The 700,975-nt window shown below is 49.8% G+C and carries 594 protein-coding genes, 13 tRNA genes, 1 other RNA gene, 8 pseudogenes and 2 riboswitches (1 of these 618 only partly in view); of the genes and pseudogenes, 252 read left to right on the forward strand and 364 right to left on the reverse strand.

Translation table 11 applies throughout. The features are described 5' to 3' along the window. The 3 genes in view from fliD to fliT are tightly spaced (at most 34 nt apart) and all read left to right on the forward strand, a layout consistent with a single transcriptional unit that may run on beyond the window. A protein-coding gene (gene fliD, locus A9B99_RS02610) for a flagellar filament capping protein FliD (RefSeq protein ID WP_064594310.1) crosses the window boundary here: on the forward strand, positions 1 to 1,238 show its 3' portion. Its footprint begins 193 nt before the window's first position; the window shows 1,238 of its 1,431 coding nt (coding positions 194-1,431); its start codon lies off the left edge, out of view; the stop codon is at positions 1,236 to 1,238. Between the two features lie 34 nt (positions 1,239 to 1,272). Further along, positions 1,273 to 1,683: a flagellar export chaperone FliS gene (gene fliS, locus A9B99_RS02615; protein ID WP_064594312.1), complete on the forward strand. Its 411-nt coding sequence runs from the start codon at positions 1,273 to 1,275 to the stop codon at positions 1,681 to 1,683. Continuing rightward, positions 1,683 to 2,045: a flagella biosynthesis regulatory protein FliT gene (fliT, locus tag A9B99_RS02620; RefSeq protein ID WP_064594313.1), complete on the forward strand. Its 363-nt coding sequence runs from the start codon at positions 1,683 to 1,685 to the stop codon at positions 2,043 to 2,045. The genes fliS and fliT overlap by 1 nt, the downstream gene beginning before the upstream one ends. A gap of 72 nt (positions 2,046 to 2,117) precedes the next feature. On the opposite strand, the gene yedD is transcribed toward fliT, so the two are convergent. From yedD to fliE, 3 genes are all read right to left on the reverse strand, one after another. Beyond that, entirely contained in the window at positions 2,118 to 2,546 is a 429-nt protein-coding gene (gene yedD, locus A9B99_RS02625) for a lipoprotein YedD (protein WP_074388771.1), read from the reverse strand. Positions 2,547 to 2,636: 90 nt separating this feature from the next. Beyond that, positions 2,637 to 3,209 carry a cytochrome b/b6 domain-containing protein gene (locus A9B99_RS02630; RefSeq protein ID WP_064594317.1) on the reverse strand — a complete coding sequence of 191 codons (573 nt, stop codon included), beginning with the start codon at positions 3,207 to 3,209 and terminating at the stop codon, positions 2,637 to 2,639. A 321-nt stretch (positions 3,210 to 3,530) separates the two neighbouring features. Further along, positions 3,531 to 3,851: a flagellar hook-basal body complex protein FliE gene (gene fliE / locus A9B99_RS02635; RefSeq protein ID WP_064594323.1), complete on the reverse strand. Its 321-nt coding sequence runs from the start codon at positions 3,849 to 3,851 to the stop codon at positions 3,531 to 3,533. 229 nt (positions 3,852 to 4,080) lie between these two features. Here fliE and fliF point away from each other — a divergent pair, with 229 nt between their 5' ends. From fliF to rcsA, 14 genes are all read left to right on the forward strand, one after another. Then, the gene (gene fliF / locus A9B99_RS02640; protein ID WP_064594326.1) at positions 4,081 to 5,793 is read left to right on the forward strand and encodes a flagellar basal-body MS-ring/collar protein FliF; all 1,713 of its coding nucleotides are present in this window, start codon (positions 4,081 to 4,083) and stop codon (positions 5,791 to 5,793) included. Beyond that, entirely contained in the window at positions 5,790 to 6,785 is a 996-nt protein-coding gene (fliG, locus tag A9B99_RS02645) for a flagellar motor switch protein FliG (protein WP_064594329.1), read from the forward strand. The genes fliF and fliG overlap by 4 nt, the downstream gene beginning before the upstream one ends. Then, complete coding sequence (gene fliH / locus A9B99_RS02650; RefSeq protein WP_064594335.1) at positions 6,778 to 7,506, forward strand: flagellar assembly protein FliH; 729 nt, start codon at positions 6,778 to 6,780, stop codon at positions 7,504 to 7,506. Before fliG ends, fliH begins: the two co-directional genes overlap by 8 nt. Next, a complete protein-coding gene (fliI, locus tag A9B99_RS02655) occupies positions 7,506 to 8,876 on the forward strand; it encodes a flagellar protein export ATPase FliI (RefSeq protein ID WP_064594339.1) in 1,371 nt (456 codons plus the stop codon). Before fliH ends, fliI begins: the two co-directional genes overlap by 1 nt. 20 nt (positions 8,877 to 8,896) lie before the next feature. After that, positions 8,897 to 9,340 (forward strand): flagellar export protein FliJ, encoded by a 444-nt coding sequence (gene fliJ / locus A9B99_RS02660; protein ID WP_064594342.1) that lies wholly within the window; start codon positions 8,897 to 8,899, stop codon positions 9,338 to 9,340. Further along, positions 9,337 to 10,620 carry a flagellar hook-length control protein FliK gene (locus A9B99_RS02665; protein ID WP_064594344.1) on the forward strand — a complete coding sequence of 428 codons (1,284 nt, stop codon included), beginning with the start codon at positions 9,337 to 9,339 and terminating at the stop codon, positions 10,618 to 10,620. The genes fliJ and A9B99_RS02665 overlap by 4 nt, the downstream gene beginning before the upstream one ends. Positions 10,621 to 10,722: 102 nt before the next feature. Then, a complete protein-coding gene (gene fliL / locus A9B99_RS02670; protein ID WP_064594346.1) occupies positions 10,723 to 11,199 on the forward strand; it encodes a flagellar basal body-associated protein FliL in 477 nt (158 codons plus the stop codon). 4 nt (positions 11,200 to 11,203) lie between these two features. Further along, entirely contained in the window at positions 11,204 to 12,205 is a 1,002-nt protein-coding gene (gene fliM / locus A9B99_RS02675; RefSeq protein ID WP_064594349.1) for a flagellar motor switch protein FliM, read from the forward strand. Then, entirely contained in the window at positions 12,202 to 12,672 is a 471-nt protein-coding gene (gene fliN, locus A9B99_RS02680) for a flagellar motor switch protein FliN (RefSeq protein ID WP_036102240.1), read from the forward strand. Before fliM ends, fliN begins: the two co-directional genes overlap by 4 nt. Beyond that, the gene (fliO, locus tag A9B99_RS02685) at positions 12,672 to 13,073 is read left to right on the forward strand and encodes a flagellar biosynthetic protein FliO (RefSeq protein ID WP_064594354.1); all 402 of its coding nucleotides are present in this window, start codon (positions 12,672 to 12,674) and stop codon (positions 13,071 to 13,073) included. The genes fliN and fliO overlap by 1 nt, the downstream gene beginning before the upstream one ends. Next, positions 13,073 to 13,810, forward strand: coding sequence for a flagellar type III secretion system pore protein FliP (fliP, locus tag A9B99_RS02690; RefSeq protein ID WP_064594356.1), 738 nt, complete (start codon positions 13,073 to 13,075; stop codon positions 13,808 to 13,810). Before fliO ends, fliP begins: the two co-directional genes overlap by 1 nt. 15 nt (positions 13,811 to 13,825) lie before the next feature. After that, on the forward strand, positions 13,826 to 14,095 hold the full coding sequence (gene fliQ / locus A9B99_RS02695; protein WP_064594359.1) for a flagellar biosynthesis protein FliQ: 270 nt from the start codon (positions 13,826 to 13,828) through the stop codon (positions 14,093 to 14,095). A 9-nt stretch (positions 14,096 to 14,104) separates the two neighbouring features. Next, complete coding sequence (gene fliR / locus A9B99_RS02700) at positions 14,105 to 14,902, forward strand: flagellar biosynthetic protein FliR (protein ID WP_064594362.1); 798 nt, start codon at positions 14,105 to 14,107, stop codon at positions 14,900 to 14,902. A gap of 518 nt (positions 14,903 to 15,420) precedes the next feature. After that, the gene (gene rcsA, locus A9B99_RS02705; protein WP_064594364.1) at positions 15,421 to 16,047 is read left to right on the forward strand and encodes a transcriptional regulator RcsA; all 627 of its coding nucleotides are present in this window, start codon (positions 15,421 to 15,423) and stop codon (positions 16,045 to 16,047) included. A gap of 244 nt (positions 16,048 to 16,291) precedes the next feature. On the opposite strand, the gene dsrB is transcribed toward rcsA, so the two are convergent. Continuing rightward, positions 16,292 to 16,480, reverse strand: a complete 189-nt coding sequence (gene dsrB / locus A9B99_RS02710) for a protein DsrB (protein ID WP_036102221.1) — start codon at positions 16,478 to 16,480, stop codon at positions 16,292 to 16,294. 114 nt (positions 16,481 to 16,594) lie between these two features. On the opposite strand from dsrB, the gene A9B99_RS02715 reads away from it, so the two are divergent. The 3 genes from A9B99_RS02715 (at position 16,595) to A9B99_RS02725 (ending at position 19,200) form a co-directional block, all read left to right on the forward strand. Then, positions 16,595 to 16,810 (forward strand): YodD family protein, encoded by a 216-nt coding sequence (locus A9B99_RS02715; RefSeq protein ID WP_036102219.1) that lies wholly within the window; start codon positions 16,595 to 16,597, stop codon positions 16,808 to 16,810. Positions 16,811 to 17,156: 346 nt separating this feature from the next. Continuing rightward, the gene (locus tag A9B99_RS02720) at positions 17,157 to 17,969 is read left to right on the forward strand and encodes a mannosyl-3-phosphoglycerate phosphatase-related protein (RefSeq protein ID WP_064594368.1); all 813 of its coding nucleotides are present in this window, start codon (positions 17,157 to 17,159) and stop codon (positions 17,967 to 17,969) included. Between the two features lie 10 nt (positions 17,970 to 17,979). Further along, a complete protein-coding gene (locus A9B99_RS02725; protein WP_064594371.1) occupies positions 17,980 to 19,200 on the forward strand; it encodes a glycosyltransferase family protein in 1,221 nt (406 codons plus the stop codon). A gap of 7 nt (positions 19,201 to 19,207) precedes the next feature. Here A9B99_RS02725 and dgcQ read toward each other — a convergent pair whose 3' ends face one another. The 3 genes from dgcQ to A9B99_RS02740 form a co-directional block, all read right to left on the reverse strand. Then, entirely contained in the window at positions 19,208 to 20,866 is a 1,659-nt protein-coding gene (dgcQ, locus tag A9B99_RS02730; RefSeq protein ID WP_064594374.1) for a cellulose biosynthesis regulator diguanylate cyclase DgcQ, read from the reverse strand. 408 nt (positions 20,867 to 21,274) lie between these two features. After that, the gene (locus tag A9B99_RS02735; protein ID WP_064594376.1) at positions 21,275 to 21,439 is read right to left on the reverse strand and encodes a YodC family protein; all 165 of its coding nucleotides are present in this window, start codon (positions 21,437 to 21,439) and stop codon (positions 21,275 to 21,277) included. 92 nt (positions 21,440 to 21,531) lie between these two features. Next, positions 21,532 to 22,437 carry a DUF808 family protein gene (locus A9B99_RS02740; protein WP_064594381.1) on the reverse strand — a complete coding sequence of 302 codons (906 nt, stop codon included), beginning with the start codon at positions 22,435 to 22,437 and terminating at the stop codon, positions 21,532 to 21,534. Between the two features lie 237 nt (positions 22,438 to 22,674). Between A9B99_RS02740 and yedA the strand changes: the two genes are divergently transcribed. After that, on the forward strand, positions 22,675 to 23,586 hold the full coding sequence (yedA, locus tag A9B99_RS02745; RefSeq protein WP_064594383.1) for a drug/metabolite exporter YedA: 912 nt from the start codon (positions 22,675 to 22,677) through the stop codon (positions 23,584 to 23,586). A 10-nt stretch (positions 23,587 to 23,596) separates the two neighbouring features. On the opposite strand, the gene A9B99_RS02750 is transcribed toward yedA, so the two are convergent. Continuing rightward, positions 23,597 to 24,082, reverse strand: coding sequence for a very short patch repair endonuclease (locus tag A9B99_RS02750; RefSeq protein ID WP_064594385.1), 486 nt, complete (start codon positions 24,080 to 24,082; stop codon positions 23,597 to 23,599). Positions 24,083 to 24,183: 101 nt separating this feature from the next. Here A9B99_RS02750 and dcm point away from each other — a divergent pair, with 101 nt between their 5' ends. Then, the gene (dcm, locus tag A9B99_RS02755) at positions 24,184 to 25,566 is read left to right on the forward strand and encodes a DNA (cytosine-5-)-methyltransferase (protein WP_064594387.1); all 1,383 of its coding nucleotides are present in this window, start codon (positions 24,184 to 24,186) and stop codon (positions 25,564 to 25,566) included. A gap of 66 nt (positions 25,567 to 25,632) precedes the next feature. Here dcm and fdoI read toward each other — a convergent pair whose 3' ends face one another. The 5 genes from fdoI to drpB all read right to left on the reverse strand — a co-directional run bounded on the left by fdoI (position 25,633) and on the right by drpB (position 31,498). Then, a complete protein-coding gene (gene fdoI, locus A9B99_RS02760) occupies positions 25,633 to 26,265 on the reverse strand; it encodes a formate dehydrogenase cytochrome b556 subunit (protein ID WP_064594389.1) in 633 nt (210 codons plus the stop codon). Beyond that, complete coding sequence (gene fdxH, locus A9B99_RS02765; RefSeq protein WP_064594391.1) at positions 26,265 to 27,194, reverse strand: formate dehydrogenase subunit beta; 930 nt, start codon at positions 27,192 to 27,194, stop codon at positions 26,265 to 26,267. The genes fdoI and fdxH overlap by 1 nt, the downstream gene beginning before the upstream one ends. A gap of 15 nt (positions 27,195 to 27,209) precedes the next feature. Further along, a complete protein-coding gene (gene fdnG / locus A9B99_RS02770) occupies positions 27,210 to 30,260 on the reverse strand; it encodes a formate dehydrogenase-N subunit alpha (RefSeq protein WP_074388754.1) in 3,051 nt (1,016 codons plus the stop codon). A 229-nt stretch (positions 30,261 to 30,489) separates the two neighbouring features. After that, entirely contained in the window at positions 30,490 to 31,179 is a 690-nt protein-coding gene (locus A9B99_RS02775) for a phosphohydrolase (protein WP_064594394.1), read from the reverse strand. 64 nt (positions 31,180 to 31,243) lie between these two features. After that, entirely contained in the window at positions 31,244 to 31,498 is a 255-nt protein-coding gene (drpB, locus tag A9B99_RS02780; RefSeq protein WP_064594399.1) for a cell division protein DrpB, read from the reverse strand. Between the two features lie 687 nt (positions 31,499 to 32,185). Here drpB and A9B99_RS02790 point away from each other — a divergent pair. Continuing rightward, complete coding sequence (locus tag A9B99_RS02790) at positions 32,186 to 32,644, forward strand: SgcJ/EcaC family oxidoreductase (protein WP_064594405.1); 459 nt, start codon at positions 32,186 to 32,188, stop codon at positions 32,642 to 32,644. A 788-nt stretch (positions 32,645 to 33,432) separates the two neighbouring features. On the opposite strand, the gene A9B99_RS02795 is transcribed toward A9B99_RS02790, so the two are convergent. Next, positions 33,433 to 33,522, reverse strand: a tRNA-Ser gene (locus tag A9B99_RS02795). A gap of 95 nt (positions 33,523 to 33,617) precedes the next feature. Here A9B99_RS02795 and mtfA point away from each other — a divergent pair. Continuing rightward, positions 33,618 to 34,403 (forward strand): DgsA anti-repressor MtfA, encoded by a 786-nt coding sequence (gene mtfA, locus A9B99_RS02800; protein WP_064594408.1) that lies wholly within the window; start codon positions 33,618 to 33,620, stop codon positions 34,401 to 34,403. A gap of 100 nt (positions 34,404 to 34,503) precedes the next feature. Further along, positions 34,504 to 34,579, forward strand: a tRNA-Asn gene (locus A9B99_RS02805). 62 nt (positions 34,580 to 34,641) lie between these two features. Here the strand turns inward: A9B99_RS02805 and A9B99_RS02810 are convergent. Then, positions 34,642 to 35,538, reverse strand: a complete 897-nt coding sequence (locus A9B99_RS02810; protein ID WP_064594412.1) for a LysR substrate-binding domain-containing protein — start codon at positions 35,536 to 35,538, stop codon at positions 34,642 to 34,644. 171 nt (positions 35,539 to 35,709) lie between these two features. Between A9B99_RS02810 and A9B99_RS02815 the strand changes: the two genes are divergently transcribed. From A9B99_RS02815 to A9B99_RS02830, 3 genes are all read left to right on the forward strand, one after another. Then, positions 35,710 to 36,318 (forward strand): glutathione S-transferase family protein, encoded by a 609-nt coding sequence (locus A9B99_RS02815; RefSeq protein WP_064594415.1) that lies wholly within the window; start codon positions 35,710 to 35,712, stop codon positions 36,316 to 36,318. A 314-nt stretch (positions 36,319 to 36,632) separates the two neighbouring features. Beyond that, positions 36,633 to 37,625: a DUF1852 domain-containing protein gene (locus tag A9B99_RS02825; protein WP_064595480.1), complete on the forward strand. Its 993-nt coding sequence runs from the start codon at positions 36,633 to 36,635 to the stop codon at positions 37,623 to 37,625. A 30-nt stretch (positions 37,626 to 37,655) separates the two neighbouring features. After that, on the forward strand, positions 37,656 to 38,687 hold the full coding sequence (locus A9B99_RS02830; protein WP_064594422.1) for a methionine synthase: 1,032 nt from the start codon (positions 37,656 to 37,658) through the stop codon (positions 38,685 to 38,687). A gap of 253 nt (positions 38,688 to 38,940) precedes the next feature. Here A9B99_RS02830 and gss read toward each other — a convergent pair whose 3' ends face one another. Then, positions 38,941 to 40,818: a bifunctional glutathionylspermidine amidase/synthase gene (gss, locus tag A9B99_RS02835; protein ID WP_064594425.1), complete on the reverse strand. Its 1,878-nt coding sequence runs from the start codon at positions 40,816 to 40,818 to the stop codon at positions 38,941 to 38,943. A 377-nt stretch (positions 40,819 to 41,195) separates the two neighbouring features. Between gss and A9B99_RS02840 the strand changes: the two genes are divergently transcribed. Continuing rightward, the gene (locus tag A9B99_RS02840; RefSeq protein ID WP_064594428.1) at positions 41,196 to 41,981 is read left to right on the forward strand and encodes an acetoin reductase; all 786 of its coding nucleotides are present in this window, start codon (positions 41,196 to 41,198) and stop codon (positions 41,979 to 41,981) included. Between the two features lie 78 nt (positions 41,982 to 42,059). Here the strand turns inward: A9B99_RS02840 and A9B99_RS02845 are convergent, their stop codons facing one another. Both A9B99_RS02845 and nac read right to left on the reverse strand, forming a co-directional pair. Continuing rightward, positions 42,060 to 43,037, reverse strand: coding sequence for a chemotaxis protein (locus tag A9B99_RS02845; protein WP_064594431.1), 978 nt, complete (start codon positions 43,035 to 43,037; stop codon positions 42,060 to 42,062). Positions 43,038 to 43,382: 345 nt separating this feature from the next. After that, entirely contained in the window at positions 43,383 to 44,300 is a 918-nt protein-coding gene (gene nac, locus A9B99_RS02850; RefSeq protein WP_064594434.1) for a nitrogen assimilation transcriptional regulator NAC, read from the reverse strand. A gap of 332 nt (positions 44,301 to 44,632) precedes the next feature. Between nac and A9B99_RS02855 the strand changes: the two genes are divergently transcribed. Then, a tRNA-Asn gene (locus A9B99_RS02855) sits at positions 44,633 to 44,708 on the forward strand. A gap of 358 nt (positions 44,709 to 45,066) precedes the next feature. Here A9B99_RS02855 and A9B99_RS02860 read toward each other — a convergent pair. Continuing rightward, complete coding sequence (locus tag A9B99_RS02860; protein ID WP_064594437.1) at positions 45,067 to 45,363, reverse strand: helix-turn-helix domain-containing protein; 297 nt, start codon at positions 45,361 to 45,363, stop codon at positions 45,067 to 45,069. Positions 45,364 to 45,657: 294 nt separating this feature from the next. Here A9B99_RS02860 and A9B99_RS02865 point away from each other — a divergent pair, with 294 nt between their 5' ends. The 3 genes from A9B99_RS02865 to A9B99_RS02875 all read left to right on the forward strand — a co-directional run bounded on the left by A9B99_RS02865 (position 45,658) and on the right by A9B99_RS02875 (position 47,934). Continuing rightward, complete coding sequence (locus A9B99_RS02865; protein WP_064594440.1) at positions 45,658 to 46,593, forward strand: nucleoside recognition domain-containing protein; 936 nt, start codon at positions 45,658 to 45,660, stop codon at positions 46,591 to 46,593. A gap of 59 nt (positions 46,594 to 46,652) precedes the next feature. Next, positions 46,653 to 47,381: a 4'-phosphopantetheinyl transferase family protein gene (locus tag A9B99_RS02870; protein ID WP_064594443.1), complete on the forward strand. Its 729-nt coding sequence runs from the start codon at positions 46,653 to 46,655 to the stop codon at positions 47,379 to 47,381. Positions 47,382 to 47,445: 64 nt separating this feature from the next. Further along, positions 47,446 to 47,934 (forward strand): methylated-DNA--[protein]-cysteine S-methyltransferase, encoded by a 489-nt coding sequence (locus A9B99_RS02875; protein WP_064594447.1) that lies wholly within the window; start codon positions 47,446 to 47,448, stop codon positions 47,932 to 47,934. Here the strand turns inward: A9B99_RS02875 and A9B99_RS02880 are convergent. Then, positions 47,905 to 48,786, reverse strand: a complete 882-nt coding sequence (locus A9B99_RS02880; RefSeq protein ID WP_064594450.1) for a D-amino-acid transaminase — start codon at positions 48,784 to 48,786, stop codon at positions 47,905 to 47,907. The two genes, A9B99_RS02875 and A9B99_RS02880, sit on opposite strands and share 30 nt — an antisense overlap. 230 nt (positions 48,787 to 49,016) lie before the next feature. Here A9B99_RS02880 and A9B99_RS02885 point away from each other — a divergent pair, with 230 nt between their 5' ends. The 10 genes from A9B99_RS02885 to A9B99_RS02930 all read left to right on the forward strand — a co-directional run bounded on the left by A9B99_RS02885 (position 49,017) and on the right by A9B99_RS02930 (position 60,414). Then, positions 49,017 to 50,477 (forward strand): AMP nucleosidase, encoded by a 1,461-nt coding sequence (locus A9B99_RS02885; RefSeq protein ID WP_064594452.1) that lies wholly within the window; start codon positions 49,017 to 49,019, stop codon positions 50,475 to 50,477. A gap of 34 nt (positions 50,478 to 50,511) precedes the next feature. Then, the gene (locus A9B99_RS02890) at positions 50,512 to 52,299 is read left to right on the forward strand and encodes an aminopeptidase P family protein (RefSeq protein ID WP_064594455.1); all 1,788 of its coding nucleotides are present in this window, start codon (positions 50,512 to 50,514) and stop codon (positions 52,297 to 52,299) included. Positions 52,300 to 52,420: 121 nt separating this feature from the next. Next, a tRNA-Asn gene (locus tag A9B99_RS02895) sits at positions 52,421 to 52,496 on the forward strand. Between the two features lie 474 nt (positions 52,497 to 52,970). Continuing rightward, entirely contained in the window at positions 52,971 to 53,144 is a 174-nt protein-coding gene (locus A9B99_RS23735) for a hypothetical protein (RefSeq protein ID WP_156518973.1), read from the forward strand. A gap of 104 nt (positions 53,145 to 53,248) precedes the next feature. Beyond that, a complete protein-coding gene (locus A9B99_RS02900; protein WP_082917809.1) occupies positions 53,249 to 54,523 on the forward strand; it encodes an esterase/lipase family protein in 1,275 nt (424 codons plus the stop codon). Then, positions 54,520 to 55,626, forward strand: a complete 1,107-nt coding sequence (locus tag A9B99_RS02905; protein ID WP_082917810.1) for a T6SS immunity protein Tli4 family protein — start codon at positions 54,520 to 54,522, stop codon at positions 55,624 to 55,626. Before A9B99_RS02900 ends, A9B99_RS02905 begins: the two co-directional genes overlap by 4 nt. Before the next feature lie 30 nt (positions 55,627 to 55,656). Next, positions 55,657 to 56,763, forward strand: coding sequence for a T6SS immunity protein Tli4 family protein (locus A9B99_RS02910; protein WP_064594458.1), 1,107 nt, complete (start codon positions 55,657 to 55,659; stop codon positions 56,761 to 56,763). A gap of 425 nt (positions 56,764 to 57,188) precedes the next feature. After that, positions 57,189 to 58,451 (forward strand): ATP-grasp domain-containing protein, encoded by a 1,263-nt coding sequence (locus A9B99_RS02915; RefSeq protein ID WP_231889141.1) that lies wholly within the window; start codon positions 57,189 to 57,191, stop codon positions 58,449 to 58,451. Between the two features lie 8 nt (positions 58,452 to 58,459). Continuing rightward, positions 58,460 to 59,560 (forward strand): phosphoserine transaminase, encoded by a 1,101-nt coding sequence (locus A9B99_RS02920; RefSeq protein ID WP_064594461.1) that lies wholly within the window; start codon positions 58,460 to 58,462, stop codon positions 59,558 to 59,560. A gap of 338 nt (positions 59,561 to 59,898) precedes the next feature. After that, on the forward strand, positions 59,899 to 60,414 hold the full coding sequence (locus A9B99_RS02930) for an Ail/Lom family outer membrane beta-barrel protein (protein WP_064594466.1): 516 nt from the start codon (positions 59,899 to 59,901) through the stop codon (positions 60,412 to 60,414). A 300-nt stretch (positions 60,415 to 60,714) separates the two neighbouring features. Here A9B99_RS02930 and A9B99_RS02935 read toward each other — a convergent pair whose 3' ends face one another. Beyond that, positions 60,715 to 61,185, reverse strand: a complete 471-nt coding sequence (locus tag A9B99_RS02935) for a GNAT family N-acetyltransferase (protein ID WP_064594469.1) — start codon at positions 61,183 to 61,185, stop codon at positions 60,715 to 60,717. A 459-nt stretch (positions 61,186 to 61,644) separates the two neighbouring features. On the opposite strand from A9B99_RS02935, the gene fabV reads away from it, so the two are divergent. Then, complete coding sequence (gene fabV / locus A9B99_RS02940) at positions 61,645 to 62,838, forward strand: enoyl-ACP reductase FabV (protein WP_064594472.1); 1,194 nt, start codon at positions 61,645 to 61,647, stop codon at positions 62,836 to 62,838. A gap of 84 nt (positions 62,839 to 62,922) precedes the next feature. Here the strand turns inward: fabV and A9B99_RS02945 are convergent, their stop codons facing one another. Beyond that, complete coding sequence (locus tag A9B99_RS02945) at positions 62,923 to 63,798, reverse strand: hypothetical protein (RefSeq protein WP_064594475.1); 876 nt, start codon at positions 63,796 to 63,798, stop codon at positions 62,923 to 62,925. Between the two features lie 496 nt (positions 63,799 to 64,294). On the opposite strand from A9B99_RS02945, the gene A9B99_RS02950 reads away from it, so the two are divergent. Next, positions 64,295 to 65,341, forward strand: a complete 1,047-nt coding sequence (locus tag A9B99_RS02950) for an NAD(P)-dependent alcohol dehydrogenase (protein ID WP_064594478.1) — start codon at positions 64,295 to 64,297, stop codon at positions 65,339 to 65,341. Between the two features lie 70 nt (positions 65,342 to 65,411). Here A9B99_RS02950 and A9B99_RS02955 read toward each other — a convergent pair whose 3' ends face one another. Then, positions 65,412 to 66,122 (reverse strand): GntR family transcriptional regulator, encoded by a 711-nt coding sequence (locus A9B99_RS02955; RefSeq protein WP_231889142.1) that lies wholly within the window; start codon positions 66,120 to 66,122, stop codon positions 65,412 to 65,414. A 239-nt stretch (positions 66,123 to 66,361) separates the two neighbouring features. Continuing rightward, complete coding sequence (uxuA, locus tag A9B99_RS02960) at positions 66,362 to 67,429, reverse strand: mannonate dehydratase (protein WP_064594481.1); 1,068 nt, start codon at positions 67,427 to 67,429, stop codon at positions 66,362 to 66,364. A gap of 362 nt (positions 67,430 to 67,791) precedes the next feature. Here uxuA (A9B99_RS02960) and A9B99_RS24115 point away from each other — a divergent pair. Further along, a pseudogene (locus A9B99_RS24115) lies at positions 67,792 to 67,888 on the forward strand (alcohol dehydrogenase catalytic domain-containing protein); the annotation flags it as partial. A gap of 159 nt (positions 67,889 to 68,047) precedes the next feature. Here the strand turns inward: A9B99_RS24115 and A9B99_RS02965 are convergent. Continuing rightward, on the reverse strand, positions 68,048 to 68,305 hold the full coding sequence (locus A9B99_RS02965; protein WP_064594485.1) for a helix-turn-helix domain-containing protein: 258 nt from the start codon (positions 68,303 to 68,305) through the stop codon (positions 68,048 to 68,050). A gap of 363 nt (positions 68,306 to 68,668) precedes the next feature. Here A9B99_RS02965 and A9B99_RS02970 point away from each other — a divergent pair, with 363 nt between their 5' ends. Continuing rightward, entirely contained in the window at positions 68,669 to 69,481 is an 813-nt protein-coding gene (locus A9B99_RS02970) for a helix-turn-helix domain-containing protein (RefSeq protein WP_064594487.1), read from the forward strand. Positions 69,482 to 69,571: 90 nt separating this feature from the next. Here the strand turns inward: A9B99_RS02970 and A9B99_RS02975 are convergent, their stop codons facing one another. The 3 genes from A9B99_RS02975 to A9B99_RS02985 all read right to left on the reverse strand — a co-directional run bounded on the left by A9B99_RS02975 (position 69,572) and on the right by A9B99_RS02985 (position 73,748). Further along, positions 69,572 to 70,981 (reverse strand): APC family permease, encoded by a 1,410-nt coding sequence (locus A9B99_RS02975; RefSeq protein WP_064594488.1) that lies wholly within the window; start codon positions 70,979 to 70,981, stop codon positions 69,572 to 69,574. A gap of 246 nt (positions 70,982 to 71,227) precedes the next feature. Continuing rightward, positions 71,228 to 72,526: an NAD(P)/FAD-dependent oxidoreductase gene (locus A9B99_RS02980; RefSeq protein WP_064594490.1), complete on the reverse strand. Its 1,299-nt coding sequence runs from the start codon at positions 72,524 to 72,526 to the stop codon at positions 71,228 to 71,230. An 82-nt stretch (positions 72,527 to 72,608) separates the two neighbouring features. After that, the gene (locus A9B99_RS02985; RefSeq protein ID WP_064594492.1) at positions 72,609 to 73,748 is read right to left on the reverse strand and encodes a tyramine oxidase subunit B; all 1,140 of its coding nucleotides are present in this window, start codon (positions 73,746 to 73,748) and stop codon (positions 72,609 to 72,611) included. Between the two features lie 582 nt (positions 73,749 to 74,330). Between A9B99_RS02985 and A9B99_RS02990 the strand changes: the two genes are divergently transcribed. Next, the gene (locus A9B99_RS02990; RefSeq protein WP_064594493.1) at positions 74,331 to 74,744 is read left to right on the forward strand and encodes a DUF6515 family protein; all 414 of its coding nucleotides are present in this window, start codon (positions 74,331 to 74,333) and stop codon (positions 74,742 to 74,744) included. Between the two features lie 20 nt (positions 74,745 to 74,764). Here A9B99_RS02990 and A9B99_RS02995 read toward each other — a convergent pair whose 3' ends face one another. Together A9B99_RS02995 and A9B99_RS03000 are read right to left on the reverse strand one after the other, a co-directional pair. Continuing rightward, complete coding sequence (locus A9B99_RS02995) at positions 74,765 to 75,415, reverse strand: GntR family transcriptional regulator (RefSeq protein WP_064594495.1); 651 nt, start codon at positions 75,413 to 75,415, stop codon at positions 74,765 to 74,767. 60 nt (positions 75,416 to 75,475) lie between these two features. Then, on the reverse strand, positions 75,476 to 75,727 hold the full coding sequence (locus A9B99_RS03000) for a hypothetical protein (protein WP_064594497.1): 252 nt from the start codon (positions 75,725 to 75,727) through the stop codon (positions 75,476 to 75,478). Positions 75,728 to 75,754: 27 nt separating this feature from the next. Here A9B99_RS03000 and A9B99_RS03005 point away from each other — a divergent pair, with 27 nt between their 5' ends. The 7 genes from A9B99_RS03005 (at position 75,755) to kup (ending at position 85,865) form a co-directional block, all read left to right on the forward strand. Further along, positions 75,755 to 76,999: an NRAMP family divalent metal transporter gene (locus A9B99_RS03005; protein WP_064594498.1), complete on the forward strand. Its 1,245-nt coding sequence runs from the start codon at positions 75,755 to 75,757 to the stop codon at positions 76,997 to 76,999. An 8-nt stretch (positions 77,000 to 77,007) separates the two neighbouring features. Further along, on the forward strand, positions 77,008 to 77,781 hold the full coding sequence (locus A9B99_RS03010; protein ID WP_064594500.1) for a LamB/YcsF family protein: 774 nt from the start codon (positions 77,008 to 77,010) through the stop codon (positions 77,779 to 77,781). Next, on the forward strand, positions 77,778 to 78,584 hold the full coding sequence (locus tag A9B99_RS03015; RefSeq protein ID WP_064594502.1) for a putative hydro-lyase: 807 nt from the start codon (positions 77,778 to 77,780) through the stop codon (positions 78,582 to 78,584). Before A9B99_RS03010 ends, A9B99_RS03015 begins: the two co-directional genes overlap by 4 nt. A 12-nt stretch (positions 78,585 to 78,596) precedes the next feature. Next, positions 78,597 to 80,183: a 5-oxoprolinase subunit B/C family protein gene (locus A9B99_RS03020; RefSeq protein ID WP_064594504.1), complete on the forward strand. Its 1,587-nt coding sequence runs from the start codon at positions 78,597 to 78,599 to the stop codon at positions 80,181 to 80,183. After that, positions 80,180 to 81,922, forward strand: a complete 1,743-nt coding sequence (locus A9B99_RS03025) for an acetyl/propionyl/methylcrotonyl-CoA carboxylase subunit alpha (RefSeq protein WP_064594506.1) — start codon at positions 80,180 to 80,182, stop codon at positions 81,920 to 81,922. The genes A9B99_RS03020 and A9B99_RS03025 overlap by 4 nt, the downstream gene beginning before the upstream one ends. A gap of 690 nt (positions 81,923 to 82,612) precedes the next feature. Next, entirely contained in the window at positions 82,613 to 83,734 is a 1,122-nt protein-coding gene (gene ompC / locus A9B99_RS03030; RefSeq protein WP_064594508.1) for a porin OmpC, read from the forward strand. 262 nt (positions 83,735 to 83,996) lie between these two features. Then, on the forward strand, positions 83,997 to 85,865 hold the full coding sequence (kup, locus tag A9B99_RS03035) for a low affinity potassium transporter Kup (RefSeq protein WP_064594510.1): 1,869 nt from the start codon (positions 83,997 to 83,999) through the stop codon (positions 85,863 to 85,865). A 252-nt stretch (positions 85,866 to 86,117) separates the two neighbouring features. On the opposite strand, the gene A9B99_RS03040 is transcribed toward kup, so the two are convergent. From A9B99_RS03040 to A9B99_RS03055, 4 genes are all read right to left on the reverse strand, one after another. Then, complete coding sequence (locus A9B99_RS03040; protein WP_064594512.1) at positions 86,118 to 89,252, reverse strand: efflux RND transporter permease subunit; 3,135 nt, start codon at positions 89,250 to 89,252, stop codon at positions 86,118 to 86,120. Between the two features lie 11 nt (positions 89,253 to 89,263). Continuing rightward, entirely contained in the window at positions 89,264 to 90,430 is a 1,167-nt protein-coding gene (locus A9B99_RS03045) for an efflux RND transporter periplasmic adaptor subunit (protein ID WP_064594514.1), read from the reverse strand. A gap of 30 nt (positions 90,431 to 90,460) precedes the next feature. Further along, the gene (locus A9B99_RS03050) at positions 90,461 to 90,805 is read right to left on the reverse strand and encodes a helix-turn-helix domain-containing protein (RefSeq protein ID WP_064594515.1); all 345 of its coding nucleotides are present in this window, start codon (positions 90,803 to 90,805) and stop codon (positions 90,461 to 90,463) included. A 116-nt stretch (positions 90,806 to 90,921) separates the two neighbouring features. Beyond that, positions 90,922 to 91,176 carry a YdgH/BhsA/McbA family protein gene (locus tag A9B99_RS03055; protein WP_082917811.1) on the reverse strand — a complete coding sequence of 85 codons (255 nt, stop codon included), beginning with the start codon at positions 91,174 to 91,176 and terminating at the stop codon, positions 90,922 to 90,924. 703 nt (positions 91,177 to 91,879) lie between these two features. Between A9B99_RS03055 and panE the strand changes: the two genes are divergently transcribed. From panE to A9B99_RS03070, 3 genes are all read left to right on the forward strand, one after another. Beyond that, positions 91,880 to 92,797 (forward strand): 2-dehydropantoate 2-reductase, encoded by a 918-nt coding sequence (gene panE, locus A9B99_RS03060; RefSeq protein ID WP_064595488.1) that lies wholly within the window; start codon positions 91,880 to 91,882, stop codon positions 92,795 to 92,797. Between the two features lie 111 nt (positions 92,798 to 92,908). Further along, entirely contained in the window at positions 92,909 to 93,601 is a 693-nt protein-coding gene (locus A9B99_RS03065; protein WP_064594517.1) for a heavy metal response regulator transcription factor, read from the forward strand. An 8-nt stretch (positions 93,602 to 93,609) separates the two neighbouring features. Then, positions 93,610 to 95,055 (forward strand): heavy metal sensor histidine kinase, encoded by a 1,446-nt coding sequence (locus A9B99_RS03070; protein WP_064595491.1) that lies wholly within the window; start codon positions 93,610 to 93,612, stop codon positions 95,053 to 95,055. A gap of 293 nt (positions 95,056 to 95,348) precedes the next feature. Here the strand turns inward: A9B99_RS03070 and A9B99_RS03075 are convergent, their stop codons facing one another. The 4 genes from A9B99_RS03075 to A9B99_RS03090 form a co-directional block, all read right to left on the reverse strand. Further along, complete coding sequence (locus A9B99_RS03075) at positions 95,349 to 95,603, reverse strand: YdgH/BhsA/McbA family protein (protein ID WP_064594519.1); 255 nt, start codon at positions 95,601 to 95,603, stop codon at positions 95,349 to 95,351. 137 nt (positions 95,604 to 95,740) lie between these two features. Then, positions 95,741 to 96,088 (reverse strand): helix-turn-helix domain-containing protein, encoded by a 348-nt coding sequence (locus tag A9B99_RS03080; RefSeq protein ID WP_064594521.1) that lies wholly within the window; start codon positions 96,086 to 96,088, stop codon positions 95,741 to 95,743. 243 nt (positions 96,089 to 96,331) lie between these two features. Then, the gene (locus tag A9B99_RS03085) at positions 96,332 to 97,069 is read right to left on the reverse strand and encodes a class I SAM-dependent methyltransferase (RefSeq protein ID WP_064594523.1); all 738 of its coding nucleotides are present in this window, start codon (positions 97,067 to 97,069) and stop codon (positions 96,332 to 96,334) included. A gap of 343 nt (positions 97,070 to 97,412) precedes the next feature. Continuing rightward, positions 97,413 to 98,564 (reverse strand): Gfo/Idh/MocA family protein, encoded by a 1,152-nt coding sequence (locus A9B99_RS03090; protein WP_064594525.1) that lies wholly within the window; start codon positions 98,562 to 98,564, stop codon positions 97,413 to 97,415. Positions 98,565 to 98,914: 350 nt separating this feature from the next. On the opposite strand from A9B99_RS03090, the gene A9B99_RS03095 reads away from it, so the two are divergent. Together A9B99_RS03095 and A9B99_RS03100 are read left to right on the forward strand one after the other, a co-directional pair. Continuing rightward, a complete protein-coding gene (locus A9B99_RS03095; RefSeq protein WP_064595492.1) occupies positions 98,915 to 99,781 on the forward strand; it encodes a glucosamine kinase nucleotide-binding domain-containing protein in 867 nt (288 codons plus the stop codon). An 83-nt stretch (positions 99,782 to 99,864) separates the two neighbouring features. Further along, entirely contained in the window at positions 99,865 to 100,977 is a 1,113-nt protein-coding gene (locus tag A9B99_RS03100; RefSeq protein ID WP_064595494.1) for an ROK family transcriptional regulator, read from the forward strand. A gap of 210 nt (positions 100,978 to 101,187) precedes the next feature. On the opposite strand, the gene A9B99_RS03105 is transcribed toward A9B99_RS03100, so the two are convergent. Together A9B99_RS03105 and A9B99_RS03110 are read right to left on the reverse strand one after the other, a co-directional pair. Next, positions 101,188 to 102,273 (reverse strand): ABC transporter ATP-binding protein, encoded by a 1,086-nt coding sequence (locus tag A9B99_RS03105; protein ID WP_064594527.1) that lies wholly within the window; start codon positions 102,271 to 102,273, stop codon positions 101,188 to 101,190. An 11-nt stretch (positions 102,274 to 102,284) separates the two neighbouring features. After that, complete coding sequence (locus A9B99_RS03110) at positions 102,285 to 102,890, reverse strand: GNAT family N-acetyltransferase (protein WP_064594529.1); 606 nt, start codon at positions 102,888 to 102,890, stop codon at positions 102,285 to 102,287. A gap of 559 nt (positions 102,891 to 103,449) precedes the next feature. On the opposite strand from A9B99_RS03110, the gene A9B99_RS03115 reads away from it, so the two are divergent. From A9B99_RS03115 to A9B99_RS03140, 6 genes are all read left to right on the forward strand, one after another. Further along, complete coding sequence (locus A9B99_RS03115) at positions 103,450 to 104,781, forward strand: extracellular solute-binding protein (RefSeq protein ID WP_064594531.1); 1,332 nt, start codon at positions 103,450 to 103,452, stop codon at positions 104,779 to 104,781. Positions 104,782 to 104,806: 25 nt separating this feature from the next. Then, positions 104,807 to 105,682, forward strand: coding sequence for a carbohydrate ABC transporter permease (locus A9B99_RS03120; protein WP_064594533.1), 876 nt, complete (start codon positions 104,807 to 104,809; stop codon positions 105,680 to 105,682). Then, complete coding sequence (locus A9B99_RS03125; RefSeq protein WP_064594535.1) at positions 105,679 to 106,497, forward strand: carbohydrate ABC transporter permease; 819 nt, start codon at positions 105,679 to 105,681, stop codon at positions 106,495 to 106,497. The genes A9B99_RS03120 and A9B99_RS03125 overlap by 4 nt, the downstream gene beginning before the upstream one ends. Before the next feature lie 6 nt (positions 106,498 to 106,503). After that, the gene (locus tag A9B99_RS03130) at positions 106,504 to 107,823 is read left to right on the forward strand and encodes a glycoside hydrolase family 28 protein (protein ID WP_064595497.1); all 1,320 of its coding nucleotides are present in this window, start codon (positions 106,504 to 106,506) and stop codon (positions 107,821 to 107,823) included. A gap of 113 nt (positions 107,824 to 107,936) precedes the next feature. Beyond that, positions 107,937 to 108,899 (forward strand): helix-turn-helix transcriptional regulator, encoded by a 963-nt coding sequence (locus tag A9B99_RS03135; RefSeq protein ID WP_064594537.1) that lies wholly within the window; start codon positions 107,937 to 107,939, stop codon positions 108,897 to 108,899. A 116-nt stretch (positions 108,900 to 109,015) separates the two neighbouring features. Continuing rightward, positions 109,016 to 111,163 (forward strand): TonB-dependent siderophore receptor, encoded by a 2,148-nt coding sequence (locus A9B99_RS03140; protein ID WP_082917812.1) that lies wholly within the window; start codon positions 109,016 to 109,018, stop codon positions 111,161 to 111,163. An 81-nt stretch (positions 111,164 to 111,244) separates the two neighbouring features. Here the strand turns inward: A9B99_RS03140 and A9B99_RS03145 are convergent, their stop codons facing one another. From A9B99_RS03145 to A9B99_RS03155, 3 genes are all read right to left on the reverse strand, one after another. Then, positions 111,245 to 112,096, reverse strand: a complete 852-nt coding sequence (locus tag A9B99_RS03145) for a 5'-nucleotidase, lipoprotein e(P4) family (RefSeq protein WP_064594539.1) — start codon at positions 112,094 to 112,096, stop codon at positions 111,245 to 111,247. 226 nt (positions 112,097 to 112,322) lie between these two features. Continuing rightward, positions 112,323 to 112,727 carry a DUF1090 domain-containing protein gene (locus A9B99_RS03150; RefSeq protein ID WP_064594541.1) on the reverse strand — a complete coding sequence of 135 codons (405 nt, stop codon included), beginning with the start codon at positions 112,725 to 112,727 and terminating at the stop codon, positions 112,323 to 112,325. Positions 112,728 to 112,777: 50 nt separating this feature from the next. Further along, a complete protein-coding gene (locus A9B99_RS03155) occupies positions 112,778 to 114,217 on the reverse strand; it encodes an EmmdR/YeeO family multidrug/toxin efflux MATE transporter (protein ID WP_064595500.1) in 1,440 nt (479 codons plus the stop codon). Between the two features lie 208 nt (positions 114,218 to 114,425). Here A9B99_RS03155 and A9B99_RS03160 point away from each other — a divergent pair. Beyond that, positions 114,426 to 114,501 (forward strand) — tRNA-Asn (locus A9B99_RS03160). 53 nt (positions 114,502 to 114,554) lie between these two features. Here A9B99_RS03160 and A9B99_RS03165 read toward each other — a convergent pair. The 5 genes from A9B99_RS03165 to A9B99_RS23740 all read right to left on the reverse strand — a co-directional run bounded on the left by A9B99_RS03165 (position 114,555) and on the right by A9B99_RS23740 (position 115,960). After that, positions 114,555 to 114,887, reverse strand: coding sequence for a type II toxin-antitoxin system PemK/MazF family toxin (locus tag A9B99_RS03165; RefSeq protein ID WP_064594543.1), 333 nt, complete (start codon positions 114,885 to 114,887; stop codon positions 114,555 to 114,557). Continuing rightward, entirely contained in the window at positions 114,888 to 115,145 is a 258-nt protein-coding gene (locus A9B99_RS03170) for an AbrB/MazE/SpoVT family DNA-binding domain-containing protein (protein WP_064594547.1), read from the reverse strand. A gap of 202 nt (positions 115,146 to 115,347) precedes the next feature. Further along, positions 115,348 to 115,536, reverse strand: coding sequence for a hypothetical protein (locus A9B99_RS03175; RefSeq protein WP_064594549.1), 189 nt, complete (start codon positions 115,534 to 115,536; stop codon positions 115,348 to 115,350). Between the two features lie 15 nt (positions 115,537 to 115,551). Next, entirely contained in the window at positions 115,552 to 115,797 is a 246-nt protein-coding gene (locus tag A9B99_RS03180) for a bacteriocin immunity protein (protein ID WP_064594551.1), read from the reverse strand. A gap of 1 nt (position 115,798) precedes the next feature. After that, positions 115,799 to 115,960 (reverse strand): S-type pyocin domain-containing protein, encoded by a 162-nt coding sequence (locus A9B99_RS23740; protein WP_156518976.1) that lies wholly within the window; start codon positions 115,958 to 115,960, stop codon positions 115,799 to 115,801. Positions 115,961 to 116,570: 610 nt separating this feature from the next. On the opposite strand from A9B99_RS23740, the gene A9B99_RS03190 reads away from it, so the two are divergent. Together A9B99_RS03190 and A9B99_RS03200 are read left to right on the forward strand one after the other, a co-directional pair. Then, positions 116,571 to 116,957 (forward strand): bleomycin resistance protein, encoded by a 387-nt coding sequence (locus tag A9B99_RS03190; RefSeq protein ID WP_110025065.1) that lies wholly within the window; start codon positions 116,571 to 116,573, stop codon positions 116,955 to 116,957. 375 nt (positions 116,958 to 117,332) lie between these two features. After that, positions 117,333 to 117,569, forward strand: coding sequence for a hypothetical protein (locus A9B99_RS03200; RefSeq protein ID WP_064594553.1), 237 nt, complete (start codon positions 117,333 to 117,335; stop codon positions 117,567 to 117,569). An 89-nt stretch (positions 117,570 to 117,658) separates the two neighbouring features. Here the strand turns inward: A9B99_RS03200 and A9B99_RS03205 are convergent, their stop codons facing one another. After that, entirely contained in the window at positions 117,659 to 118,138 is a 480-nt protein-coding gene (locus A9B99_RS03205; RefSeq protein WP_064594554.1) for a hypothetical protein, read from the reverse strand. Between the two features lie 245 nt (positions 118,139 to 118,383). Further along, positions 118,384 to 118,695 (reverse strand): hypothetical protein, encoded by a 312-nt coding sequence (locus tag A9B99_RS03210; RefSeq protein ID WP_064594556.1) that lies wholly within the window; start codon positions 118,693 to 118,695, stop codon positions 118,384 to 118,386. A 566-nt stretch (positions 118,696 to 119,261) separates the two neighbouring features. On the opposite strand from A9B99_RS03210, the gene A9B99_RS03215 reads away from it, so the two are divergent. After that, the gene (locus tag A9B99_RS03215) at positions 119,262 to 120,680 is read left to right on the forward strand and encodes an SIR2 family protein (protein WP_064594558.1); all 1,419 of its coding nucleotides are present in this window, start codon (positions 119,262 to 119,264) and stop codon (positions 120,678 to 120,680) included. Then, on the forward strand, positions 120,677 to 122,710 hold the full coding sequence (locus A9B99_RS03220; RefSeq protein ID WP_064594560.1) for an ATP-binding protein: 2,034 nt from the start codon (positions 120,677 to 120,679) through the stop codon (positions 122,708 to 122,710). The genes A9B99_RS03215 and A9B99_RS03220 overlap by 4 nt, the downstream gene beginning before the upstream one ends. A gap of 271 nt (positions 122,711 to 122,981) precedes the next feature. On the opposite strand, the gene A9B99_RS24120 is transcribed toward A9B99_RS03220, so the two are convergent. The 6 genes and pseudogenes from A9B99_RS24120 to A9B99_RS03245 all read right to left on the reverse strand — a co-directional run. After that, positions 122,982 to 123,668, reverse strand: coding sequence for a hypothetical protein (locus A9B99_RS24120; RefSeq protein ID WP_231889144.1), 687 nt, complete (start codon positions 123,666 to 123,668; stop codon positions 122,982 to 122,984). 303 nt (positions 123,669 to 123,971) lie between these two features. Then, positions 123,972 to 124,859 carry a hypothetical protein gene (locus A9B99_RS03230; protein WP_022645581.1) on the reverse strand — a complete coding sequence of 296 codons (888 nt, stop codon included), beginning with the start codon at positions 124,857 to 124,859 and terminating at the stop codon, positions 123,972 to 123,974. Positions 124,860 to 125,348: 489 nt separating this feature from the next. Further along, a complete protein-coding gene (locus A9B99_RS03235; RefSeq protein WP_064594562.1) occupies positions 125,349 to 126,959 on the reverse strand; it encodes a methyl-accepting chemotaxis protein in 1,611 nt (536 codons plus the stop codon). 113 nt (positions 126,960 to 127,072) lie between these two features. Next, positions 127,073 to 128,143 carry an alpha/beta fold hydrolase gene (locus A9B99_RS03240; protein WP_064594564.1) on the reverse strand — a complete coding sequence of 357 codons (1,071 nt, stop codon included), beginning with the start codon at positions 128,141 to 128,143 and terminating at the stop codon, positions 127,073 to 127,075. Between the two features lie 628 nt (positions 128,144 to 128,771). Beyond that, positions 128,772 to 128,921, reverse strand: coding sequence for a hypothetical protein (locus A9B99_RS23745; RefSeq protein ID WP_156518977.1), 150 nt, complete (start codon positions 128,919 to 128,921; stop codon positions 128,772 to 128,774). 14 nt (positions 128,922 to 128,935) lie between these two features. Continuing rightward, positions 128,936 to 129,160, reverse strand: a pseudogene (locus tag A9B99_RS03245) (MFS transporter); the annotation flags it as partial. Between A9B99_RS03245 and A9B99_RS24460 the strand changes: the two are divergent. Then, positions 129,161 to 129,268: pseudogene (locus A9B99_RS24460) on the forward strand (DeoR family transcriptional regulator); the annotation flags it as partial. A gap of 69 nt (positions 129,269 to 129,337) precedes the next feature. Here A9B99_RS24460 and A9B99_RS03250 read toward each other — a convergent pair. From A9B99_RS03250 to A9B99_RS03275, 6 genes are all read right to left on the reverse strand, one after another. After that, a complete protein-coding gene (locus A9B99_RS03250) occupies positions 129,338 to 130,375 on the reverse strand; it encodes a hypothetical protein (protein WP_064594569.1) in 1,038 nt (345 codons plus the stop codon). A 309-nt stretch (positions 130,376 to 130,684) separates the two neighbouring features. After that, positions 130,685 to 132,034 carry a GntP family permease gene (locus A9B99_RS03255; protein WP_064594571.1) on the reverse strand — a complete coding sequence of 450 codons (1,350 nt, stop codon included), beginning with the start codon at positions 132,032 to 132,034 and terminating at the stop codon, positions 130,685 to 130,687. A gap of 197 nt (positions 132,035 to 132,231) precedes the next feature. Further along, entirely contained in the window at positions 132,232 to 134,193 is a 1,962-nt protein-coding gene (locus A9B99_RS03260; RefSeq protein ID WP_064594573.1) for a YjhG/YagF family D-xylonate dehydratase, read from the reverse strand. Positions 134,194 to 134,202: 9 nt separating this feature from the next. Further along, complete coding sequence (dapA, locus tag A9B99_RS03265) at positions 134,203 to 135,111, reverse strand: 4-hydroxy-tetrahydrodipicolinate synthase (RefSeq protein ID WP_064594575.1); 909 nt, start codon at positions 135,109 to 135,111, stop codon at positions 134,203 to 134,205. Beyond that, positions 135,095 to 135,901 carry an IclR family transcriptional regulator gene (locus tag A9B99_RS03270; RefSeq protein WP_064595505.1) on the reverse strand — a complete coding sequence of 269 codons (807 nt, stop codon included), beginning with the start codon at positions 135,899 to 135,901 and terminating at the stop codon, positions 135,095 to 135,097. Before A9B99_RS03270 ends, dapA begins: the two co-directional genes overlap by 17 nt. Positions 135,902 to 136,171: 270 nt before the next feature. Then, positions 136,172 to 137,155: an alpha/beta hydrolase gene (locus tag A9B99_RS03275; protein ID WP_064594576.1), complete on the reverse strand. Its 984-nt coding sequence runs from the start codon at positions 137,153 to 137,155 to the stop codon at positions 136,172 to 136,174. A 66-nt stretch (positions 137,156 to 137,221) separates the two neighbouring features. Between A9B99_RS03275 and A9B99_RS03280 the strand changes: the two genes are divergently transcribed. Continuing rightward, positions 137,222 to 137,683 carry a hypothetical protein gene (locus tag A9B99_RS03280; RefSeq protein WP_231889145.1) on the forward strand — a complete coding sequence of 154 codons (462 nt, stop codon included), beginning with the start codon at positions 137,222 to 137,224 and terminating at the stop codon, positions 137,681 to 137,683. A gap of 33 nt (positions 137,684 to 137,716) precedes the next feature. On the opposite strand, the gene A9B99_RS03285 is transcribed toward A9B99_RS03280, so the two are convergent. The 3 genes from A9B99_RS03285 to A9B99_RS03295 all read right to left on the reverse strand — a co-directional run bounded on the left by A9B99_RS03285 (position 137,717) and on the right by A9B99_RS03295 (position 140,088). Continuing rightward, complete coding sequence (locus A9B99_RS03285; RefSeq protein ID WP_064594578.1) at positions 137,717 to 138,358, reverse strand: NAD(P)-dependent oxidoreductase; 642 nt, start codon at positions 138,356 to 138,358, stop codon at positions 137,717 to 137,719. 59 nt (positions 138,359 to 138,417) lie between these two features. Continuing rightward, complete coding sequence (locus tag A9B99_RS03290; RefSeq protein ID WP_064594579.1) at positions 138,418 to 139,344, reverse strand: oxidoreductase; 927 nt, start codon at positions 139,342 to 139,344, stop codon at positions 138,418 to 138,420. A gap of 126 nt (positions 139,345 to 139,470) precedes the next feature. Beyond that, entirely contained in the window at positions 139,471 to 140,088 is a 618-nt protein-coding gene (locus A9B99_RS03295) for an FMN-dependent NADH-azoreductase (RefSeq protein WP_064594581.1), read from the reverse strand. A 113-nt stretch (positions 140,089 to 140,201) separates the two neighbouring features. On the opposite strand from A9B99_RS03295, the gene A9B99_RS03300 reads away from it, so the two are divergent. Next, the gene (locus tag A9B99_RS03300; RefSeq protein ID WP_064594583.1) at positions 140,202 to 140,606 is read left to right on the forward strand and encodes a winged helix-turn-helix transcriptional regulator; all 405 of its coding nucleotides are present in this window, start codon (positions 140,202 to 140,204) and stop codon (positions 140,604 to 140,606) included. A 13-nt stretch (positions 140,607 to 140,619) separates the two neighbouring features. Here the strand turns inward: A9B99_RS03300 and A9B99_RS03305 are convergent, their stop codons facing one another. Next, on the reverse strand, positions 140,620 to 140,898 hold the full coding sequence (locus A9B99_RS03305) for an NAD(P)H-dependent oxidoreductase (RefSeq protein WP_197499247.1): 279 nt from the start codon (positions 140,896 to 140,898) through the stop codon (positions 140,620 to 140,622). A 102-nt stretch (positions 140,899 to 141,000) separates the two neighbouring features. Beyond that, positions 141,001 to 141,756 carry an alpha/beta hydrolase gene (locus A9B99_RS03310; protein WP_064594587.1) on the reverse strand — a complete coding sequence of 252 codons (756 nt, stop codon included), beginning with the start codon at positions 141,754 to 141,756 and terminating at the stop codon, positions 141,001 to 141,003. Between the two features lie 170 nt (positions 141,757 to 141,926). Between A9B99_RS03310 and A9B99_RS03315 the strand changes: the two genes are divergently transcribed. Beyond that, positions 141,927 to 142,952: a GlxA family transcriptional regulator gene (locus tag A9B99_RS03315; protein WP_064594589.1), complete on the forward strand. Its 1,026-nt coding sequence runs from the start codon at positions 141,927 to 141,929 to the stop codon at positions 142,950 to 142,952. Positions 142,953 to 143,017: 65 nt separating this feature from the next. On the opposite strand, the pseudogene A9B99_RS24465 reads toward A9B99_RS03315, so the two are convergent. Then, positions 143,018 to 143,200 (reverse strand): annotated as a pseudogene (locus A9B99_RS24465) (LysR family transcriptional regulator); the annotation flags it as partial. Positions 143,201 to 143,293: 93 nt separating this feature from the next. Continuing rightward, on the reverse strand, positions 143,294 to 144,121 hold the full coding sequence (locus A9B99_RS03320; RefSeq protein ID WP_082917817.1) for an SDR family oxidoreductase: 828 nt from the start codon (positions 144,119 to 144,121) through the stop codon (positions 143,294 to 143,296). Between the two features lie 100 nt (positions 144,122 to 144,221). Between A9B99_RS03320 and A9B99_RS03325 the strand changes: the two genes are divergently transcribed. Beyond that, positions 144,222 to 145,124 (forward strand): LysR family transcriptional regulator, encoded by a 903-nt coding sequence (locus A9B99_RS03325; protein ID WP_064594591.1) that lies wholly within the window; start codon positions 144,222 to 144,224, stop codon positions 145,122 to 145,124. Between the two features lie 128 nt (positions 145,125 to 145,252). Further along, complete coding sequence (locus A9B99_RS03330; protein WP_064594593.1) at positions 145,253 to 145,735, forward strand: glutathione peroxidase; 483 nt, start codon at positions 145,253 to 145,255, stop codon at positions 145,733 to 145,735. 188 nt (positions 145,736 to 145,923) lie between these two features. On the opposite strand, the gene A9B99_RS03335 is transcribed toward A9B99_RS03330, so the two are convergent. Then, the gene (locus tag A9B99_RS03335) at positions 145,924 to 146,694 is read right to left on the reverse strand and encodes an SDR family oxidoreductase (RefSeq protein ID WP_064594594.1); all 771 of its coding nucleotides are present in this window, start codon (positions 146,692 to 146,694) and stop codon (positions 145,924 to 145,926) included. 315 nt (positions 146,695 to 147,009) lie between these two features. Beyond that, positions 147,010 to 147,255: a GNAT family N-acetyltransferase gene (locus A9B99_RS03340; RefSeq protein ID WP_074388755.1), complete on the reverse strand. Its 246-nt coding sequence runs from the start codon at positions 147,253 to 147,255 to the stop codon at positions 147,010 to 147,012. Between the two features lie 123 nt (positions 147,256 to 147,378). Between A9B99_RS03340 and A9B99_RS03345 the strand changes: the two genes are divergently transcribed. The 3 genes from A9B99_RS03345 (at position 147,379) to A9B99_RS03355 (ending at position 149,514) form a co-directional block, all read left to right on the forward strand. Continuing rightward, on the forward strand, positions 147,379 to 147,783 hold the full coding sequence (locus tag A9B99_RS03345) for a tautomerase family protein (protein WP_064594595.1): 405 nt from the start codon (positions 147,379 to 147,381) through the stop codon (positions 147,781 to 147,783). A 170-nt stretch (positions 147,784 to 147,953) separates the two neighbouring features. Beyond that, positions 147,954 to 148,556, forward strand: a complete 603-nt coding sequence (locus A9B99_RS03350; RefSeq protein ID WP_064594596.1) for a TetR/AcrR family transcriptional regulator — start codon at positions 147,954 to 147,956, stop codon at positions 148,554 to 148,556. Positions 148,557 to 148,608: 52 nt separating this feature from the next. Further along, complete coding sequence (locus A9B99_RS03355; protein WP_064594597.1) at positions 148,609 to 149,514, forward strand: alpha/beta fold hydrolase; 906 nt, start codon at positions 148,609 to 148,611, stop codon at positions 149,512 to 149,514. A gap of 126 nt (positions 149,515 to 149,640) precedes the next feature. On the opposite strand, the gene A9B99_RS03360 is transcribed toward A9B99_RS03355, so the two are convergent. Continuing rightward, entirely contained in the window at positions 149,641 to 150,660 is a 1,020-nt protein-coding gene (locus tag A9B99_RS03360) for a GGDEF domain-containing protein (protein ID WP_064594600.1), read from the reverse strand. 374 nt (positions 150,661 to 151,034) lie between these two features. Here A9B99_RS03360 and A9B99_RS03365 point away from each other — a divergent pair, with 374 nt between their 5' ends. Together A9B99_RS03365 and A9B99_RS03375 are read left to right on the forward strand one after the other, a co-directional pair. Continuing rightward, the gene (locus tag A9B99_RS03365; RefSeq protein ID WP_064594601.1) at positions 151,035 to 151,559 is read left to right on the forward strand and encodes a GNAT family N-acetyltransferase; all 525 of its coding nucleotides are present in this window, start codon (positions 151,035 to 151,037) and stop codon (positions 151,557 to 151,559) included. A gap of 499 nt (positions 151,560 to 152,058) precedes the next feature. Beyond that, the gene (locus A9B99_RS03375; protein WP_064594603.1) at positions 152,059 to 152,859 is read left to right on the forward strand and encodes a DUF1796 family putative cysteine peptidase; all 801 of its coding nucleotides are present in this window, start codon (positions 152,059 to 152,061) and stop codon (positions 152,857 to 152,859) included. A 223-nt stretch (positions 152,860 to 153,082) separates the two neighbouring features. Here A9B99_RS03375 and A9B99_RS03380 read toward each other — a convergent pair whose 3' ends face one another. Continuing rightward, positions 153,083 to 153,967, reverse strand: coding sequence for a LysR substrate-binding domain-containing protein (locus tag A9B99_RS03380; protein ID WP_064594604.1), 885 nt, complete (start codon positions 153,965 to 153,967; stop codon positions 153,083 to 153,085). A 138-nt stretch (positions 153,968 to 154,105) separates the two neighbouring features. Between A9B99_RS03380 and A9B99_RS03385 the strand changes: the two genes are divergently transcribed. Both A9B99_RS03385 and A9B99_RS03390 read left to right on the forward strand, forming a co-directional pair. Beyond that, complete coding sequence (locus tag A9B99_RS03385; protein WP_064594606.1) at positions 154,106 to 154,687, forward strand: hypothetical protein; 582 nt, start codon at positions 154,106 to 154,108, stop codon at positions 154,685 to 154,687. A gap of 166 nt (positions 154,688 to 154,853) precedes the next feature. Beyond that, positions 154,854 to 155,297 (forward strand): DUF2000 domain-containing protein, encoded by a 444-nt coding sequence (locus A9B99_RS03390; protein ID WP_064594607.1) that lies wholly within the window; start codon positions 154,854 to 154,856, stop codon positions 155,295 to 155,297. 184 nt (positions 155,298 to 155,481) lie between these two features. Here A9B99_RS03390 and A9B99_RS03395 read toward each other — a convergent pair whose 3' ends face one another. Both A9B99_RS03395 and A9B99_RS03400 read right to left on the reverse strand, forming a co-directional pair. Next, entirely contained in the window at positions 155,482 to 155,841 is a 360-nt protein-coding gene (locus A9B99_RS03395) for a hypothetical protein (RefSeq protein ID WP_064594609.1), read from the reverse strand. 3 nt (positions 155,842 to 155,844) lie between these two features. Further along, complete coding sequence (locus A9B99_RS03400) at positions 155,845 to 156,441, reverse strand: NUDIX domain-containing protein (protein ID WP_064594611.1); 597 nt, start codon at positions 156,439 to 156,441, stop codon at positions 155,845 to 155,847. An 82-nt stretch (positions 156,442 to 156,523) separates the two neighbouring features. On the opposite strand from A9B99_RS03400, the gene A9B99_RS03405 reads away from it, so the two are divergent. Together A9B99_RS03405 and A9B99_RS03410 are read left to right on the forward strand one after the other, a co-directional pair. Continuing rightward, a complete protein-coding gene (locus A9B99_RS03405; protein ID WP_064594613.1) occupies positions 156,524 to 157,273 on the forward strand; it encodes a DeoR/GlpR family DNA-binding transcription regulator in 750 nt (249 codons plus the stop codon). A gap of 662 nt (positions 157,274 to 157,935) precedes the next feature. Then, entirely contained in the window at positions 157,936 to 158,655 is a 720-nt protein-coding gene (locus A9B99_RS03410; protein ID WP_156518978.1) for a hypothetical protein, read from the forward strand. Positions 158,656 to 158,766: 111 nt separating this feature from the next. Here the strand turns inward: A9B99_RS03410 and A9B99_RS03415 are convergent, their stop codons facing one another. From A9B99_RS03415 to A9B99_RS03440, 6 genes are all read right to left on the reverse strand, one after another. Further along, positions 158,767 to 160,077 (reverse strand): purine-cytosine permease family protein, encoded by a 1,311-nt coding sequence (locus A9B99_RS03415; protein ID WP_064594617.1) that lies wholly within the window; start codon positions 160,075 to 160,077, stop codon positions 158,767 to 158,769. Between the two features lie 64 nt (positions 160,078 to 160,141). Continuing rightward, positions 160,142 to 161,122 carry a 5-oxoprolinase subunit C family protein gene (locus A9B99_RS03420; protein ID WP_064594619.1) on the reverse strand — a complete coding sequence of 327 codons (981 nt, stop codon included), beginning with the start codon at positions 161,120 to 161,122 and terminating at the stop codon, positions 160,142 to 160,144. Continuing rightward, positions 161,112 to 161,996, reverse strand: coding sequence for a 5-oxoprolinase subunit B family protein (locus A9B99_RS03425; protein ID WP_064594621.1), 885 nt, complete (start codon positions 161,994 to 161,996; stop codon positions 161,112 to 161,114). The genes A9B99_RS03420 and A9B99_RS03425 overlap by 11 nt, the downstream gene beginning before the upstream one ends. Next, a complete protein-coding gene (locus A9B99_RS03430; protein WP_064594623.1) occupies positions 161,986 to 163,386 on the reverse strand; it encodes an acetyl-CoA carboxylase biotin carboxylase subunit in 1,401 nt (466 codons plus the stop codon). The genes A9B99_RS03425 and A9B99_RS03430 overlap by 11 nt, the downstream gene beginning before the upstream one ends. Positions 163,387 to 163,402: 16 nt before the next feature. Beyond that, positions 163,403 to 163,654: an acetyl-CoA carboxylase gene (locus A9B99_RS03435; protein WP_064594625.1), complete on the reverse strand. Its 252-nt coding sequence runs from the start codon at positions 163,652 to 163,654 to the stop codon at positions 163,403 to 163,405. 19 nt (positions 163,655 to 163,673) lie between these two features. Then, on the reverse strand, positions 163,674 to 164,444 hold the full coding sequence (locus A9B99_RS03440) for a 5-oxoprolinase subunit PxpA (protein ID WP_197499248.1): 771 nt from the start codon (positions 164,442 to 164,444) through the stop codon (positions 163,674 to 163,676). 160 nt (positions 164,445 to 164,604) lie between these two features. On the opposite strand from A9B99_RS03440, the gene A9B99_RS03445 reads away from it, so the two are divergent. After that, the gene (locus A9B99_RS03445; RefSeq protein ID WP_064594627.1) at positions 164,605 to 165,522 is read left to right on the forward strand and encodes a LysR family transcriptional regulator; all 918 of its coding nucleotides are present in this window, start codon (positions 164,605 to 164,607) and stop codon (positions 165,520 to 165,522) included. A 58-nt stretch (positions 165,523 to 165,580) separates the two neighbouring features. Here the strand turns inward: A9B99_RS03445 and A9B99_RS03450 are convergent, their stop codons facing one another. Further along, positions 165,581 to 166,336, reverse strand: a complete 756-nt coding sequence (locus A9B99_RS03450; protein WP_064594629.1) for an IclR family transcriptional regulator — start codon at positions 166,334 to 166,336, stop codon at positions 165,581 to 165,583. Between the two features lie 402 nt (positions 166,337 to 166,738). Here A9B99_RS03450 and A9B99_RS03455 point away from each other — a divergent pair, with 402 nt between their 5' ends. From A9B99_RS03455 to A9B99_RS03480, 6 genes are all read left to right on the forward strand, one after another. Then, complete coding sequence (locus A9B99_RS03455; RefSeq protein ID WP_064594631.1) at positions 166,739 to 167,131, forward strand: RidA family protein; 393 nt, start codon at positions 166,739 to 166,741, stop codon at positions 167,129 to 167,131. Between the two features lie 161 nt (positions 167,132 to 167,292). Beyond that, on the forward strand, positions 167,293 to 168,129 hold the full coding sequence (locus tag A9B99_RS03460; RefSeq protein WP_064594632.1) for an ABC transporter substrate-binding protein: 837 nt from the start codon (positions 167,293 to 167,295) through the stop codon (positions 168,127 to 168,129). Positions 168,130 to 168,173: 44 nt separating this feature from the next. After that, the gene (locus A9B99_RS03465) at positions 168,174 to 168,911 is read left to right on the forward strand and encodes an amino acid ABC transporter permease (RefSeq protein WP_064594633.1); all 738 of its coding nucleotides are present in this window, start codon (positions 168,174 to 168,176) and stop codon (positions 168,909 to 168,911) included. After that, on the forward strand, positions 168,908 to 169,552 hold the full coding sequence (locus A9B99_RS03470) for an amino acid ABC transporter permease (protein ID WP_064594635.1): 645 nt from the start codon (positions 168,908 to 168,910) through the stop codon (positions 169,550 to 169,552). The genes A9B99_RS03465 and A9B99_RS03470 overlap by 4 nt, the downstream gene beginning before the upstream one ends. After that, the gene (locus tag A9B99_RS03475; RefSeq protein WP_064594637.1) at positions 169,549 to 170,286 is read left to right on the forward strand and encodes an amino acid ABC transporter ATP-binding protein; all 738 of its coding nucleotides are present in this window, start codon (positions 169,549 to 169,551) and stop codon (positions 170,284 to 170,286) included. Before A9B99_RS03470 ends, A9B99_RS03475 begins: the two co-directional genes overlap by 4 nt. A 14-nt stretch (positions 170,287 to 170,300) precedes the next feature. Beyond that, positions 170,301 to 171,572 (forward strand): alanine racemase, encoded by a 1,272-nt coding sequence (locus A9B99_RS03480; RefSeq protein WP_064594638.1) that lies wholly within the window; start codon positions 170,301 to 170,303, stop codon positions 171,570 to 171,572. 59 nt (positions 171,573 to 171,631) lie between these two features. On the opposite strand, the gene A9B99_RS03485 is transcribed toward A9B99_RS03480, so the two are convergent. Beyond that, the gene (locus tag A9B99_RS03485; protein ID WP_064594640.1) at positions 171,632 to 172,027 is read right to left on the reverse strand and encodes an ACT domain-containing protein; all 396 of its coding nucleotides are present in this window, start codon (positions 172,025 to 172,027) and stop codon (positions 171,632 to 171,634) included. Between the two features lie 290 nt (positions 172,028 to 172,317). On the opposite strand from A9B99_RS03485, the gene A9B99_RS03490 reads away from it, so the two are divergent. Continuing rightward, positions 172,318 to 173,676, forward strand: coding sequence for an 8-oxoguanine deaminase (locus A9B99_RS03490; protein ID WP_064594643.1), 1,359 nt, complete (start codon positions 172,318 to 172,320; stop codon positions 173,674 to 173,676). 58 nt (positions 173,677 to 173,734) lie between these two features. Here A9B99_RS03490 and A9B99_RS03495 read toward each other — a convergent pair whose 3' ends face one another. Continuing rightward, on the reverse strand, positions 173,735 to 175,285 hold the full coding sequence (locus tag A9B99_RS03495; protein ID WP_197499249.1) for an EAL domain-containing protein: 1,551 nt from the start codon (positions 175,283 to 175,285) through the stop codon (positions 173,735 to 173,737). A gap of 586 nt (positions 175,286 to 175,871) precedes the next feature. On the opposite strand from A9B99_RS03495, the gene shiA reads away from it, so the two are divergent. Then, entirely contained in the window at positions 175,872 to 177,197 is a 1,326-nt protein-coding gene (gene shiA / locus A9B99_RS03500; protein ID WP_064594648.1) for a shikimate transporter, read from the forward strand. Positions 177,198 to 177,293: 96 nt separating this feature from the next. On the opposite strand, the gene A9B99_RS03505 is transcribed toward shiA, so the two are convergent. The 7 genes from A9B99_RS03505 to fusA all read right to left on the reverse strand — a co-directional run bounded on the left by A9B99_RS03505 (position 177,294) and on the right by fusA (position 188,037). Further along, a complete protein-coding gene (locus tag A9B99_RS03505; protein WP_064594650.1) occupies positions 177,294 to 177,890 on the reverse strand; it encodes an ANTAR domain-containing response regulator in 597 nt (198 codons plus the stop codon). Further along, positions 177,887 to 179,083, reverse strand: a complete 1,197-nt coding sequence (locus tag A9B99_RS03510) for a transporter substrate-binding domain-containing protein (protein WP_231889146.1) — start codon at positions 179,081 to 179,083, stop codon at positions 177,887 to 177,889. The genes A9B99_RS03505 and A9B99_RS03510 overlap by 4 nt, the downstream gene beginning before the upstream one ends. A 60-nt stretch (positions 179,084 to 179,143) precedes the next feature. Further along, positions 179,144 to 180,862, reverse strand: a complete 1,719-nt coding sequence (locus tag A9B99_RS03515) for a nitrilase-related carbon-nitrogen hydrolase (protein ID WP_064594652.1) — start codon at positions 180,860 to 180,862, stop codon at positions 179,144 to 179,146. Beyond that, positions 180,862 to 182,349 carry a purine-cytosine permease family protein gene (locus A9B99_RS03520; protein ID WP_064594655.1) on the reverse strand — a complete coding sequence of 496 codons (1,488 nt, stop codon included), beginning with the start codon at positions 182,347 to 182,349 and terminating at the stop codon, positions 180,862 to 180,864. The genes A9B99_RS03515 and A9B99_RS03520 overlap by 1 nt, the downstream gene beginning before the upstream one ends. A gap of 1,608 nt (positions 182,350 to 183,957) precedes the next feature. Beyond that, positions 183,958 to 184,257, reverse strand: a complete 300-nt coding sequence (locus A9B99_RS03525) for a helix-turn-helix domain-containing protein (protein ID WP_064594657.1) — start codon at positions 184,255 to 184,257, stop codon at positions 183,958 to 183,960. A 2-nt stretch (positions 184,258 to 184,259) separates the two neighbouring features. Continuing rightward, the gene (locus A9B99_RS03530) at positions 184,260 to 184,610 is read right to left on the reverse strand and encodes a type II toxin-antitoxin system RelE/ParE family toxin (protein ID WP_064594660.1); all 351 of its coding nucleotides are present in this window, start codon (positions 184,608 to 184,610) and stop codon (positions 184,260 to 184,262) included. Positions 184,611 to 185,934: 1,324 nt separating this feature from the next. Further along, complete coding sequence (fusA, locus tag A9B99_RS03540) at positions 185,935 to 188,037, reverse strand: elongation factor G (RefSeq protein WP_064594664.1); 2,103 nt, start codon at positions 188,035 to 188,037, stop codon at positions 185,935 to 185,937. Between the two features lie 222 nt (positions 188,038 to 188,259). On the opposite strand from fusA, the gene A9B99_RS03545 reads away from it, so the two are divergent. Continuing rightward, positions 188,260 to 188,553 carry an ArsR/SmtB family transcription factor gene (locus A9B99_RS03545; RefSeq protein ID WP_036113737.1) on the forward strand — a complete coding sequence of 98 codons (294 nt, stop codon included), beginning with the start codon at positions 188,260 to 188,262 and terminating at the stop codon, positions 188,551 to 188,553. Here the strand turns inward: A9B99_RS03545 and fetB are convergent. Both fetB and fetA read right to left on the reverse strand, forming a co-directional pair. After that, entirely contained in the window at positions 188,546 to 189,337 is a 792-nt protein-coding gene (gene fetB / locus A9B99_RS03550) for an iron efflux ABC transporter permease subunit FetB (protein ID WP_064594666.1), read from the reverse strand. The genes A9B99_RS03545 and fetB overlap by 8 nt on opposite strands. Further along, positions 189,324 to 190,004 (reverse strand): iron efflux ABC transporter ATP-binding subunit FetA, encoded by a 681-nt coding sequence (fetA, locus tag A9B99_RS03555; protein ID WP_064594669.1) that lies wholly within the window; start codon positions 190,002 to 190,004, stop codon positions 189,324 to 189,326. Before fetA ends, fetB begins: the two co-directional genes overlap by 14 nt. Positions 190,005 to 190,216: 212 nt before the next feature. Between fetA and A9B99_RS03560 the strand changes: the two genes are divergently transcribed. Beyond that, a complete protein-coding gene (locus A9B99_RS03560; RefSeq protein ID WP_064594671.1) occupies positions 190,217 to 190,684 on the forward strand; it encodes a GFA family protein in 468 nt (155 codons plus the stop codon). A 110-nt stretch (positions 190,685 to 190,794) separates the two neighbouring features. Here the strand turns inward: A9B99_RS03560 and A9B99_RS03565 are convergent, their stop codons facing one another. The 7 genes from A9B99_RS03565 to hutI all read right to left on the reverse strand — a co-directional run bounded on the left by A9B99_RS03565 (position 190,795) and on the right by hutI (position 197,841). Then, positions 190,795 to 192,300, reverse strand: a complete 1,506-nt coding sequence (locus A9B99_RS03565; RefSeq protein ID WP_064594672.1) for an HAL/PAL/TAL family ammonia-lyase — start codon at positions 192,298 to 192,300, stop codon at positions 190,795 to 190,797. A 6-nt stretch (positions 192,301 to 192,306) separates the two neighbouring features. Then, complete coding sequence (locus tag A9B99_RS03570) at positions 192,307 to 193,083, reverse strand: ABC transporter ATP-binding protein (protein ID WP_064594674.1); 777 nt, start codon at positions 193,081 to 193,083, stop codon at positions 192,307 to 192,309. Continuing rightward, on the reverse strand, positions 193,080 to 193,829 hold the full coding sequence (locus A9B99_RS03575) for an ABC transporter permease (RefSeq protein ID WP_064594676.1): 750 nt from the start codon (positions 193,827 to 193,829) through the stop codon (positions 193,080 to 193,082). Before A9B99_RS03575 ends, A9B99_RS03570 begins: the two co-directional genes overlap by 4 nt. A gap of 11 nt (positions 193,830 to 193,840) precedes the next feature. Then, complete coding sequence (locus A9B99_RS03580) at positions 193,841 to 194,560, reverse strand: ABC transporter permease (RefSeq protein WP_064594677.1); 720 nt, start codon at positions 194,558 to 194,560, stop codon at positions 193,841 to 193,843. Between the two features lie 13 nt (positions 194,561 to 194,573). After that, positions 194,574 to 195,428, reverse strand: coding sequence for a transporter substrate-binding domain-containing protein (locus A9B99_RS03585; RefSeq protein WP_064594679.1), 855 nt, complete (start codon positions 195,426 to 195,428; stop codon positions 194,574 to 194,576). Between the two features lie 398 nt (positions 195,429 to 195,826). Continuing rightward, positions 195,827 to 196,636: an N-formylglutamate deformylase gene (gene hutG / locus A9B99_RS03590; protein ID WP_064594681.1), complete on the reverse strand. Its 810-nt coding sequence runs from the start codon at positions 196,634 to 196,636 to the stop codon at positions 195,827 to 195,829. Continuing rightward, entirely contained in the window at positions 196,633 to 197,841 is a 1,209-nt protein-coding gene (hutI, locus tag A9B99_RS03595) for an imidazolonepropionase (protein ID WP_064594683.1), read from the reverse strand. Before hutI ends, hutG begins: the two co-directional genes overlap by 4 nt. 241 nt (positions 197,842 to 198,082) lie before the next feature. Between hutI and A9B99_RS03600 the strand changes: the two genes are divergently transcribed. Together A9B99_RS03600 and A9B99_RS03605 are read left to right on the forward strand one after the other, a co-directional pair. Then, a complete protein-coding gene (locus A9B99_RS03600) occupies positions 198,083 to 199,435 on the forward strand; it encodes a formimidoylglutamate deiminase (RefSeq protein WP_064594685.1) in 1,353 nt (450 codons plus the stop codon). Beyond that, complete coding sequence (locus tag A9B99_RS03605) at positions 199,432 to 199,968, forward strand: HutD/Ves family protein (protein ID WP_064594687.1); 537 nt, start codon at positions 199,432 to 199,434, stop codon at positions 199,966 to 199,968. The genes A9B99_RS03600 and A9B99_RS03605 overlap by 4 nt, the downstream gene beginning before the upstream one ends. Here the strand turns inward: A9B99_RS03605 and hutC are convergent. After that, positions 199,965 to 200,720, reverse strand: coding sequence for a histidine utilization repressor (hutC, locus tag A9B99_RS03610; RefSeq protein WP_064594689.1), 756 nt, complete (start codon positions 200,718 to 200,720; stop codon positions 199,965 to 199,967). The genes A9B99_RS03605 and hutC overlap by 4 nt on opposite strands. A gap of 313 nt (positions 200,721 to 201,033) precedes the next feature. Between hutC and hutU the strand changes: the two genes are divergently transcribed. Further along, entirely contained in the window at positions 201,034 to 202,728 is a 1,695-nt protein-coding gene (hutU, locus tag A9B99_RS03615) for a urocanate hydratase (protein ID WP_064595511.1), read from the forward strand. 48 nt (positions 202,729 to 202,776) lie between these two features. On the opposite strand, the gene cobT is transcribed toward hutU, so the two are convergent. From cobT to A9B99_RS03700, 17 genes are read right to left on the reverse strand one after another with little or no spacing between them, the layout of a single operon-like run. After that, positions 202,777 to 203,835, reverse strand: coding sequence for a nicotinate-nucleotide--dimethylbenzimidazole phosphoribosyltransferase (cobT, locus tag A9B99_RS03620; RefSeq protein WP_074388756.1), 1,059 nt, complete (start codon positions 203,833 to 203,835; stop codon positions 202,777 to 202,779). Positions 203,836 to 203,869: 34 nt separating this feature from the next. Then, positions 203,870 to 204,610, reverse strand: coding sequence for an adenosylcobinamide-GDP ribazoletransferase (gene cobS, locus A9B99_RS03625; protein WP_064594692.1), 741 nt, complete (start codon positions 204,608 to 204,610; stop codon positions 203,870 to 203,872). Then, entirely contained in the window at positions 204,607 to 205,152 is a 546-nt protein-coding gene (cobU, locus tag A9B99_RS03630; protein WP_064594694.1) for a bifunctional adenosylcobinamide kinase/adenosylcobinamide-phosphate guanylyltransferase, read from the reverse strand. The genes cobS and cobU overlap by 4 nt, the downstream gene beginning before the upstream one ends. Beyond that, positions 205,149 to 206,675 (reverse strand): cobyric acid synthase, encoded by a 1,527-nt coding sequence (locus A9B99_RS03635; RefSeq protein WP_064594696.1) that lies wholly within the window; start codon positions 206,673 to 206,675, stop codon positions 205,149 to 205,151. The genes cobU and A9B99_RS03635 overlap by 4 nt, the downstream gene beginning before the upstream one ends. Before the next feature lie 9 nt (positions 206,676 to 206,684). Then, the gene (locus A9B99_RS03640; RefSeq protein ID WP_064594698.1) at positions 206,685 to 206,954 is read right to left on the reverse strand and encodes a CbiQ family ECF transporter T component; all 270 of its coding nucleotides are present in this window, start codon (positions 206,952 to 206,954) and stop codon (positions 206,685 to 206,687) included. Beyond that, complete coding sequence (locus A9B99_RS03645) at positions 206,939 to 207,670, reverse strand: cobalt-factor II C(20)-methyltransferase (RefSeq protein ID WP_064594700.1); 732 nt, start codon at positions 207,668 to 207,670, stop codon at positions 206,939 to 206,941. The genes A9B99_RS03640 and A9B99_RS03645 overlap by 16 nt, the downstream gene beginning before the upstream one ends. Continuing rightward, on the reverse strand, positions 207,667 to 208,464 hold the full coding sequence (gene cbiK, locus A9B99_RS03650; protein WP_064594702.1) for a sirohydrochlorin cobaltochelatase: 798 nt from the start codon (positions 208,462 to 208,464) through the stop codon (positions 207,667 to 207,669). Before cbiK ends, A9B99_RS03645 begins: the two co-directional genes overlap by 4 nt. Continuing rightward, on the reverse strand, positions 208,461 to 209,285 hold the full coding sequence (locus A9B99_RS03655) for a cobalt-precorrin-6A reductase (protein WP_064594704.1): 825 nt from the start codon (positions 209,283 to 209,285) through the stop codon (positions 208,461 to 208,463). The genes cbiK and A9B99_RS03655 overlap by 4 nt, the downstream gene beginning before the upstream one ends. Continuing rightward, positions 209,282 to 210,007: a precorrin-3B C(17)-methyltransferase gene (locus A9B99_RS03660; protein ID WP_064594706.1), complete on the reverse strand. Its 726-nt coding sequence runs from the start codon at positions 210,005 to 210,007 to the stop codon at positions 209,282 to 209,284. Before A9B99_RS03660 ends, A9B99_RS03655 begins: the two co-directional genes overlap by 4 nt. Beyond that, positions 210,007 to 211,062, reverse strand: a complete 1,056-nt coding sequence (gene cbiG / locus A9B99_RS03665) for a cobalt-precorrin 5A hydrolase (protein ID WP_064594708.1) — start codon at positions 211,060 to 211,062, stop codon at positions 210,007 to 210,009. Before cbiG ends, A9B99_RS03660 begins: the two co-directional genes overlap by 1 nt. Beyond that, entirely contained in the window at positions 211,043 to 211,810 is a 768-nt protein-coding gene (locus A9B99_RS03670; protein WP_064594710.1) for a cobalt-precorrin-4 methyltransferase, read from the reverse strand. Before A9B99_RS03670 ends, cbiG begins: the two co-directional genes overlap by 20 nt. Further along, complete coding sequence (locus A9B99_RS03675) at positions 211,803 to 212,372, reverse strand: decarboxylating cobalt-precorrin-6B (C(15))-methyltransferase (RefSeq protein ID WP_064594711.1); 570 nt, start codon at positions 212,370 to 212,372, stop codon at positions 211,803 to 211,805. The genes A9B99_RS03670 and A9B99_RS03675 overlap by 8 nt, the downstream gene beginning before the upstream one ends. After that, on the reverse strand, positions 212,365 to 212,967 hold the full coding sequence (gene cbiE / locus A9B99_RS03680) for a precorrin-6y C5,15-methyltransferase (decarboxylating) subunit CbiE (RefSeq protein WP_064594713.1): 603 nt from the start codon (positions 212,965 to 212,967) through the stop codon (positions 212,365 to 212,367). Before cbiE ends, A9B99_RS03675 begins: the two co-directional genes overlap by 8 nt. After that, a complete protein-coding gene (gene cbiD, locus A9B99_RS03685) occupies positions 212,964 to 214,100 on the reverse strand; it encodes a cobalt-precorrin-5B (C(1))-methyltransferase CbiD (protein WP_064594715.1) in 1,137 nt (378 codons plus the stop codon). Before cbiD ends, cbiE begins: the two co-directional genes overlap by 4 nt. Next, complete coding sequence (locus A9B99_RS03690) at positions 214,093 to 214,728, reverse strand: cobalt-precorrin-8 methylmutase (RefSeq protein WP_064594717.1); 636 nt, start codon at positions 214,726 to 214,728, stop codon at positions 214,093 to 214,095. Before A9B99_RS03690 ends, cbiD begins: the two co-directional genes overlap by 8 nt. A gap of 15 nt (positions 214,729 to 214,743) precedes the next feature. Further along, positions 214,744 to 215,715 (reverse strand): adenosylcobinamide-phosphate synthase CbiB, encoded by a 972-nt coding sequence (cbiB, locus tag A9B99_RS03695; RefSeq protein ID WP_064595515.1) that lies wholly within the window; start codon positions 215,713 to 215,715, stop codon positions 214,744 to 214,746. Further along, entirely contained in the window at positions 215,715 to 217,097 is a 1,383-nt protein-coding gene (locus tag A9B99_RS03700) for a cobyrinate a,c-diamide synthase (RefSeq protein ID WP_064594718.1), read from the reverse strand. Before A9B99_RS03700 ends, cbiB begins: the two co-directional genes overlap by 1 nt. A gap of 93 nt (positions 217,098 to 217,190) precedes the next feature. Beyond that, positions 217,191 to 217,362, reverse strand: a riboswitch (cobalamin riboswitch). A gap of 625 nt (positions 217,363 to 217,987) precedes the next feature. Between A9B99_RS03700 and A9B99_RS03705 the strand changes: the two genes are divergently transcribed. Further along, a complete protein-coding gene (locus A9B99_RS03705) occupies positions 217,988 to 218,851 on the forward strand; it encodes a GHMP family kinase ATP-binding protein (protein ID WP_064595517.1) in 864 nt (287 codons plus the stop codon). A 108-nt stretch (positions 218,852 to 218,959) separates the two neighbouring features. Further along, positions 218,960 to 220,264 carry a type II toxin-antitoxin system HipA family toxin YjjJ gene (gene yjjJ, locus A9B99_RS03710; protein WP_064594720.1) on the forward strand — a complete coding sequence of 435 codons (1,305 nt, stop codon included), beginning with the start codon at positions 218,960 to 218,962 and terminating at the stop codon, positions 220,262 to 220,264. 124 nt (positions 220,265 to 220,388) lie between these two features. Here yjjJ and A9B99_RS03715 read toward each other — a convergent pair whose 3' ends face one another. The 4 genes from A9B99_RS03715 to A9B99_RS03730 all read right to left on the reverse strand — a co-directional run bounded on the left by A9B99_RS03715 (position 220,389) and on the right by A9B99_RS03730 (position 225,221). Beyond that, complete coding sequence (locus A9B99_RS03715; protein ID WP_064594722.1) at positions 220,389 to 221,261, reverse strand: NAD(P)-dependent oxidoreductase; 873 nt, start codon at positions 221,259 to 221,261, stop codon at positions 220,389 to 220,391. A 355-nt stretch (positions 221,262 to 221,616) separates the two neighbouring features. After that, positions 221,617 to 223,629, reverse strand: coding sequence for a methyl-accepting chemotaxis protein (locus A9B99_RS03720; protein ID WP_064594724.1), 2,013 nt, complete (start codon positions 223,627 to 223,629; stop codon positions 221,617 to 221,619). A gap of 220 nt (positions 223,630 to 223,849) precedes the next feature. Then, entirely contained in the window at positions 223,850 to 224,596 is a 747-nt protein-coding gene (locus A9B99_RS03725) for an alpha/beta fold hydrolase (protein WP_064594726.1), read from the reverse strand. A gap of 109 nt (positions 224,597 to 224,705) precedes the next feature. Further along, positions 224,706 to 225,221, reverse strand: a complete 516-nt coding sequence (locus tag A9B99_RS03730) for a hypothetical protein (RefSeq protein ID WP_064594728.1) — start codon at positions 225,219 to 225,221, stop codon at positions 224,706 to 224,708. 765 nt (positions 225,222 to 225,986) lie between these two features. Here A9B99_RS03730 and A9B99_RS03735 point away from each other — a divergent pair. From A9B99_RS03735 to A9B99_RS03750, 4 genes are all read left to right on the forward strand, one after another. Beyond that, on the forward strand, positions 225,987 to 226,457 hold the full coding sequence (locus A9B99_RS03735) for a ferritin family protein (protein ID WP_156518979.1): 471 nt from the start codon (positions 225,987 to 225,989) through the stop codon (positions 226,455 to 226,457). A 996-nt stretch (positions 226,458 to 227,453) separates the two neighbouring features. After that, positions 227,454 to 228,539 (forward strand): acyltransferase family protein, encoded by a 1,086-nt coding sequence (locus A9B99_RS03740; protein WP_064595519.1) that lies wholly within the window; start codon positions 227,454 to 227,456, stop codon positions 228,537 to 228,539. A gap of 86 nt (positions 228,540 to 228,625) precedes the next feature. After that, the gene (locus tag A9B99_RS03745) at positions 228,626 to 229,573 is read left to right on the forward strand and encodes an acyltransferase family protein (protein ID WP_064594731.1); all 948 of its coding nucleotides are present in this window, start codon (positions 228,626 to 228,628) and stop codon (positions 229,571 to 229,573) included. 279 nt (positions 229,574 to 229,852) lie between these two features. After that, entirely contained in the window at positions 229,853 to 230,824 is a 972-nt protein-coding gene (locus A9B99_RS03750; protein ID WP_074388757.1) for an acyltransferase family protein, read from the forward strand. 120 nt (positions 230,825 to 230,944) lie between these two features. Here A9B99_RS03750 and A9B99_RS03755 read toward each other — a convergent pair whose 3' ends face one another. The 37 genes from A9B99_RS03755 to A9B99_RS03935 form a co-directional block, all read right to left on the reverse strand. Continuing rightward, entirely contained in the window at positions 230,945 to 232,426 is a 1,482-nt protein-coding gene (locus A9B99_RS03755; RefSeq protein ID WP_064594735.1) for a hypothetical protein, read from the reverse strand. 1 nt (position 232,427) lies between these two features. Then, positions 232,428 to 233,369: a glycosyltransferase family 2 protein gene (locus tag A9B99_RS03760; protein WP_064594737.1), complete on the reverse strand. Its 942-nt coding sequence runs from the start codon at positions 233,367 to 233,369 to the stop codon at positions 232,428 to 232,430. Positions 233,370 to 233,371: 2 nt separating this feature from the next. Then, on the reverse strand, positions 233,372 to 233,728 hold the full coding sequence (locus A9B99_RS03765) for a GtrA family protein (RefSeq protein WP_064594739.1): 357 nt from the start codon (positions 233,726 to 233,728) through the stop codon (positions 233,372 to 233,374). Positions 233,729 to 234,164: 436 nt separating this feature from the next. Next, positions 234,165 to 236,006, reverse strand: coding sequence for an acyltransferase family protein (locus tag A9B99_RS03770; RefSeq protein ID WP_064594740.1), 1,842 nt, complete (start codon positions 236,004 to 236,006; stop codon positions 234,165 to 234,167). 226 nt (positions 236,007 to 236,232) lie between these two features. Then, complete coding sequence (gene wzzB, locus A9B99_RS03775; protein WP_082917821.1) at positions 236,233 to 237,213, reverse strand: LPS O-antigen chain length determinant protein WzzB; 981 nt, start codon at positions 237,211 to 237,213, stop codon at positions 236,233 to 236,235. 210 nt (positions 237,214 to 237,423) lie between these two features. Beyond that, a complete protein-coding gene (gene gndA, locus A9B99_RS03780; RefSeq protein ID WP_064594744.1) occupies positions 237,424 to 238,833 on the reverse strand; it encodes an NADP-dependent phosphogluconate dehydrogenase in 1,410 nt (469 codons plus the stop codon). A gap of 122 nt (positions 238,834 to 238,955) precedes the next feature. Continuing rightward, on the reverse strand, positions 238,956 to 240,122 hold the full coding sequence (locus A9B99_RS03785; protein WP_064595520.1) for a nucleotide sugar dehydrogenase: 1,167 nt from the start codon (positions 240,120 to 240,122) through the stop codon (positions 238,956 to 238,958). Between the two features lie 16 nt (positions 240,123 to 240,138). After that, complete coding sequence (gene wbaP / locus A9B99_RS03790) at positions 240,139 to 241,575, reverse strand: undecaprenyl-phosphate galactose phosphotransferase WbaP (protein WP_064594746.1); 1,437 nt, start codon at positions 241,573 to 241,575, stop codon at positions 240,139 to 240,141. A 45-nt stretch (positions 241,576 to 241,620) separates the two neighbouring features. Then, a complete protein-coding gene (locus A9B99_RS03795; protein WP_064594748.1) occupies positions 241,621 to 242,802 on the reverse strand; it encodes a glycosyltransferase family 4 protein in 1,182 nt (393 codons plus the stop codon). Continuing rightward, positions 242,780 to 243,979 carry a glycosyltransferase gene (locus A9B99_RS03800; RefSeq protein ID WP_064594750.1) on the reverse strand — a complete coding sequence of 400 codons (1,200 nt, stop codon included), beginning with the start codon at positions 243,977 to 243,979 and terminating at the stop codon, positions 242,780 to 242,782. Before A9B99_RS03800 ends, A9B99_RS03795 begins: the two co-directional genes overlap by 23 nt. A gap of 11 nt (positions 243,980 to 243,990) precedes the next feature. Then, positions 243,991 to 245,484 carry a murein biosynthesis integral membrane protein MurJ gene (gene murJ / locus A9B99_RS03805; protein WP_064594752.1) on the reverse strand — a complete coding sequence of 498 codons (1,494 nt, stop codon included), beginning with the start codon at positions 245,482 to 245,484 and terminating at the stop codon, positions 243,991 to 243,993. Between the two features lie 7 nt (positions 245,485 to 245,491). Continuing rightward, entirely contained in the window at positions 245,492 to 246,643 is a 1,152-nt protein-coding gene (locus A9B99_RS03810; protein ID WP_064594754.1) for a glycosyltransferase family 4 protein, read from the reverse strand. After that, positions 246,636 to 247,775 carry a glycosyltransferase gene (locus A9B99_RS03815; protein ID WP_064594756.1) on the reverse strand — a complete coding sequence of 380 codons (1,140 nt, stop codon included), beginning with the start codon at positions 247,773 to 247,775 and terminating at the stop codon, positions 246,636 to 246,638. The genes A9B99_RS03810 and A9B99_RS03815 overlap by 8 nt, the downstream gene beginning before the upstream one ends. After that, positions 247,772 to 249,091 carry an O-antigen ligase family protein gene (locus A9B99_RS03820; RefSeq protein WP_064594758.1) on the reverse strand — a complete coding sequence of 440 codons (1,320 nt, stop codon included), beginning with the start codon at positions 249,089 to 249,091 and terminating at the stop codon, positions 247,772 to 247,774. The genes A9B99_RS03815 and A9B99_RS03820 overlap by 4 nt, the downstream gene beginning before the upstream one ends. Positions 249,092 to 249,127: 36 nt before the next feature. Then, the gene (locus tag A9B99_RS03825) at positions 249,128 to 250,519 is read right to left on the reverse strand and encodes a phosphohexomutase domain-containing protein (protein ID WP_064594760.1); all 1,392 of its coding nucleotides are present in this window, start codon (positions 250,517 to 250,519) and stop codon (positions 249,128 to 249,130) included. Then, positions 250,520 to 251,917, reverse strand: a complete 1,398-nt coding sequence (locus A9B99_RS03830) for a mannose-1-phosphate guanylyltransferase/mannose-6-phosphate isomerase (protein ID WP_064594761.1) — start codon at positions 251,915 to 251,917, stop codon at positions 250,520 to 250,522. 274 nt (positions 251,918 to 252,191) lie between these two features. Continuing rightward, on the reverse strand, positions 252,192 to 253,091 hold the full coding sequence (gene galF / locus A9B99_RS03835) for a UTP--glucose-1-phosphate uridylyltransferase GalF (protein ID WP_064594763.1): 900 nt from the start codon (positions 253,089 to 253,091) through the stop codon (positions 252,192 to 252,194). A gap of 193 nt (positions 253,092 to 253,284) precedes the next feature. Continuing rightward, on the reverse strand, positions 253,285 to 254,691 hold the full coding sequence (gene wcaM / locus A9B99_RS03840; RefSeq protein ID WP_064594765.1) for a colanic acid biosynthesis protein WcaM: 1,407 nt from the start codon (positions 254,689 to 254,691) through the stop codon (positions 253,285 to 253,287). Positions 254,692 to 254,708: 17 nt separating this feature from the next. Continuing rightward, positions 254,709 to 255,929 carry a colanic acid biosynthesis glycosyltransferase WcaL gene (gene wcaL, locus A9B99_RS03845; RefSeq protein WP_064594773.1) on the reverse strand — a complete coding sequence of 407 codons (1,221 nt, stop codon included), beginning with the start codon at positions 255,927 to 255,929 and terminating at the stop codon, positions 254,709 to 254,711. A gap of 3 nt (positions 255,930 to 255,932) precedes the next feature. Continuing rightward, positions 255,933 to 257,213, reverse strand: a complete 1,281-nt coding sequence (wcaK, locus tag A9B99_RS03850; protein WP_064594778.1) for a colanic acid biosynthesis pyruvyl transferase WcaK — start codon at positions 257,211 to 257,213, stop codon at positions 255,933 to 255,935. Between the two features lie 121 nt (positions 257,214 to 257,334). Further along, positions 257,335 to 258,813, reverse strand: a complete 1,479-nt coding sequence (locus A9B99_RS03855; RefSeq protein WP_064594780.1) for an MOP flippase family protein — start codon at positions 258,811 to 258,813, stop codon at positions 257,335 to 257,337. Next, positions 258,813 to 260,207, reverse strand: a complete 1,395-nt coding sequence (wcaJ, locus tag A9B99_RS03860; RefSeq protein WP_064595521.1) for an undecaprenyl-phosphate glucose phosphotransferase — start codon at positions 260,205 to 260,207, stop codon at positions 258,813 to 258,815. The genes A9B99_RS03855 and wcaJ overlap by 1 nt, the downstream gene beginning before the upstream one ends. Positions 260,208 to 260,368: 161 nt before the next feature. After that, positions 260,369 to 261,739, reverse strand: a complete 1,371-nt coding sequence (cpsG, locus tag A9B99_RS03865; protein ID WP_064594781.1) for a colanic acid biosynthesis phosphomannomutase CpsG — start codon at positions 261,737 to 261,739, stop codon at positions 260,369 to 260,371. A gap of 74 nt (positions 261,740 to 261,813) precedes the next feature. Continuing rightward, positions 261,814 to 263,259 carry a mannose-1-phosphate guanyltransferase gene (gene cpsB / locus A9B99_RS03870; RefSeq protein ID WP_064594783.1) on the reverse strand — a complete coding sequence of 482 codons (1,446 nt, stop codon included), beginning with the start codon at positions 263,257 to 263,259 and terminating at the stop codon, positions 261,814 to 261,816. Between the two features lie 3 nt (positions 263,260 to 263,262). Then, a complete protein-coding gene (wcaI, locus tag A9B99_RS03875; protein ID WP_064594784.1) occupies positions 263,263 to 264,489 on the reverse strand; it encodes a colanic acid biosynthesis fucosyltransferase WcaI in 1,227 nt (408 codons plus the stop codon). Continuing rightward, on the reverse strand, positions 264,486 to 264,965 hold the full coding sequence (locus A9B99_RS03880; protein ID WP_064594785.1) for a GDP-mannose mannosyl hydrolase: 480 nt from the start codon (positions 264,963 to 264,965) through the stop codon (positions 264,486 to 264,488). Before A9B99_RS03880 ends, wcaI begins: the two co-directional genes overlap by 4 nt. A 2-nt stretch (positions 264,966 to 264,967) precedes the next feature. Then, entirely contained in the window at positions 264,968 to 265,933 is a 966-nt protein-coding gene (fcl, locus tag A9B99_RS03885; protein WP_064594787.1) for a GDP-L-fucose synthase, read from the reverse strand. Positions 265,934 to 265,935: 2 nt separating this feature from the next. Beyond that, the gene (gene gmd / locus A9B99_RS03890) at positions 265,936 to 267,057 is read right to left on the reverse strand and encodes a GDP-mannose 4,6-dehydratase (protein WP_064594789.1); all 1,122 of its coding nucleotides are present in this window, start codon (positions 267,055 to 267,057) and stop codon (positions 265,936 to 265,938) included. Between the two features lie 44 nt (positions 267,058 to 267,101). Beyond that, positions 267,102 to 267,677, reverse strand: coding sequence for a colanic acid biosynthesis acetyltransferase WcaF (wcaF, locus tag A9B99_RS03895; protein WP_036115062.1), 576 nt, complete (start codon positions 267,675 to 267,677; stop codon positions 267,102 to 267,104). A gap of 130 nt (positions 267,678 to 267,807) precedes the next feature. Then, positions 267,808 to 268,560 carry a colanic acid biosynthesis glycosyltransferase WcaE gene (gene wcaE / locus A9B99_RS03900; protein WP_064594796.1) on the reverse strand — a complete coding sequence of 251 codons (753 nt, stop codon included), beginning with the start codon at positions 268,558 to 268,560 and terminating at the stop codon, positions 267,808 to 267,810. Positions 268,561 to 268,571: 11 nt separating this feature from the next. After that, the gene (wcaD, locus tag A9B99_RS03905) at positions 268,572 to 269,792 is read right to left on the reverse strand and encodes a colanic acid polymerase WcaD (RefSeq protein WP_064594800.1); all 1,221 of its coding nucleotides are present in this window, start codon (positions 269,790 to 269,792) and stop codon (positions 268,572 to 268,574) included. Continuing rightward, positions 269,767 to 270,981, reverse strand: coding sequence for a glycosyltransferase (locus A9B99_RS03910; RefSeq protein ID WP_064594802.1), 1,215 nt, complete (start codon positions 270,979 to 270,981; stop codon positions 269,767 to 269,769). Before A9B99_RS03910 ends, wcaD begins: the two co-directional genes overlap by 26 nt. Continuing rightward, positions 270,978 to 271,466, reverse strand: coding sequence for a colanic acid biosynthesis acetyltransferase WcaB (gene wcaB, locus A9B99_RS03915; RefSeq protein WP_156519002.1), 489 nt, complete (start codon positions 271,464 to 271,466; stop codon positions 270,978 to 270,980). The genes A9B99_RS03910 and wcaB overlap by 4 nt, the downstream gene beginning before the upstream one ends. 3 nt (positions 271,467 to 271,469) lie before the next feature. Further along, positions 271,470 to 272,315 (reverse strand): colanic acid biosynthesis glycosyltransferase WcaA, encoded by an 846-nt coding sequence (gene wcaA, locus A9B99_RS03920; RefSeq protein WP_064594807.1) that lies wholly within the window; start codon positions 272,313 to 272,315, stop codon positions 271,470 to 271,472. A gap of 96 nt (positions 272,316 to 272,411) precedes the next feature. Continuing rightward, entirely contained in the window at positions 272,412 to 274,604 is a 2,193-nt protein-coding gene (gene wzc, locus A9B99_RS03925) for a tyrosine-protein kinase Wzc (RefSeq protein ID WP_064594809.1), read from the reverse strand. A 2-nt stretch (positions 274,605 to 274,606) separates the two neighbouring features. After that, positions 274,607 to 275,050, reverse strand: a complete 444-nt coding sequence (wzb, locus tag A9B99_RS03930) for a low molecular weight protein-tyrosine-phosphatase Wzb (RefSeq protein ID WP_064594811.1) — start codon at positions 275,048 to 275,050, stop codon at positions 274,607 to 274,609. A 6-nt stretch (positions 275,051 to 275,056) separates the two neighbouring features. Continuing rightward, on the reverse strand, positions 275,057 to 276,190 hold the full coding sequence (locus A9B99_RS03935) for a polysaccharide export protein (protein WP_064594812.1): 1,134 nt from the start codon (positions 276,188 to 276,190) through the stop codon (positions 275,057 to 275,059). 706 nt (positions 276,191 to 276,896) lie between these two features. Here A9B99_RS03935 and A9B99_RS03940 point away from each other — a divergent pair. After that, positions 276,897 to 278,474 (forward strand): TerC family protein, encoded by a 1,578-nt coding sequence (locus tag A9B99_RS03940; RefSeq protein WP_064594813.1) that lies wholly within the window; start codon positions 276,897 to 276,899, stop codon positions 278,472 to 278,474. Between the two features lie 109 nt (positions 278,475 to 278,583). Here the strand turns inward: A9B99_RS03940 and asmA are convergent, their stop codons facing one another. The 3 genes from asmA to udk all read right to left on the reverse strand — a co-directional run bounded on the left by asmA (position 278,584) and on the right by udk (position 281,948). Further along, positions 278,584 to 280,446 carry an outer membrane assembly protein AsmA gene (gene asmA, locus A9B99_RS03945; RefSeq protein ID WP_064594814.1) on the reverse strand — a complete coding sequence of 621 codons (1,863 nt, stop codon included), beginning with the start codon at positions 280,444 to 280,446 and terminating at the stop codon, positions 278,584 to 278,586. 49 nt (positions 280,447 to 280,495) lie between these two features. Next, the gene (dcd, locus tag A9B99_RS03950) at positions 280,496 to 281,077 is read right to left on the reverse strand and encodes a dCTP deaminase (RefSeq protein WP_064594816.1); all 582 of its coding nucleotides are present in this window, start codon (positions 281,075 to 281,077) and stop codon (positions 280,496 to 280,498) included. Between the two features lie 229 nt (positions 281,078 to 281,306). Beyond that, a complete protein-coding gene (udk, locus tag A9B99_RS03955; protein ID WP_064594818.1) occupies positions 281,307 to 281,948 on the reverse strand; it encodes a uridine kinase in 642 nt (213 codons plus the stop codon). Between the two features lie 324 nt (positions 281,949 to 282,272). On the opposite strand from udk, the gene A9B99_RS03960 reads away from it, so the two are divergent. Continuing rightward, positions 282,273 to 285,605: a diguanylate cyclase gene (locus A9B99_RS03960; RefSeq protein WP_064595523.1), complete on the forward strand. Its 3,333-nt coding sequence runs from the start codon at positions 282,273 to 282,275 to the stop codon at positions 285,603 to 285,605. Here the strand turns inward: A9B99_RS03960 and alkA are convergent. Continuing rightward, positions 285,598 to 286,437, reverse strand: coding sequence for a DNA-3-methyladenine glycosylase 2 (gene alkA, locus A9B99_RS03965; RefSeq protein WP_064595525.1), 840 nt, complete (start codon positions 286,435 to 286,437; stop codon positions 285,598 to 285,600). The genes A9B99_RS03960 and alkA overlap by 8 nt on opposite strands. Positions 286,438 to 286,830: 393 nt before the next feature. Here alkA and narX point away from each other — a divergent pair, with 393 nt between their 5' ends. After that, positions 286,831 to 288,621: a nitrate/nitrite two-component system sensor histidine kinase NarX gene (narX, locus tag A9B99_RS03970; RefSeq protein WP_064594820.1), complete on the forward strand. Its 1,791-nt coding sequence runs from the start codon at positions 286,831 to 286,833 to the stop codon at positions 288,619 to 288,621. Positions 288,622 to 288,623: 2 nt separating this feature from the next. After that, on the forward strand, positions 288,624 to 289,289 hold the full coding sequence (narL, locus tag A9B99_RS03975) for a two-component system response regulator NarL (RefSeq protein ID WP_064594822.1): 666 nt from the start codon (positions 288,624 to 288,626) through the stop codon (positions 289,287 to 289,289). Positions 289,290 to 289,344: 55 nt separating this feature from the next. On the opposite strand, the gene narI is transcribed toward narL, so the two are convergent. From narI to norR, 6 genes are all read right to left on the reverse strand, one after another. Next, the gene (gene narI / locus A9B99_RS03980; protein WP_064594827.1) at positions 289,345 to 290,022 is read right to left on the reverse strand and encodes a respiratory nitrate reductase subunit gamma; all 678 of its coding nucleotides are present in this window, start codon (positions 290,020 to 290,022) and stop codon (positions 289,345 to 289,347) included. Continuing rightward, on the reverse strand, positions 290,019 to 290,738 hold the full coding sequence (narJ, locus tag A9B99_RS03985) for a nitrate reductase molybdenum cofactor assembly chaperone (RefSeq protein ID WP_064594830.1): 720 nt from the start codon (positions 290,736 to 290,738) through the stop codon (positions 290,019 to 290,021). Before narJ ends, narI begins: the two co-directional genes overlap by 4 nt. Then, entirely contained in the window at positions 290,735 to 292,270 is a 1,536-nt protein-coding gene (gene narH / locus A9B99_RS03990; protein WP_064594833.1) for a nitrate reductase subunit beta, read from the reverse strand. Before narH ends, narJ begins: the two co-directional genes overlap by 4 nt. Then, positions 292,267 to 296,028, reverse strand: a complete 3,762-nt coding sequence (locus tag A9B99_RS03995; protein ID WP_064594834.1) for a nitrate reductase subunit alpha — start codon at positions 296,026 to 296,028, stop codon at positions 292,267 to 292,269. The genes narH and A9B99_RS03995 overlap by 4 nt, the downstream gene beginning before the upstream one ends. 512 nt (positions 296,029 to 296,540) lie before the next feature. Further along, positions 296,541 to 297,959 carry a NarK family nitrate/nitrite MFS transporter gene (locus A9B99_RS04000; protein ID WP_064594835.1) on the reverse strand — a complete coding sequence of 473 codons (1,419 nt, stop codon included), beginning with the start codon at positions 297,957 to 297,959 and terminating at the stop codon, positions 296,541 to 296,543. A gap of 295 nt (positions 297,960 to 298,254) precedes the next feature. Next, the gene (gene norR, locus A9B99_RS04005; protein ID WP_064594836.1) at positions 298,255 to 299,790 is read right to left on the reverse strand and encodes a nitric oxide reductase transcriptional regulator NorR; all 1,536 of its coding nucleotides are present in this window, start codon (positions 299,788 to 299,790) and stop codon (positions 298,255 to 298,257) included. Positions 299,791 to 299,980: 190 nt separating this feature from the next. On the opposite strand from norR, the gene norV reads away from it, so the two are divergent. The 12 genes from norV to yegS all read left to right on the forward strand — a co-directional run bounded on the left by norV (position 299,981) and on the right by yegS (position 319,908). Beyond that, a complete protein-coding gene (gene norV / locus A9B99_RS04010; protein WP_064595526.1) occupies positions 299,981 to 301,417 on the forward strand; it encodes an anaerobic nitric oxide reductase flavorubredoxin in 1,437 nt (478 codons plus the stop codon). Further along, positions 301,414 to 302,550, forward strand: a complete 1,137-nt coding sequence (norW, locus tag A9B99_RS04015) for an NADH:flavorubredoxin reductase NorW (protein WP_064594837.1) — start codon at positions 301,414 to 301,416, stop codon at positions 302,548 to 302,550. The genes norV and norW overlap by 4 nt, the downstream gene beginning before the upstream one ends. Before the next feature lie 234 nt (positions 302,551 to 302,784). Continuing rightward, positions 302,785 to 304,137, forward strand: coding sequence for a molecular chaperone (gene yegD, locus A9B99_RS04020; protein ID WP_064594840.1), 1,353 nt, complete (start codon positions 302,785 to 302,787; stop codon positions 304,135 to 304,137). Between the two features lie 244 nt (positions 304,138 to 304,381). Continuing rightward, positions 304,382 to 305,635 (forward strand): MdtA/MuxA family multidrug efflux RND transporter periplasmic adaptor subunit, encoded by a 1,254-nt coding sequence (locus A9B99_RS04025; RefSeq protein WP_064594842.1) that lies wholly within the window; start codon positions 304,382 to 304,384, stop codon positions 305,633 to 305,635. Continuing rightward, positions 305,635 to 308,754 (forward strand): MdtB/MuxB family multidrug efflux RND transporter permease subunit, encoded by a 3,120-nt coding sequence (locus A9B99_RS04030; protein WP_064594843.1) that lies wholly within the window; start codon positions 305,635 to 305,637, stop codon positions 308,752 to 308,754. The genes A9B99_RS04025 and A9B99_RS04030 overlap by 1 nt, the downstream gene beginning before the upstream one ends. Continuing rightward, positions 308,755 to 311,835 carry a multidrug efflux RND transporter permease subunit MdtC gene (mdtC, locus tag A9B99_RS04035; protein ID WP_064594845.1) on the forward strand — a complete coding sequence of 1,027 codons (3,081 nt, stop codon included), beginning with the start codon at positions 308,755 to 308,757 and terminating at the stop codon, positions 311,833 to 311,835. Between the two features lie 65 nt (positions 311,836 to 311,900). After that, positions 311,901 to 313,496 (forward strand): envelope stress sensor histidine kinase BaeS, encoded by a 1,596-nt coding sequence (baeS, locus tag A9B99_RS04040; protein ID WP_064594846.1) that lies wholly within the window; start codon positions 311,901 to 311,903, stop codon positions 313,494 to 313,496. Continuing rightward, positions 313,493 to 314,215, forward strand: coding sequence for an envelope stress response regulator BaeR (gene baeR, locus A9B99_RS04045; protein ID WP_064594848.1), 723 nt, complete (start codon positions 313,493 to 313,495; stop codon positions 314,213 to 314,215). Before baeS ends, baeR begins: the two co-directional genes overlap by 4 nt. Before the next feature lie 142 nt (positions 314,216 to 314,357). Further along, on the forward strand, positions 314,358 to 315,719 hold the full coding sequence (gene trhP / locus A9B99_RS04050; protein WP_064594850.1) for a prephenate-dependent tRNA uridine(34) hydroxylase TrhP: 1,362 nt from the start codon (positions 314,358 to 314,360) through the stop codon (positions 315,717 to 315,719). A 604-nt stretch (positions 315,720 to 316,323) separates the two neighbouring features. Next, entirely contained in the window at positions 316,324 to 317,013 is a 690-nt protein-coding gene (locus A9B99_RS04055; protein ID WP_064594851.1) for a VIT1/CCC1 transporter family protein, read from the forward strand. A 594-nt stretch (positions 317,014 to 317,607) separates the two neighbouring features. Continuing rightward, a complete protein-coding gene (locus tag A9B99_RS04060; protein WP_064594853.1) occupies positions 317,608 to 318,717 on the forward strand; it encodes an SDR family oxidoreductase in 1,110 nt (369 codons plus the stop codon). Positions 318,718 to 319,008: 291 nt separating this feature from the next. Beyond that, a complete protein-coding gene (yegS, locus tag A9B99_RS04065) occupies positions 319,009 to 319,908 on the forward strand; it encodes a lipid kinase YegS (protein WP_064594855.1) in 900 nt (299 codons plus the stop codon). Between the two features lie 73 nt (positions 319,909 to 319,981). Here yegS and fbaB read toward each other — a convergent pair whose 3' ends face one another. Further along, positions 319,982 to 321,034, reverse strand: coding sequence for a class I fructose-bisphosphate aldolase (gene fbaB / locus A9B99_RS04070; protein WP_064594857.1), 1,053 nt, complete (start codon positions 321,032 to 321,034; stop codon positions 319,982 to 319,984). A gap of 207 nt (positions 321,035 to 321,241) precedes the next feature. Further along, positions 321,242 to 321,763 carry a hypothetical protein gene (locus A9B99_RS04075; RefSeq protein WP_064594859.1) on the reverse strand — a complete coding sequence of 174 codons (522 nt, stop codon included), beginning with the start codon at positions 321,761 to 321,763 and terminating at the stop codon, positions 321,242 to 321,244. A gap of 307 nt (positions 321,764 to 322,070) precedes the next feature. Between A9B99_RS04075 and A9B99_RS04080 the strand changes: the two genes are divergently transcribed. From A9B99_RS04080 to A9B99_RS04090, 3 genes are read left to right on the forward strand one after another with little or no spacing between them, the layout of a single operon-like run. Further along, complete coding sequence (locus A9B99_RS04080; RefSeq protein ID WP_064594860.1) at positions 322,071 to 323,348, forward strand: nucleoside permease; 1,278 nt, start codon at positions 322,071 to 322,073, stop codon at positions 323,346 to 323,348. Beyond that, entirely contained in the window at positions 323,345 to 324,349 is a 1,005-nt protein-coding gene (locus A9B99_RS04085; RefSeq protein ID WP_064594863.1) for an ADP-ribosylglycohydrolase family protein, read from the forward strand. The genes A9B99_RS04080 and A9B99_RS04085 overlap by 4 nt, the downstream gene beginning before the upstream one ends. Further along, positions 324,346 to 325,302, forward strand: coding sequence for a PfkB family carbohydrate kinase (locus A9B99_RS04090; protein WP_064594865.1), 957 nt, complete (start codon positions 324,346 to 324,348; stop codon positions 325,300 to 325,302). The genes A9B99_RS04085 and A9B99_RS04090 overlap by 4 nt, the downstream gene beginning before the upstream one ends. Here A9B99_RS04090 and A9B99_RS04095 read toward each other — a convergent pair. The 3 genes from A9B99_RS04095 to thiM all read right to left on the reverse strand — a co-directional run bounded on the left by A9B99_RS04095 (position 325,276) and on the right by thiM (position 327,768). Continuing rightward, entirely contained in the window at positions 325,276 to 326,022 is a 747-nt protein-coding gene (locus A9B99_RS04095; RefSeq protein WP_036114956.1) for a GntR family transcriptional regulator, read from the reverse strand. The two genes, A9B99_RS04090 and A9B99_RS04095, sit on opposite strands and share 27 nt — an antisense overlap. A 160-nt stretch (positions 326,023 to 326,182) precedes the next feature. After that, positions 326,183 to 326,983, reverse strand: a complete 801-nt coding sequence (gene thiD, locus A9B99_RS04100; RefSeq protein ID WP_064594867.1) for a bifunctional hydroxymethylpyrimidine kinase/phosphomethylpyrimidine kinase — start codon at positions 326,981 to 326,983, stop codon at positions 326,183 to 326,185. Beyond that, positions 326,980 to 327,768, reverse strand: a complete 789-nt coding sequence (gene thiM, locus A9B99_RS04105; protein WP_064594870.1) for a hydroxyethylthiazole kinase — start codon at positions 327,766 to 327,768, stop codon at positions 326,980 to 326,982. The genes thiD and thiM overlap by 4 nt, the downstream gene beginning before the upstream one ends. 33 nt (positions 327,769 to 327,801) lie before the next feature. Further along, a riboswitch (TPP riboswitch) is annotated at positions 327,802 to 327,898 on the reverse strand. Positions 327,899 to 328,522: 624 nt separating this feature from the next. Between thiM and A9B99_RS04115 the strand changes: the two genes are divergently transcribed. After that, on the forward strand, positions 328,523 to 329,332 hold the full coding sequence (locus A9B99_RS04115; protein WP_064594874.1) for a DUF4225 domain-containing protein: 810 nt from the start codon (positions 328,523 to 328,525) through the stop codon (positions 329,330 to 329,332). Here A9B99_RS04115 and A9B99_RS04120 read toward each other — a convergent pair. Next, positions 329,329 to 329,643 (reverse strand): hypothetical protein, encoded by a 315-nt coding sequence (locus A9B99_RS04120; RefSeq protein ID WP_064594876.1) that lies wholly within the window; start codon positions 329,641 to 329,643, stop codon positions 329,329 to 329,331. The two genes, A9B99_RS04115 and A9B99_RS04120, sit on opposite strands and share 4 nt — an antisense overlap. A 138-nt stretch (positions 329,644 to 329,781) precedes the next feature. Further along, a pseudogene (locus A9B99_RS04125) lies at positions 329,782 to 331,135 on the reverse strand (integrase). Between the two features lie 532 nt (positions 331,136 to 331,667). On the opposite strand from A9B99_RS04125, the gene A9B99_RS04130 reads away from it, so the two are divergent. From A9B99_RS04130 to A9B99_RS04205, 16 genes are all read left to right on the forward strand, one after another. Then, entirely contained in the window at positions 331,668 to 333,065 is a 1,398-nt protein-coding gene (locus A9B99_RS04130; RefSeq protein ID WP_064594878.1) for a PAAR domain-containing protein, read from the forward strand. Beyond that, positions 333,046 to 333,468: a hypothetical protein gene (locus A9B99_RS04135; RefSeq protein WP_064594880.1), complete on the forward strand. Its 423-nt coding sequence runs from the start codon at positions 333,046 to 333,048 to the stop codon at positions 333,466 to 333,468. Before A9B99_RS04130 ends, A9B99_RS04135 begins: the two co-directional genes overlap by 20 nt. Before the next feature lie 582 nt (positions 333,469 to 334,050). Beyond that, positions 334,051 to 334,629: a Pvc16 family protein gene (locus A9B99_RS04140; protein ID WP_064594882.1), complete on the forward strand. Its 579-nt coding sequence runs from the start codon at positions 334,051 to 334,053 to the stop codon at positions 334,627 to 334,629. Next, entirely contained in the window at positions 334,630 to 335,436 is an 807-nt protein-coding gene (locus A9B99_RS04145) for a hypothetical protein (protein WP_064594884.1), read from the forward strand. Positions 335,437 to 335,933: 497 nt separating this feature from the next. Further along, on the forward strand, positions 335,934 to 337,508 hold the full coding sequence (locus A9B99_RS04150) for a phage tail sheath family protein (RefSeq protein WP_231889147.1): 1,575 nt from the start codon (positions 335,934 to 335,936) through the stop codon (positions 337,506 to 337,508). 77 nt (positions 337,509 to 337,585) lie between these two features. Beyond that, positions 337,586 to 338,056 carry a phage tail protein gene (locus tag A9B99_RS04155; RefSeq protein ID WP_036114928.1) on the forward strand — a complete coding sequence of 157 codons (471 nt, stop codon included), beginning with the start codon at positions 337,586 to 337,588 and terminating at the stop codon, positions 338,054 to 338,056. Positions 338,057 to 338,144: 88 nt separating this feature from the next. Further along, positions 338,145 to 338,603, forward strand: coding sequence for a phage tail protein (locus A9B99_RS04160; protein ID WP_064595527.1), 459 nt, complete (start codon positions 338,145 to 338,147; stop codon positions 338,601 to 338,603). 198 nt (positions 338,604 to 338,801) lie between these two features. Further along, positions 338,802 to 339,455 (forward strand): CIS tube protein, encoded by a 654-nt coding sequence (locus A9B99_RS04165; protein ID WP_064594888.1) that lies wholly within the window; start codon positions 338,802 to 338,804, stop codon positions 339,453 to 339,455. A 14-nt stretch (positions 339,456 to 339,469) separates the two neighbouring features. Next, positions 339,470 to 341,260, forward strand: a complete 1,791-nt coding sequence (gene vgrG, locus A9B99_RS04170) for a type VI secretion system tip protein VgrG (protein ID WP_064594889.1) — start codon at positions 339,470 to 339,472, stop codon at positions 341,258 to 341,260. 23 nt (positions 341,261 to 341,283) lie between these two features. Beyond that, positions 341,284 to 341,583 carry a PAAR domain-containing protein gene (locus tag A9B99_RS04175; RefSeq protein ID WP_036114916.1) on the forward strand — a complete coding sequence of 100 codons (300 nt, stop codon included), beginning with the start codon at positions 341,284 to 341,286 and terminating at the stop codon, positions 341,581 to 341,583. A 24-nt stretch (positions 341,584 to 341,607) separates the two neighbouring features. Next, positions 341,608 to 342,057, forward strand: coding sequence for a GPW/gp25 family protein (locus A9B99_RS04180; protein ID WP_064594891.1), 450 nt, complete (start codon positions 341,608 to 341,610; stop codon positions 342,055 to 342,057). Next, positions 342,057 to 346,022, forward strand: coding sequence for a hypothetical protein (locus A9B99_RS04185; protein WP_064594892.1), 3,966 nt, complete (start codon positions 342,057 to 342,059; stop codon positions 346,020 to 346,022). The genes A9B99_RS04180 and A9B99_RS04185 overlap by 1 nt, the downstream gene beginning before the upstream one ends. Continuing rightward, positions 346,022 to 346,852: a hypothetical protein gene (locus tag A9B99_RS04190; protein ID WP_064594894.1), complete on the forward strand. Its 831-nt coding sequence runs from the start codon at positions 346,022 to 346,024 to the stop codon at positions 346,850 to 346,852. The genes A9B99_RS04185 and A9B99_RS04190 overlap by 1 nt, the downstream gene beginning before the upstream one ends. Before the next feature lie 8 nt (positions 346,853 to 346,860). Further along, positions 346,861 to 349,239 (forward strand): hypothetical protein, encoded by a 2,379-nt coding sequence (locus A9B99_RS04195; protein WP_064594896.1) that lies wholly within the window; start codon positions 346,861 to 346,863, stop codon positions 349,237 to 349,239. After that, positions 349,236 to 353,369 carry a contractile injection system tape measure protein gene (locus A9B99_RS04200; RefSeq protein ID WP_064594898.1) on the forward strand — a complete coding sequence of 1,378 codons (4,134 nt, stop codon included), beginning with the start codon at positions 349,236 to 349,238 and terminating at the stop codon, positions 353,367 to 353,369. Before A9B99_RS04195 ends, A9B99_RS04200 begins: the two co-directional genes overlap by 4 nt. A gap of 11 nt (positions 353,370 to 353,380) precedes the next feature. Beyond that, positions 353,381 to 356,083: a hypothetical protein gene (locus A9B99_RS04205; RefSeq protein WP_064594900.1), complete on the forward strand. Its 2,703-nt coding sequence runs from the start codon at positions 353,381 to 353,383 to the stop codon at positions 356,081 to 356,083. Positions 356,084 to 356,288: 205 nt separating this feature from the next. Here the strand turns inward: A9B99_RS04205 and A9B99_RS04210 are convergent, their stop codons facing one another. Continuing rightward, positions 356,289 to 357,479, reverse strand: a complete 1,191-nt coding sequence (locus A9B99_RS04210) for an AraC family transcriptional regulator (protein ID WP_064595528.1) — start codon at positions 357,477 to 357,479, stop codon at positions 356,289 to 356,291. A 452-nt stretch (positions 357,480 to 357,931) separates the two neighbouring features. Next, a complete protein-coding gene (gene xylA / locus A9B99_RS04215; RefSeq protein WP_064594902.1) occupies positions 357,932 to 359,251 on the reverse strand; it encodes a xylose isomerase in 1,320 nt (439 codons plus the stop codon). Positions 359,252 to 359,724: 473 nt separating this feature from the next. On the opposite strand from xylA, the gene xylE reads away from it, so the two are divergent. Further along, complete coding sequence (gene xylE / locus A9B99_RS04220; RefSeq protein ID WP_064594904.1) at positions 359,725 to 361,215, forward strand: D-xylose transporter XylE; 1,491 nt, start codon at positions 359,725 to 359,727, stop codon at positions 361,213 to 361,215. A 239-nt stretch (positions 361,216 to 361,454) separates the two neighbouring features. Next, positions 361,455 to 363,950 carry a phosphoketolase family protein gene (locus A9B99_RS04225; protein WP_269448049.1) on the forward strand — a complete coding sequence of 832 codons (2,496 nt, stop codon included), beginning with the start codon at positions 361,455 to 361,457 and terminating at the stop codon, positions 363,948 to 363,950. A 466-nt stretch (positions 363,951 to 364,416) separates the two neighbouring features. Here A9B99_RS04225 and A9B99_RS04235 read toward each other — a convergent pair whose 3' ends face one another. The 8 genes from A9B99_RS04235 to A9B99_RS04265 all read right to left on the reverse strand — a co-directional run bounded on the left by A9B99_RS04235 (position 364,417) and on the right by A9B99_RS04265 (position 372,256). Continuing rightward, positions 364,417 to 365,730, reverse strand: a complete 1,314-nt coding sequence (locus A9B99_RS04235; protein ID WP_064594908.1) for a hypothetical protein — start codon at positions 365,728 to 365,730, stop codon at positions 364,417 to 364,419. 222 nt (positions 365,731 to 365,952) lie between these two features. Next, positions 365,953 to 366,645: a hypothetical protein gene (locus A9B99_RS04240; RefSeq protein WP_064594910.1), complete on the reverse strand. Its 693-nt coding sequence runs from the start codon at positions 366,643 to 366,645 to the stop codon at positions 365,953 to 365,955. A gap of 100 nt (positions 366,646 to 366,745) precedes the next feature. After that, positions 366,746 to 367,732: a hypothetical protein gene (locus A9B99_RS04245; protein WP_064594912.1), complete on the reverse strand. Its 987-nt coding sequence runs from the start codon at positions 367,730 to 367,732 to the stop codon at positions 366,746 to 366,748. 131 nt (positions 367,733 to 367,863) lie between these two features. After that, a complete protein-coding gene (locus A9B99_RS04250) occupies positions 367,864 to 368,310 on the reverse strand; it encodes an eCIS core domain-containing protein (protein ID WP_064594913.1) in 447 nt (148 codons plus the stop codon). 86 nt (positions 368,311 to 368,396) lie between these two features. Next, positions 368,397 to 369,770, reverse strand: coding sequence for an ATP-binding protein (locus tag A9B99_RS04255; protein ID WP_064594915.1), 1,374 nt, complete (start codon positions 369,768 to 369,770; stop codon positions 368,397 to 368,399). Between the two features lie 371 nt (positions 369,771 to 370,141). After that, the gene (locus A9B99_RS23045; RefSeq protein ID WP_074388758.1) at positions 370,142 to 370,339 is read right to left on the reverse strand and encodes a CPCC family cysteine-rich protein; all 198 of its coding nucleotides are present in this window, start codon (positions 370,337 to 370,339) and stop codon (positions 370,142 to 370,144) included. Positions 370,340 to 370,343: 4 nt separating this feature from the next. Further along, entirely contained in the window at positions 370,344 to 370,655 is a 312-nt protein-coding gene (locus A9B99_RS04260; protein ID WP_064594917.1) for a hypothetical protein, read from the reverse strand. Continuing rightward, positions 370,652 to 372,256 carry an S-type pyocin domain-containing protein gene (locus A9B99_RS04265; protein ID WP_064594919.1) on the reverse strand — a complete coding sequence of 535 codons (1,605 nt, stop codon included), beginning with the start codon at positions 372,254 to 372,256 and terminating at the stop codon, positions 370,652 to 370,654. Before A9B99_RS04265 ends, A9B99_RS04260 begins: the two co-directional genes overlap by 4 nt. 428 nt (positions 372,257 to 372,684) lie before the next feature. Here A9B99_RS04265 and A9B99_RS04270 point away from each other — a divergent pair, with 428 nt between their 5' ends. After that, the gene (locus A9B99_RS04270; protein ID WP_064594920.1) at positions 372,685 to 373,233 is read left to right on the forward strand and encodes a GNAT family N-acetyltransferase; all 549 of its coding nucleotides are present in this window, start codon (positions 372,685 to 372,687) and stop codon (positions 373,231 to 373,233) included. On the opposite strand, the gene A9B99_RS04275 is transcribed toward A9B99_RS04270, so the two are convergent. The 12 genes from A9B99_RS04275 to A9B99_RS04330 all read right to left on the reverse strand — a co-directional run bounded on the left by A9B99_RS04275 (position 373,234) and on the right by A9B99_RS04330 (position 385,954). Next, a complete protein-coding gene (locus tag A9B99_RS04275) occupies positions 373,234 to 374,343 on the reverse strand; it encodes an iron-containing alcohol dehydrogenase family protein (RefSeq protein WP_064594922.1) in 1,110 nt (369 codons plus the stop codon). Between the two features lie 262 nt (positions 374,344 to 374,605). Next, entirely contained in the window at positions 374,606 to 376,159 is a 1,554-nt protein-coding gene (hutH, locus tag A9B99_RS04280) for a histidine ammonia-lyase (protein ID WP_064594923.1), read from the reverse strand. 126 nt (positions 376,160 to 376,285) lie between these two features. Further along, a complete protein-coding gene (locus tag A9B99_RS04285; RefSeq protein ID WP_064594925.1) occupies positions 376,286 to 377,065 on the reverse strand; it encodes an ABC transporter ATP-binding protein in 780 nt (259 codons plus the stop codon). Then, positions 377,065 to 377,946: an ABC transporter permease gene (locus A9B99_RS04290; RefSeq protein ID WP_064594927.1), complete on the reverse strand. Its 882-nt coding sequence runs from the start codon at positions 377,944 to 377,946 to the stop codon at positions 377,065 to 377,067. The genes A9B99_RS04285 and A9B99_RS04290 overlap by 1 nt, the downstream gene beginning before the upstream one ends. Positions 377,947 to 377,960: 14 nt before the next feature. Then, positions 377,961 to 378,944, reverse strand: a complete 984-nt coding sequence (locus A9B99_RS04295; RefSeq protein ID WP_064594930.1) for an ABC transporter substrate-binding protein — start codon at positions 378,942 to 378,944, stop codon at positions 377,961 to 377,963. A gap of 297 nt (positions 378,945 to 379,241) precedes the next feature. Continuing rightward, positions 379,242 to 380,888 (reverse strand): methyl-accepting chemotaxis protein, encoded by a 1,647-nt coding sequence (locus A9B99_RS04300; protein ID WP_231889148.1) that lies wholly within the window; start codon positions 380,886 to 380,888, stop codon positions 379,242 to 379,244. Positions 380,889 to 381,063: 175 nt separating this feature from the next. Next, a complete protein-coding gene (locus tag A9B99_RS24470; RefSeq protein ID WP_353614717.1) occupies positions 381,064 to 381,240 on the reverse strand; it encodes a YnfU family zinc-binding protein in 177 nt (58 codons plus the stop codon). 181 nt (positions 381,241 to 381,421) lie between these two features. Next, a complete protein-coding gene (locus tag A9B99_RS04310) occupies positions 381,422 to 382,414 on the reverse strand; it encodes an ABC transporter ATP-binding protein (RefSeq protein ID WP_064594934.1) in 993 nt (330 codons plus the stop codon). A gap of 7 nt (positions 382,415 to 382,421) precedes the next feature. Continuing rightward, a complete protein-coding gene (locus tag A9B99_RS04315) occupies positions 382,422 to 383,201 on the reverse strand; it encodes an ABC transporter permease (protein WP_064594936.1) in 780 nt (259 codons plus the stop codon). A 17-nt stretch (positions 383,202 to 383,218) separates the two neighbouring features. Continuing rightward, on the reverse strand, positions 383,219 to 384,058 hold the full coding sequence (locus A9B99_RS04320; protein ID WP_064595538.1) for an ABC transporter permease: 840 nt from the start codon (positions 384,056 to 384,058) through the stop codon (positions 383,219 to 383,221). 2 nt (positions 384,059 to 384,060) lie between these two features. Continuing rightward, on the reverse strand, positions 384,061 to 384,879 hold the full coding sequence (locus tag A9B99_RS04325) for an alkaline phosphatase family protein (protein ID WP_064594938.1): 819 nt from the start codon (positions 384,877 to 384,879) through the stop codon (positions 384,061 to 384,063). Positions 384,880 to 384,892: 13 nt separating this feature from the next. Then, a complete protein-coding gene (locus A9B99_RS04330; protein ID WP_064594940.1) occupies positions 384,893 to 385,954 on the reverse strand; it encodes an ABC transporter substrate-binding protein in 1,062 nt (353 codons plus the stop codon). Between the two features lie 235 nt (positions 385,955 to 386,189). On the opposite strand from A9B99_RS04330, the gene A9B99_RS04335 reads away from it, so the two are divergent. Then, on the forward strand, positions 386,190 to 386,945 hold the full coding sequence (locus A9B99_RS04335) for a UTRA domain-containing protein (protein ID WP_064594942.1): 756 nt from the start codon (positions 386,190 to 386,192) through the stop codon (positions 386,943 to 386,945). An 82-nt stretch (positions 386,946 to 387,027) separates the two neighbouring features. On the opposite strand, the gene A9B99_RS04340 is transcribed toward A9B99_RS04335, so the two are convergent. The 5 genes from A9B99_RS04340 to rbsK form a co-directional block, all read right to left on the reverse strand. After that, complete coding sequence (locus A9B99_RS04340) at positions 387,028 to 387,288, reverse strand: hypothetical protein (protein ID WP_064594945.1); 261 nt, start codon at positions 387,286 to 387,288, stop codon at positions 387,028 to 387,030. Between the two features lie 275 nt (positions 387,289 to 387,563). After that, a complete protein-coding gene (locus A9B99_RS04345; RefSeq protein WP_064594946.1) occupies positions 387,564 to 388,496 on the reverse strand; it encodes an omptin family outer membrane protease in 933 nt (310 codons plus the stop codon). Between the two features lie 389 nt (positions 388,497 to 388,885). Beyond that, positions 388,886 to 390,199: an MFS transporter gene (locus tag A9B99_RS04350; protein WP_082917823.1), complete on the reverse strand. Its 1,314-nt coding sequence runs from the start codon at positions 390,197 to 390,199 to the stop codon at positions 388,886 to 388,888. Positions 390,200 to 390,263: 64 nt separating this feature from the next. Beyond that, positions 390,264 to 391,187, reverse strand: a complete 924-nt coding sequence (locus A9B99_RS04355; protein WP_064594948.1) for a dihydrodipicolinate synthase family protein — start codon at positions 391,185 to 391,187, stop codon at positions 390,264 to 390,266. Positions 391,188 to 391,244: 57 nt separating this feature from the next. Beyond that, positions 391,245 to 392,456, reverse strand: coding sequence for a ribokinase (rbsK, locus tag A9B99_RS04360; RefSeq protein ID WP_064594950.1), 1,212 nt, complete (start codon positions 392,454 to 392,456; stop codon positions 391,245 to 391,247). Between the two features lie 721 nt (positions 392,457 to 393,177). Here rbsK and A9B99_RS04365 point away from each other — a divergent pair. The 3 genes from A9B99_RS04365 to A9B99_RS23750 all read left to right on the forward strand — a co-directional run bounded on the left by A9B99_RS04365 (position 393,178) and on the right by A9B99_RS23750 (position 396,534). Further along, positions 393,178 to 394,890, forward strand: a complete 1,713-nt coding sequence (locus A9B99_RS04365) for a sensor domain-containing diguanylate cyclase (protein WP_064594952.1) — start codon at positions 393,178 to 393,180, stop codon at positions 394,888 to 394,890. 463 nt (positions 394,891 to 395,353) lie between these two features. Further along, a complete protein-coding gene (locus A9B99_RS04370; RefSeq protein WP_064594954.1) occupies positions 395,354 to 395,830 on the forward strand; it encodes a WbuC family cupin fold metalloprotein in 477 nt (158 codons plus the stop codon). Between the two features lie 533 nt (positions 395,831 to 396,363). Then, on the forward strand, positions 396,364 to 396,534 hold the full coding sequence (locus tag A9B99_RS23750) for a hypothetical protein (RefSeq protein ID WP_156518980.1): 171 nt from the start codon (positions 396,364 to 396,366) through the stop codon (positions 396,532 to 396,534). A 131-nt stretch (positions 396,535 to 396,665) separates the two neighbouring features. Here A9B99_RS23750 and A9B99_RS04380 read toward each other — a convergent pair whose 3' ends face one another. The 5 genes from A9B99_RS04380 to apbC all read right to left on the reverse strand — a co-directional run bounded on the left by A9B99_RS04380 (position 396,666) and on the right by apbC (position 405,054). Next, the gene (locus A9B99_RS04380) at positions 396,666 to 398,543 is read right to left on the reverse strand and encodes a methyl-accepting chemotaxis protein (protein ID WP_064595542.1); all 1,878 of its coding nucleotides are present in this window, start codon (positions 398,541 to 398,543) and stop codon (positions 396,666 to 396,668) included. 817 nt (positions 398,544 to 399,360) lie between these two features. Next, on the reverse strand, positions 399,361 to 401,160 hold the full coding sequence (locus A9B99_RS04385; protein WP_064594958.1) for a carbon starvation CstA family protein: 1,800 nt from the start codon (positions 401,158 to 401,160) through the stop codon (positions 399,361 to 399,363). A 193-nt stretch (positions 401,161 to 401,353) separates the two neighbouring features. Next, positions 401,354 to 402,079 (reverse strand): two-component system response regulator BtsR, encoded by a 726-nt coding sequence (gene btsR / locus A9B99_RS04390; RefSeq protein ID WP_064594960.1) that lies wholly within the window; start codon positions 402,077 to 402,079, stop codon positions 401,354 to 401,356. Beyond that, the gene (locus A9B99_RS04395; RefSeq protein ID WP_064594962.1) at positions 402,076 to 403,761 is read right to left on the reverse strand and encodes a sensor histidine kinase; all 1,686 of its coding nucleotides are present in this window, start codon (positions 403,759 to 403,761) and stop codon (positions 402,076 to 402,078) included. Before A9B99_RS04395 ends, btsR begins: the two co-directional genes overlap by 4 nt. A gap of 183 nt (positions 403,762 to 403,944) precedes the next feature. After that, a complete protein-coding gene (apbC, locus tag A9B99_RS04400; RefSeq protein WP_064594964.1) occupies positions 403,945 to 405,054 on the reverse strand; it encodes an iron-sulfur cluster carrier protein ApbC in 1,110 nt (369 codons plus the stop codon). 276 nt (positions 405,055 to 405,330) lie between these two features. On the opposite strand from apbC, the gene metG reads away from it, so the two are divergent. From metG to A9B99_RS23755, 5 genes are all read left to right on the forward strand, one after another. Further along, positions 405,331 to 407,358, forward strand: a complete 2,028-nt coding sequence (gene metG, locus A9B99_RS04405; protein ID WP_064594966.1) for a methionine--tRNA ligase — start codon at positions 405,331 to 405,333, stop codon at positions 407,356 to 407,358. Between the two features lie 385 nt (positions 407,359 to 407,743). After that, positions 407,744 to 408,067: an antibiotic biosynthesis monooxygenase family protein gene (locus A9B99_RS04410; protein ID WP_064594968.1), complete on the forward strand. Its 324-nt coding sequence runs from the start codon at positions 407,744 to 407,746 to the stop codon at positions 408,065 to 408,067. Further along, on the forward strand, positions 408,060 to 408,452 hold the full coding sequence (locus tag A9B99_RS04415) for a hypothetical protein (protein ID WP_064594970.1): 393 nt from the start codon (positions 408,060 to 408,062) through the stop codon (positions 408,450 to 408,452). Before A9B99_RS04410 ends, A9B99_RS04415 begins: the two co-directional genes overlap by 8 nt. Continuing rightward, the gene (locus A9B99_RS04420) at positions 408,431 to 409,147 is read left to right on the forward strand and encodes an ArsR/SmtB family transcription factor (protein ID WP_082917825.1); all 717 of its coding nucleotides are present in this window, start codon (positions 408,431 to 408,433) and stop codon (positions 409,145 to 409,147) included. The genes A9B99_RS04415 and A9B99_RS04420 overlap by 22 nt, the downstream gene beginning before the upstream one ends. A gap of 125 nt (positions 409,148 to 409,272) precedes the next feature. Further along, positions 409,273 to 409,380, forward strand: a complete 108-nt coding sequence (locus A9B99_RS23755) for a protein YohO (protein WP_036114808.1) — start codon at positions 409,273 to 409,275, stop codon at positions 409,378 to 409,380. On the opposite strand, the gene A9B99_RS04425 is transcribed toward A9B99_RS23755, so the two are convergent. From A9B99_RS04425 to bglX, 5 genes are all read right to left on the reverse strand, one after another. Then, positions 409,361 to 410,095: an ABC transporter permease gene (locus tag A9B99_RS04425; RefSeq protein ID WP_064594974.1), complete on the reverse strand. Its 735-nt coding sequence runs from the start codon at positions 410,093 to 410,095 to the stop codon at positions 409,361 to 409,363. The genes A9B99_RS23755 and A9B99_RS04425 overlap by 20 nt on opposite strands. Then, positions 410,092 to 411,033, reverse strand: a complete 942-nt coding sequence (locus A9B99_RS04430) for an ABC transporter ATP-binding protein (RefSeq protein ID WP_064594975.1) — start codon at positions 411,031 to 411,033, stop codon at positions 410,092 to 410,094. The genes A9B99_RS04425 and A9B99_RS04430 overlap by 4 nt, the downstream gene beginning before the upstream one ends. Next, positions 411,026 to 412,204, reverse strand: a complete 1,179-nt coding sequence (locus tag A9B99_RS04435; RefSeq protein ID WP_269448050.1) for an ABC transporter permease — start codon at positions 412,202 to 412,204, stop codon at positions 411,026 to 411,028. The genes A9B99_RS04430 and A9B99_RS04435 overlap by 8 nt, the downstream gene beginning before the upstream one ends. Further along, positions 412,194 to 413,114, reverse strand: a complete 921-nt coding sequence (gene osmF / locus A9B99_RS04440; protein WP_064594977.1) for a glycine betaine ABC transporter substrate-binding protein OsmF — start codon at positions 413,112 to 413,114, stop codon at positions 412,194 to 412,196. Before osmF ends, A9B99_RS04435 begins: the two co-directional genes overlap by 11 nt. 153 nt (positions 413,115 to 413,267) lie before the next feature. Continuing rightward, positions 413,268 to 415,565, reverse strand: coding sequence for a beta-glucosidase BglX (gene bglX / locus A9B99_RS04445; RefSeq protein ID WP_064594979.1), 2,298 nt, complete (start codon positions 415,563 to 415,565; stop codon positions 413,268 to 413,270). A gap of 196 nt (positions 415,566 to 415,761) precedes the next feature. Between bglX and dld the strand changes: the two genes are divergently transcribed. Beyond that, positions 415,762 to 417,498 (forward strand): D-lactate dehydrogenase, encoded by a 1,737-nt coding sequence (dld, locus tag A9B99_RS04450; protein ID WP_064594981.1) that lies wholly within the window; start codon positions 415,762 to 415,764, stop codon positions 417,496 to 417,498. A 40-nt stretch (positions 417,499 to 417,538) separates the two neighbouring features. Here dld and pbpG read toward each other — a convergent pair whose 3' ends face one another. Then, positions 417,539 to 418,636, reverse strand: a complete 1,098-nt coding sequence (pbpG, locus tag A9B99_RS04455) for a D-alanyl-D-alanine endopeptidase (RefSeq protein WP_269448051.1) — start codon at positions 418,634 to 418,636, stop codon at positions 417,539 to 417,541. A 296-nt stretch (positions 418,637 to 418,932) separates the two neighbouring features. Next, entirely contained in the window at positions 418,933 to 419,523 is a 591-nt protein-coding gene (locus A9B99_RS04465) for a Yip1 family protein (protein WP_064594985.1), read from the reverse strand. A gap of 201 nt (positions 419,524 to 419,724) precedes the next feature. Between A9B99_RS04465 and A9B99_RS04470 the strand changes: the two genes are divergently transcribed. Then, entirely contained in the window at positions 419,725 to 420,303 is a 579-nt protein-coding gene (locus tag A9B99_RS04470) for a DedA family protein (protein WP_064594987.1), read from the forward strand. A gap of 87 nt (positions 420,304 to 420,390) precedes the next feature. Next, on the forward strand, positions 420,391 to 421,329 hold the full coding sequence (locus tag A9B99_RS04475) for a LysR family transcriptional regulator (RefSeq protein WP_064594989.1): 939 nt from the start codon (positions 420,391 to 420,393) through the stop codon (positions 421,327 to 421,329). A gap of 13 nt (positions 421,330 to 421,342) precedes the next feature. Here A9B99_RS04475 and dusC read toward each other — a convergent pair whose 3' ends face one another. Next, entirely contained in the window at positions 421,343 to 422,275 is a 933-nt protein-coding gene (gene dusC, locus A9B99_RS04480) for a tRNA dihydrouridine(16) synthase DusC (protein WP_064594991.1), read from the reverse strand. A 163-nt stretch (positions 422,276 to 422,438) separates the two neighbouring features. Between dusC and A9B99_RS04485 the strand changes: the two genes are divergently transcribed. Both A9B99_RS04485 and A9B99_RS04490 read left to right on the forward strand, forming a co-directional pair. Further along, positions 422,439 to 422,711: a hypothetical protein gene (locus A9B99_RS04485; protein WP_064594993.1), complete on the forward strand. Its 273-nt coding sequence runs from the start codon at positions 422,439 to 422,441 to the stop codon at positions 422,709 to 422,711. A 166-nt stretch (positions 422,712 to 422,877) separates the two neighbouring features. Next, positions 422,878 to 423,507, forward strand: a pseudogene (locus A9B99_RS04490) (helix-turn-helix domain-containing protein); the annotation flags it as partial. Here A9B99_RS04490 and A9B99_RS23055 read toward each other — a convergent pair. Then, positions 423,498 to 423,707 (reverse strand): annotated as a pseudogene (locus A9B99_RS23055) (transposase); the annotation flags it as partial. The pseudogenes A9B99_RS04490 and A9B99_RS23055 overlap by 10 nt on opposite strands. A gap of 829 nt (positions 423,708 to 424,536) precedes the next feature. On the opposite strand from A9B99_RS23055, the gene A9B99_RS04500 reads away from it, so the two are divergent. Genes A9B99_RS04500 through A9B99_RS24125 form a run of 3 tightly spaced genes read left to right on the forward strand, consistent with a single transcriptional unit; the run spans position 424,537 to position 427,052 of the window. Further along, entirely contained in the window at positions 424,537 to 425,250 is a 714-nt protein-coding gene (locus A9B99_RS04500) for a hypothetical protein (RefSeq protein WP_064594997.1), read from the forward strand. 9 nt (positions 425,251 to 425,259) lie between these two features. Beyond that, complete coding sequence (locus tag A9B99_RS04505; protein ID WP_064594998.1) at positions 425,260 to 426,663, forward strand: PAAR domain-containing protein; 1,404 nt, start codon at positions 425,260 to 425,262, stop codon at positions 426,661 to 426,663. After that, entirely contained in the window at positions 426,660 to 427,052 is a 393-nt protein-coding gene (locus A9B99_RS24125) for a hypothetical protein (RefSeq protein ID WP_231889149.1), read from the forward strand. The genes A9B99_RS04505 and A9B99_RS24125 overlap by 4 nt, the downstream gene beginning before the upstream one ends. A gap of 56 nt (positions 427,053 to 427,108) precedes the next feature. Here A9B99_RS24125 and A9B99_RS04515 read toward each other — a convergent pair. After that, positions 427,109 to 428,196, reverse strand: a protein-coding gene (locus A9B99_RS04515; RefSeq protein WP_156518981.1) for an IS3 family transposase whose coding sequence is annotated in 2 segments (ribosomal slippage) — positions 427,109 to 427,944 and positions 427,944 to 428,196 — 1,089 coding nt in all. Because the reading frame shifts where the segments join, the coding sequence is not laid out codon by codon here. A 277-nt stretch (positions 428,197 to 428,473) separates the two neighbouring features. Here A9B99_RS04515 and A9B99_RS04525 point away from each other — a divergent pair. Continuing rightward, positions 428,474 to 428,980, forward strand: coding sequence for a P-loop nucleotide/nucleoside kinase family protein (locus tag A9B99_RS04525; RefSeq protein WP_064595004.1), 507 nt, complete (start codon positions 428,474 to 428,476; stop codon positions 428,978 to 428,980). Positions 428,981 to 429,143: 163 nt separating this feature from the next. Here the strand turns inward: A9B99_RS04525 and A9B99_RS04530 are convergent, their stop codons facing one another. The 3 genes from A9B99_RS04530 to A9B99_RS04545 all read right to left on the reverse strand — a co-directional run bounded on the left by A9B99_RS04530 (position 429,144) and on the right by A9B99_RS04545 (position 431,188). Continuing rightward, positions 429,144 to 429,497: a hypothetical protein gene (locus A9B99_RS04530; protein WP_064595006.1), complete on the reverse strand. Its 354-nt coding sequence runs from the start codon at positions 429,495 to 429,497 to the stop codon at positions 429,144 to 429,146. 284 nt (positions 429,498 to 429,781) lie between these two features. Further along, on the reverse strand, positions 429,782 to 430,072 hold the full coding sequence (locus A9B99_RS04540) for a DUF1330 domain-containing protein (RefSeq protein ID WP_064595009.1): 291 nt from the start codon (positions 430,070 to 430,072) through the stop codon (positions 429,782 to 429,784). Positions 430,073 to 430,132: 60 nt separating this feature from the next. Further along, positions 430,133 to 431,188, reverse strand: coding sequence for an aldo/keto reductase (locus A9B99_RS04545; RefSeq protein ID WP_064595011.1), 1,056 nt, complete (start codon positions 431,186 to 431,188; stop codon positions 430,133 to 430,135). Between the two features lie 152 nt (positions 431,189 to 431,340). Here A9B99_RS04545 and A9B99_RS04550 point away from each other — a divergent pair, with 152 nt between their 5' ends. From A9B99_RS04550 to sanA, 5 genes are all read left to right on the forward strand, one after another. Further along, on the forward strand, positions 431,341 to 432,246 hold the full coding sequence (locus tag A9B99_RS04550; RefSeq protein WP_064595013.1) for a LysR family transcriptional regulator: 906 nt from the start codon (positions 431,341 to 431,343) through the stop codon (positions 432,244 to 432,246). A 200-nt stretch (positions 432,247 to 432,446) separates the two neighbouring features. Continuing rightward, entirely contained in the window at positions 432,447 to 432,848 is a 402-nt protein-coding gene (locus tag A9B99_RS04555; RefSeq protein ID WP_064595014.1) for a CidA/LrgA family protein, read from the forward strand. Continuing rightward, positions 432,845 to 433,537, forward strand: a complete 693-nt coding sequence (locus A9B99_RS04560; protein ID WP_064595016.1) for a CidB/LrgB family autolysis modulator — start codon at positions 432,845 to 432,847, stop codon at positions 433,535 to 433,537. The genes A9B99_RS04555 and A9B99_RS04560 overlap by 4 nt, the downstream gene beginning before the upstream one ends. Positions 433,538 to 433,667: 130 nt before the next feature. Beyond that, positions 433,668 to 434,552: a cytidine deaminase gene (cdd, locus tag A9B99_RS04565; RefSeq protein ID WP_064595018.1), complete on the forward strand. Its 885-nt coding sequence runs from the start codon at positions 433,668 to 433,670 to the stop codon at positions 434,550 to 434,552. A 115-nt stretch (positions 434,553 to 434,667) separates the two neighbouring features. Continuing rightward, positions 434,668 to 435,414: an outer membrane permeability protein SanA gene (gene sanA / locus A9B99_RS04570; RefSeq protein ID WP_064595020.1), complete on the forward strand. Its 747-nt coding sequence runs from the start codon at positions 434,668 to 434,670 to the stop codon at positions 435,412 to 435,414. A gap of 116 nt (positions 435,415 to 435,530) precedes the next feature. Here sanA and mglC read toward each other — a convergent pair whose 3' ends face one another. From mglC to yieE, 14 genes are all read right to left on the reverse strand, one after another. Next, positions 435,531 to 436,541, reverse strand: a complete 1,011-nt coding sequence (gene mglC, locus A9B99_RS04575; RefSeq protein ID WP_064595022.1) for a galactose/methyl galactoside ABC transporter permease MglC — start codon at positions 436,539 to 436,541, stop codon at positions 435,531 to 435,533. Between the two features lie 15 nt (positions 436,542 to 436,556). After that, a complete protein-coding gene (gene mglA / locus A9B99_RS04580; protein ID WP_064595024.1) occupies positions 436,557 to 438,077 on the reverse strand; it encodes a galactose/methyl galactoside ABC transporter ATP-binding protein MglA in 1,521 nt (506 codons plus the stop codon). A 207-nt stretch (positions 438,078 to 438,284) separates the two neighbouring features. After that, positions 438,285 to 439,280, reverse strand: coding sequence for a galactose/glucose ABC transporter substrate-binding protein MglB (gene mglB / locus A9B99_RS04585; RefSeq protein WP_064595026.1), 996 nt, complete (start codon positions 439,278 to 439,280; stop codon positions 438,285 to 438,287). 308 nt (positions 439,281 to 439,588) lie between these two features. After that, positions 439,589 to 440,590, reverse strand: a complete 1,002-nt coding sequence (galS, locus tag A9B99_RS04590) for an HTH-type transcriptional regulator GalS (RefSeq protein WP_064595029.1) — start codon at positions 440,588 to 440,590, stop codon at positions 439,589 to 439,591. A 154-nt stretch (positions 440,591 to 440,744) separates the two neighbouring features. Further along, positions 440,745 to 441,902 (reverse strand): DUF418 domain-containing protein YeiB, encoded by a 1,158-nt coding sequence (yeiB, locus tag A9B99_RS04595; RefSeq protein ID WP_064595031.1) that lies wholly within the window; start codon positions 441,900 to 441,902, stop codon positions 440,745 to 440,747. Between the two features lie 23 nt (positions 441,903 to 441,925). Then, positions 441,926 to 442,594, reverse strand: coding sequence for a GTP cyclohydrolase I FolE (gene folE, locus A9B99_RS04600; protein ID WP_064595033.1), 669 nt, complete (start codon positions 442,592 to 442,594; stop codon positions 441,926 to 441,928). Between the two features lie 285 nt (positions 442,595 to 442,879). After that, positions 442,880 to 443,668: an ABC transporter ATP-binding protein gene (locus tag A9B99_RS04610; RefSeq protein ID WP_156518982.1), complete on the reverse strand. Its 789-nt coding sequence runs from the start codon at positions 443,666 to 443,668 to the stop codon at positions 442,880 to 442,882. Next, complete coding sequence (locus tag A9B99_RS04615; protein ID WP_369938657.1) at positions 443,665 to 444,732, reverse strand: FecCD family ABC transporter permease; 1,068 nt, start codon at positions 444,730 to 444,732, stop codon at positions 443,665 to 443,667. The genes A9B99_RS04610 and A9B99_RS04615 overlap by 4 nt, the downstream gene beginning before the upstream one ends. A gap of 1,674 nt (positions 444,733 to 446,406) precedes the next feature. Further along, positions 446,407 to 447,876, reverse strand: coding sequence for an amino acid permease (locus A9B99_RS04625; protein ID WP_064595042.1), 1,470 nt, complete (start codon positions 447,874 to 447,876; stop codon positions 446,407 to 446,409). Between the two features lie 172 nt (positions 447,877 to 448,048). Continuing rightward, the gene (locus A9B99_RS04630) at positions 448,049 to 448,786 is read right to left on the reverse strand and encodes an amino acid ABC transporter ATP-binding protein (protein ID WP_036111638.1); all 738 of its coding nucleotides are present in this window, start codon (positions 448,784 to 448,786) and stop codon (positions 448,049 to 448,051) included. Then, entirely contained in the window at positions 448,767 to 449,423 is a 657-nt protein-coding gene (locus A9B99_RS04635; RefSeq protein ID WP_036111636.1) for an amino acid ABC transporter permease, read from the reverse strand. The genes A9B99_RS04630 and A9B99_RS04635 overlap by 20 nt, the downstream gene beginning before the upstream one ends. Beyond that, positions 449,420 to 450,088: an amino acid ABC transporter permease gene (locus tag A9B99_RS04640; protein ID WP_064595044.1), complete on the reverse strand. Its 669-nt coding sequence runs from the start codon at positions 450,086 to 450,088 to the stop codon at positions 449,420 to 449,422. Before A9B99_RS04640 ends, A9B99_RS04635 begins: the two co-directional genes overlap by 4 nt. Positions 450,089 to 450,099: 11 nt before the next feature. Continuing rightward, positions 450,100 to 450,891 (reverse strand): transporter substrate-binding domain-containing protein, encoded by a 792-nt coding sequence (locus A9B99_RS04645; RefSeq protein ID WP_064595046.1) that lies wholly within the window; start codon positions 450,889 to 450,891, stop codon positions 450,100 to 450,102. Between the two features lie 200 nt (positions 450,892 to 451,091). Beyond that, on the reverse strand, positions 451,092 to 451,958 hold the full coding sequence (gene yieE, locus A9B99_RS04650; protein ID WP_064595048.1) for a DNA-binding transcriptional regulator YeiE: 867 nt from the start codon (positions 451,956 to 451,958) through the stop codon (positions 451,092 to 451,094). Between the two features lie 116 nt (positions 451,959 to 452,074). Here yieE and A9B99_RS04655 point away from each other — a divergent pair, with 116 nt between their 5' ends. Together A9B99_RS04655 and nfo are read left to right on the forward strand one after the other, a co-directional pair. Further along, entirely contained in the window at positions 452,075 to 453,121 is a 1,047-nt protein-coding gene (locus A9B99_RS04655) for a YeiH family putative sulfate export transporter (protein ID WP_064595049.1), read from the forward strand. A gap of 76 nt (positions 453,122 to 453,197) precedes the next feature. Next, positions 453,198 to 454,055 carry a deoxyribonuclease IV gene (gene nfo, locus A9B99_RS04660; RefSeq protein WP_064595050.1) on the forward strand — a complete coding sequence of 286 codons (858 nt, stop codon included), beginning with the start codon at positions 453,198 to 453,200 and terminating at the stop codon, positions 454,053 to 454,055. Positions 454,056 to 454,371: 316 nt separating this feature from the next. Here the strand turns inward: nfo and fruA are convergent, their stop codons facing one another. The 3 genes from fruA to fruB are packed head-to-tail and all read right to left on the reverse strand — an operon-like array spanning position 454,372 to position 458,150. Continuing rightward, on the reverse strand, positions 454,372 to 456,063 hold the full coding sequence (gene fruA / locus A9B99_RS04665) for a PTS fructose transporter subunit IIBC (protein ID WP_064595052.1): 1,692 nt from the start codon (positions 456,061 to 456,063) through the stop codon (positions 454,372 to 454,374). An 18-nt stretch (positions 456,064 to 456,081) separates the two neighbouring features. Further along, a complete protein-coding gene (gene fruK, locus A9B99_RS04670) occupies positions 456,082 to 457,020 on the reverse strand; it encodes a 1-phosphofructokinase (protein ID WP_064595054.1) in 939 nt (312 codons plus the stop codon). Continuing rightward, complete coding sequence (gene fruB, locus A9B99_RS04675) at positions 457,017 to 458,150, reverse strand: fused PTS fructose transporter subunit IIA/HPr protein (protein ID WP_064595056.1); 1,134 nt, start codon at positions 458,148 to 458,150, stop codon at positions 457,017 to 457,019. The genes fruK and fruB overlap by 4 nt, the downstream gene beginning before the upstream one ends. 401 nt (positions 458,151 to 458,551) lie before the next feature. Here fruB and setB point away from each other — a divergent pair, with 401 nt between their 5' ends. Further along, positions 458,552 to 459,739 carry a sugar efflux transporter SetB gene (gene setB / locus A9B99_RS04680; protein WP_064595058.1) on the forward strand — a complete coding sequence of 396 codons (1,188 nt, stop codon included), beginning with the start codon at positions 458,552 to 458,554 and terminating at the stop codon, positions 459,737 to 459,739. 50 nt (positions 459,740 to 459,789) lie between these two features. Here setB and A9B99_RS04685 read toward each other — a convergent pair whose 3' ends face one another. Further along, complete coding sequence (locus A9B99_RS04685) at positions 459,790 to 460,149, reverse strand: diacylglycerol kinase (protein WP_064595060.1); 360 nt, start codon at positions 460,147 to 460,149, stop codon at positions 459,790 to 459,792. Positions 460,150 to 460,357: 208 nt separating this feature from the next. Further along, complete coding sequence (locus tag A9B99_RS04690) at positions 460,358 to 461,491, reverse strand: hypothetical protein (protein ID WP_064595062.1); 1,134 nt, start codon at positions 461,489 to 461,491, stop codon at positions 460,358 to 460,360. 951 nt (positions 461,492 to 462,442) lie between these two features. On the opposite strand from A9B99_RS04690, the gene A9B99_RS04695 reads away from it, so the two are divergent. Genes A9B99_RS04695 through spt form a run of 4 tightly spaced genes read left to right on the forward strand, consistent with a single transcriptional unit; the run spans position 462,443 to position 466,544 of the window. Continuing rightward, positions 462,443 to 464,179, forward strand: a complete 1,737-nt coding sequence (locus A9B99_RS04695) for a fatty acyl-AMP ligase (RefSeq protein ID WP_197499250.1) — start codon at positions 462,443 to 462,445, stop codon at positions 464,177 to 464,179. Next, positions 464,176 to 465,093, forward strand: coding sequence for an NAD-dependent epimerase/dehydratase family protein (locus A9B99_RS04700; RefSeq protein WP_064595066.1), 918 nt, complete (start codon positions 464,176 to 464,178; stop codon positions 465,091 to 465,093). Before A9B99_RS04695 ends, A9B99_RS04700 begins: the two co-directional genes overlap by 4 nt. Positions 465,094 to 465,124: 31 nt before the next feature. Beyond that, on the forward strand, positions 465,125 to 465,385 hold the full coding sequence (locus A9B99_RS04705) for an acyl carrier protein (RefSeq protein ID WP_036111580.1): 261 nt from the start codon (positions 465,125 to 465,127) through the stop codon (positions 465,383 to 465,385). Further along, positions 465,372 to 466,544 (forward strand): serine palmitoyltransferase, encoded by a 1,173-nt coding sequence (gene spt, locus A9B99_RS04710; protein ID WP_064595068.1) that lies wholly within the window; start codon positions 465,372 to 465,374, stop codon positions 466,542 to 466,544. The genes A9B99_RS04705 and spt overlap by 14 nt, the downstream gene beginning before the upstream one ends. A 262-nt stretch (positions 466,545 to 466,806) precedes the next feature. Here the strand turns inward: spt and A9B99_RS04715 are convergent, their stop codons facing one another. Further along, on the reverse strand, positions 466,807 to 467,538 hold the full coding sequence (locus A9B99_RS04715) for a nucleoside/nucleotide kinase family protein (RefSeq protein ID WP_064595069.1): 732 nt from the start codon (positions 467,536 to 467,538) through the stop codon (positions 466,807 to 466,809). Between the two features lie 280 nt (positions 467,539 to 467,818). Between A9B99_RS04715 and A9B99_RS04720 the strand changes: the two genes are divergently transcribed. From A9B99_RS04720 to lptG, 7 genes are all read left to right on the forward strand, one after another. After that, complete coding sequence (locus A9B99_RS04720) at positions 467,819 to 468,529, forward strand: dTMP kinase (RefSeq protein WP_369938154.1); 711 nt, start codon at positions 467,819 to 467,821, stop codon at positions 468,527 to 468,529. A 30-nt stretch (positions 468,530 to 468,559) separates the two neighbouring features. After that, complete coding sequence (locus A9B99_RS04725) at positions 468,560 to 469,312, forward strand: nucleoside/nucleotide kinase family protein (protein ID WP_064595071.1); 753 nt, start codon at positions 468,560 to 468,562, stop codon at positions 469,310 to 469,312. Positions 469,313 to 469,642: 330 nt separating this feature from the next. Continuing rightward, a complete protein-coding gene (locus A9B99_RS04730; RefSeq protein ID WP_064595552.1) occupies positions 469,643 to 470,980 on the forward strand; it encodes a lipopolysaccharide biosynthesis protein in 1,338 nt (445 codons plus the stop codon). Next, positions 470,977 to 471,810, forward strand: a complete 834-nt coding sequence (locus A9B99_RS04735) for a hypothetical protein (protein ID WP_064595073.1) — start codon at positions 470,977 to 470,979, stop codon at positions 471,808 to 471,810. The genes A9B99_RS04730 and A9B99_RS04735 overlap by 4 nt, the downstream gene beginning before the upstream one ends. Positions 471,811 to 471,989: 179 nt before the next feature. After that, positions 471,990 to 472,589 carry a YtfJ family protein gene (locus tag A9B99_RS04740; RefSeq protein WP_064595075.1) on the forward strand — a complete coding sequence of 200 codons (600 nt, stop codon included), beginning with the start codon at positions 471,990 to 471,992 and terminating at the stop codon, positions 472,587 to 472,589. Positions 472,590 to 472,621: 32 nt separating this feature from the next. Next, positions 472,622 to 473,692, forward strand: coding sequence for an LPS export ABC transporter permease LptF (lptF, locus tag A9B99_RS04745; protein WP_064595077.1), 1,071 nt, complete (start codon positions 472,622 to 472,624; stop codon positions 473,690 to 473,692). Next, entirely contained in the window at positions 473,689 to 474,768 is a 1,080-nt protein-coding gene (gene lptG / locus A9B99_RS04750) for an LPS export ABC transporter permease LptG (RefSeq protein WP_064595079.1), read from the forward strand. The genes lptF and lptG overlap by 4 nt, the downstream gene beginning before the upstream one ends. 29 nt (positions 474,769 to 474,797) lie before the next feature. Here lptG and A9B99_RS04755 read toward each other — a convergent pair whose 3' ends face one another. Further along, positions 474,798 to 475,052 (reverse strand): YkgJ family cysteine cluster protein, encoded by a 255-nt coding sequence (locus tag A9B99_RS04755; protein WP_064595082.1) that lies wholly within the window; start codon positions 475,050 to 475,052, stop codon positions 474,798 to 474,800. 183 nt (positions 475,053 to 475,235) lie between these two features. Here A9B99_RS04755 and yeiP point away from each other — a divergent pair, with 183 nt between their 5' ends. Continuing rightward, positions 475,236 to 475,808 carry an elongation factor P-like protein YeiP gene (gene yeiP, locus A9B99_RS04760; protein WP_036111555.1) on the forward strand — a complete coding sequence of 191 codons (573 nt, stop codon included), beginning with the start codon at positions 475,236 to 475,238 and terminating at the stop codon, positions 475,806 to 475,808. 201 nt (positions 475,809 to 476,009) lie between these two features. Here yeiP and uxuA (A9B99_RS04765) read toward each other — a convergent pair whose 3' ends face one another. After that, positions 476,010 to 477,200: a mannonate dehydratase gene (uxuA, locus tag A9B99_RS04765; RefSeq protein ID WP_064595084.1), complete on the reverse strand. Its 1,191-nt coding sequence runs from the start codon at positions 477,198 to 477,200 to the stop codon at positions 476,010 to 476,012. Positions 477,201 to 477,401: 201 nt separating this feature from the next. Here uxuA (A9B99_RS04765) and A9B99_RS04770 point away from each other — a divergent pair, with 201 nt between their 5' ends. From A9B99_RS04770 to yejF, 9 genes are all read left to right on the forward strand, one after another. Continuing rightward, positions 477,402 to 478,871, forward strand: coding sequence for a mannitol dehydrogenase family protein (locus tag A9B99_RS04770; RefSeq protein ID WP_064595086.1), 1,470 nt, complete (start codon positions 477,402 to 477,404; stop codon positions 478,869 to 478,871). 194 nt (positions 478,872 to 479,065) lie between these two features. After that, on the forward strand, positions 479,066 to 480,055 hold the full coding sequence (locus A9B99_RS04775) for a CobW family GTP-binding protein (RefSeq protein WP_064595088.1): 990 nt from the start codon (positions 479,066 to 479,068) through the stop codon (positions 480,053 to 480,055). Positions 480,056 to 480,097: 42 nt separating this feature from the next. Then, positions 480,098 to 480,814: a phosphatase PAP2 family protein gene (locus A9B99_RS04780; protein ID WP_064595091.1), complete on the forward strand. Its 717-nt coding sequence runs from the start codon at positions 480,098 to 480,100 to the stop codon at positions 480,812 to 480,814. Between the two features lie 419 nt (positions 480,815 to 481,233). After that, positions 481,234 to 481,803 carry a bifunctional murein DD-endopeptidase/murein LD-carboxypeptidase gene (gene mepS, locus A9B99_RS04785; protein WP_064595093.1) on the forward strand — a complete coding sequence of 190 codons (570 nt, stop codon included), beginning with the start codon at positions 481,234 to 481,236 and terminating at the stop codon, positions 481,801 to 481,803. A gap of 158 nt (positions 481,804 to 481,961) precedes the next feature. Then, positions 481,962 to 483,539 (forward strand): cyclic di-GMP phosphodiesterase, encoded by a 1,578-nt coding sequence (locus A9B99_RS04790; protein ID WP_369938124.1) that lies wholly within the window; start codon positions 481,962 to 481,964, stop codon positions 483,537 to 483,539. 116 nt (positions 483,540 to 483,655) lie between these two features. Then, complete coding sequence (locus A9B99_RS04795) at positions 483,656 to 485,464, forward strand: extracellular solute-binding protein (protein WP_064595095.1); 1,809 nt, start codon at positions 483,656 to 483,658, stop codon at positions 485,462 to 485,464. Positions 485,465 to 485,476: 12 nt separating this feature from the next. After that, complete coding sequence (locus A9B99_RS04800) at positions 485,477 to 486,574, forward strand: microcin C ABC transporter permease YejB (RefSeq protein WP_064595097.1); 1,098 nt, start codon at positions 485,477 to 485,479, stop codon at positions 486,572 to 486,574. After that, on the forward strand, positions 486,574 to 487,596 hold the full coding sequence (locus A9B99_RS04805) for an ABC transporter permease (protein WP_064595099.1): 1,023 nt from the start codon (positions 486,574 to 486,576) through the stop codon (positions 487,594 to 487,596). The genes A9B99_RS04800 and A9B99_RS04805 overlap by 1 nt, the downstream gene beginning before the upstream one ends. Position 487,597: 1 nt before the next feature. Next, positions 487,598 to 489,208, forward strand: a complete 1,611-nt coding sequence (gene yejF / locus A9B99_RS04810) for a microcin C ABC transporter ATP-binding protein YejF (protein WP_064595101.1) — start codon at positions 487,598 to 487,600, stop codon at positions 489,206 to 489,208. Here the strand turns inward: yejF and A9B99_RS04815 are convergent. The 3 genes and pseudogenes from A9B99_RS04815 to rsuA form a co-directional block, all read right to left on the reverse strand. Further along, complete coding sequence (locus tag A9B99_RS04815) at positions 489,197 to 489,538, reverse strand: YejG family protein (protein ID WP_064595103.1); 342 nt, start codon at positions 489,536 to 489,538, stop codon at positions 489,197 to 489,199. The genes yejF and A9B99_RS04815 overlap by 12 nt on opposite strands. Before the next feature lie 380 nt (positions 489,539 to 489,918). Beyond that, positions 489,919 to 491,103, reverse strand: a pseudogene (locus A9B99_RS04820) (Bcr/CflA family multidrug efflux MFS transporter); the annotation flags it as partial. 28 nt (positions 491,104 to 491,131) lie between these two features. After that, the gene (gene rsuA / locus A9B99_RS04825; protein ID WP_064595104.1) at positions 491,132 to 491,839 is read right to left on the reverse strand and encodes a 16S rRNA pseudouridine(516) synthase RsuA; all 708 of its coding nucleotides are present in this window, start codon (positions 491,837 to 491,839) and stop codon (positions 491,132 to 491,134) included. A 200-nt stretch (positions 491,840 to 492,039) separates the two neighbouring features. Here rsuA and A9B99_RS04830 point away from each other — a divergent pair, with 200 nt between their 5' ends. Next, a complete protein-coding gene (locus tag A9B99_RS04830) occupies positions 492,040 to 493,800 on the forward strand; it encodes a DEAD/DEAH box helicase (RefSeq protein WP_064595106.1) in 1,761 nt (586 codons plus the stop codon). 199 nt (positions 493,801 to 493,999) lie between these two features. After that, complete coding sequence (gene rplY, locus A9B99_RS04835; RefSeq protein ID WP_064595108.1) at positions 494,000 to 494,281, forward strand: 50S ribosomal protein L25; 282 nt, start codon at positions 494,000 to 494,002, stop codon at positions 494,279 to 494,281. A gap of 84 nt (positions 494,282 to 494,365) precedes the next feature. Here rplY and yejK read toward each other — a convergent pair whose 3' ends face one another. Continuing rightward, the gene (gene yejK / locus A9B99_RS04840) at positions 494,366 to 495,373 is read right to left on the reverse strand and encodes a nucleoid-associated protein YejK (protein ID WP_064595110.1); all 1,008 of its coding nucleotides are present in this window, start codon (positions 495,371 to 495,373) and stop codon (positions 494,366 to 494,368) included. Between the two features lie 131 nt (positions 495,374 to 495,504). Between yejK and A9B99_RS04845 the strand changes: the two genes are divergently transcribed. The 4 genes from A9B99_RS04845 (at position 495,505) to A9B99_RS04860 (ending at position 499,504) form a co-directional block, all read left to right on the forward strand. Further along, complete coding sequence (locus tag A9B99_RS04845; RefSeq protein ID WP_036111504.1) at positions 495,505 to 495,732, forward strand: YejL family protein; 228 nt, start codon at positions 495,505 to 495,507, stop codon at positions 495,730 to 495,732. A gap of 27 nt (positions 495,733 to 495,759) precedes the next feature. Next, entirely contained in the window at positions 495,760 to 497,502 is a 1,743-nt protein-coding gene (gene yejM, locus A9B99_RS04850) for an LPS biosynthesis-modulating metalloenzyme YejM (RefSeq protein ID WP_064595112.1), read from the forward strand. A gap of 73 nt (positions 497,503 to 497,575) precedes the next feature. Next, positions 497,576 to 497,652, forward strand: a tRNA-Pro gene (locus A9B99_RS04855). A 469-nt stretch (positions 497,653 to 498,121) separates the two neighbouring features. Beyond that, positions 498,122 to 499,504: an efflux transporter outer membrane subunit gene (locus tag A9B99_RS04860; protein WP_231889150.1), complete on the forward strand. Its 1,383-nt coding sequence runs from the start codon at positions 498,122 to 498,124 to the stop codon at positions 499,502 to 499,504. 78 nt (positions 499,505 to 499,582) lie between these two features. Here the strand turns inward: A9B99_RS04860 and aguA are convergent, their stop codons facing one another. After that, positions 499,583 to 500,665, reverse strand: a complete 1,083-nt coding sequence (aguA, locus tag A9B99_RS04865; protein WP_064595116.1) for an agmatine deiminase — start codon at positions 500,663 to 500,665, stop codon at positions 499,583 to 499,585. Positions 500,666 to 500,668: 3 nt separating this feature from the next. Beyond that, the gene (aguB, locus tag A9B99_RS04870; protein ID WP_064595118.1) at positions 500,669 to 501,553 is read right to left on the reverse strand and encodes an N-carbamoylputrescine amidase; all 885 of its coding nucleotides are present in this window, start codon (positions 501,551 to 501,553) and stop codon (positions 500,669 to 500,671) included. 594 nt (positions 501,554 to 502,147) lie between these two features. Between aguB and adhP the strand changes: the two genes are divergently transcribed. From adhP to A9B99_RS04890, 3 genes are all read left to right on the forward strand, one after another. Then, on the forward strand, positions 502,148 to 503,161 hold the full coding sequence (adhP, locus tag A9B99_RS04880; protein ID WP_064595122.1) for an alcohol dehydrogenase AdhP: 1,014 nt from the start codon (positions 502,148 to 502,150) through the stop codon (positions 503,159 to 503,161). A 228-nt stretch (positions 503,162 to 503,389) separates the two neighbouring features. Further along, positions 503,390 to 505,297 (forward strand): methyl-accepting chemotaxis protein, encoded by a 1,908-nt coding sequence (locus tag A9B99_RS04885; protein WP_064595124.1) that lies wholly within the window; start codon positions 503,390 to 503,392, stop codon positions 505,295 to 505,297. Positions 505,298 to 505,461: 164 nt separating this feature from the next. Beyond that, positions 505,462 to 506,949, forward strand: a complete 1,488-nt coding sequence (locus A9B99_RS04890) for a SulP family inorganic anion transporter (protein WP_064595126.1) — start codon at positions 505,462 to 505,464, stop codon at positions 506,947 to 506,949. Between the two features lie 44 nt (positions 506,950 to 506,993). Here A9B99_RS04890 and mgtE read toward each other — a convergent pair whose 3' ends face one another. The 6 genes from mgtE to ompC (A9B99_RS04920) all read right to left on the reverse strand — a co-directional run bounded on the left by mgtE (position 506,994) and on the right by ompC (A9B99_RS04920) (position 514,563). Beyond that, complete coding sequence (gene mgtE / locus A9B99_RS04895) at positions 506,994 to 508,430, reverse strand: magnesium transporter (RefSeq protein WP_064595128.1); 1,437 nt, start codon at positions 508,428 to 508,430, stop codon at positions 506,994 to 506,996. Positions 508,431 to 508,629: 199 nt separating this feature from the next. Beyond that, the gene (locus A9B99_RS04900; protein ID WP_064595130.1) at positions 508,630 to 510,279 is read right to left on the reverse strand and encodes a multidrug ABC transporter permease/ATP-binding protein; all 1,650 of its coding nucleotides are present in this window, start codon (positions 510,277 to 510,279) and stop codon (positions 508,630 to 508,632) included. An 85-nt stretch (positions 510,280 to 510,364) separates the two neighbouring features. Beyond that, entirely contained in the window at positions 510,365 to 511,006 is a 642-nt protein-coding gene (alkB, locus tag A9B99_RS04905) for a DNA oxidative demethylase AlkB (RefSeq protein ID WP_064595132.1), read from the reverse strand. Further along, positions 510,984 to 512,093, reverse strand: a complete 1,110-nt coding sequence (ada, locus tag A9B99_RS04910) for a bifunctional DNA-binding transcriptional regulator/O6-methylguanine-DNA methyltransferase Ada (protein ID WP_064595558.1) — start codon at positions 512,091 to 512,093, stop codon at positions 510,984 to 510,986. Before ada ends, alkB begins: the two co-directional genes overlap by 23 nt. Positions 512,094 to 512,160: 67 nt before the next feature. Continuing rightward, complete coding sequence (gene apbE / locus A9B99_RS04915) at positions 512,161 to 513,204, reverse strand: FAD:protein FMN transferase ApbE (RefSeq protein WP_064595134.1); 1,044 nt, start codon at positions 513,202 to 513,204, stop codon at positions 512,161 to 512,163. A gap of 234 nt (positions 513,205 to 513,438) precedes the next feature. Beyond that, positions 513,439 to 514,563 carry a porin OmpC gene (ompC, locus tag A9B99_RS04920; RefSeq protein ID WP_064595136.1) on the reverse strand — a complete coding sequence of 375 codons (1,125 nt, stop codon included), beginning with the start codon at positions 514,561 to 514,563 and terminating at the stop codon, positions 513,439 to 513,441. 983 nt (positions 514,564 to 515,546) lie between these two features. On the opposite strand from ompC (A9B99_RS04920), the gene rcsD reads away from it, so the two are divergent. Together rcsD and rcsB are read left to right on the forward strand one after the other, a co-directional pair. Then, a complete protein-coding gene (rcsD, locus tag A9B99_RS04925) occupies positions 515,547 to 518,201 on the forward strand; it encodes a phosphotransferase RcsD (protein WP_064595138.1) in 2,655 nt (884 codons plus the stop codon). 16 nt (positions 518,202 to 518,217) lie between these two features. Beyond that, a complete protein-coding gene (rcsB, locus tag A9B99_RS04930; RefSeq protein WP_036111472.1) occupies positions 518,218 to 518,868 on the forward strand; it encodes a response regulator transcription factor RcsB in 651 nt (216 codons plus the stop codon). A gap of 417 nt (positions 518,869 to 519,285) precedes the next feature. Here the strand turns inward: rcsB and A9B99_RS23760 are convergent, their stop codons facing one another. From A9B99_RS23760 to gyrA, 3 genes are all read right to left on the reverse strand, one after another. Continuing rightward, complete coding sequence (locus A9B99_RS23760) at positions 519,286 to 519,537, reverse strand: hypothetical protein (RefSeq protein WP_156518984.1); 252 nt, start codon at positions 519,535 to 519,537, stop codon at positions 519,286 to 519,288. Positions 519,538 to 520,746: 1,209 nt separating this feature from the next. Beyond that, positions 520,747 to 523,584 (reverse strand): two-component system sensor histidine kinase RcsC, encoded by a 2,838-nt coding sequence (rcsC, locus tag A9B99_RS04945; RefSeq protein ID WP_064595143.1) that lies wholly within the window; start codon positions 523,582 to 523,584, stop codon positions 520,747 to 520,749. Between the two features lie 123 nt (positions 523,585 to 523,707). Next, a complete protein-coding gene (gyrA, locus tag A9B99_RS04950; RefSeq protein WP_064595145.1) occupies positions 523,708 to 526,344 on the reverse strand; it encodes a DNA topoisomerase (ATP-hydrolyzing) subunit A in 2,637 nt (878 codons plus the stop codon). A gap of 158 nt (positions 526,345 to 526,502) precedes the next feature. Between gyrA and ubiG the strand changes: the two genes are divergently transcribed. The 4 genes from ubiG to yfaE all read left to right on the forward strand — a co-directional run bounded on the left by ubiG (position 526,503) and on the right by yfaE (position 531,368). Next, entirely contained in the window at positions 526,503 to 527,234 is a 732-nt protein-coding gene (ubiG, locus tag A9B99_RS04955) for a bifunctional 2-polyprenyl-6-hydroxyphenol methylase/3-demethylubiquinol 3-O-methyltransferase UbiG (RefSeq protein ID WP_064595147.1), read from the forward strand. Positions 527,235 to 527,576: 342 nt separating this feature from the next. After that, the gene (gene nrdA / locus A9B99_RS04960) at positions 527,577 to 529,862 is read left to right on the forward strand and encodes a class 1a ribonucleoside-diphosphate reductase subunit alpha (RefSeq protein WP_064595149.1); all 2,286 of its coding nucleotides are present in this window, start codon (positions 527,577 to 527,579) and stop codon (positions 529,860 to 529,862) included. 115 nt (positions 529,863 to 529,977) lie between these two features. Continuing rightward, on the forward strand, positions 529,978 to 531,108 hold the full coding sequence (gene nrdB / locus A9B99_RS04965; protein ID WP_036115937.1) for a class Ia ribonucleoside-diphosphate reductase subunit beta: 1,131 nt from the start codon (positions 529,978 to 529,980) through the stop codon (positions 531,106 to 531,108). 2 nt (positions 531,109 to 531,110) lie between these two features. Beyond that, on the forward strand, positions 531,111 to 531,368 hold the full coding sequence (gene yfaE, locus A9B99_RS04970) for a class I ribonucleotide reductase maintenance protein YfaE (protein WP_064595151.1): 258 nt from the start codon (positions 531,111 to 531,113) through the stop codon (positions 531,366 to 531,368). 118 nt (positions 531,369 to 531,486) lie between these two features. Here the strand turns inward: yfaE and A9B99_RS04975 are convergent, their stop codons facing one another. From A9B99_RS04975 to A9B99_RS05090, 24 genes are all read right to left on the reverse strand, one after another. Beyond that, entirely contained in the window at positions 531,487 to 532,695 is a 1,209-nt protein-coding gene (locus A9B99_RS04975; RefSeq protein ID WP_064595153.1) for a nicotinamide mononucleotide deamidase-related protein YfaY, read from the reverse strand. A 137-nt stretch (positions 532,696 to 532,832) separates the two neighbouring features. Continuing rightward, entirely contained in the window at positions 532,833 to 533,372 is a 540-nt protein-coding gene (locus A9B99_RS04980; protein ID WP_064595155.1) for a YfaZ family outer membrane protein, read from the reverse strand. A gap of 136 nt (positions 533,373 to 533,508) precedes the next feature. Then, positions 533,509 to 534,873, reverse strand: coding sequence for an o-succinylbenzoate--CoA ligase (menE, locus tag A9B99_RS04985; RefSeq protein WP_064595157.1), 1,365 nt, complete (start codon positions 534,871 to 534,873; stop codon positions 533,509 to 533,511). Then, a complete protein-coding gene (gene menC, locus A9B99_RS04990) occupies positions 534,870 to 535,835 on the reverse strand; it encodes an o-succinylbenzoate synthase (RefSeq protein ID WP_064595159.1) in 966 nt (321 codons plus the stop codon). Before menC ends, menE begins: the two co-directional genes overlap by 4 nt. Then, entirely contained in the window at positions 535,836 to 536,693 is an 858-nt protein-coding gene (gene menB / locus A9B99_RS04995) for a 1,4-dihydroxy-2-naphthoyl-CoA synthase (protein ID WP_064595161.1), read from the reverse strand. Then, positions 536,690 to 537,469 (reverse strand): 2-succinyl-6-hydroxy-2,4-cyclohexadiene-1-carboxylate synthase, encoded by a 780-nt coding sequence (gene menH, locus A9B99_RS05000; protein ID WP_064595162.1) that lies wholly within the window; start codon positions 537,467 to 537,469, stop codon positions 536,690 to 536,692. The genes menB and menH overlap by 4 nt, the downstream gene beginning before the upstream one ends. Continuing rightward, positions 537,466 to 539,139 (reverse strand): 2-succinyl-5-enolpyruvyl-6-hydroxy-3-cyclohexene-1-carboxylic-acid synthase, encoded by a 1,674-nt coding sequence (menD, locus tag A9B99_RS05005; RefSeq protein ID WP_064595560.1) that lies wholly within the window; start codon positions 539,137 to 539,139, stop codon positions 537,466 to 537,468. The genes menH and menD overlap by 4 nt, the downstream gene beginning before the upstream one ends. An 81-nt stretch (positions 539,140 to 539,220) precedes the next feature. Then, positions 539,221 to 540,507: an isochorismate synthase MenF gene (gene menF / locus A9B99_RS05010; protein WP_064595164.1), complete on the reverse strand. Its 1,287-nt coding sequence runs from the start codon at positions 540,505 to 540,507 to the stop codon at positions 539,221 to 539,223. Positions 540,508 to 540,645: 138 nt separating this feature from the next. Beyond that, complete coding sequence (locus A9B99_RS05015; RefSeq protein WP_064595166.1) at positions 540,646 to 540,879, reverse strand: hypothetical protein; 234 nt, start codon at positions 540,877 to 540,879, stop codon at positions 540,646 to 540,648. Between the two features lie 46 nt (positions 540,880 to 540,925). Then, positions 540,926 to 541,396, reverse strand: a complete 471-nt coding sequence (locus A9B99_RS05020; protein ID WP_064595168.1) for a GNAT family N-acetyltransferase — start codon at positions 541,394 to 541,396, stop codon at positions 540,926 to 540,928. Between the two features lie 246 nt (positions 541,397 to 541,642). Further along, positions 541,643 to 543,100: an NADH-quinone oxidoreductase subunit NuoN gene (gene nuoN / locus A9B99_RS05025; protein ID WP_064595170.1), complete on the reverse strand. Its 1,458-nt coding sequence runs from the start codon at positions 543,098 to 543,100 to the stop codon at positions 541,643 to 541,645. 6 nt (positions 543,101 to 543,106) lie between these two features. Beyond that, positions 543,107 to 544,636, reverse strand: a complete 1,530-nt coding sequence (gene nuoM, locus A9B99_RS05030) for an NADH-quinone oxidoreductase subunit M (RefSeq protein WP_064595172.1) — start codon at positions 544,634 to 544,636, stop codon at positions 543,107 to 543,109. Positions 544,637 to 544,781: 145 nt separating this feature from the next. Beyond that, positions 544,782 to 546,620, reverse strand: coding sequence for an NADH-quinone oxidoreductase subunit L (nuoL, locus tag A9B99_RS05035; protein ID WP_064595174.1), 1,839 nt, complete (start codon positions 546,618 to 546,620; stop codon positions 544,782 to 544,784). Then, positions 546,617 to 546,919, reverse strand: a complete 303-nt coding sequence (gene nuoK, locus A9B99_RS05040) for an NADH-quinone oxidoreductase subunit NuoK (protein ID WP_036115971.1) — start codon at positions 546,917 to 546,919, stop codon at positions 546,617 to 546,619. Before nuoK ends, nuoL begins: the two co-directional genes overlap by 4 nt. After that, positions 546,916 to 547,470, reverse strand: coding sequence for an NADH-quinone oxidoreductase subunit J (nuoJ, locus tag A9B99_RS05045; RefSeq protein ID WP_064595176.1), 555 nt, complete (start codon positions 547,468 to 547,470; stop codon positions 546,916 to 546,918). The genes nuoK and nuoJ overlap by 4 nt, the downstream gene beginning before the upstream one ends. A gap of 10 nt (positions 547,471 to 547,480) precedes the next feature. Then, complete coding sequence (gene nuoI, locus A9B99_RS05050) at positions 547,481 to 548,023, reverse strand: NADH-quinone oxidoreductase subunit NuoI (protein WP_064595178.1); 543 nt, start codon at positions 548,021 to 548,023, stop codon at positions 547,481 to 547,483. 14 nt (positions 548,024 to 548,037) lie between these two features. Further along, positions 548,038 to 549,015, reverse strand: coding sequence for an NADH-quinone oxidoreductase subunit NuoH (nuoH, locus tag A9B99_RS05055; RefSeq protein ID WP_064595180.1), 978 nt, complete (start codon positions 549,013 to 549,015; stop codon positions 548,038 to 548,040). Then, positions 549,012 to 551,738, reverse strand: coding sequence for an NADH-quinone oxidoreductase subunit NuoG (nuoG, locus tag A9B99_RS05060; protein WP_064595561.1), 2,727 nt, complete (start codon positions 551,736 to 551,738; stop codon positions 549,012 to 549,014). The genes nuoH and nuoG overlap by 4 nt, the downstream gene beginning before the upstream one ends. Before the next feature lie 85 nt (positions 551,739 to 551,823). Further along, entirely contained in the window at positions 551,824 to 553,167 is a 1,344-nt protein-coding gene (gene nuoF, locus A9B99_RS05065) for an NADH-quinone oxidoreductase subunit NuoF (RefSeq protein ID WP_064595182.1), read from the reverse strand. After that, positions 553,164 to 553,664 carry an NADH-quinone oxidoreductase subunit NuoE gene (gene nuoE, locus A9B99_RS05070; RefSeq protein WP_064595184.1) on the reverse strand — a complete coding sequence of 167 codons (501 nt, stop codon included), beginning with the start codon at positions 553,662 to 553,664 and terminating at the stop codon, positions 553,164 to 553,166. The genes nuoF and nuoE overlap by 4 nt, the downstream gene beginning before the upstream one ends. 2 nt (positions 553,665 to 553,666) lie before the next feature. Continuing rightward, complete coding sequence (gene nuoC, locus A9B99_RS05075; RefSeq protein WP_156518985.1) at positions 553,667 to 555,478, reverse strand: NADH-quinone oxidoreductase subunit C/D; 1,812 nt, start codon at positions 555,476 to 555,478, stop codon at positions 553,667 to 553,669. An 84-nt stretch (positions 555,479 to 555,562) separates the two neighbouring features. Next, positions 555,563 to 556,237 (reverse strand): NADH-quinone oxidoreductase subunit NuoB, encoded by a 675-nt coding sequence (gene nuoB, locus A9B99_RS05080; protein ID WP_036115987.1) that lies wholly within the window; start codon positions 556,235 to 556,237, stop codon positions 555,563 to 555,565. Between the two features lie 15 nt (positions 556,238 to 556,252). Beyond that, complete coding sequence (gene nuoA, locus A9B99_RS05085) at positions 556,253 to 556,693, reverse strand: NADH-quinone oxidoreductase subunit NuoA (RefSeq protein WP_064595190.1); 441 nt, start codon at positions 556,691 to 556,693, stop codon at positions 556,253 to 556,255. A 603-nt stretch (positions 556,694 to 557,296) separates the two neighbouring features. Next, complete coding sequence (locus A9B99_RS05090) at positions 557,297 to 558,229, reverse strand: LysR family transcriptional regulator (protein ID WP_064595194.1); 933 nt, start codon at positions 558,227 to 558,229, stop codon at positions 557,297 to 557,299. A 1,045-nt stretch (positions 558,230 to 559,274) separates the two neighbouring features. On the opposite strand from A9B99_RS05090, the gene A9B99_RS05095 reads away from it, so the two are divergent. Further along, positions 559,275 to 560,492 (forward strand): pyridoxal phosphate-dependent aminotransferase, encoded by a 1,218-nt coding sequence (locus tag A9B99_RS05095; protein ID WP_064595196.1) that lies wholly within the window; start codon positions 559,275 to 559,277, stop codon positions 560,490 to 560,492. 81 nt (positions 560,493 to 560,573) lie between these two features. Next, entirely contained in the window at positions 560,574 to 561,173 is a 600-nt protein-coding gene (gene yfbR, locus A9B99_RS05100; RefSeq protein ID WP_064595198.1) for a 5'-deoxynucleotidase, read from the forward strand. A 54-nt stretch (positions 561,174 to 561,227) separates the two neighbouring features. On the opposite strand, the gene A9B99_RS05105 is transcribed toward yfbR, so the two are convergent. The 4 genes from A9B99_RS05105 to yfbV form a co-directional block, all read right to left on the reverse strand. Continuing rightward, complete coding sequence (locus tag A9B99_RS05105; RefSeq protein WP_064595201.1) at positions 561,228 to 563,060, reverse strand: SLC13 family permease; 1,833 nt, start codon at positions 563,058 to 563,060, stop codon at positions 561,228 to 561,230. A 135-nt stretch (positions 563,061 to 563,195) separates the two neighbouring features. After that, positions 563,196 to 563,858 (reverse strand): sugar phosphatase, encoded by a 663-nt coding sequence (locus A9B99_RS05110; protein WP_064595204.1) that lies wholly within the window; start codon positions 563,856 to 563,858, stop codon positions 563,196 to 563,198. Between the two features lie 14 nt (positions 563,859 to 563,872). Then, on the reverse strand, positions 563,873 to 564,367 hold the full coding sequence (locus A9B99_RS05115) for a YfbU family protein (RefSeq protein WP_036116005.1): 495 nt from the start codon (positions 564,365 to 564,367) through the stop codon (positions 563,873 to 563,875). Between the two features lie 91 nt (positions 564,368 to 564,458). Continuing rightward, the gene (gene yfbV / locus A9B99_RS05120) at positions 564,459 to 564,914 is read right to left on the reverse strand and encodes a terminus macrodomain insulation protein YfbV (protein WP_036116007.1); all 456 of its coding nucleotides are present in this window, start codon (positions 564,912 to 564,914) and stop codon (positions 564,459 to 564,461) included. Between the two features lie 332 nt (positions 564,915 to 565,246). On the opposite strand from yfbV, the gene ackA reads away from it, so the two are divergent. Beyond that, on the forward strand, positions 565,247 to 566,449 hold the full coding sequence (gene ackA / locus A9B99_RS05125) for an acetate kinase (RefSeq protein WP_064595207.1): 1,203 nt from the start codon (positions 565,247 to 565,249) through the stop codon (positions 566,447 to 566,449). A gap of 90 nt (positions 566,450 to 566,539) precedes the next feature. After that, complete coding sequence (gene pta / locus A9B99_RS05130) at positions 566,540 to 568,681, forward strand: phosphate acetyltransferase (protein WP_064595209.1); 2,142 nt, start codon at positions 566,540 to 566,542, stop codon at positions 568,679 to 568,681. Between the two features lie 69 nt (positions 568,682 to 568,750). Here pta and A9B99_RS05135 read toward each other — a convergent pair whose 3' ends face one another. The 5 genes from A9B99_RS05135 to A9B99_RS05155 form a co-directional block, all read right to left on the reverse strand. Then, a complete protein-coding gene (locus A9B99_RS05135) occupies positions 568,751 to 569,707 on the reverse strand; it encodes a transketolase family protein (protein ID WP_064595212.1) in 957 nt (318 codons plus the stop codon). Then, on the reverse strand, positions 569,700 to 570,533 hold the full coding sequence (locus A9B99_RS05140; protein ID WP_064595214.1) for a transketolase: 834 nt from the start codon (positions 570,531 to 570,533) through the stop codon (positions 569,700 to 569,702). Before A9B99_RS05140 ends, A9B99_RS05135 begins: the two co-directional genes overlap by 8 nt. Beyond that, complete coding sequence (locus tag A9B99_RS05145; RefSeq protein WP_064595217.1) at positions 570,517 to 571,920, reverse strand: PTS ascorbate transporter subunit IIC; 1,404 nt, start codon at positions 571,918 to 571,920, stop codon at positions 570,517 to 570,519. The genes A9B99_RS05140 and A9B99_RS05145 overlap by 17 nt, the downstream gene beginning before the upstream one ends. 24 nt (positions 571,921 to 571,944) lie before the next feature. After that, positions 571,945 to 572,217: a PTS sugar transporter subunit IIB gene (locus A9B99_RS05150; RefSeq protein WP_064595219.1), complete on the reverse strand. Its 273-nt coding sequence runs from the start codon at positions 572,215 to 572,217 to the stop codon at positions 571,945 to 571,947. 201 nt (positions 572,218 to 572,418) lie between these two features. Further along, positions 572,419 to 572,862 (reverse strand): PTS sugar transporter subunit IIA, encoded by a 444-nt coding sequence (locus A9B99_RS05155; RefSeq protein ID WP_064595222.1) that lies wholly within the window; start codon positions 572,860 to 572,862, stop codon positions 572,419 to 572,421. Between the two features lie 248 nt (positions 572,863 to 573,110). Between A9B99_RS05155 and A9B99_RS05160 the strand changes: the two genes are divergently transcribed. Then, entirely contained in the window at positions 573,111 to 574,130 is a 1,020-nt protein-coding gene (locus tag A9B99_RS05160) for a LacI family DNA-binding transcriptional regulator (protein ID WP_064595224.1), read from the forward strand. A 186-nt stretch (positions 574,131 to 574,316) separates the two neighbouring features. Here A9B99_RS05160 and yfcD read toward each other — a convergent pair whose 3' ends face one another. From yfcD to yfcF, 3 genes are all read right to left on the reverse strand, one after another. Continuing rightward, positions 574,317 to 574,931 (reverse strand): NUDIX hydrolase YfcD, encoded by a 615-nt coding sequence (gene yfcD, locus A9B99_RS05165; RefSeq protein ID WP_064595225.1) that lies wholly within the window; start codon positions 574,929 to 574,931, stop codon positions 574,317 to 574,319. A 54-nt stretch (positions 574,932 to 574,985) separates the two neighbouring features. Next, positions 574,986 to 575,537: a phosphodiesterase gene (gene yfcE / locus A9B99_RS05170; protein WP_064595228.1), complete on the reverse strand. Its 552-nt coding sequence runs from the start codon at positions 575,535 to 575,537 to the stop codon at positions 574,986 to 574,988. A gap of 61 nt (positions 575,538 to 575,598) precedes the next feature. Further along, positions 575,599 to 576,243, reverse strand: coding sequence for a glutathione transferase (gene yfcF, locus A9B99_RS05175; RefSeq protein WP_064595562.1), 645 nt, complete (start codon positions 576,241 to 576,243; stop codon positions 575,599 to 575,601). A gap of 236 nt (positions 576,244 to 576,479) precedes the next feature. Between yfcF and folX the strand changes: the two genes are divergently transcribed. Next, positions 576,480 to 576,848 (forward strand): dihydroneopterin triphosphate 2'-epimerase, encoded by a 369-nt coding sequence (folX, locus tag A9B99_RS05180; RefSeq protein WP_064595230.1) that lies wholly within the window; start codon positions 576,480 to 576,482, stop codon positions 576,846 to 576,848. Between the two features lie 21 nt (positions 576,849 to 576,869). Further along, positions 576,870 to 577,760 carry a TIGR01777 family oxidoreductase gene (locus tag A9B99_RS05185; RefSeq protein ID WP_064595231.1) on the forward strand — a complete coding sequence of 297 codons (891 nt, stop codon included), beginning with the start codon at positions 576,870 to 576,872 and terminating at the stop codon, positions 577,758 to 577,760. Positions 577,761 to 577,810: 50 nt separating this feature from the next. Here A9B99_RS05185 and hisP read toward each other — a convergent pair whose 3' ends face one another. From hisP to pdxB, 14 genes are all read right to left on the reverse strand, one after another. Then, positions 577,811 to 578,584, reverse strand: coding sequence for a histidine ABC transporter ATP-binding protein HisP (gene hisP, locus A9B99_RS05190; RefSeq protein ID WP_064595234.1), 774 nt, complete (start codon positions 578,582 to 578,584; stop codon positions 577,811 to 577,813). A 9-nt stretch (positions 578,585 to 578,593) separates the two neighbouring features. After that, complete coding sequence (locus tag A9B99_RS05195; protein ID WP_064595236.1) at positions 578,594 to 579,310, reverse strand: ABC transporter permease; 717 nt, start codon at positions 579,308 to 579,310, stop codon at positions 578,594 to 578,596. Next, complete coding sequence (locus A9B99_RS05200; protein WP_064595238.1) at positions 579,307 to 579,993, reverse strand: histidine ABC transporter permease HisQ; 687 nt, start codon at positions 579,991 to 579,993, stop codon at positions 579,307 to 579,309. Before A9B99_RS05200 ends, A9B99_RS05195 begins: the two co-directional genes overlap by 4 nt. Positions 579,994 to 580,067: 74 nt before the next feature. Then, a complete protein-coding gene (gene hisJ / locus A9B99_RS05205) occupies positions 580,068 to 580,850 on the reverse strand; it encodes a histidine ABC transporter substrate-binding protein HisJ (protein ID WP_064595240.1) in 783 nt (260 codons plus the stop codon). Between the two features lie 286 nt (positions 580,851 to 581,136). Beyond that, positions 581,137 to 581,919, reverse strand: a complete 783-nt coding sequence (gene argT / locus A9B99_RS05210; RefSeq protein ID WP_064595242.1) for a lysine/arginine/ornithine ABC transporter substrate-binding protein ArgT — start codon at positions 581,917 to 581,919, stop codon at positions 581,137 to 581,139. A 422-nt stretch (positions 581,920 to 582,341) separates the two neighbouring features. Further along, on the reverse strand, positions 582,342 to 583,859 hold the full coding sequence (gene purF, locus A9B99_RS05215) for an amidophosphoribosyltransferase (RefSeq protein ID WP_064595243.1): 1,518 nt from the start codon (positions 583,857 to 583,859) through the stop codon (positions 582,342 to 582,344). Positions 583,860 to 583,956: 97 nt separating this feature from the next. Then, positions 583,957 to 584,442, reverse strand: coding sequence for a colicin V production protein (cvpA, locus tag A9B99_RS05220; RefSeq protein ID WP_064595244.1), 486 nt, complete (start codon positions 584,440 to 584,442; stop codon positions 583,957 to 583,959). A gap of 210 nt (positions 584,443 to 584,652) precedes the next feature. Beyond that, complete coding sequence (dedD, locus tag A9B99_RS05225; protein ID WP_064595245.1) at positions 584,653 to 585,351, reverse strand: cell division protein DedD; 699 nt, start codon at positions 585,349 to 585,351, stop codon at positions 584,653 to 584,655. Continuing rightward, complete coding sequence (folC, locus tag A9B99_RS05230) at positions 585,341 to 586,609, reverse strand: bifunctional tetrahydrofolate synthase/dihydrofolate synthase (protein ID WP_064595247.1); 1,269 nt, start codon at positions 586,607 to 586,609, stop codon at positions 585,341 to 585,343. Before folC ends, dedD begins: the two co-directional genes overlap by 11 nt. Positions 586,610 to 586,680: 71 nt before the next feature. Further along, positions 586,681 to 587,595, reverse strand: coding sequence for an acetyl-CoA carboxylase, carboxyltransferase subunit beta (gene accD / locus A9B99_RS05235; protein ID WP_036116051.1), 915 nt, complete (start codon positions 587,593 to 587,595; stop codon positions 586,681 to 586,683). Positions 587,596 to 587,742: 147 nt separating this feature from the next. Continuing rightward, a complete protein-coding gene (locus A9B99_RS05240) occupies positions 587,743 to 588,414 on the reverse strand; it encodes a DedA family protein (RefSeq protein ID WP_064595249.1) in 672 nt (223 codons plus the stop codon). A 9-nt stretch (positions 588,415 to 588,423) separates the two neighbouring features. Continuing rightward, a complete protein-coding gene (truA, locus tag A9B99_RS05245) occupies positions 588,424 to 589,251 on the reverse strand; it encodes a tRNA pseudouridine(38-40) synthase TruA (RefSeq protein WP_064595251.1) in 828 nt (275 codons plus the stop codon). Beyond that, entirely contained in the window at positions 589,251 to 590,264 is a 1,014-nt protein-coding gene (locus A9B99_RS05250; RefSeq protein ID WP_064595253.1) for an aspartate-semialdehyde dehydrogenase, read from the reverse strand. Before A9B99_RS05250 ends, truA begins: the two co-directional genes overlap by 1 nt. A gap of 65 nt (positions 590,265 to 590,329) precedes the next feature. Further along, positions 590,330 to 591,466 carry a 4-phosphoerythronate dehydrogenase PdxB gene (gene pdxB / locus A9B99_RS05255; protein WP_064595255.1) on the reverse strand — a complete coding sequence of 379 codons (1,137 nt, stop codon included), beginning with the start codon at positions 591,464 to 591,466 and terminating at the stop codon, positions 590,330 to 590,332. A gap of 120 nt (positions 591,467 to 591,586) precedes the next feature. On the opposite strand from pdxB, the gene flk reads away from it, so the two are divergent. Then, positions 591,587 to 592,600, forward strand: a complete 1,014-nt coding sequence (gene flk / locus A9B99_RS05260) for a flagella biosynthesis regulator Flk (RefSeq protein ID WP_064595257.1) — start codon at positions 591,587 to 591,589, stop codon at positions 592,598 to 592,600. Positions 592,601 to 592,742: 142 nt separating this feature from the next. On the opposite strand, the gene A9B99_RS05265 is transcribed toward flk, so the two are convergent. The 4 genes from A9B99_RS05265 to fabB all read right to left on the reverse strand — a co-directional run bounded on the left by A9B99_RS05265 (position 592,743) and on the right by fabB (position 600,794). Then, positions 592,743 to 595,472, reverse strand: coding sequence for an autotransporter outer membrane beta-barrel domain-containing protein (locus A9B99_RS05265; protein ID WP_064595259.1), 2,730 nt, complete (start codon positions 595,470 to 595,472; stop codon positions 592,743 to 592,745). A gap of 332 nt (positions 595,473 to 595,804) precedes the next feature. Continuing rightward, positions 595,805 to 597,013 carry a hypothetical protein gene (locus A9B99_RS05270; protein WP_064595261.1) on the reverse strand — a complete coding sequence of 403 codons (1,209 nt, stop codon included), beginning with the start codon at positions 597,011 to 597,013 and terminating at the stop codon, positions 595,805 to 595,807. Next, entirely contained in the window at positions 597,010 to 599,103 is a 2,094-nt protein-coding gene (locus A9B99_RS05275) for a tetratricopeptide repeat-containing sulfotransferase family protein (RefSeq protein WP_064595263.1), read from the reverse strand. Before A9B99_RS05275 ends, A9B99_RS05270 begins: the two co-directional genes overlap by 4 nt. Before the next feature lie 470 nt (positions 599,104 to 599,573). After that, positions 599,574 to 600,794, reverse strand: a complete 1,221-nt coding sequence (gene fabB / locus A9B99_RS05285) for a beta-ketoacyl-ACP synthase I (RefSeq protein WP_064595267.1) — start codon at positions 600,792 to 600,794, stop codon at positions 599,574 to 599,576. A 157-nt stretch (positions 600,795 to 600,951) separates the two neighbouring features. Here fabB and mnmC point away from each other — a divergent pair, with 157 nt between their 5' ends. Continuing rightward, complete coding sequence (mnmC, locus tag A9B99_RS05290; protein ID WP_064595270.1) at positions 600,952 to 602,997, forward strand: bifunctional tRNA (5-methylaminomethyl-2-thiouridine)(34)-methyltransferase MnmC2/FAD-dependent 5-carboxymethylaminomethyl-2-thiouridine(34) oxidoreductase MnmC1; 2,046 nt, start codon at positions 600,952 to 600,954, stop codon at positions 602,995 to 602,997. Between the two features lie 5 nt (positions 602,998 to 603,002). On the opposite strand, the gene A9B99_RS05295 is transcribed toward mnmC, so the two are convergent. From A9B99_RS05295 to prmB, 6 genes are all read right to left on the reverse strand, one after another. Further along, positions 603,003 to 603,278: a YfcL family protein gene (locus A9B99_RS05295; protein WP_064595272.1), complete on the reverse strand. Its 276-nt coding sequence runs from the start codon at positions 603,276 to 603,278 to the stop codon at positions 603,003 to 603,005. Positions 603,279 to 603,303: 25 nt separating this feature from the next. Beyond that, positions 603,304 to 603,849, reverse strand: a complete 546-nt coding sequence (locus A9B99_RS05300; protein WP_064595565.1) for an elongation factor P hydroxylase — start codon at positions 603,847 to 603,849, stop codon at positions 603,304 to 603,306. A gap of 8 nt (positions 603,850 to 603,857) precedes the next feature. Further along, a complete protein-coding gene (locus tag A9B99_RS05305; protein WP_064595274.1) occupies positions 603,858 to 604,655 on the reverse strand; it encodes a sulfite exporter TauE/SafE family protein in 798 nt (265 codons plus the stop codon). 11 nt (positions 604,656 to 604,666) lie between these two features. Beyond that, positions 604,667 to 605,491, reverse strand: coding sequence for a penicillin-insensitive murein endopeptidase (gene mepA / locus A9B99_RS05310; protein ID WP_064595276.1), 825 nt, complete (start codon positions 605,489 to 605,491; stop codon positions 604,667 to 604,669). A gap of 5 nt (positions 605,492 to 605,496) precedes the next feature. Beyond that, positions 605,497 to 606,582, reverse strand: coding sequence for a chorismate synthase (gene aroC, locus A9B99_RS05315; RefSeq protein WP_064595278.1), 1,086 nt, complete (start codon positions 606,580 to 606,582; stop codon positions 605,497 to 605,499). 63 nt (positions 606,583 to 606,645) lie between these two features. Further along, complete coding sequence (gene prmB / locus A9B99_RS05320; protein ID WP_064595566.1) at positions 606,646 to 607,578, reverse strand: 50S ribosomal protein L3 N(5)-glutamine methyltransferase; 933 nt, start codon at positions 607,576 to 607,578, stop codon at positions 606,646 to 606,648. Between the two features lie 168 nt (positions 607,579 to 607,746). Between prmB and smrB the strand changes: the two genes are divergently transcribed. Beyond that, a complete protein-coding gene (gene smrB, locus A9B99_RS05325) occupies positions 607,747 to 608,298 on the forward strand; it encodes an endonuclease SmrB (protein WP_064595280.1) in 552 nt (183 codons plus the stop codon). 47 nt (positions 608,299 to 608,345) lie between these two features. Here the strand turns inward: smrB and sixA are convergent, their stop codons facing one another. From sixA to A9B99_RS23765, 4 genes are all read right to left on the reverse strand, one after another. Further along, positions 608,346 to 608,834 (reverse strand): phosphohistidine phosphatase SixA, encoded by a 489-nt coding sequence (sixA, locus tag A9B99_RS05330; RefSeq protein WP_064595282.1) that lies wholly within the window; start codon positions 608,832 to 608,834, stop codon positions 608,346 to 608,348. A 218-nt stretch (positions 608,835 to 609,052) separates the two neighbouring features. Next, on the reverse strand, positions 609,053 to 611,206 hold the full coding sequence (gene fadJ / locus A9B99_RS05335) for a fatty acid oxidation complex subunit alpha FadJ (protein WP_064595284.1): 2,154 nt from the start codon (positions 611,204 to 611,206) through the stop codon (positions 609,053 to 609,055). Then, positions 611,206 to 612,516, reverse strand: a complete 1,311-nt coding sequence (gene fadI, locus A9B99_RS05340) for an acetyl-CoA C-acyltransferase FadI (RefSeq protein WP_064595286.1) — start codon at positions 612,514 to 612,516, stop codon at positions 611,206 to 611,208. The genes fadJ and fadI overlap by 1 nt, the downstream gene beginning before the upstream one ends. Before the next feature lie 178 nt (positions 612,517 to 612,694). Continuing rightward, complete coding sequence (locus A9B99_RS23765; protein WP_156518986.1) at positions 612,695 to 612,835, reverse strand: DUF406 family protein; 141 nt, start codon at positions 612,833 to 612,835, stop codon at positions 612,695 to 612,697. A gap of 359 nt (positions 612,836 to 613,194) precedes the next feature. On the opposite strand from A9B99_RS23765, the gene fadL reads away from it, so the two are divergent. Next, entirely contained in the window at positions 613,195 to 614,523 is a 1,329-nt protein-coding gene (gene fadL / locus A9B99_RS05345; protein WP_064595288.1) for a long-chain fatty acid transporter FadL, read from the forward strand. Positions 614,524 to 614,610: 87 nt separating this feature from the next. Here fadL and mlaA read toward each other — a convergent pair whose 3' ends face one another. Further along, positions 614,611 to 615,363 (reverse strand): phospholipid-binding lipoprotein MlaA, encoded by a 753-nt coding sequence (gene mlaA, locus A9B99_RS05350; protein ID WP_064595290.1) that lies wholly within the window; start codon positions 615,361 to 615,363, stop codon positions 614,611 to 614,613. Positions 615,364 to 615,716: 353 nt separating this feature from the next. On the opposite strand from mlaA, the gene A9B99_RS05355 reads away from it, so the two are divergent. Together A9B99_RS05355 and A9B99_RS05360 are read left to right on the forward strand one after the other, a co-directional pair. Continuing rightward, a complete protein-coding gene (locus A9B99_RS05355; RefSeq protein WP_064595291.1) occupies positions 615,717 to 616,634 on the forward strand; it encodes a formate/nitrite transporter family protein in 918 nt (305 codons plus the stop codon). 81 nt (positions 616,635 to 616,715) lie between these two features. Continuing rightward, positions 616,716 to 616,790, forward strand: a tRNA-Arg gene (locus tag A9B99_RS05360). A 304-nt stretch (positions 616,791 to 617,094) separates the two neighbouring features. Here the strand turns inward: A9B99_RS05360 and A9B99_RS05370 are convergent. Genes A9B99_RS05370 through A9B99_RS05380 form a run of 3 tightly spaced genes read right to left on the reverse strand, consistent with a single transcriptional unit; the run spans position 617,095 to position 631,946 of the window. Then, complete coding sequence (locus tag A9B99_RS05370; protein WP_064595295.1) at positions 617,095 to 619,881, reverse strand: RHS repeat protein; 2,787 nt, start codon at positions 619,879 to 619,881, stop codon at positions 617,095 to 617,097. Positions 619,882 to 619,933: 52 nt separating this feature from the next. After that, positions 619,934 to 624,295, reverse strand: coding sequence for a SpvB/TcaC N-terminal domain-containing protein (locus A9B99_RS05375; RefSeq protein WP_064595296.1), 4,362 nt, complete (start codon positions 624,293 to 624,295; stop codon positions 619,934 to 619,936). Between the two features lie 52 nt (positions 624,296 to 624,347). Beyond that, positions 624,348 to 631,946: a Tc toxin subunit A-related protein gene (locus tag A9B99_RS05380; RefSeq protein WP_064595297.1), complete on the reverse strand. Its 7,599-nt coding sequence runs from the start codon at positions 631,944 to 631,946 to the stop codon at positions 624,348 to 624,350. 632 nt (positions 631,947 to 632,578) lie between these two features. Here A9B99_RS05380 and A9B99_RS05385 point away from each other — a divergent pair. After that, positions 632,579 to 633,862, forward strand: a complete 1,284-nt coding sequence (locus A9B99_RS05385) for a phosphatidylinositol-specific phospholipase C domain-containing protein (RefSeq protein WP_064595298.1) — start codon at positions 632,579 to 632,581, stop codon at positions 633,860 to 633,862. Positions 633,863 to 634,115: 253 nt separating this feature from the next. Here A9B99_RS05385 and A9B99_RS23770 read toward each other — a convergent pair whose 3' ends face one another. After that, positions 634,116 to 634,331: a hypothetical protein gene (locus tag A9B99_RS23770; protein WP_156518988.1), complete on the reverse strand. Its 216-nt coding sequence runs from the start codon at positions 634,329 to 634,331 to the stop codon at positions 634,116 to 634,118. A gap of 454 nt (positions 634,332 to 634,785) precedes the next feature. On the opposite strand from A9B99_RS23770, the gene A9B99_RS05390 reads away from it, so the two are divergent. Further along, a complete protein-coding gene (locus tag A9B99_RS05390; RefSeq protein ID WP_064595300.1) occupies positions 634,786 to 636,063 on the forward strand; it encodes an HAAAP family serine/threonine permease in 1,278 nt (425 codons plus the stop codon). 17 nt (positions 636,064 to 636,080) lie between these two features. Next, positions 636,081 to 637,448, forward strand: a complete 1,368-nt coding sequence (locus A9B99_RS05395) for an L-serine ammonia-lyase (RefSeq protein ID WP_064595302.1) — start codon at positions 636,081 to 636,083, stop codon at positions 637,446 to 637,448. A 9-nt stretch (positions 637,449 to 637,457) separates the two neighbouring features. Here A9B99_RS05395 and A9B99_RS05400 read toward each other — a convergent pair whose 3' ends face one another. Both A9B99_RS05400 and A9B99_RS05405 read right to left on the reverse strand, forming a co-directional pair. Further along, complete coding sequence (locus tag A9B99_RS05400) at positions 637,458 to 637,892, reverse strand: helix-turn-helix domain-containing protein (protein WP_064595304.1); 435 nt, start codon at positions 637,890 to 637,892, stop codon at positions 637,458 to 637,460. A gap of 246 nt (positions 637,893 to 638,138) precedes the next feature. Continuing rightward, positions 638,139 to 640,085, reverse strand: a complete 1,947-nt coding sequence (locus tag A9B99_RS05405) for a methyl-accepting chemotaxis protein (RefSeq protein ID WP_064595305.1) — start codon at positions 640,083 to 640,085, stop codon at positions 638,139 to 638,141. Positions 640,086 to 640,597: 512 nt separating this feature from the next. Here A9B99_RS05405 and ypdK point away from each other — a divergent pair. Continuing rightward, a complete protein-coding gene (gene ypdK / locus A9B99_RS24475) occupies positions 640,598 to 640,672 on the forward strand; it encodes a membrane protein YpdK (protein WP_110025758.1) in 75 nt (24 codons plus the stop codon). 73 nt (positions 640,673 to 640,745) lie between these two features. Here ypdK and alaC read toward each other — a convergent pair whose 3' ends face one another. After that, complete coding sequence (gene alaC / locus A9B99_RS05410; RefSeq protein WP_064595306.1) at positions 640,746 to 641,984, reverse strand: alanine transaminase; 1,239 nt, start codon at positions 641,982 to 641,984, stop codon at positions 640,746 to 640,748. A 310-nt stretch (positions 641,985 to 642,294) separates the two neighbouring features. Between alaC and A9B99_RS05415 the strand changes: the two genes are divergently transcribed. Both A9B99_RS05415 and A9B99_RS05420 read left to right on the forward strand, forming a co-directional pair. Then, on the forward strand, positions 642,295 to 644,004 hold the full coding sequence (locus tag A9B99_RS05415) for a sensor histidine kinase (RefSeq protein WP_156518989.1): 1,710 nt from the start codon (positions 642,295 to 642,297) through the stop codon (positions 644,002 to 644,004). Then, positions 644,004 to 644,735: a LytR/AlgR family response regulator transcription factor gene (locus A9B99_RS05420; RefSeq protein ID WP_064595308.1), complete on the forward strand. Its 732-nt coding sequence runs from the start codon at positions 644,004 to 644,006 to the stop codon at positions 644,733 to 644,735. Before A9B99_RS05415 ends, A9B99_RS05420 begins: the two co-directional genes overlap by 1 nt. 73 nt (positions 644,736 to 644,808) lie before the next feature. Here the strand turns inward: A9B99_RS05420 and glk are convergent, their stop codons facing one another. After that, positions 644,809 to 645,774 carry a glucokinase gene (gene glk, locus A9B99_RS05425; RefSeq protein ID WP_064595310.1) on the reverse strand — a complete coding sequence of 322 codons (966 nt, stop codon included), beginning with the start codon at positions 645,772 to 645,774 and terminating at the stop codon, positions 644,809 to 644,811. Between the two features lie 417 nt (positions 645,775 to 646,191). Here glk and A9B99_RS05430 point away from each other — a divergent pair, with 417 nt between their 5' ends. After that, positions 646,192 to 647,427, forward strand: a complete 1,236-nt coding sequence (locus tag A9B99_RS05430; RefSeq protein ID WP_064595312.1) for an ion channel protein — start codon at positions 646,192 to 646,194, stop codon at positions 647,425 to 647,427. Between the two features lie 4 nt (positions 647,428 to 647,431). Here A9B99_RS05430 and A9B99_RS05435 read toward each other — a convergent pair whose 3' ends face one another. After that, positions 647,432 to 649,090, reverse strand: coding sequence for an alpha-keto acid decarboxylase family protein (locus A9B99_RS05435; RefSeq protein WP_064595313.1), 1,659 nt, complete (start codon positions 649,088 to 649,090; stop codon positions 647,432 to 647,434). Between the two features lie 156 nt (positions 649,091 to 649,246). Between A9B99_RS05435 and mgrA the strand changes: the two genes are divergently transcribed. Next, positions 649,247 to 650,251, forward strand: coding sequence for an L-glyceraldehyde 3-phosphate reductase (gene mgrA / locus A9B99_RS05440; protein ID WP_064595314.1), 1,005 nt, complete (start codon positions 649,247 to 649,249; stop codon positions 650,249 to 650,251). Positions 650,252 to 650,344: 93 nt separating this feature from the next. Then, complete coding sequence (locus A9B99_RS05445) at positions 650,345 to 650,662, forward strand: DUF2502 domain-containing protein (RefSeq protein ID WP_064595316.1); 318 nt, start codon at positions 650,345 to 650,347, stop codon at positions 650,660 to 650,662. A gap of 81 nt (positions 650,663 to 650,743) precedes the next feature. Here A9B99_RS05445 and A9B99_RS05450 read toward each other — a convergent pair whose 3' ends face one another. Further along, the gene (locus A9B99_RS05450) at positions 650,744 to 651,979 is read right to left on the reverse strand and encodes an Nramp family divalent metal transporter (protein WP_064595318.1); all 1,236 of its coding nucleotides are present in this window, start codon (positions 651,977 to 651,979) and stop codon (positions 650,744 to 650,746) included. A 359-nt stretch (positions 651,980 to 652,338) separates the two neighbouring features. Between A9B99_RS05450 and A9B99_RS05455 the strand changes: the two genes are divergently transcribed. Continuing rightward, complete coding sequence (locus A9B99_RS05455; RefSeq protein WP_064595320.1) at positions 652,339 to 653,526, forward strand: NupC/NupG family nucleoside CNT transporter; 1,188 nt, start codon at positions 652,339 to 652,341, stop codon at positions 653,524 to 653,526. 120 nt (positions 653,527 to 653,646) lie between these two features. On the opposite strand, the gene A9B99_RS05460 is transcribed toward A9B99_RS05455, so the two are convergent. From A9B99_RS05460 to A9B99_RS05475, 4 genes are all read right to left on the reverse strand, one after another. After that, positions 653,647 to 655,794 carry a sensor domain-containing phosphodiesterase gene (locus tag A9B99_RS05460; RefSeq protein ID WP_197499251.1) on the reverse strand — a complete coding sequence of 716 codons (2,148 nt, stop codon included), beginning with the start codon at positions 655,792 to 655,794 and terminating at the stop codon, positions 653,647 to 653,649. Between the two features lie 512 nt (positions 655,795 to 656,306). Beyond that, positions 656,307 to 656,382, reverse strand: a tRNA-Ala gene (locus A9B99_RS05465). A gap of 60 nt (positions 656,383 to 656,442) precedes the next feature. Continuing rightward, positions 656,443 to 656,518, reverse strand: a tRNA-Ala gene (locus A9B99_RS05470). Positions 656,519 to 656,669: 151 nt separating this feature from the next. Next, the gene (locus A9B99_RS05475; RefSeq protein ID WP_064595325.1) at positions 656,670 to 656,930 is read right to left on the reverse strand and encodes a hypothetical protein; all 261 of its coding nucleotides are present in this window, start codon (positions 656,928 to 656,930) and stop codon (positions 656,670 to 656,672) included. 176 nt (positions 656,931 to 657,106) lie between these two features. On the opposite strand from A9B99_RS05475, the gene A9B99_RS05480 reads away from it, so the two are divergent. After that, positions 657,107 to 657,499 (forward strand): YfeC-like transcriptional regulator, encoded by a 393-nt coding sequence (locus A9B99_RS05480; protein WP_231889152.1) that lies wholly within the window; start codon positions 657,107 to 657,109, stop codon positions 657,497 to 657,499. A 154-nt stretch (positions 657,500 to 657,653) separates the two neighbouring features. Here the strand turns inward: A9B99_RS05480 and gltX are convergent, their stop codons facing one another. After that, positions 657,654 to 659,069, reverse strand: coding sequence for a glutamate--tRNA ligase (gltX, locus tag A9B99_RS05485; protein ID WP_064595327.1), 1,416 nt, complete (start codon positions 659,067 to 659,069; stop codon positions 657,654 to 657,656). A 258-nt stretch (positions 659,070 to 659,327) separates the two neighbouring features. On the opposite strand from gltX, the gene A9B99_RS05490 reads away from it, so the two are divergent. From A9B99_RS05490 to A9B99_RS05515, 6 genes are all read left to right on the forward strand, one after another. Next, positions 659,328 to 659,403, forward strand: a tRNA-Val gene (locus tag A9B99_RS05490). Positions 659,404 to 659,446: 43 nt separating this feature from the next. Then, positions 659,447 to 659,522 (forward strand) — tRNA-Val (locus tag A9B99_RS05495). A 46-nt stretch (positions 659,523 to 659,568) separates the two neighbouring features. Next, positions 659,569 to 659,644: transfer RNA gene (locus A9B99_RS05500), tRNA-Val, on the forward strand. Between the two features lie 4 nt (positions 659,645 to 659,648). Next, positions 659,649 to 659,724, forward strand: a tRNA-Lys gene (locus A9B99_RS05505). A gap of 31 nt (positions 659,725 to 659,755) precedes the next feature. Next, positions 659,756 to 659,882, forward strand: a non-coding RNA gene (locus A9B99_RS05510) — RtT sRNA. Positions 659,883 to 660,096: 214 nt separating this feature from the next. After that, positions 660,097 to 661,134, forward strand: coding sequence for an AI-2E family transporter (locus A9B99_RS05515; RefSeq protein ID WP_064595330.1), 1,038 nt, complete (start codon positions 660,097 to 660,099; stop codon positions 661,132 to 661,134). Positions 661,135 to 661,177: 43 nt separating this feature from the next. On the opposite strand, the gene thiI is transcribed toward A9B99_RS05515, so the two are convergent. Then, positions 661,178 to 662,626: a tRNA uracil 4-sulfurtransferase ThiI gene (gene thiI, locus A9B99_RS05520; protein WP_064595332.1), complete on the reverse strand. Its 1,449-nt coding sequence runs from the start codon at positions 662,624 to 662,626 to the stop codon at positions 661,178 to 661,180. Here thiI and A9B99_RS24365 point away from each other — a divergent pair. The 5 genes from A9B99_RS24365 to A9B99_RS05540 all read left to right on the forward strand — a co-directional run bounded on the left by A9B99_RS24365 (position 662,613) and on the right by A9B99_RS05540 (position 667,005). Then, complete coding sequence (locus A9B99_RS24365) at positions 662,613 to 662,747, forward strand: hypothetical protein (RefSeq protein ID WP_269448054.1); 135 nt, start codon at positions 662,613 to 662,615, stop codon at positions 662,745 to 662,747. The genes thiI and A9B99_RS24365 overlap by 14 nt on opposite strands. An 89-nt stretch (positions 662,748 to 662,836) precedes the next feature. Continuing rightward, positions 662,837 to 663,079: an exodeoxyribonuclease VII small subunit gene (xseB, locus tag A9B99_RS05525; protein ID WP_064595334.1), complete on the forward strand. Its 243-nt coding sequence runs from the start codon at positions 662,837 to 662,839 to the stop codon at positions 663,077 to 663,079. 2 nt (positions 663,080 to 663,081) lie between these two features. Then, entirely contained in the window at positions 663,082 to 663,981 is a 900-nt protein-coding gene (gene ispA, locus A9B99_RS05530) for a (2E,6E)-farnesyl diphosphate synthase (RefSeq protein ID WP_064595336.1), read from the forward strand. Between the two features lie 110 nt (positions 663,982 to 664,091). Continuing rightward, positions 664,092 to 665,954, forward strand: a complete 1,863-nt coding sequence (dxs, locus tag A9B99_RS05535; protein WP_064595338.1) for a 1-deoxy-D-xylulose-5-phosphate synthase — start codon at positions 664,092 to 664,094, stop codon at positions 665,952 to 665,954. Between the two features lie 76 nt (positions 665,955 to 666,030). After that, positions 666,031 to 667,005, forward strand: a complete 975-nt coding sequence (locus A9B99_RS05540; RefSeq protein WP_064595340.1) for an aldo/keto reductase — start codon at positions 666,031 to 666,033, stop codon at positions 667,003 to 667,005. 168 nt (positions 667,006 to 667,173) lie between these two features. Here the strand turns inward: A9B99_RS05540 and pgpA are convergent, their stop codons facing one another. From pgpA to nrdR, 6 genes are all read right to left on the reverse strand, one after another. Continuing rightward, positions 667,174 to 667,695 (reverse strand): phosphatidylglycerophosphatase A, encoded by a 522-nt coding sequence (pgpA, locus tag A9B99_RS05545; protein ID WP_064595342.1) that lies wholly within the window; start codon positions 667,693 to 667,695, stop codon positions 667,174 to 667,176. Further along, positions 667,673 to 668,650, reverse strand: a complete 978-nt coding sequence (gene thiL / locus A9B99_RS05550) for a thiamine-phosphate kinase (protein ID WP_064595344.1) — start codon at positions 668,648 to 668,650, stop codon at positions 667,673 to 667,675. The genes pgpA and thiL overlap by 23 nt, the downstream gene beginning before the upstream one ends. Before the next feature lie 99 nt (positions 668,651 to 668,749). Then, the gene (nusB, locus tag A9B99_RS05555; RefSeq protein WP_036116178.1) at positions 668,750 to 669,169 is read right to left on the reverse strand and encodes a transcription antitermination factor NusB; all 420 of its coding nucleotides are present in this window, start codon (positions 669,167 to 669,169) and stop codon (positions 668,750 to 668,752) included. A 21-nt stretch (positions 669,170 to 669,190) separates the two neighbouring features. Next, complete coding sequence (gene ribH / locus A9B99_RS05560; RefSeq protein WP_064595346.1) at positions 669,191 to 669,661, reverse strand: 6,7-dimethyl-8-ribityllumazine synthase; 471 nt, start codon at positions 669,659 to 669,661, stop codon at positions 669,191 to 669,193. Between the two features lie 142 nt (positions 669,662 to 669,803). Next, positions 669,804 to 670,916 carry a bifunctional diaminohydroxyphosphoribosylaminopyrimidine deaminase/5-amino-6-(5-phosphoribosylamino)uracil reductase RibD gene (gene ribD, locus A9B99_RS05565; protein ID WP_064595348.1) on the reverse strand — a complete coding sequence of 371 codons (1,113 nt, stop codon included), beginning with the start codon at positions 670,914 to 670,916 and terminating at the stop codon, positions 669,804 to 669,806. A gap of 3 nt (positions 670,917 to 670,919) precedes the next feature. Then, positions 670,920 to 671,369, reverse strand: coding sequence for a transcriptional regulator NrdR (nrdR, locus tag A9B99_RS05570; RefSeq protein ID WP_064595350.1), 450 nt, complete (start codon positions 671,367 to 671,369; stop codon positions 670,920 to 670,922). Between the two features lie 150 nt (positions 671,370 to 671,519). On the opposite strand from nrdR, the gene A9B99_RS05575 reads away from it, so the two are divergent. Both A9B99_RS05575 and A9B99_RS05580 read left to right on the forward strand, forming a co-directional pair. Next, positions 671,520 to 672,089: a DUF3251 domain-containing protein gene (locus A9B99_RS05575; protein WP_074388765.1), complete on the forward strand. Its 570-nt coding sequence runs from the start codon at positions 671,520 to 671,522 to the stop codon at positions 672,087 to 672,089. Positions 672,090 to 672,453: 364 nt separating this feature from the next. Further along, positions 672,454 to 673,311, forward strand: a complete 858-nt coding sequence (locus A9B99_RS05580; protein ID WP_064595352.1) for a nucleoside-specific channel-forming protein Tsx — start codon at positions 672,454 to 672,456, stop codon at positions 673,309 to 673,311. A gap of 274 nt (positions 673,312 to 673,585) precedes the next feature. On the opposite strand, the gene secF is transcribed toward A9B99_RS05580, so the two are convergent. From secF to queA, 5 genes are all read right to left on the reverse strand, one after another. Then, positions 673,586 to 674,557 (reverse strand): protein translocase subunit SecF, encoded by a 972-nt coding sequence (gene secF, locus A9B99_RS05585; RefSeq protein ID WP_064595354.1) that lies wholly within the window; start codon positions 674,555 to 674,557, stop codon positions 673,586 to 673,588. 10 nt (positions 674,558 to 674,567) lie between these two features. Next, positions 674,568 to 676,415: a protein translocase subunit SecD gene (gene secD, locus A9B99_RS05590; protein WP_074388766.1), complete on the reverse strand. Its 1,848-nt coding sequence runs from the start codon at positions 676,413 to 676,415 to the stop codon at positions 674,568 to 674,570. Positions 676,416 to 676,442: 27 nt separating this feature from the next. Continuing rightward, positions 676,443 to 676,775 (reverse strand): preprotein translocase subunit YajC, encoded by a 333-nt coding sequence (yajC, locus tag A9B99_RS05595; protein WP_036116194.1) that lies wholly within the window; start codon positions 676,773 to 676,775, stop codon positions 676,443 to 676,445. 22 nt (positions 676,776 to 676,797) lie between these two features. Then, complete coding sequence (gene tgt, locus A9B99_RS05600; protein ID WP_064595358.1) at positions 676,798 to 677,925, reverse strand: tRNA guanosine(34) transglycosylase Tgt; 1,128 nt, start codon at positions 677,923 to 677,925, stop codon at positions 676,798 to 676,800. Positions 677,926 to 678,101: 176 nt separating this feature from the next. Beyond that, positions 678,102 to 679,172: a tRNA preQ1(34) S-adenosylmethionine ribosyltransferase-isomerase QueA gene (gene queA, locus A9B99_RS05605; protein ID WP_064595359.1), complete on the reverse strand. Its 1,071-nt coding sequence runs from the start codon at positions 679,170 to 679,172 to the stop codon at positions 678,102 to 678,104. Between the two features lie 95 nt (positions 679,173 to 679,267). Between queA and acpH the strand changes: the two genes are divergently transcribed. Together acpH and A9B99_RS05615 are read left to right on the forward strand one after the other, a co-directional pair. After that, positions 679,268 to 679,849 (forward strand): ACP phosphodiesterase, encoded by a 582-nt coding sequence (gene acpH, locus A9B99_RS05610; protein WP_064595361.1) that lies wholly within the window; start codon positions 679,268 to 679,270, stop codon positions 679,847 to 679,849. A 126-nt stretch (positions 679,850 to 679,975) separates the two neighbouring features. Beyond that, entirely contained in the window at positions 679,976 to 680,341 is a 366-nt protein-coding gene (locus tag A9B99_RS05615) for a FlxA-like family protein (RefSeq protein ID WP_064595363.1), read from the forward strand. Here the strand turns inward: A9B99_RS05615 and A9B99_RS05620 are convergent. Next, positions 680,332 to 681,273 (reverse strand): LysR family transcriptional regulator, encoded by a 942-nt coding sequence (locus A9B99_RS05620; RefSeq protein WP_064595365.1) that lies wholly within the window; start codon positions 681,271 to 681,273, stop codon positions 680,332 to 680,334. The two genes, A9B99_RS05615 and A9B99_RS05620, sit on opposite strands and share 10 nt — an antisense overlap. Before the next feature lie 137 nt (positions 681,274 to 681,410). Here A9B99_RS05620 and A9B99_RS05625 point away from each other — a divergent pair, with 137 nt between their 5' ends. Further along, a complete protein-coding gene (locus A9B99_RS05625; RefSeq protein ID WP_064595367.1) occupies positions 681,411 to 682,424 on the forward strand; it encodes a bile acid:sodium symporter family protein in 1,014 nt (337 codons plus the stop codon). On the opposite strand, the gene A9B99_RS05630 is transcribed toward A9B99_RS05625, so the two are convergent. From A9B99_RS05630 to zipA, 3 genes are all read right to left on the reverse strand, one after another. Next, the gene (locus A9B99_RS05630; RefSeq protein WP_064595369.1) at positions 682,421 to 682,639 is read right to left on the reverse strand and encodes a DUF3820 family protein; all 219 of its coding nucleotides are present in this window, start codon (positions 682,637 to 682,639) and stop codon (positions 682,421 to 682,423) included. The genes A9B99_RS05625 and A9B99_RS05630 overlap by 4 nt on opposite strands. Positions 682,640 to 682,641: 2 nt before the next feature. After that, complete coding sequence (gene ligA, locus A9B99_RS05635) at positions 682,642 to 684,660, reverse strand: NAD-dependent DNA ligase LigA (protein ID WP_064595371.1); 2,019 nt, start codon at positions 684,658 to 684,660, stop codon at positions 682,642 to 682,644. A gap of 62 nt (positions 684,661 to 684,722) precedes the next feature. Further along, entirely contained in the window at positions 684,723 to 685,709 is a 987-nt protein-coding gene (zipA, locus tag A9B99_RS05640; RefSeq protein ID WP_064595372.1) for a cell division protein ZipA, read from the reverse strand. Positions 685,710 to 686,004: 295 nt separating this feature from the next. Between zipA and cysZ the strand changes: the two genes are divergently transcribed. From cysZ to crr, 5 genes are all read left to right on the forward strand, one after another. Further along, on the forward strand, positions 686,005 to 686,775 hold the full coding sequence (cysZ, locus tag A9B99_RS05645; protein WP_064595373.1) for a sulfate transporter CysZ: 771 nt from the start codon (positions 686,005 to 686,007) through the stop codon (positions 686,773 to 686,775). A gap of 219 nt (positions 686,776 to 686,994) precedes the next feature. Next, entirely contained in the window at positions 686,995 to 687,966 is a 972-nt protein-coding gene (cysK, locus tag A9B99_RS05650; protein ID WP_064595374.1) for a cysteine synthase A, read from the forward strand. 383 nt (positions 687,967 to 688,349) lie between these two features. Continuing rightward, positions 688,350 to 688,607 (forward strand): phosphocarrier protein Hpr, encoded by a 258-nt coding sequence (ptsH, locus tag A9B99_RS05655; RefSeq protein ID WP_036116227.1) that lies wholly within the window; start codon positions 688,350 to 688,352, stop codon positions 688,605 to 688,607. 52 nt (positions 688,608 to 688,659) lie between these two features. Beyond that, the gene (gene ptsI, locus A9B99_RS05660; RefSeq protein WP_064595377.1) at positions 688,660 to 690,387 is read left to right on the forward strand and encodes a phosphoenolpyruvate-protein phosphotransferase PtsI; all 1,728 of its coding nucleotides are present in this window, start codon (positions 688,660 to 688,662) and stop codon (positions 690,385 to 690,387) included. A 39-nt stretch (positions 690,388 to 690,426) separates the two neighbouring features. Next, positions 690,427 to 690,936, forward strand: coding sequence for a PTS glucose transporter subunit IIA (crr, locus tag A9B99_RS05665; protein ID WP_064595379.1), 510 nt, complete (start codon positions 690,427 to 690,429; stop codon positions 690,934 to 690,936). Positions 690,937 to 691,007: 71 nt separating this feature from the next. Here crr and cysM read toward each other — a convergent pair whose 3' ends face one another. From cysM to A9B99_RS05715, 10 genes are all read right to left on the reverse strand, one after another. After that, positions 691,008 to 691,916, reverse strand: a complete 909-nt coding sequence (cysM, locus tag A9B99_RS05670; RefSeq protein WP_064595381.1) for a cysteine synthase CysM — start codon at positions 691,914 to 691,916, stop codon at positions 691,008 to 691,010. Between the two features lie 61 nt (positions 691,917 to 691,977). After that, positions 691,978 to 693,063 (reverse strand): sulfate/thiosulfate ABC transporter ATP-binding protein CysA, encoded by a 1,086-nt coding sequence (gene cysA, locus A9B99_RS05675; protein ID WP_064595384.1) that lies wholly within the window; start codon positions 693,061 to 693,063, stop codon positions 691,978 to 691,980. Continuing rightward, positions 693,053 to 693,925, reverse strand: a complete 873-nt coding sequence (cysW, locus tag A9B99_RS05680; RefSeq protein ID WP_064595386.1) for a sulfate/thiosulfate ABC transporter permease CysW — start codon at positions 693,923 to 693,925, stop codon at positions 693,053 to 693,055. The genes cysA and cysW overlap by 11 nt, the downstream gene beginning before the upstream one ends. Continuing rightward, a complete protein-coding gene (gene cysT / locus A9B99_RS05685; protein WP_064595388.1) occupies positions 693,925 to 694,758 on the reverse strand; it encodes a sulfate/thiosulfate ABC transporter permease CysT in 834 nt (277 codons plus the stop codon). The genes cysW and cysT overlap by 1 nt, the downstream gene beginning before the upstream one ends. Beyond that, a complete protein-coding gene (locus A9B99_RS05690; RefSeq protein ID WP_064595390.1) occupies positions 694,758 to 695,774 on the reverse strand; it encodes a sulfate ABC transporter substrate-binding protein in 1,017 nt (338 codons plus the stop codon). The genes cysT and A9B99_RS05690 overlap by 1 nt, the downstream gene beginning before the upstream one ends. Positions 695,775 to 696,107: 333 nt before the next feature. Then, complete coding sequence (tssJ, locus tag A9B99_RS05695; RefSeq protein WP_064595392.1) at positions 696,108 to 696,644, reverse strand: type VI secretion system lipoprotein TssJ; 537 nt, start codon at positions 696,642 to 696,644, stop codon at positions 696,108 to 696,110. Further along, positions 696,625 to 697,716 carry a type VI secretion system baseplate subunit TssG gene (tssG, locus tag A9B99_RS05700; RefSeq protein ID WP_197499252.1) on the reverse strand — a complete coding sequence of 364 codons (1,092 nt, stop codon included), beginning with the start codon at positions 697,714 to 697,716 and terminating at the stop codon, positions 696,625 to 696,627. Before tssG ends, tssJ begins: the two co-directional genes overlap by 20 nt. Continuing rightward, positions 697,680 to 699,443: a type VI secretion system baseplate subunit TssF gene (tssF, locus tag A9B99_RS05705; RefSeq protein ID WP_064595396.1), complete on the reverse strand. Its 1,764-nt coding sequence runs from the start codon at positions 699,441 to 699,443 to the stop codon at positions 697,680 to 697,682. The genes tssG and tssF overlap by 37 nt, the downstream gene beginning before the upstream one ends. Positions 699,444 to 699,542: 99 nt before the next feature. After that, on the reverse strand, positions 699,543 to 700,232 hold the full coding sequence (locus tag A9B99_RS05710) for a DUF3592 domain-containing protein (protein WP_064595398.1): 690 nt from the start codon (positions 700,230 to 700,232) through the stop codon (positions 699,543 to 699,545). 368 nt (positions 700,233 to 700,600) lie between these two features. Next, positions 700,601 to 700,975 (reverse strand): type VI secretion IcmF C-terminal domain-containing protein (locus tag A9B99_RS05715; protein WP_064595401.1); only part of this gene is annotated, 375 nt, incomplete at its 5' end.

Genomic DNA, 700,975 nt, shown 5'->3' on the forward strand with positions numbered 1-700,975 from the left:
CAAAGTCAAGCACCTGGAATTCAACCTCGGTTAGCAGTACTAATACAGCTTTCAGTGCTACCACAACAAGTGATGCGACTGTAGGTAACTACACAATGAATGTCCAGCAACTGGCAAAAGGCCAGGTGCTGATGAGCGGATCATTCAGCAGCAACAGTACTCAACTGGGAGGAACAACAGGAACCACCAGAACCCTGACAATTACTCAGGCGGATACTGAGACACCCCTGACGGTGACATTATCAGATTCCGATACCACCCTGACGGGTATTGCCAGTGCAATTAACAAGGCAAATGGCAATGTCACGGCAACAATTGTCAAAGCAAATGATGGCGATTACCGCCTGATGCTAAGTTCGAAAACAACTGGTGCAGATTCCGCAATGACTGTTGCTGTAACAGGTGACGATACATTGCAGGCAGCAATCGGCTATGACTCCAGCACCAGCAGCGGTGCCCTCTCGGTGCAAACAACTGCACAAGATGCCATCGTCACCGTTAATGGGGTGAGTGTACAGCGTGATTCCAACACCATCAGTGATGCCCTGCCTGGTGTAACACTGACACTGAATTCAGTAAGTTCATCAGATGAAACGCTGACTGTAGCGCGAGCCACTGATAGTAACAAAACAGCGATTAATAACTGGGTAACTGCATACAACTCTCTGCAAACGACGCTGGCCAGTGTGACTAAGTATGTTGCTGTTGATGTTGGCGCAGATAGCCAGTCAACCCAGAATGGTGCGTTAGTAGGTGACTCGAATGTGCGAACCATCCAAACTCAGCTACGAAATCTGTTGAGTACTGCACAAAGTGGCACTTATGCAATTATGGCACAACTGGGTGTGACGCAGGATCCGTCTACCGGTCAGCTAGAAGTTGATGATGACAAACTGACTTCTGCTCTGAGTAGTAATCCAGATGCTGTTACGAGTTACTTCGTTGGCGATGGTTCAACCACTGGTTTTGCCACCCAAATGAACAATACATTGACCAGTATGTTAAGCACTACCACTGGCAGTACTGGCATTATCCAGAATGCTGAAGACAGTATTAATAACATTCTCAGTACACTGAGTGACCGTTATGATTCAATGCAGGCAACTATTGATGCAACAATGGCGCGTTATAAAGCACAGTTTACTGCGCTGGATACCCTGATGAGCCAGCTTAACGCGACGTCAAGCTACCTGACATCGCAATTCTCCAGTTCATCGTCGTCATCCAGCTCAAGTTAAAACTGATACATTTATTCGGCCGTGAGGATGTGTTATGTACAATCGAACTGGTGTTAAGGCCTACCAAACGGTTAGCCTTGAAAGCGCGGTGATGAGCGCCAGCCCACACCAGCTTATTGTTATGCTTTTCGATGGCGCGCTGAGCGCCCTCGTTAGAGCAAAACTATTTATGGAGCAAGGTGCTATTCCTGAAAAAGGTAAGGCACTTTCCCATGCCATCAATATTATTGATTCAGGGCTTAAAACCGCTCTGGATACAAGTGAAGAAGATGAGCTGACCACCAACCTTATTGCTCTTTATGACTACATGGTTCGCCGGTTACTACACGCGAACTTACGTAACGATATCGCAGCGATCGAAGAAGTTGAGCGGTTACTCGGAAATATTGCCGATGCATGGAAGCAAGTAAAACCATCCTATCAACCACTCCAGGGTGCCAGCTAATGACCACCACCAACTCATCCCTTACTCTTTGGCATGCATTACATGCCTTGAGCAAAACCATGCTCAACCTCGCCCATGAAGGAAAATGGGATGAGTTGATTGAACATGAAATCAAATATGTTCAATTAGTTGAAAATATAGCTAAAAACCCAATACAATCAGACCAAGTTTACCTGGTTGAGGAAGCAAAACAATTACTACGTGAAATTCTCGAAAACGAAGACAGGTTGAAGAGCCTACTGCAAAGCAGAATGGGTGAATTACGCAAATTAATTAGCCAAACAAGCACACAAAAGTCACTGGCAACAACATACGGAAAGTTATCACACAACATTCTGATTCCGACAAACTTTAACCAGTAGACACAAAACTGTGCCAGTTGTGATCAACCAGAAAGCGCACTACGCTTTCTGGTTACTATCATGTAAGCTGTTTCAGTAAGCACTACCAGTACTTAACAGTGGCAGTTTATCAATTGCGGCCTGGCACTCAACAGTGGGTTTAGCCACACGTTTTAGCTTCATACCCGCATAATCCAGTTGCTCACCATTCTGTTTCACAGAATAAACATCGCGTTTCTGCGTAACGTTATACAGAGCATCATCACGCTGCATCAGCTTGCCGGGCTCAGCTATCACCCGTTGCCACTGGCGGCAATCCAGGGTATCGCCATCGCGTGTCACAACCAGGCTGGCAATCGCTTCCGGGCTTACCATTTCAGACTGCGGCCCTTCAGACTGCCAGTAGCCCACCAGCCACTGGGGCGCGGGGGCTTTAACCACTTTGGTATAATCATCAACCTGAACGCAACCGGCAAGCATAAGTGCAGCGATAGCGGGTAACAGTGTGATTTTTTTCATCATATTTCCCACATAAAAGAGAGTGCGTGTATTCTGGCACTAACCTGCAACGGATACCAGCCTGCTGCCTAACCACACTCTTACCGCCACACGTTATTCACGTTTCACTGGCATAAACTGGCGCAGGCCAAAATGCAGTAACCCCATCGCACCATGAGCAAAGATATAGACCTCTATCAGGCCGGTTAAAAATTTATGCCAGTGGATGACATTGAAGCCAACAGTGTACCCCATCAGATACAGCGCCACGCCAGTAGCGCCAGACAGCGCCACTAACAACAACGCACCTATGCCTAACCCCTGAACAGTGGCGGGTATCCCTCCTGGAGCTGTCTCAGGCAGACGAAATTTCGCCAGGGTGCGTAAATCCGCAATAATTCCAGAAAAATCGCCCAGCAGCCAGGCAAAATAATAGCGAAAACCGCGCAGCGCCAGAACATAAAACAGTATTGCAAACCCCAGAATCACCAGTATGGAACCGGCAATAATGTGCATCCAGGTAGATAAAAATACCAGTAACCCGGCACTCACATCAGTTATTGCATCTAGCTGAGTCGCATTGCTGTTTATTATTTGCGCTACAACCAGAACTGCTATCAAAATATGTATTACCCGCAATAACCGGGGCTGTGTTTCACCAAGGTAATGCCAGAATGTCCGTAACATTGTCGTGCCTCATCATGCTCTTATTGTGTGTAGAGAGTGACGCAATAAACTTAAAATAAACTTAGCACTCGATGAAATTATCCAACCTGGTTTCTTTTCAAACAGATAAGCCAGTAAATGGGGGAAGATACAGAGTTTGTGTGTGTTTCACTGGGAGTGCTAAGAGGACTTCTACGGCAGGAATGATAACTTTGCATCTGGTGCTATAACAGATTAAATATGCAGAAGAGGCATTGACATAAGACGAATAAAATACCGGGAAGGTAACAGCCACCATGCGTGTCGCACCTGCCCGATATGCTATGCCGGTATCGCTGAATACTACACCTGCATGGACATGATATCCTGGTAGGCTGACACCAGCTTGTTACGCACCTGAACGCCCATTTGCAAAGAAATATTGGCTTTTTGCGCATCCACCATCACGTCATTCAGTGCCACGCCTGGCGTACCCAACTCAAATTTTTGATACTGAGCGCGGGCGGCATTCTGTGTGTCACTGATACGGTCCAGCGCAGACTTCAATTCACCAGCAAAACTGACGCCACCGTTTTGTGCCGTGGTGTCCACATCTTTGTTTTCCGCGGCGATGGCAGTGGCCTGAAGCTGCTGCAATACGCTTTCGATGCCCTGAATTGCCATGACTGACTCCTGATTACCTTTATGAGTGTTGGCAAGACTAACATGAGAGCCTGAAGATAAAAGCGCTAAATAACGTCAAAAAGTTCAGCTTATTGAGGCATCGAATTCCCCATAAACGCAAATAATAACATAGCCATTATTGTGGAACTTTTGTCGTGTTGCCGACCCGGGAGTTTGCTTTGTTTTATTACTCGAATAACTTTGACACCGCTGAGAAGAGAGGCGAGCAATGAATGCCACAACCTCCACTCAATCGCCGCAAGCCAAACCTCTCGAATGGCTTAACCGCCTGCGTGCCAATCCAAGGCTCCCCTTGATTGTTGCAGCGAGTACCGCTATCGCGATTGTGGTTGCATTGATTTTATGGGCAAAAACCACGAACTACAGTGTCTTATTCAGTAACGTTTCCAACGAAGATGGCGGAGCCATCATTACACAGTTAACCCAGATGAATGTCCCTTACCGCTTTGCGGATAATGGTTCTGCGATTCTGGTGCCAGAAGATAAAGTGTACGACTTGCGGTTACGCCTGGCTCAGCAAGGCTTACCCAGAGGTGGTGCTGTCGGATTTGAGTTGCTGGACAACGAGAAATTTGGCATCAGCCAGTTCAGTGAACAAATCAACTACCAGCGCGCCCTTGAAGGCGAACTGGCACGCACTATTGAAACACTTGGCCCGGTGAAAAGCGCCCGTATCCACCTTGCCATGCCAAAACCATCTTTATTTGTTCGCGAACAAAAATCCCCCTCTGCGTCAGTCACATTAAACCTCGAACCCGGACGTGCGCTGGATGATGGGCAAATTAATGCTATCGTTCATATCGTTTCCAGTGCTGTTGCCGGTATGCCGCCAGGCAATGTCACTATTGTTGACCAGGCAGGGCATTTATTGACCCGTTCAGACACCTCTGGCCGGGGTCTGAATGATGAACAGTTAAAATATGCCAGTGAAGTTGAAAGCCGTGTTCAACAACGAATTGAAGCTATCCTTGGTCCAATCGTCGGTAGCCGCAATGTTCATGCTCAGGTTTCTGCTCAAATTGATTTCAATGCCAAAGAACAGACTCAGGAGCAATACGGTCCGAACACGAATCCGGCACAACAAGCGATTCGTTCTCAGCAATTGAATAACAACGTACAGTTGGGTGGTTCATCTGTGGGCGGTGTACCTGGCGCTTTGTCTAACCAGCCAGCGCCTGCCAATAGTGCGCCTATCGCGACACAGAATAATGCGCAAAATACGCAACAGGCTGGTCAGACCGGCGCAAATGCGCAGACGAATGCACAGAATGGTCAAACAGCATCAACCAATAACCAGGTTGTGCCAAGTAATACCACGCATGATGAAACCACGAATTACGAAGTTGACCGCACCATCCTGCACACCAAAATGAATATTGGTGATATTCAACGCTTGTCTGTTGCTGTCGTCGTAAACTATAAAACAGCCGCAGATGGCAAATCATTGCCACTGACTGCTGAGCAACTGAAGCAAATCGAGGATCTGACCCGCGAAGCAATGGGTTACTCCGCCAAACGTGGCGATACCGTTAACGTAGTTAACTCGCCATTCACGGCACCAGACAACAGTGCGGATAATATTCCGTTCTGGAAAACACCAGCCTTTATTAACCAATGTCTGGAAGCTGGTCGCTGGCTGCTGATTGCTCTGATTGCATGGATTCTGTGGCGTAAAATGGTACGGCCACATGTCGTGCGCCGTCAGGAAGCGATTAAAGCTGCGCAAGAACGTGCCCGTCAGCTTGAAGAAGAGGATAAATCAGTCACGGTTACCCTCAGTAAAGATGAGCAACAGTCTCAGCGCCGCAATAATCAGCGCCTGAGTGCTGAAGTAATGAGTCAACGTATTCGCGAAATGTCCGATAACGATCCACGAGTGGTGGCCCTTGTTATCCGTCAGTGGATGGGGAATGAACTATGAGTGATATGACCGGTACTGAAAAAAGCGCCATCTTGCTGATGACCATTGGTGAAGACCGTGCGGCTGAGGTGTTCAAGCACCTCTCTGCGCGGGAAGTACAACACTTAAGTGCCGCGATGGCGAACATGCGTCAGGTCTCAAATTCGCAGTTAACTGAAGTATTGAAGGAGTTTGAATCCAACGCGGAACAGTTTGCCGCTCTGAGCATCAACACCAACGACTACCTGCGCTCTGTGCTGGTCAAAGCGCTGGGCGAAGAACGCGCAAGCAGCCTGCTGGAAGATATTCTGGAAACCCGTGATACGGCTTCCGGCATCGAAACACTGAACTTTATGGAACCACAGAGTGCAGCCGATCTGATTCGCGACGAGCATCCGCAGATTATCGCCACCATTCTGGTACACCTCAAACGCGGCCAGGCAGCCGATATTCTTGCCCTGTTCGACGAGCGTATGCGCCATGATGTCATGCTGCGTATCGCCACCTTTGGTGGCGTACAGCCTGCCGCACTGGCTGAACTGACTGAGGTACTCAATAGCCTGCTCGACGGGCAGAACCTCAAGCGCAGCAAAATGGGCGGCGTGAGAACAGCAGCAGAAATTATCAACCTGATGAAAACCCAGCACGAAGAAGCTGTCATTGGGGCAGTTCGCGAATTCGATGGCGAACTGGCACAGAAAATTATCGACGAAATGTTCCTGTTCGAAAATCTGGTGGAAGTGGACGACCGCAGTATCCAGCGTTTGCTGCAGGAAGTGGAATCCGAATCGCTGCTTATCGCACTGAAAGGCTCCGAACAGCCATTGCGGGAAAAATTCCTGCGCAACATGTCGCAACGTGCTGCCGATATTCTGCGCGATGATCTGGCCAACCGTGGGCCAGTTCGTCTGTCTCAGGTGGAAAACGAGCAGAAAGCGATTCTGCTTATTGTTCGCCGCCTGGCCGAATCTGGCGAGATGGTAATAGGCAGCGGAGACGATGCCTATGTCTAAGCCTCAACCGAGTTGGCAAGTATGGATGCCAGATGACCTCAACCCTCCAGCCGCAGTCTTTGAAAGCCTGGTGGCGGAAAAAAAGCGTAAGCCGAAACCGGTTACTGAAAATGAACCGGTCAGCGAACCTGTTCAACCTCAGGAACCTTCGCCAGAAGAGATAATGGCAATGATGCGCGATGCCGCGCGTGAGCAAGGTTTTAATGCCGGTTACGCTGAAGGCAAACAACAAGGTTTCCAGCAGGGGCACCAGGAAGGCCTGGCCCAGGGCCAGCAGGCGGGAATGGATCAGGCGCTGCAACAACAGGAGCCAATTAAAGCGCAGATGCAGCAACTGGTCAGCGAATTCCAGAACACGCTGGATGCCCTCGACAGCGTAATTGCATCCCGGCTGATGCAACTCGCACTGGAAGCGGCACGCCAGGTTATCGGGCAGATGCCGGTAGTGGATAACAGTGCGCTGATTAAGCAGATTCAATCCTTGCTGCAACAAGAGCCCATGTTCAGTGGTAAACCGATTTTGCGCGTTCACCCAGACGACCTGCAACGTATTGAAGAAATGGTGGGTGCTACACTTAATCTACATGGCTGGCGTTTACGCGCCGACCCGAGCCTTCACCCGGGAGGTTGTAAAGTCTCTACGGACGAGGGCGATTTAGACGCCAGCGTCGCCACACGTTGGCAAGAATTGTGTCGCCTTGCGGCGCCCGGAGTATTGTGATGACTGCCCGACTGACACGCTGGCTTAACACCCTGGATAACGTGGAAGCACGGATTGCACAACTACCCAAAGTACGCCGCTATGGCAGGTTAACCCGCGCGACCGGATTAGTTCTGGAAGCCACCGGGCTGCAGCTCCCACTGGGTGCCACTTGTATCATTGAACGCCAGGATAACCTGGGCACCACCGAAGTGGAAAGCGAAGTGGTCGGTTTCAACGGCCATAAATTATTCTTAATGCCGCTTGAAGAAGTTGAAGGTATTTTACCTGGCGCACGCGTCTACGCCCGCACACTGACAGGTGACGGATTACATAGCGGCAAACAACTCCCCCTTGGCCCTGCCCTGCTTGGCCGTGTGCTGGACGGCAGTGGGCGGCCACTTGATGGTTTGCCTTCGCCAGAAACCGGGTTTACCGGCGCACTGATAACCCAACCATTTAACCCACTACAACGTACTGCTATCGACCATGTGCTTGATGTCGGTGTCCGGGCTATCAATGCATTACTGACTGTGGGGCGTGGCCAACGCATGGGCTTATTCGCCGGCTCCGGGGTGGGGAAAAGCGTACTGCTTGGCATGATGGCGCGTTACACCCAGGCCGATGTCATTGTGGTAGGGCTGATTGGCGAACGTGGCCGTGAAGTTAAAGACTTTATTGAAAACATTCTTGGCGCTGAAGGCCGGGCCAGGTCAGTTGTGATTGCTGCGCCAGCCGATGTCTCCCCGTTATTACGTATGCAGGGTGCCGCCTACGCCACTCGGATAGCAGAAGATTTTCGTGACCGTGGCCAGCATGTTCTGCTCATCATGGATTCACTGACCCGTTATGCCATGGCACAGCGTGAAATTGCCCTCGCTATTGGTGAACCCCCGGCGACCAAGGGATACCCACCTTCCGTTTTTGCCAAATTACCGGCACTGGTTGAACGCGCCGGGAACGGCATCGACGGCGGGGGTTCTATTACCGCTTTCTATACCGTATTGACCGAAGGCGATGACCAGCAGGATCCGATTGCAGACTCCGCGCGTGCCATTCTTGACGGACATATTGTGTTATCCCGCCGGCTGGCCGAATCCGGGCACTACCCGGCGATTGATATTGAAGCGTCAATCAGCCGGGCTATGACATCACTGATTTCTGAGACACACTACGCGCAAGTGCGTCATTTCAAACAATTACTTTCCAGCTTCCAGCGTAACCGTGATCTGGTCAGCGTAGGGGCATATGCAAAAGGCAGTGACCCATTGCTGGATAAAGCGATAGCCCTCTGGCCGCATCTGGAGGCGTTTTTACAACAAGGCATTTACGAACGCGCAGGATGGGAAGAATCATGCCAGTCTCTGGACCTGATTTTCCCGACAGTTTGAGTTAACAAGGGGAAGTGAAAATGAGTCAACACAGTGCGTTAGACACATTACACGACCTGGCTGCCAAAGAAGTTGACGACGCCGCCATTCGTCTTGGTGATATGCGCCGTGGCTGTCAACAGGCCAAAGAGCAGCTAGAAATGCTGCTTAATTACCAGAATGAATATCGTAATAATCTGAATAATGATATGTGCCAGGGTATCGCAAGTGAGCGCTGGCGGAATTACCAGCAATTTATTGCCACACTGGACATTGCCATAGAACAACATCGCCATCAGTTGGAACAGTGGAATAACAAAGTGGAACTGGCTCTGAATTTCTGGAAAGAAAAAAAACAACGGCTCCAGGCCTGGGAAACCTTGCAGGAACGTAAAGCAACCGCCGCCCTGCAAGCAGAAAACCGCCAGGATCAGAAAAAAATGGATGAGTTTGCCCAACGGGCCACACTGAGGAAAAGCGAATGATGACGTTACCCAAAATTGCCGTTACAGCAACAACGGACTCCGGCCAGGCGACTTCTGCTGCCAGCAAGGGCAAAGGTCTCAGTACGGATTTCCTCGCCTTGCTGGGCGAAACCCTGGGCCACAAACTCACGCTTGCCAATGGTAAAACAGTCTCACTGGCGCAACTGGCGCAAAGTTCCGGTACAAAAACCACCGGAACCAGTGATGACGAGACCCAAACTTCATTGAGTGCTCTACTGGAACAGTTTGATAACGCCACAAATGGTGATGCGCAAAGTTTGATGGCGCTACTTGGAGCGAAAACCGCTACGCTGACCACCCGTGAAGGTGTAACTACCGGTGAAACGACAGCAACAACCGCGGGAAAAGGCACCACGCTTTCTGATCAGCAAGTGTCTGCTCTGAGCGCATTGTTTGCGATGTTGCCGCAGCAAACGCAGGCAACCCCGTTACAGGCCAAAACAGCTGACGACAGTGCAACAAGCAAAGTCTCTGGTGAGGGTAGCCTCTCCACGTCATTAGCCAGTATTTTGACTACCGGTCAAAACACGGCAACCAAATCGCATACTGCCGTTAGTAGCAATGACAAACATGTGACGGACAACACTGCTGCGATAAGTGCTCAGCAAAACGCTTTTAACCCAATGGCCGCGCAGGCTGACGTGGATACATCTGCACAAACCGCTATAGATAACAGCGTACTTAAAACCGATAAACTGGCCTCTGCGGTAAGCCAGGCAACCAGCCAGCACGCAGCCACAGCGTCCGTTTTCAGCAGCACGAATATCCTCCAGCCTCAGTCTACCGCTCAGGCAGTGGCTCCAGCGACAGCGCAAATCAATGCGCAGTTAGGTACGTCCGAATGGCAACAAAATATTGGTCAGCAAATCACATTATTCACCCGTAATGGGCAGCAAAATGCAGAATTACGCCTGCACCCTGCAGAGCTGGGATCGGTACAAATTAGCCTGAAACTGGAAGACAACCAGGCTCAGTTGCATATGGTCGCAGCCCACAGCCATGTGCGCGCCGCACTGGAAGCCGCACTGCCAACCCTGCGCACACAACTGGCAGAAAGTGGTATACAGTTGGGCCAGAGTAGCATTAGCAGCGATAACTTTGCCGGGCAGCAGCAACAACAGTTCAGTCAACAAAATAGCGGCAGCAACAGTAATCAAACTGGGTTTATGGCCGATAACAGTGCCGACCAGGCAATCATCGCCCCGGTCAGTCTCACGGCAACAGGCTCTGGCAACAATGCCATTGATATCTTTGCTTAAACGTTGAAGTAGCGCGAATAATCGCGTCTTTTCCCGCTATTGTTCACCGGTGAAGACGCGATAATGAAATGACGCAGTACAGACACAGGAATAATTCGCCAAATGACTGATACAGTTACTAAAGGTAAAGGAAGCAAACGTAAAATCTGGATACCTTTACTGGTCCTGATTACTCTGGCTGCCTGCGCAGTAGCCGGTTACAGCTACTGGCGTATGCAACAGGCACCTGCGGGTAATACCGCGCATGCTGAACCGCCTCCGCCACCTCCTGCACCTGTTTTTTTCCCTCTGGATACGTTTACAGTTAATCTGGGCAATGCAGATCGTGTGCTGTATATCGGCATTACGCTGCGTCTCAAAGATGAAGAGACGCGCCAGCGTATCAGCGACTTTCTGCCGGAAGTACGCAGTCGTTTGTTGATGCTGCTTTCACGCCAGGATGCAAATGTGCTCGCAACCGATGAAGGTAAGCAAAAATTGATGGAAGCTATCAAACAAACGCTTGCTCCTCCTCTGGTGCCGGGGCAACCCCAACAGGTTGTCACTGACGTGTTGTACACTGCCTTTATTTTGCGGTGATGTGATGGGTGACAGTATTCTTTCTCAGGCAGAAATCGATGCTTTGCTCAATGGTGGCAATGACAGCAGCGATGAGCCAAAAAAAACCGGGTCAGAGGGTGATGTTCGCCCCTATGACCCCAATACACAGCGCAGGATGGTACGTGAACGTCTCCAGGCACTGGAGATAATCAACGAACGTTTTGCGCGCCAGTTCCGCATGGGGTTATTTAACCTGTTACGTCGTAGCCCGGATATTACAGTTGGTGCGATTCGTATTCAGCCCTATCTGGAATTTGCCCGTAACTTACCGGTTCCAACTAACCTCAACCTGATTCATTTAAAGCCGTTACGCGGCACCGGGCTGTTTGTTTTTTCGCCAAGCCTGGTGTTTATTGCGGTAGATAACCTGTTTGGTGGCGATGGCCGCTTTCCTACCAAAGTTGAAGGCCGTGAGTTTACCCATACCGAACAGCGGGTTATCAACCGTATGCTGAAACTGGCACTGGAAGCCTACAGTGACGCCTGGAAAGCGATTTATCCATTAGATATCGAGTATGTTCGTTCTGAAATGCAGGTGAAATTCACTAACATCACCACATCACCGAACGATATTGTGGTTAACACGCCCTTCCATGTGGAAATTGGTACGCTGACCGGGGAGTTCAATATTTGTCTGCCTTTCAGCATGATAGAGCCGTTACGTGAAACACTGGTTAACCCGCCACTGGAAAACTCCCGTCAGGAAGACCAGTCATGGCGAGAAACACTGGTTCGCCAGGTTCAGCATTCTGAGCTGGAACTGACAGCCAACTTCGCCGATGTTTCGCTACGCTTATCAGAAGTACTGAAATTAAAACCTGGCGATGTACTGCCAATTGAAAAACCGGATCGCATTATCGCCCATGTGGATGGTGTACCGGTACTGACCAGCCAGTACGGCACCCTCAATGGCCAGTACGCGCTGCGCGTTGAACATTTGATTAACCCGATTTTGAATTCGATGAATGAGGAACAGCCCAAATGAGTGATACCAACCAACCGTCCGATGGAAAAGAAGGCTCAGTGGACGATCTGTGGGCTGACGCGCTGAACGAACAAAAAAGTACAGAATCGGCCGATGACCCATGGGCGGAAGCACTGAACGAACAGAAAGAAGCGGAAAGCAAACCAGCCGCCAGCAGCGACGGTATTTTCCGCTCCCTTGAAGACAAAGACGTTACCGGCTCTTTACAGGATATCGATTTAATTATGGATATCCCGGTCAAACTGACCGTTGAACTGGGCCGTACCCGCATGACCATTAAAGAGCTGTTAAAACTGACACAAGGTTCTATTGTATCACTGGAAGGTCTGGCGGGTGAGCCGCTGGATATTCTGATAAACGGCTACTTGATTGCACAAGGGGAAGTCGTGGTTGTGGCAGATAAATACGGTGTACGTATTACTGATATTATCACGCCATCTGAACGTATGCGTCGCCTGAGCCGCTGATGGCAAACCAGACCAGCACGGTAGTCGCGCAGGATGTCAGCTCACCTGCCACATCTCTTATCCAGGTGAGCGCAGCGTTGTGCGTCATCATCATTCTGATTCTGGGCATTGCGTGGTTTGCCAAACGCTTTGGTTTCACCCCGAGGCATAGTAATGCCCGGGGGCTGAAAGTTACTGCCAGTGTTACCGTTGGGCAGCGTGAAAAAGTGGTTATCGTTGACGTAGAAAATGCCCGTCTGGTTTTAGGCGTAACCGCCACGCAAATAACCCATTTACACACCCTGCCTCCGGCCATACCGGATGAAGAAGAAACCCATGCGGATGGTTCACCAGCGCCACGCAAACCGCAGAGTTTTCAGGATGCACTAAAAACAATTCTTAAACGTCAGGGGAAGCAGTGATGCGTCGTTTACTGCCTTTCGCTTTAGCGGGTTTATGGTTTGTCATGCCCGCCGCTTTTGCTCAGTTACCTGGTATTATCAGCCAGCCACTGTCCGGTGGTGGGCAAAGCTGGTCTCTACCCATTCAAACGCTGGTTTTCATCACCTCACTGACCTTCCTGCCAGCGGTGCTGCTGATGATGACCAGTTTTACCCGTATCATTATCGTATTTGGTTTACTACGAAATGCACTGGGTACCGCCTCTTCGCCTCCAAACCAGGTGTTACTGGGTTTGGCGCTGTTTCTGACCTTTTTTATTATGGCACCCGTGTTCGATAAAATTTATACCGATGCCTATCAGCCTTTCAGCCAGAATCAGATTTCAATGGAGCAGGCAATTGAAAAAGGTGCGCAACCTTTACGGCAGTTTATGTTGCGCCAGACGCGTGAAGCAGATCTGGCGCTGTTTGCCCGGTTGTCCAAGTCTCCGCCTATCCAGGGGCCAGAAGACGTGCCGATGCGTATTCTGTTGCCTGCTTATGTCACCAGTGAGTTAAAGACAGCATTTCAAATTGGTTTTACCATTTTCATCCCGTTTCTCATCATTGACCTGGTGGTTGCCAGCGTATTGATGGCACTGGGGATGATGATGGTTCCACCTGCTACCATCTCACTGCCCTTTAAACTCATGCTATTTGTTCTGGTGGATGGCTGGCAATTGCTGGTCAGTTCACTGGCTCAAAGTTTTTACAGCTAACCAGGAGACCCTGCGATGACACCTGAATCGGTCATGATGATGGGTACGGAAGCAATGCGTATCGCCATTATGCTGGCAGCCCCGCTGCTGTTGGTGGCGCTGGTCAGCGGATTATTGATAAGCATGCTCCAGGCAGCAACTCAGATAAACGAAATGACGCTGGCCTTTATTCCTAAAATTCTGGCTGTGTTCCTGACGATTATTTTTGCCGGGCCGTGGATGCTGAACCTGCTGCTTGATTATATGCGCACGCTGTTCACCAATTTACCTTATATTATTGGTTAAGAATTATTTATGGTTGAGGTCACCAGTTTACAGTGGGCCGAGTGGCTGAACCTTTACTTCTGGCCATTGCTGCGCATTATGGCACTGGTTGCGACTGCCCCCGTTTTGAGCGAACGGGCGATTCCACGCCAGGTTAAACTGGGGCTGGGATTGATTATTACCGTGGTGGTCGCCCCGTTGTTACCTCCCTTCCCGATGATTCCCATTTTTTCTGCTGAAGGTATTTGGACAGCATTTCAGCAAACAATGATTGGTATTGCTATGGGCTTTACCATGCAAATTGCATTTGCCGCTATTCGTGCCGCCGGGGAAATTGTTGGTTTACAGATGGGTTTGTCGTTTGCAACGTTCCTTGACCCGTCCAGCAATATGAGCATGCCTGTGCTGGCACGGTTTATGGAGATACTGGCACTACTGCTATTCCTGACGTGGAATGGCCATCTATGGATGATTTCCCTGCTGGTTGATTCCTTCCACACACTGCCCATCGGCCCATCACTGATTGACGCCAATGTTTTTATGTCTCTGGCCCGTGCAGGAAGCCTTATCTTTATCAATGGCGTCATGCTCGCACTACCGCTGATTACGCTATTGCTCACGGTCAACCTCGCATTAGGCCTGCTGAACCGCATGACGCCGCAATTATCTGTTTTTGTGATTGGTTTCCCGATCACGCTTACCACAGGTATGATTATCATCGCTGTTTTGATGCCGCTTATCGCCCCCTTCGCCGAACGTCTGTTTGCAGATTTGTTTAATTTGCTTTCTGAAATCATTAGCAATCCTGGAGTACCAATGTCCTCCTGACGTATTCGGAACCTAAGGAAAATCTTAAAATAAAAATAACCAAACACCCTCAATCGTAAAGCGGGCCTGCTTTAAAAGGTTTTAGGCTCTTCACATAACAAAACATTCTCTTTACTTTGAGAAGATTCCTGGCAAATTATACAGAACTTTACGGGATAGTGACTTTACCTGAAATACAGAGATACTTCTGGTGAATGGCTTGTCTGCTGAATGTTTATTTGTGTTGCACAACACGCCCGTCAGGAAACAGATTTGAATGCACTGTATCCCAACTGCTATTCAGATGGTTGCAGTTCAGGAAAATAATGTCTGGAGATGTGGAGCATTTTCAGTGCTTATGTGTGCGCATGAGATAACCGTGCTAACAGGTATTTGTTTCAATCATAAAGAGCACAAGCAAACAGCCATTTTTGTCTTTCAGGCACGCTAATCCAGTATGGATTTTTGTTTAGCGTCACGACGCCAATGGTTAACATACGTTGTGCTTTAACGGATAACACGTTTAGTGAGGGTTTGCTATGTCGACAATTATCATGGACTTATGTAGCTATACCCGGCTAGGGCTCACTGGTTACCTCGCCAGTCGGGGGGTAAAGAAGCGACATATTTTGAATGTTGAAAATGTCGGTGAACTTGCCGTCTCTTGCCAGTCCGCCCAGCCTAATGTGGTATTTATAAATGAAGATTGTTTTATTCATGATGCAGAAAGTAGCCAACGGATAAAGCAGATCATCAATCAATATCCATCCACACTGTTTATTGTGTTCATGGCCATTGCCAATATTCATTTTGACGAATATTTGCGCGTTCGGAAAAACTTATTGATTAGTTCTAAATCAATTAAGCCTGAAGCACTGGACAGCATTATTGGTGATTATTTAGCAACCGAAAATCAGTGTATTACACAGATATCCGTTCCTACTTTATCGTTAAGCCGCACTGAATCCCATATGTTAAAAATGTGGATGTCCGGGCAGGATACCATTCAAATTTCTGATCAGATGAATATCAAGGCTAAGACAGTCTCATCCCACAAAGGGAATATTAAGAAGAAGATTAAAACACACAATAAGCAGGTGATTTATCATGTAGTACGTCTGGCTGATAACGTCACAAATGGCATTTTTGTTAATATGCGCTCGTAGTCATTACAACTCTTTACCCTACACGAAAATAATAGATAACCTGTACATCAACGGCATGTGTTTGACCCGTTAATCACATTGCCGTCGGCGGCACGAAAGTTACCGTAACAACCTGAATAACCATGAATAACAATCAGTTAAAACCCTTCTCCTAAAAATATCCCAAAAAACAACAGCCATTCAAAAACGGCAAAAAAAACCGGGCAGCATAATAGATAACCTGGTAGTGGTATCCCAAAGAGGATCAGGCGGTTTTCTCAACAAATATGCCATCCGGGTGGTCTTTTTCATTAAAGAACCAAATACCCAAGGGGTAATCTTCCAGTGAAACCAGATACATGGTGCCTTCACTGAATTGCTCCACTGCCAGCACAACCCCAGGGCGTCGCGGACCACCATCTGTTTTCACCGTCACATGATCGTTAATATTCATACCACCCTCCGAATCAATGTTGGGTTTAGTTTAGATGAATTTGCCAGACCAGGTAACCCCAAAAAATACAGCTATACTTTAACTGGCTAATTGGCGTTCAGAGGGGTAACAGAAATGACTTCCCGTAACACTGGCAGTAACGCTGTCGATGTGGATGCTTTACTGGCAGCCATCAATGAAATTAGCGAAAGTGAAGTGCGTCGGGCTGACAATGCGGAACACCCGCAGCGTGTGAGTGTTGACGGACGCAACTTTCACACCTGGCCTGAGCTTGCTGATGCATTCGAACTGGATATTCGTGATTTCAGCGTAGCCGAAATTAACCGTTAAAATAAAGCGCCCCGGCTATAGGTTTTATTCTATGGCCGGGGCGAACTCTTGCCTGCGCAAGCAGCATCATAAATTCGTTACACCAGAAAAACCGGTGCCGCAGGAAAACATAACTACAGATTCCCCTTAAAACAAGGATATATTCTATTGCTCCTGTCTTTACAAAGTGAAATACGCCGCAGGCTATGTATTGTTGCTGTTTTATCCATAAGAAAAACGACTGTCTGAACCGGCTGGAATCAGCGTATTCTTAGGAATAACCTGGCGACATACGCTGTCCCAATTCTGTAACCGTAATACAGCATGCTTTCTGTGTTGTAGTGGGCGATAAGGAAAGGAGGACAACATGCCGCATCTTCATCAGCCTTTGCTGATTTTTAGTGACCTCGATGGCACCCTCCTCGATCACCATACTTATGACTGGCAACCTGCTGCCAGTTGGCTGGCACGCCTGAAGCAACATGACGTGCCAGTGATATTGTGCAGCAGCAAAACTCCCGCCGAAATCACCCGGTGGCAAAAAATACTGGGTTTAACCGGCTACCCGTTTATCGCAGAAAATGGTGCGGCGATTCAGTACCCGGGCCCGGACAGTAAACCAGAACCACTGACCCACAATGGCATTACCCGGGCAAACATCGGCGAACAACTCCATTCACTGCGGCGGAATTTCCGGTTTACAGGGTTTCTCGATGTGGGTGTCGACCAGATTTGTAGCTGGACCGGATTAAGCCCTGAACAGGCCACTCTTGCCATGCAGCGCACCGCATCGGAACCCCTGATATGGGAGGATACGCCCGAACGCCTCGGCCAGTTCCGTGAAGCGTTACGCTGTGTTGGCCTTGGCCTGACTCAGGGCGGGCGTTTTTGGCATGTTGCTGATCTTGATGCAGGGAAAGGCCGGGGGGCGCAGGCCATCATTACTTTTTACCAGCAACATGATGGTATTCACCGCCTGACATTAGGGTTGGGTGACGCGCCAAATGACGTCAGCCTGCTTAATCAGATGGATTATGCCGTGATTATTAACAGTCACGGCGCGGGCACACTCTGCCCGGAACAAGAACAACGACAACCTGACCGTATTTTGCGTACCACGCACTACGGCCCTGAGGGCTGGCGAGAAGGCCTGGATCACTTTATTTCAGTTTCCGATTGAGGAGGAAATAATGACCGACTTTCACCAAAATGGTGTCATCACAAACTTTCATAACCTGGTTAAACGGCCAACGGAATCGCTGGAAACCGCTCTGCGCGGCTTCTCCCGTAAACATAAAATGGGTCTGATACTCCCCTCACTTTTTTCTGAGCTGGAAGGCCCCGCGTTAAAGAATATTATTACCCAACTGGCAAGCGTAGACTGGCTGGAGGAGGTAGTGATTGGTCTGGACAATGCCAGCAGGGAGCAGTTTCTCTACGCCCGCGAATTTTTCTCCCAACTACCTCAACATCACCGGATTTTGTGGAATGACGGGCCACGCCTGAAAGCGCTGGATGCCGAACTGGAAAAAGAGGGGCTCGCCCCCGGTGCTATGGGCAAAGGGCGCAATGTCTGGTTTTGCACCGGTTACACACTGGCTTCAGATAAAACCCAGTGTGTTGCCCTGCACGACTGCGACATTCTCACCTGGGATAAAGGCATGCTGGCACGGCTTTTTTACCCGGTTGCCAACCCGTCGTTTGACTATGTTTTCAGTAAAGGGTTTTATGCCCGGGTTGCCAATAACAAACTGAATGGCCGTGTGGGTCGTTTGCTGGTCGGCCCATTACTGCGTTCTTTACGTATGATTTATGGCAACAGTGACTACCTGGAATACCTGAGCAGTTTCCGTTACCCGTTGTCTGGTGAGTTCGCCATGCGCACGCAAGTTTTGAAAGGCATTAAAATCCCGGGAGACTGGGGGCTGGAAATTGGCGTGTTATCTGAAATCTACCGCAATTATGCAACCCGGCAAACCTGCCAGGTTGAAATTGCTGATAACTACGATCATAAGCACCAGAACCTGACGGGTGAAGACGGTAGTGGGGGTTTACGGCGTATGTGTAATGACATTGTCCAGTCATTACTGCGCAAACTGGCAACCCAGGGCGCACAGGTAACCGGGGATTCTTTTCGGGTACTTAAAGCGACCTATTACCGCAATGCGCTGGATGTCATTGAAATGTACCGCCATGATGCGGTGATGAATGGCCTGTCGTTTGACCTGCACAACGAAGAAGCCGCCGTTGAGATGTTTACGCAGGTGATTCTTGAAGCAGGCCAGGCCTTTGTAGAACGGCCTAATGACAAACCTTTCATTCCCAGTTGGAGCAGGGTTCAGTCCGCCTTTCCTGACCTGCTGCCACGGCTGTATGACGCAGTTGAACAGGACAATAAAGGCGAGGTTTAATGGCTAATTAATCTTCTGCGCAAACCCGATTCCGGCCGCCTTCTTTAGCGGCGTATAACCGCTTGTCTGCAACGGATTGCAGATGTTCAAAGTCATAATCGCCTTTTTCTGTTGAACTGCTGACACCAAACGATGCGCTGATGGCAATAAGCACTTCCGCACTGTACACCACAGGCTTACTGGCAAGCCTTTCACGAATACGTTCAGCTGCCTGTGTCGCATCAGCGATACTGGCTCCTGGCATCACAATACAAAATTCCTCGCCCCCTACCCGCCCGGCAATATCCTGTTTGCGCACCGTATTGCTGATAACTGCTGCGACATGTTTCAGCACTTTATCCCCGGCCTGATGCCCCCAGGTGTCATTGATGCTTTTGAAGTGATCAAGATCTAACTGGATCACCGAAAAAGGCTGTGTATTCGGGCGGCAACTGGCCGACAACTGCTGAGCCTGGTCTATAAACGCGCCACGGTTAAACAGACGCGTCATTGTGTCGTAGTTTGCACGCCATGAAAGGGTGTTTTGCATCACGGACATATTGATGACCAGACGGCGGATAAAATACCAGGTTCCTGTCAGCAATACGGTGAACATGACCCAGACGAAAAGCAGCAGCATAATGATATGCCCAAAATCGCCCTGAAACCCCTGGTAGAGATTATGCTCCCGAATCAGAACGCCATCGAAACTGTCCAGTTTCGCCCAGGTAATAAAACGGTTTTGCATCCGCAGAGCACCAACAGTATTGCTGCTCATATCCTGCGCCAGGCGTGCCTGATCAACAGGGCTCATCACCAGGTGCTCACCATGTCGCCCCATACTGGATGTCAGTGCAGTGAGTTTGCTGTCCAGCAGGTAAACCGCACCATCAGTAGTTGAATGTTGTTCAGCAATACCTTTAAGGTAGCCATGCAACACATCCAGCGTGAAATCCATGCCAATCACGCCATACCAGTGCCCTTCGTAATCCAGTGGGATACTGGCTGTTACCACCTGATACTCCGGATTTTCCTTATCCTGATAATAACTCCAGCACACTGCGCGACCTGGGTTATTCGCCAGGGATTGCCGGGCAAAAGATGGCCGGGACAACATGCGCTGGAAAGTGGTCTGTAATGACTTATCCAGCACATGCCCGTTACTGGAAACAAACATCCCGGCACGGGAAATATACCAGGTGTTGAACTGGAGCGTACTGGCATAACGCGATAGCGGCAGCAAGTAGCTCAGTTCCAGCGCGGCACTCAATTCTCTGTCGATGGTGTTGTTGTTACGCATTAAATCGCTGTGTTGCTCAACAAACGCTTCAGATACCCCAAACACAGGAATGGTACGCCGCTGGTCATAACTGACAGACCACCAGGGTTTATGGCGTTCGCGATTAAATGCTTTCATGCCTGGATGGGTGTTATTCGTAATAAAAGGCGTATCCAGTGAAAACTCCATTGCCTGCTGGTAAAAAAACAAAATATCAACACTGTGCTGCAGTTGCTTGTCCAGAGAAGAAGCTATGTTATCCAGGGTATTACGCTGGTCGCTGATATAGGCCTGCTCCAGCATCGCGCCTTCACGCCACATCAATAGCGACGCCCCAAAAAACACAAGGGTAAAACAGAGCGTAACAAGTTTTTGGGGGTTTTTGATGGTGGTTAACTTAGCGAACATGCGGCCTCACTGGCTCCATCCGCTCTGCGTACTGGCAAAAATACGGTGCAACTGCCGTACTCAGATGCTGCGGAATCCCTTCATACATCAAATTGCGGCAACAACGGCAACTACGCCGGCGGTATTGATTTCCGGCAGCATCCATTTTCCGCAAAAAAGCAAAGCGGACACTGCATCGCAGACAGACATGCATAACAATTGAAAATGTTGGGTATGGACAGAATCACCGGCGTTACCGCCCACAGAAATGGAAATGGCGTAAAACCGGAGAAGATTTGCGCGATATCATATAGTCCGTGCCATTATCGGTAAATACGATATAGACTAATCCTGGATAACCGGCAGCCCATACGGGACTGCCGGGTACTGTTTATTTCTTTGCACTGGATAACGCGGAATGACAGCTCGCTAATCCATTCCACCAGCAATTAATTCATCCTCATGGAAGGCTTCACGTTGTACGCAAAAACCATCGTACCAACGGCACTCCACCATGCCACTGGCATAACCCGTGACTATCATCCGGGGTCCGCCTGATTTACGCCGCACTTCATCACTGACGAAAAAGACCATCTTTGCCTCCATTATCAGGGTGAATACCAACAGATAATGTATAGCAAGAGTTCTGGCAGTTTGCGCACAAAAAATGCGCAATTATTCTCCGTTTATTTACCCGCTTTAATGCGGTTCACCAGAGCCACGGCCCCGACAACCAGAGTGCCAAGCAGCATTCCCACAACCAGCGTAGCTACCGGGGTGATTAACCAGCCCGGTAATTTTTCAGACAATGCTGAAAGCGCCTCAATGTGATGGTGTAGCCAGGGGACACCATGAACCAAAATACCGCCACCCACTAAAAACATGGCAAGAGTGCCCACCACGGACAACACTTTCATCAACCAGGGGGCGAGTATCAATAACCCTTTACCCAGAATTTGTGCCAACACTGAAGGGCGTTTTTCCAGCCACCAGCCCATATCGTCAAGCTTAACGATAACGCCCACTATGCCGTACACCCCAACAGTAACCAGCAGCGCAATCCCTGCCAGTATCACTATCTGGTTCACTAATGGCGCACTGGAGACAATCCCCAATGTCAGCGCGACAATTTCTGCCGAGAGGATAAAGTCAGTGCGTATGGCGCCTTTTACTTTCGCTCGTTCGTACTGCATTGGGTCCTGGTTCGCCAGTTGGCTGAGCCGCGCCTCGCGCTGTTCATCTGAGTTTTCATGGCGTGATGCCAGGCTGTGCAGCACTTTCTCCATGCCTTCGAAGCACAAAAACGCACCGCCCAGCATTAATAACGGTGTAATTGCCCAGGGAATGAATGCACTAATAAGTAAGGCAAGAGGTACCAAAATCACCTTGTTGACCAGCGACCCTTTTGCCACCTGCCACACCACGGGCAATTCCCGGTTGGCCCTCACGCCAGTGACTTGTTGCGCATTGAGCGATAAATCATCACCCAGCACACCTGCCGTTTTCTTCGCGGCAAGTTTCCCCATAACAGAAATGTCATCCAGTAATGTTGCAATATCATCCAGTAAGGTTAATAAACTACTTCCTGCCACAGGTATCAGTCCTCATCATTATTATGTCCGTACATCGCTTGACCGCCAGGTGAAAAGAAACGCCAGCGCTGGCGCAAACAGACGCATCGCCCCACTCGCAGCAGGATTACCCTGCTGAAACCGTGCATATGTCAACACAAAAATAACACCAATGACACAAGTAAATTACTCGCCAGTCAGATGCTTTTCCGGTTAACTATCAGGGTACTTATTATTAGTCGGATTTTGCGAGGGATTATGCGTATTGGCAATTTGTTGCCGTTAGTCGGCGCGTTGTTTGCGCTCTATATTATCTGGGGTTCAACCTACTTTGCTATTCGGATTGGCGTTGAAAGCTGGCCGCCACTGATGATGGCAGGAACGCGTTTTTTATGTGCGGGTATCTTGTTGTTAATTTTTTTATTGATTCGTGGGCATCGCCTGCCGCCTGTACGCCAGATTTTTAATGCGGTGCTGCTGGGTTTTCTGTTGTTAGCCGTAGGAAATGGCCTGGTTACGGTCGCAGAACACCAAAATGTCCCTTCCGGTATTGCCGCGGTAATGGTAGCTACGGTGCCGTTATTCACCCTGTGTTTTAGTCGGTTGTTCGGTATCAAAACACGGAAAATAGAATGGATGGGCATTGCCTTCGGTCTTGCAGGTATTGTGTTACTGAACAGTGGCGGCAACCTGAGTGGTAACCCCTGGGGCGCACTGATGATCCTGATTGGTTCATTAAGCTGGGCATTTGGCTCAGTATATGGTTCACGTATTACTCTGCCGCAAGGGATGATGGCCGGAGCCATTGAAATGCTGGCGGCGGGCGTTATTTTACTGTTTGCCTCGGCACTTTCAGGTGAACACCTCACCGCTCTGCCCTCAGCCTCCGGATTCTTTGCCATCGCCTACCTGACTTTATTTGGGTCGATTATTGCCATTAATGCTTATATGTACCTGATACGTAATGTCTCCCCGGCCATTGCGACCAGTTATGCTTATGTTAACCCGGTGGTGGCAGTCTTGCTCGGAACAGGATTTGCCGGTGAATCACTCTCAGGCAAAGAGTGGCTGGCGCTGGGGATTATTATTTTCGCCGTGGTGCTGGTGACACTTGGGAAGACGTTGTTTCCGGTAAAAGCCGCCGCAGAACCTTGCCCGGCTGAGAAGTAACGCCATCTGGTCAGGCGGATACACTGCCTGACCGGTCATGAATGCCCTGCGAGTCAATTTCCGCCAGGAGTCCGCCACCAAAAAGCCACTCCTCCAGCCGCGTGGAGAGTTGTTCGTCATTTAGTTTTTCTTTACCGCGTAACGCACACTCCCATACCCACAATACCCGCCAGCCACTGGCAATTAATTGTTGGCTGTCACGCGCATCCCGTTGCACATTTTTACCCAGTTTGTCGAGCCAGAATTCGGTACGCGTTGCCGGAACCTTAAACAAATGGCAATGATGACGATGCCAGAAACAACCATGGGTAAACACCACACACTGTTGCGCATCAACAACAAAATCGGGGCAGCCTGGCAATGTTTTATCCTGCACACGGTAATCGAAACCCAGGCTGTCAAGCAGCCCGGCCAGGCGCTGTTCTATTGCTGTATCCCGGGTGTGAATGGCCTGCATATTTTTGCGCCGTACCGCTTTGCTGTGAACATCTGCCATCGTTTTTCCCTGTAGGTAAAAATATGTGCAACATGCTGCCAATAGGCGAAGCGTGCCATGTGTGGTAATCTTCGCGCACTTTCTGCGGATAAGATTGCACCATGGACGCGACTGAATCACTGATTACGCCAACAGCATTTACTGGCACAGATGCAGACTGCCTGCAGCATGTGCTGGCTGTTTATGATACCAAAACCGTTCTTGCGGCGCTGAACGAAGTCAGCCCTGGCCGCTGGAACCGCCCCAAACTACAACAGGCTCGTCAGCACAACGGCCAGGCATTAACCGAGGCAGAAATAATCCGGTTAGCCGCCATGCTACCTTCCCCCCCGCCGACACCGAAAGACCGTTTTCGCTTTATTGACCTGTTTGCCGGTATTGGCGGCATTCGTAGTGGGTTTGAAGCAATTGGTGGCGAGTGTGTTTTTACCAGTGAATGGAATAAACATGCGGTAAAAACCTACAAAGCAAACTGGTACTGCAGCCCTGCGCACAAATTTAACCATGACATTCGCGATATCACCCTGAGCAACCAGCCGGAAATCAGCCAGCAGGCTGCCTGGCAGCATATCGACGATAATATTCCCGACCACCATGTATTGCTGGCCGGTTTTCCCTGCCAGCCATTCAGCCTGGCGGGGGTGAGTAAGAAGAATGCGCTCGGGCGTGCACACGGTTTTGAGTGTGAAACCCAGGGGACACTCTTTTTCGATGTTGCCCGCATTATTGCGGTTAAACGCCCGGCTATTTTTGTGCTGGAGAATGTTAAGAACCTGAAAAGCCATGATAAAGGCAATACATTTCGGGTTATCCAGAACACCCTTGATGAACTGGGTTACGATGTGGCAGACAACAGCGACAACAGTGCCTCAGACCCGAAAATTATCGACGGGAAGCATTTTCTGCCTCAGCACCGTGAGCGAATTGTTCTGGTCGGTTTTCGTCGCGATTTAGCCCTGGCAAATAACTTCACCCTGCGTGATATTGCACAGTTTTACCCGGAACAACGCCCAACATTCAGCAATCTGCTGGATGATGAGGTTAACCCGAAATACATCCTCAGCGAAATCCTGTGGAAGTACCTGTATAACTACGCACGCAAACACCGGGAAAAAGGGAATGGCTTTGGTTTTGGGCTGGTTGACCCGCACAACCCCCATGCTGTTGCGCGAACACTATCAGCACGTTACTACAAAGATGGCTCCGAGATTCTGGTAGACCGTGGCTGGAACAGTGCATTAGGTGAACAGGATTTCGGTGATAAAGGCAACCAGGCGAATCGCCCCCGTAAGCTGACACCCCGCGAATGTGCACGCCTGATGGGCTTTGAACAACCTGGTGAAGCCCGGTTCCGTATCCCGGTCTCAGATACCCAGGCCTGGCGCCAGTTTGGTAATTCAGTGGTGGTTCCGGTCTTTGCTGCAGTGGCAAAATTACTGGCATCGCGCATTGATAAAGCCGTTGAGCTGACACGCAAATCATAAAAAAACCCGGTTTAGCCGGGTTTTTTATTCATGTACAGGACTATCTTCACAGAATAAATAATCGCGTTATTCATTCTGCGAACGTTTCTGTTGCAACTCACGATACCAGCGCGGGTGGTGCTTTTTCGCCCAGGTACTGGTCACCCACCCTTCCACCATAGCCGTAATTGTGCCTTTCACCCACAGTGCTGCATAGATATGCACCATAATAACCACAATCAAAGCCACTGCGGCGAATGAGTGCACCAACAGCGCCAGGCGAATAACCGGGACAGGGAAATAGGGCGCAAACCACGGGCGCCAGATAACCACACCACTGACCAGCAACAAAAGCAGTAGTAAGATTGCGCCCCAAAAGACACATTTCTGCCCAAAGTTATACCGCCCGGTATCGCCCACCTCCTGGTTTTGAGCAATTTTATGGATATTTTTTGCCCATAAAATATCATCTCGAGTCACCAGATTATGGTGCCAGTAGCGGAAGAACATCAGGATAAACGAACAGAACATCAGCACCCCGGCAAAGGGGTGAAGAATGCGTGCCAGTTGTGGTGTGCCAAAAATATTCATCAGCCAGTTAAACGACGGGAAAAAGAACCCCAGGCCACTAATAGCGACAAACAAAAAGCAGAACGCAGTGACCCAGTGGTTAATACGTTCTGGTGCTGTGTAGCGAATAATCTTGTCTTCTTTCTTCATTATTCAGCCCCTTCCTTCTCTTTGTGTCCCTTGTGCTCTTTTCCCTTAGTTTCACCATCCTCTTCATCTTCCGGTTCTGCCCTGTTCGGCCCAACACCCACATAATGGAATATGCTGGCGGCGAAAGTGGCAGCAAAACCGATGGCTGCCAGCGGTTTCCAGATGCCTTTCCAGAATTTCACCGTCTCGCTGATAGCGGGGTTTTCTGGCAAGCCATGGTAGAGCCCCGGCCGGTCGGCATGATGCAGCACATACATAACATGCGTACCACCCACGCCCTGCGGGTCATACAACCCGGCATTTTTGAAACCACGCGTATTCAATTCTTCAACACGTTCCTGCGCCAGTACCTGCATCTCTTCTTTACTGCCAAAGTGAATAGCTCCGGTTGGGCAGGTTTTTACGCATGCCGGCTCCTGACCCACCGTGACGCGATCCACACAGAGTGTGCACTTATACGCACGGTTATCTTCTTTGTTAATACGCGGCACATTGAACGGGCAACCGGCAATACAGTAACCACAACCAATGCAATGTTCTGACTGAAAATCCACAATGCCATTAACATACTGAATAATGGCCCCTTCTGACGGGCAGGCTTTCAGGCAGCCCGGGTCACTACAGTGCATGCAACCATCTTTGCGAATCAGCCACTGCAGGCGGCCATCTTCCACCACTTCAGAAAAACGCATCACGGTCCATGATTTGGCACTGAGATCCATCGGGTTGTCGTACACCCCATGGTTGTGCCCCACTTCGTCGCGAATGTCGTTCCATTCCGAACACGCCACCTGACAGGCTTTGCAGCCAATACAACTGGTGACATCAATTAACTTCGCCACTTCCTGTTTGTGGTCACGGGCCTGTGGTGCGGGCGTCAAACCATTGGTTGCCGAGCGGCGTAAAATATCCTGAGATTGATATGACATTATTTATTATCTCCCTTACACCTTTTCCACATTCACGAGAAACGCTTTATATTCCGGCGTTTGTGAATTGGCATCCCCAATGCTGGGTGTCAGGGTATTTGCCAGAAAACCTTTACGGGTAGTGCCTTCGAACCCCCAGTGGCAAGGCACACCAATGGTATCAACTGTTTTGCCATCAATTTTCAGGCGCGGGATACGTTGCGTCACAACCGCTTTAGCTTTGATATAGCCACGTTTTGAGCTCACTTTCACTTCATCGCCCGCAACAATGCCCTTCTCTTTCGCCAGTTCACTGCCAATTTCTACAAACTGCTCTGGCTGAACAATCGCATTAAGCAGCGCATGCTTGGTCCAGTGACGGAACAGTTCGGTAATAGAGTAGCTGGTGGCGACATACGGGAAATCGCTGGCCGTGCCCATCATGGCTTTATCACTGGCGTAAAGGCGCGCCACCGGGCTCCAGGTGACTGCCGGGTGAAGCGGGTTAGCACCAATTGGCGATTCAGTAGGCTCATAATGTTCAGGGAATGGCCCATCGGCGAGTTTATCCAGCCCGAATAAATGCCCCATGCCATCCTGCATCATGATAAATGGCCCGACATTTTTCTCCGGCGCAGCTGTCACCGGGTAATCCGGCACATCCAGTCCCACCCACTTTGTGCCATTCCATTCAATCAGAGCACGTTTCGGGTCCCAGGCTTTACCCTGTGTATCTGCCGATGCACGGTTATACAGAATGCGCCGGTTAAGCGGCCAGGCCCAGGCCCACCCGGCAATTGCGCCAAGGCCGCTTGGGTCGGCATTATCACGCCGCGCCATCTGGTTACCCGCCTGAGTCCAGCTACCACAGTAGATCCAGCAGAAACTGGCCGTTGAGCCATCGTCTCGCAGTTGAGCAAAACTGGCCAACTGTTCACCCTTTTTCAGGCTGGTTTGCGTGGACACATCCTGAATATCCAGAACAGCATAGCCACTGGCCTCACGCGCCACTTCCTCAGGCATTGGGTCGCGTGGGTCATTGTACGCCCAGCGGGTATTCAGTAGTGGTTCTGGCGCAACGCCGCCTTCCTGCTGGTACAGCTCACGCAGGCGCATAAACAAGTGACCAATAATTTTACCGTCGTTCCAGGCTTCGCCAGGAGGCTGTGCTGCGGCCCAGTGCCACTGAAGCCAGCGCGAGGAATTAGCAACAGAGCCATTTTCTTCAGCGAAGCAGGAAGAAGGCAAACGGAAAACCTCTGTCTGAATAGAAGCTGAATCAACCGCATTCATTTCGCCCTGGTTTTGCCAGAAGCTGGCGGTTTCAGTGCTTAATGGGTCAATTACGACCATATATTTCAGTTTTGAAAAAGCCCGTTGCGCTTTGTTCTTATCCGGAAATGCAGCCAGTGGGTTAAAACCCTGAACCAGGCAGCCAGTGAATTTCCCTTCCGTCATCATTTCTGCCTGGGTAAGGCAATCGTAGCTTTTATCCCACTTCGGCAGCCAGTCGTATCCCCACTGGTTGCTGGCCTGCGCCGCATCACCAAACATGGCTTTCATAAAGCTGACGAAAAATTTCGGTGTATTACTCCAGTAATTAACCTGGCCTGGCAATAGCGCGTGCGGGGTATTTTCCCCAAGATACTGCTCCAGCGAGATTTGTTTTTCTGATGGCAGTTTCAGGTAACCAGGCAGGCTTTGGGAAAGCAGCCCCAGGTCAGTAAAGCCCTGTACATTGGAATGACCGCGCAACGCATTGATGCCGCCGCCAGGCATACCGATATTCCCCAGCAACAACTGGATCATTGCCGCAGCACGGATAATCTGTGCACCATTAGTATGATGGGTCCAGCCCAGTGCATAAAGAATGGTTGCCGTTCGGTTTGGTACAGCGGTGGTGGCCAGTTGTTCACAAACATGCAGGAAATCTGCCTGTGAGGTACCGCATATGTTTTCGACCATTTCTGGTGTGTAACGTGCGACATGCTGTTTGAGCAGATTAATTACACAGCGCGGATTTTGCAGAGAGTCATCACGTTGCGCCATACCGTTGGCATCAAGCGCGTAGGCCCAACTGGTTTTATCATACTTGTGATGTTTTTCGTCGTAACCACTGAACAGCCCGTCGTTAAACGAGTAGTCGTCACGAACCAGCAATGCCGCATTGGTAAAGGCTTTCACATAGTCATGATGAATAGCGTCATGACTGAGCAGATAGTTAATCACCCCAAGCAAGAACGCCGCATCCGAACCTGCGCGAATTGGCGCGTAGCGGTCGGCAACAGACGCACTACGGTTAAAGCGTGGGTCCACCACCAGCAAGGTGGCTTTATTATGATTCTTCGCCTCGACAACCCATTTGAAACCAACCGGATGCGCTTCTGCCGGGTTACCCCCCATCACTAATACCACATTGGCGTTTTTGATATCGTTCCAGTTATTGGTCATGGCTCCACGACCAAAGCTGGGTGCTAATGCCGCTACAGTGGGCCCATGGCACAAACGTGCCTGGTTTTCCACGGCCAGCATACCCAGAGCCCGTGAGAACTTTTGGTCCAGAACCCCGGTTTCATTACTGGCGGCTGAAGAACAAAACATGGCGGTGGTGAGCCAGCGGTTAACTGTCACACCTGCACTGTTTGTTACCTGGAAATTTGCATCGCGGTCCGCCTTCATCAGGCGTGCAATGCGATCGATTGCGTCTTCCCAACTAATACGTTGCCAGGTGTTGCTGCCTGGTGCGCGGTATTCCGGGTATTTGAGCCGTTGTTCACTATGAATATAATCCACCACCCCGGCACCTTTCGGGCACAGCGAGCCGCGGCTAACCGGGTGGTCAGGGTCACCCTCAACATGGAATATTGAGGAGGTGGCATTTTTCGCACCATCACCCAGACTGTAAATCAGCATGCCACAACCTACTGAACAGTAGGTGCAGTTGTTGCGGGTTTCTTTGGCACGAATCAATTTATATTCACGGGTGCTGGCATGTGCAGTAATGGGTGTAAACCCCAGTGCAGCAAGAGTGGTGCCAGCCATTCCCCCGGCACAGACTTTAAAAAATCCCCTGCGATTGACTTGCATCCTTTTACCCACATTATTTTTATTGATTAACGTGGGGATACAGTATCAGCCAGTAGAAAATGTAAATTGATTGTAATCAAATTACGTAAAAAAATTTTCTACTGTTACCGAACCTGATGAAATATTAATCAATGTATTATGCCCTTAACATAAATTACGCTATGAGGATCAGGAAACGGAGGTCAGGCGTTCTGCCAGGAACAGCCTGACCGTTATATTACGCAGAAAACTAACAGGCAAACTGCTGGCGAATGTGCTCATCAACGCCGAGCAGTTCCCCATTCAGTTCAGCACATAATTTTGCCATGTAATCAACCAGGAAGTTTGCATTATGACGTGCCAGGCTGCGCCCGGTTTCTGTTTGCATTTTTGCCGGAAGGGCGAGAAGTTTTTTGCGGAAATGGTCCAGTGCAAAACGGGTATCATCCAGTTCGCGGGTTTCAGCCATTGGGTCTTCTGCATCGAATAAAGGCCGCCCCAGCGCACCAGATACATAGAAAACCCGGGCCAGCCCAATAGCCCCCAGGGATTCAAGCCGGTCTGCATCCTGCACAATTTTTGCTTCTGTTGTTTCAGGCACAATCCCGGCACTGAAACTGTGCGCGGCTATCGCATGAGCGACGGCATCATAACTCTCCGCCGGAAAGGCCGGAAAATGGGTCGCCAGAATGTGCCGGGTTTTATCGGCAGCCATTCTGGAAGCAAGGTGGCGTTCCGGGTGATTTTTAGGCAAATTAACCACATCATGAAAATAACATGCGGTTAACACAACCAGTGCGTCCCCGCCGTGGTGGCGCAACATCTTTTGTGCCGTAAACCAGACCCGGCGGAAATGCGATAAATCATGAGCGGCATCATCCTGAGGCCCATGCTGCGACAACCATTGTTCAAACTGTAACTGCCAGTCTTGTAATAACATTTACGCTCCAGAGCTGCACATGTGGCTATACGTTGCCAGCCAATGATGACACTAAAGTGACATTCTAGCGGTGACTGACAGGCCGGGTATACCAAACAACAGCCCCCAGTATCAGGGCAATAGCACCCAATACCATTCCCCCAGCCAGGGCGTCCAGTAATTTGTCGGAAAATGTACCATGGACATTACCAGGAACAGGTTGCACAGCACTGACTACCCAGAAATAACGCAAAATAGCCCACAGGGCATAAAGGCAAAAAATCCAGAAAGCAAATAACGCCAGTTTGCCGCCCAGGTCGCGGCGCGGTTTATCATCCATAACAGTATGTTTCTCATGCAAAATTATCAGTCAGCAGCCGGTTGCCGCTCAATGTGATTTATATCACATTTTATGTTCAGTGAAGCCGGTTTCTTCCCTTCTGGTAAAGAAACCGGATTTTTCTGTGCTTCCGTTTTTCCATTCCTCCTGCGTTAAACCATAAAATGTCGAAATATTACAGACAGCATCCATTTTTTATTCATCATTTGAGTTCCAGGCATGATTTCATGCTGCAACCACTTCATTAAACGGAATAAATATTATTTTTGCATTTTGTGCTTTACAGATACTGTTCACATAAACATTTTCATGGAATAATCAATTCGTTATTGCCTTTTTATTCCACTGTATATTCCTGACGATTCAACTCCGCTTCAGGTCTACTGGCTCAGCAGGTGGCTCGATTACCACAGGGTGAGTATTACCTGGGCAAGTTGTATCCGTCAGGTGATTGTGATTACGCCAGCTGGCGGGCCTGCGCATATACTGGCAGGCTGATTGTTTGTTTATTTTTTATAATGTTTTCGTTTAGTGCCCCACACCAAATTTACCTGCTGCAAACAGCCTGCAAAAAATCCTGACAATAAAAAATACAGTTACGCAAATTTAAACATGCGTAAAAACAGTATATTCCCTGACCAATATTCTTTAATCTCCTGCATGCTTATTATATGGAGAGCAAAATAAATGATTTTACGCACTGGAATTGCTTTGTTTGGTGTAGTTGCTTCAATGACTGGTATTGCAGCAGAAAAAGTCGCATGCACTGATACCGATATCCCGCAGATAGAAGCGCGTTTTACTGCCTGGAATAACGCATTACAAACCGGTGATGCCCAACAAGTTGCGGCATTGTATACTGACGATGCCGTCTTGTTGCCAACGGTCTCCAACCAGGTACGCCTCACTAATGATCAGCGAATAGATTATTTTGAACATTTTTTGGAAAAAAAACCGGTTGGGGAAATCAACCAACGTACTGTACGCCTCGGTTGTAATACGGCAATAGACAGCGGTATTTATACTTTTACCTTTAGTGATAACACGAAAATTCAGGCACGGTATACATTCACCTACGACTACGTTGATAACCAGTGGTTGATTTCCTCTCACCACTCATCCGCCATGCCCGAAGGGCAGTCCTGAGCAATGTTGCCTGGTCTGGCATAATTCGGTTTCCCACCAGGTAAGGCGTTACGGGCACACATTTGTGCCCGTTATTATTCAATAGCGTTAATAGTTGGCTGGCAGAGTAATACCCGGGTTGGTTGAGGTGCACTGCAATACACAATGCCATACCGGCGAAACGCATAAGTTTATATAATGCGGCTTAACAAAATACCTTTCCGTGCTCTCATTTCGGTAAAATGAACAGAACAGATCCTCTGCGATAATATCGGGAGTACCGGCTCTTTCATTCCTGCCTTCCCTGCATAACAGTTTACTTAAAAAGCAACTTTATCCTGAAACTGTGCTGTTTCTATTCCTCTCAGTAAATATTTGTTACCTGAATTTCCCTGCAAAGTGATAAAAACGGATTATCATCTGTTACTTCGTTGCACAGCACCAGCCAGGTGATGTCCATTTTCTGAGCGTTGCCTCCCGGGCGGCAAAGTACACACCAGCAATAGCGTGAGGTGTGAAGTAGATCAAAGGCCAGACAATCGCCCTTACACAGCGATTGATATTTGCCACAAATCAGGGGATAACGACCCGTGGCTCTGGGCTGCGTCAGTGAGATGAGGCAAAAGAACAGCAACAACGACACACAATGGGCAATATAGGGAATGTGACCGTAAATCCAGTCTGGCAGGTATTGAATGAGAATAGCAGGCTTTACTTATGCACCGGTAAATTACGGTTTCGCATTTTCTCAACAGATTATCTTAGCGGGACTTTTTTCACTGAATAATGCAGAGTAACTGTTTGAATACTGGCGGAGAGAGAGGGATTTGAACCCTCGGAGGGGTTACCCCCTCAACGGTTTTCGAGACCGTCCCGTTCAGCCGCTCCGGCACCTCTCCGCGTCAATGGTTGCCATGATGCACCGGTTTTTGGCATTTTAACAGTCCCCGCTCTCCGCTTTACGTTTAACTGACGAGATTGCGAGCAAATAACGATGATTAAATGGCCATGGCAAGAAAGCGATACATCACAGGTACTTTCTCCCTTGTGGGAAAACGCACTGGCAATCCCGGTACTTGCCCCGTTGAATCCAGAAGAACAACAAAAACTGGTGCGCCTTGCCAGCCGCTTTTTGCAGCATAAACGCCTGGTGCCTTTACAGGGGCTTGAATTAAGTGAAGAAAACAGCGCCCGTATCGCCCTACTGTTCTGCCTGCCAGTACTGGAGCTGGGGTTTGAATGGCTTGATGGTTTTCATGAGGTACTCATTTACCCCGATCCTTTCGTTGTCGATGATGAATGGATTGATGACTTTGGTCTGGTTCACCACCAGCATATAGTGCAGTCTGGCCAGAGCTGGCAACAGGGGCCGGTGGTTCTCAACTGGCTCGATGTTCAGGATTCTTTTGATGCATCTGGCTTCAACCTTATTTTTCATGAAGTGGCACACAAACTGGATGGCAGAAACAATGGGGTAACCAACGGTGTGCCGATGATAGCGTTACGTGATGTTGTCGGTTGGGAACATGATTTGAATGCCGCCATGGCAACCATCCAGGAAGAAATTGATTTGGTGGGTGAAAGTGCTGCCAGTATTGATGCATGGGCTGCCGCCGACCCTGCTGAATGTTTTGCTGTTTTAACAGAGTATTTTTTCAGTGCACCAGACCTGTTTGCGACCCGGTTTCCATCACTTTGGCAGCGTTTCTGCCAGTTTTACCGCCAGGACCCGCAAAAGCGGCTTCAATCCGGTAGCGGCCCCCATTATCCCGTGCAATAAATATGCAAAACGATTGTTAATTAATCAATTGAATCAGTGAGTTAATCGGGGTGTTGACACATAACTACGGGCTCAGTATTATGCGCCCCGTTCACACGATTCCTCTGTAGTTCAGTCGGTAGAACGGCGGACTGTTAATCCGTATGTCACTGGTTCGAGTCCAGTCAGAGGAGCCAAATTTAAGAAGCCCGCTTAAGGAAACTTAAGCGGGCTTTTTGTTTTTTTATTAACCATTACTTTATACAGCCCCAGTCAGCAAACGCCAGGCAGCCACTTCTTCATCTATCCACCCCATAAAGAGAGCCGCCTCAGGCTTCATCCTGGTTAACTGAGGTGTCACCATCCAGTAAGGCCAGGGATACGGTGCGGTAAAAGGAGTCAGCTGAACCAGTTCACCACGAGTGATGGCATCCTGAACCAGAGAGCGTCGTTCCAGCGCAATACCTTTGCCGAGCCTGACAGACTCGAGGACTAAGTTTGAGTCGTTAATGCATAAACCGCCTGGTACAATATCTTTTTCAAGCCCTGCATTGAAACACCATGTTTTCCACGACTCCATGGAGAATATTATTTGGCTCTTAGCCACCTCAGTCGGCGTCTTTGGAAGGACGCCGCCGTTATAACCGGGCGCCGCAACAACAATCAGTTCATCTGAAAAAAGATAATGGCAGTCACTTCCTTCCCAGTTTCCTTTCCCCATCCGTATCGCAATATCTATCCCTTCCTGCTGCATGTTGGTGATGGTCAGGCTGGCCTGGATCCGTAACGTGATATGCGGATATTTTACCCGAAACCGTTCCAGACGCGGCAATAACCAGTGGCACCCAAAAGACGGCACCACCGCCAGCGTCAATTCTTGTATTCTTGGTTTCACCTGCACTAAACGGGTGGCATCTGCAATATGGTTTAGCGCATCGCGAACCTGTAAGGCATAGAGCCGCCCTTCTTCGGTGATCTGCACCCCTCGCCCATGACGGATAAACAGATTCACACCCACCATTTCTTCCAGCACTTTAATCTGCTGACTGATGGCGGAATGGGTCACATGGAGCGCTTTCGCCGCAAGCGTTACGCTACCAAGACGAGCGACGGCTTCAAAACTACGCAAACTTGCGATAGGTGGAAAATCCGACATGAAACTACTCCCTCAATATACTTAATCTTATAAACGGCAACCGGCCAATATGTCAGTAATACTAACCTGGGCCGTAAGATACTGATGATATTCGTCATAACGAATTTATTGTAATGTCTGTTTATCGTTTTCAATGAAGCGTTCTTTCACACAGACAGGAAAACAGGAATCATGATAAAACTGATTGGCATGATGGATTCTCCTTATGTACGGCGCGTGGCGGTCTCTCTGGAACTTTACGGCGTAGCGTTTGAAAGCCTGCCGCTGTCGGTATTTAGTACATTTGAGGAATTTTCCCGGATCAACCCTGCGGTAAAAGCGCCAACGCTGATTCTGGATAATGGAACTCGTCTGATGGATTCATCGCTGATACTGAATTATTTTGAGGCTCAGGCCACCCCCGAACTGAGACTCCTGCCCGTAGCGCCGGATGCGCTGGCAAACGATCTCCAGACTCTGGGCTTTATCCTCGCCGCCGCCGAAAAAGCCGTACAAAATGTGTATGAACACAACCTGCGCCCGGCGGAGAAGCAGCATAATCCGTGGATAGAACGTATCACCCTCCAGCTGCTGGCCGCCTGCCGGGAATGGAACGCGCTGCTGGAAACGCGTCCAGAAAACACGGTGGCCGATCAGGTTGCGGTCACCAGTACGGTTATCTGGACATTTATTCAGTCCATGATCCCTCACGTCGTTAACGCCGGTGATTTTAAAAATATTCAGGCAGTTGCCAGCGTTTTCGAAAACCAGGCGGCATTTAAGAAATACCCTTTTAGTTAACACTTCATTTGATGTGTTATGGGGCTTTGCAGCCCCATTTTTTAGGCCAGAAGCGACAAACCTGTGTGTATGGTCTGGTGACATTTGCCCGAGTGCGCTGTTATGTTACAACGTCTCTCCTGGCTCAGCCCCCAGCCACCCTTATGGCCGATGCCACGATGGCACTGCCCTGTATGGCGCACACCCGCCCCGTAACGCCAGCCACCACTCGCCATGAAGATAGTTCATGTTGGCGTGAAATTAACTCTCTTTCTCTCGTTCACCTGCTCTGGCATAACTATGCCTATTAACTTATTGATAACATGATGACCGCGATGAATAAAGAATTCACCTTTAAGATTAAAAGCAGTCGCTTTGACGAAAATTACAATCCGTCAGAAAACACGCGTATTACCACCAACTTTGCCAATCTGGCTCGCGGGAATAACCGCCAACAGAACTTGCGCAATACGCTGGTGATGATTAACAACCGTTTTAATAACCTGGCGTATTGGGATAACCCTAAAAGTTGTCGTTATTCTGTGGAGCTGGAAATTATTTCAGTTGAGATGGCTATTCCGGATACCACCACCACTTTCCCGGTAATTGAGATTTTGAAAACAACGATTGTTGATAAAAAAACCGGGCAGCGCATTGACGGTATTGTGGGCAATAACTTCTCTTCTTACGTAAGGGATTATGACTTCAGTGTATTACTGCCAGAGCATAATAAGCACCATGCTAATTTCAGTATTCCGGAGCACTTTGGTGAGTTACACGGACAGATATTCAAACATTTTGTTAATTCCAGTACATACCGGGAAACGTTCAAAAAAACGCCGGTAATTTGCCTCAGTGTTTCAAGCAAAGACACCTATCAGCGCACCGGAAACCAGCATCCGGTTCTGGGTATTGAATACCGGCCAGGCAGCACATCGTTAACTGAGAAGTACTTTGCAAAGATGGGATTACAGGTGCGCTACTTTATGCCGAACAATAGTGTCGCCCCGCTGGCGTTTTATTTTTCCGGTGACTTACTCAGGGATTACACAGACCTGGAGCTTATCAGCACCATCAGCACGATGGAGACGTTCCAGAAAATTTACCGGCCTGAGATCTATAACGCCAACTCAGCCGCCGGGCATTATTACCAGCCTAACCTCAGTCACCAGGATCATTCACTCACCACTATTGTTTATGACCGTGAAGAGCGCACGCAACTGGCGATTGAACAGGGTAAATTTACTGAAACATATTTCATTAAACCCTACCAGAATATTCTTGCGCAGTGGTCTGCCAGCTATGAAATTTCTAACTGTTTAATTTAATTAACGAAGAATAAAAGGTTCACTATTATTATGAAAAAATTGCTACCCACCTCCACGGCTGGCAGTTTGCCCAAACCGTCCTGGCTCGCGCAACCAGAAACCTTGTGGTCGCCCTGGAAACTGCATAACGGCGAGCTGGCTGAGGGGAAAAAAGATGCCCTGAGTCTGGCACTGTATGATCAACTGCGGGCAGGGATTGATATTGTCAGCGACGGCGAACAAACCCGCCAGCACTTTGTCACCACATTTATTGAACACCTCAGTGGTGTGGATTTTGAAAAACGTGAAACGGTCAGAATTCGTAACCGCTATGATGCCAGCGTTCCCACTGTCGTGAGTGCCGTAGAGCGCCAAAAACCGGTGTTTGTTGAAGATGCCAAATTCTTACGCCAGCTCACCAGGCAGCCAATAAAGTGGGCCCTGCCAGGGCCGATGACCATGATAGACACACTGTATGACAACCATTACAAGAGCCGTGAAAAACTGGCCTGGGAATTTGCCAAAATTCTCAACCAGGAAGCCAAAGAGTTAGAAGCGGCAGGTGTCGACATTATCCAGTTTGATGAACCAGCATTTAATGTCTTTTTTGATGAAGTGAATGACTGGGGAATCGCCGCGCTGGAAAGGGCCATTGAGGGGCTTAAATGCGAAACAGCGGTGCATATTTGCTATGGCTATGGTATCAAAGCCAATACTGACTGGAAAAAGACTCTGGGCTCTGAATGGCGACAGTACGAAGAAACATTCCCCAGGTTGCAGTCATCGGGTATCAATATTATCTCCCTGGAATGCCATAACTCCCATGTCCCACTTGATCTGCTTGAACTGATTCGAGGCAAAAAAGTCATGGTAGGCGCCATAGACGTGGCAACCAACGCGATTGAAACACCAGAGGAAGTTGCCAGTACATTGCGTAACGCACTGCAGTTTGTAGATGCCGACAAGTTATACCCGTCAACTAATTGCGGTATGGCTCCGCTATCACGTCAGGTTGCCAGCGGTAAGCTCAATGCGTTAAGTGCAGGGGCGGAGATTGTCCGCCGGGAACTGGCCGACAAATAATTACGCCCACAAAAAAGCCTGCGCAAAGCAGGCTTGAGTCTCATGACAAACCTTATGTCCGCACAGAACGAGAGGATGTAACCCAATAAAAAACCAGGAAAATCAATTTATTGATTTTCGGCTGCTAACTAAAAAGAAGGAAAAACCACGTTTTTTCCTTCTTTTTCATCAATTTTAAGCCTGCACTAAGCAGGCTTTTTACTTCTCGAAGCTTATGTAATTACGCTTTCGTAAGCCAGGTGCCAGTTACCGCTTAATGGCTTTCGTCTTCATGATTACGGGTAACAATCAGCGGTTCAATATCACTCTCTTTTTGAATCACCAGGGTTTCATCTCCGCGCAGGCAGGCTCCGCCATAACTGCCACCAACAGTAAATGTGCACACCTGCAAATAGCGCCCTGAGACTTTCGGCAGGCACCACAATTGCTGGTAGATATTTTTCCGGTCAACAAATTTGCCCTGAGTCTTATCCAGCACTTCATCCTGCCCGCTGATAAGGTCAATATTACTGCCGCAACGGCCTGATATGGGCTTCACCGCATAACCTGTTTTCGCCAGTTCTTCGTTAACGTGAAAATCGGTATCCAGTAAATAGCGGTGGTGAGGGAACAACGACCACAGCACCGGCAAAATCGCTTTGTTGCCCGGGATCACCGTCCATAATGGCTCAAACACCATCACTTCTGGGCGCAACAACACATCTATCAGCCGAACTTCATTTTGTGGGTGGCCGGTACGAATAGGAACCGCGGCATATTCGGTTTCGCTGACCTCTCGTATCTGCTCAATCGCGGTTTCCCATGCCCAGGTTTTCCAGACACAGTTAACCAGGCGCCCTTCATCATCAATCAGTTCCCCGGCACTGTTCCAGCTCAGCGAAGAGAGCCCGCAAACGACCTTGCACTCAAACCCGGCATTTTCCAGCGAGCGCTGCATAAACATCGCATGGTATTTTTCCTCCACGTCATCATCCAGCATGATATGAACAAACGGGCGCGCATCACTGTGTTTCCAGGTGCCGGAAAGTTCATCAAGCAATCCTTCCGCCGGATTATACCCCATGCCCGGATAACCTTTTTTCGCCCATTCGCTGAGGATCAACCCACCTTCGGTGTGGCAAGAAGCCGAATCCGCATTGTATTCATAAACTTTTATTCCCCTCTCATCCATGCAAAAGTCCAGCCGCCCGGTAATCATGTGATGACGGCGTTGTTGCCATGACAGGCGCAAACGGGGCCAAAGAATTTTGGGTATATCAAACAACTCCAGCAAACTGTCGTCTTTAAGCACTTTATCTGTCGCATGCAAGTACATTAAATGCAGTTCATTGGTTGCTTTAATCAGCTCCTGCTCAGCATCTTCGCTAATGGTGAAATAACGGTAGGGATCCTGATTAATGCTGTAACCATTGGCTGCAATGTACGCTTCCTGCAGCGGGTCTTTATCATTAAGCCAGCGGCCATTAAACTGCCCCTGCTCAGAAAGCCTTGCGCCAGTAATCGCCAGTTTTTTTGCGGGAATTTCCGGTTGTGGCAGTGTGCCCTGCGTGTCATCGCTCTGAACCATCCACCCCAAAATGGCGGTGTCATCAAAGGTATCTTTGACTGTGTAGTGGCCGTTTTTAACTTCCAGCACCAGTTCCCGGGTCCATTGCTGGCCTGCCGGTAACGGTGAGTGAATAACATTCTGCTCCGCGATACGCACTTTATTGCCCAGAAGTTGCGTGATGACCGCAACATGGCCGGTGTGTTTAAATTCTCCACCCTTCTGCCAGATAAGCAATGCCCCCGCAACTGGAGGCCGGGTGGCACCATTAGCTACAGCCTGCAATGGTAGCAAATTGTCGTTTACCACCTGGCGCAAAAACCGCAGAGAAAATATCTCATACGCCATGCCCACATCAGTAAATACCACACCATAGTTCAGGAACATAAAACGCCGCGCAAACTCTACGCATTGCCATTTATGCCCCATATATTCGTTTCCGATATAACTACGAAATGCCGCGTCATCCGGAAAACTCTGCGGATCCAGACTGCTGTAATTAGAGGAATAGATAGCAACCCCGCCAGGTGCATACCCTAACAATGTGCCAAATGGCGCATCACACCCGGTTGTTCCTTTACTCATGTGCTGACCTTACATAATACGGCCTGAGTCACTCCCTTTACCCTTCCGTCATGCTCTTCGGCTCAGGCGCTGTCCAGACGGAGAAGTGATTATCATAGCACTGCGCATCTTTTTTCCAAGCCGTGGCCCGGCTACAACACTCGGACATTTTACATGCTTATTTGTATCAGTTTGTCACAGGCCAGTGAGATTAATTCCCCCCACGGGATGAGAGTAAAAACACGGATATTCAATTTATTACAGCCATTTTATGGGCCGGGATTATTTCAGTTCTCATATAACACGTCGAAAAAACCGCACAATTAGGGCAACGCGCGCTGAACAATCACCTATGGTTATTGGAATTGCAGGTTCCATAACCCAAAAGGAGCAGACACATGTCAAAAGGTCTCGATGGTAAAGTGGCCCTGGTAACGGGCGCGGCGCAAGGTATTGGCCGTGGAATTGCACTGCGACTGGCCGAAGAAGGAGTGAACCTTGCGCTGGTTGATCTACAAAAAGAAAAACTGGCACATGTCCTGGACGAAGTCACAGCGAAGGGGGTGCGGGCCACAACATTTGGTGCAGATATCAGTCAACGCGAAGATGTTTATGCCGCCGTTGACCATGCGGTTCAAGAGTTAGGTACGCTTGATGTCATGATTAACAATGCCGGTATCGCCCAGGTTAAACCCATTGCCGATATCATGCCCGGTGATCTGGAAAAAATACTGAACATTAATATTGGCGGCGTGACATGGGGTATTCAGGCGGCTGCAGCAAAATTTAAGGCGTTAGGTAAGAAAGGGAAGATTATTAGTGCATCGTCCATTGCCGGTCATGATGGTTTTGCAATGCTGGGCATGTATTCAGCGACTAAATTTGCCGTTCGCGCCCTTACCCAGGCTGCGGCCAAGGAGTATGCCAGCGCGGGCATTACGGTAAATGCTTATTGCCCGGGGATTGTTGGCACCGATATGTGGGTAGAAATCGATAAACGTTTTTCGGAAATAACAGGGGCACCGGTGGGGGAAACCTACAAAAAATATGTCGAAGGTATTGCTCTCGGCCGCGCGCAAACGCCTGCAGATGTGGCGGCACTGGTGGCATTTCTCTCCAGTGATGATGCCGATTATATTACCGGCCAGGCCATTCTGACCGACGGTGGGATAGTTTACCGCTAATCAACTGACTACAGCCGCTTTTTACTACAAACACAGGCTGCATACGCAGCCTGTTCAGTGCTCATCCCACAAAAAAAGTTAACGCAGATTGGCAGACTTCGTGCCATTCAGTACGTCTTCAATGGCCGAGCTCAGTTCATTGATTTCAAACTTCGCTACATAGCCATCGGCGCCCACTTTGCGGACATGGTCTTCGTTTGCTGAACCCGACAATGATGAGTGAATAATGACCGGAATACGCTTCAGTGACTCTTCTCGTTTGATATTACGGGTCAGCGTAAAGCCATCCATTTCAGGCATTTCAAGGTCCGTCAGGACAAGGCCAATTTTATCACTGATCGGCACGCCTTCTCGCTGAGCTTCATCCATAATTTTCTTAATGCGGTTCCAGGCTTCAAGCCCGGTTACATTAGAAATAAACGGAATCCCCATTGCATTCAGCGCCTGTTCCAGCATGGAACGCGCAACTTTTGAATCCTCAGCAACAATCGCTACCGCACCGGGCTTCAGGTTAAACCGCTTCGCTTCCATGGTATCTTCATGTACTTCACGCGTGGTTGGAATGATGTCACACAGGATCTGTTCTACATCCAGCACCAGTGATAAACGGTTACTTGCCGGGTCAGTATCCAGACGGGCAATACTGGTAATGTAACTGTTGCTCACCCCCGCCTCTGCCGCATGTACCTGGCTCCAGTCAAGGCGCACAATGTCATCCACTGTTTCCACAGCAAATGCCTGAGTACTACGGGCATACTCCGTTATCAATAAAATGTTCAGCCCGGTTTCTGGCTTACAGCCCACAACCGCAGGTAAATCAATAACCGGAATTACCTGACCACGAATATTCACCATTCCCATCATCGGTGGTTGCATACCAGCCGCTTTAGTCAGCACTGGCATGGGCACAATTTCTCGTAACTTAAACACGTTTATGCCAAACAGTTCCGGTGGCTCTCCCGGGCCGGGCACACCCAGGCGAAACAGCAACAACTCGAACTTATTGGATAGTGTGAGGTTTGTTCTTTCCTCAATCTCTTTTTGAAAGTTATCCATGTTTTCCTCAGTGTGGTCGGTGTTGGGTGAGATAACAAAACAACACGAGTGATTGAGACAAAGACGTAACAAATCTCCTCGCCTTCACTTCACGTGCTAACGGCAATTTTGTCCAGTTATCACTCTTTATCGGCAGCCTCCGGCAAAATTACAGTTGTTAATCCACCTTTTTCAATTTTCGTTAAGCTGCACAACATTTTTATTGTTATGCCCTAATTACTCAGCGGAAAACATACCTCTGGCGAGGTAACTGACGGGAGGTGACACACAGAATTGAGGTATTCAGAAATGCAAAACACCGCCCTGGGCGGTGTTTCAACTTAAAGCGCTGCTTATCCCAAAAAATTAGCCTACCAGCATCAGTTCGTTGCTTTCCAGAGACGGGCGGGAGACCAGGGATAACAAAATATCTTTTACTGCCTGAGCCTGAGGCGACAACTGAGCGCGAGCCGACAGGTTTAATGATAAAGGCAGGTTCATTGATGGTGTGGTAATACGGGCCATCCAGCCATTAGATGCACTGACTAAAGAGCGGGCCGCAGACTCAGGCAGGACTGTCACGCCCATACCACTGGCAATAGCCGCAGTCAGAGTAGAAATAGATTCAATTTCACCAATAATTTTGGCAGTCAGGCGGCGCAGTGAAAATGCTTCATCAACCCGCTTACGCACAGCACTGTAATCGCGTGGTAAAAACAGGTTCATTTCTGCAACAGCGGCGAGGTCAACGGTTTGCCCCGGGCACTCACTGGTGCCAACCAGATATAACTCTTCTTTCAATAGCGGCTGGCTGGTAATTCCGGCTGTTGGCGCACGGTCATATAATACAGCCATATCCAGTTGCCCACTGAGCAATTTATCATTCAGTACCGAGCCACTATTTTCATGGAGATAAACCAGCACATCGGGTAATTCGCTACGCACAGCCTGCAACAACGGCATAATAATGGACGACGCTGCTGTACCTGGTGCCAGACCAATGGATACCTGCCCGCTTAAGGTTTGCCCTACATTGTTAACGGCAAGCTGTGCCTGTTCACACTGGCGCAAAATAGTACGAGCATGGGCGTAGAGAATTTTTCCGGCTTCTGTGGGTGTTACTCCACGTTTCGTGCGGATTAACAGTTGCTGATCCAACTCCCCTTCCAGGGTAGCCACCTGCTGGCTTAGCGCTGGTTGCGCAATGTGCAAGACTTCAGCGGCCTGAGTCAGGCTACCAATATCGACGATTTTCACGAAGTACTTCAGTCGTCTTAAATTCATTTTGCCTCCTGTACGGAATGCCCTTGCCATGTCGGCAGCTATCATGTCTCTGAATGTATAGCAATATACTTGCCAGTTTTCTGGAACTCCGCTTTTATGAGCTAACAGGCTGGATAATAAGAGAAACTAATCGACTCCCCCATTATCATTACTAAAACGCGGGAATACCCCTGCCCCATAAGAGACACTTATGCACCATAGCAGTGCGCATGATGCCTGTTTTGGGTAAAAAAAGACCAACTGCTGAAATAGCCAGCAGTTAGTTTTAAAATTGCTTTCCAGGCTTTGACAAGCTGTTACACCCTCGTTATTATGCGCCCCGTTCACACGATTCCTCTGTAGTTCAGTCGGTAGAACGGCGGACTGTTAATCCGTATGTCACTGGTTCGAGTCCAGTCAGAGGAGCCAAATTTGAAGAGCCCGCTCAGGGAAACCTGAGCGGGCTTTTTGTTTTTCATGCAACTCTGCGAATCCTTATGTGATTCTTATTCAATAAGCCAGCGTGAAAAGTCTTCCCGATGCGTTTTCAACTTTCCCTCCGCATCAGTTGAATTTAGTGGTCAGATTTGGGGTCAAGTTGGTTGGATGGCAGAATGCCCTCAAATGTCTCTTAACAACGCGAAAATCCGCAAATTAAAGCCATCCACAAACCCTTCAAAGTTTCCGCTTCTCGCGGCCTGTAGCTTTTAGTTAATCCAGGCGGTTCACGTCTTTGGTATCTCAAACAGATCTGCTACCCATACAACAGAACGCACAGGCTCGTGGTTTACACCACAAAATCGTAGTGCGTGCCGTCTGGCAATTCGATATCCAGGCGCAGTCTGCCACCTGCAGCTTCCACATAACGTTTCAGTGTGGAGAGTTTCAGGTCCCGCCCGGGTTTCTCCATACCGGCAACGGCAGGCTGGCGAATGCCCAGGGCCTGAGCCATTTCCACCTGAGTTTTCTGCACTTTTTCACGCAGTTCTGCCAGGTGGATATTCAGCATAATGTCTGCTGCCTGTGCCTGTGCTACAACGCCCTTTTTCTCTGCAGCAATAATTTGTTCCAGTGTTCTGCCCATCGCATTACTCCTGTGGCTCTGGTTTTCTCAACCAGTCGTTAAATTCACGGTCAGCAAGCGAAACCATCACATCATAAAACCGCTTACCAAATGTTGCCTTATGCCCGGCGCACAGCACAGTTCTGAGTGCACCGAACCACAACCGGACTAATGCCGGGCGTTGTTATACAAATTTTCTTAATGAGTGAATAAATGTGAGGAAGATCACTTTACTGCAGCGTATGCTAGTGCGGCCTCAGACCGGGTACAAAACAACGGCTGGGCAATTTACACCAGAGAGGTCAAGGCCGCGTAATGAATATTATTGAAATAATAATGAGTGCGGGTAAATCCGCAGTGAATGTTTCTCTTTATACTTTACTGCCAATAATGGTTGTTATGCTGGCAATCATGCGGTTTCTTGAAGCCAAAGGCGTGCTGGAAAAAATCGTTAAAGTATTTGGCCCGTTGCTTAAACCGTTTGGGCTTGGTGGCATGAGCCTGTTTGCCATAATCCAGATGAACTTTGTCAGTTTTGCGGCACCCATTGCCACGCTCACCATGATGGATCGCCAGGGCGAATCAGACAGACGCATGGCTGCCACCCTTGCCATGTCTTTTGCTATGGGACAGGCCAATGTGTTTTATCCGTTTATTCCCCAGGGCCTGCACTGGTTACCGGCAATTGGTATTTCAATTTTGGGTGGTCTGGTTGCTGGCGCTGCCACCTGGCATATTTTTGGTCGCCGCCTCTCCTCAGAAAACTTTCGCACTGCCAGCACCAAAAACCGGGTAACACATAAAAAACAAGGTTTGCTTGCCATCATCAATCTTGCTGGCGCAGACGCCATTCGCTTGTCTGCCGGTGCCATTCCCATGCTGATTATTTCCCTGGCAGCAGTCAACATGCTGGAAGCCGTTGGCTTTGTGCATTTACTGGAACATTTATTGTCACCGCTGCTGGCCCTCGCCGGGATCTCCCCGGTATTTATTCTGGCTACACTGGTAAAAACCATGGCAGGCGGGACTGCTTATTTTGGCGTGGCATCAGACTTAATCGCCCAGGGAAAATTTACGGTAAACGAATTAAATGCCTCAGCCGGGTTGCTGGTGCAAACCCTGGACTTACCGGGCATTGGCATTTTCCTGGCCGTCAGTTCGCGCTTTGTTCGCCTGTTCCGCTATGTGCTGCCTGGTGCACTGGTGGGGATCGCGGTGCGTACCTGCCTGCATATCCTTATCTATAGCTGACACCCAACTCCCCAGGGGTTATGGTAAAATCTGTGCCGCCATAACCCACAAGGAAGATGATGTTTGATTTCATGCCCTCTCAACCAGGCCCGGGGTTTATTCACCGGTTTCGTTGCGGCACAGTCAGCCACTGCCCGGAAATAACTGTCTGCCAGGCGTTTTTTGACACCCGTTTGTGGCAGGATGATTTATATTCTGCCTCCGGTATTGTGTTCCCTGCCAGGCTGGTTAACGCAGCCACAAAACGCAAAGCGGAATACTTTGCCGGGCGTTTTTGTTGCCAGCAATTACTGGCAAACCACGGGGTACATACCGCAGTACTGTCTCACCAGGACCGCTCCCCGGCCTGGCCTGCCGGGTTTTGCGGCTCAATTTCGCATACGCAAAACCAGGCCGTGGTTCTGCTGGCGCCAATAAATTCCAGGTTCTCTCCTGGAGTGGATGCCGAAACACTGGCATCACGCATCATGCGGGAAACTGCAGATATGTTTACTTCCCCACAGGAACAGACAAGGCTGCAACACTGCCCACTGGACTGGGAACAGGCGCTGTTAGTCACATTCTCAGCCAAAGAAGCACTGTTTAAATCGTTGTACCCGTTGGTGAAGCGCTACCTGGATTTTGACTGTGCGGAAATAAGTGAACTGGATGTGCGCCGGGGTAGTCTGACATTAACCTTAACCCAGGTGTTGTCTGACTCATTCCCTGCCGGGTACCATTTTTATGGCAAGTGGCAATTCGCGGGCGATGTCGTAACAACGTGCTTTTACCCACAAATACTCCAGTAAAATACTGACAATTTATACAGTATTATGCCAAAATAATGACCTCCGCCACTTACTGGAGCCCAACATGCCAGATTATTGCCTGATGCCAGATACCCCAGCCGGGCCTCTGCTGTTACAGGCCAGCTCACAAGCGCTGGAATCCGTTCGGTTTTTACGCACTTTTCCTCTCAGTGAAGAAGAGAGTATTACTCAGGCCACTCACCACCCGGTATTACACCAGGCGTGTGAAGAGCTGGCAGCCTACTTTGCCGGGCAACTCACCCACTTCACTACGCCTCTGGCGCCAGGCGGCACCGTATTTCAGCGCAAAGTGTGGGAAGCCCTGCGGCAAATCCCCTGGGGTGAAACCCGCACTTATGGCGAAATTGCACACCAGATTGGTAACCCGGCCGCCAGCCGTGCGGTTGGCCTGGCAAATAACCGCAATCGCCTGCCCTTTTTTATTCCCTGCCACCGCGTAATTGGTGCCAGTGGGAAGCTGGTGGGTTATGCAGGCGGCCTGGATGTGAAGCAGGCATTGCTGTCACTCGAAGGTATTCGCATCGCGTTGTAAACCAGCGCCAAAGCGGGAAAGGTAAGCGTTGCGCAAACTTATGGCTACCGGGCCGGGGCGGCCATCTCCAATGAGATTGCCGTCGAGCCTGGTCACTGGCATCACAAATGTGGTGGCAGAAGTAATAAAGACTTCCCGGGCGCCACACGCTTCTTGTGGGCTGAAAGCACGCGTTTCAATTTCCAGATGGTGCTGCTGGCAAATTTCCAGTATTGCCGCACGGGTGATGCCGGGCAAAATTGCCTGGCTTAGCGCCCGGGTAACCAGTTTCCCGCCAGGTGTCACCATAAAGCAGTTTGCGGAACTGGCTTCAGTTATCAGGCCGTCTGTAACAAAGACAGCATCATCCGCACCCTGCGCCTGAGCAGCCATTTTTGCCATGCTGGCCGCCAGCAAACTCACTGTCTTGATATCGCACCTTTGCCAACGAATATCCGGGCAGGTCACCACAGACAACCCACGCTCCACACGAGCATCCTGCAAGATATTGTGAGACTGGGTGAACACAACCAGTGTGGGTGGAACCGATACATCCGGGTAATGGAAATCACGCTTACCCGGGTTACCACGGGTAATTTGCAGGTAAACACTGCCCTCATGCAGTTGGTTACGGGCAACCAGTGTTTCATGTATCTGCTGTAATGTTTCTACCGCCCAGGGGAACGCCAGTTCCAGTGCCCGGCAGGAGCGCTGCAACCGTTGCATATGCGCATGGAAATCCAGCAATTCCCCGTTAACCACGGCAGTTACTTCATACACACCATCGGCAAACAAAAAACCGCGGTCAAAAACCGACACCCAGGCCTGGTCCGCCGGGCAATAATCTTCATTCAACCATACCCATGATGACATGCTTCCTCCCTGGTTTCTGTTCATTGTGGCTGAACAGCTACGCTAGCACGCTTCACCTATGTTTTTTCCGAAAAGTTCGTGTGACCGGCCACAAACTGAATAGAAACAACTGCCAGGCCAACTTTTCCCCCGGCCATTTAATCGCATTCTGCTTTCGTTTCTTTGCCGCCGTGACATACTGAGCATCAGGGGAATACAGGTTCACGACAGGAAAAATAAGGAGAGAGAGGATGCAAACTCATCGCACAGATAAAAGCCTGACACCTGAGCAGGCTATCGAACAACTGGAGGCTATGTTTAATGCCTCTGTCAAAGCATTACGCAAAGCGATTGCGCTGTATATCGACACAGGCACACTACCCGATACTGCGGCAAGGCAACAAGGCTTGTTTGTTTACCCGGCACTTCAGGTCACCTGGGATGGCGTGGCGCGCAACCCGAAAAAAACTCGCGCTTATGGGCGTTTTACCCACCCCGGGTGTTACCGCACGACCATTACACGGCCGGCACTGTTCAGCGCTTATTTAACAGAGCAGCTTACCCTGTTGCAGGAAGATTACGGTGCGCACATCAGTGTTGTCCCTTCCGACCAGGAAATCCCTTACCCTTATGTTATTGATGGCTCTTCACTGTCACTCGACCGCAGTATGAGCGCCGGGCTGGCTCGCCATTTCCCCACCACCGAGTTATCACAAATTGGTGATGAAACGGCTGACGGCCTGCTGGAGTCCCTTGATTTTTCGCCGTTATCGCATTTTGACGCGCGCCGTGCGGATTTCTCCCTCGCCCGCCTGCGCCATTACACAGGCACCCCGGTGGAACATTTCCAGCCCTTCGTGCTGTTCACCAACTACACCCGTTATGTGGATGAGTTTGTGCGCTGGGGTTGCAGCCAGATTTTAGACCCGGCTTCACCTTATGTTGCGCTGTCCTGCGCCGGTGGTGCCTGGATAACCGCCGACACCGAAGCCCCGGAAGATGCCATTTCTGATCTGGCCTGGAAAAAGCACCAGATGCCCGCCTGGCACCTGATCACGGCAGACGGCCAGGGTATTACCCTTATCAATATTGGTGTCGGGCCTTCTAACGCCAAAACCATTTGCGACCATCTTGCCGTGCTGCGCCCGGATGTCTGGTTGATGATAGGCCACTGCGGCGGTCTGCGCGAAAGCCAGACCATTGGCGATTATGTACTGGCTCACGCCTACCTGCGTGATGACCATGTGCTGGACGCGGTACTGCCACCGGATATTCCGGTACCCAGTATCGCGGAAGTACAGCGCGCCTTGTATGACGCCACCAAAGAAGTCAGTGGTATGCCGGGTGAAGAAGTCAAACAGCGTTTACGTACCGGCACAGTAGTGACAACAGATGACCGTAACTGGGAGTTGCGTTATTCCGCTTCGGCTTTGCGCTTTAACCAAAGCCGCGCTGTTGCTATTGATATGGAGAGTGCCACCATTGCCGCGCAGGGCTACCGCTTCCGCGTCCCCTATGGCACATTACTCTGTGTCTCAGACAAACCTTTACATGGCGAAATTAAACTTCCCGGCCAGGCAAACCGATTCTATGAAGGCGCAATCTCAGAACATTTACAGATAGGTATCCGCGCCATTGATTTATTACGTGCTGAAGGTGAGAAACTCCACTCACGTAAATTACGCACATTCAATGAACCGCCTTTCCGTTAACCGGAAAGCCTGACGAACTGACACAGGTACAACTATGGCCGCCTCTACCCCGTTATCTGATTTGCGACATACGCTGTTGTCGCGTGGACTGCAAGGCATGTTGGTTCCGCGCGCTGATGCTCACCAGAGCGAGGACTGTGCCCCCCATGATAATAAACTGGCCTTTTTAACCGGTTTTACCGGCTCTGCCGGTCTGGCGCTGGTATTACAGGACCGCGCGTTGTTATTTGTTGATGGGCGTTACCAGGTTCAGGCGCGCCATGAAACCGATTCTGCGCTGTTTGAAATTCACCATTTGCATGACGAACCCGTCGCTGAATGGATTGCTCAGAATTTACCTGCCGGGCAGCGTATTGGTTTTGAACCCATGTTGATGGTCAACAGCCAGTACCAGGCGTTGCAAAACAGTGGTTGTGAGCTGGTGGCACTGTCTTATGATCCTTTCGATACCATCTGGCATGAGCGACCGGCACCACCGCAAGGGCCGGTCAGCCTGATGCCACCGGACATTAGCGGGGAACTGACCACCACCAAACGCGCCCGCCTGGGGGTGAAATTACAGGAACTGGGTGTTGATTATTTGGTGGTAACTCAGCCAGATAATATTGCCTGGCTACTCAATATGCGCGGTTCCGATGTTCCCATGAACCCGGTGCCCCACTCTTTTGCCCTGGTTAAAAGCAACGGTGCAGTTGAGTGGTTTGTCGACCCGGTGAAACTTACACTGGTACCGCCTGTGTGGTTGATGGACATCAGCCTGAAAGCGCCTTCAGCCTTGCTGGCCCGCTGCCAGGAAGTTGCTGCAGGTAAACGTATTCTACTGGATGCAGACAACGCACCTGTTGCGGTGAGCTTTGCCGTGGAAGCGGGTGGTGGAGAGGTGTTCTGGCAGCCAGACCCGCTAACGTTCATGAAAGCGCAGAAAAACCTGACAGAGCTGGAAGGTTACCGCCATTGCCACCTGCAGGATGGTGTCGCCTGGGTGAATTTTCTGGCCTGGCTTGCGCGTGAAGCCCCTGCCCGGGCACAGTCAGGAACGCCGTTAACAGAACTTGAAGTTCAGGCTCAGCAACTGGCTTACCGCCAGCAGCGTGAAGGTTTCCTGGAACAGAGCTTTGCCACGATTTCCGCAGCAGGCAGCAACGCAGCCATGTGCCACTACCATGCCACCCCGGCAACCAATGCCGCGATTATGCCGGGTAATTTTTACCTTAATGATTCCGGCGGCCAGTATGTTAATGGCACAACAGACGCCACCCGCACCCTGGCGTTTGGCGAAGTTTCGCCAGAAATGCGCCGCCACTATACCGCTGTGCTGAAAGGTTTTCTCGGGCTGATTACCTTACAATTTCCCTCTGGCACACAAGGCCACCAGTTGGATGCGTTTGCCCGACGGGGGCTGTGGGAATTAGGGCTGGATTATGACCATGGCACCGGTCACGGTGTCGGCCACCGCCTACAGATCCACGAGCAACCCTACCGGATGGCAAAAAAAGTCAACCCGTGGCCGATGCTCCCCGGCCAGGTTATCACCATTGAACCCGGTTATTACCTGGCAGATAACTATGGCATTCGCATTGAAAACCAGGTTGAAATTATTTCCGGTATGCCCGGTTTTTGCCGCTTCAATTCACTGACGCTGATCCCTGTCGACCTGCGCGCAGCAGAACTGCACTTGCTTACCGAACAGGAAATTGCCTGGCTGGACAGTTACCACCTTCATGTACGTAACGAACTGTCTCCGTTAGTGGAAGTAGAAGCGCGCCCCTGGCTGTTTGAAGCCACTGCTCCGGTACATGCCCGCTCAGACTACCCCGGCTGACAGGTATATTGCCGGGTTAACAACCTGAGAATGTGGAATTTATCAGCAAACGAACAATATTGTGAAATCAGGCTTTGACACACTACTCCGGGGCCAGTAATATGCGCCCCGTTCACACGATTCCTCTGTAGTTCAGTCGGTAGAACGGCGGACTGTTAATCCGTATGTCACTGGTTCGAGTCCAGTCAGAGGAGCCAAATTTAAAAAGCCTGCTTACGAGCAGGCTTTTTGCTTTTGTGCGCTAATGGAAAAGTGCTTCCGGCACTGCGGCAAACCGACAAACAAGACTAAAATCCGGCGAACTGATTTCCGGGTTTCTTTTCCCCACCATCTGTATCGCAATATCTCTCCCTTTCCACTAAATGCGCGAAGAAACAATAAAATCATTCCTGTTCTGAGATCAATCCTCCGTTATTGCTATATCATTTCTTATTTTACTAATTTCATGATAATCATCGCTTTTAAGTCAAATCAGAAATCAGTTAGTATGCAAAAAATTAACCATGGAAATTGCAGGGAAAAGGAATGAAGCGTCAATACAACAAAGACCAGGACATGAAACGGTTGGCAACAAGGGAGCCACAGAGTTACGGCGGAACAACTGGCCTGGATAAATGCTGCAGTGCTTACGTTAATACCCCTTGCAACGAAACATAACAGGAAATTAGCGCATGGATAGCAACAAAAGCCGTTCTTACCACCGGCCGGTATGGGATGACAATGGGCGGTTTCATTTCGAGCTCACACCCCAGCCGAAAGGAAAAAATCATGTGTCTGTTTGCCTCGTGCCGCCTGAAAAAGTGATCCCGGTGATTTTTATTCCCGGAGTGATGGGTTCAACCTGAAAAATGAAGGCAGTGAAGTCTGGCAGTTCAGCTTTCGGTCACTCAAAAAATGGCTGTTTGCCAACGCAGAAAAAAGAAAAAAGCTTCTGGATCCGAAAACTACGATGGTGGATGACAGAGGTAAGATTGTTAATGACGGTGCGGACGGAAAAAAATTCCCCTCCCGGCGGAAACGGGGATGGGGATGTGCATTTTATAAGAGCTACGGGGAGGCTCTTGACCGGCTACAGTACCTGCTCAGCGATGACGACATCCTGACGGATAATTACTTCAGGAAAGAGCAACTACAGACAGCGCGGCAGCGTTTTACCGGTGTCAGGATAGGCGACGAGCAGGCGGAACAGGTGCTGACGGAAGCAGAAACGGTGCACGGCCACCGGTTTTTATACCCGCTGCACGTTTTTGGTTACAACTGGCTGCAGTCCAATGCGGACTCGGCAGCGCTGCTGGGCACCTATATTGGCGAGGTACTGGAGGATTATCAAGGCCGCCTGGCGGTGAACAAAGTCATTCTGGTCACCCACTCAATGGGCGGTCTGGTTGCCCGGCACTACTCAGAAAACATGAACGGACAGGAAAATATTCTGGGAATTGTGCACGGTGTGATGCCAGACCTTGGCTCGCCGGCAGCCTACCGGCGGATGAAAACCGGTGAGCGGGGAATCACAGGGATAATTATCGGAGATAACGCTGAAAAGCTGATGCCGGTACTGGCCCAGTCCCCCGGCCCGCTACAGCTCTTGCCTGGTACAGCATACGGGCCAGGCTGGTTAAGAGTCGAGGGGAGTGGTTCCCGCCAGTCCCTGCCGCTGAATGACCCGTATCAGGAAATTTATCTGAACAAAACGGACTGGTTGCGGCTTTGTGAGCAGGATTTATTGTTGGATGATACGCAAACAGAGTGGGAGACCTATCAGGATCGGATAATAACAGATGTACAAAAATTCATTGAGGAACTTAATGGCAAATATCACCCACAGACCTGGCTGTTTTACGGCGCGAGTGCGAATAATCCGTCGGATGCGTTCCTGACATGGAAAGAGCGCCCTGCTCTGCGGCCAGCTCTGCGGCAAGCGCTGCAACTCGTGCCAGTGATGGGCTACCCGGAACCGTCGTCGCCAACATACAGGTATGATGCAGGAAAAACTTTTGAGCTGATTTCTGCAGGAACACCCGGCGATGGCACAGTGCCTGTGACGTCCATTCGGACCACGTCGCCCCATATTCGTGGGGTGCTTGCGACCAACATTGACCATGAAGGAGCCTTTGCCGTTACCCCGGTGGACCGCTCCCGTTCAGTTTACAGCGACCTGTCTGATGCGCTGATGTTTACGGTACGCTCCGTGATAAAAATCGTGCAACAGGTGCCGGCACCATGAAAAAACTCCCGCTCCTCCTGCTTGTTCCCCTGGCGATGCTACTGCTGGCTGCCGGGCTTTATATTCATCACTATGTCACATTTGTGCATGCGCCTGCGGCGTTAACCGACAAGGAAAAACATATGGTCGATACCCTGTTTGCCACCACCAAACTCCAGTGCGTGGGGCGCTATGTGTTTGAGGTACCTGCCTCTTTTGAAAACACCCTGAAGGACCGCGCTGAAATTAATGAAGTCCGCATCAGTAGCAAACGGCTCTACCGCCCGGCGTTTGAACAACGTATCCGCCTGCGGGAACAGGAGCTGAAAAGCAGCCATACCGTAGCTCCGATAGATCAGCCTTTTCTCAAGCAGGTATACCGGGTCAGTGAAAATGCGGTGATATTTGACCGTAACAGGAACGGGAGTGCAGCCGGGTTTGGTCGGGTTTTGGAAGGCCATCTGTACGTTGACGGAGTGGCGTTCATTATATCCTCGGAAATAAGAGATTTATCAGACCCTAAATATAAGCAGGATCGTGTCAAATATTTGAATAGCGGAATGGCTGAAAATCGACTTAACACCAAACCCGCAAAACTCGCGGAACTGCAAAGCTTAATGTCCCGCCTGTCCGGGCGAAAAAATGATGAAGTTCCCACGCAACCGGGAACCTGTATTTCAGAAGGGTTTATCCGCGACGGGGGCGGGAAGCCGAATGAAGATATCACCTTTGTCTACCCGCATAATCAGGTCTTTTCCCTGTTGGTTTCCACCAATACATCTCTTGGCGATACATCAAGCATGCTGGAGCGGAGCCATGAAATTCAACCGTATCTGACAGCAATTAAGGCGAAGACGCTGCGGAAAGGTAAAACGCAAATAGCGGGATTTGAGGCCGACGAATGGCTTAACACCGCTCCGTCAGAAGAAGCCCCCCGCCATCCGTCCGGGCAACTACTTTTTAACGCCATCGCTAATGAAAAAATAGTGGATTTTCGGCATCCGATTATTGACCTGACATTAAGCAACTATGCACTGCCACCACCGGCTTACAGCGATGCCGAACTGGTGGAAATATGGGACCGCATCACACGCTCTTTCCGTATCAGAAACAATGCGTTCTGAGCAAAATATCTTCACACATGGAAAGGCACCATGAAAAAATTTCCGCTCCCCCTGCTTGTTCCGCTGGCGATGCTACTGCTGGCCGCCGGGCTTTATATTCATCACTATGTCACATTTGTGCATGCGCCTGCGGCGTTAACCGACAAGGAAAAACATATGGTCGATACCCTGTTTGCCACCACCAAACTCCAGTGCGTGGGGCGCTATGTGTTTGAGGTACCTGCCTCTTTTGAAAACACCCTGACGGACCGCGCCGAAATTAATCAAGTCCGCATCAGTAGCAAACGGCTCTACCGCCCGGCGTTTGAACAACGTATCCGCCTGCGGGAACAGGAGCTGAAAAGCAGCCATACCGTAGCTCCGATAGATCAGCCTTTTCTCAAGCAGGTATACCGGGTCAGTGAGGATGCGGTGATATTTGACCGTAACAGGAACGGGAGTGAGGGCGGATATGGTCGTACTCTGGAAGGGCATGTGTACGTTGACGGAGTGGCGTTTACCCTGATCCAGGAAATTTTCGATTTATCTGATCCTAAATATCAACAAGATAAGGAGGATTTTATCAGGGCCGGCTTCAGAGTCGGTTCGCTTAACACCAAACCCGCAAAACTCGCGGAACTGCAAAGCTTAATGTCCCGCCTGTCCGGGCGAAAGAACGATGAAGTTCCCACGCAACCGGGAACCTGTATTTCAGAAGGGTTTATCCGCGACGGGGGCGGGAAGCCGAATGAAGATATCACCTTTGTCTACCCGCATAATCAGGTCTTTTCCCTGTTGGTTTCCACCAATACATCTCTTGGCGATACATCAAGCATGCTGGAGCGGAGCCATGAAATTCAACCGTATCTGACAGCAATTAAGGCGAAGACGCTGCGGAAAGGTAAAACGCAAATAGCGGGATTTGAGGCCGACGAATGGCTTAACACCGCACCGTCAGAAGAAGCCCCACGCCATCCGTCCGGGCAGCTACTTTTTAACGCCATCGCTAATGAAAAAATAGTGGATTTTCGGCATCCGATTATTGACCTGACATTAAGCAACTATGCACTGCCACCACCGGCTTACAGCGATGCCGAACTGGTGGAAATATGGGATCGTATCACACGCTCTTTCCGTATCAGGAACAATGCGTTCTGAGCAAAATATCCTGGCATACAGAAAAGTTCTTCCTGACTCACTGCATATTCAACACTTGTGACCCGCTGTATCTTCCTGAAGTGTCATTTATGGCACGTCAGGACCCTATTTGAGCCATACTTTTGCTTCCCGACGTTCATTCACTCAAAGTGACAAAAATCCCCCTGAACAAATCAAACCAATACTGCAAAACCAGCTCAGGCAGACAACAACGCAGAAGAGAGCCATTCTTAACTACATTGGCGACTTCCGGGTAGCTGGCAGGTACTTTTGACCGCTATACCGCCCCGACATTCCCCTCCCCCTGGTAGCCATATGCCTAATCAAAATTGGTCGCACGCGAATGTAGCGATTTTCCACCGATTGGCACGCTACTATCACCGCTATCATAAACAGTGAAATCAATGCACTGAGAGGACAAGTCATTGCAAACACTTTCTGGGCCGCACCCCAGCCATGGAATCGCGGCGACACTCGACCCAACAGAGTTCCTGGGTCTGGCGCCCTTTTTACGCATGAGCATTGCGGGTGAGGAATTTATACAATTCGCACAAGACCTCGTTGTGCAGGTACAGCAAAATCCGGATAACGCGATACTGTGGATGAACCTCGCTACCGTTTTGCAATGCCTTGATGACACAGAAACAGGCCTTGAAACTCAACGCCAGGCACTGGCAATGCAACAGGTGTACACCTATCCGGCGAAGCAACAACCCGCAAAACTGCGCCTGCTGATGCTGATGGTTCCCGGCATACTGTCTGTGAATGTACCTCTCGACTGCCTGCTGGAAAACAGCGATATCGAGCTGATTTATTACTATATCACCCCAGAAGCGCCCTTTGAGGCTCCAATACCCGAGCACGACCTCCTGATGGTTGGTATCAGTGCCACTACAGAAAATCAGTTTCTCCTGCAAGAACTGGAAAAAATCACCAGCCAGTGGCCTGTACCGGTGATTAATACCCCGAAGCATGTACAAAATTCCGAGCGGCTCACAGCCAGTACCTTGCTGCAAAACAAGCCAGGGCTGACGATTGCTCAGGCTCACCCTGCTTCCCGTGAAGCACTGTCTGCAGTGGTCAGCGAACAGGCTGCCTTACCCCGTTGTGATTTCCCGATTATCCTGCGCCCGGCGGGTTCCCACGGTGGCCACGGGCTTGAGAAAATCACTAACCGGGAAGAACTGGCCAGCTACCTGGAACGCGTCCAGGTCGATACCTATTTTCTGTCGCGGTTTATTGATTACAGCAACGAAGACGGGCAGTTCCGCAAATACCGCCTTTCACTCATTAATGGCGTGGCTTATGCCTGCCATATGGCTATTTCAACCAACTGGATGATCCACTACGTTAATGCCTCCATGTATCAGGATGCCTGGAAGCGTGCAGAAGAAGCTAAATTTTTCAATGAATTCGAACAGTTTGCTGCCCGCCACCAACAGGCGCTGCAAGCTATCTACGAAACCACTCAGCTTGACTATTTGGGCATCGACTGTGGCGAAACCCGGGAAGGCGACCTGCTGGTGTTTGAAATAGACCCGGCCATGGTGGTCCACGCGATGGACTCAGAAGAGATGTTCCCGCACAAACAGATCCACATGAACAAAGTTAAAACTGCCTGCCGCGATTTGCTGCTATCCCGTGCCTTTGCACACCAACACCCGGCAGATAATGGGTTAAAAGGATAAGAAAAAAGATGATTTCACGTAACGCTTTAAATTTCTCAGGTGGCCCTGGCGCTTTACCGGAAACGGTTCTTGCTCAGGTTGAGGCGGCCATCAAAGAGGTTCCAGGCGTTGGCCTGTCTATCCTCGGTATCAGCCACCGTTCAGACTGGTTTGCCAGTATTGTTGAAGAAACAGAAAACAATATCCGCACTCTGCTTGGCTTATCGAAAGATTTTCATATTCTGTTCCTGCAAGGTGGCGCAACCCAGCAGTTCTCAATGGTCCCCATGACACTATTGCGTGGTCAGAAAAACGCGGCGGAATACCTTGATACTGGTTACTGGAGCAGTAAAGTTGTCACAGAAGCCCGCCGCGAAGGCCCGGTAAAAGTATTGTGGAGTGGTGCCGACTGTGGCTTCAACCGCCTGCCAGGCGATGACGAACTCGACTTTTCTCCAGAAGCACCCTACCTGCACTATGTGTCCAATGAAACGGTGGAAGGGTTGCAATTTCAGCGCGTCCTGGGGCGTGATGATGTGCCGCGCGTCTGTGATATGTCGTCTGATTTTCTGTCCAAACCCTGCGATGCCAACAAATTCTCGGTCATTTATGCGCACGCGCAGAAAAACATCGGCCCGGCAGGGGTAACCATTGTGCTGGTACACGACAGCGTGGTTAAAGCTTCCTCAGACGAACTGCCTTCATTTCTTAATTACCGCCGCCAGGTTGAGTCACACTCGAACCTCAACACACCGCCGGTATTCGCAATTTATGTCGTGTTGCTGGTTACCCGCTGGTTGCTTAATGATGTGGGTGGTCTGGAAAACATGGCGCAAATCAACCGTCATAAAGCAGAACTGCTTTATGCCATGCTGGATAACAGCGATGGTTTTTACCATGGCTGGAGCCGGGTGGAAGACCGCTCACAAATGAACGTGGCATTTAAACTTCCCAATGACACACTGGATAAAAAATTCCTTGCTGAAAGCCAGCAAGCCGGGTTCTCGGGCCTGAACGGGCACCGGGCTATCGGGGGGATTCGTGCATCGATTTACAACGCCCTCTCAGTTCCTGCCGCAGAAAAACTGGTCAACTTTATGGATGATTTTCTGCGTAATAACCGCAAATAGTCATCTGTATTTTTCAACTGCATCCCCTGCTGCCTGCAGGGGATGTTATTCAGACAACCCCACACACTTCAGCAGTAAATATTTCACCAGTAATACTGATGTAAATAAATACATCACTTGCCAGGCTGCAATCAGCACCACTGCAATTTTATTATACAGCTCTAAATAAAATATCGCTTCCAGAGTCACAGTTACCTTTCGAAACACAATAAAATCATATAAAACAATCATATTATTATTTTGCAAACCTCACAAAATGAGAAAAAAACCTCATTTCCAGGTGCTAGCATATTAAGTGTGAAGCAATTGCGCTCATGTCTTAAATAAGGACATCCACTATGAAAAAAATTATTCTTTATTCTGCTTTGTCACTTGCCGGTTTAACTTCCACCATTGGTGTGGCGAATGCCGCTACAGGTGACAGCAGTGCGACTATCAGTTATGCCCAGAGCCATTTTAACCATACCCGCGGTAGCGATGCCAAAGGTGTTCAGTTACAGTACCGTTATGAACTGAATGACGACTGGGGTGTAATGGGCGGCATGACCTATACCGGTAATAACTACAGTGATTCTGGCGATGGCGACCACCACTACTTCTCAGTGAAAGCCGGCCCGACTTACCGCATTACCGACTGGGCCAGTGTGTATACCGATATCGGCTACGGTTATGCCAAAGACAAGTTCAGCCGTAACGGTGTTAACCAGGACCACGACACCTCAATGCTGGTTTATGGCGCAGGTTTGCAGTTCAACCCGTATCAAAATATCGTGCTGGATGCCGGGTATGAATATGGTTCAGCAAGCCATGTTCAGGTAGGCACCTGGAACCTTGGTGTTGGTTATAAGTTCTGATTTTACACTTGAATATAAACAGAACCTAAACAAAACCTAATTAATGGCGAAAGTCACAGCTATGTCTTTCGCCATTTTTCCACACACGAATCATCAATTACTGCGCCAAAGAATTATTTACACCCGGCTATATTTCGCACAAATTAGAATTATTTTCCCACTCAAGAAAAATCTAATTACACTAACAAGCCCGCGAAGCATGTCATTCGCACAAAATAACAAAAAAAATCACTCACTACAGAAAACTCACCACCCCCGTTAATAATAAACAGGGTGCTTCGTCTGTGTTAATTCCGGTAGCTATAATGCCAAAATCATTTCAATACAGTACAAGTTTTGTTGTGCAAGTGATGAATAGTAAGTTCGTTCGCCCTGGCTTTCAAACCCGTGTTTTTCATAGAATGACTGTGCATTCGGAGTGGATGACAAGCTGAGTACTGCCATGCCCCGCTGGCGGGCTTCCGCTTTAACCGTGTCAAGAATCAGGCTGGCAGCGCCCAGGCCTGTGTATTCAGGTAAAGTAAAAACCGCTTCAACACGCTGTGCATCAACGTCTAAAAAACCGGTTGCCACCAGCCTGCCGCTCTCATGTTCTGCTACAAAGAAAGGAAACGCCTCAATAACCTCGCTCTGCCCTGCCGGAACCGTATCCGGTGTCCATGCCGCAATCACATCTGTTGCATAGCTATGCCTGCACCCATGGCGAATCGCCCGGTTACGAATGTTCCAGCATTCCCCGGCATCTGCAACCTGAGCCCGTCTTATTTTCATCTACATTATCTCCGGTATCGCGCTGGTGCAGGTAAATGAAAAGTCACCGGAACCGTGCTCAATTTATTCACATAGCAGGTTAGCCAGACAAACTGCCAGACTTGATAGTTCAGGTTTACCACCCGGAAAACAGAATGATTGTATTGTACTGATCGGTAATATAGGATCTTTTGCCACTTAGCGTCCTGTCATGCAGGGTACCACAAACCGGCATGGCAAATGCCAGCCAGTTTATTAACACATAGTTATAGTGAGCCACATATGTATTCTCTGACGCATCTGGAAAAAGCCTGGTCGCCCTTAATGTGTGAATCCGGGGTTTCCGAAGCCGTTGGTCTGCTTTTTTCAACGATGGTTAGCATGCCATCAGCCGCAGAACCAGCCTGAGAAGTGGCCTGCTCCACCCTTGAGTGACCGGGTAACTACCGGGTTATACATCTACATCAGAGGAAAGCAAGCATGCTCGTCCAACCACGTATCAGAGGTTTTATCTGTATTACTGCCCACCCAACCGGTTGTGATGCAAACGTCAAGCAGCAAATTGATTACGTTACCGCACGCGGCAAAGTGGAAAATGGGCCGAAAAAAGTTCTGGTCATTGGTGCTTCTACCGGTTACGGGCTGGCAGCTCGTATTTCAACGGCATTTGGCAGCGATGCCGCCACACTAGGGGTGGTTTTTGAACGCCCGGGCAGTGCCAAAAAAACCGGTACTGCTGGCTGGTATAATACTGCGGCGTTTGAAAAATATGCCCATGAGCAAGGGTTGTACGCCCGTACCATTAATGGCGATGCGTTCTCCGACGAAATCAAAGCGAAGACGATTGAAACCATTAAAAACGATCTCGGCCAGGTTGATTTAGTCATTTACAGTCTGGCTGCCCCGCGCCGTACCCACCCCAAAACCGGGGAAGTTTACACCTCCGTGCTCAAACCTCAGGGTGCTGATATCACCCTGCCAGGCATTGATACCGATAAAAAAGAAGTCACACAGTTCAGCCTGACCGCAGCCACAGATGAAGAAATCGACAACACTATCGCGGTGATGGGTGGCGAAGACTGGCAAATGTGGATTGACGCGCTCAGTGAAGCAGGTGTACTGGCAGATAATGCCAAAACCACTGCCTTTACTTACCTTGGCCCGGAAGTCACTCACCAGATTTACTGGAATGGCTCTATTGGTGCTGCGAAAAAAGACCTGGATAAAAAAGTTTTGGCTATCCGTGAATCAATGAAAGCGACCGGTGGTGAAGCTTATGTTTCTGTACTGAAAGCCGTGGTAACCCAGTCCAGTTCCGCTATTCCGGTTATGCCGCTCTATTTGTCCCTGTTGTTTAAAGTCATGAAGGAACAGGGCTCTCATGAAGGCTGTATTGAGCAAATAGCTGGTTTACTGCACGATTCCCTGTACAGCAGTACGCCCATTACCGATGACGAAGGCAGGTTGCGTGCAGATTACCCTGAGCTTGCCACTGAAGTGCAGAGTTATGTTTCTCAACACTGGAACACTGTCACAACCCAGAATCTGGACGACGTAGCGGATTTCGCAGGTTACCAACAAGAGTTTCTGCGCCTGTTTGGTTTTGGTATTGAAGGTGTGGACTACGACCTGGATGTTAACCCGGAAGTTGATATCCCCGGGCTGATTGCATAACCCGTAAAATACTGCGCGCGAGGGTGGCATCAGGCCACCTTCGCAATACAGCCCTCTCTCAGCAACACGCTTGCCGCCAGCAGGTTAACTCCCCAAATACACCATGCGAGTGACTGGCGCTATCTGGTGACCTTTTTTTTGTGCGTCAAACAGGCGCTGAGATGAATCAACTTTCCAGTGAAACTCACCATTCCAGCCCGTATGAGCCACCAGTAAATCCGCATTGTCACCTTTCACCAGGTTAGCGTAATGCAGTGGCTGATATCCACTGTCATTATCCTGTTGCCAAATTTTGAAATGGGATTGCAGGGTATGAATCTGTTCAGAAGTCATGCCTTTATCCTGCTTTTCGGCTTCGCACATGCCTTCAATCAACGTGATTTGGGTACCCAGTTCCACTGCGGATAACATGTCAGGCATGTCGTTCACCTGCATTTCAGTGGCATAAAATACCGCAGTTTCATAGCGCTGGTCGCACTGGTTCATTTCAAGGTATGCCGCAATGCGTTCTGCAGAAGTCAACGCACCTGAAGTATTCCAGGCAATTAATGACAGTGCCTGACGGCTCAGCCCGGCAAACGGATTAAGCCCTTGTTTGCCGCGTAACAATGCATTGATATACACCACGCAACCACCAGACAGCGCCAGGCGTGCTTCATCTTCTGTATCGGGAATGTCGTTAAGAAACTCTGGCCGCAGACTGCGGGTATTTTCAAACGCCTTAACCAGTACCGCGATATTTTGCAGGTTTTCACCCTGCTCGCTGATTACCCGGTTATCCTGAATCATTGCCAGGAAGCTCTGATAACGCCCGGAATCTGACAAAGATACCGATGCGCTTCCGGTGTCATTTTGGTTATCAGCATAAGCCGACAACCACCGGTCAGTGCGATTATGCGGGTCTTCCAGCAACGAGCGTCCGTATTGCAGAATATCTGAAATGGGTTTTACATTACTCATACCTGCTCCTTCTGTTCCACTCATGCCGGTACCGGGTTACTACTATTATCGGCCCTGTGGTGGCACGTTTTACGCATATCAATCCTAAATAGCCGATGTTTATCTCGTGGTAAGTGAATTTATTGTTGCTTTACTTCTCTGCCCGGAATATTTCAGCCTCATGCCATGTTACACACCGTCTCACATCATCAATGCATACATTGCGCAATGCGTAAAACGGCCCGGCGCAGCATCTGCTTATTAGTGAGTGCTTAGCCCCAACAGGCTGTAGAACAACGTTTTCAGGAAAAATCCAGGTGCTCAACACCCCATATTGCTAAAACAAAGTCCGTTGCGGGCAGCTATGCTTATTAGTCACAGAGCAGCCATTGCTACCTGCATTACGCTGTCTTCAGGGGTTTCCCCTCTCTTTTCACTGTGCCGCAAGCAAAACCAGGCTCAGTGACCAAACAGGAATGTCTCCCTCTTTACATCACAACATGGGATCAATAACGTTATGAAAACTGTCGGATATGCCGCCCATTCTGCGGACTCAGCGCTCAAGCCTTACCACTTCGAACGTCGTGACTTACGCCAGAACGATGTCGCAATTGAGATTTTGTATTGCGGTGTATGCCACTCCGATTTACATACCGTCAATGGCGACTGGGGCCCGCAACATTATCCTCTGGTGCCAGGCCATGAAATTGTCGGTGTTGTGCGTTCTGTTGGCCCGGATGTGACCAAATATAAAGCCGGCGACCATGTTGCCGTGGGTTGTATGGTGGACAGTTGCCAACATTGCGACCAATGCGAACACGGTGAAGAGCAATACTGTCGCCATGGTATGACGCCCACCTACGGCTCGCCAGACCGCATTTCTGGTGAAATTACCCAGGGCGGTTATTCAAAACATATTGTGGTGCGTGAAGAATTTGTACTGCGTATTCCTGAAAACATGGATATCGCCAAAGCCGCGCCAATTCTGTGCGCCGGGATAACCACCTTCTCACCTCTGCGTACCTGGAACGTGACCAAAGGCAGCCGTGTGGGTGTTATCGGGCTGGGTGGGTTAGGCCATATGGCAGTGAAACTGGCTCATGCCATGGGTGCAGAGGTCACCGTCATCAGCCGTTCCAAAGCTAAAGAAAAAGAAGCGATTAATTTGGGTGCCAAAGGCATTCTCGCGTCTTCTGATGATGCCGCAATGGAAGCCGCCACCGCGTCATTTGACCTGATAATTGATACCGCACCGGTGAAGCATGATGTCAGCATTTATGCTCCTTTGCTGGATGTCGATGGCACACTGGTGGTGGTGGGCCAGGTGGGCCCGCTGGAAGAAGTGATGACGCTGCCGCTGGTATTTGGCCGCCGCCGTATTGCCGGCTCACTGATTGGTGGTATCGCAGAAACCCAGGAAGTGCTGGATTTCTGCGCCGAGCATGATGTGTACCCGGAATGCGAAATGATCAACATCGACCAAATCAATGATGCCTTTGCCCGCTTAGCCAAAGGCGACCTGGCGCACCGTTTTGTGATTGATATGGCGTCATTAACCGCCTGATTACCTGTTTTTTGCATCTGAAATAAGCAACGGCGAACCCATATGGATTCGCCGTTTTTCATCATGCCACTCACTCTTCGTGTTCAAACCAGTCCGGGTTTTGCTGGTCTACCGGCACTATGGTGTTTCTCAACAATAGCAAGTGAGAACGGATTGCGGCCTCCGCTTCATCCGGATTACCGCTCGCCAGTGCATCAAAAATACGGTAGTGCTGAATAATCAACCCCGCAGGCGGCGATACCTCGCGCAAGGTCAGAAAGCGAACCCGGTCCATTGCTGCTTTGATATTTTCTATCGTTTCCCAGGCCATCGGGCAACCGGCGATTTCGGCAATTTTTTGGTGAAACTGGTCATCCAGCGCCAAAAACTCCATTGCATTTTGATTTTGTGCCGCCAGCTTTTGCTGGTTAAGCAGCAGTTCCAGCGCAGCGAGATCTTCTGGCGTAACATTTTCCGCCGCGCGCCGTGCAGTGGCGCATTCAATCGCACTGCGAATAAAACGCCCGTCATTCACCTGACGCACGGAAATACGCCTGACCAGTGTACCGCGCTGAGGGCGAATCTCCACCAAACCGCTTTCGGCCAGCTTGATAAATGCCTCACGCACTGGCTGTCGCGAAACCCCAAACCGGTTGGCAGTCTCTTTTTCAGATAACAATAAACCCGGCGGGATAACACACTCGACGATTTCCTTACGTAAATGACGATACACCTGCTGATTTACTGGCTGGCTATTTAGCAGAACCGGTCGGGGTAATGACATGGCGTTCACAGTGGACATGGGCATTCAGGCATCAGGGGAGAAGTCAATAGAGTAACATACTTTATCACGGGCTTTCAGTGAGTAAACCCGCCTAATTACAGCACGTTAACCAGTTCGGCAACGCTACCACTCCGCGTCTAAAAACCAGCCTGCTCCGTTTGCCATACATGTGGCTGGAGAGGAATAAAAACAGCAAGTATTGCCAGACAAGCAGCCTGCGTTCTTCGCAGGCTGCACTCAGCAACAATGCCAGGCTGTCAGTGTTGTTTCTCTAATGCTTCCCACAAACCCAGCAGGTAGGTTACGCCCAGCGCACGGTCATATAAACCGTAGCCTGGACGCCCGGTTTCCCCCCAAATAAACCGGCCGTGATCCGGGCGAATATAGCCATCAAACCCGTTGTCATGCAGGGCTTTCACAACCTGGAACATATCCAGCGAGCCATACTGTGACGGGTGGGCGGATTCATAAAAATCTTTCCCCTGAGTAATTTTGATATTACGCACATGGGCAAAATGGATACGCTTGCGGCGGGTGAACTCGGCCAGAATTTCGCACACATCGTTTTCCGGGTCTTCGGCAATGGAACCGGTGCACAGTGTAATTCCGTTGGCCGGTGAATCCACTACATTACACAACCAGTCCAGGTCATCACGGTTTTTGATAATGCGTGGCAGACCGAAAATTGAGTACGGCGGATCATCTGGATGAATCGCCATCTTCACACCCACCTCTTCACACACCGGCACCACAGCTTCCAGGAAGTAAACCAGGTTTTCACGCAGTTTGTTCTCGTCAACATCCTGATAACGGGCAAACAGTGTTTGTACCTGTGCCAGGCGTTCCGGCTCCCAACCCGGCAGGGCAAACCCATTGGCATTTTCCAGCACTTCACGTACCACTTCTTCCAGCGTTTTATCAATCCCTTGTTTCTCAAACGCCATGGTCAGTGAGCCATCCGGCAACACATACTGCATGTCCGTTTTCATCCAGTCGAACACCGGCATAAAGTTATAGCAAATCACTTTGACGCCAAACTTCGCCAGGTTACGAATGGTTTGCTGATAATTGGCAATCCACTGGTCACGAGAGGAACAACCAATTTTGATATCATCATGAATATTGACACTTTCAATAACTTCCATTGAAAGCCCTGCGGCATGCACCTGCTCTACCAGAGCGCGAATTTTTTCTTCCGCCCAGACTTCCCCGACCGGTACGTCATACAACGCACCGACCACACCTTCCACGCCTGGCACCTGGCGGAAATACTCCAGCGGGATTTTGTCCTGGTCCGGACCAAACCAGCGCATCGTCATTTGCATAATTAGCGTCACCTGTTGTCTCTGTTACTTCATCTACCATACTAGTTAATCATCAAATGTAATCTCCAAATCCATCAAACATTGATAGACATCACAAAATTTAATGTCCCCCACCACTTTGCTGCGTTAAATTAACAAACAGAAACGCAGCATAACCAACTGAATATTAACTATCAGTCATACCAATAATGGTTAAAAATCAGTATGTAACAGCAGTTCCTTCATTGCGAGTTAATTCACAAATGCGACCCAGGCCAGCATGCAAATCTGATTAGACTTGTATGGTAATAATCAAAAATCAATGAAGCTGGCCTGTATCAAAGGAAGCCGTACCATGAGAAGTGTTGTGACAGAAAGCCCAGGCCAGCATATGTACTTCTGATGTTCACATCTGGCACGGGGCACAATCCGTTTGCAAGATACCCGTGTGCTATTGGGCACGAATTTTTCGCTATTATTTTACCCGAGGGGATACCCCGGCTCCGGGCTTATTTGTCCGGTAGCTTCACACATTGTTGAGCGGCCTGCAGGCCGCCAACATCACGCTACCCGCCAGTCAGTGTAACAACCCAGGCTGAAACAGCAGCGCTCTGAGTCAGTGCATTGCACCAGACCAGCTCACTTGCTCTGTGCCTCGGGGCTACCTTTTTTCTGCGCGCTCCCCTCCTCCTTCGGATAACGAGACGGCCAAATATCCTGCGGCCGGACTCCAAGCGCATCCGCTATCAGACGTTCACCTTTCGGCCAGCGCCGGATAACTGCATTTGCCAGTGTCGACGATGACAACCCGGCGGCGCGTGAGACAGCCGCCATGGAGGTCCCTTTTTTACGTAAACCGGCAATAATATCTGCCGGGTGCCAGTCTTGTTTGTCCATATCTGGAATTCCTTCTCAACTCTTTGTTTATTAAAAACTTTGCAGGCGGCATCGCCTGCCACATGTTATTTTCGGCTTCCTGAATACCGCCAGCTATTATTGCTGGTTCAGGTAACCGGATGTCACCAGCGTTCGCCAGGCCGTCTACAAAGCCACACCAAAGAAAACACCAGGCTGATGGTTTTCAGCCTCGGGTTGCTACCCGACGCCATCACACCAGCGCGCAATGGTATTCATAAAACCTGCAAACTACTGACCTGTGCTAACCCCTGTGGGCGGCTGCTTTGTTTCCTCCTTCGTTAGTGATGACCAGGGCATGCTTTTTGCATTATTTACCATGGATTAACATTGGAGTTACATACCATGGTAAACCCTGAACAATTTCTGCCGTTCCAGCCTGCGCTGCAAAATTCGCATCAGCTGAAGAATTACCAACAACAGATGCAGAATTGCCGGGGAATTTCCCATTTCTATTCATTTACCACGGATAACAACCTGAATAATGCCCTGGTCATTCCGGATAATTGTATTGATATTTTATTTGACTGCAATACACATCAACCGACCGCTCGGGTATATGGTACAGTATCTCGTTACAAGCCCGTCGAACTTATTTCTGGCCACCGTTATTTCGGCATCCGCTTTATGCCAGGCATAATGCCAGACTATATTGACCTAATACCAGAAGATATGCCAGATCATGAATATAATTTTTTAGATATTATTCCAGGAGCCACATCAATAATTGAAGACATCGCGTTACGGGAAAACTTTACGCAACAAATTAAAGTGTTCAATGAAAGCATGGCAAATAAAGCACTACGCCAGTCATCGCAAATAACACAATACTTAATTACCGAAGTAATGCGTAATAATGGCAATATAAAAATTGGCGAACTGGAAAAAGATATTGGTTATTCAAGCCGTAACATCTACCGCATCTTCCTGAATGACACAGGTGTCAGCCTGAAATTATTCAGCCGTTTCCTGCGTATGCAAATCGCCATCAACATGATTCGCCACCCAGGCAAGCCTTCCCTGACCGACATCGCAACCGAATTAGGGTTCAGTGATCAGTCTCATTTCATTAAAGATTTCAAAACACTGACAGGTGTCAGTCCACGTAAAATGAAAGCCCAACTCAGTCAGCCTTCTGGATACCTGACCCAGGCCTGACGCCAAAAATACTAAACCACGCAACGTTACCCTGCGTGGTTTAGTGTGATAATGAATGGAGCGTGATAGCGAATGAAACCCTTGTGGCATTCAGGCCCAGGCGCGTTTTTTGTGTTTTAACTTATATTTAGACCACATATACCCCAGTGGGATAACCAGTACTATCAGCACCGGGATAATATCCACGACACTGGAATCACTGCCGGTCAGTGCCGTCAGATTATTCATCACCAGCAACACCGTTGCCCCCATCGTCAGTAATGATGCTACCGGAATGTACAATGTATTGAGTTGGCTTTCCTGGTGCCGGGGCTGGCGGCGGAAGTAGAGGATAACCGCCAGTGAAACCCCTGCCTGCAACAGCAAAATGCACAAGGTGGCAATGGCTGAACCGAATGAAAAGACAGCAAGAATAGGATCAAGCCCGGCGGCACCAAAACCAATAATCAGTAGCAACATAATCACACTGTGCACATGGCAGGCGTTGTGCGGGGTGCCATTTTGTTCATGAACTGCGCACAACTCCTGCCAAATCAACCCGTCGCGCGCCACACTGAAAATATAACGAGAAATATTGTTATGGAAGGCCAGCGCCGCTGCAAACAGGCTGGTAATTAACAGGACATTCATAACATCTACTGACCACTGGCCAAGATACTGCCGGGCAATAGTGAACACAAAATTGCCCGGGTCCCTGGCGGCAATAGCTTTAATCTCACTGGCCGGGTAAACCTGAGACAGGCACCATGCAGAGAAACAGAAAAAAAGAGCTATCACCACCAGGGAGATAAGCGTCGCACGCGGTATGGTTTTTTCTGGCTCCCGGCACTCTTCACCATAAATCGCAGTGGATTCAAAACCAATAAACGAGGCAATCGCGAAGACAAATGCTATCCCCAGATTGCCGTCAAGAAACACCGATGGGCTAAAAGCAGCAAACGAGAGCGGCTGGCCGGTCTGTGTCAGTACCGCGCCGTCCAGCACGAGTGTTATGGCAATCTCGCACAACATCAGCACGCCCAGTAATTTGCCCCCGACTTCAATTTTACGCACACTCATTACCCATACCAGTAACAATGACAGCGCACTCAGGATCCACCAGGGAATATCCAGGTGAAAATGCGCCTGTACAAACAGGCTCAGAAAAAAACCCGCCATTGCCACTACAGCCAGTTGCACACAGATATAAGCAAACAAAGCAATAAACGAGGCCGACGAACCAATATTCTCGCCCATCCCCGCTGCAATATACGCATAAAATGCGCCGGTGTTATTCACGTAACGGCTCATCGTAATATAGCCGACCGAGAACAGCCCAAGAATAATACTTGCGGCAATATACGTCGTTGCCATCCCGGCACCATTACCGGATAAAATAGCAATTGGCAATCCGCCTACGATACCCGTTAATGGTGAGGCTGCCGCCACCACAAAAAACACCAGCGCAAACACACCCAGTGTATTTTTCCTCAACCCCTGAACTTCGGTTTCATTATTCATATTTCACCTTACACGATGATGTAATAATGCAGGCATCCACTGAACTCCGGTTTCAGGCATCAATATGCTGATATCTTGTTACCGGTTGTCTTATATGGGACGATAATTTTAATTTTTCACACTTGCCAAAAAGAAAATAGAAAAATTCAGACAACCACACCGTGCAGCACATGCGCAATATCGGTGCATATCTTTAACAAAATGCTATCAAAGTGTTATTCAAGACTGTTTATGCCAGTAAGTACATCAGGCAGCAAACCGGCTGAACTGATATGGCGCAGGGTCCACCACCGGTGTGGTATTGCTGATTAAATCTGCGGCCAGTTGCCCTGCAGCCGGAGAAGTGCCAAAACCATGCCCGGAAAACCCTGTTGCCACAGTCAGCCCTGGCAGTTGCGATACCGGGCCAATGACCGGGTTGGAATCGGGGGTGACATCTATCATTCCCGCCCATGACCAGGCAACCTGTACATCACGAAACACCGGCCAGGCCGCACTCAGGTTTGCCAGCGCATCCTGGTTTAACTGGTGGTTTACTGGCGGGTCCATCGTACGTATTTGCTCAAAAGGCGAAAGCTGGTTACTGCGCCAGCGCCGCTTCAGCGCCAGGTCATGGAAAAAATGCCGCCCCAGCGAAATGCGCAGGTTCCCGCAGGCAGCACGTAATTGCGGTAAATAGCGGTGCCCGAGTAATAAGTGATCCAGGCTTAACGGTGCGTCCAGCGCGCCACGCTGGGTAATCACAAACCCGCCATCCTGGTGGCGGCGGAATGAAAAATCTGGCGCGCCGACAGCGATGTCCGTCGGGCCATCCATGGGTTTGGTGCGTAAAACGGAACAAATTAATGGCAGGGTTGGTAAAGCGATACCGTGATTTCCGAGGAAACGGCGCGACCACAGGCCTCCGGCCAGTAAAACCTGGTCACACTGTACTTCACCTTGTTCCGTAACCACTCCGCTCACTCTGCCTGCTGACGTGGCAAGCGCACGCACGGCACAGTTTTCAACAATAACCACACCTTTCGCCATTGCGGCTTTTGCTATCGCACTGGCGGCAAGTGTTGGTTCAGCCCGGCCATCAGACGGGGTATACACACCTCCGGCCCATTTCTCCACACCACCGGGCACATGGTCGCCAATTTGCCGGGTACTGAGTAACTGGCTGTCCAGCCCAAGGTGCGCAACCGATGCCAGCCACTGTTCATGCTGGGCCAGTTGTGCCTCATTGCGGGCAATAAACATGATTCCGGCCTGGCGGTACCCCACATCACTACCGACTCTTGCAGACATTTGCGCCCACAGCTTATCTGCCGCGCGGGCCAGGGGCACATCCTCAGCCAGGCGGCTGGTTTTACGTACCCACCCCAGGTTACGTGAAGACTGCTCTGCTGCAAGATGACCTTTTTCAATCACCACCACTGGAATCTGGCGTTCTGCCAGTGTCAATGCGGCGCACAGACCGACAATTCCGCCACCAATCACTACCACGGTGGTTTTTTCAGGCAACCGGGTTGCGGTTTGCACCGGCGTTACGGGTGGAACCATAATGTACCTCTTGTTTATCATTCAGGTTGCGCGGGGTAATCCGCTAAATGCAGCCGGTTTGGGCTGCGTTCCCGTAACAGCTTCAGCGTAAGGCCGGGGTTTCCCACAGATTCAGGCTCACACCAATCCCTTTTTTTACTGCGTTGCGGTACACCACCGTTCCCCAGGCAACATCTTCAACTGGCATTCCGCCCACCGACATAATGATAATTTCCTCATCGTTCTGGCGACCAGGCGCATCACCAGCCACAATACGTCCAATGTCCTCCAGTTGCCCTGCCGCCATTTGCCCCTGAGCCACCATGTCCATAAAACGCACACCAATAACCGGAATATGGTGATGAGCAGGTTTGGGGACTTCCTCAAACCAGGCGCGATACAACCCGGTGTTATCCAGCACCTTGCGTACATCGTCCTGTTCCATACCTTCATCAAGCCGGCAGGCGGCGGGCATGGCTAAAAACGCACCAGGTTTAACCCACTCCCGTTTCACCACCGGATAGGTTGCCGGGTCACCCACTTCGCCGGAACTGCAATAGGTGACAATATCCGCGCCCCGCACCACTTCCTCCAGGCTGTTGACCACCTCAATGGTGGTAATTTGCGGCCAGGTTTCCGTTACCCAGGTAATAAAGTTATCCAGGCTATGGCGCCCACGGCCTTTCACTTTGATGGTATGAACACTCGGGCATACGGCAAGAAACGCGGCTACAGCGGTTTTTCCCATCACACCCGGGCCAAGCAACCCAATCACTTCAGCATCTTTGCGCGCCAGGTGCCGGGCCCCAACCCCCGGTACCGCCCCGGTGCGGTAAGCTGAAAGTAAATTTGCCGACATATGCGCCAGGGGTGCGCCCGTGTCGGCGTCGCTGAGAGTGAACATCAAAATGGACCGGGGCAGGCCTTTTTCCCGGTTAGCGATATTTGAGCCATACCATTTCACGCCTGCGGTACCGAACTGACCACCCAGATAAGCGGGCATCGCCATTAACCGACGATCTGCCGTAGGTTTTGGCATGGAGGGGAAAGGTGAATGTTCAGGGAATGTCACCATGGCACCATGCGAGTCGTTATTGGCACCGGCCATCCGGTAATCACCGTGGTACAACAGGCCAAACATGGCTTCCATGGTATCCACACAGGCAGCCATATCGGTAACACCAGCGCGGATCATGTCCTGCTCGGAGAGGTAGAGAAAATCAATGCGCGTATTTTCAGCCATAGTCCTGTTCCTTGTTTGCAGTGGTTTATTGTTATTGCTGTTGCGATGTCTTACTGTTCCGCCAGCTATTTGCCAGGCAAAGCATTAGCGGTTTCAGGCATCATTCACGAGCAGCAAACAGAAAAATAGAAAAAATCGGACAACGAAAAACAGCGCGGACAGGCACCACGAAAATAGCCGTAAATTATTATTCGTGACACAGATGCATTAACAAGACAGGGAAATGAACACTAAAATAGCAAAAGCATGTAAATACAGTGATAAAGTCGACAGCCAGTATACAAAAGTCGGGATCATTTTTATTGCGGGGAAAACATCCCCAATGGCGGCCAAACCAGACAGTCACCAAACCTCTGCCCAATTAACCTTATCAACATGACGTAACGCCCGGTAACAACTGTGGATTAATCATGAAACTTGTCGTTGTCTGATTGAGTCTGGCAGTTCACGCCCCTACTATGCCATTAAGGATATACCCGCAGTGTTCGCGCCCTGCCCGTTTTTGGCAAGGCAAACGTCCAGGGTATAGCACACGGTGCTCCGCAGTACAGGACGCGTCGTATTGACAAAGGCAGGTTGTATATGAAAAAGATTTCTTTGCTAATGCTGTTTACCGCAGCACTAACCAGCCTGGCTCCGCTCGCCCAGGCTCACCCGGGTCCATTTTTTGCCCATGGCCCGGATCCATTTTTTCACCATGGTCCGGCACCTTTTTTTCACCCCGGTCACCGGGTGGATATCCTGCCGGGTATTGCCACTGCACTACTGATTGGCGGGCTGACATACTATGTGGTAAACGGTATTTACTACCAGCGCCAGAATGACCACTATGTTGTAGTAGAGCCACCGGCCACTACCGTCGTGGAAGTGCCGTCATCGGGTGCACTCCACCCGCTCGATTTTAATGGCCGCCGTTATTACGTAAGTGACGGTCACTACTATGAACGGGACGTGGCAGGTCATTATATTGAAGTACCACGCCCTGCAGGCCTGTAACCGCCAGGGTTTTGGAGCAATTACCGGCTGCGCGCCAGCGCAGCCAGAATAGTGCGTTCAGAAATATTCAGGTAGGTTTCAAGGGTAGCCGCCGCATTATCATTCTCACCCGCTTTCAGCAATAAGATTATCCCCGCGTTTTTCTCCACATAGGGTGAATGCAGCATCTCTTTATCCGCCAGTTGCCCAAAGGCCAGGCGTAACTCTGCGGAAATATGCTGGTACAGCCGCATCAGGCGCTCGCTGTCTGAAAGTGCAACAATGGCTGCATGAAACTGCATATTCGCGGTGCCCACTTCCCCCCAGTCTTCGTCCCGCAAAGCACGACGCGCGTCATCAACAGCACGCTCCATCATGGTAATCGCCGGGTGGTATGGGTAAGCATTACGCAATGCATCACATTCAATCAACCGCCGGATGCGGTAAATATCTATGATATCGGCATCTTTGGGCACCGCCACGCAAACGCCCCGGTTTGGCTGGTAACGCAACAGCCCTTCCTGAGTAAGCAAACGAAAAACTTCGCGTAACGTGTTACGCGAAATATCCAACTGACTGGTTAATTCCCTTTCCGAGAGGCGGGCTCCAGGCAGTAACTCGCCGGCAATAATTTTCTGACGTAATGCCTGAGCAATCATTTCGCTCAGTACAGGCTCTGCAGGTTCTCTCATCTGCCTCTCACCAACGGGGAACAAGCGGCAATATTCCCATAATCCAGCAGGAGCAGCAACTTACCCGCCCACCTCCCCGGCATTATTACAGACAAAACAGCGCACAACGCACCAGGCCAGTGCATCCAACGCCTCATTGCTGTGCACCGCTGTTTTTGTGTGTTGCTTCACTCTTTCAAAACTATGCATTAACAAATATTTTACATCTGCATTTTTTCCGCTATGGTCAATATTGTTCAACAATTTATTTTTTATTGATGAACAATAAAATAAATTTAACCCAACAATGGAATGATTTTTGCTTAACAACATGACATCCCCCCGACTGGAGTGCATGCAATGGCAGTTGATAACATTAATCAGCAACAAAGCTTTGTTCAAAACCGGCGTTCATCACTTCTCGCCGCCATATTCCTGATGGCCACCTCGGCAATCGGCCCGGGTTTTATTACCCAAACCGCTACTTTCACCGCTACCCTGGGCGCGGCATTCGCGTTTGGTATTCTGGCATCTGTCGTGATTGACTTTGTCGTACAGCAAAATATCTGGCGCGTGGTAACACTGACACAAATGAACGCAGCAGCAGTAGCTAACCGGGCCATCCCAGGCAGTGGCTACCTGCTGGCGGTGCTGGTTATCTTTGGTGGGCTGGTGTTCAACATTGGCAACATCGCGGGTGCCGGTTTAGGGCTGAATGCCTTGTTTGGCCTGAGCCCTAAACTGGGTGGGCTTATCAGCGCAGGTATTGCGATTTATATTTTTGCTTCACGCCGTGCCGGTGTGGCGCTTGACCGCATGCTTATTGTGCTGGGAATTGTCATGATAGTGCTGACACTCTATGTGGCACTGGTTTCACACCCACCATTAGGCATGGCACTGCGCGAGACGGTATTCCCCAGCAATATTAACTTTGCGGCAATCACCACCATCGTTGGCGGCACGGTTGGTGGTTACATCAGCTACGCGGGGGCTCACCGCCTGCTGGATAAAGGTATCAGCGGCAAAGAACATATCAAAGAAGTCTCTGCAGCCGCCAACCGCGGGATTATTGTGGTCGGTATCATGCGTTATGTGCTGTTTCTGGCTATTTTTGGCGTAGTCGCCAGTGGCGTAACCATTGATCTCTCCAGCCACAATGCGAACCCGGCTTCTCAGGCTTTCCTGGCAGCGGCCGGTAACGTTGGCCTGCGCATTTTTGGCGTTGTACTGTGGGCAGCCGCGCTTTCCAGTGTGATAGGTGCAGCATGGACATCCGTTTCCTTCATTTCCGTTTTCCGCCCGGGGATTACTGAGCGCCAGCGCAATATCGCCACACTGGTATTTATTGCATTCACCCTGGCCGTGTATCTGTCCCTGGGTACAGCCCCCACCGCCCTGCTGGTGTTTGCTGGCGGGTTCAATGGTCTGGTGCTTCCACTGGGCTTAACCTTATTTCTGTGGGTTGGCTGGCGTCGGGCAGACCTGATGGACGGTTACCGCTACCCACGCTGGTTGCTGTGGCTGGGTCTGATAACCTGCATTATGACCTGGTATATGGCTATCATGTCGGTTTCCACTATTTTTAATTTCCTGAAAATTGCATAAGGCTGCCTATGAATACCATTGATATTAATAGCGATCTTGGCGAAAGCTTTGGTCAGTGGCATATGGGTGATGACGCACGCATGCTGACTGTGGTGAGTAGCGCAAATATTGCCTGTGGTTTCCATGCCGGTGACCCGGCGGGGATGCGGGCCACACTCAAGGCCGCTGCCGCCAATCAGGTGTGTTGTGGCGCGCATGTGGGCTATCCGGATTTACAGGGTTTTGGCCGCCGGGAAATGAACATGGCAGATGACGACCTGACTGCCAGCGTAATTTACCAGATTGGCGCACTGGCGGGCCTTGCCCGTGCAGCAGGTACCAGAGTGAGCTATGTCAAACCCCATGGGGCGTTATACAACACCATTGCCCACGACAGGCGCCAGGGGATGGCGGTCATTAATGCGATTAAAGACTATGATGCCCGTTTACCACTGGTGGTGCTTGCCGGTTCTCCCCTGGCACAGCTTGCCCGCGAGCAGGGGTTGCAGGTTGTAGCTGAAGCCTTTGCCGACCGGGCCTACCACCAGGACGGCACGCTGGTTTCACGCAGGGAAGCCGGTGCCGTGCTACACGATACACAGGCCATTGCCCGCCGTATGGTGCAACTGGTGCGTGAAGGCGGCGTGGTGTCAGTTGAAGGTGTGTTTACGCCCATATCCGCCCAAAGTATCTGCGTGCATGGTGATTCCCCGGGTGCCGTAGAGATGGCAATTAAAGTGCGGGCAGCGCTGGAGCAGGAAGGTATCCACATTGCGCCTTTTTGCCAGGGAGAGCAGAGATGAACCTGAATTACCCTGCAACACCGCAAGCGCTGGAAGAAGCGGCACAGGCACGCCTGCGTATTCGTAAAGGTTACGACAAACCGACAGCCGGGATGGCGCCGGGCATGACCCAGGCAAATATGATAGCCCTGCCACAGGACTGGGCATTTGATTTTCTGCTCTACGCGCAACGCAACCCACAAAGTTGCCCGGTGCTTGATGTCCTCGAAGCCGGGCAATGCCATACCATGCTGGCAGCCGGAAGCCGGGTGGATACGGACATTCCACGTTACCGGGTATGGCGCAATGGTGAACTGACAGAAGAAGTCACCGATGCCCGGGAAATCTGGCAAAGCCACCCGGACCTGGTCACTTTTTTGATTGGCTGCAGCTTCACATTCGAGACACCACTGATACAGGCAGGTATTGATGTCCGCCATATCAGCGAAGGTTGCAATGTGCCGATGTACCGGACCAACCGCCCTTGCCGTGAGGCAGGCAGGCTGAAAGGCGAACTGGTGGTCTCCATGCGGCCGGTTCCGGCTCACCAGGTTGCCGCTGCTGTCACTATTACTGCCCGTTACCCGGCCGTACATGGCGCACCAGTACATATTGGTGAACCACAAGCGCTGGGTATTCAGGACATCAGCAAACCTGACTTTGGCGACCCGGTAACTCTCCGCCCGGGAGAAGTACCGGTGTTCTGGGCCTGTGGCGTAACACCGCAGGCGGCGGTGATGGCATCGCGGGTGCCATTTGCTGTAAGCCATGCCCCCGGGCACATGTTTATCACCGATATTCCGGACGCCGCCTGGCAACAATAATAAGGATGTAACGTGCGATTTTTACCTTGCAGCCTGTCCAGTTTTTTAGTGGAGCTGGACACACTGGATGACACGCTGGCTGTGTTCGCCGCCTTACAGGCTACGCCATTGCCGGGTGTGGAAGAAATCATTCCTGCAGCCCGTACCCTGCTTATCCATTTTGATCCAACACTCACCCAGGGCCGCCAGTTATCTGCTGCCATTCGCCAGCTCGACGGCCAGGCGCAAGTTCAGCGCGCAGGCAAAGTAGTCAACATACCCGTTCAATATACTGGTGATGATTTGGGCGAAATGGCGGAATACCTCGGGTTAAGTGTTGAGACACTCATTCAGCGCCACACTGGCTCTTTGTGGCAGGTGGCCTTTTGTGGTTTTGCTCCGGGCTTTGCTTACCTTGTTTCTCGCGAAGCCGGTATCCAGGTTCCCCGACGCGCCAGCCCTCGCACCCGTATTCCGGCAGGCTCCGTTGGCCTTGCCGGGGAATTCAGCGGTATTTACCCTCACGCAAGCCCCGGAGGCTGGCAATTAATTGGCCGCACCGCAGAAACACTGTTTGCCCTGGACAGACAGCCGCCCGCGTTATTGCAACCCGGTATGCAGGTACAGTTTGTCGATGCCACTCGCTCTCCGGTCTGTGTGCCGGTGGTAAAACCACAGCCCCTGCAACAACCGGTTTCCGGTAGCGCAGTAATGTCAGTGACCTCACCAGGTTTACAAACCCTGTTTCAGGATGCCGGGCGCGCAGGCCAGGCAAGCATGGGGATATCCCCTTCTGGCGCGCTTGATCAGGCCGCCTGGCGGCGCGCCAACTGGCTGGTTGGCAACGCAAGCCACCTGCCCGCACTGGAAATTACTGCCGGTGGGTTCAGCGCCAGTATTCTTGCCCCAATGGTCGTTGCGCTGACAGGCGCACCCTGCCCGGTCATGGTTAGCTGTGCAGACGGCACACATTTTACCGCCAGCGCAGAAGCGCCCCTGGCACTTGAAGCTGGCGACCAGTTACGCCTGGGAGCGCCAGCGCGCGGCGTACGTAGTTACCTTGCGCGCCGTGGCGGCTGGGCCGTTACGCCACAACTGGGCAGTGCCTCGCGTGATACTCTCGCGCAAGTCGGCCCGGAACCATTACAGGCTGGCACTCACCTGTATGCAGGCAACACGCCGCCACACAGTGCGGTACAACCTGCAGCCATGGGCCTGCCTTTATTACCTGCACCCAGTGAGACTATCACGCTGGATATCATCCCCGGGCCGCGCTGCGGCTGGTTCAGCGACGAAGCGCTGACCCGGCTCACCAGCCAGTGCTGGCAGGTCACGCCACAATCCAACCGCATTGGCCTGCGGTTACAGGGCGAGTTCCCCCTTACCCGCAGTGACAACCGCGAATTGCCCAGTGAAGGTACTTGCATTGGTGCCATCCAGGTTCCGGCGAACGGGCAACCGGTTCTGTTTCTGGCAGACCACCCATTAACCGGCGGTTACCCGGTGATTGGCGCGGTCGCCCACTACCACCTTGATATTGCTGGCCAGTTACCGCCAGGTTGCCGGATTCGCTTTCGGGCCATTCGCCCTTTTACTGTTTTTGAGGAGTATGAAGAATGAGTGCTGTTGCCACCGTTCCCCCGCACAAAGTGCTCGTCGCTAACCGGGGCGAAATCGCGGTTCGCATTATCCGGGCCTGCCATGAATACGGTTTTGCCAGTGTCGCGGTCTATTCAGACCCGGATGCCGACAGCCTGCATTGCCGCCTGGCCGGTGAAGCCTGGGCATTACCCGGAAGCAGCCCGGCAGAGACTTATCTGAATATCGAACAGTTGATCGACGTTGCCCGCCGCTGTGAAGCCACCATGGTGCATCCGGGTTACGGCTTTTTGTCTGAGCGAGCTGAGTTCGCCCGTGCCGTGGAAGCCGCCGGGCTTATCTGGATTGGCCCGCGCCCGGAAACCATCGAGCAACTGGGAGATAAAGTCCAGGCGCGGAAAATTGCCATGGCGGTTGGCGCGCCGCTGGTTAAAGGTACGCCAGACCCGGTTTCTTGCGCAGAAGACGTGATTCACTTCGCCGATGAACACGGCCTGCCCGTTGCCATCAAGGCCGCCTTTGGTGGCGGCGGGCGTGGGTTGAAAGTGGCGTGGCAACGTGAGGAAATCAGCACACTTTACCAGTCAGCCGTCAGTGAAGCGCTGACAGCCTTCGGGCGCGGTGAATGCTATGTTGAACAATATCTCGACCGCCCGCGCCATATTGAAGCGCAGGTTATCGCCGATGAACAGGGCCATGTAGTCGTAGTGGGAACCCGCGACTGTTCCCTGCAACGCCGTAACCAAAAGCTGGTAGAAGAAGCCCCGGCCCCTTTTCTCAGTGCTGAAATCGAATCACAGATTGCCAGTGCAGCACAGGCTATTTGCCAGCGTGCCGGTTACCGCAGCGCAGGCACGGTAGAGTTTTTGCTGGGTGCCAATGGCGTGTTGTCGTTTCTTGAAGTCAATACCCGTTTGCAGGTTGAACACCCGGTAACTGAAGAAACCAGCGGTCTGGATCTGGTCAAAGAACAGCTACGCGTTGCCCAGGGGTTACCATTGAGTATCACCACGCCACCGGTTCCGCGCGGCCACGCCATTGAACTGCGTATTAATGCAGAAGACCCGGCAAAAGGTTTTCTCCCGGTACCAGGCACGATTACCCGCTTTGATCTGCCTGGTGGCCCAGGGGTGCGCGTAGACAGCGGCGTTACCCAGGGAGACACCATTTCTGGCTTCTATGATTCACTGATGGCGAAACTGGTTATCTGGGCGCCCGACCGCGACCAGGCGCTGGCGCGCGCCCGCCAGGCCGTCAACGCTTTTCGTATCGAAGGCGTGGCATCGGTGCTTCCTTTCCATGAAGCGGTACTCAATTCTCCGGATTTTACCGGAACCTTTAGCGTCCATACACGCTGGATTGAAACTGATTTCTCTGCTGAGCTTGCCGTACAGGTGCGCCCTTTCCCCCCCGGCAATGCCCCACTACAGCGTTGCTGGATTGAAATTGACGGGCGCCGCCATCAACTGGCTCTCCCGGCCAGTTTTCAGGCTGCCTCCAGTGCTGTTCCGGCAAGCGCCGGTGAAGCGCCCCGTGCATTACAGGTTGCCGGTGCAGTCACTGCGCCCATCTCCGGCCTTGTGCAGCGCTGGCTTAAAACCTCCGGCGAAACAGTCAGTGAAGGCGAGACCCTGGCGGTAATGGAAGCCATGAAGATGGAAGTGCCGGTACTTGCAGCCAGCAGCGGAGTGCTGTCAATCCAGATTGCTGCCGGTGAAAGCTGCCAGCAGGATAGTGTACTGGGTAAGGTTACACCCTGATTCTGGTGTTAACAGCTTAGGGTTATAGCCACGCATTTGTGCCCTTTCCGGCATAGGTGCGTGGCATCACTGCATTACCGTCACGTTACCTGGCGTTTTAAACATGCTATTGCTGTTTTCCTCCCGGGCCACGATGCTTATTAAGTTAATTACCTGAATTAACCACCGCAATAAATGTATATTTTATTTCTCGCACAGTTAATCCCTTCGGAGATTTAAATAACCCCAAAGCAGCACAAATAAATAAAAACTGCCGGGTGTTTCACCGGCAGATAATCTGCGGACACAGAAAGAAAACCATGATTAGCCAACAATAAACCAGGCTAACAAAGGGTAATAATAACGGAGAAAATAGTACTCCCACACCCTGCGTAAATATTATCAATCTGTGCGCCATCGCCCAATTTGAAATAGTTCCACATTATTTTTATCAATGTGTGCGAACATTCTAAATGATTGTTTACTTAACCTGACACAGAATGATAAATCTGTGTCTGCGAAATAATCGCCATGCACAATTCGTATTATTTTATGATTCTTTTGCAATCAACGAATATGTGCAGCCCGGATATTTATAACTGCAGGAATTACAGCCATGAATAGTGCTAATACCGCTATTCTTGTGCCTGCTTTTATCGAAATCGGGGAAACACATCAAATAAAACAGTGGCAATAATCAGAGGGTTAAATATGAAACGTAAGGTTCTGGGCGTACTGCTCACCAGCCTGATTGCAGCTCAAGCGGCACATGCAGCTGAAATTTACAATAAAGACGGCAACAAACTGGATCTGGATGGTTTCGTTGAAGGTATGCGTTATATCTCTAATGATAATTCACAGGATGGCGACCAGAGCTACATGCGTCTTGGTATTAAAGGTGAAACCCAAATTAATGACCAGTTGACTGGTTATGGCCGTTGGCAAATGCAGGCAAATGCCAATACTTCCGAAGATCAACACGACCAGATGTTTACGCGTTTCGCCTACGCGGGTTTGAAATTTGGCGATTATGGCTCTCTGGATTATGGCCGTAGCGACGGCGTGCTGTACGATACGCTGTCTTACACCGACATGCAGCCAGAGTTCGATGGCATGACCTATAACTCTGACCAGTTCATGTTCCACCGTGGTAATGGCCTGCTGACCTGGCGTAATAACGATTTCTTCGGTCTGGTAGACGGCCTGAACTTTGCTATGCAGTACCAGGGTAAAAATGGTGGTGCAGGCGAACCGGGTGCGCGTGACGTGCTGCGCCAGAATGGTGACGGTTACGGCATGTCCCTGAGCTATGATATTGGCGCAGGTGTCAGCGTGGCGGGTTCATTCTTCTCTTCTGACCGTACTACTGACCAGAATAATCCAGCGGTAATGGGTAACGGCGACCGTGCAGAAGCCTATGCTGCCGCCCTGAGATATGAAGCCAACGGCGCTTACCTGGCTGTTATGTACACCCAGGCCTACAATGCCTCCCGCTTCGGTTCTTCTGATAGCGATGTCTATGGTTACGCGAACAAATCCCAGATTTTTGAAGCCTACGCGGGTTATACCTTCGACTTCGGTTTAACTCCGTTCGTTGCGTACAACCAGACTCGTGCCTCTAAACTGGGTGCATCTACCGGCACCAATGGTGTTGCTTATGGCAAGCAGGACCTGATCAAGTTTGTTGACCTGGGTGCCAGCTACGCGTTCAACAAAAACATGAATGCGTTTGTTGACTACAAAATCAACATGATAGACGACAGTGATTTCTCCCGCGCTGCCGGTGTCAGCACCAGCGATGTCGTGGCAATGGGCGTGGTTTACCAGTTCTAAGTTAAACCCGGCTCACGCAACGTTATCACTCCCCCTGCCTGCAGGGGGTTTTCTATCTGAATACCGAACATCTTTCCCCTCTGTTCCTGCCATCATTAACAACGAAATCCCCTAATCTTCACTAAAATAACGTGACACACTTATTTTGCATTTTTGCTTGTGTAGTTCAGCGACTTCAGTAACGCTTACACGCTGGAAATCATTATTCGCATCTCCATGCGATTATTTTTTATACAAATATTTTCACAGGTAATAATGAAAAATGCCTACGGCGCATAAACCGTCTCTGCCTGCTGCAATTATGGCTTCTGCAGGTATCGTTTTTGGCGATATAGGGACCAGCCCACTTTATACACTCAAGCAGTGCCTGTCAGTTCTTCCTAATGGCGCACCAACCCAGGCGGGTGTCATGGGATTTCTTTCACTCATTTTTTGGGCACTTACACTTATAGTCACTATCAAATATGCTGGTTTTGTCATGCGGGCTGACCACGATGGTGAAGGCGGGATCCTGACACTAATGTCACTGGCCCAAAAAACGATTACCGGAGCGGCAGGAAAAGTTATCCTGCTGGCCGGGTTGACTGGCGGGGCGTTTTTTTATGGAGATGGCATTATTACGCCAGCAATCTCCGTGCTGTCAGCAATTGAAGGTGTGGAAATTATTGCACCTTCCCTGGCAACGTATATCATTCCGGCATCAATTTGCATCCTTGCCGCACTGTTTCTTGTCCAGCGTAATGGTACTGAAAAAGTCAGTAAAATTTTCGGGCCGATTATGCTGGTATGGTTCGGTTCGCTGGCGGTGTTAGGCGTGCGGGGAATACAAATTAACCCAACCGTCTTACACGCCCTCAACCCCATTTACGCATTTGAGTTTTTCCGCCTGTACTCGTCATTATCCCTTGCCGCTATCGGGATGGTGGTGCTCGCAGTCACCGGTGCGGAGGCACTTTATGCAGATATGGGACATATTGGTAAAAATCCCATCCGGCTGGCATGGTTGCTGATTGCAATGCCTGCGCTGGTTATCAACTATTTTGGCCAGGGTGCGCTGGTCCTGCATAATCCGGATGCGGTACAAAACCCTTTTTACCTTCTGGCACCAGACTGGGCACAAATCCCATTATTGATTATCTCTACCTTTGCCACCATTATTGCTGCTCAGGCAGTCATCTCCGGTGTTTATACCCTGACTTATCAGGCCATTCGCCAGGGCTTTTTACCACCAACCCGAGTGGTATTTACTTCCTCAAGAGAAGTCGGGCAAATCTATATCCCGGTGGTTAACTGGATTCTGTTCTCCGCTGTCACGGTTGTGGTCGTGGTCTTCAAGTCCTCTTCGGCACTCTCCTCTGCCTATGGCATTGTGGTTACCGGTACAATGGTACTGACAGCCTGCCTGCTTGTTATCATTGCCCGGCATAAATGGCGCTGGCCTGGATTTGTTACCTCTCTCATGTTGATAACCATGTTGGCTGTGGATATTCCACTGTTTTTAGCCAACCTTGGGAAATTATTTTCCGGTGGATGGATCCCTGTCGTACTGGGATTATCCATGCTGGCCATCATGCTTATCTGGTATACCGAGCGGGCGCGCCTTATCCACCGGCTGGGAAATGACCCACAACGTCTCCAGAATCTGGTCAATTCACTGGAGGAGTCACCGCCAAAACGGGTTAAAGGAACGGCTATCTTTTTGGTGCGCAAGCCTTATGAGATTCCCCAGTCACTGTTGCACAACCTGAAACATAACCGGGTATTGCATGAACGGGTTGTCTTTTTGCACATCAACACAGCCAATGCCCCAAGAGTGGCTAACCAGCAGCGTCTGGTTATACAAAAATTGTCATCCAGCTTCTGGCTGGTTACAGCCTCCTATGGCTGGCAGGAAACCCCTGCAATGCCAGAGATCCTGCACTTGTGTGGCCTGGAGGGGCTTATCATGAAATTAAACGACACCTCTGTCTTCACTGCGCATGACACGCTTGTAATGAAAAAACGCGCAGGGTTACGCAAGTTACGTGGAGGGATATTTTTATTCTTGCAACGTAATGCCTTGCGTACTCACGAACAATTCATGATTCCGGTAGACAATGTCATTGAGTTGGGCGGGCAGAAGGAGTTTTGACAAGCGCAGTCACTGCTGTGGCTCACACACATCTGGCAGCAGGCGCTTATTCCGGCACCACGCCCTGCTGCCACTCAATAAAAAAACAGATACGGTTCGTTTGCTGTTAATACCTTAGCAGAGCATGCAATAAACCATACCGCCAGCCCAATTTACGGAGTGCTTTTTGCTAAAAAACGTTGCTCCAACTACCACAGAGCAACGTTTCGTTTTCCCGGTTTGTTTTATCGGTTAAGCGGTCACCTGCGGCAATTACATCTTCTCATCTTCGTCATCAACCGGGCGGGGACTGTTAAACCGCCTGCGTACAATGACAAAGAAGACAGGCACAAAGAAGATTGCCAGCACTGTTGCCGTTATCATCCCGCCAATCACTCCGGTTCCTACAGCATTCTGTGCCCCTGAACCTGCACCGTTGCTGATAGCAAGGGGAAGCACACCGAGAATAAAGGCCAGTGAGGTCATCAGAATTGGGCGTAAACGCATGCGTGATGCTTCGATGGTTGCCTCAAGTAACGACTTGCCTTCTTTTTCAATCAGGTCTTTGGCAAATTCAACAATCAGGATTGCGTTCTTCGCTGACAGCCCGATGGTGGTTAACAAGCCCACCACAAAGTAGACATCATTGTTAAGCCCGCGCATAGTGGTTGCCAGCAACGCCCCCACCACGCCAAGGGGAACCACCAGCATCACCGAGAACGGAATCGACCAGCTTTCATACAGCGCGGCAAGGCACAGGAAAACCACAATCAGTGACAAAGCATACAGTGCCGGCGCCTGGTCTCCGGTCATTTTTTCCTGGTAAGACATCCCGGTCCAGCGGTAGCCAATACCCTGAGGTAATTGTTTCGCCAGTTGTTCCATCATCGCCATTGCTTCGCCCGAACTCCGCCCCGGAGCCGGTTGCCCCAGAATTTCCACCGAAGACAACCCGTTGTAACGCTCCAGGCGCGGTGAACCGTAAATCCATTTAGCCGAAGAGAAACTGGCGAAGGGTACCATCTCGCCATTGCTGGCGCGCACATACCAGTCATTCAGGTCATCTGGCATCATGCGGAAATGCGAATCGCTCATGACGTAAACACGCTTAACCCTGCCGCCATCAACAAAATCGTTCACATAGTTGCCGCCCCAGGCGGTAGACAAGGTGGTATTGATGTCCGGGAGCGATAACCCCAACGCACGGGCTTTTTCCTGATCAATGGTCACTTTATATTGAGGTGTATCATTCAGGCCATTGGGGCGCACTGCACTTAACACATCCGGGTGTTGCGCTGCCATGCTCAGGAGCTGGTCACGCGCCGCCATCAACGCTTCGTGCCCTAACCCGGCCTGGTCGGTTAACTCGAAGTCAAACCCGGTGGCATTGCCCAGCGCAATAATGGCTGGCAGGTTAAATGCCACAACATTACCATCCAGAATTTTGGAGAATGCCGCATTAGCACGCGCTACCATTGCGGGAACGTGGTTGTCTGAACCTTCGCGCAGTGACCAGTCTTTCAGGCCAATAAAGGCAATCCCAATGTTCTGACCACGCCCGGCAAAACCATAACCGCCAACAGTCAGCACAGACCGGACATTTTTACGCTCGTCGCCAAGGTAGTAATCCGCAACGCTTTCAAGCACCTTCTGGGTACGTTGCTGTGTAGCCCCAGCGGGTAAAATCACCTGAGTCGCGATAACGCCCTGGTCTTCGTCGGGCAGGAATGCGGTTGGCAGGCGCATAAACAGTACGCACATCCCGCCGACAATAAACAGATAGACCACAATATAGCGCCCGGTGGCAGAAAGCATGTTGCTGACAGTCGCAGTATACCGGTTAGCGCTGCGCTCAAACTGGCGGTTAAACCAGCCAAAGAAGCCTTTGTGTTCAACATGCCCGCCTTTGGCAGGCTTCAGCAATGTTGCACACAATGCAGGGGTCAGAATCAGTGCCACCAGTACGGAAAGCACCATGGCAGACACAATGGTGATAGAGAATTGCCGGTAAATAACCCCGGTCGAACCGCCAAAAAACGCCATGGGTACAAACACAGCAGATAACACCAGTGCCACACCCACCAGCGCGCCCTGAATTTGCCCCATGGATTTACGTGTTGCCGCTCTGGGTGACAGCCCCTCTTCGGCCATCACCCGTTCGACGTTTTCTACTACCACAATGGCATCGTCCACCAGCAAACCTATTGCCAGCACCATCCCGAACATGGTCAGGGTGTTGATACTGAACCCACAAGCCGCCAGCACACCAAATGTCCCCAGCAATACTACCGGTACGGCGATAGTAGGAATCAGTGTCGCCCGCAGGTTCTGCAGGAACAGGAACATGACCAGGAACACCAGCACAATGGCTTCAAACAGGGTTTTGACCACCTCATGAATGGAGATCTGGATAAACGGCGTGGTATCCCACGGATAAACGACTTCCATGCCTGCCGGGAAATAGGGTTTCAGGGCATTCAGCTCATCACGCACGGCTTTTGCGGTATCCAGTGCATTTGCCCCGGTTGCCAGTTGTATCCCCAGAGCAGAGGCGGGTTTACCGTTGATCCGTACAATATACTGGTAATCTTCACCGCCACGCTCAATGCGCGCCACATCTTTCAGGCGCACCTGGGAACCATCGCTGTTCACTTTCAGCAGGATATTGCCAAACTCCTCCGGCGAGGTCAGGCGGGTTTGCGCAATGATAGAAGCGTTCAGTTGCTGGTCTTTATCCGCTGGTGTGCCGCCCAACTGCCCGGCGGCAATCTGGGTGTTTTGCGATTCCAACTCACTGACCACATCCACAGGAGTCAACTGGAAGCTGTTGAGTTTTTCCGGATTCAGCCAGATACGCATCGCATATTGCGAACCGAACAACGTGGAATCACCCACACCATCAATACGGCTGATCGGGTCTTTGATATGCGACCCCACATAGTCGGAAATATCCTGCTGAGTCATGTGGCCGTTGTTATTGGTAAAACCAACAACCATCATGAACGTACTGGAAGATTTACGTACCGAAATCCCCTGTTGCTGAACTTCAGCAGGCAATAACGGCATAGCCAGTTGCAGTTTATTTTGTACCTGAACCTGAGCGATATCCGGATCGGTGCCGTTTTTGAACGACAGTGTCAGTTGCAACACGCCAGAAGAATCACTGTTGGAGGACATATAAATCAGCCCGTCCAGCCCGTTCATGTTCTGTTCAATAACCTGAGTGACGGAGTTCTGCAGTGTGGTGGCATCGGCGCCAGGGTAAGTGGCACGGATTTGCACTGCTGGCGGTGCCACATCCGGGTACTGTTCAACAGGCAGGCTCAAAATCGAGATCCCCCCTGCCAGCATTATGATGATAGCCAGCACCCAGGCAAAAATGGGACGGTTAATAAAGAATTTAGACATAAGAGATCCTGTTACCCCTGGTTTGCCTGAGTGGGAGTAGTGACGGGCTGAGGGTTCACCAGTACGCCTGGGCGGAGTTTTTGTACTCCCGAGACCACCAGGGTATCGCCTGCTTTCAGGCCACTTGATACCAGCCAGTTATCTCCCAGCGCCTGCTCAACATCGACCTGGCGAGTCTCGGCTTTGTTCTGGCTGTCTACGACCCAAACTGATGCATCGCCACGCGGTGTATGGGTGACCGCTGCTTGCGGCACCAGCAATGCATCCGGGCGAATACCTTCATCAATCCGGCCTTTTACAAACATGCCGGGCAACAGGCTGTGCTGCGGGTTCAATATTGTGGCGCGTAGCGTGATAGCCCCGGTGGTTTTATCCACAGTGACATCGGCGAAATCAAGCTGACCATGCAGAGACTGTGGGTGCCCATCCACCAGCACATCGACCGCGGCTTTACCCTTCCCGGATACTACCTGCCCACTGGCATTTGCCTGGCGCAGTGCCAGGAAAGCATTACCGGGCTGGGTCATATCCAGGTACACCTGGTCAATTTGCGAAATGGTCGCCAGCGCATCGCTTTGGCCGTTCTGAACCAGCGTGCCTTCGGTAAACAAAGACCGGCCAATACGGCCAGAAACCGGGGCAGTAACTTTGGTTCGTTCGAGGTTAATTTGCGCACTGTTCACAGCAGCCTGAGCGGCGGCAACTGAGGCATCGTCCTGTTGTGCCGCGGCACTTGCCTGGTCATATTCCTGGCGGCTGACATACCGGGCGCCCAATAATTTCTGGTAGCGGCTGAGTGTAATGTGTGCGATACGTGCCTGCGCGCGAGCCTGCGCAAGGCTTCCTTGCGCCTGGTTCAGTGCGGCTTCATAAGGTGCCGGGTCAATCTGGTACAACATGTCTCCGGCTGTGACATCACTGCCCTCAGTGAAGAATCGTTTCAGCACAATACCAGAAACCTGCGGGCGTACCTCTGCGGTTCGGTAAGCCACTATACGGCCCGGTAATGTGGTAGTCACAGGTATGGTTGAAGCACTTAACCGGGTCACCCCGACATTAACAGCCTGCCCCTGAGGTTCTTCTGGTTGCTGCCTGTCACAAGCCACCAGCAAGATGGAGGCAACAAGTAAACTTAACCCAAAAGCAGTCCTGGGATAATTCACCCCATATCTCTTCATGGTCATCCTCAATGTGAATCTGTGCAATAATTATTCTTGTGAGTGATACTGATATTTCTTCCGCCATGAGCCTGGCGGCATATGGTATTTCCTGGAAAATGTACGGGTAAAAGATTGCTGGGAATCAAATCCATAACGGAATGAAATTTCCAGAATAGATTGTTCAGGATCTTTTAAGTCATTCGCCGCATATTCAAGTTTTCTGTCGCGGATATAACTGGCGAGCGTCTGGCGTGTTTCCTGATAAAACAGCCGCTGTAAATGCCAGCGGGAATAGCCAGACCTCCGTGCCACATCGTCAATCTTCAACGGCTTGTCTATATTCTCATCAATCCACGACATAATCAGATGAATAACATCATGTTGTAGCGCCATCATATCCACCTTCATTATTCAGGAAATTAAAATGAAGCGCGCAGCCTGAGCCCTTTCGCCTGATTAACAGCAAAATGGCCCCTTCTGGCCTGCGCCAGTTTTTCAGTCAGATAAGGTTATTGGTAGAGTTCAGCGACACCATTTAAGGTATTTCTGCCACCAGCAGAAACAACGCGAAATGATGAGGCTCCAGCGGCCTGTGCTTTATGGCTCAACGCGGCTGTTAAGTCATCCAGCGTTAACTCGCCTGAAGCACTGACACTGCCCATGGCAACCCGCCCTTCACATGACTGAACCTCTTCAATGGCGAACGCGTGACCAATACTGGTGAATACCAGCATTGCTGCCAGTAATAATTTGATGGATTGCATTATTCACTCCCTAATCAAAAAAAATTATAAAGCACAAAAAGCAAAAAATAATTATCAGTTGAAGTATCTTAGCATAACAATAAAAACCGATTACCCCCTGGCAATGGAACAATGTTATGCATAAAACTCATTAATTCGATTATTCATCACCCACATAATCTGCCACGAATAGTTTTTCTCCCGTTGCACAGCTCTGCTCACAACGGCAGGTATTGAGTGGGATATTCTTATTTACCACAACACAGAAATACAGGTTGGCAATCAGTGCGCTTAAGTATTAATTACCCACAAATTTTATCATTTAATGCTTTATTGAGAAAAATCAGAAAACAGGTATATATTAAACAAGCGGTAGACAGACTGTAATTGACAAAATGTGGGGTATATTAGCGTACTCAAATTAATTTGGATTACTGGTAACAACACAGATGTAATTTACAGTATGAGAGTATAAGCAGGCTGTCCACTGCTGAACAACACCCATTCCTGCGAAAACTTTGCCTGATTCTGCAAAACAGCCAATATCCATAGGGCGCATCAGAATGAAATGAAATACGGCCGGAATAAGCGTGCCTCAATAGTTTTTGCGCCAGGGCGAACAGCCCCTGAACAAAAATTTAAAAAAGCCTGTTTTGGTATAGCGCCCGGCCAGAGCTGGCTTTATGGTAGGCAGGGTCTGACAACCAATAAAGCAGGTAAAGCGATGCGAATTCTTGTAGTAGGTGCAGGGGCTACGGGCGGGTATTTCGGTGCACGTTTGGCGCTGGCAGGCCGGGATGTCACCTTTTTAGTGCGTGAAAAACGTTGTGCGCAATTACAGAAAACGGGTCTGATGCTGAAAAGCCCGTATGGAGATGTCACACTGGAACCGAAGCTGGTCACCGCGCAACAACTGAGTGGAACCTGGGATGTGATTCTGCTTACGGTTAAAAGCTTTGGCCTTGAGCAGGCGATGGCAGATATCGCACCAGCAGTGGGTAAAAACACGCTGATTATCCCCATTCTTAATGGCATGCGGCATATTGAGACTCTTCAGGAACGGTTTGGCAAACATGCAGTTATTGGCGGCTTGTGTAAAATCCATGCCACTCTGGGTGAACAAGGTGAAATTATCCAGCTTTCGCGCCTGCACACGCTGTTCTATGGCAACCTGCCGGGCAATAACAGCGAACGCCTGCAACAGCTGGATGCCCAACTGCGCGACTGTGGGTTTGATACTGTTTTTTCTGAGGCAATTCAGAGCGACTTATGGGAAAAATGGCTGCTACTCAGTACACTCGGTTCCGTAACCTGCCTCGCCCGTGGCAACACACAACAAATTGCCCATGCACCCGGTGGGCGCGAATTTATTGAGTCGGTATTTGCGGAAGTGCTGGCGGTGATTGAAGCCTGTGGTTACCAACGCCGCGAGAAAGTTATTAACTCAACACGAGAATTTCTCACCAACCCGGATACCCCGCTGACTTCTTCGATGTACCGCGATTTAACCCATGGTTTTACTATTGAAGCGGAACAAATCATTGGTGACCTGGTGCGCCGGGCGGCACAGCATGGTGTGGTTACACCGTTGCTTAATGCCGTGAATGTACACCTGAATGTTTACCTGCAAAACCGCGCCTGACACACCACAAAGTGCCACCGTTTCCTCCTGACAAAATTGTCAGGTTACTGTCAGCGAGGTGACGGTCAAACCAGGTTACAATAGCGTGTTTTAATTCCCCAGGTGAATGGCATGCGTCTGCTTCTCGTTGAAGATGAGGAAAAAACCTCGTCATATATTAGCCGGGCTCTGAGTGAGCTGAGTTTTTCCGTTGATGTCGCACATGACGGCATTGAAGGGCTGTACCTGGCATTGCAGTATGACTACGATGCCATTGTGCTGGATGTCATGCTGCCGGGACAGGACGGGTATTCCGTGCTGGAAAAGTTGCGTGCCAGCAAACAAACGCCCGTGCTGATGCTGTCGGCCCGCAGCTCCGTAGACGAACGAGTACGTGGCCTGCGTTGCGGTGCTGACGATTACCTGCCAAAACCTTTTTCTCTGATTGAGCTGGTCGCCAGAATACAGGCGTTAATCCGCCGTCGTGGCAGTGATAACACCGATCCTACCCATATCAGTATTGATGATCTGCATATCGATCTTATCTCACGTAAAGTGTCACGCAATAACGAACGTATCGACCTGACGGCAAAAGAGTTTGCCCTGCTGAGCCTGTTGGCGCGTCATCAGGGCGAGATCTTGTCCAAACTGATGATTGCAGAACAGGTATGGGATATGAATTTCGACAGCGATGCCAATGTGGTGGAAGTCGCCATTAAGCGCCTGCGTAATAAAATTGATACCCCTTACACAGTGAAACTACTCCACACGGTACGTGGTATGGGTTATGTACTGGAAAACCGAACTGCGGCAAACGCATCATGACACTGAATCTGAAACAAAGCTCTATTTCCGGGCGGCTGACCCTGTTATTTGTGGTACTGATGGTGGTAATTTTGCTCGCCATCGCCCTGTTTTTGCGCACCACGCTGTTCTCTTCACTGAAAAACCAGATGCATAATGAGCTGGCGTTTCGCAATTCACTGGTAGTGCCATTCATTGAACACGAGGGTACAACACAGTTGTGGGGCCGGGTTGTGCGCAAACTTACCACACTGACAGAAAACGAAGGGGGTAAAGTACAATATCTGGTGCTGAGCGATGATCCGTTGTATACATTTGGCGGCGAAATGGAAAAAGCTGTTGCCGCGCACAACCCTCCGGAAGGCTATTCCAGCGTCTACCTGCATGCCAATAGCTGCCCGTATTACCTGCTGGTCAAAACCATTCCGGCGCACGGCGAACGCCCACCAGTGAAATTTGTTGTTTCAATAGACTCAACAGCCTATTACAAGACCTATACCGAATTTACCGAAGCCCTTATTTTTATTTCTCTGGCCGGGTTAATCCTGGTCGCGGCGCTGAGTTACGCCGTTTCACGTTATGGCCTGAAACCTGCGAGACAAATGAGTGAGCAGGCAAACCAACTGGCTCCGGGAAATGTAGGGCAGCGGCTTAATACTGCCAGCCTGCCTGATGAGTTGCGCACCCTGGCCCAGGCATTTAATGGTGTGCTTGAACGCCAGGAAAAAGCCTGGCAGCAACTGGACAGCTTTAATGCCGATGTTGCCCACGAATTACGCACTCCTCTGACGAATTTAATAGGCCAGACACAGCTTGCGCTGTCCCGCCAGCGCGATATCCATGAACTGGAAGATTTACTGGAATCCAACCTGGAAGAACTGGCCCGTATGACATCCATTATTAATGACATGCTGTTCCTTTCCCATGCAGAGGCCGGGCAACGGGCAATTGAGCTAACGGATATTTCCCTGCAAGAAGAAGCGGTCAAAACGGCAGAATATGTGGAGCCTTCATTACTGGAACATGAACTGGTGGTTACTATTGGTGGCGATGTGCGCGCCTGTGTGGACCGGCGCCTGTTCCACCGCGCGCTGGCTAATTTGCTGGAAAATGGCGCGCGCCACGCCAGCACCGGCAGCGCCATTGGTGTCAGCCTGTCCCGCGAAGGTGACTTCGCGAAAATTGCCGTGTCCAACCAGGGGGATCCCATTGAGCCAGGGCATTTATCACGGTTGTTTGAACGGTTCTACCGGGTGGATGCAGCGCGTAACGGCAGTAATATGCACCATGGGCTGGGGCTGGCGATTGTCAAAGCTGTTGCACTGATGCATGACGGTAAAACTTTTGCCTACAGCTACCAGGGCGTTAACACTTTCGGGTTTACTTTGCGCCTGAATACCCCTCATGCGCAGCCCCTGGCAGGCCGGGGTAAAACAACGGTTACCCCGCTGGGTACAGATACCGCCGCCACCTGAAAACGGGCCATAGCGCAGAATTTACTGCCAGGTAAACAAAACAACCAGGGTTATGTGCAATAACGCTATGTGCATAACCCTGGTTGTAATCATTGAACCTGATTCAGGTTTCCCTGCCAATACCTTCCCCACCCATCCTGAGAACAGTTATAAATTTCTGGAAAATAAAAATCAGGCAATAAAAAACCGGCCAGTAATGACTTACTCTGGCCGGCCAAATAACAACACAATCACCAATAAGGGTATTAGTTACAGAATCACAGAGTGGGAATTAAAACAACACAAGAAAAGTCTTATTTATATAATTCAGCCACACCGAAATACTGGTTATTACCATCTGCAGAGATAATTCTAAAGCTGGATGCTCCCGCTGCCTGCGCTTTTTCCTGCAACGCCTGGGTCACATCCGCCAGTGTCTGCTGGCCACTGGTACTGACCACCCCATCAGGAGTGCGTCCATGACCAGAAGCCACTTCCTGGGCAGCAAGTGAACTAAAACTGACCGCAGCCAGCGCCAAAATACCGGGTACCAGAAAACGTTTTTTCATTGTTCCACCTTCTTAACCTGAAAAATAAAAAAATAAGCTTAACGAAAAGAATTAACGCCTTTCGATAAGCTTATTTTACGTGCGCATTGCTGACTATTGAGTGACAGGAAAATAACAATCCTGTCAGCTACAATGTTTTACATTCTTGCATTAGATTTACGAAATGCCCGAGGTGACTGATTAAACACACGCGAGAAAACACGGGTAAATGTTTGCTGAGAATCAAACCCGTACCGGTCTGAAATAAAGCATACTGAATAACGTGTGTTTTTTAATTCCTCTGCTGCCAGCGCCAGTTTACGGTTACGGATATAACTGCCTAATGTTTCCGCCGTGACATCCTGGAAAACCCGTTGCAAATGCCATTTGGAGTACCCTGCTTTATGGGCAACATCTTCTATTTTAATCGGTTCGTGAACATGTGCTTCAATCCACTCTTTCAGTGCCTCTACAAGAGCAACATGCTTTTCCACAATTTTTTGCATAGTGAATGTCCCCGTCTTGTCCGAAGGCTGCGCCTTCGTATCCTTTCTTTTCGCCTGGTACCGCCCGGAAGACGGCACGCCCGCAGATCAATAAAATCGACAGGGTTCACTATAAGAGGTGCTCGCTGACCTCAACATGACACCAAAATAACATTTTTGTCAGGAAGCTGTGCGTTGCGCAGGAAAAGCCAGGCAATCCCCGGCAATTAGACAGGGAATTGCCGGGATAACACAGCTGATAAATCAGGCAGGTTTGCTAACAGAAATTATCAGCATCATGGGGCGGCGCAGTTCATCCTGCATACCCGGAACGGTCGCCAGTAAGTGCGTGGACGGCTGTGGCTCACTCAGCCCGTTAACATGCAGTTGCAACGCGAATAATGGAGCCAGCCAGTCTGTCAGTGTGCGGTGGTATTTCACCACAGATTCCCCCAGAAAACAGGTTTCACGGCGCCCGGTAGAAAAATAGTGGTCAACCGGCCAGTGCAGTGGCTTGCCTTCGTCATCACAATGCCAGGCCTGGGTGCCCGCTGCAGTAAAAACAGGGTGCTCCACACTGAATACAAAACTGCCGCCTGGCTTCAGCGCCTGAACAACCTTACGGCACAGTGCTGGCCAGTCTGCCACGTAGTGAAACGCCAGTGAACTGAGAACCACATCAAATGCCCCGGACTCAGGATGATAGTCCTCCATTGCCGCCTGTCGCCATGAAATGCGCTCTGCGCCGGGAGCCTGCTGTGCACGGGCCAGCATTTTAGCTGAGATATCCACACCGGTTACCGCAGCCGCTCCCTGAGCCTGAGCGTAAAAACAGTGCCAGCCGTAACCACAGCCTAAATCCAGTACATACTTACCCGCCAGGGGTGGCAGCATGGCCTGAAATGCCGGCCATTCCCCCGCCGCGCTTAACCCTTCAACAGAGCGTGCCATTGCTGCATATTTGTCAAAAAACGCCGCATCATCGTACTTATTCTGCTTCATCTGCTTAACCTTCCCTGATGTTTATCATTCATAATATAAAATGTAGTTTAACGATATCCCTCGCCACAGTCCTGCCGTTTTCTTAACACCTTTGCCCGGCTGGCGAGAAACTGTGAGCCGGAGCAAAGCATTCATGCCAATAAACAACCGATCTATTGAGTAATAACCGGCACCAGACGGAAGCATTTTCCCGGCAGTTTTTGCTGTTATGCTGAGGGTGTATCTCGTTCCGGCAGGGTGAGCGTTGAGGGTAAAAAAAAGCTGCCCTGATGGGCAGCAAGGGGAATGAGTGAGCATGAGTCAGTCACCACTCACTACAAAACTGCATCACATCAACTTGCCGTCACACCCTGCCCAGCGCCTTATCAAATTCGGCCCAACAGGCAGTTAAATCCACCACACTGTGGGTTTTACGGGCTTCATCAATTTTGATGGCCGTTAACCCGGCTTCCAGCGCATCCACCACCGATACCTTAAGCGGCGTGCCTTGTTTCAGGTGGCGCACCACTTCTTCGGCCATCAGCGCATCGGCACCGTAATGGCCATCGTATGCGCTGCCATCGTAGGTTTTATCCGTCAGCGCAGCGCGGGTGCGGGCGTTATGAACACGAAAATAGTTACGCACAAAATCCCCTTCCGCCTGCCCATCCGTACCCATTACGCAAAAACGGCGGAACTCATCCGGCACATTGAGGTTGGCGTGAAACGCCATCGTGGCACCCCCTGCGTATTCCACAATTGCCGTCTGGTAATCGACAATATCTGCGTCGCTGTCAAACACATGCTCAGTGCTGGACCAGCCACTGGGTTTTTCGTGGTATACAGCGGAATCAGGTGTTACCTCACCCACCGGCGTATGCTGCGGCGTAAAAGACTTGCGCCCGCCGAAACTGGCGACCCGCACAGGGCGTTCGCCCACCAGCCCCTGGTAGAGGTCGATATCATGGCAGCACTTTTCAAGAATATAGGGCCCGGCATAGCGCTCAAAGCGCCGCCAGTCGCGCATGAAGAATGCCCCGTGGAAAGGCGGAATATGCTCGGTGGCTTCAATGGAGGTAATCTCCCCCAACTCACCGGCCGCTTTCGCTGCCACCAGGTCCTGGTATAGTGGAGAGTAGCGTAGCACCAGGCCAACAATCACTTTATCTTCACCATAACGGGCAATCAGTTTCGCCAGCGCCATACTCTGGGCTTCACTGGTTACTACCGGTTTTTCAGTAAACACGGTGTAACCTGCGGCCAGCCCGGCTTCAATATGCTCAAGGTGCATAAAATTCGGCGAACCAACCATCAGCAGACTGAACCCGCCCGCCGCCAGCATCTCATCCAGTGATGCAAACGCCTTACCGGGAGAAATACCGAAGGTTTCCAGGTTTGGCAGACCGGCCGGAGCCGGGTCGACATACCCTGTTATGGTGAATTCCGGGTCGGCTTTCTTAAACTCTTTTGCCACATGCGACATACGAAACCCTAACCCGACAATGCCTACTTTCATGTTCAACCCTGCCTGCTCAAGAAATATGTCTGATACTCAGAATCTGGTCATCTGGCGGTATTCTGCCAGCTACATCCGCCAGAACCTGCTCACGGGATGACGCGTTGTGTTATGCCGCGCCGCTGTTTAATTTTACACCGCCAACTTATTACGCCAGAAAAACTAAAGTCAATAACCAAAAAACCATCAATTTTCCGTTATTTTTTATCTAATTGTTTTTAAACATAAAAAATAAAAACGATGTTACATATTTATTTGTTATTGCGATTTAAGTTTTTTTCTCCTATCTTTTCGCTCAGAATCAGGTCTGTTGTGGCGACAAGCCGGCACTGATCAACAGGAGAATGGCATTGCAAACAGCGTATTTCATTGGCGTCGATGGTGGCGGCACACAGTGCCGAACCCGGTTAACCAACCAGAATGGTGATATTCTGGCGGCCTGTACCGGCGGCCCGGCCAATATCTGGAGCCAGTTCGATAGCGCCATGAAGCGAGTCTGCCAGTTGCTGGATGAAACCCTTCACGCCGCAGGATTTGGCCCTCGTGAAGCCCGGCAAACCCACGTTGTTCTGGGCCTTGCCGGGGGGAATATTTCGCGTGTACGCGTGCAGGCGCAAGCCTGGCCCCAGGCGTATGCATCGTGGCAGGTGTTTTCCGATGTCGAAATTGCCTGCCCTGGCGCGCATCATGGGCAACCAGGCGCCGTATTGATAACCGGCACCGGGAGCCAGGGCGCAGTCTGGGACGGCCAGGCGTTTCGCTGCGTGGGTGGCTGGGGCATGTCTTTATCAGACCAGGGCTCAGGGGCATGGCTGGGACAACAGGCATTACGCCTGGCGCTTAAAGCCCATGAAAACCTGGTGGAGCACACCCCACTCACCCGGGCATTAATGGCAAACTTTGATAACGAACCGGAAACCTTGCTGGCCTGGTCGGTGCAGGCAACACCCGCACAGTGGGGACAGTTTGCGCCACAAATTTTCCAGGCAGCCCGTGAACAAGACAACCACGGTGTCGCGCTGTTGGCGTGCTGCGCACAGGAAGTCAGCGCACTGATTAGCAACCTCAGCCAGAATGGGCGCTACCCGGTAGCCATGCTTGGCGGCCTTGCCCTGCCCATTCACCCCTGGCTCAGCGCTGAGATTCAGGCCATGCTGGTTCCTGCCGGGGGAGATGCCCTTAGTGGTGCATTACGCCTTGCCCGCCTTTGTGCCTGAGGTGAAATTTTCAGGCAGGGTTAATTCAGGCGCCAATAACACGGCGTCCTGCTTACTGACTTCTGGTTAACTTAATGATGATGATGACTGCGCCTTCCATCACTACCCGCATTTTACGGCTGATTGTTGAGCTTTCCCCCGTCAGCCAGTCTGACCTGAAAGCCCGCAGTGGGCTGAGTATGTCCACGGTGTCTCAGGCAACCAACCGCCTGCTGGATCGGGGCATTATTCAGGAACTGGGGCTGCGCCGCGTTTCTATGGGGCGGCCGAAAACCCTGTTAGGGCTTAACCCGGATTACGCCAATGTGGTCGGTATCCAGCTCAATGCTGAGCGCAACCTGATTGTCATGACGGACCTCGCAGGTAACCTGGTGGGAGAACAGCAAATGCCATCAGGGGAACTGACCCCGCGCCAGTTAGGTGATGCGCTGGCAAAGTTTCTCAAAACCACAGGTGACAGGCATGTTGGCGCCATTGGCCTGGCGCTTTCTGGCCTGGTGGATGCACAAAGTGGCTACTGTGTGCGTTCTACCGTACTTAACTGGGACAATGAACCGGTTGTGGAGCAACTGCAGGCCCGCTTTCACCTGCCAGTATTCATTGAAAACGATGCCAACGCCATGGCGCTGGCGGCACAGGTTTTCGGCCAGTTAGGCCAGTCGCGCACTGCAATTGTCGCCACTTATGGCAAAGGCATTGGGGCGGGGATAATACTTGACCGCCAGTTATACCCTGGCCGCCATGGTACCGCCGGGGAAATTGGCAATGCTTTCTTAACCGATGGCAGTGGGCGAACACTGGAGGACGCTGCTTCGTCAAAAGCGATTCTGCGGGCGCTGGCTGAAACCGGGGCAACACATCTGGCCGCCCTTGATGAACGCCCTTCCCCACAAACTCTGGAAGTATTGCGGGAAGCCGGCGAGCACCTGGGCAGTGCACTGGCAAACCTGGCAGTGGCATTTGACCCGGATGTGGTTTACCTGGCAATGGAGCCCCAAATGGCTTCACGAATATTGCTCGACCAGGTGACCCAGAGTTTCCACACTTACCGGCTGAAACTCACCCCACAACTCACCCCGTTGCAATTTTTAACGGAGTCCAACCGGATGTGGGCACTGGGTGCCGCCGGGCTCGCCGTTGACCGGCTGATAGATGTGCTTTCTACGGATGCTGAAGCCGAGCGCAATGATAACTAACCCGCCAAAAGACGGGGAGTCTGATGACAAACCTCATGTCCGCACAGAACGAGAGGATGTCACCCAATAAAAACCAGGGGAATCAATTCATTGATTTTCGGCTGCTAACTAAAAAGAAGGAAAAACCACGCTTTTTCCTTCTTTTTCATCAATCTGAACCCGCCAGACGGCGGTTTCAGATTGATTTACCAGGCCCGCTACCACGCAACGTTAGCGTAACCGCAACCCGTTTTCACGAAACAGCAGCAGGCTGGGCTGTGACAGTGCCAGGCTCATCTCCTGGCGCGTTTCAACATTGTCCCCATCACGCAGTTCAACCACCAGCATCTCTTCCCGGCCAATATCCAGGTAGACATAATTGGTGTGCCCGAGTTTCTCCACCCAGGAAACCGGTGCGATGAATTGCGCGATGCCTTCACCATTGCAAATTATGTGTTCCGGGCGCACACCCAGCCACAGTGTTTCCCCTTCTTCCACCGCTTCTGCCACCGGGCACACCAGGTTTTCCAGCGCCAAATCCGCCACCCGCAGTTGCACTTCACCCGGCTTTATCGCAGTAACTGTGGCAGGCAACACATTGATTTTAGGCGAGCCAATAAACCCGGCGACAAACAGATTATCGGGGTTGTGGTAAATTTCCAGCGGTGCCCCTGTCTGTTCAATTTTCCCCTGGCGCAGAACCACAATTCTGTCAGCCAGAGTCATCGCTTCCAGCTGGTCATGGGTGACATAAATCATGGTATTACCAAGTGCTTCATGCAACCGGGCAATCTCAATGCGCATTTTCAGGCGCAACTCTGCATCCAGGTTGGAAAGCGGCTCATCAAACAAGAACACAGATGGCTCGCGAATAATCGCCCGGCCAATGGCCACACGCTGGCGCTGACCGCCAGACAATGCGCGCGGCAGGCGGGCAAGGTATTCTGACAGGTGCAGTTTTGCCGCCACCTCGTCCACTTTGCGGTTAATCTCCGCTTTCGGCCGTTTCGCCATTTCCAGTGGGTAGGCCAGATTATCCCGCACCGACATATTGGGGTAGAGCGCATAAGACTGAAAGACCATGGCGATGCCCCGCTCAGAGGCAGACTGATGCGTCATATCCGCGCCAGAAATAAGCAGTTGCCCTTCCGTTATCTCTTCCAGCCCGGCTATCATGCGCAGCAATGTGGACTTTCCGCACCCCGACGGGCCAACAAATACCACAAACTCACCACTGTTGATGGTAAGGTCCAGCCCCGGGATAACAGTGACCTGCCCCCAGCGTTTTGTCACATTCTTCAATTCCAGACTGGCCATTTCTTCTCCCCTTACAACACCTGACCCATATAAATGGCATTGCGGCGGAAAATATGCCGGAAGCCCATTTTTTCATAAAACGCGCACACACCTTCGTTTTGCAGACTGACGCCCAGGTGCACCCCGGGCACGCCCGCATCGCGCAATGCAGCCAGTTGCCGGGTTACCAGCCGTCGCCCCCAGCCGCCCTGCTGTGCAACCGGCAGCAGGTTAATATGCAGGTGTGCGGGCCAGCGGCCTGTCAGCTCTTCACTGGCCTTACCCGGCGCCCGGATCTGCCCCAGTACTTTCATATCCAGTGGCGCTTCACTGGTGCGCTGTGCATAGCGCGCCTGCAACACGGGCCACCAGCTCTGCGCCAGGCGGGCTTCAAACGCAGCGGTATCTGGCGTGGCAACCACGTACCCCACCACTTCACCAGACATTTCCAGAACAAACGCGAAATCAGGCTCAAATTCCGCATAAGGCAGGACATACAGCAAACCGGGGTAATCGCCATCGCTGTACAAATCAGAGGCATCTTTCCCGGCATTGGCTGTTTTAAGGCAAATACGGCTTAACGCTGCGCGGTCTTCGGCACGCGCCGGACGAATAACATCGGTGGATTCAGGCATCATGAAGCGCTCGCTGGTTATTGGCGGATTATGCCAGGGTAATTAAATCGTACTTTTTTTTCAAGATAGAATAATTACCACAATGGTTATTTTAACGCGTAGAACATATCGTCAGAATTGCCAGTAAGAGTTTCCCCTTATATTTAGCATCCCACAAACATACAGTGGATATTGATTTTGCTCACATTCTTTTCCGCACTCTCATTCCACGGGCTGAACCTGGCCTGAAACATAGGAAATTATTATGTTATCTCATTGACTGAAAAGGATATTATTTTCAACAACAGAATCACCTTACAATACAAAAAATACCCCGCCATATTACTGGCATTGCTCCATGAAAGCAGTTTTATATGCTGATCACCTGTTTCGGTATTAGTTTTTCTGTGACAGAGGTAGCGTTATTTTCCTGTTAAAAATGCTGTTTGACTTTATTTTTTATATAAAGTAAGTGTAATACATGATGCAATTTTCAGCATCGTGTCACGCTGCGCACGGGAAGTGCCAAAAGCAATAATGCACGGAGGCGGGCCTTGTTTGGTGTCCAGAAGAGGTTTGATTCATGCGTCATTCACATCAGGTTCGTTTTACCCGCAAGACACGTAGCGCTTTACTCACAGCACTCACCTGTAGCGTGTTATCAGCACCATTACATGCACAAACACTGACTATCAGTGCCTGGGATATTTATAACTACCCGGAACAAAGCGCGGTGATTAATAAAGCCATTAAGGATTTCACCGCCGCCAACCCGGGCATTCAAATTAATCGCTCCATTCACGCATTTGAAGACACCCGTATTCCACTCAAGCTGGCACTCTCTTCTGGCGATGGCCCGCAAGTGGCTCAGGTGAACCAGGGTGGCGGTGATATGGGCGCACTGGTTAAAGAAAAATTGCTGGTTCCAATGGACAGCTACGCCACCACATACCACTGGACCACGCGTTTCCCGGATTCCATCCTCAAACGCAACCGCTGGTCTGAAAAGCAGGATTTCGGCAGTGGTCATTTGTATGGCGTAGCAAGCCTGGGTGAAATGGTTGGCCTTTATTACAACAAAGCATTGCTGGATAAAGCCGGCATCCCGGTGCCGAAAACTATGGCAGAATTCGAACAGGCGCTGGCGAAGCTCAAACAACAGGGCACCGCCGGGCTGATGCTGGGGTTGCTGGATGGTAACGCCGGGCAGCAAATGCTCAGTACATTATGGGAAGACCAGATTGACAGCAGCGACCGCAAAGCACTTGATAACCTGATTTATGATGTGGGTGGCAGCTTTAAAGACGCGAAACTGGAAAAAGCCGCGCAGTTAATGCAGAAGTGGAACCACGATGGTTACTTCTTCCCGGGCTTCCAGGGCATTGGGCATGATGATGCCGCAACCCTGTTCCAGAACGGCCAGGCCGCATTTTTTATCAGCGGCACCTGGTACATGGGCCAGTTTAAAGCCAATAAAGACATTCATTTTGCAGCACTGCCAGCATTCCCTGGCGTGAAAAAACCACTGATGGTTGGCGGCACAGACCTGCCATTTTCTATTACCAGCACTGCGAAAACCAAAGCACAGCAGGATGCCGCGGCAAAATACATTAACTATATAGTTTCCGACAAAGTGGCAAATGACTGGTTGCAGGCCGGATTCCTGCCCGCATCTTCTTCGGCTTCCGCCACATTACCCAAAGACAACCCATTGTTGAGCGATGTCTATAAAGTGTGGGTGACCGTGAACCACAATGACGCGCTGGGCCACTACCTGGACTGGGCAACGCCGACCATGCTCACCACCCTCAACCAGAATGTACAGCTACTGATGGCCGATAAAATCACGCCACAGCAACTGGCTGAAAATGCAGATAAGGATTACCAAAAATACCTGAGTTCCTTAAAACACTAACTGCACGAGGTGTGGAAACAGCATCATGCTCAATCGTTCACGTTTACGTAATGCACTGTATCTTTTGCCTGCGATGTTGGTGTACAGCATTTTTCTGCTGTTCCCGCTGATGGCTTCACTGGGTATTGCTTTCACCGAATGGGATGGCAGCACCCGCCCACTGTTTATTGGCCTTGGCAATTTTGTGCAGATCTTCCGCGACCATGAATTCTGGACCGCGGTAGGTAACAATGTGGTATTGATGCTGTTCTACACGCTTCTGCCAGTGAGTCTTGGGCTGGCACTGTGCAGTTTTCTGAGTGAACTGCGCCGCCCGCGCGAGCTGACAGTGCTACGTTGCCTGTTTTTCTTGCCGTACATTATGCCCATGGCGGTTCTGGGTGTGGTGTGGCGCTGGTTATATAACCCGGCCTTCGGGCCGATTAACCAGTTTCTGCGTGCTATTGGCCTGCCTGACCTGGCGCTGGCCTGGTTGGGTGATTTCACCTGGGCACTGCCCGCTACCGGAATGGTAGCCGTATGGTACTTTTTCGGTTTTTGCCTGATCTTGTTTATGTCTGGTATTCAGCGCATGGACCCGTCGATTAACGAAGCCGCCGCGCTGGATGGTTCGTCCCGCTGGCAAAAGTTCCGCCGGATTACCCTGCCCGGGTTGCGCCCGGAAATTAAAATAGCGCTGATCCTCACCGTTATCGCCAGCCTGAAAGCCTTTGACCTGGTATATGTGATGACCCAGGGCGGGCCGGGTACCTCAACACTGGTTACCAATATGTATATGTACCAGCAGGGGTTCGACCTGCGCCACTTTGGCTATGCCTCGGCCGTTGCCATTGTCAGCCTGTTTATTGTCTTTGCCATTAATGGCGCGCTGCACTTTGCCATACGGGAGCCAAAATCATGATAAACCGCACGCCCCTGCTTTCCCGGGCATTATTATGGTGCCTGGCGTTAATGACCATCGCCCCGTTTTTAATGGCTTTTCTCACTTCATTTAAAACCCAAATGGAACTGTTCCAGGGGGTGTTTGCCCTGCCCCACACGTTCAGCCTGGCCAACTATCTGTCGGCCTGGGAAGACGGCCATTTCAGTATCTATTTTATGAACTCAGTTCTGGTGGTGTTCCCGGTGGTGATACTCAGTATCCTGCTGGGGATTTTATCGGGCTTTGGCTTTGCTTTTTTACGAGTGCCGGGCAAAACCCTGTTCGCCCTGTTGATGGCATTGGGTATGGTATTGCCCTCTGAGTCGTTTATCATTCCCCTGTACCATGAACTGCGCTGGATGGGGCTGACCAACACCTATCTGGCCCTGATCCTGCCGCAGGTGGCGTTGTCCATTCCGTTCACCACACTGATGGTCGCCACTGCTCTGCAACAAGTTCCGAAAGAGCTAATTGAAGCAGCAGTGATGGACAACACACCACGCTGGCGTTTGCTGTGGAAAATTCTGGTACCGGCCATTTGGCCCACCCTTTCTACGCTGGCGCTGCTACTGTTTATCTGGACCTGGAACGAATTTTTAATTCCGCTCATTTTGGTTAATCAGGAAGATTTACGAACCCTGCCGATTGGGATGATGTTTTTCCAGAACAAGAACACCATTAACATTCCGGTACTGATGGCAGGCGCAATGATTGTTATTCTGCCGTTAGTGGCTGTGTTTCTGGTGTTCCAGCGCAAATTCATTAGCGGCGTGACACAAGGCGCGGTGAAATAAATGCAACTGACTCTGACGCTCCCCAAAGGCCACCCGGCCAGTTCCCCGGTAACCGGGATAATTCAGCAGGCCATAGATGAAGTCAACAACGCTGGCGGCGGAACACTGGTACTCCCTCCGGGGCAGTATTTAACCGGTGCCCTGGTTCTGCCTTCAAACTTCTGCCTGCATTTTGAACCAGGTGCTGAACTGGTTGCCAGCAGCCAGTATGAAGATTACCTGCCAGGTGAAACCCTGAGTGTGGCCGAACAATCCAACCGGGCACTGATCTACGCCCGTAACCAGCACAACATCAGCCTGACTGGCCAGGGCCGCATTGATGGTAACGCCACTGCCTGGTTCTCTGCCACCAAAGACGCCTTGGGTTACCGCATGCCTGCGCAGGAGCGGCCACGCATTATTGTGTTCGAAGGCTGTAATAATGTGCGCCTGCAAAGCGTGCGGATACATGACGCGCCGATGTGGACCGTCCACCTGGTTGCCTGTGAGCAGGTGTTTATCAGCCAGGTGGTTGTTGATAACGATATGACCATGGCGAATACCGATGCGCTGGATATTGACAGTTGCCGCTATGTACATATCAGCGACAGCCATTTCAGTGCCGCCGACGATGGCATTTGCCTGAAAACCACCCGTAAACCCGCCCCACTGGCCGGCCCCACCCAACATGTCACGATTAGCGGCTGCACTCTGCGCTCCGCGAGCAGTGCATTCAAAATTGGCACTGAAACAGTTGATGACATTGAAGATATTGTTATGACCGGGTGCACCATCTACGACAGCAACCGTGGCATCGGGATTATCAGCCGTGATGGTGGCGCACTGCGCCGCCTGCGGTTCAGCGATATCACTTTTAACTGCCATCACGCGAACCCCTGCCACTGGGGGCGCGCAGACCCGGTATTTATCTCCTGCCGCGCGCGTGACCCCAAGGTTCCCCCCGGCCCCATCAGCCAGGTCAGTTTTAATGGGATAAGTGGCACTGCTGAAGGAGCCATTAACCTGCACAGCGAGCAACCCGAAGACATAGCCTGGGTGCGACTCAGCCAGGTCCAGCTTCGCCAGGTGGCATGCAATGACCCGCAGCAAGGCAGCTATGATATTCGCCCACCCTGCAACCCCGAACGCCCCACAGGCACCGGGCTGGACAACGCATTTTTGATTAACCCGGCAAGCGGTGAGCCGTGGGGTGTGGAACGTTACCCTGGCGGAATGCCTGCTATTTACGCCACTGGCGTGTTGCACCTGGCGCTGGATAACCTGTCCATTGAACGTCCACACCCGCTTCCCGCAGGCTGGCACCCACAAGCGGTTATACAATCATAGCTGCATATAAATGCGAATAAGTATCATTTATTTTACTAAGCTAAAACACGAATGATACACTTGCTCCCTCCTGCGGCAGGCCATTGCCTGCCGCCAGTAACTGACAGGTGAGCATGAAAACGCAGCAACCGCTACCCCCGCCACAACTGTTCTCCGTGGCGCATTTTCTTGACTTTGGCGCACGCTACAGTATTGATTACCACTTCCCGGGTCTTGGCATGACACCTGCGGCAAACGCTGCCCGCACCGTGATGCGTGGCTATGTGGATGAACTTACCCTGCCATCGGGGATTTTTGCCACCTGCTCTGATTTACAGGTGATTGAACCCTGGCACTCCACATCACTGGGGTGTGCACCGTTATATATTCTGGTCGTACTGGAAGGGAATGTGCAGCTAAACCTGAATGGCAAAGCCTGGCGAATCCAGTCGGGTATGGCACTGGCAACCCATCTTGGGGAACAGCAAGTGCTGCGCGCCTGCCACCAGAGCGATGAGCGCCTGGTGACTGTTTCACTGGCGCTGCCAGCGGCAAGCGCTGCCGTTCACCCGGCAATTGCCGCGCATGTCTCCGCCTGGCAGCAACTGGGGCCACTCACCACGGCCTGGCCGGTAGCCAGTTATGTGCTGAGTGGGTTACGCCAGGCACAGCAGTGCACCACCTCGCCACTGGCCCGCCAGCTCACTCTTGAAGGTGCCTTGCTGCAGTTACTGGGCCAGCAAATGCAGGAAAGTGCCACCAACAACACAAACCTGCGTGGAGAACGCCTGCGGCTGGAACAGGTGCGTATTATACTGGAAACCGCCCCGGAACAACCCCATACACTGGAAGCCCTGGCGCGCACCGCCGCCATGAGCACAGCCAGCCTGCGCAGTAAATTCCGCCAGGCCTATGGCGACTCGGTGTTTAATTACCTGCGCGATTGCCGGCTGGCTCTTGCCCGGCGCTATCTTCTGGAAGGCGACAGCGTTCAGGAAGCTGCATGGAAAGCTGGCTATGCCCATGCCACCAATTTTGCGACCGCCTTCCGGCGGCGTTACGGTATTCCCCCCAGCGATGTTCACCCGGTGCAGTAAGGTCGGGTTTTAGCATTGCGCATACACAGTCTGTCATCCGGCATAGTCTTGCCCCGGCATAAAACCGTAATAATAATCACTTTCATTAAATAATAATTCAGGACAGGTTCAGATACATGGCAAGGTCAGGGACATTCTCTTTTTCTTTACTGGCTGGCAGTATTGCCACCAGTTTTTTCCCCGGCGCACAGGCTGCCACCACAGCGGCAGGTTCCCAGGAAAGCACTATCGTTGTCAGCGCCACACATGGTGAGAGTAGTAACAGCGTGGCGCCTTACATCAACAGCGCCACCAAATCAGCACTACCGGAAAACCGCACACCACAAACCATAGATACCATCAGCCACAGTGAAATGGCGCAGCGCCACCCGCAGTCGCTCAATGAAGTGCTGCGCTATGCCGCCGGGGTTTCAACCGAAATGCGCGGTGCCACCACCTATATGAGCGAATATAAAATCCGTGGTTTTAATGCAGAACATGAATACCTCGACGGGCTGCAACTGCCCTATAACGTGAGTGGCAACACCAAAGCGAATATCGACCCCATTCTTATGGAACAGGTTCAGATCCTTAAAGGACCATCTTCGGTGTTATATGGCAATGCTTCTCCCGGCGGGCTGGTGAATATTCAGAGCAAAATGCCCGAGAAAACACCTCACAACGAAATTGGCTTTAATACTGGCAACCGGAATTTAAAAGAAGGCTGGCTGGATTCCACCGGGCAAATTGCCAACAGCGACTGGGCATACCGGTTAATTGGCAAAGCCAGTGAAGGCGATGACCAGGCCCGCACCACCAAACACGAAAGCTACCTGATTGCGCCTTCTGCCACCTGGCAGCCTTCCGACCAGACCCGGCTGACGGTTCAGGCGCTATACCAGAACCAGCCCAGCCTGACCCCATCCAACCCGTTACCACTGGCTTACCTGCGCAGTGGCTATGCCTCGCGCCGGGATTTTGCGGGCGACCACTGGAATGGGTTTAAACAACGTGAAGGCATGCTGGGTTACACCTTTGAACACCAGTTTGATAACGGCTGGGGCATGGTACAAAAAGCGCGTTATTTCAGTGTGGATACCCACCAGCGCAGTATTTACTCCACCGGCATCGGGGCCAGTAATACTCAGCTTTCCCGCTTTGGTTACACCACCGATGAAGACCTGGACAGCTTCAATGTGGACAACCAGGTGAGCAAAACTGCCCACTGGGGCGACTGGCAGCACCACCTGTTAGCCGGGTTCGACTACCAGCACCTGAACTCCCATATGAGATACCGCTATGGGACCGTGAACCCGGGTATCGACATGCAACACCCGGATTACAGCCAGGTAACCAGCGACAACCTGGGTTTGTATACCGCCACGAAGCAGCGCCTGAGTTTTTACCAGCAGGGCTGGTATTTACAGGACCAGGTGGTATTCGGCGGGCTGAACCTGGTCGCCAGCATTCGCTACGACAACTATCACTCCACCACTACCGATAATCTGGATAACGACAGCAAAAGCTGGGTGAGCCAGCAGCGTGTCACCAAACGCCTGGGCGCGCTGTACCAGTTCGACAATGGTATTGCGCCTTACGTCAGTTACTCCGAAGGGTTTTTGCCGGTTTCACCGCAGGGTACACTTACCGCACAGCAAGTTAAACCCACCACCAGCGAGCAACTGGAAGGCGGTGTGAAGTACCAGATAGCAGACTATGCCACCACACTGACCGCGTCTGTTTTCCGTATCCGGCAAAAAAACGTAGTGACTACCGACAACACCTACACTGCCGATTACCAGTTGAATTACTGGCAAACCGGGGAGATAACGTCGAAAGGGGTTGAATTAAGCGCTATCAGCCGCCCAACAGATAACATCAACCTGGTGGCAAATTACGCCTGGACCGACGCAGAAAACACCAAAGATGCGCTCTACCAGGGAAAACGCCCGACCCAGGTTCCTGAGCATGCCGCCAACCTGTGGGCCGATTACCACTTCAGTTCCGGTAGCCTGAATGGGCTGATGATTGGTGCCGGCGCGCGTTATACCGGTAAAACAGAAACAACTCCGGATAACAGCCTCCCGGCGCTGGGTGGTAATACACAGTACGATATGGCGGTAAGTTACGATATGGGCGTTATCAGCCCGTCTCTGGCGGGGCTGACGCTGAAAGCCAGCGGCCAGAATCTGACCAATAAACTCACCTGGACCTGCTATGACGCCAACTATTGCTGGATTGGCCGGGACCGCACCTGGCAGGTGGGTGCCAGCTACCAGTTCTGACAACTAACAACTGTGTAATCAACATAAAACAGGCCCGGCGCGCCAGAAGTGCGCCGGGCCTGTTAATCATTATGCGGGGAATTACTGCCCGGACCAGGCGCGCAGGTTATTTTCGCGTACCTGCAATTTTTGCTCTGGTGTCAGTTTAAAATAGCCCGGAGCCATGCCACTTTCCCAGTCGCCATACAACGGGTTCGGCAACACAATCAGCTCGGTGCCAAAGCGGGCATGGTTATCACTGACAAACTGGCGACGAGCCGCGTTGTCTTTGTGGTATGTCGCCGCCCCAAAGTCATTGAGATTGTCGCCAATATATAACACCACATGGTAGCCACTGGCTTTTACGCTGTCGAAGCGTGCCTGTTTGTTCGAGCTGTCTGTTTTCAGCAACAGGGTTTTTTCATTGACACCCGGGAAACCCAGCGCTTCAAGATTGGCTTTGGTCGCCGCGCTGTCTTTGGCATCACGGTTGGAAATATAGAACATCGTACCGCCATGGCTGTTCACGTAACGGGCAAACTGCACCGCGCCAGGTACAGCCACTGCCTGTTTTGCCTGAGTCCATGCAGACCAGGTTTTATCACTAAAAGGCTGCCCGTGTTTGGCCTGCCACGCGCTATATGCGCTGTTATCCAGCATGGTTTCATCCAGGTCGACAATGACTGCCCGGCGGCCTTTCACTTTATGGGCCGAGGCATCAAATGCCAGGCGCGCACTGTTAAAAGCCTGCCACGCCAGCGCCTGGTATTCACCAGACTGCTGGAACCAGTTCACCGCCAGTACAGACTGCCCGGCCAGTTGCTGCTGAGCCTGTTGCTGCATGGATTGTTGTGACTGGGTTGACTGCTGTTGAGCACCTTGCTGTGGTGCGGCGCACCCGGCTAAAGCCAGAATGATGGCCGCGCCAATACCCTGCAAAATCGGTTTTTTCATGGGGCTACCTTTATCCTTATTTTCGCCACGAGAAAGCACGTTAAGTTATGGGAGCGCAGTTTAAAACTGCGCGCAGTTAACGTTAGCAATCTGAGTCAGGAAAGCCAGTGTGTTGTGCAGAAAATCCTGAAAAATCAGTAAGCATTTATTCCGGTGTGGTGGCAAACAGCACAACCCCTATGACAGTTTCCTGACACGGGAGTTATGGGTTACCTGGAAAGCGGAGTTACTTCGTGAGTTCTGCACGGGCTTCGGCCAGTTCAGCCTGCGCCTGGGCCAGTTTGCGCTGGCGTTTTTCTATTTTGTCTTTCTGGCCGGAAGCCTGTGCTTCTTTCAGTTCGTGAGTACGTTCTTTTACCTCACGCTCTTTTTCCTGTACTTTCACCTGGCGGCTTTTCAGCAGGCCGTCGTCTGTACAGTGGTCTTGCACATTTTGCAGCGCTTCTTTAAGGCCGCTTACCCGCCCGGCATTACCCTGCTCCCTGGCATGAGTTAGTTGCTGTTCAATTTCGTGCTGCTTCGCGGCACAACCGGTAAGCTGGCTGGTTGCGGCCTGCGCCAGCCCTGAGGCCGCAAGAACAGGAACAGCCAGCATTATTGCGGTTACCCACCTGGTGGTTTTGTTACTCATCATCATCTCCTGATAGTTACTGCATTTACCGGCCACTCATTGGCAACGGTTTACTGAGTCTGTTCCGCAGGCTGTTGTTCAATCGCCTGCTTCGGTGGCCTTGGGTATTTCCACAACCATTTGCCACTCGCCATACGCCAGTAGAAACAAACAGCGCGTACACACCAGTCGAAGAACATCCCCAACCAGACACCAACCACACCGAATCCAAGCACAACGCCCAGCACGTAGCCCACCACAACCCTGGCGCCCCACATGCTGAACATAGAAATCCACATAGCAAAGCGGGCATCACGCGCCCCTTTCAGGCCCGCAGGCAACACCCAGGACGCAGCCCAGACCGGCATAAACGCCGCATTCAGCCAGAGCAGTATTTTCACCACATCTTTTACATCCTGTTCATGGGTGTAGAACGATGCCAGTAACCCGGCAAATGGCGCACTACCCCAGGCAATAATGGTCAGCCCGACGGTGGCCAGCCAGAACACATGGCGCAACTGGCGCTCTGCCTGCCCTATCTGGCCTTTACCCAGACGTTTACCGACAATAATAGTGGAAGCAGACCCCAGGGCGTTACCCGGCAGGTTAATAATCCCGGCAACAGAAAAAGCAATAAAGTTACCGGCAATGACATCTGTGCCCATCCCGGCGACAAAGACCTGAGTTAGCAACTTGCCGCCATTAAACAGGACAGACTCGATACTGGCCGGAATACCAATCCCCAGAACTTCCACCAGAATGCCAAAATTCAGCGGTTTGAAATAACTCTTCAGGCGAATACGAATGGCCGGAGTGAACCCCACCATCAGCACCCAAATAATGGCGAAGGCACCAATATAACGGGAAATGCTCAGCCCCAGCCCGGCACCAATAAAGCCCAACCCGTGCCAGGAAAAACAGCCGTAAATCAGCAAGCTACTGATAATAATATTCAGGATATTCATACCGCCATTGATCAACAGCGGTATTTTGGTGTTGCCTGCTCCACGCAATGCGCCACTGCCTATCAGGGCGATGGCTGCGGCCGGATAACTCCAGGCGGTAAGTTGCAAATAGGTCAGTGCGAGCGCTTTCACCGAAGGTGCGGCTTCACCGGCAATCACATTAATTATGTGTTCGCCCATAAGGTGAATCACCGCTGCCATCAGCACCGCAATAATGGTCATTAACACCAATGACTGGCGTGCCGCAGCCCGTGCGCGTTTCCGGTCGCGTTTACCCAGGCTGAAGGCCACCACCACCGTGGTACCGAGATCCACCGCAGCAAAAAACGCCAGGATAACCATGTTGAAGCTGTCTGCCAGGCCCACGCCTGCCATCGCTTCTTTACCCAGCCAACTGACCAGGAATGTGCTCAGCACACCCATCATCAGTACACAGGTATTTTCAATCAAAATGGGGATAGCGAGCGGCGTAACTTCCCGCCAAAACAAAACGCGATAACTCTTACGATTACGGTACCAGTGAGTTGCCCTCACGCGGTGGTTCATTGCGGAAAGTACTTTCAAATTGGACTCACAAACAAAATGTTGAAACCCAGTTTTAAATGATGAGGGAGTATTCATATTCCTGCAAAGGATTTTCAGGTTTATTTGTCTGATAATCCAGCGAGCTGCTGAGATAATCGCCACTTAGCGTGGATTTGGCGATTTAGGTTTGACAATTGTTTTTTCGCCGCTATGATTGCCTCCACACGATTCCTCTGTAGTTCAGTCGGTAGAACGGCGGACTGTTAATCCGTATGTCACTGGTTCGAGTCCAGTCAGAGGAGCCAAATTTAAGAAGCCTGCTTACGAGCAGGCTTTTTGCTTTTGTGCGTCCCTGATGTTAACTCAGAATTGCATCCAGCCTGGCAAGCACCTCATTTACAACGGCGCCAGGTATGCGTTCCAGCCGCATGCCGTTCCGGGCAGCCATATCAATGGTTCTGGGCTGGTCGCAGCGAATAACGCCCGTTGTTTTTGTCCCCGCCCCTTCCAGTGAAACGGTGAAACCCGCTGTACGTGCAAAGTTTCCGCCGCTGGTGACGGGAACCACTACCGGTAGCCGGGCCAGCTTGTTAAACGACGCCTTCGATACGATGAGTACCGGACATTTTCCACTTTGCTCATGGCCAGCAATCGGATCCAGTGAAACAAGCCAGATTTCCCCTCTGTCCATTTACAGGATCTCCTTGCCTACCGCAGGCGCATCAATCCATTCCCGCTCCTCTTCGCTCATTTCAGCGTGCGGATCGCACTGTGCCAGCAGCTCCTCAAGCGAATAATGAGGCCGTTTCTGGGGTTCAATAATCAGGCAGCCATTATTAATGGTCATGCCGACTTCGCTGTCCGTCGATAGCTCCAGCGTTTTCAGCACGGCGGGTGGAACCGCAAGCATGATGGATCCGCCAACCTTTTTCAGGCGAGTTTTATACATAGTGCACCTCCGAATATTATATTTTAATATAACATTTATGGCGGGAGGTGCGCTATTATTCACCAGATTCATGGTGATTTCCTTTTCGTAATGAAGTGTGCAGAAAGCCGTTATCCATCGAAGGACGGTACAGGTACAGGTGGGAACGAAGTGCGTAACTAAGAAGGCTGATAATAGAAAACTGTTTTTGCGGTTCAATGGATTATGGCGGATAGGATAAACGGAATGCGAGGCGGCTTCCGGCCCCGCCTGCCATCTCACCCAGTTTTACCGCCCATGTTCCTGGCGTAATGGCTCTTCCCCCTACCAGCCCAAGAACGCTGGCACCTTTAACAGCCACCTGAGCATTAGCAGCACTTGTTGCTGCACCCGTTGCCCGCTGATATATCATCTATGTAACATGAAGCTAATTTTTAAAGCCAGGCTTCCCATTCCTTTGACGCCATTGCTGGATCTTTTCTGCTATGGCTTCTGGCGTAGGCTGTTCGCCCGACTCGGGATAATAAATCAAATCCGATCCTGCTGGATGTTCTGACAACTCTATGAAACGCTCCAAAAGCTCGTCCTGATACGCTTCTGAACCTACATCGCTAATGATCTCTGCAATCAATGCAATGAAATCACTTTTTGAGTAATCACTGATAGTTCTCAAATTACTTACCTCTGTGAATATCTATATGTCTTCTTACCGGGTTCTGGTTGCCTGTATTTGACGGAACATTGACTCCTGAACTGTCTGGCGTCCAGATAATCGTAATACGCGGCTCTTCCTCTGTGGTGAACGTATACGCCTTCCCGTGCCCCCGCCACACCATACCAGCTCAGCGTTTCATCCCCGGTCAGTATCTTTCCCCCGCAGGTAGTCGAATCGCCCACCCGCAGGTAAAACCCCGTCGCCCCCATTAGTCCGTTCTCCTGTTCTTAAAAACATGACCTGACCAAATACCGGAGGGAAGTTCACTGGTATATTGACGTCGCACTCCTTTTCCTTGTCATATTTGTGGTTAAACTGATGCAATACTAACCGATTTGCAGTTTGACTTAAAATCGTTGTTTGTTATTAGGTTAAGAAAATTGGAGGCGTAGCGACACATTCAGTTTATGGCATTTATGAAGTTATCATTTCTTCACTCATCTGGCTGAGTTCGGAAACGAATCCTCTGCAGTTATTGAGCATTCGTTCCCTGCCAAAATCACCTTCGATCTCTGTCAGAAAGTAATAACCGTTAGCCTTGCATGTAATTAAAATTGTGAAATTCGCCTTGCCCGGTACCACTTAACTCCTGTTGATTCATTATCAGGGCTACCAGGCTCTGTCTCACATATGTGGAGTCACGAGTAATACGCAGGTAATCTAATCTATTCGGCATGAGCCAAAAAAGAGTGGACATTATGACCGTTCTAAAAGAATCATATTGGAACCGTATGGTTCCTGAACTTACCGTAACAGATTTTCCTGCTTCCCTGCGTTTCTATACCGATGTACTGGGTTTTAACATTATGATAATGCGCAGCGAACCCGATTTTGCCTACATCAGCCTTGGCGAGGCACAACTAATGATTGAACAATACCATGAGGAAGGATGGAATACGGGAGAACTCATCAGGCCGTTGGGGCGAGGGATTAATTTCCAGATAGAAGTTGATGATATTGAAAATTTAGTGGCACGTATTCTTACTCACGAAATAACTTTGTATCGGGGACTACGCGATAACCACTACAACGTCGGTGAGCATATAGCCTGCCAGCGGGAGTTTCTTGTACAAGATCCAGATGGCTACCTGTTACGCTTCAGCCAGTACTTAGAATAAAGTATCCCTGCTCATTTCTGGTCAGACAAGCACAATACATGGTCAGCGAGAAGCGGTAGCTGGAGTGCAGGAGTCATCCTGAAATAGAATGGCGAGACAATTAAAGAGAGGCGCGGTGTTTACCCCAGAATTTATAAATGAAGAGCTCGGAGAGTTTATCCTTGTAGCCAACCACAACCTGGAATCCGAGGACTCTGTGCAACTCAGTATTGAGTATAATCTTGCCAGAATATCCTACGGGTTATCCCAACTTCCTGCTCACATTCGAACCTGCCAGGTTATTTATGATATCAGAGGGCAATCAATCCCTGACGCAGTTCTCGCTCTGGTCAGCCGGGCACTTGAGCATTTAGCCACTGTGGAGTTCAAACGCTGATGGGGCTTCAGTTAATTGTAAAAGCTGACCGTAAGAAGATAGAAAAAGTGTTGGGTTCACTCACACCAGAATGTGAAATATTCCCCATTGCGGGAGGCCATTTTGGTATTTCAATTCCTGAGCAAAGCCTCTTGTTAGTGGGTGAAGATGTCGTTTTACGCAAACTGAGACAACTAACACGTTTTGACCTCTGGCAGGGATCCTGGCACGAATCTGAGCAGCGCTGGTTATGGTGAGTTTTTACTTTAAGCAAACAATTGAAGCCAGCCATCGCTCCCACTGCTGATTGCAGACTCCCCCGTGGCAGTGCCAGAAATGCTGCCACTTAATCGAGCTGGGGCACTGGCTCACCAATGTAAGTGTGTGTGCAGCAGCGGCAAGTCACCTGAACATCCTTCCCCGTAATCGACGGATTGACCTGTTGCAGAATTCCGTTCCCATCAACAAACAGACCTGGATAAAAGCTGCTCTCACCAATACAGACCAGTTCCCTACGCTGATGTTCATGCAATGCAACTAACCAGAATACCGGTTTGGTGGTATCAAGACGTCCACATACTTCGCTGAATATATCATCCCAGGATTTTCCAATCTGTTTGATCAGAAAGTGAAACAATGGTGTGTAGTCCCTGCCACGTTTTTGCCTGCCATGCATTGTCTCGCGCTTTGCCTGTAGCTCTTCACCCACCTTTTTACGATTACGTTCCCAGCGATACTCAGCACCAGGATTATTAGACCTATGCCGCGTAGTCGTGTTAACACTGCGATACAGCTTACTGGGCTTGTTAAGTTGATGAGTACGCATAGCCTACCCCTTGCATCCATTCTTTTGTTAGTCGGTAACGCCAGCCGAAGCCAGCTTCAATAGCTTGTGGCGGCATAAACAATGTTCACGCTTAAAGCAGACTTATTCTGCTGGAATACCGCCCCACAGACAACAGCCCAAAGTCCGCCCTTGTCATAAAACAGTTAGTCCGGTACCTGCAGACTATATTCGCTACCGGCACGAAGCAGCCCACAACAACTATTCCTGATTACCAAGAATGAGATTTAGTCAAATGTTGCAGATGGCTTTTCGTTCTCTGGTGACCAATAGCCACCACTGCCATGATATGTTTCAGCGCCTAATACAAACTGAGTACCGCAATGCTTACATACAAAATGATAATCAACTATATCACCCCATATCATCTTTTCAGCACACTCATTAAAAGTATATTGGTTCCAATCATCAGTTGCTTTGGTCTCGGTCAGAATCCCTTCATTGAGCGCATGCTTTGCAATACGAATAGCCTTACGTAAGTGTTCAGGATGACGGATGACGTATTTGACACATAGATCCTGGCAGTGTTCACAACTCATCAAAAGATCCCTCCACAATAATGATTTCTTGTCTAGGTTTAACCCGCTCACACAGTATTACACATGGTAATTGTTTCCTTCCTGAAAGACATTAACTATGTCCGCTCTGGCATAGAGCTACCAGGCAGGAAAGGTGTCATGTCTGCTCAGAGCGAAAAGCGGAAGTTCTCACATTGGTAATGGAGCGATTCCTAACGTCAGGGTGTACTAATCAATGAAGAGCAAGTCATCTCTTTAGAATATGAGAGAAGCGAGGCTAGCGCTGGTGCTGACACCTGACCTCGAGACTGCCAAACCAATAAAAACAGTTCTGTTGAGGACTCGAACCGCTTTCCTCTTCCTCCTACGTAGAATCCCAAGAATTTATGTGCTATCCGGTTGCAACTTAGCCATGCTAAGTTAGAAAAAGCATTGAGTACCTTAGGGTTGTATCGATGATCCTCTAAGGATCTTGGAGGCTTGTAAGGTGTAAGGTTCAAAGCCAATAGTTTATTGATAGTTACACTAGTGGCTCTCGTTTTTGCCTACAAACCTATATTTTTTATACAAATAATAGAAGTGTATTTATGAATACTCAGAAAATTAAGGTTGGCAGTGTACCCGAAATTATTGAGCTATTACCAAACTCTAGCGAGCAGGCTGATTCTCATCCTTTCATCCTATCGGCAAACAGTGCATGGGGAGAACAGGGAGCAGAAATATCAATAGAGAGATTACGCCAAAATATCGAGCCTTGGCTAACCGCTCTCTTCCAATCCGAACATTTAAATTTATTGATAGGTGCGGGTTTAAGCACGTCTATTCAAATATCAGCTACAGATTCACCTCCAGCTGGAATGGGTTGGATCAGCGATCTAGCCGTATGTAAAAGTGAAATAGATGCATTTTCTACTCAGGCTGCTAAAGCTGCAGGTCGCGATAACGGAAATATAGAGGATCAAATTAGAGCTATTAATGAACTTATTAAAGGACTTGAAATTCTGACTGTGTTGAATACCCCTCAACCTGAAAATCCTCCAGCTCCTCATGCTGCTTATAGAAATCTAAAAGCGGATTTAGAAATGCTCAAAGGAGAGCTTTCTCGCTGCCTGGGGGAGTTTTCAAGATCTGTGAGTGCCGGAGAATACTTGATTAAAACAGCTGAACCAAAGCGTAAAGAGGAAACTTTCAACTATCTAGTTAGCTTCTTGATGAGCTTTGCAAGTAGGACCGCTACTCGCGATAGGCTGCATATTTTTACAACAAACTATGACCGCATTATCGAAGTAGGTGCTGAGCTTGCTGGTTTGAGACTTATAGATCGCTTTGTAGGAAGTATCGCTCCAGTGTTTCGATCTTCAAGATTGGAGGTTGATTATCACTATAATCCTCCAGGAATTCGTGGCGAACCAAGATATTTAGAAGGCGTAGCGCGTTTTACTAAGCTTCATGGCTCCCTTGATTGGCATGAACAAAATAACGCGATTAGGCGCTTTGGTTTACCTTTTGGAGCACGTTCTGTTGAACCTTTTTTAGAAGCTGAAGGCCATCAAAGCAACAGCTTTGAACAACTTATGATTTACCCTAACTCAGTAAAAGATAGAGAAACTGCCGAGTACCCTTATGTTGAGCTATTTCGAGATCTAGCCGCAGCAACTAGCCGTCCAAATAGCACATTAGTCACCTATGGCTATAGCTTTGGTGATGAGCATATCAACAGGGTAATTGAAGACATGCTTACAGTGCCTTCGACTCATGTAGTCATAATGGCCTTCGGAGATCCGCTTGGAAGAATCATAAATTTTATTAGTAAGAGTGGAAGGAAAGCACAGATCACCCTATTAATGGGAAACCATTTAGGAGACCTCAAGACTTTAGTTGATAACTATTTACCTAAACCAGCTATTGATAAAGCATCAATAAAAATGACTGAATTGCTTAAGCAAAGAGGATTTATCCAGTCCAAAGAATTAGGTAATTCAACAGGTTCCGAGGTATCACAATGAGTTACTTACCAATAGAAAGATTAGAACAATTAAGAATTGGCACTGTTGGATTTGTATCACCTAATGAAATTAGAGTTTCTTTAGAGATTGACTCCCCTGATTCAGTGTCACTTCAAGGCGGTTCCCCTCGCAATTTTCCTCGAATAAATAGTTATGTACTGATCAGTAGCGATGATGGATTTCTCGTTGGACAGGTTGAGTGGATTGCCGTAGAACACTCTCCATACCCCAAAAGAAGAGGCTTACAAGATTTTGGCTTGATAGATCTTCCTTTTCCACTTAAAAAGCTCAGTATCAATCCCGTTGGTACTTTGAGAGTCGATAGAAAAAACGAAGATTACAAGTTCACAAGAGGAACAGATGCTTTTCCTTCGGTTGGTGACTCCGTGCTCCTGCCTACTGACCGGCAATTAAAATCGATAATCGAATCAGGTGACAATAGAAGAGTAAAAATAGGGGACAGCCCCCTAGCTAACAATGCGGAAATAAAAGTGGACCCTGATAGGCTTTTTGGGCGACATATAGCTGTTTTGGGCAATACAGGTAGTGGTAAATCATGCTCGGTTGCGGGGTTAATTCAATGGTCTTTAGATGCTGTTTTACAACAGGGACAAACTCCAAATGCGCGGTTCATAATACTTGATCCAAATGGAGAATACAGTAGGGCATTCGGTCCAGAATCAAAATACAAGGGGAAGCTATTACGTGTAGAAGCTAACACTGGTGCTGGAGAGATAGATCTTAAAGTTCCGTCATGGTTATGGAATAGCTCTGAGTGGGGTGCTTTCACTCAAGCGAGTTCAAAAGTTCAACTTCCTTTACTACGCCGAGCTTTGAGGGCGATGAGAAATGATGTTTTATCAGAAGATGACGTGACAATCCAAGCGAAACACTTCTGCGGTATCCTCCTCGTATCCATAAGGCAATTGTCAAGCCAGGGCCAGATATATGTGAATGGCGGCCATGCCAAAGGTTTCGCTGAAAGTTTAACGTCTTGGAATAATAGCCTCTCCACATTAAACGACAAAATCGATAACAAACCTTTCGGTAATCTAATAAACACGATGAATGTGTATCTTTCCTCTCGTATAGGAATTCAATGGCCTGAAAAACCTGAAGTTTCAGATACTGATCAGTTGATTAATGAATTGAAAAATGCATATGAAACGCTTGGAGGCGATGAACAAGAACTTCTTCCAAAAAGTGAAGATGCGCCTATTCGTTTTAAAGGGGATGATTTTGTCGCATACCTCGAAGCTCTAGCTCAAGAAACAGGCACAGAGCAATTCGTTGAATTCCTTTTGACTCGCATTCGAACAATGCTAGGTGACACCCGTATAAGTGCAGTAACAAATGATTCGGAACAGCCTATCAGTTTAACTAATTGGTTAGACACTTTTCTCGGTAAAGATGGACAAGGTTCCGTAACTGTTATCGATTTATCGCTAGTCCCTAATGAAATAATACATTTGGTAACTGCTGTAATTTCCAGAGTAACTTTTGAAGCCTTACAACGTTATCGAAGGCTTAAGGGAAAACCACTACCAACAGTTATGGTTGCAGAAGAAGCGCATACATTTATTAAACGCTACAAAGAAGATAGTGAGGGTCAGTCAGTCTCCGACGTATGCTGCAAAGTGTTTGAAAAGATCGCACGTGAAGGCAGGAAATTTGGGTTAGGTCTTGTGGTTTCTTCCCAACGCCCCTCAGAGCTATCTCCGACTGTGTTATCTCAATGTAATACTTTTTTGTTGCACAGAATTAGTAATGATAGAGATCAAGAGCAAGTCCTTAGACTTGTTCCCGATAACATGAGGGGGTTGTTGAGGGAGTTGCCATCGCTACCATCTCGGCATGCCATTCTACTAGGATGGGCTTCTGAACTTCCGGTTTTAGTTAGAATGAAAGAGCTTACTGAAAAACAAAGACCACAATCTGACGATCCTGATTTTTGGGATGTGTGGTCTAACACTACAGAAGAGCCTCGCGAAGTTAATTGGCAACCAATAGCTAATGATTGGCAAAGTTAATTAACTGAACTTAACTAATTTGTAGTAGTGTTAAAAGTAGTGACTCATATCTGACATGACAGTTTAGGTTAGTAGTTTCAATCTAACGGTAAGTGTCTACGGTGACGTTTTCATACTCAAATCTCCTGAAATGTGGGAGATTTGAGTATGGTTGTCCCTTATGAGCGAAGAACGGGCATTGAAAATCGTTCTGCAGTAGCTGAAAAAAATTCTAACGTAGCCATGTGTTAGTCGTCAGGGAGCCGTTCAACCTTAATGGGTGCCTTTTTATTTAATGATTTAAACTCAAATAGGTCAGATATACTGCTATCAGGCTTGCGACTGCCGCAATTGTTGCAACAATCATACTAATAAGCGGAATATATAAAGCTGAATATCTTATAAATTTATTTTTGGGTTCTAGATATTGAATAAAGTACATCTTCGCTTTAAGCCATCTGACTACCCATCTATCTTTAAATGTCTTTCTATAAAGAACACCTGAGTACCTTTGGTAATGGATGAAGTTTTTAACACTTTTCTCAATACGTTTACTTGTGATATTTTTTGCATCATAAGTTTGGTAAAGAATAAGATAACTATGAACTGCGACAGAGTCTTCAGTTCTAGGAGGTTCAACAAGAATATGAATATGACCAACAGCACTATATGTAATGGATAACACCCCACCAGATTGCATATGGTGATTAAAAGTTATTTTATCTGTTTCTATGACCTGCCGCATATTTCCAGTAAGTTTAGAATTAAACTGCAAACTCAACGAATCAAAGCCAAATCCATCTGGTTCATCTTGCTGGTCATAAACACTTACCTCTATACCATTTTTATTCAATTCTTCAGCTATACCTATAAGGCTAGCTTTGATAGATGGTTTGAAGTGTTTCCAATTGACTTTTGAAATTAATTTTCTTAAAGCATCCCTTTCAAACTCTTTACTATATTGTTTTATCCATTTCATTTTATAAACCCTACAGGATATTTCCATCATGATAACCTTTGGAGTTAACAAAGGAAATAGCCTCATAAACCAATATAGGTTAAAGTAGTGTTTGTACTCTTAATAGTGGTACAGAACGATACAGATAATCCTTGACTGGCTCCCCGTTGATTAATACACCGTGATGTTAGCCATGTCCGCTCCTGGCACGCAACGGACAGGCTAAGTGGTCATTGGGTTTGCTTTGAGCGAGTAGCGGACATCAACGCTGCCAACAGCGGCCGAGCGTAGCGAGGTCCTGCGCACGAAGTGCGCGATGCAGTGTTATGCATTTTTTCGTCCGTCAAATGGTATTAACCATTGGCAGCCGGTAACCTCTCTGAATATTGCCATAGTAAGCATTGAGTAGAACAGTACGAACTGTTGAAGTCCGTAATCTCTAAATTCATCCATACGATTCTCAAATGCGGTTTTCAGATAACCAATCCCTTCGACATCCTTCATGGCTGAATTAATCTGCCTTGAAAAGTTAATGATTAGATTAACGTTATCTTCTGATTGGCGTGGTTCCATTGCTTCAATCATTTCAATTAGATTAAAATTTTCAATCATTTCTGGTTCACTACATGCTTGCGAGTATGTGCCTGCCTTTATGTAGGTGTTTCTGTGGTGCCCATCCAATTCTCTGGCGCGTCTAAAGTTAGTGTGATCAATGATTGACCCAGCCCTTTTTAGGTTAACCAAATCGCCAACATCTACGACAGAAGGGGCAGCGTAAAGGACTACGGCATCGTTACCAAATTTAGTTTCTATGTGGGAGAGCAAGGTATGTTGCTGAGTGTACAGGTCATAGCGGAAATACTTCTGATTCCATAAGTGCCACTCAGAACCACTTGACATCGTTATGTATTGCGGACGCTTATACTGAAATAGCAAGTTAACTTTCATGGTCGGTATGTTCTTAACCTCTCGGCCAAGGTAATGCTCCATTTCATGAGCGATTTCCCTTAGTTCAACGCCTGAAAATTGCGGAGAGAGCCAGAATGGATATCCGAGCTTTCGCCACAGAAACCATCCTCTAGAATGAGCAACGGAGTCCAAGCCTAAAACGCCTTCTTGCACCTGGCCAAGGGGGAAATAGATAGATGTTTTTCTATCAAGCTCATTGTTGAAGTAACTTTCGAAAGTCTTTTCTTCGTATCTCGCATCCATTCACACATTCTCTATTATCATTTTGAATAGGTATAACGCTTATTTGGCGGAAAGCTCCATATTTAAACATGGTGTTTTCCGCCTTTGTAAATTTGATGTGTAGAACACTACATCGATTTTTCACAACTAACAATAGGTTGTAGGTACAGCTGGTGGGATTTGCATTTGCTACAAATATGGATTAATCCGTCTAATAAGCGTTGTCTATGCAAAAATGCAGGCAAAATATTTAAACGTCTGCTCCTGGCACGGAGCAGACATTCAGGCTCTGGCGGAAGCCATTTTTTTAGCTTCGTGAACAAGCGTTTCCATCTCTTACAGAGAGATGCATCCTTGGTAGCATGAAAAAGAGAACTAATGGGTTACACCGGAATAGAAGACTTCAGCAATTTGCTGAAGCGGTGGTGTTCCAGCCTCAAACAATTAAATAGGGCGAGGTCTCCCCCGCCCTATAATTATCTGGACATAAGCCTGATGAATCCGGGCGTATCAGCTGGCAAGCAGCCCCAACTTTAATGGTTCGCTGGTTAACAAATGGCTGTCCTGTTCTGTATCAACCTGGAAGCGTGTAACAGATTGCTGTAAGTGCACCACCTGCTCCTGTAACGAACTGGTGGCAGTTGCCACTTCAGCAACCAGCGAGGCGTTTTGTTGGGTTACGCCGTCCATCTGGTGAATAGCAATGTTGATCTGTGAGATACCACGAGTCTGCTCACCAGACGCCAGCATCAACTCGTTCATGATCTCCACCACTTCTTTAACATCCACCATCACCTCACTCATGGTGCGGCCAGCTTCTTTCACCAGGCCGGAGCCCTGTTCAATGCGGCTCAGGGAGTCATCTATCATGGTGCCAATCTCTTTGGCGGCAGTGGCACTACGTTGGGCAAGCGTACGCACTTCAGAAGCCACCACAGCAAACCCACGGCCAGCTTCGCCTGCTCTTGCGGCTTCTACTGCAGCATTCAGTGCCAGCAGGTTGGTCTGGAAAGCGATACCGTCAATCACGCTGACGATGTCACCAATTTTGGCGGAGCTCTGTTCAATAGACGCCATTGTGGACACCACTTCAGATACAACTTTAGCCCCACGGGATGCCGAGCCTGATGCTTTTAACGACAGTTCATTGGCCTTTTGCGTATTTTCTTCATTGTTTTTCACTGTCGCCATAATCTGTTCCATACTGGAAGCTGTCTCATCAAGCGAAGCGGCCTGTTGCTCAGTGCGGCTGGACAAATCAATGTTACCAGAGGCTATCTCTTCCACCCCGCTGCTAATCGCATTCGTACCACTGTGGACACCCCGTACCATGTTTTCCAGCCCGTCACGCATACGCTGCACGGCAGAAAACAACCGAGCGATTTCATTTTTACCCGTCACATCAATGCGCGCCCGTAAGTCGCCTTCTGCGATACGGTCAAAGACAGAAATCACTTTATTCAGTGGATTCACAATCAAACTGGTCATCACAGTCCAGGCAAGCCCCGCCAGAACCAGTGCGCAGGCGATAGAGAACCAGAGCACATACTGCATGCGCCTTACACGACTGTTGGATTCAGCATATGCGGTATCAATACTTTTCAGTTTGTAGGCAACGAGTGCTTTCGATGCTTTATCAAACGCGGCATACAACGCGGTTGATTTCCCGGCAGACTGGCGGTATTCATCCAGTTTACCGGCTTCCAGAGCAGTAATGCCCGGGTTGATAAACTCGTTCATTAGTTTTTCACGGCTGGTAGCCATTTCGGTGGCAATTGCCTGTTCCTCTTCCGGCTGCGGGTATTTCAGGTAGTTCTGCCATTTAGCGCCAGCAGTTTCGATTTTGCCCCGGGCCCGGTCCAGGGCCACTTTGGCTTTATCGGTTTCGCCTTTTCCCATTAATGATTCATACAGGCGTAAATCAAGACGACCACGTAATAACAATTCAGAACTTTCATTCAGGGAAACAAGGCCGGGCAACACTTCTGTATCCACACGAGCAAAGGATTTATTTCCTGACTGCAACGCAAATAAACCCAAAACACCGACAAACAATAATAAAGCCGTCAGTGAGAGAATCATCAAACTGAGTGCTGTGCGGATCTTTATTTTTCGAAACATAGAGATTTCCCTTTTGCCAATATCATAGTGAAATGGAGTATGGTGTTGAAAACCGCATCTTTAATAAAATGCAGGGCATAACTGAAATAATGCCCTGTTTGTTGTGTTAGTTATTACTTGTCGTACCCGGGAATGCTGGCTAAAAATGTTTTTAGTTTTGCACTGTAAAATTTTGCCAACATCATGGTGCCGTGGCCGCGGGTTTCGGTGCTCGCCGGAATAAGGAATAAATGAGCCTGTTTAAGCTGTTTGATTTCACCCGCCAGAATTCCTGTCTCCACCGGGTTACGCTCGTCGTCCGCTGAATTAATAATCAGCATGGGTGCGGTAATACGGTTAAGGTTGGGCAGCGCATTGTAATTTGCCGAGGAACCCCAAATATAAATGAAGTCATTGGCATCTGCAGTGACGGGTGCCGCCAGGCGCTCATCAACCAGTTTATCGGCCAGCGCGCGGGTTGGGGCCAGGTGTTGGTAAGCCAGCGTACCGCCAGTGGTGGCAATGCTGAACATAATATTTGCGGTCTTAAGGGCGGGAGGTTGTTGTTTATAATTACCCTCATCCCAGGCGGGATCATTTTTAACAGATTCGATCAGCATGCGGCGCATCATCCAGTTGCGCCCGGAAAGCTCATTAGGCTGGGAAGCCATCGGTACCAGGGCATCCATCATCGAGGGATATTTTTCGCCCCACAGCCAGGTTTGCATGCCCCCCATGGAATAACCCATGACCAGGCGCAAATGAGAAAGACCTAATCCTTCTTTAATTAAACGATATTGTGCTGTTACCATATCGTCATAATCGTAGTGCGGGAATGCCATACGCAAACCATCAGAGGGTTTTGATGATTTTCCAGAGCCGATACTTTCCGGGATGATAATAAAGTATTTTCTGCTGTCCAGAGCCTGGCCCGGGCCAAATAATTCACCAGCAAAGCCTTTTGCTAACAGTGAACGCACTGGCTGATTAGTTCCGTGAAGCAATAATACCGCCGGTTTACTTTTATCACCAATCGTATAGTAGTGAATACGCAGATTATTGAATTTATCTCCACTATTAAAGGTGAAAGTTTTTGCGGTCCAGTCAGCTTCTTTGGTGGTTGGGAATGCGTTTTCTGCTAAGGCTAAAGATGACAGGGTTAACAGAATGGCGCACGCGATACCTGATAAAATATGTTTTGACATAATGACAGCTCTTAAATTATGTGCAGGTTGTAGAGCTCCGATGGTAATTTCAATTCAGAATAATCCCAATAAAAATCAATGAAATCAGCACAATAAAATACGATGCGCTTTTTTTTTGTGTTTTAACAAGACGTTTTTAAGCCAGTTTTACTTATGCTGCTATATTGAGTGAAACGATTTACTTTTCTGGTATGCGAATAGCGGCAACTTGCGGGAAAACGAGTTGACATCGTAAAAATGAATAATAAAGCAGCACCATGCAGCTTTGGTTAGTGACGACAGCCTGCAATACCCTACTATCTCGCCTGAAGGACAGGAACATACTTTCTTTTGCCAAATCACAGAGCGGCCTGATAAGCCAGTTGGAGAGATTTTGTGGGCGATCAATTCATGATCAATAAGCTCTTAATACGTTTTTCCCAGACAATTTATTAGCATAATTACGGCTCATTCCTTTTTCTTGTCGTACAAATTTTTCCTCAAAAAATATTAACTGAATTATTATTTCATTTTAAAGTGACACAAGTCATGAAACTGTTTTATTATTTGTCGTCATTTTCATCATATTCTCATTATTTCAGAAACAGAAAGCCGCCACCCATCAGGATGGTAATGGCGGCAGTTATTATCAGATATTTACGGTAGAGACTTTTTCTTTACTGCTCAGTTTTTCCTGCTCTTGGGTGAATTTCTTTCTCTGGCTTAATTCTTCAATAATACTGGCAAAGCGTTGTTCATTAAGTTTATAAAACAGGCTCATGGTGAGCGCGGCAATCACTGCCAGACCACCTGGCCAAATAACATAAACAAAGCTGTCGCCAGCACCGTTTTAACCGCCAGCGGGAATTCTGTGGCTAAAAACTGTGCGGTGGCAACCAGTGCAACAGGAAATGAGGCATATAAAATAAACGGCCTGAACTTTCCTTTTGCCCCGATATTGCGCCGGGAATCCAGTAATACACCCGTAAACATATCTGTGGCCGCAGTAAAAAACTTGGCAACCAGAAAAATAATTCCTCGTTCACTGATGAATTGCCCGGCCCGGCACTGCAAAATTTATTGCAGGCACAGCAAATAGAAATTGTTCAGGTTACGCCTGATCAGGATGACAACCCGGACGCATAAGTAACACTTCATACTTATGCAATCAGGTCTGTCAGGTATGAACTCAGTGTCGCCCCGCAGGGCGGCACGTTACTCTTCACGCGCCAAAATAGCCGCCAGATGCTGCTCAAGGTGATTACGCTGCAAATAAGCCGTTAATTCACGCTCCCAGTTCTTGCCATCGCCCAGTATTGCTCGGCTGTGAGTGGGGGCGTACAGGTAACGGGTGTCGTACAGGTTAAGCAGTGACTGGTTCATGGCGTCGATATTGGCACCGGTTTTCTTACATTTTTCTTGCTGAATTGCCAGTGAGCGCAGCACCCGCTCGCGAGCCTGTTCATCGGGTTCCCAGCGCTGTTCACCCAATTCACTGAGCACCAGAAACTGTGGCTGAATACCTTCCGCAATGGCCGCCTGCAGGCGGTCATGTCCGTCGAGGATAACAAATGAAGCCAGGCCAGCAATAAACCACACCAACACGGGCGGCAGTGCCCCTTCCCGGCTTTTTTTACGCCACCATTTCACTCGCCCGCTGTGCAAATCTACCGGGTAGCGCGCCAGCAACAGGTGCCCGCCCCACCACCAGTCAACAAACCGGACAATCTCCGGGCTTTGCAGGTCAGGGAAATCTTCACTGTACAGCGCCCAGGGCACTGAAATATTGGCGCTGCTGGCAGGTGTTGTGAACCGCCATTGCCCGAATGGCACCGTTTGGTTGAGTGCATAAGGTGCCTGTGGTTTCACTGCTTCCATTGGGCGTAATAACCAGCGGCGTGGTGGCAACAACGGCGTGGGCGCTTCCATAAGCTGCCGGGCAAAATAGCGGCACCAGCCGCTCAGCCACTGGCTCTCTCCTGCGCGTTTCGCGCGCTCCACATCGGCAGAAGTAATGGCAGGCAACAACAACTCCTGCGCAGGATGTTCAGCATTAAACACCAGCCAGACGCCGCAGTGGTCTTTCAGCATGGTTGCCCAGAACAGGGTTTGACTATTGATTTGTAGCGCCATGCGGCCGTTGTGCCCGCTGAGCATCTCCATCGCCGGGCCGCACCCTTTACGAACCTGCAATTCCAGCCCCTGCCAACGGCCTTTCTGGTCAAGAAGATCCTTCCACCAGTAATCTGTCATCACCTTCTCCTTTTGCGTTGGGGAATTCTGAGCCGGGAGAAAATACCATAAAGCGAAACGTGGGTTCTCCCCCGTAAATTGGCAGGCGAAACATCAGCAGCCGTAATTACCCGGTGTTGTACAGCAAAAAGCCTGCGCACTGGCAGGCTTGAGTTGAAACAACTGGCTGTGGGTTACCAGCTTTTCAATCGAATTGTATGCATAAGCTGTTCTCCAGATAATGGCTATTTCCCCTTTGCCAGAAAGCAAGGAATATACAAATTCTCTTTTGCTAATAAACGGCGCAGTTCTGCTAACAGGTGAATATACTTACAACACCATATTCAGCATTAAAATAAATACCAGCCCAGAGATTGAAACCAGTGTAGACATGAGTGTCCAGGATAATAATGTTTCTTTGGTTGTCAGGCCGAAGAAATCTTTAATCATCCAGAAACTGGCATCATTCACATGCGAACAAATACAAGAACCCGCACCGGTTGCCAGTGTAATGAGCGCTAAATTGGTGTGGCTGTAGCTTGCCAGTAACGGAATCACCAGGCCAGAAGTTGAGATAGCGGCAACTGTAGCGGAGCCCAGGCAAATACGCAAAAATGCAGCCACACACCATGCCATAATGATGGGGTTAATATTCACACCTGAAACCAGAGTTGAAATATAAGTGCCAACACCGGAATCAATCAGCACCTGTTTAAATGCCCCACCGCCGCCAATAATCAGCAACAACCCGGCAATACCGGCAATCGCCTGGCCACATGAGCCCATCAGTTGGTTGATATTTTTGCCCCGGCTCAGTCCCATGGTGTAGATGGCAACCAGTAAAGAAACCAGCATGGCGATAGTCGAGTTACCGAAAAACAACACAACATTGTAGAAAATACCGGCATCGCCCGATGCTTTGAGGTGCATCATTTCAATTATCGTCACCACCGCCATTAAAATAACTGGCAACATGGCGGTGAAAAAGCTGATGCCAAAGCCCGGCATTTCTTCTTCTGTGAAGTGGTGTGTGGCACCCAGTGAAGCCAGGTTGCCTTCTTTGCGGAACGCTTCCGGGATCAGTTGCCTGCACACTTTATTCATCAATGGGCCGCACAAAATAAGCGAAGGGACCCCTACTGCAATGCCATACAACAGCACTTTACCTACATCTGCACCGTATTCACGGGCAATCACCGTCGGGCCGGGGTGTGGCGGCAGAAAACCATGGGCAATTAATAACCCTGCCAGCATAGGTACACACATAGTCATTGGCGAAATTTTGGCTTCCCTGGCGATGGCAAACAGTATTGGCACCAGCAAAATCAGGCCGACTTCGAAAAATAAAGCAATGCCCACAATAAATGCAGAGCAAACTACTGCCCAGTCGAGCTTTTTGGCACCAAAATAGTTTAATAAGGTTAATGCAATACGCTGAGCACCACCGGCATCGGCTAATAACCGCCCCAGCATAACACCAAAGCCAAAAATAAGACCGATATGCCCCAGAGTGCCTCCAAGCCCGGATTCAATAGTGGAGACAACTTTATTTAACCCCATCCCACTGGCTATTGCGACTCCAATAGAAACCAGTATTAATGAGATAAATGTATTTAATTTAACTTTAATTGTCAGCAACAGTAGTACAGCAATACCTACTGCTATGATTAACAGTGGCATAATATCCTCACATGTCAGGTAAGATGTTAGTGGCCAAAGGCCACTCAGATTGATGGAAAAGAAGGAAAAAGCGTGGTTTTTCCTTCTTTTTAGTTAGTAGCCGAAAATCAATGAATTGATTTTCCAGGTTTTTTATTGGGTGACAACCTCTCGTTCTATGCGGACATGAGGTTTATCATCAGACCCAGTGGCCACTATTATTTATTCATATATTCTTTTAATGCTGTGGTGATTTTATCAACGTCATAAACGCACCCACGCCATGTTCCGCCACTGACCGCCTGTAATGCGGCCCACAAACGCGTGTCATCCGGTAATTCCGGGTCTGGGCCTAATCCGGGGTGAACCGGGCGCGCATTCAACACACGGGCAGCCTCTTCAGGCGTGGCACACAATTTCTGTGCGTTTTCCCCAAGGAAATTCACTTCTCCCTGTAAATTGCGGCAATCAATCTTTATTTCCACAATATCACCGGTGCGCAGCTTGCCTACCGGCCCGCCAGCCAGTGCTTCAGGGCCAACATGCCCAATGCAGGCACCCGTTGAAACCCCGGAGAAACGGGCATCGGTAATCAGTGATACCTGTTTGCCATAGGAAAGGTGTTTCAGAGCACTGGTCACCTGATAGGTTTCTTCCATGCCCGTGCCAGATGGCCCGGTACCAATGATAACCAGAATATCGCCTGCTTTTACCTGCTCATGCTTGATGTCATAAACTGCGGCTTTTTCACTGAGGTACACTTTTACGGCGCCTTTATGGTAATACAGGCCGTTTTCATCAATCACGCTGGTATCAATGGCGGTTGATTTAATCACGGAGCCTTCTGGCGCAATATTCCCTACCGGGAATGTGATGGTGGATGTTAACCCACGCAGGCGTGCCTGCTCTGGCGACATAATGACGTCATCCGGCTCGACCTGTTCCTGCTCGCGCAGAATCGCTTTGAATTTACTGCGCCGCTCTGAGTGTTCCCACCAGTCAAGGTTCTCCTTCAGGGTATGGCCGGTTACTGTCATGACATCTTCATGGAGTAACCCCAGTTCCCGCAAATAGAGCATTACTTCCGGCGCACCGCCCGCCATAAATGCGCGCACCGTGGGGTGATAAACTGGCCCATTGGGTAACACACTGACCAGCCGTGGCACCTGGCGGTTAATACGGATCCAGTCATCCACATCCGGAATTCGGCAACCGGCCTGGTGGGCAATCGCCGGAATGTGCAGCAGCAGATTTGTCGAGCCGCCAAACGCCGCATGAACCATCATGGCATTTTCAATTGCTTTATCTGTCAGGATATCTTTAGTGGTGATACCCAGGCGTATCAGGTTCAGCGCCGCAGCAGCCGAGGCCCGGGCAATCTCTGACCATACAGGTTCGCCAGAAGGTGCCAGTGCCGAATGAGGCAGAGCCAGCCCCAAGCCTTCTGCCACCACCTGCGAAGTGCCTGCGGTACCCAAAAACTGGCAGCCGCCACCAGAAGAGGCGCAGGCTGAACACCCCAGGCGGCGGGCACTTTGCAGGGTCAGTTCACCATTGGCAAACCGGGTGCCAATAGTTTGCACTTTTCCGTTATCTTCGCCATTCAGCGCAGGCAGCGTTGCACCACCCGGCACCAGCACCGTGGCTTTATTATGCTGTGAAGCCAGCGCCATCATAGTTGCCGGTAACCCCTTATCGCAGGAAGCAACCCCGATAATGGCTTTTGCATTGGGCAAAGAGCGAATTAACCGGCGCATCACCATTGAGGCGTCGTTGCGGTACGGCAGTGAATCAAACATACCTGTTGTGCCCTGCGTCCGCCCGTCGCACGGGTCAGAAACATAGACGGCATAAGGTAATGTGTGCTGGCTTTTAAGTTCCTGTGCTGCTGCCCGGAGTTGAATGTCCAGCTCGTAGTGCCCCTGGTGCAATGCCAGCGCCACGGGTTTGCCCTGAGGCTCACGCAGCCCACCCAGCGTGCTGAGTAACAGCACGCTGTCCTGGTCCAGTTCTTGTGGAGCCCAGCCCATCCCGGCATTCATGGTCATGCCAAAAATATCACCACTCGGACGGTTAATGAGCATGTCGGCAGTGAGCGGTAATTCCCCCTCAGGGCCTTTAGCATGTGTTCTTACCTGGTAAATCGTATTATTTTGCGGATACAGTTCAGTAAATAACATACAGCCACCTTATTGTTTTAACAGCCCCTGAGCCGCCAGTAGTTCACGCACTTGCTGTTTTGCTGTTTCCGTTGCTTCCATTACCGGCGGGCGGCACCAGGTGTTGACTGGCAGGCCCACGCACTGCATTGCATACTTAATTAATGAAATAAACGGTGTTTCCAGTGCATACAGGCCAGGTAATTGCATGAGTTTTTTATTCAGCGTAACAGCCTGGGCATATTCACCTTTGCAAAATGCATCATAAATGCCTACAGATAATTCGGGTGCGAAATTTGCACTGGCGGAAATTGCGCCATCGCCACCTAGTAGCAAGGTATTAAATAAGTGGTCGTCATAACCGCAGAATACAGAAAAATCGGGCCGAACTTCTTTTACGGTATTTATCATGCTGCGCAAGTGGCCAACGCTGTCGATGGTGTCTTTAATGCCAACAATATTGCTGTTTTGCAGTACCAGTTTTTTGACCATTTGCGGTGACAAATCCTGCCCGGTTAAATCCGGGAAGTTATAGATAATAACCGGTAAAGAAACACTGCGGGCAATTGCACTGTAGTACAACTCAATATTTCGTTGCGCCACTTTCCAGTAGAACGGGTTGATGACAACCACCCCGTCAGCCCCGATTTTTTCTGCATGCTGAGCCAGAGCGATGGCTTCTTCCATTGATGTTGAACCCACGCCAATTAACACGGGCACCCGCCGCTCTACCGCACTCACAGCAGCCTGAGCAAATGCCATCCGCTGCCCGGTGCTCATTTGGCTGAATTCGCCACCAGTGCCGAGGTAAAACAGGCCATCCACACCCCGGGTTATCAGAAAATCCGCCACCCGCTTAATTGCCTCATGGTCGATATTGCCTTCAGCATCAAAGGTGGTAGAAACCGGAGGTATAATGCCTTTAAACTTTGTAATCATAAACACTTCCCTTATTACTAAAACGCGGTTGTTTTTTAAAACCAAGCCCTTCAGATATTTGTTCTGAACATTGTTTCAACAGTGATAAGTAATGTTCTTTTTTCTTTCCCGAGAAAATAAATGGATTACCGGATAACGAAATCACGTAATTTACCCGGTGGTACAAATCAAATATCGGCATACTCAAACAAACTGCGCCATATGCAGATTCTTCATTATCAATTGCCCAGCCACGGGAGCGCGTTTTCTGCAGTTCGCTAATAAATGCTTTCTTATCAGTAATGGTGTTTTCGGTATATTTTGCCAGCGCCAGCGTTCCCATAAAGTAGTCAATTTCTTCTTTGGACTTCCATGCCAGCAAGGCCTTACCCAGAGCAGTAACATGTAATTCCAGTTTTTTGCCGATCCAGCTTTTACGAGTGGGAGCTGTGCCCGGGGTTTCCACTTTATCTAAATAAATGGCGTACCCATTCTCAATGGTTCCCAGATGGCAAATCAGCCCGCTTTGCGCAGATAACGCCTGCATGGGCCGTTTGGTCACTTCGAAAATATTTTTTCTGTGTAACGCCTGGCAACCCAGTTCATAATTTTTAATCCCCAGGGTGTATTGCCCCTGGCTGTTTTTAACCAGAAACCCGCACTCCACCATGGTATTCAGTAAATTCAGCAGGCTGCTTTTTGGGTACTGAAACTCCCGGAGCAATTCCATAAACCCCACGGCACCGATATAGGCGATGTAGGTCAGAATTTTTTCTGCACGGATTAATGATGTACACCCGGTCCTGCTCATTGGCGGCTCCTTCTGGTTGAAAGTGAGTCTATCGGCATCAATTGCAGCAAAATACTGCCAGTTCAGCATGCTGAACCAACCACCAGGCGTAATGTGAGCAAGCCCAAAGAAAAGGAATTACAGCAAAGAAAATACCGGGGAAAAGCAAGAAAACCGCCATCTGAGCGTGTGCGGCCTGGGTTGGATACAAGAAGAGTGGTACTGGATGGTGCCCGGCCACCAGCCTTAATGGCTTATCCGGCAGAGCGGTGCTATTAGTTAGTACAGGTTTTAGTGGTAGTTAGTACAGGTTGTGGTGGTGGGAGCAGTGGCTGGTTGTTCTGCCATTTGCAACAACGCACTGTGGAAAGAGGCATTAAATACCTGGCCGTGAGTCAGCCCCGGGTAAAGCCTGGCGCTGGCATTAACCCCGCGCGCACGTAATGTGTTTATCGCCTGCCCTGCCTGCTCCAGCACTAAGGCAGCATTCACCGGCGCATTACTGTCTGTTGCAGGCGCCTTGCTTCCGGTACCTTCCATATACTCCAGTTGCTTGTGGCAAAACTGCGCCGGAGTGAGGCTTACCAGGCGTTTCAGCACAGCAAAGTTATCCCGCTCCAGTGACGGGCTGGCGGAGTAGTAGTAGCTAAAAAACCGGGAAGAGAGATAAGTATCGATTACAAATAACCCGCCAAAAGAGTGCCCCCACAACCCGCGTGCTGCCGGGTTTATATGAACCCCTTTCTCCATGGCTGGGGCAATTACGTTTTCCAGCAGGTGGCGAAACTCTGCACTGCCGCCACCTTTGTGCCCAAAGCGCGTTGCGCTGGCTTTTACCGGTTCAGGCGTACTTTCCGGCGGAATGTAATCCCAGGCGCGGGCGGTTAAATCAAACGGTAGCCGGGTTTGGTAGCCAACGGCCACAATAACCAGCGGCGTTTTAGCTGAAAGTTGCTCAAGGAACGCCTCCGACAGGCGGTCCATTACCGCATTGCCATCCAGCATATACAGTACCGGGTAACCCGCAGGTGGCGGCGGCTGGTTGGGTATGGCAGCCCACACGGTATAGTGCCGCTGCTGGTCTGCAGAATTGAACTGCTGCACGTTGAAGTGAAACCTGCTGGAGCCTTTATCGGCAATGTTCTCCCCCAGCGGTTGCATATCGGGCCTGGCGTAGCCACTGGCGGCAGGCAGAAGAATAAGCAATAAAGCCACCCACAGTGCCGAAAACAGCTTCGTTCCCGGGTACGGTTTTATCGTGTTCCAGCCAGCCATACAGTGTGCCCCACGCTTTTATCGGCGACGTCAGCAGCTCTTGCTCGTCAAAAGAGAGATAATTTAATGCGAATGATTGCTAATTTCAATACGATGGTTATGGTGAATTGCCAGCCAGGGGAGCCTGAATTATTCCCAGCAATTGATACTCCGTATCGTGCATTTCCGGTTCGATGGGTAACTGTCAATGATGATACACCGGGATGGGAGGATGCCTGGGATATTATTGACCTGTCTGACGTAAACGGTGATGAGGAGGCAAGTGATAGCTTCTATTATGAATTTAATCGATACAAGGGAACCAGGGTCGGCAGATATCCGATGGAGATACTACATGGTGTGGGGATTCAAGATTTTGTCTTTCAGGTGGGGGCCGAAGAAAAAGTAAACTGGATGCGGGCAGACAATGGTATCGGCTACTTTCATAAGTCACCAGAGGGGCTCTGGGCGTTTTCGTGTCCGTTTCACGAGATTGTCGAGCTGGTGCAGGCTCACCAAACACCAGGAGCAAGTGATCCCGGTATATAAGTCGATTCGCAACATGAGCCCGCTCCTCGTTACTCAGCGATTAGCGATACCCGGCGCGGCGCGCACGAACGTTTTATCCGTGACCTGGTCCACAAGAAACTTAGCCAAATTGCCTCTGGACAGTTTCATGCTGAGCCTGGTCCGCCCGTACCAGCCCACATCAACATTGCCATTTGCAGGACCATCCCTGAGGTTCGGAATTCTCACCAGTGTCCAGTCGAGGCCGGAACTGGCGATGAGTTCACCCGTCGCCCTGATGTCTTCATAAGCCCTGGGCACAATCACCCTGAACAGCAACACAAACGCATGTGTCCCAAGAGTGAACCCATCCCTGGGATCGCGATATGCGGCGGTGGAGATCTGGATGAGGCGACGCACGCCCATTTGCTCCATCGCGGAGATGATATTGGACAGACCATGCATGACCGGTTTGTTCCCCTGGACCTTCAGGCTGTCAGGACCGAGTGCGCTGATTACTGCATCAGCGCCGCGAACGCACTTCGCAATTGCTTCATAGTCCTGCAAGTCGCCAACGATGACTTCGGCCTTTCCCGCGAACGCGTCAACCTTTCTGGCATCGCGCGTATAAATAGACAGGCTGTAGCCCTGCCTGAGAGCTTCTTCGATAATGTATTTTCCAGTCGGACCGGTCGCACCAAACAGAGAGAGTTTCATTTTTAATTCCGGGTAAACAGATGTTGTTTGCTCTTACACGCGGGGGCGCTGCCCACAGCCTAAGGTCTGGAGGGCAATTCGAACCGAAGACCGATTAACTTCTCGGTTTCGACCCACAGGCGCTTTGCGGTCTCTTCATTCTGCGCACGTTCATCGATACGCGCACGTACCGGAGGGCCTTTGTGCCCGAAGAAGCGTGCAGGCCCCCAGTAACTGCCCGGTGGTGCATTCGGATCAGTTGCTGCACGCATTGTATTAAGCGCCCCCTCAAACGTCCCCAACTGGAGAATGGGGTTAAGTACGCTTGCCATGACGCGTTCGTGCGGACGCAAGTGGCGTTGTAGCTCGCTTTTTGTCCACCCCGGATGAGCAGACGTGACCAGTACGCCGGAACCACATGCAGCCAGACGTCGCTGAAGTTCAAGAGCGAAGAGGAGATTCGCAAGCTTGCTTTGCTGATAGGCCTTCAGTGCGTTATATGGCCGGTCATTCCAGTTCAGGTCGTCGAAGGCCATGTGACCGGCGTGATGGGCCAGGCTTGAAACAATGACAATTCGCGCATGTGGCGTGCGGAGCACAAGCGGCATAAGGCGCTGAGTAAGCGCTGCATGGCCGAGGTGATTTGTGCCGAACTGAAGCTCAAAGCCTTGTTTGGTACGTAATAGGGGTGGAAGCATCACGCCTGCGTTGTTGATGAGCAGGTCGAGCCTGTCATGCGTTGCAGTGAACCGTTCTGCAAAGGCTGCGATGGAATCAAGATCCGCAAGATCAAGAGCCTCCATGGTCGGTAACGTAGAGGGCTTCTCATCAACAACTCGCTTGAGCGCGCATTCACCTTTGCTGAGGTTTCGGCATGCAAGCACAACCTTCGCGCCACGGACTGCAAACATGCGAGCCGTTTCGAAGCCGATTCCGGTATTCGCGCCAGTGACTATGACAGTCCGGCCGGTCTGATCCGGAATATCATCAAAGGTCCACGTACTCATCAGAACCACCTCCACCGTTAAGCCGCAGGTAACGACAGAAGCATCTCTGCGTCGAGCGTGGGGACAGAGTTGCATGCAGTGACCGTACCTGCACCAAAAGAACGACAGTTTTCTTCATTGACATGGTCATGCCACCTTCGCCAAAAGGGCCTGCACAGCCGCCCCGGTACTGGCGATGGCAGCTTTTGCCGCATCCGGGCCTTGTACCGTGCCCTCGATGCGGATGAGTTCGACGTCAGTCAATCCAATGAAGCCGAGCACATGCAGAAGATAGTTGGTCTGGAAATCGAAAGGTGCATAGACTCCCTCCGAGAAAACACCTCCGCTAGCAGTGACCAGATAAACCTTCTTACCAGTAAGCAGTCCCTGGGGGACGCCTGTCCCGTAACTGAAGGTGACTCCCGGCCAGGTGATGTTGTCAATCCACGCCTTGAGCTGCGAAGATGGAGCGAAATTCATCATGCCGGACCCAAGCACAATCACGTCGGCCACACGCAACTCATCAACCAGTTCCATGGCATCTTCGACAGCCTTAGTCTCTTCTGCCGTACGGGCATCAGGCGCCATCACGCGACCCTTGATATAGTCTTGCGTAATGTGTGGCGCCGGGTTAGCAACAAGGTCGCGAACGGTCAGTGAGCCCCCGGACTGCATCCTGATGCCATTGGCAATTTCCGTGGCGAAGCGTGTGGAAAGACTTTCAGTTCCTCGAGGGCTGGATGTAATCAGCAGGATTTTGCTCATAGTGATTCCTCATTTGGTATAAAATAGATACCAGGTAACATTTTCATCCCTGGTTATCTATCGATACAGAGGATACTAAGATTCCTGTCTGCATTTAACAAGAAGGCACATCCATGTCACTGAGTCACAAAAACTTGCCCGAAGAATTGCCATCCCCTGATTCGGGAGGCTGTCAGGCTACCCGCGAGATACTGGATCGTATCGGCGACAAATGGAGTCTCTACATTATTGCCTCGCTGGCCAACGGGAAGCGGCGGTTCAATGAGTTAAGGCGCAATATAGAAGGTATCTCCCAACGGATGCTGACGCTGACTTTGCGAGGAATGGAGCGCGACGGTATTGTTACCCGGACGGTCTATCCGACGATTCCGCCACGCGTTGAATATGAACTCACCGAACTCGGCCGGACGCTGTTAGTGCCTGTGATGGCGCTCGTGAACTGGGCAAACGATAACCGGCTGGCCATTGCCGAAGCACATAAACGCTTCGATGACGCGCGCGAGCCAGACGAGAGATAAGCCTGGAGCATGATTACGGCAGTGATTGAAGCCATTTGCTGGCCGAAACAGAAAAATTGTACATCGGAGCGCCAATTACGATGACGTCACTCGCCAGAAACTCTTCAACCAGGTCATCAGACAGGCGATGCTGAGTGACCACATCATCGCTGGATACGCTGACAGGTAAGGCACGGAAAAGTGCTGCGATTTCACCGGTCAGGTGCGGAATTTCGTCCTGCACAACGTCACGATAGCGGGTAACAACTTCAGGGAGTTTTTCCTCCAGCTGACGTACGGTTTCGAAGGACAACAACCGGGTCAGCTTTCCTGTAAAATGCCTGAATCAATATGTTGGATTTGAGCTATAACCGTCTCCTGATGCAATGAACAATGTTTAAAAGTGATATTCCTGTTATTTAAATGAACGTGCTGCACGTTCAATAAATGTGGCAACCTCTGCCGGATGAGAAATCATTGACATATGACTTGAGGAGATTTGTTCGGTCACTGACCCGGTCATTTTTACGATCTTTTGCTGCACCGGATAGGGCAGCGCACGATCGTCTTTCGTCATCAGATACCATGTGGGTTTCTCTTTCCAGGCTGCATGGCTGACAAGTCCGTCAAATGCGCTGGCAGAGATGGGCTGGTGTGACGCTGTCAGCAGTTTAACTTTCTCTTCGGGAACATCACCTGCCATCACGCGTCGAAAATCAGCCGGGTTATCCAGCCAGATCAGCCCGTTTTTATCGGCCTCCATCCCGCCCATGGGCGCACCCAGCCGTGTTAATAAACCTGATACGGACTCCCCACTATCCGGAACGAGTGCCGACAGGTACACTATTCCCCGAACCCGTGAGGCATTGCCCGCCTGTGTCACCACAGCGCCTGCCCAGGAATGGCCAACCAGCAGGACATCGCCATGCTGACGTGCCAGCACCCTTTCTGTTGCTGTTACATCGTCTGCGAGCGATGTCAGGGGATTTTGCACCGAAGTGACGTGAAATCCTTTTTGTTGCAGCCTTTCCGTGACTTCAGACCAGCTTGAACCATCGGTGAATGCGCCATGAACCAGCACGATATTTTTTACCATTTCAGCTCCTGATAAATTGGATGCACCCAGGAGTGCAGTGAACATTAATGTGGCAACCGTTTTGTTCTTAAACATATAGTTGACGACCCTTATTCACATCCGAGTTTCACCGTCGTTTAAACCCGATCAACATCGACCAGGTTCTCTATGGTGGTAAGTTTAAAAGGAGCAGGACGCGGGAGTAAGGTGTGGCAAGGGACTTTAACCATGTTAAAAGCGACAAATTAAGACCGGAGTATACTTCGATGCGCATCGCCTTACTGGCCCTTGAGGGCAGCCTTCTGTCGGCAATTGCCGGGCTTTCCGACATATTCTGGATAACCAATCAGGTCGTTCTTGGGAGCCCGGAGCATGCTGGTCGCTTCAGCACGCCCCCCTTTGAAACCGTGATCGTTAGTGCAGACGAAGGCCCAGTATGGGATGCACAGGGCAGATTAATTCCCGTCGACTGCTCATTTCTTTCAGCCGGTCAGCCTGACATTATCATCGCCACCGGTATGGCGCTGGATGTAAGTCGCATGCCAGTCAACAGCGAAAGCATCAGGAAAGCGGCGGTCTGGATAAGGCGACGTTATGAGGAGGGAGCCAGGGTCGCAGGTGCCTGTGCAGGCGGCTTTATCCTGGGTGAAGCCGGGCTGCTTGACGGCCGGAGGTGTACCACCACATGGTGGCTGTATCATACGCTTCAGCAACGTTACCCCAATGCCAGGCCAGTGTGGGGAAAAGCGCTTGAAGAGGATGAACGCGTGCTGACCAGCGGTGGGCCTCTTTCCTGGGTAGCGCTTGCTCTGCATATCATTAAGCGAGAAGCGGGTGCGGATGTTGCCAGGCTGACGGCAGACATGGCCGTGGCTGACAGCCAGCCACTGTCTCAGCAGGTGTATGCCCCTCCGGGATTCATTAATACCCGACACCCTCTGCTGATGTGCGCCGAAGAGGTGATCCGCTATCGCAACCCTGGTATCAGCGCTGAGGGCCTGGCTACGGCGTTGAATATGACAGAGAGAACACTACAGCGGAAAATCAAAAAACTGACGCAGGAAAGTCCCAAGGAGTTCATTACCCGGGTCAGAATTGAGTCTGCCTGCGTGTTGCTGGCAAACCCTGTCACCAACATTCGTGAGGTTGCCGCAGAGTGTGGCTACACCGAAGATACCGCTTTCCGTAAAGCTTTTGGGCAGGTGATGGGAATGACGCCTTCTCAATATCGTAAATGGATTGAAGAGCGCAGCAGTTTAAATACGGTATCAGATTTAAAATTAAATAAGTAAAAGTACCAAGCCTGTAGCTAAGGTTTCGATGACAACTTGTAAATAATGCTGTCGATAAGGAATATTTAATATTTGTACCTTTTCAGTCGATCTATAAATAGTTTGAATGCTGCTGAATTGTCTTTTCGTTCCTGATAGTAAATGTGATAGCCCGGAAAGCTCTGGCGCCAGTCATCTAACATACGAACAAGTTTACCTGCTCTCACTAACTCATAGGCCTGGACTTCTGTGAGGCAAGCTATTCCTGCTCTCCCTGCACAGCAGCATCAATAATCAGATCGATAAAGCCTTGATTACACATTTTCATGCTGACCATCATGCTGGCGAGGTAGTTCTGCCTGCTACTCCTCGCGGTCTGCACCATATGCCACGGCTTTTATGGCCTGCAGTGCATCCATGCGAATTTTCAGTGCCGCCTTAATATTGTTATATGCCGTGCTCCCCAGTGGAAGGCGCAGAGGAGGGTTCGCAGCATCAGCCGCAGCAATCATCGCTGCCACAGTTTTTACCGCATCGCCAGTAATCGCAAATTCTCCTGATAACAGCGCTGCCCTTAACTTCCCGGACGCCGTATCACGGTAAACGGGCAAGGCTTCGGCAATATCCAGCCCGGCAGCAAATTTGGTTGCCGTTGGCCCCGGCTCGACCAGCAAAAAGTCGATACCAAATGTCGAGACTTCCTGGCGGACAGCTTCGACAAACCCCTCTATTCCCCATTTTGTGGCGTGATACAAGCTGAAGTCAGGGTAAGCTATTTGCCCGCCTTCGGAAGAAACCTGCACAATACGCCCGCCACCTTGCTGCCGCATAAATGGAATCACCGAGCGAATCAGTTGAATTGAGCCGGTAAGGTTGGTGGCAATTTGCCGTTCAATTTGTGTATCACTCAACTCTTCTGCCGCGCCAAATAAACCGTAAGCCGCGTTACTCACCACAATATCGATATGCCCGGCCTGCGCAAATGCAGCCTCAACAGCAGGCCTGATTGTTGCGGTATGGCTGAGATCAAGTACCAGCACCTGTAAGCGTTCGCCATATTGTTCGCGCATGTCGTCCAGTACAGCTTCACGCCGAACACTTGCAAACACCCGGTCGCCACGGGCCAGAAGCATTTCACACATCAGCCGGCCGAGCCCGCTGGATGCACCGGTAATTAGCCAGGTTTTCATTATGGTCATCTCCATTTAGTGAACAGGATTTCATCATAAACGGAATAATTGGTGGCATAATCTCCACAAAATGGCATGAGATGGTGGGGAAAATTCAACAATGAAGCGACCTTCCTGGAGTGAATTACAGGCGGTGAAAACCATTGCCGAACAGCACAGTTTTCGGCTTGCTGCGGATGTGCTGGGGCTTAAGCGTTCAACGCTCAGCCATACCATCAAAGGTCTGGAAGCAACACTTGGCGTGCGGCTGTTTCATCGTACTACGCGCAGCGTAGCCTTAACCGATGCAGGTGAAATGCTGCTGTCACGCCTGTCGCCGCTGCTGGAAGAGATGGATGAACTGCTCAATGACGTGACTGCCAGTGGCCACCAACCCTACGGTACACTGCGTATCAGCGCCAGCGATGCTGCTATCAGCCTTCTACTGGAAAAGGTATTACCGGCGTTTATCCAGCAAAAACCAGGGATTGAAGTTGATCTCGCCGCGCAAGGCCAATTGGTTGATATCGTGGCACAAGGATTTGACGCGGGCATTCGGCTTATTGAAGATGTCCCTAAAGATATGGTGGCGATACCCCTGAGCGGCCCCATGCGCTTTGTTACTGTAGCATCGCCGGGTTACCTGGCTTCGCGGGCGAAAATCAAACATCCTCAGGATATTATGCAGCACACCTGTTTGCGCCAGCGCCTGCCCAGTGGCAAGCGTTATCACTGGGAATACCAGCAAAATGGGCAACAGTTTGCACTGGATGTACCGGGCAGCCTGACTCTGGACAACAGTGCGTTAATGGTTGAAGCCGCCGTAAGTGGGCTGGGCCTGGCATATGTGCCGGAGCGCTACGCACAGCCGTGGGTCGCTAACGGGCAGTTGATTACATTGCTGGGCGACTGGGCAATTTCGTCTCAAGGTATTGCGCTTTACTTTCCACAAAACCGGCATATGCCCGTCGCACTGCGACTGTTTGTCGATACAATTAAAGCAACATTACAAGCACAAGATTAATTCACCTGCCAGCTAACGGCTGTTCTGGCGGGTATTACGGATTACGGCGAAGAGAACTTCTTATATCCTGGGTAACGCGCTGTATGGCAATATTGCCGCCGAACGGGTTGTGCTTTGAGGAACCGGACATGACTAACTTTTATCAACTTACTGCTACCAGCCTGAGTGGCCAGCCCATCTCTATGGCCGACTACGCAGGCAAACTGGTTCTGGTGGTAAATACCGCGAGCCATTGCGGTTTTACACCACAATACGCGGGCCTTGAAACGCTTTACAAAAAGTATGCCGCGCTGGGGCTGGTGGTGCTTGGTTTTCCCTGCAACCAGTTCGGTAAGCAGGAACCCGGCGGTGCGGACGAAATTGCTCAGACCTGCCATGTCAACTACGGTGTGAGCTTCCCGATGTTCGCAAAAGTTGAGGTCAACGGCGCTGCTACGCACCCGGTGTTTCGTTACCTGAAAGCAGAGTTGCCCGGTGTGCTGGGTGGGCGAATTAAATGGAACTTCACTAAGTTCCTGGTAGGGCGAGACGGCCAGCCAGTCAGGCGTTTTGCACCGTTCACCACCCCAGAGAAAATGGAAGCCGTTATCCTTGCTGCACTTGAAATCTAAGTATTCCGGTTATTCGGGCCATTCAGGTTCAGAGTGCTTCTCTTGCCAGAATTGATACGTTATGGCACGTCAAATATCACAGGCAGTAGCAGGCATTTTTTCATGGAATAACCACAGCAGAAGATGTGTTGGCATGGCTCAGCGAGTCTCTTGCTGTGACGCTGAATCAGTTTGTTAATCTGTATTCATTATTTTTTCGGGCTAATGGTGTCATTTCTGCTTTTGGCACTCAGGTCTTCGCGAGTTGGACCTTGAAAGTAGATATTACTTATATGGCAACTACGCGGTTGAGCCAGTACAAAACAAATCGTTTCCCAGATTGATCGTCCATTCAGTAGACGTTCCCCCATTTTGGCCTGGCTATCAACAAACGTCTCTAACCCGGTAAGTTCGAAATCCGGTGGGTACAAACTGGTAACACGTATATTTTCTTCGGACAACTGCTGTGACAGTTTAGTTGTGAACCCGCTAAGGCCATGTTTGCTGGCGAAAAAAGCAGGGTGCGCAATTGAATCCGTAAAATTCGCAACCCCGCATGAAGATATAATTGAGACGATATCAGCACTGTCTGAACGCCTTAACCCAGGCAGCAAAGCCTGAGTCAGCAGAATCGAACCTGTCAGTCCAGAACTGACTGTATTGATAATTTCTGTGTCAGGCTGATCGTCTAACCTCCCAGACAACCACTGAGCAGCATTGAGGATTAAAATGTCTATGGGCTTATCTGAACTTAACAACTGTGAAGAAAACTGAGAAATGGATTCCGGCTGGGTTAAATCACAGATATACCCTTTTGCCATGCCGCTTTCAGCAGTGATAATACTGCAGGTTTTTTGAATATCATCTTCCCGCCGCGCACAAAAATTCACCTCGACGCCCTCGCGTGCCAGCCACACGCACAGCGCCCGGCCAAATCCCCTTCCTCCACCAGTAATAACGGCTCTTTTACCTCTCAGCATCTTCATGCATCCTTTTCTTAATGACTATGTGTGGATGTAGATATACATGAAGAGGTGGAATGACATCTTTCAGTGAGTGCCATTTTTACATGAAGAGTATGAATGATTTTCACTGTAAACTATTTAATAGCATGACAGGGATTAGCAATATCAGCTTTGGCATTCAATTTCAGTGTGCCACTACATCGTTAGTTAATTCCGCGTTAGTTAATTCCGCGTTAGTTAATTCCGCGCCTGGCTCGAAGCCGGCAACCTCAGGAGTCCACTGGTATGCTGTGGTTGAGCAATAGATGGTCCCCGAAGCCACAACAGGCTTCAGGGTTGTTCATTCCGCATAGCAAATGTCGCTAAGCGCTGATGATCCAACCGGAAGTACTGTTTCTCTTCTATCAGAGACGCCCCGAGTGACAAGTAAAATTCGGCTGCTTTGGGATTGGTAGTTTCAGCCGTCCAGTCGAATCTTGTGCATCCATGTTCTATGGCAAAAGCAGCTATAAATTGCATTAGTGATTTACCTACTCCCTGGCCTCTCACTGCTGCTGATGTGAAAAGATCTTTCATATACGCTTGCCCACAATCACAGTTAACATTGTGGTTATTTTTCGGTTATGCCCTGTATCCAGTTCTTAAATGACTAACTACTGTGGCAATATCTTTTGGTAATCATTAAATTAAGGAGCTGTAATGCCTGGAATAACCCTCACATTGTCTGGCGACAAGAACCCACAGTTAACCAAAGCGTGTGTTACTTTAGCCACGCAAATCACCTGCGACATATTAAAGAAAAACAGCTTTGAAACTATGGTGATAGTCAGGCATGTTGCTGATGACGACTGGTTTATTGACGGTAGAAGTCTGGCTGAATGGGGGAAAAACTCATTCAGACTTGAAGTGACTGTGGTAGATGAAACTTGTAGCAAAGATCAGAAAGCCGCATACCAAAAAGCTATCTACAACGCGATGGAACAGGCAATAGGTAACTTACATCCACAATCCAACGTACATGTTATTGATTGCAAAGCAGCGTCCTACGGGTACACCGGAATAACACAAGAATACCGGTACCAGCATAAAGACGAGTTTTACTGAGAACGAAACCGAATATCCGCATAACCCTGCCCCTGCTGCATTAAACTACCAGTATCACGCAGCAGGCGCACATCCCCCTTCTTCTCGCGACCAGTTTGCAAATTCACTTTAAACATCCTGGCAACTGTGAGATTATTTAGGAATCGATCATTTCCTAAATGGTATAAATCATGCCACAGCAATCACGGGGTGTGCGCGGGCGCCCCCGCCAGTTTGATACGGACAACGCACTTGATCTCGCAATGCAGGTATTTCGCTCCAAAGGCTATCACAGCGCGTCAATCAGCGACCTGAGCGAAGGTATGCAACTCACTGCGGGCAGTATTTACAAGGCCTTCCATGATAAACGCAATTTGTTTTTACAGGTGTTTGCACGTTATACCTCGCTGCGTAACACCGCGCTGAGCCAGCGGTTAGCAGTATTACCAACTGGCCGGGAAAAGATAGCAGCCCTGCTGCACTTCTACCTGGAATCAGCCAGTAGTGTTGAAGGCCGCCGAGGGTGTCTGGTCGTAGGTAGTGCCATTGAATTGCAGCAGTTCGACCCGGAGCTTTCCGGTCTGGTGACAACCGCACTACAGCGAAATCAGCAAGGTATTCTGCAACTGATTCAACAAGGCCAACAGGACGGTTCTGTAAATCCGAAATGCAATGCAGAAGCACTAACGAGCGTGCTGTTATGTCTGGTGCTGGGTATGCGTGTCGCCGGGAAACTGAATGACCTTCCCGCCCGGGAAGAGGTGGTGTCAACGGCACTGGCACTGCTCGATTAAAATTTTTTCATCATATTGGAAATGATCATTTCCCAAATAACAGGAGAATGCGATGACTGATAACATAATGAACTGCACCTGGTCACAGCCCGTTAGCGGCCTGCCCGGCTTTTCCCACCATTTCGTTACTGTAGACGGCGTGCGCCTGCACTATGTGAGCGGTGGCAACCCACAAGGTGAACCTCTGCTGCTGTTAGCTGGCTTCCCACAAAGCTGGTATGCATGGCATAAGGTGATGGCGCAATTAAGTGACCGCTACCGAATTATCGCTCCCGACCTTCCCGGCCAGGGCGATTCAGACAAGCCTCAGTCTGGCTACGATACACAATCTCTGGCTGAAAAGGTTCACGGGCTGATGCAACAACTGGCCGTGGAGCACTATTACCTGGCCGCTCACGATGTGGGTGCATGGGTAGCCTGGCCTTATGCCATGCGCTACAGCCAGCAGGTGACCCGGCTGGCGTTACTGGACGCAGGTATTCCTGGTATAACGTTACCGGATTTCCTGCCTGCCACACCGGATAAAGCCTGGAAAACCTGGCATTTTGCTTTTCATTTATTGCCCGACCTGCCGGAGGCATTAATCACCGGGCGTGAAGACATTTACCTGACATGGTTTCTGCGGCGCAAAACAGCCAGCCCGATGGTATTCAGCGATAACGATATTGCCGAATATGCCCGGTTATTGCGGCAAAATGGCGCTCTGCGGGCCGGGCTTGCTCCTTACCGTGAAATCACCGCTTCAGCCAGGCAGAACCAAACACTACGGGAACAGGGGAAACTCAAGGTACCACTGCTGGCAATCAGTGCAGACCAGGGTTCCATTCCCGATATGGCCGCACCGCTACGCGAATTCGCGGATGACGTGACCGGAATGACAATTGCCAACAGCGGCCATTTTATCCCTGATGAACAACCATATGCCTTATCTGAAGCACTGGCATTATTCTTCCGGTAATAGCTTCCGGTAATAGCTGGAAAGGCCCCAATTCACGCTGCAATGAATTATCCACCCATGACCAGCATCCGGTTGTGGGTGAGTACTTCTCTCACGCACCTGGGACAATGAGCAATGTATATTCACTTAACCAGGAGGTGGGCCATCGGCTCGCCCGCCCGGCTTTTTCTCTTTATACATCGCGGTATCAGCCAGTTTTACAGCATCATCTACAGAACAATTTTCAGGTGAAACACAAACCACCCCTGCACTTGCGCCTTCATACCATAAGCACAAATTGCCAAAGGTGTACTGCCCACGCAATGTGGTATGAATTCTGTCCTTGATAGTTCGGATAACAAACTCCTGGTCAGTCTCTTTTTCAGGCCCAAGGCAGGCCAGCAGAAACTCATCGCCGCCTATCCGGCCAACAATATCTTCCTCGCGCACAATATGATGCAACCGCTGGCCAATCTCTTTCAACAGTGCATCCCCGGTATCATGCCCAAGGTCATCATTAATCTTTTTGAATTCATCAAGATCAATATAACTGATTAATACTGTGCGGTTGATTCGTTTCGCCAGAGAAAATAGTGCGGGCAACCGGTCGAATATCGCCCGTCTGTTCGGCAGTTGAGTCAGGGAATCGGTATAAGAATGTAATGCCAGTTGGTAATTATCTTCTTTGAGTTGCTCAATAACCAACAGCTCTTCAGCATAACGGGCGATGATTTTCGCCAGTGAAACCAGGCGCGCCACAGTTACCTGGCTGTCTTGTTTGTTCTGCTTACTGACTGAGTTCACTGAGCCATAGAGCGTACCATCACGCAATATAACAGGCACACTAAGGTGCGTGCACATTCCTGCAACTTCCAGTTCAGGAAACTGGCTGTAAAACCCGGACAACTCTTTCAGGCAGTAAATACCTTCTCTCAGCGTTTGTCCGGACAAAACTTGCTGCCAGGCCGTGTGTTTATCGCCCGAAATAATATGGTAATGGCACAATGGTGCTGAACCAGGTGCAGTAACAGGTGCGCTTTCACGGTCCAGCACCATCACCCAGGGCCAATGCAACCCTGAGGCTGTGCTACAAAACTGCATCAGTTCTTTGATAAAACTGCTATCAGCATGAAGTAAGGTAACACCACCACGCGTGAAATTGTTCATTTTCACTCCAGGGCAATCGTTATTTTTATTTTTAAATCAGCGCCTTTAATGAACCGCGACAGAAACGCACATAACATTGATAACTCAGAATACCATTACAATTAATAAACGTAATCTATCAACTATATTTTTGAATCCAGCTCACATTTTCTTTTTTATCGGCACAGAACTGCGTCTTTTTAGTGTGTCCGCTGTCACTTCAAGCCCGTGTACTAAGCTATCAACAGGGTTGATTAATTTTGTAGAATTGATAGATATGAATGATATTAAAGCGCCGGATGCATTGTCAGAAGAACCCATATCACACAGGCAGCCTGCTCTTTAGCCGGTTTATTGTCAGCACCATATTACAGATAAAAAACGCCAGGGAAAGCATGACAGCAATTACGATTAAACCCGCACAACCTGAACATATAGCTGCATTAAGAGCCATTGAACTTGCTGCATTTGAAACACTACGCCGCGCTGGTGCCGTAAACGGTTCCCCTGTCGCCACCAGTGAGGAACAATTCGACCAGTTACGCCTTGAAGGTGTGCTGCTTGTCGCACTCTTGCCTGGTGGTATTCCTGTGGGGTTTGCCGGGGCAATTATCACAGAAAACTGGCTGCATATTGCCGAGATGGATGTTCACCCTGACTGGCAACAGCAAGGTACAGGCCGCAGGCTTCTCAACGCAATATTGTCGGAAGGTAAGATGCGGGGTTTACAGGGTGCGACTTTAACCACAGACCGCTTCGCGCCATTTAACGCCGTCTTTTATGCTGCGCTGGGTTTTATACCAGTGGAAGGCGATGACTTGTCACCCCGGCTGCAAACCTTACTTTTGGAAGAAACCCTTGCCGGGCTCGACCCCAAACGCCGGATTGCCATGCAACTGGTGTACGGCCAGGCCACCTGAAAGCAAACTGGCTGCCAGAAGTGTGGATTGTTGCCACAGGGCACCACCAACAAGACAGATATTTCCCCGCCACCGGAGAGGCTAACCCCGGCACCTGATTACTTGCAGATATTCCTGAGGTGGCAATTAGCAGATGAAAAGAACTGCACGCCATTATGGATAACTGAATCCATCCAGCAATATTTTAAGAAAATCCTTATGTTTACCCCGACAGATATGAGGACTAGAATCATTTTGATACAAAAAATGCACATTTTATTCATAATCTTTATTTTTGAATTATAACAGCCATCTGTTACAGATTCTTTTAAAAGGAAGCTATAACTGACAACGCAGCCAGCGCGCTTAACATTATATTTACTACCCGTAAATTATTCTGCGCATAACAAAGGATGATATTCCCCCGGAGTATATATACCCACAGCAAACATGCACGCCATTTTGAGGCAAAACAGAACCATCATTGTAATCTCATAGAGAAAGGGAGATGGTAATATCAATGAAAAATATAATTATTAATCAACAAATAAAAAATAACCTCCGGTCGATTAAGCGGAGCATTAATAATATCAATAAAAAGTGGAAAAACAGGAGTAATTTTAAATCTGATACACTATGGATCTCCATTGGTGAAAATTGCCTTGCTGATGACATTCTGAGAAGGCATAACAGAAAGTCGTTCAGTTCCGTTTTTTCCTCTGGCCGCTCCAATATAGAGTATATCCTGCAGATGGAGAAGGACAGTTACCGTCATCTTCTGGAGAAAGACCAGCTACAACCGTTCCCGGATGGCGATCATTACGTGGTGCGCTCAACATACTATAAAAACTGTACCGGGCAATACAACCCTCGTCACATGCTGGGTTTTGAGTTCTCCCACCACGACCCACTCAGAGTAAAAGAAGATGCGCGTGCATTAAAACGACGCATTTACCGCCAATTAAAATATCGTGGTGTGAAAAACTTCATTTTCCTGTATCACCACCGCATTTCAGACCTGTCAAATATTTCCTTGCTGCGATCTCATCTCAATGAATTTTTGTCGTTATATAATATTAATAACTGCCACTGTAAAGTAATCCTGTTCTATCAAAAAATAATTGACACCAATACTGAGAAATTTATCGACTTCATCCCTCACAATACAGGTTTACTCGAGTTTGTCTGCCATACCCATGCTATTTGGGCCGGTGATGATCTTGATACTTTCTGGGCAAAAAAAGATGACTCTTTGTTTACATCTATGTTCAGTATTGTTGATGATGTAAGGCACAGAGAACTCAGCACTCCCTCAGAATAAGAGGTAAAAATGAAGCAGGTCAGAAATTAGCACCATCTCACCATTGATGCTACCGACAAATAGCAGACCCTACGCATACTGGCGTAATGATTAACTCCGGTAACCATACCGTTAGCGGAGTTAATACAGGGAGCCTTGCGTGAGATATTTTCTACAAAGCAGTCATTAAGTTACGGCACTACCCTGTTATGAATAGCAATACTCATCCCACAAGGCTGGGTTATCACTGCACCATGTGCTGTAACCAGTCGCGTAGCGCAACAATCTCCGCCCGGTATGCCACCTCTTCTAAAGCCAGCAGGTAATAATTCGCCCCGGGTAAAGACCCGGCATAAGGCGCAACCAACATTCCCCTGGTGATTAAATCCCCCACCAGCAATTCACTGGCAATCACCGCACCATGCCCGGCCACCGCAGCCTGTAAAGCATGGGTTTCATCGCTGAAGTGCAGGCCTCTGGACAAATTCAGGCCTTCCGGCCCATAGCGCTGCTTCCAGTGTTGCCAGTCCGGGGACTCTGCAGGAATATGGCGGTTATCTACATGTAACAGTGTCGTTTTATTTAAATCAGCAGGCCTTCGCAAATTCAGCGCCGGGCTGGCGACGACAATAAAACGGTCCTCACAAAGCAGTGTGTTGTGTAAACCATGTTCCGCGCTTTCCCGATAGCGGATGGCGACATCTACGGTTCGTTGTTTAAGGTCAACAGTTTCCACACTGGTATGTAAATGCACATCAATTTGTGGATACTGCGCTTTAAAATCCGCCAGGCGTGGAAGCAACCAGTTGGTTAAGAAGTTGGAAGTCGTTGTCACTGTCAAAGCTGGTGACTCTGTAAGCCGGTCTATTTTTTTTACAGCATCCCCAAGGGAGGAAAAAGCATTCTGCGTTGCGGCATAGAGTAACTGCCCTGCTTCCGTCAGCCTGACTTCTTGCGCACTGCGCTCAAACACCCGGCACTCCAGTACAGATTCCAGCAGGCGAATTTGGTGACTTACCGCCGTGGCACTCACGCTAAGCTCTGCGGCTGCCCGCTTAAAACTCAGGCATCCGGCCACAGCATCAAACGCACGCAGGGTACCCAGTGGTGGTAATCGCGATGTTTTCATGATGAGTTATTTTCATCCACAGGTGAAAAGTATGACTTTGAATACACCATTATATAAGCGATACGCTTAATACATAACCTGATGAAGATGAGTTTTTCTTCTTCTCTATGAACACATGTTACGAGGCGTATTGCGACCATGACAGCTTTATCTGCTCCCCCATCCTTTGCCGAAAAAACACGGTTCACCGCCACAGCACTGTTGTACAGCGGGCTGGCCGCCCAGATTGTGCTTCTGCTGAAGCGTTCCATTCAGGAAAGTATGGTGGACGCCATCACACTGGTATTACTGCTTGTGATTACGTTTACTGGTGGTTATTTAGGGTCGCGCTGGCCTGTATTCCGGCGCAAAAACTGGCTGAACCGGCTGTACTATGGGTTTCTGGTGAGCGCAGCCGGTATGTTGTTTTTGGTAATGGCGTTGCAGGGCGCATACCACTGGCTCTCGCTGGTTACCGGAGTGGCTATTTCCGGGCTGGGACAAGGTATTGTTGCTATGGCAGCTACAGATACAGACCGCAATCACCATGCAGCAATGCGGCCACTATCCAGAATCTTATTAAGGGTGGCAGGCCCACTGCTGGCCATCGTGGTCTGCCTGCATATTCAGGGGCAATTTAGCGGAATAACCGGGTTTCCGTATGCCTTTGCACTGTTGGTTGACCTGGCCTTATTAGGCGCACTGCATGCAAAAATCACCTGGGCAGACCAGGGATATTAATCCGTTTTTCCAGGCCAGGCCTTTGCACCACAGGTTGAATATTATGCCCGGCAGAGTATGATTTTCTTTCAACCCGGTATAAACAGAACATACCTGAACAGTAAACTCGCAAGGCTGTGGTTTAGCCACCGGGAAAAGACGTGATGTAATTAAGAAAAGGATATTTATGACAGAGTTATCCACCCTGCCCGATGAAAACACAAAACGATTTATTGCCGTATTAAATAAAAAGGTTGAAATGGGCCGTTTATATAACGCGCTCGGCCATATGACGGCGGGGCTTGTCGCGCATATCAATAACCCGGAAAGCTTGTGTTTCCTGCAATATACAGACAAAGATGGCGGTGTTCATCCCGCAATTTCGCACTTTCCTTTTATTGTTCTTAAGGCAGATAACTCTAATAAAATCAGGAAAGTTCGCGAAGAACTGCTTCAGCGTGATATCCCGTTTACAGATTTTACTGACACCATGATAGTTGGCTCTTCAGCCGCGCAGTTAAACGCCACATCTGAAACACCAGAGCAGGACCTTGAGTATTTCGGGATCTGCATGTTTGGCGATACCAATATACTTAAAGAATTTACCGGGAAATTCAGTTTATTTAAGTAGTCCTCTTCCCCCTTGTGCACCTGCCCTTTACCGGCACACAAGGGGGATTAATTCTGGACAGGTTAATCCATGCCAGCTTGCAGATAAAACCAGAAAGGGTAATCGTTGTCCCCACAATGCATTACTTATTAATCACTAAAATTACCGTACAACCATTAATGCAACAACCGTTCAGGCCGTCTTACTATTGCGACAGCCCTGGGATTTCAGTTAATTCCCGGTAAATGTGCATTCCCCGCTCCAGCCCAATAATGACGTCATTATCTGCCCCATTCGACTCACCGGGTATCCGTAAAATAGCATCGCAGTGGTAAATCAGGCGGTGAGCGACCGGGTACAGGAAGGATTCACTGATTTCATCACCCATCATTTTTGAACCTGCTGCTTCGGCAAGGGGTACCGCCAGCCATTCACCAATCACTGGCGTGTGCCCTTTTTCATACACTTTTAGCGCATACTGTTCCATAACAGACAGGTTCTGTTTAATGCGTTCTATGTCACCGTTAGTGCCACTTCTTACCGGCCCGGCAATTAAAATAAGCATGATTTATACTCCGCCCGTAAATACTGAATTAAGTGCCAGGTGTTGAAGTAACATAATGGTCTTCGCATCCTGGATTTCCCCACTTTTAATCGCCGCCATTGCTTTTGCAAAAGGCCATTCAAGCACTTCGATATCTTCACCTTCCTCATGAAGCCCTCCGCCGCCATTCAGGCGATCCTGATGTGAATATTCAGCAATAAAGAAGAAAAGTTTTTCAGTCACCGAGCCAGGGCTCATCCAGGCTTCAAAGATTTTCTCTGGCGCAGAAACCGTAAACCCGGTCTCTTCCTGTGCTTCTTCAACAATGCGCTTTTCGGGGGTTTCGTTATCCAGTAGTCCGGCGGCGGCTTCAATCAGCAGACCGCAATGGCCATTGATATAAACAGGCAGGCGAAATTGCCTGGTAAGCACGACGGTTTTTTGGGCTTTGTTGTACAGCAGAATGACTGCGCCGTTACCACGGTCATAAGCTTCGCGGCTCATTTCCTGCCATTTGCCATCCCTTCGCAGTAGCGCAAAGGTGTATTTTTTGAGGATATACCAGTCATCAGAGAGCAGTTTTTCCCGGATAAGACGGATTTTGGGCGGTTCTTTTTGCATGTTTATTCCTGATTTTAGGTGACAAAAAAAACATAACATGCATAATCGTGCACGATCAAGATAAAACGTGAATGGTGAAGTAATGCTTTCAGGGCAAAGAAAACAACTTATTCTCGACATCCTGGCGCGCGATAAGCAGGTTCTGTCAAAAGAGTTAAGCCAGCGATTTAACATTTCAGAAGATTCGATTCGCCGTGATTTACGGGAGATGGCCGCAGAGGGGCTGCTGCAGCGGGTTCATGGCGGCGCACTGGCGGTATCGGCTGCCACTGGCACACTGGAAATGCGCAAAAGCGTGCAGATTGAGTCGAAAAAGAGAGTTGCCCAGAAAGCGGTCGGGCTTATTCAGCCAGGAAACATCGTTATTATCGATGGCGGGACGACATCACAGGAGCTTATCAAACTGCTGCCAGGTGACCTCGCGTTTACTGCCGTTACCCACAGCCCAACCGTTGCTGTCGGGTTACTTAACCTGCCTTTGGTTGATGTTATCGTCATTGGCGGCCAGTTATACAAACATTCAGCCGTAACCGTTGGCGCATCAATGATTGAGTCAATTAACCGAATTCATGCGGACCTCTTTTTTATGGGTGTTACAGGCGTGCATGAAACAGCAGGTTTTACTACAGGTAACTATGAAGAAGCCAATGTGAAGCGTGCACTTTCGCAGCGTGCTGCGGAAACGGTAGTGATGGCCTCTGCGGAAAAAATTAACTCGGCCTCCCCCTTTGCGATTGGCGAGTTGAGTATTGCCAGCACCTTGCTGGTTGATGGCACTTTGGATGAAAAAATGCGTACAGTGTTTAACAAGCTGAATATCACTGTGTTGTAAATGATTCACGCCTGTATTGAAGTCATTCAGATGCACAGAGTCATAAAGCTGGTTTGCTGTGCACGTCACCGGCCACTTCCTGGTTTGAAGAGGTACTTACCCATCAACCGGGAAGTGGCTGATTCAGGTGTCTTCGAGATATACCCATATTTATGACTTGCAAACCACGCATAGCTTCAACCAGCGAATTATTTTTAGGAATAATTTATAAGATATTTCTAATAATTAAATGAAAAACGTCGAATAATAAAGTCACCGCAGCCACACAGGTAATTAATTACTTTTCTTTACTTATTCTTCAGGTGAACAAGTTGCATTTCCCTTACCTTTCCATTAACCTTTCGCAAAAAAAATTGTGTGAGAAAAGTAATGGCACTATCCTGTTCTGGTGAAAATTTATAATTGAACCACATAGTAATATGCATAATCCTGCATCATATGTAACACATCAGCCAAAGCCAATGTACTGAGGTTCTATTCTCATTAGCTAAACAGAGTGTTCAGTTTTCCATTAACATACAAAAACTCATTCATACTAAGTTGGTATCCGCACCAACTCACTGACCTGTATCAGTAAGGAACATGGCTTATTGTAATAGCGCCAGCCTTCCTGTTAACCGTCCATCTGTCTAATCCTGAGGGAACTTTTCGCCATGCGAATAATGGGAAAAAAAATAGATTCAAAGATTTTTGATAGTTCTAATAAAAAAACCTTAATGAAATGGGGTGATGTATATAACTGTACAAAAAGCCTCATCCCGCAAGCACTTATGCTGATACATACAGTGCGTCATGTGCATACTCAGGCAAACCGAAGTCCACTACTTAACCAGGATGCTGAAAGTGCTTTTAACAGTTGGGATGTAATCAGCACTTCCTTAATCGAGTACCGAAGCAAATATATAAGATCGCAATGGGCGAATGTAGGCTTATTGTTAGCGGTGCCGCCACAGAATATTATCGGAACTTTCTCTGAGGATGTCAGTTTTCAGAACCATGCGGGAATAAAAGAAAACAATTCATTTGCATTAGCTGAAAGCTATTTCAATGGAACACCTAAGCTTTTTGAAGGAAAGAAAGCGAAAGAAAGATTTAACTATATAAGAGAACACCTTCTACCCAACAAAAGTTATGCACACATCACCACACCAGAAAATTTAATGATAAATAGTAAGCATAAAAGATATAATGAGGTTCTTGTAGTAGGCAAATCAAATGTAAATATTCATGCAGGCTTCCCCCCTACAGGCCATATCACTGTATGTGGGATCTATCACCTTACTACGTTTGGAAACAAGACAGATCCAGATGATGAAAAGCTTATCGGGCAACTCAAGGTATTAAATCCTAATGTGCCAGTAATCCGGCAGGAAGTTTATTAAACTATCTGTATCACTGTACTCATGCCCTATGACAGTCAGTATGTGTTCTGTTAGAAAATGCCCACAGTGTCGTGGGCACTCTTTTTCAACTCACCAATACAGACTTGCGTATCAGTCATTCATCACTTTGGTTGCCGGTAACCGGGCTCCTGCCCACAGGCTGAACAGCGCATACAAACCACTGGCACAGACAAAAGTGACCGGTGCTGAGAATGCCGCCACAGATGGGGTGGCGTGCATTAATGCAATACCAATTGCAACGCTGATAAACCAGGCACCGAGCCCCGTCAGGTTGATGGCGCTATTTTCGCGTTCTGCCTGTACATTGCGGGCAATGCCGGCAAGGGCAACACCCACCCAGGCCACCACAAATACTCCCTGGTACGCCAGTGCCTGCAACAACCAGGCGAACACATCTGCCAGCATCAGAATATAGACCACCACACCCACCACACAGGCCCACACCACTTTAGGGAGCTTCACCTTAAACAGGCTGTGGAAAAACACCTGCATATTCACCGTTGCCAGGTAATAGTTCGCGGTATTAATCCGGGTTTGGGTTACCCAGACAAACCCCAGCCCGGCCAGCCCCAGCAGGTTGAGAATTGCCACCACAACCGACGTTTCATTTAATGCCGTACCGGCAGCAAACGTGCTGGTGAGGTAGATCCCCGCCATGCCGTTGAGCAAGAAAGTCACCAGGTAAAACGGCATCCCAAAATTGAAACGGGCGTGGTACTGGCTGTCTTCCTGTTTACCAAAACGCGCGTAGTCAAAGGTGTACATCATCAAAACCCAGACACCCATATAAGAGGTAAAACAGTTCCACCAGCCCCAGGGGGATGGCGTGGCAGGCCCCAGCTGCAGCCAGTTTGCCTGGTAACCGTGTAACGCCACCGACATCACAATAGTTGCCAGTAAACCCAACAAGTAAAATGGCAGCAGCACGCCATTAAATTTATCCAGCCAGTGCTGCACACTGCCAAAAATCAGCGGCACACTGTAAACCACCACCAGCGCAGCGGCAGCCCAGTACACCAGCCCCGGGTACAGGTGGTTCAGTGCAAACGCAATCACCGAGCCTTCAAACACAGCATAGTAAATGGCCGTGGAGAAAAATATCAGCGTGGCCAGCGACGCACCTAACTGGCCAAACAGGCGGCGCGAAAACTGAGCAACAGATAACCCACTACGAATGGCAAAACGGCTGATAACACCGTTAATCAGGCCATAGGTGATAACCGAAAGCACCATGCCAATAATGGCGTTAACCGCGCCATAGGCCATCGCCAGCGATGCACCCACCACAATGTAAAACACTGCACTACACACCGCCCACCATGCCATGGTGAGTGACAATTTGCCCATCTGTGCCGGTTCTGCCGAATTTTGCACAGCACGGGATTGTGGAGCTGAAGCCATAGCAACCTCCTGAAACGAGTAGAGACCAGTGATATATGCCGCGGGGCTTGCACCCCGGGCAGGGTTAACGCAACGCCTGAGTAAGCTCAGCCAGCCGGTGTTGTGATGCGCGACGGGCAGCCAGTGCCTCTTCCAGCGTGACAGGGATAAATTGCACCTGTTGATTAGGCTGTAATTGCCCAAGGATGGGCAGGTCACAGCTAATCACCGTACCCAGTGTCATATATCCGCCACCAGAAACGGCATCACGTAGCAGGACAATGGGTTCCAGCCCGCCAGGCACCTGCACAGAGCCAATAGGGTAACAGGCATCAACAATGTTAGAAGGGTCTGAGCCTGCGCCAAAAGGCGGCTCTTCTGGTTTAAACGTTAACGGCGTGCCACCTTTCAGCCGGTAGCCGGTTCGGTCGGCTTCGGTGCTGACATGCCAGGTATCGGCAAAAAAGTTATCAACAGCGGTTTCAGTCAGGCGGTGGATATACAACCCGGGCAGCATCCGCAATGTGACTGATTTCGGGAATGCCGTAAGTAAATCTTCCGGCACTGTTTTGCCTTCAAGCTGCAAGCGCTCCGCCGTTACTGGCAACACGGGCAACGAATCCCCTGCGGCGAGGCGCCTACCCTGGTAACCACCCAGCGCACCGAGCGTATAGGTTGAACGGCTACCTGACACCAGGGGAACATCAATTCCGCCCGCTACCGCCAGATACGCCCGGCAACCCTGGCGCGCCGGGGCAAAACGCAGGCGCTGCCCGGCGGCGATAAGTAAGGCCGTATTGTTGTTGGCTGGCTGGTTATCCACCATGGGCACCATGCCCGCACCGCATACAGCAACCAGGGTATTTTCAGTAAACTGCAATTCCGGGCCCAGCAGGGTCATTTCCAGCACGGCGTCATCCGGGTTGTTGCCCACCAGCAAATTCGCCATCTGCATGGAATAGGGGTCCAGCGCGCCAGAAGGCGGTATCCCCAGGTGGTAGAACCCTTCTCTTCCGGTATCCTGCACTGTGGTGGCAAGGCCAGGCTTGATAACATTAATGGTCATACAGCCCCCTTTTTAGTTGCTGAGGATACCCTTGCGGATCGTCAAGAAAATCAGCCAGCGCAAAAGTCACTTCACGGATTTCTGGCGTGAACTCGCCGCGTTGAACCTCTTCGCACAGTGTGTCATAGGCTGCACGGTCCACCGGGCGAAATTGCACAATGTCCCCCGCTTTGAAAAACACCATGTCCTGTTTGAGATACCCCAACCGTTGCGCCGGGTCATAGATAGGCATTGGCGTAATGCCAAACAACTGGTAGCCACCTGCGCCGCGCACCGAGTAAATGCAGCCGAAACACCCGCCATGGCCTAAAGACAACCCCGGTGTGTCGGTGCGTGGGCGCAGGTATTTCGGCACCTGTAACTGCTTTTGCCGTTCAACCATTTGGTACATAAATGGCAGGCCAGAAACAAACCCCACCATCGAAACAAACCAGGGCGTGTTGCTGTGAGCGGCGATGAATTCTGCGCTGTCTGCAAACCCGTTAATCTCTGCAGCGTAATCCAGATCACTGCCTTCCGGTGCCTGGTGGCGGTCACGAAAGCGCATCAGCGTTTCGTGTGTCCAGGGGTCGTTGTAAAATACCGGAACCTCAATGATCCGGGTTTCCAGGGTGTCGGCCTCCCCACTACTTCCTGCTTCCAGTGCCTTGAGTTGTTCCAGCAGCACATAAGGGTCGAGGGCATCCGGGTTAAAACGTACCTGAAAAGAGGCATTCGCCAGGCAAATATCCAGTATGCCGGGTAACTGAAGGGCTTCCAGCGCCCGCGTCAGTTTCAGCCCCCGGAAAAAAGCCTGCAAAGACATTTCCCGGTCAATTTCGGCGAAAAGGTGTTCATCACCGCCAAATGAGTAACGAATTGGGTTACTGGCCATAACGGCGTACCTCCCCGGCAGGCGTGGACGTACTCTGGTTGCGTTCAGCCAGCCACTGTTCGAGCGTAGTTGTGGTAAATTCGCCAGCCTCCAGTTGTGGAAGGCTCAGCAACCATTTATGCAGCGAAGCCGTGTTTTTCACACCGCGCAGTTCCAGAGAACCCAGTGCCTGCCGGGCTCGCTCCAGGGCCTGCGAGCGGCTCTCTCCCCAGGTAATCACTTTCGCCAGCAACGAATCATACCAGGGAGGAATGCGGTAACCGCTGTACACATGGCTGTCTACGCGTACACCTTCACCGCCCGGCCAGACTACGCCTTCAATCACCCCCGGGCAGGGAAAGAAGTTTTTGTCCGGGTCTTCGGCGTTGATACGCATTTCACAGGCGCTGCCATGCAGGGTGATATCCGCCTGCGCCAGCGTCAGAGGTTCACCATTGGCAATGCGTAACATCCACTGCACCAAATCCACACCAGTAACCATTTCCGTTACCGGGTGCTCTACCTGAATACGGGTGTTCATTTCAATAAAACAAAATTCGCCGCGCACCTCATCAAACAGGTATTCCAGGGTACCTGCGCCCCGGTAACGCAAGTGCCGGGCTAACTGCAGCGCACTGTCACACAAGGTTTTTCGTTGTTCGTCATTGAGTGCCGGTGAAGGCGCTTCTTCGAACATTTTTTGCCGCCGCCGTTGCAGAGAACATTCCCGGTCAAACAAGTGAACGACATGCTTGCCATCCCCCAGGATCTGCACTTCCACATGGCGGGCCCGGGCAATAAACCGCTCCAGGTACACCGCGCTGGAACCGAATGCAGCTTTGGACTCACTTTGTGCAACGGGGAATTCCCTGGCGAGAGCTTCATCGTTGTCTACCACGCGAATACCTCTGCCACCACCACCAGCCGCCGCTTTGATCATGCAGGGGTAACCAATCTGTGCAGCATGGGCCTGGGCTGCCTGAACCGTTTCCAGCACTCGTGAACCCGGTACCACAGGTACACCAGCTTCAGCGGCTGTACGGCGGGCCGCGGCTTTATCGCCCATCACACGAATCGTTTGCGCATCCGGACCCACAAAAATCAAGCCGGCCTGCTCCACGCGCTCTGCAAACTGCGCATTCTCAGACAAAAAACCGTACCCGGGATGAATGGCGTTAGCGCCACTTTGGGCTGCAGCGTTCAGTAACGCGTTAATATTCAAATAGCTTTGTGCGGCCTGCGCCGGGCCAATAATCACTGTTTCATCTGCCAGGTGAGCTGCAAGGCTGTCTTTATCTGCTTCACTGCAGGCCGCAACCACAGGAATACCCAATGCTTGTGCTGCACGAATAATGCGCACAGCAATTTCCCCACGGTTAGCAACCAGCAGTTTTGTTATTTTGCCTGCCATATTTCCTCCAGGGCGGTTATGCATTATCGGTTTTTATTATGGCTATCGTTTGCCCGGGCTCGATGGCATCACCATTTTGTATAGTTATTTCTGCTATCGTGCCTTCCACTTCAGCAAACACTTCACTAAATTGTTTCATCACTTCAATTAAGCCAATAACCGTATCTGCAGACACTACCTGACCGGGCTCAACAAAAGGTTTGGCGTCCGGTGATGGCTGGCGATAAAAAACACCAGGCAGAGGTGATACAACTTCAAAATCAGACATATTTTTCTCCAGATGATATTTATTTCGCCGCACTCGGGGAGGTAATTTCCACACCGTGGTGAATGAGTGCCGTTTTTACTGCACTAATAATTTCCAGAGCACCGGGGGTGTCGCTATGAATACAAATAGAATCAAAATTAATTGAGATAATATTACCGGTTACTGTTTTCACTTTCCCTTCAAGGCATGCCAGGAGAACTTTATCGACAATATCCTGTACCTTCAGGTACCCGGTATTGCGGGTGAAAACGATAACGCCTTGATCATCATAGGCCCTGTCTGCATAGAACTCGGTAACCACAGGCTGCCCCAGTTGCTGCGCCGAGCGCCAGACAGCGGTATTCTCCATGCAATACAGACAGAGTTTGCTGTCCAGTTGGTGTAATGTTTCCACAAACTGTTGCGCCGCAACTTCATCACGCGCCAGGTGCATATACAATGCACCGTGGGGTTTTATATGCTGCAATGGCAAACCAGACAAACTGGCAAATTCCCGCAATGCACCCAACTGATAAATAATATCGTTGATTAACTCACCTGCAGGGATAGATAAATGGCGCCGCCCAAAACCCTGTAAATCACGAAACCCAGGGTGCGCGCCAATTGCCACATTATTTATTTTCGCCTGTTCAATTGTTTTGCGCATAATATTTGGGTCACCAGCATGAAAACCAGTAGCAATATTAGCAGAGCTGATAACTGACATTAATGCGTCATCGACACCATCGCCAATCACCCATGAACCAAAGCTTTCACCTATATCTGAGTTAATGTCTACTCTTTTCATCATATATATTTCTTATTTATCGCAGGAGTTGTTTATTTAATATATGAGTATTTATTTTCATTCGGAAAGTAGTATTTTTAGATGGCGTAATATCAGAAAATCAGAAGGCTTAACATACTCAGCCTTTTAAGCCATGTGCCCCATAATACAGAGGAAGATGTTGATGCTAACCTTGCGCCAGGTTCGTTATTTTGTTGCCACCGCAGAGATGGGGCAAATCTCACTCGCCGCCGTTCACCTGAATATTTCGCAGTCAGCAGTAACGGGAGCCATTAAGGAACTGGAGCAGTTGTTGGGGAAAAAGCTGTTTTCCCGCTCTGTGCATGGCATGGTGCTGACCGGGCACGGCAATCACTTTCTCAACCATGCCTACACCATTTTGCAAACCGTCGATAATGCGGTGCGCAGCGTGCCGGTTAACGATAACGGTGTACGGGGAACCCTGCGCCTGGCAGCCAGTTACACAGTTATTGGTTATTTTTTGCCTTTCCATTTGCAGCGCCTGGCGCAGGACTATCCACATATCGATATTCAACTGTTTGAGTATGAGCGCCAGGATATTGAACAGGGGTTGCTGGGCCACTCACTGGACATGGCGCTGGTACTGACCGGTAACTTACGCCACCAGGATATCTACGCAGAAACGCTGTTTAACTCCACCCGGCGTTTATGGTTGCCTTCGCACCACCCGCTCTGTGCTAAATCACAAGTTACGCTGGAAGACGTTGCTGGCGAGCCATTTATCATGCTGACAGTAGACGAAGCCGCGGACAGCGCCATGCGCTACTGGGAGGAAGCCGGGTTTCGCCCGGATATCATATTGCGCACCAGCTCCGTTGAAGCCGTACGCAGCATGGTCGCAAACGGTTCTGGCATCGCAATTTTGTCTGACCTGGTGTACCGCCCGTGGTCTTTAGAAGGCCGACGAATTGAAACACGCTCGCTGGTGAATAACGTGCACCCGATGGGGGTTGGACTGGCCTGGCGAAATGACACCGAGTTCACGCCTGCCATGCTGGCGCTGCGCGAATATTTCCGCAGTGCGTTTATTACCCAGCAAATTAACATGGTGAGGCGTTAATGGAGGTGCCGGTAGTGGGCAGGTAACAGACCTTCCTGCCCCGGAGCTGCATCTGCATTTATGCAAAATTAGACAGTTTCTGCCCGGCAAGTATCAGCTCGTCCAGCAGCATTTTGCGACGTTCTGGCGAAGTGTCACGGCTAACCATAAAACAGACGGCGGCAACGGCCTGGCCATGACGCGAACAGACGGGCGCTGCCATACAGCAAGTAAAACTCTCAGATAGCCCTTCGGTAAGGCAATACCCCTGGTGGCCGGCACGATGTACATCGTCAAGAAAAGCCTGTTTATCCAGCACCTGCCCACCGGCAAGCCGGTAATCCTGTTCTGGGATCAAATCAAGAATAGCGCTGTCAGACCAGTGGCTGAGCAACAAACGCCCGGTCGCTGTCCAGGGAATGGGTACACGGACACCAATATCCGAGGTAATTTTAAACGGATGGGCATTGCTGCTTTCCGACAACACGACGGTGTACTTATTCCCCTCAAGCATGCACAACTGCACTGTTTCACCATGCTGTGCAACAAGTTCAACCATCAGTTGATGCGCTCGCCTGATCAGATCGTTATGCGCCATGTAATCCGCACCATAATAGTGCATTTCCCGGCCAAAAAAGACATTGCCATCCTGGTCCTGTTCAACCAGGCCGGCCTCACTGAGCAAACTGACCAGCTCGTAAACACTGGAGCGTGGAGCGCCAGTTGCCTGAATCAGGGAGCGAACAGGCATAGGTTGACGGGCAATATGCAACTGCCGAAAAATATCGATAACCCGGTCAACACCACGCGCCCGTGACGATTTTTCATCCGGCATAAACTAACTCTCCTGTTGTAATGGTACCAGGGTAATACACTAAAAAAGAGAAGCATCATACACTGCCATCGGCATATTACACACCTTGGAGCCATATTTTATTTATGTCGCACAGGTCACAGAATTGCCTTATGCTCTTTATTGGTGCCTCATTTTAGTGCTTTTATAATTAAACCTCAAAATCCATCTATTTAAATGAAATTACCTGCCTGATTGCTCCGGTTATTATTTTATTCCATCTGATAAAAATTAATTAATTTCACCTGAAGCTATTGCAAAAGAAAAATAGCTGTGCAAACCTTGCTCTATCCGGTATCGCAGACATTAGTCTGGTATATCAGACAATGAAATATACAGTTAATTCTGGGCATATTTTTCCTGTCATGAAAGGAGCGAATTTGCATGACAATAAAACGTTATGGCATTGAAGGTGGCACTGGTACTGGCGGGCAAAAACTGCCTTTTGCCCGCGCTGTTGAAGCCGATGGTTGGTTATTTATTTCCGGTCAGACCCCTATGCGCGATGGGGAAGTGGTTGAAGGCAGTATCATTGAACAAAGCAGGCTGGCCTTTGAGAACTGCCTCACCATTATGCGTGAAGCCGGGTTCCAGGTAGAAGATGTGGTACATGTAACGGCTGTACTTACTGACGCTCGTTATTTCAGTTCGTTCAACAAGGTATTCAGTGAAATATTCAGTGGCACACCTCCTGCGCGCATCTGCAGTGTTCAGGATTTGGTTGTTGACTGCAAAGTAGAAGTGGATATGAAGTGCTTCCGCTCAGACCGTAAATAATTATTTTTATTAAATTTAACACCAGCATACTTTTAATATATTACGCCAACACCAGGGCACCCTTTGGATTTTATAATTATCTTTACCAGTTGTTTTGATGATTTTCATTTTGCTGTGAAATAATTTTTTATATCACCTCCATCCAATAAGAGAGCATAAAAATGAATATACCATCCCTGAAAATCAGTGCCACTGTGGTTGCCAGCGCATTGATATTAGTAACACTGGCAGGCTGCACACCCACAGAAGAAAAAACGGGCGACAATGCCCAGCCGCAATCTGCGTTAAAAACAGTTCTGCAACGCGGCACTTTGCGAGTGGGCGATTGCCTGAGTTTTGCACCATTCGGGTTCTACGACAAACAAGGAAACCCGGATGGTTACGATGTTGACCTGGCAAAAGCACTGGCAAAACAGATGGGGGTAAAACTGGAAGTGGTGAATACCACCAGCGCCAACCGCATTCCTAATCTGCAAACCAATAAGGTCGATGTCGTTTTCTGCAATTTCACCCGCAATCTTGAGCGTGCGAAAGAAATCAGTTTCACACAGCCTTATGTTGTTGCCAGCGAGGCCATGCTGGTTCGGAAAAATAGCGGTATTCATTCTGCTCAGGATATGGGTGGAAAAACGATTGCTACCGTTAAAGGCTCAACAAATGGCGATGAAGTCCGCAACCTGGGTATTAATGTCAAAATTCAGGAGTACGACTCATCACAGGCAGCCATTCTGGCTGTGAAACAAGGCCAGGCCGACGCCATGATTGAAGATAACAACTTTCTGGCTTATCAGGCGAGCCTCGATCCTACGCTCACGGTAACCAACGAAGCCCTGGTGCCTTTGGAATACAACGCGTTTGGCGTGAAACAAGGCGACCAGGTTTGGGTTAATTATTTAAATGAGTTTCTGTTTGAAATTAATGCCTCCGGCGAAAACAGCAAACTTTATCAAAAATGGTTTGGCAGCAAACCACGTTACCCTCTGAACCCACAATATTGACCTCATGCGGCGCACAACAAGTGCGCCACAGTAAGGAGTGAAGAATGAGTTATCAATGGCTGACGTTGTGGCATTACGGGAGTACGTTTCTTTCCGCAGCATGGCTGACATTACAAGTCACCCTGCTGGCTTTTGCGCTATCGCTACTGCTTGGCATAGTGGCGGCGCTGGCCAAATCATCAGCATTCGCACCTGTTCGTTGGGTGAGCCACTGTTATGTAGAATTTATTCGTAATACCCCGGTTCTGCTGCAAATATTTATTGTGTTCTTCGGGCTGCCCTCTCTGGGCATCACCATGAGTGCATTCACCGCCGGTGTTCTGGCTCTGGGTATTAACATTGGGGCATATCTGTCTGAAGTCTTCCGCGCCGGGTTCCAGTCTGTACCCAGGGGGCAACTGGAAGCCGCATGGGTTCTGGGGATCCCCCGGCGGCAAATTTTCCTGAGCGTAGTGCTGCCCCAGGCACTCAGGGCGGTGTGGCCCGCCATTATCAATAACCTTATTCAGTTGTTGTTAGGCACTTCACTCCTGTCAGCTATTGCCTTGCCGGAACTGACCGGAACAGCCACTGTAATAAATGCCCGCACCCTGCTCTATGTCCAGACGTTTACCATTGTTGCCGCAATTTATTTGTTACTGAGCAACCTGTTTTCATGGGTTGGCAACCAGGTGGGGCGCCATATGTTTAATCCCCCGCTGATGTCTCCGGTAAAAAAGCCCACAGGCAATCTGTTAAAACTAAAGCGCATTAATCCATTTAAACGGGGGGCAGCATTATGACAGATATTATTCTCAGTGCATTTCCCATGCTGCTGAAAGGGTTAGGTACCACACTTCTGCTCTCTATTGCCGCAATAATTGGTAGCACGCTAACAGGCCTGCTTGCCGCTATTTTACGCACCAGCCAGTTGCCGGTTGCGAAACAGATTGCCTTGCTTTACACCGAGCTTTTCCGTGGTACACCTGTGCTGATTACGCTGATGTTTATCTACTTCGGTGTGGCTTATTTCGGCTATGAGATAAACCTGCTCGCAGCCGGTATTTTAGGGCTCAGTATTTATACCGGCGCCTATATTGCCGAGATATTCCGGGCAGGGATTGAAGCTGTACCAAAAGGTCAGTGGGAAGTTTCATGGATTCTGGGCTTATCCAAACGCCAGACATTCTTCAGCGTCATTCTGCCTCAAACACGGGGAATCGTATTACCACCATTAGTGGGCCAATACCTGTCGTTGATTAAGGATACTTCTATTATCAGCATGATAGGTATGTCTGAATTGATGCACCAGGGGCAAGCCATTGTCGACCGCATCGGCCAGCCCGTGGTGATTTACAGTCTGGTTGCCCTGTTCTATTTCATTATTTGTTTTCCGTTTTCTTATTGGGTTCAGCATCACCAAACCAGGAGCCAGTTATCATGAATAAATCTGCTATCAGCCTGAGCCGCATCACCAAATCTTTCGGTTCGACACAGGTACTGAAAGAGATAAGCCTCGATGTTATGCCCGGTGAAGTATTGGTGCTGATTGGTGCGTCCGGCTCAGGGAAAAGTACGGTATTGCGCATTATGAGTGGCCTTGAACATGCCGACGGCGGTGAGATCTGGGTCAACGATGTTCCCCTTCATGACAGTAAACGTAGCCGTGAGATTTGCGGACATGTTGGTATGGTTTTCCAACAATTCAATCTGTTTCCACACAAAACCGCATTAGGCAACGTCACACTGGCTCTGATTAAAGCGCAAAAAATGCCTGAATCTGAAGCAAATAAGCGTGGTATGGCTGCACTGGAGCGTGTTGGCCTTGCTGAACGCGCTAACCATTATCCGGCGCAGTTGTCGGGGGGGCAGCAGCAACGTGTCGCCATTGCGCGGGCTCTGGCCGTCGAACCTAAAATCATGTTTTTTGACGAAGCAACATCAGCACTTGACCCTGAACTGGTTGGTGAAGTGATGGAAGTGATGCGCAGCCTTGCCCGCGATGGAATGACCATGGTTGTCGTCACACATGAGATGGGGTTTGCAAGGAAAACAGCAGACCGGGTGGTATTTATGGATCAGGGCATCATTGCCGAGCAAGGTTCACCTGAGCAACTGTTTGTTAATCCGCAGAACCCTCGCACTCAGCAATTTTTATCGCGCGTACTTGAACATTGATTCCGGGAGAAACTATGTCGATTACATTTCCACTACAGGTTGACGGGCAACTGGACCCAATTCAGGAAGTGCCGCACTTCAAATCTGTTGCTGGCGCAGGTAATACCCCACTGGTTCCCGGCACACAGGTTCTGGATGGCAGCGCCACCTTTTCACCCATGATGGTGATGAAACAAGTCGCGCTGGAGAACAACCTGCAACAACTCGCCGCTTTCTGTAAAGAAAATGGCGTATTGCTGGCGGCTCACGGTAAAACATCGATGGCTCCGGCAATTTTACGGCGCGCAATTACTGAAGGTGGTGCCTGGGGTTTGAGTGCAGCAACCCCCGCTCAGGTGCGTGCATTACGCCAGTTTGGTATCCGTAACGTTTTTCTGGCAAACGAACTGGTTGACCCGGCAGGCATTCGCTGGATTGGGCAATGGCAGCAGCAACACCCTGATCACAGTTTTCTCTGCTATGTTGACTCATTGCGCGGAGTGCAGTTGCTGGAACAAAACCTGGGCACGACGCCAGTTTCCGTGCTACTGGAAATGTCTGTCTCCGGGGGGCGAACTGGTTGCCGCTCTCAACAGGCGGCGCTGGAAATTGCCCGGGCCATCCAGTCCAGCCCGGTACTTAACCTGGTTGGTGTGGCGGGATATGAAGGCGCACTGGGAGCCGGGCGTAACGCTGAAGGTATTGCGCAAATACAACAGTATTGTGAAATGCTGGTAGATACAGCACGCGTACTGGCGCAATCCCAGTTATTCAGTAGTGATACCATCATTCTGAGTGCCGGTGGCGGCGCCTGGTTTGATGTGGTTACCCACTGTTTTAAAAATGCCAGCCTGCCACTGCCTGTGGTGCCATTAATTCGTTCTGGCGCTTACATGGCCCATGATAATGGGCTGTATTCCCGTATTGCACCTTTCGCACAACCCGGCGCCACCCACCACTTTATGCCCGCGCTGGAAATTTGGGGGCGGGTATTGTCACGCCCGGAGCCTGGTCTGGCATTTGTTGATTTTGGCCGCCGGGATGTCCCCTTCGACCAGGATTTACCCAACCCACTATGGTTGCGTGACAGTAACGGCGCAAATCCGCGCAAGGCTGAACACCTGCGCATTAGTGAAGTCAACGACCAGCACGCTTACCTCATCCTGCCGGAAGGTGAAGTGTTGCAACCTGGCGACTGGGTGGGTTGTGGAATTTCGCATCCCTGCACCGCCTTTGATAAATGGCGTTATCTGCCGATGGTGGATGAAAATTATTGTGTTACCGATACCATAGAAACCGCCTTCTGATGAGGCATGTTCCCGGTGAAGGCCCGGTTTTACCCGGTGCCTTTTACACCAGTGGCAGTTTATGATTTTCCCATGTTTTGCAGAACGCTTAACGCACGCTCCGCATCTTCAGCAGCAACAAACAGGTGGTCGTGATAAAACCCGGCCACCACATTACAACTTATTTGCTGAGCGGCTAACGCGCGAGAAAACGCAGCCGTCAGCCCAACGGCCTCCAAAGATGAGTGCACTTCAAGAGTTATCCATGCTGCCACGTAGTCGCACGGGAAGCCGGATTCACGGGCAACATCTTCCGGTAAAACCAGCGTAATGCCTTCCTGCTCACGCACCACAACCACTGCGTGAGTCGCTAACTGTTCCGGTAATGTATTGGTCGTGCAAAAAACATAACGGCCAGGGTTATGGCGTGGTGATGCAGAAGCCAGCAGGCGCTCCAGGTTGGTTTCTCCAGACATTGTCTCTCCTGTTTAATCACTTTTTATTCAGTGACAGTAAACATAAACCGCACGGTATGCCACCCGTTAACACAAAAATCACCGTTAACAGTAATCAGCTAAGAAACCGGGTGGGAGGTGAGCCAGGTACCATTGCAACGGGCAGGTTCCCCACTTGCCTTTTCTGGCAAACGTTTTAATATCGCCCTGTTCACCTGAACCCCTGGATCAGCAGACAGGGCATAACTGAGCTGGCTCACCCTTTGTTTAACAACGCGTATTTTGCGCGTGAATACAGACAGGAGCCACTCATGGCCGCTCAACGTATCTGGTTAAAAAACCCGCTGGCAATCGCCCTTCCCACTCACTGTGATGGCCGCGGAGGTATCGTGGTGGAAGGTAACCTGGTTGATGAAGTCATCCCGGCGGGTGGGCAACCCGCACGCCCTTGCGATGTCGTGTTTGATGCCCGCGAGCATGTGGTTCTGCCTGGGTTAATTAATGCCCACCACCACTTTTACCAAACCCTGACCCGCGCCTGGGCACCCGTGGTTAACCAACCCCTGTTTCCCTGGCTGAAAACGCTGTACCCGGTTTGGGCACGGCTGACACCAGAAGCACTCGCACTGGCAAGCCAGGTGGCAATGGCGGAGTTATTACTTTCCGGTTGTACCACAGTGAGCGACCACCACTATTTATTCCCCGGTGGGCTGGAATCTGCCATTGATATTCAAATTGAAGCCGTTAACCAGTTGGGTATGCGCGCCTTACTGACGCGAGGCTCCATGAATCTGGGCGAAGATCAGGGTGGCCTGCCACCGCGCCACACCATTCAGGACAGCGATACCATTCTGGAAGATAGCCTGCGCTTAGTAAAACGTTACCACCAGCGTGGGCCAGGTGCCCGTATCCAGATTGGTCTTGCTCCCTGCTCCCCGTTTTCGGTTACCCGTGAATTAATGCAGGAAATTGCCCGCCAGGCAGAAGTGCTGGATGTACGCCTGCATACCCATCTGGGTGAAACCAACGATGAGACACAATATTGTCTGGCCCATTTTGGGCAACGCTGTGTGGATTACCTTGAAGATGTGGGTTGGCTGAGTTCCCGGGTCTGGCTGGCGCACGGCATTCATTTTAATCAGCAAGAAATTGCCCGGCTGGGTGCTGCTCAGGTGGGGATTTGCCACTGCCCGGTGTCCAATATGCGCCTGGCCTCAGGGATATGCCCCACCGTGGAACTGGAGCAGGCTGGCTGCCCGGTAGGCCTGGGCGTGGATGGTTCGGCTTCTAACGATGCGTCCAACCTGATGTCCGAAGCACGCCAGGCATTGTATTTGCAGCGCCTGCGCTATGGTGCCGGGGTTATCACCCCAGAGCGCGTCATTGGCTGGGCAACAACCGGCTCAGCCCGCTTGCTGGGGCGCACAGATATAGGCGAAATTGCGCCAGGAAAACAGGCAGACCTGGCACTCTTCCGCCCACAAGGGCTGGCATTCAGCGGCAGCCACTCGCCCCTGGACGCCCTGATATTGTGTGGAGCACAACAGGCAGACCGCGTGATGGTTGCCGGGGAGTGGCGTGTTACCAATGGCGAAATTATCGGCCTGGATATTCCTGAACTTATCAGTAAACACCAGGCTGCCGCCAGGCAGATAATTCGCCAGATTTAACCCGGTTTGTTTATTCCCCGGCAATGGTTAACCGGGGAAGCCCGAACGGTTACCCACATTAATGGCTGGCAACGACTGACGCAGCCATTGTTTTATCCAGAGGGCGATAAAAGTACCAGCCCTGAGAAAAGGCTTTTGGGATCTCACGGGAGATAAAATGCACCTGATAAAGATGTTCCACACCTTCAAAAACAATGTCTTTTTCTATTTCCCGTAACAGCACAATCAGGTTCATCAGGGTTTTGTTATTGATTGAATCTGTACCGATGGCATCGGTAATAAATTTATCAATTTTAATTTTGTCGTAATTGTTGCTGGTGAGCCACGAGATATTGGAATAACCGGTGCCAAAATCATCGATAGCGATATTGAAGCCGCGGTTACGTAATACACGCATGCCCACATCCACATCTTCTGTGGATGCATTAGCACGCTCTGTGATTTCCAGCACGACCTGATGTGGCGACAAGCCAACGACATTCACTAATTCGCTCAGATAATCAATAAATGTGACATCGCGAATATCATCCGGAATCACATTAATGCTGACAAACAAGTTATGTTTTTTCAGTGTCTCGCTAATTTCACGCAGTGCCATCTTTGTCACTATACGGGTAATTGCCTGCGCCTGCCCGGTCTGCTCTGCAAGGGGAATAAAGATATCCGGCGAAACATCACCCAGCAATGAATCACGCCAGCGAATCAGTGCCTCAAACCCCACTATTTCCCCGGTTATCGTGCGGACAATCGGCTGGTAGACCAGTGAAAAGTTTTCATTCCGGATGGCTCTCTTCAGCCTGACATCCATAGACACCCGGCGGCGACGGTAGAAGAACAGCAGATAACTGGCCGCCAGCCCCACACCCAGCCCGGTACTAACCAGTGCCACCAGACCCCATGCAGGTAAATCTGTCACATCGTTAAGGACAGCACTGATTCGCACGCACATACTACCTTTGGGCCCACAGCGTTCGATCCCATAGACATGGCGCTTCAGACCCAGCCTGTCATACAAGCGACCGACAGGCAGCGTACCAGACTGACGGATGACTTTGCCGGTTTCTTCCTGAACCAGTGAGAGCATCAGGCCATGCTCACGCACATTTCGGTCCATCGTTTCCATCATCATCGGGGAAACAAACAACACAATGTCACCACGGGTTATCACATCAGTAGCTATTCCCTTGCCCAGCAAAGACGCGTTATTGAACATCAACCCAGTGCCAATTTGCGTGACCACCTGGGGAACGGGCACCTGAACAGGCGGAAGCACCGCACCAGACGATGTGCAGGTCATCAAACCATGGTGCGAGATGCCAATTTCACGAATAAACTCATACTTCCATAAATCATTTTTTAGCTGTCTGACTGTATCCGGGGTACAACTCACATCGCTATATTTGTTATTGAGATGATTTAACGCACTACGAAATTCTTCCGCCACTTCCGAAACACGGTTAAGAATAATAACCGCACTGTTATCAATGACTCTTTGTTGGAGTACCCGGTATCCCCAGGAAACAACACACATAAAAACAACGAACACGCATAATGGGAAAACTGAAAACAGAAACCGTTTTTTTGCCCGCCATTTTCGCGCTTCGGACATATCTGTATCCCCTTTAAACAGAGAACTTATTAGTGCGCATCTGAATAATGATGCTTTAACACCCAATAACCAGCCAGGAGTTGTCAAAACACGAAGTTGTGATTTAACCACACTCAGCAACTTTTTCGAGATTTTTCCGCAAATCAGGCAAACACCACCCGGCATGACACACTCAAGGTAAAACGCCTGCTGGTAAAACGCTACCACTACGCGGTAAAGGGCGACATCATACAAGCCAGTTGCTGAGTTGAGTAGCCATAATCAATGAAAGGTTTTGGCTTGTTGGCCACCTACGCCTATTTTGGCGATTTTCTCCGCATGCAGAAGTGTTTACATTAAAACACGCTGCATTTTTCGGCTCACACGTTATTTTCCTTTGCCATTTTCAGTCTTTAAAAAATGCATTAACTCTTACCATTAACGGAAATCCGGCACCTGGCGGGATTTATTCGCTAAAACTGTTTTCTCTCACGTCCAGTCAGGGTAGTCTCATAAGCAAGCCTTATTTTTTGGCAATAACTTTGTGAGTATTTACGACACCAATCAAAACCTATAACTACAAATGATGTAACAAGACAGGATAACTATGGATACAACACTTGCCTCTTCTGCTTATGAAGAGCATACCGTTGCATTGTCACGCGCAAAACGGGCAGCCTGGGGGAGTTTCGCAGGCGCAGTGGTAGACTGGTATGACTTTTTACTCTATGGCATTACTGCGGCACTGGTTTTCAACCATGAATTTTTCCCGCAAATAAGCCCGGCGATGGGTACTCTGGCAGCATTTGCCACCTTCGGCGTGGGCTTTCTGTTTCGCCCGCTGGGCGGTATTATTTTTGGGCATTTTGGCGACTTACTTGGCCGCAAACGCATGCTCATGCTTACCGTCTGGTTGATGGGCTTGTCAACCGCCTGTATTGGTTTGCTGCCGTCTTTTGGTTCTATCGGTTGGTGGGCTCCTGCCCTGCTGGTATTGCTGCGTGCTATTCAGGGTTTTGCCGTTGGTGGCGAATGGGGTGGCGCGGCGCTGCTGTCTGTTGAAAACGCACCTGTTGGCAAAAAAGCCTTTTATAGTAGTGGTGTCCAGGTAGGTTATGGCGTGGGGTTATTGCTCTCTACGGGCCTGGTTTCTCTTATTAGCCACTTCACCAATGACAGTCAGTTCCTTGAATGGGGATGGCGTATTCCGTTCCTGTTCAGTGTGGTTCTGGTACTGGCCGCGTGGCGTATTCGTAACGACATGGAAGAATCTGTCGAATTTGAAAAACAGGCGGTAACAAAACCGGCCTCTGCCCGCCGCACGTTGCCGGTAATAGAAGCGATTCGCCGCCACCCGGGGAGTTTTTTACTGATTATCGCCCTGCGGCTGTGTGAATTGCTGACGATGTATATCGTTACTACCTTTGCGCTGAATTACTCCACAGTTAACCTCGGCATGCCCAGGGAGCTGTTCCTGAATGTTGGGTTGTGTGTGGGGGCGATCAGTTGTTTCACCATTCCACTGTTCGCCCTGCTGGCCGATAAATATGGACGTAAACGGATTTATATAACCGGGGCACTGATTGGCGCGGCCAGTGCGTTTCCTTTCTTTATGGCTCTGGAAGCTCATTCGGTTGCTGGCATTATCATTTGCTCCCTGCTGCTGGCAAACCTGGCGCATGATATGGTGGTGTGTGTTCAGCAACCCATTTTTACTGAGCTGTTTGGCGCCAGCTACCGCTACAGTGGTGCCGGTGTTGGCTACCAGGTTGCCAGTGTGATTGGCGGGGGCTTTACGCCGTTTATTGCTGCGGCCCTGGTCACCTTCTCACAGGGTGCCTGGCACAGTGTGGCAATTTACCTGATGGCCGGTTGCCTGTTGTCTGCCGTGGTTGCGTTTTTGATGAAAACACCGGCGACCAATAACGAGTAACATGCCGCCCCAGTCAGGCTCATTGCCCTGGTAACAATGCGATATTTTTAGTCTGATGGCACAGGTTTTTCTTTCGATAAACCTGTGCCCGTTCAGCTATTTCCCACTCAATGCGCCTAGCTGTATTTCTGACTGGCTAACCAGCTCAATACTGAATTGCTCAACGGTTTTTTGCTGTTCCATTGCCAGGGTTCTTAACCTGCTGTAAGCCGAGTTTTCATCCAGCGTAAAGTGGCGCATAAGTAACAGTTGTGCAGAAAAGACAAAGCGCCTGGCCTTAAGGCGCTCTTCCATTTTCTGTACACTGGCTTCAAGCAACTGGCGATGTTGCCAGTTATGCAACGCCAGCGAAACCGCAGTCAGTAGCCCATCGTAACGCACGGGTTTACGCATATGCCCGTCAATCCCCTGGGCAATCACCCATTGCAGGCGGGATGGCGTTTCGTTGCCAAGCAGCGCGATTCGGGGCAACACAGGCCAGGGAAAAGCGTCGCCACCGTTCAAATCCGGGTTATCACTGTCAAAAATCAGCGCATCAACTTGCGCGCTATCGTTGTCAAGGGAAGATGCCACCAACCGCCGGGTTTTCATACCCAAACGCAGGCACTGTTGCTCAAGGTTCTGTGCTGTTTGCTCATCACACCCCACCAGCCCGAGAGACAACCCACGCACTCGCCAGGTATCTTTTCTCATCCGCCCTCCTGCTCCAGCGGAGACGGGTTCTCCACCAGTTCATTCAGGTCAACCCAGGTTAGCCAGGGGTCGGGTTTCACGGGCTCAGGTGACTGCCACAAGATCTGAAAACGGCCATCGGCACCGCAGCGTGCAAGGCGGGGCGTTAGCCAGGCATGGTTATTTTCCGGGTCAATTCGTGTACACCCTCCTGGCCCTTCAATTACGTCCTGATACACAGCCTGGCGTACATCAGCGACATCGGCAGAATGTGCCCGGGCAATGGCCCGCGCCAGAAAATGCCCGCTCAACCAGGCCGCTTCGGAATCCACGGAAGGCGAGCTGTGCTCACCAAAACGCTCGCGATAACGTTGCAAAAAGCGCTGGTTTTCTTCGCGCTCAATACTCTGGAAATAAACGGCAGATACCAGGTAGCCCTCCAGTGCGGCGCTGCCCACGATATCCACTTCAGGTTCACAGAGTGTGAGGCTCAGTTTCACGCGTTCCGGAGAACGCAGCCAGGCATGCTCTGCTGCCGCTGCGTGCCATGCCTGGTAGAAACGGTATGCAGTGACACCCACCAGAGTGACCAGTACCACAGGCGGGCGTTTTTCAATGATGTCATCAATCACGGCCTGAACATCGGTTTCACCCAGCGCCAGCAGGCGGCTTGCCAACAGCTCCCCTCCCACTGGCTCTATTGCCTCGCGGGTGATACGGTCAATTTCCCATGACCAGACGTAATTGGAACCAACGTGGTAAATTTGAGGTTCATATTGCTCCAGCACATATTTAATCATGGGGATAACGTGCTGGTTAGGTGCGGCACCAAGGTACATCACATTGTTGCTGCTTTCGAAACCTTCATAGCGTGCTGAATGCCATAACAACGCATCGGCACTTTCAATCAGTGGCAGGATCTGCTTGCGTGATGCCGAGGTATAGCAGCCCACAATGTGTTTCACACCATGGCGATGCAATAATTCACGGCAGTATTCCGCGTATTTTTCCAGCGAACCGGCCGGGTTAAGCACCACCGGAGCCAGGGTAAAATTGTAGTCAGGCGACGCATTCGCCTCTTCTATTGCCAGCAGAATGCCATTAAGCATCTCACGCCCGATAACACCGTAATGTCCGGAAAGGGAATAAAGGATCCCTACCGGCACAACGGTTTTTTTCTCTTCTGCCTTCAATGAATCGGGGGTTGAAATCACGAATCCTCCGGGTAAAAACAGGCCGGGGCATAGCGCCCAACGGCCCAGGGTAACACCCGCTTACAGCGGTTCCTGCCTGGCTTTAATCAGTGGCAGGTAGCCATTTGTCTGGCGCATCGCAACCAGGTCCTTGCGCCTTACCACATTGGTGGGGTAAGGCGTATCCAGGTTGCTGGTATCCATAGTTAAGGTTACCAGCCCCTGCTCATCCAGCAACAGGCTTTCATGGCGCGGGAACGCAAAGGTATCCGGGCCAAAAATACCACTCAGGCCCAGGGATTTACCGGGCTGGTAACTGTTCGCCCAGGCCAGGTAACAGTTATTTTCCCCGGCACGCACGCGCGGAACCAGCCAGTGATATTTATCGGCACCGCGCGGGATGGGGTAATTGTGTGGTATCTCTGAACCACCATGAGCGCCCGGCGCGGGCTCGCCCATTGCCGCCGGGCAGGCAAGCAGGTCGCACCCCCGCAGAGCCAGAATACGCCCGGCTTCCGGGAAAGTAATGTCTTCACCAATCAGTAACCCCATCCTTCCACAGGGGATATCCACCGTCACCCATTTATCACCGGGTATTGCCCAGGTTTTATCTGCTTCGCTGAGGTGGATTTTGCGGTAAGCACCCAGAATACCCGCCGGGCCAACCGCAACCGCGGTGTTGAAGCATTGCCCGGCATCAGCTTCAACCAACCCGGTAACCAGTGTCATTTTCAGGCTGACAGCCAGTTGAACCAGTGCTGCCACTTCAGCCCCGTGCAGGTGTAATGCCTGCGCAGGCCCCTGGTATGGTCCCGAGAGTGAAAACTCAGGGAACACCATGACTTCAGCCCCTTTTTCCTGTGCCGCAGTCGCCAGGTGGCGGATATGCGCCAGGTTATGTTGCACATCATGTTGTGGGGTAAACTGCCCGACAGCAATTTCAGAGACTTTCCCGTCCGGCAGTGAAGATCGCTGGTAAAGGTTGAAAAAATCCAGTGGGTTCCAGGTGTAACTGTCATTCATCAATTCCAGGTACTTTTCCGGGCGGCGCTGGCAGACACGAGGGGCTTTTTCGCCACGCCCCGGCGTTATCTCACCCAGCACAATACCGTCGCCACTGTCGGTACAGGCCTGAATACTGCCATCCGGGTTTATCACGCAACTGCCGCCGCTGAACTGCACACCGCGCTCCAGCCCCCAGCGGTTGCTTTCAATCAGGTAGCAGTCATTTTCCCAGGCCCGGTTAATCCAATACGGTGCCGGTGTCCGTTCCGCCAGCCAGTTGCTGATATGGCAGATAACATCGGCATTCTGCACCCCGGCCAGGCGGGCTGTTTCAATAAAATGGATATCCATGCAAATCAGCATGGCAATACACCCGACGGGAGTTTCAAATACTGCATGCCCTTTGTCGCCATTTGCCGCCCACTTCGGCTCAGAAATATACGGGTGAGTTTTACGGTGAGTGCCAATTACGCCGGACGGACCAATTAGCGCCGCCGAGTTGTAGTACAACCCGGTTTCGACATCCACTTCTGGCATACCCAGCACCAGGTAACAGTCATAACGTGCTGCCAGCGCGGCAAAGCGCCGGGTTGTCTTGCCAGGGATAGTGTCCACATAAGGCGCAATTTCTTCACGGTTTTGCCAGCAGTAACCACTTACCCCCATCTCTGGCATAACCAGCAGTTTCGCGCCCTGCTCTGCGGCCTGTTCACATAAAGCCAGCAACGCCTGAATATTTTCTTCCTGGCGAAACATCGTCGGTTCAAACTGAATCGCTGCAACCTTTACTGTCATTAGTTCATCTCCGTAGCAGACTGTTTATTGGGAGCCGGACACAGGCTGGACTGTGAAGGTGACCAGTTGGTTACGACATCCTGCGGGAATTGTGTGAAGTAGTAGCGGCCACGGGTTGCTACGCTGAAAACAACATGCAGCACCGGGCCAGCCAGCATGGAGATAAACGAGGCGTAATACATTGGGTAAGCGCCCAGAATACCGGCGGCACCAATTGCCACGGCAATCAGCAACGCGAACACTCCAGCCGGGTTCCATGAGTGCAGGTACTCTTTGCGGTATTCCACAAAATCAGAGGGAGCAAGGTTCAGTAATTTACGGCAAACCAGGTAGTCCGCCAGAATAATAAACACCCAGGTATTCGTTAAAATACCGGTAATAGACAAGAAGGTACCGGTATACTGCAGAATATTGCAGATGTAGAACACCACACCAAGCAACCAGACCAACAGCATCCACCACTGGCGTCCTGGGCGGTAGTTAAATGCCATATCCATGGTATTGGACAGTGCTATTGAACCGGAATACAGGTTCAGCACGTTAATACGAATTTGCGTAATCACCGCAAACACCACACCAACCAGTGCCAGGATGAACGGGAACACAAATCCCGGGTCCATTGCGAGCGAGAACGGGTTGGGGTTGTCGATATGCGGCATCAGCGTGTACGCCAGAAACGCACCAAACAGCATCACTACCACTATGGGCAGCAACATCCCCAACATAATGCCCGCGGTGCCTTTATGAGTCACACCAGGCTTTGCAAAGCGTCCATAGTCCGTTGCCATCAACCCCTGGAAAACAATCTGCCCATTCGCCATATTCATAACCAGCCACAACGATGTGCTGTTCACTTCACCACTGGCATGCCAGCCTGATGGCCCGACGGCATCGTAATGATGAGTCAACTGGTAGATACAAAACCCGAACAGCAGAATAAAAATGGGCACGCCCCAGGTTTGCAAGAACTGCATTGATGACATGCCTTTCCACACAAACCAAATTGCCACCAGGCCTGTGCAGGCAAAGATCATCACACCAGCCAGTGAATTCACTTCCACCCCGGAGTAATTAGCAATGGCATGGGAAACAATGGTGCCTTCAAACAGGAAGTAGAAAATGAAGTTGATGGCATAAATGGCCGAGGTAAACGCGGAGCCCATATACCCAAAACCGAGGCCCCGGGTCATAAGATTCAGCGATAACCCTTCTTTGCTCGCCAGTTTCATGATGCAGGAACCAATAATGGTTGCGAACACCACCATATAACCAATCGGCAGTAACATAGTGGGCCAGCCCACCAGGTTGCCCATATCTGCCCCAAGGCTGAACCAGAACATAGCAGTTGAGTTACCCAACAACACCAAAATAATGGCAGGTATTGGCCAGCGGTAGTGCTTTGGCACCCGGCCAACGGCGTAATCTTCCACCGCTTCGGCTTCAGTAATATCTTGTGGCCCCTGGAACCACTGTTTAAGTTTACTCATATTTGTCACTCCAAAGGCATAAAAAAGCCCCGCCAGCTCATTGAGCTGCGGGGCTTCTTTGCCTGAATTCTGTTAGTTTCACTGCGCCTTACAAAGACGCCAGCGTGGAGGTACAACGGCATGAACGGCGACGCTGCCTGCCAGGCCCAATACGGGGCGAGGCCATGCAACCCGACTAAAGCAAAAGTAATGCCAGTTAACAGGTTTTTTCTTTAGTGATATGTTTCTAAAATCTTTTTCATAGTTTCGTACATATTCCATTTATTGCCACTACACTACCGGGGTGCACCACTGTAGTGCGTGATGGTGTTATGAAAGTGCAGCGCCACGGACGCCTCAATAATTTAGAGACCACACTCCACACCCGTCTGTAATATCTCAGCAAAAACATCAAAAAGATGTACCGGACACAGGACTTACAGCCACTCAGCACAACACAAAAAAACCCGCTACTTGCAGCGGGGACAGTTCGCGTAAGACCGGTGAACCGCAGAAAGGAAGACAAGGTTATTCCGCCCGGACGGCGGAATAAGGCGAACCGAGGCATGGATGCCGAGTCGAGCCGGCCGCAGACTGACTGCCCGGAGGTGAACGCAGTGCGCAGCACCGGTTGCCCGCGAAAAACCGGATTGTTAAGGGGCGGGCCCCTTAACACGTTCACAGGCTGTGAAGCCACATTGAGCGCATCACTTCAGGTGAACGGAAATAACCACCCCCGGTGAGCGTACTACACTGCACCGCTCGCCCGCGAAAACGGGGATTGCAAAGGGGGCGAGCCCCCTTTAGCCCGTTCACTGACTGTGCAGCCACATTAGCCACTTAACTTCAGGTGAACGGAAACAACCACACTGCAAGTGAACGGAACAGTCACCGCAGTAACAGTAATCTGCCAGCACTGCGCAAATTGCGCGCCGTGTCAGCAACACTGCTTTCTCTCACCCACTTCGCCCGGCGCCCGCAGGGGGCACTGGCCCCCTGCACCCCCTTTTGTGGCCGGCAAAATCGCCGCTGCGCGGACATTCGGCTTACCCCGGCGGCCTGTTCGGGTACCGCTCCGGGTCGGCTTCCTGCCTCCCGTCGCTCTGCCTGCGTCCTGCAGGCAGCCCCGGCCCGCCAGGCACGCCTCAACGATTTAGAGGCCACACCCACACCCGCCTGTCATATCTCAGCAAAAACATCAAAAAGACATACCAGACACAGAACATACAGCCACACCGAGCCACACAAAAAAATAGCCACTTGCAGCGAGGGCCTGCTCGCGTAAGACCGGTGAACCGCAGAAAGGAAGACAAGGTTATTCCGCCCGGACGGCGGAATAAGGCGAAACGAGGCATGGATGCCGAGTCGAGCCGGCCGCAGGCTGACTGCCCGGAGGTGAACGCAGTGCGCAGCACCGGTTGCCCGCGAAAAACCGGATTGTTAAGGGGCGGGCCCCTTAACACGTTCACAGGCTGTGAAGCCACATTGAGCGCATCACTTCAGGTGAACGGAACACGCTACACTGACCCCACTGCAAGTGAACGGAACTTTCACCACACTGACACAGTGAAAAGTGAACGGAAAAACCACACAAGGTCAGCGCATCAGCATCAGGTTCACAGCAACCAATCACAGGTGAAAAGCAACCCGTTTACCTGTCGGCAGCGTCACATCCAGACTTAACTCACCCCCTAACGCCTGCACATAGCGCTTCAGTGTAGAAAGCCGCGGATCATTACCAGCCTGTTCTATTCGGGCAACCGAAGGTTGTTTTACCCCCATAGCCGCAGCCAGCTCTGTCTGTGAAATATTCAATTCTTCACGCAACATACTAAGCGCAATCTGGATACTGGCCGTCTCAACCCGCTCAGCTACACGCGCCTGCATTTCAGGGCTTTCTTTAGCCAGGAGTTCTCTGTAAGTCGCCATAACTATTTCTCCAGTTTCATAAGATGTTTGCGGTATTCCGAGTCAGCCAGCCTGATCATGTCCTTATAGAAACGTTGCTCGTTTAACCCTGTTTTATCACCAGCACACAAGACGATTGCCTGCCGGGTGGGATCAAAAGCAAAAAACGCTCTGACAGGATTACCAGCATGCTGTATACGCAGTTCTTTCATGTTTGCAAAAGAAGAACCTTTTAATGTATCAACATACGGCCTGCCCAATTTAGGACCGAATTTCTCCAACACCCCCATAGCGGCATAAACCGACTCTCTGAGAGCATCTTCCTGCCCCAAAAACCACTTATCAAAACACTCCGTTGTTATGATTTCCCACATAGTGAACCTATAGTGAATTCGCTATAATTGAGACTATAATGAATTCACTATAATCTCAATAAAACAGCCGTCACAAATCTGCCCCCTACCAATAAACCCGCAGCAAAAAACAAGTAAAGACATACCAGACACAGGACATACAGCCACACCGAACCACACAAAAAGACAGCCACTCGCAGCGAGGGTATTGTGTCGCGTAAGACCGGTGAACCGCAGAAAGGAAGACAAGGTTATTCCGCCCGGACGGCGGAATAAGGCGAAACGAGGCAGGACGCCGAGTCGAGCCGGCCGCAGGCTGACTGCCCGGAGGTGAACGCAGTGCGCAGCACCGGTCGCCCGCGAAAACGGGGATTGCAAAGGGGGCGAGCCCCCTTTAGCCCGTTCACAGGCTGTGTAGCCACATTAGTCACCTCACTTCAGGTGAACGGAACTTTCACATCAGTCCAGGTGAATGGAAACAACCACACTGCAAGTGAGCGGAACAGTCACCGCAGTAACAGTAATCTGCCAGCACTGAGCAAATTGCGCGCCGTGTCAGCCACACTGCTTTCTCTCACCCGCCGCGCCCGGCGCCCGCAGGGGGGACTGGCCCCCTGCACCCCCTTTTGTGGCCGGCAAAATCGCCGCTTCGCGGACATTCGGCTTACCCCGGCGGCCTGTTCGGGTACCGCTCCGAGTCGGCTTCCTGCCTCCCGTCGCTCTGCCTGCGTCCTGCAGGCAGCCCCGGCCCGCCAGGCACGCCTCAACGATTTAGAGGCCACACCCCACACCCGCCTGTCATATCTCAGCAAAAACATCAAAAAGACATACCAGACACAGAACATACAGCCACACCGAACCACACAAAAAAACAGCTACTTGCAGCGAGGGACAGTTCGCGTAAGACCGGTGAACCGGAGAAAGGAAGACAAGGTTATTCCGCCCGGACGGCGGAATAAGGCGAAACGAGGCAGGACGCCGAGTCGAGCCGGCCGCAGGCTGACTGCCCGGAGGTGAACGCAGTGCGCAGCACCGGTTGCCCGCGAAAAACCGGATTGTTAAGGGGCGGGCCCCTTAACACGTTCACAGGCTGTGAAGCCACATTAACCACATCACTGGAAGTGAACGGAACCTTCACATCAGTCCAGGTGAACGGAAACAGCCGCACTGCAAGTGAACGGAAATCCCCCCGGTGAGCGTACTACACTGCACCGGTCGCCCGCGAAAACGGGGATTGCAAAGGGGGCGAGCCCCTTTAGCCCGTTCACAGGCTGTGCAGCCACATTTACCACGACACTAGAAGTGAACGGAAACAATCACACTTCAGGTGAACCTAAACAACCCCTTACTTTTTACCCCGCACCGCCACAACCTCCTGCGCCACATTATCCGGCGCCTCGGCATAATGGTGAAACTCCATACTGAACGTGGCGCGCCCCTGAGTCATGGAACGCAGAATAGTTGAATAACCGAACATCTCCGATAGCGGCACATCCGCCCGGACAATGCGGCTCCCAACCAGCTCTTCCATCCCCTGAACCAGGCCGCGACGTGATGACAAATCCCCCATCACATTACCGGCATACTCTTCCGGTGTTTCCACTTCCACATGCATCACTGGCTCCAGTAACACTGGCGATGCACGGCGGGCGGCTTCGCGAAACGCCATACTACCCGCCATGCGAAATGCCATTTCCGAGGAGTCCACCTCGTGGTAAGAACCAAAGGTCAGCGTGGCTTTCACATCCACCACCGGGTAACCTGCCACCACACCGGTTGCCAATGCATCACGAATACCTTTTTCCACAGAAGGAATGTACTCTTTCGGCACCACGCCGCCTTTGGTGGCATCGGCAAAGGCAAAACCCGCGCCAGGCTCCTGAGGCTCAACGCTGATAACTACATGGCCGTACTGCCCTTTACCACCAGACTGGCGAATAAATTTACCTTCCACATCGCTTACCGCTTTACGCAGCGTTTCACGGTAAGTGACCTGCGGGCGGCCAATTCTGGCTTCCACGCCAAATTCTCGTTTCATGCGGTCGACAATAATATCCAGGTGTAACTCACCCATGCCGGAGATAATCGTCTGGCCAGATTCTTCATCTGTCCGTAACCGGAATGACGGATCTTCTGCCGCCAGCCGCTGTAACGCCAGGCTCATTTTTTCCTGGTCGTCACGGGTTTTCGGCTCAATTGCCAGTGAAATAACCGGTTCCGGGAACACCATGCGCTCCAGAGTAAGTACCGCGGCCGGGTCACACAGTGTTTCCCCGGTGGTGACATCTTTCAGGCCCACACAGGCAGCAATATCACCGGCATACAGCACATCCACCTCATGGCGGTTATTGGCATGCATTTGCACAACACGGCCAATACGCTCTTTTTTGCCAGTCCCCGGAATGTACACCTGGTCGCCTTTATGCAGCGTACCGGAATACACCCGGATAAAGGTTAACTGCCCCACATACGGGTCGGTCATCAGCTTAAAGGCCAGTGCAGAGAATGGCGCATTTTCATCGGCGGCACGGGTTACCGTTTTTTCCTGCTCATCCAGCCCACTCACTGGCGGAATATCCAGCGGCGACGGCATTAATGTCACCACTGCATCAAGCAGCAGTTGCACACCTTTATTTTTAAACGCGCTACCACACAATACCGGCTGAATTTCACCGGCAATAGTGCGGGCACGCAGGCCATCGAAAATAGCCTGTTCAGGTAACTCACCGCTTTCCAGGTAACTGTCCATCAAGGTTTCACTGGCTTCAGCCGCCGCAGCCAACAGGTTTTCCCGCCACTCACCGGCTAACGCCTTAAGCTCCTCTGGAATGGGTTCATAACGGAACGTCATCCCCTGGCTTTCTTCATCCCAGTACACTGCGTGCATCTTGATTAAGTCCACCACGCCGGTGAAGCGCTCTTCACTGCCAATGGGTAACGTAACCGGCACCGGGTTAGCATGCAGGCGGTCTTTCATCATTTGCACTACACGCAGAAAATCAGCACCCTGGCGGTCCATTTTGTTAACAAACGCAATGCGCGGCACATGGTATTTATTCGCCTGGCGCCACACAGTTTCAGACTGGGGCTGCACCCCGCCCACGGCGTCATACACCATAACGGCACCATCCAGCACGCGCATGGAACGCTCCACCTCTATGGTGAAATCCACATGGCCTGGGGTGTCGATAATCGTAATATGGTGTGGCTCGAAATTGTGGTCCATACCCGGCCAAAAGCAGGTAACAGCAGCCGATGTAATGGTGATTCCACGTTCCTGCTCCTGGGCCATCCAGTCGGTTGTTGCCGCGCCATCATGAACTTCGCCCAGTTTATGGCTCAGGCCAGTGTAAAACAGGATACGTTCCGTGGTAGTGGTTTTACCGGCATCAATATGAGCCGAGATACCAATATTGCGATAACGTTCGAGGGGGATGGGTCGGGGCATAATGCGTCCTTAGTCTGTAAGACCAGTTTTTCGCGCAGAAACCATTTTCTGCGCTTCATCAATGAAACACATCATAGTACAACTGTACGAGTATAATCGAACTATTATTATCATTGTTGTTATTTGTCAAAACTCACCACCCTGCATACATAGCAAGAGACAGGGTGTTCAGGTATATTACGCCCTCGCCGCTCGCGGCGGGTAACAGACCACAGGAAGCCTATGAAGCACCATCCCGAACGAGAACAAATTCGCCTTGAAAATGTCCTGCTGGCGCTGGGCAACCCTATCCGTCTTGATGTCGTGAAAAGCCTTGCTGAACAGGGTGAACAAGCCTGCGGCACACTGCGGCGTGATGTGGCGAAATCCACTATGACTCACCACTGGCGCGTACTGCGCGACAGCGGCATTATCTGGCAGCGCCCACAAGGGCGGGAAAATTTGATTTCATTGCGCCGGGAAGACCTGGATGCGCTGTTTCCCGGCTTACTGGAAACACTACTGAAAATTATTTAACTGCAGGTTTTGCCCCCTGAACCCGCACCTGCAACTGATGGCGTTCATTGTAGAAGCGGCGGTATGCCAGGTACCCGGCAAGAATAGTTGAGAGACTCGCTGTCGATAGCAGCATAAATGTCACCATTATCTGGTATTTAATTGCTTTTACCGGGTCAATACCGGCGAAAATCAGCCCGGACATCATACCAGGCAAGCTCACCAGCCCCACCGTTTTTGCTGAATCCACCGTTGGAATCAGCGCGGCACGAATACTGTCGCGAATTAATTGCGCCGAAGCCTGTTTCGGGGTCGCGCCCAGGCTGAGCATTTCCTGGATCCGCTGTTGTTCTGAAGAGAACCGCTGGCCGAGGTTGTTGTAGCATAACCCCACCGCCACCATCGCGTTACCGGCAATCATCCCGGAAATCGGAATAACCTGCATGGGCACAAAGGCAATCGACCCGGTAAACACCAGCACACTGAGCGTCAGCACTGCCCCACTGGTAATGGCCACGAACGAAATGACAAAGGCCTTATCAATATATTTACTGCGCTTTTTGGCATTCCACGCCGCATTCAGGCAGATAAATAACACCATCAGTACCGTCAGCAGTGCGTGGTTGACATCAAATATGTATTTCAGCACATAGCCAACGGCTACCAGTTGCACAATGGCGCGGGCAATGCTCCACACAATATCCCGCTCCAGCCCCAGCTTTTCTCTGTTACTGATGACTATTGCGACCACCACCAGCACCAAAGACAGCGCCAGCGATTCATTGGTGATGTTATGCTGATTCATGGCATCCCTCCTGTTCGCTCTGTTCCTTAAGGCGTGCCGGCAACGTAATTACATCGCCCAGTTCACGCAGTTCGCTGGTGTCGTGCGTCACCCATAACACGCCCAGGTGTTGTTCTTTTACCAACCCGGCAATCAGCTTATGTACTGTTTGTTTGTTCTCTTCATCCAGTGCGCTGGTAATTTCGTCCAGCAGTAATACCTGTGGCAAAAATTGCAGGTTACGAATCAGAGAAACACGCTGCTTTTCCCCACCAGATAACGACTGTATTGATTTTTCCAGGGTATCTTCCGCCAGGTTTACTGTTGCCAGGTCGGCGCGTAAACGGGCTTTATCCGGCTTTTTCTGGCGCAAAACCCAGGGAAACGCCAGGTTGTCATACACCGTGTCGCCAAACAGAGCCGGGGTTTGGGTGCAATACCCCACCGCCTGGCGCCAGGCTTCCGGCGTAAATGCGTCACTGGCGCGCCCGTTCAGTACCAGCGTGCCGCTATCGGGCATGAGTAAGCCACCAATGATTTTCAATAAAGTGCTCTTGCCGCACCCGGAAGGGCCGGTAATCAGGCGGCATTCACCCGCCTGCACCGCAAGGGAAACGTCGTCCAGAATAGACTGACTACCGGACTGATAACTGACATGCTGCACCGCCAATAAAGGAGAAGACGCCATTTTTCACCTGTTTTTACTGATGTTTTTCATCAGTATACCCGTGGTATGAAGCAAAATCTCTGGCGTTATTGAACCCGTTTTATGACAAAAGCAGGGGAAATCCTTGCTATAGTTATCGCGCGATGGTGGAGTCGCGGGCTTCACTGCCCCACACGCCACCATCAACAGCGCACACTGTTGATTTCATTTTAAGAAAGCCGGGAGGATATGCGGTGAATAAAGATCTTTTGCCTGCAGAGGGCGAATGCCGGTGCGGTAAAATCGCCATGCGTATTGATGCTCCGCCGATACTGACTATGGCGTGTCATTGCAGTGGCTGCCAGAAAATGAGCGCCAGCGCTTATTCTCTGACGGCCGCTATTCCACGAGATGCATTCTCTGTGACCCGTGGGGAGCCTGTTATTGGCGGGCTTCATGGTGAAGACGCGCGGCACTTTTTCTGCCCGTACTGCATGACATGGCTGTTCACCCGGTTAAACGACAGTTTGCCTTTTGTGAATGTCCACCCCACTCTGTTTGCCAATCTTGCGTGGTCAACACCTTTCATTGAAACCTGGACCCGCGAAAAACTCCCCTGGGCGAAGACTCCGGCGGTACACAGCTTCCCGGAGTTTCCACCACCAACCTCATTTAAAGGCCTGCTACAGGCCTACGCGCAACATGTTCAGGCGCAGGCATAAGCAATGTGAGTCCGCATGGCTGCCGCAGGTGTCTGCGGCAGTATGTTGTTTATTGTTCAGCCTGTTGTGCTGGCCGTTATAAGCCAGGTTGGTTGGGTAATTTTTTAATATTAACAGGCAATATTTTCGGCGGGAGTATTACGCATTATTTGCACGGTCTTTTTCATTTCTGGCGCCAGCCACCGGTCCTCAACCCAAAAGGCTACTTCGCGGCGCAGCAGTGTAACGGCCTGAACCGTACCCGGAGCCAGGCGGGAGGTACCAATCAACTCCAGCGCCTGCGCTGCCAGCAAATATTCAATGCCCAGAATCTGCCAGGTGTTATCGCACACCTGCAGGAGCTTAAGTGCCGCACTGGTGCCCATACTCAGGTGGTCTTCCTGTAAACCCGAGGTAATGTAATTATCCAGCACTGCGGGTTGTGCCAGCCGCCGGTTCTCGCCACACAGAGATGCCGCTACATACTGGGCTATCATCATGCCAGAGTTAACCCCGGGTTTTGCCACCAGAAAAGGAGGTAGTTCACTAACCAGTGGATTAATCAGCCGGTCAAGGCGGCGCTCTGCCACACTGCCGGTCTCCGCCAGCGCAATTGCCAGCAAATCTGCAGCCATCGCCACCGATTCACCATGTGGATTTGCCTGAGAAACTACCTGCCAGTTACCTGGTTCGCCCAGCACCAACGGGTTGTCGGTTGCGGCATTGAGTTCCTGATTCACCTGAGTTTCCACATGACGCCACTGCGCACGGCAGGCACCATGAATTTGCGGAACAGAGCGCAAACTGAGTGCATCCTGGGTACGTACCCCCTGGTTTTCAGCCAGCCAGGCACTTCCATGAAGCATTGCACGTAACCGCTGGCCGGTGGCACTGACATCCGGGCTGGATTTCAGCGCCAGCACACGTTCATCGAACGCTGCCAGTTGGCCCTTCAATGCTTCTATGCTCATGGCCCCGGTGACATCGGCCCAGTCCATTAACTGTTTCGCTTCACCCAACGCCAGGCAACTCAGCCCTGTCATGCAGGGTGTGCCATTCACCAGGCACAGGCCATCTTTCGCCCCCGGGTTCACCGCATCAATACCCTGCTCTGCCAGCGCATCGCAGGCCAGCCAGCGTTTCCCTTGCCAGTTCACAAAGCCCATGCCCGTCAGGGCCAGACCAATATGCGCCATATGGGTCAAATACCCGACAGAACCCTGGGAAGGCACTTCCGGGGTAATGCCCTGATTGATAAATGCCAGCAACGCCCGGACAACATGGGGAGAAATACCGGAATACCCCAGGCTGTAGTTGGCCACTGCCGCACACATAATGGCCCGGGTCTGCACCACACTAAGTAACGGCCCGACACCACAAGCGTGGCTCATCAGCGTGTTACGCGACAACTGGCTTAATGCCTCTGGCGGTAAAATCACATTGCATAACGCTCCCAGCCCGGTATTAATCCCGTAAGCGGGCTGGCCGCTGGCGACAATTTCTTCCACGATTTGCCGGGCATTTTGCATGCGCTGCCATGCTGCTTCACTTAACTGCAGTTGCGCACCATGCTGTGCTACGGCAACCACGTCCTGCCAGGTGGCAGGTGTGTCGCCCCACTCTCTTATTTCACTCATTAATCTTTACCCCATTCGGGAAATAAACTGGTCAAAACGCGGGCTGGCATGCCGGGTAAACAGCGTATCCGGGTCTCCTTCGCACTCAATATTGCCTTCATGCATAAACACCACCCGGTTTGCCACATTGCGCGCGAAGCCCATTTCGTGGGTTACGACCAGCATGGTGCGCCCTTCATCGGCCAGAGCACGCATGACATTGAGCACTTCGCCCACCAGTTCCGGATCCAGTGCCGAGGTAGGTTCATCAAACAAAATCACTTCCGGATCCATTGCCAGCGCACGGGCGATGGCCACCCGTTGTTGCTGACCACCAGAGAGTTGTTCCGGGTAGTAATCTTTGCGGGCGTACAGACCCACCTGGTTGAGCAAATGTTCAGCCTGCGCTTTACACTCTGCCAGCGGGCGTTTCAGCACATAGCGCGGGCCTTCCATGACGTTTTCCAGCACAGTGCGGTGCGACCACAAGTTAAAGCTCTGAAACACCATGGCTACCCGGGCACGTAACTGCTCAATTTGGCGACGGCTGGCAGAGTGCCCGTGCCGGTGTGCTTTGGCATCGACAATAATGGTTTCCCCGGCAACCTGAATTTCACCGGCATCAGGTACTTCCAGCAAATTAATGCAACGCAAAAAAGTACTTTTACCGGACCCGCTGGCACCCAGAACGGAAATAACATCGCCTTTGTTGGCAGACAGTGAAATGCTTTTTAAAACAGCATGGTCGCCGAATGACTTGCGGATATTCTGCACAGCCAGTACCGGCTGCTGGATGGCGGTCATGATTTTTCTCCCTTACTGCTGTTCAGCCCGGCAGGTGCATTGGCCGCAGCCCGCGCCTGAGCCCGACGAAAATTCGGTGTGAGGGCGTTTTCCAGCGCACGCCAAATTTGCACTATCAGGAAATTCAGAATCAGGTAAATCAACGCAGCACAAACAAACACCTCCATGGTTCGGTAGGTGCGCTGAATTATTTGCTGAGCCACGCCAGTGACATCCCACACCGTAACAAGGCTTGCCAGCGCAGTGGATTTCACCAGTAAAATCGCTTCTGTAGACCAGGCAGGTAATGCATAACGCAGCATCACTGGCCCAATTACCCGGCGAAATAACAGCCAGCGCGACATGCCACAGGCTTTTCCCGCTTCAACCTGCCCGGGGGGAACTGCCAGCAATGCGCCACGCAGAATTTCCGCTGTATAAGAGGCGGTACACAATGCCAGCGCCAGCACGGCACAGGTAAAAGGTTCACGCAGAACCGGCCAGACAAAACTGTGGCGTACTGCGCTGAACTGGCCCAGGCCGTAATAAATAAGAAACAACTGGATGAGCAATGGGGAGCCACGAAACACCAGAATGTACAGCCGGGCGAACCCGCTAAACAGCCAAAAGCGGCTCATCCGCATGGCAAGCACTACCAGTGCCAGGCAGCCGCCTACTGCCAGTGAACTGAAAAACAACCCCAGGGTGACCGGTAAAGCCCCCAGCAGTTTCACAAAGGTTTCGCTGAGAAACGCAAAATCAATCATCGCCACTCCCGTTAATACTGTGCGGCGCCATGGCCTTGCCAGCCACGCCCCATGCGCTGTTCAGCCCGTTTAAACGCGCTGTTGGATAACACCGTCAACACCAGGTAACAGCCGCCACCCACCAGGTAGAAAGTGAAATAGTGGTGTGTGGAACCTGCCGCCACCTGGCTTGCCCGCATCAGCTCAACCACCCCGGTCACTGAAATCAGCGCGGAATCTTTCAGGGTCATTTGCCAAATATTGGACATAGCCGGTAAGGCATAACGGATAATTTGCGGTGCAACAATGCGGCGGCGAATACACCAGGGCAGCATGCCCATGGCCTGCGCGGCTTCAATATCACCGTGGGACACGGCGAGGCGCGCAGCACGGAACACTTCCCCCTGATACGAGCCAGAAATCAGGCCAATTGCCAGTGCACCAATCAAAAAAGGCGGAACTTCAATAAAACCGCTGGCACCAAACAGATGGCCCGCCCAGGTCACAACGCCCGAGCCGCCGAAATAAAACAGGTAGAGAATCAGTAGTTCGGGGATACCACGAAACACCACCGAGTACCCTTCTCCGGCGACACGCATTAGCTTAACGGGTGAAAGCTTGGCGGCGGCAACACCACTGCCCACCACCGCACCAACCACCAGCGCTGCCAGCGACAACAACAAGGTCGTGCAGGCAGCGCTTACAATCAGCGGCCCCCAACCATTTTCGCCAAAACCTAATAAGGCCATCATGTTTGTGCCCCTCTTACGGCGTCACGTCCGTTTTAAACCATTTCTCACTGAGTTTTTTCACCGTGCCATCAGCAAGCGCGGCTTTGATTGCGGTATCCAGTTTCGCCTTCAGGTCAGTATCGCTTTTACGCACGCCCATCGCTTCCCCTTCACCCCAAATTGGCCCACCCAGTTTCGGGCCACTGAACGTGAGATCTTTGTTTTCCGGTTTACCCATAATCGAGTTGGCGAACGTGACATCATCAAACACGGCATCAATACGTTCCGCCTGCAAATCGAGAATGGCGTCTGCTGAACTGTTGTATTCACGTACCGTGGCAATATCTTTGAAGTATTTGTCGATAAATGGCGTGTAGACCGTACCGGAGGCAATTCCGATGGTTTTGCCTTTCAGGGCCGCACGCAACCTGGCTATGGCCGGGTTAATTTCTGCCGGGTTGTCGTGCAGTTTAATCAGTGCATCTGCCCCGGTGGCTTCCGGCAACAGATTCCCTTTCAGGGTAATGAAGCTGGCCGGTGTCTGCGCGTAAGGCACCGTAAAATCAATGATCTTTTTACGTTCCGGGGTAATAACAATGGAATCCATGATGACATCGGACTTCCCTGCCTGCAGCCCGGCAATCATCCCGTCCCAGTTCTGCACGCTCAGTTTGCAGGTCACTTCCATGCGTTTGCATAAATCCGCCATCAGTTCGGGCTCAAAACCGCTGAGCTTCCCGCCCGGCAACGTCATATTCCAGGGTTCATAACTCCCTTCGGTGGCGACAGTAATCGTTTTCCACTCTTTTGCCATTGCTGGCGTGCCGGAAAGTAGTGCCGCAAGCGCCGCGCTACTCAGTAGTAAACGGTAAACAGAAAGTACGTTCATCTGATGCTCCTGAAATAACCGGGTCGCTGACGCCGGTAACAACTGAAATGGGCTGGTGCCTTAATTTCCGGCACAAATGACTAAACATGTATATACAAGAAAAAACACAAAAAAGGCATTAACTCATAACCACTTGGGTTAATGCGCACCTGAGTGTGTCTTTACTTGTACATACAACTTAGCAATTGATATGCCACTTCGAAGAAACCATCTTATTTCATTGAAAAACCGCGGGTTCCCAGGTGAAGGTGCACCACCGGTTGCCAGTCAACCCGGTAATAACGCACCAAAGAAACGCATCCGCACCATAACAAAGCAGTAAAAATGGCGCACAACAGGGCAAAAAAGTGTGCCCCCACCATCCAGACTGGTGGTGGGGCGACAAACAACAGGCGGGGTTATCTGGCGTGAGATTCTTCCACTGCGCGCGCACTGGTAACCAGAGTTTCAAGCAGGGATTTCAGTACTTGCTGAAGTGCGGCCGCACGCTCTTCCTGCCAGGCGAATGGCGGGGTTTCATCCATATAATTACATTGTGCCAGTTCAAGTTGCACGGCATGAATATGGTTAGCCGGGTCGCCATAAGCGCGGGTGATATGCCCACCTTTGAAGCGGCCATTGATTACCCAGGTGTAAGCCGACTGGGCTTCACAACACGCACGCAGCGCCTCACTGACAGCAGGTGCGCAACTCGCGCCATGGTTGGTGCCAATATTCAAATCCGGCAGCCGCCCGTCGAACAGGCGGGGAATAACCGAGGCAATAGAATGCGCGTCAAACAACAGCGCATAGCCAAAACGGGCTTTGATAGCAGCCAGCGTATCGGCCAGTTGCTGGTGGTAACTCTGCCACACCTGCTCCAGGCACCACGCGCGGTGCGCTTTATCTGGCTCCTGCCCCGGGCGAAATACCGGCTCGCCATCGAACAACGTATCCGGGAACAGGCCAGTGGTGGCACTCTGGTACAACGGCGTGTCATCAGCCGGGCGATTCAAATCCACCACAAAACGTGAATAATTAGCCTGAAGAATACTGGCCCCCATTGCGCTGGCAAAAGCATAGAGCGCCGGAATATGCCAGTCGGTATCGGGTAATAACCGGGCACGGTCTGTCAGCCCGGCTTCAACTTCCGGCGTCAGCGACGTACCGGCATGAGGCATGCTAATCAGCAGCGGAGTGGATCCTTCATGAAATAACCAGGGTGTCATACACTTTCTCCACGGTAAACCACCTGGCAGGGTAACTGCCCGCCAAGCCAGTAAGCCAGTTCAGCGGGTTGCTTAACTGGCCAGTGAACAAAACTCGCCAGTTTCCCGGCTTCCAGAGACCCACACTCATGTTCCCTGCCCAGCGCTTTTGCCCCCCAAAGAGTAACCCCCGCCAGCGCCTCTTCCGGGGTCATGCGGAATAATGTGCAGGCCATATTCAGTATCAGGCGCAACGACAGCACTGGCGATGTGCCAGGGTTTAAATCACTCGCCAGCGCCATTGGTACGCCATGCTTGCGAAATAACTCAACCGGTGGCATTTGGGTTTCACGCAGCATGTAATAAGCGCCAGGCAACAATACCGCCACAGTGCCACTTTGCGCCATGGCAATGACGTCGTCTTCGGTAGCATATTCCAGGTGATCGGCAGAAATAGCCTGGTAACGGGCCGCCAGGCTGCTTCCGCCCAGCGAGGAGAGTTGTTCAGCGTGCAATTTAACTGGCAGGTTCAGTTCACGGGCAGTATTAAATACCCGGGTGATTTGTTGCGGCGAGAATGCCAGATGTTCACAAAAACCATCCACAGCATCCACCAGCCCTTCCCGGTGCGCGGCAGGCAATAAGGTCTGGCAAATGTAATCAATCCAGCCATCCGCATTGTTCTGGTATTCCGGCGGAACGGCATGAGCAGCAAGAAACGTCGCCTGGATATCGACAGGCTCCAGTTGCGCCAGTTGGCGAATTACCCGCAACATGCGCAACTCACTGTCACTTTCCAGCCCGTAGCCAGATTTTATCTCCAGTGTGGTAACGCCTTCCTGGCGCAGGCAGCGCAGGCGCTCACGAGCCGTGGCAAGTAACTCTGCTTCACTGGCCTGGCGCGTGGCGTTCACCGTGGAAATAATCCCCCCACCGCTGGCGGCGATTTCAGCGTAACTGGCACCATTAAGGCGCATTTCAAACTCACCACTGCGGTCACCACCAAATACCAGGTGAGTATGGCAGTCAACCAGACCGGGGGTAATTATCCCGCCATTCAGCCGTTTAACGTGCTGTGGCTGGCAATGGCCTGCGTCCCGTTCTTCGCCCACCCAGACAATACGCTCGCCTGCCACCGCAATCGCCCCTTGCCTGATAAGGTGGTACTTACCGTCTTTGAGCGTGACCAGGTCCGCCCCGGTCCACAGCGTTTCGCATTGCAACATTGTCTTGCCGCCTCCAGATGAGTGTGAATGATAGTAGCTCAACATAATTCGGGTGCAGGCAAACGGCAAAACAGTGCGTAATCCATGTATAACGAATTAAGGCAGCGCCCGGACGGGCTCCCCGACCGCTGCACAGACTGAACCGGCTCAAACAACCTGCCTGCAATTAAACTATGAAGGGTATACAGCACAAATTAAAGTATGTATATGTATATACAACCACAGAGACAGGGGATCAAGCATGGCAAGTTTTTATGCTGCACGGGCATTGTTGCCCGAGGGCTGGCGAACAGCAGTACGCATTGAGACAGAATCCGGGCGGATAACCGCCGTCACACCAGGCAGCCACAGTGATGGCGCCACGCCGTTACAGGGGCTGGTAGTACCGGGTATGGCTAACCTGCACTCCCATGCTTTTCAGGCAGCCATGGCCGGGCACGCTGAGGTGGCGGGTAACCCGCAGGACAGTTTCTGGACCTGGCGCGATGCCATGTATCACCTGGTTGGCCGCCTGACCCCGGAACTGATGGCTGATGTCGCCACCTGGTTGTATATCGACATGCTGAAAGGAGGTTATACCCAGGTTGCGGAGTTTCATTACCTGCACCACCAGCCTGACGGCACGCCTTACCCACAGGACGACATGCTACGGGCACTGATTCAGGCAGCCACCACGGCAGGTATCGGGCAGACTATGCTGCCAGTACTTTACCGCTATGCTGGTTTTGGCGCACAGCCGCCGGTTGAAGGGCAACGGCGGTTTATTCAGAGCACGGAAAGCTGGCTGGAACAATACCAGCGCCTGTCATCTCTGACTGCGGGCAACCCGCTGCTTAACCAGGGCGTGTGTTTCCATTCGCTGCGCGCCGTAACCCAACAGGACATGGCGCAGGTTCTGGCCAATACTCCGGCTGATGCCCCCGTGCATATTCATATTGCTGAGCAGCAAAAAGAAGTCAATGACTGTCTGGCAAGCTATGGTGCGCGCCCGGTCGCCTGGTTACTGGAGAATATGCCGGTAGATAAACGCTGGTGCCTGGTTCATGCCACACACCTGGACCAACAGGAAATTACCCGGCTCGCCGCTACAGGTGCTGTTGCCGGGCTTTGCCCCACCACCGAAGCCAACCTGGGCGATGGTATTTTCCCGGCGACGGACTGGCTGGCAGAACAGGGCCGCTGGGGTATTGGCTCCGACAGCCAGGTTTCACGCAGTGTGCTGGAAGAATTACGCCTGCTGGAATACGGCCAGCGCCTGCGTGACCAGCATCGTAACCGGCTGGCTCAGCCTGGCGCGCCCAGCGTGGGAGACGTGCTTTACACCCAGGCCGCTATGGGTGGCGCACAGGCCTGTGGCGTTCAAATGGGCCAACTGGCACCCGGTATGCGCGCCGACTGGCTGTGCCTCAATGCCGACTACTGGCCGCAAAACCGCCCGGACGACCAACTGATAAACCGCTGGTTATTTGCCGGGCAACGTAGCGAGATTCGTGATGTCTGGGTAGCCGGGCAGGCCGTAATTCGTAATGGGCAACACCCGCAGGAAGCCATTTATGCAGCCCGGTTTCGCAACGCACTGGAGGCACTGCAATGATTCAGGTGTGGTCGGTTGAAAACTTACCCGTAACGCGCTGGCGCAATGGTGGCGGGGAAACCCGAGAAATTATCGCCACCCCAGGTCCTGAAGGGAGCGACTTTTTGTGGCGGGCAAGTATTGCCACACTGGATAAAGACGGGCCATTTTCCCACTTCAGCGGTATTGACCGGGTAATTACCCTGCTGGAGGGCACGGGTGTGACACTGACAGTGGATGGTAAAGACATTCCCCTGGCGTTACACACTCCACTGGCTTTTTCCGGCGACAGCACCTGTACGGCACGCATCACCGGGCAGAGCCAGGATTTTAATATTATGACCCTGCGTGGAGCCTGCAACGCACATGTGGAAGTGGTAAACAGCGCACAACAGAGCCACAGCGGTGTTTGCCTGGTGCTCAGTGGCGAGTGGCAGTTAAATGGCAGCGAACTGGTTGCCGGAATGGGTGCGTGGTGGCACAACGAGCACAGCACTATCCGCCCGGTGTCTGCGGGCGGAAAGTTACTGTTTTGCCGTATTGAGGAAGGTTAACCGTGGCCTTTAAACCGGCCCAGCAGTTTGTAGCGTGTACCCGGGTACAATAACCGGGCATAAGTGACCACACGGTTATCACTCCAGGTCTGGCGGCGAATCAGCAGGCAGGGTTCCGCCGCATTCATTTCCAGCAACTCGCGCTGTGCGGTGTCAGGCATTATCGCCTCAACAATATGTTCCCCTGCCGTTAATGGGGCCACCTGCATCAGATAAGTGTAGGGCGTAAGCGCCATAAAATCTTGCGACAGGTAATCCGGTGCCACCAGTGGGTTGACCAGGCGGTCTTCCATTTGCACCGGAACATCGTTTTCGTAATGCACAATTACCGAATGGAAAATCGCCTGGCCGGTTGCCAGGCCCAGGACCGCCGCCTGAGCCGGGTCTGCCTGAATTTCGCTCATGCCAAGCACCCGGCAACTGTGGCGATGCCCGCGCTGAGTAATTTCTTCGGCAATGTTGTGCACTTCCAGCATGGCAGTGTAGCCTTTCATTTCGGCCACAAATGTCCCCACGCCCTGCATACGCAGCAGGTAGCCTTCACTGGTCAGTTCACGCAGCGCACGGTTGATGGTCATGCGGCTGACTCCCAGCCGGGCGACCAGTTCACTTTCAGAAGGCACGCGCTGGCGCGGCTTCCACGCCCCTTCGTTAATCTGGCTGATAATCGCCTGTTTCACGCGCTGATAAATGGGCGCGGGTTGGTCACCCATGGCACTGACCAGTTGTGATACGGCGGTTTGCTCTGTCATAGCGGTTCCCTGCATTGTCCGGTTGATACGAGTGTAATCCCCTTTATTGAAGATGTATATACATCCACACAATGTAGGTACATACCCTTCCTGCCCCGTTACTGTGCAAGTGCGCATCATTGTGGCGCAACCTGACTCGCCACCAGACAGGAGGGAAAGCTGCGGCCCTTGTCACAAGCTGAACACAGAGAAATAAAAAAGCTGGCGTGGCTTTTGCTAAATACTTTACCAGGATGTATATACAAGACTATACATGGCTAACACCAAAATTTATCCGCGGCAATTACGCGATACCAAGACAGAGGAAATGAATATGAGCAAACCCACCAGTCAGTCCGTTGCCCGCCCGGTCCACGCCCCTAAGGGCACTGAGTTGCATTGCGCTAACTGGCTGATTGAAGCACCGTATCGCATGATTCAGAACAACCTCGACCCGGATGTTGCTGAACGCCCGGATGACCTGGTGGTGTATGGCGGTATTGGTAAAGCGGCCCGTAACTGGGATTGTTTTGATGAAATTCTTGCCAGCCTGCGCCGCCTGAAAGCAGACGAAACGCTGCTGGTGCAGTCTGGCAAACCGGTGGGAATCTTTCGCACTCACACCGATGCCCCCCGCGTGCTGATTGCCAACAGTAACCTGGTTCCCCACTGGGCAAACTGGGAACACTTCCAGGAGCTGGATAAAGCCGGGCTGATGATGTACGGCCAAATGACTGCTGGCTCGTGGATTTACATCGGCGCACAGGGCATTGTGCAGGGCACCTATGAAACCTTTGCCGAAGCCGCACGCCAGCATTATAACGGCAGCCTGCGCGGTAAATGGATCCTGACGGCGGGCCTTGGCGGCATGGGCGGTGCGCAACCGCTGGCAGGGGTGATGGCTGGAGCCTGTGTACTGGCTATCGAGTGCCAGGAATCACGTATTGACTTCCGCCTGCGCACCCGTTATGTCGACCATAAAGCCTACACGCTGGATGAAGCCCTGAAGTTGATTGAAGACGCCACGGCCAAAGGGGACGCCATCTCGGTTGCGCTGCTGGGTAATGCGGCCGAAATTGTGCCGGAGCTGGTAAAACGCGCCAAAGCCGGTGGCCCGAAACCGCACATTGTTACCGACCAGACGTCAGCACACGACCCGCTCAATGGCTATTTGCCGGTTGGCTGGTCCGTTGAAGAGTGGGAAGAATTACGCAAAACTGACCCGAAAAAAGTGATGCAGGCCGCGCGTGCTTCCATGGCAGAACATGTTAAAGCGATGCTCGATTTCTGGCATATGGGCGTGCCTACGGTGGATTACGGTAATAACATTCGCCAGGTTGCCAAAGACGAAGGGGTGGCAAACGCCTTTGATTTCCCGGGGTTTGTACCGGCCTATATTCGCCCGCTGTTCTGTGAAGGCAAGGGGCCTTTCCGCTGGGTGGCACTGTCTGGCGACCCGGAAGATATCTATAAAACCGATGCCAAACTGAAAGAACTGTTCCCGGACAACCACGCACTGCACAACTGGCTGGATATGGCTCGTGAGCGTATTGCTTTCCAGGGGCTGCCTTCGCGTATTTGCTGGCTGGGGCTGGGTGAACGCCATATTGCTGGCCTGGCGTTTAACGAGATGGTGCGTAACGGTGAACTGAAAGCGCCAGTCGTGATTGGCCGTGACCACCTGGATTGCGGCTCGGTTGCTTCTCCTAACCGTGAAACAGAATCCATGAAAGATGGTTCAGACGCGGTTTCTGACTGGCCGTTACTCAATGCATTACTCAATACTGCCGGTGGCGCGACCTGGGTCAGCCTGCATCATGGTGGTGGTGTGGGTATGGGCTTCTCCCAACATGCCGGGGTGGTGATTGTGTGCGATGGTAGCGAAGCCGCTGATGTGCGCCTGGCACGCGTCTTGTGGAACGACCCGGCAACTGGCGTTATGCGCCATGCTGATGCCGGTTATGAAACAGCTATTGCCTGCGCACAAGAAAAAGGGCTGGACTTGCCGGGTATTCTGCCAAAAGCGTGATTCACGCCCGTTAAATTGCCCGCTATATGCGGGCAATTTCCCCCACAGTTAATGGCTTTCCGGCAACACGATATCGCTGCCTGCCAGCGTGCCCATTTCGTTGTATATCGCACAGGCGGCATCCACCAGTTGCATGGCCAGCGCCGCACCACTGCCTTCACCGAGGCGCATATCCATCACCAGGTATGGGTCCAGCCCCAAATGGCTGAGTGCGACACGCGCGCCACGTTCAGCGGATAAATGCGACGGGATCAGGTACGGTTTTACTTCCGGCGCAATACGGCAGGCCGCTAACGCGGAGGCATAAGAAAGAAAGCCATCCAGTACCACTGGCAACCCACAACTTGCCGCACCAAGCATTACCCCGGCCATGCCGAGCAAGTCAAACCCACCCACTTTGGCAAGCACATCCAGGCCATCCGTTACATCGGGTTGGTTTACGTGAATCGCTTTACGCACCACATCCACTTTATGGTGTAACTTCGCCAGCGGGTAGTTCGCGCCCACGCCTACGGTTTCCATTGGGTCTGCACCGGTCAACACGCTGACCACCGCAGCGGCAGGCGTGGTATTGGCAATACCCAGCTCACCAACACCAAACAGCGTCACGCCATCGGCCGCCAGTTGGCGTGTGAATGCGATACTTTGCTCCAGCAGGGTTTGCGCCTGCTCACGGGTCATCGCAGGCTCTTTGGCGATATTGCCGCTTCCCCGCGCTACCCGCATATCCACCAGCCCCGGAATCGGCTCGTAATCAATACCGGCATCCACAACATGCACCTGTGCGCCAGCCTGGCGCGCCAGCACACATACGCCGGTGTTGTGGCGGGTCATGTTGATAGCCTGAATCCAGGTGACCGCTTTGGGTGATACCGCAATGCCTTCTTCATAGACACCGTGGTCTGCACACATTACCACCATCGCTTTACTGCGCGTGTTGATTTCACCTTTTAACCCCGGGCAACCGGCCAGTTGAACGGCCAGTGCTTCCAGGCGCCCCAGGCTGCCCACCGGCTTGAGCAGGCCATCAATGTAAGCCTGGACTTCATGCTGACGCGCACTGTCCAGCGCCGGAATGGCCAGACGTATTTCAGGGAGTGTTTGCATATTCTTGTTCTCGATTTGCTCAAAAGACACTGACTTACAGCAACGCCAGCAGGAAAATCACTTCACCGGCTTCAATTGCCGCCCCCAGGGTATCGCCGGTTTGCCCGCCGAGGGTACGTTTCAGCGCCAGGCCCAGAACATATACCACAACGGTCGTGATAAAAAAGGCCACCAGCCCGCGCCAGGAAAGCAGCACAGAAGCTAACACCAGACCGGCCCCTAATGTGACCAGAGTTTGCACCCCATTAACCTTACCAATGAATAAGTTACCCAGGCCATTTTCCCGGGCATAACGCTGGCGGAACATCAGCAAAACAACCGCGCTGCGCCCGGCCAGGCAGGCACTGGCAAGCACGGGCAGTACCGGCTGCCCACGCAAAGCCAGTTCGCTAATCACCAGCACTTTCGCCAGCAAAATAAACACCAGCCCCAGCGCGCCATGAGTGCCCAGGCGGCTGTCTTTCATGATCTCCAGCATGCGCTCACGGCTACGGGCAGAAAAAACAGCGTCACAGGTATCTGCCAGCCCGTCGAGGTGAAAGCCCCCGGTAAGCACCGCCAGCGCCAGTACGGCGAAAAATGCTGCCAGCGGAGTGCCACTACCGGGCTGCAATACCAGAAACACCACTCCCGCCAGCGATCCCAGCAGCAACCCCACGAGAGGAAAAGTTACAATTCCGTTCACATACTGCTTCACGTCCAGGCTCTGATACCAGCGAGCACGCACTGGCAGGCGGCTCATAAATGCGAGCATCGCCAAATACAACTGAATCATTTAATTTTTACTCCAATCCCTGACACCACCAGCCAGACGCCATCTGCCGCCTGAGCCAGCCGTTGATTAACCCGCCCTGCGATATCCCGAAAATGCCGGGCCAGGCGGTTTTCCGGCACAATGCCCATACCTACTTCATTCGTCACCAGAAATATCGGTGCCGGGCAGGCTGCACAGGCCGCGATAAGCTGGTCGATTTGTTGGTTTACTGCTGCTTCAATAGCGGCATAGTTCCATGTTTCCGGGTCCTGCTCCCCTCCTTCATCAAACATCAAATTGGTGACCAGCGTTGTCACACACTCCAGCAAGATGGCTTCACCTGGTGGGTTAGCCGGGGTAATAAAGCGCCCCAGGTCGCGCCAGGCTTCCACCGTGCGCCAGTGTGCCGGGCGCGAGGCCTTATGGTGTGCCACTCGTTGCGCCATCTCGCCATCAAAAATTTGCGAGGTGGCAATGTACAGCACCCGTGAAGCGGCCTGGGCTGCCAGCTCTTCTGCCTGGCGGCTTTTGCCACTACGGGCACCGCCGGTTATCAGCATCATACGACTGGCTCCTGGTGTTGGTTCATGATGTGGTAAATTTTTTCGATATCAATGTGCTGGCGCATGGCGGCGGCCAGTTGGTCGAACTGCGCCTGCTTGTGGCGGGCGTAGTCCGGTATTTCACCTGGTAAAGGTGCCAGGCCCTTACGCTGGCGCAGGTTATCCAGCAACCGGCGGGTAAAGGCGGCGTTATCAAACACACCATGCAGGTAAGTCCCTGCCACGCGCCCGCAAGCACTGACAGCGCCATCAAGAGCAAGCCCGTGCTCTGCGCCCAGTTGAAAGACAGGCTGAGCCTGGTTACCGCGCTGGCTGGTGCCCATATGGATTTCATAGCCACTGACGGGTAAATCGCCGCAACCCGCCAGAATACCGGGCAGCGCCGCCAGGCAATGGCCGCTGGCCTGCACGGTCACTTTGTCATGGGCAAACTGGGTAGTGATATCCAGCAGCCCTAACCCCGGCTGGCTCCCCAGCCTGGATTCCACCTGGTCAACAATCGTGTTGCCCAACATCTGGTAACCACCACACACGCCGATAATCGCACCTCCGGCCTGGTACCAGGCGAGAATGCGTTTCGCCATACTGCTCTGGTGCAGCCATGCCAAATCCCCCAGGGTATTTTTGCTCCCAGGCAGAATAACTAAATCTGGCCCGCCAAAATCTTCCGGGTCGCGCACATAGCGCACCTGTACATCGGGCTGGAAAGCCAGCGGGTTAAAATCGGTAAAGTTGGAAATATGCGGCAAATGCACTACCACAATATCCAGTGCCTTATCCTGGCCGACCTGGTATCTGGCACGTTCCAGCACCACGCTATCTTCATCTTCCAGGTCAATATCCAGCCAGGGCATCACACCAATGACGGGTACACCGGTCAGGGCTTCTATTTGCTCAAGGCCAAGTTGCAACAGCGCAACATCACCACGGAATTTATTAATGATGACGCCTTTGACCCGGGCGCGCTCTTCGGGTTGCAACAATGCGAGCGTGCCATAAATCGCGGCGAAAACGCCGCCCCGGTCGATGTCTGCCACCAGCACCACCGGGCAGCGGGCAATTTCTGCCATGCCCATGTTGACAATATCCCGGTCACGCAGGTTGATTTCAGCCGGGCTGCCCGCACCTTCCAGCACAATGGCGTCGTATTCTGCCGCCAGGCTGTGCCAGACATCGCTGATTTTCTGGCGCAGACGCGGTTTATACTCGTGGTAAGTTACGGCGTCCATATCCTGCGCCACCTTGCCCATCAGCACGACCTGGGCTTTGCGGTCACTGGTGGGTTTGAGCAATATGGGGTTCATGCGCACATCTGGCGCAATACCGGCGGCTTCCGCCTGAAAAATCTGTGCGCGCCCCATCTCTTTGCCGTCTGGCGTAACGCCTGAATTCAGCGCCATGTTTTGTGATTTAAACGGCGCACACGCCAGCCCGTCCTGCACCAGGATACGGCACAGCCCGGCGACCAGCACACTTTTCCCGACATCTGACGCCGTGCCCTGCAACATAATGGATTTACTCATGCCATCTCCTTAACCGCCACAGACGGGTGCCGGGTAAAAATCCCCCTGGCGTAATGTCATATCCAGTGCGGTTGTCATTTGCTGGTCACACCGCATCGCCAGGTTGAATAACAATGAAACCCCGATTGCCAAAAAACGGCAGACACAAGGGACGTTACGATACCCAAACCGTAATGTCTGCGCACGGTAAATTGCCGCGGGTTCGTTCTGCAGAATAAAAATACAGCGCCAGGCAAGTGCCGGACCACTAAAAGGCCGCCGTTTTACCTGTTGCTCCATGATTCACTCCTGATATCCCATTGCTTATTGACCAGAATGGTCGAAAAGTAGGGAAGCGGTTCATCGTCCGGCACCGCAGACAAATCACGCCAGCTACGCTCACCTGGCAAGGTGGCTTCGGCCATCATCACTGCATGGTCAATAACACCGCAGGACTGCAACAGCGCTTTCATTGCCGGAAAACGCCCGTAGACCTTCATCATTACCACGCAATCGTGGTTATTCAGGGTAGTGCGCAGGTGTTGTTCGCTGTCGGAACAGGCAACAACGGCCAGTGACTGCTGGTCCATTGCCAGCGGCAGCGCGGCGGCAGACGCAATGGCTGAAAACGAGGTCACGCCCGGAACAATTTCCAGCCAGTCCGGGCGGCCAAGGCGTGCCAGTAACCACACCCAGGTGCTGAACAACATGGCGTCGCCCAGGGTAATAAACCCTACTTGTTTGCCCGCCTGCGCTTCGCGAGCCAGCGTGCCAGCCACTTCATCCCAAACCGCTGCTTTGGCATCGTTATCTGCACTCATCGGGAAATGGCAGGTGTGCACTTCGGTGGTTTCACTCAGCCAGGGGCGCACAATACTTAGCGCCAGGCTGTCTGCGCCTTTACGCCCGGCCGGAGCATACAGGCAATCCAGCCTGCCAAGAATGCGCGTTGCCCGTACCGTCATCAGGTCGCTGGCACCAGGGCCGGTGCTAATGGCATATAACCGCCCACTCATGCCGCCACCTCCTGGGTACCCGCCGCCAGCGCCTGCTGCAAATGGGTAACAAACTGGCTGCGGATCGCCGGGTTTTCCCCCAGCCCTTGCAGGCACACTTGTGCTGGAATGCCTGCCGCGGCAAAACAACTTTTCCATGAATCGGGTGCATCGGAAGCCATATCGTTAATGGCGTGGTCACCGGCCACCAGCATTAGCGGCATCAGAACCACCCTGCGTACCCCCTGCTGTTGCATGCTGTGAACCAGTTGCCCCACTTCCGGGTAACTTTCCACCGCGCCAACCCGGGCAGGGAAATGGCAGGCCTGCATCATATGATCAAGGCAGGCATAAGCCGCAAACGCATGGTGGCTGGCACCGTGCCCCATAAACACCACTTGTTCGTCGTCCGCTAATGGCGGCATCTGGCTGCGCAGTGCCGCCATCAGTTGCTGGTAATCTTCAAAGGTGCTGAGCAGTGGCGAGCCAAGCACCAGTCGTGCGAAATGCCCCTGCCACAGAGCGGTATCCCGCACCACTTTTTCGTACTCGTCGCCATTAATAATATGCAGCGACTGAATGGCGACATCCTGGTAGCCTTGTTCCGCCAGTTGCTGCAAGGCCTGCGCGGGTGACGGTATCACCAGCCCGTCGCGCCTCGCCAGTTTGCGGATAATCATGCCGGAGGTAAAAGCGCGTAACAGCGTGCGGTCCGGGCAACAGGCCGCCAGCGCCTGTTCACAGGCAACAATATTTTTTTCCAGTGTATCTGGGTAGCTGGTGCCAAAACTCACCACCAGTAATGCTTTTTTCATACTGTTGTTCTCCTGTTACTGAGCGCACTGGGTTGCGGGTTAACGGGTGATGCCAGCCAGCCCTGCAGCTTGCGGGTAAATGCTTCCGGCCCGTCCAGCACCAGGGCTTCCGGCACCATTTCCCGTGGCCGCGTCACCACAATGCAGGGAATGGCGGCCTGAAGAGCCGGTACAATTTTGTCGAGGTAGCCGCCCTGAATGCCAGACTCTTTGGTAATTACCACATCGGGTGCGCAAAACTGATACAACGCCTGGTTAAAGGCTGCGTCGAACGGGCCTTTCAGGGCAAAAATATTCTCCGGGCCAAGCCCCAGTTGCTCACACTGTTCAATGACAGAAGCCACGGGAAGAACACGCACCAGCAGGTGTTTGCCCGGCAACCCTGCCTGCCAGCGGGCCAGGTCTTTACTGCCTGTGGTTAACAACACGCGCGGGCCAAGCGCACCGGCAACACCACAGGCTTGTTCAATATTTGCCACCTTGTGTAATAACGGGTGAGAAACGCAATCCAGCTGGCTGGGGCGGCGATAACGGCTGTAGGCGATACCGGTTTGCTGGCAGGCCAGCCAGGCATTACGGCTGATTTCCTGGGCATAGGGATGGGTGGCATCAACCAGCCAGTTAACCCTGCGGCTTGCAAGTAATTCAGCCAGTTGCCCGGCATCCAGCCGCCCGCACAACACGGAACCTGCGCGCACCGAAGCCAGCCGGGCTCCGGCCTCCGTCGCGACAGACAGAGTGTAAGGCACCGCCGCCATTTCCAGTTGCTGGCAAATCGGCGTGGCATCGCTGGTGCCGCCCAGAACCAGGACATGGTTCACAGGCGGTAACCCCGCGGGGTTATCATCAGCCCGTCTTTGACATAGGTAGTGGCATTCCCCACCACCACCAGGCTGGTCATATCGACAGGGGCGTAATCCATATCCGCAAGGGTTGTCAGCCATTTTTCTTCTTTCTTGCGCCCGGCGGCCTTCACCACCCCAACCGGTGTGGCCGGGTTTTTCACCGTCATCAGCAAATCAAAGGCGCGCGCCAGGTGGCCCTCACGCCCGCGGCTGCGCGGGTTATAAAAGCAAATCACAAAATCGGCTTCCCCGGCAGCAATAATGCGTTTTTCAATCACGGGCCAGGGCGTGAGTAAATCGCTCAGGCTGATATGGCAAAAGTCGTGCATCAGGGGCGCGCCGAGCAACGCAGCCGCCGCAATGCTGGCAGTCATTCCGGGCACTACCCGCACTTCAATACCGGCCTGTTGCTGGCTCACCAGCTCTAAAATCAGGCCAGCCATTCCGTAAATACCGGCATCACCGCTACTGACCAGAGCCACATTATGGCCTGCTTTGGCAAGGTCAATTGCCGTTTGGCAGCGCTCGATTTCTTTGCACATACCGGTTTTAATTACCTGTTTATCGCCAGTAAACGCTTTCACCAGGTGGGTGTAGGTTTTGTAGCCAACGATAATATCTGCCGCCGCCAGCGCTTCAGTGGCTTCGACGGTCATCATGGCCTGGGAACCCGGCCCTATTCCGATTACGGTTAACATCAGTGTACAACCCCTAAAGTCAGGGTAACGCCTTGTTCACGCAAGGTTTCCCCCAGTAAATGACCACCACTCATCAGCCAGGCGACCGGGCCGGAAACACTGCCAACGCCCGCGACTTCGCGCACAAACGCCGAAACAGGGAAATGCGCTTCGCCAGGTTGTAGTTCGCTTGCGGAAAAAATTTCAAACGGCACCTGGTAACATTGCGCAAGTGCCTGCAGGCCGGGTTCGTCCTGTTTCAAATCGATACTGCCAATAGCCCGTAATGCGAGTGAATCCAGGCGGCGGGCCTGCAACTGTTCAGCCAACAGCTTGTGCAGCACAGTGAAAGGCGTATTCCGGCGGCAACCAATACCCGCGACAATGCGGCGGGGAACCAGTTTAAAGACCGGGCAGTTAACTTCTGGCAGCCTGGCGCGCAGCGTGACACACACCAGCGCATCGAGCCGGGGTAACGCGCTAAGCTCGGCCACGTTGATAAACCCGTCAGTGGTCACCTGGTGCTGTTGGCTGGCAAAGTCATCATCCCACCACAGCCCCACCTGCTGCCCGCTGACCAACATTTGGTTGATGGTTTTTACTCCATCACGCAGGTTTTCCATCCTGGCGTCCAGTTGGCTTGCCAGGGTATCAAGAGCCGCCAGGCCATTCACATCTGTTGCCGTGGTAATGACCGGGTCTGCGCCCAGTACACCAGCCAGGTAGCAGGCCAGAGCATTCGCTCCGCCCATATGCCCGGAAAGCAGGCTAATCACATGCTGGCCGCGCTCATCAATCACCACGACCGCCGGGTCAGACATTTTGTCTTGCAGCAGTGGCGCTATCATGCGCACCGCAATGCCTGTCGCACCAATAAAAATCAATGCGGAATGCACCGGGAACGCGTCTTTTACAGTTTGAGCAAAACTGCCCATAAACGGGCGAAACCCTTTTTTCAGTAGCGGCTCACTGGTAAAGCAGGTTACTGGCAATACAGCCCGCAGCCGTTCTGCCAGTGCCACGCCACCTGGCGTCAGGCAGAACAACACCAGGGATTCAGGCCTGACGGTATTCATGGCTAAACCCGGCATCATAAAGTTTGGAGTAATGGTATTCCTCGCCCAGAAACGCCCCCACCAGTATCAGTGCGGTTTTGCGTATTCCGGCGGCCCTCACCTTTTCGCTGATATCCGCCAGCGTCCCCCGCACTACCCGGCGCTCCGGCCAGGTGGCTTTGTACACCACCGCCACTGGGGTTTGTGGTGGGTAACCGCCTGCTGTCAGGCGTTCTGCCACCCGGTTAATTCGCTGCACGGACAAAAAAATCGCCATGGATGTCTGGTGCGCGGCAAAACTCTCCAGTTGCTCTTTCTCCGGCACGGGTGTGCGCCCTTCCAGGCGAGTGATTATCAGGCTCTGGGAAACTTCCGGTACGGTGTATTCCACGCCGAGATCCGCGGCGGCCCCCAAAAAGGCACTGACTCCCGGCACCACTTGCCAGCTAATGCCCCGCGCAGACAGCATTTCCCCCTGCTCACGCACCGAGCCATAGAGCGATAAATCCCCGGTTTGCAGGCGCACCACACACTTGCCATTGCGCACACCGTCTGCCATCAGGCCAATAATGGCTTCCAGCGCCAGGCTTGCGCTGTCGTGGCATTGCGCCTGAGGGCACCACTCAAGCAGTTCCGTATTAATTAACGAACCTGCATAAATGACGATATCGGCCCGCTGTAACAGCCGGTAGCCCTTCAGCGTAATCAGCTCTTTGTCGCCGGGGCCTGCGCCAACAAACCAGACGCCCGGAAATACCGGTTCAGCCATGGTTGCCCTCCTTCAGGCAGGAAATCACAAAGGTTGGGTTGTTCGGTTTGAAATAGTGCCCTTCTCCCAGCGCCACCATGGATGACGCCTGGAGCTGAACACACTCCAGCGCACAGACGGGCAGGCTGCCAAGCAGTGTGAGCGCCTGCATCAGGTTCTCATGCAGAATAAAAGTCATGACCAGGCGACCACCGGGAACTAAATGCTCCAGCGACCAGTGCAGCAATGCCGACAGTTGCCCGCCACTGCCGCCAATAAAAATGGCATCGACCTGTAAATCGCAATTAACCGGGGCCTGTGCTGCTATAACCTGCACATTTTCGCAACCGAAATGGCTGCGGTTGGTGTGTAACAACGCCAGCGCCGCCGCATCCCGTTCAATAGCAATCACCTGTAGTCCAGGCCAGGTTACCGCGGCTTCCAGCGATACACTGCCGGTGCCTGCGCCCACGTCCATAAAGGTTTCAGCACTGTGCAGTTGCAGGCGGGAGAGGACCAGCGCCCGCACCGGCTCTTTGGTCATGGGTACGCGCTCACCGCGTAAAAAATGGGCATCATTCATTGAGGATCACCACAACATTCATATCAAAGTCTCCGGTTACCACGGATGCGGGCAACCGCCGGATACGCTCATTCTCCAGCGAGAGGTTTTCACCAATGATCATGGTGCGCTGCCCAGCGCCCCATGCCACCAGGTGCCGGGCGATTTGCGCCGGGCCATTGTTGCGGTCTGTCACCAGGGCCACTTTGTTGTGGCGCAGCAGGTTTTCGTAATCCACTTCCCGCCCGTGGCTGCTGGTCAGCCAGATATCGTTCATGTCCACTCCAGCTTTGGCACACAGATACTGCATGGCGCTTACTCCGGGGATCACATCAATATTTTCACGCCCAAAATGGTCGCACAGGCGTTTACCAATCCCGAACAGCATTGGGTCTCCAGACGCGAGCAGCACGATATCCTGCTGCTGCACGCCTTCCAGCCACGCCACCAAAGCGGCGATATCTGCCGTGAGCAGGTGTGTTTCGCCTTCAAATGCTTCAAACAATTTGAGATGCCGCCTGCCGCCAACCAGCACACCGGCGCAGGCGATGGCCTGGCGAGCCTGTTGTGTCAGCAATGCAAGGTTACCAGGCCCAATGCCCACGACAGTAATCACTGGAATGCCTCCTGAATCACCGCCAGCGGGCGGCTGCAGCCAAGCAGTTGTTGTTCAAATGAGAAAAGAATGGCGTCGCACTGTGGGGGAGATTGTGTGAAGCGCAACATTTCCTGGACACGGGCACAAACCCGTTGTGCCAGCTCAGGGTAAATCCGTGCGTAACCCGCGCGGCCAATCAGTGGCAGTGCAGCTTCTGTGGTGTCGCATTCACTGACTGCGCGCAACAACGCCAGGGGCGCACCCATCAGCGCCAGGTGGGCGACCAGCACTTCCATGCGGGCATCTGCAATATGGCTGTGAGTATGAAAAATACCGGCGGCGACTTTAATCAACTTGCCCGGGTGCCCGACCAGCAACACGCGTTTAAACCCCAGCCGCACGGTTTCCTGGACCATATAGCCCACAAAGTTGCTCATGGTGACCACCATAGCCGGGTCAAGGTGCAGGCTTTCCCGTACAAAACGCTCACCGTGGTTACCCGGCACCAGAATGACATTTTCCCGGCCTTCCGCGCGTTTCTGCTCCAGCTCAATCACCAGCGCCCGTTTCCAGCTCTCTTCAGACATTGGCGTCACAATACCCGTCGTGCCGATAATGGAAATGCCCCCCAGAATGCCGAGCCGGGCATTCATGGTTTTTTTTGCCCGGTCTTCCCCTTCCGGTGCGAAAATTTCGACTTCTGCCCCACGTTGCGGCCCAATCACTTCACGCACCGCGGCTTCTATGGTTTGCCGGGGCGTGCGGTTAATGGCCGGTTCCCCTGGCGCCAGGCCAGTTCCCGGGCGGGTGACCACGCCGATGCCTGCGCCGCCTTGCAGCGTGATAGCCCCCGAGTCATTCAGGCGAACCCTGGCAAAAATCAGCATGCCGTGGGTGGCATCGACATCATCGCCCCCGTCTTTACGAATGGCGGCGGTGGCCTGCTGGCCTTCAATTACCGGTAATTCCACGTTCAAATGCAGGGTGATGCCAGACGGCGTGGTAATAGAAACCTGGTTAATTACCTGCTGGCGCAACACCATTAACGCAGCAACCCGGGCGGCGGCGGTTGCGCAGGAGCCGGTGGTATAGCCTTTACGCAAGGCTTTGCCGTTGTGCCAGACGGTACCGGCGAGGCTGAAATCAGTCATCACCTGCCTCCATGGTGTAAAGCACGGCGTTGACAATAGCCGCAGCCACATTGCTGCCGCCTTTGCGCCCACAGGCAGCAATACCTGGCAGGCCGCTGTCTGTCAGGGCCTGTTTGGATTCAGCCGCGCCGACAAAACCCACCGGTACGCCAATGACGGCGGCAGGTTGTTCACCACTTTCCAGCAGGCGGAATAACGCAGTAGGCGCATTGCCAAAAACAAAGATTTTCTCGCCCGGCATAGCCAGAGCGACATCAACCGCCGCCATTGAGCGGGTAATACCTTTTTGTTTTGCCACTGCCGCCACTTGCGGGTTGCTGATAAAACAGTGGCTGGCAACATGGTGCCGGGCAAGACGGGCCTTGTTGATACCGGCGAGCGCCATGGTGGTGTCGGTAAACAGTGTGCAACCACGGCGCAACGCGGCATCCAGCACCGTAATAATGTGTGGTGAAAACCATAAGGTTTCCAGCCAGTCGAAATCTGCCGTGGTGTGAATCACCCGTTTGATAACCGCTTCCTGGCGTGGGTCACTGCACTGCCAGCCGGGGTGTTCAGCGGCAATTATCTCGCTAATTATCTCGAAGCTACGGCGTTCAATGAGCAAAGGCTGTTGAATGTAATCCATCGGGTTCTCCTGCCATCACACCGTGAGCGTGAAGACGATACGGATAAGGGCAAACAGCACCAGTGCCAGGCCGGAAGCGACCATCAGCATGCGCACGGACGCCGGAATGTCATCCGCGCTTATTTCGCGCAGGTTATCGCCAATCCAGGGTTTTTCTACCCGCTCGCCAAAATAGTTATTTGGCCCGCCAAGGCGCACCCCCAAAGCCCCGGCCACCGCCCCTTCAGACCAGGCGCAATTGGGGCTGCTGTGCTGTTTTCTGTCGCGCCAGCCAATACGCAACGCGTTGAGGCCGTTGAACTGGCTGAGCCAGGCTGCCGCACTGAGCAACAGCCAGCCAATGCGTGCGGGCAGGTAATTGGCTACGTCATCCATACGTGCAGACACCAGGCCGATATCTTTGTAACGCGCGTTTTTGTAACCCACCATGGAATCCAGGGTATTCACGGCCTTGTACGCCATTGCCAGCGGCGCGCCGCCCAGCATCAGGAAAAACAGCGGTGCGATAACCCCATCAACACTGTTTTCCGCCACCGTTTCGACCACTGCCCGGGTAATTTGAGGTGGCTGGAGTTGAGAGGTATCACGCCCGACTATCCAGCTCAGTTTTTCCCGGCTCAGCGGCAAATCCCCCTTGCGCAGCGCCTGCTCAACTTCCCCGGCGCTTTCTGCAAGGCAGCGCCCGGCCAGCAGAGTAAAGATCATCCAGGTATTGACCACCCAGCCAAGCAGCGGATGAACACGTTCTGCCAGAGCCAAAACACCCCAGCTCACACCACCCGTAACCGCAACCACCACCAGCCACATCACACCGCCTCCCCAGCGCAATGCCCGGGGTGAATGGCAAACGCGGCGAACAGCGCGCTGCAGCAGGTTTATCAGGTTGCCCATCCAGCGCACCGGGTGAGGCCAGTGCTGCGGGTCACCCAGCCAGTAATCCAGCAGAGCGGCAACACACCAGGCGGAAAGCCAGGAAAACAGTGACATCATTGCAGGCTCCTGGCGGTAGTGAACCAGCGGTTAAGCATGGCCGGGCTCTGGGCAAAATGGAGGTGCAGGTAACTGGCAAAGGTGTTGCCCTGCTGCCAGCCGCCTTCCCACTGGCGCACCACCTGGCCGTCGCGCACTTTGCGGCACTGTTGGCTGGCGGGCAGTGAAGTGGTGAACTCAGAATAGTGGAATTCATGACCGCGCAGTGTTTCACCTGCCGCGGCGAGCAGAGTGTCGTGGCTGGCAGTTGCTTCGCAATACCCAAACCTTTTCAGCTGGTTACCCATGGTACTGTGCCCTGCCAGCACGCCGCACATGGAGTGCGTTTGCCCTTCGGCATCTGCCAGTGAATCCCCCAGGTACATTAACCCACCGCACTCGGCATACACCGGCACACCGCGTGCCGAGAATTGTTTAACGGAAGCCCGCATGGCGCCATTCGCCGCCAGTTGGCTGGCAAACATTTCCGGGTAGCCGCCCCCCAGCCACAGCATGTCGCAGGCTGGCACTTGTGTGTCTGCCAGCGGGCTGAATGGCACCAGCCGGACACCGGCCTGTTCAAGCATGTCGAGGTTATCCTGGTAGTAAAAATGAAAGGCATCATCCTGCGCGATAGCCATGCTCAGCCCGCCAGCCAGTGCCGGGTTGGGGAGTGGTAGAGTGGCTACGGACAGGTTGCGCAGAGGCTGGCAACAGTTGAGCAGCGCCGGGAGATTAACTGTTTTTTCCAGCACGGCAGCCAGTTGCTGCCAGGGTGCCTGGTTAATTGCTTTGCCCGTTGCGCCCACTAATCCAAGATGGCGGGATGGCAGGTGGAGTTCAGGCAGTTCAGGGACATAACCCAGCACCGGAACGCGGCAATAGCGGCCAAGCGCGGCACAGAGTTGGCGGAAGTGATTATCAGTATTGACCCGGTTGATAATGACCCCGGCAATATTGACACCCGGTGCAAAATCGCAAAAGCCATTGAGGGTTGCCGCCAGGGAAGTGGATACGCCTTTGCCGTCCATCAGCAGAATGACAGGCACACCCAGCAAACGCGCCATACCGGCGGTTGAGGCGCAAAACGGGTCAAGGCCCAGGCCATCGAACAGGCCCATAACCCCTTCAATCACCCCCAGTGAGGTGGTTTCCATAGCCCGGCTGAACAATGCCCGAACGGTATTATCCGGCAGCATCCAGTTATCCAGGTTACGTGATTTGCGACCAGCAATAGCGCTATGCCAGGTGGTATCGAGGTAGTCCGGGCCGACTTTGAATGGTTGGGGAGCAAAGCCTTGTTGCCGCAAAAGTGCCAGCAAGCCAAGGGTTAGAGTGGTTTTACCACAACCGCTTGAAGTGCCTGCCAGAATGAATGCCTGTTTTGCGCCTGTGGCCATTTTTACTTCCTTTTTGGCGGAAAATGGGCGCAACAAGCCAGGCGCATTCCCTTCAGGGCAATACGAGGCTGCAGACGCCCTTCCCTCCGAAGGTGTCATTTGCATCATCAGGCCGGTCTTCTGGCTTAGCGTCTTTCTTGCCCGCCCTTCCCAATCAGTTGATCAGTGGTATTGCGGGGTCGTCAGCATCACAGCAGCGGGGGCTGCGAGGGGTTTGCACCCTCTTCCCTACCTGTCAGGTAAAACCTGATGATGTCGGTTAAACTTTTTCGTGTCGCACTTTTTCTGTGTACTGCACCCGTTTTATGCACTGGGGTGCAGTGTGCAGGCTCAGCACCATAATGCAACCACACTTCACTCTGGTAAATATCTACCGGGAATGTGCTTTTTTACTGTCACTGACTATATGCCACTGAAAAAATAACTACTGATGCAGTTTACGGCCGGAATAACAAATAATTGTTGAGCTATAACAAATTATTGCCAGTTCCGTCAGACATATCTCAATCACAATAAGCACTTAACCAGAAAAACTCTGCCAGGCAGGCAACAAAATATTGCTGCCCGGTAAACTAAACCCTGCGTAGTCCACTCAGATATTTTCCGGGAAATAATAGGGAAAGTACAATGCCATGCCACCCGCATAAAACGACTATTGTGCCGGGTATTAGCGCTGCATATTTACTGAATACCGGTTAATCTGCATCTTTTATTGTGAGTGAGCGAAACATTGTGGTGTAAGCAGATAAGTTTGTCGGCATACTTTGCAAAAAATTGAGTTTGCGAAAAGCCAACGCGTAGCGCAATGCTGGCTATGCCCCCGTCACTATGGCGCTGCATTTTTGCATGTTCCATACAGTGGCTGGCCGCACCACACCAGGGAGACGAAACTGGCCGAAGCACGCTGCCCTGCCTCTTGCGGGGAACTCCTGCAGGGCTGGATCCTGGGAGGTGAAAAACTGGTGTCCTGCCCGGTAGACTGGTTCAGTACTGTCTGTGTGACAGACGGTAAGCCCCTGCCTGCTGAACGCCCACTCATGCGTGCCGCGCTGGGTGCTGTGTTGCGTTATGCCGGAGCCCCGCTACAGCGGGCAAACACGCTGCGCATAACATTCGACTCCACTATTCCGCTGGCAAAAGGCATGGCAAGCAGCACGGCAGATATTGCCGCGACAGCAGTTGCCACCGCCCGCCACCTGGCAATCCCCCTGCCCGTAGAAGCACTGGCGGCTCTGTGTGTGAGCCTGGAGCCCACCGACAGCACCCTGTTTCCCGGCCTGACCCTGTTTGACCACCTCACCGGCAAAACTACTGTGCCTTGTGGCGGCTTACCGGGCTGCGAGATCTTACTGCTGGAAAGCCCTGACCAGCTGCGTACGGCAGATTTCCACCAGCGCGACCTGCGCGCAATTTTGCAGGAAAGCGCCCCGCAACTGAACCGCGCCTGGCACCTGTTGCAGCAGGCCTGCAAAACCAATAACCCCTGGCTACTGGGCGAGGCCACTACACTGAGCGCAGTTGCCAGTCAGCAATTCCTGGCAAAGCCCGGCTTCGACACACTGCGCAACATTGTGGAAAGCAATAATCTCTACGGCATCAACGTGGCCCATAGCGGCTCGGTCGTGGGTTTATTACTGGACAGCCACCACCATGATGTAGAAAAAGTCACCTGGCAGATTGCCCACCATGCGGCACTGGCTTACCACTGGCCACGGCACTATTTGCTGCGCCTGATTGCAGGCGGCGTGGAGTAGTGCTGGGAAAGTAGCAGCTGACAATTCGGTTGCCAGACGCCTTATCCACCCCTATATTTATCTATTCAAATATCTATTCATTTATCTATTCACTTAGTGGTTAACACGATGCCCGTCAGTTCCGAAGAATTACGCCGGTTGCTCAGCCAGGGGCCAGCAACAACAAGGCAACTTACTGAAAAATTGGGGGTTAGCCAGCCAACCTTGTCCCGCGCGCTAAAAAAGCTGGGTGACGAAATCGTGCGCACAGGTGCCGGGCCATCTATTCAAAATACCCTGCGCGATAACCACCGGGGATTCAGTGCCGCCCCTATTTACCGCATTACCGAAGAAGGCCAGGTAAAAAAGCTGGGTGAACTTATCCCTGTTTACCCGGACGGATTTGTGATGGTGCAAACCAATAACGCCAGCATTCATAGCGATGGTTTACCCTGGTGGTTGTTCGACATGCGCCCACAGGGGTACCTCGGGCGGGCGCTGGCAACGGTATGGGCTCCCAGGCTCGGTCTGGACACCAACCCGGAACAATGGGCCGATGCAGATGTTGTGCGGGCGTTACTGATGTACGGGCACGATGCCACAGGCAACCTGCTTATTGGGGAACGGGCCAGAACCCATTTTCTGGAAATGCCCGCGCCCACGCCGGTTGAACGCGCAACAATGTTCCCGGTACTGGCAAAAGCGGCTGGTGCGGGTGAAACCCCTGGGTCATCTGCCGGAGGTGAGCAACCGAAGTTCTGTACCTTTACAGAGCGGGGGCATGTGTTAGTGAAGTTCTCGGCACCAGACGACAACCCGGTGAGCGAGCGCTGGCGTGACCTGCTACTGGCTGAACACCTGGCGCTGGGCGTGCTGGGTGTGCAAACAGAGGTATTTGATTTTGCCGGGCAGCGGTTTCTGGAGATCCCCCGTTTCGACCGGGTTGGGCAACTGGGCCGGGTTGGCGTTATTTCACTGCGGGCGCTGGATGCGGAGTTTGTTGGTAAAGCCAGCTCCCCCTGGCCCGTACTGGTCGAAAACCTGGTGAATGCGGGGTATGTACACCCGGAAGCGCTCCCTGCCACCGCCCGGTTGTGGGCATTCGGCAAGCTGACTGGCAACACAGATATGCATAACGGCAACCTGTCGTTTGTCAGCAGCCATGGGCGCCCGTATCAACTGGCTCCGGCATACGACGTTCTGCCCATGGGGTTCGCCCCCAAAGCAGGAGGCGCGCTGGCAAACGAACTCAGGCCGGTGGCACTTTCAGATGTGGTTACTGCCGATACCTGGCGGGAAGCCCTGGCGCTGGCAGAAAAATTTCTGGCCGAAGCCCGTTGTTGCCCGGGCTTTTCCGCAAACTTTGCCCCCTGCATTGCGGCCTTACACCACCATATTGGTGAAGCAAAGGAGCGCATTGCCCGGCTGGGGTAAACCGCTGGCTGTGTAAGGTTGCCCGGCGAGATCTGCCCACCTGAACCAACATGGCGAACGCCCACAGGCAACCCTTACAGCAGCAAATGCCCTGCCCCGGCTGGCAGGGGTTCAGGCTTGTGTATCAGGCATGTGTTTTTTGCAGAAACGCGTACACTGCGGCCAGGTCCTGCCCGCCATACCCGGCATCAACGGCCTGTTGCCACAAAGACGCAATGTTTTCCAGCCCCGGCATTGCCACCCCGGGCGCGGCCTGTAGCGCCAGCCGGGCATCTTTCAGCGCCAGGCTGAGCTGCATTTGCGGTGTGTAATCACCACTGGCAATCATGTTCAACTTCCCTTTGGCATAAGGTGCAGCCAGCGGACCGCCTTCCAGCACCTGCCACAAATCGTCTGTGGAGAACCCCAGTTGTTTTGCCAGGCTCATGGTATCTGCCAGGCTTTGCATCATGCCTATCAGCCAACTGTTGACCACCAGCTTCATGCGTGAACTGGCTCCGGCTTCGCCCAGCCATTGTTGCTGCTTACCAATGGCAGCAAATACCTGCTCTGCCGCCTGTGCCTTACTGCGATCACCACTTGCCATCACCAAAATTTGGGCGTTCTCCGCCGGGGCTTTAGTGCCAGACACCGGCGCATCCACAAACACCACATCCGGCCTTACCCGAGCTAACTGGTAAATCAGCTTTTCGGTTGCCGCCACACCAATCGTGCCCATCTGGCACAATACCGCGCCGGGTTTCATGGCAGAAAATACAGGTTCCAGCACATTGTGCGTTGTGTCGCCATCAGTTAATACACTCAGCACGACATCTGCGCCTTCTGCCGCCTGCTGCGCCGTGTTGCACAGCACCAACCCGGTATTCACCAAATCTTCGCCACGGCTGGGTGAACGGTTCCAGCCACGCACGGTGAAGCCATTTTTTAACAAATTTGCGGCAAAAGCATGCCCCATAGCCCCAAGGCCGATAACAGTTACCACTGGCAATTGCGCCATAATTCCTCCTCTCCGCCTCTGTACCAGAACCGGGATAGCTGAAGATTAATGATTGGGTTATCTACTGCCCGGTATCATACGAAATAATGGGCAAGCAAAGGCCAAAAACATGAATTTCAATAAAAAATAAAATACAGCAATATTTGCTGATATATAAAAACATGCCTGGGGGCTGTGCAAAGAAACAGACAGACAGACTGGCTATTTACCTGCTGAATAGCGGAGGGAGAAAAGCGGGTTAATACGGAAAGATGGCTAAATATTTTCTGTGTGCATACCGGTGCCAGATACACATCACTCTGGTTGTTCAAAGGCCCGACATGTTGCTTGCCGGGCCTTTGGGGTAAGACAAGAATCAGTGTTTGTTAGCTGAGGTTATTCTGGCTACCGAATTACCCGGCAAACCGGAAACCGGCAAGGATGCCAGTGAGCCAGGTTCACTCTCTTGTTCAGCAAAATGGTCTACTGCGTTTCTGAGGACCGCAGCCTGGTTTTCCAGCGACTGAGCCAGCGTTGAGATCTGCTGAACCAGTTGATAGTTTTGCTGCGTAACGCCATCCATTTCATTAACAGCGATAGTGACCTGACTTATTCCTTTGGCCTGCTCATCAGATGCGTTCGCAATTTCATCGATAATATTCTGCACCGATTTCACGGCAGAGGTAATGCTCTGCATGGTTTCACCAGCCTTACCTGCCAGCGTTACCCCATTTCCCACGCGCTCAGTGGATTCCTGAATCAGCGAAGCAATATCTTTTACTGCACTGGCGCTGCGCTGGGCAAGGCTGCGCACCTCTGAAGCCACAACCGCAAACCCCCGGCCTTGTTCACCGGCTCTGGCCGCTTCCACAGCCGCATTCAGGGCAAGGATATTGGTCTGGAATGCAATACTGTTAATGATATTAGTAATTTCACTAATTTTCCGGGAGCTTTCGTCAATCTGGTTCATAGTGTGAATAATTTCACCAACCAGCGCTTCACCCTTAGAGGCGATATCGTTGGCATTATTGGTGAGCAATGTCGCCTGATGAGTATTATTCGCGTTATGTTTCACTGTAGCCGTGATCTGCTCCATGCTGGCTGCTGTTTGTTCTAATGCCGAGGCCTGTTCTTCGGTACGTGAAGCCAGATTAATATTGCCACTGGAAATCTCGTGGGCACCATCATGAACGGCATTACTGGCCTCTTTGATATTAGCGACAACGCCTTTCAGCCTGGCTTGCATGGTATTAAGTGCAAAGAACAGGCTGCCTGTGTCCTTACTGTTCACAGAAATGCGGTTGCGTAAATTTCCGTCGGCGACTGACAAAGCAATAGCGGCTGCTTCTGCCGGTTCCCCACCCAAAGGTTTGAGCACTTTCCGGCTGAAAATCATCCCCAGCACCGCACTGACCACAACAATACTGATAACCATTAAGATCAGCGCCTGGATCAGTTGACTGTGCGCTGCGGCCATGACACTACTGACCGGAGCAACAATGCCCAACGACCAGTGTTCGTTGCTGTTACCTATTTTAACGGGGGCCCAGACAACATACGCATCCTCTTTCAAAAAGCTGTCGTAACGCTCGGACAGTACGGATGAAAAGGTGTCGCTCTTTTCAGGCCAGTCTTTACCTGCCAGTGCCTTGTCAGGGCTGGCTACCACCTTATTTTTGCTGGAAACCAGCACCGCATAACCCACACCATGCCAGGGCTTGATTTTATTGACTTCGGCCTGGAGCGAGGCCAGTGAGATATCAGAGGTGACCACGCCCCACAGTTTGCCATCTAATTGTATGGGAGACGCCACAGAAGTGAGCATTGTTGGTACGCCGTTATATGCATAGTTATAAGGCTCAATCAACGTATCTTTGCGGCTCGCCTGAGGAACCAGGTAATAATCCCCTTGCCCCGGTGTAAGGTAGGAGAGTAGCGGACTCATGTGATATTTTCCCTGCCCCGCATGTTCCACAAACCAGGCAAACCGGCCTTCTGGCGGCTGCCCCGGTTTTCCGGCAAATTCCGCATCTTTTCCATCAAATGCATTGCGTTCAAAAATAACTGAAATTGATAAATAGTCCGGGTTATCTCTAAGGGCATATTCCATTATTTTACTTGCAGTATCACGGTCTTTAACACCGGCGACAGACAACCCAACCAGAGATACTCCCAGGTTATGTGCCACATCCCGGTCGTAACTGAGTTTTTGCTGTATTTTCCCCGCCTGGTTACTGGCAATCTCGGTTAAATAACTGACCGCTAACTTCTTTTGCTCACGGCTTGATTGCCAGCTAAGCACACCAATAGTCACTGCAAAGCCAAGTATGATAACCAATGACCCACTCAGGATCATGAGCGCACGCGTACTCATTTTATTTTTTTTCATTGCACAGTACTCCTGGTCACTGATGGAGAAAACACATACCCGCAGACAGGTGTAATGTTTATCGTCCTTTTTTCTCCCGACTTTAAATAAAACCAGAGGAACTGTGGCGTGGCTGCAGGTGTTCTCATGGCAGTCATTATTTTTATTCCGCCAGAGACAATCACTATGCAAATGTTTTGTAGGGCATGCAGGCACATGCCAAAAATGGTTTTAGCGAATATTAACGGCAGAACATGGCTAACGCCCCTGCCAGTGCACCCGGGTTTTCCCAGGACATACAATGCCCGCACTGTGGTAACACTACGGTTGGAATACCGGCATCCTGGAGCGTAGTGAAATCATTATCTGGCAAAGAGTGCTCGCCAAAAACCAGTTGTTTCGCCACAGGTAACGCCATAAAGCGTGTAAGCCAGTTACTGCCACTGACCAGGCTGGACGCACCACGCCAGACAGCCCATGGCGCATTTACCGCAAGGCTGCCTGCCCAGGGGCTGTTTTCCTGCTCCACCATCTGCTGCCATGCAGTACTTACAAACTCGCTTTCGCTGTAATGGCAAATTTGCTGGCTGGAGAAGCCACCACCGGGGTGAAAATTGGGTTCAGACACCACCAGGCCGAGCAGGCATTCCCCCAGCTGTTCTGCGGCTTCAATACTGATACTGCCCCCCATGCTGTGCCCGTACACATAGCACCGGGTTAACCCCAAATGCACAACCAGTTCCACCACTACTTTTGCCTGGTCACTAATGGAGTAACTGTAACCCTGTGGTTTTTCGCTGTAACCGCAGCCGGGTAAATCCAGCAGAATGGCGCGCTTGCCGGTAAACATTGGGTCTGCCACCACACGCGGGTATTCATAAGATGATGCGCAGCCCAGGCCATGCACAAAGACCACAGGCACACCGCTGCCTGGCAAATCCTGAAAGCGTACATAGCAGCGCGCTGTAGGAGAATAGAAACCTTGCATGTTGTTAACTTCCTTTATTACGGGCTATTTTTACACCGGGCCACGGTGAAACAGAATTGAGTGAATAACAAAACAGCGGGCCGTAAAAACATGCCCGCTGCCAGTTTGATTAAGCCAGGGCCGGTTCAGTGCTGCGTAATTCCTCCACTAACAGCGCCACCAGTTCATAAAGCAACCCCACCAGCCCGGAGACATGCTCGTCAGTGCTCTCACGCGGTAGTAACAGTAACTGGCTGGCAAGTGTTGCGCAGTAGTGGCACAAGCTCACCGTTTCTGGCTGCCAGCCAGGTTCAGGCAACACAAGTACTGAGTCACCAATGGGTATAGCAGTGGTTGATGCCATAGCCGGATCACTGCCTGCGTTTTGTTGGGTTTTATCCGTTTCATACTCACCTTCAGTGGTATTGCATGATGCAGACATACTCACCAGTAGCTGATAATGCAGGGTATCAAGGTAAGCCAGCAAGCCACGCAGAACCGAGTGAGCAGCCAAAAGGCTTTCGCTGTCCAACAGAATTTCACTGAGCAGTTCACAGCGCTCAGCCAGCGCCAAAGAACCTGGTGTGCCGTGGTTGAGTTCGGTATAAAGAGGAAGGTCATAAAGCGGAGTTTGTAGTTCGTCCATTGCGTATTCCCTGATGAGGCGGTGATATCTTCCTTGCTGTTGGCCTGTTGCATTAAAGCTGACCAGACGATACAAGGCCTGTTAGTTGGGCGCTGTATTCGGGCAATTTATACACGAACAGACAACACCCCGTGATTTACACCTTGTATTTTCAGGACGCCAATCCTGGCAATGCGTTACATTGCCCGGATATAATACTGGACAAAAAAACAGCCTGACAGTACCAAAAGCAGAAAATGCGGCAGAGTACGCAAAGAAAAATCTAACATTGCAAAAATTTTCAGACTGATTAGCGTAGTGGCACAATTACCTCATTGTTTTCATTAAGTTGGCCCCAGCAGTACAGGTTACGCAGTTCCCTATTTGCATCGGGAACTTCATTATCCATTAATTACTTCTCTATTATTCATTTTGTTTACACTGGCCCGCTTAATAGAATTACCCACCAGTTATCAATGGAGAACGGAAGTGGAATGAATGGCATGGACTTAATTGCACGCAGCCAAAGCAAAAATATGGCAAAAAATGATTTAAATCAAAGATGGCTTATTTTTTTAAAATGGAGTATTTCATAATGTAACTCAATAAATGTAGCCCTCCTTAATTCATTATAAACACAATATTAAAAATGAATAATTTCAACTAATTAAAGCAATTATTTTTTTCCAAAAAAATTGCCACTTAAATAAACACAGTCTATCTATTGATAGAGGATACCTTTTTGATGTTTTTTTATACATTACACAGTGCATATAGTGGAGTGAGATGATGATACTAACAAAAAAATTAAAACAGCATGCTAAATATGAATTTGAATTCGCAGGCTTCTGTATGGATCTGAGCTCCTGGTGTTTCAATAACAATATAATCGAATCTGGAAATTCGTTAAGAATGATTACTCAGTCCTCCATTTCATCAATGATGAACATTTACAACAAACTGGCAGAAAAAGGTGTTTCCTGTGATTTCTATAGCAATGAAACACTACATCAAAGAAATATAAAATCACCCGGTTATTTAATGGAGAAAATATTAACACACCATAACATCAGAATCATTAACATTGAATCCATCCTGAATTCAGCATTAAAAATAGCCAACCTGCCTGTTATAAACATATGCCAAAATATAAAAATCACACATCAAAATGATGGTTTGCACATGCTGAATATCATTGAAAGGATGGCCTGTGAGAATGTGTTGTTAAAGGAAGTGGAAGGGTGCAGAGGAGTTTGAGGGACAAGAAACTGCGGGTTGGTGTTATGTTCAACCTCGGTTACAGCTTGACCTCAGGTATCCGCTAACACTCTTCCATGATGATGTCTATCTGTGCCCTGGCACCATTGACTGTAATCTGCTGATGAATGCTGTTTACAGAATAATCAGTAAAATCCCATGCACGTACAGCAGTGAAAAATTATCAAAGCGGGGTATAACGGTCTCTTTTGGATGAAGAATTAAGGTATGCCTTAGTGAAGCGTAATACCGACGGCTACTGTAGAAAAATTTTATTCAGCGCAACTTGATTATCATTGCCAATTTTTTATGCGGAGTCGGCCTTTCGCATAGGTCATGATGATATTTTCAGCCTACAGATTGATTGAAAGCTTCATATACTCCCGCCTTTCAATGCTCAATTTTGAGGTTAATCCTTGTTTAGTAATTCACCTCAATCTTGTTGTCTGTGGTTTATATTACTGAGAGGACATTTTGCAATTTACACCCACTCAGGTTCTCCACCGTTACCCTGGGTGGAATTGTTACGTGTTAAGATTTAAAATTCTAAAAAGACAACATTTAAAAATATTTCACCTACAGAATAAAATCCTTAGAAAACCCCAAAAGCATTATTATCAAGACACATTACGTGGAAGAATAAGTTTTATCCAAACTTCACAATCATCGTTATCCGTTTTAAAAGGTCAGTACGCATTTTGAGGCAACGATTAATAACCTTGTTTACCAACATAACAACCCGGTAAAAACACACAAGCACATAACATATAACCGTTTGATTTTATTGACAAAAAAAATAAAATACTTTTTTTCTTCACATTTAATATAAATGTTGATTTAATTATAGAATCACATGAAAAAACCGTATAAGGAAGCATAGATTTTAGCAAACTCAGGAATAAATACTAGAATTTTTATGTGCGGTTTCTATTTTTACCTGATGAATATTTCTATCTTTTTTTAATCTTAACTGTGGTTTTGAAAATTGAGTCACGTATGCATAATAAAATTATTTCAATACATCAACTTAGAGGCTTTGCTGTTATTTTTGTGATATTGTTTCATTTTAGAAGCTACTTAAATGAAGTTTATACACAAAAGGATTTAGGAAACATTTTGTTCGGTTCCGGAGCTTTCGGAGTAGATCTTTTTTTCATGATAAGTGGTTTTATAATAGTAGCATCAACAGAGAAAAGGATCACCGCTGCTCAGTTTATTATCAGGCGTTTTTTTAGAGTATATCCAACATTCATATTCGTATTTATAATTGGAATATTATCGGCATATAACTCTGAGCCATTAGAAAAACTGTTGCGCAGCCTTTTGCTAATACACAAGGACTACTCAAAACCATCACCCGGATTTGGTTATAATACACTAGGTCCAGCATGGACGCTAACTTATGAGCTTTATTTCTATTTTATCTTTTCAATTTCATTGATAGTAAGTAGAGAAAATCGAGTACTGATTTCGAGCATATTGATCACACTACCGTTGGTAATTATTCAGTTATATGTAACAGGGAGTATTACCTTAGCAGGTACAGGTGCTATTCAAATCCCATCAGAAACAACACTCTATGGAGTCATCAGGTTCATAAGTTCACCGATATTGATAGAATTTGTAATAGGAATGTTCTTGTACACTTTATATCACAAAGTGGAGCATATGAGAAATAGTTACTCCGGAATTATATTATTCCTGTGCATCGGTATCTTTTTCACTTTCTATTTCACTCCAAGAGATTATGATATCGCAAATTTTGGAATGGATGGTTATGGCTTTTGGTCTCTATTTTTGATGATTGGATTTTTACAGTATGAAAAATCAACGCATTTTAGCGGATTAGAATCACTGAATTTCCTTGGTGATATATCATATTCTCTTTATATATCACATTATCTAATAATTAACATTCTTAATCACTATCATCCTGATTTTTGGATAAATTTAACAGGGTTGTCAAAAATCATATTTATAGTAACATTCTGTATCTCTGTAGCCTGTATAATCCATTATTTTATCGAAAAACCCAGTATTCGCATTGGGAAAATGCTAGAGTTTAAATTAAAAAATAACTAAATAACTCATAATAATTTGAAGTACTTTATTCTTAGCGCATTGAATATTATATAACATTGTAAATTGTGAATGATTAGGAAATGAAAATGAAAGACAACTCAATTACTATAGCGAAAGGGATCGGAATAACATTAGTTGTAATTGCTCATATAATGGAAGGCTATATTGGTTCTGCAATTTTCACATTTCATATGCCATTCTTCTTCATTCTTTCCGGTATGCTTTATAAGCCTGAGGAGGATATATCTTTTATTAGAAAGAAAACAAAGAGACTTTTATTTCCATACCTATTCTATAGTGCAATATTTATCATATTAGGCATTCAAGATATCCTCACTACAGATAAAAATACATATTTTTTGATAAAAGAACTGTTGATAAAAAACCTACTGGGCGGCCCATACATTGGTGGTTGGCAAAGTGTATTCTGGTTTATAAGTGTATTATATCTTAGTCTGGTCATTTATAACTTCATAAGCAACAAACTTCGCAACATCACCATATTTAACCTCATGTTGTTTATGATTATATCTGCATATATATATAGTTTATTGCCTCATCCAAAAATTCCTTTTGATATTGATGCATGCCTATTTGCCATCCCATTAATCTATATAGGCGATAAATATAGAGAAAATATTAAATCTCTAAATTTTAATATGTGTTTGCTGATATTGACCTCTTATATCCTAGTAAATTATTTTATGCCAAAAAACCTGCAAATGGATATGAAATATATTCACTTCGGGATTCCATTTTTTTCGATTATTTCATCTGTTTGTGCAACAAATATAATTATAAATATTTCAAAGAAAATAACATCTAAAGATTATTTTTTCATTATGCTTGGTGAATGTTCCATGATGGTAATGTATATACACCAATACATACGTTTATATATCTTTGTTCCAATAATCAGTGAAAAATGGATTATCTTAATTCTAACAATGTCAATATGCTCATTATTATGTTTAGTACACAGATGGATGTATACAAGAAACATTGGTATGAGTTTTTTAAAATTAGTGAATTAACACCTTCATCAAGGTATAAATGAAAAACTAACCATTGCAGTCTATATCATACAGGCCGATCTAATGTCAAAGTAGTGTTCCCTTTTTTGGGGGGCACTCAAATGTAATAATACTTAATAAGTAAAACTAGCAAATTTCATCTTCAAAGATAGCGTTACTTATAATTAGAATACGATGGTACAATACTAATTGGTTGTCATCTGCTATAGCAACCATTTGATTTCAATGAATAGGATCTATAATATATTGCATTAACCTTGTAAAAGTTGGTATTAACAGATGCGCAATAACTCTTTGGATGCAACAAAGCTACTGGCTTGTTTTTCAATTATGATTGTTCATGTTGGTTATTATCCAGAACTTGCCCCTCCATATGGAGATCTATTTAGAGTTTCTTCCCGTTGGGCTCTACCGTTTTTCTTCCTTTCCTCGGGTTATTTGATGGGGATTCATAAAACCATTGATGTAAGTAAGCGATTAAATAAACTGGTATCAATTCTTTTTTATTCATCCATTCTTTACATACCCATAGTATATAGAATGGTTGGGGGTGATCTACAAAGACTCATTGGTAAGGTCATATCAAATGACACACTTCATGGTGGTACATTTTTCCATTTATGGTTTATCAATGCATTGATCATGGGTGTTATACTAACAAACTATATGATTAAGAATGTTAATTATAAGTTATCAATGACATTTGTAGTTATAATATTACTCGGATGCTGGATTGGCGACATAATAAAATCCTTAGATGTTAAGCTCTATATTTTCTATGCCTTCAGATCGCTAATATCATTCTCACTTGTGTATATTGGATATATGATTGCATCGAAAAATTTATTCATAACGATTAGCAATAAAGTTATCATAGGAACTATTGTCGGCGGTATCATATTGATGTTAGCTGAAGTTTACATGCTACATATAATTTTTAATACTGATATGTCGGAACGACAATTCCCAATATTTTGCATTCCCGTATGCATTGCCATTTTGCTGTTATGTATAAAGACCAATCTTAAAGAAAATATCATATCCAACTTTGGAAGAGATTATTCACTTGGCATATATCTAATACACCCATTTGTTCTATATCACGTAACACATAATATCGGCGGTTTGTTCGAATCAAATTCATTAGTGAAACTCTTTACTGCATTTATACTATCAATATTAGCGCTGTCAATAATCAAAAAATTCGTACCCATCGTATATAACAAACTGAATGGGATTGGTATCAAATAGAGTAATGTTTGTGGGGCTGCATATAAAAAGTGATAATATGTAGTGCCAGACTAACTCATATTAAATATACAGGCCCTCACTATCCAGCGAGGGCTTGCATCAGTAGTTCAAAAAACTGAGTTAGTCTACAGGCATTCCAAACTTTTTATTAAGTTCAATATCTGGTTTAATCGTTATACCTATATTTCTTGGAATAACACCATTTGATTTCAATGTCTGAGAGATTGCTTTTCCCCTTGTAATAGGGAAAGGCCAATTATCAATGTTATCTCCTTTAGGTACGTGCAGCACCATGTTACGTTCGTTTGCATTTACTGCACTAACAACCTGATCAATCATATATTGGCTAACAGCATTAGCTACTTCATATGGTACATTCCCATTATGAGATTCACGCAATGAAGGTCCCTGGTCGGTTGTTTTGTTGACAAGGAAAAATACGATAACAGGTGCTATAAAAAGCAAGGCTCTATATTGTGAGGTAACCCACCCCAAACCAATACTGGCTGCAATGATGAAATACATTATAAATCCCCACATTGCAGCAGGCCTTGTAGCGTATCCTGCACTTGCCTTGGAACAAATAAGTATTAATGCGACCAATGAGATAACACAACTTAATACAGAAACACCAAGTATATATTTAATGTTACTTTGCTGTTTGTCAGTGGCTTTATGCATAAAGATAACAAAACTAGAAAGAACACCGACACCCAGAACAATAGTAAATGTCAATTCAGTCAGCTTAAGAAGTGAGCCAAGCGAGTGAAAAGCACCAATAACATCCAGATGAGTTTTACCCATTCTATCTGCTCTGCCACCATTCATCTCGTAGACAGCTGATATTAACCACAACACCAGTGTTAATACATGATATGGAAATAGCCTGCATGTTTCTATGATATTAAATTTATTTTCGAGTAAATTAAGGAGTAATACAACGCCACATAAAACCGCAAAAAAAACATTGGAAAATATATTTGAAAAAATACAAAAATATATTACTAAAACAAAGAAACCAGCAAAAACTGGCTTTTTATTTAAACTCGTCAGTTCTCTACCTTTGCGAAGAAAATAGAGAGATATTGCACCATTAATAAGTGCGGGAACAACATAGTGATAATAACAAGTTATGTTTTGTTCCCATAGCATATATGGACTTTGATTATTATTTAGTGTCCTAAACAAACCAAACATAGCTAGAAAATAAAACAAAACCAACAATGAAGAGATGTAACTGCTATAATTTAATTTCTGATTAAAAAGCTCATAAGCTTGATAAAGGAAAACAACGACCAGCACAGCAACAAGTAAAGCCGTGATATAAGCCACCGACTGTAGAAAGGTAAAACCCAATGGAACTAACAGAGCTGATGCCATATTCCCAAATAAAGGAAATGAAAGTTCAGGAACAACTTTGATAGGATTAAAACCGTGCCATTGTGGATAGGCCTGACGCCCTGTAGATAGATTAATCCAGTCATCTCCAGATATAATCGTAACCGGGTGTATCATAAAAAAGAAAACAGCAGTAGTTAAAAAAACAAATAGAAACAAGATACCCTTAGTCACTTTATCCCTACTAAATGTAGATTGGTTCATGTCAGCCCTTTTTATTATCTAATAGCGAATTTATACTTTTAAGAAGATAGCGAGGCCTTTGTTTAACCTCTACATAAATTCGCCCAATATACTCGCCTAAAACACCGATACCAATCAACTGAATACCTCCCAAAAAGAGTATTGATACCAGTATAGATGGGTAACCACGTACAGGATTACCGAAAGCCAAAGTGTCAATTACCATCCAGGTGCCATAAAAAAAAGATACACCAGCTACAAACAAACCGATATATGTCCACATCCGAAGAGGAAATGTTGAAAAACTAGTAATGCCTTCTAGTGCTAAATTCCATAGTTTCCATCCATTAAACTTGGAGTTTCCGGCAATACGTTCCGCACGAGTGTATTCAACTACATCAGTCCTTCCTCCCACCCAACTCAAGACACCTTTCATAAAAAGGTTACGCTCAGGCATTCTTTTTATGTTCTCGACTACAGAGCGGGACATTAAACGAAAATCGCCCACATTCTCTTCGATTTCCGGAGTACTAATTTTATTATGGAGTTTATAGAACCACTCTGCAGTTTTTCTCTTCATCCTTCCATCTGAAGATCTATCTGCACGCTTAGCCAGAACCATCTCAGCGCCCTTCTGCCATTTATCAATGAGCAGAGGAATGACTTCTATAGGATCTTGTAAGTCGACATCAATGGGTATTACAGCGTCTCCTGTTGCATGGTCCAGGCCAGCAAATAACGCAGGTTCCTTACCAAAATTACGTGTAAAAGATAGTGGGATAACCAGAGGGTCAGAGATAGCGAATGCATTAATTATCGATTCTGTCGCATCCTTACTGCCATCATTGATGAAGACTATTTCAATATCATATAAGCTTAATGATTTACTTTCTCTTACTTGCTTATAAAACAGAGGTAAAGCTTCTTCTTCATTGAAAACCGGCACGACCAGTGAGATTTTCATGTTCAATTCCTGAAGATAATGAATTTAGAGTAGACAAACCCAGTAATTAGACTAATAGCTGAAAAAACAACCAACGTGATAACGCCGGGAAGATGCAACTTGTCCGCGATATGCCCAGTTAATGCAGCCAGTCCCCCCATGAAAACAACAAAAGCAGCATATCTGGCTAATGAAGTTCTACTTTTAAAAGTCCAGCGAGCGTTCATAAAAAAACTAAAGGTAACCGCAACACAAAATGCTATTAAATTAGCATAAGCCTGTTTAAAATCAAAGAAAAAAAATAGTGTAGAAAAAAACGCCCAGTGGATCATAGTGTTCAATAAACCCACCGAAAAATAACGAGCAAATAACTTTATCATTTTATATTCTGAACAGTTTGAAAAATTCCCGATAGTTTATCACTATAAACTGGTATTATCGACACCAATCACTAAATTGCAAGAAAAACAAGCAATTACATAGAAAAACGGCTTAACTCAACCTGAGTCGTGCACTTTTTCACACAATACTTAGAATAGAGAAAGAAAAATATCTTTTAAATCAATAAATTAATTTACATATCCATTTCACCTGTAGAAAAATCCCAGTTGCATATCAAGTATTTTAGCTAATGCATGCAATAACGTTAATATTAGTCTATTACAGGAACTGTATAAATCACTAAATGGGCCTGTACACAATGATATTCCATTGTATTATCCAGATTGATTCATCTTATACATAAGAACCAATATGTTACCACGAATAAAAACATCAACAATGCAATAACGTTAGAATCTGGTTAACTAGCCGTTGTTAATCATTATTTTCTATATTTTTCTTGATCATCCGCACAATGGATGTCGCCCAGTCCAGTGTCAAATGGTCAGTATCAAATAACATTGGATAATTTTTATCTGACACAAAATTGCATTCATTATTATCATCACAGCCGAAATTATAAATATCGATATAATCAACATTATATTTTGGTAGCGATTCTTTTAGCATATCATTAACCCAGTCCGCGCTTTTGTTTCTATATTGATTAATTCCTGTACCACCTCTCACGCGAATAAGTAGAGGCAATCCTTTATCAAACACCTTGGTTTGCCCAATAATATAAACATCTGCATTTGTCTTTTTCTTCAAATACTTAACCGCATTACCAATATTTTCAGGAAGCGTGCTGGCATCTTTTAAAGCTGACCAATATGCAGATATAAAAATCATGTCTATATTATTGATACTATCGAGTTTTTTATACACTCTATCTGTCAAATTTTTACACTCTTCTCTTTTAGCTTCACCAGGAATCAATAAGCACGAACTCAGTGTCGCCTGCATGATATTGTATTCAGGGAATTGCTCTTTAAATGATAGGGACATATCTGCCATATGGCTATCCCCCAGCAGCAGGATATTTTTCTTTTGTATTGAAGGGCGCATACAATTTTCCATATCATATGACTGACCGGGCCTTCCAGTGTAAAAACATGAATAGGGTTTACTACCGAATTGTTTTCTCCCGTCTTCAGTATATTCATAACCACGACCATACCTGTCCATTACAAGCTTTGCTGGTGAAATCCATAATTTTGAAATTTGAAATTCGACACAGATAAAACATAGAACAATTACCAATGTAGCCGCACTGAATATTTTTACATCGAATTTTTTACAATTTCTCTCCACCAAATAATATGATACGAAACCTAAAAATATTGATAATAAAGATAACCCTATTTTTGAAAAGAGTGTTGGTTCATATGCTAAGTTGTATACCAGCGCAACCAGGGGCCAGTGAACCAGGTAAATTGAATATGATGCACTACCTAAATACTGTGTAATACTAAAACGCAGTATTGTTTTTTCATTATCGACTCTTGCATGTAATAGCATTGCGGTTGCAAGAGTTGGAATAAGCATGCTCAAACCAGTCCACTGATCATTGTAATTTGACCAAACACAAAATAATAAAATTACAGAGAGTGATAAAAATTGAGTTATAGCAGGGAAAGGATTTTTACAAATGAAAGAAGATGCAAACGCGCCTAAAAACAACTCCCATGCTCTTGTAGGTAAGGAATAGAATGTAGCTGAAGCGTCGATTTTTTCATACCAGATGCATAATAATAGGGATATTAAGAAAAATGCCCCATATAAAAAATATGGTCTTTTTTTGAAGAGGTTAGTATTTGCGATCAAAAGGGCAAAAGGAAAAATTAAATAATACTGAAACTCAACACCGAGTGACCATGTATGTAACAACAGGAAGCTATCCGCATTAGGCGAAAAATAACCAGTTGTTGCATTGTAGTAAAAGATATTAGAAGTAAAAGTAAGTGCACTAAATACTTGTCCAAAAAGATCAGACAATAACGATGGAGGGAAAATAGCTATTGTTATAAAGGCTGCTATTATTGTTGTTGATAGCAATGCTGGATAAATCCTGTTTATTCTTTTTTTATAAAAAGATAAAATCCACCTTTCTCCACCAACCATCCTTGCACATATTTCATTCATTAGATATCCAGAGATAACAAAGAAGATATCTACACCAATATATCCGCCATCAAAGTAAGGAAGTTTAAAATGGAAAAGAACTACCAGTAAAACGGCAATAGCTCTCAATCCATTAATATCGCGCCTAAACATTTATACTCCAGAAAATTATAATGCTTATTGGTTTTTATATCATATTAAAATTATTTTTGCGAGCGAAAAATAGCACTTTATAATATTACACTGAAATTTATATCCAAAAGTTAAATATCTAACTTATACCAACTTAGCGTATTATTACTGCCCAGATTAAAAAAGTCACTCACTGTGTGTGAATGACTTTACTCTATCAATTACTTTTTAGAGAAATGACGTATTGCTAACGATTACGCCGAAACATATCTTTCAACAGTACATAACCTGCTCCAAGCGCGCCACCAATAATCACAGATAATATAAGAATTATTAAACGTTTTGGACTATCTCTCCTGACAGGAAGGTCAGGCTTCATAATATAACTAAATGTAGATAAAATACGCTTATCTTGCTTTATTGACTCGGCTGCAAGCAAGTTCTGTACTGCATTATAGTAGTCTTCACTCAATGGTAATGGTGAATTTTTATAATTTTTAATCATAGCGTTAAGTGCGTTACTTCCCAACATAAATAACGTATCATCTGTAATCCCTGTTAAGTTCTGTAGCTGACTGGTTTTTATATTAGATTGTTCAGCAATGACCAATGCCTGGTTTAATACTTTCAGTCGCAGTTCTTTCTTTTTCTGAGCCATTTGCTCCATAGAATTAATATCACTATTTAATTCCTCTATGCGCGAATCAATGTTAGTTATTAAGTCACTATCAATATCTTTAGCTATCGAGCTATCGACTTTACTAAGGTATGACTTCAACTGTTCCTGAGCTTCGGTTGCATTGTCACCTACATAACTAATCAATAATTGATCTGGGTCATCCTTACTTAAAGCTTTACTGGTCAATGCGTTCTTAGCTTTCTGATTTTGTAATTGCATGGATAAAGCAGCCAGCCCAACCTGGAAGCGGTTAAAAAAACCGAGTTGAATATCATGCACTACCGGACTAGCTCCAGGATATAAAACACTCATAGCCTGGGTATATGCGGATACCTGTCCTGAATCAGGTAAAGTAACAATTGCAACTGATGACCATTTTTCCTGTGCAGTAAAGGCATAGGCAGCCCCCAACACTACACAGATTATAACAAAGATGGAAATAATTAATTTCCCCGCCCATAACTGCTGAATGATATCGATTAAATCGATCTGTTCAGTTTGTGTTCGTTCAGTGCTACCAGGTGCTGCATTTGTATCTTTGCTCATCATTGCCTTTCAGCTCACTTATAAAAAATACTAAATCTTAGGGGTTAGATCCTTCATAATTCCACAGTTAACACCGATTTATTTAAAGAATCCACCAGGAAAAAACTGAAAACAAATAATAGATAACACAGTGTAGGGATGATTTATAGATTTTGCCTGCAAAAAAGCCCGGCGAACCGGGCTTATCAGTAATAACGTATTACCTGAAACGGATTAATCCAGCCATTCAGTGTGGAAAATTCCGTCTTTATCAATACGTTTATAGGTGTGCGCACCAAAGTAATCGCGCTGGGCCTGAATCAGGTTAGCGGGCAACACTTCTGCACGGTAGCTGTCGTAGTAGGCAATTGCGGCAGAGAAAGTTGGGGTTGGAATACCGTTCTGCACAGCGTAAGCCACTACATCGCGCAGTGCCTGCTGGTAGTCGTCTGCCGCTTTTTTGAAGTACGGGGCCAAAAGCAGATTAGCGATAGAGGGGTTCTGTTCGTAGGCATCAGTAATTTTCTGCAGGAACTGAGCACGAATAATGCAACCAGCGCGGAAAATTTTCGCAATTTCACCGTAGTTCAGGTCCCAGTTGTATTCTTCAGAAGCCGCACGCAGCTGAGAGAAGCCCTGTGCATAAGAAACGATTTTACCCAGGTACAGGGCACGGCGAACTTTTTCTGCGAATTCTGCTTTATCGCCACTGAAGGTTTTTGCCTGCGGACCACTCAACACTTTAGAAGCGGCAACACGCTGCTCTTTCAGGGAAGAGATATAACGGGCAAATACAGACTCAGTGATTAAGGACAGCGGTTCGCCCAGGTCCAGAGAGCTCTGGCTGGTCCATTTACCGGTGCCTTTATTCGCTGCTTCATCCAGAATGACGTCTACCAGGTAGTTACCATCTTCATCTTTCTTAGTGAAGATATCTTTGGTGATATCAATAAGGTAGCTGCTCAGTTCGCCTTTGTTCCACTCCGTGAACGTCTCTGCCAGTTCTTCGTTAGACAGGTTCAGGCCCTGTTTCAGCAGTGAATAAGCCTCTGCAATAAGCTGCATGTCGCCGTATTCAATGCCATTGTGCACCATTTTCACGTAGTGACCGGCACCATCTGCACCAATATAGGTAACACAAGGTTCACCATCTTCGGCTACGGCAGCAATTTTGGTCAGAATAGGTGCAACCAGCTCATAGGCTTCTTTCTGGCCGCCAGGCATAATGGAAGGGCCTTTCAGTGCGCCTTCTTCACCACCAGACACACCAGTACCAATGAAGTTAAAGCCTTCAGCAGACAGTTCACGGTTACGGCGAATGGTGTCCTGGAAGAATGTGTTACCACCATCAATAATGATGTCGCCTTTATCCAGGAACGGCTTCAAAGATTCAATGGCTGCGTCTGTGCCAGCGCCAGCTTTAACCATTAACAGGATACGGCGAGGAGTTTCAAGAGATTCAACGAACTCCTGCACGGTGTAGTAAGGCACCAGTTTTTTACCCGGATTCTGGGCAATCACTTCCTCGGTTTTTTCACGGGAGCGGTTGAAAACAGAGACGGTATAACCACGGCTTTCAATGTTGAGCGCCAGGTTGCGCCCCATAACGGCCATACCGACCACGCCGATTTGTTGTTTGGACATTACAAACTCCTGTCTTGGGGATAATCACTGCGGTGCAATGCAGCTAAATGTATCTATGATGTTAACTCAAGCCTGCCGCTTGTGGATAGCCTTTGGTGCGCTTACCTTACGGCAGTAGTAGCTCAGTCGTTACCAAATAAATCTCTTGTATAAACTTTATCCATAACATCGCTGAGTTCTGCCGACATACGATTGCTCACAATAACATCAGATTGTTGCTTGAAAGCCGCAAGGTCATTCACAACCTGTGAGTTAAAGAACGCAGGTTCTTTGAGCTCCGGTTCGTAAACAATTACAGGAATACCTTTGGCCTTAATACGCTTCATGATGCCCTGAATAGACGATGCCCGGAAATTATCAGAACCGCTTTTCATGATAAGGCGATACACACCCACTACCTTAGGATTACGGGCAATAATAGAATCAGCAATAAAGTCTTTTCGGGTACGGTTAGCATCTACAATTGCACTGATCAGGTTGTTCGGCACAGAGTCGTAATTTGCCAGCAACTGCTTGGTATCTTTTGGTAAGCAATAACCACCATAACCGAATGACGGGTTGTTGTAGTGGTTGCCAATACGCGGGTCCAGCCCTACTCCCTCTATGATTTGGCGAGAATTCAACCCCATAGATTCTGCATAGCTATCCAGCTCATTAAAATATGCCACCCTCATTGCAAGATAAGTGTTGGCAAACAGTTTAATGGCTTCAGCCTCTGTGGCATCGGTATACAGTACAGGCGCATCTTTTTTAATTGCCCCTTCAACCAACAGCCCGGCGAAAATCTCTGCGCGTTGTGAGCGTTCGCCAATGACAATGCGCGACGGATAAAGGTTGTCGTACAACGCCTTACCTTCGCGCAGGAATTCAGGTGAGAAGATAAGGTTATTGGTGCCAAAACGTTGTTTGGCTTCTTCAGTAAAACCAACCGGAATTGTGGACTTAATCACCATAACCGCATCTGGATTGATCTCCAACACATCCTTGATAACAGATTCAACACTGCTGGTATTGAAGTAGTTGGTTACCGGGTCGTAATCTGTTGGTGTAGCTATGATGACAAAATTCGCACCTTTATAAGCGATTTCTTTATCAGTTGTGGCAGTAAAATTTAATGCTTTATTACTCAGGTAATCCTGTATTTCTTTATCCGCAATAGGAGATTGCCTCTGATTAAGCAGATTTACCTTTTGCTCAACAATGTCCAACGCAACAACTTGATGGTGCTGCGAAATTAAAATGCCGTTTGAAAGACCAACGTAACCAGTACCAGCAATTGTGATTTTCATAACCATCTCTTAAAACTCAATATGCACCTTTTCTGAATAAGACAACACTCACAGTCTTAAACAAAATGACAATATCATTCCACAGTGACCAGTTTTTTACATACCATGAGTCAAAATAAACTCTGGTCGTATAATCGACATCATTACGCCCGCTAACCTGCCAAAGTCCTGTCATGCCTGGTTTAACCATCAAATAATAATCGACATCGTCAGAATAGCGTTCCAGCTCTTCCTGGATTACGGGCCGGGGGCCAACCAAACTCATTTCACCTTTAAGTACATTAAATAACTGAGGTAGCTCATCCAAACTAGTCTTGCGGATAAAACGCCCAATAGGGGTGATACGCGGGTCATCTTTTAGCTTAAAATCTTTATCCCATTCTTCGCGTGCCTCGGAGTCATTCTCCAAAAGCTCTTCAAGAACTTCTTGGGAATTCATGACCATAGAACGAAATTTATAGCAGTTAAATGCCTTTCCACGCCGGCCTATGCGACTATGTGCGTAAATTGCAGGCCCACCATCACGCGACACCTTGTACCACAAATATAAGAAAAGCGGCGATGCCACAGCCAGAATTCCCAGAGTACAGACAATATCAAAAGTACGCTTAATTACCCTGGAGGAATGCTTTGCAAGGTTATTATGGACTTGAAGCAGTAATACTTCGTGGCTGAAAATAAATGACATACTTGTGCCATATAGCGGAAAGCCACGTAGTGAAGGAATAATTGTCACATTTCTGCATTTGTATTTTGCAAGAAAACGCAACCAGTTTTCAAACTTTTCTTTTTCATCAAAATCACAGGCAATAACAAATTGAGTGGAATACGAATTAAACTGGGTCAGTAGTTGTTCGGGATCGCGAAGAACAGGACATCCCTCTAATTCTGTCAATTCAGAATCCACATCACAGAAGGCATCAATTTTAAACCCCGAAGCTTCTTCACTTTGCAGTGCATAATATGCATCATGTGCGTTTTTACCCGCACCCAGTATAACAGTACGCTTCTTCCAGTACCCCATTTTATCTAAAACGTGTTTAGTAACCTCCCTGAAAAGAGGAACTAAAATAATTGCATACACCCAACAATAAGCCCATACATAACGGGAAAAATGCCATTTAGAGAATGCAACCAGGGCAAGGTCAAATATAGAAAAAATAATGATAGTTCTGAGAGTTTCTTTTAACTCAGACCAAAATGGCTTTTTCTGTGCATAGTGGCGAAGACGAACCGAAAACCAAAGCACACACAGTGTAGTCAAAATAACATGCGAGAGAATCCGCACATCAATTTGAATCATCGGCATAAAGGTATTGAGATCGCCGAGGAACAGAACCACGGTAAAAAACGAGAGGCCCAGTGCAATATTTAACCAGATAAAATCTGACAACATTAGTGCACTGCGGCAAATAAACTCTCTCTTATGGTCGTTAAATTGGCTACTTTTCATTGATTGTTCCCTGGCACGAACAAGGGGATTCGTGCCTGATGCTGTCTATTTTTCCGAATTAACGTACATGTTCTGTGTGTTTTTAGCCTGGGTAATAATTAGTCCATTGGAGAAATCATTCCAGGCCGTTTCCACAAAATTCTGGATCTCAGTACGGAACCGTTGTTCAGAAAATGTTAGCGCATGTTCCCGACAATCTGCCGGGTTTATCACGTTACTGTATGTTTCAAAAATATTAACAGCTTCGCATATTGCATCAGCCGTTTGCTCAAAGAAAAACACACCTGTTGGTTTTTCACTACCCAGCGGTTTCACAGTTTCCAGGCATCCACCTTTACCATAAGTAATCACTGGGGTTCCACTGGCTTGTGCTTCTACAGGAGAAATGCCAAAGTCTTCCTCAGCAGCAAAAACATAGGCTTTAGCACGTTTCATGTAATCGACAAGTGACGCATCATCCTGATACCCCAAAAGCGTTATATTTGGTGTTGCGAGTTTTTTGATCTTCTCCATTTCAGAACCATCGCCAATCACTACCAGTGTTTTATCCGGCATTTTGGCAAAAGCGCTCACAATAAGATCAACTCGTTTATAGGGTACCATGCGGCATGCTGCGAGATAGAAATCCTCTTTTTGGTCATTATATTCAAACTTATCTGTATTCACTGGCGGGTAGATAACATCTGCTTTGCGCCCATACACCTTGTTGATTCGGCGGGCAATAAACTGCGAGTTACCAATAAAGTGGTTAACTCCAGCGGCTGTACGATAATCCCAAATGCGAATTTTATGCAGCAAATATTTTGCTACCCAACCTTTCAACCCTTTGCTCAAACCTGCTTCACGCAAGTATTGGTGCTGAAAATCCCAGGCATAGCGAATTGGAGAGTGAACATACGCTATATGAATCTGGTCGGGGCCAGTAATAACCCCTTTAGAAACTGCATGGCTGCTGGAGATAACAACATCATAAGCAGACATATCCAGTTGCTCAATGGCAAGTGGCATCAAGGGTAAATAGCTTTGGAACTTCCTGGCAGCCTTAGGAAGGCGCTGAATAAATGTTGTGGTTACTGGTTTGTTTTTCAGAAAGCCACGCTCTTCGGGTTTTAAGAAATCACAAACCGCGAAGAGATCGGCATCCGGGTAACAGTTCAAGAATTGTTCGACCACCTTCTCGGAACCTGCATAAGAACTGAACCACTCATGTACGATCGCGACTTTCATTACGTTTCTCATTAATCAAATTAAACATTTTCTCTGTGCGGGACTGATAGGTATATTGTTGTGCCAGTTCCTGACACTGCTCAACGGAGATACGCTTGCCAGCAGTAATATCTTCAAGGGCAGCTATAAATTCTTCTGGCGTATGGCCTATCCGAACATAGTCTTTAACATCACAAAGAGATGGCAAGTCTACACTGACGACGGGCTTACCTGCGGCAAGATACTCAAAAAACTTCATAGGAAACATTGATGCTGTGTACTCGTTCAAATTATTCGGCAGCAATGTTGCGGTGAACCCTTTGAGGTAACCCGGCAAGTCCTGGTAGAGTCTGGCCCCAATCAGGTGGATATTGTTGTGCTGGGTGAGTTTAGATACATCTGTATTGGGGTCGCCTTCCCCCACATCACCAATCATTACAATTGACCATTCCGGGTGTGCAATAGCAATCTCTTCGACCAGCGAAAAATTTACTTTATAACCACTAATGGCACCAATAAAACCAATTCGGGGCTCAGCTATTTCCGCAAGGTCTGCAGGAATGGCAGTATCTTCCTCAAGTGCCTTAGAGAAGTGGTTGTAATCTGCTACGTTGGAAAAATAATAGACTTCATTACTCCATTGCTTACGTGTTTTAAGTAATGTTAACGACGTAACAAAATTAATATCCGCATTGCGCACTAAATCTTCTTCCGCCTCTTGCAGAATATCCACTGGCATTCCTGGCTGTGCTTTAATTTCATCCACACAGTGGTAAACCGTATAAATAAAATCTTTCAATTTCAGAAAGCGGGTTGTAAGTGGATTGTATGTCCACAATGTTTTGTTACTAAACCCAAGCCGCCAACACCAAAAGTTTAGTGCCGTAGTTAAGATAAATTTATTCAGTTTACGCACAAATGCGTAATTATTAAATGGGATAGAAATAGGCGACCATACCCAGATATTATCTCTGACCTTACGTGGAGCTTTGACTGCTTTAATCAAACGCCGAAAAATACGCGACAGATCTTTTTTATTTACACTAGGTCTGCGCAGGCCCAGCGATTCAATATAAAGTACCCGGTGCCCACGCTTAGCCAGTTCCAGAGTAACATGTTGTTTATTCGTCCAGAAAGGATTATCCCAGTCAGCTGTAGATAAAACAACGATATCTTTAATTTCTTTTTTTCTATGCATATTTAATATATCTATCTTAGTCTCTTTCGAGTCATGACTTTAATTACTCCCTGTCGGTAAAATGGGAATAACATAGCCCACAAAAATGCGAATAAAAAAAACACCATGCCATTAACAAGCAACCGGAGCATTGCAGAAGTAGATTCATTAAAGTAACCACCAATGAACCTATAGACACAAAAATAAATAACAATACCAGCACTAATTTGTATAATTACCGGATATAATGATCGTGCAATTTTCAAGTACCAGGCGCTAACCAGGAACATAACTATGCCATATATTGCATTACCAATCCCCAAGCCAAATGCACCCCATATTTTATATGTCAGTACATTAACAATTGCATTGCTCAACAATGAGAACACCATAACAACAAGCACTTTTCTATTGTTAAGATGTGCACTTAACGCTTTTATAAATATATATCCAACAACTTGAGCCCAGAGACCAATACTCATCCCCTGAATTATATGTGTCGTCGCCATGACTGATTGCTCATTAAACTCACCACGCATGAATAAAAATATAACAATATCACGGGCAGACAAAAATATGAAAAACGACATATTAATAACCAACAAAGCCAACCAGTAATATATTTTTATGATTTTTTCTCTGACTTGCTCTGGAGTTTGTGATGCCCACTCAGATAAACCAGCAAAAGCGATTGGTACAGACAGAATAAAAACAACAGTATCTGTTATAAACCGAGCATAATCTAATGCTGATACAACATCGATACTAATTAGTGATGCCAATGCACGTTCAAGAGTAATGTTACCTTGCAAAATCAAAGGCAATATCAATAATGGCCTGAGAGTAATCCAGAAATTACTCATAACAAGTTTAACTTCTTTAGTTTCCAGCCTTATGGGGAAATTTAAAATCTCACCTTTGAAGGCCCTGAACACTACCCAAAAACTAAAGAAAACATAGCTCCCAGTAAACCCCCAGGCTAAATATAAATAATTCCCAGAGTAGAATGCAGCTACTACACCCAGCACCATCCCTACATTCTGTGCTGATGCTCTCATTGACATTGGCTTATAATCACCATGTGCCATTGATATATAATTAACTAATCCAGAGCATAAATAAAAAGGACAGCACACAGCCATTACTTTTAATAAACTCACTGACATTTCTCTGGCAGATTCGCTAATACCAGGGGCCATGAGTTTAACCCAATATTCCGATTGAAAATATAAAATTGAAAATATTAGTATTGATACAACAGAGAAAAATAAAAACATGCAGTATTTAAATACAGCAGCACGTTGTTCATCCTCCGCCAAATATTTTTTATACAAGGGGATAAATGCAGAATTCAAACTATCACTGGTCATAAAATTAATAGGAACCAGCGTACCTGTTTGCGCTATTCTGTAGGCACCATTAATATCTCCAGTACCAAAAAATTTTGCCATCAAAATCTCACGGAGCAACCCTAATGCTTTTGATAACATGTTACCACTAAGTATCTGACCAATTGCTTTTTTCATTTAATTATCATCTAAAGAGAGAAATGTAACTTTCGACAGAAAACTTAAGCGTGTTTCTCTGTGGTATATAACTTTCTCTTTTCCCTGACTCATTCAGAAATTTTAAAACAGGCACTGCTTCAGCTTTATAAGGATTACATTTTAGAATTTTTCTGCTTGCATCAAAATATAAGTGTTCAGATATAATAATTGGCAAACCCGCACTCATTGCCTCTAGCAGATTTAATGGCAACCCCTCTACTCGCTTCGTCAAAAAGAGAAATGCATCTGCACATTGCATCAATTTTGCAAGTTCAGGCCTTGTTCTTGAACCAGCAAAAATAACATCATTACTCAAAGCCAAACGCTCAACATCGTTACGTAAATTATTTTCATATGGGCCATCACCACAAATAATATATTTAACGTTGTTGTTTACTTCTTTTATTCTCTTGAATAGCTGAATATTATTATCTACACCTTTTTGCTCATGTAATCGCGATGCCGAAAGGAATACGAGAGCATCCTGAGGGATACACAACTCCTCTCTCAGTTGTTCTTTTAGGAGTACGTCATCACTAAAAAGGGATTGATCAATACCATTCTCAATTTTAATAACATTACTGCTGTTACAGATTTGATTTGTTGGAAAGCTTGTCAAATCATTAAATACCGCATCACCTACAGCCACAATCCAGTCAAAATACTTATAGTGTTTTGCGTCCCCGTAAAATCCTTTTATATTCTTAATACAAGAAAGAATTTTTTTAATTTTTCCGGTTTTTATTTTCGATAAAATTTCACCAACTGATGTGCCATGCGCCTGCATTATAAACCTGGCATTTGGAAAGTCATTTTTGTACTTCAAACAACTAAATGCACCTGCACTAATACTTATAACGGCTCTAACATTTTCTTTCTCTGGCCAGCCAGAGATAAGTTTTTCTGTTTCTTTCCACCACCCGGTAGAATATTCAGCTACTGGTATATTTTTTAATGAAATTATATTAGGGTAAGATGCATTTTCTTTTACTGGTTCAGCTTTCATTTCGGTTGTCACAACAGTGACTTTATAACCACTCTTACCTAATTCAACTGCCAGATCCCAGGCAACGACTTCCATGCCACCTAAATGATGAAAGGGAAGTGAGCGAGAGAATATGATTATTTCATTACTCATTAATCATATCCTTATATATTTTCTCTAATTTTTTCGTCTGAATATTAATATCAAAATCCTGACGAACTCTTTCCCTTCCATTGCTGCCAAATGCGCGTTTCAGTCCGGAATCACGTACTAAAGTTAACATTCGCTCAGCCAGTTCATTACTGTTATTTTCTTCAACCAGGAAACCTGTCTTCGCATCAAGTACTACTTCTGGTATACCACCATGATTGGTGCCAATAACAGGAACTCCTGTTACCGCAGCTTCCAATAACACCATTCCCAGCCCTTCTGCATCGCCCGTTTTAGCCGTCAAGCTGGGTAAAACCAGCATACTTGCCTTACGCATCCATTGCATTACTTCTGCATGTGGAATCGCACCAACAAACCTAACATTCGTTTCAATATCTAAAGCGGTCACTTGTGCTTTCAACTGAGGTAGTAAAGGACCATCTCCTATAATGACCAGTTGAACATTTTTCTCACTCTTTTTTATTTGGTGAAGGGCGTTCAACAGTACAGAAGTCCCTTTCTTTTCAACCAGACGAGCAACATGCAATATGATACCAGTATCTTCAGATTCATCTCGCTGCTGGTATTTATCAGTATCAATACCGATATAATGCTGAATCAGCTTTTTCTCAGGAAAACCGTTCCTTAGCGCCTGCTCAGCAATAAAATTTGATACACAAATAAACTTGTCGCCTTGCTGCTTAAGCGCGTTCTGGCGAAATAGATAATTTATCCAGGCAGGTGAGCGCGAAGCAAGAAGGTCCTTTGCTGTCACAGTGACATCGAAACCATGCAGCGTTGTAATCAATGGCACTTTTACACGTTTTGCTAAAGCAAGTGCATACACACCATCAATAGCGAAATGCGCATGGATCAGATCTAACGCAGGAGTATTTTTTAGTGGAGTATCATATGGTGCAGCTGATGTCGTTAGCGCATTATACGCTTCTGAAAAACGTTCAGTCACAGAGCCATTACGATTAAGAACATAATTCGGTGTGTCTTTAACCGGCGTACCGATAATCTTCCGACCAATATAGCACTTGTTATAAGCCTGAATTGACTCAGCCTGCTGCTGTATAAAAACTTCAGATCCCTTGAATAACTGATTACGGAATATACCTACTGTTTTCATTTTATTTCCTTATTGTACTTCCGCATTGGCGTATTACCCGCTATCCCCAAACCAAGCATGACAGCTAAAGCTATCATTTGATGTTGTTCACCAATCAACCCAAAGTTTTCACCGAAACCATGAGCAAACTGCCACAACAGCACCATAAGAAGTGTATAACCTATATTTTTCTGTTCTTCGTTAGTTATGTTTGAGATAGCTCGCAAGGCGACTTTTACGCAAGCCAGCATAAATGCAACTCCCATAAGTGATGCCAACACACCGGATTTTGACCATAAGTAAATCAGTGTGTTATGAGGAGGGAGAAAATAGTCCGTGTGCTTACTGTAATCCACTTTCCAGCCACCAAACCCTTGGCCCATAATAGGGTTTTTAATAAATTCCCCCAGGGCATAGCTCCATATCTGATAACGTGTTTCAGCGGTTTCCGTTGATTGATGCAGAAAGCCATGTTGTTCCACAATACCACTAACAACCGCAACCATAATGAGTAATAAAGCAAACGTCCCACCAGCCAATGTAACAACTAATCTACTGTTTTTATTTAATTTTAAGTAGAAAACAAAAAGTGGGATTAATACAGCAAATAAAACACCTGCTTTTGAGCCGGTAAAGAAAACTGAGATCCACAAAAAGAGAGCCATTAACAGTGAAATTCTCGATTTATGGACTTTAAAAATCCCCCATGCCATAAATGCACATACACCGACATAGCAGGCTGCTGCATTAGCATTGATAAATAGAACCCCACCCGCCTTCACGGGATCGTAGAAGTTATTCCTGACACCATTTAACAGGCCACTAAGAACATTAGGCCCCATTAGGTAATTACTGACATGTGAAAGAACTATTGATAATTCCAACTGTTCATCAAGCCTGAACATTATTATTGTTACTGCCTGTAGACAAACAGCGAATAACATTATATTGATAATTTTATACAATACTTCTCTATTATTACTGGCGAGATAGTACACAGAACAACTGATGATGATAAATTCAATATAATATGCAATATCCCTTATCCCCATTGATTTATCTACTGACCAATACAAACTCACCGTACTAATACCAATTAATAATAGCAGTGAAATACTTGTTGGTTTCGCAAGAAAAACATTGGCGCTTTTAAAAAACTCTGGTAATAAGAGTGCAGGAAGAAGAAATGCAAGTGGGACATCAGACCCACCCAGTTGTACCAAATACAACTGGGGAACTGTGCAAACCAGTACCAAAAGCAACCGATGCTGTAAAGGTAGAGCAAGGCACAAGAAGAAAATAATCGCGCCTAATATCCCTAACAAAACTTCAATCATTTATATTTACCTGTGGGGTTTCACTAGTCAAATTCATTAACTATTAATCAACAGAAGTAATTCATCCCGCTTGTTCTCCATCAATGCATAATCACCTTTTGTCTCAATATTAAGACGAAGTAAAGGCTCAGTATTGGATGTACGCAGGTTAAAACGCCATTGTTCAAATGTAAGGCTCAACCCATCAGTGTAATCAACTGAAATGGCATGGGGTAAATACTGCTGTTCAATTTTGGCAATCAACTGTACTGCATTGGATACCTTGCGATTGATTTCACCAGAAACAGGGAATTGCGCAATGCGTGCTTTTACCAATTCTCCCAGCGTTTTTCCGGTTGTCATGAGTAATTCAGCAACTAATAGCCAGGGGATCATCCCACTATCGCAGTATGCAAAATCGCGGAAATAGTGATGGGCACTCATTTCACCGCCATAAACTGCATTCTCTTTGCGCATTCTCTCTTTAATGAACGCATGCCCAGTTTTCGACATTACAGGTACACCGCCATTTGCCGTCACTATATCAATAGTGTTCCATACCAGACGGGGATCATGAATGACTTTCTCACCTTTTTGTTTACGTAAAAAAGCTTCGGCTAATAATCCAACGATATAATACCCTTCAACAAAATTTGCGTTTTCATCAAATAAAAAGCAGCGGTCAAAGTCGCCGTCAAACGCAATTCCCATATCTGCGTTATTGGCTAACACCGCATTCGCAGTATCTTGCCGTGATTCTGGCAACAATGGATTGGGAATGCCATGTGGGAAAGTACCATCTGGATTATTGTGAACTTTGATCAGTTGCACTGGCAATTTTGCATCAGCGAAACGTTTTTCCAGTTCATCAATTACATGTCCGGCAGCGCCATTACCAGAGTTGATAACCAGTTTTAGTGGCCTCTGTCTGAAATTATCAAAGTTCACATACCCCAGTAAGTGATCCACATAATCGCGCAGTATATCAATTTTTATGTACTGCCCAGGCCTGATATTCGCATCAGACGTGAAGTTATTCTCTTCGGCAATACGTTGAATTTCATGCAGACCTGTATCACCACTTATCGGTTGGGCACCCTGGCGAACCAATTTCATCCCATTGTAGTTAATAGGATTATGACTCGCCGTTACTTCAATACCGCCGTCCATTTCCAGGTGAAAAGTTGCAAAATAGATTTCTTCTGTGCCCGATAAACCAATATCGAAGACATCACAACCTGCATCCATCAGGCCTCGGGCAAGCGCCATTTTGAGCGACTCACTGGTTTCGCGCACATCGCCCCCCAACACGACCTTTTTCGGTTTCAGGCATTGTGCGTAAGCACGGCCAATGCGCCATGCTATATCTTCATTAAGCTCAGTACCTAATTTCCCACGGATATCATAGGCTTTAAAACAGGTTAGTTTTTGTTGTTGTTTATTGTCCATTTACTGAATCCTTTGAACATCATCTTCACCTAAATAACTACCAAACTGGATTTCCAAAACTTCCAGGTTAATTTTCCCGGGATTTGAGAGCTTATGTTTCTTACCTACGGGAATAGTCGTTGATTCATTCTCTGTAAGGAAAAATGCATTGTTATCTACCAGAATAGAAGCTGTGCCTGTCAGCACCACCCAATGCTCAAGCCGGTGGTGATGTAACTGTAGGGAAAGTTCTCCACCAGGGATAATTGTGATGCGATTGACTTTATAGCGGGTATTCATCACCAGGGTTTCAACATGGCCCCACGGTAAATAACGTGTTGGATGTTCCCGGAATTCGCTGCGTGACTGTGATTTCAGGTATTCAACAACCACTTTTACATCCTGGACACTGTCTTTGTTAGAGACAAGCAATGCGTCTTTTGTATTCACAATAACCAAATCGCTGACACCCAACGTGGCCGTTAATTTATCCTCACTGCGGATATAACAGTCACGCGTATTGTGGGCAAATACATCCCCGGTAAGCGCATTCCCATTGCTATCATGATTAGAGGTTTCCCACAGTGCTGACCAGGAGCCTACATCATTCCAGCCAGCATCCATAGCAGCAACAATACCTGCCTGCGTATGTTCCATAACTGCATAATCAATGGAATTTGAAGGGCATTTTGAAAATATGTCTTTGTTGAGTTTGATAAAATCTAAATCACTGACAGGTTGCATCATTGCACTACGGCAGGCGTCCAGGATTTCCGGGCAATATGCGCTCACTTCCTGTAGATAGACCGAAGCCCGGAACATGAACATGCCGCTATTCCACAAGTATTCACCACTATCAAGATACGCTTGTGCTGTAGATAAATCGGGCTTTTCAACAAAACGTCTGATTTTCCACGCAGTTGCTTCCCCAACTTGCTGCATATCTCCGCGTTGGATATAGCCATAGCCAGTTTCCGGCTGCCCTGGAACAATACCAAACGTAACCAGTTTCCCTTGCTCAGCAAACGGAATGGAATTACGGATTACAGAATGAAAAGTGTCTTCATCCTCAATCAGATGGTCGGCTGCGAGTACTAATAGAATTGGATCCTCACCCATGCGTATAGCATGCAATGCAGCAAGAGTAATAGCGGGAGCCGTGTTACGACCAACAGGTTCAAGAATAATATTACCAGCCAGCTTATTCAGTTGCCTGAGTTGTTCAGCGACCAGGAACCGGTGATCTTCATTACAGATAACAATAGGATCCTCAACGGCTAACCCCTCAAGGCGGGAAATCGTGTTTTGTAACATCGATCCCCCCTGGTGAAATGACAGAAATTGCTTGGGCTGCAATTCTCGGGACATCGGCCATAACCGACTTCCTGTTCCCCCTGCCATAACAACTGGAAGTAACATCCTTCTTCTCCTGCTTTCTTCAATCAAGACTGGCTTGTGTGTAAAAAAGGCACGCTACCGCCCCTGGCTTACGCTACCAGAAGCAACAGGCGCAAATTGGCAGCGTAACCACATCTTCCATTTAGGTTAAGGTCACGCCATGTAGATTAGGGCATAAAGCAGAGTCCGTCCTGGAATCTGAAGATAAATTTTTCTGGTGTTATATAAGAGAAAAAGACCACCCTGAAAGCATCAAGGTAGTCTCTTCAAGTGACTGCATCAGTTAAGCTGGCAATCAGCCATTCGCTTCCAACATCTTCTCAATGCTCTTACGGAACTTCTGCCCTTCTTTCAGGTTGCGCAGCCCGTAGTTCACAAATGCCTGCATATAGCCCATTTTCTTGCCGCAGTCGTAGCTTTCGCCTGTCATCAGGGTGGCTTCAACTGGCTGGGTCTGGTTCAGTTCGGCAATGGCGTCGGTAAGCTGAATACGGCCCCAGGCACCAGGCTGAGTACGGGCGAGAATTGGCCAGATATCGGCAGAGAGCACATAGCGGCCAACGGCCATCAGGTCTGATTCCAGCGCCTGAGGCTCGTCTGGCTTCTCGATAAAGTCCACAATACGGCTGACTTTACCTTCGTTTTCCAGCGGCTCTTCGGTTTTGATAATGGAGTATTGCGATAAATCGCCGTCCATACGTTTTGCCAGCACCTGGCTGCGGCCATGCTCATTGAAGCGGGCAATCATGGCAGCAAGGTTGTAACGCAACGGGTCTGCACTGGCGTTGTCAATCACCACGTCTGGCAGAACCACAACAAACGGGTTATCCCCAATGGTTGGGTGGGCGCACATAATAGAGTGCCCCAGGCCAAGGGGTTGTGCCTGGCGAACGTTCATAATGGTTACGCCTGGCGGGCAAATAGACTGAACTTCAGCAAGCAACTGGCGTTTTACACGCTGTTCCAGCAGGGCTTCAAGCTCATAGGAAGTATCGAAGTGGTTTTCTACGGCATTCTTTGAGGAATGGGTAACCAGAACAATCTCTTTGATCCCTGCGGCCACAATCTCATCGACAATATATTGAATCATGGGTTTGTCGACGATAGGCAGCATTTCTTTAGGAATTGCCTTAGTGGCTGGCAACATTGCCATTCCTAAACCGGCTACCGGAATAACGGCCTTCAAATTACTCATGTTCACTCCCACCTCATCTGGTTGAGGAATTATAGTCCTTTGGCACTATCGTGCCAGCACGTTTTGTTAATAGTGCCTGGCTCGCCATCTTAGCGCCCGGCACAATCGAAATAAATTGAAAAATTTGCTTTTCAGCATTATCCGTACAGGGCATAACCAGTTGTCATGCCAGCAGTGCCAATATTGGCAGTAACTAAGCGCCATCATGGTGTGGCAGAGCAAAATTCAGTTGATTAGTGTTCACATGCATTTGGTCAATACGGTCAATATCCACCGAAGCGGCGCCATGGGTGTCAACCGCATGCACATTAGCCATGGATAACAGCGTGTCTTCCCGCGCCGAAAAGTGCCCACGGACATCTTTACGCAAATCGAAATGCAATTTTAATGCCGGGCCGTCTGCCCGGTCGCGAACCACGTTGATATCGCGCAAAAACAGGTGCTGCGGCTTGTTATGCAACTCTACCCCGGCCTGTTGAATATCCAGGTTAGTTATCGCCACAAACGAAGTCTCGTTACCGGAAGAAATTTGAATGCCACGCAGCGGAAGTTTTGCCTGGCGGTTATCCAGCCGCACGTCATTCAGTTTGAAATTCTGTGGAATAGATAAATACTTGCCGCGCACAGTACCGTAACCAATCAGCATACCTGCGCTATTCACCATATCTATGTTATCTATCACGAAATCATCACAACCATAAATAGCGACGGTGGCGTTATCAATACCCGCTGTGCGGCTGAACAGTGGGCTGATATTGCGTGCTTTCACATTGCGAATCACAAAGTGTTTGCCGTTTTCCACATGCACTAACTGGCGGCAGTTACTGCCGGTAATATTCGCCACCACAAAACGTTTTACCGTCTGGCTTTCCGGGTACTTGTTGTCATAGGTACTGCCCGCAAGCCCAATACCAATGCCCCAGTTAATTTTACCGTTGGTGCAGTTAATGTTGTCGATAACATGGTCAGAAATGACAATATCGCTGTCGTTAATGGCGACATTCCATTCCACGGCATCGCCCTGCAAGTCATTAAACCGGCAGTTGGTAATGCGCACGCCTGTCATCTGGTTATGGAACCCCTGGCGCAGAATGGCATAGTTAGCGTGGTGAACATGCAGGTTATCTATGGTGAGGTCACGCATTTTTCCGGGGTTACGCCCGCCAATATAAATCTGCATTATCGGGCCGAAACCGGTCATTTCCAGGCCGCTGATTTTGTTCCCTGAACCCCGCACATCGAGAATAACATTGTGCAAATGGCCGCCGTTTTGCCCTGTTATATGGCAGCCATCCTGCAACACAAACCGGCCTTTGCCACTGCCTTTAATTTCACCGCTCACCAGCAACTTTTTATTGGTGGGGATAAACACCGCGCTGTTGAAGTCGTCGCAGGTGAGTCCGGCGGGAACCTCCACTACATCCGCTGCGGCAAATGCCTGCGTAAAGGCTTCCGGCCAGTTGCTCTGGTAAAAGTTTTTGACACTCACTGTAGATGTGCCCGTGGCGCGGGCATAACGGGAAAGGAGTGGTAAGGAAGCCAGTGCTGCGCCGGTCTGGATTAACCGGCGGCGGGAAAGCGTTGATTTAAGTACAGGCATAAATCCTCAGTTTCGGTTTACAGCGTTTGCAACAGGTCGGCAAGCTGGCGATAAATACGCTGCTGGTTAAACTCGCCTTCCACTTTAGCGCGGGCGCGGGCCAGTACCGGCCCCAGTTCCGCTTCACCTACATGGGCAAAAGCCTGCAGCCTGTCGGCCAGAGCTTCGGCATCGTGCTCCGGCACCAGCCAGCCAGATTCACCGGATTCAATCAGTTCAGGAATACCGCTGTGCAGGGTAGAAACCACCGGGATCCCCACAGCCATTGCTTCCATTAATGCTACCGGTATCCCTTCCATGTCGCCGTCTGCGCCTGTTACCGAAGGCAATAAAAACAAGTCGGCTTCATCCAGCATGGCTTTCACTTCGTGGCTGGGTTTAAACCCTGGCATAAAGACCTGGTCGTCAAGCTGGAATTGTTCAATCAGGGTTTTCAGGCGGCGTTCCCACGGGCCAATGCCCAAAATATGGTAGCGGAACGGTACACCGCGCGCTTTCAGAATACGGCAGGCTTCAATAGCGACATGCAGCCCTTTTTTCTCGGTAAGCCGGGCCACAGAAATAATGGACAATGGTGTGCCGGGTACTTTCAGTGGGCGACGGGAAAATTTCTCCATATCTACGCCCATGCGGGAAACTGTGATTTTGCCTGGCGGGCAGCCCATGTCTTTCAGGCGGCTGGCCCACAGCTCGCTGATTGGCAGCATCATGTCGCCACGGTTAAACAGTTGCTGGTATTCCGGGGTGTAATGTTGCAGCACTTCACGGTGGGAGATATCAATACCATGGAAAACGGTGGCGATTTTGCCGTGCAGCACCCCCAGTTCACGCAGTTTCGCGGCACTGACACCCGCCGGGCCAAAGTGGGCAATGAACACGTCGGCTGTAATGGGTTCAGGCAGGCCACCGCACACTGCAGACAAAATCAGGTTGCGGGCTTCGTTGCCATAGCGCTTCATGTTGAGCGCCCGCCAGGTGCTGGCTCGCCCCAGGCCTTTCAGGGTTTGCGACAGCCGGTATTTCATTTTGGCACCGCGCCCTTCGGGTTCATCCAGCAGGTAGTGGGTTTTCGCCGCCAGATTATACTGGGTGTAAGCCGCATGGGTGTTTTTGGTGTCTCCCTTCGCCAGGGAGACAATTTCCACTTCGTAGCCCATTTCTATAAAGGCGACGATTTGGTTGAGTACAAAAGTTTCCGAAGCAAGGGGAAACTTCAGCAAAAAGAAGCAAACTTTCATGGTTTATCTGGCCTCTCGTACCCGGTCAATCACGCTTTTCACCATGGCCATGCCACTGGCGCGCTCGGCATCCACCGCCGGTTTAAGCCGGTTATTCAGGCGGTCGAGCTGGCCCAGGGTATCTGCCACTAATCCGGCCAGCGAACCATCCAGCAACTGGCGAATATCAACTGCCATTTCTGGCAAGCCCAGTTGCTGCATAATGCCGGCGGATTTATGTTCATAGTTGATGGCAATCGCCGGGGTGCCAAAGTTCATGGAGATAATGGCGGAGTGCAGGCGGGTGCCCACTGTCAGCGAACAGGCGCCAAGGATTTTGCCCATTTCCAGGTCGTTCAGTTCATCCATAACTACATGGTAGTTTTCTGGCTGGTTTACATAAGCTGCCAGTTTCAGCGCCACCATGCGGTCATCTTTGTTGTAACTGTCAATGCCGGTACAGGTAGATAACGCCACCACCTGGAAGCCCTGGTCAATAATGCGGTTCACTACGTTGGCGAACGCCTGTTCATAGGCTTGCTGGGTGGTGCCAAGGCGCTTGTCGAACGGAGCCAGTTCACGCAACGTGACGGCAACCGTTGGTTTTTTCCCGATGGTACTCAGCCAGTGCTGAACAGCGTAGCTGGGGGCAAAACTGTCAACCTGGTGGTCTACCAGCCAGGCGGTGTCTACCCCGGCTTCTACTTTGCGGATGTCAATGTTGCTTTGCTTCATCAAATCCAGACTAACGGATTCACGCAAAATCAGTGCATCACAATGGCTGAACACATAGTTTGCCAGTTGATTAAACTGCGGGTCCTGGAATGGGCCCACACTGTGGCCAATCATATATACTGGCTTTTTCGCCATCAGGCTGCACAGCGCATGTTCAAACTGAGGCACACCGTACAGGTCGACAAAGAAAGAGCCGCCCACCTGAATAATGGCGTCGTACTCTTTAAGAGCGCTAACAAAGTCAGTAAACCCGCGCGGCAGTGTGATGTTGCGCATGCGCCCGGTGTTGGTCACTTTTGCCAGTAACACCTGGTGCTGGTAGCGGCGGCGCAGTACTTTTTTCACCCGTCCCATCAGGCCGCTGGCGCTCAGGTGTTGTTTCATTTGTTTGTATAGTGGGTCGCTCATTACTGGCCTGTCCAGCAACCATGCGGAACTGACAGGGTAACGGCTCATGACATCCACATCGGCCTCGGGCGCAGTGGTGGCAATGGCATCAATCAGTCCACGTAAAATGGCACTGTCGCCACGGTTACCACAGGTGTGATTGCCAAGAATCAGTAATTTCATACAGACCTCTTAATGGGGTTCTTCCGTTCAGCATCGGGGTGTCCTCACCCCGCCCGAAATCCGGGAACATGCCTAAAGTAAAAAATCAGGGGAAATCAGCCAGGTGAGCAGTCCACCTGCGTTACTGTGCCCGCAGTAATGTTTTCAGGCGCTCTGTGCGGCAAAACTGCCGTTTCAGTTCCACCACCAGGGGGTTACGCGAAATCACCAGTGTGGCGATGAACGCCAGCACTCCCGCGCTAACTTGCGCGCTAAACACCACACCCAGCGCGGCATGGCCGCGCATTGCCAGCCCAAGGGCGTAGCTCACCACAATGGTGGGCAGAGACAGGTAGAACGGCAGCCAGATGCTCAGGGCATATTCTTTGTAACTGGAACCCAGTACAGGTTTGATCATCACGAAGTAGCTCAGCACCGTGTTGATGACTTGCACCAGTAAGAAGCCCAGCGTTACCCCCAGCGCGCCACCCAACATGCCGCCAGCGATAATGGCCGGAATAAAAAGAAAGGTTTTGAATACGTTGAATTTAAAGCTGATATCCACACGGGCTTTTGCCATCAACAAGGAGCCAATCGGGTTACCTATCGCCCGCAACAACCCCACAATGCACAGCAATTGCAAAATTGGGGTTATGAACACCCATTTTTCACCGAACACCAGCGGTACAAAGGTGCCGGAAACCACCATCAGCCCCAACAATGCCGGGAAGTTAATAATCCCCACCACCGAGAGCAACTTGTAGAAATTAACCCGCAATTTTTCCGTGTCGTCCTGGATTTTGGCAAATGCCGGGAACAGCACGCGGGTAATAATGGGGTTCAGTTTCATAGGCGGCACCACCGCCACGTTGTACGCCAGGTTGTAGCCCCCGGCTACGCTGGCACCCAAAATACGCGCCAGCACCAAAGTGGAAAGGTTGGTGTTCAGGTAGTTGATAACGCTGTCTGCTGTCAGCCATGCGCCAAATTTAATATTCGCCGAAACTGATTTCAGGGAGAACATGAGCCCCGGGCGGTAAATTTTGCGGCCAAGAATACCAAACAGTGTGGTGCGCACCGTGGTGTTGACCAGGTAACCCCAGATGGCGGTCATCGCCACCGGCCAGTAATGGGCGCTCACCACAGTGAAAGTGAACCCGGAAAGTACCGAGAACGATTCCACCGCGCCAATCTTGCTGAATTCCAGCTCTTTTTGCATCAGCGCGCGGAACTGCTGGCCGTGGGGGATTATCACAAAGGCCACGGACAGCGTCTGGATCAACGGCGCCAGGTCCGGGTTATGCAGCACACCGGCAATCACATGGCTCAGTGAAAACACAGTCACGCACACCACAATACCTATGCTCACATTCAGCCAGTAGAGCGTAGTCAGTTCTAACTGGCTGATGTCTTTGCGCTGAATAATCGAGTTGGCAATACCAAAATCAGAGAGGGTATCCGCCAGGGCGATAATCACCAGGGAAATGGTCAGCAAACCAAACTGGTGGTTATCGATGATCCGCGCCAGCACGGTCATCTGAATCAGCCCCAGGCTGATAATAGTCAGCGTGGAGATAGCGGACCACTTGGCTCCGCTGATAGTTCTCTCTCTCAGGCTCATTAGTAGGCCGCCTTATTCACAAAGCCCTTAAACACAGTCAGAAAAACGATTTTGATGTCCAGCCACAGGCTCCACTCGCGGATATACTCCAGGTCGAACTCAATACGTTTTTCCATTTTTTCCAGGGTGTCGGTTTCCCCACGCCAGCCATTAATTTGCGCCCAGCCGGTAATGCCGGGTTTCACTTTATGGCGCAGCATGTAGCCTTCAATCAGGCTGCGGTACTGTTCGTTGTGCGCCACCGCGTGGGGGCGCGGACCAACAATCGACATACCGCCAGTCAGCACGTTAATAAACTGCGGCAGTTCATCCAGCGAGGTACGGCGCAGGAAGCTGCCCACGCGGGTGACGCGCGGGTCACTGCGGGTGGCCTGGGTAACCACACTGTCGTTTTCCATGACGCGCATTGAGCGGAATTTCCACACTTTGATGGGCTTGCCATCCATGCCGTAACGAGTCTGGCGGAAGATAACCGGCCCCGGTGAGCTCAGTTTCACTGCCGCCGCAATGCAGCACAGCACCGGCGAAATCAGCAGCAAAATAAAGGCCGACAGGCAGATATCTTCAATGCGCTTAATCACGCTGTTCACCCCATTAAGCGGGGTATCGAATACCGAAACGACCGGTACGCCGTTTACGTCAATGGTGCGTGAATGCAGGATGTTAAACGTGAACACATCCGGGATAACCATAACGGAGCAGGTGGTGTCCGCCAGTTGGTGAACCAGCTCTTTAAGCTGCACTTCATCTTTCATTGCCATGGCAATGTAGACGTTGTGAATTTTGCCGGCTTTTGCGTCATCTACCAGTTGTGCCAGGGTTCCGGCCCAGCGGTCGGGTACCCCTCCCGGCTCCGGGTCGTGGTATACGCCAACCACATCAAACCCCATCCAGGGTTCGTTACAGAAGGTTTCCACCAGCGCAAGCCCGGCAGGCATCGCGCCTGCTACGGCCACACGCCGGGTGTTGTACCCACGGTTACGCAGGAAACCAGCAGCATAGCGAATGGCTGCACGGCAAAAAACCAGCCCCATTGCGCCCAGCACATACCAGCTTAAATACACCCAGAAAGTGCCGCCAAAATCGTTATTGAATGCCAGTAAACCGGCGCTGAAAATAATGCTGAGAGTCCAGTTCTGTAATAACAACCCAACTTCGGTGCCAAAACGCACACCGCGCCAGGAGCGGTAAAAGTCGGTAATTCCCCCAACCATCTGGAAAACGACCAGGGTAACCAGCGCCATCAGCAAATGCATATAAAAGAAAGGCAGCGCAAAAAGTTTACAGACAGCCCATAAGCCAACAAACATGATGGTGATATCTGAAAAACGCTGCACCATAGAGATCAACGATGCGTTCGTTTTTATACGGTCGCGTTTTGTGAGACTTGTCATCGTTTTACCTGTCTGCGCAGAAGTGCGCGTTATAGCGGCAGAGTAAGTTGTTTTGTCCATCACCGATCTCCAGTTTGATTCGTCCGTTTCCCCTCAAGCCACGCAGCATCCCTGCTGCGGCAGGTTGAGGGAGAGGGCCTCAACCCACTCTGCCTGGCGGGTTACTGATTCAGCAGCGCCAGAATTTCCTGTGTTCGTGCTTCCATAAGTGCGGTATCCCCACGGGATTCCACATTCAGGCGGACTACTGGTTCGGTGTTGGAGCTGCGCAGGTTAAAGCGCCAGCCCTCCATTTCCATGCTGATACCGTCTGTATGGTCAACGGCATCGGCATGGGGGGCAAAGTGCTGCTCCACACGGGAAATCGCCACCACTGGCTCAGCCAGTTTGCTGTTGATTTCCCCGGATGCCGGGAAGGCAGCCATGCGGTCACGCACCATTTCGCCCAGTGATTTGCCTTTCACGCTTAACAGTTCAGCCACCAGCAGCCACGGGATCATGCCGCTGTCGCAATAGGCAAAATCACGGAAATAGTGGTGGGCGCTCATTTCACCGCCATAAATGGCGTCTTCCTGGCGCATACGCTCTTTAATAAACGCATGGCCGGTTTTAGACATCACCGGGGTGCCGCCAGCCTGGGTGACAATGTCAACAGTGTTCCAGCTCAGGCGCGGGTCGTGGATGATTTTCGCCCCGGGCTGTTTTTCCAGGAATGCTTCGGCCAGCAGGCCAACAATGTAATAGCCTTCAATGAACTGGCCGGTTTCATCGAACAGGAAGCAGCGGTCGAAATCGCCATCAAAAGCGATACCCATGTCAGCACCGTGCTCAATCACCGCGTTGCGGGTGTCGTCACGGCATTCCGGCAACAAAGGGTTGGGGATCCCGTTAGGAAAGTTGCCGTCCGGCGTGTTGTGCACTTTGATAAAGGTCAGGGGGACATTCAGCGCCTTGCAGCGTGCCTCAATGGCATCCACCACTGGCCCGGCGGCCCCGTTACCGGAGTTCACCACCAGTTTGAGCGGTTTGATGTTTTTCACATCAATGTAAGAGAACAGGTGGTCGAGGTAGGCCTCACGGGTTGACACCTGCTGGTAGCTGCCGCGTTTGGCGGGGTCAACCGGCGGGAAGTCATTGGCTTGTGCCAGGCGCTGAACATCGCGCAGGCCTGTGTCGCCACTGATTGGGCGGGCACCTTCGCGCACCAGTTTCATACCGTTGTAGTCCATTGGGTTGTGGCTGGCCGTCACTTCAATGCCGCCATCCACGCCAAGGTGCCAGGTGGCGAAATAGATTTCTTCGGTACCAGACATCCCAATATCCAGCACATCCACGCCAGCGTCTTGCAGGCCGCGCGCCAGTGCCAGTTTCAGGCTTTCACTGGTGAGGCGAACATCGCCGCCCACCACAATACTTTTCGGTTTGAGGTATTCGCCATAGGCCCTGCCAATACGCCAGGCAATATCTTCATTCAGTTCATCACCCAGGCGGCCACGAATATCATAGGCTTTAAAACAGGTTAATTTGCTCATCGTTTTCCCTTCTTCAGGCAACAGTCGGCCTTCCGCAGTCGCGGTGCGCACTGCAGTTGAATAACGCTTTTTATTTAAATTCGCCCGTAACGGTCGGCTAACCGGATTACGTCGTCTTCTTCAAGGTATGCCCCACTGCGCACTTCAATCAGATCCAGTGGGATCTTGCCGGGATTTTCCAGGCAGTGTGTCACGCCCAGCGGAATGTAAATGGATTCGTTTTCACCCAGCAGTTTTACGTCTTCGCCCAGAGTCACTTTGGCGGTGCCCGCCACCACAATCCAGTGTTCGGCGCGGTGGTGGTGCATTTGCAAAGAGAGCCCTTCTCCGGGTTTCACTGTAATGCGTTTCACCTGGTAACGGTCACCGGCATCGATTGAGTCGTATTTGCCCCACGGGCGGTAAACCTCGCGGTGAACCCGGTGTTCCTGGCGGCCAGTCTGCTTGATTTGCTCGACGATTTTTTTCACGTTCTGCACATGGTCGCGGTCGGCAATCAGTACGGCGTCTTTGGTTTGCACCACAACCAGGTCTTTCACCCCCACGGTGGTGACCAGGCCGGATTCGGCATACACATAGCTGTCCTGGGTTTCATGGCAGATAACATCGCCGTGGCGCACATTGCCATCTTCCCCTTTCGGGCTGATTTCCCACAGCGAAGACCACGAGCCGACATCGCTCCAGCCTGCGTCCATTGGCACCACCACTGCATCGGCGGTTTTTTCCATTACCGCGTAGTCAATGGATTCGTCGGGGCAGGCCAGGAAGGCTTCTTCGGCAACGCGGATAAAGTCCAGGTCCGGGTCGACGCCGTTCATTGCCTGCTGGCAGGCATCGAGAATGTCCGGGCGGAATTTTGCCAGCTCTTCCAGGTAGCGGTCGGCGCGGAACAGGAACATCCCGCTGTTCCAGTAATATTCCCCGGTATTCACGTAATTTTGCGCGGTTGCCAGATTCGGTTTTTCAACAAACTGCGCCACGTTAAATGCCACGGCATCGGTTGCGTCGTTAGTCAGGTTATGCACTTCGCCACGGCGAATGTAACCGTAACCGGTTTCTGGCTGGTCCGGCACAATGCCGAAAGTCACCAGCTTGCCTGCTTCGGCAAATGGCATCGCGGCACGCACAGCGTCACGGAACGCGTCTTCATTCTGAATAACGTGGTCTGCGGCCAGCACCAGCATTAGCGGGTTGTTGTCCGGGCACTGGCGTTTGGCGGCCAGCGCGGCCAGCGCAATGGCAGGCGCGGTGTTGCGCCCGGCGGGTTCCAGAATGATGTTCTCTGTCAGCATATGCAGCTGGCGCAACTGCTCAGCAACGATAAAACGGTGCTGCTCGTTACAGATAACCACCGGGCTTTCACAGGGAATGCCGTCCAGGCGGTGCAGTGTGGACTGTAACATTGTCAGTTCCCCTTTCAGGCAAAGGAACTGTTTAGGATAAAGTACCCGGGACAGTGGCCACAGGCGGCTACCGGAGCCCCCGGCCATAATGACCGGATAAAGTAATGACTGACTCATGATTTAACCCCGAATATCAGCGAGAAATTGGCTTAACACGTTCTCTTTTTCGAGCGTGCGTTCGGCATATTGACGTGCCACCGTGTTGTCCTGCGGCATGTTCAGGGCATGAATAATCCCTGCTGCCAGTGCGTCCGGCGATTCTGGCTCCACGCACACGGCAATACCCGGCACACTGGAGCATAACTGGCCCAGTTCGGTTTCCGGCTCGGCGGTTATCACCGCGTTACCGCCAACGGCGAGAATATTGGTGAGTTTGGAAGGCAGTACCGCATCCGCCGCGCCACGGCGCTGGATAACCAGGTGGCAATCCCCCATGCGCAGCAATGCAGGCAGCGCTTCATAGGGTTGCAACGGGAAAAACCGCATATTGTGCAGGCCGCGCTCTTGCGCCAGCGCCTCCAGGCGTGCTTTTCCCCCACCCTGGCCGACAATAACGAATATCCAGGGTTTATCGGTGTAGCGTGCAGCCACCTCAATCACGCTTTCCAGCCCCTGTTTTTCGCCAATATTGCCGGAGTAGAGCACCACTTTGTGCCCGTCTGGTATGCCCAGTTGTTCACGCAATGCCTGTGCGGCCTGGTCATCCACCTGGCGAAAGCGTGCCACTTCAGACCAGTTGGGGAAGAAGATAATCCGCGCCGGATCCACGCCTTTTTCCTGCGCTTTATTCATCATCGAGCGCGAAATGGTGGAAACCCGGTCAACATTGAGCAGGCCGCTGCGTTCAAACAGGCTGGCAAATTTTGCCAGTTTGCCGCCTTTGCCCTTCCCTGCCATGCCAAGGCCCAGCATGGCATCCACTTCGTAATCCTGAATATGCAGTACTGTGCGTGCCCCGCTGAGTTTTGCCAGCAGACGCATGCCCGGTACACAAAACAAGGTGGGAACCACACCAATAATGCGGTCCGGCTTCCAGCGGCGTTGCGCCATCAGCGGGAAGAACGAACTCGCGGCAAAACTCCCCAAATGCAGCAGGCGTTTCACCGTTGACGGTTTTGCCGGAACATACAGTGGGCACCGCCATACGGTTGCGCCGTTGCGCTGTTCTTTTTGCCAGCACCAGGCGGAATACTCGCCCTGTACTTTCCACTGCGGGTAGTAAGGAGGTGCGGTAATTACCCGCACTTCGTGGCCCTGGCTTACCATCCAGTCCACCATTTCACCGGTGTATTTGCCAATGCCGGTCAGTTCCGGTGCATAGTTGATGCCATAGACCAGAATTTTCATAGACCGGGCACTCCGGCATGGCGTGCTTTGTCGAAATAGGCCAGTGTGTTGCTGTGAACGTCTTCGCTGTTGAGGACGGCTTCAGGTTTTTGCCAGCGCCAGTCGGCATGCTGTTCGTCTGGCAGGTGCAAGTCACTGGTGTTCACTTTCAGGCGGAAACCCAGCACGATGTAATGGGTGGTAAACGCATCCCCGGCGAAGTTGTCGTCGTAAAAATGTTGCCAGACGCCATAAAACTGCCCCTGGTCCATTGGGATTTTGCAGCCCAGCTCGCCTTCGGTCAGGCGTTCAAACGCATGGGCGAGCGTCTCGTCTTTTTGCACCCGGCCGCCTGGCACAAACCAGTAGCCCTGTGCCGGGCGGTTGTTACGCCGCCCTAACAGGTATTCGCCGCGCTCGTTCTCCACGACCAAATCAATGGAGATAAGCGGAGTGCTTTCCACCACTGTGGCAAACGCTTCACGACTTAAAAACATGGTTACCCCCGGAAACGATCCTGGTGTTCAAGGAACCACGCGTAGGTACTGGCAAGGCCTGCTTCAAGGCCAATTTCGTGGTACCAGCCCAGACTGTGCAGGCGGCTCACATCCAGTAATTTACGTGGGGTGCCATCCGGTTTGCTGGCATCAAAGACAATACGGCCTTTGTAGCCCACCACCCGGGCCAGGGTTTCTGCCAGTTCACGAATGGTGCAGTCCACGCCCGTGCCCACGTTAATGTGCGACAGCATCGGTTCGGTGTTTTCCTGCCACACTTCCGCGTCCAGTTCCATTACATGGATACTGGCGGCTGCCATGTCATCCACATGCAGGAATTCACGCATTGGGTTGCCACTGCCCCACACAGCCACTTCCGGCGCTTCCTGAATACGGGCTTCATGGAAACGGCGCAGCAGAGCCGGGATCACATGGGAATTGCTCGGGTGGAAGTTATCGTACGGCCCGTACAAATTGGTTGGCATCACAGAGCGGTAGTCGCGCTGGTACTGGCGGTTATAAGATTCGCACAGTTTGATACCGGCAATTTTGGCAATGGCGTAGGGCTCGTTAGTTGGCTCCAGTTGGCCCTGCAGCAGCTCACTTTCTTTCATGGGCTGGTGCGCCAGTTTCGGGTAAATGCACGACGAGCCAAGAAACAGTAATTTATTCACGTTGTTCACATGGGCCGCGTGAATAATGTTGCTTTCGATCATCATATTTTCGTAGATGAAATCTGCCGGGTAGGTATTGTTCGCCACAATACCCCCCACTTTGGCCGCCGCCAGGTAGACCTGGTCGATGCCTTCTTCGGCAAAGAAGGCATGTACTGCGGCGGAATCGAGCAGGTTAAGCTCGTCCCGGCCACGCAGCACCAGCTCCACATCTTCACGCGGCGCGAGCTGGCGGGCGATAGCCGACCCCACCATTCCGCGGTGGCCAGCTATAAAGATACGTTTTTTTGTCATGCTCAGGACTCCAGGGCGATTGCCACCTCATAACCGTGAGATTTAAGCAGTGCGTGTTTCTTCGCCGCTTCCAGGTCTTTGGCAACCATTTCAGAAACCATTTGTTGCAGGGTGGTTTCTGGTTTCCAGCCCAGAACTTGGTGTGCTTTGGTTGGGTCACCCAGCAGGGTTTCCACTTCAGCGGGGCGGAAGTAACGCGGGTCAACAGCCACAATCACATCGCCTGGTTTCACTGCCGGTGCATCGTGGCCAGTCACAGATTCGACAATGCCCTTCTCTTCCACGCCTTTGCCTTCAAAGCGCAGTTTGATACCCAGTTGTGCCGCCGCCATTTCCACAAACTGGCGCACGGAATACTGCACACCGGTGGCAATAACGAAGTCTTCCGGTTTGTCCTGTTGCAGCATCATCCACTGCATTCTCACGTAGTCGCGGGCATGGCCCCAGTCACGCAGGGAGTCCATGTTCCCCAGATACAGGCATTTTTCCAGGCCCTGGGAAATGTTGGCGATACCGCGGGTAATTTTACGGGTCACGAAAGTTTCGCCACGGCGCGGGGATTCGTGGTTAAACAGAATGCCGTTACAGGCGTACATGCCGTAAGATTCACGGTAGTTTACGGTTATCCAGTACGCGTACAGTTTTGCCACCGCATACGGAGAACGTGGGTAGAACGGTGTAGTTTCTTTCTGCGGGATTTCCTGTACCAGGCCATACAGTTCAGAGGTGGACGCCTGGTAGAAACGGGTTTTCTTTTCCAGGCCGAGGAAGCGAATGGCTTCCAGCAGACGCAGGGTGCCCATGCCATCTACATCCGCGGTATATTCCGGAGATTCAAAAGACACAGCTACGTGGCTCATTGCCCCCAGGTTGTACACTTCGTCCGGGCGAACTTCAGAGAGGATGCGCGTCAGGTTGGAGGTATCCGTCAAATCACCATAATGCAGGTGGAATTTCGGGTTGGTGGTGTGCGGATCCTGGTAGATGTGATCCACGCGCTCAGTATTAAACGAGGAAGCACGGCGCTTGATACCATGTACTTCATACCCTTTGTCCAACAGGAATTCAGCCAGATAAGAGCCGTCCTGTCCGGTTACGCCGGTAATAAGAGCCACTTTACTCATATTCATTTTCCTCTGTGAATAATTATCGGACTTCGTTGGGAGTCTCAGGCTGCGCCTTCCATTGAAGACACAGGTTGGGTATCCACGCGTTTGCGTATCACCACTGCCGGGTTGCCACGGCAAATTGCGTTGCCGGGCAAGGATGCAAAAACACTGCTGCGCGCACCCACTACGGTGCCATCGCCAATCGTCAGGCCTGGCGCGACAAATACGTCTGTCGCCAGCCAGCATTTTTCGCCAATCACGATGGGGTGCGCGGAAATATCGAAGTAGTCACTCATGTAGTCATGGCTGCCGGTGCACAGGTAGCACTTCTGGGAAACCACGGCGTTAGCGCCAATGGTGATATCACCCAGGGTATATAACACGGCGTCGTCACCCACCCAGGCGTAATCACCCAGGGTTAATTTCCACGGATAAGTAATTTTGACTGAAGGGCGAATTACCACCCCTTTGCCAATGCGTGCGCCAAATAAACGCAGCAAGAAAGCACGCCAGCGGTACATGATTTGTGGTGACCAGGCAAATAAGGTGGCCTGTACAGCCCACCACAATTGAACTTTAATGCCACCAGCACCACGAAACCCCGCCGGAACGGTGAAGTTTTTTAAATCCTGCATAGTTAATCCTCAGCGGTAGAGTGCATGGGAAACCCTTCATATCCTCAGGTGATTATTGCTAAACCCTGTGTTATATGAATTATTTTCAGTGGCAACCAGGCACTTCGTTTTAATCAGGCCAATTTAATTATCAGGCTTTGTTATATAAGGCCTTAGCTTTACCTGTGGTTCTCAGGCGCAGTTGATAGGATAATTCCGCCCAAAAACCAGGAACATGCAGTATCTTGCGTTGTACATTTTTTGCGTCTTGACATAATTCAATGTTATTAGAGGTTGAGACACCTCCCATTGAAAATTCAGAAACCAAACATTTAATACGTTTAAACCGGTAACCTAATTTATACATACGCGCAGTGAGTGCATAATCTGACGATACGCGGTATTTCAGGTCATACGGGTATTGTTTTAACCCATTTACCGGGAAAAATATTGCCTGATGGCTTGCTGGCAGACTGTGGTAAATATACCAGCCATGTTTCGCAGTGCGGCGTAATTTATTGCCATCGCCAAAATCAAGCAGAGCATCGCCAAGATACATTACGTTGTCTTTATTACTGTCTTGTTGCATTTGGCGAACAAATTGCGCCACATTTTCATGGAACACATCACCGGAGTTCAGGAAGATGGCATAGCGCCCCTGAGCCATAGCAATGCCTTTATTCATGGCATCATAAATGCCTTTATCTTTCTCGCTTACATAGCGCAAGTTGTACTGACCATTACAGTTTTCGAGAAACTCTTCCGTGCCGTCTTGTGATAAGCCATCTACCACAATCCACTCAAACGGAATACCCGCCTGTTCCAGATGAGCCAGAGATTGCCAGGTTTTTACCACACCTGCGTAATTTCTGAAAGCAACAGTAATCACACTTAAAAACGCCATAGCGAACCTCTTCAGGATACTGTCTGTGCCAGCGCTTTGCGCAAAATAAACGGGCAGACAATTAAAAATGCATATTCCGGGCTAAAAATCGAACCAGTAAAGAACAATGACAAGGGCATAAACAAATATAACTGCACGCGATAGTTACGGTTATTACCGAATGCCGCGGGTATCATTTTTACCACTTTGGTCATATACCAGACTGTTAACGCAACTGCGAACCAGGAAAAATAAATAATCAGCAGATACAGCCCATTGTCTATGGTTTTACCCACATCCGCACCGTTAAAAATTCCGAATGATGCGACATATTCGTAAAGCGAGCCAAATCGGACTATTCCGTCAATATTGGTTAATGAATAACCCACCATTACCAGTGGACCAATAATACGGTAGTACGAAGAAGACCCGGCTGTTCCCAAATCACCAATACGTTCTGCTATATAAGGGAAGCCCAGTACCAGTCCAACCAGGAAAACCGCAAGAGAAATAATTGCCAACGGCAGCTTCTTTCTGATTGCGCTTTTATTCAGGTACTTAAATGCCCACTCCAGTAAATAAAACATGATAAACGTCATTACACCGGAAAAGGACCCCGAGAGAACAATCCCTGCAAGAATCATAACATCAGTTTTCGGCGTTTTGATACCAAACTGCTTGATGCTGAGCCAAATTGAGATTAGTGCCAGGGCGAAGAAAGCCGGTTCAAAATACAGTGCTGTGGTTCTTTTCCCACCAAAGCTAATAAAATTGAGTACATAGCTGTTACTGTATATGAGAAATTTGGATATATTCTCAATCAGGCTACTGCCACCGGTGAGTAATATTTGCGCCATTTCTGCCGCCGCGATCATCACAATAATGCCCACCACCAGGTAAAACGCCCGCAGCAGTTTGCGGTGGTTACGCAGCGAAATTGGTTTAAAGCGGCAACTCCATGTCATACCGATTATCACCACGATGTAAACAAACAACAGCGTTGATGTGATGTACTTACTGGCATCCAGTGATTTGCCGAAAATATAGTTGTAAATTGTCAGCCCGGTGCCAATACCCAGTGCGATAAACAGCTTTTTCAGGCTGATGCGCTCTAAAAACAACAGCAAAATGGCAGGCATAAATGTCACTACCGTTATTGGGAAGCTGGCACCAATTTGCGCCAGCTTCACATTCACCACCAGGTAGGTGAACGGCAGAATAAGATAGCTACAGACTCTGATAGAACGAGACATATTCCTCCAGCATCTGTTGCCCACTGAACGCCGCACGGCTGCGTTGTTTGAAATCACTCAGGGATGCGCCAAACAGGGTTTGCGCCAGTTCGCTCCGGCGCTGTGCCGCCAGCCCACTCGCCTGTGCCTTATCCACCGTAACGCCCTGCACTTTGCTGAGCACTTCCTGCGCGGCTTCACTGTGGGTGGCAATCACCGGTAAGCCAATCGACAGCGCCTCACACAGAATTAATGGGTAGTTATCTACCCGTGAGCTGAACAGCAGCGCATCCAGTTGGTTGAGCTCACGCATCAGCGCGGCTTTATCTGTCAGAAAACCGTGGTTCACCACATTCGCGCCTGCAAAAGGCGAGAATTTGCCAAAGGTGTGCACCTCCACGTCGCCGCGGGCAATAATGTCGCTCACCAGTTGCTGGTCAGTTTTGCCGTCGTAGCGTAAATCATGAGCCACCACCGCCAGCCGTGGTTTACTGTTTTCTGTCTGCGCATCCGGCAGGTTCGCCAGAATGGTTTCGGTAGCCAGATCTATACCGTTATTGATAACCTGGCAGCGCCCTGCCCCGTACAGGCTGTTGAATGCCTGAGCCACATGCTGGCTGGGGGAAATAAACTGGCAACCCAGCGCCAGCATGGTATTGATCAGGCTGCGCTTCTTGTCGATGCGTTTCGCAGCCAGGTCGATTTTTACCGGCGGGTAGTTATTCAGCCCCGGGCACGCCTGGCAGCCGGTTTTCCAGCCGTCGCAACCATCCAGAAAAGCGCAACGCCCGGTAATACTCCAGTGGTCGTGCAAGGTCCAGACCAGCGTGGCATCGGGTTTGGCCGCTTTCAGGCGGCGGCAAAAATCCACCACAGAAGCAAAGTTCAGCCAGTAGCTGTGCAATACGTGAAAATGCAAAACCACCGGGCCCCTGGTCGCCAGCAGGCGGTCATACAAATTGTTCAGGTTGCCGAACGGGTCGCGGTTCAGGACCCGAAACAGCGCCAGGTTAAGCATGGATACCAGTTGCGGTGTGTGTTTTTCGGCATGGGGAATGCTGTCGTGGCTGACACTTTTTTTGCCGCCCTTGCCGTAACCATAAATAAAGCGAGACTGCCAGCCCTGCTTCAGCGCACGCTGGTGTAAGTCAAGCGCGACCCCGGCCGCACCGCCTTCTGCCAGGCGTACATTAAATTGCAGAATATTCATTTAATAACCTTCACTCGCGCTTTTTCACCCGTTACCAGCGCGTTATCCGGAATGCTGTCCAGTACGACGCTTCCCGCGCCAATCGTCACGTTGTTGCCAATGCTGATATCGCCTATCAGGATGACACCTGCGCCCAGTTCCACACCGTTACCAATCACCGGGCAGGCCAGGCTGTCTGGCCCACGGTTACCAATAGTGACGCCGTGGCGAATGGTGAAGTCATCTCCGGCAACCACAAATTTATTGATAACCACTGCGTAACCGTGGTGAATGGTGAAACGGCGGCCAATGGTGGCGGCAGCCTGAATTTCATAACCAAACAGACACTCAGTGATAAAGCGGTACAGCAGAAGTAACGGTGCGGCCCAGATATTGTTAAGCACGTTTTTTTTGCGCCACACGGAGCAAAAGTGAGCGAAACGGTACGCCACCACCATGCAGCACGGGCGCAGGCTCCAGCTATTTGCGCGTAAATCTTCCAGCAGCATTTATTTTCCTCGCAGCCCATACGCCAGACGGCGTGAATTACGCACAGAGAACAGTGCCAGCAATGTACGCAGTGACATCCGTTTGTTGCGGATTTGATACAGCGTGAACAGCTGGTATTTCTTGCTGGCCTTGTCGAATTTGTTTTTGTGTTTGCGGTAGAAATTGAAATAGCCGGAGAACTGTTTCGGCGATTTGGTTATCTGCATTTCGCCGTGGTTGACGTGCAGAATTTGTGTGGCTTCTTCCACTTTCCAGGGTTCGCCCCAGGACATCACCATGCGCAGGAAGATGTCGTAATCCTGTGCGGCACGCAGTTGGGTATCAAACAGGCTTTCTTTAAAGCGGTTTGCCAGCGTGAAGACCTGGTTGCCAATAATATTGCGCTTGAAAAACAGCTTGCGGGAATACGGCGATTTTGGGTACAGCGGCAGGCTGTTGGGCTGGGTGTACACTTCGCCCTGGCAAAGGTAATCGTTCGCGTATAAAAATGCGTGGCTCACCAGTTGGTGTTTTTGCGCCAGAAATGAGGAAAGCCGGTTTGGCATCCATTCATCGTCGTCGTCAATGCCGGTAATGTAAGAGCCCTGAGCGCGCAGAATCGCCTGGTTACGCACGGCACAGGCACCACTGTTGATGTCGTTGTGAATATAAATCAGGCGCGGATCGTTAAGCGATTCGATAAACGCCTGTAACTGATCCCAGGATTCGGAACAGTCATCCACGATGATCATTTCCCAGTTGTCAAAATCCTGGCGCAGCACCGAGTTAATAGCGCGAATTGCCAGTTGCTGACGGTTCCACGTCGGCATATAGATAGATACCAGAGGGCGCGATGGTGTGGTCATCTTTCCATTCCCCATTAGCTGATAGTGAGTGTCAGGTTGGTGTCCGGTTGCGGGCAACGGCACCGCCCGCCGGCGGTACCGGTTCACAACAGCCGGTTATTTGGCATCCGATTTATATTCGTATTCGTAGTAACCGTAATCCTGGTAGCCCGATGCACGACGGAAGATAGAGTTCAGAATCACCCCTTTCACCTGAACGCCGTTCTGTTCAAAGCGACCAAGGCTGGTTTCCACTTCTTTCAGGGTATTAACCGCATAACGCGCCACCATCAGGGTGGTACCGGCATGGCGGCCAACAACGGCGGCATCAGTGACGGCAAGGATTGGCGGTGTATCAATCAGTACCAGCTCGTAGTGCTTGCTGGCCCAATGGATAAGCGCTTCGAAACGCTCACTCATCAGCAACTCTGACGGGTTCGGTGGGATTTGCCCACGCGGGATCAGGTCAAAGTTGGCAATGGTGGTTGGGCGTGCGGCTTTTTCCAGCGGGCTGTTATCCGCCAGTACGTCCGACAGGCCATGCTGGTTACTGCACCCCAGTAGTTCATGGGTGTAGCCTTTACGCATATCACAGTCGATAAGCAGCACTTTCTTGTTGGTCTGGCTGATAACCGCCGCCAGGTTGGCACACACAAAGGTTTTACCAATGGACGGGCTGACCCCGGTCATCATCAGCACATTGTTGGGTGCCTGCATCATGGCAAAGTGCAGGCTGGTGCGTAGGCTGCGCACTGCTTCAATGGCCAGATCTGTTGGGTTACCCACCGCCAGCAGTTCACTCTGTTTATGGCGCTTGCTGGTTGAGCTACCTTTGAAGTGTTTAACTTTACTGCCACTTTTTACAGCGTTATCTCGCGCTTTTTGCCATTCAGATAGCGGGATACTGGCGTAAACACTGATACCGGCTTCTTCCAGCACTTGCGGGCTTTCAATACCGCGGTTAAGCAGTGAACGCAGCAGAACGCCAACAATGGATAACATCAGCCCCAGAATAATGCTGCCGAGGATAACCAGCGCGCCACGGGGTTTAACAATGCCCGGTTCGGTGACTGCCGGGTCCACGATACGCACATCGCCAACGGTACTGGCTTTCTGAATTTTCAGTTCCTGCTGGCGGTTCAGCAACTGCATGTACACTTGCTGGCCGGACTCCACATCCCGGGTTAACTGCACCACTTCCTGCTGGGTTTTCGGCATGGCTGCAATGCGTTTTGCCAACTGCGCTTTTTCGTTTTCCAGCACCTTACGTTGTTCAAGCAGGGTTCGGTAAGACGGATGCGCTTTCGTGTACAGCTTGGAGATTTCCGCTTCTTTGAATGTCAGTTCATTCAACTGGGAATCGATGTTCACCATCGAATCCAGCACGGACTTCGCTTCCAGCGAGAGATCCACGGAGTCTTTCTGCTGGCGATAGGTGTTCAGCTTGCTTTCTGCGGCATCCAGGTGCTGGCGTACCACAGGCAGTTGTTTTGCCAGGAAGTCGAGGCTTTTCGCCGCTTCTTCAGATTTACGCTCAACATTCTGCTCAAGGTAGTTACGGGTAATGCTGTTGAGAATTTCGCGGATCTGGTCGCGGTCTGCCCCGGTGTAAGTCAGGCTCAGTACGCCAGTATCTTTGCCGTTCTCAGTCACCGTCAGGCTGTTGGTCAGTTGGTTAATCATGCCCAGCGTGGAGTATTTTGTAACCGTAAACTCGCTGCCCTGGTGGGCATTAATACCGGAAACCATCAGGGTCAGGCCGTCTTTAGTTAATGGCTGCCCCACCTGCCCTTCTGCACTGAAACCGTTGTTGCTGGTAAAGCGGTAGTGAGTTGGGTTCAGTACCTCCAGCGTAAACTCGTCTTTATGCATGGCTTTCGGCACGTTAAAGGTGCTGACAGTGACGCTTTCGTTCTGCCGCCCCATTAACCGGTCCCAGCCAGCCCCAAAAACAGGGAAGGTTTTCTTTTCAACGTCAATGTCCAGATTCAGATCATCAACAGTTTTCCCCAGCACCATACGTGAGGTAATCAGTTGCATTTCTGCATCGGATTGCGGCGCTTTGTTTTGCAGTGCAGAGTTAATATCCTGCACCAGCGAACTGCTGCCGTTCTGTTCGATTTGTACCAGTGCGTCGGCTTTATAAATCGGCGTCGCGAACATGACATATGTCACCGCAATCATGGCAAACAACGCAGTGATGCCAAGTACCCACCAACGGGCTTCAATCACGGTACCAATCAGACGACCGATATCAATCTCGTCGCTGCCATCAGACGAGGCGGAGGCGTGTTTAATGCGTTCTGTCATTGTTATCCCTGCTGAACTGTCAGTGCGTCCGCCCACTTGCGGGCAGAAAGGTCAAGAAGCTCATACACCGCTTCAAATGCCTCCTGGCTTTTGCGCCAGGGGTCCGGAATTTCACGTTCACTATCCCAGTGACCAAACAGCATCACTTTGCCACGCATTTCTGGTGCCATTTCGCACAGTGCAGCGATATGGCGGCGTTCCATAGTGAGGATAAGGTCGTAGTTACGGCACATTCTGCCTGATACCTGGCGGGCGCGGTGCCCGTCCAGAGAGAGGTTGTGCATCCGGGCGACTTTCGCCGCCGTCGCATCGGCATGTTTGCCAACCAGGGCACCTAACCCGGCAGAATCCACGTTAAGTTCTGGTTGGTACGCTTTCAGTAAACGTTCTGCAGTTGGGGAACGGCAGATGTTCCCCACACACACCACTAGAATTTTATTGAACATAAGCGGTTACCAGTTATGAATGTCACTCGCCGAATTAATCATGTAGCGAACGCCTGTTATTGTCGGTACCAGTTGGTTAACCAGTCGGCCCCAACGCGCTACTGGCGCTGTCGTGACATACACCACATCGTAAGGTTGCAGGCGGAATTCTGTCGCCATCACCAGCGAGGTGGCATCAGACATATCCAGTTGATAGATATTGGCAATTTTTCCATCTTTGCTGTTACGAATCGGACGAATCACGAAAATACCGCTGGCATTGGCGCTGGTCAGGTCGATACCTTCCGCCTGGCCGAGTGCTTCAGTCAGTGTCATGCCGCTGAAGTCCATTTTGAGTGTGGTCTGTTTTTTCACTTCACCCATAACGAAGACTTTCAGGTCATCGTTACGTGGCACAAACAGAATGTCGCCAGGATACAGTAAATGGTTCTGGCTCAGGTCGCCGTTTTGCATCAGCGCCTGCAGTGAAATACGTTGTTCGCGCCCGTTATGGGTGAGTACCACATTGCGCCAGTCGGCCATGTCAGTCAGGCCGCCTGCCGCATTCACCGCATCCAGAATCGTCAGTGGCACATTGGTGATTGGCTGCTGCCCGGATTTCAGCACCTGGCCGGAGACATAAACTTTCTGCGAGCGGAACGCAGCGACATTAACGTCCACCTGCGGGTCAGTGATATATTTCGCAAGGCGGCCGGTAATATCACTACGTATTTCACTCAGGGTTTTCCCTGCTACGTGAACTTTGCCGATATAGGGATAAAAGACCGTGCCATCGGGTGCAACCCAGTTACCGGTGTCGCTGGAGCTACGGTACTGGCCTGCCGGTGTGGTCAGTTCGGGGTGGTCCCAAACAGTGACGTTGAGTACATCACCCGGGCCAACCCGGTACTGGTAATTCGCCATTTCCTGGTCAAGAGACGCGTTGGGTTGTGCCACTTCCGGGCGTGGGCGTAATTCTTCAACCAGACGAGGCGTCAATGGATAGACGTTTACTAACTTATCCAGATCAAAGTCAGCGTCCTGTTGTTTTATCACATCTTTTCCCATTGTAGACATGTTGCTACCTGGAAATACTGTACAGCCACTCATCAGGCCCACTGATACCAGGAGGGGCATCAATTTTAGTCTGGATATCATCATTGAATATTAATCACTATGGTAGAGTAATTATCCTGAACGCTGCTGATAGCAACATTACCGCTAACTTAAAAAGAGAATGCGATGCTTATACATAAAATATAACTGGCATCAGTCCTAAAATTCGCTTATTCACCCTCAGAACATTGACAGAATAATTATTGGACATTAGGGGCTTCAGGCACGCTACCGCCCTTGGCTTGCAGTTACCAATCTACTGAAAATTCATTGCCTTGCAATGCACGCAACGGTGCTGAGATGCACAAAGATACTGCAGTGAAATATCCGTCTTTACATCTGTTAAAAATATCAACTCTGGGTGTTCTTAATGCAAAACTCATTTAACACCAGATGGATTGTTGCAGCTAAATAAATAGCAAGCAAGGCACGATACCCTGCACCGATAGTTTTTAAGAATAATATTAAGCACTCATATTTTAATTTTTCGGATTTTCTTTATATTGACACAAGGCAATAAGACTAATTTTCACTCAAAATCAAACCAATCAGGACAATGCCTGTATGGTATTATTCCTAAAATATATTCATTCCACGTTAATATCATTTTTAAAAGCTGATACACCTATTTTCTATAAATTCATTAACCTGTATTTTTATTATTAAGACAAATCTCAGACATTGATTGCTTTTTTGACAGGCTTTCTCCATGATTCCGAAAGAAACGACATAATGGGGTAATTAACTGATTATGGAATGGTTGGCGGACCCTTCAATCTGGGCCGGGCTGGTAACCCTGGTAGTGCTTGAACTGGTGCTGGGTATTGATAACCTGGTGTTTATCGCGATTCTGGCCGAACGGCTGCCACCACGGCAGCGCAACCGGGCACGTATCACAGGCCTGTTTTTCGCCATGCTAATGCGCCTGGTGTTACTGGCCTCACTCTCCTGGCTGGTGACACTGACCCGGCCACTGTTCACCTGGCACACGTTCAGTTTCAGCGCACGGGATCTGATTATGCTGGGAGGCGGTCTTTTTCTGCTGTTTAAAGCCACCACGGAACTGAATACCCGGCTTGAAGGAAAAGAGAACAATTCAGATACCCACCGTCGTGGCGCATTTTTCTGGGCCGTGGTGGCTCAAATTGTCGTGCTGGACGCGGTTTTCTCTCTTGATTCGGTCATTACGGCAGTGGGCATGGTCAATGAGCTGGGTGTCATGATGGCCGCAGTGGTCATCGCCATTACCCTGATGATGCTGGCAAGCCGGCCACTCACTGCCTTTGTGAACCAACACCCCACTATTGTTATTCTGTGTCTGAGTTTTCTGCTGATGATTGGCTTTAGCCTGGTGGCCGAAGGGTTTGGCTTCCTGATCCCGAAAGGCTACCTGTATGCCGCGATTGGTTTTTCTGTGCTGATTGAGATTTTTAACCAGATAGCGTGGTTTAACCGGCGGCGCTTTTTGCAGGCAAACCGATCACTGCGCCAGCGTACTGCCGAAGCGGTAATGCGCCTGCTGCGTGGGCGCAAACCCGACGACGTGCTGGATGAAGAAGCGGCAGCACTGAGCGAGGACGTTCCGGCCCCGGTATTTAACCCGCAGGAACAAATGATGATTTCCCGGGTGCTGAACTTAAACCACCGCAGTGTATCGAGCATCATGACGTCCCGCCATGATATTGACCTGCTGGATGTCAATGAAGCGGAGCAGGCCGTGCGCGACAGGTTACACAAGAACCAGCATACCCGCCTGGTGGTCAGTGCAGGAAATGACGAGATTATCGGTGTTGTGCATATTATTGATTTACTGAACCAAAGCCTCAGTGGGCACCCACTGGATATTCAGGCTCTGGTACGCCAGCCGTTGGTATTCCCGGAAACCCTGGCGCTATTAAGCGCGCTGGAGCAGTTCCGCTCAGCACGTACCCATTTTGCGTTTGTGGTGGATGAATTTGGTTCCGTGGAAGGTGTGGTGACCTTAAGCGATGTGATGGAAACCATTGCCGGTGATCTGCCTAATGAAGCAGAGGATGTTGATGCCCGCCATGACATTGAACGGCACGAGGATGGCAGCCTGACGGTTAACGGCCATATGCCACTGGATGACCTGGTCCACTACCTGCCGGACCTGCCACTGGAGGAAAAACGTGATTACCAGACTGTTTCTGGTTTGCTGATGGACGTGCTCCAGCATATTCCTGTTGCCGGGGAGGTGGTGCACCTGGGGAATGTGGTGTTCACCACGCTGCAGGTTACTCACCACCGTGTGGAGCGGGTTCATGTTGCTACCGTGCAACCAGACGAATCACCGGAATATGAGGTGTAGTGTGATTCACTGGCAACGCCTCCGCGCACTGCCAGTGCCGGAAATACGCTTCTCTGAGGCATCAAGGTTACCGCCCCGCCATAATATCGGCCTGCGGGGCGAGTAGCGGTTATTTATTGAGCAGCTTTTTCAATTCCTGGGTTTTACTGCTCTCTTTGTTACGCTCAGCCCAGGCTTTTAACCGGTCGCGTGCTTCGTTTTGCAACTGGTTACGCAGCACCTGGTTAACATCCAGCGAATAATTCATTGATTGCCACGGGCCATAAATACGCAGCGGAATAGCAGTCTGGCTCAGGGTTTGCGTCAGTTTACTGTCGCCTTTCCAGCCACCGGTAATACGAATCATAAAGTTAGCGTCAGACGCTTCTTTTACCAGATCCATACTGCTGTCTCCGGTAATGCTCATCACGGCAGAAGAACCCTGAATGTTGCTCAAATCAAGTGTGCCACTGTCTAATACCAGGTCGGCACGGAAATCAGCCAGGGTTGTGTCATCGCTATTTACGCTATCACTGCTCTGAATTCGGCTGTCAGACCGGGCAAAAGCCTCGGTTACCAGGCGCTGGAAATTCATCCCCAACAGGCGGCTGTGAGTCATAGAGAGCGACCCCTCGCCCTGCCAGTTGCGGCGAAACGCTTCGGCATCCAGTTGGTGCCCGGAAAAACGCCCGTGCAGAGAAATCGCCCCTTCCAGGGCAATGGGGTAGTCAAACGCGGAAAGTATCGGACCAATTTCTACATTATTGATTACCGGGTTGAAAGTCAGGTTCGCGACATTTTTCCTGACATCCACCGTCCCCGGGAGGGAGAGCGTCCCCTGGCCTAATTTGCCCGTTAGCTGGTTAACCGCCAGAACGCCATGCTGGTTTTCCATCTCTGCCGCGACATCGGTGAAATCCAGCCCACGCCAGAGTACTGAATCTGCGGACAGTCTGAAATTAGCATCAAAACTCCACAGGCTGGTGAAGGGCCCGTCAACCACATCTCCGGCGATAACCGGCCGGGGCAGAACCGCCTGCCCGGCAGTATTACTGTTTTGCTGAGCGGCGGGCGCATCCCCGGTATCTGGTGCGCCAATCAGTTCATCCAGGTTCAGACGGGCAAAATGCAATTGGGTACGGATATCCGGTTTTTTGCCCATTTTCAGTGTCAGCCCGCCGTCCACCTGGCTGCTGTTTGCCGTCAGTTTCAGTGCCGACACCGCCACCTGCTCCGGGAAACGCTGCCAGCCGAGGTGCAGGCTGCCCTCACCGCTTACCCCTTTTGCCGGCAAATCGGCGCCGCTGAGTTGGTAATTCAGTTGAGTGATACTGGCGCTGAAGCTATGAGGCAGGTTTTGCACATCGACTGTGCTTTCCAGAGAAACTGACAGATCACGCTGGTCGCGGTTAATCCGGCTGGAGAGCGATACACTGGCGGTACGCAATGCCTTGTCAACGGACATATCCAGTTGCAAGTCACGCACGGTTACCGGGCTGCTGTTTTTGTCCTGAGGCTGGAAAACCAGCAGGCTGTCGGCCAGTTTAAGTTTTGCCAGGCTGAGCACCCAGTTCTGGCTGGAGTCAGCGGATTCAGGCTGGCCTTGCGGCGCCACCGGAGCACCTTGTGGCGCGCGGGCAGCGGTATCAGGCGTAACCTGAATCACTGCGCCTTTCAGCATAATTTGCCGGACATCAAGCTGGTGAGACAACAACGGCAACAGGCCGACATCCAGCCGCATATTATCGGCTGTCACCACGGGTGCACTGGCACCTGGCGCTTTCAGCGAGATGCGGCCAGATAAGATGCTAAGTTGCGGCCAGACATGCCAGCGCAATGGCCCGTTGAGTGAGAGCTGGTAGCCACTGCGTTCCTCAACCTGGTGAACCATATACGCACGAAAGTCATTAGGGTTAACCAGCAGCACTAAAGCTGACAGGCCAGCCACAATCACAACCAGCAAAATCATCAACGTTGTTAAAAAACGTCTCATGCTACCCTCATTCGTTCCCCCGGGCGTTATCCCCGGGGGCACGCGCGTCTCAGTCTTTATCGATTCGGCTGGCGACCGCACCTTGCTGGTCGCGATACTTGGCATCCTGGCGGCGGTTATAAGGCCGGGATGCCGGGCCGGAAAGCGGTTCAAAACTTAACGCGCCAATTAACATTCCCGGGCGCAACGCCAGGGGCAATTTACCGGAATTATAGAACTCCAGCACAATACACCCTTGCCAGCCTGGATCAATACGGTGTGCGGTGACGTGCACCATCAGCCCAAGGCGAGCCAAAGATGAACGACCATCAAGCCAGCCAACTAAATCTGCTGGTAAGGTGACAGATTCCAGGGTTACCGCCAGCGCCAGTTCTCCGGGATGCAGGAAGAAGGCTTCCCCTTCGCCCAACACAATTTCATCGCTCATGACCCGGTCCAGTGCGGCACTGACTTCCTGTTTCGGGCCACTCAGGTCAATATATGCCGCGGTATGCCCACGGAACGTGCGGAATTTATTCCCCAGACGCACGTCAACTGTCGCGCCATTAATACGCTCAACCGGTGGACGCGGTGTAATGGCCAGACGACCTTCATCAAGCCACATTTCAATATCACGATCGCAAAGACGCATGGTCATTCTCCTTTCGCGCTTTTTTGCTGACTCCTCAGTCATTCAGGCTGCAGACTGGTTGCCCTACTGTAACCTGAATCACTTAGAGTAAATACCCTGTGCCTGATTATGCGTGTTCGCCTGCCTTTACTCTAAGGCGCGCTGACCACTAGCAGTAACACATTAAAAGGCGATACTCAGCCCTGCCTTCGCCAGGCACCGGCGCGGAGCAACCCGCAAAAAAAGGGGTTTATTCAAAGAACTGGCTGATTTTTGCCTTAAGAATATCAATAGCGATGCGGTTTTTCCCCCCACGCGGCACAATAATGTCGGCATATTGCTTGGATGGGTCAATAAACTGCAAAAACATGGGACGCACAGTTTTCTGGTACTGGGCCATCACGGAATCCATGGAGCGCCCGCGCTCATTGACGTCGCGCTTAATACGGCGCATCAGGCAAATATCCAGTGGCGTATCAACAAAAATAGAAAAATTCATTTCCTGACGCAGCCGCGCATCTGTCAACAACAGGATCCCTTCCAGAATGATGACTTTCTTCGGTTCAATATGCACAGTTTCCACCATCCGGGTATGCTCAACATAGCTGTATACCGGAAGCTCAATGGGTTTGCCTTGTTTGAGCATTTGCAAGTGCTGGAACAGCAGGCTGTGGTCCATTGCACTGGGGTGGTCATAATTTGTTTTCACCCGCTCTTCCATGGAGAGGTGGCTTTGATCTTTGTAGTAACAGTCTTCCGGAATGACACCAATGTGTTCATCACCTACCTGATCGCGCAGCTCACGATAGAGAGTACTGGCAATAAGGCTTTTACCTGAAGCCGATGCACCGGCAATCCCGATGATGACGCACTGATGAGACTTGTCAGTCATAAAATTAACGACCTGATAACAGAAAAATGAAGGAAGGGAAACACGGCACTGTGCCGCAAACGCGCCAATTATAGGGATTTCCCCTGGCTGTTGCCAGTCACCCGCTTTATCAGTGAACGAAAAGTATGCAAAATACGGGACTTATCGAGAATAATTAATAGGGCGATGCCTATTTTGCCTGTCAGCGTGTATATTTTTTGCTTGAAACATTCTAATGTTTACTTCTTGCATAGGAATCAGTAACAGGTTGTACTAGCATGATTTCTTACTATTTCGGTGTTCTGGCCGGGTCTTTCTGAAGCAGTTGGTGCGGATTGCGTGGTAATGACGAAAAATAATAATCATCCCCGGGGGTTCCTGGCTTCTCAGTTAAACCAGTTTTTCGGACTGGGGATTGTCAGCTTTCTGTTTACCGCCTTTTCTGTTGAACTGCTCTTATCAACGACCAATCTTGCGCCGGTGTGGTTTCCCAGTGCCATTATGATGTGCGCTTTCTGGCGCTTTCCTGTGCGCCTGTGGTTTTTCCCTGCCGTGGCCTGTATTGTTGGCACTGTATGTGCCTCCACGCTGTTGCTGCCCAGGGTTCAGTTAAACTTCATATTTCCGGTAATCAACCTGGCAGAAGCGGTAACAGGTGCACTGTTACTGAAATATTTACTGCCCAACGATCATCCCCTTGAGTCACTGCCGGACTGGCTGAAAATGGTGGTTGCCAGTGCAGTGGTTCCGCCAGTATTTGGCGGTTTGCTGGTATTACTGGCAACCTCACCTCACAACCCGCTGAATGTTTTCTTTGTCTGGGTGGTCGCAGAAGCCATCGGCTGCCTGGCAATTATTCCTATCGGGCTACAGTTTTCACCCCAAAGCCTGAGCAGTATCCTGCGAGCCCGCAGTTTATGGGAAACCCTGGCAACCATAGCAGCAACATTGTTGCTGAGCTACCTGGCGTTGCATTTTCTGCCGTGGCCGTTCACCTTTGTGATTGTTTTTCTGATGTGGAGCGCCATTCGCCTGCCCCAGGTTGCGGCATTTACCGTGGCACTGGTAAGCATTATGGGTATCTCCCTGATGTTTGCTTTCGGCCAAAGCCCGGTTTCCCTGATTACCGGCTCTGAAATTAATACCCATGCTCCCTGGCTGCCTTTCTTGCTGCTGTTATTAACTGCACACATCATGACTATGGTGATGCACTCTTTTCGCGAGGAACGTAAAAATATCACCGCCAGCGAAACCCGTTTTCGTAATGCCATGGAACATTCAGCAATAGGCATGGCACTGGTGGGGGTTGATGGCCGCTGGTTGCAGGTCAACAAAGCATTGTGCAAGTTTCTGGGTTATACCCATGACCAGTTACGCAATCTCACCTTCCAGCAAATTACCTTCCCGGAAGATTTGCACACTGACTTGCAGTACATGGACAAATTGCTCAGTGGCGAAATTAACAGCTACTCCATGGAAAAGCGTTATTACAACAGCAGGGGCAATATTGTCTGGGCTTTACTGGCAGTTTCGGTTGTGCGTGATGCCAATAACACGCCACTGTATGTGATTGCTCAGGTTGAAGACATTAACGACCTCAAGCATTCAGAGTGGATGAACAAACGCCTGATGGAGCGGATTACTCTGGCAAATGAAGCGGGCGGCATTGGTATCTGGGAGTGGGATATGCTGAACGACCAGATTAGCTGGGATAAACGCATGTTTGAGCTCTACGGCGTGCCCGGCCACCTGAAGCCTTCATTCCAGTTATGGATGGATTGCCTGGTTGAAGATGATCAGCCTGCGGTCAAAACAGAAGTAACAGATGCATTGCGGCGCAAAGAGCCATTCAAGGTGGAGTACCGGATTCAGGTTCAGGAAGAAATCCGCCATATTCGTACTCTGGCAAACCGGGTGCTGAATAAGCAAGGTAATGTTGAACGCTACCTGGGTATCAGCATGGATATGACTGAAGTTAAACAACTTCACGATGCGCTCTACCAGGAGAAAGAGCGCCTGCATATCACCCTGGATGCTATCGGTGAAGCCGTTATTTGTACCGATGTTGATATGCGTATCACCTTTATGAACCCGGTGGCAGAAAAAATGAGTGGCTGGCCGCAGGAGCAGGCGTTTGGTCAGTATATTCTTTCTGTGCTGCACATCACCTTTGGTGAGAACGGCCCACTGATGGAGAATATCTACAGTGGTGATGCCACCCGTTCGGCCATGGAGCAGGACGTGATTCTGCACTCCCGCTCAGGCGACAGTTTCGATATTCACTACTCGATTACCTCACTCAGCACACTGGATGGCGAAAGTATTGGCAGTGTGCTGGTTATTCATGATGTTACTGAATCACGCAAAATGCTGCGCCAGTTGACTTACAGTGCGTCACATGATGGCCTGACACACCTTGCCAACCGCGCCAGCTTTGAAAACCATCTGAAACGCCTGTTAACCAGCGCTGTGGAAAATCGCCAGCAACATGCACTGGTATTTATTGACCTGGACAGATTCAAAGCGGTGAATGATACAGCCGGACACGCGGCGGGCGACAGTCTGTTACGGGAACTCTCCACGCTGATGCTGAGTTTATTGCGTAATAACGACTTCCTGTCCCGTCTGGGCGGCGATGAATTCGCCCTGTTATTACCCAACTGTTCTGTGGAAAGCGCCCGTCATATTGCCGAACATATTACCAGCATGATTAATGACTACCACTTTATCTGGGAAGAGCAGACTTACCGGATTGGCGCCAGTGCGGGTATCACGATTATTGATGAACACAATTATGACGCCAACGAGGTACTGTCTCAGGCCGATATTGCCTGTTATGCTTCGAAAAATAGTGGTCGTGGGCGCGTTTCTGTTTTTGAAGCGAAAAAACACACCAACCAGCGTAAGAAAAACCAGCTGTCTGCTGAAGAACAGCAGGCGATTATTGCGCACAACCCGGTACTGATTACTGCGCGGCCAGTGGCCTCTCCCCGTATACCGGAAAGTTGCAGTTTCTATTTACTGGGCGTACAGCTCTGGAATAACGCTGGCGACATGATAGAAGAAAGCCAGTTCCGTGCCGGGCTGAGCAGTGCGGAGCAGCACAAGGCACTGGACCTGCGCATGATTGAACTGTTCTTTAAAGAACATGCGCGCCGGGTTATGGTAAAAGGCTTTACTGTCGCGCTCCCGCTCTCCATTGCCGGGTTGCACAGTGAAACTGTCGTAGAGGTTCTGGTTCGCTTATTGCGTGACACCCGCTTCCCACCGGCACGGCTGATGATTATTGTCGAAAATCAGGTAATTGGCCGGATAGAGGGTTCTGTTAAAAAAGGGCTTGAGCAACTGGTTGATGAAGGTTGTGGGTTAGTTCTTAGCCAGGTGGGCGACGACCTCGACATATTTAACCATCTCCCTCGTCACTTATTTAAAGCGATATTACTGGAACCGTCGCTGGTGCAACATGTGCATGAAAACCTGATGGATGAAATGATGGTGACCATCATTCAGGGCCATGCGCAACGCCTGAAATTACAGACGATTGGTGGCCCGGTAGCCCAGGCGATAACCATGGATACCCTTTCGGGGATTGGCATGGATTTGATCTTTGGCGACAGCATCGGCCCGCAGCAGCCACTGGAAGTGCTGCTTAACGGCAGTTATTTCGCGATTAACTGAGTTCTGGCTGCCAGCCAGCATTGTTCCAGATATGCAGTAGCGCCAGTGAACGCCAGGGTGCCCAACGCCGGGCATACTGGCGGATTTGCCCGGGTGTCATACCGGCAAAGCGTTGTTTAATCAGGTAGTCATCTTCCAGAAATACATCCTGTGCGCCCCACCCGCGTAAAGCGAAATAGCTGGCTGTCCAGCGGCCAATTCCCGGCCAGGACATCAGTTGCTTCAGGCCTGCTGTAGTATCTTCCGGTGGAGTCAGCGGAAAACTCCCCGCTACAACCGATTGTGCCAGAGTAATAATAGTTTCCGCCCGGCGTAACGACATCCCCACACTTTTCACTGCCAGTGGGTCGCAATCTGCAAGAACCTCTGCCTGAGGGAACAATTGCCCGTGAGGGCTGGCTGTTCCGAAAGTGTGAGCCAGGCGGGTGGCAAGCTGCGCTGCCATTTTCACACTCACTAACTGGCCGAGAATTGCGCGTACCATTTGCTCAAAAGGACAAATGCAGCCAGGCATACGAATACCGGGGTTTACCGCGGCAAGAGGCCCCAGTACCTGACTAACTTCTTCCGGGTTCAGGCCAAGGTTCAGCCAGTGGCACACACGCGCCAGTACGGTTTCAGCAACCGGTACCAGGCTGGGGCTGAGAGCCACCTGTACGCGATGCTGTTGTGGTTCAGGCCGGGCAATCACCAGCCCGGTAACACCACCAATGGCCATGACGCGGCTAAACGATTCCTGAGTAACGTCTTCCAGACCATTTACTGCACGAGCAGCAAGAAACTGACTCATCCACACCCAGTCATAGGGTGGCTTGTATGGGAGGAAAAACAGGGAGTCATTTTTAGCAGCATGTTCGGCAGAGCTCGATGGCGGCATGAAGGCTCCTTGGGGCCAGTTGAAAAAACAGGGGGAATACAATCAGCACTACTATACCCGAAATCCCCCGGATTGCAGGCAGGTGGTGAAACCACATCATGGCACAACCAGGGTAGCGGGTTGTGCCTGTACATTGCATAAATAAGCGTTAATCACAGAGGCAATAAATCCCATTACATTGACACTGCCCCAGCTTTTCCGTTTTCCACCGTGATAAACTACCCAAAAGCATCAACCGTTAGCCAGGGTAGTTCGTTTTTTATTGTCATTTATGGACTACGCTTGCTACGGTTTACTCATAGCCGCCAATCCCCCTGTCAGCGACAACGCAGTGCTGTTGAATAATTCATGAGAAAGCTAAAATTCTGGTATCACTTCTCTGTGATGAACACAATTACTCTGGCGATGCTTTGCCTGAGCGCACTCGCATTCACCGGGATGTTTATTAGCGAACGCAGTGCGGAAAGCATTCAGGGGAACGCACACACCATCAACCGCATTGGCGCGGTGCGCATGCAAAGCTACCGGATATTGTCGATGCTGCCGCTGACACCGGACAATATGAATGAAGTGAACCATCTGGAAGATGAACTGCATTCGCCGCTGTTTCGCGATGTTGTACGTACTGAAGGCTTTCATCGCGCTTATCAAACTATCACAGACAGCTGGTATCAACAGGTGAAGCCGCAACTGCTGAAATCACGCACTCCGGAACAGGGCCGCGCCAGTGTTGAGAAGTTTGTGGCAAATCTGAATGTGCTTATTTCACAAATCGACCGCCACACGGAACAGCAAATTACCGAGATAACAATAACGCAGCGCATTTTTACTGTATTAACGCTGTTGTTTTTGTTTATTGCCATTCTGACTTTACGTAAGCGTCTTTTTCAACCCTGGCGTCAACTGCTTAATATGGCCAGCGCAATTCAGGCTGGCGAGTTTTCCCATAAGCTGGATACCCGCAACTATAAAGATGAAATGGGGGAACTGGGTAATGCGCTTAACGCCATGGCCGCTGAACTGAAAACAACCTATGAGAATCTGGAACAACGCGTTGAGGAAAAAACCGCGCAATTACAATTGCAAAACCGTTACCTTGATTTTCTCTACCGGAGCGGCCGCGAATTTAATCGCCAAACGCATACCTGTAAAACACTCGCCCCTTTGATTGAAGAATTGATGTCGCTGACGCCGCTGCGGCAAATTCACCTGACATTTACCGATATTCAGCAATCCAGCCAGTTTGAAAACCTGACTTTTGGCGGTGCCCGGCCTGAGTTTTGCGTTGACAGTGCGTGCCAGCGCTGCCTGCACACGCCAGATAATGGTTCAGAGGCAACGCAGGCCCAGGAGTGGCTGCTGACCGACTGCAACAAAATTTATGGCACGTTGTCTGCACATATTCCGGCAGACTGTTCTCTTCACTATGAAGAACAAAAACTGATTGCAACCTTTTGTGACCTGCTCACGCAGTACCTTGCCCTTTCCCGCCAGGAGCAGCACCAACGCCAGTTACTGCTACTTCAGGAGCGCAGCACCATAGCCCGGGAACTGCATGATTCTATTGCCCAGTCGCTCTCGTATTTGAAAATAAAGATGGGTATCCTGCAACGTCACCAGGATAATTTGACCGGGAAGCAACAAACCCTGATTGCGGATATCCGGCGAGAGCTGGACGTCACTTATAAACAACTCCGCGAATTACTGACCACTTTTCGTTTACAACTCAGCGGCGTTGGATTATTACCCGCTATTGAAGGTTGTATTGCTGAATACAGCCAGAAACTCGGTTTTCCGATAGAATTCAATTATCAAATCCCGGCAAATAAAGTGAGTCCACCACAGGCTATTCACCTGTTCCAGATTATTCGTGAAGCACTTCATAATGTTTATAAACATGCGAATGCCAGCCAGGTAACCGTGTCACTGACCATGGACACCCCGAATAATCTGGTGCACCTGAATATTACCGACAATGGTATTGGCCTGGACAAGCAGGCGTCACACCTCAATCACTACGGGCTGACGATTATGGCCGACCGTACTGCATCGCTTCTGGGCGGGAAACTGGATATTCAGTCTGAAGCACAGCAGGGTACCCAAATTCATGTTTGTTTCACACCGACTAACGAGATGTAATTATGTCACAGCAAAATACGCCCACCGCGAAAGCCGCCACAGTATTATTGATTGACGATCATCCGCTATTACGTAACGGCATCAAAGAGCTGCTGGAGCTGAACAGTGAGATTAAAGTTATTGCACAGACTAATAATGGTCACGAAGGTGTGGCACTGGCTCAGCAGCATGATCCCGATTTAATTTTGCTGGATATCAACATGCCGCAGGTTGATGGACTGGAAACACTTAAGTTACTGCGCGCACAAGGTATTACCAGCCGCATTGTTATTTTCACCGTGTCAAATTATGAAGAAGATGTGATAAAAGCAATGAAACTGGGCGCCGACGGCTATCTGCTCAAAGATATGGAGCCGGAAGATATGCTGGACGCCATTGAGCAAATTTGTTTGGGAAAAGTGGTGGTAAGCCCGGAGGTGATAACCATTCTCGCCACCAGTCTGCGCAGCCATAAACCCAGTAGCGCGCACCCGCTTGAAGATCTGACTGTACGTGAAAAAGAGATCCTGAAGCTCATTGCCGAGGGGCTGGCCAATAAACTGATCGCCCGTCGGCTAAAAATTGCCGAAAGTACCGTGAAAGTTCATGTTAAACACTTACTCAAAAAACTGAATCTGCGTTCGCGGGTTGAAGCGGCAGTCCTGGTACATCAGGAAGGGGGACTATAAGTATTAACAGCGGTTGACTGGGCTAACCAAACCAACCGCTTTACTGAGCTGTCGGTTACCGACGTGAGCGTACTATCTGGTAGCGGCGCGTGAGGTATTCAACCGGTACACTCCAGATATGCACCAGCCGGCAAAACGGGAACAAAACAAACAGGGTCATCCCCAGCACGATGTGTACCCGGTAAATCCATGCCACACCATCGAGCCAGGCACTGGCACCGGACTGAAACGTGACCACAGCCTGCGCCCAGTGCACTAATTTCATCATTTCCTGGCCATCCATATGTTGGGCGGAAAAAGGAATCGTTAATAGCCCCAGGCACGCCTGAACCACCAGCAATGTCAGAATAAGGATATCGGCAAACGAAGACGTTGCCCGAATCCGTGGGTTGGTCAGGCGGCGTTTCAGTAACAACCCACCACCCACAACTGTCATCACACCGCAAATTCCGCCAGCAATCATGGCGAGTTTTTGCTTGGTAGCGATGGGCAGAAACGATTCGTACACCCAGTGAGGAGTGAGCAGACCAAAGAAATGACCGCCAAGGATACCGATAATCCCAATATGGAACAGGTTAGAAGCCAGGCGCATACCGCGCTTATCCAGCATCTGGCTGGAACCGGCACGCCAGGAATATTGCCCATAGTCATATCTGAGCCAGCTCCCCACCAGGAAGATAGTCGCAGCCAGATAAGGATAAATATCAAAAAAGAATCCATTGATATAGTTCATTTCTGTTCTCCGGTTAACATACCGACATGCACATACTGAGGGTGAACGCGCTCATTTTGCTGGTGTCGGGGCCCGTGGGATTCATTGCCGCCACAATTCGCTTCACTCATAAAACTCACCTGCTCTTCTTCCCAGACTTTATCAAGCGCTTCCGGAGTGTCATCCCGCGATTCCTGGCGTACTTTTTGCCGTAAGGCGTCATAGTCGACATCAACGGTGTCTCCGGCGAGCTCACCAAGGAGCGTGAACAGGGCAGCATAGCCACTCCCCCGCTCATCAAGGCGTGTTGCCAGTAATGCCAGAATCGGCGCAATATCCACCAGCCCTTGTCTTGCTTCGTGGCTATCAAGACTCGCCAAGTATTCAAGATACAAGGGTAAATAATCTGGTAACTCCCGGCTGTCTAATGTCAGGCCGGCGCGCTGATACTGGTTAAGTAAGTCCACCATCGCCTGGCCGCGTGCGCGTGAGTCACCATGAACATGCTCGAATAATAAGAGCGACAAAGCGCACCCACGGTCGAACAGTGCACAATATTGCGCCTGAGCAGCCAGCAATGAACCGGCGAACAGTTGGCCCATGAATGCATGGAGGAGCTGTTTATGTCGTTCTGACAACGAGCATTCTTCTACAGCACAACGCAGTGCCTCCTGATGCTGCCAGAGCGCTTCGTCCGGGTAATCCATGAGCCGGGCAATAATTGTCAGCGTTGTCATGAGCGATCCTTTTTGTCTGCGGTAATGTCAATCGCGTCAATGCGCTTGCTGTTAAACAAGTTGAAGCGGGTATCACTGCCATGGCAGCCATCGCCAAAACTGAAGCCGCAACCTTTGCTTTCCGGGAACGCCTCACGCGCCAGTTCACGGTGTGAAGAGGGCACCACAAAACGGTCCTCGTAGTTCGCGATAGCCAGATAGCGGTACATTTCCTGTGCCTGCTGCTCACTCAGGCCTACAGCATCAAGGGCACGGGTATCTGTACGTTTATCAACGGTTTCTGCCCGTTTGTAATGGCGCATCGCCAGTAAGCGTTTCAACGCACGCAACACCGGAGCGGTATCACCCGCCGTTAACAAGTTTGCCAGGTACTGAACCGGAATACGCAGGCTGTCGACATCCGGTAAAATACCGTCATCGCCCAGATAACCGGCATCTGCGGCAGACTGAATCGGCGATAAAGGCGGGACATACCACACCATGGGTAACGTGCGATATTCAGGATGCAGCGGTAAAGCCAGTTTCCAGTCCATTGCCATTTTGTATACCGGTGAACGTTGCGCTGCTTCTATCACACTGAGCGCAATCCCTTGTTTACGGGCCTCTTCAATAATCGCCGGGTCGTGAGGATCGAGAAAAACATCCAGTTGACTTTCATAGAGTTTCTCCGGGTCTTCCACTGAAGCCGCCTGGGCGATTCTGTCGGCATCGTAAAGCAATACGCCCAGATAGCGAATGCGCCCGACACAGGTTTCTGAGCAGACCGTTGGCATGCCCGATTCAATACGCGGGTAGCAGAAAATACATTTTTCGGATTTGCCGCTTTTCCAGTTGAAGTAAATCTTTTTGTACGGGCAGCCTGTCAGGCACATCCGCCAGCCACGGCATTTGTCCTGGTCAATCAGTACAATGCCGTCTTCTTCACGTTTATAAATCGCGCCGCTCGGACAGGTGCCCACGCAGGCCGGATTTAAGCAGTGTTCACACAGGCGAGGCAGATACATCATGAATGTATTTTCAAACTGCCCATACATCGCTTTTTGCATTTCGCCAAAGTTGTAGTCAGCCGAACGTTTGGCAAATTCACCACCGAGAATTTCTTCCCAGTTTGGGCCGCCATTAATTTTGTCCATCCGCTGGCCTGTTATCTGCGAACGGGGCCGCGCTGTAGGCTGGTGCCGTCCTCGTTTGGCATTGTGCAGGTGTTCGTAGTCAAAGGTAAATGGCTCGTAGTAGTCATCAATAGTGGGCATATCCGGGTTATTGAATAAGCGCGAGAGCACACCCACACGATTTCCCATTCTGGGTTCCAGTTTGCCTTTGATATTGCGTATCCAGCCGCCTTTCCAGCGTTCCTGGTTTTCCCAGTCCGTGGGGTAACCTGTTCCGGGTTTGGTCTCTACATTATTGAACCAGGCGTATTCCATGCCTTCACGGCTGGTCCAGACATTTTTGCAGGTAACCGAACAGGTATGACAGCCGATACATTTATCCAGGTTAAGTACCATGCCGACTTGTGAACGAATTTTCATTCTGGCTTCTCCTGCAGTGTTGTTGAAGAAGGATGCTGAACCACATCGTTTTTCTCGTCATCAAGCCAGTTAACCTGATGCATACGTCTGACCACCACGAATTCATCGCGGTTTGATCCAACAGTGCCGTAGTAGTTAAAGCCATAAGCCAGTTGAGCATACCCGCCAATCATATGGGTAGGTTTGGGGCAGACACGGGTCACCGAGTTATGAATCCCACCACGCTGCCCGGTAATTTCTGAACCTGGCAGGTTCACCAGGCGTTCCTGCGCGTGGTACATCATCACCATGCCTTGTGGGATACGCTGGCTGACCACCGCACGCGCTGTCAGCGCGCCATTTTTATTGAACGCTTCTATCCAGTCGTTATCGGCGATACCCAGCGTTTTGGCATCGGTTTCACTTATCCAGACAATTGGCCCGCCGCGTGACAACGTCAGCATTAACAGGTTTTCACTGTAGGTTGAATGAATGCCCCATTTCTGGTGCGGAGTAATGAAATTCAGTGCCAGCTCAGGGTTACCATTGCTCTTCGCCCCTATCATACCGGCCACACTTCGGGTATCGATGGGCGGTCGCCAGGCTATCAGGCTTTCACCGAAGTCACGCATCCAGGGGTGATCCTGGTAAAACTGCTGGCGGCCTGTCAGTGTGCGCCAGGGGATCAACTCATGCACATTGGTATAACCGGCATTGTAGGAAACATGCTCATCTTCCAGCCCTGACCAGGTAGGGCTGGAGATTATTTTGCGTGGTTGTGCCTGAATATCGCGAAAGCGGATTTTCTCTTCTTCTTTGTTACGTGCCAGATGCGTGTGATCACGCCCGGTTATCTGCCCCAACGCCTGCCAGGCTTTTACGGCAACCTGGCCGTTGGTTTCCGGCGCAAGCGTCAGGATCACTTCTGCGGCATCAATAGCGGAATCAATTCTTGGCCGCCCCTGGCTTGCCCCTGTTTGCTGGACGTAATTGAGCTTTTTCAGCAACGCCACTTCGCTCTCTGTGTTCCAGTTAATGCCTTTACCGCCGTTACCCTGTTTATCCAGTAATGGCCCAAGTGAAGTAAAACGCGCATAGGTAGCCGGGTAATCGCGCTCGACCGCAATCAGATGCGGGGCCGTTTTACCCGGAATGAGATCACACTCACCTTTTTTCCAGTCCTGGACGTTATATGGCTGGCCCAGTTCAGCCGGTGAATCATGCTGAATTGGCAACGTCACCAAATCTGTTTCAACGCCCAAATGCCCCGGGCAAAGTGTTGAAAAAGCCTGAGCGATGTCTTTATATATTTCCCAGTCTGAACGCGCTTCCCAGGCCGGATCAACAGCCGCGCTGAGCGGATGAATAAATGGATGCATATCCGAAGTATTCATGTCGTCTTTTTCATACCAGGTCGCCGTTGGCAGCACAATGTCTGAGTACAGACAGGTACTGGACATACGAAAATCCAGGGTGACAACCAGATCCAGTTTGCCTTCTGTCGCGTTATCCTGCCATTCCGCCTCCTGCGGATGGCACTTGCCTTCCTCGCCTAAATCACGCCCCTGAATACCGTGTTCAGTGCCCAGCAGATACTTGAGGAAGTATTCATGACCTTTGCCCGATGACCCAAGCAGGTTGGATCGCCAGATAAACAGGTTCCGGGGGTAGTGCTGTTCCGGCTGCTCGGCAGCAAAGCGAATTGTGCCTTCTTTGAGCGCCTTCACGGTGTATTCCTGAATGGATAACCCGGCCGCACTGGCCGCACCGGCAATATGCAGAGGGTTAACATTTAATTGCGGTGAGGAGGGCAACCAGCCTAACCGTTCCGCTTTAATATTCAGGTCAATCAAATGCGCACTGTAGCGCGTAGCGTCTGCCAGGGGAGATAACAGTTCATGTGCATTGAGCGATTCATAGCGCCACTGGCTGCTGTGGTTATAGAAAAACGAGGTGCTGTTCATATGGCGGGGCGGCTTTTGCCAGTCAAGGGCAAAAGCCAGCGGCTGCCAGCCGGTTTGTGGGCGTAATTTCTCTTGCCCCACATAGTGCGCCCAGCCGCCACCGCTCTGCCCGACACAACCACAGAACACCAGCATATTAATCAGACCACGGTAGGCCATGTCCATGTGATACCAGTGGTTAAGCCCGGCCCCAACAATAATCATCGAACGCCCGTGGGTTTTCTCTGCGTTATCGCCAAATTCACGGGCAATACGAATGATCTCCTGACGAGGAACACCGGTAACCGCTTCCGCCCAGGCAGGAGAATAGGCTTTCATGTCATCGTAGCCAGATGCGCAGTTAGCATCATTAAAACCACGGTCAACCCCGTAGTTTGCCAGCATCAAATCATAAACACTGGTAACCAGGCCCTGTTCGCCATTGGCCAGTTCAATACGTTTTACCGGCACCTGATGAACAATGACATCGCTGAGTGCAACCGAGGTAAAATGTTCATGCTCAGTCGCGCCAAAATACGGGAAAGCGACTGCAACCTGTTCCCCAGACGCCACACCCAGTTGCAACGTAACCGGTTTTTTCTGGTGGCCGGCAGTGGCTTCCAGGTTCCATTTACCTTGTTCACCCCAGCGGTAACCGACTGACCCCTGAGGCGCGACCAGCTCACCATTGTCCTGGTTAATAGCCACTGTTTTCCATTCAGGGTTATTGGGCTCATCAAGGTTATCCACTAAGTCTGCCGCGCGCAGAAAACGCCCTGCCTGATAGACACCTTCAACTGAAGGGTCGAGCATAACCAGCATTGGCATATCTGAATAACGACGCAGATAATTCTGGAAGTACTCACTCTGGCGTTTAACGTGAAACTCACTGAGTAATACATGCCCCATAGCCAGCGCCAGCGCGCTGTCTGTTCCCTGTTGAGGACGGAGCCAGTGATCGCACAGCTTGGCGATTTCGGCATAATCTGGCGTTACCGCAACGGTTTTTGTGCCCTTGTAGCGAACTTCAGTAAAGAAGTGTGCATCGGGTGTACGGGTTTGCGGCACATTTGAACCCCAGGCGATGATATAAGAAGCGTTATACCAGTCGGCAGATTCAGGCACATCGGTCTGTTCTCCCCAGGTTTGCGGGCTGGAAGGCGGCAGGTCGCAATACCAGTCATAAAAACTCAGGCAGGTTCCACCAATTAATGACAGGTAGCGTGCGCCGGATGCGTAAGAGACCATCGACATCGCCGGTATTGGCGAGAAACCGGCCACGCGATCGGGCCCATGGGTTTTCGCCGTGTACACGTTCGCCGCCGCAATGAGCTCATTCACTTCCTGCCAGTGGCTACGCACAAAACCGCCACGGCCACGCGCTTTTTTGTAACGCGCCGCTTTTTCTGGCTGTGTGACAATCGCGGCCCAGGCATCAACAGGATCCGGATGCTGTTGTTTCGCTTCGCGCCACATTTCAATCAGGTTTGAGCGCACCATTGGGTACTTTAATCGGTTAGCGCTGTAGAGATACCAGGAATAACTTGCGCCACGAGGGCATCCTCGCGGTTCATGGTTGGGCAGGTCCGGGCGGGTTCGCGGGTAGTCGGTCTGCTGGGTTTCCCAGGTCACCAGGCCATTTTTGACATAAATTTTCCAACTACAGGACCCGGTACAGTTAACACCGTGTGTTGAACGTACTATCTTGTCATGCTGCCAGCGGTTACGGTATCCCTCTTCCCAGTCCCGGTTGACAGACAACGTCTGCCCGTGATCACCAGAAAAAGTGTCACCCAATTGTTTAAAATAGCGAAAGCGGTCCAGAAACTTACTCATCTGGCTTTCTCCGTATTGTCAGTGCCAGGCACATAGGGTTTATTGATGACGATGCCGGTGGCATGGTCGATATTTTCCACATTAGCGTCTGTGAGGGTTATAAAATTGACACGGATCAAAATGAACCTGGCAGGGAAATAACGCTTCAGGTTGACTACTCCCTTAGGGGTAGTTATTTTTAATATTCAATATATTGATTTAAATGGTTTTTTTATAAAACAGATTATTTATTACACAATAAAAACACACCACAACTATTGAGTGGTAGAACGTCTAAAAATACCACTGATTAGCCCCTGTGCATTCGCAGAGCTGAGATTATTGTGACTTCTTATCTTATTACTCATTCTTTCCGGTAATAATAATCGTATCATTCTGCAATAGAGAATCATTTTAATCCCGATGTAAAAGCAAGTTATTATTCACACGGATAATTAATACACTAAAAAACAAAAAACGGGCTTTTCAGCCCGCTATATTTTGTCACTTTATTAATAACACAGGGTTGTGCGTTATGCTTTTTGTCTGGTCGCCATGCCCTGGTTGATACGCCGCCCATATACGCACCATGTAATGACAATACAGACCACGTAAAACACCAGAAATACTTTCAACGCGCCCAGGGGAGACCCCGTCCAGCTCAGTGACAAACCAAACGCCCGGGGAATAAAAAAGCCCCCGGCTGCGCCGATGGCAGAAATAAAGCCCAGTGCCGCCGCAGTATCGGTTCCTGCCCGGCGTGTTGCATCTTCTTCGGGCAACCCTTTATTCAGTGCATGTTGCATCACAACTCGGCGGAAAATGACTGAAATCATCTGGAATGTCGAACCACTGCCTAATCCGGCGGTAATAAATAAACACATGAATACCGCAAAAAATAACCAAAAGCTTCCGTGTGTATTTCCCCCAGGCAAAGCAAAGAAGACCAGCCCGGTAAATAATGCCATTGCAATGAAATTGACAGTCGTCACCTTAATGCCCCCCAGCTTATCCGATAAGCTTCCCCCTATCGGCCTGGCCAGTGCGCCAATCAATGGGCCAAAAAAGGCATAATGCATCACCGCAATATCCGGAAACTGCGTCTTCGTCAGCATGGCAAATCCGGCAGAAAAACCGATGAATGAACCGAATGTGGCCAAATACAGAATACTCAGGATCCACAAGTGGGGCTGTCTGAGTACCGGCAACTGTTCCACAATTGATGCTTTCGCACTGTGCAGGTCATTCATGCCAATCCAGGCCGCAATTGTCGCCAGCAGGATAAAGGGCACCCAAATCCAGGCGGCGTTTGCCAGCCAGAGGCTACCCCCATCCGCCAGCGGTGTGGCTTGAGTAAAGGAACCAAAAACCGCCACGGAGATAACCAAAGGCACCACCAGTTGCATCACGCTGACACCCAGGTTACCCAGCCCGCCATTTAACCCCAGAGCCTTACCTTGCTGGGCTTTCGGGTAGAAAAAGCTGATATTTGCCATGCTGGATGCAAAATTCCCCCCTGCCAGACCACACAACAGCGCGATGATGATAAAGGTTTGAAATGATGTCTCAGGATGCTGAACCGCATAGCCGAGCCACAGGCAGGGTATGGCAAGAATAAAGGTACTGATAGCCGTCCAGCGGCGCCCGCCGATAAGTGGTACAACAAAGGAATAAGGTACTCTCGCCAGAGCACCGGAAACCGAAGGTAGTGCGGTCAATAAAAACAACTGATCCGTCGTAAAGTGAAACCCGGCCCGGTTAAGATTGACGGCGACTGAAGAAAAAATCATCCAGACACAAAATGATAACAGTAAGCAGGGAATAGAAATCCACAAATTGCGGCGGGCTGTTCTTTCTCCCTGAGTTCGCCAGAATGTTTCATTTTCTGGCGCCCAGTTAGCTAAAACAGCCCCATTAGCTGACTTTTGAGTCTTAGGGGGGTTCGCTTGCATAAAGACATCCTCATAAATAGCGCATCACTTAAGCGCTTTTACGTTTATCCCGTAGCCTTTATGTTGATATGTATCAAAATCATGCCAGGCCCTGCCGGGAGCCTGCCCTGGCTCTACTCCCCATGGCTAACCACAACTTATCTTGTAACGTTATGATTTAAAACGATTATAATTTTTCAGCAGTTATCAACCTGATAGCCATTATGCCCCCTGACTTATTGGGAGTACTCATTTAGGAGTAGTCGACCAAAATACTCACTATTTGCGTCAGGCAGCAAAACGCCCTCTGCAGCGGTTATTTCAACCCAAGCCGTTTTGCCAGCCGGTGCAAGTTTGCCACATCCAGTGAAAGTGCACGGGCGGCTGCAGCCCAGTTATGCTGGTGACTATTGAGCGCCTGGCGAATAATATTGCGCTGAAAGTCATCAGTAGCCGCGCGCAACGGGCTGCATGCTAACAATGCAGGCCCGGATGGCTCACCGAATGCGACCGCATTGGCGGGCTGGGTACTTGTTAGTGAGAAATGGGCCGGCGTGAGCATCACTTCCGCGTCACCTCGGGTGGCCCGTGCAATGAGCACGGCCCGATAAATCGCATGTTCCAGTTCACGCACATTGCCAGGCCAGGTATGAGCGCTCAGTACAGCCAGGGAATCAGGGCTTAATGCGACAGACTGCAACCCAAATCGCCCACGGCACCGCTCACAAAAAAACCCCGCCAGTAAAGCGATATCCTCACCCCGTTCCCGCAATGGCGGTACCCGTACCGGGAACACACTAAGGCGATGAAATAAATCCGCCCTGAAACGCCCGGCCAGCACTTCCGCTTTTAAATCGCGGTTTGTAGCGGCGAGCACTCTCACATCCACCCGTGAGTTTTTGTCGTCCCCGACGCGCTGAATATCGCCATATTGCAATACCCGCAGCAATTTAGCCTGCAAAGATAATGACAGCTCACCAATCTCATCAAGAAATAATGTACCGTTATTGGCCCGCTCAAATTTCCCCTGTCGGTCACTGATCGCGCCAGTAAACGCACCTTTCACATGCCCAAAGAGTTCACTTTCCGCCACACTTTCCGGTAAAGCGGCACAATTTAAATACACCATGGGCTGGTGAGCCCGGTCAGACCCTTCATGGATAGCACGCGCCACCAACTCTTTGCCGGTACCGGTTTCGCCATTAATAAGCACCGTCAGATCAGATGCCGCCACCACACTGATTTCGTGACGTAACTGAGTAACAGGTACTGAAAGCCCCACTATCTCCGTACTCTCTTCTGTGGAAGACAAGGGAGGCAGTGCTGCCTCGTTACTGCTCAGGCTCTGGCTTTCCAGTTGCTTTATTAACAAGGCATTCTTAAGTGTGTTCGCCGCCAGTACCGCAATCAGCCACAGTTCATCGTTGCTGAGGTGGTCAAAGCACGCCGCATTCATACTGTCCAGCGTCAGCGCGCCCACCAGACGTTCATCATCAAACAGAGGCAACCCGACACAGGCGTGGACTTTTAATTGTTCCTGCCCAGGAATCAGTCCGTCATAAGGGTCGGGTAACCCGCTGTCAGCCGGAAAACGCACCACGTTCCCGGCCCGAGCTATGGCCTCAAGGCGCGGGTGGCTGGCAGGATCAAATCGCCTGCCCAGAACATCGGGCGAAAGACCATGAATCGCCAGTGGACGAAACTGGCGATGTTCATATAACAGCAACGCACAGGCATCGCAGACAAGAACACGCTGCAGCAGGTTAACCAGCCGCTGAAAGCGTACCTCACAGGTTCCCCCCTGGTTTAACTCCCCGGCAATATCCGCTAACTGGCGAATCTGAAGCGGCATAACAGTCTCCTGGCGTAGTCATTATGACAACTCATACTGTCATAATGACTTTTTAAATGATAGTCAAAAAGACTACCCCATTGAACACTGCAAACACAAAAATAAATAAAAACAATAAGTTAAAAATTGGCACAGGTATTGCTATTTATCTGGTCATAACAGACACACAATGATATTCACTGAGGGTTTTATGACTGTTCATGTAAAAAATAACATTTTTTGGGTTGGTCAACGGGACTGGGAAGTCCGTGATTTTCACGGCACGGAATACAACACCACCAAAGGCAGTAGTTATAACAGTTATCTGATTAAAGAAGAGAAAACCGTGCTGATTGACACGGTTGATCATAAATTCAGCCGGGAGTTTGTACGCAACCTCCAGACTGAGACAGACCTGCGTTCTCTGGATTACATCATTATTAACCATGCTGAAGAGGATCATGCTGGCGCACTCACTGAGCTGATGGCTCTGATCCCTGACACACCTGTCTACTGTACCGCTAATGCAATTGATTCTATTAATGGCCACCATCACCACCCGGAATGGCATTTCAACGTCGTCAAGACAGGCGATACGCTGGATATTGGCAATGGTAAGCAACTGGTGTTTGTTGAAACCCCGATGCTGCACTGGCCTGACAGTATGATGACTTACCTGACTGGCGATGGGGTGTTATTCAGTAATGATGCTTTCGGCCAGCACTACTGTGATGAACATTTGTTTAATGATGAGGTGGATCAAACTGAGCTGTTTGAACAATGCCTGCGTTATTTTGCCAATATCCTGGCGCCGTTCAGCCGCCTTGTTGCGCCTAAGGTAACAGAGTTGTTGGGATTTAACTTACCCGTCAACATGATAGCAACCTCACACGGCGTGATTTGGCGCGATAACCCGGCACAAATTATCGAACAGTATCTGCAATGGTCTGCCGATTTTCAGGAAGACCGCATTACGCTGTTTTATGACACCATGTCCAACAATACCCGCATGATGGCGGATGCCATTGCTCAGGGGATCCACGAAGCTGACCCGCGTGTAACCGTCAAAATTTATAATGTTGCCCGCCACGATAAGAATGAAATTCTGACCAGTTTATTTCGCTCCAAAGGCATCCTGGTAGGCTCCTCCACCATGAATAACGTCATGATGCCCAAAATCGCCGCAATGCTGGAAGAAATCACCGGGTTACGATTCAGAAACAAGAAAGCTTCCGCTTTTGGCAGTTATGGCTGGAACGGTGGCGCAGTGGATAGAATTCAGACCCGGTTGACAGATGCCGGTTTTGAAACTGCATTATCCTTAAAAATCAAATGGCGCCCTGATGACACTCTGCTGGAAACCTGCCGTGAACATGGGCGCAAACTTGCTCACTTATGGGCACTTTCCCCCCTACCGTCCAGGGAATCCGCCCCCCTGGACAGCGCGCTGACTCCACAGCAAACAGAAGAAAATAGCACCTGTATGCAATGCAGTGTTTGCCAGTGGATTTACAACCCCCGACTGGGTGAACCCGTGCAAGGCATTGCGCCAGGAACACCATGGGACCAGGTACCCGAAACCTTTCTCTGCCCGGAATGTGGGCTGGGGAAAGCCGTATTTGATGAGCTCTGTGTGGAGGCGTTATGAGTGACAATGTCGTCATTATTGGCTCCGGTTTTGCCGCCAGACAACTGGTCAAACACATTCGTAAGCTTGATGCTCATCTGCCGGTAACACTGATTGCCGGCGACAGTGCTGACGAATACAACAAACCCGAGTTAAGTCATGTTATTAGCCGTGGGCAACACGCCGATGATTTGACGCGCCAGACAGGTGCGGCATTTGCCCAGGCCTTTAACCTTACACTGCACGCCCACACCCAGGTGACAAGCCTCGATCCGCAACGAAAAACGGTGAGTGGTGGCGGGCAAACCTGGGCGTACAGTAAGCTGGTGCTGGCAACAGGCGCCAGGGCGCGAATCCTCCCGGTGCCTGGCGGTGAGGACATGATAACGCTGAATAGCCAGGCTGAATTCCGTCGTTACGCAACACGGCTCTTTGATGCCCGGCGCATATTGGTAGTCGGAGGAGGATTAATTGGTTGTGAGCTGGCAATGGATCTGTGCCGCGCCGGTAAGCAGGTGACCCTGGTTGATAAAGCACCGTCGATACTGCCTGCGTTACTGCCCGTTCACCTGAGCGCCCCGCTTCACTGTGCACTGACGAAAGCCGGAGTCACAGTGCTCACCGGGCAACAATTACACTGTATTGAGCCGCATGCCGACGGGCTTCGAATAAGCCTGGAAAAGGGGATTCAGTTTAGCGTTGACGACGTTATTTCCGCGACCGGGTTGCAGCCTGAAACAACACTCGCCAGGCAAGCGGGTTTAGCGGTTAATCAGGGCATTCAGGTCAATCAAAAATTGCAAACCAGCGACCCGGCTATTTTTGCTCTTGGCGACTGCGCGGAAATCAATGGGCAGTGCCTGCCCTACCTCCAGCCAGGCCAACTCAGCGCACTAACCCTGGCTCAAAACCTGACAGGTCAGGATGTGGCGCTTTCCCTGCCACCAGCGCTGGTGAAGGTAAAAACGCCGTTGTTACCATTACAGTTAGCCGGGCAGCCATTACGGGAAGATTTGCACTGGAAAATTGCTGTCACAACCAACGGGATGGCTGCACAAGGCTACGATAACGATGAAACCCTGTGTGCTTTTGTCGCCAGCGAGGAACGGATACCTGAATCCTTTGGCTGGTTACGTCAACTGGCTGGTGCATAAACCACGAGCGTTCACCACGCAATGCAAAAACGTTAAATATACTCAGTGGGCAGGGATTGGCCTGCTCCACTGGGTGAGCCCCTGACTGCGGATGCAGGGTACCGCACTGGGGTAAACATCGGACTTTTTACGCCCGCGCTTTTTTACCCCACGCCGCCATAATCCATTTGCCGCAAAGCTGACATTCCGCTAAAGTCCTGCCCCTTCTTCACTGGCATGGGGATAATGAGACATATGTTTATTGGTTTTGATTACGGTACAGCGAACTGCTCCGTGGCGGTGATGCGTGATGGCAAACCCACAATGTTAAAACTGGAAGGCGACAGCGCTTTATTGCCTTCTATGTTGAGTGCGCCAGCACGAGAAGCCGTCAGTGAATGGCTCTATCGCCACCAGAATGTGAGCTTTGAAGACGCAGAGTCTGCGGCTTTGTTACGCCGGGCTATCAGTGCCAACCGCTTAGAAGATATCGAAGTGACTGCGCAGAGTATTCAGTTCGGGCTGACATCACTGCGCCAGTATATAGAAGACCCGGAAGAAGTCTGGTTTGTCAAATCACCCAAGTCATTTCTTGGCGCAAATGGGTTAAAACCCCAACAAGTCGCGTTTTTTGAAGATCTGGTGTGCGCCATGATGTGCCATATACGCCAGCAGGCCGAAAGCCAGCTACAGGAAACGGTCAGCCAGGCCGTGATTGGACGCCCGATTAACTTCCAGGGGTTGGGTGGTGAAGAAGCCAACCAACAGGCTCAGGGTATTTTGGCCCGTGCAGCGGCGCGTGCTGGTTTCAGCGATGTTGAATTTCAGTTTGAGCCTGTTGCCGCCGGGCTCGATTATGAAGCCTCACTGAACCATGAACAGCGCGTGCTGGTCGTGGATATTGGTGGAGGTACCACCGACTGCTCTTTCCTGTTAATGGGCCCGCAATGGCACAACCAGTCTGCGCGTGAATCCAGCCTGATTGGGCACAGTGGGTGCCGCGTTGGGGGCAATGATCTGGATATCATGCTGGCATTTCGCCAGTTAATGCCCGCTTTGGGAATGGGTGGGCTCACCGAAAAAGGCATTGCGCTGCCCATTCTGCCCTGGTGGAATGCCGTTGCGATAAACGATGTTCCGGCACAAACAGAGTTCTACAGCAAAGAAACCGGGCGTCTGTTGCAGACCCTGATTCGTGATGCCCGCGAACCTGAACAGGTTACTCGCCTGTTGAAGGTGTGGCGCAACCGCCTGAGTTACCGCCTGGTGCGCAGCGCGGAAGAAGCAAAAATAGCCCTTTCCCAGACTGATGAAACCGGTACAACACTGGACTTCATCGCCAACTCGCTGTCTGTGGGCACCCATAAAACCGAACTGGAAAATGCGATAGAACAACCGCTGCAACGGATCCTTGAACAAGTCAACCTGGCGCTTAGCCAGGCTGATACGCAACCGGATGTGATATACCTGACTGGCGGCAGCGCACGCTCGCCCATTATTCGCCAGGCGCTGCAACAGGCACTGCCGGGCATTGCCATTGTGGGTGGCGATGACTTTGGCTCTGTGACAGCCGGCCTTGCCCGTTGGGCAGGGGTTATTTTCCGCTAAGTGCCCTGCCCCCGGCCCGGAGAAAGCTAATCCGCTCTCCGGGCCTGAAATACACTCACCGTTATGCATTTTGGGCTGCCAGCAATGCGTTTTGCGAGCCAGGCCGACTCTATTTTTGTGATATAAAACTGTGTTCCAGACTGTTCCATACAGTCTTCCATTTTTCCTTCATTTTTATAGGTTCCCGGCTCTTTAAACTAGTATGATTAACGCCCACTGGTTTTAAGGAAGAGACAACGATTTCATGAAGAGCGCGACAAAAACACGCTGGTATTTTGGTGCAGGACTAATTTTTGCCATTATTATTGCAGCCGTTTGGTACAACCGGCATGAAACAAATACCCATGGAGAGACCGGGGCTAAAACCAGCCAGTCACGCCCGGGGAGTAATGGGCGCCATGGCATGCGCCCTCTTGCCCCTGTACAGGCGGCAACCGCGCAAAGCAAGGCAGTTCCCCATTACCTGAGCGGCCTTGGAACCGTAACTGCCGCTAATACCGCAACAGTGCGCAGCCGGGTAAATGGGCAGTTAATTGCCATTTATTTTAAAGAAGGCCAGCAAGTGAAAGCGGGCGACCTGCTGGCAGAAATTGACCCGAGTGAATTTACCGTTGCACTGGAGCAGGCTGAAGGCCAACTGGCAAAAGACCAGGCAACGCTGGCAAATGCCCGGCGTGACCTGGCCCGTTACCAGCAACTGGCAAAAACCAGCCTGGTTTCCCGCCAGGAGCTGGATACCCAACAGGCACTGGTTGCAGAAAGCGCCGGTACGGTAAAAGCAGACCAGGCCGCGGTTGACAGCGCCCGGTTACAACTGAGCTGGAGCAAGATAACGGCCCCAATATCCGGGCGCGTTGGCCTGAAACAGGTGGATATCGGTAACCAAATTTCCACCAGCGATACCAGCGGCATTGTGGTTATCACCCAAACCCACCCCATTGATGTTATTTTCACGCTCCCGGAAAGCGATATTGCGCAAATTGTCGCCGCACAACATGCAGGTAAAACCCTTGAAGTGGATGTGTGGGATCGCACGAACACCCGAAAGATTGCCAGTGGCGAATTGCTGAGCCTTGATAACCAGATTGATGCCACGACAGGCACTATCAAACTCAAAGCCCGTTTTACTAACAGTGACGACGCCTTGTTTCCCAACCAGTTTGTCAACGCACGCATGCTGGTCGCTACTCAGCAAAATGCGGTTGTTATTCCGGTTGCCGCCCTGCAAATGGGCAATGAAGGCAATTTTGTATGGGTGCTGAACAGTGAGAATAAAGTCAGTAAACACCTGGTCACACCAGGGATTCAGGATAACCAGCAGGTGGTGATTACTGCCGGGCTTTCTGCCGGAGACCGGGTGGTAACAGATGGCATTGACCGGTTGACGGAGGGTGTCACAGTTGAAGTGGTCGCCCCGCAAACCACCACACAGGAAAACGCCACACAGGCTGAAACCAGAAAAGCGCACTCAGGCCAGCATAAAGGAGCGCGTTCCTGATGCAGGTATTACCACCCAGTACTACCGGAGGCCCTTCCCGGCAGTTTATTCTGCGCCCGGTCGCCACCACGCTGTTTATGGTAGCAATATTGCTGGCCGGGATAATTGGTTACCGTTTTCTGCCGGTTTCTGCGCTACCAGAAGTGGATTACCCCACTATTCAGGTGGTCACACTCTACCCGGGTGCCAGCCCGGATGTTGTGACATCGGCGATTACTGCGCCACTGGAGCGGCAATTTGGGCAAATGTCTGGCCTGAAACAGATGTCATCGCAAAGCGCCGGGGGCGCTTCAGTAGTGACATTGCAGTTCCAGTTAACGCTACCGCTTGATGTCGCGGAGCAGGAAGTTCAGGCCGCAATTAACGCCGCAACCAGCCTGCTGCCCAGCGACCTGCCCAACCCACCGGTTTACAATAAAGTTAACCCGGCAGACCCACCAATAATGACACTGGCGGTAACTTCTTCTGCCCTGCCCCTGACTCAGGTGCAGGATTTGGTGGAAACCCGTATTGCCCAAAAAATTGCTCAGATAAATGGCGTAGGTATGGTCGGGGTGTCTGGCGGGCAACGCCCGGCGGTGCGGGTTAAACTCAATGCCCAGGCGCTGGCCGGGCTGGGTATCAGCACAGAAACCGTGCGCAGCGCTATCAGCAATGCTAACGTGAATTCTGCCACTGGTAGTCTGGATGGCCCGGAGCGTGCAATTACTCTTTCCGCCAACGACCAGATGAAAACGGTACAGGAATACCGCGACCTGATTATTGCCTGGGTTAACGGGGCGGCCGTGCGCCTTGGCGATGTCGCCACCGTTGAACAGGGGCCAGAGAATGCCTGGCTGGGCGCATGGTCAAACCATGAACCGGCTATTGTCATGAATGTTCAGCGCCAGCCCGGTGCCAATATTATTGAAACCGCCGACAGTATTCGCGCACTGCTGCCCGGCCTGAAAGAAAGCCTGCCTAAATCTGTTCACCTCGCGCTGATAGCCGACCGTACCAATAATATTCGGGCTTCAGTTGAGGATACCCAGTCGGAGCTGATGCTGGCAATTGCGCTGGTTGTCATGATTATCTACCTGTTTTTGCGCAATGTTCCGGCCACCATTATTCCTGCAGTAGCCGTACCACTTTCCCTCGTGGGGACTTTCGCGGTCATGGTGTTTCTCGATTTCTCCATCAACAACCTGACACTGATGGCACTGACCATCGCTACCGGGTTTGTGGTGGATGACGCAATCGTGGTGATTGAAAACATTTCCCGGTATATCGAGAAAGGCGAAAAGCCACTGGCTGCGGCACTGAAAGGCGCCGGGGAGATAGGCTTTACCATTATCTCTCTCACTGTGTCATTGATTGCGGTACTCATTCCATTACTGTTCATGGGCGACATCGTTGGGCGGTTATTTCGGGAATTCGCCATCACCCTCGCAGTGGCAATTTTAATTTCGGCGGTGGTTTCACTGACCTTAACGCCGATGATGTGCGCCCGAATGCTCAGCCATGAATCCCTGCGTAAACAAAACCGTTTTTCGCTGGCCTGCGAGCGTTTTTTTGAATGGGTTATTGCCGGTTATGGCCGTGGTCTTAACCGGGTGTTACAACACCCCTGGCTCACATTGGGTGTGGCATTTGGTACCCTGGCGCTGACCATTTTACTGTGGATCCTGATACCTAAAGGATTCTTCCCGGTGCAGGATAACGGTATTATCCAGGGTACCTTGCAGGCCCCACAGTCGTCTTCTTTTGCCAGTATGTCGCAGCGCCAGGCACAGGTGGCAGACCTGTTGTTGAAAGACCCGGATGTGGCGAGCATGACCAGTTTTATCGGGGTGGATGGCACCAACCCGGCGCTGAACAGCGCACGCATTCAGATAAACCTGAAGCCGCTCAGTGAGCGTGATGACAGAGTTTCAGAAGTGATTCAGCGCCTGCAGAATAAAGTAGCAACACTGCCTGGTGTCACGCTGTACCTGCAACCGGTACAAGACCTGACCATTGATACCACCGTCAGCCGCACGCAATACCAGTTTACCCTGCAGGCCAACACGCTGGATGCGCTGAGCACCTGGGTGCCCAGGCTGATGGCTAAACTCAAGACACTGCCTGAACTGGCCGATGTCAGCAGTGACTGGCAGGATCAGGGCTTACAGGCCATGGTGAAAGTGGATCGCGACAGCGCAAGCCGCCTGGGTATCTCGATGGCAGATGTAGACAATGCACTGTACAACGCCTTCGGCCAGCGCCTGATATCCACTATTTATACCCAGTCGAACCAGTATCGTGTTGTGCTTGAACATGATACCCACAACACACCAGGCCTGGATGCGCTCAACGGTATCCGCCTGGAGAGCAGTAATGGCGGAATGGTGCCGCTGAGCGCCATTGCTCAGGTTGAGCAACGTCATATGCCGCTGACCATTAACCACCTGGATCAGTTTCCTTCCACCACTATCTCTTTTAATGTGGCAAAAGGCTCCTCATTAGGTGAAGCCGTGGATGCCATACAGGCCGCGGAAAAAGGGATGGATTTCCCGGCGGACATTATGACTGCATTCCAGGGCAGTACACTGGCGTTCCAGGCGGCACTGAGCAGCACGGTGTGGCTGATTATTGCCGCCATTGCCGCAATGTATATTGTGCTGGGTATTTTGTACGAAAGCTTTATTCACCCAATAACGATACTGTCCACTCTGCCTACCGCCGGGTTGGGCGCTTTGCTGGCGTTTCTGGTTTCAGGTTATGAACTGGATGTCATTGCGATAATCGGCATCATTTTGCTGATTGGTATCGTGAAGAAGAACGCCATCATGATGATAGACTTCGCCCTGGCGGCGGAGCGTGAGCAAGGCATGGCTCCACGCGAGGCTATTTACCAGGCCTGCCTGTTGCGTTTTCGCCCTATTCTGATGACCACGCTCGCTGCACTGCTTGGCGCGCTACCGCTGATGCTCAGTACCGGCGTAGGTGCAGAACTGCGCCGCCCGCTGGGAATAGGTATGGTGGGTGGTTTGCTGGTCAGCCAGGTGCTGACCCTGTTTACCACCCCGGTTATCTATTTGCTGTTCGACCGCCTTTCTCACTGGCTGCGTAGCCGTTTGCCGCGCCACGAGGAGGCCTGAGTGCGCTTTTTTGCTCTGTTTATCTACCGCCCTGTTGCCACCATTCTGATTTCGGTGGCAATAACGCTGTGTGGGGTTCTCGGGTTTCGGTTGTTGCCCGTCGCCCCTCTGCCACAGGTGGATTTCCCGGTCATTATGGTGAGTGCATCACTGCCGGGCGCATCACCAGAAACCATGGCATCGTCGGTAGCCACACCACTGGAACGCTCATTAGGCCGGATAGCCGGCATCAACGAAATGACGTCCACCAGCTCTCTGGGTAGCACCCGAATCATCCTGCAATTTGAACTCAACCGGGATATTAACGGTGCGGCACGGGATGTACAGGCAGCGATTAATGCCGCTCAAAGCCTGCTGCCAACCGGCATGCCTTCACGGCCAACTTACCGCAAAGCTAACCCGTCAGATATGCCCATTATGATTCTGACGCTGACGTCCGACACGTTGTCGCAAGGGGAGTTATATGATTTTGCTTCCACACAACTGGCGCAAAATATTGCCCAGACAGATGGCGTTGGCGATGTAGATGTGGGCGGCAGCTCACTGCCTGCGGTGCGGGTGGATTTAAACCCGCAGGCACTGTTTAACCAGGGGGTTTCACTGGATGCCGTGCGTAAAGCTATCAGTAACGCCAATGTGCGCAAACCTCAGGGCGCAATTGAAGACAACACCCATCGTTGGCAGTTACAAACCAATGATGAACTGAAAACTGCCGCTGAATATCGCCCGCTGATTATTCATTACAACAATGGCGCAGCTGTGCGGTTAGGTGATGTGGCAAATGTGACTGACTCCGTGCAGGATGTACGCAATGCCGGGATGACCAACGCTCAGCCCGCTATATTGCTGATGATTCGTAAACTGCCTGAAGCCAATATTATTCAGACGGTTGACCGAATTCGCGCCCGCCTGCCTGAACTGGAGCAAACCATTCCTGCGGCGATTAAGGTTCATATAGCCCAGGATTCCTCTCCCACGATTCGTGCTTCACTTGCCGAAGTGGAGCAGGCGCTGTGTATCTCGGTAGCGCTGGTTATCCTGGTGGTATTCCTGTTCCTGCGCTCCGGCCCGGCAACATTAATTCCTGCTGTGGCGGTGCCTGTCTCCCTGATAGGCACCTTTGCGGCGATGTACTTGTGCGGTTTTAGCCTGAACAACCTCTCGCTGATGGCGCTTACCATTGCGACCGGGTTTGTGGTGGATGATGCCATTGTGGTGCTGGAAAATATTTCCCGGCACCTGGAGGCTGGGGTTAAACCGTTACAGGCTGCGTTGCAGGGCGCTCGTGAAGTGGGTTTCACCGTGCTTTCCATGAGTGTCTCGCTGGTCGCTGTGTTCCTGCCATTATTACTGATGGGCGGGTTGCCCGGCCGGTTATTCCGTGAATTCGCCGTCACACTTTCGGTGTCTATTGCGATTTCGATGGTCGTTTCCCTGACACTCACCCCCATGATGTGCGGGTGGCTGCTTAAAAACCCTAAACCGGGTGCCAAACAGCAAGGTGCCGGGCGCCTGATGCTGGCTGTGCAGGGTGGATACGCCCGCTCGCTCGCGGTGGCACTGAAATACAAACGCCTGGTGGGTATTGTGCTGCTGGCAACTATTGGGCTCAATATCTGGCTGTATATCGCCGTGCCCAAAACCCTGATGCCGGAACAGGATACCGGGAGAATAATGGGGAATATTCGCGCCGACCAGAGCATTTCGTTCCAGGCAATGCGCGGCAAACTGCAGGACTTTATGAAAATCATCCGTGAAGACCCGGCTGTGGATAATGTGACCGGTTTTACCGGGGGTTCCCGGGTTAACAGCGGTATGATGTTTATCTCGCTCAAGCCACGCAGTGAACGCAAAGAAACCGCGCAACAGGTGATTGACCGCCTGCGGGTAAAACTGGCGAAAGAGCCAGGGGCCACGCTGTTTTTGATGGCAATGCAGGATTTAAGAGTCGGTGGGCGCCAGGCAAATGCCAGCTACCAGTATACGCTTTTGTCAGATGACCTCAGCGCCCTGCGCACCTGGGAGCCGAAGATTCGCCAGGCACTGGCCGCCCTGCCAGAACTCACGGATGTCAATTCAGACCAACAGGATAAAGGTTCAGAGCTGGCGCTAACCTATGACCGGGCAACGTTATCGCGGCTGGGGATAGACGTGGCGGATGCCAATAACCTGCTTAACGATGCCTTCGGGCAACGCCAGATTTCAACCATCTACCAGCCGATGAACCAGTACAAAGTGGTGATGGAGGTTGATCCTCGCTATACCCAGGATGCAAGTTCACTGGATAAAATGTTTATTATCAACAGCGAAGGCAAGCCGATTCCACTGTCCTGGTTCGCCAAATGGTTGCCTGCCAATGCACCGTTGTCGGTAAATCACCAGGGGCTTTCAGCTGCTTCAACCATCGCCTTTAACCTGCCCGATGGCGTATCGTTATCACAAGCCAGCGATGCCATTGAACGTACCATGACAGCACTGGGTGTACCGTCCAGTGTGCGCGGCACCTGGGCAGGGACGGCGCAAATATTCCAGCAAACAATGAACTCCCAGCTCATTTTGATTCTGGCCGCAATTGCCACTGTCTATATTGTGCTGGGTATGTTGTATGAAAGTTATATCCACCCACTCACGATTCTTTCTACGCTACCTTCCGCCGGAGTCGGCGCATTGCTGGCTCTGGAGATGTTCAGCACGCCTTTCAGCCTGATTGCGTTAATTGGCATTATGTTACTGATTGGTATCGTCAAGAAGAACGCCATTATGTTGGTTGATTTTGCCCTTGAAGCCATGCGTAACAGCGATATTTCCGCGCAGGAGGCTATTTTCCAGGCCTGCCTGCTGCGTTTCAGGCCGATTATGATGACCACACTGGCATCTATTTTGGGTGCACTGCCTCTGGTGCTGGCAACCGGTGATGGTGCTGAATTACGCCAGCCGTTGGGGATGACCATTGTCGGTGGTCTGGTAGTCAGCCAGCTATTAACACTGTATACCACCCCGGTGGTGTTTTTGTTTTTTGACCGTTTGCGGCCTGGTAGCCGGGCACGAGAAGACCGACATGTACAACTGGCTGGTGAGTAACTCTGGCCTTTTCACCCGCACGGCGTGTAACGCCGTAGCGGATTAAGACTTAACTGGAGCCCTGTATGAAGTTCTGGCGCCTGGGTATTACTGGCAAATTATTTATTGCGATTCTGTCCACCTGCATTCTGTTGCTTATCACAATGCACTGGGCAGTACGTGTCAGCTTTGAACGGGGTTTTATTGATTATATTAAGCACGGTAACCAACAGCGGCTGGTACTGCTGAGAGACACCCTGGCGGAACAGTATGCCATTCACGGAAACTGGCGCTTCCTGCGCCACAATGACAGGTTTATGTTCCAGCTTTTGCGCTCCTTCGACCGCGATCTGAGCGGTGCGCCACTGCCCCCTCCGCGCCCCGGTGAACGGAATATGGAGCAATATACGCCTGCTTTGGAAGCCAGAAATGGCAACGAGGATGCCATGCCCGATGGCGGCGGGCCTGGCAACATGAACATGGATCATGGGCAACCGGATCCTTTCGCACCCAACAGCGAACCACCCCAGGTGGACGATGGCGTTCACCGTGAACCGGGGCCAGGAATGGATCCGCTCCATGGCTGGCATACACAATTTTGGGTACTGGACCAAAAAAGCCGCCTGCTGGTTGGCCCTCCCTTCCCTATTCCACCCGATAGCAACCGGGAGCCAATTAAATTCAACGATACCACTGTTGGCTGGGTGGTGGCGTCCCCCATTGAACGCCTGACCCGAACCACAGATATCAGCTTTGACCGCCAGCAACGACGTACCAGCTGGTTGATAGTCGCACTGGCAACATTAATGGCTGCCGGAGCGACATTCCCGCTGGCCCGTGGTTTACTGGCACCGGTCAAACGCCTGGTGGAAGGAACACACAAGTTAGCAGCAGGTGATTTCAGTACCCGGGTGGAACGAAGCAGCAACGATGAACTGGGCAGGCTTGCCAGTGACTTTAACCAACTGGCCAGCACCCTTGAGAAAAACCAGCAAATGCGCCAGGCCTTTATGGCTGATATTTCCCACGAACTACGCACACCACTGGCGGTATTACGTGGCGAACTGGAAGCGATTCAGGATGGTGTGCGGAAATTTACCCCGGAATCAGTGGCTTCTCTGCAGGCCGAAGTGGCTACGCTGACCAAACTGGTTAATGACCTGCACCAGCTATCCATGTCGGATCAGGGGGCACTTGCTTACCAGCGCCGTCATATAGAAGTGATCTCTCTGGTGGAGACGGCCACAGCTGCATTTCGCGAGCGCTTTAACAGCCATGGGTTGAGCATCAGCCTGAGTTTACCAGACAGCGCCACATTGTTTGGCGACCCGGATCGTTTGATGCAATTATTCAACAACCTGTTGGAAAACAGCCTGCGCTATACTGACAGCGGTGGCAGGTTGACCATTACTGGCCGCATCCAGAATGGCGCACTTCACCTGCAATTCGCAGACAGTGGCCCGGGGGTAACCGATGAACAGCTTGCACAATTATTTGAGCGGTTCTACCGTGCTGAAGGTTCGCGTAACCGGGCCAGTGGCGGTTCGGGTTTAGGTTTGTCTATTTGCCAGAATATTGTGGAAGCCCATGGTGGTAAAATTTCCGCCGGGCACGCCGCTGCCGGGGGCATCAGTATTGATGTCACCTTACCTTTAGAAAATGAAACACAGAGAAGCGTATGAGCGAATTCCCGATTGATGAAAATGCACCACAGATCCTGATTGTGGAAGATGAGCCGAAACTGGGTCAGTTGCTTATCGATTATCTGCGGGCAGCCAGTTATGCTCCAGTTTTGGTTAACCATGGGGATCTGGTTGTGTCTTATGTGCGCCAGACTCCACCGGACCTTATTCTGCTGGATCTGATGTTACCGGGTACTGATGGCCTGACTATTTGCAAAGAGATCCGCCGGTTTTCCGATGTGCCCATTATTATGGTTACCGCGAAAATTGAAGAGATAGACCGCCTGTTGGGGCTGGAAATTGGCGCGGATGATTATATCTGTAAGCCCTACAGCCCACGGGAGGTTGTCGCCCGGGTAAAAACTATTCTGCGCCGTTGCCAGCCCAAAGCGTTTCACAGCGACACAGATAACGGCCCATCACTGAAAATCGATGAAAGCCGTTTCCAGGCCAGCTGGAATAACAAAGCGCTGGATCTCACCCCGGCTGAGTTTCGGCTGCTAAAAACCCTTGCCCATGAACCGGGCAAAGTCTTTTCCCGTGAACAGTTGCTGAACCATCTTTATGATGATTACCGGGTGGTCACGGACCGTACTATAGACAGCCATATCAAAAACCTGCGCCGCAAGCTGGAAGCACTGGATGAAGAACAGCCATTTATTCGTGCTGTTTACGGTGTAGGCTACCGCTGGGAAGCCTACCCCTGCCAGTTTCTGTAACCCCGCCGGGCGTACTGACGCCCGGGTTTATTTCCCCTGCCGCAAGCGCTACAATGCCCGCCCTGAAAGTGTGGCATTACGCCGCATACCTGCCGTTTCACCTGGTGAAACGGTTCTGACCTGACATCAGAAAGAGCCCAATATGTTTAAACCGGAATTACTCTCTCCGGCGGGAACGCTGAAAAATATGCGTTACGCCTTCGCTTATGGCGCAGATGCCGTTTATGCGGGACAGCCTCGTTACAGCCTGCGGGTGCGTAACAACGAATTCAACCACGAAAACCTTGCCCTGGGTATAAATGAAGCCCACGCACTGGGGAAAAAGTTTTATGTCGTGGTAAATATTGCCCCTCATAACGCCAAACTGAAAACCTTTATTCGCGACCTGAAACCCGTTGTGGATATGGGCCCGGATGCGCTCATCATGTCTGATCCTGGTTTAATCATGATGGTTCGTGAAGCCTTCCCGGAAATGGCTATTCACCTTTCCGTACAGGCGAACGCGGTGAACTGGGCAACGGTAAAATTTTGGAAACAGATGGGGCTGACCCGGGCCATTCTTTCCCGCGAGCTTTCTTTAGAAGAGATTGCTGAAATTCGTGAACAGGTTCCGGAAATGGAACTGGAAGTATTCGTACACGGTGCATTATGCATGGCTTATTCAGGCCGCTGCCTGCTTTCCGGTTATATCAACAAGCGCGACCCGAATCAGGGCACCTGCACTAATGCCTGCCGTTGGGAATACAAAGTTCAGGAAGGCAAAGAAGACGATATCGGCAATATCGTACATGTGCATGAACCCATTCCGGTACAGAATGTTGAACCTACTCTGGGTGCTGGCGCGCCAACCGACAAAGTATTCATGATTGAAGAGAGCCAGCGCCCGGGTGAATATATGACGGCGTTCGAAGACGAACACGGCACCTATATTATGAACTCCAAAGATTTGCGCGCCATTCAACATGTTGAGCGCTTAACCCAGTTAGGTGTGCATTCGCTGAAAATTGAAGGGCGCACCAAATCGTTTTACTACTGCGCCCGTACCGCTCAGGTGTACCGCCGCGCCATTGATGATGCCGCAGCAGGGAAACCTTTCGACCCGTCGTTACTGGAAACACTGGAAGGCCTGGCACACCGTGGCTATACCGAAGGTTTTCTGCGCCGCCATACCCATGACAGCTACCAGAACTATGAATACGGGTATTCGGTTTCCGACCGCCAGCAGTTTGTCGGGGAATTCACCGGCGAGCGTAACGGCGAGCTTGCTGCAGTAGCGGTAAAAAATAAATTCAGTAAAGGCGACAGCCTGGAGTTAATGACCCCGCAAGGCAACATCAGCTTCACGCTGGAACATATGGAAAACGGCAAAGGCCAGCCAATGGACGTGGCGCCGGGTGATGGCTACACAGTCTGGCTGCCCGTTCCTGCGGACCTGGCGCTGGAATATGGCCTGTTGATGCGCAACCTGGCGGGGCAAACCACCCGTAATCCACACGCAAAGTAACAACCAACGGCTGTTTATGGTTACCAGCGAGCTAACCTTAGAACTGGATCACATACGTGACGGTTTAATATGGATATTATTAGCACGCTGAAAAACATAACCCATAAATGCTAGTTGTACCAGGAACCACCTCCTTAGCCTGTGTAATCTCCCTTACGCAGGCTTATTTTTTTGTGTATTTCACTTAACGCCCAGATTGCTGGTACCAGGCTTTTTGTGTATAGCGTGGTGTCTCTTTGCATTTCCTGCCCTGCCCAGCCAGGTAATGTTTCTGTCTGTTTTAAATATCAGCTGGCAATTCTGAATAGTGTTTAACGATCGATAATATGCCCTACATCTCACACCATACCAGGGATACATCGTTAAATGCGCAACTAAAATAAAATCAACCAGTTCTCTATTTAATATACTCTCTCATACTCTGGTTGAATGATCATGATATTAATTATCATTACATGTGATATTGCAATAAAAAAGATAGTGCATTCATAATTATTCAATCTTAATGTGAGATTAATACTGAAAGAATAAATTATTTTGCATAACAGCTTTTATATATTAGTAATGTGTGATGTTTAATCATTGTAAAAAGGAAAACTGATATATGCATCTGGAACTACACAGTATCGAAAGAGTGGGATGGTTAAGAGCTGCCGTATTAGGTGCAAATGATGGTATCGTCTCGACAGCGAGTCTTGTCCTTGGTATTGCCTCGGCAGGCAGCTCATCATCCGGTATTTTACTGGCAGGGATTGCCGGGCTTGTTGCCGGTGCCATGTCGATGGCGACAGGAGAATATGTCTCAGTTTCATCTCAGACAGACACGGAAAACGCCGCTCTCGCGCAGGAAAAGAAGGAGTTGATGGCTGACTATGAAGGCGAGGTTAATGAACTCACTTCTCTATATATACAGCGTGGTGTTGAGCCAGACCTGGCTCACAAGGTTGCATTACAACTTATGGAAAAGGATGCGCTGGACGCTCATTCCCGTGAAGAATTGGGAATTACAGAAACCAATGCGGCACAACCACTCCAGGCTGCAATTTTTTCAGCCGGAAGTTTTTCCGCAGGCGCAGTATTGCCTTTAATTGTTGCATGGTTAGCCCCCCCGGCACTGGTTTTTCCATTTGTCATTCTTTCCACTCTCGTTTCACTGACTTTCCTTGGATATATTTCATCCGTTGTGGGTAAGGCATCACCACTGAAAGCCATGCTCAGAATCACCTTCTGGAGCGCAATGGCAATGGCTTTATCTATGGGAGCGGGGGCACTCGCGGGGCAGGTTCTGGCTTAGATATTGTTTCATCTGCAGAAGATGCCTCGAGGTATGCGTATTGTCTGATAGAAAACGAATTAATAATGCGGATTTTTTAACAGAGCAGGCAGCATACAGGAGGATAAAAGTGTCCCCTGAGAGTAATTGGTAACTTTTTAAACCGACCATCAGGCATCTTCATGCCGCTGTTTAGCAAACGGGTTACACCTGGTTATATTAAGTTGAAATACTTTTTTTCTTGCATTCTTAGACAGTGCATTTTTTTAAAAAAAAGCAGTTTGTTAAGCTATCGTTTAACTTTGTCACCTGTTATTTGTTGCGAATGATCTGATGGGCGAGTAGTTTATTCTGGCATGAACAATTCGTGCTTTTTAACAGGAGACACCTTCTCCATCCTCTAACTGATAATCTTATTGTTTTCTATTTTTCTGAATGTGATCAGGTAGAACAGCTTTCTGAGTATTTCAAACGCAGTATTCAGTCATAGACGGCCGAAGAGTAAATTTTTTAACAGTCTGGGAAGTATCTCCCCGTTAGGGTAGTCCATATTACAGATACTTACATTTTGTAATGTGCGGTGTGTTAATCTATTAATCAAAGTGATAGCAAAAAATGAGTAAATTATTGATAACGGGTTGTACCGGGTTTCTTGGTGGTTGTGTTTTAAGTTATGCACTAAAAAAATATAATATTAAGGATATTTTAATATTATCCAGAACAGCAGGAGACTACCAGGCATTAACACGAGTACAAGATAACCTCGCTCGTTTTGGGCTTTCTCCCGAAATAACTGGCCAACTCACTGATAGCAATATTATTGAAGGCGATTTAGCACAGCCCGAACTGTTTCTGAATAACCCGTGTTTGAATGAAGTCACTCATGTGATTAACTGTGCTGCAGTTGCATCATTTGGTAAGAACCCAATGATTTGGAAAGTAAATGTAGAAGGTACATTTGCTTTTGCAAAAAGAATGTCAGAAGTACCCTCGTTGCAGCGTTTTGTGCATGTTGGCACCGCCATGTCCTGCTTACCAGAACCGGGCCACAACATTAAAGAATCACTCATCACAACCGATGATTCGGAGCATATTGTTGATTATACTCGTGCCAAAGCAGCAATTGAGCGAAAAATGCACGAAGAGTTGCCAGGGCTCCCGTTAGTTATTGCCCGCCCGTCAATTATTGTTGGTCATTCAGAGTTAGGCTGTAAGCCTTCGAGCAGTATTTTTTGGGTGTTTAAAATGGCACTGACTCTGGGTAAATTTATGTGTAATTTGCAGGATAAAATTGATGTAGTACCCGTTGATTTTTGTGCCGAAGCCTTACTGACATTAACAGAAAGTGAAAATGTAAAAAACGGTGTATACCATGTTTCTGCAGGGCCAGAATACAGTGTAAATTTTGCTGAAATAGACGAGGCAATGGCCCAGGCTGGGGGAACAAAACCGGTAGCAGACAGTTATAGTATGGTGGATATGGGGTATTTTATGGGGATTCGTAAATCCTTCCCAACACTTTTTGGCGAGTGCAATGAGCGAATTATACTCAGAGCAATTAATCTTTATGGCCAGTTCTCCCGCCTGAATGTCACTTTTGACAATACTCAACTGCTCCACCTGGGTGTTTCCGCTCCCCGGAAGTTTACATCCTACATAGATAAGTGTGTGGATTCGACTCGTGGGCAAAGCGTAACGGAAATGATGGCCTGCGATTTTAAATAACCGTACCTGGCTACCCGGCAACAGGCTACCTGCCTCTTAAGAGAGGTAGCCTGTTGAATATCTGAGTAAACCGTTGTTCAGTGCCCCTGTGCCAGTCTCGAGTGATGAAAGCATTAGTTGCAGACCAGGCAACGGCTGGAATGACCACCATTCAGGTATATTTTCTGTCAGGAATAACTAAACCCTGACACAAGCTTATTTTTCCCTCCAGTTTTCAGGCTGTTCTGACGATAACAATCTCTATATAGCACTACACTTTGGGTGTGGAGCACTTTACAGGGAATACAAGCCATGAAAACACTTGCCTCTTCCATGCTAATTCTTAATGGCAAACTTGCTAATGATCCTATTTTGCGGGATACCATTCATCAGTTTCGTGAACGAGGGTTTGATCTCCACGTCCGGGTGACCTGGGAGTTTGGAGATGCAGAGCGGTTTGTTAATGAAGCTCACAGCCTGAAAATCGAGAACGTCATTGCCGGTGGTGGTGACGGTACGCTGAACGAAGTGGTCAATGGTATTTTCAAGCTGGAAGAAAAATCACGCCCAATTCTGGGGATTTTACCGCTGGGAACCGCCAATGACTTTGCCACAGCAGCCGGGATACCCGATGCGCTGAATAATGCACTGATGCTGGCAATCAATGGTCGTCCACGCCAGATAGATCTTGTCCAGGTGAACCGTGGTCGCTGCTTTATTAATATGGCATCTGGCGGGTTTGGTACCAAAGTGACTAATGATACTCCGGAAACCATGAAAGCTACGTTTGGCGGCGTGTCCTACCTGATCCATGGGATCCTGCGGCTGGATAAACTGTCTCCGGACCATTGTGAAATTCGTAGTGGTGATTTTATCTGGGAAGGGGACGCCCTGATTGTGGGGATAGGCAATGGCCGCCAGGCCGGGGGTGGGCAGTTGCTTTGCCCCGGTGCGTTGATTAACGATGGAATGCTTAACCTGCGTATTTTTACCGGGGAGTCTTTAGTTCCCACGCTACTCAGTACCCTGGCGCGCAGTGAAGATGAAGAACACATGATAGAGGCCAGTGGCAGTTGGTTTGAGATTCGGGCTGAACACACTATGACATTCAACCTGGATGGTGAGCCCATTAGTGGCAACCAGTTCTCACTGGTTGTAAAGCCGGGCGCTGTTTTCTGCCGCCTGCCTCCGGACTGCCCGTTACTGAAATAACACCCACCTGCCCCGGTATCTTACCGGGGCGCTTTCAACAATATCACCTGTTCCGTTTTTGCGTGTGAGCAACTCAGGCGATAGTGACCTGTTTACTGAGGTAAACATCCTGTACGGCATTAATCAGTTTTACCCCGTCTGCCATAGATTTTTTGAACGCCTTGCGCCCAAGGATCAGCCCCATGCCACCAGCGCGTTTGTTAATCACGGCAGTACGCACAGCATCAGCTAAGTCTGTTTCTCCACCTGCTGCACCCCCTGAGTTAATTAACCCGGCACGGCCCATATAACAATTTGCCAGTTGGTAACGCACCAGGTCTATGGGGTTTTCCGTAGTGAGTTTGCTGTAGACACGCTCGTCGGTGTAACCGAAGTTAACAGCTTTATAGCCGCCATTATTTTCTGCCATTTTCTGCTTAACAATGTCGGCGCCAATCGTCGCTGCGATGTGGTTTGCCTGGCCGGTAAGGTCGGCGCTGGCATGGTAATCCACACCATCTTTTTTGAAAGCAGGGTTACGCAAATACGCCCACAGCACTGTTACCATCCCCAGTTCATGTGCCCGTTCGAATGCCGCTGAGATCTCCTCTATCTGGCGGCGGGACTCTTCTGAACCAAAGTAAATCGTAGCGCCTACCGCAACAGCCCCCAGGTTAAATGCCTGCTCTACGCTGGCATACAGAGTCTGGTCATAAGTCGTTGGGTAGCTCAGGGTTTCGTTATGGTTCAGTTTCATCAGAAACGGAATACGGTGGGCATAACGGCGGGAAACCGCAGCCAGCACGCCATAAGTCGAAGCTACGCAGTTACAACCCGCTTCAATCGCCAGTTCAACAATGTTTTTCGGGTCAAAATAGAGAGGATTGGCGGCAAATGATGCACCAGCAGAATGTTCAATCCCCTGGTCAACCGGCAGTATCGACAAGTACCCGGTACCAGCCAGGCGGCCTGTGTTATAGAGAGTCTGCATGTTACGCAGTACAGCAGGTGAGCGGTTGTTGTCCACCATAACCCGGTCCACATAATCAGGCCCGGGCAGGTAGAGCTGTTCGGCGGAAATTGTCATACAACGGTGTTGCAACAGGCTATCGGCGTCTTTTCCAAGAAACTGAATAATATCGGTCATCATACACTCCATTATTTGCCTCTGTTTGCCAGCGAATAATGCCCTGAAGCTATCAGGCTCACCGGAGTTTACCGCGCAGAGTTCGCATAAACTCCGGGTAGCAGCCTGAGCCCGGCTATTATTCACTGAGAAATATAACCGTAGCAGATTTTTGGTGAAGCCCCTTGTGTAAAAATGACATCCAGTAACTTGCTGTTAGCCCTGGTTTCAGGGAGAAAATGTCACTGGCTGATGGCGAAAAGAAAAGTAGTTACGGCTGAAAAATGAATAGGGATTACGGCTGTTGACCTGAAACTCGCGTTTCTCGGCAAAAAGTGCGGTGAGCTTGTCATAAATGCCAAAACGCAAGGCCTCCGAACAGAGTTCTGTTATTTTTTCTGGCGTAAAATTCCCGGTCATCGGGCCGATGAAACTCTGCACTGGCAGCCCGGTTTTACGGCACAATTGTGCGCCAAAGGCATCATTTCCCCCATCACCCGAATAGCAGGTTAGTGTACGAATGATGGCATTTTGGTACAGCGGATAGCGTGTTTTGAGCAGCAGGCTCAGTTCCTCTGCGGAAACATGGCGTACATCATCGCCAAATCTGCCATTCTGAAAACCTGCCACCACCATGCTACCTGTTTTGCCCACCAGACACCCGTGGGCGACCACATTCAGCCGCTGTTTCCCTTCCCACTCATCATTGAAGGTGTACATACCATTCATTAATAAATCGAGATTTTTCATTTTCTTCCTCTGAAAAAGGAAGACAGTATCGGGGTTCAGACTTTCAGGGAAAAATCGTTTTTACCAGGGGTATTAACACTATTATTTACGATTAATACCAGTTATCCCCTTCCGCGAAACCCGCCGGGTGTCATACCCGTTGGCACTGTGTTTCCACGGTAGCAACACACTTTACACCCCCCCGTCAGGGCCGGTTGGTGTACAGCAAAACTGTTACATTGATCAAGTAATCACCACAAAGGTATTTTAAAGGTATTATTGAATGGTATTTTAAAGGAGTACCTTACCTGACATGAAGGATTAAACAATGAAAACGAAAGTCCAACTGTCATTCATGATGTTTGTTGAATGGTTTATCTGGGGCGCGTGGTTTGTGCCGTTGTGGTTGTGGCTCAGTAAAAGCGGCTTTACTGCTGGTGAAATTGGCTGGTCATATGCATGTACTGCTATTGCTGCAATCCTCTCGCCTATCCTGGTTGGCTCACTGACCGACCGCTTCTTCGCAGCACAGAAAGTGCTGGCAGTATTGATGTTTGCCGGTGCTGTACTGATGTACTTCGCTGCACAGCAAACCCAGTTCAGTCACTTCTTCCCGTTGCTGCTGGCCTATTCCCTGACTTATATGCCCACCATCGCACTGACCAATAGTATCGCTTTTGCCAACGTGGATGACGTTGAGGCCAACTTTCCACGTATCCGGGTGATGGGCACCATTGGTTGGATAGCCTCCGGACTGGCGTGCGGTTTTCTGCCCCAGATGCTGGGCTATAGCGACATTTCAGATACCAATATTCCCCTACTGATGACAGCGGGAAGCTCCGCATTGCTCGGAGTTTTTGCCTTATTCCTGCCGAATACACCGCCAAAGAGTACCGGCAAGCTGGATTTCAAAGTCATGCTCGGGCTGGATGCACTGATTCTTCTGCGTGACAAAAACTTTCTGGTGTTCTTCTTCTGCTCATTCCTGTTCGCAATGCCGCTGGCGTTTTACTACATCTTCGCCAACGGTTATCTCACAGAAGCAGGCATGAAAAACGCCACTGGCTGGATGACGCTCGGCCAGTTCTCAGAAATCTTCTTTATGCTGGCGCTGCCATTCTTCATCAAACGCTTTGGTATTAAGAAGGTCTTACTGTTGGGCCTTATCACTGCGGCTATTCGCTATGGTTTCTTTGTCTACGGTGGTGCAGAACACTATTTTACCTACGCCCTGCTGTTCCTTGGCATTTTGTTACACGGTGTGAGTTATGACTTCTACTACGTAACGGCATACATCTATGTGGACAAAAAATCGCCGGTACATATGCGCACTGCCGCACAGGGTTTGATTACGCTGTGTTGCCAGGGCTTTGGCAGCCTGCTGGGTTACCGCCTGGGTGGTGTGATGATGGAGAAAATGTTCGCCCTGAATCCGCCAGTAAATGGGCAAACCTTCAACTGGGCCGGGATGTGGACATTTGGCGGCGTCATGATTGCCATAATAGCCTTACTATTTATGCTGTTTTTCCGCGAATCGGATAAAGAGATCACCGCAATTGAGGTGGTTGATGGCGATAACGCGCTGACACAAGGGGAAGTGAAATGAAACATGAACGTGTTCTCGGTGCTCTTTATGGGCAGGCGTTAGGGGATGCGATGGGTATGCCGTCTGAGCTGTGGCCAAGAAAGCGCGTTAAAGCGCACTTTGGCTGGATAGACCGTTTTTTACCGGGCCCCGCAGAGAACAATGCCGCCTGCTATTTTAACCGGGCGGAGTTTACTGACGACACCTCTATGGCGCTTTGCCTGGCTGATGCCATTATCGAATGTGACGGGCAAATCAATGCCGATGTCATCGGCAAGCATATTTTGCGCTGGGCAGAATCCTTCGACGCCTTTAACAAAAATGTATTAGGCCCAACCTCTAAAATTGCACTTAACGCCATTCGTGACGGAAAACCGGTGAGCGAACTGGAGAACAACGGTGTGACCAACGGCGCAGCAATGCGCGCTTCACCATTGGGTTGCCTGTTACCGGCCACCCATCTGGCACAGTTTGTTGACCAGGTGGCGCTGGCCTCCAGCCCAACGCATAAATCTGACCTGGCGATTGCCGGTGCAGTGGTAGTTGCCTGGGCGATTTCCCGCGCGATTGACGGCGAGCGTTGGCAAAGCATTGTTGATGCCCTGCCCGGTATCGCCCGTTATGCGCAGGAAGCCAAACCAACTACTTTCAGCCCATCACTGGCGGCCCGCCTGGAACTGGCACTCAAAACCGTCCGCGAAGCAGACGGCACAGAATCCGCCAGCGAGCAGGTTTATCAGTTAGTTGGTGCCGGTACCAGCACCATCGAATCCGTTCCGGCCGCCATTGCGATGGTGGAGCTGGCCGGTACCGACCCGAACCGCTGTGCAATTTTATGCGCCAACCTGGGCGGCGATACGGACACCATTGGCGCAATGGCAACCGCCATTTGCGGCGCGTTGCACGGGGTCCAGGCGATTAACCCATCCTTCAAATCAGAACTCGACGCCGTTAATCAGCCCAATTTCACCAGGTACTGCGATGCACTGTTGCGCTATCGGGAGCAAAGGGAGGATGTATGAATTCAGGTTTTGCCCACCAGATTGAAACATTACGCGCCATTCGACCGCTCACGGTACTGGGCGCGGCCGTGATTGACGTGATTGCAGACGCCTGGGCTTTGCCGTGGAGCGGTTGCGATATTGAGCTAAAACAGCAAGGGGTTAATATTGGTGGCTGTGCACTGAATATCGCCATCGCCCTGAAACGGCTGGGTATTGCCGCGCAAAACGCCCTGCCCGTGGGGCACGGTGTGTGGGCCGATATCATTCGCAACGCAATGGCAAAGCAGAGTCTTCATAGCGTGGTAGACGCTGAAACGGGTGATAACGGTTGGTGCCTGGCACTTGTTGAGCCGGACGGCGAACGTACATTTATGTCCTTCAGTGGCGTAGAAAACCAGTGGCAACCAGCGTGGCTGGCTAAACTCGATGTGCCCCCAGGCAGCCTCGTCTATCTTTCCGGCTATCAGTTGGTATCGCCGTGCGGTGAACTGTTGACGAACTGGCTGGAAGGGTTGCCGGAGGTAACCGCGTTTATTGATTTCGGCCCGCGTCTTGCTGATATCTCTGATGCGCTGATGGCACGGATTATGGCCTGCCGCCCCGTGGTGTCTCTGAACCGCCAGGAGGCGCAGATTGCCGCCGGGCGACTGGGCGTGGCAGAGGAACAATTGGGAGAGGTATGGCAGCAACGGTTTGCCAGTGCATTGATTGTTCGCCATGACAAAGAGGGAGCCACCTGGTATGACGGTACTGAATCAGGTTATGTCCCGGCATTTCAGGCGACTGTTGTGGATACTATCGGCGCAGGCGACAGCCATGCCGGAGGAACGCTGGCGGGCCTTGCCGCGGGTTGGTCTCTGGCTGATTCAGTCAGGCTTGGCAACGCAGTGGCCGCCTGGGTTGTCAGCCATCGTGGCGGGGACTGCGCTCCGACGCGTGAGGAGTTACTCCTCGCACACAAAAACGTATAGATCGCTGCGGCAGTAGCTGATGCTGTACTCAACCGGCCGGTGTTGCTGGTCAAGCGCCACTTGCTTAATCACCAGCACCGGTATTTTGTCATCCATACTGATATGTTCCTGAAATTCGCTGTCCGGCATGCGGGCGCTGACGCGTGAGCGGGTGCGCTGAGGGAAAATATTCTGGCTGCGAAAATAGTCATACAACGAAATACCAATCGCATCGGGGTCATGGATTAACCCCGCCGGCACCCAGGACTCCTCAATTGAGACAGCATCTTCATCAACATAGCGAATACGCTTAAGCAAAAAAACATCGCTTTGCGGCGCAACCGACAACTGGCTGGCTACCTCTTCCGGGCATTTCACCACCCGCTTATTGACCCACAGAGTATTCGGTTTCTTACCACGCAACACCACCTGCTGAGAAAAACCGCGCGCCTCTTTCAGGGAATATTCAAATATATTATTGATTTGCGTACCATAACCACGAGCACGGGTCACCACGCCCTCTTCTTCCAGCGCCTGCATCGCTTTGCGTACTGTGATTCGCGACACCCCGGTTAACTGGCTCAGGTCACGCTCACCCGGCAGGATATTTCCGTGCTCCAGCAGGCCACTGCGCACCGCGTTTTTGACCGTTTCGGCAAATTTAAGGTACAGCGGCGTGTTATCGGGCGCGGCAATCCGTTCATTAAGGTGGGCAATTAACCGGGTATGCGCTTGTTCCATCTCTGTTTTTCTCTGGCCGGGGTTTCCTGCCAGTATACCCTAAATAATGCGAATTGCAGGAAGGTTGCAAGGCAGTACCCCCGGCAGCTTATATTAAGTATCTACCGGGGTGAGGTGCAGCTAACGCACCTGCAAGTTGCAACATGACAGATATATACGGCTACCACCACTCATGAAAATGGTGAACCGGCCCAATCCCGTGCCCTACTTCCAGAGTATCCGCTTGCGCCAGCGCAGCGGAGAGCCAGTTTTTAGCCTGCTGCACCGTATCTGCCCAGGTACTATGCCGTGGGCGTAACGCTGCAAGGGCGGCAGAGAGTGTGCAGCCTGTGCCATGGGTGTTTTTAGTCTGCACGCGCGGTGCAGTAAAACGCCATTCACCATCACGGGTAAAGAGCCAGTCCGGGCTTTCAACATCATTCAAATGCCCCCCTTTCATGAGCACTGCGCCGCACCCCATTGCCAGTAGCGCCTGCCCCTGCGCTTTCATTTCACCTTCAGTTTGCGCAGATGGCGCATCTAACAGTGCTGCGGCTTCTGGCAGGTTTGGGGTGATAAGCGCCACCTGCGGCAGCAATTTTTTACGCAGTGTATCAACGGCAGAGGCTGAAAGAAGCGGGTCGCCACTTTTGGCCAGCATCACCGTATCGAGAACGACGTTGTGGTTCTGATAGCGCCGCAGTTGCTCTGCAACCGCCTCCACAATGTCAGTCTCTGCCAGCATGCCAATTTTCGTGGAGTCGATACGCACATCGCTAAGCACTGAATCCAGTTGTGCGGCGACAAAATCCGGCTCAATGCGGTAGACCGACTGCACGCCGCGTGTATTTTGCGCCACCAGCGCAGTGATAACCGAACACCCGTAAGCTCCCAGCGCAGAAAAGGTTTTTAAATCGGCCTGGATGCCTGCCCCACCACTGGGGTCCGTTCCGGCGATTGTCAGTGCATTAACTCTTCTCATGCCAGAGCCCCTTCATTGAGGTTCCACAAGGCATCCAGCATGGCAGGAACAAAACTGCCCGGGCCCCGGCTTGCTGCAACAGCGAGCTCCCCGGCACAAGACATAATCCGGCACGCGCCAGCGACATTCACCAGCCTGTCACCCGGTAACGCGCAACTGGCGGCAACCACAGCAGAAAGCGCACACCCGGTGCCCACAACATACGTCATCAACACATCGCCTCCGGGGACAGCCAGAGTGCGTTCACCATCGGTGACATAATCCACCTCACCTGTCACCGCGACAACAGCCCCGGAACTCCGGGCAAGACGCACGGCGGCATCTATTGCCTGCTCTGCTGGCTGCAACGAATCCACTCCGCGCCCGCCTGTACCGCTACCTGCCAGCGCCATAATTTCGGAGGCATTGCCCCGTATCGCTGCCGGGCGTAATTCGCATGCCTGATGGGCAAATGTGGTACGCAACTGCAACGCACCCACCGCAACCGGATCCAGCGCCCAGGGTTTACCCGCGTTATTGGCTGCATGAATCGCTGCCATCATGCCTGCAGCTCGCGGTGTGGTGAGTGTGCCAACATTAATCAGTAAGGCATCTGCCAGGGCCGCGAATTGTGCGGCTTCCTGCTCGTCCGGCACCATCGCGGGGGACGCACGCAAAGCAAGCAAGGTATTGGCAGTAAAGGTTTGTACCACGTCATTGGTCAGGCAATGGACCAGTGGGCGGTGAGTACGGAAGTGTTGTAAAACGGTGGCGGCTTGATTGCCGCACAGCAGGTCAGGTTGCATTTCAGGCTCCTGTCCGGCGTGAAGAAGCGATACCGGACAGGTATCTGACTTCCCTACGCTGGCATTATCCAGATCAGGTAATACGGGTATTTCTCAGCCCATCTATGATGGGGCACCCCGAGTCAAATAAAACAAAATCAAAAGCTTGCGATTAATGCTCCTCATTAATCCCTGATCAGGATAGTAATGCCAGCGGGAAGTCTTGTAAACGGTAAAAGCGGCCCTTTTGGGCCATGTGTGACAGGATGTGTGACAGTTTGTATGGCACAAGCAACCATCCATTATTACGGCATAACGGTTTTTGAGCAACTTGAAAATCTGTTCCTTGACCCGCTACTCACTGCGTTAGACGAATACGGAATACCCACTCAGATCTCGACCCAGCTCAAGAACCTTATTTTGCCATCAGAACATCTTTCGGGCTCTATCTCACAGAGTAGAACAGCTCCCACTGACTGGCTTTGAGAAAACCTTAATGCGTTGGGCTGTGTCTGAAATGTAGCTTAATCTAATCCGCTGACCCTCTGTTTATGGCTGAGTTTTTTTTCTAACGCCTTCAAACCGTCCGTTTCTCGCTCATATCTCAGGAACACAGACGCAGAATAGACCAAAAGTTACTGTGCCACCCGTACACTCTCCGCAGCTACTTTATTCGTTCATGTCTTACTTAAGTGGTTTCTTATAAAATCTTTTTTTGTTGTCTTCGACCTTATTGCACGTAAAATGACCAGACATATTTATGAAAGGCGTCTTTATGGATATCGCGCTGCTCAACAGGGGCTGGAACAGAACATGGTCTGATACAATGGTGAATCTGGAAGCCCGGAAACTCGTCGAAACAGCAAACCGGCTGTCAGCATTCTATTTGCAAGATGGCCTAACACGTATCAAGTTTATCGAAGAGATAAAACAGGTCGTAGAAAAGGAGTTCGAGGCAGCACGGCGAGCTAAAACAGATGAAGAATGCATCGTATGCATCAAAAATCTGCGTGTCGAAACGGATAATCTGCACGAACAAGAACGTCTGTTAAGAACCAGAGCCGCACAGCTTTACGCGAAGGTCGAGTTTGTTAAGGAAAATAATAAAATCGTCGGTTATGTTATATCCGCTGTAAATGTGGTGCTATCAGGCGTGGTTCTCTTTGGCGGCTTTATGATGTTATCCACTATGGGGCCGATTGGTATGCTGGCTGGGGCAGTTCTGATTGCCGATGGAATGAACGGATTAACGAAAGAAGTGCTCAACTTTGATCAGCCAGCAGGACATAAACCCTCGCAAGGTATCATTGCTGACTCCGCGATGCATACGGCCCAGTTCATGGGATTTAATCCTAACACGGGCCTGGCTCTCTATAATGGTGTTACTCTTGGCGCCAGTCTATACAGCATTGCTGGACTAGCTCGAAAAACTGGAGCCTGGAGATTATTCCGCTGGCTTCCACACGATTACTATCGCAAAGTCAGCACAATGAGCACTCCTAAGCTAACAATGAAGATTGTCGGTTATGGCGTTAAAGCAAAAGTGATTTTCGACCTATTGACAACAGAAAATGGAACCCGTTAATCCTTGATAGTTTTTCGGTAACGCCATGATTTATAGGAAATTACCGGCGGCTGTGCGAAGGACATAATGGCAACCCCAAAGATCATCGCCAGCCCCCATGCTACTGCTCTATCAGGTGAGCTGAAGACGATAAGTAGCAGCAGGATAAAGGTACACACAACCACCACTCCCGCCAAGGTAACAAATCGTCTAGCGAGGTCATTTATGGCCTCTCCAGGCGTTCCTCCATATTTTTCAATATTGCTTTTTATCTTCTGCAATTCGGACTGCGTAAACCCTGAACGTAACAATGCCTCGTCAGTCACTTTCATATCGTCCCTTATCTCCCAGAAGCGTTTTCTCAATCGCTGATTGTGCAAACAATCATACTGATGAACTTTACAGCAATCCAGCCGAAACTTTGCGGCAGACTCTACCTCCCTTTCCTTAGTCCTGGTAGTACCAAGACGTTACAACCAATCCAACCCATCTATCACATAACAAACTGAGCGTAACGGAAAGGTGTGCAAATAGCGTCTAGTAATACCTGAGCCACTCTTCTCATAACCAACTACCTGTTGCAGGTGTGCCAGGTTGCCAACCCAACCAGCTAAATAGCCAGAAATCATCATATGCCGAAAGCTATGCACCAATCGCCGCTGCCCATAATCATCAAGATAAGGAATGCCAAGCTGATCTCGAACATCTGCTAAGACCTTGCCGATCTTCGGCATGTTTTGCCAGAGACAGGGGAAAAGATTTTCTCTTTCCATTGTCGATTAACGAAATCAAGAAAACCCCACTCGATCAGTTTGGGATGGATTGCCACCTGCCTTGTAGCGTTCTCGGTTTTACCCTGCCCTCCTTCCGCGATCAGGAGTAGTGCCGCTGGCTATCTTCATCAAATTTGATCTGTGATTTCTCCAGCCTGGCGATCTCCCCTCTTCTGGCTCCCGTATACGCCAACAACAAGGTGATCCATTTCTGCCAGCCATCAGGCTGCTTGAGCGCCCACCCTACAAACTTTCTCATTTCTGCTGCACTGTAAGCTCCAAACCTCGCTTTCGACGGTGCGGCGACTACTCCATCTGTCGGAGACTTCTCCAGAATATCTTTATTATCAGTCAGGAAGGTTTTGAAGAGCGATTTGTAAATCTTTAAATGCTTGTGGATAGACTCACCGCCAACCAAATCCTCAGGTGGCACATCATCACACTCGATCAATTGCTGAACCGTCATTGACCGATAAGGCTGCACTACACGCTTAGGCAAGTTTTCAACAACTTCCATCACCTGCTTAATGTCCTGCTTGGTGATCGTCATTACATTTGTAGATGCGCCCAAGACAATCAGCAGAACTTCCATAAAGCGTTCATTGGCCTGCGAGATTCCCTTCGTCCAATTCCGGGCCTTCTCCTTTTTGTACATATTCCAAGCGCCAGCCAGCGTTAGCACTTCTTTTGGTTCACCTTGCTCTTCTTGCTCTGCAACGATGGCAGAGGTGACCACCTCCCGATACTCCTGCACAACTAGCGGCTGGGGTTTACGGAAGTCGTCATTAAAAAATTGCTGGGTTAACCAATTTTCATTCTGTTGCTTTAAGTGGTTGCCGTATTCAGACAGGCGATCCCCAAACTGGTTCGGGTGGATGACTCCACGCTGAACCAGAGGAATCACAGGAGAAGCAAAAGACATGAGCAACTGCGCCTGGGTGTGGCTGTCAGTCTCCAGTGATTTGCGGAAATATTTATTACCGGTCAGGCGGAAACGAACGTAATAAATCCCGTTGCGTGTGGTGGTGTGGCGTATGGTTCTGTGGCCCATTCTGAAAGCCTCATTGAGTAATGAACTATCAAAACAGGACGTTAAATCTAGAAATTTCTTTTGATTTTCAATGGATAACGGCCAGACTACGCTGGCATTATCCAGATCAGGTAATACGGGTATTTCTCAGCCCATCATTGATGGGGCACCCCGAGTCATTTAGCGTAAATATCTATGCTGGTGCCAGATTAGAGGAAGAGGCTTGCTGACGCAAGCCCGCCCTCCTCGGGTATAGCTTATTCACCTTAAAAATACAGCCGACCCCTTTTTGCCCCATCCCGGACAATAAAAAAGGGCGCGATGCCACTACGCTATGAGATTTGAGGGATGAGCCGATCACAAGTTTGACTTAGGGATGATTCATTCGCTATCCAAGACCTCAATAATCATGTGACAATAGGAGACTAAAAAACAACACCAGTACAGGACGTTATGAGTAACCACTTATTCCATAGAAGAGCAAATGTGGGTGGTAACTTCTCTGGCGGTTGAAGGCGCTACATCTGCCAACAAACTACATTAAGGATGATTCATGGCAACTGGCTATTTTCTTCGCATCGGCGATAAAACCTCATGCGGCGGCGGCATCCTTTCAGGCTCTGTGCATCATAGCTTTGGCGATCTGCCAACAGCAAGACATGGCGATTCGGTGTCATGTGGCAAGGATGGTAAAACATACAGTATAGGTGGTGGCATACCTGATTACAGAATCAGAGGCGTTCCTGCTGCTGGAACGTTACATAGCCGCTCTACCTGTTCCTGCAATGCAAGGTTCATTTCATCACTACCAGAGGCCGAATACTGGGTAGAGGAAGAAAAAGTAGTTAAAGCCGCCCCTGTTGTAGCTCCTCTGGTTGCCGCTCCCCCTACTCCTGAACCTGCAAAGGTTGAAGAGCCTGAACAACATGCACAGGTAGCGAAGAAGAAAGTAGAAACCAGGCGCGAACCTGTTGATGCTGGTTTTTGCGTACTTCCATACGGGGCTGAAACTGGTGCCTATGAACCGTGGCTATTCGAAAGTGAACCACCAGTAGGAACACGCGAACTCTACCGCTCGCTTAACGGTGCAGGTAAGGAATACAAAGCCGGTTCTATTCTGCTTCTGGTTGATCCTGATAAGCAGGATGACGAACAAATTGCCCACATGAAAGCAGCAAAACAGCGCATTGATACGGCACTGGAACCGCTGACACATGAGGAGGCTAACTTACTGCACAAGCATTACGCAACCATCGCTAATTTCACCAGCTATGCTGATACAGGAATTGGTCTTGCGGCTGATCCTGTTGGAAAATACTTTGAGAATATTGAAAGAATTCTCAAAGAGATCCAGGAAACTTATAAAAATACGTACATGACACGAGGTGCATTAATCGGCGAACAGTTTTATGTCAGACGTAGCCAATTGTTTAAAGAGCTTGAATCCATACTCAAAGTCGGTTTCCTGAATAAGGCTATGAAATTCGGAGAGTATACCAAAATAAAAAATGCACTCGGCCTGTCCAGCAGTTCTATTACCCACAAATGGAATGAAACGGGGATCAGAGACATTGAAGGCTATGCTACCCACATCGAACGGGCAGCTAAATACGTAAAAGCAATGCGTTACACTGGTTATTTAGGTATTGGTTTTAGCGGACTCCATTCTCTTAACGAAATTCATGAGGCGTGTTCTGTTGGTCGCGAAGCTGAATGTACCAAGAAAAAGTATACTGAGATAGGTAGTTTTGCTTTGGGTACAGGTGGCGGTGTTTTCGCTGGTGGCGGGGCTATACCATTATGCGTCGCAATCGGTGTTGGTACTGCTGGTGTTGGCGGGCTTGTTTGTACCGTTATTGCAGGTGTTGGTTTAGGGTACGCTGGTAGCACAGTGGGGAGTGCTGTTGGGGAATTAGGTGGAGAACAGTTGTATGACGTTTTCGGCAATTAATTTTCTGATGATACATCGAGTTGAAATCGCTGGGATCTTTTTGATTCTCGGAATAATTAATTATGTTTATTCCGTGATTTATGACAAATTAGCCAAGAGAAAATTCATGACTCTCTGCTCGCTATTTGTTGAAAAGTTTGGAGCAAGGCCAGCTGAAGTCTTAATTTATCAGGATTGTGGATTCTTTTTCTCATTTATGCGCGATGCATTCTTTATTAAAGCATTATACTTTAAAGAAAACTCATTCCATACGCGAGGAATGGATAATGAACAAATACGTTTCATTAAAGAACTTCCTAATCAGTACACCGATTGGTTACGTGTAAAAGTGCGACTTTCCATTGTCGGTATTGCTTTACTATTCATGATGTTATCAGTTTTCTATTTACCATCATTCATTTGACGGCAATAAAATATCAAAGTGTAAAATTTGGATATTTATTCACTCCCAATCAATTCCATCTTTTACATAATAAAATAAGGATAGAGTAAACGTATGCAAATAGCGTTTAGTGATCCCTGCGATTTTCTCGTGTCAGAAAGTTTGCTGTAGATGCAGAATGTTTCTCACCCACCCAACTATTGCCGAAGAGCAGACTCTATGACGAGTCGAATGCAGTAACTGCAGTTGTCCGTAATCATCCCGATAAGGGATACCAGGCTGAGCACAAAACGCAGCAAACACTTTGCCGATCTTAGCCATGTTCGTACCTTCCTCTTCTGAGAAAATCGGCTCTTTCCACTGGCGATCAAGGTCATCCCCCAAGTATGTGTCAGGATAGCTGTCACCCTCTCTGAGAAAACACCAGGGGGGTATAGAGTGACAATGAAGCGAATTTCCCTTGAACGAAAAACCAGCATACTAGCTAAGGATGATGGAAACAGGTACAAAGTCATTTGATGTAGTAAAATCATCTGTAAATCAGTTATGGCTCTCTTATTCCCATTTGTATGGTCACTTTCTATTGTTAATTAGGAACATATCATGCTAGACCTCTGCTTAGGGTACTTAAAAGAAAGGATGAACCAGTCAATAAAGAATGTTTTTGATTTATCAAATGATTTAGTAATTGTCTCACCGCCTGTAGATCTGGATGGTTCTAAATCACACGAAATACAAAACAAGGTCCTCATTTTCATTAGCAATATCGAAAAAGACACGTTTTCCAAAAGTTACCGTCCGGACAACAATAGCAACAGAACAACCCTCTCTTCGAAACCACTTTTTATCACGCTGACGGTTACCATCGCCGCTAATTTTAGCTCTGCCCATTATTCAGATGGGTTAAAAGTCCTGTCGCACTTACTGGCATTCTTCAACCGCAACAGCAATTTCACCCACCAAAACGCCCCTGATTTACCTGAAAGTATTGAACAAATTAACATGGAGCTGGAATCCATACCGGGAGAGCAATTAAACCATATGTGGGGTGTATTCGGCTCACACTACCTGCCATCATGCGTTTACCGGGTGAGAGCACTGGTACCAGACAGTGAAGCAATTCTGTCCCAGGTGGGCAACATTCATATTTCCAATGCAGACATCACCAAAAGGAATAACTAAATGGCAGACTATCAATCCATCTTAAGCATTAAAGTGCAGCATGAGTATTACAATTCATTTAAAGATGAACTGGCACCTTTTGATATCATTGCGGATGAAAATACAGAAATTTTATTCAGGCAATACAGTATCCTGGTGAAATCCAGACCAGGAACCATACAACTTGTGGTGGATGCAGAATCATTTACCGATTTAGCTGCTTTAACCCAAGAGTTTAATCTGATGTTTTACCTCGTAAGTACCGACTCTGTAGTCAGAAGCATTACCGGGATGCCGAATGCATTTGATATTGCTAGTATAAATGCTGAGTTTACACAGGGAAACTCCATGCAGATCCGTGTTGACAACTGGATTAATTGTGACCAACTCAATGAGTTCACACAACATCAAGGAACAACCATTTATAATAAAAATTTAATCGGGATACTTAGCATTCACATCCCAAAAAAGTTATTTAACTTAGATAAAAAAACCATCACTCTTCAATTCAACACCATATCAACTTACTGGAAATATTATCTTTGCTCATTAAATTCCACAGCCAATATCAACATAGCGGGCTCATCTGGTATAGCCAGTTCGTTTACTGAACAGGCCAATGAACAGATCTTAAATCAAACTGCACGGGTTTTTATTTCAGACCACCGAATACCCTTAATGAAAGTATGTGCAGAATCTTTTTCATTGTTAAGTGACAAGAAAACAATTGTTAAGTTACTTCCACTTCCTGATGCAAATAATACCTCAATACAACTTATTGATGGTAGCATGCGTTTAACTTCTCATATCTATGTGGCCTGTAACTAACATTTTTTATAACCAAAAAATCATAGAATAGATACCAGGGAAAGCAGGCATTGAGTCGGCACACACCATTGAAACCGAATGGCTCAACTCAGGGGAAACCACTATTTAACGCGGAAATCATTATATCTCACTGTATTTATTTAATAATTTCATTACTGATTTGGTGTTCTGGCAACAGAATAATCATCATTGACCAACCCACAGCTAAAGTTCTGGCAGAAGCATGTAAATCTCGCCGCCCGCCAACATTCCCCAGTAAAACCCGGTCAATATTGCCTGCCAGATAACAAAAAAATGAACCACAGGGTATTATTAAAAAATTCCAAAACCTGATTAGATTTTATTGTCAATCGGAGTTGACAGAAAACTGAGCAGACGCTATACCATGATTGTCAATAGTAAAATACTCTTAACTTGCCTGAATGCCTTTCTTAACAGTGTATTTCACAGTGTGTTTTCCTGTGTGTTAATCATGGGCATGGTTGCCAATCAATTACATGAAGGTCCAAACTATGGGCGTAATGAAAACACCTGGCGTATATATTGTTGAGAAGAATGCATTTCCAAACTCTGTTGTGGAAGTGGCTACTGCAGTACCCGCATTTATTGGATATACAGAAAAAGCGGATAACGGTGGCAAATCGCTAAGCAATCAAGGATGGCGTATTACTTCAATGTCAGAGTATCGGCAATATTTTGGCGGGGAGCCTCAACATACATTCGAAATAGCAGAGGTACCTGAAAACCCCGATACCAATATCAGAGAGGCATTTAAACAGGCAGGAAAAGCTTACCAAATAACCCAGTCGAATACCCGCCATCACCTTTACTACAGTATGTTACTTTTTTTTCAAAATGGCGGCGGCCCTTGCTATATCGTATCAGTAGGTAGCTACGCCGATGATATCGATGCAGATGTATTAAAAAACGGTATTTTGCCTCTCATTAAAGAGGCAGAGCCCACCATGCTGCTCATACCGGAAGCAATACAATTGAAAGAAGATGACTGTATCAACGTTGAGCAAGCCATGTTGGGGCACTGTGGCGGAAAAATGAAAAACCGTGTCGCAATTTTAGATATTTGGAACGGTTACAGAGACCGCCAGCATCCCGATGGTGACTGTGTTGAAAATTTCCGGTCTAAGCTTGGTATTAACTATCTCGATTATGCTTCTGCCTACTACCCCTGGCTCAATACATCAATTGTGCAAGACAGTGATGTGAGTTTTCGCAATGTCAGCAATATAGATAAACTGGTCGAACTCCTGAATGCCGAAGTTGCCGCCATGTTCAGTGATTTAGATGGTCTTTCCCCGGAAGAGCTCAGTACGGGAAGTAACAAGTTAAGAGCGACACGCAAACAAGGCATGCTGGACGAAATTACTAAGTTAAGCGGCACAATATCCAGTTCGGATGCCGTTCTGCTGCATAAAACGCTTTCAAACATGAGCCCGTTATATCAAACCATTATGGCGGACATCAAATTCCAGCAAAATATCCTGCCACCATCGGCTGCTATGGCGGGTATTTACACCATGGTGGACAACTCCCGTGGAGTATGGAAGGCACCCGCGAATGTCAGTGTTAATGCAGTGGTCTCACCAACCGTAAATATCAGCGACGATGAACAAGAAGATTTAAACGTGACAACCCAGGGAAAATCGATTAATGCCATCAGGCCATTCATTGGCGAAGGTACATTAGTCTGGGGTGCAAGAACGCTTGATGGCAATAGCCTGGACTGGCGTTATATCAACGTCCGGCGCACGATGATTATGCTGGAAGAATCTATCAAACTCGCTTCAAAAGCCTATGTTTTTGAACCCAATGTCGCCAACACCTGGGTGTCTATGGAAAGTATGCTGGGTAACTTTCTGTATGGTATCTGGAAACGCGGTGGTCTGGCAGGGGCGATTCCGGCTGATGCCTATAATGTTAGTGTGGGTCTGGGTAAGACAATGACTTCCAACGATATCTTAGAAGGTATTCTGCGTATTACCGTGCTGGTAGCGATTGTCCGGCCTGCAGAATTTATCGAAATCACCTTCCAGCAGAAGATGCAGGAATCGTAGATGCGTACCTGATGTCTGTATTTGGTTAGCATTTAATATCGGCGAATATAACGTGGTTAGTTATTTAGGAGAGCCCCATGGCAGACGATGGTTCAGCACAATCCCAAACTGTATGGCCCATGCCCAAATTTCATTTTGAAGTGAAATGGGACGGTGGTGCAGGCGCAGGAATGGTTTCCGCATTTCAGGAAGTATCAGGGCTTGATTCGGAAGCACAACCCATTGAATATCGCGCAGGTAATAGCCCGGTATTCTCAACTATAAAAATGCCCGGTTTGATAAAAAGCGGTAACGTCACGCTTAAGAAAGGTATTTTTAAAAGTGATAATAAATTCTACGAGTGGTATGCAAAGATCAAAATGAATACCATCGCCCGAACTGCCGTCACAATAAATTTGTTAGATGAAGGCGGCAAGCCAGTAATGAGTTGGAAATTAAAAAATGCCTGGCCAACTAAAGTCACGGGTACTGACTTAAAATCAGATGGCAATGAAGTTGCGGTTGAAACCATTGAGCTCGCCCATGAAGGATTAGAAATCTCCGTGTGATTTCTATCACTAAGCAAGGGCTTACCCGTACTCCAGAGGCAGGACTTATTATCCCGAACGAGTGAATAGTGAAATTATGGAAAAAACCATGGGAGCAACTCAAGGTGATGGCGACTGGCCTCTTCCTGCTTTCTACTTTAGTGTTTCCATCAGTGGGTGTGCCGGTGATACAGCTTTTCAGGAGGTTTCCGGGTTAGAATTCAGTATAGAAACTGAAGACTATTTTGAAGGCGGTAATAACTTAGCTTACCACTTACCGAAATCAATCAAAAATAGCAACCTGACATTAAAAAGAGCGGTAACTGAAAAGACATCTAAGTTACTCACCTGGTGTCTGGGTATTTTAGATGATCAGTTTTCCAAACCGATCCCGACGAAAAGCGTGTCGATTAATTTACTAAATGAAAATGGTGTTACCTGTAAAAGCTGGACAGCATCAAATGCATACCCGGTAAAATTGAAGATGGAACCTTTTAATTCAACAAAAAATGACATCGCAATAGAAGAAATTGAAATTTGCTTTAACCATCTGAAAAGGAACTTATAACTGTGCCATTAGAGATAAGACAACTGGTCATTAAATCAAAAACAATAAGCGACGATAGTAAAGATGACTATGCGGGTACTGATAATCCGGACCAGGCTTCAGACCAGAGCCCGGTAGAGAAAAGTATTGTTTATCAGCTTATTGGTGCTTCTGACGAATTAAGAGAAAGGTGAGTGAATTACGTTGAGGACATAGGGAATGGAAAGAATTATAATAAAATCAGTTACATCAAAAGGAAGTGTCGCACAAACATTCTCAGCCACGCTGAATCCTAATAGTGTTAAACATGTTTATGGTATTTCTTATACAAATACAGGATTACAACAACAGGGTGATATCTCGCCAAAGACAGCTTTTAAAGGATATCAAAGCGAAAAACTCGACTTTCAGTTGCTGCTGGACGGAACCGGAGTTACGGGTAAAACAAGCACTGCAACCGTGCAGAAGCAACTTGCAACACTGAAAAAAGTGGTTTACGCATACAATGGCGAACAGCATGAACCCTACCCGGTAGTAATAACATGGGGATCATCGGTAAACTTCAGAGGCCGCTTAACATCTATAAATGTAGATTACTCACTCTTTGATTCTTCTGGCAATCCGTTACGTGCCACAGTAGCACTTAGCTTTACTAAATTTTTAACCCAAAAAGAGAAACAGGCATTAAAGAAACAGTCTTCACCTGACCTGACTCATATTATTGAATTTAAAGCCGGGGATACTCTCCCCATGTTATGTTATAAAATTTATAATGACAGTAGTTATTACCTTGAGGTTGCACGCGCTAATAACCTAATCAGTAGCAGGCAAATAGAGCCGGGCACCAAACTGTACTTTCCACCACTTGCGTAGCTATCAGGCTTATTATGGCAATATCTCCTTCATCCAATAGCACTGGCGTAACAACCTTTACCATTAAGGTTAATGGTAATGCAATTGACAGTTCTATTGGCATTATATCAATTCATATCCATTACAAAATAAATCATATCGCATCTGCAGAGATAACTATTAGCGACGGTGATATAGCCTCGCAGAAATTTGATGTCAGCGATGCAGAAACCTTTAAACCAGGTTCAACCATTTCTATTTCTGCAGGGTATGAAAGTGATGAAAAGAACATTTTCGACGGAATTATTATTGGTCATGGTATAGAAATAGCATCTGATAACAGCACATGCCTTAATATTGTTTGTAAAGATCAGGCGATTGCGATGACGATCGCCAAACATAGTCAGTGTTTTCTTGCAAAGTCTGACAGCAATATAATCAGTAGCCTTCTTGCCAATTACTCCAGTCTGACAAGTTCCGTAGGGAGTATTACTGATCCCCATGCTGAGTTGGTTCAGTTCAACAGCACTGACTGGGATTTTATTCTCACTCGTGCTGAAGCAAACGGTTTTGTTGTCACCAATCAATCCAATAAAGTGACCGTCAATAAGCCTTCGGTAAGTGGTTCAGCTGCGCTCATTGTCACATATGGAACTGATTTAATGTCATTTTCAGCAAAAGTGGACGCACGAAATCAATTGAGTAGTGTAACGGCAACCGCATGGGATTCTACCAAACAAGATATGGTTACAGGCACAGGCCCGGTTCAATCTATTTCGGGTCAGGGTAATTTCACCAGCCAGGATTTAGCTAAAGTATTGGGTATCAGTGATTATACGTTGCAAACTGCGTCAACCATCAGTTCAGACTCGCTCACGAGCTGGGCTAATGGCCAGCAAGTGAAAGCAATGCTGAGCAAAGTACGCGGAAATGTCACTTTTCAGGGAAACGCAGACGCCAAAATTGACAGTTTAATTGAACTGGCTGGGGTTGGAGAACGTTATAATGGAACACACTATATTGGCGGTATTCACCACCGTATTGAAAAAGGCCAGTGGATTACCACGGCGGAACTGGGAATATCACCAATGTGGTCGGCAGAGCACCGTGACATTGGCGCACCACCTGCCTCGGGGTATTTACCTCCTGTTGATGGCCTGCAAATCGGGGTGGTAACTAAATTAGATGAAGACCCGGATTCAAATTACCGGGTTCAAATTAAAATACCCATATTAAATAGTGAAGCTAATTTAATATGGGCACGCTTAGCATCCTACTATGCATCTTCTGGCTATGGTAATTTTTTCATACCAGAAGTAGGAGACGAAGTTATTGTGGGCTGTATCAATCAGGACCCTGGCAATCCAATTATTCTGGGCTCACTGTACAGTAGTAAAAATAAGATGCCAGAGGATCTAACGGCTGAAAACTACATCAAGAGCATCGTAACCAAAAGCAAGCTGAAAGTTATATTTGATGATGAGAATATTGTGATGACGTTACAAACACCTAATGGCAATTCCATCGTGTTAAGCGATAAAGGTAAATCAATCACTCTGACTGATCAAAACAGTAACTCAATTAGCTTAGGGGAAAGTGGTATTAGTATAACCAGTAGTAAAGATATCACTATCACAGCGAAGAACTCTGTCAGCGTTGAATCCACCAGTAATACAACCATCAAGGCTACTGGTGATGCACAAATATCAGGTCTTAATGTTTCAGCACAAGCCAATACGGGGTTAACGTTGAAAGGAAATGCAACGGCTGAACTATCCTGTTCGGGGATAACGACCATTAAAGGTGCGCTGGTTAAAATTAACTAACTGTTTCACAGCGGAGTTAACTTATGCCTTTTGCAGCGAGAATTACCGACTTACAAATCTGCCCAATGGCAACCCCCGGGCTTCCCCCAGTGCCTCATGTTGGTGGCCCCATCATAGGACCTGGGGTACCAACTGTATTAATTGCCAACCTTCCGGCTGCAGTCCTTGGTGATAACTGCACCTGCGTGGGGCCACCCTCTACCATCATTAAAGGTTCAGCTACCGTAATGATTGGCGGCAAACCGGCTGCCCGAATGGGAGACACAACAGACCATGGGGGAACCATCACTTTAGGGTGCCCCACTGTCATTATTGGCGGTTAAACCCCAAAAGGATGCACGCAATTTATGGCAAACGACAACGCGTTTTTAGGGACCGGCTGGGCATTTCCACCCAGATTTGATGGTCCAAATCATGACGTGGTCATGAGCTCTGATATTGAGGATATTGAACAGAGCTTAACAATTTTACTCTCCACAACCCCCGGAGAGCGCCCCATGGTGCCTGATTTTGGCTGCCGAATTAATCAATTTGTATTTGAAGAACTCACGCAGACAGTACTGACGCAACTGGAGTCCGAAATTCGTCTGGCAATTTTATTTTTCGAATCACGTATCAATGTGGAGGATATCTATATTTTACCAGAGCAGATTTCGGGGAAATTACTCATTCAAATAGACTTTAGTGTTATCACCACCAATACGCGTAGCAACATGGTTTATCCATTCTATTTAAACGAAGGCACATTGATATCCTCTCAATTACTGCCACTACCTGATAAATGGGATAAAGCATAATGACATCCCGACAGCAGCGGCTGGATGATGCAATTAATGCATCTATGGTTAAACCACACGAGCTGAGTTTTGAACAGTTAATTTCCTGGGCGCAACAATTTGCTCAGCAGTTACCCTTTCGTAATCTGCGAGATCAGATTGAGGGTGACTGGGGAAGTTTATTTCAAAAAAGCGAAATTGTGGTATGTGCTGCAATATCAACCAGTAGTATCCGGCAGATTCAGGCACAGTTTAAACATGCCATGGGCCAGAGTGAAGTCGTTACTGCTGAATTTCTGTTTGTCCTGCTAAAACGGTTACAGGCATGGTATCAGCACCTGCCTTCAACCCCAGATACAGCATACCAGTTTAGGTACTATTTACTGCATGAATATCAATATCACCTTTCACTGCCACTTAGCCTGATGGTTAGCCGGTTGCCAGAGCAATTCAGACACAATGTGCAAGAGCTGGATGAGTTATGGAAACTTGACCAACAAAAATTAGCTACTGCATCTCGTGCGTTGCAACATGATAGTTTTATTGACCACATGCGCCATTGCTTTGCAAAAATAGTCTATGTCATCAAACAAATAAAAAAACACAGCCAGAAGGTATTACAAACTGCATTAATGCACCAGGATAATGCCCCACAACAGGCACTCTACTTTTCTTTTCTGAAATTATTTAAACTGGCTCAAAAAAAACTCAATACTTTTACTGAAAGACACTTGCAGTTTTATTACCAACGAGTTCTGCAACAAGAAAAAAAACCTGCGGAAGATAATTCCATATATCTTAAGCTGTCATTAAACAGCCAAACTAAAAATACGATTAAGTTTGATCATGGAGCCGAATTCAGCCCTGGTGATGCTCCTGACTTTAGTCCAATCATTTATCGCAGTTGCTACCCGATTGAGATTACCAATGCCGAAGTATCGCATGTCTTCAACCTCACATTACAGCGTGACCCATTAGTTTCGCCCGAAAAAGAGACTGGTTTAGTGTGCGGAGTTAGTGGGCAAAAACTAAAAGTAACAGCGAACGCAACGGGTGATAACTTCCCATTTGAACAACGCTTCAATATATTTAGCAATAAGCACAAACATGGTAATAACACACAACCAATGGGGCTTATAATTACTGACCCAATATTTTCCATGCAGCAAGGGAACCGTGTTATTAATATAGTGTTCCACCTCAAAGAGGTGCGCTCCAACATTATTTCTCAAGAATTACTGGCGGTTAGTGAAAATACTACAGAAGTATTAACAAGAGTTTTCAGTCTGTTACTCAACGTGCATGCACATCTGTTCGAAGATTGGGTAACCAGAATAAATGCCAGTAGCCTGGTAAAACAAGTTTCGGCAGAACAACTCAACGAGTTACAAAAATTAAAGCAGTCACAGAGAGTTTGGGTAGCTTATAAATTATTTTACTCACAGCTTGTACATTTTATTTGTTCAACGACAGATAAAGGCGAGCAATATGGTTTAGCTAAAATTGATTTCCTGTTTCGTGTTATTGGGCAGATAACAAGCCGGCGCTGTCTTTACAATGTTCCCTGGTTAACCGAAGCTGATATCAGTGAAATCCTCACTACTATAGAGCCACTTCTTACCGAAGAACCAACCGCTTACACCACCATAAAGGAGTTACTCAGTTACTCTCCCATTGCCGCTTTTTATCAACTCTTTCAGGGGGTATTTCAGATTGATGTTTCAACCGAAAATGGCTGGGAAACACTCACTGACGTAGAGATTAATCCTTGCGAGTCACATGAATGCAAAATTGGATTAAAGGTAAAATGCAATATTGATACTGGCTTTAAGCCTGTCATTCCTGTGGACGACAGTTTGCCACACAGCGCTTCACTAAAAATCACCCTGAAGCGGCAAAGTAATTGTTTCCCTTATGCAATATTCCGGGATTTTGAATTAGCAAAACTCGCAATAACAACTCAAGTGGCAGGGGTTACACAGATGCAGTTGTTTAACCCTGAAGGACAAGTGGACTCCGCACAACCCTTCTTCTTGTTTGGTTCACTCCCTTATATTGATGCTTACGCGGTAATTGCTAATGAAGAGATTGCCAGAAAAACTGTCAGCCAATTATCTCTGCACCTTGATTGGGGTGACTTGCCGCGGGGTTCAGATGGTTTTCAACAGTACTACGCTCAGTACCCTTACCATTACACTAATGCAAGTTTCCAGGTCACTCCGGAAGTGCTCAAAAATGGGCAATGGACTGAATTCGGCCCATCTCAATTACCCTTATTTACGCCCGGGAGTGGTGTGCTTCACCATGGTAGAGTTTTTCGGTTTACTAACATGAATAACTGTTATACCCCCGTTACCCATAGCTGGCCAAAAACACCTTACAGTAATCAGTCTGGCTTACGTAATGGGCTGTTTAAATTAAGGCTGACTGGCCCGGAATACGCATTTGGCCATAAAGATTATGCCCCTTTATTGAGTGACATACTGACTCATAACGTCACAAAGAAGCGTAAGAAGTCACTCCCCAACCCACCTTACACACCATTAGTTACCCATATTTCTATAGATTATTCGGCAGAGTCAACAATTGACTTAATCAGTGCCAGTGACGATAACGCAATGCAAAGCAAAGTCGTTCATTTGCATCCTTTCGGTGAAAGGGTTATTTATCCGCGCGCGCAAACTCGCCAGCTTATGTGGCCACGATTCTTTCCTAATTATAAGGAGGACAGTCACTGCTTCATTGGCATCACCGCCACAGAACTATCAGGCTATTTAAACCTGTTCTTTGTATTTGATGGAAGCTCAAAACTATTGATGCCTTATCCGTCAACTTCCTATACCTGGTATTATCTGGTTGATAATGAATGGCATGCATTTAATCCTAACCAAATCATTCACGATACCACTCTCAACTTTCTTACTACCGGTATTGTTACCTTAGATATCCCGAGCGAAATTAATACCGGGCACAGCGTAATGCCATCGGGTTTGTTCTGGTTACGTGTCAGTACAAATAAAGGGGTTGACCATTACCCTGACTGCCTGCATGTTGCCACGCATGTGGTGACCGTGGCTGGCAAAGGTGCGCCCCTGTCTGCGGACGGTGTCACTGTAATGCCTTTTTCTGCATGGCGCAGCACACCACGCAAGGCCAATTTGGCAACCATTGCCCAATTAAATGCAATGAAGAAAACACCTGAAATAGAAAGTGATCACGCATTTCAGGTACGCGTAAGCGAAAGTTTACGCCATAAAGGTAAAGCCTTAACTCCCTGGGATTATGAACATCTGGTTCTGGAAAACTTCCCTGAAGTAGGATCCGTACACTGTTTTCCCACACGAACATTTTCTTCACAGTGCCCGGTGCCCGGACATGTACTCATTATCGTCACCCCGTTACATACCACTTGCGACCACTCGCCTTGTATACCAAAACAACTGGATTCATCTTATCTTCTCAATATTCGGCGTTTTCTACTCGCCATTTCACGCCCGCAAGTACAAATAGAAGTACGGAATCCTGGATACGAAAAAATCCAGATTAGATGCAAAGTCACCTTAAAAGAAGGTGTGAATCATGGCCCCGTATTGCGCAGGCTCGAATATGCCATAAAAACACAATTGTGCCCCTGGGAGCAGAATACGCTTAATACTGGTTTAGGATTCTGCTTATCACTCGAAAAGCTGAGTGCTTTTATACGCAGGCAAGAAGATGTTGTTGAGGTCAGTGCGTTATCAGCCCTGAAAATCAGCGTGGATGACGATACTGACTATACATTGCTCGATAGTGCGGTAAATAGCCACCCCATCCGCGCGGCTTATCCATGGTATTTATTGATTCCTGTGGAGCATCACTACATTCAAATTTCCCCCGATAACCTTATTCATGACCCCGTGGCCGTTGGTATTGGTGAATTGGTGATCGGTGAACAGTTTATTGTCAGTACATCAACGACTTCGAATCAAAAAGGGACGAAAAAATAATGTCAAAACGTAATCGAAGTACGCTTAAGAACTATTTTCGTCATGGAACTATGCCGTCAGCGGAGCATTTTTCTGACTTGATTGATTCCTGTGTCAACCAAATTGACGAGGGGTTTATCAAGCCCCCAGAAACGGGGCTTCAGCTTAGAGCATTAGACCAGAAGCATCTGTTGAGCTTTTATCAACAAAATAGCCCTAATACCCCGCTATGGCATGTTGGGTTTGCCCCTCAGGATATTAATCTGCACATTTTTGCAAACCCAGAAGCCGATATAACAGATGATAACCCGGACAATACCGCGACAACACAGGCTATCAATCTCGCACTAACCCCTCAAGGTAATGTGGGAATCAATACAGCAACCCCGAAACAAACTCTCGATGTCAATGGCACCGTTGCTTCGCAAGGAAGAATGGGCACCACACTCATTGAAACTCCTGTCCCAGCCGATGGTGAATGGCACGACATTACTCCTGAGCTGGAAGGGTGCCATATGTTAGAAGTGGTGGCGGGAATTGGTATCCGACACAGTGGACGTTATGCGCTGGTTCATGCTGTCGCCATTAATACCTGTGCCCCTAACAAGCACTGGTGGCAATGGCAGGATAAAAACCCCATTCATATGACGCAGGCTTACTTCCACTCTTCTGCAGATAAGATTCAATTACGCTGGCGGCAAAAAAACCATAAAGGCACAGTACGCCCCTATTTTTTACAAATTCGCACCAATACATCTTTTGGTGAAAATCAAATTATCCAGTACCACATTACGCACTTATGGAATGACCAATTTATGCAGCGCTGCCAACAAACGGCTGCGGAGGATTAATCTGACGAATGTCTAAGACTATTTCGAAAAAACGCCATGGTGATAACCCGAATAGTTTTGAACATCTTTATCAACTTGGCCTGACGTATATCCAGCAGCTGAGTGGTCATATATGGACTGACTACAATACGCATGATCCAGGTATGACTATCCTGGAGCAGGTTTGCTATACCCTGACGGACTTGATTTACCGGTGTGAGTTTGATGTCGCTGACTACCTGAGCGACACCTCCGGGAATATTGATTATCCGGCACATGGGTTAGCGTTAGCACAAGATATCATCCCGGCCTGCCCACAGCAGCCTGAGGAATACGAAGCATGGCTATTAACCCGGCTTCCTGAGCTCGACAAAGTGTGGTTTCGCTGGAGTGAAAACGCTCCGGGGCTTGGTATTTACACAATTAACGCCCAACTTAACCACTTTTACGCATTAAGCCAGTACCGTTCTGATGCCGGCAGCCATTCGTTTTATACCCAGCAACATGCCGCCCTCAGCCATATTCGCCGTGAGTTCTATCGTGTTCGTGCTCCAGGTGAAGACCTGGCAGATATTGCGTTAACCGGGCAGCGCCCCCTGACACTTACTGCAACCATTCATATTAGCGATGATGTTACTGATGTCACCTGGCTTACTGCCAACCTCTACCACCGGATCAGCCTGTGGCTGGAATCGACTGTCCAGAACACACCTGTTTATGTGGTAAAAGAAGCGCTGCTCGCCGAAGATGGCATTCAACAAATCGGGCAACTGCAATTTACCCAATACAACGATAATGCAGGCCACAGCACACCCATTCCTGTTGAAAATATTGCGCCCTTTTCTTATTTGAAACTGCCGGAGTCTGCGGCTGATTCCGGTATTGAGATAATCCAGTTTCAGCACCCGGTGAATATCGACTACGCAGATCTTGCTATTCAACTTGAACAGATCCAATACTTGCGGCGTGCAGAACGGCTCAACACCACCAACGCGCCCATTCTGCCCGCGGGGCGCTATTTTGATTTCAGCCGTTATGAATCTATTCAAACCCTCTTCCCCAGAAACTACCATCTGGCACCGGGAATACCGAATCATTACAACGCGCAACAACAAGCTCAGCGCCATCAGCTACGCGGTTTTTTACTACTGTTTGACCAACTCATGGCCAATTTCTGTGATGACATAGCAGGGTTAAACACACTGTTTTCGTTGTCATTAGACTCAGAAGCAACCTACCACACGCATCTGTTACAGGATGATGAGTTTCATAATATTGACCAGCATTATCCGCAAAATGCCCGTGCCCGGCTGGAGCACCTGCGCAAGAAATTTGATGATTACCCGGAGAGAAAAAACCGCATTTTTAATTATTTTCTTGCGCTTTACAGTGAGCGTTTTCCGGATTTTCTACACCGCCAGTTTAACCCTTATTTTTCTGCCGAAGAGGTGGAAAAACAGCTACTGAAATATAAACAGGCTTTTATCCTGAATATAACCACGATGACTAACGGCCGGGGGCTTGGTGATAATTTACTCCAGCCAGAGCACCAGGGCGGTTACAGCCAGCGCCTTTCGTTACTCATTGGGCTGTTTCCTCATGCGCTTTCACCTCTGGGCTACACCCATGCCATTACTCAGCATGCACTGGACCTGGTACCCAATGAACCCTGGTGCCAGAGTGATATTGGCAAGAAAATAGTGCAATTGCTCCCCCCAGAAATACTGGCAAGCCTGCAACCTGTGGCGGATAACAACACGCAAGAAGGCGTGGATGAGGAGCAGGCCCGGAAAATGAAGTTAGCCATGCCCCTGTTCAGTGCGCAGACACTGCCCGACGTATTGCTGCAATTGGGTATTGACAACCGCAGGTACCGCCTGCTTCACCGTGCGGAACATAGTGATTACCAACTGTTTTTTAATGCCAGCGGTGAAGACCCACAGCAGTGGTTATATATTGCCAGCCACAATAACAAACAACAGCTCACTCAGTTTTGCCACCAACTACAACGCTGGCTGATTCAGTTAAACCAAAACAGTGAAGGGCTGTATATTGTCGAACCTATTTTACTGCGTACCGAGGAAAATAACGCGTCATGGCGCGATTACGCCAACCGGGTAACGGTGGTATTTCCCGGCTACACCGCGCGCTTTAGTAACCTGAAGTTTCGTGAACAGGTTGAGCAATTAGTCATTGAAAACAGCCCGGCACACCTGCTGGTTCAGTGTCAGTGGCTTGATTTCTCTGCGTTCAGCCAATTTGAAACGCTGTATACCAGGTGGCGGCAGGCCAAATCCAGAGCATTGCAACGCAGAGAAAACCAACCGGAATGCGATGCCATTGCCAAACAGTTATACCCGCTGATTCAACCCCCTCAGGATGCAACAAATGAGGCGTTGAAGATATGAACCAATTGCACAAGATTAATCAGGCCAGTATCGAATTCGACTTCACTGAATTTTCAGATGCGGAGACTTTTGAGTTGCGCGCCGCTCAGTGGGTCACCCAACAATTACTTCCGGTAATTGAAACGATATTCGATGATGTGTGTCCTGAGCATCAAACCCTGGTTATCGACACACTGACACTCGACCTCGGTGAATTTAACTCAACAACGTTTTACACACAGGCACCTGAAAAACTCAAATATCTGCTACAAGAAAAACTGCGCGCTCAACTCAGAACAGCTACACAGAATTCCTCCAGTCTATGGACCACGAGCGCAAAAACAGGGGATAACCAGGCACACCCTGAACCCAATACAATGGTGGTGTTAAGCCAGCAGCAACTGCGCTGGAGTGAACTCTGGCAGTTCCTCAACACGGGCATTCTGCCGTGGACTTCCAGGGGTGAACAGTCACTGGAGTCACTCGGCCTGGTTAATGAATTGACCGGCCATATCGCGCAATTCATTCATGCACTCAATAATGCACGCCAGCCTGAACAGATACTACGCCGGGTGGTTCTGCAATTTCCCGCCTCCTGCATTGAGGCTTTATTTGCGTCGTTAACAACCGCGTATCAGTGGGAAATAATGACGTTTTTATTAACGCACCCCAAAAGCCTGACAGGTGAATTACACACTCGCCTGGCACAGGCCTGGTACTCTCAATTTATACAGTTGTTAGCGCAGCACAATTTAATGCCTCTTCGCCCTTATTGGGCAAAAATTATGCGCCAGTTTGCTCCACAACTGATTAACGCTCTCTGGCAACGTCACACAGACAGCCAACTGCCCGGCAACCTGGTGCGCGATTTGAATGAAACTGAGCGCCTGTTACTGCTGAGCGTACTGACGCCGCAAGAATATCCTTTTCTGGCCGCAATATTGCAATCACCTGATTTGTGGAAAAAAACGAGCCAGCCTGGCAACAGGCAGCCCGCACACCCGCTCGCACAGGCCACAAACGCCGGTGAGCCCAACACGGCATTACCCCCATCACAAGTTCACCAGCAGGTGTGGCTTTTTACACTCCACTACCTGCTGGTTGACCGTGGCAGTGCATTCAATCGCCAAAGTTATATGTCCGGCCTGATTATCCATATGGCAAACGCACAAAATCAAAGCGCGGATACCCTGCTGGCATCGTTGATTTCCGCAATAAGCAACACCACCACAGACAGCACACTGCAAGGGCAATTACTGGATTTACTCCTGACTATTCAGCCCACAATGACTTCTCATGCAGGGTCAAAACCGCCGGAACCAGCCGAAACAATTTTACCCATTTCAGCAATTCAGGAGACAGACCGTGATAACACAAACCAGCCAATAAACGCTGACCAGTTGCACCATATCAATGAACTGGTGGTTGCGCTCTGTTCAGGTACTGAAAACCAACTTCTGCAGTTTTGGCCCGGCAACTCGCAAACATTCGCGGCCTTACTACGTTGGTGCGGACAACTTGATAATGTGCGCCGCCACTGGTCTGAAACATACCCGGATAAAACCTTACTGGCGTTAGTGGACGTACTGGAGCCCCTTGCAACTCTGGCTGTACGTATTCTGGTTGTGGAAAAACGCCTGTTGGCAGTGAGTCAACCTGCCACCACGTCAGAGCGTGCTGCAGATGTTCGTTTATGGCGCTACACCTTCGCTTTTCTTATTGTGGAAAAAAGTGGCGCGTTTAACCAAAAGAGTTATCTCCAGTACGTAATACAGAGGATGGCAGCCCGGCTAAATGTCTCTTACACCAGCCTGTTAGCTGCGATGCTGGAAAACATAGCCACTGCCGGTGATTTCTTTCTCCCGGGCACGACAATACGCAATGTTCTGGAAGCGCTTGTTGTGGCAACTCACCCGCAAACTACAACAGACAACAGTGGTGAGCACTCCTCTCTTCTGTATTCATTACCGCAGCCGGATTCTCTCACAGTTACACAACTGGCTGATATTGAGGACATCATCGCCACGCTGCAACGGGGTGAGCAACCCTTGTTGGGCAGTCACATTAACCCGTGGCGACATGATTATGGCCAGCACCTGCTACAAATTATTCGCCAACAAGGGTGTAACCCTTCATTGTTGAAGCGCTGGGTAACCCATTTCGCTGATTCAGCCTTATTCACCATTACCGCCATCCTCAACCCTCATGCCACAGAGACAGTACGCAGACTTATTGATGAGCGCCAAACAATAGACACAGCCATTCAGCATGCGTCAGGCCAGGCTGGCTCAACCCATGCCCGCAACGCGTTATGGGAGTTGACGCTACATTATTTAATTAGCCGCCGTGGTAGTGAATTTAATCAGTACCAATTTTTACTCAGCATTACCGAACAGCTTTCCGCCCGTTACCAAATTAATGCTGAGGTATTAATTAATGAATGGCTGAAGCTGAGTGGTCGTGGTTTCTTGTGGCGCCAACAGTTGACTGCGCTTGCCACATATCACAAACACCCACCTGTAGCAGCGCCTCAACTGCTCGGGGAGATTCAATCCGCCACGCAAACGGTCTTAAGTGAGCAACAGAGAACCCTGTTACAACACTATGCCACTATCAACGCCACCAGGCTGGCAACACAATTGCAAACCTGGAATACGGCGCAGCTGGCACGCATGGTAAACCTCATGCAACCGCAGCTAAGTGAGCGTGTCATTGTTCTGCTGCCTTTGCTGCTGTCCATCGTTCATGAATTTAAACTGGCTCCTCACTGGTTTTATCAACGGTTGTTAAGCGCCGACTGCCCCACAACACCCGAACAATGGTTGCAACGTTTATTGCACCAGATAAACAAGTACACGGCATCGCAAGACCTGGCGCATTATCACCAACTGGTACAATGCGTTCTCAGTAGTAATGACATTCATCAGGATCTGGCTGAGCGCCGTCGGTGGTTATATAGCATTGCCCCCGAAGAAGACATCCGGGATAAGTTACAACAGTGGCTCGATAGTAAAGCGCCAGTTCCTGAACAGGCTTTACGGGCCTGCTTAGCGTCTTCGGCTGCATACAAACAGCCTTTGATACACTGGTTAAAGCGTATGCTGACCAACCCGCCCGTTCTACAACGCTGGCTTGATGCGTTGTCACCCGAAACGCATCAGGCACTGTTGTTACCTACTGTCACCAGCGCCACCCTCTCATTACTGGCGTTACGCCATGCGTTTTGCCAACTTTTTGAATCCCCAAAACAGGGGGAACGGCTGTTCTGGCAAACGCTTTATCGCCAGTTGTGGTTTAAAGGCGTCACATTGTCCGGCAGCGCATTAATCAACCACTTGCTGATTGAGTTAAACCAACTATGGGTCACTCACCCGGAGCAGGGAAAAGCATTACCCTCCGCCAAAGTGGCCGGGCTGATTGAACGTTTATTGCCATCAGTATCGTCTGCCTCTTTGCGAAATACATTAACCCAAATTGCGCGCCAGACTGAGCCTCGCACACCAGAAATACCGCTATCAGTGGCGCAATTAAATCACCAGCAACCAGAAATTAAACAGCTGGTTGATGCTCTTGAAATACCCGGCAAAACGGTGAAGAAAAGCCCGGCATTTCTCCGGGAAAAGCCCCGGGACGACGCACAAGCATGCAAGGAACCGGTGACCATACACAATGCGGGGTTAGTCATTGCATCTACCTGGATCCCGGTTTTATTCCAGCGGATAGCGCTTACTGACGGGAATAAATTTGTTGATATTCAGGCCCAATACCAGGGGCTGTTCTGCCTGCAGTGGATGACAAACCATACCAACAACGCGCCTGAATACCAGTTACTGCTGAATAAAGTTTTGTGCGGCATTGCGCCATCCTGGCCTGTACCGCAACAAGTCCCTTTACCAGATGGGGCAGAAACCGTTATCGACGGTTTGCTCACCGCCATCATCGCCCACTGGAAGGTCTTAGGAAACACCTCGATAAGTGGGTTGCAATCTACCTTTATTCAACGTGAAGGTCTGCTCACTTTCACCCCCAAACACTGGCAACTGAATATCATCCCAGGCACGTTTGACATGCTGCTCGACCACCTGCCCTGGCGTTATCAGACCATTAAATACCCCTGGATGGACAAACCCCTGTTTGTTTCATGGCGTTAAGGACGAAATCAATGATAAACCCTGAATTCAGTCTGTTATCACTTATTCGTAAACCGGTACAACAGTTCTCCAGGCGTATTCCTTTCTGGTTATTGTGCTGTGGGTTGTATGTCGGGCTGCCAGGCGGCTTCCCCATGCCCGGTTATTCGGCCCAAAACAACCTGGTCGAACCGCTGAAGGCATATAAAACATGCAGCCAGCAGTTAACACCGAATGATGACCGTTACCTGGGGAGAGTCATTCAAACCCAGCTCGCGTCTCTTTACCAGAAAAATGAAGACTTTCAGGCGCAACTGAAAAAAAACAGCAGGCCGCTCACCGACGGCATCGTTGGCCCAACAACCCGCTACTGGCTGGACTATTTCTGCGGTGAATTTGCGTTCAGCGCGCCCGCGTCATCGACCAACCAGCACCAGTATTTTATTGAATCTTTACTGATTGACTTAAGCCGCGCAGCTCAGCTAAATACACTATTCCCGACATGGCGTACGGTAATAAAGCCGCCGGAACTGCTCCATTTAACGTCTGCCGAAATAGTGAAAAGGCTCACCCAGAGCACGCCACATGCTGATAACGGTGGAGGGACATCCACACCCGCAACCTCACCGGGTGAGGACAGGCCAGACAGTGATACCGAAGCCTATTATTATCAACTGACAGAAAATGATTTCGCCAGCCTGGCGTTACGCCAGACCGTGCTGGAGGAATTTGCAAAATTAGAAAAGCAACAATTTGACCAACGCAGCCAACTTTATAATCAACTTAGTGGGTTATTTACTCAGTTGAATATTCCCATCACCCCACAACTCAATCTGGATAATTTAATTGACTCTTACACCATAGAGGTACATCAACCCAGCACCAGTTCGACAACCAGTACCAGCACCAGCCAAATTACGAGCAGTGCTAATAATGATGCCAGTACCGGTAATAATGACACCAGTACAGGGACTTCAGCCGCCAATACAGATAGTAAGAACACCACTGCAAACAACACATCCGGCACGACCGACAAGGTAAACGCTGACAGCAACCAGACCGGTACGGAGAATTCAAACACCACCACGCCTAATACATCCAATCAGGTGGTGGAAACCAGTACGCAAAGTAACACGGAAACAACCGCACAACAGTTAGTGTGGCAGGTGAATTCTGAAGAGCTCAGTAAAACCATCAAACAATCAGGTATTACCGCATTATCTAAAGAAGAGTTGAAAGCACTGACACCACTGCAGGATGAAGTTTTCCCCAGCCTTTATTTATTAAAAACAGCCGTAAAAGCATCAGGTATTTCACCGGCCAGCCTGCAGGACAAAGGCGTATTTACCTTAGCGCGGAAGACAGGCCTCAGCCCTGTTCATGCCATCCCTATGCAATGGGTGGCCCCTCCGGACTGTAATTGCCAGGATAGTGTCCGCTCGGTATTTAATGTGGGTACCTTTTATGGCTTTTACCCGTACTGGCAACATCTTAGTAAGGGGCAAACTCTTGATTTTAGCCGTCTGGATCGTATTGGTTATATTGGAGCGGTAATGAAGCCTGAAGGGAATGGCAATACGTTAGTGCTGCCACAAAACTGGTTGGCCGACCCAAGGTTTAGCCAGTTTATTCAAACCTCCCACCGTTATCGCACAAAACTCGATTTGGTAGTCACCACACCACGAAATTTGTCGCGAGCCCAACTGACTGCGCTTTTTACAGACGACATGGTGAAACGCCTGGTTGCATCCGTCACTACCCCAATGGATAAATACTTAATTAACAATGTGCAACCCTGGATAAGTTTTGGCATAGAAACTGTTCCAGCCATGGCTGATGGTATTACTTTGGATATCGACCTTTCTGTTTTAAATACTCCGGAAAGCCAGCAGGCCTTCTTTTCGTTTCTGGATAAGCTAAAGATTGCATTACGCCAGAGCTACCAGCCTAAATCTGTCGCCAGTGACTTAGATTATCCGGCCCAAAGCAACGATGAATATTATTTAAATATCATTCTTCCCATTAAAGATATGGTGACGCCGGGTAATAATTTTTATAACTTTAAAAATATCGATACATTAACACACCTGACCAATCTCCTGGTCGTCAGGCCTGGTTCGCCTGAAACCAGAGATAACGCAAAAGATGCACTCACTCAAATAAAAGAATTACAACAGTGGTTAAGTAATCAGACAGACCAGTCAGAAGTGCAGCAGGTCTATAAGCGACTGGTACCGATGCTGATCACTGAAGATAACCGCAACCAAACACAAGCGCTGACTCAACTGGTTAATCTTTCAAGCTGGAGCTTCCTGGGGGCGGCATACTGGCCATTGCCATTAAGCAGCACTAATGAGAAACTGATCGAAAAAACCTTCTTCCCGTCAGCCACTCAATACCCTAAACCCATTAACCAGTTGCTCAACAGCATTAACAGCTTGTTAAACTGGTTTTGTATTTATCGCCTCGAACTACGGGCAGGTTTATTTGTATCCTTTGTGTTTATTATCGCATTCCTGGTTGCCTGTATTTGGTGCTTCCCACTGAGAAAACACCTGAGCCGGGTGCCTTTTGTTGCACTGACATCGATATCTATCAGTGGGTTAATGCTGGTGTTCGTGGCCGACCCGGCATTCCAAAATTACCAGGGTCCAATTATGTTAGTTTCTATTGTGGTGATTGGCTGGATATTATTTGCGGTGCGAATGGTAAGGAAGGAAGGGGATAAGCCTTAGGAGCTTTAGACATAAGATATTAAGTGCTGTTCAGTATATCAAGACTGAACAGCACCTGATATGATATTTGGTTAAGGAATATATTTTATATGCTGAATGGTGCTCGATGCTTCATCGGGAATAACGTATCTGGCCATATCTAAAAATATTGTAGGAATCAGTAGCCACTATAACTCAGCTAATTAAGGGACGCAGCCTGGTGAAATTAATACATATAATATTGCCGCCTGTAATTTTCCGGCGTCATACCCGTTTCCTTAGTAAATAAAGCGTCGAAGTATTCTTTAGTACGGTAACAACATAACTCACTAATTTTATTTATAGCTAGTGATGTTGTAGTCAACATCTCTTGCGCTTTACGCATCCTCTCCTCCTGAATGGTTTTATGTATTGTCATAGATGTTTCTGCTAGAAATCTTTTTTCAAGATTTGTTCTGGATATACCCAAGTTATCCAGTACATTATCCACATTAATTCCTTTTAACGCGTGAGTATGAATAAAATGAAGAGCATTAATCACCACAGGGTCATTCACAACTCGATAATTCGTTGATTGCCTTTCAATCACTCCACATGGCGGAACAACTGTCGGAACTGAATTTATATTGTGTCCATTGAGTAACAAAGAAAGTAATCTTGCTGCTTCGAAACCCATTGTTCGGGCTCCCTGAACCACGGAGGACAATGAAATTTTTGATAAATAACGAGTTAGTTCCTCATTATCAATGCCAATCACTGATAAGACTTCCGGTACAAAGATATTACAATGCTCGCAAACCTGTAATAAATGACGCGCACGGGCATCGGTGACCGCGATGACTCCAGTTCCCTTCGGCAAGGTCATCAACCACGCTTTCAGTTCTTGCTGGGCCTCATGCCAACGGCTACAGTGTGTAAGAAAGCCTGCGTAATAACGCACAGGCTGGCCAGACTGTGCCATTAATGAATGAAAAGCCCAGGCTCTCTCATACGCCCACGGCTTTCCAGCTTCTTCAGGGAGGCCATAAAACGCAAAATTTTTGATACCTTTACTTCTGAGATGCTCCAGAGCGCAGGCAACAATCCCTTCATTATCCGTGGCTACATAAGGCGTACCTGGGTAGCAGGACGAATGATGATATGAACTACCGACCCCTACCACCGGGAGGTTGCAGTCTGCTATACATTCACGGATGTTCCCATCGTCAAAATCAGCGATAATAGCATTAGCGAACGCGATATCCCGTTCAAACTGGCGAGTGCTAAAATCTTCCTCAATATAAATATCCCAGTCGCACTGAGCATCTTTTATAAACTCGCCGATACCCTGAATAATCTGGCGATCGTATGTCTTATTCGCGTTAAATAATAACACTACGCGCGTTGCTACACTTTCCTCACTACTTTTCGGCGACATTATCACTCCCCGGGACATAACAGGCAAATCCATACAGGAAATCATTGGTCAGACTTTCCCTGTCGTCCTGGCTTGCTTGTCAGGCAAGTGGGGAAATCTGCTCATAAAGCTGATTAAAAAGAGCTCGCTACGCCCAACGCTGGTCCAACATCACCACAAATACGGTATACAACCTCAGCGCGTTAAACCCCGGCATCATTAAATTACCAGTATAATATTACGTGAGCGCGGAGTTTGTTTCTCCAGTTCCCGGCATTCTGCATAGCAACGCCCGTCATCCCACTAAATAGCGAGCTTCTCTGTATGACTGACCAGTATTGTATTATATTCGCTGAGCAATATCACTTTTACGCCGAAGGTAACCAGATAGGTACCGATATACATAAGTATAAGTCTCTTCGGAAGATAGAAATACTAAGAGTGCGACTTCTGATTCCGTACTCTTATGCCACTTAACGATATATAAGCTGATTAACGATGTTTTCCAGACGTTCCTGATGACCACTCTTATGGACAGGGTCAAGCTGGTGCGCATTGGCGTATTCTGCCAGTTGGTTAAGCGTCATTTCGCCGCCGAGGATATCTTTGCCCAACTTATGCCCCCAACCGGCATAACGCTCCTGTCGCGCAGCCGCGAGGCGACCATCCTGCAGCATATTAGCCGCCACCCTCAGTGCCTGTGCCATCGTATCCATGCCGCCGATATATCCATAAAACAGATCGTAAGGGTCTGTGCTCTGACGACGAACTTTGGCATCAAAATTCAGGCCGCCAGTAGTAAAACCGCCCGACTGCAGAATTTCGTACATGACCAACGCATTTTCTTCAACACTATTCGGAAACTGATCCGTATCCCAGCCAGACTGCAGGTCGCCACGATTAGCATCCACTGAGCCAAAGATACCAAGCGATATCGCGGTAGCAATCTCATGGTGAAATGAATGGCCCGCAAGCGTTGCATGGTTCGCTTCAATGTTGACTTTAATTTCGTTTTCCAAACCAAATTGTTTGAGGAAGCCATAAACAGTAGCGACATCATAATCATATTGATGTTTGGTAGGTTCCTGTGGTTTCGGCTCAATTAATAACGTGCCCTCAAATCCAATGCGATATTTATTATCGACTACCATCTGCATAAAACGGCCTGCTTGCTCACGCTCTTTGCGGAGATCGGTATTCAGCAAGGTCTCATACCCTTCACGTCCTCCCCATAAAACGTAGTTTTCTCCCCCCAGTTTTTGCGTTGCCAGCATGGCTGCATTGACCTGGGTAACAGCCCAGGCAAATATTTCCGGGTTGGGGTTTGTCGCCGCACCTGCGCCATAACGTGGATGAGTAAAGCAATTAGCGGTTCCCCACAGTAATTTCACGCCCGACTGAAGCTGTTTTTCTGCCAGGACATCGGTTATCTCGGCAAAGTTATTGAGATATTCTCGTATTGACTTACCTTGCGGCGCGACATCTGCATCATGGAAACAATAATAAGGAATGCCCAGTTTGGTAAAAAACTCAAAAGCGATATCAGCCTTTTGTTTAGCCAATGCCATTTCATTACCAGCCTGTAGCCAGGGGCGATCAAAGGCGCTTGCGCCAAACATATCCGCTCCCGACCAACAGAAGGTGTGCCAGTAACAAGCAGCAAAACGAAGATGTTCCTCCATCCTTTTTCCCAAAATAATTTCATCAGGATTATAATAGTGAAAGGATAAATCATTGTTACTGTTGCTGCCTTCGTAATTAATTTTGTTCACTTTATCAAAATAGGATGACATAAGATTTTCCTTGATTTATTGGATGTCACAATAGCAATGAAATGAGTAGTAGCTATCACGCCATCATATTGTTATTGAAACTTGCTTACTAAATAATATTTTTATAACGTCAACAATGAAGCAATTATGAATTTTAACAATCCCGTCAAATTAAATATTAACTGTGAATCTTGTCACAGCTTTACATCCATTTCTTTTTGTTACAAATTGACGCACGTAAAAACAAAAAATAGCAAAAATATTTAGCAAAAATAATTCACCAACATGAGAACAGCATCACAGAAACAAAATTAAGAGTCTCAATTATGAAAAAAGATAATTTTAAAGAACCCCCTCAACATCAATTATTATTTTCTCGCAAGCAGCACCTTCACTATAAAAACATGGTATTCAGGGATAACCTGTACGCCATGGCACAAGGTCCCGGCGAGAGGAAAACATGAGTCATAATTTATGTTGCAGAGGTAAGCGTGATGACATCAACAACGATAAAAACAAATAATACCCACGTTATTCTGGCTACGCTGGTGGCAACGCTTGGGGGGTTATTATTTGGTTATGATACTGCAGTTATTTCAGGCACAGTATCATCTCTTGATAAAGTTTTTATTACACCACTTAATCTGAGCGAATCTGCATCCAGTTCTCTGCTCGGGTTTTGTGTCGCAAGTGCATTGATCGGGTGCATTATCGGTGGGGCATTAGCGGGGGTGCTAAGCAGTCACTTTGGCAGGAAAAAATCGTTAATGATTGCTGCGGTGCTCTTTTTCCTGTCAGCATTAGGGTCGGCATTCCCGGAAGCAGGACACCGGACCATCAGTGGAGCTGACGGTATCCCATTCTATCTGTCCTCTTTTATACCTGAGTTTGTTATTTACAGAATTATTGGCGGAATCGGAGTGGGAATCGCCTCGATGGTGTCGCCAATGTATATTGCAGAAATAACCCCTGCACATATTCGCGGACGCTTAGTTGCTTTTAATCAATTTGCGATAATTTTTGGGCAATTATTAGTTTATTGTGTAAATTATACTATTGCCCGGTCTGGCAGTCCGGAGTGGCTCAATATTATGGGCTGGCGGTTTATGTTCCTCTCCGGCGTGGTACCTTCCTTTATCTTTTTCATTCTGTTATTCACTGTACCTGAAAGCCCCCGCTGGCTGGCCGTCAAGGGATTGCATGATGCTGCAGCTAACGTTCTGAATAAACTGGTTGGTAAGGAAGAAGCGGAGAAAGAACTGATAAAAATCCTCCAGTCGGTGAATACTGGAAACAATAAAAAAAGTGTCCCACTATTCTCATTTGGCATAGGTATCGTCGTTATCGGTATATTACTTTCCGTATTCCAGCAGTTCGTCGGAATTAATGTAGTGCTCTACTATGCACCAGAAGTTTTCAAATCCATTGGCTCCAGTACGGACGTAGCGCTGCTGCAAACAATTATTGTTGGCGTGATTAATTTACTCTTTACGACCCTGGCGATCTTAACGGTAGATAAATTTGGCCGGAAGCCATTACAAATTATTGGTGCGCTGGGAATGGCTATAGGTATGTTTGTTCTCGGAACAGCATTCTATGCCAAACTATCCGGGACAGTCGCGTTAGGTGCTATGCTTTTCTATGTCGCTGCCTTCGCCATTTCCTGGGGACCGGTATGCTGGGTTCTTCTGGCGGAAATATTTCCTAATACCATCCGCAGTAAAGCGCTGGCCATCGCCGTTGCTGCACAGTGGATAGCAAACTATCTGGTGTCCTGGACATTCCCAATGATGACGAATAACCACTATTTAATGACACACTTTAACAACGGCTTCGCTTACTGGCTTTACGGCGTGATGGGCGTTTTGGCTGCTGCATTTATGTGGAAATTTGTGCCGGAAACCAAAGGAAAATCGCTGGAGGAACTGGAGTCTCTCTGGAATAAAAATCCGCAGCCTCTTCTTAATAAAGAGTTGGCTGAATAGAGAACACTGACAGCGTATGACCTAAAACCCGGCTGACAGTCATCTTCGCCTTTTGTCAGCCGAAAACACGACTCGCAGACCGAGAGCAAGCTTTAACTTTTCAGTTTGGCATTTTCGGCGCCGGGGATGGTTGCACCGGGCTTCTGACTTGAAGGCCATAATCCAATCCTGGAGCAGCATAGCGAGTTGACACTGCCTGAAAGAGCAAGGTAACTCAGGAATACATTGAGAATGAGGCAATGATGGTAAACTATCCAAAGAATGTAACATATGAACACCCAAAAACGACATGGCGGCAAAAAGAGCCCACGCCCCTCAGTGATGAGATGCTTAACAGCGTTGAATGCTGGTGGCGGGCAGCCAACTACCTTTCTGTCGGGCAGATCTATTTACTCGATAATCCCCTGCTACACGAGCCACTGACTGCCAACCATATCAAACCTCGCCTGCTAGGGCACTGGGGGACAACCCCTGGTCTGAACTTCATTTACGCTCATCTGAACCGCACTATTATAGAGCGTGACATGAGCATGCTTTACATTACAGGTCCCGGCCATGGCGGTCCCGGGATGGTCGCCAACGCCTGGCTGGATAGCACTTATCCCGAAGTTTACCCCGACATCGATTATAGTGAACAGGGTATGCGCAAGTTATTTCGGCAGTTTTCCTTTCCTGGTGGTATTCCCAGCCATGTTGCACCGGAAACACCCGGGTCCATTCATGAAGGCGGTGAGCTGGGTTATTCACTTTCCCACGCCTATGGCGCTGCTTTTGACAATCCGGATTTGCTGATCGCAGCTATCGTTGGCGATGGTGAGGCTGAAACGGGGCCACTGGCAACCAGCTGGCACGGCAACAAATTTCTTAACCCACTCAAGGATGGGGTTGTATTACCGATCTTGCATCTTAACGGCTACAAAATTGCTAATCCGACGATCCTGGCCCGCATCGGCGATGAAGAGCTGGAGCAACTCATGAGGGGTTATGGCCATACACCATATATGTTTGAAGGTGGTTTTGATGGCGAGGACCATCTTGAAGTACATAAACGTTTTGCGGCGCTGTTGGACGAAGTGCTTAATCACATTACCCGTATCAAAGCCGATGCAGAGGCCGGAAAACTGAACGAGCGTCCCCGCTGGCCGATGATTATTTTTAAAACCCCGAAGGGCTGGACCTGCCCACCCGTGATAGACGATAAGCAAGTTGAGGCCAGTTGGCGATCTCATCAGGTACCGTTAGCCAACGCACGAGACAGCGACACTCATACCAAAGTACTGGAAAACTGGCTTAAATCTTATAAACCTCAAGAACTGTTTGATCAAACAGGTGCCCCTGTGGAGGCGATCCGTCGCCTGGCCCCACGCGGCAATAAACGAATGAGCGATGTACCACAGGCTAATGGCGGTCTGTTGCGCCGCGATCTCATTTTACCACCTGTTGAAAACCATGAGGTGCACTTCAGCGCCCGCGGCAACAGGTTTGTAGAATCCACGCGCGTGCTGGGGGAATGGCTTGCCGATGTTATCCGGCTCAACCCAGATAATTTCCGCATATTCGGACCGGATGAAACGGCCTCCAATCGTCTTGCGCCACCGGTTTATTCCGCTACCGACAAACAGTTCAACGGCGAAATCTGGCCAATTGATGAAAACATTGCGACTACTGGACGAGTTATCGAAATGCTATCGGAACATCAGTGCCAGGGTTGGCTAGAGGGCTACCTGCTCACTGGTCGCCACGGCCTGTTTTCTTCTTATGAAGCCTTTATCCATATTGTTGACGCAATGGTCAATCAACATGCCAAGTGGTTAAAGGTTTCACGCCATATCCCGTGGCGTAAACCGATAGCTTCACTCAACTATCTGCTGACTTCCCATGTCTGGCGCCAGGATCACAACGGTTTCTCACATCAGGATCCGGGATTTATCGATCATGTGGTAAATAAAAAAGCAGAGGTGGTCCGGGTATATCTTCCAGCGGACGCTAATACCCTGCTGTATACCTGGCGCCATTGCCTGAAATCCCAGGATTACATCAATGTGGTCGTAGCCGGGAAGCAACCTGCGCCGCAGTTCCTCAATATGGAGGAGGCGCGCAACCATTTCAAACGCGGGTTGGGGATCTGGGAATGGGCCAGCAATGAAATTGCTGGTGAGGCTCCTGATGTGGTTATTGCTGCTGCTGGCGATGTTCCTACGCTTGAAGGGCTGGCCGCTGCCCGTATTTTGCGAGAAAGGCTGGTCGATCTGAAAGTGCGTTTCGTCAACGTTATTGACCTGATGCGACTTCAGCATGAGCGCGAACATCCGCACGGCATCAGCGATGCGGAGTTTGACGCTATCTTTACAACTGATAAACCGGTAATCTTCGCCTGGCATGGCTACCCATCCCTTATTCATCGTCTGACTTATCGACGTCACGTCCATGACAATATTCACGTACGGGGCTTTAACGAAGAAGGGGGCACGACCACACCATTTGACATGGTCATGGTTAATGACCTGGATCGCTATCGCCTGGTGATGGACGTTTTACAACATGTTCCTGGTCTGGCGATACGTCATGCAGGGCTTCTCCAGGAAATGCAGGACGCCCGCAATCGTGCCAGCCTGTATGCCCGGACTCACGGTGAAGATATTCCTGAAGTGGCTAACTGGGTTTGGGATGACTCACCCACTCAGAAGACTGGATTGAAAGCTGTCTCCGCTACAGGCGGAGATAATGAATATTAAACAGTGATATTTCATCGCATCATGATTGACAAATCCTGATGCGATTTGCCCTTCCATGAAATACACCATCCTTAATCTGACCTGACTCACCGTATTCGGACGTTAAGCGAGTGTAAGGGGTTAATAGTAATGTTCAAAACGAATAGCTGCAGCCATATATCCGGTTTTATATGTGGCTTCATCACCCCCGATAAGCATCAAGGTAGTTGGTACCCTGGGTTAATTTAAGCAGACTGTTTATCTGTTACAGTAACAGTCATATGTATCAGTAATGATGGTTTCACGTTATTGTTCCGTGTAACGCCAGCCACAGCAGCGCTGTCGGATTCAGCCATTGCGAGTATGCTGGCAGGAACATCAACCGAAACTTCGTATTTTTTCCAGCCTGCCACCCACGTTGCAGCTTTTATGAAAACAGTTAAAAACAATTACTGAGTGCACTTACCATAATCTTAGTTGTATTAACTCAGTCCGACTCCTGGTTGAGTAAGTCGTCTACAGTCTTTGATATATTCTCTTCTTCATCAAGTTCTTTCTTAAGATCTCGTTCTTCACTATAACTTTCAGGTTCCGGACCTGTGTAAGGTTTTGGCTCAAAGGAGTCATAGGATTCATGTATTGGTTTTTTTCCGGCATCTTCTTTGGTTAAAACCAATTCAAATTCCTCCCCTTCTTTTACTTCAACTTGCTCATCTTTAACCTTGAAACCCGATTTTGTATAAGAGGTCTTTGCTGAGAATGCTGAGGTAACTTCTATTTCATTCGGCGTATCCTTCTGTTGTAATAATTTCTTAACCGCTGCCAAAAGTGCACTTCCCCCTCCCCGTATTTCTGGGTTACCTATCATCCACCTAAGGTAAAGTGGCTCATTTTCTCTTTCCTCTACAATTAATACACCTACTAAATCTTCAGTACCCTTCATGACCGCTTTAATTCGCCATTGCCGCATACTGGGTTCAAAACGCTTGTGGTTTTCATATGCCATATCCAATGCCACATCCCAACCATCATCCTCTTGTTCCCAATATCTCCCAGAAGCCTTTTTTCTGCCACCTTCACGGTCTTCCTTATTAATCTTTATCACCCCTATGCTTCGGCTTCTTTCACGCAGCCCCTTTCCTCCCCATTTTTTAGCTATCTCTCCCAGTTTTCTCGGTATCTCTTCTTTATCCCAATCTGAGATATTTTTTAATTCAATATCATTTGTTGTAGTGTCTTGTTGTTCTTCATTTTTATCTAATTGAATTGTTTCTTTACGTACATAATATCTCTCTGCATTATCTTCCAGGCTTGTTTCCTTGCCAGCCTGAGGAATTATCTTCAACACTCTAACCCATTCATACACCTTATCACCCTTTTCATCACTCTGCCTTTTGTCTTTATTTTCCTGGTTGGACCCACGCCGTGAAATAACTACTGGTGCAGTATCAATAATCAGCCTGTCTCCTTTTTTCAACTGACCACCATTGTTGGATTTTAATTCATTAGCCAGCGCGTTCTCACCACCAAATAATGATTTATCTGTGTACGCGACGATGTGTGTAACCCCCCACGTTACTGTTGCGTCCTTTTGCACCCGCTGAACCGGTGATACATTAGCCGTACTATCCGATACCGTATGCTTATTGACCACTTGCTCCTGTATTTTTCTTTGCTTAATAGCTTCAGGACGATTGTCTGCAAGATGGAAGGAAGAGTTATTACTTTTCTTTACCGGAGGAATAGAGTCAAAAACAGCTCTACTTCTGTTTTCTTTTGGTTTATCTGACTTTTTATACATACATCAATCCTTTTAACTTATTACCTGAAGATGTTAACGTATTTTTCTTATTAGAATGGTCTGACAAAAACACTTCAACGATCTCCTGACTCTATTAGGCAGATAAGAATTTCATTTTCATGAAGCTATCATATGGTTATATTAATTAATATAACCATGAAGCCCTGTTATTAATCATAATATTCCACGCAATCCAAAAAAACATTGCAAATAAATCACTTGTCAGGATGTTAAATGGCTAATATCCACACTGACATTGCCAGTTGCATCAATATAGCTATCACTCTTTTCATCAAATTTACAGTTAGTTACTGACCATTTGCCACCCAGGTACTTCTTATTATTTGCAACTTTTGCTGTTACATTCCCTTTCGTTCCAATAGCTTCCCATCCATTTACCTCAACTTTGACAAGCCGTTCCTCCCAATTATCAGATGTATCTCCATAATCCTCACCCGACCATTCTCCTGCTGGCGGAACAAGCGCATCACTGTTATCAATTGCACTTTCCCAGTCGGCCCGTTTTGCGAGATTGTTTGGGGCAGTACCCGCCACAATTCCGGGAGGCCCGCCTGTATCAATTCTGGCTTCGGTAACAGACACCGCTTCTCCAATATTGTTGGCGACATGTTTAGTGATGAATTCTTGATTAAGAGTATAAGGTACCGGTTTGTCTTCCTGTGCAGTGCCCTTCGCTCCCTTCAAACGTTGAACAACTTGATTATCAAAAAGTCGCGCTACCACTGCGGTTCTCACTGAAGATGATTGACCCTGACTGGCAACCTCTTGTGACTGCCGTTGTTTTATAGTTTCAGCCCGATTATCCACAAGCTCATGACCATAATTCTCAGTGTTTTTCTTCTGAGTAACAGCCCTTGTTTGAAGCTTTCTCGATTTCTCAACATGTGTAAACATACAGGAAAACCTTTCAGATTTAAGCAACATTAATTACACATCATATTGGTTATGAGAGATAAACTTATATTTAGCAATACTGTTAAGTATAAATACCCTTTCAAGAAAATTCACTTGTAAGCTGTTTTATCATATTAAACAATGCTCTGACCACATAAAAACCGTTGTCAGGATTTTCATGAACATTAGTCAGCGCCTTAGATAGTTTTTTAGCTGTAAGGCCATAAACGTCAAGATCTTTTTCTTTTTTGTTTTTAGAGGAAAGTAAGCTTTGATAAAACTGCTCTTCCATTTGAATCAGAACTTTAGCTTTGGCATTAAGAAATTCATTTTTTTCTTCATTATTTTTCATTTTATTCCAGTGAGTAACCCAGGAAAAGGTTTGATCAACTCCATAGGATACACGTTTAGGGCCAGCAAACAGGTTTTCATTGCATAATACATTATGATATTCCAATAGCAGTACTGTAGTATTGTCACTATTAAATCCAGAGACTATATTTTGTTTATGATGCCCCAGTTCATGCAGAAGATTTCGTTGATAATTCGCCATTTTTTCAGTTATAACAACGGCACCAATTTTATGATTATAAGCGGCCCCACCTAATAAACTAAGCAAGTCTTTAGCTGTAGCTTCGGTATATTCTTTCTCCTGGCCAGGCCCTTGCTGCATAGATGTTAGAGATTCTTTTTTCTCTTCTTCGGAAAGACCAACAACGTACCCTTCGGGATAGTCCTTAAACTTGGTATTAGCCATAACTTTATCGGGAACTTCAATTATTTTATTTCCCTCAAAAGGAATCTTCAATTTTTCACACGCACTTTTAACTGCTTCATAATCTATTACACGCTGAATAATCAATCTGGATGATAAGGTATTATGAGCAAAAGTGCTTTTTGCATATAACTGAACAATATCAGCTGCTTGAGGATTATTGTTAATAAGCTTTTTAATTTTTCTTTGAAACACAGAAGCATCCCGATTATCACTAAGCCAACTCTTTGATTTTTCATTATTTTTATTTAGAGCAATGGGATGAGCGGCCACTCTTTTTTGGTCTTTTCGCTCTTCTGTTTGTGCATACATATCTCACCCCTGTGCATTTTTCTATGTTATGACTCATTCAGTGGCTGTAACAACCGTGGCGCCGTGGGCATTTTTAAACACCTGATCCCATTGTTTTTCACCGGTCTTGAAACTTACTTTTTCCACAGCCCCTAACCACCGCGCAGCGCCTTAGCCCCCATCACATCCGCCTCATGCTCTAACGCAGGGTTATCATTCACTGCCATGCCTGCAACAGAGGTGGTTGGGGCAACACGCCCCTGGGCCTGCTGCACTACATGACCCAGTTCGTGGGGTAAGTGTTTTTCCTGGCCGGAAGCAAGGTGGATATCACTGCCCTGGGCATAAGCATGGGCCTGCACGGCAGCGGGTTTTGCCGAGTTGTAATGCACTCTGACGTGGTCCAGGCTCATACCGCTGAGATTTTCCATGCCGCTTTTTAAATTATCGGGTAGCCCGGTTTGATTGGCCTGCCGTTGCACGGTTTCCACCCGGTTATCTTCCAGTGCCGCAGCCTGATTCTCTTTACGCTGCGATACTGCTGTCTGGGAAACTGCCTGCCGGGTTGATTGCTGTTGTTCTGTCTGGCTGGAAAACATAAGCTGCCGCCCTCGTTCTCAATCGTGTTGTATCAAACAGAAAACCACCCTGTTCCGCTTTCTCGCACCAACAGTGCTGAACTTATTCACTCAAAAAACATTTTGTTATCTTTTCTGAATTCCTGGCGAATGCTGGCAATAATGTCGCCCTGGGTCACTGTGCGCTCATCACGCTGAATGGCGGTTAATGCGCACTGGCGCAGTACGTTGATAATCTGCCCCCCGGAAACTTCATAGCGGTCTGCAATGGCGGGCAAATTGACATCCCCGGCGAGTTCACACACGCCATTAAAAGCGTTCTGCCATAGCTGTAAACGCTCCTGCGGGCCGGGAATGGTAAATTGCACCATACTCTGAAAACGCCGGGTAAAGGCTTCATCCATATTGGTTTTTAAGTTGGTGGCAATAATAACCGTACCGGGGAAGTCCTCTATTTTTTGCAGCAAATAACCGGTCAGTTGGTTGGCATGCCTGTCATTGGAGGAACTAACTTCAGAACGTTTACCAAACAAGGCGTCGCCTTCATCAAAAAACAGGATCCACTCTTTATAGCTGGCTGCTTCAAACACCCGTGATAAGTTTTTCTCGGTTTCACCAATGTATTTCGACACCACCATGGATAAATCTACGCGGTAGACTTCCCGCCCGGTGGCTTTACCCAATAATGCCGCTGTCAGCGTTTTCCCCGTCCCCGGTGGGCCAAAAAATACAGCGCGGTAACCCGGCTTTACCTTTTTCGCCAGTTGCCATTCTTCCATCAACTTATGGCCATAGTTGAGCCACGCATGGATCTCTTCAACCTGCGCCATAACTTCCGGGTCGAGTACTAAATCGTGCCATTCAAGTGGGGATTCCAGTATATGCGCCGGGAAGCTGGCGCTTAATTCCGGGCGCAACCGCTGCCCGGTCATAAAATAGTGCAGCCACTCTTCGTTTAGCCGATAAACACCCGCCCATTTAGGTACGCCGTCATCAACAGATAACAGTTGCGTGACCTGTTCGGCCATCAGGCGGTGTTTATTTGAAAAGATTTCCTGTGTGTAAATGCGCCAGTCGGGGTTATTGGCACTGATCAGAAAATTGAGCGTTTGCCCGGTCGGAATAAAACCACTGAAGGCTTTGTCACTGACACCGCCAAATTCAGTAAAAGGGCGGTCTGTCAGGCTGTTAAGACCAAAGAAAATATCAAGGGTATCGGGTTTTACACTGGGTGCCATGGCAAGCGCCAGCCCCAGGCGTTCAAAAATGGATAATTGCCAGTCGGTAACCAGATCCGCATAGGGTGCCCCTTTTACTAATTCCGGAGGCGGAATATCCAGCCAGTGGCGTTCATGCCCTTCTTGTTTAAGGTAGCTGCATATAACCTGATTAATAACCTGCGACAACCACGCCATTTCGCGCCAGAGCACAATGACATTGGTTGTTTGCAGATAGTTTTCGGCATTTGCTGGTTTGAGCATGGCACATCCTTGCAAAGAGGTGCATCAGGCTGAGTTCTGCTGTTTGCCAGCAGCGTACACAACGAACCAATTATAGCACGCAACTCATTCAGGCTACTTTTTAAACACTTTTATTCACGATATGCCATTGGGCGCTCATTCCAACATTGGACCGGAATACCCAGGCAGCACATTCAGCGCTTAACTGATTCTGAAGTGGTCAACAAAAACTGGCCACGGCTTCAGCGTTTTTCCCACATCGGCTTTCCGATTCGTTTTACCGGGATGCTTATAAGCAACAATTGGTGTCCCCTGGCTGGATGTTCGGGGGGATAAGGAATGAAGCAGCACGCAAGGTATGTTGTGCTGCCTAATTAAATCAGCGTCAATTGTTATTTGACTGTACGTCCTTCAGTATAGGCTTTAGGGGCGTCATTCAAACTCATGACATTAGCCCCACCACCATAACTTGGATTTTCTTCTTGAACAGGATCATCTGCCCAATTGCAAACCGGACAATTTTCATAGTTCCTAATATCCGAAAATTCATATTTATGGCAACAAGGGCATAAATATACTGGACTATTCATTATTTCATCCAATTGCTATTTTAATTTTCGATATTAGTTCATCTTTATCCCATCCCACACTATATTTAGCCTCGGGAGCATCCCAACAACTATTAGCTATTCGATTAATAATAAATTCGCCATTCGTTTCAAACGCGGGATACCAACCAACATCAACAATAACCCCAGACTTAAATGATAATTGTAACAAATCCTCATCTAAGACCATTACTTGTGATTCTATACCCTGCGAAAAATCAATAGCCGATAATTCATCAAATATATTTATAAGTTCAAGATAAAAATCGGTTCCTAGAATACTGTATTTTTTCATCATTTCAAAAGTTTCCTTGCTACGTCAGCATCTATTGGGTGAGAGTGTATTGTGTCTTGCGACTCCTTTGTCACAACCCACGAGGTTTCCTTACCTTTATAAGCTCCTTGAACAGTATCAAACTCTTTTACCTTCCAATTTTGACCATTTGTAGTCGGTGTTCCTGTTTCCCATACATCATGGTCAATACTTGCAATATCTGCACCTTGTTTAAATTTAGCTCGCCCTGTTTTTGTGCTATCAATCACATCTTTCCACGATTTATTCTTTGGTGGATGATGTTTATATCCATGAGCAAACGACGTTTTATTTTCACTAAGGTAAATATAAATCGGCGGAATATCCAATACTGGCAGGATAAGAATATAATCCGCAAATGTCTTTTCTTCCGGTGCCGGGCTGGTTGTCGCCTCTATACCGGTATTTTCCGGCAGCGGTTCAACAATAACCGGGTTTGGTATCCTTACCGGGTTCTGGTTGCCTGTATTTGACGGAACATTGACTCCTGAACTGTCTGGCGTCCAGATAATCGTAATACGCGGCTCTTCCTCTGTGGTGAACGTATACGCCTTTCGGTTGCTGTCCCACTCCATTTTACGCACACGCACCCTGTCTTTGCCGGGTGGTGTATGCCAGCCATGAGGAACCGGATTGCCTTTATCATCCTGTTCCCATGTATAACGCACCCGTGTTGGCGCTTCACGCATCTGTTCCAGACGCATCCGGTCAATGAAGTCCTGTTCACCATCATTGAGCCTGCCGGGCATCATTCCCATCACGACTGCGGCGACGGGCGCACCGGGGCCGCTGGCGGCTATTCTCCCGGCCCCGCCTGCCATCTCACCCAGTTTTACCGCCCATGTTCCTGGCGTAATGGCTCTTCCACCTACCAGCCCAAAAATGCTGGCACCTTTAACAGCCGCCTGAGCATTAGCCGCACTTGTTGCTGCAGCTACCGCTGCCTGATAATCCATTTCCTCATGGTTACCGTTCAGCCATTTATACAGGGCGCTTCGCTGCTTCGGCTTTGGAATATCTTCACCAGGTTTCTTTTTCCTGGCAGTCTGAGCATATTGAGGAACATCCGTATCTGATGCGGGTTCGGCAGGAGGAACGGACTGATAAAATGCCATTTCGCCAAAGTTGATATGGGGCTCTGGCGCTTCACCGGCATCATTACAGCCCTCACCACGCAGGCAGGATTTGGCAAAGACACGATTACGATCACGTTCTTCTGCCAGTCGTTTTTCCCCGGTCTCCTGCTGTTCCAGCTGAGTAACAGGCGCAGGCAATGGTGCCTTTTCTGCCTGCTCTTCGGGCGTATCATCTCTGATATAACAATCCGGGATTGTCTGTATAAACCGTGCACCGCACGGACAGGAGCTTACACTGTCCAGTGTTCCAGCCAGCCTTCTGCCGTTGTCCCATGAATCCGGTGTACCACCCAGAATTCTGTACACTCCCGGATGCTGGCCGCACGATACAAGGTCACCTTCCCGTGCCCCCGCCACACCATACCAGCTCAGCGTTTCATCCCCGGTCAGTATCTTTCCCCCGCAGGTAGTCGAATCGCCCACCCGCAGGTAAAACCCCATCGCTCCCATTAGTCCGTTCTCCTGTTCTTAAAAACATGACCTGACCAAATACCGGGGGGAAGTTCACTGGTATATTGACGACGCATTCCTTTTCCTTGTCATATTTGTGGTTAAACTGATGCAATACTAACCGATTGGTAATTTGACTTAAAATCACTTTATCTTTATGTGATTACAAAAAAATTTGTTATTTATTTAATATAAAAGCACCAAATAAACACACATGAATGGCAAATGACATGGGCTGATACCACAGCATACGATTTAGATTATTTAGCAGAATTTGTTCCTGACACACTCAACACGGAGAGTGCAGAAAACGATTTAATCCACGCTGATGAGGGTAGATATCATCCTGGCAAACCAACTATTCTGTACAAAAAAGAGCCCCGGATACTTCCCGTGCTGCACCTGGTTTATCTGCAAAAAGGTAAAGTATGCATTTCACTTCGTCCCGCTTACTGCTGCGCCCCGTCATCCCCGGTGATGTCGATTGTCTGTTTCGTATTTATGGCGACCCGCAAACCCAGCAATTCAACCCTGCCGGGCCTTATCCTTCCCTGGATTATGCCCGGGGAATATTGCGTTCCTGGCTGGAACACAGCAACCAGCCCGGGTTTGGGCACTGGGCAATTCTTCTTCAGGAAAACCCGCATGAAATTATTGGCTTTGGTGGGTTAACACCGCGTGTTGTCTGCGGTTACCACATCAATAATCTGGGCTACCGCTTTGCCCCGCAGTGGTGGGGAAAAGGGCTGGCAACGGAATTTGCCCGGTCAGTGGTGGCATGGGGTTTTGAGCAAGGTAAGCTTAGTGAAATTTCAGCAGTAATACGCCCGGGGCACAGTGCTTCACAACATGTACTGGAAAAAACCGGCTTTCATTTTGAACGAGAAGTAGCAGACCCGGAATACCCTTCTGCGCGCCTGTTCTTCACGCTAACAAAGGCGCAATGGCGCGCCAGCCAGGGGGCTGACGCAAAATGATTACACAACTGCGGGTTGCCCCGCCAGGTAGCCTCCGGCCAGCCGCGTTACCCGGTCAATCGCCTGGTAAAGCGCCTGCGGTGTGACTTTTCCTGGCATATTTTGCATATCTGGCGCGATAACCGATTCCTGAACAATGGCGTCCAGTTCCTCCGGATTAAGGTCGGCAATTTCAGCAAGGCGCAGCGGTACGGCGCAGGCATGGGCCAGGGCGATGGCCTCCAGCATCTCCTCGTCACTGCGGTTTTCCAGCGCCAGCAGGCACAGGTTGCCAAAACCCACTAATAAACCATGGCCGAATTCCCGGGTTTTGTCGCAAACAGTAAAGCCTTCATAAATTGCGTGTGCGGCAGCAGCGTGTGCGCCACTGCTCATTAACGATGTCAGCCCGGCGAACATAAAAATGGCATCCAGCACTTGTTCCAGCGCTGCGTTCGATTGCCCGGCACGGGCAGCTTTACAGGCTTCGGCGCCAAATGTGGCAATCAGGTCATAACAAATACGGCTGTTAGCGCTGGATGCGCTGGCAATCCCACTCAGGTGAGTATGCTGTTCGCCAATAGCGCGGAATTCGTACCATTTTGCCAGCGTGTCGCCCAGTCCTGCAGCCAGCCAGCGCAGAGGTGCCCGCGCCAGTAATTCGCTGTCGATAATTACGGCATGAGGCGCCTGGCTCAGTGGGTAGAGATCGCGGAAATGCCCGTCATCATGGTAACGAATGGTGAGTGGGGTAACCGCCGCACAAGTGGCTGCAATGGTAGGTACGGTAATCACTGGCACATGCGCCGCCACGCCTGTTGCTTTACAGGTATCGAGGGATTTTCCACCACCAACGCCAATAATGACATCAGCCCCCAGTGTTTCGACACAACCCGCAAGGCGGGTGATATTGCTTTCGCTGGACTGCCCGCCAAACCACTCACAACCCACCAGGGTTACACCGCTTGAGCTAAGCTGTTCACGAATAGTGGACTCAGTGGCCGAAAGGGCCTGATGCCCGCCAATCACTAATGCCCGCTCCCCCGCCTTAGCACATATTTCGCCAAGCTGAGCAATCACTCCCGGCCCCCGCAGTATCTGGGCCGGGAAAATGATGTTTTGAGCGATCATAGTATTTCTCCCTAATTTGTATGTTTGTGTATGACAATAAAAGTCATCGCATACTGGCCTGAACGCACCCCGCTGATGCACACCACGCACTGCTACCAAACAGCGCCCCAAACAGGCAACCCTGCGTAGATAAAGCGCGGGTAAGCAGGCAGCGAATCACCTCACAAGAGCAGTGACTGAGCAGGCGATAACCTAAAAAAGCAAGGGTTGTGCCACAACTGGCGCAACCCCATCAGGAAACAAACAATGCGGTTACAGACAATCAGGAACTATAGCCTGGCAGCAACGCAGTAATGGCTTCCGGCCACTGTTCACGGGAAGCCCACAGGCGCATATTTTCGATATCTGGCGCCATCAGGCGGTCTTTTTCCAGGAATGGCACAACAGCGCGAATCGCCGCCAGTTCCGCTTCCAGGTAGCTGGCGCTTTGTAATGGGCGGTGGAACTCAATCCCTTGTGCGGCAGCCATAGCTTCAATGCCCACCACCACGCTGGTGTTAAAGCACATATCTCGCAGGCGGCGGGCGGCACCGGTTGCCATTGAAACGTGGTCTTCCTGGTTTGCTGAAGTAGGCAGGCTGTCCACACTTCCCGGGTGCGCCAGTGATTTGTTTTCTGAAGCCAGTGCGGCCGCGGTCACCTGAGCAATCATAAAGCCGGAGTTAACCCCGCCATCTTTTACCAGAAATGGTGGCAGGCCAGACAAACCGCTGTCGAGCAGCAATGCCATACGGCGCTCAGAAATCGCGCCAATTTCTGCTACCGCCAGCGCGATAATATCTGCAGCAAAGGCAACTGGCTCCGCATGGAAGTTACCACCCGAAATCACATCACCGTTATCGGCAAATACCAACGGATTATCGGATGCGGCATTGGCTTCAATACGTAAAATACGCGCAGCGTGCGTCAGGTTGTCCAGGCATGCGCCCATCACCTGTGGAACACAGCGAATAGAGTACGGGTCCTGAACCCGGCCACAGTGAACATGAGAAGCCACAATTTCGCTGTCAGCCAGCACTTCACGCAATGCCGCCGCCACAGCGATTTGCCCGGCCTGACCACGCGCTTCGTGAATACGCGCATCCAGCGGTTTCACGGAACCTTTAATCGCCTCCAGCGAAAGTGCGCCAGCCATCAACCCGGCAGCAAAAACACGTTCCGCTTCAAATAACCCGGACAACGCCAGTGAAGTGGAAACCTGAGTACCGTTCAGTAATGCCAGCCCTTCTTTCGGCCCCAACTCGAAAGGCACCAGCCCGGCCAGCGCCAGCCCTTCAACGGCCGGGAGCTTTTCACCATTAACCCGCACATGGCCTTCGCCAATCAGCATCAGAGATAAATGCGCCAGAGGTGCCAGGTCACCAGAAGCGCCAACCGAGCCTTTTTCCGGAATACAGGGCATAACGCCGGTATTAAACAAACTAACCAGTGCATCGACAATCTCCGGGCGAATACCAGAATGGCCGCGCGCTAAGCTCAGCACCTTGGTTGCCATCACCAGCCTGACTACGTTATCCGGTAAATCACTGCCCACGCCAACACTGTGAGACAACACCAGATTGCGTTGCAATTCAGCCAGGCGGTCTGCCGGAATACGGGTTTGCGCCAGTTTGCCAAACCCGGTGTTAATGCCGTAAACCACCTCACCGGTATCAACAATATCCAGCACTCGTTGTTGTGCAGCCTCAATACTGGCCCGGGCGTCTTCTGCCAGTGCCAGTTGTACATTACCCTGGTAAATCTGGCGTAATTCTGCCAGCCCTGCCTGGCCTGGGTGAAGTTCACAACGGGTTAAGTGCGGGGTAGTTGCAGCCATAGTCTATTCCTGTATATACAAGTGTGGCGAAAAAAAATCGTTTAGTTAAGACGCCCTGCGAGCACCCGCTCTCAGGCAACCTGTGCTACCGGCCACCTGGCATGCAGGTGAGCCGGTACCACTCAGTTAGTGTGCCAGCATGGTTTCTGCCCGAATTTCTTCAGTTACGCGCGCCTTGAGCGCCATAAACTCTGGCGATGTTTTCAGCCGGTAATCCCGTGGATGTGGAAAATCAACCGGCACTTCCGTCTTGATTCGGCCAGGACGGGCGCTGAATATAGCTACTTTATTTGCCATAAAGATGGCTTCGTCAATATCGTGCGTGACAAAGAGTACGGTTTTGCGCGACGCCTCCCAAATTGATAACAACAGCTCTTGCATCATGACCCGGGTTTGGTTATCAAGCGCGCCGAAGGGTTCATCCATCAGTAGCACTTTCGGGTCGTTCGCCAGTGCGCGGGCAATCGCAGTACGTTGTTGCATACCGCCAGATAACTGGCGCGGGAAGTGCTGTTCAAAGCCACGCAGCCCCACTTTATGAATAAAATAATCACTGCGGGCTTTCTGTTCCGCCTTGCTGATGCCGCGTTCCTGCAGACCGAAACGGATGTTTTGCTCAACTGTCAGCCAGGGAAACAGCGTGTAGCTTTGAAAGACCATTCCGCGGTCTGCCCCCGGGCCTTCCACCCGTTCGCCATCCAGCCACACTTCCCCATTTGTTGGGGTATCCAGCCCGGCAACAATGCGCAGTAAAGTCGATTTGCCACAGCCGGACGGGCCAAGAATGGTAATGAAATCGTTTTCATTCACCGGGTAATCTACCGGCAACAGCGCCTGGGTTTGCTCCCCGTTTGGCCCCCGGAATACCCGTTCCACCTGGCGAATGCTGAGTTTGGGATAGTGCATTACAGTGAGCTCCACATAAACAGGCGGCGGTTAACCGCTTTGAACACCAGGTCAGACAACAAGCCAATAACGCCGATAACAATAATCCCGAAGATCATTTGCCCCGTGTTGAGCAATGCCTGGCTGTCCACAATCATATGGCCTATCCCGCTGGATGAACCAATCAGTTCAGCAACAATAACGTAGGTCCATGCCCAGCCAAGTACCAAGCGCAATAACTCGGCAATTTCCGGCGCGGCTCCGGGAATAATCACCCGGCGCACCACACTTTTATTGGTGGCACCGAGGGTATACGCCGCTTCAACCAGGTCACGGCGGGCAGCACCTACCGTCACCGCCACCATCAGGGTTATCTGGAAAAATGACCCAATGAAAATAACCAGTACTTTCTGTAGTTCCCCTACCCCGGCCCACAGAATCAGCAGTGGAACAAAGGCCGATGCGGGAAGATAACGGCAAAATGAAATGAAGGGTTCGAAGAACGCTTCAACCATCTTCCAGGAGCCCATCATGATGCCCAGTGGAACCCCCAGTGCTGCTGCCAGGATAAAGCCTGCCAGTACCCGGAAAATAGTCATGCCCACATCACCGGCAAAACCATAATCCCGAAACAGGTAAAACCCTTCTTCCAGCATGGTGGCCGGGTTGGCGAGGAATGTGGGTGAAATCAGACCGGTAAAAGTCGCCAGCGCCCACACGGCGAAAAAGAGAATAAAAAAGCAAATACCCAGTAGAATACGGTGGCGCACATTCACCGGGCGCAACGGCACCATCAGTGGGTTATGCCACACCTTTTTACTGGCCGGCAACGGAGCCGGCTCAGCAAAATGGGATATGCTATTGACGTTAGTTTCTGCGACCTGGCTTGCAGGACTTGTCATATCACGGTCCTTCATTACTTGTTCACATACTGCGCATCGTACAGGGTGCTGATATCCGGCGTTTTACGCAGAATTTTCATTTCAGTCAGCAGGTGAGCGGCTTCATTACTGAAGGTGGTAATCTCACCACTGAAGAATTTTTTATTCGCGGCGCGATCCTGCCAGCGCAGGTAACTGGCTTCCTCAGCAAACTGTTTGCCGGTTTCTTTCACTGCAGCGCCCATAATTTCATTTGCTTTATCCGGATTGCTTTTGATCATATCCAGTGCGTCGAAATAGCTGTCTACCAGCCCCTGAGCCGCTTTCGGGTTGTTTTTCAGCCAGTCTGGCGTACAACCCAGCGTATCCATCACCACCGGGTAATCCAGTGTGGTAGCAAGAATTTTTCCTTTTTCCGGGTTCTGGCGAATAGAAGATAAATAAGGCTCATAACTGACTGCGGCATCGTTCTGCCCGGCAATAAATGCGCGGGCTGCGGCATCCGGGCCCAGTGTTGCCAGTTTGACATCTTTCATGCTCATACCGTTTTTATCGAGGATCCATGCCAGCAGAAAGTAAGACGATGTTCCGGGCGCATCCACACTAATGGTTTTGCCTTTCAGGTCAGTGATTTTATTGATGCCGTTACGCACAGCGATACCATCCGCCCCATAGGATTTATCCAACTGGACAATTTGCTTAATCGGTACGCCGCTGGCATTCCAGGTCAGGTAGGTTTCAACGGTAGTGGCGGCACATTGCAGTGCACCGGAAGCAATCGCAAGATGGCGGGATTGCTGTGGCACCATTTTCAATGTCACGTCCAGGCCGTGCTTTTTAAAAATGCCGGTTTTCTGTGCCAGTGTCAGTGGTGCAAACCCTGTCCAGCCAGAAATACCAATGACGACGGGTGTATCGGCAGCCTGTGCAAGACCACCCGTTACCGCACTTATTGCCAGCGCTACGCCACATGCAGACAAGACGCGCTTCAATCTGTTTTTTGCATTTTTTTTGTTCATCGACCACTCCTGAGAAAACAACCTGTTATTGGAAAGTGATAACCCCAAATGCTGTGCTGTACGCCTGATATTACAATCCGCAAATACGATAAAGGCGAACGCGTATAGTCTTGTCTATACAAGCTACAGTCACAAAGTTGCAATGCGTGTGCCAGCTTTTTCAACCCCGTTACAGACGGGATATCCGGCAGGAGAGAAGAAAGAAATGTGCATAAAACAGGGCAAACGCCCTAATGGAGTGCATGCCCTGCGCAAAGGCAGGGCATGGAGGGACTGATTAACCTCACCAGCTGCTTATCAGGCCGGGCGGGCTTCCAGCGCAGGAAGTGCATTTTCGCTGTACTCACGGAGCGTATCACTGGATTTGAGGGTAAAACTGTTAACGCTTTCCAGTAATGCAGCGGCATGGTGATGCAACTGGCTGGCCGCTTCGCTCGACTGCTGAGACAATGTGGCGTTCTGTTGCGTGGCTGAATCCATATGTGTCACCGCAAGACTTACCTGCTCAATACCCGCACTTTGCTGGTTACAGGCAACAGAGATAGTTTCAACCAGTTGCGATACCTGGCGAATATTATTCAGCATCTGTTTCATTGCCACACCGGCTTCCCCGGCCAGGTCGTTCCCTTGCGCAATGCGGCTTGAAGTGCGGCTTATCAGGGTATTAATTTCTTTCGCAGCATTGGCCGAACGTTGTGCCAGCGCCCGCACTTCACTGGCAACAACCGCAAATCCACGCCCTTCAGTACCCGCCCTTGCCGCTTCAACTGCGGCGTTAAGCGCCAGAATGTTGGTCTGGAATGCAATACTCTCAATCACTGTCACAATGCTGTTTATCTCAGTGGAAAACCGGTTGATGTCGCCCATCGCTTCCACCAGGCGTTCAACAGAGTGGTTCCCTTCCTGTGCCATGACATCGGTATTCTGGCTGAGTTTATTGGCCTCAGCCGCGTTGTCAGCAGTATGTTTCACAGCGGAAGTCACTTCTTCCATGGAAGCCGATGTCTCAATTAACGCACTGGCCTGCGCTTCATTGCGGGTAGACAGCGCCTGGCTGCCATCAGCAATGCTGGCGGATGCGCCGGCAATATGCTCTGCACCATCAATCACCTCACGCACAATACGCGCCAGGCTGTTGTTCATGGTTTGCAGTGCTGCCATCAGGCCGGCAATTTCATCCTTCCCGGAAACTTCAATCGTGGCTCTCAGGTCACCAGAAGCAACCTGGCGGGCAATCTGTACCGCCTGAGCAACAGGGTGAGTAATACTGCGGATAATAAGCCAGGTCACCACACCGCCCGTCAGCACTGCCAGCACAATCACCAGTGCAATAATAGTCTGAATTTGTTGGTAATGGTGGGCATTTTCCGCATTAATTTCCTGGTGGAGAATTTGGGCATGTTGCAGCGTTTTCTCGACCACATCGTCAATCATTTTGGTCGGTGCGCGGTCAATACCGCGCACCTGTTTATCGACTCTGGCCGGGCTGTTTACATCAGCGATGTTGTAAGATTCCAGCGCGCTGAGGTACTGGCGGAGTAATTGCGCGTGCGCTTCCCGTGCAGCTAAAACATCCTGATTACTCATACCAAGTTCAGGCAATTGCTGGCTGAGGGTATTCAGTAACGCCTGGGTTTTATCATTCTGCTCCAGAAACGCTGCTTTATATTTGGCGAATAAACCATCGCCCTGAACACCGCGCAGTAAAGTATCTTTCCACTCCTGAACCTGAATTTTGAATTGCACCTGTGCATTGCGTGCTGTGTCAATTGACTGTTCAATCAGCATTTCACGGGCAATAAATTGTTGGCTGCTTTTGGTCCAGTGGTAATTCACATAGCCACCAATAGCGCCAGCACACAGTGTCAGCGCCAATAGCAGAACAGATAACAGCCATAAACGTGGCCCAATACGAAACTGGTTTAATCTCAGAGCAGAAAGCATAACGGTGTTCCTTAACGACAATACCTGCCTGTGTTATCGTCTCTTCCGCTTATTTCTTCACCACTAAATCGGTTTAAGTGAAAAAGAGTGAACCCTTTCTCATTACGGCTTCAACTCAGTTTCGCCTGTATTATTTTTTTATGACGGAGCGCAACAACCAGCCACCCTGGTTTTATTACCCACCAATACGTGGGCATTGAGAAGGCAGAAACTCAAGGCCACAATGCGGGCATTTTAAAACATTATTCTTACGAAGTTTGGCTGCGCGCTGGTTGGCAATATGGGCGCATTTTGGGCACTTTACGGGGACTGGTCGTTCACCAAAATGGCGCAGACCCTGGGTATATGACATATGCGAACACCTCCGGGGTATTGAACGGCTAAGCAATAGCAACCCGTTTGTTCTGCTTGTTTTTCACTCAAAGAATAAACCCACAAAAAAGGAATGGCAATAACCGGCTACGGGCTCAATTTACCTTACAACGCGGGCTTGCCTGCGCGCAGATGAGTGCGCACAAGCATGGACTCCTTAATCACGCCACATCCCGTAATGTGCTGAGATCCAGGGTGATGGCAACTTGCTGCCCGTCAGAGAGTAAGTCCGCCACACTGCGGTTCAGTACATCAACGCGTAATTCAACCCCTTGCGCCACTACCCGGTAGCGCACCACGTTGCCCAGTAAACTGCGGTCAAGAATAGTGGCAGGAATGCCCTGGCCTGGAGCGCAAATAGTGATGGATTCCGGGCGTAACGCACACTGCCCGTGGTGTTCAATGCCGCTCAAACGCGCCATATCCTGAGCACTGAGTACGTTGTAGTTACCAATAAAATTCGCGGCGAATAAATCGGCAGGCTCGGTGTACAGCGTTTCGGCACTGCCATTCTGAATGATATTGCCCTGGTTCATCAGGATTATCCTGTCAGACAGTGTCAGCGCTTCTTCCTGGTCGTGGGTGACAAACAGAGTGGTCAGGCGCAACTCCTGCTGAATACGGCGAATTTGTTCACGTAAATGGCGGCGGATACGCGCGTCCAGCGCAGAAAGCGGTTCATCCAGCAATAGTAAACGTGGGCGGGTAACCAGTGAACGCGCCAGGGCAACACGCTGGCACTGACCACCAGACAACTGGTGAGGGAAACGGTGGCTGTAAGCTGACAACTCCACCAGTTCCAGCACTTCGTTCGTGCGTTGTTCAATTTCACTGGCCGGGATTTTTTGCATTCTCAGGCCAAACGCCACATTCTTTTTCACTGTCATGTTCGGGAACAGCGCATAGCTCTGGAACACCATGCCAATGGCGCGTTTTTGTGGCGGAAGCGGTACAATATTTTGCCCGGCAATTTCCACCGAACCACTGTCCGGGTCAGTCAGCCCGGCAATACAACGCAACAACGTAGATTTACCGCAACCACTTGGGCCAAGTAAGGTAACAAACTCGCCTTCATCCGCACTGAAATCTATATTTTCAAATACCCGGGTTGGGCCATAGTGTTTATTGAGTTGTGAAATTTTTAAATAAGACATAACACCCTCACTTACGGTTCAGCGCACTGGCAAGCCAGGTAATCAACAGCACGACACAGAAATAGGAAATCACCAGCGCACTGGTAAAGTGACCGCTGCCGTTACGCATGTTGTAGAGATAGACCTGCAGCGTTTCGTAGCGTGTGCCCACCAGAATGTTGGCAAACACAAACTCACCTATCAGGAAAGAAAACGAGAGCAATACGGCAACCATGACCCCTTTACGCAGGTTCGGCAATACCACCAGAAACGCCGCCTGGAATGTGCTGGCACCCAGCAGGTTTGCGGCGCTCACCAGTTCTTTAATATTCACCGCCTGCATATTGTTGCTGATTGCCCGCCAGATAAACGGCAGGGTTATCGTGAAATAACAGGCGATAAGTATCCAGGGTGTGCCTGTAAGCACCAGCGGGCCGGATGCATAAAGCTGCAATAACCCCACGGAAGAGACAACCGGTGGAATAGCAAAAGGCAGCAAAATCAGTACATTCATGATGTTGCCCAGCAACGGGAAGTACCAGACAATCACAAACATCACGGGCAGCACCAGCACAAAAGAAAAGGCCAGCGCACCAAAACAGATAACCAGTGAACGCCCCAGCGCGGCCAAAAAACGCGGGTCATGCCACAGCTGTGAAAACCACTCAATCGTCAGGCCATCGGGCAGAATAGTGGCACCCCATTCAGTTGCCAGCGCGTACAGCAGTGTTGCCAGTAAAGGAACAACAAGAATCAGTAATAACAAACCAATCACCACACGGTGATAAACATATTCACTTTTCGTCATGGGTACCGCTCCTTGATTCAGCGCGCATTAAGGTAACTGCGGCGCTGGATCCACTGCTGGATAACTGTAATCGCCGACATCAGCACAACCAGTAACATTGCGAGGGCACTCCCCATATTAGGATCAAGAGAGATATCCCCGGACACCAGCGCGGCAATACGTACCGGCACTACGTTGAAGTTGCCAGAAGTCAGTGCATAAATGGTGGCATAAGCCCCCAGCGCATTTGCCAGCAGGATGACAAACGTGCCAATCAGCGCGGGAGACAATACAGGTAGCCCAATGTGCAACCAGTAACGTATCCGGCTGGCCCCCAATAAGGCGCTGGCTTCTTCCCAGTCTTTTTTCAGCCCGTCGAACGCCGGAAACAGCAGTAATAACCCAAGTGGAATTTGGAACCAGGTGTACACCAGAATCATGCCGTCAATGGAATAGAGCCGGAAATCGCCCAGCAGCCCATATTTACGCAGCAGCAGTGTGATACAACCGTTCAGGCCCAGTAAAATAATGAAGGCGAACGCCAGAGGCACACCGGCAAAATTACTGGTCATATTGGTGAATGACATAATAATGCGCTGCAACTTGCCATTGCCGATTTGGTGCAGGGAGTAACCACCAATCAGCGCAATAATCAAACCATACAAACTGGATAAAATGGAGATTTTCAGGGAGCTGGTAATAGCCTGCTGGTAAAACGGCGAGGTCAGAATGTCCTGGTAGTTGCCCAGCCCCCACGCCTCCATGCTGTCACTCCAGAAACTGTTCACCACAATCCAGATAAGGGGGGCAATCTGGAATGCGAGGTAAAACAGCGTAAAAGGTAACAAACATAGCAGCGCAAGCCATTTTCCTTTCATCATCAGTGCCACTCCTGCTTCGGTGCCAACAGCGCCCGGCAAACTGGTTTATCGTGCGCCACGCCTAATAGCTCACAAACAGTGCCGCACAAAGTGGTTTGGGGAATGGTTAAATCAGGAAGTTTCGAAAAACCGTCACCAAATACAAACAAAGGCACACAGGTTTCTTCTTCCAGAACTCCGCCATGGCTGCGGTCATCGTTCATACCGTGGTCGGCGGTTACCAGCACCTGGTAGCCTTCGGCAAGCCAGACGGGCATCCAGTGGGATAAATAACCGTCTGCGAAACGAGCTTTGTTACGGTATTGCGGCGATGAAAGGCCAAATTTGTGCCCGGCATCGTCAATGTTCATAGGGTGAATGAGCAGGAAATCCGGGTCATGGCACAAGCGCAGGCTTTCCGCATCTTCAAACAGGTGTGAATCCGGGTAAGTGTCATCAGAATAAAAATGACCATACTGCACAGGAAGTGTTGGGTCCTGAACATGGCGGTCACGCGCGGGGTTAAAAGGTGTACGGTTGTACAACTCACTGACCCAATGATAAGCCGCAGCCGCTGTAGTTAACCCCGCAGCACGCGCATAGTGAAAGATACTCTGTTCGCGGCTCATTCGGCTCACCCCATTATGAATAATGCCGCTTCTCACCGGCGGAATACCGGTGAGAATGCACTCATAAAGTGGGCGGGATAACGACGGCAACTCACAGGTCAGCGAATAAATCTGCCCTTTTCCCTCGGCGCATTCTGCTTGCAGGTAGCCCATTGCATGTGATGCCACCTGGTTGCTCAGGCCATCGAGGATAACCAGAATCGTTTTCATACCGCCCTCAAACTTATTGCTGCATATTGATCATGACATTTTCCTGCCACAGACGCGGCAGCATTTTGGCGCTCTTTTCCCAGGCCTGCTGGTCGGCAATCGGGCGCGCATTTTTATATTCACTGTCTGGCAGCATTTGTGCTTTCACGTCTGCCGGGTAGGTAAGATGCTCAGCACGGATAGGACGGGCAAAACCGCGGGCAAGGTTTATCTGCCCGGCATCAGAGAAGATATATTCGCGGGTCAGTTTGGCTGCATTCGGGTGCTTGCCGTATTTATTGATAATTGTGGTGTAACCGGAAGTAATGGAGCCATCTGAAGGGATAACCACTTCAAAACGTTTCGGGTCGATTTGTTTGCGATAGTTCAGGCCATTGAAGTCCCACACTACGCCAACCTGAACTTCACCTTTTTCAATGTTGGCAATGGTCGGGTCAGTGACGCCCAGGCGCCCTTGTTTTGCCAGCTCAGCAAAAAATGCCAGAGCGGGTTTGAGATTCTTTTCATCGCCACCCAGTGCGTAGTTAGCCGCCAGCACGCCAGACGCGGCCTGAGAAGCAACCCCAACATCACCGATATCCACAACATACTTACCTTTTTTCAGGTCTGCCCAGCTGTGAGGCGCATCTTTTACTTGTTGTTTATCAATAATAAACGCAATGGTGCCAGTGTATGCCACTGCCCAGTAACCATCTTTATCTTTCGCCCAGGCGGGTATCTGATCCCAGGTGCTGGGTTTATACGGCAATGCCAGCCCCTGTTTTACCGCGATTGGGCCAAAAGAGATCCCCACGTCACCGATATCGGCAGTTGCATTTTCTTTTTCCGCTGCAAACTTGGCTAATTCCTGGGCTGAAGACATGTCCGTATCCATATGTTTCAGGCCATATTTAGACAGCATATCTGCCCAGGTCTCTTTCCAGTTTGCCCAACTGTCTGGCATACCCACGCTATTCACTTCGCCTTCACTCTTTGCGGCTTTTTCCAGCGCAGTCAAATCTGCCGCATGGACATTGGCGACCTGCAACGCCACGAGCAATGTACTGGCTAACAAAGATACATACATGCGTTTCATAAATGCTATGCTCCAGTGATGTGGTTGTTATTGGACTAGTCCAGCAAAATCGTTGTTGCAAAACACAGGCCAAAACAGAACAACGAATTAAGAGACTGGAGCTTATCGCTGATTTATAAACTTTTTATTACAGTAACGTGACATTCTGGCAGCAAGTTGTTTCCAGGCTGGCGTCAACTCGTGGATCAGGGTATGCACTATTTTGGCTATTTGGCACATTTTTAAGGCTGGGAAAATGGCGAAGAAAACCGTCGAGGTGATTTGTGAAATACTGTCAGAACGCATTCAGCATGGTGAGTTTGACGAAGACCGGCGTTTACCGTCCGAGCGCACGTTAAGCCAACAATTTATGACTACCCGTATCACGCTGCGTGAGGCACTGCGCCAGTTAGAAGCACAGGGTGTGATTTACCGCGAAGTGCGTCGTGGCTGGTTTATTGCCCCGCCCCGCTTAGTTTACAACCCACTGCACCACTCCCACTTTCGTGAAATGGCTCAGGCTCAGGGGCGCCACACCAGTACCGAACTGATTAGCGCGGGCCTGCAACCAGCCAGCAGTGATGTCGCTCACCAGTTAGGCATTACCCCCGGCAGTGAGATAATTTGTATCCGCCGCCTGCGCCATGTTGACGGGCGTGCCGTGTTGTATGTCGAAAACTCCCTTAACCCGGGTTATTTCCCAGGGTTATTAGAGAAGGATTTGACCGGCTCATTAACTGATTTATACCAGCGAGATTACGGCCTGCACTACGGTGGTGTGCGTTTTACCGTGTTCCCCGGACCACTCCCCGCCTTTGCGGCCGGGCGCCTGCATGTTTCACCCGGCAGCCCGGGCTTATTTATTGACCGAACTAACCGCGACCAGTATGGGCGTATTATTGACTGCGACCATGAATACTGGCGCTATGATGCCTTGTGTATTGATGTCGCGGTTGGGTCAGGTTCCGATACAAACTGGCCACCCTTTCATACCCGCACAACACAAGGTTAACAGTTGCAGAACTGAAGTGTGGGTCAGGCGTGCAGTCCTCAGGGAGACCTGATGACTCACACGCCTGAAGAGCAACAAAGCGCTACAATTTCCCTTCTTTTATGCGCCGGGCCAGCAGTACACGCCGTAATTGCAATTCACGCAATTCGAAAGTGACATCCAGGCTGACCGGGGGATAATCGGCTTCTTCCTGGGGGTTACTGGATGCGGCTTCTTCCTCGCCACTGGCGTACACGTTTTTTTCAATCAACCTGAACGCTTCTTTTTTACTGAGCCCCTGCTTTTGCAGGAGCTTCGACAGCATCTTATCAACAGCCGTATATTTTACTTTTCTTCGAAACATACTTTTTCTCTGACACAGGCCTGGTTGCAGATCCTGCCAATCGGTTTAACGCAAATTTTATCGTCTGCGCGCCCGCAAGTTAAGCAGTGATAGCGCTTTGTGACAATCTCTGACAATTAATTAATGGTTGCCATGCACCGAATGCTCATTAAAGCAGCGCAATGGTGTTTTTTTGTGCGGGATTCATTCAGAAGCAGCAAGAAAAGCCATAAAGGCGGGAATAACGAAGAACAGGAAACACACCGGGTACGGTTGTTACCCGGTGTGTCACAGTGTCAGAAGCGGTATTGCAGGCCCACTGTCGCCGTGTAGTTCTTATTTTTCAACCCGGCAGCATCACCACCAAAATAGTCATGGGTACCGTTATCCCGGTCAATCATTTCTGTACCACCTTTACCTTCTTCATATTTGTTCCAGGCTACTTCAGCAAATACTTTGGCATTCTGTGTTACGTAATACCCGACATCCATTGCCACACCGTAATAATTGCTGTGCCCGCCGTTATCACGGAAAGTCAGGTCACGCATGTAATGTTCGTCGTTATCTTTTGACTTAACCCAGCCACTGAATTTAAACGCGCCATTGACTTCAAAATTCTGGTAGCGGTATTGTCCAACAAGGCCAATATATGGCATGGAGAAACGCTGCTGATAACCAATCCCTCTTTCGCCAGGTGTGAAACTCCCAACATTGGTACCGTTGTCGTAATTATAATCCCCGCCAAATGCCGTCCAGCTAAACCGGGTTTGCTGGTAACCCGCTATCGCCCCTACTTTGTAGGTTTCGCCACGCAGTATCCAGCCTTTAAGGTTCAGGTCAAATTCATTGGCATAATTCAGGTTAGTATTTTCATGGCTCGAATGGTCAGTCCAGCCAGACTGGTTATTATTGAGCCAGTCATAATCGTCCATATGACCAGAGCCGGAGGCCAGTGTACTCCAGCCACGGGCGTTCAGGGTAAGCCAGCTATAAGCATCCCAGGAGATATCCCCTTTGATAATTGCCGCATTTTTTATCTTCCAGTCTAACTGACTGACTTTGCGGCCCCCCTCATAAACCAGTTCATGCGATTCCCCTCCCAGGTACCCCATAGATGCTGCCACAGAGACACTTTCTGGTGAGAAGTTTGGCATTGCCGGGTTCATATCAGCCACAGCGACACCAGAGAAAGACACAGCCATTAATGCAACTATTGTTTGTTTTTTCATTTTCATTCCATTTATTGTTATCCCTGAACACTCATAGCTGGCACTATTTTTCGCCAGCAATAACCATTCAGAATTAGTGCGAATAAGCCACTTGCCCGCCGATATTAATCCTGTAGCTTTCAACCAACAACAATCAATATTAGTAGGTTATTTTTATCTTTTACAACCTGGCAAACATTCAATAACGGGCAGAGAGTGCCCCCGAAAAACCGGGTTGGAATAACAAGAAGAAATCGCGTAATGCGGGATAAAGAATATATTTTTATCGCGTTCTGAATAAAGCCTGCCGTTTGATAACATTAATAGTGCTATAACCGCATGCTCCACAATAAGCATAAAAAAGCCCGCCAGTACGGAGATACTGGCAGGCAAGGAGGAAAAATGTGGCGTTACTGACCGAGTGGTTTGCGAACAAATACCCCAAAACTAATGGCGCCCAGCATCAACAAAGCCGCGCCCAACAAGAAGACATCAGTAAATTTGCCCGTGGCATCCAGAATAACCCCGGTTACAATCGGTGCCATTGCGGCACCCAGAAAACCGCCAAAGTTTTGAATAGCGCCAAGGGAAGCGACCTGGTCTTTTGGCGCGATATCGGTTGCCAGTGTCCAGAGCGCCCCTTGTGGCATCTGGGAACAGAAATACCCCAACGATAACAGGCCAATCGCCAGCGGTGTACTGCTGACAAACGGAATGGGGCCGACAAAGCAGGCAGCCAGTGCTGCACCCAGTACAATCGGTACCTTACGAGAAGTAACAGGTTTAAACCCACGGCGTACCAGCCAGTCTGACAATGTGCCCCCAACCAGTACACCAAAAATACCTGCCAGGAAAGGAATTGAAGCAATCCACCCAGTGGCTTTCAGGCTGAACCCGAGTGATTTTTCCAGGTAACCCGGCAACCAGGTAAGGTAGACCCAAATGGTAAACATGATTGAGAAGTTACCAATCACCATAAACCAGGTGGTGGGATGACGGAACAGGCTACCCCAACTGGTGGTTTTCCCGGTATTTTTACTGGCTGTAGTGAGCCCGGCATGAATCAACGCATCTTCACGCGCCACCGGATCGCGGTAAAATTTCCACCAGGCGAGCAGTAATGGCAGCCCCATCAACCCAATCCCGATAAACATGCCACGCCAGCCAAAACTGAGTAACAAAATAGTCAGAATGGGCGGAGCCACCGCGTTGGCGATTTGCGAACCGGTATTGATGATTGCAGTAGGCAAACCACGTTCTGTTTCACCAAACCAGCGATGGGTAATTTTAATCCCGGAAGTGAAGAAGGGTGATTCAGCCACACCCAGCATCATGCGCAGGCCATAAAAGAAGCTGTAACTATTTACAAAAGCCGCCAGCACAGTACAACCCGACCACAGGCACAGCGCCCAGGAAAACATCCGTTTGGGACCAAATTTGTCAACCAGCCAGCCAGCAGGAAGGTTGGCAAGGGCATATGGCCAGAGAAATGCAGAGAGCAATAAGCCCATTTCGGTTTGAGAGAAACCGAATTCTGCCGCAATGGTAGTATTGGCAATACTCAGGTTTGCCCGGTCGAGGTAGTTCACTATCGCCGCCAGTAATAGCAGCAGGATGATGCCCCAGCGCAGCCGGGTTACAACCACCGGCTGGCTGGCAGTACCCTGGAAACCTTTCACGCCAGGCCGGCTATCCTCAGGCAGGGTTGAGGTAAGTTCTTTCATTGTTATGTCACCTGGTTATCCCCTGTTACAGGGAGGGTTGTAGGGAAAAGCCGCTAACGTCTGGTTAGCAAGCGGTTTTGGTTTGCCACAGTGCAGTACCCTGGCGAATTTGGTCGAGAATGACGCCAAGCCCCCAATATTTTTCCAGCACATCGTCTTTGTTCACCCGGCAGAATTCGCTGGAAAATGTGCCCATTTGCTGGTGATAAATCTTGGCGTTTTTCGGGTAACCCAGGGTTTCCGTGACAGCGGACAGGGAGAGGAATAACGAGAGTTCATGCGCCAGCGCAGGTTGTTGCTTACCGTTTTTCCACAACCAGGCGTACAGCTCCGGGTGAAAATTGGTAAATACCCCGCTAAACCCTTTGGAGCCCGCCTGAATAGCAGGCCAGGCAATCGCTGCGTTAGCATTGATGACATTAAGCGCAGTGCCTTGCGCCAGTTTGACACGGCGAATCACTGTGGGCAGATCGCAACTGACATCTTTGAGTACAACAAAGCGTCCGCTGTGCGCACAGAAACTGAACTCTTCATCGCTCAGCAGGCGGCGCCAGGGAGCCGGGCATTCATACAAACCTAATGGCAGGTCTTGTGGCAAAGCTTCGAACAAAGTTGCCAGCGTGGCCTTGAACGTTTCCGTACCTTTGTTTTGCGGATCCAGGTGGTTGGTCACCAGCACCAGAGCATCAATGCCAGTCTTCGCCATTGCCTGTAATTCTTCAATTTGCGCATTCAGGTCATCGCTGATATGCCCGGAAGCAATCACCGGCACCCTGCCGTCTACTTTCTCAACCACAAAACGGGCAAGATCCGTACGCTCATCCAGCGACAGATATTGCATTTCGCTGGACTGGCATACCGCGAATAATGCATCCACTCCCGCTGCAATGTACCAGTCAACAAGCCGTTCAAGCCCAGTCCAGTCAATCTGGTTTTCTGCTGTAAATGGGGTCAGCATGACCGGAACAATACCTTCAATGGACTTCATAAGTTCTCCTGATCCGCCAGCCAGGCGGTAATTGCATTCAAAAAACAACGCGTGATGTCAGCGTAACGCCAGGCGTGATATCACCTGTTGGTACGCTGGCATGTTGGATGCGCCTTCACGCTCAACAGCCAGGGAAGCAAACGCCGAAGCAAAGGTTGCGGCCTGAGCAAGGGTTTGTCCGTCGGCTATTGCAGCCGCAAGAGCGCCGTTAAAAGCATCGCCAGCCCCGGTGGTATCCACACTCAGAGCCGGAAAAGCCGGAATATGTTGAAACTGTTGGTTGTCATAAATCAGCGCCCCATGACTGCCCATGGTGATAATCACCCGCCTGGCTCCACGCGCCACTATTGCCAGAGCAGCGGCTCGCGCACTTTCCAGGTCAGTAATTTCCACCCCCGATAACAACGACGCTTCGGTCTCGTTCGGGGTAATGATGTCGATAAGATCGATACACCCCAGAATATCGGGCGAAAATGGCGCCGGGTTCATAATCACCTGTACACCCAACGCCCTGGCAAGCTTCATTGCGTTTAGCGTGGCATCAAAGTTGTTTTCCAGTTGCACCAGCAACACATTGCTGCTGGCAAGCTCAGGGGACATGCTCGCTATTTCATCGCTGCTCAGGGTTTTATTGGCACCGGAATAAATGGCAATCATGTTTTCACCATCATCCTGCGAGACATAGATCAGCGCATTACCCGTAGGCTCCCTCTCAGACTGGTACAACCGAAAAGAGTGGATCCCGGAAGACGCCAGGTGATCAAAGGCAAACTGGCTGAACTGATCTTTGCCCACTTTGGCAACAAAGTGCACCTGGGCACCCGCCTTGCTTGCCGCCATCGCCTGGTTAGCACCTTTACCACCCGGCCCCAGTGAGCTGCGTTGGGCCAGCAAGGATTCTCCACCGCGTGGGAAACGATGCACCCACGCGACAATGTCCACATTGAACGCGCCCAAAATACACACCTTCCCTCTTAGTGCATGGGGTGATACCTCGGGGCTGCGAACGGGCTCGTGCTCAGAAAGGCGTTTAAGTAACACTTCGAAGTTGTCACCAGTTTCGCTGATTAACCTGGACTGCAAATTACGCCGCACAATCATGGCACCGCCATGGCAACGCCGAATCAATCCTTGTTTCACCAGAGCAGCCAGGTCACTACGAATGGTTTCTTTAGTGACAGCGAAGTGCCCGGCCAGCCAGTCCACGGTGACACGTTCATTTTTATCCAAATGCTCAAGAATTTTGTTACGGCGTTCTTCGCGAAACATAATTTTCCTCTCCGGTACACAATTGAGACTAAGAAATACCCTGACCGTAAAAAGTGATTTTCTTCAAACCTTGCAGAGCAAAACAGAAGCAAACAAAAATGACCAAAAACCTTGTATTAAAAAAAACAAAAACACCTGCTATTTTTTCTTAATTCATTTCCTTGCAGTCATTTATTTGACATTTGTCACACTAAAACCACAATAAAATAATGGATAAAAAATCCCACCATGACACGGGATCATTTCAATTCATTGATTAATAATGTATAAAAAAACCGACTGACTACTGCATTCGTAGCAGCACACCACAAAGGTTGATAACCAGCAGTCGTCGTAAAATTCACTGCCAACTGCACATCAGAAAATATTTATTGGCTAACAACAAAAAAATACAAAGACCAAAAACAGAAACCTCCCCACAAGAAAAAACGCCCCCACATGCAACCTGATGGTTTTATTTAAAATTTAAATAAAAAATTGAATAATATACTCTGAAAAACCAGAAAGAATGCGCCTTGCATTGATTATTACAACGCCAACTACCCCCACAGAAGTATTTCCCCAGCAGAAAATATGTTGATAATAAATAACAATCGCACCCTGAAAAGTCCGATATAAAATACAGGCAAGAGAAACAGAACAGCATCAATGGCTGACCAGAGCAGGCATGCTCCCTTGCACCTTAGAGGGAATACTCATTTTTGCTTCTCACGGGGGTCATATGAAGCAGTGGTCCTTTGTTATTTCGCAACAACACTCACTTTCCCAGATATGGGAGGCAAAAGGCCTCCAGGCGCTGGTGGCAAGCCAACACCCCAAACTGGTATTTATCTATACAAGGTCAGGCTTCGACGACTTGTATGCTTTTGTGCAACGCTGGCTGGAAGAAAAACTGGATAATGTAGAAATTATTGGCGTGATAACGGGTGGGCATTTTATGGATAGCAGCCCAGGCAGCCAGCAACTCATGGTCAGCATTACGCTGTTTGAACAGAGCTATATTCAGGTTTTACCTGTGAATATGCAGTTATCCCCCCTGAGCACACTCACCATTAATCAAATTCTGCACCACACGCCTAATCTGAGCCTGGTTATGTTGCTAAGCACCCTGGTGGATGATTCGCTCCTCGACGTAGTGTTAAACCTGCAACTTCCGGAACAAACTCAACTGTTTGGTGGGGTTGCGTCTCCAGTACATCCTGCCGGGTTGTTATGTGGCCGCGACCCGCTACAAAAGGGGTTTGTGCTGGTGTTGATACAGAGCCAAAATTTGCATTGCCACACATTCAGTTACACAGGCTGGTTGCCCATGACCAAAAACCGGCGCATTACGGATGCTCAGGGGTCGTGGATCAAATCTATCGATAATCAGCCCGCCTTTGAGGTTTACCACAATTACACCACGATAGAGAACGACAACCAGTTTGCTCATGATGCACTGGCATTCCCGGTATTGCTCCCTCGCCCGTCGTTATTGCTTTCCAGGGTTCCAGTTGAAGTGAATAACGCTGGGCATATTCGCGTTGCCGGCGATGTGCTACCAGGGGAAAGTATCTCATTTGGTTATGGTGATGCACAACGCAGCCTGGCGCAAATGGATAACTGGTGTGCAACACTGGCTGACTTCTCCCCACAAGTGCTGTTTGGTTATTCCTGCATGATTCGTAATATGTTGTTTGCTGATTATGCATGGCAAGAAACCATGCTACCAGGTAGCCTTGCACCGCTGAGTGGTTTTGTCACCTGGGGAGAGTACAGTTCCGTAAAAGGTAAAGTGACACTGAATAACACATCGCTGTTGATGGTAGCCCTGCGTGAAGGCGATGCACAACCGGTTCAGGCCAGAACGGCCTCTGTCCCCATACCACAAACACGCCCTTCCCTGATGTCGCGCCTGGTGAATTTTATGTATGTTGCCAGCGAAGAACTCCGGGAACATAACCAGCAACTGAGTACACAGGCCCAGACCGATAAACTCACCGGGTTATATAACCGCTACCGGCTGGACAGCGAATTATTGTCACTTATCAACCAGGCCAGCCCTGCACGAAATTTTTCGCTGGTGCTGATGGACATCGATCACTTTAAACAGGTTAATGATGCTTACGGCCACCTGACAGGGGACAGTATTCTCAGACAAATCAGTGAGCTGGTATGCAACCAGTTACGCTGGCAGGATATTGCCGGTCGATGGGGTGGAGAAGAGTTTATGTTACTGATTACTGACAGCGATAACACCCAGCTCACCGCAGTACTTAAACGCCTGCAACAGGCTATCGCTCATGCCACCATGCCCTTTGAACTGACAATTACCTGTAGTTTTGGTGCCACATACTGGCAATCCGGCGATGATGAGCGGAGTATACTCCAGCGCGCTGATATGGCACTTTACAACGCAAAAGCCCAGGGGCGTAACCGGTTTGTGATTGGTTGAGATCAGGCGGCGGGGCTGTAAATTCACAGCGCTTACTGCGCCATCATATGGCGTTTTTGGGTTATCTCCACGGCTGGCGAAGTCACGTTACCCAACCCCCATGCAAAAGAAATTTCGGTTTACGACGGCACAGTAAATATCATTGATGTGTATTAGTTCAGATTTGACCTGACAGAGCTATGGCTGAGAGCAAAACCTAATCTGAAAGGCAGCTCTGGGTCATGAGCGGACATGACTATCGATAATATGTAATTTTCACCGAAGAGCAGAACATACCCCGTTGACACCATGCAATGAATGATCTGATACACAGGCGAAAAATTGATAAGCTATTTTCAGTAAAAGTAACAAATCTTGTTTCTGCTTTGGAAAGTTGAAACACTAATGATTAAAAAGATATTGATTGCATAAAACCTCACGGCATCCGGGTTCCTGTGAGCGACCTACATTAACAAAGGCTAATATGAAACAAATTACGTTCAGTGATCTACAAGAACAAAGCGAACAGGCTGAAAATTCCCCTCGCTTACGTGCCCATCGTAATCTCCACCCTGAATTGAGCGATCCTGTTCAGCGCCTGGCTATCGCTATGGAACCGGGTACCTATGTTCGCCCTCACCGCCACCCGCACACGTTTGAGCTGCTGACATCCCTCATCGGACGCTTTTTGGTATTGAATTTTGATGACGAAGGCAACGTGACCCACCGCGTTGTGCTAGGTGAAGACTGCAAGGTGCTGGAAATGGATGCAGGGACCTGGCATGCAGTGTTGTCGATGGATAAAGGAGGCGTTATTTTTGAGGTAAAACACGGGGGTTACCAGTCAGTATCTGAGCAAGATATGGCCCCATGGGCACCCGCCGAAAACGAGCCGGGAACGGCTGAGTTGATGAAATGGTATGCACTGGCGCAAGTGGGTGATGGTGGTTTTACCCTGTAATTTTTGCTTTGAACGGAGTGCTTTTACATGACTTTTTCAAAAAACACCACTGTGTGGCCGAAAATGCAGAGGCACTGGTGATCTGTAAAGGATAACGACAAGGACCAAATGGGTGCCGCAATGACTGCGGATAACATGGTACTTAACCTGTTTAATGCGGGTAGCAGTGCAAGAGCAGTAACTGTATGCCCGCCGGTAAGTTGAATCGACACGGCATCGGTAGTCATCTTTTTAGCGCCAACTTCCGCTTCATCGCTCAGAGCGGCCCCCTGGTTCCTACAGGTGGTTCGCTCCGTGCCAGATATAATCATTCGAACCCTGAGGGTTACACTTTTAAGTGATTCAGGGTATGCGCTTACTGGTTACGAATATTGTGCCAGAATCATGTGATTTGATGATTGCCGCTTTGCTTTCGAGCCAGTAAGTGCTCCACGTTCGCTAACGAATACTCAGGGCATGCAGATAAACTGCTGGCTATATTTCTTTCGAAGAGCGTGGAATGCATACCAATCCCCGGTTAAAAGGAGTTGGTGATGACTGCTATAGATCAGTTTGCTGCTCATGTTGGTCTGGACTGGGCGGATAGAAAGCACGATGTCTGCGTTCAGTTTAAAAACGGTGAGCGCACATTCCATGTGATTAAACATACCCCGGCACACCGCTCGTCCACGGTATCCGGTGCAAAGTTGTTCATTGTTGACTGACTTCGCCAACAGTTCAATGCCTGCGTAACTTACCACCAGCGGCTCCTCACCAAAGGTGAACATACAGGTTCTGTATGTTCACCTGTAAGCAACGTTTCGGGTCACCCTCCTGACACTGGCAAAAATAACGGTTAACGCGTCAGTTGCTGGAGTGTGGTTAATTGAGCAACGGCTTCCTGCATGGCATCCATTCCTTTTGCCACCACTTTCAGGCGCTCCAGGCTTTGGGCGACATTATCTTTTTCATGGCTGTTTTGCTCACTCATATGGGCAATCTGGTCTGCCGCGTGAATGCTCTGGTCTGCCATATGTTGGGTTGCTGATACCGTCTCCCGGGTAACCTGGCGTATGCGACCAATGGTTTCAACAGATTCGCCAATACTTTGTGCGGTTGCCGTTGCCTGTTCTTTGGCTTTGTGAGCAAGACGGCGCACCTCTTCTGCGACCACAGCAAACCCTCTTCCCGCTTCACCGGCCCGGGCGGCTTCAACGGCTGCATTCAGCGCCAACAGATTGGTCTGGTCTGCAATACTGCGAATCCCCCCGGTAATTTTGGTTATCTCCTCTGATATCGATTCCAGTGACTGCAACCCGTCTTCCAGGCGTTTTTGCGCCTGCTGGGTTTCACCGGCAGAGGTACTCATGGACCGAATGCTATTCTGGGCAACCTCCAGGGCATCACTTTGCCGGTGTGTGGCATCTTCCAGCAGAGGTAACGCCGAAAGTAACGGGCTGAGTTCCTGCTGGTAGTTAATCACCTGGTCAATAACCCGCGACTGTAAGCGGTGTAAAGCTTCCCAGCGCCGTAAAGTGCGTTGTGCGTAATGCGCAGCATAAGCCGCATACTCCACAGGGAAATGGCGCATTGCATGGTTGTCTTTATCAAAAAACACCAGGGCTGAGAGTGTCTGGTTAATGGGTACCCCGAGTATTTCGCCAAAGCTTGAGAACCCGGCTGCTGGCAGGTTGCCAAAAAAACGCGCGGCAGGGAGTTGCGCCTTATTACCTACACGGCGCAATACGCAGTCGTTGAGGATCATGCCGGAAGGCGAACCATATTCGGCAACAAACGCCTGCCAGTCTCTTTGGGTGTGGCTGATAAAATCGGTCGCTTTCAGTAAATAGAGCCGGTCACCAAACTCAAGGTCACAGAAAAAGTGAATACTGTCCTGGGTGATTTGCGCCACCGAGCGAATAAAAAAGTCATCACCTACTTTCACACCAAAGGTGTAACCTTCCAACCCGCTGGCGAGAGCATCCGGCGCACAGCCAAGTTGGCTGGCAAGATAAGGCACAACGGGGTGTTCATGCCCTGTGTCGTCAAACACTGAAGAAACAGTACGGGCAACAGGGTCGGCATGGGCAATCAGCCAACTACTGCGGGTTGGCTCAAAATTCTGGCTTTTAAAGGGAGCGAAAGATTTCCCTTCTGCAATACGGCAAAACACCACCACAGCCTGGCCTTGCAGAACCTGGCCTTTACTGCCAATCCAGGTGCCACTGAAATCCAGCTTACCACCAGCAGAACCACCGATGGCAAGGCAGGGAAAGCGCCCGGCTTTATACCAGGCCTGCATCAGGAAACCTTCAGATGCCGATAAACCATCGCAATAAACCAGAGCAAAAGTATTCTCTGCAGAAAGCGGAATATTAACCTGCAACGCACTCAGTTCGCGCGAAATGGCATCAACGCGGGTGGCAACGGTATGGGTATCACTGGCATGCAGGTTCACATGGTGTACTTCATGTTCCTTAACCAGCGTTTGAGGTAAAAACAACCAACTGCCTTCCAGCCCTTCTTCGTCGGCATATAAACACTGTTTTTGCTGGCACAATGTTCCAGTGGAAGAAAGCACCAGCACACTGCGTGCGGGGGTACCAAAACGTTGCCAGGCTTCACTCACCTGGCGGAAGTTCGCCTGAGGTGGAACAAACACCATTAATATGCCGCCTTTATCAGGCACACCGGCCTGGCGCAACGACGCTGGTAATTTTTGGCAATTAAACACCCCGCTGACTGGGTGAGCACCCGTTAATGCACGGGCTGGTGCGGATACAAAAGAAGATAATATTCCCATAGCGGCCTCATCGTTTTTTATTGAACCAGGAAACCCGCGTTATCAGGAGGAGAAGTGCAATCTGTCACTGTTATTATCGCCAATATGTAACCGTCTTTAAGCAAAATGTTATATGAATATTGTCAGTTGTGGTAAGGATCGCAGTTTCATGCAACGGCCAGGAGAAAATTTGACACAAGGAAAGCAAACCATGCGCAGCCTCTCTTTTCTTCTTATAGTGACGTTCTGACTTTGTTTCAGCTATCAGAGGTAGGCTCTATACCACTGAAGTATAAGCTGTTTTACAGTGAGACCTGCATCACAATCTTTTCTTTCTGGTACGTTATAAATAGTGCCATTCAGGTATGACTTTATTACCTGCGTATCAGGGGATTTAAGGGGTTAATAAGTTCTACAAGCTGTCTGTCAACTTATTCTTTCGTTCAGTGGTTGTAGTGGTCGTCGCTGTTACTACTGTGTTGTTGATATAGATGTTGTGATTACTGTCGTTGTTCGTTGTTCGTTAATCTGTTGCGGTAAAAAGTAATAACCGTAGTCTCTGAGTTATGTCATGTCATTTCGTTAAAGCTGTCGTGTTAAGCCGTTTCGTTGAAGTCGTATTATCTGTGAAATTGGGTTGTACCCGCTGTAACCAAAAAAGGCACCTGCTTTTGCAGGTGCCTTTTTTATACTCAAAATACAACAGGGGCAGGCTGAAACAGAACAACCAACACACCCGTCATTTAAAGAGTGAAGAACAGAACACTTACTACGCTGTAGCAGACTCTGTATGCTGCGCCCCACGCACACGCCACAACACCACCCAACGTTGCAATGCCGAAACCAGAATTACCGCACCCAGCACCACCATAATGACAGAAATCACCCCGTTGAACAGGTTGTAACCTTTTGCTGCCGGGTTGAAATAAACATATTTCACCATCCAGTACGCGGCATAGTTTACAGTGACATACAGATACGCCAGCGGAACCAGGCAGGTAAGGATGTAAATACGTTTTTCAGACAAGCGCAGAATAATCGTCGCACCAATAATCAGGCCAATTGACGCCATTAACTGGTTAGAAACCCCGAACAGCGCCCAGACAGAGTTGATATCCCCGGAGTTCAGTAAATACCCCCATAACGCACAGGCAACAACACTACAACCAATAGCACCAGGTACCCAGGTGGTGCGTTTTAACGGTGGCCAGATATCTCCCAGAAAATCCTGTAGCAAATAACGGGCTACGCGCGTTCCGGAGTCAACGGCAGTCAGAATAAACACCGCTTCAAACATCACCACAAACTGGAAGAAGTACGATGCAAGGTGGCTGAACCAGGGAACCCGGGTAAAGATATCGGCCATCCCAACCGCCAGCGTCACCGCCCCACCCGTGCGGCCATACAGATCCAGGCCAATTTCCTGGCTCAGTTTCGGCAGATTAACAACATCCATTCCCAGGCCAGCAAATGTGGCGGGAGCTGAGTTAATTGCAAAATAATCGGCCGGATGTAACGCTGTTGCGGCAATCAGCGCCATTACGCCAACAACGCATTCCGCACACATGGCACCAAAAGCAACAGGTAAAATATCATTCCATTTATCAATCTGTTTTGGTGTGGTGCCTGATCCAATAAAGGCATGGAAACCTGAAATCGCCCCGCAAGCAATGGTGATAGAGATAAACGGCCATACCGGGCCTGCCAGCACCGGGCCATTACCGCTGATAAACGAAGTCACAGCCGGGAACTGAATTTCCGGGTTAATAAACACCACACCAATAACCAGCGCGCCAAATACCCCAATTTTCATGAAACTGGAGAGATAGCCGCGCGGGGTCAGTAACATCCATACGGGTAATGCTGTGGCGAAAAACGCGTAGCAAGGCAACACCAGGCTCACTGTGGTTGTTTTCAGGCTCAGCCACTCGCCAAATGCAGATTCCTGAATATAAGGCCCGGCCACCACACAGGCAAAAATCACCGCAATCCCTACCCAGGTTGCTGCCCGCATATTACCGGTATAGCGTTCCCATAAGCCAACACCAATCGCCACAGGAATTGTCATAAAGACGGCGAAGGTGCCCCAGGGGTTACGCTCCAGCGCATGAACCACCACCATTGACAAACCCGCCATCGTAATGGTGATGATAAATAACATTGCCAGCCCGGTACACCAGCCAGCAACCGGCCCCAGTTCGGCTTTCGCCACCTCGGATAAAGATTTACCCTGGTGTTTCATTGATGCGAATAACACAACCGTATCGTGAACCGCGCCGCCCACAACACAGCCTACCAGTAGCCATAAAAAACCCGGAAAATACCCGTATTGTGCCGCTAAAACCGGGCCAACCAGGGGGCCAGCGGCAGCGATTGCCGCAAAATGGCTACCAAAGTTGACCCATTTTTTTGTAGGTACGTAATCTTTTCCGTCTTCCAGCAAATGCGACGGTGTGACCTCACTGTTATCTGTATTCAGCACTTTACGGACGAAAAACACGCCGTACAACCGGTAACAGATAGCGAGGACGCACAGCGTTGCAATAACAAAAGTCAATGCATGTGACATAGCCCAACTCCAAAGGTAAAGAAGTTCATGGCTATCTTTTCACAAGGAAAGTTGGCAACGGAGAGGTTTACCAGCGAGCGGTTATAACCGGATTTAAGTGGCGCTATAGCGTGCTGAGCGGTGAAGCGCGGTTGAGTAACAAAGCGCCAGGAGCGAACCCGCCACAGGGAAAATCCATTACAGATTCACGCCATCAGGCCTTCAGGCCAAGCGCCACTTTCAGGTTTTTCAGGTAGCGACGGCTGACGGGCACACTTTGCCCGTCACGCAGTAATAACTCCGCCTGTCCGCCTTCATCAAAACGGATCTCTTTCAGGTGCGCCATATTGACCAGATATTGCCGGTGGCAACGCAACAGCGGTGTGCGGGTTTCCAGAGTACGTAACGTCAGCTCAGTAAACCCTTCTTCACCGTGGGCACTGGTCACAAATACGCCGCTCAGGCGGCTGTTGACATAACTGACATCTTCAACCGGTAACAGATAAATACGGCTGTGTCCGGTACAGGGGATATAACGCAGATTTTCACTGACCAGAGGGAGTAATTCCGTATCCTGCTCAGTGCGTTCGTGGCGCAAACGGTGCAAGGTTTTTGCCAGACGGCGGGCCTCAACTGGTTTAAGCAAATAATCAAAAGCATGTTCTTCAAAGGCCTGTACTGCATATTCGTCCCAGGCGGTAAGAAACACAATCCATGGGCGTTTTACCGGGTCGAGCATGCCCACCATTTCCAGGCCACTGATGCGCGGCATTTGAATATCCAGAAATACCACATCCGGGTGATCCCGGTGTACGGTGCCAATCCCTTCCACTGCATTGCTGCACTCACCAATCACCTGAATGTCGCTTTCCTGTTCCAGCATAGCGCGCAAGTTTTCCCGTGCCAAAGGTTCATCATCCACAATCAATACAGTAATCATGGCATTTCCTCCAGCGGCAGACGCAGTGTTACCCGGGTAAAACATTCTGGCTGGCACTCCACCTGAATGCCACAGGCGTCTCCGTATCGCGCCCGCAGGCGTTTATCAACCAACGTCATTCCCAACCCCTGAGCATCTTGCCGGGGTTGATATAACCCGGCGTTATCTTCAATAGTGAGCACCAGCCATTTATCCTGGCTGCTGGCGTTAATAACTATCTCCCCAGTGCCCAGTAACTGCGAGGTACCATGTTTAATGGCGTTTTCGACAATAGGTTGCAGCGTAAATGCTGGCAGGTGTTGCAGGCTCAGGCTCTCCTGCAAGCTAAGCTGTACATGCAACCGCGACTGAAAACGAGCCTGCTCTATTTGCAGGTAAGCATTCACATGGTCCATTTCATCGGCCAGGGTGACAACTTCCGCCGGGCGCTTGAGGTTTTTACGAAAAAAGGTGGATAAGTACTGCACCAGTTCGCAGGCCTGGTCTTTATCACGGCGAATCACCGCCACCAGGGTGTTAAGTGCATTAAATAAAAAATGGGGGTTAACCTGGGCATGCAGCAGTTTGATTTCAGACTGGGTGAGCAGCTGTTTTTGGCGCTCATACTGCCCGGCAAGAATTTGCGCCGAGAACAGGCGGGCAATGCCTTCACCCAGTGTGCGGTTAATGGAGCTGAATAAACGGTTTTTAACTTCGTAGAGCTTAATGGTGCCCACCACTTTGCCATTTTCGCCATGGAGGGGAATCACCAGGGTGGAGCCCAGTTTACAGCGTGTGTCCAGCGAACAACGGTAAGGAACTGCATTGCCATCGGCATAGACTACTTCACCGGTTTCAATCGCCCGTAATGTCAGTTCTGAGGAAATAGGCCTGCCCGGCAGGTGATGGTCGTCACCCGTGCCGGTAAACGCCAGCAGTTTCTCGCAATCTGTAATGGCAACTGCACTGATATCCAGTTCCTGGTAGAGCACATGCGCCACCCGCATGCTGTTTTCCTGGTTAAAACCGTTGCGCAGTATACCTTCAGTCAGAGCAGCCACTTTCAGTGCGGTAGTGGAAAATGCAGAGGTATATTTCTCCAGCATGGCGCGTTTATCCAGCAGAATACGCATGAACATAGCGGACCCCACAGTGTTGGTAACCACCATTGGTGCGGCAATGCTCTCCACCAGATGCAGTGCTTCGTTATACGGGCGGGCAATCAGCAAAATAATCCCCATCTGGAGCACTTCGGCAACAAAGGTGGTTGCCCCCGCCGTTATTGGGTTAAACAACAGGTCTGCACGCCCACGATTAACCAGAATACGGTGCATCAGGCCACCCAGCAGCCCTTCAACAATGGTGGATATCATGCAACTGAATGCCGTCATACCGCCCATGGCATAACGGTGTAAACCGCCTGTCAGCCCCACCAGGCCGCCAACCAGCGGCCCACCCAACAGGCCCCCCATCACCGCACCAATCGCCCGGGTATTGGCAATAGAATCTTCAATATGCAGCCCAAAATAGGTGCCCATAATGCAGAAAAAGGAAAAGGTGACGTAGCAAAGTAATTTGTGCGGTAAACGGACCGTAACCTGGGTTAACGGAATAAACAGGCGGGTTTTACTCATTAACCAGGCAATAACCAGGTAGACACACATTTGCTGGAGTAACAGCAGAACAAGATTGAACTCGTACATATACGCCCGCAGAAGTCATCAGAATGAGGACGGCTACCTTAGCGCGTAGCGGGTTCGCTTTCTTTGAAGGCTTTCAACTATTTTTGATTTGGCAGAATAAAATGCAGTAAACCATAACTTAGTTGCATGCAGGCCGCTAAAAAAGGGCCCGCATGCAACGGACAGCTAACTACCGGTGCGGCATTACACCGCGCGGAAGGCGATATCCTCAGGAATAACTTCACCCTGCCAGTACATCTGGGCGGCAACACGGCCAGCCAGTTGACGGTAGATAGTGGTGAACTCACTTTCCGGGCGACTAATAACAGTTGGTGTGCCACGGTCCAGGTCTTCACGCAGAGTAATATGCAACGGCAATTGCCCCAATAATGTGGTGTGGTATTGCTGGGCAAGTTTTTCAGCACCACCGGTACCGAAGATGGGCTCATGGTGACCACACTGGCTGCAAATATGCATGCTCATGTTTTCAACCACACCCAGCACTGGTACTTCAACTTTCTCAAACATCACAATGCCTTTGCGGGCATCAATCAGGGCGATATCCTGAGGTGTGGTAACCACCACTGCTCCGGTAACCGGGATATTTTGCGCCAGCGTCAACTGGATATCCCCCGTACCAGGCGGCATATCCAGCACCAGATAGTCGAGATCCGGCCACAAAGTTTCCTGCAGTAGTTGCATCAGGGCTTTACTGGCCATTGGGCCACGCCACACCATGGCGTTGTCATCAGTAACCAGGTAGCCAATTGAATTGGTCGCCAGGCCATGAGCCATAACCGGTGCCATATGGGTGCCATCAGGGGAACTGGGGCGTTCGGCTTCTGCGCCCAACATGGTGGGAACAGATGGCCCATAGATATCGGCATCCAGAATCCCTACTTTTGCCCCTTCTGCCGCCAGCGCCAGCGCCAGGTTCACCGCAGTAGACGATTTACCCACCCCGCCTTTGCCCGAACTGACCGCAATAATGTTCTTAACACCATTAATGCCGGGATGATTTTTCACCCGCTTCATGGTGGCAATATGGTGCGTCAGCTTCCAGTCCACCGCTTTCGCGCCGGTAATACGCAACAGGTCTGCGCTGCATTGCTCTTTCAGTTCTTCAAATGCACTGGCCCAGGCAAATGGCATCTGCAATTCAATATGCAGCGTGTCATCAAGCCAGGTGACATGGCGCAATGCTTTCAGCGCTGTCAGATTATGTTTAAGCGTTGGGTGCTGAAAATTAGCCAGCGTCCCGGCCACCATAGCTCGCATGGCTTCAGGGGACTTAACCTGGGATTGAGAGTTCATCCCGACTCCTTTGCTTTATTCTTGTGATGTGAACCGGCAGGCCGCAAAAGCACTGCACAATGGCCTAAGCATACCAGAACTCCAGCCTGCTCCGGGTAGTGGTGTAAAAATTTCTCATACATTTGCATGCAGCTGCGCATTTGTCTGTTCAATCTGTGTTCTGTTGCGCTTTTATCCCCGTGCGGTTACGGAAAGTCGCCGTTTCACCCTTACCAAACGCCTCCCTTTCGGGTAACATCGAAGCCCCTTTTTACAACTAAAGATGTAATTGTCACTATGGCTCAAGTCGCTAAAAAAATTCTGGTAACGTGTGCGCTGCCGTACGCTAACGGCTCCATTCACCTGGGTCACATGCTGGAGCATATCCAGGCTGATATCTGGGTTCGTTACCAGCGAATGCGCGGCCACCAGGTCAATTTCATCTGCGCGGACGATGCGCACGGCACTCCCATCATGCTCAAAGCGCAACAGCTGGGTATCAGCCCGGAGCAGATGATTGCCGAAATGAGTCAGGAACATCAGACCGATTTCGCCGGTTTTAATATCAGTTATGACAACTACCACTCCACACACAGTGATGAAAACCGTGAATTGTCGCAGTTGATTTACACCCGTCTGAAAGAAAACGGCTTTATTAAAAACCGCACCATTTCTCAACTGTATGACCCGGAAAAAGGGATGTTCCTGCCGGACCGTTTTGTGAAAGGCACCTGCCCGAAATGTAAATCACCGGATCAGTACGGCGATAACTGCGAAGTGTGCGGCGCAACTTACAGCCCGACGGAGCTTATCGACCCGAAATCGGCAGTTTCTGGCGCCACGCCAGTCATGCGCGAATCAGAACACTTCTTCTTTGACCTGCCTGCTTTCAGCGAAATGCTGAGTGCCTGGACCCGCTCTGGCGCATTACAGGAACAAGTGGCGAATAAAATGCAGGAGTGGTTCGATGCCGGGCTGCAGCAGTGGGATATCTCACGGGATGCGCCTTACTTCGGCTTCGAAATTCCTGATGCTCCGGGCAAGTATTTCTACGTGTGGCTGGATGCGCCTATTGGTTATATGGGTTCATTCAAGAACCTGTGCGACAAACGTGGTGACCTGAACTTCGACGACTGGTGGAATAAAGACGCCGATTCCGAGCTGTATCACTTTATCGGTAAAGATATTGTCTACTTCCACAGCCTGTTCTGGCCTGCCATGCTGGAAGGTAGCGGTTACCGCAAACCAACCAACTTGTTTGTGCACGGTTATGTCACGGTAAATGGCGCGAAAATGTCCAAGTCACGCGGTACATTTATTAAAGCGAGCACCTGGCTTAACCATTTCGATGCCGACAGCCTGCGCTATTACTACGCAGCGAAACTCTCTTCCCGTATTGATGACATCGACCTGAACCTGGAAGATTTCGTGCAGCGTGTTAACGCTGATATCGTCAACAAAGTGGTTAACCTGGCGTCGCGTAACGCTGGTTTTATCGCTAAACGTTTCGGCGGACAACTGGCTGAAAACCTTGCTGACCCGGTGCTGTTCAAAACCTTTACGGACGCGGCTCAAGCCATTGGCGACGCATGGGAAAGCCGTGAATATGGCCGGGCCATTCGCGAAATTATGGCGCTGGCCGACCAGGCTAACCGCTATGTCGATGAGCAGGCGCCCTGGGTGGTGGCAAAACAGGAAGGCCGTGATGCAGACTTACAGGCAATTTGCTCCATGGGCATTAACCTGTTCCGGGTGCTGATGACCTACCTGAAACCGGTGCTGCCGGTACTGGCAGAGCGTGCAGAAGCCTTCCTGAACACTACGCTGAATTGGGATGAAGTGGCGACACCATTGCTGGCTCACCAGGTGAACAACTTCAAAGCGCTGTATAACCGTATTGATATGAAACAAGTGGAAGCACTGGTGGAAGACTCCAGACAGGAAACCGCACCGGCTAAAGTAGTGACCGGACCGCTGGCAGATGACCCGATTCAGGACACCATCACGTTTGATGACTTTGCTAAAGTCGATATGCGTATTGCGCTTATCCAGAACGCGGAGTTTGTTGATGGCTCCGATAAACTGCTGCGCCTGACACTGGATCTCGGCGGTGAAACCCGCAATGTCTTCTCTGGTATCCGTTCAGCTTACCCGGACCCGCAGGTACTGACTGGTCGCCTGACCGTTATGGTTGCCAACCTGGCACCACGCAAAATGCGCTTTGGCGTATCTGAAGGCATGGTGATGGCCGCAGGCCCTGGTGGGAAAGATATTTTCCTGTTAAGCCCGGACAGCGGCGCCCAGCCAGGCCAACAGGTAAAATAAGCAACCCAGTTAATCAGTGCCGGGCAGGTATAATTCCGCATCCGGCACACTGAAACTGAGTACCAAACCGGAAAGGGAGAATGCGTTCTCCCTTGAGTCTGATGGCAAACCTCATGCCCGCACAAAACGAGAAGATGCCACCCAATAAAAAACCAGGAAAATCAATTTATTGATTTTCGGCTGCTAACTAAAAAGAAGGAAAAACCACGCTTTTTCCTTCTTTTTCATCACGCTGAAGGGGGAATACGTTCTCCCTTTTTTATTGCCACCTGTTTTTGCTGCCTGCTCCGCGCCCTTTCCGTTCATCCACATTTCGCTGGCTTACGAAGCATTCACTGCTCCGGTTTCTTACACTGCTCGCCATAATACCCCAATGGAGAGCCTCATGATTGCCGTACTTTTTGAAGCCGAAACGCACCCTGATGCACAACCACGTTACCTGGAACTGGCTGAAGCCCTGAAACCGGAACTGAAAAACATTGATGGTTTCATTGCTATTGAACGTTTTCACAGCCTTAGCACACCAGGCAAGATTTTGTCACTCTCCTGGTGGCGCGATGCCGAAGCAGTGATCACATGGAAAAACCATATGTCACACCTGGCTGCACAGGAGGAAGGACGCCAGACAATTTTTGCCAGTTACCGAATTCGGGTGGCGGAGGTATTACGTGATTACTCGTTAAACGCAGGAGCACAACATAATGTTTGATATCCATCTGGTTCTGAATAATACGCCCGGCACACTGGCAGCCATGGGCAAAATACTGGGTGAAAATGGAATTGGCCTGGAAGGCGGAGGGGTGTTTGCGGCTGAACGCATCAGCCACGCCCATTTTTTAGTTGAAGATGGTGAACAGGCGCAACAGGTACTGCAACAGGCCGGTTTTACCGTACTGGCAGTAACCCGGCCAGTGATTAGAAAATTAAAACAGGAAAAACCTGGCGAATTAGGTGCCATCGCCACAGTATTGTCAGACCATGACATTAATATTCTCGTGCAGTACAGTGACCACCATAATCGCTTAATTCTGCTGACAGATAACAATGCACAGGCCCGGGAAGTGACAACGCAATGGGATACCCCCACACCATGACACAAGCACAGGCAATACAGCCCAACACTCTCTCTGTCGAACAACGTATTGCAGAGGTGGCCAGCGCCATCTCTGACGCTTCCCGTGCCACGATGCTCTGTGCCCTGATGGACGGACGAGCATGGACAGCAACCGAACTGAGCTCCACCACACATATTGCGGCATCGACCGCCAGCGCTCACCTGGCAAAACTGTTAAAAAGTGGGCTGGTGCAGTGCGTCACTCAGGGCCGCCACCGGTATTACCGGCTGGCCGGGCACGATATTGCGGCACTGCTCGAATCCATGATGTGCATTTCAACACAGCAGGTGCAGGCACCTGAAAGCCGTGCGCCGGCGATGTTGCGCCATGCCCGTACCTGCTATGATCACCTGGCGGGGGAGGTTGCGGTAAAGATTTACCAGTTCATGCGCCAGGCAGAATGGATAACCCCGGATGGCTGTGCATTAACCCCTAAGGGAACCCAGGCCTTTTTGCAGGCAGGGATCACGCTCAATACCGCCAGCAGGCGTAAACCCTGTGCGGCATGCCTGGACTGGAGCGAGCGGCAGTTTCATGCTGGTGGTGAAACTGGCGCGGCATTATTGCGTACTTTTGAACAAAACAACTGGCTGGTGCGTACTCCAGGTTACCGTGAAGTGACCATAACGCCTGCGGGGGAAAAAGCACTGCGGCGCATTTTTTACTTCTCCTGACCATCGCTACCGCACAGGCTGCTTTTATTACCATACCGCCTGTTTGCCCCTTCTGGCACACAAAGCCTTATGTAACGCACCTGTTTCACTTTATAATCGCCCTGTTAACATTAAGGAGCCCGATAATGAAAGTAACGCGATTTTTTCTGATTGCCGGTATGGTTTTGATGGCGCTTGGTGGTATTGGCGGTGTGATGCTCGCCGGTTATACCTTTATTTTACATAGCCAGTAAGCCTGCGTTGCAGGCACCCGAACACCTGGTCCACTATTACTGCGGCCAGCGCTACCAGCACTGCCCCCTGAATAACGTAAGCGGTATTAAAACCGCTCAACCCCACAATAACCGGGGTGCCCAAGGTTTTCGCCCCCACTGTTGAGGCAATAGCAGCGGTACCAATATTGATAATGACCGATGTGCGGATACCTGCAATGATCACGGGTGCAGCCAGAGGTAACTCCACTTTCAGTAACACCTGACTGGGGCGCATCCCCATCCCCTGAGCCACCTCTTTGACTTCTGCCGGTACTGCATTCAGCCCGGCCAGTGTGCCCTGCAAAACCGGCAATAAACCATACAGAAACAGAGCCAGCATCGCGGGTTCGCTACCAAACCCCATTACCGGCACCGCTACTGCCAGCACTGCTACCGGGGGAAATGTTTGCCCTGCCGCCGCCAGTGTTTGAACCAGATGACGAAAAGGCTCACCGGCCGGGCGGGAGACCAGAATCCCCACGCCTCCCGCCACGAGAACAGCGCAGGCACTCGAAATTGCCACCAGAACCAAATGCGCCCATGCCAGTGAGATAAAGCTGGATTGCTGCCATACCGGGCGTTCCAGCGCCGGGAACAGGTAATGAAACAGCGGGCCACTGTATGGCATGCCAAACAACAGCCCGAGAAACAGCAGTACCAGCCAGAACAGAGGTGAGCGCAGCAGTGTGTTCATGGTGTCACACCCTGGTGAATCACATCCTGCAGATGCAGATTCCCTACTACTTCACCTGCGTCATTAACCACAGGCAGAACGGACCGTGCCTGCTGAATGAATGCAGACAACGCTTCACGCAAAGATAACGCCACAGTAACAGGCTGCCCGTCACTGGGTGCTTCCCCCTGGCGTACCAGGTTTTTCACCCGGTACAAACCTAACAGGCGAATACCCCGGTCGCTGTCACCAAAAAAACCACGAACAAAATCGCTGGCAGGCTGGCGCAACAAGGTATCCGGCGCACCCTGTTGCACCACTTTGCCGTTGTCCATCAAGACGAGATGGTCGGCAAGCGCCAGCGCTTCGTCAATATCATGAGTGACCAGAATGATGGTGCGCCCCTGGGCACGTTGCACCCGCAGGATCTCCTGTTGAAGGCTGCTACGGGTAACAGGATCCAGCGCGCCAAAAGGTTCATCCATTAATAACACTTCCGGGTCGGCTGCCAGAGCCCTTGCCACGCCAACCCGTTGTTGCTGGCCGCCTGAAAGCTGATGGGGATAACGCTGGTAAAACACCGCCGGATCCAGATTAAGTAACTCCAGTAACTCTATAACCCGGCTGTGTATTTTTTTACCCGACCAGTTCAGCAAACGTGGCACAGTGGCAATATTTTCAGCCACGGTCCAGTGAGGAAACAAACCAATAGACTGAATGGCATAACCCATACGCCGACGTAAAGTGGTAACCGGATGGCGGGTTACCGGTTCACCGGCAAAGCGAATCATGCCACTGTCAAAATCCACCATACGGTTAATCATTTTCAGCGTAGTGGATTTACCTGAACCGGATGTGCCCACCAGCACACTGAATGCCCCCTCGGCAAAATTCAGCGAAACATCACTGACAGCCGCTTTGCCATGAAAGGCTTTGGTGACATGTTCAAATTCAATCATGGTGATTATGCTCCAGCCGGTGAATAAGCAGGTTGAAAATGCGGTCGGCCAGCACTGCCAGTGCCACTACAGGGATAACGCCCAGCAGGACCAGTGACTGAGCGCTGGCAGATAACCCCTGAAAAATCAATGCGCCAAACCCACCAGCGCCAATCAGTGCCGCCACTACTGCCATGCCTGTAGTCTGCACTGTGACCACGCGTAAATTACGTAACAACACGGGTAATGCCAGCGGGACTTCCACCTGTACAAAACATTGCCATGGTGTCATACCATTTCCCTGTGCACTCTCTTTCACCGCCTGTGGCACTTGCTCCAGCCCTGCAACCACACCGCGCACCAGTGGCAACAACGCATATAACACCAGAGCGATGATCGCAGGCGCCACGCCTATGCCACTCACCCCCAAAGAGCCTAACCACGGCAATGCACTCCCCAGGGCCGAAAGTGGCGCTATCAGTAGTCCAAACATGGCGACAGAAGGTATGGTTTGAATCACATTCAGCACGCCGAACACAGAAGACTGCGCCTGCGGGGTACGGTGCAGATATAAACCCAGTGGAATGCCAATAACCAGCGCAGGCAGTAAGGTGCCGAATGTCAGTACCAGATGGCGCAGTAATGCATCATCAAACACAGATTTACGGTTGGCGTACTCTTTCAGCAAAGACAGGCCATCAAAATGGCCGGTATATAACAAGGCCAGCGGAATCAGCCACAATTGCAGGTAGAGTATGGCGCGCAGGGCGGGTTTCATGGAAAGGGTGCGTGCTGATTCACTATACCCCATCAGGCTGATTGCCAGCACCAGCCAGGAGCCGCTTGCCAGTGATACTCTGGCATAAGGATGAGCCTCGCCCGCCAGGTGGTTCGCCCAAAAACCACAAGCGAACAGCCAGCCAACAAATAACACTTCGAATAACAGCAACACCACCGGGCGATGGTGCGGCAAGCTGAATACCAGCAGCACAACCGCTACCAGAAACAGCGCGGCTGTTGAATATGGCACCAGCCCGTCCAGCATTACAGGCTGGCCGCTCAGCAGGCGGTTGGGTGCCATGGTGAGTACAGGCAAACACAGCACGGTAATCACTAACAATGCCACCAGAACCCAGAGCACCGGGTTCTGACGAAAACGGCCAATAACGTTATGCCACAACCTAGTCAACAAAATGATGAGCCTTAAGCCAGGTCTGCGCCACTGTACCTGCATCCACACCTTCCACTGCAATACGGGCATTGAGTTGCTGCAAAGTTTTTTCATCCAGCGCGCCAAATACCGGTTTTAACCAGGCGGCAATACCGGGGTGTTCTTTAAGTACCGCTTCACGAATAACCGGAGCAGGTGCATAGACAGGCTGCGTACCTTTTGGGTCGCTCAGGGTGCGCAGCCCCAGTGCAGCTAACGGGCCATCGGTGCCATAAGCCATCGCGGCGTTCACACCTGAAGTATTTTGGGCGGCCGCTTTAATAGTCACGGCTGTATCACCACCTGCCAGAGACAATAACTGGTCTTGTGACAGGGTAAATCCATAGGCTTTTTCGAAAGCAGGCAGGGCATCAGGCCGTTCAATAAATTCGGCAGAAGCCGCCAGTTTGAATGTGCCCCCCTCTTTCAGGTAACGACTCAGGTCATTAAGGGAGGTGAGATGGTTTTTCTCGGCTACATCGTCACGTACCGCAATGGTCCAGGTATTGTTCGCCGGAGCGGGTGTCAGCCAGACCAGGTGGTTTTTCGCCGCATCCAGTTGTTTGACTTTTTCATAACCCTGTTGCGGGTTTTTCCAGGCAGGGGAACTGGCCTCATTAAAGAAAAAGGCACCGTTCCCGGTATATTCAGGGTAAATATCCAGCGCACCTGAGATAATTGCGCCGCGCACTACCGGTGTTGTTCCCAACTGGATTTTATTCTCTGTTTTCACACCATGAGCATTCAGTACTTGCAGAATAATATTCCCCAGTAATGCGCCTTCCGTATCAATTTTCGAACCGACTTTCACCGGGCCAGCTGCCTGTGCGGGTAAAGCCATAACCAGTACAGTGCCCAGTAAACATGATGACCACAGGGTGCTTGTTTTCATTTTCTCTCCGTTTCTCTGTTCGTCAACTGCATGAAAAATAAGGATAGCGGAATATCTCTGTAAGTGGACGCCGGGCAGAAAAATCTGTGCGTAAAACAAAACGGGCCATCACCTGGCACGGTGACAGCCCGTTACTAACGGTAACGCCATGGTTTACAGCAAGTCAAATGAACCTTGTTTCACCCGCTCAGAATCCAGGCCGATAAAGACGTTGAATTTGCCCGGCTCCGCGACATATTGCATGCGGGCATTCCAGAATTTCAGTGCATTGATATCGACCGGGAAGCTGACGGTCTGGGTTTCGTGAGGTTTGAGGGTTACTTTCTTAAACCCGCGTAACATTTTTACCGGGCGGCTCATACTGGCGGTAACATCCTGCAAATAGAGCTGCACTACGGTTGCCCCTTCCCGGTCGCCGGTGTTGGTGACAGTCACACTCGCCGTAACCGTTCCATCCCGTTTCATAACCGGTGAGGACATTTTTACGTCGGACACCTGAAACGTGGTGTAACTCAGGCCATAGCCGAAGGGGAACAGCGGGCCGTTTGCTTCATCGAAATAGTGTGACGTGTATTTATCCGGTTTTTCCGGGTTATAAGGCCGGCCAGTATTCAGGTGGCTGTAATAAACTGGAATTTGCCCAACTGAACGCGGGAAAGACATGGGTAATTTGCCTGAAGGGTTGTAGTCGCCAAACAGCACATCAGCGATGGCATTGCCCCCTTCTGTTCCGGCGAACCAGGTTTCCAGCATCGCATCTGCCTGCTGTTGTTCTTTCACCAGCGCCAGCGGGCGGCCATTCATCAGAACCAGCACCAGCGGTTTACCGGTTGCTTTCAGCGCGGCAATCAGGTCGCGCTGGCTTTGTGGAATGGTAATATTGGTTCTGCTGGATGCTTCATGAGCCATTCCCTGCGATTCTCCCACAACCGCCACGACAACATCGGCGCTTTTCGCTGTGTTCACGGCTTCGTCTATCATGGCCTGTGGTGAACGCGGGTCCTGTTGCACGGCTTTCTCATAAGAGTTCAGGAAATCAATAATGCCCTGGTGGTTAGAAATATTGGCGCCACGCGCGTAAACAATGTGCGCACTGTTGCCTGCGGCATTTTTAATCCCCTGCAATACACTCACTGACTGGCTGGCGACACCTGCAGCCGACCAACTGCCCATCATGTCTCGCTGGCTGTCGGCCAGTGGTCCAATAACCGCAATGGTACCCTGTTTTTTCAGCGGCAGTGTGTGCAGGCGGTTTTTCAGGAGCACCAGACTTTCACGAGCAACTTCCCGGGCTTCTTTGCGATGCAGACGGCTTTCTGCGTTGGTATCGACCGGGTCGCTACCTTTCGGGCCAAGGTGAACATAGGGATCGTTAAATAACCCCATATCATATTTTACGTTCAGCACATGGCGTGTAGCGTCATCGAGCTCCGCCATAGTGACCGCGCCACTTTTAATCAGACCGGGTAAGTATTTACTGTAGTATTCATCTCCCATGCTCATGTCTATACCGGCTTTGAGCGCGATGCGCACGGCGTCTTGCGGATCACTGGCCACGCCGTGGTTAATTAACTCTTTGATTGCACCATGATCGGAGATAGTAATGCCCTTAAAGCCCCACTCTTTGCGCAGCACATCTTTAAGTAACCAGGAGTCGGAAGTCGCCGGGGTGCCATTCAGTGAATTCAGGGCAATCATCACCCCGCCACTGCCGGCATCCAGCCCGGCTTTATAAGGCGGTAAATAGTCGTTGAATAACCGCTGAGGGCTCATATCCACTGTGTTGTACTCTTTACCACCCTCTACCGCGCCGTATGCGGCGAAGTGTTTCACACTGGTCATGACTGAGTAACGGTCTGCCGGGCTTTTCCCCTGCATAGATTCAACCATGGTGCTGCCCATTATGGATGTGAGATAAGTATCTTCACCGAACCCTTCGGATACCCGCCCCCAGCGAGGGTCGCGGCTCACATCCACCATAGGCGCCCAGGTCATATTCAGACCGTCATCGGCGGCTTCCCAGGCAGAAATACGCCCCACAGTCCGCACTGCGTCAAGGTCAAAGGTGGAAGCCAGCCCCAGGCTTATTGGGAAGACGGTGCGCTGACCATGCACCACATCATAGGCAAAAAACAGAGGGATTTTCAGGCGGCTGAGTTGCATCACCTGATCCTGCATTTTACGAATATCCGGGCGGGTTACTGTATTAAAGATGGCTCCTACATGCCCTTCTTTAATCATTTCACGAATTTTTTCTTTTGGGTTATCTGGCCCGACGCTAATCAACCTGAGCTGGCCGATTTTTTCATCGACAGTCATTTTCTTGAGCAGGCTGGTGACAAAAGCATCACGCGCCTGGGTGGTCATGGGATGGGGACCAAACAAATCATCGGCCAGTGCAGGTTGCAGAGCAAGGCTTACTGCAATCCCAACAGAACAAAGCCATTTCATAAGTTGACTCTCAGGTTAAGGCGGAGCCTGGCTGACGCCGCACAGAAAAATAAAAAACGCAGTTTGCCACAAGCTGGAATGAGTAAGAAATAAGATAATCCAGATATATCCATCTGTTTTGCAAAATGACTCTCCACAAATTGATTTTTTCGGCGCTATGCTTAATGCCGATATTTGTTCATCACAGGAGTGGGACATGTCTTACGTTGTAAAATCGAAACACCTGGCCTTTATAACTGAACTCAAACATCTGGTAGGCGCTCATCATGTTCTTACTGATCCGGCACGCACGGCGCGCTACCGTAAAGGCTTCCGTTCTGGTGAGGGAGAGGCTCTCGCCGTGGTGTTTCCAGGCTCGCTCCTGTCTTTATGGCAGGTACTCAAGGCTTGTGTCGCCACTGACAAAATCATTCTGATGCAGGCAGCCAACACCGGTTTAACGGAAGGTTCCACCCCAAATGGTAACGATTATGACCGTGATATTGTCATTATCAGTACCTTGCGTCTGAACAAACTTCACTTACTGGATAACGGCCTGCAAGTAGTGGCCTGGCCGGGAACCACATTGTACCAACTGGAAAAAGCACTGAAACCCCTGGGGCGCGAACCCCATTCTGTAATTGGCTCTTCCTGTATTGGTGCGTCGGTTATGGGTGGTGTGTGCAACAACTCTGGTGGTTCCTTAGTGCAACGCGGCCCGGCTTACACCGAAATGGCTTTGTATGCGCAAATTGACAGCCAGGGGCAGTTGCATTTGGTTAACCACCTGGGTATTGACCTGGGTGAAACACCTGAACAAATTCTGTCGCGCCTGGATGATGAAAAAATCCCCCCCGAACGAATACAACATGATGAGCGGCGTGCTTCTGATAACGACTACCAACACCGGGTACGCCAGGTCGATGCCAACACGCCTTCACGCTATAACGCCGACCCTGACCGGTTGTTTGAAGCTTCCGGTTGTGCAGGGAAACTGGCGGTTTTTGCTGTGCGCCTCGATACCTTTGCCGCCGAAAAACAACAACAGGTGTTTTATATCGGCACCAATCAGACACAGGTGCTGACCGAGTTACGTCGCCATATGCTGGCTGAATTTACCCACCTCCCGGTAGCCGGAGAATATATGCACCGGGATATCTACGATATTGCCCAAACCTACGGTAAAGATACCTTCCTGATGATAGACAAACTGGGCACCGATAAGATGCCAGCGTTGTTCAGCCTCAAGGGCCGTACCGATGCCATACTGGAAAAACACCACCTGTTTAAACCCCATTTCACTGACCGTTTTATGCAAAAAATCAGTGGTTATTTTCCCAACCATTTACCTTCAAGAATGCAGGAGTGGCGCCAGAAATATGAGCACCACTTGTTACTAAAAATGGCCGGTGATGGTATTGCCGAAGCGCAAAATTTCCTGGAACGTTATTTTCACGATGCCGAAGGCGACTTTTTTGTCTGTACCCCGGAAGAAGGGGCGAAAGCCTTTTTACACCGGTTTGCAGCTGCCGGGGCGGCGATACGTTACCATGCGGTTCATGCAGATGAAGTTGAGGATATTCTGGCACTGGATATTGCCCTGCGCCGTAATGACACCGACTGGTTTGAACACCTGCCAGCAGAACTGAACAGCCAGATACTGCACAAGCTCTACTACGGGCACTTTATGTGCCATGTGTTCCATCAGGACTATATTGTGAAAAAAGGCGAGGATGTCCACGCACTTAAAGAGCAGATGCTGGTTCTGTTACGTGAGCGTGGCGCGCAATACCCGGCAGAACATAATGTTGGGCATTTATACGCAGCACCACCTGCCCTGCAAGCCTTCTACAAGAAAAACGACCCTACCAACAGTATGAACCCGGGGATTGGTAAAACCAGTAAACTGAAAAACTGGCAGGCTCCACAGAAAACACCCAACGAGCAAGGTTAAGTTGATACACCTGGCGGTTACCCGCCAGGTGCCAAACAGCTTATTCCTCTGTCTGAGTCAGTTCGTTACTTGCCATATCGGTAGCTTTCTCTTGCTTATAAGCCAGTGCGGCCGCAGGTACTGGCATCGCCTTCCCGGTCTCCAGCCAGGTACGAATCCGGCTGGCATCAGCAAAGTGGGTGTATTTCCCGAACGCATCCAAAACCACCAGCGCCACCGGACGCTTATTGATTACAGTACGCATCACCAGACAGTGGCCAGCTTTATCGGTATAGCCGGTTTTGGTGAGCTGAATATCCCAGTTATTCCGGAAGATAAGGTGGTTAGTATTACGAAATGGCAGGCTGTAGTTCGGGTGACTGAACTGCGCTTCATCTTCCTTTGTGGTGCTGAGTTCACCAATCAGTGGGTACTGGCGGCTTGCCATCACCAGCCTGGACAGATCCCGTGCGGTTGACACGTTGCTCGGCGATAACCCGGTAGGCTCTACATAATGTGTGTGGGTCATACCCAATGCCCGCGCTTTGGCATTCATGGCGCGAATAAAAGCATCGTATCCACCCGGGTAATGCGCGGCAAGACTTGCTGCGGCACGGTTTTCTGAAGACATCAAAGCCAGTAGCAACATATTGCGACGGCTGATTTCACTGTTGAGCTTGACCCGTGAAAAAACACCACGCATTTCCGGTGTATGGCTGATATCCACAGACAACATATCATTCATGGGCTGGTGGGCATCCAGTACCACCATCGCCGTCATCAGTTTGGTGAGCGACGCAATAGGCCTTACCTTGTCCGGGTGGCTGGCATAAAGCACTTTGCCATCGGCAAGGTCAACCACCATGGCGCTCCCTGAGGCAATTTGTGGCTGGCTGGCTGCCACGGCATGAGAGACTGGTTTGGCTCGCGCAGTGGCATGATGTGCAGTGGTACGCGCCACTTTATGTGATGCGTGGTGTACCGTTTTCTTTGCCTCCGCCTTTTTGCTGGCAGTGGCGTGCTTTGTATGAGCTGTGTGATGAACTGTTTTATGTGTTTTTGTATGGGTAACAGTGCCTGTTGCCTGCCCGGCAAACACATAAGGCACCGCACTAAAAAGAGCGACACTAAGCAAAGTAAGGCGAATATTTTTATGCATGGCAACAAATTCAACAGGGTTATCTCTGCGCGATACTACGCACACCGCGCTCTGGAAAGGCGCTGGCGCCAGAATAATACTCCGCAGTCTGTGGTAACCGCCAGCGAAGATTCGTTATTAAATACTGCAATTTATTCTCTAAAAAACAATTTGAGCCAGGGCGTCAGTGTCAGCGCCTGGCGCGCCCCTGGTTGGCGGAGTATAAAAGCGGAATTCGGGGATAAAAGCTGTGCAGCACAACAGGCGAAAACAGGTTAACCGGGGCCAGACAGCCCCGGTATAAACAACGACTGGCACTAACTGAATAACCGGTAACCATAGCCCCACAGCAGGACGGTAATAGCCAGTAACACTTCGAGCACCAGTATCCCTATTGCCAGCGTGGAACTGGAGAAGTTAATCCCTTCAGATTTACTGATATTCAGGAACGCAGGAATGCCCACATAGAGCAGATAGCCTGTGTAAAACAACGCAACCGTGCCAATTAATGCACATAACCAGACGACCGGCCACAACCCAACCACGCCGCTTAACATCAAGGGTGTCGCCACATAACCGGCAAACACCATACAACGTTTAAATGCTGGCCTGTCCGGATAATAACGGGCCATCCACCAAATAACTCGCCCCATTAATGCCACACCCGCCAGGATAAGAGCATAGAATACCACCGCCAGTACCAGGGCGGTTGAAGGCATTAGTTTTACGGCAATATCATTTCCGAAACGCCAGCCAAACTGAGTGGTACCAATAAATGTGCACAAAACGGGTACAGCGGCCATTAATAAGACATGGTGTGTATAATGGTGGGAGACAGTTTCATTTTCCTGTTTAATCGACTGCATTTCGCGTTCGGGATGGGACATCAGCCCCCAGACATGGTTCATAAATCCCCCTGATGTACTGGAACGATAAACGCGCTACCCTTATCAGGTAAGCAGCTTCAGGGCATAACGCCAAACGTTGCCCCATAGACTGCATGTATCATTAGTATAATGCATGTTGAAATTTTGTTTATTTTTTGCACATATCTGGTTAATAGTAAGAAACGATGGGCCCGGTATGGAAGAACGAGAACCCCTAACACGATGGATATACATAGTCTTATCAGTCAGTACGGTTATGCGGCACTCTTGATTGGCAGCCTGGCAGAGGGAGAAACCATAACCCTGTTAGGCGGCGTGGCGGCGCATCAAGGGTTGTTAAAATTTCCTTTCGTTGTGCTCTGTGTTGCCCTTGGCGGTATGCTGGGTGACCAGGTACTCTACCTGGTAGGCCGGCATTACGGAACACGCGTGCTCTATCGTTTTCGAAAACACCGCAAGCATATCTCACGCGCCCGCAAGATAATAATCAACCACCCGTACCTGTTCGTGATTGGCTCTCGCTTTATGTACGGGTTTCGCGTTATTGGCCCGATACTGATTGGCATCAGCCGTTTGCCACCGCGTATTTTTTTCCCACTGAATATTCTTGGTGCGGCTATTTGGGCAACACTGTTCACCACGTTGGGTTATCTGGGTGGGGAAGTTGTGATGCCGTGGTTACACCAATTTAATAGCCAGATAAAACACCTGATTTGGCCTGCGATGCTCCTGGTGGTTGTCGCGCTGATTATCTGGCGGTTCTGGTGGCAAAAAAAACGCCATAAGCATGCCAAAAAATAATCACCAGGGATTGATTGCCGCAGAGCAGCAAAACATTGCATCCTGGCGGTGTGCGCGCTAGCATCACCACCACTAATGGGAGGCGATATGACTATCAAAGAAAATGATTTCAGAAAAATTGATTTGAACCTGTTAGTGGCTTTTGCTGTGCTTTACCGTGAGCAAAGTGTTTCTCTGGCCGCAGATAAGCTGCACCTGGGGCAGCCTGCAGTAAGTGGTTCGCTGGCAAGGCTTCGGGAAATGTTTGATGACCCGCTGTTTATTCGTAGTGGGCACCGGATGCAACCCACTGCCCGGGCGGACGCACTCCACTGCGAATTAATGCCCCTGCTGGAGCAGTTGCAGTCAACGCTATTCCACCCGTCAGATTTTAACCCGGCAACGGCCAGGGCTACCATTACGCTTGGCATGGCAGACTGGGTTGAAACCTGGCTGATGCCGGTATTATTCCCCCTGGTTCGCCAACAGGCTCCAGGGTTCCAGTTAAACGTAATCGCCAGCGACTCGTTCACCGACCAGAGCAACCTGGAAGGGGGAGAGATGGATATGGTGGTGAATATGGCTGAAGGCGGGCCACGCTGGCTGGAAAGCACACCTTTACTGGCAATACCTTTTGTCGCGCTCTGGCACCCACAGCAAGTGCCGTTGAAGGGCCCGTTAACCCAGGACGATTACCTGGCGTGGCCGCATTTTGCCGTGAGCAACCGCGAAGCAGCCAGCAGCCAGGTTGATACCCGGCTAGCCAAACAGGGTCTGGCCCGCCAGATTAGCTATACCACAGCGCATTTTGCCGCACTGCCCGGCCTGCTGTGCAGCCAGCCAGGAATTGCGACTGTCCCTGCGGCGCTGGCTCCGCTCTGGCAGGCGCACTGGGGTCTAAGCGCCAGCCCGGTTCCGGTGGACATTCCCCCGGCACAACTCGCCTTAAGCTGGCACCAGCGCCATAATAGCGACCCGGCACTGATGTGGTTGCGGGACCTGATGAGTAACCATTTGGCGAAGTATTCATTAAAGCAGGCGGCCTGAGCGCCTGATGAAGTTATAACTGTTCAATCGCCTGGCGAATAGCCGCGGAAGTGTTCAGTGTGCGCACGGTCGCGAATAATTCACTGGCCTGTGAGTAATTTTTCCGCAAATAGCCCAGCCATTGTTTGATTCGCGCGACATGGTACATTCCGGTATCGCCCTGCTTTTCCAGACGGCAGTATTTTTTCAGTAACTGGATAACATCTGGCCAGGGCATGGCGGGCTCCCCGTATTTAATCACACGGCTAATGTTCGGTACATTCAGTGCCCAGCGCCCCACCATAATAGCGTCACACCCGGTTTGAGCCATACAGGCAAGGGCACTGGTCTGGTCACGTATTTCGCCATTAGCAATAACCGGAATATGCAGCCGTTCACGAATCCTGCCAATGGCGGCCCAGTCTATACGTTCTGCCCGGTAGCCATCCTCTTTGGTTCGCCCATGCACCACCAGTTCCGTTGCGCCAGCCTGTTGTACGGCATCAGCAATTTCTATGCTGTGTTGCGATGAATCCCACCCCAGGCGAACTTTAACTGTGACTGGCAGGTGCGCTGGCACCGCTTCCCGCATGGCTTTCGCCCCCAGGTAAATCAGCTCCGGGTCTTTTAGCAACGTTGCCCCACCGCCACTGCCATTCACCACTTTAGACGGACATCCGCAATTCAGGTCAACGCCCCAGGAGCCCAGTTCAACAGCGCGCGCCGCATTTTCAGCCAGCCATTGCGGGTACTGCCCGAGCAACTGAATACGCACCCGGGTGCCAGAAGGTGTACGGCTCTGGTTAGCCAGTTCAGGGCAAATGCGCTGGAATGATTTTACTGGCAGGCAACTATCCACCACACGTAAAAACTCCGTGATGCATAGATCATAATCATTCACCTCCGTAAGCAGTTCCCGCACCAGTGCATCAAGAACCCCTTCCATTGGTGCCAGTAAAACGCGCATAGTATCATCCACCCAGCCAAAGAGGCGCTATGTTAGCCTGACACCTGGTGGGTGACAAACCGGAAATGCGCTTCGTTAACACCTGGCTGAGTTGTTTCTTTGAAAGAGTAATTAATACTGTCCTTTTGCGACTCCAGAACAGACAACATACCTGAGAGGTTTCATGAAAATAGGCGCTAAAAATGAAAATGGGGAAATACAGCATCTGGAAGTGTCATCGTTGATTATCACGCTCAGCAATGGTGAAACAATTGAAATAACCGATGAGAACAAAAGTCGTCCCATCGATGTACCTGAAGGTGTGATAGTGTGGGGAGGTAAAATGCCTGAGGAGGGTGCAACTTTAGATAAACTAAAAAACACGACCCGCGGTTTGGGGGTATATCCACTGGCCTCGAATATGGTGCACATATTCCCCTATTCTTTCAGGAAGTAAACCCATTCTGTTGAATTCCGGTAGATTAACAGTATGAATACGGGTGTTTTAACATGAGGTTAATTGTATCAGGCGCAGCTTTATCTGGCGTTCGGCCTTAAAAGGTTGAGAGTTACCGGTTTTGATATGGGTGTCAAAGCCTTATACAAAACACGAGGTAACTCTCATGCTTCATACTACTAATCCCGTCATCAAACACAAAGCCGGTTTACTCAATCTGGCTGAAGAACCCAGTAACGTATCGAAAGCCTGCAAAATCATGGACGTTTCGCGTGATACGTTTTATCGTTACCGCGAACTGGCCGATGAAGGCGGTGTGGATGCGCTGATTAATCGTAGTCGCCGCGCACCTAGCCTCAAGAACCGTGCCGATGAGGCAACTGAACAGGCTGTTGTTGATTACGCCGTCGCTTTCCCGGCACACGGACAGCACAGGACCAGCAACGAGCTGCGTAAACACGGCGTTTTTATCTCCGGCAGTGGTGTCCGTTCTATCTGGTTACGCCATAACCTTGAGAATTTCAAGAAACGGCTGAAAGCACTGGAAGAAAAAGTGGCCCGTGATGGCATTGAACTGACCGACAGCCAGATCGCAGCACTGGAGCGTAAAGCCAGTGATGACGAAGCCTGCGGAGAAATCGAAACTGCTCATCCGGGATATCTGGGTTCGCAGGGCACGTTCTATGTAGGCAACCTGAAAGGTGTCGGGCGTATTTATCAGCAGACGTTCGTTGATACGTACTCGAAAGTGGCTCACTGTAAGCTTTACGTCACCAAAACACCGATTACTGCGGCCGCCAGTTCATTCTCGCGTACTGAGGAGGTCATCTGTTGCTGTTGTTTACTGCGCCAGTTGTAGAGCCAGGATTCATACAGGCTGAGTTCACGGGCGGCGGCAGCAACACCGATGCGTTCAGCGAGTTTCAGGGCTTCATCGCGGAATTCGGGCGTGTACTGTTTACGGGCCGTTTTGCTGGTTGATGCTGGTTTTGTCATGAGTAATCACCTCTGGTTGAGAGTTTACTCACTTAGTTGCGTGTCCACTAATGGTGGGGAGGATCATATAACTCATTGTAGGCAGTAATTTTATATAAAAATTATTACTGAAAAAACTCACTATTAACAGGGGGAAGCCCTATTCCAGTAATATGATTGTCCAAAACAATCATGACGTGCTGCTACTGAAAGTATAGTCTTTCTATATATTCAATAAGAGTAAATGCATATGTCGGAGATGGAGTGCAATGTTCTGACATGGGGTTGTTATTTAATTTAATGGTAAAGAGTTCCTGCTCTGATCTTTGGTTTTTGTTATCAAACATTAAAAATTACCCATAACGATAAAATATATTAATGTCAGGTTCAAGGCGTAGCCGTGTGGCAGTATATGAGCGTTAGCTCATAAGGTAAATATATTTTCCAAAAAGAATGGAAAGCAAAAAAAATAAATTCGTACTGAATGATGAGGTAAATTTTATTTTCTTAAAATAAAAATTGCATATATTAACTATCACGAAAATAAAGTGATAATAAAAATAGCCGCAGGGCAAGCAGTGTTAGGTTCTGGAGTGACCGTAGTGGGATAACAAACTACCAATTTTTCTTCATTAGTGAAAGCATGTTGAAAGAAGAATCCACTTCTTTTAGGTGGTGGAGAAGTCAAAACTAAATGTATGTCCAAGTCAGAAGCAACTGTTAAGATCGTTAGTGTCGGGTATGCACAAGTTGAAGTGATCTGGTATGTGGATAGCTCATAGACTATACAAACCCCTGAAATTTATGTGAGAATGTATGCTCAAATAAACATCATAAGTAAAGGGAAGTTATGACAGAAAAAATTCATTTCTACGCACCAGCATCACACGACTACATAAGCCCTACGCTGCTTTGGTCAGTAGCCCGTATGACAATCAATCATGATGGTGCTAAGTGGTTAGAAACTCAGTGGGTTGGTGATCGAGACTTTCAGGGGGTAGCCCTTTATACCTCTGTTCTGGATGCAGCAATAGCGGCAGAAGTGCTAAATCAGAGTGATACACATTCAGAATGGAAAGTTTATCCACTTTCTGATTTAAACATCACTGAAATGATGATTTCAATGAAAGCTCGTCAGAAAGAAGAATACAATGTCATGATTGTATTTGGATACTCAATAGACGATTTCAGAAATCTTGAATTCTATACTGATCTTTATCATAGCCTGCAATTCCCTGATTCATTCCCTATCAGCGAAGGATTAGACCCTGTAAATAATAAAGTAATTCTCAATTTTGGCACATCTAATTTTGAGTATATGAATGACTATTGGCACGAAGAATTTACAAGCTATTGTGAATATATCGAAGTTGTCAATGCGCAGCCTTTCGATTACATCAAAGAACATGCTCATCACGCTGTAGAATCTGCACAAGTAACCAGAACTCCTGTTGCGGGTTCCAAATCCCAATTCTGTGTTAGCACATACTCAATAGAAAAACAGATGTGGATCGTGTCTTCATCAGCTATTCACGGAACTAAACCAGCTAACAATCTTCATTAAGGATAATATATGGCAACTGGTCATTTTTTACGTATAGGTGACAAGACAACATGTGGCGGAACCATACTTTCAGGCTCCCCAAATCACAGCTTTGGAGGGATTGCGACTGCGAGAAATGGTGATTCTGTATCATGTGGCAAAGATGGGAAAACTTATCATATAGCGGGTGGCATTCCTACTTACACAATTCACGGAGTTTCAGCAGCAGGTACTTTGCATAGTCGTAGTACCTGCCCCTGTAACGCAAATTTCATTTCTTCGTTTCCAAATGCTTCCTATTGGGTCGAGGAAAAGAAAGCAGCTAAGGCTACTACTGTAGTTGCCGCTGCCCCTGCTCCTTTGGTAGCTCCCGTACCAGATAAAGTAGAAGAACCTATACAACATGCTCAGACAGCTAAAAAGCCTCATCAAAAGAAACGTGAACCAGTAGATGCTGGTTTTTGTGTCCTGCCTTATGGTGCTGAAACTGGAGCTTATGAAAGATTCTTATTTGAAGGTAGTTCACCAGCAGGGACAAAAGAACTTTATCGTTCTTTGAATGGAGATAGTAAGGAATATAAAGCGGGTTCTATCATGCTTCTTGTTGATCCAGAGAAACAAGACAGTGATCAGATCGCTCATATGCAAGCAGCCAAACAACGCATTGATACAGCGTTAGAGCCTCTTACTCATAAAGAAGCTAACTTTCTGCATACCCACTATGCAACTATAGCTAACTTCTCTAGCATCGCTGATAAAGGAATTGGCCTTGCTGCTGATCCAGTAGGAAAGTATTTCGAGAACATAGAAAGGATTCTCAAAGAGATTCAAGAAACATATAAAAACACCTATATGACAAGAGGTGCTTTGATTGGTGAGCAGTTCTATGTAAAACGTGCTCAACTGTTTAAGGAACTTGATCGAGAATTAAAAGTAGGCTTCCTTAATAAAGCTATGAAATTTGGTGAATACACTAAAATAAAAAATGCTCTTGGCCTGTCTACTAGTTCTATTACTCATAAATGGAATGAAACAGGGATCAAGGATATTGAAGGTTATGCAACTCACTTAGAACGATCCGCTAAATATGTTAAAGCAATGCGATACACTGGTTATGTGGGAATAGGTTTTAGTGCCCTTCACTCAATGAATGAAATAAATGAGGCTTGTTCTGTTGGTCGAGAAGCTGAATGTACGCAGAAAAAATATACTGAAATAAGTAGCTTTGTTGGTGGTACTGGTGGAGGTATCCTTGCAGGTGGTATAGCTGTTCCACTATGTATAGCTATTGGTGTTGGAACTGCTGGCGTAGGTGGTTTAGCATGTGCTGTTATAGCAGGTGGCACATTAGGTTACGTAGGGGGTGAGGCTGGCGGTTGGGGTGGAGAAAAAGTAGGAAGCACTCTTTATAATGTTATCGAAGGTTCGAAATGAAATCGATAGACATGATCATATTATGCTTAGCTGCAACATTTGTAGCTTCACTAGCATTTTATCTTATCTATGGTAAATTTACAGAGCGTAAATTCGATCTCATTGCTGATAAGTTCAAAAAACAGTTTGGGTATACGCCTTTTTCTATGACTGTTGGTAAAGGTGGTAGTTTTTTCTTTTGGGGGTATAAGGAATCTTTTCTTATGAGCGCTCTTATCTTCCCTAAGTTCCCAGCAACAAAAAGGACACTGAAAGAAGAAGAAATTTCATTCTTTAAAAATCTAAAGACTAATGAGATCTCTTGGTTCTATATAAAATACACAGCTTTGATTATAGGGTTGATAAGTTTTATTAGCTTATTGATCATCCTTAAAATGCAATCAAATTAACTAAAAAGTAGCTCTTATGGTAATCCCCCCATTTTTAACGGAGGTGATAAGTAGAATCAGGCCATGCGTTGAATATGCTGCATCGGCGTGAAGCCATTCAGTGCCATATTCGGACGTTCATGATTATAAAACCATTGCCACTGCGTGGCATAGCCCTGCAATTCGTCCAGTGAGTTAAACAGGTGCTGGCCCAGCCAGTCATAACGTACCGTCCGGTTATATCGCTCAATCCAGGCATTCTGTTGAGGTTTGCCAGGCTGAATAAAACGAAGCGTTATATTCTGCTTAGCTGCCCATGACATCAGTACCTTGCTGGTATATTCTGGCCCGTTATCGCATCGTATTGCTGCCGGTTTACCTTTCCATTCAATGCGTTGTTCGAGAGTCCTCACTACACGATTTGCTGGCAGGGAAAAATCCACTTCAATCGCCAGTGCTTCACGATTAAAGTCATCAATGACATTCAGTAAACGGACGGAGCGACCATCTGATAGCTGATCATGCATGAAGTCCATCGACCAGCATTCGTTGCGACTTTCTGGCACCGTCAGCGGTTCAGGTTTATCCCGTTTCAGTCTTTTTTTCGGCTTTATTCGCATGTTCAGCGACAGTTCACAGTAAATTCGGTACACCCTTTTGTGGTTGAAGCGGAAGCCTTTTACGTTGCGCAGGTACAAAAAGCACAGACCAAACCCCCAGTTGCGCTGACTGCCAGTGATGCGGAGCAGCCAGTCGGCAATGACCTCATTTTCCTCATTCAGTTGAGGCTGATAGCGATAGCAACTTTCGCTGACAACAAACAACTGGCAGGCAAAACTTATGCTGATATTCCGGCTCCTGACTGCATCCTGCGCCATCTGCTTTCGACTCGATGGCTTCACCACTTTTTTGCCATGGCTTCCTGAATGATTTCGGCTTTGAGGCGCTCCTCCGCATACATTTTTTTGAGGCGGCGGTTTTCATCTTCCAGTTCTTTCAGACGGGTCATCATGGAGGCATCCATCCCGCCAAAACGCGAACGCCACTTATAGAAACTGGCATTGCTCATGCCATGTTCACGACATAGTTCAGCCACCGGAGTTCCGGACTCAGCTTGCTTCAGAATGGACATGATCTGGCTGTCGGTAAAACGTGACTTTTTCATAGAGATCTCCCCGGTTCAGATTACGAGAAAATTCTACTTATAAACACACCAGTTTTTCGGGGGGATTACCTCAGGGCGTGAAGCGGACATTCATTGTAGCGTTGAAAAAAGTGCTGTTTTTGCATATAGCACCTGTTAACTTGAATCATGATGAAAACACACTCTGTATTATTCTATTCAATGATTATTATCACCTGTCTGATTCAGGTGGGATAACATTCGCCATTTTCCCGCCGGTAAGGCGGACCTTACCGGCAATAATCCAGTGAGGTACACAATGGGCACCGATACAGTAACAAGATTAGGAAAACCCACTCTGCATCTTGTATGTGGGAAGATAGCATCAGGTAAATCCACATTATCAGCGAAACTCGGTAACGCGCCGGGAACCATAATTGTATCTGAGGATCAATGGCTTGCTGCACTCTATGCAGATGCGTTGTATTCAGTGGCGGATTATGTGCAGTGTTCGCTAAAGTTAAAAGGCGCCATGAAACCCCACCTGGTGTCATTACTCAAAGCGGGTTTATCAGTAGTTCTGGATTTCCCGGCAAACACGCGAACAAACCGCGAATGGATGATGAGTATCATTAAGGAATCAGGTGCCAGTCATCGCCTGCATTTTCTGAGAGTGTCTGATGAAGTATGTAAAGCCCGATTACGCGCCCGTAACGAAGAAGGTACGCACGATTTTGCAGCTACAGACCAACAATTTGAGGTCATAACGAGTTATTTCTCTGCGCCAGCACCTGACGAAGGATTTGATGTTATTGAATACAAATAAATTTCTTGTCTGTTTCTAAGCTGCCCCGCTGGCGGCTTTAGATTCGAATGACAATACCTGACACAAAGCGGACTGGTATCATCATTCGTGCAATTCGCTTTTAATGGCGCCACTTGCGCCTCGTTGACAAAATAAAGAAATGCGCTTTATTTAAGGCCGGAGATTACCGGCGCGGGATTTTATTGCAGCAATGAGGCCGGTGTGCTGCGTTGTCTTTTATATTCTTATCGGTAAAGCGAAAATACCCCATTTTCACCCGGTTCCATGCACTGGTGGCAAACTGAGCGCCAAGACGGTTAAGCACCTTTTCTACCGCATCCACACTGCATTGCGCGGCATCATAAACAAAAGTTAAGCTTGCAGAGGCTGACGAGTATTCCACTGTTTCCATACCCGCTAATTGCCGGATTTCACTAACCAGTGCGTCGGCCTGATCTTCGCTCACACCGGAAAGCTTCAATTTACGGGTGACCCGGTTAACATCATTAGCACCAGACTGGTGAGTAATACTGCTCATTTATACCTCTTGCGTTATTTAAGCCCACACGCTGGGATGCCCCCGGCCTGAAGCACATGGGCTTACACCAAAAAACGCGGTTAACCAATGCCGCCAGTATACAAGTGTATGGCTATTATCACACATAGCAGATGATGACAAAACCTGTGCCGTCCTGACACAGCACAGGTTCGTAATGCACAACCGTTTGATTACAATTACAGCCAGACGTACAGCCTCAAAGCCATCGCCCACAAACACCAGGGGCATGCTGCGCTCCTGCTTGCCATACATCCTGCCAGCATTTATTCACTTCCTTCAACCAGTACCAGCGTACCCGTTGCCGCATGGGTACGAAGTACTTTCGCCGCCTGATATTCGGGGCTGTAATAAAAGCGTTTTGCTTCAACAAAAGAGTCAAACTCAAAAATGACATGCTTCTCGTGGCCCTCACCTTCAAGATTTTGATACTGACCGGACCACGCAATAATTTTCGGATTAAAATCTTTCATCGCCTGACCCGCAGCTTTTGCATATTCTTCGTATGCTTGCGGATCAGATATGGTGACATGAGCAATTAAATAACCTTTTGGCATGATATCTGCTTCCTGTTAACTCGTTGTTTTTTATTCCACAAATCGTAACGTGAAATGAGATTAGGTTGGTGTAACGGAATGAAAAGGCTCAGGAAACCGGCTGGCATCCTGGTGTTCAATCATCCACCCCGGGTAGTAAGGCGGTAACGCGCTTACATTATTAAGCTGGCGAAGTTCGTCCTCAGTGAGTTCAATTTTTGTTGCCCCGAGGTTATCCAGGAGTTGTTCAATTCGTTTAACCCCGAGGATGACACTGGTAACATGTGGTCTTGACAGTACCCATGCCAGTGCTACCTGGCTCACCGTGGCGTTGCGGGTTTCAGCAATCGCCCGCATTTGGTCAATGCAGCGCCAGACGCTATCCTGCGCAACCGGCGGAAAATCAAAATGGCTACGTCTGCCCTTTCCACTGGCTGAAGTATTCGGGGCATACTTGCCAGATAATAAACCTCCGGCAAGAGGCGACCAGACGAGCAGACCCAACCGTTCTTCAGCCACCAGCGGAATCAGCTCGCGTTCAATATCCCTTCCTGCGATAGAGTAATAAGCCTGCAAAGTTTCAAAGCGTGTGGCGTGAAGTGCCTCACTCAGTCCCAGGGCTTTGCCGATTTTGCCTGACGCCCAGTTTGAAACCCCGACATAGCGAATCAGTCCCTGGCGGGTAAGATCGTCCAGTGCGCGCAGTGTCTCTTCAACAGGTGTCAGCGGATCACTGGCGTGAATTTGATAGAGATCGATATAATCAGTCTGAAGCCTCTCCAGGCTTCTTTGAACAGAATCCATAATATGACCACGAGATGCTCCCTGATCATTCGGATGGTTCCCCATCAAGCCCCCGGTTTTTGTCGCTAGGATAATCTCACTGCGTTTTACCCCAAGATCGTTCAATGACTGGCCAATCAGCCGCTCTGACTCACCATAAGAGTAAATATCAGCTGTATCGATAAAATTGATACCCGCAACCAACGCCTGTTCAATCAGTCTGCTTGCGTCCTTTTGCCCAATAGTTCCAATTCCCGCCCATATACCAGCATCAGCATTTCCCCCCAATGTCATGGTGCCCAGACACAGTTCAGAGACAAATATCCCCGTTCGCCCCAGTTGCTTATATTTCATTGTGCCTCCCGGTTAACCATCCCGATAATCCCAGTGACAGGCATGCCTCCACGGTGTTACCTGTACTGAGAACTTGAAGCACAAGTCTATTGAGTTAAAATAAATGTATAAACGATGGAAATTTAAACTAACTGTTTCCAAAAAGGGGAACAATGAAAAATCTGAACGCGCTGCTTTTGTTTACTAAAGTGGTGGAAATGGCGAGTTTCACCCGCGCAGCTGAAAGCACTGGAACACAGAAAGGGCGGGTTTCTGCGGTCATTCGTGAACTGGAACAAAGCGTGGGTGTTGCACTGTTGCACCGGACCACCCGCAGTGTGCAGTTGACAGAAGATGGACGGCTATTTTATTCCCGTGCACTGGACTTATTGGCTGAGGCAGAAGAATTACAGAACATGTTTGCCTCAAACGGCGCACCTGTACGCGGTAAATTACGTATTGATATGCCAACGGAACTGGCGAAAAGTATTGTAATACCGGCTTTACCGGAATTTCTGTCGGCGCACCCGGCAGTCGAACTCGAGCTATCCAGCACTGATCGCAGTGTCAACCTTGTTCAGGAAGGCTTTGATTGCGTTATCCGTCTTGGCCCCATAATGGATGAAACGCTGGTTGCCCGAAAACTGGGACAACTACGCATGATCAATGCTGCAAGTCCATCCTACCTGAAACGTTTTGGTACCCCGCACACACTGAAGGACCTGGTTGAACAAGGTCATCAAATAGTCCACTACACACGCTCACTGGGCTCCAAACCAACTGGCTGGGAATACCCGAATGGTGAAGGTTATGCCTTGCTTGCGCTACCAGGAGCTGTTCAAGTCAATAGTGTACAAACTTATCATGAAGCAGGGCTGGCAGGGATTGGACTGATTCAGGCAGGGTATTCAGCATTGGCTCCTTATATTGAATGTGGGGCATTAGTGGAAATACTTCCGGACAAGCCTCCTGAACCCCTCACCGCTTTCGTTGTTGTGGCGCACAGGCGCAACCTTTCTCCGCGCGTGCGAACTTTCATTCGCTGGCTTGAAAGTATCCTGGCACCCTACTTTACTTAATCCGCCTGACTGCGAGAGGCAGTACGCGCACCGGGTTTACAACCCGTTACCACACTGGATTGCATTAATCGCCTATGGTATCAACCGGTATCAGCCATACTAAAAAGGCATTGTTGCTATAACGGGAATTCATGGTGTGATCCATAGCACAAAAGCTTTTTTAATTGTATGATGAATGCATTCATTCAGGGGTTACTTAAATGCGCCATACATTGCTTATCATCTGGCAATATTGCCGGGCCTTCTTCTTTATTTATGCCTGCCTGTATGCCGGGCAGTTTATTGCCACACTGCTTCCTATTACAATTCCAGGCTCGATTATTGGCATGCTGTTGCTGTTCCTGCTGCTCTCATTACAAATCCTGCCTGCCCAGTGGGTAAAGCCTGGCTGCCACTTATTCATTCGTTACATGGCATTGCTGTTCGTACCCATTGGGGTCGGTGTCATGCAGTATTTCGACTTGCTGCGTACCCAGTTCGGCCCCATCGTGGTGTCATGTACTATCAGCACAATCGTTGTTCTGGTCGTTGTCAGTTGGACCTCTCACCTGGTTCACGGAGAACGTAAAGTTGTTGGCCAGAAAGAGGTTAAAGAGAAATGAGTGATATTTGGTGGTCATTGCCACTAACTATGGTGGTTTTCTTTGCAGCACGCAAGCTTGGCACTGTGGTTAAAACGCCACTGCTGAACCCTCTGCTGGTTTCCATGGTGGTAATTATTCCGTTTCTTCTGCTCACGGGAATCAAATACCAGCACTATTTTCAGGGCAGCAAAATGCTGAACGACTGGCTGCAACCGGCTGTCGTAGCGCTGGCATTTCCACTATACGAGCAGCTTCACCAAATTCGCGCCCGCTGGAAATCCATTATTTCTATCTGCTTTATTGGCAGCATGGTGGCAATGATAACCGGCACCAGCATTGCACTATTAATGGGTGCCACGCCGCAAATCGCAGCCTCTATATTACCTAAATCTGTCACCACCCCTATTGCGATGGCAGTTGGCGGAAGTATTGGCGGGCTGCCGGCAATCAGCGCGGTGTGTGTTATCTATGTCGGTATTTTAGGTGCAGTTTTTGGTCACACCCTGTTGAATGCCATGCACATTACCACCAAAGCTTCCCGTGGGCTCTCCATGGGAACAGCTTCCCATGCGTTAGGCACAGCACGCTGCGCCGAACTGGATTTTCAGGAAGGCGCATTCAGCTCACTGGCACTGGTTATCTGCGGGATTATCACCTCGTTGGTTGCTCCGTTTCTCTTTCCGGTTATTCTGGCGGTTTTAAGGTAAATTTGCGCACAATCTCGAAAATACGCAACACCATTAGCAAGTTGCATTGATAATTAGAGTTAGATCACATATTCAGATTAGTGAGAACCGTACACTACGGTTCCATTAACCTGATACAAGGCATCATGTTATGCATCCCCGTTTTGTTTCAGCCTTTGAAGCTCTGCCTGTAACTCTTCGTGCTTCCCTGCAATCTATTTTGGACGATAGCGCCTTTCCAGCCATGTTGACTCCGGAGCAAACACAGCACCTGCAACAACAAACCGGTATGGATAAGAACGCCCTGGCCTTTGCATTGTTGCCTTTAGCAGCAGCCTGCGCCTGGACAGGTATTTCGCATTTCAATGTAGGTGCGATCGTTCAGGGTGCCAGTGGAGCACTGTGGTTTGGGGCAAATATGGAGTTTCCTGGCAGTTGCATGCAACAAACCATTCATGCTGAACAAAGCGCCATAAGCCATGCCTGGATGGGTGGTGAGCAGACCTTAACCGGGATAACCGTCAACTATACACCTTGTGGGCACTGCCGCCAGTTTATGAATGAACTCAATAGTGGGTTGTCGCTGGAAATTCATTTACCAGAACGAGCACCAGCAAAACTGGGTCATTACTTGCCGGATGCCTTTGGGCCGAAAGATCTCGCTATCACTACGCTTCTGCTGGATAACGAGAACCATGGGTTCCCGGTTAAAGGACCGGCACTGGAACAAGCTGCCATCTGTGCGGCTAATCGCAGCCATTGCCCTTATAGTCAATCTCCTGGCGGGGTAGCATTGCAAACCCATGACGGCAATATCTTCGCCGGAAGCTATGCCGAGAACGCAGCATTTAACCCCTCTCTACCTCCATTGCAGGTCGCCCTGAACCTGTTACGCTTGCGTGGCTACGGAGCTGAAGATATCGCTTGCGCAGCAATAGCGGAGCGTACCAATGGGCAGATAAGCCACCATGACAGTACTGTCTCACTGCTGAATACTCTGGGCTGCCAGAAGATAACCGGCGTAACATTAGCCTGATAATGCGAGCAACCCGTGCTTAAAATAACTGCAATCAGGCGGCGACAGCTTGCTCTTCACGGGGTGGTCAAGTAGCCTTGAAAGCACTTTAATCGCAAGCCGAGCGTTACTAATTATGTTTAAGCGTCTGTTATACAGTCTGTTAGTCCTGACAGGGTTAATGCTGATAACGGCGCTTGCCCTCGATCGCTGGATAAGCTGGCAGACAGCTCCCTACGTATATGATGAAATCCAGGACCTGCCTTACCGCCAGGTGGGGGTGGTGCTGGGTACGGCCAAGTATTACCGTACCGGCGTTATTAACCAGTATTACCGCTACCGTATTCAGGGTGCACTCAATGCTTACAACAGTGGTAAAGTAAACTACCTGTTGTTAAGTGGCGACAACGCATTAACCAGCTATAACGAACCGATGACCATGCGCAAAGACTTAATTGCCGCTGGGGTGGATCCGGCGGATATCGTGCTGGATTACGCAGGGTTTCGGACACTGGATTCCATAGTGCGTACCCGCAAAGTATTTGATACCAACGATTTTATTATTATCACCCAGCGTTTTCACTGCGAGCGCGCATTGTTTATTGCGCTGCATATGGGAATTCAGGCACAGTGCTATGCGGTTCCTTCTCCGAAAAATATGTGGTCGGTTCGCTTCAGGGAGTTCGGTGCCCGGCTGGGCGCACTGGCCGATTTGTTTATTTTTAAACGTGAACCGCATTTCCTGGGGCCATTAGTGCCCATTCCTGCGGCACATGTTGTTTCCGATGACAATCAGGGCTACCCTGCGGTGACGCCCGAGCAATTGCTTGAACTGCAAAAGAAAACCAGTGGGCCAGAAAAGAAAGCGGCTGACACACCGTAGAGTAAGGCAGCTTCACTGACCTGTTCAGGTTTTTCCTCCCCTAACCCGTCCACCAGCAACCAGGCAAAAAAAACCGCACCGGTGTATCCGGCACGGTTTTAGTCTGCAGAAACAACTTATTTTTTGCGGGTGTATTTCAGTGAATCCAGCGCCACAGCAAAGATAATGATGCTGCCTTTAATAATGTACTGCCAGTATGGGTTGATACCGATATAGGTCAGACCGTAGTTAATCACAGTAAAGATGATTACCCCGGTTACCACACCAATCACGGTTCCAACACCGCCACTGAACGAGACCCCTCCCACCACACAAGCCGCGATGGCGTCCAGTTCGTACATAAAGCCCAGGTTGTTGGTTGCCGAACCAATACGCCCGGCTTCCAGCATCCCACCAAAGGCGTAAAACACACCAGATAAGGCGTAGATCATCAACAGGTTCAGGCCAACATTCACCCCGGATACTTTCGCCGCTTCAGGGTTGCCGCCGATGGCAAAAATGTTTTTACCAAAGCGTGTTTTGTTCCACAGGATCCAGACAAAAATACTGGCTATCACCGCGTAGAAGGTAATGTACGACAACCGGAACGAGCCCATTTGTACAAACCCCTGCGTGAAGGTGGAGAATTTTTGTGCAAACCCAGAAATAGGCGATGCACCGACAAAATCGTAATACAGGGAGTTGATCCCGTAGACGATAATCATCGTACCCAGAGTGGTGATAAACGGGGTCACATTAAGGTAAGCAATGATAATCCCGTTCACCAGGCCAATCACCGCACCTATGACACACACAATCAGGATAACCATTGGAATAGACATGGTTTCCATGTGTGGGAAAACCTTGTTGACGTTCCCCATGGACTGAAGCAATGTGGCCGCAATCACTGCCGCCAGACCAACCTGACGCCCGGCTGACAAGTCAGTTCCCTGGGTGACAATCAACCCTGCCACACCCAGTGCAATGATAATACGCACCGATGACTGAGTCAGAATATTACTCAGGTTGAGCAAGCTTAAAAAAGTTGGATCCTGGAAAATAATGATAGCCAGTAAGACAAACAGTACGACGTAAATACCGCCGTCTTTCAGGTAAGTAAACAAGCTTTTCTTATTTAACGCACTCATGAGAAGCCCCTGAGATTAAAGATGCAAAGACGCAAGACGCAATATTTCGTTCTGCGTGGCGGTTTTAGTGTCAACAATGCCGGAAACGAGCCCATTGCTCATAACCAGAATTCTGTCGGTTATTCCCAGTAACTCCGGCATTTCGGAGGAAATAATAATTATTCCCTTTCCTTTTTTCGCCAGTTCAGCTATTAGCTGGTAGATTTCAAACTTAGCCCCGACATCAATTCCACGCGTCGGTTCATCCAGCATCAATATTTCAGGTTGAGTCAACAACCAACGGCCGATAATTACTTTTTGTTGGTTACCCCCAGACAACGAGCCAATTTGGGTTTTATGGCCGGGAGTTTTAACCCGCATGGCATCGATTACCCATTGGGTATCACTTTTCATGCGTGAATTATCCAATAAACCAACTTTATTTTTGTAGCGTTTAATATTGGAAATAAGCGAGTTAAAACCAATATCCAGATACGCATAAATACCGGTTGAGCGGCGTTCTTCGGTCACCAGCGCAAAACCATTATTAATAGCTTCATTCGCAGTATGGTTATTAATGGGCTTGCCATGTAACTTAATGGTCCCGGATGACTTCTCACGAATACCAAATAATGTTTCGACAATATCGGTACGTTTTGCACCTACCAACCCCGCAATACCCAGAATTTCACCCTGATGTAGATCAAAAGAAATATCGCGAATTGAAGGCTGACGCAAGGAGGTCAAATTGCGAACTTCCAAAATCACTTCGCCCGGTGAGTTTTCACGTTCAGGGAAACGTTGGCTTAAAGAACGCCCCACCATCATGGCAATGATTTTATCCATATCCAGCCCTTCAAGGGACTGAGTGGCAATCCACTGCCCATCACGCAGGATGGTTATCTCATCACATAGCTGGAAAATTTCTTCCATCTTATGAGAGATATAAACAATTCCGCACCCGCGCTCTTTCAGCTTACGAATAATGGTAAACAGGTGGTTAACTTCTTTTTCTGTCAGCGACGAAGTAGGCTCGTCCATAATGACAATTTTAGCATCATAGGAAAATGCCTTGGCGATTTCGATCATTTGCATTTGCGAAACAGATAACGTACCCACCCGTGCTTTGGGGTCAATATCAATATCCAGTTCTTCAAAAATCGCTTTGGTATCCTGGTACATTTTATCCTGATCGACAAAAATACCTTTGGTGGGATAACGCCCCAGCCACATATTGTCCATGACTGAGCGTTGTGACACCAGGTTCAACTCCTGGTGAACCATAGAAATCCCATTTTCCAGAGCTTCTTTTGCGGAATGAAATTCAATTTCTTTCCCTTGAAAAAGAATACTTCCACTGTCCTTCTTGTAAATACCAAACAGGCATTTTAATAATGTTGATTTCCCTGCACCATTCTCTCCCATCAGAGCATGAATAGAGTGAGGGCGAACTTTCAGGTTCACATTATCCAGCGCTTTAACGCCAGGAAATGATTTATTAATGTTAGACATTTCTAACAAAAACTCACCTGACGGCTGTATGTTATTGCTGACCATAGTCATCACCTGGCTACATCCCACGAATAATCACAGTATCAGATTTAGCTCAATCTGGTTTACTGGTAATTATTTTGAGTAAAGTATTTGTTGCTCATTATGTTGTAATAACAGGTGCAGTATTTTACCTGCACCTGTTATTCCCCTTACAAGTCACGCCGTACTTCGGTAGCCGGACTATTCAGGGCAAACAATATCGAAATAAAATTACTTACCTTCAAATTTCGATAAGTTATCTTTATCTACGCCAACATAAGGAACACGAACAATTTTATCGACAATCTTCCAACTGGTGCCAGCGGCAGGTGCTTTACCTTCAGCCAGGTTACGGGCTAAATCAAAGGTCGCTTTCGCCTGGTTGTTGGCATCGTTCAGCACGGTACCTGCCATCGCGCCGGATTTAATCAGCGCCATCGCTTCTGGTAATGCATCCACACCAAAGACCGGAATTGATGACTTATTGTGAGCTTTGAGCGCTTCGATAGCCCCCATGGCCATCGCATCGTTGTTCGCAATAACCACTTCAATCTTATTGGCATTTGGGCCAGATAACCAGGCATCCATTTTGTCTTTTGCCTGCGCGGTATCCCACATTGCAGTATCCAGTGCCAGCTGCTGTGTTTTCAGGCCTTTATCATGCAGGGTTTTCACCACATAAGTAGTACGTGCTTCAGCATCCGGATGCCCTGGCTCACCTTTAAGCAATACATACTGAATCACGCCATCTTTGTTCAGATCCCAGGATGGGTTCGCCGCCCAGTGCTTGGCGATCAGTTCGCCCTGAATAACGCCGGCTTCTTTTGAGTCAGTCCCTACATAATAGGCTTTGTCATAGCTGTCCAGCGCCTTACGTGAAGGTTCCTTGTTAAAGAAAACAATCGGCACATTCTGCGAACGGGCTTTCATGATCACAGTACCTGCGGCTGCCGGGTCAACCAGGTTAATTGCCAGCGCTTTTACGCCTTTCGCCAGCAAGACATCAATCTGGTCATTCTGTTTAGACTGGTCGTTCTGCGAGTCGTTCATCAGCAACTGAACATCAGGCGCATCCTTGCCATCCTTTTCAATTGCTTTGCGAACTTCTGACATAAAGTTATCATCATATTTGTAGATGGTGACGCCAATACGGGTTGCTGCGTGCGCAGCTGCGCCAAACAACATGCTTGCCATTACAGCTGACAGAGTAAGCACCTTCTTATTCATGGTATCTCCGGTTTTGCAGGGTAACGATAAAAATCAGTCAGGCGGGATATTTGTAATCAAAATGTTACATCACGCCGACTTTTCGGGAAAAAGTTAACGCATCCATGTGATATAACATTCCGTTACTGCATTTTTATGAGCGCTCAGAGGGCTTTTATACCGTAACCACCCATCCGCAGTTACATTATGTTTCACCCTCTAAAACACCGCCATAATAGTAACCGGAATGTTAAGTTACTGTGAATTTACTCACAGATTGAAACCGGTTACATCAAACTCTTTATAAAAGAAGTGATCTGGCACACACTTTACTGGCTGGGTGAAACAGAATGACGGCGAACCAGTGTTGGCATAAAGCAGTGGGTTTCTGACTGGTCAAGTGTGCCCGCAGCGCCGCGTAGTGCCAGTTCAGTTGCTGTACGGGCCATAGAAGCAATAGGGTAACGAACCGTAGTGAGTTGAGGGTCGGTATAGCGTGCGACGGGAATGTCATCAAAACCAATCACGGATACCTGTTGCGGAATATGAAAGCCATTATCTTTCAGGGCTGTCATCGCCCCGGCGGCCATACTGTCGTTATAAGCAAAAATCGCACTCAATTGTTGGTTGCTGCCAAGGAGTTCCACCATGGCCGCTTCCCCTCCCTGTAAATCGGGGGTACCACGGGCAACCCAATTTTCCCGTGCGGAAATCCCTTGTTCTTCCAGCGCCATAGCCCAGCCCTGGCGGCGTTGTGTATCGTCGTCAATGCCGTGGCTGGAACTAAGATAACCAATACGCTCATGCCCCTGCGCTATCAGCATTCGGGTCGCCATTAATGCACCGGATACGTTATCCAGGCCGACACAACGGTGCTCATAACCAGGTAAAATTCGGTTAATCAACACCATGCCCGGCACTTGTTCCATAAACAATGCCATTTCCTGGTCAGATAACGCTTTAGCATGAACGATCAGCGCATTGCAGCGCTGGCGGATTAATACTTCAATTGCGTGCCGTTCTTTCTCTGCTTCATGGTAACTGTTACCCACCAACACATATTTGTTATGCGCCTGGGCAACACCATCCACAGCTTTAACCAGTGCACCAAAAAACGGGTCAGAAACATCCATGACCACCACACCAATGGTATCACTGACCTGAGTTGCCAGTGCCTGTGCGTTGGCATTTGGCCTGTAGCCAAGTTGCGTCACTGCTTTCATGACTGCATCACGGGTATCAGGGCTCACCAGCGCACTGTTATTGAGAACGCGTGAAACTGTGGCAACGGAAACACCCGCGTAACGGGCTACATCGCGAATCGTGACCATGCAAATCATCCAGGCAGAGGTTTTTAAATTGTTGTCGCCGCGTTACCTGCAGCGTGGCGATTATTTTGTCAGCGAGCGGGTTAACGCAGCGTGAGGAAAATCACAGGGATGAAAGCGGTTACAGCAGATATGTTAATGATTGTGATCTGGATCGTTATCTGGTTGTAGATGAAGCAGGTGAACCGGTAGCCAGAGCGGTCAATTTGCGCCACAACCACTCCAGCGGCCCCTGACGAAAAAAGTGTAACCAGCAAACTGACAACACAAGGTTAACCAGCCACACCGCAGGCACAAAGGCCAGCAGTTGTAACCGGCTGAAATGCATAAACAGCCCTGCCCGTTCAAACAGGGTAGTACAAATAACGGTTTGCAGCAGGTAATTCGTCAGAGCCATTCGCCCAACACAGGCGATAGCTATTGTGATACGCCAGGAAGCCATTGTGCGCCAGTAGCCAAAGATAAGTGCGGCATAACCAATGGACTGCAGTGGGGCGCTTAATTCCCGCGGCGACTGTAACAAAAATGCGCACCACCGGTACTGCCAGCCTAAATACCATTGTGCATACACAGCAGGCGCATTAATTAACAACCCCAGCCCCACCAGAATGACACCGGTACGCCGGTAATGAGACTGGCTGAAGCGCCCACGTAACCAGCCACTGCGCATCAGTGCAGCCCCCAGCAGCATCATGCCCGCCAGTTGCCAGCCATATTGTGCGCCAATGGCCAGTAGATTTGAGGACAACAAACTCAGGCGGTTATCAACAGCTTCCATCCCACCTTTTAATTTCCAGTAGGCCTCATATTGCAGGGGAGCGGCTTCTGGCACCCAGGAACGGCTGGTGTGATCACCAGAAATCAACCCAAGAACCAGCAATACACCCAGACCAATTAAATAGAGCACAATGCCGGTATTAAACAGCGCCTTAACACCACTGGCGTCGCGAATCATTCTCCAGCACACCAGCCCAACCAGCCCGTAAGCCAGAAGAATATCGCCATCCCATAAAAATACTGCATGGCAAAACCCCAGCATGACCAGCAAAGTCAGCCGCGACTGGATCCAGCGTTTACCACGCGGCAACAACATTTGCAGCCCTGCGCCAAACAACAAGGCAAATAGCGTAAGGAATTTAACCTGGGCGAAAAGATCGAGTATGGCCCATGTCCAGGCATCACTTAATGAAACACTGCCTGACCAGGCGGGATTAAGATAAGCGGCCTTGGGTAAACCAAAAGCCACTATATTGAGAAGCAGGATGCCCAGAATGGCAACGCCGCGAATAAAATCGAGCGTAAGGTTTCTTTCCATTGCATCCTGCCTGGCAGTTAAATTCAGTTATGGTGACGCACTGCGCGTAAAAACTCCTGCCGGGTATTCTGGCTCGATTTGAATAACCCGCCCAACGATGTGGTGGTGGTCGCGCTGGTTGCATCGCGAATACCGCGTGCTTTTACACAATAATGCACAGCATCAATGGATACAGCGACATTACTTGTTCCCAACAAAGTTTGCAGTGCTACTAATATTTGCTGAGTCAGACGTTCCTGAACCTGTGGCCGCTGAGCAAAGAACTGCACTATACGGTTAATTTTTGACAAACCAATCACCGCATCTTTTGGAATATAAGCGACGGTAGCTTTGCCATCAATAGTAACGAAATGGTGTTCACAGGTACTGGTGAGCGTAATATCACGTACTGTCACCATTTCATCCACTTTCATTTTATTTTCAATGACAGTGATTTTAGGGAAATTAGCGTAATCCAGACCAGAAAAGATCTCATCAACATACATTTTGGCAATGCGATGTGGCGTTTCCATCAGGCTGTCATCACTCAAATCCAGATTCATGAGTTGCATGATGCCTGCCATATGTTCGGCAATGCGTGCTTTGCGAGTTTCGTTATCCAGTTGCTCGGCAGGTTGGCGTAACGGTGTTTCCAGCCCTCTGGCAACCAGAGCATCGTGGACCTGGGCGGCTTCTTTACTGAGTGATGGCATCAAATTTCTCCTGCAGGTGTCTCATTCCTTACCCTGCGTGGGGTAAAGTTTGTGCTCATTTTGCGGCACTGCGCATGTTTAATCCAGTACCATAAAGGATTATTGTTGAAATAGGTGTAGCCATGCACCAGAAAAAACAATGCCGTTATTGGCTGGCGGAATGAAAGAAAAATGGATATTGCACTGCCTGTATCCATATTCAAATGTCAGAACCCGCGTAATAATAAAGCCAGCGCTGGCTTCAGGCTGATTACCAGGCTCATATCTGCACAATAACCAAAAGGGTTACACTTCCAGTGAGGTAGTCAGGCCGTCGATAACCACCTGAGGTGTGCCACGCGAGCAGCGCTCAATACGCCCTTTTACTCCATAGACTTCCGCCAGGCTCTCAGCCGTAATCACTGTTGCCGGTTCCCCGCTGGCAACCAGGTTGCCGTTTTTCAGCATCAGCACATGTTCGCCATGGCGCAGGGCAATATTAATATCATGCACCACGACTACCGTTATCATATTGCGCTTGCGGGTTTCACGGGCTACCAAATCCATTACGTGGAACTGGTAATTAAGATCAAGTGCACTGAGCGGTTCATCAAGCAACAATAATTCCGGACGGCGGATCAGTGACTGTGCCAAACCAACCAGTTGCTTTTGCCCACCAGAAAGTTGGTCCAGGTAGCTCATTGCCAGATGTGAAATGCCCAGTTGATCGAGCAGGTTCATTACTTCCTGCTCATGGGATGCATTGGCATGGCCGCCAGACGCACGCTGCGCAACAATTATTGATTCCAGAACGTGCAGGTGAACGCCCGCAGGTAAACTTTGCGGTAAATAAACTACTTTCTCTGCCCGTTTCGCAAAAGGCAGCGCCATCAGGTCTTCACCGTCCAGCTCTAACTGGCCCTGCGCTTTATTCAGACCGGCCAGCGAACGCATCAGCGTGGATTTACCACAGCCATTGGGGCCAAGTAACACAGTGATTTTCCCACGGGGTAACGGCCCAACATTCAGATCGCTGATAATCTGGCGTTTCGGGTAACCGGCATGAAAATTGCGAATAACTAAACCACTCATTATACGCTCCCCCGGTGGCGCAGAATAATACTCAGGAAGAAAGGCACCCCTACCAGAGATGTCACGATCCCCACCGGGATGATGACGCCAGGAATGATATTCTTGGAAGCAACAGATGCCATCGACAACACCAGCGCGCCAATCAACACACTACCCGGCAAGTAAAAACGGTGGTCTTCACCAAATGTCAGGCGGGCAATATGTGGCGCGACAAGGCCGATAAACCCAATCGGGCCCACAAACGCCACAGATAGCGCAGACAGGATACTGATACGCAGTAAGGTCGCCAGGCGCAGGCGGCGTACATCGATACCGAAGCTGACTGCACGGTCTTCTCCCAGGCGCAGTGCGGTGAGTTTCCATGAGCTCATCATCGAAAGTGGCAAAATAACTGCAAATGCCAGCGCCAGCACACCCAGTTTGTCCCAGGAGGCTCTGGCCAGGCTGCCCATGGTCCAGAAAACCAGTCCCTGCAACGTATCTTCGCTGGCAACAAACTGCAACATAGAAACCAGCGCATTAAAGGTAAACACCAGTGCAATCCCAAACAGCACCACACCTGATGTCGCAACTTGTGTCCAGCGGGTGATGGCATCAAGCAGCAAGGCTGCGATTAACGCGAAAACAAAAGCATTAGCCGAGATAAACCACTGGTCAGGCACGCCGGGTATACCAATACCCAGGACAATAGCCAGTGCGGCACCAAATGCCGCAGCAGAAGAGACACCGAGAGTAAACGGGCTGGCAAGCGGGTTATTGAGAATGGTCTGCATCTCCGCCCCGGCGAGGCCCAGCGCCATACCCACCATTACCGCCATAAGTGCATAAGGCAGACGGATATCCCAGACTATCACCCGGGTTCCCGGGTTAGCACTGGACGGGTCAATCAGCGTATGCCACAACGTACCCAGCGATAAACCTGAAGGGCCAAGAGTAAAATCCAGCAACAGCGACGCGAGAATGGCAAGAACAATCACGCCAAGTAACCAGTAACGGTGGTACAACACCTTCTGGTAACGGCCCATCACGTTATTGGCAGATGATGATTGCGACGTTGACTGTGACATTGATTCGGAGGTTACACTCATTACATCTAAACCTTTACGGCGTCATGCTAATCATTAATTTCCCTCTGGCTCATGCCATCAGGTTCTCAGGTTAAACGCCTGCAGAGGCAACAACTATTCACGCTGGCCACACGCCAGCTACAACAAAACAGAATGTTGAAACCAGGACAGGCACTGTCCAGGGTACGTCCGTAGGTGTTTGTACGATGTCTTGCTGTAAACAAAGGTTCACTGCGAGACCACCAGGCAAAAATAAATATGGCCACGGGCATATATCGAGCGCCAACGATAAGGCAAATGATAATTCTTATCAATTCTATAGTTAGAAAAACTTCATTTTTTACACGCGCAGCCGTTATAAATCAACGTATACATGTAAAAACAACACATAGTGTGTAAGTTTTCCCTGACCGGGAACAAAATTACAGCAGTTGCGCTGCCCCCTCTGCCAGCACAGAGCAAATTGCGCACCGTGCCAGCCACACTGTTTTCTCTCACCACCATCACCCGGCGCCCGCAGGGGGCACGGCCCGCCAGGCACGCCTCAACGATTTAGAGGCCACCCAAACCCACCTGTTTGTAAGCCAGAAGCCGCAGCAAAAACACACAAAGACATACCAGGCACAAATCCCACAACCACACCAGACAACACAAAAAAACCCCGCTACTTGCAGCGAGGGTTGTGTCGCGTAAGACCGGTGAACCGCAGAAAGGAAGACAAGGTTATTCCGCCCGGACGGCGGAATAAGGCGAAACGAGGCATGGATGCCGAGTCGAGCCGGCCGCAGGCTGACTGCCCGGAGGTGAACGCAGTGCGCAGCACCGGTCGCCAGCGAAAACGGGGATTGCAAAGGGGGCGAGCCCCCTTAGCCCGTTCACTGGCTGTGTAGCCACATTAGTCACCTCACTTCAGGTGAACGGAACTTTCACATCAGTCCAGGTGAATGGAAACAACCACACTGCAAGTGAACGGAACAGTCACCGCAGTAACAGTAATCTGCCAGTACTGCGCAAATTGCGCGCCGTGTCAGATGCACTGCTTTCTCTCACCCACTTCGCCCGGCGCCCGCAGGGGGCACTGGCCCCCTGCACCCCCTTTTGTGGCCGGCAAAATCGCCGCTTCGCGGACATTCGGCTTACCCCGGCGGCCTGTTCGGGTACCGCTCCGGGTCGGCTTCCTGCCTCCCGTCGCTCTGCCTGCGTCCTGCAGGCAGCCCCGGCCCGCCAGGCACGCCTCAACGATTTAGAGGCCACACCCACACACCCGCCTGTCATATCTCAGCAAAAACATCAAAAAGACATACCAGACACAGAACATACAGCCACACCGAACCACACAAAAAAATAGCCACTTGCAGCGAGGGCCTGCTCGCGTAAGACCGGTGAACCGGAGAAAGGAAGACAAGGTTATTCCGCCCGGACGGCGGAATAAGGCGAAACGAGGCATGGATGCCGAGTCGAGCCGGCCGCAGGCTGACTGCCCGGAGGTGAACGCAGTGCGCAGCACCGGTTGCCCGTGAAAAACCGGATTGTTAAGGGGCGAGCCCCTTAACACGTTCACTGGCTGCGCAGCCACATTGAGCGTATCACTTCAGGTGAACGGAACCTTCACACCAGTCCAGGTGAACGGAAACAACTACACTTAAGGTGACCAGAACAACCACAAACAAACCATCACTTCTTAACCGTATCCGGAAACACCATCTCCCCATACTTCACAAACCGCGTCCCTTTCACCAACTTGTAACCCAACCAAATCACCAGGAACAACGGAATACCAATATAGGTGGCAGCAACACTCATCCAGTCAATTTTGTCAGCTAAAAATGCCTGGTAATTCTGACCAAGTGTAATAATCAGGCACAGCACAAACGCAAAGATAGGCCCCAATGGGAAAAAACCAGAGAGGTATGGCAAGTCACTCAGGCTATGGCCCTGATGCACATAACCACGGCGGAAACGGTAGTGACTGATGGCAATCCCCAGCCAGGCGATAAACCCCGTCATCCCGGAGGTGTTCAGCAACCAGAGATACACAGTCTGGTTACCGAACTTAGAGGTCAGGAAGCACAACCCGGCAACCACAGTCGTTGCCACCAGCGCATAGCGAGGTACACCACCTTTAGACAGGCGCGCAAAAATGCGTGGTGCTTTACCGTCACAGGCCAGGGTGTAAAGCATACGTGTGGAAGCGTACATACCGGAATTCCCCGCCGACAGTACCGCAGTCAGAATCACTGCGTTCATTACCGCCGCTGCGGACAACAAACCGGCATGCTGGAAAACCAGGGTAAACGGGCTCACGCTGATATCCGTGACATCATTACGCAGCAGGCTCGGGTCGGTATAAGGGATTATCAGGCTGATAATCAGAATAGCCAGAATATAGAACAACAGAATACGCCAGAACACCTGTCGCACTGCACGCGGGATATTTTTCGCCGGGTCTTCAGATTCACCGGCAGCGATACCGATAAGCTCAGTGCCCTGGAAAGAGAACCCGACAATCATAGCCACACCAATCATTGCCGAGAAACCACCCGCAAAAGGCGCATCGCCAACAGACCAGTTAGCCCAACCAACAGGCGTGGAGCCTTTGAAAATACCAATAATCATCAAAACACCGACAACGATAAACACAATGACCGTTGCGACCTTAATTAACGAGAACCAGTATTCTGCTTCACCAAAGCCTTTTACCGAAATGAAGTTGAGCAGGAACATAATCCCCAGGAACAGCGCACTCCAGATCCAACCAGGCGTTCCCGGGAACCAGTAGCTCATGACTAACTGCGAAGCCACCAAGTCAACAGCGATAGTCACCGCCCAGTTGTACCAATAGTTCCACCCCAGGGCAAAACCAAAGCCTTCTTCAACATAGTTTTGGCCGTAGGTTGCAAACGAACCGGAAACTGGCATGAAGGCGGCCAGTTCCCCAAGGCTGGTCATCAGGAAGTAGACCATCAAGCCAATCAGTGCGTAGGAAAGTAATGCTCCCCCCGGACCGGCCTGGGAAATCGTTGCACCAGAAGCAACAAATAACCCGGTACCAATCGAACCGCCAATCGCGATCATCGTCAGGTGGCGCGCCTTTAATTCGCGTCGTAGTTCAGGCGCTTGTGTTGTGTTTACTTCGGAAACCATAAAAAAATGTTGCCTGTCTAAAAAATGAGGCGCGATTGTAGCAGACCAACAGACCAGGAAGCGGGACAAAATAGCGGTTATAAGAGACCTTCATAATCCATGCCGGATTATTAGCAAAGGCGAAGATATAAAGGTCTCTGGCGTGACTAATATGTAAACAAACAGTATAAAATTAGTTCAATCCACGTACCGAAGCGATAAACTGCTGTAACTCTGGTGTTTCAGGCTGGGCGAAAAATGTCTTACTGTCACCTTGTTCCCACACCTTACCCTGGTGCATAAACACCACCCGATCCCCCACTTCACGCGCAAAATTCATTTCATGAGTGACCAGAATCAACGTCATACCTTCGGCCGCCAGTTGTTCCAGTACTTTAAGCACTTCACCAACCAGTTCCGGGTCAAGTGCGGAGGTAATTTCATCACACAGTAATACTTTCGGGTTCATTGCCAGTGCACGGGCAATTGCCACACGCTGTTGCTGCCCACCAGACAAATTCGCTGGCAGGTAATCTATGCGTTCACCCAGCCCCACTTTATTGAGCATTTCGATGCCCAGCTCACGGCATTCTGCAGCAGATTTTTTCAGCACCCGCCGCGGAGCCAGCATCACGTTCTCCAGCGCCGTCATATGGGGAAACAGATTAAAACTCTGAAACACCATTCCTACAGAGCGGCTGATTTCTCGCGCCTGAGATTCACGGTCAGTGATGGTCATTCCTCCCAGCTTAATGCTGCCATCCTGGTAACCTTCCAGCCCGTTCATACAACGCAGTAACGTGCTTTTCCCCGAGCCACTGCGGCCAATGATGGAAACAACCTCGCCCATTTCAATGTCCAGGCTAACGCCTTTGAGCACATGGTTGTCGCCATAGTATTTCTGAACATCATTAATGGTGATGAGCGGCATGGAATTTTTTCTCCAGATAACGACTGTAACGCGACAACGGGTAGCACAGCAGGAAATACCCCAGAGCCACCAGCCCAAACACTTTAAAAGGGGCGAATGTCGCATTATTAAGAATGGTGCCGGCTTTCGTCAGTTCAACGAAGCCAATAATTGAAGCCAGTGCAGTACCTTTAATGACCTGTACCGAGAACCCCACAGTTGGCGCAATGGCGATACGTACAGCCTGAGGGGTTACCACTCGCCACAATGTTTGACCAAAACTGAGCCCCAGGCAACGGCTTGCTTCCCACTGCCCTTTGGGCAAAGAACGAATACTCCCGTACCAAATATCCAGCAAATACGCGCTGGTAAACAGCGTTAACGCCAGTGTTGCCGCAGTCCAGGCACTGACATCAATGCCGAACAGCCCCAGCCCAAAGAAAGCCAGAAACAACTGCATCAACAATGGAGTGCCCTGAAACAACGCGACATAGCCGGTTACCAGGCGTTTCGGCCACACCCAGCGGCCCATACGTACCAGTAACAAAGGCAGCGTAACCAGTGTGCCGCATACAAAAGCTATCAGTGAAAGCATGATGGTCCAGCGCGCTGCCAGCAGCAGGTTGCGGACAATATCCCAGTCAGTGAAATTTGTCACAGGCCGTCACTCCCCAACCATTTTCGCCCGGCAACCAACAATACCTGGCGCATTGCCAGTGACAGCAACAGGTAAAGGATCGTGGTTACTACATAAACTTCAAAACTTAAAAATGTACGTGACTGAATCAGGTTGGCCTGGAAAGTCAGTTCTTCATAAGACACTTGCGATACCACGGAGGAACCGAGCATCACAATAACGCACTGGCTGACCAGAGCCGGAAAAACCCGCTTGAGCGATGGCGGTAAAATCACGCGTAAGAATGTTTGCCCACGGCTCAGCCCCAGTACACGCGCGGCTTCCCACTGCCCTTTCGGGGTAACCTGAATACCTGCCCGGATAATTTCCGTACTGTAGGCCCCAAGGTTAACTATCATGGCTATCAACGCCGCCTGCCCGGCATTCAAACGTAACCCCAAACTCGGCAAACCAAATACAATGAAAAACAGTTGCACTACAAAGGGCGTATTACGGATCAATTCCACATATCCGCCCCAGATGTGGCTCAGAACACTGGCTTTCCCACTGCGCAGCGCCGCGCCGGTTACCCCGACCGCAATCCCGCCTAATGTTGCCCAAAACGTCAGTACTATGGTGGTCCACAGGCCAGCCAGTAAGGCTGGCCAGAATGGCAACAGGGCGGCAAAATCAAGCTGCGTTGTCATTCGTTAACTCCTCAGGCACCCAGGTTCGCCGGTAACGGCGCTTTCATCCATTTTTCTGACAATTTGTTCAGCGTGCCGTCTTTGCGGGCCTGGTCAATCAGGCTGTTAACTTTGTCTTTGAGTGCCGGTTCTTCTTTTTTCATGCCGATATAGCACGGTGAGTCTTTCAGCATAAACTTCGCCACTGGCGCATGTCCCGGATCCTTACGGGCGATGGCTGCTACCACAACATTGCCGGTTGCCAGATACTGCACCTGGCCGGATAACCATGCTGAAATAGTCGTGTTGTTGTCTTCGTAACGTTTCACCTGTGCGTCTTTCGGTGCAACGTCACTGAGCACCATATCTTCAACAGCACCACGGGTTACGCCCACACTTTTACCGCTCAGTGCGGCAGCATCCGGCAGCGTGGTGTCTTTCGGGCCAAATACGCCAAGGAAGAAAGGTGCATAAGCTTTGCTGAAGTCGATCACTTTTTCGCGTTCTGCATTTTTCCCCAGGCTGGAAATCACTAAATCCACTTTATCGGTTTGCAGATAAGGCACACGGTTGGCACTGGTTACCGGCACCAGCTTCAGTTTCAGTTTCATCGCTGTAGCCAGATACTGCGCCATATCGATATCGTAACCTTCCGGTTGCAGATCAGTACCGACTGAGCCAAAAGGAGGAAAATCCTGGGGAACTGCAACACGTAACACGCCGCGTTTTTCGATGTCCTGTAATTGGTCAGCCATTGCCTGACCTGCCTGCACCACTAACAGTACCGCCCCAGCGAGGGACAACAGCCATTTTTTCCGCAACATCACTCACCTCATTCAAAGGATATGAAACAAAAGATTCTTGAGATTGTGATTTGCAACTAATGTGCCAACGCAGCAGAAATAAAAAAAAGCCGCTTTTTTGCGGCATGCACTACAGTAAACAGGGGATTTAGGAAGTTAACAAAGTTGCACTGCATCACAATCACTCACCATAACAGCGCCATTGCACCATTTTGGCGCAACTATTTTTCGCAATAGGCCAAAAAACGGCTCAGTGCACTGGATAAGTGCTTTTGCCGGTGATGGATACGCCACAGTGTTCTGATAAGGGGAGGTAACGGGACGGCAACCCGCGCCAGAGTGCGGTTTTCCAGCTGTTCAGCAATCACCCGCCGGGACAGACAACTAATCCCCAGACCGTGGCGTACCGCGTGTTTAATTGCTTCGGAATTGCCAAGCTCCATTTCAAGGTTGAATTGCGGTAAATGAGCCAGCAGCAAATAATCCACAATCTCCCTGGTGCCGGACCCTTTTTCACGCAGGATCCACGGGGCAGCGGACAGCATTTCCAGGGTAACCGGCCCCTGGCACAACGGAGATTGTGGGGCAGCAAAGACAACCAGTTCGTCTTCAATCCAGGGTTCCGCCACAATGTCCGGGCTATGGCACGGCCCTTCAATCAGGCCGATATCGACACGAAAATCGGCAATAGCGTTAATGACGTCCTGACTATTACCCACACTCATTTCCAATGGCAGGTTTGGGTGGTCTTTGCGGTAATGGGCAATCACCTGCGGCAAAATATAATTACCTATGGTGCTACTGGCATAAACCCGGATGGCGCCTTTATCTTCCTGAAACAATTGTTCCACATCGCGGGCCTGATCCAGCAGTGACACCACGCGTGGGAACAACAGGCGCCCATGTTCATTAACCACCAGCCGTTTACCCACGCGGTCAAACAGTTTTACGCCCAGTTGCCCTTCCAGGTCAGTCAACGCGGCACTTACGGCCGATTGCGATAACGCCAGCATTTGTGAAGCCTGTGTTGTGGAACCACTTTTCAATACTTCCGCAAACACTTCCAGCTGCCGCAATGTGATATGCATGTTGTGTCTCACCCACCGTAATCTACCAGTTATTTCGATTATTTATAAATATATAATCAATTTTATTTTTAAGCCAGCCACCCGTAGGATCGCTACATCGAAACTAAGGGGGTGACATGAGCACACTAACTATCAGCCAGCGTAAAAAGCACGGCGTAACGCACTTCATTCCCGGCCTGTTACTGACCGGGGTTATTACAGGATTTGCTCTGTGGGCAGGCAGTTTTCCGCGTGTTGCTGGTGCGGGCCTGAGCGCACTCACGCTGGCTATTCTGGTGGGCATGGTCATTGGCAACACACTCTACCCTTCTCTTAGCAGGCCCTGCGATGGTGGCGTACTGTTTGCCAAACAACACCTGTTACGCCTGGGAATAATTTTGTATGGTTTCCGCCTGACATTCACCCAAATAGCCGATGTCGGTGCCAGTGGGATCATTATTGATATTCTGACACTGAGCAGTACTTTCTTGATGGCCTGTTGGCTTGGTCAGCGTGTCTTTGGTCTGGATAAGCACACCTCCTGGTTAATCGGTGCCGGAAGCAGCATTTGTGGCGCGGCGGCAGTATTAGCCACGGAACCGGTAGTCAAAGCCGAGGCCAGCAAAGTCACGGTGGCAGTCGCTACGGTGGTTATCTTTGGTACCCTGGCAATTTTTATCTACCCGATGCTTTATCCGCTACTACAGCATGTGTTCAACGAAAGTACTTTTGGGATCTATATTGGCTCAACGGTACATGAAGTGGCACAAGTTGTTGCCGCTGGTCATGGTGTCAGCCCGGTAACTGAAAATGCGGCGGTCATTACCAAAATGATTCGCGTAATGCTGCTGGCTCCTTTCCTGTTACTGCTGGCCTCCAGGGTTAAGCAACTGGCACCGGCGGGTGAAGCCCATGGCAAAATCACCATTCCGTGGTTCGCGATTATTTTTATCCTGGTGGCGATTTTTAACAGCTTTCACCTGCTGCCTGCTGTAGTGGTTAAATCACTGGTAACGCTTGATACTGTCCTGTTAGCCATGGCAATGGCGGCTCTGGGGCTGACAACACATGTCAGCGCACTGAAAAAAGCGGGTGTACGCCCACTGTTAATGGCGCTGGTATTGTTTGGCTGGCTGATTGTTGGCGGCGGACTGATTAACGTAGCGGTTCACCACCTGCTCTGAGACAGGACCTGCAATCTCTGGGTTAACCCGCTATGATAGAACGCTTGTTAATAGTGGGTTAACCAGGAAAGTCATGATGAAATATGTGGGAGCGCATGTCAGCGCGTCAGGTGGTGTGGAAAATGCGGTTGTCAGAGCCAGCGAACTCGATGCCACCGCTTTTGCCTTGTTTACCAAAAACCAGCGCCAGTGGCGTGCCGCACCATTAAGCACGGAATCCATCGATAATTTCAAAACTGCCTGTGAAGAATACCACTTTACCCCAGGGCAAATTCTGCCTCACGACAGTTACCTGATTAACCTGGGGCACCCGGTTGAAGAAGCTCTGGAAAAATCCCGTAATGCCTTTGTTGATGAGCTGCAACGCTGTGAACAACTGGGGCTGACATTACTTAACTTCCACCCCGGCAGCCACCTGTTGCAAATTTCTGAAGACGACTGTCTTGCGCGTATTGCAGAATCAATCAATCGGGCGCTGGATGTCACCACAGGCGTTACCGCGGTTATCGAAAATACAGCGGGCCAGGGCAGTAACCTCGGATTTCGTTTCGAGCACCTGGCTGCCATCATTGATGGCGTTGAAGACAAATCCCGTGTGGGTGTCTGTATTGATACCTGCCATGCTTTTGCTGCGGGCTATGACCTGCGCAGTGAAGAAGCCTGCCAGAAAACCTTTGAAGACTTTGAACGCATTGTTGGCTTCCAGTATTTACGCGGTATGCACCTGAATGATGCGAAAAGTGAGTTTGGCAGCCGGGTGGACCGCCACCACAGTCTGGGTGAAGGCAACATCGGGCATACGGCTTTTAGCTGGATCATGCGCGACCCTCGTTTCGATAATATCCCGTTAATCCTTGAAACGGTGAACCCGGATATTTGGGCGGAAGAGATAGCCTGGTTAAAAGCACAACAGCATTCGGCTAATGCGGCATAAATGATCCACTCTCCGGCCCGGCCCCGGCGGCAGGGTCGACGCCTTTTCCCAGGCACTTCCTGCCTTATTAAACAGACTGCCACGCCCATCAAAGAAAACCATTAACTCACTAATTTATAATGTAAAATCAAAAAATCATACTATTTCACATACTGACCAGGCGTAAAACACCTGGTAGTCCTCTCAAATAAACTGCCCTTACGTGTGCCCGTAAAGGCAAAAAGCCCCGGCAACAGATGTTGTCGGGGCTGTTATTCTCAATACAAACTGACCGAATTATCCTGGTGTGGCGCCGGTCATGTTGCATTAACTGTCATCAGGCCGCTGTTTTTACCAGCTCACTTTCAGGGCGTTTAATAACTGCGTAAACCAGACCAGTCAGCAACGTACCGGCAATAATCGACATCAGGTAACCCAGAACCGGTGTAATCGCCCCTGGAATCAGCAGTACGAACAAACCACCATGCGGAGCCATCAGCTGTGCACCAATCGCCATTGAGATAGCACCCGTCAGCGCACCGCCAGCGATACAGCAAGGGATGACACGGATAGGATCACGGGCAGCGAACGGGATAGCACCTTCACTGATAAAGCACAGGCCAAGTATCAATGCTGCTTTACCACCTTCCTGCTGCGCTTTATCGAATTTATTGCGCGCAACCAGGGTAGCCAGGCCCATTGCCAGCGGCGGAACCATACCCGCAGCCATAATTGCAGCCATCGGACCATAGGTTTGGGTACTGAGCAGGCCTACGCCGAATGCATAAGCCGCTTTGTTAACCGGCCCACCCATATCGGTACACATCATGCCGCCCAGGATAGCCCCTAACAGAATTGCATTAGCGGTACCCATAGTTTTCAGCCAGTGAGTCAGCCCGTCCAGCAGGTGTGCCACCGGCGTACCGATGATATAAATCATCGCCAGACCAACAATCAGGCTGGAAAACAACGGAATGATCAGGATTGGCTTCAGGGCTTCCATGCTCGGTGGCAATTTCACTTTCGTGCTGATTGCTTTTGCCACATAACCGGCCAGGAAGCCTGCAATGATCCCGCCAATAAAGCCAGAACCCCCGCTGACAGCCAGCATACCGCCGATAAGGCCAGGCGTCAGGCCAGGACGATCAGCAATGGAGAACGCGATGTACCCGGCCAGAACAGGCACCATCAACGCGAAGGCTGAACCACCACCAATTTTCATCAGTGCCGCAGCCAGAGTGCCTTCCTCTTTAAATGCCTGAATACCAAACACAAAAGACAGAGCGATAAGCAACCCACCGGCCACTACCATCGGCAGCATGTAAGATACGCCAGTCAGCAGGTGGCGATATGGCCCACCAGACTCTTTCTTCGCTCCGGTTTCCGATGCTGCCAGGGAACCTGAAGGTTGGTAAGGTGTGGCTTCGTTTACTGCTTTATCCAGCTCTGATGCCGTTTTCTTGAGTGCCAGACCAGTGGATGTCCGGTACATCGGTTTGCCAGCGAACTTCGCCAGATCCACTTCGATATCGGCAGCCACTATCACCAGGTCAGCCTGAGCCACTTCTTCTGGTGTAATAGCATTACCGGCACCAACGGAACCACGGGTTTCAACTTTAACCCACCAGCCACGTTTTTTCGCTTCGGTTTCAATGGCTTCAGCCGCCATAAAGGTGTGAGCCACACCCGTCGGGCAGGCGGTTACCGCCACCACGCGTTTAACACCACCGGCTACCGGTGTTGCTGCAGCCACTGCAGGCGCAGTGTAAACAACTGCTTTTTCCTTTGCTTCGTTCAGGAACAACTCGGGGTGCTGTACTGCACGGTCAATATTGCCTAAAAAGACTTTTTTTCCGTTCAGCGCTGTGTCGGGCTTAATCTCAGTACCAACTACCACAGCCATTTCCGCTTCATTGGGATTATCAATAATCTCCAAATTTGCTTTTTTTGCTGCGGCAGCCACCAGGGTCTTCGCGAGGTAGCAACGGGCCTGGCCTAAGCCTGGGTCGATAATCAGCAGCGTTTTCATTATGTGCCTCTCCTGCTGTTAATTTACGGGTTTAAGGTCGACTCGCGCCATCATCGCGGCCAACTGGGTACGATCGGTAATACCCACATTACTCTGGCTCACAGCCAGTGCAGCCACCGCTGTCGCCAGGCGTAATGTGTGTTCACTGGACTCACGCATCAGCAGGCCATAAATCAGCCCACCGACCATTGAATCCCCCGCGCCAACTGTGCTGACAACTTCACAGGCAGGCGGTTTGGCGATCCATTCGCCGGATGCGTTAACCCACAACGCGCCTTCTGCTCCCAGAGAAATCACCACATGAGCGATACCCTGTTCACGCAAGGCATGTGCAGCTTCAATCACATCCTTAAGGGTGGGTAACGAATGCCCCGCCCAAATCTCCAACTCACGGCGGTTAGGTTTAACCAACCATGGCGCTGCTTTCAGCCCGGCATTTAATGCTTCACGACTACTGTCGAAAATAATGCACGGACATTCACTACGCAGGCGGGTCATCCAGTCCGTAAAGGCTTCCGGGCTGACACCTGCTGGCAGGCTGCCACTGACACACACCATATCGAACTGCCCAAGCCAGCTCAGGGAGTCGCTCACGAAACGCTCCCAGTCTGCTGGTGTCACTTCAAAGCCGGAGAAGTTTAAATCAGTCACTTCACCGTCTTTTTCTGTCAGTTTTACGTTAATGCGTGTACGGCCATTCACTACCTGAAAACGGTTAGCAATACCGAGCTCACTGAATAACTGTTGAAATCCGTCCTGGTTTTCTTTGCCGAGAAACCCCCCGACAGTCACGTCGATCCCGAGGTCTTTGAGCACTTTTGCGACGTTGATGCCTTTACCCGCAGCGTGCAAACCAGTCGTACGCACGAGGTTAACTTCGCCGCGCTCGATATCTGCGCAGTAACCTACCAGGTCATAAGCCGGGTTGAGAGTAATAGTGGCGACACGTCTGCTCATGCTGCGCCCTCCCCAAGACCTGCAGCAATAGCTTCACCAACCGCTGCCAGAGCCTGTTCGGCGTCATCACCCTGAGCAGTGAAACGCAGGCGATGCCCTTGTTTAACACCCAAGGCAACCACTTTCATCAGGCTGCGACCATTGGCTGGCTTTCCTGAGCCATCAAGGTTGGTGACTGTAATGTCACTGGTAAACTGTTTGATGGTGTTTACCAGCACTGTACCCGGGCGGGCATGCAGACCATGTTCATTTCGCACCACAAATTCAGCACTGAGTACATCTTCCGGTAATGCCGCATCACTGGTCAGTACGGCCAGCAATGTCGCAGCATCTGCTTTTACCAGGCTCTCAGCCTTCTGGTTGATAAGCAAGTCACTCAGGCGGTTCAGCACCTGCAGTGGCTGATCATCTGCAACGGCTACGGTCAGCAATAAGCCCACTGGCAGGCCATCTTCTTCAACGCTCTGAGCCGGGCGAGCAATGGCAACGGCGCTTGAAAGGTTGCCATCTGTGCTATCGTTCAGCCAAATGCCTTGCCCTAAATAGAGGGGTTTACCGGCAACAGCCTGGGCCACAAAGCTGGCATCTGCGGCACCAGCAGCTTTCAGGCGGCCAGCATTCAATGCCTGCAGAGTCACCAAATCTGTTGCATTCACATCCAACGACAGGGTGTCGTTATCCAGTTTCAAGTCTGCGGCCTGGGTTTCGCCCATCAAAATCGCCCGCAACGCTTCGGCCGTTTTGGCATTTTTGAGTTGTTCAGCAACACTGTCGTCGCTCAGCACATGAGTCAGTTGGCGTAGCAAACCGAGATGTTCATCTGAACTGGCTGCAATACCAATTGCCACATACGCAACCTGGTCGTCTCCCCAACGAATCCCTTCCGGAAACTGAAAAACCTGAACACCGGTTTTCAGTACCTGATCACGGGTATCCGTTGTCCCGTGAGGAATAGCGATACCGTTACCTAAGAACGTGGACGTTTGTTGTTCACGCGCCAGCATACCTTTGAGGTAGCCATCAGCAACATTACCAGCCTGAACCAGTGCACCAGCAACAAGGCGAATAGCCTCTTCTTTATTTGCGGCTGCCGCACCGGGGTGAATATCGTGGACAGATAGTTGAAACATGAATAATTTCTCCCGCTGAAAGTGAATCGTTTCAGCTCTTACTTGAAGAATCGCGCTGCAACATTTGGATTAAGTCCAAAGGTCAGCGCTGAAACGTTTCAAGGAGTCTGATACTACTGAACGCCTTAAGCAAGTTTTCGGCAAAATCTGATGTTTAAAATTAGAGGTTCCGCACATTTCAGCAATTAGCATCGGGAAGTTGCTGAACACATCACAATTCCTCCTCAATTGTTCAGCTCTGACTTCAGCAATGGCTCACGGGAACGCCGGATCCTGTTGTTTCTCCAACGTAACATGCTGGTTTTACATTATTTTTGGTATTGGTAGCGCTATGGCTGTCTATTTGGGTAAAAGGCGCGTAAACTCCGCGGGTTTCTTCTCCATCAATACCTGTGATACCCATGTACAACCAACCCGCTACGACACCACGTCGCACGTTCGATTTTACTAACAGCGCATTCTTGATTGTCGCGTTTCTGACGGGCATTGCCGGTGCGCTGCAAACGCCTACGCTGAGCCTGTTTTTAACCAACGAAGTGCATGCCCGCCCGGTGATGGTGGGGTTCTTTTTCACTGGCAGCGCCGTAATTGGTATTTTGGTAAGCCAGTTTCTGGCAGGCCGTTCAGACAGGCGTGGCGACCGGAAGAATTTGATTATTTTCTGTTGTGCGCTGGGGGTACTGGCGTGCCTGTTATTTGCCTGGAACCGGAATTATTTTATTTTGCTGTTTGTAGGGGTATTTCTGAGCAGTTTCGGTTCTACTGCCAACCCGCAAATGTTCGCACTCGCTCGCGAACATGCCGATAAAACGGGCCGGGAAGCCGTGATGTTCAGTTCAGTACTGCGGGCTCAGGTTTCGCTGGCCTGGGTGATTGGCCCCCCTGTTGCTTATGCGTTATCTGTTGGGTTCGGGTTTGATGTCATGTACCTGTGTGCAGCCGTTGCCTTTGTCGTGTGTGGTTTAATGGTATGGGGCTTTTTGCCTTCAATGCAAAAGCAGGCTCCACGCCATGCCGCCAGTGCACCTCTGCAGGCACCACGATGTAACCGGCGTGATACCTTGCTGTTGTTTATTGCCTGCACGTTAATGTGGGGCACGAACAGCCTGTATATCATCAATATGCCGCTGTTTATTGTCGATGAATTACACCTGTCGGAGAAACTGGCCGGATTTATGATGGGCACTGCGGCAGGGCTGGAAATCCCGACGATGTTGATTGCCGGTTATTATGCCAGGCGCATGGGTAAACGTTTTTTGATGCGTATTGCTGTTGTCGCCGGGCTTGCCTTTTATACAGGTATGCTGGCAGTCTCCCATCCCTGGGCTTTACTGGCTCTTCAGTTACTCAATGCCATTTATATTGGGATCCTCGCAGGCATTGGTATGATCTATTTCCAGGATCTGATGCCAGGCCAGGCAGGAGCCGCCACTACGCTCTACACCAATACCACACGCGTCGGCTGGATAATTTCAGGCTCTTTTGCGGGGATTATTGCTGAGATTTGGAGCTATCATGCGGGTTTCTGGCTGGCACTGGCGATGTGTGTGACCACCTGTATTTGCCTTGCACGAATCAAAGATGTTTAGCTGGCCTGTAAAGGGTGTGCTCCGTGGATGCAGGTGCAAGCGCCTTCCGGCTAAAACAACACCACCAACCAAATGATGACCGTCATCACAATGGTAACCAATTGCGCAGAACCGCCTAAATCTTTTGCTCGCTTCGATAGTGGATGTATTTCCAGCGAAATACGGTCCACTACCGTTTCAATAGCAGTGTTAATTAATTCAACAGCCAGCGTCATGAAACTGCACATGATTAATAACACACGTTCTGTTTTCGTAATATCAAGACAGAATGTAATTATGAGTAACATAATATTAATAACCACAAGCTGCCGGAACGCATCCTCGGTAAAAATGGCATTAACAATACCAGCCCACGAATGGTTAATACTGCTGGTCAGGCGACTGAGGCCGGTTTTTTTAGGAATAGGCATGGGTATTTACTCAGCTAACACTGTTTACTCGGCTAACACTACAAACAGAGGTGGTATAAATAGAGTTTCCTCTTGGGATTATTAACGGCCCCTATCCTGTTTGCTGGTGTGGTGCGGATAACAACAACCTAAGGCATGATGGTCAACAAATACCAGCTGAACATTCTTGTTCAGCACTATATTAGCCTGCCAGACTGGTCTGTTTTGGTTATTCTGCCTGGAGTTTTTTCTCATATAACCGGTAACGTTTATATGGTTCTGCGCCAATTCTCTCCAGAATCGTGCGCATACCTGTATTGGACTCCAGTATCCAGGACATTTCTAATGCATCGATATTTCGCTTAGCAAAAGGGTCACGCAGCGCTTCAATAAGCAACAGGGCAATAATAGGCCCAATGCGGCTAAACTGGTATTCCTGGCGAACACCCATTAATGGAACTCGGGCAGTACGCACACCACTGACTTTCAGGCGCCATAACAGTTTTGCCCAACCAAAGGGTAATAAGCGCCCGTGTAAACCAGAAATCGCTTCATTGATATTGGGTAACCCCACAATGAAAGCACAAGGCACGGAATCCACTTCAGCAATATGAATCATGTCATCTGGCACCAGATATTTAAGCTGGTCTCCCATAGTGGCAAATTCACGCTCAGTGAAGGGAACAAAACCCCAATTATTCTGCCAGCCAGAGTTAAATATTTCGCGCAATACCTGCATTTCTTCCGCGAATTTTTTACGATTGAGCGCACGCAAAGTGACTTTTTTACGTACCTGATCCATCAGCCGGGTTAATGAAGGTGAAAAGAAAAGGTCAATACGCTTCATCCAGTATGCCAGCAAATCTATACCTTGAGAATAACCAAGACGCTCCAGGTGGCTGGCATAATAAGGTTTACCATGAGGCATTAATGCCGATGGCGGGGTCTCAAATCCATCAATCAATAAACCACTTTCCTGATTAATATTCAGGCTGAATGGCCCAGTGATATTCTGCGCACCTTGTGACTTCAGCCATGTTTCAGCTGCTGCAAAAAGTGTGTCAAAAACTTCTGGGTCATCAATAGCATCAATCATCCCGAAGTGACCAGTATCGGCCCCATATAACTCGCGGTGCAGGGAGTCTGTTTGCGCTGTAATACGTCCAACAACAGTTTCGCCTTTCTTTGCAATCCATGCCTGCCACGTTATATGGTCTGTACCCGGATTTTTCTCTGAAAGATGTTCTTCACGCTCAACAAATAAAGGGTCAATCCAATGAGGATCATCACTAAAGAGGGAGCAAGGAAACTGTATAAATGCTTTCAGGGCATGCTTGTCCTGAACCTTTTCAACTTGAATCATAAACAACCTTAACTTTCAGAATCTACTCAAAAAATCACTATCAAAATGCCTGATTGGGGCTAATTACAGCAACCAACTGATGTCATTACAGTCAATAAATAGCGACAATCTGGCACGGTATTTGATATCACCAAATAGCAGCAACCATAATAAATCGGCAATTTGGTCGTGAACGCGCTACACTGCAAGAGAAAGGCTATACTCTGGGAAAAAGATTACTGATGACAGTAATTTTATTTGTGCCATAAATCAACGCGTTAATCAAAAAACATTTCACATAAGAGTAATAAAAAGCAAAAAAATCAAACTGTTACATCAGGTTTATCTGTTGCCATTCTCGCTGGCATTATTGAATGCGATTAATTTAGCACAGAAATTATTTGCAATAAGACAATCTGATTAATAATTTCATAAAAGCCACCCAACTCACTAAACAAATAATGCTCTTATTTCAATTAATGGCACTTTTCGCAAAAAAATATTTTTTTATTTTTGAAAATTTTATCCAAAAGCTGCTTTTTTTAGCAGTTAATGCTTTCAGGTTCTTTAGGTATAAGATGAATTATTCACTTTTATGAAACTTGATGCATAATGTTTACTGTATGTTAAGTAAGAGGGCAATATGCCAGACTTTCTGAATCAGCCTTCATTTTCTCCTGGCTGGTAAATACTGCTTCATCATTGGTGCGCTGCTATTGCCGATTACAGGGCCGCCGGCTCCTGATTACCAGGGGATTATAACTTACTTACGCCACATAATGCGCTCAATTAAGTCAGTTGTAAGTTTCATCATCAGTTAATTCTGGTATGGCGATATTTTGCGGCTGCAGATGCGACTTATGGAATGGAAATGGTTGAATAATAAATTTTCAAAAAGTTTTCATAGTAATAACTTCAACTCCTTCACCAGCTGCTGTTATTGGTGATTTTGAATCTATGGCCAATTTGTCTATGTCTGAAACAAGCTCTATTCATTCTCTTCCAATGCGATATGCTGACTTTCCATCTCTCGTTGAGGCGCTCGATTACGCGGCTCAGGGAGAAACCGGAATGAACTTCTACGACCGCAGGAACCAACTTGTGGCAGTGCTGGAGTACCGTACTCTGAAAGAGCGTGCAATGCTGGGGGCCCGCCGACTGCTGTCACTTAACCTGAGAAAAGGGGACCGTGTCGCACTCATTGCTGAAACCAGCACAGGCTTTGTTGAGGCGTTTTTCGCTTGCCAGTATGCTGGTTTAATCGCCGTGCCTCTGGCTATTCCAATGGGCGTAGGGCAACGCGATTCATACGTTGCCAAACTGCAGGGTTTGATTCATAGCTGCAACCCTGCTGCCATCATCAGCAGTGAAGAGTGGATTCCACTGATTAGCTCAGTCACTGCCAATGCGCAGCAAGCGCATATTCTCAGTGACAACGATTTCCATACGCTCCCTGCGCAAGATATGGAACTGCACCTTCCTGCTCCGGATGATATTGCCTACCTGCAATATACCTCAGGCAGTACGCGCTTCCCGCGCGGGGTGATTATTACTCACCGTGCAGCGATGTCTAACCTGCACGCTATCAGCCACGATGGCATCAAATTACGCGCCGGTGACCGCTGTGTCTCATGGCTGCCTTTCTACCACGATATGGGACTGGTCGGGTTTATGCTGACGCCAGTTGCCACTCAGTTGTCAGTGGATTATTTGCGCACCCAGGATTTCGCCATGCGCCCGCTACAGTGGTTAAAACTCATCAGTAAAAACCACGGAACAGTCTCTGTTGCGCCGCCCTTTGGTTATGACTTATCACTGCGCCGGGCCAGTGAAAAAGAACTGGCTGAACTGGATCTCTCCAGCTGGCGTGTCGCCGGTGTGGGAGCTGAGCCCATCCCGGCCGAACTGCTGAGCCAGTTTGGGGAACACTTCAGACAGGTTAACTTTAATAAAGATGCATTTATGCCTTGCTATGGCCTTGCTGAAAACACCCTTGCAGTAAGCTTTTCCGAAGCTGACAGCGGTGCACAGGTGAACGAAGTTGACCGTGACATTCTCGAATATGAAGGCAAGGCTGTTGCGCCGGGGAAAAACACCCGGGCAGTATCCACTTTTGTCAATTGCGGCAAGGCGCTTCCCGGCCACCATATTGAGATTCGCAATGAACTGGGCGCGGTGCTGCCAGAACGCCAGGTTGGGCAAATCTATATCTCCGGCCCAAGCCTGATGAACGGCTATTTCCGTGATGCCGCTTCACAAGAAGAGATTCAGTCTACCGGGTGGATGGACACTGGCGATTTGGGCTACCTGCTGAATGGCTACCTGTATGTCACCGGGCGCAAGAAAGACCTGATTATTATTCGTGGCCGTAATATCTGGCCGCAGGATATCGAATATGTCGCCGAATCTGAACCAGAAATCCGTTCGGGTGATTCCATTGCTTTTGTCAGTGAAGAGCATGGTGATGGTGAGAAAATTATTCTTCAGGTGCAATGCCGGGTGACTTCAGAAGAACGTCGCCAGCAGATAGTGCATGCTTTAACGGCACGTATCCAGAGTGAATTCGGCGTCGCGGTTAATATCGTGTTGCTGCCACCGCACAGCATTCCCCGAACATCTTCCGGGAAGCCTGCCCGTGCGGAAGCCAGGAAACGCTATCTCACAGAAGCTATTCCGGCGTCACTGCAATTAGCAGGTTTTGCTCAATGATCCACACCGTTGCGGTGACGGGCGCGACCGGTTTTATTGGTCGCCACATCACCCAAAACTTGCTGGCGCAAGGGTTTACCGTGCGTGCCCTTACCCGGACCGCAGGTAAACCGCCAGCAGCCAACTTAAGCTGGGTGCACGGTGACCTGGATAACCGCGATTCCCTCGCGGAATTACTGAATGGTGCAGATTACGTTGTTCACTGTGCGGGCCTGGTTCGCGGGCATACAGAAGAGATGTTTACACATTGCAATGTGACGGGCAGCCTGCGTCTGATGCAGCTGGCCCGGCAAACCGGCAGATGTAAACGCTTTTTATTTTTATCCTCGCTTGCCGCACGCCACCCCGAGTTGTCCTGGTATGCGAATTCAAAATACGTTGCCGAGCAACGTTTAATCGCAATGGCCGCCGCACATATGTCGCTGGGCATTTTTCGCCCAACAGCTGTCTACGGGCCGGGTGATAAAGAACTGAATCCACTGTTTAGTTGGTTATTACGTGGGTTACTTCCCCGCTTAGGAGGCGAAGACTCAACGCTGTCTTTTCTTCATGTGAGTGATTTAGCACGGGCTGTAAGCCAGTGGTTACTGGCGGATAAACCGCAGTCTGATTGTTATGAGCTGTGTGATGGTTTTGCCGGTGGCTATACCTGGCGGAGCTTACAAGAAATTGGTGCACGGGTGCGCCATGGCCATGTGCGCCTGGTTGCCATCCCTTTTCCCCTGCTTAAACGCCTGGCAGATATCAGTATCTTCGCCAACCGCCTTGCCCGGAAAGAGCCGATGCTGACACACAGCAAACTACGCGAGCTCACGCATCCCAACTGGTCGGCAAGCAATGAACGCTTATCTGGCGATATTAACTGGTTTCCTGAGATCAGTTTGGAAGACGCACTGCGTGAAGGGTTATTTTAATTTTATCGAGTAGAGGTATGCCAAGATTTCTATGGTGAATCGCGATGCTGTTATGGAGTACATCCTTTCCTGCTTAAGAGAAACGCTGGAAAACGGACCTGAAGTTAAACCGGATAGCGACCTGGTCAATGATCTTGGTCTGGAATCCATTCGTGTGCTGGATCTGTTAATGAAACTGGAAGATGAATTTGATATTTCCATTCCTATCAACATCTTGTTGGATGTCAGAACACCAGAGCAGTTACTGAATGCGTTGATCCCTCATCTGGAGAAAGCTCATGGGACTTTATGATAAGTTTGCACGCCTTGCTAACGACCGCGAGCAATTCCAGACTTCAGGGCTGAACCCGTTCGGGACCTGTATTGATGAAGTGTACTCGGCAACTCAGGGCCGTATTGGCAACCAAAAAATTGTTCTGGCGGGGACGAATAATTACCTTGGGCTGACATTTGACCAGCAAGCCATTGCCGAAGGCCAGGCAGCATTAGCCGCTCTGGGTACCGGCACTACAGGTTCCCGGATGGCAAACGGTAGCTATGGTTCACATCTCACACTGGAACATGAACTGGCAGAATTTTTTGACCGCCCCACCGCTATCGTGTTCTCAACAGGTTATACCGCGAACCTGGGCGTTATCAGTACACTTGCAGGTCCTGGTTCAGTCGTATTAATCGACGCCGACAGCCATGCCAGCATTTATGATGCCTGTGCACTGGGCGGTGCCGAAATCATTCGTTTTCGCCATAATGATGCCAAAGACCTGGAACGCCGCATGGTTCGCCTGGGTGACAGAGCCAAAGAAGCATTGATTATTGTCGAAGGCATTTACAGCATGCTGGGCGATGTTGCCCCACTGGCTGAAATTGCGGAACTCAAACGCCGTTATGGCGGCTATCTGTTAGTCGATGAAGCTCACTCTTTCGGTGTAATGGGCCCAACCGGCCGTGGTCTGGCTGAAGATTTGGGTGTTGAAAAAGACGTGGATATCATCATGGGGACATTCAGCAAAAGCCTGGCCTCCATTGGTGGTTTTGCCGTAGGCAACAAAGAAATGGACGTTTTGCGCTACAGTAGCCGCCCGTATATATTTACCGCATCGCCTTCGCCATCCAGTATCGCTTCTGTTCGCGCTTCCTTAAAACGCATTGCACAACACCCAGAGCTACGTGAAAAATTGTGGCGCAATGCGCACCGCCTGTACCATGGTCTGGCTAAACTGGGCTATGAACTGGGCCCCCGTATCAGCCCGGTAGTACCAATTATAATTGGCTCAAAAGAAACAGGCCTTCAACTCTGGCGTGATCTGATTGCCCATGGTGTTTATGTCAACCTGGTTCTGCCACCAGCGGCACCTGCCGGTATTACATTGCTGCGTTGTAGTGTTAATGCGGCGCACAGTGATGATGAAATCGACATGATTATTCAGGCTTTTGCAGAGCTGAAAAAATAGTTTTTTCTGCACGCAGATAAATGCTGCCATGGATTACCAAAACCGGGCAGCATTTATTACAGTCAAATACCCGCGAAGAGGGAATCTGCGTAAAGTAAAACTAAGTATCATTAGCGGTGTTGATGTTCTTCGACGCCATCTGCGTATTTATTTAATTTTATCACTACCCTGTGCTGAGCAAAATGCCGAACATAGCACCAGCTCCCCATAACGAAAAATATCGGTATTGAAACAGTGATTTTCATATAAAAATGATGAAGAATTACCTGATTGTTGCAGGTTCAATATTTTTTGAACACGAATAACCACGACTTTGCATAAATTGCGCAATTGCCGCCTCGGCTGCAGCAATCACTTGATCAACCGGTTTATTAGCATCAATATTCACGATGTCAGCCCCGGAAAAAGTGAGTTGTGGTGTAATCGCAATTTTTTTCGCCAGTGATTCTCTGCGATGATCGGGTTTACGGGCACAAGCAACATCCAAATCCACATTGAGTTTTATCACTAAATCGGGCTTATAACTTGCCATCCAGTGAAATGCGTTACTTTCTTTGCCCGCCAGCCATTGAACAAAACGACTGCCTTTGGTTTCCACCGGAAATGAAGTGCCATCATAGGCTCCTGGGATCTGGTCCTGCGGATAGCGGTCAGCAAGGATAATCAACCCCTGGCGGCGAAATGCCAGCATACGCCGAAAACGCCATAATCTGCGTAAAACAAAGGAATAAATTACCAGTGCTGGCAGCAAATTAACCTCAGCTTTTGCTGATTTGATCTTCTTCGTGTTACTGGCAATCGACTTGCCAAACACCTTACCAATTAGTGGCAGTTGTGAAACAGCGCGCCCTACATTACCTGCCTGCTTTCCCAGGTGAACTTTCACGGCCGGACCATATTTTTTCACATAGACAATAAGGTGCTCACTAACCGTAGACTTGCCAGAACCGTCACTGCCAATAATCGCAATGAGCGGAGAATTTGGTTGATTCATAATAATTCACTCTTTTTAGTTACCAGAGAAATGTACCATTTTTCAGTGAAAAAGTCGCTGAGACTTGTTATTTCATTAACATTTAATAAATAGAATGTGTGCCATACAACAAAAAAATGGTAATTAGCACGAATGAATAAGAAAAATAGCATAAAATGTTAATCAGATTTCTGAGATTATCCATAAATTGCGGTTATCCCAAAACTCTCTTTTCACTCTGCATATAAACCAATATAATATTCCTTTTATTGTTGGATCTATTATTGTGAGTCACAAGATAATCCCTGCCGCTCCTCACCCAACAGTTCGTGTAATAGCAATTACTGGCTGTGATGGGTCAGGGAAGTCGACTTTGGCTACCAGCCTGGTCCACCATCTTTCACAACAAGAACCTACAGAGTTGCTTTATCTGGGGCAGTCTTCCGGGCGAATAGGTGAGTGGATAAGTAGTTTACCTATTATAGGTGCTCCCTTTGGGCGTTACTTACTTAAGAAATCGGATACTGTTCACGAAAAACCTTCCACACCACCGGGTAATGCCACTTCACTGGTTATTTTTCTGCTTTCCTGCTGGCGGGCATATAAATTTCGCCGCATGCTGAAAAAAAGCCGCCAGGGGACACTGCTGGTCACCGACCGTTACCCCCAGGCAGAAGTGGCTGGTTTTCGTTTCGATGGTCCTCAGTTAGCCAAAACCGTTGGAGGAAATCAGTGGGTACGCTGGTTACGTAATAATGAACAAAAATTGTACCAATGGATGGCATCTTACCCACCGTTATTGCTGATTCGACTGGATATTGATGAACAGACAGCCTTCTCACGCAAGCCTGACCATAAGCTTTCCGCTTTGCGCGAAAAAATCGCGGTTATTCCGGACCTGACATTTAATGGTGCCCAAATTCTGGACCTCAATGGTCGCGAACCAGCAAATAAAATACTGAGTGAATCTTTACAGGCCATTCAGATTTCGCTCGCATCGACAAAGCGGTAATCACTTAGCCAATATGTTGTATTGACACCCATGAAAAAAGATAACGAAAACAGCAAAAATACCTCACCCATTACCTGTATCTCCGGGCTGGTTGCCGTAGTCGGTAGCGATGGCACAGGCAAATCGACACTCACTAACGATTTAGTAAAAAACCTTAACAAGCAGGTTGTTACTGAAAGGCGTTATTTGGGCCTTATTTCCGGAGAAGATGGCGACAAAATAAAACGCCTGCCGCTGATTGGTACCTGGCTTGAACGTCGTCTGGCAGCAAAGTCAGACAAAACACAGCGCATGAGCAATAAAGCTCCGCCACTGTGGGCCGCACTGATTATGTATGGTTTTTCTTTGTGGCGCGCCGCTAACCTCAGAAAAGTACAGCGGCTTGCACAAAGTGGGGTGCTGGTGATTAGTGATCGCTACCCTCAGGCTGAAATATCCGGTTTCTATTATGACGGACCGGGCATTGGGCCGGAGCGAGCTAAAGGCTGGTTATTAACCCGCCTGGCAGAACGCGAGCGCCGCCTGTATCAACAAATGGCCCTGTTCCGCCCGGAGTTAATTATCCGCCTTGATATTGATGCGGATACCGCATTTTCACGCAAGCCCGATCACAGCTACGAAGAACTGAAAGATAAAATCGCCAACATGGTAAAACTAAATTACAACGGTTCCCGAATAATTGAGTTGGATGCCCGCGCACCTTACTGTGAAGTGCTTGAAAATGCACTCAATGCGATATACCCCGTTATAGAAAATTCGCAACGCAGGAAAGTTAATGCATGACGTCTTTAACCGCGCGGGGACCAGATAATGACATTATATTGGCTGGTCGCTTTTTCCATTTAACAGTGTGCTGAACAGAGTGCCGGTAAATAGCATCTATGAATAAAATTACCCAGGGCATAACGGAGTATCATCGAAAAGTTCCTTTGCCCTGTATCTTACCCGGCAAAACTGTTACCAGCCCCCGATGTAACCAAATCTGTTACAGGCTGTGACCAGATATCTGTTTACCATATTACGTTTGCCACGCCAGAGGAACCCCTTGCAAGGCGTGGTTATAACCTGTTAGTGATTACCAACCGGAATTACCGGATATGGCTGGTTTTTATTATGAAGCATTGGTTTTCTGATGGTGCGTTTCGGGCCATTTTACGTAACGCCGCTTATCTTGGCTCCGGAAGTGTAGTCAGCGCACTACTCGGTTTACTCGCCCTCTCCTGTGCGGGTAAAGGTATGACACCCGCGTTATTTGGTGCGCTGGTCGTTATTCAGGCTTATGCAAAAGCAGTCAGTGATTTTATTAAATTTCAAACCTGGCAATTTGTAGTCCAGTTTGGTACGCCAGCACTGGAAAAGCAGGACACAAAACGGTTCCGTAACGTTATTTCTTTTTCATTTGGTCTCGATATTGCCAGTGGTCTTGTTGCTGTTCTCGGCGGTATGGCCTTATTGCCTTTTCTTTCGCATGCTCTTGGGCTGGAAGGGAAAAATTTTTGGCTGGCACTTTTATACTGTACCTTAATACCTTCAATGACAGCGGCAACGCCAACGGGAATTTTACGTGTTTTTGATCGCTTTGACCTGATTGCCATTCAGCAGGCAACAAAACCATTTTTACAAGCCGCTGGTAGTGTGATTTCTTATTATTACAATCTGGGTTTCACTGGTTTTGTTATTACCTGGTATGCTGCTAATTTATTTGGCGGGACATTATTTTGGTGGTTTGCTGCAAGAGAGTTACGCGCCAAAAATATTCATAACGCATTAAAACCACAACTTTTCAAAGCTGCACGCAATATAGACGGAGCCTGGAATTTTGTGTGGACAACTAATTTTGCCCACACTATTTGGGCCGCACGTAATTCATGCAGCACCGTACTGGTTGGTCTGGTTCTAGGACCGGCGCCTGCTGGCTTGTTCAAAATCGCCATGACATTCTTTGATGCCACGGGTACGCCGGCCAAATTGATGGAGAAAAGCTTCTACCCTGAAATCATGCGGTTAGACCCAAGAACAACCAAGCCCTGGTTACTGGGGCTGCGTTCAGCATTACTGGCCGGTGGTATTGGCATCGCTGTAGCCCTACTGGTGATTCTGGTTGGTAAGCCATTAATTTCATTTATCTTCGGTTACAAATACCTTGAAGCATATGATTTAATCCAAATAATGTTGGGTGCCATTATTGTCTCTATGGTCGGCTTCCCCCAGGAATCCTTGTTATTTATGGCTGGGAAACAACGAGCGTTTCTGGTCGCACAAACTATTGCTTCGGGTTCATATATTGTTCTGCTGGTTGCCATGTCACACCTGTTTGGCGTACAGGGCGCTGCCTTTGCTTATTTTGGTGGGCAATGTCTGGATGTGTTGTTATCACTTGTTCCAACATTAAGTGCTTACCGTAATCGTTATTTACTGGGGTTCAATGTCCCCAGAGAGAGTAATCAATGACGAAAAAAATGTGGGAAAAATTCCCCGAAGACACCCTGGCGTTGTTATTCACAGCAGTAGAAGAGGACGACAATGTTGATGATCACACCAGCCTGCCCGGTGTGATTGATTTGCAATGCCCACGCGAAAATATTTATCAAAACTACGCCCTGTGCCTGCAGTTTTGGCGTGATGGTTTTACCCGTGAAGAGCTGCTGGGTTTGGTAGACAAATTCACCAGGAACCCAGATTTACCTCAGGCCGTACGGATGCGTTACAAATATATACGTGCACGCTATAAGCATTTGCGTTTTGCCCAGCGTTTGTACAGTAAAACACACCAGTCATTTGGACTATTTAATACCACCACGGTTGTGTTGGGCCATTTTCAGGATGCGTTTCGCAATGGTAACCAAAAAAACCTGAGATATTACGGTGCTATTTTACGCATCCTGCTCAGTAAACCCGTCTGGTCACTGGTCAACTATGCAATGAGCCACTTTCAGTTAGAAACTGAGAGCGGGTTTATTGCCTACCGGCAGTCACAAATTCGGACACTGGGTAGGCTTATCAAACGTCCGCAGCTTACCGGGGAAGAATTCCACGATGTGCGCAAAATTGTCAGCCAGCAGGTCTCTTTTTATGACACCCTGCGTTCAATTAATCCTGGCGATCAGCAGGCGTATGAGATGTCCAGATTCCTGGCGGCAATTAACGGCATTATGGGCGACCAGCACGATGTGATGGTGGCAGATAAACTCGCGGGGGGTTCGATGTATGACGAAACAACTGCGCTGGAACCGGATTTACGCCTGCGTCTGGAACAGCTTCTGGCCCGCTACCCCTTGTGATCCACTGGCCGTAAGCGCCCTTTTACGACCATGCACCTTAGCAAGAGCGCAATCCGGGTCAGGTAAAGGGATGTAATAACTTCAGAATGTTGTTTACAGCCATTGGGTAAAAAAAACGGAAAAATATTTATTATCAAAAAGTTGTTGGTTATCGACTTACCAGTAATAAGGAGGCGGATATGATTTTAGGTAAATTTTTGGCAGTGCCATTCCTTCTTTTGCTTCCGGTAATCGCCTGTGCGCACAACTTTGTTATTGGTCAACCCGTTACTCCGGTGATGATTAGCGAAAAGGGTGAATTAATCCTCAAAGATGGCGACTTCAACTACAGGCGCTGGGATAGCGCGGAACTCGCCGGAAAAGTACGGGTAATGCAATATATTGCAGGCCGAAAATCCGCAAAAAAGAAGAATTCGCTACTGATTAACGCAGTTAAAGATGCTCACTTCCCTGAAGACCGTTTCCAGCCCACCACTATTGTAAACACTGATGACGCAATCCCGGGCTCCGGTTTTTTTGTTCGCGGTAAAATAGAAAAAAATAAAAAAAACTACCCCTGGGCGCAGTTCATTGTAGACAGTGATGGCCTGGCCCGTAAGGCCTGGCAACTTAAAGAAGAAAGTTCCACCATCGTTGTGCTGGATAGCCTTGGCCGGGTCCGATGGGCAAAAGATGGCGCGCTAACGCCTGATGAAGTAGCACATGTGATAACTCTGGTACACCAGCTTATAGCGGACGAAAATCATAACAAGGCCATCCCTCTTGTTGATGAACGGTAAACACATTGGTTAATAAAGGATGTACAGAAGCGATGTTTTTAATTGAGCGTTATATCCTGACAGAGGTTCGTCGGTTAACCATTATCATTGTGTGTTTTCTGGTCTTCATGTTTGCCTGTTTTTCCGCACAACGTTACCTGACGGACGCGGCGAATGGCACGCTGGCATTGGAAGTTGTTTTCAATGTTGTTTGTTATAAGGTGCTGATAGCCCTGGAAATGCTGCTACCTGTTGGGCTGTATGTTGCGGTATCTGTGGCGCTTGGACAGATGTACACCGATTCAGAAATCACCGCTATCCTGGCCGCAGGCTCCAGCCCGATGCGAATCTACCGGGCAATTCTGGTCCTGGCTATCCCACTGGGTATCCTTGTTACCTTTATTTCGTTATACGGTCGCCCCTGGGCCTATGGGCAAATTTACCAGTTAGAACAGCAGTCCCAGTCAGAGCTGGATGTCAGCCATTTACAGGCCAATAAGTTTAATACCAACAGTGATGGCAGAATGGTGCTGGCAACGAAGATAGACGCAACGCACAACCACCTTACTGATGCACTGATTTATACCTCTTCACCGAACAAAACCAGTATCTATAAAGCCGGGTCAGTTGATGTAATTGACCCATCGCCACAACACCCCGCTGTAATGCTGCACAATGGTACCGGCTATGTTCTGGACAGAAGCGGGCAGGATGACAGGAAAATGGTGTACCACAACCTGCGAGTGACTCTGAAGCCTGTGGTTCAGAGCCTGGATGTAAGGCGAAAAGCCGCTTCTGTGGCACAACTGGCACGCTCATCTGACTCCGCAGATTATGCCGAACTGCAATGGCGCGAAAGCCGTGGGTTAAGCACACTACTAATGGTGTTGCTGGCAATACCATTAAGCAGAACCCGGCCCCGCCAGGGGCGTTTTGCCACCCTGTTACCGCTGACGATTTTATTTGCCGCGATTTTCTACGGCAGTAATATTTGCCGTACGTTGATTGCGAATGGTTCAATTCCTGGCGTTCCCGGTATGTGGTCGGTGCCGTTAATTATGTTATTCGGGCTGCTGGCGTTGCTTGCTTCTGAATTCTCTTTGCTGAAGAAAAAATCCCGATGAACATTTTCAGCCGCTTTTTAATCCGCAATGTCTTTATCGGATTCGCTGCCGCCGCCGGGTTGTTAATTCCGTTGTTTACCACATTCAACCTGATTAACGAGCTGGAAGATGTTACTCCTGGTGGCTACCTCTGGACTCAGGCGCTGTGGGTTACATTGATGACGCTGCCACGCACGCTTATCGACCTGGGGCCTTTTGTCGCGCTTTTTGGTGGGATAATCGGCCTTGGGCAGCTATCGAAAAGCCTGGAGTTAACCGCTATACGCGTGGCGGGCGTGTCAATTATGCAAATAGCCCGTGTTATTCTGTGCGCAGGGCTGATGCTGACGGTCACATTTGCCGCTCTTGATGAGTGGGTGGCATCCCCGTTGCAGCAATACGCATTGCGTCTTAAAGATGCGGCGCTGGCGCACTCGGGCAAAACCGACAATGCCGGTAATGAACTGTGGGCCAGAAATGGCAATGAATTTGTAACAGTAAAATCACTGGATGAACACAATAACCCGCAGGGCATCGAAATTTTCTATTACCAGCCGGACCTGTCTTTGCAATCTTATATTTATGCCAGGACAGCCACGATTGACGACAAACACACATGGACACTGCACCAGGTTTACCAAAAAACCTGGAGTGGTGATAAAGAGAGTGTGAAGACTACAGACTCACTGCATTGGCATTCTGTCTTTACCGGCATGAGCCTCGCTGAACTAACCATGCCCGGCGACAGTTTCTCTATTGTTCAGCTAAACCGGTACATTAAGTATTTGCAGGGCAGTGGGCAACCGAGCATGGAGTTCAGAATTGCGCTGTGGCAAAAACTGGGCCGCCCAATATTAATTCTGGCAATGATCCTGCTGGCCGTACCCTTCACCTTTGGTAATGCGCGTGAACCCGGGTTAGGCAGCCGCCTGGCTTTGGGTGTGGTTGTTGGCCTGCTGACCTACATTGCCTACCAGATTGCTGTCAATTTAGGGTTATTGCTGTCACTCAATGTTCAGTTCACCACCCTTTCTCTGCCTGTGGTACTGCTGCTTGTGGCTCTGGGCTTAGTCTGGCGATTTGATAAACGCCATTAACATTTTCAGCGCTTCTGGCGTTCCCGCTATCAGGGAGCGGTTGCCTGCTCAAGGTTTATCAGCCAGGTCATTGCGGCTTCGCGGTTGGTGGAGCACATCTCTAAGGACGGTTGCAGGCTCGCGCAAACGGCCGGGCGCAAATCGGAACCAAAGATGTTACAGCGGTTATCCTCAGATAACTGGATACACCTCACGTTCGCCGGTTTGCCATCAGGCATGCCAGGAATGGGGCTGCTAATTGAGGGCGCGGTACAACAGGCTCCACAGTCTGGGCGGCAATGCATAGTCATTCTCTTTTTATACTGGCCCGCTACTCTACCAGCCGGTGGCAATAAGAGAAATCCCTCCAGCAGCCATTACAGCACATATATGGCGAATTCCACTTGCCTGAAACCCAGGGCGCGAGTAACGTGTCGCGATATTTTAATCAACCCTGGCCCGCCAGGACGACCAGACAGGATAGCCCCATGGCAAGAGCGAATGAAATCAAACGCGGTATGGCTGTGAATTACAACGGCAAGCTGCTGTTAGTGAAAGATATTGATATTCAGGCACCCAGTGCGCGCGGTGCTGCAACACTGTATAAAATGCGTTTCTCCGATGTCCGTACTGGCCTGAAGGTTGAAGAACGTTTCAAAGGCGATGACCTGCTGGACACCATTACACTTAGCCGCCGTGCCGTTAACTTTTCCTATATTGATGGCAACGAATATGTGTTTATGGATGACGAAGACTACACGCCATACATCTTCAATAAAGAACAAATTGAAGAAGAACTGCTGTTTATTCCAGAAGGCGGGATCCCGGGAATTCAGGTTCTGACCTGGGATGGCCAGGTACTGGCGCTTGAACTGCCGCAAACTGTCGATATGGAAATTGTTGAAACTACGCCTGGGATCAAAGGGGCTTCTGCCAGTGCCCGCACTAAACCCGCAACGATGGTTACCGGCCTGACCATTCAGGTTCCTGAGTATTTAGGTAACGGCGATAAAATCCGTATTCATATTGCTGAACGCCGCTATATGGGCCGGGCAGACTAACGCGAGGCGTTATTTACCGGTTCTGCCTCTTCGGGTAGCTTCTGGCTCCCGAACAGAAAAAGAAAAGCACTGCCCTGCGGCAGTGTTTTTCTACACTTTCGTTCAGCGCAGCACAAAAAACGCGCCGGGCCAAAAAGGCACGGCGCGCATCTTCACCCGAAAACAGCATGGCGAGTTTGAACACAACCCGCCTGCGTTTTATCAGAGCAGGTCAGGGAATAAGGTTTTTTTCAGTGCCAGCTCAACACCACGCACTTCAGCCAGGCCTTTTAAGCGGCCAATAGCCGAGTAACCTGGGTTAGTTTTTTTACGCAGGTCATCAAGCATCTGGTGGCCGTGATCAGGGCGCATTGGAATAGCCCGTTTATCACCCGCAGCCACACGGCGTTGCTCTTCTTTCAGAATGGCGTGCACCACGCCAACCATATCGACATCGCCCTGCAAGTGCGCCCCTTCATGGAAGGTTTTCGGGTTGTCCTCGCGACAGGTCGCGCGCAAGTGAGTAAAGTGAATACGGTCAGCAAAGGTTTCAACCATAGTCACCAAATCGTTATCCGCACGGACACCATAAGAACCAGTGCACATAGTGAAACCGTTGTTAATGCTGTCTACGGTGTCTTTCATCCACTGCATATCTTCGATAGTTGACACAATACGCGGCAGGCCGAGAATGGGACGCGGCGGATCATCCGGGTGCACAGCAAGGCGCACACCACTGGCTTCTGCTACCGGCACAATCGCCTTCAGGAAATACGCCATATGTTCGCGCAAACGCGCTTTATCAATGCCATCGTATTCCGCCAGGCGGGCACGGAACTGGTCCAGAGTGTAGCCTTCTTCTGCGCCAGGCAAACCAGCAATGATATTGCGGGTCAGCAGGTCGATGTCATCTTGTGACATCGCCGCGAAATAATCCTGAGCCTGGTTTTGTTCTTCTGCAGTGTAATCGGCTGCTGCTCCGGGGCGTTTAAGGATACACAATTCAAAAGCCGCAAAAGCGATTTGGTCAAACCGCAGTGCCTTCGAGCCATCTGGCAGCGTGTAAGCCAGGTCGGTACGGGTCCAGTCCAGTATCGGCATGAAGTTATAGCACACCGTATCTATCCCACATTCCCCCAGGTTGCGAATACTCTGCTGATAATTTGCAATCCAGGTATCATACTGACCCGTGTGGGTTTTAATGTCTTCGTGCACCGGAATACTTTCCACGACAGACCATGTCAGCCCTTTTTCCGCCAGTAATGCCTGGCGAGCCTTAATCTCTTCCACCGGCCAGACCTGGCCATTTGGAATGTGGTGCAGAGCTGTGACAACGCCTGTTGCGCCTGCCTGACGCACATCATCCAGCGATACAGGATCATTCGGTCCATACCAACGCCAGGTTTGTTCCATGACAGATACCTCAGTTTAAGCTGTTATACCAATTTCATTTTGACTACTACCATACATGCCTGACTGGCAGAGTCAATGACATGCCATGTCAAGAATTGATCCAGTTCACAATCCACCTGAATTTTGCGGTATGCCAATTTCATTTGTTGTCATATAACTTTAGACTAGAGATGTTAATTAATCGTTAAACAGGATTCTGTTATGGCAACTGTCGCATCCGTTTCCCTTCCCGCTTTTGTTCAGCTTCCTCAGTATGACCGCACAGCTCTGGCATCGCGCATTGTGCATTTAGGTTTTGGGGCCTTTCACCGTGCGCACCAGGCATTGCTGACCGACCGGGTGCTTAACCAGAGTGGTGGAGACTGGGGAATTGCGGAAATCAGCCTGTTCAGTGGCGACATTATGATGCAGGCATTACGCGAGCAGGATCACCTGTTCACTGTGCTGGAAAAAGGGCCGGACGGGAATCAGCCTATTGTTATCGGCGCCGTGAATGAATGCCTGAACGCAAAACTTGATGGTATCGAAGCCATTATTGAGAAATTTTGCGAACCTCAGGTTGCCATTGCCTCGCTGACAATTACCGAAAAAGGCTACTGTATCGACCCGGCGACAGGAAAACTGGATATCGCGAACAGCCGGATTGTGCACGACTTAGCTAACCCTCATGAACCCCACTCTGCTCCCGGTTTATTGGTTGAAGCACTGTACCGCCGCCGTGCGCGTGGTCTGCCGCCATTTACTGTACTGTCGTGCGATAACATTCCCGAAAATGGGCATATCGTTAAGCATGCTGTGCTGGGTATGGCAAAGAAGCGGGACAGTGCGCTGGCAGACTGGATTGAACAGCATGTTACCTTCCCTTCAACCATGGTTGACCGTATTGTTCCCGCAGCCACTGAGGAAAGCCTTAAAGAAATTGCCGACCTGCTGGGTGTGCCAGACCCCTGTGCGATAAGCTGTGAACCCTTTATCCAGTGGGTGGTTGAAGATAATTTTGTGGCTGGTCGCCCGCAATGGGAAAGCGCCGGTGTGCAAATGGTGAGTGATGTTCTGCCCTGGGAAGAAATGAAACTGCGCATGCTCAATGGCAGCCACTCTTTCCTGGCCTGGCTGGGCTATGTCGCCGGATACCCGTATGTGAATGAGTGTATGGAAGATGCGGCATTTCGCACAGCTGCATTAAAGTTGATGCTGGAAGAACAGGCTCCCACACTGCGCATTACCGGGGTTGATTTAGCCGACTATGCCAGCCAGTTAATTACGCGGTTCAGCAACCCGGCGCTGCACCATCGTACATGGCAAATTGCAATGGATGGCAGCCAGAAGTTGCCACAACGTATGCTGGACAGTATTCGCTGGCATCTTAACCAGGGCACGCCCTGGCCTTGCCTTGCTTTGGGTGTGGCTGGCTGGATGCGTTTTGTCAGTGGTGTCGATGACGCAGGAAAGTCCATTGAAGTAAAAGATCCTCTGGCCGATATCATTCAGCAAAAAGTCCAACAAAGTACTATGGAAAACCGGGTAGCCGCACTGCTTTCACTGACCGCTATCTTTGGCGACGATTTAGCAAATAACGCTGAATTTACCCGCCGGATTGAACAGGCCTGGCAGTTACTGGCAAGTAAAGGGGCTCATGGCGCGGTTGCCGCACTTCTTGCGGGTGATTAACCGCACAGATAGATCTTCACTTCATTCGTTTTTTTCGCCATGATCAACACGTTTTTCTTTATTCCTGGGGGAAAACAGGAAAAACGTGTTGCCTGCAACACCCCTTCCCCCAGGTACAGACAGCCTATTTGACGGTCAATGACATCACCAGAGCCTGCTTCTGGTTATGGCTTTTGTTCGTACAGGGAGAAGATGTGACAAAAACCAATCTGATTACCGGCTTTCTTGGCAGCGGTAAAACCACCACCATTCTTCATTTGCTGGCAAACAAACCAGAAAATGAAAAATGGGCGGTGCTGGTGAATGAATTTGGTGAAATTGGTATTGATGGTGCGTTGCTGTCTGACCGTGGCGCGCTCTTAAAGGAGATCCCCGGCGGATGCATGTGCTGTGTGAATGGCCTGCCCATGCAGGTGGGGCTGAACACATTATTACGCCAGTACAAACCTGACAGATTACTGATTGAGCCAACCGGACTGGGTCACCCACGGCAGATTCTGACCATGCTGACGGCACCAGTATATGAACCCTGGATTACTCTCCAGGCCAGTTTTTGCCTGCTTGACCCACGCCAACTGGCTGATGAAAAAGTACGCGGGAACGAAAATTTTCGAGACCAACTGGCAGCCGCCGATATTATTGTCGCCAATAAGCAGGACCGGTCAGATGCCACGGCGCAAGCGGCTCTGGATGCATGGTGGGCTGAACAGAGTAATGGCCGTTTACTGGTGCATTGCTCACAAGGCGAGATAGAACCAACCCTGGTGGATACCCCCCGGACCCACGATACCCTGCCCCCGGAAAGTGCAGCACACCGCCACCAGCATGCCGCCCTTGCGGCTGGGCTGGCCGCACTATCTCTGCCTGACCATCAACGCTGGCGCCGTCTGCTTAACCAGGGCCAGGGGTATACGGCCTGCGGGTGGATTTTCGATGCCGACACAGTCTTTGATACCACCGGAATTCTCGAGTGGGCCCGCCTTGCACCGGTGGAGCGGGTAAAAGGGATTTTCCGCATTCAGGAAGGTCTGGTGCGCATTAACCGCCAGGGCCTGGATTTGCATATTGAAACCCAGGCAGTTGCCCCACCGGACAGCCGGGTTGAAATGATTACGGCACAGGAAACCGACTGGAATGCCCTGCAAACAAGCTTGTTGAGGTTACGTTTAACCATACAGGTGTAACCTGGAAAGTTATTGTCAAAAGAAATTATTACCTGAATATTTATGAAACGTACTTACTTATTACCCATTCTGGTGATGAACCTGCTGGGTTTCGCGCTGTTTTTTTCCTGGTATCTGCCTCCTTCTCACGGGTTCTGGTTCCCCATCGATAGTGGTTTATACCACTTTTTCAACCGGCTGATTGTTGAAAACCACACATTCTTGTGGCTGGTTGCCATTACCAATAATCGTGCGTTTGATGCCTGCTCACTACTGTGTATGGGGCTGGTAATGCTGCATTACTGGCGGGCAGAATCCGCTTATGGGCGCCGCCGCATTGTAATTATTGGACTTGTTATGCTGCTGACTGCGGTTGTGCTCAACCAGTTAGGGCAAAATCTACTCCATTTACAACGCCGTAGCCCGTCTCTGGTCTTTACCGATACGGTTCGCGTCAGCGAGTTGTTGCCTTTTCCAACCAAAGATGCCTCAAAGGACAGCTTTCCTGGCGACCACGGTATGATGCTACTTATTTTCTGTGGCTTTATGTTGCGTTATTTCAGCGTACGGGCGTTCGCTATTTCTCTGGTTATCTTCGTCGTGTTCTCACTGCCACGGATGATGATTGGCGCACACTGGTTCACTGATGTTTTTGTGGGCTCATTAACCGTGGTACTTGTTGGCTTACCCTGGTGTTTATTAACCCCGCTGAGTGACAAACTGGTTAACTGGTTTAATTTACGCCTGCCGGGTAAAAATAAACATCCGGCTAACAATTGATTGAAAAACGCCCAATAAGTTGCGCTATTAGTTATATTGCTATTTCTGATGGCGCAACTTAATTCAAACTGGTTACTCAGTTGTTTTCTCCCTTTCGCTTTTTTTCTTTTGATTCATGGTATTGCTATCCCTCTTTTCTGAATGGTCATTATTTAACCACATCCATTCAACACGACAAAACATCACAATTTCTTATAAAATTCTGTGCAAAATGACTCGCTATGTCTTTTTTGATCGGGTACTCTCGGGAATATTCTGTGCAACGTGTTATGCAAACGCTTCACACGAATAAAATTGTGCGTTTTGCCACATTTTTATCCAGAAAGTATTGTTGTTGTACAGATTGCTAATTAGTCTCGTCACGTTTGGCATTTTTCTAGCGGCTCTGTCGCTAAGGACATCAAGGGATAATAAACAATATGGTCAAGTCTCAACCGATCTTGAGATATATCTCGCGGGTGTTACCCGCCGTTGCTGTGGCGATTTTGCTTTCAGCATGTAGCGCAACGAATAGCGCGAAAAATATGCGTACTGAGACGCATGCAGTTGGCGAAAAAGACAGTTATTTACTGCAAGCTTCTCAGGACGAATTTGAACAGATGGTGCAAAACCTCGACATCAAATCCCGTCTGATGGATCAATACGCAGACTGGAAAGGTGTTCGTTACCGTCTGGGTGGTGACACCAAACGCGGTATTGATTGCTCTGCTTTTGTTCAGCGCACTTTCCGGGAACAATTTGGTCTTGAACTGCCTCGTTCGACTTATGAGCAAGAAACCACTGGCAAACATGTAGCGAAAAACGCACTGCGAACCGGTGATTTAGTCCTGTTCAGGGCAGGCTCTACGGGCCGTCATGTCGGTATTTATATTGGTAATAATCAGTTCGTTCACGCTTCCACTTCCAGTGGTGTGATGATTTCCAACCTGGATGACCCCTACTGGAAAAGGCGGTATAACGAAGCGAGACGTGTACTGACCCGCAGCTAAACATTTTTAATCCCTTGATAATGCGAAGCTGAGATTGTTAAAAACGCCGCCCAAAGCGGCGTTTTTTCATTTAGTTACTCCCCATTCTCCCCAGACTGTTTTATTCTTAACACAATAAAAATAACTGCACCGGCTGGTAGCCGTAGCAATGGGGTTTTGTGACTGTGGTGTCTCCCTCCAATAAACTGCATTTTTTCCCTGAACAAGGAAAAAACCTTGCCACAAGTTCACTCCTGGGAGTCGTGGTAGCCATTTGTATCAGCGCCCTGGTGCTGGCGATAACACATTTTCAACGCATGAGCCGGCTCGATACACTTGCTAATAATTTCAGCCACTATATTTACAGCTATACAGCCGATTTACAGGATTCATCATATAAATTATTCCCACTGGCACAACAGCCATGCGAGCGTGTTACTCCGGAACTCACCAGCTCTGTAGCCTTTAAACTCCATGTGCGTGCAGCGTTGCTGGTGAAAGACTACACAGCAGTATGTTCCTCTGCGACCGGGAAAATGTCCTATCCACTGGCGAAACTGGTGCCTGAAATTGATATCAGCAAACGCCGGGATCTGGCGATTTTACCGGAAACCCCGTTAATGCCCGGCAAGCCGGCTCTGGCATTTTGGCTGGCAGACCCGCACCACCCGGGCAATGGCATTATTACAACCATCAACCTGAATATTCCCCCTTATTTATTGTTCAGTGCGCAGGAAGACGGTGTCACCGGAATTGCTCTCGCCGTACGTCAGGTAGCCATTGGTATTTACACCGGGCAGGTCACCCCGGTAACACAATTGGGTAATCCCCGTTTGCAACGCACCCTGCAGGATTTTCCAGTCAAACTGCTGGTTTTTGCTCCTCACTGGCAACCCCAGTTAATTCAGTTTTCCCTGCTGGCCGGGCTGGCCGCCGGAATTCTGAGTACGTTATTGTGCTTCTATTATTTAACAATACGGATGAGTTCAGGTCGTGAGATCCTGGCGGGTATTAAGCGCCACCAGTTTTCTGTCGTTTACCAACCAGTTCTGGATACACAGCATCAACATGTTAAAGGTGTAGAAGCACTGATGCGCTGGCATCACCCGGCTGTTGGCCCTATTCCTCCTGATGTCTTCATCCAATATGCTGAAGCTCAGGGGCTCATTGTTCCACTGACTCGCCATTTATTCAGCCTGATAGTCAAAGATCTTCCGGTATTACAGCAATGCCTGCCTGCTGGCGCTAAGCTGGGGATAAACCTTGCCCCATCACATCTCAAAGCTGCATCTTTTCAAAGTGATATCACCCAATTTGTTAGCCAGCTTCCCGGCAACTATTTCAAATTATTGTTAGAAATGACAGAGCGCGCCATGCTGGAAGGCGACGAGGTACTGGAGAGTTTCAACTGGCTACACGAACAAGGTTTTGACATTGCGGTCGATGACTTTGGCACTGGCCATTCCGCGCTTATCTATCTGCAACGTTTTCCCTTTGACTACCTGAAAATCGATAAAGGATTTATCAGCACTATTGGGCAGGAAACCGTGACATCACCTGTACTGGATGCTGTACTCAATCTGGCCCAACGTCTGAAAATGGAAACGGTAGCCGAAGGTGTTGAAACCGCAGACCAGGCTGCATGGCTTGCCAAACGCGGTGTAACCTATATGCAGGGGTACTATTTAGGCCGACCTGTGTCGGCACAGCGGTTGAATGAATGGTACTGTAAACTACCCTCGAACTCTGACGGGTGATACAGTCAACACTCTCTGCCCGCAAATGCCGAAGCAGAGGCCTGGTTGCTGTTTTTATTGCGTGTCATATTGCTCCGTTACTGTGTGACGGTTGCCTGATAAGGATCTCACTGACGATGTTGCTGCGTTGTCTGGCTGCTTGTTTACTGGTTATTGCCAACCTGAGCTATGCCGCTCCCAAAATTGAAGAAAGTTATTCTTTTGCTGTATTGGGTGAACCCAAATACGCAGTGGATTTTACGCATTTTGATTACGTAAACCCTGTGGCCCCCAAAGGGGGAAGCATGACACTCGCCACCATTGGCACATTTGATAACTTTAACCGTTTTGCCTTGCGCGGCAATCCGGGCATCCGTACAGATTCACTGTACGACAGCCTGTTTACCACCTCTGATGATGAACCTGGAAGTTACTATCCGCTGATTGCTGAAAAGGCTCGTTACCCGGATAACTTTGCCTGGGCAGAAATTGCCATAAACCCGGAGGCCCGGTTTCAGGATGGCTCCCCGGTGCGCGCCAGCGATGTCGCTTTCACCTTCCACAAGTTTATGACGGAAGGCGTTCCTCAGTTTCGCCTTTATTATAAAGGCGTAAAAGTTAAAGCCATCTCGCCACTTACTGTGCGTATTGAACTGGCTTCCCCCTCCAAAGACATGCTGTTAGGGCTGTTGACACTGCCTGTTATGCCGGAGTCATTCTGGAAAAACCACAAGCTGAGCGACCCTTTATCAACGCCTCCGCTCTCTGGTGGGCCTTATAAAATCACCGCGTGGAAAATGGGTCAGTACATTGTTTATTCGCGGGTAAAAAACTACTGGGCCGCAAATTTACCCGTTAACCGCGGGCGGTTTAACTTTGACACATTACGTTATGATTATTATCTGGACGACAATGTCGCCTTTGAAGCCTTCAAAGCCGGTGCCTATGATTTTCGCAGTGAAAGCAGCCCGAAAAACTGGGCGACGCGCTACACCGGCACCAACTTCGACAAACATTACATCCGCAAAGAGTCCTGGCCCAACCAGGGCGCTGTTGATACACAATGGCTGGCATTCAATATACAAAGGCCAATATTTAGTGACCGCCGGGTGCGCGAAGCCATTGGCCTCGCCTTTGATTTCAACTGGTTGAACAAGGCATTGTTTTACGGCGCTTACCGCCGGCCAGACAGCTATTTCGAAAATACCGAGTACGCAGCTCGCAACTACCCGGATGCCAGCGAGTTAACGTTGCTGGCACCAATGAAAGCACAACTACCGCCAGATTTATTCACCCATATTTGGCACCCGGCACAATCACAAGGTGATGGCTTCGACCGCGCTAATTTGCTCAAAGCGATGGCACTGCTGAAAGATGCAGGCTGGGAGATTCGCAACCAACAACTTGTGAATACTAAAACTGGCGAGCCCTTTCGGTTTGAGTTACTGCTGGGTAATGGCGGTAATGACCAGTGGGTACTGCCATTCCAGCATAACCTGAGACGCCTTGGCATAGCGATGAGCATCCGCCAGGTTGATAATTCTCAACTCACCAACCGCCTGCGCAAGCGGGATTTTGATATGCTGCCTTCCCATTACCAGGCCATGCCCTGGCCCTCTTCCGATCTACAAATTTTGTGGGCATCGCAATATATCGATTCAACCTGGAACCGCCCGGGTGTGGCAAACCCGGTGGTGGATAAACTGACAGCAGATATTGTGGCTCACCAGGGGGATAAAACCGCGCTGGTAACCCTTGGACGAGCACTGGACCGGGTGCTGACATGGAATTATTACATGATCCCCATGTGGTACATGCCCACACGCCAGTTAGCATGGTGGGATAAATTTTCTCATCCGGAAATTCAGCCTGTTTACTCTGTCGGGCTGGATTCCTGGTGGTATGACGTCAATAAGGCCGCTTCATTGCCGGCACAACGACGCTAAGGAGACGGCTCTGTGGGTTCATACCTGATTCGCCGGTTGCTACTGGTTATCCCAACATTGTGGGCCATCATCACTCTGAATTTTTTCATTGTGCAGATAGCGCCAGGTGGGCCGGTAGACCAGGCCATCGCGGCCATTCAGTTTGGCAACACCAGTGCAATACCAGGACTGAGTAATAACTCGATGGAGAGTACCCACCGGGCAACCGGAGTCAGTAATGCCGCTGAAGGGCAGTACCGCGGGGCGCGCGGTCTGGACCCGGAGATTATTGCTGAAATCACTCACCGTTATGGTTTTGATAAACCCTTGCATGTGCGTTACTTCAACATGCTCAAAGACTACCTGAGCTTCAATTTTGGTAACAGCCTGTTCCGTAGTGCTTCAGTTATCAGCCTGATTAAAGACAGTCTGCCGGTTTCAGTTTCTTTAGGGTTGTGGAGCACGCTGATTATTTATCTGGTTTCCATCCCGTTGGGCATCCGCAAAGCTGTGCATAACGGCAGTACATTTGATGTGTGGAGCAGCGCGCTGATTATCATTGGGTATGCGGTTCCGGCATTTTTGTTCGCCATTATGCTGATTGTGGTGTTTGCTGGCGGGAGCTACCTGGACTGGTTCCCGTTGCGCGGACTGGTTTCCGCACATTTCGATACACTCCCCTGGTATAAAAAAATTGCCGATTACCTGTGGCATATCACTTTGCCGGTGCTGGCGACCGTGATTAGCGGGTTTGCAGCGCTGACTATGCTGACCAAGAACGCCTTTCTGGATGAGATCCGTAAACAATATGTTGTCACAGCCCGCGCCAAAGGGCTGGGTGAAAAGCAAATCCTTTCGCGCCATGTGTTTCGTAATGCCATGTTACTGGTTATTGCCGGCTTTCCGGCCACCTTTATCAGCATGTTCTTTACGGGGTCGTTACTGATAGAGGTGATGTTCTCACTTAATGGCCTTGGTTTGCTGGGTTACGAATCCACCATTTCGCGGGATTACCCGGTGATGTTTGGCACACTGTATATTTTTACTTTGCTTGGGTTGCTGCTCAATATTCTCAGCGACATTACCTACACGCTGGTCGACCCACGCATTGATTTTGAGGGGCGAAAATAATGGCACTTAGCCCTTTAAACCAGGCCCGCTGGCGCCGCTTTAAACATAACCGCCGTGGCTACTGGTCTTTCTGGATTTTTATCGTATTGTTTGCCATCAGCCTGTGTGCAGAACTTATCGCTAACGATAAACCCCTGGTGGTTCATTACGATAATCACTGGTATTTCCCGGTGGTTAAAAACTACAGCGAGCAGGATTTTGGTGGCGTATTCCCCACATCCGCAGATTACCAGGATCCCTGGCTGGCAACACGCCTGGCGCAAAAAGGTTGGGTCTTGTGGGCCCCGATTCGTTTTGGCAACCAGTCGATTAATTTCGCTACTACTCAGCCCTTCCCTTCTCCACCTTCAGCCCAAAACTGGCTGGGTACTGACGCAACAGGCGGTGATGTGCTGGCGCGGGTTATCTACGGCACACGTATTTCACTCATTTTCGGCATTATGCTGACACTGTTTTCCAGCGTTATTGGCGTGATGGTTGGTGCAGTACAGGGCTATTACGGTGGCCGTATAGATTTATGGGGCCAGCGGCTGATTGAGGTGTGGTCTGGTATGCCAACCCTGTTTCTGATTATTCTGCTTTCCAGTGTGGTACAGCCAAATTTCTGGTGGTTGCTTGGCATTACCGTATTATTTGGCTGGATGGGGCTGGTCGGTGTGGTGCGCGCGGAGTTTTTGCGTACCCGCAATTTTGATTACATTCGCGCAGCTCAGGCTTTGGGTGTGAGTGATGGCACCATTATGTGGCGCCATATGCTGCCGAATGCCATGGTCGCCACACTCACTTTCGTGCCATTTATACTGTGTGGTTCTATCACCACACTGACCTCGCTGGATTTTCTGGGTTTTGGTTTGCCCGTTGGCTCGCCTTCATTGGGCGAATTGTTGTTGCAGGGCAAAAACAACCTGCAGGCTCCCTGGCTTGGGATCACCGCATTTATCGTACTGGCGTCGCTGCTGTCTCTTCTGGTGTTTACAGGCGAAGCAGTCCGTGACGCGTTCGACCCAAATAAGGCAGGTTGATATGTCCACGCCTTTACTAGATATACAGAACCTTTCCATTGCTTTTCGCCGTGACGATACAGAACAGCGCGTGGTTGAAGGGGTGTCTCTGCAACTGGATGCCGGGCAGACTCTTGCTCTGGTGGGGGAATCAGGTTCCGGGAAAAGTGTCACAGCATTGTCGGTGTTACGCCTGTTGCCATCCCCTCCGGTCAGTTACCCTGAAGGCGATATTCAGTTTGCCGGGCAGTCTCTGCTACGGGCACCTGAATCCACACTGAGAGGGATTCGGGGCAATAAAATTGCCATGATCTTCCAGGAGCCGATGGTTTCGCTCAACCCACTGCACACAGTGGAAAAGCAATTATATGAAGTGTTATCACTGCACCGTGGAATGCGTAAAGAAGCTGCCCAGGGAGAAATACTGGATTGTCTGGATCGGGTGGGCATTCGCCACAGCAGGCAACGGTTAAATGACTACCCACATCAGCTTTCCGGTGGTGAGCGCCAGCGCGTAATGATTGCCATGGCGTTACTGACACGCCCGGCGTTGTTAATTGCTGATGAACCCACCACGGCACTGGATGTCACTGTACAGGCACAAATTTTACAACTGCTGCATACCCTGCGCCAGGAACTTAATATGGGGATGTTGTTTATCACCCATGACCTAAGCATTGTGCGCCAGTTGGCTGACGATGTTGCGGTGATGCGCCACGGTCGCTGTGTCGAACACAATGCGGCCCGGATTTTATTTCATTCACCTCAACACCCTTATACCCAGGAATTATTAAATGCCGGGCCACAAGGTGAGCCCGTTCCGCTTGATGAATCTGCCGAACCACTGCTCCAGGTCAACAATCTCGACGTATCGTTTCCAGTCCGTAAGGGTATTCTGCGCCGCACTGTGGGTTACCATCGTGGTATCTCGGGGCTCTCTTTTGCTTTACGCCCGGGGGAAAGCCTGGGCCTGGTAGGGGAATCCGGCTCCGGGAAAAGTACTTCCGGGCTGGCTATTTTGCGCCTGATTCATTCCCAGGGAGACATTGTGTTTGGCGGCCAGGCATTAAGCGGCCTCAGCCGTAAACAACTGTTACCCGTCCGCCGCCGTATTCAGGTTGTTTTTCAGGACCCTAACTCTTCACTCAACCCGCGGCTGAATGTGCAGGATATCATTGCTGAAGGGTTAAAAGTTCACCATCCCCACCTGGATGCGTCAACCCGTGAACAGCGGGTTATTACAGCTATGGAAGAAGTCGGGCTGGATCCGGCAACCCGGCATCGCTACCCGGCTGAATTCTCCGGCGGGCAACGCCAGCGTATTGCCATTGCCCGGGCGCTTATTTTGCAGCCTTCGCTGATTGTGCTGGATGAACCCACCTCATCCCTTGACCGCTCTGTGCAGTCGCAAATTCTGGCCTTGTTAAAAGACCTGCAGGCACGCCATAAGCTGGCGTATATTTTTATCAGTCATGATTTGCAGGTAGTCCGTTCACTCTGCCATCAGGTGGTGGTGTTACGGGCGGGAGAAGTGGTTGAACAAGGCGAGAGCCGGCAAGTGTTTACCAACCCACAACAGGACTACACACGCCAGTTAATGGCGGTGCGCACCCCCGGTTCTTCAGCGAGGTAATTCACAAAAGGGTTCGGCAATCGCCACACCAAAATTTTTCAGGCGGCAGGTTGCTGCGAACTCATCCTGTTGGTTTACAAACAGACAAGGCTCGCCTTCACACTCAACAACACAGCACTCCAGTGCAATGTCATTCAGTGCCTGGCTTAATTTGTACATCACAGGCCAGGCTTTCTCTCCATCATGGCTGAGCAGTTTGAGGCCGACAAGGTTATCCTCTCCCGCCAGGCCATTTTGCGGAATCGGTTCAACTTTTGAGCCAGCGAAACCTGCGGACCATTGATAGCCCTGTGGTAAACGGCTGACGATAGAATGTTGTAACGTATTCACTGTTTGTCCCCGGAAGTCACAATAAAAACCGCATGATTTTTACTTAAAGGTTAATACATTGTTGCTAGATTGCTTCTTATCAGAATAGAAAAAGGCCCCTGAAAATCGCTTTCCAGGTTACCACCTTATTATTCAGTGGTTATTTTTAGCGACAGATCACATTTTCGGGCTATATGTAACCTTTTCTTTCCGTCATTACAACCATTTTTACTACAAATCTTTGACTTTTTACACAATCAATTTTTACATAATTTAAACAAATATGCATAATTCTGCCAGCCGGGGGGTTGACATAGATTAAAAAACAAAGCGATAAAATGGATGTTTTGTGCTAAACCGCCACTTGCCGGCCCAAACCGGCAAGGGCACAAAAGGTGTGTTCAGGAAGAATGACGATGTTTGCGCCGGGCAATGAGGTAGAAGAATAACGATGCGGCGGCACAAGAACTGATTGCTGCCACCATGGGCCAGGCCGTGTTCATCGTCGTGAGAGATAACAGGGCTCCAACCAATGCACCAATTCCGAAACGAAACGTTCCGGCAAGGGAAGAGGCCGTTCCAGCCATATGAGGAAAAGCATCAAGAATAGCGGCCATGGCATTCGAGGATACCATTGAAACGCACCCAATATATACAGCCACACCAAGCACCATAGCCCAGAAACCAAGCCCAAACAAACTACTTCCCACCAGCCAAATTGCCATCAAAAACTGTACACACAACCCGAAACGAAACAGTGCAGTTACACCAAAGCGCCGTACGCAACGACTGTTGATTGCCGTCATCATAAACAGGAACACTATATTCAGCGCAAAGTAGTAACCAAAATGCTCCGGGCGCACATGGTTGAGTTCAATGTAAACAAACGGACCGGTGGTCAAAAAGGCAAATAACCCGGCAAAACTGAACCCACTGGCAAGCATGTAACAAAGCACCTGACGGTGACGAAACAAGGCTGCAAAGTTAGTCAGAGTGGTAGCCAGACGAAAACGCTGGCGGCGCTCGGGAGGCAAGGTTTCGGAAATCAACAAGAGGATCATGACACTGGCAAGCAAGGCGAGGCCCGCCAGTATCCAGAAAATACTCTGCCAGCCAAACCAAACCAGCACCAGCCCCCCGGCGATAGGGGCAACCAGTGGTGCAATAGTGGTAACTAACATGACAAACGACATCATGCGGGAAAACTCTTCCCGAGGGTAGATATCGCGCATTAGCGCATTAATCACAACACTGGCGGCAGCAGCTGAAAGGCCGTGCAAAAAACGCATAAAAATCAGTTGTTCAACCGACTGCGACAAGGCACAGGCAATAGCAGCACAAGCGAAAACCAGGGTTCCCCCCAGAATAACAGGCTTACGCCCCAGACTGTCGGCCATCGGGCCATACAGCAACTGCCCCACCGCAAACCCAAAAATATAGGTACTGAGTGTCATTTGCGTACTGCCAGCAGAGACACCAAACTGGTTGGTTATCACGGGTAATGCAGGCAGATACATATCAATGGAAAGCGGCATTAACATTGCCAGCAGACCAAGAATAAACACAATACTTACTGAGGAGCGCTGGGGGGACGACGCGTAATCCGTTCCTTAATCAGGTTACTGGCAGGCCAATACTGGCCACTTCATCTGCCGTTAATGGGCGATATTCACCTTCTTCCAGTTGGCAGTCCAGTTCAATGCCACCAATCCGTTCGCGGTGCAGAGCTTCAACATGGTTTCCCATGGCAGCAAACATGCGTTTAACCTGATGATAGCGGCCCTCACTGATAGTCAGGCGCACATCTGTCGGCCCCAGGATTTCCAGGATAGCCGGTTTTGTCAGGTCTTTTTCGTTATGTAGCTGAATGCCATCAGCAAACACACTAACCAGCGATTCATCAACCGGAGACTCCAGGGTAACCCGGTAGGTTTTTGAACAATGGTGACGTGGCGAGGTAATACGGTGTGACCACTGCCCGTCATCCGTCAGTAACACCAGACCCGTGGTGTCAATATCCAGCCGGCCAGCTGCATGCAGCTTATGAGCCGCAGGTTCATCAATGAAATACAGGATAGTTGGGTGATCCGGGTCATCCGTAGAACACACGTAGCCCTGGGGCTTATTCAGCATAAAGTAACGCGGGCCATGTTGTTGCGCCAGCGGGGTGCCATCGTAGGCCACCTGATGTTCTGGCTTCAGTTTAAATGCGCTGTCTTTCACAACCTCGTCATCCACCGTAACGTTGCCACCACGAATTTCACGGCATGCAATCGCCCGGCTGATGCCAAGCTGATGGGAAAGGAATTTATCAAGTCTCATGGGATTTCACTGCCTGTCATACCGTGCCCTGATTACAGTAGTATCGTATTTACTGTAGTGGATGCCGGTGTCGATAAGAGAACCAGTGCGCAAGTATAACGACACGCAGTCTGGTCACAAGGCAAAAATAAGTTTGTGCGAAAATCATGGCATAATTTACATGTTTTCTCATACAGGCAGGTTATTACCTTCACAACGTTATGTCTTTTATACTGCGTCCGTATCAACAAGAAGCCGTCGATGCCACTGTGCAATATTTCCGCCACCATACATCCCCGGCGGTTATTGTGTTACCTACAGGCGCAGGCAAAAGCCTGGTGATTGCCGCATTAGCTCGCCTGGCGAAAGGCCGGGTTTTGGTGTTAGCGCATGTAAAAGAGCTGGTGGAGCAAAACCACGCCAAATACGAGGCGCTGGGCCTGAGTGCAGATATTTTTTCTGCCGGGTTGTTGCGCAAACAGAGCCAGGGCAAAGTGGTGTTTGGCAGCATCCAGTCGGTTGCCCGCCATCCTGAGGCCTTCAATGACGCCTTCTCACTGGTTATCATTGATGAGTGCCACCGTATTAGTGACGCCCAGGGTAGCCAGTATCAACAACTGCTGGCGCATTTGCGCAGCCATAACCCGTCACTGCGCCTGCTCGGGCTCACAGCTACGCCATTTCGCCTGGGTAAGGGCTGGATTTACCAGTACCATTACCATGGTATGGTGCGCGGCGACGACCAGGCATTTTTCCGCGACTGTATTTATGAACTGCCATTACGCTACATGATTAAACACGGCTACCTGACACCGCCAGAGCGCATGGACATGCCCGTGGTCAGTTATGATTTTAGTCAGTTGCAGGCACAGAGTAATGGTTTATTCAGTGAAGCGGATATCAATGCTGAGCTGAAAAAACAAAAACGTGTTACCCCGCAAATCATCCGTCAGATTATCGATTTTGCCGCCAGGCGCTGTGCGGCCATGATTTTTGCCGCCACTGTCGAACATGCAAAAGAAATCACTGCGCTGTTGCCCGAAGGTGAGGCCGCTCTGGTCACCGGTGATACGCCTGCTCGTGAACGCGACCAGTTAATTCAGGATTTCAAACAACAAAAGCTGCGTTTTCTGGTGAATGTTTCAGTGCTGACCACAGGGTTCGATGCCCCGCATGTTGACCTCATCGCTATTTTGCGGCCGACAGAATCAGTGAGTCTTTACCAACAAATCGTTGGCCGGGGTTTGCGCCTTTCTCCGGGCAAAACTTCGTGCCTGATTCTGGATTATGCCGGTAATCCCCACGACCTCTATACTCCCGAGGTAGGCCAGGTGAAAAAAGCCAGTGACAATGTTCCCGTTCAGGTGTTTTGCCCGTCCTGCGGCTTTGCCAATACCTTTTGGGGGAAAACCACCCAGGATGGCACACTGATTGAGCATTTTGGCAGGCGCTGCCAGGGCTGGCTGGAGGATGACGAAGGCAACAGAGAACAGTGTGATTTCCGTTTTCGCTTTAAAAACTGCCCCAATTGCCACGCTGAAAATGATATTGCGGCCCGGCGCTGTCATGCCTGCGATACAGTACTGGTTGACCCCGATGATATGTTAAAAGCCGCATTGCGTTTAAAAGACGCACTGGTATTACGCTGTTCGGGCATGGTTCTGGCAGGTGGGTCCGACGCCAAAGGGCCATGGCTGAAAATCACTTACTACGATGAGGACGGTGCAGATGTGAGTGAGCGCTTTCGTCTGAATACCTCCGCGCAGCGAACCGCTTTCGAACACCTGTTCCTGCGTCCGCATCAGCGCGCACCTGGTGTGGCATTTTCATGGTCAACGCCGGAGTCAATCATTGCGCAGCAAGGCATGCTGCGCCATCCGGATTTTGTCGTCGCACGCAAACAGGGGCAATTCTGGCAAGTACGCGAAAAGATTTTTGATTATGAAGGCCGTTTCCGCCGCGCTAATGAATTGCGTGGCTGATACCCGCAGGGTAAGCATTTACATATACAACAGAGCAGAGATAGCAGCCCACCAGGTAATAGTAAAGAAAGTGGCGCTAACGCTTTATTGCCCGTTGGCAGATTACCCGCTATAATGCCGCCCGCTTTTGCATCCGTAAAAGCTGAATATTTACCTGCTACTGGGTCGCCTGTTGCAGGTCTACTATAGAGAGATTGTGATGTTAACTATCAATGCAGAAGTACGTAAAGAGCAGGGTAAGGGTGCGAGCCGCCGCCTGCGCACAGCGAACAAGTTCCCGGCCATCGTTTACGGCGGGACTGAAGCGCCTGTTGCTATCGAACTGGACCACGACCAGGTTATGAACCTGCAGTCCAAACCTGAGTTCTACGAAGTACTGACTCTGGTTATCGAAGGCAAAGAAGTGAACGTAAAAGCTCAGGCTATGCAACGTCACCCGTTCAAGCCGAAACTGATGCACATCGATTTCGTTCGCGCTTAATCGTTCGCTTCAAATAAAAAACGCCGCTTAAGCGGCGTTTTTTATTGTCTGTCATTTGTGCGGCCCCACCTGAGGCCGCAATGCTTAGTTACCGCCAGATGTCCGGCGCTGTAACTGGTCGCGCAAATTTGGAGGAGTGCCTTTAATTGTCAACGTATCCGTTGCCGGGTCCCAGAATACACGTTCCCCTAATAACATAGCATCGAAGTTAATCGTCAACCCGCCGCCACTACCCGCAAATTTGGTCAGTTGTTTTAGTGTACTGCGATCTGCCGGGAAAGTTTCTTCCAGTTCGTACCCTTGTGTTTCAGCAAAAGACTGAAAGTTTTGCTCGCCCAACACCGGGATTTCACCTGCCAGCGCCGAAAGCGCAATTTCTTCACCCGATTGCAGTTGCTCGTTACAGTAGGTGTAAACCTGCTGGCGCACATTCTGCCGCTCGCTTTTATCGAGTTCTCCTTGCGCTGCGTAATCTTCCACTGCCTGAAGCAGGCCGCGGTTTTGCGCTTTAGTATCCAGGCCTTCACTGGCACCCAGGAAATCCATAAAGAAGTCAGAAACTTTACGCCCTACCCGCCCTTTCAGGAAAGTCAGGTAGCGTTTGGATTCCGGGTTGGTTTCCCATTCGGTGAGATCAATACGCGCCACGATATCGGCATGATTAATATCCAGATAATGCGTGGTGCTCAGATCTAACTGTTCATTTACCCGCATACTGCTGAGGTTATTCAGCACAGCGACTAACAAATACTCCACCGCCAGATAACGATACTGGCAAAACAGAACGATACCGCCATCGGCAAACGGGTATTTGCCCAGCTCATCACGCAGGCGACCGGTTGCGGCGCGGCTGAAGGCCAGAAAATCATCTTCGCCTTTACGGCAATTTTGCAAAGCGACAGCCAGCTCGCTTTCTGGCGAAAACAGGCCATAGGCTTTGCTTTTCGCGCTATATACCCGATGCAGTTCCGCCATCATGTCGACCACGACGCCTGCCGGTTCGAGCAGTGTGTCGCGCAACACCAGCTCGAGATTTTGTTCATCACGCTTTATCAGTTGATGTAAAGCTAACTGGTCGATATCCAGACTCATGGTACACTCTCCTTTAAAGGCGGTATTCAATCACCAGTCTCGCCCCGGTGCAACCTCAGATAAAAATGCGGAAAACCTGACGCCATTACGGTAATATGACGCACTTTAATAAAATTGAATGATACTGATTTATGCCACAAACATCCCGTTATAGTGACGAACGTGTTGAAAGCCTGCTTACTGAGCTGGCGAATGTTCTTGAACAACACAAAGCCCCGACTGACCTTTCACTGATGGTGCTGGGGAACATGGTGACTAACCTGATAAACTCCAGTGTCGCGCCTGCCCAGCGCCGGACCATTGCCCGTTCGTTTGCTGAAGCATTGCAATCTTCAGTGCGGGACGAGAGCGCACATTAAAAGATAACAAGGACTGAACGCATCACTATGGTGAACAGGCATCAGCGTTATCGTGAAAAAGTCTCCCAGATGATCAACTGGGGGCACTGGTTTGCGCTGTTTAATATTTTACTCGCCATTGTGCTGGGTAGCCGTTACCTGTTTGTCGCCGACTGGCCTGCAACACTCCCGGGCCGGTTATACTCATGGTTCAGTCTGGTTGGGCACTTCAGCTTTTTGGTGTTTGCTGGCTACCTGTTGATTCTGTTCCCGCTCACTTTTGTAGTCATGTCGCAACGCCTGATGCGTGTATTGTCCGTCACCCTTGCGACCGCGGGGATGACACTGTTACTGGTAGACAGCGAAGTATTTACCCGCTTCCATCTGCACCTTAACCCCATCGTCTGGGAAATTGTGGTTAACCCACAACAGTCTGACATGGGCCGTGAAGGGCAGATGATTTTTATTGCCGTACCGGTCATCCTGCTGATTGAAATGCTGTTTGCCACCTGGAGTTGGCAAAAACTACGCAGCCTCAACCGCCGCAGCCACTTCGCCAAACCCCTGGTGGTGACGTTCTTTGTTGCTTTCTTCAGTAGCCACCTGATGTACATTTGGGCAGATGCTAATTTCTACCGCCCAATCACCATGCAGCGAGCCAATCTGCCCTTCTCTTACCCAATGACTGCCCGGCGCTTCCTTGAGAAACACGGCCTGCTGGATGCCCAGCAATACCAACGCCGCCTGATTGAACAAGGAAGCCCTGAAGCACTGTCTGTACAATATCCGCTGGGCGACCTGAGTTATAGCGGTATGGGAACCGGGCAAAATGTTCTGCTGATCACAGTCAGTGGTCTGAACTATGACAGCTACGCGAAAAATATGCCTTCGCTGGCCGCTTTCGCGAACCAGAATATTCGTTTCACTCACCACATGAGTGCCGGTAACCAGGCTGATGATGGCGTATTCGGGCTGTTTTATGGTATTTCACCTACCTATTTTGATAGCGTGCTGTCTGCCCGAATACCTGCAGCACTGATAACAGCATTCAACCAACAAGGTTACCAGTTGGGATTATTTGCCTCCGATGGCTTTAAAGGGCCGTTATACCGCCAGGCACTGTTGTCTGATTTTTCACTGCCGGAAGCACGTTCCCGTACCGACAAACAAACTGCCACCCAATGGATCAACTGGCTTAACCAATATGCTTCGGAAGATAACCGCTGGTTTTCATGGGTGGCATTAAATGGTACAGATGGTGCCAACGAGAATACCCTGCCCACTGCTGAGGGCCAGGTAGATACACAAATTAACCGGATTCTTGATGCCTTACGGGCACAAAATAGCCTTGATAATACCGTAGTTATTATTACTGCAGACCGGGGGATTCCGGATAAACAACACCAAAATACCTTTGCCTGGGACCGCGACCGTATTCAGGTTCCGCTTATCATTCACTGGCCGGGTACACCCGCCCAGCAAATATCAAAACTGACCAGTCACCAGGATATTATGGCCACTCTGATGACCCGGTTACTGGACGTGAAAACTCCGGTAAATGAGTACTCTCAGGGGGAGGACCTGTTTGCCGCCACTCGCCGAAATGACTGGGTAATTAGTGCAGATAACAATACGATGGCTATCACAACACCGAAGATGACACTGGTTCTGGATAACAACGGCAATTACCGGGCCTGGGACCGCTCTGGTGAAATTATTACCGATAAAGCACCACAATTACGTCTGCTGTTACGTGCACTGACCGACGAAAAACGCTTCATTGCTAACTGATTGATTAATTAACCCCCACTCAGTTAGCTCCCCACTTGCAATGCAGCGGAAAACGGGTAGTATTAGCGCCCATCGGCACGTAGCGCAGCCTGGTAGCGCACCGTCATGGGGTGTCGGGGGTCGGAGGTTCAAATCCTCTCGTGCCGACCAAATTCCCCAAGAAAACCAGCCTGTTAAGGCTGGTTTTTTTATGCCTGTGGTTTGGGTGGGGAATCATGGGAGAATAACCTTTGGCGTTACATCTCCAGCCAGTCATCCAACGCGACTTATCCCGGTTTGTTAATGATGCAGACCATTTCCCTGACCACCGGTCTCCCCCGGCTTCATTCACCAAACGCACTGAAGCAGTCGCTGCCACAAATCATCTTCCTTTACATACTATTGGCTGAAGTATCCGCAAATATTGACCAGAACAAAGTCTTCTGGCTATGCTGGCTTTTTAGCACAAATGGTCATTAACCGCTGTTCTGGCACGAAAAGTGTGAACTCTTGTTCTCAATTCGTGGAAAATGGAACCTGACGTGTTGATCCACACGGCGCATCACTTATTTCTTATTTCAGGTAACTCAACATAATGAATGCTAAAAATGCCCCACGTCTTTCTTCATGTGGACTGTTATTGAGCCTTTTACTCACCGGATGCGCAACATCAGAAGGACTTACCACACACAACAGCGTGCTTTCACCTGACTCACTTCAGGCACAAAAAAGCCTCGCTGGTGTTCATTTCAGCCCGGCTGCGTGGCCCCAGCAAGCATGGTGGAAAAACTTTAATGATCCACAGCTAAACCAGTTAATAGACCAGGCTCTCGCCAGCAGCCCTGACCTGCAAATTGTCAATGCCCAGGCAGCAAAAGCCAATGCTGCGGTCGTTGCAGCAGAAGCCGCGCGGATGCCAACCCTTGATGCTGATGGTAGCGTCACCCGTTCACGCATTGCCAGAGTGGATGATCCGTTACTGGAAGGCCACCGTTATTCAACTCTGCGCTCCGCCTACCTCAGCGCCAGCTATACGCTGGATTTGTGGGGTGGGCAGAAAGCCGCCTGGGAATCTGCGTTGGGCGCAGCCCGTGCCAGCGAAGTGGATAAACAAGGTGCCCGGTTGACTCTGGCCGCGAATGTCACTCGCGCCTATATCAACCTGAACCTGAATAAGGAGCTGGAGAAACTGGCAGAAGAGAACGTTAAACGTACTGAATCTATCAGCCAGTTGCAGCAGAAATATTTTGCTAACGGTTTATCCACCCGTTACCAGTACAACCAGGCGCGCGCCACAGCGAAAAGTGCTGAGCAGGCATTAACGGCCGCCAGACAAGCCACTGTGGATGCAGGTATCAAGCTCTCTATTTTGCTTGGGAAAGGGCCAGATGCATGGCGCAGCCTCAGGCAGGTTCAGTTAAGCGTACCGCAAAATATGACGCTGCCTTCCGATATCCCGGCTGAACTGGTTGGCCGCAGGCCTGACGTTGTGGCTGCACGCTGGCGGGTTGAATCCGCTGAAAAAAATATCGCCGCAGTTAAAACCGAGTTTTATCCCAACATTAACCTGGTGGCTGAAGCCGGTAGCCGTAATCTGTTAGGCGATGCGTTCTTTGGCGCACCCAGTCAGTTCTTTAATATTGGGCCAACATTGTCTTTGCCTATCTTCGATGGAGGCAAACGCCGTGCTGACCTCGCCACCAGCAATGCGGACTGGGATCTGGCCGTAGCGCACTATAACAGTACTGTTATCAGTGCGCTGGGTAACATCAGCGACAGTATTGTGTCGATGAAATCCCTCGGTGAGCAAACTGATCAGGCACAGCAGGCGAACCAACTGGTTCACAGTGCGTGGGATGACGTATCCAAAGAGTACAGTGCAGGCCTGAGACCTTTCCTTGATGTGTTATCACTGCAAAGTCAGTTGATTGAATCAGACCAGCAGGTTGCTGAGTTAAAAGCGCAACAACTGAACCAGGCTGTCTTGTTGATTGAACAACTGGGCGGTGGGTTTAAGGCCTGATTTGCTGAGCGATATCTAAATATAACGCCGCCAGTGGCAGAACCTGGCGGCGTTTTTTTATTTCCGAAATAAGGCAAATCAGGCAGGAATTTGCTGAGTGATGCAGTGAATGTTACCGCCACCCAGTAAAATTTCCCGGGCAGGCACACCAGTAACCTGGTAGCCCGGATACATCTCATGGAACAATGCCTGTGCGACGGGATCTGTTTTGGTATCCAGCAACGGGAAAATAATTTGTTGGTTACTTATCAGGTAATTCACATAGGAACCAGCCAGGCGATTCCCCTGCTGGCGTTCAATGGCGCTTCCTGCATGGACACTGGCTGTTTCTTCTTCGCTGGCAAATAACGGGCCTGGAGCTGGTAGTTTCCAGACCTTCAATTTACGGCCACGAGCATCCGTTGACTGTTCGAGCACCGCCAGTGCCGCCTGAGAGCGGGCATACTGTGGGTCCTGTTCATCGTCAGTCCAGTGCAGTGCCACTTCGCCCGGACGCACAAAACAGCACATGTTATCGATATGGCCGTCGGTCTCATCATTAAACACGCCCTCTGGCAGCCAAATGAAACGTTCAACACCCAGGTAGTCATGTAAATGCTGTTCAATTTCGGCTTGTGACAAATGCGGGTTACGATTCGGGTTCAGCAGGCACTCGGCGGTGGTCAGCAATGTGCCTTCGCCATCGACATGAACAGACCCCCCTTCCAGTACCAGTGAAGTCGGATAACCGGCAAAACCATGATATTGCAGCACCTGGCTGGCAACAGCCTGGTCTTTATCCCAGGGTGCATACAGGCCGCCCTGCTCGCCGCCCCAGGCATTGAAAGTCCAGTCCACGCCACGCCGTTCCCCTGCACTGTTGACGACAATGGTTGGCCCGGTATCACGCATCCAGGCATCATCACTTTCCATTTCCACCAGCGTGACACTGGCAGGCATAGTGCCCTGAGCTTTGCCAAGCTCACTCGCAGGCACAGCCATAAACACAGGCGTGGTTTGCGCAATGGCGCCGGCGACTGCGGCAAAAGCCTGCTGCGCTGGCTTACCTTCATTACGCCAGTTGTCTGTGCGGTAAGGCCAGATCATCCACACTGCCTGTTGTGGTGCCCACTCGGCAGGCATCATAAACCCATCACGGCGGGGGGTTGTCATCTCAGACATGGCTTATCTCCGGGTAGTGCCATCAGAAGTGGCAATCGCACCGTACATTTCCGGGCGACGGTCGCGGAACAACCCCCAGGATGCACGTTGCGCAGCGATAGCGTCCAGGTCAAAGGTATGCACCAGAACAGTTTCATCCGTTTTGTTAGCCTGTTTAACCAGTTCGCCGGTCTGGTCAGCAATAAAAGAAGAACCATAGAATGTCATTTCCAGGCCTTCTATATATTTACTGGCTTCGGTTCCAATACGGTTGGAAGCGATAACCGGCACCAGGTTTGCTGCTGCATGGCCTTGCTGAACGCGAGTCCAGTGCGGCTGGCTGTCGATTTCCGGGTAAGCGGGTTCAGAACCAATTGCAGTTGGGTAGAAGATAACTTCAGCACCCTGCAATGCAAGGCTACGGGCCGTTTCCGGGAACCACTGGTCCCAACAAATCCCCACTCCCACTTTGGCATAGCGCGTATTCCACACTTTAAAACCCGTGTCACCTGGGATGAAAAATTGTTTCTCCTGATAAGCCGGGCCATTAGGAATATGGGTTTTACGGTAAATGTCCATCACCGTGCCATCGGCATCAATCATGACCAGTGAGTTGTAATAGGCGTTGTTCGCTTTTTCAAAGAAGCTTAGTGGCAGCACCACTTCCAGCTCTTTTGCCAGTGCAGAAAAATGGCTGATTAGCGGGCTGTTCGCAACATCCTGCGCCAGCGCGTAATGTTCCGGGCTTTGATCAATGCAAAAGTAAGGCGCCGCGAAGAGTTCCTGAATCAGGATAATTTGCGCCCCCTGGGCATGGGCTTCACGCACCAGTCGCTCAGCATTGGCAATGTTGTTGTCCAGCTCCCAGCTACAGGCCATTTGAGTGGCAGCGACAGTTACATTTCTCATTAAAAAATCTCCTGATGTTAGAGAATAGTGCTTACCAGGCTGCTTTTGTCCCACAGCCTGCACCCGGTGCAGCATTTGCCCACCAGGCGATAAAAATTCTGTTCAATAGTAGCAGACTCCCCGGGCAGGCCGAAAATATTGCCATTGTGACCAGAGGTTATGCGCGCCTTTTAAACGCAAACCAGCAGGCCTTCAGCACCAGCTGCAAGGGGTGAGACACTATACGGATCCCGGCACCCAGACTCAATCTGTCCCGCGGTAAATTCTGACGACTTGCCGTTTTACCCCACAATGCAATGGCACATATACTCAAGAACTTCTAAACAATAGTCACTAGGCTAATGTGGCAATGTTGCTAATTTGTTGCACAAGAAAATTACTTACCTTCATGGCAATCAGGTGCATAAAATCTTCAGAAGTCATCTACGCTAATGATATCAGCATGATTTAATAAATTTTTTCTTTTCGAATAAACTTTATCGAAATAATACCTTAGAATTAATAATCGATTTGGAATTATTCCGAATTCATACATCTGAATAAATGTTATCCAGATGCTACAAACAAGAAGCCATCAATAGTCAAGGAGTGCAAATGAAAGCAGCCGTTGTGAACAGTCATCACCATGTTGATGTCGTCGATAAAAAACTTCGCCCACTGGAGCATGGTGAAGCGTTACTGTCGATGGAATGTTGTGGGGTTTGCCACACCGACTTGCATGTAAAGAATGGCGATTTCGGAGACAAAACCGGGGTTATTCTTGGTCATGAAGGGATTGGAGTAGTCAAAGAGATTGGGCCGGGGGTCAGTTCACTGAAAGTGGGCGACCGGGCAAGTGTTGCGTGGTTTTTTGAAGGCTGTGGGCACTGTGAATATTGCACCAGCGGTAACGAGACACTGTGCCGTAACGTGAAGAATGCGGGCTACACCGTTGATGGCGGCATGGCAGAAGAGTGCATTGTGGTGGCAGACTACGCGGTGAAAGTACCCGATGGCCTGGACTCAGCGGCAGCAAGCAGCGTGACCTGCGCGGGTGTGACCACTTACAAAGCGGTGAAAGTGTCAGAGATCAAACCGGGCCAGTGGATTGCCATTTATGGTCTGGGTGGCCTCGGCAACCTCGCATTGCAGTATGCAAAAAATGTTTTCAACGCCAAAGTCATTGCGGTGGATGTCAACGATAAACAACTGGCCTTCGCGAAAGAAATGGGCGCTGACCTGGTGATTAACTCCCGCACAGAAGACGCGGCGAAATTCATTCAGGAAAAAACGGGGGGTGCACATGCAGCTGTTGTTACGGCGGTGGCTAAAGCAGCTTTTAACTCCGCTGTCGATGCCGTGCGCGCTGGTGCCCGCGTGGTTGCAGTAGGCTTACCGCCAGAATCAATGAGCCTGGACATTCCACGACTGGTGCTGGATGGCATCCAGGTTGTGGGTTCACTGGTTGGCACACGTAAAGACCTGACTGAGGCGTTCCAGTTTGCCGCTGAAGGTAAAGTCGTGCCTAAAGTAACCCGCCGCCCCATTGAAGATATCAACACCATTTTTGAAGAGATGGAACAGGGTAAAATTCAGGGCCGTATGGTAATTGATTTCGGGCAGAAATAACTCTGGTACACAAAGGCGCTGCGGCGCCTTTATTTTTTTAATAAATAGCACTGTATTAATCATTATTAATACGTTAAGAAAACTAAATAATAAATTTAGCGCCAATTAAGAGTTTATACATTAAAAGTCATAGCCTTAGAATTACCTCTTTTTGGGTAATCTTTTAGTAAAGTTCATTCACCATACACCGATAACCTCTTTACGCCTGTAAAAAAGAGGTTGCCACGTATGTCATGGATTTACCGAATATCAATAAGAAATAAGCTGTTACTCGTATTGTCGCCACTGCTTTTAGCATTATTAGGCGTAGCCGGAAATGGGTTTATTTCTCACTACGCTGTTGAACAGCAAATGAAAACTGTTTCCGGGCTTACACAAATTGCCGGAACACTCGGCGACACAATACATGAAATTCAAAAAGAACGCGGCCTCAGTGCCGGCTACCTCGGCAGCAAGGGCCAGCAATTTCGTTCTGAGTTAACCGCGCAGCAGCAACTCACTGACCAGGCGTTAAAAAAAGCCGAACATAGCCTGACACAACTTGCTCAGACTGAGCATTTAAGCAAATTGACTGAACTTGTTGACCAGTTTTCACAGCAACAGCAGACAATAAATACATTGCGAAGTGGTGTCAGTGACTTATCCATCGCAACACCGCAGGCGCTGGCCAGCTATACCAGAATGGTGAATACCCTGCTGGATATTGTCGGCAATATCAGCCACCTGCCCCAGCCAGGGGTAATTCTCAACGACCTGATGACCTATTACGCGCTATTAAACATCAAAGAACAGGCAGGCATTGAGCGCGCACTGCTCGCCAATACCTTCTCAGCCGGTAAATTTATGCCGGGCATGTTCCAGCGTTTCAGTGAGGTTGTCGGAAAACAAACCTCATGGATAACAGCTTACCAAACCTTTGCCACGGCTGATGACCTTAAACTCTGGCAGCAAACCCAAAACCTGCCCGCAACACAAAAAGCTCTTGCCATGCGCCAGCAGGCATTCATTCACGCAACAGATAATCAGTTTGGTATTCAGGGGCCAGACTGGTTCTCTGCCCAGACAGAACGAATTAATTTATTGAAAGAACTGGAAAATACCCTTTCCAGCCAGTTATCTGGCGATGCACAAAAAATTACTGACACTGCCCGTACAGACTGGATGAGTTACCTTGGTGCCACAGTACTCGCGCTGCTGGTTTCGCTGGGGTTCGCATTACTGATTACCCGCAGTATTGACCAGCAACTCAAAACAATTTTGCACAAAATTCACACCATGGGCAACGACCTCACCCAACGGTTACCTGTCCCGGGAACTGACGAACTGTCGCGTATCAGTGGAGCCTGGAACGCGATGACCGATAACCTCAGGTCTACAGTGATGGAAATAAAGCAAGGCGCTGACGTGCTGTTAAGTGCCAGCGATGATATCGCCCAGGGCAACCAGGATTTGGCACAGCGGACTGATGAACAGGCGGCTTCACTGGTAGAAACAGCGGCCAGCATGGAGCAGATATCGACCACCGTTAACCAAACCGCTGAAAGCGCCCGTCAGGCACAATTGCTGACAACGGAAATGGAAAATGAGGTGCAGGAAGCAGACAGTATTGCGATTGAAGCCAGCCGCAGTATTGAAGCCGTGCGTGAGTCCAGCGAACAAATTTCCCACATCATCAGCTCTATTGATGAAATCTCCTTCCAGACAAATTTGCTGGCACTGAATGCTGCCGTGGAGGCTGCGCGAGCAGGCGAATTGGGAAAAGGTTTCGCGGTTGTTGCAACCGAAGTTCGTAATCTGTCCCAGCGTTGCGCACGGGAAGCGGCATCCATAAGAGAGTTGGTAACGGTGACCATGGAGAAAATTAACGAAGGCGTTGAAAAGGTTAATGCTTCGGGCGAAACCCTGCACCTTGCAGCCGCCAATACCAGCAGGATGCGCCAATATGTTACCGATATTGCCCATGCCGCCAGTGAGCAGTCACTGGGCATTCAGCAAATTGATTTGGCTTTACATCAGCTTGAACAGGTGACGCAGCAAAATGCTGCCCGGGTTTCTGAGGCAGCCACCGCCAGCCAGACGCTGAACCAACAATCAGAAGCAATGACTTCACTGGTTAACCGTTTTACTCTGAATTGACCCGGTAACGGATGGCAGCAACAGGCTGCCATCCGCGTTAAAAAAACGTAAAAACTGGTAAATTTCTGGTATTCACTGTAGTATGCCCACCTTTCTCAGGCAGTGTTTGCCTGCCATCGCAGCCATTTCTGGCCCCCCGTCAAAACAACGAAACCTGCACAACAATGAAAACATTATCTGATAACCCGACAACGGCTGTGTCAGTTGCCGATGTCTTACGCTCACCAGGGCGTCTGTTTCGCGAATCCCTTGCCGGTGTACTGACTGCGCTGGCATTAATCCCCGAAGTTATCTCTTTCTCGGTGATTGCTGGTGTGGACCCCAAAGTCAGTCTGGTCGCCTCTATTGTATTATGCCTGTCCATGTCTGTACTGGGGGGACGCCCGGCAATGGTTACGGCGGCTGCGGGTTCTGTCGCGCTGGTGATTGGACCAATGGTGCGCGACCACGGTGTGGGCTATATCATGCCAGCGGTGATTCTTGCCGGTATCATCCAGATAATGTTTGGTACCCTGGGGCTGGCCCGCATGATGCGCTACATTCCCCGCTCGGTGATGACCGGTTTTGTTAATGCGTTAGGGATCCTGATTTTCTTCGCCCAGGTTCCCCATGTGTTAGGGCAAAGTACGCTGGTCTGGGCGCTGTTTGCCGCCACACTTGCCATTGTTATCTTTTTACCCAGAATCTTTAGCGCGATTCCGGCACCACTGATAGCTGTGGTTCTGATTACCACGATATCGGTTTCTATGGGCCTGGCTTTACCCGTTGTAGGTGATGAAGGCCCAATGCATGCTGGCCTGCCATCCATTAACAGTCTGATGGTTCCCCTGAACCTTGAAACACTGAAAATTATCTGGCCCTGTGCGCTGAGTGTTGCATTTGTTGGCCTGATGGAGTCACTTCTCACTGCCCGCCTGGTGGATGACCTGACTGATACACCGTCCAGTAAACGCCGGGAAAGCTGGGGACTGGGCGTCGCCAACATTTTTGCCGCGTTTTATGGCGGAATAGCCGGTTGCGCCATGATAGGCCAGACAATTGTTAATGTTGAGCTGGGCAAAGCCCGTACCCGGGTTTCCACCATTGCTGCCGGGTTGTTTCTTCTCCTGATGGTGACCGGGCTCAGTGAGATCATGGCGAAAATCCCCATGGTGGTGCTGGCAGGCATCATGATGATTGTGGCGTACAAAACCGTTGACTGGCACAGCCTGCAACCCAAAACGTTACGCCGTATGCCGCTACCAGAAACACTGGTAATGCTTGTGACCGTGATTACCACTGTCTGGACCGGTAACCTGGCAATCGGCGTGGTTGGCGGTGTTATCTTCGCCACCCTGTTATTTGCCCGCCGTGTGGCCCATGTGATTCATGCAGAACGCCAACTGGATGAAGCAGGCCAGACGGTGTATTACCAGGTTCGTGGCCCACTGTTTTTCGCGAGCAGTAACGACTTGTTTGAACATTTCAACTATGCGGATGATCCACAGAACGTGGTGATTGATTTAACTCATGCACAAATCTGGGATGCATCCACAGTGGCTGCACTGGATGCCATCGAACACCGTTACCAGAAGCACGGTTGCCAGGTTTCGTTTGAAGGGCTGGATATGCGCAGTAGCGAATTCCACGCACGTCTGTCCGGAAAGGTTTAAGGAAGCACTCAGTCACCGGGCGGGTTCCCTGCCCGGCTCTGATGTTACAACAGGAAAATGGTTGCCAGGCCAAGGAAAATAAAAAAACCGCCGGTATCAGTAATAGCAGTGATCATCACACTGGAACCGACTGCCGGATCACGTCCCAACCGGTACATCGTCAACGGGATCAACACGCCCATGATTGCCGCCACTAACAAGTTAAGCACCATAGCCAGCGTCATCACGCCACCCAGTTGCGGGTCTTGATACAAAAGCCAGGTCACCACGCCCATCAGACCACCCCAAATCAGGCCATTAATCAGCGCAACGCCCATTTCACGAAACAGCAAAAACATAAAGTTCGCTGGCTGAACCTGCTGCAAAGCAAGCGCCCGGACAATCATCGTGATAGTCTGGTTGCCGGTATTCCCGCCAATGCCCGCCACAATTGGCATCAGTGCGGCCAGTGCAACAAGCTGGGCAATCGTGTGCTCAAAGCCATCAATCACCCGGGAAGCGATAAACGCGGTACACAGGTTGATGGCAAGCCAGGCCCAACGGTTTTTTACCGCTTTGCCTACCGGGGCGAAAACATCTTCGCCACTACTTAAGCCCCCCATACGCCGCAGGTCTGAATCTGTTTCTTCGTAAACCACATCAACGATTTCATCAATGGTCAGGCGCCCCATCAGTTTTCCCTGGGCATCCACAACGGCGGCACTGATGAGGTTATCACGTTCGAAGGTGCGGGCTGCTGCTTCGTCGTTGTCCAGCGGAGAAAAGGTGGTTGGATCAGACACCATGACATCACACACCAACGCTTTTGGTGAATGCAATAAAATACTGGTAACGCCCAGCTCACCAATGAGAATACGATCCCGCCCCACCACAAACAGCTTATCGGTGTTTTCCGGCATTTTTCCCCGGCGGCGTAAATAGCGTTGTACGGCTTCCAGCGTGGTATCGGAACGGATGGTGATCACTTCAAACTCCATGATCGCCCCCACGCTGTGTTTATCGTAATCCATCACCTGGCGAACACGATCCCGCTCCTGAGCAGGTAAGGACGCCAGTAAACGGCCGGTAAGATCACGGGGAAGGTGTTGCACCAGATAGATCTGTTCGTCAATATCCAGTGTGCTGAGTGCGGTCATTAATGCCCGGTCACTCATTTCATCAATCAGATCGTCCCAAACACTGGCTGAGGCTTCAACCAGCACTTTACCGCGCTTTTGAACTGCAACCAGATGCCATAAAGCATGGCGTTCTTCAGCCGGTAAACCTTCCAGGGTATCCGCCAGATCAGGCGCAGGCAGGCGGGCCACCAGCTGGTTCATTTCACTGATATCGTCATTTAACCGACCCAGAGTATGCGGTTCACCCTGAGGGAGTTTGCCTAAAATGGCAGGTACCACCATTTTATTAGTGGAAAAGATAGATAAGATGCGCGCACGGTCTTCAGCGCGATGCCGGGCACTTTGATTGATAAGTAATGACATGAATAAGACTTTCCCTGCTGACAGTTATCACCAAATGCTCTCCGGGCAAGTGGCTAAGACATATCGCTGCAGATTAACGTTTTCCCGTTATATTCCGCAACGACAGGCTATAGTGTAACAGTCTGCCCCTCTTCCCCCTATAAACCCTTAACTTTTTCAGTAAAAAAAACCAGCCCTGAGACTGGTTTTTCGCAAAAAATTAATTTGCGGTACGGGCGACGGCATCGCGTGATGCCTGTTCCCGCTCAGTACCGGTTAGTTCACTGAGCCTCCCCTGGCGCATTTCAAGCAAGCGATCAGCATGGATAAAATAGTGATCATCGTGGCTGATGGCAAAAATGGTCTTTCCTTTTTCCTGAATTAAGGGCAGCAAAACCTGGTAAAACTCGCGGCGAAAGTGCGGATCCTGGTCTGCGGCCCACTCATCCAGTAAAAGAATATCGCGCTGCTCAGCCAGTGCCAGCAATAAAGCCACCCGTTTTTTTTGCCCTTTTGAAAGGTTCAGATTATTGATTTTGCCCTGGTCTGTTTGCAATTTCCCCGCCATCTTCAGGCGTTGTAACCACTCATCCACTAATGCCGGGTCGGCGGTTGTTCCCTCCGGCCCGAGCAGCGTGTCAAACAGCCACACATCAGTAAACACGGCTGAAAACAGCTGCCGGTAAGCATCCATATTGCTGTCATTAACCGGTTGCCCGTCCAGCAAAATTGTACCGGAAACCGGCGGGTAAAGCCCAGTTAACAACATTGCCAGCGTGGACTTCCCGCTCCCATTGCCACCAATCAAAAAAACCTTCTCACCACGCTTCAGAGTAAGATTTATCGGCCCGACATGAAACTGGTTATCCGGATAGTGGAACACCACATCCCGCAATTCCAGCGTTTGCCAGGGCTTGCTGGCGGCTCCTGGTCGCGGGAAGCCTGGCTGGTAATCAGCAAGGGAGAACTGTTTTAGTTTATTGAAGGCAACCTGAGCACTCAGCAACGTGGGTAATGCCCCTACAGCAGAAAGCAATGGTGTGCGTAAAAAGAGCAGTGTCAGTGAGTAGGTGGCAGCCACATTGGTATTAGCCCAACCCAGGCTGTTCGCCATCCAGAAAACCAGACCGATGGCGCCCAGCATCATGATATTCGACCAGTTAACAGCACTGAGGTGAAAGGTGTCTGCACGGATAATATTTTTGCGGTAATGAACGGCGTCCGGCAGATAAATTTGTTGGTAAATATACTCAGCGCGTTCGCGGTTAAGTGCCAGTTCTTTACGCCCTTCCAGAACCGTCTGGTAATCCTGATACAACCGGTCTTCGGTTTCACGCAACACAGCCATATGACGGTAAACCCGTGCAACCAGAACAAAACCGCCCAGAATAGTCACCACCAGCCATATAGCGGTAATCAGCAACATTTTCGCAGACAACCAGGCAAGCCATACGGCAGAGCCCAGGGTTAAAATAATACCCTGAACCAGTTCAGGCAGGCGCACAAACGCAATGGTGATATTGCGCACATCACTGGTCAGACCGGCAAGTAACGAGGCGCTCCCCATACTTTCAATACGTGCTATTGGAGTATCGAGCAAGCGTTTAATAAATTCACCGCGCAGGCGGAAAACGAAATGGTGGCCCAGTGTGGTTAACGCCAGTTGCGACCCTAAAGTCACCGCCATCAGTAACACCAGTAGCCCGAGGAACTCTGGCAACACACTCAAAGCGTTATCTGCCACTTCAATCAACCGCTGGTTAATAAACGCGATTAAACCAATCCCCAACGCCGCACTGGCAAAACTGAGCGCCATGACACCAATAAACGGCCAGCGATATTGCCGCCAGACAACACGTAGTAATTCCATAACGCCTCAAGCGCAATCTGTTAACCAGCGGGCAGTTTAAACGGATCACCTCTCAGGGCAAGAATAATTCTTATTTTAATTCGCTTTAACAGGTTTTGCGGAAGGTCAGATTGTAGCGAACAGCACCAGTATCCGGGTGAGCGCCTTCTTTGAGTGGCTGCACACCATGGTAAAACAGCCGTGATGGCCCACCCCAAACCACAACATCCCCGTGTTCGAGTAACACCCGTTGAACCGGAGACTGCCGGGTTGCCCCACCAAACTGGAATACGGCAGGTAACCCCAATGATACCGACACAATAGGCGCCGCTCTGTCCTGCTCATCTTTGTCCTGGTGCAGTGAAAGCCGTGCCCCTGGCACATAACGGTTAATCAGGCAGGCATCCGGGTGAAAATCGGGGTAACCCGCTTCTTGTGCGGCCCGCTGCGCCAGCAAACGCAAATTAGCAGGCATATCCGGCCAGGGTTTGCCAGATAATGGATCGTGCGTGGTATAGCGATAGCCATGAGCATCACTGTGCCAACCCTTTTGACCACAGTTGGTCATAGCAACTGACATCGTCAGGCCACCAGGAGTAACCAGGTGGCGAAAAGTTGCCTGCGACGCCACTGCCGTAATCGTTTCTAACAACCCTGAAGCCTCATGCAGGGCAAAGCGATGGAGCACCACTGCCCCCGGCACCAGGTCAAAACGCCAGGGGAGTTCATCGGCGAATAAGCTCATCAACAGAGTCCTCTTCCAGTAATGCCTTCTGGTTCTGGTTACGTTCCTTAGCCAGTAATGCCGCTTTGCGGGCAACCCCCCAGCGGTAACCAGCCAGAAGCCCGTCATGACGTACTACGCGATGGCAGGGTATAATCAGTGCCAGTTTATTCGCCGCACAGGCACTGGCAACCGCCCGGAAAGCGGCAGGACGCCCAATTTCCGCTGCTACTTGCTGGTAAGTACGGGTTTCACCATAGGGAATACGCTGTAACTGCTGCCAGACTTGTTGTTGAAATACCGTGCCGCGAATATCCAGCGGCAACTGTGCCAAAAGCGCGTCGCCATGAGATTGTGATTGCGCAACCAGTGCCAGCGCCTGACAAAGTAGTGAGTCCTGAGACAGGTCTGCTGCCAGGCACTGCATTGCCGGAAACATTCCCTGCAGTTGCTCCGCTAATGCGCTGTCGCTGTCACCCAACAATACCGCACATATCCCCCGTTCACTCCTGGCAACCAGGCAACGCCCCAATGGTGAATCTCCGGTAGCCCAGTACAAGGCCTGGCGAGCACTTTGCTGGCGAAACTGCCGCCCGGTCATGCCCAATGCAGTGGCCGCCTGCTGGTAATAAGGTGAGAACGAATTAAACCCGGCATCCAGCACAGCCCGGGTGACCGTTTTCCCTGATACCAGCCCTTCCCGCAAACGTTGGGCACGCAGCGCGCGTTGCCATGCGGCAGGCGTTAACCCGGTAACCGATTTAAACTGGCGGTGAAAATGATATGGGCTGAGTGAGACAGCCTGGGCAACAGCTGCCAAAGAGAGGGTTTTGTCACTTTCAGACATCATTCGGCAGGCCAGCGTGACACGCTCAACCACCGGTGTTGCATCATGCTTCGCTGGCTGGCAGCGCTTGCATGGCCGAAAGCCTTGTTCCTGCGCAGCACCCGCATCCGGGAAGAAACGCACATTTTCCCGCAGCGGGTGCCTTGCCGGGCAGGACGGGCGACAAAAAATGCCCGTGGTAATGACTGCAAAAACAAATTGCCCGTCCTGCCGGGTATCCCGGACCTGTACTGCCTGCCAGCGTTGTTCATCATTCAGTTGCATAATCACGCCTCCTGTATTCAGTACAGTTTGCCGCATGGGCTACAGGATACCTGCTGTTTCTTGCTGTTTAATTTTTCTCACTCAACAAGAACGTTTTGAACTGTGGCGACATCCAGGTTTTAAAACCCGAGCCCTCTTTATAGATAAGGTAGACTGCCAGCCCTTCTTTCTCTGCTACCACTTTCGCTTTTTCAGTACCGAGCACCATCAGCCCAGTATCCCAGCCATCTGCTTCCAGTGCCGTTGGGGAAATCACAGTCGCAGAAACCAGCTTGTGCTGAATAGGACGCCCGGTTGCCGGGTCTATTACATGGGAGATGCGTTTGCCGTCCAGCTCATAATAGTTACGGTAACTGCCAGACGTACTGATACCATGCCCATTCAAATCAACCACCGCCTGAACAGCATTTTCCTGGTCAGTGGGTTTTTGAATAGCAACGCGCCAGGGCTTGCCTTCAGCATTTGTCCCACGCGTCATCACCGCTCCGCCGACAGATACCAGATAGCGCCCGATGCCTTCCTGCTCCATCAACCGGGCAAGGTGATCAGCAGCATACCCTTCCCCCACGGTGGAAAGATCAACATACAAGTCAGGGATATCTTTCTGGATCCACTGTTTATCCGCACGATTAATCACCGTCAGGTGTTGCAGGCCTGTTTTTGCTTTAGCGGCATCAATTTCTGCCTGCGTTGGCCATTTTACTGGTTGTTTATCCGGCCCAAATCCCCACAAATTTACCAATGGGCCAACTGTAATATCCATCGCCCCGTCTGTTTTCGCGCCAATACGCAGTGCACCAGTAATGATATCCGCCATCGCTTCACTAACCGGCCAGGGGGCAGTACTGGTGGACTGGTTGAATTTCGACAACGCTGAATCTGGCTTCCAGGTTGAAAGCATCTGGTCATCACCATCCAGTTGCGCCTGAATACGGGTGCGTAATTCAGCGCCCCGTTCAGGGTCTACGCCCGCAAGGCTTACCCGCCAGTAAGTACCCATGGTTTTGCCTTCCAGCACCAGGGCTTGTGAAGCATCAATCCGGCTGCTTTCATCGCAACCGCTCAGTAACAGTGCCGCAGCAAGCAAACCGCAACTTAACATCATCCGCATTTGATTATCTCCATTTAAACCCGCGCAAGAGTACAACAAAACAGACACCTGCGGGTTAAACATCAGGGCAATACAGTGCAAAAAGCATCAGCAGTAAAATTAAACAGGTAATGAGATGAATGGAGTGGGCACCAAATGGGCAGGCAGTGAAGAAGGCGCAAATTTTACTTATTTCGTAAAGCTTATTCCGTAAAAAAGGAGCCATCAGGCTCCTTTCGTAGGCATAACACGCTATTAGAACTGGTAAACTGCGCCCAGACCTACAACGTTATCAGTATTGGTACCAGATGCTCTGGTGAAGTCATTTTCATTGAGCAGGTTGATTTTGTAATCAACATAGGTAGAGAAGTTTTTGTTGAAGTAGTAGGTAGTGCCTACATCAATGTATTTCAGCAGATCCTGGTCGCCGTAGTTGGTCGTACCGTTGCTGATGTCTTTACCGCGAGACTGCAGGTAAGCAATGGACGGACGCAGACCGAAGTCGAACTGATACTGAGCAACCACTTCGAAGTTCTGTGCTTTATCAGCAAAGCCGTAAGCAGCCGAGCTTGAGTTAGCACCGAAACGAGTTGCGTTGTAAGTTTGGGTATACTGCGCGGCCAGGTAGATGTTGTTAGCATCATATTTCAGGCCACCAGTGTAAGCCTCTGCATGGTCACCGTTACCGTAGATACCGGCCATGTTGTTCTGGTCAGCGGTACGTTTGGAGCTTGCCATTGCACCACCGAGGCTGAAACCACCGCCGATATCATAGGTTGCAGACATTGCAAAGCCGTCACCATTCTGTTGCAGCACAGAACGCCCGCCGGATACAGCGTCTTCACCACTTACACTACCGTTTTTACCCTGATACTGCAGGGCGAAATTCAGGCCATCAACCAGGCCAAAGAAGTCATTGTTACGATAAGTCAGCAGGCCGTTAGCACGTTGCATCATGAAGTTATCAGAACCGTAGGTATCACCACCGAATTCTGGCAGTACGTCGGTCCAGGATGCGACATCATAGATAGCGCCGTAGTTACGACCATAATCAAGAGAACCCGCATCGCCCACTTTCAAACCAGCGAATGCTACACGAGTCCATGACTGATTCTCGGACTCAGTAGTGTTACCCTGTACCTGATATTCCCACTGACCATAACCGACCAGTTGGTCATTAATTTGGGTTTCACCTTTGAAGCCCAGACGGATATAGGTCTGGTCGCCATCCTGGCTTGGATTGCTGGAAAAATAATGCAGGCCGTCAACTTTACCGTACAGATCCAATTTGTTGCCATCTTTATTATAGATTTCAGCCGCGTGAGCTGCGCCTGCTGCCAGCAGAGCCGGAACCAGCAGAGCCAGTACTTTAGCTTTCATGTTATTACCCTCTGTTATTTGCCTTTATTTATTATTGCCACTGCATACTGATTACGGAACCAGTCGGCAGATACCATTGTCTTAAACCAATACAGATTAATCCAATGGGATTTTGATACTAAAACTTTTGTGGTGTTTCATTACACTTTTCATATGTAACAAAATGTAAAAATGACGGAACTTTTTTTAGCACCAATAGCTAAAAATATTCGCATTAAAAATCAAAAAATATAAAAAAATAAATAAAATCAAATATTTAAACAAAAACAATGTTTGCCGCACTGAATGTTAAACACACCCTCTTAATTCATTCTAAAATTACCGACGCTATCATCATTAATTTTATTTATTACCGTCATTCAGTTCTGAATGTCTGTTTACCCCAATTTCTCGCCGAATGTCTTACATTCGGCTTTTTTTTTGCCTCACGCGGGTAATGCTATAAGATGATAATTAACATATAAAATTGTAACGACTATTAATTATTTGGTTTGATTTTTAGACAAATTGAATTTCGTGAACTATAATTTATTATCTTTTTGTGCTGTTAAATGCCTCTTGTTACATATCCTCGCAACCACCTTCCAAATTTTCAGATTATTCCTTAAAAACAAAACACGAAAAATGAGCTTTATCTGATGGTTAATTTCACAATACAAGGCAAGGTATTGCGCATATCTGATTGCTCGCACATCCGTGCGTCTCGGTATTTTGCGCTATACAATTAGAAGCGATATTCCGTAGCGGTAACCGATAATTGCATCGTCACGAGGCCAGACAACCTGGCTGAAAAAGCCGGATAAAGTTTTGCAAGCTCCAGTCAGTCCGGGTATACACCATGCTGGTATATGTGACAGTTGCCACGACAAAATCCCTTGTACCATGGGAAGGCGGGATATGTGATGATACGCTTTTCAGCCTGGTTTCACGCAATTGCGGTGGCTGGTCTTCACTAACTGATAATAAAGAAACACTCAGAGGCTATGAACCCCAATAAGTTTTCCTTAAAACCAGGCAGCATATCGCGCTACTTCATCCTGTTGATCGTTGTGTTACTGGTTACGCTTGGCGTAACGCTACAGAGTGCGGTCAATACCTGGCTGAAAGACAAGAGCCTGCAGGTTGTGGATGTGGCTCAGGCTATGCATAAACGCATTGAGACCTGGCGTTATGTGACCTGGCAAATTTATGACAATGTTGCCGCAGCCCCTGCCAGTGCCAGTAATGAGATCCAGGAAACGCGACTGCGCCAGGATGTGTATTACCTTGAAAAGCCACGCCGCAAAACCGAAGCGTTGATTTTTGGTTCCCACGACAGCAGTACGCTTGCCATGACGCAAAGGATTTCCAATTATCTGGATATTCTCTGGGGTGCCGAGTCTGCGCCATGGTCAATGTATTATCTGAACGGCCAGGATAACAGTATGGTGCTGGTGTCCACTTTGCCATTAAAGGATTTAACCTCCGGCTTTAAAGAGTCCAGTATCAGCAATATGGTTGATCAACGCCGGGCTGAGATGCTGCAACAGGCAAATGCACTGGATGAACGGGAAAGTTTCTCAGGCCTGCGGCAAATGGAGTGGCAAAACTACGATTACTTCACCGTGCGCACCACGTTTAACCAACCGGGTCATCTGGCGACTGTGGTTGCCTTTGATATGCCAGTCAACGATTTACTTCCCGCCAACATGTCGGTGGATAACTTTCGCCTGGATAACGATGAACAGGCACATTTAAAAACCACCAAGAACCAGTCAGAAAGCCTGGTGAGTATTGGCTTCAATGGTGGTCATATTGAAATCTCAGTACCTGTTGTCACAACAGGTATGAAACTGGTATGGGAAGTGCCCACCGGCACCATGATAATGGAGACATTGCAAAATGTCCTGTTGGGGGTATTGCTGACTATTGGCCTGATTGCACTGGCCATCTTTGGGCTGATTACCTTCCGCCAGCAACCTTCACGTCATGCATCGGATAATGCGCCAGCATCTAACGGGAAGGAATTACAAGCGCTCAGAGCGCTGAATGAAGAGATTCTGTCTGTCGTGCCGTTGGGTATTCTGGTTCAGGATATCGAGAACAATCGCACGGTTATCAGTAATAAAATGGCTGATAACCTGCTCCCCCACCTGAACCTGAAAAATATTATATCTATGGCGGACCAGCACCAGGGCGTTATTCAGGCAACAGTGAATAATGAGCTGTACGAAATTCGCCAGTACCGCAGCCAGATTGTTTCACGGGTACAAATTTTCATTATCCGCGATCAGGACAAAGAGATTCTGGTAACGAAGAAACTGCGCCAGGCACAGCGCCTGTATGAGAAAAACCAACAGGGTCGCAGCGCCTTCATGCAGCATATTTGCCATGCTCTAAAAGGCCCCATTGATGCTCTGGCAGAAAAAGCGTCAGGGCTGCAAACACCCGAGCACCTCGCACTGGCCGATGACGCAGACCGCCTGGCTCACCTGGTGGATGAAATGCAGTTACTGAACATGCTGGAAGATGACAGCTGGAAAAGCAGTACCTCCTGTTTCTCGTTGCAGTCTTTGCTTGATGATGTTGTGCCAGCGATTTTGCCAGTCATTAAGCGTAAGGGTTTGCAATTACTGGTGAATAACCCAATCCCTGCCACAGAAAACCGCCATGGTGACCGGGAAACGTTGCACCGTATGCTACTGATGTTGTTGCACTACGCTGCCACGACCACCGAAATTGGTAAAATAACCCTGGATATTACCCAGGATGAAGGTATGGATGACGGGCTGATTTTCCGTATCACCGATACCGGGAAAGGAATAAGTGATGACGAAGTGGATAATCTGCACTTCCCGTTCCTCAATGCCACCACCGAAGACCGTTATGCACAGGCGAATGGCCTGACATTTTTCTTGTGCAACCAGTTGGCCCGCAAAATGGGCGGCACTCTGAGCATTAAATCAAAAAATGAGCTGGGTACCCGTTATACCCTGCATTTGCAACTGCCACAGGAAGGCAAACAAGCGGTACAGGAACAGGAAGAACGCCTGCTGGATGGTGTTGTCGCCATGGTGGATATTGCTTCACGTGATGTCCGTAACATTGTCACCAGACAGTTAGAAAGCTGGGGTGCCAGCTGTGTTGCGCCTGATGAGCAATCATCAAGTCAAGCATTTGATATATTTTTAACAGATAATCCGTCTAATCTTACTGCATCGGGCTTGCTTTTAAGCGATGATGAGAACGGTTTACGGAAAATCGGAAATGCCCGTTATCGTGTAAACTTCAATATGAGTAATGCAATGCAGGACGCAATACTTCAGCTTATTGAAGCGCAAATGGCTGATGACGATACGCAAGCAAGTGGCTCAGGAGTGAGTGATGAAACGGCCCAACTTCATGCAAGTGGTTATTATGCGCTGTTTGTAGATACCGTGCCTGACGATGTAAAACGTCTGCAAAATGAGTCACAGGCAAACGACTTTTTAGCGCTGGCCCAAACGGCACACAGACTTAAAGGCGTTTTTGCTATGTTGAATCTGGTACCAGGGAAACAGTTGTGTGAAACGCTGGAGCATCACATTCGTGAAAAAGATGCACCTGCCATAGAAAAATACATCAGTGATATTGATACTTACGTCAATAGCTTACTGTAAAAAGGTAACCTAAAACATGAACAATATGAACGTAATTATTGCCGATGACCATCCGATCGTTTTGTTCGGGATTCGCAAATCTCTGGAGCAAATTGAGTGGGTTAATGTTGTTGGTGAATTCGAAGATTCCACAGCGCTTATTAACAATCTTCCAAAACTGGACGCGAATGTCCTGATTACCGACCTTTCCATGCCCGGGGACAAATACGGCGACGGGATCACGCTTATCAAATACATTAAGCGCCATTTCCCATCGATTTCCATTATTGTACTGACAATGAACAATAACCCGGCCATTCTGAGTGCTGTGCTGGACCTGGATATTGAAGGTATCGTACTGAAACAAGGGGCACCGACAGACCTGCCTAAAGCTCTGGCAGCTTTGCAGAAAGGCAAAAAATTCACACCGGAAAGTGTCTCCCGTCTGCTGGAAAAAATCAGCGCCGGTGGCTATGGCGACAAACGCCTGTCACCAAAAGAGAGCGAAGTATTACGCTTGTTTGCTGAAGGCTTCCTGGTGACTGAAATTGCCAAAAAGCTTAACCGCAGTATTAAAACTATCAGTAGCCAGAAGAAATCAGCCATGATGAAACTGGGTGTGGATAACGATATTGCTCTGTTGAATTACTTGTCGTCGGTGACATTAACACCAGCCGATAAAGAGTAAGTTTTTACTTTCCTCTTCACTAAAACAGCAGGGCTTCCCCTGCTGTTTTTCGTTGTACTTTGCCAGCATTCCGCACGGCTTTCCCCTTTCACGCCTTTAATACCTCAGCCAAAAACACACAAAGACTTATCAGGCACCAATCCCACAGCCACTCAGCACAACACAAAAGCCCCGCCACTTGCAGCGGGGACAGTTCGCGTAAGACCGGTGAACCGGAGAAAGGAAGACAAGGTTATTCCGCCCGGACGGCGGAATAAGGCGAAACGAGGCAGGACGCCGAGTCGAGCCGGCCGCAGGCTGACTGCCCGGAGGTGAACGAAGTGCGCAGCACCGGTCGCCCGCGAAAACGGGGATTGCAAAGGGGGCGAGCCCCCTTAGCCCGTTCACAGGCTGTGAAGCCGCATTGAGCGCATCACTTCAGGTGAACGGAACTTCCACCACACTGACACAGTGAAAAGTAAACACAACAGTCACCGCAGTAACAGTCATCTGCCAGTACTGAGCCAGTTGCGCGCCGTGTCCATCACACTGCTTTCTCTCACCACCAGCGCCCGGCGCCCACAGGGGGCACTGGCCCCCTGCACCCCCTTTTGTGGCCGGCAAAATCGCCGCTTCGCGGACATTCGGCTTACCCCGGCGGCCTGTTCGGGTACCGCTCCGAGTCGGCATCCTGCCTCCCGTCGCTCTGCCTGCGTCCTGCAGGCAGCCCCGGCCCGCCAGGCACGCCTCAACGATTTAGAGGCCACACCCACACACCCGCCTGTCATATCTCAGCAAAAACATCAAAAAGACATACCAGACACAGAACATACAGCCACACCGAACCACACAAAAAAATAGCCACTTGCAGCGAGGGCCTGCTCGCGTAAGACCGGTGAACCGGAGAAAGGAAGACAAGGTTATTCCGCCCGGACGGCGGAATAAGGCGAAACGAGGCAGGACGCCGAGTCGAGCCGGCCGCAGGCTGACTGCCCGGAGGTGAACGCAGTGCGCAGCACCGGTCGCCCGCGAAAACGGGGATTGCAAAGGGGGCGAGCCCCCTTAGCCCGTTCACAGGCTGTGAAGCCGCATTGAGCGCATCACTTCAGGTGAACGGAACTTCCACCACACTGACACAGTGAAAAGTAAACACAACAGTCACCGCAGTAACAGTCATCTGCCAGTACTGAGCAAATTGCGCGCCGTGTCAGCCACACTGCTTCCTCTCACCCACTGCGCCCGGCGCCCGCAGGGGGCACTGGCCCCCTGCCCCCCCTTTTGTGGCCGGCAAAATCGCCGCTTCGCGGACATTCGGCTTACCCCGGCGGCCTGTTCGGGTACCGCTCCGAGTCGGCATCCTGCCTCCCGTCGCTCTGCCTGCGTCCTGCAGGCAGCCCCGGCCCGCCAGGCACGCCTCAACGATTTAGAGGCCACACCCCAAACCCGTCTGTAATATCTCAGCAAAAATCAAAGAAAACAGACAACGCACAAATCCAACAGCCACACCAGACAACACAAAAATCCCCGCCACTTGCAGCGGGGACAGTTCGCGTAAGACCGGTGAACCGCAGAAAGGAAGACAAGGTTATTCCGCCCGGACGGCGGAATAAGGCGAAACGAGGCATGGATGCCGAGTCGAGCCGGCCGCAGGCTGACTGCCCGGAGGTGAACGGCAGTGCGCAGCACCGGTCGCCCGCGAAAAACCGGATTGTTAAGGGGCGGGCCCCTTAACACGTTCACTGGCTGTGAAGCCACATTGAGCGCATCACTTCAGGTGAACGGAACCTTCACATCAGTCCAGGTGAACGGAAACAACCACACTGCAAGTGAATGAAAACAACCACACCCGGTGAGCACCGGCCACCCGCGAAAACAGGAATAACAAAGGGGCAAGCCCCTTTACTCCCGATGATTCCTCACCCGCTCAGCAAACACCGCCAGCGTCTGCTTCAACACATCCAGCGTCACTGGCTTAGACAAACAACTATCCATGCCCGACTCAAAACAACGCTGCTTCTCTTCTGCCAGCGCATTCGCCGTCACACCAATCACAGGTAATGTCAAACCTAACTGGCGAATACGTTGTGTCAGGCGATAACCATCCATATTTGGCATGTTCACATCGCTCAGAATAATATCGATATGATGCTTGCTGAGCACCTCGAGCGCTTCCACACCATCACCCGCAGTCTTACACTGGTTATACCCAAGCGATGCAAGCTGGTCCGCCAGCAAACGGCGGTTTATCGGGTGATCGTCCACGATCAGAACCATAATGTCATCATTCTGTTCACTGATCTCCGAAGGCTCTGGTAAGTTCACCTCATTGCCGGGAACCTTGACATCCACCTGATAAATTTTCGCCAGCAACGCCACCAAATCATGGGGAGAAGCAACGCTGTGTAGCCAAATACCGGGTTCGCTTTCCAGAGGAATACCAATATGCCGGCGACAGAACTGAACCACAGCACGCCCGGGCCAGGGGTTACTTAACACGTCATCAGTGATTAACACATCATCCGCGTCTGGCGTTTCTCCTTGCCAGAAACTGGCTTTGATACCTTTACTTGCCAGCAACTTCGCTAAAAAGTCACTCAGGAAAGCATTACTGACAGCCAGCCAGCAATGCTTATGGGTCAGTTCCGATGCCGCCATCACCGGAACCGGTTTAGCTTCATACAACGGAATACGGACCGTAAACTGGCTCCCCATACCGGGTTCGGAATCTACCGCAATATCGCCGTCCATCATGGTGATAAGCTTCTCGCATATTGCCAGCCCCAGCCCGGTACCCTGGAAGTTGCGCTGGACCCCTGTTCCCACCTGGAAAAAAGGATCAAACAGGCGCACAACTTCTTTGGCAGCAATCCCTTCTCCGGTATCACGCACCCGGAAGCAGAGATAATCATCTGTACAGCGCACATCAAGAATAATGCAGCCGGTATCGGTGAACTTAATCGCGTTGCTCAGCAAGTTTGAAATCACCTGCTGTAAACGCATTGGATCGCCACGTAAGGTTAACGGTACGGAAGGCGCGATAAAACAGTAGAGCCCCATTTGTTTACGCACCACCAGAGGTTGGTAGTTTGCAGTAACATGGGTCATCACTTCACGGGGAGAAAACTCACGCGGTTCAATTTTTAACTGCTCTGATTCAATTTTCGAGAAATCGAGAATATCGCTGATTATCTTCAGTAGCAGGCTGGATGAGTTGTTCATTGCTGTGACCAGCCGGTCAACACCATCGGGTAATTCACGGGTTTGCAACAAATCCAGGTTACCGATGATGCCATACAGTGGAGTACGTAATTCGTGGCTTACCGTTGCGAGGAACATCGATTTAGACTGGCTGGCCTGCTCTGCAGCATGGGCCATGTCCTGTAATGACTCTTCCATCTTCACACGAGCGCTGACATCCACCAGCACACAAATCGCCACATTCTCGTTACGATAACGTGAGTGTACAAAACTTATCTGCAGGTTCGTGTTGTCGCTGGTGAGCACGTCAACAAAGTTCACCTGCTGGCCGCAAATGATTTGCGTCAGGCGCTGACGGTCTTCATGGGTCAGCATGTTCAGGTAATTGTGCGCCAGTTCATTACTGAGAATATTGGTGCCATCCAGCGTGCGCAGAATACAAATACCTACTGGTGCTGAAGCCACAATTTTACGGTTAAACTGCTCGTGCTCTTCCAGGCGCTGAGCATCCGTCTCTGCCGGGATAAAAATACGCCGCTCATACATTCTTGCCAGGGTAAACAGCACCACGCCAACCAAAATATTCAGCAACACGGCATTCAGAATAAGAATACGGATTTCATCCAGCACTTTATCAACTGGCACGCTGTACACCACACTGAGCGATGACGGCATCAGGTTTTTTTTCAATGCCAGCTCTTTAAACCCACTGGTGTAACCAAACCAGGTGCGTGCCTGAAGCCAGTCTGGCTGCAGTGATAAATGCCCACTTTCACCGGTCAGAGATACCAGCGAATGGCCATTTTCATCCATCAGCGTGATATCTACTGGCAAGTTACCCGGTAGCATAAAGTTTTCCTGGCGAATACTCTGTTCAACCCCGAGCAACGCCTGAACCCGGTTAGCGAGAAACACTGGCGTTAATGTATAAAAATACCCGGTTCCCGGACGGCTACCAGGTGCCACCCAGTAAACGGTATTAATACGCTCATCCATAGGGGCATCACGGTAATGTTTTAACCGCTCATTAAGCACTGAAAGTGCTTTATCCTGGCCAGGCGAAGTATTACGTAATGAAAAATCAGCAATGCACTGGTTATCTCCAGCCACCAAAAATACCCGGTTCAAATCGTAGTTTGCCGAGAAATTATCGCGCCAGTAACGCAGAAAACCTGATAGCGACAGCATGGAGCCTTGCCATGACTGGTCAAGCGCACTGCAATCCACATTATTACCCAGAGGCAAAAATGCGGGTGCGCTACCTCCCCGGTTACTACCTGGCGTTGCGTTATCGGTCGGGCGATTTTCTGTTATGTACTTGAGTTCTTTCACCACATCGGTGGTGCGCTGAATATACCGCTGCGCCTGGTCAAAGCTCAGAGTGAGCTCCTGATGTATTTCCGCTTCTTTATCATGTAACGCGCCTGCGATGTAAAACACCGAAAACAGGGCTATCAGAAGCCATAGTAACAGTGCCAGCGCCCGAAAAAGATAGCGCGAGACTTTAAGCGTGCTGCGGAAAGAGACGGCGTATTTCAATGTAAGCCCGGTAAGAGTCAGTCAGTCAATAATAAAACGTTAACTTAGCGATAAAAGTGAGTGGTCGCAATGGCAAAGAAAAAGGGCCGGTTACCCGGCCCTTCATAATGTGATGATTTCAGATTAATCTTCACTGTCATCGGCAACATCATCATCCTGTTCCGCTTCCGGCGCAATGTCATCATCGCCTTCTGCTACAGAACCATCAATGCTGTCGAGTTCTTCGTCGTCTACTGGTTCAGCAACACGTTGCAGACCCACGACATGCTCATCTTCCGCCGTGCGAATCAGAATCACGCCCTGAGTATTACGGCCCACAACGCTGATTTCAGAAACGCGTGTACGCACCAGCGTACCGGCATCGGTGATCATCATAATCTGGTCAGCGTCATCAACCTGAACAGCACCAACGACTTCCCCATTACGTTCGGTCACTTTGATAGAGATAACCCCCTGAGTCGCACGGGACTTAGTCGGGTACTCTTTCTCACCGGTACGTTTACCGTAACCGTTTTGGGTAACTGTCAGAATGGCGCCTTCACCGTGTGGCACAATCAGTGATACCACGCTGTCTTTGTCTGCCAGCTTGATACCACGCACACCGGTGGCAGTACGGCCCATGGCACGTACTGCGTCCTCTTTAAAGCGCACCACCTTGCCAAACGCAGAGAACAACATGACTTCGTCGTCTTTCTGAGTCAGGTTCACACCAATCAGTTCATCGCCTTCGTTAAGGTTCACGGCGATAATACCTGCACTACGTGGGCGACTGAACTCAGTCAGCGCGGTTTTCTTCACAGTACCACTCGCAGTCGCCATAAAGACATTCACGCCTTCTTCGTATTCGCGCACAGGCAAAATCGCGGTAATACGTTCGTCCTGCTCCAGTGGCAACAGGTTGACGATTGGCCTGCCACGCGCGCCACGGCTTGCTTCCGGCAATTGGTAGACTTTCATCCAGTACAGACGGCCCCGGCTGGAGAAGCACAGGATTGTGTCATGAGTATTGGCGACCAGCAGGCGGTCAATAAAGTCTTCTTCTTTAATTCGGGCAGCAGATTTACCCTTACCACCACGGCGCTGCGCTTCATAATCTGACAGCGGCTGGTATTTCACATATCCCTGATGCGACAGCGTAACGACAACATCTTCCTGATTAATAAGATCTTCAATGTTGATGTCGGCACTGTTGGCAGTGATTTCTGTGCGACGTTCGTCACCGAACTGGTCGCGAACGGCTTCCAGCTCTTCACGGATAACTTCCATCAGGCGCTCTGCGCTGGACAGGATATAGAGCAACTCAGCAATTTGATCCAGCAGCTCTTTGTACTCATCGAGCAGTTTTTCATGCTCAAGGCCAGTCAGTTTTTGCAGGCGCAAATCAAGAATTGCCTGAGCCTGTTGCTCGGTCAGGTAGTATTTCCCGTCATGCACCCCAAACTGCGGTTCCAGCCATTCCGGGCGGGCTGCGTCATCACCAGCACGTTCCAGCATCGCAGCCACATTACCCAGATCCCATGCATGCGCCACTAACGCCGCTTTCGCTTCAGCCGGTGTTGGAGCATGGCGAATCAACTCGATAACTGGGTCGATATTCGCCAGCGCAACAGCCAGTGCTTCAAGGATATGTGCACGGTCGCGCGCTTTACGCAGTTCATAGATGGTACGGCGAGTCACTACTTCACGGCGGTGACGCACAAAGGCTTCAAGAATATCTTTCAGCGGCATTATCTTCGGCTGGCCATGGTGCAATGCCACCATGTTGATCCCGAAAGACACCTGCAACTGGGTTTGTGAGTAAAGGTTGTTCAGCACCACTTCACCCACAGCATCGCGTTTGACTTCAATAACAATACGCATCCCGTCTTTATCAGACTCGTCGCGCAGTGCACTGATGCCTTCAACACGTTTCTCTTTCACCAGCTCGGCAATTTTTTCAATCAGGCGCGCTTTGTTCACCTGATAAGGAATTTCATGCACGATAATGGTTTCGCGGCCAGATTTTGCATCGGTTTCCACCTCTGCTTTGGCGCGAATATAAATTTTCCCGCGCCCTGTGCGATACGCTTCTTCAATACCGCGACGGCCATTAATAATTGCTGCGGTCGGGAAATCCGGACCGGGGATGTGTTCCATCAACCCTTCAACGGTGATGTTTTCATCCTCAATATACGCCAGACAGCCGTTAATCACTTCTGTCAGGTTATGGGGAGGTATGTTAGTTGCCATCCCCACCGCAATCCCGGAAGAACCGTTAACCAGCAGGTTCGGGATTTTGGTTGGCATAACATCGGGAATTTTTTCTGTTCCGTCATAGTTGTCCACGAAGTCGACTGTTTCTTTATCAAGATCAGCCATTAACTCATGGGCAATTTTCGCCAGACGAATTTCTGTATAACGCATGGCCGCGGCGGAATCGCCATCGATAGAACCAAAGTTCCCCTGGCCATCGACCAGCATATAACGCAACGAAAATGGCTGCGCCATACGAACAATGGTGTCATACACTGCAGAATCACCATGGGGATGGTATTTACCGATAACGTCACCGACGACACGGGCGGATTTTTTATAGGCTTTATTCCAGTCATTGCCCAACACGTTCATCGCGAACAATACGCGACGGTGTACAGGCTTGAGGCCATCACGGACATCTGGCAATGCGCGGCCGACAATAACCGACATGGCATAATCCAGATATGAGCTTTTCAGCTCTTCCTCAATATTGACCGGTGTAATTTCTCTGGCAAGGTCGCTCATCTGACCGCTATCCCTCTACTGTATCCCGGATTCAAAGGTCGCAAATTATAACACACTCCCGCAGTCTCAGGGAAACTTGTCTGACGGGCGTAGCGCTTTATTCATCTCGCCAGGCTGTTATACTCGGCAGCACCTATTGATGAGGAGTTCTGGCGTCCATGAATGACGAAAATACCCCGGTGTCGCTCAATGTTGACCACAACGAAATAGCTAAATTTGAAGCCATCGCTTCACGCTGGTGGGATCTGGAAGGCGAGTTCAAACCCCTTCACCGGATTAACCCTTTACGCCTGGGCTATATCAATGAACGCAGTGGCGGTGTGTTCGGTAAAAGAGTGCTGGATGTCGGGTGTGGTGGTGGCATTCTGGCAGAGAGCATGGCACGGGAAGGCGCAACAGTAACCGGGCTGGATATGGGGGGGGAACCGCTACAGGTTGCCCGACTGCACGCGCTGGAAAGCGGTATTCAGGTTGATTACCGCCAGGAAACCGTTGAAAACCATGCTGCCGCGAACCCTGGTGCTTATGATGTTGTCACCTGCATGGAGATGCTGGAACATGTGCCGGACCCACAATCTGTGGTGCAGGCCTGCGCGCGCCTCGTCAAACCGGGCGGCCATGTTTTCTTTTCCACTATTAACCGTAATGGTAAAGCCTGGCTGATGGCAGTGGTAGGTGCTGAATACGTGCTGCGCATGGTGCCCAAAGGCACCCACGATATTAAGAAATTTATCAAACCTGCAGAACTGATCCACTGGCTCAGTAACACCGGTTTGCGTGAACGCCATATGACCGGTTTGCATTACAACCCGTTGACGGATCATTTCCGCCTGGCACCGGGTGTTGATGTTAACTATATGTTGCATACAACCACCAGCAGCGCAGTCTGAGATAAGTTTTTGCTATTAAAAATTGCGCAACATCAAGTTGCGCAATTTACTTCACGAGCAAGAAACCAACATTCAGTCATTTTTTTAAAAAAAGTTACTCCAGCTTGACATCCCCTTCAGCCCTTACCATTCGGGCATTCTTACCTGTTCAGCGAAGATGAACCTCAATTTTTCGGCAAAATCAACTCTTGAGATTGAAAGATTCCTTACTAGAATACTCACCATATAGTGATTCAGTTATCCCATACCCCCAATATATAGTATTTATCCACAAAGTTAGCCACAAGGCTGCGTTGTGGATAAGCGGGGGATATTTTTATTTCACGGACAGGTAAACCCCACATGAATCAGAGTCTGCTGGTAACGAAACGTGATGGCCGTACAGAGCGCATCAATCTGGACAAAATTCATCGTGTCCTCGACTGGGCGGCAGAAGGCTTGCACAACGTTTCAGTTTCACAAGTTGAACTGCGTTCCCATATCCAGTTTTATGACGGTATCCGCACTTCAGATATCCATGAAACGATTATCAAAGCAGCCGCGGACCTGATTTCTCGCGACGCCCCGGACTACCAGTATCTCGCTGCCCGTCTGGCTATTTTCCACCTGCGTAAAAAAGCGTTTGGCCAGTTCGAACCGCCCAAACTCTACAACCATGTAGTAAAAATGGTTGAAATGGGTAAATACGACACTCATCTGCTGGAAGACTACACGGAAGAAGAGTTCCAGCAGATGGACGGTTTTATCGACCACTGGCGCGATATGACCTTCTCTTACGCGGCTGTAAAACAGCTGGAAGGGAAATACCTGGTGCAAAACCGCGTTACCGGTGAAATTTATGAAAGCGCCCAGTTCTTGTACATTCTGGTTGCGGCCTGCCTGTTCTCACGTTATCCGCGCGCTACTCGCCTGGACTACGTAAAACGTTTCTATGACGCAGTCTCGACTTTCAAGATTTCACTGCCAACACCAATTATGTCTGGTGTGCGTACCCCTACACGCCAGTTCAGCTCCTGTGTGCTGATTGAGTGTGGTGACAGCCTCGACTCTATCAACGCAACATCCAGCGCCATTGTTAAGTATGTGTCTCAGCGTGCAGGTATTGGTATTAATGCGGGCCGCATTCGCGCACTGGGTAGCCCGATTCGTGGTGGTGAAGCATTCCATACCGGGTGCATCCCGTTCTATAAGCACTTCCAGACAGCCGTGAAATCCTGTTCTCAGGGTGGTGTGCGTGGTGGTGCAGCCACACTGTTTTACCCGATGTGGCACCTGGAAGTTGAAAGCCTGCTGGTGTTGAAAAACAACCGTGGTGTGGAAGGTAACCGTGTTCGCCACATGGACTATGGTGTTCAAATTAATAAACTGATGTACACCCGTTTGCTGAAAGGTGGCGATATCACTCTTTTCAGCCCGTCTGATGTGCCCGGGTTGTACGACGCCTTCTTTGCAGACCAGGATGAGTTCGAACGCCTGTACACCCAGTATGAGAACGACGACAGCATTCGCAAACAACGCGTTAAAGCGGCGGAACTGTTCTCTCTGATGATGCAGGAGCGTGCTTCCACTGGCCGTATCTACATCCAGAACGTCGACCACTGCAACACGCACAGCCCGTTTGATGCGACAGTTGCGCCAGTGCGCCAGTCTAACCTGTGTCTGGAAATTGCGCTGCCAACCAAACCGCTGAATGACGTCAATGACGAAAACGGCGAAATTGCGCTGTGTACACTGTCCGCGTTTAACCTGGGTGCAATCAACAGCCTGGATGATTTGGAAGAGTTGGCGGTTCTGGCAGTTCGTGCACTGGATGCCCTGCTGGATTACCAGGATTACCCCATCCCGGCAGCCAAACGTGGTGCCATGGGCCGTCGCACTCTGGGTATTGGCGTGATTAACTTCGCTTATTACCTGGCAAAACATGGCGTGCGCTACTCCGATGGCAGTGCCAACAATCTGACGCACAAAACCTTCGAAGCCATTCAGTATTACCTGCTGAAAGCATCAAATGAGCTGGCGAAAGAGCAAGGCGCATGCCCGTGGTTCAACGAAACCACCTACGCCAAAGGTATTCTGCCGGTTGACACCTACAAAAAAGACCTGGATGCGATTTGCAACGAACCACTGTATTATGACTGGGAAAGCCTGCGTGAATCGATTAAAACCCATGGTCTGCGTAACTCAACGTTGTCTGCTCTGATGCCGTCAGAAACGTCATCACAGATTTCCAATGCCACCAATGGTATTGAACCGCCACGCGGGCATATCAGTGTTAAAGCGTCGAAAGACGGTATTCTGCGCCAGGTGGTGCCAGATTATGAACAACTGAAAGACAAATACGAATTGCTGTGGGAAATGGCAGGTAACGATGGCTACCTGCAACTGGTTGGGCTAATGCAGAAATTTATCGACCAGTCTATTTCTGCCAATACCAACTATGACCCATCACGTTTCCCGTCAGGAAAAGTGCCCATGCAGCAATTACTGAAGGATTTGCTCACCGCCTATAAATTTGGTGTCAAAACCCTTTACTATCAGAACACCCGTGACGGTGCTGAAGATGCCCAGGACGACCTGGCACCCAGCATTCAGGACGACGGTTGCGAAAGCGGCGCGTGTAAGATTTAACCCAGAGGCAGGCCGGCACCCCGGTCTGCCTGTTTCCCTTTTCACGCGGTAAAGGGCCCGTTTAGAACAGCGAAACGGCACTCAGACAATGGTGGCGTTTTACAGGACAATGTTTATGGCATACACCACATTTTCACAGAAGAAAAATAACCCGCTCAACGAACCCATGTTTTTTGGTCAGCCCGTTAACGTTGCACGCTATGACCAGCAGAAATATGACATTTTCGAAAAACTGATTGAGAAGCAATTGTCATTTTTCTGGCGGCCAGAAGAAGTGGATGTGTCACGCGACCGCATCGATTTCCAGGCGTTACCGGAACACGAAAAACACATATTTATCAGCAATCTGAAATACCAGACACTGCTGGATTCTATTCAGGGTCGCAGCCCTAACGTTGCGTTGCTGCCACTTATCTCAATTCCTGAACTGGAAACCTGGGTAGAAACCTGGGCATTTTCTGAAACGATCCATTCCCGTTCATACACTCACATCATTCGTAATATCGTCAATGACCCGGCGGTGGTGTTTGATGACATCGTAGAAAACGAAGAGATAATCAAACGCGCCAAAGACATCTCCACCTATTACGACGGGCTGATTGAGCTGACCAGCTACTGGCACTTGCTGGGCGAAGGCACTCACACTGTGAATGGTAAAACCGTTACGGTGAACCTGCGCGAATTGAAGAAAAAGCTTTATATGTGCCTGATGAGTGTGAACGCACTGGAAGCCATTCGCTTTTATGTCAGTTTTGCCTGCTCATTCGCCTTTGCTGAACGCGAACTGATGGAAGGCAACGCGAAGATCATTCGCCTGATTGCCCGCGACGAAGCACTGCACCTTACCGGGACTCAGCATATGCTGAACCTGATGCGTAGCGGCGAAGACGACCCGGAAATGGCTGAAATTGCCGAAGAGTGCCAGCAGGAAAGCTATGACCTGTTTGTTATGGCGGCGCAGCAGGAAAAAGACTGGGCGAACTACCTGTTCCGCGATGGCTCAATGATTGGCCTGAACAAAGACATTCTGTGCCAGTATGTTGAGTATATTACCAATATCCGTATGCAGGCTGTTGGGCTGGACTTGCCATTCCAGACACGCTCCAACCCGATCCCGTGGATCAACACATGGCTGGTGTCGGACAACGTACAGGTTGCGCCTCAGGAAGTTGAAGTCAGCTCTTATCTGGTTGGGCAGATAGATTCACAAATCGATGCTGATGACCTGAGTAACTTCCAGTTATAACTATGAGCAACCGTATTACCTTGCATCAGTCTGGCCGCCAGTTAGAGTGCCGTGACGACCACCCTTCACTGCTGGCCGCACTGGAATCGCATAAGGTGGCTGTAGAGTATCAGTGCCGGGAAGGGTATTGCGGCTCGTGTCGTATGCGCCTTCTGGCAGGACAGGTCAAATGGCTGACTCAACCGCTGGCGTTTATACAGCCTGGGGAAATTTTACCTTGTTGCTGCAAAGCACAAGGGGATGTGGAAGTGGATTGCTGAATCTCACCTGACTCACCGCCGTAACGGCGGCTGCGGCTGCATAACACGAAAGGGAAAACATTGTTTTCCCTTTTCTATTTCCACTTTCAGTTGCCAGAAACACTGCTCACAATGATGCTCAGGCTGGATGTGTCAGTTGCTCTTCAATATGGATCCAGCCATGTTCTGCGCTCACATCCCAGCCATTTAACCAGCGGCGCAGCATATTCATTGCCAGCATCGCACAGACAGCCTGGCGGGTTTCCACACTATGACGGCGCCCGGACCAGTTAACCCGCAACCCAACCGTTTTATCAGGTGTATGCAATGCCAGATTTTGCATATTGTCAGCATCAATTGCGCCAGTCACCAGCGCCAGAGAACTGCCCTGCTGTTCAGCCAGTTGCCGGGCACTCTGAACGCAGCCTGCCAGGCTCTCTGGTGCAGAAGAAGGTAAAACTTGCCCCTGAACCACCGCCACCCCGGCATTGGTCAACTGCCAGCACAGCATGCCGGCGGTAAACTGTTCACTCAGTGCCAGGGTCAGATGTTGCTCCTGTAACCGCATGGCAAGCTGTGCAGGTAATCCTTCGGTTCCTTCAAAAATCAGGCTTTCGCCCACCACATCACGAATTTTCTGCCAGGCCTGCTGCATGCCTGTACGCTGTGCAGAAGGGCCAGTCAACTTCAGTTCGATAATCGGCATTGAAGAGCGGTAACCCAGTACCACGCCTTCTGGTAATGGCAGGGGGTCCAGTTGCTGGGCGAGATCGCTTTCAGAACGGCCAAATGTGGTCATACGCAGGCACAACGGCATTTCAATGCTGGGGTAACGCTTGCGCAGGCGCGGTAAAATTTCCTGTTCAACCATCTGCTTAAATTCAGAAGGAACCCCTGGCGTGAAAAAAATCAGGCAACGGTTAAGCTGCATGGCAAACCCGCAGGCAGTCCCAACCGGGTTATCAATCATTTCGCTGCCCGCCGGGATCATCGCCTGCTTGCGGTTACTGGGTGCCATTGGCCTGCCGCGCTCTGCAAAGAAACGCGCCATATGCGCCAGCCACTCTTCATGGATAACCAACTCTGTACCCGCAGCTTTCGCGGCAGCTTCCGCACTCAGGTCGTCACTGGTTGGCCCCAGGCCACCGTTGACTATCAGGATATCCGCCTCGTGGCTGCGCGCCTGCAGTATCGCCACCAGGTCGGCAAATTTATCCCCGACAGTCTGGCGACGTGTCATAGGGAACCCCTGTTCAAATAAGAAATCAGCAAGCCAGGATGCATTGGTATCGACTATCTGCCCATACAGCACTTCATCGCCGGTAGAGAGCATTTCCACATTTAACATCGATATACTCCAGTGGGAGGGAAGCCACCACTATAGCGCAGTGGTTTGGCAAATACACAGATACACCAGTTTCACCTTACGCCGCGCACAAGTTGTTACGCGGCATAAGGTTTGTGGGGAAAGTGACTGAAGGGGGATTAAAACGCCGCACTGACACCCAGATACGGGCCATCAATAATCGTATTCCGGTTGTCGTTCCGGTCTTTCAGGCTCATATAGCGATAACCTGCTTCAACCGTTAACGGGCGGAACACCATCCAGCGGCCACCTGCCTGCACTTCCTGATAGGAATCAATACGTGAAGCAAAAGCATCTGGCGCGTAATAATACTGCCCGAAGACAGAGACGTGGCTCATGACCGGTACACTAAGACCTCCGCCAATTCCCAGCGCGTAACCTGTTTTCCCGTGGTCAGGCTTGATATACAGCCCCTTGCCACCCAGAGTTACCATTGCCGGGCCAACGGGCAGGTTGTAGCCCAGCCCCAGGTCAGCGATATAACCATTGTCATTATGACGGGTCCAGTCACCACTGAGCGCCACGCCACTGGTGGAAGTCCCCATACCCACACCAATGCTGGTGTATTTATGCCCGGCCTGGCCGTAAATCCCTATGGCACTGGCTGAGCCAGATACTGCAAAAAGCCCACCGACTGCCAACAATAGATACTTATTCATTTTGTTTTCCTGAATTCAGATACCTGGCAAATTAACCTGTTGAAGCACAAAGCGGATTTTACCCGCTGGAAGGCGACATTCAAGACGGAAATTTGGTGCTTTCTCAACAGAATGTAACAAGCACGCCCTGGGGTGTTTATTGTTGTTCTGCAACCCACTGCATCACGGCGTTACGGGCAATTTTAATGCCGCCCTGGCGTAATACATCTGGCAACAGTAACCACTGAACGGGTTGCTGGAAACGTGCCAGTTTATCCCGAACCCAGTCACTTAATGTTACCAGCGCGCTGGCATCAACCAGTTCCACAACAGCTACCGGACGATGCCCAAATTCTTCATCGGCACGGGGTACAACGATGACCTGCTGAACCTGTGGATGCGCCATGATAACCCGCTCAACTTCTTCCGGTTGAATGCTTTCTCCACCACTGAAAAAGAGATTATCGAGCCGCCCGTGTATGGTGAGCGTGTTACCGGTGTAAGTTCCCCGGTCACGGGTGGCAAACCACCCCGCTGAGTTCAACAGTGGCAGTAAATGGCCCTGATGCCAGTAACCGGCCGCCAGACTGTCACCCCGTAACCAGACTTCATTATCCACAATGCATACCTCGCGGCCTGCTAATGGTTGCCCGACATCCCCGCGGCCATTGGCACGTTTTGCTGTCACTGTTGAAGCCATTTCAGTCATGCCATAGCCGCACCAGCAGGCAATACCTCTCTGTTGCGCTTCATCGGTTAATGCGACAGGAATTGCAGCCCCGCCCAGTAGTACCGCTTTTAAATTACCCAATGAAACCGGATTATCGGCCAGTAAGCGCCACAACTGAGTAGGAACCAGAGATGCATGCGTACACCCCTGCAATGCCTGGGGCAACGGCTGGTCAGGGCGCAGGGCCATGGCAGCCCCGGTTGCCAGCCAGCGCCATAAAATACCCTGGCCGGAGACATGAAACAGTGGCAGTGACAGTAACCAACAGTCATCACGCTCAAACGACATCAGTGCAGTTACGCCCCTGGCGCTGGCAAGTTGTGCGGTTGCCGTGTGTACAGCGGCCTTTGGTAGCCCGGTAGAGCCAGATGTCAGAGTCATGGAGACAAAGCGCTCTGGTTGCCACGGTTCTGCCCACTCCCCAGTCAGTGGCTGGTAATGTAAAACAACCGGACCGGGCACCGCATCACAGTCAAAACTCAGAGCAAAATGAATGGATAACGATGGGATAAGGGCTTCCAGCAAGGTATCCGGCAGTTGCGGGTTGAGCGGCAACACCCGGGCGCCACATTGCAACAGCGCCAGCCAGCTTAATAATAACGGCATACTGTTGCGACCACGCAGGGCAACGCCCATTCCAGCATTCACTCCCTGGTGATGAAAGCTGGTCGCCAGGTTATCCACAAGGTTTGCCAGTTGCTGCCAGCTTATTTCACCATGTTGAGTTTGCAACGCGACTTTTTGCGGCACAAAGCGCGCCCAGTGCCGCCAGGGGTAATTTGCCAGCGTCATTGCACCAACTCCAGCTCAGACGGGCTGACTAGCGGCAATGTGCTTCCCGGCCAGGGGCGTAATAACTGAGCCTGCATTAAAGAGAGCGTGTCCAGCCCCGGAGTCATTTGGGGCGTCAACCATGCAGCGATGCGCGCCAGTTGTGTTAGCCCAAGGCTTGATTCAATCGCCGAACTGATTATCACGTTCATACCACACGCATGAGCCTGATTAACCCATGCCTGTACCTGTTGCAGGCTGCCAGTTAGTGACGGTTTAATGACCACAGTGTTGACTTCCGGACACGGGCTTATCGCCACATGTCCGTCGCGCAGGCTTTCATCCCACGCCAGCTTAATGCCGGTTTCCCGGGCAAAGGCCAGTGATAACTCAGGGGTTTTACAAGGCTCTTCAAAAAAAGCAATTCGCGAGCGTAACGCTTCTGGCACATACCGGGCAAACTGTGCGGCTTTTTCCGCAGACCAGCTCCGGTTGGCATCCAGACGCAACCAGAGATCCGGAATAGCATCCAGCAATAAGCTGACCACCATACCATCGCGTACCGCTTCATAGAGGCCCACTTTTATTTTGGCTTCTTTACGGCCAGGTAACCCCTGCAACAGCGAAAATAACGCATCCGGGTCACCGGTACACAGTGGCACCGAGTGGTAATTTGCCTCCTCAGGCAGTTCACCAGACAACTCCGCCAGTGCGCAACTCAACCCAAAAGCAACCGAAGGTTGTGCCGGAAGTTCAGAAGCCTGCCCTGCCTGCCAGCCAGATAACCAGCGCAGCGCAGCAGCCTGCGCTTCTTCGAGGCTTTCTGTACTCAGGCCGGGCAATGGGGCAATTTCTCCCCATCCCCGTTGATTGCCTTCACACAGTTCAACCACAAACCCTTCACGCATTTTCAGCCTGCGGTCACGAATCACCACTCCAGTGTCCATGGGAATGGTGTAACGCCAGAGTTGTGCCTGTCGCATTTACGGGTTCCGTTTAAATTTCGTGAAATCAGGCTGGCGCTTCTGGTTGAATGCATTGCGCCCTTCCTGGCCTTCTTCCGTCATGTAAAACAGCATCGTGGCATTACCCGCCAGCTCCTGTAACCCGGCCTGACCATCGCAGTCAGCATTCAACGCTGCTTTCAGACAACGTAATGCCATCGGGCTGTTTTTCAACATTTCGCGGCACCAGCGCACTGTCTCTTTTTCAAGACTTTCCAGCGGAACAACTGTATTGACCAGCCCCATATCCAGCGCCTGCTGTGCATCGTACTGACGGCACAAAAACCAGATTTCGCGCGCTTTTTTCTGGCCGACAATACGTGCCATATAAGATGCGCCCCAGCCGCCATCAAACGAACCAACTTTTGGCCCGGTCTGGCCAAAAACAGCATTTTCAGCCGCAATGGTGAGGTCGCACATCAGGTGTAACACATGCCCGCCACCAATGGAGTAACCAGCAACCATCGCCACGACAGGTTTCGGGCAGGTACGGATTTGGCGTTGAAAATCCAGCACATTCAGGTGGTGCACACCAGAGTCGTCTTTATAACCACCGTAATCGCCGCGCACTTTTTGGTCGCCACCCGAACAAAATGCTTTATCGCCTTCCCCGGTCAGCACAATAACACCAATATTATCGTCATAACGCGCATCAGCCAGGGCCTGAATCATCTCTTTAACGGTCTGCGGGCGAAAGGCGTTACGCACTTGCGGGCGGTTAATGGTGATTTTCGCTATCCCCTCTGCCGATTTGTGGTAGCGGATATCGTCGTAACCTTCAGAGCAGTCCTGCCAGGATATGGGGGCATACAGTTCTTGTTCATCGGGGTAAATCATGGCTGTTCCTCAGAATAGTGAGTCAAAATATCAATAACACACTGGCAATATGCCGCCGGGTTTTCCCGGTGGGCATTGTGCCCGGCATGTTCAATGAGATGAGAAGGCGCGCCCAATGCCCGGGCGATAGCCTGAAATTTTTGGTCTCTCGCGCCACACAGATAATGGAACGGAACGGGCAGTGCTGCTAATGCGTCGCCCAGCCAGGGCTGGCGCCCTAACGACAGGTTGTCAAGGACGCTGGCAAGCGCATCAGGCTTATTGCCAGCACGCTCCTGAATTAATTGCGCGCGAACTGTATCAGAAAGTGAAGCAAATACTGGCTGGCGATACCAGGCATCCAGTACCTTATCCAGAGGCTCAGATATAAACCGCAGAGCCCAGCGCTGGTCTGCTTCAATACGTTGCAACCGCGACGTCTGGTCTGCAAGCCCGGGGTTACCGCCTTCAACAATAATCCCTTCCAGGCCTGCGGGCCGCTGGCAGGCCGTGTACATAGCCAGCCTGCCCCCCAGTGAATACCCTATAAGCCAGTACCGCGTAATATTCCGCTCCGCCAGCGTATGGGTCAGTTGCGTGAAGAACTCAGCGAACCCTTGTGTGGTAATTCCCTGAGATGCGCCATGACCGGGTAAATCAAGGTAGAGTTGTGGCCAGCGAGTAAACGCATTACGGGTCGCCTGCCAGTCATATGCTGAACCAAGGAAACCATGCAGCCAGACCAGATACGTTCGCTGAGGCTGTTCTCCCGGTATAATCTGCCCGGCGAGCTTCATTGCTGGCTGGCCCGGGCAACCAGTTTTTGTAACATCGCGGCGCCTTCTGCTTCTGGTACCTTCAGTTCAATCACTGTTGCTACCGCTGGCCCGGACCAGCACTGTTTCAGGCACCCGGCTAACTCCTCAAGTGACTGCGGTGCAATATATGGCAGGCCAAATAACGCAGCAGCATGGCGAAAATCTACATTCTGCGGCATGGCATAGAATTCGCTTCTTACTTCTGCCGGGGTGGGAAGCAGAGAAAAAATTTGCCCACCGTTGTTATTTACCACCACCAGGGCAACCGGAGCCGGGCTGGCTCTTAACAACGCCAGTGAGTTAAGGTCATACAGTGCGGATAAATCCCCCAGCACAGCAAGCGTTGGCCTGCAGGTTGCCCGTGAAACCCCCGCAAGGGTTGCTACCAGGCCGTCAATACCGCTGGCTCCCCGGTTGCCGTAGACAGGGTAACCACAAGGGAGTTGTGCCAATGCATCCACCAGACGCACCGATAAACTGTTACCAATAAACAACTGACCTTTTTCCGGTAATAGCCGGGGCAAACTCTTCGCCAGCCCCGCTTCGCCCGAAGCCGGAATTTCTTTTTCCACGGCCACTGCCGCCTGCTGCACATAAGCCCGGAGCGCTTCTGCCCAGCCAACCTGCTTGTGTGCCGGGTGTAAATCAAGCCAGGCTTCAACAGTTGCCTGGATACGCCGCCCACGGTGATGCCCCGGGTCAAGCCGCCCGGGTAAAGGGTCCACCAGCCACCAGTTATCCTGATGACCGCTGGCCTGCCACTGGAGCAGGCGTTTACTGGTAAGGCTCGCACCAAATTGCACAACGATACGCGCCTGTTCCAGTACCTGGAGCGCACCCGGGTTAGCAAGCCAGAGGTCAGCATGAGGCAACGGTTGCCCGGTGTGGGACTGGACATCACTAATCAACGGCCAGCCGAGCGTACTGGCCCAGTTAGCCACTCGCTCCCCTTCCTGAGCAGTCATCCTGCCCGCAATGACCACCCCTTTTTTCTGCCGCCAGCTATGCCAGTCAGGCTGTTGTGTGATACCGCCTGATGCGGTGTAGACTTGCCAGGGTTTTTCACCCTGCCACCAGTTTCCCAGTGCCTGCTGCCAGGTAAGGCCGGTATCGTCCATTTCGCCATATAAAGGCTCTGCAAATGGGCAGTTGATATGCAGCGCACCATGGCGCAACACGCCCATTTCGCTGTCAATGGCACTGGCTAACCAGCGTGCCGGAATGGATTCTGTGGGACGAGGTAAATTCAGCGTGGCGGCAGGGTGTGCGCCATAAATACCTGGCTGAACAATAGCCTGGTTGGCGCCACAATTAATTAATTCCGGCGGTCTGTCAGCGGTCAGTACCACCAGTTTTTCCCCCGTCAGGCCCGCTTCAATTACCGCAGGATAAATATTTGCTACCGCGGTTCCTGAAGTCACAATAACGGCGACTGGTGTACCACTGGCTTTGGCAAGACCAAGCGCAAGGTGACCCAACCCACGTTCATCAAAATGGGTATGAAAAACAAACCCCGATGTTTGAGTGGCAGCCAGTGTCAGTGGTGTGGAACGGGAACCCGGAGCAATACACACATGCCGGACTCCATTATGGTGTAATGCCTGCAAAATGACGGCAGCCCAGCGCCGGTTGAACGTGCTTAACGACATAACTTGACCCACATTAGCATTTGCAAAAAAGTATAGCGTCAGCAAACCCGCAGACATTGATATACATCGGCTTATCCGCTTTCAGCTGAACAATGAACGTAATGCCGCCACTTTATTTTCAATTTCCTGCCATTCTTCAGCCGGGTCTGACTGCGCGACAATACCCGCACCAGCATAAAGCCTGACTTTATCGTACTGAACCAGCGCAGAGCGAAGTGCCACACAAAACCCAGCGCTTGCCAGGCTGAGATAACCAGCAGACCCGGCATACCAGCCCCGGTTGAAAGGTTCATGTGCATGAATAAAGGCCAGCGCATCTTTGCGTGGCAACCCAGCGACAGCCGCTGTGGGTTGTAGTTGCATCAGGCATGCAGTGTCATCTGCATGGTTGAGGGTGGCAGTGATGGCCCGGTGTAAGTGCTGTACTTTACGCAGGCGGATCACCTGCACAGGCTCCACATCAATCTGCCCGGCTACGGCCTGCAACCGCTGGCAAATATCTTCCACAACCAGCCAGTTTTCATGCTGATTCTTTTTATCTTTCAGCAACCACTGGCTTTGTTGATCTGCCTTACTGTCATCGGCATCACGGCCAACCGTTCCGGCCAGGGCTTCGGTTGATAACTGCCGCCCCGCCCTGTGCCACAGGCGTTCGGGTGAAGAGCCCAAAAAAGCCTTGTGGGAGTCAAAAGCCATATAAAAGTGATAACAGTGGCTATTATGCTGCCGGCTTGCATGCATTAGCCACGCGGGAGACATGGGCCGGGAGAGTTGCATATCTGTTGCCCGCGCCAGCACCACTTTGTCGAAGCGTTTTCGGCCAATCGCCTGTGTCGCCTCAGTTACAAGGCCAGTCCACTGATCTTTTTCAGGCAGATGCACCTGCTCACAGACTCGTGCCGCCAGTGCAGGGATTGCGGTTGCCGGGCATAAACCGGACAACCACGATTCAGCCTCTTGTGCGGCTTCACGCAGGCTGCTTTCACTGTATAAGTTAAGGATTAACCGGGTCTGTGTGCCCTGACGTTGCCAGGTCAGGCGTGGGAGAAACAACTGCCCTTGTTGCGGGTTAAATGCATTGAGCCCCCACAGGCGTAGTTCCGGGTATTCAGGAAAGCGGGAAAGAAAACTCTGCCCTTCAGCCAGAGAGGTGAAGGTGCGCAATGCATACAATACGGCGTATTCTTCATGGCCATCACGGTGCTGCCAGTAAAACTGTGGCCAGCAAGTCTGGCTATTCAGCCAGCATAGCGGGTCCTGGCTATCGGCAAGGCTCAGATGAACCGACAATATTCTTACACCGGGTGTGTCGGGAAGTTCTTCACATAACGCTCGCTGCAACGCCTTTACCGCCTGTGTCAGTTCCATTTTCTGTCCCGCCACGTAAAAACCCCAAATTATACGTGGTCGGAACAGAAAGAGAATGCTGTGAGGCAATTTGGCTACCCAAAAAATGCGGTTACAGAAATGGGGTTATCGCTATGTGAGTAAATGCCCTGGCAGGCTTTATACATAATGGCTGAATGACAGACTCTGTACATCCGGAGGAAGGGGAATCGCTTTGCGAATATGCAGTTGCCGTTGCAGGCGGCCAAGCTGAGCATCGGCCCGCACCAGTAGCAAAGCATATCCGGTTTCAGACCAGCTATCAGGGTAATTCAGCAAAGTCGTAATACACTGGCTCAGGCCTGTAATATTTTGCCGGGCACGGATAACCCGCCGTTGAAGATCGTCGCTCATATGGCGCGCTCACTTTATTTATTTTCCCAGAGTCTGTTTACTATAGTTAACCCTGGTCATTTTGTATATTTTTTATCCATACCATACCGCGATGGGGGATATCATCTTCAAGGTATACATCGGTGATCGGCTCAAAGCCAAATTGCTGGTAAAAATGCTGCAAGTGTGCCTGCGCACTGAGATAAGGGGCAACATCCGGCCAGTGTTGCTGGCATGAAACCATAACGTGTTCCAAAAGCTGGTTACCCAACTTTTGCCCCCGGCAGGCAGGGTCAACTATCACGCGCCCAATCACCAGCGGGTGATGCCTGTCGCTGGTAAGAATTCGGGCGTAAGCCACCAGCTTGCCACCCTGCCAGCCAAGAATATGGCGGTTTTCACCCGATAAATCTTCCCCGTCGACATCCAGGTACGGGCAGTTTTGCTCGACAACAAATACTGCGCAACGCAGATGAAGCAGTGCATATAACTGCGGTACAGTCAGTTCTGAATGGTGTAAGTCCTGCCAGGTTAGCATGCTGTTCTCCCACAATATTTCCGATAAAAAAACCGCCGTTGCCGGCGGTTTAATATTGATGAAAAAGAAGGAAAAAGCGTGGTTTTTCCTTCTTTTTAGTTAGCAGTCGAAAATCAATGAATTGATTTTCCTGGTTTTTTATTGGATGACATCCTCTCGTTCTGTGCGGACATGAGGTTTGTTATCAGACTCAAAAACCGCCGTTGCCGGCGGTTTAATACGGGTAGACCTGTTGTAATACAATGATTACATCAAAGGCTGGGCCAGTTGCACAAGACTAATCAGCGGTTGCGGCCAAATCCCTAACAGCAACACCAGAACAGCAGAGATCAGTACCACAATCCCCCCGGCAGTGAACGCCCAGTTAGATGGGGTATCACGAGCGGGTTGCTGCGGTTTGGACAAGTAGAGGCTGACAGTAACGCGCAGGTAGTAGTACAGGCCTATCGCACTCCCCACCACTACAGCGCCTGTCAGCCACCACAGGTGCGCATGCACACCCACAGCAAGGATATAGAACTTACCGATAAAGCCCAGAGTCATTGGGATCCCGGCCAGGGAAAGCATCATGACAGTCATCACTGCTGCCAGGACAGGACGGTGCCAAAACAGACCACGGTAGGAATACAGGGTATCCGCATCCGGGCCACGGTAAGGGCTGGACATCAGGCTGACAATACCAAACGCGCCCAGGCTGCTGAACAGGTAACCGGTCAGGTAGACACCTACAGCCTCCATGGAGACCTCGCCACTGTGCAGCGCAATCAATGCCACCAGCAAGTACCCCAGGTGGGAAATAGATGAATAACCGAGCAGGCGTTTAATATTGGTCTGACTAAGCGCCATCAGGTTACCGAACAGGATAGAGGCAAATGCGATTATCCCCAGAACAATACGCACCGCTTCGCTGTTACCCATTGGTGCATACAGGAACAGGCGCATCACCACACCAAAAATGGCAATTTTACTGGCGGTCGCCAGGAAGGTAGACACCGGCGCAGGCGCACCCTGATAAACATCAGGCGTCCACAAGTGGAACGGTACCAGCGACAATTTGAAACCTAACCCGACAATCATCAGGCCAAGCCCGGCCAACAACAGTGGTTCATGAAGCATGCTGTCATTGAGGCTCTTGCCAATACTGACAAAAGACAGGCTGCCAGACTCCGCATACAACAGCGCAATACCAAACAACAGGAAAGACGATGCCGCAGCAGACATAATGGTGTATTTGATACTGGCTTCAAGTGAGCGTTTTTGCCGGTATGCATAGCCAATCAGGCCAAATAATGGCAGAGAAATCAGCTCGATACCGATAAACAGTGAAGCCATATGATTAGCGCAGGACAGTAAAATCCCACCCATCGCGGCAATCAAAACCAGTAAGTAAAACTCTTCACGGTTATCCGGATAACCCTGCAACCAGGGATAAGCAAAGGTACAAGTCGCCAGACTTGCCGCCAGCACCAGCCCGGTGTAGAGCGCAGCGTAACCATCGACACGCAACAGTGGCGTGATATCCATCGCGCCGACCTGGGTAGAAAACCACAATGAGACCAGTGCGGCATTCAGCCCGATTACAGATAACGTGGCATTAAGAAAGTGGTCGCGTCGCCACGCAATGGAGAGCATCACAACCACCACTGTCAATCCGACGATCAACAGCGGCAGCAGCGCGATCAGTTGTTGAGCAGTTATTGTCATGGCGAATTACGGCCTTGTAGTTGAAATAGAACTGGTAAACCACTGCTGGATATTACTCACAGCAGCGTGTGAGGTATCCAGAACCGGTTGCGGGAAGAACCCAAGCAGCAGCAGGAGCGCGACCAGCAACAAAATAATAAATAATTCCCGCATCGACAGGCCAGGCATCGGCTTACGTGCCGCTTCACTTTTCGCCTGCCCAAAATAGGCACGGTGCAGCATCGCCAGCGAGTAAACTGATGCGAACACCAGGCCAAAGGTGGAGATAACCGTAATAACCGGCACCACATGGTAGCTACCGAACAGGATCATAAATTCGCCAACGAAGTTACCCGTTCCCGGTAATCCCAGAGTGGCGACAGCAAAGAACATAGACAACGCCGGCAACCAGCGAATGTTACTCCACAGCCCGCCCATCAAACGCATATCACGAGTGTGCATTCTCTCGTAAATCTGACCACACAGGATGAACAACCCGGCAGCAGACAAACCATGGGCAATCATCTGCACCACAGCGCCCTGATAAGCCAACTGACTGCCGGAATAGATAGCAATCATCACGAAGCCCATATGGGACACCGAGGTGTAAGCGATAAGGCGTTTGATATCTGTCTGGGTGAATGCCATCCACGCACCGTAGAAAATACCAATCACCCCAAGCCACATGGCGACAGGCGCAAACTCAGCTGATGCGTTAGGGAACAATGGCAGAGAGAAACGCAATAAACCGTAAGCTGCGGTTTTCAGCAGGATCCCCGCGAGGTCAACAGAACCCGCAGTAGGTGCCTGAGAGTGGGCATCCGGTAGCCAGCCATGCAGTGGAACCACTGGCATTTTAACCGCAAAGGCAATGAAGAAGCCGAGCATCAACAGCCATTCCACGGTGTGCGACATCGGCGTGTGCAACAGTTCGGTGTAGTTGAACGTCCAGACACCGGTCGCATTGTAGTGCACCAGCACCAACGCCAGAATAGCTATCAGCATCACCAGGCCGCTTGCCTGGGTATAGATGAAGAATTTGGTGGCTGCGCTGATACGTGTCTTCCCGTCGGAGGCTTTATGGCCCCACAGAGCTATCAGGAAGTACATGGGAACCAGCATCATTTCCCAGAAGAAGAAGAACAGGAACATATCAATCGCCAGGAAGACGCCGATCACGCCGCCCAGTATCCACATCAGGTTGAGGTGGAAGAAGCCCTGATATTTTTCAATTTCATTCCAGGAACACAGTACCGCCAAAACACCCAGCAGCGAGGTCAGCACCACCATCAGCAATGACAGCCCATCCAGCGCAAGGTGAATGGAAATGCCAAAGCGTGGGATCCACGGCATGGAAAATTCAGATTGCCACTGTGGCAACCCTGTTGCCTGAGTGAGTGAATAACCGCCTTGCAGCCAGAGTTGCAACGACAGCGCGAGTGTCAGCCCCATGGTAATCAACGCTATCCAGCGCGGTGTACGAACGCCAAAACGCTCGGTCTGCCAGCACAGGAAGCCGCCGATAAAGGGAATGAGTATTAGCCAGGGTAATAACATGGCAATTTATTTCCTTATTGATCTATCTGATGGTGAGACTGTGTTGCCACACACCATGCATTGCACGCAGTCACGCCATAAGAACAGGAAAAACAGCACAACATAATTTTCAGGGAAACAGGTTTCTCCGCTCCCCTGATATCCATTAATGCAACACCATCAGCAGTGCCAGTACCACAACAGCACCGATGCTCATCGATGCAACATACCAACGTAAATGACCGCTTTCGCTTAACAGCAAACCTCTGCCTGCAAAACGCGACAATATTGCCGGGATGTTCATCAATGCGTTCAGTGGGTCTCGTTGCAGCAACCAGCCAATTGCTTTAAATGGCTTGACGAAAATGGCGTCATATAACCAGTCGAAGCCCCACGCATGGAACCACCATGTGCTGAAGAGACGCCCCGGTGCGCTTTTGGCAATCGCACTGACCAGCGTACGTTTACCCAACCACAGCCAGGCAGCAATCAGGATGCCGATAATCGCAACGGCCCCGGAGGCCATTTCCAGTGTTGTTTTTCCTGCATGCCCCAAATCGCTTTCCGGCAACACGCCAGCCAGCGGTGGCGTAATTAATGCTCCCACGAAAGTAGACAGCACCAGCAACACCAGCAACGGCAAGTGGTGGGTGATGCCTTTCCCGGCATGAGCATGAATTTTTTCTTCGCCATGGAACACGATGAAGATCATACGGAAGGTATAAATTGAGGTGAGGAATGCCCCAACCAGCCCGGCCAGCATCAGGTTCTGGTGACCACTGGCAAGAGCGCCCCACAGAATCTCATCTTTACTGTAGAAACCTGCGGTAATCACAGGCAACGCAGACAACGCCGCGCCACCAACCAGGAAGCAGACATAAACCAGTGGAATCGACTTACGTAAGCCGCCCATTTTGAAGATGTTCTGTTCGTGGTGACATGCCAGGATAACAGAGCCTGAAGACAGGAACAGTAACGCTTTAAAGAACGCGTGGGTCATCAGGTGGAAAATCGCCGCATCCCATGCCTGTACCCCAAGAGCCAGGAACATATAACCAATCTGACTCATGGTTGAATAAGCCAGCACACGTTTGATATCCGTCTGCACCAGGGCAGCAAACCCCGCCAGTACCAGAGTCACTGCACCAACGATACCCACCAGGTGAAGTACTTCTGGCGTCATCAGGAACAGCCCATGGGTACGGGCAATCAAATAAACCCCGGCGGTTACCATGGTTGCTGCGTGGATCAGCGCGGAAACTGGGGTTGGGCCCGCCATGGCATCAGCCAGCCATGTCTGCAACGGCAACTGTGCTGATTTACCCACAGCACCACCCAGCAGCATCAACGTTGCCCACTGCAACATCGTGTTGCCCGCGGCAAAGTGTTGCGGTGCCAGTTCCACCATTTCGCGGAAATTCAGCGTACCGAGTTCGTTATAGAGAATGAACAGCGCGAAAGCCAGGAACACGTCGCCCACGCGGGTAACGATAAAGGCTTTCATGGCTGCCGCTCCATTTTTCGGGTCGGTATAGTAGAAGCCAATCAGCAGGTAAGAGCACAGCCCCACCCCTTCCCAACCCAAATACATCAGCATCAGGTTATCGGCCAGAACCAGAATCACCATGCTGGCAATAAACAGGTTGGTATAGGCAAAAAAGCGTGAATAGCCTTCTTCACCACGCATATACCAGGAAGCGAACATATGGATAAGGAAGCCAACCCCGGTTACGACAGACAGCATCGTCAGTGACAGGCCATCCAGCACCAGGTTGAAAGCGACAGTAAAATTACCGACCGACATCCAGGTCCACAAAGGTAAAGTAAATGCCTGTTTACCGTGGTTGAAGAAATCCATCCCCACCCAGGCGGTCACTAAAGCGGCAAGACCAACAGAGCCAACCCCTACCGTCGCCGACAGGTTTTCTGACCAGCGCCCACGAGAAAAGGCCAGTAATACATAGCCAAGCAGTGGCAGGAAAAAAGTTAACCAAAGCAGATTCATCCGCGCATCTCACTTACTGAATCGATATTCAGATTCTGGCGACGACGATGGAGCTGCAACAGCAGCGCCAGACCGATACTGGCTTCCGCCGCAGCAAGGGTAATTGCCAGGATGTACATGACCTGCCCTTCCGGCTGCCCCCAATAACTGCCTGCCACGACAAATGCCAGGGCGGCAGCGTTGATCATTACTTCAAGACTAATCAGCATGAACAGCAGGTTACGACGAATCATCAACCCGGTCAGGCCAAGGACAAAGAGAATGGCCGCGAGAATGAGCCCATGTTGTAGCGGTATCATGCGCGTTCCTCCGATTTTCTTGTTGCCATGTCACCAGAGCGGTTACTGAGTACTTCGCCCTGACGCTCTTCCCGGCCAATATGGAAGGCAACAACCAGTCCGGCCAGCAGCAACATGGATGCCAACTCAACAGCCAGAACGTATGGGCCAAATAAAGCAATGCCGACCTGTTTGGCGTTAATAGCCACGCCATTAATGCCTTGATCATTCAGGCCTGTAATGCCTTTTATGATGACAAACAACAGCACCGCGCTCAGAATGCCCGGGCCAATCCACAATTGAGGTTTGAGCCAGGCGCGTTCTTGTTCCACAACCGAGTTGCCGAGATTAAGCATCATCACCACGAATACGAACAACACCATAATGGCGCCCGCGTAAACGATGATTTCCAGTGCACCGGCAAAATAAGCGCCCATGGAGAAAAACACACCGGCAATAGATAACAACGACACAATCAGATACAACAATGCGTGCACCGGATTGGTATGCGTGATCACCCTCAGGGTGGTCAGGATGGCCACAAGGGCACAAACATAAAATGAAAATTCCATTCCCGACTCCTTAAGGTAACAGGCTCTTGACGTCGATAGGTTTGGCTTCGTTTTCCGCCTGGCCTTTATCTTTTCCGTCAATTGCCATACCGGCCATACGATAGAAGTTATATTCCGGATATTTACCCGGCCCGGAAATCAACAAATCTTCTTTTTCGTACACCAGGTCCTGACGCTTGAATTCACCCAGCTCAAAATCCGGCGTCAACTGAATCGCGGTTGTAGGACAGGCCTCTTCACACAGGCCGCAAAAGATGCAGCGTGAAAAGTTGATACGGAAAAATTCCGGATACCAGCGACCATCTTTCATCTCTGCTTTTTGCAGGGAGATACAACCTACCGGGCAGGCTACCGCACATAAGTTACAGGCAACGCACCGCTCTTCACCATCCGGGTCACGGGTAAGCACAATGCGCCCACGGTAACGGGGTGGCAGATAAACCGGCTCTTCTGGATACATCCGGGTTTCACGCTTAGCAAAAGCATGCATCCCTATCATCCAGATACTGCGCAGTTGGGTGCCGAAACCAACCACTAATTCTTTCAATGTCATGGTTTTTTCACCCCTTAAGATGCCTGCCAGAGAATAACCGCAGCGGTTACCAACAAGTTAATCAAAGTCAGTGGCAGACACACTTTCCAGCCAAAGGCCATCACCTGGTCATAACGTGGACGCGGCAGTGCGGCACGAATCAGAATAAACATCATCATGAAGAACGCGGTTTTCAGTGCGAACCAGATGAATGGCGGTAACCAGGGACCATTCCAGCCGCCAAAGAACAGAGTGACAATCAACGCTGAGACCGTCACGATGCCGATGTATTCCCCCACAAAGAACAAACCGAATTTCATCCCGGAATATTCAATATGGTAACCATCTGCCAGTTCCTGTTCAGCTTCCGGTTGGTCAAACGGGTGACGGTGACACACCGCCACCCCCGCAATCGCAAAGGTGATAAAGCCGAAGAACTGCGGCACGATGTTCCACAAATGCGCCTGGCTGTTCACAATGTCGGTCATATTGAATGACCCCGCCTGTGCAACCACACCCATCAGGGACAAACCGAGAAACACTTCATAACTCAGCGTTTGTGCAGAAGCACGCATTGCGCCCAGCAGCGAGTATTTGTTGTTGCTGGACCAACCGGCAAATAACACAGCGTAAACCGCAAGCCCGGCCATCATCAGGAAAAACAGAATCCCGATATTGAGATCAGCCACCACCCATGTGGGGCTGACCGGCACAATCGCGAACGCCAGTAACAATGACGTGAACGCAATAATCGGTGCCAGAGTAAAAATAACCCTGTCGGAGAAGCGCGGGATCCAGTCCTCTTTAAAGAACATTTTGATCATATCGGCCGCTAACTGCAGCGACCCGCCCCACCCCACGCGGTTTGGCCCGTAACGATTCTGGAACAGGCCAAGCAAACGGCGTTCACCAAAACTCATGAAGGCACCGCACACCACTACAACCAAAATAATAACCACCGCTTTCAGCACACTGAAAATGACGGAGAGAACTTCAGGTGTCAGCCAGCTCATGCTTGTGCCTCCTGCAGATTACTCAGTTGCGCCCCGGCCAGAACCGGTGCAACGCCCGGCATCCCCATCGGCAGGCCAACCTGCCCGGCAGCCAGACCGTCACTCAACTGAACCGGCAAGCGCAGGGTTTGCCCATCGACAGTGAAACTCGCCACCGCGCCTTCGTTAATACCAAGGCTTGCGGCATCCGCAGGGTTCAGGCGCAACACAGCAACCGGCATACGTTTCTGGAAAACCGGTGAACGCTGCGATAACTCATCGCTGCCAAACAGGTGGTAATAAGGGGCAACACGCCACTGACCAGCAACCGGAGCAAACGGCTGTGGCACACTGGTGAACCAGGCTGCCTGCTTGTCTGCTGGTTCAATCAGGCGTACACCCGGGTCGCCAAAGCGTAAGTGCCCGCCCACTTCGTCCTGGAATTTGTTCCAGGCTTGTGGTGAGTTCCATCCCGGAGCCCAGGCAAAAGGTACCTGCTGACGCTCTGCACCAGGTTGGTTGTTCCCTTCCATTGAGAAAGCGAACATGGTGTCCTGGTCTTGTGGCTGGCGAGGCTCATGCACACTGATATTGGCGCGCATCGCCGTGCGGCCACTGTAACGATGAGGTTCACGCGCCAGTTTTTGTCCACGGATACGGAAGCTGGCTTCCGGCGCGGCGTCTTTCATACCAGACAGTTGCGGGAACTTCGCGATACAGGCATCAATGACGTGATCAAGCTGAGTCCAGTCCACCGCACGGTTTTCTACCATGCTGTGCAACGAATGCAGCCAGCGCCAGCTTTCCAGCATAACCCAGTCACTGTGATAGTAAGCCGGGTCGAATACCTGGAAGAAACGCTGTGCACGACCTTCGTTATTCACCACTGTGCCATCGCTTTCTGCAAAACTTGCCGCAGACAAGACCAAATGTGCGTGATCCATGATTTGGGTGCGCTGATGGTCAATCACCATCACCAGTGGTGCTTTACTGAGCGCGGCATCCACCCGGGATGCACTGGCGTGGCGGTGCAGGTCATTTTCCAGCACAATCACGGCATCTGCGTTGCCGCTTTCCAGCTCGCTGAGTGCGGTATCAAGTGAACCTCCACCCAGCAAACCAAGGCCAACACTGTTCACTGAGCGTGCTACCAGGGTAATACCAACATCGGCACCACGATTTTTCAGCGCTGTCGCCACATTACCTGCCGCTTCCAGCAATGCTTCACTACCGGCGTTAGTGCCGGAAATGATCAGTGGTTTTTTCGCACCAGCCAGTGCCTGAACAATAACATCCACTTTATTTTTCAGGTCATTGTCGGTGAGTTCAACCGCCGGCGCTGCGCTATCCAGCGCACTGGCAATAGCAAAACCGAGTCGCGCCTGGTCTTCAACCGGCGCACGGTAAGTCCATGCGGCAATATCATCCAGCCGGGTACTGTCAACATTGGTTACAAACAGCGGGTGTTTGGCATGCTGCCCAATATTGAGGATGGCGGCAATTTGCCAGTCAGCCACTTTTTGTGCCGCTGCCATTTCGCGCGCTTTGCCTTTTACTGCCTGGCGCACAGCCAGTGCTGCACGGGCTCCGGTTTGTGTGAGGTCTTCACCCAAAATCAGCACCGCGTCATAGCTTTCAATTTCGCGCAGTGACGGAGTGCGAACACCGCCTTCACGCAGAATACTCAACATGCGTTGCAGCCGGGACTGTTCACCCGCGGCAATACCAGTATAGAAGTTGCCTTCCCCCACCAGTTCACGCAGTGCGAAGTTGCTTTCCACACTGGCGCGCGGTGAGCCAATACCAATCACGCGTTTAGACTGGCGGAGAATATCTGCCGCGCCCTGCAAGGCCTGCTCTGCATTAACCGCGATAATATCGTCGCCACGGCGTTGCAGTGGTTGATGTGGACGGTCTTCACGGTTCACATAACCGTAGCCAAAGCGCCCACGGTCACACAGGAAGTAATGGTTCACCGAGCCATTGTAGCGGTTTTCGATGCGGCGCAACTCACCATAACGTTCACCCGGGCTGGTGTTGCACCCCAGGCTGCACTGCTGGCAAATACTCGGCGCAAACTGCATATCCCATTTACGGTTATAGCGCTCTGAGTGGGTTTTATCGGTAAATACACCGGTTGGGCACACTTCCACCAGGTTACCGGAAAATTCACTTTCCAGCGTACCGTCTTCCGGGCGGCCAAAGTAGACGTTGTCGTGCGCGCCATAAACCCCAAGGTCGGTGCCATCGGCATAATCTTTGTAGTAACGGACACAACGATAGCAGGCAATACAGCGGTTCATTTCATGGGAAATAAACGGCCCCAGATCCTGGTTTCTATGTGTACGTTTGGTAAAACGATAACGGCGGAAGCTGTGGCCGGTCATCACTGTCATATCCTGAAGATGGCAGTTCCCACCCTCTTCGCAAACAGGACAATCGTGCGGATGGTTGGTCATTAACCATTCCACCACGCTTTCACGAAATTGCTTCGCTTCTTCATCTGCAATTGAAATAAAGGTACCGTCTGACGCTGGTGTCATACAGGACATCACCAGGCGACCACGGGTATCTTCGGCATTTTGGTATTGCTTCACCGCACACTGGCGGCAGGCACCCACACTCCCCAGTGCCGGGTGCCAGCAAAAGTACGGAATATCAAGGCCGAGAGAGAGACACGCCTGCAACAGGTTGTCTGCACCATCTACCTCATACTCTTTGCCGTCTACATGAATCGTTGCCATAGTCAGCATGCTTCCATCAGGCCTGACGCTGTCAGGCGTTAATCAAAATTCGGTTCGCGGCGCTTACCCGCTTAGGGGTTGCGGCTTACCAGCGCGCTTTCAACAGGTTTGGCTGTATCCCGTTTATCAGTCGGGTATTGTTAAAATCCTGCTTAATACCTGCTTCAAATTCTTCGCGGAAGTATTTAATCGCGCTTTGTAAAGGCTCCACTGCCCCAGGTGCATGAGCGCAGAAGGTTTTGCCCGGGCCCAGTGAACGGCACAACTGCTCAAGCGTTTCGATATCGCCAGGCTGCCCTTCACCTTTTTCAATGGCACGCAAAATTTTTACGCTCCATGGCAAACCATCCCGGCATGGCGTACACCAGCCACAGGATTCTCGCGCGAAAAACTCTTCCAGGTTGCGCACCAGGGAAACCATGTTGATTTCGTGGTCAACCGCCATTGCCAGCGCTGTACCCAAACGACTTCCCGCTTTACCAATACTTTCAAATTCCATTGGTAAATCAAGATGAGCATCAGTAAGGAAGTCAGTACCTGCGCCACCTGGTTGCCAGGCTTTAAACTTCAGGCCATCACGCATGCCGCCGGCATAATCTTCAAGAATTTCACGGGCAGTGGTGCCAAACGGCAGTTCCCAAACGCCGGGGTTTTTTACACGCCCGGAGAAGCCCATCAATTTGGTGCCATTATCTTTGCTCTTGCCCGCCGATATGCCCTGATACCATTCAAGACCGTTAGCCAGAATGGCCGGGACATTACACAGGGTTTCGACATTGTTAACACAAGTCGGCTTACCCCAGACGCCAGCACTGGCCGGGAAAGGTGGCTTGGAACGTGGATTAGCCCTGCGGCCTTCCAGCGAGTTTATCAACGCCGTTTCTTCGCCGCAGATATAGCGCCCGGCACCAGTATGCACGAACAGCTCAAAATCAAAGCCAGAACCGAGAATGTTTTTCCCCAGTAACCCGGCTTCGGTAGCTTCCGCAATGGCACGGCGTAAATGCTGAGCGGCTTCAATATATTCGCCACGCAGGAAGATGTAGCCACGGTAAGCTTTCAGCGCAAATGCCGCAATAAGCATCCCTTCCACCAGCAGATGTGGTTGTTGCTCCATCAGCAACCGGTCTTTGTAGGTGCCAGGTTCCATTTCATCGGCGTTACACAGCAGGTAACGGATATTCATGGATTCGTCTTTCGGCATCAGGCTCCACTTGAGCCCGGTAAGAAAGCCTGCGCCACCACGGCCTTTTAGCCCGGAGTCTTTTACCAGACTGACAATTTCATCAGGTGCCATGCCAGACAAAGCTTTCCGCGCACCCTCGTATCCATTCTTGCTGCGGTATTCATCCAGCCAGACGGGTTGTTTATCATCCCGCATCCGCCAGGTCAGCGGATGGGTTTCGGCAGTACGAATAATCGTCTTCATTTATACTGCTCCAGAAGTTCCGGGATAGCCTCAGGCGTGAGATGGCTGTGGGTATCCTCATCGATCATCATGGTCGGCCCTTTGTCACAGTTACCCAGACAGCAGGTCGGCAGCAGTGTAAAACGGCCATCAAACGTAGTTTGACCCGGTTTGATTTCCAGGTGTTTTTCAATGGCTGACTGAATACCCTGGTAACCGGTGATATGGCACACCACACTGTCACAATAGCGAATCACATGGCGGCCAACAGGCTGACGGAAGATTTGGCTGTAGAATGTCGCCACACCTTCAACATCACTGGCGGGAATACCCAGCAGGTCTGCAATTTCACCAATTGCACCATCAGGCACCCAGCCACGTTGTTTCTGGACGATTTTCAGCGCTTCAATGGACGCCGCACGCGGGTCTTCATAGTGATGCTTTTCGTGCTCAATCGCCTCACGCTCTGCGGCACTCAGTGCAAAGGCACCCGTTTGGGGTTGTTGATTATCGTGCATAATTAGCGGTCCACATCTGACATAACAAAATCGATACTCCCCAGATACACAATCAGGTCGGAAACCAGACTGCCGCGGATAACCGACGGGATCTGTTGCAGGTGAGCAAAACTTGGCGTGCGTACACGGGTACGGTAGCTCATCGTGCTGCCATCACTGGTCAGGTAGTAACTGTTTATCCCCTTCGTTGCTTCGATCATCTGGAAGGATTCATTGGCCGGCATTACCGGGCCCCAGGATACCTGCAGGAAGTGGGTGATCAGGGTTTCGATATGTTGCAACGTGCGCTCTTTTGGCGGCGGCGTTGTCAGCGGGTGATCCGCTTTAAACGGCCCTTCCGGCATATTGTTCAGGCACTGTTCCAGAATACGCAGACTCTGGCGCAACTCTTCAACCTTAAGCATGACACGGGTGTAGCAGTCGCTCACGCCACCACCAACCGGAACTTCAAAATCGAAATTTTCGTATCCGGAGTAAGGGCGGGCTTTACGGACGTCGAAATCAATCCCGGTGGCGCGTAACCCGGCACCTGTTGTGCCCCAGGCCAGCGCTTCTTTCGCGCCGTAGGCAGCAACCCCCTGCGAACGTCCTTTAAGAATGGTGTTACGCAGCGCGGCTTTTTCATAGCTGAGCAGGCGCTTTGGCATCCAGTCAAGGAATTCACGCAGTAAACGATCCCAGCCACGAGGCAGGTCATGCGCCACACCACCAATACGGAACCAGGCCGGGTGCATACGGAAACCGGTGATGGCTTCAACTAAATCGTAGATTTTCTGGCGGTCAGTAAAGGCGAAGAACACCGGCGTCATGGCGCCCACGTCCTGAATAAACGTGGAGATATACAGTAAGTGGCTGTTAATGCGGAACAGCTCAGACAGCATAACGCGAATCACGTTAACGCGATCAGGCACTGTTATACCGGCAAGTTTCTCCACTGCCAGCACATAAGGCATTTCGTTAACACAACCGCCCAGGTATTCAATACGGTCGGTGTAGGGAATGTAGCTGTGCCATGACTGGCGCTCACCCATTTTTTCCGCACCGCGGTGGTGGTAACCAATGTCAGGAACACAGTTAACAATTTCTTCGCCATCGAGTTGCAAAATAATGCGAAACGCACCATGCGCGGATGGATGGTTTGGCCCGAGGTTCAGAAACATGAAATCTTCATTTTCCGTGCCGCGCTTCATTCCCCAGTCTTCGGGTTTGAAAGTCAGCGCTTCCATTTCCAGGTCTTCTTTCTGTTTGGTCAGTTCAAACGGATCAAACTCGGTCGCACGGGCCGGGTAATCTTTACGCAGCGGGTGACCAGACCAGGTAGGCGGCATCAGGATACGGCGCAGGTTTGGGTGACCACTGAACGTTATGCCAAACATTTCCCAGGTTTCACGTTCATACCAGTTGGCATTCGGGAACAGGCTGGTGAATGTGGGTACCGTCATATCATTTTCCACCAGCGCCACCTTCAACATAATGTCGCGGTTACGGTCAATGGAAATTAAGTGATAGAAAACGGAGAAGTCCGCAGCAGGCAAACCTTCACGATGAGTTCTGAGGCGCTCATCCATGCCATGCAAGTCAAACAGCATGACATAAGGCTGAGGCAGTTTTTTCAGGAAATCGCCAACTTCGAGTAACTGTTCACGCTTCACCCAAACTACCGGTACACCGGTACGCGTTGCCTGCACAGTAAAGGCATCTGGCCCAAAACGGTTACGCAATTCGCCAATGACCGGATCATCCAAGTGATCCCTGGTTTGCCAGACGGGTAAAACCGCCTCTTGCGTGGTTAAATCGGTCATATTGTTCACCATTGCAAATGGTTTTTTGGTGACCGAAATGTGGCGTTGCGCTATTAATTATTGATATGCAAAAAAATGCCACATTTCGCTGTTCTTTTAAATTTCGTCCGGTGTACGCAGGTTTTTCACCGCAATACGCTCACCGCGTTTGCGTTCACGCTCGGATTGCATATTGGCGCGATAAACCCCCTGGTCACCAACAACCCAGGACAATGGGCGACGTTCTTTTCCGATGGACTCCTGCAACAGCATCAGCGCCTGCATATAGGCTTCAGGACGCGGCGGGCAACCCGGAATGTACACATCGACGGGCAAAAATTTATCCACGCCCTGCACTACTGAGTAAATATCGTACATGCCACCAGAGTTGGCACAAGCCCCCATGGAGATAACCCATTTAGGTTCGAGCATTTGGTCATACAGGCGTTGGATAACCGGTGCCATTTTGGTGAAGCAGGTACCAGCCACAACCATCAGATCCGCCTGACGAGGAGAAGCACGTAATACTTCCGCCCCGAAACGCGCGACATCATGCACGGCAGTGAAAGAGGTCACCATTTCTACATAACAGCAGGAAAGGCCAAAGTTATAAGGCCAAATTGAGTTTTTACGCCCCCAGTTGACCATGTCGTGCAATGCATTTTCCAGTTTGCCCAGATAAACACTGCGATGAACATGCTGCTCCAGGGGATCAGTAACAATCTCCTGTTTTTGAAGGGGGTAACGGTCGTTCTCACCGTTGGGATCTATGCGGGTGAGCGTATAATCCATCTTATTGCCTCGCAGTTAGCGTTGACTAGTGTGGCTGTCAGTTTCCGGGTTAATCATCTGGCGACGGGAACGTGCAGGCGTCCAGTCCAGTGCACCAATACGCACCAGATAAACCAGACCTGCCAGCAGCACTAAAATGAAAATGGCAGCCTCGACAAAACCTACCCATCCGCTTTCGCGAATCGAGGTTGACCAGGCATAAAGATAGAGTGCTTCAACATCAAAGATGACGAAGAACATGGCGACCAGATAGAACTTCGCTGAGAGGCGCAACCGGGCGGACCCAACGGAATCGATACCCGATTCGAACGGTGTGTTTTTGTAACGGGCCCGGGCTCTGCCGCCCAGTAACCAGCCACCAACCAGCATAAAAGCGCAAAGGCCCAATGCTACGATAAAGAAAATTGCAAATGCCCAGTGATGAGCGATGATTTCAGTGGATGTCGACATACTCATTGCTTACTCATCAAAAGTGGTAAACCGGCCTCTGCACAGGTTCACAGAGATTCACCACATCGATTCATGGGGAGGAACAGAAAACCTGACACAGGCTGCTATGATTTTCTTATGACCAGCCTGACGCTGTGGTTTTTTACTCCTTTTCATAACCTTTTGTCAACTTTAACAAAAGTATCATCACATTAGTTTACATTTAACTACGAGCCTTAACATTTAATGCTCAGGTCGTCGTCTTTCCCTGTCAACTGATGAATATTCATACTGTTGAATCGAGTCCGTTCATGGTATGGCCTGCGATGCCCCTTTATTCTGGCAGGAAATTACCGGGATTCCTCCCCCCCGGAACGGGAATTTTCTTGATCTGAGACACGCTTTTGTTAATTCAGCCAATAAATCAGCAACAATACCCCGCCAATATTTAACATAGCCACAGATTTTGCTACCTGCACGAAACTATCTTAATTGAGCAAAAAAATAAACAACAGCCCTGTTTTTATAATGGTTTTTTCCAGAGATTGCCTGGACAGGCAAAAATGATGGGTAAAAAAAAAGCTTTCAAAGCAGAATTTGCCTTAAAAGCTTTTTATTACAAAGTAAGAATTAGCCAGGAAGCGCGTTATCCTGCAACTGCTTTTCCCCATCAAGGGGTTGCGTGTAGTGCCACGAGCTCCGATAATCTTTGAGTGTGTGGAACAGTGTTTGCACTAATTCATTTTCTTTTTTGCCGTTATGGCAAACGCTGTATTCGGTATCTGGCAGTGTGGGCAACCCGTCAGTATCAACCAGCACGCGCAGCTCTGGCCCCATCATTTCCGCAGGCCTGGCGGTTACTCCCAACCCGGCTTTTACCGCTGCCCGCACTGCCGCCAGCGTTGAAGCAACATAAGCCACACGATAATCAACTTGTGCATGCTCCAGGTGTTTAAAAATCATATCCCTGTAAGAACCTGGCTCGTCGAGAACCACCAGCGGCACAGGCTCACCAGCCGGGAAAATAAAATCAGCCGAGCAATACCACAAAGTAGGGGAACGCCGTATAACAAAAGATTCAGCCCACTCTGGCGCAGAAGTAGTCAGAATAAGATCCAGTTCCTGGCTATTGAGCATTTCAACGATATAAGGATTGCGTTTTACACAGATATCCAGAGTAAGCTTTGGGTAAACAAGGCTTATTCTGTCCAGTAAAAATGCAAGCAACGTATCTGCAGACTCGTCTGACGCCCCCAGAGACAGTTTTCCCTGAATATTACTGAATAACAGTGACATACAGGCTTCATCATTAAAACGTAATATTTTACGGGCGTACCCCAGCAGTTGAATACCATGTTCGGTCAGGAGTTTATTACGCCCGTGGCGGACAAATAATTCTTTGCCAACCAATTGTTCCAGGCGCTGCATCTGTTGACTGACAGCAGATTGCGTACGCGAAACAGCCAGAGCGGCCGCAGCAAAAGTATTTAAATCCGCTACGGCAACAAACGTCCTGAGGAGATCGAGGTCAAGGTTTAGTATCGTGCGAGTAGAATTTATCATAATGATTCACTATCCGGGGCTCATAACTGAGTGCCCTTATCTTTTGCTATGTGAGTGAAACAACAAAGCAATTCCATTTGAACTTGGCTTCCTGCCAGATAAAAACCCACCGAGTTTTCATTTCGTAGTTAATTATGTATTACGAATTTATGAAGCTTTCACACTCTATGGGCGGTAGTAAAGCTTTGCTTTGCCTTCAACAGGAGCTATTTGCTTTGCTTACCTTTAGGCTTTTACGCATTGGCTGCAAAATGTTCCGGGTAAAATGCCTGTTCACCGGGCAATGTACCTGGTACAAGATACCGAGAGTGCAGTCATCGTACCAGTGGAAATAATTAAATAAAGGTAATGTTTGTAAAGGCTGCGCGACATTTCTGGTGAAAGTACAACGGTACTGGCGAAACAAAGCAATAATACCAGTGTGACTAATCAAAGAATAGAAAAGGAACTCACCCAATTCTATTTAGATATCAATGCGCTTATAATAATAAGTATCAGTAATAATCAGATCCACCTCGTTAACCTGATTTTTCTTCAATAACCGTACCATACCCAGGCATTTTTGATACACAAGATTGAACGCATATTGATATCAATTAATTATAATGTGCAGGTCAATCAACGCTGATGAGATGTTTTTTTGGAGACTGTGATGCGCCTGGCTCGCCATTTATCCGTAAAGGCACTGCAATTAATTAAAATTTTTTAACCTTTTGTTTATCTGTTTTCTACCATTTATCTTTATTGACAAAGAAAAATCAACATTCATATCCCCGCCAATTTTCTATCGACAATCAATAACTCTTTTTATTTTAAAAAAGTCAACATTAAATACCAATAAAATAGCCATAATCCAATTGATTAGACTACAACCCTTCTGGCATCCACCATAAAAAACCGACCATGATTATTATTTATCAACGTGTTAGATAACAAAATCCATGCAGATGCCTCCTCCTGCCCTTCAAAAGTACAGCGCCGAAGAGTACATTGTCGCCAGCGGTCTTCCACGGCAGGAAGCGCCGAAAACAAAGTAAGGTGTACCATGTCCCCGATTATTGAAAAATCCAGCAAACTCGATAACGTCTGCTATGACATCCGTGGTCCTGTTCTGAAAGAAGCGAAACGCCTCGAAGAAGAAGGCAACAAAGTTCTCAAGCTCAACATCGGCAACCCTGCACCATTTGGTTTTGAAGCACCTGATGAAATTTTGGTGGATGTAATTCGTAATCTTCCCACATCTCAGGGTTACTCTGATTCCAAAGGGCTTTATTCTGCGCGCAAAGCGATTATGCAGCACTATCAGCAGCGTGGAATGCGGGATGTTACGGTTGAAGATATCTATATTGGTAATGGGGTGTCTGAGCTGATTGTTCAGTCTATGCAGGCCTTACTGAACAGCGGCGACGAAATGTTGGTTCCCGCACCTGACTACCCACTCTGGACTGCTGCTGTTTCCCTCTCCAGCGGTAAAGCGGTGCATTACCTGTGTGACGAATCCGCCGACTGGTTCCCGGATCTGGACGATATTCGCGCTAAAATCACACCGCGTACACGCGGCATTGTGATAATTAACCCCAATAATCCAACCGGTGCTGTGTATTCACTGGATGTGCTCAAAGAGATAGTTGAGATTGCCCGACAGCATAATCTGGTTATCTTCGCCGATGAGATTTACGACAAGATCCTCTACGACGATGCACAACACCACTCTATTGCCGCACTGGCTCCTGACTTGCTCACGGTCACCTTTAACGGGCTATCAAAAACCTACCGGGTTGCTGGTTTCCGCCAGGGCTGGATGGTACTGAATGGGCCGAAAAAGCACGCCAAAGGTTATATTGAAGGTCTGGAAATGCTGGCTTCAATGCGTCTGTGTGCCAATGTGCCGGCTCAACACGCCATTCAAACGGCACTGGGTGGCTACCAGAGTATCAGCGAATTTATCGTGCCGGGTGGGCGGTTGTATGAACAGCGTAACCGGGCATGGGAATTAATTAACGACATTCCTGGCGTGAGTTGTGTTAAACCCAACGGGGCGTTATACATGTTCCCGAAAATTGACGCAAAACGCTTTAATATCCACGATGACCAAAAAATGGTGCTGGATTTTCTGTTACAGGAAAAAGTGCTGTTAGTTCAGGGAACGGCTTTTAACTGGCCCTGGCCGGACCATGTGCGCATCGTGACACTGCCACGAGTGGATGAACTGGAACAGGCTATCGAGAAATTTGGCCGTTTCCTTGGGCATTATCACCAGTAGTATCCACAAGCCAAAAGCATTGCATCTTCGGGGGCGCGGCGACACAATGACCTTCTTTTGTACAGAAGGTCATTGTGAATCATGAGCCAGAGCCATTTTTTTGCCCACCTCTCCCGCCTTAAGTTAATTAACCGCTGGCCGCTGATGCGCAATGTTCGCACCGAAAATGTGTCAGAACACAGTTTACAGGTGGCGATGGTGGCCCATGCGCTGGCCGCTATCAAGAACCGTAAATTTGGCGGGACGCTGAATCAGGAACGTGTTGCTTTACTGGCAATGTACCACGATGCCAGCGAAGTGCTGACCGGTGACCTGCCAACACCCGTCAAATACTTCAATTCGCAAATTGCCCATGAATATAAAGCCATCGAAAAAATCGCCCAGCAAAAATTATTGCAGATGATCCCTGATGAGCTGCAGGATATTTTTACTCCTTTGCTGGATGAGCAGTACTATAGCGATGATGAAAAATACATTGTCAAACAGGCCGATGCGCTGTGTGCTTATCTGAAGTGTCTGGAAGAGCTTTCAGCCGGGAACAATGAATTTTTACTGGCGAAAGGCAGGCTTGAGAAGACGCTCAGTGAGCGCCACAGTGAAGAAATGGAATACTTTATGCGGGTGTTTGTACCCAGTTTTCATTTATCCCTTGATGAAATTAGCCAGGACACCCCACTCTGAGTATTGAGTGGCTACGCCCGGCTAATCGCTGCCGGGCGCAAAATTGCCTGCTCATCAGAATGGGAATAACACCGGTACCAGCACCACACACACCACCATGACCAGTAGCGTAAAGGGAACCCCAATTTTTACAAAATCACTGAACTGGTAATTACCCGGCCCCAACACCAGCGTATTTACTGGGGATGAAACTGGCGTCATAAATGCAGCTGACGCGGCCATTGCCACAATCATGGCAAACGGATAAGGCGAAACCCCCATTGATTTGGCCGCAGCCAGCGCGATAGGCGCCATCAGTACTGCTGTTGCCGTATTGGAAATAAATAACCCAATTGCTGCGCACATGACAAACAGGCATACCAGCATAATATAAGGCCCATATCCACCACCGACTTCCATCAGGCCCTTCACAATTAAATCCACCCCGCCCGTTTTCTGTAAAGCAAGCGCGAATGGCATCATACCGACAATTAAAATAATACTGGGCCAGTGAATGGCTTTATAAGCACTTTGCGCATCAATACAACGAAATTTCCCCATCAACAGGCAGGCGATGAGTGCCGCAATCGTGTTAGGAATTTCATCAGTCAGCATCATGGCGACCATAAGCGCCAGGCAGAAAATGGCATGGGGAGCCTGGCTATGTGCAGGTGAAGCGACACTCTCTTCAACCGGTAAATTCAGTACCAGGAAATCACGTTTTTTCTGGCCAAGAATGCGAATCAGCTTCCAGTCTCCCACCACCAGCAGGATATCCCCCAACTGAATGGGCTCATCGAGAATGTTGCCATCCATCGCTTCACCACCGCGTCGCAAACCTACAACATTCAGGCCATAGCGTGAACGAAAGCCAATCTCACGCACGCTTTTCGCCGCCAGTTCAGATTCCGGTAACAACGATATTTCAGCCATGCCCACATCCTGCGCCTGGTCAGAAAAATACTCACCACGCAGAATCATGGGCTCCAGCATTTGTTCAGCACAAAACTGGCGCAAGTCGACATCTGAAGCAGACATATCAATCAGGAGTACATCACGGTCGCGCAGTTCTGTAACCCCATTCACATTCACAATAACCCGGCGGAATTTACGCCAGCGTTCAACACCAATAATATTCGCTCCATAATGCTCACGCAGTTTCAGGTCATCCAGGCGGCGCCCCATCAGCGGCGACCCAGGGCGAATAGCCAGGCGACGGGCGCGCCCACTCAGCCGGTAGTCTTTAATCAGGTCGCGAAAGGTGCGGCGTTTCCAGCGCTCTTTCGTGCCGTCATCACTTTCGCCACGAAACGCAAAACGCACCAGTAACATATAGAAGATACCCAGCACCAGTACGGCCAGACCAATGGGCGTTACACTGAAAAATTGAAAGCCCTGTAAGCCTTCGCGCAATAATTCACTGTTGATAACCAAGTTAGGCGGTGTGGCAACCAGCGTCATCATTCCGCTGATAAGGCCAGCAAATGCCAGTGGCATCATCAAACGGCCGGGAGGAATTTGCATGCGACCAGAAACACTCAGCACTACGGGGATGAAAATCGCGACTACACCGGTTGAACTCATAAAAGCCCCAAGGCCCGCCACGGTGAGCATCAGTAACACCAGCATTTTGGTTTCGCTACTGCCCGCCATTTTTACCAGCCATGCGCCCAGTGCAGTCGCCACACCGGTGCGCACCAGGCCATCGCCAATAATAAACAAAGCCGCTATCAGGACAACATTCGGGTCACTGAAGCCGGACAGTGCTTCATTCAGCGTCAACGTGCCACTCAGTACAAAAGCGACAATCACCAACAATGCCACCGCATCCATACGAATTTTCCCGGTGGCAAAGAAAAAAACAGCAAAGCCCAGTAAGCACACTACCCAAATCAGTTCGCTGTTCACAACTTATCCTTGTTTGCTGAAGAGATGCGGATATTGCCAGTCCGCTGACAACACATCAGTGTAAAAAAACGCCTGAAATAAGAGCTTCAGGCGTTTTAGTGTACAAAAGAAAAGTGTAATAAATAGCGGGCTAAATCAGTATTCGCGCTGTTTTAACACCACTTTGCCTGGAGCCACTACCTCAACAACCAGTTGTTCAAGGCTGGTCAGGCAGAAATCGACGCGGTCAAGCCCGGGAGCATCACCTGGAACGTTGACGGCTGCCACATGGCAACCCGCAGCCAGGCCAGACAACACCCCAGCCGCAGCATCTTCTACTACGAGGCATTCTGAGGCAGGCAAACCAAGTAATTTTGCGCCAAGCAGGTAAGGATCTGGCTCAGGCTTCCCTTTGCTGACCTGCTCTGCAGTAACAAACACTTTTGGTGTGGGCAAACCAGTAGCGCTATGGCGAGCGCTGGCAACGGGCACTGAGCCTGATGTGACGATGGCCCAGGGAATTTGGTTGGCATCTAAATAATTCAGCAATGCAATCGCCCCTGGCAGGGCTGTAATCCCTGTAGTGTCGGATGCTTCTAACGCTTCCAGCGCGTAAAATTCACGCTGGATATCCTCTTCAGAGGCCCCAGCCATAAAATGCCGCAGTGAAGTAATTGCCTGTTTTCCATGAATGAAATCAAGAATATCCTTATGCGGTATGGCAAACCTGTCGCCCCAGCTACACCAGGCCCTTTCGACCGCAGGTAACGAGTCAACCAGCGTGCCATCCAAATCGAACAAAAATCCTTTACACTGCACTACAGTATCTCCTGTCAGGCATTAATAATTTGGTTGATTTCATTGCTGCTCAGGTGGTACTGGCGTGGGCAACTTTGCCAGGTTTTGAGCATACGCAGGTATTTTTCCCACATTGGCGTTTGGGCATTAAACCCATGTGTACCTGCATCAAAATGGGTATAGCGCCCTTCAGTGTTCACCATGAAGCGAACATAACTCAGAAAACGGGCCTCAGTAGCGGCATCAAACCCGAGGAAAGTTACCCGGCGTTCATCAATGTTTTCGCCATCTTTCAGGTTGCCCCAGGAAACCTGCAACGCATGGTACATTTCCATGATATCGATAATCGTGCGGCAGGTTTCTTCCGTTAACTGGCCAAACTCCCGATCAAGTTCACGCATCTGCAGGCCAAAACCACGCTCAACAATGGTTTGCAGGCGGCGATAACGTTCTGCGTTATCCGGGTCCAGCAGGGTCATCATTTTGTATTGGTTAGAGAGAATAAGCCGTTGGGCATTGGTCATTTCCATTTCACAACTCCTGTATCAGGCTAACGCACTGAAATAACTCTGTTAAACCACAAAAAATACCTGCCTTCTTTATATGCGTAATTAACCGGGATTACAAATCATCAAGAAATGTTTTATCCAGTTGCCTGAAAGCACGCTTCAGGGTGTCAGCCAGTGCCTGGTAATCGGGTTTGCCTTCAACCGGGGCCAGTGCCTGGCCGGCTTCTTCAAGCTTGCTGCGCACTTCATAAAACCAGTTAAGAATGGAGGGTGGTAACGGTGTAACTGAACGTTTCCCCAACCACCATAAGCCCTGCATCGGCAAGCTAACGGCAAATAATGCTGTCGCCACAGCTGGCCCCAACTGGCCGCCGAGTGCGATTTGCCAGGTCAGAGTAAACACGGCAATCGGTGGCATAAAGCGGATAGCAAACCGGGTGGCGCGAATAATGCGATTCTCTACGAACACCGGTGCGAGGCGCTTTTCCATGGGCCACGTTTTCGCATAATGCTGCCCCTTACGAAATAAACTGAGGCCACTGACGGAACGTTTTTCGGGTGTGGACATGGTTTCACCTCAACTTCACATATAAAAATTCAAATTTTTGTGCAAAATACCAACTTATAATGACAAGGTTCAAAATATTTTTCATTTTTGGGTGCAATCAGTTATCCTGTCCGCGCCATGAGGCCGTAGTGGAAAACTGCCGGTTGCCACACTTTCATAAGCGCCAACTCAGGCGGCAAAAAAGTGAAAATGGCGTAAACTCATGAATATTTGTTCGTCGTGCCAAAAAACGTTTCAGGCATGACGTTAATCATAAATGTCAGCGTCATCTTGCGCTACGATGAGAGACTCACTGACGTTTTTTTAGCCACGTATCAAATATAGGTACTTCCATGTCGAGTAAGTTAGTACTGGTTCTGAACTGCGGTAGCTCCTCACTGAAATTCGCAATCATCGATGCAACTAATGGTGACGAGTACCTCTCTGGTTTAGCGGAATGTTTCCACCTGCCAGAAGCGCGCATCAAATGGAAAATGAGCGGTAATAAAGAAGAAGCAGCACTGGGTGCCGGCGCAGCGCACAGCGAAGCGTTGAACTTCATCGTTAATACCATTCTGGCACAAAAACCAGAGCTTTCTGCCCAGTTGGTCGCAATTGGTCACCGTATTGTTCACGGTGGTGAAAAATACACCAAATCAGTTGTCATTGACGATACTGTTGTTCAGGGTATCAAAGATGCGTCTTCTTTTGCACCTTTGCATAACCCGGCGCATCTGATTGGTATCGCAGAAGCCCTGAAATCATTCCCTGGTCTGGCAAACAAAAACGTAGCTGTTTTCGACACCGCGTTCCATCAGACCATGCCGCAGGAATCTTACCTGTACGCGCTGCCTTACAGCCTGTACAAAGAGCACGGCATTCGTCGTTATGGCGCACACGGTACCAGCCACTTCTATGTTACTCAGGAAGCGGCCAAAATGCTGAACAAACCGGTTGAAGAACTGAACATTATCACCTGCCATCTGGGCAATGGTGGTTCTGTTTCTGCAATCCGTAACGGGAAATGCGTTGATACCTCCATGGGTCTGACCCCGCTGGAAGGCCTGGTCATGGGCACACGTTCTGGTGATATCGACCCGGCTATCGTGTTCCATCTGCATGACACACTGGGTATGAGCATTGAACAGATCAACAAACTGCTGACTAAAGAATCTGGTCTGCTTGGTCTGACTGAAGTCACCAGTGACTGCCGTTATGTTGAAGATAACTACCAAACCAAAGATGACGCAAAACGCGCCATGGACGTTTACTGCCACCGTCTGGCGAAATACATCGGCGCGTACACCGCAATGATGGAAGGCCGTCTGGATGGCGTGGTGTTCACTGGTGGTATTGGTGAAAACGCAGCGATGGTTCGTGAACTGTCTCTGGCTAAACTGGGCGTTCTGGGCTTTGAAGTTGACCACGAGCGTAACCTGGCTGCCCGTTTTGGCAAATCTGGTTTCATCAACAAAGAAGGCACCACTCTCGCCATGGTCATTCCGACCAACGAAGAACTGGTTATCGCGCAAGACGCGCTTCGCCTGACTGCTTAATACCTTCACCGCCAGCCTCGCTGGCGGTGCTGTTTTAACGACACTCCCAATGCGCCTGCCTGCAGGTGCCAGTGTGAAAGAGGATTCAACGTGTCCCGTACTATTATGCTTATTCCTACCGGAACCAGCGTAGGTCTGACCAGCGTCAGCCTCGGTGTTATCCGTGCTATGGAACGTAAAGGCGTTCGTTTAAGCGTCTTCAAACCAATCGCTCAGCCTCGTACTGGCGGCAATACGCCGGATCAGACCACCACTATCGTGCGTGCCAACTCCAACGTGACTGCTGCTGAACCGCTGACTATGCACCATGTTGAATCTCTGCTGTCCAGCAACCAGAAAGATGTGCTGATGGAAGAGATTATCGCCCGCTACCACGAAAACACCAAAGATGCGGAAGTGGTGCTGGTTGAAGGTTTGGTGCCAACACGTAAACATCAGTTTGCGCAGTCACTGAACTATGAAATTGCCAAAACCCTGAACGCTGAGATAGTGTTTGTTATGTCTCAGGGTACCGATACCGTTGAGCAAATTCAGGAACGTATTGAACTGACCCGCAACTCTTTTGGCGGCAGCAAAAATACCAATATCACTGGCGTGATTGTTAACAAACTGAATGCGCCGGTTGATGAACAAGGTCGTACCCGTCCTGACCTGTCTGAAATCTTCGATGACTCCAGCAAAGCCAAAGTGGTCAGCATCGATGCCAAAGTTCTGGCAGAGAAAAGCCCGCTGCCTGTTCTCGGCGGTATTCCGTGGAGCTTTGATCTGATTGCGACTCGCGCTATCGACATGGCGAAACACCTGAATGCCACCATTATCAACGAAGGTGACATCAATACCCGCCGTGTGAAATCCGTGACTTTCTGTGCCCGCAGCATTCCTCATATGCTGGAACATTTTCGTCCGGGTTCACTGCTGGTGACTTCTGCTGATCGCCCTGACGTTTTGGTTGCAGCCTGCCTGGCCGCCATGAATGGCGTTGAAATTGGCGCACTGCTGCTGACTGGCGGTTACGAAATGGACGAACGCATTGGCAAATTGTGTGAACGTGCTTTCGCCACTGGCCTGCCAGTATTCATGGTGAATACCAACACCTGGCAGACCTCTTTAAGCCTGCAGAGCTTCAACCTCGAAGTACCGGCAGACGACCATGAGCGTGTTGAGAAAGTTCAGGAATACGTTGCCAGCCACATCAGCAGCGACTGGATTGAGTCCCTGACTGCAACTTCTGAACGCAGCCGCCGCCTGTCTCCGCCAGCCTTCCGTTACCAGTTAACTGAACTGGCACGTAAAGCCGGTAAACGTATCGTGCTGCCGGAAGGTGATGAACCGCGTACCATTAAAGCGGCATCTATCTGTGCTGATCGTGGTATCGCCACCTGTATCCTGTTAGGTAACCCGGAAGAAGTGAACCGTGTTGCAGCCTCTCAGGGCGTTGAACTGGGCGCAGGTATCGAAATCGTTGACCCGGATGTAGTACGTGAAAGCTATGTACCGCGCCTGGTTGAACTGCGTAAAAACAAAGGTATGACCGAAGCTGTTGCCCGTGAACAACTGGAAGACAACGTTGTTCTGGGTACTCTGATGCTGGAACAGGATGAAGTTGATGGTCTGGTATCTGGTGCGGTTCACACCACTGCCAACACCATTCGCCCGCCGCTGCAGTTGATTAAAACAGCACCAGGCAGCTCACTGGTTTCTTCTGTTTTCTTCATGTTGCTGCCGGAACAGGTTTATGTTTACGGTGACTGCGCAATCAACCCGGATCCGACTGCCGAACAACTGGCTGAAATCGCAATTCAGTCTGCTGATTCTGCAATTGCTTTCGGTATTGAACCGCGCGTTGCAATGCTTTCCTACTCTACGGGTAACTCTGGTGCCGGTAGCGATGTTGAGAAAGTTCGTGAAGCAACTCGCCTGGCTCAGGAAAAACGCCCGGATCTGGTTATCGATGGGCCGCTGCAATACGACGCAGCTGTTATGGCTGATGTGGCGAAGTCCAAAGCACCGAACTCTCCGGTTGCTGGCCGTGCCACCGTGTTTATCTTCCCAGACCTGAACACGGGTAACACCACTTATAAAGCGGTTCAGCGTTCTGCCGACCTGATTTCTATTGGGCCGATGCTGCAGGGTATGCGCAAACCGGTTAACGACTTGTCCCGTGGCGCGCTGGTAGACGATATTGTTTACACTATCGCACTGACCGCCATTCAGTCTTCTCAACAAAATTAATGAGTTGTTGAAAGCCGTGTGAAAAGGCAGCCTGAAGGCTGCCTTTTTTTATTTGATAACCGCCTACTGTTACTCCAATAATTCACGCGCAGCAGCAACAATATCTGCGCAAGTCAGCCCGTAGGTACGCTGCAGATAGTCCTGAGTACCCACCTGACCATACTGGTCTTTTACTCCGACCCGCCGCAAAGATACCGGACACGTCTCGCTTAATACTTCCGCCACAGCCGAACCCAGCCCATTGTGAATATTATGGTTTTCACAAGTCACCACCCGCCCGGTTTTCTCCGCATAATTTTTTACCAGCATGCGGTCTATCGGCTTCAGGGTGAACATATCAATTACCGCTGCGTCCACGCCCTGGTGTGCCAGTATCGTTGCCGCATCCAGCGCCTCTGCAACCATAATCCCATTGGCTATCAGCGTAATATCACGCCCTTCCCGTAAAACATTTCCTTTGCCAATGGTAAATGTGGTGCCGGGCTCGTAAATGCGCCGGGCCTGTTTGCGAATAGTGCGCACCCAGTAAAACCCATCGAGCCCGATAAGCTGGTGCAGTATGTCATTGAACATCACGCTGTCTGTCACTTCCAGCACAACAGCATGCGCCAGGCCACGCACAATCCCCATATCTTCGAATGACATGTGCGTGCCCCCGTTGTGGCAGGCGGTAACACCGGCATCCGACGCTATCACCTTCACGTTATTGCGCTGGTAATCCAGAGCCATAAACAACTGGTCAAAACAGCGGCGGCTGGCGAACGCGGTAAAGGTATGCACAAAAGGCTTGCGCCCGGCCAGCGATAACCCTGCAGCGGTACCAATCACATTGGCTTCCATAATCCCACAGTTAATCACATCCTGGGGAAACTCAGCCTGCACAGTATCCATAGACATAGAGCTCATCAGGTCTGCTTCCAGCGCGATGATGCCACTATTCTGCTTTATTTGCTCACGGACAAAACCAGAATAGACTTTGCGCATTTCGATACTGTCTTGCTCACCCATAGGTGCCAGTTTAATCATGCATCACCTCCAGTTGCGCCAGCTCACGCTCAAGTGCTGCACGCATCTCAGGGGTTAACCGCAAATGATGTGAGTTCGGCAATGCTTCCAGATACGGTACCCCCTGGCCTTTTTTACTGTCCAGGATAACCACTCGCGGGGCATCGCCAGGTGAAGAAACCGGCGCAATGGCGGCCTGTAATCCGGCAATGTCGTCCCCTTTAACCTGAGTCACCACGAAACCAAATGCCCGAAATTTTGCGCTTAGATCTCCGGGACTAATGATTTCACTCAGCGGCCCGTCCAGTTGCTGCTTATTCCAGTCAACAAACAGCAACAAGTTATTGAGCTTATGGTGGGCAATAAACTGAAATGCTTCCCAGCACTGTCCTTCATTCAGTTCTCCATCGCCCACAATGCAGAACACCCGGTTAGTTTTCCCGGCCAGTTGATGTGCCAGTGCAATACCTCCGGCAATGGAAACGCCTTGCCCCAGTGAACCGGTAGTGGCATCAACGCCACGGGTTTTTAACCTGTCCGGGTGGCTGGGGAAATGGGTGCCGTTTTCATTGAGCGTCAGTAACTGCGAAACCGGGAAATACCCTTTAAGTGCCAGCGTACTGTAAAGTGCCGGCCCGGCATGTCCTTTAGATAACACAAAGTAATCCCGTTCCGGCCAGTCCGGGTGCTGTGGGTCTGTACGCATAACATCACCGTACAACACTGCCAGCGTCTCAACCACAGACATGCTCCCGCCATAATGCCCAAACCCTAAATGATTCAATGCCCGTAAGGTTTCAATGCGAATGCGCCGGGCAAACGTCGTGATTTCATTTACTGAAGCCATTCGAACCTCCACGGTTATCTACTGCGCTGTTTTCCTTGTGTTTGTTTTTCACCAGGTAATTGAAAACCACCAGCAGGGCAAACAACGCTACAACCAGGCCCATAATGATGCCCGGAGAAAAATAACGTGCCAGGTTACCCAGCAGAATACCAATCACGCCAAAGTCCGCATCGGAGAATGTGGTGTTGGCAAACCCCAGCGCCCCCAGAACTGGCAGCAGCAGAACCGGAAGAAAAGTAATCAACAGGCCGTTGGCAAACGCGCCCAACATGGCACCACGGCGCCCACCGGTAGCGTTACCAAAAACACCAGCTGTAGCACCGGTAAAGAAATGCGGCACGACTCCGGGCAGAATCAACACTAACTTGAACTGCCCCAGTAAAAATAACCCAACAAGGCCACCCAGGAAGCTGAACAGAAACCCTATCAGTACCGCATTAGGTGCATAGGGATAAACCACCGGGCAATCCAGTGCCGGGCGAGCATTGGGGACCAGTTTTTCGGAAAACCCGGTAAATGCGGGCACAATCTCCGCCAGAATCAGGCGTACCCCTTGCAAAATAATGAAAACACCTGCCGCGAAAGTAATGGCCTGAATGATGGAGTACACCAGGAAGTTCTGACCGCTACTGAGTTGCGTTTCGACATACCCTTGCCCGGCACAAATAGCGAGGATCATGTAAATAACAATCATGGTCAGAGAAATAGAGATGGAGCTGTCACGTAAGAAACTGAGGTTTTTCGGCAAATTCATCTCTTCCGTCGAGCGAGAGCCTTTACCACATTTGCTGCCAATCCACCCGGATAACACATAACCCAATGTGCCAAAATGACCGAAAGCGATTTCATCGTTTCCGGTGATCTTTTGCATATAACGTTGAGCCAGCGCCGGGAAAAAGGCCATGACCAACCCCAGTGTCAATGCGCCAGTAAATACCAGCCCCACACCTTCAAACCCGGCTACGGTGAGAATCACGCTTATCATACACGCCATATAAAATGTATGATGCCCAGTCAGAAAGATGTATTTCAGACGGGTAAAACGGGCGATGATAATGTTTGCCACCATACCAAACGCCATAATAAGTGCAGTGGAGGCACCATATTTTTCCAGAGCAATAGAGACAACCGCTTCATTGTTTGGGATTATCCCCTGAATATTGAATGCATGTTCAAACATACCGCCCAGTGGATTTAACGAGGTTAATAATACTGATGCACCTCCAGCCAGAACAATAAAACCAAGAATAGTTTTAATGGTACCTTTTACTGTATCTGAAAATGATTTTTTCTGTGCCAGCAAACCAATTAATGCCACGACACCAACCAGAATGGAAGGCACCTTGAGTATGTCGACAATAAAACTGAGTATTCCAGAAAGAAACATATATGCCTCACTTATACTGGTCAGTTAGCGATCTGAAAAATAAGCCGTGAGCTTTGTTTCAAGTTCGTTAATGTCAATAATATTGTTGATGACTAACAGTTGTTGTTCAGGCACACTGGCGCTGGCAGCAATATCTTTTGCCATGACAAATAAGTCTGCCGCACCCGGAGTAGCAGAGGATAAATCTGCATGTTCAACTTCTGCCTCAACATTAATTTTCTTGAGTACTTTTTTAATATTCATCTCAACCATAAAACTACTACCGAGACCTGAACCACATATTGCCATTATCTTCATTATATTTACCTTTCGTAGCGTACAGGAAAGCTGCCCTGATGAGACAGCAGCAGAGTAATACGTAATAAATCTTTTACTTCAAATTACATGCATACAGTTTTTCCAGTAATATTCAAATTATGTATCTCTGGTATATTTTCGTGACTATGTCATATTCCGCCCGCAATAAAAATTAAACCGAATAAACTTATAGTTATTACGTTAATAATGAGAAATAATATCCTGAATACCCTCCACTGAATTAGCATGATGTAGTCTCTGTAAATCTTCATCACAGGAAAACAATTCAGCCAGGGCAGATATCATATTGATATGGCTGTGGCTGTCTGGTGCTGCCAGCATAATAATGGTGGTAACCGGGTCAAAATCAGCTGAACCAAATGCCACACCCTGTTCAAGTTTCAGTAATGACAACCCCATTCCCTGTGCACCATCCTCTGGCCGTGTGTGCGGCATTGCCAGACCTGGGGCCAGTACATAATACGGTCCCAGTTTTTCGTGCTGGGTTATCACCGCCTGAACATATTCTGGGGTAATTACTCCTGCTTTAAGCAGAGGTTCAGCACTCAGAGCCAGTGCCTGTTGCCAGTTTTCTGCATGCTCGCGACACTGTATGGTCCCGGCATGTAACCACTGTGAAAGCATAATGTGCTCCTGTCCCTTCAGTTATGGGCAAACTTTAGGCAAGCCCGCGGGTTCTGACCGTGACATACATCTCAAAGATAGCGCTATCAGAGTGAATATCGCCAATATGTGATAGCGCTATCAAAAAATGAAAGGTTGCACAAAAAAACAGTAACCGGGCAAGGTTACCCCCTATAATATCGGGGTAATAACCTACGGTTTTTATGCGAGAAGATGGTAAGTGCCACACCTTTGATACAGGAATACGCATGTCTTTAACCCGAAAAAGACGCAGCACCGGCAAAGTTACCCTGGCCGATGTCGCGCAGTTAGCCGGTGTCGGCACCATGACTGTTTCACGCGCACTGCGTACCCCCGATCAGGTTTCTGACAAATTACGGGAAAAAATCAACGCTGCGGTAAATGAACTTGGCTATTTACCCAACCTGGCGGCCAGCGCACTGGCATCTGCATCGTCCTATACCATCGCCATGGTGGTGCCAAATTTGGCTGAGTCTGGCTGTACAGAAATGTTCGCCGGGTTACAACAGGTGTTACAACCGGCAGGCTACCAAATCATGCTGGCGGAATCGCGCCACCGCCTGGAACAGGAAGAAAAACTACTGGAGACCCTGCTCGCTTCCAATCTGGCCGCAGCCATTCTTCTGAGTGTTGAACACAGCGACAATGTCCGCACCTGGCTGGGTAATGCCGGGATCCCGGTGATGGAGATAGGTGCCACGCGGGTTGATCCGGTAGATATGAATATCGGTATTGATAACGTTGCCGCTATGTTTGAACTGACCAGTATGCTGATTGAGCGCGGCTACCAGAATATTGGCCTGCTGTGCGCAAACCAGGAACAATGGATCTTCCAGCAGCATTTGCAGGGCTGGTATAAGGCCATGTTACGCCACCATATCTCACCCAACAGAGTCATTAATGCAGCCGCTCCGCCTACGTTTTCCACTGGTACAGCGCAATTACCTGAATTCCTTCTGGCCTGGCCTGAGTTGGATGCGCTGGTGTGTGTGTCAGATGAGCTGGCCTGCGGCGCATTATATGAATGCCAGCGCCGCAGAATTAAAGTCCCTGATGACCTGGCGATTGTGGGGTTTGGTGACAGCGATGTTGCGAAAGTTTGCCAGCCGCCACTGACTACGTTGTCAGTGCCGCACCGGGAGATAGGTATTGAGGCCGGTAAGGCATTACTGGCAAGGCTTAACGGAGAAAAGCAGCCAAACCAGAAGCCCATCAAATCAACACTGTGTATGCGCGAAAGTTGTTAACCAGGGCCTGATACAGGCCCACAGATTGATGAAAAAGAAGGAAAAAACGTGGTTTTTCCTTCTTTTTAGTTAGTAGCCGAAAATCAATGAATTGATTTTCCTGGTTTTTTATTCGGTGACATCCTCTCGTTTTGTACGTACATGAGGTTTGTCATCAGCCTAAGGGCCTGATACAGGCCCTTAGGTTCACTGTGCAGCAGGTGAATCTTCTTCGCCAGAAGCTTCAGCCTGTGAAGGCTCAGCAGGTTCCATTTCCGCCGTTTTTCCGGCGGCTGGCTTGTTCTCTGCGCCGCCATTACGGCTCATCCACAATGCCAGCGCTTTGAGTGAATCTGGCGTGAATTCATCACAACGAGCGGTGATTTCTTCTGGCAGCATCCAGCACACTTCACTCACTTCTTCTTCCTGAAGGGCAAATGGCCCGTGAGAGACACAACTGAACAACCCGCCCCAAACCCGGCAATTCTCGTCTTCAAAGTAGAACTGCCCATGTTCAGCGAAAGGTACCCCTGCAATACCCAGCTCTTCCTCTGCTTCGCGGCGTGCGGAATCGAGCAGCACTTCGCCAGACTGCACCACTCCACCTGCTGTGGCATCCAGCATACCCGGCATAAAATCTTTAATTTCTGTACGCCGTTGCACCAGAATTTTTCCCATGCCGTCATGTACCACGATATAAGTGGCGCGATGCCGTAAGCGCTGCGCGCGCATTTGTGCGCGGCTGGCCTGAGCAATCACTTCATTGTCTTCATTGACAATATCCACCCACTCCGTCCCAGAATTTGAGTCCTGTTCCACCATCGGTAACCTTTTTGTTCAGGCGCTCTGTTGGCGCATTTGTTTTGTCAAAGTAAATTACGGTGTTATGCAAACCTGTGCAATAACATCGTGATTTTCCAGATTATGAACCCGCATCTGCTCCCCATCCAGCATGCCATAACTGGCCGGATATCCCCCCTTAGGAATACTCACTGAGCCAGGGTTGAACAGAAAAATATCTCCACGCTGCTCAGCGACCGGAATATGTGTGTGGCCAAATACCAGCACATCACTATGACCCAGCGGAGGTAGCTTCTCTGGATGATACAGGTGTCCGTGTGTCAGAAAAAGTCGTTGTTCAGGAAGCAGCACTTGCTGCCACGGCGCGGTTATCGGGAATGACAACAACATTTGGTCGACTTCACTGTCACAGTTACCGCGCACAGCAATCACCCGCGAGGCCACCGCATTCAGTTGCTCCGCAACCTGAGCAGGCGCATAGCCTTCAGGCAGTGCGTTACGCGGCCCATGGTTGAGCACATCGCCAAGAATAATCAGCCACTGCGCATCACTGGCAGCAAAAATATCCAGCACCTGCTGGCAGGCTGGCAACGCACCATGGATATCAGAGGCAAACATCAATTTCATTACACACTCCTGTGCTTATCATGCTCAGACAGGCTGAGTGGCACGCCATAGTGCCAACGCATCATGTGGATTGCCTGGCGGAAAGTGCGGCATATTGCTGAACGGATGATCGTTGCCACTGGAATGTGGCATATTCAACCAGATTCTCTGGTACAGAGTCACCATGCATGATCAGGCGATTAAGCATCAACGCCAAATCCGTATCGGCAATACACCATTCACCGAATAAATTATGTTGTGACGGCTTGAGCAAAGAGGATGCGAGGTGAATCAGGCGCTGTGCATCCGCTTCCCCCCGGGGAGTCAATGGAGCAAAGTGTTGCCCTGAAAAAATCACCTCCGTGGAGCGTTCCTGACGTAACGCAGCCAAATCGGAACGCAACCATGCCTGAATTTCACGCGCTTTGGCTCGCAGCTGTATATCAACCGGGTAAATTCGTTGCCGGACAGGCGGAGCAAATGCATCTTCCAGATACTCCGTAATGGCAGATGATTCCGCCAGTAAAAAACCGTCTACATCCAGCACGGGTACACGCCGCGTAATATCAAAACCAGCCCAACCGTTCTGATGATTCTGCCCGGAATCCAGGTCGATGGTTTTCAGGGTAAATGACAGCCCTTTTTCTTTTAAAGCAACAAATACGGACATGACATAAGGGCTGTGAAAGCGAGCATCGGACCACAGACAAATTGTTGGCTGACTCATAAGTTTCTCCATTGGCATTGACCCATGAGGAAAAATACAACGAATTTCAGTACCGTGCCAGCCAGCCTGCATGTAAAGCCAGATTTTCTACTCCTGCTCAGACTTGCAATATAACCCACTGCAAAGAAAAGAAATTTCCTGCGTTTATGCCAGCCAACATCTCAGATTTTGACCTCCCATGACCGTAAAAGCTCGTGTATTATGGGGCAATAAAGATAATCAGGAGACACACTTGCATGTCGTACCAGGATGCTATTATTCGAATTAAAAATCTCAGACTACGTACTTTCATTGGCATCAAAGAGGAAGAAATCGCCAACCGCCAGGATATCGTGATTAATATTACGCTGCATTATCCAGCCGATAATGCCCGGCACAGCGAAGATATTAAAGATGCGCTGAATTACCGGACTATTACCAAAGCGGTTATCCAGCACGTTGAGAACCATCGGTTTTCATTATTAGAAAAATTAACTCAGGATGTGCTTGATATCGCACGCCAGCATGACTGGGTCACTTATGCTGAAGTTGAGATAGATAAACTGCACGCTCTGCGTTACGCCGACTCAGTTTCCATGAGCATGAGCTGGCGGCGCGATGGCTGATTAATGCTCACTGGAGGGAATATGCAAATTTTGCTGACTGGTGGTACAGGTTTGATTGGGCGTCACCTCATTCCTCCTTTGATAGAGACAGGACACAGTATTACCGTGGTTACCCGTTCCCCTGAGCGGGCCAGGCAGTTGCTCGACCCCAGGGTTACGCTCTGGCAGAGCCTGGATGAACACCATTCACTGGATGGGTTTGACGCAGTGATTAATCTTGCCGGTGAGCCCATTGCCGATAAACGCTGGTCGGCGGCGCAAAAGCAGCGTTTATGCCAAAGCCGCTGGCGTATCACCCAGCGACTGGTTGAAATGATTCATGGCAGCAACCAGCCCCCGGCTATTTTTCTCTCCGGTTCCGCAGTGGGCTTCTACGGCGATACTGGCGATGAAGTGATAACAGAAGAAGACACTCCCCATAACGAGTTTACTCATGAGCTTTGTGCAAAATGGGAAGCCATTGCGCTACAGGCACAAAGCCCGCATACCCGCGTCTGCCTGCTGCGCACCGGTGTGGTTCTGGCCCCTGATGGCGGCATGCTAAGTAAATTGTTACCCCTGTTTCGCCTGGGGCTGGGGGGCCCGTTGGGTGATGGGCGCCAGTATCTGTCATGGATCCATATTGAAGATATGGTCAACGCTATCCTCTGGCTGCTGGATAACCCACTACAGGGGCCTTTTAACATGGTGGCACCCTATCCGGTCAGAAATGCCCGGTTTACCCAATTACTGGGAGAAGCGGTAAAACGCCCGGCAATTTTACGCGTACCTGCCCGGGTAATAAGCCTGATGATGGGGGAATCTGCCACACTGGTACTCGGTGGTCAGAATGTGCTTCCCCGTCGCCTTGAGCAGTCAGGTTTTGGCTTTCGCTGGTTTCAACTTGAAGATGCTTTACATAATGTGACCTGAGTGGCGCGCTTAAGGCTGTAGAGCACTAAGCGCGCCACGCCAGTTCGGGATTATTTCAGCGCACCACTAAGAAATTGCTGCAAACGGGGGCTTTGCGGGTTAGTAAACACATCTTCAGGCTTCCCTTCTTCCTCAATTTTCCCTTTATGCAGGAAGATAACATGGCTGGAAACATGGCGGGCAAATTCCATTTCGTGGGTAACAACCACCATGGTTTTCCCCTCTTCAGCCAGTTTCTGCATAATGCGCAGCACCTCGCCCACCAGTTCCGGATCCAGTGCAGAAGTCGGTTCATCAAACAGCAACACTTCCGGCTCCATCGCCAGGGCGCGGGCAATAGAGACACGTTGCTGCTGCCCACCAGATAAATGAACCGGATATTTCGCCTGCGCACGCTCATCAATACCCACTTTTTCCAGGTATTTGATAGCACGCTCTTTTGCCTCTGCTTTACTTAAGCCCAGTACCTGTACAGGTGCTTCCATGACGTTTTCCAACACTGTCATGTGCCCCCACAGGTTGAAGTGCTGAAACACCATGGTCAAACGGGTGCGCAGCAGGCGCAACTGATTTTTATCGGCAACTTTCAGTTGCCCGTCTTTGTCGCGTACTAAGGTAATATTCTCATTATTAACGACAATCGTGCCTTCACTGGGTTTTTCCAGGAAGTTAATGCAGCGCAGGAAAGTGCTTTTCCCTGAACCTGACGAGCCAATAATACTGATGACATCTCCGGCATTTGCCTTTAATGAGACCCCTTTCAGCACTTCATGCTCACCGTAATGTTTATGCAGATCAGATACGTTTAATTTATTTTCGGCCATGGCTATCACTTAGTGCGTTGAGGCGGGTTTAACATGCTGGAGCCAGCGTTTTTCAGCTTTGCGGAACAGGCTTATCAGGCAGAACGAAATTGCCAGATAAAGCACAGCGGCAATACCAAACGCAGTAAAAGGTTCGTAGGTTGCTGAGTTAATATCACGGGCTACTTTGAGTAGATCCGGCACCGTCGCAGTAAACGCCAGTGCGGTAGAGTGCAGCATCAGAATGACTTCATTGCTGTATGCCGGAAGCGCAATGCGCAGCGCAGAAGGCAAAATAATGCAACGATACATCTTAACAGAAGAAAAACCATATGCCCGGGCGGCTTCGATTTCACCGTGTGGCACAGCGCGAATCGCACCAGCGAATATTTCCGTAGTATAAGCACAGGTATTCAGTGTCAGCGCCAGGATCGTACAGTTCAGGCCACTGCGGAAAAACTCATTGAGCAGCATATTGCCTTTCACAACTTCCAGCGTATACATGCCAGAATAGAACACCAGTAACTGTACATACAGCGGTGTACCACGAAAAATATAGGTAAACAGCCACACCGGAAACGCTACAAATTTATTGCTGGAAACACGGGCTATCGACAAAAACAGCGCCATGATGCCCCCCATGACTACCGAAGCGATGAGCAGCCATAAGGTAATGGCAACCCCGGTAAAACGATAGCCGTCAGTCCAGAGCAGTTGCTGCCAGTATTCGTGGATAATATCAATCACAAGTCTGCCCTCTTCACGCCCACTGAATAACGGCGCTCCAGCAAAAGCAGGACCCCATTTGATACCGTGGTGAATACTAAATAGATCAACCCGCAAACAATGGCAAAATAGAACGGTTGCCAGGTGCTTTTACCGGCAAGCTGCGTGGCTTTAACCACGTCTTCAAGGCCAAGCAGTGATACCAGCGCGGTTGCCTTCAAAATAACCTGCCAATTGTTACCAATGCCCGGCAGTGCAAAGCGCATCATCGAGGGGAACAGAATACGGTTGAATACCTGCCAGCTGGTAAAACCGAATGCAGTCGCCGCTTCAATCTGACCTTTGGGAACCGCCAAAAAAGCGCCACGAAAAGTTTCGGTAAAATACGCGCCATAAATGAAGCCCAATGTGATAATCCCGGCGACCATTGGATCGATATCTATCTGCGCCATACCAAAAGCATCAGTCACAGCATTAAGCGCAATTTGCAGACCATAGAAGATCAACAACATCAGGACCAGATCAGGAACACCACGAATCAATGTGGTATAGCACTCAAAGAAAAATGCCAGAGGCTTGCTGCCTGAAAGTTTTCCTCCAGCGCCAACCAACCCAATAATCACTGACAGGAGTACTGAAGTGATTGCCAGTTCAAGGGTGACAATCGCCCCCTGGAAAATAACGTGCGAAAAACCATACAACATGGTGTGTATCCTGCCGTCAGTGTCTTTCCGATACAACCAGCCCCCAATGGAGCTGGTTGTATCACTGGTGACCGTTAACCACCGTAGACATCAAAATCAAAATATTTCTTCGCCAGCTTGTCGTAAGTACCATCTTTACGCATGTCGGCGAAGGCTTTATTGAGCGCTTCCCGCAACTCGTTATCCTCCTTGCGGATCCCCATGCCCGTACCGACGCCAAACAATTTGTCATCTTTTACGGACGGGCCACCGAACTGGTAGTTTTTCCCTTCAGGTTGTTTCAGGAAACCTTCACTGGCAGCCACTTCATCCTGGAAAGCCGCATCAATACGCCCGGCCATCAGGTCTGCGTAAATGGAGTCCTGCCCCTGATACGAAACAATCTCAATGCCTTTTGGCGCCCAGTAAGTATTTCCGTAAGTTTCCTGAACAGTACCCTGCAACACACCAACACGCTTCCCTTTAAGGGATTCAACCGTTGGCTGGATGGGGGAACCTTTTGCCACCACCAAACGAGAATCAGCCGCATACAACTTGTCAGTAAAGGCAATCTGCTGTTGGCGTTTTTCTGTAATGGAGAGTGAAGACATTATGGCGTCTATCTTCTTCGCCTTGAGGGAAGGAATCAGTGCATCCAGCGGGCTTTCTACAAAGGTACACTTGGTATGGATTCGCTTACATAGCTCTTTCGCCAGGTCGATATCAAAACCGACCAGTTCTCCACTGGCATTTTTCGACTCAAAAGGAGCATAGGTTGGGTCGGTCCCAATACGTATGCTCTCAGGATATGCCGCGAATGCTGTGGAAACACTGGAGCACAATAATGCCAGTGAAAGGGCGAAAACCTTCTTATTCATACTCATCCTCAATAGACTGTACTTGTCCTGAATGACAATTTTTGTCAGGGGGTAATAGCAGATTCTGTGCCAGCATGGAAGAAAACAGTGAAGAATAATCTTAGATATCATAATAAGTTATTATTATGGTGACCTGACACCGTAATCCACATGCCACAGCATGGTGCAGACCGTGCACCAAAACCACACAGCAGGGTTTGTTTCTGCACCAAAAGGGCACACACCTTACCCACATCCCCGGCCAGCCACCGTTGTGACTGGCCTGACGACAGACTATAGGGTTGGCTTACTCGCCGTAAACATTGAAATCAAAATATTTCTTAGCCAGCTTGTCGTAAGTACCGTCCTTACGAACTTCATCAAATGCTTTATCAAAAGCCGCTTTCAGGTCAGTATCTTCTTTACGCAGACCAACACCGGTGCCATCACCGAAGTATTTCTTATCTTTTACCGACGGGCCGGCAAAGGCAAAGGCTTTACCTGCGGGTTGTTTCAGGAAGCCTTCGCTGGCAGCCACTTCATCCTGGAATGCGGCATCCAGACGACCGGCAACCAGGTCTGAATAGATAAGATCCTGGGTCTGGTAAGAGATAACGTCCACCCCTTCCGGGCGCCATTTCTCGTTGGCATACGCTTCCTGAGTGGACCCTTGCAGCACACCCACATGCTTGCCTTTCAGTGACGCGAGTGTTGGTTTAATCGGTGAGCCTTTGGCAGCAATCAGGCGGGAATCCGCAGCGTAAAGCTTCTCAGAGAAAGCTATTTCCTGCTGGCGTTTTTCAGTGATGGAGAGAGAAGAAATAATAGCGTCGATTTTTTTGGCTTTCAGAGACGGAATAAGCGCATCGAAATCACTGCTAACCCAGGTGCATTTAGCATGCATTTTGGCACACATTGCATCGCCAAGATCGATATCAAAGCCCACAAGTTTACCGCTGGCATCCTTAGAAGAGAAAGGAGCATAAGTTGGGTCGGTACCAATGCGGATATCTTTAGGAATTGCTGCGAAAACACTGCTGGCTGCGGTCAGTCCTAACAGCAAAGACAGTGCAAGAACCTTCTTCTTCATACTTTACCCTCAAGAGTTCAGACGTTTTACGTGATGTGTTGTGTTTTGTAATGTTGTGTTTTGCATACTCAAGCTTGCACTTACCGTGCCACTTTTTTAACTCCCGGCAGATTTGCCAGCTTGTTAAAAAAACGTTGCATCAAAGCCTGCAAATGAAAGATAGCACTTGTGCTTGTGAGGAAAAGCTAATTTTGCGTGTTATCAAAGAGTAAATATCGAGGTTTTGATCGCGCCTGCAAAAACGCGCCATAAGTGTGCGTGAACTGAACTTTTGCACCCAATAAGGGCATGCAGGCCTTTTATGATAAGTACAGAAAACCGTCTTGCACTCATTTCGTACTTATTCGTTCTCTCTTTGCCATAAAAAAAGGCCCCAGTGCAGATTGCTGCACCGGGGCCCAGAAACAAGGGGCGAGTTATAATCAGCCTTCGTTATGCATCTCCAGGCTTTCTACTTCATTCTGGCGCTGCACAGCTTTGGCGTCGTCGTTACGCAATGATTCCAGGTATTCCAGGTAGTTGTGGTCAACATCTTTAGTGACATAAACCCCATTGAACACCGAACATTCAAATTGCTGAATATCCGGGTTCTCTGCGCGTACAGCCTCAATCAGATCATTGAGATCCTGGAAAATCAGCCCATCGGCACCAATTAGCTCGCGGATCTCATCTACTTCACGCCCATGGGCAATCAGCTCGTTTGCGCTCGGCATATCAATGCCGTACACATTTGGAAAACGAATCTCAGGTGCTGCGGATGCCAGATATACTTTTTTTGCCCCGGCTTCACGCGCCATTTCGATAATTTGTTCGGAAGTGGTTCCACGCACGATGGAGTCATCCACCAACAGGACATTTTTATCACGGAACTCAGCACGGTTGGCATTGAGCTTACGGCGTACTGATTTACGGCGTAACTGCTGCCCGGGCATGATAAAAGTACGACCTACATAGCGGTTTTTCACAAACCCTTGACGGTAAGGTTTATTCAGAATACGGGCAATTTCCAGTGCGATATCGCAGGAAGTTTCCGGAATTGGAATCACTACATCGATATCCAGATCTTCCCATTCACGGGCAATTTTCTCACCCAATTTCGTCCCCATACCCACGCGAGCGCTGTAAACGGAAATCTTATCGATGAAAGAGTCCGGACGGGCGAAATAAACATACTCAAACAGGCAAGGGTTGCTGGTAGGGTTATCAGCACACTGGCGGGTAAATAGCTGGCCTTTCTCAGTGATGTACACCGCTTCACCCGGCGCGACGTCACGGATGAAATCAAAACCCAGTGTATCCAGCGCGACGCTTTCCGAAGCAACCATGTATTCGATACGCCCGTCACTGACTTCGCGCTTACCCAGCACCAACGGACGGATACCGTGGGGGTCGCGGAAAGCCACCATACCATGCCCAATTATCATTGCCACACAAGCATACGCACCACGGATCTGGCGGTTAGTCGCGGCAATCGCAGAGAAGATATTATCGGCTTCAAGAGGGTAATGGCGGTAGTTATCCAGTTCGCTGGCAAAAATGTTCAGCAGAATTTCAGAATCTGAGGTGGTGTTGATGTGGCGACGTTTTTCTTCAAACAGCTTTTTACGTAACTCATGAGCATTCGTGAGGTTACCGTTATGCGCCAGGGTAATACCATAAGGAGAGTTCACATAGAACGGCTGTGCTTCAGATGCGCTTGAACTGCCTGCAGTCGGGTAACGAACATGACCGAGCCCCATATTGCCCTGCAAACGTTGCATATGCCGGGCCTCAAATACATCACTCACCAGGCCATTTGCTTTACGCAGGCGAAAACAGTTGTTTTCATCAATGGTGATGATGCCAGCGGCATCCTGCCCACGGTGTTGTAACACCGTTAACGCGTCATAAATCGACTGGTTTACCGGCATAACACCGGCGATACCGACAATACCGCACATGTTGTCTTTTCCTCATCATGAACACACTGCCGCCAGCCCACCTGAACATGACAGGCAAGGACACCGGGTGTGTTCTTTGCCACACCCCCCGATACAATTACCGGGGTAAGAAACTCGACGAGCTTTGCAGGTAGTCAAAAAACCACCTGATGATGAAACTGAACTGCGGAATCAATTGCGATTTTTGCCAGTCTTCACTTTTCGCCATACCGGTAAAGGTATCGAGGAAAAACAGGATAGCGGCAACAATGAGTACACCACGCAAAGCACCAAAACAGATACCCAACACCCGGTCTGTACCGGACAGGCCCGTTTTCTGAACCAGCGTAGCAATGACATAGTTGACAATAGCACCGACTATCAGTGTCGCGACAAACAAAATGCCAATCGCAATTCCATTTCGCACCAGCTCTTCTTCAAAGCCAGTGAACCAGACTGCCAGATACGTATAGTAATGGCTGGCAACAAAGAAAGCGCAGCCCCATGTCACCAACGATAACGCTTCACGTACAAAGCCACGGATCAGGCTGACCAGACAGGAAAAACCTATCACCGCAATAATGGCGTAATCTATCCAGACCATTTCAAGTCCCACGATTAACCGCCCTGACATCCAATTCGGGGCGCATTCTAACAGAAAAAGAAAACGTTTGCGTAGGGATTTCCTTCCCATGCACAAATAAAAATGGCGTTGAAAAAACACTCAACGCCACAACCCTGAGCCCGTGTGACGGGCACTTATCCAGGCTGCAAGCATAACGCTTGCCCCTGATATTCTTTACCGGTCAACGTGTTAATGAACGCTGTAATTCATCACCACACCGTTAAGCCCGGATAAACTGTGCAAATCGCCCAGTGAGGCTTTAAGTTTGTCTTTTGAAACTTCCGGGCCGACCAGAATCCGGGTGATTTTCCCCTGAACCGGGGTGGTTGGCGAGGTATACACCCGGTAACCTGAAGCACGTAATTTACTGACTATTTCATTCACTTTGTCAGCATTTTTCAACGCACCTAACTGCACCACATACGCCTTACCCTGAGGTAGGGGTGGCGAATTCTCTTTCACCGGTGTTTTTGGTTGTGTGGCCGGTTGGGAAACAGGTTGCTGCGCCGAGGTTTTATCCGCACCGGGTTGGTGAGTGACCACCCGTGTATTGCGCCCGGATGCAGAGGAATCCCTTTCAACAGGAATGGCATCCAGCCCGGCACCAGTATTGGCTGGTAAATTTGCTGTATCTATTGACGAGTTAGACGCATTGCTCGCTCTTACCTCTTCAGCCGCACCCTCAGGTGGTTGAGCCGGAATAGGCTGGCTGGCTGGCGGCAGTAAGTCGTTTTCGTCTTTGTCGCCTGCTTTAGGTACCAGCGGAATTGCTGCAAACTCATCCTGATAGTGTTTTTTTTGACCGTCGAGTAACCCTGGCAGGACAATAACTGCCAGCGCAACCAGCACAACTGTTCCCACTAACCGGTTTTGAAACTTACTTGCCACCCGTCATCCCCGCGTCCATTTCTTCCATTACATGTGCCACAGTATGGAATGAGCCACATACCAGCACGGTATCTTCTGGGGCCGCATCCGCCATTGCCGCCCGCCAGGCGTGCGCGACATCAGGCCAGGTACTGGCTCCGGGGAGATGCGCCACCAGCGTTTCTGCCGAAGCACCACGCGGGCCTTCCAGAGGAGCACAATACCAGCTATCAACCTGTGGTGACAAACATGCCAGCGTCCCCGCGATATCTTTATCGTGCAACATCCCCACCACAGCAAGAACTCGCCCGCTTTTCGGCAGCGACGCTAACCGGCTGGCGAGATACCCTGCCGCGTGTGGATTATGTGCCACATCCAGAATCACCTGCGGCGAGTGAGCCACAACCTGGAAACGTCCTGGTAATGTGGCATTAGACAACCCGTCGCGAATATGCTGTTCAGTGACACTGAGCCCACTGGCGCGCAGTGCGGCCAACGCAGTGGCAGCATTAGGCTGCGGTACCTGGGGAAGCGGAAGGTTAACCAGTTCACCAAACTTATCACTGAAACACCAGTGCTGCCCGTTAACAGAATAGCGCCACTCCTGCCCTACCCGGCTCAATAGCGCGCCTTTATCCTGCGCCACTTGCGCGATGGTCGTCGGCATATCAGGCTCGCCGACAATAGCGGGTTTACCGCTACGCAAAATACCGGCCTTTTCCCGGCCAATACTCTCACGATCAGGGCCAAGCCAGTCGGTATGATCCAGCGCAATACTGGTAATGACGCCAACATCGCAATCAACAATATTGGTCGCATCAAGGCGCCCACCCAGACCAACTTCCAGAATAGCGACATCGACGGCAGCCTGTTTAAACAGGTACAACGCCGATAGCGTACCAAATTCAAAATAAGTGAGAGATGTTTCCCCACGCGCTGAGTCTATCGCGGCAAATGAAGCAGTATGTTGCGCGGCATCCAGTTCCTGCCCCTGAATACGCACCCGTTCGGTATAGCGAATCAAATGTGGGGAACTGTAGACGCCAACCCGATACCCGGCGGAAATCAGCGTGGTTTCCAGCATGCGGCAAGTTGTGCCTTTGCCATTCGTTCCGGCAACGGTGAAAACAAAAGGCGCTGGTTTGCGAACACCCATCGTATCCGCGACTTTCGCAACACGCTCAAGCCCCAGATCAATGGTTTTGGTGTGGAGATTTTCCAGATAAGAAAGCCACGTTGCCAAAGGCGACGTGGCTTCAAGATGCAATTCGTGTTTCATAAACGCCGTTCTGCATAACTGTATTCATGAGTAGTACGGGCAGCGCATTACGTACTGCCCGTAAAGTTTTATCAGGCTTCATCGCCTTCTTCGGGAACAACCGGCGTAATTACGGCAGTTTCATCCGGGTTTGGCGCTGGCTGATTAGTCAGTTTCGCCAGAATTTGTGCCAGTTTCAGGCGCATTTCCGGGCGGCGAATAATCATATCAATCGCCCCTTTTTCAATCAGGAACTCACTGCGCTGGAAGCCCGGTGGCAGCTTCTCGCGCACAGTTTGCTCAATAACACGCGGACCAGCAAAGCCAATCAGTGCTTTTGGTTCAGCAATGTTCAAATCACCAAGCATTGCGAAGCTGGCTGATACTCCGCCCATCGTTGGGTCGGTTAATACAGAAATATACGGTAAGCCGCGTTCCTGCATTTTAGCCAGCGCAGCACTGGTTTTCGCCATTTGCATCAGCGACATCAGCGCTTCCTGCATACGTGCGCCCCCGGATGCAGAAAAACAAACCAGCGGACAGTTATCTTCCAGCGCCTGTTCAACAGCACGAATAAAGCGTGCGCCAACGACCGAGCCCATTGAGCCGCCCATAAAAGCAAACTCAAATGCAACCGCAACAACCGGCATGCCAAACAGCGTGCCTTTCATTACTACCAGTGCATCTTTCTCACCCGTTTCTTTCTGGGCGGTTGCCAGACGATCTTTGTATTTCTTGGAATCTTTGAACTTCAGCACATCTTTAGGCTCAAGTTCACTTCCCAACTCTACCAGCGAATCTTCATCTAACAGGGTATGCAGGCGTGCACGCGCAGACATGCGCATATGATGATCACACTTCGGACACACCTCAAGGTTGCGCTCCAGCTCAGCGCGGTACAGAACCTGGCCGCAACTGTCACATTTCGTCCACACCCCTTCCGGGATGTTAGCGCGGCGGGTTGGGGTAATGTTGCTCTTATTGAGAATTCGTTCAATCCAGCTCATTGATGACCTTTCTGCCTGAACCTGGTCGATGCCAGTTTTTCTGTGGGGGCGCATAATGCCATTTTCTCCGCCCACAGACCATAAATGTTGCTCATTAAACCATAACCGGGCCCGACTTTGGATAAAAAAGTGGTCGAACCCCTTCGCTTACTCTTTTATCTGGCGAGCCTGGCGTGCTGCTGCGCGTTTGTGGCGAATAATTTCCACAACACCCGGTAAAACCGACAGCACGATAATTGCCACAATCAACAATTTCAGGTTGTCCTGTACTACCGGCAGGTCTCCAAACCAATAACCGGCATAGCTGAACAGCAACACCCACAAGATTGCGCCAGTGACGTTAAACAATGCGAAATGCCGGTATGACATATGCCCCATGCCAGCAACAAAGGGAGCAAATGTCCGTACGATAGGCACAAAGCGCGCCAGAATTATCGTTTTACCGCCGTGACGTTCATAAAATGCATGGGTTTTATCAAGATAGCTGCGCCGAAAAATCTTTGAATTCGGGTTACTGAACAACCGCTCACCAAACACCCGTCCAATAGTATAGTTGACGGCATCGCCAATAATGGCAGCAGCGACCAACAGCACCACCATAATATGCACATTCAGGTCATTACCCGGTAAAGCAGACAGCGCCCCGGCAACAAACAGTAACGAATCGCCAGGCAAGAATGGGGTCACAACTAACCCGGTTTCACAAAACAGGATAAGAAACAGTATCCCATAAACCCAGACACCATAGTTAGCGACCAGTTCAGCCAGGTGCACATCAATATGTAAAATAAAATCAATGATAAAGTGGACAAATTCCATAATACATCCTTAACAATCCAGGCTCAGAGATGGCAGGAACAAGGGCCCCATCACCGGTTTTGGTAACGAAAACTCAGCAGGATAATCTACCGCGACTAAATATAACCCTTCCGCTTTGGCTGTTGCCGCCGCCAGGGTTCTGTCTTTCGCCGCCAACAACCAGGCTATCCATTCTTCCGGCTGATTACCACACCCGACTTCCAGCAGACTACCCACTATATTTCGTACCATATGGTGCACAAAAGCGTTGGCTTTAATATCCACCACCACATACTCGCCATACCGGTTTACCCGAATATGGGACACATTACGCCAGGGGGTGCGCGACTGGCACTGTACTGCACGAAACGAGGTGAAGTCATTTTCACCCAACAAACTCTGGGCCGCACGCTGCATTTTTTCTGCATCAAGCGGTTGATAGTAATGCGATACGCCACGCTGCAAAATTGCCGGACGCAGGCGATTATTATAAATCACATAGCGATAACGGCGTGCCGTGGCACTGAAACGTGCATGAAAAGCCTCAGGCACCTGTTTCACCCATTTTACTGCAATGTCGCCAGGTAAATTGGCATTGACGCCCAAAGTCCATGCAGCATCTTTGCGTTGTGCCTGCGTTTCAAAATGCACCACCTGCCCGGTGGCATGCACCCCCGCATCCGTTCTGCCTGCACAGAATACATGGACAGGTTCGTTAGCAACCTGGCTTAATGCATTTTCCAGATTTTCCTGAACACTACGTACTTCCTGCTGACGTTGCCAGCCATAATACTGGCTGCCATCATACTCAATACCCAGCGCTATTTTGCTGCGGCTTGCTGCCATCACATCAGACATTACCAGAAGTACTCCTGCAGGAGTTTTTCTGCTGTTTTCAGTGCCATTAACGCACCACCAAAGCGAACGTTATCAGCAACAGACCAGAACTGGACCTGTTCAGGCAAACCGTAATCATTGCGCACACAACCAATCGACAAGTGCACACTGCCAGAGGCATCCGCCACCTGAGTTGGGAAGTCCTGCTCTTCTGACAAAGCAATATCTTCCTGGCGAGTAAATGCATCACGCGCTTCTTCTGCAGAGAGCGGGCGTAACGCCTCCATCCCTACCATTTGCGCGTGCCCATAAAATACCGGGCTCTGGATACAACTGACCGAAATCATCAGCCCTTCATCCTGCAAGACTTTACGCACCTGATCGACCACCTGGCGCTCCTCCCGCACACTGCCCTGCGCATCAGGCACCAGGGGCAACATATTAAATGCCAGTTGGCGCCCAAAATGGTCATCGCCTTCCAAAGGTAAGCCATTAAGCAGGCGGGCGCTCTGTCCGGCCAGAGCATCCACTGCAACTTTGCCATGAGCAGAAGCCGGTAACAGACTGGTCACCTGGAGGCGGGACAGACCACCTTCTTCAATCAAGGGTTTGACTGCTGAGAGTAACTGGCAAGTCAGGCTGTCTGCCACCGCAACCACGTTACGATTACGGTAATCCGCCAGAACAAACGGGTTTACATCTGGCACCACTAAAGGCACATCTGGCTCCAGTGCAAACAGGCTGCTGGAATCAATCACTACGCAACCCGCATTAGTGGCTTCTTCAACGTATGCAGCCGTTGCCTGTGCACCGGCGACAAAAAATGCCAGTTGAGCCTGCACCCAGTCAAACTCAGCGGCATCCTGTACCTTCAGCGTTTTGCCTGCGAAACGCACGGTGGTACCCGCGCTTTCTGCTGTCGCCAGCAAGTGAAGTTCACCAACAGGGAACTGACGCTCTCCAAGTAACTCAATCAGGGCTTCACCGACCGCGCCGGTCGCCCCGAGGATGGCGATATTCCAACCTTCTGACATAGTGGTTTACTCCAGACAAAATAAAAGCACTCCCCGCCGTACACAGCAGGGAGCGGTAATGACGATTATTGGTGAGGGGAAAATTGCGCGTTAAAACCTAACTGATTCAGCAAGGCCGCTGACGCCTGGTCATCACATTCAACAAGTAAGGAAGACCACTCTCTGCGTTCTTTGTAAAACTTACGCAGCTTATCAAACTCCCCGGCCTGCCCTGCTACTTTGCGCAAGGGGGCATCATCACGGCGCACATCATACACCAGATGCACCAGTCTTTTCAGCGCAGTTTGATCGAGTTTCCCATGCAGGGAAACCCGACTAAATTCCGGAGGTGGAAGCAGTGTATTCAACGACACCGTTTCAGGTTGCCCGATAAACGCACTGAAGGCTTCGAATACCTGTGTAGTACCGCGGGCTTTCCCTTCCAGGGTGTAACCCGCAATATGCGGTGTGCCAATATCCACACGCTCAAGCAGTGCCAGGTTCAGCTCCGGTTCGCCTTCCCATACATCCAGCACAGTAAAAAGCGCCTGGCCGTCGTTCAGGCAGGCCAGTAATGCAGCATTGTCCACTACCGGGCCCCGGCAGGCATTAATTAAAATGGTTCCTGGCTTCAACTGGCGCAATAATGCTTCATCTGCCAGGTGCAGGGTTTTGTAAGGCCCGTCTTTAAACAGTGGGGTGTGAAACGTCAGGATATCCGCTTCCTGCACCAGTGTTTCCAGCGGAAGGAAGGTCTCATCATCACCCTGGTCAGCACGCGGTGGGTCACACAATAATGTTTTAATACCCAGCGCCTCTAAACGTTTTTGTAACCGCCCACCGACATTACCTACCCCAACAATACCGACAGTCCGGTCCTGCAAAGCGAAACCTTCACGCTCAGCGAGCATCAGTAATGCGGAAAAGACATATTCAACCACCGCAATCGCATTACACCCCGGCGCGGCAGAGAAACCGATACCCGCGCTGGATAACCATGCGCTATCAACATGGTCGGTACCTGCGGTTGCAGTACCCACAAATTTTACTGGCGTACCAGCCAGTAACCCGGCGTTGACTTTGGTGACCGAACGCACCATTAACGCATCGGCACCCGTCAATTCACCCTGAGGAATTGGGCGACCGGGTACAGACTGAACTTCCCCCAGCCGGCTGAACAACGCCTGAGCATAGGGCATATTTTCATCAACGAGGATTTTCACGTTACAATACCTGTTATGTGCGGGAATTAACCCGTAAGTGTGCCATAATCCTGGCCTCAGGCCTATTGCTGTACATGCCGTCTGGCTGAACCGACCCGGAAAGATTAAGGATTTGTTATTATGCAACCCATTGTGGGCCATTCACCGCAACCTCCCGGCGAACCGCCAGGCACGCCCAAAACCACACCACCAGCAGGTGAAGCACCGCTGTCCACCATACAGCGTACGGTACTGGAACGCCTGATAACCCGCATCATTGCGCTGACTCAGCAGCAACCGGCGGAAGTGTGGGCCGCAATGAAACATGATCTTGGGTTGAACAATTCAACGCCAATGCAGTCGCGCCACTTTCCGGCAGCAGAGCAAAACCTGAACCAACGCCTGTCAGGTGCCCAACAAACCCATGAAACACGCCAGGTTCTGCAACAACTGAATAATTTACTTTCGCAAGGCAATAACCGCCAGGCGGTGAGTAATTATATTCGCCAGGAGTTCGGCCATACGGCACTCAGCCAGCTCACGCCAGATCAGTTAAAAACGGTGTTAACGGTATTACAAAAAGGCGAAATAGTTGTTCCGCAGCCAACCACGCGCCCGGCGACAGAGCGGCCGTTGTTACCCGCAGAACACAGCACACTCAATCAACTGGTCAGCAAGCTTGCCGCCAGTTCGGGCGAATCTGTGAAAACCATTTGGCAGAATCTGGTCGAACTCAGTGGCGCCAAATCCAGCGAGCAAATTCCGGCACGCCAGTTCCCGCTGATGGTGACCTGGTTGCAGGCCAGAGAAACACTGGCTCATAACCCGGCGCCCACATTACAGGTTATTCAGGCGGCGTTGAAGCAGCCGATGGAGCCCCACGAATTACAGCGGGTAAGTGACACACTGCAACAACAGTGGCAGGCCACCCCGCAGACAGTTTTAACCGCTGCACAGGTTCAGGAAGTGCTTAGCCAAATTTTCTTTATGCGTGCCGAGCGTGGAGCTGTGCAACTGGATGTCCGTAGTGTTCAGCCAATTTATAACCCGTTTATTGCCTTCATATCCGAGCCGCTGAAAGTGATGTCAGCCCGCCCGGGGCTGACATTGTTCGCGCTGGTACTGGTTTTCTGTCTGGTGTTACTGTTGCTGTGATATTTTTCCTGGGAAGAACGCCTGCGCGGCAGGTAATGTTTTGCACGTTTAGCGCTTTTACTGCGGGTGAAAATGACTCCGGCACATATGTGAGGAAGGAATACCGCTGCCGGGACGTCCAGAAGCGGTATTGAGTGGCTTATCAGAACTGTTTGCGTACCTGCAAAATAACGGTCTGCCCCTGATACTGTTGGCCAAGTTGCACGTTATAGCGGGCATTCAGCGTTAGCGTGTCGGATTTAACCAGAGTGGCGCCAACAGATAAATCCGCGGTATCTTCAACCGGTGAAGCACCAAAGGTCGTGAAGTTGGTTTCCCCCGCTGTTGCCGCTATGTAGCTTGCCGTCGTGCTACTGCGTTGCGGGTTATACTGATGTGTCCAGACAGCCTGAATGAAGGGTACAACATCCCCAAAACCGGTCTGGAATGATTTATCCAGGCGGGCCCCCAGACCACTTCGAACCGCGTTATTGTGGCTGCCGCCTACTGACAGAGCTGAGCCGTTATCGCTACTTTCTTTATAACTCCCGGTGGTTTGATAACTGTAATTCAGGCTGGCGAGTGGTGTCAGTGTGGTATTATCCGCCACGAGCAGCGGGTAACCAAACTCGGCATTAGTAACATATTGCTGACCATTAAACTTGCCCGACGCCCTGTCAGAGTAACCCGTCATACTCACATTACGCGTTGTGTCGTAACGTTGTTGAGTGACACTGGCAGACAGGTTCACATACCACGGGTCACCTGTGTAACTGGCATAACCAATTACTCCCCATGAATCGACACCTGTCTTGTTACCGTAGAGATTGTCCTGGTTACGTACCGAGGTGTAGCTGTAAGTCAGTGCACCACCCATTCGCCAGGCCTCGCCAACAAGCCGGTCGCCCCCCAGTACCAGTCCGCCATAATTTGCTTTATAACCGCTGACATTATCCACCATTCCCTGATTAACATGGCCGCCAAATACCTGCCCCCATGCAGACCAGTCGTCAGGGGAATCACCCGCTGCCACACCGCTCATTCCATGTGATTGCGCCAGGCGTATTGAATCAACCCGCTGGCTAACCACGTTGACAGCGCCAAAAGTAGCCATTGACGCTGCATGACTGGCCCCGCTGTTCTGTACGGGTGAGAGCTGTTCACCCACTCTGTTTGCTTCCTGGGTTGAATCTATAGCCAGTGAGGCGTTATATAAATCCAGCAGACCTGGTGCAATCCCCGTATAATTCTGCAGCCCCCGCAATGAGGATAACGCATTGGCGGTAGTAGCAAACCCATTACTGGTATTTCCCGGAGTGGAAGGATTGTCTCCTCCTCCTGGCGTTTGCGGTGTCGTGGGCGTTTGGTTACCAAGAGAAACCACCAGGTTACTGGTATTACCGGTATCAACCACCGAACCAGTCGTTTCACCATCATAAGCCGTTATTACATAATTTAGTGAACTGGCATTAAAATTAGTGCCGCTTTTCGCTGCCGATACCACCACGTACCGCTGGCCAGAGGCAAAGCGCCAGGCATTAAGCGACTTGAGTGACACCGTCGAACCACTGCCAATAGTAGCGGTGCCGCTGACAATCAAACGCCCATACCCTGTATCGGTCGTGACACCGTTACTCACCGCTGAATCGCCAACGCCAAGCAATAATGTTGTAGCTGAACTCTGCGCGTAATTTCCGGTGATACTAACAGGGTTGTTAACCTGCAATGTCTGCCCTGTATTTTGCAGGGTAAAGGTACCGACATTGACGTTATCATTGAGCAGTAAATTGCCAGAATTGAAATAGAGATCAGCGGCACTGTTTACGATAGTGCCCATACTGGCACTGTCAATGTTACCACTGGCACCAGTCAGGGTACCCTGGTTCGCACCACTTGCGCCGTTGATGGTCAATCCGGTGCTGCTCAGGTTCGAAATGTCGCCAGCAATAAGGCCATTGTTAGTGACCGGCCCTATGATGCCAGTTGAGGTGTTATAAATAGCATATCCACTGCCTGAGATGCTTCCATTGTTAACCAACGTCCCCAGGGTGCCGGTATTACTGATAGCATCCGCGGCTGTGATGGCGCTGTTGTTTATCAGGCTACTGGTGGTGCCACTATTTTGAATACCTGCCGTCGTACCAGTTATGCTTCCCGTATTGGACAACGTGCCAATATTGCCAGCATTGCCGATACCAACCCCCCCGGTGATGACACTGTTATTAATCAGCGATGTAATAGCAGTATTGTTCTGAATCCCTGCCGTGGTCCCGGAAATTGTTCCAGTGGTATTATTCAGTGATGTAATCGTGCCATTATTTTGCAGACCAACTGTCGTTCCGGTTATGCTTCCTGTATTGGACAAGGTGCCAATATCGCCGGTATTGCTGACACCAACTCCGCCGGTCATTATGCCACCATTACTGAGCGACATGATGTAAGTATTGTTTTGAATACCCGCAGTATTACCGGATATCGTACCCCCGGCATTATTGGTCAGTGATAAAATAGTACCGTTATTAAGAATCCCAACAGTGTCACTGAGCATCGCAGTATTATTAACCACGGCGAGACTATTGCTGGTGTTCTCCAGGGCGGCAAATGATGTACCGTAAAGTAGTCCGCTGTTAGTTAATGTTTCGGCTAACGCGGATGCAGTTAAGGCCGCAGCACTTGATGAACTGAGCGTGCCATTACTGGTCAGTGTCATATTCCCACCAGACCAGTTAACGCACCCGGTGGAGCCGACTACAGTTACCGAACTACCAACATTTATACAAGCTGCATAGACTTCGGTGGTGGACATCAACGCAATAGCTGACCCAAGAGACACCCCCAAAACCTTACGCCTGTCAAGCTGTGTATCGGCAGATTTATTAATACATTGTCCCATTCCATACCTTATTATTATGTTATCTTTCTTAGTTTAGATGTATTGTATTTAACGCAAACTAATAACCACTTATTATTACATAATTCATCATAGCTGATATTCACGACAGCATGCGTAGTTTAAAGCACAGAACAAGTTTTTTCTCACTTCTCTCACTTCTCTCACTTAACTAAAATTTGCGATAAGATTTTTCCAACCATTGAACATAATTAGCCAAAAAACAATAATGACACATTATAATTATGGGTTTATTGCTATAGCCAATCTACCTGATTAATCTGTGGCAGAAGGATTAACCAGGTAAAAATAATCAAGACTACAAGTTCAGGGGATTAGTGCTTTTCGCTCATGTTCATAGAGGAAGGTGCTGCCATATCAGCCTTACCCTTCAATTCTTTTAAAGCAGCGGCAACATTTTGCAGAACGGTTTCCCATTGCCCGGGCACAGGCTGGCGGAACAAGCGCATTCCCGGATACCAGGGTGAATCGTCACGTTGTATTAGCCAGCGCCAGTCATTCAGGAAAGGTAGCAGTACCCAGGCCGGGCGCCCAAGCGCACCAGCCAGATGAACCGGCGATGAGTCTACAGACACCAGGGTATCCACGATGCTCAGGATGGCGGCTGTATCATCAAAATCATCAATTTCGCTACTCAACGACAACAGCGACATACCAGGTGGTGGTGTGGTGGCCTGCCCTGCCGCAGGCCCTTTCTGCAGTGCCAGAAAGGTAATCCCTTCCTGAGCTAATGGAGCCAGGTCAGCCAGTGCTATCGAGCGGCGCTTATCATTGGCATGCGTGGGGCTCCCGGCCCACACCAACCCCACTAACGGACGTGGCAGGCCTGCAAACCGCAATCGCCATTTTTCCACACGCTCAGGATCAGCAAATAAATAAGGTACTCTTCCCGGCAGATGCGACAGTTGCAAACCAAGCGCCGCAGGCAGACTCATCAGCTCACAGTGCAAGTCGAAAGGCGGAGGAAGCGTTCCCCTGACTATCAACTGGTCATACCCACGGACACTTCGCGCCAGGTTAAAGGCTTCCGGGTTCACTTCCAGTACAATATGAGCACCACTGCGTTCCTGAGCCTGCTCAACCAGCCGCAAAAACTGGAAGGTATCGCCATAACCTTGCTCATCGTGGATCAACAATGTCTTTCCTTTGACAGGCTGCCCTTCCCAGCGCGGTTTTTGCATATGCCGTTCGAACATGCGGGTATGGTCAAGCTTGTAGCGAAAGCGGTATTCTCGCCAGCCACGCGTAAACTCGCCCTGTAGTAACAGCATCTCAGACAGGTCAAACCGTGCACTCATATCGCCCGGCACAACCTGTACAATCATGTCCATCACTTGAGTAGCTGCGACAAATTTACCCTGCTGGCGCAATGCCATGTACAACTGACGCCATAAGGCAACAGGAGCGGTGCCAGAAGACAGTGCCTGACACAACACCCTCTCTGCCTCGGCCCAGCATTCAGCTTTCAGGAGTACATCAACCTGCTGCCAGAGTGCGCTAAGATCTCTCTGTTCCGGGTTCATCTTTTTTCAACACCGAGCACATCCAGCAAAGGACCAAGGTGGGCAGCATGCCTGTGCCATCGCCCAATGGAAGAGGTGTAGATGGGCTGGCGCACCTGAGCCATACTTGCAGTACGTACAATACGCCGGGTTTTGTGGAAGTGCAGACAAGCGTCATTCCAGGGAAGATCGATGAAATCAATCAGACGCCGCGCCTGGCCATCCAGATCATCGACCACCGCTTCATAATCAACTTCGATAAAGCATTCAGGCGGTAATACCTGACAGAAGTGAGCCATCAGCGCCTGGTAGTCAAGATAAAACTGCCCCAGTTCATCCAGTTGGTAAGTAAATAACTGTTCCCCGGAAAAAAGCTTGCTGTAACAGGACAGGCACGTATCCACAGGATCACGACGGCAGTGAATGATACGTGCGCCAGGCATCAGTAGTGGAATCAGGCCGGCATAGAGGAAGTTTCCCGGCAGTTTGTCTACCACTCGCAGTGCATCTGGTGCCAGATGGCTGATCTGTTGAAGATAATCGGTGCCAATATTAAGAAAATGATTACGGCTCCAGTTACCCACATCCTCAGGGAAACGGCCTGCCTGTGCCACTACCCGCCCCAACACGCCTGACTCTCCTGCGCCGTAGACATCGGGGTGTGACGCAAGAATCTGTTCAACCAGGGTGGTGCCGGAGCGGGGCATGCCGATAATAAAAACAGGCCGCCCGGAAACCACGCCTGCGCCTCTGAACCGTGCCATTAATGCCGGGGTAAAAACCTCAGCAATACTTTTCATCCATACGCTAATCTGTTTGGCATCATAATTAAAAGTGGCACGCTTAAAAGCATTACCCTGGTCAAGATGGAAAAATGCACGATCGGAATCCTTGATATCCAGATACGCTTTGCCAAGCGAAAAATGCAGCAATATTTGTTCATGAATGGGCAGTACCGGCTCACGCGCCAACGCATTTTCCATAACCTCAATATCAGGGTCGCCTGCCTGGTAGAATTTATTATCGCAACACGCTGCCAGAACCCGCGGTGAATCAGGAAAACGCTTCAATGCCAGTTGAAACCCGGCAGACGCGGCATCCATGTCGCCAGTCTCCATCAGTAAAACTGCCCGCGCAACAAGCGCTTCTTCGGCAACCGTACCCGGTAACTCCGCCGCCTGGTTATAGGCCTGCTCAGCTTCTTCATACCGCCCAAGGCCCTGCAAGGCTGTCCCCAGAACCTTATGCGTATTCGCATTACCCGCTGCAATAGCCAGGGACTTGCGCGCAACTGCAACGGCTTCCTCATAACGCTCATCAACAATCAAAATTTGGGCAAGTGCGGTAAGCCCTCCCACATGTTGTGGCGCAAACTCCAGCAGTGAATTCACCCAGTGTCTGGCATCAGCGTAACGCATGCGCGATAACTCAATATTCGCCAGGTTTAAATACGCATCCGCAAGTTGCGGGTTGATATCTATCGCCCGCCGCGCAGAAGCCACAGCCTCATCAATACAACCAAGGTCACTCAACAATAAAGTGAGATTACTGTACACTTCCGCATACTCGGGACGCAGTGATAAAGCTCGCTGGTAACTTTCCTGAGCACGGTGCAAATAGCCCAGCCGCTGGCAGGTATTAGCCAGGTTATTGTGCGCTTGAGCATTATCCGGTTGCAAAGATGTAACGTATTCCAGGCACTCCAGGCTTTCCGTGAATTTCCCGGCCTCCTGCAAAATGATGCCAAGATTACTCCATGCCACAATCAGTTCAGGCTCTTGCTCTACTGCAATACGAGCAGCATGTTCGGCCTCTACCAGCAAACCTTTCTGGCGATAAAGCTCCGCCAGATTGCTAAATATTATTGCCGGAGCATCCGGTGAATGGCAGGCCTTATGTATATAATCAATAGCCTTATCCAGCATACCGTAGGCATGCATCATAAGCCCCAGCAGATTAAGGGCATCGTGTTGTAATGGTGCGACTTCCAGCACCCGCAGGCAAAGCTGCTCCGCCTGTGCGGCCTGCCCGGCATTCCAGTGAGCATTCGCCAGTTCCAGAGCCTGAAGAACCGTCAACTGCTGCGAATCAAGAGGGTTGCTATTACTCAAAATATTCCTCGGACATAAAAGGCACAGTGGCTGGATTGTGTCTGCAAGCAGATCAGGCTTTTACCTGAAAGCTCCAACGTGGCACACAATCTGAATTGCATGCCATCCCGGATGGCATTCATTAATTATTAGTAATATCTTCGTCATCAGAATAGGTGACGCAAAAATGGAGTGCAACACCTGTTTATTTAGTTTGAAAGCCCGCAGGCAATCTCTTATTTACATGTATGAGAAATGCTTATCGCTGTTTAACTGGCTATTAATAATAGTTAAAGCAAAAGGCGGTATTTATCGCAGCCAGAATAAAAGGAGAGAAAATATTTTAGCGCGGAGCTGGTTGTTCAGTGGAAGGCAGGTGGTTGTGCGAGAGTATGTTGCAGAGAAAACAATACAGAGTATAAAAATAGCAAGACTGCAAAAAAATAAAGGGGCAGTCACCCGCCCCTTATGCAAAAGACATTAAAACGCCTTTATTTGCTGTATTTACGCATTACCAGTGTGGCGTTGGTGCCGCCGAACCCGAAGCTGTTGGACATCACTGTTGTCAGGTCACGTTCAGTCGGTTCAGTAACGATATTCATGCCTTCAGCCAGCGGATCACGCTCGTCAATGTTAATGCTTGGCGCGATAAAACCGTGTTCCAGCATCAGCAGGCTGTAAATTGCTTCCTGAACCCCGGCAGCACCCAGTGAGTGGCCGGTCATGGCCTTAGTTGCAGATAGCGCTGGCGTATTTTCGCCAAACACTTCACGGATCGCACCCAGTTCTTTTACATCACCCACTGGTGTAGACGTACCATGAGTATTCAGGTAATCGACAGGTGTATCCAGACCTTCCATTGCCATTCTCATGCAACGCGCGGCACCTTCACCAGAAGGCGCAACCATATCTGCACCATCAGACGTTGCGCCATAACCAACGATTTCTGCATAAATATGAGCGCCACGAGCCAGAGCATGCTCCAGTTCTTCAACCACGACCATGCCGCCGCCGCCAGCGATAACAAAGCCGTCGCGATGTGCGTCATAAGTACGGGAAGCTTTTTCCGGGGTTTCATTGTATTTGGTAGACAGCGCGCCCATGGCATCAAACTCACAGGCCAGTTCCCAGCACAACTCTTCACCACCACCAGCGAACACGATATCTTGCTTACCAAGCTGAATTTGCTCAACCGCATTGCCAATACAGTGTGCTGATGTTGCACAGGCGGAGCTGATAGAGTAGTTCACGCCATGAATTTTAAATGGCGTAGCCAGGCAGGCAGAAACACCTGAGGCCATAGCTTTGGTAACAACGTAGGGGCCAACAGCTTTCAGACCACGAGGGCTGCGCATGGCATCTGCGCCAAAGACCTGAAATTTTGGCGAACCGCCACCAGAACCGGCAATCAGCCCAACGCGTGGGTTGTTCTGGTAAACTTCGTCAGCCAGTTTGGCATCTTTAATTGCCTCATCCATGGACAAGTAAGCATAAACAGAGGCGTCACTCATAAAGCGAACGACTTTGCGATCGATTAAGCCTGTGGTATCCAGCTTGACATTACCCCATACGTGGCTACGCATACCGGAATCTTTCAGTTCTTGAGAGAAAGTGATCCCTGAGCGCCCTTCACGCAGAGATGCCAGGACTTCCTGCTGGTTATTACCGATGCTGGAAACGATACCCAGGCCAGTAATCACTGCACGTTTCATTCAATACCTCTTTCACTGCATATTTTAGATTTCGTGTCGCACAATAGCGTACAGTTGTACGCCGAACAAGTCCGATCAGCCATTTTGTGCAGATAATTTGCGCCAGCTCAGACTAACCCTTAAGATCGTGGCACCCCGTGTTATACGAGCAACTTACGTGAAACAAAACTGCATACAAACTGCCACACTGGACTTCAATGCTGAGGGTACACCTGTTTCCCGACAATTTGATGACGTCTACTTTTCAAATGACAATGGGCTGGAAGAAACCCGCTATGTTTTCCTTGATGGAAACAGGCTGAAAGACCGGTTTTTCAACCACCAGGAAAGCGTGTTTGTGGTGGCTGAAAGCGGTTTTGGGACCGGGCTGAATTTTCTGGCGTTATGGGAACAATTCACCACCTTCCATACCGATAACCCGCAGGCAGCGCTACAGCGGTTGCACTTTATCAGTTTTGAAAAATTTCCGTTACGCCTGGATGACCTCACGAAAGCCCACCAGCAGTGGCCACAACTGGCTACATTCGCCACCCAATTGCAGGCGCAGTGGCCTGATGCGGTTGCCGGCTGCCACCGCCTGGTGCTGGATAATGGGCGCGTAACTGTAGATTTGTGGTTTGGCGATATTAATACCAGCCTCACCCAACTTGACTGCACCCTGAATCAGCAAATTGACGCCTGGTTTCTGGACGGTTTCGCCCCTTCGCGTAATCCAGACATGTGGAATCAGGCATTGTTTGACGGCATGGCTCGCCTGGCGAAACCTGGAGGGACCATGGCGACATTCACCTCCGCGGGTTTTGTTCGCCGTGGGTTACAGCAGGCTGGCTTTCAGGTTGAAAAACGTAAGGGGTTTGGCCGCAAGCGGGAAATGCTGACCGGTGTACTGGCTGAAGCCATCAGCACGCCACTCTCCACACCCTGGTATACCCGCCAGGCGGCAAGCTGCCGCGAGACGGCCATTATTGGTGGTGGTATTGCCAGTGCATTATTAAGCCTCGCGTTATTGCGCCGTGGCTGGGATGTAACCCTGTATTGCGCCGATAGCGCGCCAGCACAAGGCGCATCAGGAAACCGCCAGGGTGCGCTTTACCCATTGCTCAACCAACATGATCCGGCACTGGCCGCGTTTTTCCCTCACGCTTTTGGGTTCGCGCGACGGTTATATGACCGCCTGCCAGTGGCATTCGACCACGACTGGTGTGGTGTCACTCAGTTAGCGTGGAATGATAAAAGCGCCGATAAACTGGCAAAAATGCTGGATATGCCACTGCCTGAAACACTGATTCATGCAGTCAGTAAAGAAGCGATGCAGGCAACCTGCGGTGTGGAAACAGGGGTTTCTGGTATTTGCTTCCCGCAGGGCGGCTGGCTTTGCCCACAAACCCTGACTCATCAGGTAATTGAGCTGGCTTGCCAGCAAGGCCTGAAAGTGCATTATAACCAGCAGGCTCTGAGTCTGAACCGTAGTGGCGCAGGCTGGGAAATTCACTTTACCGGGGGCCAGACCACGCAGCATAGCAGTCTGGTACTGGCTAATGGACACAACATTACCCAATTTGAACAAACGGCTCATCTCCCTGCCTACCCGGTTGCAGGCCAGGTGAGCCATATCCCCACAACACCAGGGCTAGGCGCGCTGAAACAAGTTCTGTGTTATGACGGTTACCTGACACCGGTTGACTCTGCCCGCGGGCAACACTGTATTGGTGCCAGTTACCACCGGGGCCAGGCGGCGGCAAATTACAGCGAAGAAGACCAGGCTCAAAACCGGCAACGCCTGGTTGATTGCCTGCCACAGGCTCAATGGGCCAGGGAAGTCGACACCCGCGCAGGTGATGCCCGGTGTGGTGTGCGCTGTGCCACCCGTGATCATCTGCCTATGGTTGGGAATGTCCCGGATTACGCCGCGTTTATGGATGATTATGCCCAGAAGACCCCGGAAGAAATTGCCGCAACTCAGCGCCAGCTCCCCGTTCATCCGAACTTATTTATGCTCGGTGCACTGGGTTCACGTGGGTTATGCAGCGCGCCTCTGGTGGCTGAAATGCTGGCAGCACAAATGAGTGCGGAACCATTACCGTCCGACCAGAAAACACTGGCAGCCATGACACCGTCCAGGTTATGGGTACGCAAGTGGCTGAAAGGCAGAAAAATAGAGAAGAAAACGCAAGGGTTATGCCCGGCCCTCAGGCCGGGTTGAGTGGATTATGCTTTGGCCTGGTTCCACAATTTGTCCCACATATCCAGAACCAGTACCTGGTCTGGTGGTGACAACTCCCCGGCGTTGATGGCGGTTTCAAGGCTTTGCCCAACATGCTGGTATACCCGCTCGAAGGAGTGGTCATCGCCCTGCTCCACCTCGGCAATAGCCAGAGTCAGGTGCCCACGCAAATACCCGCTGGCAAACAATTCATCGTCAGAGGCATGCTCGACCATATCGTCAATTAAACCCAGAATGCGTGCTTCAAACGCTTCAATCATCTTTCTCTCCTGGTTGGTATGGCGCTCAGCACAAATCTTCGGGCCATGGAAAAGATTCTGCCGTGAAGGGCGCAGAATGATAATACTGTTGTAAAGCGGCAATAAAACGAGCCGGACGGGCAGGAACACTTGCAGATAACCAGTGCATCACCTGCTGGTGAACCCGCCGCTGAAACACAATACGGTCGGGTTCAAAATCTCCACTGAGGTTGTCGCAACTGACATTAAAGGCAAACCCGGCAGCAACACAGAACATCCATTCCAGTGCCTGGGGTTTCACTTCCACATCTTCGAACTGATGCTGTGTTGCTTCATCGCGCCCGTCCGGGCAATACCAGTAACCGAAATCAACCAGCTTGCGCCGCGCTTCACCAGCAATACACCAGTGTGCGATTTCGTGCAGAGCACTGGCATAATAGCCATGAGCAAACACCACACGATGGTAAGAGGCTTCGCTGTCTGCAGGCAGATAAATTGGCTCGTCCGTGCCTTTGACCAGGCGAGTATTGTAGTCTTCGGCGAAACAACCATTAAAAATCTCAATCAGTTGTTCGTAGTGATGTGTTTCCATTACTTCCATTACTGCATACCTAACCAGTGAAGAATAGTTTGCCCGTGGCTGTCGAACAGTAATTTGGCGCTCATCACCGCCGATACCACCACTATCATAGGGCGAATCAGTTTGTGGCCTTTGCTCAGCACCAGACGGGACCCTATGCGGGCACCGCAAAACTGCCCGGCCATCATGACAAAGCCAGTACCCCATACCACTTTGCCGCCAATAATAAACAACAGTAGCCCGCCAAGGTTAGAAGTGGCATTGAGCAATTTCGCATGAGCCGTGGCTTTAGCAAGATTAAACCCGGCCAGTGCAACAAACGCCAACGCATAAAATGAGCCAGCCCCCGGGCCAAAAAATCCATCATAAAAGCCCACGCACCCACCTGCAACCAGGGCAAATGGCAGCCCATGTAAACGGCGTTGCCTGTCGGCTTCGCCAAGGCGTGGCATTAACAAAAAATATAAGCCAATGGCGATGACCAGTATGGGCAGGATCTGGCGCAAAATGTCGGCATGCATATGCTGCACCAGTAATGCACCAGATGTAGCGCCAATGAACGTCATCAGCACATTCAGTTTTTGGTCTGCCAGGCTCACCACTTTGCGGCGAATGAAATAGAGCGATGAAGAAACTGAGCCACCGCAAGCCTGTAGTTTATTGGTGGCCAGTGCCTGAGCTGGAGGCAGGCCGGCTGCCAGTAGAGCCGGAACAGTCAACAACCCGCCACCACCAGCCAGAGAATCAATAAAACCAGCAAGCATTGCGACAAAAAATAACACCACCAGCACCAGTGGTGAAACCATGAACCACTCCATGCACTTGTCCCTTATAACAATTTTTTATCCAGTAATGCCTGGCAGGATGCCGGTATCGGTGGCGGTGTTTTTTTACCGGGTTTCACAGCACCAGGTTTAGGCGGCTCGAACCAACTTTGCAGCTCCGCACCACAGCCATCACCCGGTGGTGGTGGCGCCTGGTCAATGCACTCAAGGCTGGTTGCCGGGCAGTTCAGACGCACATGCATATGTGCCCGGTGAGCAAACCAGGGGCGCACTTTGCGCAACCAGGTGCGGTCAGTGCCAGCGGTTTCACACAGTTTTTCTTTGATTGCCGGGTTAACAAAAATCCTTGCGACATCGCTGTCTTCAGCAGCCAGTTTTATCAACTGGCCGATTTCTGGCTGCCAGAGCGATTCAACCACATGTTTTCCGCCCGGTGCGACCAAATCCAGAGCCTGAGGTTTTAACAATTGCGCGCTGGACCAGCGTACTTTGGGCAGTTGCAGGAAAATATCCACATCCAGGCCACTTTGGTGGCTGGCGTGACCGCTACTAAAACGCCCACCCGCTGCCATACCCATATCGCCAATCAACAGCGTTCCCATGCCGTGTTGGTGCACACTGGCAGACAAACGGCCAATAAACGCCAGCAAATCGGGGTGACCAAAGTAACGGTGCTGATCAGTACGCATCACCTGGTAATTATCGGACTGTAGCGGCAATGGCTCGGCACCAATAATACAACCATTGGCATACGCACCGATTGATTGCGGTGAACCGGCAACCGGATGCGTGATTTTCTGCCAGGGTGTCGCGGCCTGAGCAAGGCCGCACATTAACAAACCAGCTAACGCAAAAATGGTTCTGTTCATTCAGATTACCAGCGAGGAAGCGAGCTGGCGACATCCGCATTCTGCGCACGCTGGCGCAACGCGTGGTCCATCAGCACGATTGCCAGCATAGCTTCGGCGATCGGCACTGCACGAATACCTACACAAGGGTCATGACGACCGCGAGTGACCATCTCAACTTCTTCGCCTGCACGGTTAATAGTTTTTCCCGGCACCATAATGCTGGAAGTGGGTTTCAGTGCAATGTTAGCCACTATTTGCTGACCACTGCTGATACCACCCAACACGCCACCAGCATGGTTGCTGGTGAAGCCGGACTGGGTAATTTCATCGCGGTTTTCGCTGCCACGCAGCCCCACCACACCAAAACCATCGCCAATTTCAACACCTTTCACTGCATTAATGCTCATTAGTGCATGGGCGATATCCGCATCCAGTCGGTCGAAAACCGGCTCACCAAAACCAGGAGGGACGTTATCTGCAACAACCGTCACTTTCGCGCCGATTGAATCCCCTTCTTTCTTGAGTGCACGCATCAGTTCATCAAGTGCAGCCACTTTATCCGGATCCGGGCAGAAGAACGCATTTTGCTCAACCTGTTCCCAGTCAACGATATCCAGTGGGACATCGCCCATTTGCGAAAGGCATGCGCGCACCACAATACCGAATTTTTCAGCCAGATATTTCTTGGCAATTGCACCAGCGGCAACTCGCATTGCCGTTTCGCGAGCCGATGAACGGCCTCCGCCACGATAATCGCGCAGGCCATATTTTTGCTCGTAGGTGTAATCTGCATGACCCGGACGGAATACATCCTTAATGGCGCTGTAATCCTGAGAGCGCTGATCGGTATTTTCGATAAGCAACCCAATGCTGGTACCGGTGGTGACACCTTCGAATACCCCGGATAAAATTTTTACCTGATCCGGTTCGCGGCGTTGAGTGGTGTAACGTGAAGTCCCCGGACGACGGCGGTCCAGGTCATGTTGCAAGTCCGCTTCAGTCAGCGCAATACCCGGTGGGACGCCATCAACAATGCAGCCCAACGCCAACCCATGAGACTCACCAAACGTGGTTACACGGAATACCTGTCCAATAGTGTTACCTGCCATCACGGCTCCTTACCGTTGTTATCGTTTAAAGGGGCAATTGTGGGCCAGGCGGCCCACAGCAGATTAATCTTTATAAATACTGAAATACTCATGCGCGGCAATAAGCTGCGCTTTGGTCAGCATAAAGACGCCATCACCGCCGTTATCAAATTCAAGCCAGGTGAAAGGGACATCGGGGTATTGTTCTGCCAGATGTACCATGCTGTTGCCGACTTCACAAATCAGGATGCCGCCATCAGCCAGGTAGTCCGGGGAACAGGCCAGTATCCGGCGGGCAAGTTTCAGGCCATCAGTGCCCGCAGCCAGCCCCAGTTCAGGTTCAAAGCGGTATTCACCCGGCAAATCCGCCATATCTTCTGCGTCAACATAGGGCGGGTTGGTCACAATAATGTCGTACTGTACTTTGGGCAAATCACGGAAAAGATCAGAACGAATCGGGGTGACCTGATGCTCCAGCCCATGTTCCGCAATATTGCGCTCCGCCACAGCCAGGGCATCCGGGGAGATATCCACTGCATCCACTTCAGCTTCCGGGAATGCATAAGCACAGGCAATAGCAATACACCCACTACCTGTACACATATCCAGAAGATGTGCCGGCTCGCCATCCGCCAGCCCGGCAAAATGTGTGTTGATCAGTTCACCAATCGGGGAACGCGGCACCAGCACCCGTTCGTCAACATAAAACTCATGGCCGCAAAACCAGGCTTTGTTGGTCAGGTAGGCGACCGGTATACGCTCGTTCACACGGCGAATCACCCGTTCAACAATGCGGTGACGTTCGCTGGATGTCAGGCGGCACTGACGCATGTCTTCAGGGATATCCAGTGGCAGGTAGAGAGTGGGTAGCACCAGTTGTACGGCTTCATCCCACGGGTTATCCGTACCGTGCCCATACCAAATATTTGCCGCGCTAAAACGGCTGACGGCCCAACGCAGCATATCCTGAATAGTGTGCAGTTCATTGACTGCCTCTTCGACAAAAATTTTATCCACATGCCCTCCGCAGGCCGTTAGCGCTGTTATTTCGGCCGCTAGTTTGCCACGAACCCGGCGATAAATCAGCATCAGGGCGCGCCACAGAGCTGAAATTGGCGGTTTTATTTAATTGCAACCATTAAAGCAGGTAAACTGGCAAGTATTGCATGACAGGAATGAAAAGATATGAAGAAAAAAGCGCAGTTGAGTACAGAAGACCAGGCGCTGTTTCGTGAATTAATGCGTGGCACCCGGAAACTGGCTCAGGACACGATTGTTCACAGACCGGTACGCAAGAAAGTCACTGAAATGCCGGTAAAACGCCTGGTCCAGGAGCAAGTTGACGCCAGCCACTATTTTTCCGATGAATTTCAACCTCTGCTTTCCAGTGAAGGGCCGGTGCGTTATGTCCGTGAAGATATCAGCCATTTTGAGCTAAAAAAACTGCGCCGTGGCGACTACACGCCAGATTTGATGCTGGATTTACATGGGTTAACACAACTGCAGGCCAAACAAGAGCTGGGAGCGCTAATTGCTGCCTGCCGCCGGGAACATGTGTATTGCGCCTGCGTAATGCATGGGCACGGAAAACATATCCTTAAGCAACAGACCCCATTATGGCTGGCCCAGCACCCGCACGTTATGGCGTTTCACCAGGCCCCCAAAGAGTGGGGTGGCGATGCGGCATTACTGGTATTGATTGAAGTGGATGAGTGGCAGCCACCTGAACTTCCCTGAACCCAGAAACACGCAGAGCCGGCAAGCGGCTCTTAAGTGTTCAGACATTAAATTGCTTTTGCCACTTTTAAATTACACGGGCTGATTTGCCATTCAAATGCCCCTTTGCCCGTTTCCGGCGCAATAGTGACGGAGGCAATCGCCGATGTACAGAACATCGGAGGCGTTTCCTCCGGGCACAGTTCTGATACAAGGTACCCCACCAATGGCAAGTGAGAGATAACCAGCACAGACTTTTCACCCTGCTCTGCCAGTGCCTGGAGATAACACCCCACCAGGCCCACATCGCCGCAAGGCATCAACTCAGGCATTGTTTCTTTCTCGCCTGGCAGAGAAAGTTGCTGACTCACAACATCCAGTGTCTGCTCCGCACGCAAAAATGGACTCACCAAAACACGTCCAATTTCTACCTGCTGACCTTTTAACCAGGTCGCCATCATCTGCGATTCGTCAATCCCCACCTGAGTGAGAGGACGAACCGCATCACTGGCGGCATCGAGCGCCGCGTCGCCATGACGCATGATAAAAACTTGCATATTGCACCGCTTTTGTTAACCAGAAACACCTGCTCACCCCGCACGAAACCAACCGCAATCCGTACGCGCTAACAGGGGGTCGGGCATTGTGCCTTATCCATACATCAAATTGAACGGTGTGTTTTACCGCATTGCTGTAAGGATAGTCAATATCCGTTTATAAAATAACCACACTGTCGTTATTTGCAGTCACTTTTACAAAAACTTAGAGTTCTCTGTCACTGGACAGGTTCATTTTTTCGCCAAAAAAACTCACCTTCTTTTGCCATTTGTTGCAAAAGCCCGCACGGCGTAAATCTTTCGCCATAACGTTCGGCAAGCTGGGTCAGACGAGTAGCGACTTCACTTGCCCCAAGGCTGTCCATATAGCGAAATGGTCCACCAAGAAAAGGCGGAAAACCAATACCAAACACCGCGCCAATATCGCCATCACGTACAGAACGCAGCACGTTTTCATCCAGACAACGGGCGGCTTCATTCAGCATCAAAAACAGACAGCGCTCCGCTATTTCTTCGCCAGGTTTACTCACCCGTGGCGTTACGCCCAGCACAGAATAAACCGATGTATCTGGTTGTTTTTTATTCGCTTTAAATGGATTTTTGGTTTTCGCCTGATACAGGTAGAAACCCCGTCCATTTTTACGCCCTTTGCGGTCATCACCTAAAATTGCCCTGACTGCCGACTGCGGCGCAGCAAAACGCTCACCATAAGCAGTTTCCAGTACTGGCATGATTTTCGTGCCAATATCAATACCCACTTCATCCAGCAACTGTAGTGGCCCAACCGGAAATCCTTTTTTAACCAGGGCATTATCAATATGTTCGATGGGCTCACCTTCAGCCAGGCAACGAATCGCCTCGTTAATATAGGGCGCGAGAATACGGTTCACGTAAAACCCGGCGCAGTCGCCCACAACAATCGGCGTTTTCCCTTGTTTTTTAGCCAGCGCCACCACTGTGGAAACCACTTCCGCATCGGTACCAGCATGGGGAATCACTTCCACCAACGGCATTTTATCTACCGGGCTGAAGTAGTGTAGACCGATAACCCTTCCCGGTGCATCAGCCCCGCGGGCTATCTCTGCAATGGGTAATGACGATGTATTTGAAGCAAAGATAGTGTCTGGCGCACAGTGTTCCTGGATTTCACTGACCATTTTTTGCTTCAGCGCCAAATCTTCAAATACCGCCTCTATAACCAACTGACACTGGCCAAATCCACGGTAATCAGTACCACCGGAAATGCGCGCCATTTGCAGATTACGCTCAGAAGCGGTCAGGTGGCGACGGCGAACTTTTTTATCCAGCATTGACCAGGCATATTGCAATGCGTGGTTAATCCCTTTGTCATTGATATCTTTAATGCGCACCGGCAGCCCGGCTTTAGTTGCGGTAACAGTGGCAATGCCACCGCCCATCAACCCACCACCCAACACCCCCACGCGCTTAACGCTGACGGGTGGCGTGGCGCTCCCCGGGTCTTTTTTCAGGTCAGTGCTGGCAAAAAACAGGCTGCGTAGTGCCGCCGATTCAGGCGTCATTGCCAGTTCACCGAATGCCTGAGCTTCCGCAGCAAGGCCATTTGTCATGCCAGATGACAACCCGGTTTCCATCACATCAAGAATGCGCTCTGCCGCCGGGTAGTTGCCCTGAGTCTTTGCCAGGGTCTTTTTACGGGCGGTATTAAAAATAAGCGTTCGTGCCAGCTTCCCCGCTAAGAAACGGGTTTTCAACGGTAGCGGTTGTGCAGGTTGTGAGCCTTTTTTGGCCAGGGAAACCGCCGTTGCCAACAAAATACTTTGTGGTACGACATCATCAACCAGACCACACTTTTTAGCCTGCCGTGGGCGTAACGATTTCCCTGTCAGGATCATGTCCAGTGCGCCAGGAAGCCCAATCAAACGCGGCAGGCGTTGTGTACCGCCCGACCCCGGCAATAAACCTAGTTGCACTTCAGGCAAACCTAACTGGGTTTGCGGGGAATCGGAACATACCCGGCTGTGGCAGGCCAGCGCCAGTTCCAGTCCACCGCCAAGGCAGGCCCCATGAATAGCCGCAACCACCGGAACCCGTAAGCTACTTAATTCCGCCATAACCTGCTGCCCGGCACGAGCCAGTTGGCTGGCCTCCCCGGCGGTCTGGCAGGCTTCAATCATGCGAATATCTGCCCCGGCGACAAAGTTATCTGGCTTACCGGAAATCAGAACCACACCTTCCAGTTCGTTCAGTGCGTTCAGTTCACCCAGCAAATTTTTTACTTCATTAACAAACTCCGCCCGCAGGGTATTCATTTTTTCGCCCGGGACATCAATAGTCACAATGGCAATATTGTCCGGGCCCACCGCCAGGTTAAATGCGGAAATCTGTTCCATTATTCGCTCTCCAGTACCATTGCCGCACCAAGCCCACCCGCGGCACAAGCCGTGACCAGCCCAAGCCCACCACCACGACGGCGTAATTCATTAAGTGTCTGCGTAATCATTCGTGTGCCTGTTGCTGCAAAGGGGTGCCCGTAGGCCAGTGAACCGCCCAGCACATTAAACTTGTCCATATCGACTTCGCCGGTTGCGCCACTCTGCCCCAGCACATCCCGGCCAAATTTATCGCTGGCGAGGCACTTCAGGTTCGTCAACGTTTGTGCGGCGAAGGCTTCGTGCATATCAAACAGCGTCAGGTCGGCAAGAGTTATTCCTGCCCTGGAGAGTGCCAGCGGCGTTGACCAGGCTGGCCCCAACAACATGTCCTGCCAAACATCAATTGCGGTAAACGCATAGCTGCGCAGGTAGCCTAATGGCTGCAAGCCCAGTGATTTTGCCTGTGACTCCGCCATCATAATGACAGCCGATGCTCCGTCAGTGAGCGGCGTACTATTTGCCGCAGTCACACTGCCATGCTTGCGATCAAAGGCCGGGCGCAGGCGGGCATAATCTGCCAGCGAAGTTTCCGGGCGAATATTATTATCCTGGTGAAAAGCGGCTGTATAAGGAGGAATAAAAGCGGTCATGACCTCATCATTCAATTTGCCTTCCTGCCAGGCAAGTGCTGCAAGCTGGTGTGAACGGTAAGCGAGGGCATCCTGATCTTCACGGGAAATACTGTGTGTTTTGGCCATTTGTTCCGCGGTGTCACCCATACGTAAACCCGTGGAGTATTCCGCGACAGCAGGAGGGACTGGCATCAGGTCGCGCAGGCGCAGGCGCGAGAAAAGTTTCAGGCGTTGCGCGACTGAGCGTGTTTTTGTGATATCAACCAACGTTTTTGCCAGCTTACGGCTCACCCCTATCGGCAGAACAGAAGATGAATCCGCCCCGCCCGCAACTCCAGTATGAATGGTGCCAACCATAATACTTTCGGCAATATTAGCGACAGCCTGGAAACTGGTTGCACAAGCACGGCTGACGCTGTAAGCATCAGTATGCACTGACATCCCGGTTCCCAGGACAATTTCCCGGGCGATATTGGGTGCTTCCGGCATTTGTACCACCTGGCCGAATACCAACTGTTGAACCAGTTGCGGGTCTATTTCATTGCGAGTGAGTAGTTCACTCACCACCATTTTTCCCAGTTCAACAGCGGGTATACCATGAAACGCAGTAGCCTGGCGTGCGAACGGTGTTCTTAACCCGGCAATAAATGCAACACGATCCCCCTGGCGAGTAACCAGTGGCAGCGACTGTTTCATAAAGCTCCCCAAATCGAATAATTAGCGCAAAGTGGTCTGACCTGATAAAAGTTTTAACCAAATTTTTACACTACGCCAACTGTAATGAGGGAAAAGTGCGAGGCAAAACACGAAATTGCGCCGGAGAGCAAGGAGTGAAGGATGAGCACATCACTTGCTTCATCTCCCATGGGTGAGGTTATCTGGCAAGATTCCGGCTCCACTTCTTGTTGGAGTCAAATACCCGGCACATGGTGGCAACATAATCTGCATTGTCCTTAATCGTACCCACATCAACACAACTGCATACTGGCATTTGTTGCGCTTTACTCTGGCTCATTACCCCCTCCCTGCGCTCTGGCTGGTGTAACTTAATACTGTTTAATCGTTTATGTAGCCATGAGTTCTTGTGTGCTTCGGTTACTGATAGTGATGAAAATCACACATCATTTCGATGCAAAACAACCCGGAGTTATTCACTTGACCGAATCTGACCTGTTTTTTGCTATGGAGTTCGCGTTTTATTAAACATATTTGAAAAATATTATAAACAAACTTGCAACATAGTGACTGGTCAGACCTATACTCACGCCACTGGTCTGATTTCTCTGTACATCGTCAGACCCTACACTTCGCGCTCCTGTTACCACATGTAACATTGTTTTAATAACAATAATCGATGAGAATGAGGTTTTGGGTATGAGTCAGAAACCCCGTTTTACCAAATGTGCTCTTGCTATTGCAGTGGCTGTCGTATCAACTCAGGCCTGGTCAGCTGGCTTCCAGTTAAATGAGTTTTCTTCTTCTGGCCTTGGCCGGGCTTATTCCGGCGAAGGTGCCATTGGTGATAATGCCGGTTCTGCCAGCCGTAACCCGGCAACTATCATGCTGTTTGACCGCCCGACTATGTCTTTGGGTGCCGTGTTTGTTGACCCGGGCGTTGATATTTCTGGTAAGTCCCCCAGCGGGCAGAGCCTTGATGCCAAAAATATCGCGCCAACAGCCTGGGTGCCCAATTTCCATTTCGTCGCACCTATTAATGACCAGTTCGGTTGGGGGGCATCAATTACCTCCAATTATGGTCTCGCAACCGAATACAGTAATAATTACGCTGCTGGCACCCTGGGCGGTAAAACAGACCTGGAAACCCTTAACCTGAATTTGAGCGGTGCCTACCGTCTGAACCAGCACTGGAGTTTCGGTTTAGGGTTTGACGCGGTATTTGCCAAAGCAAAAATTGAACGTTATGCCGGGGATGCGGGCCTGATGGCTGCAGCGCAATACCCGGCTTACGCACAGTATTTGAATGTTCCGGCAAATACCCAAATTGCCCACCTGAAAGGGGATGCCTGGGGCTTTGGCTGGAATGCCGGTATTTTGTACGAGCTGGATAAAAACAACCGCTACGGCTTTACATACCGCTCTGAAGTGAAAGTCGACTTCGACGGTGATTATAAAAGTTCTCTGCCGCCTTCCAGTGCGCTGCCCAGTAACCTGCAGGCTATCTACGCTGGTATGGGCTTACCTGCCGGAACCAACGGGCAAACTGTCGATGGTTCTTTAACACTGAACCTGCCGGAAATGTGGGAGCTTTCAGGTTATAACCGCGTTGCGCCGAAATGGGCAGTCCACTACAGCCTGACATACACCAGTTGGAGCCAGTTCCAGGAGCTGAAAGCCACAGGTAACGACGGCGGTGTCCTGTTCCAGAAAGACGAAAAATACAAAGATGCGTGGCGTATTGCTCTGGGGACAACCTACTACCTGAATGATACCTGGACGCTGCGTACGGGTATCGCCTTTGATGACAGCCCGGTTCCCGCAGCCACGCGTTCCATCTCAATTCCTGACCAGGACCGTTTGTGGCTGAGCGCTGGGGCAACCTATGCCATCACGCCGGATGCGTCTGTTGATGTTGGTATGTCTTACATGCATGGTCAGCACGTTACAATTCAGGAAGGCCCTTACAAGTTTGAATCCAATGGTAAGGCCTGGTTGTACGGCGCTAACTTCAACTACCGCTTCTGATAGTTTTGCCAGACATAACCGCAAAAGGGTGAGCACAGGCTCACCCTTTTAATGTATATCACTTAAATCACGCCATCATGCTGGCAATTACGGTGAATCAATCTCTTTCAGGTCACCCTGAATGGCTGCGGCATTTGGGTTCACTTCAGGTTTCAGTTTGCCGCCACGGGCAATAAAGTCATAACGCTGGAAGTAGGCTTCACGCACCATCACGTAAGGATCGCTGGACTGGCGCAACAGGCCATCGGAATCCAGTAACTGAGCACGGGTTTCAATACCTTCAATAGTCCATTTACCAATAGACATCGGCCAGGTCAGCCAGGACAGAACCGGGTAGAGGTCATCAACAAACTGCCCGCCATCTTCACGTATGGTAAAGCTCCCGTAGAACGGCAATTCTACGTAAGGCCCGTAACCCACGCCATAGTGCCCAAGGGTGCTCCCGAAACGGTGTGGCACTTCACGCTGAAGTTTGGGGTTAGCCATCCCCGCCACATCCATAAACCCGCCCATACCCAGCAAGGTGTTCAGGAAGAAACGCGTAAAATGCACGAAGCCTTTATACGGGTCGCCCTGCAGGAAGTAGTTCACCATGGTTGCCGGCTCTTCGAGGTTGCTGGTGAAGTTGCTTAACCCATTACGGGCAGGTTGTGGAACATAATCACGCCAGGCCACAGCGACTGGACGAACAACGTAAGGATCCAGCACATCGTAGTTGAAGGAAAACATCGTGCGGTTGAAACCTTCCAGTGGGTCTGAACGCCCCTGTTCATCAGGATGGCTGGCACACCCGGCCAGAACCGTAACCGCCATCGCCAGGCTGGTCAGGCGAAAATTCATAGGTGTCTCCCTGTTAAATAGCGCAACCACTTATAAGGTGGCAGTGTTGAGCCAAGGATTCTGGTTGTTGCATTATTAATAGTAGCCGTATAAGAAAAATCATACCGGGATTACGGAAAAGTAAAACAGCAAAAACTACACCTATTACTTTTTTTACGGATGTAACAGCCGTAATTCACACTCCGGGCATGTTTTTACTATTACCAGAATGAAAATACGCTGCGATTGTAACACTCTTACTCATTAAGTCTACGCACCGGGTGCTGCGTTTAGTCCGATTAATCTGCATTTTTGCGCCATTCAGGCGAACCCACTACGCTTATATTCTGAACGTTTTGAAGGGAGTACCAACGATGCAGGATAAGTCTTCCCAACCTGATGACGACCGTTTGCAGGTAGACAGTAAAGAACGGGCGCGCGGTTCAGATATTGTGGTGGATGAAGCAAACCTGCCCTCACGGGCGATGGCAACGCATGAAAGTATTCGCCAGGAAGGAGAAAAAGAGCTCGAACGGGAGCCTCTGGCCTTGTTCTGGTCTGGTGTTGCAGCAGGCTTATCCATGGGCGCATCTTTTTTGGCAAGGGGGTTATTCACCCGGTATCTGGAAGGCGTACCAGGGCATTTTTTACTGGAAAATCTGGGTTATTCCTTCGGCTTTATGATTGTTATTTTAGCCCGCCAGCAATTATTTACTGAAAATACCGTTACCGCGGTTTTACCCGTAATGCAACTGCCCACCCGCAGTAATATTTTGCTGCTGTTACGCCTGTGGGGGGTTGTCCTTGCCGGGAATTTAATTGGTACCCTGGTGGTCGCCTTTACCTTTTCCGTTATGCCCGGTTTTGATGCCCCAACACAAGAAGCGTTTCTCACTTCTGGCCTGGAGGTGATGCAAAAATCACCCGGTGAAATGCTGGTGAGCGCCATGCTGGCAGGCTGGATTATCGCCACCATGGTATGGATGTTACCCGCCGCCGGTTCAGCCAAAATTGTGGTGATTATTTTGATGACATGGCTGATGGCCTTGAGCCATACCGCGCATATAGTGGTGGGTTCAGTGGAAATTCTCTACCTTGCCATGCGCGATGTCATTCCCTGGCATGACTTTTTCTGGCCATTTGCCCTGCCCACACTGGCTGGCAATATTCTGGGAGGTACTTTTATTTTTGCTTTGTTAAGCCATGTACAAATTCGCAACGACCGTGCGGCAATACCAGCCAGACACCCACAAGGCAAAGAGCCATGGCGGTTTAAAAAACCCCAACGCTGAACCGCTGAGTGGCGAGTTATTAAGCAAACAAACCGCTAAGCGCTTAACGTGGCGGTGAAAACGGGTATACTACTGCCGCCCGTCCCCATAGTTAAATGGATATAACGAGCCCCTCCTAAGGGCTAGTTGCAGGTTCGATTCCTGCTGGGGACGCCATATGTACCTCTTCTGAATCCTGTCAAAACCATAGTTCTCTTATAATCAGTAATAAACCGCCATATTGTGATATTGAGTGTCAACTGGCGTCTTTGCCCGTAATCCACTGTTTCCCGGGCTGTTGAAAAAGAGCGCTAACCAGGCACAGAAACTGCACAGTAGAGTTATAACGTTTGAACGTGCTGTCTGCTGGAAGAGTGTATTCAGGTAAAGGCAATTGCGCAGGTATGCGCTGGTTTTTAGGGGGGTTACAGGTGCCCATGCCCTGAAAACTTCAGACCATGAACACCTAATAGTAAATTTATTAGTTAAAATATTGGGAACGAGGTAAGACCTTGCTCATCTCCTTAAATCCTGGTTTATAATCAATTTGGAACTCATTGTCTGAGGTTTTTTTATACTTCACACGCCCGTACTGGAATCGTTCAACTTTTAAAGCGGAGAGTGCGTTAGTAAATGGATCACCAGGATCAGCATGCCTGAGTGTTTTCATCTTACTTCTATTATTATCACCTTGTGCATCAAATCCAACAGTATGAGCACCGGGTTTAGTCAATTTATCCAAAAAACCAACGGCTGGGTTAAACCTTTCAACAAAACCACTGTAACAAGCTGCTAACGACACAACATCCACCGTAGATTTCTCTTCAAGGCTTTCAATATCTTTTCTGTCAAATAATAGTATCTGAGGGTCTGTTGAAAGAACTAAGACGCTTTCATGCCCACGCTTGGGGCTTATAGCACCATGATAATCAATAATGACCTTGTTAATATCTTTCAAACTTCCTTTTCCAATAGCATTCCATGTCTCTTTGAATTCCTCCGCAGTATTAACATAGGCTCCCTTAACATTATGGCCTTTATGCATCAGGTAACTCATCCTTTCCCTTGAAAATTCAGTCGTCGCGATATCGGATGATCTGGGATCAAACGAATTCTTATTCTTTTTGGCACTAATAAATAAGATATTGTACTGTTTTTTTTCTTTACCTTCTTTTTGTTGTGCTTTCGCATCTAATATATTTTTTATATGAGGAGATAATTCTAATTTTTCAGGGGTAAATAATGTCGCAACGGTATCCTCTTCACTATCCGGATCCAGTCCAAAAGGATCCCGGTAGGTAACCGGATTATTACGGCACATTCTGAACAGATTAAGCCCGTCAATAGTCCCCGCCGGATCAGCACTCAGCCAGCGGCCTGCCCACGCCTGGTAATAGCGGTAGCCGTAGTAATACAACCCTGTTACATCGCGCTCCTTGCCTGAGTACCGGATGGTTTTGTATTCAGCTTCCACTGCACTGCGTGCCGCCCACACCGCAGTTCCGCCAAACGGGTAATATTCTTCCAGGCTGATAAGCAGACCATTTTCGTCCGTTTCCAGGCTGCAGTTCTCATTCAGGCTTCCATGGCTGTACCGTATCTGATCATTGCTGATATTCTCTGGCTTACCACTTACCCAGTGGAGTAACCGGGCTTTTCCCGCCAGACTCACCGTCAGTTCCGCTGTCTGTACCACTCCACGGTATGTGTTGCGCAGTTCCAGGCTCTCCAGATACACCACTTCTTCTGTCTGTGTGCTGTTTCCCGTTACTTGTGTTCGGGTCTTCACCACGCGCTTAGCATCAGCATTATACCGGTATACTTCCTCGTCACTGCTTTCTTCCCTGTTTACCAGAGTCACCCGGTGCAATTCCTCACGCAGTGTCCAGTGCAGTACCTGCCCTGCCAGCAGTTGCAACTGATGCCCACCAGCGCTGAACAGAGCCTCGACATTTTCCGGATGCGCTGCCAGGTCACTGATAACTCCACGGTTCGACCGGTTGCTGACGGTGATATTCGTGGTGTGGTTATTCCCTGTTGCCGGTGCACTGTGCCGTATCTGCGTCAGGTTACCGTTGCTGTCGTAGGTCCAGGTGCGGGTGTAATTCGTATATGTGGCATTATCGAAGAGAGTTACATCGGGAAGCGAGCTGCTCTGCTGACCGACTCCGGCCATCTCACGCCCAATGGCGCGCACCAGCTGGTAGAGGCTATCGTAGACATACCGGCTTTCAGGCACCACTTTCTGGTTACGCCAGAACCGGGTCGCTTCTGCGTCATTGCTCACGCTCACCACGTTCCCCACCGGGTCGTACTCATAGCGCAGGTCCTGCAACACTTTAGCCCCTGAAGAATGACCAGCCGGGCGTGCTGTTTTAATTCCGGTGAGGCGCTGCGTCTGTGCTTCATAGGTATATGTGGTGACCACGCCGTTACCATGTACTTCTTCCAGCACTTGCCCGGCCGCAGAGTAACGGACCGACTGCAGAATCGCCCGTTCAGTTCCCCCCACAGGTGTCAACCAGCTTTGCTTCAGCAGACCCGCGACATCCAGAACCTGGCGCTGGCGGTTACCCCGGGCATCGGTTTGTGTGAGTAATTCCCCGGTCGCATCATACGTGTAATACATGTAGAGCAATTCCTGAGGCAGGCGGGAGGCACGATCCTCTTCTTCGTCGTCATCCGCCAGGAGTTGCTGCATACGGGTCAGAGGTTGTCCGGTGAGAGAGACGGATGTCAGCCAGTACAGCCCGGTCTCATCCTGACGCTCGGTACACTGTCCGGCAAGGTTATTGTCCTTTTCATATTGTGTATTACTTCCCCACCCTTGCGTCTCATGCAGATGAGGATTTTGCCCGGGGCGCGATTCAGTTACAGACAACAGGCGGCCAGGAAGTTCTGGCCCTTCATAACCCCAGCGGCGGGTAATCCCTCCGGCCGAGACAGCCAGCACAGGCCGGTTAGCCGCATCATGAAAAGCCAGGGTTGTGCCATCGTCACAGCCGGTGACCTTCAGTGGCTGACCAGTCAGAGAGGAAATTACCTCCCGGTCAGGCAAGACAGAAGGGTCGTTCCGAATCAGGTCATACTGGCGCGGTGAGCGGGACATCAGCAGATGCCCCGCCGGGGTAAAGGTGTGACGGGTGATGCGTTCGTCGGTAATGTCCGGTGAATCAGGGTGGCGATGGTATGCTATCTCCCGCACGCCAAGTCCCCGGTTATCCAGAACTGCCACCGACGGAGTGTTACTGAACAGTAAAGTTTCCATGGATTTCTCCTGAAAGAGAGAGTCACGCAGCCCCGGGCCCGGGGCTGCTCTGTTAGAGGCTTTCAGCCAGCGTATCGTTCTCGTCCTCGCTGACGACAAACCAGGGAGTCAAAAGCACCTGCCGAACCCAGCCTTTCGCTGTCACAACCTGAACCTCGCGCCCCAGAGGATCATAACAATGGGTATCAGCAAAAAGATCCCGGCGGGCGCTGTCATCACTGACATATTCCCAGGTATTTAAAAAGTACGGCTGATATGTCCTGACAGGCTGCCCTTTGCTGTCATACTCCGTACGCCCGGTGACAGCCCAGCGAAAGTCAGTTTCTGTAATGAGTGGTCCCGAGGCATCAGAGGCCAGCGCACCACTGTTTGTACGCTGCCACGCCTCACCGGCTTCGTGGCGCATCGCTGCCTGCAACAGGCGCCCGAATCCGTCACTGAAACTGATGGACTGCCTTAACTGTTGTTCAGGATCAGTGTCATAGCGGTCAGTCACCACCGACATAACATGCGGCGGCTGTCCATGCGGAGCATCACCACGACCATGCACTCGTCGCCAGGTAAGACGAGGGATGTAGCCATCTTCTGTCCTGATGCTGCCTTCTGTGGCTCTGGGCATCCAACTGAGTGGACAGTAGACCAGCAGGCCCGCGACAGGAATACCCGTTGTCAGTGATAAAGCCCCTTCGATGGTAACCGGTTCGGTGAAGGGGCGAGTCTCATTCTCCGGTAATGTATAGCCTGCTTTTTGCCCATTTTCTGTACCACTGAAACGCGTTGATACGATACGCCCCAGGGCGTCATAGCGGGCCAGAGTGACATTGTCATTCACATCAGTTGTTTTCGAAGGTGCCAGGAATCGATAATCATATTCGGCAGTAACTCGCAACCCGGCCGCATCAGTGGTACTGGTAACAGTACAGAAATGCGTATCCCAGCCCAGTGAGATAGCGCCGGTTAACATAGTCTGGCGTTGCGTCAGTGGGCGACAGAACCCGCGTTCATCGGCATATGTCACCACGGCCTGGCGGCTGACATAAACGGAGCTATCACTGTCATCAAACGGAATGGCTACAGGATAGTAACCACTTTCATCCAGTAGCGCTGAAAGTTCTTGCTCGCTGAACACACCATCGAATGCGGCCAGCGCTTTTTCATCCAGACAGGCGACTTCAGTCCAGGCGACAAGCGGTGGAAACATCGCTTCGCCTTTATCGCCGGTGTATACCACGCGGGAATGGCCTGCATAGTTTTGTACTGTTCCCCCCGGCAGCAGGGGGCGGCCTTCTCCCAGACACCATTCCAGGGTGATGCCAGAGGCTGGAACATTCTCAGGCTCAAGCACGCAAACATCATTTCGGGTGATGTCATTAAGTCCGGGCATCCAGACATTTTCGCCCGACAGTGTATGGCTGGTACTGCGGATGCGGGTGATGCGTAACAGCCGTTGTTGCTCGTCATAGCTGGAATCAAACAACGTTTCCGGTAATCTGTCCGGATAAGGTGAAACTGCCGGTTTGTTACGCCGGGGGTAGGCGATATCCAGACTATCACAGGGCAACCCATTTTCGTCCTGCCTCATCACGATGTGCTGCGAGCACTGAGGGTCTGTCGCCACCCTTTCATAATTCCAGTCGCGGGATTCAATAACCGACACCATAATGGCTGGATCACAACCTGCGACTCCACTCAGCAACCGGGCCTGAGAGCGGGACTCACTCACCGTATAGGGAATGCCTGCCTGGCCTGTACCATCTTCTGCGTAGCGCTCACTGCGTAAAGCGGTTCCCTTGAGAGCCCGGGCCAGCCAGTACCGCTGTTCATCATCGGGTATTATTGCAATATCCTGAGCTGTCGCCACATCAAACAGCGTAAAACGGTGGCTGAATTTCGGGAAGGCCTGTTTGTCACCAGACCAAAATTCCGCTTGCAGTTGGCTGTCCACCGCGTCAAGACCAGTAGTAAACCAGCTAATGGTGCGTGCGGGAGCAGGGTTATCCACTGCGGTGCCCCGCGAAGAGGTTGCCAGTACAGTGGTATCCATTTGCTCGACACAACCAAATCCCCGGTATTCCCGCTCACGAGCATCCCAGACTCCATGCCGGTATGAGAACTGGCTGGTCAGGCGATTACCACTGATTTCATCCAACGCCATCGTGCGCCACAGTAAGTGAACGGGGAATGGCAGGTAACAGCCAGCTGAACGCCCCTGTTGGCTCCGTTGGTGCTTTTCATCAAGCCAGAACTGGGCGGAGCTGCGATAGCTCAGTGCTGTATCCGCCCCCATATTATTGTTAATCGCGTTCAGTAACAGAGGCTTGCGCGTAACCAGGTCAAGACGCCAGTGTTTTACCTGCATGTACGGGAGTGTCAGAAGAATACTACTGACGCCCAGCCCCTGAATATCAGCAACCTGTAACTGGCAAGTATCATCAAAAAAGAGCCCCTCAGGCAGTGCTACTTGTATTGGCTCAGCGACCCGATTACCACTTTCATTAAGATACAACGACAGATGGTCATGGCTGACATAAATCAGGTCACTGGTCCCGGATCCATCCAGATCCGCCATATATAACCTTTCCGGATTAAAGATATCTTCATCAATGTGAAAACCGGACATCGTCACTGGCTCGCCAAATACCCCATGTCCCATGTTTGGCCAATAGCGAATTGAATCTGCACTGATTTCAGTGAGATGGGACTGGCCCGATCCTGTCATGTCGCTAAAAACCACCATGCGACGGGCATCACGCCCGGGTACCGGGAGAGGCAGCCGGGAGAGCTGTTCAACATTAATGCCTGAAGACCAGTATTCGCGTTCACTGGCCCAGAAACGCACACTACGGGGCCCTATCAGGGCTAAATCCGGTAAACCGGCGCCAGTAATATCAGCAAATTGCGCCTGCGGGTGAAAGTATTCCAACGGCACGGCATTGAGCGGTATAAATGCCGACCATGTCCGTTCCGGTTGCATGGCATGGTAGCCCTGTACACCAGACATCGCCACCATCCACTCCAGTGCGCCATCTCCATTAATGTCCATCAGGACAGCCTGTTCTTGCTGGGTCGGAATTTTTGGCAGTGGAGCGGGTTCAGCATAAGCAACGTTATCTCCCTCAGGGTCTGAGGGGTCTCTGACTGGCTCCTGATACCACCAGGCTCCCGGCGCATCCTGATATAAAATCCCCGGGATCCCCTCGCCATACAGATCAGCCATCTGCCACGGTTGGTAAGCATTCAGCTTGCCAGGTTGCGGTGCTACCTGCCAGTCCGTACTCATTTCCGGAATAAAACGCTGATAGTCAAACTCAAGCGGTGCCAGTGCGACTGGCAACCCATTTGCTTCGTGTGCAACCTGGCGGACACTCAGCAACAACGCTGCACTGGCATTCAGGTCATATTCCAGTATCAGTCGGGAAACCAGCGCGGGCTCTTCATGTTCATTTATTTGCCCGGCCAAAGCTTCCAGACGGTGATACATCAGTATCTGATGGCACAGGCGGCGTGTACGGATTTCAAAACCATAACCATAGCGAGAGGTGCAATCCGGGCGGCATGACCAGCTTCCGCCAGGAGTAAATGCCGGAACATCATTGAGCGAATGTGAGCGCTCCCCATAATCAAAAACCAAATAAAACAACCACTCACTGTCTTTTGGCATCTCACCAAAAGCCAGCATAAATGACGGTTCCACCTGAATATTGCCATAACAAACCCTGGCGAGATAACGCCCGGACCAGGTATCCGGGTGTTGTTCCAGTTCGTCCTTATCGCACCCGGCATCATCTTCTTCACGCCAGGTATAACAAATATGTTCGCCAGTCGGGTTGACACTTTCCTCCAGTAACCAGGCGGCGATATGGCTTTCATCCTGTGAGTCAGATATGCGCCCCCGGTATGTGCGGCCAAACAGGTGGCGTTGCCCATCCGGTGACATCATTACCCAGAAGGGCTGTTCGTGACTGCTGGCACCAGGTTGCCAGTATTCCAGCCTGTCAGGAGAAGTGATTACACGCGGTTGCCAACGTGTGACGACACAAGACAGGTCACCCATAGAGTCGATTCGGCGAACGGGATTCCCTGCATCATCTACCACCGGGACCAGGACTTCGCCATCCGGGCCGATAAACTCATCTTTGCCATTGTACTGCGGTACTCCTTTGGCTGTACGCAGGCTGAACATAGGAATATGGCAGTCCCAACCCATGCCAAAAGGACCGTTACCGGCACTACTGCTGTATGTCAGTGCCTGTTCGGGCGCAAATCCACGCCCGGGTGAAACAGGCAATGGGACGGTAAAAGATACCGTACCGTCCGGACCTGTGGCAGAAAGGGATTCCCCCATTCCGCGTAGCGTACCGCCGCCTTTGGGCAAAGCAGGTGGCTGAAGCTGTATTGATGTTGCTTCTTGCATAACAAACTCCTTGCAGGCCCGTTCCGGGGCCTGCATCAGATAACGGACAATATCAGGACTGAATGGTGTAACGAATATGCAGAATGATGTCGTTCAGGCTTTCCAGGAGCGCTTTTTGGCCCGTTTTAGCATCAGGGAAACTTACTGTCAGGATACCTGTGTCATCCACCGGAATACCTTCAAATGGCAGGTAACGGGTATCATTGAAGTCAAGCTGGAACTGACCGTTATCATTTATGCCGTGGGAAATGGCGATAGCGTTACAACCCCGCGGGATGACCACACTTCCCCCGTAGCTCAGCACTGCGCGAACATTTTCATACGGGCCAACCAGTGCGGGCAAAGTAACGCTAATCTGTTTGATACGGCGATTTTTCCCGAGGCTATTTTTGTAATCAGCAGAGATATTGAGATCTGATAACTTCACGGATGCTGTCAGTTCTCCATCTGCGTCCTGCTTAACTTCATTACCACCATTCCCGTACCTTCTGGCAGTGCTGTTCTGAAGAATTCCGGCTATCGCATCAGTGAAGGCAAATGCACCGTCTGCCAGGCCTTCTTCACTTTCTGTCAGCGTGGCATACACCTCTGCCAGCGATACTGTCCGGGTGACTTCCAGTGCACGCGTATCACGTTCAGTCCAGGCTTTTTCCATTTCGGCCAGATTCAGCAGTAATGTTTCACCTGCCATAAATCCGGCGGTTGCGCCATTCCATGCACTGCCACGGATAAAAGTCAGAGCGTTGTCGTTAAGATCACGACGAAGCGTTTCCTGGGCCATCAGGCAGCAGGACTGCACAATGTCAAAGAACTGGTAGTAAATCGCACTCAGTTTGCCACGCATCCAGTTATACAGCGCCTGGTTAGTGAACTTGCGCTGCATAAACTCCAGTTGCGCCAGAGTATGCCCCTGCTGGGTTTTCTGGTATTCCAACTGCATTAATGCAGCTTCACGGCGCAGAGCGAGACCAACCAGTTGGGCATCAATCTGGTCAACTTCATGCTGTGCATTATCACGCTGAATTTCCCACTCTTCACGACGGCGGCGGTAGTTTTCAGCACGGCTGATTTTGTCAGCGCTAATTTGATAAACAGACGATTTGAGAGAATCAACCAGTGAACTGGCATGCGCCACTGCACCCCATTTGGCACCACCGGCAGCCAGGCCAAAAATATTCGGAACCATATCTGCAGCCCCGCCCACCATGGCAACGATTTGGGAAGACAGGTTTGCTGAGGATGCTTTGTCCGCCAGGTCCATTGCCTGGTATTCGCCCCGGGAGATATTCTCATTATACAGCGCTGTGTATTTGTCCAGTCTGGCCTGAGCACCGCTACGGCTTTCACGGAGTGCCGTTATATCAGCATCCACTTCATCAATGGCGCTTTGTTGAAGACGCAGGCTCTGTGCCGCAAGCTCCAGCCCCTGTTGTAACAACAGGCTGTTAAGCTCCTCGCTGTCCTGATGTTCCACCATGTTAAGCAGTGAACTGCCAAACTGGGTAAGTTGCCCTACCAGGTTGCGGGCACGCTCAAGCATGACAGGAAAACGATACAGAGGTAACGCACTGGCAGGTAATGCAGGCATCCCTTGCGATGCCTGAACCAGGCTGGTTTGCAGAGCTTTCGGATCCACCTGCTCGGCATATATAGCCAGTGACAGAGGCTGACCATCAATGGACAGGTTGTTACGTAAGTTATAAAGCCGCAGCCGCAGGGTCGCCCACATTTCTGTAAGCGCCGGGTTATATTCCGGCAGGAATATTGCCGTCAGGGAATTAGCCGTACGGGTATCAATTTCCTCATTATCAACTGAGTGCATGCCGGTGCGTTCAGGCAAAGATAACGCTAAAGTGTCACTGACTGCATCCTGTAGAGACGGGCTGTTCCAACTGGTGGAGCGGTAGTCCTGAGGTTCATCTCCCATCAGTTCCAGAGCATAGACATACCACATCCGGGCTTCACTGAGAGCGTCTCTGGTCAGTTCGCGGTAACACATATCACCCCGGGTAACCAGCATTTCTATAAATGCCATAAAGGTGGCAATTTTATAATGTGTCGGGTCATTTTGTGCCACTGCGTCCGGATCAGTAAGATCCAATGGGTTCTCATTCCTGGAGATGGCCTCTTCAAGTGGACGGCAGTTCCACTCCCACAGTGCAGGGTCACCATTCACAATATAGCCATTAGGATCCCAGATATAATTCAGCCATGCGCGGGCCTCACTGAATTTATTCTCATCCAGAAAGCGGCGGAAACACATCATTGGCACATAATAGAACAGTTCCCAATAGTACAAGGCGCTCGCACTATTGAAGTCCAGTGGTGCAGTGGTGTCTTTGAGAGGAAACACGTTCGGATCGCGTTGTGGGTTGAACTGAGCGTCTTTAATAAACGCATTCAAAACAGAGCTGTCATCATTGAGTGCTTTTAAAACACCGGCAGTGAAAGTTCCTTTCTGGCAGGCCATCTGCACAAATACCCCGGTTTTCGGGTTTTCCGGGAACTGCACCGGGTCCCCCCCGGCAGTCTGTGAGACCGGAACAAACAGGGTGACAGTCTGTGCGGAAGGCAACAGTTGACCACGCCAGAATACCTGAGCCCCGGCTGCAGTGCTGGTGTTCTCCACGCTGGTCAGCAAAATTGATACAGAGGCAGATGTACCATGTTCGTCTGTACTGTAAGGCGGCAGAGTCAGTGAGATGTAGCAACCATTACCTGGCTGAGATTCATGTAATAACTGAGTCTCCATAGACAAAATGCTGTCATTGCCGGCATGCGCGCGGGATATCAGTTGTGGCGCCAGTTGAGTATTTAAGCGAATACGGTACACACCTGATTGCATATACTGAACCCCGGTATCCGTTTCAAAGATACACAGGATTTTTTCCGGTGAGTAATCCACCTTCCGGACAGTGAGTTCCCCCTGGCTCTCTGTCTCAAGTAAGCCGTTTTTCGCCACAGACTTGAAGGTGACACTAATACTGGCCTGGTTATTTTTAAAGGCCAGTTTTGAAAAAGGAATCTCATGTGACGTAAAGACATACTCTGTATGGTCCAGGTGGCCTTCAGGGCTGCCATCGAGGTTTTTATCTCCGGTCAGGATGTCCGTACCGCCATCATAAGACAGCTCCATACTGATACCTGGCAGATTCAGGGAAGTGTCAATTTGCAGTTTCGCAAGGGAATAATACGGTGTGTACACCATCCACTGTGAGACAATTTGCATAATCTCATCTTCCGTCATACCTTCAGTTAATAATTCAAGCGGGTCTGTTGCCCCGGCGTATATCCCCCCAATAATAGTTTTAAAATTACCCTCCCAGTCGGCCACACCATGATTCAGACTTTGATACGGGAAACTAAACCAAAGATTCTCATCATCAACACCTTGCAGATCAAAATAACTAAATCCAATAAATTTAGTTAATGCATTGCTGCGGTGTTGATACCAGGCCAGTTTTTTTTGCGTGGTGTTGTAGGCTGAATAGACTGGCCCTTTCGTTTTAGCTAAATCATACTCCTGATGTTTATCTATCAAGAATACATCACCAAACTCCCCCGCATACTTCATAGCAGCAACCTGCCCGCGCCGGTCACGATTGCCACCCGAATATTTCAGAGTAAAACCAGCATTATTAATTTTTATGCTGTTATCGTTATTGGTTATTGAACCGATACCTGGTGTACTCATGATAATAATTTGTTCATTATCCGCACTATTACTCAGTGATAATGACGCGGGGTATTCATAGTCAATACTAAAACGGTAGCAGGCACGTTTAATAATTTTATTCGCTGACAGATAATCGAAGGTAAATCTCATGGCATCATAATTTTCCTGACGAGATTTAGGCACAACTTCGCAGTTACCTTCATAGTCAATAGTCAACATAGCGACATCAGCGGTTTGCTCAGTAATTTCGCTGTAGTCATTCTTCAGCACATAAACACTGACAATTAACTGTTTATCTTTAATAAAGTGTGACGCACCAAGACTAATACCACTGCCTTTATTCAGGCACTGGGTAATTTGTGCGGTTATATTATAACTCCATGGTGCACTCCAGTTACCATCATGGCGCAAAAATGACAGTTTCAGGTTATAACGGTATGTCGTGACGGGTTTATCTGTACCTTCAGTGATTTCTTCTTTCTCTACCCAAACCAGGTTCAGGCGGTCACGGAACATGACCGGGCGCACCATATCATTCCAGGCATTAACTGGCGTAGTAATTTTGACCCACTCACTCCATGCGCTGGCTGGCATTTTACCGTCGCGGAACAGTGACATATCCACATTGCGCCACCAGTACTCAGGCACAGCCTCGCGCCCACGGCCCACAAAATAGGTTTTGCCCGTATCGCTATTTACATTGTCATGATAGGCACTCACCGTTTTCAAATCAGCCACAGTTTCAAAGCTTGCCAGATATGAATTGAACGCATCATTGACAGTATCGCTGTTTAGCTGGTTTTGATTCACGCTCTGCAACAGGTCATCCATCATGCTGGTCTGGCCAATGCGTTGTAGCGGATCAACATAGTTTTCCGGGTAATAAACCAGGCGGGAAATACCACTCCAGGTGCTGTAACGGCTGTTCAGTTCCCAGTCGATAAAAAACTGCCGGGTGGCGACATCTGCCTGGACGTCCGGCTCACTCCGGTTCAGTGCCCGGTTGATATACAACTGGACACTGGCAATAGCTTCTGCCAGCCGGGTCGTGGTTACTGAGGAGGAAACCTGGTTATCAATCAGAAAATAGTTATAGAGGTCATCGCGTGAACTCATTGACCCCCACTCGGTGTCAACATTCGCAAGGAACCAGTGGCACAGCAAATCACTCAGGCGCCCCGCAGTATATGCCGAGAGTTCCAGAGCCTTCCGGGGAGAAAGAGCAGCTTCGAGGCTGCGGGAAAGGTTTTTCCATTCATTCCAGGCAGGCCGCTCCGCTTCCTCACCGGACAGGCGGATATCCACCAGTTGTTTAACCACAAGTGGCATTGTATTCAGCGCGGCGGCAACGTTCACCCACTGCAGAATTTGATAAATAGTTTGCCAGTCGCTGAGTAACGTATTGTCGTCATCCCCTTCACGCACACAACGCAGCGCCTGATTCAGCACCGTTTCATCCTGGCCCATAGCGGAAGCCATCAGAGTGGTGGTGAGTTCGCTTTGATTCAGTGCATCCAGTACCGCACTACTTTCCCGACCCAGCGTGTTTAACCACTGATGGAAATAATGCAGAGATATTATCCAGGCCAGGGTATTCCCCTGGGTTGTGTTGGGTAGTAACTGGCGGGCACCGGGAATGCCAGAGAGAGCCTCCACTTCAGCGTAGCTCAGGCTCAGAGCCTGAACAGTCAGGCTGTATTGCGCAAGCAAATGAAGATAGCCAGCCAGTGTGCTTTCTTCGTCGTTATCCAGTGTCTGCTGCAGTAATAAACCCAGCAGATTGCTCAGCGTAAAGTATCCCGCATGTTCACACCAACGCACCACGCAGGCGGCCATATCCGGTGATGACAACCCCAGAGAGCTGGCAATGTAAGGCGCAATCAACCGGCGCTGAGCGTCCTCATCTGGCGCGGCCGCGATATCCGCTTCAGAAACTGTACCTGCGAGGGTATTGCGCAAGGTTTGCATTTCTGGTGTCAGGGTCTCACCAACATCACGGGTGGTCAGCATCCAGACATGTGCGGCAGTAATATTCGCGTCATCCATCCAGTGCGACAACTGGTGTATATGGTGCACAAAATCGGCACTGGTTGTGTCCAAAGAGGGGGAGACGGTAAAGAGCAGATAGAGTTCATTAACGGTAAGGTTATTGAGACGCGCCACCAGGGAGAGGCGATACAGCGCAGAAATATTGGCGAGGGACAGTGGCAATTGGGTCTCCTCCACTGAAATCAGTCCGGCTATCAGGCCAAGCTGATGCAACTCGCTACGGGTGACCGACAGGCCACGCAATAAACTGTCCCGGGCAACGACATCATCAGAGGCTTCCGGGGAAAGATCAATGTTACTACCATCCGCAGAAAACCACTCCCCGGAGAGTACAGGATTGTTGAAGATCTGGTCGAAATGGCTGAAGTCTGCACTTCCGGCAAACTGAGATATTCCTGCCCCTGCCAGCACAAGCGCATCGTCAAGCGTGGTGTTGTATTTTTGCCGGAAGTATATGGCAGTGAAAAGCAGCGATATAACGGTATCGTTAATTTTACCATCGAGCCCCACACTATAAGCTAAATTTTCCAATTGTTCCGCAGAAATCCCTGTTGCCCGGCAGAGACGAATAGCCTTGTTAAGATTGAGCATATAAGCGCTCAGGCTCAATTTTTTGATAGTAAAACTTTGAGAACACCACCAATAAGTCGATGTTGATGGTTCTTTACGCCAGAGGCCAATGGTAACGCCAGAATCAACCTGGTCTTGGGTAAGTTTGATTTGACGATGAGTGTGTATATTAGCCTCTGGTACAAACTCACTTTCACTCCATAAAATGCCACCACCTGGTTCTGTCCGAATAGAAAAATCCGTTTGCGTTTCACGAGTTTCAGTCACGTTGAATCTTACATCAAAGCGCAAATCCCCAAGCGGCACCAGTTCAATATAATTGAACTGGTATGGGTTTTTAGTTTCACCCATTCTGAGTTGATATTTTGTTACTGAATCATTTTCACCGTAAACAGTAGTGGTCAGGATTCCGCCAGTATAAACTGGTCCTTCTTTTTGTGGTGTATCATTGGCAAATACAACCCTGTCTAAATATCCCAAAAATGCCGTTTTTTCTTCAGCGGTTAAATTATAGTAATCCTGAATTTTTTGGGTTGAGCTAAAGTGCGTAATTGGCAGAGAAAAATTTCTTTCATACAGCTCTTCAGCATTTTCATCCGTAATATCTTCAACCAGAATATCGTGCAGTGTCGGTGAAATATTGGTGAGAATGGAAAGCAGAGACGCCGGGTCGGCACGGCGGAGTATGTCCGGGGAAGAGGCAAGGGCGTCCAGTTCCGGGTCAAGTGACAGAACACTCTGCCTCAAGGATTCATAAGGCTGATGATAAGGTGTTGCTGAGGAAAAACGGTCCGTCGAAAAATATTCCAGCAACTCATCATCACTTTTTTCAGCATTTTTTTCGACATGTGCAAGCAGAATGTCATTAGACAGACTAAGCGTGGAAATTTCTTCATCCATATTTTCCTGGCTCAGCATCAGTTGCGCTAAGTCTGGCCGCCGTTTGGCAAGATGATAAGCAGACTCTTCCGGGTGCAGGTCTTTTGCCTCCCGGTACAACTCGGTCAGGTAGCCTGCCGGTGAAAACATGGATGCCACAGAGCCTGATTTAACGAAAGACGAAGAACGGGAGCCAAACATACTGCTATAGTCATGTGAGGCAATATTCTCTTTAATACCAGAACGAATCGCACGCGGCAACTGAGGGTTAGACTGGGTAAAGATTTTCGCTTGCAACAATTTATTTTGTTTTAGCTGTGCCTGCGCTTCCCGGAACAGGTAGTGTGCCTCTCCCCATGTCAATTCATGTTCAAATCTTCGCCGAATTTCCGCAAACGAAAAAGACTGAATATGAGCAAGTGATAGCGAGGCATTATTCCCTGAGGCTTTGCGCAGCAGCGCATCAACACTATACATCACGGCATCCTTATACAAATATTATGCATTAACTGTGGGGGGACCCCCGGATATTTAATATAATCACCGATATCAATAAAATTTAAAATAAATGAATGGAATTATCTTATTCATGAGAACAAAAAATAAGATAACGCCACAATAATAATAAAATGGATTCATCTTATTTTTATAAGAAAGCACACTCACTTTTGTGCAACCAAAAGAAAACAAGCATCATACAAAAAGCACACAACGTGTCATCAGGATGAATTTTTTGAATAATCACACCAGATTCACAGTCTTTTATTTCTTCATTAAAAATGATTATAATAATCAATAGGTTAAAGGCTATAGTTATTGTATTGGAGATTCATTCACCTCATGATTTTACATGTGGTAATTCCTGCATTTTTGTAACATAATGCAGATGAAAAAATATCCTCGTCAGTTTGCAGAAACTACATTTCAATAACTCCACACTGGTCTGTTAATATCTCACACCGTATCTTTTAACTCCTGATTATTTCATGATAACATGCGAAAAACACACTGACAGATGCTGTATTTTAGTGACAGAAGTATATACCCCTGGGCTTTCCTTTATACTTACAAGTGATACATTTCACATAAATTAATCAATAAGAGGCATTATGATTCTTTCTCTTTTAGAAGATAAAAACAAATGGATGAAAGGTATTCCGGACACAATGAGTCTGGCGCACATATCAATTCCCGGAACACATCAAAGTTGTTGCACTGAAGGTTTGGCCACAGCAACGGGTTGGTCCAACTGCCAGTTAAAATCAGCAACCATTCCAACTCAGTTAAAAGACGGTATAAGATATTTGGATTTACGCTGCATGGTGGTAAATGGAGAATACCTTGAAATAATGCATGGCGACGTCGATTATCGCAACACATTAACAACTGTCGTTAAAGAGTGTGTTGCTTTTCTCGAAAAAAATGACTCTGAAACAATTCTGATGAGGATAAAACAAGAGGGTTATAGTCTGGTAAGCGACCGTGAATTTATAAAAACATTCGATAGTTCACTTTCACAATACAAGTATAAAATTCACCAGTCCAACTCAATACCAAACCTGGGAGACGTCAGGGGGAAAATAGTAATCATATCAAATGTATCTGGCTTAACAGGAATTCAATGGGGGAGCATTAATCATCAAGATGTTAGTAAATGTTCTGTTGAGCAGAAAAAACGGTTTTTCCTCGATCATATCGATGCTGCTGTTAAAAGCCAATATAACACGCTATTTATTAACCACAGCAGCATACAGGCACAAGGGTTAAATCACGTTCATTTTTATGCAAATAAAATGAACGAGTTTTTGTTTGACGAATTTGTTGCCGGGTTAGGAACCCGTGATGTAGATAATTCTAAAAATGAATCACCGCATATAGGAATTATTCCTATGGACTATTACCGGGGTGACGTTGTTGATGAAATTATAAAGCGAAACGTCGTAGCTGATTTACTCAACATGCCGGTTGTTTGCTTGCGTAACTTAGGTTTTAGTGATCATCATTTAACGTCCTCTCGCTACCATGATGGTTCTCAACGTACTGTTTATTGCATTGAAACCTATAAATCTGACAACCAAAAATATTGGTTAAAAATAGATGTCGGTGGCAATAACTTTCGTTTATTCAACACTTATTATAAAGAGTTTCTCTACGCCTCTCCCAGAATATCAGGAGGAAATAGAAGGCATGTACTCACATTCATGCCCGGTAAGTATCATGAAGGTTGCGTATGGCGGTTTACGAAAACCGCTAATGGTCAATACAGAATATTCAATGATAAGTATAAAGAATACTTATATATAAGTGGGTATTCCTCCATGCTTTTCACAGAAGAATGTAACTGTCTTGTGGGCGGTAATATTCCTCAGCGTGGGGAATGGACTGTCTATTGATATATCATATACAGTTCAGTATTGGCGCAAATTGAACTTCAGTATGCTGATATTTTTATAAAAGAAAAATGTCTGGGGATATTTTCCAGCGAGTTACCGGGACTGCCAGTCAGCATACTGCCAGTCCCTTTACTACTACGGCGACCATTCCAGTGAGTAACTCACATAGAACCTGGCGGGTCTGACGAAGTCACTTTATCCAGGGAACCGATCTGCAATGGATATATTCATGGCGTGTATATACGTCGAATTATCATTCCATGATACACAGGATCAAGTTAGCCAGGTTGGGGTTGGGATCTGAAAGTCTGACATGAACATGATGTTCATAAACACGAGCCTGGCGCACTGGCATCACGCTGAAAACATAACGACTGCCTTTATTCCATCCTTTAGCTGAGCATTGAGTCTGGCAGAAGATATTGAGCATGTATAAATCATAGTGGAGTGACCAAAGTACTGGCCACATTTTTCGACTCTGACGGACAGGGCATCGATGTGAGAAACTGACCTGTGAGCCAGGCTCGCCAGCATAGCATATATGGTGTAAGCCTTCAGTGCACAGACAAAGCACTGTGCTGTTATCCGCAGCATGTGTTACTCAATACTCAGGCAATTAAGGTCTGATGAATAACATATTGATCCAGCACATACATTATGCTTTATTACACTTGATGATGCGTTAAATTTTTCCATTCACTACTCATGTAAGAACCTTAAGGTATTAAATACCATCCATAAAATATCCATATCTGTAAAGCATCATATTTAATACTTTAAAAAATTTTGCGTAAAGTAGATAATGTGATCATTTACATCATCAGGTTTATCTCAATGCTATAAATTTGCCGCCATAAAAACGCAGTACATCTTTTTTCTTTACCTTATAAAAATTGGATAATTAATATCCACTGAGGATTATTATGGATACAATTCAAACGGCGACAATTTATACAGATAAAAACCGCTCATGGCGAAAAACCGACACAATCTGGATGCTCGGCTTATACGGTACAGCAATTGGCGCAGGTGTACTTTTCCTGCCGATTAATGCCGGTATTGGCGGCCTTCTTCCACTGATATTTATGGCACTACTTGCTTTCCCGATGACATTTTTTGCTCACCGGGGTTTGTGTCGTTTTGTTTTATCCGGTAAAAACCCGGGTGAAGATATCACCGAGGTCGTTGAAGAACACTTTGGTAACGGTGCCGGAAAAATCATCACGTTACTGTATTTCTTTGCGATTTACCCTATTTTATTAGTCTACAGTGTTGCCATCACAAATACGGTCGATAGCTTTATTGTTCACCAACTTCACTTACCTTCGCCACCGCGTGCCCTGCTTGCGCTGATATTAATTTTAGGGTTAATGACGATAGTGCGCCTGGGGGAAAAATTTATTGTTCGTGCCATGAGTATTCTGGTATTCCCGTTTGTGGCAACCTTGATGGTGCTGGCCCTTTATCTGGTTCCAGGCTGGAACGGAGCCATTTTCCATAGCATGACATCCAGTGTTTCCGGGCACGGTTTATGGATGACTATGTGGCTGGCGATTCCCGTTATGGTGTTCTCATTTAACCATTCGCCGATTATTTCCGCTTTTGCGGTCGCCAAACGTGAAGAATACGGTGATCAGGCTGAAAGTAAATGTGCCAAAATTCTCTGCTGTGCACATATTATGATGGTCATCACCGTGATGTTTTTTGTGTTCAGCTGTGTACTTAGCCTGAGCCCGGAAAACCTGGCACAAGCCAAAGCACAGAATATTTCTATCCTCTCTTATCTGGCGAACCATTTTAATAACCCGATTATTGCCTGGTCTGCGCCGGTTATTGCATTTGTCGCCATCACCAAATCTTTTTTAGGCCATTATATTGGTGCCAGTGAAGGCTTTAATGGCCTTGTAATTAAGCAATTACGCAGCCGTGGCCGCACTATTGAGCCAACACGCTTATCCCGTTTTACTGCCGTGTTTATGTTGCTGAGCACCTGGGCGGTTGCCACTCTGAACCCGAGTATTTTGGGCATGATAGAAACACTGGGTGGGCCGGTTATTGCCATGCTGTTGTTCCTGATGCCGATGTATGCCATTCATAAAGTACCGGCAATGCGCAAATACAGCGGGAAGCTGTCGAATATTTTCGTTGTACTGGTTGGGCTGATTGCGATGTCGGCTATTCTGTTTGACCTGGTGAAATAACTGGCTGGAGGCCCCTTATGATCAGTATTTTCAGTATATTCAAACCGGGTATTGGCCCTTCAAGTTCCCACACCGTTGGGCCAATGGTGGCAGGCAATTTGTTTATTGATGAAATAATCGAACAAGATTTAATGCCGCTGACACGCAAGATAGAGGTCGATATCTATGGGTCTTTATCGCTGACAGGGAAAGGTCACCATACGGATATCGCCATCATTATGGGGCTTGCCGGTAATAAACCAGAAACCGTGGATATTGATGCCATTCCAGTATTTATTCGTGGAGTGAATGAAACCGGAAAATTGCCAGTTACAGACAAAACGGGCATGCAGTTCACCCCGGAACTGGTTCTCAATTTTCATGACCGCCGCCTGCCACTGCACGAAAACGGGCTGACCTTCACGGCATGGGACGGCCCGCACAAGTTGTACTACAAAACCTGGTACTCGGTGGGCGGCGGTTTTGTGGTCAGTGAAGCGGAATTTGGCCAGCAACAACGGGATGAAGTGGTGGTGCCATTTCCGTTTTACTCAGCAAACCATTTGCTGGAAACCTGCCATACCAATGGCCTGTCTATTTCCGCCGTTATGATGCAAAACGAAAGCGCTTTATACGGGCGTACTGCTGTGGAAGAACGGGTGACACAGTTATGGGACACCATGCGCCAGGCGATTGAACGGGGAATACGCACCGAAGGCGTTTTGCCTGGGCCTCTGCGCGTACCTCGCCGCGCGTCGGCCTTACATCGTGTATTGTCGCCCGGTGAGAGTGCTCGCCCGGATGCTATCAGGGCAATGGACTGGGTGAATATGTTCGCCATGGCGGTGGGGGAGGAAAATGCCGCCGGTGGACGTGTTGTTACGGCACCAACCAATGGGGCCTGTGGCATTATCCCGGCCGTTCTGGCGTACTACGATCACTTTATTCAACCACTCACCCCAGAACTCACGCTGCGTTATTTTCTGGCCGCTGGCGCAGTCGGGATCTTGTACAAAATGAATGCGTCAATTTCTGGTGCAGAAGTAGGTTGCCAGGGGGAAATCGGTGTTGCCTGCTCTATGGCCTCTGCCGGTCTTGCCGAATTACTGGGTGGCAGCCCGGAAAAAGTTTGTAATGCCGCGGAAATAGGTATGGAGCATAACCTTGGGCTTACCTGCGACCCGGTTGCGGGTCAGGTGCAGGTTCCCTGTATTGAGCGTAACGCCATTGCTGCGGTAAAAGCGATTAATGCCGCCAGCATGGCAATGCTGCGCACCAGTGTTCCCCGCGTGTCGCTGGATAAAGTTATCGAAACCATGTACGAAACCGGTAAAGACATGAATGCCAAATACCGGGAAACAGCCCTCGGCGGGCTGGCAATAAAAGTTGCAATTTGCGAGGCGTAAACCACGAAGTTATTTCTTTTCGTCTGGCCAGTGCACCGGCCAGACGACACTATTTTCCATGGCAGTCGCATACCACTCATTCATTTTTTTCCCGCCATCTTTTTCTTTGCCGGACATATCTGGTTCAGCCGCAATTGCGGCTTTTTTGCGGATGCGTTGTGGCGGACGAGCCTCGGCAGGATGCAGTTCTGCATTAAACCCGCGTACCTCTGAATCGAACAGGACGGACTCCAGTTGGTGAAGCCGGTCCAGTGCCCGCAAAATTCCTATCAATGTGGTCAAAGTGACCGCTCCCCCCTGTTCCACACGCTTAATTGTCGCAATCCCTACTTGCGCGCGACTGGCAAGCTCAATTTGCGACAAGCGTTGAGAAATACGGGTTTCCTTGATACGGCGGCAAAGTTCCGCCACCACTTCATCGTCTGACAGGGTTGTAAATTTCATTGATGCCTTCTGGGGAATACCGGGCTTTCCATCTGTTTAATAGGAATTTTCACAGAATTACCACGTCGCCAGTGGCTGGATGAAAAGCAAAAAATAAATATCAGGGAGTGACAATAGCAGATTATGCTGGTGCCCAGAAGCCAGCCTCACTCGGGATGTGAGGAGTGATACAGAATTTTCTTAAGAGAAACGGACAAGGCAGTAATACGTTCCTTACTACCCTGCCGTAATCAGGTTTAATGCTTATCAGAACGTTGTCCAGCCCTCGTCATTAGTCAGAGCCGTTTCGGGGTGGGCATTTTCCGGCGATGGCAGACGTTTTGCGCTCCGGCCAGGCAATGCATGAGAATGGGCTGGATCATTTGTTTCCCCAAGACGGAAACTTGCCACCAGTTGCTCCAGCAGAACCGCCTGCTCTTCCAGCGCATTGGCTGCACTGGATGACTCCATCACCAAAGAGGCATTTTGCTGCGTAGTGGTATCCAACTCAGAAATCGCCTGAGCAATCTGGGCAATTCCACGACTTTGCTCTTCAGACGCAGAGGAAATCTCGCCAATGATGTCATTCACCCGGCGTACCGATGTAACAATCTGCTCCATGTTTTCCCCAGCCTGTGCCACTAACGAACTACCGGTATTAATACGACTAACCGATTCGTCAATCAGTGTGGCGATATCTTTTGCCGCCTGAGAACTGCGCTGAGACAGGCTACGCACTTCACTGGCGACCACCGCAAATCCACGCCCCTGCTCACCTGCCCGTGCGGCCTCAACTGCCGCGTTCAGCGCCAGAATATTGGTCTGGAATGCAATACTGTTAATCACCGCGGTGATGTCAGAAATTTTCTTCGAGCTGGAGGAGATATCCGCCATCGTAGTGACCACATTACGCACCACTTCCCCGCCCTGTACCGCATTATTAGTTGCCTCAGCCGCAATCTGGCTGGCATGGCGAGCGTTGTCTGCGTTATTACGTACTGTTGAGGTCAACTGTTCCATACTGGCTGCTGTTTCTACTACCGCAGCAGACTGCTGTTCCGTGCGGGCAGACAAATCAGTATTCCCTTCCGCAATGGCGCTTGCTGAACGTGTCACCGACAACACACTATTACGCACTTCACTTATCATAGTGCGCAAGCGTGTGTTCATTTGCCCCATTGCACTGGTCAGTTTACCCAGTTCGTCATTACTGCCAGACTGAATGGTGGCACTGAGGTCCCCGCTGGCAATACGCTGAGCCAGTGACAGATTATGGACCACCGGGCGCGTTATCTGCCGGGTAATATACCAGGTCACAAAAATACCAATCAGAATAGCAATAAGGCCAATTACCACTGTAATACTGGCGGAGCCATATGCCAGTTCATCATTCTGAACTTTTACCGATGCAATTAGCTGTTTAATGATGGCACTGCTTTTGTCACCGGAGGTTTTAACATTATCTTCGGCCGTTTTCAGGCCATTAAATGCCGCTACGTAGTTATCGTTCACCACCTTATAATCGCTGGTGCTTTTCCATAAACGGGTGAAGGGAGCGAGTTGTTCCGGTGTCAGTACTCCTGATAATTGCTGGTATTTCTCACCGGCCTGCTTCCAGGTTTGCTCAAGTTTAGCCTGTGCGCTTTCAGTGCCACTCAGGCGTAATGCCAGCGACTGGTCATTCACACTGCCTGCCAGTAACAAGAAATCATAAATGGTGTATGCATCCTGAATATTACTGACGGGTGTACGAATCAATTGGGTAAATTCCCCCATCATATCTTTTGCATTGTAATTATCTAATTGTTGCTTCACTGAACGCAAAGCCTGCGTAGCCCGCCCCATCCGGGTAATATTATCCTGAAAACCCTGCAACTGAGTTCCCAGGTCATCCACCATTGCGGCTTCTTTTGCTGACCAGTGGCGGCCTTTGGCTTCCTGAACCAGTTCCTGGGCATGAGTGATGAACTTCGCCATAATATCCCGGGTTTTATCATCGCCTGAATAGAAATACTTCAGGCGGTTAATCTTCGCCTGGAAAACCTCAATATTGATGTTGTAGATAAGATTTGTTTTATCATAAATATTGGTGATATCCCGAAAGCGCATCGCGCTGAGGGCTGAAGCGATAGCCACCAGCAGCAATACCAGGCCAAACCCGGCATATAATTTTCTTGAAATTTTTATATTTTTTAATCCGCTAACCAAGCTCATACTCACCCCTGTGTGTTTTTTTTGCACTAATAGCCCGGTTATCGGTCAATACAAAGTAGTTATTTAGCAATACTTAAAAAAGAGTTAATAGATTGTGTGCTGAAACCATTTCAACCAGGCAAATGCCCGAAACATACCAGACAAATGCCTGGTAACGTCATATCTGAACCTGGGTGGCGGAACTCGCGCAAAAAACAGTTAGTCACCTGGAAGAACTAAAAAGTGTCGCCAATAAGTAACACTTAACTTAATGATAAATATTAATTTTTTTATAATTACCCGCAATTATTTTGAGTGTACAAAAAACAACCAAAACGCACTTGCCCCCCATTATTTTACGCAGTACATTACTGGCGAATGGCAGGCCATACTGAAATTTTTTCGCCAAAGACAGCAAACAGAACCAACAAGAAAAATCTCATTATTCAGTCTGGCAACGAGAGCCTTTTATACTTTTACTAAGAGCGTTTTAACAACGTTGTTTAGCGTTACAACTACGCGGAGTGTCAACTGTGAAATACTTTTTTATGGGAATTTCAGTCATCATCCTGGTGTGGGCCGGAACCTTTGTCCTGATGGTGGAATAACACTCTCTATGTGTGTTACTGACAACAAAAAAGGCGCTGATGCGCCTTTTTTGTTGTCAGGGTAAATTAACTTTTACTTTTCACCTTCAGCCGCCAGATTCCGGGTAGAAGGCAGCAACCCATCGGCACGAAACATCGCTTTAATGCCACGTACCGCCTGGCGAATCCTGTCGCTGTTTTCAATCAAGGCAAAACGCACATGGGTATCACCATAGTCACCAAACCCGATACCAGGCGACACACACACTTTGGCATCTGCCAGTAATTTCTTAGCAAACTCCAGTGACCCCATGCCGGCATAAGGTTCAGGGATTTTTGCCCAAACGTACATGGACGCTTTCGGGCACTCGACCATCCATCCGGCTTCATGCAGGCCTTTCACCAGCACATCGCGGCGGCGCTTATATTCTTCGGCAATCTCATGTACACACGACTGATCCCCCTCAAGGGCGGCAATGGCTGCCACCTGAAGAGGTGTAAAGGTGCCATAGTCGTGATAGCTTTTAATCCTTGCCAGTGCATGTACCAGTTCCGGGTTGCCGACCATAAAGCCAATCCGCCAGCCCGCCATATTGTAGCTTTTGGAAAGTGTGAAAAATTCCACAGCCACTTCCCTGGCTCCAGGCACCTGCATTATTGATGGTGCTTTCCAGCCGTCATAAACAATATCGGCATAGGCCAGGTCGTGAACAACCAGAACATCATAACGGCGTGCCAGCGCCACCACTTTCTCGAAGAAATCCAGCTCAACGCATTGTGCTGTTGGGTTGGAAGGAAAGCCGAGGATAATCATCTTCGGTTTAGGGTAACTTTCCCGAATCGCTCGCTCCAGTTCATTGAAGAAGTCGACACCTTCCACCAGCGGTACCGAACGCACCTGCGCCCCGGCTATCACTGCACCATAAATATGAATGGGATAGCTCGGGTTTGGCACCAGCACCGTATCACCCAGATCCAGTGTTGCCATCATTAAGTGCGCCAGGCCCTCTTTCGACCCAATAGTCACAATCGCTTCTGTTTCCGGGTCGATGTCCACCTGGTACCTGTCCTGGTACCAGCGCGAGATTGCACGACGTAAACGTGGTATTCCTTTTGAAGTGGAATAGCCGTGTGTATCCGGCCGCTGCGCTACCGTGCATAATTTTTCAACGATATGCGCAGGTGTTGCGCCATCAGGGTTGCCCATACTGAAATCAATAATATCTTCACCGCGCCGACGCGCAGCCATTTTCAGTTCAGCGGTAATGTTAAAAACGTAAGGGGGAAGCCTGTCGATACGCGCAAAACGGCGTTTTGGACTGAAATCAGCCATAGTGTCCTCTGAAATGACGTCAGCGCCCGGACCGTCCGAGCGACGTTGCCGCTGATGCGACCCTTTTACAATGCATCTCTCTTACAGGCATGTCGAGACATCACAGAAAAAAACACTGTTTGTCTGTTCATAATTGGTTGCTCACTATATATAACGCCAAAGTAAATCAATATTCAGATGATTAAACCAGATAACAAGAATAATAGTCTGGATTTATGCGGCATAAACTTAACGCAGCCCTCCTGCACTGGTTATTCCCGGCCAGGTTTTTTATCATGATGCCTTCCCCTGCTGGATTCCGGATTTTTACGTGCACGAAATATTCACTATGTTGCTGGCTGTCTTTGACCGGGCAGCACTGATGCTTATCTGCCTGTTTTTTCTGATTCGCCTGCGTTTATTCCGCGAGTTATTGCACAAAACAGCCCACACACCAAAAGAGCGCCTGGCACTGACAGCGCTGTTTTCAATGTTTGCATTGTTCAGTACCTGGTCCGGAGTTCCTGTTGAAGGCTCGCTGGTGAATGTGCGAATTATTGCGGTTATGTCCGGGGGGCTGCTCTTTGGCCCCTGGGTGGGGATAATTACCGGTATTATTGCCGGCGTTCACCGTTATCTGATTGATATTGGTGGTATTACTTCTGTTCCCTGTCTGGTAACCAGTATTCTTGCCGGGTTGATATCCAGCTGGATTAATGTGCGTTTCCCCAAGAAAAGCCACTGGCGCGTCGGGATTCTGGGAGGAATGTTGTGCGAAACACTGACCATGGTTTTGGTGGTCTTATGGGCTCCATCTGTATCTCTGGGGCTGGATATTGTTTCCAAAATAGGCATCCCGATGATTTTGGGGAATGTCTGTATCGGCTTTATTGTGTTACTGGTACAAAGCGTTGAGGGAGAAAAAGAGGCTGTTGCCGCACGCCAGGCAAAACTGGCACTGGAAATTGCCAACAAAACACTGCCATTGTTCCGCCATGTGAATGAGGCCTCATTGCGCAAAGTGTGTGAAATAATCCGGGCAGATATTAATGCTGATGCAGTCGCCATCACTAATAAAGAACAGGTACTGGCTTATGTTGGCGTGGGGGAAAATAACTATCATGAGCATGATGACCAGATCAGCCCGACCACAAGGCAGGCAATGCGCTATGGAAAAATAATAATAAAAAACAATGATGAAGCTTACCGCACGCCAGAGATTCACTCTATGCTGGTTATCCCCTTATGGGAGAAAGGAATTGTAACTGGCACGCTGAAAATCTATTACTGCCATGCTCACCAAATAACCTCATCATTACAGGAAATGGCGATAGGTTTATCGCAAATTATCTCAACACAACTGGAAGTTTCTCGCGCTGAACAATTACGTGAAATGGCAAATAAAGCGGAACTGCGTGCACTGCAGAGTAAAATTAACCCACACTTCTTATTCAATGCACTGAATGCTATTTCGTCATCAATTCGCCTGAATCCGGATACCGCCCGCCAGTTAATCATTAACTTATCCCGTTACCTGAGATATAACCTTGAATTAACGGATGACGAATTGATTGATATTAAAAAAGAGTTGTACCAAATCAAGGACTATATTGCTATTGAACAGGCCAGGTTTGGTGACAAATTAACGGTTATCTATGATATTGACGAAGAAGTCGAATGCCGCATTCCCAGTCTGTTAATTCAGCCGTTGGTAGAAAACGCCATTGTGCATGGTATCCAGCCCTGCCGGGGAAAAGGTGTGGTTACTATCAGTATCGTTGAGCAAGGTAACCAGGTACGTATTGCTGTGCGTGATACTGGCAATGGTATTGATCAGGCCGTTATTGACCGGGTAGAAGCAAATGAAATGCCTGGCAATAAAATTGGCTTACTGAATGTGCACCATCGGGTAAAATTGCTCTATGGCGAAGGGTTGCAAATTCGCCGCCTGGAGCCTGGTACAGAGATTGCGTTTTATGTGAATAGCGGTATCACCTCGTTGCCTGCATCTGTGGGTATTGGCCAGGTGGAGAGGGCGTAATGAAGGCTATTATTGTTGAAGATGAAATACTGGCACAGCAGGAACTGAGCTGGCTTATCAAGGAACACAGTAAAGTTGAGGTTGTCGCAACCTTTGAAGATGGCCTCGATGTATTAAAATACCTGCAGCACCATGATGTTGACGCTATTTTTTTGGATATCAATATTCCGTCACTGGATGGTGTGTTACTGGCACAAAACATCAGCAAGTTTGCCAACAGGCCTTTTATTATTTTCATCACCGCATGGAAAGAGCATGCCGTAGAAGCCTTTGAACTGGAAGCCTTCGACTATATTCTCAAGCCTTACCAGGAGTCACGCATTATTGGGATGCTGCAAAAGTTAGAAGCTGCCGGGCAGCAACGCAATACATCCACTCCCGCAAGTTCGGCCGTGCGTGAGAATATCACCATTAACTTGATTAAAGACGAGCGCATTATCGTTACGGATATCAACGATATTTATTATGCAGAAGCCCACGAGAAAATGACATTTGTCTACACCCGGCGTGAATCCTACGTGATGCCAATGAATATCACAGAATTTTGCAGCCGCCTGCCAGAAAGCTACTTTTTCCGCTGCCACCGTTCTTACTGCGTTAACCTGAATAAAATCCGCGAGATAGAACCCTGGTTTAACAATACCTATATTTTACGCCTGCGAGACCTCGACTTTGAAGTCCCGGTCAGCCGCAGTAAAGTTAAGGAGTTTCGGCAGTTAATGCGCCTGTAAAACCCAGGTAATTCACCCGGCGGCAGTGCAGGCCAACAGGCGCGGACACCACGCCTGCCAGCCAACATAACTATCAGATGATTTGCCCCAGAGTCTGGCGCAAATAGGCACCTGCGCCTAATAAGCCAGGCTGGTCATGAACAATCAAATAGACCGGAATATCTTCAACGTAAGATTTAAATCGCCCTTTGTCTTCAAAACCACCACGGAAACCAGAGGCTTTAAAGAAATCGAGGAAACGCGGCACAATGCCTCCGGCGATGTACACACCGCCAAAGGTCCCCAGGTTAAGCGCCAGGTTGCCACCGAAACGGCCCATAATCACACAAAACAGTGACAATGCACGGCGGCAATCAGTACAACTGTCATCCAGCGCTTTTTCCGTGACATCTTTGGGTTGTAAGTTTTCTGGCAACCGGCCATCTGCTTTCACAATAGCCCGGTAAAGGTTAACCAGCCCGGGGCCAGATAACACGCGCTCGGCGGAGACATGCCCCAGTTCTTCGCGCAGGTGCTCAAGAATAATGCCTTCTTCTTCACTATTGGGGGCGTAATCTACATGCCCGCCTTCACCCGGCAAACTCACCCAGCGTTTGTCTACATGGACCAGGTGCGCCACGCCTAACCCGGTGCCGGCACCGTAAACTGCTATAGGTTTGTTCTCCACCGGCTTATCGCCGCCAAACTGAATCAGATGTTCAGGTTTAAGCACCGGAATCGCCATCGACACAGCAGTGAAATCATTAATGATTTCAAGGTGGTCAAAGCCCAGACTGGCTTTAACTTCTTCAATAGAAAAAGCCCATGAATGGTTGGTCATAGCCACCCAGTCACCATTAATCGGGCAGGCGATGGCGATACAACCATCCGTGACACTGACATTATGTTCTTTCAGGTACACTTTTATGACCGATTCAAGACCGGGGTAATCCAGCCCTGAATACGTTTTCGCCTGCGAGATTTCACCTGTAGCGACATCACACAGAGCTAACCGCGCATTGGTGCCCCCAACATCTCCCACCAAAGCATATTTTGTCATTTGCCATTCGCTCCACTTAAGTCAGAAAAATTCCTGATAACAGAGTAAAATCAAGTCAGTGATATCAACAAACAACATAGCATACCCAGGGTGTGATTATTGAGCCATATCACATAATCTCATTCGCTCTTCCCCCTGGGCCGGTATTTCGTCTGGCAGGAGTGCGAAGCCAGCGCAGGGTTACCAGGCGCTGGCACTGGATTCACAACCTGAGGTTTCATCTTCTGCGGCCAGTTATACATCAATACGCGTTATTTGACCGTCATCAGCGCAGTTATTCACCAGCCTGATTTAATTAAAATTCAAGAAATTTTCTTTGCAGTGTCTGATAATCAGTTTACCGTTTCAGTTTATTGACCCAGTGTGCTTAGCAATCAGTCTGGAGAATCAGACCGACTTTTACGTAAGGATTTTCTTATGCTGCATCCGCGAGCCCGAACGCTCCTGGTTCTTTCCTGCCCCGCAATATTGATTGGCATTGCCACCAGTCTGGTACTGCACCTGGTTTTGAATGTCTCCTGGGTGATGGAAAAATTCCTGTGGATTGTGCTACCGCAAAGCATGGGTACCTCCGGGGATGCGCCATTTTGGATATTGAGTGTATTAACACTTACTGGCCTTGCTGTAGGGCTCATCATTCGCTATATGCCCGGTGAAGGTGGGCCAGACCCCGCACTTGAGCCGTTGATAAGCCCGCCAATCACCCTCTCAGCCCTGCCAGGATTACTGCTGGCAATGCTGCTGGGTCTGGCTGGTGGTGTCAGCCTTGGGCCTGAGCACCCTATTATGTCGGTTAATATTGCACTGACGGTTGCTCTTGGCGCGCGCGTGCTGCCTAAAGTCAGTGCATTCGACTGGACTATTCTGGCAGCGGCCGGAACCGTTGGCGCACTGTTTGGTGCGCCTGTTGCCGCAGCACTGATTTTTGCCCAGACACTCAATGCTGGCAATGATGCTCCGCTATGGGACCGCCTGTTTGCACCGTTGTTAGCCGCAGCCACCGGCGCGGTCTGTACCCAACTGATGTCTGGCTCACTGTTTATTATTCCCCTGGCCCCCTACCCTGGGTTGCATTTTATTGACCTGATAAGCGGCAGTGTGGTGGCGATAATAGCTATTGCTTTAGGCATGATGGCGGTTTGGGGGTTTCCAAAACTGCACTACCTGATGCGTCAGGTCAATAACCCAATCCTGATGCTAACCGCCGGGGGTTTTGTACTCGGTTTACTGGGTGTAATCGGTGGTGGCGTCACGTTATTCAGTGGGCTGCGCGAAGTGACAACACTGTTTACCGGGAAGTTTACCGTATCAGACTACCTGCTCTTTGTTATTGTAAAACTTCTGGCACTGGTTGTTGCCGCTGCCTGTGGTTTTCGTGGTGGGCGTATATTCCCGGCCATTTTCGTCGGTATTGCTTTGGGAATTATGCTCCACCAACATGTCACAGCTGTACCTCTCGCTGTGACATTATCCTGCTCTGTGCTGGGAATTATGCTGGTTGTTACCCGGGATGGCTGGCTGAGCCTGTTTATTGCTGCCTCAGTCGTGCCTGATTTGCGCCTGTTACCGCTATTGTGTGTGGTCATACTCCCGGCCTGGCTGATACTGACCGGGAGGCCATTAATGACTGCCGACCGCCGCAAACGCGAATAACTAATTAAGACGGGTTATTACGTTGTTCGAGAGAAGTGGTGACAGCACTGAGTAATGCCGGTAGATCATTTTCTGGCAACATCACTTCAATAAAGGATAACCGGTTAGCACAGGATGCGGTTTCCAGTACGCTTTGTAACTGTACAGCTTCACTTACCCGCCAACTTTGCGCCTGGCAGGATTCGCTCATCGCCTGGGCCAGATGGGTCCAGTTCCATTGAGCAATATCATTATAAGGCTGCTCAGCACCGTGAATGGCCCGTTCAACCGTATAGCCGCGGTTATTGAGCAGTAAGATGATGGGCTTCAGGCCATCACGCAGCATGGAACCCAGTTCCTGAATGGTGAGTTGCGCCGCACCATCACCAATAATGACTATCACCCTTCGCCCTGGCAACGCGGTTTGAACACCATATGCCGCAGGCAAGGCAAACCCAATTGAGCCCCATAACGGCTGAACTACCATTTTGGCTCCATGTGGCAACACTAACGAAGCTACCCCAAATGATGCCGTACCCTGATCGGCAATAACAATATCACCCGGTTTCAGTGCATCCTGCACCACCCGCCATAATGCGTCCTGGTCGAGCAATCCTAACTGGCGCGGTACCCGAGGCTCAGGTGCCGGAATAACAGGTTGTCTGGGCAAGTCTGTGCGGCAAAGTTGTTGCAGTATAGTCAGCGTGGTGCTCATGGGAATACCATGGAACCACTGCTCATCAATACGTACAGCATCGGGCTGGACATCCACGGTCTGTTCCAGTGTGAGCTTCTGGCTGAATCCGCAAGTAATTGTGTCAATAAACTTCACCCCTACACAAAACACCAGGTCTGCTTCTTCGATGGCATGTAACACCCGTAAAGTGCTCGATTTACCGCAATACAGTCCAACAAAGCCGGGGTTGGTTTCATCGAACAGGCCTTTTCCCATTATCAGGCTGGCATGAGGTAATGGGTTTTCATCCATCCATGCCTGCAAAACTGGTTGAGCACCAAAGCGCTGAGCCAAAAAGTCCGCCAACAACGCAACCCGGTGGCTGCCACGAATTTTATCGCGTAATGCATTTCGCAACGCATCAAGCTGTTCGGGATGTGCGGGGGGCAGTGTTGGAGTGATAACGTTTACAGGAGGTTGTACAGAAATTTTTGCAACATCGGCAGGTAACTGCAAGTAACCGGGTTTACGTTGTGTGAGCATGTCATGCAATACCCGGTCAATTTCGCGGCAGGCATTTTCGGGTGTCAGTAACGCCTGACTACAAGTAATTTCCGCAGACATACGCTGAAAGCGCTGAAACTCACCATCTCCCAAAGTGTGATGCACCAGATCTCCGGCCCGTTGTGTTTTCAGACAAGGCGCTCCCACGATATGGATGACTGGCAAGTATTCTGCACAGCTTCCGGCAACCCCATTCAGCGCACTCAACTCACCAACACCAAAGGTGGTAACCAGTGCGGCGGCACCACGCGCCCGGGCATAACCATCTGCGGCATAAGCCGCGTTTAATTCATTTGCACACCCCACCCAGCTTAAATGGGGGTGCGCAACTATATGGTCAAGAAACTGCAAATTATAGTCGCCCGGCACCCCAAAAATATGCGCAATTCCACACTCGCTGAGTCTGTCAACGAGGTAATCCGCAACAGTGTAAGAGCCCTGCATAGTAATGATCCTTATAACATTTACCTCCAGTAAGTATTGTGGATGTGTGATCGATGTCCAGAATAAAACTGGAAAAAGTCATGGAACGCGCGCTTTACAATGACTTCAGTTATGCTGGCTTGTGAATGTAAACGTATACACGAAGGATGGAACAATATGGTTTACCACCCGAATCCTGGCCGCTATGAAACAATGCGCTGGCGACGCTGTGGGCGTAGTGGCTTACAATTACCACTGGTTTCTCTGGGGTTGTGGCATAACTTCGGAGAAAACAGCCAGCCAGAGAATTGCCGTCGTTTATTGCGCCGGGCTTTTGATCTGGGTATTACTCATTTTGATTTAGCAAATAATTATGGGCCACCGCCGGGTTCAGCTGAAACCCAGTTTGGTGCTCTGTTGCGCAGTGATTTTGCAGCATTACGCGATGAACTGGTCATTTCAACCAAGGCGGGCTACACCATGTGGCCGGGTCCCTATGGTGACTGGGGTTCACGCAAGTACCTTATCTCCAGTCTGAACCAGAGCCTGAAGCGCATGGGGCTGGACTATGTAGATATTTTTTATCATCATCGCCCGGACCCAAATACTCCACTGGAAGAAACAATGGGCGCACTTGACAGTATTGTCCGCCAGGGTAAAGCGCTGTACGTGGGTATTTCTAATTACCCGGCGGAGCTGGCGCGTAATGCCAGCCAGATATTGCGGAAAATGGGCACCCCGTGCCTTATTCATCAGCCACGTTATTCTATGTTTGAACGCACTCCAGAACAGGGGCTGCTGGATGTATTGGGTGAAGAAGGTGTCGGTTGTATTGCTTTTTCGCCGTTAGCTGGAGGGTTACTGACAGACCGTTACCTGAATGGTATTCCTGCAGATTCACGCATCGCCAGTGCCAGCCGTTTCCTGACTCCGGACAACCTTACCCCAGAAAAACTCGCCATTATTGGTCAGTTGAATGACCTGGCTCTGCGCCGGGGACAAAAACTGGCACAAATGGCGCTGGCATGGGTACTCAGAAATGAAAATGTGACCTCGGTTCTGATTGGTGCCAGTAAGACCAGTCAGCTTGATGATGCTGCGGGGATCATGAATAACCTGATTTTTTCTGAGGAAGAAAAAGCTGAGATTGAGACTATTCTTGGCGGTAACAGCCTGAAATAAAAAAAATTAGGTTTTCTCTTATCCCCTTGTCATGACATCTCCGTCATGATGCAGGTATGAGACCGTAAGGTCACGATAGTGAAGGAGTAAACCATGTTAAGGTCCCTGATACTTGCTGCTGCGATTATCACGGCAGTGCCGCTGGCAGCAAGCGCCGCCGAAATTACGCTTTTGCCGGCGATTAAATTACAAATTGGCGACCGCGATAGCTATGGCAACTACTGGGATGGCGGCCACTGGCGCGACCGCGATTACTGGCGCCGTAATTATGAATGGCGTGATGGACGCTGGCGCCATCATGATAATGGTCGCCACCGTGGTTGGGATAATGAGCGGGCCTATAAAGAAGGGTACCGGGACGGCTGGCATGACGGCGACGACCGACGTGGTCCTCCACACCATCACCACTGATCTTTATTCAACCTGTACACAAAGCACCTGTATACAAAGCACCCGGAAAAACGTTGGCGGGTGCTTTTTTACTTAACAGGTTTACATCCCCGGGAATGCCCCCAGCAACAACCAGATATTTAATGCTACCACCACCAGCACAATCCCCCATCCCAACAGTTTAGTGTTACGGCTGTTCACCAGTTCGCCCATCAATCGTGAATCACTGGTGAATACCAACAACGGAATCAATGCCAGGGCTATACCAAAGCTCAACAGCACCTGGCTCATTACCAAAATCCGTGTAGGTTCCAGCCCCAGCAGGATAACCACAAATGACGGGATCATAGTCACTGCGCGCCGGACCCATAAGGGAATGCTGAAGCGGATAAAGCCTTGCATAACCACCTGCCCGGCCAGTGTGCCCACAACTGTAGAAGACAAACCGGCGGCAATCAGGCTCAAACCAAACACCGTGGCGGCACCGTGGCTGAGTAAGGGTTGCAGAGTGAGGTATGCCTGCTCAAGGTCCGCCACGCCTGCATGCCCATTGAAATGGAAGGCCGCCGCCGCAGTTGCCATCATTGCCAGGTTAACAAAACCTGCAATCGCCATGGCTATCCCGACATCCCACTTGGTAGCACAATAACGCTCTTGCTTACTGCCATCATGCAAGTACTGTGTCAGTGACGAGTGCAGGTAGATAACATGAGGCATAATCGTCGCACCTAACACACCAGCGGCAAGGAATACCGCTTCACCGGTTGGCAATGCAGGAATAATCATTCCTTTTGCGAGGTCTGCAATTCGTGGCTGAGAGAAGATGAGTTCCACAATATATGCAGCCGCTACGAATAGCAGCAACCCACCAATGACACGCTCAAGTGGTTTCTGGCCACGTCGCTGTAACATCAGGATGAACCAGGTCGCAATGCCTGTCAGCACAGCCCCCTGTAATAAAGACACACCAAAAATCAATTTAAAGCCAATGGCGGCACCGATAAACTCAGCCAGGTCGGTCGCCATCGCAATGATTTCCGCCTGAATCCACCAGAACCAAACCAGCGGGCGTGGATAGTGATCACGAATATGCTCCGCCAGGTTTTTACCCGTTGCGATACCCAGTTTGGCTGAAAGGATCTGAATCAGCATCGCCATCAGGTTTGCCCAGACAACAACCCACAGCAACTGGTAGCCAAAACTGGCCCCTGCCTGAATATTGGTGGCAAAGTTACCCGGGTCGATATAACCAATTGCGGCTATAAAGGCAGGCCCCAGCAAGGTGAGCCTGAGTTTTCTCACACTCCGTCCTTTTGTTTGTACATTGCTGTTGGTCATAATCCGCCTCAAAATATAGCCTTTGCTATGTTTCATGCTAACAAAACGATAATGATTATCAAGTTCATTTGGAGTGATAATCATGATTGTTGTGATAGCCGGGAACAATGGAAAAAGGAAGGTTATACGCGTACTGTTACCTGACAGTACCGTGAGAGAAGGTTAACACAATGTAAATTTTTTGATTGATATACGCAACTTTTATCATCTTTACCTAACATAACATTTCTGTATCACAGCTCACGATTTGGCATTACCACCAAACAAGCGCCTAATAATGTGCTATATGTCTCGTTTTATTCTTTCCTGTTGCATAGAATGTGCACGGAAATTTAACCTGCCTCTAATTTGGAGCAAACATGTCCCGTGTTCTGCATTTTATTCTGGCGCTTGCCATTGTCGCGCTACTGGCTTTGCTGGTCAGCCATGACCGTAAAAGCATTCGGCTTCGATACATCGTTCAGTTACTGGTAATTGAAGTTTTACTGGCCTGGTTTTTCCTGCATTCAGAAGCCGGTCTGGGCTTCGTTAAAGGCTTTTCTGAACTGTTCGAAAAATTGCTCAGTTTTGCAAACCAGGGCACCGACTTTGTCTTTGGGAAAATGAATGATCAGGGACTGGCTTTCTTCTTCCTGAAAGTTCTGTGCCCTATTGTGTTCATCTCCGCATTGATCGGTATTTTGCAGCATATTCGTCTACTGCCGGTGATTATTCGCCTGGTAGGTACTTTGCTGTCCAAAGTTAACGGAATGGGGAAACTGGAATCTTTTAATGCTGTAAGCTCACTGATACTGGGACAATCAGAAAACTTTATTGCTTATAAGGATATCCTCGGCAAAATGTCACGCAATCGCATGTACACCATGGCAGCAACTGCAATGTCCACGGTGTCTATGTCAATTGTTGGCGCTTATATGACAATGCTCCAGCCCAAATATGTTGTTGCCGCACTGGTACTCAACATGTTCAGCACTTTTATTGTACTTTCGTTGATTAACCCTTACCGCGTTGATAAAAGCGAAGAAAACTTGCAAATGTCAAATTTGCACGAAGGACAAAGCTTCTTCGAGATGTTAGGAGAGTACATTCTGGCTGGCTTTAAAGTGGCCATTATTGTTGCAGCCATGCTGATTGGTTTTATCGCGCTGATTTCAGCACTGAATGCATTGTTTGCCACGCTGCTGGGTATCTCCTTCCAGGGCATTTTGGGTTATATCTTCTACCCTGTGGCCTGGGTAATGGGCGTACCTTCCAACGAAGCGCTTCAGGTTGGCAGTATTATGGCGACCAAACTGGTCTCTAATGAGTTTGTTGCCATGATGGATCTGCAAAAAATTGCCAGTTCACTGACACCACGAGCAGAGGGCATTCTGTCTGTCTTTTTGGTGTCTTTCGCCAACTTCTCTTCAATTGGGATTATTGCCGGGGCAATTAAAGGCCTGAATGAAGAGCAAGGAAACGTTGTTTCCCGCTTCGGGCTGAAACTGGTGTACGGCTCAACGCTGGTAAGTGTGTTGTCTGCTTCTATTGCTGCACTGGTGCTGTAACCCCGCCTGAGCATGGCCTGACTATTCATGCCTGCTCGCCAAACAGGGAGAGTTGCTGCTTTCCCTGTTTGGCAAAGTGCCACTTCCCGGTACTGAAACTACCTTTGCTGCATCGCACCATCATGTCAGCAGCTCAGGCTTACCCACCAGATACCCTTGCAGGTAATCCACCCCCAGGTTGAACAACAATTCACGCTGAGCCGCTGTTTCAACAAATTCGGCTACAACATCCAGCCCGCGGAATTTTGCCAGTGCACAGATAGACTGAACAATAATCACATCCTCAGTACTGCGCGTGATGTTACGAATAAAACAACCGTCAATTTTGATAATATCGGCATCAAGACGTTTCAGGCGCTCATAGTTAGAATACCCCGTACCAAAGTCATCAATCGCTATCATAAACCCGGCCTGGCGGAGTAACTGAATATTACGCGCGGTATGTTCTGCAGTAGAAAAAGCCTGCTCTTCAGTTACCTCAATTACAATGCGGCTGGCATCCACCTCGCTTTCGGTAAACAGGCGCACAATACGTTGAGCTACGCCATTTTGCATGAGTGTTACGGGCATCAGGTTGACCGAAAAGCGCCGATTTTCTCCACGAGCCACAGAGGATGATAAATAGCTCAGTAACTTAGCCATGACCAGCATGTCAAAATGCACACTTAAATCACATTGTGTGATTATAGGTAAAAACGTATCCGGCATCATGATGCGCCCATCCACCATCAGGCGGCTGAGGATCTCGTCGTACCGTTCCCCTGAGCGCCCGACAATAGGCTGCCCTACCAGCAGCAGTTGCCCGTTATCCAGCGCCTGCTTTATCTTCTGAAACAGTTCAACTTGCCCGGATGTTGCTGACATGACACTTTCGGGTTGCGTATCCAGCCCAATCACTGGTTCAAGAGTATTCGTCTGCTCCGCCAGATAACTCAGTTGCCCCAACAAACGGTTCAGTTCACCGGGTACGGCCATTATCTTGCCCCACGCTGCCATATATTCAATGGTCAGTTGCTGTTCCTTCCAGGGAACCCGACGGGCATTCAGGATACTTACCATCTGACGCAAACGCTTCTCATGGTTTCCTTCGTGTAAATACAATAACACTTCACACCCGATGAACTGGAAAACCCGTTCATTCGCCCGCAAGTGAACCGACAATGTCTGGTCCAGTAACGATTTACAATGTGCCCGCATTAAAAAACCATAGTGGCGCCCGAGGAACTCTAAATTATTGAGCCGAATACAACAAAGTATGCCCCCCGGATGGGTTTTCATATGGGCATCCAGTGCACGCAGGTTGGGTAACCAGGTCATTGGGTCTGTCAGTGCATGGTTGTGCCACACTCGCTGTAACCTCGCACCACGGTTATAGATGCGTATCATGTAATACAGACATACAGTAAATGCGATAAAAATAGATAATGTAAATGCCAGTACCGGCCCATAATTGATGTTGTGAACAAAATTCTTATTGAACTGGATAAGGAAAAAAGCGGAGATCGCCCAAAGAATGGCAATAAAAATTGCTCCCGGGCTGCGAATCCCCACGGTAAAAATAAAAAATAACAACGGCAGCATATAAGCACTAAACAGCTCACTGCTTACCGGGGAGCAAAACACCCACATGAGAGAAGCCAGGGCTGTAAACCAGATAACTGTTTTTGTTCTGATTGCCGGTGAAAAATAAGGTTTAACCCGCACTAACCACATTGCCCGGCGAAATGCAGGACTTAACGACACTCTTAGTGAATAATAAACCGCAGGTGAAAATATTAAAGCAGAAATAATAAGACTTTGTACATCAATGACATTAAACAGATAAGATGTCATACCAAAGTAAGGTGACAGCCCATCAGGGAACGGCACAAACATTCCCGTCAGATACATCAGCGCTTTTATTAAGCACGGAGCAACAAACCCAAGCGCACAGATCAATACTGCGCCATTACGCCCCATCATATCGTGCCGCCAGCGCCGCCCGCCCCACCTTCTCAGTGCACCACAAACAGCGATGACAGGCACCAGCACACAGCCAATAAACAGCAAAATTAGCCAGGGCGATTCAGTGGAAAAAATCCACAAATAGACAGTAACCGTAGCAAAAGTAAGAGGAATGACAGCCATGCGCCCCCAGAGTAATAAAACAGAAATAATAACACTCAGGGGAAGCCAGCTCAGGTAGTTAGGCTCACCATCAATCCAGGTCAAAGGAGAAAAATGGCGGGATACAGCAATAAGAACCGTACTTATTATAAAAATGAACAATTGCTTCCGTATTTTATTAAAAAAAACATCCATATTCATTAACAACTCCCTTTGCCGTTTTAATTACCCTATACCGGCACACCGCTAATTAGTTGCTTAATTACGCTCCCTGTGAACCGTCAATACACCGAAACCGGGTTTAACATGACCTGACAAATCAGGTGTTGGTGATATATTATTTATATTTATAGTTCCGGGCAATAAATCATTCGCCACAATACATAATTAGCTGAATAATAATAAAACACCATAAAAAAAAGAGAAAAAAAGACACAAGAATACAAATAAAGAGATTTTGAATGAAAACGATAAATATTCACATAAGGAAAGTGTCATGACAAACTGGCTACAATAGTTACTATGCCTGCCACTGGTTTCTCATTACGCAGAACCGGGCAAAGTGAAGGAACAACAAAGTTTCCACGGCTTGCCATTTGGTGAATAAAAAAACACCTGTATCTCTAAGAGATACAGGTGTTTTATGTGCTCTGTTATACAGAGCCAAGGAATTTTGGTGGAGCTAAGCGGGATCGAACCGCTGACCTCTTGCATGCCATGCAAGCGCTCTCCCAGCTGAGCTATAGCCCCACGATTTCAGGAAACAACGAGTGTTATATCCGCCAAATTAAGCGTAATACCAACATAAGTTGGTGGAGCTAAGCGGGATCGAACCGCTGACCTCTTGCATGCCATGCAAGCGCTCTCCCAGCTGAGCTATAGCCCCAATCCTGAACACGTTTCCGTGTTGACGGGCGGCATGATATGCAACCCCTTGTCTGGTGTCAACGATGAAAAGGGGCATCCTGAATCAACCGCTGAAAAAGCCAGCAAATCAGACTTTTTTTTCGAGGTCGCCCCTGTTACAGGAATTCGAATCACAGAATCACGTTAAAGGATGCTATAAAATATTCATGTAATGCCAGGTTAACAGAAAAAACAAGGACATTGAGATGCTCAAGGAACAGATAACGCCAGATAAGCTGGCTGTTGTGACCAGCTTTAACCGCCATATAATCAATACATCGGTAACTTCCTGTACGTGGCAAACCACTGCCTACCGGGCTGCGCAAAGCAGCAAGGGGGGTGTAAGCTGCACACAGCAACAGATACGGATTTTTTTGTTTAAACCCTCTCATCAATTCTCACTTTCTTCACTCGCGCGAGTGGTTAAAAACATCAGTGCAGTATTACTCCATAGTGTTGTCAGGTATCTCTCTCCGCCAAAGCAACTTCCTCGCCGTACATTATTGTTATCCAAAGTCCTTCATGATGTTGGGTGCCATTTCGCAACAGGTGAGCAGGTGAGCCGATAATGAATATATTTAAAAGCAAAATGACACCGGCAGAATTAGCGCAAATTGTAGGTTACCAGCCCCAGACCATTAATAAATGGATCAAAAAGCATGGCTGGCAAACGTCACAAATTAAAGGAGTTAAAGGCGGGAAAGCACATGCGATACATATGACTCAGGAGGTACGTCGCTTTATGCTCAGCACCCGTAATTTGCGCCAGGCGGCAGAGCAACCGGAAACGATTCCTTTGTCACTTATTTCTGCAGAATCCCCACTGATGGATGATGATTTTTTCAGTTCACAACTGATGTCAGTACTGCTTCAAATGTGTGAAGAAGAAAGGCGTTGTTTACTGTCCTTACTGGCGCGAGAAGGTATTTCTGGCATGCTGTCACGCCTGGCAATCCGGTAATTCCCCAATGGCCGGTTTGTTCAGAGGGGCAGTTTAACTCTCTGGCTTACCTTTTTGTTGAAAGGCCGGACTACGCTTAAAGCAGCCCAGTAAAACATGTAAAACAAAAAAACCGGCTCTGTGAGCCGGTTTTCACTAACCTGAGTACCAGTAATTACTGCTGCGCTTCACGCTGTGCAATAAATTCCAGCGCTTGCTGAATACGCGCCAGACTACGGGTTTTACCAATAGCATGCACAGTCACGTCCAGTGCCGGAGATTGCCCCGCACCAGTGACTGCTACACGCAAAGGCATCCCCACTTTCCCCATCCCCACTTCCAGTTCATCTGCCGTTGACTGAATAGCATGGTGAATATTTTCCGCAGTCCAGTCAGTAATTGCAGACAGTTTATTGCTAACCACTTCGAGTGGCTGGCGGGCAACCGGGCGCAGATGTTTCTTCGCAGCATCAGCATCAAATTCACTGAAATCTTCATAGAAGTAACGGCAGCTTTCAGCAATTTCTTTCAGCGTTTTGCAACGCTCGCCCAGTAATTTCACCAGGTCAGCCAGTTGAGGACCAGTCTGAGTATTAATATTTTGCTGTTCAATGTGCCATTGCAAATGTGTGGCAACATATTCAGCCGGTAACGTATTAATATAGTGGTGGTTCAGCCACAACAATTTGTCAGTGTTGAACGCACTGGCAGATTTACTTACCGCTTCCAGCGTGAACAGTTGTTTCATTTCATCAATAGTGAAAATCTCCTGATCACCATGCGCCCAGCCCAGGCGAACCAGGTAGTTCAACAACGCTTCTGGCAGGTAACCTTCATCGCGGTACTGCATAACACTGACCGCGCCATGGCGTTTAGATAATTTTTTACCGTCATCACCCAGAATCATAGAAACATGAGCGTACTCCGGCACGGGTGCTTTTAACGCTTTCAGGATGTTTATTTGACGTGGCGTATTGTTGATATGGTCTTCACCACGAATAACATGTGTAATCCCCATATCCCAGTCATCCACCACAACACAGAAGTTATAGGTCGGAGAACCATCGGTGCGGCGGATTATCAGATCATCAAGTTCCTGGTTGCTGAACTCGATAGGGCCACGAATTTTATCATTAAAGATAACGGAGCCTTCCTGCGGGTTAGCAAAACGCACGACATGGGGTTCATTTGCATCATGGTGGGTGTGATCATGGCGGCAGCGCCCGTCATAACGTGGTTTATCACCATTTGCCATCTGTTCTTCGCGCAGTTTTTCCAGGCGCTCTTTAGAGCAATAGCATTTATATGCTGTCCCTTCTTCCAGCATTTCATCAATGACCTGGTTGTAACGGTCAAAACGTTTGGTCTGGTAGTACGGGCCTTCATCCCAGTCCAGGCTCAGCCAGTTCATTGCATCCATAATTGCATCGATAGCGGGCTGAGTGGAGCGTTCAAGGTCGGTATCTTCAATGCGCAGGACGAACTCGCCCCCCAGATTACGGGCATAAAGCCAGGAATATAAGGCAGTACGGGCACCACCAACATGCAGGTAACCAGTTGGGCTTGGCGCAAAGCGGGTTTTGATTTTCATTAAGTGGCCTTAATACGTAAATATGCCGAAACACGGCAAATGCCGGGAAAACAAAGTGGGCAATATTCTACCACTGTATGCTGATTCCTCAATCCAGAGTCTGTCTGTGTGAACAGAAAGGTGACTTTTTGCTGGTTAATCTTATAAAAACGGGCATTTCGTCACCATGATGGCTAAATTTACGACGAACAAATAAAAACTTTAGAAAAGGCGTTGACTCATTTTGTTCTCTCCCTATAATGCGACTCCACACAGCGGGGGTGATTAGCTCAGCTGGGAGAGCACCTCCCTTACAAGGAGGGGGTCGGCGGTTCGATCCCGTCATCACCCACCACTTTTGATGTGGTTCCCGCAGTGTAAAGCAAGAAATTGAGATTGGGTGATTAGCTCAGCTGGGAGAGCACCTCCCTTACAAGGAGGGGGTCGGCGGTTCGATCCCGTCATCACCCACCAATCTCACCAGCTGAATTTCTTGCAATGAAGTATGCAGTACCGAAGTGGGTGATTAGCTCAGCTGGGAGAGCACCTCCCTTACAAGGAGGGGGTCGGCGGTTCGATCCCGTCATCACCCACCACTTCGGGTCGTTAGCTCAGTTGGTAGAGCAGTTGACTTTTAATCAATTGGTCGCAGGTTCGAATCCTGCACGACCCACCAATGTAGAAAGGCGCCCTAAAGGCGCCTTTTTGCTATGCGCAAAAAGTGCAGGATGAGAACCTGCAGCAGGTTCGAGCCGGGCGAAGCGAGACAACGTTGCCAACGGCAACGGCCCGCAGGGTGAGGCCAACGGCCGAATTATCCTGCACGACCCACCCGAAATGCAGAAAGGGGACCTGAGGGCGCCTTTTTGCTATGTACAAAAAAGTGCAGGATGAGAACCTGCCGCAGGTTCGAGCCGAGCGAAGCGTAGTCGCTGAAATGTTCGCTGCCAGCTCCTGGTTTATTACTCCCCGGACTCATCCCATATCATCCTGTCAGTACAATCCGTATTATCATCAATAAAAAGGATTCAGTCTGTCAGGAAAAACCATGAGTAAATCCATAATCACGCTTAACGGGCTAAAAATTGTCATCATGCTGGGAATGATGGTTATCATCCTCGCCGGCGTGAGAATTGCCGCAGAAATAATTGTACCGTTCGTTCTGGCAATATTTATCGCCGTTATTCTCAACCCCGTCATCCAGTATATGGTGCGCTTACGGGTTCCAAGAGCGCTGGCTATTTTCACACTGATTTCGTTGATAATTTTTTTCGTCGTTGTGCTTCTGGCTTATTTGGGTACCACACTTAATGATTTGGCGCGCACCCTGCCCCGGTACCGCACTTCATTAGTGATACCTCTGCAAACCATTGAACCCTGGTTGCAGCGAGCCGGGATAAAAGTCTCTGTTGAGCAACTTATCAAATACATTGACCCTAATTCCGCCATGACATTTATTTCAACGTTGTTAACCCAGCTATCCAGTGCCATGACCAGTATATTTCTACTGTTACTGACAGTGGTGTTTATGCTGCTCGAAGCACCTCAGTTACCAACAAAACTGCAATATACCTTGTCGCGCCCCAGTGCTGGCATGGCTGCCATGCAACGCGCTATCGACAGCGTGTCTCATTATCTGGTGTTGAAAACAGCCATCAGCCTGCTGACCGGGTTAATCGTCTGGATTATGCTACTGGTGCTTGGTGTACAGTTCTCCTTTATTTGGGGTTTGCTGGCGATGGCGCTGAATTTCATTCCCAATATTGGCTCTGTGCTGGCAGCCATTCCGGCTATTTTGCAAGTACTGGTCTTCCAGGGAGTGTACGATGCACTGACGGTTTTGGCAGGCTATATGGTGATTAACCTGGTTATCGGCAATATTCTCGAGCCGCGCATGATGGGGCGAGGGTTAGGTTTATCCACTTTGGTAGTATTTATGTCGTTGATCTTTTGGGGATGGTTACTGGGAGCTGTGGGGATGCTGCTCTCCGTGCCACTGACTATCGTGGTGAAAATTGCGCTCGAACAGTCTGAAGGGGGCAAGCGCATTGCCATGCTGCTGAATGACGTACCGGACTATAAGTAAAATATGCCCCCTGGAGCAGAGCTTCAGGGGGTTATATATGGGATTACGGGCGGTATACTTTTACGTTCATAAAACCTTGTTCACGCAGATAAAGTGCCTGCAACCGGCTCATCACTCCGCGCTCGCACCACAACAAATAGTTTTTGCTCTGGTCGAGGTCACCGAATTTGGTGCTCAGTTTATAAAACGGCAGCGAAGCCACCTGTACGCCATCCACTGCGAAAGGTTTATCCTCCTGCTCATCAACTGACCGAATATCCAGTAACACATCGTTTGGCCCAAAACCACTTACGGTCTCGACTTCAACCACGACTTCATCGGTTTGCGTGGCGATATCGCGAATATCCATATTCACTGCATTCTCTACCACCTGGTCGAGGATGCTGAAATCAAAATGAGCTTCTTCCGCCTCAATTTTCGCTTTCACGGCTTTTACTGTGGGGCTTTTGGAGATAACACCGCAGTATTCAGGCATGGTACGGGCAAAATCTTCAGTACCAATTTCACGCGCCAAATCGATAATGTGTTCTTTATCCCAGGAGATAAGCGGGCGCAGTACCAGCGTGTCGCTTACATTGTCGATAAGCCGCAAGTTAGTCAGGGTCTGGCTCGATACCTGCCCCAGCGCTTCACCTGTTACAATCGCCTGAACACCGTAGCGCTCCGCGACTTTGGATGCGGCGCGCACCATCATACGTTTCAGTACCACGCCCATCTGGCCGTCATCCACTTTTTCAAGGATTTCGCCCACAACCGGCTCAAAGTTAATCGCGACAAAACGTACACGGTGCGAACTGCCGAAGCGGTTCCACAAGTAGTGCGCTACCTGGCGAACCCCAATTTCATGGGCCGCGCCACCAAGGTTAAAGAAGCAGTAATGCACCCGGCAACCACGGCGCATCAGCATATAGCTGGATACACCTGAATCAAAACCACCTGAAATCAGTGACAACACATCTTCCTGGGTACCAATGGGGAAGCCGCCAATCCCTTCATAGCGCCCTTCAACAACCAACAGCCTGTCGTCTTCAATTTCCAGGTTGACCGTCACATCGGGGTTCGTCAACTTCACTTTAGCTGATTCGATGTGCTGATTCAGCCCACCGCCAACATAGCGCTCAACCTCAATAGAGCTGAACGAATGTTTGCCACGACGTTTAACCCGAACACAAAATGTTTTATTTTCCAGTTGGGAGCGGTAACGTTCGAGAGTCTGCTCGAAAATATTGTGCATGTCGGTGAACGGCAGGTCTTCCACTTCAAGAATATGGTGGATACCAGGAATACGGGTCAGCGCATCACGAATTGTTTCGCGTTGTGTTTCGTCTTTCGCGCGAACAATGATGTGGTCCCAGTGGCGGACAACAGCAAGGTCTTCATCATAATGCTTGAGAACGTTACGGATGTTTCCGGTCAGAATCTTAATGAAGCGCAACCGCACAGATTGGCTTTTGATGGTGATTTCCGGGAACAATTTAATGATAAACTTCATGGCGGCAAGGATTCGTTGGTCAGCCTGCATACGCGGGCAGGAAAATGAAGTACTGCTGGCGAAAGGCCAGCATCCGAAAGCGCGACAGTATATCACCATCATTGTGAAACTGCGCACATAACCTGGCCTGGATACATTATTTGCTTATCATTTTTACTCCGCTACCATGTGGCGTAGTAAAGATGACTTAATCAGGAAGCTGTATTCGCTATGCCGAAGAAAAATGAACAACCCGCCAGTTTTGAAACGGCGCTACAAGAACTGGAAACCATTGTTTCTCGCCTGGAAAATGGCGAACTGCCACTGGAAGACGCGCTCAACGAGTTTGAGCGTGGTGTACAACTTGCCCGCCAGGGCCAGCAAAAATTACAGCAGGCTGAGCAGCGCGTACAAATTTTACTCTCGGAAAGTGAAAACGCACCGTTAACTCCTTTCAAGCCGGATGCCGAATAACAATGGATTTTAATCAGCTGTTAACTGTGTATGCATCCCGGGCAAATACGGCAATAGCCGGTTTTATCAGCACACTGCCTTTTCAGGACTCTGCGCTGGTTGGCGCTATGGAATATGGCGCACTGCTCGGGGGTAAGCGCCTGCGCCCTTTCCTGGTTTATGCCACCGGGCAGATGCTGGGGATGCCACTCAGTGTTCTGGATACGCCTGCTGCAGCCATTGAATGTATCCACGCTTACTCATTGATCCATGATGATCTGCCAGCCATGGATGATGACGATCTGCGCCGTGGGCAACCAACCTGCCATATCCGCTTTGGTGAGGCAACAGCCATTCTCGCGGGTGATGCCCTGCAAACCCTGGCTTTTGCTATCCTGAGTGATACCGCTATGCCCGGTGTTTCTGATGCTTCCCGGGTGGCAATGCTCCGTGAACTGGCCGGAGCCAGTGGCGCGGCAGGAATGTGCGCAGGCCAGGCACTGGATCTTGAAGCAGAAGGTAAACATGTTGATTTGGCTGCACTTGAGTGCATTCATCGCCATAAAACTGGGGCGCTGATTCGCGCGGCGGTGCGCCTTGGTGCGCTGAGTGCCGGTGAAAAAGGGGTTGCGGCATTACCTTTACTGAGCCAGTTTTCAGACAATATCGGGCTTGCTTTCCAGGTCCAGGATGACATTCTGGATGTCATAGGTGATACCGCAACGCTTGGAAAACGCCAGGGTGCAGATATACACCTGGGTAAAAGCACCTACCCGGCTTTACTTGGGCTTGAGCAGGCACAGGCCCGGGCACATGAATTGTGTACTCAGGCACTTGAGGCCCTGGACGGGTTACGTGAACAACACCTGGATACACAGCCGCTGGAAGCACTTGCACATTTTATCATTCAAAGGGATAAGTAAACACCGGGTTAGCATGATGTAAACACATGCTGGATGCGGGATAATATCTCTTACCGGGAGGATACCGCCAGGCGGCATCCTGTTTCCCATTATTACCATACGAGTCTCTGATGAGTTTTGATATTGCCAAATACCCGACCCTGGCGCTGGTTGACTCCCCGCAAGAGTTACGGCTGTTACCACGCGAAAGTCTGCCCAAAGTGTGCGATGAATTACGCCGTTACCTGTTGGATAGTGTCAGCCGCTCCAGTGGGCACTTTGCTTCGGGCCTGGGTACCATTGAGCTGACAGTGGCTCTGCACTATGTCTATAACACACCGTTTGATCAGTTGATTTGGGATGTCGGGCACCAGGCATATCCACATAAAATTATCACTGGCCGCCGGGATAATATTGGCACCATTCGTCAGAAAGATGGGCTGCACCCTTTCCCGTGGCGCGAAGAGAGTGAATACGATGTGTTAAGTGTCGGGCATTCATCCACTTCTATTAGTGCCGGGCTGGGCGTTGCTGTCGCCGCAGAGAAAGAAGGCAAAGGTCGCCGTACTGTGTGTGTTATTGGCGATGGCGCCATCACCGCGGGTATGGCGTTTGAAGCGATGAACCACGCGGGTGACATCAAATCCGACATGCTGGTTATTCTCAATGATAACGAAATGTCGATTTCAGAAAACGTCGGCGCGCTGAATAACCACCTTGCACAGTTGCTGTCTGGCAAGCTCTACTCCAGCCTGCGAGAAGGCGGTAAGAAAGTGTTCTCTGGTGTACCACCGATTAAAGAATTACTGAAACGCACTGAAGAACATATTAAAGGCATGGTGGTTCCCGGGACGTTGTTTGAAGAACTGGGCTTTAACTATATTGGCCCGGTTGACGGCCATGATGTGGCAGGGTTGGTGAGTACCCTGAAAAATATGCGCAGCCTGAAAGGGCCGCAATTTCTGCATATCATGACCAAGAAAGGTCGGGGTTACGCACCGGCTGAAAAAGATCCCATTTCATTTCATGCGGTACCTAAATTCGATCCGCAAAGCGGCACCCTGCCGAAAGCAACAGCCGCGCAGCCCAGCTATTCGAAAATCTTTGGTAACTGGTTGTGCGAAACAGCCAAACAGGATGACAAGCTGATGGCGATTACGCCAGCTATGCGGGAGGGTTCCGGTATGGTCGAATTCTCTCGCCAGTATCCTGACCAGTATTTTGATGTCGCCATTGCTGAACAGCACGCCGTTACTTTTGCGGCAGGCCTGGCAATTGGTGGTTATAACCCGGTCGTCGCCATTTACTCGACATTTTTACAGCGCGCTTACGACCAGTTGATTCATGATGTCGCCATTCAGAAACTGCCGGTACTGTTCGCTATAGACCGGGCCGGTATTGTTGGGGCAGATGGCCCAACGCATCAGGGTGCATTTGACCTCAGTTTCCTGCGCTGTATTCCGGGCATGGTTATTATGGCGCCGAGTGATGAAAACGAATGCCGCCTGATGCTGCACACGGGCTACCACTACAAAGACGGGCCGTCTGCGGTGCGCTATCCGCGTGGTAATGCGCGGGGTGTCCCACTTACACCGCTGGAAGTGCTGCCTTTAGGTAAAGGCCGCCTGTTACAGGAAGGCCAGGATATTGCGATTCTGAACTTTGGCACACTGTTGCCAGAGGCTGAACAGGCTGCGCAGGCGTTGAATGCCACCCTGGTGGATATGCGCTTTGTGAAACCCCTGGACGAAAGCCTGATTCTGGAAATGGTAAGCCGCCATTCCGCACTGGTCACACTGGAGGAAAACGCGGTGATGGGTGGTGCCGGGAGTGGGGTTAATGACGTTCTGATGGCACACCGCAAACCAGTTCCAGTTCTGAACCTTGGGCTGCCAGATACTTTTATTCCCCAGGCGACACAGGATGAAGCCCGTAGTGCTCTTGGCCTTGATGGCCCGGGAATTACGCAGCGCATCCGTGAATGGCTCGGATAAAACTATCTTTTACTTCTCCTCTTTCCTCTCCTGCTATGCTTAAAGCAAACTTTTTTCTCATTGCAGGAGAGGAGTCATGGAATATACCACGCTGGGTAAAACCCACCTTCGCATTTCCCGTTTGTGTCTTGGTTGTATGACATTTGGTGAGCCAGAGCGTGGGCGACACGCCTGGACCTTACCGGAAGAAAGCAGCCGCGACCTGATTCAGTATGCCCTCGGCAGGGGCATTAATTTTTTCGATACTGCCAACAGTTACTCCGACGGCAGCAGTGAAGAAATCGTTGGCCGGGCATTGCGTGACTTTGCCCGCCGGGAAGATGTGGTGGTGGCAACCAAGGTCTACTTCCCTGTGGGGGATTTAACCGAAGGCCTGTCACGCAAGCAAATTATGCGGTCCATTGATGACAGCCTGAAACGCCTTGGAATGGAGTATGTCGACCTGCTGCAGATCCACCGCTGGGACTACAACACACCACTGGAAGAAACGCTTGAAGCGCTGCATGATGTCGTTCAGTCCGGCAAAGCTCGCTTTATTGGCGCATCATCCATGCATGCCTGGCAATTTGCTAAAGCACTGTTCACCCAACGCCAGCATGGCTGGAATGAGTTTGTTACTATGCAGGACCAGTACAATCTTATTCAGCGTGAAGAAGAACGGGATATGCTGCCATTGTGCTACGACCAGGGGATTGCCGTTATTCCATGGAGCCCGCTGGCTCGTGGGCGTTTAACCCGCCCCTGGGGGGAAACCACAGCCCGTTCAGTGTCAGATGAGTTCGGTAAAAGTCTGTATCAGTCCAGTGAAGCGAATGACGAACAAATTGCGCAGAGAGTGGCCGCAATCGCTCGCGATAAAGAAGTCAGCCGTGCCCAGGTGGCTCTGGCATGGTTGTTAAGTAAACGAGGTATTGCGGCACCAATTATTGGCTCATCACGCAAAGAGCAGCTTGAAGACTTACTGAATGCTGTCGATTTGAAACTCAGTGATGAAGATATTGCCGAGCTGGAAACGCCTTACCAGCCGCATCACGTAGTTGGCTTTCGTTAACTATCGGCACAACCTCATGTCCGCACAGAACGAGAGGATGGCACCCAATAAAAAACCAGGAAAATCAATTCATTGATTTTCGGCTGCTAACTAAAAAGAAGGAAAAACCACGCTTTTTCCTTCTTTTTCACCAATATGAAGCAACCCTGTAAGGGGCTGTTTCATGGCTCAGCTCAGTAAACCAATGGGCCAGTAATGGCCACATAAATACAGGGCTGCTGCAGCGATAACCCCGGCGACAATGTCATCCACCATAATGCCCATGCCGCCATGCACATTTTTGTCAAACCAGCGGATGGGCCAGGGTTTCCACATATCGAAAATACGGAATAGCACAAACCCTACAGCCACCCAGCGCCAGTCATTGGTAGGGAGTGCCATCAGGGTTATCCACATGCCGATGAATTCATCCCACACAATACTTCCGTGGTCATGGACTCCCATGTCACGGGCTGTTATATGGCATAAATAGACGCCAATGCAGATTCCCAACATCAGCACCAGTACATACAGTTGCCAGGGCAGGAAGCTCAGTAAATACCAGAAAGGAATAGCTGCCAGGGATCCCATCGTGCCGGGGACTATCGGGCTTAAACCACTGCCAAACCCGGTCGCCAACAAATGCCATGGGTTAGATAGCCTAAGCCGGCGTTTGGCCGCGGCTTTTTCAGACGGTCGCAAAGTGGTCATATCCGTGTAACTCCAGTTTTACCGGCTTTCCTTGTTGCATCAGTATCAGCCCGTCATTGGCCACGGTCATTTGCCCCACACAAGTCCAGGGAATACCTAAATGGCCAATCGCTACGTCCAGCGCTCCACGGTTAACTTCCGGCACCGTAAAGCAGAGTTCGTAATCTTCCCCTCCGGCCAGAGCCCACTCCAGCGCCTGCTCCATTGATGTACTGGCCTTGAGCGCGTCGGAAAGCGGCAGGTTATCCAGCTCAAGGCGGGCACCACAACCACTGGCTTTCAGGATGTGGCCCAGGTCAGAGATCAGGCCGTCGGAAAGATCAATAGCACTGCTTGCCAGATCCCGTAACGCCTGGCCGTGGAGAATCCGTGGTTTAGGGCGTAAATGACGGCTTACCAGCCAGTCAGCATGGACTTTATCTTCCACCAGCAAACGTTTCTGAAGAATCGCCAGCCCGGCTGCACTGTCACCGGGTGTCCCGGTCACGTAAATCCAGTCTCCCGGACGTGCACCACTACGCTTCAACGCTCTGCCATGAGGAACAAAACCATGAATACCCAGAGTCATCGACAGTGGACCTTTCGTGGTATCCCCGCCGATTAACTGCATATCATAGTAACTGAGCTGCTCGAACAGGCTGTCACTAAAGGCGGCAAGCCAGCTCTCATCCACATTTGGCAAGGTTAATGCCAGTGTAAGCCAGGCGGGGTCTGCCCCCATCGCCGCAAGATCACTAATATTTACCGCCAGCGCCTTACAGGCAATATCGGCAGGCGCCATATCAGGAAGAAAATGAATACCACTCACCAGCGTATCAGTGCTGATCGCGAGGGTCTGGCGTTCAGGAACAACCAGTAAGGCACAGTCATCGCCAATACCTGTTTCCACATCCCGCCGCGAACTGCTGACACGATTGAAATAGCGGTCTATTAACGAAAATTCACCGCAAGCCATACAAAAAGCCTCAACAGATAAAAAAACAAAGGCCGGGAAACCCGGCCAATGACAACAATGCTGGTGCTGCCTTACAAGACAACACGCCATGTATCAAACTTATTTCCGGTGTGGGCGCACCTGAGGCGCGACTTTGTCGAGAACACCGTTAACAAACTTATGGCTATCTTCTGCACCAAACGTTTTAGCCAGTTCAATCGCTTCATTGATGGCCACTTTATATGGGACATCATCACGTTTAGACAGTTCAAACAACGCAATACGCAATACCGCTTTTTCCACCTGGCCTAACTCTTCAAGCTGGCGAGATAATACAGGCTTCATAAGCTCATCGAGATATGCGCTGTTATTCGCCACCCCGGCCAGCAGTTCACGGAAGTACATGACGTCGACATCTTTCACGTCCTGTTCCGCCAGGAACTGGTATTCAACATCAGCGATGTCGTTCTGGGACAACTGCCAGGAGTAAAGCGCCTGGACGGCACACTCACGGGCGCGGTGACGAGCAGCAGGTTTCACGGAATTCCCCTTACTAAAAAATCAGGCCTTAATGGCTTTCAATACATTAATCATTTCGAGCGCGGTCAGGGCAGCTTCTGCACCTTTATTACCGGCTTTAGTACCAGCACGCTCAATTGCCTGCTCAATACTTTCGGTTGTCAGAACACCGAAGGCTACCGGAATTTCGCTACTCTGGGCGACATGAGACAAACCAGTGCTTGCACCACCTGCGACATATTCAAAATGGGCAGTACCGCCACGAATAACAGTACCCAGCGCAACCACCGCGTCATAACGGCCAGTTTTCGCCAGTGCGCCAGCAGCCAGTGGCAGCTCATACGCACCCGGAACCCAAACCACGGTGATATTTTCATCTTTTACCTGACCAATACGTTTCAGGGCGTCAATCGCACCGTCCAGCAGGCTGTCATTGATGAAGTTATTAAAACGCGCGATTGTGATGGCGACGCGAGCGTCCGGGGTAGCAACGGTAGCTTCAATAATGTTCATACTCTTCCTTACGAGTTTTGTTGTGGCCCCCGCAGGGGGGCGGATTTTATCATAATCTTTCAGGCACTGCTTACTTTTATACACCTTACGCGCTGAATGCCTTCTCTCCTCCGGCATTCCGGTTATGTGCATCCGTTCTGACTCAGTGGCTGGTATCAGGTACCAAATGCAGGCAGAGATCTGGCCCAACCTGGCGAACCTGGCTGAAAACCAGTTGTGGCGCATCAGCCAGCATGGTCAGCCCCGGCAAAGCACACAGCCCACGGGCATCATTACCCAGCAATTTTGGCGCCATATAGACAATCAGTTCATCCACCAGGCCTGCCTGTAATAATGCGCCGGACAGTTGCGCGCCAGCTTCCACCCATACACTATTAATCTGGCGCTGGCCCAGTTGCATCATCAACGCCACTAAATCCAGATGCCCGTTATGTTCGGGTAGCACTAACTGTTCCACAGCCTCCGGCCATAGCTGTGTATCTGCTATTGTTCTGGCAAGCCAGGTTTGCCCTGGCTGGCTGATAAGCCGGTGAGCCGGCGTCACGCGGTTATGGCTGTCGATAATAACCCGGACGGGCTGGCGTAAAGCTGACTGGGGATAATATTGTTGTGTATCAGCGTCGAGCTCCTGCCAGCGAACAGTCAGCGCAGGATCATCGGCCAGAACAGTCGCACTGCTGGAAAGAATTGCGGCACTCTGCGCACGCAAACGCTGCACATCACGGCGTGATTGTGGTGAAGTAATCCACTGGCTTTCGCCGCTGGACATCGCTGTGCGCCCGTCCAGCGAAGCCCCCAGTTTCACTTGTATCCAGGGAAAACCGGTACGCATACGTTTTAAAAAACCCCGGTTAAGGCTTTCTGCTTCGCTATTCATTAGCCCATGGCTGACCTCCACACCAGCCTGCTGCAAATGATACAGCCCGCGCCCGGCAACTTGCGGGTTTGGATCCTGCATCGCCGTCACCACCCGGCTGACACCGGCAGCAACCAGGGCTTCACAACAAGGCGGAGTTCGCCCGTAATGGCTACATGGTTCAAGGGTTACATAGGCTGTCGCACCACGAGCTTTATCGCCTGCCATACGCAATGCATGCACTTCGGCATGAGGTTCACCCGCACGGTAGTGAAAACCTTCACCGACGATTTCACCATCACGCACAAGCACACAGCCAACATTAGGGTTAGGATGAGTGGTAAAACGACCACGGCGCGCCAGCTCTAACGCTCTGGCCATGTAGCCTTCATCGTGCATTATTTAATCCTGTAAACGGGCAATCTCTTCGCCAAATTCGCGAATATCTTCAAAGCTACGGTAGACAGAAGCAAAACGAATATAAGCGACTTTATCAAGCTTACGTAACTGCTCCATTACCAGGTTACCAATCATTTTACTTGGGACTTCACGCTCCCCTGTAGCCCGGAGTTGTGACTTAATATGATTCAGCGCCATTTCAATGTCGTCAGAGCTCACCGGGCGTTTTTCCAGCGCTTTTTGCATACCGCTGCGCAACTTATCTTCGTTGAAGGGCTCACGCACATTGTCACTTTTCACTACGCGCGGCATAACCAGCTCTGCCACCTCAAAGGTGGTGAAGCGTTCATTGCATACCAGACACTGCCGCCGACGCCGAACAGATGAGCCTTCACTCACCAGGCGTGAGTCGATAACTTTAGTATCCACTGCAGAACAAAATGGGCAATGCATAAGGCTTCCTGATTGATTGTTGCAATAGTTGCATAGTTTACCCTGGAGTTTTCAGACGACAAACCCGGATGATTTGAGATAAAGGCGCTATGCCTTTCATTACACGCCCGCTACTCTGAACATAATCCCGTAATTATGGATCATTTTTCTATGAAAACCTGTTACCAGTCAGGGCTATTTATGTTGTGCACCACATTGATGGTAAGTGGTTGCACACCACAGGCCGAAGTAACCAGTGTGCATCAGGACGTACAAACCCTGAGCCACGAAATGCGCACACTACAGACAGAAACCCGGGATGTCGCCTGGCAGAACGCACTGAATGCCCGTTCAACTGAAGGCGCCTGGTTAATTCCTGGAGCAAACACACCGGTACGGCTTACCAGCCAGTTGGGGTTATTAACCTTCACGCTTACCCGTACTGAACCAACAGGAAATGGAGTGACTGTTTATATTCATGTCCACCGGGACGGTGATAAAGGTGTACCGGCATTTAACGGTAACCTTGTATGGGGAAAACTCTCTGGCACATTTGAACATTACCAGCAAGTGAATACCCACTCACTGCAATTTCAGTCACCTGCCGCACCGTCAGGACCGGTTGACATTGATCTCGCCATTCACCTGCCGGATACCCAACTCAGCGATGCAGGCTTTATCCGTATTCATGGGCTGGTGCCATCTGATGCCAGTAAAGTCACACCTGGCACAGCACAATAAACCACTGTTACTTATCTGCAGCCACGACGCCGGTTATCCAGCTGGCTGCAACTTCTCCTGGGGTCAGTTCTCCCTCGAACTAAAAATGAGATTTAAATCACATTTTTTACGCAAACATTTAAGCTGATTGCAAAAATGCTTCAGCAAAAAGTATTTTGTATTGGACTGTAAAATTAAACCAGATAGAATTTCGCTGTTTTATTGGCACAAACGTGAACGCAATCGATTTCGCTTATGCAAGTTATATTAACTGAACATATATTTGTGAGGCAAAATAAGAATTGTGACGTGCTCAAAACCAATATATCTGGCAATAGCAACTGCCTTCTCATGCATTTGCGACATCTAAAACAGTGACTACTAAATGAAAAAAACACTTTTAGCGGCAGGCGCAGCTGTCGCACTTTCTTACACTGTATCTGCACAGGCTGCAGACAACAGTGGTGAATACCTCTCAGACTGGTGGCATCAGAGTGTTAACGTGGTGGGCAGTTACCACACACGCTTTGGACCACAACTCCGTAATGACACATACCTGGAATACGAAGCTTTTGCCAAAAAAGACTTCTTTGATTTCTATGGTTATGTGGATTTACCCCGCTTCTTTGGCGGCAACTCTACTTCTACGGGTATCTGGAACCACGGCTCCCCGCTGTTTATGGAAATCGAACCACGCTTTTCCATTGATAAGCTGACCGGAACAGACCTGAGTTTTGGGCCGTTCAAAGAGTGGTATTTTGCCAATAACTACATCTACGATATGGGCCGGAATAAATCTGGTCGTCAGAGCACCTGGTATATGGGTTTAGGTACCGATATCGATACCGGCCTGCCAATGGGACTGTCTCTGAATATTTATGCCAAATACCAATGGCAGAACTATCTGGCAGCGAATGAGAACGAATGGGATGGTTATCGCTTCAAAGTGAAATACTTTGTTCCGATTACTGACCTGTGGGGTGGTAAGTTGACTTATATCGGTTTCACCAACTTTGACTGGGGTTCCGATTTAGGCGATCAACCGAACCGCACCAGCAACTCAATTGCTTCCAGCCACATTCTGGCGCTGAACTATGACCACTGGCATTACTCTGTTGTTGCCCGTTATTTCCATAATGGCGGTCAATGGGAAGATGGTGCAGGTTTGAACTTCGGTAAAGGTGATTTCAATGTGAAATCAACTGGCTGGGGTTATTACCTGGTAGTGGGTTATAACTTCTGATAACAGAATGTGATTCCCCTCACCCCATGCCAGCCTGGCTGGTATGGGGTGAGATTTTCCTCTGGCGTTTTAACTTCCATTCACGCTCCCCCCTTATTTTCTTTACCTGTTCTGCTGTTTACCAACAGCCTGCTGATGAAGAGTGTTTTCTACATTGCCTGTGCTCATCAGGTATATGTTGTTGCTTACTCCCCTTGTAACCCCCTGTGTAACAGGCAAAAAAAACCACGGTGTTTAACCACCGTGGTTTTTATCAGCCAACAACAAAACAGAATTAAGGCAGAATGCGCGGTTGATCCGCCCCTTCTTTCTCAACTTTCTGTTGCAGCATATGCTCACGACGCATGCCCAGTTTCAGGGCCAGCGCAGAAGCCACATAGATTGATGATGCCGTACCGATGGTGACACCAATCAACATGGTCAGCGAGAAGCCTTTCAGCACCGGGCCGCCAAAGAGATACAGCATCAAAATAACCATCAAAGTGGTACCGGACGTAATCAAAGTACGGTGCAGCGTCTGGGTCAATGACACGTTAAAAATTTCGTAAGGTGTACCGCGGCGGATCTTGCGGAAGTTTTCACGAATACGGTCAGAAACCACGATGCTATCGTTCAGTGAATAACCGATAACCGACATCAACGAGGCCACAATAGTCAGGTCTATCTCAATATGAAACAGAGACAGAACCCCCATGGTGATAATCACGTCGTGCGCCAGCGCCAGAACAACCCCAGCTGCCAGACGCCATTCAAAACGGAAACCCACGTAGATAAGGATACAGATAAGCGCAGCAAACAACGCCATACCACCTTTCTGCGCCAAATCAGCACCTACGCTTGGGCCAACAAACTCAATACGTTTTACCGTTGCCTGTTGGTGAGTGGTTTCATTAATTACACTAACCACTTTATTACCCAGTTCCTGGCTGCCATTAGCATTATGCACTGGCGGCATACGAACCATGATGTCTCGGCTGCTACCAAAGTTTTGCAATAGCGGGTCAACGAACCCCGCTTTTTGCAATGCAGAGCGCATCAGATCCATATCGGCAGGTTTTTCGAGGTTAATTTCAATCACCGTACCACCGGTGAAATCCAGCCCCCAGTTAAACCCACGAACCCCCATTACAACCAGGGAAATAACCAGCAGCAAACCAGAGATGCCGAAGGCCAGGTAATCCCAGCGCATAAAGTCCCAGACTTTACGGCCGTGGTTCAATTGTTCAACAGTATATTCCTGTGCCACAACGCACTCCTCAGATAGACAGCTTTTTGACGCGTTTGCCGCCATACAGCAGGTTCACGATGGCGCGGGTACCGACAATTGCGGTAAACATTGACGTTGCCACACCAATACCGGTGGTAATTGCAAAGCCCTTGATTGCCCCGGTGCCCACAGCGTACAGGATAATGACCTTGATAAGGGTGGTAATGTTCGCATCGAAAATCGAGCTGAACGCCCCTCTGTAACCTTCATCAATGGACTGTTGTATTGTACGGCCGTTACTCATTTCTTCTTTGATACGCTCGTTAATCAGCACGTTCGCATCAACGGCCACCGCAAGGGTTAACACTATCCCCGCAATACCAGGCATTGTCAGTGTTGCGCCAGGCAACAAGGACATAATCCCGACAACCAACACCAGGTTAGCCAGCAGTGCAGACGTCGCAATCAGGCCAAATTTCTTGTAGAAGAAGATCATAAAGATGATGGAAATTGCCAAACCTGCCAGGCATGCTTCCAGACCCTGTTGGATGTTTTGCATCCCAAGGGTTGGCCCAATGGTTCTTTCTTCGACAATCTGGATTGGCGCAATCAGCGCACCTGCACGCAACAGCAGTGAAAGCTGACGGGCTTCGGTCGGGTTGCTAATCCCGGTAATACGGAAACTGTTGCCCAGGCGTGACTGAATGTTCGCCACGTTGATAACTTCTTCCTGTTTCACCAGAATGGCGCGACCATGTGCATCTTTCTTACCACTGTCTTTATATTCCACAAACAGCGTCGCCATAGGGCGGCCAATGTTATCTTTTGTGAAATTAGACATAATGCTCCCACCCGCGCTATCCAGTGAAATATTCACCTGCGGTTGGTTGTATTCGTCCATGCTCGACGTGGAATCAGTGATATGGTCACCGGTGAGAATGACGCGTTTGTACAGCACAATTGGCTGACCATCACGGGTGTATTTCACTTCAGAATCACCCGGTATACGCCCGGCAGCCACCGCTGCCGGATCCACACTGGTATTCACCAGACGGAATTCCAGCGTTGCTGTCGCACCGAGAATTTCTTTCGCACGCGCGGTATCCTGAATCCCGGGTAACTCAACCACAATGCGGTCTGAACCCTGGCGTTGAACCAACGGCTCTGCAACACCCAGCTGGTTTACACGGTTACGCAGAATATTAATGTTCTGCTGCACAGCATATTCCCGGGCTTCACGCAGACGGTCATCGCTCATTACTGCACGTAACCCGTTGTCGCCCTGGCTGGAAATCACCAGATCACGGTGGCGCGGAGAGAGATAAGAGATGGCTTCATCGCGTGCAGATGAATTCGGGAAGGTAATACTGAGCCCGTAGTTATCAGTTTTGCGTACACTGGAGTAAGGAATATTTTTGGTACGCAGATCACTACGCAGTGTATCAATATTCTGTTCCTGCAGTTTGCTCAACGCAGTATCCATATCCACTTCCATCAGGAAGTGCACACCACCACGTAAATCAAGACCGAGTTTCATCGGCTCCGCAGAAATAGCAGACAACCAGCGCGGTGTGGCTGGCGCAAGGTTCAGCGCAACAACATATTGATCGCCTAATGCACTTACCAGTGCTTCCCTGGCGCGTAACTGAGTATCTGTTGAATCAAAGCGGGCAAGAATTGCGCCTTTTTCCAACGCCACAGATTTCGCGGTGATATTATCTTTTTTAAATTCAGACAGGACCTGGTCCAGCGTTTTCTCACTGGCGGCGGCACCGCGCGCACCAGTGATCTGAACAGCCGGATCCTCGCCATAAAGGTTGGGAAGCGCATACAGCAGGCCGACGATAAGTACGACGACCAGCATAATATACTTCCACAAAGGATAACGGTTTAACACGGCAGTTCCCTTTGGGAAAACAGAAGATTACAGCGCCTTCATAGTGCCTTTCGGCAGGACAGCTGCGACAAAGTCACGTTTGATAACGACTTCAGTGGTATCGTTCAGCGCAATGGAAATATAGCCATTTTCGCCTACTTTGTTAACACGACCTACCAGCCCGCCATTAGTCAGCACTTCATCGCCTTTCGCGATAGAGTCCATCAGTTTTTTATGGTCTTTAGTACGTTTTTGCTGTGGGCGCAGAATCATGAAATAGAAAATCAGGCCGAATACCACCAGCATCAGAATCAGTGACATCGGGCTGCCCTGAGCAGGCGCACCAGTTGCCGCTACCGCATCAGAAATAAAAAAGCTCATTAAAAATCCCTCATTTATTTAATTAATCAACATTCAAAGGTGGAACGGGCTTACCCTGACGTTGGTAAAAATCCACAACGAAGTGCTCTAATTTACCCTCTTCGATAGCCTGCCGTAAACCAGCCATTAAACGCTGATAGTACCGCAGGTTATGAATGGTATTGAGACGAGCACCCAGTATTTCGTTGCAACGGTCAAGATGATGCAAGTACGCGCGTGAATAATTGCGACAGGTGTAGCAATCACACTCTTCATCTAACGGGCCAGTATCACTCTTGTACTTCGCGTTACGGATTTTCACCACACCATTAGTCACAAACAGGTGACCGTTACGTGCATTACGTGTAGGCATGACACAGTCGAACATATCAATACCGCGACGAACACCTTCCACCAAATCTTCCGGTTTCCCGACACCCATCAGGTAGCGAGGTTTATCCGCAGGAATTTGTGGGCAAACATGTTCCAGGATACGGTGCATATCTGCTTTTGGCTCACCCACAGCCAAACCGCCGACAGCGTAGCCATCAAAACCTATATCTACCAGTCCTTTAACGGAGATATCTCGTAAATCTTCGTAAACACTGCCCTGAATGATGCCAAATAACGCGTTTTTATTCCCGAGGGAATCAAAACGGTCACGGCTACGCTTCGCCCAGCGCAGTGACATTTCCATGGAACGTTTCGCATAATCCCAGTCGGCCGGGTAAGGCGTACATTCATCAAAGATCATCACAATATCAGAACCGAGATCATACTGAATTTCCATCGATTTTTCAGGATCGAGGAAAATAGGATCGCCGTTGATCGGGTTACGGAAATGCACACCGTCTTCAGTTATCTTACGAATGTCGCCGAGGCTAAATACCTGGAAACCACCGGAATCCGTCAGGATCGGGCCTTTCCACTGCATAAAATCGTGCAAATCACCATGCAGTTTCATAATTTCCTGGCCTGGACGCAGCCACAGGTGAAAGGTATTGCCCAAAATAATTTGCGCACCCGTGGCCTCAACTTCTTCCGGAGTCATACCTTTTACGGTGCCATAAGTGCCAACAGGCATAAATGCGGGGGTTTCCACTACCCCACGTTCGAACACCAATTTACCGCGGCGGGCACGGCCATCGGTATTTTTTAATTCAAATTTCACATATCCTCCGCATCAGAGACACAGTCTGATGGTTAATCCACCATAAGCAGTAGTGCTGCTTGTGGGCTGTCATTTTTGCCAGGCAACAGGCAAAGGGCTGCCAGAGACAAAAACGCTCCGCATAGCACTACGCGAAGCGTCTGGCTGGCAAAACGCCAGGAGAACCTTGCTACAGGTTATTCCCCCGGGCGCTCATTAATGGCCTGAGGATTGTACGTGATAAACATCGCATCCCCATAGCTAAAAAAGCGATACTCAGATTTTACAGCCTCATGGTAGGCATGCATGGTGTGTTGGTAACCGGCAAATGCAGAGACCAGCATAATCAGCGTGGATTCGGGCAAGTGGAAGTTGGTAATCAGCGCATCAATCACCTGATACTGGTAGCCCGGATAAATAAAGATTTGAGTGTCGCCGAAGAAAGGCGCTATCAGCGCCTCTTTTGCTGCCGTGGCTGCACTTTCCAGTGAGCGCACAGAGGTGGTTCCTACGGCAATCACCCGGTTACCACGCGCTTTAGCGGCCATAACGGCATCAACGACTTCTTGCGGCACTTCGGCATATTCGGAATGCATAATGTGGTCTTCGATGCTGTCCACCCGCACTGGCTGGAAAGTCCCTGCGCCAACATGTAACGTGACAAAGGCCATTTCCACGCCTTTCTCACGCAACGCCGCCAGCAAAGGCTCATCAAAGTGCAGGCCTGCGGTAGGCGCCGCGACAGCCCCAGGACGCTCACTGTATACCGTCTGATAAAGCTCTTTATCTGCTTCTTCGTCTGGCCGGTCGATATACGGCGGCAACGGCATATGGCCAATCTGGTTTAATATATCCAGTACCGGACGGCTTTCTTCAAATACCACTTCGAATAACGCGTCATGGCGCGCCACCATGGTTGCTTTAATGCTCTCGTCATCTCCCAGCAACAGCTCTGCGCCAGGTTTCGGGGCTTTAGATGCCCGAATGTGTGCCAGCACACGGTGCTCATCCAGCATCCGTTCAACCAGCAGTTCGATTTTGCCGCCACTGGCTTTTTTGCCAAATAAACGCGCCGGGATCACACGAGTGTTATTGAACACCAGTAAATCACCGGGGTTGAGTTTATCGAGCAAGTCGGTGAAAGTACCGTGCGTGAGAGCACCCGTCGGCCCGTCCAGGGACAGTAACCGGCAGGCACTGCGCTGAGCTTGTGGGTAGTGGGCAATTAAGGATTCGGGTAATTCAAAAGAAAAATCGGCAACACGCATGGCTCTTCACTTAGACTTAAAAACAGGCGGCTTAGTCTAGTGCCAGGGGCGTTTCCCTGCAACCACCAGCCGCAAATCCGTTACAGAGTGGTGTTATGAATTTTCTTGCACATTTACACCTGGCGCACCTCGCTGAGAGTTCGCTGCCCGGTAATTTAATGGCTGATTTTGTTCGCGGTAAGCCAGAAGGTATCTACCCACAGGCTTTGTCAGACGGTATTCACCTGCACCGGCGTATTGATGTGTTTACCGATAACTTGCCTGAAGTGAAGCTGGCCTGTACCTGGTTTCGCCCACAAACCCGCCGGGTTGCGCCCATCAGCCTGGATGTCATGTGGGATCACTTCCTTTCCCGCCACTGGGCTCAGCTATCGCCCCAATTTGCACTGAGTGATTTTATTGATCACGCACGGGAAACCATTACCCCTGTATTGCCAGATTCACCAGAGCGTTTTGTTAACCTTAACCAGTATCTTTGGGCTGAGCGCTGGCTGGAACGCTACAGTGATATGGGGTTTATTGCTTCAGTGCTGAATGGGATGGCTAACCGCCGCCCGCGCCTGGCGAGTTTGCGTGACTCCTGGCAGGATTTGGATACCTGTTACCCGCAACTGGAAACCTTGTTCTGGCAGTTTTACCCGGCCATGATGGAAAAAGCCCGGAATAAGCAGCTGTAAAAGCGACTCAGCCATATTGGTGGCTGTTTGTCCTCCTTCGCCACGCAGTTTCTGAGACATACCGTTCAAGATCAGGCAAAAAATGCCGATATTAATTCTGCTTATTGCGAAAAAAAGGAGGAAATAATGTCAACCATCAGCTCATCTGTGACATCAGCTGCGCAGAGTAGCTACAGTTCATCGGGTTCATCCGCAAGCAGTTTATCCGGGCAGATAAACCAGATTCGCCAGCAAATCATCCAACTGACCCAGCAACTTAAGGAGTTACCGAACTCTAATACAGATGCTGAACTCAATAAAAAGCAGCAGCAGATTCTTCAGTCCGAAATTGAAATGTTGCAGGCGCAACTGGCACAGCTTGAGCAACAACAGGCTCAAAAAGCCCAGGACAGCCAAACTCAGGCTCAGCAGCAAACCCAGGCAGAATCGGAGAAAAAGCCTGAAGGCGTTAATAATCCATCTTCAGCAAACAAGATTGATCTTTACGTATAACGCATTCCAGACTGATACAAGGGATCGTTTTCCCGGGCCTGGTCAAGCTGACAGGCCTGTTCTGCAATCACCGACCAAATTGCCTCAGCGGCAGCTGATAATGAGCGATTTTTACGCCGAATCAGCATAATTTTGCGCTCAACAACTGGCCTGAGTTGCCTGACAACCAGTGAGTCTCCACCCGGAAGTGGCAGGGCCAGCGCAGGCAAAATACTGATACCAATACCCGCCTCAACCATTGGGAAAAGTGTTGCCGGGTGCCCTATTTGCTGAACAATATGTGGTTCAATATTTTGCCCGGCAAACGCCGCGTCAATGAGCGGCCGGCTACCGGAAGCATAGTCTTGCAAAACCAGTGACTGTCCGGCCAGATCCTGCCAGGAAATATTGGCTTTCTGGTTGAGCGCGTTGTCGCGACGGCACAATAAAAAAAACGGTTCAGATAACACTGTGGTACACAACAAATCAGTGACTGGCCCGGGATCAATCACAATACCAAAATCGACCTCGCCCTGGCGCACACTTTCCAGCACCCACTGTTGTGGGCGGTCATGCAGCATGAAGGTGATGTCAGGAAATTGCCGCTGGCTTTGTGCGATAGACTGCGGCATAAGGTGTGCTGAAATGGTCTGGCTGGCAGCCACTCTGACAATACCGCTTAATGTGTAACTGTGAGCACGGCTGTCGAGTAATACGCTGTGCAGTTCATCCAGCACGCGGGACAGGCGCATCGCCATTTGTTGCCCGGCCTCAGTCAGGACCACTTCGCGGGTGGTTCGGTCCAGCAATTTTACTTCCAGAGCCAGTTCGAGTTCTTTAACACTATGGCTGACAGCTGACTGGCTCAGGCCAATGTCTTCCCCGGCACGGCTAAAACTCTGGGTACGGGCAACTGCCACGAAGATACGTAACTGGCGCAGTGTATAATTCATTTAACCTCCTCATGAATTCATGAAACCAATCAATTTTATTTCTTAAAGATAACCCGGCACAATCCTGACTGTTAGCTTTGCGTTCTCACTGTTTTGCCACTATGTGCAAGGCATTAAATATTAAGAAGGTTATCCTGATGAAATTACTGCGCATACTCGACCCTTTTACACTGACACTGGTATGTACAGTGCTGTTAGCCACCTTTTTGCCTGCACAAGGGCACTATGTGGGCTTTTTCGATGGGCTGACTAATGCAGCAATTGCCCTGCTGTTTTTTATGCATGGTGCCAAGCTTTCCCGCGAAGCGATTATGGCCGGTGGCAGCCACTGGCGTTTGCACCTGTGGGTGATGTGCAGCACGTTCGTCTTATTCCCAATACTGGGCGTGTTATTTGCCTGGTGGGCTCCCTTTCCAGTCAGCCCGGAGTTGTATAACGGTTTTCTCTACCTGTGTATTCTTCCCGCCACAGTACAATCCGCTATCGCGTTTACTTCGCTGGCTGGCGGTAATGTGGCTGCAGCAGTCTGTTCCGCTTCGGCATCCAGTTTACTGGGGATATTCCTGTCGCCGTTACTGGTCGGTTTGGTGATGAACGTACACGGCTCAAGTGGTTCCACCCTGCACCAGGTGGGCATGATTATGCTGCAATTGTTACTGCCTTTTGTTCTGGGGCACTTGTCACGCCCACTGACAGCGGGCTTTGTTACCCGCCATAAAAAATGGATTGGTAAAACAGACCAGACTTCCATATTACTGGTGGTTTACACCGCATTCAGCGAAGCCGTGACCCATGGGATCTGGCATCAGGTTGGGCTGGGCAGCCTGCTGTTTATTATCGGCAGCAGCCTGGTATTACTGGCTATTGTTATCTGCGTGAATATTCAGGTTGCCCGCCGTGCCGGGTTTAATAAAGCAGATGAAATCACCATTGTGTTCTGTGGTTCGAAAAAGAGCCTGGCCAATGGTATTCCCATGGCGAATATTCTGTTTCCGGCAGCAACTGTTGGGATCATGGTGCTGCCACTGATGTTGTTTCACCAAATCCAGCTAATGACATGCGCTATGCTGGCACGCCGGTATAAACGCAAAGCAGAACAGGAAGCCAGTCAGGCAAGCCACAAAGCAGCCCGCCCGGTAATGGAAGGTTAATGAGAGCGGCGTAAGGGCTGCACCAGAGAAGTCAGCCCTTCGGTTTTAATCAACAGCGCCAGCGACATCAGTTCGCCCAGTTGCCCGGCTGGAAACGCTTCCTTGCGGGCAAACCACAACAAATACTCCTCGGGCAGGTCAATCAGAACCCGCCCTTTGTATTTGCCAAACGGCATCACCGTATTGGCAACCTCAATCAGTTGGGCCTTATCCATTGTTATACACCCAATAAACGGAGCATTTCGGCTTCATCAATGACTTCAATACCGAGCTCCTGCGCTTTCTGCAACTTAGAACCTGCCGCCTCACCGGCAATCACCAGGTCAGTTTTCTTCGAAACACTGCCACTCACTTTAGCCCCCAGTGCCGCCAGGCGAGCTTTGGCATCATCACGAGACATCTGGCTTAACGAGCCAGTAAGCACGACGGTTTTCCCGGCGAAGGGGCTGTCTATCTCTTCAGGCTTAACCACCACCGGGTCAGGCCAGCTAATACCCGCTTTATGAACCAGTTGTTCAATGACATCCCGGTTGCGCTGTTCCAGGAAAAAGTTGTGCACATGAGTGGCAACCACAATGCCGACATCCGGGACTTGCTGTAACTGCTCAACCGAAGCCGCCATTAATGCCTCCAGTGTGCCGAAATGAGCCGCAAGACCTGCCGCTGTTGCTTCACCAACTTCGCGAATCCCCAACGCATACAGAAAGCGGGCAAAGGTGGTTTGCTTAGCCTTCTCCAGTGCGTTAATCACATTTTGCGCCGATTTCGGCCCCATACGGTCAAGACCGGTAAGTTTTCCGGCAGTCAGCGTGAACAGGTCAGCCGGATTATCGATGTACTCTTTTTCCACCAACTGGTCGATAATTTTATCGCCCATGCCATCAACATCCAGTGCGCGACGTGAGACGAAATGTTTCAGCGCTTCTTTACGCTGTGCTGCGCAAATTAAGCCTCCAGTGCAACGAGCTACGGCTTCACCTTCAACCCGCTCCACATCGGAACCACATACCGGGCAGTGCGCCGGGAACTGGACTTCGCGGGTTTCTTCCGGGCGTTCAGAGAGCACTACGTTCACAACCTGTGGAATTACATCGCCTGCACGGCGAATCACCACTGTATCGCCAATTCGCAGGCCAAGGCGTTCGATTTCATCGGCATTATGCAGCGTGGCATTGCTAACCAACACCCCGGCAACCTGTACCGGCTCAAGGCGAGCCACCGGTGTGATAGCCCCTGTACGCCCTACCTGAAACTCGACATCACGCACCGTCGTCATCTGTTCCTGAGCCGGAAATTTAAAAGCCACAGCCCAGCGTGGAGCGCGTGCCACAAACCCCAGTTGTTCTTGCTGCACTAAAGAATCCACTTTAATCACCACGCCATCGATATCAAAACCGAGGCGAGGGCGAATATCTTCGACGTGACGATAAAACGCCAGCACCGCTTCCGGTGAGTCACACAAACGAATGCGATCACTGACTGGCAGCCCCCAGGCTTTGAATTGCTGCAAACGCGCCATATGGCTCGCAGGAAGCTCACCACCTTCAAGTACACCCACACCGTAGCAGAAGAATGTGAGTGGCCGCTTCGCGGTAATACGGGAATCAAGCTGGCGCAATGAACCTGCAGCTGCATTGCGCGGGTTAGCAAACACTTTCCCGCCAGTACGGCGGGCTTCATCATTAATTTTCTCGAAACCAGCCTGTGGCAAGAAGACTTCACCGCGCACTTCCACGCGCGCAGGAATGTTGTCGCCCTGTAAGCGCAACGGAATGGCCCGGATAGTTTTAACATTCGCGGTAATGTTTTCCCCGGTAGTTCCATCACCACGGGTCGCCGCCTGAACCAGCACACCATTTTCGTACAGCAAACTGACAGCCAGACCATCCAGTTTGAGTTCACAGCAGTACACCACATCCTGGGTATCACTCAGGCGGTCACGGATACGTTTATTGAAAGCCAGAAAGCTCTCTTCATCGAAGACGTTATCCAGTGAAAGCATGGGAACTTCATGAGTAACCTGAGTAAAAGCAGTTAACGGCGCAGCCCCGACTCGCTGGGTAGGTGAATCAGGTGTTATTTTTTCAGGGTGAGCGCTTTCCAGTTCACGTAATTCACGCATCAGCCTGTCATATTCAGCATCCGGAATTTCCGGTGCATCCATAACGTGATAAAGGTATTCGTGATGGCGAAGAGTGGTTCGCAGTTGATTGAGTTTTTGTTCGATAGGTTCCATAACACACCATCAATATAAAAAACCCCCGACTAGCGGGGGCCTTGTTAAGAAAAGCGAAAAAGTTACGCGTTGGCCTCTTTCACTTCGCGAATCAGGTCCTGATACTCGCGCAGTTTCTGTGGCGTCATCATGCGGCGCTGGTCATCCATTACCACACCACCCATTTCATCAGCAATGTGTTGCGCAGACTGAAGCATCAGTTTGAAGTTTTGCGATGCATCCCCGTAAGAAGGGATCTGCATAAAAATAGTCACACCCGGAGTCATGAACGTGGACATTTCATCAAGGCTGAATGAGCCGGGTTTTACCATGTTTGCAAGGCTAAACAAAACAGGGCCACTACCATCCGGGCTGAGATGCCGGTGGAAAATATTCATTTCACCAAACTGGAAGCCTGCCTGCTGAATGCTGTTGAGCAATGCTTCACCATTGAACTGCCCCCCGGTATGGGAAGAGACGTTCATGATAATGACAGCTTCTTTCGTTTGCGATTTAGTTTCAGGCTGTGGCGCACTGTGTGCCGGAGGTACCGGTTGCGATGCTGGTTCTGCCTGAGGCGCCGGTTCCGGCTCACGATGAGCAGGAGCAGGTTCACGGTAATGTGACACTTCCACGTCAACCGGCTTCTGCGGTTGCGGATGGCGAACAGGTTCCGGCGCTGGTTGCGCATGGCGCACAACTGGCTCGCGGGTTTCAGGTTCCTTCTCTGCCTGAGGCGCAGGTGGCTGCTGCGCTGTCGGCTGGCGACGCGGTTGTGCCGACTCATAAGGCGGCTGATAATTATGCTGAGGTGTGGGTGGAGCTACAGGCTCATTATGGCGCTCAGGGGTTACCCGGTGAACGCGAACCTCGCCGACACCTTCTTCTTCCTCGTCGTCGTCGTAATCTTCACTGTCATCGTCGTCCTGCAACGACTTCATCCGTTTTAAAGGGCGATCGCGAAACACAGAAGAGCGCTCTTTACGGCTGGTCCATAACCCATGGATCAGTAACGCAATAATCGCAATCGCACCAACAATGATTAATATCAGACGCAAATCCTGCATCATTATATTCTCGGTTGTTCTAACACCTTGCCACAGCGGCAAACATTTACTCACTAAGAGTATTTGTCCATCACAACAAGTGCAAGTGCAGGCGTGTTTTTCCAGACAGAAAGATGAAATAAAACGTGTTTTTTGCTGTTTTTTCGACCGTTTTCAGATTCATCTCGCTACCCTGTGCGCAAATTTTTCAGCGTAATCCATACCACCTTAGGAATGAGACGGCTTGAAGTCTGAGCCGGTTTCAGGGTTATGATACACAGGCGATATAATCCGGATGACTCAAGGAGTACCAACCAACATGGTTTCATCATCCCCTGCGGCTTCACGTAGCGGCATTTTTTACTTCTCTCAAGGATGGAAACTCATCACTGCACCAGGCATTCGCCGGTTTGTTTTTCTACCATTACTGGTAAATATTGTGCTGATGGGCACAGCATTTGGCTGGCTATTTACCCGGCTTGACCAGTGGATACCTGCCCTGCTGAGCCATGTTCCCAACTGGTTACAGTGGCTGAGCTATTTACTCTGGCCGTTAGCAGTCATCTCTATTTTACTTATTTTTGGCTACTTTTTTTCAACTATAGCCAACTGGATAGCCGCACCTTTTAATGGATTGCTGGCTGAACAACTGGAAGCACGCCTGACGGGCAATACCCCGCCTGATACTGGCCTTATAGGTATTGCAAAAGATATCCCGCGCATCATGAAACGTGAATGGCAAAAACTGGCATGGTATTTACCAAGAGCATTAGTGCTGCTTCTGCTTTACCTGATCCCGGGTATAGGGCAAACCATTGCGCCGGTGCTGTGGTTCTTGTTCAGTGCCTGGATGCTTTCAATTCAGTACTGTGACTACCCATTTGATAACCACAAAGTGCCTTTTAAAGATATGCGCGTGGCTCTGCGCACCCGAAAAGTAATGAATATGCAATTTGGTGCGCTGGTCAGCCTTTGTACCCTGATTCCGGTGCTTAACCTGGTCATCATGCCGGTTGCAGTATGTGGTGCAACGGCTATGTGGGTGGATCAGTATCGCACTAAACATGGCCGCTGGCCTTCAGCTCAATAAACCGGTTTTCATGGCCCACTGTGGTGTGGGCCAGTTTCTCTGCAACCTGAATCGCTTCGAGGCGCGTTTGCACTCAGGGCAACTTATGCCATCATTTATTTCATTCTGCTTGTTATTATTTCTCATCTGAATATAGATATGCGAAATCCGTCCTTCACCCGCGATGCTGAGCAGGTATGCTGGAACGGTTCCCAAATTTCATACAGTTAAGGACTGGCTATGAGTAAGATTTATGAAGACAACTCACTGACGATTGGTCATACGCCGTTAGTTCGCCTCAACCGCATCGGTAACGGTAAGATTCTGGCTAAAGTCGAATCCCGTAACCCGAGCTTTAGCGTGAAATGCCGTATCGGTGCCAACATGATTTGGGATGCCGAAAAACGTGGCGCACTGAAGCCTGGCGTTGAACTGGTTGAACCTACCAGTGGTAACACAGGTATTGCTCTGGCTTACGTCGCTGCAGCCCGTGGTTACAAGTTAACGCTGACGATGCCTGAAAGCATGAGTATTGAACGACGTAAACTGCTCAAAGCGCTTGGCGCAAACCTGGTGCTGACCGAAGGCCCTAAAGGGATGAAAGGTGCCATTCAGAAAGCAGAAGAAATTGTTGCCAGTAACCCGGAAAAATACCTGCTTTTACAGCAGTTCAGTAACCCGGCAAACCCGGAAATCCATGAAAAAACAACAGGCCCGGAAATCTGGGAAGATACCGATGGCCAGGTGGATGTGTTCATCGCAGGTGTGGGCACTGGCGGTACACTAACTGGTGTGACACGTTACATCAAAAACACCAAAGGCAAGAAAGACCTTATCAGCGTGGCGGTAGAGCCAACTGATTCCCCGGTTATTACTCAGGCGCTGGCTGGGGATGAAATCAAACCGGGTCCGCATAAAATCCAGGGTATTGGCGCAGGCTTTATTCCAGGCAACCTCGACCTGAAACTGGTCGATAAAGTGGTAACTATTACTAACGATGAGGCTATCTCCACCGCACGTCGTCTGATGGAAGAAGAAGGTATCCTTGCCGGGATCTCTTCCGGTGCGGCTGTTGCAGCTGCATTGAAGCTCCAGGAAGATGAAGCCTTTATCAACAAGAATATTGTTGTTATTCTTCCTTCTTCCGGCGAGCGTTATCTCAGCACAGCATTGTTTGCAGACTTGTTCACTGAGAAAGAACTGCAACAGTGATGCCAGACCTGGCAAAATGAGCAAAAAAGCACCCGAATGGGTGCTTTTTTGTGGAGTAGTTCAAATTTTTACGCTACCCGCCATTGCTTCATTTGCCTGGGTCTGGTATTTAACCTGCAACTTTATTTCGAGGCTCGAAATTAATCGCTGATTCGTGATCCCGCCTGCTGAATCGATTTACTGATTTGTTACAGGTTACACATTCGCGGCATAATACATAATGTTTCAGACGAGCGATGTGCAGGGCAGCCAGCCAGCGCTATTTAGCGCTTTTCTGCTTTTGACACGGTTTGTCTACGCGTAAGCGACAGATACAAGCTAAAGTTAAGCCACACGGCTCTACTCTAGATCCAGACACTAAACCTATAAGTTGGGGAAAAACAATGTTCCAGCAAGAAGTTACTATTACCGCTCCGAACGGTCTTCACACCCGCCCTGCCGCCCAGTTTGTGAAAGAAGCAAAAAGCTTTAACGCCGAAATCACTGTGACTTCCAATGGTAAAAGCGCCAGCGCCAAAAGCCTGTTCAAACTGCAGACTCTGGGTCTGACTCAGGGCACCGTTGTTACCATCTCTGCTGAAGGCGACGACGAACAAAAAGCAGTTGAACATCTGGTTAAACTGATGGCGGAACTCGAATAAGTTTTTGTTATTCGAGCGAATTCTCTATATCAGTCACAAGTAAGGTAGGGTTATGATTTCAGGCATTTTAGCATCCCCGGGTATTGCTTTTGGTAAAGCGCTGCTTCTGAAAGAAGATGAGATTGTCATCGACCGGAAAAAGATTTCTGCCGACAAAGTCGACCAGGAGGTTGAGCGCTTTCTGAATGGCCGTGCGCAAGCTGCGGCACAGTTAGAAGCCATCAAAATCAAGGCTGGCGAAACGTTTGGTGAAGAAAAAGAAGCCATCTTCGAAGGCCACATTATGTTGCTGGAAGATGAGGAGCTGGAGCAGGAAATCATAGCCCTGATTAAAGATAAGCTGGTTACTGCTGATGCAGCAGCTAACGAAATTATCGAAGGTCAGGCTACCGCACTGGAAGAGCTGGACGACGAATACCTCAAAGAACGTGCCGCTGACGTTCGTGATATCGGTAAGCGTTTGCTGCGTAACATTCTTGGCCTGGCTATCATCGATTTAAGTGCAATTCAGGACGAAGTTATCCTGGTTGCCGCTGATCTGACTCCTTCAGAAACCGCACAGCTGAACCTGAAAAAAGTTCTCGGTTTTATCACCGATTTAGGTGGCCGTACTTCCCATACCTCCATCATGGCGCGTTCTCTGGAACTGCCTGCTATTGTAGGTACTGGCGATGTGACCTCTCAGGTTAAAAATGGCGATTATCTGGTCCTGGATGCGGTTAACAACAAAGTTTACGTTAACCCGGACAACGACGAGATAGAAGCATTGCGCGCCGCGCAAGCTCAGGTTGCAGAAGAAAAAGCTGAGCTGGCTAAACTGAAAGACCTGCCTGCGATTACCCTTGACGGGCACCAGGTAGAAGTCTGCGCTAATATCGGTACTGTGCGTGATGTCGCAGGTGCTGAACGTAATGGTGCGGAAGGGGTTGGTCTGTACCGTACTGAATTCTTGTTCATGGACCGTGATGCACTGCCCACTGAAGACGAACAATTTGAAGCCTATAAAGCAGTTGCCCAGGCATGCGGTGATCAGGCTGTAATTGTCCGTACCATGGACATTGGCGGCGACAAAGAGCTGCCTTACATGAACTTCCCGAAAGAAGATAACCCGTTCCTTGGGTGGCGTGCGGTACGTATCGCGCTGGATCGCCGCGAAATTCTGCGTGACCAGTTGCGTGCCATTCTGCGTGCATCTGCTTTCGGTAAACTGCGCATCATGTTCCCGATGATTATTTCCGTTGAGGAAGTGCGCGAACTGCGTGCCGCTCTGGAGTCTTACAAAGACGAGCTGCGTGCTGAAGACAAAGCATTTAATGAAAATATTGAAATCGGCGTAATGGTGGAAACACCTGCTGCGGCAACCATTGCCCGCCATCTGGCGAAAGAAGTCGATTTCTTTAGTATCGGTACCAACGATTTAACGCAGTATACGCTGGCGGTTGACCGTGGTAATGATATGATTTCACATCTTTACCAGCCGATGTCACCGTCTGTACTGAACCTGATCAAGCAAGTTATTGATGCATCTCATGCAGAAGGTAAGTGGACAGGTATGTGTGGCGAGCTTGCTGGCGATGAACGTGCTACACTTCTGTTGCTGGGGATGGGCCTCGACGAATTCAGTATGAGTTCCATTTCTATCCCGCGCATTAAGAAGATTATTCGTAACACGAACTTCGAAGATGCCAAGGTTTTAGCAGAGCAGGCTCTTGCTCAACCGACTACGGACGAGTTAATGAAGCTGGTTAACAAGTTCATTGAAGAAAAAACTATCTGCTAATCCACGAGATGCGGCCCAATTACTGCTTAGGAGAAGATCATGGGTTTGTTTGATAAACTGAAATCTCTGGTTTCCGATGATAAAAAAGATACCGGAACTATTGAGATTGTTGCTCCGCTGTCTGGTGAAATCGTTAATATCGAAGACGTACCGGATGTGGTATTTGCTGAAAAAATTGTGGGTGATGGTATTGCTATCAAACCGAATGGCAACAAAATGGTTGCTCCGGTTGACGGCACTATCGGAAAAATTTTTGAAACTAACCATGCCTTCTCTATTGAATCTGACTCTGGCATCGAACTGTTCGTTCACTTCGGTATTGACACAGTCGAACTGAAAGGTGAAGGTTTCAAACGTATTGCTGAAGAAGGTCAGCGCGTGAAAGCCGGTGACGTTGTCATCGAATTCGATCTGCCGCTGCTGGAAGAAAAAGCAAAATCTACTCTGACGCCGGTTGTCATCTCCAATATGGATGAAATCAAAGAGTTGGTGAAACTGACTGGTTCTGTAACTGTGGGCGAAACCCCGGTTATCCGCATCAAAAAATAACCAGGCCTGTTCTGTAAAAACGGCACCTCATGCTTCATGGGTGCCGTTTTTTTATGCCCAAAAGGGAAGCTTTAAATCCCTGCGCCTTGTGTATAGTGCTCTTCACCAAATACGCCAGTAGACAAGTAACGGTCTCCCCGGTCACAAATAATGGCCACTACCAGCGCATTGGGGTTTTCTCTGGCCACACGCAATGCGCCGGCCACCGCGCCACCTGAGCTGACACCACAAAACAGGCCCTCTGTTGCGGCCAGTTTACGCATGGTGTTTTCCGCGTCAATCTGGTTTATATCCAGCACCTGGTCAACCAGAGACGCATCAAAAATGCCAGGCATCCAGGCTGCAGGCCAGCGGCGAATACCGGGAATACTACTCCCGTCCTCCGGTTGCAGGCCAACAATACGCACAGTACCAGACTGGCTTTTTAAATAACGGGCCGTGCCTGTAATAGTACCAGTGGTTCCCATACTGGAAACAAAATGGGTTATTCTGCCCTGTGTTTGCTGCCAAATTTCCGGCCCGGTAGTGGTGAAATGCGCCAGTGGGTTATCCGGGTTATTAAACTGGTCGAGAATTTTCCCCTCGCCATTGTCTGCCATGCTCTGAGCCAGTTCCCGCGCGCCTTCCATACCCTGTTCCCGGCTGACCAGAATCAGCTCTGCCCCATAAGCCTGCATGGCGGCTTTACGCTCCTGACTCATATTGGCTGGCATCAGTAGCTTCATTTTGTAGCCCTTCATGGCAGCAATCATCGCCAGCGCAATCCCCGTGTTGCCGCTGGTTGCCTCAATCAGTGTATCGCCAGGCGCGATATCACCGCGCTTTTCAGCCTGAGTAACCATAAACAACGCAGCACGATCTTTTACGGAGCCTGCCGGATTATTGCCTTCCAGTTTTACCCAAATTTCACTGCCATTATTCAGCCCGGTGTGCTGCAAACGCACCAACGGTGTATGACCAATAGTCTGTTCAAGTATCATTAAGCGACTTTTCCCAACAAAAAAGCGGCCTTACGGCCGCTTACAGGTGCTTATAAAACTATCAGGCTGATTGCGCAAGAGCAAGACTCTCAATGCGCAAATCACCGTGATAGATGCGCGCATGCTGGAGCCCCACAAATAAACGCTCACCCCGTTGCGGCACGGTGTCATCACGCATAACAACGGTCAGAGGGTCTGTATACCAACCAACCGGCTGCACAACCAATTGCATATAGTGCCCTTTCGGGCTGACTTCCAGTACCTGAACGGGTAACGGAGAATCCAGGCTGGTTGTGCGGCTTACGTCCACTTCCCAGGGGCGCAGGAACAAGTCTACCGGCCCCTGATAACCAGGGGTAAAACCAAGTGGCCAGCGGTGAGCGCCAACGTGAAACTGGCTACCCTGCACAGATCCTTTTAACCGATTCACTTCACCCAGGAACTCAAGCACAAACCGGGTAGCGGGTTCGTGCCAGACTTGTTGTGGGGCGTCAGCCTGTTCAATATTGCCCTGGCTCATTACGACAACCCGGTCAGCAATTTCCATCGCTTCTTCCTGGTCGTGAGTTACAAAGACGCTGGTAAATTGCAGTTCTTCATGTAACTGGCGCAACCAACGCCGCAACTCCATACGCACCTGGGCATCCAGCGCGCCAAAAGGTTCATCAAGCAGCAGAATTTGCGGCTCTACCGCCAGCGCACGAGCCAGAGCAACACGTTGCTTTTGCCCGCCGGAAAGCTGAGCAGGGAAACGGTCGGCCAGATGTGAAAGCTGGACCATTTCCAGTAAATTAGTCACTTTCTGTTTGATAACCGCCGCAGACGGGCGCTCACGACGTGGCAATACCGATAAACCGAAGGCGATGTTGTCGAACACGGTCATATGGCGAAACAGCGCATAGTGCTGGAACACAAAACCAACCCGCCGGTCGCGCGCATGCAGCTTACTGACATCTTTACCATGAAAGCTGATGCGACCACTGGACTGATGTTCAAGGCCCGCGATTATCCGCAACAGTGTGGTTTTCCCAGAACCGGAAGGACCAAGCAGTGCCACCATTTGCCCCGCAGGAATATCCAGCGAGATATCATTCAGCACCTGAGTCCGGCCAAAAGATTTTTTGATGTTGTTTATCTCAATGCTCACTATTACCTTCCTGTTGCTGGTGCTTTTCCTGGCTGTTCAGGCGCCACTGCACTGCACTTTTCAAAAACAGAGTCAAAATTGCAATTAATGTCAGTAATGCGGCGGCGGTAAAAGCCCCCACCGTATTGTAATCCTGCTCCAGCATTTCTATTTGCAGTGGCAAAGACAGCGTTTCGCCACGAATAGACCCGGAAACCACCGATACCGCGCCGAATTCACCAATTGCGCGCGCATTAGTCAATACCACGCCGTACAGCAATGCCCAACGAATGTTTGGCAGTGTCACCCGACGGAACATTTGCCAGCCAGATGCACCTAACAGAATCGCAGCTTCATCTTCCTGGCTGCCCTGGCTCATCATTACAGGTACCAGCTCACGCACCACAAATGGGCAGGTAACGAACACAGTCACCATAATCATGCCGGGCCAGGCAAACATCAATTGCAGGTTATGTGCCTCAAGCCAGCTACCGGCAATACCGTTCGCACCGTAGAACAACAAGTAAACCAGACCCGCAACCACTGGCGACACCGCAAAGGGTATATCCAGCAGTGTCAGCATCAACTGGCGGCCAGGGAAAGTAAAACGCGTTACCAGCCAGGCAAGCAACGTACCGAACACCAGGTTGACCGGAACAGTGATAACGGCAATCAGCAGCGTTAACCAGATAGCATTACGCATATCGGGATCAACCAAATTTTGCAGCACCGGCATAATGCCTTTAGAAAAGGCGATGGCGAAAATCGATGCCATAGGCACAACAAGAATAAAGGCTGAGATCACCACACCCAGGCCAATCAACGACCACTTGCCCCAGTTAACGGGTTCACGCCGGGGGCGTAATTGTGAAATATTTGCCATTAATGCCCTACCACACGCCGACCAAAGCGACTCTGTAACGTATTAATCCCAAACAATAAAATCAGTGATGCAGCCAGAATAACGGAAGCAATTGCACTGGCTGCCGGGTAATCGAACTCTTGTAAGCGCACAAAAATCATTAATGATGTCACTTCTGTTTTCCAGGCAATGTTCCCGGCAATAAAAATGACTGCGCCAAATTCCCCCAGGCTACGGGTAAACGATAATGCGACCCCGGCAATTAATGCTGGTGATAATTCCGGCATCACTACACGACGGAAAGTCTGCCAGCGGGTGGCGCCCAGGGTTTCTGCCGCTTCTTCATACTCTGGCCCCAACTCTTCCAGCACAGGCTGCACTGTACGCACCACAAAAGGAATACTGGTAAAGGCCATAGCCACAGCAATGCCCAGCCAGGTATAAGTAACTTTGATGCCAAAATGCCCCAGCCATTCGCCATAGATACCATTGACTGAGAACAGCGATGCCAGGGTTAGCCCCGCAACGGCGGTGGGTAACGCAAAAGGTAAATCCATTAAAGCATCCAGCAGGCTGCGCCCGGGAAACTGGTAGCGGGTTAGCACCCAGGCCATCAACAAGCCAAACACACCATTAAACAGGGCTGCAACACCGGCAGACAGCACTGTCACTTTATACGCGGCAACCATCTGCGGGTTTGAAATAACCTGCCAGTACTGCGCCAGTGTCATCTGGCTTAACTGCATCACAAGTGCACTCAGCGGTAATAACAACACCAGGCAAATAAAAAGCAGGCTGGTACCCATACTGAGTGTAAAACCCGGCAAAACACGCCGGGAAGAGATGGCAAACATTAGCTACGCCCTGCTGCTAACAACTGATCCAGTTCACCGCCACTGGCAAAATGCTTGCTCATGGCTTCTTTCCACGAACCAAATTTGTCTTCTACGCGAAACAGTTTGGTTTCTGGAAATTTATCTTTCATTTTGCCCATCAGCTCAGGGTTATTTACCCGGTAGTAATAGCTGGTGATAATTTCCTGCGCTTGTGGGCTATAGAGATAATTCAGGTACGCTTTAGCGGCTTTTTCTGTGCCATTGGCTTTCACGTTACGGTCAACCCAGGTCACCGGGAATTCAGCAAGAATATCCACTTTAGGTACCACAACTTCGAACTGCTCGTTCGGGTACTGTTTACGGATATTGTTCACTTCAGATTCAAAGCTAATCAGCACATCGCCGAGGCCTCGTTCAGCAAATGAAGTCGTTGCCCCACGGCCTCCGGTATCAAATACCTGAACATTTTTCAGAAACTGGGTCATGAACGCTTTGGTTTTGGCTTCATCGCCGCCGTCAGCCTGGTCGGCTGCGCCCCAGGCGGCAAGATAGGTGTAACGGCCATTGCCTGAGGTTTTCGGGTTCGGGAACACCAGTTTTACATCACTACGGGCCAGGTCGCTCCAGTTGTGAATGTTTTTCGGGTTACCTTTGCGCACCAGAAAGGCCATGGTGGAGTAAAACGGTGAGCTGTGGTTTGGCAGGCGGCTTTGCCAGTCTGCGGGGATCAGATTGCCTTTGTCATGCAGGATCTGAACGTCAGTTACCTGGTTATAAGTGACAACATCCGCTTTCAGGCCCTGCAAAATAGCCAGCGCCTGGCGTGATGAACCGGCATGGGATTGTTTGATAGTCAGTTTGTCGCCGTTGTTATCCTGAGCCCATTGTTTCTCAAATGGTGGGTTCAATGAGGCGAATAACTCGCGCGCGACATCATAGGAACTGTTCAGCAGCTCCGTCGCGTGCGCACTGCCCGCCAGGACCAGAGACAGCGCCATTGCACTCAAGACACGTTTTACTGACTTACCCGCCATTTTTGCACCTTCACTCAGACCTTATGGAATAGAGGTTCAGTGTATTGAGAAGCGGGTCAAAAGTTATAACGGTTTTATATACCGTTTCGTGATTTTCAAGCGCAAAAGGGAATAAGAAGAGGGTGAAGAAAACAGCGCATGCGCTGTTTTCTTCAAGGGAATGGAGGGCCAGACCAGGCCCATTCGGTTACGTATCACAACAGTGATTCAGTCTGTTCTGAAGCACTATGCACAAGTGGTCTGGCAACACTGAAGGTGTTTTTCAGGAGAGTAACTGTAAGCAGTAAAACTGCCACTGGGTGTTTCATACAGCAACCAGAACTGGGCTGGGTATCAGTCACCTTTTATGCCCCTCAGGACCAACTGATTATTACCTGCTTCAATAATTCGGAATTTATCCGGGTGAAGGTCATTACGGCTCAACACAACTCGCCAGGTATTATTCACCTGATCGGGCGAGAGAAACATTCCTGCCACCGCCACATATTGGGTACTTTCATTTATTGGCATACTTACCATCACTGTGCCGCCAGGTTGCAGGCGCACCTCTTTTTCTGCCAACAAATCAGTTTTAAGTACCTGACCGCTATGGGTGAACAATGACAAATAATCCGTGCGGTCAAATGCTGTACGGTCTTTAAGCTGGTAGATACGCACTACCGTGGGCAATGCCACACCGCTATCATTAGGGTTGACCGCCTCACGGGCACGAATATCAAGGCGCAGGGTTTTAACCTGCTTATAAAAAATAGATTTTGTCACTGCGGCTGAGCCATTCGAAACGTTCTGCGCCAGCCCACATCCCGCCAGTAATACCGTGATACCTACAACCAGCACAAACCGGGAAACGTTATCCACGATAATCGCCATTTTCGTCGCTCTCCTTACGCTGAATATTCTCCTGAAGCCGCGCATAACGGCCCAGATTAATGGTTATTATTTGTGGCTGTTGGCCTGCCGACCGCTTATGAAAGCGCATAATGGCAGTACGGCCCAGTTGCCCTGCCCCCACATTGGGTTTACAGCTGATAATCGCTTGTGGAAGCTGGTTACTGTCCACGCATAGCTGCAACCGCACATCAAGGCGTGAGCCCAGATAAACATGCAGCAACGCCATTAAGTCCGCATAAAGCTCCCCACCAGGAAGCCAGCCCTGCACTTCCTCCGGGTCAGATGTAGAAAGCTGCATCAGCACCTGGCTGTTCACATCCGTTGCGTAATTCCCCATTACAGGGCGATTTGCCAATGTCACTGGCTGGCTGGCACTCAGAGTAAGGGGCGCTCTGAGCTGCATGCGCTTTTTATCGTGGTGCCAAATTTTTGCCTGCGTCCCTGGTGCCAGCAAGCTCACCAGAGAAACCATTCCTTCTGCTGTTCGGCCAGGTAGCAACATCACCGGTAACAGCGCCAGAAAGCGCGATAACGGTGCAGCCACACTGGCAGTACAGCCATCCCCCCCCAGCCCGATAAGGCCCAAAAGGTACTGTGATGTTTTGTCACGCCCACCCGCTTCAAAGGTGGCCGGATAACTGTATTTACGCCATATACGGTAGTACTGCGTAATCAGCCGGTGATTGAAGATATCAAGAAAATCAGCTGTTACTTCATGCCCTTCCCGCTGCTGTGCGATGTCATTGACATAGTGTGTTGGCAACGGAGACGTTACCCCGTACAGCCCCATAAAAGTAATGCGAACTGTTGCGGGTAAATGCGGCTGCTCCGCAGGTTCAAACGCTTTTATTTCTGAGGCAGGAAACCCCATTCCCGGGTGAGGGCGAAAACGCACCGGCTCCTGGCGAACCTGCCAGGTACTGCCCATCACCGGGTTATCTGGCTGGCTTTGCTCCAGCAACTGACAAAGGCGGTAAAAATTAACTAAAGGTAACCTGTCACCGAGGCTTTTTATCAACCTGGCAGACGCGGATTGTGATTCTCTTTCCACCGGATGCACTTTCCTTCTGGCTGAACGATGAGGGTAAGCTGGTTAAACTGATTCATATCGGCATAGAGTGCGAAGAAACGGTTGAGTAATTCCCCAAACAAATGAATGTCCCCTTCTCCGGTAAAACCGTTACTGTCGAGAGTCACTTCAATATCCACCCCACGCAGCAGATAGCCCTGCTCAAAACGCTGCAGGCGGTGATACGCCACATGCTGTATAGCTTCCAGACGGCGGGTATTGCATTCATCTTCCTGCCAGTTATAGAGCGCCAGAGCCCCACGCAGCACTTCTGCGCTCTCCATCATGTTGAGAAAACTTGTTCCCAGGTGACTCATTACTCGCCAGTGAAACCGATCTTCTACAGGGGGATAGACTGGCAGCGTTGGTTTGCACAGGTTAGTGACTGGTAATGGCGTCTGTACCACCTGCTCGCAACGCTCAAGCAGCGTACTTTGCAAGGCCCGGCGCGGTAACTGACCATTGGTACCCGTAATTTGCAGTGATATCGTCTCATGCTCTATGCGCTGTTCTTCCTCCCACTGATGCCCGCCAAGAATCAGCCAGGTGTCATACAGCCCTGTCACGCTGCGTTTCACACGCGTATGGTAATAACGTGGTGGAGCGTGACGCCTCATCATGCCGCCTTTATGGCGAAAACCAGAAAATGGCACATACTCCGTCTGGTTGGTTCGGTTTGAACCTGTCACCTTATCGACAGAATAGATCTCAGTATGCCCATCCTGCAGGCGTTTAGGGCGCAACAGGTATTCTTGTTCAAGCCCTGAGACAGTGAGCGGATCAGCTTCCAGTGTGAACAGATTAATCACCGGTACACAATGCAGCCGGACCGCCTCATGAGTGACAGGCAGGTCTGCCGGCCAGAGGCTACTGAATACCACGTCGATATCAATATATTCAGTTCCCTCCTGTAGTGGGAGAGAATCAAGCCCATGGAGATGGACAAACATAAACTTGTCGCGAAAGACAAAATATTCCAGCAGTAACTGATAGCCACTGAATGCGCTATCTGTTTTTGGCAGCAGACTGTCTTCTGCGCGAAAACCACCAGGCGAGAAATAACCATCCAGCTCTTTACGTTCATGCTCGCCAGACAAACGCACATACATAGCAGCCAGGCGTTTTGTGAGCATCAGGTGCAACTGACTGCCAACAGGTGCATCCGCACCAAGGTACAGGCTCAACCGGCTGAGATCCGCATTTGACCAGTCGGCCTGCTGGCTACAGGTAAAGCGCATGCGCAATACAGAACGGCCGTCAGGCTCAGTTGCCATAGAGACCGAAGAGATACTGAGGGGATTGAGCATCACATCACGGATAGTGCGATAGCGGCAAATTGTGTTCTTCGGCCCCACCGGGCGGGAATAAATCGCCAGCCCCGCCGGTACATTCTCAGCCATTTTCACGGTATGCACATCTGGAGTGAATGCCACAATGGCGAGAGACGGAATGGTACGCAAATAATGGGGCCAGAGCATACTGACCAGCCCTTCGGTCAGCTCTGGCAAGTCATCATCAATCTTTTCGCGCAAACGCCCCATTGAAAAAGCGAAACCCTCGAACAGGCGTTCAACATAAGGGTCTGGTGTACCTGCTTTATCCAAATCAAGCATGGCAGCTCTGTCGGGATGCGCTTGTGCAAATTCTTTTGCGGCTTCGCGCAGGTAGCGTATTTCCGCCTCATAGTAGCGCAGGGTTAAATCATCCATAACAAACTGAATCCTGAAAATTAAGTGATTGCCCCTGAAACGGATAAACAATCCTCTGCCACAGGGGCAAAAATAAGAACTAATTAAAAAAGATGAGCATCAGGCCTTTTCAGGAAAACCAGAAATATCCACATAGTATTTATTTACGTTATTATGTGCCACATACACCGTAATATTTTCCTCTTTAATATACGGTGAAGGGTCATAATAAAAGTTAGCACTGTTAAACAAAAACACTCTCCCGGATTGGGGGTCCAGCCACTGACACACGATCCTCCAGGGCGAGCGACCATTAATTTGGATAGCCTCATTTAATTCCACACTCACAATAGTGGCCGCCAATGGTTTACCATTTTGGATTAATCGCTGATGACGTTTTCCACTGTTCATCAACCATAAACCAGCCCCCCCAATCAGCAGGAAGACCAGCGCAATACCACCGCAAATGAAAGCACCTAAATAAAGCCCGACAGTGTCATTAATTTTGGCACTCGTCACATCATTCTGGTTATAAATAACATCAATGGTATCTCCCATACGGTCACGATAACTGGAACGTCCGGTAGAGGACTCAAAAACAATACGTTTTCCGGTATTATCGGTAAAGGTAATTTCAGGAAACCAGACTTCAGAAGATGAGTCAGCGTTATAGCTGTAGCGTAGATGGGTTATTTGTCCTTTGGCGTGAATGGCATCACGCTGAAACTGGTGATTAGAATAAGCAAGGTAACCGGCAATGAAAAACAGAACCAGGCTTACAGAAAACATCAGGCCAAAAATTTTTTTCATCTTACTTCCTTTTTACGTTATGACAAAACATCACAATACAGCTGGCGGTATTTCCTCACCGCCAGCCTTAGAACCTATCCCGGTAGAGGTTATTGTTACAGTGATTTTAGCTGCGGACAGCGCGCAAAAGTCGCAGCGTACACGGAGTACGTAAGGATGCTGAGCACTGTCCTGGGCTGAAATAGCAAATAAAATAGCCTCATGGGATAGCGTTTAATTTCTCCAGAAGAGAGACAATGCGTTTATTGCTAACGCGCTGCCTTACAAAACCACACAGAACCCCACTTTGTGAGCAAATACGCAGAGTGATATTCCGGGTCGAAACTCGTTTTCTTAAGCACATCAGTGAAGGCAACCCGTCTGGCGTCTTAGTCTACAATCATGGTGCTACCACTATCATGAATGCCCGGTGCAGATGACGCGCCCTCAGTAATAAAAATTGTCTCCGGTAACCGGAAACCACGCAGTTTCAGCAGGGCCAGCGGGCCTTCTCCGGCTTCGGTACGCAGGGTGTAGTTCAGCGCCCGCCCGTCCTGAGCCTGCCAGCTCAGGCTGTAGCTGCTGCCAACACCCGGATATGCACTCACCGTTGCCTGCTCCAGCAGGCGTATCCAGCCCCAGGCTCCCGGTATATCCGCATACAACCGGGTTCCGGCTGGGGTGCTCATCCAGCTTAAACGGGCACCGGCGGCTTCTGTATCCGCAGGCCAGGCGAAACGTTGCCAGACCGGCATCTGGTTCAT

The sequence above is a fragment of the Mangrovibacter phragmitis genome (assembly GCF_001655675.1).
GTDB classification, from domain to species: domain Bacteria; phylum Pseudomonadota; class Gammaproteobacteria; order Enterobacterales; family Enterobacteriaceae; genus Mangrovibacter; species Mangrovibacter phragmitis.

Bases quoted from the DNA above. Each gene is read 5' to 3' on its own strand.
- A9B99_RS04115 (WP_064594874.1), top strand. From the start codon at position 328,523: ATGGATATCGCGCTGCTCAACAGGGGCTGGAACAGAACATGGTCTGAT.
- A9B99_RS05305 (WP_064595274.1), bottom strand. From the start codon at position 604,655: ATGGAGTGGTTCATGGTTTCACCACTGGTGCTGGTGGTGTTATTTTTT.
- yfbR (WP_064595198.1), top strand. From the start codon at position 560,574: ATGAGCCAGAGCCATTTTTTTGCCCACCTCTCCCGCCTTAAGTTAATT.
- fabB (WP_064595267.1), bottom strand. From the start codon at position 600,794: ATGAAACGTGCAGTGATTACTGGCCTGGGTATCGTTTCCAGCATCGGT.
- A9B99_RS03120 (WP_064594533.1), top strand. From the start codon at position 104,807: ATGCTCAATCGTTCACGTTTACGTAATGCACTGTATCTTTTGCCTGCG.
- fliJ (WP_064594342.1), top strand. From the start codon at position 8,897: ATGAGTCAACACAGTGCGTTAGACACATTACACGACCTGGCTGCCAAA.
- smrB (WP_064595280.1), top strand. From the start codon at position 607,747: ATGAAGAAAAAAGCGCAGTTGAGTACAGAAGACCAGGCGCTGTTTCGT.
- A9B99_RS02920 (WP_064594461.1), top strand. From the start codon at position 58,460: ATGATTTCACGTAACGCTTTAAATTTCTCAGGTGGCCCTGGCGCTTTA.
- A9B99_RS03145 (WP_064594539.1), bottom strand. From the start codon at position 112,096: ATGAAAAAACCGATTTTGCAGGGTATTGGCGCGGCCATCATTCTGGCT.
- fabV (WP_064594472.1), top strand. From the start codon at position 61,645: ATGCTCGTCCAACCACGTATCAGAGGTTTTATCTGTATTACTGCCCAC.
- A9B99_RS04700 (WP_064595066.1), top strand. From the start codon at position 464,176: ATGATCCACACCGTTGCGGTGACGGGCGCGACCGGTTTTATTGGTCGC.
- A9B99_RS03645 (WP_064594700.1), bottom strand. From the start codon at position 207,670: ATGAGTGGGCGGTTATATGCCATTAGCACCGGCCCTGGTGCCAGCGAC.
- A9B99_RS03825 (WP_064594760.1), bottom strand. From the start codon at position 250,519: ATGGACAATAAACAACAACAAAAACTAACCTGTTTTAAAGCCTATGAT.
- A9B99_RS04225 (WP_269448049.1), top strand. From the start codon at position 361,455: ATGATGGTAAACTATCCAAAGAATGTAACATATGAACACCCAAAAACG.
- mgrA (WP_064595314.1), top strand. From the start codon at position 649,247: ATGGTTTACCACCCGAATCCTGGCCGCTATGAAACAATGCGCTGGCGA.
- A9B99_RS04980 (WP_064595155.1), bottom strand. From the start codon at position 533,372: ATGAATAAGTATCTATTGTTGGCAGTCGGTGGGCTTTTTGCAGTATCT.
- mgtE (WP_064595128.1), bottom strand. From the start codon at position 508,430: ATGTCATTACTTATCAATCAAAGTGCCCGGCATCGCGCTGAAGACCGT.
- wcaE (WP_064594796.1), bottom strand. From the start codon at position 268,560: ATGGCGTTTTTAAGTGTGATTACTGTTGCTTTCAGAAATTACGCAGGT.
- A9B99_RS03365 (WP_064594601.1), top strand. From the start codon at position 151,035: ATGACAGCAATTACGATTAAACCCGCACAACCTGAACATATAGCTGCA.
- A9B99_RS05615 (WP_064595363.1), top strand. From the start codon at position 679,976: ATGTCAACCATCAGCTCATCTGTGACATCAGCTGCGCAGAGTAGCTAC.
- A9B99_RS02905 (WP_082917810.1), top strand. From the start codon at position 54,520: ATGAAAAAACTCCCGCTCCTCCTGCTTGTTCCCCTGGCGATGCTACTG.
- osmF (WP_064594977.1), bottom strand. From the start codon at position 413,114: ATGAAAACAAGCACCCTGTGGTCATCATGTTTACTGGGCACTGTACTG.
- yejK (WP_064595110.1), bottom strand. From the start codon at position 495,373: ATGAGTCTGGATATCGACCAGTTAGCTTTACATCAACTGATAAAGCGT.
- wcaJ (WP_064595521.1), bottom strand. From the start codon at position 260,207: ATGACAAGTCTCACAAAACGCGACCGTATAAAAACGAACGCATCGTTG.
- dld (WP_064594981.1), top strand. From the start codon at position 415,762: ATGTCTTACGTTGTAAAATCGAAACACCTGGCCTTTATAACTGAACTC.
- A9B99_RS03075 (WP_064594519.1), bottom strand. From the start codon at position 95,603: ATGAAAAAACGTTTTCTGGTACCCGGTATTTTGGCGCTGGCTGCGGTC.
- A9B99_RS05160 (WP_064595224.1), top strand. From the start codon at position 573,111: ATGTCTTTAACCCGAAAAAGACGCAGCACCGGCAAAGTTACCCTGGCC.
- A9B99_RS03155 (WP_064595500.1), bottom strand. From the start codon at position 114,217: ATGAACCACCGCGTGAGGGCAACTCACTGGTACCGTAATCGTAAGAGT.
- xseB (WP_064595334.1), top strand. From the start codon at position 662,837: ATGCCGAAGAAAAATGAACAACCCGCCAGTTTTGAAACGGCGCTACAA.
- nuoI (WP_064595178.1), bottom strand. From the start codon at position 548,023: ATGACATTGAAAGAATTAGTGGTTGGTTTCGGCACCCAACTGCGCAGT.
- cysW (WP_064595386.1), bottom strand. From the start codon at position 693,925: ATGGCAAATATTTCACAATTACGCCCCCGGCGTGAACCCGTTAACTGG.
- nuoJ (WP_064595176.1), bottom strand. From the start codon at position 547,470: ATGGAATTTTCATTTTATGTTTGTGCCCTTGTGGCCATCCTGACCACC.
- A9B99_RS04475 (WP_064594989.1), top strand. From the start codon at position 420,391: ATGACTATCAAAGAAAATGATTTCAGAAAAATTGATTTGAACCTGTTA.
- A9B99_RS04655 (WP_064595049.1), top strand. From the start codon at position 452,075: ATGAGCACACTAACTATCAGCCAGCGTAAAAAGCACGGCGTAACGCAC.
- A9B99_RS02890 (WP_064594455.1), top strand. From the start codon at position 50,512: ATGGCCGCCTCTACCCCGTTATCTGATTTGCGACATACGCTGTTGTCG.
- trhP (WP_064594850.1), top strand. From the start codon at position 314,358: ATGTTTAAACCGGAATTACTCTCTCCGGCGGGAACGCTGAAAAATATG.
- cobT (WP_074388756.1), bottom strand. From the start codon at position 203,835: ATGCAAACACTCCCTGAAATACGTCTGGCCATTCCGGCGCTGGACAGT.
- galS (WP_064595029.1), bottom strand. From the start codon at position 440,590: ATGGTCACGATTCGCGATGTAGCCCGTTACGCGGGTGTTTCCGTTGCC.
- fliL (WP_064594346.1), top strand. From the start codon at position 10,723: ATGACTGATACAGTTACTAAAGGTAAAGGAAGCAAACGTAAAATCTGG.
- fliT (WP_064594313.1), top strand. From the start codon at position 1,683: ATGACCACCACCAACTCATCCCTTACTCTTTGGCATGCATTACATGCC.
- cbiD (WP_064594715.1), bottom strand. From the start codon at position 214,100: ATGACTGATTTCAGCCTCGCCGGTACCGTCTGGCACAACGGCAAAGCC.
- A9B99_RS03455 (WP_064594631.1), top strand. From the start codon at position 166,739: ATGACAATAAAACGTTATGGCATTGAAGGTGGCACTGGTACTGGCGGG.
- A9B99_RS04030 (WP_064594843.1), top strand. From the start codon at position 305,635: ATGCAGGTATTACCACCCAGTACTACCGGAGGCCCTTCCCGGCAGTTT.
- yedA (WP_064594383.1), top strand. From the start codon at position 22,675: ATGCGTATTGGCAATTTGTTGCCGTTAGTCGGCGCGTTGTTTGCGCTC.
- wzc (WP_064594809.1), bottom strand. From the start codon at position 274,604: ATGACAGAACGCATTAAACACGCCTCCGCCTCGTCTGATGGCAGCGAC.
- A9B99_RS03135 (WP_064594537.1), top strand. From the start codon at position 107,937: ATGAAAACGCAGCAACCGCTACCCCCGCCACAACTGTTCTCCGTGGCG.
- A9B99_RS02875 (WP_064594447.1), top strand. From the start codon at position 47,446: ATGCCAGATTATTGCCTGATGCCAGATACCCCAGCCGGGCCTCTGCTG.
- A9B99_RS23750 (WP_156518980.1), top strand. From the start codon at position 396,364: ATGACTGCTATAGATCAGTTTGCTGCTCATGTTGGTCTGGACTGGGCG.
- A9B99_RS03795 (WP_064594748.1), bottom strand. From the start codon at position 242,802: ATGAAAGTCGCGATCGTACATGAGTGGTTCAGTTCTTATGCAGGTTCC.
- fruB (WP_064595056.1), bottom strand. From the start codon at position 458,150: ATGTTTCAACTATCTGTCCACGATATTCACCCCGGTGCGGCAGCCGCA.
- A9B99_RS03525 (WP_064594657.1), bottom strand. From the start codon at position 184,257: ATGGCGACTTACAGAGAACTCCTGGCTAAAGAAAGCCCTGAAATGCAG.
- A9B99_RS03210 (WP_064594556.1), bottom strand. From the start codon at position 118,695: ATGAGTTGTGAACACTGCCAGGATCTATGTGTCAAATACGTCATCCGT.
- A9B99_RS04555 (WP_064595014.1), top strand. From the start codon at position 432,447: ATGCGCCATACATTGCTTATCATCTGGCAATATTGCCGGGCCTTCTTC.
- wcaL (WP_064594773.1), bottom strand. From the start codon at position 255,929: ATGAAAGTTTGCTTCTTTTTGCTGAAGTTTCCCCTTGCTTCGGAAACT.
- norR (WP_064594836.1), bottom strand. From the start codon at position 299,790: ATGCCGCTTCAGATTCGCCAGTTAGCGGATATTGCCGGGGAGTTAAAC.
- A9B99_RS04275 (WP_064594922.1), bottom strand. From the start codon at position 374,343: ATGATCGCTCAAAACATCATTTTCCCGGCCCAGATACTGCGGGGGCCG.
- A9B99_RS04075 (WP_064594859.1), bottom strand. From the start codon at position 321,763: ATGAAAAATCTCGATTTATTAATGAATGGTATGTACACCTTCAATGAT.
- accD (WP_036116051.1), bottom strand. From the start codon at position 587,595: ATGAGCTGGATTGAACGAATTCTCAATAAGAGCAACATTACCCCAACC.
- cysK (WP_064595374.1), top strand. From the start codon at position 686,995: ATGAGTAAGATTTATGAAGACAACTCACTGACGATTGGTCATACGCCG.
- A9B99_RS05430 (WP_064595312.1), top strand. From the start codon at position 646,192: ATGCTGCATCCGCGAGCCCGAACGCTCCTGGTTCTTTCCTGCCCCGCA.
- A9B99_RS05270 (WP_064595261.1), bottom strand. From the start codon at position 597,013: ATGAACCCGGAACAGAGAGATCTTAGCGCACTCTGGCAGCAGGTTGAT.
- A9B99_RS03295 (WP_064594581.1), bottom strand. From the start codon at position 140,088: ATGAGCAAAATCCTGCTGATTACATCCAGCCCTCGAGGAACTGAAAGT.
- A9B99_RS04175 (WP_036114916.1), top strand. From the start codon at position 341,284: ATGCCTTTTGCAGCGAGAATTACCGACTTACAAATCTGCCCAATGGCA.
- A9B99_RS03570 (WP_064594674.1), bottom strand. From the start codon at position 193,083: ATGACCGCCATCCAGCAGCCGGTACTGGCTGTGCAGAATATCCGCAAG.
- A9B99_RS03820 (WP_064594758.1), bottom strand. From the start codon at position 249,091: ATGATTGAAGTTTTGTTAGGGATATTAGGCGCGATTATTTTCTTCTTG.
- A9B99_RS02930 (WP_064594466.1), top strand. From the start codon at position 59,899: ATGAAAAAAATTATTCTTTATTCTGCTTTGTCACTTGCCGGTTTAACT.
- nuoC (WP_156518985.1), bottom strand. From the start codon at position 555,478: ATGGTGAACAATATGACCGATTTAACCACGCAAGAGGCGGTTTTACCC.
- cobU (WP_064594694.1), bottom strand. From the start codon at position 205,152: ATGATGCTGATAACCGGCGGTGCCCGTAGTGGCAAAAGCCGCCAGGCA.
- A9B99_RS04645 (WP_064595046.1), bottom strand. From the start codon at position 450,891: ATGTTGCGGAAAAAATGGCTGTTGTCCCTCGCTGGGGCGGTACTGTTA.
- menD (WP_064595560.1), bottom strand. From the start codon at position 539,139: ATGTCGTTAAGCACGTTCAACCGGCGCTGGGCTGCCGTCATTTTGCAG.
- A9B99_RS03475 (WP_064594637.1), top strand. From the start codon at position 169,549: ATGAATAAATCTGCTATCAGCCTGAGCCGCATCACCAAATCTTTCGGT.
- A9B99_RS03660 (WP_064594706.1), bottom strand. From the start codon at position 210,007: ATGTTAACCGTAATCGGAATAGGGCCGGGTTCCCAGGCCATGATGACC.
- menH (WP_064595162.1), bottom strand. From the start codon at position 537,469: ATGAAGCTCGCCGGGCAGATTATACCGGGAGAACAGCCTCAGCGAACG.
- yeiP (WP_036111555.1), top strand. From the start codon at position 475,236: ATGGCAAGAGCGAATGAAATCAAACGCGGTATGGCTGTGAATTACAAC.
- narJ (WP_064594830.1), bottom strand. From the start codon at position 290,738: ATGACAACGCTGACAATTATTGCCCGGCTCATGGATTACCCGGACGAA.
- tssF (WP_064595396.1), bottom strand. From the start codon at position 699,443: ATGGATGATTTAACCCTGCGCTACTATGAGGCGGAAATACGCTACCTG.
- fcl (WP_064594787.1), bottom strand. From the start codon at position 265,933: ATGACAAAAAAACGTATCTTTATAGCTGGCCACCGCGGAATGGTGGGG.
- aguA (WP_064595116.1), bottom strand. From the start codon at position 500,665: ATGTCTGAGATGACAACCCCCCGCCGTGATGGGTTTATGATGCCTGCC.
- crr (WP_064595379.1), top strand. From the start codon at position 690,427: ATGGGTTTGTTTGATAAACTGAAATCTCTGGTTTCCGATGATAAAAAA.
- A9B99_RS03800 (WP_064594750.1), bottom strand. From the start codon at position 243,979: ATGCATAGAAAAAAAGAAATTAAAGATATCGTTGTTTTATCTACAGCT.
- A9B99_RS04545 (WP_064595011.1), bottom strand. From the start codon at position 431,188: ATGAAATATAAGCAACTGGGGCGAACGGGGATATTTGTCTCTGAACTG.
- mglB (WP_064595026.1), bottom strand. From the start codon at position 439,280: ATGAATAAGAAGGTGCTTACTCTGTCAGCTGTAATGGCAAGCATGTTG.
- thiL (WP_064595344.1), bottom strand. From the start codon at position 668,650: ATGGCTTGCGGTGAATTTTCGTTAATAGACCGCTATTTCAATCGTGTC.
- rcsA (WP_064594364.1), top strand. From the start codon at position 15,421: ATGTCGACAATTATCATGGACTTATGTAGCTATACCCGGCTAGGGCTC.
- A9B99_RS04060 (WP_064594853.1), top strand. From the start codon at position 317,608: ATGAGTAAATTATTGATAACGGGTTGTACCGGGTTTCTTGGTGGTTGT.
- ada (WP_064595558.1), bottom strand. From the start codon at position 512,093: ATGCAACTGAATGATGAACAACGCTGGCAGGCAGTACAGGTCCGGGAT.
- A9B99_RS05475 (WP_064595325.1), bottom strand. From the start codon at position 656,930: ATGAGAGGGTTTAAACAAAAAAATCCGTATCTGTTGCTGTGTGCAGCT.
- A9B99_RS04000 (WP_064594835.1), bottom strand. From the start codon at position 297,959: ATGCAAGCGAACCCCCCTAAGACTCAAAAGTCAGCTAATGGGGCTGTT.
- wzb (WP_064594811.1), bottom strand. From the start codon at position 275,050: ATGTTCAATAAAATTCTAGTGGTGTGTGTGGGGAACATCTGCCGTTCC.
- fadL (WP_064595288.1), top strand. From the start codon at position 613,195: ATGAGTCAGAAACCCCGTTTTACCAAATGTGCTCTTGCTATTGCAGTG.
- A9B99_RS04900 (WP_064595130.1), bottom strand. From the start codon at position 510,279: ATGGAATTACTACGTGTTGTCTGGCGGCAATATCGCTGGCCGTTTATT.
- A9B99_RS04235 (WP_064594908.1), bottom strand. From the start codon at position 365,730: ATGTATAAAAAGTCAGATAAACCAAAAGAAAACAGAAGTAGAGCTGTT.
- A9B99_RS04180 (WP_064594891.1), top strand. From the start codon at position 341,608: ATGGCAAACGACAACGCGTTTTTAGGGACCGGCTGGGCATTTCCACCC.
- fdoI (WP_064594389.1), bottom strand. From the start codon at position 26,265: ATGAAGAAAGAAGACAAGATTATTCGCTACACAGCACCAGAACGTATT.
- A9B99_RS03995 (WP_064594834.1), bottom strand. From the start codon at position 296,028: ATGAGTAAGTTTCTGGACCGCTTTCGCTATTTTAAACAATTGGGTGAC.
- A9B99_RS03580 (WP_064594677.1), bottom strand. From the start codon at position 194,560: ATGATGGCCTTATTAGGTTTTGGCGAAAATGGTTGGGGGCCGCTGATT.
- A9B99_RS04350 (WP_082917823.1), bottom strand. From the start codon at position 390,199: ATGAAAGAACTTACCTCAACCCTGCCTGAGGATAGCCGGCCTGGCGTG.
- A9B99_RS05300 (WP_064595565.1), bottom strand. From the start codon at position 603,849: ATGGAAACACATCACTACGAACAACTGATTGAGATTTTTAATGGTTGT.
- A9B99_RS04975 (WP_064595153.1), bottom strand. From the start codon at position 532,695: ATGTTAAATGTGGAAATGCTCTCTACCGGCGATGAAGTGCTGTATGGG.
- A9B99_RS03375 (WP_064594603.1), top strand. From the start codon at position 152,059: ATGAAAAATATAATTATTAATCAACAAATAAAAAATAACCTCCGGTCG.
- A9B99_RS05420 (WP_064595308.1), top strand. From the start codon at position 644,004: ATGAAGGCTATTATTGTTGAAGATGAAATACTGGCACAGCAGGAACTG.
- A9B99_RS03495 (WP_197499249.1), bottom strand. From the start codon at position 175,285: ATGTCCGAAGCGCGAAAATGGCGGGCAAAAAAACGGTTTCTGTTTTCA.
- fliG (WP_064594329.1), top strand. From the start codon at position 5,790: ATGAGTGATATGACCGGTACTGAAAAAAGCGCCATCTTGCTGATGACC.
- A9B99_RS04095 (WP_036114956.1), bottom strand. From the start codon at position 326,022: ATGGAACAAGCGCATACCCGGTTAATTGCCCACCTTAATGAACGGATT.
- A9B99_RS24120 (WP_231889144.1), bottom strand. From the start codon at position 123,668: ATGAAATGGATAAAACAATATAGTAAAGAGTTTGAAAGGGATGCTTTA.
- A9B99_RS03505 (WP_064594650.1), bottom strand. From the start codon at position 177,890: ATGAGAAAAGATACCTGGCGAGTGCGTGGGTTGTCTCTCGGGCTGGTG.
- A9B99_RS05580 (WP_064595352.1), top strand. From the start codon at position 672,454: ATGAAAAAAACACTTTTAGCGGCAGGCGCAGCTGTCGCACTTTCTTAC.
- thiM (WP_064594870.1), bottom strand. From the start codon at position 327,768: ATGCAACCTGACCTGCTGTGCGGCAATCAAGCCGCCACCGTTTTACAA.
- A9B99_RS05710 (WP_064595398.1), bottom strand. From the start codon at position 700,232: ATGAAAAAAATTTTTGGCCTGATGTTTTCTGTAAGCCTGGTTCTGTTT.
- A9B99_RS04250 (WP_064594913.1), bottom strand. From the start codon at position 368,310: ATGTTTTCCAGCCAGACAGAACAACAGCAATCAACCCGGCAGGCAGTT.
- nrdA (WP_064595149.1), top strand. From the start codon at position 527,577: ATGAATCAGAGTCTGCTGGTAACGAAACGTGATGGCCGTACAGAGCGC.
- A9B99_RS04525 (WP_064595004.1), top strand. From the start codon at position 428,474: ATGGGCACCGATACAGTAACAAGATTAGGAAAACCCACTCTGCATCTT.
- folC (WP_064595247.1), bottom strand. From the start codon at position 586,609: ATGAAACACGAATTGCATCTTGAAGCCACGTCGCCTTTGGCAACGTGG.
- purF (WP_064595243.1), bottom strand. From the start codon at position 583,859: ATGTGCGGTATTGTCGGTATCGCCGGTGTTATGCCGGTAAACCAGTCG.
- A9B99_RS04300 (WP_231889148.1), bottom strand. From the start codon at position 380,888: ATGCTTTCTGCTCTGAGATTAAACCAGTTTCGTATTGGGCCACGTTTA.
- folE (WP_064595033.1), bottom strand. From the start codon at position 442,594: ATGCCATCACTCAGTAAAGAAGCCGCCCAGGTCCACGATGCTCTGGTT.
- A9B99_RS23735 (WP_156518973.1), top strand. From the start codon at position 52,971: ATGGATAGCAACAAAAGCCGTTCTTACCACCGGCCGGTATGGGATGAC.
- A9B99_RS04140 (WP_064594882.1), top strand. From the start codon at position 334,051: ATGCTAGACCTCTGCTTAGGGTACTTAAAAGAAAGGATGAACCAGTCA.
- A9B99_RS03700 (WP_064594718.1), bottom strand. From the start codon at position 217,097: ATGGCCACAGGCGCAAAACAGGCATTCATTCTGGCAGGCACTTCAAGC.
- A9B99_RS03240 (WP_064594564.1), bottom strand. From the start codon at position 128,143: ATGTCAAAACATATTTTATCAGGTATCGCGTGCGCCATTCTGTTAACC.
- yejM (WP_064595112.1), top strand. From the start codon at position 495,760: ATGGTGAACAGGCATCAGCGTTATCGTGAAAAAGTCTCCCAGATGATC.
- A9B99_RS05150 (WP_064595219.1), bottom strand. From the start codon at position 572,217: ATGAAGATAATGGCAATATGTGGTTCAGGTCTCGGTAGTAGTTTTATG.
- A9B99_RS04165 (WP_064594888.1), top strand. From the start codon at position 338,802: ATGGAAAGAATTATAATAAAATCAGTTACATCAAAAGGAAGTGTCGCA.
- A9B99_RS04770 (WP_064595086.1), top strand. From the start codon at position 477,402: ATGGCAACTGTCGCATCCGTTTCCCTTCCCGCTTTTGTTCAGCTTCCT.
- mlaA (WP_064595290.1), bottom strand. From the start codon at position 615,363: ATGAATTTTCGCCTGACCAGCCTGGCGATGGCGGTTACGGTTCTGGCC.
- A9B99_RS23760 (WP_156518984.1), bottom strand. From the start codon at position 519,537: ATGCCGACTCGGAGCGGTACCCGAACAGGCCGCCGGGGTAAGCCGAAT.
- A9B99_RS04370 (WP_064594954.1), top strand. From the start codon at position 395,354: ATGAAACAAATTACGTTCAGTGATCTACAAGAACAAAGCGAACAGGCT.
- A9B99_RS05115 (WP_036116005.1), bottom strand. From the start codon at position 564,367: ATGGAAATGACCAATGCCCAACGGCTTATTCTCTCTAACCAATACAAA.
- A9B99_RS03445 (WP_064594627.1), top strand. From the start codon at position 164,605: ATGCTAACCTTGCGCCAGGTTCGTTATTTTGTTGCCACCGCAGAGATG.
- A9B99_RS03100 (WP_064595494.1), top strand. From the start codon at position 99,865: ATGACTGCGCCTTCCATCACTACCCGCATTTTACGGCTGATTGTTGAG.
- A9B99_RS04090 (WP_064594865.1), top strand. From the start codon at position 324,346: ATGAATTCAGGTTTTGCCCACCAGATTGAAACATTACGCGCCATTCGA.
- A9B99_RS04025 (WP_064594842.1), top strand. From the start codon at position 304,382: ATGAAGAGCGCGACAAAAACACGCTGGTATTTTGGTGCAGGACTAATT.
- A9B99_RS05380 (WP_064595297.1), bottom strand. From the start codon at position 631,946: ATGTATAGTGTTGATGCGCTGCTGCGCAAAGCCTCAGGGAATAATGCC.
- A9B99_RS03045 (WP_064594514.1), bottom strand. From the start codon at position 90,430: ATGAAGAGATATGGGGTGAATTATCCCAGGACTGCTTTTGGGTTAAGT.
- A9B99_RS02775 (WP_064594394.1), bottom strand. From the start codon at position 31,179: ATGTTATTACAAGACTGGCAGTTACAGTTTGAACAATGGTTGTCGCAG.
- A9B99_RS03090 (WP_064594525.1), bottom strand. From the start codon at position 98,564: ATGAAAGTAGGCATTGTCGGGTTAGGGTTTCGTATGTCGCATGTGGCA.
- murJ (WP_064594752.1), bottom strand. From the start codon at position 245,484: ATGAAAAAAGCAATTGGTCAGATACTTAGTGGTAACATGTTATCAAAA.
- A9B99_RS03255 (WP_064594571.1), bottom strand. From the start codon at position 132,034: ATGCCACTGTTAATCATAGCAGTAGGTATTGCTGTACTACTGTTGCTG.
- A9B99_RS03730 (WP_064594728.1), bottom strand. From the start codon at position 225,221: ATGGACGAACTACAAACTCCGCTTTATGACCTTCCTCTTTATACCGAA.
- A9B99_RS03675 (WP_064594711.1), bottom strand. From the start codon at position 212,372: ATGAATGATGCCCATTTTTTACGCGGTGAGCGCGTACCCATGACCAAA.
- A9B99_RS03760 (WP_064594737.1), bottom strand. From the start codon at position 233,369: ATGAAAATCTCACTGGTCGTGCCGGTTTTCAATGAAGAAGAAGCTTTA.
- A9B99_RS05445 (WP_064595316.1), top strand. From the start codon at position 650,345: ATGTTAAGGTCCCTGATACTTGCTGCTGCGATTATCACGGCAGTGCCG.
- A9B99_RS02985 (WP_064594492.1), bottom strand. From the start codon at position 73,748: ATGGCTGAAAATACGCGCATTGATTTTCTCTACCTCTCCGAGCAGGAC.
- A9B99_RS23045 (WP_074388758.1), bottom strand. From the start codon at position 370,339: ATGAATAGTCCAGTATATTTATGCCCTTGTTGCCATAAATATGAATTT.
- bglX (WP_064594979.1), bottom strand. From the start codon at position 415,565: ATGAAATGGCTTTGTTCTGTTGGGATTGCAGTAAGCCTTGCTCTGCAA.
- A9B99_RS04310 (WP_064594934.1), bottom strand. From the start codon at position 382,414: ATGTCTTATTTAAAAATTTCACAACTCAATAAACACTATGGCCCAACC.
- A9B99_RS05370 (WP_064595295.1), bottom strand. From the start codon at position 619,881: ATGGAAACTTTACTGTTCAGTAACACTCCGTCGGTGGCAGTTCTGGAT.
- A9B99_RS02970 (WP_064594487.1), top strand. From the start codon at position 68,669: ATGGTAAACCCTGAACAATTTCTGCCGTTCCAGCCTGCGCTGCAAAAT.
- narL (WP_064594822.1), top strand. From the start codon at position 288,624: ATGTCACAGCAAAATACGCCCACCGCGAAAGCCGCCACAGTATTATTG.
- menE (WP_064595157.1), bottom strand. From the start codon at position 534,873: ATGACGCTGGCAAATTACCCCTGGCGGCACTGGGCGCGCTTTGTGCCG.
- ompC (WP_064594508.1), top strand. From the start codon at position 82,613: ATGAAACGTAAGGTTCTGGGCGTACTGCTCACCAGCCTGATTGCAGCT.
- yeiB (WP_064595031.1), bottom strand. From the start codon at position 441,902: ATGGAAAGAAACCTTACGCTCGATTTTATTCGCGGCGTTGCCATTCTG.
- A9B99_RS05630 (WP_064595369.1), bottom strand. From the start codon at position 682,639: ATGGATAAGGCCCAACTGATTGAGGTTGCCAATACGGTGATGCCGTTT.
- truA (WP_064595251.1), bottom strand. From the start codon at position 589,251: ATGTCTGATGTGATGGCAGCAAGCCGCAGCAAAATAGCGCTGGGTATT.
- A9B99_RS03395 (WP_064594609.1), bottom strand. From the start codon at position 155,841: ATGCTTATTTTAATTGCCGGGCCGGTAAGAAGTGGCACTAACGGTGAC.
- glk (WP_064595310.1), bottom strand. From the start codon at position 645,774: ATGACAAAATATGCTTTGGTGGGAGATGTTGGGGGCACCAATGCGCGG.
- A9B99_RS04320 (WP_064595538.1), bottom strand. From the start codon at position 384,058: ATGAAAGGAAAATGGCTTGCGCTGCTATGTTTGTTACCTTTTACGCTG.
- A9B99_RS03175 (WP_064594549.1), bottom strand. From the start codon at position 115,536: ATGATATATCAGCGGGCAACGGGTGCAGCAACAAGTGCTGCTAATGCT.
- A9B99_RS04685 (WP_064595060.1), bottom strand. From the start codon at position 460,149: ATGCCTATTCCTAAAAAAACCGGCCTCAGTCGCCTGACCAGCAGTATT.
- A9B99_RS03055 (WP_082917811.1), bottom strand. From the start codon at position 91,176: ATGCAATCCATCAAATTATTACTGGCAGCAATGCTGGTATTCACCAGT.
- A9B99_RS04630 (WP_036111638.1), bottom strand. From the start codon at position 448,786: ATGCCGCTCATCACCATTAATGATGTTCAGAAATACTATGGCGACAAC.
- A9B99_RS03745 (WP_064594731.1), top strand. From the start codon at position 228,626: ATGAAAGACAACTCAATTACTATAGCGAAAGGGATCGGAATAACATTA.
- A9B99_RS03280 (WP_231889145.1), top strand. From the start codon at position 137,222: ATGCGAATGATTGCTAATTTCAATACGATGGTTATGGTGAATTGCCAG.
- A9B99_RS03635 (WP_064594696.1), bottom strand. From the start codon at position 206,675: ATGAGTAAATCCATTATGTTGCAGGGCACGGCGTCAGATGTCGGGAAA.
- setB (WP_064595058.1), top strand. From the start codon at position 458,552: ATGTACAACCAACCCGCTACGACACCACGTCGCACGTTCGATTTTACT.
- A9B99_RS05145 (WP_064595217.1), bottom strand. From the start codon at position 571,920: ATGTTTCTTTCTGGAATACTCAGTTTTATTGTCGACATACTCAAGGTG.
- A9B99_RS04690 (WP_064595062.1), bottom strand. From the start codon at position 461,491: ATGATTCAAGTTGAAAAGGTTCAGGACAAGCATGCCCTGAAAGCATTT.
- A9B99_RS02865 (WP_064594440.1), top strand. From the start codon at position 45,658: ATGAATATTATTGAAATAATAATGAGTGCGGGTAAATCCGCAGTGAAT.
- A9B99_RS03470 (WP_064594635.1), top strand. From the start codon at position 168,908: ATGACAGATATTATTCTCAGTGCATTTCCCATGCTGCTGAAAGGGTTA.
- wzzB (WP_082917821.1), bottom strand. From the start codon at position 237,213: ATGATGAGCAAAGATACAAATGCAGCACCTGGTAGCACTGAACGAACA.
- A9B99_RS03285 (WP_064594578.1), bottom strand. From the start codon at position 138,358: ATGAAACTCTCTCTGTTTGGTGCGACCGGTCCGACTGGAAAATACATT.
- fliS (WP_064594312.1), top strand. From the start codon at position 1,273: ATGTACAATCGAACTGGTGTTAAGGCCTACCAAACGGTTAGCCTTGAA.
- A9B99_RS03750 (WP_074388757.1), top strand. From the start codon at position 229,853: ATGCGCAATAACTCTTTGGATGCAACAAAGCTACTGGCTTGTTTTTCA.
- A9B99_RS03490 (WP_064594643.1), top strand. From the start codon at position 172,318: ATGGCCGCTCAACGTATCTGGTTAAAAAACCCGCTGGCAATCGCCCTT.
- acpH (WP_064595361.1), top strand. From the start codon at position 679,268: ATGAATTTTCTTGCACATTTACACCTGGCGCACCTCGCTGAGAGTTCG.
- A9B99_RS03815 (WP_064594756.1), bottom strand. From the start codon at position 247,775: ATGAAAACAGTAGGTATATTCCGTAATCAGTTATTCAAGGGATCTGAA.
- A9B99_RS05620 (WP_064595365.1), bottom strand. From the start codon at position 681,273: ATGAATTATACACTGCGCCAGTTACGTATCTTCGTGGCAGTTGCCCGT.
- fliO (WP_064594354.1), top strand. From the start codon at position 12,672: ATGGCAAACCAGACCAGCACGGTAGTCGCGCAGGATGTCAGCTCACCT.
- queA (WP_064595359.1), bottom strand. From the start codon at position 679,172: ATGCGTGTTGCCGATTTTTCTTTTGAATTACCCGAATCCTTAATTGCC.
- A9B99_RS02870 (WP_064594443.1), top strand. From the start codon at position 46,653: ATGTTTGATTTCATGCCCTCTCAACCAGGCCCGGGGTTTATTCACCGG.
- gltX (WP_064595327.1), bottom strand. From the start codon at position 659,069: ATGAAAATCAAAACCCGCTTTGCGCCAAGCCCAACTGGTTACCTGCAT.
- rbsK (WP_064594950.1), bottom strand. From the start codon at position 392,456: ATGTTTCGCGAAGAACGCCGTAACAAAATTCTTGAGCATTTGGATAAA.
- A9B99_RS02975 (WP_064594488.1), bottom strand. From the start codon at position 70,981: ATGAATAATGAAACCGAAGTTCAGGGGTTGAGGAAAAATACACTGGGT.
- A9B99_RS02880 (WP_064594450.1), bottom strand. From the start codon at position 48,786: ATGTCATCATGGGTATGGTTGAATGAAGATTATTGCCCGGCGGACCAG.
- yajC (WP_036116194.1), bottom strand. From the start codon at position 676,775: ATGAGCTTTTTTATTTCTGATGCGGTAGCGGCAACTGGTGCGCCTGCT.
- fliQ (WP_064594359.1), top strand. From the start codon at position 13,826: ATGACACCTGAATCGGTCATGATGATGGGTACGGAAGCAATGCGTATC.
- A9B99_RS04245 (WP_064594912.1), bottom strand. From the start codon at position 367,732: ATGTATGCACAAACAGAAGAGCGAAAAGACCAAAAAAGAGTGGCCGCT.
- vgrG (WP_064594889.1), top strand. From the start codon at position 339,470: ATGGCAATATCTCCTTCATCCAATAGCACTGGCGTAACAACCTTTACC.
- A9B99_RS02945 (WP_064594475.1), bottom strand. From the start codon at position 63,798: ATGAGTAATGTAAAACCCATTTCAGATATTCTGCAATACGGACGCTCG.
- A9B99_RS02790 (WP_064594405.1), top strand. From the start codon at position 32,186: ATGATTTTACGCACTGGAATTGCTTTGTTTGGTGTAGTTGCTTCAATG.
- nuoK (WP_036115971.1), bottom strand. From the start codon at position 546,919: ATGATACCGCTACAACATGGGCTCATTCTCGCGGCCATTCTCTTTGTC.
- A9B99_RS03320 (WP_082917817.1), bottom strand. From the start codon at position 144,121: ATGAAAACCTGGCTAATTACCGGTGCATCCAGCGGGCTCGGCCGGCTG.
- A9B99_RS03140 (WP_082917812.1), top strand. From the start codon at position 109,016: ATGGCAAGGTCAGGGACATTCTCTTTTTCTTTACTGGCTGGCAGTATT.
- A9B99_RS05250 (WP_064595253.1), bottom strand. From the start codon at position 590,264: ATGTCAGAAGGTTGGAATATCGCCATCCTCGGGGCGACCGGCGCGGTC.
- ptsH (WP_036116227.1), top strand. From the start codon at position 688,350: ATGTTCCAGCAAGAAGTTACTATTACCGCTCCGAACGGTCTTCACACC.
- nuoM (WP_064595172.1), bottom strand. From the start codon at position 544,636: ATGTTATTACCCTGGCTAATACTCATTCCCTTTATCGGCGGCTTCCTG.
- A9B99_RS04340 (WP_064594945.1), bottom strand. From the start codon at position 387,288: ATGTTTCGAAGAAAAGTAAAATATACGGCTGTTGATAAGATGCTGTCG.
- A9B99_RS04805 (WP_064595099.1), top strand. From the start codon at position 486,574: ATGGCACTTAGCCCTTTAAACCAGGCCCGCTGGCGCCGCTTTAAACAT.
- A9B99_RS03830 (WP_064594761.1), bottom strand. From the start codon at position 251,917: ATGTTACTTCCAGTTGTTATGGCAGGGGGAACAGGAAGTCGGTTATGG.
- A9B99_RS04830 (WP_064595106.1), top strand. From the start codon at position 492,040: ATGTCTTTTATACTGCGTCCGTATCAACAAGAAGCCGTCGATGCCACT.
- nuoN (WP_064595170.1), bottom strand. From the start codon at position 543,100: ATGACAATAACTGCTCAACAACTGATCGCGCTGCTGCCGCTGTTGATC.
- A9B99_RS04740 (WP_064595075.1), top strand. From the start codon at position 471,990: ATGATTTTAGGTAAATTTTTGGCAGTGCCATTCCTTCTTTTGCTTCCG.
- A9B99_RS02735 (WP_064594376.1), bottom strand. From the start codon at position 21,439: ATGGTCTTTTTCGTCAGTGATGAAGTGCGGCGTAAATCAGGCGGACCC.
- aroC (WP_064595278.1), bottom strand. From the start codon at position 606,582: ATGGCAGGTAACACTATTGGACAGGTATTCCGTGTAACCACGTTTGGT.
- cdd (WP_064595018.1), top strand. From the start codon at position 433,668: ATGCATCCCCGTTTTGTTTCAGCCTTTGAAGCTCTGCCTGTAACTCTT.
- rcsD (WP_064595138.1), top strand. From the start codon at position 515,547: ATGAACCCCAATAAGTTTTCCTTAAAACCAGGCAGCATATCGCGCTAC.
- A9B99_RS03735 (WP_156518979.1), top strand. From the start codon at position 225,987: ATGATGATACTAACAAAAAAATTAAAACAGCATGCTAAATATGAATTT.
- nuoB (WP_036115987.1), bottom strand. From the start codon at position 556,237: ATGGATTATACGCTCACCCGCATAGATCCCAACGGTGAGAACGACCGT.
- A9B99_RS04425 (WP_064594974.1), bottom strand. From the start codon at position 410,095: ATGAACACACTGCTGCGCTCACCTCTGTTCTGGCTGGTACTGCTGTTT.
- A9B99_RS04735 (WP_064595073.1), top strand. From the start codon at position 470,977: ATGACGAAAAAAATGTGGGAAAAATTCCCCGAAGACACCCTGGCGTTG.
- A9B99_RS05390 (WP_064595300.1), top strand. From the start codon at position 634,786: ATGGATACAATTCAAACGGCGACAATTTATACAGATAAAAACCGCTCA.
- A9B99_RS03530 (WP_064594660.1), bottom strand. From the start codon at position 184,610: ATGTGGGAAATCATAACAACGGAGTGTTTTGATAAGTGGTTTTTGGGG.
- tssJ (WP_064595392.1), bottom strand. From the start codon at position 696,644: ATGGCGATTATCGTGGATAACGTTTCCCGGTTTGTGCTGGTTGTAGGT.
- A9B99_RS05095 (WP_064595196.1), top strand. From the start codon at position 559,275: ATGTCCCCGATTATTGAAAAATCCAGCAAACTCGATAACGTCTGCTAT.
- narH (WP_064594833.1), bottom strand. From the start codon at position 292,270: ATGAAAATTCGTTCACAAGTCGGCATGGTACTTAACCTGGATAAATGT.
- A9B99_RS05140 (WP_064595214.1), bottom strand. From the start codon at position 570,533: ATGGCTTCAGTAAATGAAATCACGACGTTTGCCCGGCGCATTCGCATT.
- baeS (WP_064594846.1), top strand. From the start codon at position 311,901: ATGAAGTTCTGGCGCCTGGGTATTACTGGCAAATTATTTATTGCGATT.
- A9B99_RS03670 (WP_064594710.1), bottom strand. From the start codon at position 211,810: ATGGCTGAACCGGTATTTCCGGGCGTCTGGTTTGTTGGCGCAGGCCCC.
- fdxH (WP_064594391.1), bottom strand. From the start codon at position 27,194: ATGTCATATCAATCTCAGGATATTTTACGCCGCTCGGCAACCAATGGT.
- A9B99_RS04395 (WP_064594962.1), bottom strand. From the start codon at position 403,761: ATGTACGAGTTCAATCTTGTTCTGCTGTTACTCCAGCAAATGTGTGTC.
- dgcQ (WP_064594374.1), bottom strand. From the start codon at position 20,866: ATGTTCGCTAAGTTAACCACCATCAAAAACCCCCAAAAACTTGTTACG.
- hutC (WP_064594689.1), bottom strand. From the start codon at position 200,720: ATGACAGAGCAAACCGCCGTATCACAACTGGTCAGTGCCATGGGTGAC.
- A9B99_RS03725 (WP_064594726.1), bottom strand. From the start codon at position 224,596: ATGCAAGGTTTCTATTCTCCTACAGCGCGCTGCTATGTACGCTTTCAG.
- A9B99_RS03150 (WP_064594541.1), bottom strand. From the start codon at position 112,727: ATGAGTAACAAAACCACCAGGTGGGTAACCGCAATAATGCTGGCTGTT.
- A9B99_RS04150 (WP_231889147.1), top strand. From the start codon at position 335,934: ATGAAGGTCCAAACTATGGGCGTAATGAAAACACCTGGCGTATATATT.
- aguB (WP_064595118.1), bottom strand. From the start codon at position 501,553: ATGAGAAATGTAACTGTCGCTGCCACTCAAATGGCCTGTAGCTGGGAG.
- rcsB (WP_036111472.1), top strand. From the start codon at position 518,218: ATGAACAATATGAACGTAATTATTGCCGATGACCATCCGATCGTTTTG.
- gyrA (WP_064595145.1), bottom strand. From the start codon at position 526,344: ATGAGCGACCTTGCCAGAGAAATTACACCGGTCAATATTGAGGAAGAG.
- mepA (WP_064595276.1), bottom strand. From the start codon at position 605,491: ATGAACAGAACCATTTTTGCGTTAGCTGGTTTGTTAATGTGCGGCCTT.
- fetB (WP_064594666.1), bottom strand. From the start codon at position 189,337: ATGAATCAGCATAACATCACCAATGAATCGCTGGCGCTGTCTTTGGTG.
- gmd (WP_064594789.1), bottom strand. From the start codon at position 267,057: ATGAGTAAAGTGGCTCTTATTACCGGCGTAACCGGACAGGACGGCTCT.
- A9B99_RS03910 (WP_064594802.1), bottom strand. From the start codon at position 270,981: ATGAATATTCTGCAATTTAATGTACGCCTGGCAGAAGGCGGTGCGGCC.
- A9B99_RS04540 (WP_064595009.1), bottom strand. From the start codon at position 430,072: ATGCCAAAAGGTTATTTAATTGCTCATGTCACCATATCTGATCCGCAA.
- fusA (WP_064594664.1), bottom strand. From the start codon at position 188,037: ATGCCCCGACCCATCCCCCTCGAACGTTATCGCAATATTGGTATCTCG.
- A9B99_RS02825 (WP_064595480.1), top strand. From the start codon at position 36,633: ATGAATAAAGAATTCACCTTTAAGATTAAAAGCAGTCGCTTTGACGAA.
- A9B99_RS04615 (WP_369938657.1), bottom strand. From the start codon at position 444,732: ATGTCACAGTCAACGTCGCAATCATCATCTGCCAATAACGTGATGGGC.
- yfbV (WP_036116007.1), bottom strand. From the start codon at position 564,914: ATGTCCACACCCGAAAAACGTTCCGTCAGTGGCCTCAGTTTATTTCGT.
- ispA (WP_064595336.1), top strand. From the start codon at position 663,082: ATGGATTTTAATCAGCTGTTAACTGTGTATGCATCCCGGGCAAATACG.
- A9B99_RS03405 (WP_064594613.1), top strand. From the start codon at position 156,524: ATGCTTTCAGGGCAAAGAAAACAACTTATTCTCGACATCCTGGCGCGC.
- fruA (WP_064595052.1), bottom strand. From the start codon at position 456,063: ATGAAAACGCTGCTGATTATCGACCCAGGCTTAGGCCAGGCCCGTTGC.
- A9B99_RS03690 (WP_064594717.1), bottom strand. From the start codon at position 214,728: ATGGATTACATTCAACAGCCTTTGCTCATTGAACGCCGTAGCTTCGAG.
- A9B99_RS02750 (WP_064594385.1), bottom strand. From the start codon at position 24,082: ATGGCAGATGTTCACAGCAAAGCGGTACGGCGCAAAAATATGCAGGCC.
- A9B99_RS03565 (WP_064594672.1), bottom strand. From the start codon at position 192,300: ATGAGTGAAATAAGAGAGTGGGGCGACACACCTGCCACCTGGCAGGAC.
- fliP (WP_064594356.1), top strand. From the start codon at position 13,073: ATGCGTCGTTTACTGCCTTTCGCTTTAGCGGGTTTATGGTTTGTCATG.
- A9B99_RS02665 (WP_064594344.1), top strand. From the start codon at position 9,337: ATGATGACGTTACCCAAAATTGCCGTTACAGCAACAACGGACTCCGGC.
- A9B99_RS02935 (WP_064594469.1), bottom strand. From the start codon at position 61,185: ATGAAAATAAGACGGGCTCAGGTTGCAGATGCCGGGGAATGCTGGAAC.
- narX (WP_064594820.1), top strand. From the start codon at position 286,831: ATGAGAAAGCTAAAATTCTGGTATCACTTCTCTGTGATGAACACAATT.
- A9B99_RS03935 (WP_064594812.1), bottom strand. From the start codon at position 276,190: ATGATGATATCCAGACTAAAATTGATGCCCCTCCTGGTATCAGTGGGC.
- dcd (WP_064594816.1), bottom strand. From the start codon at position 281,077: ATGCGTCTTTGCGATCGTGATATTGAAATGTGGCTTGATGAAGGTCGT.
- A9B99_RS03315 (WP_064594589.1), top strand. From the start codon at position 141,927: ATGCGCATCGCCTTACTGGCCCTTGAGGGCAGCCTTCTGTCGGCAATT.
- A9B99_RS02965 (WP_064594485.1), bottom strand. From the start codon at position 68,305: ATGGACAAACAAGACTGGCACCCGGCAGATATTATTGCCGGTTTACGT.
- A9B99_RS03450 (WP_064594629.1), bottom strand. From the start codon at position 166,336: ATGCCGGATGAAAAATCGTCACGGGCGCGTGGTGTTGACCGGGTTATC.
- ribH (WP_064595346.1), bottom strand. From the start codon at position 669,661: ATGAACATTATTGAAGCTACCGTTGCTACCCCGGACGCTCGCGTCGCC.
- nuoG (WP_064595561.1), bottom strand. From the start codon at position 551,738: ATGGCAACGATTCATGTAGACGGCAAAGAGTATGAGGTAGATGGTGCA.
- A9B99_RS03575 (WP_064594676.1), bottom strand. From the start codon at position 193,829: ATGATTGATTTTGCGTTTCTCAGCGAAACCTTTGTGAAACTGCTGGGG.
- yejF (WP_064595101.1), top strand. From the start codon at position 487,598: ATGTCCACGCCTTTACTAGATATACAGAACCTTTCCATTGCTTTTCGC.
- mglC (WP_064595022.1), bottom strand. From the start codon at position 436,541: ATGAGTGCGTTAAATAAGAAAAGCTTGTTTACTTACCTGAAAGACGGC.
- A9B99_RS02715 (WP_036102219.1), top strand. From the start codon at position 16,595: ATGACTTCCCGTAACACTGGCAGTAACGCTGTCGATGTGGATGCTTTA.
- fadJ (WP_064595284.1), bottom strand. From the start codon at position 611,206: ATGGAACAGATTTCCGCATTTAACCTGGCGGTGGGCCCGGACAATATT.
- A9B99_RS04355 (WP_064594948.1), bottom strand. From the start codon at position 391,187: ATGAAGTCCATTGAAGGTATTGTTCCGGTCATGCTGACCCCATTTACA.
- xylE (WP_064594904.1), top strand. From the start codon at position 359,725: ATGACATCAACAACGATAAAAACAAATAATACCCACGTTATTCTGGCT.
- A9B99_RS04135 (WP_064594880.1), top strand. From the start codon at position 333,046: ATGACGTTTTCGGCAATTAATTTTCTGATGATACATCGAGTTGAAATC.
- cysM (WP_064595381.1), bottom strand. From the start codon at position 691,916: ATGATACTTGAACAGACTATTGGTCATACACCGTTGGTGCGTTTGCAG.
- A9B99_RS05185 (WP_064595231.1), top strand. From the start codon at position 576,870: ATGCAAATTTTGCTGACTGGTGGTACAGGTTTGATTGGGCGTCACCTC.
- menC (WP_064595159.1), bottom strand. From the start codon at position 535,835: ATGCGACAGGCACAACTCTGGCGTTACACCATTCCCATGGACACTGGA.
- yieE (WP_064595048.1), bottom strand. From the start codon at position 451,958: ATGCATATCACATTGCGGCAGCTGGAAGTGTTTGCGGAAGTATTGAAA.
- A9B99_RS03515 (WP_064594652.1), bottom strand. From the start codon at position 180,862: ATGACAGTAAAGGTTGCAGCGATTCAGTTTGAACCGACGATGTTTCGC.
- A9B99_RS04085 (WP_064594863.1), top strand. From the start codon at position 323,345: ATGAAACATGAACGTGTTCTCGGTGCTCTTTATGGGCAGGCGTTAGGG.
- A9B99_RS03770 (WP_064594740.1), bottom strand. From the start codon at position 236,006: ATGTTTAGGCGCGATATTAATGGATTGAGAGCTATTGCCGTTTTACTG.
- A9B99_RS04500 (WP_064594997.1), top strand. From the start codon at position 424,537: ATGACAGAAAAAATTCATTTCTACGCACCAGCATCACACGACTACATA.
- gndA (WP_064594744.1), bottom strand. From the start codon at position 238,833: ATGTCCAAACAACAAATCGGCGTGGTCGGTATGGCCGTTATGGGGCGC.
- A9B99_RS03165 (WP_064594543.1), bottom strand. From the start codon at position 114,887: ATGGACAGAGGGGAAATCTGGCTTGTTTCACTGGATCCGATTGCTGGC.
- A9B99_RS03855 (WP_064594780.1), bottom strand. From the start codon at position 258,813: ATGAGCCTGAGAGAGAGAACTATCAGCGGAGCCAAGTGGTCCGCTATC.
- A9B99_RS04505 (WP_064594998.1), top strand. From the start codon at position 425,260: ATGGCAACTGGTCATTTTTTACGTATAGGTGACAAGACAACATGTGGC.
- A9B99_RS02840 (WP_064594428.1), top strand. From the start codon at position 41,196: ATGTCAAAAGGTCTCGATGGTAAAGTGGCCCTGGTAACGGGCGCGGCG.
- yfcD (WP_064595225.1), bottom strand. From the start codon at position 574,931: ATGGTGGAACAGGACTCAAATTCTGGGACGGAGTGGGTGGATATTGTC.
- dapA (WP_064594575.1), bottom strand. From the start codon at position 135,111: ATGATTACAAAGTTTAAAGGCATTATACCTCCGGTTTCTACCACCTTT.
- A9B99_RS03460 (WP_064594632.1), top strand. From the start codon at position 167,293: ATGAATATACCATCCCTGAAAATCAGTGCCACTGTGGTTGCCAGCGCA.
- A9B99_RS03260 (WP_064594573.1), bottom strand. From the start codon at position 134,193: ATGTTATTTACTGAACTGTATCCGCAAAATAATACGATTTACCAGGTA.
- A9B99_RS03215 (WP_064594558.1), top strand. From the start codon at position 119,262: ATGAATACTCAGAAAATTAAGGTTGGCAGTGTACCCGAAATTATTGAG.
- A9B99_RS02860 (WP_064594437.1), bottom strand. From the start codon at position 45,363: ATGGGCAGAACACTGGAACAAATTATTGCTGCAGAGAAAAAGGGCGTT.
- A9B99_RS02720 (WP_064594368.1), top strand. From the start codon at position 17,157: ATGCCGCATCTTCATCAGCCTTTGCTGATTTTTAGTGACCTCGATGGC.
- folX (WP_064595230.1), top strand. From the start codon at position 576,480: ATGTCGTACCAGGATGCTATTATTCGAATTAAAAATCTCAGACTACGT.
- A9B99_RS23770 (WP_156518988.1), bottom strand. From the start codon at position 634,331: ATGTGGCCAGTACTTTGGTCACTCCACTATGATTTATACATGCTCAAT.
- A9B99_RS05480 (WP_231889152.1), top strand. From the start codon at position 657,107: ATGAATATATTTAAAAGCAAAATGACACCGGCAGAATTAGCGCAAATT.
- A9B99_RS03585 (WP_064594679.1), bottom strand. From the start codon at position 195,428: ATGAACGTACTTTCTGTTTACCGTTTACTACTGAGTAGCGCGGCGCTT.
- fliM (WP_064594349.1), top strand. From the start codon at position 11,204: ATGGGTGACAGTATTCTTTCTCAGGCAGAAATCGATGCTTTGCTCAAT.
- A9B99_RS04485 (WP_064594993.1), top strand. From the start codon at position 422,439: ATGAAAATAGGCGCTAAAAATGAAAATGGGGAAATACAGCATCTGGAA.
- alaC (WP_064595306.1), bottom strand. From the start codon at position 641,984: ATGGCTGATTTCAGTCCAAAACGCCGTTTTGCGCGTATCGACAGGCTT.
- thiI (WP_064595332.1), bottom strand. From the start codon at position 662,626: ATGAAGTTTATCATTAAATTGTTCCCGGAAATCACCATCAAAAGCCAA.
- A9B99_RS02980 (WP_064594490.1), bottom strand. From the start codon at position 72,526: ATGGTTCCACCCGTAACGCCGGTGCAAACCGCAACCCGGTTGCCTGAA.
- cbiB (WP_064595515.1), bottom strand. From the start codon at position 215,715: ATGTCACTGTTTTCCTGGCTTTCCGCCTGGTGTGTTGCCGCTCTGCTG.
- A9B99_RS03740 (WP_064595519.1), top strand. From the start codon at position 227,454: ATGCATAATAAAATTATTTCAATACATCAACTTAGAGGCTTTGCTGTT.
- A9B99_RS03880 (WP_064594785.1), bottom strand. From the start codon at position 264,965: ATGTTTTTAAGTCGTGAAGCGTTTGCCACAGTGGTGGAAAGCACTCCG.
- A9B99_RS04705 (WP_036111580.1), top strand. From the start codon at position 465,125: ATGGTGAATCGCGATGCTGTTATGGAGTACATCCTTTCCTGCTTAAGA.
- fliF (WP_064594326.1), top strand. From the start codon at position 4,081: ATGAATGCCACAACCTCCACTCAATCGCCGCAAGCCAAACCTCTCGAA.
- A9B99_RS03230 (WP_022645581.1), bottom strand. From the start codon at position 124,859: ATGGATGCGAGATACGAAGAAAAGACTTTCGAAAGTTACTTCAACAAT.
- A9B99_RS04255 (WP_064594915.1), bottom strand. From the start codon at position 369,770: ATGCTCAAACCAGCAAATGCCGAAAACTATCTGCAAACAACCAATGTC.
- apbC (WP_064594964.1), bottom strand. From the start codon at position 405,054: ATGAACTCTCAATCCCAGGTTAAGTCCCCTGAAGCCATGCGAGCTATG.
- A9B99_RS03785 (WP_064595520.1), bottom strand. From the start codon at position 240,122: ATGAAAATCACAATTGCTGGTACTGGTTACGTTGGTCTTTCAAACGGC.
- asmA (WP_064594814.1), bottom strand. From the start codon at position 280,446: ATGAGACGTTTTTTAACAACGTTGATGATTTTGCTGGTTGTGATTGTG.
- A9B99_RS02845 (WP_064594431.1), bottom strand. From the start codon at position 43,037: ATGGATAACTTTCAAAAAGAGATTGAGGAAAGAACAAACCTCACACTA.
- drpB (WP_064594399.1), bottom strand. From the start codon at position 31,498: ATGGATGATAAACCGCGCCGCGACCTGGGCGGCAAACTGGCGTTATTT.
- fliI (WP_064594339.1), top strand. From the start codon at position 7,506: ATGACTGCCCGACTGACACGCTGGCTTAACACCCTGGATAACGTGGAA.
- A9B99_RS03300 (WP_064594583.1), top strand. From the start codon at position 140,202: ATGTCACTGAGTCACAAAAACTTGCCCGAAGAATTGCCATCCCCTGAT.
- A9B99_RS03340 (WP_074388755.1), bottom strand. From the start codon at position 147,255: ATGAAAGATCTTTTCACATCAGCAGCAGTGAGAGGCCAGGGAGTAGGT.
- yedD (WP_074388771.1), bottom strand. From the start codon at position 2,546: ATGATGAAAAAAATCACACTGTTACCCGCTATCGCTGCACTTATGCTT.
- A9B99_RS23765 (WP_156518986.1), bottom strand. From the start codon at position 612,835: ATGAGCCAGAGTAAAGCGCAACAAATGCCAGTATGCAGTTGTGTTGAT.
- A9B99_RS04780 (WP_064595091.1), top strand. From the start codon at position 480,098: ATGAAACGTACTTACTTATTACCCATTCTGGTGATGAACCTGCTGGGT.
- nuoE (WP_064595184.1), bottom strand. From the start codon at position 553,664: ATGCACGATAATCAACAACCCCAAACGGGTGCCTTTGCACTGAGTGCC.
- A9B99_RS04560 (WP_064595016.1), top strand. From the start codon at position 432,845: ATGAGTGATATTTGGTGGTCATTGCCACTAACTATGGTGGTTTTCTTT.
- A9B99_RS03360 (WP_064594600.1), bottom strand. From the start codon at position 150,660: ATGAACAATTTCACGCGTGGTGGTGTTACCTTACTTCATGCTGATAGC.
- A9B99_RS03435 (WP_064594625.1), bottom strand. From the start codon at position 163,654: ATGTCTGATTTTGAAGTTGTATCACCTCTGCCTGGTGTTTTTTATCGC.
- A9B99_RS03040 (WP_064594512.1), bottom strand. From the start codon at position 89,252: ATGTCTAAATTCTTTATTAACCGTCCCATTTTTGCCTGGGTGCTGGCT.
- A9B99_RS04415 (WP_064594970.1), top strand. From the start codon at position 408,060: ATGTTTGATATCCATCTGGTTCTGAATAATACGCCCGGCACACTGGCA.
- A9B99_RS04240 (WP_064594910.1), bottom strand. From the start codon at position 366,645: ATGTTTACACATGTTGAGAAATCGAGAAAGCTTCAAACAAGGGCTGTT.
- A9B99_RS02955 (WP_231889142.1), bottom strand. From the start codon at position 66,122: ATGTCCACTGTGAACGCCATGTCATTACCCCGACCGGTTCTGCTAAAT.
- A9B99_RS05155 (WP_064595222.1), bottom strand. From the start codon at position 572,862: ATGCTTTCACAGTGGTTACATGCCGGGACCATACAGTGTCGCGAGCAT.
- A9B99_RS03085 (WP_064594523.1), bottom strand. From the start codon at position 97,069: ATGAAGCAGAATAAGTACGATGATGCGGCGTTTTTTGACAAATATGCA.
- A9B99_RS05540 (WP_064595340.1), top strand. From the start codon at position 666,031: ATGGAATATACCACGCTGGGTAAAACCCACCTTCGCATTTCCCGTTTG.
- A9B99_RS04285 (WP_064594925.1), bottom strand. From the start codon at position 377,065: ATGCACTATCCCAAACTCAGCATTCGCCAGGTGGAACGGGTATTCCGG.
- cbiG (WP_064594708.1), bottom strand. From the start codon at position 211,062: ATGAATACCGTCAGGCCTGAATCCCTGGTGTTGTTCTGCCTGACGCCA.
- A9B99_RS04890 (WP_064595126.1), top strand. From the start codon at position 505,462: ATGAAAACATTATCTGATAACCCGACAACGGCTGTGTCAGTTGCCGAT.
- mtfA (WP_064594408.1), top strand. From the start codon at position 33,618: ATGATTAAATGGCCATGGCAAGAAAGCGATACATCACAGGTACTTTCT.
- yegD (WP_064594840.1), top strand. From the start codon at position 302,785: ATGTTTATTGGTTTTGATTACGGTACAGCGAACTGCTCCGTGGCGGTG.
- A9B99_RS05690 (WP_064595390.1), bottom strand. From the start codon at position 695,774: ATGGCGGGTAAGTCAGTAAAACGTGTCTTGAGTGCAATGGCGCTGTCT.
- norW (WP_064594837.1), top strand. From the start codon at position 301,414: ATGAGTGACAATGTCGTCATTATTGGCTCCGGTTTTGCCGCCAGACAA.
- hutH (WP_064594923.1), bottom strand. From the start codon at position 376,159: ATGGCTGCAACTACCCCGCACTTAACCCGTTGTGAACTTCACCCAGGC.
- lptG (WP_064595079.1), top strand. From the start codon at position 473,689: ATGAACATTTTCAGCCGCTTTTTAATCCGCAATGTCTTTATCGGATTC.
- A9B99_RS03005 (WP_064594498.1), top strand. From the start codon at position 75,755: ATGGCAGTTGATAACATTAATCAGCAACAAAGCTTTGTTCAAAACCGG.
- A9B99_RS24125 (WP_231889149.1), top strand. From the start codon at position 426,660: ATGAAATCGATAGACATGATCATATTATGCTTAGCTGCAACATTTGTA.
- A9B99_RS03015 (WP_064594502.1), top strand. From the start codon at position 77,778: ATGAACCTGAATTACCCTGCAACACCGCAAGCGCTGGAAGAAGCGGCA.
- A9B99_RS04345 (WP_064594946.1), bottom strand. From the start codon at position 388,496: ATGAAAAAACAAACAATAGTTGCATTAATGGCTGTGTCTTTCTCTGGT.
- A9B99_RS04755 (WP_064595082.1), bottom strand. From the start codon at position 475,052: ATGCATTGCCGCCCAGACTGTGGAGCCTGTTGTACCGCGCCCTCAATT.
- A9B99_RS04725 (WP_064595071.1), top strand. From the start codon at position 468,560: ATGAAAAAAGATAACGAAAACAGCAAAAATACCTCACCCATTACCTGT.
- A9B99_RS04200 (WP_064594898.1), top strand. From the start codon at position 349,236: ATGAACCAATTGCACAAGATTAATCAGGCCAGTATCGAATTCGACTTC.
- A9B99_RS04465 (WP_064594985.1), bottom strand. From the start codon at position 419,523: ATGAACCATGTCTGGGGGCTGATGTCCCATCCCGAACGCGAAATGCAG.
- A9B99_RS03410 (WP_156518978.1), top strand. From the start codon at position 157,936: ATGGGAAAAAAAATAGATTCAAAGATTTTTGATAGTTCTAATAAAAAA.
- A9B99_RS02810 (WP_064594412.1), bottom strand. From the start codon at position 35,538: ATGTCGGATTTTCCACCTATCGCAAGTTTGCGTAGTTTTGAAGCCGTC.
- A9B99_RS04640 (WP_064595044.1), bottom strand. From the start codon at position 450,088: ATGACAACGCAGCTTGATTTTGCCGCCCTGTTGCCATTCTGGCCAGCC.
- wbaP (WP_064594746.1), bottom strand. From the start codon at position 241,575: ATGAAAAGTAGCCAATTTAACGACCATAAGAGAGAGTTTATTTGCCGC.
- A9B99_RS04730 (WP_064595552.1), top strand. From the start codon at position 469,643: ATGAAGCATTGGTTTTCTGATGGTGCGTTTCGGGCCATTTTACGTAAC.
- mglA (WP_064595024.1), bottom strand. From the start codon at position 438,077: ATGGTCAGCAATAACATACAGCCGTCAGGTGAGTTTTTGTTAGAAATG.
- fliR (WP_064594362.1), top strand. From the start codon at position 14,105: ATGGTTGAGGTCACCAGTTTACAGTGGGCCGAGTGGCTGAACCTTTAC.
- fbaB (WP_064594857.1), bottom strand. From the start codon at position 321,034: ATGACCGATATTATTCAGTTTCTTGGAAAAGACGCCGATAGCCTGTTG.
- ackA (WP_064595207.1), top strand. From the start codon at position 565,247: ATGTCGAGTAAGTTAGTACTGGTTCTGAACTGCGGTAGCTCCTCACTG.
- A9B99_RS24365 (WP_269448054.1), top strand. From the start codon at position 662,613: ATGATAAACTTCATGGCGGCAAGGATTCGTTGGTCAGCCTGCATACGC.
- A9B99_RS02900 (WP_082917809.1), top strand. From the start codon at position 53,249: ATGGTGGATGACAGAGGTAAGATTGTTAATGACGGTGCGGACGGAAAA.
- pbpG (WP_269448051.1), bottom strand. From the start codon at position 418,636: ATGCATAAAAATATTCGCCTTACTTTGCTTAGTGTCGCTCTTTTTAGT.
- A9B99_RS03430 (WP_064594623.1), bottom strand. From the start codon at position 163,386: ATGGCAGGCAAAATAACAAAACTGCTGGTTGCTAACCGTGGGGAAATT.
- mepS (WP_064595093.1), top strand. From the start codon at position 481,234: ATGGTCAAGTCTCAACCGATCTTGAGATATATCTCGCGGGTGTTACCC.
- A9B99_RS04315 (WP_064594936.1), bottom strand. From the start codon at position 383,201: ATGACGAAAAGTGAATATGTTTATCACCGTGTGGTGATTGGTTTGTTA.
- A9B99_RS02990 (WP_064594493.1), top strand. From the start codon at position 74,331: ATGAAAAAGATTTCTTTGCTAATGCTGTTTACCGCAGCACTAACCAGC.
- A9B99_RS04055 (WP_064594851.1), top strand. From the start codon at position 316,324: ATGCATCTGGAACTACACAGTATCGAAAGAGTGGGATGGTTAAGAGCT.
- cysT (WP_064595388.1), bottom strand. From the start codon at position 694,758: ATGTTTGCCATCTCTTCCCGGCGTGTTTTGCCGGGTTTTACACTCAGT.
- A9B99_RS03025 (WP_064594506.1), top strand. From the start codon at position 80,180: ATGAGTGCTGTTGCCACCGTTCCCCCGCACAAAGTGCTCGTCGCTAAC.
- A9B99_RS04715 (WP_064595069.1), bottom strand. From the start codon at position 467,538: ATGAATCAACCAAATTCTCCGCTCATTGCGATTATTGGCAGTGACGGT.
- A9B99_RS03190 (WP_110025065.1), top strand. From the start codon at position 116,571: ATGGTTCCTGAACTTACCGTAACAGATTTTCCTGCTTCCCTGCGTTTC.
- panE (WP_064595488.1), top strand. From the start codon at position 91,880: ATGCGAATTCTTGTAGTAGGTGCAGGGGCTACGGGCGGGTATTTCGGT.
- dxs (WP_064595338.1), top strand. From the start codon at position 664,092: ATGAGTTTTGATATTGCCAAATACCCGACCCTGGCGCTGGTTGACTCC.
- rsuA (WP_064595104.1), bottom strand. From the start codon at position 491,839: ATGAGACTTGATAAATTCCTTTCCCATCAGCTTGGCATCAGCCGGGCG.
- hutG (WP_064594681.1), bottom strand. From the start codon at position 196,636: ATGACACCCTGGTTATTTCATGAAGGATCCACTCCGCTGCTGATTAGC.
- adhP (WP_064595122.1), top strand. From the start codon at position 502,148: ATGAAAGCAGCCGTTGTGAACAGTCATCACCATGTTGATGTCGTCGAT.
- A9B99_RS05435 (WP_064595313.1), bottom strand. From the start codon at position 649,090: ATGCAGGGCTCTTACACTGTTGCGGATTACCTCGTTGACAGACTCAGC.
- cysZ (WP_064595373.1), top strand. From the start codon at position 686,005: ATGGTTTCATCATCCCCTGCGGCTTCACGTAGCGGCATTTTTTACTTC.
- A9B99_RS03465 (WP_064594633.1), top strand. From the start codon at position 168,174: ATGAGTTATCAATGGCTGACGTTGTGGCATTACGGGAGTACGTTTCTT.
- A9B99_RS05015 (WP_064595166.1), bottom strand. From the start codon at position 540,879: ATGAGCGACGATCTTCAACGGCGGGTTATCCGTGCCCGGCAAAATATT.
- A9B99_RS03205 (WP_064594554.1), bottom strand. From the start codon at position 118,138: ATGCGTACTCATCAACTTAACAAGCCCAGTAAGCTGTATCGCAGTGTT.
- A9B99_RS02630 (WP_064594317.1), bottom strand. From the start codon at position 3,209: ATGTTACGGACATTCTGGCATTACCTTGGTGAAACACAGCCCCGGTTA.
- wcaF (WP_036115062.1), bottom strand. From the start codon at position 267,677: ATGCAGGATTTAAAAAACTTCACCGTTCCGGCGGGGTTTCGTGGTGCT.
- ompC (WP_064595136.1), bottom strand. From the start codon at position 514,563: ATGAAAGCTAAAGTACTGGCTCTGCTGGTTCCGGCTCTGCTGGCAGCA.
- uxuA (WP_064595084.1), bottom strand. From the start codon at position 477,200: ATGGAACAAACCTGGCGTTGGTATGGACCGAATGATCCTGTATCGCTG.
- A9B99_RS04270 (WP_064594920.1), top strand. From the start codon at position 372,685: ATGCATTTCACTTCGTCCCGCTTACTGCTGCGCCCCGTCATCCCCGGT.
- spt (WP_064595068.1), top strand. From the start codon at position 465,372: ATGGGACTTTATGATAAGTTTGCACGCCTTGCTAACGACCGCGAGCAA.
- cpsB (WP_064594783.1), bottom strand. From the start codon at position 263,259: ATGAGTCAGTCATTACTTTATCCGGTCATTATGGCCGGGGGCTCCGGT.
- A9B99_RS03355 (WP_064594597.1), top strand. From the start codon at position 148,609: ATGACTGATAACATAATGAACTGCACCTGGTCACAGCCCGTTAGCGGC.
- A9B99_RS05135 (WP_064595212.1), bottom strand. From the start codon at position 569,707: ATGATTAAACTGGCACCTATGGGTGAGCAAGACAGTATCGAAATGCGC.
- A9B99_RS03325 (WP_064594591.1), top strand. From the start codon at position 144,222: ATGAAGCGACCTTCCTGGAGTGAATTACAGGCGGTGAAAACCATTGCC.
- ligA (WP_064595371.1), bottom strand. From the start codon at position 684,660: ATGGAACCTATCGAACAAAAACTCAATCAACTGCGAACCACTCTTCGC.
- nfo (WP_064595050.1), top strand. From the start codon at position 453,198: ATGAAATATGTGGGAGCGCATGTCAGCGCGTCAGGTGGTGTGGAAAAT.
- A9B99_RS03640 (WP_064594698.1), bottom strand. From the start codon at position 206,954: ATGGAGCAACAGGTAAAACGGCGGCCTTTTAGTGGTCCGGCACTTGCC.
- A9B99_RS03335 (WP_064594594.1), bottom strand. From the start codon at position 146,694: ATGCTGAGAGGTAAAAGAGCCGTTATTACTGGTGGAGGAAGGGGATTT.
- nuoH (WP_064595180.1), bottom strand. From the start codon at position 549,015: ATGAGCTGGCTGACACCTGAAGTTCTCTCCGTCATTTTCAGTGTGCTG.
- A9B99_RS03520 (WP_064594655.1), bottom strand. From the start codon at position 182,349: ATGAGTAAACTTAAACAGTGGTTCCAGGGGCCACAAGATATTACTGAA.
- A9B99_RS03485 (WP_064594640.1), bottom strand. From the start codon at position 172,027: ATGTCTGGAGAAACCAACCTGGAGCGCCTGCTGGCTTCTGCATCACCA.
- A9B99_RS03270 (WP_064595505.1), bottom strand. From the start codon at position 135,901: ATGAGCAGGACCGGGTGTACATCATTAATCCGTGCAGAAAAAATTCTG.
- lptF (WP_064595077.1), top strand. From the start codon at position 472,622: ATGTTTTTAATTGAGCGTTATATCCTGACAGAGGTTCGTCGGTTAACC.
- nuoA (WP_064595190.1), bottom strand. From the start codon at position 556,693: ATGAGTATGTCGACATCCACTGAAATCATCGCTCATCACTGGGCATTT.
- A9B99_RS05375 (WP_064595296.1), bottom strand. From the start codon at position 624,295: ATGCAAGAAGCAACATCAATACAGCTTCAGCCACCTGCTTTGCCCAAA.
- A9B99_RS04330 (WP_064594940.1), bottom strand. From the start codon at position 385,954: ATGAAACGCATGTATGTATCTTTGTTAGCCAGTACATTGCTCGTGGCG.
- A9B99_RS04210 (WP_064595528.1), bottom strand. From the start codon at position 357,479: ATGTCGCCGAAAAGTAGTGAGGAAAGTGTAGCAACGCGCGTAGTGTTA.
- cobS (WP_064594692.1), bottom strand. From the start codon at position 204,610: ATGATTCAGTTGTATTTGGCGATGCTCGCATTTATGAGCCGCCTGCCA.
- A9B99_RS03110 (WP_064594529.1), bottom strand. From the start codon at position 102,890: ATGATGCCTGAATCCACCGATGTTATTCGTCCGGCGCGTGCCGAAGAC.
- A9B99_RS04385 (WP_064594958.1), bottom strand. From the start codon at position 401,160: ATGTCACATGCATTGACTTTTGTTATTGCAACGCTGTGCGTCCTCGCT.
- A9B99_RS03010 (WP_064594500.1), top strand. From the start codon at position 77,008: ATGAATACCATTGATATTAATAGCGATCTTGGCGAAAGCTTTGGTCAG.
- sanA (WP_064595020.1), top strand. From the start codon at position 434,668: ATGTTTAAGCGTCTGTTATACAGTCTGTTAGTCCTGACAGGGTTAATG.
- A9B99_RS03390 (WP_064594607.1), top strand. From the start codon at position 154,854: ATGACAGAGTTATCCACCCTGCCCGATGAAAACACAAAACGATTTATT.
- ribD (WP_064595348.1), bottom strand. From the start codon at position 670,916: ATGCACGATGAAGGCTACATGGCCAGAGCGTTAGAGCTGGCGCGCCGT.
- fruK (WP_064595054.1), bottom strand. From the start codon at position 457,020: ATGAGCAGACGTGTCGCCACTATTACTCTCAACCCGGCTTATGACCTG.
- fetA (WP_064594669.1), bottom strand. From the start codon at position 190,004: ATGGCGTCTTCTCCTTTATTGGCGGTGCAGCATGTCAGTTATCAGTCC.
- A9B99_RS04695 (WP_197499250.1), top strand. From the start codon at position 462,443: ATGTCTGAAACAAGCTCTATTCATTCTCTTCCAATGCGATATGCTGAC.
- A9B99_RS03080 (WP_064594521.1), bottom strand. From the start codon at position 96,088: ATGCAAAAAATTGTGGAAAAGCATGTTGCTCTTGTAGAGGCACTGAAA.
- A9B99_RS02815 (WP_064594415.1), top strand. From the start codon at position 35,710: ATGATAAAACTGATTGGCATGATGGATTCTCCTTATGTACGGCGCGTG.
- A9B99_RS03720 (WP_064594724.1), bottom strand. From the start codon at position 223,629: ATGAAAAAAAATAAAATGAGTACGCGTGCGCTCATGATCCTGAGTGGG.
- A9B99_RS23740 (WP_156518976.1), bottom strand. From the start codon at position 115,960: ATGGTGTGGCGGGGGCACGGGAAGGCGTATACGTTCACCACAGAGGAA.
- A9B99_RS03480 (WP_064594638.1), top strand. From the start codon at position 170,301: ATGTCGATTACATTTCCACTACAGGTTGACGGGCAACTGGACCCAATT.
- A9B99_RS03310 (WP_064594587.1), bottom strand. From the start codon at position 141,756: ATGTTTAAGAACAAAACGGTTGCCACATTAATGTTCACTGCACTCCTG.
- A9B99_RS04885 (WP_064595124.1), top strand. From the start codon at position 503,390: ATGTCATGGATTTACCGAATATCAATAAGAAATAAGCTGTTACTCGTA.
- A9B99_RS04145 (WP_064594884.1), top strand. From the start codon at position 334,630: ATGGCAGACTATCAATCCATCTTAAGCATTAAAGTGCAGCATGAGTAT.
- cvpA (WP_064595244.1), bottom strand. From the start codon at position 584,442: ATGGTCTGGATAGATTACGCCATTATTGCGGTGATAGGTTTTTCCTGT.
- A9B99_RS04160 (WP_064595527.1), top strand. From the start codon at position 338,145: ATGGGAGCAACTCAAGGTGATGGCGACTGGCCTCTTCCTGCTTTCTAC.
- menF (WP_064595164.1), bottom strand. From the start codon at position 540,507: ATGGAACTGACACAGGCGGTAAAGGCGTTGCAGCGAGCGTTATGTGAA.
- A9B99_RS05020 (WP_064595168.1), bottom strand. From the start codon at position 541,396: ATGCTAACCTGGCAGGACTTACACCATTCAGAACTGACTGTACCGCAG.
- wcaA (WP_064594807.1), bottom strand. From the start codon at position 272,315: ATGACCACACCATCGCGCCCTCTGGTATCTATCTATATGCCGACGTGG.
- kup (WP_064594510.1), top strand. From the start codon at position 83,997: ATGCCTACGGCGCATAAACCGTCTCTGCCTGCTGCAATTATGGCTTCT.
- A9B99_RS05295 (WP_064595272.1), bottom strand. From the start codon at position 603,278: ATGATTGAAGCGTTTGAAGCACGCATTCTGGGTTTAATTGACGATATG.
- A9B99_RS04290 (WP_064594927.1), bottom strand. From the start codon at position 377,946: ATGACAAGTCCTGCAAGCCAGGTCGCAGAAACTAACGTCAATAGCATA.
- A9B99_RS03600 (WP_064594685.1), top strand. From the start codon at position 198,083: ATGGCAAGTTTTTATGCTGCACGGGCATTGTTGCCCGAGGGCTGGCGA.
- A9B99_RS03425 (WP_064594621.1), bottom strand. From the start codon at position 161,996: ATGGCCAGTAACCCAATTCGTTACTCATTTGGCGGTGATGAACACCTT.
- A9B99_RS04410 (WP_064594968.1), top strand. From the start codon at position 407,744: ATGATTGCCGTACTTTTTGAAGCCGAAACGCACCCTGATGCACAACCA.
- yfcE (WP_064595228.1), bottom strand. From the start codon at position 575,537: ATGAAATTGATGTTTGCCTCTGATATCCATGGTGCGTTGCCAGCCTGC.
- menB (WP_064595161.1), bottom strand. From the start codon at position 536,693: ATGATTTACCCCGATGAACAAGAACTGTATGCCCCCATATCCTGGCAG.
- ptsI (WP_064595377.1), top strand. From the start codon at position 688,660: ATGATTTCAGGCATTTTAGCATCCCCGGGTATTGCTTTTGGTAAAGCG.
- wcaI (WP_064594784.1), bottom strand. From the start codon at position 264,489: ATGAAAATTCTGGTCTATGGCATCAACTATGCACCGGAACTGACCGGC.
- A9B99_RS03765 (WP_064594739.1), bottom strand. From the start codon at position 233,728: ATGATAAAGTTATTTGCTCGTTATTTTTCGGTGGGTTTATTGAACACT.
- A9B99_RS03940 (WP_064594813.1), top strand. From the start codon at position 276,897: ATGGAATGGTTGGCGGACCCTTCAATCTGGGCCGGGCTGGTAACCCTG.
- pgpA (WP_064595342.1), bottom strand. From the start codon at position 667,695: ATGACCACTTTGCGACCGTCTGAAAAAGCCGCGGCCAAACGCCGGCTT.
- hutI (WP_064594683.1), bottom strand. From the start codon at position 197,841: ATGTTGCAATGCGAAACGCTGTGGACCGGGGCGGACCTGGTCACGCTC.
- nac (WP_064594434.1), bottom strand. From the start codon at position 44,300: ATGAATTTAAGACGACTGAAGTACTTCGTGAAAATCGTCGATATTGGT.
- A9B99_RS03440 (WP_197499248.1), bottom strand. From the start codon at position 164,444: ATGATGAAAAGAGTAGACATTAACTCAGATATAGGTGAAAGCTTTGGT.
- A9B99_RS04530 (WP_064595006.1), bottom strand. From the start codon at position 429,497: ATGAGCAGTATTACTCACCAGTCTGGTGCTAATGATGTTAACCGGGTC.
- hisJ (WP_064595240.1), bottom strand. From the start codon at position 580,850: ATGAATAAGAAGGTTTTCGCCCTTTCACTGGCATTATTGTGCTCCAGT.
- A9B99_RS24470 (WP_353614717.1), bottom strand. From the start codon at position 381,240: ATGTCATATACCCAGGGTCTGCGCCATTTTGGTGAACGACCAGTCCCC.
- nuoF (WP_064595182.1), bottom strand. From the start codon at position 553,167: ATGAAGACGATTATTCGTACTGCCGAAACCCATCCGCTGACCTGGCGG.
- A9B99_RS05575 (WP_074388765.1), top strand. From the start codon at position 671,520: ATGAAAACCTGTTACCAGTCAGGGCTATTTATGTTGTGCACCACATTG.
- nuoL (WP_064595174.1), bottom strand. From the start codon at position 546,620: ATGAATCTGCTTTGGTTAACTTTTTTCCTGCCACTGCTTGGCTATGTA.
- A9B99_RS04130 (WP_064594878.1), top strand. From the start codon at position 331,668: ATGGCAACTGGCTATTTTCTTCGCATCGGCGATAAAACCTCATGCGGC.
- A9B99_RS03125 (WP_064594535.1), top strand. From the start codon at position 105,679: ATGATAAACCGCACGCCCCTGCTTTCCCGGGCATTATTATGGTGCCTG.
- A9B99_RS04205 (WP_064594900.1), top strand. From the start codon at position 353,381: ATGATAAACCCTGAATTCAGTCTGTTATCACTTATTCGTAAACCGGTA.
- metG (WP_064594966.1), top strand. From the start codon at position 405,331: ATGGCTCAAGTCGCTAAAAAAATTCTGGTAACGTGTGCGCTGCCGTAC.
- A9B99_RS05385 (WP_064595298.1), top strand. From the start codon at position 632,579: ATGATTCTTTCTCTTTTAGAAGATAAAAACAAATGGATGAAAGGTATT.
- A9B99_RS05090 (WP_064595194.1), bottom strand. From the start codon at position 558,229: ATGATAAATTCTACTCGCACGATACTAAACCTTGACCTCGATCTCCTC.
- A9B99_RS03065 (WP_064594517.1), top strand. From the start codon at position 92,909: ATGCGTCTGCTTCTCGTTGAAGATGAGGAAAAAACCTCGTCATATATT.
- A9B99_RS05395 (WP_064595302.1), top strand. From the start codon at position 636,081: ATGATCAGTATTTTCAGTATATTCAAACCGGGTATTGGCCCTTCAAGT.
- A9B99_RS05355 (WP_064595291.1), top strand. From the start codon at position 615,717: ATGCAGGATAAGTCTTCCCAACCTGATGACGACCGTTTGCAGGTAGAC.
- fliE (WP_064594323.1), bottom strand. From the start codon at position 3,851: ATGGCAATTCAGGGCATCGAAAGCGTATTGCAGCAGCTTCAGGCCACT.
- dusC (WP_064594991.1), bottom strand. From the start codon at position 422,275: ATGCGCGTTTTACTGGCACCAATGGAAGGGGTTCTTGATGCACTGGTG.
- A9B99_RS03605 (WP_064594687.1), top strand. From the start codon at position 199,432: ATGATTCAGGTGTGGTCGGTTGAAAACTTACCCGTAACGCGCTGGCGC.
- ubiG (WP_064595147.1), top strand. From the start codon at position 526,503: ATGAATGACGAAAATACCCCGGTGTCGCTCAATGTTGACCACAACGAA.
- hutU (WP_064595511.1), top strand. From the start codon at position 201,034: ATGAGCAAACCCACCAGTCAGTCCGTTGCCCGCCCGGTCCACGCCCCT.
- A9B99_RS05625 (WP_064595367.1), top strand. From the start codon at position 681,411: ATGAAATTACTGCGCATACTCGACCCTTTTACACTGACACTGGTATGT.
- xylA (WP_064594902.1), bottom strand. From the start codon at position 359,251: ATGTCATCCTATTTTGATAAAGTGAACAAAATTAATTACGAAGGCAGC.
- A9B99_RS03115 (WP_064594531.1), top strand. From the start codon at position 103,450: ATGCGTCATTCACATCAGGTTCGTTTTACCCGCAAGACACGTAGCGCT.
- A9B99_RS03960 (WP_064595523.1), top strand. From the start codon at position 282,273: ATGACGAAAAATAATAATCATCCCCGGGGGTTCCTGGCTTCTCAGTTA.
- narI (WP_064594827.1), bottom strand. From the start codon at position 290,022: ATGAACTATATCAATGGATTCTTTTTTGATATTTATCCTTATCTGGCT.
- A9B99_RS04845 (WP_036111504.1), top strand. From the start codon at position 495,505: ATGCCACAAACATCCCGTTATAGTGACGAACGTGTTGAAAGCCTGCTT.
- flk (WP_064595257.1), top strand. From the start codon at position 591,587: ATGCAACCCATTGTGGGCCATTCACCGCAACCTCCCGGCGAACCGCCA.
- A9B99_RS05450 (WP_064595318.1), bottom strand. From the start codon at position 651,979: ATGACCAACAGCAATGTACAAACAAAAGGACGGAGTGTGAGAAAACTC.
- A9B99_RS03420 (WP_064594619.1), bottom strand. From the start codon at position 161,122: ATGACCATTAATGTTATCAAGCCTGGCCTTGCCACCACAGTGCAGGAT.
- fliH (WP_064594335.1), top strand. From the start codon at position 6,778: ATGTCTAAGCCTCAACCGAGTTGGCAAGTATGGATGCCAGATGACCTC.
- thiD (WP_064594867.1), bottom strand. From the start codon at position 326,983: ATGAGAAGAGTTAATGCACTGACAATCGCCGGAACGGACCCCAGTGGT.
- A9B99_RS02725 (WP_064594371.1), top strand. From the start codon at position 17,980: ATGACCGACTTTCACCAAAATGGTGTCATCACAAACTTTCATAACCTG.
- A9B99_RS23755 (WP_036114808.1), top strand. From the start codon at position 409,273: ATGAAAGTAACGCGATTTTTTCTGATTGCCGGTATGGTTTTGATGGCG.
- A9B99_RS03235 (WP_064594562.1), bottom strand. From the start codon at position 126,959: ATGTTTCGAAAAATAAAGATCCGCACAGCACTCAGTTTGATGATTCTC.
- A9B99_RS05200 (WP_064595238.1), bottom strand. From the start codon at position 579,993: ATGTTGTATGGTTTTTCGCACGTTATTTTCCAGGGGGCGATTGTCACC.
- A9B99_RS04195 (WP_064594896.1), top strand. From the start codon at position 346,861: ATGTCTAAGACTATTTCGAAAAAACGCCATGGTGATAACCCGAATAGT.
- A9B99_RS03170 (WP_064594547.1), bottom strand. From the start codon at position 115,145: ATGTATAAAACTCGCCTGAAAAAGGTTGGCGGATCCATCATGCTTGCG.
- A9B99_RS03330 (WP_064594593.1), top strand. From the start codon at position 145,253: ATGACTAACTTTTATCAACTTACTGCTACCAGCCTGAGTGGCCAGCCC.
- A9B99_RS03200 (WP_064594553.1), top strand. From the start codon at position 117,333: ATGGGGCTTCAGTTAATTGTAAAAGCTGACCGTAAGAAGATAGAAAAA.
- apbE (WP_064595134.1), bottom strand. From the start codon at position 513,204: ATGCGGATGATGTTAAGTTGCGGTTTGCTTGCTGCGGCACTGTTACTG.
- fliN (WP_036102240.1), top strand. From the start codon at position 12,202: ATGAGTGATACCAACCAACCGTCCGATGGAAAAGAAGGCTCAGTGGAC.
- A9B99_RS05405 (WP_064595305.1), bottom strand. From the start codon at position 640,085: ATGAGCTTGGTTAGCGGATTAAAAAATATAAAAATTTCAAGAAAATTA.
- A9B99_RS04335 (WP_064594942.1), top strand. From the start codon at position 386,190: ATGGCGAAGAAAACCGTCGAGGTGATTTGTGAAATACTGTCAGAACGC.
- fdnG (WP_074388754.1), bottom strand. From the start codon at position 30,260: ATGCAAGTCAATCGCAGGGGATTTTTTAAAGTCTGTGCCGGGGGAATG.
- A9B99_RS03755 (WP_064594735.1), bottom strand. From the start codon at position 232,426: ATGAACCAATCTACATTTAGTAGGGATAAAGTGACTAAGGGTATCTTG.
- yegS (WP_064594855.1), top strand. From the start codon at position 319,009: ATGAAAACACTTGCCTCTTCCATGCTAATTCTTAATGGCAAACTTGCT.
- baeR (WP_064594848.1), top strand. From the start codon at position 313,493: ATGAGCGAATTCCCGATTGATGAAAATGCACCACAGATCCTGATTGTG.
- A9B99_RS04080 (WP_064594860.1), top strand. From the start codon at position 322,071: ATGAAAACGAAAGTCCAACTGTCATTCATGATGTTTGTTGAATGGTTT.
- A9B99_RS03000 (WP_064594497.1), bottom strand. From the start codon at position 75,727: ATGTTGTTAAGCAAAAATCATTCCATTGTTGGGTTAAATTTATTTTAT.
- gss (WP_064594425.1), bottom strand. From the start codon at position 40,818: ATGAGTAAAGGAACAACCGGGTGTGATGCGCCATTTGGCACATTGTTA.
- A9B99_RS03345 (WP_064594595.1), top strand. From the start codon at position 147,379: ATGCCTGGAATAACCCTCACATTGTCTGGCGACAAGAACCCACAGTTA.
- A9B99_RS04265 (WP_064594919.1), bottom strand. From the start codon at position 372,256: ATGGGAGCGATGGGGTTTTACCTGCGGGTGGGCGATTCGACTACCTGC.
- A9B99_RS05265 (WP_064595259.1), bottom strand. From the start codon at position 595,472: ATGGGACAATGTATTAATAAATCTGCCGATACACAGCTTGACAGGCGT.
- A9B99_RS04430 (WP_064594975.1), bottom strand. From the start codon at position 411,033: ATGATTGAATTTGAACATGTCACCAAAGCCTTTCATGGCAAAGCGGCT.
- wcaK (WP_064594778.1), bottom strand. From the start codon at position 257,213: ATGAAATTACTGATTCTTGGCAATCACACCTGTGGTAACCGTGGCGAC.
- A9B99_RS03400 (WP_064594611.1), bottom strand. From the start codon at position 156,441: ATGCAAAAAGAACCGCCCAAAATCCGTCTTATCCGGGAAAAACTGCTC.
- A9B99_RS03220 (WP_064594560.1), top strand. From the start codon at position 120,677: ATGAGTTACTTACCAATAGAAAGATTAGAACAATTAAGAATTGGCACT.
- A9B99_RS03415 (WP_064594617.1), bottom strand. From the start codon at position 160,077: ATGGCTTCAGCTCCACAATCCCGTGCTGTGCAAAATTCGGCAGAACCG.
- hisP (WP_064595234.1), bottom strand. From the start codon at position 578,584: ATGGCCGAAAATAAATTAAACGTATCTGATCTGCATAAACATTACGGT.
- A9B99_RS03050 (WP_064594515.1), bottom strand. From the start codon at position 90,805: ATGGCGCTACAACATGATGTTATTCATCTGATTATGTCGTGGATTGAT.
- dsrB (WP_036102221.1), bottom strand. From the start codon at position 16,480: ATGAATATTAACGATCATGTGACGGTGAAAACAGATGGTGGTCCGCGA.
- cpsG (WP_064594781.1), bottom strand. From the start codon at position 261,739: ATGAGCAAATTAACCTGTTTTAAAGCCTATGATATTCGTGGCCGCCTG.
- yfaE (WP_064595151.1), top strand. From the start codon at position 531,111: ATGAGCAACCGTATTACCTTGCATCAGTCTGGCCGCCAGTTAGAGTGC.
- A9B99_RS05515 (WP_064595330.1), top strand. From the start codon at position 660,097: ATGAGTAAATCCATAATCACGCTTAACGGGCTAAAAATTGTCATCATG.
- yfcF (WP_064595562.1), bottom strand. From the start codon at position 576,243: ATGAGTCAGCCAACAATTTGTCTGTGGTCCGATGCTCGCTTTCACAGC.
- wcaM (WP_064594765.1), bottom strand. From the start codon at position 254,691: ATGCCTGTACTTAAATCAACGCTTTCCCGCCGCCGGTTAATCCAGACC.
- A9B99_RS02950 (WP_064594478.1), top strand. From the start codon at position 64,295: ATGAAAACTGTCGGATATGCCGCCCATTCTGCGGACTCAGCGCTCAAG.
- A9B99_RS04420 (WP_082917825.1), top strand. From the start codon at position 408,431: ATGGGATACCCCCACACCATGACACAAGCACAGGCAATACAGCCCAAC.
- nrdR (WP_064595350.1), bottom strand. From the start codon at position 671,369: ATGCATTGCCCATTTTGTTCTGCAGTGGATACTAAAGTTATCGACTCA.
- cbiK (WP_064594702.1), bottom strand. From the start codon at position 208,464: ATGAAAAAAGCATTACTGGTGGTGAGTTTTGGCACCAGCTACCCAGAT.
- A9B99_RS02995 (WP_064594495.1), bottom strand. From the start codon at position 75,415: ATGAGAGAACCTGCAGAGCCTGTACTGAGCGAAATGATTGCTCAGGCA.
- galF (WP_064594763.1), bottom strand. From the start codon at position 253,091: ATGAGTAATTTGAAGGCCGTTATTCCGGTAGCCGGTTTAGGAATGGCA.
- udk (WP_064594818.1), bottom strand. From the start codon at position 281,948: ATGACTGACAAGTCTCATCAGTGCGTCATCATCGGGATTGCCGGTGCA.
- A9B99_RS05400 (WP_064595304.1), bottom strand. From the start codon at position 637,892: ATGAAATTTACAACCCTGTCAGACGATGAAGTGGTGGCGGAACTTTGC.
- A9B99_RS04625 (WP_064595042.1), bottom strand. From the start codon at position 447,876: ATGGTTTCCGAAGTAAACACAACACAAGCGCCTGAACTACGACGCGAA.
- A9B99_RS04155 (WP_036114928.1), top strand. From the start codon at position 337,586: ATGGCAGACGATGGTTCAGCACAATCCCAAACTGTATGGCCCATGCCC.
- btsR (WP_064594960.1), bottom strand. From the start codon at position 402,079: ATGATTACTGTATTGATTGTGGATGATGAACCTTTGGCACGGGAAAAC.
- dcm (WP_064594387.1), top strand. From the start codon at position 24,184: ATGGACGCGACTGAATCACTGATTACGCCAACAGCATTTACTGGCACA.
- A9B99_RS04120 (WP_064594876.1), bottom strand. From the start codon at position 329,643: ATGAAAGTGACTGACGAGGCATTGTTACGTTCAGGGTTTACGCAGTCC.
- uxuA (WP_064594481.1), bottom strand. From the start codon at position 67,429: ATGCAAATGACGATGCGCTGGTTTGGTCCGGACCAGGACAAAATCCCG.
- A9B99_RS04260 (WP_064594917.1), bottom strand. From the start codon at position 370,655: ATGATGAAAAAATACAGTATTCTAGGAACCGATTTTTATCTTGAACTT.
- zipA (WP_064595372.1), bottom strand. From the start codon at position 685,709: ATGATGCAGGATTTGCGTCTGATATTAATCATTGTTGGTGCGATTGCG.
- sixA (WP_064595282.1), bottom strand. From the start codon at position 608,834: ATGCAAGTTTTTATCATGCGTCATGGCGACGCGGCGCTCGATGCCGCC.
- A9B99_RS03715 (WP_064594722.1), bottom strand. From the start codon at position 221,261: ATGGCGCAATTGCCAGTGGTAACTGTTATCGGCCTTGGGGCTATGGGG.
- A9B99_RS03105 (WP_064594527.1), bottom strand. From the start codon at position 102,273: ATGGCCAGTCTGGAATTGAAGAATGTGACAAAACGCTGGGGGCAGGTC.
- A9B99_RS03810 (WP_064594754.1), bottom strand. From the start codon at position 246,643: ATGAGTAATGAAATAATCATATTCTCTCGCTCACTTCCCTTTCATCAT.
- wcaD (WP_064594800.1), bottom strand. From the start codon at position 269,792: ATGTCTCGTTCTATCAGAGTCTGTAGCTATCTTATTCTGCCGTTCACC.
- A9B99_RS03290 (WP_064594579.1), bottom strand. From the start codon at position 139,344: ATGAGTACGTGGACCTTTGATGATATTCCGGATCAGACCGGCCGGACT.
- A9B99_RS04795 (WP_064595095.1), top strand. From the start codon at position 483,656: ATGTTGCTGCGTTGTCTGGCTGCTTGTTTACTGGTTATTGCCAACCTG.
- rplY (WP_064595108.1), top strand. From the start codon at position 494,000: ATGTTAACTATCAATGCAGAAGTACGTAAAGAGCAGGGTAAGGGTGCG.
- A9B99_RS04470 (WP_064594987.1), top strand. From the start codon at position 419,725: ATGGATATACATAGTCTTATCAGTCAGTACGGTTATGCGGCACTCTTG.
- A9B99_RS03385 (WP_064594606.1), top strand. From the start codon at position 154,106: ATGACAGCTTTATCTGCTCCCCCATCCTTTGCCGAAAAAACACGGTTC.
- nrdB (WP_036115937.1), top strand. From the start codon at position 529,978: ATGGCATACACCACATTTTCACAGAAGAAAAATAACCCGCTCAACGAA.
- argT (WP_064595242.1), bottom strand. From the start codon at position 581,919: ATGAAGAAGAAGGTTCTTGCACTGTCTTTGCTGTTAGGACTGACCGCA.
- fadI (WP_064595286.1), bottom strand. From the start codon at position 612,516: ATGAAACAGTCGCTGCCACTGGTTACTCGCCAGGGGGATCGTGTTGCA.
- yjjJ (WP_064594720.1), top strand. From the start codon at position 218,960: ATGCCCGTCAGTTCCGAAGAATTACGCCGGTTGCTCAGCCAGGGGCCA.
- A9B99_RS04190 (WP_064594894.1), top strand. From the start codon at position 346,022: ATGTCAAAACGTAATCGAAGTACGCTTAAGAACTATTTTCGTCATGGA.
- A9B99_RS02830 (WP_064594422.1), top strand. From the start codon at position 37,656: ATGAAAAAATTGCTACCCACCTCCACGGCTGGCAGTTTGCCCAAACCG.
- A9B99_RS04325 (WP_064594938.1), bottom strand. From the start codon at position 384,879: ATGAAAACGATTCTGGTTATCCTCGATGGCCTGAGCAACCAGGTGGCA.
- A9B99_RS03275 (WP_064594576.1), bottom strand. From the start codon at position 137,155: ATGGCTGGCTGGAACACGATAAAACCGTACCCGGGAACGAAGCTGTTT.
- A9B99_RS05455 (WP_064595320.1), top strand. From the start codon at position 652,339: ATGTCCCGTGTTCTGCATTTTATTCTGGCGCTTGCCATTGTCGCGCTA.
- A9B99_RS03380 (WP_064594604.1), bottom strand. From the start codon at position 153,967: ATGAAAACATCGCGATTACCACCACTGGGTACCCTGCGTGCGTTTGAT.
- A9B99_RS04295 (WP_064594930.1), bottom strand. From the start codon at position 378,944: ATGAACAAAAAAAATGCAAAAAACAGATTGAAGCGCGTCTTGTCTGCA.
- A9B99_RS04550 (WP_064595013.1), top strand. From the start codon at position 431,341: ATGAAAAATCTGAACGCGCTGCTTTTGTTTACTAAAGTGGTGGAAATG.
- A9B99_RS02910 (WP_064594458.1), top strand. From the start codon at position 55,657: ATGAAAAAATTTCCGCTCCCCCTGCTTGTTCCGCTGGCGATGCTACTG.
- norV (WP_064595526.1), top strand. From the start codon at position 299,981: ATGACTGTTCATGTAAAAAATAACATTTTTTGGGTTGGTCAACGGGAC.
- A9B99_RS03250 (WP_064594569.1), bottom strand. From the start codon at position 130,375: ATGACAGATTACTGGTGGAAGGATCTTCTTGACCAGAAAGGCCGTTGG.
- A9B99_RS04365 (WP_064594952.1), top strand. From the start codon at position 393,178: ATGAAGCAGTGGTCCTTTGTTATTTCGCAACAACACTCACTTTCCCAG.
- A9B99_RS02885 (WP_064594452.1), top strand. From the start codon at position 49,017: ATGCAAACTCATCGCACAGATAAAAGCCTGACACCTGAGCAGGCTATC.
- A9B99_RS03545 (WP_036113737.1), top strand. From the start codon at position 188,260: ATGAAGCACCATCCCGAACGAGAACAAATTCGCCTTGAAAATGTCCTG.
- A9B99_RS03350 (WP_064594596.1), top strand. From the start codon at position 147,954: ATGCCACAGCAATCACGGGGTGTGCGCGGGCGCCCCCGCCAGTTTGAT.
- A9B99_RS04185 (WP_064594892.1), top strand. From the start codon at position 342,057: ATGACATCCCGACAGCAGCGGCTGGATGATGCAATTAATGCATCTATG.
- A9B99_RS05240 (WP_064595249.1), bottom strand. From the start codon at position 588,414: ATGGAATTTGTCCACTTTATCATTGATTTTATTTTACATATTGATGTG.
- shiA (WP_064594648.1), top strand. From the start codon at position 175,872: ATGGATACAACACTTGCCTCTTCTGCTTATGAAGAGCATACCGTTGCA.